Here is a 922,746-nt window from a genome sequence, read left to right as displayed (position 1 = left end):
GTCCAATCTTTGACTATTGGCTAGTGACCCGTAAAAAGAATCCACTCCGCCCAGCCAGCCATCAAGTCAGTGGAGGCTTAATGACCGCAGGTATTAAGCCTGGCGAGCTACCAAGCAGCAGTGTTGCAACCACGGCAACACAGAATAGCCAAGCGGCGTCTACACCAGTCGCTTCATCCGCTCCAGCTTCTACCCCTGTCGCGCCAGCAACAGTTGCTCAACCAACAGATGGTGTGACCGAATAATGAAAAACCAATTACGTATTATTGGGGGTGAATGGAAACGCCGTACTTTACCTTTTGCCAGTATTGATGGTTTACGTCCAACGCCAGATCGTGTCCGTGAAACTTTATTCAACTGGTTGATGTGGGACATTCAAAATGCACAGGTTTTAGACCTTTGCACTGGCTCAGGTGCATTAGGATTTGAAGCGCTTTCTCGTGGGGCAGCCAAGGTGGTCATGATTGAACCGAATCCAATACAAGCCAAAGTCTTAAAAGACAATATTCAACTGTTAAAAGCGGAAAATTGTCAGCTACATATTGCAACAGCTCAGCAAACTTTAAAAAAATTAAACTCAAGTTTTGATGTGGTATTTCTTGATCCACCCTATAGTCTAGATTTATGGCAAGAGTTGGCTGAACTTGCTGACCCAATGATTGTAAATCATGCTTATATTTATGTAGAAGCAGATCGAGATTTAGCTCAACTCATCCTACCGCCGACTTGGCAGAAAATAAAAGAAACCAAGGCGGGTATGGTCAGAGCAGGTTTATATCAAAAAGGCAATTAAAAAATTCGTAACCAGAAGAATCGAATCAATTGACCTCGGTCAAAGGGAAAGCTGGAAAGATATTCATAACCAATTCGATTGGTCTGGTTCAACTGATACATCATGCCATAACCAACTGAAATCGAAAAATCATCCAGTGACAGGCTAGTGGTATCGCCTGTCAGCATCTTATGGTTAAACTGATTGGTTTGATAAGCCGTATAGTTATAGACACGCCAACGTTCATTTTGAAAAAATTGGTTATGTAAAACTGAATAGGCTGTTTTCATTTCAGGATAAGCAGCATCAAACATCTGCTCGGTATCTTCGCTCGGCTCTGTAAAAAAATCATAGTCATCCGCATAAGCTCCAGCAGAGAGACCAATCAAAAAACAGAATAAGAAAATGTACTTAATTCGCATAACCAGATGTGCTGATGAAGCCCTGCTTTAGCATACCGCTAAAAATCATTTTTTATCAATCAATTGAATGTTTTTATCTACTATTTACAAACTGCTGTTTAAAATAGCCGCTCCATACGGCGACCGTTTGGAATGATATGAGGACTCTCCCCTTCAAAACTCGTTTCCTTGATCACCTGCAACGCTATAAATTATAGGGTACACAGGCATCAACAATCACACAGCCGCGCTTTTCTTATTTTCATTTTACATCCAGTCTATTTAATTTTTGTGCAATTAGATATGCAGAGTAAAAAAAGATTAAATTTTATCGTGTTAGACATAAATAATTAATTTATAAAATTCACCTTATATACAATAATAGCACCTTTAAAATTCTACTTTATCGATCATGAAGCTTTTGTTCCTGCTCATTGCCACCGTGAGCTTATCAGGTTGTCTTTTTGGAAAATCTAGCGAGCTAAAACGCGCTGAGAAACTTTTACAAGGTTTTCAATGTCTTAACATTGAATCCAGTGAGTTAGCAACGTCTTCTATTTCAAATTTTTATCAACAATCACTGGCAGCGAATAAAGACAAAGCAACATCTTATATTGAACAATATAAAAATGGTGAAGATCTCTTTGACATTCCGCTCGATGAAGTTGTACAACAAAAATATCAATTATATAAACAAGCATGTCAGGCACTTGGTGGCGTCTCTACAACCAAAGAAACAATCGCAGTAAAGACCGCGGAGTAACAGCAATAAAACTTGCCTGACTGTATTTAGGATACAGTATGATCGAACAACAACTGAGTTTAAAACATTATATTGCATTGGCGATTGTACTTCTGGTGGTTGCAATCGCAAGTATTCAGCCGCTTGAGTTTGAGGCTTATTTACTACACCAAGCGGGTACCGTCTTGATGCTGATCGCCCTCATCGTCACGATGAAAAAGATTGGTATCAGTTTTTATAGTTTTTGCCTCTATCTGGGCTTTCTTCTAATCCATATTTTAGGGGCGCACTACCTTTATTCTTATGTGCCTTATAACGAGTGGATTGAAAATCTGTTCCACTTTGACTTAAATCAAACCATGGGTTGGTCGCGTAATATGTATGACCGACTGGTGCATTTTGCTTATGGTCTATTGCTCTATCCTTTTTTCTATCGCTGTTTTCAAGTCTGGTTACCAACTGCCAAACCTTTGACCCTATTTTTGCTGGTTATCCAATTTGTCATGGCATCGAGCATGTTCTATGAACTGATCGAATGGTGGATCGCCATTGGTTTATCTCCTGAGGATGCTGAAAACTATAATGGCCAACAGGGCGACATTTGGGATGCGCATAAGGATATGTTCCTGGCGACCATCGGAGCAATACTGATTGGGATCATTCAACTGCTCAAACAAAAAACGCCTATGCAAAAATAGGCGCTGTTCTCAATATAAATACCAATCAGATAATAGAATGTTGCAGTGCCGCAAGCTGATCTAAAGGATCGGCTTTAATGGTCTGAGCATAATCCAGATGGGTTACATCAGCGTTTCCAGAATGACTGATTGTCGCAGATGGGTTTTGCCCTAAAAGTAATTGGTTTAAAACCTCATCCAACTGATTTGATACTGGTTCAGAAGAAGACAACAAGGTATTTAGACTCGGTTTCTCAATATTGTTTGATTCAGACACAGGTTCAGCGTGTTGGGTTTGTAAGGCACCCAAATCAATCGTATCGGCCAAAGAGGCTTTCACCACAGGTGCGACCACATTAAAACTAAATGCATCACTCGCTTCACTAATATTCCCTGCTGCATCAGTCAAGGTTAAGGTGATTTTATGTGGCCCTAGACTCAAATCCTGCTTGACTTCAAAACTCCATCTGCCATTATCCCCGACTGTTACCGTACCAATCGGTTGACCATTGTCATAAATCGTCAGAACTGTTTTTGCTTCGCCCACACCAGCCAAAGTCGGTTTGCTATCATCGGTATCACCTCCCGCTGCGATCGCACCTTTTACCACACCAACATCATCCATCACAGTTTGCAAAACCGGTTTATTCGGCGCAATGGTATCTTTTGTCCCAACCACATCGACTGCATCGGAACGGTTCCCTGCTGCATCAATAATATAGACTTTCCCTACATTTTTATCGGTTAAAGCCGATGATAGAGTAATGCTAAATTTTCCATCCGCACCAACAGTACCTGAACCATACAGTGTTTTCCCATCCGCACTTCTAATTTCAATTTTACTATTCGCTTCCGCCGTACCTGTCACTGAATCACCTGCGGTATTGATTTCAGCAACAGCTTTATCTGGTGCGATGGTGTCTTTTCCAGCACTAATCTCAAGTGGCTTGGACTGGTTGCCTGCCGCATCTTCTACAATGATGGTTGCCTTTTTATCTGCAGCTAAGGCAGGTGAAAGTGTAATCTGAAATTTGCCTTGTGCATCTGTAATTCCACTACCAATGATTTTCCCATCCGCATCTTTGATCTGCACCTTGCTATTCGCCTCTGCTCGACCTTGAATAGATGAACCTTCCTTATTTACATCCACAAAAGGTTGATCTGGCGCTAAAGTATCTTTGCCTGCAACCACTTTAGAAGGTGTAGATTTATTTTCGGCTGCATCTTCAGCGACAACCGTCCCGCCTTTTTCACTGGTTAAAGGAGGTGAAACTTTAATTGAATACAGCCCTGCTTTATTTGCAATCACGCTACCCAATAGCGTGCCATTTGCATCATAAATTGAGACTTTGGCATTGGCTTCAGCCTTACCTGTCACAATCGTGCCATCTGCATTCAGTTGTGCCGTCGGGGCATCTGGTGCAATGGTATCTTTATTTCCTGTCACAACAGTGGCTTTAGACGTATTCCCCGAACCATCAATTGCAGTCACGCTGACCTTGCCACCATTCACCAAAGGTTGATCCAACTTAACCGTGTAATTTCCTTCGGCATCGGCTTGGGTCGTTGCAATCACTTTCCCAGCAGCATCCTTAATTTCGATTTTGGCCTTCGCTTCAGTTTTACCCGTAATCGTTTGTGTATCTGTACCCAAGCTCGCTGTTGGTGTCGCTGGTGGTGTTATATCAATCGGTTGATTGTCATTTTTATTCTTATCGTCATCATCATCTTTTACCGCTAACAAATACACACCTTCTGCCACTAAAGCAGCCAAACCGACTTTTAATAGTTGTGATTTACTAATTGCCGAATCATGATCCACATTTTGAGGTTGAGGAGCTGGTGTAGCTGCATCCGTATACGCAAATTGCGTCAGTGATGTTGCTAGGGTATAACGGACAAATTTCCCTGAATCATCAAATTCTGCGACCGCATAAGTCCCATCCTCTTTTGCAATTGCAAGGCTATGCTCTGTTAAGTTTTCATCACTATAAAAACCACTGACAATAATTTTTTCACCGTTTTTTAATGTAATGACAAGATCACTACCTTGTTTGATCATGGATTTAATATCGGCTTGATTCACACCAATCTGTACGATCGAAGGCTGGTCGAGCACCACACTTTTCAATTGCGCATCTTGTAGAACATTCGAATTTTTCTTTGAAAAAACGACGACTCTTGTCATTATTATGCTCACTTATCAATTATATTTTTAAATACTTTTTCGGTTAATGAATAATTAAGTAATTCATCTTGCAGTTAAAATATCAAATGATCGATAGTGCTACAATCTATTCGATCAAAAGTTTTGTCATGTTTGTTTAATTCACCAAATGTTCAAATCTAGCAACGGCTTTCCCCAAAATCTGCAGGATCAAGCATAAAAAACCAGCCCTATCGGCTGGTTTTTTTAATAGCGTATCTTAGTTCAAATACTTAAAATTTCGGGTCGCGCATTTGTACAATCGTACTATTTGCTTTTGCAAGACTATCGGTAATTTTACTGAGCACAGTCGGAATTAAACTTTCAGCCATTTGTGCTGCCTGTAATCCCAGTTTCTCACCAAAGGTCGGACGTTTACGAGTATTAATCACATAGATATCATGCTTTGGTAACAAGCTTAATAAATATTCATCTGAGGTTTGTAGCTTATCAACCAAGTTCAGTTCACGGGCATCTTCACCATACCAATGCTCGCCTGTTGCGACTTTAGCAACATCGAGTTGTGGGCGGTATTTTTCAACAAAGTGTTTAAATAAAGAATGGGTTTGCTGCAATTCTTCTTCAAACTTGGCCTTTCCTTCTGGCGTGTTTTCACCAAACATAGTCACGGTACGTTTATATTCCCCTGCGGTATACAGCTCAAAATCGACATTGTGCTGCTTTAATAAACGATTAAAGTTCGGTACTTGTGCAACCACGCCAATCGAGCCAACCACAGCAAACGGCGCAGAAATAATTTCATTGGCAATACATGCCATCATATAACCGCCACTTGCAGCAACTTTATCCACACAGATGGTGACATTAAAACCTGCATCACGTAAACGCACCAATTGCGCAGCTGCTAAACCATAGCCATGCACCATGCCACCTGGACTTTCTAAACGAACAACAACACGATCATGCCCTGCTTTAGCAGTCGCTAAGATCAGAGTAATTTCTTCACGAATGGTATCGACCGCAGAGGCTTGAACATCCCCTTTAAAGTCGAGGACATAAATTTTTTGATCATTCTTTTTACGAATTTTGGCTTCTTTCGCCAATTGTTGAACGAGTTGTAATAACTCCAAACGAGAAGCGGTGGTTTGCGCAATTCTTTTTCTTTGTTCATTCACACGCGCATTGAGATGACTAATACGAATTTCAGCAGGAAACTTAGGTAAATGGAATAACATGAAGTATGTGCTCTATAAGTTCGGCGTTATTGTTCTAAGATGTGGTCTGCTCAATAAAAATTCAATAGCGATTTTGCAAAATAGATTCATTTTCATTTATATAAACAACAAGAGCCCGCAGGCTCTTGTTTTATTAGATCGAAAAATTAACCAAAACGACCTGTGATATAGGCTTCAGTCAATTGATGATCAGGCTGAGTAAAGACTTTTTCAGTCGAGTTCACTTCAATCAAGTCACCCAAATGGAAGTAAGCTGTACGGTCAGAGACACGCGCCGCTTGCTGCATAGAGTGAGTGACGATTGCAATGGTGAATTGTTCTGACAATTCTGAAATCAATTCTTCAATTTTTGCGGTCGCAATTGGATCCAGTGCTGAACATGGCTCATCCATCAAGATCACTTCTGGGCTTACTGCAATGGTACGTGCAATACATAAACGCTGCTGCTGACCACCTGATAAACCTGTGCCTGGTTGACTCAAACGATCTTTGACTTCGTCCCATAAACCCGCTTTACGCAAACTGTTTTCAACAATTTCTTCTAGGTCATATTTATCACGTGCCAAACCATGTAATTTCGGGCCATAAGCAACGTTGTCAAAAATTGATTTTGGAAATGGGTTTGGCTTTTGGAATACCATGCCGACTTGTGCACGCAGCAACACCACATCAAGATTTGGATCGTAGATATCTTGATTATCTAAGGTCACTTTACCCGTCACACGACAGCTATCAATGGTGTCATTCATACGGTTTAAAGTCCGCAGGAATGTCGATTTACCACAACCCGATGGACCAATGAATGCGATCACTTCGTTCTGGTAAACATCAAGGTCAATTCCTTTGATTGCCTCAGTTTCACCATAGTAAACATGAACATCTTTGGTACTGATTTTCACTTCACTGGTTTTTGGCTTTTTATTTGAAGAAGCCGTTTCAAACTGAGAGACAAATGCAGTATTTGATTGCTGAACTTGCGCTTCAGATGACGTAAATTCTGTTTGCTGTGGATTCACTGATTTATCCTTTTCTACGGCGTTCATAATATCAATCGTATTCATTGTACTCTCCTCAATTACCAACGCACTTCAAATTTCTTACGGAGCCAAATGGCAAGGCTGTTCAATCCGATCATTAATGCCAACAGAACAATAATTGCTGCTGCGGTACGTCCTTCAAAGAAGTTACGTAATTCATTACCTTGCCACAAATAAACCTGTACAGGTAATGCAGTCGCTTGATCTAAAGGTGTTGTCGGTACACTTGCAACGAAAGCGCTCATCCCGATTAAAAGCAACGGTGCAGTTTCACCTAATGCATGTGCAACCCCAATGATCGCACCTGTCATAATGCCTGGTAAGGCCAACGGTAATACATGATGAAAAATGGTTTGTACTTTCGACGCACCTAGACCCAAAGCGGCTTGGCGGATCGAAGGCGGAACTGCTTTTAGCGATGCACGAGTTGTGATAATCACGGTTGGCAAGGTCATCAAACTTAGAACCAAACCACCGACCAGTGGTGCTGATAATGGCAATTGCATCCAGCCAATAAAGATTGCAGCACCCAGTAAACCAAACACAATTGAAGGAACAGCAGCCAAGTTATTAATGTTGACTTCAATAATATCCGTCATCATGTTCTTTGGTGCAAACTCTTCAAGATAAATTGCACTGGCAACACCAATTGGAATCGAGATCACAATCACGATCATCATCATGAATAATGAACCCATGAATGCGCCGGCTAAACCACTGGTTGCAGGTGAACTACGAGAATCTGGACTAAAGAACAAGTTGGTATTGAAGGTATTTGTAATAATTCCTTCCGCTTTTAGCTGATCTGCCAGTTGACGCACTTCAGGTTCAAGCTGTTGCTGGTCATCTGGTAAACTACGGTCAATATTACCTGCTAACCACACATCAACATTGGCATCTGCCAAGAATTTAATCTCTTCTTTGCTTCCAATCAGCGCAGGGTTTTTAAGCACCATATCACGCAAACGGTATGCTTCAGAACTGGTATATAAACTGCTCAAATAATCACGTTGAGACTCTAAGGCTTTGTTTTTAGCAACGATGCCATTTACGATCAAGGCATCCCAGTCCACCATACCCATTTCAGTTTGCCAAGCGACCATGCGCTCTTCAAAGTGAGCTGGGGTTTCACCTGCTGTTTGTTTTGGCTTCGCCCCAACATTGATGATCGCTGGATCAAAATAAACTGGAACGGTCACGCTGCTTTGCCAAAAAGCAGGCAGACCTTTCGCCAAGATGCTACCAAATAGTAAGGCAACAAATGCCAGCGCGATCACAACCGCCGAGATACCTGCGAAGCGAAAGGTTTTTTCTTTACGATGACGCTTAGCCAAAGAACTTTGGATCTTTCTTTTACGCTGCTCACGTTGTTCAGCAGCTACTTGAGGATCCAATAGGTTCGGATCCAGAGGAGATGTATTTGATGAACTCATTCGTATTGCTCACGATATTTACGCACGATGTACAGTGCAATAATGTTTAGACCCAAAGTAATCACAAACAGCGTTAAACCAAGGGCGAATGCCACCAGTGCTTGTGGGCTGGCAAAGTCAGTATCCCCCGTTAATTGCTTCACAATCGTAACGGTTACTGTCGAAACTGCTTCAAATGGATTTGCATGCAACAATGGACTGTTTCCTGCTGCAAGCACCACAATCATGGTCTCACCCACAGCACGGGATACGGCAAGTAAAAATGCCCCTGTAATCCCTGGTAGAGCAGCAGGTAGAACCACTTGACGAATCGTTTCTGATTTGGTTGCACCTAAGCCCAAAGAACCATCACGTAATGCACGAGGTACCTGAGTAATAATGTCATCAGACAATGAGGAAACGAATGGGATAATCATAATGCCCATTACAAAACCTGCGGTTAGGGCACTGGTCGCATTAATATTGATACCAACACTTTCACCCACTATTTTAAAGAATGGGCCAATAACCATTAAGGCGAATACACCATAAACGATGGTTGGAATCCCCGCCAAAACCTCAATCGCAGGTTTTGCCCAAGAACGCAAGCTTGGCGATGCATATTCAGCCAGATAAATCGCAACCAACAAACCAATCGGCACCGCAACCAATAATGCGATACCACTGACCATTAAGGTCCCCCAAATCAGCGGTAAGATGCCGTAGCTACCTTCTGCATTTCCTGAGGTGCTAAAGCCTGGATTCCATTCGGTACCAAAGAAGAAGTCAACTGGACTGACAAAATGGAAAAAGTGTAACGCCTCTTTTAACATCGATAAAACAATACCGATTGTTGTCAAGATTGCGACACCAGAACATAGGATCAAAGCAACATTAATGGTTTTTTCGACTTGGTTACGTGCACGGAATTGTTGGCTCACATGACGCTTTGCCCAAACTAAACCCGCAAGTCCAGCACTAATCACCACTGCAAGTTTTGCAAATGAGCCAATGGTCTGGAATTTAGCAAGTTGTTGTGCTGCTGCAACTTCATATGCTGCTGGCTGATCTGTTACCCCGAAACCAGAAGCAATTGCTTGCACTCGACTGGTTAAAACATCACGACCTGCCGCATCTAAAGTTGAACTCACAGATGCAGGAATATTATTGAAAATAATATGTTGTAAAATACTTGGTTCAACCAAATTCCAAATAATCAAAATTAAAAAAGCAGGAATACCACACCACAAAGCAACCAACGCCCCATAATATCCTGGACGAGAATGTAGTGTTGCTGAGTTATTTCCCTTACCTGCTAGGTTACGGCTTTTGCTCAGCCCGATTTGATATGCAATTGCCACAAGGGCTAATAACACACCGATAAGTAGCAGATTCATGTAATCTCCACTGTTTTCTCAATTTTCATGATTTGAAAAAACTTAGCTAGACAAAAAGGCTGATGATCCAACGTCTCACCAGCCTCCCTTTTAACAATATTACTTAACTGATTTACCCGCTTTGAAATCAGCTAGGATTTTTGCGCGCTCTTTGTCGCTTAAAGGAATCAAGCCCGCTTTTTCTAATTTAGAACCTTTACCAGAAATTTTCTTGTTTAAGAAGAATTCTGTGAATTGTGGTAAGCCTTTGATTGATTTCAAGTGCTCGCCTTTCACGTAGAAGAACAATGGACGTGAAACAAGGTAGCTACCATCTAGTACAGTTTTCTCAGATGGCGTCACGCCATTTACAGTCGCTACACGTAATTTATCACGGTTTGAATCATAGAAACCTAGACCAAATACACCGACTGCATTTGGAGACGTTTTCAAGCGAGCTAGAGTTTCAGTATAGTCACCCGCAATTTCAATCACACGACCATCTTTACGGAAGGTTGAACATGCTTTCTTTTGATCATCTTTGCTTAAAGCTTTGTAGTAATCAAATGCTTCACAACCGGCATCAACCATCTTCTCTTGGAAAACTTCACGCGTACCGTGGTTAGAAGCAGGAATAACTAAAGTGATCGGCTCATTTGGTAATGATTTATCAATTTGGTTCCAAGTTGTATATGGGTTTGGAACTAATTTACCATTTGAAGGAAGCTGTGCAGATAATGCAGTGAATACATGTACTGGTTTTAATTTATATGCCGCTTTTTTAACATTTGATGCAAATACGATACCGTCATAACCGACTTTAATTTCTTGTACTTGGTTTACGCCAGATTTTTTACATGCATCAAGTTCTGTGTCTTTAATTTGACGTGAAGCATTTGCGATGTCGATAGTGTTATCACCTACACCTTGACAGAATTGTTTCAAACCACCGCCCGTACCACCTGAACCAACAACCGGTGCTTTGAACTGTGGGAATGTGTTGCCAAACTCTTCAGCAACAATACTTGCAAACGGTAATACAGTAGATGAACCAGCAATTTGAATCGTATCACGAGCTGCATTTGCAGTCGTTGCTACAGTTGCCCCAGATACAGCTAATGCAATTGCGATGTGACATGGATTTAAGCGCATTCTGTTTTCTCTCATTTATGCAATTTGGTTTACAACTCTTTTTAAGTTAAGTGTTGTACTTTGGTTAACTGCATTTTGAGCAGATAATATGACAATTAAGTGACAACTTTATGACGCTTTTGTGATAGCCATTTCTTAAGCTCAATTTTTAGAAAATTATTGGTCATAAAGTCATATTTTCTGCTTTATTTTTTGCAGCTCAGAACTCGATTACACTCATAAAATAGCGTTTAGATATTGAATTTTATGGGATTTAAAAGAATACTCGCTGATTCAGCTTAACAAAAAGTATCTTGGGCAGAGCAACCAGTTTATATATGTTTTATGACAATTCCCTATCAAAAAGAACAGATACAATGCTAAATCCTGTCATAATTGAAACACAAATGCTGATTCGTAAACCGGCCCACAGCGTTTTTGAAGCATTTATTGATCCAGAAATCACCTCAAAATTTTGGTTTAGTTCGGCAACAGCACCACTTGAACTAGGAAAAACGGTTGAATGGACTTGGGAAAAATACCAAGTTTCGGCAAACGTAAAGGTGACAAAAATAATTGCCAATGAATTAATTCAGATTCAATGGGGCGAGCCAAGCAGTACGGTTGATTTCATCTTTGAGGCGATCAATGACGATCAAACCTATCTCAGAATTCAAAATTATAATATCCCCTTACAAGGTGATGAGCTGATTACCTTTATTATTGATAATACGGGTGGCTTCACTACCGTCGTAGATAGCTTGAAAGCCTATTTAGAACATGGGATTCAACTCAATCTGGTTCAGGACAAGTTTCCCCCCTTCTAGATCAATACAACATCGATGCAATAAAAAAGGCACATTGCTGTGCCTTTTTTGATTTAAAGGTTGGACTGTGCTTCGGGCAGCACCAACATTTTTTTACGATATTTAAAGATATACATCGCCGCTAAAATCGCCAGCCAGATCGGTCCGAGAATAACAGCCAAACGCATATCAGGGGTCATCGCCATAATAATCAAAATAAAGCAGACAAAGCTGATGGTGAGATAATTACTCCATGGGCTCCAGATGCTTTTAAATTTGATTTGATGTTGTTTCAGGCGCATTGCTTTATTAAATTTCAAATGGGTGACGGAAATCATTAACCAGTTAATCACCAATGCTGCAACCACTAGCATCATGAATAACTGAAAGGCTTCACCCGGAATTAAATAGTTGACCAACACACATATCGCCGTAACCGAAGCAGAGACAATCGCCGCAGGAACAGGAATTCCACGCGCATTCACTTTTTTCAATACCGCAGGTGCATTGCCCTGTTCCGCCAAGCCATGTAACATACGGCTATTACAATAAATACAACTGTTATAAACAGAAACAGCTGCAATCAACACCACAAAATTGAGGACATTGGCAACCCCATTACTATTCAAGGACTGGAAGATCAATACAAAAGGGCTGCCCCCTTCCGCCACCATATTCCACGGATAAAGACAGAGTAAAATCCCGATTGCACCGATATAGAAAATCAAAATACGGTACACAATCTGATTCACCGCCTTAGGAATGGTGGTTTCAGGATTTTTGGTTTCTGCCGCAGCAATTCCGATCAGTTCAAGTCCACCAAAGGCAAACATGATCACGGCAAGCGCCATAATAAAGCCATGCGTGCCATGTGGAAAAAAGCCACCGTGCTGCCATAAATTGGCAATACCCGCCTGTGGCCCCGCAGAACCAGAAAGCAATAAATAAGCACCGAAGCCAATCATACTTAAAATCGCAACAATCTTAATGCAGGAAAACAGAAATTCGGACTCACCAAAGAATCTGACATTGACCAGATTAATGGCATTAATCAGTACAAAGAACACCAAGGCAGTCAGCCATGTGGGCACGTCTGGCCACCAAAATTGAATAAAAGTCCCGATGGCACTTAGTTCAGCCATACTGACCAACACATACAGCACCCAATAATTCCAGCCCGACATAAAGCCTGCCATGCGGCCCCAGTATTTATTGGCAAAATAACTAAATGAACCGCTCACGGGTTCTTCAACCACCATTTCTCCTAAATGGCGCATAATTAAAAACGCAATCACACCAGCAATCGCATAACCCAATAAAATAGAGGGCCCTGCCAGTTTGATGGTTTGCGAAAGACCCAAGAATAATCCTGTCCCAATTGCCCCGCCTAGCGCAATCAGCTGGATATGCCGATTGGACAATCCTTGCTTTAACTCATGTTTATTGTTTACATCCATCACGTTATCTCCAATGTGTGTGTCACATCCTGTACACCTTTTTATACAGCGCATGATTCGAAGCTCAGCATGAAGCTCCGAATCTGATTCGCTCTCTTATCAATTTATAAATTTGAAGATTTTCCAATTTCCTTCTGATCAGAAGGAAATTGCTTTTTTACTGGGTAATGCTTGGGAACGCTGTTTTAAGATTTCATAGCCTCGATCGCCGTAATCAAAGCGTGCAATCACTGACGCAAATTTTTTCAAACTGGATGGAGCATCCATAGCTGGGAGTTTTAATTCGATAAAGGTCAGACCATCGAACTGGTCGATACCACCCAAGGTTTGTTTAAGTTGACCTGCGGTTTCTACCACACAACTTTTATAGGCTTTCGTACCATTGAAGACATTTGGAATCTCGCTATATTTCCAGTCCTGAACATCGTTATAGGCCGCGTTCTCGCCCATGATTAAACGCTCAATGGTATAGCCACCATTATTGAGTAAGAAAATAATCGGCTTCAGGCCTTGACGGATAATGGTTGAAAGTTCCTGTACGGTGAGCTGAAATGAACCATCACCAATAAACAGGATTTGGCGGCGTTCTGGTGCAGCCAACAAACTACCTAATAAAGCAGGCAAGGTATAACCAATCGAACCCCACAATGGTTGAGCAATATATTTCGCGGTTGCTGGTAGCTTGAGCCCTGCCAAGGCTGAGTTAGAAGTCCCGACTTCACCGATAATCACATCATCATCTTTAAGAAAGCCCGCAATATAACACCACAAGACATCCTGACTAAGCTTTTGCTGTTCAGGCACCTCAAGTGTCTGTTGTGCTTGCTGCTCCAACATCGGCTGGCTTAACTTCCGTGGTGCAACCTTCTTATTCAGCTCCACCAGAAATTGTCCAATTTCAATGCCAGGGAAATCCTGTCCAAAAATCGTCAAACCATAAGGTTTGATTTCAATGTAATTTTCAGTGGCAATTTGATGGGTAAACACTCCAGTTCCGACATCAGTAAAACGCACCCCGATGCCCATCAAGCAATCAGACTGCTCAATGGTCTGACGCACATGCGCTTGGCTTGCGCCACCAACATAGGTTCCCACATAACGCGGTGAACCCTCATCCATAATATTTTTAGCGGTCAGCATACTGGCAAAAGGAATCGAACATTTTTTGGATAAATCATCCAGTAGTGAGGTAATCCCAAAAACAGAGGCTTCATTATCAATCAGCAGCGCTGGTCGCTTGGCTTGTGCAATCACCTCACACAGTTTGGTGACTGCACTTTGTAACAGCTCTGGCTCAACCCTTGGATAAGATAAATCGAGTGAACGATCTGTCACTTCAATTTTGACGTGAGTAATATCCGATGCCAACTGGATATGTACAGGTCGACGTTCAAGGAAACATTGACGTAACACACGGTCAATTTCAGAGGCGGCATTGGCTGGGGTTAGACGGGTCTGTGCAACAGTGAACTCTTTCATGCAGTTCATGATGTTGTCGTAGTTACCATCCACCAGCGTGTGATGAACCAGAGTGCCTTTCTGAACCACATGTAAAGGCGGAATCCCTGAAATATGCACCACTGGCACATTCTCAGCATAAGCACCTGCAATACCATTAATCGCACTTAAATCACCAACCCCATAGGTCGTTGTCAAAGCAGCAAAGCCGTTGATCCGTGCATAACCGTCAGCAGCATAAGCCGCATTTAATTCATTACAATTACCAATAAATTCGAGTTGGGCATCTGCCTCAACTTGTTCGAGATAAGAAAGGTTAAAATCACCAGGTACACCAAACAGGTGTTGGATACCCATTTGTTTTAGACGAATATTTAAAAAATCACCGATTTCTATGAACATTGCTCTACATCCTTTCAAGTCAATTTTTTATTCCATAGAAAAATAATATTTCATCTACCTGTTAAATTTCGTGCATAATAAAAACGCATTTTAATAAAAATACAATATTTGTGTATCATAAAAGGATTTTATGCAATGGATAAGTTCGACTGGCAAATCATTCAGGCCCTACAAAAGAATGGACGGCTCACCAATCAGGAAGTTGGAGATTTAATCGGTTTATCCGCTTCACAATGTTCCAGAAGACGACAGTTACTGGAGCAAAAAGGCGTGATCTTAGGTTATGCCGCCCGCATCCACCAACAAGCTTTAGGCTTGGAGGTTACCGCGATGATCCACATTAACTTACGTATTCACGAGGCCAAGTCACAACAGGCCTTTCAAGACTTAATTGAAGCTGAGGACAATATTCAAGATGCTTTTTCAATTAGCGGTGATGCTGATTTTATTTTAAAAGTCGTCGCAGAAAATCTGGAACAGTTGTCCCAATTCGTGACAGAGCGACTACTGTCTTATGGTTTTATTGGCCATATCAAATCTTACATTGTGTTAAAAAAAATCAAAGAACAGAATCACTTTCTCAGCAAATCTAAGGGCCACAGCTACCATCCAGCCACATAAACCTAGTTTTAAGCAGCACCATGCATAAAAACAAAAAGGCGGATATTAGATCCGCCTTAAAAATATGAAGGTTTAGATTTTATTGATATGCACAGTTTGTCCTACTGTATTTTCCAGCAAACCCTCCATGCCAAACTCAGCACCCACACCCGACATTTTCCAACCACCAAACGGCGCATGTGGAACAATCTCAGCATGGGTATTCACCCATGCTGTACCGCATTGTAGTTGTGAAGCGTAGAACTGTGCAGCTTTTAAATCAGAAGACCAGATTGATCCACCTAATCCAAACTCACTGGCATTGGCTCGAGCAATTGCATCATCAATATCACGATATTTTAGAATCGGTAACACGGGGCCAAACTGCTCCTCTTGTACCACTCGGCAGCTTTCATCCAGTTCAGTTAAAATCGTTGGCGCAATAAAATAGCCTTGCTCAGGTATCGTCTGATCACCTGACAGCGCCTTGGCACCTTGCGCAAGCGCATCGGCAATTAAGGCTTTTACTTTTTGATATTGCAGCTGATTTTGCACAGGACCAAATGTGGTCTCTGTCGCCATGCCATCTCCAACATTCTGAGCATTGGCAATATCAGCCAGTTTTTGTGCTAGCGCGTCATATTGGCTTTCGTGCACATACAAACGTTTTAACGCAGCACAGGTCTGCCCAGCATTTAAAAATGCCACGTTAAAAATTCGCTTGGCTATTTGATCAAGATCGGCATCAGGTAAAACAATCCCCGCATCATTGCCACCCAGCTCTAGGGTCAGATGCTTTAAGGTTTTTACCGCACCTGACATAATGTGCTGACCCGTCTTGGTTGAGCCTGTAAAAACCACCTTGGCGATATCAGGGTGAGTCGATAACGCCTCACCGACGTCGCCTTTACCCAGCAAGATTGAAATCACACCCGCAGGCACTTCTTGTTGAATAATTTCACAGAGTTTTAACGTCGCTAAGGGGGTAAATTCAGATGGTTTATTAATCACCACATTGCCCGTACGTAAGGCAGGCATGATATGCCACACCGCAATCATCAACGGCCAATTCCACGGCGTAATCGAAGCCACCACACCTAAGGGCTGATAATGACGTTCAATTCGTTTCTGTTCACTGTCTTCAATAATATCAACTGGCATTTCTAAACTTGCAGTATAACGTGTCCAGCCAATCGCACCCTGCACTTCCATTTGTGCCAATGCCAAGGGTTTGCCTTGCTCAACTACAATCAACTCAGCCAGAGTTTCGGCATGTTGTTCAATTCCATCCGCAATCTTATTGAGTATGCTTTTTCGCTCCTCATGAGAACTGCGTTGCCAGCTTCCAAAAGCTTGCTTTGCCGCCTCAATCGCTTGATTCACCTGTGCAATCGAAGCCTGTGCACACTTTGCTGCAACAGCAGCTGTTGCAGGATTGATAATCTCAAGTTCGCCGGCTTCACCGAGACAAGATTGACCGTTAATAATCAGTTTAAATTGGTTTTGCATATTTAAGTGTTGCATGCCTTGTTCCTTCTATTCATTGTAATCATGATGTTTTGCCTGATCCGACCTCAGCTCTAGGTCTCAAGTGCAAAAGTGATGACATCTATCCATCAAAATATTGAGCATCTCTCACTACAATATGGAATTTGTGCATCACAGTTTATGCATAATTATTTCTGATTTAGATTAAAGATGCACAGTTTGTGCAGAACAGTGACAATTTTCTACCTTGTCATCATAAAAAACCATCGTAGAGATGCTGGACAGAATGCAACTAAACAGCAGGCCAAATGCATACCTTTATGTAATTTCATCTCAACTTCTGTGTTCTAAAAATTACGACACTTCATTCAATTAATTGAAATTTCTTAGAACAGCTGGCTTCGCTATATTCAATACCAATGAGCCAGAAGATAAGAAGATGAACAGCAAAGTGATTACAACGTTTAAGCATACGGATTTACCTGTACACATGACCTTTTCAGAGCATGATTGGCAGCTACTTGCTCAGCACTGGTATCCGATTGCCCTCGCCCGTGATATTTCAGAGCAACCAACAGCAGCCATGTTGCTGGATATGCCATTGGTTATTTACAAAATGGGAGATGAACTGATTGTTGCAAAAGATGTTTGCCCACATCGTGGAGTTCCCCTTAGCTTGGGCCGTCATGACGGGCAAGGTATTGTCTGTCGCTATCACGGATTACGCTTTGGACATGCGGGCAAATGCAACCGTATTCCAGCACATCCGCAGCATAAAATCTCGGAGCGCTTTCATTTGAAAACCTATGCTGCCACTGAAAAGTATGGACTGATCTGGTGTTGCTTAGCGGCTCGCCAAGATGATAAACCTGTTATTCCTGACATGCCCTACTGGGATGATGCAGACTACCAGCAACTGCTATGCCCTTTTGTAGACTTAAATTGTTTTGCCGGTCGGCAACTGGAAGGATTTATTGATGTCGCGCATTTTGCGTGGGTACATCCTGATACTTTTGGCGACCCTGATGATGTTGAAGTTCCCGACTATAGCACCACAGAAACCAGTTATGGCTTCACTGCAGATTATATCAGCAGTGTCGGACGCTATCCGATCGGGACAGCACAACGTGGGGAAGACAATTTTAATTGGCTCAGACATTTTGAAATCAGCCTGCCTTTTACTGCAACACTGACCATTCATTTTCCGAATCAAAGCAAACAGGTGATCATGAATGCCGCCTCTCCTGTAAGCGCGCGACAAACTCGCCTGTTTGCACCTATCTGCCGTAATTATGATAAAGATTTACCTGTTGAGGATGCCTATGCATTCAATTTACAGATTTTTGAAGAAGATCGACTGATTGTCGAAACCCAAAAACCTGAATATCTCCCCCTGGATTTATCGATGGAAGCGCATTTTCCAGCAGACCGTAGCTCAAGTATGTATCGTCGACTTTTAAGGAAAATGGGATTCAATCCTATTTTTGCAGCCTAGCTGATTTATATTCAGTTCCAAGATGCAATAAAAAAGAGGTCTATTCAGACCTCTTTTTTATTTTGATGGATGTGCCAGATTGAAATTAATCAATCGCTGGAACATAAGTTCCTGCAGCAATTGCATCTTTAATACGATCAGCTTCTGCCAACACAAGTGCTAGCAAGTTTTGAACGTTTTCAAGCGTTGCAACTGGGCTTAAAGTGGTCATCTTCAATGATTGAACATTACCTACTTTGGTGACACCAATATTCGCTTCGCCACGGGCAAATAATTCATCTGCCACGTTTTGGTTTAAGCTATCGATAAATTCAGCAGGATAAGCTTCTGGTACGACACGGAACAGGACTGAAGCGAATTGTGGTTCAACCAACAATTCAAGGCCCGCTGTTGCTTTAATATAATCTGCAACTTCACGTGTTAATTTCACACCATGATCAATCATTGAACCATAAAGCTCTTCGCCTAATGCTTCAACCGTCATCCATAATTTCAATGCATCAAAACGACGAGTCGTTTGTAATGATTTAGACACAAGGTTAGGTACACCATGTTCTTCATCATAAGCAGAGTTTAAATATTCTGCTTCGTAATGCATAAAGCGATAGTTTGCTTCGTCTTTCAATAAGAAAGCGCCACAACTAATGCTTTGGAAATAATGCTTATGGAAATCAAGCGTGATTGAGTCTGATAATTCAATCCCATCTAGCATTGCACGATGGTCATTTGAAAGAATCAGTGCACCACCCCAAGCTGCATCGATATGCATCCATGAACCATATTTGGTGGTAATTTCACGGATTTTCTTGAGTGGATCAATCGCACCAGCATCTGTCGTACCCGCTGTTGCAACAACGCAGGCCACGATTTTGCCTTCAGACTGAAGATGCGCCATGGTTTTTTCCAGTGCATCAACATCCATCTGTGCATTTTCATTCACAGGAACAGTGACAACAGACTGGAAGCCCATACCCATCATAGCCATGTTCTTTTGCACAGAGAAATGTGCATTTTCAGAACAGATGACTTTGACGTTTTTCATTGCTTCTGCTGGAATACCATCACGCTGAACCGACCATGGCTTACCATTTTCGTCTTTCCAGTTTTTCGAGATGCACCAGTCACGTGCCAGCAATACACCCATCAAGTTTGACTGTGTACCACCAGAGGTGAACACACCTGCTTGACCTGCACCATAGCCCACTTTTTGGCGAAGCCAATCAATGAGTTGAACTTCCATCAAAGAACCCGCTGGGCTTTGATCCCATGAGTCCATCGATTGGTTGGTTGCATTGATCAACACTTCCGCAATCTGGCTCATCACCATGGTTGGGCAGTGTAAGTGTGCAAGTGAATGTGGGTGATGTACTTTTAAGCTTTTGTTGAGGAAAAGCTCAACCATACGTTGTAATGATTGCTGTACACCTAAACCTTGTTTTGAAGGAGCAAAAGAGATTGCTTCACGCAAATCTTTAATGCTACCGCCAGTGTACATTTTATCATTTTGCAACCATGCTGAAACGGCAGTTACCGCCTCGCCCATTGCTGACTGATAGTCAGCAATAGATTGAGCATCATTGCAGAGTAACGCTTTACGATGTTCTGCAAAATCAACCATGAATTAGCCTCGTACTGCTTTTAATGCTTCAGCAACAGCTTTCTTGAAGCGAGCAACCGCCTCTACGCACTCTTCTTGATTGATAATCAATGGGCAAAGTAAACGGATGACAGTACCGTTACGGCCGCCTTTTTCAAGCAATAATTTATTGTTGAAACAAGCAGTCTGAATTGCAGCAGCCAATTGTGCATCAGCAGGTAATGAGCCCATATGATCCGCAGGTTTACGCTCGTCAACGATCTCAACACCGATCATCAAACCACGACCACGTACGTTACCAATACATGGGAATTCTTGAGCAAGTTTCTTGAACTCTGCTTGTAAGAAATCACCACGCTCTTGCGCATTTTGAGCAAGGTTTTGTTCTTTGATCACTTGAAGTGATGCCAAACCTGTACCCATCGCAAGTTGGTTACCACGGAAAGTACCCGTGTGACCCGCAGGCTGCCAAGCATCAAACTTACGTTTAATACCCAATACTGCAAGTGGTAAGCTACCACCTACCGCTTTAGACATCACCACAACATCAGGCTCGATTCCTGCATGTTCAAAGGCAAACATTTTACCTGAACGTGCAAAACCAGCTTGAACTTCGTCCAAGATTAAAACGATATTGTGCTTTTCAGTCACTTCACGGATTTTTTGCAACCATTTTACTGGCGCAGTAACAACACCACCTTCACCTTGAATCGCTTCAAGGATCACAGCTGCAGGCTTGGTTACACCACTTTCAACATCTTCAATGAAGTTTTCAAAGAAGTACGTTAAAGCGTCAACACCTGCTTCCCCACCTAAACCAAGTGGGCAACGATATTCATGTGGGTATGGCATAAATTGCACGCCTGGCATTAAGCCATTCACCGCATTCTTCGCTGACAGGTTACCTGTCATTGCAAGCGCGCCGTGCGTCATACCATGGTAGCCACCAGAGAAACTAATCACTGTGCTACGACCCGTATAAGTTTTCGCTAATTTAATCGCTGCTTCTGTACCATCTGCACCAGATGGACCACAGAATTGTAGGCAATATTCTTCTTGACCGCCTGGCAAATAAGCCAAAAGCGCTTCAGTAAACGCATCTTTTAAAGGAGTCGTTAAGTCTAAAGTATGCAATGGCAAACCGCTTGCCAATGTGTCTTGAATACTTTGAATCACCGCAGGATGATTATGGCCCAAAGCCAATGTTCCTGCCCCAGCTAAACAATCAAGGTACTCTGTACCTTCAACATCAGTAACCCAACAGCCTTGTGCTTTTGCTATCGCTAACGGTAATTTACGTGGATAACTACGAACATTCGATTCCATCTGACTTTGGCGAGTCAGATAATATTCGTTAGTTGCATTAGCGGCAGGATTTACGGAAGTAACGCTCATATCGAATTACCATCTCTGATATGGGTAAAAGAAATAAGTCTGGTGACTTGCGGTCGTTTGACTCGGTGCTTTTTAGAATCTAGTGCAGACACTTGTTTATATCTTTCAACTAGGAGCGAGATGATACCTAATTTTGAAATAAAATAAACACTTTTTGTGTCTTACATGCATCTAAATTATTGAAAAAATATTTCATTCCAATAACTATGATGGATTATCATCATACTATGTGACAAGCTAAAGAAAGTAAGCTTTTTTTAATCCCACCTGCGTTTTTAGATAAATGGTCAAATTACTCCACTTAATAAACTGATTTTAAATATTTTTTGTTTTATTTTTCTGTTGCAAAACACTGCTAATCTCTTACAAAGTCACCACAAAATATGCAGAAGTTCGACATCAGTTCTTTTTAATATCGAACTGGTAAAAATAAATTTTCGATACCAAATTCTAAGGACATTTTTATGCGTACTTTAGCACTTGCTACATTAATGATCGGGGCTGCATTGAGCCCAAGCCTTTTTGCTCACGAGACTGAGAACTTGAACTACAACATTGTGAATATCCAAGCGGATGCATCTCGTCAGGTTGCCAATGATGAAATGCGTGCCGTGCTTTATGTCGAGAAAAGCAATAAACAACCTGCAGAACTCTCAAATCAGATCAACCAACTGATGAATCAAGCACAAGCGATTGCACGCAAATATTCACAGGTCAAAGTCGAAACAGGTGCACAAAGTACCTACCCTGTGTATGACAATGACAGCAATAAATTGAAAGAATGGCGTGCCCGCGCGGAAATCCAACTAGAAAGTAAAGATTTTAAAGCTGCAAGCCAGTTGATCAGCGAATTACAACAAAGCTTCCAGACCCAATCGATTAACTTCACCGTGTCGGATGAACAGCGTAAAAAAGTTGAAAATGAGCTGATGATTGAAGCATCGAAGAACTTCCAGCAACGTGCGCAAGCCATCACCCAAGCCTGGAATAAAGGCCAATACAACCTGGTGAGTTTAAACCTGAATACCAGCAACTACTTCCCGCAACCGATGATGCGCGGTGGCACGGCCAAGTTTGCCATGGCTGAAGCGGCACCTGCACAGGACATGGCAGCAGGTGAATCAAAAATTACCGTCAGTGCCAATGGTTCAATCCAATTTAAATAATAGTTCTGACAACAAAAAGCCGTGCTTAAGCACGGTTTTTTGTTGTTTGAAATAGCCAAAAATATCTTTAGCAAAAAAACAATTAACTTAACTCATTCCATAGTTATAAGTGATAATCGTTCTTATTTCATTCGATGCAATAACTGATTAATATTCGGGAAATTTACAGCATTTGCCTCCTGATATGAAAATTGCATCCTGCTCCGCTGCGTCTTTGATTAAATTCCAACCCTCTTCTCTGAGTCTCGCCATTGCCATTTCATTGAGTGGCATATCTCATGTCGCTTTTGCTGATGAAGGACACCCCGCTGAAACGCAGACACTTGCAACAATTTCAATTCAGGCACAAGGCAATTGGCTAGACGATGCCAATGCTGAAAAAGTACAACAACATGCAGGCGCACGTAGCATTATTGACCGCAAACGTTTGGATGAGATTGCCACCACCTCAATTCGTGATGCTTTAAAACAAATTCCTGGGGTGCAAGTCCAAGACAGCAATGGTACGGGTGGCAGTGATGTTTCTTTAAATATTGGGGTACGGGGTCTTACCTCACGCTTGTCCCCCCGCTCCACCGTACTCATGGATGGCGTTCCACTTTCTTTTGCCCCATATGGCCAGCCGCAATTATCATTAGCCCCAGTTTCTATGGGTAATATTGAATCGGTCGATGTGGTGCGTGGTGCAGGTTCTGTTCGTTTTGGGCCACAAAACGTGGGTGGGATTATCAACTTTGCAACACGGTCAATCCCCAAAGAATTTTCAGGTTCAGTTGGTTTAACGACAGAATTTGCAACTGGGACAGACCAACTAAAATACACACCGAATCTGTTTATTGGTGGAACCTTGGACAACGGTTTAGGCATGGCCTTGCTTTATTCAGGCAGTAAAGGTGATGGCTATCGAGAAGCCAACAATAAAATTGATATCGATGATGTCATGCTAAAAACCGCCTACCAATGGACCGATCAGGATGTGATTGCGGTGAATCTGCATCATTATGAAGGTCGAGGAGAAATGCCAGAAGGTTTAACAGCGGCACAATTTGCAGATAATCCTTATCAATCCAATCAAAGCCGCAACTATTTTGCGGGTCGTCGTTCCGATGTTTCTGTGAAATATAGCCATAAAGATGAATTGAATAACTTTGAAGTGTTGGGTTATTACGTTGATTCTTTCCGAACCAGTGACTTAGAATCCATTACAGATAATGGCACCAGTCGTATTAGCAACTCTCCTCGTGATTATAAATTTTGGGGGATTGAACCACGTTATTCACGTGCCTATCGTTGGGCGGGAATGGATAACGAAGTGACCATTGGCTATCGTTATTTACAGGAAGAAAGTTCTGAGTTCTCAGGACGCACGCCTTCTTACAACACGCTCACAGGGACACCCGGTGAGCGTATCGCCAATACCACCAGTGACGGCGGTACCAAAGCGCATGCCTTTTATATCGACAACCGTTTTGGCCTCGCGAATTGGGTGATTACACCTGGGGTTCGTTTTGAATCGATTGATACCCATAATGATTTCACAGCTTATCAAGATGGTAGCGCCACCAATACTGTTTATCCAAAAATCAAATCTGACGAGTTCTTACCAAGCTTATCGGTGCTGTATAAAGCCAATGAGAACTGGAATATTTTTGCCAATGCTGGTGTTTCATTTGGTCCACAGCAATACAACCAACTCGTTACGACTAAGTCTGTTGGTGGTGTGAATACTGCTGCAACGACGCTGGATGGATTACATCCTGAAAAATCTAAAAACTATGAAATCGGAACTAAATATTTAGGCAATGGTTTAAGTGCTGAGTTGACGGTCTTTTATTTAGATTTTGATAAAGAATTGATGTTAGAACGTCCTGATGCTATCGGTACAGGGGTTTGGACAGACTTAGGTGCAACTAGTCATAAAGGTGTTGAAACAGGAATCAGCTATGATTTCGGTCAACTGGCTGATGCGCTAGAGGGTCTCAAGGTCTACGGGAATTACACCTTTACCAAAGCAACGTCTGAAGCGGGCAAGTTTGAAGGCAAAGATTTGCCCTTCTATTCACGCCATGTGGGTAACCTCGGTTTAGCCTATCAAGTTGATCAATGGTCAGTGAATGCAGACATGTTTGCGCAGTCCAAACAACATGCACCGGGTTCAGGTGATGTTTATCAAACGCAAGAAACCGCAGATGGCCGCACAGGTGACATTCCTGGATATTCAACTTTTGCCGTACGCACAGGCTATGACTTTAGCAATCAACTCAAAGGCTTAAAAATAGCGGGTGGGATAAAGAACGTGTTTGACAAGCAATACTATACCCGCTCATCTGACTCCACAGGCGGTAAATATGTGGGCCAACCACGAACCTTCTTCCTGCAAACATCATATGATTTTTAAATATAAAACGCCGAACGTTTAAGTTCGGCGTTTTATCTCTTTCATAGCGAATATAGTCGATAAGCCACAATCTAAATGAAATCAAAATCTTGATTCAGTGTATCCCGCAACATTTTATCCCTTAACAAAAAAAATTATATATTTTATGTAAAAATTAAATTAATTTTAACTAAATAATTGCTGTAAATGAGAACCATAATCAATTAAGATGGCGGCGCAAAAATAACTCCTCCAATTCAGATGCTGGGCAATCAACTTATGAAGTGTTCGTTTTCTCATCCTGTTTCTTTTTCAAAATTTAAGCCCTCTACCCTAAGCTGTGCCATCACAGCACTGATCAGCTGCGTTGCAACGACAACATTTGCTGATGACAGCCAGAGTAATACCACACAAACGCTGGCAACCATTTCCATCCAAGCTGAGGGCAACTGGTTAGAACAAGCCAATGCCAAAAAAGTGCTCAACCATCCCGGCGCCCGTACTGTGGTTGAGCAACAAAGTTTAGAAGCACGCGGCACAACCTCAGTGAAAGAAGCGTTGCGTACAGTTCCCGGTGTTCAGGTCTCTGAAAATTCAGGTACGTCAGGCAGTGATGCTTCCTTAAGTATTGGTGTTCGAGGCCTGACCTCAAGATTTTCACCCCGTTCGCAACTGATGATCGATGGTGTCCCTTTAGCTGTAGCGCCCTATGGACAGCCTCAACTTTCATTGGCCCCAACCACCTTGGGCAATATGGAATCGATTGATGTGGTTCGTGGTGCTGGCTCTGTCCGCTTTGGGCCACAAAACGTCGGTGGCATTATCAATTTTAATACGCGCAGCATTCCAGAAAGTTTTGCAGCCAGTGTCGGTATGACCACGGAAGTGGCTGAAAATGGCAATTTAAAAGTCAACCCAAACCTGTTTGTTGGAACCACTTTAGACAATGGCCTCGGTCTAGCTTTGCTCTATTCTGGGGTGAATGGTGATGGTTATCGTGATCAAAATGATTATGCCAATATCAATGATCTACGTTTAAAAGCCCGCTATGCCTTAGATGATTATTCAAGCATTGAAGCGAATCTGCATCGTTATGAAGCCAAGGTGGATATGCCTGGCGGTTTAACGCCTGCACAGTATGCGCAAAATCCCTATCAGTCTTTACGCAACCATGACTATATGGAAGGCAACCGTAATGATATCTCACTGAAATATAATTATAAAAAAGACAACAATGCCTTTGAGGTACTCGCTTACCACCTCGATAGTTATCGTGATGCAGGTGTAGAGCGCAGCGGTTCCAGTCTTTATCAGATTGCCCCACGTGATTATAAAGTGACTGCCATTGAACCACGTTATTCACATGCATTTCAGCTCGGCGATACGCTGAATGAAGTGTCTGTCGGTTATCGCTATTTAAAGGAAACGAGCAGTGAATCCGTTGATCGCGCCAATTATAACAGTGACACAGGCCCAAGTGATTTTTATGGCTGGACCAAAGCGGATGGCGACACCGAAGCGCATGCCGTCTATGTCGATAACCGTACCGATTTAGGCGCATGGTCCTTCACGCCTGGGATTCGTTTCGAGCGAATTAAAACCAATGAGAACATGTATAAGTTAAACCGTGATTATTCAGTTCTGAATGGCGTGAATGCCAGCAAGTCCTATGACGCTGTACTGCCAAGCTTTGCGGTGATGTACAAAGCCAATGATCAATGGAATATTTTTGCCAACTACGGTAAATCATTTGCTCCACTGCAATATAGTCAAATGGCCAATACCAATGCCAGAGGTGCTTATTTGACTATGGATGGTTTAAATCCTGAAAAAGCAGATAATTATGAACTCGGAACGCATTATCTAGATGATTATTTATCACTTGAATTTACCCTGTTCTATATTGATTTCGCCGATCAGCTCAAGCGTGATGATGCTACACAAACCTATTCAAACCTAGGTGCAACCAAGCATAAAGGTGCAGAACTCGGCTTTAAATATAATTTAGGCGCCATCAATGATGACCTAGCCAATGTCTCGATGTATGCCAATACCACCTATACCAAAGCAACCGCATCGGCAGGTCAAGACTCAGGCAATGAACTGGATTTCTATTCAAACTGGATCGGAAATGCGGGTGTGGATTACAAACGTGATCAATGGACCTTCAACACCAATGTCTATGCACAGTCGCGTCAAACCGCCTCAGGAAATAACAATGATGGTACGGGTCGTTATGGCAATATTCCAGGCTATGGTATTGTTGGTGTTCGCGCCGCTTATGACTTTGCCGATACCTCCCTGTCAGGCTTAAAAGTTGGCTTAGGTGTGAAAAACCTATTCAATCATGACTATTACACCCGTTCCGCAGATCAGGTGGGTGGCATCTACGCAGGCCCTTCTCGGACCTACTATTTACAGACCTCGTTTGATTTCTAATACCCTAAAGCCGAATGTCCGCATTCGGCTTTTTATTGATTGATTTCAAAATAATGTGTCAACTCAATGCTATTGGGTAACTCATCAAATTCCGTAAGTTTTTGATGCGTCTCAGCCCAACTGGTTTTGGAGTTCGCACAAAAATTTAACTCAAGCTCTGCAATAAAATCCTCCTGAACCAGTCCCAAAGGAATCCACATCACCTTTGGGTTGATCGTTAGTGCATTCGGTACAGGTGATCCACATTGCCGACAGAAACTACTATTAAAACCGGTATCTTTAATATAAGTCTGAATCAACTGCTCGCCTTGCTGCCATTGAAATGATTCCGTCTGCACAAAGGTGGAGGCATTCGATGCAGCACCACTCTGCTTGCGGCATAGGCTGCAATAACAACGATACATCATTTTGATTTTTGCCAGATGGAACTGAAAGCTGATCGCCCCACACAAACAAGCCCCTGTAAATTGTATCTTCTGATGATTTGCTCTCATCAATAATGATCCTGATTGTTGTTATTTGATTAAGCTTGGCTCAAATGTTGTAATGAATCCCAAGCCGCTTGTGCCAGTATTTCCCGATAAGCCATTGGACTAGTCAATACTTTTTCAGACAACCAAGCACGGCAATAACTTTCACTGGCACCGATCACCAAAGACATCATCAGCTCTGCAGGCACTGACTTTAATACACTGGCATCGGCATAGTTGGAAATATGCGCGATGATGAGTTGATTTCTGAGCTTATTTTTGTCATTTAAGACTTGTCGATATTCACCCTGTCGCACACTCAGATGAGCGAGCAAAAGAAATTGCGCAAACTTGGGCTGATCAGAAACCCAGTCGGTATAACTATAAATCAGCGCATAGAGCAATTCTTTGAGTGTTTTTGCTTGTTGTAAATACTGATCACGTAGCTGCGCCTGATCATCCAATGCAGCAAACACCAGTGCTGCAATCACGCCTTCTTTGTTTTTAAAATGATGATAAATCGCACCGACACTGCTCTCTGACTTCGCTCGAATCATGTCGATACTGGTCGTTTCCAGACCATATTCAAGAAAACAGGACAAGGCATCCGATAAAATCTGGCGTTTTAATAAGGATCTACGTTGTGGATATAAACGTTCTAATAATTGCTGAGCTGCCTGCATGCTTTCATCAAAATGACCAATAATCGGAACTATTGTGTATGACTTGACCACAGCTTGTAAACAGAATTATATTCTGTAAAAGAATTTAATTCCGTTAAAGGAAGCTTCATCATGGCCTCAACGCTAGATCTATGGAACAAAGTCTCTGTCTTACCTGCAGGTAAATGGACATTCACTCGAATGCTGTGCCTTAAAGCACCGTATTTCAGTAGTATTTCCCCACTGTTTGAAGAACTTAAACCTAACGCCTGCAAAATTAGTATCAAGAAAAAACGGAGCGTGTTGAATCATATTGGTACGGTACATGCAATCGCGATGTGTAACATGGCGGAACTTGCGGGTGGGACCATGACTGAAGTGACAGTACCCACAACCCATCGCTGGATTCCCAAAGGCATGACGGTTGAATATTTAAAGAAGGCTGAAACTGATCTGATTGCGATTGCTAGCCCTGTTGATGAGCATTACGATTGGGACAAAGCAGGTGAATATCTGGTGAATGTTGATGTACTCGATCAACACAATGAAAAAGTTTTCCATGCCACCATCACCATGTGGATTTCCAAAAAGAAGAAATAAAATAAAAAAGCCCTGGAGCATATGCATTCAGGGCTTTTCTAGGCGTTTTCGCTTACTTTTTAAAAGGCAGTGCATATTTAAAAATACGCCCAACCACTTCACCAAACTGCTTCACAAAGCTGGCATTGTTATAATGCAGGCCATATTTCTCACAAACCGCCTGTACTTTCGGTGCAACTTGACGATAGCGACGTGCAGGAATATCAGGGAATAAATGATGCTCAATTTGATGACTCAAATGTCCCGTTAAGATATGGAAGGCTTCTGAACCAGTCAGATTGGATGAACCACGGATCTGACGCATATACCAATGGCCACGGCTTTCATCTTGCAATACGGCTTTTGGGAATACTTCAACATCTTTAGTAAAGTGACCACAGAAAATAATGCTGAATGTCCAGACATTGCGAATCCCATTCGCCACCAAATTACCTGTAAATACCGGAATCGCTGCAGGACCTGCAATCAATGGAAAAAACACATAATCCTTAAACATTTGCTTGAGGATTTTCTTTTGCGCAGGCTGCCATTCGCGTTTAAATTGCGCCATGGTTTTACGCTTATACAGCACCTTACCCAATTCAAGATTTTGAACTGCGACCCCCCATTGGAATAACAGGCTAAATGGCAAGATATAGATCGGCTGAATCAAAGTGAACTTCGACCAGCGCTGTTCAGGGAACAAACGGAATACGCCATAACCAACATCATCATCCATGCCCTTTACATTGGTATAGGTATGATGCTTATAGTTATGGGTTTGACGCCAGTTGTCTGAAGTCCCCACCGTATCCCATTCATAGGTTTGACCATTAAACTTCGGATCATTCATCCAGTCATACTGACCGTGCATGACATTATGACCCAACTCCATATTTTCCATGATTTTGGCAAAACCGAGTAAGCCAGTCCCGAGTAACCATGCTGGAGGAAACCAGCCTAGAAATAAACAAGCACGTCCAGCCAGACTGCTATAACGAATGGTGGAATAGACACGGCGAATATATTTGGCATCTTTCTCGCCTAAATCATCTAATACTTCTTGTTTGATTTGATCGAGTTCACGAGCAAAAGCATCTAATTCTGCAGCAGTTAAATCACGATTTTTGGGATTTTTAAAAAATTCCATCTTAACAGGCATGTTCATAATCAATTACTCTCTTATAGATCAATCACAAGATCAGACTGGGCTGAATTGACACAAATTTTTAATAGCTGTGTTGGTTCATTATTGGCAGCACCATTCAATAAGTTTTTGGTTGCGCCTTGTGCTTTATTACAGGCACATTTATTACAAATTCCCATACGGCAACCATGATTTGGCTTGATGCCTTGATGTTCTAAGCTAGACAGAATCGATTGGCCTTTAGGAATGGCGATGGTCTTATTGGATTGGGTCAATGTGACATTCACAAAGCCCGTGTCCGTCGCATCCACATCAAATTGACTCAAGCTAAAAGCTTCTGTTTGTAAGGCTGCAGCGTCTTGGAACAAACGTTCTGCTGTTGCCGCAAACCCCGATGGTCCACAGGCATAGACTGTGGTTTCAGCTAAATCACGAATTTGGTCAACATGATTTGGATTTAAACGTTGATCTTGTTCTTGGGTATAAAAAGTTTGGGCACTAAAATTTGGAAAATTTTCAGATACTTCTTTCAGATATTCTGCATAAGCTGCATCGGCATGGGTTTTGACCCAATACATCAATTGGACAGATGTTGTATTTAATTGTTTTGACTGACATAACGCTTCAATCAAACTCAGCATCGGGGTGATACCACTCCCCGCTGCCAGCAATACTAAATGTGGTGTTGCAACGGTCTGCTGCATCTCACCATAAGGCTGTCCCAAACGTAAGATATCCCCGGTTTGGCTGCCCTCAACCAACCAAGAACTGACTAGACCTTGATCCACTTTTTTTACGGTTAAACAGAGATGATCGGCATCCACCTGCATCAAGCTATAGGTACGCTCGTAGTGGCGACCTGCGATATCAACTGTTACAGGATGATGCTGCCCAGCAACACCACGAGCAACATGTCGGTTGCATTGCAGAATAAGACTGACGGTGTCTTTTGCCACGATTTGTTTTTTTACGATTTTGGCTAGAGACTGATTAATGGACCACAATGGATTGATTTTCTGTAACCAAAAATTGGCGTCATGGCTGTTCATCACACTGTGAGCCAACGAATTAAATAGAGAATTTCTCTTTTCAATTGCTTGCATGAGCAGGTTTACTCTGGTTGTTTGTTAATTATTATACATATGTATATATATTTGTATATACACTCGTATAAGAATTTACATTTCACAAGTCCACAGACAATCGCTATAATCCCGAGTAGCTTACTTATATATTGAAAACAATGGTTCATTCTTCTTTTTTACCACTCGGTCATGACAACCTAAACGAACAAGATGTCATTCCTATGAAATCTCCTGTGCGCTCAGTAGGTAGAAAAGCAACCATTACCAAAGAAGAGTTGTTTCAAGCCACGCTCAACTTGATTGGCCCGCAAAAAAGTATCGCTTCGCTCAGCTTACGTGAAATTGCACGTGAGGCAGGTATTGCACCAAATAGTTTCTATCGTCATTTTAAAGATATTGATGAACTGGCAATTGCCTTGATTGATCAGTCGGGTTTGGTACTGCGCCGTATTATTCGTGAAGCGCGTTTACAGGCTTCAAAGCAGCAAAGCATTATCCGCAGTTCGGTTGAAGTGTTTATTCAACAATTGAATACCGATGAAGGCAACCTGAGTTTGTTATTACGTGAAGGTTATACCGGATCGACCTCATATAAAGCAGCAGTTGACCGTCAACTGAATTTCTTTCAGCAAGAGCTTCAAGAAGACCTGATTCGTTTAGAGCGTTTAAATAACAGTAAGCTCAGTCATGCTGATCTTGCAGCCAAAGCCATCACCCAATTGGTGTTCAATATGGGCGCAAAAGTGCTGGATTTGCCTGCGGAACAACGTACTGAAGTGGCAGAACAAACCATGGTCATGATTCGTATGATTTTAGAAGGTGCGCGCCATATCAACGAAATGGAAATTGATTAATTGTTCGCAGCGCAATAGGATAGATGTCATCAAAATCATATGTTTGTTCTTTAACATAACAACAACTTAAACTAGGCATCTAGATCATGAATCTACTCAGTGACCGTCAAAGCATCATCGCCAGCTTTATCCTGATGGCTTTGTTTTTAATGATGGTCATTCCCTTGCATTTACTTCCGAGTTTTTTTGCAGGTTTTCTGGTCTTTGAAATTATTAACAGTTTAAGTTCAATTGTTGAAAAACATATTGATGGTCAACGTGCACGCATCTTTATCAGTATTATTCTGGGTATTCTAACCACGTTCCTGATTGGCTTTTTTATTACCAGTCTGATCAGCTTTGTGATCTATGATTTAAAAGGGACTGGACTGAATTCCTTTAATTTTAAGATCGATCAAACACTGATTAAATTCCAAGAGGAAATGAGTCATTACCTGCCAGGTTATTTACCGCATAGCGTGGCAGATATCAAAAACCAGATTCTGTCTTTTATCAAAAATAATATTTCAATCGTCAAAAATACGGGAACTGATATTCTGCATAATCTGGCGACGATGGTGATTGGTCTGATTGTCGGGATTTTGGTGTCGATCCAGAATTTCAAACAGCATGCACCACAACCTGCGTTTAAAGCGGCTGTGCTACATCGAATTCAAAAGCTTTCCGTTTCGTTTAAAAATGTGGTCTTTGCTCAAGTGAAAATTTCGCTGATCAATACCGTATTGTTTATGATCTTTGTCTTTATCGTTCTACCGATCTTCAATATCCATTTACCTTTTGCCAAGACCCTGACCATTCTGACCTTTATTTTTGGTCTACTGCCGATCATTGGCAATTTGATTTCAAATACCTTGATCATTATGGCCGGCTTGACCATATCCCTGTCTGTGGCAGCCATTGCATTGGCCTATCTCGTGATCATTCATAAGCTGGAATATTTCGTCAATGCCAAAATCATTGGTACCAAAATCAATGCCAGTGCATGGGAAGTGTTATTAGCGATGCTCATTTTCGAGTCGATTTTTGGGCTCAGCGGTCTGATTGTTGCACCGATTTTCTATGCTTATATCAAACTGGAATGTAAAGATGCAGGGCTGATTTAAGCCATTTTTTAACAATTCTAAAAGAAGTCTAACAGATGGACGCATCATTCCATCTGAATCAAAACCAATAAAATCAAAAATAAAATTGATGATAAGCAAACTTACAAAAGCCTAGAAAACGAAAACACTCAAGTCTCGATTCAAGCGATAAGCTAGCCATGAAATGAATGGTTTTTATTCACGATGTTTCATCACATTATAATTGAATGAGGTAACTATGAATTCTTCAACAGCGAAAGCTTTAAAAGTATATACACGTAATAATTTAGATGACTCAATTAAAGAGTCCACGGTAAAAATCTTAAATCAAATCCTTGCCAACCTGATTGATCTGTCCTTATTGACCAAGCAGGCGCACTGGAACATGCGGGGTAGCAACTTTATTGCAGTACATGAAATGTTAGATACCTTCCGCACTTCGCTAATCACTCATTTAGACAATGTTGCAGAGCGAGCTGTACAGATCGGTGGAACCGCATTAGGAACAACACAAACAGTTGCAGAAACATCACACCTCAAGCCATACCCTGTTGCCATTCACGCAGTACAAGACCACTTAAAAGAACTGGCAGATCGTTATGGCGTGGTCGCCAACCATTTGCGCGATACCATTGATGAAATTCAAGACCCAATTTCCGAAGATATTATCCATGCTGCACTCGAAGATCTGGATCAATATTTATGGTTCTTGGAAGCCAATATTGATCACTAAATCAATAGACAATAAAAAAGAGGACCTTCATTGTCCTCTTTTTTATTGTCGCTTCAATTAAGGCTTAACCACAACCAAAACTTGAATTGCTTCTGGTGTCACAGACAGACCATCTAACAGACCTAAGCCCTCTTTCTGGAATTTCTGTAGACGCTCGATTTCATCTTGGCGAATACTTGGGTTAAATTGCTTCAAATAACTTAAACGGTCAATTTCATACTGCCACTTACCACTGTAATGCTCTTTAGCCTGTTGCATTAATTCAGGCAATGATCCCTTGGCAATCTCTAAAGCTTGCGCATAACGTGACTCAATCACTTCACGGCGGGCTTTCACCACTTGACGACAGCTATTACCATCTAGGTGATGCAGATATGGACGTAAAATGCTTGGGTCAATCTTGGCAGACAAGTCCTGACCATTTTCACTGAGCAATACACGAATCAATTGTTTCGGCAAACTTGATGGCAAGTTCAATGCTTTCGGCGCAACCACATCAACCTTAAACCACACTTCCAACAAGACTGAACCTTGTTTTAGTGCATTCGATTTCAATAAGGCCACATTGGTACTACCGAATGATTGTGTGCGGATCATTTCCATCACACTTTCAATGAACGGATGTTCTAAAGTCAAATATTGTGCATCTTCACGGATTTGTGCCTGATCACGATAGAAGGTCGCAGTCATGCCTTCTTCATCCAAGGTAATTCCTTGAACTTGCATTTGATCAGTCGGCTTGATGATCACCGTACCATTGCTTTGCTCATCAAAATCGATATTGGTGGATGACATGAAACGCTTCACGAACATTGGCAAAGTGGTGTTGTCATCATAATCTTCAAGCGCTTGTACAATGCCTTGTGCAACCACTGGACGGCAAGAGTTGTACTCAAGCAAACGGTCACGACCCGCTTGTAGCTCAGCTTCTAAGGCTTGACGCTGTACATTGACTTCTTCAAGTAAATCTTCAAACGTCTGACCTTGATCGGCCAATAAGCAATCTTTCAATTCAACAATAAAATTCTCTTGTAGCGTTTGCGCCGTCGGAGAAATACTGCTGAAAATATTGAGTGCTTCGTTGTACCAACGGAACATACGTTCCTGTGCTGTACCCATCAGATACGGCACATGGATTTGAATACGGTTTTCCTGACCAATACGGTCCAGACGACCAATACGTTGTTCCAATACGTCAGGGTTTGCAGGTAGATCAAATAAGATCAAATCACTGGCAAACTGGAAGTTACGCCCTTCTGAACCAATTTCCGAACACAATAGGATTTGAGCGCCATAACTGTCTTCTGCAAAATATGCCGCAGCTTGGTCACGCTCTAATAGACTCATGCCCTCATGGAACATGGCGGTACGAATACCCGCATGTAAACGTAGAACATTTTCCAATGCTTCTACCACTGGCCCGCTGCGTGCAATCAACAACACTTTTTTATGTTTTAAATCTTTGCGCAGCACTTCCATCAACCAAGGCACACGCGGATCATTTTCCATCCATGCGCCATCCAGTTGACCTTCTTCTGGCCACATTTGCTCACGCATTTTGCCATCAAATGACCAGTCTTCTGGTGCTGGCAAAGGTGCTGGCTGGCAATCACGACCTGGGAAGCCTTGAATCGCTTCACGAGTATTACGGAACAAGATACGACCTGTGCCGTGACGGTCTAATAATTCATGAATCGCACGCATACGCTGTTCAGGTTGATCATCAATACGATGACCCAATAAACCGTCCAGTGCAGCAAGATGCTCTTCTGTTAATGCTTGATCAGACATCAACACTTCTGCAATTTTTGCAGTATGTTGATATTGCTCTTCTTCATCAAGGAAACGATCTAGGCTGCTGAAACGTTGCGGATCGAGTAAACGAAGACGGGCAAAATGGCTTTCAACGCCTAATTGCTCAGGTGTTGCGGTGAGCAGTAACACACCTGCTGTTTGTTCAGCCAATTCTTCGACCAGATCATAACGATCATTACCGCCTTCTTCTTCACTCCACATCAAATGATGGGCTTCATCGACCACCAATAGATCAAAACCGGCTTCCATGGCCTGCTCACGCAAGTCATCGTGGTCAACCATCAAATCGACGCTGGCAATAATGCATTGCTCAGTCAGGAATGGATTCAGATCAGGATCATGTTCTTTGATCGAAGCAGTACGGGTTAAGTCGAACAGCGAGAATTGCAAATTGAAACGGCGGCGCATTTCAATCATCCACTGATATTGCAATGAATCAGGGACTAAAATCAGGATACGTTCTGAACGTCCTGTTTTCAGTTGCTGGTGAATGATTAAACCTGCTTCAATGGTTTTACCTAAACCCACTTCATCCGCTAGCAAGACACGTGGCGCAAAACGCTTACCGACTTCATGTGCGATATAAAGCTGGTGTGGAATCAAGCCGACACGCGCACCAAGAAAACCACGTAAAGGGCTGGTGTGCATTTGTGCTTGCAACAGCATCGCTTCAATACGCAGGTCATACCATTCTTTATAATCGACTTGACTGGCTAACAGACGCTCTAAAGGTTTTGACAACTGAATCTGCGCACCGATACGGGTTTCATTCAGTGACTTACGTTCTTGTTCGCCATTTTCAAGGCTACGAACCACATCATAACGCAGTACGCCATGACGATCTTCAATCGACTCAACAGTCCACTTGATGCCTTCTTGGTCTTGTACTTCATCATTAACATTAAAGATGATGCGAGATAAAGGCGCATTGTTACGTGCATAGACACGAGTTTCATCACTTTTAGGGAATAAAATGCTGATAGAACGTTCATCTACATCAATAAGAACCCCTAAACCGAGTTCAGTTTCAGTATCTGATAACCAACGTTGACCAATAGCAAACTGCTGCAATTTTTCCACCTTTATCTCAAGTTAGCCTACATATTTTATGCCCTGACCCAAATAAAAGTTAAGGCATTTTATGTAGTTTTCAACGATGTATTTTGACACAAAGCGCAATCAAATAGCGTGCATCACATCGTGTTTCATAAAAAAGTTTTTAGACTAAAACGGTACTGCACAATCAAAGCTGAGTTGTGCACCTGTTTTAGGATGCGCAAAGCTCAATTGCGTTGCATGTAAACACAAACGCGGATAAAGCTGTTGCTGTTCTGGCGTGGCATACAAGGTATCGCCTAGAATCGGATGACCTAAATATTGCATATGCACACGAAGCTGATGTGAACGCCCTGTAATCGGAATGAGTTTAACTCGAGTTACAGCTTGTCCTTGAATTTCTAAATGTTCGATCGCCTGCCATTCGGTTAATGCCGGCTTGTGATAGGAAGCATCCACAATATGCAATGGCGGGCGGCTTGGATCATAAATCACAGGAATATCGACTGTGCCCTGACCTTGTAAATGCCCAGCCACCAAAGCTTGATAAATTTTTGAGGTTTGACGATCTTGAAATTGGCGCGAAACATTGCTTTGTCCAAATTTGGATAAACCAAACACCAAGATGCCAGACGTATCGCGATCTAAACGATGAATCAGTAAAGTTTTTGGTTCTAATTCTAATAGACGATTGATCAAACAATCTTGTAAATCAGGTGTTTTCCCCGGCACAGTGAGTAAGCCTGCAGGTTTATGGATGACCATAAAATCTTCATCACGATGAATCAAATGTTCACTTAGAAAATCATTCAAGGTAGCCTTCCAACGACTGGATGAAAACAAGCGGGCAATCATAAAAAGCTTGGCGCTGAATTACAATGCATGACACGTATTTTTACTATTTTTTTTCGTGTTTCTCTCGATATTTCATCCAGAATCGAAGTTAAAGGATGATTTAGGTCTGTTGCTCTAGAAATTGTTGAATCGCATGTTGAGCAATTTCTGCATCTTGAAAAGATTGTACACCCGAAACACCCACAGCCCCGACAACCTGCCCTTGATAGACAATCGGCTCACCACCTTCTAACATGCCTTTTGCTGCATTGATCGTTAAAAAGCCGATCTTACCATCACGGATCATATCTTCCGATGCCTTGGTGGTTCTTCGGCTGACCGCAGCAGATTGTGCTTTTTCTTGGCAAATCTGTGTCGAGAGTACCGAGGCGCCATCCATACGCTTCATCATTAATAAAGTTCCACCATCATCCACAACTGCAATGCTGACATTAAAGCTGTGCGCTGTTGCATATTGCCATGCTGCGTCAACTAAAATTTCCACATCAGCGGACGTTAAATAATGTTTAGTTTTCATGTTTTACTCCATTCCTATGGGTTTCTTATAAAAAGCTTTTAGATATGATACAACTGCCATCTACAGCCTACGCAGGCCCAAAGCACAGCCGAGGACCAACGCAAATATAGTTTACTATTCAAGCATTATTTCACCTTACGGTACAGTAAAGATTGTTTATCTTTGCGCTTCGTCGCTGAGGTTTATCGTACAAATAGATAGGAACTCTTTAAGATTCCGTCACGCTCAAGCATTATTGTTAAACCCGTTAAGTTCTCTATTCAGCTCAAGCTAAAATTCACCCATAAAAAAAGCCCGAACAAATCGGGCTTCTCTATGCATCACAGGGTTATTTCATTTCTGCAAAGGTTTCTTTTGCTGCCTGAATGGTCTCTGCAATATCTTGATCTGAATGCATCGATGAAATAAATCCAGCTTCAAATGCCGATGGTGCTAAATACACACCACGCTTTAACATGCCATGGAAGAATTTCTTAAATGCTTCAACATCACAGGCCAACATTGAATCAAAGCTGGTAATGTTCTCTTGATCGGTGAAATACAAGCCGAACATGCCACCCACTTGTTGAGTTTTAAATGGAATACCCGCTTCGTCTGCCGCAGCCTGTAAGCCTGCAAGTAATTTTGCGAGCTGTGCAGCAAGCTTGCCATAAAACTCTGGTTCACGAAGGTGTTTGAACATCGCGATACCTGCACGCATTGCCAATGGATTCCCTGACAATGTACCTGCTTGGTAAACACCACCTAAAGGTGCGATGCATTCCATGATTTCACGTTTACCACCAAAAGCACCGACTGGTAAGCCCGCACCGATGATTTTACCCAACGTCGTCAAGTCAGGTTTAACTTTATAGACTGATTGTGCACCACCTAGAGCAACACGGAAACCTGTCATTACTTCATCAATGATAAAGACAGATTTGTATTCATCACAGACATCACGAATTGCTTGTAAGAAACCATCGATTGGTGTCACTAGATTCATGTTGCCTGCAACGGGTTCAATGATTACACCTGCAATCTCATGACCGAACTTGCTAAAGCATTCTTTCAATGCCTCGATATTGTTATATGGGAGCGTTAAGGTATGTTTAGCAAAATCAGCTGGTACACCTTTTGAGGTTGGCTCACCTTCACCAAGCGTCAATAAACCTGAACCTGCTTTCACCAATAGCGAGTCTGAATGACCGTGATAGCAGCCTTCAAATTTCACAATCTTGTCACGACCTGTATAACCACGTGCCAAACGAATCGCAGTCATGGTTGCTTCCGTACCCGAGCTAGTCATACGTACCAATTCAATAGAAGGCATGATCTCGCAAATAGTATCTGCCAAAGTGGTTTCATATACCGTTGGTGCACCAAAACTTAGGCCATCTTCTGCCGCAGTTTGTACCGCTTGAATAATATCAGGATGTGCATGACCTAAAATCATTGGTCCCCATGAACCGACATAGTCCACATAACGTTTGCCATCGACATCCCACAAGTACGCCCCTTTTGCCTTTTCAATAAAGACAGGCGTACCACCAACACCGTTAAATGCACGTACAGGTGAATTTACGCCACCTGGAATATGTTTATTTGCTTGTTTAAATAGCTGTTCTTGCTTTGGAGATAAGCTCATAAAAGACTCAACCTAGAATCGAGGACGAGGAACGTTGTGGTTCCGAGAAACAATAAAAATTCCGCGAAGCGGATACATATAATTAGTCAAATAACGTTGCCCATGCATTTACACGAGCAGGAATTTCGGCTGTTGATCGTCCTAATATATCACTAATTACGGCACAAAGGCTCGCCCCAGATTCAATCACCACCTGAGAATTTTCAACGGTCAAACCGCCAATCGCACAAATCGGCACAGCAATTTTTTGTTTCGCTTGTTTGATCACTTCGATGCCGACATTACCTGCTTCAGGTTTGGTTGAAGTTGCATAGACTGCACCAAAGGCCACATAAGTTGCACCGTCAGCAATCGCCTTCTCTGCCAGCTCCAATGAATTTAGACAAGTACGACCAATAATCACACCTTGGGGTAAACATGCGGCGGCATCGCTTATTTCACCATCGGACTGTCCAAGATGTACCCCTAATCCAAATTGCTCTGCCAGTGCCAAATCATCATTAATTACAAATGGGACTTGATGCTTTTCACAAAGTACTTTGATCTGCTCAACTTCACTTGGCTGATCTGCTTTTGCGACTTTCTTACGACGGTATTGCAGAATGGCAATCTTGCCTGTCGCTAGAGCCACATCTAATTTTTCTAATAATAATTGGATTGGATCATCATTGGTAATGAGGTATAGACCGCGCATGAACGTTTCACTATTCACTATAATTACATTAACTTCAGGGTATATTTTCTTGGTTAAAAATTAAAGAGAGGGAGTGTATAAGTTCTTATTAATTAACCTATCTACTCTCTGCCTCACAAATAAATGGCGTATACCGCCATGAACATTTTAATCAGCTAAATTCCTTACTTGGGGATTTTCTAAATGGCGTATGCCGCCATGAACCAGCAGAGACGGCCAATAAAACCAGCTTTTTGTTTCTAAATGGCGTATGCCGCCATGAACATCCAGATATGGATAGCCAAAGAATCAGACCATTTCTAAATGGCGTATGCCGCCATGAACCAATTGACTTTTTTGCCCCTGAGTAATCGAATTTTCTAAATGGCGTATGCCGCCATGAACTATGACTGCAAGAGCTACAGAAACATGACCTCTTTCTAAATGGCGTATGCCGCCATGAACATCACCATCAAAACTGCTTTTGTCGTTCTATGTTTCTAAATGGCGTATGCCGCCATGAACACTGCGACAAATACATGGGGAGGGTTTACAGATTTCTAAATGGCGTATGCCGCCATGAACTGGCTATAACAAATTCCTGAAAAAGTTTGCTATTTCTAAATGGCGTATGCCGCCATGAACGGGTGCACACATCTGTTGTTGATACTCATGAATTTCTAAATGGCGTATGCCGCCATGAACATAGACAACCTGTTAGATCGCACATGGTCAAATTTCTAAATGGCGTATGCCGCCATGAACATCTTGTGATGCATACAGCTTGGGCTTTCTGTGTTTCTAAATGGCGTATGCCGCCATGAACATAGCTGTATTAATTTGCTGTCTTAGCTCTGTTTTCTAAATGGCGTATGCCGCCATGAACTATTTGAGGGTTCAGCAGATTCACCAATTCGATTTCTAAATGGCGTATGCCGCCATGAACATAAGTAACTTCAAGCGACCTAACTTTATATTTTTCTAAATGGCGTATGCCGCCATGAACATTGTTCATTCAGCTATCAATGTTTTTACTGATTTCTAAATGGCGTATGCCGCCATGAACTGCCCTGCGCTGAATGTATTTTTAATGGTCTTTTTCTAAATGGTGTATGCCGCCATGAACCCACAGGATGCAGCCACCCTCGAAGCTTTAGCTTTTAAATGGCGTATGCCGCCATGAACTTCAACCCTTCGTACTCTTCACACCAATCCAATTTCTAAATGGCGTATGCCGCCATGAACTATAAAATTATAGTAAAAATATAAGTTACAACAAGTAGTTAATGTAGATTTAGGCATTTTACCCAATCAAAAAATCACTTACTGTAACTCATTGATTTTATTAAGCTGTTAAAGAGTCAAAAAATATTGGGTTAAAACTCTGGCACGGTTGAGAAACGACTTAACCCATAAGTTCCAAATGTTCCCTCCTTTGCCTCATCAGCAACAGATTTACCAATATATAGGCGATACGGTCGATCTATATTTTCTTCTCGCTTGGCACTCAGACTTTTTAAGCTCACATAAGGTTCAATTACAGGCTGATCAATATATTCCTTAAAGTGCTGCCTCGCTTGATCCAAAGAAATATTGTGGCGCTGTGCTTGATGAGTAATACGCTCTTCTAAATTCATCTTTGGATTAATTCGAAAATAATGAGCGTAACCCATGATTTTAGCTTGAGGTACTTCGCGTGGTTGGGTGAAATGGACATAGTCCACAAATCGTTCCAACCACTTCCCCAGATTAAGTTGCTGTAACTGGACTTCTGTATTGGCAAAAATACGAATTTTCTTACCCAAAAAACCAATATTCTTTTGCTGGTTAATACGATATTGAGGGAAAGAGACACCTAAGCGGCTCTGATCCTGATTATCACTATGCTCTGCAAAAGCAATATGAAGTTGGGTATACACTTTTGACCAAATGAAATAAGGTGAAATTTCATCCTGATCAATTAAAGTGATTTCTTGATAATATTGCATTATTAATCCTTCGCACTTTGACCAAACACCCCACCACGCACTAAAACAGCCATAACATAGTGTTCTTGTTCAAGATTTTCTAATGACTCACCTAAAGCATACTTATCAAACAAGGTAAAAAAGTCTTTTTTCTCTTTAGGAGTACGATAAGCTTTTCCAAGATTTGTGACCGCACCATAAGGTTCAATCGCGATTGCTGTTTTTTTGTCATCAAACTCAGGATACCAAGTATCAATTGTACGTAATGCATTACCGATTTTTTGAGAGTGCATTGCAGCCACATCATTGACTTGATAAAGGATTTTACTCTTATCACCCTTACCTTTATCCAAAACTAATTCTTCGCTTGGATAAACTTCTTGTGCTTTACCCACCAAGGCATAAGCCTCAATTTTAATCAATAAATATACTGTTTCACCTTTTAGAGCCTGAGCGATTTGATCAGCTAATTTTTTTAATTTTTCATCAACATGATCAAAATCATGCAGTGGATATTCTAAAGCATTAAATATTATAGCGGGTTGATCATTTATTGTTACCACAACCTCTACTTTTTCTGCACCGACACGGTTACGCCATAAAAAACGAGCATTGGCAATATTAAGTGCATAGCGTTTCGCAAGCTCCGTAAAGCCATATTGGTTAATATAACTTTTTGCTACAGTCTGATAAGAATTTAAAAAAGCTTCATTGTTACATGCAGATGGATTTTCAACACCACCTAATACTTTCAAAGTAAAACCAACTTTTAAAGTATCTTGATGCTCACCTAAAGCACAAGCATCTACTGTTTGTAAATTGGCTTTTTCAACTTCAGCATTCAACTTCAATGGATCACTGGCAACAGCAGGCTTTAAACGGTTTGAAATCGTTCCTCGGACTGATTTAGGAATGAGTTTTAAAGCTGTTTGTTCATTGCGATTATCCCAAGTCGTTCCATAAAAATATCCATCAGATGGAACAAGTTTCTTTTCAAACGCGAGTACACTTGCGACTGCTTTTTCATTTTTAGCCATGAGTCTTTCCTTTTTCAATATCAAATTAATTTGTTGTAGCGTTTTGGCAGAGATATAAATTGTTTTCTGAATCAAAATGGTATTGCCATAACATTTGATCAAGATGTTCTATGCGGTACGGCATCAAAAATTCACCCAAAGTTAAAACACTTTCGGCAAACCGATGTGGTGTATTGGCATCCCTTTGATTTTTTGCGAATCCCAACTCAGAAATTCCTTGAAAGCCAACAGCGACAGGTACAAGCCAACCTTGAGCTTTACGCTTTGAAGTCCATGTCACTTTGTTATCATCATCTACATTAGAACTATGCGTTACGTGTAAATACTCTAAAACCGCATCTAAAGCATCTTTACCTTGATTCATACTGTCTATCACGAGATCACGGCGCTCGATCAGTACATGTCCAAGCATGAGTTTATTGAGGATGGGTTTTAATTCCCTGTCATGATCTTCATCATCATCAAAATCCAGTATTTGGCAATTCTTCACCGTAAGAACATCTCCACTAGCAAATTTCATACTACAAATTAGCTCAGAAGCAAGTTCTAACAATTGCTCTCTTTTTTTGTTATTCAGACCTTCAATTTCAACTAAAAGTGAAACTTCCAAATGGCAACGGGCTTCCTCAATAAAAGCGGGGCGACTTCCATCCTTATCCAATGGATTTGCTGTACCTATAATTGAATGGACAAAATCGCCCTGTCCTTTATAGGTTTGCAAATTAAACTCATGACAACTTACCGCAACTTTAGTTAAAGCCACATCACATGCTTTAGCTTGTAATTTACGTTGCAAAGCGTGGACTGCGCCAAGCCAAGCTGTCATTGCTGGAAATCCAATGGTATATGGGCTACTCATGGCATTGGCATTGTGAAGTTTTAAATGAGAAATCAATAAAAAATGACGCATTAGAAAAACTCCTTTGCTTGTTGTAATGAGCTTTCTACACGCTGTTTAACTTCAACCAACTCAACTGTTCCCAGCATATAAGCATCACTAATTACTTTTTCATAACTTCGTAATATCCAACGCGCTATTTCTCGGCTTAATTCATCACGCCAGTCACTATTTTCTTCTCGCTCGACTTGATAAGTTTTATCTAGCCAAACTCGCTGCATTTTCGGTAAGTTTGCGTAATAATCTTGATTTGTCCATCCTTCAATTGCATATTGTCTAGTCTTTAATGCCTGTAGTAACACTTGATCAATCACAAATTGAATAATATTTTTTATCGCATTTCTAATATCCATATTATTTAGATCAAGCTGCATAAATCTATGCAATTGAATAAAGCTGTCTTGATAATTTCTTAGATATAAACACTGCATAAAAAAATCAGTTTTAGGAAGTCGAATCGCTCTTTTTTCTAATACTGGTGGGCAACTCGACAGTAAATAAGCTCGTCCTGCATTTTGGCTATTTAAAACACTAACATTCTGTGGTTGAGTTCCACCATACGCTGTTATTGTTAAATCAAATATATCCGCATAACCTATTTCATCATGTTCATTTTTCTTACGCAATTCTTTAGATTTTTTGGTTTCTTCCGAAAAACGCATAGCATCAATTGCTTGTTTGAGTCGAGTAATTAAACCAGATGGCGTTAAAATGGATAATAAATGATATTCAGATTGATTAATTGGGAAATAGACCTGTTTTACTAGATGGTCTGTTTTTACTGAATGATCTGCGGCTTTAATTTTTAAAAATTCTGAACTCAATGCTTCAAAATTTAAATCTGCATGCGTAATTAAAGCCCGCAACTCTTGGTTGTCTTGTTCGAAGCCATCCAAAACCGTCATTTTTCCAGTAAGTGGTAAAGACAAAAACTTAAATACGTCCATTGCGGCAGCATTACCAAATACATCCAATGAATATTCCACATTACCACTACGTAAGTAGCCATCATTGCAATGTTTCGCCTTAGCAATAAGGCTTGAAGTCTTGGCACTTGGATGACTAAACTTACTTGGGTGACTCACCATTGCAAGCTGGGTTACGCGCTTTGCTGCATCAGGTAACCATTCATTTAAACTAAATTTATCATTTGCTTGATGTTGCAAAGTTGAAGTTTCAACATCACTTTCTGCTCTTTTTAAACGATCTTTTAGCCAAAGTTCTTTACGTTCATTTAAAAATGCATGAATACTTTCTGCCATATCCTTTCCATCTTATTATTTATTTGAAACCACCAAGCCAAACTGTTCTGAATACATCAATCGTTTATTCTCATCGTACTCTGGCAACATAATCTCACCATAACGTTCCGATAGTCTTTCAATCTTTGCTTCAATATCTTCGTCATTCTCAATTAAATGATCAAGTGTCAAGCGACACAAAATGTCGTAATAATTCCTATTCAACCATAATCTTTTTTGTTCCAAATTATTTAGTTGTAAATAATGAATATTATAAAAACCGCTTCGATCAACATAATGACCAAAATCATTTTTTTCACAGAGTAGCAGTTTATGATCTCTCCAAACAACAAAAATATTAATATTCGGAGAACTTTGCCTAAATTGTATAAATTTTTGAGGTAAAGCTGTTAAAAACCATTTTTGGGTTAACCATGAATTTAATGGTTTTGCTCCAACTTTGTCGTATGAGGTTAATACATCAGCCATTACTGCATGTTCAAGATCTGCTAGTCTTTGTCTTGCTTGTAATGGTCGATTCGTTTTTATTCTTGGTATGGCATTAATATTAAAACTCACATCTGAAATATCAAGCAACTCTTTTAAATCTTTAGTGTGTAATTGGAATTTATCATTATTAAGTTCAAAACCAGGCTTTTCAAAAGCAACCTTAGCTTTTCTTAATCCTTTTAAATTATATTGCATTAAAGCAATATTTGGCTTTTCGATATTCTGTTCCAATTTTCTGTGACGTAACACTCGCCCTGCTAATTGAATAATCGAACGATAAGATGATGGCTCTACAATGGCCCAATCAAAATCATGGTCTCGCCCAACCTCCTCCACAGGGGTTGCAACCAAAATAAAAATCACATGTTCATCTTCAATTGAATCTAGATGCTGACGAATCACATCATTTGAGAATGCCGTCGCCTGTTCCCCCGCTTTTTCTTTACGCTTTAGAACCTGATCTAAGTGTCGCTCCTGCTCACTACGTAGCAACAAAACTTGACGACTATGATAAGCCATAACACGAGGCGCTATGCCCTGCGACCATTCTGCATTGAGTAAGTATTGAGTTAAAGCAACACAGGGAGGAATATTGGCAACACGTACCACACCAAAAGAGACTTTTTTACCTGTCTTAAGATCGATACTGTGATGACTCAAATGTAATTGTTCAGCATTCTGCTGAATCCGTTCAAAATACTGAGACTGCAAACTTTGATCTAAAAATTGAACTTCTTTTTCAGCCACAAGATCAGCACAATCTACAATATAGGCTTTATGTTTAACAACTTGCTGAACTAATGCTGCTGTCCGAAGATCTACAAATTGATCATGTGTATTTTGATATTGTTGTATCAGCTCTTTTGGTGTATTCGAATCAATGGTTTGAATTTTTGTTTTGAACTCATCGACCCACATCGAAACGAGATTTTTATTCTTTAACTTTTTAAAGGCAGAATACAAAGCCCAGCCTTGCTGATAAGCATTAAAAAATCCCTCAGCCAATGCTGGAGGTATGGTTGCTGACGATATCATCACTTTTCGCCCCAACATACCTGCAAGATGCACCAGTCGGGCAATAGCAACTAAGTCTTGAGCATTAAAATCATCCACTTCATCAATGACTAAGTCTGAGGATGAAAGTCTTAAGCTCGGTAAAATATATTTGCCGCCACGCTTGGTTTCAGTCGCTGCCATAATATGATCAATGGTACAGGTTAAAACAGGTTTATATAGAAATGCTTTATTACGTTGTTCTTGATTTTTAGGGAATAAAGCATTCATAAAATCGGCTTGAGGCATCGTGTCGTAATCCAGTTCATTCTCTAATAACGCCTCTAACGACTCTGAACCAATTTCCTCGATATTTAATTCATTCTGTTGATCATTTCTAGTATTTTGATGATGCAACTCCTGCACAGCTTTTGAACCAATTAAAACGGCTAGTTCATCATTACTTAAACCAATATCATGACGGTATGAATCCCCTGTTTGTAAAGTTAATGTTCTCAAACCTAGTGCTAAAATATAACGTAATGATTGTCCGTCCTTAGATAAGGCTTGCATGATTTTCGCATTGGCAATGGTTTTTCCTTTCCCAGTACTTGCCATATTGACAATAAACCAACCTTGTTTCTCAACCCCTTCATTTTTTTGAATGAATTGCTGAATCCCTTTAGCGGCCTGATCCTGCCATTCAAAACCTGATGGACTTTTCTTTTTTAATTTTTGAATATCGTATGCAGATTCCATCTCATCTGCTAAACGGCTTAAAGACTGAGCCACTCGCATAGCATTGTCACTAACTCGGACTAAATGCTCATCTAAATACTGTTTCGCTTGTTTCGTTTTTGGGTCGGTATTTGCAACAAGTGATAAATTCGTTTTCCATGCTTTATCTGCCTCACACGATGAATAATAATGATCCCCCAACATTAGACATAAACGCGCATGATGCAAAATCACTCGCCAACTACCATCAATAAAAATCTGTTCTGATGTTTGAGCTTCCTGTAATAAACGTAAAGACCATTTTTTAATTTGTTTTGTCCATTCAGCAGATTGGCCTAGTAAACCTTGCTCAAACTGAAAACACAATTTAAGTTGTTGTTGGTAATCCTTTTCATCAAATTTGTTTTGATAGCCCCAGTTTGCTTCGATACATTCAAATAATTCTGCAATACTATTTGTAGGTTCAGCAGCATATCTTTTTGAATCTTTATCTTCTTTTAAATTAGGTAAGCGATGGTGTGAAATGATCAGCCACGCGACTAATTGAGCGAATGGTGGAAGCTGAGCTAAAACTTTGGATTGATCTGATTCTTTTACAATCGTTTGCTTGAGAAGTGCCTCATCCCAACTTTGATTAATGAATAAATTTAACCATGCTTCATCAGATTCAATATTGCCTGATGATTGCACCAAAGCATTTAATAATAGGCATGAAATCCATTCATGACGTAAAGGATCACCTTTAAATTGGTTATTTTTATCAAGTAATTTTTGCTGGAATAATACCGTTGCTTTACCCCAATCATGAAGTAAAGCAGAAACTGCAACTAATGCCTTAATTAAAGGTAAATAATGCCAGTCATTTTCCCATTTATTTTGAGACAAACTTTTCTTTGTGGTATTCACGGGGACTATCCCCTGTTCATTAAACTTATTCCTGTTTCCCACAATCCACATTAATTCACTTCTACGACGACCACGTATCCAATGACATGAAACCGCTGTATTTTTCGTCACCGTTTTTCTCAGCAGCTTTTTTACCGCTAATAAACCATCTTCAGTGATCACTGTTTGCCAAGTGTTATCACCAATCCTATCAGCAAAGGCATCGAGTACACGACGAGTTCGAGCAATCGCTTTCTTTTCACACTGAGAGATAAAAGTGACAATCATCATTCGCTCTCCTGATTTGGAAAGCTTTTACCCGCTTGCAACTTCACCTGTTCAAACATCCAGTCTAGGCATTTATACTGTGTGAACTTCTGCAATAGCTGCTGACGGAACTCTTGCTCAGTCAGCCCCTCTTTGGCACAAATAAACGCCCACGGTAAAACCACTGCATCCTTAATGAGATCAGCTACATCAAAAACCAAAGCCCCACGTCGGGTTTTGCCATGCATCACTGCAAAACTATGACTAATACCTAAGACCCAAAGTGTTGTCGCACTGAGGCCATAGGCTAAGTAATTGCCATGATTCAAAAAATCATTGGCTAAATCCCCTTGCTCTGGATTTCGCTCAAAACTCAACTTACAACGGGTTGCTGCAATTTTATAAAGTTGCTTGGTCATCTGTGCTTCGGCGAGGAGTAAATCCCCTACTTTAGCCATATTAGGAATTCTCTTTTCAAAACCAGTCAAAGCTTGTTGAATGTCTAAATCATCCAGATAAAAACCTTCATCCTTTAAATCTTTATCTTTAGCCCAAATTTTGCGGATAAATTCGATACGGGCAAATTGAAATTGCTTTGCCACTTCCAAACGTTTGACATCATCAAACCAGAAGCTCATCCAGCCTTGCATATACTCAGTTGGGCGATATTCACTTTGTGGCGTTAACCATTCCACCTCACTTCCTGCAAATAAAGGCGTGCCACCACCGCCACAGAAACCCACCAGCACACCTGCGCTACACAACATTCGCATCGCAGCCTGAGTAATGGATGTCCCTGTACCCAGCAAAATCACCGTGGTATTGGCAATCGGAATATTCCAATATTGGTTTTCATTTTTTGCTTCGGTGAGATACAACACTCGCCCATCTTTTTGCATTACTCTGCAATGCTCTAAATAATAAAGATTGGCACGTTTAGAATGTAAGATCGCTTTTAAATCAGATGGGTTAAGTTGTTCCATTCTTGTGTTTTTCCCTCATTTTTTATGATCTTACTGAAACGGCGAACAATAAAAAAGCTGCCGAAGCAGCTTTACGACACTTAATGTCGCTTTATAATTTTTAAATATAGGATGATTTAAGAATCAATTTTATCAAACTGACGATCAATCAGACTTAAACGACCACGCGCAACATCCGATAACATGCGCCAATCCGAGATAAAGCTATACAGCGGCTGTTTAAAGCTGGCAGGCTTATTATGTTCAAAGAAAAAATGCCCAACCCAAGCACAGGCATAGCCTGATACCAAACCATACAAAGCATATTTTGCCTGACGTTTACGAATCGCTTTACTAAAGAAATATAAACCGACCGAGCTGCCTGCAACGTGCAAACGACGGCTGGCAATACTGCGATGTTCTGTTAAATAAAAGTGATAAAATTCATCATAGTTTTTAATCGGTAATGAAAATTCCACTGGCTTGGTAATATTCGCTGGTGCATTCATTGTTAGATCATCCTAATCGTGCAAGACTCTCCACACGTTAATGCATTTTCTGTACAAAATAAAGTCATTGCGTGCCATCCTTTCCAAGCTTAAAACAACTTTACAATGATTTTTGAGATCAACAAGTTATACTAAGTTTTGTCTATATCATTCTCGGTGGTCAGGAGTCATAACATCATGGAAATAGAGCTAAAATTTCAACTCCCTGAATCTAAGAAAAAAAGTGTGTTGCAGCTTTTAAGCAAACAAAAAGCACAAAAAATTCAGCTACAAGCAAAATATTATGACACTGCTGACCGTTTACTGGCAAAAAATTATGTTGCAATTCGTCTGCGTCAGGAAGGTGAACATTGGGTGCAAACCTTTAAAGCGGCCAGTAAAAACCATTTACAACGCATCGAAGAAGATATTTATTTAGGTAAATGTGCTGAAGAACCTGAACTGGATTTATCTTTATACAAACATAATCAAACAGTTCAAACTGTACTTCGCGATGTTTTAGGTGAAGCACCTGCTGAACTAAAGCTGCAATTTCAAACTGATGTACAACGTACCTTCCATATATTCGAGTTTGAGGGATCTCAAATTGAAGTCTGCTTAGACGATGGTGAAATCCGTACGCCAACTGATCAAGCCAAAATCTGCGAAGTTGAATTTGAGTTAAAACAAGGATCAGCACAGTCTCTGATTGATTTTGCCAAAACATGGGTAGATAAATATCAACTCTGGCTCGATGTGAGAAGTAAGGCTGAACGTGGTAATTTATTGGCTATGGGCAAAACGGTATCTCCTGCTAGCAAAGCGAAATCATTAGGCTTAGAGAAAAATGTCAGTGCTGAACAAGCAATCAAACTGATTATCGAAAATACGCTTAATCATATCTTACCCAATGCAGCCGCAATTGCTGACGGTGTAGCCGAAGCGGATCATATTCACCAAGCTCGTGTTGGTTTACGTCGTTTACGTTCTGCTTTAAAGCATTTTTCTAACTGGTCTGCCCAAATTGATCCCTCTTGGGAAAGCCAATTGGCTGATATTTTTAGAGCATTAGGTCAATCACGTGATAACGATGCGATTCAAGATTCAGTTATTCCTTTAGTAAAAGAAGTCTGTGATTTTGATTTCCCACTCCCTGAGCGTGTTGACAATAGTGTTTCTCAGTTATTCAGCCACACTCAAACCACACAGCTATTTTTAGCATTACTCAGCTTCATCTATAGTAAACATGAGTCTAAATCTAAACTTTCTAAACAAGCTGCTAAAAGCTTAACCAAGCTTTACCAAAAGATTCAGAAAGATGCAGCTCAGTTTTCAACTTTAGAAGTTGAGCAACAACATCGTACTCGTAAACGCGTCAAACAATTGCGTTATTGCATCGACTTTATTGCAGCAATTTATCCTGAAAAAGAGGTTCAACAATTCTTAAATAAGTTACAGCCAATTCAGGAATATTTAGGGTTTTATAATGACCTGTTTGTTGCTGAACAAATCTTTGAGCAACAAGTTGCTGAACAGCCGCAGTTTTTATTTGCTTTAGGTTGGGTTAAAGCACAGCGACCACATGTGGCCAAGAAAGCGAATAAAAAGCTTCAGACCCTATCTGCTCAGGATGCTTTTTGGGATGAAAAGCGATAGCTCCATTTCCTTAAATCGCTATCGTGCTTGGCGGCATGGATACCGCCACAAATAATCTAAGTCCTACAAAAAGCGGATACTCGGAAACGTCATCAGCAACCTGCGTGATATAAGCAAAGTAATGTTTCTGCGATACATTTTAATAAATCCAAGAAATAGACAGGTTTTGCTGATGACAATGGTTTTGCCTACTTTGTCCGAAAACAAAGTAGGAAATCACCTACGCGAAAACATCCAAACTTTATACAGCTCTTGTGGCTGTGCTATTATTTTTTAATGGAAATTAGAGTTCTAAACTATTTATTCCAATTAAATCATTTACCGATACTTCCCAAAAATCTTCCACGTTCCATTATCCGCAATCGGATCACTATAACTATCATTACGCTGCTTCCGCGGCTTATCCCGAGCATCGACCAATTTAAAATGTCGCTCTACACTCAAAATCACCCCATTCATATAAAACCGCGTTCGGGTATAGTCACTTTGCCCATGTTGGAAAACATAAGTTCGTAAATCAATAAACTCACGATGTGCAACTAAGGCAGCCATATCATCACTGCCCAACCATTCCTGCATTGCAAAAATCTGATCCGTCTCAAACTGCCCACATTTTTCTAACAAAGCCGCCACACCACGAAAAGTTTTCGATTCCTTAGCTCGTGTTTTATTAATTCGAATCCGATCGACATGAAAGAAAAATAGCGGCAGATTTAAATGACTCGGCAAATGAATCGCATCCACAATTTCATCTTCCATAAAAGGCTGGCATAACTGTTGTGCCCGTTCAATCAAGGGTTGCCATTGTCGATAATATTCATCCACGTCTTGTTGCAACCCATAATAAATAGGCAAGCCTTCAACATGCTCTAAATATTGGGGTGGATAAATATGCTGGCGTAATAAAGCAATATCCGTTTTTAAACTTTGAATCGCGATTGCATCTTGCATAGTGATTATTCTAATTGCTTAGGCTATTTTAGGTTAAGGCAAAGGTTTAGTTTCGACAAGGCTTTGTCTATAATAATGTGTCTTAACTTGTCGCTGGGAAAAACCATGTCTCAAAAAATTAACGCCACTGATGTGACGGAAGAAGAAGCTTTAAATGCAATCTTTTTTGAGCGTGCAGATGAGTTCATTAAGCTTGCCAATGATTTCTGCCGACCACCTAAAGGTCAGCAAGCCAAGCCAGAAGAATTACGTGGTCAGGTCAGTGCAGCCATGTTATTCGCCACTGCCCGTTTTAATACCTGGGTCGCAGCCAACAACTTTAAAGACGGCGAAGAAATGCGTGATGCCAAAGAGCAAGTGATGTCTTATCTGCTACAACAATTCCAAATGATGTTAGAAGATAACTTTGACGAATATTGTGAACAGTTTGAGAACTACCTACGTTTCCGCAAAAATGAAGATTTTCATGCCCATAAACATGACCATTAATGATTGAGTCAAAAATAAAGCCACCTCATCGGTGGCTTTATTTTTGATTGCTTATTTCAAGTTTTGAGGCTGACCATATTGATCCGCCATCACTTCAACAAACTGATCAAGCTTGATGTATTTTTTGATGGCCGCATTGACATCTTCTTTGGTCAATTTCGCAAGCTCCTGATCACGCTCTGCACGATCCAACAGCGTTTTGTTTCGCTCTAACTGACCTGTCAGCATGCCATGAATATTACGTTCATCTTCTAAAGCTGTTACACGTTTTTTCATGATATCTGCTTTGGCTGCTTCCACTTCCTGCTCAGTCACGCCTTTGCTCAGCAACTCATTCAATACCTTGTGTACCGACTGTGAAACTTGCTCAGAACGGCCAGAGGTATAATTTGCAGTAATGCTTAAAGTACCATCATCAATATCTGGATCAAGATCTAAGCCACTGCCAAAACCATACACCAAAGCATTCTTCTCACGTAGCTCTTGAGCCAAACGTGATGAAAGTTGTGAGTTACCCAAGATATGGCTAAGAATAATCAATGCAGGTGCATCTTTATGGTATGAACCCACAGGCAATGCCAATACACTTTGATAACTGCCGAACTCACGTTGTTCCGATAAAGCATGCACTTTCTGTGCTTTATATACCGTATATTGACCTGTTACTTTAGTGAAAGGCTGCTTCGCTTTCCAAGAACCAAAGGCTTTTTGTAAGGTCTTTTGCATTTTCTTGGCATCAAAATCACCTGTTACCGCAATTTGTGCATGGTCGGTCTCAAAGAACTGATTATAGAATTGTTTGACCTGTGGCTGAGTTGCTTCACCAATCTGCTTTTTCGCAAGTTCAGGTTCAAAGTGATAACGCATATCCCCCGGTTGATAAATTTCCAGAATTTTCGCTAAGGTCATTGATGACACAACCGCAGGTTCCGTATATGGACGATCCAGCACAGATAGGCTTTGATTTTTCGCCAAATCAAATTCAGTTTGCGAGAATTTCGGTTGTTTGATGACATCAATAATAAAGTTTAGGAAGTCTTCAAATTTATCTTTCTTGGCCTGAACCACAATGGTAAAGCCATTGCCATTTGAACTTACCGATGCCCCACCACTTGCAGCAATGGCTTTATCGGTAATTTCTTGCAAGCTATGCTTTTCAGAACCACGCAACATTAAATAGCTGGTTAAATCTAAAGTGATGCCTTTACCAAATAGGGCTTTTTCATCACCGAAATCCAAGCTAATCGTGGCATAGGTTTTATCGTCACGTGTAGGCGTTGGGAATAGCGCGTAGCGAATGCCATTCTTTAACTCACCACGCTGAATTTTCTGCTCATTCTTTTGCAGTTGCTGCGCAGATTGTGCCATAAACTGGCTGACTTCCTGCTTATAAACACTGGCATCTTTTAAAGGTTCAGGCTTTTCAGCAGTTTGGTCGAGCGTTTTGGGCTTTTCTTCAGCTTTCAGCGTCATTGCTTTTTTCTGATCTTCAGGCGTCGGTAAAATATCACCTGAAATACGATGGGATGACACTAAAAACTCTTTTAGGGTTTGGTTGGCATCTTTTAACTTTAAATCTTTAACTGCTTGTAAATCTTTAAAATATTGATCCCATTGCCCTTGAGAAGAAACTGCATAATCGCTTAGACGCGAGCCTAAAGCCACCGCATCATTCATAATCGTATCCGCATCATTTTGCGTGATATTTTTAATCCGTTGTAACTCAGCCTCACTAAACTCATGGCTGTTTTCGACACCTGCCGTAAGCGCATCATTGACCTTTTTGGCATCATGATTCGGTGCATAAATTGCGCCCATGAACACCAAATTAAAATCTTGATCTAACCATGTGGTCGATTGCACTGCTGTACTAATACCTGTCTCTACCATACTTTTATACAAAGTACCGCTTGGTTGCATGGTATACAATGCAGGTGCTAAGGCTAAAGCAGGCTGCAACTTGGTATTTTTGCCATTCATATAAATATGGAATTTGGCTAAATCACTGCCCTTGTGTACGGTAAACTGACGCTGTTCAATTTTGCTTGAATCCAACACTGGCACTTGTACTTGAGCAGGCACAGCACGCGCTGCAATTGGACTAAAATATTGGTCAACTTTATTGAGTACTTCAGTCTTATCAAATTTACCTGAAATCACCATCACTGCATTATTTGGCGCATACCAAGTTCTATAGAACTGATTCAATTCATTTAGCTGAATGGATTTTAATTCAGGTAAATCGCCAATCGGCAAACGCCCCAGATATTGGTTGCCATAAGCCGCTTTCCACATTTGATCCATCAGAACCGCAAAAGGTTGATCCATACGGATTTCACGTTCACGTTTTACGATTTCAATTTCAGAGGGTACAAATTTTTCTTGCAGTACCAATTTGTCCATACGCTCAGATTCCAGATATAGAATCTCATTCAGCGCATTTTTTTCAGGACGAACAATATTCAAATATTTGGTCGAGTAATAATCCGTGCTGGCATTGGTCGTTAAGGTAAATTGATCTAAACGGCGCTGAAACTCATCACCTTTGACATTTTGCGTACCTTTAAACGCCAAATGTTCCAATAGATGTGCCAGACCACCTTTGCCCTTTGGATCATTCAATGAACCCGTAAAATAGACCGTATTAACATAAACTTTGTTTTCTTTATCGTTTGGCGCAAGAATAACTCTGAAACCATTATCTAATTTATATTCTTCAATATTTTTTTCACTTTTTACGAGTACTGTCTGAGACCAAGACGTCGCACTCAACCCGATCAAACAAAGAGAGAGAGTAAGCTGCTTAAACCGCATTAACATAATTTATCCAAGTAATTTTGGTGATTTAAATAAAAACGTCAAGCTATAGTAGAGAACGATTCGCATTTTTAATAGTTATGTTTTGAAAAAAGCTGTTTATTTAAACAGCTTTTATCTTTGTTTTTGCACAGTTTAAGTTAAATTTCAGATTGCCAGTTCTGCTTGAAGATACAATTTTGCATAACCTGAAATTTCAATACGATCTTCAGATGCAATGACACAATCTAAAATTCCACCCCGTTTAGAGGCTTGAAAGGCTTTTAATCGAGTCTGATTCAATTTTTCAGCCCAGAGTGGAACAATCGCCGTATGAATTGAACCAGTTACAGGATCTTCGTCAATGCCAATTGCTGGCGCAAAATAACGAGAAACGCAATCAAACTGCCCTTCACCTCTGGCGGTAATGGCAACATCAGGCTGAGAAGCGGTAATCGCAGTACGAATTTGTCCCAGTTGTTTTAATTTTTCCAAATCGGGTTGTTCATCCAAGACATCCTGTACGGTTTCATATTCAATAATATAGGCTTGGACATTACGATAAACTGCTTTAAAAGGCTTGGTGAGTCCTTCACGTAATACTGGAGGATAGTCACTAACCAACTCTGCTTTACGAATCGGGAAATTCATTTTAATTTTACCATCAGCATCTTGGCTGACGATAAAAATACCCAGATCACGTACATGAAACTGAATCGTTTCTACCTTGGTGAAATCTTTAAATAAAACAAAAGCACTGGCCAAAGTAGCATGCCCACAGAACGCAACCTCATTGAGTGGAGAAAACCAACGAATCTCATAATTGGTTTCATCAATCGTTTTTACAAAAGCCGTTTCAGATAAATTGTTTTCCATGGCAATATTCTGCATCAAACGGTCATCTAACCATTCATCAACGACGATTACACCAGCAGGATTGCCTTTGAATAATTCTTGGGTAAAAGCATCCACTTGATACATCTTCATAACACGGCACTCGCTCTATTTTTCAGCTATTTTTGAACATCTGGTCCAGAAATTATAGATACAGATTTTTCTAAATTTACGATACACCGTTGCTTTTCTGGTTCAACCTACTTAAACGTCTAAAATTCAAGCCAAAAATGTGTTTCGCTTGCTAACAAATCCGCTTAAAAGTCCAATGATTTAGCATAATTCAAAATAAGCCATACAGAATATTCACAATAAAAAAATTGAAGCTCACTATGGTGTTAGGCAGATTTAATTCGTGAGAAAAGAAATGCCTATTTCTGTGAATGCTGTCGTATTTGATGATTTTGAAACCCTCGATATTATGGGACCAGTTGAATTGTTTGGCTTGCTGCACGAACATTATCAAGTCCAGTTTTATAGCCTGAATGGTGGACTAATTTCCAATAAGCATGGTGTCTGTATTCAAACCAAATCCTTTAGCGAAATGCACGTGAATGACCAAAGTATTCTGCTCGTTCCTGGTGGTATCGTGACCTTTGAACTGATCAAAAATCAGCAGTTTCTTGATCAACTTAAAACTTTAGCGCTTCAAAGTTCACATGTTCTAACCATTTGCACCGGTAGTTCATTACTGGCAGCGACAGGTCTTTTAAATGGTGTTAAGGCAACATCAAATAAAATGGCATTTGAATTTGTACAAAAACTCAATGACCAAGTATTGTGGCAAGCCCAAGCCCGTTGGGTGATTGATGGGAAATTCTATACCTCATCGGGTGTGAGCGCAGGTATGGATATGACCCTTGCCTTCATCCATGATACACAGGGTGAAAAAGTTGCCCAGCTTTGTGCTGAAGAGGCCGAATATATCTGGAATAGCAATCCAAACATTGATCCCTTTTGTAAAGTAAAAGCAGGCTAATCAACGCTGAATATGAAGATTTATTTATTATCACTTGCTGTAGGTGTGTTAAATTTTGAAATCACCTACAGCAAAACATTTAGTTTAAACAACAAAACCTTTAACATTTTTTGACTTTCATAGTACGTATATAATTCAGGCAGCCTAATTCTATTAATAAGAGCTGACACCCCCACAATAAATTAAATACAATCCAGCTCATTATATAAAAACCAATTAAACAAACACATAATTTATAAACAAATCAGGCAATTCTTTGCATAAAAATTATAAAGGTGACAATCTTTATCCAATTATTTTTAAATTTTCTATTTATTTTAATAATTCTGGATATTCATAATATGCAAGCATTTATAACAAGAGGGTGTTTTACTAATCACGGCGGCAAGATCGTTGAAGGAGATGATTTTTGGCTGGTAGATGGTAAAGCAGCTCATTTAGAGGGAATGAGCCATTATTGCCCTAAATGTAATGTAGTTTCAAAAGCGATAGCAACACAACGAGGTTTTATTCAGGTTAATGGACGTAATTTAATTGTCGCTGGCGACCAAGCAACATGTGGTGCTAAGTACATGAAGATTTCTGACTTAGCTGTGCGTACTGGCGGCTCTGGTTCCAATACTAATTCAGGCCCAGCAAGTAATCTCCAAAATATTATTGATCAATTAAAGTTTGATGAACGTGTTCAATTGATCGATAGAGATGATAATGAGCCATTGGTGAACATACCATATTACTTAAAGGACTCTACTGGCAGAATTGTGGCTTCAGGAACTACAGATAAAAATGGATATACAGAAAGGTTTTATACGGCCAAAGCTGAAGATATTCACATTTTTATCGGAGAACCAGAGTGACACAAGGAACCTGCAAAACCAACAAAAATACTGGATCTGTACATAAACAGCCCATCAAGTTAAAAGAATATTTGATATGTGTTTATTACCAAAAACCATCAAAGAGCGATGATAAAGCCTTTCAAAGAGCATCAAACCATTGGTTATCTCAGCTGAGGCTCAAAAACTGCGATGATAATTATCTATTCAAAGAGTACCAAGTTACTTCAGGCCAAGACTTTAAAAAAGTTTGGAAGGAAATCTATGACGAGATAAATAAGAATGTTGCTAAGGTCAAGGAAATGCATGTTTTTAGCCATTCTAGTAAAACAGATGGTGGTAATGATGGCCTAGAGTTTTTGAGCACTAGAAACGCTCGTAATGAAGTTTTAGAGGATGGTACAATTTCCTATAGTGAAATATCCCAGTTAGAGAAATTGCGCTGGTCTCCAAATGCTAATCTCGTTTTGCATGGCTGCAATACAGGACTAAGAGGGACTTCACCTCAATCCATTGTAGATGTATTTGCAATACGGCAAGAAAAATGTAGAGTTCATGGTCAAAGAGGCTGGGCTTATTTTTCTAGAAAAGAAGCTGTTTACGAGCGCACTTTTCCAACAGATAGAGAGATCTATTTATGGGCCTACAGTAGAGGAAATAACAGCTATGTGGGCAATGTTATCGGTGGTGAACGAATCCCAGCTTTAATTGTAGAAAAGAAGAAGTGATATGAAAGTAAAAATCCTATTTTGGAGTGCTATTCTAAACATTATCGGAGTTTTGTTAACTTATGCCCTGTCTTTTATAACAAATAACAATCACTATGCTGTTTCAATTGATAAGTTTTTCATTTTCACCTCAACTTTAATATTAATTATTACATTAATTCTGAAAAATAGAACAATATTTATTATGAGCATTATCGCATTATTACTGAGTATAAGCATGAATATATTTAACATCAGTATTAGCTATCAAAAATGGTTAGAGCGAGAGCAGCCAGAATTAGGCCATCGAAGTACAGATTTTAATAGCGAAAAAATATAATCATAAAACAGCCTCAATAATTAAAGTTGAGACTGTCTTAGCACGGCATTAATTTAATTAGCTCTCAATTTGGAGTATGCTACCTATTACATATCACTCAATACTCATCTTTTGCATATTGTTTAATTTTTTATTGACCTTCTGCAAAGAGATAATATCCAAGTTCTTGAGCTGTAGCATGTTTGATATCACCTACGGCCGATGCGGTATCTTCACAAACACAAGCAGTATTATCATGGATAATCTCCACACACATTGAGTTTAAATAACCGTTTAACAAAATTCTTTAGATCACAATTGATTCCTTTTATTCGGCCCTATCTTTCTTAACAAGATAATTTTTTGTTTTATCTCTCCTAAAAATGAGTGGCCTAAAACCACTCATTTTGACCGAATTATTTTCTCAGACTCAATCAATTCTGACATCGAAACCTAGGTTTTCAGCAATCATCAGCGTTTGATCAAGATTGATAATCGCCTCTTTAATCTGGGTTTCTTTCGGGTCTAAGGCACTCAGATCACTGCCTCTTAAATCGCACTCGGTAAAATCTGCACTGTGTAACCATGCACCAGACAGATCGCTATCTCGAAGCGAGCTGCCATGGCAACGTGCTCCCGTCAGATCAGCTTCTCTTAAACGGGTTCTCAAAAAAGAGGCTTTTTCCAAATCCGCTCCCGGTAATCCCACAAAGGCCCAATCACTGTCCTCGACCTGCATATGATGAAACTGACAATCGCTAAACATACTGCCGACAAATTTGCAGTCAGTAAATTTACTATCAAAGAAGTTGCAGAAATAAAAAGTACAATTTAAAAAAGCACTACGCTGATGAACCGAGGCATTAAAACGTGCCCGACGGAAGGTACATTCATTAAAAATAGCCCCTGAGCTTTGTGCTTCTGACAGATCTAAGTCAACAAACAAAGTCCGCTCATATTTTTGATTACTCAGTACTTGCCCATAGCAATCCAGACTGGTGATGGTTTCTGTGGTTTTTGGCGCGGCTGCACCATATTTTCTTTCAGCCATGATGTTCAATTTTTATTTTCGAATAGATCAACATAGGCCATGCTTTCAGTTTTGTACATGTTTTTCTCCTGACTTATTTATCTCAATTCTAAATAAAAAAAGAGCGGCAAAACCGCTCTCTTATTATGTGGAAAACTAATCTTCCATATGTTGAATTATGGCTTGTCCAAACTCAGAACAACGCAGTAAGGTTGCATTTGGCATCAACCGTTCAAAGTCATACGTCACCGTTTTCGCAGAGATCGCGCCTGAAACGCCTTTAATAATCAAATCTGCGGCTTCCGTCCAGCCCATATCTCGCAACATCATTTCAGCAGATAGGATGATTGAACCCGGATTGACTTTATCCTGCCCTGCATACTTCGGTGCAGTACCGTGTGTGGCTTCATAAACGGCAATTGCACCGCCAATATTCGCGCCTGGTGCAATCCCAATGCCGCCCACTTCTGCTGCAAGTGCATCAGAAATATAGTCACCATTTAAGTTCAGTGTCGCAATCACCGAATAATCGGCTGGTCGCATCAAAATTTGCTGTAAGAAGGCATCAGCAATCACATCTTTAATAATGATATCTTTACCTGTTCTTGGATTTTTAATTTTTACCCAAGGCCCACCATCCAGCAACTGACCACCAAAACGTTCCATTGCAAGTTCATAGCCCCACTCTTTAAACGCCCCTTCGGTATACTTCATGATATTGCCTTTGTGTACTAAGGTTACCGAAGGTTTGTCATTATCAATTGCGAACTGAATCGCTTTACGAACCAAGCGTTGGGTGCCTTCTTTAGACACAGGTTTAATCCCAATGCCGCAATCAGTTGGGAAACGAATTTTGGTTACCCCCATTTCTTCTTGCAGGAATTTAATCACCTTCTTGGCTTCTGGCGAATCTGCCTTCCATTCGATTCCTGCATAGATATCTTCCGAGTTTTCACGGAAAATCACCATATCGGTAAGTTCAGGATGCTGAACCGGTGAAGGAACACCTTCAAACCACCGTACTGGACGCACACAGACATAGAGATCGAGTTCTTGACGCAATGCGACATTTAAAGAACGAATACCGCCACCTACAGGTGTCGTCAATGGCCCTTTTATTGATATAATAAATTCACGTAAAGCATCAAAAGTTTCTTCTGGCATATAGCTGCCATATATTTTGTCTGCTTTTTCACCGCAGTAGACTTCCATCCATTCGATCGAACGTTTGCCACCGTAAGCTTTTAGCACAGCGGCATCTACTACTGCTTTCATTGCTGGTGTAATATCCACACCAATACCATCACCTTCAATAAAAGGAATGATCGGACGATTTGGAACATTCAGTGACAGGTCTGCATTTACTGTGATTTTGTCTCCATCAGCAGGAACCACGATCTTCTGATAACCCATTTTGCAGGTTCTCCCTCATGTATTTAGCGATTATCTCTATGCCTTCTATGGCATACTTTCGTTTTTTATTGCATGAAACAGTTTAGTTCAAAACTGGTTTTTTTGAGATTTATACGGGAAATAACTACATTTTCCCATTAAATAGCAACCTTTATTGTTATGATGCCGCCCATCGCCAAAGCAGTATACTTATATGAAAATAGTCGTATTCAACAAACCTTTCGACGTTTTGTCACAGTTCCGTGAGGATTCCGCTCATCTCACACTCGCCCATTTTATCCATGATCCTGATTTGCGTCTTGCAGGTCGTCTTGACCTCGACTCAGAAGGACTAATGTTCCTGACCGATCATGGTGGTCTGAATCAATACATCACCAATCCAGCCAACAAGAAGTTCAAAACCTATCTTGCACAAGTCGATGGTGATGTGACCGAAGAAGCCTTAGAGCAACTTCGCAAAGGTGTCGAGCTGGCTGATGGAATGACCTTACCGGCTAAGGCGGTGAAAGTCGATCAACCCGAATGGTTATGGGATCGTGATCCTCCTGTACGTTACCGTGCCAATATTCCAACGACTTGGATTGAGCTTCAGATTTGTGAAGGCCGTAACCGTCAAGTGCGTCGTATGACGGCTGCAGTTGGTTTCCCAACGTTACGTTTGATTCGTACTAAAATTGGTGCGATTGATCTGGTTCGTTTAGGTTTACAACCAGGCGAGCAAACCGATATTGAACCTTTGCTGTATCCTGATTTTAAAGATCTCCCAGAAGATAAGCCTTATCGTTCACGTTCATATGTGAAAAAGCCTGGTGGCACGGGTGGTAAACCTATGCACCAGAAAAAGAAAGAAGGTGATAAAAAAGACGGTGACAAGAAAAAGTCAGGCACAAAACGTATTTGGCAAATGGATGAAAGTGAGAAACCACGTCGTAAGACCAATGGTACAACCCGTCCAAACACCAAAGCACCGCGCGGTCGTAGCCGTAATGGTCGTTAGAATTTAGATGTTTTAAAGCCCACTTTCGTGGGCTTTAAAACATGCGCTAAACAACAGATGATTCAGAATACAAAAGAATAAATATCAAAAATGCATTTTATGAAATAACCCAACATAAGTAAGGGACAACCATAAATTATAAAGTAATCATATTTATATTTATTTAGCCGTCTTTCACGAAGAACTTTACACCAATAAATCAAGATCGAAAGATTTACGCAGAGAGCAAAAATAAGACTGATCACTAATTTACCAACAAGTGTTGATAATGATGGAGAAAAGAACTCCCTATTATTTATAATTTTATATTTATCATTATTAATTAAGTCAAAATATTTAACTCTAACCGACTTCACCTCACCTAAATCATTAACTCGGGCTTCGTAGGCTAAATTTTCGACTTTAAAGCCATACTGATAATCACTCCACTCTCGACATAAATGAATCATAGTAGCACCACAGAAAATATCTCCGAGATAAGAACCATCATTGTAAAGCTCAAAATAGTATGTCGTTTTTTTAGCCTGATATTTTTCTACATAAACTCTTATTTTCTCATCTGCTTCAACATATTCTTGTTTCTTTTGATAAATATGATTTTCAATAAAACTGCAAGTGGATTCCGAAACGATATAATAAGATAGATGTAACAATAAAAAAGCTGCCATAAAAACAGAGGAATGCGTATCAGCCCGAGTTTGCCCCATCTTTTACTTTAAAACCCCAAAATCGAAAAATCCGACTCATATTAATAAAAAGCCGATGCTTTCGCATCGGCTTTTTTCACTACCAACAAAATTGGCAGTAATATTTTAAAACTTAAGCTGTTTCAAGAGCTGCATTAAGCGTCGCACTTGGACGCATAACTGCATTCACTTTTGCAGGATCAATTGCATAGTAACCACCGATATCAGCAGCTTGGCCTTGTACTTGAGCAAGCTCAGCTACAATCTTCTGCTCATTTTCAGCAAGTGCTTTTGCAAGTGGTGCAAATTTCGCTTTTAACTCAGCATCTTCGTCTTGCGCTGCTAATGCTTCAGCCCAGTACAATGCTAAGTAGAAGTGGCTGCCACGGTTATCTAACTCACCTGTACGACGTGATGGTGACTTGTCGTTATCCAACAATTTACCTGTTGCTTGATCAAGTGTCTTGGCAAGCAATTTCGCACGGTTATTGTCTTCTTTGATACCAAGCTCTTCCAAAGACACTGCTAACGCAAGGAACTCACCGAGTGAATCCCAACGTAAGTGGTTTTCTTCAACTAACTGCTGTACATGTTTCGGCGCTGAACCGCCTGCACCTGTTTCGTACATGCCACCGCCAGCCATTAACGGCACGATCGATAACATTTTCGCTGAAGTACCCAATTCCATAATCGGGAACAAGTCAGTTAAGTAGTCACGTAAGATGTTACCTGTTACCGAAATGGTATCTAAACCACGTGCTACACGCTCAAGCGTATAACGCATTGCACGTACTTGTGACATGATTTGAATATCAAGACCTGTAGTGTCATGATCTTTCAAGTATTTTTCAACTTTTTTGATCAATTCATTTTCGTGCGGACGGTATGGGTCAAGCCAGAAGATCGCAGGCATGCCTGAGTTACGCGCGCGTGTTACTGCAAGTTTCACCCAATCACGGATTGGTGCATCTTTCACCTGACACATACGCCAGATATCGCCTTCTTCTACATTTTGTGACATCAACACTTCACCCGTGTCTAAATCAGTAATGTTGGCAATACCTGCTTCAGAAATTTCGAAAGTCTTGTCGTGTGAACCGTATTCTTCTGCTTTTTGCGCCATCAAACCAACGTTAGGTACAGTACCCATAGTACGTGGATCGAAGTTACCGTTCCACTTACAGAAGTTGATCATTTCTTGGTAGATACGTGCGAAAGTTGATTCAGGCATCACAGCTTTACAGTCGTAAGGTTTGCCATCAGCACCCCACATTTTACCGCCACCACGAATCATTGCAGGCATAGAAGCATCTACAATCACATCGTTTGGTGAATGGAAGTTGGTGATACCTTTTGCAGAGTCAACCATTGCAAGTGCAGGACGGTGTTCTTGGCAAGCATGCAAGTCTTCGATGATTTCTTCACGTAAAGACGTCGGTAAAGTTGCGATCTTTTCATAAAGACCTGCCATACCGTTGTTTACGTTAATGCCAAGTTCATCAAACAACTTACCATGTTTTTCAAAAGCTTCTTTATAGTAAATTTTCACACAGTGGCCGAATACGATCGGGTGTGACACTTTCATCATGGTTGCTTTTACGTGCAATGAGAACAAAATGCCCGCTTCACGACAATCTTCGAGTTCTTTCTCGTAGAAGTCACACAGTGCTTTTTTGCTCATAAACATTGAGTCAATAATTTCACCGTCTTGAAGCGCAACTTTTGGCTTAAGTACAATGGTTTCACCAGACTTCGTGATGAGTTCCATTTTTACATTACGTGCACGGTCTAAAGTCATTGATTTTTCACCGTGGTAGAAGTCGCCTTCATCCATGTGAGAAACGTGAGTTTGAGACCATTGTTTCCACTCGCTCATTGAATGCGGGTGTTTTTTTGCATAATTTTTCACAGCAGCTGGTGCACGACGGTCAGAGTTACCTTCACGCAAGACCGGGTTTACTGCTGAACCAAGGCATTTACCATAGCGTGCCTTGATCTCTTTTTCTTCTTCAGTTGTTGGATTTTCTGGATAATCAGGAATCGCATAACCTTTCGACTGGAGCTCTTTAATACATGAAACGAGCTGAGCAACAGACGCACTGATGTTTGGAAGTTTAATGATATTGGTATCTGGATCTTGTGTAAGACGACCTAACTCTGCAAGGTTATTGTTTACCTTTTGCTCATCTTTAAGGTAATCTGAAAATTCTGCGAGTACACGCACTGCAACTGAGATGTCACTTTTAACAATCTCAATGCCAGCAGGTTTTGTAAAGGTCTCAATGATCGGTAGCAATGAATAGGTCGCTAATAACGGCGCCTCGTCAGTCAGTGTGTAAATGATTTTTGACTTTCCACCAGCCATATATAGCCCCTTGTGTTGGATTGAGTTATGGATAACTGCGCTTGTGGCCCAGCTCCTAGAACCGATTTGCTTAAACAAACTTGAGAGTATCAGCGTTCATCACATGGTAGTCAACGCAATATCCAGTGATAACGACATTTCGATAAAAAATACTACAAAATGATATAATAGTAGCATCATGCCATATATATATGCGGTCAAGTTTTGGCTTTTCAAATACAAACCGCTGTCTGCTATCCCTGTAGATGTCGAATTGATCATTTAGCAAACAAATACATACATTGCTCAATAACCCGTGCTATTTTGACAGGCTTAGATGAAGAATTGGTTAATTCTTTAGTGGTAGGACTAATTTAAATGCGACACCGTTATTGTGATTTTCCACCACGGCGCTGCCACCATGTTGTTGCATAATTGACTTCACAATGGCTAAACCCAGTCCTCCTGTTTGTGCTTTTTGATGCCGACTCTGATCCACTTGATAAAATCGGTCAAATAAGTGTGGCAAATGTTTTTCGTCAATAAAAACACCTTCAGTCTGCACGACGATTACCGCATGTTTATCTGATTGATAGGCTTGTAATGCAATGACCCCCTGTTCTTTGCCATGCAATACTGCGTTACTGATTAAATTTGCAATCGCTCTCTGCATTAAGGCTGCATTAGCGACAATACTCAAATCATCAGTCAATTCAAACACCAAACTCATCTGACGTTCTTCAATCACACAATCAAAATAATCCGCGATATTCCTGAGTAACTGTTCCAGATTCAGTTCCTGCGTTTCAAGATCGTATTCCGCATGTTCAGAACGTGCAATGAACAGCATACTTTCAATCATTTTGGTCAGCCGCTCATACTCTTCTAAATGTGAATACAATAAATTTTCCAATTCTTCGGCTGGACGAGACTGAGACAATAAGATTTGGGTTTGCCCCATTAAATTATTCAGCGGTGTTCTTAACTCATGTGCAATATCTTCTGAAAACTGCGCCAGTTTTTGATAATCCTGCTGAATTTTCTCCAGCATTTCATTCATCGCATGGCTGAGTTGCTGAACCTCAATGTTGTTAGACCTAACTTGGATCCGTGAATTAAGCTTTTGCACATTGATGTTATTGGTCTCAGCAATCAAATGACGCATTGAACGGAACAGATAATGTCCCACTATGAAACCCAATAAGCTTGAGAGTAAAATACCTAAACCACTATAAAATAAGATTTTCCAAAAATATTGCTTGAGCAGGATATTCGCTGCAGACCATTGCTGCCCTGCAATCAATTGATAGTGCTGTTGGCCATATTGGATGGTTTGGAAAGCAAAACGAGTGCTGGGATGTTCGGCAGTATTATTCGCATATTGAATTTGATTTGAATAATTGAATTCTGGGATATTGATCTGCAGCGGATTAATCTGGATCAAATCATGTTGTGCATCTTTGACGATAAATATACTGTCTTCATGTCCCACCATATTTTCATACAGCTTGGGATATTTCACTAAAATATTGACTGAATGGGCATCGGTCAAGAATACCTCCATCCGTTTAATTCGAGCAGTTAGGGCCTTGTCTTGTTGGGTATAGACCATCGCTTTGAAATTTTGATAAGACAATCCACCAATACTGATAAAAACCACACAAGAAATCAGACTAAAAGCCAGACTCAGACGCGAAGCCAAAGACAATTTACCCATGATGTTCATCTTTTAAATCGACCTTATAGCCCATACCACGCACGGTATATATCAACTTAGGAACAAAGTGATCATCAATTTTTGCTCTCAAACGGCGTATCGCCACATCGACCACATTGGTATCCGTATCAAAATTAATATTCCAAACCATTGATGCAATTTGAGTACGAGTCAATACTTCCCCGCGATGCTGAATCAATAATTGCAACAGCACAAACTCTTTGGCGGTTAAATCAATCTTGGTTTCGGCTCGATGAACTTCCCGACTCAACCGATTCAAGCGCAAATTCGCAATTTGATAAATCTCTTTTTCAATCTTTGGTACACGACGTAACAGACTTTTAATTCGTGCCAATAATTCGACATATGAAAAGGGCTTAATCAGATAGTCATCTGCACCAAGCTCTAATCCTTTCACCCGATCCAGCACATGATCCTTTGCCGTCAGCATCAGCACAGGGATTTTTGAAAACGTCCGTAGTGTTTGTAAGACTTGCCAACCATCCAGTTGTGGCAGCATGACATCCAAAATCAGTAAATCAAATGCCTCTCGTTGCAAGCGTGACAATGCTTCTATGCCATCTTTTGCAATAGCACAGGTATAGCCTGACTCGTGTAATCCTTTCGCTAGAAACTGTGCGATTTTGGATTCATCTTCAACAATTAAAATATGCATCCCACATTTTAACCCTGTTTATCCATCGCCAAGATTACAAATCGGTAATCCAATTGTCATCATGATCAGATTCATTTCTTTCTAGCATGTCCTGAGGAAATAAAGATTTTATCAGCAAACATTCCTCTACTGATTTTGGAAAATTGAATATGGACAAGCTACTCACCCGTTTCGCAGTTTCATCTGTTTTACTGACTTCTGCATCCCTAAGTTATGCTCAGGACCTAAATGATCCAGGTTATTATATCTCGGCAAAAGTGGCTGCTGCCGAACTCAAGGCAGACAATATGCAAACCAGTTTACGCCCAGGCATTGGTCAATTTATCGCGGGTAAAGATAAAAAAGATTTAACCAATACCTCACTGGGTTTCGGCTATGATTTTGGCAATGGTTGGCGCACAGAAGCTGAATATAACTTTAAAAATGATGCTGAGTTTACCAGCGGCTCAAGCAATTTCCCTACCAGTTTCAATCATCATAAAGTGGAGACTCAGCGTGTGATGCTAAATGCTTATCGTGATTTTGAAGTCATGCAAAATATAGCGATTTACGGCAATCTTGGCTTGGGAGTGGCACGTACAGAATCCTCAGGTTGGCAAGGCAATGCATCGCGTCAATACCTAGCCAATACGGAAACCCAACTGGTGTATAGCTTTGGTGCAGGTGCAACCTACAAAGCCATTAAAAATTTAAATCTAGATTTGGGTTATCGCTATGTTGACTTGGGTAAAGCCGATAGCGGGTTAAACAACTTTGCCAATGCACGTAGTCTGCAAGATGAGCAAATGAAAGCCCATCTTTATTCAAGCGAGTTCTATCTCGGTGCCAGATACTCATTCTAAAACAACATAAAAAGCACTGATCAATAGTGCTTTTTTGCACTCCTCTCTCATGCCCATGCATTGCCCACACAACAACTGATGGCAATGCATACGAAAATATTGATCAAGAAAGGTAGAATATTGCTATGTATAAAAATCTATTCGCCATCGCCGCACTATCGGCTTCAAGCAGCTTATTTGCAGCGACAAACCCATTAAGTGTGCATGTTCTCAATCAGCAAAATGGTCTACCTGCTGCAGATGTCACCGTTGTTCTCGAGGCGCAACAAAAAAACCAATGGATAGAAATTAATCAGGCCAAAACTGATCAGAATGGAAGAATTACTGCACTTTATCCGACGCAACAACAATTAAAGTCGGGTGTTTATAAAGTGACTTTTAAAACAGGTGATTGGTATAAAGCGCAAAAGCAAAGCAGTTTTTTCCCTGAAATTCCGGTTATTTTTGAAGTTGATGGCACCTTGCCACACTATCACATTCCCTTACTGCTCAGCCCCTATGGTTATTCGACTTATCGAGGCAGCTAATAAAAAGGACGCTCATAGCGTCCTTTTTATTAAGTTCTAACCATTCAACCAACGATCAACTTTGTGTTGGTCTTCAACTTTGAGTTCAACCGTGGTTAATGTGTTTTCACCCGCTTGCAGTTCAAATTGCAATAATTCATCACGACGGAATGCATAGAGCGTAAATGTGCCTTGTTGTTTTGCATATTTCGCCAACAGCTTCTCTGATGCCTTGATGCCATCAATGGCAATAATCACATCATTGGCAGATAAACCCGCTAGTGCCGCCGCACTCTCTCGACGCACTTGCTGTACCACAACGCCTTCCGCTTTATCTACCACTTTTAAGCCAAAAGGCAAAGCCTTGTCATTTTTAAGGTTGTAGCTCAAACCGAACTCAGGGAACAGTTGATCCAGTGGTAACTCATCTGTGGTATTAATCAGATGATTGATTTGCTCAATCCAGTTATCCCCGGTCAATTCATGACACAATTCAAAAATAGTCCGCTCATTAACCTGAATCCCATTTTGGGTATTTTCATATAGGCGACGCATTAAAGCATCTAGGTTTGAACCACGTAAACGCAACCCTAAGTCTAGGCAAAGTGCCACCAAACTGCCTTTGTTATAGTAACTTGTTCCTGCATTATTCGAGTTTTCATCTTGACGATAGAACTTGATCCACGCATCAAAACTTGATTCAGCTACAGATTGCACAAAACGTCCTGGATTTTGTAAATAGCGATCAATTTGCGCTTTAAGTAAATCCAAATAAGATTTTTGTGAAATCACGCCGCTGCGCAACAAAATCAGATCATCGTAATAAGACGTAAAACCTTCAAAAATCCACAATAAGCTGGTGTATGCTTCTTGATGCAAATCATAGTTGGCAAAATTTTCAGGGCGAATAAATTTCACTAACCATGAATGAAAATACTCATGGCTGCACAGACCTAAGAAACGTTGATAATCTTTAGAAGGCTCTTCTGCTTCATCCGCCTTCGGTAAATCATCACGTGGTGTAATTAAGCTAGTACTGTTGCAGTGCTCCAAACCACCATAACTATTGCCTGTGGCCATGGTCATAAAGGTATAGTTTTGGAATGGTGCTGAACCAAACATATTGATTTCAGTCTGGCAGATCTTTTGAATATCGGCCTCTAAACGCGACAAATTGGTCGTATGCTTCCCAGAGATTACAAACTCATGCGGAATACCGTTGGCTTCAAAACTAAAACGACTTTGCTCTGCCAATTCAAATGGACTATCAATCAACTGATCATAGTTGTCTGATTTTAAAGTAAAACGTCCTTTGACCAAGCTTTTGTTTGGTAAACCTGTCGCGATTTGAAAATGTTTGAGTTCATCGGGTAGAAAGATTTCCACTTCGCACGGCGCTTGCTCTTGATCTTTTAGCCCCAAACAAACACAAGCTGGGTTGACGTATAAACGAGTTTGATCAACATAAGCCCCACGCACTGATAAATCATAGGCATACACATCATATTCAACTGTAATCAGCTCATGATCGGTATTGAATAGGCGCCAGCGATTTTTCTCTGTTTTTTTAATACTGAGTAAACGCCCTGCTTCATCAGATGCTTTTACCGATTCGATATGTTTGGAAAATTCTCGAATCAAATAGCTGCCAGGAATCCAAGTGGGCAACCAAAGCTCTTGATTGGGATTTGCAAGAAAACGAAGTGTGACATGAATCAGGTGCTGGCGATAATCGTCGAACTCAATTTGATAGTGCAACATAATTTTTAATCATGAAAATAGGAACAATTTCACACAGCTTAGCATTTTTTTACAAAGTCATGCGCAGATGTCGTAATTGTCAGCAAAAGTTTAAGGGCTATTGTCACTTTATCTATGGTTGCGACATGAGCCGTATACGGCGCAAGATTTTTTAGGCGATACAAGGCATGTCTTGTGAAATTTAGTCATTCTAAATGAACCAAGGCATAACGTAGTAGCGACAAAAAATGCCCCTGTCCCAAAGGGTTGTGGCTAAAATAGCCTCATACTTCGTTATGAAACTTGGCAAGGGAATAGCCATTCCCTGCGTTTCATGCCTCGTCTGATGATTTTTTAGCCTACAACGCAATTCATATATAAAATGTCAATAGCCCCTAGATTCTTCAACAAAAAAGTCATAGCATTCTCCTCTCACATTTAAGGCCATCGGATCGGCAATACAAGGTATTCACGTGAAATTTCTCCTCTCCCTCTTTACGTTGTTTAGTCTCATTTGCGCAAACCTTGCACATGCAAATTTACTTAACATTGCCCCTGAAACCGTTGAAGCTCAAGCATGGTCAGTGATTGATGCTCAATCAGGACAAATTATTGCCGAGCATAACAGCCACGTTCAACGTGCACCTGCATCGCTCACCAAAATGATGGTTGCTTATATCGCGCTCAAAGAGATTGAGGCAGGTAAATTACGTAAAGAAGAAATACTGACCGCAACTCCTGTTGTCAGTACCGTCATGTGGGATGAGTCACAAATGTACCTCAAAGCAGGGGAACAGATTTCTGTTGATCAGCTTTTGGCAGGTCTCATTGTGATGTCTGCCAATGATGCAGCCGTTACGCTTGCAGAAAAAATTTCAGGCAGCGTACCGCAATTTGTGGCGCGTATGAACCAAGAAGCGCAAGCCTTGGGCATGAAAGATACACATTTCAGTAATCCAGCTGGGATTACCATGCCTGATCATTATTCAACAGCAGCTGATCTGAGCTTGCTCGCAAAAGCGATTGTGAAACAAACTCCTGAATATTTATATTATTCAAAAATGCCAAGCTTTAGCTATAACCAACATTTTCACCATGCAACCAATCTTGCTTTGAAAATGGATCCAACAGCAGATGGCTTAAAAACAGGTTTTACCAAAGCGGCAGGTTACAACTTAGCCCTCACTGCTGAGCGTCCGACCTTTAATCCACAAGTTGAAAAACGTCGTCTTATCGTTGTGGTTCTGGGCACACCAAGTGCCGTAAAGCGCGCTGAAGTTGCACATAAGTTAATGAATTTGGCTTATACCTATACCCGTGATGAAGAAGTGATTCCGAAGCAAAGACTGATTGCCGAATTGCCTGTGATTAAATCAACTTTGAAAATGTTTAAAGTTGAAACACAGCAACCGACCATTGTGACTACTTCTCTCTATGGTCAAGCAGCACCGATTGATTTAAATACTTTTGATTTACTGACACAACGTATTCATTTGACCGATGCCAACCAGCAAGTCACGACGGTTGAGCCACTTCAAACCACCAATACGCATATCAATGTCGAACTGAATGAACAGCATTTAACGGCGCCTTTGACTCAAGTCATGAACTTGGCCACCGTATCAATTTATCAAAACAATCAATTGATTCGCAGCCTACAAATTGAGAATGAGGTACAGATTGAAGAAGCCAATATTTTCCAGAAAATAATGATCTGGTTTTCTAATCTGTTTAGCTTTTTCTCAACAAATGATAGCAAAAACCCAAAACTTTACCCCTTAAATCAAGGTTAAAAAAAACCTACTCTTTCTATCAAGATTACCAATACACTTTTAAAAAAAGGATGGCATAATCCTGCCATCCTTTCACAAAAATAATTAGGTTAATCATGAGTAAAACCTTACATCATATCGTGATTGTAGGCGGTGGCGCGGGTGGTTTAGAACTTGCGACACAACTAGGTGAACGTTTTGGCAGACGTAAGAAAGCCCGAATTACCCTAGTCGACCAAAACCTCACACACATATGGAAACCTCTCCTACATGAAATCGCAGCCGGCTCACTGAATCCCCACGAAGAACAGACCAATTATTTTGCGCATGCAGAAAAACATCATTTTGAGTTTGTCCTAGGCACCTTAATCGATGTTCAAAAAGATAAAAAACAAATCACCATTTCTCCCCCACAACTTTCTAAAGAACATACTCCCCTAACTCAAAGTCTCAGCTACGATACGCTTGTACTTGCAGTTGGTTCTGTATCCAATGACTTCGGTACCGAAGGTGTACGTGAACATTGCCACTTCTTAGATAGTCGGAAACAGGCCGATATCTTCCAGCAGGATTTGTTTCATCTCTATATCGAAGCACAAAGTCAACCCAATGAACGTGCCCTAAACATTGGCATTGTTGGTGCAGGTGCAACAGGGGTTGAACTGGCAGCAGAACTGATCGAGACCACTAAAAATTTCTATCGTTATGGATTGAAAAAAATTGACCCTAAACAAGTCAAAATCACATTAATTGAAGCTTCTGATCGTATCCTGCCGGCACTGACTGAAAAAACGGCTGCACACAGTGCCAAGCAACTCAAAAAAATGGGCATTGAGATTCTAACCCAACATAAAGTCCAAAAAGTTGATGAATCTAATGTCTATTTTAGCAATGGCAATGTCCTGCACTCAGACATTACGGTTTGGGCGGCAGGAGTCAAAGCACCTAAAGTTCTGGAATCGTTCCATGATTTTAAACGCGACAAAATTAATCGGTTAATGGTCTATGCAACCTTGCAAACGTATTCTGATCCCAATGTCTTTGCCTTTGGTGACTGTGCCAACTGTCAATTGGATGCGCGTCAACCGCCATTAGGTCCACGTGCACAAGTCGCAAGCCAACAGGCAACCTTTTTAGTGGATGCAATGGCTGCACGTCTGTCGGGTTCGCCACAACCGATGTTTAGCTTTAATGAAAAAGGCTCACTGGTGTCATTAAGCCACAATCAAGCCGTGGGAGAATTGCTGGGTGATGTCAGCGTACAAGGTTTTATTGCCAAAACCATGTATGTGTCTTTATATCGACTGCACCAAGCTAACATTCATGGTTATACCCAAGCAGGTATGCTCACCATGAAAGATTTCCTGACGCGTCGTGTCCGTCCAAAAATTAAACTGTATTGAGTTGAAATCTGATTTTTCGCCTCAATACTTAAGTAAATCGTTTCAAAAAGTGGAAAATAGTCAACAAAACCTATTTTTCACTTTATGATATACAGCTAAAACTATTGATGACATGGATTCAAAACATGACTGCTATTGCAAATAACCACGTGGTTTCATTCCACTACACTTTAACAAACGCTGAGGGTGAAACACTTGATCAATCTCAAGGTGAACCACTTGCATATTTGCACGGCGCGGGCAACATCATTCCTGGTTTAGAAAATGCGCTTACAGGTAAAACTGTTGGTGAAAAATTCACTGTAAACGTTCCAGCTGCTGAAGGCTATGGCGAATACAACCCTGACCTCGTTCAAGAAGTTCCAGCTCAAATGTTCCAAGGTGTTGACAACATCCAACCTGGTATGCAATTCCAAGCTCAAACTGATGACGGCGTTCAAATCGTAACCGTTAAAGCGATTGAAGGCGACAACATCATCGTTGATGCGAACTTCCCGCTTGCTGGTCAAGATCTTACTTTCGAAGTTGAAATCGTTGAAATCCGTGATGCTTCTCAAGAAGAATTAGATCACGGTCACGTTCACGGTGCAGGTGGTCACCACCACTAATTCATGCTTTGAATTAGATGCAAAAAGCAAAGCTTCGGCTTTGCTTTTTTATTGCCAAGGACTTTTACAAAATCAGAAAATCGCTTAAGGTCATGACACTCACCATTCACAGCGCCGACTATGTCTCATCCCTATCAACTGATTTGGTTTCGCCAAGATTTAAGAATCCATGATCATGCTGCACTTTGGCATGCGACTCAGGCTGGCCCATGTCTGGCACTGGTGATCTTATCGCCTGCACAATGGCAACGACATGATGATGCAGCGATTAAAATCGAATTTTATTTACGCCAACTACAACAATTAAAACAACAACTGGATCAACTCAATATTCCTTTAATGATTAAGACCATTCCACTTTGGAAAGATCTACCTGATTTTTTTGCTGATTTGCTCCAACAACTTGAGATTGAACATGTCTATGCCAATGTCGAACTTGGCGTCAATGAACTCAAGCGGGATCAGGCCATACAAAAGCGATGCAATCAGCAGCAAAAAGAATTCACTCTTTTTCATGACCGCACCTTATTTCCTGTTGCCTCAATCCGCAATCAGTCTAATTTGCCTTATCAAGTGTTTGGCGCATTTAAGAAAACCTGCTATCAACGTTTACAGCATGGTCTACCCCAATGTTATCCAGCTCCTGAAACACAGCAGAAACTAACACTCGACTTTTCCATGTTTCAGCAGAGTGATATTCAACAGCTACAACACGATTACCGCCAACAAATAGAACATACTCATTTTACTGAATGGCAAGTGAGTGAAGACTATGCGCTCAACTTACTCGACCAGTTTATTGAAGAGCACTTAGCAGATTATAAAACTGCACGTGACCTACCTGCTGTTTCAGGCACCAGTCAGTTATCAGCCTATTTAAATATTGGGATAATTTCGATTCGGCAATGCCTACAAGCCCTGTTTAGACAGCAATATGGTCATTTTGAGATTCAATCTGAAGGCCAACAAACATGGTTAGATGAGCTGCTTTGGCGTGAGTTTTACCAACATGTGCTATTCGATTTTCCTCAGGTATCAAAACACCTTCCCTTTCAATCTGCTACAAAGAAAATCATCTGGCGAAATGATCCTGTTGCTTTAGAAAAATGGCAACTCGGGCAAACAGGGATTCCGATTGTTGATGCAGGCATGCGGCAAATGTTAGCCACAGGATGGATGCATAATCGGGTTCGTATGATCTGTGCCATGTTCTTAAGCAAAAACTTACTGATCGACTGGCGCAAGGGTGAACAATGGTTTATGCAACATTTGATCGATGGTGATCTAGCCGCGAATAATGGCGGATGGCAATGGTGCGCCTCGACAGGTACAGATGCTGTACCCTATTTCCGCGTATTTAACCCCATTACACAATCCCAGAAGTTTGATCCCAATGGTACGTATATTCGCCAATGGGTTCCTGAACTGGCCCATCTTGAATCAAAAATTATTCATGAACCTTATGCAAAAAATCAGACCTTAATACTGGATTATCCTGAGCCATTGGTTGATTTAAAGCACAGTCGTCTACGTGCCATAGCAGCGTTCAAAACAACCTAATTCAGCTTACATAAATTAAAAATTCTTATCATTTTGACTACTTTTTATTATTCTGAAATACAGGCTATACTGTATGTTACTGTTTATAAAATTATTTTACAAAGCTAACAACAGAAAAACTATCGTCAAAACCGTAAAATAATGCTAACTTTTTCACAAAAGACATGTATTAAAACTAAAACGATTATGCAAAAAAATCCAGCTCCAGCACTCGTCTTATGGATAATCTCGGCCCAAATCTTTATGGGCATTGTTGCGTATGAATGGCTGCCAGCAAGTTATCGTGGAAGCTGGGTGTTCCTACTCATTTTGTTAATCTCAGGCGCTTTCTTAAATGTCGGCATGGCGATCATCCTAGGTTTACTCACGTTTATTGGCGTTGCTGTTTATTTTTTCTTAGATTTAGCCAATCAAACCTATGTGGAACGTCAATTGTTATTGCTGTTTGTACTGCCAATTACGCCGATCTTTCTAAGTGCCATTCGACATAATATTCAAAATGCCTTAAAAAGTTTCCGAGCCATCCAAAGCTATGATCGTAATTATCAGCATGATATTTTGCCGTTGACGGCTTTAAAACATTTCCAAGGCGAATTAAAAAAACTGCTTCAACTTACTCAAAAAGACCGCTATAAAATCATTACGACACAAATTAGCAATACCGTATTGATTCGTGAAATGTTGGGCGAAGATATTTGGAAAGAAACCCAAAATAAAATTATGGCCATTTTATCCACTGAACGTGACAGTGTGATTTACCATTTCATTAATGAAGAACTCAGTGAAATCAAAAGTATCGTGATTCATGAAACAGCCTCAGATGAAAATCAAAGCTACCCCCTATTTATTCAGGATCTTCAAGAACTCACCGTACTTAAATTACAAATTGAACAGCATACTGAATACTTAACACCTCCAACTAGCGAGGTAGACTAATGTCAGTACTCCTCAATATTTGTGGTGTCTTGGTCGCCACCAGTCATTTTCCTGACACAACCTTGCAACAGTTTTATCAGCAGTACTATCACTGCCAGATTGAAACTACGAAGCAGCAATTCAGTTCGCAAGTTCAGACACCTCAAACGGTTGCAGAATTATTTCCACAACCTGCGACGTGGTGGCCAATATTTACTTCCGATCAATTGGACTCCGATAGCTTTAGGCAATTAATTGCACAAGGTGTAAAACCTGGTGTGATTTTACCGAATGAATACTTTAGTGCAGTTAAGTACTATAAAATTAAAAAAGCCGTCAATGAAGGTGCCATTCCTGTCGCCTTCTATCAGATGACCCATGCCAAATATTTTGCGGCCAAAGCTACTTTTTCAACGGCCATTGGCTTACGCCCTTTAGCTGCGCTGATTGAAACAGGTTGGGATGAAAACATCATTGCTCAGCCTGCGGGTAGTTATATTATTCAATCCAATCTCCCCGATGAGTTGCGGATTCCAGCACGTAAAATTCAGTATAACCAACACTTTTTTTATCAAGCTATTTCGGATCCCTCGCAAAGCTCAGGCTATCAAGTCGTAATTAATCCACCGCTTGGAATGCCACTGAATACCATCGAGTATCCTCAATTGGGTATTTCCTGGGATCTTAACCGGACTCAATTCACTAGCACGACTGATGGCGTTAAAACCAGTTTGTTTGGTTATGTACTGATTGGCCTGAGCACCGTGGTCATTCCACTGGATTATATCTATTCCGCACATTATCCAAGCCTGCTCAGCAGCTTTGGTAGTTCAATTTCTTGGATTTCATTGTTACTCGGTGGTGGACTTCTTCTGATCTTGATTATTTCGATTATCCGTAGGAGAAGAATAAATGCCCGCGATTGATATTCTTTTCTTATTCGGTTTTTTAGGCATCTGGATTCCTCAAGCCTTCTGGGCTTGGCTCAGTTTTCAGGCATGGAAGTATTCAAAAAACGCAGCCAAGGAACTGGAAAATATGCCAGTTCCTGAACACTGGCCTGTATTAAGTGTTTTGATTCCTGCCTATAACGAAGGTGTGGTGATCGAAGATACCCTACATGCGATTGCCCAGCAGGATTACCCTGCCCATGCCTATGAAGTGCTACTGATTAATGATGGCTCAAAAGACAATACACTAGAAATTGCGGAAAGAATGGCGGCCATTTATCCCTGCATTAAAATTGTCAATGTGCCGAAAGGAATGGGCGGAAAAGGTAAGTCACGTACTCTCAATAATGGTTTACCCCATGCCACCGGTGAACTTATTGTGGTCTATGATGCCGATAGTACCCCTGAACCTGACTGTGTCCGTTTATTAGCCCAGACCTTACTGGCGGATAAAAAATTAGTCGCCGTGAATGGTAAGGTCCGTACCCGCAACTGGCGTGACAGTATTTTGACCCGTTTTATTGCGATCGAATTTATTTTCTTCCAATGGATTTTCCAAGGGGGTCGTTGGCAACGTTTTGAACTGTCCACCCTGATGGGCACCAATTATGTAATCTGGCGCGATGCTTTGGAAACACTTGGTGGTTTTGATGAAAAATCTTTAGTTGATGATACTGAAATGAGCTTTCGTATCTTCCTTGGGCAAAGACGAATTAAATGGGTACCTTATGCAGTCGGTTGGCAACAAGATCCACCCTCGTTAAGTGTCTTTGTCAAACAGCGCTCACGCTGGACCCAAGGAAACTTTTATGTCACCAGTAAATATCTGCCAATTGCGTTGAGAAAACCGTTTCCAATCGGCATCGAAATTTTTAACAACATCATGTGCTATGTCCTATTTGTACCGGCACTGATCTGGAGTCACATTACCTTAGCTTTAGGATTGCTTGGGATTGCTGGGATTACTGTTCCAGGTCCATTCACCCTGCTTTGGGGCTTATCCTTCTGTTTATATGTCGCACAAATGTGGTTCACCTTATCTTTAGAACGAGCCAAACCTCAACTATATTTCTTCTCGGTCTTATCTTACGTAACCTATTCACAAGTGTTCTTATTTATCGTGTTTAAAGCTGCTTATGACATGCTGAAAAATAAGATTCAGGGAAATTCGTTACAGTGGTATAAAACTGAGCGTAGCAAGGAGAAAAAATAAATGAAAAATAGAACTTTACAACATCCACTTTTAAAAGCTGTAGTTGCCAGTGTTGCCTTCTCCTTGCCCGTATTTGCTTTTGCGGATACATTGAATACATGGACCTTTGACAACATCAACACGTCCAATAAATATACCATTGAGCCGCATTTCTTCTATGTTGGCAAAGGCTCTGAATGGCAGAACATTCGTTTTAGCAGTGACTATTCCACCGAACACTTCACCACTTTGTTGGTTAAGTTTGATGACAAGCTGATCTATAACACCACTTTAAACGGTGATGGCACCTTAAGCTTCGATATTCCCGCAACCCAAAGCGGTTTTCATCGCCTAGATTTTATTTTACAGCAATATTCCCCCAACACTTCGCCAGCAGCTGACCGCACCACCTTCTGCAGTGAAGATGTCGATCAGGTGACCTATTTAAGTAATTCTAAAATTGAATATATTCGTCATCGGCCTGTTTATCGCTTAAAGGATTTACCTGATGCCTTATTCAATCCTCAGGTTGTGCGACCAACACCTTTTGTCGGTGTGTTGAAATATAACCCAGCCAATCTCAATGAAGCTGCAATGTTAGGACGTCTGATCAGTGCTTGGGGTTCAGTCACGCCAATCCAATGGTATGAACAAAATGCAGCAACGGAACAAGCACCCAACTTTTATATTGAAATTGTAAAATCAGCGACAGCCTTACCGAAAGGAACACTGGTTCAAATCAGTACGGCAAATGATATTCCAACCTTACAAATTCAATATGACCAGCCTGAAAAACTGGTCTCCGCAATCAATGGCTTACTTAACTCAGACTATTTACAACAGCTGAATACTTCGGCAACCTTTCTTCCCAATAAACTGGCAGCACCGGACTGGGCTAAAATCAAACAAATCCATACCCTTGCAGACCTAGGAATTAGCGATTTCCGTTTGAATCAAGCCGAAAAAAATCTCTTCCTTAATTTCCCAGCAGTTTGGCAACCCACTGATATTTTACAAGGTCAAATTGCATTGCGTGTGCAAAGCGGTTTATTGGAAGGCTCAAATATTACCACATGGATTGATGGCGGCTTTGCAGGGAGCTTAAAAACAGCCAATTTAGATTCTGACCCAGTAAATCGACAATTCAACTATTTTGCCAAAACCATTTCAAATAATACGACCTTCAATTTAAAGCTCGAAAATTCAGTGATCGTCAATTCGCAGTGTTTACCAACCGCAAAAGGTTCGCTTTGGATTGATACGCAAAAATCAACAGTGAAACTACCGCATAAACTCAAAAATGGAGTTGCCTCACTCTCCATGAGTTTTGCAACCCACCCGACTATTGCCATTGATGGTAATGCGGGAAGCTTAGAAGTTGCGATGATCGTCAGCCAAGTGACTAAAAAAATGCTGATGACCAATGACCCAATTCCACTAAATCTGGTCAAGCTCGATCCAGCAAAACCTGAATTGCTCAATGTTCAGGTCAATCCCAATATCTATCGCCAACAAGTTCTAATGCATCAGAGCACACTATATGCACCAGCAACCGTGAATGGCTTCTTGGTGAGTTTCCATGATCAACGCTTTGATATTATTACCGACTCGATGCAAGGGGCACAAAACTTCACTAAACTTTGGGAAAAGATTCAACAAAATATCCCAAATAATGCCAGCAAAATATTGGTGACTGAAAGCGGGCAAGTCTTTATTTTACAAAAAATTATGGTCGGAAACCAAAAAGCACCTTTAGTAAAACAATCTTCGTTCTTTCTCTTGGTCGTTATAATCTCTGCTATCATGATTATTGCAATCTTGCTCTGGTACTGGCGACAAAGACCAAATGCTAAAAATAAGGCTGACTAAAGCAACGTTTTTAATCACACTTACATTATCAGCACTCTTATTTTTAGGAGGTTGTATTCATCATCTCAAAACAGATGTGCAAGCTCCGCAAATTGAAGGCATATTCTGGCAGCCTGACTTGGCAACTACGCCACCGTCAGGCAATTGGGACTTACTCGGTGTTTCTACTTTTGTACCACAATGGTCAGTGGTGCAATCTAAATCATGGTTTGATCATGACATCGGTTTAGAAAAATGGGATAAAAACATCAATCTGAAACAGCTGCAGCAGAAAGCATGGGCACAGCATATTGTACTCGGCCTCGCTGGAGAATATGATGAAAAGCTCGCTCGTGCCAATGTCTTAAAACTTGCTGAGAGCTCCCAAAAAATCATTAAAAACACCCAGTTTATTCCACTCAAAGGTTATTATTTTCCTGTAGAAGCCGACCCAAGCTGGATCTGTGTTGATGATCTGGCCAAAGCGATCCGAACTTTACCCAAACCACTATGGATCAGTATCTATAGTGGAGAACAGACACCAGAGCATCTAGATTCTTGGCTCAAAAGCTGGTTACCAAGCCATACGGGTGTGTTCTTCCAAGATGGTGTTGGCGTTGGAACACGTACACCACAACAGGCACGTGTTGTATTAGAAGACCTTCAAAAAGAGTTTGGCAAAGACAAGATTGTGATTGTATTAGAAGCGTTTCGTCCCGTGAAAGGCGGAAAATTTCGCTCCGCCTACCCGTGGGAAATTGTGCAGCAACTTAAGGCTTATGAAGGACAAACCGTCTATATTTTTGACGGTCCACATTATATGAACCGCATGACCGTATATGCAGTTGCCTTGTGGTATAAGCTAAAATATTGAGCCATCCCACAGAGATCAATCGAACTTAAAAACTCTTATAAAAAACCAGTTCAGTTCGGGTGTTGTTATAATTTTCAGTGCCATCGGCTAGAGCATCTTTAAAATAATGCCCATACAAACGCTCAACTCGGAGTTTCACAGGCATATAGTTAAACGGTTGCCATGCAAGCCCAGCACCATATTCAAATAAGTTATTGTAATTTTCACCTTTAGAATCGGCTAAGCTATGCAATTTAGCATAAGCCTGTACCGTACCCGCTTCACCACGATATACATTAAAACCTGAACGCAATCGTAAATCAGCAATCACGTTATAGTCTTCCCGAGAGTAACTCGCAACATTGCCATACAAATCCGTGAAATAATCATTCCAAATCGTGCGCTGCTCTATCGCAGGATTGGCGTACCATTCTTGATAACCGGTCACGCCACCGACGACACTTTCACGGAATTTGTCTCGATTACGATCGATCAGATCATAACTACCACCAACTTCTAAATAAGCACGGATCGGAATCGATTGCCAAGGTTGATAATTCGCTCCCAAGCCGATGGTTACTGCATTCTCATCAATAATCTCTGGACGTACACCACCTTTGGATTTGGTGTCACGGTTTAGATTGACAAAGCCATACACTTGAGCACGGCCGCCATCCAGATTTTTCCCATAACGCATTTTTAAGGGAAAAATAAAATCGTCATAACGAGACTCATAAGACGGGGCAAAATACACATCTTTAAATGTCGACGGAACCGATGAACCACTCAGGTTTTGCACTGCTTGTTGTGATTTTGCAGCAATTTCAGCATCAGATGAAGTCGATAAATTCTTAAAAATGACTAAGGCTTCTTTATTCCGTTTCTGCTGATTCAGCAAATACGCTTCTTGTAATTTCAGTTGATCATCTTCAGGTGCAAGCTGTTCAGCTTTACGCACACTTTGAATGGCCTCGTTGTGCTTATTTAAGCGAATCTGCAAGTAGGTCAAACTTTTCCAGACTTTGATATCTTGTGGCGTGAGTTGTCCTAATTCAAGCAAGATTTTCTCAGCTTCTATTGGCTGGCTTTGTTCAATTTTATAAAACTTATCCCAACGATCATAAATTGGGTTGCCTGGTTTATATGCCGCGTCCCCTTCTTTAACAAAATCAGAGTCAGCACTGAATGCATGTTGAACTGGTAAGATAAGACCTAAAATTAATAGTGTATGACTCAGCAGCTTATTTTTGGAATTGTTCATCGCAGATCTCAACTAAAAATATCAACAATATGGGACATAAAAAGCCAATGTAACCCAAAGTTAAAGTGTTAAATTATTCACATATTATAACCAAATCATGGTTATGCTATCGTTAAAATAAGTTATTTTATAATAGATTAAGTTTATGAATCATCAATAGAATTTTACAAATATTCGCTACATTCACTTTTATAAATAATGAGATTCACTCGATCTAAAAGAGCAAGATTATGTCCTACTCCCAACATGCAGAACCGCATGTGATACAACGTTCTGGCTGGCTAAGAGCCGCTGTTTTAGGTGCCAATGATGGCATTATTTCCGTCACCAGTTTAATCATGGGTATGGCTGCAAGCGGCGCAAGTTCGCATACTTTATTGATTACTTGTATTGCAGGATTAATTTCAGGCGCAACCTCAATGGCTGCAGGCGAATATATCTCGGTCAAATCTCAAGAGGATATCGAAAAATCTGATCTGCGATTCGAAGCCAAAGAACTGGAAAAAAATCCGCATGCTGAACTCAAAGAACTGACTCAAATTTATATTTCACGTGGCCTAAATCCAGAGCTTGCCCATGAAGTTGCCAAGCAACTGACTGAACATGATGCCCTCGGTGCACATGCGCGAGATGAAATTGGGATTCATGAAAATACAGCTGCCAATCCTGTTCAAGCGGCGCTTTCATCCGCAGCCTCTTTTTCCTGTGGTGCCGCCTTACCGATGCTGGCAATCTTACTGAGTCCAAACACGTGGGTTGCCCGTTCAGTACTAATCACTGGAGTAATTTCACTGGCTTTATTAGGTGCTTTATCCAGTTACTTCGCGCGTACCTCCATGCTAAAAGGCAGTTTACGCATCACCTTATGGGGTATTTTAGCAATGGCCTTTTCCAGCTGGGTCGGCTCACTGTTTAATGTCACATCCCTCTAGGATCTCTTTAAACACTAAAAATACTGTCTATATTCAATAATTAAATAGCGATTATTATTTGCAAGCCTTTTTGTTTTTACGTTATGGTGAATGAAAAGGGAATGAGTAAAACAGCATGTCAATTTTAGAATTATTAGAAATAAAACACCCGATTTTACTTGCACCAATGGCAGGTGTTTCCACGCCCCAACTTGCGGCTGAAGTATCCAACCAAGGCGCTTTCGGTTCTTTAGGGCTTGGCGCCAATACCCCTGAAGCTGCAAAAGCACAAATCTTAAAAACTCAAGAACTCACAGATCATGCATTTCAAGTCAATTTCTTTTGTCACCAATCCGAAATATTGAATCCTGAAACAGCGCAACAATGGATTGATTACATTCGTCCACAATTTGAAAAATTTGCTGCACAACCACCCACCCAGCTCAATTGTATTTATCCAAGCTTTTTAGACAATGATGACTTTCTCAATGTGGTGCTTGAAACTCGCCCTAAAGCCGTGAGTTTTCATTTTGGTATCCCCCTTCCACATCAAATCCAAGCCTTGAAACACGCTGGCATCATCACCTTAGTATCTGCCACCAATTTAATTGAGGCACAAGCGATTGAGGCGGCTGGCATCGATATCATTATTGCACAAGGGATTGAGGCTGGCGGACATCGCGGTATTTTCAACCAGCAATTTGATGCAGCCATCAAGACATCTGATTTAGTGTCTTTGATCACTCAACATTGTACGATCCCAGTGATTGCGGCAGGTGGGATTATGAATGGCGAACAAGCCAAAGCCATGCTGAAACTAGGTGCTGCGGCAGTACAATTGGGAACAGCCTTTGTTCAATGCAAAAGCTCCAGTGCCAATGCTGCTTATCGCAAAGCGCTGTTTAGCCAACCGATTACTCAAATCAGCGCAAGTCTGTCTGGTCGACCAGCACGTGGCTTACTCGGGACTTGGCATACCCAGATTGATTCACCCAATCGCCCTATCGTACCAGCCTACCCTTATACCTATGACCTCGCCAAACAGCTCATGAGCATTGCTGGCGGACAGCATGATTTTAGTTATGCTGCCTTTTGGGCGGGTAGCAATGTAGCACAAATCCGAGAATTAGAAGCTGCAGATCTGGTCAATCAACTGGTTTTAGAGATGAAAACCAACTAAGCCCTTACAATCAAAAAACCGACCTTTTAAAGGTCGGTTTTTTATGATCTTACTTAATTGCTTCTAACAAAGTATGTTGTGCATTATGTGGCTCTTCACCGTCCATAGGCCGAGCACGATCCCAGATACCATCGCCCTGTAACAACCATGCTTGCTGATTATCTTTAAGATAGTTCAATAAGCCTAGTTGATAAATACGCTTCTTCAATACTGGATCTTCAATTGGGAAACAGGCTTCAACACGGTTGAATAAATTACGATCCATCCAGTCCGCACTTGAACCATAAATACGCGGGTTGCCGTTATTACTAAAATAATAAACGCGGGTATGTTCCAAGAAACGACCTACAATTGAACGGACGCGGATATTTTCTGACAGATTTGGCAAGCCCGGACGTAAGCAGCAAATTGAACGAATGATTAGGTCAACCTGTACACCCGCTTGCGATGCTTCATACAATTTATTGATCAATTGAACTTCAGTTAAGGCATTCACTTTAATAATAATTTGCGCAGGCTTGCCTTCTTTGGCATTGGCAATTTCATCATCAATATAATTAATCAGTTGCGCATGTAAGGTAAATGGTGCATGCAGTAGCTTTTTCGGCTTCGCCATTTTCCCCATACCGGTTAATTCTTGGAAAATACGATGCACGTCTTCACACAAATCTTTATCTGTGGTCATCAAACCATAGTCGGTATAGATACGTGCATTGGTGGCATGGTAGTTCCCTGTTCCCAAATGTACATAGCGCACCAGTTTATTATTTTCACGACGCACCACTAAAATCATCTTGGCATGGGTTTTATAACCCACGATACCATACACCACCACTGCACCCGCTTCTTGCAGGACGTTGGCCACTTCAATATTGGACTCTTCATCAAAACGGGCACGTAATTCAATGACTGCGGTGACTTCTTTCCCATTTCGTGCTGCTTCGGCAAGTACTTGTACGATTTCTGAATCAGCACCACTACGGTAAAGGGTTTGCTTAATTGCCAGCACTTGCGGATCACGTGCCGCTTCACGTAACAGTTGAATCACAGGCGCAAATGATTCAAATGGATGATGTAATAAAATGTCCTGCTTCTGCATGGCAGCAAAGATACTTTCAGACTTTTTAAATGCTTTGGGAATCACAGGGGTATGCGAATCATAGCGCAAATGTGGACGTTTAAAATTAGACAACAAACGTGCCAAGTTCACTGGCCCATCAACACGATAAAGTTGCTCTTCGTTTAGATCAAATTCATCTAACAAATATTCATAAATATGCTTCGGACAGTTATGTGTCACTTCCAAACGTACAGCACGACCAAAACGACGTGAACTTAATTCACCTTTGAGTGCTTTAGCTAGATCTTCGACATCTTCATTCAAGGCTAAGTCGGCATTACGGGTCACTCGGAATTGATAACAGCCTGTAGCCGTCATGCCAGGGAACAAGTCCGAGACATGTTCATGAATGATTGCAGACAGCATCACATGATGTTCTTTGCCATCGGTGAGCTCATCAGGCAAACGTACTACGCGTGGCAGAGAGCGTGGTGCTGGTACAACGGCAAGATCAATCTGACGACCAAACGCATCTTTCCCTTCCAAGGTCACAATGAAGTTTAAACTTTTATTGACTAGGCGCGGGAATGGATGGGCAGGATCAAGACTGATCGGTGTCAGCACAGGGGCAACTTGTTCTTGGAAATATTTCTTAATCCATGCCGATTGCGCAGGCGTTAATTCACCACGGCGTAAGAAGCAAATATCTTCTTCACGCAATTTCGGCAAGATTTGTTCATTTAAAATACGATATTGGCGTTCAATCGCAGCATGTGTTGTTTTTGAAATTTGATCTAACACTTGTTTAGGTGTTAAGCCATCTGGCGTACGGCTTTCATTACCTAAGGTGAGTTGCTCCATGACCCCTGCAACACGAATTTCAAAGAACTCATCTAAGTTGCGTGAAAATATCAGAAGGAAATTCATTCGTTCTAACAGTGGGTGAAGTGGATCGACGGCCTGTTCAAGTACACGAAGATGGAAATCGAGAATCGAAAGCTCACGATTAATATAACGGTCGTTGTAACTATATTCTATGGGCGCTGTTGTCGTCACTGCAGTATTCATACCGAACCTTGTCGCATTATCATTCATCAAGTGATGATTTAAGTATGCTGCAAAATTATGTCAATTTGGTAAAAAAGCCCAAAAATATTGGGCTTTTTTAAAATTTATTTAATTATTGTGGAATTTGTATCGCATTCATATATTTCAAGATGACACGTTTGCGAAATTGCAGCTTACGATCGTTGCGATTGTCTTGATAATACTTCGGATTTGGCAGTAATGCCGCCAAGAACGCTGCTTGTTCACGGCTTAAACTTTTTGAACTTTTGCCATAATAAAATTGCGCCGCTGCCTCAACCCCATAGATGTTCTGACCAAACTCAACCGAGTTCATATACACTTCTAAAATGCGGCGCTTTGACCACATCCGTTCCATCATCCATGTGGCAATGGCTTCTTGCCCTTTACGAATGAACGAACGCTTATTATAAAGAAAAAGGTTTTTTGCCAGTTGTTGTGAAACGGTGGAACCACCTGCAACCAGCTCGCCTTTTTCACTATTCCGTTCCAATGCAAATTGAATTCCCGCCCAATCAAAACCATGGTGATGAATAAATTTGGCATCCTCACCCGCTAAAATAGCGCGTTTGAAATTATCACTAATATTATCGTAGTCACGCCACTCTTGTTTAATCGGCTTAAAGTCTGTTAAATAATCTGCACGCATAAACATCGTGGTTTCAACGGGATGGGTACGCCACCAGACCAAACTACCAAAGATCCATAATTGAATCAGTAGAATGACGCCGATAATCAACATTACTGCGCGTGCTAAAAAGGCTTTCATTAAAGTGCATCACTCCATCGTGCAACGAATCCATGCTAAGCTATTTTTTATATCAATAACTAGCGTAAACACATGACTGAAACGACTCCACCACAAATTAATCAAAAACTGCAAATACAAACATGGTGGTTTACTGCGCTACTGATTGCAGTCAATGTCGGATTATTTGGCTGGCAAATTCTTTCAGGGGTGAATATTACCGACCCTGCCCCAGTAGATGCAATCGCTTGGGGGGCAGATTTTACTCCACTGACCTTCACAGCTGAACCTGAACGCTTATTCAGCAGCATGTTTTTCCACTTTGGCATGATTCATTTAATGCTGAATATGTGGGCACTTTATATTTTCGGCAGTGTTGCCGAACAACTATTTGGACGAAGCTACTATATTGGTCTGTATTTTCTTGCAGGCTTAATGGGCAGTGTACTATCGAGCTATTTAAGCATTCGTGATGGCTATGAACTGTTGCAGCACTTTGATCCAAATCTATTACCACGCATCAGTGCAGGTGCATCAGGCGCCGTGATGGGCTTAGGCGCAGCATTAACTGTCGTGTCCTTATTTCCACCTTTACCGCAACAACGTTTCTGGCTCGATAAGAAATCATTACTGATGATCATGGGGATTAACTTAGTCTTTGGTTTTACCGTTTCAGGCATTAATAATGCCGCACATATTGGCGGTATGATCATGGGAGCTTTATTAGCTGCGACATGGTATTTCAGCCAAAAAATGCAAAACAAAGGCTTATTCCAGATGATCGCCTTAGCTATTGGACTGCTGCTACTTACTGCATTTTATTGGTATTGCACAGTGTTAAGCACAGGACTCAATCCTTTATGGCATGAAATCCTGCGCCAAAATCAGTCAACATTTTAAGACTGATTCATTTCTCTTAGACTTTGTAAGGGTGGAATATCGCATAAATAACTCAGGCGATAACGGCCGATTAAAGTACAAATGATCATCATGCTCAGCGGTAAGATCAACCAAATTTCAGGATGCCATTGCACGGCCATTTGCATCCTGTGACTGGCAATTGCACTGATTGCCTCTGCAAACAAACACGCCACCACACCTGACAACAATCCAATAAAACCAATTTCAAGACTGAGCATCCGTTTGAGCTTATTCTTGGCAACACCAAATGAACGTAATAAAGCGACTTCTTTACGACGCTCATCCATCAGCACATTTAAACATGCAATCAGTACCAATACACCAGAGAAGCCAACCAATGCAGCGAGTACCGTGACAATCTGTACCAGCACATTCACCAAGCGTTTAATTTCATCCAGAATCCGTCCGACATCAATAAAGACGGTATTGGAAAATTGCTGAATCAATTGCACCATTTTCGGCTGATCGGCAGGTGGCAAATAGAAGCTGCCTAAATAACTGCCCGCGTTTTCATCCATGGTTTCTGGTGAGAAGATGAAGAAAAAATTCGGACTAAAGCTTTCCCATTCGACAGTACGTAAGTTCACCACCGTTGCTTCTAAGGTTCCTTCAGGCAGGCTAAAACTGAGTTGATCACCAATTTGAATGCCAAGCTCATGCGCTGTTTTTTCTTCAACCGACACTTGTCCTGCTTTGCTAAAGTTTGCAACCCCTTGGGTAATCACATTGTCTTTGGGGTAAAGACTGGCTTGAGTCAGATTGAGCTCACGGCGTAGTGAATTGTTTTGCTTAACCAACTCTGGTGCAAATGCATGACCATTTTTAGCCAGTAGCCGTCCGCGAATATTGGGATACAGTGGCGTTGATTGCCAACCATTTTGCTCAATCTGTTGCTTAAACTGGGGCATATCAAACGGCGGCAAACCATAAACAAATTGGTTCGGCGTGCCCACAGGCAATTGCTGTTGCCAGCGTTGCAGCAGATCGGTTCTCAATACACTCAATACCGTAATCAAACTCAGGCCTAAAGCCAGTGCGGTGATCTGCAAAGCGGTTTGATGTGGAATCCGTACATAAGCCGCTAGAGGATGTTTCAGTTGTTTAATCGCTTTGAGTAGCAGCCAAATCACAGCATACATCATCGCGCAAAGCAGTAAGATTGCGCTGAGTACCAACAAGCTCAACTGTAGGTTATCACTCAACACCAAACTAAACAGAATCAAGCTGACAATACCAATCGCAAACATTGCCACATAAGACTTCCGTGAACGCTCCTGTTGGCGAATCACCCGAATCGGTGGTGTGTTTAATAATTCCCAAATGCTTGGCAAAATAAAGCCAATCAACACCATCACACTGGTAAAGATCGCAATCGGTAAGGCATAAAGTAGATCGACGACTGCGAAGCTCAATTGCAGTTGCGGAATCAATTGCAACATCAATTGCAATAAACCATAACCCAAAGCAATCCCAATCAAACTTCCTAACACAATCGACAAAGCACTGACGATTCCAAGCAAGGCAATATAGGCCAATAAAATTTGTCGCTTACTCGCCCCCAAACAACGCATCAATGCAATATGATCTTGATTCTGCTGTACATAACGCTGACTGGTTAAAGCAATCGCGATACCACAGAGTAAAATGGTCAATAGATTGGCCAGCTGTAAGAAAGTATCCAAATTTTCAATCGGCTTCATTAGACGGGTATTGGATTGGCTGGCATCTCTAAGTTTCAGTGAGCTTTGTTCACCTTCAAGTTGTTGCTCTGCAGCCTGGTCCGTACCTTGTTCATCTTTCTGAGATTGTTTAAAAATCTTTTTATAGGTCTTGATTGGTTCAGGTTCACCCGCAAGCAGCAATCGATATTCAATTCTGCTTCCAACCTGAACTGCATTGGTTTTGGCAATATCGGCTTGGTGAATAATCACCGTTGGAGAGAACCCTGAAAATCCAGTCTCTTGATTAGAATCACGTTCAATAATGCCGGTGACCTTCAACTGAGCATCGGCAATTGCAAGTGGCTCCCCCATTTTTGCATGTAATAAATCCATCGCCCGTTGACTTAACCAGACTTCTCCTGGTTGTATCGCCTGTGCTTTGGGCTGAATCACCAACTGACCACGTAAGGGAAAATTTGCATCTACCGCTTTGACATTCACCATCACAAATTGATTTTGGGTATGTGCCATTGAGCTAAATACGGTCACTGGAGCATGTTTTAACTTCAGTTCATCTGCCTGTTGCAACCAATTCGGCTGAATGGGGTCTTTGTCTGATAAAACCAGATCCCCACCCAACATTTCAGCCGCTTGTAGCGCCACCGCATTTTGTACTTGAGTATTACTAAACTTGAGCGCCGTGGTTGCACTGATTGCCAAAGACAAGGCAATAATCAGCAGATATAAGCCCCCAGTACGAAAACTTTGTAACAGTAAGGGTTTCAGGACTGAACTCATACTCCCTCCTGCAACTTGACGATTTCCTGAATTTGGCCATCGGCGAGTTTGACATGGCGTTGGCACAATGAAGCTAAGTTTTGATCATGAGTTACCAGTACTAAGGTCGTACCGAGTTCCCGATTTAAATCAAATAACAGTTGCTCAACCTCTTCTGCAGTTTGTCCATCCAGATTCCCTGTGGGTTCATCTGCAAAAATGATTTTTGGCTCTGCAATTAACGCCCGTGCAATCGCAACACGTTGCTGCTCTCCACCTGAAAGCACTTTCGGCGTTTGCTGCGCTTGTCGAATCAGTCCGACCCGTTCCAACCACGCTAGTGCTTTTTGTTCTGCTTGCTTGAAATTAAAATCGGGTTGTAACCGTAACGGCAACATCACATTTTCCAAAGCGCTTAACTGTGGCAATAACTGAAAAGATTGAAAGACAAAGCCAATATTTTCCAAACGGACACGGGCACGTTGTTCTTCAGTAAGCGTATGAACAGCTTCGCCGCAGACCCATAATTCGCCCAGACTCGGTCGATCCAATGTCGCGAGAATACCTAATAGCGTTGATTTCCCCGAGCCCGAACGGCCAGTAATCGCAATCTGTTCACCTTGATAGATATCTAAATTTATATCTTTTAAAATGCTCAGACTTTGCTGATTGATTTGAATGTTTTGTGTAACTTTTTGGGCAGAGATAATCGGTTGTGGCATGATGTCACGTATCCTTTAGGACAAATTTGAAATACGATGCAAAAATCTAAAGTTATCTGGTCACTATCAAAAGCTGTGGGAATCATCGCCATTGGCTTGATTCCAACATTGGTTTCAGCAAAGACTATTTTAATTTTGGGTGATAGCCTGAGCGCAGGTTATGGCATCGATGTAAAGCAAGGTTGGGTGCAATTATTACAACAACGCTTAGACCAACAGTATCCGAAACAACACAAAGTGGTCAATGCAAGTGTCAGTGGTGAAACCACCAGCGGTGCATTAGCAAGACTTCCGAAGTTATTACAAACCTATAAGCCTGAAATCGTGGTCATTGAGCTGGGTGGCAATGATGGCTTACGTGGCCAACCGCCACAAATGATTCAAAAGAACCTTGCTCAATTGGTACAACTGAGCCAAAAACAGAAAGCCAATGTTTTACTGTTTGGTATGAAAATACCACCGAATTATGGGACAGCCTATAGCACGGCTTTTGAAAATAATTACAAAATTGTAAGTCAGCAATATAAAGTGAAACTGTTACCGTTCTTCCTTGAAGGTGTGGCTGGGCAGAAACATTTAATCCAGAATGATCAAATCCACCCCAACGCCAAAGCGCAACCGATTATGCTGAATATGGCTTATCCCTATATTAAAGGCGCCTTATAAGCACTAGTTGAGTCGCTCAAGCTGCTTAGCCGATATTTTTCTTAAAATACACCACACGTTCAGTTTCATGAAAACCGAGTGTTCGATGCATTGCATGGCTAATATGATTGTCCAGCGCTGCATCTGAAGCGAACTCAGTACATGCAAATTGTTTCGCCCATTCCTCTACGAACTGAACCAACTGGGTCGCGATACCTGAACGGCGATATTCAGGTAATACATAAATCCCTTCAAGAAAAGCCACAGGTGATGTCTCTGTACCATTCACATATTCATATCGAATCGAAGCTTCCAACATGCCAATTGCTTGTTGGGTGTCGGTATAAGCCAATAACTGTAAAGTATCGGTTTGTTTAAGTAGCTGGTGCATTTCCTGTAAATGCGCATCTTCATGATCAGGCCAGAGCAAACTTCTTAATGCTAGCCAATCTGATAATTGTGATTCAGATATCGGCATAATATTCATAGTGGAGCTGCTCTTTGAGTGAAACATCCAAATTTTATTAATGAAGTATAAAGCATGAATGATAAAATAATGGCGAGTCTCTCAACTCGCCATCTGCTTTAAAAATCGAAGAAACTGACTTCACCTGTTTCCAGTGAATATTCAGCGCCAACCACAATCATTTTGCCTTTCTCGATCAGACTTTCCAGCACGGCTGAACCATGACGTAATTGATTCACTGAAGCAAAGACATTTGAACGAACCGCATGAGCCGACAGTTTTTTCAAATCATTTTTTAAATCTGTTTGCATTAAGATTTCAACCGAAGGACGTACCCGATTAACAATCGACATCAAATTTGACGATGGTGGTTGCTGTGGGTTCATCAAAGTATCAATCGTCGCTTGAATCGCGCCACAGTGACTATGACCTAATACCACCACAACAGCACAATCATAACGCTCTGCCGCAAACTCAACACTCCCCACCTGTGACGGCGCAACAATATTGCCGGCTACACGAATCACGAACAAGTCACCTAAACCTTGGTCAAACACCATTTCCGCAGGTACTCGGGAATCAGAACAACCTAAAACAATCGCAAAAGGATTTTGTTCACTTGCCATTTCGGCACGTTCTTGGTGAGACAATAATTTTTGTTGAACTGCCTCTCCCTTTACAAAACGGGCATTACCAGCTTTTAAACGTTCTAGGGCTTCTTGAGCAGTGAGCATGCTTAAATCCATCTATGGTTGACATGAGCAAATAGTGTAATGTGCGCCTGTTTGAAAGTCACTGACAAAAATAAAAACTCTCTGGACGCTTGCTAATGTTTTAATCAGGGAAATAATGGAAAATTGATGATTTCATTGGCAAGAATTTCCATACAGCTGTAGATTATGCAAATGACTACTTCAGTACTTTCCCCAATAATCAATGGGCGTAAAAATAGATCAAGGACAGAACAATGAATACAAAAAACCAATTTGCAATGCCCTTCCGCAGGACACTCACAGCAGCTTTACTGGCATGCAGTTTGACTACCGTTGCAATCAGCACCACACAAGCTGCGGAAATTGAGATGAGTTTCCAAAACCTACTGCAACAAGAGCGTGCTTGGGCAGGCTTACAAAGTAAAACCTTAAAAGTAGGTGATATTACTTGGTCATATAGTGAAGGTGGCCAAGCAGGTAAACCAATTGTCATTTTGATTCATGGTTTAGCCGGAAGTCGCGATAACTGGAACCGTGTCGCACGAGCCTTAACTGCAAACTACCATGTGGTCATCCCTGACTTGCCTGCCAGTGGTGAAACTCAGGTTCCAAAAGATTTTGATTATTCTGTACCCAACGTGACTGAAAAACTGCGTCGTTTTGTTGAAGCAGCCAACCTCACCGGCCCAGCCCATGTGGCAGGTCATTCACTCGGTGGTTCAATTGCGATGCTATATGCAGGTCAATATCCATTTGAAACCAAGAGCCTGTTCTTGATTGATGCGGCTGGGGTGTATAAATCTGCCACCACGCCTTATCTCAAAGATCCAACTCAAGTAAGAAACATGATTGTGAGCAAGAAAGGAGACTTTAATTTCTTGATGCAGCAAGCCATGTATACACCACCATTCATTCCTAAGGAAATTGCACAAGCGCAAGAGAAAATGATGATTGGTCAGGTTGAGCAAACTCAAAAGATGGTTGATCAAATCATTGCCTTGAATAAGCTCTACACTCCAGATTCATTTGCCTTATTGGCGCGCTCAATTGATGCACCTACCCTGATTTTATGGGGTAAACAAGATAAAATTATTAATGTTGAAGTTGCACCTGAGTTAAAATCACTGCTGAAAAATGCACAAGCACCTGTACTCTTAGACAATGTTGGACATATGCCAATCTTGGAAGCAGATCAATTGGTGGTTCAGCAATATCTACCTTTCCTCAGTAAGATTCAGGCACAAAAGCCTGCAGTAACACCTTCACCCTAAATTTAATGAGCGATTTGAGATTTTATGTCGAAACAACCCATGATAGAACAACTGATTGATGCACAACTTGATTTTCTAGAGCAGGAGTTTGCACAGGCAGAAACTATTCAACACGAGTTTAAACAGTTCTATCATTGGTTACGCTTACAACAGTTACAGCATCTTTGGTCGTTTGAACAAATCTTTGAGCTGATTGAAAAGCAGATTTTGGCTACGCCTGCCAGTCCATTTTTAATCGAACAAATTGCTGAACATATTCGTTTTGCCTTGATTCATCCGATCAATGAACAAACCACGATTGAACAGGTCATTCCTGTCCTGACCATCGACTCAATTGCACAATATGTAGCAAGCAAAAGTGGTCATCGGCAGCGTTTGATTAAAACAGTGGTGAACAACCCTGCTTTTTCTGCATTGATTACCCAACTGATTCAACACTCAATCCAAGATTATCTGGATAATTCCATGTCAAAACGTGTTCCTGGGGTTGGACATTTTATGAAAATGGGAAAATCTGTTTTAGAAACAGTGACCGATTCCAATCTGAATGACACCATTAACCACTACTTACAAAAGAACATTTTAAAAATCAGTCAAATGAGTGAAAAAGTGTTAAATCAACACTTTAACGATGACAAGCTTTACCATTTTCAGGCCAACCTCTGGCATAAAATTAAAGTCATGCCTTTATCGGTCTTGCGTAATTATGTCGAGGTACAAGATTTACCTAAGACAGTGGGTATGGGACATGAAATTTGGGAGCATATCCGTCAAACCCCTTACCTAAAACAGCAAGTACATGACGGCGTCTATGCATGGTATGCACGTAATCAGGAGCGCACTTTTGATCTTTTACTGCGTGACCTGAATATTGATGAAGCCTTGATTGAAAATGAGCTTAACCATTTGCTCAGTCCTGTTTTACAGCAAGTGATTACAACTGGTTATTTGAGGCAGCGTGCCCGCGTGTATTTAGAGAAGTTTTATGATTCTGAAACCGTAAATCAAATCTTAAATAAACAAGGATAAGGCATTTGCTGCCCTATCCTTTCCTTATTGTTATTTAAAAGCTATAAGTCACGCCAAGATTGTAACGGCGACCATCTAATACATAATTATAGGCTGCTGTATCAATCTCTTTATCAAACAAGTTATAGATCCCCGCAGCCACTGCGATATTTTGTGTAGGCTTATAATTGACCCCAACATCCACCATAGTATACGCAGGTTTACCTTTCGCCATTGCAGTACGGCTCAAGTAATCTGAGGTTTTACTACGATAGTTAATACGTCCCCAGCTTGAGAACTGATCATTAATTTCCCAGTCTGCAGTGGTATTAAACATATGCTTTGGCATTTCATTTAAAGGCTTGCCTTTATTCACGCCACTCTTTTGTTCAGTGTCAGTGAAAGTATAATTTGCACTCAAATTCACATTAGGGAGGACTTTCCAACCAAAGGTTGCTTCTGCACCACGCATACTAGCCTTATCAACGTTCTCACGTAAGCTAACAAAGTCGAACTTCTCGCCTAACCAATCACAACTCAGTGATCCAGATGCTCCCTGACAGGTTCTAACCTCAGTGATCTTGTCTTTAAACTCACTATTAAACAGCGTCAATCCTGCTGTCAAATTATCTAAGTTATCCCAGTTGAAAGAAACTTCATAGTTGACACTTTTCTCTGGTTTTAGATCAGGATTCCCTACAATCACGCCTTTACTCTGACCACCACCCGTTGCTTGACCCCACTCTGCAACTGTGGCACGAAGTGCTGGTGTTTTATAACCTGTAGAAACCCCACCTTTAATCACCCAATTATCATTTAAACCCCAAACGCCATAGACTTTTGGACTCCAGTGATCACCAAACTTTTCATCTTTATCTAAACGAAGAGATGTAGTTAGGGTGAAATCATCCACAATGTTCCAAGCATTTTCAGCAAACAAGGCCCAACTATAACGATCAAGGTTCGAGACTGGCTTCGCTCCACCCACACTTAGCTGATTGCCTTTATCATCTAATTCTTCTTTTAAATACATACCACCAAAACTAAGACTATGGCGATCAAAATTAATTTTATTAAGAGTGTTAAATGTAGTATTGATTGCTTCCATATTGCGTGATGGATTTTCATTTTCCTCACGTTGAATATATGAGTGTGTTTCTACTACACCGATCTGGCCACGATGGGTTAAGCTATATTCGGTACGATAATAATCTGTAAGCGAATTAGTAGGTCGGTTCCGCCCTGTCTGTACTGGAGAAATACTCTTTCCAACCGTTGCATCTCGATTTTGAATTGAACGTTGATACTCCAAATCAATGGTGTGATCATCGTTCGGTGTTAGGCTAAATGCAGCCCCACCCGCACGAATTTTTTGCTTGCTATAACCACCATAAATTTCATCTTCATCACGCTGCGAATACAGGCCATTGGCTTTAAAAGATAATAGATTTGCGATCAAAGGGCCTGCAATATAGGCATTGGTTTGGTATTGATTACCTGAGTCAGAATTTTCCTGCAATGTGGTATCAAGCTTGATTGATCCAGTCCATTCATTGCTATTCTTTTTGGTAATGATATTAATTACACCACCCATTGCATCTGAACCATATAAACCAGACATTGGACCACGGATGACTTCAATACGTTCGATCGCACCAATATTTGGCAACCAGCCCTGTTCAATCCCCGAATTATCACTATTTGGTCGTACAGAGCGGGTATTTACTTTTTTCCCATCGACCATAATCACAGTATAGGCACTCCCCATACCACGAATACTGATATCACTTGAGCTCCCACCACCCGTTACAACAACCCCTGGGACATCTTTAAGTGCATCCGTCACATCACGATACGCTTTTTTATTAATTTGTTCATGTGTCAGTACCGAAATCGAGGCTGCCGCTTTTTTAATATCTTGTTCAAAGCCACTTGCTGTGACAACAATCTTGTCTAATTGCACTGCATCTTTATTAGTTTGAGTTTCTGCTGCATGTGCAACTGTCATCATACCGCTCAACACAGAAATTGTGAGTAGTGATTGACATACTATTGTATTGGACATATTCCCACCTAATTCAGAAAAAATCTTAAGATTTGCTTAAAAATTCATGAGAATTCTAACAAAAAACAAATAAAACTCAATAAAAATGATAATTATTATTATTTATAAATTCATTTTGTTTTGTATACATCTCTTTATAGAATAAAGAAAAATCATCTCAGTTTTGATTAGGTAATAAAAAAAGCCCTCAAAAGGACTTTTTTTATTACGTTCATTTTCTAGCAATTATTTGAAATAAGCGCCTTCTGCTTGTGTATGATCGGTTTGGTCCACTACACGCTGCAACTCTGGCACATGCTGTCTTAAAGTGGTTTCCACACCTTGCTTCAAGGTAACATCAATCGCAGAACAACCTTGGCAACCACCACCGAATTTCAATACAGCAGTCAGACCATGTTCTGGATCATTATTCACTTCGACTAAACTACAATTACCGCCATGTCCTTCCAGACCTGGATTAATTTCAGATTGCAGTACATAGGTAATACGCTCTTCAATTGAAGCGTCTGGACCAACACGTGGCACTTTCGAGTTTGGTGCACGGAAGGTTAATTGACCACCAAAACGATCTTTGTTGTAGTCAATCACTGCATCAACCAAATACGGAATTGATGGCGCATCAACATAAGCAGGAAAATTAGGATAATCCTGTTTATAGTCTGTTGGCACCACTTCTTCAGGTGCACTATATGCCATACAACATTCAGCACGTGGAGTACCAGGATGCTCTACAAAAACACGAACGCCAATTCCTGGGGTATTCTGCTTTGCTAATAAATCACCTAAATACTCTTGTGCAGAGGGAGTAATTAAAAGGTTTGGAATTTCTTCTGCGACAGCAGTGTTGGTGTTCTCAGTCGACATAACAATAATCCTCAAGCTGATGTCGTTATATTAACCGAAGATGGAGGGTAATTAAAAAAAATCAACCATTTTTGTAGGAATTCTATGCAAGATCATTGTTTATTAAGTTTTTAATGGCATTATTGCTTAGACACTGATCAATTTAAAACCTATATGTTACATCTACCCTTTGGTCACACTGTGACTCTGATCATTATTACCGTTGCAATTTCCTTATTGGCCTTCTCCAATCAGGCGGTGATGAACCGTTTAATTTTCTGGCCTCCCGCAATGCAGCGTGGACAATATGATCGTTTTATCACGCATGGCTTTATTCATGCCGATGGTACGCACCTCTTGTTCAATATGATTACGCTGTTTTTCTTCGGCAATATTATTGAAAGCTTCTATCGTCAGTTTTTCTATGACATGGGCTTTGTTTTGTTCTATTTGGGCGGATTGATTGTCGCGATTTTACCGAGCTATCTAAAACATCGCCATGATGCACAATGGGCGAGCTTAGGTGCTTCTGGTGCAGTTTCAGCAGTCCTGTTTGCCTATATCCTGTTCCAACCTTGGAACTTGATCTTTGTGTTCTTCATTCCTGTTCCTGCAATTATTTTTGCGATTTTATATGTAGCTTATAGCATCTGGTCAGGTAAACGCGGCAATAGCAATATCAACCACAGTGCGCATCTCTGGGGGGCTGCTTATGGTGTGGTGGTGACCATCATCTTGGAGCCAAGGGTTATTCCTCATTTCTTGAATCAACTCACCAAAATCCCATTTTAAATTATCTTAGAAATAAGCCCTGTATTGGGGCTTTTCTTTTTTTTAGATTAACAATCAAATTTTAATTATTTTTATCATAAAAATCATCTCTCTAAACTCGCCCTAATTCTTTGATAAAATTAAGTCGATTCTCATGTCTCGTAACAGCCTTCTGAGCACACTTTCAATTGCATTATTTAGCCTTTCGATTTCAGCATGCAGCAATAATGATTCTAATGACTCCAATACCGTGGTTGAAACCAAGAAACAACCCAATATTTTATTCATCATGGCAGATGACTTAGGCTATTCCGACTTAGGCGCTTTTGGTGGGGAAATTCATACCCCGAATATCGATGAACTGACCCGAGCAGGTCGTATTTTAACGGATTATCATACCGCTCCAACCTGCTCTCCAACACGCTCACAATTGATTTCGGGGACTGATCACCATTTAGCAGGGATTGGTGCAATGGCTGAGCTCACACCTGAGCATCTAAAAGGTCAACCGGGTTATGAGGGTTATTTAAACGAACGCTCACTCTCGATTGCCGAAGTCCTGAAAGACAATGGTTATCGAACTTATATCAGTGGCAAATGGCACTTGGGTTTAACCGATGCAACCAACGCCCATGCCAAAGGTTTTGATCATTCATTTACGCTATTGCAAGGCTTAGACTTACATTTTAAACAAGCACCAAGTGCCTATAAGCGTAATGCAACGTATACAGAAGATGGCAAACAAGTGCCGATTTCATCCTTACCTGATGATTTCTTCTCTACCAACTACTTCACCGACAAACTGATCAGCTATCTAGAATCAGGTAAAAACTCAGGTAAACCGTTCTTTGCCTATGCGGCTTACACTGCACCGCATTGGCCTTTACAAGCACCTGCTGAATATCGCGATCGTTATCGTGGTGTTTATGATGCTGGCTATGATGTGATTCGCGATGCACGCATAGCCCGCCAAAAACAACTCGGACTAATTCCAGCAAATTTTAAAGCGGCAGAACCAATCGAAACACCAAATGCACCACAAAAATATGCTAAGTGGAATGAGCTTTCAACCGAACAAAAAGCGCTTGAAGCACGCAGAATGGAAATCTACGCCGGTATGGTGGAAAATCTGGATGCCAATATTGGTCGAGTGATTCAGTATCTAAAACGTAATAACTTATATGACAACACTTTAATTTTCTTTGTTTCCGATAACGGTGCAGAAGGTTTTATTCGTGGCAATTATGGGGCTGAGTCAGGTTTTGATAACAGCATTAATAACGTGGGGACATCAAGCTCTTACCACTATGTTGGGCCACGTTGGGCTGAAGTCAGCGCTGCACCCTTCCATCTCTGGAAAGACACTGCAGGTGAAGGCGCAACCACAGCACCTGCAATTGTGAAGCTCCCTTATCAAAGCAAAGCCCAAGCCACGCATCATGGCTTTGCCTCAGTCTTGGATGTGTTCCCAACTGTCCTCGACTATGCCAATATTGCCGTCCCACAAGGTCAATACAAAGGCCGTCAAATCAATACCCCAAGCGGCTATTCGTGGAAACCTGTACTCGATAATAAAGCGCAAGCCATTCGCCCTGCCAATTTCAGTTTTGCCGATGAACTGCATGGCAGTAAATATGCATGTCAAGGCGACTGGAAAATTGCATTACAAGGCAAGTCAGAACTTGGCACAGGTACTTGGGAATTGTATAACCTTAAGAATGATCGTGGTGAAACTCAGAATCTTGCTCAAGATCAGCCTGCTAAGCTACAAGAACTTGTTGATATCTATAACAAATACACTCAACAAAATGGCGTTCAGGAATATTTCCGTAAATGAAGTGGATTTGCTTTTTAGTTTCAATCAGCAGCCTGTCCCTCGTGACAGGCTGTAGCAAAGCGAAGCCTGATCCTACAAGTCATGCAGCTATGCAAAGTAGCTCAGTAGTACAGCTAGGCTCGTTGTCTCAATGCCAACAGTATTCGGGCTTACCTGAGGCATGGCAAAACAGTAAAACCGCGGGCATGGTGCAGATTCCCAAAGGTTCATTTCAACTGGGTTCAAACTTAGCCTACCCTGATGAATTGAATTTTGGCCAAGCACAACGCCAAGTAGCAGGTTTTTGGATTGATCAAACCGAAGTGACCGTTGCTCAATTCTCCAGTTTCATCAAAGCTACAGGCTATATCACTGATGCTGAAAAACAGAAACAGGCTGCGGTATTTTCGCCAGATACAAATAATCCAAAACAATGGTGGCAGCTGAAAGCAGATTACACATGGAAAACGCCGAATGGTGTTCAGGGTCAACCTCCATTACCTTCTGAACCTGTTCGCTATGTCACTCAAAATGATGCAGAGCATTATGCCGTTTGGTTGGGTCGGGATTTACCTACAGAGCAAGAATGGGAATACGCTGCCAAGGCTGGTTCGAAAACCGACACCCCTTTACACCAAGCACCACAGGATGCCCATCAACATCCGCAAGCCAATTATTGGCAAGGTGAATTTCCTTTCAATAATACGGCTGAAGATCATTTTCAAAGTGTCGCACCCGTCGGCTGTTACCCTGCTAATGCCTTTAAGCTGTTCGATATGATTGGCAATGTCTGGGAATGGACCTCATCTGTTTATCACGGCGCACATGATCAGCACATGGGCAATTATGCAGAACTGCGTCAACAAAACAGCACCGCAACACAATACGTGCTGAAAGGTGGCTCTTTTTTATGTGCCTCCAACTTTTGCGCCCGTTATCGCAACAGCAGTCGCTATCCACAAGAATTTGATTTGGCGGCTACGCATGTCGGATTTAGAACTGTTTTACGTACAGCCGAATGATACAAATCTCTGTTAAAAACCTGCATCATTCTGCTAGCTGAAACCGACTGATCGATTTACAGTAGAAGGGAAAGCCATAACAATAGGATGCAAGGATGAAAATAATACTGCTCTGCTTCAGCACGTTACTTACATTCGGCTTATCAGCCTGTGCCGTACATACCCCGCATGGTAGTGTGGTTGTTGATCCAGACAACCATCATGATGGTCGCGGTGATTTTTGCCCACCAGGACAAGCCAAGAAAGGACGTTGTTAAACTCCAATATGCCTAAACTACTATCCAGTTTAGGCATATTCATACTTATTCTCCTTAAAATGATTTAACAAAAAACACCAATTTCGTCAGATCATTGCCTAACAAATCACATTTTTTTAATTTAATAATTTCATTTAGTTAAAATCCATATAAACTATATGGAAATTTATTCTATTCTTTTAATGGGGTTTTTAGATGAATTTAACCCAGCATCGCCCTGTCATGGACATCTTGAATAAAGTTCAGCATGCTGATGATTGGATTATTTTCTTGGAACAATTGAATCATTATTTCAATGTTCAAGCCTCACAACTTTTAGCCGTTGATCTCGAAGTCCAAGCACTTTCATTTAGTGTGCACCACGGCGTCAATTTTGATGCACATCAACTTGAACAAGCGGCACTCACTCAAATTCGTTTAGATATTGATGACGACCCACGTTTAAAGAAAATGCTTTTGGGGCCAATGACGGGATGGATGCATTGCATTCAACACTTTCAAGAGCATGAAATCACCCAGACTCAAGTTTACCAACGTGTTTTACAACCATTAGATCTACGTTTCTGTTCAGCCATCCAAATCATTTATGATCATAAAGTCTGTGTATTACTCGCTTTTCTCACCAGCCCTGAGCGTGGTGCATTAAGCTGTACTGAACTTCAGCCGATTTATGAAATTTTGCCGATCGTACAACAAAAAATTCAACAATATCGCCATCATTTTGAATACTCTACTATGACCTTACTGGGGTCACAGTTAATCCAAAAAATGAACCAGCCCATTGCCATTATTAATCTCAATGGAGATATCTTAGAAATTAATGCTGAAGCTGAGCAGTTACTGAAACAGAATCCACACATCCAAATCCAACAACGTCGCTTTATTTTCAGTGAAAACAGGCAAATTCAGTTTGATCAAAACCTAATTGAATTGGAGCGTCATTATAAAAACAATCCAGAGCAGACGAATCATAAACGGTCTAAAATCATGCTGCTGGATCAACACTTATTCTTAACGCTAGATTTACTCAGCCCAGAAAAAACGCATAAGATTTTTGGCCTTCGTCCAGTCTTACTTGCAACCTTCTCTGGATTAAAACAGAAGCCAAAATATCAAAAAGACATCTGTACCCAGCTGTTTATGTTTACGCCTGTTGAACATAAAATATGTGAGCAACTTCTAGAAGGTAAAACCACCAAAGAAATTGCCCTTTCACATGAAATTCAAGCGGATACGGTGAAGAAGCATCTGCAATCAATTTTTAAAAAAACCCGAACACATCGCCAAAGTGAGTTGATGCAGCTATTAATGCAACTTCTATAAGGATTGAAAATAAAAACCCTAGGCAATCTCTGCTGGGAATGCAATCACTTGATCAATTTTGACTTGATTCATCGCAACCATGAGTAAGCGGTCAATCCCCAAGGCAATACCCGAACATTCAGGCATATTTGGTAAAGCTGCCAATAAGTACTGATCCGTTGGAATCACGGCTAAGTCCTGCTTCGCACGTTCCGCATTATCCGCCTCAAAACGTGATGCTAAAACCTCAGCATCTAATAACTCATCATAGGCATTGGCCAGCTCTAAACCTTCGATATACACCTCAAAACGAGCTGCAACGGATTCACCATCTTCATCCTGTTTCACTTTTGCCAGTGATGCCATTTCAGGTGGAAAATCGGTCAAAAATACAGGTGCATCGAAGCCCAGACTAGGTTCGACAAAGTGCGAGAATAACAGGTCCATATAAGCTAGACGATCATCACCCAAATCAAGATTAAGCCCAACACGATTGGCTGTATCTTTGAGTTGTTTCAAGCTGGCTTGCAAAGGATTAATCTCCAAACGATCCTGAAAAGCATGCTTATAACTGAGAACAATAGGACGAATATCACCAAAACGATGTGCCAAACAGGTTTCTAACAGCTCCGCAGTTTCATGCATCAAGCCCTTTAAGTCTAATCCCGGTCGATACCATTCCAGCATCGTAAATTCACTGTTGTGCTTACGCCCATGCTCATCATCACGGAACACTTTACAGATTTGATAAATCGGACCACTGCCACTGGCCAATAAACGTTTCATTGGAAATTCAGGCGAGGTCTGTAAATACTGAGTATTTAATTTACCGTGAATATGACGCTGTACTTGAACAGAAGCCAAATGTACATCTGTCACGCCTGCCTGAGACAAAATCGGGGTTTCAACCTCAAGTATTTGCCGCTGAACAAAGAACTGACGAATCTTGCTGTACATCTCTGCACGCGCTTTTAAGGCATCAATTGAACAGGTCGGTTGGTAAGTTTTCATTGCTTGACTCATGCTTTTGGTCCACCGTGAGCAGCCCACTCACGGCGTAAGGGATAATTTTTTCGGAGCAGATCAAATGCTGTTTGCTCAACCTTGCCCGCCTGTACACAAGCACGGAGTTGCTGATCATCGGCAGCAATATCATAAATCTGAATCAGATGTTGTTGAAGCGCAGCTTTTAAATCCTGCTGTCCGAAATATTGTTCTACCTGAGGCAATTGACTCTCAAAACGCTTCGAGGCTTGATAAGAAAATTTATCGCAGAAAGCTTGATAGATCATCTGTGTTCCTCTGGCCTTACCTTCCAGACTATAGCCTGCAATATGTGGTGTTGCTAATGCCAATACATCCAGTAATTGCTCAGGAATCTCAGGTTCAAACTCAAATACATCCAGTACAACTTGACGCTGCGTCGCGATAATATCTGCCATTAATGCAGCCTGTTCAATCACAGGCCCACGTGCACTATTGATTAAAATAGCAGAGGGTTTCATTGCAGCCAAAGCAGCCGCATCAAATAAATGCTGTGTCGGGAAATCACCTGATAAGGTTAAAGGCACATGGATTGAAATGGCATCGGCACGTTTTAACAGCTCGTCAAAAGAGACATTTTCAATACCGCCTAATTGCACATAAGGATCATAACCAATCACATTCCAGCCGAGAAGTTGAGCCATCACAGCAAGGCGGCTACCGACATTGCCCAAACCAACAATGGCTAAAGTGAAGGCTTTATTTTTTTCCAAGAGATTAATATCTAAATGTAGTAATGCGGTAATCACATATTCTGCAACAGCTTGTGCATTACAACCCGCGGCATTACTCCACGCAATATGTTGTTGTTCTAAGGCTTGAATATCAAGGTGATCTGTACCAATTGTGGCACTGCCTACAAACTTAATTTTACTCTGATCAATTAAGGCATGGTTCACTTTGGTCACTGAACGAACTAAAAGTGCATCCGCATCCTGTACATCCGCATGGGTCAGGGTACGCCCTGCTCGATGTTGTATTTCCGCAAATTCCGCAAAGAAATAATCGGTAAATGCCAAATTTTCATCTGCGATAATTTTCATGCAGAAATGTCCTTCAATAATTCTGTGCTTATTATCCTTAGCACAGCACAAATTGACAATTTATAAATGCAAGCTTTGTAGAGATTTATGGCAGAAAACTGTGGCTCATGGTACACGCATGCGACATATTGCCAATTTACTGCAACATCTTTGCTCTTATACTAAGGCTTTCTCTCATTCCTCTATCGTAATGACGCAATACTCTCCCTATAAAGGCAAAAATGGTATTAAACGGATTTTAAATGCAACAGGCTATTCAGTTGCTGGCTTTAAAGCAGCGTTCCGTTATGAAGCCGCCTTCCGACAAGTTCTATTGCTGAATATTATTCTCATTCCACTGAGTTTTTTCATTCATGTCTCAGCTGTTGAACAAGCCCTGATGGTAGCGGTCTGTTTGTTGGCGATTATTGTAGAGCTATTTAATTCGGCCATCGAAGCTGTAGTGGACCGCGTTTCGTTAGAAAAGAATCCGCTATCTAAGAATGCAAAAGATATGGGCAGTGCTGCGCAATTTGTTTCCTTGGCGATTATCTTTTTTACTTGGACGATTATTTTATTTAAATAAGCATTCAATATTTGGCACATAAAAAAAATCCCTGCATAGGCAGGGATTTTTTTGATCTAGACAGAGATGTATTACATCATTCCGCCCATACCACCCATACCGCCCATATCTGGAGCAGCAGGTTTATCTTCTGGGATATCAGTAATCATACATTCTGTGGTCAACATCAAACCAGCAACAGATGCTGCGTGTTCAAGTGCAGAACGCGTTACTTTAGCTGGGTCAAGAATACCCATCTCTAACATATCGCCATATTCGCCAGTTGCAGCGTTGTAACCAAAGTTACCTTCACCCGCTTTAACTGCATTGATCACAACAGAAGGCTCATCGCCTGCATTCGAAACGATTTGACGAAGTGGCGCTTCAATCGCACGGCGTAAAATGTTGATACCCGCAGTTTGGTCTTCGTTAGCACCTTTTAAGTTGTCTAACACGTTTACCGCACGTACCAGTGCAACACCACCACCTGCAACAACACCTTCTTCAACTGCTGCGCGAGTTGCGTGAAGTGCGTCGTCAACACGGTCTTTCTTCTCTTTCATTTCAACTTCAGTTGCTGCACCAATTTTGATGACTGCAACACCGCCTGCTAATTTAGCAACGCGTTCTTGAAGTTTTTCTTTGTCGTATTCAGAGGTTGACTCTTCGATTTGCGCACGAATCTGTTGAACACGTTCCGCGATTTGTGCTGCATTACCTGCACCATCAACAATCACAGTGTTCTCTTTAGATACAGTGATCTTATGAGCAGTACCTAAGTCTTGAAGAGAAGCTTGCTCTAAAGACATACCTACTTCTTCAGAAATCACAGTCGCACCAGTCAAGATCGCGATATCTTGAAGCATTGCTTTACGACGGTCACCAAAACCAGGTGCTTTAACCGCACATACTTTGATAATACCGCGCATGTTGTTCACAACAAGTGTTGCAAGCGCTTCACCTTCAACATCTTCAGCGATGATAAGAAGTGGCTTACCTGTTTTAGCAACTGCTTCTAATACAGTAATCAATTCACGAATATTGCTGATTTTTTTATCAACAAGAAGAATGAATGGATTTTCAAGTTCAGCAGTCAAAGTATCTTGTTTGTTCGCGAAGTATGGAGAGATATAACCACGGTCGAATTGCATCCCTTCTACAACGTCTAACGCGTCTTCGAAACCAGAACCTTCTTCTACAGTGATAACACCTTCTTTACCTACTTTTTCCATTGCTTGCGCAATCAACTTACCTACAGTTGTGTCTGAGTTCGCAGAGATTGAACCGACTTGTTCAATTGCTTTGAAGTCATCAGCAGGTTTTGCATTGGCACGGATATTTTCAACAACTGTTTTTACTGCGATGTCGATACCACGTTTTAAATCCATTGGGTTCATACCTGCAGTTACAGATTTGATCCCTTCATTTAAGATTGCTTGAGCAAGTACAGTTGCAGTTGTGGTACCGTCACCCGCGATGTCATTGGTTTTAGAAGAAACTTCGCGAACAAGTTGAGCACCCATGTTTTCAAACTTGTCTTTTAAAGAAATTTCTTTCGCAACTGTTACACCATCTTTAGTGATATGCGGCGCACCGAAAGAACGGTCAATCACAACGTTACGGCCTTTAGGACCTAAAGTTACTTTTACTGCATCTGCAAGTACGTTTACGCCTGCAATCATTTTTGAGCGAGCTGAATCACCAAATTTTACGTCTTTAGCTGACATGTGAAACTCCGAATCTTTTTAAATTACTGTATCTGATAATTTGTGAGTTATGTGCCGATTAGCCTTCAAGTACCGCTAAGATGTCTGACTCTTTCATGATCAAGAGCTCTTCACCGCTTACTTTTACTGTTGTACCTGCATAAGTACCGAACAATACTTTATCGCCAACTTTAACGTCTAAAGCGCGAACGCCATTGTCAGTGATTTGACCATTACCTACTGCAATTACTTCACCTTGAGATGGTTTTTCAGCAGCAGAACCTGGAAGTAAAATACCACCAGCCGTTTTAGTTTCTTCTTCTACGCGACGAATCACAACACGATCATGTAATGGACGAATGTTGCTCATAGTTAACTCCATCAGACTTAGTCTTTTTGATTAATTCGTATCGCCAATTCATGGCAATACATAAAATTTTGATATGCCACTTTTGTGGGGTTAAAAAAAATAGCTTCAAGGGGCGAATTAAAAAAAACTCGACTTTTTTAGTATTTTTTCTTCAAACTGATTTTGATTGAACAAATTGTCTACAGCCAAGAAAAAGAGCTGTCATTTACAGCTCTTAGATTTTCATAAAAAGATGTTTAAATAATAATTTGGTGGTTACCCAATAATTCACTCAATGTTGTGTTGACATTGTTGAGTACTACTAACTGAACACCGCTCTCAGCAGAGGCTTCACCATCTCGATCTATACTCACGATGGTATTCTCACCCTCTTGCTTGACATGAATGAATTTTTCCAGAGATGCAGTCGAACCATCCCCAGTGTAATCCGTCAATAATTGACTGAGATCAATCTTATCTGCTTGCAAATCTGTCCAGACATTACCGACATGAAAATCTTGCCAGCGATCAACAAGTCCATCACTATAATTCAATATGTTATAAATCACAGTATCCGAACCTGCACCTCCAATATAGGTATCGTGACCACCACGACCATCCAAAATATTGTTCCCAGCGTTCCCTGTAATCACATTATCCAATCCATTACCTGTGGCATTGATATTTGCACTACCAACTAGCTCAAGATCTTCAATATAACGCCCACTTTCTAAATGTCTTTCTATACTTTCTGGATCATTTACCCAGTCATAACTCCCCATCAGACTATAACTTACAGAACTCAAAACTTTATCATGCCCACCAAAGTCTACATCTCGGTAACCAGATTCGATCAGTTGATTTTCCCAATAGCCACTTTCAACCCACGTATATTCCTCATGTCCCTCAACCCAAACACTTTCATAATAACCATCAACCCACTGATCTTTATAAGAATCACCAACCCAAATTTGTTCAGAATACAGATTACTAACCCATTCTTGCTCAACCTCAGGTCCATTAAGGGCATAACCGTCCTGCCATAATCCTAATTCGGAGTCAAAATACTGATTTACATAAGCATCATATGAACCATCATCAGTATAGTAACGCTTACCGTCCTGATCACTATAGTAATCACGGTAGCGCCATTCCCCATTGTCAAACCAAATTTCCTCATAATGGCCTTCTATTAAAACTGGTTCATAATGGCCTTCTATCCATTGCTTTTCATAATATCCATCAAACCACTGAGATACATAATGGCTATCATCTACCCACACTTCTTTATAATTTTCATAATGCTCAATACGATATTCTTGGATAAAATCAGAACCATGATCTACTTGATAAATATTATCAGTCTGATCTCCTCTAAATTGATCTACCTTAATCTGGGGAATCTCTGTTGGTTTAATTATTACCGTAGCACTTTGGTTTCCCGCACTATCAATTACAGTCACAGCCAATGAGGTTGCTTTATTATTCATATAGACTTCAAATATTCCCTCCTTTTTCACAATAACTGTATTGGTATAAGACGGCTGACCGTCAAAATTATAAGTTATTTCAACTAAGGCCTTAGGTTCTGCATGACCGATGAGATAACCAGATTGATTGACTGCAAATTGCGTTGCCGCAGCTGGTGCGACAGTATCGACTGGCGTAATAACTTCGGTATAGTTACTTTGATAGCCATTTTGTTCTACAACAACCCGTAGTACCTCACCCGTCGCTTGAGAACGATTTAATTCAATATTAAAATGTCCCCATTTATCGACAACGATATCACCAACAAGAAAACCTTGAGCATTTACAACTTTTAAGTAGCTATCGGGTACTGCATCTCCTGATATAAAGAAACCATTGTCAGACATAACGATATTTTCAGCTGGGCTGGGCGCATTACTATCGGCATTAAAAATAATGTGAACTGGCGTGCTGACATTTTTTGCTAAATCCGTTGCAGTAATAAATAACTGCTCACCGCGTAAAACTGGTGGATAAATACTTAAATTGAAATGCCCCGTTTCATCTGTGTTGAACTCTGCACGAACATCACCATCAGCATCAATGACTTTAATTGTAGCTTTTGGTTCAGATTGTCCACTAATTCCATCACCATTTTCAGTAATAACCACCTCACTGAGCAGTGGCTCAATATTATCCAAAGGTGCAATAACTTCAGTGATTGGACCATATAGACTGTTCGTTGGGTCTAAGGCTCGGACATATAATGTCTGTCCCTGTAAATAGTAGTTATTAAGCTGTATATTAAACGTACCATCTTCATTAACAACTAAATTCCACCAATTACTATCAACACGCTCCCCCATCGCATTACTGACAATAATCTGCAAACCAGCAACTGCCTGACCAGATAAATTATGTCCTTCTGTATCAAGCAATAAATCTGTCACAGCTTGCGGGGTATTGAGCAATACAGGCAAAACTTTTTGTACAACATCACTGCGATTCCCTGCAGAATCTCTCACCATAAAGCTTAAGGTTTGTGTTTGATATTGACTATAGTTGATCCAGTGAGAAAAAGAGCCATTGTAGGCCACAGTCGTTGTGATCAAATTTCCATATTGATCAATAATATCAACTCTTGCATTTGATTCAGCCAGACCAGAAATCCATCCTGCTTCATTTATAGTGATATTTTCAGCAGCGAGAGGTGCAACTTCATCCAATGGCGCAACAATCGTTACTTTTTCACTCACATTGCCTGCACGATCAGTGACTGTGACCGTTAACGTCTGCGCGTTTAAATAAAATTGATTCAAATAAACAGTAAATGTGCCATCAGTATATGCCGTACTGCTCCATCTACTGACTAGATTATTATTCTGATCATAAACTTGAATGATGCTATTAGGTTCAGCGATACCCGTTAAAATAGAGCTATCGCTGCCCTCCGTTAATTTAAGATTCTTAGCCACATCTGGTGGAGTTGAGTCTTTTATGGCTTCAAGTGAAAGGGCTTCACTTTGATTTCCAGCTCGATCAAAAACAATAAAACTTAATTGTTGTCCTTTTAAATAGACATTATCAAACCAACCTGAAACTTTACCATCACTCCCCGCAGAACCGCGTCCAACTTCATTGTGGTTTGCATCATAAATTTTAATTGTACTATTGGCTTCTGCTATTGCTGTAAAACGACGTCCATCTTGATCAAACTCAACTGATTGAATGGGGTCAGGATTAATATCATCTATAGGTGCAACAATGCTGGTTTTTTCACTGACATTTCCTGCACGGTCAATCACAGTTACAGTTAATATTTGGCCTTTTAAATAATATTGATTTAGATAGACAGCAAATGTTCCATCCGCATTAACCGTATTATTCCATGAATAAACTAACTGATTATTTTCATCATAGACCAAGATCATGGTGTTTGCTTCTGCAATACCCGTTAAAATCGATCCATTATGACTTTCAACTAGAATAAGATTTGTCGCCGCCTCTGGTGGCGTATTATCATTTAGTGCATAAGCAGTAACAGCTTCACTCTGGTTGTCTGCCCGATCAAAAACAATAAAACTTAATTGTTGCCCCTTTAGATAAACATCACTTAATTGACCTGAAACTTTACCTTCACTATCAGCATAACCACGACCAATTTCGTTATGATTTACATCATAAATTTTAACCGTGCTATTGGCTTCGGCTATTGCCGTAAAGCGAAGACCATCCTCATTGAACTCAATCGACTGAATAGGTTCAGGCTTAATATTATCTATTGGTGCGACAACGATTACTTTTTCACTGACATTACCTGCACGGTCAGTGACGGTGATGGTTAAGGTCTGTTCTTTTAAATAATATTGACTAAAATCTACAGCAAATGTGCCATCAGAATTAACCGTAGTGTTCCATGGATAAACTAAATTATTATTTTGATCATATACCTGAATCGTGGCATCAGGTTCTGCACTACCCGTCAAGATTGAACCTGATCTTCCCTCTATAAGCTTAAGCGTAGTCGCAACTTCTGGAGCTACTGTATCCACGACAACTTTTTCGATTGCAGTTTCTACAATATTCCCCGCAATGTCTGTTCCAACAACCTTAAATAAATAAGTACCATCAGCTAAATTGACTTGCTTGGCAGTCGTTTCTTTCCATGTTTCTCCACCATCAGTAGAAACTTCATAGCGATTATTAAACGTAGCTTCCTTATTAATTACAATTGGATCTAATGCCTGTAAAACAAAGCTATTATCTTGGGTAATTTGATCAAAAGGTGAATTACCGGTGTCATTTAAATTAACAATTTTTAAAGTGCCTGCGGCTGGTGCGATCGTATCTACCGTCAAGGTAGGAGACAATACCTCACTAGTATTCCCCGCCTGATCCATCACAATGGCTTTAAATTGATAAACTCCATCCACCAAATCTTTTTGTGCTGCAACTGTCTCAGCCCACTCACCGCCATTTTTAGACACTTGATAGGTAACTACAATTCCTTGTTCCTGCCCTTTAAGACTCAAATTAAAGGTCTGATCATTGGTGATGTAATCCGTTGCTGAAACACCTGTATCGGTAAAATCAGTAAATGATAAAACACCTGCCTGCGGTGGCGTTCTATCAACAGTCACAAGCTGAGACAACACTTCACTGCTATTCCCCGCCTGATCCATCACAATGGCTTTAAATTGATAAACCCCATCTGACAAATCTTTTTGTGCGACAACGGTCTTAGTCCACTCACCGCCATTTTTAGACACTTGATAAGTAACTACCGTTCCTTGTTCCAGCCCTTTAAGGCTCAAATTAAAGGTCTGATCATTGGTGATGTAACCCGTTGCTGAAACACCTGTATCGGTAAAATCAGTAAATGATAAAACACCAGTCTGCGGTGGCGTTGTATCAACAGTCACAAGCTGAGACAACACTTCACTGCTATTCCCCGCCTGATCCTTCACAATGGCTTTAAATTGATAAACCCCATCTGACAAATCTTTTTGTGCGACAACAGTCTCAGTCCACTCACCGCCATTTTTAGACACGTGGTAGCTAACTACTGTCCCTTGTTCCTGCCCTGTCAAGCGCAGATCAAAGGTATTACTCTGCGTAATATAATCCTTATCCGAATAGCCACTATCAGCAAAATGAGTAAAAGCCAAATGTCCAGCAATAGGTGCTGTAGTATCAGGTGCCGTGATTAGACTAGCTGTACTTTCATTGCCAGCTTGATCTTTAGCTGTCACATAAAGCTGTTCACCATTGGTCAAAGCATGAACTAAAGTCAGACTAAATTTACCATCAGCTCCCACTATTATTTTCGCCAATTCTTTACCAGTTATGTCTTTTACAATAACAACACTACCGATTTCAGCCTGCCCCGTTATGGTTTTTCCATCATGTTGTTCAGTAAAACTAGCTTGAGGTATAACAGGTGATGTGGTGTCAGGGGCCGTGATCAGACTAGCTGCACTTTCATTACCAACTTGATCTTTAGCAGTCACATAAAGCTGTTCACCATTGGTCAAAGCATGGACCAAAGTCAGACTAAATTTACCATCAGCTCCCACTATCGTTTCCGCCAACGCTTTACCAGTTACATCTTTCACAATAACCGTACTGCCAATTTCAGCTTGGCCAGTTATGGTTTTTCCATCCCGTTGCTCAGTGAAGTTACCTTGAGGTGAAACAGGTGCTGTGGTATCAGGGGCTGGATCATTTTTTTTACTGCCATTACCGCCACCACTGGCAGCAGCGATTGCACCGACACCTGCCAAACTTCCAGTAATCCATGCCCAAGTCGGGATGCTCCCTACTGTGCTAGAAGCTGTCGTTGCAATTGCATGGCTAGTCTCAACTGAACGATCAGTTGCAATCGCATTCGGGATCTCAGATACGGGACGAACAACTGAGCTGTCTGAAGCCAAAACATCGGGCGGAACACCATCTAAGACTAAATAATCGGAAATCGGTTGCTCTTCAACTTTAGTGTCGACAATTGCAGCCCATAAACTTTCTCCATCCTGTAACGGAAGCTGCAAAATATCCTGTACAAAGAATCCTTCTAGAATAACTTTTGTACCATCAACTAGATGCACAATTGCATCATTACCAATACGTGTAATTGAAGCGATTTGATCAACGTTAACCCCAGATTTTGCAAGCAAAGCTTGATTTAAAAGGATTGGTTTTGTTTGTCCTGCTATTCCGATCTCAGATGTGGCGGCTGTTTTATGATTATTTTTATTCAGTAAAAATACACGTTTCATTTTGACCCCTAACTGCCTACTGAAATCGCAAAAATGTTCAATATTTTATTTGCGATTTGCATATATTATTAAAAAGCAAATCTTAGCAAAACTTAGGCAGTTACAACATATTACAAACTAAAATTTAGAAAGAAAAACTCAGCAGTTTTCAAAGTAATTTATATTTTTTAAGAAAGAATAAGCTCAATTATAAAATGTATTTTTTATTTTAAAATCAAAACCAAATCATTGATTAATAAAATATTAATCAAAATTTTAGCCATTAATCACATTTCAATTATCGCCGAACAAAACAAGTAAAGCTAAATTTATATAACCTATAACCATCATCTACTTAAGCACACAAGAATCTTTATAACTGGTTTATTTCAATGTGTGAAAGTTACCCAAGCTCTCATCAAACCAATAATGCTCAATCTTGCCATTATCCGAAATTACATTAAAACTATTGGTTAATCCAAAGCGTAATCGGTTTGAAGTCGCTGTGCCTGCATGGATATCTAAAATTGGATGATCAAATCCCAACTGAAAAATTTGATTTAAATCATGCACAGCAACTTTATGTAAATGTCCGTGCAATAAACCAAATAGCCCTGTCTCTCCCCAGCGTTCTAAAGCAATTTTTCCAAGCACAGGACAATCTTTATCACCATGCTCATTTGGGAAGGTATAAAAAGGCTGATGGAAAACCACCAGTTTTATTTTATTCGCAGGCGCATGATTTAACTTTTCATAGGTTTCATGAATTTGATCCAGTGAAATATGTCCCCGCGTATGATAGCGCCGCCGAATACTGTTCATCCCGACTATATAAAAATGCTCTGTTTCTAAGGTTGTTTCTAAGCGGCCAAAAAAAGCCTGATAACGGACAAAGGGAGAAAAGAAGCGATTCCAGACATGATACAGCGGAATATCATGATTACCCGGAACAACAATATAAGGAAGGTTGAGAGCATCTAGAAATTGGCGACATGCATAAAACTGCTTAAAACGCGCACGCTGTGTGAGATCGCCACTGACTACAATGGCTTCAGGACGATGTTGTTGGCAAAATTGTTTGATTGCTTGAATGCAACCTTCACGTTCCGTTCCAAAATGTAGATCAGACAGGTGTAATAACATTCGGAACCATCACTTTTAACGCGGATTTTTTCACTGAAAATTTTAATGGGGTGTCCATCTCCATAAGCTCTCCATCTATTGCCACCGTTAATTTTGGCTTTTTACAATTGACCAGTATATGTTCGGCACAAAATGAATACACATCCGAAGCTTGATCAATTTTGCCCTGAACCAATTTCCATAACATTTTCATTAAGCTAAAACGATCACTTTTAGCAACAACAACCCCTGCTAACTTTCCATTAGCAGCACATTCTGCAATTCTTAATTTCATATCACTCAGTTGCAGTTGATTATTACCAAAAAAAACTAACGGTGTTGCAACAGGATAGCGCTGTTCATCAATGGTCACCGCAAGTTTTAAGGATTTATGTTCACGCAGTAATACATCTAAACCCGATGTATAGGCATTTAGCGGAAAACGTCCAAGTCGTTGATTGTATAATTCACGCTTTTTTATAAATAAAGGGTACAGCCCTAAACTCGCATTATTGAGATAAATTTGATCATTGATTGCAGCAACGTGCACTGCTTGTACCCTGCCCGTTGCAATCACTTCTGCCGCTTGAGCCACATCAATCGGGATATTCAACGCCCGTGCAACATAATTAAACGTACCCAGCGGTATGATCCCCATCGGAATATCCGTATGGATTAACTGTTTTGCAACCGCATTTAAAGTTCCATCTCCCCCAGCCGCAACCACAACGCCACGTAATTCAGTCTGTTGATGCCTAGCCAAAACAGTTCTCATCATGTCATCAAAATTAACCTGCTGATTTAATTCAAAAACCTGAATTTCAAACCCATATTGTGTCCAATATGTCATAAGGCGCTCATATTCATCATCTTGCTGCGTAGCATGGAAACCTGATTTTTGATTATAAATAATAGATAAAGGCTGTAAATTTCGACTCATTCGCATCAATCTTAAGACTTTTGATAAGCCTATTTTTGTTTACAAAATCAACAAATAAAAGCAAGTTTATGTAAATTTTGAATGAACATTATTCATATAATCAATAACAATTCTCAAAAAATTAAAAATAAATTAAAATATTGATTAACAAAGAAATTTATAAAAAAAATATTACATATAAAAAAACAAAATAATAAAACATAGAATAATAAAATTATTAAAAAACAATATTATAATCACAAATCAACATTTCCCTCCTTCCACACCTACCTATTCTTTAGTCTTATATTTTTTATGATTTTATGCTTTAATACAGCCACTTTTTTTACTTCATCTGTCTCACTGCCATCCAGTGGATAGAATTTGTACGTCGTACACACTTTAAAAAGGCATCACCATGACCCAAGTGAACGCACCAGAATTCGTTCGTCACCCTAAGCTGATTGCATGGGTGGAAGAAATTGCAAAATTGACCAAACCAGCAAAAATCGAATGGTGTGACGGTAGCGAAGAAGAATATCAACGTCTCATGGACTTGATGATCGCTAACGGCACCATGCAAAAACTTAACCAAGAAAAACATCCTGGTTCTTATCTTGCAAATTCTGATCCTTCTGACGTTGCTCGTGTTGAAGACCGTACTTATATCTGCTCGCAAAATGAAGAAGATGCTGGCGCAACAAACAACTGGGTTGCTCCTGCAGAAATGCGCGAAAAATTAAATGGATTATTTGACGGTGCAATGGAAGGCCGTACCATGTATGTGGTTCCCTTCTCGATGGGTCCTTTAGGAAGCCACATTGCTCACATTGGTATCGAGTTAACAGATTCACCTTACGTTGCAGTCAGCATGACTAAAATGGCACGTATGGGTAAAGCAGTTTATGACGTGTTAGGTACAGATGGTGAGTTTATCCCATGCGTACACACTGTTGCTGCACCATTAAAAGATGGTCAAAAAGATGTTGCTTGGCCATGTAACAACGAAAAATATATCGTTCACTATCCAGAAACTCGTGAAATCTGGTCTTACGGTTCTGGTTACGGCGGTAATGCATTGCTTGGTAAAAAATGCCTAGCGTTACGTATTGCTTCTGCAATGGGTCGCGAACAAGGTTGGTTAGCTGAACACATGCTAATTCTAGGTGTGACTAACCCACAAGGTGAAAAACACTACATCGCAGCAGCATTCCCGTCTGCATGTGGTAAAACAAACTTTGCGATGTTAATTCCACCAGCAGGTTATGAAGGCTGGAAAATTGAAACTGTAGGTGACGATATTGCTTGGATCAAACCAGGTGAAGATGGTCGCTTATATGCAATCAATCCAGAAGCTGGTTTCTTCGGTGTTGCGCCTGGTACAAATACCAAAACCAACCCGAACTGTATCGCAACCATGCATAAAGATGTGATTTACACCAACGTTGCAGTAACCAAAGATGGCGAAGTATGGTGGGAAGGTCTAACTAAAGAAGTTCCAGCAGACTTAATCACTTGGAAAGGTCAACCATACGTTGAAGGCGAAAAAGCAGCGCATCCAAACTCGCGTTTTACCGTTTCTGCTGGTCAATGCCCTTCGATTGACGCTGACTGGGAAAATCCAGCAGGCGTACCAATCTCTGCATTCATCTTCGGTGGTCGTCGTGCTGATACAGTGCCTTTAGTTTCTGAAGCATTTGACTGGGTTGATGGCGTTTATAAAGCAGCAACGATGGGCTCTGAAACAACTGCGGCAGCGGTTGGTCAACAAGGTATCGTTCGTCGTGACCCATTCGCAATGCTTCCATTTGCGGGTTACAACATGGCTGATTACTTCGGTCACTGGTTACAACTTGGTCAAGAAGTTGGTGCAAAAGCTGAAGCTGCTGGTAATAAACTACCAAAAATCTTCAACGTAAACTGGTTCCGTCGTGATGCTGAAGGCAACTTCGTATGGCCTGGTTTCGGTCAAAACATGCGTGTTCTTGAGTGGATTATTGATCGTTGTGAAGGCCGTGCTGAAGCGACTGAAACACCTATCGGTTATGTTCCAACTTACGAACAATTGAACTGGAATGGTATTGATTTCTCTAAAGAGCAATTCAACACTGTTACAGCTCAAGATAAAGATCAATGGATCAAAGAACTTGAAAGCCACACTGAGTTATTCACTAAACTTGGTGCTCGCCTACCTCAAGCACTTAAAGATCGTCAAAATGAATTATTAGCAGCGGTTAAATCTGCTTAATCATCATTGACATAAAAAGGTCGCTACGGCGGCCTTTTTTGTCATCTTACATTGTAAAACTATAATAAACTAACAGCCTCAAAAGTAATTTTCATCCATCGAAGATGAATAAATTAAGACTTTAATGTGCCAGCAAAAGTCAGTTAAAAAATATAAAGAGATCCGTATTTTATCGATTTAAACAGGAAAAGTTATGCAACAAGACATTACAATTGCACAAGATTTTTTAAAATTACTCCCAGACTCAGACACCATCTTTACAAGCAAAGACGCCTTTCTCGCAAAGCATTTACTCCCCCTCATTTCGATTGACCTTGCCCAGATCAATCCTGAATGGCACGGTTGGATTCATTTAGTCAATCCAATTGAGCCTTATGAGTGCTACATCGGCTCAGAAACTGCTGAGTTTTATAATGAATTTGCGCATGAAAATTGGTTTATTTTACAGTTGGATGAGCAGTCTCAATACCATTGGCTGGCTGATCAACACTATTTTATTTTAGAAAATCAAAATCATCCTTTATACGCTGAAGTTTTGACGCATAGCCAAGAAATGCATGAAGATTTTAGACAGGTCAAACAACGCTTCTTAGAACAAAAAAGAGTGATTAGTACATCTGATATCAATTATCAAAATAAGGAACCTACCATTTTACTCAATCAACTGGGTGGTGATGCTGAGTATGGCAACTGGTGCTATCCGATTGAAGAACAACTTAAATTGGAAAATATTGAACAAGATGACAACTGTTTTGTACACATCTTTGATCAACAGCAACGACGTTATTATTTCATTGCCTCAGCATCCGGTTGGGAGTATTGCAATCATGGTGCCGACAATATCTTGATGTTTTACCAACCCGAAACTCGACGTGTCCTATTTACATTTGACTGGACATAACTGATCACAGGTCGCTTCGGCGGCCTTTTTTAATGCCCTATTTTCGAAAATTCCTATCAACCCTCCACCCCACGCTAGGTATTCCCATTAAGCTTTGGACGAAATAAATTGCAAAGTTAACGAATATTAACAATAATTGTAATAATAATATCTCTCATTTACATGGTTGTAGACATGAGTTCTTCCACGCTGTTTAAACGCACTCCCCTTTTTTTAGCAATCTCCACATTAGTCAGTATCAGCTCATATAGCCATGCACTTGAGGAAGGATCACAACAACTCCCAACCATCAAAGTTCAAGCCTCGCAAGATAGCAATGCCAGTGAAAAAACCAAAACATATACCATTAAAAATAGTTCAAGCGCCACCAAACTCGATATTGAAGCCAAAGAAATCCCTCAGACTCTCAATGTAGTGACACGACAACAAATCGAAGATTTTGGCCTGACCAGTTCTCGAGATGTACTCAACAATACCCCTGGTGTGACCGTCAATTCACTTGAAACTGAACGCTCGGTGTATATGGCACGCGGTTTTGAAATCTCAAACATTCTTGTTGATGGCGTGGGCTTCCCTTCTGGTGAATGGAATTATAATGACACCAATCCAGATAGCTATTTCTATGATCGCATTGAAGTCATTAAAGGTGCAGATGCACTGACCAATGCCTTTGGTGATCCAAGCGCAACCATTAACTACATCCGCAAACGCCCAACTAAAGAGTTCCAAGCCAATGCAGGTCTAAGCTACGGTTCATGGGATACACAGCGCTATGAAGCAGATGCCTCAGGCCGCTTGTCATCAGATGGTGCTGTTCGCGGCCGTATTTCTGGTTTCCAACAAACAGGTGATTCTCATCTAGATCGCTACACCTCTGAGAAAAATGGAATTGCAGGAATTTTAGAAGCTGATCTTGGAGACAATACCTTACTAACCATTGGTGCCAGCCAAGAAAAAAATAAACCCAATGCCAATAACTGGGGTGCGTTACCGTTGATGGATTCTACGGGTAAACAAATCAGCTATGATCGCTCCTATAACCCTAATCCAGATTGGACCTATTGGGACAATACTTCACGTAATGCGTTTTTTGAGTTAAAACAAAAATTATCAGAAACTTGGTCTGCCAACCTAAGCTACAACTACAATGAGAAGGATCGTAAAAGCCAACTGCTCTACTACTATGGCTATCCAAATGCTGATGGCTCAGGTATTTCCCTAACACCAAGCGGCTTTTTAGAAAATAATAAACTACATACAGCCGATTTAAATCTACAAGGCAAATTTGACCTGTTTAATCGTGAGCATGAAGCAATCATCGGCTATACCTTCTCAAATAGCCACCAAAATGACCATGCAAAAAATGGCACTTTGCACGACAGTAACATTAACTATGTGGATAATGTCCCTTATACAACAGATTGGTCAAGTTGGACCCCGAACAATGTTACTTGGTCTGATTTTTCTGAAACAGCCGACTATACACAGCGCAATCAATCCATTTATGCAGCGACACGCCTTCATTTAAATGAAGACCTAAAACTCACTTTAGGCGCAAACTACGTCAAAGCCAAAAGTGAAGGTACAAGTTACAATGCACCAATGGTTTACGATGAAAGTAAAGTTTCCCCTTATGCAGGTATCACCTATAACTTCACACCTGAATATACGGGCTATATGAGCTATACCTCAATTTTCCGCCCACAAACTGCAGTCGATGAGAAAACAGGAAAAGTTGCAGATCCGATTAAAGGAAAAAGCTATGAAGTCGGATTTAAGAGTTCTTGGTTAGATAACAAGCTTACCGGGACACTGGCGGTCTTTAGAACTGAAGAAAATAATTACCCACTTCGCCCAACAGATAGCCACCCTTTGAATCGCACTTCAGCAATCAGTGATCTACGTTCACAAGGTGTAGAGGTCGGCTTAGCTGGACAATTAACAGATCAGGTCAATGTTTCTCTCGGCTACACCCAATTTAGCCTGCAAGATCTGAAGAATGGCGGTGCTGCCAGAACCTACAATCCAACACAAAGCTTTAACCTGTTAACGACCTATTCACCAACTCAGCTACCAAAACTTAAAGTTGGTGCAGGTCTAAAATGGCAAAGTAAAATCACCCGTTTTGACCCAAGCTATAGCACTTATCTCAAACAAAGTGATTATGCCTTGCTGAATTTGATGGCAAGTTATGACATTAGTCCAAATCTCAGTATTCAGGCCAATGCCAATAACGTAACGGATAAAAAATATTTAAACAGCTTTACCGATGGCCAAGCCTTCTACGGAGCACCTGCAAATTACACCGTTGCATTCCGTTTCAAGTACTAATTAAGACCAATAAAAAAGCCCCTTATTTAAAGGGGCTTTTTTATTGAAAACTGTTAAGCAGCAACCGTGGTATTTGGTTTATTTGCCAGATACACATCTAAGCTTTCGATTTCAGTTGGCGTAAAATTGAGACCAAGCTTTGAACGTCTCCACAAAATATCTTGGCTGATCGTTACCCACTCAAAGCGGCATAAATAGTCCACTTCTTTCGCATACAAACCTTGACCAAAATGCTGACCTAACTGCTCAACCGAAGTAGCTTCACCTAAGATATTCCAAATACGTGAACCATAAGCAGATGCCCAACGTTTTGCCAACGCCTCAGATGCATCAGTGACTTGTGCACGAATCTCTTTCGCCAACTGTTCAGCTGATGCCATATTTTCACCGCCAGGCAAAGCTTCTGTCGCTGTCCAACTGCCTTTCATTTCTGGGAAAAACGCTTTGAGCTGCTGCATTGCAGATTCTGCTAACTTACGATAAGTCGTTAACTTACCGCCAAACACAGACAGTAATGGGGCTTGATCTTCCGATTCTTGCGATAAAGCCAAAGTATAATCACGGGTAATTGCAGATGGATTGTCTGATTCATCATCACACAATGGACGTACACCAGCAAAAGTCGAAATAATATCCGCTTGTGTTAACTGATTTTTGAAGTGTGCATTACTCACTTCAATCAAGTAATCAATTTCTTCTTGGGTGATTTTTACTTGCGCAGGATCACCTTGATACTCACGATCCGTGGTTCCAATCATGGTGTATTGGTCTAAGTATGGAATCGCGAACACAATACGACGGTCATCATTCTGCATGATAAAGGCTTTATCGCCTTCATAAAGCTTCGGCACAATGATATGACTGCCTTGAATCAAACGAATACCATACGGCGATTTAAGTTGTAGATCTTGCTTAATGAATTGTGCCACCCAAGGGCCAGCAGCATTCACTAAAGCCTTGGCTTTAATCTGGAATTGACCTTTTTCATTTTCCAAATCCACAACCCAATATTGCCCTTCACGTTGTGCTGATAGACAACGGGTACGTGTCACAATATCCGCACCCTTCTCACGCGCATGCATGGCATTCAGCACCACCAAACGAGAGTCATCAACGGCACAGTCTGAATATTCAAAACCGCGAGTAATTGCAGCATTTAATGGGCTGTCTTCTTTAAAATAAACGTTATTCGAACCCAATAACTTTTCACGTTTACCCAAGTGATCGTAAAAGAATAAACCTGTACGAATCAACCATGCTGGGCGCAGATGTGGGCGATGCGGCATGATAAAACGCATTGGACGGATAATGTGTGGTGCTTTTGCCAACAATACTTCACGTTCAGCCAGCGCTTCACGGACTAAGCGAAACTCTTTGTGTTCAAGATAACGTAAACCACCATGAATCAACTTACTGCTTGCAGAAGAAGTATGGCTAGCCAAATCATCTTTTTCACAGAGGAATACAGATAAACCACGACCTGAAGCATCCGCTGCAATACCAACACCGTTGATACCACCACCGATTACAGCAAGATCATAAACTTTGTCGTTTGACTGAGGAGAAGTTTGCATAAATCACCGCAAATTTTCATTATTGTTCAATAACGAACATTTAAACATGTAAAATGAAAACAAACAATAAAAAAACGTCAAAAAAATGCCAATTTATAGACATTTTTAGATAAATGGTCAAAATTGAAAATGAATCGATTAAAAAGAGGATCTTCTGGCAATACAAAGCCTGCTCATGGTTACAGCATTATTCTTATTTAAATATTCTTGAGCCAAAATACTCAACTCAAGAAAAGTAACAATTTTTCGAAAATGAAGATTTACTGAGCAACAATCAAGCCAACATCCAAATCGCGGATAGTTTTCATAAACTCATCATTCGGTTGTTGATCGGTAAAAATACAATCAACTTGCTTGAGCGAGCCCAAACGGATCATCGCATTACGACCAAACTTACTGCTATCCGCAGCAAGCAACACTTGACGGGCACTGGATACAATTTCCTGAGAGACACATACTTCTTGGAAATCAAAATCCAGCAAGGTACCATCTTCTTCAATACCACTAATGCCGACTAAAGCATAATCCGCTTTAAACTGCTTAAAGAAATCCGCAGTCGCCTGACCAATCACGCCACCATCAGGACGCACACGCCCACTGGCAATCAAGACCTCAAAGTCTTCTTTAGTACTCAGAATTTTGGCAACGTTGAGATTATTGGTAATAATACGCAAACCCGTATGGTTCAGCAATGCGTGGGCAATGGCTTCAGTGGTGGTCCCAATATTGATAAATAAAGAAGCATAATCAGGAACTGCAGCAGCCACCGCCGCTGCAATCCTTCTTTTTTCTTCCAACATATGACCAACACGCATGGTATATTCAGTGTTTTCCACACTTGAATCATGCGCTGCACCGCCATGATAACGGCGAAGCAAACCCTCATCGGCCAATTGATTAATATCACGACGAATGGTTTGCGGCGTGACATCAAAATGCTGAGCAAGTTCTTCAATACTGATATAGCCACGCTCTCTCACCAATTCGAGGGTTTTCTGTTGGCGTAGTATCAAGCTCATGCTCATCCATCCTATGTTGTTTTAGTCATCTTAAATTGAGATTATTTTAGCTTAATCTTCCGCCCAATCACGAGTACGTCCGACTGCTTTCAACCAACCTTTATACAGTTTTTCAGTCACATCCTGACTGCACTCTGGAGTAAAGGTATTTTCGATGGTCATTCTACTCTTCAATTCATTTAAATCCGACCAGAAACCGACTGCGAGACCTGCTAAAAATGCTGCGCCCATACCTGTGGTTTCTTTCATTGCCGGACGTTCAACAGAAGTGCCCATGATATCGGCTTGAAATTGCATCAAGAAGTTATTCGCGGTTACACCACCATCGACACGTAAAGTACGCAATTTCTCCCCTGAATCTTGCTGCATGGAGTCCAAGACATCACGAGTCTGATAAGCAATTGACTCCAATGTGGCGCGAATAATATGTTCGATGCTCACACCACGGGTAATCCCCAAGATTGCACCGCGCGCTGTTGGATCCCAATATGGTGCGCCCAAACCTGTAAAGGCTGGAACCACATAGACCCCATTACTGTCTTTTACTTTGGTCGCATAGTATTCAGAATCATGCGAATCATTAATCGCTTTCAGCTCATCACGCAACCACTGCACACAAGAACCGCCATTAAACACTGCACCTTCCAATGCATAGTTCACTTCACCACGTGGACCGCATGCGATTGTGGTCAATAAGCCATGATCAGATTGAACAATACGTTTACCTGTGTTCATGAGTAAGAAACAACCCGTACCATAGGTATTTTTTGCTTGTCCTACTTCTACGCACATTTGTCCAAAGAGTGCAGCCTGCTGATCACCCGCGATCCCTGCAATTGGAATTCCAATTTCTTGCCCGCTAATGGTATGGGTATAGCCATAGATTTCTGAAGAACTGCGAACTTCAGGCAACATCGCTTTTGGAATATTCAGGGCTTCTAGTAACTTGTCATCCCATTGCAAAGTCTCAATGTTGAATAACATGGTACGAGAAGCATTAGTATAGTCAGTCACATGCACTTGGCCATTGGTCAATTTCCATAGCAACCAAGTATCAATCGTACCGAACAACAACTCACCGCGTTCTGCTCGTTCACGGCTACCTTCAACACGATCCAGAATCCACTTAATTTTTGTCGCAGAGAAATACGGATCAAGCACCAAACCTGTGACTTTATGAACGTAATCCTGCCAACCGTCTTGACGCAGTTGATTACAAATTTCATTGCTTTGACGGCTTTGCCATACAATTGCATTGTAAATAGGTTTGCCGGTCTGCTTATCCCAGATGACAGTGGTTTCACGCTGATTGGTGATCCCGATTGCTGCAATTTGCTCGCTAGAAATACCTGCTTGCGCTAAAGCTTCAACCCATACGGCACTTTGTGTCGCCCAGATTTCCATTGGATCATGCTCAACCCAACCTGGTTGTGGGTAGATTTGCGTAAATTCACGCTGAGCAATACTGATGACATTCGCATCGTGATCCAACACGATCGCACGTGAGCTTGTTGTACCTTGGTCAAATGCAACAACGTATTTCTTTTGACTATCTGTAGAGATCATGACATACCTATCCAGACTTGCTTATGTATAGTGCAATAAATTAAATGCCCGTTAAAAAACGGGCTCAAATACTACAAAAAAGCAATGACTTCTGTATTAAATAAAAAACTTGGCAGATTATATGCAAAATTGTTCGAAAACGAAAATTCTTTCTTGATATTTGAAGCTAAAAAACGATGAATAGCCTGTGTTTTAAAGATTCCTCACAATAAAAAACTTATTTTATGCGATACTAAAACCAGAAATAACAGGATCATTGATATGAAAAAAACTAATTTATTGTTAATTATGAGCGGTACTCTTGTTCTTGCAGCCTGTCAAAGCAGTCCACATCAATACAATGGCACAACGGGTTATCAAATCGAAAATAAAACGGCCACGTCTGCAACCGTTGCCTATACTTTAGCCGCGCGCAGTAACAGAGATTTAGATGAAAAAAAATTACAACATGCCTGCAAGCAAATTTTAGGTGCAGACAAGACCTATAAACTTGCAGTGTTGAGTATCAATGAGATCGTCAATCCAGCTCAAGCAGAACAATACGGGGTAAAACTAGGGAATAGCCGTGCAACATTTGGCTTATCTAATTCGCCAGATTTGAATAATAGTGAAGGCTATGCAACCCGTCAGGCACTTGAAACGCGTCCAAGCACACTCAAAGTGGTTCGTTATACCTGTTCTTAATTTTATGATTTGATTAATGAAAATGGATGTATTGCAGCAACATTTAGAATACATCCAACTCAACTTATCCTTTCAATACGTCATGAATCGAAAGATCTTTATCAAACACCGATTTTGCAAACGGGCATAAAGGAATGACTTTCACCTGACGTTCACGCACAAAGGCGATCAGTTCCTTTAATAGTTTATGCCCGACACCTTGTCCACGAAATTGATCACTTACATCAGTATGGTCAATAATGAGCATACTGTCCCCTGCCCATGTATAAGCCATTTCACCCGCAAGGACCTCGCCCTCGAACAACTTAAATGCCCCATGTTTGCCATCATCAATCTGTTGGATACTCATATACTTTCCTTTTAAACATTCTTTTAGCTAATAGAATAAATATCGATTAAAGGCGATCGCTTTATTTCATTTCAATGTTTTAGCATGAGCAGTAACAATGTTGTGTTGAGATTTGATAATCTCAACACAACTAAGCTTTTGTGATCGCGAATATTTATTTGGTGCGATAAAAGCTGACGTTTCTAAACTCTTTGGCTTCATCCAAATCTGGCCAAGTGCTTGCGCTACGTTCATCAATTTTTAGATATTGAGGATGACTAAAGTTTTTAACTCGACTATCGGCGACCCAGACTTCAGGTGCAAACTTTAAGAACTCATCCAGAAAGAAACGATTAGATTGGTCATACAACACATCAGCGGCGAGCAAGACGTCAACCTGTTCGGACTGATATAAATCATCCAGATACTCGAGTTCAACATCATTCAATAGCGCATTTTCACGACACGATGCCAGACTCACAGGATCAATATCACAACAAATCACACGTTTAGCGCCTGCCATTTTTGCCGCAATCGCAACCACACCCGAGCCTGCACCAAAATCCAGAACCACCTTATCTTTAACTTGATGCGGCTCTGCCAATAACCATTGCGCCATCGCCAGACCAGAGGCCCAACAAAAAATCCAGTACGGCGTTTCATTCCAAATCCGGCGAATCACCTCATCATCTAAACGGTCCGTTGGAAATACCGGAGGAATTAACCAGAGGGAAATCGGCGTTTCAGGTAATTGTTGTGCCAATAAATCAGTATTGGGAATCACCTGATGCAAGGCCTGCAACAAATGTTCAGGTGCTTTGGGAAATTGAAATGTACAACTCATATTTATTTAATTCTAAAAAAACCCCTCTTCGCGAGGGGTTATTAATCTTTAGGCCAATGCTTTTTCAGCAGCTTCTACAGTTTGACGAATCAAAGTCGTGATCGTCATTGGACCCACACCACCTGGCACTGGAGTATAAGCAGAAGCGATTTCTTCGATACCGACCAGTTGGATATCACCAACACCACCACCATCACGTGGATGGAAACCTGCATCAACCACAACAGCACCTTGTTTGATCCAGTCTTTTTGAATCAGTTCAGCTTTACCGACTGCACCGACAATAATATCCGCTTGTTTGACCAATTCTGGCAGGTTTTGAGTACGTGAATGGCAAATGGTGACCGTTGCATTGGCTTGTAATAGCATCATCGCCATTGGTTTCCCCAAAATAGCAGAACGGCCTACAACAACCGCATGTTTACCTGCGATTTCAATTTTGTTTTCTTGCAAAATGGTCATGATGCCTGCAGGTGTTGCAGAACCATAGGCCGCTTCGCCCATTGCCATACGTCCAAAACCTAAACACGTCACGCCATCGACATCTTTCGCCAACGAAATCGCATCGAAACATGCTCTTTCATCAATTTGTTCTGGCACTGGATGTTGCAACAAGATGCCATGTACATCTGGATTGGCATTTAATTTTTCAATTTCAGCCAATAATTGTTCAGTTGTGGTTTCTTTTGGAAGCTCAACTTTTAATGAGTCCATACCAACACGACGGCAAGCATTCCCTTTCATACGCACATAAGTGGCAGATGCACCATCATCACCAACCAAAATAGTTGCCAAGATTGGGGTACGCCCCGATTTTGCTTTTAATGCTTCTACACGTACCAACAAATCCGTTTCAATTTGTTTTGCTAATGCACGACCGTCTAAAACCAATGCCACAGCGCATCTCCAAAGTGGGTATGAATCAATTGCGTAAATAATACATGATAATTTGAGCAATATTCTTTTAGATGTTGTTTTTATGTGCATATTCGCAATAAACACTATTGTTTTTTTTTTAAAGGTTGCTAATATGTGCATCACCAAGAGATGGCGGGGTGGCAGAGTGGTCATGCAGCGGACTGCAACTCCGTGTACGCCGGTTCGATTCCGACCTCCGCCTCCATTGGTAAAGCCCGAGTGGTGAAATCGGTAGACACAGGGGATTTAAAATCCCCCGCCCACAAAGCGTGCCAGTTCGAGTCTGGCCTCGGGCACCATCTTTCAGTTAATGAAACATGGTGCAAATAAAAAATCCAGCGCAAGCTGGTTTTTTTATGTCTGAATTTAAGGAAAAATAATAAAAAGCCAAGTACATTAACTTGGCCTTTGCCTAGTTTTTAAACCTAGGCTACTTGCTGCCCTGTTTTCACAGGCAATAAGTTTTTATCCAAACTCAATTGATAGCCTCGTGATTGATCAATCACATATTCAGGCTTTTTGATTGAATCGACATAAATCCATTGTGACTGAACTTGTGCAGCATCAAATTGAACAATCAAATAGCCTCTTTGATTTAAATTGCAGTAATTTAATTCATCAATCAAAGTTGTGAATGCAAATTCAAACTGTTGCAACTGCGCTAATGGAATATTTAAGTATTTTTCCAAACCTGGCGAAGACACCGAACTGGTTGCTAACTCCACCCCAACAAATGCACCATCTTTACTATATAAATTCGATGACCACGCATTATGGGTATCCCCAGCTAGTACCACTACTTTTTTCTTCAGTTGCGCCAAAGCAGCATACACAATCTCACGCTCAGCAAAATAACCATCCCAGGCATCTAAGTTATAAGGTGCAACCGTCAGAACACGTGCTTTTTCTTGTGCTGTTAAGCTAGGATCCCCTTGTAATAATCGAATTTTCAATTTCACTAATTCAGTGATTTGGGCATTCATCTTATTTAAAGTATCTGTACTCGGATTACCCGCAGTAATTTCCGCCAAAGCAAGTAGCAACTCGGCAGGAACCAACATCTTGGTCATTAGAATTTGCTGACCCAGTACATTCCAGTTTGCTGTAGACTGTTGCAGCTTTCCAATCAGCCAATCACGTTGGGTATAGCCCATTAGCGTACGTGCTGGATTAGTAAGATCTGCTTGGAATTTTGCAATATCTAAACCATTCGCTGTCATATAGTTGGCATAGTCCAACTGTTCATCACGCGCAATAATTCGTGTATCTAACATCGTTAATTGAACCAGATTACCAAAATCGAACTGGCGATAAATCTTGGTGTGTTGATCGTCGACAGGACGAATTGGCATCCACTCAAAATAGGCTTGTAAAGCTGCCAATTTACGATCAAGGAAAGATCCTTCATTCGGCTGGTGATTTTCAGCCCCTTCTCGCCATGCATCATTAGCTAATTCATGGTCATCCCAAATCACAATAAATGGATGACGATGGTGCAAGGCTTGCAAGTCTTTATCTTTACGATACAACGCATAACGCTTGCGATAATCATCCAACTTAATAATTTCTTTATTATTGTCTGCCGCGAGACTTCGCCCAAGCTTAGCCGCATCTTCTGCTGCATAGCCATCTGCACCATATTCATAAATATAGTCACCTAAATGGATCACCACATCGACATTCTGCTTGGCCATTTCGCGATATATATAGAAATAACCTGCTGGATAATTCGAACATGAACACACCGCAAAACTGACTTTTGTCGCACTGCTTGGCAAAGTCTTGGTTTGCCCCACAGGTGAGGTCTTATCACCAAAGATAAAGCGATAGAAATAAGACTGATCTGGTTTTAAGCCAGTCGCATCCACTTTCACGGTAAAATCTTGTGAAGCCGTTGTCGTGACTTTATCGGTTTTAATGATTTGTTTGAATTGCTGATCTAAAGCGATCTCCCATGTCACTTGCAGACGTGCACTACTCTCGCTTGGCGTCAGTCTTGTCCATAAGATCACGCGATCTTGTAAAGGATCGCCACTGGCAACCCCGTGTTCAAAACTCACTTGTAATGTTGCTGTCTCTTGATCTGAACTGTCGTTACACCCCGTAAAACCCGCAGATAAAGACAACGCCCCGAAACCGAATAGACTTTTTTGAATGAGTTCCCGTCGTGAAATTTTTGCTGTCATTTGGATAGCTACCTTAACTTTTATCACTATAAGTAAATGATTGAAATTAATGGGCTTAGATGAAACTTTGATCTCAGTTTGATGAAAGAATCATGAAAGTTATATGACAGTGCTTAATTTTCATCAGATAAGCACATGAATTGATTGAAAAGAAAGCAAATAGCAAGTTTTGCTCTTGCCAAGTTTTAAAGTGTCCTCTATTATTGCGCACATGCCCGAGTGGTGAAATCGGTAGACACAGGGGATTTAAAATCCCCCGCCCACAAAGCGTGCCAGTTCGAGTCTGGCCTCGGGCACCATCTTCCTACAAATGAAAGATGGTGCAAATAAAAATCCAGCCTAAGCTGGTTTTTTTATGTCTAAAATTTAAGAACAAATCATAAAAAATGCCTTAATTTTTTTAATTAAGGCATTCGATATTTTTCGATTCAGAACAATAGCTATTATTATTCTACGCGAATAATTTTACCATTCTCATCGTGATGTACGATGCTGATCTTCTGCTGACGTCCAACCTGAATTTCTTGCTCAGGTAATTCGAAATAACGTGCATAGTCAGGTAAGGTCTTTTCAACAGCATGCTTTTTATGCACACGTTTTGCAGGCAATAACCCCCATAATAATAATGCAATCGCACACATAAATAATGCAGTTACACCATGCTCAATGCCATCACTAAATGCAGACATTAAACGCTGTGCGATATGGGTCTTCTGTAATTCAACCAACACCCATACCAAAATAAATGGGCGCCATAACAACAACCAGCCCGCCCACATCATTGCGGTGGTGGTGGTCGAGAAGTAACGTTTATGCCATGGGAGTTGGCGACGTACATCAATAATCAAACTGTCTGCTTTCATTGCTTTTTACTCAGCAAAATGAATCTTTCCGATTCAACGAATTCCACGATCTGGGCTAATCCAACGGGCACGCTTCTCATCATTACGCAACAGCACCTTTGGAAAGGCGACGATTGTAGCAGTAATTGTGATCAACCAAAACACAAACGGGTACCAAATCATCCAATAATAATTTTTCCCAAGGTTTGGTTCATAACGACTATCCATCCATTTGCTTAAAGCAAACTGAATTAAACAGGTCGCACCCAATAAAATTCCACTACCGTAGGGTAAAAATGGCGAGCTCACCACCGCTAGTGCTGGAATTGCAAAGATAAAATGCAATAACCAGATGATCGCCATAATAAGCATCAAATATGACCAAATGAGTGTCAAACATAGTTCAAACATCAACGGCCATAAAAAATTAAGTTTAGGCTTTAAAAACACATCAATATTTTTAACTAAGACCTGTGCACCCCCCATAGCCCAACGTAGACGTTGCTTCCATAGACCATTAAGGGTTTCCGGCATCAATATCCACACCAAAGCATTGGGTTCAAAACGGACATCCCAACCTGCGCGCTGCAACTTCCAAGTGATATCAATATCTTCAGTCAACATATTTGGTGACCAATAGTCGACTTGGTGCACGGCGCTTTTACGAAAGGCAGTAATCACACCCGATACCGTAAATAAACGACCAAAGGTTCGTTGTGCGCGTTTGATCATACCAACAATGGAGGAAAACTCCCCGACCTGGATCCGCCCAAGCAAGGTCGAACGCGTGCGGATACGCGGATTACCGGTTACTGCTGCCACTGTTGGATCATCCAAGAAATGACGCATCATCCATTTCGCCGCATGAGGATCTAGCAGAGCATCACCATCGATCCCGATCAGGAATTCGGCATCGGTCATCAAGCTCCCCGCTTGCAGCCCCATTGCCTTGCCTTGGTTTTGTGCCAGATGGACCACACGTAATTTTTCATACTGTGTTGCCAATCGATCGAGTACTTCACCGGTATTGTCAGAACTACCATCATTAATCGCGATCACTTCAAAATTAGGATAATCCAGCTTAAGCGCATGGCTAATGGTTTCTTCAGCATTCTCCCCTTCATTAAAGCACGGCACTAAGACCGCAACTTTAGGATATTCAGCTAAAGCCGCAGGTTGCTGATAAGGAGGATCTTGACGCTCTCTCCAATAGAAAATGAGTGCCCCCACCATCCACAAATACGACATAAATAATGGATAGTAAAAAACAAACTTAATGGCATATGACCACAATAAAGCAATCCAACTCATCTACATTACTCGACTATGGCACTAATTGGGGTGATTTTAGCCCAAAAGCTTTACGCATGGTTTCTACATCTGGATGCCCTTTAATCGGATCATCTGGATAATAGGCTATATGCATTGCACCCTGCTCATATAAAGACTTAATCGTTGCCGCCATTTCTTCAGACGGTACTTTTTGGTCATTGCGCCAATTCACTGCCTGCAATTCCATCACGGTCTTTTTAATGCCGTTTGGATACTGCTTCACACGATTCATAATGTCTGAATAGAATTTTGCAGGATTGTCCGATTGCTCCATATAAGGCATCGCCATAATCGCAGTAAAATCATAACGATTGAGTGATTGCTCTAGAGATTGTGCATACCAGTTTTCCGCATAGGCATTTAAAGCCACCTGTGCATATAAATTACGGGCAGTCACCAAAAACGGCTGATACTGACGCACCTCTCCTGCCAATTCCATTGCAAAATTATCTAAATAATTGGTTTTATATGCTGTCCATTTTTGCAAATCTGCATCGTTGTCACGGATTTTTGCAAGATCTGTTGGTAAGCCTTGTTTGGCATATGCCGCCAACGCATCAGGGCTGGCATCTTCATAGTCGGACAAGGTCACATCATCATGGAACAACAAGCCATCAAACGGGGTTGATTTAGCCAAATCCTGATAAATTTCTTTAATGGTCTGACGCGCTTGTGGTGAAAATGGACTGAGACGGATATAGCCCATATTCAAATGCTCGCCTGCTTTGGCTTGTTGGGTTTCCACTAGATCTTTCGACACTGGATCAGTCTTAGGCAGTTCCCACGCCAAGAGTGGCATCCAGGCATATAGACGCTGTACAGGTGTACGGGTTTGAATTTGCCAAGCAACACGATTAAACAAATCCGCACGCATTGGAATATGACGATTTGGGAAATACACCATATCCGCAGAACCATTGGCATCTGGATCAGAAAAGGCCTGTAAATAGACTGTGTTCACGCCCATCCCATTAATACGGTCAATCAAATGACCAAGATTACGTTCTTGCTGCTTCTCATCCGGATCATAAATATAGTCCAAATCGACATGCATAATTTTTTGTGGCCGATTATTGTCATTTAGATTCAGTTCACGGTTCTTAATCTCTTGCGCTAAAGCACTGGTTGACATATTGCCCTGAATCAAAATACGACTCATATTCTGTAACGATTGCTTGGCATGATCTGCCCCATCATCCAAGGTGATGGTAATCGGCATCCCCAACTGTTTGGAGGTTTGTACCAATTGCATATTATAGCGACCATATGGCCAGACCATCACACGCGGTGAACGCAAACCATGTGCCTTGAGTAAATCATTGTTCTTTTTTAAATCTTGATAAACGCGGGCTTGATAAGCAGCATCGCTTTCATAACTCTTGGTTTTAGGGTCATAAATACGTGTAATCGCGGCAGGTTCTGAATTCCCTTGCGGATTACCATTAATGCCTTGATGTAAATGGTAACTGTGGCTGGCAATTTCAACCAAACCACTGTCCTGCATTTCCTTGAGTTCATCCCAACTCAGGATTTTATTACGCTCAATCAGCTCACCACCGAAATCGACTTTTTGATTCTCTTTTGGCTCCAACCAAGATCCAACGACAGCCAAAACCACTGGAATTTTTTTCGCGCGAATAATCGGATAGGCATTTTGATAAAATGACTGATAACCATCATCAACCGTCAGCAAAATAGGTTTAGCTGGTAATTTATACTTACCTTGGTGTGCTTTGATCAGTTGATCAACATTAATAAAGTGATAGCCATTCTTTTTCAGCCAGTCGATGTGCTCACCAAACTGCTTCGCGGTGACCGCATAACTTGGAATCAGTGCATCTTTTCGATCTGTAATTTCGTGATACCCAATGACAGTCAATGTGGTTGCATCGATTTTTGGATTTGCCGCAAAAGTTGTGGTACTGGCAACCACCCCAAACACAAGACCTAAAAAAGTTTTTAACGTCGGGGACACTAAACGTGTTGTCATAGAGATATCGTCTCAAGATTAGAAATTCGCTGATCGCAGATCATGCCTGCATCATCTTACAATTTTATGGACAAATAAGATGTTTTTGATGGTCAGCTGGAAATACGGATTGTATTTATAATTTTAAAAGCTGAAAATAAACTTAAATGTATTTTTTATGAAATCAATCACATTTTAATTGAATATTTTTTGGTAAGTACCCCAACCCCTATTTCAAGACTTGAATTAGGGGCATTTAAGCATTGTTGTACGAGATTAATACTGAATTAATTGAAAGTTGGGATGATCTGCAAGCTGCTGTAAATAGTGGCGCTCTTTTTGATAAAAGTATTTATTCAAACGGTTCACCCACTCCCCTCGGCGGAAGGTCTGAATTTTTTTATGCACCCCATCATAATCCAATAACACCACATTACTGTCATTTTCCCCTACAGCCAAACGCGTGATTTTATAATCATGTGGCGCATACTGATGCGAAGGCTGTAAAGATCTGAGGATTTCAACTTTATAATCACCATCCATCCAATAGTGTTTGTCCGTCAGCGCTTTTTCATTGACCCAAAACCCAGTCTGGGCACCATCATGGGTATCAATCAGAAAAAAATGATCTAACTCTCTTAATAGTTCTGATGCAGTGATATCCAAATAATCATTCATATCGACCTCTACTCACTCAAATTCTTATCATTACTTTTTGCGACATTTTTTATCATCGATGAACAATAGCTGACTTACCCACATCAACTTAGAGCCACCAGAAGCACAACATTTCACACCCTGAGAATACAGACTGATGCTTTAACAATAAGGGCCATCGAAAAATTGCTCTTTGAACTCAAAGATATACAGGACTGTATACAGAATCAATATATTTTTCTTGGGCTGTAATAAAATTCAGATGAAAGAAATGTTTTTAAAATCAAAATCTTATTATATAATTATTAATATTATTTTATCTTTATGATTTTAAAGCGATTTAGTCTAAAAATAAACCAAACCGCTTCAATTTACTCAACCCAAACTGGTTATTCGTCGCGTGTTTTTACGTCAAATAGTTCAATTTCAAAAGTCAGATTGGCATTGGCTGGAATGATCTTGCCCATTTTACGTGAGCCATAGGCCAAATGTGCAGGCACAATCAGTTTACGCTTTCCCCCCACACGCATGCCCATAATACCTTGATCCCAACCTTTAATCACACGACCTGTACCAATCACGGTTTCAAAGTAGTTACCACGATCTAAAGACGAGTCAAACTTGGTTCCATCTTCCAACCAACCGGTATAATGAGTCGTGATCAAAGCACCACGAACTGCTTCTTTACCTTCGCCAACTTTTAAATCAATAATTTCTAATTCTGTGCTCATTGCTATCTCTCCACATCACTCAAACTAAAATTATTGCAATTGTTGCCACTGAATGTCGACTTGACCTTTGTCACTTAACAAAGTCCATTCGCCATCCATAATATTCAGCTGCAATTGCATGGTACGTTCGCATAGACCCTCAAGTGCCTGCGTAGTTTGTGGAGCCAATTGCCACACTTGCACATTGCTCAAGGTTTTAATCTTGCTATTCTTTTGCCACCAATCATCTGCTTGAGAAGCATAAGTCACCACTGCAACCTGTTTACAACGCGCACTGGCTTTTTTCACTTTATCTTCAGATGGGCAACCGACTTCAATCCACTTTTCCAATAATCCTGTCAGGTCTTTTTGCCATAATGCAGGTTCATCGGTTTCAAATAAATCTTTGGTAAATTCTAAACGCTCATCGGCAAAACGCGCATAAGCCAAAATACGTACCATTAAACGCTCAATGGTTTCAGAAGGATGCTGAGCAAGTGTGAGCTGATAATCTGCATAGATATGCTCATCCATATTGGCGATATTCAGATCTGCCTTATATATTGTTGCTTTTAGCGCCATAAACGATACTCTTCAATACGGTGTACTCAAATTTGGCGCTAAGCATACTCTATTTTACCGAGAAGCATGTGCGATTTGATCATGTTGATCATCAATCGGATCGATACGACACTGCAATAATTGCGTTTCAAAAGCCAACCAGTCACGTGTTGACTGACAAATCACTTCAATTCGATTGTCGATACTCTCCTCGGCCGACTTATAGTTAAACTGCTGCGGGTTAAAGTTAAAGCTTTTCCAACCTTGATCAGTATTAAATATGCCTTTAATACGCACCCAATCCTGTTGCACACATAATAGATCCAACAGATCATAGAAATTAAACTGCCAGCGTTTCGGCAATTTCCAACCTGCGACCGTATAGCCTTGCGTCGTTTCAACATAATGATATGGGAGCTGTTTTATTTCCGGCATCGGTTCAACAGCTTGCGTTTGCTGCAATCTTAATAAAGGTTGGATCTTACGTTGTACAGGTTGCTGCCGCACATCCAGTTGTTGAATATCCACCTGCCCATTTTCAGCCTCAATCCAATGTTGGACATAAGTACCATATTCTTGTTTTAAATCCGCATAAGCCAGATGGTCTGCGACTGTCATACAATCGGTATGCGACAACACCACAATTTGTGCTGCTTTTAATTGATCGTGATATAAATTCTGTTTTACCCAGTCTTGGTCATGTAGGCGACTGCCATCCACCACAATCACCAAAGCGCGCATGTCTAAGCTACTTTGCCAATGCGGTTCAGTCAGTTGTTCTAATAATTGTGCAGGATGGCCTAAACCTGTTGGTTCAATAAACAAACGATCCGGTTTACTTTCACTCAGCAAGCGGGACAATGCGATTTGCATCGGTAATTGACTGCTACAACACAAGCAGCCCCCGAGTAACTCTTTTACCGCATAGCCTTGTTGCTGAGTAATCAGTTGCTGATCAACACCAATCTGCCCAAACTCATTCATCAGAACTGCCCAGACCTCATTTTCTGGTTTCTGAGCCAGTAAATGCTGCAATAATGTGGTCTTACCCGCTCCTAAAAAACCAGAAATAATATGGGTAGGCACTGTTTTCGGAGCAACAAGCTTCACGATCGACTCGCATTAAAAATTTATTTCATTCTAAAGCGAAAAATTGATGAAATAAAATAAAGAATGGCTTCGCCGACAATTAGACCCACACCTCCTCAATCAAAAATAAAGTGATACATATCACAATCAAAATCTAAAAAGATTATTTAAATATTCAATATAAATGGTTTATTCAATTAAGCATTTTTTAGAAAACCAAACTGAATGTTTAAAACACGTAAAATTATCGATTATTTTTTAACCACAAAAACATATTTACATACATTTTCATCCTTAATTTCTCCATGCTGTTTTACATAGAACCTACAAAAAAGGACGCAATATTTCATATTGTTAAGATGGACGTAATAGATTGTTAAGGATATTGCCGCAAATTGCATTGGCACATAGCATGGACCTCATGCCGAAATTGAGAGATTTGGATTAACTGAATCATCTTATGAAGGTTGTTATTTTAAATGAAATAAGGATGCCAAACATGAAATTTATCAAAACTGTTCTTGCAACTACACTTACTCTTGCAGCAGCGTCTACATTTGCAGCACCAGTAGAAGCTCAAACTGAAGAAAAAGTTGTTGTTTCAACTCAAGAACAACCTGAAACTCAAGGTCAAGCTGCAACTGATGTAGCAGCAGCTGAAGCACCAGCATCAACACCAGCACCAACAAACTAATTAGATCTCAAGGTTCCTCCAGTTCCTTAGACCCACATTGGTAATGGCTTAACCCTTACTTCATTACCAATGTAAAAAAAGATCGAACCATGCTGCGGTTCGATCTTTTTTATATCAGCACTCGATTAAAAGCCAAGCACTATGTCGTTTTCTTAAAAACGCTGCATGAAGGTTGGTGAACTTCTTGCAAACGGATTGCCTTGCGCTGCTCCGCAGCTTCAAAACGACAACGCTTCCATTCGGTATCCAAATTTAGCTGTGGTACTTCTTTTGGCTTACGCTGCTCATCCACGGCAACCATGGTGAAATAACAAGTATTGGTATGTCGAATCGTGCGCTTTTGAATATTTTGTGCCTCAACACGAATGCCGATTTCCATCGAAGTACGGCCGACATGATTGACACTGGCAAGAAAAGTCACCAACTCACCTACATAGATGGGCTCTTTAAAATTGACGCGATCGACCGACATGGTCACCACATAGCTACCTGAATATCGGCTGGCGCATGCATAGGCGACTTGATCGAGCAATTTGAGAATAGTTCCACCATGAACATTACCTGAAAAGTTTGCCATATCAGGTGTCATTAAAACCGTCATCGTTAACTCTGACTGGTCATCAGGTGCTTGGTTTGCTTGATCTAATTGATACATGAGAGCTCATTGAGAATGCAACATTGTTATTATCGTTCATTCATGCGCGTAAAAATATGCGCAAAATCATAAAACATCATCAATTATTTTTATAATCTTTCTATTATTTAATTCAAAATAATGACAATGAAACTGTTTTTATGCAGATACGCTCTTCAAACTAGAAGATGAATCGCATAAAAAACAGCTTCAATATCAGCCAGATCAAATCAAGCTAGAACCTCATTAACTCAAATTAGCTGAACGAATCAGACCAACGATACCGTTTACAATCATATCAATTGCAATGGTACCGATCAGCAAAGCAGATAAACGCCCAACAATATCAAAATAGCGATCGATATATTTTGCATGCTTATAACGTAAGTGATCATGACCAAACTTCATCAAGATCAAAATACTGCAGGTTAAAATCAAAGTCAGCGCAATCACGGCCATTGCTCCTGTGAAAGGAACACTGACCCCTGTCACCACCGCAGCACTGATTGTACCCGGGCCAATCATAAATGGCATGGCAATGGTACCAGCAAGGTGTTCAGGCGCACCACGCATCTCGCCAATGGTTTCCGCCCCTTGGAACACATAGCGATAACCAATCACCAAGAAAATTAGACCACCAAAAATTTGAAAGGATTCAAAGCGCACATTCAAATAGCGGCTAAAAATATTCTCACCACCCCATGCAAATAGGACGAACACCCCAAAGGCAATTAAACTGCCTTGGATCAGCGCTTTGCTAAAAATTTTGGCATCGGTATTCCGAATCATCCCGACCATATAAACACTCATCAGGAAGGGATTAAGTAATGAGAAAAACAATGCAAACGCATGAATATAAGGAGAAAACATAATACTCTCTTTTCATCTGCGGAAAATTTTAAATGCCTGCAATCACAGGCAAGGTTTAGAATTGCAATACAAAATTAATTTAGGGCTTGCTTACAACCTACAGTGGCATTCTTTAACGAATCATCTTTATTCAGATCAAGATTAACCCCTAGTCCTAATAAACTCATGTGAATGTTGGCCTTGCTGTTATTCAACGCTTTGACTTTAAACTTGACCCCTTGATCACTGTAGAGGGTGTTATCAACCAACTTTACCCGATAAGACATGACTTCCTTACGGTCATCCATACACAGCATCCCACTGCCTTGACGGTTCAGACTTAACGCAACTGATGCAGCACCCGTTTCACCGGTCCAACTTCCTGAAAATGGGATCTGGGTTGTGGTGAGCTGGTTAAATTGTGCAGGAGACATTGTTGTAATCGAGGTACAGCCCACTAAAGTAAATGCAAAAATAACGGGTAATAAAATGTTTTTCACAACCATCACCTAAAACGATAAAAATCAAATAATTCTTAATATTTTCACATATCAGGGCTTTTTTTAATTTGTACTCCATGTATATGACAAGTATTGGAAATGTAAAGATAGTTTGAATAGATCTCAATTCCTCATTTAGTTTGAACCCTTCATTTAAGTAAGATGAAAATATGATTGAGATAAAAAATTCTATTTTTTTTAGCATAAGCCAATAAATAGTAAATATTTTTTTCAAAGCAAGTGATTATGAATCTTTGTATAAATATGTGTATTTATACAATTAAAATAAATAAAAAATTATTGCTTGATTTTTAGCTTAATCATCTGTAGATTTTCTTTTTGAGCGAGTGATTCAAATGACTTTCCAATCTATATTTGAAACTTTCCAGACTCTTCCGAATGGAACGGATGCCTACAAACAATTAAAAAATCAATGTGAACAAGCGATTGTTGCCGCCGAGCAGCCGCTACAACACAGTGCTTTATTGCTTATTTATGGTTTTGCAAAAAACTATGTCCTACTCTATGAAGATCAACCTGTTACGCCAGACTTTTCCAATAAAGTAAAAGCACAGCTTTTAGCTTATATGCATGAGCTCAATCAAGCATTAATAACACAAGATGCAACGCATATATTAACGGCGCTTAATCACGTCTCTACCCAATATATCCAGAGCTCTAGAATATTTTAATACTTTAAATCAGATAAAATATCTAATTTAGGATGACATTTAAATCAAGCTTCTAAATCAATGCTTATACAACATGATTATTATAAGCGAACAATTTAGAAGCTTGGTTACGAGTTTTATTTATACACTGGCTTACTCACGCCAAAATTAACCGTGCATGTTTCACAATATGTTCAGTCAAAAGTTGTAAAGGTTTCGATTGCTGATTCCAGTGATGCCAATACAATGCAATCTCTATTTTGGCATCCGCCAACAATTCAACCAAAGTATCTTCTTTATTGTCAGCATTTAATTGCAGTTCAGGCACCATACCATAACCTAACCCCAATTTAATTGCCGTCACAAAAGACTCAGAAGATGGAATTAAGTGGCAAGGATAAGTCCCTTTCATCAGTCCATAGTTTTTTTCAAGAAGATCGAAATGCATACGGTCTTTTTCATTAAAAATAATCGCGGGTGCAGCACGTAATGTTTCTCGATGAACACCTTCTGTAAACCATTTTCGTCTAAATTGCTCAGTTGCCATCAAGCGATAACGCATCAGTCCCAAATATTGCGCATGACAGCCTCGCATCGGCTGATCTTCAATCGAAATACAGGCACTGACTGTACCCTTTTCCAATAATGAATAGGTATGCGACTGATCATCGGTTCTCAGCTCAATCACAATTTTCTCTTTAAGCAGAACCTCTTTTAAGCTAGGCAATAACCATGTTGCTAAGGAATCCTCATTAGAACCAATCACGGTTTTAAAAAAGTGTGACTCCCCTGCACCGGTTAAACCATGCAACAGATTTTGTTCTAAACGTCGGATGTGTTGTAAATGCTCAAACATTTGCTGACCCGCTTGCGTCAGGACACAAGGGCGACCACGAATCAACAGTAATTGCCCCAGTTCTTTTTCCAGCGCCTGTACTCTTAAAGTCACCGCTGATGCCGTAATACACAGCTTCAGCCCTGCCTGTTCAAAGCTTCCATTTTCGGCAACTGCAAAAAAGGCCTCGCATTGTTTATTGTCCAGCATAGCAACCTTAAAAAAAATTTAGCAAAATCTAAATAATCTTAATTTTACTGACTTTTCAAAATAAAAAAAGATGATCATAAACCAATCAGTTTTCTATTAAAAAAACCGTCTATTCTTTTAGGGAATAAATCAGAAGCATACCTTCAGGTGCTTCTGATTGAGCTTGGTGCCACAGATTTTTCCAAAATCATGGTTAATTTTCCTTTCCAATCATGACCAGCGCAAAATACCTTGGTCATTTGATCTAGATCAAACCAGCCTTTTTCTCAAATAAATAATACTGAGTAAGGCAAATCCTAAACCGATAAAGGACGGTGCATAACCAAAAGGTGTTGCTAACAACCCCACGATGACCGCACCCGCTACTGCACCGCCATAATTAAAAATATTAACACGAGCAATAATTTCATCGCGTCGACTTTCATCCAAACGCCCCACAGCAGAATAGGTCAGTGGAACCAAAGCGCCTACAGCCACACCAGCCAATGCAAAACCCAAAATAACAGTCATTAATGAATGACTGATTCCAGACAATACACACCCGAATGCTCCAATCAGGAGCGTGAGTAAAGCAACCCACGCCGCTGTTTTAAATTGCAGCAAATAATCAAGACTTAAACGTGTGAGTAAGATTCCAATTTGATAGGCTGCATAACCTAAAGGAGCAACCGTTGCCGAGCTTGCCAAAACATCTTTGAGGTAAATTGAACTCCATGTACTGATTGCAGAATCAACTGTAAACACAATCAGAATAATCAGCCCAAAAATAAGAAGTTGTTGATATGGAATCGCTGCTTTCTCTTGCTGATGTATGTCTGAGGATTGTTTTTGCTGAAATAAGCAGTGTCTAGAGAGTTGCGAGGTGATAAAAGCAATCGCCATTGCAATGCATAATGCTGTCGTTGCTCCAAGTGCCGTTGAAACAGTGGCCGACATAATCAATGCCCCTAAAAATGCAGCCGCGGTATAACATGAAAAAAAACCACCAAATACACTTTTACTAAGCCGTTGTTCCATAATAACGGCTTGCATATTCAGTGCTGCATCTAAGCAACCGAGTCCAAGTCCATAAAGCAAAAAACTCGCAATCATGACCATCACATTGGGACTCAATGCAGCAATTGCTATTCCTATGGCTTCAAAAATAAAACCAATCACAACAGCAAGTCGTGAACCAAGTTTGACCGCGATACGATCAGCTAAAATTGAGCCGAGTGCTGCAGCAATGCATACCCCTAGAATAATTATCGATAACTGATCATCTGAAAGTCTGAATCGGCCTTTTATTGTGGGGAGTGCCGTCATTACGGTCGCGTAGCCAAGGCCTTGTGTGGCAAAACCAAGTGCAATCACTTTTCGAGTTTTGCTGAGCATCAGATTGTTTTCATTATGAATATTATGATTGAGGTCCATGCCTGACTCACTGCATTATTTTTAAATATTTATCTGGATATTTCCTCGAGCACTTCCTGTGTCGATTGTTTTTAATTTTGATCTAAAACGATGCTTAAAATAAGGGCAATAATTGAAGAATAAGGGGGGTAATTCGGACAACAATACCTAAGCTTTTTTGTTGCACCCACCTACCTTTAAACCTTAAAAAAATTTAGCCAAACCAAAACAATCTTAATTTTACTGACTTTTATAAATAAAAAAAGATAATAGCAAACAGTAAATTTTTAATGGAAAAAAAGCATCTAACACTTGATCTAAGCGTTAGACGGACTGCCTTTGCCTAAGCATTTGCACGTTATTTTCCATCCAAGACCAACACAGACCATCCTATATGATTGAGGAACCAAAATATGACTGCATTTTTCTATGGGCTTGGTATTGGCTTTTCTTTAATTTTAGCCATTGGCGCACAGAATGCATTTGTTCTAAAACAAGGCTTAAAGCAACAACATGTTTTTTGGGTGTGTTTGATCTGTGCACTTTCGGATTCTATCTTGATTTATTTAGGGGTCATGGGCTTTTCCAAAATCGTGATTGACTTCCCTTTGATCGTCACCATTGCCAAGTACTTTGGCGCTGCTTTTTTATTTTTGTATGGGCTCAGAAACTTTTACTCAGCCATCAATAATAGTTCATCACTCAATCCCAGTGAAATCGAAAAAGACTCGCTGTTTAAAATTATTGGACTATGTCTGGCCTTTACATGGCTGAATCCACATGTCTATCTAGACACCGTAATTCTGGTCGGCTCAATTTCAGTTCAGTTTGCTGACCATCTGTACTGGTTTGCTGCTGGAACCATCCTTTCCTCATGGATCTTCTTTTTCGCTCTAGGTTATGGCGCAAGAGTTTTATTGCCTTGGTTTAAAAAAGCCAGTTCGTGGAGAATTCTAGATGTTGTTGTTGGACTGATGATGTGGGCGATTGCAACCAAGTTGTTAATCTAAAATACAGAGAAATAAAAAAGCCCTTATTTTCATAAGGGCTTTTTCGTATTTGGCGGAAGCGGTGAGATTCGAACTCACGGAGGACTCACACCCTCGTCGGTTTTCAAGACCGGTGCATTAAACCGCTCTGCCACGCTTCCAATGGCGGCTATCATATAAATAAAAGTTCAACTTGGCAAATCTTTTATTCAAAATAATGCATCAACCGCTCAAAATAAAATCAACACTCTGTAATTTTAAGCATTTTCAGGTTTTTCATAGCGAATTGAGTTGATATACCAAAGTTTTTTCCCCAACGGCGTATGCACTTCAACCTCATCATCGACTTGTTTACCCAGTAAAGCTCGTGCCATAGGCGACTCAATCGAAATATGTTGCGGATGATGATCATAGATTTCATCAACCCCCACCAAACGCAATTTTTTTTGCTCACCCGCATCATTTTCAATTTCAACCCAAGCGCCAAAGTAGACCTTACCCTCTTGCTCTGGTACATAATCAACAATCTTTAATTCTTCTAAACGCTTTCCTAAATAACGAACACGTCGATCAATCTTTCTAAGTATTTGTTTATTATATTGGTAATCTGCATTTTCTGATCGATCACCGAGGCTTGCCGCCCAATTCACTTTCTTGGTGATCTCAGGACGCTCATCATGCCAAAGCTTTTTGAGCTCAGCGACCAATAAGTCATGTCCAGTACGCGTAATTAAATTCGATTTCATAAGCCCAAATACGTTAATACAACAGTCCATTTACAAGTTTTTGCATTGTATTCCTTATTTCGCCACCACTAAAGTGTATAAATTTTATTCTTTTCCAAATCATAGGTTTGTGATGCAACTCTCAGTTTTTTATTGTGCAAAATTTGACATTCTTGGATTTGCCGCTTAATATGCGCCCCTAAGTTTGTTTTTGTTTATTTTTTATACACTTTGTAAATGTTGTGAAACATTTGCATCATTTTTCCCTTTAATCAATGTCATTTTGAATGACGTTCATGATTTGCCCACCCCTTATTGAATTTATCAACTTTTAAAAGTTAAGGCAGTGTTTTGCTGAACTTTTTGGGCATAAATTATCTGTAGCGGAGACAACATGCACAGTAATTCAAGTTCTGGGTCGAGGCCTAGCCTTAACTCTTTATCTTCCAAACGACCTTTTCAAGCTTTAGCCTTAGGAGTAGCCATCCTTCCTTTCAATAGCTTGAATGCTGAAAAATCACATCAATACAACACGATTGTGAACACCAATATTTTAACAGTGGTTGCGGTTGAAACCCCAACAACAGTGTTTAAAGAAGGTGAATTCCTACATGGTTTTGGTTACGATTTAGCGCGTAAATACGCACAAAGTTTAAATGTAAAGCTCGATTTTAAAACGGTTCCCGACAATGCCACGGCATTGAAATGGGTTGCACAAGGTAAAGCGAATATCGCGATGACCACGGCCAACCTGGCTGCAATTGAAAGTAAACAACTGGTTTCATTTTCAGCAAGTTGTGGTGACCAAGCAAGTTTGAGCAAAAATGGTTTAAATCCTCAGTTAAACTGGGTGTTTAAACAAGCAGATGATCCACTTACTCTCACCGCAAGTGGTTTTATCTGTCAAAGTAAGCAATCGGGTATGACCCAGCAATTGGCCTCGTTCTATAACCGCAATGTGGTTAAACCAGAGTCGTGGTCAACCATTCAAAGAGATTTGAAACAACGCTTACCGATTTATAAGGCCAGCTTTAAACAAAGCGCGTCTAAATACAATTTAGATTGGCACTTACTCGCAGCAATTGGCTATCAAGAGTCTTATCTTAAACCAAGCTCAGTTTCTCCCACTGGTGTTCGCGGTTTAATGATGTTGACCAATAGTACAGCCAAAGCAATGGGCGTGAGCAACCGCTCAGATCCTCTGCAAAGTATTCAAGGTGGTGCGAAATATTTTGATCTGATGCTAGATCAATTTGGCAATGTGCCTTATCCAGATCGTAACTGGTATGCCTTAGTGGCTTATAATATGGGACCTGGCGCAGTCAGCCAGATTCAAAAACGTATTCGTGCACAAGGCAAAGACCCGAATCAATGGGTCAACTTATATGACTATTTACAGCGCAACCAAGCGCGAAATGGTCGCTATAAGCAAGCGGTACAATATGTAACGCGTATCCGTACTTATTTAGAACACCTCAAAACCAATAGCCGTATTGATGTCTAAATAGAGATAAAAAAAGCTTACCACTGGGTAAGCTTTTTTTATGGCAACAGTAATTAAGCTGTTTGCTCAAGTACTTTCTTAAATAAATCTTTTTGTTCTTGGCTTGGCTTGGCTGTTTGTAAAGCCATAAGTTGTGACATATCGCCTTGTACTTTGATTTTACCTGTCATGAATGCTTGCATTGCAGCAGCCATGTCAAACTCTAAGAATACTTTACGTAAAGTCTCAGCATCCATGTTCAAAGTTGTTTTAGCATTTGAAGATAAACCTTTTTGGATTTTACCTGCATCTAAAGCCAATTCAGTATTACCTGCTGCATCTGTTACAACCAAGTTAATCGCTAAATTCGCAAGTGCTGGTGGTAAGTTTAAATCACCAGCTTCAGCAGTCAGTTTTTCAACAGTTGCAAACCAATCATCAGTTAAAAATGCAGCCATGATTATTCCTCAAATGTATTTGTTCAATTTCTTGTGCCATCTATCCAGACGACATCTCATGAAGCAATTTGCTTGTGCCCTGTTATAGCATGTAATTTTTAATTTAGGCTATGATTTTTTGTACGCGTGATTCAATTTTTAAATTTTTTATAAAAAAAAGGTACTTAAGCAGTACCTTTTAAAAAAAATTTTACACTTTACTCAGCAGCAAAACTCAGATTCACCACATCCAAACGATTTTTCAGCTCTTCTGGATCTTTCATGTCAAATTCACGTTGACCATCCAATGCTTCAAAATCGAATAGCTCACGATCCGCCAATTGCGATGGAGAAACATTCTGTAAGGCACCAAAAATACTGTGTAAACGCTTAGGATGCTGTTTATCCCATTCACGCAACATATCATTAATAATGGCACGCTGTAGATTTTCTTGTGAACCACATAAGTTACACGGAATAATCGGGAACTGACGTAATTCAGCATATTTGATAATGTCTTTTTCTTCGACATAAGCCAAAGGACGAATCAAAATATTCTTTTTATCTGAAGAAAGTAATTTTGGCGGCATTGCCTTTAAGCTACCACCATGGAATAAATTCAAAAAGAAGGTTGCCATAATGTCATCACGGTGATGACCTAATGCAACCTTGGTTGCGCCAATCTCTTGTGCAAAGCCATATAGCGAACCACGGCGTAGGCGTGAGCACACTGCACAATAGGTTTTACCTTCTGGGGTTAAACGTTTGGTAATGGTATAGGTGTCTTTTTCCAGAATGTAATACGGAATATTGTTTTCTTCCATATAGCGTGGCAATACATCTTCTGGGAATCCTGGTTGTTTCTGGTCAAGATTCACCGCAACGATATCAAAATTGATCGGTGCAATACGTTTAAACTGCAACAAGATATCGAGCAAGGTATAGCTGTCTTTACCACCAGACACGCAGACCATGACTTTATCGCCCTCTTCGATCATGTTGTAATCACGAATTGCATGCCCAACCTGACGACGAAGCTTTTTCAATAGACGATAATACGCTGAACTTGTCGGAAGTTCTGGCTTGAAATTAAATCCTTGATTGGACTCCACTGGCGCGTACATAGACGTGATTTACTCATAAACAAAAATACCGCAAGATTTTATCTCATTCCGAAAAAATGCGCATCTAAAGAATTTTTCAATTTCTTTCAATCGTCATATTTCAGTTTCATACTGGTAAAATTCTGATCAAAAAATATCAAATTGGCCTAGATTGCTTATATTTCAAACTTTTCCACAGTTGTCCACAAAAGCTGTGGATAAATTTGTGGATTTCTTCGCTATTGACAAACTGTTTTTATCTTAAAATAAGGCTTCCCATTAGATTGATCATTTTTTAACCAATCATTTTATTAAAATAAAATCAACTAGTTACATAAGTCAAGACTTGGTTTTTAAAAAAAATATTTTAATTTTTTTTGCTGAACATTCGAGCAAAAAGACTTGATTTTTGTCCGACAGCCAAAAATAAAAAAATTGTAGCCAAAGTTCTTTTTTTACTTTTTTTTGTTAAACTGCTGTGAAGAACTTATGCTCATCCTTTTGTGAATATTATAACGATGAACAAAACAACGTATTTTTTTACCCTTTGCTTGGGGACAATCGGTTTTTTTAATGGCATAACCTCAAGTTATGCGGGGCAGACCATTTACCAATTTAAAGACAATAATGGCACTACCCTGCTCACCAATAAGAAAAAAGCCGAATACAGTCATTTAAAAGTGATTAAAGCCACTTATTATCCCGACAGTAATATCCATAGTTATAGCAACTGGGGCGCCAGTGAAGCCTCTGTACTCCCAAGCTATAGTCGCAATAAAAATGCTTTTGATCATCTAATTCGCCAAGCTGCACAACAACATGGTGTTTCCGAAGGATTGATTAAAGCCGTGATGCATACTGAATCTGGGTTTAATATCAATGCACGCTCACCTGTAGGTGCTCAGGGCCTGATGCAATTGATGCCTGCCACAGCACGCCGCTTTAATGTAAATAATGCCTATGACCCACAACAAAATATCTTTGCAGGTGCACGTTATCTGAGTTGGCTAATCAAGCGCTTTAATGGCGATACCCGACTTGCGATTGCTGCCTATAATGCAGGTGAAGGCAATGTCGATAAATATGGTGGTATTCCGCCATTTCGTGAAACCCAAGATTATGTGCGTCGTGTGACCAGCCGTTATCAGAATCTTTACGCCTCTGGCTTAGGCAACTCCCTCAATAATTCCAACAGCTCAGCGACGAATGCCCAAGTATTGACCCAATCTGCAAATTACACAGCCCCAGCCAACGAAGCTGTTGAAACCACTCCTGCCCCAAGACAATATAATCGCCAAATTATTACCCTTGCCGATGGTACCTTTACCGATGCACCATCAGGGACATATACCACCACCAATGCCACTGCTTCTGCCAGAATACGCCTCAGTGATTGACAATTCAGGCCAGCGATTCTCACAGAATGATTTTGCCTGATATTTTTTAGACAAAATTTCATTTAAGTCACTGTTTCATAGCCAATTCATCGTTTTATAGGCTAAATGTATCTGCGCCCACTTTTTGCTTGAATTTTTACAATTCGCCCTGCATATTAGCGTTATGATTTATAATTTATAAATCAGATCACTTTTTCTTTATAAGAGGGTTTTCTCAATGATGCGGATTGGTTTGTTCTTGCTAACCAACCTCGCGGTACTGGTTGTAGCTGGCATTATCTTGTCACTCTTCGGTGTCGGTAGTTACCATGGCGCGGGTGGCTTGAATCTAGGCAACCTACTAGTCATCTGTTTCGTCTTTGGTATGGTGGGTTCTTTAATTTCCTTATTCATGTCGAAGTGGATGGCAAAAAAAACCACTGGAACTGAATTAATCGACCCAAATGCACCTCGTAGTCAAGCAGAAGCTTGGTTATTACAAGAAGTCGCGCAATTATCGCAACGTGCAGGTATTAAAATGCCTGAAGTCGGTATTTTCCCTTCTTACCAATCCAATGCATTTGCGACAGGTTGGAATAAAAATGACGCACTGGTAGCTGTTTCAACAGGTCTACTTGAGCGCATGAACAAAGATGAACTTCGTGCAGTACTCGCACACGAAATTGGTCACGTTGCCAACGGCGACATGGTGACCCTTGCATTGATTCAAGGTGTAGTGAACGCCTTTGTAATGTTCTTTGCTCGTATTGCAGGTGACTTTATTGACCGCAATGTGTTTGGTCGTGAAGAAGGTGAAGCACCTGGTCTTGCTTATTTTGCCATTACCATCGTACTCGACATCGTATTCGGTATTATGGCCTCTGCCATTGTGATGTGGTTCTCTCGTCAACGTGAATATCGCGCAGACGAAGCCGGCGCACGTTTAGCAGGTAAACAAGCGATGATCTCAGCTTTACTTCGTTTACAAGCAGAATCAGAAATGCCAGATCAAATGCCGAAAGAAATGAAAGCATTTGCGATTGCGGAAGGTAAGGAACAAGGCTTTAGCTTAGCTGCTTTATTCCAAACTCACCCAACCATCGAACAACGTGTTGCTGCATTACAGCAATTAAATGTTCAATAATCAGTATCAGATAAACAGTAAAGCCTCCATCACGGAGGCTTTATTTTTGCTTAAAATCTAGTGGGCTTGAAAAGATTGATAAAACTGCCACAGATAACTGAAGCCTGCCCAAACCGCGATAACCAATAACATAAGGACTGCAATTCCCAATAAATCGGGGATTCTTAACCAAATCCAGCTGACAACTGGATTACGCCAGAAAGCTGAAGTCTTCTGCTTTTGTTCCAGTGATTCATGTAAGAATGGGTGCACCACATGAATATCACTGTGCACCTGATACTCCTCACGAATATGCGCATGTACGATTTCCAAAGTTCTTCGACTTGGACGAATAAAGACATCGAATACCGTGCCGACAATGGGGACAAATCCGACCAGCATATCCATAATTGCCAGCTTGACCACCCCCTTGAGTTTATGTTGTGGTACGCCCACCTCTCTGGCTTTTTTAAAGGCGTATAGCGTCAATACAAAACCCGCGATATCGCCCGCAAAAGGAATGGTACTCAATGCAGCATCGGCCCCGACCCCCTGTTTGGTAAACGGAATCCGAACCAAACTATCCATGGTGTTGGCAAACTTGGCTAAATCACGCTCTACAGCGATCGCTTGCTGCTGAGTTAATTTTTTTTGTTCTTTTGAACCTGTCATTCACACAACCTAAAACGATGTTTATGCTTGAGAATAAAGTAGTTTTTAACTTTTGTCGGTACAATTATTATTACGACTCAGAATAAAATCATTGAGGCGATAAATAAATACACCAATACCCCTGTCGCATCACAAATTGAGGTGACCAACGGCGCAGAAGCACTGGCAGGGTCAAGCCCAGCCTTATTTAAGATAAACGGCAAGCTCATACCAATCAGACAGCCCATCAGTACAATGCCCATCATACTCAGCGCCAGTACCAAGGCCACCATTTCATCGCCACGGAAATAACCCAGTAATGACACGGCAACCGCCATGGTGCCACCTAAACATAATGCCACTAAGCTTTCCCGCCCTAACAAATGAAACCAGTCTTTGAATTGCACATCGCCAGTTGCTAAAGCACGCACCATCAAGGTCGAAGATTGAGATCCAGCATTCCCGCCACTACCCACCAATAACGGTAAAAAGAACACCAATACCAGATTTTTCGCAATCACATCTTCATAGTGAGCAATACCGATCCCCGACAGCAAACTACCAAACACGAGAAAGACCAACCAAAATACCCGTTTCTGATAGAGTTGTAGAATCGGTGCTGATTTAATACTCAGCTTAGAGGATGCATTGACCGCACCGACTTTTAAGAAGTCTTCTGTTGCCTCTTCGCTGGCCACATCCATTGCATCGTCATAGGTCACAATCCCGACCATCATCTGTTGATGATCAATAATCGGCAATGCAAGCAAGTCATAACGGGCAATGGTTTTTGCGACTTCATCTTGGTCGGTATCCACATAAGCAGTGAGGACATTGGTCTCCATCAACTCATTAATATTTTGCTCTTCAGGCGCAAGTATCAATTGCTTTAAAGATACAACCCCGAGAATTTTACGTGCTTCATCCAGCACATAAGCAAAATAGATCATTTCAGTATCAGGCGCTTCAAGACGCAACATTTTAATTGCATCATTAACCATCATATTCGGTTTTAAAGTCGCATATTCGGAACTCATGATCGCCCCTGCCGTGCCCTCTAAATAAGATGACAGTTGGCGGATATCTTCTCTCTCCGCCTGTGCTAGGGCTGGTAATAGTGCATTTTGTTGTTCTTCATCCAAACATTTGAATACGTCAGCACGTTTGTCCGATGACATTTCACCAATTATTTCAGCCAAGACATTTCTGGGCATGGCTTGGGCCAGTTTGACCTGTTCGCTGGGGGGAAGATAGGAAAAGACATAGGCACGATCAGGTAAATGCGTCAGCAGCAATTGACTTTGTTCAGCCGAGAGTTGCGTCAATACATCTGCAATATCCACCGCCTGAAAGGTTTCAACCGATGCAAGTGCAAGTTCAATATGATTATTTTTAAGTGCGTCGTTTAATAAATACAAAAAATTATTGTAGCTCATGTCTGCCTCTTCACTACAAAGTATCTGCAATGAAGGACTAAACGCAGCGTATTATTTTACGATCGAATAGAAAACTTCATTCAGATTTTGATTAATATAAAAATGTGTAATTTGAAATAAACTACAACTCTGCGTGTCCATTTAGGGAATCAAACCTCATTAGGCCGCTTATACGGCAGGGCAATACTACAAATATTTTTTTATATTCTCAACTTAGACAACAAAAATGAACAATTCGAACCTTTATTAGAAGAACGAATTATTCATATCTGCTATTGATTTTGACTGCGCTTAAGCAGTTTCAATTTTTACTTTTGGCTTAAACAAGGTTCTGACCAGTACATACATAAATGGAATAAAGATCAGCACCAGAATCGTACCAAACACCACACCACCAAACACACTATAGCCAATCGCTTGTCGGCTCAATGCACCCGCACCACTGGAGAACATCAATGGAATCACGCCTGCACCAAATGCAATCGAGGTCATCAAAATCGGTCTGAGACGGAGACCCGCAGCCTGTAAGGCAGCCTCCAGTGCTGTCCGGCCTTGCTGCTGTAAACTTGCTGCGAACTCAACCATCAAAATCGCATTCTTACAAGACAGGCCAATGGTGGTGAGCAGCGCAATCTGGAAGTAGATATCATTGGCGAAACCAAACCAATAACTAAATAGAATGGTTCCTCCAATCCCAAGTGGAATCGCGGCCATGACCACCGAAGGAATTGACCAACTTTCATACAGCGCAGCAAGACAGAGGAAAATAAAGGCTACAGACACCAGATATAACCAGATTGCCTGATTACTGGATTCCTGTTCTTGATAAGACAATCCACTCCATTCCAAACCAACATCAGGCATTTGATCCACCAGACCGCGAATAGCCTGCATCCCCTGCCCACTACTAAAGCCATTGGCTGCATCTGCTTCCAAACTGATCGCAGGATAGCCCATAAAGCGCTCCAACATCGGCGGTGCACCTTGCCAAGCAATCTGACTAAACTGCGAGAAGGGTACCATCTGCCCATTGGCATTTTTAACATACCAGTAATTCAGGTCCTCTGGCTTAGAACGATACGGTGCATCACCCTGTAAATAGACCCGTTTAATACGCCCACGATCAATAAAGTCATTGATATAGCTGCCACTCCACGCTGTCGAGAGGGTGCGGTTAATTTCACTGACATTAAGACCATGAATCATCGCAGCTTTATGATCAATCTTGATATTCAATACGGCCTGATCATCATTGCCTTTTTTATCAAGGTTTTCGACCGAAGGTAATGCATTCCCTTGTTGCTGCAAACTTCGGAAAGAGTTCAATAAACTTTCTCGACCCAAGCCTTTGGTATCCTGTAGCCAAAACTCCATTTTGTCAGAGTTCCCGAGCCCACGAATCACCGAAGGCATCAGCACCATAATGCGCGCTTGATTATTTTGGGAAAAATACTTCATTGCCCGCGCACGAATTTGCTGTGCGCTATTTTCTGAACCTTTACGATCATTCCAATGTTTTAATGAAACAAAAGCCTGCCCTAGATTCTGCCCTGTTCCTGAAAAGTTACGCCCATGAATCACCATCACTCCGTTCAGGTTGGCCTTTTCATGTTCAAGAAAATAATCTGAAATTTGTTTTCCGACTTCTTCGGTCTTGCTCATTGGTGTCCCTTCCGGTAAACGGAATTGAACGCCTAATAAGCCTTGATCTTCTTGTGGTAAAAAGCTGGTTGGCAGATCACGATAAACCCAAATAAAACTAGCAATCAGCAGCACAATACCCAATAGCGAAATGGTTTTTAAATTGATGACCTTTTGTGAAACATTGAGATAACGCGTTTTAATATAGTCCAAACTCTGATTGAACTTGATCGCCCAACGTGCCTGTTTCTGCTGAGGCTTCAATAAAATCGCACAGAGCGCAGGAGTTAGAATCAAAGCTACCAGCAATGAAAGTCCCATTGCGACCACAAGCGTAATCGAGAACTGGCGATAAATAATCCCTGTTGCACCACTAAAGAACGACATCGGAATAAACACCGCGGTCAGTACCAGAGTAATCCCGACCAAGGCCCCACTGATCTCATGCATGGACTGAATTGAGGCTTGCTTGGCACTGAGTTGCTGTTCATGCATCAGCCGTTCAACATTCTCCACCACCACGATCGCGTCATCGACCAACAAACCAATCGCCAACACCATCGCAAACAAAGTCAGGGTATTGATGCTCATCCCCAAAACCGCTAAGACAGCAAAAGTTCCAAGAATCACCACCGGCACGGTAACCGCGGGAATTAAAGTAGCCCGCCAGTTTTGCAGGAAGATAAACATTACCAAGACCACCAGACCAATCGCTTCAATCAAGGTTGATACCACTTGCGACATCGACTCTTTTACGAAAGGCGTATCATCTCGTGGATAGACCACAAAATAGCCTTCAGGTAGCGCTTTTTCTAAGCGTGCCACTTCCTTATACACTGCATCAGCAACTTGCATCACATTGGCCCCAACCGTCAAGGACAGTGAAAGCCCCGATGCAGGATAACCATTTAGACGGTTAAACACCTGATAATTTTCAGCACCGACTTCGACACGAGCGATATCTTTTAAGTAAACAAAGCTGCCATCTGTATTGGCTTTAACAATGATATTTTCAAACTGTTCTGGTGTTCGTAATAAAGAACCCGATGTGACTTTGGCATTTAAATATTGATCTTGAGCGGCAGGTAAATCCCCAATCGCACCTGCTGCTACCTGTGCATTCTGGTTTTCCAAGGCAGAGCGCACATCACTCACTTGTAATTGATAACGTTCTAGGCGTTGTGGATCGAGCCAAATACGCATGGCATATTGCGACCCAAACACACTGACCTCGCCAATGCCTTCGATTCGACTGAGATTCAGCTCAAAATTATTGGTTAAATAATCTGAAATATCTAAATTGGTTGAACGCCCTGATTTATCTCCCAGACCAATCACCATAAATGAATCGCTCAGCGACTTGCGGACATTGACGCCTTGTCGTTGCACATCTTCTGGTAAACGGTTGATCGCGCCATTAATCGCATTTTGCACCTGAACCTGTGCTTGATCTGGATCCGTACCTTGATCAAAGAACAGACTGATTCGGCTATTCCCACTGGCATCACTGCTGGAATTGAAATACAACAGATGATCAATGCCTTTAATTTGTTGTTCTAAAACTTGAGTAACACTGTCTTCAACTGCTTGTGCATCTGCACCACTATAATTTGCCGCAACAGTTATTCGTGGCGGTGCAATATCGGGATAACGCTCCACTGGTAATTTTAGAATTGAAAACAGACCGACAGCCATGACTATGATTGCCAGTACACCAGCAAAGATCGGGCGATGAATAAAAAACTTAGATAACATGGCTGTTTTATTCCATTCTAGAAACAGTCAATTTTTCAAAAAGATAGCTAAAAAACGAATACTTTCGGTCTACGATCATTACTGAGCTTTCAGGCAAACACCATCCCTATTAACATATCATTTCAAAAAGCAGAAATTGAGGAGGAATAATGGATTTTGATCAAGTTCAGCATAAATTAATGCGCTGTATTTGCACCAATTTAACAGTTTAGCTGTGCTAATCAATTTAATTTACTGTGCAATCAAATACTTCTTAATTTAGAATTGACACATCCCTTCGTTAAACCGATATTAGCACGCTTAACTTCTCTCCCTTACCGTACTAGGCATATATGAAGGCCAGCTTAAAAAACTTAAATATTCTGCTGCTAATTTTGCTGCCTGCACTGATTACAGGCGGTTTGCTTATTGCCGCAGGTAATTTATCAGATGGTTTAAGGCTCGGCTTTTTGTCTCTCCCTGGTATTTTGTTTATCTATTTGGCCATTACACGGCAGAAAATATATTGGTATGTGCTTAGTATTGCCTGGTGGTTTATCGCTTGGCTAGATGCATTGCTGCGCTCCAGCACTTGGTTTTTATTCAATAGTGATAACGAAGCCTATTTTATTATTGAAGCGATTGCGAATACCAATCATCAAGAGATTTGGGGATTTTTACAGCTGCATCTGATCACGATTGCCGCAGTAGTTTTTGCTTTACTGAGTGTCCTAACATTATATAGCTTTTCAGTGTTTAAACTGGTTAAGCCTGCCCATTTTAGTCAACTCTGGCAGAGTCGACTTTATCGTAGTTGTATTATCTTATTGGTGTTATTAACCATTACCAGCTATGTGATGAAGCCATCTCGAAAAGTCCACCCCATTATTTTTTGGACTGAGTTTGAAACTAAAATTGAAGACTTTAGAAATAGAATTAAGCAGCACAAAAATGTCCATCAGCAATGGGATGTTAGTGCTCAACACAATCTAAGATTGACCCAACAAGCAGCTGGTAAACAGACCCATGTGTTAGTCCTTTCCGAAAGCCTAACTAGCTTAAACTTAGGGGTTTGTGGTTATACACGCGATACCACACCAGAATTAACCAAACGACTGACTGACATCAAAGTCTTCTGTAATGCTTTCTCACCCTCTCCATCGACCATTAATGCATTACGGGTCTTGTTGACCGAAAGCCCGGCATCTGAACATGATAAATATTCGCCTGAGAGTGTTTTAGCTTATGCACGTGCTGCTGGCTATAAGATCTATTGGCTCAGCAATCAAGATGATACTTATTTGTCCTCTTTATTTGGTTCCTATGCCGATAAGGCTGTGTATAAAAACAATCGCTCTGGACGTAGTAGTACCTCTTTAGATGAAAGCTTGTTACCCGATTATCAACAAGCACTGGCAGATCCTGATCCGAAAAAGTTAATTATTCTTCATCTAATCGGTGCACATCCGAATTATAAAGAGCGCTATCCTGCCACCTTTAATAAATTCAGTAGTGAAAGTAATGATACCGTAGAAACTGAACTGAAGAATCGTGATATTGACCCTTGGATTCGTTCCTTGCGTAATGATTATGATAATGCCGTGCTATACGAAGACTCGCTGCTGGCGCAATTTTTAGATACGCTGAGAGCCGATGCCATCCCAGACTTTAGATCATTCACGGTTGTGTCAGATCACGGCAATGAAGTGGGACATGAAATTGACTATGCTGGGCATAGCCCCAATACCAAAGCAGGCTATCAGGTTCCTGTGATCATGTGGTCGGATAAAATGCTCGCCACTGGGGTCAACAAAGATAGAATCCTCAATACCGCCGAACTTGATAATAACCTAATGCATATTATGGGACTGAAAGATAAATCATCGCCTGGACAGTCTTATTGGCAAGATAAAAACTATCAGTTTAGCCCCGAGATCAATTGGCCGTATTGGAAGCATAAATCCTAACATCATGATTAGACATCCAGTTATGAGCAATCGTACAACTGGATGTTTGCTATACATTACACAGACATTTTAAAATTCTTGATAATTTCATAAAAGCATCATGCAACTGTCATTGATTTGATAACTTTCGCTTGCAAACTAGCCGCTTAAATAAAAACTGATGAGTTTATTCATGTTTAAAAAAGCTGCGCTTTGTCTCTGCCTGATCAGTCTTGCAGGCTGTAATGATGACGATAATAATCAAAGTAAGACCACTCAACCTGAATATCAACTGCCAAAAATTTTAGTGATCGGACATCGTGGTGCCAGTGCACTTCGACCAGAACATACTCTCGCCTCTTATCAAAAAGCTATAGATGACGGCGCTGATTTTATTGAACCTGACTTGGTTTCAACCAAAGATGGTGTCTTGGTCGCTCGCCATGAAAATGAAATTGGTGGGACCACCAATGTGTCCACCCTACCTCAATTTGCAGACCGTAAAAAAACGAAAGTCATTGATGGGGTCACTTTAGAAGGTTGGTTTACCGAAGACTTCACTTTAAAAGAGTTACAGCAACTCAAAGCCCGTGAACGTATTCCGCAATTCCGACCAGACAATCAGAAATATAATGATCTCTATGCTATTCCAACCTTAGAACAAATCATTGAACTGGCAGAAGCACATTATAAAAAAACTGGAAAAATCATCGGTCTGTATATTGAAACCAAACATCCAACCTACTTTCAGCAACAGAATTTGGCGATGGAAGATGCTTTACTGAAAACCTTATCCAAGTATCAATACAGCCGAGATATTGCACCTATTTATTTACAGTCTTTTGAAGTTGGAAATTTAAAATATTTAAAAAGCCAACTCGACTTACACAAGAGTGTTAAGCATGCACAATTGATTCAGCTCTATGATGCGCCAGAAGCAAGACCAGCAGATTATGTTGTGCAAAATAATCCTAAAACCTATGCGGATCTGGCAACGGCACAGGGCCTCAAAGACGTTTCAAGCTATGCCAATGGCGTCGGTCCATGGAAAGTCTATGTCTTTAAAGATGCCGCAATGACACAGACCACCTCTTTTATTGCAGATGCACATAAAGTCAATTTAAAAGTACACCCTTATACCTTCCGTCCAGAAAACAACTTCCTGCCCGATACGCTGAAATGCAGTGCTGATGTCGCTAAAGCAGCTGAGCGTTGCAGCACAGGGTCCATCAAAGAAATGCAGCTTTATTTTAAAGCGGGGGTCGATGGTGTATTTACCGATGATCCAGCTTTAGGCCGTCAAGCTGTACAGACCTATCAGGCAACGACGAAATAAGACTTAAATACACAATAACAAGGGCAGCTCAGCTGCCCTTCTATTTATAGTTGAAACTGTTGCTTTTGTTTGACCTGTTGCCATTGCCACCATCCATAGGCCGCCAACCCAACAAAAGCCGCATAGAGTCCCGCGGTCAGGAAAACCTCTTTGTAAATAAACATACCGACATAGATGATGTTGACAAAAATCCAGAGAATCCAAGTGGCAATATGCTTACGGCTGGTCCAGTAGGTTGCAAGTAAACTAAATGCCACCAATTGTGAATCCAACATCGGTACAGCAGCATCGGTAAAGTGTTTAAGAATCAAGCCAAACAGCAGACCAAAGATCAGTGCCACACACATTTGCACCAATACAGTAGTCTTGGCAATCGGTTCAATCCGAATATCATGGTCTTGACGTTTACCTTTGAGCCAGTAATAGAATCCATAAACATTCATCGCAATAAAGAAAAATTGCAGGATCGTTTCACCATATAACTTGATAGTAAAGAAAAAATAGGCATACAAACCACACGCCAAAAAGTTAAACCACCAGCACCACATATTGCGTCGAATGGTCAAGGTCACACCAATCAGACTAATCATCACCGCAAAAATTTCAAAGGCAGACAAGAGCAAACTTCTTTCAGAATTTGATGGCAACATTATGGAAAAATCTGCAATTTTAGCAATGCCCAATTGTTTATTTGCTTTGCTTATATTTTTATCTTTATTTGAGAAAACGACTATTTTTCACCCAAAGCCTATGTTATAAAAATCCAAAGCTTATTTCAGAATATTGATATGTTCAGCAACAAAGTGTCTTTCGCACCCGTCATCGTGATTTCGCATGCTACTTCTGTCCATGCGGCATGGCGACGTGTCTGCATTTTTATGCGAGGAGACTTTGTACAGCTTCATCCGATGACCATTTAAAAAAAGCATCATTTGAATCCCAAGGTCGCCTCAATAGCGACCTTTTTTGTTGCCTAAATTTTTAACCCCATCTAGCGTTTTTATAACAGGAGTCTCAACATGAGCCAGTTACCCGAAAAGAATTTTATATCCAGCACACAGATGCAACCGGCTGTGGCCCTCGTTTCCCCTCGCCTTGCCACAGTCGGTCAATTTATTGCAGTCGTGCTGATTTGGTCATTCACACCTTTGGCCGCAGTTTTGACTGTGCACGAAATTCATTGGGCTTGGGGACTGTTTTTCCGCTTTAGTATCGCCATTCCTTTGGCATGGATTTGCCTGTTTTATTTTCGACAAAAACTTATTTTGACGCCTCAGGCTTTGATCAGTTATAGCGCAGGTGCGGTTGGCTTATTTGGCTCTATGACCTTCTGCTATATGGGCGCAACCCGTGTTTCATCGGGTATGATTTCGATTATTTATGGTACGGCACCGCTCTGGTCAGGTTTGATTGCCGTGTTTATTCTAAAACGCGAACATTTTTTAAAACGTCAATGGTACGGACTCTCACTGGCAATTTTTGGCTTGTCTCTGACACTCGGTATTGGTGCTGACCATATTCAGCTGGATTTGGTCGGGGTGTTATATGAAATCATTGCAGTTCTACTCTATGTACTTTCAATGTTTAGTGTTGCCAAAGTTGGCGCCGAGATTCACCCTATTGTCCAAACTACAGGTTCAACTTTGGTTTCATGGTTTGGCTATCTGTGTTTACTGCCTTTTTTTCTCGCTGAGGCACCAACGCAGTTCCCTAGTCTACAAACCAGTTTGGCCCTGCTGTATAGCGCCTTATTTTCTTCTGTGCTGGCCATGATTTTTTACTTTCATTTAATTCAGAAACTCAACCCGACTACAGTGATGCTAATTACCATTCTGACGCCTGTGTTTGCGACTTGTTGGGGCTTTTTGTTCAACCATGAGCCTCTCAGTTCACATCTGATCATGGGTCTAATGTTGCTGTGTTTCGGTCTCTTTCTTTATGCCTATCGCAATCGACCACGCCCACAATAAATATGCAAACGGATCGGTCAGGTAACACCTCCGATCCATGATAGTATCTATTGATCTGCTCAAGTACACTGTACTAACGCTCTGCGTGATATCTCAAAGATTTGTTCAAGGATGAAATAATCGATGCGTTCTTACGTTTTATGGCTTTGCTGTAGTCTGATATTCGTATTACAGGGTTGTGTACATGCGACGACACAGCCCAATTCAATAACGCTTAAAACAGCGGAACTCAAACAGCGCTATTATCAAGCCAAAACCACTGCAGCTGATGGCACAGTACTCGCATTTACTGTGTATCAACCGCATTTAACATCGGATCAAACCGCCCCTTTACTCTTACATACCCATGGCTTTGGTCTATCTCGAATGAAACGGCCTGAACTCAGTTTATATGGCTTTCTTTTACCAACAGGACAAGTGGCAAAAACCGCTTGGCAGAATGGTTATTGGGTGATTAGCTATGACCAACGTGGGCATGGAGACAGTCAGGGTAAAATTCGTCTGACTGATCCAAAAAAAGAAGCGCAAGATGTCATCACCATTATGAACTGGGCAGAAAGGAACCTGCCACAACTGGCCAAGAATCAAAACGGCGTTCGTACCGGTATGATTGGCGAGTCCTATGCCGGTGGTGTGCAGTATCTTGCTTCCGCTTTAGATCCACGTTTACAGGCCATTGTTCCCATTACCACGTGGTATGACATTGTGCATAGCCTCGCCCCCAATGGCGTACCTAAAAGTAACTGGATTGGTTTTCTCAATCTGATTGGTGACTGGTGGAATTGGAATAAATTTGACCCTGAACTGAAACGGGCGTATCTGGATACGCAGCAAGGTCAATTAAAGCAATCGACTTATGATTTTCTCAAGACCCATCAAGCCAGCTGGTTCTGCAGTCACAACCAAGTCCCTCAGGCAGATGCCTTGATTATTCAAGGTTTCAGAGATGTACTCTTCCCTTTTAATGAAGGGATTAAAGCAGCACAATGTATCCAACAGGCGCAACATGAAGTGCATTTGATCGGGGTCCAAGGCGGCCATTTACAACCCTTTACCCAGCACTCTCCCTTAGGCAGTACCCCTTTTTGGTATATTGGCAAATCGGTTCGCTGTGGCAATCAACAGCAGTACAATCTACAAAAAACCATTTTGACTTGGTTTAACCAGAAGCTAAAAGATCAACCACCTGCCGAATCATTACCTGAGTTATGCGTCGATCAAAGCCCTGTCAATCATTTTGCCGATCTTAAACCTGTAACCAGCTACGATCTGAAAAAAACATGGATCGCACCGACTGCGACCCAAGCCGTTTTTATCCCGATCCATACTGCTCTGCAACCCACCTCAATCACAGGTTCAGCGCTACTGAGTTTAAATATGGAAACGACCCATGAATATGCAGATGCGACCTTGTTTATCTCAATGGCAATTAAATCAAAGATCACAGGAAAATATACCGTTTTAAATGATCAAACGGCCCCATTTAATCCAGCCAAGAAAGCAAGCTATGATCAGATTCGATTAGGTTTAACGGCTCAGAATAGCAAAACACCAAGCATCGAATTACCGAGTGTGTATGGACAACTCAATCAGGGAGATACGCTAGGCTTATTGATCAATAGCGAAAGTCTGTATTATCAAAAAATACAACAGCCCAAAATTGAAGCATGGATCTCAGGGCAAATTGTGTTACCAAAACTTTGGCAGGTAGCAGCTGCGAATTAGTTGTTATTATAAAAAACCAACGAGAGTGAAATTTACCACTCTCGATTGGCAATCAATTCTTCCATTTCAATGTCTAGATAACCCACATCTTGCACCACCATCATCATGGCTTCAGCAATATAATCTGCAGCGGTATCATCTAAACTTGATTCCAAATCTTCAAACTGCGGTTTCATTTCGTTAATTTCAATCAGGGTCTGATGTGCATAACGATAGATTTCGGTCTCAGATAGATCGGTACGGTTGACCTTTTTGGAAAACTGCTGGATATGCTGCTTCACTTCAGCAACGAGAATATCGGGATAATATTCATCGTCAAACATCGGGAGGAGTAAATTTTCAAACATAAAAAATAATATGCAATAAAACGCCATGCTTATAACATAATCTCACCGAAATCACGATATTTAGCCATAAAAAAAGCGGTTTTTCTAACCACTTTTTAAAGTGGAAGATAATCAACTTTGCCAAACCGTACCCTTTCACCTCGAGCGAAAGACAATTTGCAAAGAAAAACTACCTTCAAATCCATATTTACATGACAAATTGTTGCGCATATTTTGCAAGCTGCTCAAAAGTGATCGATGCACCACCACAAACAATCACCAGTACATCGTCAGATGGACTAAAGTTAACTTTTTGATCATATAAAATGGACAAGCTTGCACCACACGCAGGTTCGACCAAGGTCCGGTGATCATCTAAAAATTTTAAACAGGCGCTTACTGTATCTTGATCAGCAACCGTTATTGTCTGAACCTTTGGCTGTTGAGCGATCTTAAATGCTTGCTCACAGACCCGTTTTGCTGCAAGTGTGGTTGCAATGCCCGTGACATGGTCTAGGCTAATATGCTGCCCGAGTTGTATTGAGGTATTTAAAGAAGCTGTACCTTCAGTTTCGATTGCATAAATAGGAATATCCAGATGATGCATTTCTAATCCTTGAGCTATACCAGATAGTAAACTCCCCCCACCAACCGATAAAACTACTGCTGAAGGACGTACCCCTTCGGCAATCACTTCATCGATAATACAGGCAACGCCATCCCACAAATATTGGTCATCAAAAGGATGAATATAAACAGCATTCTCATTCACAAAAGAAAGCGCAAGTTCATTGGCTTCAATCCAAGAGTCGCCATGCACAATCACTTCAGCACGTTCTTGCTGCATTAAATCAATTGCTTTCTGTGACGTTGTTTTAGGGACAACGACCGTCACAGCTACCCCTAACCGCTTCCCCATATATGCAACAGAAATTCCAGCATTACCACCAGAAGAACTCACAAATTTCCTTGCACCTTTTTCAACATAGTTTAGGCAAGCATTGCCAATACTACGCTGCTTAAAAGAACCCGTAGGCTGAGCAGACTCCATTTTTAACCACACATTGCAACCATTCAGCTCACTTAACTTGCTTGATCTAATCAGAGGGGTCTTCATATTGGTATCATTTCTGTATTGTTAATCATCAATATTATTCACGGCCAGTCATTTAACATTTCCGACCGCTTTTTTAAAAACACAGCTTAATCTTTTTTCGCGCTCAAGCTTTTGGCAATCTTCGCAAGTTCGACAAACTCCTCACGCATTTGATAGGGATCAGGTTTGGCAGATTGTTGTGCCAACTGAATAATTTGATCCCAGCCCATTGCACCGTTATATTGCCCACCTTTTAGTTGCTGCGCATAGGAAGCCACTGCAATCGCAAAACGGGTATCGTTATTGGCGTGTGCAAGGGTTTTACTTTCAGCCTTGACGGCTTGATTGAGCAAAATACTTTTCTCTTGGTTTGGTAATTTATAGCGCAGGTTGATAAAGGCATATTCAGACTTTTTCGCTGTATCTGTTTTTGCTGATTCCTGATAGCGCGAATCATTGAGCCAACCTTGCTGACCAACTAGAATGATTTCATAAATTGCTGTGACATTATGCCCTGCACCAATATCGCCAGCATCAACTTTATCATTATTGAAATCTTCCTGCTTTAGCATCCGATTTTCATAACCGACTAAGCGATATTCTTTCACCGTGGCTGGGTTAAATTCCACCTGAATTTTGACATCCTGAGCAACGGTTGCCAATGTCGAGGAAAGCTGACGCTGTACTACTTTTTTCGCTTCATTTTTATTATCGATATAGCTGTAGTTTCCATCCCCAGCATCTGCCAGTTGCTCCATCAACTGCTCATTGTAGTTGCCTGTACCAAAACCTAAAGTCGTTAATGAGATTCCGCTTTTTCGTTTCTCCGCTACCATGCCTTTTAAGGTATTGAAGTCGGTGATGCCCACATTAAAGTCACCATCTGTTGCCAATAAAATTCGGTTAATGCCGTTTTTTACCAAAGCTTTTTCAGCTTGTTTATAGGCCAGTTGAATCGCTTGTTCACCTGCAGTTGCCCCGCTTGCCTGCAAAGCATTAATCACGGCTAAAATCTTGTCTTTCTCATTTCCAGACGTTGGCTCTAAAACCAATTTTTCACCACTGGCATAAGTGATAATGGTGACTTTGTCTTGAGGACGTAATTGCTCGGTAAGTAAACGCAAGGTTTGTTTGACTAAAGGTAATTTATCAGGCGCATCCATACTCCCTGAGACATCCACCAAAAATACCAGATTGGCTGGAGGTAATTGTTTAGTGTTGAGATCTTTAGCCTGAATACCAATCTTAATCAGCTTGGCATTTTCCTTCCAAGGAGAATCTACAGTTTCTGTGGTGACAGAAAATGGATGAACGCTATTGGGTTGTGGATATTGATAATCAAAATAATTGATCATTTCCTCAGCACGAACCGCATCAACAGGCGGCAAACGACCATCATTCAAAAAACGGCGGGTATTGGTATAACTACCCGTATCCACATCTATACTAAAAGTTGAAACAGCTTGATCCGCAACACGATGAACCGGATTGACCTCATTTTTTTGGTATTTTTCAGTATTCTGCTCTAACCGTGGTCTCTCCATCGTTGGCATCACTGCAATATAAGATGCTGGTGCAATCATTTTACGCGTCTGAGCCAAGCCTTGATTTGACTGGGTAATCGGTGACGGTGATACAGGCATCGTTGTTTCAATCATCACTTGGTCATTGTGTTTGATAGGACTACTACAAGCCATGATCATGCAGCTGAGCAAACTCAGTGTTAATATTTTTGTGGATTGGTGCATGCTTAAATTCCTAAATTCTATTTTGTCTTTTCAAATGAAGGTGATATTCAAAGATTGTATGCAAAAAAAGAAAGATACATGGTATTTGTATGTATCTTTCCTTCGATCTATTTAATTTAGAGGAGCTTGGTTTAATTCAAGCCTTAAACGTTATTCAATCGCATAATTGATGGTGACCACCACACGGGCAATTTTATTAATGGTGGCTTTGTCATAAGCCCCCCCATAATCACTGTCATCATCAGAACCACTTTCAGGTAGGATATAAAATGCGCCTTGACTGGCTGAACGCATCATCCCAACCTTTACCCCACCGACTTTGGCAAACTCATTGGCTCGGCTATAGGCATTTTTGGTGGCATTGGCAATCAAGGACATTTTGATTTCTTCTAAATTCGACACCAGATATTCAGGTTTTTGTTCAATCGAAATGCCTTTTTCATCCAGTAAATAAGCATCTTTTGCCGCCTGTTCTATTTTCTTGATATTTCGACTGCTGATCACCAAAGACTGCAAGGCAATATAGCCTTTAAATTCCCGCTTGGTACGCCCTTCACCTGTATCGACTTCCTCATAATAAGAATCCGAACGTTTATTTCCGAGTTGCATATCTGCGGCTTTAAAGCCATGTTCAACAAAGAACGCCTGTAATGCTTTCATTTGTTGATCAAGTAATTGATAGGCTTCTGGGATCGTGTCAGAAGTGTGGTTGGTTTGTAAGTTGATTTCCCAACGTGCAGAATCGGCTTGAATCGGCTTTTCAGCTAAGCCTTTGACTGTAATTGAATTTTTTGTGCTATTAAACTGTTTAAGCGCATAACCCATCACACCGGCAGAAACAATGAAACCAAGACTCAGAATCAGGGCAAACACCCATAAACTTTTATATGTGATTGTTTTATTTTCCATTTTTAATATTACTCATCTTCATTCTACATTTGTTATATTTAATCTGATTCAGCAAGTCAATAGAGCCCTTGGGCCCTACTGACGCTTACAAGCTTAATAATTTTGCATCCTGTTCCAGACTTTAATCGCATCGCTGGTGGCTTTAACATCATGCGCCCGTACAATACTGGCCCCCTGCTGAATACTCAGCAGATGTCCCATTACGCTCCCTACAGCACGTTCCTGTGCAGGCACACCATCTAAGGCTTCACCAATAAAACGTTTCCGTGATAGGCCCGATAAGATCGGATAGCCCATTCGATTGAGTTTCCAGAACTCATTCAGTAATTGAAAGTTTTGCTGTGCATTTTTAGCAAAACCAAAACCAGGATCAATAATAATATTTTCTTTTCTCACCCCAACTGCAATCGCTTGATCTAAGCGTTGTTGTAACTCCTGAATTACCTCTTCAGTCACATCCTGATATTGATCCAACTGGTTCATATTGGTGGGTTCACCGCGCATGTGCATGAGTACCACAGGGATATTTAATTCTGCAGCCGTTTCTAAGGCCTGAGGCCGAGTCAATGCACGGACATCATTCCAGATATGTGCCCCTGCTTGTACAGCGGCACGCATCACCTCAGGCTGACTGGTATCAATCGAGATAATCACATCGTATTTAGATAATGCTTCAACCACAGGAATCACACGACGAATTTCTTCCTCCAATGCAACTGCTGAAGCATTCGGACGAGTCGACTCACCACCAATATCAATAATGCTGGCGCCATCTTGCATCATCTGCAACGCATGTTGAATAGCTTGGTCTTTTTGATGATGTTGCCCACCATCACTAAATGAATCAGGCGTGACATTTAAAATCCCCATCACTTGGGGTTGGGAGAGGTCTAAGCTAAAACGGCCACACGGTAACTGACATTGTGATAAAGGCATCAACTGCATCAAAGCGCTCCATATTGGAATAGGCTTATTTTAACAAGACAGAGCTTGCTGCGTAGCTGATTTATTTTCAGTTTAGGCCAAAATCAAGACAAAAAAAGAGCGACCGAAGTCGCTCTTTTTATTTTATCTTTAATTAGCCCATTGCTGGTAATGGTGGTGGCGTTGATGGACCATCTTTCGGTGGTTCAAATGCAGCCACTGGATTATCAGCAACATAAACTTTAGGTGGTTGCGGTTCACGACCTTCCATGATGTCACGGATTTGGTCACGATCGATTGTTTCCCAATCCATCAAGGCTTTTACCATCGCATGTGCGATATCTTTGTTATTTTCCAAGATATCACGTGCAACTTTGTACTGTTCATCCAAGATACGACGAACTTCTTCATCTACCTTTTGCTGAGTCGCTTCAGAAATCGTACGGCTGCCAACATTACCGAAGAAACCATTTTGGTTTTCATCTTCATACACCATGACACCAAGGCGATCTGACATACCATATTTGGTGACCATTGCACGCGCCATTTTGGTTGCACGTTCAAAGTCGTTAGATGCACCTGTCGACATTTGGTTAATGAACACTTCTTCTGCAATACGACCACCAAACAAGATTGAAAGTTCATTCAACATCTTATCTTTATAATGGCTGGTCTGGTCTTGCTCAGGCAACTGCCAAGTCACACCCAATGCCCAACCACGTGGCATGATCGTTACTTTATGCACAGGATCTGTACCTGGCAAAATTTCAGCAACAATCGCATGGCCAGCTTCATGATAAGCCGTTGCACGACGTTCTTCTTCACGAATCACCATCGATTTACGTTCAGGGCCCATGTAAATCTTGTCTTTCGCATCTTCAAAGTCATGCATATCCACCGTGTTTTTATTACGGCGAGCAGCAAACAATGCAGCTTCGTTGACCAAGTTTGCCAATTGCGCACCAGAGAAGCCTGGTGTACCACGTGCAAGTACTTTAAGATCCACACCTGTCACTGAAGGTAATTTCTTCAAGTGAACATTCAAGATTTGCTCACGACCACGGATGTCAGGTAAACCGACCATCACTTGACGGTCAAAACGGCCTGGACGAAGCAAGGCTTTATCCAATACATCTACACGGTTGGTTGCAGCAATAACGATAACGCCTTCATTGCCTTCAAAACCGTCCATTTCAACAAGCATTTGGTTCAAGGTTTGTTCACGCTCATCATGACCACCCCCTGTACCAGAACCACGATGACGACCAACTGCATCAATCTCATCAATAAAGATGATACATGGCGCATGACGTTTTGCTTGTTCAAACATGTCACGGACACGTGAAGCACCAACACCGACAAACATTTCAACGAAATCAGAACCCGAGATACTAAAGAATGGAACTTTAGCTTCACCCGCGATTGCTTTCGCCAATAATGTTTTACCTGTACCTGGAGGGCCAACCATCAATACACCACGTGGAATGGTTGCACCAAGGCGTTTGAATTTGGCAGGGTCTTTTAAGAAATCAACGATTTCAACCACTTCTTGTTTTGCTTCGTCACAGCCTGCAACATCACTAAATGTTAACTTGATTTGATCTTCAGATAACATTTTTGCTTTTGACTTACCAAAACTCATAGGACCGTTTTTGCCACCAGCACCACCGCCCATATTACGCATGAAGAACATGAATAATAAGATGATGAGCAATACTGGGAAACTCGCAATGAGAAGTTGCATCAAAATGCCTTGACGTTGTGGCGCTGTGCCCTCAACCACTACATTTTGTTTATTTAAGCTTGGTAGCAACTCAGTGTCTTCGACTTGTGGACGAACCGTCTCAAATGAAGAACCATTGGTTTTTTCACCATTAATATTTAAACCGTCAATTGTGACTTGTTTAATTTGCCCAGCATTCACCGCTGCAACGAAATCAGAATATTTCATCGCTGCAGGCTTATTGCGGTCACTGACGTTGCTAAAAATCAAAATCAGAACACCGAGTATGATGAGCCACAATACGGCATTCTTGAAGTAATCGCTCAAGGCTTTATTCCCATATCAATCTAATTTGATCATACCTAATCTTGGCTGACCTTCACAAAAACAGCAATGAATTTGCGTTGCAAAAAACTTAAAAGGTACAAAATGCACAATTTTTAACAACTTGGCAAGTACACTTTTATTGCAATGCCTTTTTACGACCTTGACCAATCAAAAAAACTTCTTTCGATCGAGCACGTGAAGCCGCAGGTTTGGCTGTTTTTAATACATCAAAACCATCGACCACTTGTTTTCTGAACTCATCAAATCCTGAACCTTGGAACACTTTAACAAGAAACTGTCCGTTTGGCCCGAGTACTTTTTGAGCAAAATCCAAAGCCAATTCACATAAGTAAATTTGACGTGGTTGATCAACAGCCCTATTACCTGATGTATTGGGGGCCATATCTGAAATTACAACGTCTACTTGACGCCCATTTAAAATATTTAACAATTTTTCGAAAACTTCTTCTTCACGGAAGTCACCTTGCAAGAAGGTCACATCTGGAAGAGCATCCATTGCCAGAATATCTGAAGCAATGACTAAGCCCTTTGATCCGACCAATTTACCTGCAATTTGTGACCAACTACCTGGTGCCGCACCTAAGTCGACCACCGTCATCCCAGGTTTGATCATTTTATATTTTTCTTGGATTTCAAGTAACTTATACGCCGCGCGTGCGCGATAACCTTCCTTTTGTGCTTTCTTCACAAAATGGTCATCTAAGTGCTCTCGCATCCACACACGACTGCTTTTAGACAATTTTTGATTGGTAATGCGTGTCGCCATAACTCACTAAATTTCAAAAAACTTCTGATGAGTCATTGTACGTGAAAATTACTCTCATTACAGTACGGATGTACTTCATTCAGAAACTTTTACAGATTTTTTTTCGATCATCATCATTGGTTATTTCGGCAATTTTCACAGATTTGTTTCAAGTGCCTATCTGCTGAATCTATCTTAGAAACGGGATGCAAGTTATACTAGGTCGTTTTCCCAATCAGGTATTTTTAATGGCGGCTTTATCTATCCATGAACGTAAACGTTTACGTCAAATTGGTCATGCACTTAATCCAGTAGTAATGGTTGGTGGCCAAGGTCTTACAGAAAACGTCATTGAAGAAACAAATCGTGCGCTAAATGATCACGAATTGATTAAAGTGAAAATTGCGGGTGAAGACCGTGATGCACGTGCTGCAGTGATTGACGCGATTGTTGAAGCAACAGGTGCGGAATCTGTACAGAAAATTGGTAAAATTGTTTTGCTTTATAAAAAAGCAGCAAAGCAAAACCAACACCTGTCTAACTTGGTTCGTTTTGCTCATTTAAATAATAAGTAATTACGATGGCAAGTTATGAACTGTCTGCTTTTGATCGCTTTAGTGCCATTACGGTGGTTGGCGCGATTGAGCAACAAACACCAGCAACACTGAATGTTGGTTTTTGGGTTCGTGACCCAAATCAATTTTTGATTTACCCAGATCAAGTTGCAGCGAATCCACGCCATGACTTTTTGTGGGAACAGACTTGCTATGAGATTTTTGTGGGTGTGAAAGATCAAGATTTCTATCGTGAAATCAACCTTTCCCCTTCTCAAGCTTGGCAAGCCTATCAATTTGAAGAATACCGCTTCCCAGAAGATATGCCACCCATTGCCGCCTATGATATCGAACTGAATCATTTACAGCGTACCCATTACGGTTTGAATGTCAGTTTAGATCTGTCGCAATTTATGCGCGAGCATCAACTCAAATGGGCTGACCTGTATATCGGTTTAACAGCCGTATTAAATACTACTCAAGGTATGTATTATTTTGCAATGCAACACAGTAGCCCTCAAGCCGACTTCCATAACAAGCGCGATTGGTTACATCAGTTTTAATATCTTAAGCATAAAAAAAGCGAGAAAAATTCTCGCTTTTTTTATCGCTATGCCAAATTAACTTGCACGCACTTTGTTCCAAGCTTCAACGGCTTGCTCTTTGGTACGCTTAAAGCTACCCACTAAAGTATCTTTATGCTTCACTGAAATCTGGCTAATGTCATCTTTCAGTTCTTTGCTGACTTTAGTTAGGTCTTCAATCAATGCATTTAATTCGGTTTTCAATGCATTTTTCAATTCAACAAGGTTACCTTGAGATGAATTAAGTTGAGTTTTAATCACCTCAATACGCTCTAACAGATCTTGCTTGATTTGAGTGAGCTGATTTTGAATGTTCTGGTTCAATTCTTTCGCTTCGGTCTCAATTTTCTCTTGAGTTTCAGCAAGTGCTTCTTTAACTTGACCCTGAGTCTCAGCAATCACTTCTTTTGCTTGCTCTTGAGTTTCAGCAATCACTTCTTTTGCTTTTGCTGTTTTTTCTGCTACTACTTCTTTCGCTTTTGCAGTTTTCTCGGCAACGGCTTCTTTGACTTCAGCAGTCTTTTCAGCAACAGTGTCTTTTGCTTTTGTCGCTTTTTCCACTACAGCTTCTTTCACTTCTTCAGCAGTTGCAGCAGGTGTTGTTTGATTCGCAGCCATGTTGATTACCCTCTTATTGATTGTTGATTTTTTGGCTAGATATAAGATAAAACGCTCACTTCCCAAACATAAAAAAAATTGTCTAACAATTTGCATAATATCTCATGATATCGATAGAAGGATGATTGATTTTGCAATAGACACTGCTGTACTGCTGCTTAGAAAAGAAATTGGGAAATTCTGACTTTAATAAATAAAACACATAGACTTTTCACGCACTCATGCGTATAATGCGCTGTTAAGTTACAAGCGAGCAGACTGGAAGGAGGGGCATGTTTTTTTAAGACAGCCTGCCTTTTTTTATGTCTACTCGCTTTTTTACAGCCCTATTTTTGTGGTCTTAGTTCAGGAGCTTTGGTTTGAGCACCCCCGCCATTTTAGCCCTCGCAGATGGAACGATCTTTAAAGGAACGTCTATCGGTGCATCGGGTAGTACGACTGGTGAAGTCGTTTTTAATACAGCCATGACTGGTTATCAAGAAATTTTGACTGACCCAAGCTACGCACAACAAATTGTGACGTTGACTTATCCTCATATTGGAAATACTGGCTGTAATAGTGAAGACGTTGAATCAGGTCGCATCCATAAAGTATGGGCGAATGGTTTAATTATTCGTGATCTTCCTTTATTACACAGTAATTTCCGTGCTGAACAATCACTCAGTGAATACTTGGAACAACATAATGTTGTTGCAATCGCTGATATTGATACACGTAAATTGACACGTATTTTACGTGACAAAGGTGCACAAAATGGTTGCATCCTTGCTGGCGAAAATATTACAGAAGAAGAAGCAATTGCCAAGGCACGTGCATTCGGCGGTTTGAACGGTTTAGATCTTGCAAAAGAATGCTGTGATCCAGAAGGTTTCGAATGGACTGAAGGTTCTTGGACTTTAGGTCAGGGCTTCACTCAACCAGAATTTAAATTTCATGTTGTTGCATACGATTATGGTGTCAAAACCAACATCTTACGTATGCTCGCAGACCGTGGTTGTAAATTAACAGTTGTTCCTGCGCAAACCCCTGCTGAAAAAGTGCTCGCATTGAATCCAGATGGTGTGTTCTTGTCAAATGGTCCTGGTGACCCAGCAGCATGTGACTATGCGATTGAAGCAGTGAAAACCATTGTTGAAACCACAACACTGCCAGTATTTGGTATTTGTTTAGGTCATCAAATTTTAGCGCTTGCTTCAGGTGCGAAGACCATGAAAATGAATCACGGTCACCACGGCGCCAACCATCCTGTACAAAATCTTGAGAATGGTACAGTGATGATTACTTCTCAAAACCACGGCTTTGCTGTCGATGAAAGTACCTTACCTGCAAACTTAAAAGTGACACATCGTTCACTGTTTGACGGTACAAACCAAGGTATCCATCGTACGGATAAACCAGCATTCAGCTTCCAAGGTCACCCTGAAGCTAGCCCGGGTCCACATGACTGTGCTCCATTGTTCGATCATTTCATCGAACTTATTGAAGCCGCTAAGAAGTAATTAAGGAGCGAATAATGCCTAAACGTACGGATATTAAAAGCATCTTAATTATTGGTGCTGGTCCTATTGTCATTGGTCAGGCCTGTGAGTTTGACTATTCAGGTGCGCAAGCATGTAAAGCGCTTCGTGAAGAAGGTTACCGCGTTATTTTGGTGAACTCTAACCCAGCGACCATCATGACCGACCCTGCAATGGCGGATGCAACCTATATTGAGCCAATCACTTGGCAGACAGTTGCACAAATCATTGAAAAAGAGCGTCCAGATGCAGTCCTTCCAACTATGGGTGGTCAAACTGCATTGAACTGTGCCCTTGCCTTAGACGAGCACGGCGTTCTTGAAAAATATAATGTAGAACTGATTGGCGCATCAAAAGAAGCGATTGAAAAAGCAGAAGACCGTAAACTGTTTGATATCGCAATGCGTAAAATTGGTTTGGAATGTCCAAAAGCTGCTATTGCTGAAACAATGGAAGAAGCTTTGGCGATCCAAGCGGGCTTCGGTTTCCCAGTCATCATCCGTCCATCATTCACGATGGGTGGTTCTGGTGGTGGTATCGCTTATAACCGCGAAGAATTCCTTGAAATCTGTGAACGTGGTTTCGACCTCTCTCCGACTCACCAATTATTGATTGATGAATCATTGATTGGTTGGAAAGAATACGAGATGGAAGTTGTTCGTGACAAAAACGACAACTGTATCATCGTCTGTGCAATCGAAAACTTCGACCCAATGGGCGTACATACAGGTGACTCAATCACGGTTGCACCTGCTCAAACATTGACTGACAAAGAATATCAATTGATGCGTAATGCCTCTGTTGCAGTTCTTCGTGAAATCGGTGTAGAGACTGGTGGTTCGAACGTTCAATTCGGTATTAACCCGAAAGACGGTCGTATGGTTGTGATCGAGATGAACCCACGTGTATCACGTTCATCTGCACTTGCATCTAAAGCAACAGGTTTCCCAATTGCGAAAATCGCAGCGAAACTTGCGGTCGGTTATACCCTTGATGAATTGAAAAATGACATCACTGGCGGCGTAACTCCAGCATCTTTCGAACCGTCGATTGACTATGTTGTGACCAAGATTCCTCGCTTTAACTTCGAAAAATTCCCACAAGCTGAGCCTGTATTAACAACTCAGATGAAATCTGTGGGTGAAGTCATGGCGATTGGCCGTAACTTCCAAGAATCTGTACAAAAAGCACTTCGTGGTCTTGAAGTGGGTGTATGTGGCTTTGATGAAAAAGTTGAAGCTGGTACAGCCAATGCCAAAGACATCATCTTAAAAGAGCTTAAAGTTCCTGGCCCAGAGCGTATTTGGTACGTTGCTGATGCATTCCGCCACGGTTTCTCTTTAGATGACGTATTTGAAGCAACCAAAATCGACCGTTGGTTCTTGATCCAGATCGAAGACATCATTAAAACTGAAGCACAAGTGAAAACTTTAGGCTTCGGTGATTTGAATGCTGACAATATCCGTTCGTTCAAGCGCAAAGGTTTATCTGACCTGCGTATTGCCAACTTAATGGGTATTTCACAAAAACAATTCCGTAAACATCGTTGGAACTTGGGTGTATATCCAGTTTATAAACGTGTTGATACCTGTGCAGCCGAGTTTGAATCGGGTACTGCTTACATGTATTCAACTTACGATGAAGAATGTGAAGCAAATCCATCAAACCGTGACAAGATCATGGTCATTGGTGGTGGTCCAAACCGTATTGGTCAAGGGATCGAGTTTGACTACTGCTGTGTACACGCTGCGCTTGCAATGCGTGAAGACGGCTATGAAACCATCATGGTGAACTGTAACCCTGAAACGGTTTCAACCGACTATGACACATCTGACCGTTTATACTTCGAGCCAGTAACACTTGAAGATGTACTTGAAATCGTACGTACCGAGAAGCCTAAAGGCGTGATCGTACAGTACGGTGGTCAAACACCTTTGAAATTGGCACGTGCTTTGGAAGAAGCAGGTACCCCTATCATTGGTACATCTCCTGATGCAATTGACCGTGCAGAAGACCGTGAACGTTTCCAGCAAATGATCCAACGTCTACAGCTTCGTCAACCAAACAACAGCATCGTAAAGTCTGCTGAAGAAGGTATTTCAGAAGCGGCTAAAGTGGGCTATCCACTGGTTGTTCGTCCATCTTATGTATTGGGTGGTCGTGCAATGGAAATCGTGTACAACGAAGAAGAACTTAAACGTTACCTTCGCGAAGCCGTACAAGCATCGAATGAAGCCCCAGTCCTGCTTGACCGTTTCCTTGACGATGCAACTGAAGTTGACGTGGACTGCGTATCTGACGGTAAAGACGTTGTGATCGGCGGTATCATGCAGCACATTGAACAAGCTGGTATTCACTCAGGTGACTCAGCATGTTCGATTCCTCCGTACTCGCTTTCTCAAGAAGTACAGGATGAAATGCGTCGTCAAACTGTTGCGATGGCAAAAGAACTTGGCGTAATCGGTTTGATGAACGTTCAGTTTGCTGTTAAAGGCAACGACATTTATGTACTTGAAGTGAACCCACGTGCATCACGTACCGTTCCTTTCGTATCGAAGTGTATTGGTGACTCTTTAGCAAAAGTTGCGGCACGTTGTATGGCGGGCCAATCGTTGGAATCACAAGGTTTCACTCAAGAAATCATTCCAACACATTTTGCGGTTAAAGAAGCAGTATTCCCATTCGCTAAATTCCCTGGTGTAGACCCAATGCTTGGGCCTGAGATGAAATCTACAGGTGAAGTGATGGGCGTTGGTAAAACATTCGGCGAAGCATTCTATAAAGCAGTGCTTGGTTCAAATGAACGTTTACCAGGCTTACCAACTGAAGGTGAAGTGAAGCATGCATTCTTATCGGTTCGTGAATCAGATAAAAAATACATTGCCAACATCGCGAAACAGTTGATCGAGTATGGCTTCAAACTTGTTGCGACCAACGGTACACATCGCGTACTAAAAGAAGCAGGTATTGAATGTGAAGCAGTCAATAAAGTGACCGAAGGTCGCCCACATATTGTTGACCGCTTGAAAAATGGTGAAATTCATCTTATTGTCAACACAACTGAAGGCAAACAAGCTCAATATGACTCTGCCATGATTCGTCGTGCTGCCCTCCAAGGCAAGGTGTATTACACCACCACGATTAACGGTGCAGAAGCAGTTTGCCAAGCATTTGCTGTGAAATTGCCAATGGATGTATACCGCTTGCAAGATTTACAAACTGTAGGTTAATTCTCTACCGATAAAGTCCCGTCACCTTATCGGTGGCGGGCTTTTTCTTTTTTTAATCCTGTATTTTCCCAACCAATTTAGAGGGGACCAGAATGCAACGTTATCCTATGACTCCCGAAGGCAAGGTTGCCTTAGAGAAAGAATTACAACAGCTCAAGACAGTGGATCGCCCACGTATTATCCAAGCGATTGCTGAAGCTCGTGAACACGGTGATTTAAAGGAAAATGCTGAATATCATGCTGCGCGTGAACAGCAAGGTTTCTGCGAAGGTCGTATTCAGGATATCGAAGGTAAACTGGGCGCAGTACAAGAAATTGATGTCAAAACACTTGAGCAAAATGGCCGTGTTGTCTTTGGCGTGACTGTAACGATTGAAAATCTTGATACCGAAGAACGTAAGACTTATAAAATCGTCGGTGATGATGAAGCAGATTTTAAAATCAATAAAATCTCAGTGAACTCACCGATTGCACGTGGTCTTTTAGGTAAAAATGAAGGCGACGAAGCAAAAATTCAAACACCACAAGGTGAAGTTGAATACGAAATCGTAAGTGTGGAATATATTTAATATTTAAAAATAAATAAGCCTCCTATTGGAGGCTTATTTATGATCATTGAATAGATTTTAAGTAATTATTAAACTGTTGAACGATATCTGGATTACCATTGAAATATTCCTCAAAAAAATAACGATGGGTTAAAAACTCTGGTGGAGTGATATAGTACTCTCCATCTTCATATTCTTGTTTAATCCAATTTTTAGAAATTGTTGGATCGGTGATTTCAAATAAATTTTTCTCAAATAAGGTTGGTTCCTTACGTTCATTTAATAAACCAAATGTATTCTCGCTAATTTCGAGCACCTCATATTCTTTACCAACAATAAGTGCATGTTGTTTCACAACATCATCATAAATATCATAGTTTGTATTTTTCAAAACCCTTACTTTCATTATTTTTCCTTGAAAACGTATTGAAATGCTATATAGCAAGTACAAAGCCTTAATCAATACAATAACGTGATAATCATTTGATCATTGATGGCTATCGCTAAAATCTCTTTTGCTTATTCGGCTTTGTATTTCCCAATCAAATTCAATGTTTGTTTAGCTGGCTTTGGAAATTTTTCTCTAACCCGCATTCTCTGCTCATTTAAAAGCTATAATAACGCAGCTTTCTTTTGGTATTTTGTCTAAATATGGATCCACTCATCAACTCCCCTGTTAAGCATTGGTGTGAGTTCGAGTTTATTGCTAAAACGGTAAACAATCCGAACATCCATATTAAAGGCAATTACTCGTATTATTCTGCTTATTGGGATCAAGGTTTTGAACGCTGTGTGGTGCGTTATCTACACGACAAAGCGGCTACACCTGAAAAGCCAATTGATCAACTGCATATTGGCAACTTTGTCTGCTTTGGTGCCGAATGCGTGATTATGATGGGTGGTAATCAACTGCACCGCCCAGACTGGATTTCAACCTTCCCTTTTGATACACGTAGCTTTCAACCTGCGGGTGATACAATCATTGCCGATGGTTGCTGGATTGGCAGCCGTGCCATGATCATGCAAGGTGTTAAACTCGGTGAAGGTGCTGTGGTAGCAACAGGTGCTGTGGTCACCCAAGATGTGCCAGCATATGCAATTGTCGGTGGTGTCCCAGCCAAAGTCATCAAATACCGCTTTCCTGAACATGACATTGAAAAACTGCTTTCCCTTAAACTTTATGACTTAGATGAAAAGCAGATTTTAAAAATGCGTGAGCAGTTGCAGACGGATGATGTGGATGCGCTGATTCAATTCTTTGAGCGAAATTAAGCCAGCTTTTATAGATAAATCATGATGATACATGCTTTTATTTTTATGGAAATTTCATCTATTCTTAAACTCTTCTAAGCTTAACCATAATCCTATAAATAATAACTATCCCTATAAAAATGCTAGGTTTTATTTTCATAACAACAGGTTTAATATAGAACTATAGTCTGTATTTTAAACAACTTTTTATTCTGAAATTCAATGCAAAATCATAAATATAAGGAGTATCCCTCATGGCTTATCAGAAAATCTTAGTGGCGATCGATGACTCTGAAATTGCAGCAAATGTCATTCGAGAAGCAGCACAACTGGCCAAAGCCTTAAACAGTGAACTGACGGTTGTCGAAGTGATGACTTTAGATCCTTATCTTGCAGATGCCTATATTCGTATGGGCCAAAGCAATGATTTGATTGAACGTGTCAGAGGTTATGTTCAAGAAAATTTAACGAAAGCTGAGCAAAAGTTTGAAGAACACGGTCTGACCGTTGCAACACAAATTCTGGAAGGTTTTTCAGTGCATCAGGAAATTATTGGTGCGGCGCAAAACCTAGGTGCAGATTTGATTATTATGGGTTCACATGGCCGCACAGGTTTTAAACAATTTGTACTCGGTAGTGTGGCACAGAAAGTTTTAGCAGAAAGTCACATTCCTGTATTAATTGTGCGTTGATAATTCATATTAATCATTTAGAAATATTAAAAAAGCATGATAAATATTTATCATGCTTTTTTATTGCTTATTACTAAGCTTTTTATTGAATTGGTTTTGCTTTTTCTAAAACTTCTTCAGAAAGTACATTCGTAGAAACGATTGTTAATGATTGAGCATTGGCTTGAAGATTTTCTTTCTTTAAGTCATTTAGAACAACATTGGTATCTTTTGTATTTAAACTATACATCGCCCCAGTCGCAGGATCGACAATTAACAAGCCAATTACCCCACCAAATAAAATATTCCCGATATACCAACCATTCATGCTCGAAGTAACTTTGATTTCTTTCTTTTCATAACCTTCTTTTTCAAAGATAACCGTATATCTTTCAGGAACAAAGAAACCAGCTCCACGATTCAGGCTCACGGTTACAGGTGCTTTTCCAACATGGATTTTCTTGCCATCACGATTTAAAATCGTAATATCACTGAGTTCTGGCGTACTTTGGAACGTCATGGTTTGGGTTTTACCCGAGATAATACTTGCACATCCAGATAAACTCAGTGCAGCAACCCCAAAAATAACAGACAGTTTTTTCATTTAAATACCAAAATCATTTCAATGTAATCTTATGTATCCAGATTGTAAATAAACCGTAAATTAATTTCAATATTAATTCTGATCTGTCCAAAACGATTTAAGGCTGCCAAGCAAATATTTTTAAACTGACCTTGCCATTTAATAAATACACCCCTTCTGCTTCTAATAAACATTGCTGAACATTTTCACCTTTCTCATTGATTCGAGTCACACTGATTTTTCCTTGTGAGTTAATCACACGATACCAAGGAATTTCACTGTCTTTATCTAAATGCTTGAGTACATAACCCACTAAACGTGGATGTTTGGGTAAACCAGCCAATTTGGCAATTTGTCCATAACTTGCCACTTTTCCATAAGGAATCAAGGCAATCACTTCTAAAATTTGCCGATGTAGTTCATTGGTATCTTGCACCATACAAGCTCCAAAAATCTGCTAAGATAATCAAAATCATGCGAAAAGCTAGCTTTACAATAATTAAAACGTAACTACTTGAGAGAACAAAAATGCGGTTAAAAATCACTGCCCTGACGCTATTATGTCTGATCTTTAGTGCATCTTGTACCACTCAAAAAGCCCCGATAAAAAAATTGCCTTATCAGTATCCGCTAGATGTCGACCATTTACCTGTGGTCAATGTCAGTTTTATTGTGACCAGCAATCGTCCAGAAGTAAAAGCCCTAGATCGTAAAGCACAAATGTATAAAGAACTGGCAATCTTGAACCGATACTTTGTCGATGAAAATAATCAAAAAATCTTTAAGTTTAAAATTCATCGTTATTATTCCTATCAAGATTTTAGTAAACGCAAATGTGATCTCGCCAACCAATTAAGCCAAGCGAAAGCAATTGTTCCAGACAATCTGCCAAGTGCGGTCAGAACTTGCTTCCCTCGCCGAAAGAGCAAGGAAGTGCTGTTTATTATTTATGATTCTTATGGCGAAAAATTAAAAGATGCTGATATCACCAGTTGGGGATTCCGCAATCAAGGGCAACCCTTTATTTTGATTGATTGGCAACGGCTGAATTACCAAACCCAAGCTGCCAGTATCCATGAAATGGGACATGCCTTCGGTCTCAGCCATGTTTGTTCACCTAAAGCGACCAAAACCACACCGACCAATATTATGAGCAGTTATGATTGTCGCTTAGGCAGTGGAGGCTTACGTAATTTGGGATTTAACAAAGAACAACTGAACATCATGCTCAACAATTACAACCAATATCCTTAAAAGTTGAACTGCAGATAATGACCTAAATCATCCTGCCCCACACTGTAATTTACTGGATCTAATTGATGGGTCAATAAGGTTTTCGCTTGTTCAAATTGTAGTTCATCAACACTATGCGGTTGCCAAAAGGTCTTCTGATTATGGGTATAAATCGGATAGAGTTTTAATCGGGATTCTTTTAAATTGATTCGCACAACAGCCCCATAAGGCAAGGCTTGATATTTTTCAAAATGGCCATTGCTATTAAATACCCCATTGCCAATGCCAAAAATAACGGGCTTTTGATGAATGGATTGAATTGGCTGCAGGGTATGAGCACCATGACCAATCACCACATCTGCCCCAATCTGAGTCAGGACCTTGGCCAGTTTTTCTTGCTCAGGATGGATCGATTTAAAATCCACACCCCAATGACAAATCACCATAATTTTATGGGTTGGATGTGCTAAACGGTATTGCATCAGCTGTTCGAATAAAATCGCATTGAGACAAGCTACCCCAGCACTGTTACCGAGTGCATAAAAATCATACTCCTGATAGGCAGCTCTTCTATGCCAATAGCCATTAAAAATAGCCAGACATTGCCCCTGATCATTTTTAATTTCTAGACCTTGATGTGCCTGTTGTTGATTCTCACCTGCCCCAATAACATCAATCTTGGCATGCGCTAACTGAGTTAAAGTATGTTTTAGACTGGCTTCTCCATAGTCTTTTAAATGATTATTGGCCAAACACAAGGTATTGAGATGAATACGTTTAAATTCAGATAAAGTTTCCTGAGCTTTTGCCCCCAAAATATAGGCTTTTCTGCCTGCTAAAATTGAATTCTCTTCAAGATTGAAAACCGCTTCTAAATTGGCAATATTAATATCATCGGCGCCAAAAAATTGTTTAATTGCTTCAAAAGAATAGCGATAACCATAACGTTGTAAAGCATCATCTATACCTTTGTTTTTTCTTTTTTCGGTATAGAACTCCCCAAAATAGGTATCGCCAAGAATATTGATCCATTCAGTTTTGGCGTGCAGCTGTTTAGTTGGCAATAGCCCTTGTTGGAAATAATGATAATACGGGGCTAAATGATCAATTCGATGGAGCTGGTCTAAAAGCTGAAAAATACCTAAGCTCTGATTTTCATGACGATAAGAAAAATAGCAGTCTCGACGTTGATCTGTCAGATAAATCACTGCATCCAGTTGTGTACAGCTTGATAATGAATGGATCGGAGCAATCTCCTGCCCATGAATATTCGGTACTTTGACAAAAACTTGCTTCAGCAATTCAATCGGTAGATTAAAGATGGATTCCGCCAAACCATAGAGTTTTTGCAAGGTATTTGGGGTCGCAACAGATTGATGCTGAATACTCAATCCAAACTGCTCTGCCTTACTGGCGATTTCAATTTCTGCCTGTTGCCAATTTCCAAACAGGTGGCAACCCAGCAGCTGTTGTGTAGCATTGTTTGGGCTAAAACTGAGATACTGTAATAACTGTAAAACGGAATTACTTGGATTCCAGATCAAATCAGAAGAATCACTTTGCTTCGCTTGGAAATTCTTATCAATAATTATCCCATCTTCAAGTAATAACCGACCTTCAACCACCGCCTCTAAAGCTAAATATAATAGAATCCAAGCAGAGCAATCCCCTGAAATTTCTGTCTGCCAAACAGGAGATTGAAAGTCTTGATTGCCCATCTGGCTAATAATTTTGATTTCTTGAGGTGTACTCATCAATTTCACCCTCAAGCTTCAGTTTCAAAATGCTGAACATAGGCCACATAACCTGAAAGATTATGTTCTTGGTCATCAATCCGTACACGAAAACGATCATGCCGCACATAGAAGGCATTCAATGCTTTATCTGGCCGTGCCATATACATGGCGACTTCTGGATAGAAAAATCCTGTGCGCTGAAACTCAGCCCGAAACTCAATCAGCTTTTTTAGATCATCAAACTGCGCCTTTTCGAACAAATGTCCTAAACCCAGTGCTCGAATTCGGAGAACCATTTGATAGGCTGCCATCATCATTTCCAACAAAGTGGCATAGGCCGTTTTACGGTTACGGATAAATACCAGATGCCTTAAATAATTATTCAGGCCAAACTGGAAATATTTTTCTTCGGGGCAAATTTTGGTCAGTTCATTGCTACAGTAGCTGAGCCAGTGATCATGATAACGATCATATTTTTTTTCAATGAATCGTTCAAACATGCATTTAACGGTTTGCAGTAATTTTTCGTCTGCATGAAGTTGATAAAGACGTAATAAGCCCAAAGCAGCTTCACCATCATAATAAATGATGCGGAATTTCTCTTTAATCTCATAGCTTGGGTAATGCAGTACATGTGTGGTTTCACCTGCATCATTGACCATCGATAAAATGCCATTGGCTAAGGCCTGTGCATAAACCAGATAGCGATCATCACCTGTAATTTCTTGATATTTGCTGAGCATTAAAATCGCGGCAGCATTGGCCCCTAGCTTAATTTCATCTAGGCCTGTGGCTTCATTACCATCCAGCATATAAGCCAATTCCACCTGTTTTTCGATATAGAAATGCTTTAACGCATAATCAATCGCCAACTGAATTTTTTCGATAAAAACGTGATGTGATCGAATCACTAAAGTTTCGAGTAAGGCATAGACCGAAGTACAGTGCCGAACCGTGTTGTAACTCCGAATTTCACGATCATAGGCGGGGAAAAAACCATACGCGAATCGCCCATCCTGCTGAATTTGCTGATAAAGAAATTGAGCATTGCTTTCTATCATTTTTTTAAAATGCTGTTTTTTCGGCTCAACTAGATAACGCACGCCATTTTCAGTGAACTGACTGTGCAAAGGTACCAACTGCTCTGCTTCATAAATCACAGCATAAGTATCAAAAGTCCAGAGCTGTTGAAGTTCCTTAATTTTGATGTTGTGTTGCTGATTTGGATATTTTCTTAAAAGGCTATTATTTAAGTTTTTTTCATCAAGAAAATTAGGACTGTTATAGCTCAGCGCACGAATAATGGCTTTGCCGTATAACTCTTGCTCTAAGAAACAACAGTTAAAATCTGCATCGAAACTGATTCCTTTCCGATAATGATTATTATGGAATTGGTTCTTCAAAGTCTGTTCAATATCCGACCATTTTTCTTGTTGGATATGAAAGGCAATATCAAATTTTAGAAATGTAGGCAGCTTTTCAGTTACAGCGATGTGTTGCTCAAGAAAATTAAATAATTGCTGTTGAATATCAGCAAAACCTGAGCAGGCTGAATTCCAGACTTGACAACGTTGCGTCTGCTCACCATAAGAACAGAAAATCACTGCTTTAGACACATCAATATGTGGCTGTACCTGCTTAAAAAAGTGTTCACTCAACAAATGTGTCAATTGCTCAAGTGCTAAAATCGTTGTAATGCTCATATCTTTGGTTTTTAGAATTTTTAAGTGTTTTACACACCATATCATATATTTTTATGATCTTCTCAAAATGAAAAAGAGAACCCGAAGGTTCTCTTTTTTTAAAGTGAAGGCTTTGGATTAGTAAATGATTTGTCCATTATTCAACAAATCATTCAGCGTTAACGGTGCTGTAATATTTGTGAGCTGTAACAATGGAGTTTCGGTATAGGTACCTTCAATCAATACGCCACCATCACGGTCTACACTGATCGTTGCAGTTTGTGTACCTGCATCGTAGCTCACCGAAACATATTGACCAATGGTTAGACTGTTTTGAGTACCAATCAACAAGTTACTTAAATCAATCTTATCCGCTTGATCATCTGTCGCGGTATTACCGACATGGAAGTCAGTCCAGATGTCTACACCACCACCTGTTGTATTACCACCTGTTGCATTGGTAACGCTCGCAGCGGTCAATGTGTTGTAGATCAAGGTGTCAGAACCATTACCCAATGTGAAGACATCATTTGCAGACGTACTCACCACCAAACTATTCAACTCTTGACTCAAGTTAATCGTCAATGAAGAGGTATATTCACTGCCATCAATCACAGAAACCAACTTGTAATCAATCACATCAGACGTTGCATTTGCAGCACTATCAAATGGTTTGTAGAAGTAAGAACCATCATTGTAGAGATACAATGTACCTTCACCTGTATTCACACCCTGACCAGCAGCTAATTCATAGCTACCTGTTGTTGAGTTAAAGACATGCAGTTGGGTACCCTCAGCAACATCATTCGTTAATACATTACCTGTAATCCAATCTGTTTGACCGTCTGGTATGTATTGGTTTAGATGCGTAGCTGTTGTAGTGACAACTGAGTCTAGAGTTACCACGCCTAAGGAAATCAAGCTAGATAAGCTAAAGACCACACGATAAGTTCCTTCTGACAGATGAGGGATATCTGCAGAGAATGCTGGAGCACCCAACACACCAGCTAAAGCCGTCGCCGAACCCGAATATGCAGTATCAACCCAAGACGCGCCAACCAATTGCTGAATTGTATATCCAGTCGTTGGGAAAGCAGACAAGCTTAATGATGCCGTATAATTCAACTGCACATGAACATCACTTACAGTATTAGCAGCAATCACAAATTGGTTAGATGTCACAGTACTGCTCAATACAGGAAGCGGTATTGGGAAACCAGCTAAATTACCGATGGTCACATTACCACTTGTTACATCTACAACAGGATCAGTGACATGCTTCATACTAATGGTTGCATCGTCAGTATCAGCAATAACCGAAGGTGCTGGAAGTGTTGCATCTGCAGAAGGATCTGCGATGTTCCAATTCACATCAACATCAGGTGAACCCACCTGGATATGTAATGTAGCGGTATCGGTTCTACCTGTTACAGGATCTACGACGGTGTAGGTGAAACTATCCACTTTACCGACATTCGCCATATTCGCTGTTGCTTGGTAAGTATAAGTACCATCTGAACCAATTGTTAATGTTCCATATGCACCAACAATCGTTGTTGGAACACCAACAATAACACCTTCAACATTGCCATTTTCTGATGTCACTGATGTCACAACAGTCGTGGTGGTAATATAGTCTGGCGTATAGTTTGGACCATATATCGCTGAGTCACCATCAGCAAGGACATTGCCTGTGATTGGATCAACAACCAATACTGGCGGCTGAGTAATATCACCATGATTCAATGTGATATCCGCAGTGACATTACCTAAAGCAGTCAGAAGTGTATTGCTCTCCATGAACAGCTCGTAAGTACCTGCACTCAAGTTATCAACCTTGAATTGAACTTCGGAACCAAAGATACCTAACAGATCAAGTACACCCGTATTGGCACTGTCAGCAATCACTGTACGACTACCGTCTGGATTGACTCGTGTTAATACCACATGTAAGCCATCAACAATCGTTGCCACTGAACCAAAGTTTACAGAGATAATCGCATCAGTAAGATGACCTGGATCTACGTCAAATGTCGCTGTACCTTGTTTAGTACCGATCACAATACCGCCAATACCGAGTAACCAGTTATAGCTAATCGCATTATCAAGGACTTCTGTGGTGACAGGATAAACCATGTCAATTTCAGCCGAAGCAACATTATCCATTGCATCCACTGGAACTGGACCTGTAATCACAGCAGGTTGAGATGGATCTGCTGGATTCCATGTCATATCGACACCGTTACTATCCAAGTGAACATAGAGAACCGCTTGTGAAGTATTGCCTGTAACAGGATCGAGTAAGGTATAAGTAAACTGGTCAACCTGTCCAAGATTTAAACCATTCGCATTTGGTGTGTAAGTGTAGTTACCATCTTGATCAATCACCAAGTTACCGTATGTGCCCACAATAGTGGTTGTACCTGTTGCACTTACTGGATCACCATTCACCATTGAGATGACAGCATTGCTGCTCGCAGCATCAACTGCCCCATTAATACCCACATCTTTGATGACATTGCCAGAGATTGGTTCAACAGAATATCCAGCAATAACATATGGATTATAAACATCCATTGTACCTGTTAATGTTCCGCCTAAGCCTACACCCAACAAGCCTTCATAACCGATAAAGGCACGATATTGACCAGCTTCCAAACCCTCAATCACCGCAGTTGCCACCCCACCAATGAGGGATAAATCAACCAATGTTGCTTGTGGATTAGTACCACCAATAGAGACCCACTGTCCTGTTGTTGCATCATATTTTTGAACAACCAGCGAGTAATCACTCAAGAGGTTCGCAGTCAATAATCCGCTGAAAGTAAATGTTGCTGTACCTTCACGATCAGCATCAACATTGAATGCAACAGTGGCATCACCCAGCAATTGTAAATTTAATCCAGCCAGAGAAACAGCAGCGAGATAACTTGCACTTCCAAGGGCTACATCATCAGCAACTAACAATGCTTCTGGATTAATTTCCGCAACAGCAAGGTTATCTGATGCTTTCACTGAACTTAATTGGATGTTCAATGTCGCTTGAGCCGTATCACCCGTTACAGGATCTCTTAAGGTATATACAAACTGATCAGTTTGACCAATCCCTGCCGCATTTGAGTTCGGTGTATAAACATATGAGCCATCGAGATTGATAACCAGATCACCGAAAGCACCAGTAATTACAGTACCATCTGCTAACACAGGTTGACCATTCACTGCATTAATCACAGTTGTTGGTGTGACCACATCAGCTTGACCACTATCATTGAGGTCTACAATCACGTTACCCGTAGCCGTTTCTGTGTAGAATCCGCCAATTTGAGTGGTATCGTAGATATCCATTGTCGCAGTTAAAGTACCAAGTAAGCCTATACCTGCAAGGCCTGTATAGGTCATAAAGGCACGATATTGACCTTCTTCAAGACCATCTAGAGCTACGCCTGGGGTCGAACCTAGTAAAGTCAGTTTAATAATATCGGCTTGGCCACCGCCATACACTGAAGTCCATTGACCCGTCACAGGATCCAATTTCTGAACCACAAGTGAGTAATCAGCCAGTGCGTTCACACCGATGAGTGCACTATAGGTAAATGTTGCATTACCTTCTTGATTTGCCGCCACACTAAAGCCGATTGCTTCAGAGCCGAGTTGTAAATCAAGCCCTGCAAGTGAAACAAGTGCTAAGTATGTTTTGCTACCAAGTAGTGCATCATCTGAAATCAGCAATGGTTGAGGAGCAAGTACTGCCGTATCAAAATTATCGAATGCAATGATAGAGCTGGCCAGCGTATAGGTTTGTGTGTCTTGAAGCGTACTATTATTACCGGCTATATCTGTAAAGGTTGCTGTCGCCTCAATCGTTAAATCTGTATCGGCGGCAAGTTGACTACCTAGAACACCTATGCTCCAAGTACTTGTTAAAGGATCAACCACTGCGGTGTAATTGGTTCCATTTACATTCACTTGAACTGAAGTTATTACTGCATCAGCTGGAATCGTCAAGGTACCAGTCAATGTGACTGTACCTGATACTTCCGCTGCATCGAGAATATTGTCTCCAGTGATTGCATTAATTGCGATTGCAGCAGTCGTGATATCAGGAGGTGTAATATCAATGGTTACTGATGAATCAGCACTATCAATGTTACCTTGAGCATCGACTGCTTCTGCATGAATCGCTAATGAGCCATCAGCCAAGACTGCTATCGCTGCAGTGATGAAGCCATTCACCAAGTCCGCTGCTGTTACTGTGTAGTTGGTACCATTTACGGTTACCACTGTTCCCACTGCTGCATCTGGACCGAGTGCCACTTGTGCATCGAAGCTACCATCCGCACCCAATTCAGTCGCATTCAAGATACCATCACCGTTCAGATCATCTGGAACTGTGATCGCACCAATCAAGTCAGCTGCAACTGTATCCACCGTGATGGTTACATCTGCATCTGCACTGTCAATGTTACCTTGAGCATCCACCGCTTCTGCATGGATTGTGATGCTGCCATCTGCTGCAACGGCTATCGCTGCAGTGATGAAGCCATTCACCAAGTCCGCTGCTGTTACTGTGTAGTTGGTACCATTTACGGTTACCACTGTACCCACTGCTGCATCTGGACCAAGTGCCACTTGTGCATCGAAGCTACCATCTGCACCCAATTCAGTCGCATTCAAGATACCATCACCGTTCAGATCATCTGGAACTGTGATCGCACCAATCAAGTCAGCTGCAACTGTATCCACCGTGATGGTTACATCTGCATCTGCACTGTCAATGTTACCTTGAGCATCCACCGCTTCTGCATGGATTGTGATGCTGCCATCTGCTGCAACGGCTATCGCTGCAGTGATGAAGCCATTCACCAAGTCCGCTGCTGTTACTGTGTAGTTGGTACCATTTACGGTTACCACTGTACCCACTGCTGCATCTGGACCGAGTGCCACTTGTGCATCGAAGCTACCATCTGCACCCAATTCAGTCGCATTCAAGATACCGTCACCGTTCAGATCATCTGGAACTGTGATCGCACCAATCAAGTCAGCTGCAACTGTATCCACCGTGATGGTTACATCTGCATCGGCACTGTCAATGTTACCTTGAGCATCCACCGCTTCTGCATGGATTGTGATGCTGCCATCTGCTGCAACGGCTATCGCTGCAGTGATGAAGCCATTCACCAAGTCCGCTGCTGTTACTGTGTAGTTGGTACCATTTACGGTTACCACTGTACCCACTGCTGCATCTGGACCAAGTGCCACTTGTGCATCGAAGCTACCATCCGCACCCAATTCAGTCGCATTCAAGATACCGTCACCGTTCAGATCATCTGGAACTGTGATCGCACCAATCAAGTCAGCTGCAACTGTATCCACCGTGATGGTTACATCTGCATCGGCACTGTCAATGTTACCTTGAGCATCCACCGCTTCTGCATGGATTGTGATGCTGCCATCTGCTGCAACGGCTATCGCTGCAGTGATGAAGCCATTCACCAAGTCCGCTGCTGTTACTGTGTAGTTGGTACCATTTACGGTTACCACTGTTCCCACTGCTGCATCTGGACCGAGTGCCACTTGTGCATCGAAGCTACCATCCGCACCCAATTCAGTCGCATTCAAGATACCGTCACCGTTCAGATCATCTGGAACTGTGATCGCACCAATCAAGTCAGCTGCAACTGTATCCACCGTGATGGTTACATCTGCATCGGCACTGTCAATGTTACCTTGAGCATCCACCGCTTCTGCATGGATTGTGATGCTGCCATCTGCTGCAACGGCTATCGCTGCAGTGATGAAGCCATTCACCAAGTCCGCTGCTGTTACTGTGTAGTTGGTACCATTTACGGTTACCACTGTTCCCACTGCTGCATCTGGACCGAGTGCCACTTGTGCATCGAAGCTACCATCCGCACCCAATTCAGTCGCATTCAAGATACCATCACCGTTCAGATCATCTGGAACTGTGATCGCACCAATCAAGTCAGCTGCAACTGTATCCACCGTGATGGTTACATCTGCATCTGCACTGTCAATGTTACCTTGAGCATCCACCGCTTCTGCATGGATTGTGATGCTGCCATCTGCTGCAACGGCTATCGCTGCAGTGATGAAGCCATTCACCAAGTCCGCTGCTGTTACTGTGTAGTTGGTACCATTTACGGTTACCACTGTTCCCACTGCTGCATCTGGACCGAGTGCCACTTGTGCATCGAAGCTACCATCCGCACCCAATTCAGTCGCATTCAAGATACCGTCACCGTTCAGATCATCTGGAACTGTGATCGCACCAATCAAGTCAGCTGCAACTGTATCCACCGTGATGGTTACATCTGCATCTGCACTGTCAATGTTACCTTGAGCATCCACCGCTTCTGCATGGATTGTGATGCTGCCATCTGCTGCAACGGCTATCGCTGCAGTGATGAAGCCATTCACCAAGTCCGCTGCTGTTACTGTGTAGTTGGTACCATTTACGGTTACCACTGTTCCCACTGCTGCATCTGGACCGAGTGCCACTTGTGCATCGAAGCTACCATCCGCACCCAATTCAGTCGCATTCAAGATACCGTCACCGTTCAGATCATCTGGAACTGTGATCGCACCAATCAAGTCAGCTGCAACTGTATCCACCGTGATGGTTACATCTGCATCTGCACTGTCAATGTTACCTTGAGCATCCACCGCTTCTGCATGGATTGTGATGCTGCCATCTGCTGCAACGGCTATCGCTGCAGTGATGAAGCCATTCACCAAGTCCGCTGCTGTTACTGTGTAGTTGGTACCATTTACGGTTACCACTGTACCCACTGCTGCATCTGGACCGAGTGCCACTTGTGCATCGAAGCTACCATCCGCACCCAATTCAGTCGCATTCAAGATACCATCACCGTTCAGATCATCAGGAACTGTGATCGCACCAATCAAGTCAGCTGCAACTGTATCCACCGCGATGGTTACATCTGCATCTGCACTGTCAATGTTACCTTGAGCATCCACCGCTTCTGCATGGATTGTGATGCTGCCATCTGCTGCAACGGCTATCGCTGCAGTGATGAAGCCATTCACCAAGTCCGCTGCTGTTACTGTGTAGTTGGTACCATTTACGGTTACCACTGTACCCACTGCTGCATCTGGACCGAGTGCCACTTGTGCATCGAAGCTACCATCTGCACCCAATTCAGTCGCATTCAAGATACCGTCACCGTTCAGATCATCTGGAACTGTGATCGCACCAATCAAGTCAGCTGCAACTGTATCCACCGTGATGGTTACATCTGCATCTGCACTGTCAATGTTACCTTGAGCATCCACCGCTTCTGCATGGATTGTGATGCTGCCATCTGCTGCAACGGCTATCGCTGCAGTGATGAAGCCATTCACCAAGTCCGCTGCTGTTACTGTGTAGTTGGTACCATTTACGGTTACCACTGTACCCACTGCTGCATCTGGACCAAGTGCCACTTGTGCATCGAAGCTACCATCTGCACCCAATTCAGTCGCATTCAAGATGCCGTCACCGTTCAGATCATCTGGAACTGTGATCGCACCAATCAAGTCAGCTGGAATGGTATCAATCGTAACTGCACCCGTATCTGTACCCACATTGCCTGCCAAGTCTGTGGCAGTCACTGTGACCGCATGTGGACCTTCACCCAACACTGGTAATACATTGTCTGGAAGTGTCCATGTACCATCACCATTGTTCACTGCTGGATAGTCAACGCCATCCACATTCACAACAATGGTCGCATTCGGATCATTGATCGTACCTGTCAACTCAGGAGTGGTGTCATTAGTAGTTTCATCTGTAAATGTTACAACTGGTGGTAAGCCATCTCCATCAACAATCTCTGTACCCGGCAATGAAACGTTTCCTGCCAAGTCTGTTGCTGTTGCTGTAACGGTATCACCATCAACCAGATTACCTGGATTTGGTACTGTCCACGCACCTGTGATTGGATCAGTTGGCACTTGAACTGTGGTTCCGTTCGGGAAGGTCACCGTCACTGTCGAACCTGGTTCTGCTGTTCCTGTAATCGGATCAACTGCATTGATTGGATCAATGTCTGGTGCATTCGGTGCAATCGTATCGATTGTCACTGTACCTGTATCCGTACCCACATTGCCTGCCAAGTCTGTGGCAGTCACTGTGACCGCATGTGGACCTTCACCCAACACTGGTAATACATTGTCTGGAAGCGTCCAAGTACCATCACCATTGTTCACTGCTGGATAGTCAACGCCATCCACATTCACCACAATCGTTGCATTCGGATCGTTGATCGTACCGCTCAAGTCTGGTGTTGAGTCATTGGTGAATTCATCATTCAACGCGACGACTGGTGGTAAGCCATCTCCATCAACAATCTCTGTACCCGGCAATGAAACGTTTCCTGCCAAGTCTGTTGCTGTTGCTGTAACGGTATCACCATCAACCAGATTACCTGGATTTGGTACTGTCCACGCACCTGTGATTGGATCAGTTGGCACTTGAACTGTGGTTCCGTTCGGGAAGGTCACCGTCACTGTCGAACCTGGTTCTGCTGTTCCTGTAATCGGATCAACTGCATTGATTGGATCAATGTCTGGTGCATTCGGTGCAATCGTATCGATTGTCACTGTACCTGTATCCGTACCCACATTGCCTGCCAAGTCTGTGGCAGTCACTGTGACCGCATGTGGACCTTCACCCAACACTGGTAATACATTGTCTGGAAGCGTCCAAGTACCATCACCATTGTTCACTGCTGGATAGTCAACGCCATCCACATTCACCACAATCGTTGCATTCGGATCGTTGATCGTACCGCTCAAGTCTGGTGTTGAGTCATTGGTGAATTCATCATTCAACGCGACGACTGGTGGTAAGCCATCTCCATCAACAATCTCTGTACCCGGCAATGAAACGTTTCCTGCCAAGTCTGTTGCTGTTGCTGTAACGGTATCACCATCAACCAGATTACCTGGATTTGGTACTGTCCACGCACCTGTGATTGGATCAGTTGGCACTTGAACTGTGGTTCCGTTCGGGAAGGTCACCGTCACTGTCGAACCTGGTTCTGCTGTTCCTGTAATCGGATCAACTGCATTGATTGGATCAATGTCTGGTGCATTCGGTGCAATCGTATCGATTGTCACTGTACCTGTATCCGTACCCACATTGCCTGCCAAGTCTGTGGCAGTCACTGTGACCGCATGTGGACCTTCACCCAACACTGGTAATACATTGTCTGGAAGCGTCCAAGTACCATCACCATTGTTCACTGCTGGATAGTCAACGCCATCCACATTCACCACAATCGTTGCATTCGGATCGTTGATCGTACCGCTCAAGTCTGGTGTTGAGTCATTGGTGAATTCATCATTCAACGCGACGACTGGTGGTAAGCCATCTCCATCAACAATCTCTGTACCCGGCAATGAAACGTTTCCTGCCAAGTCTGTTGCTGTTGCTGTAACGGTATCACCATCAACCAGATTACCTGGATTTGGTACTGTCCACGCACCTGTGATTGGATCAGTTGGCACTTGAACTGTGGTTCCGTTCGGGAAGGTCACCGTCACTGTCGAACCTGGTTCTGCTGTTCCTGTAATCGGATCAACTGCATTGATTGGATCAATGTCTGGTGCATTCGGTGCAATCGTATCGATTGTCACTGTACCTGTATCCGTACCCACATTGCCTGCAGCATCTGTCGCAGTCACCGTCACGGTATGGTCGCCTTCACCTAAGGTCGGTAAGGTGTTGTCTGCCAAGGTCCACGTACCATCACCATTGTTCACTGCTGGATAGTCAACGCCATCCACATTCACCACAATCGTAGCCGTTGGGTCATTCACGGTACCGGTCAATGCAGGAGTTGCATCGTTGCTGAGGTCATCATCTACCGTCACGATCGGCGCAGTCACATCTGTAGAAACCGTACCTGTGCCTGGTAATGAGGTGTTGCCTGCTGGGTCAGTCGCTGTCGCAGTGACTGTCTCACCATTGGTTAAGCCACCTGGGTTTGGTGTGGTCCATGCCCCAGTGGTTGGGTCGGTTGGTACTTGAACACTTGTACCATCCGGGAAGGTTACCGTTACTGTTGAACCAGGTTCTGCCGTACCACTGATTGGGTCGGTCGCATTGATTGGATCAAGGACCGGTGCATTTGGTGCAACCGTATCAATCGTAATCGTACCCGTATCGGTACCCACATTGCCTGCAGCATCTGTCGCAGTCACCGTCACGGTATGGTCGCCTTCACCTAAGGTCGGTAAGGTGTTGTCCGCCAAGGTCCACGTGCCATCACCATTGTTGGTCGCTGGATAGTCAACGCCATCCACATTCACCACAATCGTAGCCGTTGGGTCATTCACGGTACCGGTCAATGCAGGGGTTGCATCGTTGCTGAGGTCATCATCTACCGTCACGATCGGCGCAGTCACATCTGTAGAAACCGTACCTGTGCCTGGTAATGAAGTGTTGCCTGCTGGGTCAGTCGCTGTCGCAGTGACTGTCTCACCATTGGTTAAGCCACCTGGGTTTGGTGTGGTCCATGCCCCAGTGGTTGGGTCGGTTGGTACTTGAACACTTGTACCATCCGGGAAGGTTACCGTTACTGTTGAACCAGGTTCTGCCGTACCACTGATTGGGTCGGTCGCATTGATTGGATCAAGGACCGGTGCATTTGGTGCAACCGTATCAATCGTAATCGTACCCGTATCGGTACCCACATTGCCTGCAGCATCTGTCGCAGTCACCGTCACGGTATGGTCGCCTTCACCTAAGGTCGGTAAGGTGTTGTCCGCCAAGGTCCACGTGCCATCACCATTGTTGGTCGCTGGATAGTCAACGCCATCCACATTCACCACAATCGTAGCCGTTGGGTCATTCACGGTACCGGTCAATGCAGGGGTTGCATCGTTGCTGAGGTCATCATCTACCGTCACGATCGGTGCAGTCACATCTGTAGAAACCGTACCTGTGCCTGGTAATGAGGTGTTGCCTGCTGGGTCAGTCGCTGTCGCAGTGACTGTCTCACCATTGGTTAAGCCACCTGGGTTTGGTGTGGTCCATGCCCCAGTGGTTGGGTCGGTTGGTACTTGAACACTTGTACCATCCGGGAAGGTTACCGTTACTGTTGAACCAGGTTCTGCCGTACCACTGATTGGGTCGGTCGCATTGATTGGATCAAGGACCGGTGCATTTGGTGCAACCGTATCAATCGTAATCGTACCCGTATCGGTACCGACATTGCCTGCAGCATCTGTCGCAGTCACCGTCACGGTATGGTCGCCTTCACCTAAGGTCGGTAAGGTGTTGTCCGCCAAGGTCCACGTGCCATCACCATTGTTCACTGCTGGATAGTCAACGCCATCCACATTCACCACAATCGTAGCCGTTGGGTCATTCACGGTACCGGTCAATGCAGGAGTTGCATCGTTGCTGAGGTCATCATCTACCGTCACGATCGGCGCAGTCACATCTGTAGAAACCGTACCTGTGCCTGGTAATGAGGTGTTGCCTGCTGGGTCAGTCGCTGTCGCAGTGACTGTCTCACCATTGGTTAAGCCACCTGGGTTTGGTGTGGTCCATGCCCCAGTGGTTGGGTCGGTTGGTACTTGAACACTTGTACCATCCGGGAAGGTTACCGTTACTGTTGAACCAGGTTCTGCCGTACCACTGATTGGGTCGGTCGCATTGATTGGATCAAGGACCGGTGCATTTGGTGCAACCGTATCAATCGTAATCGTACCCGTATCGGTACCGACATTGCCTGCAGCATCTGTCGCAGTCACCGTCACGGTATGGTCGCCTTCACCTAAGGTCGGTAAGGTGTTGTCCGCCAAGGTCCACGTGCCATCACCATTGTTCACTGCTGGATAGTCAACGCCATCCACATTCACCACAATCGTAGCCGTTGGGTCATTCACGGTACCGGTCAATGCAGGAGTTGCATCGTTGCTGAGGTCATCATCTACCGTCACGATCGGCGCAGTCACATCTGTAGAAACCGTACCTGTGCCTGGTAATGAAGTGTTGCCTGCTGGGTCAGTCGCTGTCGCAGTGACTGTCTCACCATTGGTTAAGCCACCTGGGTTTGGTGTGGTCCATGCCCCAGTGGTTGGGTCGGTTGGTACTTGAACACTTGTACCATCCGGGAAGGTTACCGTTACTGTTGAACCAGGTTCTGCCGTACCACTGATTGGGTCGGTCGCATTGATTGGATCAAGGACCGGTGCATTTGGTGCAACCGTATCAATCGTAATCGTACCCGTATCGGTACCGACATTGCCTGCAGCATCTGTCGCAGTCACCGTCACGGTATGGTCGCCTTCACCTAAGGTCGGTAAGGTGTTGTCCGCCAAGGTCCACGTGCCATCACCATTGTTCACTGCTGGATAGTCAACGCCATCCACATTCACCACAATCGTAGCCGTTGGGTCATTCACGGTACCGGTCAATGCAGGAGTTGCATCGTTGCTGAGGTCATCATCTACCGTCACGATCGGCGCAGTCACATCTGTAGAAACCGTACCTGTGCCTGGTAATGAAGTGTTGCCTGCTGGGTCAGTCGCTGTCGCAGTGACTGTCTCACCATTGGTTAAGCCACCTGGGTTTGGTGTGGTCCATGCCCCAGTGGTTGGGTCGGTTGGTACTTGAACACTTGTACCATCCGGGAAGGTTACCGTTACTGTTGAACCAGGTTCTGCCGTACCACTGATTGGGTCGGTCGCATTGATTGGATCAAGGACCGGTGCATTTGGTGCAGTGGTATCCACTGTATAAACTTGAGTGTCCGTTACATTGCTGCTGTTACCTGCCGCATCCGTAAACGTAACTTTGGCATCAATGGTCTTATCGCCATCCGCTAATAATCCACTACCTGGTACACTCACACTCCATGTACCATTCGCTGAATTAACTGTCGCTGTATAAGTCACACCATTCACAACAACAGTCACTACAGTCGTCGCTGCATCTGCAGGTACACCTGTTAATGTGCCTGTTAAGGTTACATTCCCTGCCGACTCTGCTGCATTGATGACGTTATCCGCAGTCACAGGATCAATATTCAGTGTTGTACCTGAAACATCTGGCCCAACTGTATCCACTGTTTCTGTACCTGGTACAGACGGGTTACCCGCTGGATCTGTTGCTACTGCCGTAACGGTACTGCCGTTTGGTAAATTACCTGGATTTGGTGTGGTCCATGCCCCAGTCGTTGGATCGGTTGGTACTTGAACTGTAGTGCCATCTGGGAAGGTCACCGTCACTGTCGAACCAGGTTCTGCAGTCCCTGTAATTGGATCTGTACCATTGATTGGATTAATCTCTGGTGCATTTGGCGCAGTGGTATCCACTGTATAAACTTGCGTGTCCGCTACATTGCTGCTATTTCCTGCCGCATCTGTAAACGTAACTTTGGCATCAATGGTCTTATCGCCATCCGCTAATAATCCACTGCCTGGTACACTTACACTCCATGTACCATTCGCTGAATTGACCGTCGCTGTATAAGTCACACCATTCACAACAACCGTCACCACAGTCGTCGCTGCATCTGCAGGTACACCTGTTAATGTGCCTGTTAAGGTTACATTCCCCGCCGATTCTGCTGCATTGATAACGTTATCCGCAGTTACAGGATCAATGTTCAGTGTTGTACCTGAAACATCCGGGCCAACCGTATCCACTGTTTCTGTACCTGGTACAGATGGGTTACCCGCTGGATCTGTTGCTACCGCAGTAACTGTACCGCCATTTGGTAAATTACCTGGATTTGGTGTGGTCCATACCCCTGTGGTTGGGTCGGTTGGTACTTGAACTGTAGTGCCATCTGGGAAGGTCACCGTCACTGTCGAACCAGGTTCTGCAGTCCCTGTAATTGGATCTGTACCATTGATTGGATCAATCTCTGGTGCATTTGGCGCAGTGGTATCCACTGTATAAACTTGCGTGTCCGCTACATTGCTGCTATTTCCTGCCGCATCTGTAAACGTAACTTTGGCATCAATGGTCTTATCGCCATCCGCTAATAATCCACTGCCTGGTACACTTACACTCCATGTACCATTCGCTGAATTGACCGTCGCTGTATAAGTCACACCATTCACAACAACCGTCACCACAGTCGTCGCTGCATCTGCAGGTACACCTGTTAATGTGCCTGTTAAGGTTACATTCCCCGCCGATTCTGCTGCATTGATAACGTTATCCGCAGTTACAGGATCAATGTTCAGTGTTGTACCTGAAACATCCGGGCCAACCGTATCCACTGTTTCTGTACCTGGTACAGATGGGTTACCCGCTGGATCTGTTGCTACCGCAGTAACTGTACCGCCATTTGGTAAATTACCTGGATTTGGTGTGGTCCATACCCCTGTGGTTGGGTCGGTTGGTACTTGAACTGTAGTGCCATCTGGGAAGGTCACCGTCACTGTCGAACCAGGTTCTGCAGTCCCTGTAATTGGATCTGTACCATTGATTGGATCAATCTCTGGTGCATTTGGCGCAGTGGTATCCACTGTATAAACTTGCGTGTCCGCTACATTGCTGCTATTTCCTGCCGCATCTGTAAACGTAACTTTGGCATCAATGGTCTTATCGCCATCCGCTAATAATCCACTGCCTGGTACACTTACACTCCATGTACCATTCGCTGAATTGACCGTCGCTGTATAAGTCACACCATTCACAACAACCGTCACCACAGTCGTCGCTGCATCTGCAGGTACACCTGTTAATGTGCCTGTTAAGGTTACATTGCCCGCCGATTCTGCTGCATTCAGTACATTGTCCGCGGTCACAGGATCAGTATTAAATTTTACGCCATCCGTACTAGGAGGTGTGGTGTCTGTATTATTATCATTATTTCCGCCACCTCCACCCCCACCACTTGCAGCTGCAGCAATCCCACCAATTGCAAGTACAGGTAAAGCCCATAGCCATGGACTAAAACCACTCGCTGCCTCACCCGCATAAAGTAATGGCTCTACTGCTTGAATCGGCTGCAATGCTGCTGCTTCAACAGGTGCTGCTGCCGCTTCTGGTACCACTGCTGGCGTTTCTTCTAAAAAAACAGCCCCTTCATGGTCATCATCATCAGAGTCAGCATCTGCGTCAGCATCTGCGTCAGCATCTGCATCAGTTTCAGCATCTTTAAAATGTGCCCAAACCAATTGATTGTCTTCACCTTGAAGAACCAGACTGTTATCTGCTATTTCACTATTATTGAAGAAATTATGAATAACGATTGTTTCGCCATTTTTTAATACCACTACCGCATTTACACCATCTCTCTTAACAACTGAAATATCATTTGCAGAGACCTTAATTAATACAACTGAAGGTTCAGAAGGTAATGTGGCTGTTTTTCCCGTCGTATTTACAAGGGTTTGATGACTTTCCTTGGAAATAATTTGTATTTGAGACATGGTTATATTCCTCATTATAAATTTTTAATATTTAATCAATTCTTAATGACATTATTAACTTAAGTTTAAATTATTGTTTCTGAGTGATAGAGTTCACAGCACCACTTTAAATCAAACAAAATAAATGTTAAATAGCGCACAAAATAAAAAAATAAACTTACATTGTAATATTTTTTCACAACAGGATAAGATGATGATTTAAAAGAACAAAAACAAAATAATAATTTTTCAATAATTGTTAAATTTACACTTTTAAACAAATGACAGAAAAATATTTAATAGATTCCTAAAAGGTATTTAAACCAAATTTAACAAACTTTTTAAATAAACTATCTCAATTAAAATAAATTCAAAAAAACAAAAAAATCATTAAAATTTACTTAAAAAATATTTTAATTAGAACTACTCAATAAAATAAAAAAGCCTTTTACATTAAAAGGCTTTTTTAACAAAAAACAAAAATATGCAATTAAAAATTATCAGGATTCTCTAATCGTTTCACTTCTTCCCGCTTATTCGGATGATGCATGGTTGCAACACCATCATCTGTTTTCTGATCCAATAAAATTTCTGGATTATAAATAGTAATTGTTTCTCTTCCCAAACTATCTTCACCCACAATATATTTGAAACCACGACGATTCATCTTATTGCACATTCGCTGATAAAAACCCTTCAGCCCTTGGGTCTCTTCACCTGGATTGTAGTAGAAAGCATTCATCACAGCAGGTAAACCAAGACCACAAACTACACCTGACAGCAGTACACTAATAAAGGTATAACCAATCAGGATACTACTGTATTGGCTCAATTCTGGAATATTCGCCACTGCAAGGATCAACGCCAGTGAAATCCCTCCTCGAACACCACCCCACGAGAGAATTGCTAAACTGCCGTTGTAGCTTTTATTACGAAAGGATGGAAATAGGGCGAATGCAGCGAAGTTTGCTGCAAAACGAGATAAGTGCAGAATAATAAAGGCAATGATGCCGCCAATAATCAAATTGGCACTTAAATCCAGAATAAACAACTCTAAACCGATCAAGGTAAATAGGAATGAATTAATAATCCCTTCAACGGTATGCCAGAAATGGTTTACTTCACGAATTTCTCGCTGTTCTCTAATTTCCTGCCATTTATTACCGACAATCAAACCGCCAATGACACAAGCAATCGGAGCAGATGCATGTGCAAATAAGGCAACGAGATAAGAACCACTTGCAAGCAATGCCGTGGTTAAAATCAGTGACTCCATCTCATGTTTACCTCTTAGTAAACGTAAGATCGCAAAACCAAATGCAAAACCAATAATTACTGCAACAAAGATTTCATATAATAACGTTTCTATGGTTGCTAATAATGAAAAATGTTCGCCTTGCAGAACTTTCAATAAGGTCATAAATAAAGCAATACACATCGCATCATTAAATAATGACTCACCTTCTAGTTTTACAATTAGATGATGCGGTGCTCGAATAGAACTTAACACCCCTTTAACGCCAATTGGATCAGTTGCACCAAGTGCCGCACCTAATAATAGTAAGACACCAATTGGAACTGGGTAACCAACCAGCCATTGAAATAAATACAATAATCCTGCATAAAATCCTGCACATAACACTAGTGCAATCGTAGCTAAAATACCAATTGGTTTCCAGTAACTCCTTAAATCTGAAATTTTAAATTTCAGCGCAGATGAAGTTAAAATAAAACAAATCACGCCATTGATTAGAAAATCATAAAAATCAATATTTCTTACAGCAGCTTCAATATTATGAATATTAATGGTAATAAATTGATTGCCATTTAATAGACTTGCACCCCACTGCAAAATAAAGACAAAAATAGCTGAGACAATTGGAACACCAATTGCCTGAGGAAAACCGAGTATTCGTTTATTAAAAATAGTCGTCGCAATGGATAAGGCAAAAACAACCGTCAATGCTTGTAAAAGAAAAAAGTTACCCATATGACCTCTTTATTTATTCAATTTTAACAACATATACGTTATTTAAATTTTAAAATTTTAATCAATGATAAAATTTAAAATATTATGCGATTGAATAAAGAGTGAAGGTCTATGCTGTAATTCCTCCATTTTATTATTTAATTTATATTAACAAATGGTTTAGGTACAACAATAAACCAATCATCCTCAATTCAGCATAGACGCTCTTATTTTACGTTAATTGTTCTTCTGATTCGTATATCTTCCGTATAAAAATCAAGGAGCAACGCTCCTTTTTTATCCTATTTAAAGGTATTACACTGATTCACGTCACCTGATTTCAAACCGATCTGAAACCATTGCATCCGCTGTTCACTGGTACCATGAGTAAAACTATCTGGCACAACTTGTCCAGTGGCACGGCGCTGTAGATAGTCATCTCCAATTTTTTCGGCTGCATCCATTGCTTCTTCAATATCACCTTGCTCAAGGAACTGCGTACGCTTTTGATTCTGATGCGCCCAAATTCCTGCAAAACAATCTGCCTGTAATTCTAAACGTACAGAGAGTTGATTGCCTTGTGCTTGACTGGCCTGTGCACGTGCTTGCTGCACCTGACCTGAAATACCTAATAGGTTTTGGATATGATGCCCCACCTCATGCGCAATTACGTAGGCCTGAGCAAAATCCCCGGCCTGATCCTGACGAGAAAGTTCTGTTTGATTTTGTTCTCCAGAAATACCCATTTGCTGACGCATATCTTTAAAGAATGAGGTATCAATATAAACTTTCTGATCAGCCGGACAATAAAAAGGTCCCATCGCAGCCTGTGCAGTACCACACCCTGAACGTACAACGCCACTGAAGAGTACTAAGCTTGGCGGCTTATAAGTCATCCCGAGCTGCTGAAAGATTGGTGTCCAGGTATCTTCTGTATCTGCCAACACCGTTCCAACAAACTCACTGGCCTCTTTTTGTTCAGCAGTCAAATTCTGTGGTGCACTGCCCTGTTGAGAAGACTGTGCGGTTACAGCTTGTGTCGCTTGATAGGCTTGCTGTGGGTCAACCCCAAAAAATTTCCAAGCCACAAAGGCGACCACTAGCCCAATAATACTAATTCCACCTGCTTTCGCACCGCCACCACCGCGACGGTCTTCAACATTGGTACTGACTCGACGACCTTTCCAACGCATAACTACCTCACATAATTCTGATGATAACGACCTAGGTTTAAGCGGATACTTTTTTTGGCCAGAGTTTTTGGATCAAACTGACAATCATCAACACTACAGCACCAGCAAGCAAGCCAATACCAAGGTTAATCAAGGTTGGTGTTAGAGCACCGATAATTGAGCCTACACTCGGAATCAGCTCTAAATGATCAACCGTTTCTTCAGTAAAATGATGCAATAAAGGAATGGTATGCGTAATGATTCCCCCACCCACTAAAAACATTGCAACCGTTCCTACAATTGAAAGTGTTTTCATTAAAATTGGAGCAAAACCAAGCAAACCACGACCTATTTTATTTTTTAATTCAGAAGCTTGTTGTGTAAGATATAAACCCAAATCGTCAATTTTTACGATCATTGCAACTAGGCCATATACCCCGACAGTCATGGCGATTGCAATAATACTTAATACTGTCACTTTAGTCATAAATGCAGCTGTTGCAACGGTACCTAACGAAATCACCACAATTTCGGCAGAAAGAATAAAGTCTGTTCGAATCGCTCCCTTTACTTTTTCTTTTTCAAATTTGGCTAAATCGACCTCGACGTGTTGCAAGTTTTCACTGGCCACCTCTGCTGTTTTAGCTTTCTTATGAAACAGCATATGCACAACCTTCTCTACCCCTTCATAACAGAGGAATAGCCCCCCGATCATAAGCAATGGATTAATCAGCCAAGGAGCAACAACACTAATCAATAAAGCCAATGGAACGAGAATTAATTTATTAACAAATGAACCCTTTGCAACATTCCAAACCACAGGTAATTCTCGATCTGATCGTACCCCACTGACTTGTTGGGCATTCAGCGCTAAGTCATCACCTAAAACCCCAGCGGTTTTTTTAGCTGCCATTTTACTCATGACGGCAACATCATCTAAAATCGTTGCAATATCATCCAGTAGGAGTAATAAACCACTCGCCATTTTTATTTCCTGATTTGTATTTATACAACCATTGTAGAATCCCGCAGTGAAAGCACAATATGATTTTAAGAAAAAGTTAAAATTATCGCTGACGAAAAAAATTTATTTCTCGTACAATAATATCAATCTTATATCTATGAAATTACTGAATCTTGGAACATATCATGAGTAATATTGATCAACGTCCCATCATTTTGACAGGCGACCGTCCAACAGGACAACTCCACCTCGGACATTTTGTCGGTTCATTACGTTCTCGTGTAGGTCTACAAGACAGTCATCATCAACACCTGTTATTGGCTGATGCGCAAGCGATGACAGACAATGCCGATAATCCAGATAAAGTTCGCAACAACATCCTGCAAGTTGCACTGGATTATCTTGCTGTCGGGATTGACCCAAGCAAAACCACGATTTGCGTACAGTCTTGCTTACCTGCCTTAAATGAATTGACTATGATTTACCTCAACTACGTGACCGTTGCACGTTTAGAGCGTAACCCGACCGTAAAAGCTGAAATCCAATTACGTAATTTTGAGCGTGATATTCCAGCAGGTTTCTTATGTTATCCAATTGCACAGGCAGCAGACATTACCGCATTTAAAGCAACTGTAGTTCCTGTTGGTGAAGATCAACTCCCAATGATCGAACAAACCAACGAAGTGGTGCGTCGTATTAACCGCCAAATCGGTCATGATCTATTACCAGAATGTAAAGCACTGTTATCAAATATGGCGCGCTTACCTGGTTTTGATGGCAAAGCGAAGATGTCAAAATCTTTGGGTAATACCATTGTGTTGAATGCTACAGATAAAGACATCAAAAAAGCTGTCAATGCAATGTATACCGATCCGAATCACCTTCGTATTGAAGACCCAGGTCAGGTTGAAGGCAATATCGTGTTTACCTATCTCGATGCTTTCGATCCAAATAAAGAAGAAGTTGAGGAATTAAAAGCACATTATCGTCGTGGTGGTCTTGGTGATGGTACTGTGAAAAAGCGCTTGGAAGGTGTTTTACAAGAGCTCATCGCACCGATTCGTGAACGTCGTGCTGAGCTAGAAAAAGATCCTGATTACATTATGGATGTGCTCAAACAAGGAACTGAAAAGTGCCGTATTATCACACAGCAAACGCTGGATGAAGTAAAAGCAGGAATTGGATTATTCAAATTCTAATTTACGTTACTTTTCCAATAAAAAGCCCAAATTTGGGCTTTTTTATTTTAAGCCTTTGATTTAGGTTTAATTTTAGAACTTTATTAAAAAATAAAAAACTAACAATTTTCGTCACTTATTAACATCAATTAACAGTAGTTAACATGAATACCGATGAACTTAGTCAGGTTTTTTCATACTATGGGCTCGTAGGTTAGTTAACACTAATCTCATGACATTTCTCCTTTCAACCGAAACTGTTTTAAACAGATTCGTTGTTCAACGCAGTGATCACCCCAATCATTGCGTTTTTTTTCGTCTGCAAGAATGTGGTCAATTTAGGTTGAAATTTAGGCGCATTGGCTTTACTCTTATAACTGTTTTATTTTTATAAAAAATTTATTAATTAACGCTAAAAGAAATAAGAGTAATCGCGATGATCTGGGATCTTTTAACACATCCTTCTAACCTTGTTTTTAGCATTGCTTTGATGCTGTGCCTGTTTATCGGCCTACTCGAATTCATCCTATTATTATTCGGTGGTAGTTCTAGTTTTTTGGAACAATTTTTACCAGATAGCCTGAGCGATATTGATCATGCCGATATCTCTGTAGAACAACCTGATTCTGTTTTGACTCAGTTTCTGGAATGGTTGTATTTGGGTAAAGTTCCCTTACTCATCTGGCTGATCATCTTCTTAACCGTCTATGCACTCACGGGTTTAATCATCCAAGATCTGTTCTATCAATTTACCGAACATTATCTTTCTGCATGGATCATTGCCCCTGCCTGCTTATTTTTATGCATGCCACTGGTCCGTTATAGCGCTGCCTTGATTGCCAAAATTATTCCTAAAGATGAAACCACGGCAATTCAAACAGACGATTTGATTGGCAGAACAGCACATATCATTTTAGGGGAGGCTAAACCCAACTCCCCTGCACAGGCCAAAGTTAAAGACCAATTTGGCCAAACCCACTACGTCTTGGTTGAACCCGAACTTGATCTGGTTTTCCATCAAGGACAAGAGGTTATTTTAACGCAAAGAACCAAAATTGGATTCCAAGCGATTGCGACTTAATTTTTATATTTAATACATGAGGGTATTTACATGTTGAATTCAGCATTGACTGAAATTTTAATTATTACTGGTGTTATTTTTGCAGCACTGATTTTTATTGGCATTATTATCGCCCGTCTCTATACCCGTTCGAGTAAAGAAGTTTCTTTTGTGCGCACAGGTTTTGGTGGCGAAAAAGTGATTCTAAATGGCGGTGCAATTGTCCTCCCTGTCTTACACGAAATTATTCCAGTGAATATGAATACCTTACGTTTAGAGGTAAAGCGTGCGGCAGATCAGGCGCTGATTACCCGTGACCGGATGCGTGTTGATGTGATGGCTGAGTTCTATGTCCGGGTCAAACCGATTGCTGAGTCAATTGCAACTGCGGCCCAAACCTTGGGGCGTAAAACCATGTCTCCACCAGAGCTTAAAGATCTGGTCGAAGGTAAATTCGTCGACTCACTGCGTGCTGTTGCCGCTGAAATGGCGATGGAAGAACTACATGAGAAGCGTGTCGATTTTGTACAAAAAGTTCAACAAGTCGTCTCAGAAGATTTATCTAAAAATGGTTTAGAACTTGAAACCGTATCCTTAACGGGGCTAGATCAAACCAGCTTTAAATTCTTTAACCCACAAAATGCCTTCGATGCGGAAGGTTTAACCAAGCTGACTGAAACCATTGAAGACCGTCGCAAGAAACGTAATGATATTGAACAAGATGCTGATCTTGCGATTCGTGCCAAGAACTTAGAAGCAGAACGTACTCGTTTAGAAATTTCGCGTGAAGAAGAATATGCAAAGTTGCAACAAGAGCGTGAAATCTCGATTCGTAAAGCTGAACAAACCGCAGAAATCGCCTCTCAAGAAGCTGGTAAAAAACGTGAGGCCGAAGAAGCTCAAATTGCTGCTGAGCGTGAAGTGGAGCTAAAGCGAATTGCTTCTGCGCGTGATGTAGAAAATGAGAATATTCAAAAAGCTCAATTGATTCAAAAAGCACAAGTTGAACAGAAGAAAACCATCGAACTGGCTGAGCAAGATCGTGCCATTGCCATTGCTGAAAAATCTCGTGCCGAATCTGAAGCTAAAGCACATGCAGATAAGGCCCGTGCTGAAGCGGTAAAAGCAGAGGAAGAAGTTGTGACGGTACGTGAAACACAACGTGCTGAGCGTCAAAAAGCAGTCGAGCTGGTTGCAGCTAAACAAACGGCAGAGAAAGAAGCGATTGCGATTACCGTAGCTGCTGATGCAGGTAAGAAAGCCGCTGCCGATGAAGCAGAAGCCGTACGTATTGCAGCAGAAGCAGATGCTGAAAAGATTCGCTTAAAAGCTAAAGGTGAAGCAGATGCAAAAATTCTACTTGCTCAAGCGTTGGAAAAACAATATCAGGTTGATGCTGAAGGTGCGCGTGCGGTGAATGAAGCAGCCAATACTCTTTCTGCTGAACAGGTAGAAATGCAAGTGCGCTTGGCACTGCTCAAACATTTACCCGAGATCATTCGTGAAAGTGTTAAACCAATGGAAAACATTGATGACATCAAGATTTTACAAGTGAATGGTTTAAATGGCTTTGCTGGCGGTTCTGCTATTTCAGGTGAAAACACTGAACATGGCTCAACGGCTTCGTTATCCGATCAAGTAGTAAATAGTGCCCTACGCTACCGTTCACAAGCGCCATTGATTGATAGTTTAATGAATGAACTTGGCCTACAAGGTGGAGATATTAATGGTTTGACTCAAGGGTTAAAACCAAAAGCTGAGTAATATAATTTTTTTGCAGAATTGTCTTGTTCCATTGCATTAAAATGGAACAAGACAAATTATTAAACACACTCAATCCCAGCCAATAAAGCAGACATAAAAGCACGTTTATCAATAATTTCATTATCGAATACAAGTTCAATACGATCAAAGAGCGCAATAAAGTCTTCACTAGAATCCAAAATTGTTGCATGGATTAGAGTGATTAGTCGTTGCTGTGCAACCTGAGAGTATGTATTTAACTCAGGCAAAAGTAACGCCTTTACAGCAGTAATAACATCCTTAGTATGGTTTACATCCAAACCATGCAGCTTTAAACAATCTTCATCGCTTACATAGTTTGCATCAAATACCTTGAGCAAACTAAGCAGATCAAATATTTCCTGTTTAGCTTTCATTATTTCACTTAAACTTCTAGTTAAATTGTAAATGCAATATCTTGATGGCTTACTTCTTTGACTTCCCAATTGTTAATTAATACTCCTAGCCCATGTTCTGGTTCCCATGAACACTCAAAAAGTAAACCAATAGCCTCTTCTTGTGGCTCTAATTCCCCAATGTAAATGCCAACAGAAGTCAGTAATTCTTTAAGTTGAGAGGCGTTTTCTACTGAGGGAACGAGATGGGCAAAATTTTCACCGAACTGAGCTTTTAAATCTACCCAACAGTCGTGATAATAAGCCAATATGCTTTCAAAGATCTGTTCTTTCAGTTCTTTTTCTTTTTCACAAAATTGATAAGCCAGATTTAATTGCCACTCTTCAATCACTCCACTTTCAGTAGGAATAGTTAAAGTGACTTCTTTTTCGAAAATTTCACTGACATAAGGAATAATATATCTACCATATTCATCTGGCTCAATCCCTTCCAATGATATACCCGTAATCGATTCCATATAACGTTCCAGAAATTAGATGTATAACTCAATTACTTTCTTATTAAGATTTAAATTTATCAAAAAAGTAACCACATTAAATATTTTATCATGGCTATTCCTTCATAAATTAAATGTGAATTTGCTAGATAATATTCCTCCAATAAAAAACCCCAATGTCTCCATTGGGGTTTTTTTAAAGATTAAAATCTAACGTATTACGCTAAACCTTTCTCTTTTAAAACTTGCAACATAGTAGAACCAAGCTCAGCTGGGCTACGCGTGTAAGCCATTCCCGCGCGTTCAAATGCAGCGAATTTCTCTTCAGCAGTACCTTGACCACCAGAAATGATCGCACCAGCATGACCCATACGCTTACCTTTAGGTGCAGTTACACCAGCGATGTAACCTACAACAGGCTTAGTCACGTTAGATTTGATGAATTCAGCAGCTTCTTCTTCCGCTGTACCACCGATCTCACCGATCATGATGATTGCATCAGTATCTGGATCGTCTTGGAACAATTGAAGCGCTTCGATCTGGTTCATACCAGGGATTGGGTCACCACCAATACCGATACAAGTAGACTGACCTAAACCAAGCTTAGTTGTTTGAGCAACAGCTTCATAAGTCAATGTACCTGAACGTGAAATGATACCAATACGACCTGGTTGGTGGATGTGACCAGGCATAATACCGATCTTACATTCACCTGGAGTGATCACGCCTGGGCAGTTAGGACCAACTAAACGAGTACCGTTACCGTTAGTTTCTAAGTAGCGTTTCGCTTTAAGCATGTCGATCGTTGGAACACCTTCAGTGATCACAACGATTAGGCCAACACCTGAATCAACCGCTTCAACGATTGAGTCTAAAACGAATGGAGCTGGTACATAGATTACAGATGCATCAGCATTTGTTTCACGTACCGCTTCTTTCATTGTGTTGAATACTGGTAGGTCAAGGTGAGTTGTACCACCTTTACCTGGAGTAACACCACCAACAACTTTTGTACCGTAGTCTAAAGCTTGTGCAGAGTGGAAAGTACCGTTTTTACCAGTAAAACCTTGTACCAATACTTTAGTGTCTTTATTAATTAATACGCTCATGATTGATACTCCTTACGCTTTAACTGCAGCTACAACTTTTTCTGCGGCATCAGATAAACCGTTCGCAGAAATTAATTTCAAACCTGATTCATCAAGTAATTTAGCACCTAACTCAGCGTTGTTACCTTCTAAACGAACAACAACTGGTACAGTTACATTTACTTCTTGAACCGCTGCAATAATTGCTTCAGCAATCATGTCACAACGTACGATACCACCGAAGATGTTGATTAAAACACCTTGAACAGACGTATCAGCAAGGATGATTTTGAACGCTTCGATTACGCGCTCTTTCGTTGCACCGCCACCAACGTCAAGGAAGTTTGCAGGCTGACCACCATAAAGTTTAATGATGTCCATTGTTGCCATTGCAAGACCAGCACCGTTCACCATACAACCGATGTTACCTTCTAAAGCAACATAGTTAAGGTCAAATTCAGATGCTTTCAATTCACGCTCATTCTCTTGAGATTTGTCACGTAAAGCAGCAACTTTAGGTAAACGGTAAAGCGCGTTAGAGTCTATACCTACTTTTGCATCTACACATAAAATATCGCCATTTTCACGAACTGAAAGTGGGTTAATTTCGAATAATGCAAAGTCATTTTCAACAAATGCTTGGTAAGCAGCAGCCATGATTTTTACGAATTGGCTGATTTGCTTGTCTTTCAAACCTAAAGCAAACGCAACTTCACGCGCTTGGAATGGTTGTAAGCCAACTAATGGGTCAACTTCAACTTTGATAATTTTTTCAGGCGTTTCTTCTGCAACTTTCTCGATTTCTACACCACCTTCGGTAGAAGCCATGAAAGTAATACGACGGCTAGAACGGTCTACAACCGCGCCTAAGTAAAGCTCACGCTCAACTGGATAAACGTCTTCAGCAACGATAATGCTGTTAACTGGCTGACCATTTGCATCTGTTTGATACGTTACAAGACGAGTACCAATGATGTTGTTAGCAAATTCAATTACATCTTCTTTAGATTTTGCAACTTTAACACCGCCAGCCTTACCACGGCCACCAGCATGAACTTGCGCTTTCATTACTGCGAATTTACCACCAAGCTGTTCAAATGCAGCGACTGCTTCGTCTGCATTTGTTGCCAAGATACCTTCTTGTACTGGCATGCCATATTCTTTCAATAATGCTTTAGCTTGATACTCATGTAAGTTCATTTAGTTACCTACTATGTTGTTTGTAGTGATGCAGCCTAGATCTTCTTAAAACCAGACTGCTACATATTGAATCAATGCTTGTCTAAACCAGACAATCATCATCATTCAAAAAAGTGTGGCGAACCACACTTTATGTTTTATTTACGCTTACGTTGAATGGCGTGGATTGCACGACCGTCAACTGAAAGCGCTGCTTCATGTACAACTTCTGAGAATGTTGGGTGACCAAAAGTCATCAACTGTAAGTCTTCAACAGAAGAAACAAACTCAAGCGCGATCATACCTTGGTGTACGATATCAGATGCATTAGGACCCACAACGTGCATACCTAAAAGACGATCTGTTTTCGCATCAGCAACGAACTTCACAAAACCAGCAGTATCACCCGCAGCCAACGCACGACCATTCACCGCAAACGGGAATTGACCAGCTTTAACTTCGTGACCTTTTTCAGCTGCTTGTTCTTCAGTTAAACCAACCCAAGCTGCTTCTGGATGCGTGTAGATAACGCTGATGATTGTGTCATAGTTCACTTGAGCAGCATGACCGTGGATACGCTCAACTGCCATTACGCCTTCTTCCATTGCTTTATGTGCAAGCATTGGACCGCGTACCAAGTCACCAATCGCATAAACACCTTCAACAGATGTTTGGCACTGATCATTTACATCAACCAAACCACGTTCAGTTAATTTAATGCCAGAATCTTCTGCCAATAAACCTTCTGCATAGGCTTTACGGCCTACACAAACGATTAACTTGTCAAAAACTTGTTCTTTGTCTTCGCCAGCTTGGTTATATTTAACCGTTACTTCGCGACCATTGGTTTCAGCACCAGAAACTTTTGCACCGATACGGATATCTAAACCTTGTTTTTTCAAGATTTTTTGATATTCCTTCGCCAATGCTTTGTCTGCCATTGGTAAGAAAGCATCTAATGCTTCAAACACAACAACTTCCGAACCAAGACGACGCCATACTGAACCAAGCTCTAGACCAATAACACCTGCACCGATCACACCAAGACGCTTAGGAACTTCTGGGAATTTTAATGCGCCAGTCGAATCAACAATCAAGTCTTCATCAACAGGAGCTACTGGAATATTTACAGGTACAGAACCCGTTGCAAGGATCACGTACTTCGGTTCTAAAACCTGTACATCACCTTCAAACGGTGTGAATTCTACTTTTTTACCTGCAAGTAGTTTACCCGTACCTTGTAACCACTCGATACCATTACCTTTCAGTAATTGAGCAACACCACCCGTCAATTGATCTACAACTTTGTCTTTACGTGCCAACAAAGTGTCTAAATCAAATTTAACTTCACCCGTCGTAATACCGTGTTCAGCAAGTTCATGAACAGTTGCTTCGTAACGGTGAGAAGAGTCAAGCAATGCTTTAGAAGGGATACAACCCACGTTTAAACAGGTACCACCTAAAGATGGCTTACCGTTGTGAATACGTTTTTCGATACAAGCGACTTTGAAACCAAGTTGAGCTGCACGAATCGCCGCTTCATAACCACCAGGTCCACCGCCAATGACAACAAGATCAAACTGTTGAGACATTTTTCTATTCCTTAAATCTCCCCCTAACCCCCTCTTTGCAAAGAGGGGAAATACCGTTACTGGTAGTCCCCCTTTATCAAAGGGGGATTTAGGGGGATTTAAATATGTTAAAGATCAAGAATGAGTTTAGCTGGCTCTTCTAACAATTCTTTGATTGTTACCAAGAAACCTACAGCTTCTTTACCATCGATTAAACGGTGGTCATAAGAAAGCGCTAAGTACATCATTGGCAAGATTTCAACTTGACCATTTACCGCCATAGGGCGTTCTTGGATTTTATGCATACCCAAGATCGCTGTTTGCGGCGTATTCAAAATTGGCGTAGATAATAATGAACCGAAGGTACCACCATTGGTAATCGTGAACGTACCGCCAGTCATGTCTTCGATACCTAATTTACCGTCACGTGCTTTGAAAGCGTAATCACGGATACCGTTTTCCACTTCTGCATAGTTCATACGGTCAGTATCACGAAGGACTGGTACAACTAAGCCACGCTCACTCGATACAGCAACACCGATGTCATAGAAACCATGATAAACAATATCATCACCATCAATAGAACCATTCACTGCTGGGTAGCGTTTTAATGCTTCAGTCGCTGCTTTAACAAAGAAAGACATAAAGCCTAAACGCGCACCATGACGTTTTTCGAAAGCATCTTTATATTGCTTACGCATTTCCATGATTGGCTTCATGTTAACTTCGTTGAACGTTGTTAACATTGCAGTTTGTTGTGTAGCCGCCAATAAACGCTCAGCAACACGCTTACGTAAACGTGTCATTGGAACACGTTTCTCGATACGCTCGCCTACAGCAACGCTTAATGGTTGAACTGATGCAGCAGGTTTAGCTTGATGGCTAGCAACATCTTCTTTAGTGATGCGACCACCACGGCCTGTACCTTGTACGTCAGCAGCATTGATACCAGTTTCAGATAATGCTTTACGAACCGCAGGCGCTTGGTTTGAATCAACAGCTTGAGTTGATGCAGCCGCAGGCGCAGATGCAGCAGGAGCCGCCGCGGCTGGAGCAGCAGCTTCAGGAGCAGCTGCAGCAACAGCACCAGCTTCGAATTGAGCAATCACTTCGTCAGAAAGAACTGTATCGCCTTCACCTTTAATGATTGCAACTAAGCTACCATCAGCTGGAGCAACCACTTCTAAAACAACTTTATCGGTTTCAATGTCACAGATCACTTCATCACGTGATACAGGTTCACCTACTTTCTTGTGCCAAGTTGCGATCGTACCGTCAGCAACTGACTCTGGAAATACCGGTGCTTTAATTTCGGTTGCCATTATTTAGAATCTCCTGATTGTTCAACTTCAATCGCAAGTGCGTCATTGATAAGCTGAGCTTGTTGTTTTGCATGCAAGTATGGCGAGCCACAAGCAGGTGCGGCAGATGCTTCACGACCAGCATAGCTAATACGGATTTGTTTACCAGATTTAAGAACGTCTTCATACAAACGAGGAACGATGAATAACCAAGCGCCTTGGTTCTTCGGCTCTTCTTGTGCCCAAACAAGTTCTTGAATGTTTGGATACTCAGCCATAACTTCAGCCAAGCGTTGTTCTGGGTATGGATATAATTGCTCGATACGCACAATCGCAACATGGTTTAGACCAAGTTCACGACGTTTTTCGAGTAAATCGTAATAAACCTTACCACCACAAAGCACTAAGCGAGTTACGTCAGCTTTGTTGATTTGATCAATTTCATCGATCACAGTTTGGAATGAACCGTTTGCTAATTCATCTAAAGTCGAAGTCGCAAGTTTATGACGCAATAATGATTTTGGTGACATCACGATCATTGGCTTACGAATCGGACGAACTGCCTGACGACGTAATGCATGGAAAATCTGTGCAGGCGTCGTAGGTGTCATCACTTGCATGTTGTCTTCTGCACAAAGCTGTAAGAAACGCTCTAAACGTGCAGATGAATGCTCTGGACCTTGACCTTCATAACCGTGTGGTAACAACATTGTTAGACCACAAACACGCTCCCACTTGGTTTCACCCGAAGCGATAAACTGGTCAATAACAACTTGTGCACAGTTTGCGAAGTCACCGAATTGTGCTTCCCAAACGATCAAGCTTTTCGGCAATGTGGTTGAATAACCATATTCAAATGCAAGAACAGCTTCTTCAGACAGTAAAGAGTCATAAACCGCAGTACGTGGCTGATTTTCTTTGATATGGCAAAGTGGAATATAAACAGAACCATCGACTTGGTTATGTAATTTGGCATGACGGTGCGAGAATGTACCACGCCCCACGTCTTCACCCGTAATACGAACCAAGAAACCATCATCAAGTAAAGTCGCATACGCTAAGGTTTCTGCAGCACCCCAGTTGAGTGGCATTTCACCTGTTTGCATTTTCACGCGATCATCGATGACTTTTTGAACTTGACGCTGTAATACAAAACCTTCTGGTAATGTATTCATTTTCAAACCAAGTTCTTTCAAACGATCAGCACTGAACGTCGTATCCCAAAGATCAGTGTATTCATGGCCCAAATACGGGGTCCAATCCACAAACATCTTTTTGTTTGGTTCACGAACTAAAGCATTGGCAACGTGATTACCTGCTTCTAAATCAGAACGATAGCCTTCAACCATTGCATCTGCGCTTGCGCGATCAAGTACTTTTTCTTGAACCAATTGATCAGCATACAAGGTACGCGTAGTCGCTTTCTTGTTGATCACTTGATACATTAATGGTTGAGTTGCTGATGGTTCATCTGCCTCGTTATGACCGCGACGACGGTAGCAGAACAAGTCTAAAATGACATCTTTACGGAAAGTATGACGGAAATCATGTGCAAGCTGAGTTACGAAAATCACAGCTTCAGGATCATCACCATTCACATGGAAAATTGGTGATTGGATCATTTTTGCAACGTCAGTACAGTATTCTGTAGAACGTGTATCACGTGGATCAGAGGTCGTGAAGCCAACTTGGTTGTTGATCACGATATGGACTGTACCGCCCACTGTATAACCACGTGTTTGTGACATTTGGAAGGTTTCTTGGTTTACACCTTGACCCGCAAATGCAGCATCACCATGTACAATCACTGGTAGAACGTCATCACCGCCAATGTCTTTACGACGAACTTGACGTGCACGAACCGAACCTTCAACCACAGGTCCAACGATTTCTAAGTGTGATGGGTTAAACGCTAATGCCAAGTGAACTTCGCCACCTGGTGTCATGACGTTTGAAGAGAAACCTTGATGATACTTAACGTCACCAGAACCTTTCTTATGTAGGCTCTTACCTTCAAACTCACCAAACAGGTCAGCTGGGTTTTTACCCATAATATTAACAAGAAGGTTGAGACGACCACGGTGTGGCATACCAATCACAACTTCTTTACAGCCAACACTACCTGCACGCTGGATGATTTCGTTCATCATCGGGATAAAAGACTCACCGCCTTCTACACCAAAACGTTTCGCACCAACGAATTTATTACCAAGATACTTTTCTAAGCCTTCTGCAGCGGTTAAACGCTCAAGGAAGCCTTTCTTCTGATCACTGGTATAGTTAAATTTACCGCGAACACTTTCCAAACGTTGTTGAATCCAACGCTTTTCTTTGGTGTCAACGATATGCATATATTCCACGCCAACTGAACTACAGTAAGTCGCTTCCATTGCCTCAACCATTTCAGACAATGTTGCTTCTGCTTTTCCAATTGCGAGGTTGCCTGTATTAAATACAGTATCGAGATCTGACTTGGTTAAACCGTGAGCAGATAAATCGAGGTCAGGAACGTCTTCGCGTTTCGCAAGACCTAATGGATCGAGTTTAGCTTTTTGATGACCACGGTTACGGTAAGCAGCGATGAGTTGTAATACACCAATTTGACGACGCTCATGTTCTGTACTTACAGTGCTTTGTACGACAGGCTGAACTCGGCTTGCATTACGTCCCAAAAGGAGGAATTGCTCGCGCACACTGCCGTGTGGTTGATCACCTTTAGGGTATTTATCGAAATATTCACGCCAATCCTCTGACACTGAGGTTGGAGAAGTTAGGTACTGTTCGTATAGCTCTTCAATATACGCTGCACTATCAGCGGAAAGTTCAGTGTCAAGACGCGATGCGTCAGCAACTTCTTGCATTTTTGGACCCATTTCCTATTGCAAAAAATAATACAGGCTGCCTTTTAAGCACACCCATGATTCATAGTGTCAAACTGGTAAACACGACACTACTACTCAAGATCATCCAACCTTGAGACATTATTACTACACATCAGGAGTATTCCCTTTGATGTAACAAATGAGCTACGCACCTTCAATTCAAGGTCCATAACTCATTCTTCATACTCGATGAAATCGAGCAATTTTTTGCAAATCATTTTAGAAAAATTAACTCGAATTTTAACTTTTCTAAATTGACTTTTCTGATGAAATCTGTACAAATCAACAAGACACTATCGAACGATAACATCCAGAATCTGTTTATTTTTTGATTTCATTTGTGGCAGAAATCCTAACATGTTCTCACGCTGGGATTGATTTTTTTGACACATACCATCCATAAAGCAGCGAAATACACATATCAAATTATATTCTAATATACCGCCCTTTTGATAAAAGTTGCACTCCAATCGATCAAAAATAAACATTCTCTACAAATCTTGCACAAACGCTATTCAATTTGATGAAAAATAAACCAATATTTTTAAATATATCGATTCCCATGATTTGTCTTAACAGCAAAATCTATAAATATTTAAGGTCGAACTGCTAAAATTCAAGCCTTGTTTTTTTAAACAAACACTTTTTAACCAAGCCCGTCCTTTAATCAAATCCCAATAAAAAAAGAAGCCCCTTCCGGAGCTCCTTTTTTGCATCAGAAAACAGATTAGCCTGCTTGATCTAACAACATATTACGAATGTGACCAATTGCCTTTGTCGGGTTCAAACCTTTAGGACATACCGATACACAGTTCATGATCCCTTTACAACGGAACAAAGAGAATGGGTCGTCTAAACGAGCCAAACGCTCTTGTGTTGCCGTATCACGAGAGTCGATGATAAAACGGTAAGCATTTAACAATGCTGATGGTCCAAGGAACTTATCAGGGTTCCACCAGAATGATGGGCATGATGTTGAACAACATGCACAAAGAATACATTCATACAGACCATCTAAGTGTTCACGTTCTGCTTGAGACTGTAAACGCTCTTTCGCTGGTGCTGGTTGATTGTTAATCAAGAACGGTTGAATCTTGTCATATTGATCATAGAACTGGTTCATGTCTACAACCAAATCCTTGATCACTGGCAAACCAGGTAAAGGACGGATCACAATCTTCTCTGGTAAGTCGTTCAAGTTCCACAAGCATGCCAAACCATTTTTACCATTGATGTTCACACCATCCGAACCACAAATACCTTCACGGCAAGAGCGACGGAATGTTAATGATTCATCTTGCACTTTCAACGCAAGTAACGCGTCAAGCAACATACGGTGCTTATCGGTTAACTCAAGTTTGAAAGTTTGCATGTACGGCGCTTTATCCTTATCAGGATCATAGCGGTAGATTTCGAATGTACGAGTGCCTCTACTCATCTTTGTTCTCCCGATTAGAATGTACGTGGCTTAGGTTCAATTGCTTCAACCGTTAATGGGCTGAAACGTACTGGCTTATATTCAAGACGGTTGTCTGATGAATACCATAATGTATGTTTCATCCACTCATCATCACGGCGACCGTAAGAGTAAGTTGGGTGATCTGGTGCTAACTCATAGTCAACAACCGTATGCGCACCACGACACTCTTTACGTGCAGCAGCTGAAATCAGAGTTGCCTTCGCTACTTCATATAAATTTTCAACTTCTAATGCTTCAACACGCGCTGTGTTAAATACTTTAGATTTGTCTTTTAAATGAATGTTACGAACACGTGGTTCAATCGCAAGAATTTCTTTTACGCCTTTATCAAGCAATGCTTGAGTACGGAATACACCCGCGTGATCTTGTACGATATCACGGATTGCATCAGCAACTTCTTGCGCATTTTCACCCGTTGTTGAATCATCAAGCTTACGGATACGCGCTAAAGTGTTCACCAAGACATCAGTTGGAAGCGGTGCATAATCATCGCCATGATGTTTGGTTACATAATCAATGATGTGCTCGCCCGCTGCTTTACCAAATACCACAAGGTCAAGCAAAGAGTTAGTACCTAAACGGTTTGCACCATGTACAGATACGCAAGAACATTCACCAATTGCATAGAAACCTTTGACTGGCTTCACATAGTCACGTGTACCTTTATAAGAATACTCTTTAGTATCCTTATCATAATGCGCAGAGAATTCACCCTCTTCAACACCATGTGGAACAACCACTTGACCATGGATATTGGTTGGAATACCACCCATTTGATAATGGATTGTTGGTACGACAGGAATTGGCTCTTTAGTACAGTCAACGTTTGCAAACTTCTTACCAATCTCGAATACAGATGGAAGACGCTTCATAATCGTTTCAGCACCCAAATGCGTCATATCTAACAAGATATAATCCGCTTTAGGACCACAACCACGACCTTCTTTAATTTCTTGGTCCATTGAACGCGATACGAAGTCACGTGGTGCCAAGTCTTTTAAAGTTGGTGCATAACGTTCCATGAATGGTTCGCCGTCTTTGTTACGAAGGATACCACCTTCACCACGACAACCTTCAGTTAACAATACGCCTGCGCCCGCAACACCCGTAGGGTGGAATTGCCAGAATTCCATATCTTGTAATGGAATGCCCGCACGAGCAGCCATACCAAGACCGTCACCAGTATTGATATAAGCATTGGTTGATGCACGATACACACGACCCGCACCACCTGTAGCAAATAAAGTTGCTTTGGCTTGGAATACTGCGATGTTACCCGTTTCTTGGTCAATCGCCGTTACACCAAGTACATCACCTTCTTCGTTACGGATTAAATCTAATGCAATCCATTCAACGTAGAACTGTGTACCCATTTTCACGTTGCTTTGATACAAGGTATGCAATAACGCATGGCCTGTACGGTCAGCAGCAGCACACGCACGTGGAACTGCTTTTTCGCCGTAGTTTGCAGAGTGACCACCGAATGGACGCTGATAGATCGTACCATCTTCGTTACGGTCAAACGGCATACCTAAGTGTTCAAGCTCGTAAACAACTTTTGGCGCTTCACGCGTCATGAACTCGATTGCGTCCTGATCGCCTAACCAGTCAGAACCTTTCACCGTGTCATAGAAGTGGTAGTGCCAGTTATCTTCCTGCATGTTACCTAACGACGCACCGATACCACCTTGGGCAGCAACCGTATGCGAACGTGTTGGGAATACTTTGGTCAATACAGCAACTTTTAAACCCGCTTGAGCAAGTTGGTAAGCAGCACGCATACCTGAACCGCCGCCACCAACGATAACAGCATCGAAAGTGAGGTTTTGAATATTTGAATAATCTTCTTTAGGGTTAATTGCGCCCATGATCTCTTCCTATCAATTTGCCCAGAAAATCTGGATACCCCAGATTGCGTACACGAACACTGAAATAATGACAGCAGAAGTCAGTACAAGGCGTAAACCTGAAGCTGAAGGACCCATTTGACGAGTCGTTACATAATCAGTAAAGACTTGCCACATACCAATCCAAGCGTGTGCAACCAGCGATAACACTGCTAATAAAGAAAAAATCTTCATTGGCAAAGTCAGCATAAAGCCAGCCCATTGTTCATAACCGAATCCGCTATTGCAAAGGATCCAGCCAAACAAAACCACAGTGTATGCAGCTAACACTACAGCACTGACACGTTGGATATACCAATCGCGAGAACCTGAACCTGTTAAACCTGTAGCACTTTTCATCAGAACATAATCCATACGAATGCTGCGACAATACCAATCGCAGACAAGATCAATGAAACTGTAGCAGCGATACGACCGCTTTGAAGTTCTTCAGCAAAACCGAGGTCAGCAAGTAAATGCTTCACGCCTGCGATAAAGTGGAAAATCAAGCCAGCTACAAATACCCATACGATGAAACGTACAATGATATTTCCGAAAACGACATTTTTAACGTAGTCAAATCCTTCTGGTGAAGATAAAGATTTATCCAAAATCCATAAAAGAACTGCGACTAATAAGAATACGATTACACCTGATAGACGGTGTAGAATTGATGCAATAGCCACGGGTGAGCGTAAATTTACCGCTAACACCTGACCCATGGACAAATTGACAGGTCTGTTGCTTTTCACAGCGGGCATCCTGTAGGTAGAAACTCCATCCGGAGTTTGTTTGAATTAATTCAAAGGAAAGCTGGCATTGTTAGGCAAGCACAGCACATGCCTAACCTATAAACGACATCGAATTATAAAACGTGAAATATCAAAATACAAACAATCAACTTTCGCTTTAGTCGAAAAAAACTTTAAATAAGAATCATTCACACGCATAATAGCGGCGATTAATGCAGCAAGTTTAAGCAAAAACAACTATCTGATTGTTTTGTAATGATAAAAATAAAATACTATTTTTTATAGATACTTTTTAATTTTATAAATTCTTTTCTTCATATTTCACAAAAAATGCCCTTTTCAGCGTCAAAGCAGCACAATTTTTCAACCTTTATATATAGCCCCAAATAATACTGCTCATTTATATATTAAATATAATTAATTAATAATCTATTTTTAAGATTCCTTTTGCCAAATTCAATGAGTCATTTTTTAGCCAATTAATCGCACCAAAATGCACCAATAATGAATTTACCTAGAGCGCTTTTGATTGCTGTTTGAATGAACAGTTCACGGCAAAGTATGGCCGTTATAGGGCTTGCAGATGGGATAAGTATTTATTTTATAAGCAGCAACATCGGACCCAAATAAAAATTTACTTACAATTGGACTGATGCTTCATTTTTTTTATGCACCTGAAACTTGATTTGACATATTATACTCGACCGGTGCTGTGATTTTACTCAGTTTTTTCTTCGATACTGAATGACTAATTGACTGTAGCAACGTCATTTTTTATCCCTAAGTATAATTGACAAAATTTTAGTAACCACTAATCTTATAGCAAATTTTGACACCGTCTGATTCGCACATGACAAGATTAGTATTTCGAGTCAGATAATCATTCACCAGGACAGGAGATCTATTGAATGTCTGCAGCAACTGGCAAAAAAGCCGTATTACAGCTTGATGGCAAAGAAATTGAATTACCAATTTACAGCGGCACATTAGGCCCAGATGTAATTGACGTTAAAGATGTATTGGCATCAGGTCACTTTACTTTCGATCCTGGTTTTATGGCGACAGCGGCTTGCGAATCTAAGATCACATTCATTGATGGTGACAAAGGTGTGTTATTACACCGTGGCTATCCAATTGATCAATTAGCGACTCAAGCAGACTACTTAGAAACTTGCTACTTATTACTTAATGGCGAGCTTCCAAATGCTGAACAGAAAGCAGAATTTGATGCGAAAGTACGTAACCATACGATGGTTCACGATCAAGTAAGCCGCTTCTTCAATGGTTTCCGTCGTGACGCTCACCCTATGGCAATCATGGTTGGTGTTGTTGGTGCATTATCTGCGTTCTATCACAACGGTTTAGACATCGAAGATGTTAACCACCGTGAAATTACTGCAATTCGTTTAATCGCGAAAATCCCTACACTTGCAGCATGGAGCTACAAGTACACTGTAGGTCAACCATTCATTTACCCACGTAATGACCTTGGTTATGCAGAAAACTTCTTACATATGATGTTTGCTACGCCTGCTGACCGTGATTATAAAGTAAACCCAGTTCTTGCTCGTGCAATGGATCGTATCTTCACGCTTCATGCTGACCACGAACAAAATGCGTCTACGTCTACCGTTCGTCTTGCTGGTTCTACTGGCGCGAATCCATATGCATGTATCTCTGCAGGTATCTCTGCACTTTGGGGACCTGCTCACGGTGGTGCGAACGAAGCTGTACTTAAAATGCTAGATGAAATTGGTAGCGTAGAAAACGTTGCTGAATTCATGGAAAAAGTAAAACGCAAAGAAGTTAAACTCATGGGCTTCGGTCACCGTGTTTATAAAAACTTCGATCCACGTGCGAAAGTCATGAAAGAAACTTGTGACGAAGTTCTTGCTGCATTAGGCATCAACGATCCACAATTGCAACTTGCAATGGAACTTGAGCGTATTGCACTGAACGACCCGTACTTCGTTGAACGTAAACTTTATCCGAACGTAGATTTCTACTCAGGTATCATCTTAAAAGCGATTGGTATCCCAACAGGTATGTTTACGGTGATCTTCGCGCTTGCACGTACAGTTGGTTGGATCAGCCACTGGTTAGAAATGCACAGCGGTCCTTACAAGATCGGTCGTCCACGTCAGCTTTACACAGGCTCGACTCAGCGCGACATCAAACGTTAATCTCGATTAGCGTTAATAAAAAAGGATGCTTCTGCATCCTTTTTTTGTTTTTATCGGTTATGCTCAAAAAAGAAAACGTAAACAACATTCATTTTTACAAAACTAATTTACCGAGCCGATGATCAAAAAAACCACTGTTTTGATGCAAGTCACACTGCCCGTCTTTCAAATAAAAATGGCGTCTTTCGCATTATTTCTATTGATGATCATACTGACTTGGCTGCTACTGGTTTACTTTAGTTATGATTTAAGCCTGTACTATCTTTATCAATTCCTGCCTTTCTTCGCCCAACTGCTCAGTATTGCTTTGATGTTTGCTTTATTGATAGCAACACTTTACCTGTATAACCAGCTTTATCAGAAATACTTTAGCCGTCCTATCACCTTTAAGTTATATCAGCAAGGCATGGCACTGGAAGATTCCAAGCAATCTACTTTTTTCTGTTGGCAAGATTTGATCCAGATACAACTTAGACAACAGCAGGCACAAATCCATAGTCTCAATCTACTCAGTAAAACCCAACCTTATCAGCAGTATTTTTATTTTAATTCATGGATGTGGCCTGCCACTTTAACTCAGCAACATTGTGAGTTTTTACCGTTCTGGAAAAAACTGGAGGCGCTGGCAAAACAGCAACAGTTGCAACGGATCAGCAACGCAAGTACCCACAAGAAAACCCATGTTGACATCATTCGCCTCATTGCAGATCAGCAAGCGCTAGACACTTTTCAACGAAAACAGAGATGGTCTGCTATCGGATTAACGCTTGGTATTTTAATCAGCTTTAGCCTATTTATTGCCTACCTACTCTGGCATGAATTTAACGATGGCAGCATTGATCTGCCCCATCAACAAACCCAGTCAATCTCTGGCACAAATTTCGAAACATTTCAGAATCAGGTCTATATTTTTAAACAAGGCCAAGGCACTTTTTTACTTCCCCAAGTCAAGGCTGATCAATTTACAGGCTTAGCTCTGAGCAATCTCCCTGATCGTGCAGATGAACTATATAGCAATGTCGGTAAAACACCGCAACAGGTTTACTGGCAAGACCACATCCTGTCTCAATTAAATCCTGCACAAACACGCTATTTAGGTAATGATTTCACCAAAGATGCTCAACAGGTTTACTTTCGCGATATACGATTAGCCAACGCGAATGCCGCTCATTTCTCGGCAATCTTACATCCTAGCTTCAATACACTTGGCTATTTTTATGCCAAGGATGATCAACAGGTCTACTACAAAACAAAAGCATTAACAGATTTAGATCCGCAACAGAGCCAAGCATTTCCAAATAGCAGCCAATATATTCACGATCAACAGGTGGTTTATTATCAAGATAAAAAGCTGGACAAGTTAAATGCGCAACAGACGCAGATTTTGAGTGGTCGTAATCGATTTAGCCGAGATCTGAATTTAGCAACCGATGGCCGATCTTTTTATTTAAATGAACAGCCACTCCCCCATATTGCTGAGCATAAGTTTTGGGGAACAACACCTGTTGACGTAACTCAGCTACAACTGCTTGGCAGTCAAAGCAGTGAACCCTACCCTGGAAATTTCAGCTATCTTTTTGCAGATCAGCAATACATTTACGTTTATGACGAATTTTATCAACGATTAAAAGTACTCTATCGATTTCCTCAACCAATACAGTTACAGGTTCTGGAGGATCGGCGCTTTAGTGATGGAAAAAATATGTACATCATCACTGAAAAGATCTACCGATCTAAAGGGCGCTCTTCAGGAACGACCACACATGGTTTTAAAATCAGCCTGATTCGTGAACAAGATCAACAGATCATGGCACAATATTTTGCTCGTAACCCTAGCGCTTTAAAACTATCCAACCTGCTTCATAACAGGGAGATCAACGGATCTCAGAATTAACAAGATCAGCTGGATGTTGATCAACACCTTGCATCATCGACAAGATTACCTACAACATGCGATTGCTTAAATCTCATCTTCCTCAAGCTCTAATGCACGCAATAAGGTATTGCTAATGCCATCCGCACGCAACCAAGCCAATTCATAACTCGCCTTCGCCAGAGCCAGTACACGACGTTCAAACTCATCCCAGATCGGTTTAACCTGAGCATCGCTAATTCCCAGCCCACTATCATGTGCCAAGTGTTTGTTTTTTTCACAAATCTTCAAAGCATGATAAAGCTTACGTCCTTTACTGGCACTTTCTAATACGCGTGTACGCTTATTCTGAATAAAGCCTTCAATATGCGGTAAATTTGCATGAGGCAACAAGGGCACCAGAATTTGATCCAGTTGCGCATCTAAGCGCTTCCAAACCATCAAACGCTGCTCTGCGGTATAAGTATTCCACTGAATCACTTCATGATTAAAACGGCGACAGCCACGACAGACCAGATCACCAAATACCGTTGAACAACGCCCTGCACATGGGGTCAATGAAGGGATTCGACGATCATTACTCAAAACCAACTCCTCTAAAACCATATTTATTTTATGGTTTTCTCGCTTATTTTCAGATTTCGCGCTAAAATGTGCGCCTCATTTTTCTATCTTAATACATTTGGAGTTATCCATGAACGCTACTGTAGAACAGCTTGCACCTGTAGAACAGCAAGCGACCAATAATTGGGTTGTTGCGGCACTATATCAATTTAAAGAAGTTTCAGATGCAGCGGATCTGCAACAACGTCTTTTGACCTTAGTGAATAGCATCAATTTATGTGGAACTCTGATTGTAGCGTCTGAAGGGATTAATGGAACTGTTGCTGGCGACCGTGCCGCGATTGATGCAGTCCATCAATTCCTTTTGAACGAAGGTTTTAACGCAATGGAATATAAAGAGTCTGAAAGCTCTGAAAAGCCATTCCGTAAAATGAAAATCAAACTTAAAAATGAAATTGTAACTTTAGGTGTAGAAGTCAAGCCACGTGATTTGGTTGGCCACTATCTTGATCCTAAAGAATGGAATGACCTGATTAGCCGCGACGATGTGATCTTAATCGACACCCGTAATGACTATGAATATAAAGCAGGCACATTCAAGGGTGCAATTGATCCTAAAACAGAATCATTCCGTGAATTCCCTGAATACGTAAAACAGAATCTTGAACAGCATAAAGATAAAAAAATTGCGATGTTCTGTACTGGTGGTATCCGTTGTGAAAAATCTACCTCTCTCCTGCTTCAAGAAGGTTTCAATGAGGTTTATCACCTGAAAGGCGGTATTCTTAAATATCTAGAAGAAACCCCTGCCGAAGAAAGCATGTGGGAAGGTGAATGTTTCGTATTTGATGGCCGTACTGCGGTGACCCATGGTGTTGAAGAAGGTGAAAACATCAAGTGTCATGCTTGCGGTTGGCCACTGACCAAAGTTGAAGCTGAACTCACAAGCTATGAACACGGTGTTTCATGTGTGTACTGTATTGATAAAACCTCGGACAAGCAAAAAGCAGGCTTCCGTATGCGCCAGTCACAAATTGCAGCAGCAAAACGCAAACGTCTATAAGCTTAACAAGTCGATTAAAAGCCATAGTTAAACTATGGCTTTTTTATTGTCTTGATAAAAATCATGTAACGATTCACTCCTTGAGCATTACCCTACACCGCTCTATGCTAAAAATAATAATCAAATGAACTATATAAGGGCATTATGGGACTTGAAGAGTGGGGCTTATCGATCATGGAAAAACTTGGGTATTTAGGTATCGCATTTTTAATGTTCCTAGATAATATCTTCCCGCCTATTCCCTCAGAAATCATTATGCCATCGGCTGGCTATACCGCATCAAAAGGTGAACTCACCCTGATCGGCGTCATTATTGCAGGAAGTGCCGGTTCAATTTTAGCTGCGATGTTGTTCTATTGGATCGGTCGAAAAGTCCCTCAGCAACGACTGTTTCAGTTTATCGAACGTTATGGAAAATACCTCCGTATTCAGGTCGCTGATCTAGACAAAGCACTGTCATGGTTTAACAAACATGGGCATCGCATTGTTTTCTTCGGGAGAATGATTCCTGCAGTTCGTTCCTTGATTAGTATTCCTGCTGGTATGAGTAGAATGCCTTTTGCCAAATTTATGTTCTACAGCACTGCTGGAACCGTGATTTGGACCAGTTTTCTAGCCTATCTGGGCTATCATTTTAGTGAAAATCAGACACTCATGCTGGCGATTCTTCAACGCATCAGCTATCTGATTTTCGCCCTAGTCGCCCTATATCTCATCTGGTGGGCAATTAAAAAGTTTTACCGATCTAAATCAAATCATAACCAATAACACCAACAAAGCTTAGACCCGAGATGAAACTGCGTTAAATCCCAGTTGGCTTTTATGCATTTCATCCCTTAACCAGTCTCTCAACAATCGTTTACGAATATCCGCTTCAAAAGGCTGAGCAGACAATAAATGATAGGCCGAACCATCCGCATAAGTCGTGGTGATTGGCTCCAGCATCTGATATTTCATTTCTCGTTCAACCATATAGGCTGAAACCACCGTAGCACCTAAACCCGCCAAACAAGCCTCAATACAAAGATAAAAATGCTCAAGCGAAGATCGTTTTAAATCACTGAGTTGCTCTGGATGCCCACGTTTAAACTGTTGCCATAGCTGAGGCCTGGACTTAGAAATAAACAGCTGTGTCATTGCCGCATGATCATTCTTCGCCCGTACAGCGAGCATCTGTTCATCTGCAATTTTTTCACTATACAGGGTAGCGCCCCAATCAAAATCATCTCTTCTCAGCGCCACATCGATATGCTGTGCGCTAAAATCCACCGCTCCACCACCGGTTAACAAGCTCACCTCAAATTCAGGATAGCGCTGTTTAAATTGCGCCAAGCGGGGAATCAGCCATTTCATGGCCAGTGTCGGTTCACAAGAAAGGATTAGGTTCTTCTGCACCTTATTGTGTTGCTGTAATTGCACTACGCACTGCTCGATCTGTTGAAAGACCTGCTGACAACAATCAAACAGCACTTCACCTTCTGAGGTTAAAGTTAATTTTCTGGCTTCACGCACAAATAACAGCAAGCCTAAACTTTCTTCCAAGTTTTTAAGTTGCTTGCTCACCGCACTTTGAGTCACAAATAGCTTTTCCGCAGCAAGCGTCACACTTTCATAACGGGCCACGTAATAAAAAAACTTGAGTGAATTCAAAGACAATCGTTCAATCATTCCAAAAACTCATGCATAACAAGAATTAACTTCAATTTTAAATATAGCAAGAATATGAAAAATATAAAAAATCTTTAATGAGTCAGTTTAGGAATAGATGAGTGAATGAAATCATTGCCGTCGGCATCGTCACCCTGCTTGCAGTCATCAGCCCAGGTGCAGACTTCGCCCTGGTGACCCGAAACAGCTATCTCTATGGTCGCCATTTGGGCATGTATACCGCCTATGGCATTGCGATGGGTGTCTGGGTACATATCAGCTACAGCTTGATTGGGCTCAGCTTTTTACAGCAACACCTGCCCAAGCTCATTCATCTGATTCAATATATTGGTGCAGCTTATTTGATCTATATTGGCTACAAAACCTTTATTCAAGCCCCCATTCTGTTTGATGAAAATAGCCATCAAATCACACGCTGGCAGGCCATTCGGCATGGTTTCCTCACCAATAGTCTCAATCCCAAAACCACGCTTTTTGTCATGAGTATTTATTCTCAAGTCATGACCAGCAATAACAACCTACACACATTAATCGGATATGGTGTATTTATTTCTGGTAGCCACCTGGCTTGGTTTTGTCTCGTGGCACTTTTTTGTTCTGCCCCTTTGATTCGCAATAAAATCCTTGCGCGACAAGTCAGTATCAATCGTGTCATTGGCGGGATCTTGAGTGCTTTAGGACTGAGTCTGCTTTTCGCTCATTTTTAAATCTTGATCTTTAAACGCTTTAAATCCAAAGCCTCAACACGCAGCAATAAAAAAACGCCTTCTAGAGGCGTTTTCATATTTTATGATCATTCATCAACCACGATGACCGCAGTATCAGCTATACCCTTACGCTGGCGTATGGTACATCAGATAAATTTCATTTAGATTATCAGGAATTTCTTCAGCCAATTCATCCATTAACTGACCATTACGGCGGAAAGATTCCATCTGTGGATCTTCTTCATCAATCCCGCTAAACACCATGATTGGTAGGGTTAAATCAACCAACTGCTCTTCAAACTCTGGTGCAAACCATGCATCTTCATTGAGGAACATGGCATCGACGAAACCAACACTCCAATCACCTAAGCTTGAATCCACATCTGCTTCTTCAATTTCAAATGGAAATTCGATTCCATTTTCATTGGCCAAGTCTTGACGAATTGATTCCAACCAAGCTTTGACTTGTTCAATGATTTCACTTGGAACTTTCTTTTGATTGCTCTCAAAAAGTTCATCTAACCAACGATCGAATTGTGGACCAACTGCAATCGCACATAAAAAGCCATGAGTCGCTGCAAAATCTAGACCATATTCGTTTTGATCGCCGTCAAGATAGTTACTCAATAAGTCTAAATCTAACGTGCTCATTCTTTCATCCAACTTTAAAAATACATCGGCAACAGCATAACATTTTCGGACATAAAGTCTTAGCTATTTTGCTCAGTCTTCGTCGTCAAGGTCATCGTCGTCGAAATCATAATCAAAATCTTTGAGTTCTCGCTCTAAACGACGTTGGGCCAAGAGATCATCGATCAAACGGCGCTTTTCTAATGATTCTTTGGCGCTAATTTTTCCAGATGATTCGTCAAAACCAGCATCATCTTCACCATAGTTATCATCATCTAATTCAAAATCTGTAGAAGACACTAAGTACCTCTAATGAAAAAATATAAATGGGCCTAGCCGCTATTTATCGGTCTTGGCCCACCTTGTCAAGTTTTATTTGTTTTTTTTACTATAAAACGATGTTTTGTACTTTTTTTCGGCAGTTTTTTTGTGTATTTATAATCTGAGGATTGTTGCCCTTAAAAAACATCTTTAATCAGGACTGACTGCTTGAAAAATGATAACTTAACCCCATATTCAAGGAACGAACATGAAATCAAAGCTATTTTTTATTTAAAGCAAACGGATCAAATCCAAAACATTCGTCGTGAATTGTGCTATCATGCACGGTTTTTCACCGCCCCAGATTCAACAAAAGAGTAAGCAAAGATGAGCGATATGAATTCCCCTACTTCGCAAGTAGCGGCTCTGATTAGCCGAGGCAAAGAGCAAGGTTATTTAACTTACGCTGAGGTTAACGATCATCTACCAGACTCAATTACGGAAAGTGAGCAGATTGAAGACATCATTCAGATGCTTCAAGACGTTGGTATTCCAGTGCATGAACGTGCGCCAGAAACTGACGACACCATGTTTGGTGAATCAACTGAAGCGGCTGATGAAGTTGCCGAAGAAGAAGCTGCTGCCGTATTAGCATCGGTTGAAAGTGAGCCTGGTCGTACCACAGACCCTGTACGTATGTATATGCGTGAAATGGGTACGGTTGAACTTCTTACACGTGAAGGCGAAATTAGCATTGCAAAACGCATCGAAGAAGGTATTCGTGACGTTTTACACTCCATTGCTTACTGGCCAAATGCTGTTGAAGTTGTTTTACAAGAATATAATGACTTTTTAACTGGCGAGCGTCGTCTTGCCGATATTCTCTCTGGTTATTTAGACCCAGAAACTGACGAAGATATTCCTGAAGTTCTTGAAGAAGAAGCAGAGCTTGAAGAAGAAGCAGATTCTTCTGCGAAAGCCAAAGACGTTAAACTTGATGATGATGACGAAGAAGAAGAGTCTGAAGGCGATGACGATTCTGAAGGTGATTCAGGTCCAGATCCAGAAGTTGCCAAAGTTCGTTTCTCTGAATTAGAAGCCGCTTGGAATGAAACCAAAGCTGTTGTGGCGAAACATGGCCGTAATAGTGATGAAGCCAATGCAGCACTTGAAGCGCTTGCAGCTGTGTTCATGATGTTCAAATTCACACCACGTTTATTTGACATCATTTCAGAAATGATTCGTGGTACGCATGAGCAAATTCGTTCGAACGAACGTGAAATTATGCGTTATGCAGTTCGTCGTGGCCGTATGGACCGTAACCAGTTCCGTATGACCTTCCCTGAGCAAGAGTCAAATCCAGCTTGGTTAGATGAACAAATCGCGAAAGCACCTGCTGAAACCAAAGCACACTTAGAAAAAGTACGTCCTGACGTATTGGCATTCCAGCAAAAGATTGCCGATATCGAAAAAGACCTTGGCTTAAATGTTAAAGATATCAAAGATATCTCTAAACGTATGGCTGTTGGTGAAGCGAAAGCACGTCGTGCCAAGAAAGAAATGGTTGAAGCAAACTTACGTTTGGTTATTTCGATTGCGAAAAAATATACCAACCGTGGCTTACAGTTCCTCGACTTGATTCAAGAAGGTAACATCGGTTTGATGAAAGCCGTGGACAAGTTTGAATATCGTCGTGGTTATAAATTCTCGACTTATGCAACGTGGTGGATTCGTCAGGCGATTACGCGTTCGATTGCGGATCAGGCACGTACCATTCGTATTCCAGTACACATGATTGAGACCATCAACAAGATCAACCGTGTATCTCGTCAACTTCTTCAAGAAATGGGCCGTGAACCGACTCCTGAAGAATTGGGTGAGCGTCTGGAAATGGACGAAGTTAAAGTTCGTAAAGTACTTAAAATCGCAAAAGAACCGATTTCGATGGAAACACCGATTGGTGATGATGAAGATTCGCATCTTGGTGACTTCATTGAGGACTCAAACATCACTTCACCAGTGGATGCTGCGACCTCAGAAGGCTTAAAAGAAGCGACCCGCGAAGTACTTGAAAACTTGACTGAACGTGAAGCGAAAGTATTGAAAATGCGTTTTGGTATTGATATGCCAACCGACCATACTTTAGAAGAAGTAGGTAAACAGTTTGACGTAACACGTGAACGTATTCGTCAGATTGAAGCGAAAGCGTTACGTAAGCTTCGTCACCCTTCTCGTTCAGAACACTTACGTTCATTCTTGGAAAACGACTAATCTTTGGGAAATCTTGTGCTAGACCAATGCATGGTATTGGTTTAGCGCAGGACTTGAAGTTCAACACTTCATCCCCATCTATGTATTAGATCAAAAGCGCCTGCACTGATGCAGGCGTTTCAAATTAAGAGGTTGCTCATGTTAGACCGCACTCCTTCTCGTGAATTGCAAGAACATCTTTGGGTTTTCCCGATGGACTATCCAATCAAATTGATTGGTAATGCAGGGGATGAACTTCGAGTGGCTGTTGTTGATATTTTGCAGAAGCACTTCCCTGAATTTGATGGTGACACAGTAAAAGTTCAGCCGTCACGCACAGGTAAATACCACTCTTTAACTGCTCAACTGCGCTTTGAAGAGTTGGAACAAGTTCATGCCTTATACGCTGACCTTGCAGCCTGTCCTTTAATTAAGACAGCGCTTTAATTAAAAAGTCCAAAATACGAAAGTGTTTTGGATTTTTTTTCGAAAAAAATAATACCCAACTTTTTCGATAAATCCCTATTTATCTGATTTAAATCATTACATAATTCAACAACTCATCAATTTAACGCTGCCAAGGAAATCCTGTTGTAATGAGTGCTGCAAAACCGACTTTAATCATTCGTTGTTTCAATGATCTACAAGATTACACGACTCGTTTTGAAGCAATGAAAGACTTCACAACTAATCGTGATGAAACCACACCCGATGAAGTTTGGCTGCTTCAACATCAAGATGTCCTGACCCAAGGACAAGCAGGCAAGCCTGAACATATTCTGCTGCACAGCAACCTGCCGATTGTACAGACTGATCGCGGTGGCCAAGTCACATGGCATGGCAGAGGTCAGTTGGTTGCCTATTTCCTGTTAGACCTGAATCGCTTGAAATGGCATGTGCGTACTTTGGTCAGTTTTGCAGAACAAGCCATGATTGATCTGCTCAAACAATACAATATCGATGCTTACGCCAAAGCTGATGCCCCAGGCGTTTATGTAGATGGACGAAAAATTGGTTCACTCGGTTTTAAAATTCGCCGTGGTCGTAGTTATCATGGTCTGGCCTTGAATATCGACTGCGACCTCACTGGTTTTCAAACCATTAATCCCTGTGGTTATGCGGGCTTAGAAATGGTGCGCTTACAGGACTTACTGACAGATTACCCAAGCTTTGAACAGCTCTGTGATACTTTCATTAATTATTTAAAAAATACCGATTTCTTTAATGACCTTGTAGTCAAATCTGAATAATTTACTTTTCAATTCTAATAAAATAAATTAGAGTAAATACTCTAAATTAGCTTTTGCATAATTTTAACAAGGGATACGCAAGTGATTTCAACCAAAGCAGTGAAGCCCACGTTGCAATTTGCCTACGTCAAACTCATGATGGATGTTGTGGGTCGTGGCCTCGTGATGGCAAGCCAAGTGGATGATGAAGTACAACAGGAAGTGTCGAAGTTTCCTGTTGGTTTTATCCTTTCAATGAATGTTTTCCCCAATGGACCTGCATTTGTTGCTCGAGTAACCGAAGAAAAACAATTAGAGCTATTGTCCAATTACAAAGGCAAGCCTGATTTAACCATTACCTTCAAGCATTTAACCCATGCCTTTTTGGTATTTTCTTTCCAAGAAAGTACCGCGCAAGCCTTTGCCAATGACCGTATGATTGCCGATGGTGATGTTTCAAGCGCCATCCGTCTGGTGCGTTGCTTGAACAAAATGGAAGCCCTGATCTTACCTAAGCTAATCGCTTCACTTGCAGTCAAACGCTACCCTGCTGAATTAACATTAAAAGAAAAATTCACGGGTGCAAAAAATATTTATCTTAAAGTCGCAAAATCATATCTCAAACGGAGCGCATAACATGGCTAAGCCTTATTACGAGTTTTTCTGTCCTGTAAAAGTCATTGCTGGTAACGCTGCCTTAGAGCATATCCCATTTGAACTTGCGACGCTTGGCGCAAAACGCCCAATGATCATTACCGATAAAGGTGTACGTGCCAATGGTTTACTCAGCCCAATCGAAGCAGCATTCAGCACTACTGATGCTGTAATTGGTGCAATCTTTGATGATGTTCCACCCGATTCAAGCTTGGAAGTAGTTCGCTTAGCCGCAGAACTTTACCGCCAGAAAAAATGTGATGCGATCATCGCGATTGGTGGTGGCTCAGTCATCGACACCTCTAAAGCGACCAATATCTTGGTGTCTGAAGGTGGTGATGATTTATTGCAATATTCAGGTGCTCACAATCTACCGAAACCACTCAAGCCATTCTTCGTGATTCCAACCACCTCTGGTACAGGTTCGGAAGTGACTATGGTTGCTGTGGTGTCGGATACCCAACGCAATGTCAAACTGGCTTTTGCTTCGTATTACCTGATGCCACATGCCGCGATTCTTGATCCACGCATGACTCAGACTTTGCCGCCGCATCTGACTGCCATGACGGGTATGGATGCACTGACACACTGTGTTGAAGCCTATACCTGCTTAGCTGCCAACCCACTCAGTGATGCCTATGCCAGCGCAGGGATTAAAAAAATCAGCGAAAACCTGTTCAAGGTTTTAGACAATCCAAGCGATGCACAAGGTCGTTTAGAGCTTGCACAAGCATCTACCATGGCGGGGATTGCCTTCTCAAATTCAATGGTGGGCTTAGTGCACTCATTGGGTCATGCGCTCGGTGCAGTTGCCCATCTGCCCCACGGCTTATGCATGAACTTATTCCTGCCATACGTGCTGGAATATAACAAAGAGATTAATGGCGACAAGATTGGTGAATTGCTGCTGCCACTTGCAGGTGCCGATATTTATGCACAAACCCCAGCTAACTTGCGCGCAGACAAAGCCATTGCCACAATTTTAGCCATGCGCGATCGTTTATTCAGCCTGACCAAACTGCCACGTACGTTACGCGAAACAGGTAAAGTCACTGAAGCACAGTTGGATGAAGTTGCAGACAAGGCATTGAATGATGGTTCTATCATTTACAACCCGAAAGAAGCAAACTTGCAAGACATTCGTGCAATCTTACAAAAAGCATGGTAATACATTGAGTTAAATCAAGTATTCCTGCTTAAAAGCCCCGATATTGATTGAGTATCGGGGCTTTTTAATGTTAAGTGAATCTTTATTCATCTATTTCTTTACCCAATTGGCAAAAAAATTGCTAAAAAAAGCATAAAAGTACTGACAATTTATAGTGTTTTAGGATAGATTGGCGCACTTTCATTTTTTGTACGGGGGATCGTTTTTGTCTCAAACGATCCTTAACACTATGGCTGATCTTTGATCAACGATTATGAGGATAACGCCGTTGACAAATTTATCTGGGACTCAACCAACAGCGAAGCTTCAAAAGAATCTTGTGCTTTGGCACATCATCATTATTGGCTTAGCTTATATTCAACCATTAACTTTATTTGATACGTTTGGTTTAGTATCTGAAAGAAGTGGTGGTCATGTACCGACTTCCTACATATTTGCCTTAGTTGCAATTCTTTTAACGTCGATCAGTTATGGTCACATGATTCGTCGTTATCCGTCTTCTGGTTCTGCATATACCTATGCCCAAAAGTCAATTCACCCTAATGTTGGTTTTATGGTGGGTTGGTCGTCGTGGTTAGATTATTTGCTCTCTCCTCTGGTAAATATCATTCTTGCTGATATTTATTTGAGAGCACTCTTCCCAGAAGTGAACAACTGGATTTGGGTGATTGGTTTAACCGTGCTCATGACCGTGATTAACCTGTTTGGTGCACGTTTTGTCGCACGCTTTAACAGTACCATTGTGGTGATCCAGCTCGGTGTCATTTTCTACTTTGTGTATCAGGTCTATATCCTGCTCACACAAGGCGTTTATGCCGATGGCACACTGAATCCAGACAAAGCTGAGTTATGGTCACTTGCGCCATTCTGGAATGAAATGACCTCTGTCGGGGCGTTAATTGCAGGTGCGACCGTTCTATGCTTCTCATTTACCGGTTTTGATGCGCTTTCTTCGCTTGCAGAAGAAACCAAAGATGCTGAGAAAACTTTGCCACGTGCAATTTTCACCACAGCATTGCTTGCAGGTATCATCTTCATTGTCAGCACCTACTTTATTCAGCTTTACTTCCCAAGTAATCCGAATACCTACTTCAACCCACTGGATGAATCTCAACCCGTGATGGTTGCAGCGATTGGTAGCCTTGCATTTAAAACCATGGTTTTATATTTTGCAGTCGTGGCAGTGATGGCATCAGGTATTTCGGCGCATGCAGGTGTATCGCGTTTGATGTATGTGATGGGTCGTGATGGCGTGATCAATAAAAAATTATTCGGTCATATTAGCCCACGTTTGCATACCCCAACTTACAACATCTTGATTGTTGGTGTTGTTGCGTTGTCTGCTGGTTTCCTTGATCTTGAGCATATCGTGAACTTAATTAGCTTTGGTGCATTAACTGCATTTAGCTTTGTTAACTTCTCGGTGATTTCTCGCTATGCATTGCGAGATGGCAAGAACAAGACGCCAAAAGACATTATCAGCTACATCATCATCCCAACACTGGGTTTTGCCAGCGTGTTTATGATGTGGTTAGAAATTGATAAATTGGCTTTACAGATTGGTCTGGCTTGGGCAGTAATCGGTGTCGGTTATCTTGCTTATAAGACTAAAGGCTTCAAATACAATGCGCCACAGCATAATGAATTTGATGACAGACATTAATCCCGTGAAGTAATAAAAAAGGCGCTGAATGCGCCTTTTTTATGTGCTTAAGTTTAAATAATTCTCGACTTTGATCTTCTTAAGCCTTCGACATTTGATCTAATCTGAGTAATTAAATCTCCACCGTCACGAATGGCAATCAGGTTTAAAACTTTATCTGTCTTGTCGGTACTGATCAGCACAATATTACTTAATCCAAAGATACGTAGAAAAAAAGGCTGCTCATGTCGATAGTCTCTGACTCGATAGAGTTCCAATTGATTGGTAGTTTTATTCAACACCCCTTTGGACATAATTAAACGCTCAGAGGTTAACTCGTATTTTGTATATTTGGTCTGCAACCAACGCCATAAGATCAATAGCAAAGGAATGACCAAAAAGAATAAAACACCACATACAACAAAGTATGCAAGATTACTGATTTGAGAAGGTGTCCCCTGCCATTCTACATTTTCCATAACAACCCCGATAAGTGATTTAAAGTATTTATGAGATCGCTTTCACAATTATTTTTATCGCTCTTTCCTTTATTAGAAATAAATATCTTAAAAATTAATTATTAAAAAATAATGTATGAAAGCATTCTATTTAGCACATATTAATATGGATGAAAGTTTAATATGTTCGCAGTAAATATAATCAAAAAAATCAAAGTGATCAAAAGATTCAGATGTAAAGCATCTTGAATAAAAAAACATTTAAAACCAATTTATTAACCTGATGAGGCCTTTTGTTTATTTCCCTTTCCCAGCTGCATTATGATTAAAAAAAATCTAACAATATTTGAAAGTTAAAAATCAAATTGATTTTTAAACACCACAAAAACAGAGGGAATAGAATAATGAAAAATATCGTGAAAGGAAGTGGCGTTGCGCTGCTTTCGGTAGCACTCAGTGCTTGTTGGTTTGACTCTGGTAGTGGCGGAGGTTCAAGCTCGTCTGAACCGACACCTACTCCAACGCCTACCCCAACGCCAACACCAACGCCAACACCAACGCCAACACCAACACCAACACCAACACCAACACCAACACCTACACCTACACCTACACCTACACCTACACCTACACCAACTCCAACTCCAACTCCAACTCCAACTCCAACTCCAACTCCAACTCCAACTCCAACTCCAACACCGACACCGACACCAACGCCTACACCAACGCCAACGCCAACGCCAACGCCAACGCCAACGCCAACGCCAACGCCAACGCCAACGCCAACGCCAACGCCAACGCCAACGCCAACGCCAACGCCAACGCCAACAGTATCTCAAACCTTTGCAGGAACTTGGGAATCTCAATCATGTGCAGCAGCACCACTTAATTTCCGTCTAATTATGGAAAACCATGTCGTATCGAATAATTCATTCGACACACTTCTTGATACTGAACGTTATCAAGAAGCCAATTGCTCAGGGGAAATTTTTGGCGATTTTGAACACGATGGCGGCCCTCGTGGTCTGTCGTACTACAATATCGGCAACGCGCAACGCACGAATCAAACAACCTATCATCTGGCACGAGTAAAACTTTATGGTGCCAACGATAGTAATTCCAATGCAGCCGTACTGGCCTTTAAAGATGCAAATACGCTTTGTATTTTTGAAAGCTCAGAAACCAATGGCGCGAACATTGATCGTACAGTACAAGCCATGGACCCAAATCAGTGTTGGAGAAAATCGCCACTTAAACGCTTCCAAAGCCTAAGAGCAAGTCCATTGATCACGACCAGTACCTATGAATTTAAAGACTTGGAACCTACCCTTGCACGACTGAAAAATCAACTTGATGCCCAAGCCAATGCAGGCTTTAGACTAGTCGATGTCCGCATTGATACCAATGTCATCTCGAACACCGCATCTTCTCTACTAACTACATCAGAAATGAATATGCGTAATCTTTATAGCAAAGATAACGCAAACAATGCAGCTAAATGGCAATACCAACTCACCACTGCCACTACGACAGGAACATCAACCGAAAGACACAATCTGTTCAAAGCTGAATTAACGACTCAAGCGAGCCAAGGTTTTCACTACCGCACCCAATATCGACTGGATGGCAACAAAGGCACTTTTAATATTTATGAAAAACGTGTTGGTGATACCGCAGTCTATACGGTAGATGAGAGAACTGTTAATCCGAATCTTGTGACTGGTGCTACTTGGACAAACTATGCCAATGAACTTGGTAGAACAGGATGTCGCTTGGAATATGCTTATCGTGCCACTAATAATCTGTACTCTTTCCTCTGTACCAACAGTAATCTACATAACGGAACATATGACTATAGATGGATAGCCCTTAATCGAGATACAAAAGCGGCAGAGATTCAAACAATTTTGACCCAACAAAAAGCCGCTGGCTATGTCTATCGCTTTAATTTTGAAGATGTTAATAGTGTATATGGTTTAGTATTGGAAAGAGACAGTAGCAACAGCAATACCACCAATTTAGTATACAAAGTCTTTGATGGCAGTGTCTTAGATGATCGTGAGCCAGGTGCCAGTGTTTATCTATATACACAACGCCTGATTGGACAGTCTTCACTTGGCTGGAACCTATGGAGCACACCAATAGCTGTTGAACGATTCACTGGTGGTGATCAAACGCTTACGATTTATGCCAATCGTGCTAAAGACTAAGCCCATCGTGACACAACATTAAAAGCAATAACAAAAGACCGCCTAAATTTGGCGGTCTTTTTTATCAACTTAAAATCTTAGCCATGCAATTTTTCGACAATCGATTTCACACGTTTTGCATAAAGCTTCGCTGTTTCCAAATCCCCTGTTGGAATCTCATCAGTACTCGCATCAGATGGCGATTGAACCAACAAACCAACCGAACCACCTAGGTTATTTACATCTTCACGTTTTGCATTTTTAGTATTGGCAGGCAACAAACCTAAACTCACCCAAATACCGCCATGCTGAGAAGCCAAAGTCTGTAACTGAATCAAGGTCACTTGCTTGTCACCATTCAGGCTCGCGCTATTGGTAAAGCCCGCAAACACCTTGTCTTGCCAACCACGGGTAAACCAGATTTTTGAAGAAGCATCAGCAAACTTTTTAAACTGCCAAGGGGCTGCCGCCATATAAGTTGGCGCTCCAAACACAATACCTTGAGCCTCATTTAAAGTCTGCCAATCCTGTTCTGTAATCTCACCATTCTGATCAATTTCAATCAGAGAGGCATCAATCGCACCCGCAAAAGTTTCCGCAACCACTTTGGTATGGCCATAGCCCGAGAAGTAAACAACTGCAATTTGTGTCATGAGAGTATCCAAAATTTTTCAAAAGTTCGATTTAATGATATATTTTAGAAACTAGGTGTCAATTAGTTACCAACTGGTAACTACTAACATTCGATTGAGAAAATGAGGGTTATCGCTATGAATCAGGCATTAAAATACGATATTTATCAACAACATTGCCCTGCTCGGTTATTTTTTGAAAAAATTGCAGATAAATGGGTACTGATGATCATCAATGTGCTTGCGCGAGAGACCCAGCATTTCAATCTATTGAAAAAAAGCATACAAGGCATCTCACCTAAGGTATTGTCACAGAAACTAAAAATGCTGGAACGAGACGGTTTTATCGAACGCCAAGTGCAGAATACCGCTCCAATTCGGGTGGATTATTCACTCACCACACTCGGTTTAGAAGTTGCAGAAATGGCCTATCAACTCAAAGATTGGGCTGAAAGTAATATTGAACAGGTGATTTACGCTCAACGACGTTTTGATACGATACAGGAACAACAATTCGAATAATTCCGTGAGGTGTGTATGTACCCACAACCATTAATTGCAGTTGCAGATGTCGAGAAAACTAGTCAGTGGTATCAAACTGTGCTGGGCTTAGCAAGCGGACATGGCGGCAGAGAATATGAACAGTTGCTGTTTGAGCAAAGCATGGTGCTGCAACTGCACCAATGGCAAGCGCATGATCACTCACATATCGGAGACCCTAAACGAGTGATTGGGAATGGCGTTTTATTGTGGTTTGAAAGCAATCAATTTGATGAGATTGTACAAAAACTACAAACCCATCAAGTCGAAATTTTGGAAGGGCCGAAATATAACCCCAACGCGCATCATCGCGAAATTTGGTTTAAAGACCCAAATGGCTACACGCTGGTTGTGGCGAGTCCATATGGTGATATCTAAAGCACGATAAATCAGAGTTGTTTAAAACCCTGTTGTCTCCACGCTTCATAGACAATCACAGCAGTTGCATTGGAAAGGTTTAAACTTCTTGAATTTTCAGCCATCGGCAAACGAATCCACTGCTCTTGCGGGAACATGAGACGTACCTGTTCAGGTAAACCACGTGTTTCAGGTCCCATCAACAAGGCAACTGGACGGTTCAGATCAACCGTATGCGGTGTTGCTGTGCCTTTCGTGGTGAGTGGAAAAACATGCTCCACGCCTTTGGCTTTTAAGTCCGCAAGACAAAGTTCGATATTGTCCCAAATTTGCATTCTTGCCCATTCGTGATAATCCAAACCTGCACGTTTCAACTTTTTATCATCCAGCTCAAAGCCTAAAGGTTTGACCAAATGGAGTTGCGCACCTGTATTGGCACATAGACGAATGATATTACCTGTATTCGCTGGAATCTCAGGTTCGTATAGGACGACATGAATCACTTAATTACTCACTTATACATATATTGGCTAGCTTGGCACAGAACCTAATTTATTAAAAAATATGGCCATTAAGCTTCACTCAGGCATAGCCTTCGTCTTCTTGCGGAGTTTTCACTCCTCAGGGCAGCGATAATCAATCGCTGCTTCTCCTCACTCATGCCATTTTAACTGTTCACGTAGACTCACCACTTCACCAATAATGGTCAAAGTTGGCGCTACGATCTGATGTTCAGATACTTTGGTCGCGATATCTGCCAATGTACCGACCACCACTTTCTGATCAGGTGTTGTCCCTTTAGAAATTAAGGCCACAGGCATGCTTGGACGCTGACCATGTGCAATCAATTGCTCACAAATGCGTTCTAAACCAACCAAGCCCATGTATAACACCAAAGTTTGGTTTTCATACACCAGTTCATTCCAAGGTAATTCAGGTGAACCTTCTTTTAAATGCCCCGTCAGGAAACGTACACTTTGTGCATAATCACGATGCGTCAGTGGAATACCTGCATAGGCAGAACAACCTGAAGCTGCGGTAATGCCCGGAACGACTTGAAAGGTCACATTGGCTTCGACCAATTCTTGAATCTCTTCTCCACCACGGCCAAAGATAAAAGGATCACCACCTTTTAAGCGACAAACACGTTTACCTTGCTGTGCATATTCCACCAATAAGGCATTGATGCCATCTTGTGGAACCGAATGATTAGAACGGGCTTTACCCACATAAATCTTTTCAGCATCACGGCGGCATAAATCTAGAATGGGCGCAGACACCAAGCGGTCATAAATCACCACATCAGCTTGCTGCATCAAGCGCAAAGCTTTTAAAGTCAGCAGTTCTGGATCACCCGGACCTGCCCCGACCAAATACACCTCACCTTTCGGTGCAGTCCATTCTGTTAAAGCCTGCTCAATCAAATCATTGGCCACATCAATATTGTCATTGAAAACCTGTTCTTTCAGCGGACTGGCGTACAAGTTTTCCCAGAAGATACGACGTTCATCTGGATTGGCAATTTTGGCTTTCACTTGCTTACGCCATTGTCCCGAAAACTCAGCCAATTTACCCATGCCATGCGGCACAATGGTTTCGATCTGAGTACGCAACTGTCTGGATAAAACGGGTGATGCGCCATTGGAAGCCACCGAAATTACCAAGGGTGAACGATCAATAATCGCAGGCACCATAAAACGGCAATGCGGAATATCATCGACACTGTTGACTAACAGATTACGCTGTTCACACTGTTCAAATACTGCTTTATTGACGTCAGGCTGGTCTGTCGCAGCAATCACCAAGCGATAAGCTGTTGCCAGAACCGTTTCAGAAAAAGAAGCTTGAATATATTGCCCTGCCGATTGTTCAACCAGTTGGCCTAATTCAGGAAGGATCTCTGGTGCAATCACATCCACAATTGCACCAGCTTTGACGAGCAGGTTTGCTTTGCGGTAGGCAATATGCCCACCACCCACAATCAGACAACGTTGCTGCTGCAACTTTAAAGAGATTGGGAAAATTTCCACGTGACGCCTCTATATTTTCAATCTGATTGAGCTTAAGCAAAAACTATGCACAAAATCGATGCAAAGTTTAGTCGATGTAGCTAACACCGCCCATATATGGACGTAAAACTTCTGGAATCTCGATTGAGCCATCAGCACGTTGGTAGTTTTCCATCACTGCAAGCAAGGTACGACCAACTGCCAAACCTGAACCATTCAAAGTATGCACCAATTCGATCTTCTTCTGATCGACACGGTAGCGTGCTTTCATACGGCGTGCTTGGAAATCGCCCACATTTGAGCAGCTTGAGATTTCACGATAGGTATCTTGGCTTGGCACCCAGACTTCTAGGTCATAAGTTTTGACTGCACCAAAGCCCATGTCACCACCACAGAGCAAAATCTTACGATACGGTAAGCCTAATGCCTGCAAAATGCCCTCTGCATGTGCAGTCAACTCTTCAAGTGCCTGCATCGAGTGCTCTGGTTTTACGATTTGCACCATTTCGACCTTGTCGAATTGATGTTGACGAATCAAACCACGGGTATCACGACCATAAGAACCAGCTTCACTGCGGAAACATGGTGTGTGTGCAGAATATTTCAGTGGCAAACGATCCGCATCAATAATTTCGTCACGCACGAAGTTAGTCACTGGCACTTCAGCGGTTGGAATCAGGTAATACTCTTTTTCACCTTGTAGCTTGAATAAGTCTTCTTCAAACTTAGGCAATTGACCTGTACCACGTAAGCTGTCTGCATTGACCAAATACGGTACATAAGCTTCGGTATAACCATTTTTAAGTGTGTGTGTATCAAGCATGAACTGAGCTAAAGCACGTTGTAAACGCGCCAAAGGTCCTTTCAATACGCTGAAACGTGAACCTGTTAATTTGGTCGCTGTTTCAAACTCCAGACCACCCATCATTTCACCAAGATCGGTATGGTCTTTGATCTCGAAATCAAACTGGCGTGGTGTACCCCACTTTAAGATTTCAAGGTTATCGCTTTCATCTTTACCAAAAGGAACAGACTCATCTGGCAAGTTTGGAATTGCGAGAGACTTTTGCTCAAGCTCAGCTTGTAATTCAGCCAAAGCTACTTCTGCAGCTTTGATCTCATCACCAATGGCCGCCATACGCGCCATGATCTCAGAAGCATCTCCACCCGACTTTTTGATTTGACCGACTTGCTTGGCACCAGCATTACGCTCTGCTTGTAGGTTTTCAGCTTTGGATTGCAAATCTTTACGGCGAGCTTCTAAATCAGCCCACTCTTGTACATTTAGCTGAATACCACGTTTTGCCAAAGCAGCATTGACTGCTTCAATATTATTTCTGAGTAATTTTGGGTCGATCATAATCAATCATGAATAGAGAAAAAACTGGCTATAGTGTAAGGCTTTAACCTAAAAAAATACAGCGCTTGCGCAGCATCTACACATCATATGTCGATGCTGCAGCAAAACTAGTTCGGATCTTTTGGCAGGCTTGGTAAATATTCAGCTTTTACAAACTGCTTGGCTGCGTAGTACGGCAAGGTCAACTCACTCATCCCTTCCGCATAAGACGCCAATTCATACAGTGGATAAACAAAGACAATGCCATTTACCCCATAGTAATAGTTATCACTGAGCTGTAATTGTTCTTTTTTAATGCTGTGATCTTCCAACCAATTTTGATTGGATGCATACAGCTCATCGCGCAGTTTGGTATTCATATCAGGTTTAAGCAATTCACTGACCGTGATATGTTTTTTATTGCTCAAGTCAAAATTCACAAATTCTTGATGTGACATGCCATGGGCAGCGCCTGCAGAATAGGAATAGGTCTGAATGGCAAAAGTCGCTAGATTATAATTTTGCCCAACAAAGCGCACATAGGTACTGCTTTCACTTTGCGATGGTTCATCTGCTGGGACTTTGACTTTCTGATCTGCAATATTGGAAAAAGCATTCGGCTCGGCCTTTTTCATCCGATTGACAAAATATTCATCAATCCATTTCTGATTGGTTTCAACCGTTTGTAAATCATAAGTGGTACAACCATCCTCCAAACAGACTTTTTGCTTTGGAATTTTAACCGCCACCACGTTTGCATGAATCAATGGAATATCGACTTTTTCAGTTGTCGCTACAGTATCTTTTTTAGGTTGGCAACCTACAAGTGCAACGACAGTCAGGATGGGAAGAAGTGGAATAATTTTTGATAATTGTGAAGTATTCATCGTCATGCAAGTCTCTGATGTTTTTCTTCACTATACAAAGCCTTGTAGAAATATAAAATTAAGAAATGTATCCAAAGCTCATATCAAAAAAGCCGCAACATGTGCGGCTTTTTAAGTAAAGCAGAGAATTACTGATCAATAATATCGGTGCCTTTGGGCGGTGTGAAATTAAACACAGAAGCTGGAATCGCCTGATTCACTTTAATATTATTGAAACGCACATAAGTGGTTTGACCCAAAGAGTCTTGTAATACCATCAAATTCGGTGCCTTATTGCCACCAAAACTAATCGTTAAGCTTTGGAATGCTCCATCTTCCTGTTTCGGATACAAGGTGTAATACAGTTTGGTACGGTCTGGTTGAGTCACACGATAAGACTGCATGATCTGGTTGGTATTACCCGATAACAATAATGCAGGCGTATTGGCAATTTGATCATCTAAGCTTTGACGTACGGCTTGCTGCAAATCTGGATCATAAATCCACACCACTTTACCTGTCGTCACAATGGTTTGTTTGGCCGGACTGGTGGTTTCCCAATAAAATTTCCCCGGACGCTCAACTTTCATGGTTCCTTTAAAGGTCTGATTCATGTGTTGAGCAGTTAAACCTTTTTTTTGTACTGCTTTATTACTGTTTGCTACTTTTGTGGTTTGTTCAAAATCTGCGGTGAATCGTTGCAAGCCAGATAACTGTTGAACCAAACTTGTGGTCGCTTGCTGAGCCGATGCAGCGACTGGTGCAGCGAAGACCTGACTACTCACAACAGGAGCAAGTGTCATTGCACTTAACGTTGCAGCATAAGCCATTTTTTTTACGAAATTCATAAAAACAACCTTCTATCAGATTTCTACTGGTATGACGACATCTTACTGTTTTTGATCATTAAAAAAATGAAGAAAAGCAATGGTTTTGTGTAATTCGTGTCGCAAAGTTCTGCATTATGTATGAAGTTGCAGCCTTTATGTAGAGATTGTAAGAATGAAAAACAACTTTTCGACCATTCACTGACTGCGTCCGTCAATGTCTCATTCGGGAAAATTATTAATCAGCTTGAATCTAGACGAATCATCAGCATTTGCTAAGCTAAAAGCCAATGATTTTAATAAGCATCATTCATGAAAAGTCTCGCCTTTATCCACCGGAATGACACACGATTTGCGATTGGCGATTTTTATCCAGCCCTTTCGGTCTTTTCTTATCAGGAACTGGGGAATACCACCTCACCGTTTTTATTATTAGATCATCTAGGGCCAGGACGCTTGTCGCCCAAAAGCACGAAGAAAGGTGTCAATGAACATCCACACCGCGGCTTTGAAACCGTGACCTTTGTTTTTGCTGGTGAATTACAACACCAAGATTCTACGGGTCAAGGCGGCATCATTGCGCAAGGCGATGTGCAATGGATGACGGCAGCTGCTGGTATTCAGCATACCGAACATTTTAGTCCAGAGTTTCGTGAGCGCGGTGGATACTTTGAAATGGTGCAATTGTGGGTCAACCTTCCCGCAAAAGATAAAATGTCTGCACCTCGCTATCAAAGCTTACTCAATCCTCATATTCCCAAAATTTTACTCGAACATGATGCAGGTTATGTCCGTATCGTGGCCGGACAGTTTCAGAATATTCAGGGTATCGCCCAAACCTTTAGCCCAATGAATGTCTTAGATGTCCATCTGAATAAACAACAGCAACTTACCCTGCCTGCCAATCATGGCGACACGACTTTAATTTATTTACGTAAAGGCAAGCTTCAGTTCGCAGCGCATGAAGACCACTTAGAAGAACAGGCCTTAGCGGTGATGTCGAGCTTTGATACCGATGTTCTGATCACTGCCTTGGAAGATTGTGATCTGCTCTTTTTGTCCGCACCGCCCTTACAAGAACCAATCAATGGGCATGGCTTCTTTGTGATGAACAGTTATGAGGAAATTTTACAGGCTTACGAGGATTTAAAAACAGGACGCTTTGGAACAGCGTCAGACTAAGCCATCATTCAAAACTTATACGCATAAAAAAACCCGCTAAAAGCGGGTTTTTTCGAACTATTAAAACTTAAGCTTCAACAGTTACATAGCGACGGCCAAATTGACCCTTCACTTCAAATTTTACTACGCCGTCAGCAGTAGCAAATAAAGTATGGTCACGGCCCATACCAACATTTGCACCAGCGTGGAACTCAGTACCACGTTGACGAACGATGATGTTACCAGCAGTTACAGTTTGACCACCGTAAACTTTAACACCTAACATCTTAGGATTCGAATCACGACCGTTCTTCGTCGATCCACCGGCTTTTTTAGTTGCCATGTCTATTTACTCCTCGTATTAGCCTGCGATACCAGTAATTTTCAACTCGGTAAACCATTGACGGTGACCTTGTTGTTTACGATAGTGTTTACGACGACGCATTTTGATGATGCGGATTTTGTCGTGACGACCATGGCCAACTACTTCTGCAGTTACTTTTGCGCCAGCTACAACTGGAGCACCGATTTGAATGTTGTCACCGTTAACAACCATTAATACGTCATCAAACGTAATAGTCGCGCCAGTTTCAGCTTTCAATAATTCTACTTTAAGGGTTTCACCCTCAACAACACGGTGCTGTTTACCACCGCTTTGGATTACTGCGTACATAATGTACTCCAACTTGCCCGTGTCGTCGTGCCGATAAAGGGACATATCGATCTTAAGACGAACGCCACTGGGGTTATACAAGGGGACAAATTTTAAGTGAAAATTGATCAAACGACAAGTGATTTTACACAAACACATGTATATCGATAACTTGCTTGGATTTTTAAGCAAAATCAATTAGATTGATGGCGAACTGTTTTGATTGATTCTGATCAAGATTTGAAATACATTTTTGAAAACAAATTGTGACAATAACAAACTGTGTTTTTACAGTGCCATAAGTAAAGTAATGGCGTTTGGTGGGAACTTCCCCTTTTTTCTGTCTAATTTAAGACCAAAGAGCTCATCATCGTGTTTTAAATGACAGATTACACAGTCTGTATAACTGTTTAGTCACAGATTAATTGATACACTTGGCAACACTACCCACCTATACGAGGTTTTTCTTCATATGGTTATCGATTTTAAGCAAGACATTCTCTCCCCTGTTGCGACAGATTTTGCTGCGATGGATCGCCTGATTAATGAAGGAATTAGCTCAAAAGTGGGCCTCGTTATGAGTGTCAGCAAACACGTGGTTGAAGCAGGTGGCAAACGCATGCGCCCGATTATGTGTTTATTGGCAGCACGAGCGTGTGGACTTGCCGATATGCAACAAGCACAGCATTTGGCTGCGGTGATTGAAATGCTGCACACTGCAACATTGGTTCATGATGATGTCGTAGATGAATCAAGCTTGCGCCGCGGTCGCCCAACTGCAAATGCAACTTGGAACAACCAAACGGCGGTTTTGGTCGGTGATTTCCTGATTTCACGTGCGTTTGATCTATTGGTCGATTTAAACAATATGACCTTATTAAAAGATTTTTCGACTGGTACCTGTGAAATTGCGGAAGGTGAAGTACTCCAACTCCAGTCTCAGCACCAGCCAGAAACTTCAGAAGAAACCTATTTAAGAATTATTCACGGTAAAACTTCTCGTTTATTTGAACTTGCCACCGAAGGTGCAGCCATTTTGGCGGGAACGGAAGAGTACCGTGAACCTCTGCGTCGCTTCGCAGGTCATTTTGGTAATGCCTTCCAAATTATCGACGATATTTTAGATTACACCTCTGATGCTGAAACATTAGGTAAAAATATTGGTGATGATTTAATGGAAGGAAAACCAACTTTACCGTTAATTTCTGCATTAGCTCATTCAACTGGCGAGGAACACCAAATCATTCGTCGCAGTATTGCAACAGGTGGTGTTGAGCATTTAGATAAAGTGATTGAAATTGTTCATCACTCGGGTGGCCTAGATTACTGTCAAAAACGTGCCCAACAAGAAACGGATGCTGCTTTAGAAGCGTTAAAAGCGCTACCAGATAATGAATATCGCCAAGCACTGATCAATTTGACCTTAATGGCTTTACATCGACTACAATAATTTTTTGACTGCCTATGCATTTAACGTTATCTGATCTTTTTTTAAAAATGCAGGAACAGCTTGACCAACCTCAAGCTGTTCTTGACGAACAACTGTTGATTGAACTAGTCAATCGAATCCGTCCCAAAAATCCAAATGATGCGGATGAAGTCAAACAGCGTATTCATGCACTGATCAAAATATTATTACTGACGCCAACCTCTGCAATCCTGCTGCAAAATTTCCTACTCAAGCTCATTAGCCAATATAAACAGTTAAGCTTATATGCTGACAGCGGGATTCTATCGCTGGATGGTTTTTGGAACCAGTTGGGACAACGTCTAGGCGCGCATTTCCTCCCTTTAGTCGAAGACGGTCAACAGCTTAAAACCCTGATTGGAAAAGTGTTCCATCAAGAAAATGACAGTGAATGGCTCGATCTGATTGAGAATCAGGACTGGATTAGGCTATTCAACCTGTTAGGTGAAAGCCAAAGCAATACCAAAGAAAAGCAGGTTTCAAAAAATGAGCTGATTAAAGCGATTACGGTATTGTCCTATCGGATTAGCGGTATCGGTTTATATCCTGAATTTATTAATGCGCAACCCGAAATTACCGAATATGAATCGCCTTTTTTGGTACAAAACCGAGAAATTGTAGAATTCATCGAAAAATATAAAAAGCAGATTGATGATCAAGATGCGGTTGTTGTTTTGCCACCACCAGACGCTTCACAAGCCTTTGTGATGCTGGATCAGTGTCGTGAAGTGGTGCTCAAAATTCGCCGTGCCACCAAGCGGATTGGGGTTAGTATCAGTCTGACCTATTTATTGTCGCTATTAGAGCAGGCGATTGATCGGATTGAACTGCTGCTAACTTTATTAGCCAGTCAAAATGATGCACGTTATACCGCATTGGGTGAGCTGATCGTCGATTTGACCAAAGCACATTATAATGAAAAAAGTGTTCGTCACTTATTGACGTCAACCAGTGAGTTGATTGCCTTACAGGTCACCGAGAATGCCAGTAAAACAGGCGAACATTATGTAAGTACCGACAAAGCTGGTTTCTTTGGCATGTACAAGGCAGCTGCGGGTGCAGGTGCAATTATTGCCACCATGGCAACGCTGAAAATTTTAACTGCACGCTTGGTACTCGCACCCTTTGGTCATGCCTTTTTATACAGCATGAACTATGCGCTTGGTTTTATGCTGATCCATGTATTGCATTTTACCGTGGCCACCAAACAGCCTGCCATGACTGCAGCAGCGTTGGCATCAACCGTACAGCAGCAAAAAGGCAGCAAGACCGCACAAATTGCCGAACTGGCCGCACTGATTATTAATATTATCCGAACCCAGTTCATTGCGATTCTAGGCAATATCTCGATTGCAATTCCAACCGCAGCACTGATTACCTTTTTATGGCAATACAATCTCGGTGAACCGCTGCTCAATCATGCCAAGTCAGCCGCTTTGCTACATAGTCTCAATCCCTTTACCTCACTCGCCGTTCCACATGCGGCAATTGCAGGTGTGTGTTTATTTTTCTCGGGCTTGATTGCGGGTTATTTCGATAACTTGGCGGTTTACCGTAAAGTTGGTCCACGCTTAAAGCAGCATCGACGCTTAAAACGTTGGATGGGACAACAACGTTTAGATAAATTTGCCAACTATATCGAGACCAATCTCGGTGCATTGGCGGGTAACTTCTTGTTCGGGATCATGCTCGGCAGTATGGGAACGATTGGATTTATCTTAGGCTTGCCTTTAGATATTCGTCATATTGCCTTTGCTTCTGCCAACTTTATCCAAGGTCTAATGACCATTGGTGGTCCTGACATTGGTTTAATTTTAGTGTCATTCTTAGGTGTGATGCTGATCGGCTTAACCAACTTATTTGTCAGCTTTACCTTAACGATTATTGTTGCACTTCGTGCGCGCCGCGTTCGCTTTGCACAGTGGAAACCATTGGCAAAATTGGTAACCACCCACTTCCTGACCCGACCTAGCGATTTTTTCTGGCCACCCAAACAGCCTGTTGAAGTGGAAGAACACAGCAAAAACGTGTCATCACCACACTAGCTTTGTACAGAAAAAGCAACAAAGTACAAGTCTAACATTTAGACTATTTTTGCGTATAATCAATGCACCAAAAATAGTTTAAATGGGTTGGTATTCCCTGCATCTATTATTCAATAGATTACTTCTCCGCCATGGTATCCCTTTTACTAGGAGATACTATGACGCCAGTCTATAAGTATCTCGATTTGAATGAGAGAACAAAACAATGCATTTTCATTGCCAATCTTATGGCTGCACCTATTTGATGTGACCCATTAATCAGTCGCTTTTTGATTTTAGAAGCTTTACTTAATTTTGGATCTTGAGGCTACTTCTTAAGTTATAGGATGTTCAACAAAGCTCATCGATATAAAGTCCAGATCATTGATCAAACTGATTGAGAAACGCTTTTTTCATGAAGATCTAGATTCAATTAAAAGTGAGATATACATCAAATTTTGTTATGTTTTTTTACTAAACCTTAAAAAAACATCAAAATGAAATTATCATAAAATTTCAAGACTTGACCAAAAGTGTACTCGCGAGTACACTTTCAAACACTCAACAACCCTGAATAATGGTTAAGCAAATAATGAGTAGCGCATGCCGTACCTATTGCTTTGTATTGGTTGCTTTTTTTTAGGATTCGGTGTGATTGGACTAATTCTTTCCAACACATCAACTTTAGACCTTTTTAGTGTTCAAGCTTTTTTTGAGCACCGTTCATTTACGCTTAATCATGTGACAGTTCTGCTCTCTCGGCTTGGCGGAATGCCCTTTTTACTATTTTTAACTACATTTTTGTGTCTTTACCAAACTTGGATTAAAAATTATAAGAATGTGACGTTTATCGCTTTAAGTGTGATTGGCAGCATTGTGATTGGTTGGCTTCTGAAATGGAGCATTGATCGGCCAAGACCAATGGAGTTTTATCACTTGGTTCAAAGTTATGGTGCATCCTTCCCAAGTGCCCATAGCCTTTATGCTGCAACCCTTGCGAGTTTAGCCATGTTGTTGTGTCAACAACACAAATATCGCACCAGTGTCATTTTAGTATCTACTTTATGGTTTATATTCATGGGGATATCTAGAGTTTATGCGGGGGTTCACTACCCAACTGACGTCCTTGCCGGTTGGGGAATTGGGTTGATTTGGACTTCGTTGCTTTGGTTTGGGCTGTATCAAAGCACTTTCAGCAATAATTTGTTTTTAGATAAAAAATCTAAATTGAGGTGGAATAATGATGTCGGCTAAGCTTTGGGCCCCTGCCCTAACTGCTTGCGCATTAGCAACAAGCATTGCGCTTGTTGGTTGTAGCAAAGATCCTAAAGATGCACAGCAAGCTGCTGCTGCTCAAAAAATGCCACCTCCAGAAGTTGGTGTCATTGTTGCACAACCACAAAGCGTTGAACAAAACGTCGAACTGTCAGGACGAACCTCTGCATATCAAGTTTCTGAAGTACGCCCACAAACAGGTGGCGTGATTCTAAAACGTTTATTTGCTGAAGGTAGCTACGTTCAAGCAGGTCAAGCACTTTATCAAATTGATGCAAATACCAACCGTGCAACAGCAGACAATGCTCGTGCAACGTTATTGCGTCAACAAGCAAACTTAAATGCATTGCGTGTGAAAGAAGGTCGTTATCGTCAATTGGTAGGAACAAATGCTGTTTCTAAACAAGAGTATGACGATATCAATGCGCAAGTAAAATTGGCTGAAGCGGATGTCGCTGCGTCTGAAGCTGCATTAAAGAATGCTGAAATTACCTTGGGTTACTCAACTGTTCGCGCACCAATCTCTGGTCAGTCGAGCCGTTCTTCGGTGACGCCAGGTGCCTTAGTGACGGCAAACCAAGCTGATCCATTGGTCACGATTCAACAACTTGATCCAATCTATGTTGATATCAACCAATCAAGTGCTGAATTATTGCGTTTACGCCAACAACTCAGCAAAGGCAGCTTAAATAACAGTAACAATACCCGTGTCAAAATCACACTGGAAGATGGTTCTGAATACCCTGTCGAAGGGCAGCTTGCGTTCTCTGATGCAAGTGTGAATCCAGATACTGGTACTGTGACTTTACGTGCAGTGTTCTCAAATCCAAACCACCTGTTATTACCAGGTATGTATGCAACGGCTAAAATCTCGCAAGGTGTTTTACCAAATGCATATCTGATTCCTCAAGCAGCTGTAACTCGTTTACCAACAGGCCAAGCAGTTGCATTGGTGGTAAATGCCAAAGGTGCAATTGAAACACGCCCAATTAAAACAGTGGGTGTCAAAGGTCAGGACTGGATTGTAACTGAAGGCTTGCAGGCTGGTGATAAGGTTGTTGTTGATGGTGTTGCCAAGGTAAAAGAAGGACAAGAAGTGTCTGCTAAACCTTATCAACCAAAAGCAGCTGAAGCTCAAAATGCAGCACCAAAAGCTGCTGAACAAAAACAAGCCAATTCACCAAAAGCTGAACAAAAAGCAACTTCAGAAGCTTAAGGGGTAGATTGCATGGCTCAATTTTTTATCCATCGCCCAATTTTCGCTTGGGTGATCGCACTGGTCATAATGTTGGCGGGTATTATCACGCTGACAAAAATGCCAGTTGCACAATATCCGACAATTGCCCCCCCCACAGTAACGATTTCTGCAACTTATCCTGGGGCTTCTGCTCAAACTGTTGAAAATACGGTCACCCAAATCATTGAGCAACAAATGAATGGTTTGGATGGTTTACGTTACATTTCATCGAACAGTGCGGGTAATGGTCAAGCATCGATTAATTTGAACTTCGCACAAGGTGTTGATCCAGATATCGCGCAAGTTCAAGTTCAAAACAAGCTGCAATCAGCTACAGCACTTTTACCTGCTGACGTACAACGTCAAGGTGTAAAGGTAACCAAGTCTGGCGCAAGCTTCTTGCAAGTGATTGCTTTTTACTCACCAGATAACAGCCTTTCTGCATCTGACATTAAAGACTATGTGAACTCAAATATTTCTGAGCCACTCAGTCGTGTGGCGGGTGTAGGTGAACTCCAAGTGTTTGGTGGTTCATATGCAATGCGTATCTGGTTAGATCCTGCAAAGCTGACGAGCTTTAACTTGACGCCAAATGATGTTGCAACAGCCATTCGTGCACAAAACTCTCAAGTTGCAGTTGGTCAGCTCGGTGGTGCGCCATCAACAGCAGGTCAAGTACTCAACGCAACGGTGAATGCACAAACCATGTTGCAAACTCCTGAACAGTTTAAAAACATCTTCCTGAAAAATACTTCAGGTGGTGCTCAAGTTCGTTTAGGTGATGTTGCACGTGTTGAACTCGGTTCAGATAACTATCAATTTGACTCGAAGTTTAATGGCAACCCTGCCGGCGGTGTTGCAATCAAATTGGCAACAGGTGCCAATGCCTTGGATACTGCGGCTGCAGTTGAGAAACGTTTATCTGAGTTGCGTCATAACTATCCAAGTGGTTTAAAAGACAAGCTTGCGTATGACACCACGCCATTTATTCGTCTCTCGATTGAAAGTGTTGTACACACGCTAATCGAAGCCGTTGTCTTGGTATTCATCGTGATGTTCTTGTTCTTACAGAACTGGCGTGCAACGATTATTCCGACATTGGCTGTACCTGTGGTGGTATTGGGTACCTTTGCCGTGATTAATATCTTTGGATTCTCGATCAACACCTTAACCATGTTCGCAATGGTACTGGCCATCGGTCTGTTGGTGGATGACGCCATCGTTGTGGTGGAAAACGTTGAACGGGTGATGCAGGAAGAACATCTGGAACCTGTTCCTGCGACTGAAAAGTCGATGAGCCAGATTTCAGGTGCCTTGGTCGGTATTACCAGTGTATTAACAGCGGTATTCGTCCCAATGGCGTTCTTTAGCGGAACCACTGGGGTAATTTATCGTCAATTCTCGATCACGCTGGTTACCGCGATGATCCTGTCTTTAGTTGTAGCATTGACCTTTACCCCTGCCCTGTGTGCGACCTTGTTAAAACAACATGATCCAAACAAGCAGGAAAGCAACAACATTTTTGCGCGTTTCTTCCGTTGGTTTAACCGCAGCTTTGAAAAACTTTCAGAGAAATACCAAGGCGGTGTCAATCGTATGACCCACCACAAGTTATTCTCTGGTGTGCTTTATATTGCTGTCATCGCTGCTTTGGTTGGTATCTATAAAGTTTTGCCATCTTCTTTCCTACCAGAAGAAGACCAAGGTGTGGTCATGACCTTAGTTCAGCTACCACCGAGCGCGAGCTTGGAGCGTACTGATAAAGTCATTGATACCATGACGGGCTACTTCTTGAATAAGGAAAAAGAAAATGTAGAGTCGATCTTTACAGTTGCTGGTTTCTCATTCACAGGGGTGGGTCAAAACGCGGGTCTTGCCTTTATTAAATTAAAAGACTGGAGTGAACGTACCACACCAGAATCACAGATTGGTGCCATCATTCAACGTGGTATGGCATTGAACATGATTGTGAAAGATGCGTCTTACATCATGCCATTGCAATTACCAGCAATGCCTGAATTAGGTGTCGCTTCTGGTTTCGATATCCAGTTGAAAGATGCAAGCGGTCAAGGACATGAAAAACTGATTGCTGCACGTAATGCAATTTTAGGTATGGCCTCTCAGGACAAACGTCTTGCGGGTGTACGTCCAAATGGTCAAGAAGATACACCGCAGTACCAGATCACCATTGATCAAGCACAAGCAGGTGCAATGGGCGTCAGTATCGCTGATATTAACAGCACCATGAGCATGGCTTGGGGTGGTTCATATATCAATGACTTCGTTGACCGTGGTCGTGTGAAGAAAGTTTATGTCCAAGGTGAAGCGGATACCCGCATGATGCCTGAAGACTTGAACAAGTGGTATGTGCGTAATAACAAAGGCGAAATGGTTCCTTTCTCTGGCTTTGCCAAAGGTGAATGGACTTATGGTTCACCACGTCTAGAGCGTTATAACGGCGTATCATCTGTTAACATTCAAGGTACGCCTGCACCGGGTGTCAGCTCTGGTGATGCAATGTTGGCAATGGAAGAAATCATTGGTAAGTTACCCTCTATGGGCTTAACCGGTTTCGACTATGAATGGACAGGTTTATCTTTAGAAGAACGTGATTCTGGTAGCCAAACGGCTCCTCTGTTGGTTCTTTCATTATTAATCGTATTCCTATGTCTTGCTGCTCTCTATGAAAGCTGGTCAGTACCTGTTTCGGTATTGCTGGTTGTACCTTTAGGTATCGTAGGTGCATTTACCTTGACATGGTTAGGTATGCTGATTAAAGGTGATCCAAACTTATCCTTTAACATTTACTTCCAGGTTGCGATTGTTGCCGTAATTGGTCTTTCAGCGAAGAATGCGATCTTGATCGTCGAATTTGCGAAAGAATTACAGGAACAAGGCGAAGAGCTCTTTGAAGCAACATTACATGCTGCAAAAATGCGTTTACGTCCAATTATCATGACCACACTTGCATTTGGTTTCGGTGTTTTACCACTTGCCCTTGCAAGCGGTGCTGGCGCAGGTAGCCAACACTCAGTAGGTTATGGTGTACTTGGTGGTGTAATTTCTTCAACACTTTTAGGTATTTTCTTCATCCCTGTATTCTTCGTGTGGATTCGTAGTATCTTTAAGTACAAACCTAAAACTTTAAATACTCAGGAGCATTGATCGTGATGCAAACTGTATGGTCTATTTCCAGTCGTGGCATTGCAATCTCTGCACTCGCGCTGTCTTTGGCTGCCTGCCAAAGCATGCGCGGGCCAGAGCCTGTTGTGAGTTCAGATGTTCCTGAAAGCTTCGCGTCTTATGGCAATGCTTCTGGAAAATCAATTGCGGAACAAGGTTACAAAGATTTCTTTGCTGACCAACGTTTACTGCAAGTGATTGATCTGGCGCTTGCCAATAACCGTGATTTACGTACTGCGACGTTGAATATTCAAAAAGCGCAACAGCAATATCAAATCTCGGAAAACAACCAATTACCAACGATTGGCGCAAGTGGTAGTGCGGTTCGCCAAGTTTCTCCAAACGTTAACCCAAACAACCCATATTCAACCTATCAAGTTGGCTTAGGCTTAACGTCGTATGAATTGGATTTCTGGGGTCGTGTACGTAGCTTGAAAGATGCGGCTTTAGATAGCTATCTTGCAACGCAAAGCTCACGCGATGCAACGCAGATCAGTTTAATCAGCCAAGTCACTCAAGCATGGTTAAACTACTCATACGCGAACGCGCAATTGAAATTGGCGGATCAAACGCTAAAAGCTCAACAAGACTCGTTTAACTTGAACAAGAAACGTTTTGATGTGGGTATTGATAGCGAAATCCCTGTGCGTCAGGCTCAGATTTCAGTTGAAACGGCTCGTAATGATGTTGCGAACTACAAGACTCAAGTTGCTCAAGCACAAAACTTGTTGAACTTGCTTGTTGGTCAGCCCGTTCCTCAGAACTTGCTCCCTCAACAACAAGTGGCGCGTATTACACAACAAAGTGTGTTCAGTGCGGGTCTACCAAGTGACTTGCTTAACAACCGTCCAGATGTAAAAGCATCTGAATACCAGTTAAGTGCTGCGGGTGCGAATATTGGGGCTGCTAAAGCGCAACTGTTCCCAACCATCAGCCTGACAGGTTCTGCGGGTTATGCCTCAACCGACTTGAGCGATCTGTTTAAAGCGGGCAATGGTGTCTGGTCTATTGGTCCAAGCCTGAATATCCCAATTTTTGACTGGGGTACACGTAAAGCTAATATCAAAATCTCTGAAACCGATCAGAAAATTGCACTGGCTAACTATGAAAAATCAGTTCAGTCAGCTTTCCGTGAAGTGAATGATGCTTTGGCGACGCGTGCCAACATTGGCGACCGTTTAACCGCTCAACGCCGTTTGGTTGATGCAACCAATACAACATACAAGCTTTCAAATGCCCGCTTCCGGGCTGGTATTGACAGCTATTTAACCGTATTGGATGCACAACGTTCTGCTTATTCAGCTGAACAAGGTTTACTGTTATTACAACAAGCCAACCTCAACAACCAAGTTGAACTATACAAAACTTTAGGCGGTGGCCTCAAAGCGTCTAGTAGTGAAACGGTAACGCATCAGCCATCTAGCTCTGAACAACATTACGCAAAAAAATAATTTCATCTTTTGCGCATAAAAAAGCTCACTTCGGTGAGCTTTTTTATTGCAACCATTGTCAATATTTCTTATCTTCAAACTGAATATATTGATGATTTAGAAAATACGATGTTACTAAGCAGTTTAGAGTCTGTACCAGGTCATGAAATCTTACGCCAGCTAGATGTGGTGTATGGCAGTACCGTTCGCAGTAAACATGTGGGCCGTGATTTGATGGCAGGTTTAAAGAATATTGTGGGTGGTGAGTTGACGGGTTATACCGAATTGTTGGAAGAATCACGTCAGGAAGCCACACAACGTATGATTGATAAGGCCAAAGCGTTAGGTGCCAATGCGATTGTCGGTATTCGTTTCTCAACCTCGAATATTGCCCAAGGTGCATCAGAGCTATTTGTTTACGGCACAGCAGTGGTGGTACAGCCTGTTGCGCCTAAACTTCCTGATCCATTCGGCGCATAGGTTAAACCATGGATGGATTCATTTTTCAGATTGTCCTGTTTCTGATCCTATTTTCAGTCGGTTGGGGTTTTGGTCGTCATATCGAGCAAAAACATTTGCGCGAGCTGGATCAAAAAGAAAAGCAATTTTCCCATATCCGTATTGACACCAATCGCTTTGTCGAAACCTCAGCCTATGGGCAAATGGTCAGTAGTAATGTGGTGATCTCCCACGATTATTTTAAATATGTACTGGCAACCATTCGAAACTTCTTTGGTGGACGTCTAGTCAGCTATGAAAGTGTGGTGGAACGTGCGCGTCGTGAAGCTGTGATTCGCCTTAAGCAAGAAGCGCATGCCATGGGTGCGAACCATATTATGGGGGTTCGACTCAGTACCACTGAATTGGGTATGCAAGGTGGAATGGTTGAAGTGTTTGCTTATGGAACAGCCATTGTAAACGCTCCTCATTGATGACAGTCGCCCATTGGGGAATTACTGTCGTACCCATAAAATAAAAATGCCTCAAATCATGAGGCATTTTTATCGTTTAGATTTTAAAGTTAATGAAATAAAACGATCGCCTTTTGTAAGGTAAACCAAATCCCTGCCAATAAAGGAAGACCCACTACCAACCAAGCAAGTACCACAGTAATTGTTTTGGATGGCGCATGTGCTACATCATGATTCAGGCTTAAATCTTGCGGTAATTTCTCATGTGCCAAAGCCTTTTCAGCAGCCAATTCAGCCTCTGTCATGTATTTATCTTCATCAACTGGTTTGACCATTAAATTGAGTACAAATCCAATCGCTAACATAGCTGCCAAAATATACATCGTCGTGTCATAAGATTGCGCTTGAGCTACGCCATGTGCCAGTTGATAATCTCGAATATTGGTAATCAGTAAGGTTCCAAATACGCCTGCCACAGACCATGCGGTAAGCAAACGCCCATGAATGGCCCCAACCATCTGGGTACCGAAAATATCAGCCAAATAAGCAGGTACAGTGGCAAAACCACCACCATACATCGACAGGATGACACAGAAGGCTAAAACGAATAATGGCAAATTTTCGGCATGTGCCAAATGTGGAATCGAGACATATAACAAGAAACCCAATGCGAGAAAAATGAAATATGTGTTTTTACGACCAATAAAGTCCGATGTCGATGCCCAGAAGAAGCGCCCAGCAATATTAAATAAGGACAGTAAACCCGTGAAACCCGCTGCAAAGGTTGCAATCTGCATTTTTTGGTCCGCGTTTAATTCATTAATTCCCACATCTAAGCCGATGAGGCGTCCGCCAAATACCTCCTGTAACAACGGCGAAGCCATTGCTAAAATGCCAATACCAGCAGAAACGTTTAAACAGAGTACACCCCAAATCAACCAGAACTGCTTGGTTTTCCATGCCTTATTTAAATGCACATGACGATTGGTCACAAGGCCCGTCGCCTGCGTTACTGTCGGTTGCCAGCCACTCGGCTTCCAATTTGAAGGCGGAATGCGATAACCGAAGGCACCGCCAATCATAAAAATAAAATAAACGGCAGCCAGTACCAAAAACGTTTGCCAGACACCCACAGAGGTATCCGTTGCAAAGAACTTCATTAGCTTATCTGCCAATGGTGCACCAATCATGGCGCCTCCACCAAAGCCCATAATGGCAAGACCTGTTGCTAAACCACGACGGTCTGGAAACCATTTAATCAGGGTAGATACAGGTGAAATATAGCCAAGCCCAAGCCCGATGCCCCCTATTCCACCTCCCAACCACAATAACCACAACTGATGTGTATAAACACCCAGCGCAGATAAGATCAAACCACTTGCCCAGCAAAATGCAGCAACCACGCCTGCCTTTCGCGGTCCTGCATGTTCAAGCCAGCCACCAAACAAAAATGCGGATGAACCCAAAAAGACAAAAAATAGCGTGTACATAATGCTTAATGTAGACACACTCCAGTCGCAGGTTGTCGTGAACAACTGCTCAAGCAGACCTATATTTTTACATTCGATTGGGGCATCAATTCCCAATGCTTTGGATAATGGCAACCAGAACACGGAAAAGCCATATGCCATACCAATACTGAGATGAATCGCTAACGCAGCAGGAGGCAATAGCCAACGGTTATAACCAGAATGGGCAATCGTGCGTTCCTTGGCCAGAAGTGAAAGTCGTCTTTCCATGTACAATCTCCATGCCTTCACTGCTAAAGAGAGGTTAGTATTATTCATTTGGATCTAGGCAGCGATTCGCGCTGATGCCAGAGCTTAGTATTATGCTTATTTTTCAGTGAATACCAATCAAATGATTGTGCAAAAAATATCTTGTTCTTATCAAGTAGCTTTTTTTAATAAATAGTACATAACAGATTTAATGATTTTTAAAAAAATCCTGTGCCATGCACAGGGTTTTTGCTTAGGATTCGGCAAAGATCGCTTGCCAATAATGATAGGTTTTCTCTTCCCCATCTTCTAACTTAAACTCGTATGACATCTGACGAGTTTCAGCAATCTCAAATTCAACAGCATGTTTGAATAAACCGCCTGCATAAGCAAAGGTATGGTATTCGCCATTTTCACCACAAACATCAACATCGCTTGGCATCCGCTTAATCAAAGCCGTATCGATATCCTGTCCAATAAACGACTCATCCAATTTACTGGCATCGGTCACGATGATCTTGGTTTTAATGCCTGAATCCAAAAAGTCCTGCATCACTTCAAGCGAGTTTAGGTTCCATATCGGCTCAACCACTTCAATGCCTAAAGGATGTAAACGGTCTTCACGATATTTGCGTACATCGCTGAGGTAAATATCACCAAAGATAAAGTGCTCAACGCCCTGTGCCTTAAAATGATTGGCTGCATCGAGCATACGTTGCTCATAGACAGGTAGATTTTTCGGCAGGAATACAGGATAGAGTGGAATACCAATACTTTCAGCCTGCTTTTCAAGCAATGCATGCGGAATGGCGTGCATGGATGACAACGCTGTTTCTTCATTGACCGTGGTTAATAAAGCAACCACCTCAAATTCATTTTGCTGTAAGACTTTATACAGTGCCAATGAAGAGTCTTTACCACCGCTCCAATTAAAAACGGCTTTCTTACGATTATTGATTGTCATTTGACCATACCATTCAATAGAGCATCTAAACTCTACTCTATTTTCAATTATTTCAGTCTAGTGAAAAACGCTTGTGAGATATAAAACCAAAAATAAAGTTAAGCAACCCAATACCCAAACAACAGTCGATAAAATGTGACATGCTTTTTTGATTATAATCGGCAATGCAATGAGGCAAGCCAACAAGATTGATGGGACAGACAGTATAAATACGCCAATCCAAGCATCACTCTTTGTATTTCCGAAAAGAGGAGCCATGATTGTAAATAACTGACTTACTAGCCCACCCATCAAAAAACTAGCAGGTAAACTAAGCAACAAATAACTTACAATCAATGTAATTGATACTCGATGGCTTGAAGATGGCTGAGATAAATTTGGACTATCTTCCACCTTTACTTCACTTTCATTTTGCGAATCATCTTATACAACAAGTTTGGTGACAATCGAGAAACCAACACACCGAATTGTTCTTTTTTCCCACCGACCACAATATATTGCTCCCCTGCCATCAAGGATTCAACTACACGCTCCGCAAATACATCAGCATCTAAACCATTTTCAATAGCTTCATCCTGATGACCTTGAGGCTTGCCTTCACCATTTAAGGCATTGAATGACACATTGGTTTTAACAAACCCAGGGAAGACCACCGAAACTTCTACACCTTCTGGTGCAACTTCAGCACGTAAACTGTTGGCCCACATGTGAATGGCTGCTTTGGCTGCTGAATAGGTCGCGCGATATTGGGTGCCTAATAAGCCCGCGACACTGGAAACGAACACTACTCGCCCTGTTTTTTGTATTAACAGGGTTGGCAGTACTGTTTTGGTAAAGAATACCTGTGAAAAGTAGTCAACTTCCATGATGGCACGTTCAGTATGCATGGTGGTGTCTTGAATCAGAGCCCGCTGGCTTAAACCCGCATTATTGATCAGCCAGTCAATACGTCCTTTACAGGCCAAGACCTGTTCATGCGCATGGCGGACTTGAGCTTCATCGGTAATATCTGCGGCAATCGAAAGATGCTGTTCGGGCTTGAGTAATCCAACGCGTACCGCTTCCAATTCATCATAGCGGCGGGAGGTCAGTACCACTTGTGCGCCTTGCAATGCACATTCCCGCGCCAAGGCTTTACCTAAGCCAGACGAAGCACCTGTAATCCAGACCACTTTATTTTCAAGTGTTTTGAGTTTTGCCATTTTTATACTCTACCTATGCTTGCTGACGCATAAATTTCAGAAAATAATCTACATATGTTGCCGCGACTTGCTGATCAATTTGCGCACCGAGTTTTTCCAAACGCTTATAACCCAAATGTGTGGTCATATTAATCACCCCATTCAGGGTTTTATCCACCACAAAATTGAATTTAAGACATTTTTTCGGTTCACGGATTAAGTGATTAACGCCTACATCAATGACTTCTGTAAGCAATTTGAGTGCATTGGAAACTTCAGCATGATCACCACCTGCCAATTTTTGGCTTGAGTTTCTGACTTGCTGTGCCAAATGCGGCGCGACTGGATAGGTCATATAGATGGTTTCATCTTCAATTTGTAGCGTCTTCGAAAGATATTCAACCAAAGGAATTAAACGGTCATTGCCAAAAAATGAGATCGACCACGGCATATATTTGCGAATCGCATCTAAGATTTGCTGAATGACTTTTTCAGATTCACCGGTTTGTGAATACTGCTGATTCTCTTGTAGCAGTACCATAAACACTTGTTCAATTACTTCACATGCCATTTCCGACAATACACTGCCTAAAGCATTGGCCTGACTTTCTTTACTTCCTTGCAATAATTGCGTCCGAATATGTGCAAAACGTGCATAAGTATCCGCATGAATATTTAAAAAAACGGCGGTGTTCATTCTAATAACCCTAGTTTTTGGATCGCATAAAAAAGAGCTTGTTCAACAAGCCCTTTTATCAGATCAATTTTTCTATCATTTTTGGCGTTGTACACGCCGAATTTAGCACACTCTATTCTGTATCGACATGCATAAATGCTAAAAAATGATTGACACAATCCGTTGCTGCATTGCTATCCACTTGATTACCCATTTTCTCTAAACGCTTATAACTTAAATGTGCAGTCATATTGATCACCCCATTTAAGGTTTTATCGACCACGGTATTAAAGTTGAGACATTTTTTCGGTTCACGAATCAAACTGGTCACCCCCAAATCCACGATTTGAATCAAGGTTTGGAACACATCGACCATATCACTGATTTCATTATTCTTGAGTTGGGTGACCAATGTATGTGCCTGCTGTACCAATTGTCGATCAATCGGATAAGACACATAAACCTGCTCATCGTGATACTTGATCATATTGGAAAAATAATTGGCAAAGGGACACAGACGTTCATTCCCAAATAAAGCAATCGACCACGGCATATATTTACGTACCGCAGCAATGATCTGTTGAATCACCCTTTTAGATTCAGCAGTATTTTTCTGGGTGAGCTGCGTCGGCTGACGATTTTGAATCAAGAGTACTGAAAACACTTGCTCGACAATCTCACAGGCAATTTCGGATAACACCTCACCCAAGATACGGGATTGGCTCTCATGCGTACCAGCATTGAGCTGTTGGCGGATGGTTTCAAATTGTCCATGTGTGACGTCATTAATTTTCAACAGGATTGAATAACTCATGAGAAGCATCCCTTTTTTAGTTTTTCGCATTCTTATATTGTTGTTTTAAGCATCAATATTTTTAAGTTATGTGATGCATTACACAAATCTAATCCTATTTGTATAAAAATCCAACGCCTTTCATCGGCTTTTTTAGAAAAATTTGAACCCTATAAAGACTTTATCTTGATTGAGCAGTCGATCATCAGGCATAAAAGCCACATGATGAAGCTGTATTAAACCTCTCCTCTATAAAAGCTCAAAAAACTGCAATTCAGACATTATTTAAGCAGCTTTTCGCATTAACACTTGGCATGGCTGAAATGCCTACAGAAGCGAGGATTTTTTGCTACAATAGATCTAATTTTTTATTCAATTTTAATCTTCTGTACTATGACTGACGCTCAATCTGCTCAAAATATTGCAACCACTTACGATCCAACCGAGATCGAAAAGAAATGGTATCAAATCTGGGAACAACAAGGTTATTTCAAACCATCAGGTCAAGGTGAATCATTCTGTATCATGATTCCACCACCGAACGTCACGGGTAGCTTGCACATGGGACATGGCTTTAACAATGCCATCATGGATGCACTGACCCGTTACAACCGTATGATGGGTAAAAATACCTTATGGCAACCAGGAACTGACCATGCGGGGATTGCAACGCAGATGGTGGTCGAGCGTCAACTAGGTGCGCAAGGCGTCAGCCGTCATGACTTAGGTCGTGAAAAGTTCATCGAAAAAATTTGGGAATGGAAAGAGCAATCAGGCGACACCATCACCCGTCAGATTCGTCGTTTAGGTTCGTCAGTCGACTGGTCGCGCGAACGCTTCACTATGGATGAAGGTTTATCCAATGCAGTAAAAGAAGTTTTCGTAAAACTGCATGAAGATGGCTTGATCTACCGTGGTAAACGCCTAGTCAACTGGGACCCGAAACTACAAACAGCGCTATCAGACTTAGAAGTTGAATCGGATAAAGAAGAAGCAGGTTCATTGTGGCACTTCAAATATTTCTTTGAAGATAAAAACCTCCGTACCCATGATGGTAAAGACCATATCGTTGTCGCGACCACTCGTCCTGAAACCTTGTTAGGTGATACCGCTGTTGCTGTGGCACTGGATGATGAACGCTATACGCACCTTGTGGGTCAGAACATTATCCTGCCAATTACAGGTCGTGCTGTTCCAATCGTTAAAGATGAATATGTAGATAAAGAATTCGGTACAGGCTGTGTAAAAATCACCCCTGCACATGACTTTAACGACTATGAAGTCGGTAAGCGTTGTGAATTGCCAATCATCAATATCTTCAATAAAAATGCAGAAGTATTGGCTGAATTTGAATACATCGCCAAAGCAGGCGAGCAAATTTCTAAAACCATCCCTGCCCCTGCGGACTATATCGGTTTAGAGCGTTTTGCAGCGCGTAAAAAACTGGTTGAACAAGCAGAAGCTGAAGGCTGGTTAGATCAAATTCAACCTTATACGCTTAAACCACCTCGCGGTGACCGTTCAGGCGTGATCGTTGAACCATTATTGACAGATCAATGGTATGTAAAAATTGCACCATTGGCGCAACCTGCAATTGAAGCGGTTCAAGACGGTCGTATCAAATTTGTTCCTGAACAGTACAGCAACATGTACATGGCGTGGATGAACAACATCCAAGACTGGTGTATCTCTCGTCAGCTTTGGTGGGGTCACCGTATCCCAGCTTGGTACGACGCTGAAGGCAACATCTATGTGGGTCGTGACGAAGCTGAAGTACGTGCCAAAAATAACATCCCTGCCGATGTTGTGCTAAACCAAGATGAAGACGTACTGGATACATGGTTCTCTTCTGCGCTGTGGACCTTCTCAACCTTAGGTTGGACGGGCGATGCCAAGAAAGATGCGGAAAACTATTTCCTCAATACCTTCCACCCAACTGATGTATTGGTGACTGGTTTTGACATCATCTTCTTCTGGGTTGCGCGTATGATCATGTTTACGATGCACTTCATGAAGAATGAAGATGGTACGCCACAAGTACCGTTTAAAACGGTCTATGTTCACGGTCTGGTTCGTGATGGCGAAGGTCAAAAAATGTCGAAGTCTAAGGGTAACGTACTTGACCCACTGGACTTGATTGATGGTGTTGACCTTGAGACTTTAGTACAAAAACGTACTACGGGTCTAATGAACCCGAAACAAGCGGCGAAGATTGAGAAATCAACCCGTAAAGAATTCCCAGAAGGCATTCAAGCTTATGGTACTGACGCGGTTCGTTTCACGTTCTGTGCGCTTGCCAATACAGGTCGTGACATTAAGTTCGATATGAAACGTGTTGAAGGCTACCGTAACTTTGCCAACAAGATCTGGAACGCAACTCGTTTCGTATTGATGAATGTTGAAGGTCAAACGGTTGCTCAAGAAGCTCGTCCTGAGCTTTGGGAACTTCCAGAAAAATGGATCATGAGCCGTCTGCAAAAAGCAGAGGCTGCGGTACATCAAGCATTCGCTACCTATCGTTTAGACCTTGCTGCGCAAGCGATCTATGACTTTATTTGGAATGAATACTGTGACTGGTATGTTGAGTTAACCAAGCCAGTTCTGAACGATGCCAATGTCTCTGAAGAGCGTAAAGCTGAAGTTCGCCGTGTATTACTTGCGGTGATGGAAGCGTCTTTACGTTTGGCTCATCCTTTGATGCCGTATTTGACTGAAGAAATCTGGCAAACCCTTGCGCCGATGTTAGGCAAAGGCGGTGCAACGATTATGACTGCACAATACCCTGTTCCTGATCAAGCCAAGGTAAATGATCAAGCTGAAGCAGACATGCAGTGGTTACAAGGTTTGATTGGTGCGGTACGTAATATTCGTGGTGAAATGGGCTTAGGTAATGCGCGTTTATTGCCTGTATTACTTAAGAACATTTCTGATGCTGAGCGTGAGCAAATCATTCGTATTGAAGCTTTATTCAAAGCATTGGCTAAAGTTGAAAGCATTGAGTTCTTAAGCAATGAGCAAGAACCACCGTTGTCATGCTCTAGCGTTGTTAGCCATGCATCGGTATTTGTACCAATGAAGGGCTTGATTGATCCTAAAGCTGAATTAGGCCGTTTGCAGAAGGACTTGGATAAAGTTCAAAAGCAACATGATCAAATTGCCAATAAACTTTCGAATGAAGGTTTTGTTGCTAAAGCACCTGCAGCGGTTGTTGAAGGTGAAAAAGTAAAATTGGCTGAGTTTGCTGATCAGTTAGTGAAAATTAAGCAAAGTATGGAGCAGATTGCTGCGCTTTAAATAATTGCTAAATGATTAAAAATTAAGATAAAATCCCCTCGAATTCGAGGGGATTTTTTACATATATGAAATTAATAAATAAGTTCCAAGAGAGCTAAAAAATGTCCAAGGCCTATTCATACAGATGACAAAGACTGTTCTATAAAAAGCTAAATATAGAAGTCCTAATACTCTTTCATCTCAGTTCTTTTTTGTATATCTGTTTCTTTAAGAAAACATGCATATTCACTCAACTTAGAGAGCCTCTTCTCTCTAGGTTTTATGTCCAACCAATATTTCACATCCAAGAAGATATCATTCTCAATATCCCATATTTGCTTATAGCGGATATCAATTTCTTTTTTCCCACCAATAAACAGTTGAAAAGTATTTTTTAGAAAACCATCTTTTTGAATTACTGTTAAGTGCTCATCATCTAAACGATACAATTTTCTATCGAATAGAAAAAAAATAAACTCTTCGCAACCCAAAATTGCTACTAATTTTTTATGTTTATCTACATCAATAAAAAAACCATATCCATTCGCTGCACGATTTGTTATAGATATATTTGATTGGTCTAATTCTTTATTTTCAAAATTAAAAGAATAAAGTTTTTCTTCGTTATTAATATTTAAAAAAATTACTGGATTATTGTCCATTCTTTAAAATCCAAATAATTCTAATACTACTATGTTGCTGGATTCTATTCACGCTAAAAGTAGCAGATTTTCTAACACAGATCCGATATATCGATATTCCCTCTCCTTTTAGGAGATGAGCAGCACTGCTGCGCAAGGGGAGAGGTCTTATTAGAAAGCGACCAACATTTATTCCATAAATCATCCAAAACTCTCTCAGTATTTTTTAAAATTTCATGATTCCAATACCGTACTACTTTTAAATCCAAAGCCTCTAAAAACTTGGTTCGTTCAGCATCATATTCAATCGCATCTTCAGCTCCGTGCTGGCTGCCATCTAGTTCAATCACCAAACCCAATTCATGACAGTAAAAATCGACAATATAGGGGGCAATCACATGCTGTCTGCGAAATTTAAGATTCATAAATCGTTTAGCACGAAGTAGTTGCCACATCAGGTGTTCTGCCTCAGTTGCATTACTTCGCATAGTTTTGGCGAATTCTAATAACTGTGGGTCTAGTTTCATTTTATGTTAGCACCTCTCCCTAGCCCTCTCCTAAAAGGAGAGGGAATATCATCTAATTACATACCACTATAAAATCCATTGCTACTCCCTCTCCCTCAGGGAGAGGGTTGGGGTGAGGGAAAATCAAAGCACCCCATGCTCCAACAACATCTCTACCCCACTCACCTTCTTCATATGCTTTAAACGCTCTTTTTCCCACTTCAACTGCTGCTTTAACTCAGCACAATCCGCATCTATGGCTTTATACACATCACCAATATGCACAAGCTCAGCTTTGACTTTCTTCGCCAACTGAAAAGAATCCAAAATCGCTTCAATTTGACTTTCAAGCTGCTGACTCTGAGCATCCAAAGCGAGTTTATAAAACTTCACTTGCTCCGCTGATAACTCTTTAGCTCCAACACCCTTATTCTGTTCAAGCTGTAATTGAAGTTTCAGTAAATAAAACAAATCCTGCTGTTCATAAGCCTGACTTGCCTGCTGGAATAACTCAGTTTTTTCTTCTTTCTTGCTCTCGTCTTGCTCACGGTCGGGGTGAATCATGGCAGCAATTTTTAAATATACGGTTTTCAACGACTGCGCTGCCATCTGCTCAGCTTGTTCACGTTTCTGCTGTTGTCGAAGTTGCTTGGCCTGTTCCCGTGCCTGTTGCTGCTCGGCCGCATACTGCTCAAAATCATCTTGTTCTGATTCTGCACTTTGCTCAGGACTTTCTTCATGCTCAAACTTTGCTGACTGTACTTTTTTATTCTTTTTAGCTGGTTGTTGTAGATGTTGCTGATAAAAGGTATCGATCTGCTTGACCAGCTTTAACTGTTCATCCTTCAACATCTTGGAACGCTTTAGCATCTGTGCAAGCTGGGCAATTTTTTCATCCAGTTGCTGCATATCCGCTTTGGAAAACTCATGCTGTTGTAATAACGTCCAAAGCTGATCTAACTGCTGAAACAGGATTTCATGCAATTCGCTATATACAGGCATAAGTTTTTGCCGTGTATGTTGCTGAATCTCGGCTTGGGCATTTTGCCATGTGGCAAGGCTGATTTTTTGCTGCTCTATTTGATCAATCAGGCGATTTAGCTTTTTTTGCTGTGCAGAAGGTTCAGCCCTTTGCTTTAAACTGACTTTAAGATCAAAAGACATCACGCATCTGCCTAAAAATAAAAAAGTGTAGCAATAATCAGCTAACGAAGTCAGCAAACGCTTTCAATATCGTGTTTGGACAAACAAATCGCCGAACTAAGCTTTACTCATCACCAAATAAGGCATTGGCTGAAACGACTTTGGTGATTTTAACTTTATCTTGTTTCAGCAAAGGATAAATTTTTTGTCTAAGTGCATCACTGGTCATGCTGCCATTTAAATTCAGTAATACAGGTTCTTCACTCAGTGAGCCTTTGCCCAAGTACTCTTGATTCAAATCATTGGTGGTTGCTTGATTCACCACAACAAAATATCCCGAAATGCCTTTGACCTGACCACAGGCCAAACTTTGCGGAGACCAATCCCCTTGGCGAATCACTTTTTGCAACGTATAGCCTTTGCTTTTTAATTGCTGCATTTGTGCTGCGGTTGCAATTGGAAAATCAATCCGCTTTTGCTGTCCTTTCCAATTCACCAGCAAATGACTCGATTGACAAGATTCACGCATGACACCTCCACTTCCTCTCAATGCGCCTTCATCGGGATCAAAACAGGATGAAATCACTTGAAAAACCGCTTCACCACAATGCAACGGCTCGGATTGATAGGTCTTAAATGGCGTTGCTTGAGCGTGGCTTAACTGAGTTAAACAGACTGATAAAAGACAAAAACTGATAAATTTATTGTTCATATGAAGTCATATTAGAATTAAAGGCTGATTCATTCTAACTCAAAAAATAGCGAATAAAGAAAGTTCGCATACTCCTCATTTTGAATTAAACATTAAAAATGACAGACCCAATTTTTAAGCTAAAATCGGTTATATACATCATCATTTAAATACTCAAATTGTATGAAGAATAAAGTCCTATTACTCACCTCATTTATTTTGCTCGCTGGATGTAATGAAAAACCAAAAACATCAGCAGAAAGCGATCAACCCATTCAAAAGGCAGCTCAACAGACTCAAGCCGTGTCAGAACCTGTGCTTATTGCTGCTACACCCGAATCCGATTATCTCGCCAATAATTCAACTCCACTACCAAAAGGCTATTCAGTCGATACAACCCATCTCAAAAAGCCTTTATTTATTGATTTTGATGGTGATGGAGATCTGGATACTTTTCGGGTGCTGAAAAATCCAAATAAAAAGGGAATGAAATATCTTTTTGAATTCCGTATCTCAAATAGCGACAAAGTTTATTATTACGAAAATACAGATAAAGATTATGACCTCGATATTTTCGGAACTTTTGAAGTTGCACCTAAAACAGATATTTACGTGGATGAAGATTATCGCTTTGATGAAGATGGAAATATCTTAGCTGATGAGCAAATTGACCCAAAACATTATCTAAAGTTCAAGGGTGATGGTATTTCTGTCAATGTTTTAGAAGAAACCTGTGCCACATCTGTATTTTTCTTAACAGATGAAAAAATTAAACGAATTGCGCTGTGCTAAATCCTAATTTCCATTTCATAACAAAAGCCGCCCAATTGAGCGGCTTTTTCAATCACGTAAACGGATTACTGTGCGGTATAACCACCATCCATCACCACCGCTTGTCCTGTAATCCCTGCACCTTTGCTACTGGCTAAGAAAATCGCATAATCGGCAATTTCTTCAACACTAAGCAATCGCTTCTGCGGCACCATGGCTAAAATAACATCTTCCAAAGCACTTTCCAGACTCACATTACGGGTTTTGGCTAAGTCAGCAATTTGCCCACGCACCAATGGCGTATCGACATAGCCCGGACATAAAGCATTCACAGTAATCCCGTCACGCGCACATTCCAGAGCCGCCACTTTGGTCAAGCCAATCACCCCATGCTTGGCACTGTTATATCCCGCCTTCCCTGCAAAGCCAATCAAACCATTGATCGAAGACATATTGATAATACGGCCATATTGCTGCGCTTTCATAATTGGAAATGCATGTTTGATTCCGATAAATGAACCTGTCAGCATCACCTGTACCAGTTTCTGATAAATATCAGTGGAGAAGTCTTCAATTGCTGCAACATGCTGAAAACCTGCATTATTGATCAGGATATCCAAACGCCCAAAAGTTTGCGTGGTCAAATCAATTGCCGCTTTATAAGCCTGTTCATCTGTTACATCACAAGGTGCAGACAAAGCGTCAAAACCTTGCTGTTTTAACTGCTCCACTGCTTGCTGACATTTCTCGGCATTGACATCAGAAATCACTACTTTCGCGCCTTCCTGAGCAAATTTTTTCGCAATTTCTAAACCAATACCGCTAGCCGAACCGGTAATAAAGGCTACTTTGGCTTCGAGTTGTTGAGTCATTGTACTACTCCTGTTCTTGATGATCTGAATCACTCACCTATAAATATAGGCAAGCTCAAATTAAAATTCGACTTAGACAATACCGAACCATGTAAATGCAGCAATCACCACAAATACCGCCAAGGTTTTAATAATGGTGACTGCAAAAATATCTTTATAGGATTGCTTATGGGTTAAGCCTGTGACCGCAAGCAAGGTAATCACCGCGCCATTATGTGGAAGTGTGTCCATACCGCCCGATGCCATCGCCACTACACGATGCATCACTTCTGGTGGAATACCTGCCGCGACAATAGCCGCATTATAGGTTTCTGCCATCGCACTCAAGGCAATACTCATCCCACCCGAAGCTGAACCGGTAATCCCTGCCAATACGGTCGTGGTCACCGCACCATTGACCAAAGGATTGGTAAAGGTGGTACCGAGTGCATGGCTAATCAAAGCAAAGCCCGGCAATGCCGCAATAATTGCACCGAAACCATATTCAGAAGCAGTATTCATCACCGCCAATAATGAACCACTGATACTTGCATTAACACCTTCTTTAAAGTTGGTCACCACGCGCTGATAATCAAATAAAATCGCAGCAATAATCCCGACAATCAAGGCCAAGCCGACTGCCCAGATTGCGCCTGTTTTTGCCACATCAACGGTGTAGTTGGCTAGACCAATCGCATTAAAATCAAAGCCATTTGGATACCATTCTTTGATGGCTGTGGATAGATAACGATTCATCACCGCAACTAGAATCAACGGAACAAAAGCCATGCATTGACGTAGTACTGAACCATTGTTTTGGGTTGATGACTCAATATCGGCAGCCGTTTGCATGACTGCATCTTCAGCAGCAAAACCTGCATAGCCTTCACCAGCACGAGCCGCAGCTTTACGACGTGATTCCAAATACAGTAAGCCCATGCTCAAGACAAAGATCGCCCCAATGACACCCAAAAACGGCGCTGCATAAATATTAGTGCCGAAGAAGGTGGTCGGAATCACGTTCTGAATTTGTGGTGTCCCTGGCAAAGCATCCATGGTGAATGTAAATGCGCCTAAAGCAATAGTGCCGGGAATCAAACGTTTTGGAATATTGGCTTGTTGGAACAACTGATTGGCAAATGGATAAATCGCAAACACCGCCACAAACAGACTGACACCGCTATAAGTCAGAATAGCACCGAGCAAAACCACGGTTAAAATGGCTTTCTTTGCGCCAATTAAATTGACAATGGTACGGGCAATCGACTCGGCAATACCGGACATTTCGACCACTTTGCCAAAAATCGCGCCCAGCAAGAACACCAAGAAATAGTCTTTAATGAAATTGACCATTTTCGGCATGAAAACACCCGAATAAAACGGCAGCACGTTGGCGGGGTTAATCAGAAAAACCGCCAGCAATGCACATAACGGCGCCATGAGAATCACAGAAAAACCGCGATAGGCGGTGTACATCAGCAAGCCTAAAGACAGCAGAATGACAAATAAGTCCCACATATTCTTTTACTCCATTCCAAAGAATATATGTCAGGGTCAACCAAATTATTTTTTTTATACTGTGTGGTGGTTATCCTAACCATAAATAAAATCAAAATACTGCTAATTACAGTACAGAATCTAAAACAATGACGCATGTTAAAACGTATTTTAAAATAGCATTAAAATCACAAAAAACAAGATCATTAAAACAAAATACATAATTTAAATTATTGTTAAAAATCAAAATATTAAATAAATTAAGATTAAAAAATTTAATTGATTAATAAAACAAATTAACTATTCAAAAATACTCATTAATCTCATCAAATTATATTTAGCTTATTCTTTTTAAAATCCATTTTTCGATATTTAGATAAAATAAATCAATAATCGCATGTCAATTTTTTAAAAATAAACAGCTTGCCTCTCGCTACCGAATTAACAAAAATGCCAGTCACAATGTGCTGTTTTTTTTATAAATTACAGCATATAAATCAAAAACTTTCCGCACAGGTCGTCCACCATGACTTTAAAGCAACTCAAAGCATTTCTGGCTTTGACTCGTACCCTGAATTATGCAAATGCCTCTGCTGAATTGCATCTCAGTCAATCTGCTTTAAGTCTCAGTATCAAATCACTGGAAGAAGAACTGGGCGGCAAGCTATTTAAACGCAATACCCGTCGGGTTGAACTAACACAGGAAGGAAAATCATTGATCCCCTATGCCAAGAAATTACTGGCCAATTGGGAAGATATGGAAAAAGACGTCAAGCAACGATTTAAACTCAATCGCGGCACCCTGAACATTGCCTCGATGCCCTTTGTCACCCATGCAATTTTGCCGCAAGTCATTCATAGCTTCTTAGCCAAGCATCCCAATATTAGTTTTTCTATTCATGACATTCCCAATGAAAAAGTATTGGAGAATGTGCAGGATGGCATTTTTGAAATTGGCATTTGCTTTGAACCACCACGCAATGATCAACTGGAATTTAAGCCCTTATTTGAGGAAGATTTTCTGGCGCTGTTGCCCAAGACTCATCCACTGGCAAGCGCAGATTCAATCAGTTGGAAACAACTGTGTGCCAATCCCTTTGTGACCTTGCAACATCCCTCGATTGTTCGGCACCTGATTGAAGAAAACTGTCTTAAAAACCATCTGACTTTAGATTTAAAAGTCGAATGTCATCAGATCAGTTCCCTTTCAAGTTTTGTGGCATTGGATATGGGCGTTAGTGCCATCCCCCGTCATTTTCAGAATTTTATCGACAAGGAACATAACGTTCTGATTGAGATTGAAGACGGTAAACTGCCGCAAGCGATTGGCATTGTCTATAAAAAAGATTTTGAGCTTTCCAATATTTCAGCCGAGTTTATCGAGATCTTACTACAACATGATTTTGGCTAATCCATTTCGGCCGCTACACCAAAATAGATTCGCCCCGTCATCCTAACCTTTTGGGTGAAATAGATGAAATTTATTGTATTAATGAGTTTCCCTCATTAATCCTTTAGAAATTTAAACTTCTGTAAATAATCCCTGAGTGCTAAAACTAATAGAAACCAAGGAATTTACAGGTGAAAAAAATGAATAAAGTCTATTCAACCGCAGCACTGGCACTACAAGATGTGGTGCAAGATCAACAAACATTTGCGGTTGGTGGTTTTGGCCTATGTGGTATTCCTGAAGCCTTAATTCAGGCGCTGAAAGAAACAGGTGTAACCGGCCTAACCTGTATTTCCAATAATGCAGGCATTGATGATTTTGGCTTGGGTGTGTTGCTCAAAACCCGACAAATTAAAAAAATGATCTCGTCTTATGTGGGCGAAAATAAAGAATTTGAACGTCAGTATTTGAATGGCGAGCTGGAAGTTGAACTCACACCTCAAGGCACACTCGCCGAAAAATTACGCGCTGGCGGTGCAGGTATTCCTGCCTTTTATACCGCAACAGGTGCAGGCACCTTGGTAGCTGAAGGTAAGGAACAACGTGAATTTAATGGTCGCACCTATATCCTTGAACCATCACTGACCGCAGATGTGGCACTGGTTAAAGCCTATAAAGCAGATAAAGCTGGCAATCTGGTATTCCGTAAAACCGCGCAAAACTTTAACCCTGAATGTGCCATGGCTGGAAAAATCACCATTGCAGAAGTCGAACAGATCGTTGAAATTGGCGAATTGGATCCGGATGAAATCCATTTAGCGGGCATTTACGTCAATCGTGTGGTGCTGAATGCCACGCCAGAAAAACGGATCGAACAAAAAACCCTAAAAGCACAGGACGCATAATCATGGCATGGACACGTGAACAAATGGCACAACGTGCCGCAAAAGAATTACAAGATGGTTTCTACGTCAATCTCGGTATTGGTCTTCCAACACTGGTTGCCAACTACATCCCTGAGGATATGGATGTGTGGTTGCAATCGGAAAATGGTCTGCTCGGCATTGGCGAATTTCCGACTGAACAGCAACTCGACCCTGATTTAATCAATGCAGGCAAACAAACTGTCACCGCTCGTGCAGGTGCGGCATTTTTCTCAAGCAGCGAATCCTTTGCCATGATTCGTGGTGGCCACGTCAATATCGCCATTCTGGGTGCTATGGAAGTCTCCGAACAGGGTGACCTCGCCAACTGGATGATTCCGGGTAAAAAAGTCAAAGGCATGGGCGGCGCGATGGACTTGGTTGCAGGCGTACAACGCGTGGTGGTGTTGATGGAACACAATGCCAAAGATGGTACCGCTAAAATCGTCAAACAGTGCAGCTTACCGCTCACAGGTCAAAAAGTGGTGCATCGTATCATTACCGACCTAGGTGTTTTGGATGTTGTTGCTGAAGGCATCAAGCTGGTTGAACTGGCACCTGATGTGACTGAACAACAAATTCAAGCTGCTACAGGTGTTGAGCTGTTGATTGAAGCCAAAGCTTAATCCTACACACGCTTTTATTTTTCTCGTTGAAGTGATGCTGTAATGGCATCACTTTTCGCTGTTTTCGGGAGCAGCACATTCATTTAGGACAAATGAATCAGATACAACAAAATTAAAAATGGATGCTCAAGATGAATAAACAACCTGCCTTGTTAGAACGGTTTGCCCTGCGGATTAGTCACTGGTCGGAAAAATGGTTTCCTGACTCTTATATCTTTGCCTTGCTTGGTGTGATTATCGTTTCCTTTGCTGCAATCAGTATCGGTGCATCGGTACAAGATGTCGCCAGTTCCTTTGGAAATGGTTTTTGGAGCTTAATCCCTTTCACTCTGCAAATGACCATGCTGATTATTGTTGGCTATGTCGTTTCGGTTTCTGCACCTGTGAAAAAACTGATTCAGATGATGGCACGTATTCCCCATTCGGGACGCAGTGCCATTGTCTTAGTCGCCACCGTCAGCTTATTGATTTCTTTGGTCAATTGGGCAGTCAGTACAATTTTGACCGCATTATTGGTGATTGCGCTGGCCAAACGTAAAGAGCTACAGATGGACTATCGTGCTGCCGCCGCCGCTGCCATTATTGGTATGGGCGCAACTTGGGCACTCGGTATCAGCTCGTCTGCAGCCCAGTTACAGGCCAATAAAGCCAGTCTGCCTGAGTCGATCTATAACTTAACTGGTGTGATTCCATTTACCGAAACCATCTTCCTGTGGCAATCGATGCTGATGACCCTAATCTTGGTAATTGTCTCAATTGCGATTGCCTATTGGTCTGCACCGAAAGGTGACAATGTCAAAACCATGCAGGATTTTGAGCTCAATTTTGAAGAAGAGGAAAAGACCGAAGTCAAATCGACCCGACCTGGGGATTGGTTGGAGAACTCACCGCTTTTGACCATTATTGTGGTGGCATTAGGCTTGATCTGGATGTTTATCGAGTTTTCTAAAACCAATCCAATCATCGCCATTTCCAGTCTCAATACCTATAACTTTGTGTTTTTGATGCTGGGTCTGGCACTACACCGCACCCCGCGTAATTTTCTCAATGCTGTCAGTCAAGCGGTGCCTGCGGTTTCAGGGATTCTGATTCAATTCCCACTCTATGGCAGTATCGCCTTTATTATGACCCAAGCGCTGAATAGTCAGGACTTATCCCTATCGCACTATATCGCTGAATTCTTTGTCTCGATTGCTTCCAAAGAGACCTTTGCGATTGTGATGGGTATCTACTCTGCGGTACTCGGTTTCTTTGTGCCATCAGGCGGTGGGAAATGGATTATCGAGGCGCCTTATGTGATGCAGGCAGCCAATGATTTGCAGGTGCATTTAGGTTGGTCGGTGCAGATTTATAATGCGGCCGAAGCTTTGCCAAATCTGATCAATCCCTTCTTTATGCTGCCGATGTTGGGCATTTTAAAACTCAAAGCCAAAGATGTGATTGGTTTTACCGTCACTCAATTGGTGTTCCATCTGCCTTTAGTACTGTTCTTATTGTGGATTTTAGGCCGTACCCTCAGCTATAGCCCACCTGTCATGTAAGACCAGCAACAATTGCACAGCGCTGCTTTTTATATTGAACATTACGGATATGAAAAGTGGCGTGAGCTGTTCTTTAACACAGCAAAAAACCTCTCCCCATTTGCATTCAAATCCCCCACGACGCCTTTCATTTAGAAATGCTCAAAACTGTGCTATTTTTAAGCAAATTGCACCACTTTTCATCAAAATGATAATTTAACCTCTAAATTGGTGCGTTTTTTGCATTAGATATTTCATCAAATTGAGCTGTTGCGATATAGCTTGAGTTTTTAGATTTACTAAATCCATTTTGGTGCAAAAAACGAATCAAATATTTGCACCAAAATAAAATTTAGCACTTTTTTTGAGCGCCACTATGCAAAACGTAGATCTATTTTTTTTACTGCTCGGGGCAGTACTGGTATTAGCAATGCACGCTGGCTTTGCATTCTTGGAATTGGGCACAGTACGCCATAAAAACCAAGTCAATGCGTTGAGTAAAATCCTCACCGATTTTGCCATTTCAGCAATTGCCTATTTCTTTGTAGGCTATTGGATTGCATATGGTCAAAACTTTTTCCATGCTGGCAGTACCTTAGCAGCCGATCATGGCTATAACCTGATGCGCTGTTTCTTCTTACTGACCTTTGCTGCTGCAATTCCTGCGATTATTTCGGGTGGGATCGCAGAACGTGCCAAAATGCGTGCTCAAGCCATTGCAACATTGATTTTGGTGGCACTGATCTATCCTTTATTTGAAGGCATGATCTGGAATGGTAATTATGGCCTGCAAAAGTGGTTAGAGAACTCTTTTGGTGCAAGTTTCCATGACTTTGCAGGCTCCGTTGTGGTGCATGCCATGGGCGGTTGGATTGCCCTTGCTGCGGTGATTTTACTCGGTGCTCGTCATGGTCGTTATAAAAATGATGGTCGCGTCAGTGCCCATCCACCATCATCTATTCCATTCCTTGCTTTAGGTTCATGGATTCTGATTGTTGGTTGGTTTGGCTTTAACGTGATGAGTGCACAACGGGTTGAAGCGATTTCAGGTCTGGTTGCAATCAATTCTCTCATGGCAATGGTCGGTGGTACTTTAGCAGCCAATTTTATGGGCCGTAATGACCCTGGTTTCTTACACAATGGTCCATTGGCTGGCTTGGTCGCAATCTGTGCGGGTTCGGATATTGTGCACCCAATTGGTGCGTTAGTGATTGGTGGTACGGCGGGTGCACTGTTTGTTTACCTGTTCACCTATACCCAAAACAAACTTAAAATTGATGATGTACTTGGGGTGTGGCCATTACACGGTGTATGTGGTGCATTAGGTGGAATTGCAGCGGGCATCTTTGGTCAACAAGCTTTAGGTGGCTTAGGGGGTGTCTCCATCATCTCACAAGTCATTGGTACGGGTCTTGGCATTATCATTGCCTTAGTCGGTGGTTTTATTGTCTATGGTCTACTCAAAGCCACTATGGGTATTCGCCTGTCACAAGAAGATGAGTATCGTGGTGCGGATCTTTCAATCCATAAAATTTCAGCTAATTCTGAAGAATCGATGTTCTAATTTTTCAAACTCTTTTAAGCGACGGAAACGTCGCTTTTTTTATCTCGACTAAAAACGAGCTGACTTTTCGTTTTCGTATTTGATCATTCTATTCCAATCAACCTTGCCTATACATAGCGGTTTTAATACTGGGATAAAGCAGTTGTGCAACAGACTCTGTCCTAGTGAATCCAAGCGATCATGGCACATATCATGCTTTATATTTCTTGCAATTTTTTACTGTAATTTACAGCTTTTAAATTACGCCATTCATCCACCATTACGATTAACAAAACCGTAAAGAATATCGCTTGAGCATGCGCATTGAACTCTATTAAGATGAAAAATAATGTTTTTTAATACATCAAAAAGAACATATTATTTTTCATAACAATGAACGGTTAAACCGCAACAATGACGCATGCGATCATAACGATACAAAAGGAGTTTTGTACATGATTTATAAACGCACCATGACCTCTCTGCTTTGTGCAGGCACATTGGTATTCGGACTCAGTGCTTGTAGCGACAACAAAGCGCCGGCTGCTGGCGACAAAGCGACTGAAGCGGGTGCCTCCACTTCGGGAACATTAAACAAAATCAAAAGCTCTGGCACGATAGTGCTGGGTTATCGAGATTCATCAATTCCCTTTTCTTATATTGCATCTACCCCAAACCAACCCGTCGGTTATGCGCATGATCTGCAACTTAAAGTGGTTGAGGCCGTAAAGCAGAAGCTGAATATGCCAGACCTAAAGATTCGCTACAACTTAGTCACCAGTCAGAACCGTATTCCACTGGTCTCGAATGGAACTGTCGATCTGGAATGTGGCTCAACCACCAATAATAAAGAACGACAACAGCAAGTTGATTTCTCTGTCGGTTTCTTTGAAGTGGGCTCTCGACTGCTGACTGCAAAAAATTCAGGGATTAAAGACTTTGTCGATTTAAAAGGCAAAAAGCTGGTCACCACCGCAGGAACCACATCTGAACGCTATATTCGTCAACACCAACAAGAACTTGGCATTGGCGAAATCATTTCCGCCAAAGACCATGCTGAATCCTTCCTGATGCTGCAAAATGGCCGTGCTGTGGCATTTATGATGGATGATATTCTGCTCGCAGGTGAAAAATCTAAAGCCAAAGATCCGAATCAATGGGACATCGTTGGTACTGCGCCAATTCATGAAATCTATGGTTGTATGCTGCGTAAAGGTGATACTGGTTTTAAACAGGTAGTCGATGATGCGATTAAAGCAACTTATGCCTCTGGTGAAATCAACAAGATGTATGAAAAATGGTTCCAGCAACCGATTCCGCCAAAAAATATTAATTTGAATTTTGCCATGTCGGATCAGCTCAAAGCCTTAATCAGCAATCCACATGATCGCGATCAATAATTCGCTCCCCTTATCGCAAGCATAGTAGTGTGAGATCGGGAAACAGTGGATGTTGTCCCGACTCTACTCAGGAGTTGTTATGAATTATAGCTGGAACTGGGGAGTTTTGTGGCAATCTACAGGTATCGGAGATACCACCTACCTGAACTGGATCATTACAGGTCTAGGTTGGCTGGTTGTGATTGCCGTGGTCGCATGGACTATTGCCCTGCTGCTGGGCAGTATCCTCGGCATTATGCGCACACTCCCCAATAAAACCGCCAGAGCCATTGGTACCACCTACGTTACCCTGTTTAGAAATGTACCTTTACTGGTTCAATTATTTATCTGGTTTTATGTGGTTCCCAACTTTCTGCCCGCCCCGATTAAAAACTGGTGGATGAATGATCTCGGGGCCAATACCACTGCCCTGATTTCGGCCAGTATCGGGCTGGGTCTATTCACTTCTGCGCGGGTATGTGAGCAAGTCCGAACAGGGATTGAAGCCCTGCCCAAAGGACAAATCAATGCAGGTTATGCCATGGGCTTTTCCACGGCGCAACTGTATCGCTATGTCATTCTACCGCAGTCATTTCGCACCATTTTACCGCCGCTCAGTTCAGAGTTGACCAACTGTGTCAAAAACACCTCGGTCGCCTCGCTGGTTGGTGTTGCAGAAATTATTTCACAGATGAAAACCATCAGTGAATACACCCAGAATACCATCGAAATTTACACCTACGTCACGCTCATTTTTATTCTGATTAACATCTGTCTTATTTTTAGCATGAACCTGTTGGAAAAGCGTCTGCGTATTCCTGGTTTAATATCAGGAGGAAAGTAGTATGGAATGGCTAACGTCTTTTCTCAGTGACTTACAGCAGTCTGGACCTGCGCTGTGGTATGGATTCAGCATTACCTTAAAAGTTGTGGTGATTGCGACCATTGGCGGTATTGCGATTGGTACTCTCGTGGCCCTGATGCGCCTGTCATCAATCAAAATTTTAAATTGGATTGCACAGGCTTATGTGGATCTGTTCCGTTCCATTCCGCTGCTACTGGTGCTGATGTGGTTCTATTTTGCTGTACCATTTTTTTATACCGCAATTACAGGACAATATCTGACCATTGATACCGCTTTGGTTTCAAGTATCGTGGCCTTCATGCTGTTTGAAGCCGCTTATTTTTCTGAAATTGTCCGTGCAGGAATTCAGTCCATTCCCAAAGGTCAAGCTGCCGCGGCTTCTGCATTGGGCATGAGCTATGGCCAATCCATGCGACTGATTATTCTGCCACAGGCATTCAGAAAAATGACACCGTTACTGCTTCAACAGACCATCATCCTGTTTCAGGATTCCACCATGGTCTATGCCATTGGCTTACTCGATTTTTTCAGAACAAATTATGTTCGTGGCGATTTAATGTCTCTGCTCACCCAATATATTTTATTTGCAGGACTGGTGTACTTCACCATCAGTGCTTTAGCGACATTCGCAGTGAAACGTTTACAAAGGAGGTTAAGTGTATGAGCGACAATAAAGTAATGATCGACCTCCAGAATGTCAGTAAATGGTACGATCAATTTCAGGTGCTAACCGAATGCAGCACCCAAATCTGCCAAGGTGAAGTGGTGGTGGTCTGTGGCCCATCAGGCTCAGGAAAATCAACCTTGATTAAAACCGTAAATGGTCTTGAACCCTTTCAGCAAGGTAAAATTTTTGTCGATGGCGTGCCAGTTCACGAACCGAAAACGGATATGACCAAGCTACGCAGCCGTGTCGGTATGGTGTTCCAACACTTTGAATTGTTTCCTCATCTCAGCATTACCGAAAACCTGACCATTGCACAGATCAAAGTGCTTGGCCGTTCAGAAGCGGAAGCCAATAAAAAAGGACTGGCCTATCTGGATCGGGTTGGACTCAGTGCCCATGCCAATAAATATCCTGCCCAGCTTTCAGGGGGGCAACAACAGCGAGTTGCGATTGCCCGTGCCCTCAGTATGGACCCGATTGCGATGCTATTTGATGAGCCAACTTCTGCGCTTGACCCTGAAATGATCAATGAAGTTCTCGATGTGATGGTGGGATTGGCCAAAGAAGGCATGACCATGATGTGTGTGACGCATGAAATGGGCTTTGCCCGTCAGGTGGCCAATCGGATTATTTTCATGGACCAAGGCAAAATCGTAGAGGACTGTTCTAAAGATGAATTCTTTGGGGCACCACGTGGAGAACGTGCACAGCAATTCCTTAATAAAATCCTGCACTAATCAGTTCTGCTTTACCGTAGAAATAAAGCAGCCAAATGGCTGCTTTATTTTGAAAACCCTGCAAAATAAATCACCTATCTTATTTTCCAATGATCGGTCTGTGCCCTTTTTAAGGCTCATTTAAGAGCCAATTAAGCTTCTAGACATTAAATAATCAGAACATCATCCAGCCCTAACAGCCAGTTCCATGATATTGAAAACACCATTCTTCTTATGGCAGAGTTTTTTACTTTTTATTAGCTTTTTCATTTTGTTATGGGTGTTTCCTGTGGGAGGAGCAATTGACTTAAACCTGATTCAACCGTGGGTGAGTCAGCATGGCACGTTTCCTTATAAGAATGATTGGTTCCTCGACAAACTTAACCACACTTATGTCAAACAACTATTAACGCTTGTTTATGTGGTTTTTTTCGTTTTATGGTGTGCCTCTTTTAAAGTCGAAAAGCTAAAGCCACAACGTTGGCAATATGGCTATATGTTTTGGGTCAGCATGCTCTGTACCTGTATTGTCGGGCTACTCAAAGCCCACTCCTCGCATGCCTGCCCATGGTATATGACCCATGAAACCCCAACAGGTTTCATCTGGGATTTCTCTGCGACTACGGGGCATTGCTTTCCAGGTGGACATGCCAGTACAGGTTTCGCATTGGTGACAGGCTACTTTGTTTATCGTTTGCATCAAACACAACGTGCTTGGTTTTACCTCATTGCAGCAATAATCATTGGCTTTGCCATGGGTTGGGCACAGATGATGCGCGGCGCTCATTTTCTAAGTCATAATTTATGGACCGCATGGATCTGTATTGCCATTAATTTGCTTTGTTATGCATTGACTTATAAACATCATCAAGACGTTACAAATCGCAATACCAGTACCGTTTCCAACATCTGATGTGGTAAAGTGAACGCCCGTACTCAAACAACGAGTACGTTTGACGCTCACATTAGGATTATTTTTGTTGCCGTATGTCTGACTATCAAAGGTTTTTAGAATCCACTTTAACGACTCAATCTGACTCTATTCAATCTTATGAACTAGATTCCCGTAAAGTATGGCTTAAAAAAGCATCTGAACGTCATGGTTTATGGTTATATACACCACTCAAATGGTTAGCCAAAATATTCAATTTAGGTTCAATTACCCCTGTTCCCAATCAAGGTGGATCTGCTGCAATCCAATGTGAATTCAAGCGCATCCAACAACTCAAAGCTTTGGGGATTTCAACGCCAAATGTATTGGCGCTCTCAAAAAAAGGCATTTTACTTGAAGATGTCGGCTCACAACGTCAAAGTTCTGTGAGTCAGCTAGATCAGAAGATTGCCAGTCTAAAGCATCATCCTGAACAACAATTCGATTTGTTTCATCAAGCCATTCAGTCTATTCGCCAACTGCATGCAGACGAAGGTTATTTAAGTGAAGCCTTTGCGCGTAATATTTTGGTCGATGAACAAAATCAGTTTACTTTTATTGATTTTGAAACAGACCCACGAGATGTGCTTAGCTTGCATGATTGTTTTGTGCGGGACTGGTTACTGTTTATTTTCTCAACCGCTTACCATTTTGAATTTGAACGACTCGAACCAGCCAGCCAATTGCTCTATCAAGCTTTGCTGGATGAACCTCAAGTCTATAAAGATATTTGCAAGGTCGGTAAGCGTTTAAATTGGGTACTGCGTTTCAATGTCAGCAAAGTTGGCAATGATGGCAAACGTATCCAGAAATGTGTGTTATTCCTGCGCTATCTGAAACAACAAGCCGAAACAAGTACCGAATCTAATTAAAGCTTTAAGTATATTTTTCTGGATTTCCATGTTGCTCATGATGCGCAAGTTTTTTTGGTAATTTCACCAATACGCTCAAGCCACCTAATTCAATACTTCGAGATAAAGTCAAAATTCCACCTAAACGTTGCGTGGCTTTATCAACGATTGAAAGTCCAAGTCCACTGCCCACTTCTAAGTGATGGTGCACGCGATAAAAACGTTTCAGAACTTTGTCGTATTGTTCAGGATCGATTCCTGTACCGCTGTCTTCAATTTGAATATAAGCAAAATCATCCGCATCACTATACACTGAGATATTGATCACCCCCTGATAAGGCGTATATTTGATCGCATTATCAATCAGATTAAATATAATTGAGTGTACCGTTGACTCAAGGCTCTGCATTTCAATTGGATCATTACGTTCAAAACCTAAATCGATTTCCTTTTGCATCGCCAGATTCACCAACTGCTCAACACAATTTAAAGCAACATCATTCAACCTAAAATTTGTATTTGGCTCAATCAGACTCAGTGCAACATCCTGTTTCGCCAAGGCTAACAACTGCGTGACCAAATGTTGAATACGAGCTAAACCTTTGCTCAGATTTTGCAAAGCCTCATGTTCTGGAAATTGACTGATCAAAATTCGAGTTTGCAAATTCAGCGCAGTCACTGGTGTTCTCAACTCATGCGCGGCATCGGCAATAAATTGCTTTTGTTCCGTCTGTGCATGTTGAATCCGTTCAAATAAACGGTTCATTTCTTCAATCGTTGGTTGTAATTCTTGTGGATACTCACTGCTGTCAATTGGTACCAAACCATCCGAATCACGTTGCGTCAGCTCAGCTTTAAAATCATCTAAGGGCTTTAAACTCAAACTAATAATAAATGCCAGTACAATAATTGCGATGGGTAGTAGAAGTAGATAAGGAATAAACATACTCCCTGCCAGCTCCAATGCAAAAACCTTACGTACCTGTTCCTGTTGGCTCACCTGAATCTGGAAATCTTTTAATGGAATCACATAAACACGCCACTTCCCTTGTGGTGTGTTTTGCATATAAAAACCAGCCTGCTTCACAGGCGGAACCAGTAAATGCGTTTGATGCCATAAATGACTCTGATCTTTATAGGCCCAAATATCAATCAACAAATCTTCTTCATGATAAGTGCGATGTAGCTCAACCCGACTAGCCGTTGGAGTGAGTGGCTGTAAGGTCGAGCGCTCAGCCATATATTGCATTTGGGTATCTAAAATTTCATCGACTTCATGCAATGAAACTTTATAAGCGGCCAAAATCAGAAAACAACCCAGTACAATACTGAAAATGGATGTCCCCCAAATCAGCCTTTTCTTGAGTGAATAGTACCTAGTTGCTTTCATCAATTTAAGCTTGTCCCAAACGATAACCTAAGCCACGAATCGTACGAATAAAGTCTTTCCCAAGTTTGGCGCGCAAATGGTGTACATAGACTTCAATGGTATTACTGGTCACTTCGCTATCAAAATCATACAGCTTATCTTCAAGATTTGCTTTCGAGAAAATTTTGTTGGGATGAGAAACCATTGGAATCAGGATTGCCCATTCACGATTGGAAAGTTCAATCTGCTGTCCTTTAAAAGTCGCTAAATGTTGCTCTATATCTAGGGTTAACTCACCACTTTTTAATAGCTGAGTCGAGCTCTTCAATTGTGCCGTCTCGTTATTGCCACGGCGTAATAAGGCATTGATCCTTGCAAGCAGTTCATCAAATTCATATGGCTTGATCAGATAATCATCTGCGCCTTGATTCAATCCATCGACACGGTTTTGCAGTTGATCACGTGCAGAGATAATCAAGACTGGAACAGCACTACGTTGACGAATCTGTTTAAGAATTTGCATCCCATCCATCAAAGGTAGGCCTAAATCCAACAAGATTAAATCAAAAGGCTGTTTGGTTAACAAAGCCAATCCATCTACCCCATTGTTGACCCATTCCACGTCAAACTGATGATATCGCAATAAAGTCAATGTTGACTCTGCGATCATAAAATCATCTTCTATCATCAAGATCTTGGTCATGATTTCACTTCACCTTATGGCTTAGGACATGTTTGTAACATGTCATCTTTAGGATTAATTACTTTAGTTTTAATATCAAGCAAACTGAGCATCGTTGGGAATAAATTATCCTGACTGAGTTTATTTTTACTTTGTTGTGCCAAACATTTGATTTGCTTGCTTGCCTTTTGCTGCCATGCACTAGAAAACCACATCAACATTGGAACATGTGTCTGCTGGCTCGGTGCAATCGCATAAGGCGCACCATGCAAATACATGCCACTTTCACCCGTTGATTCACCATGATCAGATAAATACCACAAACCTGTTTGATATTGCGTAGTATTTTTTAATGTATTGATCAATGAATCTAGAACATAATCAGTATAAAGCAAGGTATTGTCATAAGTATTGATTAAAGCTTCTTGAGTGCATCCCTGAATCGCATTGGTATCACAAGTTGGCTTAAACACACGAAATTCCTCAGGTGCACGCTTATAATAAGCTGGACCATGACTCCCCATTTGGTGCAAGACCACCAATTGCGGACGTTTATCATCTTTTGGAATCGTTTGAAGATAAGCTTTCAGGCTATCAATCAAAATATCATCCAGACATTCACCATCCTTACACCATTTCTGCTTGATCGATTCTGGAATTTTATATTCTCCAATCCGATCACATGTCCCTTTACAACTTGAATTATTATCAATCCAAGTGACTTGGTAACCCGCACGTTTTGCAATATCCAGTAGCCCTTCTCTATGGCTAGCTAAACGCTCATCATAATCCACCCTTTGCATACCTGAGAACATACACGGTACGGACACTGCCGTTGCAGTACCACATGAACTCACCTGAGAGAAATTCAAAATATCTTGTTTAGATAACTTAGGATTGGTCTCTTTTGCATAACCATTTAAAGAAAAATTTTCCGCACGCGCTGTTTCACCCACCACCAACACCATTAGTTTAGGTGCACCTTTTGGGGGTTGAGAAACTTGTGCATCTTCACCGTAATGCACGAGAGGTAAATTCTCTTTAGGTGCTTTCTTTTTATAATAAGATACCGATGCAGCAATCATATTTTGCGGGGAAATCATGCCTTTTAATTCACGATTTTCACGAAAGATTGCAGCAAAATCGACATAGAAAATAAATAGCAAACCACAAACAAGCATTAAGGAAACAAACGATGCCATTATTTTTTTAAAGAATTGCTTCCCCCCTGACTCTGGCTTTAACTGAACTTTTATAATCACGAAAATCGGTAGAATGATCATCCCGATGACCCAAACCACCAAACGCCAAGACCAAGTATCGCGAGCCTCAGCAATATTGGTTTGCATCATATTTTGGATTTGGTCAGCAGTAATCCAAACGCCTAGAGTATTCACCGCATAGGCTGCAAAACCACCAATAAATATCAAAGCAATTGCAATTGGCTTTGCCGTCCATTTCCAATTTAAAATCTGTAAAGTAAATAAGTATAACGCTGTCACGACACCCACTGAAGCAGCCACAAATAGCCCAGCCTTAAGTCCTGTATAGGGCGTTAAGGCTTGCATCTTTTGATAAAATGCAATATTCAGAAATACACCCAACCAAATTGCAAGTAACACATTGAAGGTCAGGAGTGAAATCGATCTAGGCATGGTTTTTTGTAGCAACATAGGCATCACGGTCTAAAAATAATTTTCTTTGCTTTTTTAAAAATAAGAATAAAAACTTAAAAATCACTTAAACCCTGTAATAAGTGTGCAGATTTGCTGAATTGCTTTGTTCCAAAGTAAAATGAACCATACAATCTAAAAGCGCTGATCATATTTTTATAGTTGATGAAATAAATTTTATGATGATTAAATTTTTCTCTTATTACGATCCCAGATAAACAAAAAAGCCCTTTAAGCAAACTTAAAGGGCTTTTTCTAACACAAATAAATTAGAACTTAAATTCCAAACCTAGTCCAGCAACAGGTTGTTTATCCTTTTTGCTTGCTTGTTCAAGCGTTAGATAACCTGCATAACCATAAGTTTTAACTTGTTTGTTAAAAGCATAATCCGCACCAGCAATAATTTGCTTCGCTTTAAAATCGGCAGTATTGGTTTTAAAGCTAGTATCATTCTGGCTATATTGACCTTTTACCGTCCAGTTTTTGGCTTGCGGAATGTTATATTCTGCACCCACTAACCAGCCCTGTGCATCATCAATATTTTCAGAACCTGCTGCATTACCTTCTGCTTTTTCAACTTCAGAAGTCTGATAAAGTGCTTTTAACGCCAAACCGTCAAGTGGCGTTACTTTACCAATCGCACGTACAGTATTCGCCGCTGCAAAAAGACTGCCGCCTGCAATTGCTGGCTCAGCAGCATTTAAGAAACCACGCCCAAGGAAGTTACTTGGAATGGCTTTGTCATAACCAATCCCCGCCACCACTAATGGGTTTTCATAGGTAACAGATGCAGACCATGCATCACCTAAACCACGGCCCGCAGTTTTAACAACACCTTTGTCTGATTTAATACCGCTTGATTCACCAGTCGCAAGTAATGCATTAAATTTAAATGCACCATCCAGTAATTTCACAGCTGGAGATTCATAGACAACCACATTCGATACGCGGTTCTCACCGGTGAAAATACCAGTGATATCGGCCTTGTTGGCAACATAATTATTAAATGTATCGACGGTACTCGATAATTGCTTTAATGGCGTATCATGTGCACCAATTTTCAATGTACCTAGTTGCGCATCTTTTAAACCAACAAAACGGTTACGCTTGCTCCAGTCGTCACCATCGCCATCGGCATTAAATGCCCATTCGATGGCATAGACGGCACTTAAACGCTCAGTCAGTTTTTCATCGCCTTTAATCCCAACGAATGAACTGTTGGAACTGATTTCCCAAACATCTTTGTTTGATTTAGTGGCATTTTTTTCTGGTAAATAATCAACACTGGCATCAATTTCACCATAAAATGTTGGTGCTGCAAATGTGGTTGTTGCAAGCAGACTAAGCACTGCTGCTGTTACAATTTTGATTTTCATTGTTTACATCCTGGTTAAATTTGTAACAAATCCTACACATTAACTTTATATGACAAAACGATTAAAATCTTATTAATTTATTCCAATTTCGACTAAAGTTTAATTTTTATACACTCACTTATTCATTCTAATTGATCTATTTAAGACATTATCCACTGGGAATTTAATTGCTATATCAATTAATTATCGTAATATTTCTTTATTTTTATTCACAGAATTCTCTATATTCATAAAATGATAAAATCCGACGAAAATCATCCTATTCCTATATAAGCCGAGTCATGTGCTCAGTTTTTTATTTCAATATACGTCTTTTAAACACAAAAATTGTAATAAAAAGTGACCTTTATCTTGCTTTATTTTTCCAATAAAAGATCGGACTCAAACACAGTATTGCAATGACGCAGATCACCAGCAAATAATCCGCATAGCCCAGCCAGTCGCCCACCACACCACTGAATAAATACAACAAACCACTGACCGTTGCCATAATTGAGACCTGAAAGGTAAAGTCCGTTCCTGCAAAGTGTTTACGACTATATTGCATGACCAGTGTCAGCATCACCACCAGCAGCATTGCAGAACAGGCATCTTCAACCGCATTTATCACATACAACCAAAGTGGCGCAATTTGAAACTGTGATTCGTAGGCATAGCCGAGAACGGCATAGGCCCCCAAACTGATCAATTTCAAAAATGAGAACACGATTAAACAAGAGCTTCTCGAGAAATATTTTAATAATAGTCCAGCGACAGCCGCCCCCAATAATGCAGCAACCGCTCCAAACATGGTAATAAACACCCCAATCTGAGTGAAATTCAATCCCATATCCACCATCAATGGTTTCAATAAAGGCCCCGCTAAACCATCAGCCACTTTAAAACTGATCAATACCAGTAACCATGCTTTTAACTCTGGAGACGACTGGAAATAATTTAAATAGCTTTTGACTGCCTGTATAAAGGATTGTGAGCTGGCGTGTTGGAGTGCAACTTTACTTTGATGTTGAGGTTCTCGATAAAACAGAACTGGCAAGGTATTGACCAACACCAATGCAGCCAAAGCCAGAAAAGTCTTTTGCCAATCCAGCCAATCCAAACACCAAAGTACAGCTCCCCCACCGACAATAAACCCCAAGCGCGATCCAATCACCTGAAAGGTATTGCCCCAATGCTGTTGATCACTTTTGAGTAAATTAACAGCCAAGCCATCGGTTGCGATGTCTTGAGTTGCACCAGTTAAATTCATGATTAGCAATAAACCAAAGAAAACCAATAAATAAATCGGCTGATCTAAGGATTGAATCGGAAAAAATGAGAGAACAATCAGAATAATAACGCTAGATAGTTGGGTTGGAATGATCCAACTACGATAATGTCCCAATCGAGAGATACCCAAACGATCTACGTAGGCGGCCCAAAATATCTTGATCGACCAAGGTAACATCAATAAACCAAAACCACCTATATGTGCCAGCGATACCCCCTGTGCCCTTAAAATCACCGGCAATGCATGCGTCATAAAGCCAACAGGCAAACCCTGCGCCCAATACAAAGAAAACAATAAAATGTAAATCTGTCGAAGATTAAGCATTCCGAGTTTTCCATGGCTGTACGATAAAGTCGCTCAAGTATCTAATCCTTTCATCAGCAAGGCAATAAAATCTTATTTTTTGCCAATGCAGACACTGTCATGAGTGTTTAACATAATTGTAGTTGTCATTACATATCGTGATTTATGCCGCAACATTTTCCAGATTTACCTCCGCTAGTTCCACAACGTGGTAACGCTTATAGTCGTGCATTGTGCAAAAAACTTTTTCTCAGTCAAGGCTGGACGGTTGTTGGTGAGATTCCCAATCTACCCAAAGCTGTTGCCATAATCTCACCACATACTTCCAATATTGATGGTTGGTATGGCTTTCTCGCTATTGGCGGTCTAGGTTTAAAAATTACGGTTTTAGGTAAAGATACTTTATTTAAACCAGCTTTGAAGCCGCTTTTAAACTGGGCGGGATTGATTCCTGTGCATCGGGATAGTACTCACGGGCTTACTGAACAGGTCGTCGCCACGATTCATCAACACGATAAAATCTGGATCGGAATGGCGCCAGAAGGCACCCGTAAAAAAGCTGAAAAAATGAAAAGCGGCTTTTATCACATCGCCCATGCCGCTGGTATTCCTATCGTAATGTTTGCCTTTGATTATGATCACAAAACCATTTATTGTTTAGGTGCCTTTACCCCGACGGGTCACTATCAGCAGGATCTTGAACAAATCATGCAGCGTTATGTCGGTCACTTCTCGCCGAAAAACCCAGACTGGCTGGCTGAACCCTTACAAAAACTTGTGAAAAAAAACTAGAAAATTAAGGGCAAATCTGGTCTGATGTGCCCATCTTTTTTGTTCATTTTATCTGCACTTGATATGAAAATTGCTCGACTGTCTTGCTTGGCTGTACTGAGTCTCGCTTTATTTGGTTGTGATCAAACAGTAAAGAAAACACCTCAAACTACGGCGATTAAAGCGCGTGAACCTGTCATTGCACTCGCACTGGGAGGCGGTGGTGCCAAAGGCTTTGCCCATATTGGTGTGATCAAAGTACTAGAGTCGCATGGTATTAAAGCCAAAATCGTGACAGGCACCAGTGCGGGAAGCTTCGTGGGCAGTATTTATGCCAGTGGTCAAACCCCTTATCAAATGCAGAATCTGGCATTGAAACTGCAAGAGTCAGATTTACGTGATTTAACTTTAAATAGTCAAGGTATTATCCTTGGCCAAAAGCTACAAAATTATGTAAATACGCAAGTGAGCAATAAACCGATTGAGCAATTCCCAATTCGTTTTGCTGCAGTCGCAACCCGTTTAGATAATGGGAAAAAAGCTGAGTTTATTAAAGGCAATGCCGGACAAGCAGTTCGTGCTTCATGCAGTATTCCAAACGTATTTGTGCCTGCAGTGATTGGCAATACCAAATACGTGGATGGTGGCCTCGTCAGCCCTATTCCCGTGAAAACAGCCAAAGATATGGGGGCCGATATCGTGATTGCAGTAGATATCTCCGCACGTCCAGTCGGTGGCAAGCCTTTAAGTATGTGGGGCTTATTAGACCAAACCATTAATATTATGGGGCAACAAAGTATTAATGAAGAGCTCAGTCAAGCCACTGTCGTGATTCAGCCTAAAGTCGGCCATCTTGGTGCCTTAGACCTGAAATCCAGTAATGAAGCAATTTTAGAAGGTGAAAAAGCAGCTCAAGCCAAAATTACGGCGATTCGAAATGCCATTACCACATTTAAAAACTCCCCTGCTGCCCTCAAACCTGCACCAAAATCTAAATTCTAAACATCCGCTCAAGGGCTGTTGGCGCTCATAAAAAAACTGTCCTATGGAGCAGCACTTTGAGCCGCAGCAGCCCAAAACCTAAAAAAACAATCTTTGTATATTCATCAAGATAATCATCTGTTACAGTGCTAAAGGTGAATATTTTTTCACCTCCACTCCGTTTCATTATGCGAGCAAATCTATGGAATTTGTAGTTGAACCTTGGCACTGGTTTGTATTAGGGATTTTACTGATTCTTTCAGAATTGATTTTGCCTGCTTTTGCTGCATTATGGTTTGGCATAGCAGCAGTCATGGTCTGTATTTTACTGTGGCTTTTCCCGATGATGGGCTTTACCACCCAAGTGATTACTTGGGGTGTTTTATCTATTTTATGTACGATTCTTTGGTTCAAATTTATCAAACCACTGTCCATTGATAAAACCAAAGCAGGACTCCCACGTGAAGCAACCATTGGTCAAGTTGGTATGGTCATCCAAACTGGTCTTGAACATGGACAAATCATTGTACGCTTCTCGATGCCTGTTTTAGGTTCTGATGAATGGAATTGCCGCTGTGCTGTTCCAGTACAAGTGGGTGATCGCGTTCGCGTGGTTGATATTTTGGGTAATGATTTAGTCGTTCAACCTCATACGTCATAAACACAAAGAGGGTTTTCAATGTCTGTCGGTACGATTGTTGTTTTAGCATTTTTAGCTTTTATCGGTATAACCATTTTTAAAGGGGTTCGCATTGTTCCCCAAGGTTATAAATGGATTGTGCAACGTTTAGGTAAATACCATACCACGTTGGCACCTGGTCTTAATTTCGTGATTCCCTATGTAGACGAAGTTGCTTATAAAATCACGACCAAAGATATTGTTTTGGATATTCCTTCACAAGAAGTGATTACCCGAGACAATGCAGTATTGGTCATGAATGCGGTGGCTTATATTAATCTCACCACACCAGAAAAAGCGGTGTACGGGATTGAAAACTATACCTGGGCCATTCAAAACCTTGTTCAAACCTCATTGCGTTCAATCGTTGGTGAAATGGACTTGGATGATGCGCTTTCTTCTCGTGATCATATTAAAGCGAAACTGAAAGCAGCTATTTCTGATGATATTTCAGATTGGGGGATTACCCTGAAAACGGTTGAAATCCAAGATATTCAACCTTCACACACCATGCAAGCGGCGATGGAAGCACAAGCAGCTGCTGAACGTCAACGTCGTGCGACGGTGACCAAAGCCGATGGTGAAAAACAGGCTGCGATTCTAGAGGCAGATGGTCGTTTGGAAGCCTCTCGTCGTGATGCAGAAGCACAGGTAGTCCTTGCTGAATCTTCACAACGTGCGATTGAAATGGTCACCACTGCAGTAGGTGATAAAGAAATCCCTGTTGCTTACTTACTCGGTGAGCAATATGTGAAAGCGATGCAGGATCTTTCTAAATCAAGCAACGCAAAAACTGTGGTACTTCCTGCGGATGTACTCAATGCCATTCGTGGAATTATGGGTAAACACTAAGCCCTGTTTCCAAGCAGAAATAAAGCAGCGTTATCGCTGCTTTATTTTTTATACATTCTGAATCCGTTTTCGATCTTTAACAGGGAGTTTCCCCACCACCAAATCATATGAATCTTGAATCAAGTCTTGCAGTAAATCAGCTGTAATTTCATGACCACTGGCTATCGAGATCCAGTGTTTCTTATTCATGTGATAACCTGCCGAAATAGAGGGATACAGCTCCTGATATTCCAAACTTTTCTCAGGCTTACATTTAATCGTCACCAGCAGCTTGCCCGAATAAGCACCAATCAACATGAATACCTTATCGCAGATTTTAAATACCTCACAATCTGGACCAAAAGGTTGTGACTGAATGGAAAAAGCCAGTTGTTGTCCATTTTTAAGCGCAAGTTGTTCTAATTCTTTATCATTCATTAAAATATATCCTATTGTTATGAAAAATGAATTTTAATATTTCACCTGACTTTTTTCACTTTAGTTGATCATAAAATACTTCGAACTCTACTTCACCACCCTTTGCGGATATCCCCCATGGTTGTTCTGTCGTTATAATGCAACGTTCCCGCCCATCTTGTTCGATCCATAAACGAATCATCTCACACGGAATCTTTCCATGTTGTGGATAGCTACTCGTTTCATGCAAATTTTGATCCGTAAAAATAGGGATTTTATCTATAAAAAACTATTGTCGATTCGAAGCATCGGTTAATAGACACTCAACCCATCCAGGAAAAGATGATTCTACGAACCGAACGATTTGGACATTTACCATGTACATAATATATGTCACCTAGATTAAATTTCGATAATTAAGCCTATCTCATTGCTCTAAATGATTAATCAAGAATACATATTTTAAGAAATGAATATCAACTTTTGCGTGCCAGTAGAAACTGTGAAATTTCGACTAACTCTTTAGCATCATCACCAAAATAAGCCAAAGCTTCAAAGGCTTGATCATGTAGGTTTTGTGCATAGGCCTGTGCTTCTGCTAAGCCCATTAAAGCAGGATAAGTTGATTTCTGTACTTGCTCATCTTTACCCGCGGTTTTACCTAAGGTTTCAGTGCTGGCGGTAATATCCAAGATATCATCTTGCACTTGAAAGGCTAAACCAATCGTTTGTCCAAATTGGCGTAATTTCGGAATGGCCTGATCCGTCCCATTAAAAATGGTTACTGCCCCCATCATAATCGCCGCTTGAATCAAGGCACCCGTTTTATTACGGTGAATGTTCTCTAATTCCGTTTGATCGACCTGTTTACCTTCCGCTTGCAGGTCTAATACCTGACCACAAACCATTTTTGAACTGGCTGTTGCTAAAATCTGCATTTGCTTTAAAACGATTGCAGCCTCTGCGCTTTGTCCCTGTTCATCGAACAAACGACTGCCCAAAATCTCAAATGCCATCGACTGTAAAATGTCACCAGCTAATAACGCGGTATCTTCACCAAATGCCACATGGCAAGTGGGTTGACCACGGCGTAATAGATCATTGTCCATACATGGCAAGTCATCATGTGCCAATGAATAGCAATGAATCAATTCAACCGCAACAGCAGCTCGACGCGCTGCAGCAAAATGATGATTCGGCTGTAAGGATGCTGCTGCATAACATAAAGCTGGGCGAACACGTTTACCACCTAACATCACGGCATGATGAACGGCGGCTTTTAAAGGTTCTGGAATGGAAAATGCAGCCAATGCTGTCAATAAATCTTGTTGAATACGTTGTTGAGCTTGTTGTAAAACATCCGCATTAACTTGAGAAATAGATGACACAGTTGCCTCGGGAAATCTTAATGAAAGGAAAATGACAAGACTTGCCAGAATGGCGACATCATAACACTATTTATATCAGGAAATTGTGTTTGTATTTTTAATCAATTCAAAATAATAAGGCCTTCAAATGAAGGCCTTATCAAATAACACAATACACAAATTAGAAAGTATCACCTGGTACACGCACCCAGCCTTCCATCAGCACACGTGCGCTACGACTCATAATGGCTTTTTTCACCGCCCATTTACCATCAATCAATTCAGCTTGAGCGCCCACGCGCAAAGTCCCAGATGGATGACCAAAGCGCACTGCTTCACGCTCACCACCACCTGCAGCTAAATTTACCAAGGTACCCGGAATAGCTGCAGCTGTCCCAATTGCCACCGCCGCAGTTCCCATCATGGCATGATGTAATTTACCCATCGACAAGGCACGTACCAATAAGTCCACATCACTGGTCTCAACGGGTTTACCGCTGGATGAGCTATAACTTTTTGGTTGTGAGACAAAGGCAATTTTAGGCGTATGCTGACGCGCAGCTGCTTCTGAAATATCTTTAATCAAACCCATATGTACTGCGCCATAGGCACGAATTTTCTCAAAACGTGCTAAAGCTGCGGCATCAGCATTAATCTGATCTTGTAATTCTGTCCCTTGATAGCCAATATCTTCGGCATTCAGGAAAATGGTCGGAATACCTGCATTAATAAATGTGGCTTGGAATGTGCCGACGTCAGGAACGGTCAATTGATCGACTACATTTCCTGTCGGGAACATATCGCCGCCTTCTTCACCATCATCAGCGGGATCTAAAAATTCAATTTGTACTTCTGCTGCGGGGAATGTCACACCATCTAGTTCAAAATCACCGGTTTCCTGCACCTGACCATTGCTCACAGGAACATGTGCAATAATGGTTTTTTGGATATTCTTCTGCCAGATCCGTACTGTGCAAATGCCATTCTCAGGAATACGCGCTGCATCAACCAAACCATTTGAAATTGCAAATGAACCTACTGCTGCGGTTAGGTTGCCACAGTTACCACTCCAGTCGACAAACGGCTGATCAATTGAAACTTGGCCAAATAAATAATCAACGTCATGTTCTGGCTGTGCACTTTTTGCCAAAATAACGGTTTTACTGGTACTTGAGGTTGCTCCCCCCATCCCATCAATCTGTTTGCCATAAGGGTCTGGACTGCCAATCACACGCAGAAGAAGTTGATCACGTGCCTTGCCCGCTACTTGTGCCGCTTCAGGTAAATCATCCAGTTTGAAAAATACACCTTTACTTGTCCCCCCACGCATATAAGTTGCTGGGACTTTTATTTGCGGTACTGAGCTCATGTCAATGTCTTCCTTTTATCATGTTCTTGGTGCAGATTGGTTTTGAATCTAAAGGTACTGCACGGCCATCAAAAATACCATACGACCAATGGTTTTGGGATTGGTCATAATGTGTAAAATCTGTGCATTATAGTGAGTAGATTTCAAGACTTTCACAATGGCAAAAATACCATTCCATCCGTCGGGAAAAACAAGGACTTTATTTAACTGTATAAATTTACAGCAAATTTCATTTTAATATTCATCTAAATATAAGATTTTCAATAACTTTTAAAAACAACTTTCCAGTCATAGCATCGCTGTACTTTTACTAGGCGAAAATCTTTGAATCTATTAGAATAATCCAGTTAATTCCTCGTCGAGCTCAGTCCTTTGAACAACGATTCTTCTCAACTTCAGCGTGGACTAAAAAACCGCCATATCCAACTCATTGCGATGGGTGGAGCGATTGGTACGGGCTTATTTTTAGGTTCTGCGCAAATTATCCAGTCTGCTGGGCCATCTATTATTTTGGGGTATGCGATTGGCGGCTTGATTGTTTTTCTAATCATGCGTCATTTAGGTGAAATGATTGTTGAAGAACCTGTTGCAGGTTCATTTAGCCATTTTGCTTATAAGTATTGGGGTAAATTTCCAGGTTTTATCACTGGCTGGAATTATTGGGTACTGTATATCCTTGTCGCAATGACTGAGCTAACGGCAGTAGGTAAATACATTAATTACTGGTGGCCACAAATCCCCGCTTGGCAGTCTGTATTGTTCTTCTTTGTCGTGATTACGGCAGTGAACCTGACCAATGTTAAATTCTATGGTGAATCAGAGTTCTGGTTAGCGATCATCAAGGTGACTGCTGTCGTTGCCATGATCTTGTTTGGTCTGTTCTTACTCTTTACTGCGGATGCAAACTCAACAGCTTCATTTAGCAATCTATGGTCACATGGCGGCTTTTTCCCGCATGGCTTCGATGGCTTGTTCTATATGCTGGCTTTCTTGATGTTTGCCTTCGGGGGCATTGAGCTGATTGGTATGGCCGCAGCAGAAGCCAAAGATCCAAAGACCACCATTCCTAAAGCGATTAACCAAGTGGTGATTCGTATTTTAGTGTTCTACGTGGGTTCGCTTGCTATTCTCTTATCACTTGTGCCTTGGAATCAGTTGGATCTCGGTGGCTTAGATAAAAGTCCATTTGTAATGATTTTCAGTCAAATGGGGATTGGTTGGGCAGCGCATTTACTTAACTTTATTATCCTGACAGCAGCATTATCCGTCTATAACAGCGGTATGTATGCCAATAGCCGAATGGTATTTGGTTTGGCTCAACAAGGTAATGCACCAAAAATCTTTACCAAAACCAATAAACAAGGTGTTCCTGTTCCTGCCGTACTTCTCTCGGCTTTCCTGATCTTCGGCTGTGTATTACTCAACTACTTTGTACCAGAAGATGCATTAGGTCATTTGATGTATGTGGTTGTTGGTGCGCTTGTTTTAAATTGGGCCATGATCAGCTTAACCCATTTAAAATATAGACGTCATATCAAAAAAGCTCAAATCAAGACGTCGTACCCAGCTTTATGGTCTCCATTCAGTAACTATCTTGTTTTAGCATTTATTGGTGTGGTGCTGTATATCATGTGGCAACAAGGCTTCAAAGAATCAGTACTGATGATTCCGATCTGGATCGTTGCCATGTTTATTTTCTATAAGTTTTTAAATCGTAAAACTGAAAATTAACAGTTGATCGGTTTCATCAAAAAGTGATTGCTTCTGCAATCACTTTTTTGTTTATAATCATAAAATTATGCGCTTATAGCTTAACTGGATAGAGCAGTTGCCTCCTAAGCGACCGACGTGGGTTCGAGTCCCGCTGAGCGCATAACCCATCTTCATTTTGCTTATGCAGTGATGGAGGACTTTAAATATCCCAACTCTTTTCGATCGCTGTAATTTGGCTATAAACACTTTGATATTCAGCCTGCTTTAGCGTACACCAAAGCGTGGCAAAGTCCTTCCCCAAGTACTCGATTAAAACCGAATTGGCTTGGAATAATTGCAATGCCTGCATTTGCTCAGTCGGCAAGAACACATGCTCACTTTTCAGTTTTAACTGATGCGCTTGCTTTGGAATATCTAATCCCTGTGTTAGACCATGCAATGTACCGATCAAAATTGTAGCGACAGCCAAATAAGGATTACAATCTGCTCCTGCCACGCGGTATTCCAGTCTCTGATTTTCTTGATCTGAGCACGGAATACGAATCGCCACATTACGATTATTCAGCCCCCAATTGGCCTCAAGCGGCACATGATGACCCAATTTAAAACGTCTAAAAGAGTTCAGATTGGGCGCTAAAATCGCCATTGAATCAGGCATCAAGAACAGTAATCCACTCACCGCTTTTAATAAATTATCAGAGATTTTTTCTTGTGCCGAACTAAAAAGATTCCCCTGATTCTGATCTAAAAGACTCATATGGAAGTGCATACCACTGCCCGCCTTATGCATATCAGGCTTGGCAAGGAAGTTTGCACGTAGTCCATGTTTATTCGCAATCTGCTTGATGGTTCTTTTCAGCAACATAATCTGATCGCATAAGCTCAATAGATCCGTCGTATGTTGCAGATTAATCTCATACTGACCTAAAGAGGATTCAGAAACGATTCCTGTAATTTGAATGCGCTGTCGTTTTGCGACTGCTTCGATCTCATTCAGAATATTTTGGTAATGATCGGAGGTATTAATATCAAAGCATTGGCTTACCGATTCTTCAACCTCATCAGCCTCACTTAAAGGCTGTAGATAGAACTCGACTTCGGCAGCGATACAGGGAAAGTAACTTTTATCATGAACTTGAGAGAGTATTTTTTTCAACATATTGCGAGGTTCAAATATGCAATCTTGCTGATGATCATCCTTCATACTGAGCAGTAGTTGGGCTGTTGTTTCTGGCTCAAGTGCGTGTGGTTTCAATGTTCCTAAAACAGGTTCACATAAATGATCAGGCTCTCCAATATATTTACCCAGTCCTGTCTCTTCAATCACTTTGCCATCCAAACTCATAGCATAGATCGACAATGGAAAATAACAGCCTTTACTCAGGTTTTTGAGGCAACCGACATCTATACGTTTACCGCGTAAATGTCCATTTAAGTCACATAAATAAATATCGACGTGTTGGGTCTGTGGATAATGTTTTAAATAAGTTTCAACTTCTTCTATAAATCGTTTTTTTAGCGTAGGACCATCAATATCATTGTTGCAGATTGCTGTTTGAATATACTTTTTAAGCGCAGATGGATGATTGATCTCAACAAGTACAGCACTCATAGCTGAAAGCTCAAGTTATATAGATAAATTTAGCTTAGTTGAGGCTGTACTAGAAGTAACGTAAACAGTGCGTAAACTCTTGGGGTAATCGAATAATTTTTTTATAACTCAGACAATAAAAAACGGAGTCAAACTCCGTCTTTATTAGTTTAAAATTTCTAGTCCGCAATGCGAATGATTTTTAACCTTCTGATTCGGATTGCCAATTCTTTCAGTGCATAATTGACTAATACAACCAGCATAAAACCAATCACAAAAGAACCAATCACATCGAATGGGAAGTGAACACCTACAAAAACTCTCGATAGTCCGACAATGACACTACACAACAATCCAATCAGACCAATCTTTTTAAAACCCGCCATCCAATAAGAAAAGCCAATAATCACAACCGTTATCGTATGCTGACTTGGGAAAGATGAACTTGAACCGTGACCAATTAACTTATGACCTAAGTCGATTTGAAATGGTCGAGGATGATGATAAAAGAATTCAATAATGTCACTTAGAAGTAAAGAAAACAGTACAATCACTAAAGTTTTGGCAAATAAAAGACTATATGTTTTCCATTGGATCACCAATAAAAATACAAGAAAACTGATAAATACTGTATTTAAATCTTCTGCTAAAAAAATTGCGATTTTATCTAAAACTGGATGCTCTTTTGCAAAAGCATTTACACTATTAAACAAAGAGATATTTAAATCTTTAAACATCATTTCCTTTTCTATCCACACTATCCATGAAGATCAATGCGCTCAATATACAGGATAATAATGAAGAAATTATTAATAATTTTTATATTTTATTATTCACATATTCCAAAACATTAAAATTGAATATTCATTGTCTTTCTTCGCGCAGACAAAGCAACAAAAGCATCAATAAATAGAATAAACGTCCCCTATTCATTGATGCTAATTAACTGAAAATTAGAACTTAAATTCTAAACCCGTCCCTGCAATTGGCTGCTTGTCTTTAGCACTTGCCTGCTCAAATGTTGAGTATCCAGCATAACCATAAACTTTCACTTGTTTGTTAAAGGAATAATCCGTCCCTAACAATAATTGCTTGGCATCGAAATCAGCTTCATTGCTTTTAAAGCTGGTGCTGTTTTGGCTATATTGTGCTTTTACTGTCCATTTTGACTGATTCGGCAACTTGTATTCCGCACCAATGAGCCAGCCTTGTGAATCATCAATGTTGATTGCAGCCTCATCATTCCCCTTTTTATCAGCGACCTTCGAGGTTTGGTATAGCGTTTTCAGTGCTAGGCCTTCAATTGGTGTTAAACGACCAATCACACGCACGGTATTCGCAGCAGCAAAGACTTCATCCACTTGCGTTTCAGTCTCAGCTGCATTTAATAAACCGTGTCCCAGAAAATCACTTGGAATCGCTTTGTCATAACCAACACCAACCAAAAACACAGGATGACTATAGCTCAACGATGCCGACCATGCATCACCTAGACCACGACCTGCAGCATTCACACCACCACGTTTATCATCTTCAATGCCTCTACTCTCACCTGTTGCAAGTAAAACACTGGCTTCTAAGTTACCACCATTCAAGGCAATTTCAGGTGAATCATAGACCACCACATTATTGACACGATTCTCACCTGTCATAATGCCGGTGATATCCGCTTTATTACTGATATAGTTATTAAAACTATCAACAGGACTGGATAAATCTTTTAATGGGGTATTATGTTTACCAATTTTGACTGTACCCAAACGATCATCTTTTAATCCGACAAAACGATTACGTTGCGACCAATCAGTTTTGTCGCCATCCGCATAAAATGCCCATTCCGCTAAATAAACCGCACTCAAGTTTTCGGTTAATTTTTCTTCACCCTTAATCCCAACAAATGAGCTATTGCTATTTACTTTCCATACATCATGGTCTGCTGAGTTCGCATTTTTTTCTGGTAGATAATCAATACTGGCATCAATTTCTCCATAAAATTTTGGTGCTGCAAATGCAGAACAGGTCGCAATACTCATCATCGTTGCGAGTGCAAGTTTCATCTTCATTGTTATGTTCCTAACCATCTAAAAAAGTGTAAAAAATCTCTATTTCACTGTGTTTCAAGCAAAATTTAGAATTAAGTGGGAATGCGTAAATAAGTATGCTTTTATATTCTCATGAATATAAAAGCATTATAACAATTTGATTTACATATTATAAAATGGAAATACACCAAATATTAAGGCACTGCCCATCAACACGCAGCAAGTAATAAATGCCCATTTCAAAGTGAATTTCTGATGATCACCCATTTCTACCGCAGCCAAACCACAGAGTAAGTAGGTTGAAGGAACCAACGGTGATAATAAATGGATCGGTTGTCCAATAATCGATGCACGTGCGATTTCAACTGGTGCAATGCCATAGTGCGACGCTGCTTCTGCCAAAATCGGTAGAACACCAAAATAAAAGGCATCATTAGACATAAAAAAGGTTAAAGGCATACTTAAGACACCCGTAATTGGTGCCAAATAAGGTCCCATGCTCGGTGGAATCACCGCAACGAAACCTTTAGACATGGCCTCAACCATACCTGTGCCCGATAAAATCCCTGTAAAAACACCCGCAGCAAAGATTACACCCACTACTGCTAAGACACTGTCTGCATGCATGGCAATACGCTTTTTCTGCATGTTGACACACGGATAGTTCACCACCAATGCAATACAGAAACCTAGCATAAATAAGATCGACATCGGTAAAATCCCTTTTACCAAAGACGCCATCAAGACTAAGGTCAAAATACCGTTAAACCAACGTAAATGTGGACGTTGTGCTTCTGGATCTTTTGAAATCGAAATATCATCTGCATGGCTAATATCGACCAGTTCAATCACGCCTAAACGTTTGCGTTCATACATGCCATACAGATAAGCCAAGAAGAATAACCAAGCAGCCGCCACAATCATCGATGGAATCATCGGAATGAAGACTTCACTGGCATCAACTTGTAATGCACTTGCAGCACGGGCTGTTGGTCCACCCCATGGCGTCAAATTCATCACACCACTACAAAGCAACATCAAGCAGGTCATGATCAATGGATTCATGCCAACACGTTTGTATAGTGGCATCATTGCCGCCACACAAATCATATACGTGGTTGAACCATCACCATCTAAAGAAACCAATAATGTGAGAAAAACTGTACCTAAAGTGATTTTTAATGGATCACCTTTTACTTTCTTTAAAATCCATCTTACCGAAGGGTCAAATAACCCCGAATCAATCATTAAGGCAAAATATAAAATAGCGAAAAGAAGCATGACGCCTGTTGGTGCGAGCTTTTTAATACCCTCTAACATGGTATTGCCAAGTTCGGCCAATTGAATATGACTTAAGCTGTCAAAATAAAAACCTAAGCCCCAAGCGATAATAGCGAATATGAATGGGATTAAAATTAATGCAACTAATGCACTGAGACGTTTTGACATGATCAAATACATAAAGCACATGATCATGCTGATACCTAAAAAAGTCAGCATTGAATGCAATCCTTAGCATAATAAGTTTTTTTTAATGGGTAGACCTACCCTAATCCAGCACAGATTCTATGCGATTTAACTTTAGCTAATTCATTTAATTTAATTATATAGTGAACACATCCATTCACATGAAAAATACCTTAAAAGTATACAAATATACTTTTATTATAAAACTTTAATTATTAATATATTTTTCCAAAAAAAATTAGACTACCCGATCAAAACACCTGAATAGTAAATAAACAAAGGACCATTTAGCCAAAATATTAATGCATTATTATGGTGCGTTTTTTGATTGAAAAATAATACATTCCATTGAATGATAATTAAAACAAATATCATTTATTTATAATTCTACTATTTAAATTAAAATAAAAGCGGACTAAATACCCGTTCAAGCTTATTCCAGAATAATAACAAGTATTATTAATGAGAGATATTAAAAATAAATTAAAAAATTCATATTTTGAGAATAAACATAATTATTTAAACTCAATTTCCACATTCTTATGCACTCTATACTCATTTGGTGAAATCCCAACCCAATTACGATAGGCTTTTCTAAAATTTGAGGTATCAGAAAACCCTAAACGCTCAGCAATTTCATCAATGCTCAGGCTAGTTGCCAAATACTCATCCGCAAGCCGCCTTCTGGTACTGTCTAAAATCTCTTGATAACTGATATCCACATCGGCTAAACGGCGATACAAAGTCCGCTTGGATAAATGCAAGTGATCTGCCATCTGTTGTGCCGTTGGAAAGCTTCCCACTGCATCTAATAAAATGAGTCGAATGCTACGGACTAATTCAGGTTCTTGTTCATTGTCATCTGTAGCTAACATGCGCTCACAAAAAGATTGGCACATATCTGCAGTAATCGGATTGGCATTCGGACACGGTTTATCAAGCCAATCAAGATCAAAATGCCATTGCATCACATCAGCATCAAACTCGACTGGACAGCGAAAGACTTTTTCATACTCTGCCGCATACGCTGGGGCGGGATAAGGCAGTAATAATTTTTTCGCTTGAAAGGGTGCTTCCAAAACACATTCAATCAAGGTTTGCATCGAACTAAACCAAAATTCACACACCAAAGGCAATAATTGACCCAGCGCAATAATTTCATGACCTTCAAAAATGGCAACTTGCTTTTGAATTGAAAAGCTTTTCTTAAGGACGGGAGCCGCGAGTTTGATATGGCGAATACCAAACTCCACGGCTTGTTGAAAATTACGAGAGGAAGACAGCGCATAACCATAAACGCCAAAGTCAGATAAACGTTGCTTTTGCCCAGCTCGCATGCCAATCAGCGGATCTTTAGATAAACGCTGAATGGTTTTAAACAGTTGTAATTTTTGATAGGGGGAAATATGAGAGGCTGCACTATTCAGCGCATCTTGAGAAATGCCTGTGCCCGCTAAAACCTCATCCAAACGATAACCTTGCTGTTGCATGGCTTCTAGCAGACTAGTTAAACCAAGGATCGGCGTACCTTGAGCCAATTGATTTTGATCATAACGTGCTTCGACCAATGTTGAGCTCATCTCCTGTTTACGCATTTTTTCACCTCATCCCTTGAGTGATGATGCATAATGGCACTAAATTACCTTTTGTTGTCTCAATTTAACATCGACTACAAATCTCATCAATCATAAAGTCTATTCTACTAATAAGCATGAAAGGAGCAACAATGACACTTTCAACTTCACAAGCCTTCAGTGATCCTGCAACCGAGCATATGTATTCGGTTTTTAATCAGCAACGTGCTGCTTTTGATGCTCAGCCCTACCCAGATCTCGATGCTCGTCGTACCAAATTATTGCAAATAAAAAAACAAATTATCCGTTATCAGGATGTGATTGCGACTGCAATTAATACCGACTTTAGTTCACGCTCAGTAGATGAATCAAAACTGCTTGATTTACTCGGTTCAGTGCTTGAAGCAGAACATGCGATTCGTCATGTCCGCCGTTGGATGCGACCAAGTAAACGTAGCACTGAACTGCTATTTTTATCCAATCACCTACGTGTGCAATATCAGCCTAAAGGTGTAGTGGGTGTCATTGTTCCGTGGAACTTCCCTGTTTATTTAGCCTTGGGACCCTTAATTGCCGCAATTGCAGCAGGCAATCGGGTGATGATCAAACTACCAGAAGTGACTCCTGCAACCAATGCCGTAGTTAAACGAATGCTGGCTGAGATTTTCAGTGAAGATGAAGTAGCTGTTTTTGGTGAAGAGATCCTTGATCCAGCACAATTCACCTCACTGCCCTTCAACCATATTGTATTTACAGGTTCACCTGCGATTGGTCGGGTGGTGATGCGTGCGGCAGCAGATAATTTAACCCCAGTCACCTTAGAACTTGGTGGTAAATCCCCAGCTTTAATTAGCCGTAATTACCCACTGGCCGATGCAGCAAAACGTGTTTTACACGGCAAAGCCACCAACTGTGGTCAGATCTGCGTTGCGCCTGACTATGCACTGGTGCCAAAAGAAAAAGTGGATCAATTCGTTGCAGAATGCCAAGCGAATTTCACTGCGATGTATGGCAAAAATATTAGCCAAAACTCCAACTACACCTCAATTGTGAATGATCGCCATCTAAAACGTTTGCTTGATATCTTAGATGATGCCAAAGCCAAAGGCGCTCAAATCATTGCCTGTGGCGAATATGATCGTGACAAAGATGCACGTAGTATGCCTGTACATATCGTCCTGAATTGCACCCCAGAGATGCGAATTCTTAAAGAAGAGCTATTTGGCCCAGTTTTACCTGTGGTTGCTTACGATACCTTGGATGAGGCTATTGATTATATTCAAGCGGGTGAACGACCTTTGGCCTTATATCTCTTCACCCATGATGCCAATGAACGTGATTATGTCTTAAAGCAGACTCATTCAGGCGGTGTGACCTTGAATGATTGGGGCTGGCATGTGGTCAATCACGATGCACCATTTGGTGGTATTGGTAACTCGGGCATGGGCACATATCATGGCGAAGAAGGTTTCCGTGAGCTTTCCCATGCAAAAACTGTTTTTGCACGCCATCGCTTCTTCCCAACACAGTTGTTCTATCCACCTTATGGGACTTGGGTACAGAAACTCGCCTTACGTTTCTTCTTGAAACAAGGTGATCCAAATATTAAATAAGATTCGAGAATAAAAAAGCCTCATCAAGAGGCTTTTTTATTCTGCAGATGAAACATGAATTACTTCACTACACCATCTTGTTGGTATTTCGGTGAACGAGGTCCATAGAGCAAGCCCAAACCAGGGTTATGCTGTGTCGGGGTAAAGAGTTGGGTATTTACAATCGTTGCCAAGGGATAAGCACGATCATTTAAGCTCCCCGCAATTTGTTCAACCAATGCCCCGACCAGTGCAGTGAGTAAATCATTGTTGCCACTATTGCTGGATTGCACGGCTTTCTTTTCACCCGACCAAAGCGTCTCATTGGTTTTTAAATCGACCAGTTTTGCTTCCACACTCACCGTTGCAACACTTTGAATGACTTGATACTGAGAACCATATTCTTTAATTCGAATATACAAAGCCGCATCAGCACCAAAGATTTCCTGCAATTTCTGTGTCGAAATGCTTTGTGCGTCATGACCATTGGTCACACCGTTCTCTTTAAACATTGTGTCGACCACAGCAATTGGAAAGACGTAATAGCCTGCTTCAGCAACAGGCATAACGACTGTCGGCCAATAACTATAGGTTGCCTTTACATCTGGGGAATCATTGACAGGTGGCAACACCAAAATAGATTTCGGCATATGCTGTTTATACGCCGTCATATCCTTATTTACCGCTGGAGATGAAGCACAGCCCGTCAAGACCAAACCCGTAAGCAAAAGGCTGACAACTAAAAATGTCTTGATCATGGCTGCGTCGATCCCACATTGGTATTCATTTTCCGCAACAGCCGATCCATCAGCACCGCTGATTCAGGATAAACTTGTCGTTCCAATTGAAAATATTCAGCTGCTTTCTGTGCATTATTCACTTGTAAAGATAGCCATCCTAGATGTGCATATAAGCCTGGTGGAACAGCCAGATTCTTCGCCTTGGCTTTTTCAATTTCCGCTTCTAACTTAATGATTTGTGCACTCGGTGTGGCTTTTTCTGGCTGGTTATACATCAGATAAGTCTGTTGCGTATAAGAGCCCCAACTATATAAAGATTGAGGCCCAGCTGCACAGCCAACCAAGCCGATCGTGATTAGACTGCTGAACAGAATTTTTTTCATTTTACAGCGGTCCAGTTTTATTGCGCAGTCCAACGATTATTCTGAATATCAGTCACCAAGTTATTCACTGCTTCACGTACAGCCAAGTCTAAAACTTTACCATTTAAAGTCGAATCATAAGATGCGGTAGAACCAAAACCCAGTACTTCACGCGCACTCAATGCATATTCCCCCGCACCTTGTACTGAATGTACAATCTCTGAGGTTTTTACATCCACAATATTCAAGTTCACTTTGGCATATGCAATTTGCTGTTTACCGCGCCCTAAAATCCCAAATAATTGCTGATCACCCACTTCTTTGCGACCAAATTCAGACACATCACCTGTGATCACATAACGTGCACCTTTAATGCTTTGAGTGCTGTTGCTAAATCCCACTTCTTGTTTAAGTTCAGACAAATTATCGCGATTTAGAACCGAGAAATAACCCGTTTGCTGTAAATGCGTTTCTAAAATAGTTTTCGCCTGCCCACCAAGACGATCAACATTGTCAGAGAAAATGCCTCTCATATAACTAGAACGATTATCAAACTTACCAATCGAAACAGGTACTTTCACCCCGTTATATTTAATCTGTTGAACTGCTGCCGTCACTTGAGGACTTTGAATTGATTTAGATGTTTCTGTGGTTGAGCAGGCCATTAAGCCAAAAGTACTGAATACTGTCACTGCTAATAATTTTTTCATTTTGACTCAAATAAGCAAGATATAAAAAAGTCTCACCAGTATATACTAAAAAGCTGAAAACAGCTTATTAGCTTTTACACACTAAGCCATTATTAATTATAATAAAATTTATTTCACAGTCTCGTGAATATTACACATTATAAGTACATGATTATCGTTCAATCTGCTGGAATAACCGAGAATCCCCCTTACGCCTTGGCTCAATCAGATAAAATGATCATTAAAGTTTTAATATGAATAAAATTTGCTTTCATATTGACCACTATTTATCTCAATGCTACTTTCATTTTGCTACACCTAAAGTTCTCTCCATAGCCAAGCTGTGCTACATCTCTAGATAGATCATTCACCCTAAATTTGCCTATTAAATATCATTTTATTTCAGCTAGTAACTATAAACAGTAAGATAATCAACCTTATGTTCACCTCTTAATTGAACAAATCAACCCGCAAAAAGGATAAAAAATGTTTGGAAAAATGATACATCAGGATTTATTGATTAGTAACTTAATTGAGCATGCAGCAAAATACCATGCAGATACTGCCATTTTTTCACGTGAAGTCGATGGTCAGCTGAGCACAACGGATTGGAAACACATCCAGCAGAATAGTAAACGCTTAGCAAATGCTTTCAAGGCGTTTAATTTAACAGAGGGTGATCGTATTGCCACAATCGCATGGAATAACCGCCGTCACTTAGAATCATGGTATGCCATTTCCGGATGTGGTTATGTTTGTCACACCATTAACCCTCGATTATTTCTAGAACAGTTGACCTTTATTATTAATGATGCCCAAGATAAAGTTATTTTCTTCGACATTACATTTTTGCCATTAATCCGTGCCATTAAGGATCAAGTTCCTTCGGTTGAAAAATTTATCTGTTTAAGTGCCTATGATGAAAGCGTTGCCACCGCACTTCCAAACGTTATTTTCTATGATGCATTAATTCAAGATCAATCCGTAGAATTTGATTGGCCACAATTCAAAGAAGAAACACCGAGCTCCTTATGTTATACCTCCGGCACGACGGGGAATCCCAAAGGTGTGTTATATAGCCATCGTTCGACCTTACTGCATAGTATGGCCATTGCACTCCCCGACTCGTTAAACATATCTGCTCGAGATATTGTCATGCCAGTAGTGCCTATGTTCCATGTCAATGCATGGGGCATTCCCTATGCAGCAGCAATGGTAGGGAGTTCTCTAATTCTGCCTGGACCACATTTAGATGGTGATAGCCTCGTTCGTTTAATTGATGATTATAAAGTGACAGTGGCATTGGGCGTTCCGACCATTTGGCAGGGCTTATTAGTTGCTGCTAAAAAAATAGGCAGCCGCTTAGAAAGTATGCAGCGTAATGTTGTTGGTGGTGCAACCTGTCCACCCTCTATCATCCGTGAATTTAGAGACACTTATCATTGTGACACGATTCATGCATGGGGGATGTCAGAAATAAGTCCCTTGGGCACAGCCAATCAACCCAAAGCAAAACATGCCTCGTTAAATCCTACAGAACTTGAGAAATTGCGCCAAAACCAAGGTCGTCCACCTTTTGGTATAGAATTACGTATTGTTGATGAAAAGAGTACAACACCGCTCGCAAATGATGGGCATACACAAGGAAACCTACAAGTTCGTGGTCCATGGGTTGTTGATCACTATTTTAATCAAGAAAAAAGTTCTCTGACTTCAGATGGTTGGTTTGATACTGGTGATATCGCAACCATTGATTCTGATGGTTACATGACCATCCGTGATCGTGCCAAAGATTTAATCAAATCTGGCGGTGAATGGATTTCATCTGTTGAAATAGAGAATATTGCAGTGGGCCATCCTGAAATTCGTATGGCTGCAGCAATTGCTGCACAGCATCCCAAATGGGATGAACGTCCAATCTTAATTGTGGTAAAACAAGAGCACTCCACTTTAACTGAAGAAGATGTGCTTGAATATTTTGCCGATAAAACTGCATCTTGGCAGATTCCTGACGCCGTGATTTTTGTTGATGCTCTGCCTATCAATGGTACGGGGAAAATTGTGAAGGCCGAGCTACGTGCAAAATATGGTGATTTTTTACTAAAATCATAATAGCTAAATACAGCGACAAAATGATTTCACTATTCACCAAAGCGTAGCCCTACACCCGCAATGGTGAAAATGTACTTAGGTGTCACTGCGGAATCCCCTATTTTAGTTCTGAGTTTTTTTACCAAGATTCTAAGATAGTGGGTATCCTCTTCATGCGTAATGCCCCATAACTCGGTCATGATTTGTTTTTGTGTCACGATCTTGCCCTGATGACGAATCAATAAAGCCAGCAACTGAAATTCTTTTTTGGTTAGGGTAATGTCCTCGCCTGCCAGTTTGGCTGCATGTTCAGCCACATCAACCCAGAGCTGTCCATCATTAAACATCAGATTGTGTTCTGCCTGTTGTGGCTTATTGCGGAACATCACCCGAATACGCGCACAGAGCTCCTGAATGCTAAATGGCTTGGTGACATAGTCATTCGCGCCTGCATCTAACAGTTTAATTTTTTGATTTTCATCTGGACGGGCCGACAAGACAATCACAGGAATATCTGACCATTGTCGCAACTCAAGCAATACCGCCTGCCCATCCATATCCGGTAGGCCCAGATCCAGAATCAACAAATCAGCACCACGCGTCGCCAAAACCTCTAATCCTTTCATACCATTTTCAGCCACATGTACCTGATAACCCTGTGCACGTAAGGCAATGTCTAAAAACTTCCGAATTTGTGGCTCATCATCAATAATCAGAATTGATGCTTGTGAATGAAATGATTGCGGCATAAAAGTGGTTTTAATCCTGATGCAGTGGTAATCGTATTCTAATTAAGGTGCCCTGACCATATGTGCTCGCTAGGGCTTCGATACTGCCCATATGCGCTCCAATAATCGCTTTGACAATAGCAAGACCTAAACCAGTTCCTGTTTTACCACGATCGCCACGTTGCATGGTATAGAACATATCAAAGATTTGCTCTCGCTCATCCTCTGGAATACCAACACCTTGGTCCATGATATCAATTTGCAGGAATTGATCTTGTTGTCGAATCCGCACCTCAATCGGCACATCATCAGGTGAAAACTTGGCTGCATTTTCCAACACATTAAAAATAGCCTGCTCAATCAATGCGGGATGCACATGCAATTGCGGCAAGTCTTCTGGCATTTCAACATGAATATTAACCTTGGGCTGATAGCGTTTCAGTCGCTGTGTCGCTGAACCAATCAGTTCTTCTACCCCAATCCAGTCGCGACTGAGACTCAAACCTTGATGGCCAAGTCGGGTCATATCCAGTAGGTTTTGAATATAACGATCCAGCCGCTCACCTTCAACATGAATGGTGTCCAATAAGCTTTCACGATCTTCTACCGACATCTGCTCAGCATAGTATTTCAAACTATCCGCCGACCCAATCATGGCCGCCAAAGGTGAACGTAAATCATGGGAGACCGATGACAATAATGCAGAACGTAATTTTTCAGTTTCAGCCACCACACGGGAGTTCTCTAGCTGTAAAGACAATTGCACTCGCGAAGTGGTTTGCGCAATATCATCAATCATCAACTCAGCCAAACGCTGCTGCTCAAAATTAATGGTTTCGGTTTTTTGATTAAACCGAAGTGCAATTACCCCATAACCTCCCACCAGATTCAATGGATTAAACCACCATTCGGATTGGGTTAAGGTATTGGTAAAGCGCCCACAAGGCTTGGCATTTTTCTGAGTCCAATTGGCCGCGATCTGATCTTTTTCATTTAATAAACGGCTATCGCCTAATTCCTGTGTACCAACTCTTAACCACACCGTTGCATTTAAAGAACTCTCTAGATGTTGCTTGGCGATATTTAACACCTGTTCGATATCGACACAACTGGATAATTTGCGCTCCAACTCCTGCATTTGTAAAGACACTGAATTGGCAGCACGTAAACTCAGGACCTGAGCGCGTAATTGATTGGCTAAGCGCCCCACCAATAAGGCCGAAGCAATAAAGATAACAATGGTGATCACACCACGTTCCGCACTAATCCTGAGGGTAAATCGCGGTTCAATAAAGAAATAGTTATAGAGCACGAAGCAAATCACCACACTCAAAATGGTGATCAGCATCCTCGCCCGCATTGCAACCACCAGCACGGTGACCACAAAAATTAAAGCCAATTCGCTATAACCAATAAAATGATCGCTCACCGTTGCCACAATTAAGCCCAATAAGACAATCAAAATACTCTCAATGATCTCACGTGGATTAAAAGCCAAGCCTTGTTCCAACCAAGCAGCACCGTCCCGATCAGTTTGCAGCTTGGATTCATTCACTTTGGCTTTTAAAGGTTGAACAAAAGTGATCTCAAAAGGATGCTGTTTTTCTAAGAGTTGGTCGGCAATATGATCTGAAAACAGACGTTGCCAGAGTGACTTTTTAGGACTCTTCCCCAATAAAATATTGGATGCACCATAATCATAGGCCGCCTGTAAAATGGTCGATGCAATATGATTACTATGTAACAAATAGGTATCGGCACCCAGCTTACGCGCCAAGTTAAATGCTTTGGTCACGGCTAATGTCTGGGTTGTGGTTTTCTGGCTCTTTTGGATCGAAATCACACTCCAGATTGCATTGCGTCTTTCTGCAATACGATGTGCCCGCCGTACCAGATCTTCAGAAAATTCTGATCCATCAATCGCCAACATCACATGATTTTGAATCGGGATAATCTGCCCTTGCGCAACAAACTTCTCTCGATAATCAATTTCAACTTGCCCTGCAACGGTTTGAATCGCCAGATCACGTAAAGCCGTTAAATGGGCGGGTTTAAAAAATCCTTGTAATGCTTGAGGTGCAACATCAGCGAAATAAATTTTTCCATGATTCATGCGTTCTAATAGTTCTGGTACAGGCAAATCCACCAAACGGATGTCTTTCAATCGTTTTAATAATGCATCGGGAACAGTTTCACTGACCCGAATCCCAGTAATCTGATAGACCACATCATTCAGACTTTCCAAATGCTGAATATTTAAGGTGCTATAGACATCAATGCCTGCATCCAGTAATTCATTGACATCTTGCCAACGATATTCATGCCGACTGTTTGGCACATTGCGATGTGCGAGTTCATCCACCAACACGATTTCAGGCTTTAATTTGAGAATTTGATCGAGGTCCATCTCTTCCAGCATCCGACCTTGATATTCCACAGCCTTTCTTGGAATCACATTGAGGCCTTGAATCAAACGCTCGGTATCAGATCGACCGTGGGTTTCGACCACTCCAACCATTACATGCTGACCTTGTTGCATCAGTTCATGCGCTCGAGTCAACATAGCATAGGTTTTTCCCACGCCAGGTGCTGCACCCAAGAAAATGGTTAAACGTCCAGATTGTTCACGTTGACTATGAGCCAACCATGCATCTGCTTTGTTATTACGGTCAATCTGCATAAAAGAGGCTCTATCAATGAGGTGTAGATGACAATTGATCTAAGGCTAGATTCAACTGCAGTACATTGACTCGTGCTTGCCCATATAAACCAAACTGCGCAGGCTGAATCTGTTGTTGCACCAAATCTCGCAATTGTTGCTCTGCTAAATGACGTTGCTCAGCCACTCGCTTCACCTGTAACAATGCACTCTCCGGTGAAATATCGGGGTCAATCCCACTGCCTGATGCTGTGACCATATCGTTCGGTACGTGTTGCTCTGAAATATGATTATGCTGGGCAAATTGCACAGTTCTTTCCTTAATTTGTTTTTGTAAATCAGGATTAGAGACCGCTAAATTACTGCCGGCCATTCCATCTACACTGTAACTTACCGCACTGGGGCGGCCATGGAAATATTGTTCACCAACAAAATGTTGCCCCACCAAACTTGAACCAACAACTCTGCCATCAAGTTGGATTAAGCTACCATTGGCCTGCTTCGGAAAAATTAACTGAGCAATCGATACACTCACAGCAGAATATAAGACACCTGCGACAAGGAACCCCACCAAGATCAAACCAAGGCTTGGACGTAACATCGAATGTACTGGATTGGGTAATGGTAGGTCCTGTTTATTCAATTGCTCATGATTCAATAAAGTATTCATCTCTCACTCCTAAATCCACAAGGACACAATAAGGTCAATCAACTTGATTGCAATAAACGGAAAGATCACGCCACCTACACCGTAAATCAGCATATTACGGCGTAACAATTGCAATGCACTGGCGGGTTTGAATTGCACCCCTCTCAATGCCAATGGGATCAACATCGGAATAATCAGTGCATTAAAAATCAAGGCTGAAATTACTGCACTGCTTGGACTACTGAGTTGCAGAATATTCACCCCCCCAAGTTGTGGAATTGCTATTGCAAACAGTGCAGGTAAGATCACAAAGTATTTGGAGACATCATTTGCCAGAGAAAAGGTGGTTAAGGCGCCACGGGTAATCAATTGTTGCTTCCCAATTTCCACCACATCCAGCAGTTTAGTTGGATCGGAATCCAAGTCCACCATATTGCCTGCTTCTTTTGCGGCTTGAGTACCGGAGTTCATGGCCAAGCCAATATCCGCCTGTGCCAAGGCAGGTGCATCATTAGTCCCATCACCCACCATTGCCACCAGTTTACCTGCCGCTTGTTCTTTACGGATGCAAGCCAATTTATCTTCAGGTTTGGCCTCTGCAATATAGTCATCCACACCCGCTTCTGCGGCAATCGCTGCTGCGGTCAACGGATTGTCTCCTGTGACCATGATGGTTTTAATACCCATCTCACGTAACAGTGCAAAGCGCTCCTTAATCCCAGACTTGATTACATCCGAGAGCTCAATCACCCCTAAAATACTGTGATTAGAAGCCACTACGAGGGGTGTCGCACCTTTTGATGCCACTTGTTCAACACGAGTTTTAAGTTCAATGTTGTCCTTAATCTCTTGATTAGTAAATCTAAGAATGGCGTCGACAGCACCCTTACGAATCTTTTGCCCTGTGACCAAATCCACACCAGACAACCGTGTCGAGGCACTAAACTGAATGAATTCGGCATCTTGAGGCTCACGAATACTCTCTCCCATTTCTTTACCCAAACTCACCACGGATTTACCTTCAGGGGTTGGATCAGCAAAAGAGGTCAGCATGGCTGCTTGGCGCAATTCACTTGGCGTTACACCTGCCAATGGATAAAAGGCGGTGGCTTGACGGTCGCCATAGGTGATCGTGCCAGTTTTGTCCAATAGCAACACATCAATATCACCTGCAACTTCAACCGCTTTCCCTGATTTGGCTAAGACATTGGCTTTTAAAGCACGGTTCATCCCAGCAATTCCAATCGCAGGCAGCAAGCCTCCTATTGTGGTTGGAATCAAACATACCAACAGTGCAATCAACAAGACGATGCTGATTTTTATGCCAACCATAGAACCAATAAAAGGTAAGCTTGCCACCACCACAATAAAGGTAATGGTCATGATGTTAAGCAAAATACTGAGTGCAATCTCATTCGGTGTTTTTTGGCGGTTGGCACCTTCAACCAAAGCAATCATGCGGTCTAAGAAACTATGACCTGCTTCATTACTCACCCGAATAATAATTTCATCGGACAAGACCTTAGTCCCACCAATCACCCCTGAACGATCAGTATGAGCTTCACGCAATACGGGCGCAGACTCCCCTGTAACAGCTGATTCATTGATGGTGGCAAAGCCTTGAATAATCTCCCCATCCGCAGGGACTATCTCACCTGCTTTGACGATGACAAGATCATCCTTCTTGAGTAAATTTGCAGAAATGGTATTCGGTATCGCATTTAAATCGAGGATACGATTTGCGGTTAAGTTTTCACGGGCCTGACGCAATGATGCTGCTTGTCCGCGACCTTTGGCTTCTGCAACCGCTTCTGCATAATTGGCAAATAAGACCGTCACCAATAAGATCAGACTCAACAGCAGACCAAAACCGAAGCTGGCACTGCCCATCACGGTTGCGGCAATGGTTAAGATTGTTCCCACCCAGACACAGGCCATCACTGGGTTTTTAAAAGCATACTGTGGCAACAGTTTATGAAAAGTTTGCTGAATAATTTCTTTATTCAAAATATCCATTTGTTGTGTCACATTTGAATGTTTCATTGTTGTCGCTCCACGCTTAAACTTTCACAGATAGCACAGATAAATAATCAGCAATTGGCCCAATCACCAACACTGGCATGAATTGCAATAAGGTGAGAATTAACACGATTCCGATTAAGGTCAGTGCAAATGTCGGTGACTCAATATGTAAAGAACCTTTGCTTTCGGTTGCTTGAGCTTTGGTAGCCAAACTGACTGCAATCAACACAGGGATGATCAATACGCTGTAACGACCTGCCAATAACGCGACACTGGCACTCAGATTCCACCACAGAGTGTTATCGCCTAAACCTTCAAAACCAGAACCATTGTTGGCATAAGCAGAGACATACTCATAAAACACTTGGCTAATCCCATGAAACGCTGGATTTGAATTCCCTGTAATCGATGGAAATGTAATGGCAATCGCTGTTAAGCCCAGAATCACCACGGGTTGCAGTAGAATGACCAAAGCCAATAACTTGATTTCAGTCACTTCAACTTTTCGGCCAAACAATTCAGGGGTACGTCCCGTCATCAAGCCTGCAATAAATACAGCCAAGAACAGGTAAATAAAGAACTGTAATAGACCACAGCCGATACCGCCCCAAATGGCATTAATCAGCATATTGCACAGCTCAACCAATCCCGTCAGTGGTGAGGCAGAGTCATGCATCATATTGACCGAACCGTTATTCACTTGGGTGGTCAAACTTGCCCACAGCGCCGATGCCTCCGTACCAAAGCGGACTTCCTTACCTTCCATCAATGCCGTGTTTGGAATCAACGAAGATTTTTCAGCCCACAACGTTAATGAGGTTGAAGCCAATGACATCAGCAACATGGTGCCAAAAATCATCCACATCAATTTCTTACGTTGGATAAAGCGTCCCACCATAAACACCACAGACAATGGAATCAGTAAAATCGCGATCATCTCGATCACATTGGATAACGGCGTTGGATTTTCTAAAGGCACACTACTATTTGGACCATACCAACCACCACCGTTACTCCCCAGTTGTTTAATCGCCACCATCGGCGCAACTGGACCCAGTGGAATATGTTGGGTTTTAAGCTCTACGGTTTGATCCAAGACCTGTGCGGTTGGACCGGCAGATAATGTTGCAGGAACACCTTGAAAAGTCAGCAGCAAAGAAAAAATCAAGCCGAGCGGAATAAAGAATCGAAATAATGGTCGGATGATATCCATCCAGTAATTACCTAAATTAATCGTATTCCAGTCTTTCTTATCCGCACCTTCTTCCCTGCCAGATTGTAGGAATAAGGCTCTTAACATCGCGACAAGCAACGCCAAGCCAATAATAGGCGACAAATATTGCAATCCGACAATCACCGTCATTTGCGATAGATAAGACAGTTGAGCTTGTCCTGAATAGTGTTGTTGGTTGGTATTGGTCAGAAATGAAATGGTGGTATGTAAAGCCAGATCCCAATTCATATTCGGGATATGATCAGGGTTGAGTGGTAACCATGCTTGAGTCATTAAAATGGTGACGCTTGCAGCAAGCAGTAAAATATTACTGAGCACAAATGCCGTTAAATATTGCCGCCAATTCATTCCACTACGCTTAACCCCCAGCACAGCATAAATTGGCCGCTCAATCCATTTAAACAACGCGTCACTTTTCATTGGTTTTGCTTGCATCACATCGGCAAGATAAGCACCGAGCGGATAAGCCAGCACTAATGAAAGGACAAATACAGAAATAAATTCCCACATAGCATATGCCATTAAAAAATAGGTCAGCTTTAGTATGGAAATTGGGGACGTAAATTCTCTATATTGAAAAAACCAGTAGACGTAAATTCTGCGTAAAATTATTCAGCTGCGTTCTAATGCGCTGAAATTTTACCTAAAAAGAAAATATGGAGAAATAAATCTCATTTTTTACAAAAAATCTTTGACCAAATAAAAAACTTTTCGGGGAAAAATGCAAAAAAGAACGATTATTATTTTAAAATAATAATTTATATTTATCATTATTTTACAAATAAAAACACATATGTATATAAATTTTTTAAGATTTATTTTTATCCATTTTCATCTAATCCAACGTACTACAGAGTTCATTTAGAACATTTACTCTTATTTTAATTATGGTATTTTTGTTACATGAAGTTATAGCCAATCACGATAGATAACTTTTTTGTTGTCAGATCATAGCTTCTTAACACTTAAGAATCTTGAAGTTCAAGGAAAGATTACAATGAAATTAAAACATCTTAGCACTGCCATGATCTTAGCAACGCTACCTGCAACTGGAGTTTTTGCAGCGGCGTTAGACCGTTCAGGTCAATCTATGTCTGCATTTTTACAGCCGGGTAACTATTTTGAAGCCGGTATTTCGGTTTTAGACCCAACGGTTAAAGGTCAGGAAGCAGGTACATCTGCAACGACACGTAAAATTGGAGATATGGGTGATGACTATTATTTCCCTAGTGCAGCGTTAAAGCTTCAATTAACTGACAAATTCTCTTTTGGTCTTCTTTATGATCAACCTTATGGTGCTGATGCACAATATACTGGGAATAATGTTTTTGTATCAAATCCTGGCTCTGATACTGTTTTACCCCAAGATCGCCTAGACGCTTTAGCTGATGCAGGTCGAGCTAAAGTTGCTGCTTACATGCAATCTGACGCAGCTAAACAAGCAATTGGGACACTAATGTCTCAAGGCCTATCTCAACAAGCAGCAACTCAAGCTGTTTTAGCTGAAGCGAGTAAACCACTTCTTGCAATGCAAAAAGGGCTTGCTGAAGCAAATGCTTCTTTAGGTACTGGTAATACTTCAGTAGAAGTTGATACCCAAAATATTTCATTGGTTTTCGGTTACCAACCCGTTAAGAACTTAAATCTTTATGCAGGTGGTGTATATCAAACCGTTAAAGGTAAAGTAAATCTTCGTGGTACCGCATATAGTATTTATAATGGTTACGATGCAGATATCAAAGAAACTGGTGGTGGTGGTTGGTTAGTCGGTGCAGCATATCAAATTCCTGAAATTGCACTTAAAGCATCTTTGACTTACCGTTCAGAAATTGATCACAAAGTAAATGTCAATGAGAACTTTTCTGTTACCTCTGCATTGACAAACAATCCAGCAGTATTAGCAGGCTTATTAGGTGTTACTCCAGCTCAAGCATTAGCTCAAGCTCAAGCTCTTGAAGAAGGTAGTGCTGGTAAAAAGACTAAAATTACCACACCTCAATCTGTTAACTTAGATTTCCAAACAGGCATCATGGCGAATACTGTTGCATTTGCTAACGTTCGCTGGGTGAATTGGAAAGACTTTGCAATCCAACCATATAAATTTGGCTTGTTATCTCAACAGATTGGTGGCTTAGTTGGACGTCCAAATGGCTTTAACTTAGTTGAATACTCTGATGACCAATGGTCTGTAAATGCAGGTGTTGGCCGTAAACTCAGCGAGCAGTGGGCGGGTAACGTTTCTGTAGGTTGGGATTCTGGTGCAGGTAATCCTGTAACAACACTTGGTCCAACAGAAGGTTATTGGAACGTGGGTCTAGGTGTTCAATATAGCCCTACTCCTGCAACCTTTATTGCCGGTGGTGTGAAGTACTTCTGGTTAGGTGATGCCAAAGCGCAAACTGGTGCTCAAGCTGGCGGTAATGAATATGTTGCTAAGTTTGAAGACAATAATGCAATCGCTTATGGTTTGAAAATTGGCTATAAATTCTAATTATAATTTATAAAAGAAAGGTCATCTTAAGATGGCCTTTTTTATTGTGCTTTAATAAATAAAATCAAAACTATAGATCAAAATTCAACATTCATTTCAAATCATAGAAACACCAAGATAAAACTTGAATGCTCAACCATTTTTCGTGACCTCACCAGTTCATTTATTGACATTTGTAAAATATTTAAGCGCATAAAAATTATGTTACTTTCCGCGCCATTCTGTTACAAAGTGATTTGAGAGAACATATTAATGAAGCTGAATGCTATTCAAACGGCTCTTCTACTTAGCTTAGTTCCTACAACGACAACATTTGCCGCAGCACTGGATCGCTCAGGCCAATCCATTGCAGCTTTTTTACAGCCAAATAACTATTTTGAAGCAGGTATTACAGTCCTTGATCCCAATGTATCAGGTAAGGACACATCACAAAACAATACTGGGAATATGGCGAATCACTACTACTCGCCTAATGCTGCCTTAAAAATTCAAGCAACAGACAAATTCTCGATTGGTTTGATCTATGACCAACCTTATGGTGCGGATGCAGAATACACAGGTAAAAGCAACTTTATCGAAAGCCGTCCTCTACCTTTTAAAGGTGGTACATCGGTTACGGTTGATACTGAAAACTTAAACTTACTGTTTGGTTATCAACCAACACAAAACTGGAACCTCTATGCGGGTGCGGTTTATCAAACCTTAGACAGTACTGTACTATTACGCGGCCAAAGCTATAGTGCCTATAGTGGTTATGATTTTAAAACGGGTAAAGATGAAGCTGTAGGTTGGTTAGCTGGTGTTGCCTATCAAATTCCTGAAATTGCACTCAAGGCTTCATTAACTTATCGTGCCAAGATCAAGCACGAAATGAATGCCTATGAAACGCATGGCATTGCAGGCATGACAGGCAATGCGGGTTTTGATGCAATTTTAAATAAAATTAATCATTCAGAAGGCACCACTGAAATCACCACCCCTCAATCAGTTAATCTTGATTTCCAAACAGGGATTATGGAAAACACAGTTGCCTTTGCGAATTTACGTTGGGTGAATTGGAAAGACTTTGCCATTCGTCCATATAAATTTGGTGCAGCTTCGACTCTCCCTCCAATCGTTGCTTCAACAGGTAAAAAAGACGGTTTTGATCTGGTTGCCTATACCGAAGATCAATATTCAGTGACTGCAGGTGTTGGCCGTAAACTGAATGATCAATGGGCAGGTAATTTATCTGTGGGTTGGGACTCTGGTGCAGGTAATCCTGTGACGACATTAGGTCCAACAGAAGGCTATTGGAATGTCGGTATCGGTGTTCAATATAGCCCGACGCCTGCAACCTTTATTGCGGGTGGAGTAAAATATTTCTGGCTCGGCGATGCCAAAGCACAGTCAGGTTCACAATTCAATACACCAGGCTATGTGGCTGAATTTGAAAATAATGATGCCATCGCTTATGGTTTAAAGATTGGGTATAAATTCTAACTATCGACCCAAAATAAAAGGCGCTATTTAGCGCCTTTTATTTTTCAATTTTCCCCAACATACTTAAAAGAAAGCTGAGGAGAATTCATTATTCAGGAATATCACGTTGCGATACCGAACGAATCGCTTGTTTTAATGCGTCATAACCATGCAATGGTGGGAACTGTGGAAATTCTGCAATCACATTGGCTGGTGCATCAAACAAGAAACCATGATCAGCCTCACCCAGCATCGTGGTATCGTTATACGAATCACCTGCCGCAATGACACGGAAGTTCAAACCATGCAATGCTTTTACTGCCTGACGCTTTTGATCAGGTTGGCGTAATTTATATGCGGTGATCATGCCATTTTCATCAGTTTCAAGCTTATGACAGAAAATCGTTGGCCATCCCAGTTGTTTCATGAGTGGATGTGCAAACTCATAAAAAGTATCAGACAAAATAATCAATTGGAAATGAGTACGTACCCATTCAACAAACTCTTTCGCGCCTTCAAATGGTCCCATATCTGCAATCACAGCTTGAATATCATTCAATCCCAAGCCATGCTGTTTTAAGATATTCAAACGTTGTGTCATCAGTACATCGTAATCTGGAATGTCACGTGTAGTTGCTTCGAGTTCTTTAATCCCTGTTTTTTTTGCAAAGTTAATCCAGATTTCTGGAACTAACACCCCTTCAAGATCTAGGCATACGATTTCCATGAATGCTTCCAATGTTGGTTAAAAATTGCTGTATCATAGCACTAAGATTATTCAATTTTTGCGCTGTTGTTGAATAAAATCATTTTATTCTGCAAGATTAAAATCAATGACAAGCACACTGCTTTGCTTCGATTGATTTACAATTGTGCCCAAGCCTATCGCCAGGAACATCCATGACTGTTATTCCGACTATTGACCTTGTAGATGCGCTCGCTGCTGAATATGCAGATAAATCGCCACGAGAAATTTTAGCACTTGCGTTAAGCCAAGAAGGTGAAATCGCGATTTCATTTTCAGGCGCAGAAGATGTTGTTTTAATTGATATTGCCTCTCGTCTAGGTAAGCCCTTCCGTGTTTTTAGTTTAGATACGGGACGTTTACATGCAGAGACTTACCAATTCATTGAAACTGTCCGTAAGCACTATAAGATCGATATTGAAATTTGCTTCCCTGAGTCTGCTGCTGTTCAGCAATTCGTGACTGAAAAAGGCTTGTTTAGCTTTTTTGAAGATGGACATCAGGAATGCTGTGGAATCCGTAAAGTACAACCTCTACGCAAGAAACTGGCAACATTAGATGGATGGATTACTGGCCAACGCAAGGATCAAAGTCCAACCCGCAGCGATGTACCTGTGGTTCAAGCTGATGCTGGTTTTTCTGGCGAAGGCAAGCAGCTAATCAAATACAACCCTCTTGCGAATTGGAGCAGTGCCGATGTTTGGAGCTATATCCGCATGATGGAAATTCCATATAACCCATTGCACGAACGCGGTTTTATTTCAATCGGTTGCGAACCATGTACACGTGCAGTGCTGCCAAATCAACATGAACGTGAAGGTCGTTGGTGGTGGGAAGAAGCTACACATAAAGAATGTGGCTTGCACGCAGGTAATCTTAAAAAATAATCAATTACAGATTTGGTATATTAAAACCACTGATTCGTCAGTGGTTTTATTTTTCCTGACTCGCCTGTCTAAAGTCATATTTTAACCAGAACAAACAGTATATACTGCGCAGAACGGTTCCAATAATTCTAATAAGAGCTCTTCGAGAGTATCTTAGAAAAAATGCAATGAGAGGCTAGATCTGCTATGCGCCCACTACACCCCATTGATTTTATCTTTCTCTCGCTAGAGAAAAGACAACAGCCTATGCATGTAGGCGGCTTGTTTTTATTCGAGCTTCCAGAGAATGCATCACCGACCTTTGTGCACGATCTAGTCAATGAAATTCGCCAATCAAAAAGTATTCCTGTTCCACCATTTAACAATCAATTGAATGGTTTATTCTGGGGTGAAGACAGCGAATTTGATCTGGATCACCACTTCCGTCATATTGCGCTGCCAAATCCTGGTCGTATCCGTGAATTACTGGTTTATATTTCACAGCAACATAGTTCTTTGATTGATCGTGCCAAACCCCTTTGGACCTGCGACATTATTGAAGGCATTGAAGGCAACCGTTTTGCCATGTATTTCAAGATTCACCATGCCATGGTAGACGGCGTCGCAGGTATGCGTCTGATTGAAAAATCATTGTCACAAGATCCAAATGAGAAGCATGTGGTACCACTTTGGTGTGTAGAAGGTAAACGAACCAAGCGCCTTAAAGCGCCAAAACCACCGACAGTCAGCAAAATCAAAGGTGTGATGGAAGGGATTAAATCTCAGCTTGAAGTTGCACCTAAGGTTATGCAGGAACTGTCTCAAACTATTTTTAGAGAAATGGGCAAAAATCCAGACTATGTCTCGACGTTCCAAGCACCACCCTCGATTTTAAACCAACGTGTAAGTTCTTCACGCCGTTTTGCAGCACAATCGTTTGAGCTTGGTCGTTTCCGTCGGATTGCTAAATCATTGGGTGTAACACTCAACGATGTGATCTTAGCCGTCTGTTCTGGAGCTTTGCGCGAATATCTGCTTAGCCATAACAGTCTGCCCAAAAAACCTCTGATTGCCATGGTACCTGCATCACTGCGTACCGATGATTCAGATGTCAGTAACCGTATTACCATGATTTTGGCCAATCTGGCGACCCATATCGAAGACCCTATTGAACGTTTGGAAATTATTCGTCGTAGCGTACAGAACTCAAAACAGCGTTTTAGCCGTATGACGGCCAATGAAATCTTGAACTATAGTGCGGTTGTATATGGCCCAGCAGGTTTAAATATTGCATCAGGTATGCTACCTAAGCGTCAAGCCTTTAACCTTGTGATTTCCAATGTCCCAGGCCCACGTGAACCGTTATATTGGAATGGTGCGAAGTTAGATGCGCTCTACCCTGCATCAATTGTGATGGATGGACAGGCACTGAATATCACCATGACCAGTTACTTGGATAAATTGGAAGTGGGCTTAATTGCGTGTCGTAATGCATTACCAAAAATGCAAAACTTACTGACCCATTTGGAAGATGAAATTCAACGCTTTGAGCAAGCGATTCAAGATTTACCACAGCAAGTGGCGAATTAAGGATTGAGAAAAAATTAAGGGGCTTTCAGTGGCCCCTTATTTTTTGATTGTGCGGCAACGTTGTAACAGTTGATGGCAGGCTGAACGAATCATCGCCGTAGTAATCTGAACTTCTTTACCTTGGCTGTCTACCATATAACATGTATTTACAGGGTTACTGTCTAAAACATGTTTGAAACCGTGGTTCACTAATCTTTCACTCACATTCATGGTTATATACCTCATATTATTTGCTAAGGGACCCAAAAGTACCTATGGCTCATTTTATGGTTCTAGTATTTAAAATTCATGATAGAAAGTAAAATTTCAGTTGTAACAAGGCTTAAGCGAAATCTTGTTACAACTTTAGGTCAAAATGATATCGTATTGCTCTTGCGTATATAGATTTTCCACTTGGAATTTAATCACTCGATTAATGAAATGTTCTAAATCCGCGACAGCTGGGGCTTCTGCTGTTAATAGGCGATCAATCACCGCTGGATGTGCAACGACAGTAAAGCCACCCTTGGAATCAAATGCACGCGCATAACGCAGGATCTCTCGAAATATCTCGTAACATACTGTCTCTGCAGTTTTCACATATCCTCGCCCTTGGCAGGTTGGACAGGATTCACAGAGCAAATGTTCCAAAGATTCACGCGTGCGTTTACGGGTCATTTCGACTAAACCAAGCTCAGAAACCTGAGTAATTTTGGTCTTGGCGTGATCACGTTCCAACATGCGTTCAAACTGACGCATCACTTCTTCACGGTGCTCAGCTTCTTGCATGTCGATAAAATCAATAATCAGAATCCCCCCCAAATTACGCAGACGCAGTTGTCTTGCAATCACTTGAGTTGCTTCCATATTGGTTTTAAATACCGTGTCTTCTAAACTGCGCCCACCGACATAAGAACCTGTATTGACATCAATCGTGGTCATGGCTTCGGTCTGATCAATCATCAGATAGCCGCCAGACTTGAGTGCGACACGGGTCTGCAAGGCTTTTTGGATATCTTCTTCAACGTTATACAAGTCGAAAAGTGGTTTTTCACCCGGATAATGAATCAAACGGTTTTGAATGGTCGGGACAAACTCATCAACAAACTCGCTGAGCTTGCCATGAATCTCACGTGAATCAACATAGATCTTCGCGGTTTCATCACTGGCAAGATCACGTACGATACGTTGTGGCAGAGGTAATTCTTCAAAGATCAGTTCAGCTGTGGCTGCTTCTTTTTGCTTGCGCTGGATAAATTCCCACAACTTACTGAGATAACACATGTCTTGTGCAATCGCGGCTTCGTCCACCCCTTCGGCCGCAGTACGTACAATCACACTACCCGGCAAATTATGTTCGGCCTGAATATGCTCAATGATGCCACGTAAACGATCACGTTCTTCTTCTGATTCAATCCGCTGTGACACCCCAATATGGTTACCATACGGCATCAACACCAGATAACGGGATGGGATGGAAAGATCGGTACTCAGGCGTGCGCCTTTGGTTCCCAACATATCCTTCATCACTTGGACAGTCAGCATTTGCCCAGGATGTAATAATTCAAAGACATTTGGCGTGGGCTGCGAACGCGGCCACACCATATCGTTAATATGCAAAAAAGCGGTTCGAGACAAACCGATATCGACAAAGGCCGCTTGCATACCTGGCAGTACACGAACCACTTTACCCTTGTAGATATTACCCACTAACCCACGTTTTACAGTTCGCTCAACGAATAGTTCATTGACCGTACCATTTTCAATCAATGCCACACGACATTCCATCGGCGTGACGTTAATCAGCAACTCTTCTGCCATAACAAACTCAAAACTTTTATAAAAATTCTTATACCCGAAAGTGTCAGCGTAGTGCTTTAACCCTTTCTAATAACTGTACTGTCTCATGCAAAGGCAAACCGACGACATTACTATAACTGCCTCGGATCTGCGGAATATACTGCGCTGCAATACCCTGTATTGCATATGCGCCCGCTTTGCCTATCGGCTCACCCGTGGCCCAATATTGTTCCATGTCTGCATGACTGAGTTGCTGCAACTCAACTTGCGTTCTTACCACTGTACTCAATATTTGAGTCGTCGTTGCCACACAAATGCCAGAATAGACATCGTGCCATTGTCCAGAAAGTGCCGACCAGATGCTAAAAGCATGTTGCTTTGATTCTGGCTTGCCAATAATCTGTCCAGCAAAACTTAAGCTGGTATCTGCTGCAATCACAATTGCAGCAGGGTATTTCCGTAAAACAACTTGTGCTTTATCTCTGGCTAAGCGTTCAACATAATGCTCAACCACTTCTCCATCATGCACTGCTTCATCGACATCTGGACGATAAATTTCAAAGTCCAAACCCAATTGCTGTAATAGCTCCTGCCGACGCGGCGAGCTTGATGCGAGAATTATATGCGCCATTTATGTAAACAATAATAAACCAGAGGCCATGCCAATACACTGGTCACAACCGGTTGCCAATGGCGTGCAATCGAAAAATGTGTACCCGCAATGGTCTGACTAATCCACAAAAATGTAATATGTGCAACAGCCGCAATCACCGCAATCACCCATGAATTACCAAAGGTCAAAATACGACGTTCACGAATTAAATAACGGATACCAAAACTGATCAGTACGAAGCTGAGCGCATTTAAGCCAAATGGTGCATCGAGAAGCAAGTCGGCAAAAAGCCCCATCCCAAAAGCAAACCAAACCCCGCACCAGACGGGTTGGTAAAGAATCCAGAACAGCATGACCAAAAGCATGATCGAAGGTCGCCATCCTGAAGCCTCGTAGGCCATTGGATAAACCATCAATACCGAAGCAATCACAATGGATAAAATAATCATCCATAGTGGATCTTTGCGTTTCTCATAATTGAGCTTAGCGATCGGCATAAGGTTGCTCCTGCGCTAAGGATTCAGAAAATAACACCACCACATGATGACCGCTGGCAAGTTGCGCCGTTGGCTTAACATCAATTTCGGCAAACTCACCCGAAGTATGACGACTCACTTTAGACACGGTTCCGACTAAATAACCCGCAGGGAAATGTTCACCTAAACCCGAACTAAACACTTTGTCTCCGACCTGAATATTGGCACTGGTCGGTACATATTCCATTTTGAGTTGCCCCAAATCACCGGTACCTGACACAATCGCACGCATTCCTGTCCGCTCTAAACGTACAGACAATGAGTGTTCCTTATCAGACAGCAGCATGATCCGTGCACTATGCGGATAGACATTAATAATCTGCCCCATAATCCCTTTATCATCCAAAACTGTTTGTCCGACTTTTAAATGATCGACCGAACCACGGTTAATGATAATAATATGGCGCAATGGGTCTGCATCGGTTCCAATCACTTCGGCAATTTGCATACGACCATCAATAATCAATGGCGTATCCAACAGCCCTCTCAAACGGTTATTTTCCGCAGAAAGTTCTGAAAGTTTTTGGAGGCGGACTTGTGCTTGAAGGAGTTCAGCTTGCATGGCTGTGTTTTCACGGCGCAATTGAGCTTCAGATTTGGTTTGTTGGTTCAGCCATTCTCGCGACAGTACAGGATAGCTTGCCAGCGCATAAATAGGATTATACGCGGCATACAAGACATCCCTTGCTGGTTGAATTACATAGGGCATGCGCCAATCAAAGAAAAGCACCACCAAACATGTAATGACCGCAATGACAAATGAGCGAAAAGATGGCGGTTGTCTTGAAAAAAGATTCGGTTGCACCGCCTAGTCCTTATGATTTAACCAACGAAAAGCATGTCATGGTTTGGATTGTCAAAGAATTCTAAGACTTTACCGCCACCGCGAGTTACGCAAGTTAAAGGATCATCTGCAACAATCACAGGTAAACCTGTTTCTTGAGCAAGTAATTTATCAAGGTTACGCAGCAATGCACCGCCACCTGTCAACACGATACCGCGTTCTGCAATATCCGAAGACAACTCAGGTGGTGTTTGTTCAAGCGCAGATTTCACCGCACTCACAATGCTTTGCAAAGGATCAGCAATCGCTTGAGTGATTTCATCAGAAGTCACCGTAATCGCACGAGGTACACCCTCTGCTAAATTACGGCCACGAACTTCGATTTCGAGGGTCTTACCATCAGCAACAGCCATACCCACTTCTTTCTTGATCACTTCAGCTGTGGTTTCCCCGATCACACAACCGTGTGCTTTACGAACGTAGTTGATGATTTGTTCATCAAATACATCACCACCGATACGTAATGAATCTGCGTAGACACAACCTTGCAATGAAATAATTGCGATCTCAGTCGTACCACCGCCCACATCTACCACCATCGAACCACATGCTTGCTCAACTGGCATACCTGCGCCAATTGCAGCCGCCATCGGCTCTTCGATTAAGCGAACGTCACGTGCACCTGCATTAAATACAGCCTCACGAATGGCACGACGCTCAACCAAGGTTGATTTACATGGCACACACACCACAACGCGTGGTGCTGGCGGGAATAAACGCTTTTCATGCACTTTGCCAATAAACTGATTCAACATGGTTTCAGTTACTTCAAAGTCAGCAATGACACCGTCTTTCATCGGACGAATCGCTGAAATATTCGCTGGTGTACGGCCTAACATTTGTTTAGCATCGAGACCTACAGCGGCAACAATTTTTTGTGAACCACTGTGACGAATTGCCACAACAGTTGGTTCATTTAATATAATGCCACGGCCTGGTGCATAAATAAGTGTATTTGCAGTACCTAAATCAATGGCTAAATCCGGCGAAAACAAGCCAATTAGTCGTTTTAGAATCACGGGGGCGTTCTCAATTAAACTTTGTGTGAATACAAGGTGGCAACTTTAACTAAATGTGATGATTTGAACAAGTCAATCGCTTATTATAACGCACGATATTTTGAAATTTTTTAATACTGAATTAGGTAAAGTTATGTCTACATCATCAGATGCTCAGCAGACAACAGACTTAAATGCGCAAACGGTCTCGCAAATTGCACACCTTGCTCGTTTATCTCTCAATGACACGCAATCTGCTGAATATACTCAAAGTTTAAATAAAATCCTTGGCATGATGGAAAGCTTGAAAGGCATTAATACCGATGATGTTGAGCCTTTAAAGAGCCCATTTGACAACCCGCAACCGTTACGCGCTGATGTTGTGACGGAAAGCAACCATCGTGATGAATATCAAGCGGTCGCGCCTGCTACAGAAGCAGGTTTGTACCTCGTACCTCGCGTAATTGAATAAGATTTATTCGATTAGTCAATATTTTATATTTAGAATGTAAAGAAATTTTTCATATGACAGATTTACATCGCTTATCAATCCGTGAACTCTCTGAAGGCTTAAAAACAGCCCAATTTTCATCACGCGAATTGACTGAACATTATTTAAAGCGTATTGCCCAAATTGACCCGAAAGTAAAAAGTTATGTAACGGTCACCGCAGAACAGGCACTTGCTGAAGCAAATGCAGCCGATGCAGCACTGAAAGCAGGCAATGCACACGCACTGGCAGGTATTCCACTTGCCCACAAAGATATTTTTTGTACCCAAGGCATTAAAACCACTGCCGGTTCAAAAATGCTGGATAACTTCATTTCACCTTATGATGCAACTGTAGTTGCAAAAGCCAAAGCTGCGGGTCTCGTGACTTTGGGTAAAGTGAACATGGACGAATTCGCCATGGGTTCAACTTCTGAAAACTCTTATGTCGGTGCAACGTCTAACCCTTGGGCACTGGATCATGTTCCGGGTGGTTCATCTGGTGGTTCTGCAGCGGCTGTTGCGGCTGATCTTGCGCCAATCGCAACAGGTACCGATACAGGTGGCTCAATTCGTCAACCTGCTTCATTCTGCGGCTTAACAGGCTTAAAACCGACCTATGGTCGTGTGTCTCGCTTCGGTATGATTGCGTATGCATCATCACTGGATCAAGGTGGTCCAATGGCACGTTCTGCGGAAGACTGCGCTTATTTGATGAATGTCATCGCAGGTCATGATGCCAAAGACTCGACTTCGATCAACAAAGAAGTGGATGATTACGTTGCTAACCTAAACGGTACGGCAGTGAAAGGTCTACGCATTGGTATTCCAAAGCAATACTTCAATGTGGCTGGTTTAGACGCTGATGTAAAAGCACGCGTTGAAGAGTCATTGAAAAAGCTTGAAGACATGGGCGCAATCTTGGTTGAGATTGATCTCAACATGACTGAAGCCTATGTGCCAACTTACTATTTGATCGCGCCTGCGGAAGCTTCTTCGAACCTGTCACGTTTTGACGGTGTCCGTTATGGCTACCGTTGTGAAAATCCTGTGGATTTGATGGACTTGTACAAACGTTCACGTTCAGAAGGTTTTGGTGCTGAAGTACAACGTCGTATCTTGATCGGGACTTATGCCCTTTCTGCGGGTTACTATGATGCCTACTATGTGAAAGCGCAAAAAGTACGTCGTTTGATTCAGCAAGATTTCCTCAAAGCATTTGAAAATGTTGATGTGATTGCGGCGCCATCTGCACCAACCACAGCCTACAAGATCGGTGCGAATCTCAGCCCGACTGAAATGTATTTGGGTGATATCTATACCCTTGCAGTGAACTTGGCAGGTTTACCAGCCATCAACGCACCGGTTGGTTTCGATAAAGACAGCTTGCCTGTGGGCTTACAGTTGATTGGTAACTACTGGTCAGAATCACAATTGCTTTCGATTGTGCATCAATATCAACAAAATACAGACTGGCATACCAAACGTGCGGCAATTGCTGAGGAGAATGCATAATGACTGAAGCTCAAAAGTTAAAGCTTATTGACGGTTGGGAAGTCGTTATCGGGATCGAGATCCACACGCAGTTGGCGACCAAGTCTAAAATCTTCTCTGGTTCATCGACTGAATTTGGTCAAGACCCAAATACACAAGCCAGCCTTGTTGATTTGGCGATGCCGGGTGTATTGCCAGTATTGAATGCTGAAGTGGTTGATCTTGCGATTCGCTTTGGTTTGGGGATTGATGCCTATATCGACCAAGCGTCTGTATTTGCACGCAAGAACTACTTCTACCCAGATTCACCAAAAGGCTACCAGATTAGCCAGATGGACAATCCGATTGTGGGCTTGGGTCATATCGACATCCAGCTTGAAGATGGCACTGTGAAGCGTATTGGCGTAACACGTGCCCATCTTGAAGAAGATGCAGGTAAATCGATTCATGACCAATTCGAAGGTATGTCGGGTATCGACTTAAACCGTGCGGGCACACCATTGCTAGAAATCGTGTCTGAGCCAGATATGCGTTCGGTTGAAGAAGCGGTTGCCTATATCAAATCGATTCACACCCTAGTACGTTGGTTAGGTATTTCTGACGGTAACATGGCAGAAGGTTCATTCCGTGCTGACTGTAACGTATCGTTGCGTCGTCCGGGTCAACCGTTCGGTACGCGTTGCGAGTTGAAAAACCTCAACTCATTCCGTTTCATTGAGCAAGCGATCAATGTTGAAATTGAACGCCAAATGGAAATTTTGGAATACGGCGGCACAATTGATCAGGAAACCCGTTTGTTCGATCCGAACAAGATGGAAACTCGCTCAATGCGTTCAAAAGAAGAAGCGAACGACTATCGCTACTTCCCAGATCCAGACTTGTTGCCAGTGATCATTGCCGATGAGCAGATCGAAGCGGCACGTGCTGCCCTTCCAGAGCTGCCTAAAGCGCGCCGTGCGCGTTTTATCGCTGACTTTGCTGTGACTGAGTACGATGCGCATGTATTGACGCTGTCACGTGAAATGGCGGACTTCTACGAAGCGGTTGTGGCTGCTGCTGGCGGTGCAAAGCAAGGTAAAGTCTCTGCAAACTGGGTAATGGGTGAATTCTCAGGTGCTTTAAACAAAGCGGGCCTAGAATTGGCGGACTCTCCTGTTTCTGCTGAGCAATTAGGTGGCATGATTGCACGTATTGTCGACAATACCATTAACGGTAAAATAGCGAAGCAAGTGTTTGGCTTTATGTGGGAAGCAGAAGGAAAATCTGCGGATGACATTATTGCGGAGAAAGGCTTAAAGCAAGAAACCGATACAGGTGCGATTGAAGCGATTATCAAAGACGTACTTGCAGCCAATGAAAAAATGGTTGAAGAGTACAAGTCTGGTAAAGAAAAAGCCTTTAATGGTCTTGTTGGTCAAGTCATGAAAGCTGCAAAAGGTAAAGCTAACCCAGCTCAAGTGAATGAATTAATGAAGAAATTGATTGGTTAATACAATCTAATTTCAAAAGAAAACCCGCTTTAGAGCGGGTTTTTATTTAGTCTGAAATTAAAGTTATAAACCATCAACAATTCAAATGAAAGCAGAGCCATAAGGGAAATAACAATATTATTAGACTTCAACAAATATTCAGCATAGTGTAAATTAATTCTTTCAGAACTTGAACCAGATACAGGATAGTTAATCACTTGGCTTGATTCATTGTACTTCAACCATTTATGATGAGTTGCATTTCTTAATTTATTATCATACTCATATCCAAAAATATTAAACAGCAGGGCATTATTTTCAAAACACTTCATTCTCCCTCCTTTGTCAGAGGTCAAATAATTTTTTGTAGCTTTATCACTTTCGAATTCATTATAATTTCTAGAGTTGAAAATATTGTTTAAAAAAGCAATGCTACAGATACTTGTTCCTAGGACTTCAAATGCCTCTCCGTAAAACATCTTTGTGCGCTTAAAATTAACAGATGAAACTTTTGAATTTTTGAACGTCTCGACTTCTAAACGAGCTTGCAAATTAAGCTGTTGAAAGTCTTGAAAATTTGAGAAAAATGTATCAAATATCTCCATGTAAGCATCAATTTTCTCTGTTTGGTTAGGGAGCATATACTCTTTAACAAATTTATTAAATTCAGAGTTATTCTTTTGATGAACCTCTTTTAGAAATCCTCCTAACATCTTAATATTTCTTTCAAATCTATCTTCACCTATAAATATACGAATGAAATGAAAAATTAATTCACACAAATCCTCACCCTTAATTATTTTATCTCTTTGAATAAAATTACCTTTTAAATTAAATCTATAAGCTTTATATAAATCTTTCCATAACTCTTCAATATTTGAAGCTCCCATTACACCATTAATTTTTTCATGGGAAAAATTATCACCATAAGAATCTTTAAGAATCTCAACCATTTGATATAAAAATGGAGAATATAACTCTTTGTGCTTATCTTCATCAGGCACAGTAAAATTTGTACTCAGATTAATTATTTTTGATTTTTCATCATCTACAAATTCACTATCCATGTATTCTAAATTTTCTAACTCATTAAATGAAATTTTTATTATTGGCGGCTCATCCAACAATAATACTAATTTAGATTCAGCTTCACAATGCGGACATAAAAAATTTATTTCTTGCCTAAGCCCATTAGACAACTGTGTTCTTGTTGTCATAATTTCTTTACAGGTGAGACATTTAAAATATATACGTGAAATCATAGGAAATTCAATTTTATGTATTAGATTTTTAAAAAATAAAATATAACCAAAAATCAAAAATATATCTACAACTTAGTTAATACTCTACCATCACCGTCTTTCTACTATCCATCTAAAGGATGGATATTCTCTACCATTTTGATAAAGAATATTCTTTCCTCTAAATTACTTTAAAATTAAAAAATTCATTCCCCTCTTAATACACCCAACTTATTCCAAATATCAGGTGTTAAAAAAGTCGTGACCAATTTATTTAAATCAATATAACGCAAGGTGCCTTGCAACTGCTGTCTTACCGCTGGATCTTTAACAATATCCTGCCCTGCACTCTGACCTAACTGCTGAAAAGCCTCTCCAACTGCTTTAACACCTTCGGCTTGAATTACGGCTTTAGTCTGTGTCGAACATTGCTCCACAATCACACGCTGTAATACCTGCGCCAATTTCTGATCCAACTGGGTTTTCTGCTCAGGTGTCACATTACTAAAAGACTTTAAATCAGGATGCGCCGCTAAAGCCGTGAAAGTCCATTGCAAAACCGTGGTCTTATCCGCAGCGGTAGTCGCTTTCACCAAACAATCACTCAATTGATCAACCGTTGGCCCTGCCATTGCCACTTGTGTTGTACCCAACACAGCCGCAGCCATGAATACAGAACGACTCAAATGAGAAAATTTACGGCGGGCAGAAGTATAAACACGAGACATAAGCACAGTTCCAAATTGCAATCTTCCTCTTTGTACCATGCTCTGTCTAGAGCATCTGTTATGACGCTGTAAATTGCGTAAGTCCACGCCCTTAAAGCTTTGACAAAATGTAAAATCGTTCATTGTTGTAAATTATCAGCCTGCACCCTCATAGTCCCATTCTTCTGGAATATTCGGCTGCTCAGGTGCTTTATTTAAATCAATATTCAGGTTACGACTGCCCTTAAATGATTTCTCACCCGAATCTGACGCAGGTGACACATCCAGACTATAGCGGTAACGGAATTGCCAAAGCATCGGCTTGACCGGACGAATATCCAGACTCAAACTATCTTCATCATGGCACTTGCCCTTAGAGTTTTCATAATCCTGTTCGGAGAAACAGGCCCGAATCATACGGCTAAAATTAAAAGGATAGTTTTCAATAAAGCGATGCGTTTTACCTGAATCCTTTAACTCATAAAAGCTGGCCCGTTCAATTCCTGCCCCACCACCTGAATACATTTCCGAAAAGGTATCAATCACTGCAACGGCATAACGGTTTTGATCCATTGGAAACAGTTTAGGAAAAATATATTGGCTAGATCGTGCCATTTCTTCCGTAGCCGCCAACTGAATACGCCACTGCTTTAACAATTTAAAACCTGTGCTCGATGTCGCAAACTGGGCAATATTTCCCTCAGATAATAACCATAAAGTTTGATCTGGCGTTTTCAAACTCTGCCATTGTGTTCGCTGCTGGCATAGTTCTTTGACTTGTTCACAAAGTTGCGTCTGTTCCGTTGCACTCAGTTGCCCCTTTTTAAAGTCTAGAATCTGTAAAGGCGCAGCAAAAACAGATGCACTAAAATAGGCGGATGCACCCATTAAAATCATTCCACCTAAACCCATCTTATGTTTAAGCATTGTGTTTCCTTAGGCTATTTTTATATTCACAATATTATTTGACGATTGCTTCAATCTGATCAAGATCCCACACTCCACCTGCGGCAAGCCCTCGACACATCCCTGTCCAGCGATCTAGCGTATGTACAAACTTCTGTCCATCCCAAACCCATTCATCACTCGACCAGCAATCACCAATACCGCGCCCTTTCTGCGAACTGCTGAGAATCCCATTATAAAACTCAGAGGAATGTTCCGTCACAAAAGTGGCTTTATTCGCAAGCGACTCATCCAATACCCATGCACCATAACCTTCGTTATATGCACCTCGCCAACATAACGTAGCTGCCAAAACTTTTTTATTGGTCAATTTATAGAAATCGATTGCTTGAGGTGCTGTTTGCTTACCATCATAAGCCCCTTCACAAAAGCCTTCTTGTTTCGGAATTGGCTGGGCAGCCATCAAGTTTTGATAGAGTGCAGCATAGCGTTTATCGGTTGGCCCCAAGGTCAGATAAGGCTTACTGGATGTTTTGATCTGCTTGACGGTAAATTTGGGTTGAGCGGCCAATACCTTGGACTCATCTGCCTTGCCCTTTTTAATTAAAGCGCCCACTGTACCAATACGTTTTTGAAAATCATCCATTTTTAGCAATACCGCAGTCATCCCCTTATCTGAGATTTGCCAATGTAGATTGGCATTTTTAAACACGATTTCGGTCTTTTTCTTAGATTGCTGTAATAAGGCATTGACTTGATTTGTTGAGAGTTGTCCCATCAGTGGGAATTCTGTTCCATCGACGGACACTTGCCCAAAGTCTTTACCATTCACATAAAAATGGAGATTTTTAAGCTTTGCTGCGGGCATAGAAGGTTGTTCAAAACGAGCCAATGCAAATTCAACCTGTACAGGCTGTCGTGCGCCTGCCTGACGGGTCAATAACAGCGATGCAGGTTCATCATCACTATATTCATTGTAATAACCTGCTGCTCGGCAAGTGCCTGTATTGCTACAGTAAATCTCCCAATCTTCATGCGAGAATGAAATGCCTTTGATATCTTGGGCAAAAGCATTGGAACTCAGGACAATAAGGGAACAGGCTAAAAGAATCTTTTTCATAAGACTTATGCTCTAGGCCGTCTAATTTCAATACTATTATTTTAATCATTATGAATACTGACATGATTACTCATAATATATACTTTTAAACTCTACAGATTAAGTAACTTTACTAAAAAACGAACAACATCAATCCCATTTTTTTAGTTTTTCTTTAAAAAAAATTCAACCAAGAATGCGATAGGAGTTGTAATATAGAGCAACATCCTGATCATCATATACCCAAACAAAAGAAGAACATCACTCACAATGAAGTTAGCGTCCTCCCTATTGAACTGAATAAATAATATAGAGACTAGAACGCTAGAGAAAATGATAGAAATAAATGCGCTAAGAGAATAATTTTTAATAAATTTAGTAAAAAAGAAAAATAGATTCGCAATAAAAATAACTGACAAAGTAAAAGCTAAAACATGGTCTATAATAATATGTCTATGAAAATAATCATAAGAATAAGCAAAACCGATGGTCAGTTGTAAATTGAGTAATCCCCACCCTAGATAGTTTGACTTTCTCATAATAAATATTATTTATAAAATACAAATAGATAAGATAAATTTCACCTCAAATGTAGATTACTTATCTATTTTAGATATCCTAAGTTCTCTTAAATCAAATATACATCCATTTACAACAACTTTATCTTAAAACCACAAAAAGATGGAATCTATTTTAGCTTTAAGAATTCATCGCAAAAACCACCAACTGCATTTGTTTTATTTTTTAATCCACCTTCTTTAACAATGATCCCATTGGCATTGGTGTATACATTGATCATACAAGTATAGTAGGTTGGAGTGTTATAACCGACATCTCTGTATTGATCTTGATAAATAGGAACTGCTGCTACCCCATTTCCACCTTGAGTCATACCAACCATTCCAGTGCCGACATATTCTGTTCCTGTCTTTACAAATTTATCTCGAGCATATTTCTGGATTGTCCATGTATGCATATAGGTTTTTTCACTGGCAGAAATATCCCAAATAGAACTCTCTGGTTGTCCAATTTGTGCGACGAGTTCATTCAAAGGATGCCCAATTTTATTCTTTAGCAAAGTATTAGTTTTATGATCTCCATAGGTCGTACAACCAACGAATAGAAAACTGACAAAACATAAAAATAGATTTTCTCGTAAGTTCAACATACACCTCCAACACTTTAGCTTTCGTTATTTTTCCTTTGCTAAGGCTCAATTGTAAAAAACTTGGTTGATTCTTAGCATTGGACGCACGAAGCGCACCCACTCATTCCAAATACGGCAAGAACTAAGATTACTTTAAAAATTGATTTCATATTCATAGTCATTTCTTCTGGGTAACTAAGCTCATTAATAATTGTATTTCCTTCATCTGAATTCATACTAATTATTGATTTAAATTTAATATTATTTTTAGTTAAAGTGATAAAAAGTAAAATATAGATCATTAAGTTAAAAGACATTGTTTGGAGCTTCATGCAATGGCCTAACTTAAAACCAGAAGTAAATTTAGAAAATGCACTTATCTCAAACAATATGTTAATTTTGATCCAAGCTCGGATACTGAATTAAAAAATGAAAATATCAATCTCTATTTCTGCCGTTCTATTGGCGCTGTCTACCACGCTGACACATGCTGAAGTACGTAGCTTTAAGCCCATCTTTCCCAAATTTTCAAATACAGCACAAGAGCGAAAAGCCGAAAATCAAATTTATGCCTTGGGTGAAGTGTCCTTTGCCAACGATGTCCGTGTTCCCTTTTATGGAGTGACTGCGCTGAATCCTGCCGATGAAGGCTTATTAAAGGACTTTAAAAACTGTACAGCCAAAAGCTGCCATTTCGATTTTAAACTGGATACACATCAGGCCAAGCAACTCAAATTAGTTGCACTACCTGAAATTGGTGCAGTACTTGTACCCAAAGATTGGCACGATGTGGAGGCACATGCGGGTGCAAATGGTACAGGTTCAGCCCTGCTGATGAGTCCAAATCAAAAACAGGCCATAGAATTATACGATTCATCCTTCTGTGTCGGTTGTGGTATGCCCAATGCCACGCTTTACTTTCCCAATCTGTTAAAAGAGAGTATTGAAAATGAGTTTGGCGGCTATAAAGATCCACAAAAACTGGTGAATATTGTACATCCTTCCAAACAAGTGGCTTTCTTTAGCTATCAAATCCCAAATCTGAATAATAAAACTCATGGCGTCGCGAAATACCATGACGAGGACACCTTCAATTTTAGAGAAATCATCGTAACTCTGGACAAATCACAGCAGCATTTGGTTGGGCCCATTTTAAACTTCTATCACTTTAACCATTGAGCCGTTTCAAACCGCTTGACTGGCTTTGAGTAGACTCAAGAAATGCTCAACCCGAACACTATTGCCTTTGGCACGGCAAATTGCATAGATCGGGGCGATACAGGGCTTTTTCGCTTCTAGCGGTTTGTACACAATTTGCTTATTCCAGAAGTCCTGAATTGAGGCTGGAACAATTGACAGCCCAATCCCCGCTGCAATCAGGTTCAGGCTCGAAGTTAAACGTGGGGCTTCTTGCACAATGTTTGGACTAAACCCTGCCTGATAGCAATTTGCCAAAATATTATCAAACAGGTCTTGCCCCGCAATACGGCGATACAACACAAACTCATACGGCTCTAAATCAAGTAGGCGGATTGATCCCGCTTGCTCAGCCAAAGGATGATTACTCGGCAAAGCCACAATCAAAGGCTCATCCAGTACATGTATGCTTTGTACTTCGGCATGAATCGGTGCAGGTTTGCGCAGAAAGACGATATCCAGTTTTTCATTGATCACTGCATCGGTTAAAGCGGTACTGCTATCTTCTTCCAAATGAATAGCGACAGCAGGAAACTTTTCCCTGAATTGACGCAAGAGTGCAGGCAAAAAAGGATGTAGCCCTGCGGAGTTGGTAAAGCCAATATTGATTTGACCTTCCAAGCCTTGCGCAATGTTTTTGACCCGTTTCGGAATCGACTGAGCATGCGCCAAAATGGTAATCGCTTCCTGATATAAAGCCTTACCTGCTTCCGTCACCTCTACACCTCGGGGCAAGCGTTTTAATAACGCTATATCCAATTCTTCTTCCAGACTTTTAATCAATCGAGTCAATGGCGGCTGTTGCATATGCAGCCTAACCGCAGCTTTGGAAATATTGCTTTCTTCCACCACAGCAACGAATGCATTGAGTTTATGAATATCAATCATACATACCCTGAAAGTATAGATAACGGCAAAAATAGCATTTGTGAATATACCACAAATCTTTCATGCTATAGCTCACAAGGTTGAACAGAAAGGTAATCCAATGAAAGCCCAAGCCCTATCAATAGAGAGTGAATCACTAGCGACTGCTCCTGATTGTAAGGCACTTTTTACGGGATTTATGAAATTGGGGTTGATGGGTTTTGGTGGCGTACTGCCACTGGCACATCGCATTATCGTTGAAGAACATAAATGGATTGATGCAGGCAAATTTACCGACTTACTTGGCGTGTGCCAATTATTACCGGGCGGTAACATCATCAATATGGCCGTTGCCATTGGTATGGAATTCCAAGGCGTGAAAGGTGCGATCAGCTCAGTCCTCGGTTTAATCTCTGCCCCGACTGCAATTGTACTGATCATCTATCAGGTCTATGAGCATTTCCAGTACCTCCCCGCAGTCAAACACATGATTCAAGGTTTGGCCGCTGCTGCCGCAGGCTTACTGTTTGCGACAGGATTTAAGATGCTCAAGCCGATTTTAAAAAGCTATCTGACCATTTTCACCATCGGCCTGACCTTCGTGTTTATGATTTGGATCAAGCTGCCCTTAGCACTGACTTTAGCGATTTTACTGGCGATTAATATGCTGGTTCTAGGAGTGAAAAAATCATGATCTTAGTCACCCTTGCTGTCGTTTTTACTCAGCTTTCGCTACTGGCTTTTGGTGGTGGTAATGCCATCCTGCCTGAAATGCAGCACCAAGTGGTAACGGTGCATCAATGGATGAGTGCAGAACAGTTTAGTTCGCTGTTTGCCATGGCTCAAGCTGCTCCAGGCCCCAATATGATGATTGTACCTTTGGTCGGTTGGCATGTCGCAGGTCCAGCAGGTTTGTTGGTGACATCGTTGGCGAAGTTCGGTCCATCTTCAATCATCACCATTTATGCACTGAAATTCTGGGAACGCTTTAAAGCCAATCCATTACGGGCACGTTTTGAAAAAGCATTGAAACCGATTACCGTTGGCTTGGTTCTGGTCAGTGCATGGTTGATTGCCGATGCTTCTGCACAGAACCTGCTTTTGGTCATCATCGTGATTTTGACAGCCATCCTCGGCATGTTTAAAAAAATTCATCCGCTTTGGGTCATGGCCGCAGGCGCAGGGCTTGGAATTGCCTTCCTTTAAAAGGGCAATAAAAAACCTGCTCGATGCAGGTTTTTTATTGAATCTTGAATTACCAGATACTGACCCGTTTTTCAGGCGCTAAATACATTTTATCTCCCGCTTTAATCTTGAAAGCATCATAGAACGGCGCTTGATTGACTAAAGCACCATTGGCGCGAACTTTATCTGGTGCGTGCGGATCAGTTTTTAAATACACAATTGCTTGTGCTTGACGGGTTTTGGCACGCCAAACTTGCGCCCAGCCCATATAGAAACGCTGCTCACCCGTACGCCCCTCGATCACAGGCGCAGCTTTGCCTGCTAACGAAATTTGATACGCTTTATAGGCAATTGATAGACCCGAGTTATCAGCAATATTTTCACCCAAGGTCAGTTCACCATTGACGTGATAGCCTGCAATCGGCTCATAGGCATTGTATTGTGCAACCAAAGCCTGTGTTTTGGCTTTAAATCGTTTGTGATCTTGTGCAGTCCACCAATTACGCATATTGCCCAATTCATCAAACTGGCTGCCCTGATCATCGAAACCATGACTGATCTCATGTCCAATCACACTGCCAATCCCGCCATAGTTCACTGCATCATCCGCATCGATATTAAAGAATGGCGGTTGCAAGATTGCAGCAGGAAAGACAATTTCATTGGAGGATGGATTGTAATAGGCATTCACGGTTTGCGGGGTCATAAACCACTCATCACGATCCACAGGTTTACCCAACTTATCCAAACTGTCTTGATGTTCAAATTCTCTGGCACGAATCACATTGCCAATCAAATCACCGTCTTTAATCTCGAGTGCTGAATAATCACGCCATTTGTTTGGATAGCCGACTTTAATCGATAAGCTGGCCAATTTCTTTTTAGCCTGCACTTTGGTTGCAGGACTCATCCAGTCTAATTGGCTAATACTTTGATCATAGGCTTGGATCAAATTCTGCACCAAGGCATCCATACGCTGTTTTTTCTCTGCAGAAAAATGTTTTTCCACATAGATTTTGCCTAGACCATCGCCCAATACAGCATTTACAGTTTGTACGCCACGCTTCCAGCGGACTTCTTGTTCTGCAACATCACGCAAGGTTTTGCCGTAAAATTCAAAACTCTCATCAACCAAGGCTTTGTTTAAGAAAGGTGAAAAATTACTGATCAAGTTCCATTTAAAATAAGCTTTCCACACATTTAAAGGCGTTTTATTGATCACTGGATCAAGTGCTTTGAAATAGCTTAATTGATTCACCTGAATGGTCTGAATTTTGTCTTTGACCCCGACTGTATTGAGATAACTATCCCAATCAAAACTACGACTTAACTTATTCAAATCTTTGAGTGGGTAGATATTGTAACGCTTGGATAAATCACGGTTCTGAACATTGCTCCACTGGATTTTTGCCAAGTCTGTTTCGAGCTTGAGAATGTCTTGTGCATGCTGTGCCGCTTGCTGATCACCAGACAGTTGCAGCATGCGTTCAATATGCTTCAGATATTTGGCGCGCGTTTCCACAAACTTCTGATCATCTTTTAGATAATAGTCTCGATCAGGTAAACCCAAACGACGCTGCGCCAGACCTGCAATCATCACATCAGAGCGTTTCATATCTTGATCAATACTGATATCAAACGGCGTTCTAACCCCGATACGTGAGAAATGCCCCATTAATTGAGCAAGGTCTTGTTTATTTTGAATCGCATCCACACCTGCCAATTCTTGCTTTAATGGTGTAATTCCCTGCGCTTCAATTGTTTTTTCATCCATAAAGCTGGCATATAGACTGGAAACTTTTTGCTCTACTGTTCCTGTTGCCGATTTTTTTGTACTCAGCTCATCAACAATCGCATGTAACTGATTGGTCGATAGCTCATGTAATTCGTTGAATGCGCCCCAACGTGATTTATCTGCAGGAATCTCAGTCTCTTTTAACCATGTACCATTTACATAGTTATAAAAATCATCATTGGCAGACACGCTTTGGTCGATATACTGTTGGTCTATGCCTGAAACTTTTTGTGTTGGGGAAGATTGAATTGCTTGATCTGCCCATACAGTTGCAGTAAAGGCAGTCAGTGCAAGCGCCAATGCACTTTTGAGCAATATAGGTTTCATGATTTATCCTATTTATTTAGGTTTTCAGCGATACAAGAGAGAAATGAAAGATCATTAATTTTATCAAGCGACTATAGTGAAGTACTTTAATCAAATAAAGTCATTTTCGTTGCAATATATATTCACTTTTCACATAAAAACCACAAACTCGCTAAAACCTTTGGCAATAAAAAAGCCTTAGCATTGAGCCAAGGCTTTCTTAATCTTAACTGTTCAAACTAATCTAATATTTTTTCAAAGGCTTTAAGACGTTTATGAATCGACAGCAATTCGATAATGGTTTTCCATGAACTAATCAGATATTGAAAAGAATCTCGAACATTACTAAATACATTCAGTATCTGTTGAAATAAACCAAGGGTTAACAGACCTGCTGAAATAGATGGAAATAACACGACTAGCTTATATAAAATATCAAGTTGTCCATACCAGTTTGCGGTCAAATTAAAATAAGAATAATGGAAGTATAGGCGGAAATAGTTTTTTCTGACCTGGGCAAATAGCTCTTTTAACTTGGCAGGCTGAGCATATTCGACATGATCTTCACCATAAACTAATTCTTTACGGTAAGCAGCCTCGACTTTCTGATTATTAAATTGCAAACCTGGCAATTTTATCCCAACAACCATTAAAAGTAGGGTTCCAAAGACAGCCCATAACACAGCAGCCCATACTAATGAATATTTAACTTCGCCAATAATAGGCAATGCAGGCACATGATTTGATAAGATAAAAAGTAATGGTAAAAATGCAATAAGCGTCATAATCGCTTTAATAAATTCTACGCCCAAGTCCTCAACAATGGTTGCAAAACGCATGGTGTCTTCTTGCACACGTTGTGAAGCACCTTCAATATGTCTCAATTTTTCCCAATTCTCGACATAATATTCATTCATTGCTGTACGCCAACGAAAAACATAATGACTGGTAAAAAAGACATTGATCGTTGCCAAGGTCACGTACACCATAGCAATCCATAAAAAAACCGCCAACTCCTTATAAAGTGCTAGAACATCCCCCCCTTTTGCAGAGAGCATACTTTGGACTAAATCCCAAAATGGTACATACCATGCATTAATCGCAACATTCGCTTGTACGGCAAACCAGATATTAAAGATGATAAAGGCGGATCCCCAAATCGACCAACGTTGCCATTTATTGGCTGAAAATATCCGCCAAAACCCTGCAAATAGTGCTGTTGCGGCAATAAACCAAGAATAGAACCAAAGCGAAGAAGGTGCCCAAAAACGACTAACACCAATTGGCAACTCTGCATTGGCATAACCTTTGGCAAAACCAAGATATTCACCCCAGCTATGACCACCGGTATACCACAGCAACATATTGAGGGATAACCATACGATGACGGAAATAAAAAACAAACGCGGGTTCGGAAAGAAAGACTTAAACATCTGTTTAACAATCCTTGTTATGTAGCGAGTTATTTGAACAAGCCATCCTATGACCTGAAACTTAAAACTGTCTGATAAGAAAGTTTGATGATTTGTAGTTATTTACCTGTTTTTTCGCCTTTTTAATAGCTTTTTGTAGATGATTTACAATTTGTTTTTGCCCGAATACAAGTTTAGTAAATGGACTCAAGCACTTAAGTCCATCACAACATTCATAAAATAAAGCCTTAACGTGGTGCTGAGGTACTCATTTTTAAGGCAATATCTTGTTGCTCACTTTGCGTTGGGAAGCTTTTGCTTTGAATTGCCCATTGAATTTCGGCGAGTTTTTCATTGGCGGCATCTACACCAGCCTGCATGGTCATCTCACGACCTTTGACATCAAAGATATGTGCTTTTTCACGCAGATCAGGCTGAATTACAATATCAGCCTCTTTAAGTTCCTCTTCTGCCAAACGTCCTTGCATGATATTGATATTCTGATTGAACAAGCCCCAGACATTGCTGGTTTCAGTATGAATCGGTTGTGCCAAGATATCCACGGCGATGACCACATCCGCCCCCAATTCACGTGCAACCTGTACAGGCACGGGGCTGACTAAACCGCCATCAACATACTCAACATCATGAATTTTAGTCGGTACAAACATACTTGGAATGGATGCAGAAGCCCGTACCGCCTGCCCAGTATTGCCATAATTAAATACAGTTCGGGTACCGTCTTTTAATTCGGTCGCCACCACATACATTGGGATTTTCATTTTTTCTAATGGCAGGTTATGCACTTGCTCATTGATATAGTCTTCCACTTTTTTACCATCAAAAAAGCCCTTTAGACTGACATTGACTTCGCGTACATCATTGGCTTTGAGCTTTAAGGCAATATCGCGTAATTCGGCAGGACTTTTACCACTGGCATAGATTGAACCGACAATACTGCCCGCACTGGTGCCCACGATAAAATCTGGACGAATGCCTTGCTGTTCTAATACTTCAATCACGCCAATATGGGCATAACCACGCGCGCCACCACTGCCCAATACCAATGCAATCACAGGGCGTTTTTGCTGTTGTTTTATGGCATTAAAGGGTTGGCTTACAGCTTGAGCTTGGGCATCTTCAATCACGGGTTTTAAATGTGAAGTACTTTGGCAACCAGCCAAAACTGCCATTGAAAGACCCAACATCCATAATTTAAGCTGTTTCATACGCCGCGATTGCCATATTAACCATATCTCTGATCTGAATTTTAGCGTTTAGCGCATCTAAAAACTGTAGCAATTTTTGTATTTGTCATCAAAAAGACATAAAAAAAGCTCCTCGAAAGGAGCTTTTTTTATGATTTTAGTTTTGCTTTAGATGCATTACCAAATATCAGAATCAACTTTTTTCTTTAATTCTGGATAGTTATCAATCTTAAACTCAGGCTCTTTAATGCCGCGCTTCAACTGAGAGGTATAGTCTTTTAACAGAGTCCGTGCCATAGGGGTTAACAATAAGATTGCGATCAAGTTAATCGTCGCCATGATCCCCATGAACAAGTCCGCCATTGACCAAACCAATGGTACACTACCGATCGCACCGAAGTACACCATCACCAATACAAAGATTCGGAAGATGAACATCACTTTCGGATTGTTATTGATAAACTGCACATTACTTTCTGCATAGGCATAGTTACCGAGTACAGCGGAATAACAGAATAGGAATAACAACACTGCTAGGAAGTCAGCACCCCAGTGTCCGACTTGTGTCTCTAAAGCACGCTGTGTCAGCTCTACCCCGACAAAGCCCGCATCGTGATAAACACCCGATACCAAGATAATGATCGCAGTACTGGTACACACAATGAACGTATCTACGAATACACCAAGCATTTGCACCAAGCCTTGGTTCACTGGATGTTTCACATCCGATGCTGCTGCAGCGTTTGGTGCAGAACCCATACCCGCTTCGTTAGAGAACAAGCCACGCTTGATCCCTTGCATCATTGCCATCGAAATCATGGCACCGAAGAAACCACCCGCTGCTGCATTAAACTGGAATGCTTCAGTGAAGATCAGTTTGAAGATCCCAGGTAGAAGTTCATAATTGCTGATGGCAATATACATCGCCACAGCAAGGTAAAGACCTGCTTTGAGTGGTACAAACATTTCTGCAAATTTAGCGATACGTTTGATACCACCAAAAATCGCTAAGGCAACCATAACAACCAGTGCAAGACCAACCCATGAAATTTCGAGATCAACACCACCTAAGTGAGCAACCAGATTGGCTTTGTCCCAACCCCATGCATGTGAAGATGCATTGGCAATCGCATTGATTTGAACTGAGTTGAATACGAAACCATAGGTAAAGATCAAGGCCAGCGCGAAGATCACACCAAAAGTTTTACTGCGTAAGCCTTGCGTAATATAGTAGGCTGGTCCACCCCGAAACTGCTTACTATTGCTATCTCGCACCTTAAATAACTGAGCAAGCGAAGACTCGATAAAAGCCGAGCTCATCCCCAATAATGCAGTAAACCACATCCAAAACACTGCACCTGGTCCACCAATCGCAATCGCGATCGCCACACCTGCAATGTTACCTACCCCAACACGACTAGCTAAGCCCGTTACAAATGCTTGGAAAGGTGTCAATCCGTGTGAATCTTTTTCTTCACCTTTAGTACGACTGCCCTTCATCACCTTGATACTGTGGAAGAACATTCTGATTTGGACAGCTTTCGTTGCAATGGTATAGAAAATACCAACTGCTAGCAGGAAAACAACGAGAAAGTCCCATAAAGGATCATTGAAAAAACTTACCCAAGCCATCAGGGTGTCATTTAATTTTTCATTCATCACTTATTCGCTTTTAAATATTTTATGTACGTCCGTACATATACGATAACAATGGATGAATCAAAAAAGCCCCGCTTGGGGCTTTTGATCCGACTTAGGCAAAGAATTTCAAAATTAATTGAATTACTGTTGCGTTAATTAAATCAACGAAGAACGCACCACAAAGCGGAACAATCAAGAAGGCTTTATGAGATGGTCCATACATATTGGTAATCGCTTGCATGTTTGCAACCGCAGTTGGAGTTGCCCCCATACCAAAACCACAGTGACCTGCTGCCAATACCGCTGCATCGTAGTTTTTACCCATGACGCGGAAGGTAATGAACGCAGCATATAATGCCATCGTAATGGTTTGCGCACCTAAAATAACGACAAGCGGGCCAGCCAAATCTGCCAACTGCCACAATTTCAATGAAAGCAATGCCATTGCAAGATAGAGCGATAATGATGCATTACCAAACACATCAATTGCACGGTCAAAGATATCTACTTTTAATACGCTTTCTAAGACATTACGTAAGATCACACCACCGCCAAGCGCCCAAACGAAAGTTGGTAACTCGAACCAAGTGCCCTTACTGAAACCTGTCATGAATTCTGCAAATGCCAAACACGCAGCAAACATACCCAAAGTCGTAATCGCATTATCAGCCGTAATTAAACGAACCTGATGTGGATTTTCAAATGGTGCCAACTCGTCAGGATGTTGATCTAAATGCGTATCACGATTTTTGATTTCAGCTGGGGTCTGTGCTTGAGCAAGGCTATAACGGTTGATCAACAACTTCGCCAATGGACCACCGATAATACCACCGATAATCAGACCGAAAGTTGCACTCGCCATACCTAAAGCCAACGCACCTTGAATCCCATGCTGAGTTTCAAGAATTTCACCCCATGCACCTGCAGTACCATGACCACCAGTCAATGTGATTGAACCCGCAATCAAACCCACCAAAGGATCAATACCTAGCATGGTTGCAAGGCTCATGCCGACAGCGTTCTGTACCACAATAAAAGAGGCGACACAGACCAAGAAGATCACTAAACCAATACCGCCTTCTTTGAGCTTCATGAAGTTAGCACTTAAGCCAATCGAAGCGAAGAAGATCAACATAAAACTGGTTTGTAATTCACTACTAAAAACAATACTGTAACCCCAAAGTGAGTGTACAAGTAGTGAAAGTACCGCTGCAACCAAACCACCAGCCACAGGCTCAGGAATGTTATAGCGTTTTAAGAAGTCAATTTTATTAACGAGCAAACGTCCTAATAACAAGACGATGACCGCCGAAATTAGGGTATAGAAACCATTAAAAGTAAATTCCATATCTTCTTCCGTTTATTTTATTCGCTCTAGCGATGATTTTTCCACCACTTTGGAACGCATAAAATAGTAACTCTCAAAATGAGTGAAAACTCAATCAACTTAATAAAAAGCATACAGTTCTAAGCAAGAACTGAGGCCTGTTTCGTTGATCAGTTTTCACGGATGATTTACACCTACAGGATAGATGGCTTAGAAGTTATAGCGAGCCATGGCCCCTACACGATTATCCTTACCTTTTTGTCCATCAAAGGTCTTACGTTCGCCGTAGACATACTCTAGACCAAACGTAATCGGTGTGACTGGTGAATACATGATATTCCACCAACCTTGTTGCAAGGTTTTGTTCTGCGCAGCATCTTTTGCAATCACCGCTTGTTTAGCAAAGTCATTGCTATCATCAGCAAACATTGCGCCATAAGCCAAGGTACTACGTAATTTAGGATTAATTTGATAAGTTGCACCAAGTGTCAGCGCATCAAACTCATTCAAATTTAAACCGAAATTATTCGGATTTACGTTATAAGCATTGTTGGTATACAACAAGAATTTGCTGTCACCCTTCACATGCGAGTAATCAATCATCGCCTGCAACGCATCGCTGAACTTATATTTTGCACCAACCGCAACACCCCAGCCTAATTCAGCGTCATTGGCACTGAGCTGTTTGTCATTATTGTAAGCAGCTTTACTGCGGGCTTCGGTAAGTAACACACGTGCAGAACTTGTGCCCTGACCTTCAGCAAAATCATATTTTAATTTTGAAGTTAAAGCAGGCGCTCGGTTATCGTCATTGCCTTTTTCTAAGGCAACAAAATAATGTGTATTGGGATTAAATGCACCGCTATAACGAACCATTGGTGTACGGTAAGTACCAATCCCCAGTGGTGAGTTAAAATCCAGCATTTCTGGCTGTAAATCTGTTGCCAAGAAGGTCGATGTGGTTTGACCAAATAACCAGTCATTAAAGGTCATATACGCATGACGGATACGAATGGTGTCATTGTTGCTGCCACCACGGAAATCAACTTCTAACTTACCGCCGACTTCAGCACCTTCCACAGGTGCTTTAAAATCCAGCCCTAAGCGGGTAACTGTTGCCGTGCTATAGAAGCGATCGCTATTCTTTTCAGCGCCTTCTAAATCCACTTTATTGATGCGGTTGAAGATCCCGTCACCACCTTTGGCTTGATAAGAAGCATCGCCACGCAAGAAACCATGTAATTTAACTTCTGCACCAGACGCAGTGTTAAATACCAATTGTGATTTCTTTGGAACCGCAGGTGCAACCGCTGCATTTGCAGGGTGATCTGGATGTGTTTCCTTAAAATTAGAATGTTCCTTTACTTGAGCAAGGTCATTTTGTTGTTTTGCTTGGGGAACATATTGCTGTAATAACGCTTTTAATTCCTTCACTTCATCACGAAGTTGCTGAATCTGTTCTTGCTCACTAGCAGCATGCGTGTTGTTCATCATTAAGGCTGCAACTGTAAGTGCTAAACCTTGCATGATAAACGGCTTACGGATGAGAGATAAACTCATGAGAAGCTCCTTGTATATGGTGTATATTTCAACATTTCCCACAGACGTAAAATTGGATAAATTCAATACATCTGTAAATAGAAAATTCCCCCTCACCCAATCAGTAAGGAAAGCCTAATCAATTTTTAAAAAGGGCGTATTATGCATAAATTTCGGATATTGTGTGTACTTTTTATTTAAGGAGTTTTGCCCATTTTCATGGCAATAAAAAAATAATTTTTCGATTTCATTATGTTACTAATAGTTTTCTTTTTCACACAAACGGCACAAAACTTTAAAAATGCGTAACAAGCCACATTAATTCTTTGTCTTTTATGGTTGTTTTTTATACTCAATAAAAATTTCCTGTGAAAATGATCACTAAAGTTTATTTATTGATTTATAGTCTGCGGATACGACAAAACCAATATGATCAGGAGTTTTTATGAACACGGAACAAGTCCGCTATGTAGATGAAGCGATTACATCTCGCCATTCAGTCCGTGCATTTTTAGACACCCCGATTGAGACGCAAACCATTAAAGATATTTTGGCAGTTGCCAGTCGTGCACCTTCAGGGACTAATGTCCAACCATGGAAAGTTTATGTGGTGACAGGACAAAAACGTGCAGAAATGATTGACCGTGTTTGTCATGCTCAAATTGAATTACTGCAAAAACCCGAACTGGCAGCGCAGTATCAAGAAACCTTTGCCTACTACCCTGCAACGTGGATTTCTCCGTTTATTGATCGTCGCCGTGCCAACGGTTGGGGATTGTATGGCTTACTAGGTATTCAAAAAGGCGAAAAAGAAAAAATGGCCGCACAGCAATTGCGTAACTTTCAATTGTTCGATGCCCCTGTTGCTTTATATTTTACCGTGAATAAAGTCATGGGCATCGGCTCCAAAATGGATATTGCCATGATGATTCAAAATGTTATGGTCGCTGCTAAAGCACGTGGCTTAGACACTTGCCCACAGGCGGCATGGAACCATTTCCACCCAATCGTACTGGATATTTTGGGCGCGCCAGAAGATGAAGAACTGGTTTGTGCGGTGGCTTTAGGTCATGCTGACCCTGAGCATATTGTGAATACCTTTATTACACCGCGTGAATCTGTTGAAAACTTCACGGTGTTTTTAGACTAAACCTGTAAATAAAGCAGTCTCTAAGCTGAGAGACTGCTTTGCTGTTTTCCAACTTTTAAAATGGCAAACAGTCCTGCACTGGTAAACAGTAACATCATGATGCCCATGTTCAAAGATGCCTTCCATACCAAGAAATTCAAGATAATCCCAGCCAACAGACCGCAAGCAAATTGCATACTGCCCATAATGGCACTGGCCGTACCTGCACGTGCCCCTTGCTGAGACATCGCCAAAGCCATGGCATTCGGCCCTGTTAAACCAATTCCTGATACCACCAAAAATAAGCCTGACATTAGCAGCAATAGTGGTGCATCCGCCATCAATCCAGCAGTCAGTACAATCAATGCCCCAAAACATTGGATTAAACCACCCAAACGTAGGCGTTGAAAAATTCCCATGCGAGTATTCAAATGTTTATTCAGCGAAGACATCAACATGATCCCTGCGGCATTTAAGGCAAAAGCATAAGAGAAATGCTGCTGCGATAATCCATATTGCCCCATAAACACTTCTGAAGCCGAGCTGATATAACAGAATAAAGCTGCACCCGTTAAACAGCCCGCAAACATCGGCACACGGAAACTCTCATCTTTTAAAATTGCCCCATACAGCGTACTGACTTGATAGGCCGATAATTTTAAACGGCGCTCAACAGGAAGGGATTCTTTAAAGAAGAAATGTACACAGAGCCAACACACCACCCCAATCATCGACAAGACGATAAAAATTGCCTGCCAAGGGAAGAAGGTCAAAATCCATGCCCCAAAGATGGGTGCAAGAATCGGAGCCAGCCCCATCACAATCATCATGCTGGAAAATGCCTGCGCAGAACCCTGCATATCCAGACGGTCACGAATGGTTGCCCGTGCCATCACCACACCGACACAACCACCCAAGGCTTGGAAAATACGTGCGGCGATTAAGGCCCACTCATTGCTTGCAAACACACAGGCCAAACTGGCAATTGCATACAATGCCAAGCCAAAATATAAAGGCTTTTTACGGCCAATTCGGTCACTCACAGGGCCATAGATCAATTGTCCAATCGCCAGTCCCAAGAAGTAAGCAGGCAAGGTATTGGCCACCATTTGTGTACTCACCCCAAACTCATCAGCCATTTGTGGCAGTGCAGGCAAGTACATATCAATCGATAACGGCCCTAATGCGGTTAACAAAGCAAGCAACAAAATCCATGCTGTTGAATATTGACGCTGATTGGTTTGCTCTGTCTGCATAATACGCTACTTTTCATCTATATCTGGATTCTAAGCTTAGCATCCTCCATGAATTTGTGCATAATAAGAATGATAAAATCGATTGTAGAATACAAGAAGGACACCCCTTGAATCCTTGGTTCGGCCGTTTAAAACAAACAACCTATAACACCACGTTGATGTATAACGTGCGCATGCTCATTGCCTTTACTGGAACTGCTTTTGTTCCCTACCTTTTAAATTTTCAATTAGCTACTATTCCACTCACCTTAGGTGTTGTTGCAGCCGCGATCAGTGATATCGACGACCGTTTTTCTGTACGTATCCAAAATCTGATCTATACCTATATTGGTTTCTTTATTACCGCTGCTTCGGTGCAATTGTTATTTCCCTATCCAGTTGCTTTTGCGATTGGATTGATTGCGTCCTGTATTGGCTGGATCTTATTGGGTTCTCTCGGACGACGTTATGCCACCATTGCTTATGGCTGCTTAGTAACGTCTGTCTACACCATGTTGGGCGTGCATTTATTCGATCAATGGTATATTCAGCCTGCACTTTTAGTCGCAGGTGCAGCTTGGTATGGCTTACTCTCCACCATTAGCTTTCTGTTGTTCCCTGTGCGAAAAGTTCAGGACCAACTTTCTGCCTCCTATTCAGCTCTTGGTAGCTTCTTGTTTGCTAAATCAAACCTATTTGATGTCGACATGACGCCTTCAAGCTATCAACAAAGCATGATTGATATCGCCTTGGAAAATGGCAAACTGGTGGGGATCTTTAATGATCTGCGCATGTCGTTGTTGACTCGTTTGAAGGGTGACCGAGGACAAAAAGATACTCGGCGCAGTCTGCAATACTATTTTGTGGCACAAGATATTCATGAACGCGCGGACTCGGCGCATATTGATTATCAAAAACTGGCAAAGGTCTTTCAGCACAGCGATATCTTATTTCGCTTTCAACGGATTTTATCTATTCAAGGCAAAGCCTGTCAGGACTTGGCACAATCCATTTTAAGCCGTACCCGTTATGTGCATAACAAGCGTTTTAAACACAGTTTTGAAAATTTAAGACTGTCCTTAGAAAAACTGCGTGAAGATGGACATTATGATCAGGTGCGGGTGAATGCCTTATTTGCACTTTATCAGAACCTTAAGTCGATTGATGCGCAATTACAGAACCTAGAAACCGAACGCAATCTGCAAAAAATCGATGCGGAACATGCAGAAAGTCAGCTCAAAGATGATGATCTCAAAGGCTGGAATGACATTATGGTTCGGGTGAAACAGCATCTCACACCTGAATCGGTACTCTTTCGTCATGCCGTGCGTTTATCCATCGTCCTCTTTATTGGTTATCTGTTTATCCAGATGACCAATATTGCTTATGGTTACTGGATTTTATTAACGGCACTATTTGTTTGTCAGCCCAACTTTAACGCCACCAAGCGACGTTTATACCTACGTATCATCGGAACCTTGATCGGGATTATTGTTGGTTTAGCGATTATCTATTTTATTCCTTCAATCGAAGGTCAATTGGTGATGCTGATCCTGAGTGGTGTACTGTTTCTGGAGTTACGCAGTAAACAATATGCGCAAGCCACTGCCTTTATTACCATTCTCGCCTTAATCAACTTTAACCTAGATGGCTCTGCATTCGCAGCGGGTCTACCCCGTTTTATTGATACCGTGATTGGCTGTGCCTTGGCATGGTTTGGTGTCAGCTTTATCTGGCCAGACTGGAAGTTCCGCAGACTGCCCCGCTCGATTCAACGTTCTCTACAGGCGCAATGTAAATATCTTACTGAGGTGGTGGAACAATATCATCAAGGCCGTAACAATGCCCTGAACTATCGCGTGGTTCGACGCGCTGCGCACAATACCGATGCCGAAGTCGCTTCATTGATTTCAACCATTGCAACTGAACCCAACATTGATGTGAATCGAAAAAGTTTGGCTTTTGAATTTTTATGCCTCAGCCATACCTTTTTAAGTTATATCGCAGCCTTGGGCGCGCATCGTGAACAAATCCAAGATCAGGAAGTGCTGAGCTTACTGGATCAGGCTTTGGACGATATTCAAGGGGCACTACTTAGAGATGAAGTTCCTGATCTATCAGCACAAAACCTGATGCAAACCATTCGTGAACGCTTGGGCCGCAATGATGACAATGACCCGAAATCGCTGATTATTTTGCAGCAACTTTCATTGATGCTGAGTGTGTTAACCCGCTTAAGTATGCTAAAACAAAGTCTGAGCCATGAACCGAATGAAGATGGTACCGAATTTGCTTCACTTTAAAGGCGGTTATGATTGCAATAGCCGCTTATGATTCGCCATTGGCATAATATCTTTGCCTGCCAATAGATGTTAAACTAAACCCAGTTATATACTCATTTTTTATACTATGACCGCCAAAACGCTATACGCTTATACGCTACAACCTGTTCCTTACGAAGTTTCTGAAGCTGAACAACGTCAAGCTCAACTGATGATTTGGCGTAGTACCAACAAATTCAGCCGCAAAGCATGGATGATTATGATCGCACTGGTTGTGCTTTCATTGGTTGCTGCAGGACTTATTAAATATTATTCAACCTACTCAACTGTGATCTGTTGGGTCGTGATTGTGAGTGTGGTGCTGTTCTATTTGATCAAACGTTTTGGTCTGGAATGGTACGTTAAACGCAAGATGACTGAATTCCCAGTGCAAGAAATTAAAGGTCTACGCTTAGGGGTACAACCTCACGGTATCGTGATGCGCCAAAAAATGGGTTTGCAAGAAGGTACTGCAACCATTGGCTGGAAAGACATTTACGAATGGTATAGCTCTCCTGACTTTATTTTGGTGAACTTCAAAGTAAAAACACCAAAAGGCGAAGAACAACAAGGCGCTTATATTTTACCAAAACGTATGGACTCAAAGAACTTCTCGTTCAATACCGTACGTAGACATTTGAATGAAACCGTTGGCGCAGCCAAATCAATCTAAACATTAAAGATTGATCCAAAAACCTCCCTTGATGGGAGGTTTTTTAATGCCCATTAAATAAATGAGAATCAAAATCAATATTACCTGCAAAATCCATATTATGTTCTTATTCTTGGGTTATAATTTTTTACATGAATTTCATTATCTTTCCATTCTTTGACCATGTTTAAAAAAGTTTTCTTCCAAATCCATTGGTTTTTAGGGATTACTGCGGGGCTTATTCTCTCTTTGATGGGAGTCACAGGTGCAATCTACTCATACGAACCACAGATTCTAAAATGGATCAACCAAGACAGCTATGTCGTTGAGGTTGCCCAAACACCAAAACTCACCCCTGCCCAACTGTATCAACATTTCAATCAGCAACAACCCGAGATTGAAATTAACAGCATTACCATTGCTTCTGACCCAACAGCATCTTCTACCGTCAATATTAAAAAAGAAGGTGCGCGTCGTGGTTACAACATGATGGTCAATCCATATACAGCGGAAGTCTTACCAGATATTAAAGGTCGTGACACCTTACAATTTATTCAGCGTTTACATCGTAATTTAACGGCTGGAGAATTTGGGGCGCAAATTACAGGTGCCTCTACGCTGATGCTGATTTTCTTTGTATTAAGTGGTATCTATCTACGCTTTCCAAAGAAACATAGTATTAAACAATGGTTGTTTATTAAGCCAAAACTAAAAGGTCGTAATTTTATTTGGGACTTACATGCAGTGGTCGGAACCTGGGTGATTGTGTTCTATCTACTGTTTGCATGCACTGGCTTATATTGGTCTTATGACTGGTGGCGTGCAGGTATGTTCAAAGTCATGGGCGTTGAACAACCACAACGTAATCAACAAAGTAATGACCGAGGCAAAGATAAACAACCTCAACTGGAAAAAACGCAGGTCAATAGCATCCTGACGCAAACATGGACAGGGGTAAATGCACAGATTGGGCGTGAGTATTCTAGCCTGACCTTAAATATTCCTAAACGTAATGATGCCAAGGTTGAACTTTCATTTGTCGATGCCATTCCACAGCATGAGCGCGCGCGTAACCAAGCCGTCTATAACTATCAAAACAATAAATTCGAAAAATTCGAACTGTATGAGGACAAGAAGCTCAATGAAAAAATCATGAGCAGTATGCTGCCCGTGCATCGTGGTAGCTTCTTTGGTTCAACCTATCAATTTATTGCTATGTTGGCTTCATTGGCCATGCCACTATTCTTTGTAACCGGTTGGATGCTGTATCTAAAACGCCGTAAACAGAAGAAATTAACTCAAGCGGCACGTCAGTCACTCGGCGCACAGCAGATTGATCCAAATGCCAAACCTTGGCTGATTACTTATGCAACGCAAACTGGTGTGGCTGAACAGTTGGCTTGGCGTACTGCGACCAGCTTACAGGAAGCACAACAGCCAACTACAGTTAAACCAATTCAGCAACTGACTGAGCAAGACCTGCAGCACGCAGCACAGGTTTTATTTGTGATCAGTACCTATGGCACAGGTGAAGCACCCGATCTTGCAGCAAGTTTTAGTAAAAAACTGATGCAACAACAGCTTGATCTGAGTCAAATGCACTATGCCGTACTTGCACTAGGTTCAAAAGAATACCCTGACAGCTATTGCAGCTTCGGCTATGCAGTAGATGCATGGTTAAAACAATGCAAAGCACAACCGCTGTTCGACTTGATTGAAGTGGATAATGCCAATAACAACGATATTCAACGTTGGAACCAAGCCCTTTCGGTGGTGACCAAGCATGAACTACATGCCATGAATATCGAGAAAGTGTTTGACCAATGGACTTTGGATGAACGCACATTGCTTAATCCAAACAGCCTCGGGCAAGCAGCCTACAATATCGAACTACGTTCGGCTTCTGATATGACCTGGCATGCAGGTGATATTGCAGAAATTCAGCCAGCCAATAAGCTGACTGATATTCAAGATTTCTTGATCAAATATCAGATTCCTGCACATAGTATCGTTGAATCATTGAACCAAAATATTGAACAAGCACTGTGGAATAGAAATCTGCGGGTTGAGATCCAGCCGTTTAGTACGCTTGAAGATTTACTTGAACAACTTCCAAGCCTACCCACACGTGAATACTCGATTGCCAGTATTCCGTCACAACAAGTACTAAGACTGGTGGTTCGCCAAAAACGTGATGAACATAATCAACTCGGTCTTGGCTCAGGTTGGTTAACTGAATTTGCACAATTGAAGCAGACCATTGCCCTACGTATTCGAACCAATGAATCATTCCATTTAATTGACGATAACCGCCCTATTATCTGTATTGGTAATGGTACTGGTATCGCAGGTCTTATGAGCTTATTACAGCAACGTAATCGACAAAATTACACTGCCAACTGGCTGATCTTTGGTGAACGTCAACGCAAACATGATTTCTTCTATCAAGAAACCATTCAAGCCTGGTTAAACATGGGAACACTACAGCGTCTGGATTTGGCTTTTTCTCGTGATCAAGAACAGCGTGTCTATGTTCAGGACGTATTGCGCAACAATGCTGATGAACTGATCAAATGGGTTGTGCAAGGTGCGGTGATTTATGTCTGTGGTAGTATCGAAGGCATGGCTTCTGGTGTCGATCAGGCATTAATGGAAATTCTTAGCGAAGAAAAACTGGATGAGTTAAGACAAGCTGGTCGTTATCGCCGAGACGTTTATTAATTCTTTTCTATAAAAAAACGAGTGCTAGCCACTCATTTTTTTATAAGACAATAAGAGGATTTGCCTTTCTCTGAATTTTGCATACACTTAGCACGGTTCAAATCGACACAATTAAGATTATGCAAATAAGTTCATGGGTTCGTATTATTTTAGCCCTTATCGGTTCAGTTCTGTTCTTAGATGGCGCAATTCTGATCGCTTTTAAAAAAATTCATATCGGAACAGTACTACCGCTGCTACTTGGACTATTTTTCTGCCTCTATGCTTATTTCTATTATCATATTGAACGCTTCTTCTTCTACCATTTCCGCCTGCATTCAATTTGGCGCTTTGGCTGGCTCTGTTTCTGGATTTGGGTCGTTAGCTTAGGCTATTTCTTTAATTATCTTTCAGACAATAATGCTAAAACTCAAAATATTCCCGCGGTTAAAGCGATTATTGTATTAGGCAGTGGTGTTGAAAATGGACAACCTTCAGCCACACTCACAAAACGCTTAGATCGTGCTGCACCTGTTGCTTTAGCTCAACCGCAAGCAAAGTTAGTGATGACAGGGGGAGTTGATTTTGGTGAGCGCGATAGTGAAGCAATCGTAATGTCACGTTATGTACAACAACACTACCACATCCCAGTCTCACAAATTATTCTGGAAGATAAAAGCACCAGTACCGAGCTGAATCTTAAAAATAGCCAACAGCTCTTACAGGCACAACAGATTAGCATTCAACAACCGATTGCCATTGTGACCAGCGATTTTCATACTTTACGTGCTGCTGCCATTGCCAAAAAACAAGGCTATTCGGATATCACCCTACTCGGTGCGACTACACCTCTAAGCACACGCTACAATGCATGGCTAAGAGAGTATTTTGCCTATGCCAGTGGGTGGCTGCTCAATGAATACTGATTGAGGCGTTCGCTCGAACTTATTATGAAGCTGAGTTATGCAAACGAATATCACGTGGTAATGGAAGTTTTAACTCAGCAAAGACATCAGGACGTTGTAAATAAATTTGATATAAAAAATTCTTGATATCCAATAATAAAGCATCTGGAGACACCAAGAGGTTATTGCCTTCTGGGGTTAAATCTAGAGATAAGATCGTATTATTTTCTTTTAAAAATGGAATCATTTTTTCAATAAAAGCCAGTAATGGCACTTCCTGAATTTCGTATTGCGCCCAATTGTCTTTAATTAATAATTTTGCCAGACTTTTATTTTGCCAAACCGATAAAGCATGCTGTCCAGATGGTGTTGAGCACAGTGCCCAGCCCTCGTGATACAGTGCAATCACGTGGCGTTGCATAACAATATTTTGGATAAACTGACGGTAAGCGTCTTTGAGTGAAGAACCAGAAGGTGTAGTTTGAGATTTCGACGCAGCCTTGCGTTGATAAGGGTTTCTCATAAAGTACTTCATATTAGAATCATTATTGATGCTAATCATAAAATAACTTTGTAGGGATTACAATGATATGAGATATGAGGAAGAAATATGGTGGGCGCTGACGGGATCGAACCGCCGACATTCTGCTTGTAAGGCAGACGCTCTACCAACTGAGCTAAGCGCCCTGAGCGAGGATAAACAAAGCGAAGCTTTGTCTGAGCGCAAGAGAAAAATCTTTGATTTTTCTAATGGCATCTCGAATCAGAGATCAAGTATAAAAATACTTGTTAAAACCAACATTCTCTTAAACCGATATTAAGAAAATGGCGCAGCGGACGGGGCTCGAACCCGCGACCCTCGGCGTGACAGGCCGATATTCTAACCAACTGAACTACCGCTGCACTGTATACTTCTATAGAGAAGTAGATGTCACTAATTATGGTGGGCGCTGACGGGATCGAACCGCCGACATTCTGCTTGTAAGGCAGACGCTCTACCAACTGAGCTAAGCGCCCTGAGCGAGGTAACAAATCTAAAGCATCGCTTTAAAAATTTGTTTGAATATAAAAGAAATAAATTCTAATGTACTCAACTCTATCTAATCTTGCAATCTTAAAGTGGCGCAGCGGACGGGGCTCGAACCCGCGACCCTCGGCGTGACAGGCCGATATTCTAACCAACTGAACTACCGCTGCACGATAATTTTGCAATCATAGCAAACGACGATTAAAACTTAAGTGGCGCAGCGGACGGGGCTCGAACCCGCGACCCCCGGCGTGACAGGCCGGTATTCTAACCAACTGAACTACCGCTGCACTTGAGTCTTAACGTAAAGAGCTTGGTGGGCGCTGACGGGATCGAACCGCCGACATTCTGCTTGTAAGGCAGACGCTCTACCAACTGAGCTAAGCGCCCTTAACGTCTTCATCGTTTGTGAGGTGCATTATAGAGAATCTTTACAGCCTGTCAAACGCTTTTGCCATTCTTTTCCGAAAAAACCGCACGAATGATTAAAAAATAAGTCATTCCATGCAAAAACTGATATTTTCGTATTTTATTTAAGCACTTATTGCGATTTTCATGCATCATTTTTAATGGCGTGTTCTGAAATATAAACCCGTGCCTGCTCAGAAATCAGCTCAAAAAGCTCAATCACTTCATCATTTTTCATTCGGATACAGCCATGTGACATGGGAATGCCCATCGGTTCAGTATCTGGTGTGCCATGAATATAGATATAACGTTTAAAGGTATCGTGCCCTTCCCCATGGTTAAAGCCTTCTTCTAAGCCATCTAACCATAAAATACGAGACAAGATCCAATCGCGTTGTGGAAATTGTTGCGCTAATTGCTGGTCATACACTTCACCCGTGGGTTGGCGTGCAATAAAGACGGCATTTTTTGGTGCATCACCACCAATCTTTTGTGCAACCTGATGCCAGCCTCGCGGCGTTTTACCACTATTCTCTTGTTCACCAATACCGTTCTTACCCGAAGAGATCACATAGAATTTATTATGTTTTGGCAAACTTAAGGTTTGTTGTGCCAAGTCAATGACGATGTCTGCCTGATCTAGGGTATAGCTCATTTTTATCTCGATAACTGATAGAACACTTTTATTTCAACATAGACTGTCAGCTTTTTCTTGTGCTTTTCAGTAGTTTTAATTATTGATTGTTTTTAAACATAATTAGAAAAGCACGACCATTTTATTTCATTTTAATAACCAGCTTTGTTTAACTTCCTTCACTCGGGAGGAATATATTCAGCAAGGGCTTCGCTTTTCTTAACGCCCTCACTCGAACATAGTTCTCGTCTTGCGCATGAGAAATACATTTCGCAAGAGCGTTGCTTTTTATTAACTCGCCACTCGCAGCATATGAGCCATATTTTGGCGCAAGGTCTTGCGTTTCGAGCAAAGCCTTAAAGCGTTGCTTTGTTTATCCTCGCTCAGGCTCGGGGCGTAACCACAACCACACAGCCACGATAAACATGGTGACATCGGTAAAAACTTTTACCCAAAATGGCGCATTGGTAAATAGCATCAAAATACCACTGATCAGCATCATGATGCTGGCAATCCATTTTGCCTTACGGGGAACAGTGCCATGCTCACGCCAATTGCGTAAAGTTGGTCCATATTTCGGATGATTCAATAACCATGCATCCATTTCAGGCCAGCCTTTAGAAGCTGCCCATGCCGCAAGAATCAGAAATACGGTGGTTGGCATCCCCGGTAAAATTGCCCCAATGATTCCCAAAGTAATAAAAATGACGACCAAACTACGCCAGAACAACGTTTTCATTGAGCAATTAACCAACACCTGTTTACAACCATGCTAGTATAAAGTGTTTTTATTGTGGTTTCTTAAACTTAACCTATTATTTCAATGATTGAGTGACTTCATGTCTAAAATGATTACCACCCCTTGTTTTTTTGAGCCGTGGTTACAGTTTAAGCACCCTATCGTACGGCATTTGGCTTTTTGTATTGCCAGTCCCAATATCTTGGCCCAAATTCCCAGTGAGCTGAATGTTAAACATCATTTTGAACTCCACTCAGATCTGATTTGGCAAGGCCATTATCAACGTTATGAACCACGCTTAAAACAGCTCGATCAGCAGCCTCAAGCCCTCATCGATTTCTTAGCACAACTCAAAAGTACCCGCCTCGGTTTACGTTTTGAGAATTTACTCTGGTTTTGGTTATTGGACGATGACTATCATCCCTATCAACTGCTAGGGCATAGTATTCAAAAAATTGCGGGTGCAGTGACCTTAGGTGAACTCGATTTTGTTGTACTCAATACACGAACAAATGAAATTGAACATTGGGAAGTCGCCTTAAAATATTATCTAGGCGAAGGACAATTAGATTTAGTGCAATGGTACGGACTCAATCGACAAGATACCCTACAACGTAAACTCAAGCATTTCACCGAACGTCAATTCCAATTCACGGAAGCGAATCAACAGCAATTTCAACGAAAATTTGCCGTAATGAAAGGCCAACTGTACCTGCCTAGCTATTCAGATCATTTAACTCGCCCCACTTGGATCAATGCATCACGGCGTCTAGGGCAATGGGGCACCCAGATCCCGCAAACGCCTTATTATCGCTTACAACGACACGAGTGGCTTTGTCCTGATCAACACGCATCATCACAGCCTGCGCTGTGGTGGACCAATGGTTTGTACCATCAAAGTCAACCCGAACCTGATTTCTATATGTTCCGCCAACCCTCTTTATTGTTTAGTCATACTTAATAAAGTCATTACCCAACAAGATAACATTTCATAACACATCTACCATCAAACACTTATGTTCATTTTCTGGTAAATTTTTTAGCCTCTTAAGTACATCATAATTACATTTAAACGGAGACGATGATGAAAAAAATCTTAGTTGCTTCAATCATGACTGCTTTTGTTTTAACGGGTTGTAATACATTTAAGGGTTTTGGGCAGGATGTCTCTAAAGCGGGTGACAAAGTCACTCAAACTGCTGAAAAAACTCAGGATAAAATGTAAGGCCATAGAACAACCTTCGCAAAACCTTATCTATAGCTAGATAAGGTTTATTTTTACATACCTTTCTTCTGCATATTCCCCTATTATAACGGTTCATATTTCACCAGATTTAGCTACATCCCGCATGAACCATTCCGATACGCTTGAACTCAGTTTACAACTCCTTCGTCAACCCTCTGTCACCCCTGTTGACCATGATTGTCAAAACATCATGGCTGAACGCTTGGCAAAGATTGGCTTTAATATCGAAAACATGCGTTTTGAAGATGTTGATAATTTATGGGCGCGTCGTGGCACAGCAAGCCCCGTGTTCTGTTTTGCAGGCCATACTGATGTCGTACCCACGGGTCATTTAGACGACTGGAATTCTGATCCTTTCTTACCAAGCATTCGCGATGGTAAATTATATGGTCGTGGTTCTGCCGATATGAAAACAGCCTTGGCTGCGATGGTGGTTGCCTCTGAACGTTTTGTTGCTAAACATCCAGACCATAAAGGCTCAATCGCCTTCTTGATTACTTCTGATGAAGAAGGACCTTCAATCAACGGTACCGTCAAAGTTGTTGAAACACTTGAAGCCCGTAATGAAAAAATGACCTGGTGCTTGGTTGGCGAACCATCAAGTACAAATCAATTGGGTGATATCGTCAAGAATGGCCGTCGTGGTTCTCTGAATGCAGTTTTGACGGTATATGGCAAACAAGGCCATGTGGCTTATCCGCATCTCGCAGAAAATCCGATTCACACCGCCTCTAAAGCACTAAATGAGCTTTGTGAAACCGTTTGGGACAATGGTAATGAATACTTCCCTGCAACCTCATTCCAGATTTCAAATATCCAAGCAGGTACTGGCGCGACCAATGTAATTCCAGGCACATTAAAAGTGACCTTTAACTTCCGTTACTCTACTGAAGTCACGGCCGATATCCTGAAACAGCGCGTACTTGAGACCTTAGATCAACATAAACTCAATTACGATATTCAGTGGACTTTATCAGGCTTACCCTTCCTTACCCCAGTCGGTGAGTTAGTCAATGCTGCAAAAACCGCAATTAAAAATGTCACAGGCATTGATACTGTGCTTTCAACCAGTGGTGGTACTTCTGATGGCCGCTTTATTGCCCCTACGGGTGCACAAGTGCTTGAACTCGGTGTGTTGAATGCAACCATCCATCAGATTAATGAGCATGTCAATGTTGCAGAGCTTGAGCCATTGGCTGAAATCTATGAACAGATTTTAATCGAGCTGCTTGCCTAAAAAATAAAAAGAGATCAATAAAAAAGGAACTCAAATGAGTTCCTTTTTTATTACAGCCCAAGTTGGGTTTGTATATTCTGCAGGTGAGGAACATAAAACTCATGCTCGCCCATTTTTACATATTTAAACACCTTATCATCATCGGTTTCGCGCTCTTCATCTACAATTTCTGAAATACGCACACGAATCGATTCAGGCATTTCATCGCAGACCAGCGCAAATCGTTCAGAAACGTCATCGCCTTCTATCACCAAGGCAACCCCTTGTTTCTGCTTTGGATCATTCACGGCATAGACAGGAAGTTTTAGATCATGCCATTCAATATGATCAACATTGGTTTGGGTATCCATTGCTGATAACACAATATTTTGGGGTAACAGCATCGGTACTTTTTGATGGCATTGAATAATATATGCATCAATAAATCCGGTTGAGACCGTAATTAAATGTTGTAACTCTTGCTGGTCAATCTGCCCCAGTGCTGAGTTTGCGCTTTTCTTAGCCATTATTTTTCACCTCTTAGCGCACCGCAAGTAAGCTTTCAATATTTTCCAAGAGCGCCTCTTCTTGGAATGGTTTACCCATATACTGGTTTACACCCAATGATAATGCACGTTCACGATGCTTCTCACCAGTACGTGATGTAATCATGATAATTGGTAAGTCACGATGAATTTCATGGTGTCGTACAAGGTTAGATACTTCGAAACCATCCATACGTGGCATTTCAATATCCAGTAACATCAAGTCTGGCTTCACTGTCTCAAGCTGCTCAATCGCATCGACACCATCTTTCGCGGTCACAACATCATAACCTTGGCGCTCTAATAGACGTGAAGTCACTTTACGTACCGTCACGGAGTCATCGACAATCATAATCAGGCGACGTTCGTCATAACGCTGCTTGGTATAAGTCTCATCCGCCTGCTTACTGCGTGCTGTTGACTGCGCTTGTCGCGCAATGTTTTGACCATCCAAGATCAAACAAACCTGACCGTCACCGAGAATTGTTGCACCTGCAATCACACCAATACTTGAGAACTGTTGCCCCACGGGTTTAACCACAATCTGTCCACGCGAGCCAATCAACTGATCAACCAATAATGCCGTGGTCTGACCTTGAGCCCCTTTAATCAGCAGCACAGGTAAAGAATGCACTACCCCACTTAAACGCGGAATTGGCTGTCCAGCGACGAACTCAGACAAGTAACGTAAACGATAACGTTCTTGGTCAATGCTGAAATAATCCTCTTGGCTTTCAAAGTACTGTTCTAAAGCCATCGGTGAAATACGCACAATACGATCGATCTGCGCCAATGGGAAAGCGAACTGTTGATCGCCAGCTTTCACCATCAAGGCATCACTCACCGCCACCGTCGTCGGTACGCGAATGGTAAAGGTGGTGCCCTGACCTAAGCTTGAATCGACACTGACATGACCACCTAGGGCCTTAATATCACTTTGCACTACATCCAGACCAACACCACGTCCAGAAATCTGAGTGACTTGAGCCGCGGTACTAAAGCCTGGATGGAAGATAAATTGCAGAATTTCTTCCTGATCAAGTTTCTGATCTTTGGTCATCAGACCTGTTTGTAAGGCTTTTTCCTTGATGCGCTTAACATCAATACCTTTACCATCGTCACTGAAGGTCACGACAACATCTGTGCCCTGACGGCCAATGTTCAACACAATATGTCCAGTCTCTGGCTTTTGTGCCTGTAGACGTTGTTCGCGGTCTTCAATCCCGTGGTCAATCGCATTACGTAACATATGTTCAAACGGCGCAACCAAACGCTCAAGAATACTGCGGTCTAACTCACCTTCGGTATTATTCACCACCAGTTCTGTTGGGCGGTTTAAGGTCGATGCTGTTTGGCGCACAATACGCTGTAAACGTGGCAATAGACGCGAGAATGGAACCAAACGGGTACGCATCAAGCTTTCTTGAATTTCAGCCTGAATACGTGACTGCTGTAGCAGCAAACCTTCGGTATCACGAATCTTTTCAGACAGCGTGGTTTTGAAATCAACCAAATCCGATGCTGACTCAGCCAAGGATTTAGACAATTGATTCAACGATGAATATTGGTCCATTTCCAGCGGGTCAAAGTCGGCATAACGCGAGTTTTCACCACCATGTCGGGCAATGATCTGGCTTTCCAACTCACCTTCCATTCGGCGTAACTGATCCGCCAAACGTTTGATTGCCAATTCCATTTCAGTCAAGGTACCGCCCAATTGACCTAAGTCCATCTCGATACGTGAACGGTTGATCGCATTCTCTCCTGACAGATCAATCATCTTCTCAATGACGTCAGCAGAAACGCGGATCATTTCATTATTCTGTTCAATACGTTCAGCGGTTTCCCACTCACCCAACATTGACGGTGGCTCAGTACCATCGCCCTGAACAAACTCCATCGTATATTCAGGTGTAAAGATGTCTTTAGCAGAGAGTTTCTGTGGCAGTTGTGCCGAAACGTCAACAAACTCCATCTTCTCTAGGCTTTGTTTTAAGCCATCAAAATTGGCATATTGGCGCTTAAAGATCGCATCATTCAACCATGCGAATGCTGTATTGAGTAGATTGTCATACACATTCGAACTGAAGTGATGTACACCAAATTGCTCAAAAGCATTCTCTAAATGATAGGCAATAATCGCAATGGCATCCATTTCTGCCATGCGTGCACCACCTTTCAGACTGTGGGCATTACGCTGTAACTGTAACAGCAAGCTACGGTTACCACGTTGGTCAAACCATTGCTTCAATAAATTTTGTGCTTGCTCAAGCAATTCTTCCGCTTCTTCAAGGAAGGTTTGCTCAACCAGATTACGGACATCATCATCTGTCGAATCAGCAACAGTATCGTTCAGTTGTACTGAGGAAATCTGTTCAAGCACTTCTGTGTCTGCAGGAGATGACTCAGGTTCAAGTTCAATTGCTTGCTCAGCAACAATGGCTTCAACTTCTGCCAACTCAGGTTGTTCCACCTGAATCTCAATTTCACTTGATTCAACTGCGTCAAATTCTTGTGCTGTTTCAGGCACAGGCTCCGCAGCCGCAGACTCAATTGATTGATCTGCCTGTTGCAGTAACTGCACTACATGGGTAGATGGATAATCGGTATGCTGATCACGAATGGTTTGAATACGATCGGCAATGTCATCCTGCACTAAACGAATAATCGCAATCAGTTGTGGCGTCGCTTGAATCTGTTGGTTGATCAGCTTTTCATAAATGGTTTCTAATTCATGCGCGATCAAACCAATATGACGCGCTTGAATCATATTTGAACCACCTTTTAAGGTGTGCAAATAACGCATCAAATTCTTTAAAGCATTAATGTTTTGATGATCGGCCGTCCATGTATGCAGATCAGTATCGATCCCACCGAGTAACTCATCTGCTTCTTCAAGGAAGATATCCAACAAATCTGGATCAAAGTCACGGTTTGCATCAGTTGATTGTAGTTGTTGCTTATCCAAAGCAAGCTGTGCGGCAAAAGCCGTGACATCAATGCTAGCAGAAACAGATTCTGTTTGAGCAGGTGTAACTGTCGTCAATGTTGCTACTGGCTCAGCAACATCTGCCTCACTGACAACGGATTGATCTTGCTCCACTGTTGCTACAGCTTCAATGTCAGTCTGCTCAACAATCGGTGCTGTTTTAGATAAATCAGCAAGCACAGCCAAAGTGTGAGTCGCAGGATAATCCACCTGCTGATCACGAATGATTTGGATACGATCGGCAATATCATCTTGCACTGAACGAATCGTAGTAATCAATTGTGGCGTTGCCTGAATCTGTTGGTTGATCAACTTCTCATAGATGGTTTCTAATTCATGTGCAATCAAACCAATATGACGCGCTTGAATCATATTTGAACCACCTTTTAAGGTATGCAAATAGCGCATCAAATTCTTTAAGGCATTGAGGTTTTGATGATCTGTCGCCCATGTATTGAGATCGGTATCAATACCGCCCAGTAACTCATCTGCCTCTTCCAAGAAAATATCCAATACATCTGGATCAAAATCACGGTTGGCATCTGCTGATTGAAGTTGCTGTTTATCTAAAGCAAATTGAGCGGCTAAATCGGTGCTCGCAATAACAGGCGTAATTGTCTCTTGGAGTTCGACTATATTTGTCTCTTCAACAACAGGTGTTTCCAGAGACTCAACATTTTGCTGGGTAAATGAACTTAATTCATTTAAAACAAGCTCATGTGCTTTGCTTAATGTGACACGCTGTCCCGCCGCCAAGGTATCAAATAGTTGAATGAACTGCTGATGCACCTGATGATACAGCTCGAAGGCATAATCAAGATTGAGTAAGCTTGGCTTATAGATCAGATCCTGATAGCTGGAGCGCAGCAAGCTGGTATATTGATACATCCCAATCGTGGCATGGTGATGGGTATGCTGTAACAAGGTTTCAGCTTGTTGACTCAACAACTGGATATATTGCGGGAACTCGTGACGGGCACGCTTCTCAAAATCAAACTCAACGTCTAATAGATCATTGATATTCAATTCAAGTAATTCAGAAACCAAGCCTTGAGGCCGTATGGCAGTTCCGTTCTTTTCTTCGAGTTGGAAGTCGTAACTATCCCAAGCAACATTGAAGGTTTGATAAATTTCGTCAAACTGTTGCTGTGGCGCTTGTTGCTTCAAGGTATGCAAATAATCACGTACAAATTGCGCATAATGCGTCAGTAAAGCTGTTTCATCCGAGCTTGAATCCAGCTCTTCTTGTAATAATGTTTTAAACAGATTTTCAACTTTTGCACTGGCCTCGAACACATGATCGACATGCGCCATGGCAGAGCTGCCACGCAAGGTATGTAATGCACGAATGAGCGTATTGTAATGATCGTTACTTGGACGATCATTCTTCAAGAACTGATCAATGGTAGCAAGATGCTCTTCCGCTTCTTCCAAGAAGATGGCCAGCGTTTCTTTGGCAAGGGCCTCATCTTCAAATGGTGCTGCCAATTCAAGTTCGGCGATAGGTTCAAGCGGTTCTTGCTCAAGGACCGTAGTTTCTGCAACACGCTCATCCCCAAGTTCAAGACCTGTCGATTCCTGCTCTTGATTCAAGTCTGTGGCTAAATTCAGAAGCTCCGCCAAAGCAGGTTCAGGACTTTGCTGCTGTTGTAATTGTTGTCCTAATAAAACCAGTGCTCTAAAGTCGATCAGATGCTTCTGAACCGCTTTAAAATCATGTACAAGCTTAAAACGATAAAGATTAAATACCGTTTGCACATAGCGTTGAATATCGCTATTGAGCACAATCGTACCAGCGATCACACGATTCAACGTATCTTCAACCGTCCAGGCTAACTCACCCGATGACTTAGCCCCCACCATTCGTCCAGAGCCTTTTAAGGTGTGAAAATGGCGGCGAATATCGCTCAGTATGTCCTGCTGATGTGGTTGTTCTGTCCATTGAACAAGTAATGGCTCTAACTCAACAAAGATTTCATCTAATTCTTCAATAAAAATCTCAAGAATCTCTGCATCTTGTTCAAGATAACTGTCTTCAGGAAGCGTCATCGTTTCAACTAACGTTTTTAATATTTGTTTCATAGCTGCTTCTTTCGTTTTTATCCACCAATGTGGGTAAAAATTACGTCTATCTATCACACAAGATGTAGTTACATGTCGCCATCACCTTGTTGAGATATCCAACATCTCTAAAAATGGAAAGACAGACACCCCCATCTGCCTTTCCAATTCGGTTTAATCAGGTAACTTAAAGTCCGTTACCGATTCACGTAATGATTCAGCCATGTTTGCCAACTCAGATACTGAGCGTGCTGTATCAAACGTTGCAGTTGTCGTTTGTGATGTAATTTCCTGTACGACATTCATCGTAGTTGCAATATGACTGGCAGATGCAGACTGAAGTTTTGCTGCATCCGAAATGCTCGCAATCAGTTTTGCCAAGTCGCCTGATACAGTTTGAATCTCATCCAGTGCAATCCCCGCATCCTTCGCCAAGTTCGCACCACGTACAACTTCCGATGTGGTTTGTTCCATCGAAATTACGGCTTCGTTGGTATCGGTTTGAATGGTTTTTACTAAGCTTTCAATCTGCTTGGTTGCTGATGCAGAACGTTCTGCAAGACGCTGTACTTCATCGGCTACGACCGCGAAACCACGACCCGCTTCACCCGCCATCGATGCTTGGATCGCTGCGTTTAATGCCAAGATGTTGGTTTGGTCGGCAATATCGTTAATCAACGAGACGATGTTACCAATCTCTTGCGAAGACTCACCCAAACGCTTAATACGTTTTGATGTTTCTTGGATCTGTTCACGAATGTGATCCATACCTTCAATCGAACGGTTTACCACTTGCGCACCATTGGTTGCAATTTGTACCGAACGTTGTGCTACGTCAGCAGATTCAGATGCGTTGGCAGATACTTGGTCAATCGACAATGCCATTTCGTTCATCGCTGCTGATGCACCTGCAATTTCTTGTGCCTGATGTTCAGATGCTTCTGCTAACTGGTTGGTAATACTCTGGGTATCTTGGGTATAACGTGCCACCTCTTGCGAAGTGTCGGTAATACGAGAAACAAGGTCACGTAATTGGTCAATCGCGAAGTTAATCGAGTCGGCAATCGCCCCTGTAAAGTCTTCCGATACCGTCGCATAAGAACGTAAGTCACCGTCCGCTAAGTCGGCAATTTCATCCAGTAAACGTAAAATCGCGTTTTGGTTACGGTCATATTCGTCTTGTAGACGCGTTACACGCTCTTTATCGGTATTACTACGTAAAGCAAGTAATTGGAGTGCTGAGAACACCAATAGACCTAATGCACCAATCAGTACGATCCCCGCAACAACGTTATCCCAACCGCCTTCGGCTTTATTGGACAAATCATTGAGTGAAGTCAAAAGTGCATCGGACTGCGAGAAAATTTGTGACGATGCTTGGCGTACACGAACAATCTGGTTGGCGTTCTGCAATACCGTTGCCGCTGCTGATTTCAATACAGCATCATAATCCGACTTAATGCTGTCTACAGATTCGCGCAATGCTGCTGAACTGATACGGTCTACACCAAGTTCCGAACTACCATTCAGTTGCGCATTTAAATACACACCGAAGGTATCAATATCGGCACCGAAGTCATTCGCAGAAACACTTGAGTTGTCCGTACCGACCAATACCGAGTTGATCGAACGTAAAATACGTTCTGCAATGAACACTTGGTTTTTGGTGATAATTACCTGACTACTCGGCATGTTTTCACGTACCATCTGGTCGACCATCAAGTTATATTCCGCCTGAATCTCAGGAATAGTTTCACTGATCGAGATGTTGGTGTCGTAAAGCTGGTTAATGACTTTTTGTTGCGATGCAATCAAGTCAATATTCTTGGCAACAGTGTCCCAAAGACCACTGACCTTTTTATATTCATCAGAGCCTTTACCGTACACACTTTCAACCGTGTCCAGGTTTTCAGCAAACTGTTTCTCTGACTCGACCAACTTTTTCATCGCTTCTGGCGTACCCGAAGCAGTTGCTTCAGTTGCTTGACGCGAAATTGTTTGCGATAACAAACGCAATTCACCTAAACTACGGGTCAACTGGTTTGAACGCGGAACACTTACGAATAAGTAAATCAAAAGGATAACTGCAAGGGCCAAAGCAATTAAAGCACGATAGATAATCGGTTTTGATTTCTCAGTTTCACCGAATAAGCGCGAAAACTGGTCAAGTTGCGTTCGAATATTATCTAAGAACGCCCCACCTTTTTTCAGCCCTGCACTATCGCCATTGCCGTTCTTTTTTTTAAGTTTAAAGCCCATGTCAGCTTCTCCCCTGAATACGCGCTTATGTTCCGTAGCGTATAAATTAGTTTATAAATTTTATTGATGCATTCATGTACTGAGGGTTGGTTAATAACCGGCTCAATAAAAACACATGCCATTGTTGATTATGTTGATGGAAATGACCTTGGCAATAATCTTTCAATTTATTGTCCAGCTCATTATTTTGAGAGAAAAAACTCTTCTTATTAAAGTGTTGAATCCCCAAAACCTGATCGACGACCAACCCCACATAATGGTCTTGATGGCTAATACAAATCACTTTTTGCGTTGGAGAAAACTGACTTCGCTGCCCTGAAATAAAGTGTGTTAAATCAGAGACTGAAAGTAGTCGTCCACGAATATTGGCCAAACCTCGCACCCACGCCTGAGTATTTGGTACTGGTGTATATTTCGGAGGATAGATTACCTCCGAAATTTCCCCTAAAGGCGCAACAAAATATTGCCCTAACATCTCAAATGCGATACCAGACCAACGGCTGACTTCATTTTGAGTTGAAGTGTATTGTTTATTGCCTCGCTTGGATAAACGAAGCAACTCGATAAATCCATTTGCTGCCATACCCTATCCCGTATTGAGTAATGAGAAGGCTCGTCTTGAGCAAAAAATTAACTTAATAATTGTTTAATGACATCAATAAGTTGCTGTTCATCAATTGGCTTAGTCAAATAATCACAAGCCCCTTGACGCTTACCCCATACACGGTCTGTGGCCTGATCTTTGGTACTGACAATCACAACAGGAATATGCTGTGTGTCCTTACCTTTACTGATTTGACGCGTTGCCTGAAAGCCATTCATCCCTGGCATCACCACATCCATCAGCACCAAGTCAGGCAATTCTGCCTGCGCCATGGTCACACCATCAGCACCATTGGTTGCTTCAATAACGTCATAACCGTGCTTCGTTAAAATTTCTCTAAAGCGAAATGTTTCAGTAGGTGAATCATCTACAATAAGTATGCGAGCCATTTTTTCCTCAATCTTAAATTTTATGCGCTAACATGGTTGCGAATCGCGTTTAACAGCTCATCTTTACTGAATGGCTTGGTTAAATATTCATCCGACCCCACAACACGCCCTTTCGCCTGATCAAACAAACCGTCTTTGCTTGACAACATAATGACTGGAATATTTTGATAATTTAGAGAATTTTTAATTAATGCACAGGTTTGGTAACCGTCTAAACGAGGCATCATGATGTCAACAAAAACGATATCTGGATTAGCTTCTGCAATTTTTGATAATGCTTCAAAGCCATCAACCGCTGTAATCACTTCACAACCTTCACGTTGTAATAAAGTCTCAGCTGTACGACGAATCGTTTTTGAATCGTCAATCACCATGACCTTCAAATTTTGAAATTTATCTTCCATTTATTGTCCTGCCCCAATACTCAATACAAATTATGGTTGGTTTAATTTGTTTTATACAGATTAGTTGATATTTTTAACATATCTTTACTTGCATTATCAATGAAGTTTTTTGAACCAACCTATCAGTTTCGCTTAACAATCATAAACAGTTCACACTTTTGATTAAATTCCTATTTTTTTTGCTGAATAACTATTTTTAAATGTCTAAATTAGCACTAATATACAACTGATTATTATTTAAAAATAAGTGATTTAATTAACTTTTTTACGGGGAATGTAATGACTGGTTCGTTAAAGTGCGGTTTCCGCATTGGTCACTTTACAACGATTACTCGTAGTTACATTTGTTCATTTTTTCTATTGCTATTTGTCAGCCATTCTAGCCTTGCAGCAACTGAACAAGTTAAACCTGTTTGGTATCGTTATTATGACAAAAACGGCGTTGCTAATGTCAGCACCTCTGTCACCCCAGAGCATATCCGACATGGCTATGAAGCACTTGATCGTAATATGCAAGTGATCAAACGCAATCGTGCTTATAATGCTGCTGCCGATGTTCAGCAATCGGCTCAACGCGAATCTCTAGCACGTCGTCGTGAACAAGATCTCAGACTCAAACGCGCCTATGGCAGTCCACAAATCGCAGCAGCAAAACGCGATCAAATTTTAGCAAATCTCAAAAAACAGCTGAATTATCAGCAAGAACAGTTACAGCAATTACAAAAGGATAAAATTGCTTTCAAACGCCAAGAAATGGAATATCACCGCAAAGGTGAAGTGCTGCCTGCCCAGCTCAAAAGCAATCTGGAAAATAATGCTCAAAATATCGAAAACGTCAAAAAAACCGTTGAAAGCCTACGTAATGCCTATCATAAGACCGAAGTTGAATATAGCGATATTATCAATCGCTTAAATGCACTCGGCTCGACCTAAACCCTGAATATACAATCACGCACTGACCATCTCGACATTAATCTTTAAACAATTCCAATATTTAAGCGTATGCCTGTACTTTATACTGCGCCAAATTGAATGATTCATGTCATAATGCCCATTGCTCAAAACTGAGCTGATTATTTTGCTCATTGATAGCACTTTTTAAATAACACTTAACTTTAGGACAGTTTCCATGCGCGCAAGCCGCTTTTTATTTGCAACGTTAAGAGAAACCCCAAATGATGCTGAAGTGATTTCACACCAGCTCATGCTACGTGCGGGGATGATTCGTAAACTCGCTTCTGGCTTATACTCTTGGTTGCCCATGGGAACGCGCGTTTTAAAGAAAGTGGATGCCATTGTTCGTGAAGAGATGAACCGTTCAGGTGCATTAGAAGTCTTTATGCCAGTGACTCAACCTGCTTCGCTTTGGGAAGAATCTGGTCGTTTTGAACAATACGGCCCAGAACTATTACGCTTTAAAGATCGCCATGACAATCCATTCGTGCTTGGTCCAACTCACGAAGAAGTGATTACCGACTTGGCCCGTAATGAACTCAAGAGCTATAAACAGCTCCCTTTGAATTTCTATCAAATTCAAACCAAATTCCGTGACGAAATTCGTCCACGTTTTGGCGTAATGCGCTCACGTGAATTCATCATGAAAGATGCATATTCATTCCATGCAGATCAGGCCTCATTACAAGAAACCTATGATGTGATGTACGACACCTATAGTCGTATCTTCACCCGTCTAGGTTTGGACTTCCGTCCAGTACAAGCTGATACTGGTTCAATTGGTGGTTCAGCATCACATGAATTCCATGTGCTTGCGTCAAGTGGTGAAGATGACATCGCTTTCTCGACAGAATCTGACTTTGCCGCCAACGTTGAAATGGCAGAAGCACTATTAGTCGGTGAGCGTGCTGCTGCAACTCAAGCATTAACGCTCGTTGATACGCCAAATCAAAAAACTATTGCGGATGTTTGCCAGTTCTTAAATGCTGATGCGAAACAGTCTGTTAAAGCATTATTGGTACAAGGTCCAACTGACGACAAAGGTCTTACACCAGTTGTTGCCTTGTTCCTCCGTGGTGACCATGAACTCAATGATATTAAAGCTGAAAAGCATCCATTGATTGCAGCACCTTTAACATTTGCGACTGAACAGCAATTGCAACAACACGGTCTAACAGCTGGCTTCTGTGGCCCACAAGGTTTAGTGGAAAAAGGCCTAACCGTGATTGTGGACCGTGCTGCATCGGTCTTATCTGACTTTGTTGCAGGTGCAAATGAAGTCGACAAGCATGCAACGGGAGTTAACTGGGATCGTGATGCCAAATTCACAGAAGTATTTGACCTACGTAATGTGGTTGAAGGTGACCCATCTCCAGATGGTAAAGGCACAATCCAGATTAAACGCGGGATCGAAGTCGGTCACATCTTCCAACTCGGCACCAAATACTCTGAAGCTTTAGGCTGTAAGGTTCTTGGTGAAGACGGCAAACCATTTACCGTCACCATGGGCTGTTACGGCATCGGTGTAACACGTGTGGTCGCTGCGGCGATCGAACAAAACTTCGATGAGAAAGGCATTATCTGGCCACAAACGATTGCGCCTTTTGAAGTTGCGATTGTGCCAATGAATGCTCATAAATCACCACGTACGCTTGAAGCAGCAGAAGCATTGTATGCTGAGCTGCAAGCACAAGGTTATGATGTCTTGCTGGATGATCGTAATGAACGCCCAGGGGTGAAATTCTCTGATCTTGAATTGATGGGAATTCCACATCGTATCGTGATTGGTGAAAAAGGTTTGGATGCAGGTACTTTCGAGTACAAAGGTCGTCGCGATGCTGAATCAAGTAATCTCAATAAAGAAGAATTATTAGCAAAACTTGTTCGCTAATCTAAATTCTAAACATAAAAAAGCCGTTTCAATGAAACGGCTTTTTTATCCATTAAGCAGTCAGATCTTTAATGGTTTCTGATGGGCCATTCTTCTTCACAGACTCAATCCCCTTATCTCGAGACTGCTCACTGGCATATAACTGACTGGTACCAATCACCTGATGATTGGCAGCTTTTAAATTAAAATAGGCTTTTTCATTTTTAGACGTTAAACGTTCATAACGAGCATCATCTGGACTATTTTTTTGTACCGATGCAATCCCATTCAAGGCCGCTGCTTTAGTTTTATATAATTCGCTATTTAAAATTGGCTCGCCATTTCCTGCTTTTAACACAAAACGATATTGCCCATCACTTGCTTGACTGACTTCAAACCATCCTGACATAAAGACCTCTATTATTGGAGTTAGTGTTGTTTGTTATCTCATCCAATATAGAACAGCTAGGTCAGTTTAAAAAGATTGTTTTTTGTTCACTTTTGGTAATTCTGAGCAGACATAAAAAAGGAGCATTTTCATGCTCCTAAATATAAAAAGTTAAACTTTTTTCACAAACTCAGACTTCAGTTTCATTGCACCAACACCATCAATTTTACAATCAATGTTATGACCATCGCTCGCATCTGGAACTAAACGGATGCTTTTAACTTTTGTTCCAACCTTCACCACAGAAGATGAACCTTTAATTTTTAAGTCTTTCACAACCGTTACGCTATCACCATCGGCCAACACATTTCCATTGGCATCTTTAATAATGTCCTGTAATTCTGAAGCCGCGACTTCCCCTTCCTTCCATTCATGTGAACATTCAGGACAAATCAATAAATCGCCATCTTGGTAAGTATATTCTGATTGGCATTGTGGGCAATTTGGAAAAGACATAAAAGAAACTCAAAACGGCTATTATGATGGATAGACGCAATTTTTCAAAATTTTAGGCTTGAATCGCGATGCCAAGTAAATAATTCTTCAAAACTAAAGCATGATTCAGTTGAGGATCTTTGGCTGCATAAATCAGCGTCAATTGCTGTTGCGCTGCCATTTCTCTGAGTTCATTGACATGTGGATTTCCAGATAATTCTTGATAATAGCCTTGTTGAAAACTGAGCCAATGTTCAGCCTTGTGGCAAAAAGCCTGCCGCAATTCTGTTGACGGTGCAATCTCCTTGAGCCATAAGTCCAAATGCGCACGCTCTTTGGAAATTCCTCTTGGCCACAAGCGATCAACCAAGATCCTCTTTCCATCAGTGACTGCGACAGGGTCATAAATACGTTTAATCTCAATTTGCATACCCAGCCCTTCAATTTAGTTTTAACTTTCCATTGCGATATCAATCACCTGCCCTTTGGAATCAAAGCTGACACAAATCACATAATTAGTAATTCCATCGGGCAAAGTAAAATCAAGCATGTCATGCGGCTCTAAACCCTCATCCTTCCATTGATGATCAAGCACCAAAAATGCTAATACCTGCAACGGAGTTGGGGTCGCTGTCCCAAAGTGTTTTTGCCAATATACAGATTCAACCTCTTCAAGGTGATGTTGAATAAATAACTCTACACTGTCTTCGGCCTGTTGGTTTTCTAAAGCGTCCAGCATTGCACGGCGTGCAAGCTGTTCACGGTGTGCAAGCATCGCTTGTTCTGACATAGCATCCCCCGATGTCATCATCATAAACTGTTTTTTTAAGCTGATTCTTGTTTTCGATTACTGATCTGGAATCTCAGCCTGTACCAATAAGCCAAGCAGATACACTGATTCTTGCCAACCTAAATAGCAAGCTTCGACCGGAATCACCTCGGGTATCCCTTCTTGGGTAATATGGATTTCAGTACCGACCAATACTTGCTTTAATTGAATCGTCACTTGAATATCACCAGGCAGATTTGGATCATCAAAACGATCGGTATAACGCAAGCTTTCATTGGGAACCAGTTCAACATAGGTTCCACCAAAAGAGTGTGAGCGTCCAGTTGAAAAATTGGTAAATGACATTTTATAGCTGCCACCCTCTTGAGGATCAAGGTGATGAACTTTTGCAGTGAATCCATGCGGTGGTAGCCATTTTACCAAGGCATCAGGATCTAAAAAGGCTTTGTAAACCCGAGCAGGTGGCGCACTCAATACGCGATGTAATTTTACTGTACCCGTCATTATTATTCTCCAATCTTACGATTCTTGTGTTGGATCGATTTATCATAGCGATTTGGTACACAAATGCTATGCCTTTAATCCCTCATTTGAGCACGAATATCGAGAATCTCAAGCTGCTTTTTTGTGAAAAATAGCGCAAAATAACAATCCATATTTTCGTGATCAGAATGCAGATTTAGGATTGATCTATGAGTCAGCTTGCTTTTACTGCTTTTAGTTTGAATGGTGTAGATGCACAGAAATTTTTACAAGGTCAAGTGACCGTGCATGTAGAGCGCGTACCTGAAAATGAAAGTCGCTATACCGCTATTTGTGACTTAAAAGGACGTATTCATTTTGGTTTATGGATTAAAAGACTTGGCCCAGAGAGCTTTGAGCTTGTAACCACGCAAGACCAAGCCGAAGAATTTGCTAAGCATATTAAAAAGTTTGGCGCCTTTTCTAAAATGAAGTTAGAACAAATCGGTCCTGTTTTTCCTAAGGTAGACGGCATTCAAACCGAATTTTCATCAGTAGAAAGTGATATCAATACTTGGCAAGTTCAGGCCATTCAGTCTGGACAAGCGTGGATTAGTCAAAGCACCGAGCACTTATTTCAACCACAAGAATTACGTTTACATCAACGCGATGGCGTACATTTTGATAAAGGTTGTTATCTCGGTCAGGAAATTGTGGCACGTCTCTGGTTTAAAGCAAAGCCGAAGCATTGGTTGCATTTAATTCAAGCCCAAGGTGATCTACCTGCTCCTGCAACTCAGCTCAATAAAGATGTTGAAGTCGTGAATAGTGTTGCATTTGAAGAAGGCTATTTAGCCTTGGTCATTGCAAAACCCGCTGCTTTAGAAGAGCTCGATGTAACCGTTTTGGATCTACCGGGTGCACTAAATGGTGATGTGGCAAGACCAAACTAAATACTTGTAAAATCAGGCTTTGATTTTATATTAAAAACTCATGTGTTATCGCGGCTGCTGAACCCGATCAACTCATGAGTTTTTTAATATGGATGATGTATCACAACAACGTAATCGAGCGTGGCGACGTAAACAAAAATTTCTATTTCGTGGTCGAGACTGTAGGCATAATTCTCTCTGTTGAAAGCCCCCTAAACAATGGAAATATCTGTATACACGACAAGATAAACTTGCACGTGCCAAGCAATTAAGAATTAAATATCCCCGAATTTCCAAAGCAAAATATTTACGTGAAGCTCATTTCAACTCTTGGATTTAACATACTGAACACTCTTTTCATTTGCAGTCGTAATCAATGGCGTAGCCCAACAGCTGAACGTATTTTCGCTCAAGGCTATGGCCTACATACCCGTTCTGCAGGGACCAGCCGTCACGCCAAACATACTCTCTCATTAAAGGATATTGCTTGGGCGGAACAAATCTTTGTGATGGAATCTCGACACAAACAACAGATCAAAGAACAGTTTTCAAAACAACTCACGCATAAGAAAGTCTTTGTGCTCGATATTCCCGATGACTACCACTATATGGACCCTGAGCTGATTGAATTGCTTCAATTGGCGATGCAGCCTTATTTAAAATAAAGTTTGAGTTAGATTCTTGTCGAAAGTGCAAATCAACGTTATTGTTCCTTTATTCTCAACACAACCGATTCCTCATGAAAATAATGATCAAAACATGGTTATCTGCACTCAGTTTGAGTCTGCTCAGCCTACAAAGCCTACATGCCGATAGCAAAACACTAGAACGAAACTTCAAGCATAACTATCCAGATATTCCAGTCAAATCAGTTAGCTCCTCTCCTTTACCTGGTATTTATGAAGTCTATGCCGCAGGTAAAATCATCTATACGGATGAAACCGCCAAGTACCTCTTTTTTGGCAACCTCCTCGACGTCAAAAACAAGAAAAATCTGACTGAAGAGCGTTTAGCGGAATTTGGAAAAATTGATGTTAAACAGCTGCCGCTCGATCAGGCCATCAAATATGTAAAAGGCAAAGGCGAGCGTATTCTTTATGTTTTTAGCGACCCTGATTGTCCCTACTGCCAAAAACTTGAACAGAATATGACCTCTATCGATAATGTCACTGTGTATCTGTTTTTGTTCCCGCTAAAAAGTTTACATCCCAAAGCAGAAGCTGTTGCCAATCAAATTTGGTGTTCAAAAAATCAGTACGAAGCTTGGGAGGATTATATGCTGCATCGTAAAGCACCTAAAAATGCAGCACAATGTGAAACCCCGATACAAAAGAATCTTGCCCTAGGCCAAAAACTACAAATTGATGGCACTCCGACACTATTCTTGCAAAATGGGATGCGCCTCTCTGGCAGCCCACAAAATGCGGAACAGATTGAGCAGCTTTTACAGGAAGCCAGCAGTAACAAATAATATGCAATTATGGAGGTTTGTTGACTTCTTTGCCAGAGAGAACCCACAAGCCTCCACCTGAAAAGACAAAATATAAACTATTGATTTAATAAATTTTATACTATTACAGGGTTTAATTTTCCTTCTTCTTATTCACCACGATTTATACAAAACCCTTATTTACATTTTTACCTAAACTTTTATGATGAAGGCAACATATTGAGTTCTGCTATGCAAAGGATGAAAGCAGATCAACATGAAAGGAAAATAAACATGAAAAAATTGCTCATCGCGAGTTTAATGATGATTGTAAGCCATACAGCATTCGCAGCAGACACTAAAGCGACAACCGTCAAGACCGATCCGTTATTTACTAAAGCGACCCAACTTTACGAAGCCAAAGACTATCCCGCAGCCTTTCAGGAAATGCAGCGTTTGGCCAATACTGGAAATAAGCAAGCGATCTTCAATTTAGGTTATATGACTCAAGCTGGGCAAGGCACAGCGAAAGATGAAAAGAAAGCATTGCAGTATTATCAAGATGCATCGAACAAAGGTTATGGCCCTGCAAGCTTTGCACTCGCTCAGGCCTACCATAAAGGCACACTTGGGCTAGCTAAGAATCCACAAAAATATAAAGAATATTTAGAGAAAGCATCAATTCAAGGCTCGGATGAAGCGACTGTTGAGTTTGCGGATATTCTTTTTAGACAAGGTAAGCCTGAATATGACCAACTTGCCATTCAGAAGTTATTACCGTTATTAAGAAAAGATTATTATCCTGCTAAGAACTTAAAAGCAGTATATGATCTTGGCATTGGCGTAAAGAATAAAAATCCATTCATGCAGCAACAAGCGGTTGAAAGCTTAAAAGACCTGTCCAAGAAAGGTTATGCACCATCCCTGATGATTTTAGGCAATATGCTCGCCAATGGTAATATTATCGATCAGGACTTAGAGCAGGCAAAAAATATATTCTCTCGTTTAGCTGCAGCAAACTATCCCAATGCGAAAGAGTCTTTAGCCAAAGTTGAAGAAGCAATTGCTGCGAAAAAAGCAGCACCCAAAAAGTAAAAAACAAAGAGCAGCATAAAAATGCTGCTCTTTTTACTTAGAACTGTTTACTCACTTTAATTCCAGCACTCCAATTGCGCCCATCTGCAGGTTCAAAGAAGCGACCATTGCTATCATTCACAATTACAGAGCCCGCATAGTTCTTATCGAATAAATTATCAATACGCGCAAAGCCATTAATACCCCAATCTACATATTTCCATGCATATCCTGTATAAATTGAAGCAACAGCATAGCTTGGCGCTGTATCACTATTCACATCATCCACATAGACCTTGTCCATATACTGCGCATCTGCACCCGCATAGAAGCCCTGCTCAGGCTTCCACGCCAAGCCAAGAAAAGCTTGGTTCTTGGCAATCCCCGGAATTGCATTGCCCTTTCCAACAGCCTTGACCGTACCTACAGCCGGAATTTCGGCATCAAATTTGGCATCCAAATAACCATAACTGGCATTCATTTCTAAGTCTTTCCAAAGCTTTTTATTCCATGCAAATTCAGCACCTTGGCGCAAGGTTTTATCCGCATTTCTAAAGGTTGAACGACCATCAGAAGTACCTGCCGAAACAATATCATTCTTAGTCTTGCTCTGGAAAACAGCCAAAGTGAAATCACCAAACGGGTTTTGCGATTTCAACCCCACTTCATAGTTATCACTTGTCGATGGTTTGAGATCGAAGTTAAACCCAGACTTTTTAGGATCAGCTTGATAAGCCATTTCTGTGAAGGTCGGTGTTTCAAAACCTTTTGCGTAGCTGGCATAGGCTAATAACTCAGGTGCAATTTGCCAACTTAAGGCAGCTGATGGCAGGACCTTATTGTAATCCGTTTTATCACTATCATTACCGTTACTTAAATAGTGATCCTTGGATTTGTAATGCACATTACTATAGCGTACACCCGTATCTAAGCGCCAAGTCGGTAAAAATTGCCATGATGCTTGTAAATAGGGATCAACGTTCCACAAGGTATTGTCTTCATTACGACGTAATGTACCTTTTACACCATAAGATGGCTGACCATTTAGTAGATTAAAGTTTTCATAACCTTTACGGTCTTCATTCATGCTATCAACCGCAACCCCTACACTAAAAGTGGTATTCGGCAACAGCTCTTTGCCTGTCCAGCGGAAATCAGCACCATAATAATTACGCTCAAAATCAATCACACCACCTGCATGGTTAGGATTTTTTTGCGCGGATTGAGGAATTGATTGATATTGTGTTACTTGTCGATTGCCAAGATAGGCCATTGCATATAGTTCATGCTGATCATTAATTGGTTTCGACCAAGTCACACCCGTTTGCGTTTGTTCAATATCTTTACGCACATTATAGAGATTATTCGTATCGTTAACTTGACGCGGATTTTGCTGCCATTGGGCTCTATTTAATCCTTGCGGATCATCTGCATGAATCTTGACATAGTTAGTGACCCAATTAATTTTACTGCCGTCATCCAAGTTCCACGTCAGTTTCGCATTATTTAAGACTTTTTCTGCACTGCTATGGTCACGATAGCCATCGGTATCAAAATATGAGGAACTGATGATATAGCTCGGTTCATTTTGATTTTTCGCACCACCCTGTAGTACCAGACCTGCACGATTCTTGTTATGGCTGCCACCCGCATAACTCATCTCAATCGAGTCTTTACCCTGCCCCTCTCGAGTCGTCGCCAAAATTGCTCCACCGGATGAGTTACCATAAAGTGATGAGAATGGGCCAGTTAACACCTCAAGATGACTGAGACTACTTAAGTCTATATTTGAAGTCTGCCCCTGACCATCGGGCATCGTGGCTGGAATACCATCGGTATATAAGCGGATCCCACGCACACCAAAGGTAGAACGCGCACCAAAACCTCGCATCGAAAGCTGCAAATCTTGAGCATAATTTTCACGATTGCGTAATTGCACACTTGGAATACCTTTCACCACTTCGGTTAAGTTCACCTGCGCAGATTGATCATTCTGAGGCATATCTACTCTAAAGATCGATGCTGGGGTTTCCATATACGTGGTATCGGTACGTGTTGCTTCAACTTTAATCGTTGAAAGCTGTACTGCCGATTCTGCATTAGGCGCAGCAGCCCAAACAAGGGAGTTGCTTAACCCCATACACATTGCAACACAACCGTATAAAAGGTTAATTTTCGGTGAAGGCATGAAGATTCCTTATTTCTCAAAATTTCAAAGAAAGGCTTTTTAAAAGTAAGAGTCTGATTATTTTATATTTATCTTACACATTTAACTTTAGCTAAAAGCATTAATCAGATTGCTGATCTGCATTAGCAAATAAAATTAAATACCGTCATAATTGTAAGTGAAACATTTACCCTCATTGTATTGTTGTTGAAACAACTTGAGCTCATTATGCCCGAACTTCCTGAAGTTGAAACTACCAAAACCAGCCTACTCCCCTTGTTAGAGCAACGTGTGCAAGCAGTCAAAGTCTTGAATGCAAGCTTACGTTGGCCGATTCCCAATGATCTTGATAAATTAGTTGGGCAACGCTTAACCCAGCTTAAACGTCGTTCTAAATATATCTTGGCAGAATTTGAACAAGATCAAATGCTTTGGCATTTGGGAATGTCTGGTAGCTTTCGTCTTTGTCAACCCAGTGATGAATTGAGAAAACATGATCACCTCATAATTGACTTTGAAGATCAGCAACTTCGTTACCACGACCCACGACGCTTCGGCTGCATCCTATGGTTAGACCAAGCTAATCAAACCAAATTGATTGATACACTCGGTCCAGAACCACTGAGTGAAGACTTTAACGCAACTTATTTGCGCGAAAAACTCAGTAAAAAAAATGTCGGCATTAAAATTGCTTTGATGGATAATCATGTGGTGGTTGGTGTCGGCAATATTTACGCGACTGAAAGTTTATTCAATATCGGGGTTCATCCTGCACAACCTGCTTCGACACTGAGCAAAGCACAAGTGGAAAAGTTGGTCATTGAGGTTAAACGCATCTTAAAACAAGCGATTGATTTAGGGGGTTCAACCTTACGTGACTATAGCAATGCAATGGGCGAAAATGGTTATTTCCAACAAACCCTTTTAGCATATGGTCGTGCGGGTGAGATGTGCGTGAATTGTGAAACTACATTGGAAAATATGAAATTAGGTCAGCGTGCCAGTGTATTCTGCCCGCAATGCCAGCCATTGAAGTTAAAAAAAGCGTAAGCTTATGAAATGTACGAAGGAGAACACATCATGCAAACTGCGATTGTTCGACATATTCTAGTTAAAGACAAAGACTTGGCTGAGCAGCTAAAAAAACGGATTCAGTCGGGTGCGGATTTCAGCAAGGTTGCCAAGCAATATTCAACCTGTAATTCAGCAAAACGTGGTGGTGAACTCGGTGAAGTGAAAAAAGGTCAGTTGGTCCCTGTGATCGATAAACTGGTTTTCAGCGCAGCAGAGCGTATTTTACATGGTCCGATTAAAAGCCAATTTGGCTTCCATCTGGTCGAAGTCAAATTCCGTATGGATGGTTTGAGATAATCGCTGGGTTTGAGCTTAAATTATGATTTAAGCTCAACAGCCTGTTCTGTGATAAACCTTAAGCCTGAGGCTTCATCACATAAGTCCATGCCAATGTTGTGCCGCCATCAGACAACTGAACCTGAACCTTTACACGTTGATATTGTATCCCTTCAAATTCATCCAACATTTGCCAATTCTGTTCTAACTTATCCGTACTAAATAGATAGCCCTCAACCAAAGGATCTGCTTCATTTAGCACCATTGCAGGCAAACCGCGATCTGGGCCCCAATCCAAAATATGAATGGTGCCATGCACCGAAGCCTGCTGCCAGTCCCCCCCGATTCCACCCAAAATATGGGCATTTTCTCGATTTGGGCAGAGTGTGCCATATACAAATAATTGGTTCATGTTAGTTAATCCCCTTCATCATATGCACAGCATCTTAAAATGAAAGCAGCAATTTTTCTATGTAAAATGATGATTTTCACCGCATTATCCAGTGGTAATCTATTTTAATAGGCAATAAAAAACGGCACTTCAAATGCCGTTTTTTTACAAGATGAGTTAACCCTGTTTCTTCAACTCATCACGAATTTCACGTAACAATTGAACATCTTCTGGTGTTGCTTCAGGCTCAGGCGCAGCCTCTTCTTGTTTGCGGATACGGTTCATCACTTTCACCAACAAGAATACAACCCATGCCAATAACAAGAAGTTAATCAGAATGGTTAAGAAGCTACCATAAGCAAATACATTCAGTCCTGCATCCTGTGCCGCTTTCAGGGTCGTCACATTGTTCGGGTTATCGCCGAGGATAAGGAACCAGTTGGTGTAATCCACATCACCACCCAAGATCCATGAAATCACCGGCATCACGATATCTTTCACTAATGAATCAATGATTTTACCGAAAGCACCACCAATGATGACACCAATCGCTAAATCCATCATATTGCCTTTGATGGCAAATTCTTTAAATTCTTTAATAATACTCATCTATAACTCTCCAGAGTTGAACTTGATCGCAACCTGTTTTTGCATTGTTTATTACACAGGCGCAGTTATCCACATAATGTTGATAATTTAATATTTTTATCAAAAAAAGAAAGTTATTTCACACTTTAACAACACTTTTTATTTTAATAAAAATATGTGTTTAAGCATGTTCTTCCGCTTAGGTTTATGCAATAAAAAACCGCTAAATAAATTTAGCGGTTTTGTCATTTTTCAGTGAAGAAAAATTATTTATCGCGGTTACGCTTACGTTCGTTTTCAGTTAAGTAACGCTTACGAATACGAATCGATTTTGGTGTAACTTCTACTAACTCATCATCTTCAATGAATTCAAGTGCTTGTTCAAGCGTGTATTCAATTGCAGGTGTCAAAGTTAAAGCATCATCAGTACCAGACGCACGAACGTTGGTTAACTGTTTTGCTTTAGTTGGGTTTACAACCATATCGTCTGAACGAGAGTTAATACCCACGATCATCCCTTCGTACACTTCTAACTGTGGCTTCGCGAATAAACGACCACGGTCTTGAAGCGTGAAGAGTGCATAGCCCAAGCAAGTACCTTGAACCATAGAAATCAATACACCGTTTTGACGCTTCGCTACGCTACCCTGTTTCACAGGACCGTAATGAGAGAAGCTTGATGTCATGATCCCTGTACCAGAAGTCATGGTCAAGAATTCAGAACGGAAACCAATCAAACCACGTGAAGGTACAGTTGCCTCAATACGGATACGGCCTTTGCCATCAACTTCCATATTGGTCATCTCACCTTTACGGTGACCCATTTGTTCCATTACAGAACCTTGGTGCTGTTCTTCAACGTCAAAAGTTACGTTTTCATACGGCTCTTGTCTTTCACCATCAATTTCTTTGATGATTACTTGTGGACGTGATACGCCCATTTCGAAGCCTTCGCGACGCATGTTTTCAATCAATACTGAAAGGTGAAGTTCACCACGACCAGAAACTTTGAAACGGTCTGGACTGTCAGTATCTTCAACACGTAAAGCTACGTTGTGAATCAATTCGCGATCAAGACGTTCACGGATGTTACGTGAAGTAACAAACTTACCTTCTTTACCAGCGAATGGTGAGTTGTTTACTTGGAATGTCATCGAAACTGTAGGTTCGTCTACAGACAATGCAGGTAAAGCTTCTACATTTTTCGGATCACAAATCGTGTCAGAAATGTTTAATGCGTCAATACCTGTAATACATACGATATCACCTGCTGATGCAGATTCTACATCAACACGCTCTAAACCGTGGTAACCCATGATTTTTAAGATACGACCGTTACGTGTCTTACCTTCTTTATCAATCACAGTGACTGGTGTGTTTAATTTCACTGAACCACGTTGGATACGACCAACACCGATAACACCAACGAAACTGTTATAGTCAAGTGATGAAATCTGCATTTGGAATGGACCATCAACATCAACTGCCGGTGGTTCAACAATATCTACAATCGTTTGGAACAACGGTGTCATGTCTTCCGCTAATTCTTCTGGTGAAGGACCAGCAACACCACGTAAGCCTGAAGCATAAACGATTGGGAAGTCTAACTGTTCGTCTGTACCACCAAGGTTGTCAAACAAATCAAATACTTGATCGATTACCCAATCTGGACGCGCGCTTGGCTTGTCAACTTTGTTGATAATCACGATTGGCTTCAAACCACGCGCGAACGCTTTTTGCGTTACGAAACGAGTTTGTGGCATTGGACCTTCTTGTGAATCTACAAGAAGCAATACACAGTCAACCATCGACATTACACGTTCCACTTCACCACCAAAGTCGGCGTGTCCTGGGGTGTCCACAATGTTAATGCGGTATTCGGTGTTTGTACGTGCGTCTAACCATTTGATTGCAGTGTTTTTTGCAAGAATGGTAATACCACGTTCAGACTCAAGCGCGTTAGAATCCATAACACGTTCAATCTCGCCTGCGCGATCACCAAGAGCACCTGATTGTTGTAAAAGTTTGTCGACTAGAGTCGTCTTACCATGATCGACGTGCGCAATAATGGCAATGTTACGGAGAGTTTTAATATCTGACATGTAAAATTCGATACGCTTTAAATTTGAGGGCAAATTATACAGAAAAATACTAAACTTTAGTAGTGACAGTTTATTGACAGTGCACTTTTTTTCTGACGAAGTGTCATAGAATCGTTGGTAAAGCGAGCTAACTCTATTAGAATATTCCACTAATGCCTCTCGCTTTTTATACTCCCATGTCGAATTCACAACCTCAGCAGCAGCTTGATCTGGTCTACGGGCTCAATGATCGCCCGAAACCTTTTGTTGCATTTTTAGCCGCTTTACAGCATCTTTTGGCGATTTTAGTCCCAATTGTCACCCCCGGTTTACTGATTTGTTTAGCACTTGGCGTCTCTCGCGAAGACACCAATATGATCCTTTCGATGTCTTTAATCATTTCAGGAATTGCAACCTTTTTACAATGTAAAAAAGTTGGGCCATTTGGTGCAGGGCTACTCATTGTTCAAGGTACAAGTTTTAACTTTATTGGTCCAATTATTGGTATTGGAAGTGCAATGGTTGCTGCAGGTACACCCGTTGAACAAGTGATGGCTGCCATTTTTGGGGTGGTGATTGCTGGTTCATTTATTGAAATGGGCGTTTCTCGGATTTTACCGTGGGTAAAAAAGCTGATTACCCCATTAGTCACAGGTATTGTGGTGCTGTTGATTGGTCTGACCCTCATTAAAGAAGGGCTGATTAGCATGGGCGGTGGTTATACTGCGATGCAGGACAACACCTTTGCCAATGCAGATAACTTGATCATGTCATGTACTGTACTGGGCATTATTATCTTATTGAATCGCATTCGAATTATTTGGGTTAAAAGTTCAGCTATTTTAATTGCACTGGTGATTGGCTATGTGCTGGCGGGTTTTATGGGGCATTTAAACTTCTCCGTACTGCAAGATGCTCCTTTAATTCAAATTCCAACGCCGATGCATTTTGGACTGAGCTTCTCTTGGAGCTTGTTTATTCCGATGGCATTCATCTATCTGGTCACCTCACTTGAAGCAATTGGTGATGTTACCGCGACCAGTAAAATATCTAATCAGCCAGTCGATGGCCCAATCTGGATGCAACGCATTAAAGGTGGCGTACTGGTCAACGGTGCCAACTCTTTCCTAGCAGGTATCTTCAATACCTTCCCAAGTTCTGTATTTGCACAAAATAATGGCGTGATTCAATTGACGGGTGTAGCAAGTCGCTATGTCGGGATTTGGATTGCCGTACTCTTGGTGATTCTAGGCTTATTCCCTGCTGTTGCTGCCGTGATTCAAGCCGTACCGCAAGCGGTACTTGGTGGCGCTGTCATGGTGATGTTTGGGGCTGTTGCTGCGTCTGGTATCAATATTCTTTCCAGTATTCACCTTGACCGTCGTGCTTTGTTGATTATTGCGATTTCACTCGCGCTCGGTCTCGGTGTTGCACAAGTACCACAGATTCTTGAGCACCTACCTGAATTATTTAAGAATATTTTCAGTTCAGGTGTTGCAACAGGTGGTATCGCTGCCCTAATTTTAAATATTGTTTTACCTGAAACACATAAATAATCAACCAACAATCGCAAGTGCCCAGTTTCACGACTGGGCTTTGTTTTTGATGAGAGATCAAAATGGATCCACGTAGTGAAGTTGTCATCAGACAACAAGATTATTTAAATGGGCAAGTCTTACTGATCAATGCCCCAAATGATCAACTCGCCAAAAATTTACCCAATAAAGTCCAAGCCTCAGTATGGACTTGGAATTATGCTGATCATCAAGCGTTCTTGAACACGGGGATTACCTCTCATTTTTCAGTTGAATTCCCGCAAGCACCGTTTGATCAGGTTGTTATTTTCGTTCCCAAATCAAAAGAACTCCTTAATTATATTTTGCACGTCGTCGTTAGTCATTTAACACTTGATCAAAATATTTTTCTCGTCGGTGAAAAAAAAGGCGGTGTTGAACGAGCAGCAAAACAACTGCAGCAATATGGCAAGCCCCTCAAATTAGATAGCGCACGCCACTGTCAATTATGGCAAATGAAAATTGAAAAAACTGAACAGTTAAAACCACTAGAACAGTGGTTAAAAAGCTATACAGTTCAAATAGATCAAGACCAATTACAGGTCTGTGCCTTACCTGGTGTATTTAGTCAAGATCATTTAGATGTCGGTACAGCCGTATTAGTCCCTTACCTTAGTCAAGTAAAATCAGGTAAGATTGCCGACTTTGGTTGTGGTGCCGGAATTATTAGTGCTTATTTAGCCAAGCTAAATCCAAACCAGCAAATTTTTGCACTTGATGTTGATGCGTTTGCATTACGATCGACTGAGCTGACTTTTCAGAAAAACAATCTGAATCTCAACCAGTTAAACCTACAAGCTGTAACTGGCTTTATGGATGCACCGAATGATTTAGATGCGATCGTCAGCAATCCGCCTTTTCATCAGGGAATTCATACCAATTACGATGCAAGCGAAGAACTTTGCCAACGTGCGAAACAGCATCTGAAAAACTCAGGTGAATTATGGATTGTGGCAAATCGTTTTTTGAATTACCCGCCTCTCATTGAGCAAAGTTTTGGCCAATGTCAGGTCAAGGCAGATCAACAAGGATTCAAGGTTTTATATGCCTGTGCGAAATAAACAGTTTAAGGAATTTTTATGAGCGATACATCTGCTCCTCAACACCTTCAGCGCAAGCTCGGGGCTCGACACCTGAACATGATTGCCATTGGTGGATCGATCGGCACAGGCTTATTCCTTGCGTCAGGTTCAACCATTGCCAATGCAGGTCCTGGTGGCGCATTATTGGCCTACGCCCTCATCGGGATCATGATTTATTTCTTGATGACCAGCTTAGGTGAGTTAGCCACGCACAATCCAACATCGGGTGCATTCTTTACCTATGGTAGCCGCTATGTCGAAGATGGCTTTGGTTTTGCCTTGGGTTGGAACTATTGGTACAACTGGGCGATTACGGTTGCCTTTGAATTGGTTGCCGTCCAGTTCATCATGAAATTCTGGTTCCCCGATATTCCGGGGTTCTACTGGAGTGCCATTTTCCTTGCCATTATTTTTGGTATTAACGCCTTAACCGTCAAAGGCTTTGGTGAGAGTGAATTTTTATTCTCCTTGATCAAAGTAATTGCGATTATTGTGTTTATCATTATTGGTATCTGGATGATTTTCAAAATCATGATGACACCAAATGTATCGGTATTTCAGCACTGGACTTATAAAGAAGCGCCTTTTGTCGGTGGTTTGCAAGCCTTGATCGGTGTGGCCATGATTGCTGGATTCTCCTTTCAGGGAACTGAAATGGTTGGGGTTGCAGCAGGTGAATCCAAAGATCCTAAAAAGACCATTCCATTGGCAATTAAACAAATCTTCTGGCGTATTTTACTGTTCTATATCCTTTGTATTTTCATCATCGGTACATTAGTCAGCTATGATGATCCACTGCTATTAAAAGCAGCGCAAAGTGAAGATATTGCCCTCTCACCATTCACCTTATTGTATGAAAAAGCAGGCTTTGCCTTTGCTGCAAGCTTAATGAATGCGGTGATTCTCAGTGCAATCTTATCTGCTGGTAACTCGGGCATGTATTCCTCTACCCGTATGTTATTTGATATGGCAAAAGAAGGCCGCGCGCCAAAATGGTTCTCCAAACTGGATGGCCGTGGCGTACCAATGAATGCACTCTATGCAACCACTGCGGTTGCTGCACTGTGCTTCCTGACCACCTTTATTGGCGAGAAACAGGTCTTTAACTGGTTACTCAACATGTCAGGGATGTGTGGTTTCATTGTATGGCTAGGCATTGCGATTTCACATTATCGTTTCCGTAAAGGCTATATTGCTCAAGGCTATAAAGTTGAAGATCTGGCTTACCGTGCCAAATTCTTCCCATTTGCACCTTGGTTTGCATTTATTCTTTGTTCAATCATCATCTTAGGTCAAAACTACCAAGCTTTACTTGGCGGAAAAATTGACTGGTTAGGTTTAATTTCAACCTATATTAGTATTCCATTATTCTTGGCGATTTGGCTGGGCTATAAGTGGAAACACAAGACCAAACTGATTGCTTATAAAGATATGAATGTGAAAGAAGGCGAATAAAAAACCGCTTTTTACTTGACCCAAATGAAAATATGAGTAAAATCTCGCTCATATTTTCAACGGCACCACATGATAGGAGGACGACAACATGCCATTACCACAAGGAACCACACAATAAGGTTTGGCACTGTCGACTCACGGACAAGTGTACAAATCGATTGATCACTTGTCCGAATGCTCTATTTAACCTAGCATTCGCTAGGTTTTTTTATGCCTATTCGGACGAAAAATTAAAATATCCCGAGACAAGAAAATGGGCATACAAAAAATACTCAATGCCGATGCACAATATGGCGTTCCAGTGAAAATTTTCACGACCGATATTGATAGCGAAAGCATTGAACAACTCAAAAAGATGGCACAACTGCAATTTGTTTATTCGCATATTGCCGTGATGCCTGATGTACATGTGGGTAAAGGTGCCACCGTAGGCAGCGTCATTCCAACCAAGCATGCAATCATTCCTGCCGCTGTCGGTGTTGATATTGGTTGTGGAATGAACGCAATAAGGCTCAATCTAAAAGCTTCACAGCTTTCAGATAACCTTGCACCTCTGCGTCATGCGATCGAACGCAAAGTCCCTGTAGGCTTTGAATTACACAAACAAGTGAAAGCAAAAGCTTCAAGTATCATCCCACTTGAAAAACGCTTACAACCGATCATTAAAAAACATCCCGGCTTAGTTCGAATGTTAAGAAAGTTTGATGCAACTTGGCAAAAACAACTGGGAACTTTAGGCGGTGGGAATCACTTCATCGAACTCTGCCTTGATGAAAATCAGGATGTTTGGGTGATGCTACATTCTGGCAGTCGTGGTTTAGGTAATGTCATTGGAACCTACTTCATTGAACTGGCAAAGAAAGAAGCACAACACCGTTTTGGCCATGTGCCAGATAAAGATTTGAGCTATTTTGCTGAAGGCTCAAATAGCTTTAATGATTATGTTGAAGCCGTGGAATGGGCACAAGAATATGCATTTGAAAATCGACGTGAAATGATGCGTCTGATTTTAGAGGCAATCCGCCCACTGCTACCACCTTTTCAAATGACCAAAGAAGCAATTAACTGCCACCACAATTACGTCAGTCAAGAAACTCACCATGGTGAAGACCTGCTCATCACCCGTAAAGGAGCCATTCGGGCAGGACTGGATGAGTTAGGCATTATTCCTGGCTCAATGGGAGCACGCTCCTATATTGTAAAAGGTAAGGCCAATCCTGAGTCCTTCTGTTCATGCTCACATGGCGCAGGACGCAAGATGAGCCGCAGCAAAGCCAAATTGCTATTTAGTCAGGATGATTTGATTCAGCAAACCCAAGGGATCGAATGTCGTAAAGACAGTGCGGTGATTGATGAAATTCCTGCTGCCTATAAAGATATTGATCAAGTCATGGCCAATCAATCTGATTTGATTGAAATTGTACATACCCTCAAACAAATTTTATGTATCAAAGGATAATCACATGAAACTCAAAGAAATGCCAAAAATTAAAGCTCGTAATCCCGTAGCACTTTCTCCTCTCTTACACAAAGGTGGAGTTCATGAAACAGAAAAACCTCGTGCTCAGCATCGGCGTGAAAGACAAAATACCAAGCAGCAGCTAAAAAAAGAGAGATGGTAAATCATTAATCGTTATTGAAATATTTTAAAACCATTAAATACAAAGGAGAATCTCAATGTTTTATTACCTAGCCCTAGCCCCCTCATATAAAAAAAGCGACTCTGACGAGTCGCTTTTTTTCAGTTCATAAACTCAAATTATTGAGCTTGTTGACCTGGTTGTACAAGAACAGTACGGCTACCAGAAATCGCAGCGAATACGCGACGGTTCATAGCACGACCTTCTTTAGTCTTGTTGTCAGCAATCGGTTGATCCCAAGCGAAACCTTGAGTTGTCAAACGAGTTGCATTTACGTTGTATTCATTCACAAGTGCAGACTTAACAGAGTTAGCACGCGCTAAAGATAAACGTTCGTTCAACTTACGTGGACCAGTGTTATCTGTGTGACCTTCAATACGTGCTGTCGCATTCGGGAACTCAGCTAACTTCTCAGCAACCTTAGCGATTTCAGTCTTGTATTGTGGTTTGATAACTGATTTATTCGTATCAAAGAATACACGAAGTTCCATGTTAAGATCTTCAGTTAACTCTTGTGGTTGTGGAGCAACTGGAGTTGGTTCAACTGGAGCAACCTCTACCACTGGAGCAGCAGCAGGTTTCAAGTGACCACCAACAACAACTTGAAGTGCCGCCAAGGCTTGACCTTCCCACCATTTGTTGTCGTAATTATAAACCGCACGACCTTCTGTACGAAGTGTTAAAGCATCATTCACTTGCCATAACACACCACCACCTAAGTTGCTGATAGTGTCATATGAACGACGATCCCAACCTGGGTTATCAATTGTGATTTTAGAATGACCAACACCTAATAAAGCATATGGCTTGATTTTGCTGTCATAGTTACCAGTGAATACGTCAGCCGTAGCAATTGCATTCAAACTTAAAGTTTGTTGCTTTGCATCCCAAGGCTGGCCATTGAAATTGGTTTTTTCATTACGAGCTGCATCAGCTTTAGTTTGTTGATATTCAATCTCTGCTTGTAACCAAGGTGTTAATTCCACACCAATAGCAGCACCAACAAGTAAATCACTTTGTAACGCAACACCATTTTTTAAACTGCCAGCATCACCACGACCTTGAGGATCGCGATCACGCAAAGTATCACGCATCTTATCCTGAGCATTCTCAGGGTACCAGTGATAACCAAGCATTAATGGAGTGACTGTTACACCCGCATTCGCAGCAGCTAAAGGAGCAGCAACAAGCATAGCAAGTGCAATACGACTCATTTTCATGGAATATCCTCCAAAAAACAAAAAATTGTTTGTTCTCTAAACTCTAATAGTTTTTGAATACTGAGAAATAATCTTATTGTATCTTTTTCAGTCATTCACTTTATGTTGAATCATACAAATACTTGATCAATTTTCCAAGTATTTGACAACATTTAGTTAGCAGCCACTGAAAAAACCACTTATTTCTCTCCCAAAAATCTAGAAAATTCTATTTTAACAACATCTAATAAAGCTGTGAGAGCTTATCACTTTTTAATCAAAATTTTAACAAGGTAGCAAAATCTTTTCAATAAAACTAAATAATTCCCACAATGTATCCAAAGTTAAGGCAAGATTATTCTAGTTTTGAATCCTTATGTTTTAGTTTTACATCAATGCTACAAAAACCTATATATCCATAAAAAAAGCGACTCTAACGAGTCGCTTTTTTTCAGTTCATAAACTCAAATTATTGAGCTTGTTGACCTGGTTGTACAAGAACAGTACGGCTACCAGAAATCGCAGCGAATACGCGACGGTTCATAGCACGACCTTCTTTAGTCTTGTTGTCAGCAATCGGTTGATCCCAAGCGAAACCTTGAGTTGTCAAACGAGTTGCATTTACGTTGTATTCATTCACAAGTGCAGACTTAACAGAGTTAGCACGCGCTAAAGATAAACGTTCGTTCAACTTACGTGGACCAGTATTATCTGTGTGACCTTCAATACGAGCTGTCGCATTCGGGTATTCAGCTAATTTCTCAGCAACCTTAGCGATTTCAGACTTGTATTGTGGCTTGATGTCAGACTTGTTCGTATCGAAGAATACGCGAAGTTCCATGTTAAGATCTTCAGTTAACTCTTGTGGTTGTGGAGCAACTGGAGTTGGTTCAACTGGAGCAACTTCTACAACTGGCGCAGCTGGCTTCAAGTGACCACCAAGAACTACGTTTAAACCAGCAAGTGCTGTATAGTTCCAGAAGTCTTCGTCGATGTTATAAGTACCACGAGCTTCTGTACGAAGAGATAAAGCATCGTTTAAGCGCCAGAAAGCACCAAAACCTGCATTACCCAGAGTACCTTCTTCTTTTAGACCACGACCAGCACGATCTAATTGAGTAGAGCTAGCATCTTGGAATGTATATTTGTAGTGACCAGCACCTAATAATACATAAGGCTTGATTTTGCTGTCATAGTTTTTAGTGATTAAATCAGAAGTAACATAGAAGTTACCATTGATTTGTTGTTGCTTGTATTCAGCGTTAGGAGTAGCACCGTCTACATCACCTTTCACTTGGTTATATTCAGCTTCAAAACCTAACCAAGGTGTTAATTCGATACCTAATGCAGCACCAACGAACAAGTCGTCTTGAATTTCTGCGCCATTAGTCAAATTATTAACACTGTTGTTGTGTTTAGAATCTTGGAATGTGTAACCAAGCATTAATGGAGTTACTGTTACGCCCGCGTTCGCAGCAGCTAAAGGAGCAGCAACAAGCATAGCAAGTGCAATACGACTCAATTTCATGGATATCCTCCAGAGATAACAATTGTTTGTTGTGTAAGCTCAGCCTATGATTTTTCGTCCTGAGAACAGTGATGTTCTACAGTATTATTTTTTCAGCTATTCACTTCACTTTGAATCATACAAACACTTGATGAATTTTCCAAGTGCTTGATAACTTTAACCTCATAAATTATTGACAAAATTTCTTACAATTTCCGTTGTAGTTCAGTAAATTTTAAATTCCCATCTGCTACACGAATGAATTATTGTTCAAGAGCTTATGCTTTAGTAAATCTTAACTTATTTTTTAGAAAGATTCATCAGAAAGATGGAGTTTCCACTTAACCTGCTGTTAATAAAAAAGTTAATTAAAATAAATAGGTAGAATATGTTTAAATCTTTTGGCTTTACTTTGATTGAGTTAATCATCACCGCTGGAATCTTGGCAATTTTGAGCACCATTTCCATTCCTTATTTTAGTGAAATAATGGCTTCTAATGAAATAAAACATCTCAGAAGAATCCTCACAATTCATATACAAAAAGCAAAAACGGATGCACAACTTTATCATAAAAATGTGATGCTTTGCCCAAGTTCTGATTTTGAGAACTGTGCCACAGATTGGAATAAAGGTTTTATCGGATTTATTGATCTTAATCGAAATAACCAACGCGATCCAAATGAGACACTACTTTTCAGTGCTCCCCTAAATCATAAATATGGTCACCTCAGTTTTAGGTCTTTTGGACGAAGTCCCAACACTCTTGTTTTTCAAGCTGAGAATGGCCTCCCCTTTGCCTCTAATGGCAGCTTTATCTACTGTTCCGAGTCTCCTCAGTATCATACTAAAATTGTCTTGAGCCGTATGGGTAATATTCGTTTTGAAAAGTTATCAAGTTGCTAAAAACTCTTCAGTCTAGCCTAAAATGGGTAAAACACTTTATTCCGATCCTTTTTTTACTATACTGCTTAAGTTTGGAACATTTTTATAAATTATAAGTGTGGAGACACATCATGACTGATATCGTAATCGTTAATGGCGCTCGTACAGCAATGGGCGGCTTCCAAGGTGCATTATCTGGTGTTACAGCACCAGAATTAGGTGCAGTTACCATTAAAGAAGCAATTGCCCGTTCTGGCCTGCAACCGACTGATGTAGAAGAAGTAATCATGGGTTGTGTTTTACCTGCAGGCTTAAAACAAGGCCCTGCGCGCCAAGCAATGCGTAAAGCGGGCTTACCAGACTCTACCGGTGCAGTGACCATTAACAAACTGTGTGGTTCTGGCATGAAAGCGGTGATGCAAGCAGCAGATATGATTAAAGCAGGGAGTGCCGAGATCGTGGTTGCAGGTGGTATGGAATCAATGACCAATGCACCATATGTATTACCAAAAGCACGTGCTGGCTACCGTATGGGTCATGGTGAAATTAAGGATCATATGTTCCTTGATGGTTTGGAAGATGCTGAAACTGGTCGTTTAATGGGTTCATTTGCCCAAGATATGGCGAATAAACGTAGCTATACCCGTGAACAGATGGATGACTTTGCCATCCGTTCTTTGCAGCGTGCACAAAAGGCGATTACTGAAGGCTACTTCAAAGATGAAATCGTTCCTGTAACAATTTCTACCCGTAAAGGTGATGTGGTTGTTGATCAAGACGAACAACCATTAAGTGCAAAAATCGATAAAATCCCATCATTAAAACCAGCATTTGCAAAAGATGGTACGATTACTGCCGCGAACGCAAGTTCAATTTCTGATGGTGCATCGGCATTGGTATTAACCTCAAGTGAAGTTGCGGCACAACGTGGTTTACAACCTTTGGCAAAAATTCTGGCAACTGCTTCTAACTCTCAACATCCTTCTGAATTTACCATCGCCCCTGTCGGTGCAATCGAAAAAGTATTGAAAAAAGCTGGCTGGAATGCGCAAGACGTAGATCTATGGGAAATCAACGAAGCATTCGCCATGGTGACCATGTGCCCAATCGATGACTTCAAATTAGATGCTGAAAAAGTCAATATCAATGGCGGTGCATGTGCATTGGGTCACCCTGTTGGCTCTACAGGCTCACGTATCATCCTGACATTAATTCATGCACTTAAACGTACTGGCGGTAAGAAAGGCGTTGCAGCCCTATGTATCGGTGGTGGTGAAGCAACTGCGGTTGCGATTGAATTAATCTAAACCCTTTGAATGCAATAAAAATCCTGCTTGATGCAGGATTTTTATTTTTTGGATTACAAAAAATAATGCACCTATAGTCAAAATATCGATAAGTTATGCTGTGTATAAAAAAACAACAAGGAGTCCCATATGCAACTTAATCATTATCTAAATTTTAAAGGACAAACAGAACAAGCATTCAATTTTTATAAATCTGTGTTTGGTGGAGAATTTGCCATGCTCAGCCGTTATGGCGATATGCCACCTACTGAAGGCGTCAGCCTTTCAGAAACGGATAAGAACTTGGTTTTACATGTTTCCCTACCCATCAATGAATTTACCGTCTTGATGGCTTCAGATGTTAATGATCAATTCTGCGCTCAAAATAGCGTATTTACCCAAGGTAACAACCACTATATTTCAATTAATCTTGATCCAGATGAACAAGACGAAGCGCAACGACTCTTTAATGCTTTATCTGCAAATGGCCAAATTGAGATGCCCTTAGAAAAAACCTTCTGGGGCGCACTCTATGGTGCGTTTACCGATCAGTTTGGGATTAAATGGATGATCAATTGTCAGTTAGATGAGTAATCATTGTAAACTTCACCATTAAAACAAAAAAAGCTGAACCAAGGTTCAGCTTTTTTCTTTCAATCTGCTTATGCGCCAGTTTGATAGCTTGCCTGTGGTACAGCAGTCGATGCTTGATACGGATTGGTAAAATCTTGAAGCCCCGCAGCAGCTTCATGAATATCCTTACCTTCTTTGACGACAAAGGTATCAAAACCAGAACGCTTTAAATAATTTAAAACATCCTTAAAGATATCACCGACTGCACGTAATTCACCTTGATACCCTTGGCGACGCAATAAGGCAGCGAATGAATAACCACGACCATCATTAAAACCAGCAAATTCAATAAAAATGGCATCTAGCTCATTCAATGGAAATTGATGGGTTTCAGGTGAATCATTCACAGTAATGTAAAGCGCCTTTTTGCCTTGTACATTCGCCAATTGATCCAACTGTGCAGTTGTTACAACCACATCGCCTTCTGGAATCGTTCCATCTTCAGCAATCACTTGATAGCTATTGTCAGCAATCGTGCCATCTTTAAACAGCACTTGTAGCGTTGTATTAAGCATAAGCACGCTCCTTAAATGGTTGAATACCAACACGGCGATAGGTATCGATAAAACGTTCACCTTCGGTACGTAAATCAAGGTAAGTATTCAAGATTTCATCAATTACATCTGGTACAACTTCGGCTGCAAAAGAAGGCCCTAAGATATCACCAAGTGATGCATCATGATCTGCATGACCACCTAGGGTGATTTGATAGAACTCAGCACCTTTCTTATCTACACCTAAAATACCGATGTTTCCGACATGGTGGTGACCACAGGCATTCATACAACCCGAAATGTTCAGATCAAGTTCACCCAGATTATAAATAGTGTCTAGGTCATCAAAACGACGGCTGATCGCTTCTGAAATTGGAATCGATTTAGCATTGGCCAATGAACAGAAGTCACCGCCTGGGCAGCAGATAATATCGGTAATAAAGCCAATATGTGCACGTGCCATGTCGCTGTGTTCAAGCGTTTGCCACAATTCAAATAGATCTTTCTGCGGCACATCGACCAATGAAATGTTCTGTTCGTGCGTGGTACGGAACTCACCGAAAGTATATTTATCGGCCAAATCCGCAATTAAGTTCATTTCTTCGCTGGTGACATCACCCGGTGCAATACCCGCACGCTTCAAAGAAATCGTAACGATACGATAACCTTTCACTTTATGTGCATTGGTATTGACGTTAAACCACTGTTTGAATTTCGGATGTGCAGCGAATAAGTCAGTGAAGTCCTGATCTTCCAAATCTTGATAATCAAATGGGGTAAATTCTTCATCTAATTTTTTCAAGATTTCAGGTTGAATCTTCAATGTTTCACGCGTGTGCTCAAATTCAGCTTCCACTTTTTGTGCAAACACTTCTGGTGTTAATGCTTTCACCAAAATTTTGATACGCGCTTTGTATTTATTATCACGACGGCCATGTAAGTTATAGACACGTAAGGTCGCTTCTAAATAAGCAATTAAATCTTCGCGTGGTAAAAACTCACGGATCACGCTACCAATAATCGGGGTACGGCCCAGACCACCACCGACCATGATTTTATAACCCATCTCACCTGCATCATTACGAACTAGATAAACACCGATATCGTGGAATGCAGTAGCAGCACGGTCTTTTTCTTCTAAAGCCGATACCGCAATTTTGAACTTACGCGGTAAGAAAGCAAATTCAGGGTGGAAGGTACTCCACTGACGAATCAATTCACAGGTCGGACGTGGATCAGCAATTTCACCGGCAACCACACCTGCAAACTGGTCAGTGGTGGTATTACGGATACAGTTACCTGAAGTTTGTACAGCGTGCATTTGTACTGTTGCTAGCTCAGCTAGAATGTCAGGGACATTTTCTAATGCAGGCCAGTTCAACTGAATATTTTGACGAGTTGAAACATGCGCATAACCGCGATCGTACTCTGTCGCAATTTCAGCAATTTTTCTGAGTTGTTTGGTATTCATCAAGCCATACGGCACAGCGATACGGAGCATAGGTGCATAACGTTGCACGTACAGACCATTTTGCAAACGTAATGGACGATATTCGTCTTCTGTTAATTTTCCAGCTAAATAGCGTTCTGTTTGATCGCGAAACTGAGCAACACGTTGGTTAATCAGTTGTTGATCGAAATCCGTATATAAATACATGGCGTATGGCTAGTCATTCATTATAAAGGCGACTAGCATAGCGAGCTTTTATTCATCAACAAAATGCTTTTTTTGCATATTTATTAACGGTTTTATTGATAAGCCTATCTAATTGCCATAAAAAGAAAAAGCCCAGACGAATCTGAGCTTTTACAATCATTTTCTAAATGAAATTAGTTCTTATCTGGCAATGCATAAGCGACCAAATAATCACCCATTTTAGTACCAAATGAACCATGTCCACCGGCCATAATCACCACATATTGTTTGCCATTGGCTTCATACGTCATTGGGGTTGCTTGCCCACCCGCAGGTAAACGTGCTTCCCACAACTTATCGCCATTTGAAACATTAAAGGCACGGATGTAGTTATCTTGTGTAGCACCGACAAACATCACATTACCCGCAGTCGAAATCGAACCGCCTAAACCTGGTACACCAATTTTCACTGGTGGTAACTGGAATAGTGTTGGCAAGCTGTCACGAATAGTACCGATACGTTTTTTCCATACCACTTCATGAGTTTTTAAGTCCACACCTGCAACAAAGCCCCAACCTGGTTGTTTACATGGCAAGCCTAGTGGAGATAGGAACGGACTAATATCAACACCGTATGGTGTACCATACATCGGTTGCATGCCCTGCTCGGTACCAGCACCACGCGCCACAGGTTGACGATTTGGATCTGCAGGAATTAAACGACTCACGAATGGCAAGCCAATCGGGTTCATGACTGCAACCTGACGATCAGCATTCACGGACATACCGCCCCATTCAAACACACCTAAGTTTCCTGGGAATACCAAAGTTCCATTTTCAGAAGGTGGTGTATAAATACCATCGTAATTCAGACGTTTAAATTTCACACGACACATCAACTGATCAAACATGGTGGCGCCCCACATGTCTTTATCCGTCAATTTATCTTTCGGCGCTAAATCAAAGTCAGAGAATGGTTGAGTTTTTGAGTAGAACTCACCTTTGGTTTGTGGGCCCCATTTCACAGTTTGCGGAACAGGTTTCTCGGTAATTGGTACAATCGGCTGACCATTACGACGGTCTAAAACAAAGGCATTGCCTGTTTTAGTCAATACATAAATCGCAGGAACCGTTTGACCTGATTTATCTTGAATATCGGCCAATGACGGTTGTGATGGTACGTCCATATCCCACAAATCATGATGTGTGGTTTGGAAGTGCCATACCAGTTTACCCGTGGTTGCATTGATTGCTAGCATTGAGTTGGCATAACGCTCTTTCAACTCAGTACGATCTCCACCCCAGATATCTGGTGTACCCACACCTGTCGGAACATAGACAATATCTAGTTTTGAGTCATAGGCAAGTGGCGCCCATGCGTTTGGTGAATTATGAACAAATTGAGTATCTTGACCTGGCATTGCATTTGGATCAGCTGCACCTGTATCAAACACCCATAATAATTTACCTGTGTTCACGTCATAACCACGAATCACACCTGATGGCTCTTTATTCGAATGGTTATCGGTCACTGAACCTGCAATCACTACAGTGGTACCAGAAACTACACCTGGAGATGTTGGGTTATAACCACCTGGATAAGCATATGGCATGAATTCTTGTAAATTCACTTCACCATTTTGACCAAAGTCAGAACATGCTTTACCTGTATCTGCATTGACTGCAACTAAACGACCATCATTCACAGGAACAAAGACTTTACGCGGACACTCGGTTGAGGTCGACTTTTTCGCCTGTAAACTGGTTGCAAATTCAGTGGTATTGGCAGCATCGTAGTACATCACACCACGACAGGTTAAATGCTGGAAGGTTTTATCGGTTTTGAGTTTAGGATCAAAACGCCATTTTTCCTTGCCTGTCGCAGGGTCAATCGAAATTAAATGTTGATGTGGAGTACACATAAACATGTTATTTCCAATCTTGATTGGCGTTACTTGGTTGGTGGTTTCACCCGAATCATTTTCAGTTCGGAAATCACCGGTACGTAATGTCCAAGCCACTTTGAGATCTTTGACATTTTTATCATTGATCTGTGTCAATGGAGAATAACGTTCACCGCCCTGACTACGCCCATATGCGGGCCAATCTTCAGGGGCAATGCCATCCACTGCTTTCGCTTGTGCTGGCTGTGGCGTTTGAATCACACCATTAATTTCTTGTGGATCATTAAAGATCGAGTACACCATCACCACAATTGCAATGGCTAAAGTCGATGACAATGCCACTTTACTTGAGGTAAGGTTATCAATCCCACGCGTCACCGCTGGAATGAGCAACCACAAACCTAAGATGCCAAGGATATCAAGACGTGGTGCCAGTGCCCAGAAGTCGGTTCCAACTTCCCAAACACCCCAGACCACACTACCTAACATCAATGCCGCATAAACCCACAATGGACCTGAGGCACGTTTATAGAGTTGTACTGCTACAATGAGCAACAGCACGCCCGCAATCACATAATAAAAAGACCCGCCAATTGCTGCGAGCCAGATACCGCCAACGAGCAAGAACAATGCAATCAGGGCGATAATCACCACCGTCAAAGTTCTAAGCCCAGATTTTGAAGCAGATTGATTCATAAGATCACCTTGCATCTTTTATATTTTAGATCCATAAAAAGCAAATAAAGTCTCTTTTTATGGTCGAGTTCAAATCACAACAAGAACTTTGCAGATATCGCCCACCATATGAACTGCATCTGCAAAATTGCTCGAGTATCAAAATTAGAAAATGGTTTGGAACTTAATACCGCCCACCCAGGTCTTATCCCCATCCTTCAATGCACCGACATGGTGAACATATTGAATATTTGGACGGATGGTGAGCCAGTTGGTGGCATGAATGCCGTAATACAGCTCAGTGTTATATTCTTCATCCAATAGACTATTGTTTTTGTCATTGGCATGAATACGGGCAACACCTAAAGCAATTTCATCTTGAGGACGTTGATCTAACAGACCTTTATAGACCAATCCAACATTTTGCATGTCTTTGATGGCATTGGTTTTAGAATCATGCACTGTGACATTAACAAAGCCAGTTAAACCACGATCTGACTGACCATCATGACGAGTCAACTGTTGTTTCGCAGTAAACCAGCCGCCTTGTTTATGTCCAGTCTTGGCAGGATTCTCGATTTCTGCGGCATCCGCTGTACTGTAGTAATAACCAAAGCGGTATTCACCCGGCAGAGACAATGCACCCAGCTTAGGATTCCAGACTACTTCTGCTGGAATAATCGCACCACGTGAACCATCTGTGCTTAAGTTAAAACCTTTGCCACGCTGTAAGTTCTCAGGGTTATATTCATATGCCCCGATTTGTGCATAAAGATCCGGCTGCAAGTTGTATTTAACACGCAATGCCCATTGGCTCACAGGCCAGTTATACCATTGGTCACCGACCCAGTTACCGACCTGAGAACCGCATAGCGACAAGTTCTGGAAGTCACAGTCAAAGCTGTTGAAATCTTCACCTTCGCCAAAACGACCGACTTTAATATCTAAAGCTTGATCTAAAAATTTCTTTTTGATCCAGAGGTCAGTTAAACGCCAAGTTTGACCACGCCCCCAAACTTCTTGTACAGAACTTTGGTGACCTTGTAAGCCATCTGCGGTTTGTGACAAAGACTGACCATCACGGTATGTCACCGTGATTTGTGCCTCTGTATCTTGCCAACCTAAAATTTTATTTAGGTCGAAGTTTGTGCCCAACGCCAATTGTCCAGTGAATTCACTGCCATGGCTTGAGTGTTGTTTAGAATCTAAAACCCCTGCAAATTCACCAGTGTAATCAGCAGAAAATTTGTAACCCTGTTCTTGCAACGCAGTGCGTTGACCGTTCCAATCACCAAACAGCCATTGACCATTTGGGTCAAATGCGGAAGAAGCTGCTTGAGTATGTTGTGTGAAAAGACTCAATGATAGAACGGATAAACAAGAAACAATCAAAGACTTAGAGATTGTCATGTTTACGTAACCTTTTATGTTATTGTGTATAAAAGGTTACTCTTATTTTTAAATTACAACTTATTCAAAATGTTAACAATCTGTACAATATTTTAACAATCAGTGATTAGTCGCACATATTTTCTACCATTTACCCTCACCCAAACCCTGACCGATAAAGGCATACTTCATTTGCGAACGGGAAAACTTGATCGGACAGGCCAACTGTGGCTCAGTTTGTGATGCATTTTCCGATACTGGCACATCAACCACCCAGCCTCTTTGTTGAGCCATTGGCGAGACCAAGGCTTCATCCAGACTGAGTACAGGCTCAACACAAATATCCAAACTTTGGAACAGATCTTGCCATTCAGCAAAGTCTTGTGTTTTAAACTTTTCCTGCAAGGCTTGCTTTACCGCTTGACGATCTTCTGGGTCAAACGATGTTCCTTTTGCAAGGAGTACAGGTAATTCTAACGCTGTAGCCAAGCCTGTCATAAATTGTGGCTCTAAACTTCCCACTGAGAAATAACGACCATCTTTGGTTTGATAATAATCATAAAAGCTTGCCCCATTCAGCATTCCTGCCTCGGGTGCTTGTGGCGTTTGCCCTGCCAGACTTGCAGAAGCGGCCATACTATTCAGACTCGCCACACAATCGGTCATTGAAATATCAAGATATTGACCTAGACCACTGCGTTGACGCTCGACCACCGCAGCAAGAATACCAATCACTGCATGCAAAGAACCACCTGCCACATCTGCAATTTGGACTCCTAAGGGTGGCGGTCCACCATCTTGACGACCACTATGCCCAGACACGCCTGCCAACGCTAAATAGTTAATGTCGTGTCCTGCACGATCTTTATAAGCCCCTGTTTGGCCATAACCTGTAATTGAACAATAGATGAGGCGTGGATTAATCTCCGCTAAGGTCTCATAGTCCAAACCCAAACGGCGCATCACATCGGGGCGGAACTGCTCTAGCACAATATCGAACTCAGAGATTTTATTTTTGATCAGTTCAATATTGGCTGCATCTTTGAGGTCAAGGGCAATCGACTGCTTATTCCGATTCAGATAGCTGTGCGCAGTGGCCTGACCATTGGCATAGGGTGGCATAATCCTTACCAGATCGGGGCGAGTCGGTGATTCCACATGGATCACTTCTGCACCCATGTCGGCAAGGTACATACTGGCAAATGGTCCTGGTAATAAAGTCGAAAAATCGAGGACTTTCAATCCCTTTAGTGCAGATGGCATAATAATTTTTACTCAATTTGTTCAAATTTTCTTTTATACTAGGTGTGGATAAACACAAAAACAATGTCATGTTCAGCCATTTACCTTGATAGTTTCGGCAATTTAACATGTATACAAGGCGCAATTATTTTTCTTGTCAATTGCCATAGGGCTTGTTAATTGATCATATATATGTTGCGTTGTTGGCAAAAATTTTATCAGACGAGGCATGAAACGATAGGAATGACAATTCATTTCCGAGTTTCGTAACGATGTATGAGGAAATTTTTGTCCCAACCCTAAGGGACAAAGGCATTTTTTGATGCTACTGCGTTATGTCATGCTCATTTAGAAGTACTAAATTTCACAAGCCATGCCTTGTACCATCTAAAAAATGTCTATTGTCGCAGCTATATCTGATCAACCAACAAGCCCTTTTTATTTTAGACGGTTATTTAGGTCAATTATCGTGAATAGTAAAGAAACTGAAGGATTCAATATGAGCCGTGATACGATCAGCATCCACTTCGTGAATGCGGCTTTAACAGGTGTTAAACGCCTAGGCATGGACGTTGAAACGTTACTTTCACATGTCGGCATAGAGGCTGAATTACTTCGCCAACCGAAGGCTCGAATCTCTCCAGAGCAGTACACTCGTTTTGTAAAAATGTTATGGATGGTGACCCAAGACGAACACGTTGGTTTCGATGTACAGCCACGTCGCTTGGGTACATTTGCAATCATGTGCCAATTGATCATCCACTCCAAAACACTTGGACAAGCACTGGAACTCTCCTCTCAATTCTACAAACTGTTTGGAGATGAATGGTCTGTGAGCTTGGAACGTGACAAGCATGAAGCACGTTTAGTCCCCCACATTCCTAAAGCTTTAGACCCTGATCATTTCATTACTGAAAGCATGCTGATGATCTGGCATGGTCTGGCATCATGGTTGATTGAACGCCGCCTACCTTTAGAACGTGTACATTTTGGCTATGAACGTCCGAATCATGCTGATGAATACGATGCATTGTTCTTTGCTCCAGTAATGCAATTCGATGCACCACGTACCGAAATTACCTTTGCAGCGGATTATCTTGATCTCCCAATCCGTCAAGATGAAAAGACTTTAGAAGAGTTCTTGAAAGCAGCACCTGCCCAGTTGTTAGTGAAATTCAAAAATACCAATTCGTTGACTTCACGTATTCGTGATGTATTGAAAAGCCAAATTGGCGAGGAAATGCCAACACTCAATGATGTTGCGGCAATGTTGTATTTATCACCGCAAACCTTACGCCGTCGTTTGGCTGCAGAAGGTAAAAGCTACCAAGGTGTTAAAGATGCCTTGCGTCGTGATGCTGCGATTCATTTATTGTTGACGCCTAATCTCACCCTTGAAGATGTAGCACAGCAAGTCGGCTTTAGTGAAACCAGTACTTTCCACCGTGCCTTTAAGAAATGGACTGGAGTAACACCGGGTTTATATCGTCAGTTACATGGCCATCACAACTAATAACGACAATGCAGTGTTCAACCTTATATAGTTGAACACTGCATTTTAAATATGCTAATAATCAAGCAGCCCCCTACAATTTGCTTGAATAACAATGATCATTAAAAAAGCTGACTTTTCTCACCCACAAGTACAAAATTTGATTTATATCCACTTGCATGGCCTACATCAAAATACCCCACTTGAACATAGTTTTGCATTAGACCTCAGCAGTCTGCAAAAAGATACAATTAGCGTCTATACCTTATGGAGCGATAAAGAATTACTGGGCTGTGGCGCAATCCAAGAACTGACACCCGACCACGCAGAAATCAAATCTATGCGGACTCACCCTGCCTATTTACGTCAAGGGGTCGCAGCACAACTACTGAAATACTTACTAGAACTTGCCCAGCAACGTCACTATCAAAGAATTAGTTTAGAAACAGGAAAAGATAGTCACTTTGATGCAGCAATCAAACTTTATAAGAAGTTTGGTTTTGTTCAAGGTGCAGCTTTCGCAGAATATACCGAATCACCCTACAACCAATTCTTTCATTTAGATTTGTCGAATGAGTCCATAAACTCAAGCTTAAGATGATCTACACATTGAATAGCCATTGCTCAATGCCTTTTGGATAAACTGGATATTGAGTGAGTGCTATTTGTTCTCGACTCAGCCATTGGGCGATATAGCGATGTCCATTGGGTTCACATCCCTGTATCTCGTGTCGCTGATACATATGCGAGTCTATAAATTCAGCATCATATACAAACACAATTTCATGGCCTTGTTGCCCATCAAAGCTAAATAGATTTTCCATGACGCAGATAAGTTTTGGCTGTGTCAGCTGCTGCTGAATTTCTTCCAAGACCTCTCTTTCAATTGCCTGAATAGAGGTTTCCCCAAACTCGATACCACCACCGATCGGTCTGAAAAAATATTCATCCTTGTTGGGATCATACGCTTTTGCAAGTAACACCTTGTCATTATGACGAAATAGGCATAACACTTTTGCTCGAATAGATGTCATTGCACGGCCTTAATCTGTTCTAAAAACTTTTCTGCTTGTTGTGGAGAGGTTAAACGAATAAACCGAATCTGCTGATATTGAGCATCATTCATCATTGCCAAATACTTTTTTCTATTTTTAGCATGATGACGAATCATCCATAAAATAATTGAATCCTTAGACATAAAACTGGTCTTAAAACTTTCTCGATTGTTTGAGTTTGGCCACAATCTTTTTTGCGAGACTGCCCGAGCAATGGCCCGTTTGACTGAACGATACAGATTTAAAGAAAATGAATAGTCCAACCAGATAATCGTATCAACATATCTCAGCTTCAAATCTTGCGTTCGAGAATAATTACCGTCAAGGACCCATCCACCTGTCGCTCGACCCATTTGACTTTGCAATTTTGGGAAAAATTCATGATCAGGTGTTTCTTGCCAATTATCCAGCCAGAATAAATCATCCATTTCAATATGAGCCACCGCTAACTTTTGGGCAAGTTGACGAGCAAAAGTGGTTTTTCCAGTAGCAGATGTGCCGACGACATTGATAAATTTCATCTCACCTCCTTATTGTATAAGCTATGATTTTACCCACATTGATGATGAGTACTTATCCTTTTAGATGCTCTAAAAAATGCCTGGTTTGCGCTGGGGTTGTTAAACGAATAAACCGAATATGCTGATAGTCTGGATTCTGCATCAAAGCTAAGTATTTCTTTCGGTTTTTTGGATAGGATTTAATTAACCAGATAAAAATAGATTGTTTAGACAGCATCAATTTTAAACTTTCCCGATTATTTGAATCTTCCCATAACTTTTTCCGACTGATCACACGCCCGAATGTACGCTTGGTCAAACGATATAAATTGATGTGAAAGGCATAATCTAACCAGATGACGGTATCTACTTTCTCCATCATCATTGGAGTAGTGCGGGTATAAAGACCATCAATGACCCACCCTGCTGTAGCATTTTTCATGGCGATTTTTAGCTTCAAAAACAAGGCTTCATTGGCCGATTCTTGCCAATCATCCAGCCAAAGTAAATTATCCAGTTCGATATATTGTAATTGTTGTTTTTGCGCCAACTGTCGGGCTAGTGTCGATTTACCCGAACCTGTGGTACCAATAATATTAATGAACTTCATTTGTTATAAGCACAATAAAAAGGCAGGTGAGTTTAAACAACTTGCATCGACTTGTGAACCAGCCGATGCAAGTTATAAATCAATTACTTATCTCGAGCAGCTTGGATCAGTTTCGCAGCATTATCCCCTGTCACCTGCCAAGTGAGGCAACGCACGCTGCCCCCCATTGGACAAACAGATTCAGCATTCACAGGAATCACTTTCTTAGAGGTATTCTGCTTGATAATCGTGAGTGCTTTTTGATCATGCGGCATATTAAAAGTTGGCACATAGATATTGTGATGTGTGACCGTGGCATTTAAATTCACACCACATGCTGACTCAAAACCTTCCCACTGCCCTTTGGGATTGGTCTTATATTCAACAGGCACTTCCACGATTTTTGCAGTTGGAAACGCAGCTTTTAACTCCTTCATTACGGTTGTTCTAAATGATGGTGTCTTTGAATAGTCATTCACCAACAGAGTATTTTTATCCACCCAACTGACCATGCCATCTGAATGTGCCAGCACTTCTTCATCTGGTTCTAAGATGGCAACTTCGGTTGCACCCAAAGTCGCTTTTAACTCTTGTTTGGCCTCGTTATAGCTAAGCTGATTATCTTCCATAAAACGTGTGGTGGTAATCACACGACCCGCATAATCATCAACAAGGTTACCCCCATCAATCATCAAATCAGTTTTAGCTCTTTGAATTTGATAACGATCCGCAAACTGACTAAAACTTTTTTGCACATCTTTACTTTGTTTCTTGGTCATCGAGGCCCAAGTATAGGTAAATTGCACCGGTCGCATTGGATTAACCGTGGTGAAGTCGCGCATCCAGATATCACGGACATCATCTACCAGTAAAATATCTTCAGGCACTTTGCCTGTGAAATACGGCTTAGTGTCTTTATCTACTACAATGACCACATTGTCATTACCCAAAATTGATTTTGCATAATCAATCTGAAAATCTACAATTCGTTGAAAAGCAGATTTGTAATAAGGATCATGTACAGAAGGCGCAGACAATACCAATAGCATTTTGTCATCAGCAGCTTGATTTGAATAGGTTTGGCTCACCTTGTTTTTATCCTCGATTGCTTTGTTATTTTCAACATTCCGTCCAGGTGAATCACATCCCAAAAGTGACAAGATCAATGCCATAACAGCATAGTGACGCTTTAGTATTATCATGTGCTTTCGTCCATCTTTTCTATCAACCATTTCCAAATGCTAGTCTAATCTAAGATCTCGTAAGACATGTCAAAGAATACCAAAATTAACGCTTGGATTAATCACTCACACAATCTATCAAATTGGCGAAAAGCATCAAACTTGCCAATGTTTATCATCATTGCACTGACACTTAAATTGAGTACACTCGATAAACAACAATTTTAAGGTGATACAAGGAAAACCTATGAGCGAGGCCTACATTATTGATGCCATTCGCACACCACGCGGAAAAGGGAAAAAAGATGGCTCACTGCATGAAGTCAAACCGATTACTTTACTCACATCATTATTGAATGAATTACAACAACGCCATCAACTTGATACGTCAAAAGTGGATGATATCGTCTTAGGTTGTGTCACACCGATTGCTGACCAAGGCGGTGATATTGCTAAAACTGCGGCCATTGCAGCAGGTTGGAATGATGATGTGGCAGGTGTGCAAATCAACCGTTTCTGTGCATCTGGTTTGGAAGCGGTCAATTTGGCAGCACAAAAAGTCCGTTCTGGTTGGGAAGATGTAGTGGTTGCTGGTGGTGTGGAGTCCATGTCACGTATTCCGATGGGCTCTGATGGAGGCCCTTGGGCACTTGATCCTGAAACCAACTTAAAATCTTCTTTTGTGCCACAAGGCGTTGGCGCGGACTTAATTGCCACCTTAGATGGCTATAGCCGCGAAGATGTCGATGCTTTTGCAGTCGGCTCACAACAAAAAGCCGCGGCAGCACAAGCCAAAGGTTATTTCGATAAGTCAGTAATTCCTGTTAAAGATCATTCAGGTGTGCTGATCTTAGAAAAAGATGAATTTATTCGGGGTGCGACCACGGTTGAAGGCTTGGCAAAACTGAATGCCAGCTTTGAAATGATGGGACAAATGGGCTTCGATGCGGTTGCGCTACAGAAGTATCCTGAAGCGCAAAAAATTAACCATGTGCATCATGCGGGTAACTCATCGGGCATCGTTGATGGTGCTGCGGTGGTGTTATTGGCTTCTGAAAAAGCCGTCAAAGAACAAGGCTTAAAACCACGTGCCAAAGTGTTGGCAACGGCATTGGTGGGGACTGACCCAACCATTATGCTGACAGGTCCTGCCCCTGCTGCACGTAAAGCCTTAGCCAAAGCGGGCTTAACGATTGATGATATTGACCTATTTGAAGTCAATGAAGCCTTTGCGGCCGTGGTGATGCGTTTTATCAATGAACTGAACGTTCCTGCCGAGAAAGTCAATGTGAACGGCGGTGCAATTGCAATGGGTCATCCATTGGGTGCAACGGGTGCCATGATTTTAGGCACTTTGTTAGACGAGTTAGAGCGTCAAGGTAAAAAACGTGGCCTAGCCACATTATGTGTTGGTGGTGGAATGGGTATCGCCACCATTATTGAGTTGGTGTAAGGAGCACAACATGAGCGCTATTAAATACGAAAAAAACGCTGACAATATTGTAATTCTTACCCTTGATTCATCAGGTCAATCTGCCAATACCATGAATGCAGAATTCCGTGATTCACTCAATGACGTCAGCCAAAAGCTTAAAACAGAAACGGATCTAAAAGGCATTATTTTCCGTTCAGCCAAGAAAACCTTCTTTGCTGGTGGTGACTTGGATGAGCTGATTCAAGTACAACCTGAACATGCCACTGAATTTTTCAAAATGATTGAAGAACTCAAGGGTGACTTACGTGCAATTGAAACTTTAGGTGTACCTGTAGTTGCTGCCTTAAATGGTACGGCGCTGGGTGGCGGTTGGGAAATTGCTTTAGGCTGTCATTACCGTATTGCCATCAATGATCCAAAAACCAAATTTGGTTTGCCTGAAGTGACCTTAGGCTTGCTGCCAGGCGGTGGCGGTATCGTGCGTATGGTACGTTTGCTTGGCTTGCAAAATGCGTTTCCATTCCTGATGGAAGGCAAGCAATTTGGGGTAGATAAAGCAAAATCACTGGGTTTGGTACATGACACCGCTGAGAACGAACAAGAGCTGTTAGACAAAGCCATTGCTTGGGTCAAAACCAATCCAAAGTCACAACAACCTTTTGATGTTAAAGGCTACAAGATCCCAGGTGGCGATCCGAAAACGCCTGCTGTAGCACAAGTGCTTGCAATTGCCCCTGCGATGCTACGTGATAAAACCAAAGGCTGTTACCCTGCACCTGAAGCGATCATGGCGGCAGCAGTAGAAGGTGCGCAGGTTGATGTTGATACCGCTTTGCGTATCGAATCACGTTACTTTACGCAACTCACAGTCGGTCAGATTTCTAAAAATATGATCGGTACTTTCTGGCATGGTCTCAATGCAATTAAGTCTGGCGCAAGTCGCCCTGCGGATGTTGCAAAATGGCAAGCGACTAAAGTGGGTGTGTTAGGTGCAGGCATGATGGGGGCGGGTATCGCGTATTCGACGGCAATCAAAGGCATCCCTGTGATCCTGAAAGATGTCTCTGTTGAAAACGCAGAAAAAGGCAAAGCTTATTCACAGAAACTTTTGGATAAACGTGTTTCTCAAGGTCGTATGACCGCAGAAAAACGTGACCAAGTCTTAGCACTGATCACTGCAACGGCAGATGCAGCAGACTTGCAAGGCTGTGATTTGATCATCGAAGCAGTATTTGAGAACCAAGAGTTAAAAGCCAAAGTGACCCAAGAAGCTGAACAATATTTGGCTGAAGGTGGAATCTTTGCATCGAATACCTCTACTCTACCAATCACTGGTTTGGCGACGGCGAGTAAAGATGCTCAAAAGTTCATTGGACTACATTTCTTTAGTCCAGTCGATAAAATGCAGTTGGTTGAAATTATCAAAGGTAAACAGACCTCTGCTGACACTTTAGCGAAGGCTTATGACTTTGTTCAGCAAATTGCCAAAACCCCAATTGTCGTGAATGACAGCCGTGGCTTCTTCACTAGCCGCGTGTTTGGTACTTTCATTCAAGAAGGGATGCGTTTACTTGCAGAGGGTGTGCATCCAGCCAAAATTGAAATGGCAGCACTAAAAGCTGGTATGCCGGTTGGCCCACTTGCAATTCAGGATGAAGTTTCTCTGAGCTTGACTGAACATGTTGCAGCAGAAACCCGTAAAGCCCTGCAAGCGGAAGGCAAAGATTTACCGAAAACCCCAGTAGATGAAGTGGTACACACCATGATTCATGAGCTGAACCGTAAAGGTAAGGCAGCAGGTGCAGGCTTCTATGACTATCCAGAAAATGGTAAAAAACATTTATGGGATGGTCTCAGCCGTTGGCAGAAAGAGAACAATATTTCTGAGCAAGACATGATTGACCGCTTCTTATTTGTGCAGGCACTAGATACCCTGCGCTGCTATGAAGAAGGTGTTTTAGAATCTGTGATTGATGCCAATGTCGGTTCGATATTCGGAATTGGTTTTGCTCCATGGACAGGCGGTGCCATTCAATTCCTGAATCAAAATGGCATTCAAAAATCATTGCAACGCGCCGAGCAACTGGCGGCACAATATGGTGAGCGTTTTACGCCGCCAAAATTATTGAAAGAAAAAGCACAGCAAAATACTGTGATTCAATAATCTTGATTTAGCCAAGCCAATTAAGGCCCGTATGGAACTCCTTGTCTGTACGGGCTTTTTTATGCGCTCGACAAAATCACAGCAAAACATCTGAGTAATGCATCACAATTTATGCTATAACTTTAGTAATTCTGCTTTATTTTTTTGCATCATTTGGAAATTTCTTATGTCTGAAAAACTCTGCCCAGAAACTTCGCCTTGGGGCTGGAAAGCATTAATTATCACCACAATTCTCAGCGTACTGTTTATGGTGATTTTCTACTTGGCTATTAATAATGAACCAGATTATATGCCAATGAACCAGAAGAAGGCGGCAACTCCTGCTGAAATGTCACAATCATCAGTGACAACAGAAACAGGGGCAACGGAAGCACATCAACACAATCACTAAAGTGTTATTGCCGAATATGATAAATCTGTGTAAAACATGGGTTTATCATGATATTCGAGATTTTCAATGCTTCAACAAAATCGTCAGGCACTGGTCGTTGAAGGCGGTGGAATGCGCGGTGCATTCACCAGCGGTGTCTTAGATGCATTTTTACAGCAACAATTTAATCCCTTTGATCTCTGCGTTGGTGTCTCTTCTGGTTCAACCAATGTCGCCAATTACCTTGCAGCACAACAAGGTCGTACCCTACAAATCTATTTAGATCATTCGCTCCGCACTGAATTTATCCAATATGGTCGCTTTTTCAAAGGTGGTGACTTGCTGGACTTAAAATGGATGTGGGATGTGGTAGAACAAGAGCATCCGCTCAATCAAGCTCATCTATTTGCTAATCATCCTGAATTTTATATGGTATTGACCCATGCCATTTCAGGTGAGGCCACTTATATCAAAGCTTCAAAAGACAATATCTTAGAAGGTTTAAGAGCATCGAGTTCAATTCCTGTCTTAACGCGTCAAGCCGTTGAAGTCTTTGGTGAACCTTATTTTGATGGCGGTGTTGCTGATGCCCTCCCCGTTCATTGGGCAGCACAACAGCATGATGTGTCTAAATTGATGGTACTCAGAACTCGTCCAAAAAATTATTATAAGGCCAGCAGTAAAGGTGATCGATTGCTTGCCAAATACCTGTTTAAGCAGCAACGTGGTTTTGCGCAAAGTTTATTAACGCGGACTCAACGTTATAACGATGCTGTCGAATTTACCCGCTCAACCTCTGGCCAGAAAATTCTGGAAGTTTGCCCACCTGATTTAAAAAATATGGCAGGTCGACTTTCAAAGAATAAAGCCAAAATCCGTTATAGTTATGATGTAGGTATAGAAACAGGTTTAAAGGCAATTGAGGACTGGAATAGGCTTTAATCCTAATCCAATCAATTTCAATTCTACTTTGGATAGCGAAGCGTTTTTTAAACTCAACCATGGCAGCAGGCTTGGTAATACGCTTCGCTATCTAAAGTATGAGCTCATCTCTTATCCTCAATTCCATATTTTTACTTGGCAAATCAGCCTCAAAAGGCGCAGAATCTAGTTTTGTTTTTTGTTATTTTTGGAATTTATTATGAATAATCAACCATCCCCAAAAAAAGATTCAAATGAAGAAACCGTGTTGGGATGGAAATTTGTCATCATTGTTGGTGTACTGAGTACCATCTTTTTAAGCTTTTTCTATTTGGCCATGACCCAAGAACCGGATTATATGCCAGGCGCACAACGTAAAGCACAACAACAGGAACAGCAACATACCCAACCAGCCGCCGCTTCCGAAGTCTCAATTGAACAGCATTAACTGGTTTTAGATCCTGACAAACTTCTCATACTCGAAGTTTGTCATCTGCTTTCCAAAATTAAAACCCTCATCATTACTCACCTTTCCCCCAAAACTTCCACTTATCTTTTGGGCAGATATAGGCTTGCTCTGAGACAGAAACCAGTTGTCTCGATTCTAAGTCATAGACCTTAAATTGGCATTGCTGGTTTTCATACTCTCCCAATATTTCATACTCTCGGCCTGCTTGTGGTTTAAATGAAGCTTCCGTATTTTCACATCCATCGACCACTTTGGCTTTGCCCGTAGTCTGCTCTGTACCGACTACAAATCCATGCAGATTGATTGGTTGATTGGCAGTTACCACATATTCCTTATAGGTCACCATCTGATAGGTATTAAAATTCTGCTCAATGTCCTTTTGTACAGTTGTTCGTGGCATACCAATCGAATAATTCATATTGATTCGGGTAAAGGTTTTGAAAGCATTCCATGCCCCGTAGCCACTTAAATTTTCACGTATCCCTTGTTTTCTACTTTTACAATCAAAAGTATGCTGCATATATATTTGCTGGCCATTTTGGCCATACAAACGGACTCTGGCTTGCGTTGAAGGATTAAAACTGGCGACGCCCTTCTGATTAAGTGGGCTCTCAAATTCTTTTGCTTCACTTAAATTGGAAAAGCCCAAAAGCAAAACAGCGAGATAAATTTTGTTTTTCATCATTTGAATGACTCTACTTGTTGTTATTCCATTTTTTATTTACAACCCAATATTGCAAGGGACGATATCAACCGTCTTAGATTGATATCATCAGATTCATCTCGCATTTTTTTAATGCGATTAACACTTACAGCCAATATTCTCAACTGGCATCTGATCTTGTAATAACAATTCCAGACTCTGTTTTTCAATGCCATACATGGCTTTTAACGCTTGAATCTGCTGCATAATTTTTGCATCAGGTTGCTGAATATCCTTTCGTTTCGTCGCCAAGATCATTTTATTCTTACTGGTATGCTCCAAAGACACAAACTCAAACACTTTGGTTTCATAACCATAGGCTTTCAGCAATAAAGCTCGCAAGGTATCAGTGAGCATTTCAGCCTGTTGTCCTGCATGAATGCCGAATTGCAACATCGGCTGTAACACCGCTGGACTTTGTAGCTGTGGGCGAAGTTCCTTATGGCAACACGGTGCACACATAATCATGGATGCATTCAGACGAATACCAGTATGAATGGCAAAGTCAGTGGCGATATCACAGGCATGCAATGCAATCATCACATCTAACTTTTCTGGCTGATAGCTACGCACATCCCCTTCAAAGAAATCCAGATGGCTAAAACCCGTTTGATCAGCCACATTCTGGCAAAACTCAACCAGATTCGAACGCAGTTCAACCCCCGTAATTAACGGTGTTTTCTGCTGCGCCTGCAAATAGTCATATAAGGCAAAAGTTAAATAGCCCTTACCTGAACCAAAATCGACAATATTCAATTCTTGCTGTGAAGCGTCAATCTGTTCATAAGCATGCGAAAAGATTTCAATAAATTTATTAATCTGTTTCCACTTACGCGCCATGCTTGGAACGATTTGTCCTTTTTCATCGGTAATGCCAAGATGCCTTAAAAATGGACTTTGCTGTTGTACATAACGCTGCTTTTCACGATCGTGCTGCTGTTGCCCTACTTTGTCGGTAGATGCCTGTTTCTTCTGAGTGTTCAACATGGCTTTCTTTTTATTTTTCTTCAGTTGAACGTCTTGCTCAGTACTAAAGAGATTAGCTTGCTTAGACAGGCTCAATAACTCAGCAATTTTTTCCAAACCTTCGGCAATACTATAGTTTTTAGTGATGTCTTGTGTGGTGTGATGATATAAGCAAGACAAGTTTGCCTGTCCCTGTAGTTCAATCACACGAAATGTCATCTTTTCTAGTTGCGCCATTTCGCCTTTGTACTGACTCAAAATCAGGCGATCAAAGCTTTTATTTTCAATAGATTGCTGGATATCCAAGAAAAACTGCTGTTCTTGTTCAAAAGAAAAATTCGGCGCAAACATAATGAAAACCTGACAAATAGAAACTAAATTTTAAAGCGTCTTACTTTAAAAGGGAAATTGCATTACGATACAGTTGTATTTTTATGCAACCAGATCGCTTGATGAACACAAACACATTGCTGGACTATGACCCCAAAGAAGAACTGATTAATGCCTATAGTCATGGGGCTGGCGCAGTACTGGCTTTAATTGCCTCAATCTTTTTGATCATCAAAGGCTATGGCCTGCCTTTAGGACAATGGATCAGTTTATGGGTCTATGGCTTTAGCTTGGTACTGTTGCTCAGTAGTTCCATGCTGTATCACTTTGCCCAAGATGAACGTAAACGCTATTGGTATAAAAAACTGGATCATACCGCGATTTACTATCTGATTGCAGGCACTTATACCCCGTTTCTCAGTATTGCCATTCCAACTGCCAAGGCACATTACTTACTGATCGCCTTATGGGCCATTGCCCTGATCGGTACTTTGTTCAAACTGGTATTCATTCATCGCTTCCAAAAAATTTCTTTAGCCGCCTATTTAATCATGGGTTGGCTGGCTGTTTTGGTGATGGATGATATGCAACGTTATCTGTCTAAAGAAGCAGTGCAACTGCTGATTGCAGGTGGTTTGGCTTATACCATCGGCACATTGTTTTATGCCTTAAAAAAGGTAAGATATACCCACGCAATTTGGCATGTTTTTGTGCTATTAGGCGCAGGATTACACTTTTTGGCAATCTACTGTTATGTATTATAAGTCCATATATAGCATTAAGTTTTCGAAGTAAAACTGCACATTCAAAAGGAATTTTTCAAGACAACCGCTATTCTGTTTCTTGAATGAATAACATGAAGGTCTTGTATGTCGTCAAGCACTACGACTGCCACCCCAGAAGTGGCCAGCAATTCAAAAGTACGGGTATTATTTGCCAGCCTTGTCGGTACGACAATTGAGTTTTTCGACTTTTATATCTACGCCACAGCAGCAGTACTCATTTTTCCACACTTATTTTTCCCTGAAAGTAGCGATGGTGCTGCAGTGCTCAAGTCACTTGCGACCTTTGCGATTGCTTTTATTGCCCGCCCGATCGGTGCTGCAATTTTTGGACATCTCGGTGACCGAATCGGACGAAAGGCCACCTTGGTTGCAGCCTTACTGACCATGGGGATTTCAACGGTCTGTATCGGTCTACTACCAACCTATGCACAAATTGGCCTTGCTGCGCCTCTATTGCTCGCCTTATGCCGTTTAGGCCAAGGTTTAGGCTTAGGTGGTGAATGGAGTGGTGCGGTACTGCTTGCCACTGAGAACGCACCAGAGGGCAAACGCGCTTGGTATGGTATGTTCCCTCAACTTGGCGCACCGATCGGTTTTATCCTTGCAACAGGTTCCTTCCTGCTACTCAATGCCTTTATGTCTGAACAAGCCTTTATGGCATGGGGCTGGCGTATTCCATTTATTGCCAGTGCGGTATTGGTTTTAGTTGGTTTATACATTCGTTTAAAGTTACATGAAACACCCGCTTTCCAAAAAGTTCTGAATAAACAGAAAGAAGTGAATGTTCCTTTCAAAGAAGTAATGACCAAACATTTCCCGATGTTAGTACTTGGTACTATTGCCGCGATCTGTACTTTTGTGGTGTTTTATCTCACCACCGTATTTGCCTTGAACTGGGGCACCACCAAGCTCGGCTATGCACGTGGAGAATTCCTTGTATTGCAACTGGTAGCAACCCTCTGTTTTGCAGCCTTTATTCCACTGTCAGCGATTTTGGCAGAGAAGTTTGGGCGTAAAAATACCTCTGTTGCCGTGTGTATTCTTTCCGCTCTGTTCGGATTGTGTTTCGCTCCGCTATTAGGTTCAGGTAGCCCAATTCTGGTGTTCTTGTTCTTATGTATTGGTCTTGCCATTATGGGTTTAACCTATGGTCCAATCGGTACTGTGTTGTCAGAAATCTTTCCAACTTCGGTTCGCTATACAGGATCAGCTTTAACTTTTAACTTGGCAGGTATTTTCGGCGCATCCTTTGCACCGTATATCGCAACCAAGTTGGCAGAAAGTTATGGCCTTGGCGCAGTTGGTCTGTACCTCAGTGTGGCTTCAATTTTATCGTTAATTGCATTTTTAATGATTCGTGAAACCAAGCATGATGATGTAAATAACCAAATTTAATCATTATTTTTCAGATGATCTGTGAAAAATACGCGCTCAGATCATCTGAAATACCATTCAATTGCATAGTTTTATCTTATAAAGTTGCGCTTAGGGCTGCATTCTTCCAAATATTTTTTGTGCTAAAATAACCGCCTTCATTTTTTTTAGACGATTGTGTTATGTACGCAGTGATTATCGTTGCCGTATTTTTAGTCAGCTTTTTGTATACCTATTTACGAGGTAAAGAGCGCTTAAAAGCATCTCGACAATTATTTGACCATTCAACATTTTTAGCACCGATCAACATGTTTATGACGGGCTTTTCCAAGTTGCCGAACCAGGCTTTCTTCGATGTGGCGCAGTTCCCAGAACTGAAACCATTACAGGATAACTGGCAAGTGATTCGTGAAGAAGCGATTCAGCTGCAAAATCAAATTAAAGCTTCTGAAAAAAACAATGATGCAGGCTTTAATACCTTCTTTAAACGAGGCTGGAAACGCTTTTATCTGAAATGGTATCAAGATAGTCATCCATCTGCACATCAACTCTGTCCAAAAACAGTGGCGCTACTGGAAAGTATTCCATCCGTCAAAGCCGCCATGTTTACCGAATTGCCTTCTGGCAGCTACTTAGGGAAACACCGTGATCCCTATGCAGGTTCGGTACGCTATCACCTAGGCTTAGTCACACCAAATAGTGATGATTGCTTTATCGAAGTCGATCAAGAGCGTTATAGCTGGAGAGATGGTGAAGCTACCGTATTTGATGAAACCTTTGTGCATTGGGCTGAAAACAAAACTGATGAAACCCGTATTATCTTATTCTGTGACATCGAACGCCCGATGAAATGGGGTTGGGCACAAAAGTTTAATCACTGGTTTGGTCGTAATGTCATGTCTGCGGCAAGTTCACCCAATGATGACCAAGACAAAACTGGCTTTATTAACCGTATTTTTAAATATGGTTATGCCGTGCATCACTATGGCCGCGGTTTAAAAGAGCGTAATCGCCCACTCTACTATGTATCTAAGTGGTTGCTATTTGCCATCCTGATTGGCCTGATTTTGCTCCCAAGCTTTTTATAATAAAATTCTTGCATAAAAAAAGAGATGCAATTGCATCTCTTTTTTCTTTCGAACCAATTGAAATTAATTGGCTTTTGCCGTTTGTGTACTTGCCGTTTGCGCTGCCGCGGCATTGGCCGCCTGAACAGCCGTTTCACCAATTAAAGCAATCTTGGCTTTCTCTTGGCTTTGTGCTGATAGTGCAGGGTTTGCTGCCACAATACGGTTAATATTTGCTGAGTTTGCAGGCGCGATTGCTGCAGTTTGCAATACGATTGGGCGGTTGCCTGTATCACCTAAAGTATAGCGAATGCCAGTACGCGGACTGATCACAGTTGTGACTTCACGTTTAACTTGTGCTTCAGCTGTATTGGTGCCTTTTGCTGCTAATACTTTATCCACAGTTGTAGTTTGTGGTGCATTGTCTGCAAATGCAAAACCTGATACCGCCGCAGTTGCCAAAATTAAAAGTTGTAATGGTTTTTTCATTGTCTTCCCGCTTTTAATGCGAACTCAATCAAGATCTGTAAGTCCAATAATGAAACTACAAAGCGTGCCTCGACTCAAGTAAATTCTCGTAAAAAAGCAGAGACCAATGCTCTGCTTTTTTTATTTCAGCTTAAATCAAGTCGAAACTTAGATTTTTCCGTGACATTGCTTGTACTTTAAGCCTGAACCACATGGACAAGGTGCATTACGACTTTCTGGTACTGGGACTGTATTCGCAGTCATTTCAGTCTCTTCAGAAGCAGTGACTTCACCTGTTAAACCATCCACATCATCATGTTCGAAAGACAGACGCATTGATTCTGCCTGACGTTGTTGCTGTGCTTCAAGTTCTGCCAACTCTTCTGCTGTCGGTACATGAACGCGAGATAAATCGGTCACCACATCAGACTTGATCACACCCAACATATTCACAAACAAGTTAAAGGCTTCTTTCTTGTATTCTTGCTCAGGATTCTTCTGCGCATAACCACGTAAATGAATGCCTTGACGTAAATAATCCATCGCAGCCAAGTGATCTTTCCAGTGGCGATCCAGTGAATTCAACATAAAGTGACGCTCCAACATTGCTGCTGAATCATCCCCCATTTGCTCACGACGTTGGCGGTAGCGATTAATCACTTCATCAGAAATACGAGCCACTAGGCCTTCTTCATCCAAACGACGATCTTGATCTAACCATTGCTGTACAGGAAGCTCGATACCTAAATCGCTATGTAAGGCATTTTCCAAGCCTTCGATATCCCATTGGTCATGAATCGACTCTGGTGGAATAAAGTTTGCGATCAGACCTTTCACTACTTCCTGATGCATTTCTTCAATATAGTCTTGAAGTGTGCTTTCAGCCAAGACTTCATCACGTTGCGAATAAATGATCTTACGTTGTTCGTTGTTTACATCATCGTACTTCAATAAGTTCTTACGAATATCAAAGTTACGTGCTTCAACTTTACGCTGTGCGTTTTCGATTGAACGACTGACCATTTTATGTTCAATCGCTTCACTTTCTTGCAAGCCCATTGCACGCATCATGGCAACCACACGATCACCTGCGAAGATACGCATCAAGTCATCTTCAAGTGACAAATAGAAGCGTGATACACCCGGGTCACCTTGACGACCGGCACGACCACGCAACTGGTTATCAATACGACGTGATTCATGACGTTCAGAACCAATGATATGCAAACCACCCGAACTTAGAACATCTTCATGATCTTTTTCCCACTGCGCCTGTAAGCGCACTTCGTCTTCAGACGTTGGGTTTTCGATTTTGGCAAGTTTGGCTTTCCAATTACCACCCAGCAAAATATCGGTACCACGACCCGCCATGTTGGTGGCAATGGTTACTGCATTCGGACTACCCGCTTGCGCGATAATATCCGCTTCACGTTCGTGCTGTTTTGCGTTCAAGACTTCGTGATGAATACCTGCTTGTAGCAACTTAGAAGACAAGATTTCACTGGCTTCAATGGTTGCAGTACCAATCAAGATCGGTGCAACACCCTGCTGACGAATATTGGTAATTTCTTCAATAATCGCGGTGTATTTACCATTACGGTTTAAATAAATTAAATCGTTATGATCTTTACGAACCATTGGACGGTGGGTTGGAATAATCACAACGTCCAAGCCATAAATTTCTTTCATTTCCGCAGCTTCAGTATCGGCAGTACCGGTCATCCCTGAAAGCTTTTTATACAGACGGAAATAGTTCTGGAAGGTTGTGGTTGCAAGCGTTTGGTTTTCAGGTTGAATTTCCATGTTTTCTTTGGCTTCAACCGCTTGATGCAAGCCTTCAGACCAGCGACGACCTGGCATGGTACGACCCGTGCTTTCATCCACGATAATGACTTCTTCTTTCTGAGTCTGTGGATTCACACCGATGATGTAATGCACATTCTTTTGATAGAGATAATGAGCACGAATTGCAGCGGTGACATGGTGAACCAAGTTGAGGTTGGTTGCTGAATATAGGCTTTCACCCTCAGCCAACAAGCCCATTTCAATCAGTTTTTGTTCAACTGTTTCATAACCGACTTCCGTCATTTCAACTGAACGCTGTTTCTCATCCACCCAGAAATGTCCGCCATCAGCCACTTTTTCTTCTTTCTGTGGACGCAATGTTGGAGGAATACTGTTAATCAGTTGATACAGATGCGATGAATCTTCACTTTGACCTGAAATAATCAATGGCGTACGTGCTTCATCAATCAAGATTGAGTCGACTTCATCGATGATGGCATAGCTTAAACCGCGTTGCTTTTTCTCTTGCAGAGAAAACACCATATTGTCACGAAGATAGTCGAAACCGAATTCGTTGTTAGTTCCGTAAGTAATGTCGGAAGTATAGGCTTGTGCTTTTTCATCCGGCATTTGCATCGAGTAAATCACGCCAATGCTGAGGCCTAAGAATTCGAATAATGGACGGTTTAACTCAGCATCACGTTGTGCCAAGTAGTCGTTCACCGTAATCACGTGAACGCCTTGACCGCTTAATGCATTGAGATAACAAGCCAAAGTACCCATTAGGGTTTTACCTTCACCTGTACGCATTTCAGCAATCTTACCTTCGTGTAAGGTAATACCACCAATCAACTGCACGTCATAATGGCGCATGCCCATGACACGTTTTGCTGCTTCACGACACACCGCAAACGCTTCTGGCATTAACTTATCTAAACTTTCGCCATTACTAAAACGTTGTTTGAATTCTGGAGTTTTTGCAGAGAGGTCTGCATCGTTAAGAGCAGATATCGTCGGTTCAAGCGCATTGATTTGTTCAACAATTTTACGCATGCGTTTGAGCTCACGCTCATTTTTTGTACCGAAGATACCTCCGATCAGACTTGCCAACATGAATAAACTCTCTAATCCTGTTTGTTATAAGGTTTGTCAATTTCAACAAACCCTAGGTCGGTTAATTTTTTCTTAGCTGTTATTATGGAGTCAGAAATAAGAACTACAAGTGCTTTGCATTCAAACAGGCAAAAAAATCTGCGAGGCGATTCTGACATCACATCACTAAAGATGCGTTAATGTAGCAAATTTGCATTTAACTTACATCGATTTGAATGTGAATTTCTGATCATTTTTTAACAAGATCAATAATCAATATCTCAAAAGTTCATAACAAAATACAAAAACAATAATTTTATTTATAAAGTAGATCCTGCATATTAAATGGAGATAGAAAACATAAAGAATGTATAGAGGACTGATCATGACATTACGTTTAGGCGACATCGCCCCAAATTTCCAGCAACAATCAAGCCAAGGTGATATTGATTTTTATGGCTTTTTAGGGGATAGCTGGGGAATCCTTTTTTCCCATCCTGCAGATTACACGCCAGTCTGTACCACGGAACTTGGCTATACCGCAAAACTTAAAGATGAGTTTGACAAGCGTGGGGTGAAAGCAATTGCCCTTTCAGTCGATGATGTTGAATCACATCAAGGCTGGATTCAGGACATCAACGAAACGCAGAATACCACAGTCAACTTCCCGATCATCGCGGACAAAGACCGTAAAGTTTCTGAGTTGTATGGATTTATTCATCCCAATGCCAGTGAAACCTTAACAGTACGCTCATTGGTGATTATTGATCCGAATAAAAAAGTTCGCTTGATTATTACCTACCCTGCATCGACAGGCCGTAATTTTAATGAAGTGCTGCGTGTGGTGGATTCATTGCAATTAACCGATAAGCATAAAGTGGCCACTCCGGCAAACTGGCAACATGGCGAAGATGTGGTGATTGTTCCATCATTGAAAGATGAAGAGGAAATCAAACAACGATTCCCTAAAGGCTATAAGGCCGTCAAACCTTATTTAAGACTCACGCCCCAGCCTGAACAAGATTAAAGCGTATGCTTTAATCGCAGTGCAAGACAAACGAAGTGCGTAGTAATAAAGACGAGCAGCTAGGCTGTGAGTGAATAAATTAAAGTACAAGGGTAATAAATCCAATCAAGCTTGAATAACTTGCATCTCAGCCTATTCTCTGAATAGGCTTTTTTATGCACAATCGAAATTTGTTTTGGTATTTTGGAATCAATACGTTATAAGAATAATTCGATCCGCCACACAATAAAAACAGCATCATGATCTACAATATCCATCATCTGCATTGCGGCAGTTTCTGCCCTGTATGTGCACCATTATTTGGGCAAACAGGTTGGAAAGCCCACCTCGTCTGTCATTGTCTCCTGATTGAAACAGATCGTGGCTTAGTTTTGATTGATACAGGCTTAGGTCTTCAAGACTATTTACACACCGAACAGCGCTTAGGACCTTTACTCAAACGTTTTGGTTCGATTGTTCCAAACCTAAAATTAACAGCCATTCAGCAAATACAGCAACTCGGTTTCAACCCGAGTGATGTAAAACATATTTTTGTGACCCATCTGGATTTTGATCATGCGGGTGGAATTTCAGATTTCCCCAATGCCACCGTGCATCTCCTAGCTGCGGAATTTAATGCTACTCAATCGCTGACAGCCAAGGGGAAACTTCGTTATAAAACAGAACAGTTTAAACAGCATCGTCATTGGAACTTTGCTGAACATAACGACGGCGAAGCATGGTTTAACCTGCAAAAAGTCCAAGGGCTTCCGTTATTTCAAGATGAAATTTTGATGATTCCTCTCATTGGACATACCGCTGGACATTGCGGCATCGCCATCAAAAAAGCAGATGGCTGGATGTTATTTTGTGGTGATGCCTATTACACCCACTTGGAACTCAATCCGAAAAATAAACTGAGAGCTTTAGGGCTGACCGAACGTTTATTGGCTGAAGATAACCAAATGCGTTTACACAACCTGAAACAGTTACAATATCTCGCTCAACATGAGCCCAGCATTGAGTTAATTTGTGCGCACGATCCAGTCGAATTCAATCGTTATCAGTAATATGAAAAAAACACTCCTTGCCCTCACCCTAATTTCTACACTCAGTGTAGGCGGATGCATGAAGCATTCAAGCCTCAATGATGAACAACGTCCAAAAAACTGGGGAACACTGATTTCACAGCAGCATAATTTTTATCAAATTAGCAATGATGTCTTCCGTAGTGATCAGCCCAGCAATGAACTCATTCCAAGCTTAAAACAATATAATATTGATACGGTCATCAATCTCAGAGCCAGAAATGAAGATGCCAAAGTTTTAAAAGATCAACCGTTTAATCTGGTGCATATTCCGATTTATACCTGGGCCATCAACCGTCAAGATTTATTGCAGACCATGCAAGCGATTCAAACAGCCAAGCAAAAAAATCATAAAATTTTAGTGCATTGTTATCATGGCTCAGATCGTACTGGAGCAACCATTGCCATGTATCGGATTATTTTTGAAAACTGGTCGATTGAAGATGCGGTCAAAGAAATGAAACAAGGAGGCTATGGCTTTCATGTGATCTGGAAAAACATTGATCACTTATTTACTCCAGAAAATGTCAAATGGATTCAACAGAAACTGGCGAATACCAGTAGCTAAATAACTGAATTGCTTTGGTATGCAAAAGTGATTATTGATAAATAAGTTGGTCTATTCACCAACTTATTTATTGTTTTCATGCTTATCAATGGCAGCACAAAACAAATATTCAAAGACAAATGATCATCAAAATATATGATTTAAGCTTATGATTTGCCCAAAGCGGCGTTGCTGAGTAATACCTTCAAAATTTCAGAATCACCGCCATCACTATCCGTGACTAGTAAAAAGACTTCGCCATCGGGGCTCGACTCAAACCAAGTAATTCCTTCAACCTTAATGGGTAGCGTCTGCCCTTTCGCATCTTGAATCAAATGCGTTGCTAAAGCTTTACCATCAGGAGAAAACACCAAGATAAAACTTCCCAAAACAGCACCGTCATCATAGCTATTGAGTGTTTGTTCGACCGCAGCGGTGGCAACGATCAAATTTTTATCCCTGACAAAACAAGCATCCGAAATGCCACTTGCTGAGCCATCAAGCTCAGGTAAACTCAATTTGAGCGAATGTGTCAGTGCATTTGCTAAGGATTTTCCCGCTTGAATGTTGGCTAAATCAAAGACTAAAACCCCATGATGGCGATTAATGTTGCCACGTTGAAAAATGTAGAGATGACGATAGTCTGAACAGACGGCTTCTATATTCAGTTCAGCTCCACCCGTTAATTCAACGTTATGCTGCAAAAAATCATAATCAGCTGCATCCAGGAAAGTGCTGACCTGATCATTAGCAGGATTATAGCGTAATGCCCGTTTTCGATTTTCGGTAGAACCCGAGCCCATCACCAAAAGCTGTGATTGTCCGCTCCAACTTATGTCGGTTAAAGCTTCAAAATCAGGCTTCTGTTTTTTGCTTAAAGCACTTAGCGGGACTTGCGCTGAAGCATCAAATAACGGAATTTTTTCAAAGCGCGTTGCATCGCTCAAATTATTGTTTCGATTGTTTTTTAATAAATAAGGGAGGTTATCACCAACAAAATAAACCTCATCCCCCACACAAGCAACTCCAGACAGTGCACTGATCCCTGAATCTTGTGTAAAAACAAATTGTTCTAATATTTTTATCGTTGTACTCATCCTCAAAATCCCCTATTGGTGGAACACTCACAGTAAAAGTAAGTGTTCCTGATTTAATTTCGGGGATGATCAGCCCTTATCGCTGATCAAGTGGCACCCAGTCAATCACCCACGCAGATTTCATGTTTAAGCTTTCATCCGTGGTAATTTTCTTACGAGTTGCATCGGCAACATCACGGTCTTTGGCTGGGCCAACCATAATTCGAATCCCTTTCGAGGTCGGACTCGTCGTCACTTTATAGCCTTTAGCACGTAATTTAGATACGACAGCATCTGCATTGGCTTGGTTCGCAGCGAGGGCCACTTGTACCATCCATTTCTTATCGCCATTTTCCATTAAATCACGTGCTTTCTCTGCTTCGGCTTTCTTATCTGCTTCTGCTTTACGTTTATCTTCAGCTGCTTTCTTGTCTGCTTCTGCTTTACGTTTGTCTTCGGCTGCTTTCTTGTCTGCTTCTACTTTACGTTTGTCTTCAGCTGCCTTCTTGTCAGCGTCAGCCTTACGTTTGTCTTCTGCTGCTTTCTTGTCAGCATCAGCCTTACGTTTATCTTCAGCTGCCTTCTTGTCAGCATCAGCCTTACGTTTGTCTTCTGCTGCTTTCTTGTCAGCATCAGACTTACGTTTGTCTTCAGCTAACTTCTTTTCAGCATCAGACTTCTGTTGAGCTGTTGTTTTTTGCTGTTCAGCACGCTTCTTATCATCAGCGAGTCGCTGGGCCTTAGCTTTTTCATCTTCAACCAGTTCTGGCGGAATGTTATCTGAACTTTCCTGAGCAGCTGCACGACGTGCATTAATCGCGGCATATTCCTCGGCTGCCTTACGCGCTGCCGCCGCTTCTGCCTGCTGTTGCATCTTTAAAAACTCAGCGGCACGTGCTTCTTGTTCTGCCACCGCTTTTTCACGCGAACGGCGTTGCTCTTCAAGCAAACGTTTTTCAGTTTCAACATCAACCGCCAAGGGTTGTAAAGAAACCATTTCACTCTCTTGAGCAGGCTGAGCTGTTTTTGGCTTAGACTCTGTTTTAGGAATCGGATGAGTAACAGTCGCTTGAGTCTGATCTTGCTCTATTTCTTCATTACCTTTCAGAAGCAATGCTGCCAATAAAACACCACCACCTAATAGAACAACGCCACCCATCCAGCGTTGTTTGTTATTCATCGACATTCTTCTAAATACTCCCAGACCGCTTCTAAAGTATGAAACGAACCACAGACTAAAATCAGCTGATTGTTATGACCTTGTTTCAGCACAGTTTCAAATGCTTGCTGGATACTGTCAAACTCATGCACCTGTTGCCCTTGCAGTGCTTCTTGGATTTGTTGCACTGGCGCGGCTCTCGGCACATCTAAATTAGCAATAAACCAATCTTTTACTGTTGTTTTTAGTAAATCAGTGACCGATGGAATGTCTTTATCAGCCAACATTGAAAATACTGCAACAACTTCTGTGTACTGTTTATTGTATTTTAGGAATTTTCGCAACTGCTTCAATAAAAATTCGACACCGTGCGCATTATGCCCAGCATCAAAAATGACGGTTTTATCTTGAATCTGACGTATTTCAAAACGTCCTTGTAAACGTGCCTGCTGAATCCCTGTAGCAATCGCTTGCTGAGAAACCTCAATGCCACTCACCAATACTGCGGCCACAGCAGTTGAAATATTATCTAAAGCGAGCTGAGCAACAGGAAGTTTTAAGGTTGTACCCGTGGATGCAAATGACCAGGTTTCACCATCATCATTGAGCTGATAAAAATAATCGCGATCTAGGGCATATAACTGAGCTTGGGTTTCAGCCACTTTCTCTTGAATGGCTTGTGGTAGCTGCTGCTGCCCTGCAAAAATGACTGGAATATTCGGACGAATAATCCCAGCTTTTTCAAATGCAATCTTTTCGATGGTGTCACCCAACCAGTCGACATGGTCTAAGCCAATATTGGTAATCACCGCAATATCTGGGTCAATCACATTGACCACATCAAGACGGCCGCCTAAACCAACTTCAATTACCCAAACATCACATTGTTGCTGTTTAAAAATAACAAAAGCAGCCAAAGTGGTTGCTTCAAAAAAAGATAAACTTAAACCACATTCACGGCGGGCTTGATCCACCAAAACAAACGCATCGACCAGACTTTGATCATCAACTTCTGCCCCTGCCAATTTGACTCGTTCATTAAAACGATAAATATGCGGTGACTGGTACAGACCGACTTTATAACCTTGCGCATTCAAAATCGCAGCTAAGGTCGTTGTGGTTGAACCTTTGCCATTGGTTCCTGCGACGGTAAATACCTTCGCTTGCGGTTGCATGACTCCCAACTTTTCAGCGACGGGAATAACACGTTCTAACCCTAAATCAATGCCTGTAACGTGAACATGGCCCCAATAATCGAGCCATGTTGTTAATGTATCTGTTGCATGTGGAGCGAGTGGTTTCAAGGTAAATTCATCAGCTTAGCGACAAGTCTGTATACAGTATCACGTAATGCATGACGATGAACAATTTGATCGACCACACCATGATCAAGCAAATATTCTGCGCGTTGGAACGGTTCTTCCAGTTTTTCACGCACGGTTTGTTCAATCACACGTTTACCCGCAAAGCCAATCATCGCTTTTGGTTCAGCAATATGGACGTCGCCAAGCATTGCCAATGAAGCAGTCACACCACCATAAACAGGATGAGTGAGTACCACTAAGTATGGAACACGTGCTTCTTTCATTTTCTGGATTGCTGCAGCAGTACGCGCCATTTGCATCAAAGACAACATACCTTCTTGCATACGTGCACCGCCCGAAGCAGCAAAACAGATCATCGGTTGATGTAAGGCAATGGCACGTTCAGCCGCTTGTACAAAACGGTCTCCGACCACAGTTCCCATCGAACCACCCATAAAGTCAAAGTCAAAAGCACATGCAATCAGGTCTAGGCCTTTCAACGAACCCTGCATGACCACCAATGCTTCAGTCTCACCCGTTTTGTCTTGTGCTTCACGCATACGATCTGGATAAGCTTTGCTATCCACAAATTTTAATGGGTCTTTGGCACTAAATTCTTGGCCCAGTTCTCCATTCACCTGATCAAAGAACCAGTTCAAACGATCACGCGCGCGCATACGTAAGTGTTCATCACACTGAGGACATACATAAGCATTAAATGACATTGCGGTACGTGTCACTAGCGCATGGCACTCAGGACATTCAATGGTCGGCTCAGTAAACGTTGCTTTGAATGTTTGCTGTTGATCTACAATCTGAATACCAGGAACATGACGCTCTGTCCAAGGTGTTGAAGGGCTAAGAACCTTCCCTGATGTTAACTCTTGACTCATACTAACTCATCGAGCGCAGCTCGAAGCTCCTTCACTTTATTCACCGTCTGTTGCGCAGCTTGATCTGCTGGCAATGTCGCAAAAGATTTAACGAAAGCACTTCCTACAATCACGGCATCGGCAACTTGACCCATCGCTTTTGCAGACGCTGCATCACTAATTCCAAAACCGACACCGACTGGTACATTGGTCTTAGACTTAATTTTTGCAATACGCGCCGCAGCTTCAGAAGTATCTAAAGTCGCTGCACCGGTTACACCTTTGAGTGACACATAGTAAACAAAGCCACTGGCCTGATTGACCACATGTTGAATACGTTGATCGGTTGAAGTTGGTGCAAGCAAGAAGATCTGATCCATTCCATTTTGTTTAAGAACTTCACCTAATTGCTTCGACTCTTCTGGTGGTAAGTCCACCAAGAGCACACCATCAACACCGCAGTCTTTCGCATAAGCAACAAACTTTTCATAACCAATCACTTCAACAGGATTTAAATATCCCATTAATACCACTGGTGTCGTTTGATCTTTTTCACGAAAGGCTTTCACCATATCCAATGCATCTAAGGTATTGGTTCCACCCGCCAAAGCACGCTCAGCGGCTAAGGCAATCACAGGACCATCGGCCATTGGGTCTGAGAATGGCAGACCCAGTTCAATAACATCGACTCCTGCTTCAACCATTTGATGAAGCAATGGAACAGTGACTTGTGGATGCGGATCACCTGCCATCACATAAGAAACAAGCGCTTTACGTTGCTGAGATTTAAGCTGTTCAAAACGAGTGGCAAGACGTGACATAGGATTATGCTTTCCTGATTTATATAAATTAAGGAGTTGTTTGTAGTCATACAAAAACACTGCATTGTAACGCTATTTTTTGCTCATTGAACAGAGTTTGGCGTGATTGCGACAGTGAATCTTGCTACTTACAACAGCCCTGCTACATTTATCTATATTTTGAGTTTTTTCTCAATGATCAAAGCTTCCTAATTTTGGGCTTATCGCATAGCATTTTAGAAATCAGCCAAGCTCCTTTATACTAGCCGCAATTTTTAAGTTTTCTTTTTATTTTTATGTCTGCCCACTCTCAGGAAAAAGTACAAAGCAATGCCCTTGCTTTGCTACCGCTATTGGTATTTTTGATCATCTTTCTCGGGAGTGGTCTCTATCATTCAATGATCGGGACAGAATTTGCCTTCTATCAAGTCAAAGCACCTGTTGCTGCGATTCCCGCAGTCATTCTGGCTTTACTGCTATATAAACAAAAGCTGAATGCAGCAATCGAAGAGTTTTTGCAAGGCGCCAGTCATCCCAATCTGATTCTGATGTTTATGGTTTTTATGCTGGCAGGCGCTTTTGCCAGTGTCTCCAGTGCCATTGGCAGCGTCGATGCGACGGTACAGTTGGGGCTTTCACTTATTTCACCAGAATTTGTCTTACCCATGCTGTTTATCATTGCCGCGTTTATTGCAACGGCAATGGGAACATCAATGGGCACCATTGCCGCCTGTGCCCCAATTGCTTTTGGTTTTGCCCAAGCCACGGATATTGCACCTGTCTATGCCATAGGTGCCGTAGTCGGTGGTGCCATGTTTGGCGACAATCTATCTATGATCTCAGACACCACCATTGCTGCAACCCGTAGCCAGAATGTCGAACTCAGAGATAAATTTAGAGTCAATGTCTGGATTGCACTCCCTGCAGCCATTATTACCTTATTGGTCTACATTTCAATGAGTCACGAGGCCGAAGCAATTCAATCAACCCCTTATGATCTCTGGTTGATTCTGCCTTATCTGGCTGTGTTTTTCCTTGCTTTTACCCGTCTGCATGTCTTGGCAGTGCTGATGATCGGGGTAATTCTATCTGGGCTGATGGGACTGATTGAGAAACCAGACTTTGACTTACTCAAGTTAAATAGCGCAATTTATGATGGCTTTGTCGGCATGTTTGAGGTGGCATTACTTTCCATGTTGTTGGGTGGATTATCAACCTTGATGCAAAAAGAAGGTGGTTTACAGTGGCTGATTCAACGTATCTACGCCATTACCCGCCTATTTAAATTCGGTAAACAACGTGCTGGTGAATTAGGGATTAGTTTCCTAGTGGTATTCTCGAATCTCTTTGTCGCCAATAACACCGTGGCAATTATTTTATCAGGTGATATGGCACGTGAAGTGGCCAGAGAATATGGGGTTGATCCTAAACGCAGTGCGGCTTTGCTTGATATTTTCTCGTGTGTGGTGCAAGGGATTATCCCCTACGGCGCACAATTACTGTTGGCCTGTTCGATTGCCAAACTCTCTCCAGTCGAATTGATTGGCAATATTTATTATTGCTGGATCCTTGCAATTTGCGCAGTCCTTGCAATTGCCTTTAATTATCCACGTTTAAAACTGCGCTAAAAAATTTGGATTAATCATTGAATATAGCAACGACTCTTACATTTTTAATAATTCTTTAATTTAAGCGACAGTCTACTATCGTGGCAGGCGACATGGATGTCGCCCGTTGGACTGCGGTAACAAGGATGTACCGTCAGTCCAACAAAGGATTTTTGTTACTTTTCATCCGTGAAAAGTAAAGAAGATATTAAAATGGCCCGATAATTCATAAATTAAGTTACAGTAGCCAAACCCATTTATTAAAAGTTGGTTAGCCATAAAATCTAAAGAGACTTTAAAAACTGTTTTGGAGTAACTCCTGTCCAACGCTTAAACGCCCGCCCAAACGCACTCTGATCGGCATAATTTAGTCGCTCCGCAATTTCAGAAAAAGACTTACCTTGCTGCAAATACAGCTTGCTCTGCTCCAAACGATACTGATCTAGCACATTCTGAAAATTCAGTTCATGGGCTTTGAGCTGACGTTGTAGCGTTCGTTCCGAACAATGCAGACGCTTTGCCACATAACTTTGCAACACCTCTTCCTGCTGCAATAAACCATGCTCGATAAAGCCATGTAACTTTTGGCGAAATTGCTGCTGTTGGATTTCAAAAGAACTCACGCTATTCAATGAATGCTGCGCTTGAGTGGATAAGACTTGGTTCAGTTGCTGGTCTGCGGCAATGCTTTTTGCCTTTAAAATTTGATTGGAAAAGCGGATGGCATACTGCCCTTGCTGAATCTGAATCGGACAACCATAAAACTTTTCAAAATGATAAAGCGCGGTATGCGGTGCATAGCCAAATTGGATCATCTGCGGTGGTACTAAAGCGTCTTGCACAATCGATTGCGCAATTTTAAAGATTAAGGCCAGATTGAGTTCATACATTTCCCGATAATCGCTATAGGATGCACTCCAAACAATTTGGATATATTCAGAAAACTGCTGTACATCGAGTTGTTCTAAATTGGTTTGTTTAAACACCAACGAATAATAACGTTGTAATAATTGCAGTGCCTGTTGTAGATCAATACTGGTCGATGCTAAATAGCCCATCAAACCCAAATCTTGTAGATTGGCATGCTCGGCCAATACCAATGTAATCGGACGAGTAAAGTGTGCTTGAGCAGCCTGTAACAACAAGGCATAGCGCTCGACATCAAAGTCACGCTCATCGGGGTTTTCCAGACAGGCTTGAAAGGCTTGCCAAAGTTCAGGTGCAACAACTTTAGACAAATCAATTTGTTCCTGTTGTAAAACACGATTAAACAAACGCAAATATCCAATGATTATTTTAACTGACATGGGTCAATCTCATCCTGAGCTGTCGTTATTTGTATAAAACTTGGCTGTAACTGTCAAAACATTTCATCGGACTTTTTCCATACTGAGTGCATGAAGAAAAACAAGGAATAGTCAAGATGAATGCACATGTTTCCTATCAAGTTGATCCTGTTGTCAGAACCAAACTGGACTTCCACCTCGACCAAGCGCCACGCTTCTGGTTTGGGGGTGATCCGTTCCGTACTCGTATGTTTGATGCTTTAAGCCTCACCTTCCCTGATGGCGAGCGCTACTTTATTGAATGTGTCCGTTTATTCCGTGACAAAATTGATGATCCAGACTTGCAGGAACGTGTTGCTGATTTTATTCGTCAGGAAGCACAACATGGCATTGCCCATGACAAAATGAACCAAGTCATGAAAGATCAAGGCATGCCTGTAGATCAGTTCACCACGCGTTTAAAGAAAATCTTTCGCTTTGAACTCAAGAATCGCTCTCCACAATACAACATTGCCATGACCGCAGCAGCCGAGCATTTAACTGCGCTAATGGCCGATACCTTCTATAGTAAAAAAGCAACCCTGGCAGAAGCAGATCCTTTTGTACGTGCACTTTTTGCTTGGCATGCGATTGAAGAAATGGAACATCGTGATGTGGCTTTTGATGTGATGCGTGAAGTCGGTGAAGTGCCTGAAGCAACCCGTCGCTTTGCCTTGGTGTTCACTACGGTTATGATGTTTGGCTTCACCCTGTATCGTACTGATGTCATGCTTAAAACCGATGGTTTTAACTTAAGACAACGTTTTGATATGGCACGTAAAGGTTTACCGTGGTTCTTTGGTCGTAACGGTATTTTAACCGCGAAAAAAGCGCAATATAGCGACTGGTTTAAAAAAGATTTCCATCCAAATCAACATCCTGTTATTCGCCAGTATGATGTCTGGATTGATACTTTGGCTAAGACCAATGACCCAATTGCAGCAGGTGAGGCATTCTGGCAAGCAGGTTTATAACCAAGGGCAATATTGCAACGAGTTCAGCTTATTTCGGTATTGCTCTTAATTCAATGTGCGAACAAAGATTGCCTACAAGCAGAATATCTAGTATTCCACATCAGTAAGCCTTTAATTACGGTGTACTTTCTTCACTTAATCTGCAGGAAAGTACACATGTGTTTAAGCGATATTCAACGAAAAACTTATCAGCAATATTAACGATAACAGCGAGAATATCCTCGATGGCAATGTAGGTATACCTTGAGGTAGAAAATGGCTTGTTAACGCCACACTCATCAGCACCTATATTTTATGATTTATAAAAAACTGTTATTTCATAAAAATTCAAAGAGGATCAACGATTACTCCTCAACTTTTAAAACAAAATCCTGATTAAAATCTTTTAATCCATCCCTGACTGTCCCAGAAATATTGATCTTATAAATACCAGACTTCGTGGGTGTGCCCTCAATCTTCGTCAAAGCATGCGGAGCAAACGGTTTTTCCCCTTGACCTGATGAAACAATCAAACCACTGTTTTGATCAATATTTGACGCCACAACAAAAGTATCTTCAATTACACCATATTCCTTCATCTTTATTTCTGTGTAATAAGGACTTCCAACTTTTGCTGCTGGCATTTCTTTTGTCAAAAAGACATCCTTATTTTCATGAGAACACCCGAATAGAAATAAAAATGTGAGTACGACAATCTTAGGCCGTAAGAAAAACAGAGTGCTTAAAGCTGAATTTGAAAATTGAATATGCAATGTCCGTTGTTGTGCGATTGAGCCACGTTGATTCAAAACATCAAATATTTTAAAAATCATATTATTAGATTTAATCATCCTCAATTAAATAACGATTTTATATGAACCAAAAGAGACTCCATACAAAATCACCTTATGATAAAAACCCACTCACGCCATTATGGCTAAAACCATTCAATTCGGCATGACTACCACTTCGCATAATGCTGTTCTAAAAGACCATATTCATTATCTAATGACACCACTTCAACCTGCTCATGTGCAATGGTGCCACTGACTTTGGCCTGCCATTGATTGAACTGGCTGCCGATCAAACGCAAATTAATATTTTCAAAACGACACCAGCCTGTTTCCACCACCAAGTTTAAACATCCGCCCAATGAACGAATCGACCACGTTGTTTCATTTTGCTGTTCAAATAAAACATCCGTCAGTGGATACAAACGACCATTTACCCATAAGGCATTTTCATTGCCAAAACTTTCATTGACTCCCGATGCAAGATTCAACCCAATACGACGGTCCTGTGCATCACGGAACTGGCAAGATAACCAGAACCAAGCCGTTTCAGGGCGCAAAAAGCCACAGGTATCATCTAATGCAGCAAGACTATGGGCATTAAATTCAATCTGTTGTCGATCTGGGCTGATAAAGAATCCCTCAACCGCCAATGTGGTTTGCTTCTGGGTATAGGTCCAGCCATTAATCCCCGTCGGGCTACACAAACTTAAGGCATCCGTGCCCGCACAAAAAATTCGGGCTTTCAGTTGTACTTCACCATGTTTGGTCACTTGAATATAGCGCACCCCGTTGGCATGCTGCATATCAAATTGATAGGCTGATTTTTTAAATGAACTTTGGCTAAATAAGGGCTGTTCATCGAGTTGTGTTTTTAATGCTAGTGGTTGAATCGCATTCCACTCAATCACTTTTTTAGACTGATGATCATAGACATAGAAAAAACCATGACCTGCCCAGGATAAATCAACAATCGCGACCCCAATACTGTAATGCTCATGCTGCAAGCCACAGAATTTAAATTTTTTATATTTAAGTTGTTTGCGCCAGCCTGTTAATACCTGTCCATAAGGCGTTTTATAAATATAGTCATTCAGATTAATCCGCGAAGGGACTTGCTCAAAACGTCCATAACGCGGTTGACCATTGGCTTGTATCAAATCCATTTTATATTCCATGATTGCTAGGTCGCAGCTACGTCCATAATAGACTGTAAGTGATCAAATTTACTACTATTTTTATATAAAAAAGTGCGATTTAAATCTCGTTTCACCCAATAAATCCAAGCTACAAATGGACTTTTCTAGCTCACTATTTCATCAAATATTCATACAGAAGTTTTATTTTAAAAAACAATCTTATACCACTCGATCAAAAACCATGACGACTCAACGACTATTAAAAGCAAACGTACTCTGTCTCATGATACTGGCCTTAACAGCTTGTAATGACAATGACGATAATAACCAAACACCAACCGTTGAACGCAAAAATCAGAATATCAACATCCTTGCATTCAATGACTTTCACGGCAATCTAGAGCCACCGAAACGTTTTATTGAAGCAGATAATCCAACTGATAACAGTAAAACCGTACGTATTCCTGTTGGTGGAGTCAGTTATTTTGCCGATGCTATCAAAAAGCTACGTGCGCAATATCCAAACAATGCAGTCGTTTCAGCAGGCGACTTGATTAGTGCTTCACCACTCACATCATCGTTGTTCTTGGACGAACCCACTATTGAAGCCATGAATGATATTCAGATTGATTTCAATGCCGTTGGTAATCATGAGTTTGACCGCGGGACAGATGAACTACGTCGTTTGCAAAATGGTGGCTGTCAGCAATATACCAGTGCCAAACCCTGCCAGATCAACCCAAAATTTGAGGGGGCCAAGTTCAATTTCTTGGCTGCCAATGTTTCAATGAAGGCTGATCCAAAGAAAACCCTATTCCCTGCTTATAAAGTCAAAACCTATGGTGGCATCCCAGTGGCCTTTATTGGCATGACCCTAAAAGCGACACCAAGCATCGTATCCGCGGCGGGCATCAAAGATGTCGATTTCCATGACGAAGCAGATACGGTCAATGCCTTGATTCCTGAGTTAAAAAAACAAGGCATTGAAGCGATTGTGGTGGTGGTGCATGAAGGTGTGGCACCAAGTACTAAATTTAATAAGAAAACTTGTGATGGCCTCAGCGGTCCATTGCTCGGTATCCTCGATCGTTTAGATCCTGCGGTCGATGTAGTGGTTTCTGGCCACACGCATCAATCTTATATCTGTGACTATGCCACTAAGAATCCACAAAAACCGTTCTTACTTACTTCTGCGGGCCAATACGGCACAGCCATTACCAATATTCAGTTAGAACTGGATGGCAAAACAGGTGATGTGATTAAGAAGGATGCCAAACAAGTTCCGATTCAAAGTGAAGCTTATAGCTCTGGCTCAACCACAGTGAACTTGACGGATCTATACGAAAAATTTAATAAAACCCCAAGCATTGAGGCGATTCTGGATAAATATCGTCAGGCCGTCACCACCATTTCAGCCCGTGTGGTCGGTACAGCCAATGGTGTGATTAATCGTAATGCCACCGAAAGTGGTGAAAGTCCACTCGGAAACTTAATCGCTGATGCACAACAAGCCATGGCACTAACAGCAAGTAATCAAGGTTCTGACTTTACCTTGATGAATCCTGGTGGTGTCCGTGCTGATTTGTTGGTAAATAGCAGTAATCAGATCACCTTTGGTGATGTATTTACCGTTCAGCCATTCGGCAATTCAATTGTGACGCTAAGCCTAACAGGCAAACAGATTCGTGATGTGTTAGAACAGCAATGGTCAGGTGCAAACGCAGCCACAGTTCGTATCTTACAGCCATCCAAAGAGTTCAGTTATTCATATAAGAAAGACAACTCGACTTCACCACGCGCCAGCAATATCTTGGTTGCAGGACAAGCGCTGAATGATAGTAAGGTTTATCGTGTGACGGTCAACAGTTTCCTTGCTGATGGTGGTGATAACTTCACGGTATTAAAAGAAGGTAAAAATCCAGTCGGTGGCGGACAAGATATCGACGCCTTAGAAAAATATGTGGCGCAGCATTCTCTACTGACGGCACCTAAAACAGATCGAATCAAAGTACTTCCTTAACTACATTCGCAATAAAAAAACAGGGAAGCAATTGCTTCCCTGTTTTCATATTTACTACTGATTAATCCAAAGTCAGATAAGTATTTTCCCAAACTGTAGGATTAAACTCACCTTGAACTAAATGAATATAACGCCCCGCAACATGATCAATTGGGATGCAATCATCCACATCCACCACACGATCGGTATGCGGTTTATGCCAATCTTGTTCGATAAATTGTTTACCTAACTGTTTTGCGGTCACGGCATCAGACGCAACCATTAAATGATAGCTATGTAATTCACCAAAAGCGTTAAGTGAATATCCACCTAGATTAATCAAATATAATTTTTCATCCAAAGCCGACGGTGCTGCGTCGGAAAACTGAATTTGATAATTCACGCCTTGTGATTGAACACCTGAAATCTGTGCCCAAGCATCGATATGTAAGCCTTTCGATTCACCAAACCAAGTCTGTTTGAGCTGAGGGATGACTTCAGACAATGACTCACCTATGCCCATCACCACATCATGCACTTCAGTATTGGCTTTTGCATGTCGGCCACCCAACATCACCATAAACAAACTTGGCATTGTAAACACTTACATCTCGACCATTTCAACGCCATCAATACGCGCAACCGTCATTAAGTCTTTATCGCCACGACCTGAAACAGTTGCAATAATGATTTGATCTTTCGACATGGTTGGCGCGAGTTTAGTGACATAAGCCATCGCATGTGAGCTTTCAAGTGCAGGAATAATCCCTTCGATTTGAGTGAGATCACGAAAACCCTGTAATGCTTCACCATCATTGATTGGCACATATTCCACACGGTTCATGTCTTTTAAGAAACTATGCTCAGGACCAACACCTGGATAGTCCAGACCCGCTGAAATACTATGTGTTTCAATAATCTGACCTTGTTCATCCGACATTAAATAAGTACGGTTACCATGTAACACACCGACATGGCCTGCATTTAATGGCGCAGAGTGTTTACCTGTTTCGATGCCATAACCTGCAGCTTCAACACCATACATTTTCACATCTTGATCATTCAGGAATGGATAGAACAAGCCCATCGCGTTTGAACCACCACCTACACAAGCCACAAGAGCATCAGGTAAACGTCCTGCTTGTTCTTGAATTTGACGACGTGCTTCGCGACCAATAATCGACTGGAAATCACGAACAAGCTGTGGATATGGATGCGGACCAGCCACCGTACCAATCACATAATAGGTACTATCCACATTGGTCACCCAATCACGCATCGCTTCGTTCATGGCATCTTTCAATGTTTTTGAACCACTTTGCACGGGTACCACTGTTGCGCCCAACAAACGCATACGATAGACATTCATGGCCTGACGCTTCACGTCTTCAGCGCCCATGTACACCACACATTCCATACCTAAGCGTGCTGCAATCGTTGCCGTCGCCACACCGTGTTGACCTGCACCTGTTTCCGCGATAATGCGCTTTTTCCCCGACAGTTTTGCCAATAAAGCCTGACCAATGGTGTTATTCACTTTGTGTGAACCCGTGTGATTCAGATCTTCACGTTTCAGGTAAATTTGCGCACCGCCGAGGTGCTGAGACCATCGCTCAGCATAATAAAGTGGACTAGGACGACCAACATAGAACGCAAGATCACGGTCAAACTCTGCTAGAAACTGTGCATCATTCTTCATACGACCATAAAGACTTTCGAGGTCTTCAAGTGCAGCCATCAGCGTTTCTGATACAAAACGTCCACCATGGATACCGAAATGCCCTTGCGCATCTGGAAACTGGGTGTAGTCAATCACTTGATTTTTTTGACTAAGGCTTTGCTGATCCACGTTGGACTCCTTGCATAAATTTTTCAATCAGTTGTTGGTCTTTTATACCTTTTGCGGACTCGACGCCTCCGCTGACATCTACAGCAAATGCTGCTGTAGTATCAATAGCTTCACTGACATTTTCAGGGGTCAAGCCACCTGCCAAGATAAGTGGAATTTCAAGTTGTGGGAATTGGGTCCAGTCAAAACTGTGCCCTGTGCCGCCTTTCAGTTCAGGATGCCATGCATCAAGCAAGACCGCACTGGCTCCCGCTGCTTGATAACGCTGGATTTCAGCCACAACATCTAAATCAGGTTTGACTTGAATGGCCTTATACCAACGGCGTTTACAGTGTGCTGCAATCAATTGGCATTGTTCTGGCGTTTCATCGCCATGTAGTTGTAATACATCCAAAGCAACGGAATCAAGCACCGTTTGTATGTGTTCAGCACTGGCATTTACAAATAAGCCGACCAATTGCACATAAGGTGGTACCAGCTTTGCCAAGGTCTGGGCTTGCTCGATACTGACATGACGTGGACTGGGTGGAAAAAATACAAAACCAATCGCATCTGCCCCGGCTTGGACAACGGCTTGGATATCTTGTGCTCGGGTAATTCCACAAATCTTGGCGCGGGTTCGCATTTGGCTTTGGCGCATGAGCTGTCCAATTAAAACTGAATATTTTTGAAACTCTGGCATTGTAATGCAATTTGACCCACTTTGGGCAAAGTTCATTCGCAAATGCAATTGTTTAAAAAACGTTAACACTTTATACTTTACGTAATCTTGCAACAAGTCTAAAGCAAATTCTTTTGCTTATAGGGAAGTTGGTGAAATTCCAACACTGCCCTCGCAACGGTAACACCGAATCACTCATCTCAGCACAAAGCCAAATCACTGCATCGGTATGATGTGGGAAGATGATGAGTAATATCATTTAATTGATGATTATAGTGAAGTCCGGAGACCTGCTTGTTGTTTATTTCCACATTATCATTCACGACGGGTGAATGTCTGGAGCGACATCATGTCTACTGTTTTTCAACCGACTCGTTTAGTTGGTGCTATCGCTATTGCGATGGGGTTTTCTTCACCTGCTTTTGCTCAAGATCAATCAAGCGATAAAACTGCGACGCTAGATACGATTGTTGTGACAGCATCCCGTACTGAACAAAAAATCAGTGAAGTTCCTGCGCGAATCAATATTATTGAACCTAAGATTCTAGAACAATCACCAATCGCTTCGTTACCCCAGTTATTACAAACTGATGCTTCAATCAATATGGTACAAACTGGTGGCTATGGGCAAGCTGCTTCCATTTTTTTACGTGGTACAAATTCGAATCACACATTGCTTTTAAGAGATGGTGTTCGTCTAAATTCAAATACCTCTGGTGCAGCATCACTCCCATTTATTGATACCACAGATATTAAACAGATCGAAGTTCTCAAAGGCCCAGCCTCTGTCTTATATGGTGCTGATGCAATTGGCGGTGTGGTGCAACTGATTTCCAAAACACCTGAAAAAACATCAGCTTTTGTAACAGGCGAAATTGGTGAGAATAAAACCTATAAATCTGTTATTGGTGCAGATTTGGCTGAAAATGGTTTTTATGCTCAAATTCGTGGGCAACGTTTAGAAACAGATGGTACGCCTGTTACTGATGCAAAAGATAATAAAAAAGCAAGCTTTGATCAAAAAGGCTATAGTGCGAAAGTTGGCATTGATAAAGCGCAATATGCAGCTTCGGTTGACTATAGCGAGAACCAAGGTTATAGCGATTACGACAATTACGGTAACTTAGTTTCTCAAGACTTTAAAAACGAAGCTATCAATGTAAAAGGTCGCCTCAATGTTTTAGATAACCTTGCAGTGCATGCCCGTCTTTCACAATATAAAGATAATATTGATCAAAATACTTCTTCAGATTACGTGCATAGTACAACTCAGGAAGCTGAACTTTATACAAAATGGCAAATAACGCCTGCCCAAAATATTTTAGTTGGTTCAACCTTTAAAGATATTAAAGGTGATGTCTACTCAAAAAATCTATACGGCGGACAAGACGTCAAATATAAAGAATCCGTAGATACGATTGGTTATTTTGCTCAACACCAATATCAGCACAATGGCTTAGACACCCAAGTGGGTATTCGTGTTGAAGATAATGATAAGTTTGGTACTCATACCGTTGGCCAAGGGGCTATTCGCTACCAAGTATTACCTCTTACAAGTGTATATGCCAATGTAGGTTCTGCCTTCCGTGCACCAACGACCAATGACTTATATGCCTTATCCTGGGGTGCAAATCCTGATTTAAAACCAGAAGAAAGCTTTTCTTATGAAATCGGTGTAGATCAAAAGTTAAATTACAACATCGACTTAGGCTTATCTATTTATCGCAATAAAGTGGATAACCTCATTAGTTTTCAAGCAGGTAAGTTGATCAATGTTAATAAAGCAACTTTTACTGGTGGCGAAGCTTCATTTAAATGGCAGCAAGATGAACTCTTTTTAAGTACAACTTATGCTTATGTACAAGCAAAAGATGATGAAACCAAAAAAGATCTAAATCGTCGCCCACGTCAAAGCCTAACCCTTACAACGGGATGGGATGATGGAGAATATGGTGTTTCAGCTTCTGTTGTTGCGAAATCGAATTCAAAAGATTTTGCAGATTGGCCATCAACAACACCAACAACTACCCCTGGCTATGTCACCACGAATGTAAATGTGTATTGGCAACCTATCCCAATGATCAAACTCTTTGCAAACATTGAGAATATTGGTGATGTAAATTATAAAACTGCTTATAACGGTAACGGCGTGTACTACATCAACGGTGGACGTCAAGCCTCTGCAGGTGTCACATTCCGTTATTAATCGCGTGATAAAATAATAAAAAATATTTTCTTAACTCCAGTTTCGGGGTAATGTTCTGACCGACATTATCCCCTTTTTATTTTCAGGATCAGAGAAACAGAACTATGGGACATCGTTTAAGTAAAATCTATACCCGTACAGGCGACTCAGGTACAACTGGCCTAGGGGATGGTTCGCGCGTTGCCAAAGATGATTTACGTATTGCTGCACTCGGTGATGTCGATGAACTGAATGCCACTATTGGCGTGCTTCGCGCACAAATCAGCGCCAGCAAAATTGAAAATAAAGTGCATTGGGACAAAAGCTTAAGCCTGATTCAGCATTGGTTATTCGATTTAGGGGGTGAAGTGTGTATTCCAAACTATCATTTACTGCAGCCTGTGTGCATTGAATTTCTGGAAAAAGAAATCGATCACATGAATGAATCACTGCCAATGTTAAAAGACTTCATTTTGCCATCAGGCACTCTAGCTTGTAGTTATGCACATCAGGCCCGTGCAGTGTGCCGTCGTGCCGAACGTGCTTTATTGTCTGTACACAATCGTGACCAAAATATTCAGGCAACCGCATTACAATTACTCAATCGCTTATCGGACTGGTTATTCGTTGCTTCACGTGCCTTACAACGTGCTGAAGGTGGTAACGAAGTGCTGTGGCAAAAAAATATTAATGACAGTATCGATCAAGCATAATCATTTGTTGGGTAGATAAAGATGCGAATTATTGGTCATCGTGGTGCGCGTGGCGAAGCGCCTGAAAACACCTTAGGTGGATTCCGCTATCTGCATGATTTAGGTGTACGTGCCGTTGAATTTGATGTGCGCCAACTGAAAGATGACCACTTGGTGGTGATTCATGATGATGATTTTGTACGTACTGCGGGTCGTTCACAACAAGTCGAAAGCAGTAGCTTAATTGAAGCCCAGCAATTCGATCACCGCCATCAATGGCAAGCATGGGCCTTTGAAGAATACACGCCGAGCCTGTCACATGTTTTAGACTGTCTCACTGACTTTGAGCATATTGAAGTTGAGATTAAAGCGGTTGCAGACGAAACTGCAGCTGAACGTCTAATTCTGCAGTTACAACAAGATTTAAAAGGTTTTGAGAAGAGCGCAACCATTACCAGTTTTGATGTCAAAATTTTAGCGGCATTACAGCAACAACAAAGCTCATTTAAACGTGGGTTGTTGGTGGAAATCCCCATTGGGGAATATGCCATTGAACTGGCCCAGCAATATGGCTGTTGTCAAATTGGTTGGGGAGACGCCTTAGCAACAGATGAGATTATTCAACGTACCCAACAGGCCAATCTTGAAATCAGTGTCTGGACAGTGAATGAAGTCGAGCGCGCCAAGCATCTTCAGCAATTGGGCATTCAAGGTTTGATCACTGATGTACCCAGTACCATGCTACAACACTTAAAATTATAAAAAGGCGGAACGCATTCCGCCTTTTTGCTTATCTTTTTCGGTGCGCTTGAATCAAACGCTGCCCTTTGGCGTCCAATAAATATAAGTTGGTACCATCCAACTGAAAACGTTCAACACGTTGAATCGCATCCATCAAATCCGCTTCTTGCGCTAAAGCTTTATCACAACTTTGATGCTGCGCCATCACATCAAAATCTAGCTTGCCTTGAGCAAAGTCATATTTATAGCGACCATAAATCTGATTACAGCCCGTATGCCCCGCCACCATTTTTGAAAAAGAATTGAGCGAGAAGCTTGGATATTGATTAAAGAACAACGCACGCTTGCCTTGAATCGAAGTAATCTGCCATTCAACATCCTGAACCCCATCGGTGCTTTTACGCACTTGCATCGCCGGCGCTTGCGTTACTCGCTTGGGTTGTAAGGTGTTTTTTTGTGTGGGCGTTGGTTGGCTTTGGCACGCTGCGAGCAGGATACCAGCCGATAATATTAAAGTTTTGTTAAAAAATGCCTTCAAAGAAAAAATAGGATTTTTCACGGTAATTTGCTCAGACATTGATTTATTTCACCTTTTAATTCATTGATCAATCTTACAAATGAATTCTGTTACTGTTCTTCCGATACAACTGTAGAATAATGCTAGTGCTAATTGATTTGGACATGCTAATATCGGCGATAAAATAGCAATATATCGTCATGATTGGTTTTGCTATCTCGTTTAGTTTTATTATCTTGTACAAACAAGGTTTTTAGGAGCGCTGACGGATATGACTTCCGCCCCACTCAAAAAAGCACCCATTAACTGGACTGCTAGCATTACCTTAATTGGAACACCAATTGTTGCTGCCATTTTAATTCCTTTATACGCCTATTATTATGATTTTAGTGTAAGTGCATGGGTCAGTTTATTCTTCCTATTAGCACTGAGTAGCCTAGGAATTACCGCAGGTTATCACCGTCTTTGGGCACATCGTGCTTATGAGGCAGCCTTACCACTTAAAATTTTATTGATGATTGGCGGTACATTCGCAGTTCAAAACAGTATTTTGTTCTGGGCTTCAGGCCACCGTACCCATCACCGTCATGTTGATGATGTTGATGAAGACCCGTATTCAATCAAACGTGGCTTTTGGTATGCGCATCTTGGCTGGATGATCCGCGATCATTCTCCATCTAAACCAGATTTTAAAAATGCACCTGATTTGATGAATGACAAATTGGTGATGTTCCAACACAAATACTATGTCCCAATGGTCATCGCAGTTCACGTTGGCGTATTAGGCTTGATTGGTTGGGCAACCGGCGATATCTGGGGTGTAATTTTACTGGGTGGTTTATTGCGTTTGATCATTAGCCATCACGTGACCTTCTTTATCAACTCACTATGTCACATGTGGGGCAAACGTCCTTATACTGACGAGAACACGGCACGTGACAACTTCGTGTTGGCTATTTTCACTTGGGGTGAGGGTTATCATAACTACCACCACATTTTCCAATACGATTACCGTAACGGGGTGAAATGGTGGCAATATGACCCAACCAAATGGTTGATTTGGACCAGCTCTAAACTTGGTTTAGCAAAAAACTTACGTCGTATTCCAAGCTTTAATATCAAAAAAGCAGAGCTTGCGATGAAGTTCAAATATGCGGAACGTGACTTGGCGATTTATGGTCATGATGTGAATACTGACATCGTGCAAATAAAACAACGTATCGCACAAGAATATGAAGCTTTCACCCATACTTTAAATGATTGGGCCAAGCTAAAAGAACAAGAGCTTCAAGCAAAGAAAGCAGCGATGGCTGAGAAAATTCATCAGATGGATCACAAATTGAAAGTTGATTTCCAATTGCTTGAGCATCGCTTGAGTCACCATCGTGAATGTTTAGAAACCTTGATGCGTAATATTAAAAAAGCGCCAGTTTCTGAATAAACGATCGATAACTAAAAAATGGTCTCAAGAGAGGCCATTTTTTATGCCTGTTCATCTACCATTCCTTTCTCCTAACGACTCCCCATTTCACATTGATATTTGCTATAGTCATGATTCAGCTCTCTCTGATGTTTCAGTTATGCAATTCAATCCCCGCTATGCTTCCCTCAATCCCAAGCTCTATCACCAACAGCAGCCAAGTCCATTGCGCGGTGCCAAAGCAGGTCATTTTAATGAAGCATTGGCTAATGAATTACAATGGAGCGAAGAAGATAAAGCCAACTGGGTAGAAATCTGTAGTGGACAAAAAACCTTTGCTGAATTCCCACCACTCGCTATGGTTTATGCAGGGCATCAGTTTGGACAATGGGCTGGACAGTTAGGAGATGGCCGCGGTTTGTTGATCGGTCAAATCTTGAATCAGCAAGGTGAAACGATTGATCTACACCTCAAAGGTGCTGGCTCTACCCCTTACTCGCGTATGGGTGATGGTCGTGCAGTCCTACGTTCAGTGATTCGTGAATATTTAGCCGGTCATGCATTAAATGCCCTTGGTGTTGCATCAAGTCATGCGGTTGGTTTTACCACGTCAACACAAGGCGTACAGCGCGAAACCCTAGAGCTGGGTGCAATGCTATTACGCACTTCCGAATGCCATATTCGTTTGGGTCACTTTGAATGGATCAATCAATATGCTCCTGAGCTTTTGGCTGAATTCACCCAGAAATGTATTGAATGGCATTATCCTGAATGCCTGAAAGCTGAAAATCCAATTCTGGCTTTCGCCGAAGCTGTGATTGAGCGAACCGCGATCATGATTGCTAAATGGCAATTGGTCGGTTTTGCGCATGGGGTGATGAATACCGACAATTTAAATATCACTGGTTCAACCCTAGATTTTGGTCCATACGGTTTTATGGAGCGTTTCCGTCCGAATTGGATTAACAACCATTCCGATTACCAAGGTCGTTATACCTATCAAAACCAACCGAGTATTGGCCATTGGAATCTTTGGACGTGGCTGAATAATTTAATTCCGTTGGCGAGCGCAGAAAATAAGGAACAATTCAAACTCGATCTAGCAGCATGTTTGGAAAAATTTGAACCGACCTTCTTAGCACATTATGGGCAAGGCTTATGTCAGAAAATGGGCCTCCCCGATTTTCATAAGGACAGTCTGGATTGTAGTTTTGCCTTTCTTGGAATCCTGCAAACTGAGCAATTGGACTACACCCAAAGCTTTCTTCGTTTACAGCAACACGATTACAAGGCCCTAAGAGATGATTGTATCCATATACAACAGTTTGATGACTTCCTAACCCGCTATCAAAATATCCGACAACATCAAGATACTGATGCCTTGGATGAGATCATGCTGCAGGTCAATCCACAGTATATTCTACGCAATCATATGGCGCAGAAAGCGATTGAACTTGCGGAGCGTGGTGATTTTAGTGAAGTTGAGCGTTTATTTAAGCTGCTGAATCAACCTTATCAAAAACAAACTGATTTAGAAACGGAAGCAGATACAGCACCATTGCCAAGCGATGTGCCTGAAATTTCTGTCAGTTGTTCATCTTAGCAGAAGAAATCTATGAAAATTGGGCTGATGATCGGATCTGCGATTTTAATCCTGTTATTGGGACTAGCTTATTTCAAGTATGGCAAGTTCATCCCAACAATGGGATCGGCACATCTGCCTCTTTCAGCCCATGAAATACAACAGCTTCAACAAAACAAACCCGTGACGTCAATTGAAGTGTTTAAAAGCCAGCGCATTTTGCAATTGAAACATCAACAGGAAGTCATTCGCAGCTATCCCATGCGTTTAGGCTTTGATCCGATCGGACACAAACAGTTTGAAGGCGATGGCAAAACACCTGAAGGGACTTATTCTATCGATTGGCGTAATCCTCAAAGCGCTTACTATAAGTCTTTGCATATCTCCTATCCGAATAAAGTCGATCGCACCTATGCCCAACAGCATAATCGATCTGCGGGTGGCGATGTGATGATTCATGGCACTGTGCCAACACGAGCCACATCTGTTCCTACAAGTACAACTTATATGCCACGTAAAGACTGGACGCTGGGCTGTATTGCGGTGACCAACTCAGATATGGATGAAATATGGCAATTGGTCAAGGATCACACCCCTATCATCATTCATCCATAAAGGGACTCGTATTCAGGACAACTTTTGCGGATAAAGGCAATGATCAAACTGCACAAGGCTTATGCAGAGGATAAGTTTATCATCTGAAATTAGTCACAGTTCACCGTCACAACACATCACAAGCAATTGTAAAGTAATGTAAAATTCCTTTGCTTATAAAAAGCGGATTGCTAAGTATTCACAAGAAAAGCAGATAATTTCGACAAAAGCTTTGCGAAACTATCCACATTTTCTGTGGATAACGCTGTGGTTATCCACAGGATAAAACTTTTTGTAGTTCCTCATCCCTTATTATCCATCAAGACCCATCTTATTTCAGACGCTCAATGTAAACAAAAACAATGCGCTATTTAAGGAAACTCATCCATACTTCCTTAGAGATGAGTTAGATCTAACATAGCGCAGATATGAATGAAAAATTATTTATTCATCTGGATATTCAAAGCGATAACCCACTCCATACACCGCCTGAATCCATTCATGACGATTACCAGTATCGGCTGCCTCTGAAATCTTACGGCGTAGGTTTTTAATATGGCTGTCGATTACGCGATCGGCTACATCAAAACTATCTGGGTTAATATGATCGAGTAGCTGTGCACGAGAGTAAACCTGACCTAAGTGCTCCAAGAATAACTCCAATAAACGGAACTCTGTTGGGGTCAAGGTCAAAGCCTTTTGTTGATACCAAATGCGTTGCTGTGCTTTATCAATACGGAATAAATCGTTTTGCTCAGGTTCTGCTTTACGCTCTAAACGACGCAATACCGCTTGTACACGTGCAACCAATTCTTTTGGACTGAATGGCTTACAGATATAGTCATCTGCTCCCATATTCAAACCTAAAACCCGGTCAATTTCCTCAGTACGTGCGGTAACCATAATAATCGGTAGATCAGACTGTTCACGAACCTTGCGGCAAATGGTCAAGCCATCCATGCGTGGCACCATCAAGTCCAAAATCATCAAGCTCGGTTTACGTTGCTGAAACTGGGTATAAGCATCCTGACCATCATGAAACATACTGACTTCAAAACCAGCAGCTTCTAAATAATCACGAACCAACTGTGCAAGTTCGACCTCATCTTCAACCAACATAATATGTTTCATGGTTTTCATCCTATCCATTATCCTCAACATAAGAGGATCTAAAAATTATTGAATTGATTTTGGGAAAGTCAGGACACAACGTAATCCACCTAATGGTGAATGATCGAAAGTCAATGAACCACCTAAAGCTTGTGCCAACTTACACGACAAGGCCAAACCTAGACCTGTACCGCCTGTACTGCGTGTACGTGAATCATCGACACGATAGAAGCGCTCACCTAAACGTGCCAGTTGTTCATCATTTACACCCAATGGACTATCATCTACATACATTATCCATTGTTGTTCATCTTGTTGAGTGTGAATCTGTATTTTTCCACCTAGTTCGGTGTAACGAACACAGTTCCCTAACAGATTGACGATAATCTGTTTAAAACGATCCCGATCTAAAGATAGGATTGCCCCTGCTCCGGACAATGTCACTTCAAGCTGGTTTTGTTCAAACGTCGATCTAAAATTATCAACTTCTTGCAGTACCACATCCCACGGATTAACCTCAGCAAAATAGCATTTCAACTGTTGTGCATCAGCCTGCGCCAAATCTGCCAAGTCTTGGGTTAACTTCTTCAAGGTACTGACCTGACGCATCATGGCATTCAGGTGTTCAGGCGTCGCCTTACGAATCCCGTCCTGCATCGCTTCGATCTGTGCCTGCAATACCGCCAAAGGTGTTTTCAGTTCATGTGAGGTATCAGACACCCATTGACGGCGAGATTCTTCATGCTGATGTAAAATGTCAGCCAAATGGTTCAGTTGATTGGATAAATCACCGAGTTCATCATTTCTTTTAATCACGACTTGATGTTGATAATTGCCATCGGTCAGTTCTAAAGTTGCTTTTAATAAACGTTGAATCGGTTTTTTAAAATAAGTGGCCATCAACAATGCTGCAACCAAACTTGAAAGTACCGTTAAAGCATAGACCAACAGCAAATATCGTTTTTGATTACTAAAGAAATTGATACTGGAGGCATCATCTTGATCCAGTACTGGCTTTAATCCGAGGTAACCCACCACCTTCTCGTCAACAACAATGGGGCGGAACGAAATTTGGTCCGTTGCAGGTTCACCCACAATAAACTGCTGATTCTCATCGTATAAAGACAGCCGTGAGCTCAAACCTAAACGATCAGGAATCGAGACAAAGCGCTTTTTGCCCTGCTCAGCAGGTGCAGCATTGAGTTTACTGTCTTGTTTGTCTTCTTTGCTATCCGTCTTTAAACGAAATTGACGCGGACTTAAAGGAAAGCGCAAGCCTTCAAAAGGTTGATATTCCGAAGGTAAATTCTGTTTGAGAATTTTTAATTCTTCATCATTAAAGATCTGGCGGTTTTTGATCTCGACATTATTTTGCGCCAGCGTTGGAGACAGGCTGAGTAAGGTATGGTCATTAAAATAACGTTGTTGTAGGGCAATATCATATTGACGGCGCAACCACCACTGAGACAGGCGATCATAGTCATCGGGTGCTGCTGTGCCTTCAATTTGCAGAATCTGTGCCTGAATTGCATTGCCCCAGTCATGATAAACCGTATAGACGTTGCCTAAATTGGCAATCAAACGGTCTAGCTTCTGCATTTCCACATCGGCCACATAACGTGCAAAGTTCTTTTGCATAGTCCAATGCAAAATCCCCAAGCTAATCGTTGCGATCAACAAGGTGGTCAGTAATACCGTTAAAAACAGGCGTAGGGCTAAGGGCACGCGGCGAACATTCAAAAGCAGATTCTCAATAGTGTTCTATTTGTGGATTGTAACCAACATGGTCGAAAAAAACTCTCCATTGTTTCTTCATCTTTATTATCTAATCTTTAACCATCGAATCACAACTGATCATGCTGGATAAAACAATGAACAAGACAAAAATCGTATTGATGACCACCCTACTCGGTTCTGTTTTAGGTTTGGCTGCCTGTCAGTCAACCACCCCAGCGGAACAGTCAATGGATCGTGACCATCACCGCCATAATATGCAACGTGCACCACTTACACCAGAACAACGTGCTGAATGGCAAGCCAAACGTGAACAACGTTTAGAGCAACGCGAACAAATGCGTCAGGAACATCAAGCACAACGTGCCCAGATTGAGCAAGCCTGCCAAGGAAAGCGTATCGGAGAACGTGTGAATGTTCAATGGAATAAGCGTGTAATTGAAGGCACCTGTGAGGTTCGTTTTACCCCAGATAAGTCACAGTTCAAACGCCAAACCAACGCAACCACTTAATCCCTCTGTTCCTCATCGGCGCTTTTCAAGCGCCTTTTTTTATGGCCAAAACATATTCATTTTTAAGTACACAGCTGCTTACGATTTTGCCGCTGCAGTTTCACTCAAAAGCCCAAAAAGCACCTACAATCTAAACGCTTAAACAGGTTGAACCATAAACTTTGACTTCACAGTCACTAAGAAATGACCTGCAAAAGCTTGTACCGAACTATAACTTGTTGCACGATTAGCGCTACCAAATGGTGCTCTTGGGCACATCAAACATTGACTAAGATTATAACTCTGGTTTAACCAGTATTGAGGAACCCGCTATGCCACAATACAAAGCACCCTTACGTGATATGCAGTTCGTATTACACGAATTATTAAATGCTGAAGCACATTACGCGAAACTTCCTGCATTTCAAGACACTGTAAGCCGTGAATTGGTTGATCAATATTTAGAAGCAGCGGCTGATTTCTGCGAAAATGAACTTTCTCCTTTAAACCAAGTCGGCGACCGTGAAGGTTGTACTTGGAATGACGGCGTTGTAACAACACCTACAGGCTTTAAAGAAGCGTATCAAAAATATATCGAACTTGGCTTCCCATCTCTTTCTGCTGATGAAGAATTTGGCGGTCAAGCATTACCAAACTCTTTAGGGATCTCTATCTCTGAAATGGTGGGTACTGCAAACTGGTCATGGGGCATGTACCCTGGTCTTTCTCACGGTGCGGTTCGTACTTTAGAACATCACGGTTCTGATGAGCAAAAGAACACTTACTTGCCAAACCTTGTTTCAGGTGTTTGGACAGGGACCATGTGCTTAACTGAATCTCATGCAGGTTCTGACTTAGGTATCATCCGTTCTAAAGCAGAACCAAATGCTGACGGTAGTTACGCAATCTCTGGCGAGAAAATCTTTATCTCTGCTGGTGAACATGACATGGCTGAGAACATCATCCATATCGTACTTGCGCGTTTACCAGGTGCGCCAAAAGGCACTAAAGGGATCTCTTTGTTCATCGTACCTAAATTCCACGTCAATGCTGATGGTTCAGTTGGCGAGCGTAATGCAGTACGTTGTGGTTCAATCGAACACAAAATGGGTATCCATGGTAATGCAACCTGTGTCATTAACTTTGACCAAGCAAAAGGTTACTTGATCGGACCTGAAAACCGTGGCTTAAACTGCATGTTCACCTTCATGAACACAGCACGTATCGGTACAGCGGTTCAAGGTTTATCTGCATCTGAATCTTCTTTCCAAGGCGCTTTAGCGTATGCGAAAGATCGTTTGGCAATGCGTTCTCTTTCAGGTCCTAAAGCACCTGAAAAAGAAGCTGATCCAATTATTGTTCACCCAGCTGTTCGTAACATGCTTTTAACGCAAAAATCATTTGCTGAAGGCGGTCGTGCATTGGTTTACTTATTGGCTCAATATGCAGATATCGTTGAAAAAGGCGAAACTGAAGAAGAACGTAAGTTTGCTGACAACATCTTGTCTTTGTTAACACCAATTGCAAAAGCATTCTTAACTGAAACAGGTTCTGAATCTGCGAAGCACGGTGTACAAGTCTTTGGTGGTCACGGCTTCATTTCTGAACACGGTATGGAACAAATCGTACGTGATACACGTATTGCTTGCTTATACGAAGGTACCACTGAGATTCAAGCGCTTGACTTGTTAGGTCGTAAAGTCTTGCAAACTCAAGGTGCAATGTTGAAAGACTTCACCAAGATCATCCATAAATTTGTTGAAGCAAACAAAGACAATGCGGCGATGCAAGAGTTCATTGCGCCATTGGCTGCTGCCAACAAAGAATGGGGCGACATCACCATGCAAATTGGCATGCGTGCAATGCAAAACCCAGATGAAGTGGGTGCAGCTGCGGTTGACTACTTATACTTCTCTGGTTATGTAACGCTTGCTTACTTATGGGCACGTATGGCACTTGTTGCTCAAGAGAAATTAGCTGAAGGTTCAACTGAAGTTGACTTCTACAATGCAAAAGTGACCACTGCTCGCTTCTACTTCAAGAAGATCTTGCCACGTGTTCGCTCACATGTAGATGTGCTTTCAACTGGCGTTGCGCCATTGTTTGAACTTGATGCGGAACACTTCGCTTTCTAAACATAGTTTAGAATGAGATGCAACGTTCATCACAGAAAAAGGACTGGTCAGTTTTGACCGTCCTTTTTTTGTTTAATCAATGCTAAATTTATACGATTCAATTTATTTGTTCGTTTTATTTGATCACTTTGCACATGAAACGGTGCGTAGAAGGGAACGATTATGCCAATTTACAATGCTCCTTTAGCAGACATGAAATTCATCTTAAATGATGTATTTAAAGCAGAACAATTTTGGCAGTCTAATGAGAAACTGGCTCATGTAGATGCTGCAACAGCTGAAGCAATTTTAGAAGAAATGGCGAAGTTTGCCCAAAACGTGACACATCCGTTAAACCGTACGGGTGATGAAGAAGGCGCACGTTGGGAAAATGGTGAAGTTTTTACCCCAGCAGGTTTTAAAGAAGCATTCCGTCAATACGCTGATGGCGGCTGGATCGGCTTAGGTGCTGATGAAGAATGGGGCGGTCAGGCAATGCCAAAAATGCTGACTGTACTGTCTGATGAAATGTTATTCGCGACCAACCCTTCATTCATGCTCTACCCGCTGCTATCTGTAGGTGCAGGCATGGCTTTAAACAGCTATGCATCACAAGAGCAAAAAGAGACCTATTTACCTAAAATCTATTCTGGCGAATGGTCAGGCACAATGTGCTTAACTGAACCCCATGCAGGTACAGATTTAGGTATTATCAAAACTAAAGCTGAACGCAATGAAGATGGTACGTATAACATTACCGGTACTAAAATCTTCATCACCGGTGGTGATAACGACCTAGCGGAAAACATCATTCACTTGGTACTTGCAAAAACCCCTGATGCTCCTGCGGGTTCACGTGGTATCTCGTTATTCATCGTTCCAAAGTTCCTGTTAAATGAAGATGGTTCTTTAGGTGAGCGCAACCCTGTTGGTCCTGGTTCAATCGAACACAAAATGGGGATCAAGGCATCTGCTACTTGCGTGATGAACTTTGATGGTGCCAAAGGCTACCTCGTGGGTAAAGAAAACGAAGGTCTTGCTGCAATGTTCGTGATGATGAACTACGAACGTTTGTCGATGGGTATCCAAGGTTTGGGGGCTTCTGAATTTGCTTATCAAAATGCAGCGCAATACGCGACTGACCGTTTGCAAGGCCGTAGCGCAGCAGGCGTTCAATCACCAAATAAACCAGCAGACAGCATTTTAGTGCACGGTGATGTACGTCGTATGTTACTCAACGTACGCGCGAATAATGAAGCATCACGTGCATTTGCCGTTTATGTAGGTCAACAGTTAGACATCACTAAATTCTCGACTGATGCAGAAGCTGTGAAGCAAGCGAATAACCGTGTTGCGCTGTTAACACCAATCGCAAAAGCTTACCTCACTGATACGGCCTTCCAAGCAACCTTAGATGCACAAATGGTATTTGGTGGTCACGGTTATATCCGTGAATGGGGTATGGAACAATGTATCCGTGATCTTCGTATTGCTCAAATTTACGAAGGGACTAACGGTGTTCAGTCTCAAGATTTAATTGGTCGTAAAACCATTAAATGTGGCGGCGCATTCATTGCTGAATACATCACCGAAATCCGTGACTTTGCCAATGATCTAGACACAGACTTGAATTTCATTAAAGATGCAACTTTAGATGCTGCAACTGAAATTGAAGCAATTACGCAGTTCATTATCGAGCAAGCAGCTGAAAATGTTGACTTCCCGAACTCAGCTGCAGTTGATTACTTACATGCAGTAGGCTTACTCAGCTTCGCCTATATGTTTGCAAAAATTGCGGCTGCTGCAAAAGATAAATCTGGTGATTTCTACCAAAACAAAATTGCATTAGCACAATACTTTGTAGACCGTATTTTGCCTGAGTTAGATGCACGTTTAGCGAAAATCAAAGCAGGTTCTGACTTGATCATGAACTTCAGCGAAGATTACTTCACCAATCAAGCTTAATTTTAGCGCGGTGATAAAAACTGCCTCAACCATTTGGTTGAGGCAGTTTTTTTATGGCTATAATAAAATCAGCATAAAACTTGCATAACACTCTAATGATCATGTTGAGAATATAAATCACTATGTCAAATTCAAGAGAGAAACTTGAAGGCTTACCTCGCCTACTTGATCGCTTTGGTCACTACGCGGTTGAAGCCTTTCATTATTTAGCCTTATTTATTATCGGCTGTATGATTGCATGGTCAGCCGTGCATACCGTGATTGAAATTCTAACTGTAAAACAGTACGCCACCATTGATGACATCTTGCTGCTGTTTATCTATTTAGAATTAGGTGCCATGGTGGGAATTTACTTCAAGACCAATCACATGCCAGTGCGCTTTTTGATTTATGTCGCGATTACTGCACTCACCCGCCTGTTGATTGCCGATATTCAGCACAATCATAAAGCTTCTATGGATTTGGTGATTACCACAGGTTCGATCTTGATTTTAGCGGTAGCGATTTTGGTGGTCCGATTTGCTTCATGGAACTACCCTTCTGTGATTCGGGGCAAGGATCAAGAACAACAATTGCCTTCCAACAAAACACCTCGACCACAAGATGACGAACTGGCATAAATAAAAAAGCAGGCATATGGCCTGCTTTTTTATTGCATCTCTTATGCAACTCGGAAAACACGATATTTCGAGTCCACCAACACATATTTACCTTGTACCTGCATCCAGTTATAACCACGAGGTGGTTCATATAAACGGTGGGTACGATAGTTAGAAACTACATAGCGGTTACTACGGAATTCTGAGGGTAAGCGCTCGCCGCGCTTGAAGTTAATACGTTGACCATAATGATTACCACGATCGCCATTCGACCAGCGTGGTTGTTCACGATGATCGTAACGGTGGTCATAACGATCATAGCGGTTATCATAGCGATCTTTATGATCATGATTCCAACGATTTGAATCTGCCATGGCTGAGGCAGAAATCCCTAACATAAGCGTTGATACCAGTAATACGGCTGTCTTCTTCATTCTTTGATCCTCTCTGTTTTTCGATCTGAAATCAGATTAAGAAAAACTCAAGGAGAAAGCATGAATAAAACTCACGACATTGCAAAGCTTTGTAATGAATAGCGAGAAATTATGGAGAATCCTCGAGAGATTAAATTTAAAAAAACATCAAAAATCAGCGAATAATCTCAATGGTAAAATTATCATCGGTCACCAAAAGATAACGTCCATCAACGACCACCCAATGTCTGCCACGTGGGGGTTCACGTAAGGAATAATAATCCCAGTCTCGAATCACATAGCGCTCGCTCCGAAACTCACCCGGTAATTCATTGCCCACTACAAAAGACTCACGGCGATAGCTACCGTCATATTGTGTGTCTGGATAATATTCGACCCGAACACCCGGTCGATGACTCGGATGAGGATAGTAGTTATTTTGATTGGGTTGATAGTAGTAACCTTTCGGTGGCGCTGTCGGTGTATAACGCTGATTTGAAAAAGCAAATGGGTCTTGTTCGGGCGGCTGATAGGCAGGAGTCGTCTGATGAGAGGAGCGACGTTCTACCCCACTATAGCCACTCCAAGCATTGTCGGCATAGCTCATCACTGGGAGATAGCTCAATACAGCTGCCAAGCCATAAATATAAGGTTGAAATTGCTTCATCGTGATCTCCCTAAAAGCAGAGTATCTGTCTATTTTAGAATAAAAAATAAGCGCAACTGTTGTAATAATATTTTTTCAGATTAGCTGTTGAATTCCCAAGATAAACAGCAGCGAGCTACAGCTCCGCCGAGATATGCTAAAATCATTTTTTTGGTTTTAAGGCAACATCAGTGGCTGAAATGAATTTTGATCGTCTCTATCAATTCTTCTGTAAAGTGCCAAGCGTGCAAGAAGCGCGTATTGTTGCACATGGCGCAGATGGTCAACACGCATGGTGGTTTAAATTCAATATTGATGTTGAACATCCTTTAGCATGGCAAACCGTTCAAGAACTTGGACATGTACTCAATTATTTATCCACCAATGAGCGTTTACCAACCCAGTTCTTCCCTGTGTCTCCACCACCCTATATGAACGGTGAAGCTAAAGATTTTTTGGCTTGGGTAATCCAGTGTAATCATCCAGAATTCACTCCAGATGTGGTCTGTGACTGGCTAGAAGCCCGCTTACCAAATCCTGTGGATGATAAGAGTCAGTGGAAAATTAAAACAGATTTAAGTGAACTCGACCAAATGGCTGATAAGGATTTAGATCAATTAATCCCGCCAAGCCCTTAATTTTTTTATTGAGGATGTAGGTCTTTCAACAAGCTGAATCGCAAATAAACATCCACATTCAGCTTGTTGAACTCTCGTTATGAATCAAGATAGGTCATAACCTAAATATTCTTGTGGGGATTCAGAATAAGGTAAAATCAGATAATTATTTTTTAAAATCAGGTCTTTCATTGCCTTTTGATGAGCAGAATCTAAAGGATAAATCAAAGCGAGATCCTGAATTAAATCTTCAATTTTTTCTGCATTAAAATCTGAGGTTTTAATCCATCCCAATAAGGCTGCTCCAAGTCCGATAAATTCGAAGCCATAGTGCTGCATTCTCTGAATCAGTGCATAATTCTCAAAGGGATCAAAATCACAAGAAAAATAGCCATTCGGTAGCATCGCCAGTTTTAATGCTTCGGTTTCAATATCAGCCACTTTTACTTCAATGACACTATCCAGTGAAATCAATAGATGCTGATTGAAATAAAGCAATGCTTCTAAGTCACTTTCATCATAGTGCTGCATTTTTTCAGCCAGGCTTTCAAAACGCTGCTGCTGTGCGGGATCCTTCAACTGATGAAGATAATGCTGCAATTGCTTTGGAACACAAACATTTTGATAGCTTTGCTCCCATCGTGGATCATCGACTTCAATCCCCTTGAGGTCGTCACTAAAAGCGACATACAAGCGCTCATCCTCGACCGCATGCATCGAGGTATATTTTGCTTGTGCAGCATCATCCAAAACCAGAAACACTTTTTTTGGATAAACATTCTGTTTAAGGGAGCGATAACATTCTAAGAGTTCTGCCCAACTTTGAATTTCAACGATATCTGCATAATGATTAAATTGATGTACCTCTAAATCAATCTGCTCATCCTGTCTGATATTCAGTTTAATTTTCGCCATTGCGTAGAACCCTCGTTATGCTGAATTAAAAAGTGGATAAGCCTGACCATTCCATAAAACGATAGATCCAGTATTTTACTTTTGACTCATCGGCATATTTTGCATAATCCACCGTGATTTGACGTGCCTTGGCGTTGGTCCATGCTGCATCAAAATACTGTCCCGCATCTTTAAACACAGGTGCTTGCGCAGCACCAATCACGCGCATGTCGGTTTCAAGATTATAATTTTTTAAATTACGCGCGGTTAGGTTAGCGGAACCGAGAATGATCTCCGCTTGCTGGGCGTCTGATTTAAGCAGCATTTTGCTATGACATTGTTCGCCACGGGTATCACACCAGCGGATTGGAATACCGACTGCATTCAGTTCCGAAGCCACTTGGCGATTGGGAATACCATTCTTTTGACGACCAAACGCATCTTTATTCGGGTCAAGCATAATACGAATGTTGACACCACGTTGTTGCGCCTGCTTGAGTGCATCAATGATATTGCGTTCTGATAAATAGAACATTGCCATATCCAGATGCTCTTTACTTTTCGCAGTCTGAATCATTTTTAAGACGGCATCGTAAATGGCTTTTTCAGTCAGCACTTGCACTTGTGGCAATGTTTTATCTTCGGCAAGTCCGCCCATAATCACAAATGGGCTCGAACCTTTGGACATATTGGCCACAGCTTGTTCGGTTTGCAACACATCAATCGCTGTTGGACCATCCACGACCAAGGCCACATTGCTATGATGTGAGCTACCATCATGCGGATTGGCCGAAGTTACTAAGCTTTTCCAGCCGTCAACCGTATCAACCACCAAGGTTTTACGATGATTGGCTTTGAAATTAAACAATTCCAGATAGCTACGCAAAGTAATTTTATCATTACCAAAGGGGCTACTTAACCAGCCACCTTCCGGGTTATTGCCTAAGTTTTGACAGCAGATATACCAGAGACCTGACCACAGCGGATTCGAAGCACGCAATGGTTTTAAATCGGTTTCGATGACATCCACACCTGCTTGGCGTAGTTGTAGATAGTGCTTTGGCGTTAACCCACCATAAACCGAATTAATCGGATCAGTAATCACCACCACTTCGACATTTGGATGCAAACGGCGCTTCACGATTAAGGCATCGGTGAGCTCTTGCATCAAAGGAAACTGTTTGACTGTCGACTTACCCACTTCCTGATTAAATAGGAACATATCCAGCACAATGGTACTCTGCGCCTGATCAATCAACTGGAAGACTTCTTTGAAAATATGCTGGTCCACTTGTTGCTGACCTTGCGCATCGATATAAGTCTGATCGGCTAAGAATTTCACATTGGCATGACGTAATTGCCCAGTAAAATCCAATCCCTTTGGGAGTGGTTTTACGGTGTGATAGATTGCCGAAGCAATGTATCCAATCGCAAAAATACACAATATGACTGCCATGTAACGTCGACCTGACCAGTTTAATTTTCGATGGATTCGTTGGAAGATACGCATATAAACAAAAAAAGCCCTAGCCTAATAGGTTAAGGCTAGAGCTTATGCTTTGATTTTTCAATGCTAATTTGGTGATCATTTAAAAAATCAAAATTAAATTTTCACTTAGAAGTTAAAATTCACTCCAACCGTGAAATTACGTCCAACTTGTGGAATCGTCGATAAGAACGATGCATGTTGATAGACTTGATCATCGAGCAAATTATTGGCATTCAGATAAACACGATAATCTGTAGCCTTACTATATTTACCTGTATATGCCACACCTAAATTCAGCATATTATAGCTTTGCGTATCTGTTTCATAAGCCGCAATCTTGTCTTGCTGGAACACATGATAGTATTCAGCTGAACCGCTAAAGCCATCGCCAAAGTCCGCATTCACTTTAGTCCCTAAACGACCTGCTGGAACACGTGGCGCATTTTCATTGTCGATTTTGCCACGTACATAGTCACCAAATACACCGACTTTATACATGTCTGTGACCTGATAACCTGCCTCTGCTTCAGCACCATAGAAACGTGCCTGATCTTGGGTATATTGCACCAAGCGGAAATCTTTATAACGGTCTAAAGTTTGGGCATAGATATAGTTATCAAACCAGTTGTGATAGACATGTACATGGTAATCAAACTTGTTATTGTCATAATGGAAACCGAGTTCCACATTATTGGATTTTTCTTTCTTCAATTGATCATTACCTAGCTCATAGGTATTGGTCGCGAAATGTCCACCATTGGCATAGAGCTCTTGCGCTAAAGGTAAACGCTCCTGATGTGAGGCAACCAACGAAAGTTTATAGTCTGGTGCAAACTCCCAGTTGGCAGCGCCAGAAACAGAAAAGGCTGAACCGTCGAAATCTTTTTTGCTTGAGTCATCAATATCAATTTTTTGTTTTTCTGCGCGTGCTGCCAGCTCAACATGGACATCATTAAATTGTGCATGCTCTAAACCAAAGATGCTCCACTTCTTCGTCGTATTGGGTGCCAAGAACGCTTCTTCACCGGTGAGTTCCAATTTTTGTTGACCATACTGGGTTCCAATCACCCCTTCCCATGGCCCAATTGGATTATGTACCAATTCTAAACGGCCATCATAACCCTTATTTTTAAAGCGAGTGGCAATGGTATCTTCTTCAATTTCATCATGTTTATAATCAGTATAGCTGGCTTGAGCACGTAACTTTTTAAAGCCTGCAAAGGGATCATTCAGTTCAGTACGTACATCATAACGCTCAGATTTCAGATCAATCCAAGGGCCTGCCTCATGTGCATGATCGTGGTCGTGATCGTCATGACCATGATCATGGTCATCGCCATCCTCGTGATTATGTTCGCCACAGTGTAAATGTGGACGTCCTGAAAGGTGAGCACTACAGCTCTCATATTCATGGCTATGTCCCGGCAGACCATATTTATCTTGGCGATTGCTATATGAAATTCCAGTAAAACCGCGATCATAAATCCAAGACAAACCGACATTTACCGTTTCACCTTTGGCAAAGGTATTACCAACACGACGTTCTCGTTCACCCTCATGCACATAGTCTGGCGCGATATAGTCATTGGCTTCACGATTTAAGCCCTCAACACGCAAGGCCACTTGATCACCTAAAGCTACCGTTACCCCAGCTGTTGCCAGTTTTTCATCACTGCCGGTGTTATAACGTAAACCCACATTCCCCTCATAACCATTTTCAGGCATTTTGGTTGGAATCTTGCTATCCGTCACATTCACCAAACCACCCACTGTTCCTGCACCAAACAACAAGGTAGAAGGTCCGCGAATCACCTCCACCTGCTGCGCAAGTGCCGGATCAACGGTCACGGCATGATCCGGAGATAGCGTTGAAACATCAATGTTTTCAGAAGAGTTTTGCAAGATCTTTACCCGTGGTCCATCTTGACCACGGATCACAGGGCGGCTTGAGCCCGCACCAAATTGATTGGAATAGATCCCAGGTTCACCGCTCAATGCCTCACCGATGGTGACAGCCCCATGTTGCAAGCGTTTTTGATCCACGACGGTATCGGCAACCGCAAAATCTTTCGATGTTTGCTCTAGTGGATGTGCTTTAATTCGTATTGTCTCTAAGCTTGTCACCTGCTCATTTTCTGCGGCAAATGCAGATACAGAGACAACAGCTAAAATAGATAAGGTCAAAATATTCTGTGGAAATGACATATCGGGTCTCGAATCAGTCGATCGTTGTTTTTGTTATATTATAACATTTCATTTATTTTGCAATAAAAAACAGTGCAACAAAGAACATTTGCTACACTACTTCTCCATGATTCAGTGAAGAAGTATTAGCATTCCAAGAAATGCTCTCACATATCAACCCAATTTTTGATAAAAAAAACCGACATTACCTCTCGATATGTCGGTTGAATTCTGCTTAACTGTTCAGAGCTTATCTTTATCTTTCAATATGATAAAGCTCATCAAACTAGCTGTTATAAAAAAGAATATATAAGTCACATGCGGAAAAAATAAATAATATTCTGTTAATCCACTCAAGAAAAATGAAAATACAAATAAGAATCCAGCAAGTGCCAAATTTCTAACCAATTCATTTCTGCTAAAAAATCGAGAGAAGAAAAATATCAATGGTGTAAACAATGAAATAATAAGCCCGATCAAACCGATCAAGCCATTAGCAGCGAGATCCTGAAAGAAAATATTATGCTTATGCTGAAAACAAATCGGTAAAGTGCCTCGTTCTGCAAGATGACATTGTTCTTCCTCAACACCATAAACACCAACACCTATAACAGGCTGCTGTTTAAATAGTTCAATAGCATTACGCCACATCACTAGTCTAGAACCTGTGCTGTTATTATAACTATGGTTTTCAATATGTGCCTTATCATTTTTAAAATCTTCGAAACGATTGAATACTGGCGAGTTTGGAATAATAGCATTGACAATCAAAAAAATTAAAAGCAGCACCCCACTAAACAGTAGTTTTTCCTTCTGAGTTTTATAATAAAATAGTATCAAAAATAACAATAAAAAAGGAACAATTAACCATGTCCCCCTAGAACCATGCAGTATAAAAACAAATAAATTTAGCAAACTTATAGTTGTTAAAAAATATGAAAATTTTGATTTAAAATAGAATGAAAAAATCAAAACCAAAATACTTAAAGAAACAAAAACAATATCATAGGATATGATCGGATTATAAAACTCTGCAAGCAATCCGCGGTCAAAATCGAGCTTAAACCCAACAATCCAACTATAGATCAGTAGAAAACTAATAACAATGTAAACAACATTAAAGAAAGTCTGAGTTTTAAAACCAAAATAATGATATATCGTTGGAAGGAAGCAAAAAGGAATTACCCATAGATACTGATTGACAATATTTTTATATGTTCTATATGGACCACCTTGAGGAATAACATCTAATCGATCAAAAAGATAATAACTCAAACTAAAAGTAAAAAAACTAATCAGACAGAAGATCATTAAGGGAGTATTCATGATTATTTTTTTATTTTTTAAAAAAACATAGACAAACATTATAGTATAAAAAATTGAAATATACCAAACTCTAAATTTCTCATTAAAAATATAATAAAAAAATAAAATCAATATTGTCAATGAAATGAGTTTTGCAGCTTTATTATCACCCAAAAAATTTAAATTATACCCCATTACAAAAACCAAACCTCATCAACATTTGCAAACGTTTAAATAATAAAAATAGAAAAATTCCATTTTTATTATTTAAACAAAAATAGGCGTACAACACAACACAAGCAAACCATGGAACGATAATCACTATTATGTACAAATTTTGTTATTTATTCTCACGATATTCGCGTAAGATCTCATTATCTATCTTACTTTTCTGATTATGCCTTTTACACTTTCTCATGCAGTCCTTGCCCCACCTTTATCTAAATTAAGTCAGGGTCATTTGCCTGTTGCAGCCTTGGCGATTGGCTGTATGACCCCCGATCTTTATCGATTATTTACGCAAGAAAATATTGCTTTAACCCACCAGTGGTCAGGCATCTTATTTCCGAATCTACCCATTGGATTATTTTTTTGCCTCTTGTGGTATTTAATCTATCGTCCTGTGACCTATCGCTGTCTTGAAATCAGACACCCTTTAAATATTCACTCACTGGATGATTTCATTTCTTTCAGCTTTCTCAATTGTCTAGCACTGATACTGGGGATCAGCACGCATTTGATTTGGGATGGACTCACCCATCTCGATTTCCGAACGTTTGCTTTTAAAGAAATTCTAGCTCAGAACATTTTATTATTAGGATTTAGTTATCCATTACATTTTATATTACAGATCGGGTCATCCATTATTGCTTTGCCGTTCCTCATAAGAATGTGCTGGCATTATTATAAAGCCCATCAACATCACGATCCCGTTCCAGCTAAACTCAAAGGATTTGTGTTGATCAGTATTATCCTTTCTATCCTTTATGGGCTGTTCTCAGTTTTAGACTATAGCCGCCATATCAGTGCTGAACTTTGGAACAGTGAACGCTATTTTTTTATTGGTAAATCAATTAATGAGTTTACACAAGCTGGCTTAACAGTCTTTACTATAGCTTGTCTCTTATTCTTATTTTTGGATCGTAAACACCATCTAAAATCATTTTAACAAAAAGCGTCTGTTTAAAATTCGCTTGAAAACATTAAGACTTGAGACTAGACGTTCAACAAGGCATAATCTCCCCTTCATTGGTGCTGCGCTGTTTACGCATTCACCTTCTACAGCCAATATAGTTTGGATAAATAATTCAATATGATGCGCACTCATTACTGTGGCTCTTTAACAGAAGCCCAAATCGATCAAACCGTGACTTTATGCGGATGGGTTCACCGTCGCCGTGACCATGGCGGTGTGATTTTCCTTGATATGCGTGACCGTGATGGTCTCGTACAGGTGGTGATCGATCCAGATACACCTGAAGCATTCGCAACAGCAGATAAAGCACGTTCAGAATTTGTATTAAAAATTACAGGTCGTGTTCGTCGTCGCTATGAAGGTACTGAAAATGCCAACATGGTGAGTGGTCAGATTGAAGTTTTAGGTAAAGAGATCGAAGTTCTTGCAGCTTCTGATACTCCGCCATTCCCATTAAATGACGAAAACACCAATATTTCTGAAGAAATTCGTTTGAAATACCGTTTCTTGGACATCCGTCGTCCAGAAATGTTAGAGCGCTTACGTTTCCGCTCTAAAGTGACCAACTTGATCCGTAACTATTTTGAAGATCATGGTTTCTTAGACGTTGAAACCCCAATCTTGACACGTGCGACACCAGAAGGTGCACGTGACTATTTAGTGCCAAGCCGTGTTTCAAATGGTAGCTTCTACGCGCTTCCACAATCACCACAATTGTTCAAACAGTTGTTGATGGTGGGTGGTATCGACCGTTATTACCAAATTGCGAAATGTTTCCGTGACGAAGATTTACGTGCGGATCGTCAGCCTGAATTCACCCAAATCGACGTTGAAACATCGTTCATGAGTGACGATGACATCATGGATTTAATGGAAGGCTTAACAGTTAAAATGTTCAACGAATTATTGAATGTAAAATTCGATAAATTTGAACGTATGACTTACGCTGACGCAATGCGCGACTATGCATCTGACAAACCAGATATGCGTATTCCATTGAAACTTGTTGACGTTGCAGACTTAATGCAAGACGTTGAGTTCAAAGTATTCGCTGGTCCTGCAAAAGATCCTAAAGGCCGTATCGTTGCTTTACGTGTTCCTGGTGCTGGTTCATTACCACGTAGTGCGATTGATGAATACACTAAATTCGTAGGCATTTACGGTGCGAAAGGATTGGCTTACATCAAAGTCAACGAACTTGAAAAAGGCATCGAAGGTCTTCAATCTCCAATCGTAAAATTCATCGAGCCAATCGTGCTTGATCTATTAAAACGTGTTGGTGCTGAAAATGGAGACATCGTGTTCTTTGGTGCGGATAAAGCCAAAGTTGTAAATGATGCGATGGGCGCACTTCGTGTGAAAATCGGTCATGACTTGAAGCTGACAACTTGTGAGTGGGCGCCACTTTGGGTTGTTGACTTCCCAATGTTCGAAGAAACTGATGATGGCAAATGGACTTCTGTTCACCACCCATTCACACTACCAAAATCAAGTGTTGAAGAAGTGAAGAGCAATCCAGGTGAAGCCCTTTCTGTTGCATACGATATGGTACTGAACGGTACTGAAATCGGTGGTGGTTCACTTCGTATCTATACTTTAGAAATGCAAAAAGCAATTTTTGAAGCTTTAGGTATTGGTGAAGAAGAAGCAGAAGAGAAATTCAGCTTCTTATTGAATGCATTACGTTATGGTGCGCCTCCGCACGGTGGTTTGGCATTTGGTCTTGACCGCTTGATCATGTTAATGACAGGTGCTTCTTCTATTCGTGATGTAATTGCATTCCCGAAAACCAAGACAGCTGAATGTCCATTAACACAAGCACCTGCACCAGTTGAAGCAAATCAATTGCGTGACTTAGGTATTCGTTTACGCGAAAAGCCAAAAGCTGAAGAAAAATAAACCTTGAGTTTATGAGTTAAATAAAACCCTGCTTCATGCAGGGTTTTTTATATTCGAGTTTTACTTTGCTAACATGTCCTCTAGTGGCATAATAGGCTGCTTTTTATTGAGAGGTCAGTCTTATGGCAATGCGTCCTGATGTACGTCGACATGCAATTGTACTTATTGTATTTTCACTTGCTCAATGGTTTTTCATGCGTTACATCTTGGCAAATGAACTCTTCAATATGGATACCAACCAACGTATTTTATACTTCTGTGTAAGTAGCTTGGCGGGTGCCTTACTTATTTTTGTCGCATTAATCTATATGGTCCTTAAAGGCAATGTAGATAAACAAGACTAAGATCATGTCGTTTTACACTACCCTACTTCGTATTCTCCCTTTAGCACTTTTGCGTAGTATCGCAAAAGTGGCAGCATACTTTATCAATCAAAATCCGAATAAAAGTATGCTGTGGAAAACCAGAGTCAACTTAGGGCTAGCCTATCCTCAACTTAGTCTAGAACGAAAAGAACAGCTCGCGAGAGAAAGCGTCACCAAACAATGCCTTAGCTATATTGAATCTGGTAAATGCTGGGCGATGCCACCTGAATGGAGCATCCAACAGATTCATACGGTACATCATTTGGACGTATTAACCGATGCGCTCAGTGATCCAAGAGGTGCACTAATTATTACCCCGCATCTGGGGACATGGGAAATGATGAATGCATGGGTACACCAATACGGTATTCCAACCATCATGTACAAACCCATGAAAGATTCTGGCTTTAATGCTTTTGCCTTACATGCGCGTCAGCGTCTTAACGCCACTTTAGTCCCGACTGATGCATCTGGTGTAAAAGCCCTGTTTAAAAATCTAAAGCAAGGTGGCTTCAGTGTAATCTTGCCCGACCATGTCCCAGACCCATCTGGTGGTGTCGTGGTTCCTTTTTTTGGAATTCCATGCCTGACCAGCACACTGGCCAGTAAAATGGCACAAAAAACCCAATGTCGCTTAGTCGGTTTAAGTTGCTTCCGTCGTGAAGATGGCGCAGGTTTTGATGTGTATTGTGATGATCTCAACGATCCAAAATTATATGATCGAGATATCGCAGTTGCCACAACCGCACTTAATCAAGCAGTTGAGCTAATGATCAACCGCTTTCCTGCCGAGTATATGTGGGGTTATAAACGCTTTCGGGGCGGAGAATCTGAATCTGCTTACAAATGAGTCATTATTGATTTCACAATCTTAAAACTATTTAAACTTCACTGTACGGTAAGCGGATAAATCCTTAAGTTTCAAAATTTGAAAAAGCAATCTTAAAAGCTCTCTTTTTATTTTAAGAGATAGACTCATTTTTTGCTTTTGTTGAAGTCGCGCAAGTTTTTCAGCCTGATGCCGAACAGCACGATCCTCTTCAAGATGGCTGCCAAAATTGTGATATTTATCGTGAAGATAAAAATCTTGCGCACAAATTGCAGGTGTCATTTGATACGCTTTATACTTCCCTTTTTTTACATCACAACCAAATAGGATATGATCTACAGGAACCAATTCTGGTAGATCTACAATCAGCTTAAGATAATGTTTAGCGGCTGCTTTTGATAAAATATAACCGGCCCCACCTAAATGCATCCCTTTCAGATGATATAAGCTTCGACCATTTTTTGATAGTTTCAAGAAAAAAGACAGATCAACTTTTTTATCAAAAGCTTCTAATTTGATAATGTGAACGTCATTTGGTATCCATGAAAAATCATTAAAAAAGCTCTGTATATTTTCGCCAAGATAGACATCATCTTCAAAAATTGCCATATACTCTAAGTCAAGATCAACAATCTTTTTCCACAACATAATATGACTTAACAAACACGCTACTTCACCTTTTGTTAAGCTTCCCTGTCGGGCCAAGTTAATCCCAACACTATTTGCTGCATCATCAGATGTAACTGGCGTAATAGCATTGTAAAAGCTGAAATCTACTAAATATTTTTTAAATTCCGCATTAATATGCTGTCTTCTCTCAATTGCAGAATCTAAACTAATAACAAAAACATTCACTTAGGAAACCATCTTATTTGAGAATAAACAGCAGAATTATACAATTAAAAAATATAAAATAAACTGCGTGTACGTCTTTACACTGTAAGCTAAAATCAATAATCCTAAAACAAGATGATAGATTAATGTTTATCAGTCACCATAAATTTTAGTTTAGTTTTATAAGGAAGTTCTTTCAATTGAGTCAAAAAACGCTTGAGCTCACGAAATAACTTTTGCAATCCTTTCACTTTAACTTTCTGTTTATTACGCCATTGAAGTGTGGTTTTAAACTTTTGATTATGTGGATTTAATAAATAGTCCTGCATACACAATGCTGGATTTAATTGATAGATTCCACATTCCCCTTGAGCAACATATTTTCGAAAAATGATCTGATCAACATGATCTAAAACGGGTTGTTCTTTCATATATTCAAGCAACACGATAGCTCCCTTGTAAGAGAGAATATAACCCGCTGCACCAAGATGTGGTTTTTTCAACCGTCTTAAACTAAAATCTTTCTCATCGAAAAGCTGCTTTTTTTCTAAATCCAAGATGACACTGGAATAAGATTTTTCGACCTTGACAATATCAACGCCCAACCAGTCTGATTGTGTTAAGAATAGTTCAGCATCATCCCCCAAATGAATATCATCCTCAAAGATTGCAATTGCGGGTATTTTTTCATCAACAGCTTTTTGCCATAAAGAAACATGACTTAATAAACATGCCAATTCATTTCTACTTAGATCACCTTGACGAAGTGAAAGGCCAATTTTTTCAGCTTGAGAATCTATTTGCGAAGGTTCAATCGCATCAAAAAAATGAAATGGAATTCCTTTTTTACCAAATTGTTCTTCAATATGTATTCTACGATCAGAAGCCGATTTTAAACTAATAACAAAATTTTTCACTTGAAAGTCACTCGACGAGCAAACAGTGTAATCTTCAATTGTGAGGTAATTCGAGATAACTCGACCAGAATTTTTTGTAAACCATTGGTCTTATTTGCATGCATTCTTTTCTTTCTTTCAGAGGTCAACTGGCTTTTTAGTTGAATACTGGTAGAGCGATAATGCAAGATCGTATCTTGAATGCATAATGCAGGCTGCATTTGATACATCATAAAGTTATGGTTTTTAACAGCATATTCAAACATAAAATTATCTAATGGAATGATATAGTCCATTTTATTAATTTCATTTAATAAGAATTTTGCACCCTGCTGTGACAAGATATAACCTGCTGTACCTAAGTTTTTCCCGATTAATTTATAAATTTCTCGTCCCTCTTGCGGGAATTCTTTACATTTGGCACCTAGAATTACCTTCGGGGTAAATGCTTCCAGTTTAATCAAATGCCAGTCTAGCTCAATCCAATCAGATTGATTTAAGAATTTATTAGCCTTTTCCCCTAAATGGATATCATCTTCAAAAATGGCCATGTATGGAATATTGTCATCGACAATTTTTTTCCATAAATGCACATGACTCATAAAACAGGCAAGTTCACCTTTGGCAATATAATTTTCGTGCACACTCAGCTTCATGGCTTGCGCATCAGATGCAGCAATATCAGGGGTAATGGCATCGAAAAAGCTAAACTCTATTCCCTGTCTCTCAAATTGAGATGAAATATGATTACGGCGCTCGATTGCGCTAGAGAGACTGACAACAAACTTTTTCATATCGGGATAGGAGTAATTCAGACAAATTAGGCGACATGCCTACAGGCGCTAAGAATACTTGTTTTTGATTATGATGTACATTATTTCAAGTGTGCTTGACTGTTGCCTAAGCTAAGCCCTTGTAAGTCATGGATAAGCATCAGTATTTCAGAAAATAGTTGTTTTTTCTTCTCACTGCTAAAATTTATTAGATTACAAAACGACAAAAGCGAATAAAATAAATCAAATAAAATCAATACGATAAAAAAAGATAAAATCCTTTTATTTATACGGTAAAAAACAAATACAACAAATTACTGACAAGAATACAAATTTGCCAAGCAGCATCCACGTCAAAAAATGGCCCAAACTCACTAACCCTGCTCAGACCAAAATACAGAGCTGACAACATCGAAATTTAAGCTCAAGACTGGTGCTGGTTATAATTACCTAAGCTCAATTGCAATGAAAACTTGTTAAACAGTAACAATGTCCAGATAAAATAGCGCGTCTTCAGATATGGAAAAAAGCCAATTTTAATGTGTTTCTTATGATTTTTTTTCACCTTTAATGGCTTAAACACATGTAAAAGCAGTGATTGTATCGGGGTTCTCCAAGTTAAGCCCTTCAACATATTGAGAGTAGATTTAGGTTGCTTCAGAAAATCTGTGAACGATGTCTTCACCGAAAATAGTGGTGTAGAACCATGATGTAAGACATCAACTGCTAACCGAACCTCATTCATCTTTTCAATATCAATATGCTCTGGATAATCACAAAAAATATTTGTCCACGCTACAAGATCCCCTCCCTCCAGATAAAGGTTGATTTGACCAAAAATGGTTTTAATATCCTCAAAAAAAGCTTCAGCTCCTAGAACAATTTCAGCATAATTTTCCTTAACAAGGTGTTCATCCTGATTCGGATTATCTTTATATATCGGCTCTCCATTGATCGAAACACCATAAATTGGAAACTCTGGTGAGCTTAAAAGTAATTCAACAAATTTCCAGTTCTTGGTAAATACTTTCGGATCTAAGATATTCAAATTATTAGGAATAAAAGCATCGAATGCATATTTTTTAGTACGATAAGGCAATAAAGTAGACCAATAAAAACCATTGATTGGATGCTGTAACACATCTTCCAACATTTTCTGAGAGGTGAAAGCAACGGTCTTACTATCAACTATTCCGACCTGCTCATCTTTGCCTATGATCGTATCAATATAATGATGATAATCAGCGTACATTTGCTCAGCATGTTGTTCAAAATGATGCTTATGCTCTTGAATAAAATCGTGATAATTACTGGCTTTGTTAAAAGATCGCCCTTCTGTTAATGCAGCAATATCTGCATATTTATGCGCATAAAAATCGACAATCGCTTTAGCACTTTCAATATTCTGCTTCTCATAATCAAGTCGGTACACCAGATTCAGTAGGCGTGGTGCATATACATAACTGGTTTTAATTCCACCAACATGAAATTGTTTGAAAGCCTTTTGCAGTAAATAGCCATCTCGAGCAACAAACAAAAGATGATCAAGTTTTTTTTCTAGTGCTGTTGTTTCAATCCATTTACTATAACCATAAGCCAAAGGTGCAGCATAGCCATAACCAATCTCTTGCCAATATGGACGCTTATTCTGTACCAATGACTGGTTCAACCACCGCATTGCTAGCATTGCGACCAAAATACTCTTGCCTAAATTGAGCGTGCCTTGTTCTGTAAATCGTCTTGCCCGCTCATCAACAGCTAAGAACTGCTGTGCAACCTGTTTATATAAAATTGCTTGGACACCTAGTTTCGCAGGTGCTCTATAATCACCTTTCTTATTATCACCAATATGAACAATATCTTGTGCGCTCACCTTTAAATCAGAAAAAACCTGCTCAAACAATGTACCTTTTTTCTTGGTTTTACCATAACTGCTAGACACATATAAATGCTCAAAAGCATGAAATTCATTTTTAATCAGTAATTTCTGCAAACTCTCAAATGAGTGGTACATATCCGAAATTACAATAACTTTTTTATTTAATTCAAGGGCATAATCCCAAATTATTTTCATTTCTGGGTTCGGTTGTAAAACCATAAACTCCCAGTTTAATTCAATTTCTTTGGCGCATTTAAACTCAGCCTCAATTTCATTATAAATATCGTCATAGCAGATCTCTTGTCGATCTGGATTTTTCTTTCTCGCTCTAAATTCAGCCTCTCTTCGAGCCAGAGCAAAACCTTCCAAACATTGATCAATCTCGATATGTAAAAATAAATCTCGTGGAGATAAATACGGACGTAGCAATAAGGTATCAAAAATATCAAAAGAGACAATCTCTGCTTGGGCAATTTTCCTTTTGGCTTTTTCAATAAATGTATTTATTATCATTACATTGCCTCACATAACTACTTTATAACATAACCAGAAGTAGAGAATATTTCAAAAAGGGTCGCTCTTTTTAGACTATAATTAACAATAAAGCCTTAAAACTGGAAGCTAGTCATGTCTAACTCCACAATTAAAATTTTCGTTGGTTGTGACCCAAACAACTGCGACTTAGAGCAAATGATGGTACTGGACTATAGTGTCCGCAAGCATACCAAACATCCCGTTGAAATCATATGGATGCAGCTTAGTCAGGATCCAAATAGTCCATGGTATACCAATCAACAATCAGGTGAAGGCTGGCATACGGAACATTGGGCAACGCCTTTTTCAGGTTTTAGATGGGCAATCCCAGAGTCATGTAATTTCGAAGGTCGTGCCATTTATATGGATGCGGATGTTGTGGTGTTATGTGACATTTCAGAACTTTGGGCACATCCTAAAAAGGACGAAGCAATCGTGATTGCAAAAGGTGGAAAGAACTCAGCTAGGCTGTGTACTTGTGTTTGGGATTGTGAGAAAGCCAAACAATACCTTCCTCCATTAAAAGATATTCAGGCAGATCCAGAGAGCCATAAAAAATTGATGCAGCTTTTAAAAGATAAACCAAAGTTGGTTCAATCTTATCAGGACTCATATAACAATATTGATGGTGAAGGTTTAGCCGCAGACCAAATCAAAATCTTGCATTATTCAGATATGGGCACACAATTCAGCCATAAATACTCCTTACCTCGTTTAGAGGCTGAAGGGCAAAAACACTGGTTCGACGGTAAAATCATGCCGCACCCACGTGAAGACCTGACTGAACTGTTCGACCAATATTATCAAGAAGCCATTGCAGCGGGTTATCGCCCAGAGAACTACCGTATTGAGCCCTTTGGTGATTTTTCTAAAGCGACCCAAATTCATTATCGCGGCAACAAAGTAACTCGCCCAGAAGATAGAAATTGGTTTGCTCGTTCATTACATAGTCTAAAAACCAAATTGAAAAAGAAAAGCTTTTCTTTAGACGACTAATATCAATCGAAACTAGATGACCTAAACCAAGTTATCTAGTTTCATTCGTCTCAATGATTTTATAAATGAGTTTTTAAATGGTTCACTTCTTTTCAGATCGCATTTCTAGAAGTATTTATAAATTGGTTTATAAGCTTTTGTTCCCTAAAGCAGCAAAACATAATCGTCGCTACTGGCCACTTTATAGCGTGGAGCGCGATTCACAGAACCGTATTGAGAAAATTTATTTTAAGAAAAAACTGGTGTCCAATAATCTCCTTCCAGCAAAAATTTCTCATAAAAAATGTATGCTAGTGGCGACAGGCCCTTCTATTCAACAACTAGATCCCGAAATTCTGCATCAAGGCGATAGCGATTATATCGGGGTCAACGGTGCCATCGCATTTGATTCAATTCCATTTTCTAGTTATGTCATTATTGATCATAACTTTGTGAACTGCCGTTTCGATCTGGTCCAAAAAGTCTTGAATAGCGATTGCACGTTTTACACAACACCACGTTGCCTAGACCTGATTTTAAGACACGTTCGGATTGAAGATATTCATTGTCAGATCAAAACCATTGAAACAATTACTGATGGTCAAGTCGAAACCTTTCTAGAGCATGCTAGACACTTTGATCAAAATGAAACTGACTTCTTTATTCACAAAGACATGGGTTTCTCACTCGATGTTTATAAAGGTACTTTTGACTATTTTACCGTGGCTTATGTTGCCCTTCAGATTCTCTTTACTCTGGGATATAAAGAAATTTATATCGCGGGTTTAGACATGAATAATTTTTCTCAGCCACGTTTTTATGAAAGCATTGACGGACAGCAACCAACGACCTTAAATCATCATGTCAATGAAGTATTTCAAGCCTTTGATGTCGCTGCAACGCTATTTAAAGAAAAAGAGATTAAAGTTTTCAACCTGTCTCAAAGCAGTGCTGTACAAGCATTTGAGAAGATTGACCCGAAAACCTTACTTTAAACCCTGAAAGCTCTTGTTTTAGATATCGAGCAGAGAACCTTCCAGATACATGCCCTTTTCATAATAATGACTCAGGGTTTTTCTTTCCTTCCCTGCAAGCTTGATCAGCTTTGGCATTTGCTGAGGTGGGTAGTTGATTGCCATATCGATCAGTACTTTTTCTTTCACCCATTGGTGCTTTACCTGAAAATACAGCGCATTTTGATCACAGTTAATTAAGCACATACTCGGCAAATGATTACGCATCACTTTCTGACAGGCCACATACGCCACTAGATATTCCAGACGACCAATCTGTTGAAACATATCCTGATAATCAGGTTCTGTTTCTTTCAATTTTTGCAGATAGGCTTTAGGCGTCATTTCAATGGCTTTCGCCAACTCATCAAACCATTCTTTAAAGAAGATATTTTTCTCTGCGCTGGCCAATAACCAATTCTCTAAGACAGGAAAATCTTTAAGTGTTGTATTCTTGGCACGGTAATAGGCAAAGCTGTTGGTATTATTCTTCGCAATCAGTTCCTGAATCCAGTCTAAGCTTTCATAAACAAGGATGCTTGCATCCAACCAAATGCCACCATATTGATAAATCAACTCAAAACGAAGTAAATCGGCCTTTTGTTGTGGTGTTGCCTTTGGGAAACGAGCAAAATCAATATCACAAAAGTTTTTCACTGTATCTGGTGTGAGAAAATGAACCTCATAATCCGGATTGGTCTTTTTAACCTGTTCAACACATTTTTCCACAAATCCAGCCAGTGGTCCTTCCCAATACATCCAGATTTTCTTTGGAATGAGCGCATCAGAAATAGTCGGATCAAGTACAATCAGATCTGCTTCATTGTCTATGGCTTCGTTTACCCTTCTCTGTTTATTCGAGTACATCGTATAAAACTTTAAGAGATAGAATATTTTTTTAAATATTTTCATACAGATCACTCAGCCATATCTTCAAATCACCTCAGCTTTTTACTCAAGTGATTTGCCCAGAATATTTAATTAAAAGTAAAGATGCTTAAAAGCATAAAAACGGTCACGCCACATTCGCTTCTGTTTCTTTAAACCATGAGACGAATCGCGCTTTTCCAAGTCTTTACGCTGAATACCCTGTGTTGCAACCGTACCTAAAATATCGCTGTCTAATCCAGCAGGCTGTACAAAGGGCTGCCATACACCTAAGCCCTTTCCATTTTTACTCAACCAACTCTGAAAGAAGATATCAACAGGCACATTTATATTTTTACCTATTTTGACAAATTCTTCTGCGCCTTTACGTGACCAGAGTAATCCCACACCGCGAATTGGAAAATAGTAAGCATGCCAAAGGTTATAGTGATCCATCTGCACAATATCTTTGGCGAGCTTTTTCTTTTTCGCCGCTATGTTCACTACATACCAATCTAATTCTTTATGTTGATCCAGATAATTCAGCAGCGACTCAAGATTCTGCTTAAAATTAGGTAGAACCTGAATGTCATCCTCTAAAACCACCAAATAATCTGCATCACTTTCAAGAAACTTTTCAGCACAACCATAATGACTTAGATAACACCCTAACTCCGAGTTGATCAAACTACGACCTAAAATTCGTTGAGCCTCTGTATCATCGTACTGTTCGAACTCAGATAAGGCCTTACCACGTCCATCATAGGCCGAAAAACGAGCAAATAGCCAACCCGCTTGCTGCAATTGCGCTGTCGCACTGGCCAAGCGTTGATCACTACCATCAAGGTTAATCAGATACGTTTCAACTTTCATCATTTATCCTTTGCTTGTTCTGCAATCGTCGGTTGAATTTGGCTAGGCAAAACATCTCTAAACTTTTCGATGAGGCCGAGACGGACACGCGCTTCATCCTGTTTATTCAATTGATCCAGACTTTGTATACATCCAAATTTGATCTGTTCGTTAGATAAAGCCTGTATAAATGAACCGAGATCACGGCTATCTTTCAAATAGGCAATATCAACATCTGGTTTTAAAACAGCCCGTTGCTGCAGAATCGCCAAGTGATTCGATAGCCCAACAGGTAAGATCTGATCGATATTTCTAAATCGATAGGAAATCTGTCGCTGTAATAACCCAACATTCTGTTCAAAATACGTTGTTAGAAGCACTTTACTTAAAATGTGCGGACGATGATGTATTTCATAATAACGATTTAGCCCAATACAATCTGCACTTAGCATTTGAGCAATCGAATATTTAGGCTGCGCAACCTTACCAAATTGGTTTTGAATAAATTTTCTAAAAAGATATTTTGCTTTCTTAATTAAATTGCTTTCCCAATGCCCATAGATCACCATTTGCTCATTGAGCAAGAAGTCCTGCTGTTGAGAAAGTTGATTGAAAAAGAAATCATCATTCAAATAAATAAAATAATCCGATATGCCCTCAATATTCCAAAGCATTGTTTCGATGCTCAAGGAGTTAAATGTCGGCAATGCCGCTTCATAATTACGGAATAATTGCTGATGATCAACTACTTGAATCTTGCCTACAGCGCATAAACCTTGTTGTTCAAACTGATCAAGCCAGACTGGCTTCTGTTGATCAGTTATTACATAAATTTTCCCACAATATGGTACATATTTTAAAATTGAGGCAATACAGAAATAGATTTCATCATTACTGGCGAAACGAGTTGCTTCTACAGCATTTGAGGCTTCTTGTTGCCCTAAATATTGCTGTCGTTTATTTTTCAGGTTGAGATCATTCCCATCAACCCAAGCAATCACAATATCAATGGGTTGTATGCTAGCGCTCATGTCTCAATCTCAATCTGTTATTTGTTTACAGTTATTGCCACGCATCTTTGATCCAGTCTGATGGCAATACATAGCGATACCATTTACCACCACCACCACTAATTGCATCAGGTGGATTAATCTCACCATGGAAAATAATAATTTTTGCGCCTTTGGGCTTAATTGGCGGCTGAAAATAAGCAAATGGAACGGTTCTTAGGCAATGGTATTTATAGCTCTTACACCAATCTTTATTCCAGTAGCTGAGCTTACCCTCTTTATGTACGAACCAAGATAGATACTCTTGTTCGTTACGGAACTTTTGACGAACTTCATCAAAATTTTCGCGGAAGTACGGCAGAATTTCAGGGAAAGCGCCAAGCTTGAAGCGATAAACTGAGCTATTACCTGTAATTCGCCACGGGCGTTTCCAGTCATGAATCACCAAGAACTCACCTTCCGCTTCAAAGAAGCAGTCAATATTATCAATGATGACTACATCCAGATCGAGAAACAGCGCATTGCCTTTTAATCCATATAGATCAGGCTCAAAGGTCGATAGCTTATTCCAACCACGCTCAGGGCTACCTTCTGGCAAATCTAAAGATGGAATCGGAAAACATTGAATATTCGGGTCAATTCCTTCGGTACGATCTGTCAAACAGATCATTTTAAAAGGCAAAGTCAGATGACGTTTCACCATGTTATATAGACGATTAACGTACTCAGCACCATATTTGGTTCCCCATTTCATGCACAAGATCACATTGTCTTCATGAGTTGCCGAGTTTTGTTGAATATCTACCATCTGATAACCTTAAATGCTTGAGATATGAAGGCACACGTGTTATTAGAATCTTAAACATGTTCAATCATATGCACTGAATGTGCCCTCATCTTAGCATAGAGCTCATCATTTTTTTTAGTATTAATTCGTCAATCCTTTTAGCATATTTATTATTGATCGTACTCAAAATAATACTAATTCACCCCAAACAAATCTCGGGTATAAATCTTTTCCATTACATCGCTAAACATCGGCACCATGCGATTGACAATAATCAAATCAGATTTAGATTTAAACTTTTGTAGGCTGGGTTCAACAGGATGCCCCATGTATGCTTTCGCATCCAGCGTCGGTTCATAGATGATAATTTGGATCCCCTGTTCCGCCAATCCTTGCAATACATCATGTACAGCCGACTCCCTAAAGTTATCCGAATCTGCTTTCATGGTCAGACGATACACGCCAACACTTGCAACTTTACGACTGAGAATATCTTCAATTATCGCCTGTTTCCGCGTTTGATTAGAACGAATAATAGCTGAAATTAACTCTTGTGGTGTTTCATGATAGTTCGCCAACAACTGTTTGGTGTCTTTCGGCAAACAATAGCCTCCATAACCAAAGGATGGATTGTTATAGTGGTCACCAATACGCTGATCAAGCGCTACTCCCTTAATAATATCCAATGCACTTAATTGATGCTTCATACAATAGGTATCAAGTTCATTAAAGAAGGCCACTCGCATGGCTAAATAAGTATTGGAAAACAACTTAATCGCTTCTGCTTCAGTCGAATCTACGCAGAGCAGTACAGTATCTTTTTTAATAGTTGCTTTAAGATAGAGCTTAGCTATCTTTTCCGCACGCTTGGATTTCTCTCCTACAATAATACGAGACGGATACAAGTTATCTTGTAAGGCCTGTCCCTCGCGTAAAAACTCAGGTGAAAAGATTAAATTTTTCAGGCCTAATTTCTTTGAAGTTTCTACAGTATATCCTACGGGTACAGTCGATTTGATCAGCATTAAGGCCTTGGGATTAATGGCTTGAATATCCTCAATCACAGCCTCAATACTTGAAGTATCAAAATAATTAGTTTCAGGATTATAGTTCGTTGGTGTTGCAATCACGATTAACTTAGCGTCTTGGTACGCCAACACTTTATCGCAAGTCGCTTCAATATGAGACTCGGATAAATAACTTTGAATACAAGTATCACTAATCGGAGATACCTTTTGATTGATATGCTTGACTCTATTTTTATCAATATCTAAGACAATAACATCGTGTTGTTTGGAAAATAATAAGGCATTTGATAAGCCAACATAACCCGCACCCACAACTGTAATTTTCATTCTTTCTCTATATTTAAGTGTGCTTAGAGACCAAGCTAATCGACAAAAATGAAAGATTGATGATGCTTTTATTGCAATCTCTTGACAGTCAGGCAATAAAAAAGCGAAGCCTAAGCTTCGCCTTTGTGCACGATTACAGCTTATTTAATATAAGTTAACCAGTGTGCATATTTGTCATTGCGACCTTGTACTGCATCAAAGAAAGTCTTTTGAATCACAGTGGTAATCGGGCCACGCGAACCACAACCAATTTCACGATCATCATATTCACGAATCGGGGTTACTTCCGCAGCAGTACCTGTAAAGAATGCTTCATCGGCAATGTAGAATTCATCACGAGTAATACGACGTTCAACCACTTCATAACCCAGGTCTTTAGCAATGGTAATCACGGTTTGACGAGTAATCCCTTCTAACGCTCCGCCTGCTAAATCAGGGGTATGCAACACGCCATCTTTAATCAGGAATACGTTCTCGCCTGCACCTTGGCAAACAAAGCCTTGTGGGTCAAGCAACATTGCTTCGTCATAACCTGAACGTGCCACTTCCTGATGTGCCAAGATCGACACGGTATAGTTACCGCATGCCTTTGCTTTGCACATGGTCACGTTTGGATGGTGATGCGTGAATGAAGAGGTTTTCACACGAATACCACGTGCCATTGCTTCTTCACCTAGGTATGCACCCCAGCCCCATGCTGCAACTGCGGCATGAATGGTGTTGTCTGTTGCGGCAATACCGAGTTTTTCAGAACCAATCCAAATCAATGGACGTAAATAGCAAGATGCTAATTTATTTTCACGCACCACATCGATTTGTGCTTGTTCTAGTGTCGCTTGATCAAATGGAACATTCATTTGATAAATTTTTGCTGAATTTAATAAGCGTTTAGTATGATCTTGCAAACGGAAGATTGCTGTACCATTCGGGGTTTCGTAAGCTCTGACGCCTTCAAAGACACCCATGCTGTAGTGTAGTGTATGAGTTAAGACGTGAATTTTTGCATCACGCCAATCAACTAATTTTCCATCTTGCCAAATAAAACCATCACGATCAGCCAAACTCATCGCACATACTCCATTTTCTTTTTACACAATTATTCACTTTCCACTGCTTGCGCAGTTGGATCAATTAATCTTTGCCATAACTTGCAAACGATCTCGCGGGTATCGTGCCAATCCGCAGCATTGACTTGCATAGATTGATTTGCAAGCGCTAGACGGTGGCTCTCAGCTCGTTCACGGAGATAAGCGTGTATTAATGCTGTGGCATCTTCACTGGATAAGCAGCCTGCTTTAGCAGCATCTTCTAGAATTCTTACATTATCGGAAAAATGGGCGAGATCTGTATTCGTCCCACTCCATGCAAGCACAGCATACTGTGCCATAAATTCGATATCAACGATACCACCTGAGTCCTGTTTTAAATGAAAAATCCCATGTTTTTTTTGCTCAGAAGATGATCCCAAATGATCTTTCATCTTTTGACGCATTTTCAACACTTCTTCACGCACCACATTTTCATCACGTACTTGCGTCAAGATTTGACAGCGGATCTGTTCAAATTGCGTGCATAATCCAGCATCTCCCGCAATTGAGCGAGCACGCACCAAGGCTTGATGCTCCCATAACCAGGCACTCTTTTGTTGATATTGCTCATAAGCTTTTAAACTGGTGACCAGCATCCCCGCTTCACCCGATGGCCGCAGACGGGTGTCAATTTCATAGACACGCCCGTCCAAGGTTTGCGTGGTCATCAGGGACATAAACTTCTGTGCCACACGAATGGCAAACTCGGCCCCACTAATGCCCTTACGGCCATCGGTTTCACTTTGCTCTTCAAAGGCATGGATAAACACCAAATCTAAATCTGAACCATAACCCAACTCAATGCCACCCAATTTGCCATAGGCAATCACGGCAAAGCCTTTGTTATCGAGACTGCAACGCTGTCCATCATTTCCAACAGGATAGCCATGACGCTGTGCAACCGCCTCATAAGCCAAACGCAAAGTCGCCTGTACACTGACTTCAGCAATATCAGTCAGGGCATCGGAGACTTTCATCAATGGACTTTCTGCCAGTACATCACTGGCGGCAACCGTCAATACATTACTCTTTTTAAATAAGCGCAACACCCGCATCTGATCTTCAACTTGATCAATCTCGATGCGTAGCAATTGTTGACGCAGTGAATCTTCCAGATCTTTGCGTTGTGGCAGACCAAAATCCATCGACAGGAATTCATCCAACAACACAGGATACTGCGCCAGTTCTTCACAGATCCATGGACTAACCGTTGCCATCTTGACCAGTCGCTGTAACGCGCCACGACTTTCCATCAACATGACCAGATAGACGGTACGACGCAGCACCGATTCAACCAATGGCATCAAACGCAATAGCGCCATTTGTGGTTGATCCGACTGTAAAATCGCTTCGATCAAATGTGGCCAGAACTTCTTTAAACGCTCTAAGGCACTGGCTGGGATTTTGCGTAATGCCTGACCATGCCAAAAGTTTTGAATTAAATTCTTGGCATCATCATCCAATACGGCATTGAGTTTTTGCTCAAGCTGCACAAAATCATCAACTGGCTCAGCAAACTCTTTTTCCTGAATCAACTGCTTAAACTGGACTTTGACCTTGTCACGTTTCTGATTCAACACATCCAAGAAGGCAGCCCAATCGGCAAAGCCAAGCGTATCCAACATCCGTTGTCTGAGTTCAGGTTCGGTTGGCAAGGATTGAGTTTGCTGATCATTCAAGGCTTGAATCGCGTGTTCGACACGTCTTAGGAATAGATAGGCATCTTCCAAATCAATCACTGCTTGCTGATCCAGCAATTCAGCTTCACCCAAATGATGCAAATTGACCAAACATTGGCGATCTTGCAGTTCACGCTTCGATCCACCATAGATCAACTGGAACACCTGCACGATGAACTCGATTTCACGAATCCCACCTGCACCAAGCTTAATATCTTCTTCGATATTACGACGCATGACTTCACGCTCGATCATGGCTTTCATTTCACGCATGGCGGCGAAAGCGGAATAATCGACATAACGACGGAATACAAAAGGACGCGACATGTCGAGCAATTCTTCGCCCGCTTTGCCACCTGTAATCACGCGCGCCTTAATCCAGGCATAACGTTCCCATTCACGCCCATGCTGGCTCAGATATTTTTCTAGACCACTATGGCTAATTGCCAATGCCGAACCATCGCCCCACGGACGCAAACGCATATCAACACGGAACACAAAACCATCAGCGGTAATATGATCGAGCAGATAAATCAGCTTCTGTCCCCACAGAATGCAGAACTGCTGTACATCAATACATTTACGCCCATTGGTTTCGCCTTGTTCATCGAAGGCAAAAATCAGGTCAATATCACTGGAAAGATTTAGCTCTTGGGCACCGAGCTTGCCCATGCCAATCACAATCAGGTCTTGTAACTGACCTGAATAACCAATTGGCTCGCCATGTTTGGCTAATAAAGGCGGTAATGCAAAAGCTTTGGCGGCACAAATACTGGCATCGGCAAAATCGGATAACTCACGTGTCAACGTCACCACATTGGTCAGTTGATTGGCATCTTGCCAAATCCAGCGAAACATGAGCTTGGCACGGAGTACGCGTAAGGCTTTCATCCATGATTGTTCATCAGTGACTTCCGCCACAGCCAGTTGCACTTTTTGATAAATGGTTTCAGTCGACAGCGAGTCAAGAAATTGATCTTCGGAATAGTCTTGTTCTAATTGTAATGTGTATAAATTTAAAACTTGTTCAGCATATTGGCTTGCAACTAAGGTTTTTTGTAGCTGTTGCGCATTCATATAAAAAGGCTCGACTGATGTCATGTCATCTAGGTTAGTTATATCAGTTACAAGCTTATCTTTAAAATCTCTTTAGACTAATTTAGCTTTGCTTTTTTGTTGATCCGTACATAAATCAACCTGTTCACGTTCGATTGGCAGCAACACGGTAAACACTGTACCTTCGCCTTCATTGGAGCTGACATTGATTTCACCCAGATTCATTTCTACAAAGCGCTTACACAGACTTAAGCCTAGACCTGCACCTTTCTCTCCTGCGGTGCCTTTATAACTCATGGTAATCCGTGGCTGGAACAGATCGTTGATTTGTTGTTGAGTCATGCCGAGGCCAGTGTCTTTGACATAGACTTCAACATAAGTGCCTTTATGCTGTGCTTGGATATAGACTTTGCCCGTACCATCCACATCGGTAAATTTCAGCGCGTTAGATACCAAATTCTGAATCACCGAGGTGATCATATTCATATCAGCATAGACTTTAAGATTTTCATCAACTTCATTAATCAGTTGAATATTCTTCTTAATCGCCAAAGTTTTCAGGATATCGGTCACGATATTGGTGATCTGGCGCAGCTTAAAATTGATCGGGTGATAGACAAAACGTCCACCTTCCGCCATCGCCCAATTGAGCAAGCTTTCTAATAAGTTATAGGTCGATTGCGAAGTCTCATAAAGATAGTCGGCAATATTCTGAATGCTAGACTCGTCTAAGGTTTCACGTTCTTTGGCTAAGATTTCTGAGAAGCCTAGTAGCCCATGAAATGGTGCACGTAAGTCATGGGAAATAATCGAAAAGAATTTGGTTTTACTAAAATTGAGTGCAGCTTCTTGTTCGTATAGTTCTTTCAGTTCGTCATGGTTAAACTTCAATTCCAGTTGTTGCATGAAGTTGACACAATGTTCTTGCAGGAGTTGTTTTTGTAGATCGCTAAAACCTTGTGCAGCCTCATCAAACAGGATGATATAGCCAAGTGAAGTTTGGTCTGGATGTCTAAGATGTAGAGCGATCGCGGTTTGGATTTTCTTTTTTAGGGGTGCGAGAAATGCCAGTAAGGTTGAGTATTGCGGATGGTTGCTATCGACCAGATCTCCATTCACAAATAGGGTATTTAGACTTTTAGTAATTTTTGCAGAATCAATAGCTTTGAGTTTTTCAGGGCAACGATGCCAAAGGTAAGGTTCTTGGTGAAATGACAGCAATGCGGTACTGGCTTGCATCAGTTTTCGGTTGAACTGTAAAAATTGCTCAAGCAAATTCTGCTCTGAAGTTAGCCCCAAAGAAAGAGAGATTTTACAAGCACTTAACTTTTCGGCTTGCTGTAGTTCTAATAATTGAATCGTCATTCCCGCCTCTCGAATATTTTCGTTATACGGTTCTTTACGTTTTATAAAAAAAATGTGAAAACTATCACTTAGTATTAACAAACTTTAACAGAAAAGGCAATTGTTGATTCAATCAATTCGCAACAAAACGTGAAATTTCATTAAATTTAAACATCGGGAACAATAGACCTCTTATATTTTTAACTTATTCGTCAATCTTCAATATATAGGATGAACCAGCCCTGCCTTTTAAATTAGTTACCAATAACATGAATATAATAATCCCAGCTTTCAATAAGGTCAGCACTGGAAATTTCATTTGGGAAATAGCTAATTAGAACATCACTATTCTTCTGCCCAGCGGAATTTGAAAAGTATTTTAAAAACCCGCCAAGATGCTTGTATCTATCACTCAAAAATTCATAAAAAGTATAATTATATTGTGAGGGTGCATAACGCAAGCGTTGAGCCTCATAATAATTACTCAAAACAGAAAAATGTGAATCATGGAAGTAACGAACAAAATTAGATTGATTAAATGGAGAAATCAACCGAAGTTCCTGAAAAATTAAAACAATGAATAAAATCATGCAACCACCAGAGTTTTGATTTATTTTGAGAAATGAATATCTATTCAATATTTTAATCAATTGTCTGGCATTTGGTTTATAAATCATACAAGCAAGTAGATAACCACTCTCCCACTGCTGAATACCTAATTTTTTACCATACTCATCTAAAATATTTTTATACTTTTCCTCATCCAATTCTTTATTTTTCAAATGAACTGTTATATCAATAAATTTTTCTAGATAGTTAGCATCTTCAGAAAATCCATAAGAACTATTTATTGATTGCTCTAACTGCTTTTTATTTACAGAAAGTACAAAAACAATATTGGGTACATCAAAGAAATGTTTGATTCGCTCAATTAAACGTATGGCAAATTCAGGCTTACATCGATCCAATTCATCTATTACAAAAACAAGTGGCTTATCTAGGTCTTTAGTTAAATGGATTAGTTCATCTTTAAAATATTGTAATGAGTTTTTTTCATTTTCATAATTTTCTACTTGAGCTGATAGATGAGCTTTTAATTGATCATCAATCAAATTGCCAATTTCTTTACCTGCTTCACCACTACCCTCTTGGAGACGCTCAATTATGTCTGAGAATGGTTTCGCTAAAGCACCTGCTCCAACCAAAGTGGTTGTAATTGTCCACAAAATCATGGGGAAACTAGGCAAAGCAGCTCTATAAATATCCCCAATATGTTCGACAAATTTTTCTGTACCACCTTTCTCATCTTCTAAACATTTCGCTATTTCCATAGAGATAGAAATAAAAGGATCGTCTACATAATCTTGTGCAAATGCATCAAGATATAAAACTTTAAATCCATGATCTTTAAGTTGTTTTATCCAATTTTTAACGAACCAAGTTTTGCCTACCCCCCATTCTGCATCAAGGGCAATCGTCATACCAATATTGAGCGGTTCAATAAATTGCTCAAGTCGATCAGCAAGTGCTTTCCGATCCCATAAATCACCATCAAAAGGGTTAGTAATTTCAGCATCATGATTTACTTTTATAAATTTTGGCGAGTGCACTATTATTCCTTAATTCAACTATAGCTATTCGATTCATTGTTATTAGGTGATAATGTACTCTTTTTCACAGACTTAAGACTGAATTATTTTTTGTATTAGCCTTAATCCCCCAACTAAAATTTGATGTGGTATCAAATGACCAATTTTATAATTGAGTATCCAATCTTGCTCTTTATCAAAAATATTTCAGCCCTGTAATTTTTAAATTAAATTTTCCCATTAAAAAACCCCAAGCCTTTAATACCAGCTTGGGGTCTTTGAATCTTGGTCCCGAGGGTCGGACTCGAACCGACACGTCATCTCTGACAGCGGATTTTGAGTCCGCCGCGTCTACCAATTTCACCACCTCGGGAAGAGTGCGATGCTTTGTGTTGCGTATAATAACCTGTTTGATTTTATTGTCAAACACTAACTCACGCTTATTGCTCACTTTTAAATCACTCAGATATTTTTCTATCAATAAACACGCGAACTCAGCGAGAAAACCCAAAAAAGACTATACTACGCCCAATTTTTGCAATGTTTTAGATGTATGCAACTCTCCGACTTTTCGTTTGATCTCCCCGATGAACTTATTGCTCGCTATCCATTAGACAGCCGTAGCGCATCTCGCCTGCTGCATATCGATGCGCAAGGTCAATATCACGACCACGCCTTTACCGATATTCTTGACCTGCTCGAAGATGGTGATTTGCTGGTACTGAATGACACCAAAGTCATGAAAGCGCGCTTAAAAGGTAAACGTGCCACAGGTGGTGCAATCGAAGTTCTGGTTGAACGCATGTTGGATACCCACACTGCCCATTGCCATATCAAATCAAGTAACTCACCCAAAGCAGGTGCAGAACTGTATATCGGTGAAGATGCTGTTCCTGTCACGGTACAAGGTCGCCATGAAAATCTGTTTGTGGTGAAGTTTTCACAACCAATTTTGTCGGTACTGGATCAATACGGTCAACTGCCGATTCCACCTTATTTCAACCGTGAAGCCGAAGAGATTGATACCGAACGTTATCAAACCGTGTTCCACGACCCTGAAAAAATTGCCAGTGTTGCAGCGCCAACAGCCAGTCTGCATTTTGACCAAGGCTTATTAGAAAAACTAGCAGCCAAAGGCGTGCAAAAGACCTTTGTCACGCTACATGTCGGTGCAGGGACTTTTATGCCTGTGCGTACCACAGACATTACCAATCACATTATGCACAGTGAATGGTGTGACGTACCTCAAGCGACCATTGACCTGATTTTGGCCACCAAAGCGCGTGGTAATAAAATCATTGCAGTCGGAACTACGGCGACCCGTGCCTTAGAAAGTGCAGCTCAAGCCAATCAAGGTCAAATTGCAGCGTGGACAGGTGATACTCAAATCTTTATCTATCCAGGTTATCAATTCTGTATCGTGGATCGTTTGATTACCAATTTCCATTTACCAGAATCGACCTTACTGATGTTGGTGTCTGCTCTATCGAATCGAGACAATATCTTGGCTGCTTATACCCATGCGGTGGAGCAACGTTATCGCTTCTTTAGTTATGGCGATGCAATGTTGGTGGATAAGCTCGACGCTTAATACTGATCAATCGACTAAATTACGGTTTAGTCGATTGTTCCTATAAAAAAGCTTTGGTAAAAGTCATTCATTCAAAATAATAAAACTCAACTAGATGCAGATTATAGACTTCTTAGTTTCTGAAATTTAACGCATAATTCAAACAAGACAGACCAATTATAATGAAACGATTATTTCCATGCCGATCGACACTGTACAACAAGCGCTACACATCAGACATAGAAAAAATGCGCAGGTTTTTCGCAATATTGCACGACTGTGGGATGTTGGACAGAAAGCGCATAGTGATCAAGCTCTATTAGATGCCTTGCATCCTTGGCGTGACGATCACAGCATGCGTTTTTTTAATGTCCTACCCTATTTATTAGCACTGATCAGTATTGGCACCTTGGTTTTGGGTTATTTTCTACATCCGCATATTCAATATATCTGGAGTCTACTCGGGGCATTTTTGACTGGTTTTTTGGCCTATCTACTCTATGAACCACAAGAGCCATTAACACGCGTCATCAATTATCTAGAAGAACGAATGACCGTATTACGCTATGGTTTGCAGTTCCAGCAATTGCCGGCTTATTTACCGATTCAAGCGCAACCACTTTTGGTGATCAGCAAGCTAAAGCAACATTTCCCCCTATTTAATCGCGGCAATGAATCTAACGAAATTACCCAATACGCGTCGACCACATGGCATGATGGCAACACAGAACATCAAGTTCTACTGTTTCAGTATCACTATGTCAGTGAAATGCCGATTCTGCAGGATCAAGGCACAGATAAAAAAATCGTTAAAGAAATCCATAAAGACTTGTGGGGCGCGTTTATTTTTCAAATGCCAGCCTTAGGGATTGCGGTCAGCAATCAACGTTCTCGTTTTTTTGAACCTTATACCAGTTCATGGCAAAGCAGCGATATTTTGATTAACCAAGAATTGAATATTTTTGGCTTAGATCAACACCGACTCGCAAAAGAAGTCAGCCCTAGCCTGACCTTAAAATTACATGATTTTTTTCAACATTTTACAGGCGATTTAATTTATCATCATGAGGAGCAAATCATGTGTTATGTCGGCGAACAAAATCTTTTCCAAACCGCCAGTAAACGCAGTGACATTCAGGATATTCCCGCATTACGTGGACACTTAAGAACCATGACCATGCCGCAATATCATAAGTTTCAACAATTGATGCTGAATTTAATTCGCTAATCATTGAGCAATAACAATAAGGGGAATGGCGATGACAGGTTTACTGATCTTCTTGGGAATTTTTGTCGCACTGATCGTGTGGGGCATTTCTATCCGCAATAATATCGTGCGTTATTTTAATGCCACCAAACGGGCATGGTCAGAAGTGGCTAACTTCGAACGTCAAAAAGTAAAGACCTTAGAAGCCTTGGAAGCGACGCTGGATCAATATACTCAATTTGAAAAATCCACCTTGGAAAAAGTCACTGAATTGCGTCAGCAGATTCTCAACCTGAATGTGAATGACACGGATATTTCACAGTTACAACAGATTGAGAAAATGAGTAAGGAACTGATTCGTAGCCTGAATGTGGTGGTCGAAAATTATCCAGAACTGAAAGCCGATGCGCTGTATAGCAAGATGATGGATGATATTCAGGAACAAAACGAAAATGTCGGTGCAGCCATTACCATCTTTAACCGCAACGTAGAATTATTTAATAACCAAATCGAAGTGTTCCCGAATAACCTGATCAATACACTAACTTTATCCAAGAAAGCCATTCGCCCGTTTAAGGATAATCTGGCGACTGAAAACTTTGACTATAAGCCGAATTTTTAAATATCGAACAAAGCCCTCCTCTTATCTTCATAAGGTATTCGCTATCGTGAAGCGGCATGGATGCCGCTGGTAGCGGCTGCGGTATATGGACATACCGTCAGCCCTACAAAGGATTTTTGTTACTTTTCATCCGTGAAAAGTAAGGTCTACCTATACAAAAGATATCTTTTCTTGGAAATATATTGAGGTTATGCCTTTTTTTAATTATCGGAAAGAAAATTAAAATTTTATCAATTTCATTTCTAGCTACATTTAGTAGTAGAACTACACGCCATAATCGGGGAAAATAGCCGCTTTCGATCAGCGAACTGTTTTTTCGCCTCCTTGCGCTGCAATCAAAGTAGCACTTCGATCTTGCTCAGGTTATTACATGAAATTTGAAAAATTAGGCCAGTCGGGGCGCGCCCGTCGTGGTCGACTTACTTTAGAACATGGTGTGGTTGAAACCCCTGTGTTTATGCCTGTGGGTACTTATGGTACGGTTAAAGGCATGCTCCCGCGTGACATTGAAGAAATTCAGGCACAAATTATCTTAGGAAATACCTTCCACCTTTACTTACGTCCAGGTTTGGAAGTGATTAAAGAGCATGGCGGTCTGCATGAGTTTATCCAATGGGATAAACCAATTTTGACTGACTCAGGCGGTTTCCAAGTGTTTAGCTTGGGCGCAATGCGTAAAATCAAAGAAGAAGGTGTCACCTTCCGCTCTCCGATTGATGGTTCAAAGGTGTTCTTGTCTCCAGAAATTTCAATGGAGATCCAACATGTATTGAACTCAGATATCGTGATGATTTTTGATGAATGTACCCCTTACCCTGCCACGCATGAAGAAGCGCAAAAATCATTGCAGCTTTCTTTACGCTGGGCGAAACGTTGTAAAACTCACCACCATGATGAGCTTAACAATAAAAATGCCTTATTCGGCATTATTCAAGGTGGGATGTACGAAGACCTGCGTGACGAGTCACTCAAAGGCTTGTTAGAAGTTGGTTTTGATGGTTATGCGATTGGCGGTCTTTCGGTAGGCGAACCGAAAGAAGAAATGATCAAAGTGCTTGATTATTTACCTAACAAAATGCCGCAGGACAAACCACGTTACTTAATGGGCGTGGGTAAACCAGAGGATATCGTGGAAGCGGTTCGCCGTGGTGTCGATATGTTTGACTGTGTCATGCCAACCCGTAATGCCCGTAATGGTCATTATTTTGTTACCGATGGTCTGGTCAGAATCCGCAATAGTAAATATCGTCATGATAAAGGGCCTTTAGACCCACATTGTGATTGCTACACTTGTAAAAACTTTACTCGTGCCTATTTATATCATTTAGAGAAGTGTGGTGAGATGCTGGCATCAATGCTTGGCACCATCCACAACCTGCGTTACTACCAACGCCTGACGCAAGGTATGCGTGATGCATTGGATAATGGCACATTTGATGAATACGTTCAGGACTTTTATGCCCGTCGTGGATTAGAAGTTCCAGCATGTCCAGAAGACTAAGCGGAACGATTTGCATCAAGATTTGCGCCTGATCGCAAGACAAGGTACATTGCAAAACGAATTGGGATTTATTGTTAATTTTTTGCCTTTTAATTTTAGGAAATCGAAATGAGTTTTTTCATCTCTACTGCTCACGCTGCACCTGCTGCGGCACAAGGTCCAAGCCTTATGGCAAACTTATTGATGATCGCGGTATTCATCGCAATCTTCTATTTCTTGATCTGGAGACCTCAAGCAAAACGTGCTAAAGAACACCGTTCTTTAATCGAAAGCTTGGGTGTAGGCAGCGAGATCGTGTTTGCTGGTGGTTTAATGGGGAGAATTACCAAACTTGAAGGTGACTTTGCAGTTGTTGAACTCACTCGTGGTGTTGAGGTAAAAATTCAACGTGCGAGTGTCATTTCAGTATTACCTGAAGGCACATTAAATAACCTTTAATCATAAAATAGTCGTGCCTCAGCACGACTTTTTCATTTAAGAAGAAAGCGAATGCGTTACCCTGCATGGAAATATTTACTGATCCTTGTGGTACTTGTGATCAGTACGTTATATGCACTTCCAAGTCTGTATCCAGATGAACCTGCTGTCCAAATTTCGGGGGCAAAAGCAGGCACCAAAATTGATCAGACGATCGTGCAAAAAGCTGAGCAGATTTTAAAAACTGCCAACATTAGCAGTCACGACAATAGCTTTACCAATAACGCGGCATTATTACGTTTAAGCTCTTCTGAAGCGCAGTTAAAAGCTAAAGAAGTGTTACGCCGTGATTTAGGTGATGACTATGTAGTTGCACTCAACCTTGCACCAACCACACCTGAGTGGTTGCAAAAGATTGGGGCAAAACCGATGAAACTCGGTTTGGACTTACGTGGCGGTGTACACTTCTTGCTCGAAGTCGACATGGATAAAGCAATTAGTCAGCGTATGGAAACATCAGCGACTGATTTGCGTCGTCAATTCCGTGATAACAAAATCAAATTTAACAACCTTGCGTTAAGTAACAACACCATTACCGTCCAGTTTGCCAGCAATGCAGACCGTGATGCAGCGGCTGATTTTTTACGTCGCAATGGTAATGAATTTACTCAACAAGCGGTTGCAACCTCATCTGGTGCAACTTTAAGACTGAATTATACCGACACTCGTCGTCAGGAAATTCAATCTTATGCAGTGAATCAAAACTTAACCACGCTACGTAATCGTATTAACGAACTTGGTGTGGCTGAAGCTCTGGTACAAACCCAAGGTAGCAATCGTATTGTGGTTGAATTACCGGGTGTACAAGATACCGCAGAAGCAAAACGTGTCTTGGGTCGTACGGCGAACCTCGAGTTCCGTTTGGTTGCGGACAGTAATGATCAATATATCGATCCATATACGGGTAAATATAATGGTCAGCCGCTTCCTCCTGGGACCGAAGTCTTTGCTTATCAGTCTTTAGACAGTGGTCGTCAATTGCTGTTACAGCGTAACCGTATTTTGACCGGTGAACGTGTTCAAAATGCAAGTTCTGGCTTTAGCCAAGACTCTGGTGGTGCTGAAGTAAACATCACCCTAGACTCTTCTGGCGGTAAGTTGATGGCAGATGCCACTCGTGGTGCTGTCGGCAAGCGCATGGCCGTTTTGTTTATCGAAAATAAACAAAAAATCTCTTATGTTGCTGATCCAAATACAGGCGTTCAAACAGAAGTTCGCACCCCATATACTGAATCTGTGGTGATTAACGCTGCGACGATCCAAGCGGTATTGGGTTCACAATTCCGTATTACGGGTCTAGATTCACCACAAGAAGCGGCTGAGCTTGCCTTGATGCTTCGTGCAGGTGCTTTGGCTGCGCCGATGTACTTCGTTGAAGAACGTGTCGTGGGTCCAAGCTTGGGTCAAGAAAACATTGATAAGGGTGTGTTATCGACCCAAATCGGTTTCTTACTGGTTGCGATCTGGATGGTGGTGTTCTTCCGTCTATTCGGTTTAATCGCGAACTTTGCCTTGGTCTTCAACCTTGCCATGATCTTAACGGTAATGTCTTGGATTGGGGCTTCCCTCACCCTGCCGGGTATTGCAGGTATCGTAATTACCATTGGTATGGCAGTCGATGCCAACGTCCTGATCTGTGAACGAATACGAGAAGAAATGCTCTGGGGTGCCTCGCCGAAACAGGCGATTGTGGCCGGTTATGATCGCGCCTATAACACCATTCTTGACTCGAACTTAACCACGTTCATTGTTGCGTTTATTTTATTCGCGATTGGTACAGGTCCGATCAAAGGCTTCGCAGTCACCTTGATGATTGGTATTATTTGTTCGATGTTTACTGCAATTACAGTAACGCGCGCAATCGTACAGCTCATTTATGGCAAACGCCGTAATTTGAACAAGTTGAGTATTTAAGGAGATTCACATGACTGATCTGACTCAACAAGACTCAAAGCAATACGGTCGCCCAGATGATCTAAAAATCATCCCATTCATGAAGATTGCCAAACCTGCGGCTATCTTCTCGATTCTGATTACCATTGCCAGTATCTTCTTTATCGTAACGAAAGGCCTCAATCTTGGTTTGGACTTTACCGGTGGTATCTCGGCTGAATTAAACTACAAGCAAGGGGTTCAACCTGCGCAAGTGGTTCAAGCACTTGATCGTGCAGGCTTTAAAGATGCTGTGGTACAAACTTTAGGCAGTAGTACTGACCTCATCGTACGTATGCCAGTACAAGAAGACCTAAATGTTGAAGATCTAAGCAATAGCATCACTAAAGCAGTTCAATTACCGAATAACACCGTAGAAGTTCACAAAGTGGACTCTGTCGGTGGTGCTGTGGGTAATGAACTGTATGTACGCTCTGCGGGTGCGGTTGCGCTGGCATTGATCTTAATGTTGATCTATGTCACCGTTCGCTTTGAGTTTAAAATGGCAGTCGGTGCTGTAATGTCATTATTCCATGACATTATCATCATTTTTGGTGCCTTTGCGCTGTTCCAATGGCCATTCGACTTAACCGTATTAGCGGCTGTACTTGCGGTGATTGGTTTCTCGCTCAACGATAACATCGTTGTTTCGGACCGTATCCGTGAGAACTTCCGTAAGATTCGTGGTGCAAGCCCTCGTGAAATCGTAGATATTGCCTTAACAGAAACCTTACGTCGTACCATTCACACCTCGATGACCTTATTACTCGTGGTCCTTGCCATGATGTTCTTAGGCGGTGATGGCTTACACTGGTTCTCTATGGCAATGTTTGTCGGTATCTTTGTCGGTACCTACTCATCGATCTATATCGGTACAGCATTCGCATTATGGCGTGGTCTGAATCGTCAGGACTTTATCGTTCAAGTTAAACCTGAATTTGAAGAAGAAGAGATTCCTTAAATCAGTTCTTCTTTAAACTAAAAATGCCAGCGAAATGCTGGCATTTTTGTATGCGCTGCAAAGAAAAGTCATCTCCAAACAGACGCTCATCATCTATCTATATTTCCACACGCAGTTGCACTGAATTATCCTTTCATTAATGGATAATCATAATCTCCCCACTTGCTGGTTTGAATGCCTAAACCATGCAAGCTTTCAATCAGTTTTACCGCAGCCCGAACCCCATCAATAATCGGAATACCAAGCTCTAGACTGACCTGATCTGCCATCTCGGCCATGCCGCCACAACCCAATACAATTGCACCAATCCCATCATGCATTTTAGCTTGCTGACAGCTTGCCAATAATTTTTCATATGCCGCTTGCTTATCATGTTCCAATGCCAATACGGGGAGATCTATGCATCGAATCTGTGCACATTTTCGTTCAAATCCATATTGCTGCAATAAATGTTCAGCAATAATCTTGGTTCTTGATAGCGTTGTCACAATAGAAAACTTTGTTGCCACCAGACTTGCCACGTGAAATGCAGCTTCGGCAATTCCAATCACAGGCGCTTGAGCCAGCTCTCTGGCCGCATGCAAGGCTGGATCGCCGAAACAGGCGATGATATGCCCATCGACCCGCTGTGCTTTGCCCTGTTGAATTAACTCAAGCACCCCCACAGCTGAGATTGCCTCATCATAGTGCCCTTCTATCGAGACAACACCTCTCTCAGGAGATTGAGCAATAATTTCTGTATTTACGGCTGCCACCCGACGCGCAGCATCACCTATCGACGTTGTCATTTCAACACAGGTATTTGGATTAATGATCTGAATTCGAGTCGCGTTTCTCATTTCTGCACATTTTTAATTCAAAAAATAAGATCGATCATATTTCAATCCAACTGGTCTGAACAGTTAAAATCTAAAATTAAATATTTAAACAAATATAATCAATTAATTAACAATGAATTTAAAACAATAAAAAGAAGTTGGCTTAATTTCTGCATACTGGTCTGAACAGTTGTTTATCTTGAAGACCCGTCATGAGCGATAACCCGAACTATAGTCCTAAACTCTCCAATGCAGATCTCATCCCTGCTCAACAAAATTGGACTTGGTACAACATCTTTTCCTTTTGGATGTCCGATGTGCATAGTATGGGCGGCTATGTGGTCGCAGCGAGCTTATTTTCACTCGGTCTTGCCAGCTGGCAAGTTCTGCTTGCCTTACTCATTGGTATCGTGATTGTTCAAGTTGCGGCGAACTTGGTCGCAAAGCCCAGTCAAATTTCAGGGGTTCCCTATGCCGTCATCTCTCGCCAAGCCTTCGGGATTTATGGGGCCTATATTCCAGCCTTAATTCGCGGCCTGATTGCGGTTTCATGGTATGGCATTCAAACCTGGCTGGCATCCAATGCCCTGATGATGATTCTACTTAAGTTCTATCCTGCCTTACACCCGCTTACACTGACAGAGTTTGCGGGTCTAAGTACGATTGGCTGGATCTGTTTTGGTTTTATCTGGGCGATACAAGCATTGGTTTTCTGGAAAGGCATGGACACCATCAAGGTCTTTATTGATTGGGCAGGTCCAATGGTCTATGTAGTGATGTTCGCACTGGCCTTATGGCTGGTGTGGAAAGCGGGTTGGCATAATATTTCCTTTAATCTCAGTGACAAACAGCTCAGCATCAATCAGCAAATCATGCAAACCATTGTGGCCATTGCATTGGTGGTGTCTTATTTCTCAGGTCCCTTACTCAACTTTGGGGATTTCTCTCGTTATGGCAAAGATATGCAACAGGTTAAAAAAGGGAACTTTTGGGGACTGCCGTTTAACTTTATTTTCTTTGCCATCATTGTGGTGATGATTGTTTCAGGTACCTTTAGTGTTTTTGGAAAAATGGTGCATGATCCACTCGAAACGGTTGCCATGATCGATAACGGATTGGTGGTGGTGCTCGGTTTATTGACGGTGTTAACCGCGACCATAGGCATTAATATTGTGGCGAATTTCGTTTCGGCAGGTTTTGATTTTTCTAATCTTGCGCCTCGTTTTCTTAATTTTCGCAGAGCAGGCATGATTGCAGCGATCGGTTCCATCTTTATCACCCCATGGAATTTATTTAACTCCCCAGAACTGATTCACTATACCCTTGATACTTTAGCCGCTTTTATCGGTCCACTGTTTGGTATTCTACTTGCTGACTTTTATCTGATTAACAAACAAAAAATACGGGTCGATGACTTATTCAGCGATCAACCCACAGCAGCCTATTACTATCAAAAAGGCATCAATAAAAAAGCGGTGATGAGCTTAGTGGCAGCAGTCAGTATCGGCCTGCTGTTGGTGCTTATTCCGAGTTTTCAGTTTTTGGCACCCTTCAACTGGTTTATTGGGGTGATTCTTGGCAGCAGTTTTTACTATAGCCTCTCTCGGGAAAGTGTCGTTATAAAAGCAAAAACTATCCGTCATCAGCAAAGCTTGAATCTTCCTCAAAACCATCAATGACTGCATTGATGGTGGTTGTTCTCTAATGCTGAATGATCTGAATGCGTGGAAACTGGAAACCACGACACGATGGCTCTGCTCGCCATGCCACGGTCAGCACCATCTTCTGATTGAGAATAAAATGTTGATAGGCAAAGTGACCGATTAAGGGGTGAGAACACAGACCTCCATGATTGGATGCATGCACCTGCGTATTCAAACTATTCAGGTCTAAACGGATACCAAGACCTGACGCTTTCAATACCGCCTCTTTGGTGGTCCAGACCCGCAGCCAATATTCCGGGTCCTGATCTTGCTGCAGCCAAGTTTGGTATTCTTCGGCATGAAAGGCATGTTGTGCCAAGGCATCAAAACGCACTTTACGATCGAGTTCCTCGACATCAATCCCAAGATCTTTGACCCGTTCACTCATGGCCAAGGCATAATATTGCTGGCTATGGGTATGGTTAAAATGCAATGCATGCGAGCTTAAAAAGGGCTTACCATGTTCATGTCTAGAAAAACTAAGTGTTTCAACATCACTTTGCAGTCGTTGCGCCAACAGATGATTACGATAGTCCCTGATTTGCTGTTTTTTATAATGGTTAAAGCTGCTTAAATCAGCAAAATCGGTTTTAGGCTTTTCAAGCAGTTGTGCCAATGCCTGAACATGGATTTCAATTTCACGTAGCGTCATTGGCTCAACCTGATCAAATCACTTAAAACTTCACAATATCGCCTTTCAATGCAACGCTGGCCACTGCCATACCTTTATAACATTGATAAGTGGTCGAATTTTGTGATTCATTCTTTTTAAAATAACTCACGATATTGGTCACTGCATTGGCACCACGCGCTTTTGCTGCTTTGTCTAACTGGATTAATGCCGAACGAAGCACCCAATCACATGACTTTTCTGCAGACTTCCCAAAACCATTGGTTTTCTGATTGGTGACAATATCTTGTTCTAATACTTTCCCACCTGATTTAGTACCTTTAAGATAAAACTTGACCGTTCCATCGAGGGTTCCATCAGCAACTGCACGGTCTACCGCCGCTTTAAAATCCAGATTATGCACAGTATCCGCAGCTTGAACAGATGCAGCAAAACCAGCCGTTAATACAGTTGCTAAGAATAGTTGTTTGATTGACATTATGATGCCCCTTACTTGTTATGTTGTTCGTTTAAAAATCAGTGAGGTATTAATCCCACCAAAAGCGAAGTTATTACTCATCATGATATTGATCTCACTCGCCCTCACTTGCTGGGTAATATAATCTAAATCACCACATTGTGGATCAATTTCATCCAGATTCAAGGTTGGAATCAATTGTCCTCGCTGCATCATTTCTATACCCAACCAAGCTTCAATTGCCCCACACGCTCCCAAGGTATGCCCAAAATAGCTCTTTAATGAGCTAATCGGTTTACGTCCTAAAATCCTTGCCGTAGCTTGGCTTTCAGCAATGTCACCTTGATCGGTTGAAGTACCATGCGCATTGACATAATCAATCTGGCTGGCATCCAGTTGGGCATCTTTCAATGCCATTTGCATGCATTGCCCCATCCGCTCACTATCAGGCTTGGTCACATGCTGCCCATCGGTATTGCTCGCATAGCCAATGATCTCGGCATAAATGGTAGCGCCGCGCTGCTTGGCATGTTCATATTCTTCAAGAATCAAACAACCAGCGCCCTCGCCAATCACCAAGCCGTCTCGTCGTGTATCAAACGGTCGTGGTGATTTTTCAGGATGATCATTCATCCCACTGGTCGCCAATAAAACATCAAAAACGGCGGCACCTGCGGCACTCAGCTCTTCCGCGCCGCCTGCAAGCATAAGCGTTTGTTTACCGTATTTAATCGCTTCATAGGCCTGACCAATCGCCATTGAACCTGAGGTGCATGCACTCGAGGTTGGCAAGGTAAGCCCTTTCAGACCGAAATAAACGGTCATGTTCACAGCACTGGTATGTGACATCATGCGGATATAGGTGGTGGCATTGATCTTACTCATGTCTTGATCAATCAGCATATTGCCAAACTCGCGCACCGCATCCACACTGCCTGCAGATGAGCCAAAGGCCACGCCAGCCTCACCACTGCTCAATATCTCATGACCGATTAAGCCTGCATCTTGCAAGGCATTCTCAGCACTGATGACCGACATTAACGCGACACGCCCCATGCCTCGTGTCACCTTACGGTTAAAATGCTTGGCGACTTGAAAATCTGTCACTGGGCCTGCAAGCTTGGTTCTTAAATCTGGATATTGCTCCCACTCAGACATATAGCAAATACCGCTTTTACCCGCATGGAATTGAGCAAAGATGTCATCCGCATTTTCACCCAGCGAGGTAATTCCTGCCATGCCTGTAACCACAACACGCTTCATCAAATCAGTCCTCCATTGACCGAAATCACCTGACGGGTAATATAAGAGGCTTCATCTGAACAGAGAAATTTCACCACAGCCGCCACTTCATCCACCTGCCCCATGCGCTGCATTGGAATCATTTTTAATGCATGCTCTTTGACTTCATCGGTGACCATTTCCGTTTCAATCAGACCAGGCGCCACACAGTTCACGGTAATTTTGCGCTTGGCCAATTCCAAAGCCAATGCCTTGGTTGCCCCAATCAAGCCCGCTTTTGCTGCACTATAATTCACCTGTCCACGATTACCCATAATGCCTGAGACCGAAGAAAGCGTCACGATTCTCCCACCTTTGCGTAAGTGAATCATCGGCATGATCAAGGGTTTAAGCACATTATAAAAACCGTCTAAAGAGGTCGAAATGACCTCATCCCAATCCTGATCTGTCAATGCAGGGAAAGCACCGTCATGGGTGAGACCCGCATTCAGTACCACGCCATAGAAAGCGCCATTCTGTTCAACATCTTGCTCTAATAAACTTTTGACATGCTCACGTTCATTCACATCAAATAATAAATAATGGCTGTTTTGCCCAAGCTTTTGAATCTGCTCAACCACCTGAGCTGCCTCAGCCTCACGTGAGCGGGCGTGAATGGTTACGTCAAAACCCGCCTGAGCCAATTGCAATGCGATTGCTTTACCAATGCCACGACTTGAACCCGTGACCAATATTCTTCTATTCATTGTTGTTCCTAAAACTATAATGCCAATGTCGATTGATCAGTTGGTTCATAAACACTGAGTAAGGCACTGATCACCTGCTCAGCACCATCAATCTCGCAAGAAAACTGCCCCAGACCTTCATGCAGATATTGCTGCTCGACCCGAATCCTCAAGGTCTGTCCAAGCGCAAAATACGCAAAGGGTAAATGTAGCTTGCGTGTTCCCAACAAAAACCCCACTTTTGGTGCTTGCTGTAATTGTTGCCCCATCCAACCTGAATAGGCACTAATGGTTTGCGCCATAATTTCAATACTTGTCCACGTCGGTAAACCCGCTGCTTCACAGAACATTAATTCAGGACGAATGGTCAATTCGGCAATCGCATAACCGTCTTTGACTTCGAGCAAATGATCAATAAAGACCATAGGTTGTTGATGTGGAATATATTCAATCGCATCTAATTTCATTTAGTGCTGTACCCCAAATAACAAGCTGATATTGCTGCCACCAAAGGCAAAAGAATTACTCAACACATAGCGAATGTTCTCGGCCTGCCGAGCATCTGTGACATAGTTTTGATCCGCCAGCTCAGGATCAAGCTCAACCTGTTGATGCAAAGGCAAGCCGCTTTGATCTTTTAATAGTTGAGTACAGATAAACGCTTCTATCGCACCCGCCGCTCCCAAACAATGTCCGGTTTTATGCTTGGTGCTACTTAAGGACACATTCAAGCCTTGAAAGACTTGTCGAACAGCTTTGATTTCCATCGCATCATTTTGCGGTGTGGCAGTTCCATGCAAATTGATATATCCCACCTCTTGCGCTGTTATCGCTGCACTGTCCAAGGCGCGCTGCATCGCGGTCGCTGCCCCTAGACCTTCAGGATGCGGCGCAGAAATATGCCATGCATCCATCGATTCACCCACACCATATAACATGATCGGTGCGGAGGTTTTGGTCAGCAAAAATAAAGCTGCGGCTTCGCCAATATTAATACCATCTCGATTGATACCGCAGGGTTGGCAAATATCTGCCGATAAACTTTCCAAACTGTTAAAACCATTTAAGGTCAGTTGGCATAAGGTATCCACCCCACCGACCAATACGGCATCAGCTAAACCTGCCTGAATTAAACGTTGTCCTGCGGCAAAGGCCTTGGCGCTGGAAGAACAGGCCGTCGAAATGGTATAAGCCGCTCCTTGCCAACCGAGATAGCCTTGTAAAGCTTTGGCTAGGCAGCCCATTTCTTGCGGCTGATGCATAATTTCAATGGCAGCATTCCCATCAAAATACTGTTTCAATAACAGCTCACTATCGGATATTCCCGAAGTCGAAGTCCCCATTACAATACTGAGACGTTTTGAATCAATACTGGCAATTTGCTGTTGAAGTTCAGTCTCAATTTTTTGCAGAGCGGTCAAAGCAAAGCGCAGATTACGCGAGTCAAATCGACTTAGCGATTCAGGCACAGTCTCAATCAATGCCTCTGCATAGCGTCCAACCCAAACAGCGCGATCCGCTAAAAATCCTGCTTCCAGTGTCAGGGTATTGTCAGGAATCGTTAAACCTTCACGAATGTGCTGAATATCCTGACCCAATGCAGACAGCCCAACACTGATGGGAATACCGACTGCTTGCAACTGAGATAAAGATTGACTCATGGCTGCGCTCCTTGCTCAGATTGATCGCCATTCAAGGTATTTTCAATCGGACTCAAGGTCATGCGGTACGGTACCTGCAGATTATCAAGCTCAATGCTATTGTCTTGAGTTTGAATTGCTAATACCGCCTTTTCAGCAATAAAAACTTGCTGTTGCGTTGCCGATTGTTGTACCCGAACAGACTGTTGTCCTAACTGAGCAAACTGAGGATAGGTTGCGAATAACAGATCTCGAACCACAAACTCAAAAGGCAGTAGGCGCATCTGATCAATGCGTTGCTGTACCTTGACCTGCTGCCCATCAAACTGTAATTGGAACAAAGGCTGTCCAGTTAAGCCCAAAGCAAGCAGACTGAGTTGCTGACCTTGCTGCTGTTGATACAGTAAGAAGCTAAAGCTTTTATCCTTCCACTGCACTTCAACTTGATCTTGCCGTTGATATTGCTGTGCTGGCCAATGGTTGCTTTTCAGTCCCTGTGCATGGGGCGTCAGTTGACAGCCACTCAACAGCAACATGCTACAGCATAATATGTTGATCCAGATCCGTTGCATATTAAACCTCTAAGGCTTTCTCTTGCGCGACGCCTTCACGGCAATACTCGGCCAAGGTGCTTAAACGGCGTTTGGCATTTTTATGAATCGGATTTTGGTCATCCCACGCATAACCTGCCAGTAATGATGAAACCATCCGACGAATGTTGTCATTTTGATTACTTGCGAATACCACATCCTGAAACTCGCCTTCGTACCAAGACTCGACATAAGCACGAAACACTTTAATCCCTTTACGCAGCGGTAATTCGTAGGCTTGCATCCAATCCACCTGTTCACCTTGCAACACTCGATCAACTAAAGGAATTGCCAGACTGGAAGATTTTAATGCAATGGTCACACCCGATGAAAATACAGGATCGAGAAACTCGCCTGCATTGCCTAACAAGGCATAATTCCGACCTGCCAAATGTTTAACATTTGCCGAATAACCAACCAAGGTACGTACAGGCGTATCAAATTTCGCCTGTGCTAAGACCTGAGATAATGCAGGATCATCGGCTAGAATCCGTTTCAATAACAAATCTGGTTCATTCTGAGCAGCATCTTCAACCTGATAATGATCAAAGAAATCCTGCTCTGCCACCACACCAAAGGAAGCACGGCCATCAGCAAAAGGAATCAGCCAATACCAAGCACGGCGGTCTTTTTCATGCACGGTAATTAAAATTTTGTCACGGTCAAAATCAGCACGATCACCAATTCCATCTTCAATATGGGTAAACAAGGCACGACGCACTGGGAAATTGGATGGGCTTTCTAAATCTAAAAACTTCGGTAAGATGCGACCAAAACCACTGGCATCCAATAAAAACTTGGCTTGAATCTGATAGTGCTGCTGCGCCTCATCTAGCACGGTTAAAACAGGGTGTTCCACCTCAACATCGATCGCAATAACTTCATGCCCAAAACGAATATCCGCACCATATTGCTGTGCTTGTTGAGCCAGTAAGTGATCGAAATCAGCTCGGCGAACTTGCCATGTGGTGCCAGGCCCTTCGCTAAATTTTTCAGTGAAATCATAATGGCTACGTTTTTCACCACACAAAAATGCCGCGCCATTTTTAAACTGGAATGCGCGGGATTGAACATGTTCCCGTACAGTTTCTAATAAGCCCGCTTCTTCTAAAAACACCATGCACTGTGGCAACAAAGATTCACCAATTGAAAAGCGCGGAAAATAATGTTTTTCAATCACCGTGACCGCATAACCTTTTTGACGAAGCAAGGCTGCGGCTGAACTGCCTGAAGGTCCAGCACCAATAATTACCACATCGGCTGTTTGTATCATCATTGCCCCCAATTAAAATTTTTAATGCTCTTCTAAATTCACAATATGGTGCTGATCAGCTGGTGTAAGCAAAGTTGCATAAACAAATGAAAAGATCACACCCAATAAAACGGTTAGACCGAAGCAATGAATCGCATAAGTATGACTCAATGATAATAGTCCAAAGCCCAATAAAGTCGACATCATACACAAAAACAGCGCCATGCCAACCACTTGTGGATGGTCATGTCCATGCCGATAGAAAATCGCATAATCCACACCGATCCCAATGATCAAGAAGGTTCCCATAATACTGAACAAGTTAATTTCTACACCCAACCATGCCTGTACCGCAAAGGTACTGATGAGTGCCAAAGTCACAGGCAAAACCAGCGGCATAATCGAACGCCTGCCGTAAACTAAGCCCAAACCCAGCGCCAATCCAAATAAGGCATAGATCAATAAATGCTGCGCTTGCTGACGATGCTGTGCAAACGCACTAGACAGTGTGCTGACAGGTTGTTGGAAATCAATCTGTACGGATTGCAATTGCTGTAATCGCTGCGCCTGCTTCACCCCACGAACCATAACCAGACGTTCGGTAGGACTGAGCTGTAAAAATGCCAAAGGATGTTGTTGAAACACCTGTGCCGTGAGTAAAGGTTGCTGCTGCAATTGTTGTTGCCATTGCAGTAGATCAACAAAATTTAACCCCATGCTTTCCGCATACTTTTTCAGTGCGGTTGCAGGAATCTGCTGAAGTAGCCGCACATTTTGTTGCTGCTGGGCCAAAGGAGGAATCCATTGTCCCAAAGCTTGAAAACCGTCAATCTGCCCCTGAGTTTGCAATTGCTGCAATTGATCAATCAATTGTGCTTCTTGCTGCTCAAGCTCAGCACTGGAGTGTGCACGCACAACAAAATAATCACTGCTTTGCTGCTGGGCAAACAAAGAACGAATATATTGATCTTCCTGTTTCAGCTTGGCATCCATACTTTGCAAGTTCCGAATATCATCATTGGATTGCAGAGCAAATAGACTGCCTCCTCCAATCAGCAAGATACTCAAAATAAAGCCATAGCGTAGTTTTTGATGTTGCTGAAACCATTGTCTGGCCATTCCAATCCAAGCTAAGCGTCGAATTGCAGCTTGTGCATTCAGCGGAGCTAAGCGCGGTAGGAGCAATACACTGGTGATCCAGGCAGCGACCAAACCGACAATTGAAAACACCGCAATTTGCCTAAAGGCAGGAAACGGCGTAAAGCTCAGAAAAATATAGGCCACAACCGTGGTCATTAAGCCCATAAATAAGCTTGGTAACAACGGTCTAAGAATCCTAAAGCCATCCAGTTTACGGTGCTGCGATTGCATTGCCATAAAATAGAAAGAGAAATCGACACACACACCGATCAGACTGGCACCAAAAACCAGAGTCATCAGATGGATTTCACCAAACACCAGATGCGTCACCGCAAACGCCAGTAAGCTCCCCGTCGACACCGCGATAAATTCAGTCATGAGCGGCCGGAATGAACGAAAGCCAAACCAGACCAACAGGATCAAGCCCAAGGTCGAACCGAGGCCAATGGTTGAAATTTCCTGCTTGGCTGACTGGGTTCCATAATTAGAAAATAAAATGGTCCCCGTCCAATGCGATTGAACCTGCAACCTACTCAGCTCAGGCTGTAGCTGTTCAATCCAAGCGCTGACCTGTTCCTGATAATCAATATTATAAGGACTCTGTTTTAATTGCAGAACCAATAAGCGTGAGGTCTTTTGCTCATCATGAATGGTTGCAAAACCATCTTCCAGCTCAACATTGCTTGAAAGCTGATTGGCCACACTCAACATATAGCGTGGAAACAGCAATAAAGGGTCTTGCTGTAGTGAGGTCGCGGTAATCGGCATCCCGACACTCATTAACTGCATCAGGCTTTTTTCGGTCAGTGCCTCATAATCCTGTTGCTGTAAAAACTGCCGATCTTGATGGCTCAGTAAGCCTGCCCGATGCTGATATAACTGTTTGGAAAATTGTTCTAAATCGAGTTGTGGCTTAAGCGGCTGCCATAAATCACTTTGTTGCAGTTTCTGCTGGAACAGTTGAGTCGCTTGCGCTAAGGCCTGTTGATCGGAGCTCTCTAAAACGACAAAAACTTTCTCATTCAGTTGATCACTCATATATTGCTGTGTTTTAGCAAGCTCAGGATTTTTTTGCGTTTCAGGCAGTAAAGCAAAAATATTGGTCTGGATATGGATCTCTTTTTTGACCCATGCCACTGCCAGCGCAAGTCCAACAATGGTTAAAATAATTAACCAGATGGCTGTGAATTTATTTTGCCAATTGGAAAAGCGCATCTTCAGCAGCCGTCAGTTGATTCTGTTGAGTGGTTTGATTACGGAATAAAATCGTGGTGCTGTTATTGGCCTGCTCTTGAATCACGATCTTATTCACATACTGTTGTCCTTGCGCATCAATTCTCAGGAACAACTTTTTAAATAGCGCTGATTTAGGTGTTAACGCGATATTCCAGCCTGTCGGGCTGTAATTAGCGGATAACACATTAAAATTCTTCGCCAAAGCTTTGTCATCCCCCGACATCAGTTGCAAAAACAAGGTCGCAACCGAGCTATAAGGCGATTGGTCAATCTGGATCTGACTATAGGTTCGTTGTGTTTTCTGGATGAGTTTCTTTTGGGTTACGATCAAATCTGCTTGCACAGGTCGTTTAATTTGCCAAAGCACGCCATTAGATTTGGCAAAGGTCAGTGTGCCATTGGAAACAAAAGTCTTGTTTAAACTTGCCAACTTTTTTTGCTGTTCAAAATCGGCGCGGATGAGTTCACTTTTAGCAAGCTGATTAAAAATCGTCGAGACCTGATCCGCATGTGCCGATGCTGAAATACTCAAGCTGAGCAATACACTGACAACAAGACTGTGTAATAACCAGCAAGCACGCTGCTGCATCAATGCAACAAGGCAGTTTAGATTCAAAAAACCAGAATTAACCATGCGGGTGCTCCTTAAACGCATCCCATGCATTTAAACAATCCAGTAAAATTTGCGGTGACTGGAAACACATTTCTCGGGTCTCCATATTCACAGCCACTTGCGTGGTATAGCCTTTGGTTAAACGTCGTCCAGTGTTTGCATCAAGAATCAGATATTCAATTTTTAAACGGTTTTCCCATTCTTTTAAAATCGCACGAACTTTAATTTTCTGTTCAAACTCGATGCCCTGCACATAACGCACATGGCTTTCAATCACAGGCCACGCATAGCCCGATGCTCTCATCTGGTTATAGTTATAATTAAACTGTTCCAATAACTTACAACGCGCAATTTCGAAATACTTTAAATAATGTCCATGCCAGACCACATTCATGGTATCCACATCATGAAACGGGATTTCAATGATTACATCTGCCTGCATCTGTCGCTCCTAGACCTGTTGCTGGAATTGATTGAACAATTCAAAGTTGTCGAAACGATCAATAATCTGTTGTAGTTCAGTTTGTAAAGGACGATCTTCTTGCAGTAGTGCAAAACTTTGTAAGGTCCACTCGACAAAGGCCTTTAGAGGCGGGCTTAATTGAGATTCAACACCTTTTAAATGCACGGCCTGTACACTGGCACAGCATAAGGCCGCCAAAACCTGCTGCGTCAAGGTAATGACCCGAGTCGCATCTCGGGCGGCAATGGTCCCCATACTGACTTTGTCTTGGTTATGGCATTCGGTCGAACGTGAGAAAATAGACGCGGCCAAGGTATGTTTCAAGGCTTCAGCGGTCCAAGCCGAAACCCCAATTTGTACCGCTTTAAAACCATGATTCAAAGGCAGGCGCTCGGCACTGGCACCCGTTAAATTGCGTGCTAAACCATGATTCATTTTATGGTCAACCAGCTGTGCAATTTGTCGGTCCATCAAGTCGGCAATATTGGCGATCATAATCTTCAAACTGTCCATGGCTTGCGCAATATGCCCGCCATAGAAATGACCACCATGCAGCACCCGTAAATTCACAGGATCAATCAGCGGATTATCATTGCTGGAATTTAATTCATTTTCGATAAATTGACGCAACCAGGTTTTTGAATCTTCAAACACCCCAATAATATGTGGTGCACAGCGTAAAGAATAGCGATCCTGTAAACGTGGACTTTGGTGTGCTGTCTGCACTTCACTGTTCAACCATTCGCGTAATTGCTGGGCAATCTGCTGCTGACCTTGATGCGGTTTTTGAGCAAATAAGACTTCATCAAAATGACTTGGATTACCTTCTAAGGCCAAGACATTTAAAGCGGTAATCAAGGTACTAGCCAAAGCCACCTGTTCTGCTTTTTTATAATTTAAGCAGGCAATCGCCGTCATCACCGCGGTACCATTCATCAGTGCCAAGCCTTCTTTTGGACGTAACACCAAGGCGTCCAAGCCTTGCTCAGCATAGACTTGTGCAATCGGCACAATCTTGCCTTGTGCATAGACATCACGCTCACCAACCAAAGCACCTGCAATATAGGACAGAGGCGTCAGATCACCACTCGCCCCGACAGAGCCTTCCGATGGAATCACTGGAATAATGTTTTCATTCAGCATCCAGACCAGACGCTCTAGCAAGGCCAAAGACACCCCTGAATAACCTCGTGCAAGTGAACAAAGGCGAGTCACCACCACCGCACGGGCAGTGATTAAATCCAGATTTTCACCGAGACCACAGCCATGAAAACGTGACAGATGTAAAGGTAATTCGTTGACCTGATGCATCGGAATTTCAACCAGACATGAATCCCCATAGCCTGTGGTAACACCGTAGATCACGCCTTCATCCAGCAACAGCTGATCCAGAAAATCTGCACCGCGCTGAATCAATTCACGCCAAGCTGTTGCTGTCGGTAAAGCCACTTGACGCTGTTGTCGAGCAACCGCCACCACATCTTCAATACTGAGTGGCTGCTCGCCGACAATCAGAACTGGCTTGAGCATTGCTTCACTTTGACTTGCATTCACGTTATTTTGTCCAAAACTGATAAAAATTAAACCATTGATACGGTGCCCGTAAGCAATGCTGTTCTAATACGGCGACATAGGATTGGGTGATCTGTTGCATGCTACTTAATCGGGTTTTGCGCGGTAAATCAACTTGCTCGGCAATCGCATGAATATGTACCTGAAACTTCTGCTCGGCGCGATAACAAAATACTGCCAGTACAGGAACTTTCAGTAAATTGGCCAAAATCCATGCCCCTTGTGGTAATGCAGCCTCATGTCCCAAAAACTGGATGCTTTGCACTCGATCTGACTGCACAGGAATCCGATCCGCCGCCACGATCACCCACTCCCCCTGCTCCATCTTTTCCTGTAACAGCATCGCAGTTTCAATACCAAGTTCATCTACTGCAATCAAATTGACATCAGCCTTATCATTAATTTTTTTTAAAAACTGATTAAATTGTGAGGCATGTTTTTGATACACCAGTACATTAATTTTTTGTGGATGCTCTGATTTTAGCGCCCGCAGTAGCTCAATATTGCCAAAATGCGACACCACAATAATCGCACCTTTTTGATAGTGTTGCTGGAAGTGCTCATGCCCAAACAATTGCAGTTTTTGCTCGGGAATATGCCCTAACCAGCCCTCAATTTTATCCAGAATACACTCACCAAACTGCATGAAATGCGTATAGCTATTGGTCCAGTTCGGCATTGTTGTAAACGGCGACTGAGATCCTGCAAATTGATGCAAACGTTGTAAATATTGTAAAGAAGCCTGTCGAGCTGTTACCGCAAACAGCCAATACCACATAATAATGAAATACAGTACCACACGGCATAGCCAACGTCCGCCACAGCGATAAAAACCAAGCATCAGCATCAGCGGCAACAGTCCGCCGCGTTCCTTAATCTGGTGCCATGTATCCTGTGAAGTTTGCGGTGTCGTCATCAGTCCGCCTTCAACTTATGCCAAATCAGCTTAGGAAAACGCAGCAGCATCCCTGCGAATAATCGGGCGTGTGCCTGACTTAAGCCCAGATTATCCCGCCACACATTAAAATGTGACACCCCATGTTCAGGATAAATGACTCGTGTAGGCACATTGACAAAGGGGGTATTCTCCCATTTTAAGCGGACCAAGATTTCACTATCAAAGCCCATTCTTGGTTGAAATGGAGCCGCATCGAGTATGGCTATAGTTTTCGCCAAGGGGTAGATTCGGAACCCACACATACTGTCTTTAATCTCGAAAGATAAGCTGTTTAACCACACCCAAAAATGCGTGACATAACGTCCATACAGGCGTTTCTTCGGTACCGAGTCATCAAAGATTGGCTGTCCAATCACCATCGCTTGGGGGTGTTGCTGCGACTGCTCGATAAATTTCGGCACATCCTCCCAGCAATGCTGACCATCCGCATCTAATTGCAGCGCATGCGTCATTCCGCACTGAGCAGCATGTCGCAACCCCGTCATGACCGCTTGCCCCTTGCCTTGGTTGGTCTGATGTTCCACTAAATCAACCAATGGATGCTGTTGTGCCAGTTGATGCAGAATTGCCGTACATTCGGCATCACTACCATCATTGACGAGAATAATCGGACATTGAAATTGTTCCAGATACTCAACAAGATCAGCAAGATAGTGCGGATGGTTATACACAGGAATAACAATGCCAAAGTTCAACATCAGCGGACTCCTAGACCTGTTCAAGCGCAAACAATAAACGCCCTGAAGCCAAGATCTGTTGCGCTGAGGTGATTTCAAAGCTGATTTTATGTAATTTACGGCTTAATTTTAATTGCACCACCGCATAAGGACGAATCAGGTTTTGAAACTTCAATTGCTCAAACCCCTGACACCACTGTAAATCAGACCAACTATTCTTGGCAAACTGCTGAATAAAGCCAATCTGCCCCACACCCGGATAAATCGGTTGGGTTGGGAAATGCCCCTTAAAACATTCCAGTTCAGCAGGAAACTCAAGGCTGAAATATTGTTCATCCTGTTGTTGCCATTGCGATAACACGACTGGCTGTAACATCGGGCTAAATAATGCTTTTAAATAATTTTTATCGCGTTTTGACTGGGTATTTTGTGGGATCTGGCTCAAAAAACGCCACTGTCGCGGAATGGCAATGCTTTCCAGCTGATACTGTAGCTGCTGCTTCAACTGTTTGACAAAAGCGGCTTTACCTATCGTCATTAATTGCTGTTGAGCCTCGGCACTGAGCACCACTATCGCTGCCAGAATTTGCCGATGCTGATGTTCAAGTAAGAGTGTGTGGCTTTGCTCTACTTCCAGCAAGGTATTCAAACTGTGCTCAATCGCATCCAGACTCAAGCGCTTTTCTTCCAACTTGATAATACGGTCCAAGCGACCTAAAAGTTTGAATTGCTTATGGTCGATATTGATCCACTCCGCAGCATCGCCCGTGATAATCCAGCCGGACTCACCTGCATGGTTACTTCGCACCATGAGTTGGGTATTTGCAGCAATCTGAATCTCAACATTATTAAAAGCTGTCCATGCCGCATCATCATATTGACGATGTGCAATGCCTCCGGTTTCTGAGCTCCCGAGTACTTCAACAATCGGAACATTCAAATGTGGTCGGACACCTGCATCTAATTTGCCACCCGAACTGAACACCAGTTCACACTGCTGCAAGACCAGATCCTGCGTCCAGCGTTTCAATAAAGCTGGACTGGAAATCAAGTAGTTGCTCCACCCTTGTTGGGCTAAACGCTGTTGAGCTTGGATGACATCCTCTGGAAACGCCAATTGCGGATTAAAAAAATGACGTCCTGTTGCGAGTGGTAAAAGCAGTTTGAACAGTAAGCCATAAATATGCTGGTGACTGACTGTCGCAATGGCCACGCTTTTCTGCTTGAACTGAAAACTACTGGCTAAGCCAACCACTTCATTGAGCAGTTGCTTCAAAGTACGTTCAATCTTTTTCGGTTCGCCTGTTGAACCCGAGGTAAAGAATATGATCTCAGCCTGATTTAAAAAATCATCATCTTGTATACGAATCAGTTGCGAAAAGCTTTCGTCTACATTCACAGTCGCAGCAACAGGCTGACTGCTCAGAAAGTAAATCTGTTGCTGGGCCAATTGTTGTTCTAAATCTCGAACACGATTGGGAGGTAAAATGATTTTTTTATTGGCCAATAAGCCTGCAAAAAATAATAGCAAAAACTGGTAACTATCTTGTTCCCACAATGCCCAAGTCTCTTGGCTCAATCCCCTGATTGCAGCGGTTTGTTCAGCGACGTCTTGCCAAAAATCGGCATAAGAAATTGTTTTTAATTCAGAGCTAATACACAACGCATTCGCTGAATCAGCATCATTATAAAAAGAAATAGGCATAATATTTTAAGGGGTCGTTTGATTTAAACGTTGATGTCTTTTTCGCAAGATGTACTCACCGAGGAATAAGATTCCCATCAATAGGTAAGACACAAAGCCATTATAAATGATCCAATACGTCATGGGTGCAAATACTGTTATCAGTGCAATCATGGCATTTATTGCAAGGAAGAAGCACCAAACCACGGTGACTTTCCGTGTCCATACTACGCCAGAGGCTGGCAGATCAGGCTCAACCAGACGCGCAAAACGCTCAATCATGGACGGTGGTCGATACAGTGTCAGTGCAAAAATGATCAACGCACCAAGACTCATGCCCACAGGATAAAGCTTGAGCCAAGCATGATCTTTTAAAATCAGGCTCAGTCCTCCGCAAATTATGGCTAAGCCTGTCAGCGGTAACAGCAAATCTTTTTTGGCACTGAGCAAGCGACTCACACCCAAAACGATCAGTAAAACGCTGACCCAGATGAACTGTCCATGCGACAGGCTCCATCCAACAATAAAGGGGTACAACACAAAAAATGTGATCAATACCCCTCTAAGGAGATGTCTCATTCAGCGGTCATGTTCTGAATAACCGCAACAACATCCTGTACGGTTCTGACCGCTTTAAAGTCTTCTGGCTTGACTTGCTTGCCGGTCAGTTCTTTAATTTTAACCACCAGATCGACAGCATCAATACTGTCTACATCGAGATCTTCATATAAATTGGAATCAAGTTGGATATCATCAGGTTCAATTTCGAATAAATCCTGCATCCACTCTCTTAACTTTGCCAGCACCTGTTCTTGAGTTAACATCGATCTACTCCTTAACCTGCTTGCTGCGCTTCAACCAAAGCCACTAAGCTTTGAACTGATTTAAAATGTTGTTTGGTTTCATCTGATTCTGCATTCAAATGAATGTTATAGCGTTTTTTCAATGCCAAGCCCAACTCGAGCGCATCAATTGAGTCTAAGCCCAAACCCTCACCAAAAAGTGGTGCCTCAGTTTCAATATCACTGATGCCAATATCCTCAAGTGCGAGAACATCAATAATCATTTGCTTTAATTCATCAGCAAGATTGCTCATTTTTCGATAACTCATTATTAAAAATTTGATAAAAACCTTGATTCAACTGACGCACCTGTTTCGGTGATACGTCTGAATCTGCCAAGATATCTTGGACTTCAATTGCATCCAATACCTTAATCTCGATATGAAAAGGCTGTGCCGGCACATGATACCATTTTTCATTTTTAGTTAAGGTCGATGGCGTACATCTAATCAAAACTGGACGTACCGGCACATTGGCACGAATCGCAATATTTGCAGCGCCGCGTTGGAACTCATTCAGACATTCGCCTTTTTCGGTTCGCGTTCCCTCAGGAAAAATCAGTAATGAAGCTGCACCTTGCTGTTTTAATCGAAGCACACAGTCTTCAATAAACTGCTGCGAACCCGCATTTAAAATATAACCCGCACTACGCACTGGACCACGTGTAAATGGATTAGACCAAAGCGATTGCTTTACCACACAATTGGCCTGCTGCATCAATCCAATCATCACTACCACATCAATCAAGGTCGGATGATTGGCAATCACCAACTCTTGGCGGCTATGTTGCAGTTTTTCCAGTCCCTCTACGGAGTAGGTCATGACGCCAAGTTTGACCATCATTTCAGTAAAGCCCTTAAAGCTGTAATGAATCACCTGCTGCGCGCGCTGCTGACGCACAACTGGATCGCGACTGCTTAAATGAACCAAAGGTGCGATAACCGTTGCAATCCCAACCCCGCCCGCACCAAAACTTGCAAAGCTGAAACCTGTTGCTGCAACACGCCAAGCATAATTGGCTTTCTGTTTAATCTGATTCAGCTTTAACATTTTTTCCATCTCAACACCGATTGGCCAACTTCTGCAGCCTGCCAAAACTGGTAAAAAGCCAAACTTTCTAATGATTCTGAGCCATTAAGCTGTAAAACTTCCAAATTGGGCTGTTCTAGACTGACGATGCTTGCCAACGCAAATGTGGGAAACTCAACCGCATCAGCATAAACATTTGGCAAGGCTTGATCATATGCCACCACCAACACACGTTGTACGGTAGCTGTTGATTTTAAAACTGCATAAGCCTCGATCAATGCTTCCGTCCATTCACAGCTTAAACTTGTCGAAGGCGTCGCATCCTGACATAGAATCGAATACAAGCCTGCGATCGCATTGTGAACTGAGGTTGAAAATTGTGTTGGTGATGGTGTCTGTTGTTGTAATACGTCTTGAAGAATATCCAAGGTTTTTTGTTCGTCCCCATAGCGGGAGGCCCAGACAATATAATCAACACGCTGGCCATTTAGGCTTGTCAAAGCGCTGCTTAATGCCATTTTTGCCAACGCAGATAAACGACGACGTTGCATGGCAGGAATCGTGTCCAACGCAGCATAATTTTGCTGTGCATCCATAAACTGAGGCTGCGTTAGATGGAGTTTCAACATGCCATGCACAATCCAATATAGTTTAAAAAATAATCAATTTGTAGAAATTTTGCGGTGGCATTATAGCACTCGGACGAAATTTAACAAAAAATAATTTTCATTATATTTCAATGTCTTATATTATTTATTTTTCAATAAAATCCTAAGATAAGTAAAACTAAATAAAATCACGCATTGTTTATATTAATTAACAAAAATAATAACATCAAAAAAGCCCAAAGCAAACTTTGGGCTTTTGGGATCAATTGCAGCTTAACGCTTGAATTTCTTTTCCGCTTTCTTGAACTTCTGAACATAACGGCGTTTACGTGCCGCTACACGCTCATCAACTTGTGATTTACGCCCTTCAAATGGGTTCTCTGACGTCTTAAAGTCAATACGAACCGGTGTTCCTTCAAGTTTATAGACTTTACGGAATACGTTTTCCAAGTAACGACGATAGTCCGCAGGTGTCTTATCCACCTTATTACCATGGATCACGATGGTTGGTGGATTTTGTCCGCCCATATGCGCATAACGCATTTTAATACGGCGACCACTGATCATTGGTGGCTGATGTGCATCTGTTGCATCACTTAAAATCTGAGTCAGTTTCGCAGGAGAAACTTTTAGGTTTGCAGATTCATAAGCACGGTGAATCGATGGATAAAGCTCGCCCACACCCGTCCCATGTAATGCCGAAATCAAATGAATCTTCGCCCATGGAATAAAGTCAAAACGACGTTCCACATCGAGTTTACATTGCTTACGATCATACTCGGTCATGTTGTCCCATTTGTTGATCGCAATCACCATGGCACGGCCTGCTTCCAGCGCATAACCAATCAAATGCAAGTCTTGTTCAACAATTCCTTCGCGGGCATCGACCACAACCACCACGACATGGGCATCTTTCATGGCTTGCAGTGTTTTCACGATTGAGAATTTCTCAATCATCTCATCGACTTTACCTTTACGACGTACACCAGCTGTATCGATCAAGGTATATTGACGGCCATCACGCTCATAAGGAATATAAATCGAGTCGCGTGTTGTACCTGGTTGGTCGAACGCAACCACACGCTCTTCACCCAATAAACGGTTTACCAAAGTCGATTTACCCACGTTTGGACGACCAATAATCGCTAAACGCAGACCTGTGTTTTTATTATGTTCTTCTGGATTTTCATCTTCAGGAACTTCAGCCAATACATCTTCAAGCATTTGCTGAACACCACGCCCGTGGCTCGCAGCAACTTGTAATGGCTCACCCATACCCAGTTTATAAAACTCAACCAGCGCAGCCTCAGCATGAACACCATCAACTTTATTGGCAACCAAGTAAACTTTTTTACCCAGAGTACGCAGTTCACGGGCAATTTGTTCGTCTGATGCCAATAAGCCAGCACGTGCATCCACAACAAACACAATGATGTCTGCTTCATGGATCGCCGTTTTTGACTGCTCTGCCATGTATGAATCAATGCCGCCTTCATTCTCACCAATACCACCGGTATCAACAACAATAAACGATTTATTCTGAAAAACCGCATCGCCATATTTGCGGTCACGAGTTAAACCAGCGAAGTCAGCAACCAAAGCATCACGACTTTTGGTGATTTGGTTAAATAGCGTTGATTTTCCGACGTTTGGACGACCAATAAGCGCAATAACGGGTTTCATAAATTAACCTTAATTCAGACGAGCCATCGTTGATGACATCGTATCAGAAACAGTATGGAAGATTTTGGTGATCAAGTAATCACAATAAAAATTCGGGGTTTTGTTTAAACAAAATCCCCGATCATTCTTTTATTAGCAATAGCTAATTGTGCATTTTACCACAAGCTAGCGCAAAATTAACGATTCTGCCAAATGGTTAATGCACCTTTTCGTGTTGCAACATAGAGCTGATTGTCAATCACGCGTAATGAGCGCACTTCACCACTGGTTTTGGCACGGCCAATCAACTTACCCGAAGCAGGATTAATCAAATGCAGTACACCATCCAAATCACCTACGACCAGATTTTGTCCTAACATGACAGGATTACTGAGCTTACGATTCAACAATTCTTCATTTTGCCAAACCAACTCACCTGTTGCCAAGTTATATGCATTCAACTTGCCATCTGTGGTCGCAACGAAGACTTTATCATCTGCAACTTCAGCACTGTTGGTGCTGCTGGCATCTTCGCTCCACACCACACGTTGTGTTGCAAGATCCGTTACCGTGACTTGGCCTTGGAAGCTTGTTGTCACCAGATATTGACCTGAAACAACCGGATCACCCACCACATCCACTAAACGCTGAATATCTGAACGACCTTCACTAATTGCCACACGACGTTGGAAACGTGGCACACCGCTGATGATATCTAACGCATAAATATAGGCATTGGCAGAACCAATCAGCACAGTACGCTCATCCAAGCTCACAGGTGCTGGCTGACCGCGCAAACTAAATTGCACATTCGGTAGCTTATACGCCCAAACCTGTTGTCCGGTCGCTGCATCATGCGCAAATACCGTACCATCATTGGCAATGGTAATCACACGACCCGACTGAATCAGCGATGGAGATAGAATGGCACCCGACAATTTCGCAGTCCATTTTTGCTCACCAGTCGCTTGGTCTAAAGCAAATAACTGACCTTTGCGATTACCGCTGACCACAATTCCCTCACCTGCTTCTACACCAGCAGTGAGTTCTTGTTTGGTAATTTTACTTTTCCAAAGACGCTGTTTACCTTTGTATGCAGAAACCTGACCATCTGGGTCAATCGCAAAAATCACACCATTGTCTGTATCCAACTGCAAGCGTAACGCTTCAGCAGCATCGGTAGACGAAACACTTTGTGAAAACACAAGGTTTAAATTTTGCTCTTGCGTGATCTTTGGCAATGGATTCGGTTTTGCTTCTTTTACTTTATTGCTTGAACAACCAACGAGTAAAGCTGAAGCAATTGCAATTGCCAAAGGTAGTTTTAGTTTATTCTGCATTAAGACTCATCCACTTTGGTATCTAAGATCGGGCGCTCAAACTCAGGATCATCCACTAAAACGCCAACACTTTCGAGTTTAATTTGTAAAAGCTGACGCTCTTGTTTACGCTCGAGCAGGTTATCCCATGCACTTTGATACGCTTTACGCGCAGACTCATTGTCTTTTTTCGCAACAAAAATATCACCGCGAAGTTCATCAGCAGTCGCCTTGAACGCTGGATCAGTCACGCTCGTTAGGGTTTTCAACGCTTCATCATATTTGCTTTGCGCTAATTGTGCATCAGCCAAACGTAATTTAACAATTTGCACCAAACCTGCATCTTTAACTTTTGAAGTTTCAACTTTCTTCAAGGCTTTTTCAGCAGCGGCGTAGTCTTGCTTGTCATAGGCAAGTTTCGCCATGATAAATTGTGTTTGAATCGCTTGTGCAGAATCCGCATCATCTTTCACAATTTTATCTGCTGTTTCAGATAAGCTGGCAAAGGCATTTGGTTGACCTGATGCCGCTTTCGCCTCATCCATCAACTTCTGTACCTTTGCTGTTTGGTTCTGGGCTTCAGCAAGGTTTTTCTTTTGCCAGTATTCCCATCCGAAAAAGGCAATCAAGGCAATGAGAATTCCGCTAATCATTGCAGAACCATATTTTTTGGCAAACGACTTTAACTGGTCGAGTTGTTCATCATCACTTAAACTCATGTGATTGTCCTTTTCCTAAATTTTGCAATTTATTGTTTAAATTTTTCGATAAAAAATGGCGTCAGCTCAGTGAGTGCAACTTGTGATTGCTCAGCTGTGGCAAGCTCTTTCACCAATAATTGCTGAGATTCCCACTCACGCTCACCCAAGATCACCGCATAGGTTGCACCTGATTGATCGGCCTTTTTCATTTGGCTTTTCATACTGCCTTGTGAACCCGTTTTTAAACGAAGCGAGCTGTTTGCAGCTTCTAACTGATCACGAATTTGCTCAGCCAAGACCAAGGCTTTGGCTTGATATGCAGGTTCAGCTAACAAGAAGATTTCACAATCACGTGCATCTTTGACTTCTGCGACCTGTTCAACCAATAACAGTAAGCGTTCCATCCCCATGGCAAAACCAACGGCAGGCACAGATTGATCTGCTTTACCTTTGAGCTGTCCAACCAAACCATCGTAACGACCACCGGCACATACGGTACCTTGTGAACCCAACATAGTGGTGGTCCATTCAAATACGGTCTTGTTGTAATAATCCAAGCCACGAACAAGCTTTTGGTTAATCACAAACTCAATTCCTGCATCCGTCAGGTATTGTTGCAGTTGTTGGAAGTGATGGATTGAATCTTCTTTTAAGAAATCATGCAGCTTCGGCGCATTTTCCAAAATCTTTTGCGTTGATTCAACTTTAGAATCCAGAATACGTAATGGATTGGTGCTTAAACGGCGTTGTGAGTCTTCATCCAAGGCATCTTTGTGCTGGCTTAAAAACTCAACCAAGGCTGCACGATAGGCTGCACGCTCATCCATTTCACCTAAAGTATTTAACTCTAAGCGCACATGTTCTGCCACACCCATACGTTTCCATAAACGTGCGGTCATTAAAATGATTTCAGCATCGATATCAGGTGTTGCAACACCAAAAGTTTCCACACCAAATTGGTGGAATTGGCGATAACGACCTTTTTGCGGTTTTTCATAGCGAAACATTGGCCCGAGGTACCAGACTCGTGGTGTCGCACCACGCAGCAAGTTATGCTCCAACATCGCACGTACACAACCTGCGGTTCCTTCAGGACGCAAGGTCAGTGATTCTGGCGGTGTACCTTTGTCGAAAAAGGTATACATTTCTTTTTCAACAATATCAGTCGCATCACCAATGGCACGCTTGAATAGACCTGTTTGCTCAACGATTGGCAAACGGATTTGTTGATAACCATATGCATCCATTAACGATGCAAGTTGTTGTTCCAGACTTCTCCAAGCCGCAGTTTGCGTTGGAAGGGTGTCATTAAAACCTTTGATAGCGACGATTGAACTCATGATGAACTACGAATAATGACTTTAGATTTTGCTTCTTCAAGCTCTTGAACACGTTGACGAACCATTGTTTCAATTTCATCAACCAGCTGATTTGTATCAATTAAATGGCTCTTTTCACCATTTCGATAGACCAGTGAACGAGGTGATGCACCGACAATCCCGATATCCGCTTCTTTGGCTTCACCAGGACCATTCACTTTACACCCGATCACAGATAGATCCATCGGAGTACGAATATCTTCTAAACGCTCTTCCAAGGCCTGCATCACTTGAATCACATTGAATTCCTGACGCGAACAGCTTGGACAAGCAATAAAATTAATCCCGTTTGAGCGTAAGCCCAACGATTTTAAAATATCAAAACCGATTTTAATTTCATCTTCTGGTTCAGCAGCCAGCGAAATACGCATGGTATCGCCAATGCCTTCCATCAACAGTCCGCCCAAGGCAATCGCTGATTTGACTGTACCAGTACGGTAAATGCCAGCCTCAGTTACACCAAGATGCAGCGGATTATCAATCTGTTGAGACAACAGACGATAGGCATCCATGGTCAGGAACACATTCGATGCTTTGACACTGACCTTAAACTCATGAAAATCTAAACGGTCTAGAATGTCGATATGACGCATTGCCGATTCAAGTAAGGCCTGCCCTGTTGGCTCACCATATTTGACTTGTAAATCTTTTTCCAATGAGCCTGCATTGACCCCAATACGAATCGAAATGCCGTGATGTTTTGCCGCAGCAACCACTTCACGCACTTTCTGATCCGAACCGATATTACCCGGATTGATCCGTAAACAGTCTGCGCCATAATCCGCAACCGCTAAAGCAATACGATGATCAAAATGAATATCTGCCACCAAAGGTACAGAAACGCGCTTACGAATCGCGCCAAACGCCTCTGCTGCTTCCATCGACGGTACTGAAACACGCATGATATCCGCACCTGCATCTGCACAGCGCTGGATTTGCGCCACAGTTGCATCCACATCACAGGTTTCAGTATTGGTCATACTTTGAACACTGATCGGGGCATCACCACCGACATACACCGAACCGACACGGATTTTTCGTGTTGGACGGCGTTTAATTGGATTCACAATCATCGTATAGCTCTACTCTTTGGCATTAACGAGACAAACGGAATTCTGCTTTTCCATTGACTGTATATGGAGACAAGGAAATTTGCTCCTGATTTAAAGTCAATGCGACTGCGGTCGCGTCATCTAAACGAATTTGAAATGGCGATTCACCACTTAAAGTCAAAGTCGATGCTTGACGACCTGTTGCCAATACTTTACCTGTTGCATCGACAATATGCACAGAAGTTGGTCGGTTAAAATTCAAGACCAATTGGTCACCAGATGTTGCAGTGGTGGTATTCCCCATCGGCAAAATCTGAACATCCGAATTTTTGATCTTAGGCACATCATCTTCATCTTTATGGCTTGATGTCCAATTCTGCACCGCCATAACCGCCAACCATGCTAAAACTGCAACGGCCGCCACGATTGCAATGCGTTTTAACCAGATACGGTTACGCACGCTTTTCGAACCTGATAATTTCCCCATAATTTTAATCGGAGAATTATTCAAGGCATGGCTGGCTTTCAGTCCAGTATCATTAACATAGATTTCATCAAAACGCTGAATAATCGCACTGGCATCTGCATTTAAATGCTTTGCATAAGCACGGTAATAGCCTTTGATGAAGGTCGCTTCTGGCAATGATTTATAATCATCTTGCTCCAATGCTGTCAAGGTTTTGACAGGCATATTCAATACGTTTGCAATCTCTTCAATTTCTTTCTTTTGTGCAATACGAATTTGACGCAAATACTCACCAGGTCGTTGAATATTTCCTAAGGTTGACGATGGCGAGGTTGTGCCAGTTGGCTGATGTGAATTTGGATTTATTTCCATACGGCCTCAGTACTGTACTGTAATTGCAAATAACGTTGATATTCTGGACTATCAGGAAAGAGTGCACGCAGTTGATTGACTAACACTTGCATTCCTAATTGATCCGCATTCGCTCGAGCAATGCGTAAACCAATCCAAAGTGCTCGAGCACCTTGGTTTTTCTGTCCTACATTACGAACATATTGTTCGTATAGTTGCGATGCATCTCTATTATTTTGTTGCAAATAGAAAATTTCCGCCAACTCTAACATTGAAATGGTTGCGTTTCGATTCGCTTGTAGCGCCTGTTTGAATGATTTTTCAGCATTCGCAGCATCGCCCAATCTTAAATAGATTCGCCCTAGGTTTTCCAACGACTGAAACCGTTGTTCATAGCCTAAAGTTGCACCCGCACGGGTAAATTGCTCAATTGCTTCATTATAGCGTTGCTGTTGATACAAATATGTACCGTAATTATTACGCGCTTGTGCATTGTCTGGTTCTGAGGAAATTGCCCGCTTAAAATAAGCTTCTGCCTTTTCCATATTACTGGCGCTGCCTTCTTGTTGCAGCAAGATGCCCATCATCATGTTGGCATTGGCATCACGAGAGTCGACTTTTAGGGCTTGGTCCAGCGAGCGCTTGGCTGCATCTAGATCACGATTACGGATATATTCGGCAGCAAGTTGAGTACGCACTTGCACTGCTTTTTCTGGATCTTTTTTTAATGCTGTCGATGTCGATTGACACGCAGTTAAGCTCAATAAAATAAACCCAACAGCCGTGCTTATAATCGTTTTTGTTCGAGTGATCTTCAACGCCTTTCCCCAAGTATTATCCTTGTGTGCGCAAAATTTCTTGTCGTTGCGCCACTTTCTTTTTCCATTGTTCGGCACGACGAGTACGGTCAGCGACCTGTCCTACCAACTGTCCACATGCAGCATCAATATCATCGCCACGTGTCTGACGAATCGTACACACAAATCCTGCATCCGACAAAGTTTTTTGGAAGGCAATAATTCGGTTACGGCTCGAACGACCATAAGGCGCATGCGGGAACGGGTTAAATGGAATAAGATTGATCTTACTCGGTAGATTTCTTAACAGTTTTAATAACTGTTGTGCGTGCTCAGGTTGGTCATTCACGCCATCGAGCATCACATATTCGATGGTCACGTGACGACGAGAGCTTTCATTGCCATCTTTAGCGAGATAACGTTGGCAAGCCGCGATTAATTGCTGTAATGGATATTTTTTATTAATCGGCACCAATTCATTACGAAGTTCATCGTTTGGCGCGTGTAATGAAATCGCCAAAGCGACATCAATGTCCTGTGCCAATTGATCAATTTTCGGTACGACGCCCGATGTCGATAAGGTCACACGGCGTTTTGACATACCATAAGCGAAGTCATCCAACATCAACTGCATGGAACTGAGTACAGCATCATAATTGAGTAAAGGCTCACCCATACCCATCATCACCACATTGGTCACGGTACGTTCGCGTTCAGCGACTGGCACATCTTCCATATAGGAATAGTTTGCCATCCACAATTGACCAATGATTTCTGCAGGTGTGAGGTCACGTTGGAAACCCTGTTTACCCGTCGAACAAAATGAACAATCCAGCGCACAACCCACTTGTGATGAAATACACAGGGTTTTACGTGCACCTGTTTTATCTTCGGCAGGAATCAGGACAGTTTCGACTAGAGAACCTTCACCATCCCCGACACGGAACACCCACTTTCGGGTACCATCTTTGGAGTAGTTACGATGCACCACTTCAGGCGCTTTAATTTCACAAATCTTTTCAAGTTTTTCACGTAATTTGCCGGAGATATTGCTCATCTCAGCAAAATCAGTCACAAAATATTGATGAACCCATTTCATGACCTGACCTGCGCGAAACTTTTTTTCGCCCAAATCTTCAAAGAATTTTTCTAGTTCAGCTCGAGACATGCCAAGTAAATTTACTTTTTTCTCGGCAGCATGAACGACAGGCGTAGAAACAGACTGTTGTTTTTCATCTAAATTTTCTGATGAAACGACCACTGCAGAACTCATGTACATTTACCTAAACAATATCAGCGCTAAAAATAGCCGTGCATTATTTGCACAACTCAATCTATAAAAAATAAAAAACCAGATAAGTAGTATACCACTTATCTGGCTTGAATACTTTGGATTAACGAGTGCGTGGGCAAATCTCGTTATCAGCAAAGAAGTAAGCGATTTCACGCTCAGCAGAAGCAACTGAGTCAGAACCGTGAGCAGCGTTTTCGTCGATGCTTACAGCGAAGTCAGCGCGGATTGTGCCAGGAGCAGCTTCTTTAGGGTTTGTAGCGCCTAAAATTTCGCGGTGAGCAAGAACTGCATTTTCGCCTTCAAGAACTGAAACAACCACTGGACCAGAAGTCATAAATGCAACTAAGTCAGCAAAGAAACCACGTTCTTTGTGCTCAGCATAGAAACCTTCAGCATCAGCTTGAGAAAGGTGTTTCATTTTAGTTGCAACAATTTTCAAACCTGATTTTTCGAAACGAGCAAAGATGTCGCCGATGTGGTTTTTAGATACTGCATCTGGTTTTACGATAGATAAAGTACGTTCAATCGCCATGATTGACTCCTATTATGGTTTTAACTAAAAAATTTGCCGCATTATACCGATGTCATCGCTAATAATCAGCTTGAATATGCAAAACTTAAGCGTTTTCTGACGAATTTTTAACGAACTTCATCTAGCCATGCCATTTGAATGGCTTCAAGCAAACCTTCAGTTGACTTATTTGGGTCATCACTAAAGTCAGGCAAAGCACATACCCATGCATGTAAATCAGTAAAACGAATCCATTGTGGATCTACATCTGGGTGTGCTTCGGTGAGTTCAATCGCAATATCAATCGTATCTGTCCAACGTAAGCCCATATGACAACCTAAATAAATGAATGTAATTGAGCGTACTTTAACAAATCATACAAATTAAGAGATAGTGTTCTGTCGCTAAATTCGAGATAAAACACCTTACAAAGCGATATTGGCAGTTGGCGCGAACAAGATAATCCCACTGGCAACCGATGCACCAATCATCGCCCCCACAATCACATCACTTGGATAATGCAGACCGAGTACCATTCGAGATAAGGCAACCAAAATGGTGAATGGCAACATCAATAGCAATAGTAGCGGTTGAATATAGCCCAAAGTGATGGTCACCATGACCGCATGTAAAGTATGGCCTGATGGAAAACTAAAATGATCGAGTGGTCGCTCACCCAACACAATCACCTGATGCACCTGATAGGGTCTTGGCCGTGTGGTTTTATTTTTTAAAAACTTATAGATCAAGGTTCCGACAGAACCTGCCGCAATCACATATAATATTTGCAGACCGTATGCCAGACCTTGCATTGCCCATACAGACAACAACATGACATACCAAAATGGCCCATCCCCCAAACGACTGATCGTTTTAAAAAATAAAGCGATCCGTTGGGACTGAGACAGATGGTTGAGGTAAACACAGCCCTTTAAATCTAAATCGAGTATTTTTATTTTTGCATTTTGAAGATTCATACGATTTCTCCTCTTTTTGAGAGTAGCTTAAGTCGCGGTCATGGGAGACTCCTCACGACTTGGTACAATGCTTGTTCTAATTGTTGTACTGGGAACTGCCAACTACTTTGCTGCACACTTTCACTGGCCAACAAGCCCATTTGTCGTAATTGCGGCAAGGCAGGTAATTGGCAAATCGATTGAATAAGATGATCTGTTTGCCCCAATGGACTCAACCAACCAGTGACATTCGGTTGTACATGCTGATGGGCACAGACATAATCATAAGCCACCACCGCTAAGCCGCTGGCAATCGCCTCTAGAACTACATTACCAAAAGTATCGGCTTGGCTGGCAAAGGCAAACACATCAGCACTGGCATACGCGGCTGAGAGTTCACGGCCACTCAGACTGCCCATAAAGATAATGTCATCCGATTGTGCCATCTTGCCTAGACGGGCACGATCTGGGCCATCACCGACAATCACAAATTTGCTATTTTTGCCTTGTTGCGCCTGTAATGCATGAAAGCTTTTAATCAGTACATCGACTTCTTTTTCGGGTGATAAACGCCCAACATACAACATCACTCGGGTATCGGCATCGACACCCCATTGTTGGCGCAGTTGTTGTGAACGATGTTTGGTCGAGAATTTTTCAGTATCCACACCACGCCCGACCACCACCAATGGGCACGTCACACCGAAACCACGTAAAGCTTGTTCGGTATATTGACTCGGCACACAGGTCACATCGGTACTGTTATGAAACCACGTTAAATAGCGCTGAATCGGCTTAACCAAGAAAGCCAAGTCAAAGAAGCGGCTGAAATCATGAAAGGCTGAATGAAAACCACTGGAGACTGCGATTTTTCTTGATTTTGCTGCTTGTAAGGCAGTTAAACCCAAAGGCCCTTCTGTGACGATATGCACAACATCTGGAGCAAATTTTTCAAAGGCTTTGGACACTTTAATATATTGCGGCCAACCAAACTGAATACTTGGATATTTCGGAATCGGCTGTGACATCACCAAGCATTCTTGTTCAGGGTGAAATTCGGTACAGACTGCTTTTTGGGTTGGTCGTACCAATAAAATCTTATGTCCAAGTCGTTGTAGACCTTGGCACAATTGCATCATCGACAGCGCCACACCATTGATTTCGGGTGGCCATGTTTCGGTTACAATGGCGATTCGGAGACGAGGACGAACTAAATCACGAAGTTCAGACAATTCATCTTGTTTATTTTTGAGTTGTTTCCTTTTAAAGTAAAATTTAAAATTTTCAGGAAACTCTTGCTTGAATAGAGATGTCGCGTATGTACTCTGCATATCGCCATCCATTTGTGTCGTTATTTTCATGCTTTCAGCTTAAAAACATTATTTGACACTTTAATGATCAGTCTATGACAGTTTTTTGACAGTCTTAAAATAAAAAATGCCCAATTTTAGTATAAAAATGGGCATTTAAAAGAGATCACCAACGGATCAAGCCAAAGGATTATCCACCGCAAACATGTGTTGATCTTCCAAACGGAACGCCATTAATTGCTGTCCCCAAACACAGCCACCATCGACATTTTGAATTTGAGCGCTAATGGTCTTGCCCTGCAAAGCCGCCCAATGTCCAAAAATCAACTGATGGGTCTGTGCTGCCTGACTTTCAAACTCAAACCATGGTTGGAAACCCTCAGGCATCGGTGCATCGAGCGCATCTTTAAAATCAAACTCTAAACGGCCTGTTGCATCAGTTAACCGCATTCGAGTGAGATAATTGGTAATACAGCGTAAGCGTGCCATACCTGTGAGTTCATCTGACCATAGATCAGGTTGTGAACCATACATCTCGGCAAGAAAGCCATCCAAAACCGAAAGATTGTCATGACCCACCACCTGCTGTACTTCTTGTGCCAATGCCACAGTTTGTTCAGCATTCCAGATACACGGCACACCTGCATGAGTAATCAAAGTCTGTACATTTGGAGATAGGCTTAATGGCTGTTTACGCAACCAATCAATCAACTCATCGCCATCAATGGCATCAATCACTTCTTGAGTATGATCTTTGTCTTTGGCCTTTTTAAAACCTCGTGCGCAGGCAATCAAGGTCAGGTCATGATTACCCAGTACAGTTGCAGCAGCACCACGATCCGCCAGTTTTTTAATAAAGCGTAAAGCACCCACCGAGTTTTCACCACGTGCAACCAGATCACCCGCAAACCATAAAAAGTCTTGGTCTGGATCAAAGCGGATTTCTTTTAGCAACGCTTTCAGTGCTTCAAAACAACCTTGTACATCACCAATGACATAGTTATAGCGCTTAGACATCAAGCCACCATCTGATCAGAGAGTGCGACAAAGTCAGCTAGGCTTAAGGTTTCTGGACGTGCCATCGGATCAACGCCTGCTTTCTCAAAGCCATCTTCCACCAACATGCCTTTTAAGCTATTGCGCAAGGTCTTACGTCGTTGCGTAAACACATGCCCCACTAAACGTGCCAATGCTTTCTCATTTTTTGCCACAATCGGTTTAACCTCATAAGGTTCTAAACGAAACACTGCTGAGGTCACTTTTGGTGGCGGATTGAATGAGCCTGGTGGCACTTCAAACAAGAAGGTTGGCTTACAGTAATACTGGATCATTACCGATAAACGACCATATTCTTTGGTGTTTGGCGTTGCTGTAATACGATCAACCACTTCCTTTTGCAACATAAAGTGCATGTCTTTGACTTTGTCACCAAACTCCAAGAGATGGAACAACAAAGGTGTTGAAATGTTATATGGTAAGTTCCCTACCACGCGCAGTGGACGACCATCTTGAAACAGTTGTGTGAAGTCGTATTTCAACGCATCGGCTTCAATAATGGTCAAACGCTCAGGATGTGGCACACGACCCGGTAAGCCCGCAGCCAAATCGCGATCCAGCTCAACCACAGTTAACGCATCACATTCGCCAATTAAAGGTGAAGTCAATGCCGCCAAACCTGGTCCGATTTCGACAATATTTTCGCCCGCACGCGGATTCACTGAGCGTACAATTTTGGCAATCACACGTTGATCATGTAAGAAGTTTTGACCAAAACGTTTTCGAGCCTGATGCCCTTCATCTTTAGGGTTTAGGGCATTAATTTGATACATAATAATTCCAACGTGAATAATTTCTTGCCCATCACTGACGGGCTAAATCAAGTGCTAAATCCACTGCGACATGCAAGCTTGATGCTTTTGCCTGTCCAGTGCCTGCAAGAGAAAGTGCGGTACCATGATCGACCGAAGTTCGAATAAATGGTAAGCCTAATGTAATGTTAACAGCTTCACCAAAGCCTTGTGATTTTAACACAGGTAGGCCCTGATCGTGATACATCGCTAAAACAGCATCAGCATCTTTTAAATTTTCTGGGGTAAATAAGGTATCTGCGGGTAAACTGAGGCTCATGTTAATCCCCTGCGCGCGATAACTTTCCAACACTGGATTGATTACCTCAATTTCTTCCCGACCTAAATAGCCATCCTCACCTGCATGCGGATTCAGACCACACACTAAAATACGTGGTGCAGCGATTTTAAATTTGGTTTTTAAATCATAAATTAAAATATCAATGACTTGCTGTAGACGCTCTGTGGTAATGGCATCAGGCACATCCCGCAACGGTAAATGAGTCGTCGCTAAGGCAACACGTAAGCTTTTGGTTGCCAGCATCATCACCACACGCTCAATACCAGCAAACTCTTGGTAATATTCGGTATGTCCGCTAAATGCGATGCCCGCGTCATTAATAATTGATTTTTGTACAGGTGCTGTAGCCACACCCACACTCTGCCCAGACAACGCATAATCGGCCGAACGACGTAATTGTTCCAACACATAAGCCGCATTGGCTGAATCTAGCTGTCCTAAAATAACCGTTTTGGCTAAAGGCACATGCTCAACAAAAAGTTGTCCTTTCAAACTGGACTGGGACTGCCCTTGATATGCAATCAGCTCGACCTTGATTCCTAACTGATTGGCACGTTGTTGCAACATTTCAATATCAGCCAATACCACCAGCGGACGTTCATCCACACGATCAGCAAGACTCAGACAAATATCAGGTCCAATTCCAGCAGGTTCACCTGAAGTGACATATAAAGGAAGCATACATACCGCCAAGCTTTTGATTCCCTTCTAGTGTAACCAAAATCTAAAAACAGCTACAGCCCTACATTTTTATAAATATAGTTTAAACGTCATCCCTGCCTATTCTCTTGAACCAATGCAAAAGGAAATGTCATCGCACTGCATTGTAAATTCGTAAAAACCTGCCAGAAAATTGCCTAACTTAAGTTTATATAAACTTCGCAATGTTTCTGGTCAGGAATCTAGTCTTCAGCTTTTCGTGGCAAATGAAACTCTGTATTTAGCCAGCCGAACTGATGAGCAATTTCTGAAAAGAAAATTAAAAACACCGCCACAACACTGGCAATAAAAAGCCATTTCCACAGCTGACGATGAATATGGGGAAAACCCTGTGCCGGGATGAATAAAAAAATCAGTCCACCTGCGAAATAAAACAGATATGGAAAAGGAGTGAAATGTATCAACATGCTCACTAAAGCCACGCCAACCATACCACTGAAACCGTAATAGCTACAGGACAAGGTAACCAGCACCACATAGGTTGCTACAAAACCGAACAGGCAGCCCCAAAAAAACTGTTTAACGCGCAATATCATGACTCTTCTTTATTTGGATTCACGCTCATAAAACATTATTTTACCCGCTCAATCAAGCAGATACCTCAGCGCTCAGTTGGCGGTGCTTTAGACAGGTTCTGCGGAACTAAATTAGAAGGTACGAACTCAACCTTGCGTGTCCATGGATTGATCTTAGGCTGTACTTTCTTTTCAGCCTGCGCTACCACTACTTCTTCTTTTTTCTCAGGGACAGCAACAGCACTCGCGGCTTTATCTGCCAATGGATTGCTAACTGTTTCTTTTTTTTCAGCTACCTGTACAACCTGAGTCTCTTTCTTCTCTACAGGCGTTGTCGCAACCACGGCACTGGTTGGACGTATATATGGAGCTGCAATCACACCTTGTTTCACCACCGTTTGTGTGGTTGGTTGCTGAACAGGCTGTGCCGTTGTATTGGTCGCTTGCCCTTGTAAATTCATTTGATCGACAGGAATCTCAATCGCTTTCATTTCCGTAGTCACAGCCATCGCAGGGTCAACGTGATCGTTGCCACGACTTTCTAGCACCTCAAGCTTGCGACTGGTACCCTCTTTGGGCTGAAACTCTGAATAATTGGTGACGCTGGTTTGATCTACCCATTTATAAAGTCGTCGTGCATTGGTTTGTGTTGAACAAACGCCGATCAATAATGTGACTACAACAATTTTTGTAGAAAACGACAACTTCATCAAATTCCCCAAGAGAAGAGGTAAATACTTCTATTTATTTCAAATGTTTGCTATAAAAATAATAGATCAAACCCAATCCCCTCTCAAGCTAAATAATAGATCACTCAGCTCAGCGCATATTAGTTCCCAAATCAGTCACATTGCAGCAATTTGTGACGTCTCAGGTGATTTTTTCTTGTGTGTTTTTATAAACTCATGTAGAATTCGGTCTCCTTTTGTTTGGACAGATTTTACCGTCCAAACCAACTATAATAGGTAGTGGTTTAAATGAAAACTCTCAGCGCTAAGCCAGCTGAAGTTCAACACGACTGGTATGTTGTTGATGCTTCTGGCAAAACTTTAGGTCGCCTTGCGACTGAAATCGCTCGTCGTTTACGCGGTAAGCACAAGACTTCTTATACTCCTCACGTTGACACTGGCGATTACATCGTTGTGATCAATGCTGAACACGTTCAAGTGACTGGTAACAAATCACTTGATAAGAAATACTATCGCCATACTGGTTTCCCTGGTGGTATCCGTGAGACTAACTTCGAGAAGTTAATTGCTCACAAACCTGAAGCAGTTTTAGAAAAAGCTGTTAAAGGTATGTTACCAAAAGGTCCTCTTGGTTATGCAATGATCAAAAAAATGAAAGTGTACGCTGGTACTGAGCATCCTCATACTGCTCAACAGCCACAAGTTTTGGACATCTAAGGGATACAGCACATGGCTACTAATTATGGTACAGGTCGCCGTAAGACCGCAACTGCACGTGTTTTCTTATCAGCTGGTACAGGTAAACTCGTAATTAACAACCGTACACTTGAGCAATATTTCGGTCGTGAAACTGCTCGTATGGTTGTGCGTCAGCCTTTAGAGCTTTTAGAAGTTACTGAAAAATTTGACCTTTACATCACTGTTAAAGGTGGTGGTATTGGTGGTCAAGCAGGCGCTATCCGTCACGGTATTACTCGTGCATTGATCGCTGCTGACGAAACTTTAAAACCTGCTCTTCGTCAAGCTGGTTTCGTTACTCGTGATGCTCGTGAAGTTGAACGTAAGAAACTTGGTTTACGTAAAGCTCGTAAACGTCCTCAATTCTCTAAACGTTAATCGTTTTACGAATTGGACAAAAAACCTCGGAATCTTCCGAGGTTTTTTTATGGCCTGCTTTTCGTCATTTCTTTTTAGAGCAATCCATCATCGCATCACCAGTACCATCGGCAGAAGCAAACTCCGTGATCGTACAACCATTTTCTTGATAGCTTCGCGTAGTTTTCGAAAATTGATGATCTTTCGGGATTGGTGCATCGCATGGCTGGTCGGTTTTTTCATTCACCATCTGGATTGGTCCATCGTTATAAATCGTCACTTTACAACCTTTAACCACATACTGTTTTTTGATCCCACCATATTGTTGCCCACTATCATCATCAGCCGCATCAGCAACCACAGCATCAGCAGCGGCTCCACGCTCTACTGATAAGACATCGCCCTGCTCAGATCCTGTTGGTGAGCTCACACAACCACCCAGTAATAATGCAGCACAAAGTACAGCAACATCGTATTGTTTCATTACCTTTCTCTCTCTTTGAACTTGTTGAATCATAAATCTATTCCGTAACAAGCATATTATTCAGCTTTAAGTGATTTCCAACGTTAATTTTAGTATTCTAAACAGTCAATCATAATTTTTTGGACTTATGTCTCTAGAAAATCCCCCAACCCCAGTCCAAGGCATTACGCTTTATAGCCATGCAGATGATTTCCGTTCCCACTGGATTCGTTTTTTACTCGCTGAAAAACAAATCAAATACCAACTGATTATTACGGATCATGAAGATGAGGATTTAGCTGATCTCAATCCCTATAATCAACTTCCCATGTTGATTGAGCAAAACCTAAAGCTATTTTCAGCCAATGTCATTGCTGAATATTTAGATGATCGCTATCGTCAAAATAAACTCTATGCCGACGCCCCGATGGCGCGCGCAGAACAACGGCAATATATCTGGCGCTTTGAACAAGATTGGTTCAAATTGGCTGATCACATGTTGAGACACACAGATACGCTGGACCCAAAACAAAAACTGAAAGCACAGAAAGAACTGAGAGATACCTTGATTTCACTCACCCCTCTGTTTCAACATTTCCCTTATTTTATGTCGGAAACATTTTCAATTTTAGATTGTATGCTCGCTCCAATCTTCCTCCGTCTGAAAAGTATGGGCGTTGAACTCCCTGCACAGCACTGTCGGCCTATATTCTTGTATTGTCATCGTATCTTTAGCCGACCATCGTTCATTAAATCAATGACAGCTCAAGAAAAAAACAGCTACAATGAATTGATTTCTACGATTTAATAAGTTTTTCAATTATGTCTGAGCAAATAACTTTTACGCCTACACGCCCATATCTTGCTCGTGCCATTTATGAATGGATTTGCGATAACCAGCTCACCCCTTATTTATTGGTGGATGCAACACAACCGCATACCGATGTTCCACTACAATTTGTGAAAGATGGTCAAATTGTTTTAAATCTTGCGCCTCATGCCATTCATCAGCTGCACATGAGTAATGATGCCATTACCTTCTCTGCACGCTTTGGTGGTGTTGCAAAAGAAATTTATGTGCCGATTCGTGCGGTATTAGGTATTTATGCCAGAGAAAATGGTCAAGGCCTGTTTTTCGATCCTTCTGAATATGCAGAGACCGAAGAGACAGCTGTAACGCCAGTTGAAGAAACAAAGCAAGAAACTGAAACAACGAAAAAGAAACCTTCACTCAGAATTTTAGATTAAGCGAGGATAGGCACGATGGCATTTGACTTAGTTCAATATTTTGCTGAACAAATTAAAATTCAAAAACCACAACTTTTTGGTCAATATTCTCCTAAAGAAAAACAAGCGTATATTGATGAAGTAAACGTATTGGCCCTTGGACAATTGATTAGTTTATGGAAGCAGAATCCACAAAAACTCTATCAAGAAGTCCAAACAGCTGATCCACTGTATATTCAAGAAGTCGCTCGCCATCTCACCACTTCAGCCCATAATCAGTCGACACTTAAAAGCACTGAATTGGAAAATAGCCTTTCAGATGTGCTCGCTCTGCAACTGACTGAGCTCAAGCAACTTGACCAAACCGGTAGTTTTGGTCAAACCGGACTGACCGAACTGTTATTGGGCCAAATCGAACACTTATCTGGGCAAGCTGAAGACTGGGTCTGGTCGACCAATCAACTCACTGAATTACTCGGTTCAAAACCCGTTATTCAGCAAGAAGTGTCACTCGAAGCGACCATGCAAGAGTTCAACCAAATGGTTCATCAAGCACAGCCTATTGCACACGATCATGAACCTGTTGCTGAGGTGGAAACGCCAGAAATTCCAACTTGGGCCTATATCGTTTCCCCTATCGTGGCATTGGTCATTCTGATCTTTTTGTATTGTTCTTATTGCCAATTGATTTCAGTTTAAGCTTAGTATTCAAATGATAAAGAAAGTATGATTACTTTCTTTATCATAGGCTTATTATTCAATTAACTTTATTTAAAATATTAATTCACCTATATTAATAAAAAATATTTTACATTTATTTACAATCAAAGCTCTCACTTAAACCCCAATATTAATGTGAATAAAATCACACTAAAAATAAATTCCAATCCTTAATTAGTATTTTTATTTGTTTGTTTGACAAAAATTGTCAATTATTAGCAAATCAGTCAATTCAATTATTTTAAAGTATGATTGATTTAATAAAAGAGTTTCCTATAATGAGATTAACTACTTTTGAAAACCAATCAAAAACAGAAGTGGCGAATATAAATTCATAAACAAAGATGTATTAGTAGAGATAAAATCATGGCTAAAATTTCATTAGAAAGCTTAACAAATATTGATGGGTTCGTTGCAGCAGCATTAGTCGATACAGAAAGTGGTTTGGCGCTAGCAACTCAAGGTGGGGGTTCAATTGACTTAGAACTGGCAGCTGCGGGTAATACCGAAGTTATTCGAGCAAAACGCCGTGTAGCTAACTCACTGAAACTGAACGATGATATCGAAGACATTCTAATCACTCTGGGCAAGGCATACCACTTAATCCGTCCATTAGAAAGCAATGGCAACTTATTCCTTTATCTCGTATTAGACCGTAGTAAATCTAACCTTGCGATGGCTCGCCACGAATTAAAAACATTTGAAAAAGAATTAGACTTTGCTTAATTCTAAGTTTCAAAATACTTAATATATTAGACTTCTTGTATATTTAATATTTTCATTATAAGAAAATATAAATATGCAAGCGGTCTATTATTAGTCTTTAGTATTAGACTAATTTTGTGCAGTCCAATATTTTATAAAATATTAAAGTGATACTATGAATGGACATTGCATTAATATCGCAATTTCAGGTATAAGTTTAAAAGTTTCAGATGAGTTAAAAATAGAACTTAGAAAAACAATACCTCATGAATTTGGCATTAATTGGATCAATATTGCCGATCCTAATATCGACTTATTATTAATAAATGAAAATTTTTTTGAAACCGAAGGTATTCAACGTATTTTAGAACAAAAACAACTTCCCTGCTTAAAAATTTCAAAAGGAGAAGGCTCACAACATATAGAAGAACACAATACACTTTACTTGCCTTTTCAGCATACTGATGCATTAAAAAACTGGATTCATCTTCGCCTTTTAAGCTATATCACCCATCAACAGGCGCAACAACCGAAGATAGAATCGACCTCGACACATAATGCCATCAATGAAAAGTATTTAACCGACATGTTAAATCCTGAAAATGCCCGTCTACATTTGTTTGATGATCACGGTACTTTGGCCATTATTGATACGCGGAGTCAAATTGCATGGCTAGAACCAACCCGCACCCATACGCAAACCAACCATAGTTTTAAATATGAATTTGCGACCACCTCAAACTTCACCAAAGTTTCTCGCAAAGTTGAATATAACCTGCAAGATTGGTTATGGAACCTGTTCTGGCATTCACTCGAGTTTCAGCGTTTAGCCCCAAATGAAAATGAATACTACAAAATTGAATATTGGCCTCAGCCAGCTCAAAGCACTGACCGTAAAACCACTTTATTGCTTTCTGCTTGCTTTATACAAGGAGCCCAACTCTATCAAGTAGCAACACAATTAAAACTTCCTATTCAAACGGTTCAACAATTTATCGCTGCCTGCATTATTTCTGACAATGGCGGCATTATCCCTGCTTCAGAAAGTCATTACTTACGAATCGAAACGACTGAACAAACAATTGAACAACAAGGTTTTTTAAATAAATTTTTCGGCAAGATCAGACGCCGCTTTGGGCTTTAAGGATTAATATGATTCTCCAACAATATAAAATTGTCTTTGCAGGAAGCATGGGCGCAGGGAAAACCGAAGCAATCAAATCGCTTTCAGAAATTCCTGTCCTCGCAACCGAAGCATTCAATACAGATAGTCAGGCCCATAACAAAATGCAAACTACGGTAGGTATAGATTATGGCGAGATTACTTTAGATGACGGTGTAAAAGTAGGTTTATACGGTACTCCTGGTCAATCACGCTTTGATTTCATTTGGCCGGTGATTTGCCAAGGTGCTTTGGGCGTTATTTTATTGGTTGACCACAACAGTAAAGTACCGATTGAAGAGCTTGAAGGCTATTTAGATACCTTCAAGGATTATACCAAGAACATTTCTATTGGCATCACCCACGTGGATGAAAACAAGGGGCAACCTACGACCATCTATCGCGAGTGGTTAATCCAAAATGACTATCAATATCCCTTATTTTTTATTGATGCCCGTAAACAAGAACATATTTTGCTGATGATTGAATCGCTCATTGCAGCATTAGAAGTCAATTTAAAAGCAACAAATTAATTACTTTATAAAGAGAAGAATTATGTTCAGTATTCCCAGTCAGCAACGTACAGCACCTAAAGAGCTGATTCAGTTTGCCAAAGCGCAGGCCAATGATATTTTAACCAATATCCGAGGCGTCGATTATATTATGCTCTGCTCTACCGATGGTTTTGAGCTTGCCTCCATTTACAAGAAGAATCCTTATAACAGCACCAAACTTGCGGCTGTCAGCAGTTCAATCTTGGCTATGGTAACGGCGTTTCTCAATGAAATCCAACTGACGGGATGCCAAAGTATTACCTTGGATGCTGAAAATGGTAAGGCTATTCTAACTTCAATCCCTGCCCCTCATCATCCCATGGTCATGGTGACTTTAAGTAATAAAGATGTCTTATTAGGACAGCTGCTCTATAGTTTGAAACAAACCAGCAGTGCAATCGTCGACGCTGACCAAGCTTAATTTTTCTCATCACAAAATCTGACAGGCATCGCCAGCTTGTCAGATTTTGTTCATTTATAGCCTCTATAATAAATAGATTACTTTTCAATTTTCTTTTTTGAATCATTACTTTTCCTATATTTCACTAAATAACTATCCCAATCTGTTAAAAAATCCCTATTTCAGCCAAAAATATGGAATAAAATATTGTTTTTAAAAACATCAGATGAGCGGTTAGAAATTTAAATGATTTAGCAATATTTTTTCATTATTATAATTTTCGAACAAATAACAATCATAAAATTTTCACAAATGAATAATTTCAACAATGAAATATGTATTTGTTCAAACATTATTAAGCACTATGGAGAGATAAAGATGAAGCTGAAGAGCTTAAAACTAGGCGCAGGGGTCGCGCTCTTAATCAGTGGTTTTTCTACCCAACAGACCTTGGCTGATTCCTACGTGTTTGTGACCAATACCACGCCACAAACCGTATCAATACAAGTCAATCAAACTGGGGCAAGCTTACAGCAAGGCAATGAATGGGCGCAGGAAGCGACTCAACTTGCACCCTACGAGACCAAAAGAGTATTACGTATCAACCGTTATACTGGGATCAAATCTGGTAAAACCTATAACTTTGATACCGTTCTCAGCAGTGGCAATTCGCAAGTCACTTTAAAACAAACCATGACGGGAACCTGGTCGGGTAGTAATATTAAACATGGGATTCAAACGGCGACCACAACATCACCATGGTATTCAGATCGTGATGTCCACCGTATTAGCACAACTTATGGCGGTTTATCTGCACAAGCAGCAGTAAAAGCTGAATACACGGGGGGCTATGATGATTTCCACTACACCATTCATCAAAACACGCTTCAAGAGCCTGTTTCAGCCAGTGCCGATGAGCTAAAAGTACTGACTTACAATATTTATGCCCTGCCGATGGTGGCGAGTAAAATCAGCGAACGCTTGGCTGAACTACCAAATCATTTAAACGGTTACGATGTGATTATGATGCAAGAAGCCTTTGCTTCATCGCGTACAGGCATGCTGAATCAACTGGCACAACAGTACCCATATCAAACGCATATTCCAGTCGGTTCTGGTTATAACTTGTTTGATAGTGGCTTGGTGATTGTGAGCCGTTATCCAATCGTCAAAACAGCACAATTGATTTATCCAGACTGTACAGGAACTGATTGTTTTGCGGATAAAGGCGTGTTGTACGCAGAAATCATTAAGAATGGTAAGGCGTATCATGTCACCTCTACGCATACCGCTTCTTTTGATACCGATGCAGCACGCGCATTGCGTCAGGTTCAGTTCAAACAAATTCGCCAATTGGTAAATCAACAAAATATCCCAAGTTTTGATGCTGTGCTCATGGGCGGTGATTTCAATGTCAATAAACTGTTATGGCCGCAAGATTATCAAGACATGTTAACCAATCTGAATGCGACCGCAGCACCAAGTACGGGTTATACTGAATCGACCTTTGACCCACGCGTGAATAAGTTGGCTGGAGCAGCAGGTTCAGGTGGTGCAACAGTCGAATATCTAGACTATGTGGTGGCATCAAATAACCACCGTCAACCGACTCAGTCTCGTAACGATGTGCGTATCTTACGTACCACAGCGGACCCACTGTATATGACATGGGATCTTTCAGATCACTTCCCTGTGATGGGGCAATTTAATTACGGGCCATAAACGGAATTCGGTATGAATAAAAGACTATTGCTAACAATGCTTATTGTTGTCGTGGTCTTGGTTGGGATTGTAGTTTGGAAGAGCACTGCCTCTTCCGCTGCAATTCAACAAACCAAATCCACCGCATCATCTCAAGATTCATCAACACAGGTGAGTAATGAAGGCATGCCAAACAAAACCAAGGATGAAGTTTTTCAAGAGTCACTTTTAAAACAATTAAAAACACTACAACAGCAACCCGGCAATATCACCGAGTTTCTCAATGATTTTAAAGCCAACTGCCCTGTATCCGACTGTAATACAGCTTTAGCAAAAGCTTTAGCCAATTATCCAGATCAAAACTTTGCACATTTGGTGGAAAATCTAATAAAACGTATGCCGCAATATGAACAGCGTATGCAAAACACGGTGTTATCAACGTCGTTATCGCCCAAAGAACGCTTTGATACTTTGTGGAAGCTCAGAGAACAAACCTTGGGGCAAGCCGAAGCGATGCTGGGTTTTGGGCAAGAGCGTGGTTATGCAGATTATCGGTTTGCCTACAATGATTTGGCGCAGAATCAGAAACTTAGTGCTGAAAAACGTTTAAAAGCATTTGAGCAGCTACAAAAACAGTACCCTGATGCAGCTCAACAAGAAAATAAAATGGGGCTTTATGAACAAGCACTCGGTTTAATCAATCAAGGACAACATAGCCCTGCTGAAACGCAACGCTTAAAGCAGATGTTACAACAACGCTATCTCACCGAACAGCAACGCCAAGATGTACAGCAGCGTGAACAACGTGAAGTTCAACAACAGCAACAAGTCAATCAATATCAGCAGGCTGTACAACAGCTACAACAAGAGATGGAGCCGTTAAAAACACAACTGCCAAATGAAGAATGGCAAAAGCAATATCAAAGTCGTTTAGAAAATTTACGTTTGAAAATGTTTCCTTAATTTAGCTTAAACCATCTATATGACAGCCATAGATGGTTAAGTGCTTGTCTTGAATATTTTTTATGCTATTTATAATAGATTAACCCATCGATTGTTATTCATGGAAATCTAAGGAATGCATTACCCACAATATCAACAAGATCTGAATACTGCACTTGAATCAGAAATACTGGGTGAACTGATCTTTTTAAATGCAGCCAAACATACACGCTCAATTGAGCAACAACAAAAATGGCAAACGCTGGCCAAACTGGAAACCCAAACCCTGCACAAGTTACAGCAGTTCTTAATCCAACAAGGTCAAACAGCGACGATTCGTTTGCATGTTAAGTTACAGGCCAAAGCATCAGGGGTTGCGATGGCTAAACTGCCTTGGAAACTGTCCATGCATTTACTGAAACAAGGTACGCAGCCGTTTATGGCAACGTTTGAGCGGATGCAGCAACACGCAGATGCCAACACACAAGACTTTCTCCAGTATTTGTTAGCGCATGAACAAGCCTTGGCCGAATTTGCAACACAAGAATTACTGGGGAATTCAGAGCATTCTTTAAATGCGGTGCTGCACTTATTAAAAAGCGAGGGCTAAGACCTCGCTTTTTGCTCTATTCTAATGTTGTCTTCAAGTCGTGCTGAGATTTAATAACAATTGACGTTTTTTCACTTGTTGCCCGACTTGACCAATCAACTCCTCGACAACACCATCGACATCGGATTTGATTTGTTGCTGAATCTTCATCGCCTCAAGCACCAATAAGGTTTGTCCTTTTGTTACTGAATCTCCAACATTGACCAGCAAATTCACAATCGCACCGTCCATTGGTGCACGAATTTTGCCATCACCCACCACCTCAGCCGCTTCTGGTACTGCATAGGTGGTATTTTCAATGAGCACATTGCCATTGCCTGTATCTAGATACAGCTGATTTTGATCAAAGACATAAGCGAGCTTGCGTCGAACACCTTCAAAGCTATAAACAATCTGCACATCACTGATGCTTACAATCTTGATCGTTGCTTGTTGGTCACATAGCTCAACTTTGACCTGCTGCTGATCATTTTGCACATGCAGCAGTATCTGCTGATCGGCATATTTCAGTTTCAGTGGAAACGGCATACCCACACCGGTTTGCCAAGCCACTTGTTTCTGATTTTGCTGGGTAAACAGTGCTGCTGCCACAGCTAAAGTCTCAAGCGGCAAAACTTGCTGGTGCAGGCTGATATCCTCTTGGAAGTGCTGTTGAATAAATGCGGTGTTGGTATCCCCAGCCACAATGATCGGATGACGCAATAAATTGACAAGGAACTGCTTATTACTATTCACACCAAGCAAGACACAATCATCCACCGCTTTGGCAAGCAGACGAATCGCATCCTGACGGGTCTTGCCATAGGCAATCACTTTCGCCACCATCGGATCATAGAATGGGCTGATTTCACCATGCTCCAGCATGCCATGATCAATACGGACATTGGGTAAGCTACCATCAGCACCCGCTGCTTGCCAACGCAGTACTTTACCTGTTTGTGGCAGGAAGTCTTGACGTGGATCTTCTGCATATAAACGGACTTCGATCGCATGTCCGTTTAAGCTCAACTCATGTTGTTGTAAAGGCAGGGTTTCGCCATTGGCAACACGCAATTGCCATTCCACCAAATCCAAGCCTGTGACCATTTCAGTGACTGGATGTTCGACTTGCAGACGCGTATTCATTTCCAAGAAATAGAATTCACCCGATTGATCAAGCAGAAACTCGACCGTGCCTGCCCCAACATAATCACACGCCTGTGCTGCCGCAACAGCAGCCTCACCCATTTTCTGACGTAGTTCAGGTGTCATTACTGGACAAGGTGCTTCTTCGACGACTTTTTGATGACGGCGTTGAATCGAACAATCCCTTTCAAATAAATACACATAATTGCCATGTGTATCTCCAAAGACCTGTATCTCGACATGCCTTGGGGCAATCACCGCTTTCTCTAAGATCAACTCACCCGAACCAAAAGCATTTTCTGCTTCCGAACGCGCTGTTTTTAATGCGTCCAATACATCAGCAGCATCTTGGACCAAACGCATGCCTCGCCCACCACCACCTGCCGAGGCTTTGACCATTAAAGGATAGCCAATCTTCTCAGCTTGTTCAGCCAGATAATCAAGGCCTTGCTGATCACCTTCATAACCAGGCACACAAGGTACACCTGCTTGAATCATGGCAATTTTAGAAAGACGTTTACTGCCCATCAACTCGATGGCAGCAGCGGTCGGCCCAATAAAAGTGATACCATGATCAAGACAAGCCTGAGCAAAGTCGGTATTTTCAGACAGAAAGCCATAACCTGGATGGACCGCATCCGCACCAGTCTTCTGACAGGCTGCAATAATATTGGCAATGGATAAATAGGATTCTGAAACTTTAGATGCACCGATATAAACCGCTTCATCCGCCAGCTGGACATGACGGGCATTGGCATCTGCATCTGAATACACCGCAACCGTTTGATAGCCCATTGCTTTAGCTGTTTGCATCACACGAACAGCAATTTCACCACGGTTTGCCACTAAGACTTTTGAAAAACTCATTGTTTCATCTCGATTATTAAATCCCTCTCAATCCGCCTATTAACGGAGGAAGTCCCTCTTGTTTAATAAAACGGATTTGGAGGAAATTTTAGTCAAACCAATTTGGATTACGTTTTTGAATAAAGGCCATGGTGCCTTCTTGTCCTTCTGCGCCGCCGACAGCCTGAGCAAACTGTTGTGCCGCATCATCCAAAAGCTGCCCTAAAGGCTCATTCAGTGTCCGATGTAATAAAGCTTTGGTGGTACGGGAAGCCAATGGTGCAGCACGTTTAATTTGCTGAATGATCTCTGTAAGCTGTTGTTCAAGCGCAACATCATCTTGTGCAACTTGGTGAACAACACCCAAATCCAAAGCCGTCTTGCCATCAAAACGTAAACCCAATAACGCCAAACGACGGGCTTGAGTCAGACCAATCCGCTTCACCACAAAAGGCGCAATCTGTGCAGGCAAAATACCTAAGCCTGTTTCAGGTAGGCCAAACTGTGCAGTATCACGGCTGATGGCAATATCTGAAACACAAGCCAGACCAAATCCGCCACCGAGTACTGCTCCTTCCAAAACCACCACAACGGTTTGCGGTGCTTGATCCACTTGTTCAATCATGGCACCAAAACGACGGTTAAAATCCACATAAGGCTCTAAGCTACCCGTATTGGCTGCTTCAACACGTAATGCAGCCATATCCTTGATATCGCCACCTGCACAGAAATGCCCGCCTTGACCACGTAAAACCACAGCGCGAATGGATACATCATCGGTAATCTGGCTAAACACCTGTTGAATGGCAGTGACCATCTTTAAACTCATGGCATTACGGCTTTCAGGACGATTCAGCCATAGCGTTAAAATACCGCCTTGCTGTTCGAGCTGAATGCTGTCATCTAACGCTAAGCCCGCAAGAGAAGTTGCAACTGTCATGCTTCTGCTCCTAGTTTTTCTGTTTCTTCGGCAGAATGTCGGTGAGCTTACAAATGATTCCGAGCATAATTTCATCTGCGCCACCGCCAATCGAACCTAAGCGACCATCACGGAACAGTTGCGATGCAGGGTTATCCCACATAAAACCATTACCACCCCAATATTGTAGACAGCTATCTGCCACTTCACGGCTTAATCGCCCTGCTTTCAACTTCGCCATTGAAGCCATTAACGTGACATCTTCACCCGCAATATGCTGTTCACAGGCTTGAAGGGTTAAGGCTTTTAATGCCGCAACTTCTGTCATCAGTTCAGCAAAACGGAAATGTACATATTGGTTATGAATTAAAGGCTGACCAAACGTGGTTCGTTCTCTGGTGTAATCAATGGTTTGCTGAATGACTTTCTCCATGCCCCCCACCGCATTGATACAGGCCCACATACGCTCCTCTTGGAACTGCATCATTTGCATCATAAAGCCCATGCCTTCCACCCCAACTAAGTTACGTTGTGGTACACGCACATTGTCGAAGTAGACCTGTGCCGTGGTGGTGGAGCGCATCCCCAATTTATTTAAAGGTTCTGAAAAGCTAATCCCTGCCGTTTTTGCAGGAACAATAATCATGGATTTATTCACATGTGGTTTGTCATCAGAGGTATTGGCTAATAGACAGAAGAAATCAGCTTGCAGGGAGTTAGTGATCCACATCTTGCTGCCATTAATCACATAATCATCACCATCTTTTTTTGCTGTGGTTTTGATGGCTGCCACATCAGAACCAGCATGCACTTCCGAGACTGCAATCGACGCGACATATTCACCACGAATGGCAGGATTTAAAAACTCATCGCGTAGTTCCTTACTGCCAAAACGAGCCAGTGCAGGCGTTGCCATATCAGTTTGCACACCAATCGCCAGTGGCACACCACCACAAGCAGCTCGACCTAACTCTTCTGCCACCACAAGGTTGTATGAATAATCGAGTCCTAAACCGCCATTTTCTTCAGGCTTACAAATCCCCAATAAACCCAAGTCTCCCATTTTCTTAAATACGTCATGAATCGGAAAACGGCCCGCTTCTTCCCATTCTGGGATAAATGGGTTTAATTCATTTTCAACAAACTGGCGTGTGGTACGGCGTAAAGCATCATGTTCTGCGGTAAATTTCATTGTTTTTGTTCCTTAAAAATTGTTTTCCCCCTAACCCTCTCCCTCTGGGAGAAGGCTAGGATGAGGGTGTTAAAAATTAAAATCTCGACACACCAAAACGTGTTGGATTTAACTCACGTTGTTGTGCTTCATAAATAGTTTGTAATAAAAATATCAATACTTTACGGGTATCTCTCGGATCGATGATGCCATCGTCATGTAGCATTGCGGTATTGAATAAAGCCGTCGACTGCTGTTCCAATTTCATCGCTGTACTTTGTTCCAAGAAATCCAGCATCTGCGGATTCGGTTCCATTCCCGAGGCTTTTTGCTTGCCCTCAGCCACGATACGTAAGACTTTGCCAGCTTGTGCCGCGCCCATCACCGCGACATGTGAGTTTGGCCATGCAAAGATAAATTGCGGGGACAAACTACGCCCACACATCGCATAGTTACCTGCCCCATAAGAGCCTGCCACCACAATCGAAATCTTGGGTACTGTCGCATTGGCAACCGCTTGGATCAGTTTAGAACCATGTTTAATAATCCCGTTCTGCTCAGCATCGGTTCCGACCATAAAACCTGTAGTGTTATGCAGGAATAAAAGCGGTCGTTGGGTCTGCTCACACAGATGAATAAACTGTGCTGCTTTGGCTGCCCCTTGTGGGGTAATCGGCCCATTATTGGTAATAATGCCAATGTGTAGTCCACCCACTTTGGCCCAACCGCAAACAGTTAAAGCATCATATTCCTGCTTAAATTCGAGAAAATCCGAATTATCAATAATCCGTGCAATGATCTCTTTCATATCAAAAGGTTGCTTTGGATCTTGTGGAACAATGCCTAACAGCTCTTCAACAGCATAACGTGGTTCTTTATAATTCCGATTGGATTGTGCAGTTTGCTCTTTCCAGTTCAGATGTTCGAAAATCTCACGTGCTAAGCGAATCCCATCGGCATCATTTTCAGCTAAATATTCTGCGACACCTGAAACTTGGGTATGCATTTCTGCACCGCCCAGTTCTTCCGCAGTTGCCACTTCCCCTGTTGCTGCCAATAACAGCGGTGGACCTGCCAACAACATTTCCGTTTGCTTGCGCACCGCGATCACATAGTCAGACAAACCCGGCTGATAAGCTCCACCCGCAGTTGCGTTGCCATGCACTACAGCGACCTGTGGAATCCCCGCCGCAGATAAGCGTGCCTGATTGGCAAAAGTCATACCGCCATAGGTAAATACTTCCGCAGCATAGTTCAAGTTTGCCCCACCACTTTCAGTCAAAGTGACCATCGGCAACTTTTGTTCTAATGCGATCTTTTGCAGGCGTAGGGTCTTATGCACCCCCATCGGTGACATGGTGCCACCTTTGATCGCGCTGTTACTGGCAGAAACCAGCGCACGTACACCACTGACAAAGCCGATGCCTGCAATCACACCACCGCCTGCTTCGGAACCATCTTTATCGTCATGCATGTTGTAGCCAACTAAGCCACACAACTCAACAAAAGGTGAATCTGCATCTAACAGTAAGCGAATACGCTCATGCGGTAAGATTTTGCCTTTCTTATCAAACTTGGGTTTTGCCGCATAAGATTTATCGATGCTTTTTTGCTGCACGGCACGAACTTCAGCCAGCTGTGCCAATAAAGCCTCTCGATTTTGCTGGTATTGTTCACTACCCACCGTAATTTCAGATTGGAGAATACTCATGTTTATTCTCCATCTGTTTTGAAGATGTCAGGGATAAAAGCACGATGGAAACCATTAAAGGCGTCATTATTGGTCGCATCTGCCAATGGATACATACGTGTACCTTGTGAAGCAGCCCCATCAATGCGCAGGGTGACACCAGATACAAAAGCAGCAGCATCTGAAAGTAAATAGCAAATCGCTGAAGAGATTTCTGACTCTGTGCCCATTCGTTTTAATGGAACATTACTCGCTAAACTTGGAATTATCACTTTGGCAAAATCACCACTATAGTTGTCCATGCCCGAAGAAATAATCCAACCTGGTGCAACCGCATTGACACGTACCCCAGATTTCCCCCATTCCACTGAAGCCGTTTTGGTTAGGTTATCAACACCTGAACGTGCTGCGCCTGAATGGCCCATGCCCGGCATACCACCCCACATATCTGCGGTCATATTAACGATACTGCCGCCATGCTTTGCCATCCACTGGTTATAGGCTTCACGCATCAGGTAAAAGGTTGAATGTAGGTTATTACGAACCACGGCATCAAAACCATTGGCAGAAATATTCTCTAATGCAGAAGGAAATTGTCCCCCCGCGTTATTGACTAAACCGTCAAGCTTGCCAAATTTTTCCAGCACTTCTGCAATCATGCTTTTAACTTGTTCTTCATCACGGTTATCACAGACGATGAAATGGACTTTGCCTCCATCTTCCAGAATTTCTTGGCTGACTTTTTCTAGTTTTTCAACTTTTCGGCCTGTGATGACCACTTGTGCGCCTAAAGAAGCCAACTCATGTGCAGTACAACGGCCAATACCCGAACCACCACCTGTGACGATCACCACTTTGTCAGCAAATGCATCTGTCCTGAAAATTGATTGATAAGCCATGTTTATTATTTCCTTCAATTAATCTTTCTTTTGTTTGATCAAATCTAAAAAACTATCCAATACTATTGCCATTCGCATCATAAAATTCACCTTCATCCCCCTGAACTTTTGCAGAGAGCTGCTGAGCGATAAGCCACATTTTTTTTAAGATTTCATGATCAGGATTTTTTACATGAATTGCTCCATTACACCAATCAAACCAAGCCTTATTGCCATTTTGATCGTGTTTACTATAAACATTCCAAACAGCCAACCCATCACTTTCTACACGTAAAATTTGTTCATTACCCACGGCCACTTCTGCAAAATTATCTAAGCTCATTTCTGAATCCTGTTGAACAAATGTTTTCCATTCATCCAAAGAGATTTCCTCACCATTTTCGTCAAAGTAAAATGGCTTACGAGTAATATGAATGTCATAACCCATAAAAAAACTCTCTAAAATTAAAGTAACTTCGCTGGCACTTTCACCGGCATATCCAATAATTGCTGTGCAAAGGCTTTACCTTGTGGGTCAATTCGTAAGCTGGCAATACCCCCACCGCCCAATGCATTTTCCAACATGAAATTCAGTGCATGCATGGCAGGCAGTTCATAACGAATCACTTTTGATTTTTCAGGATCTAAAACATGCTGCATATACGCTGCAACATTCGCTTCTGTCAGTGCAGCACGGATCCACGGTAAATATTCAGCTTTACGCGCAATCACCCCGATATTGCTGTGATTGCCCTTATCGCCACTGCGTGCATGTGCAACTTCAACTAGAGGAACTTCAATCTCATCACCTTGATATACGGCTACGTCACCAACGAGATGCTGCATATAATCCTGTGAAGCTTGTCCAACGGGGATTTGAACGGGATAACGCTGTCCTGCAAAGTCGACTTCTACCTTTAATTGATCTTTATCAATCAAGAAAGAAAATAGCTTCACCACTGCCGAGGCTTTAGGTCGACCGCCGACGATTCCCGCCAATGCAGGTGCCATCCCTGTAGAAGCTTGGGCAATTTCAGAAGCAAAGAACATACAAGCTTCTTTAAACAAGTGCTTAACCGCGATTTTGACCACTACTTCACGGCTATCTTTCACTTTCGCATGTGCACCATAAGTGCTTTCAATCCCGAGAATCTCAACCGACTTTTCACTAAAAGGAGGAACTGAACGTAGTGCTAACACCCGTTCACATTTGTTGATAATGGCATCGGCGATCACTTGGGCTTTTTCTGGCGCTTCACGACCTGCAATCAAGAAACTAACCAAAACACGATAACCATCGGCATAGGTAGCACTCACTTTATATTGCTGAGTTGGCGCACGCCCTGTTGCACCTTTCACTTTGACCCGATGCTCTCCTACCTGTTCTAAATGGACTTGGCTAAAATCAGCACTCACATCAGGTAAAAGATAGGCTTGTGGATTGCCGATCTCATAGACAATCTGCTCTGCTACGGTTGCAGTTGAAACGAGGCCACCTGTCCCTTTCGGCTTGGTCACAATAAATGAAGCATCAGCACTAACTTCCACGATCGGAAAGCCCATGTTGTCAAAGCCTTGAACGAGACGCCAATCAGTAAAGTTTCCACCTGTACACTGTGCACCGCATTCAATCACATGTCCTGCCAATGAACCTTGTGCCAGCTTGTCATAATCATCCAGTGACCATTTGTACTCATGTAATAATGGAGCAAGCACAACCGCTGAATCGACCACACGGCCAGTAATCACAATATCAGCACCTAAGTCCAAGGCATCGCGAATCGCAACAGCACCGAGGTAGGCATTACTACTGGCAACATGTGCAGGCAAGGCATCGCCATTAAACATTTCCTGAACATTTTGGGTGAGTAATTCAGCATGCTTCGGCAGTACATCATCACCCAATACCACTGCAACTTTTAAATTTAAGCCCTTTTCATCAATGATTTTCTGTAGGGCATCACGGCAAGCCAGTGGGTTTACCCCACCTGCATTGCTAATCACTTTTGTTTTTTTCTCAGCAATTTTATTGATCAGGGGGGACATCACTCGACTGACAAAATCCAGTGCATAACCATGATTTGGATCCATCATCATCGCCTTCGCCATAATCGACATGGTGATTTCTGACAGATAATCAAAGACCAAATAATCAATATCACTCAGATGCACCAACTGAAATGCAGCAGTGTTGGTATCGCCCCAGAAGCCTGATGCACACCCAATTTTAACTACCCTCTGGTCATCCTGTCTGACAGTTGTCATGCGCTTTCTCATTGTTATTGCTAAAAACGCCTTAACATTACCAAGCAAGTGCTTGGTTTGTAAAGTGCATAATGCTATGCTGTATTGGCAAAAATAGACAAACTCAAGCAAATGCTTGTTATAAAAAGATAAGACAATGCATCAAATGAATTTTGTTACAATACACTTTAGATTAAACGGGATAGACGGATAGGCATGATCGCAACCTCAATTGAGCAAATACCCAAAATTGTTTGTTTTGATGACAGTCCACGTGGACGTTTACTGCAAGGTGCTGCCTATCTGTTTTATAAGCAAGGTTATGACAAAACGACGGTTCGTCAACTCGGTGAATTTATTGGCATTCAATCGGGCAGCCTGTTTCATCATTTTAAAAGTAAAGATGAAATTCTGGCGACTGTGATGGAACAAACCATTATCTATAACTTCGCCCGTTTAAAAGAAGCTGCTGAACGCTCAACTGACCCCGAACAACAGTTACGTCATTTAATTAAGTCTGAATTGCTGTCGATTGCAGGTGATACAGGCGCTGCGATGGCGGTATTGGTACACGAATGGTTTGCCCTTTCTAAAGAAAAACAAGATTACCTGCTGAAAATGCGTAATGAATATGAGCAAGTCTGGCTGGATGTGATTGAAAAACTACGTGCTCAAGGCAAAGTCAAACACGATGCGTTTATCTGGCGTCGTTTGCTTGGTGGCTCAATTTCTTGGACCGTGACGTGGTATAGACCAGAAGGTAAAGTCAAAATTGATGAGTTGACTGAAATGGTTTGGGAAATGGCGGTGAAATGAGTGCTATCTATTTGCGTAAGCCTCAACTCAGCGATTTAGCTGAAATCAAACTTGCCTACCCAAATAGTATTCAACTCCATCAACCTTGGACTTATCCACCAACAGACTTTCAACAATATCTCGCACAAGAACATCGTTATTTTGTCTGCTTGAAAGAAAATCATGCCATTGTTGGCACCTTTAATATCTCCAATATCGTTCGAGGTTACTTTCATTCTGCTTACTTGGGTTATGAAGCCTTTTCTCCTTATGCCGGACATGGCTATATGCGACAAGGACTGCAACTGGTTTTACAAGAAGCATTTCAAACTCTCAATCTGCATCGACTAGAAGCCAATATCCAACCAGACAATCTGTCCTCTATTCGCCTTGTCACACATGCAGGTTTTATAAAAGAAGGCTTCTCCCGCCAGTACCTGCGCGTTGGTGGAAAAGAATGGAAAGATCATGAACGTTGGGCAATTTTAAATGCCGATTGGACCGATAAAAAATATCAGGCATTCTAAAAAATTGAGTCCAATTTAAGCACGACACAGCTTATCGCTCACGCCTATTTATCTATGTTCGTTGTATAAGAAAGCTGCTATTGTTCTTAAACATCAAATGATTATAAGAATTCGTAAAAATGAATCCAGTACAACATGCCAATATTTCGGTGAAACGTCGTGGGGGCGAGCTTGAAGATTATATTGATATTCATGCTCTAATCGACAGTACCAAAATGTTGTGTACCGACAATCGCCATCGTATCTTGCATACCTTTTGGGGTGTTCAGGAAGTCATTATTCCGATCTTTGGACATCACTTCGAAAATAGTGCAGGTAAAAGCATTGAGGTGAAAGACCTGTGTGAAAAAGATCACCTATTGGTTGATTTCCATCACCGCTTTATTCCAACTTTAGGTGATTTTGTTGCAGCGATGCAGGATATCCCTACAGATGGGTTAGCAAAACGCCTAGAGAAATTCCACGCTGATGTGATTGACGACCCAAAAGTATCAGCAACACTACTCTCTCCCTTATCGGTGACAGGACAATTAAAGTCGTTACTGATCACCCACAATAGTTGGTTTATCAATACCATTCTTCCGATGATGGGGAAAGGTAAAGCCAGATTGATCGATTTTGATATTCGTCCCGATTTCTTTTTCAACCCGATGCGTTTTGAACTCTGGATGGACAATGGCATGGCTGTGCCGCCTAGTGCAGCTAAGCTGCAAGAATTAAAAACTAAAATTGCTTAACTTAAGGGGAAATAAAAATGAGCAATATCCAATACGTGATTCGTCAAAATGACTTTGCCTATAATGACGAATGGCATCTCACCAACTGCGTTTCAACTGGGGCAATCAAACAGATTTATACAGATAAAGTTGAAGCAGAAAAGGCCTATAAAACCTTAATTGTTGAGGGCTTATATTATGATGAACTCTGTAACTATGACATCGGTAATGGTGAAGTAGATGATGAAATCTACGAAAAACTTGAAGCTTTGGTATTAGAAAAAACGGGTAAAAAGTTTGATATCGAAGGTGGTGAAATTCCAAAACTGAATGAAGACGATGCTTTCGAATTTGCCCAAATTTCAGGTATCGTCTGGTATCAACTCTTAGAAATCGATGCGACACAACCTTGCTATGTACTTTGGATCAATTCAGAAGAAGACTATTTCTCTGGCTATGAGACTGGCAGCATTATCTCTAGTCAAGATGAGAATTTTAGTGATGTATCTTGGGAATCCAATATTTATGCGATGGACTATGAGTTCGAAGCCTTGATGAACAAACCACTTTCAGAGTTAAGTGATAGTCCATTATTATTGAAACAGTTTATCGAGCAAACTGCGGATATTCGTTACGATGCTGAAAAAGATAGTATTGAAGGTATTGCACTCGACAACATAAAATTTATTGATATCAAAGCACTGAACTCATTTCTGAAACAACCTATCTTTGAAATCCGTCAGATTTCTTTAGAACAGTTGGCTGAACTAGAATAAATTTTAAACCGGAAAAAGTGCGGTGTTTTCACCGCACTTTGAATGATATTTGAAACAGTTTTAATAGCCCAACTGTTTACTAATTAAATCCTTCATAATTTCTTCTGCGCCACCGCCAATCATATTCACCTTCACTTCACGATAGATCCGCTCGGACTTAGTACCACGCATAAAGCCCATGCCCCCGAGTGTCTGCACTGCAGCATCGGCACAGAATTGCATGGTTTGAGTGGCAACATTCTTCAGCATACAAATCTGGGCAATCAGTTCACTGCCCTGCAATTCAGGTTTGCCTAAACGATAAGCGGTATCTTCGAGTAAAGTACGGGTTGCCGTTAGTCGCGTGGCCATATCCACTAACTTATGACGCATCACCTGATGATCGACCAAACGCTTACCAAAGGTTTGGCGTTGCTGTGCCCAATCCAATGCCTCTTCATAACACGTCAAGGCAAAACCATAACTACTGGCAGCAAGGAAAAAACGCTCCATATTGAAGTTATTCATAATCACCAGAAAGCCCATATTTTCAGGACCCAATAAATGGCTGGCAGGTACTTTAACATTGTCAAAATGCAGGTGTGCCGTATCGGATGCCCACCATCCCATCTTATCCAGTTTGGTTTTACTGATCCCTGCACTATGCGCATCTATGAGAAGCATTGAAATACCATTTGCCCCTTTGGCATTTGGATCAGTACGCACTGCCACTGAATAATAATCTGCTCGCATCCCTGAAGTGATAAAGGTCTTTTCACCACTCACCAGAAAATAATCACCGTCTCGCACAGCCTTGGTTTTAAGCGAAGCCACATCTGATCCACCACCTGGTTCAGTAATCGCCAATGCCGAGATTTTTTCACCTGACAAAATCTGAGGCAGTATCTGAGCTTTAACCTCTTCATTGGCAAAATGCTGGATTGGTGGTGCACCAATGGTATGTGACAGTAACGAAGCAGCTAAGCCACCCGAAGCACATTTTGCGAGCTCAATCGAAGATAACAATGTATAAAATGCATCTGTTCCCGCAATCCCACCATATTGCTCTTCAAAACCTAATCCCAACAAACCAATCTCTGCGGCTTTCTTATACAGCTCTCGCGGAAAGGTTTCACTTTCATCCCATTCATTGATAAAAGGCGAAATTTCTTTTTCAACAAAACGTCGAATGCTCTTGGCAAATGCAAGATGCTGCTCGTTGTAGTACAAAGGATTAAGGTGCATATTCTGCTTCCTAGCAATTATTGATCATTGTTTATTGAATGAACACTAAAGTAGCAAAATCAGAAAAACCAAGCAAGCGCTTGGCAAAATCAAAGCTTAAAAAAACATGCCAAAAGCACGTTCGAATTATAAAACTATAATTTTAATCGGCCACGAAACCCACGGGTCGCATAATAGGATTGAGCACCATTGTGATAGGTAAAGACGCGGCCATAACGACTATCACAAAAAATTGCACCGCCCAATTTACGTACATCTTCTGGCGTTTTTACCCAACTTGAGGTTTTGAGATCAAAATGCTCAACTGACTGTAACTGCCTATATTGCTCTTCTGTGAGCATTTCAATTCCTATGGCTTCGGCCACATCGACCGCATTGTTCTCAGGCTTATGTTCTTTACGTGCATCTAAAGCAGCGCGATCATAACAAAGACTCCTACGCCCTTTTGGTGTTTCTACGGCACAATCATAAAAGATCATTTCTGATGACTTTACATCCAATACAATGATGTCTGGCTCTCCCCCCGTCTCTTCCATTTGATTCAGTACCCATAGCTTTTCAGGAAATTGTTTTAATTGCTCCTCGATATCCACCCAATTCAAACCCTGATGCCGATGCATATTGGCTTCAAAACGCTTTTTTAATATCTCAAACAACACGATCGTCTGTTCCGCATTCAATTGCTTTTTCTTAGTCATTTTTCTTCTCTGAATTTGAGTGTTAAACCGAACGGCCATCAAAAAGGTTGATTTTGATGCTTTCCAAATCTAAATTTTCGATACATCTGATATTAATGGCATACATCTGATTCCCTTGCGGATCAATGCCTGTTGCATAAGGATGAATACCACAGATCTTACAAAAATGATGGTCGATCACATGCTTATTAAATTGGTAACGAGTTAAAACATCTTCTTGAATTGAGATATCAACTTTATCTGTCGGTAAGAACCACAATAAAGAACCTTTTCTTTGGCAGATCGAGCAGTTACACGACATTGCTTCAGTCAAATCACCTTGTGCAACAAAAGTGATTTTTCCACAATGACAACTTCCTTTATATTCCATCTTATTTTCCTTTTTTATTATGCTCTCCTCTATTAGACAAAGCTGTTTAAGTGATGTCCACTTAATTTAGTTATTTCTTTCATGATAAGAAAATGTAAGTTGATATCGCCATTGATATTCCAATCGAGCCAAAGCACCAACAAAGATAGCCTCGCCAGCAATATGGAGCACAGCAAAGAAAGTCATTTGTTGCCAAAATCTCCAAAGTATAAACAGACAAACCAAGACCCAGATGCTATTTGCAATCACCAAGATGTTGATGAGGAACATTGAGCGTTTTTTATAATTGGCGAGTGTAAATGAATAACTTGCATATAAGAGATTCACGCAACCCACAAAAACAATAATCCCTTTGGGTAAATGATAAAGTTGACTTAACCATTGTGCAGCAAACAATACGATCAGCCCAGCAAATGCAGCTGCAGTACAATCTACCCATAAAATATTTTTCTGAATATTCATAACTTCAATGCTCTTTTTATTTTAATTTGAGCATATACAGATCATTGGTGATTTAAAACATCTTGCTGATTTGCTATACGGCATTAACTCCAAAAATGTTGGCACTGCCGACACTTCGTTCCATTTTTATACGAAAAGAGCGGAAAACCAAGCAATAGAAAAACCACATAAGCGGGGCGTTTACCTTCTGTATAAGGCTGTATATCGGTACTGCCACACTTAGGACAGCTTTCACTTGCCCCAAATTGTTGTTCTAATTCTTGGCTAAAATCTTGAGCAAGTAATGCTTTAGCTTCTTCTGCATAGCTTTCAGGAACTAACAGTCGCACACCACCTAAAGCATTGGAGTAAAGCCAATCCATATTAATAGTATGTTCATTTTCAATACGTGCTGGAATTTCAGCTGCTTCTAACTGAGTTTTAGCAATTTGAGCTTCATAGGGAAATGAAAAGCTTTGTACTACGATCCAAGTCATATCAGAAAGCCCTTAAAAACAACCAGTATATAAAATTTTATCCAATAAAAAACACCCCCAACGGTTAGGTTGGGGGTGTTCTAATTTAAAAGCTGGCGATGACTTACTCTCACATGGCAAGTGCCACACTACCATCAGCGCTAAGAGGTTTCACTTCTGAGTTCGGGAAGGGATCAGGTGGTTCACTCTTGCTATTGTCGCCAGCAAACTGTTTTGGTTTTGGGTGGTCTTACATTTTTTGCCACTTAGTACCGAAAGAGTTATTAACGGATTAGATAATTGGTCTGTATTGTAACTAGATTTCACACTAAATCAAGTTATGTATTGAATTTATCTTGAATACAACAACTGTTTGGGTGTTGTATAGTCAAGCCTCACGAGCAATTAGTATTGGTCAGCTTCACACGTCACCGTGCTTCCACACCCAACCTATCAACGTCCTAGTCTCGAACGGCTCTTTAGAGGAATAAATTCCTAGGGAAATCTTATCTTGAGGTAGGCTTCCCGCTTAGATGCTTTCAGCGGTTATCCCTTCCGAACATAGCTACCCGGCGATGCGACTGGCGTCACAACCGGTACACCAGAGGTTCGTCCACTCTGGTCCTCTCGTACTAGGAGCAGATCCTCTCAAATTTCCAGCGCCCACGGTAGATAGGGACCGAACTGTCTCACGACGTTCTAAACCCAGCTCGCGTACCTCTTTAAATGGCGAACAGCCATACCCTTGGGACCTGCTTCAGCCCCAGGATGAGATGAGCCGACATCGAGGTGCCAAACACCGCCGTCGATATGAACTCTTGGGCGGTATCAGCCTGTTATCCCCAGAGTACCTTTTATCCGTTGAGCGATGGCCCTTCCATACAGAACCACCGGATCACTAAGACCTACTTTCGTACCTGCTCGACTTGTGGGTCTCGCAGTTAAGCGCGCTTTTGCCTTTATACTCTACGCGTGATTTCCGACCACGCTGAGCGCACCTTCGTACTCCTCCGTTACTCTTTAGGAGGAGACCGCCCCAGTCAAACTACCCACCAGACATGGTCCTCGCCCCGGATTACGGGGCAGAGTTAGAACCTCAACATTACCAGGGTGGTATTTCAAGGACGGCTCCATACAAACTAGCGTTCGTACTTCAAAGCCTCCCACCTATCCTACACAAGTAAGGTCAAAGTTCAATGTCAAGCTGCAGTAAAGGTTCACGGGGTCTTTCCGTCTAGCCGCGGGTACACTGCATCTTCACAGCGATTTCGATTTCACTGAGCCTCTGCTGGAGACAGCGCCGCCATCATTATGCCATTCGTGCAGGTCGGAACTTACCCGACAAGGAATTTCGCTACCTTAGGACCGTTATAGTTACGGCCGCCGTTTACTGGGGCTTCGATCAAGAGCTTCGCTTACGCTAACCCCATCAATTAACCTTCCAGCACCGGGCAGGCATCACACCCTATACGTCCACTTTCGTGTTTGCAGAGTGCTATGTTTTTAATAAACAGTTGCAGCGGCCTGGTTTCTGTGGCTGCCAATAGCTCAGGGAGCAAGTCCCATCACCGTCAGCAGCGTACCTTCTCCCGAAGTTACGGTACCATTTTGCCTAGTTCCTTCAGCAGAGTTCTCTCAAGCGCTTTGGTCTACTCGACCTGACCACCTGTGTCGGTTTCGGGTACGATTCCTGTGTAACTGAAGCTTAGAGACTTTTCCTGGAAGCATGGTATCAGCCACTTCACTGTACAAGTACAGCTTGCTATCAGCTCTCAGCATAGAGCACCCCGGATTTGCCTAAGATGCATGCCTACAACCTTCCACCTGGACAACCAACGCCAGGCTGACTTAACCTTCTCCGTCCTCTCATCGCATTACACAGAAGTATTGGAATATTAACCAATTTCCCATCGACTACGCCTCTCGGCCTCGCCTTAGGGGTCGACTCACCCAGCCCCGATTAACGTTGGACTGGAACCCTTGGTCTTTCAGCGAACGGGTTTTTCACCCGTTTTGTCGTTACTCACGTCAGCATTCGCACTTCTGATACCTCCAGCATACTTCTCAATACACCTTCATCGGCTTACAGAACGCTCCCCTACCACTTACGCTAATGCGTAAATCCGCAGCTTCGGCACATAGTTTTAGCCCCGTTACATCTTCCGCGCAGGCCGACTCGACTAGTGAGCTATTACGCTTTCTTTAAAGGGTGGCTGCTTCTAAGCCAACCTCCTAGCTGTCTATGCCTTCCCACATCGTTTCCCACTTAACTATGATTTTGGGGCCTTAGCTGGCGGTCTGGATTGTTTTCCTCTTGACTACGGACGTTAGCACCCGCAGTCTGTCTCCCGGATAGTACTCATTGGTATTCGGAGTTTGCATCGGTTTGGTAAGTCGGGATGACCCCCTAGCCGAAACAGTGCTCTACCCCCAATGGTATTCGTCCGAGGCGCTACCTAAATAGCTTTCGGGGAGAACCAGCTATCACCAGGCTTGATTAGCCTTTCACCCCTATCCACAAGTCATCCCCTGGCTTTTCAACGACAGTGGGTTCGGTCCTCCAGTTAGTGTTACCCAACCTTCAACCTGCTCATGGATAGATCGCCTGGTTTCGGGTCTATACCCAGCAACTAAACGCCCTATTAAGACTCGATTTCTCTACGGCTCCCCTATGCGGTTAACCTTGCTACTGAATATAAGTCGCTGACCCATTATACAAAAGGTACGCAGTCACCGAACAAGTCGGCTCCCACTGCTTGTATGCATGCGGTTTCAGGATCTATTTCACTCCCCTCACAGGGGTTCTTTTCGCCTTTCCCTCACGGTACTGGTTCACTATCGGTCAGTCAGGAGTATTTAGCCTTGGAGGATGGTCCCCCCATATTCAGACAAGGTTTCACGTGCCTCGCCCTACTCGTCATCATTGTGTGTGCCCTTTCGTGTACGGGAATATCACCCTCTACGTTCGCACTTCCCAGAGCGTTCCACTAGAACACACACAACTTAATGGGCTGCTCCCCGTTCGCTCGCCGCTACTAAGGGAATCTCAATTGATTTCTTTTCCTAAGGGTACTGAGATGTTTCACTTCCCCTCGTTCGCTTCATAAGCCTATGTATTCAGCTTATGATACCCGCCTTATAGCGGGTGGGTTCCCCCATTCAGAAATCTCCGGATCAAAGGATATTTGCCGCCTCCCCGGAGCTTTTCGCAGGCTATCACGTCTTTCATCGCCTCTGACTGCCAAGGCATCCACCACATGCACTTAATTACTTGACTATACAACCCCAAACAGTCGTTAACACATACAAGTGAGTGTTATCGTTGCAAACTTAATTGCCACTGGTTTGTTGTCTGTGAACTTAATCACCATACAGCTTCAATCTAAATTCATATACCAAAACGCTTGATTCAGTGTTTTTGCTAGTTCTCAGATTAAATATCTTCTTAACAATTGCTTGTTAAGCTTATATCTAATCGAGTTTGAACAATTTATTTCAGACTCAATTTTCTAATCTGTTAATGATTAACTACCACCTCGTCGGTGAGTAGTAAACTGTGATAAATCACAGAGATTAATAAACCAGTCAACTTGGACTGTATTCACTAAACTCTATAATCTTCTTAGCTTCAAGCTACATCCTATGTGTGCCTGCGCACAGCATAGCTGTTTGCTTAAATTCTCGGACAAAGCGTTGCTTTGTTTACCCTCGAATTTGGTGGAGACTAGGAGAGTCGAACTCCTGACCTCCTGCGTGCAAAGCAGGCGCTCTACCAACTAAGCTAAGTCCCCAGCTTATCACTTAATGAACGACATATCTTTCAATCCAAGCTACTGCAATCAGATTTGGTGGGTCTGACAAGACTTGAACTTGTGACCCCACGCTTATCAAGCGTGTGCTCTAACCAACTGAGCTACAGACCCTCAGATACATCTTCGAAGAACAACTTGTTGTGGATTCTTACCAGTCACCAATCTTTCGTTAAGGAGGTGATCCAGCCGCAGGTTCCCCTACGGCTACCTTGTTACGACTTCACCCCAGTCATCGGCCACACCGTGGTAAGCGTCCTCCTTGCGGTTAGACTACCTACTTCTGGTGCAACAAACTCCCATGGTGTGACGGGCGGTGTGTACAAGGCCCGGGAACGTATTCACCGCGGCATTCTGATCCGCGATTACTAGCGATTCCGACTTCATGGAGTCGAGTTGCAGACTCCAATCCGGACTACGATCGGCTTTTTGAGATTAGCATCCTATCGCTAGGTAGCAACCCTTTGTACCGACCATTGTAGCACGTGTGTAGCCCTGGCCGTAAGGGCCATGATGACTTGACGTCGTCCCCGCCTTCCTCCAGTTTGTCACTGGCAGTATCCTTAAAGTTCCCGACATTACTCGCTGGCAAATAAGGAAAAGGGTTGCGCTCGTTGCGGGACTTAACCCAACATCTCACGACACGAGCTGACGACAGCCATGCAGCACCTGTATCTAGATTCCCGAAGGCACCAATCCATCTCTGGAAAGTTTCTAGTATGTCAAGGCCAGGTAAGGTTCTTCGCGTTGCATCGAATTAAACCACATGCTCCACCGCTTGTGCGGGCCCCCGTCAATTCATTTGAGTTTTAGTCTTGCGACCGTACTCCCCAGGCGGTCTACTTATCGCGTTAGCTGCGCCACTAAAGCCTCAAAGGCCCCAACGGCTAGTAGACATCGTTTACGGCATGGACTACCAGGGTATCTAATCCTGTTTGCTCCCCATGCTTTCGTACCTCAGCGTCAGTATTAGGCCAGATGGCTGCCTTCGCCATCGGTATTCCTCCAGATCTCTACGCATTTCACCGCTACACCTGGAATTCTACCATCCTCTCCCATACTCTAGCTTCCCAGTATCGAATGCAATTCCCAAGTTAAGCTCGGGGATTTCACATCCGACTTAAAAAGCCGCCTACGCACGCTTTACGCCCAGTAAATCCGATTAACGCTCGCACCCTCTGTATTACCGCGGCTGCTGGCACAGAGTTAGCCGGTGCTTATTCTGCGAGTAACGTCCACTATCCTAGAGTATTAATCTAAGTAGCCTCCTCCTCGCTTAAAGTGCTTTACAACCAAAAGGCCTTCTTCACACACGCGGCATGGCTGGATCAGGCTTCCGCCCATTGTCCAATATTCCCCACTGCTGCCTCCCGTAGGAGTCTGGGCCGTGTCTCAGTCCCAGTGTGGCGGATCATCCTCTCAGACCCGCTACAGATCGTCGCCTTGGTAGGCCTTTACCCCACCAACTAGCTAATCCGACTTAGGCTCATCATTTAGCGCAAGGTCCGAAGATCCCCTGCTTTCTCCCGTAGGACGTATGCGGTATTAGCATTCCTTTCGGAATGTTGTCCCCCACTAAATGGCAGATTCCTAAGCATTACTCACCCGTCCGCCGCTAGGTTAGGTAGCAAGCTACCCTTCCCCGCTCGACTTGCATGTGTTAAGCCTGCCGCCAGCGTTCAATCTGAGCCATGATCAAACTCTTCAGTTTAAAATCATTAGTAGCTTATGGCTACAAATCTTGGCTCATCAATTTTCTGACTAAAAATTCGCTCAAATAAACTTCGAGAAATTTCTACTCTTCAATCAATGAAATATTTTCGATTGATCAACTAGTAAAAATCCACACAAGTTGTTCTTCTATTCTCTTAATGATCTTCTCGATGATTCGTCATCATCAAGCTAGGTCGGCTATATTACTCTCAATTTCTTAAAAGTCAACAGGTAATTTAGATATTTAACAAACTTATCAATCAACCCAAGAACTCAACCACTTTAGCCAAATCCTTGTTTCTCAACAAGTTTTTATCTGCATCACCGCCGATGGATGTGCATTCTACAGCATTTCCAATCCAACACAACCCCATTTCTTAAATTATCTTGATTTATTGCTTCGAACGCCTATTTTTTACACAAATATGGCTGAAAATGTGCAATTTGGTCGATTATTTGCTCGGTTTTATTTTTTTCTTGCCAGTGTAAAGGCCTACAATCGATATACTCACAGTATCCAGTCCCCTCATAACTTTCATTTTTCCATAACAGTTGATACTGAAAACTCCCCACATAGCCTGCAGCCAAACCAAATTTATAATCCCCCCGACTCTGCGCCTGTAATTGAAACACCACCTCATCTTTTTCTGAATATTGCCAAACAAATTCCCGTGGCAAATACATCTCCCGTCCATTTGGGGTCTGTACTTTTGGATATACACGTGTGACATCTAAAATGACCTGATGCTCATAGAGTATTGAATTTTGCTCATTCGACTGAATTTCAATTCTGGAAAAAATAATGTTATTCCACTGATTTCTAAGTTCAGACAAGATGATCTGAAAGTCTACATTGACCTGAATAATTTGATAGGTAAAAAAATGAAAGGCGATAAAAGGTAAGTAGATGGCTCTGGCATGTTTCAATATACCTTGCGCTTCGATCTGATATTTTTGTTTTTTATAGGTGATTTCGCCTTCGCACTGACAGCGAACATACCAATAATCCCCAACCCCCCATTGCAAGGCTGAATGGTTTTCAATGTCCGTGCCAATATTCACTTTAAGTTGGCAACTGAGTTCTTCATCATCACGCTTAAAATAATAATTGGGGAAATCAACCTGGATATGATCCACATCTAAAAACTGATAACGATCTTGCTCTAATTGACACTGCTCTTTAGCGCTATAACTTTTCAGATGACCGACTGTCGATAAACTGCTGGCAACTAAAACCGTCGCAGTATCGATTGCCGTCGTAGTAATGGCACTGGCGTTATAACAAATGGGGATGCGAGGCTGCCCAATCAGGCTAATGAAATTTAAATAATGAAAAGGTTCAGGCAAATTCGGCAAGATCAAAGCCTGATAGACGATCTTAAATAAACCTTTAGGTGGGTGAAAAGTTAAAGCATCTGACTTATTGAGGTTCAGCTGCTTTAATTGATTATTATTCATCAATATTGGCATACTGAACCTCCGTATTTTAAGTTGTTATTTTGGCATCATTCTTTTTGGCAAATAGTGTCGTCACAAATCCTGAAAGAACATAGAGGATACAGACAATCAGTATCCCTACAGGAATGTTGTACGTGATTGCAGCAAAAATCAAGACCACAGGTAACATCACGACGAAAGGTACACGCTTACGATCCATTTGTTTAAATGAATAGTATTTGATGTTGGAAATCATCAGTAAACCCACGGCAACCATGACTACTGAATTAATCACCTGAATCACAATATCATTCAAATCAAAGATGAATGGATAATCACGCCCCACCCACACCAATGAGATCACGGTCACTGCCGCAAGTGGACTGGCAATACCAATAAAGTAGCGCTTATCCACCACACCAATTTGTACATTGAAACGCGCTAAACGGAACGCTGCACAAGCCGTATAGATAAAGCAACAAGCTAAACCAATACGTCCAAGATCATGCAAACTCCAGCTATACATTAAAATAGCAGGTGCCACGCCAAATGCCAATAAATCAGAAAGCGAATCGTATTGCTCACCAAAAGCACTTTGTGCACCAATTGCACGGGCCACTCGACCATCCAAACCATCAAGCAATGCAGCCAAGAAAATGGCATAGATTGCTTGATTAAAGTTTCCATTCATACTGGCAATAATTGAATAAAAACCAGAAAGAAGTGCGGCTGTTGTAATTAAATTCGGCCATAAATAAATGCCACGGCGTTTCACTTTTTGTCCTTCGTGCGTATGCTCTTCTTCTTCTACTTCAAAAGTGATTCCATCAAAAGAATGATCTTCTTTGTTCAAATCAGAATCAGGTTTAAGAGAATTTGTCATTATTTTCAATTCCTCGAGAATATTTGGACGTTGATGGGTTATTCACCCACCAACCAACGCACTGCAGCATGTCCACCATTTTCACTCATGCGCAAATGTGGAAATAACCATTGTAATGCTTGATCCGCATCTTCTGAGAACTTCCAAGGTGGGTTAATCACCAATAAACCACAACCATTCAATCCGACTGGGGTGTCATCTGGCCATACACAAATTTCACAAATGAGCTGACGGCGAATACCCGTTTTAAACATTTTCTTTTCAAAACGTTCAATCATGGCGCGATCTTTGATTGGATACCAAACTGCAAACACGCCTGTTGGCCATTTTTTATGTGCGGCTTGGAGTATTTCAACCAATTGCGGGAAATCTTTACGCTCAATTTCGTAAGGAGGGTCAATCATGACCAATCCGCGTTTTTCTTTAGGTGGAATAACCCCCATCAAGCCTTCATAGAAATCACGCTCATGCAAGCCCGCACGTTTATCGCGAATATTAAAATACAATTGTTGAAACACATCACGCTGCATTTCAAATATAGTTGCTTTATCAATATCACGCATGCCTTCAAGTGCAAACCAAGGTGAACCTGGATAAGCACCTTTACCCGAACCTGCACGCATATCTTCAACAATTTTAAGATATTGTTTTACACCTTCAGGCGCATTACGTTTAATCGAATCGTCAAGCTTGACCAAACGATGGATACCCGTTAAGAATTCACCTGATTTTTGTGCTTCAGACGTAGATAAATCATATTTACCTGCACCACCATGGGTATCGATATATCGATAAGGTTTATCTTTAGCATTTAAACGAGCGAGCAGTTGAAGCAAAAGTACATGCTTCATAACATCGGCAAAGTTACCCGCATGGAAATGGTGACGGTAATTCATGTTGACAATTATTCCTCAATTCAGCGGGTAGTTTAACATGAAAGAAAAAAGTATTCTTTAGCGTTGATGTGATCGTCTAAAATTGTCCTGTAATCAAACCGATGTCACTGGAGTGCCATGCAAGCAACCTCTCTCCCCCAAGCCTTTAATCTTCAATCTTGGAATTTGGACCAAGTTCTGAATGACTTAAATGAATTTGGTTTTGCCTTGATTGATCAAGTGTACTCAGATGAATATGTACATGCACTTGCACATGAATGTACTTCTCATCTTGCCGAATTCAGAGCAGCAGGGATACAAAATGGCGTGGTCAGTCATATCCGCAGTGATCATATTTTATGGATTGATGGACAACTGCCAATTGCACAGCAACATCTACAGACGCTAGAGCATTTATCGCAAGCGCTGAATCAGGCCTTTTATTTGGGGATTAAAGAAGTTGAAGCACACTTTGCCTGTTATAACGCAGGCGAGTTTTATGCGTTGCATCGAGATAATCCGCAGCAGAAGAATGATCGAATGATTTCAACCGTGTTCTATTTGCATGAAAGCTGGCAAGAGGATTGGGGTGGCCAATTACGCTTGCAAGATAAGAAGGATCAATGGCATATCATTCAACCTGTACCGAACCGCCTGGCTATTTTTCAAAGTGATGTCTTACACGAAGTCCTGCTTTCCAAACAGCAACGTTTATCAATCACGGCCTGGTTGCGCAGTGGCAGTTCCATTTGGAATCAAGGCTAAGCCCTTTAAATTGTAAAAAACAGCCTTATATACCACGCATAACTGATGATTTTGGATCAATGAATGTCAAATGAAACCAAACAAGTGATTGCTCGAATTGGTGAAACGGACCAACTCTATTTAGACAGCAATACACCTGAACTTGCTTTAGAACGTGCCGACTTGCGTTTGCAACTGGTGCTGCTGAGCCATCTTCGTCAGGAACAATTGCATTTCTTGCAAGAAGCTATCGTATTACTTGAGCAAGCGCGTATCGAATATGATGAAATGCCACTGCGTTTATATTTGAACATTTCTTTGCATCTCGCCAAAGCCTATATGATCTATTTTGAGTTGACCAAAGAACAGCGCTTTGCCTTGATTACCCAACAGATCTTAAAACCGTTGGCACATCATGAGCATTTAGACATTTACTTCTTCTTGGCCTATGCCTCAGCTGCTAAACAAGAACTCGCACTGACACGACACTGGTTAAACAAATACGTGTCCTGCCTAGAGCATGATCTAGTGTTATTGCAACAACATCCAGCCTTTGTTTTTGCACATCAAGAAGACTGGTTTAAAACCCTCATTCGAAATAAAGCTCACTAATGTGAGCTTTATTTCGAATTGGGCTAATTCATTATCTGGTGCTATCCACATGTAATTGCTGATTCAGCTCATCAATCACAATCGCCCACTCATCATCTTTATCCCAATGACTTTTGAGAAAATCACGCTGACCTGCACTCCAGAATTCTGCTTCATGCAGTTTTTGATCAGCACGCAGTTGGTGGGTTTTCACAAAGTTTTCGATTGCTGCCTCATCAGCCCCAAGCCCGAGTTGTTCGAATAAAAGCTCAAGTGTCGGTTGCTGTTCAAACATTGTTATTCTCCAAATCATGTCCTTTATCAAAATAATCTAACAGCAAATCGCCTTGGCATGCAGCGATAGGTCTATATTTTCTTGTTGTTTTTTGTTCTTAAACGACATAAAAAAAGCACTCTCTAGGAGAGTGCTTTCAATTTATCCAAAAGATAAATTATTTAACCATGTCAGCAATTGCTGCACGTTCTTCTTCAAGCTCATTCAACGTGAAGTTGATGCGCTCTCGGCTGAACTCGTCAATTTCTAAGCCTTGAACGATTTTGTATTCACCGTTTTCAGTGGTTACAGGGAAACCGAACATAACGCCTTCTGGAATACCATAAGAACCGTCAGATGGAATACCCATCGTTACCCATTTGCCGTTTGTGCCCAACGCCCAGTCACGCATGTGATCGATTGCAGCGTTTGCAGCTGAAGCAGCTGAAGACAAACCACGTGCTTCGATAATCGCAGCACCACGTTTACCAACAGTTGGAAGGAACACATCTTTGTTCCATGCTGCATCGTTGATTTTGTCTTTTAAGCTTACGCCATTTGCAGTTGCAAAACGGTAGTCAGCGTACATTGTTGGAGAGTGGTTACCCCAAACAGTCATGTCTTCGATGTCAGAAACTGCAACACCAGCTTTTTGAGCAAGTTGAGTTAATGCACGGTTGTGGTCAAGACGTAACATTGCGGTAAAGTTTTTCGCTGGAAGATCTGGAGCAGATTTCATTGCGATGTAAGCATTGGTGTTTGCTGGGTTACCAACAACCAATACTTTAACGTCACGGCTAGCAACTTCGTTGAGTGCTTGGCCTTGACCGATAAAGATTTCGCCATTCACTTTCAACAAGTCAGCACGTTCCATACCAGGACCACGTGGGCGAGAACCAACTAATAACGCATAGTCAGCATCTTTAAATGCAACTTTAGGATCATCAGTCCCGATCATGCCTGCCAATAATGGGAAAGCACAGTCATCAAGTTCCATCATCACGCCTTTAAGCGCTTGTTGAGCTTTCTCAAAAGGAACTTCAAGCAATTGTAAAATTACTGGTTGATCTTTACCTAACATTTCTCCGCTTGCGATACGGAATAATAAGCTATAACCAATTTGACCAGCAGCGCCTGTAACGGCAACACGAACGGGTTGCTTCATGTGATATTCTCCAATGAGATGCGTTTGCACGATTGAACGCTATTATTATTCAATCGAATTATCATAAACGGCAAAGATTGTACTCTAAAGCGAATACAGATGCATGTAAAAGAGAATGAATTTCAACGAAAGTCTAATAGAAAATACAAATCAAACTAGGTAAATACCTAGTAACTGCCTTTAATTGTAAATTCACTTGGGCAGCCCGTCACAATATGGCTTGCGCATTGTTTATATTGACCATTTTTCTGATAACAAACGCGTATTTCCGTCAGCACCGAATCAAATCTCGATGACTGACAAGTAAAACGTATACCATTCGGCGGCAACGCCGGATTGAGCTTGGTAAATTGCTGTCTTAAGCTTTCTTTTTGCACTTCAATGGTATTTGGGCTGGTCAAATCCGCAGGGATTTTTAAACGCTCCGCGAAGTTAATAATGGTTCTAAAATATTGACTGGCATTCATTGGCATACAACCACCCACATCTTGCCATAACTGCACACGGGCATTTTCATCTGGCATGACCCGCGCCACCACCTTGGCTTGCAAAGGCGACAATTTGGCCGATGTTTTAGTGGAGCAATCACGATTGGGCGATACTTCAGGTAGTAAGCTCGCAATGGTCAGTGAATAGCCTTCCAAACATTTACGTTGCTTCTGTCTTGATGAATCGAAAGAACATGCGGCAGGTGTCATCTGCACATGCATGACATAGCCCGCAACGTCTGAATTACTCGCAGCATGTAATGGCGCAGCAAAAGACAAGACCAAATAACAAGCCAATGCCTGTAGCGATCTCATCAACTGCCCTTTCAGTAATTCGACTGGTTTCATCAAATGCAAAAACTTCATTGTTTCACTTAAACATCTTGCTGTGTCTTAAGGCCCACTGCGTACAGGGATCGTGCTCATTCGTTTTTCTAACGATTGCGATCCCTGCCCTAATACCACGCCATAGTGCGTGGCATTGGTCATGACATGTTTAACATAGTCACGTGTTTCCAATAGTGGAATGGTTTCAGTGTACTGATCTGCAGCCATATTCTGAGCATCAGGCTGCCAACGGCGTGCACGATTTGGACCTGCGTTATAACCTGCTGTTGCCAATACCGCATTACCACTCAATTGGCTTTGAATCATTGAAAGATAATAAGTTCCATAACGAATATTGGTATTCATTTCACTCAAGGCTGCTGGATTATAGGTTTCACCCATTTGTCTTGCGATCAATTTTGCAGTATTCGGCATAATCTGCATCAAACCACCCGCCCCAACATGGGAACGTGCAGAAGTGACGAAACGACTTTCTTGGCGCATTAAACCATAGGCCCACGCAGGATCAATACCTGCATTGTAACTATGACTGGTCACATTACTACGATGCGGCGTGGTATAGCGATAGGTATCATTATGACGAGAGGTGGTTCGATCCGCCGCATAAATTGCACGGTCATACCAACCCATATCATGCGCACGTTTTGCTGCTGCTAAAAGCAGACCATCGTCGTGTTGTAAATAGGCTTGGCGAACTGCCCAGTTCCATTCACGATTGGTATAATTGGCAGGCGCATTCACATCTCTTAATGTAAACGCACGTCTAAAATGGATATTTTGATTCAGACGCTGAACATCTTGGGTGCTAGGCTGTTCATTATAAGGCTGATGGTTATAACGTTCGCCTAAGCGATCTTTTGCCAACAAGTTATGATAGTCATCGCCACTTTGTGCCAATTTGCGATAGATCTGCTGCGCCGCTTGTTTAGAACCGCCATCTGAACGCTGTTCCGATGCACGTGCCAACCAATACTGCCAACGGTCTTCCTGCTTTTGTGTCACTGACATCGCATCAATCGCACGAATCAAACTTTCCCAAGCCCCGAAACGAATCGCCTGACGGGCATAAATTTCAGCTTCTTCAGGGCTAAATGGATAACCATAACTTTGGTCATAGGCATTTAATACTTCACGATTAAAGCCATTTTTCATCACGGTGGTACCACCGACATATCCAATGGTACGATACAAATATTGTTGCACCGGTTGTGGCACATCTTGAACAACACGCTGCACATTACCCAAAGCATTGGTTAAATCACTATCGGCAACACGCCCCAAAGCAAAGATTAAATAAGCATAATCAGCATCATTGGCTTTTGGTGCACTCCACAAATAACCCAATGGATTGGCTTGAATTTGATTGAATTGTGCTAAAGATAGATTCAAGCCCATGGTTTGAGCGGTCGCAATCGCCGGGCCTGATTGGCCTGCACGTAATTGTCCCCATAAGCGTTGTTGGCGGTCTTGTACAGTCATCAGTGGGCTAGACAGCATCAAACGACCCAAACCATTACATGATTCAGGCTGCGAATTGGTTGCTAACCAAATGTCTTTATATTCTGCAAAAACCAGACTATCACCTGTTTTTGCACGAACTTGAGCAACTGCACAGCTTTCTTCTTGATCTGGATTGGTGACATAACTCAGTACAGGCTTAGCATCGGCAAAGCTGCCGAGTTTGACTTTTTCTTCCACATAATCGGCAGAGAGTTTTTCCGCCATCGCTGATTGTGGGTAGCGTTGTGCAAAGCTAATAATTGATGAAGCTGGTTGAAAACCCAGATTAGTGTTCAGTTTCCAATATTCAGGGTAATAGCCCAAAGCATCATTTTGCATGTCAGCTTGATATTGATCGAGCAAAGCAGAATTGCCTGCATTGGCAGCACGCAAAGCATCATTAAACTGTTCATCTAGAGCATAGACAGACGAGCATGCGATCATTCCTCCCATTGCAATAAAACAACGGAAGCTCTTCTTGTTATTCAATTTTGGAGTTACGGTTGTTCTAAAATCACGCTGCTTTTTCATCTTCATCAATATCTATGCCCAATTTTGCGCTGCTATTATAGTGTAATAAGTCTCGCCTTCCACTATTGTTGTGTTATGTAAATTACTGATTCATATTCATTAAAATTCGCGCAATTTTATTCATAAACTGTCCATTTTTGTCAGTTTTTTATTCTCTGCGTTCCGTTTAAAATGCTGCTATAATCCGCCGTTTATTTAAATCCACCTTGTTTAGGAGCCTGCATGACGGTTCAAACATTCATTCCCAGTGCTGTAAAAGCTGCTTCAGAAAACACTGTTACCCAGCCAATGCACACCGCTGATGTTTCAATCAAGAAATTGTTTATTGAAACTCAAGGGTGTCAGATGAATGAGTATGACAGTCATCGTATGGCAGATTTGTTAGGTGATTCACATGGCTATGTGCTCACTGACAATCCAAACGAAGCAGACATCCTGCTGATGAATACCTGCTCGATTCGTGAAAAAGCACAAGAGAAGGTATTTAGTGGTCTAGGTCGCTGGCGCAAACTGAAAGAACAAAACCCAGACCTCATCATTGGTGTGGGGGGGTGTGTTGCATCGCAAGAAGGTGACAACATCCAAAAACGTGCACCTTATGTGGATATGATCTTTGGCCCACAAACGCTGCACCGTTTGCCACAAATGCTAGATCAGCATCACGCTCAAATTGAAAAACCAAAGAAAGAAAAAATCAAATTGGTTGATATTTCTTTCCCAGATATCGAAAAGTTCGACTTTTTGCCTGAACCACGTGTCGAAGGCTTCAAGGCATTTGTTTCAATCATGGAAGGTTGTTCGAAGTACTGTTCATTCTGTGTGGTCCCTTATACCCGTGGCGAAGAAGTCTCTCGTCCGTTAGATGATGTATTGGCAGAAATCGCAGGCCTCGCCGAAAAAGGCGTGCGTGAGATCAGCTTACTCGGTCAAAACGTCAATGGTTATCGCGGTGAAACTTTTGAAGGTGAAATTTGCACCTTCCCAGAATTATTGCGTTTAGTGGCAGAAATCCCTGGGATTGGTCGTCTACGTTATACCACCTCTCACCCGCTTGAATTTTCTGATGATCTAATTCAATGCTACCGTGATTTACCACAAATGGTTTCGCACTTGCATCTGCCAGTACAAAGTGGTTCAAACGATGTATTACAAGCCATGAAACGTAACCACACCATTGATGTCTACATCGATAAAATTGCCAAGTTACGTAAAGTACGCCCAGATATGCATTTATCTAGCGACTTCATTATCGGTTTCCCGGGCGAAACAGATGCGCACTTTGCTGAAACCTTACAATTCATTAAAGATCTAGATTTCGATCACTCTTATAGTTTTGTTTATTCTAAGCGTCCAGGTACACCTGCCTCTGACTTACCAGACAGCACCCCCGAACAAGTGAAAAAAGATCGCTTGGCGCAAGTACAAGAAGTGATTAAACGTTCAAGTATTGATAAAACGGATGCCATGCTCGGTAAAATTGAACGTGTCTTGATTGAGAAGGTTTCGGATAAAGATCCGAATGTTTTAATCGGTACAGCAGACAATACACGTTTGGTTACTTTTATCGGTGATGCCGCGTGGATTGGGCGTTTCGCAGAGATTGAGATCACGGAAATTAAAACTTTAAATTTAGTTTACGGAGAACTCTTGAATCTTGAACCTGACGTGGCGTAATGTAAGGGTATTCCTACAGAGCAACAAAAAGGGTTTATCTTGACTGCAGCGATTCGACGTACAGTAACGTTCCCTGAAATTCAATTGGAACGTTTGAAAAGCATGCTCGGTGCGTATAACGGGCATTTAAAACAAATCGAACAACGTTTAGATGTCAAAATTACTCACCGTGGCGATGCCTTCTATCTCGATGGTGATATAGAAGCGGTCGAAAGAGCCGAAGCACTATTGCAACGGCTCTATCAAGAATCAGAAATTTCCTCACAAATTAGCGCCGATGTCATTCATTTGATGATCCAAGGTTCACAGACAGATCGTGAACTGATGGATGATTCAGATCAAGAGCATACAGGCCTCGATAGTGTTTGGTTACAGACCCGCAAAGGGCGAATTAACCCACGTGGCGCCAATCAAAAACGCTACGTACAACGTATTTTACAAAGTGATATTTCCTTCGGTATTGGTCCAGCAGGGACAGGTAAAACCTATCTGGCGGTTGCTGCTGCGGTTGATATGCTGGAACGTAACGAAATTCAACGGATCTTGCTGGTTCGCCCAGCGGTAGAAGCCGGTGAAAAGCTCGGTTTCTTACCCGGTGACCTCACCCAAAAGATCGATCCCTACTTACGTCCGCTTTACGATGCCCTGTATGAAATGCTGGGCTTTGAAAAAGTGGCTAAACTGATTGAACGCCAAGTAATTGAGGTCGCTCCGCTTGCCTACATGCGTGGACGTACCCTGAACCATTCATTCGTGATTTTAGATGAAGCACAAAACACCACTCCTGAACAGATGAAGATGTTCCTGACCCGTTTAGGTTTTGGTTCACGTGCCGTAATTACGGGTGACGTGACACAGGTTGATTTACCGCGTGGGCAGCAATCGGGTTTAGCGCAAGCATTACGTGTACTTGAAAATGTTCATGAGATTCATATCACCCGTTTCCATTCACGTGATGTGGTTCGACATCAATTGGTACAAAAAATTGTTGAAGCTTACGAAGGTTGGGACAGTGAACAGCAACGCCTGTCTGCTGAAGCCCGTGCCGAACGCAAAGCCAAACAAGAAGCACTGATTGCAGAAAATGATGAGAAAGCTGATGCTCAGCATTAAATAATATTAACCTAATTCGATACTCGGAGCTGTCATTCGCAACCTGCGTGGTTTAAAAAGGATAACGAATGATAGCCATGTAACTAAAATTAGTTTAATGCAAGATGCGAACAGGTTTTGCGAATGACAATGGTTTTGCCTACTTTTGCCAAAACAAAAGTAGGTCGCGCCGAAGGCTTATCCAGCAAATGGATGTGAATGTGGCAAGATTCCACCATGATCTTTATCTACATTTCTTAGACACAATCTAAGCTCGTAGATGTAATTTATATCTAAGGATCTACTTTGAAAATCAATTTAAGTCTTCAACAAGACTTTCAAGCTACTGAATTACCACTGAAACGTGGTCAAATCAAAAAAAATATCGAAACTGCACTGCGTCATGTCGGTTTTGATGCCAATTGTGAAATCGGGATTGCCTGTGTTGATCTAGCTGAAAGCCATGAACTCAATCTGCAATACCGCGAAAAAGACAAACCGACTAATGTGCTGTCTTTCCCAAGTGATATTCCTGAGGAAATGCTCAGCTTACTCGATGCAGAGCCTTTAGGTGACTTGGTAATTTGTATTCCTGTGGTTTTACAAGAAGCGGCAGAACAGCAAAAGACGCCAAGCGATCATTTCACCCATTTACTGGTTCACGGCATTCTACATTTGCTTGGCTTCGATCATGAAACCAGTGAAACCGAAGCCGAAGAAATGGAAGCCTTAGAAATTGAGATTCTAAAAAAACTGGGCATCGCCAATCCTTACCAAGCCGATGAAAGCTAATCCAAGGTCCTATGTATATCGTTATTTTTAAAGCCACGATCAAACAACTTGATGCAACTTATTCAGAAATGGCACAAAAGCTAAGAAATAAAGCCTTGAGCCAATTTAATTGCGTCAAATTTGAAGCGTGTAGTGAAAATGGTTTTGAAATAACACTGTCTTACTGGAACAGTCTTGAAGATATTAAACTTTGGCAACGCGATGCAGAACATTTGGTTGCTCAGCGTTTGGGTAAAGAAAAATGGTATCAGGATTTTAGTGTAGAAATCTGTACAGTTGAACATGCTTATTCGAGTCAAAATGGCTTGTGAATAAGCGCAAACTTATCCACATACTCAATAAAAAACGGCTGTATTCAGCCGTTTTTTATTTCTCAAGAGAATTAGAATTGGTAGCGTAGCGTCAAAGTCACGTTACGAGGTGATCCATAGACCATACTGTTATTCCCGATACCTGCATAATATTTTTTATCAAATACATTATTCAAATTAATCTGCGCTTTGATATTTGAATCAATATCATAGCCCACCATTAAGTTTGCTAAAGCATATGCATCTTGGCTAATACGCTGACTGCCTTCTCCAGTATAAAATTTACTCTTATAGTTTAGCCCGCCACCCACACTCCATTTATCCAAGGTATATTTGGTAAAGAGATTGGCACTGGTTCTTGAAGACATGGTTTGAACTTCATTCCCTTTGGCATCTTTGGCATTGAAATGTGCAACACCAAAACTCAGGTTCCAGTTGTCTTTAATTTCCCCATCTAGTTCAAACTCAACACCTTTGCTTTCAACGCCATCTACACTGCGGTAGGCTTTCTCAGTGGTTGGGTTACCATTGGTATCAGGTACAAAAACACCAACTATCTCTTCTGCAACATTATCCTGCTGGGTTTTAAATACCGATAAAGCTGCATTCAATTTACCGTCTAAAAACTCACCTTTTAAGCCAGTTTCATAGCTTTTACCTTCTCTTGGATCAAGATATTGGCGATTTGCATCTCGTTTATCTTCTGGCTTAAAGATACTGGTATAACTGGCATACCAAGAGTATTGATCCAGAAAATCAAAAACTAAGCCTGCATACGGCGTGACTTCATTATTAAATTCCCGATTACCTTCACCATTATCACTTTCATACTTCCAGTTTGATAAACGCACGCCTGTAATTAACTTCAATGGCTCCAATAAGCTGAACTTACCTGCAAGATAAGCGCCTGTTTGTGTGGTTTTATTTGGAGGTTGATACAAGTTATTATTCTGAATTGCACCAATTAATGGAATATTTGGATGATCAAAATCGAGCACAGCACCTGAGGCAATCGGAGGCGTTCCTGAATACCACTTATCTTTCTTGCTTTGGTTATACATAAAACCTGCAACAATTTCCTGCTTTAAACCACCCAGCGTAAAGGGTGCTGAGAGATAGGTATCAATATTATTTTCTTTGGTCTGAGTGGCATCAGACCAGGTCATGAAAGAGTCGAGTGTATTGGTTGCTCTATCCAACTTGCCCCATGAATAGAGCAAAGCCGTGTCTTGTTTTACTTCTCGATAAGCGTAGTTCACATTCAAATTGATATCGTTAAATAGATTCTGTTTCAATGTGGCAAAAGCAGTAGTTGTATCGGTATTCCAGTAGGTCCAATCAGAACTCACCGATTTAGACCGATCGAAATGAGTTCGGGTACCATCGGTGTAAAATGCGGGCAATCCACCCCAACGAACCCCATCTCGCTCTAAATTCTGATAGCCTGCACCGACTGAAAGGTAAGTCTTATCCGTAATATCTGCATCCACAACCGCATAGACTACATTATTGGTTTTTTCGTAGCGATCCATATAAGAATCCGTATCCTCGTGCTTCACGACGACACGGCCGCGGACACTACCATCCGCATTTAATGGTGTTGAAATATCTGCTGAACTTGACCATGCATTCCATGAGCCCAAAGAAGTGCTGACATTCCCTGTCAACTCTTTCGCATTGGCATGTTTTCGAATCATGTTAATGGCAATTGCAGGATTACCAGCACCTGTCATCAAACCATTTGCGCCTTTCACCAGTTCAACCCGATCGTACATGGTTAAATCAGGATCATTGGCGTCCATCCCCACATTGCTTGGCACACCATCAAACAGATAATAGTCGACATCAAAACCACGTGCTGTTGGATACTGACGTTCATCCCACTGATTCACAGTCACGCCTGTGACATTATTTAACATGTCCTGAAACGATGTAATATTGGCATCATCCAAATACTCACGGGTGAGAACTTTGACCGATTGTGGTGTTTCTCGAAGTGATAAATTAAGTTTGGTCGAGGTATTGGTACTTTTAGCGGTATAACTTTTCTTTCCTTCCGTTACAGCCAGAGCCCCTTCTTCTGCTTTGACTGTAATCGTTGGCAATTTTGCATTTTCTTTAACTTGATCTTCTGCAAAAGCCAATGAAGGTAAAAGTATAGCAGCCATTGCCAAGACCAGTGGGCGGGCTTTAAACAGGTTTAAAGTTGGAGGTTGATGCATGAAATATGTCCTTATTACAAGGGAGCGGTCTTGAAAACATGCATCTCATTCCCCCGATAAATTTTAAGAAGGATGCATTCATTTTCAAAAGGAGAGTTAACCAAAAACATATTACAAATGATAATTGTTTTTATTATCAATTCAAGTTTTAAGCAATAAATTTAAATATCTATTTTTATTTAATTTAAAAATAAACTTGAGATTATTAAAAAATAATTAAATGATTTTTATAAATATTTAATTTGTAGTTTGTCTATCATTATTTCCCAATAAGAAGTACACCTTAATTAGTGCACTTCAAATTCAGCATCGACTGGATCAAAACGCCAAGTCCGAATAATGCGCAACTCAGAGATTTCTTTTTTCATCGTGGCATCAAAGGGTCCAAATGGTGCACCACGGCGAACCGATGCTTTAGCAGCTTCGTCTAAAATCGCATGCCCAGAACTTTCAATGAGACGAATCGCTCGAATTCCCCCTTCAGCATTCAAAATTACCATGAGACGCACTTCACCCGCCAAACGTTGTTGTTTGGCTTGATCAGGATAATAGCGATTCCCATATAACTCGACTTTTTGGCGAAATTTATCTAGGTAAGCAGCAGATGCATCTTGTTTAGCCTGAATCCCATCGACCGTTTTAATCCGTTGTTTACGGCTAAAATTTTGTTGACGCTGTAAATATTGCGCTTCCAGACTCGCCACCATGGCAGCTTTGGCTTGAAACTGACTTTGTAGATCATCCAAGGTTTTTTTACGTTCGCTCTGCTCGGCTTGCTTTTGCCAACTCAGAACTGTCATGAGCACTTTTTCTTCGAATTTCAACTCCCGTTTTTGCTGAATTTTTTCCAGACTTTCTAATTCTTTTTCGCCCGTGGTCGCATCGGCTTGCATCGGTGCAGGCATATCGCTCGACATCCGATGTGCTTCACGGAAATCACCTGAGCCGTGTTGATCGGCTTGCGCCAAAAAGTCAGCATCTTTGACTTTTTCCTGACTTGGACGAACGGTGACCGCGATTTCTTTGGTCGAAGTATCCGAGGGCGATGGCATGGTAAATTGAATCGCCAACACCGCCCCATGCAAAAGCATCGCCAAAGCCACTGCCCCAACAAAAATTGGATCTTGCCACCAATAAGGAGACAGTTCTGAACGAAAATTTATTTTATTCCACATGGTATTTAAGCGACAAAAAATGTCCCATCCCCAACGGCAGCACCGTATAAAAACCCAACCAACATTCAAATTTTTACAAAAATGTGATCCACTTATAGTTACAGTGTTTCCATACCATCATTTTATGAAAATGTAGCAATTAATTTTGCTACACTGCAAGTCAGAAATTTATTTTTATTTTTAGTGAATACAAAGATTGTGGCATTGCTGTACTCATCAATTCACTTTCTGGAACAACTTTTATGCAAACGCTAATTTCATCTGTAGTTAAACGTCTACGTAAAGTTTACCAAAAAGCAGAAGAATTCATCGAAGAAGAAAGAGAGTTTTCACTTTCACAAGTTTTTGTGAATGCCACCATGGAACGTTATGTCACCAAAAATGTCGGCATTATGCAAGACCTGCACGCCGACCTTTATGATGGCTGGTTACGCTTATACACCACGCTTGATGTGAAAGGTCTGCACACCACCTTATCAGTGGATTTAAAGTTGATTCAAATGGAAATGAATCAAAATGTACAACTGATGGTTTTTGAACAAATCAGTAATACCCAAGTGATTGAAGCCAAATTCAAAAACATCTTTCAAAAATGGGGCTTTTATGTGGCGATCTGGTATTACCAGAAATTCCGTGAAGAAGATCCACTTGGCAAAATCTTAGAACATTTTGAGGTGGTCAAAGTTCAAGATGATCTACTTTATCTCGATTTAAACCGTTGGTTAGGTAAAAAAGCCAGCATTATCGAAACGTTGAGTAAAGTACATGTCAATCGTGCACGCGTCCGCCCTGCGGAGCTGATTGTTTGGGGTAATGTGAATCTGGCTGCAATTTTATCGCCTTCCAATGAAGATGATTTTGAAGAAGATGATCTCAATGACAGCGAAGTCACTCCGATTCAGCAAAAAGACCGTAAAAAATAAACAGCTTTAAACTGAGGTAGCATGTTGCTTGTCATGCGATGCTACCCAAAACACACATCTTCATGATTTATACGAAAAATTAACAAGCACTTAGTAAAAAACCTGATCTTTTCTTCATAATCTACAGGCATAATATCTTTAAATCGTAATGATAAATGAGCGATTCAATTCAGTCTTGCTCAAAGGATATAGTGTTATGACAAAGCAATTATTGAAAGTACTGGGTCTTACTTCGGCTGCCATTTTCAGTGCAAGCATCTCTAGTCATGCCTTGGCAATGGCGCCTTTCCAAGCCAGTTATCAATTCAGCTACAACAATAAAAACCTCGGTTCAGCCACCCGTACACTGTCTCAACAAGGCAATAACTGGACTTATCAATTCAGTGCCAAAGCAGGTGGTATTGCTTCTGCATCTGAAACCAGTCAATTTAGTTTTGCCGACAATAAAATCAACTCGCAGAAATTTAGTCGCAGCAGTAAAATCTTAATTCACAACAACACCATGAGCATTAACTTTAACCCCAATAGTAAAGTTGTGAATACCAAAAAAGATGACACGGCTCGTTCATTTGCTTGGCAAGCCGGTGCCTTGGATGAACTCAATGCTGAATTGCAAATCCGTGAAGATTTAAAAAGTAATTCATTGAAAACCAAATATCTGATTGCAGATGCAAAGGCACTGGATGAACGTCGCTTCGTAAAACAAGGCACTGAAAATGTCAAAACCCCTTATGGCACTTTCAGCACCATCAAAGTAGTCATGCAACACGATAAACCGGAACGCAATACCGTATTCTGGTTAGCACCAAAACTTGACTATTTACCTGTCAAAATGGCGCATAACGATGGAAAATCATCATACGGTCTGCTTTTAACAGGCTATTCAGGTAAAACAAACTAAGCATCTGGTCAATTTTGGCTTGCATTTTTTTTGATGCTTTTTAAAATATGCCTTTGCTTGAACAAGCATCCGTTTAGAGGATTCTCCCGTGTACGCTTTAGAACAGAAAATCTTAAATGAAGGTATCGTTCTATCTGATCAGGTTTTGAAAGTTGATGCTTTCTTAAACCACCAAATCGATCCTGTGTTAATGCAGCTGATTGGTAAAGAGTTTGCCGCTCGCTTTAAAGATGCAGGTATTACTAAAATTATTACCATCGAAGCTTCAGGTATTGCACCTGCAATCATGGCAGGTTTAGAACTTGGCGTTCCTGTTATTTTTGCACGTAAATACCAGTCATTAACACTGAAAGACGATCTGTATCGTTCTAAAGTGTTCTCGTTTACCAAACAGACTGAAAGTACCATTGCGATTTCAAACAAGCACATCAGCTCTAGTGACAAAGCACTGGTGATTGATGACTTCTTGGCCAATGGTCAAGCTGCATTAGGTCTAATTGACTTAATTCATCAAGCCAAAGCAGAAGTGGTTGGGGTAGGTATCGTGATTGAAAAATCATTCCAGCCTGGCCGTGATGTATTGCTTGAAAAAGGCTACCGTGTTGAGTCACTGGCACGTGTTAAATCTTTAGAAGATGGCAAAGTTACTTTTGTTACTGAATAAAATTTAAAACCTAGAAAAAAAGCGGATGAACACTCATCCGCTTTTTTTATTTAACAACAATCCCAGTTATATAGCACTTTGGAAAAATCTCGTTTCTTTAAGTCTTCTGGATGAATAAAGAAATTCCCCACTCCTGAATCACCCCACATAATCTCGTTTTCCGCATCATCAGTATCGAGCTGAAAAAGCAGCACATAATCTTGAACTTTTTCATTATATTGACGTGGATCAGTTTGGGTAAAATAAGGATAACCGCCTAAACGATGTCCACTTGCGGAAGCCAATTCATCATAAGGCTCGATAAAATCATCTTCGAAATCGCCCCCTTCAAATTGATCTTCAAAATCATACAGTTCATCGACGCCTAAAATCTTTGGTGCAAAGGCAAAATCACCGAGGCTAATCGGCTGAGAAGTCAGGCTAAATTCAATCGCGTATTGCCCCGTAAATGGCAAATAATCATCTTCACCTAACTGAACTTCAGAGAAGTCTTGTTTTAATTGTGAAGCATCTTCAATGACCTGCTCAAAGTACAACACTTTAAAGCCCGATTGCTGCTGTTGGTCATCAAAGTTCATTCCGTACAAATCATCAGCCGCGATGTAGAACTGTAAAATCCCCTGATCTGGGAAATTGGGCAAACTTGGAATTTCGGCAAAATTCAATTGCGCCAATAAAGCCAACGGATTGCCATTCGAGTCGACTGGATAAGTCGTATCCAGCGGTAAATAAGGTTGTCCCCCAATCTTACTTTGCCATAAAGTTAATTCATCACTGGGGGTTAGTTGCATGGTGACGGTTGGCAGAATAGTCGCCGTGATTTTTTCTAGGTATGGCTGCACACTGTTCGGCAAAGTTTCTGGTTTAAAATTCATTCTGCTGGTTATCCCTCTACTTATTTATAGAATGTAATATAAAACAAGCAGCTAAATTTAAATAGAGAACAAAGTCTGCACTACGACAGTTAATGACGCTCAATTGACCCATTATTTATCATATAAATTCTGATAAGATGAGCCCAGGCAAAATCTGCGGTAGGAATGACAATGCGTACATATTTAGACCTTTTACAACATATCCTTGACAATGGCGGCGACAAAGGTGACCGCACAGGCACAGGTACACGTTCAGTATTTGGTCATCAGATGCGCTTTGATCTTTCTAAAGGCTTTCCACTGCTCACCACCAAGAAAGTCCACTTTCGTTCCATCGTCATTGAACTGCTTTGGTTCCTGAAAGGTGATACCAATGTTGAATATCTCAAAGACAATAAAGTTTCAATTTGGGATGAATGGGCAACTGCAGAACAGACTGCACGTTTTGGTCGTCCAGAAGGTGAACTTGGCCCTGTTTATGGCCATCAATGGCGTAACTTTGGCGCAAGTCAAAATGAAGATGGTAGCTACCAACAAAATGGTTTTGACCAAATTCAATGGTTGGTCAATGAAATTAAGACCAATCCGAATTCACGTCGTTTGATCGTTTCTGGCTGGAACCCAAATGAAGCAGGTAAAGTGGCATTACCACCTTGCCATACCCTGTTCCAATTTTTTGTACAAGACAACAAACTGTCCTGCCAGTTGTATCAACGTAGTGCAGATGTGTTTTTAGGTGTCCCGTTTAATATTGCCAGCTATGCCCTACTGACCCATATGATTGCTCAGGTCTGTGGCTTAGGTGTCGGTGACTTTGTCTGGACAGGTGGCGATACGCATTTATATGCAAACCACTTTGAACAGGCTCAGTTACAGCTTAGCCGTGAACCATTACCTTTGTGCCAATTAAAACTCAATTCTGAGATTACCGATATTTTCGACTTTAAATTTAAAGATATTGAAATCGTAGGTTATGAATCACATCCGGCAATCAAAGCACCTGTCGCAGTTTAAATCGATTAATTAGAGAGAATATAAAATGGCATGGCAAGGCACTGAAGTTGTCCACGTAGTTGCAATGGATAAAAATCACTGTATCGGCAAAGGCAATGCTTTGCCGTGGCATATTTCTGCTGATTTAAAGCACTTTAAAGCCATTACCCAAGGCGGTGTGGTGATCATGGGCCGTAAAACCCTTGAATCGATGGGGCGTACCCTACCGAATCGTGTCAACTGGGTGATTACCCGTGACCCTGAATGGCATTTTGACGGGGTTAAAGTCGCACACAGTATCGAAGATGCGCTTAATGGCGCACTTACAGATGCACAACACGCTGAAAAAGCATCCTTATTTATTATTGGGGGTGGAGAGATTTTTACCCAAACGCTCGCTATTGCCGATCGTTTAGAATTAACGCATGTTGATCTTGACGTTCAAGGTGATGCGCATTACCCAGAAATCTCGGAAGATTTTCGTAAAGTAAACGCGGAACAGCATACTGATGAGAAATCAGGGGTTACTTTTGAGTTTGCGACCTACCAAAAATAAAAATGGATTGCATCGACCATGCATAATATTGGATCACGTGAGTTTTTCATCGCTTTAGGCATCGGACTTTTACATAGTCTGTTTACCTTGTTCGTGGTTCTTTCAAGTGTCTGGTTCTGCCTAGCCTTATGGATTCAACAGCCACTCGGCTCATTCTTTAGCCGAGTCAGCATTATTCTCTGGAGCCTGTTTGCACTCAGCTTGATTGGCGTCTATGTCAGTGGCCATCTGGTGAGTCGTCGCACCGATATCATTATTTATTGTGTGGCATTTGCCTGTGCTTTGGTTTGGTATTTTTCCTTAGAAGCAAGACAAGATCGGGATTGGAATCCAGAGGTTGCCGAACAGTTGAGCTATGAAAAAAATGGTGATCTTGTACAGCTGCATAATGTGCGAAACTTTGACTGGCATGCCGATGGCAGCTATGACATCCATTGGGAAGATCGCACTATTGACCTGAATAAAATTACGGGCATCAATGTCATTACCTCCTACTGGATGGGCCCACAGATTGCCCATACGCTGGTCAGTTTCGATTTTTCTGATCAAAAACCATTGGTATTCTCTATTGAAATCCGCAAAGAAAAAGGCGAAGACTTTTCTGCGATTGGCGGCTTTTTCCGTAAATACGAACTCAGTTTAGTCGCTTCCGATGAAAAAGATCTGATCTATACGCGCAGTAATGTTCGCCATGAACAAGTCTATTTATTCCCGATCAGAATGCCCGCAGCTGAACGCAAAGCTCTCTTCATTGAATATCTGCACAAAGCAGATGAACTGCGCGCAGAAGCCAAATGGTACAACACGCTGACCAGTAACTGCACCACGCTGGTCTTTGACATGGTTCAAGCGATTAATCCACAGCGCTTACCCAAAGACTACCGCTTATTGGCCTCGGGTTATTTACCCAATTACCTCTACGATCTGAAAGCGCTCAATCAAAACTACAGCATGAAAGAATGGTATCGCTTGGCACATATCAATCCACGTGCAGAACAATATGAACAACAGCCTAATCAGAGCAGTGAATATTTTTCGGATGTCATTCGTACAGGTCTTCCCAAAACTGAGTAATTTTTCCACTCATTTTATTAAAAACACCTGAACATTTACAAAAGGATACTCAATATCCTGTTCCACTCCATGTTGTTTTATTCTAATGCCAAACATAGAAACACAATGATTTGGACTTAAATTTTATGTTAAAGCCTTTTTTAACAACATGTACTTTGGCAATTGCCGTAGCAATGACGGGTTGTTCAACCACAGAATCTCTCCAAACCGCTCCCAATGCATCTCAGAAAGAAAGCATCAATCTCTATGGCCGTAACTGGATTGCCACCCATATCAATGGTGTCGAGATTAAAAGCAATGATCTTTCTGGTAAGCGCCCTGCAATTCAATTTGATGCCAAAGGCAAACGTTTCTTTGGTGCAGATGGTTGTAACCAGATTCAAGGCAGCTTTGAAAGCCAAGGAGCTATCTTACGCCTCGGCCCAATTGCGTCAACCATGATGGCATGTATCGGTCAAGACAACAGTGCACTTTCACATCAATACAATAATGCGTTGGCAAGCACAACCAATTATGAACTGAAAGGCCATGAGCTTAAATTCATGGATGCATCAGGCAAGGTTCTGGTCAGCTTTGTCACCGTGATTCAGCCGCTTCCGTAATTTACAGATCACAAAAAAATAAAAGCTCGTTGCGAACACGGGCTTTTACTTTTTCAACACTTCGTTTACTTTAATAGCATTCTTAAAATTAAAAATTGGGGAGTCTTATGCAACAAGCACTATTGGGCGGTGGATGTTTTTGGTGTGTCGAAGCCGTATTTCTACAGCTTAAAGGTGTAGAGAAGGTGGTGAGTGGTTATGCTGGCGGGATTAGCCAAAACCCGACCTATGAACAGGTCTGCCAAGGCACAACGCAGCATGCCGAAGTTGTCCTGATTGATTTTGATGAGCAACAGATCAGCTATACTCAACTGCTAAACGTGTTCTTTACAACGCATGACCCAACCACTCTCAATCGTCAAGGCAATGATATTGGTACACAATATCGCTCTGTGGTGTATTACTTCAACGAAGAACAAAAGCAGCAAGCTGAACAAGTCATCCACAGTCTGGAAGATGAAGGACTGAATATCGTCACTGAACTCAGCCCAGTACCAACGTTCTACCCTGCAGAAGAGTATCATCAGAATTTCTTTGCACGTAATCCCTCACAAGGCTACTGCAACTTTAGCATTCCGCCTAAGCTGTCTAAATTGCGCGCCAAGTATCTTGATCTACTCAAAGATGCCTAAGCATAAAAAAAGCAACTCAATGAGTTGCTTTTTTCTTGGTATCGCGTGCTGTCTTAGTTTTCACTGACGAACGCAATATCACTTAAACCTGCTTCACTGGCACGAGACATCACTTGTGCAACCGTATCATATTTTGATTCTTTATCTGCACGTAACTGCACAGTTGGTTTAGTCGCAGCCTGACCCGCCTCTTGGAAACGCTTCTCTAGCTCATCTAAGCTAATAATCTGCGCATCCCAAGCCACCTCACCTTTGTCATTAATACTAATGGTGATCGCTTTTGGTGGTGGATCGACAATTTCAGCAGTAGTCTTTGGTAAACTTAGTGGAATTGATGGGTTAGCAACCGTTGCTGTGACTAAAAAGATAATCATCAATACCAACATAATGTCGATCAGAGGAATGAGGTTCATCTCATTCATGCCACTGTCGTGGTCTTCACCCAATTGAAAGCCCATCTTAAGCTTGACCTCCAACTAAACTTTGTTGTGTCGTTTTAGTTTCAGTCTTTACCGTTGTTTCTTGTTGCAACATAGTATCGATTAATAGGCTATGTGCTTGATCTTGTAAATCATGCGCCAAGCCACGATTGAAACGTACACAGATGTTATAGGCCATCACCGCAGGAATCGCCACTGCAAGACCCAAACCGGTCATGATCAAGGCTTCACCTACGGGAGTTGCAACCTGAGCTAGGCCAGCTTGACCACTTTTGCCCACCGCAACCAAGGCATGGAAAATACCCCATACTGTACCGAATAAGCCCACGAACGGTGCAAGTGAAGCAATCGTTCCAAGAACTGATACGCCTTTTTCTGCTTGAGATTTCTCTGCAGAGATTTGACGAAGCAATGCTTGCTCAGCCACAGCTTTACGTTGTTCAAATGACAAAGGCTGTAACTTAGCTTTAAGCGTAGCCAAAGCTTGGACCAGTTGCTTATAAGCCTGTTGTTTTAATTGGCGTGTTCCTAAAATGCGCAGAATGAAAATAGTCCACGTCGCAATCGACATTGCTAAAAGGATGAAATACAGTGTTTTACTTACTGCATCTGCATGTTGCCAATAAACTGAAAAGTTCATATACGAACTCCTGATTTAATCTGTCGCAAGGACTCAAATTTATTAAGGACTAAGATCAAACGGTTGCTCTGCTCGAATCGGGTAAGCAACACCATTTTCCATATACGGTTTAAATTTCGCACTTCTGACAGCACGTAAAACTTTTTCATCTAAATTCGGTATACCACTGCTACGTGTAATACGTGCATTGGTAATTTTACCTTTTTCATCCGCTTCAATCATGACCATCACTGAACGTGTTTGGTTATCCAGATCTTTTGCAGTTACAGATAATTTTGGTGAACGACTCCATTGAACCCCTGAACCGCCAATCGATACACGTTTTGGTGATGGATCCGCAGCAGGTTGTGGTTTCGCAACTTCCTGAACCGGTTGTGGTTTTTCAACCACTTTTTCAGTCACAGTAGTCACGACCTTGGTTTCAACTTTAGGTTCAATCTTTTGTTCAGTTTTTTGAAGAACAGGTTTTGGCGCCTCTTTAACCTGTTGAACCTTTTCAATCTTTTTCGGTGGAGGTAAAGGTTTTTCAACAACTTTAACTTCCTTCACCTCTTTTTTAGGTTCAGGTTTTGGCTTTTCTTTTGGTTTCGGTGGTTCAGGTTTTGGTGGTTCTTTAATCTTAACGAACTTCACCTTAAGCGGTTCTTTCTCGATTGGTCTTAACTCAATCGTTTTCATGTGGCTCACCGCCCACAGAACTCCTACATGTCCAATCACAACTGCAACTAAGGCAGCGATGATTTTCTTTTTCATCGGGTGTGGCGTGTTGAATGTAGCAGGAGATTGACTCATAAGAATCTAAGTACCTAATAGATGGTGACGCTTTCAAAAAAACGATTTCACTCATCGGATAGAACAATGAAAGTGCCGTAATAATAAATGAGAAGTGTTTTCATTTGCAACTGTTTTTTCTTGTATATTTGCTAGCCATTGAAAAATAGACATAAAAAAACATGCCTTGCGGCATGTTCTCTTTACATACTGTAACCTAGCAATTTACTAGAAAACTACGGTCTTATTGCCATCCACAATAATACGGTCTTCCAAGTGCCATTTAACTGCGCGCGCCAAAACATTACGTTCAACGTCTTCACCCAACTCACGCAATTGCTCAACGTTGTAGTCATGGCTCACACGTTCAACATCTTGCTCGATAATCGGGCCTTGATCCAGATCAGCAGTCACATAATGTGCGGTCGCTCCAATCAACTTCACCCCTTTCTCATAAGCTTGCTTGTATGGGTTCGCACCAACGAAAGCAGGTAAGAATGAGTGGTGAATATTGATGATTTTCATTTCCCACTGCGCGACGAAGTCTTCACTGAGAATCTGCATATAACGCGCCAAGATCAACAAGTCATTGCCCTGCATCATCTCATTGATCTGTGCATAAGCTTCAACTTTATTGTCTTTATTCACAGGTACCACATGGAATGGAATACCAAAGTTCTCAACCGATTCACGTAAATCTGGATGGTTAGAAATCACTTGGGTAATTTCACATGGCAATGAACCACGCGCATGACGCCATAACAACTCTAATAGCGCATGATCGACTTTAGACACCAGAATTCCGACTTTCTTCAACTCACCAACGAAATTCAATTTCCATTGCATGTTGTAGCGTTCTGCGACATTGGCAGCAAAAGTCTGCATCAATGCTTCTTTACGAGACGGCAAGTTATCAAGCTCAAACTCGACACGCATGAAATAACGCCCGCCTTGAGCTTCTGTTGCGTACTGATCAAGTGCGGTAATGTTTGCTCCCTGATGATACAAAAAGCTCGATACGGCTTGCACGATCCCCGGCTTGTCTTCACAAGTAATCAGTAATCGTGCTGTGTGGGCTGTAGTCGTGTTCATTTGGTTAATATCACTTATTCGAATCAAATTAAAATCAAGCCGAGCATTCTAACCCTTTTTTGCTATTGACTAAATAGCTGCTGACGATCTATTCATCATCATTTTTAAGATTCGATAAGCTGGCAAACAAATCGGATGGGCCCAGTGATTTTAGTAATTGCTCATAAGTTTGACGACTTTCACCCATTAAATATGGGCCTTCCAAGAACACCATTTGACGTAAGGCCTGCCAAACCCACTTTTCTTCGAGGCGGTTATTATCGCTGATATGCCCTGACATATATAAGAAGTTGGTCCAGTTGGTCAGCACAATCCATAAGTTAATAATCAAGGCTTCAATTTCTGAATCGGTCATTTTCATCAGACCCGCATCGACGAAGGCACGATAAATTTTTTGCCCCTGCTGCATCACCTGCCCAGCAAAACGTGGATAGATTTTGCGGAAGTCTTCATTATTTTCAACCAGATGATAGACATCTCGGTGAATAAAACGATAAGCCCACAACTGATTACTCAGCACTTGGAAATAACTGATCTTATCGTTGGCATTCAATGGACGATCCGTCGGCAGAGCCAACATTTCCAAGGTTTCCGACTGATACTGTTGCGCCAGTTCCTTAATAATTTCCTGTTTATTACGAAAGTGATAGTACAGATTGCCGGGGCTAATCCCCAACTCAGCCGCAATGTGATTGGTTGTGACCGAACGCTCTCCACGCTCATTAAACAACTGCAAACTGATTTGCAAAATTCTATCTTTTGTTTTGTTCGGTTTAGCGTGCGACATTGAGTTTAACCATCTATAACATTATCAATAGGTTATAAAACAAACCTATAAAGCGACTTGACACTTTAGAGTATTTACTCTAAAAATTAAAAAATAATAAGCTTTCTTTTGGTCTACTCCTATGAACAGTCAAACAAAAACAACCGCTATGACACCTCATGTTGATGTAAAACGGCTGCATGATTTGCTTGAACAGCAAAAAGCAGCTTACCAACGTCATCCTGTTCCAAGCGCCAAAGAACGTATTGAACGCTTAGCCCGACTTAAAAATATCTTGGTAAAATATCAAGATCAATTTGCTAACGCAATTAGTCAAGACTACGGCAATCGTGCCGTAATGGAAACCAAAATCGGCGAAGTTCTGACTTGTCTAGAGCATATTAAATACTATAGCAAGAACCTAACTGAATGGATGAAACCATCTAAACGCCATATCAGCATGTTACACCAACCAGCAAAAGGGTGGGTAGAATATCAGCCACTCGGTGTTATTGGGGTGATTGCGCCATGGAACTATCCTTTATTACTTTCTGTTGGTCCACTGATCTGTGCCTTGGCTGCGGGCAACCATACCATGATCAAAATCTCAAGTGCATCATCTAACTTTGGTTATGTGCTCGAAAATGCCTTAGCTGAAGCCTTCCCTCAAGAATTGGTCGCTGTTGTAAACGGCGGTGGTGTTATTTCAGATGCATTCAGTCATCTGGCATTCGATAAAATGATTTTCACAGGTTCAACCTCTGTCGGTAAAACGGTGATGGCTGCGGCAGCAGAGAATCTTGTCCCTGTGATTTTAGAATTAGGTGGCAAGTCCCCTGCACTGGTTCATTCAGCCATGAACATTCGTGATGTGGCGCAACGTATAGCCGTGGGTAAACTCTGGAATGCAGGTCAAACCTGTGTTGCACCTGACTATATGTTCTTGCCTAAAGGTAAAACAGCAGAGTTCACCAAGCACTACAATGACTTTGTGACCACCATGTATCCGACTTTGCGTGACAATAAAGACTACACTTCAATTGTGAATGACAAGCAGTACAACCGTCTGCAAGGCTATTTGGAAGATGCTCGCGATCAAGGCGCGACGATTGTTGAACTGAATGCCAAGAATGAGTCTTTAACTGAGGTTCGTAAGATTGCACCGACCTTATTAACAGGTGTGACGACAGAGATGGAGATTATGCGTAATGAAATCTTCGGTCCAATTTTGCCTATTTTAGAATATGAACATATTGAAGATGCGCTGCAATTCATCAATAGCCGCCCACGTCCATTGGCGTTCTATTACTTCGATATTGATAGTGCACGTGCAGACTATGTTGCCAGCCGCACTCACTCAGGGCACTTCGGGATCAACCAGACCTTGACCCATGTGGCACAGGATGACCTGCCATTTGGTGGTATTGGTGCATCTGGTATGGGCAAATATCATGGTAAAGAAGGCTTCTTTAGCTTCTCGCATGAACGCTCAATGATGTCGAATCCAGTTAGCCCGAAACTTTACAGTTTAAAATTCATCCTTCCGCCGTATAATAAAGCAACGCACAAACTGCTTTTGAAAACACTATTTCGTTAAGCTGGTTAAGGCATGAGCTATCACACTAGTTCATGCCTTGTTTTTACCAAATTCGCTTGTCTTTTAATCGTATTTTTGGTATAAAACGCCCCTTGAATGATTTCATCCGTTTACTTGAATGGCTAGTTGCACGAAATTGTGCTGTATAAACTAGCAATGGAGTTCACCATGTCTAAGGTTTGCCAAGTTACCGGCAAGCGTCCTATCGTTGGTAACAACGTATCGCACGCAAACAACAAAACCAAACGCCGGTTCGAGCCGAACCTGCACCACCACCGTTTTTGGTTAGAAAGCGAAAAGCGTTTTGTACGTCTTCGTCTAACCACTAAAGGTATGCGTATTATTGATAAATTGGGTATCGAGAAAGTTGTTGCTGATCTCCGTGCTCAAGGTCAAAAGATCTAAGGAGTCTGAACAATGCGTGATAAGATTCGCCTCGTTTCTACAGCTGGTACTGGTTACTTCTATACCACTACTAAGAACAAACGTACTATGCCGGAAAAAATGGAAATCAAAAAATTTGATCCAAAAATCCGTCAACACGTAATTTTCAAAGAAGCTAAAATTAAATAATTTTAGTTCTTTAAGAAAAACGGCTTCATTTGAAGTCGTTTTTTTTGCCTAAAAAATAGAAACTACAATTTACATGATTTTTTTTGATAAATAAAAAAATTGTCATCAACAAATTCGATTTTAGTTGTTACACTTTATTCGCTGTTTTCTTGGCATGCTTTATGCTCATTTATTTCTACCTTAACCGCAACGATTAAGGAACTCAAATGCCACATGATGTTGATTTAATTATATTACTTGCTGTCGGTTTTGGTATGGCCCTTATTTTTGGCTATATCGCAGCTCGTTTACGCTTACCTCCTTTAATTGGTTATCTCGTTGCCGGCATTATTATTAGTCCAAATACGCCTGGTGTGGTCGGCGATATTCAACTTGCCAATCAGTTAGCCGAACTCGGGGTGATGTTCCTCATGTTTGGTGTGGGGATGCATTTTTCGCTTAAAGATTTACTGCAAGTACGCCGTATCGCACTCCCAGGTGCAATTTTGCAGATTGCAGTCGCGACTTTACTCGGCATCGCCGTTTCTATGTTTTGGGGCTGGAGCTTCGGTGCAGCACTGATCTTCGGCCTAAGCTTATCTTGTGCCAGTACCGTTGTGTTGCTCAAGGCATTGGGTGATCGCGGTTTACTTGATTCCGTTAACGGAAAAATTGCAGTCGGCTGGCTCTTGGTTGAAGATCTGGTCATGGTCTTGGCCTTGGTCCTTCTACCTGCAACAGCCGTCTTACTCGGTGGTCAAGCACTGCCAGGGACGGATACTTCACAAAGTATCTGGATCACCATTGGCATTACCCTGCTCAAAGTCACTGGCTTTATCGCCTTTATGCTGATTATTGGTAAACGCTTAGTACCAATGATTATGCAATTCGTGGCACGTTTAGGTTCGCGGGAACTGTTCACCCTCACCGTTGTTGCCGCTGCGGTTTCAATTGCCTATGGTTCTTATGCCGTATTTGGCGTTTCAATGGCACTTGGCGCATTCTTTGCTGGGATGGTGGTTAAAGAATCTGATTTTAGTCACCGTGCCGAAGAAGAAACGCTCCCCTTACGTGAAATCTTCTCGATTTTGTTCTTTGTTTCGGTCGGCATGCTGTTTGATCCAAGCATTCTGGTTGAAGAACCATTACGTATTTTAGCCGTAGTTGCCATTATTATGGTCGGCAAAACACTCGCGGCAATGGCTTTAGTCCTATTCTTCCGTTATCCAATCAATACCGCCTTAACCGTAGGCGCCAGTTTGGCACAAATCGGTGAGTTCTCCTTTATCCTAGCGACACTCGGCTTATCGTTAGGCTTACTCACACCTGATGCCCAGAACCTGATTCTTGCTGGTGCATTATTCTCGATTACCCTCAACTCATTTGTGTTCTCTGCGATTGAGCCTGTACAACGCTGGATTCGTGAGCGCTCGCATTTGGCGCGTATGTTAGAACGTAGTGGTGACCCACTGGCCATGTTGCCAGATGAGGTTGATCAGGCTTACCTGCGTGATCAGGTGGTGATTATCGGTTACGGTGGCGTTGGTCGTCGTATTAGTGAAAATCTGATGCAACAAAACATCAAAGTGGTGATTGCTGAAGAAAATCGTGAAATCGTAGAAAAACTACGTACTCAAGGTATCGCAGCCGTCAGCGGTGAAGCGACTGAACCGAATGTGTTGATTCAGGCACATATTCAACATGCCCGTTTACTGGTGATTTCACCGATGGATATTTTAGATATTCACCGTATAGTCGATATTTCCAAACAGCTCAATCCTGAAATTCAGGTCTTGATCTGTGCAGAAAGTAAAGAAGAAGCCGTGGTAATTCGTGAAGAAAATATTGGTGAGGTGTTCTATGCCAAAGAAGAAATGGCGAAGAATATGAGTCATCATATCCTGAACCAAATCGAGTTGGCGCATCAGTCTGAAGCCCATTAACAGCTTCGGAAAGCACAAAAAAAAGCGTACTTTAAGTACGCTTTTTTCTTTTTGAGATCAGCTCAAATGGGTTGGCTGTTCATCCATCACTTCCGCCTGCCACTGGTTCATCTGTTTTTCTAACAGACCAAACAAAGCTGCCTGAATCATGTGCTGTGCAACCGTTGGGGTCTGATCGCCCAGAATTGCTTTTACTTCGTCACTAAACTGAATCTTGACTAAAGGCTCATGTTCTTCAGAACCCGCATTGCGCAAAGCAAGCTCACCACCTTCGAGTTGAACCAATTCAAGAACGGCTTCTTGATTACCAAATAATTCTTTTAACTGTTGCATTGACATAAATTTTCTCCATGCTTCAACATGGTGGCAAAGTATTTTGCGCTCACGTCTTATTTATATAAGTACTGTTGGCAAAGATTTCAAGTCATCTCTAAGATTTGACTTAGAACTCCACCATTTCATTACGAAAACCATCAATTAAATGACTTAACTCACGGTGCCATTCACGTAGAATTTTGGCATCGGGCAACCACGCCTGCGGACTTTGTGTCACTTTAATAATCAGGTTTGAAGAAGTTTCATTTTCAGGTTCTGGTGCTGTTGGCTCAGGGGCATATTGACACATACGGTATGCACGCTTTAACTCAGCCACAAAACCATCTTTAGCCAATTGCTGCAAAACTAAAACCTCAGGTGAAACCTGTCCTTTATCTGCCATATGTTCTTCAATCGACTTAAAGGTCGGCTGTAAATCATTGAGACGGTAATAACGGACCAATTCCTGTAAGAAAGCTAAAATTGCGCCGTGTAAATGAAACACTGCTGCTTCACGATAAGCCTGTGCCTGCTGAATATGTTCAGTTTGCTCCGCTTGTTGACATGCGAGACGAGCAAAATACAGTTTTTGATTGGTGCGATCAGCATGATAACGAGCAACACGAGACATAATATTTTCCTTCAAGATCCTTTCGCTTGGATAGCTTAAGATTAAATGCTTTAATGATAAAATCAATATCTTTTGAGCCTAGCCATGCGTCATATTCAACAAGCCATACTGAGCTTAATATGCTGTATGGTCATTCCCATCGCTTATAGCTGCGAACCTGCCGGTTTAGACTGGGAAAAGCTCTATGCCAATTACGATCTCAACCGAGATCAAATGATTGATCAAAATGAATGGAAAAAGCTGATCCAGCTACAAGACCAACCCGTTGCTTGGCAAAAACAGCGTCTTACAATCGATCCGAATCGAATCAAAATATTCAAAGCGTTGGATCTCAACCATAATGGGCTTTTAGATCAGCAAGAAATCATCAATATTTATACTTATTTTTCTAACCCTTGTCAGGGTTGGGGTTCAACTTGGGGGAAATAACGGTAGATAAGCTACCCAATGTCCAACTCAAGCAGATAGAGTTTTCGCTTGGCCATGACTTGAATCGGTGGATCAATCGGACGAATATTGCGAATGACCCAAGCCAAATAGCCTTCAATCCAAACCGATGCACAAGCGGCTTCAACTTCATCCGCTCGCCAAGCATGTACGGCTTCGATATCGACCACAGCCACAACCCATCCCGATTCTTCATCCCCATCATTCAAAAGAAAGTTTTGATTCTCGACAATCACCACATCTTTTAGTGGCAACATTTCGGGTTGCCATGAGCGAATCTCAAGGGTTTTAAGCCCTTGTACAATCCGCTCAGCACTCGGAGCAACAATCGATAAAGCCGTATATTGCTTTAACATTGATAATTAAGCTTTGTCATCCGCAGCTTTGACACGAATGCCTTGGCTTTTTACTTTTAAAGTGTTTAAACCTTTGATCGCTTTAATCGCTTCACGTGGATTTGGCATTTCAACAAAACCGAAACCTTTCGATTTCCCCGTTGCTTCGTCTTTGACCACGACACAAGACTCAACTTTTCCATATGCTTTGAATAAGTCGAGAATTTCCGCATCAGTCACATTACGGTCTAAATTACGAACTAAAATTTTCATGCTAAAACCTAAAAGATGATTCATTGTTTAATCAATGAATCAAAAGAAATTGAATCTCGCTAGTTTAATCGAAATCAATGCCAAAACCTAAATTGATTGCAGTGGTACGAGAACGACTGCTTTGGCCATAGCCACGTGGAACATCTCGATGAATCTGAACATCAACTAAATGTTGAGGTAAATCATTGAGGAAGTAACTTTCGATCTTTCTTCCTAGCTCGTCATATTGATCCTGTGACCATAAATTTAAATTCTGTTTGGTCAAAATCAATTCATCTTCGGCACGGGTTAAGGCCACATACAGCACACGGCGTTCTTCTTCGACATCATCAAAATCACCTTGTGCACGGGCATGTGGATATTGATTCGGAGAAACATGTGGGACATAACAGACTTTTTGTTCTGCCCCTTTGGCGGAGTGAATGGTAATCAAGGTCACTAAATCTTGATCTGGGGTTTTATCAATTTCTGACACTGAAATCGGATCCAGTACATATTCCTCTAAGAACTCCCCAAGCGCGCTGTGTTTACGTGCCAATTGCTTGACCAAATCAAAGTCTTTGACACGGCGTGACCAATCTTTGGTTTTATAATTATTTTCCAGCTGTTCATTCAATGCATCCAGTGCCAGACCAATACAAGCTTCGACATGCTGCTGCAACACATCCAGTTGCATCAAAATTAAAATCGCTTGTTGCGGGACTTTGCCATGGCGCTCTAATCGCTGGCAACGGGCTTCGATATCAGGCAGTTGAATCAGTTCTTGCGCCAATTTACTGGCACCCACATCACCCACACCATCCCAAAGCGTCAGGAAACGCATCCAGGCTAAGTCATCCTGCGGATTAACGCTGACTCGCAGCAAACTGAGTACGTCTTTGACATGTGCCGATTCAAGCAGTTTGACTCCACCGATAAATCGATAGGGAATATTGGCGGCAATCAAAGCACCTTCCAAATAACGCCCACTAAAACCTGAGCGCAGCAACACCATGTGTTCTGCCCAAGCCGCACCTTGCCTATGACGACGATTCAAGTCCTGAATAATCCAATTGGCTTCTTCAAACTCATTGCTCAGGATATGCAGTTGTGGCTTTAACCCTTTGCCTCGATAGGCCTGTAGATGCTTGTCATATTCAATTTGGCTTTGCTCGAGTAACCAGTTGGATAAATCTAAAATACCCTGAGTGGAACGATAATTCATTTCCAAAGTCAGCACTTCGGCATCGGGTACACGTTCTTTAAAATGATGAATATTTTCAAAATCGGCGCCACGGAAGCCATAAATAGATTGTGCATCATCCCCTACGCAAAACAGTTTGACCTTGCCCACCAATGGCTGCAATAACGCCCATTGCAGTGGATTAGTATCCTGCATTTCATCGACCAGTAAGGCTGAGCAAAAACCAGTGACCCATTTCACCAACTCAGGAGAGTTCTGCAAATGCACTGCGACGATGGCCAAGATGTCATCATAATCCAGAAAATTTCGCTCCTGCTTACGCTGCTCATAGGCTTTCATCAGCTCAGTAATTTGGGCTTTGTACTCAAGCGCTTGCGGTAACTGCTCAACCAAAGCATCTGAGAGTTTAGTTTTAGTATTCCGTGCATAGGAATACAGATCGCATAGCTCTGCAGCCTTTGGCAACACATTGCCTTTATCTTTACCACGTAACAGACGAAACATCAGCAATTGATCATCACGATCAATAATACTGAACTGGCTCAGGCCAAAAGCCCGTGGATTACGGCGCAATAAATACATACAAAACGTATGGAAGGTTGATGCGCGTAGGCCCTTCGCCTGTGTGCCCATATGCTGTTCCACCCGCGTCACGATTTCACTGGCGGCTCGACGGGTAAAGGTCAAAATCTGAATTTGTTGTGCAGCTAAACCTTGATCAATTAAGTATGCTGCTCTGGTCACGATGGTTTTGGTTTTACCACAACCCGCTCCAGCCAAGACCAGACAATTTTGTGCTGTCGTTGTGGCTGCTTGTTTTTGTTGTGGATTCAGTTCATCAATTAGCTTGGCAAGCGTCATACAATCGGTCAATTAAAAGCGAAATGCTATTTTAACAGACTCAAGCCATTGAAATATTTCCGACTACAAAAACAAAAAGAGCATGTGTATTACATGCTCTTAGTTTTAACTTGATCGTTTAAACCGTGGTTGAGCTATGTGGTAACTGCTTAATTGCACCAGCAAAAGTCAGGTAATTAATGCCTTGGAACAAAATATCAATCGCAAGGAACATCCCCAGTACCCAGAACGGTGAATCAGGTGATGACAAGATCAGAATCCCGGTTAATAGAGTTAATATGCCTGAAAACAGCACCCATCCCCAGCCTGAAATTGGTCTAAGGATAAAGGCGTTCACAGTACGGATAATCCCCGCAATAATTAAGGCAATCGCCAAGAAACTGGTGAGTACCACCGCGGTAATCACAGGTGTGGTAAAAGCAAAGTAACCCGCTGCCAGATACAACACACCAAACAAGGCCCACAGCCAACGCGTGCCGCCTTTAAACACCATAAATGCAGCGACAAAATGCAAAATACCGCCCAACATCATCAGCACACCAAACAGCAATACCGCAGATAATGTAGCAAATGGTAAGGCAGCCAAAAGAACTAAGCCAAAAACGACCAACAATACGCCTAAGAGCAGATACCATTTACGATCAGCATGTAGCTGATTGCGAATTAGATCGTTACCCACTGTTTTCATCATTATTTACTCTTTTATCATCAATGTTATATCTCTATATTGATCGTGTTTTTCGCTGAATTCTGTATAAGGCATGTTGAGAATTAATGACGGAATGTCAGAAAATGCATGTTTACTTTGATCTTTTTAAGTTGTTTGATTCTTTTTAAAGATATGGATAAGTCGAAACTTATCCACAATTTATTTGATCCAGCCGATTTCTTGTGCGGTCAGCACACTGATCATGGTTTGCTCTAAATCGTTTGGCATTTTACTTTTGTGTTCGGACAATGGAATCCGTCCACCCATAATTTCAGCTTCGGTTTGTGGATAGAGTGGCTGTTTATCTGCCTGTGCATAACCAATCGGAAAAATTGGCTCACCAGTATTCAAATTATATTTATCAGTTGCCCCAAAGCCGTGCAATAACTCATGTACTAGGACCACATTGTTTTGCTGAGTCTGTTTAGCTGAGGCAAACAGATTGACTGAACCAATACGTCCACGCTCCAGTGCAGTTGAGTGCTTGAGTTCCCGACTCTGCTTCGGATCATAGTAATTTAGATACAGGGTTAAACTTGGTGATCCGTCAACCGACTCATGCTGTTTCCATGCATAAAATCGGAACGTGAGACTCCATAGAATATTATCCAGAATATTCGCCTGCTCAGACATTTTCGGCGGGGTTTGTTTTAATTCGCGTCCAATCTGGATCATAAAATAACTACTTTGCCCTCGATATTGCTGGCTGTTTTTTTCTAGATAGTGCTTCACCTCAGCAAAATCATCTTGCTGCAATTGTTGAATATACTGCTGTGTTGTAGCCAAGCCATCGGCATTAATCGGATGCAACAACACCTGAATCGGCTGATTCCAATCCTGATTCTGATCCCGATACGCATTGACTGCGACGATCAATAACACCAGCAGCAGACATGCAACTCGAATATTTTTCCACATGAACTTCTCCCCCAACCAAAATTCATTATTGTTTTTCTTTATGCTATAAAAAATGCCAGCAATCGCCAGCATTTTTTTAACACTTAAATAATTAAGCTTCTACCCATTTTCCATCTTGGAACACTAGACTCCATTTGGTTTGCTTGCCTTCAGCAGTTTCAGAACCCACATATTGTGCTTGGTTCTTACGGCTGAATTTCACCACCGTTGGATTGCCTTCAGGATCGACATCCGGAGCTTCTAACAAGAACTGATATTTCGGATCAAGCTGCTCGGCAACACTACGTAATTCAGCCACTTTCGGTGCACGTGTTTCACGAATTTTCGGAAATTTGCTTGCTGCTAAGAACAGACCTGCTGCACCATCACGTAACACGAAGAAATCATCATGCTTGGCTGAACGGATATGCTCCATTTTGATTGGATCGACACGTGGCGGCGCAGGCTGACCATTCTTTAATACTTTGCGGGTATTGTCACAGCTTGAGCAGGCGAAATATGGGCCAAAGCGGCCTGTTTTCAACTGCATTTCGCCATCACATTTATCACATGGAATGGTCGGACCATCATAGCCCTTGATCTTGAACTCACCCTCTTCAACTTCGTAGCCATCGCAATCTGGGTTATTACCACAGACATGCAATTTACGACCACCATCGACCACATAGCTGTCCATTGCGGTACCGCACTTAGGACAACGATGTTTCGACATCAAATCAGCAGTTTCAGCACCATCATCATCAGACAAGGCTGCCAAAGACTCCACTGGCGTTAAGTTAAGTGTGCCTTTGCAACGCTCTTTCGGTGGCAGGTTATAACCCGAGCAACCCAAGAATACCCCTGTCGTCCCCGTACGCACTTGCATTGGGCGTGAACATTCAGGACAAGGTACATCAGGCACTTCGACAGGTTGATTACGGCGCATGCCGCTTTCACCCTGTGCATTGGTTAAACGCTTTTTAAAGTCACCATAGAAGGTATCCAGTAACTCTTTCCAGTTCCGTTCACCCATAGCGACACGGTCTAACTGGCCTTCTAAATCAGCGGTAAAAGCATAATTCATCAGGTTATTAAAACTTTCATCCAGACGATCGGTGACAATCTCCCCCATCTTCTCAGCAAAGAGACGGCGGTTTTCCAGTTTGACATAGCCACGTTCTTGAATGGTCGAGATAATCGCAGCATAAGTCGATGGACGACCAATACCTTTTTTCTCTAATTCTTTGACCAAAGACGCTTCTGTAAAGCGTGCAGGTGGTTTGGTAAAATGCTGGCTTGGATCAAGCTTTTCTAACTTAAGCACTTCGCCCACTTTCACTGCAGGCAATAAAATATCATCGTCCGATTTATTGGCACCACGCACACGGGTAAAGCCATCAAATACCAAAGTACGGCCTTTCGCCTTTAACTCAACATTTGATGCTTCAACAGTCAAGGTTGACGATAAGTATTCTGCTGGCGTCATTTGACAAGCCACAAACTGACGCCAAATCAAATCATATAAACGCTGCGCATCACGCTCGACCCCAGCCAGCTTATCCCCCGTCAAAGCAACATCAGATGGACGAATCGCTTCGTGGGCTTCTTGTGCCCCCGCTTTATTACCATAACGGTTTGGTTTGGCAGGTAAATATTTATCACCAAAGTTTTGCTGAATATGATTACGCACCATATTCACAGCGTCATCGCTCAAGAAGGTTGAGTCGGTACGCATATAGGTAATAAAACCACCTTCATACAAACGCTGCGCCAACATCATGGTTTTCTTCACAGAGAAACCTAAACGTGTGCTGGCTGCTTGTTGTAAGGTTGAGGTGATATACGGTGCACTTGGATTAACTTTGGTTGGCTTATCTTCGCGTAACGCAACTTTATATTCAGCGTCTTTTAATACACTGAGTAAAGCATCAGTTTCGGCTTTATTTTTCAGTTTAAGGGTTTTGCCTGCCTGCTTAACCGCTTCGAGACGAATGTCATCTTTCTTGGAAATGGTATCCGCAAACACTTGCCAGTATTCTTCTGGAATAAAGGCACGGATTTCACGTTCGCGTTCAACCACCAGTTTCACAGCAACTGACTGCACACGACCAGCCGATAAACCACGGGCAATCTTTTCCCATAGTAATGGCGACACCATAAAGCCCACCACACGGTCAAGGAAACGACGTGCTTGTTGTGCATTAACACGGTTTAAATCGAGGCGTGTCGGCTGTTTAAAGGCTTCCTGAATGGCATTCTTGGTAATTTCGTTAAACACCACACGGTGATAACGACTGTCATCGCCACCAATCACTTCTCTTAAATGCCAAGCAATGGCTTCCCCTTCTCTATCCAAATCCGTTGCGAGATAGATAGCATCAGCATCTTTAGCAAGTTTTTTTAGTTCGGCAACCACATGTTCTTTGCCTGGAAGCACTTCATAATGGGCAATCCAATCATGTTCTGGATCGACACCCATACGATTAATCAGTGCAGACTGAGCTTTTTCAGCTTTCTGTTGATCTGTGAGTTTGGCACGGGTTACCGGCTTCTTTTCTGTAGATTTCGCCCCGCCTCCTGTCGGTAAATCACGCACATGACCCACCGATGACTTCACCACATATTGTGAACCCAAATATTTATTAATTGTTTTCGCTTTTGCAGGCGACTCCACAATCACTAAGGCACGTTTCTTTGCAGCAGATGCGGGAGCTGCTGTGCTTTCTGAAGCAGAGCGTGGAGTTTTCGCCATAATAAATCGTTTTTCCTATGTTTAATCAGTAAATTAGCGTTGTGCTAATTCATGTAAATAAGCTTTCATCGCTTCAAGCTGTGTGGCTTTCAGGTCCGTTTCTTCATCCCAATACAGCCCGACACAGTTTGCCTGCATATCAATAGCATAAACTCCTTTTAATGCAATGGTTAAATCATTAAATTTCTGATCACCTTGCACCACCTGAAGCTTGCCATCCACCACCCGAGCACGCATCAACGCTAAACGAGCCTCTGGAATAAGTACACTATAATAGGCCACCATGCTGGCACGTTTTTCCGATGCCATTGGAATCTTGGTCCATTCTGGCGCGGCAATTAAACGTGGATGCAATCCCATTTTACGTGCCTGATCACGCATCATGCCCAATGCCTTTTCTCGTGGGCTGACGCGCAAGCCAAAAATCGAGCCCAGTACAAACAGTACAATCGCTACCGTGATCCAAATTCCAATATTACTCATAAAGTCGCCCAAAACTTTCTTTTATTAGCGTTACATAAGTTGAATCCAAAAGGCAAGTTACAACGTAAAAAATAATCTAGATTCAAACTAAGCTGTAAAACGTGCCTTTTCATACCGCCAAAAGGCGAAAACTTAAAATGCTGTCACCCACTTATTTTATTCAGCAAGCGCGAGTTTTCCGAATTGGTCCAAATGCACATCGCCCCAATGTTTTAATGCAACAATAATTTGTTCCAGACTACGGCCTAAATCGGTTAAGCAATATTCAACTTTTGGCGGGACCTGAGGATAAACCTCTCGATGCAGAATGCCATCCTGTTCAAGTTCACGCAGCTGATTGGTCAGCATTCTTTGGGTAATACTGGGCACACGCTTGCGAATTTCATTGAAACGCAATGTGCCTTCATTGAATAAATGCCAGAGAATCACACATTTCCACTTACCGTCAATCAAACTGATGGCAGCTTCAACCGAACAACCTGGAGAACAATCAAAACTGGAATGTCGCATTTTTGCCATTTTACAGTATCCTTTTTGACACTATGAGCGTTATTTGTCTGTAGTCACTAAAATTAAGCTTAGGTTATGCTGAAACTCGAATCAAGTAGAATCCAAAAAGGAAACATAACCATGAAAGCTGTGGCCTATCAACATGCGGGTGCGATTACATCAGTAGATGCACTGGTCGATATTGAAATGGATATACCAACGGCACAGGGACACGATTTACTGGTGCGTGTACAAGCGATTTCAGTCAATCCTGTTGATGCCAAAATCCGAAATCATAAAAGTGCTGAAGCGAATCAGTGGAAGGTCTTAGGTTGGGATGCTGTCGGGATTGTGGAAGCGATTGGCGAGCACGTTACCCAGTTCAACATCGGTGACCACGTCTGGTATGCAGGCGCACTCAACCGACAAGGCAGTAATAGTGAATTACAATTGGTTGATGAGCGTATTGTTGGGCATGCTCCCCAATCACTCGATGCAAGCGAAGCGGCAGCACTGCCTTTAACTGCGATTACAGCATGGGAAATGCTGTTTGATCGCTTAAAAGTCCCCCGCGTTGCCGCTGAGAACATCACAATTTTAGTCATTGGCGGCGCAGGTGGCGTAGGTTCAATGGCCATTCAGTTATTGAAACAATTAACCAAGCTCACAGTCATCAGTACTGCATCTCGACCAGAAACGTCTGAATGGGTCAAGCAATTAGGTGCAGATTATGTCTTGGATCATCGTCAAGCTTTAGCACCACAAATTCAGCAGCTCGGCTTAACCGCCCCTTTATATGTATTTTCAACCACGCAAACCGATCAGCATCTCGCTGATATTGCCGAACTGATTGCAGCACAAGGACATTTTGGATTAATTGATGATCCCGAGCAACTCGACATTAAAGCCTTTAAATCCAAGTCTGTCTCGGTGCATTGGGAATTTATGTTCACGCGCTCCATGTATCAAACGCAAGATATGATCAAACAGAGCCAATTGTTGAATCAGATTGCAAGCTTAGTTGACGAGGGGAAAATTAAAACCACAGTGAGTCAAATGCTCTCCCCCATCAATGCAGAAAACCTGAAACGTGCACACCAACAAATCGAAAGTGGCACCACCAAAGGGAAAATTGTTTTGCATGACTTTTAAAAGCATCGCATTCATACTACTACAATGCGAAGTTTGGGCTTCGCATTGCTCATATCTTAATAATGTGGCGGGCGATTGCTCATGGGGTCAAAAGGCGCAATGCCTTCAGCCAAGTCTGAGGCCTCGACACGTTGATAGAGGATCTGCATCTGTTTTTTCAAATCTGCAATTTCTTTGGCCTGAATCGCAAGTTGATCATTCAATTGTTCAACTAAATCGTCCAAAAATGCAATTCGGACTTGCAAATCTTCAATGGGTGCGGAAAATGACGCGTGATCATCAAAATTTTGTGGTTTAGTCATTTCAGACCTCATCTGAACTCTTAGGAAACATTATGGCCTATATTACTTTAAGGGATGTCCATCTCGCATTTGGCGGACCTGCCTTACTCGACGGCGCGAACTTTAACCTGGAACGTGGCGAGCGAGTCTGTTTAATTGGTCGTAATGGAGAAGGTAAGTCTACTTTATTAAAACTGATTGAGGGAAGCTTGTTACCCGATAACGGTGAAGTTTCGATTCAAAATGGTTTAACTGTTTCAATGTTAGCCCAAGATGTCCCGATGGACTCGGGCAAAGTTGCAGATATCGTTGCCGATGGTGCAGGCGAAGCTGCCGCTGTCTTGAAAGAATACCACGAAGCAAGTGATGCCTGTGTCTTAGGTGATATGGATGCTTGCGACCGCATGGGCATGCTACAGCACAAACTCGATCAGTTGGATGGTTGGGCATTAGAAAACAAGGTCAACTCAATTCTGAGTAAAATGGGACTTGATCCCAATGCTGATCTAGCCGATTTATCAGGTGGTCGTAAACGCCGTGTACTCTTGGCACGTGCCCTACTGACTCAACCAGATGTGTTGTTACTGGACGAACCAACCAACCATTTGGATGTGGAAAGTATCGAATGGCTAGAAAAGTTCCTGCTCGATCAAAACAATCTGACTTTATTGTTTATTTCACATGACCGTTCATTTGTCGACAGTATCGCCACCCGTATCGTCGAACTAGATCGTGGTATTTTACGTGGCTATGAAGGTAACTATTCGCGCTATCTCGAACTGAAAGCGCAGCAAATGGAAGCTGAAGAAAAACAAAATGCTTTATTTGATAAAAAGTTAGCGGAAGAAGAGGCTTGGATTCGTCAAGGCATTAAAGCACGTCGTACCCGTAACGAGGGGCGTGTCCGTGCTTTAAAAGACTTACGTGAACAATCTAAAGCACGTCGTTCACAACAAGGCAAAGTCAGCATGGCAACGCAAGAAGCCAACCGTTCTGGTAAGTTGGTGTTTGAGATTGAAAACTTAAGTGTCGGCTATGACAGCAAAGTACTGATTAAAGATTTCTCGGCCATCGTGTTACGTGGTGACCGTATCGGTTTGGTCGGTGACAACGGTGTCGGAAAAACCACCCTGATCAAAGCCATTTTAGGTGAAATTGAGCACAGTGGTTCGGTGAAAACTGGCACTCAACTGGAAGTGGCTTATTTTGACCAGTTACGTAATGCGCTCGATCTGGAAAAAACCGTGATGGCCAACGTGTCTGAAGGTTCTGACTTTGTTGATGTGAATGGTAACCGCCGTCATATCTATAGTTATCTACAAGACTTTTTATTCTCACCAGAACGTGCCCGTACCCCAGTAAAAGCCCTATCTGGTGGTGAACGAAACCGTATTCTGCTGGCAAAATTATTGCTCAAACCATCGAATTTAATCGTAATGGATGAGCCAACCAATGACTTGGATATGGTGACGCTTGAGTTACTTGAAGAAATGCTGTCTGACTACAAAGGCACTTTGCTGTTGATCTCGCATGACCGTGCCTTTATGGACAACGTCGTAACCTCGACTTGGGTATTTGATGGTAAAGGTCAAATTAATGAGTACATAGGCGGCTATCAAGATTACTTGGAACAGCGTCCTGACCAAAAAGTAGTTGACCAGAAAAGTGATGTAAAAAAAGCACAAGCCAAAGCTGAAGCAGCGGCTGCCGCATCAGCACCGAAGAAGGTCAAGCTCAGTTATAAAGATCAGCGTGAGCTTGAGCAACTACCTGCTGAGATTGAAAAACTGGAAGCTGAACAAGCAGAATTATCAGAAAAATTAGCTGATGGGTCTTGGTTTGTTTCAGATGCCAATGCAGCAACTGCAGCCAGCCAACGCCTAGCTGAAATTGATGAATTATTGCTAGAAAAATTGGAACGCTGGGACATTTTAGAAAATATGTCGAAAGGCTAGAAGCTTGGCATGTATTGATTAAAGGCTCCTGATGGAGCCTTTTTTCTTATTTAAGATCATCTGAAGCCACGTCAAAAATCTAATCAGATGAACTGTACTTATGGTAGCTCTTTTGAAGCCGTATAAGCCTTGATTTCATCAACTTCAGATGCCTCGACCAAAGATAGATTTTTAGTTTCTGGGGCCCATAAAATCGAAATAATGGTTCCAAAAACCAGAATACATACCAGTAATAACATCGTGGCAGTCATCCCGATCTGTAACAGACTGATTGGAAGAATAAAAGTACTTGCTGCAGAACCAAATCGGCTCACTGCTGTGGCGATCCCAATGCCACTAGAACGAACCTCAGTCGGAAAACTTTCTGCAGGGAAAACACCGACTAAATTACTGACTGCAGATAAAATCATCGTAAATGCGGCAAACAAGAGTACCAATGCCCAGTTCAATGTTTCAGGCAATATGGTAATCAACAGTAAGCTGACCGAGAGCAATACGAAGGAATAGATTAAGAAACCGCGACGGGAAAATTTATAAGTACAGTAAATACCAATTACTGCGCCGAGTAGCAGCATCAAATTTAAGATGGTTTCTGTAGTGAAATCATTGGATAACTTCATCAATTCTAGAATCATCGGCAAAAAGGTATAAATTGCAAAATACGGCATCACAATACAGGTAAAAAAGATGCAATTGAACAAGGTCCGTTTCAGGTATTTTTGACTAAACAATAATTTAGTACTGGAAAAATTATTTTGCTGCGCTACCTGATCTGTTTCACTCTCAATCGTTACATTTGCTCCAAAATATTTTTGAACAATCGCCCGAGCCTCATCTTTACGTCCATGTTGCATCAACCACCGTGGGGATTCAGGTGTTCCAATTCGTGCAATTAAAATAATTGCCGCAGGGATTGCTGTTGAGGCGAGTAAATAACGCCATGTATCAGGCCCAAGATCTAAATCAATCACGAACTTGGCAATGAATGTTGCCAGTACATAACCAAATGTCCACACCACACTAAATGAGCCTAGAATTGCACCTCGACTTTGTTTAGGCAAAAATTCCGCCAACAATGCATGCCCAACGGTATAGTCCCCACCCAGCCCAATCCCCATAAGCACGCGACAAAGAAACAGCTCTAAAGGTGTAGAAGCATAGAACTGGGCAATCGAACCGATCAGGACCAAAATGAAGCTAATACAAAAGATCTTCTGCCGACCTAATTTATCTGAAATAAATCCAAAAAATAAACTTCCTACAAAGAGGCCAATCAGAACAGCACTTCCGATTGCCCCCTGCCAAAAGGAATCTAGCTGCATCAGGGGGGTAATTAAAGTGAAAACCATCCCAATCAAACCAATGATATAGCCATCCGTTAAATGTGCACCGAAAGTCAGAGCCGTTATTTTCAAATGAAATTTGTTCAATGGCACATTATCAATATTTACGGTATTCATATACGCTCCCATTCCATGGAGTAAAATTGAATAATTCTTCTATCCAAAAATTTAAAAAGTGATGCTGACGCCAGCAAGGCTAGATCCCAATTCAATTCGATTGAGTTCTAGCATGCTTAGCTGATCAAGCAAGGCCACCCAGCAAGATGTACTTGATGTTTTGATATTCTTCTAAACCATACTTTGAGCCTTCCCGACCAAAGCCAGACTCTTTTACACCGCCAAACGGTGCTACCGCAGTCGAAATAATGCCCTCATTGATTCCCACCATTCCCACTTGCAATTGATCTGCAACCCACCACGTTCTCTTTAGATCTTTGGTATAGAAATATGCAGACAGCCCATATTGGGTGTTATTTGCCAAGGCAATCGCTTCCTGATCCGAAGCAAAGGAAAAACATGCTGCGACAGGCCCAAAGGTTTCCTCATGCGCAACTAGCATTTTGTCATTGGCATGCTGAATAATCGTCGGTTCATAAAAGAGCCCACCTAACGCATGTGCTTGTCCACCCGTCACAATTGAACCACCCTTCGCTAAGGCATCATCAATGTGGCGTTGCACTTTTGCTATCGCGGCCTGATTAATTAATGGCCCTTGGGTGACACCGTCTATAAGGCCATAACCAACTTTGAGTTTCTGAACCTCTGCCGTAAGTAGTTCAATGAATGACTCATAGACCGTTTCATGAATATAAAAACGGTTGACACAAACACAGGTCTGTCCGGTATTTCTATATTTTGATGCCATTGCACCCTGAACCGCCGCCTCTAAATCAGCATCTTCGAACACGATAAAAGGCGCATTTCCACCCAGTTCAAAAGAGGTTTTCTTTAAGGTATCCGCTGCTTGACGCATTAATAATTTGCCTGTTGCAGTAGACCCCGTAAAACTGATTTTTTTCACTTTCTCTGAATGCTGTAAAGTTGCACCAATCTCCTGCGCATTCCCAGAAACAACGTTAAATACTCCTGCAGGCACTCCCGCTTGCTCTGCCAAGACTGCAAGTGCAAAAGCTGACAGCGGTGTTTCTTCCGAAGGTTTTAAAATCATGCTGCAGCCCGCAGCCAATGCTGGGGCGACTTTACGTGTCACCATTGCTAATGGAAAATTCCAAGGTGTAATTGCAGCAACGACACCAACAGGTTCTTTGGTGACCATGATTTTTGTTTGTGCTTTAAATGTGGGGATAATATCGCCGTAGTTACGTTTCGCTTCTTCAGCAAACCACTCAAAGAAACTCGCAGCATAGGCGACCTCGCCTAAAGCCTCAGCCAAAGGTTTGCCTTGTTCCTCCACAAGAATCTCAGCCAATTGCTGTCGATATTCCAGCATCAATTCGCCCCAGCGTTTTAAGACCTGAGCTCGTTCAGCAGCCAAGGTGGTCTTCCATGTCGCCAAAGCTTGATCAGCAGCTTGAATCGCCTGTTGCGTTTCTTCTGCCCCACAACTTAAAACTTGAGTAATGCATTGTGCATTGGCTGGATTAAAAACAGGATAAGTATTGGCTTGACCTGCCAACCATTGACCATTGATAAAACTGGTATTTTTCTTTAAATTTAACATCTTATTACACCCCTACATCTACAAAACAGCCTTTAGCCTCACGAGCAATGCGCGAAATACGCTTCTCACTGGTATAATCATTAATCAGATCGCAAGGGGTATAATTACGATCAATTTCATATAGTTCATCGTCGTTGAATTGGGTCTCTAGGGCTTGAATTGCAGTTTTAAATTGATCTACGTTATCTGCGCCGACCAACATACTGTGAATGCCAGGGCGCTGCAGTACCCAAGCCTGTGCAACCTGTGCCATTGTTAAATTTTTATTTTGAGCCACTTTGCTCACCGATTTTACAATTTCAAAACTCACAGCGTCGTTATACATCTGCTGGGTAAAGAAATCAGTAGTATTTCGGGTTGAACTCATTTCACCACTTAAAATGCCACGGGCTAAGGGACTGAATACTGAAACGCCAATCCCTTGATCAATACAGAAAGGAATCATTTCTCGTTCTTCTTCCCGATAGGCACAGTTCAGTTGCAATTGCATATTGATCGGTTTGACAAAACCATTGCGCTCACATGAGATCAAGATTTTTGCCAGCTGCCCAACGGTCATGGTAGACACACCAAAATAACGTGCTTTTCCAGACTTGATAATTTCATTCATAGCAGCAAGCGTTTCATCTACTGGGCTATCAACATCAAAAAAGTGCAGCATATAAATGTCGACATAATCCGTACCAATGCGTTTTAAAGATTGATCGATACTACTGAGAATATTTTTTCTAGAATGTCCTGTTTGATTGATGCCTCCACCTGTTCCATAGCCAACTTTTGTGGTGATGACCACCTCATCACGATTGACCAGTTTATGAATAATTCCACCAACAACTTCTTCACCTTTTCCTGCCGAATAAAAATCAGCAAGATCAATAAAATTGACTCCTGAATCCAGCGCATATTTAATAATTGGAGCACTTTGCTCAGCATTAAAAATCCAGGGTTTCCAAGACGATGAACCCATATTCATGGTGCCTAAACATAGGCGCGAAACTTTTAAACCTGAATTTCCTAAATTGATATATTCCATGGTCTTCAACCTTAATGTTTAGGGGTATAAAATGGGTTTTTGATTTGTTTGAGTGCGACTAAATCATGCTTTAGCGGTAAATAATTCAATGCTGCATGAATTGCCCGAACGCAAGCGTTGTAATTATTGCGATACACCTCATCCAAATCATCACAACTCGGATTAACCCAATTTGCGGTGACTATGGCCCACTCATTTTCAGCCTCAGGAGGAAATACTCCAGACGAGAGTGCTTCATTGATAGCCTTAGCAATCCCCGCCTGAGATGCTCCCCAAGTCGCATTTGCATGCAAATCTCCTTGGATTTCCGCTTTATTGACATACAACGTCATTGGTTTCACGGGGATATTGGGTTGAGCAATCACCATAAATGGACAATGGCCTTGAGATGGTGAAGACAGACTATTTGCAAAAGCCTGCCCGACAGGACCGCCACGTGGACCAATTAAAATATTGATATGGGATGCATTGACCCCCTCACCTTCAAATCCCTCACCGATATAAACCGCAGCAGTTAACTTATCCATGTACTTTCCTTGATCGAATAAACTGCGATTACCATCCCTCTTTTTAAATAAAAATAAAATGCAAATTAATTCACAGCACTATTAAAAAATCTAATATTAAAAAAACTCACACCGCTATGAATTAAATTCATAGCAATTGTAAAATTTTCATTATAAATAAAACCTCAAATATGTTTTATTAACCCAAAACAAGGAAATTAAAATTTAATTTATTTTCAAGGATGAAAAATGTTAAAAATAAAATCAACACCAATTAAAGTTCTACTCTTTACATGCAGTTTAATCATCAATCAAACCATTTATTCTGGAATAAAAATCGGAGAACCAACTTCAAGTTTAGGTCAATTAAATGTGGGTGGTGCAATCCGAGGTAAATATGTCTATGACCATGACGCCAACCCGAGTAGTAGTAAATTTTCTTTTAGTGATGTGATCTTGGCGCTCAACTATGAGTCTGCAACGCTCATTGGCGGGCTGGATTACCGTCTATATGAATATTATGGTCATATCGGTGATGCAAGCTGGTTAACTGATGCTTGGCTTGGCTATAAAATCAATCCAAACCATAAAATCATTGCAGGTTTAAACCCAGTTCCATTTGGATTAGATCGTTATTGGGGAAATACTTTTTTTCTTGGCATTGCCAATGTGATGGGGCTAGAGGATGTACACAACATTGGCATTAACTATCAATTCAAAACCGATAAAAATCAATTATCTTTGGCTTTATATCCAATCGATGGCGGCAATTTTAGAGGGCATTCAAAAGATGCGAGACGCTTCAGTATTAATATGGTCAATGCAGATGATTATGTTGAAAATGGAACCAATACCCAAGAAAAAAACATGATCATTGCCCGTTATGCATACTCTTCAAACTATGCTGACCTCAACTACCAACTTGGCACATCGGTCTGGTACTCAGACATCGAAAACAAAAATTATTCCAGCACAGGATCACGTCAAGTATGGTCTATTTTTGCTGATTTTAATTATCAAAGCTGGAATAGCAAATTATTATTTGGTCATCAAGACATTGATCATAAAGACCGCTTGAGTCCTGATCATATTAGCTTGGGTGGATTTGACTATTCCTATAATTCAGCAACGCAAGGAGACTTTTTTTCTACCGAATTTAGCTACTTATTCCCATACAGTTTTGAATATGTACAATCCATTCGCCCTTACCTCAATATTAGTGGTTATATCAACAAAAAGAATAGCAGCACAGATAGTTATAGAGTTATTCCAGGTGTTGCATTTAAATTTAAAGACCTTACCATTCAAGCAGAGCATTTAATCGGTAAATACGACCCTTATCTTGGTGATCAAAATGGTTTAGCACAAGGAACAAATAATAACTGGAATCAAAAAACATATATTTCACTTGCTTATTATTTTTAACCAACCAATAGAATATTCCTTATTTAAATTATAAAAATTATTTTTATAGCTAAAAGCACCTCATACAAAATATACGCTATGCTACACTGAGTACAATGGATTGTGATGAATATGAAGCACCGCTTCAGGACAAGAGTGGTCATCTTCATCTTATAAAAATCAGGGATATGATAAAAGGACCTATGGATGCGACAATTACCTCCCATGAACGCTTTACGCATCTTTGAAGAGGTGGTCAAGCATTTAAATTTTTCACATGCGGCACAATCTCTCTGTCTGACGCATGGGGCGGTCAGCAGACAAATCAAATTACTAGAAGAGTATTTAGGTGTTCAGCTTTTTTTGAGATCACCCAAAGGAATCGAACTCACCGCTCATGGCCTTGAGTTCGCAAATGATATGCAGATTGTGTTTGATCAAATTGAAGTATCTACCCTCAAATTTAGGGCAAAAAACATCCGCACAAAACTCAATATTGAAGCTCCGCCAACTTGGTGTAATCGAATTCTCTCCCCCAATTTAAAAAATTTTTTGCTCACCCACAAAGACTATTCATTTACGGTGAATTACACTCAGGACGCTGAAAACATTGAGATTGCTGTAGATACGGATATTCGTATTCGATTTGGCCTCGCACCTGCCCATCATTGTCAAAGTAGCTTATTATTTAAAGAAGACTATGTGATGGTCGCCAGCCCACAGCTCTTTCAAGATGAGAGTATCCCGAACCTTCAAGATTATCCTCTTATTCATGTGTTATATAACCGTAAAAGACTAGATACGTGGCAAACATGGTTACAGCAAAATCATTATACAGAGTTAAGCGACTCACATTGTGCCATCGAATTTTCAACAACCGAACAAGTGATTCAAGCTGCTGTTGCTGGCTATGGTATCGCAATCATCGATAAGCCCATGATTCAAAATGAACTCAATACAGGTACACTCAAAGCGATGATAGAGCATGATATCCAAAGTAAGTACGGCTACTGGATCGACATTCCTTTTAATAAAGCGACACTTCCCAAAGTTCAAACTTTCAAATTTTGGTTAGAAACCTTATTAACTCAATCTCTTTGTTAAACCCATTACAAATACTTGGTTGAGTATCTTATTTTCAATCTATGACAAGTGAACTTGATCACTTATAGAGAGATGCCTTTTCTGTTCAAATATGGCACTCAAAAATAGTACACGCTAAAGCGACTTCGGTTTTATGTGAGTTTTAAAGTCGTCAAACCCACTTCATGCTACACTGCTGCAAAATTCAACGTTATTCTTTTTCGAATTTATGAGTCAAAAACAGCCTTATACCCCTGGCGAGTTTCAATGGGCTTTTTTATTGCCCAAATATTGGAAAATCTGGATCGCCATCACTTTTCTAATGCTATTGGCCATTCTTCCATGGGCCATTCAATGGCGCTTAGCACATGGTTTGGCGGCTTTATGCTGGCGCCTGCTTAAATCACGCCGAAAAACCACACTTCGGAATTTAGAGCTGTGTTTTCCAGAGTGGTCGCCTGCCGAGGTTGAGGCTCAAGCCAAACAAGTGTTTGTGGATATGATGCTTGGTGTATTTGAAACCCTCAATGCTTGGTACTGCCCCAAATGGTTTAAAGGCCGCCATAGTGTTGAAGGCTTAGAACATATCACCAATGCAAAAGCACAAGGTAAAGGCGTGTTATTACTCGGCACCCACAGCACCTTACTGGATGCCGGTGGTTATATTTGCGCTCAATATTTTGAGCCTGATGTGGTCTATCGCCCACAGAACAATCCACTACTGGATATGCTGATTTATCGTTGTCGTGCCACCATTTACCAACAACAGATTGACCATGATGATATGCGTGGCTTGATTCGTCGACTCAAAGATGGTGGTGCAATCTGGTATAGTCCTGATCAAGATTTTGGTTTAAAACAAGGCGTGATGGCGCCTTTCTTTGGTGTTCCAGCGGCAACCGTGACTGCTCATCGTCGTTTACTCAAAATTTCGAAAGCGGTTGCAATCCCCTTATATTTCTATCGTTATGGTGATGTTCGCAATCCAAAATATAAAGTACTGATTGAGCCAATTGTGGACAATATGCCAAGCAAAGATGAAGTCGATGATGCGATTCGCGTGAATAAAATTATTGAGGCTCAACTCCGTATCGCACCTACGCAATGGATGTGGTTCCACCGTCGTTTTAAAACCCGTGCTGAAGGTTACGACAAAATTTATTAAGCTAAAAAAGCCGCCTCATTAAAGAATGAAGCGGCTTTTTCTAAAACAATAACAACAATTAATTCGGGAAAATCACCCCCGTACTTAAATCAAAATAAGTTGAGGTGTTGCTATACACCGAACCCAATTTAACATTAATAAACCAACCCAAGTTACCTTGATCTTGTAAACGGTTTTGAATCTCGCTCGGTAAATCCAATTTATAAATCGCATCTTCTTTAAAGACTTTTGATTCAATGCTGGCTGTGCTTTCACTATCGCGTTCAAATAAATAGCCTTTGGTATTAAAGAACCCAATCGCATTGTCTTTATCAATCAGGTGATAGCCTTCCGCTGCTTGTTGTTTCAGTAATAAATCCAGTTTGGTTGGGTTATCATCATAGAATCCAGCATCTGTTTCTGGCATCTCAAAATAGCGGTAACTATAGGTGCCATTGTGGGTACTGCTGTTGACACAGGTGGGTACATAGAATGTTCCGTTGCTTGTCCCATTATTGGTAAAGGTACTGCCTGCGAAAATCAGTTTACAACCTTGTGCTCCCAACTCATTAAACGCTGCCAAAATATTGGTCCGATTCGCATTACTATTTAGGATGAAACGATTGTCATAGCTATACGTCGCTGGTTTCTTATCATTTTTAACAAATAAATATTTATAGGTGTTGCTTGGATCTTCACCCAATGACGATTTATACGCAAATCCTAATGCACCTTGTTTTTTAATCTCTGCTAACCAGAATAGATAAACATTCGCAACTACATTGGTGGTTACATCAACGATTTTGTAACTATAAGTATCGGTTGAAGCATTATTTTTAACATATAAGTTTTTAGGTTCAGGGAAATCGCTATTGGCTTTTTTCACATCCAAAGAACTGCCCGCTAAGGCAAAACCTTGACTCCCCTGCTCATTGGCTTGCGCCAAGAAATTGGCCCAAGACGTTTGATTATCGAGTAGACGATAACTTGCCGTTGCTTTACTCACAGTCGGTTTCAATAAGCTATAGCCTTCGACATTAGTACGGGTATAACAAGTGACAACTTTAGATGGATCGACTGAATCCATATACGTTTGAATATCTTTGATACTCGCTGTTTCACTCACAGCACACATGCCATCGCCTTTAAAGGCATAAGCTGAAGCAATTCCATTTGGTCGATAGCGATCACTATATTTCACTCGGTTTGCCGTGGTTGTACCGCTGGTTTCAGTCGCCGCAATCTCGCTAATTAGTGCATCATCCGATGCAACATCGTAATTTTTAATGACTGCACCAGTACAATCCTCTTTTTCAAATTGACGGGTTTCAATGGTAAAGCGAACGCTGTTTTCGGACGCTTTATGAACCGTTAAATTAGTTCGTGCTCCCTTATGACAGAATCCACCCAGCCATGAACCGACAAAACGATCAGCCACGACTGGGGTCGGCGTTGGTGTTGGAGTCGGCGTTGGTGTCGGTGTTGGCGTCGGAGTCGGTGTAGGAGTTGGTGTTGGCGTCGGAGTCGGTGTTGGCGTCGGAGTCGGTGTTGGAGTCGGCGTAGGTGTTGAATCCGAATCATTATCAGATCCACACCCCACCAAGATCGCGCAGGTTACGCTAAGTGCTAATTGTGTCCATATATTTTTCATTGCATCACCCTCTGTGTGATTTTTTCACATATTCATGTATGTGAAAATTTAACACTTTTATGCTTGAGTGCAAATATGTTTATGCGTAAATTAATAACGAAAGGTCAAAATCATTTTTTATGGATGGTTGGAAGGTATGGATGCTCAAGAAAACTTAGCAAGACAATTCAATGCTTTACCGAAAGAATGGCAGGCATGGTTAGAGGAAAATTTAGAGCGCGGTTGTGCGCCAATTGATTTAGCCAATATTCTGTTGCGTGAAGGTTTAATTGACCTGAATAAAGATTTTTCTGCTCCGATATACACTGAAGAGCAGCACTACCGAGAACTTGAACAGGCAGCAGCTGCAGAACAAACCCAACTCAGCAGTACATTTACACCAGAGCAAAAAAAATGGTTGGCTCAGATGCTACTGGATGGTTTAAGCAAAGCTGAGATTTATCAGTCATTGATGAAGCAAGGATTGAATGAAAACGATATTGCATTCGAATGGGTACAGTTAAAGCAGCATCCTTATTTTCAAATCGCCGAAGAGCAGCACTTCCTGCTCAAAAAACGTAATTGGCTGCTGCATACTTTAGATCGTTTTGCCCGTTTAAATCCTGAATATCAGCAGATTAAGCGAGTTTCAAAACCTGATTTTGCAGATTTTATCCAACAGTATTACAGCCGAAACTTACCTGTGATTTTGACTGATGCTATCCAGCATTGGCCTGCTTTACAAAAATGGTCACCACAATATTTCAAACAGGCTGTCGGTACACAAGAAATTGAAGTTCAGTTCAATCGTGAACAAGACCCTTTATTTGAACGTAACTCGATTCAACATAAAACCAAAATGCGAATGAGTGATTTTGTTGATTTAATCGAACAAACCCCACATTCCAATAATTTTTATATGACAGCGAACAATGCCAAAGCTAGCCAATCTAGTCTGGCTGCATTGTTTCAAGATATTGATCATTTTCATGGCTATACGGACCACGCCCAAGTCTATGATCGTAGCTTCATCTGGTTTGGCCCTAAAGGTGCCTTTACTCCCTTACACCATGATTTGACCAATAACTTTTTAGTACAAATTTATGGACGGAAAAAAGTCACCCTGATTCCTGCAATGCAAACACCACACCTCTATAATGATGTCGCCGTATTTAGTAAAATTGGCGATCCTCATCGTCCTGATATAGTGAAATCATTTCCAGATTTTGCCCATAGCAGCAAAATCGAATGTATCCTGAATGAGGGCGAGGCCTTATTCATTCCACTAGGTTGGTGGCATTGTGTCGAAAGTTTAGACATTTCTATGAGTGTTTCTTTTACTCATTTCAATATCGATAATGCGGGCGCTGAATCCTTTCCTTCACTAAGCGGGCATTAAAAATTGTGTCAGCCAATGACTTAACCGAATCCGTTCTTAAGGTGTTCTAATGGTAAAACCAACAGACCAAGTCATCAACACAGCGTCATCTGAATTGAATGCACAAGGTGTGATTCCGCAAGATGCAGAAACCACATTGGATAGCATTTATCCCATGATGCAGCAGATTGCACGTTGGTTAATCCATTCAGGTGTTGGCTATACCGATTTCGTGGCTGCGCTAAAACCAATTTTTTATGAACAAGCCTTGGTTGAATTAGAACGAATCAAACAGAATAAAACCGATTCAGCAGTCAGCTTACTCTCTGGACTGCATCGCAAAGATGTCAGCGCTTTTCGACAACAAGCCAATCAAGTCACCAATGAGACTCCTAATTTTGCCATTAGTGTTCCTGCCCGCGTCATTGCCCGCTGGATTGCCCTTGATCTCCCCCATCAAATTCCTGTTTCCGGTGAGGAAAATAGTTTTGAAGCCTTGGTTAAACACATTTCAACAGAAAAGCATCCGCGCTCGATTTTGTTTGAATTACAGCGTTTAGGTGTAGTTGTTCAAATCGATCAAGAGGTCGTATTACAACAACATAGCTTTACCCCAGATAACCAAATGCAAGAAAGTAAAGCTCTGTTTTCTGCCAATCTCAGTGACCATTTGGCTGCAGGGATTGATAACTTTATCAGTGAGAAACCCTTTACCCATCTCGAACAAGCTGTACATGCCGAAAAATTAACAGCACAATCTGTTGAGGCACTTCGGCAGTTGTGTATTACACTTTGGCAAGACATGGCAAAACAACTTTTAAATGCCGCGATTCAGCATTGTGATCAAGACCAAGAAAAAGATGATGCTTATTATCAATTTCGCTTTGGTGTCTACCAGTACGATACTCAGATAAAACTACAAGTGCCTTATATTTTTAAGGATAAATAACAATGAGAAGCTTATTGCTCGCGACAGTTTCCTTCATTTCAGTGGTTGTCTTAACCGCCTGTGGAGAAAACTTTTCTGTTGCCAATGTGAGTCTAGGTGGCAGTGGCTCTGGTACACAAAAACCATTACCTGGTGGAGGAAATCCACCTGTCACTGGTGATAAAGGTAAAGATGATGAAGAGGAAGATCAATATGATTATTTTGTTACCTTCCCTGATGCCGTAAATGATGAATGTACTGGCATACAACGTAGTATATATTTCATTGATGCTGGGACTAAGCATCCTCAGATTGCTGGAGCTCAGCAAAGTAGTCCTTCACAAACCGTTCAAATCAATATTAAAAATACAACGCCGAATTATATATTTGAAAAAATTCCTCAATGTCATCAAGTAGAATTTTGGGCAATGTCAGGGAAATTACATTTCCTTCCTGATCAATATTTAAGATGTTCGGCAGAGCAATATACTGTGCAGGTTTTACAACCTTATGAAGTTAAAACCTATGAGTTTGACTTTAAAATTCCACAAGGTGATGACATTTTATTACTTCGTTACCCAACACAATACACATCTAATTTGCCCGATGCCCAAACCCATTGGAGCAGTTGCCCAACCTTAGACATTCATCTTCCAGTCACCCAACAGCTGATCCCTAAATCGGGCGAAAAATTACCACCATCAAAACCAGATCTTAGCGAACCACCTTCTGGCAGAAAGCCACAACAATAAGCGGTATACAATCGGGTTAAAAAATTAAAACCCGAGTTCTGCATCCTGCAAAACTCGGGCAAATGAGGTTGTGCTTTCAAACTACTTTTATTATCCTGCGTCCATCGCATGCATCATATCCATGATGACTTTTCCATCTCAGCGTTGCTATCCTTAAGCGGAAATCCATTCCTGCGTCCTTGTGCTGATGTATATAGAATAAACCTTTTAACGATGTAGCACTATTCGTTGCAGACTTAAATCTATGTACGAAATAACGTACATTGATTAGTTAAACTTTAAAATCAGCTAATTGCGCACACATCTTCTCGCTGAATCAGTTTTCCATTTGTTGTTTATGTGGTTGAGCTAAAGGATCTGTCACCGGCTTCTCCTCTTGCTCCGCCTTTTCGATTCCATCTTGTATGGCTTCCTGAGCTTCCTGCTCATCCTCAGCGGTCTGTTGCAACGATTGTTGCTGCTGTTCAAATACCCGTCCTGTTTGTAAGACTACATAGACCGGAAAATGATCTGAACCAATATGTGGCAGGCGTTTCATATCGACCAAACCAAAATCGGTACTATGAAAGATATGATCCAGCGACCATCGTAATAAAGGATAGTCAGCATGGAAGGTATTCATAAAATAGCGCCCGACTCGAGGATCAAGCAAGCCACTAATCCGCTGAAATAAACGCGTTGTTCTTGACCATGCCACATCATTCAAATCCCCCATCACGATACAGCTCTGATCAATATCTTCAATCTGATCACCCACAATCAGTAATTCTGCATCTCTTAAGGTCGAATCTTTGGCCTCTGTTGGACTCGGTGGTTTAGGGTGCAAACAATACAACTGCACTTGCACACCTGATGGCAAAGTCACTGCAGTATGAATCGATGGAATTTCATTACTCAAAATAAATTTAACTTCGGTGTCTTTTAAGGGCAAACGACTATAAAGATGCATGCCATATAGGTTTTCTAAGGGTACTGCCACACGGAAAGGATAATCGTCTTCAATTGGGCTCAGCGCTTGCTGCCATTCAGCATTCGACTCCAGCGTAAGCACTAAATCTGGCTTTAAAATTTCAATCTGTTCAAGTAACAGATGATATTTGTGATTAGGTGTCAGTACATTTGCCACCAATAAGGAAATTTGTTGCTCTGGATTGAGTTGTGTCTTTTTGACTTTTTTGACTTGCTTGCGCCATAACGGCGTATAAGGCAACACCATTTTAAGCTGATAGGCTATCGCTGCAACCAGCCCAAGAAAGAGCAGTTCAGTACTCAAAGTCCAATCGGAAAGCACAAATAACATCACAAAAAATGTGATGATCCCGAGTGCCAATATTTGTAATCTCGGAAAGTCTGCTCCCCGAAACCACCATTCATCTCTGGGGATCAAAGACCAGAATGAAAGCCATATCACCAGTGCTGCGCAAATCTGAATCCCGATCATGTTCATTTTTCTCTTTGGGGTAGCATAGATTTACAATAAAGTTTCCGCTTTATCAATTTTCTATCTAATATAAACAAGATATTCCACTCAATAAACGCACTGTTTTATTTCAGTAAAGCTTGCAGTTGTGGGCACTTTTGATACACTCAAACCCCTTTAAATTTTTTTACATACCGAGGCACAATGACATGAAAGTAGGTCTGGTCGGTTGGCGTGGGATGGTTGGTTCTGTCCTGATGCAACGTATGGTTGAAGAGAATGATTTTGCTCATATCGAGCCATTCTATTTCTCTACCAGTAATGCGGGTGGCGAAGCCCCTTCATTTGGTGGTAAGACTGCCCCAGCACTTATGGATGCAACAGACATTAACAGTCTGAAGCAAATGGATGTCATTTTAACCTGCCAAGGTGGTGATTATACCTCTGAAGTCTTCCCAAAGCTTAAAGCTGAAGGTTGGGATGGTTATTGGATTGATGCCGCATCTACGCTGCGTATGGCAGATGACGCCATCATTGTCCTCGATCCAGTCAACTTAAACGTGATCAAAGATGGTTTGGTCAACGGTACTAAAACTTTCGTTGGCGGCAACTGTACCGTTTCATTAATGTTGATGGGCTTAGGTTCACTGTTCCAAAATAATTTAGTGGAATGGGCGACTTCAATGACCTATCAAGCAGCGTCTGGTGCGGGTGCGCAGAACATGCGTGAACTGATCACAGGTATGGGTTATTTGTATAACAATACTAAAACCTTATTGGATGACCCTAAATCTGCAATTCTTGATATTGACCGTCAAATCGCAGAATTACAACGTGGCGAAGGCTTCCCGAAAGCAAACTTTGGCGTGCCATTGGCGGGTTCATTGATTCCGTATATCGACAAACAACTCGAAAGCGGTCAATCGAAAGAAGAATGGAAAGGTCAGGTTGAAACCAACAAGATTTTAGGTAATCAGCAAATCGTTCCAATTGATGGCCACTGTGTGCGTATTGGTGCAATGCGTTGCCACTCTCAAGCGATTACCTTGAAACTGAAAAAAGATGTGCCACTTGATGAAATCGAAGACATGATTCGCAACTCGAGCCAATGGGCAAAAGTAGTTCCGAACACTCGTGAAGCATCTATGACAGATCTAACCCCTGTTGCAGTTACAGGAACTTTAACTGTTCCTGTTGGCCGTTTACGCAAACTGAATATGGGTAAAGAATATCTTGGTGCATTCACCGTGGGTGACCAACTGCTTTGGGGTGCTGCCGAGCCATTACGCCGTATGCTTCGTATTCTGGTGGAATACAAGAACGCTTAAGCAAAAATTCCTAAAAATCAAAAGCCGATCACATTTGATCGGCTTTTTTCTTGTGATGAAAGATGAATAATTTACAATTCATTTACATCACGGTAATGTATACTTTTTCCAGACGATAACATCACTTTTTCATGGATCGAGATGACTGTTTATAACAAATTAAAAATTGCCATTTTAGCCATCATTTCTTCGCAACACCTTTATGCAATTACGCTTGATCCAATTCAAATCCAATCTGCGCCTGGTGAACTCCTCTATGCAGAAATGAGTTTTCACCAAGCCGATGCCAATTCCAAATTAGACGTGAGCTTAGCCACACCTGAAGATTTATTGATGCTTGGTGCTGCACATCAGCCCCCATCCAGCCTGAATTTTTTTACCCGCCGAAATAATCAAGGTGAAGGTGTGATTGTGATCACTTCATCACGTCCAATGACCGATGCTGAGCTGAATATTATTTTAAAAATTCAGGAAGGTGGTGCATCTCATTTAAAACATATTCGTCAGCCAATGCGTCAAATTGCAAAAGCACCGATCACCAAGACGGTCAATGAGCAATCATTGACACCCAAATTTATTGTCAGTGAAAAAGATATCGCTTTAAACCTACCTGAAAGTACACGCTTTAATGTTGCAAACTCAAATCCACAACAGCAAAGTTTAAAACAAGAAACGCTTCTGAATGCACCATTTACCCTTCCACCGGTATTAGAAACATCAAAACCAAGTACGACTGCGACAACAGCCAGTGCCGTTTCAATTGCGGCGCCAGTGAAAGTAGAAACGACAGCGGCAGCAGCAAGCTCCGTGCCACAACCAGCAACGCCTATCGCAGAAAAAGTACCACAGCAGCCAAAAACAGTGCCTCCTGTCAAACAGGAAAATACTCAAACGGCGAAAGCGACAACCGACACCAAGCAAAATGTTGCATTGGATGAGGAGTTAAAAGCTGCTGAACTTAAACAGATTGAGAGCAAAGAAAAAGCACCTAATCCAGTCAGAGAAACACCCCAAACGGTCAAAAAGAAACAGCCTGCTAACACAGCAGCAAACAATGACAAAGCCCAACAGCATGTGGTGCAGCGCAATGAATCCTTATGGAGCATTGCACAACGCATTGCAGGACAAACACAACAGCCTGTTGCTCAGGTCATGAACCAAATCAAAGCGCAGAATGAACATGCCTTTATTGGGGGAAATGCTAATCGACTCAGACAGGGCTCTCATTTAAACTTTAATCTTACTGCCACACCTACACAGCAGCATAAAAACACTAATCAAATTGCGACACAAACACAGCGTCCAGCCGTAGGAAAAGCCAAATATCGCTTACAACAAGCTGAAATGTCTCTAGTGGCTGAGAGTAATCAAGATTCCAGTACAGGAAGTGCCAAAAAAGACACATTACAGCAAAAAACCAGTGCCGATTTATCATTAAAAGTTATGACAGCACGAGAAAAAACCGTTACATTACAAAGAAACGTAACACAGTTAGAATTGGCACTACGTCAGAAGGAACAACGTATTCAGCTGTTAAATGCTCGGCTTGCCGAACTGCAAGATCAGTTGAAAGCGCAACAGGACACTAAAAAGCCAACACGCTAGGTTACGAGAATATTCTCATAAATTTGCATAAAAGCGGCTCTATCTTTAAGGGGTATAGATCATGTCAACTATAATCATTGTACTGCTGGTCATTGTACTGATTGTTGCTATCGTTTTAAAAAAACGTGAAAGTAATCAAGCCAATACTACACCTAAGAAAGGTGCAAGCAAGACCACAAAAAAAGCAGCGACACGATCTTCTTCACGAACCACACTGGCACGTGAGGAACAGGAGTTTGCCCCTCCAACCACGACCGATATCTCTGACGGTTTGCGCCAAAAGCTTGAGCAACAAATTCAAAGCGGTAATTTCCAGTCTGCAGAAGCACAAATCAATCAAGCCTTAAAGCAAGATAACTCTCAACATGAGCTATATCTGTTTTTACTTGATATTCATTTGAAGCAAAAAGATGATTTGGCGATTGATCAATTGATCAAACATATCCACGCCTTAAAATTGGAAGATATTGCACAAGCAGCTGAAGCCAAACATCGTGAATATGAACAGAATAAACAACCTGATTCGATTGAATTTAATTTAGCATCACATAGTTTTCAGCAGCCACCTGTAGCAGTTGAGCCGCAAATTCAAAACAATGCGGCAGACTTTGATGCACTGGTTCAAACACCAGCTACACAATCATTCGACGATTTGCAATCAGAATATGCTGCTCCGACAGAAGAAACAAAGCCTGTAGAAGCTGCACCTGAAGTCCAACCTTTAGACTTTAATTTCTCCTTTGAACAAAAGCCTGCAGATGAGGCCGTGCCTGCACAATCTCCAGTTGAAACATCTGAGAGTAAAGAACAGCAGCCACTTGAGTTTTCGTTCAACTTAGAACCAACAACGCCAACTATTGAAGAAGCAAAAGTTGAAGACTCAAAACCAGAGCTTGACTTTAACTTTGCCAACTTAAACATTGCGTCTCAGCCCGCTGCAGAAAAAGCACCTGTAGAAGAAGCTGCACCTAGCTTAGATTTTAATTTCGAACCTACTGTCGAAAAAACTGAACAACCCGCGCCAATTGAAACAACAGAATTTTCATTTGACCTTGCTGAACCTGCCGCAGTTGAAACACAACCTGAATTGACCACTCCTGCTGCGACGCCCGCTGCAGCGATTGCGATTCATGACCCATTGGCACAATCATTCCCGGACCTACAACAGCTTGATGAAGCGCAGTTGAATTTAGAGCTTGCAGAACAGTATATTGAACTGGGGGCCTATGATTCTGCCCGTGAATTGTTAAAAAACAATCAGGCATTCAATGCAGAACAGCAACAACGTTCAGAAAATTTACTGAATAAAATAGCTTCCTGAATTTGATCAGTCTAATATAAGCAGTCTCTCAGGCTGCTTTTTTTATGATGAAAACAATCGCTTTAATTTATATGGGTGGGACGTTTGGTTGTATTGGTGAACCCTTGATACCAATGCCTGAACAGGATTTTTTACCTTTATTAGCGAAGGTGATTCCACCACATTTGCAGGTAGAATGTTTCGCTGCCCCTAGCATTAAAGATAGCAGTGCCTGCACCGCAACCGATTGGTTAATGCTGGTACAGCAAATCCAACAATTACAACTCAATGGTTTTCAACATTTTGTCATCATTCATGGTACAGACACCTTAAGCTACGCCGCTGCAACACTGGCACGTTTTCTAGGCCATTCTTGTCATACCATCATTACTGGTAGTCAATATCCATTATTAAATATTGAAGGCAATGATACCCGTGAATTCACCGATGCAATCGGTAATCTGTATTTAGCACTGGAGCAAGTGCTTACCTTACCGAGTGGTGTTTACCTTGCCTTCCATGAGCAGGTCTTTCATGCACAAAGCACTTTAAAAGCGCATACCACTGAACTAGATGCCTTTGTTGGCATCAAGGCAGACCAGAGCTGTAACACCACTGCTGATGCTTTTATCGTCCAAAATGAACAGCTTGAGCAAGCTGCTCAACTCAGTGTCCTGAATTTGATGTTACAGCCAGTTGCGAAACAACAATTCATTTTACAATTAAAAAATCTTCTACTTAGCCCACCCAACTTTTTGGTGCTACAGGGCTTTGGCACAGGCAATATCGCAGTCAATGATGAAATTCTGGCACTGTTTGAACAACTTTATCAAAAACAATGCTTGCCGATTATCAGTACACAAGTGACCTTTGGGCAACTTGATCAACGCTATGCAGTTAGCTCATGGATACAATCTGCCAAAGTTTTAGTCAATGATTGTCATAGCCATGCCGATTTATATGCAAAAGTCTTGCAAATGTATTTAAAATATCCGACCCACGAACAATGGTTCGAACATTGGCATCAACATTAATTCTGAGGTTAGAACATGCAACGTTATGCAATCGGTATTGAATTTTGCGGTACTCAATACCGTGGTTGGCAAACCCAACAGGCTGGCGTTATCACTGTTCAGGAAACCATAGAAAAAGTGCTGGGTCGTATTGCCAATGAGCCGATTATGTTACATGGGGCTGGACGAACAGATGCCGGTGTACATGCAACCAATATGGTGGCGCATTTCGACACCCATGCCATTCGCCCTGAACAAGGCTGGATTCGTGGAGCCAATAGCCAACTCCCCAAAGACATTTCAATCCAGTGGATTAAATGCATGGATGAAAATTTCCATGCACGTTTTAAAGCGGTGGCACGACGTTACCGCTATGTGGTGTATAACGCTCCGACTCGCCCTGCTCTGTTATATAAACAGGTCACCCATCTTTATCAAAAGCTTGATGTGCAAAAGATGATTACGGCTGCTGCCAAATTCGAGGGTACGCATAATTTTGAGACTTTTCGTGCTGCTGCCTGTCAATCGAATCAACCTGTACGCCATGTAAAACACTGTCGCTTATTCGAACATGGTCGTTATCTGGTCTTAGATATTCAAGCAGATGGTTTCTTACACCATATGGTGCGTAATATTATGGGATGCCTGCTTGAAATTGGGCAAGGCATGTATGAAATCGACCATATTGATACCATGTTTGCCGCAGAAGATCGCACCGCTGCTGGGATTACTGCCCCACCTGATGGTTTATATTTTATTCAGTCTTACTATCCTGATGAATTCGATTTACCACAGCTACCTTTAGGTCCACACTGGTTAAATTTAGCTGAATAACAAAAAAGCCTTATCACGATGATAAGGCTTTTTTACTTAGAAGCAATTAACGCTGTTTACGCTTGCGATATTCCACTGGCGTTTCATTGGTCCAACGCTTAAAGGCACGATAGAAAGTACTTGGTTCAGAGAAACCCGTTAAATACACAATACGCTCGACGCTTTCATTGGTATTCGCCAACAGCTTTTTCGCTAAACGGCAACGATAATCCGAAAGAATTTGCTGAAAGCTGGTATTGGCTTCACTGAGTTGGGTTCTTAAACGACGTGGGGTGATATTCAATTGCGCAGCCACTGTTTCTAAAGTGGTTTCACCACTTTCAAGAGTTGAACCAATGGCACGACGAACTTCACCAACCAAATCATAACGTGCTAGTTCTTGTAACTTTTCAATCGCCAATTGCTCATGCAATTGCAGTAACTCAGGTTCTGCTTGCCATAACGGATAATCCAGTACAGCTGCATCAAAATAAAGACGGGTTTCTTTTTGCCCTAAACTGACAGGACAGCCATAGACTCTAAAGTATTCGTCATCAGCAGCACCTTCATTGAAGTTAAAATCAATATAAATCGGGTGAAACTGACCTTCGGTAATAAATTTAAAGAAACGTAAAATGCCTGACATGGCACATTCAGAGAAGTGACGGTTGACCAAATTATCTGGCCAATACTGTTCGCCATTGCTCAAGTAGCAGCGACCATCTTCAATCACCAATTTGGCATCAAAAGCATCACTGATCAGACGTTGATAGGCCAAAGCACGCTTCAGGCCTTCGCCAAAAGTTTCACTACTGATAAATAAATGTTCAATGACTTGGCCACGATATAGCGGTAAATGTTCACCTAGATGAAGTCCAATATCTGGATCATTGCTGACATCCTGTGCAGCAATCCAAAATGCATTTTGTGCACTTAGTGGTGTTCTTGCATTGGTATCCACCTGATTTAATGCCACACCAGCCTTTGTTAAAATCTCTTCAGTTGGTAATCCTGCTTTACGAATTGCCTGATAACCAAAGCGCAATACAACTGATGCATCTGTTAGCTGACCCACGCAGTGCCCTTCCCTGTAGATACGTTATTATGACAATGAACAACAATTTTAGATTAACGTTGATTGACCAAACTGACAACAATATTCTGCTTATTTTGTTAAAAAAAATCTAAGATTGTCTGACAGTTTCTTTCGGTTAATATCTGACAGCCTCTCACCGAGTTGATCTTGTAAATTTTAAATAAATTGACTATAATTTGCGCCTTCCCAATTTGATCTCAGGTAGGCTATGGCCAATAAAGAGGAACTCATTGAGTTCGAAGGCGTTGTCACCGAAACGCTTCCTAATACGATGTTCCGTGTACGTTTAGAAAACGGTCACGAAGTTATTGCTCACATTTCTGGTAAAATGCGTAAACACTATATCCGTATTTTGACAGGTGACAGTGTTAAAGTTGAAATGACACCTTATGATTTGACTAAGGGTCGTATCACTTATCGTGCACGCTAAGTCAGATTAGTGAATGCAAAAAAGCCACATTATGTGGCTTTTTTTATTGCTCAAACGAAAGTTTATTCACTGAGGCGTGTGGTTTTACAGCCCACTGTCTGACATTCACGGATACGTTCTTGCAGCCAGTTGTTGCGTTCTTGCGTTGCATTCAATTGGCATTGCACATAAACCGTACTTTTGGAATCATCACTACATTCTGCATCACGATGGCGAATCCACGCCAGTTGCGATTTTTTCAAAATTTTCTGTTGTGTATCGCTCAGTTGTTTGCGTAATTGCTGATAGTTTTTGTTTAAATCAGCATCTGCACTGGCAAAAATTTTATTGGTACAATAAATATCATCATAAGTATTACGGGCATTTTCGCAGTTATCCGCATAGCTCAACGTCGCCATTGCCCCACAGATCAAGCCAAATATTATTTTGTGCATGAAGTTGTCCAAATCGCTTAATTATCACTATTATCTAAGCATATTTTTCTGGGCTTGAACATTGTCCAAAAGTAGACAAGATTGTATATTTTTAGCAATTCACAGAAATGCTCTCGACACCCCTGTACTTTTACCCTTGAATAAAAAAAGATCAAAGAGATAAAGGATGATCATAATGAAAAATTATAAGTGCCTGTTGTTCTGTACGCTTCTCGGTTTACAAAGTTGTGCGACATCAAACCAACCAAATATCAGCCTGCCCGACTATCTACAACCGTTTATTGGGCAATCAGCGAACACCATACAGCAACAGCTCGACTTAAAACCCTTAGGTTTCCAAACACAGACCCAACCAGTTAAGCAAAATAATCAACTGATTTATACCGTGATTCGTCCCGTTCGTATCCCGATTCCGATAGCACAATCAACCGAACTTGGCGCTCAGAATATTCCGATTCAAAGTGCGGGCAATGCAGGCAGTGCTTATGATCTGAACTTAAAATGCCATATTATTTTTGAGTTGGATCAACAACAAGTTGCGCAATCAATTCGTTATGAAGGTAAGGCCTGCTAAGCCATCAAATAAAAAAACGCAGCTTATGCTGCGTTTTTTTATAGCCTGCAATGCTTAGTTCAATGCTGCTACCACAGCCTCACCCATCGCATCTGTACCGACCTTATTCATGCCTTCCGACATAATATCGGCAGTACGTAAGCCTTGGTCTAGAACTTGACCGACCGCATCTTCAATTGCCTTCGCAGCCGCTTCTTCACGGAAGGTATAACGCAACATCATCGCCACTGAAAGTACAGTCGCCAATGGGTTGGCAATATTTTGACCTGCGATATCTGGCGCAGAACCATGGCATGGTTCATACATGCCTTTGCCATTTTCATCTAAAGAGGCAGACGGCAACATCCCGATTGAACCCGTCAACATCGCTGCTTCATCAGATAGGATATCACCGAATAAATTACCAGTAACGATCACGTCAAATTGCTTCGGTGCGCGAACCAATTGCATTGCCGCGTTATCTACATACATATGCGACAACTGAATATTTGAATACTGTGCTTGCTGTAAGTCAGTGACGGTTTGCTTCCATAACTCCGTTACTTCAAGAACGTTGGCTTTATCCACCGAACAGACCTTGCCACCACGTAATCCAGCCAGTTCAAACGCGACTTTGGCGATGCGTTTGATTTCGCTTTCTGAATAGACGTCAGTGTTATAGCCCTGCTTTTCACCATTTTCGAGTTCACGAATACCACGTGGTTGACCAAAATAGATCCCACCCGTTAATTCACGAACAATCAGAATATCAAGACCTGCAACGATTTCCGGCTTTAAGCTCGATGCATCTGCCAATTGTGGATACAAAATCGCAGGACGTAAGTTGGCGAATAAATTGAGTTCACTTCGAATTTTTAACAAGCCACGTTCAGGGCGAATTGAACGTTCAATGCTATCCCACTTCGGACCACCCACTGCACCCAATAAAATGGCATCGGCTTTTTTCGCCTGTTCACTGGTCACTGTTGGGTACGGTTCGCCATGGGCATCAATTGCTGAACCACCAAGCAAACCCTGTTCCCATGTCAAACCTAGATTAAATTTATCATTGACCTTGGTTAAAACCTTTTCAGCAGCTGCTACGATTTCAGGACCAATGCCATCACCCGCTAAAATTAAAATATGCTTCGACATTTATTTTTTCCAATTTTCCTATGTGCAGCGATAACACTGCGAGCCAATTAAACCTTTTTCTCAACAAACTCACCCAGACCAGTGCTGACGTCAAATGGACGACAGAAACGGCGAATGGTGTGTTGCTCTTGCTGCAAATCTACACACAACGGATCAGGTACAGAAACATTAAGTAAACTGCCTGAACGACGTGTTCGGTCTCGGTACATTTTAAAGGTATAGCGCACATGTGGTTTAAATGCATGAATCACATGGAAAGTTTCGGAACGATCAGGAGAAATCGGATAAAAACGAATCACCACTTCATATTGCTTGGCTGGCACACTTAAATAGACCTGCTGTTTGCGGCTAAATACTGAACCATGTAAGCGTACGATGCCGCGTTCCATTGCCTGTGGGCTAATCCGATGAGTCTTTGCATCAATGACCGAGATGTCACCAATACGTTCAAATTCACAATTCTCAACACCTGAACAATATAAAGTTGTGTTGTCCGCCTTACTTTCCAATGTGTTCTGTGCAATACGGACTTGATCCACCACATTGGGTGCATTTTGACACGCAGTCAAAGTCAGCGCAGCGCCTAGACACAGTAAAATACTGCGAGCGAGTCTTCTTTTCATTATTCAAGCCCAGTCCTCATGTCTTGTTAACATGTAAGCAAAATATTATCCGCTAGCATGTTAACAAGAGTTCAATCTCTGCGCTATGCCTATGTTAAAAATGTCTAAAACCGAATTCTGTTTCTTCGTTTCAAACTTAAGCTTGGATGTCCTGAAACACCCATGGGCGCGCTTGTTTCGCCTTGGCTTCAAAAGCACGAATATCATCAGCCACTTGTAACGTTAAGCCAATATCATCCAAACCGTTCAATAAGCAATGTTTACGGAATGGATCAATTTCAAATTTAAATGCTTCACCTTTAGGAGTACGTACTTCCTGAGCTTCTAAATCAATGGTCAGTTGATAACCTTCCGTTTCAGCACACTCTTTAAATAACTGATCCACCACCTGCTCAGATAAAATCACTGGTAACATGCCATTTTTAAAACAGTTATTAAAGAAGATATCGGCAAAACTTGGTGCAATGACAGTACGGAAGCCATATTCATTCAATGCCCATGGCGCATGCTCACGGCTTGAACCACAACCAAAATTGGTCCGTGCCAATAAAATAGTCGAACCTTGATAGCGTGGTTGATTTAATACGAAGTCAGGATTCTTTGGGCGTTTGCTAATGTCTTGACCTAAATAGCCTTCATCCAAATAGCGTAACTCATCAAATAAGTTATCGCCGAAACCTGTACGTTTAATCGACTTTAAAAACTGCTTTGGAATGATTAAATCGGTATCGACATTGGCTCGATCTAAAGGCCCAACAATACCTTGCTCTACAGTATATTTTTCCATACTTATGCTCCCTTAGAATGAACGAACATCAACAAAATGACCGGCAATCGCTGCAGCTGCTGCCATTGCGGGGCTGACCAAATGCGTACGTCCGCCATTACCTTGACGACCTTCAAAATTACGGTTCGAGGTCGAAGCACAATGTTCACCTGGTTGTAATTTATCAGCATTCATTGCTAAGCACATCGAACAACCCGGTTCGCGCCACTCAAAACCTGCTGCCAAGAAAATTTGATCCAAACCTTCTTGTTCGGCCTGTTGTTTCACCAAACCAGAGCCTGGCACAATCATCGCCTGTTTGATGCTCGACGCAACCTTACGGCCTTTGACCACATCGGCTGCTGCACGAATATCTTCAATCCGCGAGTTGGTGCATGAACCAATAAATACACGGTCTAATTGGATATCGGCCAAGGCTTGACCCGCGGTTAAGCCCATGTATTGATACGCACGGGTCCAGTCATTGCGTTGTACATCATCTTTGGCTTGTTCTAAGGTTGGTACTGCCTGTGAAACAGGAATCACCATTTCTGGAGAAGTTCCCCAAGACACTTGTGGCTCAATCTCTGCGCCATTCAATACCACTACGGCATCAAATACAGCATCTTCGTCTGAATGTAAGGTATTCCAGTATTCAACCGCTTGATCCCACTGTTCACCTTTTGGTGCATAGTTACGGTCTTTTACATAGGCAATGGTTTTGTCATCGACTGCAACCATACCAACACGAGCACCCGCTTCGATCGCCATATTACATACGGTCATACGACCTTCAATCGACATATCACGGAACACTTGGCCACCAAACTCGATGGCATAACCTGTACCACCCGCAGTCCCAATCTTGCCAATAATGGCTAACACCACATCTTTTGAAGTGACGCCAGTACCTAATACGCCATCAACACGAACCAACATGTTCTTCGATTTTTTCTGTACTAAACATTGTGTTGCCAACACATGCTCAACTTCCGACGTTCCGATACCATGTGCCAAACAACCAAAAGCACCATGTGTCGCTGTATGCGAGTCACCACAGACCACGGTCATGCCCGGCAAAGTTAAACCTTGTTCTGGACCAACCACATGGGCAATCCCTTGACGGATATCATTAATCCCAAACTCAACGATATTAAAGGTTTTACAGTTATCATCTAAGGTTTGAACCTGAATACGAGAGGTATCATCTTCAATCCCTGCAATGCCCTGTTCGCGCTCTTTTTTAGAAGTTGGCACGTTATGGTCAGGTGTTGCAACGTTAGCACTTAAACGCCAAGGTTGACGATCAGCAAGCTGTAAGCCTTCAAATGCTTGAGGACTGGTCACTTCATGTAATAAATGGCGATCAATATAAATTAAGCTCGAACCATCATCACGTTGTTTTACTAAATGGTCATCCCATAATTTGTCATATAAGGTCTTGCCTGCCATGTCGTCGCCCTCCATCGTGCTTGCCATTGGTCTGGGTATTTTTCATCTTGGATTGATTATAGCAATCGCTTCACATAAATCTAATTTATCATTTTTATAAATTAAAAAACTTTTAGGAATGATAAATTCAAATTTTAGATCTTGATCATCTCATTAAATTAAAAAAATTTAAATCATCTTAGCTGAGCAGATTTCATATGTACTCTGGCTTTGAACTGTTTATTTAAATCAATCGTTTCACGATTTATAAATCCAATCGTCCTAAATTGAAATTTCTTTTTTACATTTTATTCGATAATGATTATTATTTACGTTAATAGAGCTTCTTAAGGGCATCCCCATGACTCGTATTCAAAAATTTGTACATAACAATCGCCGAACTTTTAAAAAAACTTTAAGTTATTATATTGTGCATATTAGTGTTGCAATGATGGTTGCTTATGTGATCACAGGAAACTTCTGGATTGCAGCAACCTTAAGTTTGCTTGAACCAACCGTACAAGCATTTGCTTTTTTCTTTCATGAGAAAATTTGGAATCATTTCGAATTTAAATTAAATAAAGATACTCAACAGCTTTAAAATTTCTTTGGATACTCTTGTATGAATCTCGCTGCTTTTGAAGCATTTGTTAAAGTCATGGAAACCGGTTCAATTTCTATCGCAGCAGAACAATTATTTATTACCCAACCCGCAGTCACGAAGCGGATTCATAGCCTAGAAGACTACTTCGGGGTCAAACTGTTTGAATCTGCCGGCCGGGGCATTCAACCTACTCATGCCGCACATTCTCTATTACCTAAAGTCCGGACTTGGCTGAATGAATTAGGGGAAATTCATCATACCTTGAGTCATGAACAAGCGCAGGTGCAAGGCCGTTTAAAGATTGGTACCAGTCATCATATCGGTTTGCATCATTTGGCTGAACCGCTGAAAAACTTTGTGCAGCATTATCCTCAAGTGACCTTGGATGTGCATTTTGTCGATTCAGAACAAGCCCATGAACTGGTTTTGGCCGGTGAGCTGGAACTGGCATTTTTAACCTTACCGCCAGCTGGGGATGATCGACTGAATTATGTGACCATCTGGAATGATCCATTGGTGTTTGTGGCTGCGCCCTTCCACCCTTTGGCACAGCAACCCCAACTCAAACTTGAAGACCTGATTAGCTACCCAAGTTTGTTACCTGCTGCACAAACCTATACCAGTCAGATCACTTTGTCTGAATTTGAGCGGAATGGCTTAAAACCGAAAATCACGATGAGCAACAACCCTTTGGAATCCATTCGAATGTTGGTCTCAATTGGTCTCGGCTGGTCAGTGTTGCCAAAAACCTTGGTCAATCAGGATTTAAAACAGCTCGATTTAAAACTGGATATGCAGCGTCAACTCGGTATGGTTTGGCATCCTGCACGAATTCAGTCTAAAGCGGCTGAGGAATTGATCCGTATGATGCATGTCGGTTAATCTCAGGATTAGTCTCCCCCACCGCCACCACAACTGCTGCAACTACTACAGCTATTGCTACTACTGCTGCAACTTGAAGAGGATGACGAAGATTGTGCCTGCATATATTGCGCATAATCCTTGGTCATCAATTCTAAATTAAAATACTGCCCATCCTGCCAGTTTAAGGCCTGATCAATGGCAAATAATCTCGGCAACAACGTGGTATTTCTTGGCTGATAGGCATGTAAACCACAACTGTTTCGCCACGCCGCAAATAACTGTTGTGTTTGCTGCGTGGACGTTGTACTGGCATCATAGGGACGATGATGTAACTGCCGACCGATAAGCTGTTCACATAAATCTTGGTACTGCATTGGAAATTCCAGCATGACATGCCATAACGAATCAACTGCATGCGAAGGCATGGCATAGGCCTGTTTTTGCATAACATGCAATGCCAAATAATCCTTAAATCCAGCTTCGATCAATTGCCGTTGTTTTAGCCCCAGTTCTGGATAATAGAATCTGAATTTATTCCAAAAAATCGGATCGAATTTGAATTGCTCAATCTTTTGTAATTTTTTAGATTTAGAACGCGCAAGCAAGGCAAGATTCAGCACTATCACTGCCCACACAAAGGGCAAAATGACCCATGCGGTAAAAAACTGTTGCTGCCAACTGTACATTAAGATCAAGACGAAGAGCGGGAGCGCGATCCATCGTATTTTGATCATGGGCTGTTGTCGTTTTAATTGCAGTAATGCATCGATTGAAATAGAAGTCTGTGCTTCCTGATTTATTTTTATTTTCATACAGTGATCTTAAAAATAAATGATGACATTAATATGACAAAAAAAACCTCCCAATAGGGAGGTTTAATCAAGATTATTTGATCTGCAATAAATGGCGAATTTGCTGCGCCATTTGCTGAACATCCAAGAGGTGGTGTGGAATCGTCATCGACAATAATTGATCTGAGCGGTGACGGCGATCAACCTCAAGCATGACATGGGTTTGGTGTGGTTCAGCCACAAAAGATACTTCCACTTCATTGAAACCACTGAATAGGCTCGAAGAGACAAATTCAAGTTCTTGGTAGCAGCCAATGGTCGATCTAAAGTTATGTGCAGTCAGTTGGCCTTTTTCCACATCCACAGTGGATAATACAAATCCACATTGCTGCATGGCTTGTAAAAACATGTGCATGGCAGGTGTTGGCAGGACGCTTAAATAATCACGATCCGTTGCATCCACGCCCCAATCTACATCCAGACGGGTATTGATCCAGACCCGTGTTCCGTTACGACGGCAAGAAACTTCGGTAATCGGTGTTTCATGTGGGATTTCCATGGTGAAAGGAATATTGTGCGATTGATTTGCTGGCAATGAAAAATTAGCACTGATTAACCATTGATCCAAAACCAAAGGCTGATTAAATTCATGATCGCCGGACTCTACCTCCGCCATGGTCATTAATTGCAGATAGAGGCCTTTAATTTCTTTATCGGTTGAGCCTCCTTTAAAGTTAATCTCACCGCGTAGTGTCTCCCCTGCTTGTAAGGTTGAATTAAACAAACGGGTTTCCAGCGTGACACCTTGCAGGCCTAAGCCTGACATAATTTTGCTAAACATTTGTGTTTTTTCTCTCAAATCATCACTATTTTTATGTCTGTCCAAACAGACCTATTATTAAAGGGCATCATCGCCAGCGAGCTGAATCTGACCATCCGCTACGGCATTCATGAATTGCTGATAGTCATTTAAATTACGCTCAGCTGACTGGATCGCATAATCCTGTAAAACCTCAACGATCGTACTGCCTTCGCCTAAATACCCCATCAATACATCCGCATTGCCGGCTTTAGCATGCGCATGGGCTAAAGCGAGACCACAACTTTCCGCATATTCATAGAAATATTCATCATCCATATCGGCAAGATCAACTGAAATTTTCATATCTCGTAACTGTCGAACATGAAAATCTTGTTTTAAGTTGGAAAAACCCAAGAAGATATCGCTGGCCGCTTGCATTAATTGCTGACCATGAATCACCCGCTCGCCTTCATGCGCAACCTTGTCTTTAAACAGCGGACTAAGAATAGACGGATTGGCTTCTTTCATTTGTAAGATCAGCGGTTCACGGTCTGCATCTTCAAATAAGGCAATTGCTGAGCGGGTTCCAACACTGCCAACCCCCACCACTTTGATTGCCACATCGGTGCGTTGATAACGATCAAACAATACCTGTCGGTCGTATTTCAATGAGTTACGATAGCGTTGAAAAAACTCATCGACCTGTTCAGCAAAGGGTTCATCTGCCTTGGGGTGCCACAGTAAAGGAGCATCATCAATAAAATGCCGAAACCCTGTTTCACCATCTTGTTGAGTCAGCTTAGGTAACACCGAATGTGCATTGCGCTTTTGGGCTGAATCCAAATGCTTGGCACGTTTCTTTCTCAGTTTTCGACATTCGGTATTTTCTAATAAAGTAGTGGCATCAACCTTTTCATACCAAACTTGCAATGGGGATAAGGCCATATTTTCAAGTAAGTGTTTGCGATAGCTATTCAGCATGGTTTTAATGGCTTTTAAGCCGCTGCGCTCTCCCAAGCCAATGTCTTTGGCCGCAATCACAAAACTGGTCACCAGACGTTTTAAATCCCACTCAAATGGTGCAACCAAGGTTTCATCAAAGTCATTGATTCCAAATAACAGGTTACGTTCAGGGCTGGCAAAACCGCCAAAGTTGCTTAAATGGCAATCGCCACAAATTTGCTGAAACAAGCCTGAATTGTGTTGTTCCCATACTTGGTCAAACAGCATTAGCGCGGGCATACCACGATAGAACGTAAACGGCGAGACACTCATCCGCTTGGCACGAATCGGCTGTAATTGTACTAGGCGTCCTTGATTGCTCCAATCATAAAGCGTTAACGCAGTGGTACCTTTGGGACGTACTGAAAGTTGAGCCAAGTTTTCACGTGGAACTTTTTTTCGTTGTGTCTTACCTAATTGAAAGCCTTCGCTTTTGCTCAATAACTTGCCTTGATAGCTATGTCGTGTGAGATCAATACTCTCTGCGGTCCAGAGTTGTTTTGGTAATTTGATTTGTTGTTTTGTCATAACACCCCCTATAAATCCAGTAGTGTTATAGCAATAATTTGAGTGAATAGGATAATGATTTTTTTAATTTTTTAGCATGATTAGACCACTGCCAAATATTCCATTTCATCAGAACATATTTGGCAGCAAATCAAAACCTTAAATCGACCAGTCTTGAATGTCCCAAGCCTGCTGTTGCGCTAGCTTTTCTAAACGATCATCTGGATTGACCGCAATCGCATGGGTGGCATATTCAAGCAAGAAACGATCATTGATTGAATCAGAATAGGCCCATGACTCAGACACGGACCGACCAGCCAACCACTGATCCAGACGCGCAAGCTTGCCTTTTTGATAGCATGGAATCCCTGTGACCTTGCCCGTATATTGTCCATCCACCACTTCTGCATTGGTGGCAATAATCTCGGTAATGCCAAATTCACGGAAAATCGGTGCAGTAATAAAGTCACTGGTGGCGGTAATGCCAACAATGGCATGACCAAGATCTTGATGCTTTTTAATCGCATCGAAGCCTTTAGGTCGCATCTGCGGACGAATGACTTTCTGCATAAACAACTGATGTAACTCAGTTAAATAGGCATTGTCGTGTTTGGTCAGGAATTCGAATACAAACTCATTATAGGCAATCGGGTCAAGCTGCCCTGCTTTATAGTCTTCATAAAACTTGTCATTCATTTGGCGATGATGAACTGGATCAACCAAAGCCTCATTGACCAAAAACTCTCCCCAAGAATGGTCAGAATCGGTATTTAACAGCGTATGATCTAAATCAAACAAAGCCAATTGCATAGAATTTCTCGTTTAAACTGAAAATTAAGAAAAAAAATGTAAATCTATCTCCGCTAGTCGATAGAAATTCGTTAAGATCATAGCAATTTTTAAACATTTTACTTTGACCTTTTTCGAGTTGGACAAGAAGAGTGACTGTCCCCGAGATCAAAGTCAACGATATAGACAAAATTTAGGTAGCCAAATGATCGACTCAGAAGGTTTCCGACCCAACGTCGGGATCATTTTGGCAAACGATGACGGACAAGTTTTATGGGCAAAACGCATTGGTCACAATGCTTGGCAATTTCCACAAGGAGGGATCCAATTTGGTGAAACCCCTGAGCAGGCACTTTTTCGTGAACTGAGAGAAGAAGTCGGTTTATTGCCCGAACACGTCCAAATTATAGCGCAAACAAAAGGTTGGCTGCGTTATCGTTTGCCACATCGGTACATTCGGTCAGATTCAGATCCGGTATGTATTGGACAAAAGCAAAAATGGTTTTTACTGAAGTTAACGGCCTCGCCGCATCATATTCAGTTAAACCTATCAGACCCACCCGAGTTCGATGAATGGCAATGGGTGAGTTACTGGTACCCATTGGGTCAAGTGGTCAACTTCAAACGTGATGTTTACCGTAAAGCCATGATGGAATTATGTTTACAACTACCTCAGCGTTAATTGTCAAAGAATCATCACTTTAAGCAATGATTTTTGACAATAGAGCTGTTATAACTAGGCCTATAACGATTCAATAAATTGGAGTAAACATCCATGTCAAACATGCAACTCGACACGCTTAGACGCATTGTGCAAGAAATCAATGCGTCCGTCAGTTTGCATGATTCCTTGGACATTATGGTCAATCATGTGGCCGATGCCATGCATGTCGATGTCTGTTCAATTTATTTATTGGACGAACGTAATCGTCGCTACGTGTTGATGGCCTCTAAAGGATTAAAACCCGAGGCGGTTGGCACGGTATCACTCAGTGTCGGCGAAGGTTTGGTTGGCTTGGTTGGTCAACGTGAAGAAATCGTCAACCTCGACAATGCCCCTAAACATGAGCGCTTTGCTTATCTACCTGAAACAGGTGAAGAGCTGTTTAACTCCTTCCTTGGCGTTCCAGTCATGTATCGCCGTAAGGTGATGGGTGTATTAGTGGTTCAAAATAAAGAATCACAAGATTTTAGTGAAGCGGCCGAATCCTTTTTAGTGACCTTGTGCGCACAGCTTTCTGGTGTGATCGCTCATGCACATGCGGTGGGCAACATTGATGTATTCCGTAAACCCAGCAATGGCCCCAGCTATAAAACCTTCCAAGGCGTGTCGGGTGCAGGCGGTGTGGCCTTAGGTCGTGCCATCGTTCTTTACCCCCCTGCTGATCTCGCTGCAATTCCTGACCGTGAAGCAGAAGACATCAGCGATGAATTAGAATTACTCGATCAAGCCATTGCAGCAGTTCGTCTTGAGATCCAATCTTTAGATGACAAAATGCAAGATTCACTCATGTCAGAAGAACGCGCCTTATTTAGCGTGTTCTTACGTATGCTAGATGAAAATGCACTACCGAGCGAAATTAAAGATCATATTCGGGTCGGCAGTTGGGCACAGGGGGCTGTACGCAAAGTCATCGACAAACATGTGGCACTGTTTGCCCAAATGGAAGATGACTACCTGCGCGAACGTGTCTCTGATTTGAAAGATCTTGGGCGTCGAATCTTGGCTTGCTTGCAAGAAAATGATACCAGTCACCGTGAACTCAGCCCAGACAGCATTTTGATTGGCGAAGAGATCAGCACCGCAGCCTTGGTGGAATTACCCGTGGATAATATTGCGGCGATTGTCACTTCTGAGGGTGCGGCCAACTCACATATGGTGATTGTTGCACGCGCCTTGGGCATTCCAACCGTGGTCGGGGTAACCGAGTTACCGATTACCACGCTGGATGATATCGAAATGATTGTGGATGCCTATCAAGGCCGTGTTTTCGTCAATCCACCGCGTCGTCTACGTCAACGTTATAAAGAAGTGCAAAAAGAAGAAGAGCAAATCGCCAAAGATTTGAAGCAATACGAAACCAAAGATGCAATTACCCCAGATGGCGTGTCAATTCCTTTATTCGTCAATACTGGTTTGATGATTGATGTGGTTCGTGGTGTACAACGTGGCGCCAAAGGTGTAGGACTCTATCGTAGTGAAATTCCGTTCATGCTACGTGAACGCTTTCCAGGCGAAGAAGAACAACGCGCCATCTATCGCCAACAGCTCAGCCATTTTGCCAACAAACCTGTGATTATGCGTACCCTCGATATTGGTGCGGATAAAGACTTGCCTTATTTCAGTATCGAAGAAGAAAACTCGGCTTTGGGTTGGCGTGGCTTACGCTTTACCCTTGATCATCCTGAAATTTTCTCTGCACAAATTCGTGCCATGCTGAAAGCCAGTATTGGTCTGAATAATTTGCATATCTTATTGCCAATGGTGACCAGTGTCAGCGAAGTCGAAGAAGTGCTGTATCTGTTAGAACGTGACTGGATTGCGGTACAAGAAGAAGAGCAAGTCAAAATCACCAAACCTAAAATCGGGATTATGGTTGAAGTACCAAGTGTACTGTTACAGATTGATGAGTTTGCCGAACTGGTTGATTTCTTCTCGGTGGGTTCTAACGATTTAACCCAGTACTTACTGGCAGTCGATCGGAACAATCCGCATGTCGCCAACGTCTACTCGCATTTCCACCCATCGGTATTACGTGCCTTAAAACGTTTGGTACAAGACTGCCACGAACATCAAAAACCAGTCAGTGTCTGTGGTGAAATGGCGGGTGATCCATTGTCAGCCATTCTACTGATGGCAATGGGCTTTAATACCCTTTCCATGAGCTCAAGCAACATTCTCAGAGTACGCAAAGCGATTTGTCATGTGCCGATGAGTGATGCCAAAAAACTGTTGGATGATGTGCTGCAAATGAACAATCCACTGGTGATTAAAAGTTGGCTTGAACATTATTTCAAAACCCATGGTCTTGCCGATATGGTCAAATCCAATCGTATGCTCAATGTCTAAACAAGACATTGTGATCTAAGACCAAACATAAAAAAGGGCGATACTTTCAACAAGATCGCCCTTCTTCAATACATAGGCTTATTTTGCTGAGCGCAGGTAAATCTGTTGTTTGCCACCATTCAAGGTCACGCTTGGAAATTGACGATCATAATCAATCACAATCGCATCTTTGCCAGTTAAATTCTTGGCATCCGATTGCCACGTGACATAATATTTGATTTGCGCATCCTCACGGACTGGCGGCTGAATGCGCTGACGGTGATCCGCAGGCACAGTAAAATCAACTGTAAATGGCACTTGAGAGATTTGAACTTTTTGCTGCTGAATCAAGGTTGCAGGCACATCTGCAATCTGACTGTCCACGGCATATAGGCTCACTGTGCCCTGCTGTGGCGCAACTGCATAAGCACCTTGCCCAACAAACTCAACCTTCAAGGAATTTGCCTTAATCTCATCTTTTTGTGGCATGGAAGTACAACCTGCTAAAACAGTTAAAGATAACCCGAAACTCAATGCTAATTTTTTCATTCTTTTCAGCTCTCCAAATAAAAGCCCAAAATAACATAGCAAGCGCAAAAATCTTAAGGGTTTACATATTTGCTACTGAGCCCCTGCCTTCTGATACCAAGCAAAGTAGGCTGAAAAATCCCAGCATTTTAACTGTACTCACGCAATAAGGAGATCAAATTAAAGACACAGCAAAAACCATAATTGAAACCGATCTAGGCCTTTTTACATAACTCCAACAGGTAAAATCGGCTTTTATTTCAACACAACATAGAGTTTTTACAATCACTAAATCCAAACCGATATTCACTCCCCCTAAAACCAAGCAAGGCAGTAAGTCTTTATTTTTTATTTGGCTTTTATCTTTTTTTAACATTTTTCATATCCACAAATGCATAGCTCATGTTTAAGATTTAGACAGCTTCAATCGAATAAAGCATTTATGACATCAACTTTAATCCATTGGAAAAAAAGCTTTCATCAACCTAGAGTAAAAATACAAAGGATGCGAACTTTATCATTGCAAATCCATTTAGGCATCTGACCTTTCGATACCCATTTTGCACTTGATCCAGTTCCACATTCATCTCTTAGAACGGTAATAGACAGTCAGGGTGGCTTGGTTCACGAGTCATCATGATGGAGATAGAACATGAGCCAAGACGACACATTAAAAACCAATACAACTTCTTCGGGACAATGTCCTGTTCTACACGGTGGCAATACAGAGATCAGTAGTGGCCCAATGGCATGGTGGCCAAATGCCTTAAATCTCGATATTTTAAGTCAACATGATCATAAAACCGATCCAATGGATCCAGACTTCGATTATGCCAAAGCCTTTTCAGAATTAGATCTCGAAGCCGTCAAACAAGATTTACGTGAACTGATTAATACCAGTCAAAGCTGGTGGCCTGCCGATTGGGGCAGTTATATCGGCATGATGGTACGTACCGCTTGGCATCTTGCAGGAAGCTACCGTAAACAAGATGGGCGTGGCGGTGCCAATACAGGTAACCAACGTTTTGCACCCTTGAATAGCTGGCCAGATAACGTCAATACCGATAAAGGCCGTCGTTTACTTTGGCCGATCAAGCGCAAATATGGCAACAAAATCTCATGGGGGGACTTGATTGTCCTTGCGGGAACCGTTGCTTATGACGTCGCAGGTTTAAAAACCTTTGGTTTTGCTGGTGGTCGCCTTGACATCTGGCATCCAGAAAAAGATGTGTACTGGGGCAGTGAGCATAAGTGGTTAGATGCCACTAAAAACCGTTATGAAAATGACCAAGACCGTAGCTCACTTGAAAATCCTCTCGCTGCAGTACAAATGGGCTTGATTTACGTCAACCCTGAAGGCGTTGATGGCGTTCCAGACCCGTTACGCACGGCACAAGATATGCGTACGACCTTTGACCGCATGGGTATGGATGATGAAGAAACCGTGGCGTTGACCGCAGGTGGTCATACGGTGGGTAAAGCTCATGGTAATGGTAAGGCGGAAAATCTGGGTGCGGATGTTGAAGGTGCAGATGTTGAATTCCAAGGCTTGGGCTGGCACAACTCGGCGGGTACAGGGAATGCTGAAAACACCATGGTTAGTGGTATCGAAGGTGCGTGGACCACACATCCAACCAAATGGGATAATGAATTCTTCTATTTATTGTTCAGCTATGATTGGGAACTGCGCAAGAGTCCTGCGGGCGCACATCAGTGGGAACCTATCAATATCAAAGAAGAAGATAAACCTGTAGATGCACACAACCCGAATGTACGTCGCAACCCAATCATGACCGATGCCGATATGGCACTCAAAATTGATCCTGAATATCGCAAAATTTCTGAACGCTTTTATCGTGAACCTGCTTATTTGGCAGAAGTGTTTGCACGTGCTTGGTTTAAACTCACCCACCGTGATATGGGACCAAAGAGCCGCTACTTAGGTACAGATGTGCCTGCTGAGGATCTCATTTGGCAAGATCCAATTCCAACTGTAGATTACACCTTAACGGATGCAGAAATTGCTGAACTCAAAGCAAAATTACTTGCAAGTGGTCTAACTGCCGCAGATTTAATTAGCACCGCTTGGGACAGTGCACGTACTTATCGTGGTTCTGATTATCGTGGTGGTGCCAACGGCGCACGTATCCGTTTAGCACCGCAAAAAGACTGGATCGGCAATGAGCCTGAACGCTTACAAAAAGTGTTGAACGTACTGGAATCCATCCAAGCGAGTTTAACTAAAAAAGTCAGTATCGCTGATCTAATCGTATTGGGTGGTACGGCTGCGGTTGAGCAAGCGGCGCATAAAGCAGGCGTACAAATTACGGTTCCATTTGCAGCAGGTCGTGGTGATGCTACAGCGGAACAAACGGATGTCTATTCATTTGAACCTTTAGAGCCACTGCATGACGGTTTCCGCAACTGGCAAAAGCAGCATTATTCTGCAACACCAGAGGAATTATTATTGGACCGTGCACAACTCATGGGCTTAACTGCTCCTGAAATGACGGTATTGGTCGGCGGCTTACGTGTATTGGGTGCCAACTATGGCAACAATCCTCAAGGCGTCTTGACGGATCGTGTTGGGGTACTCAGCAACGATTTCTTCGTAAATTTAACGGATATGCAATACAACTGGAAACCAACAGGTCGTAATAGCTACGACATCGTTGAGCGTAACAGTGGTGCTGTTAAATGGACTGCGAGCCGTGTAGATCTAGTGTTTGGTTCAAACTCGATTTTACGTTCTTATGCAGAGGTTTATGCACAAGACGACAATAAAGAAAAGTTTGTCAAAGACTTTGTTAAAGCATGGGTTAAAGTCATGAATGCAGACCGTTTTGATCTTGCATAAGCCCTAAAATAAGCTTTAAGATGAAGATCCTGCAAAGGGTCTTCTTTTTTTGCAGTCAATAAAATCAATTCAGATGATTAGAACAACAATGATGCAAAATCAATTAGAGCAACTGATTCAAAGCCATAATATTATCTTGTTCGATGGCGTGTGTGTGCTGTGCTCAGCATGGGCAGATTTCATGATCAAGCATGACCAACACTGCCAATTCAAACTGGTTTCAGTGCAATCCAATATCGGACAGCAACTCCTCACCTATTGCCATCTTCCTACTGATCATTTTGAAACAATGGTCTTACTGGAAAATGGTCAATGTTATACCGAATCGACGGCCTTTGTTCGTATTATGCAGCGACTGGATTTCCCTTATCGCAGCTTGAAATATGCCCGTGTTGTGCCTCAAACCATCCGAGATTTTGCTTATCGTCGTATCGCCTTAAATCGCTACCGCCTATTTGGTCAAACCGAGCAATGCTATCGAGTGACGCCTGAAACCCAGCAGCATTTTCTATTGGATGAAGTCTTAACATGAATAGCCAAAACCAAACGATTCAACAGATCCTAAGGTTTTGTCAGTGGATTATTGCCGTCCTTTGGATATATCAGGGGCTGATTCCCAAACTCATATTTCAGGTTGAAGGTGAACAGTATGTTTGGCAGCAACTCCATATGCCTACGCCTTATATTGGCTGGATGATTTCCTTGTCTGGTCTTGCCGAGATCATTTTTGGTAGTCTGTTTTTATTTTTAACGCATAAATATTTGCATTGGCTCAGTATTATTAGCCTGATAGGACTCTTTATTTGCGTTTTGTTGATTTATCCCAATCAAACCTATCAGGCCTTTAACCCTGTGGTCATGAATATGGCACTTGCAAGCCTTTCTGTGATTTCACTGTGGTGTATCAAAGCACTACAAAATGCTAAGCACGAATAAAGTGGCCTTCACGAATACAATAAAACGGATTGACCAATTTTGAAGAGGATTTCATGGCTTGCTGCAGTTCATGCTCAGGTGCATCACGATCTTCATCGGTCAGTTGAAAAGTTCGATAATGAATCGCCAAGGAACGATGGGCATGCAGATCTAAATGGGCATGAAATGCATCTTGTGGATTCATATGCACATAACGCATGAGCATACGTGGTTCATAAGCGCCGATCGGCAATAACGCTACTCGCGCATCGCCATAACGCTCATGGATCTGCTTAAAGTGCGCTGCATAACCGGTATCACCCGCAAAGAAACAGTGGCCTGTTTTGGCAAGCAAAGAAAAGCCGCCCCACAGCGCCCGATTCTGATCTCGAACCCCTCGCCCAGAGGTATGCTGTGCAGGTGTATAGGCAATCTTCAATTCATCATGAAATGGAATTTCCTGCCACCAATCCATCTCAATCACATGTAAGTGCTTTGGCAAATAATAGCCATTGCCCAAGCCCGTATAAATCGGCATTTCGAATTTTTGATGTAACCATTCTAAAGTCGCCAAATCCATATGATCATAATGATTGTGGCTTAGCAACACCCCATGAATGGTTGGGAGGTGTTCTAGGGCAATCCCCGCAGGACAGACACGGCGTGGGCCATTGCCCTGCTTCGGACTGACATACTCACACCAGACCGGATCAGTCAGGAAATTATAAGCGCCGATCTGAATAAGCACCGTCGCATGCCCTACAAACCAAATTTGCCAGTCATTTAAATCGGCATGTGGTCGATTCTGCGGTAGCTCCAGCATGTGGTTACGCAAGGTCCATTCATGTGAACGGTCCACCTTCCAGGTAGAAGACTGTCGCGTCGCTAACCACTTTAGCAATCCCTTACGATCGAAAGGCGTTAACGGTTTCTGCAAATTATAGAAGCGGTCAATCCCACAATGATCAGAAGCCTCATGTGGAAAAGGAGGTTTCCCCCAAGTATGGCTCAAGCAAGATTGTGTCGGCAATTGATAGGTTAATGTCGGCTTATCTTTCATGTAGGTCTTCTTTGGTGGAGTCTCATCGCATGAGGTGGCTGAGGTAGATCCTGTGTCATCTCTGGATTATTGTGAACGCGATAGTCTTTTAAATCATGATGATTTTTTTACTGTTCTCGTTTTATTCCAGTTTCTAACATTGGTCTTTGATCCTAACATAAGCTTATCTCTTATGTTGATTTTCTCGTGCCGAGTCAACACAATTTTACCGAATTAATAAGGCATGCTGACAATTCAGTCCAAAGCAGAAACCACCTCTTTTGCGCTATTTTTTATATTTTAGAAAAAAGCATATTGTATATAAAACAAGCTCAGATATAATGCGCCAAACGTATGATTTTCTCATGATCATCAGCAAAACAATAATAAGACATTCTTAGGCCCATCTTATGGAATTACGTCATTTACGCTATTTCATTACCGTTGCTGAAGAGCTCAGTTTCAGTAAAGCTGCTCTCAAACTACACACGGCGCAACCCTCTCTCAGCCAGCAAATCAAAGACCTTGAAGATGATGTCGGTGTGCAACTGTTACATCGTACCAAGCGTAAAGTGGAATTAACCGATGAAGGTCAGGTGTTCCTCGAACAAGCTCGCCTGACCCTAACACAGGCAGACAAAGCGGTCACTATGGCACGGCAGGTTGCTGCGGCCAAAGTGCAATGCTTAAAAATCGGTTTTGTGCCCTCTGCTGAAATTCGCATTTTCCCTTATATCTTGCCACGTTTAAGAGTCCGCCTGCCCAAACTGCAAATTCGAACGCTCAATCTCAAAGAAAGCGATCAAATCAACAAGCTTAAAAAGGGTGATTTAGACCTGATTTTTATTAATCAAAAATTTGAAAATGACGCATTTTCAAGTCAATTGGTACTCAAAGAGGCTTTGGTGTTTATGCTGCCGAAACAACATCTTTTGGCACAACATGCACAGATCAACATTGCCCAATTACAGGATATACCCCTGACCATTTTAACGCATAAGCTGTCTCAGCCTTTGGCCCGAATCATTACCCAATACATTAAACAGCAGCAGATTCATTTTCAAAGCATCGATGAAGCCAACAACATTGCCGAAGCGATTCAAGCGGTGCATTCAGGGCAGCGTTGTGCCATTTTACCCGCCTATATCCAAGCGCTAGCCACCGACCAAATCGTTGTCAGAGCTCTCAGCCACCCGCTGCCCTGTCTGGATGTGTTTATCAGCTATCCCAAACAGAACCCAAGTGATGCAACACAACAGTTCATTGAAGAAATTCAACGTGTATTTGCATTCGATCACATCAACGATCTCAAATCTGAACCGCGAATATAAAAAAGCCGAACGAATCGGCTTTTTTATTGAACGAATAGACGTTCAGCTTAAGCATTACTAAAAAATTCAGCAAATTTCTGATAGCTTGGTCGCTGTTTAATGTTTTCTAAATAGTGCTCAATTACAGGGTGTGATGCAATATCACCCATTTTTAGCTGCCAAAATAACATTGCAGCAACCGTGACATCCGCGGCCGTAAATTGCTGACCACATAAATAGGGATCAACTTCACTAAGACCTTGCACAAAGGCATTATAAGCATCTTGATAATCACCATACCCCACAGAGCCTTTCTGATCGGGTTTCACCTCAACACCGAGCATTTTATTGGTTGAAGCAGCTTCCCAAGGCCCAGAAATAAAGAATAACCAGCGATAATATAGACCACGCTTTGGATCATTCAGTGCGGGTGCCAAGCCTTTATCCGCAAATTTATCGGCTAAATAAGCACAAATTGCATCAAGTTCATACACCACCACATCACCATCGACCAATACGGGTACTTTGCCAAATGGATTGATTTTTAAATATTCAGGCGCTTTCATCTCAGTTTGAAAAGCAACCTCAATACGCTCGCATTCAATGCCAAGCTCGATCAGCAGCCAGTCAACAACGACGCCACGTGAAAAACTATTGGTATAAAGTTTAAGTGCCATTTTGATATTTCCTTGGTGAGTTATTCTTATTTCAATGTAATTGTTTTGATTGTCAGTTTTTGTCAGTAGTGTCACGACACATTTCCTGTGCCCACCATTGCTGAAATAACTGTTGTTTGAATTGCGGGTACAGCTCCTGACTCAAGTTCAGCGCCCGAATCCGATCAATACGGAAGTGACGAAAACTTTTACGTAGCTCACACCATGCCGCTAACACAATCCGATCATTAAAATAACCTAACGCAAATGGCCACAAAATACGAGAACTGACGCGTTGTTGTTCGTCGGCATAATCAACCAAGATTTTGACTTGCTGACGAATCGCCAAACGCACTTGCTCCACCAATGTTTCATCGACAGGTAACCAGACATTGATCGATCTTAAAGTGGTTTGTTCAAGTTGCTGCTGACAATGCTCAGGCAGTACCGCATTGAGCTTTGCCAATACCGAAGTTGAGGCCGATTTCAAAGCCAGATCAGGAATATCATTCAACCAATTCAGCGCCAAAAAAATCGCTTCGATCTCAGTTTCATTCAATGTCATCGGCGGAAGCAGAAAATCTTGTTTCAGTTGAAACCCTAATCCTGCAGCAGCATCAATACATACGCCCTGTTCACGCAAAGTTTCGATATCACGATAGACACTACGCTGACTGATCTGCAAACGCTCAGCCAACACCTGTGCGGTCACGGGATAGCGATATTCTCTAAGCAGCTGTAATAGATTGAGCAAACGGATTGAACGGCTCATGTTGTCCCTATTGTTATTATGGATGATGGGAATGCGAACACTCCCATCATTGTCGTTTCATATGATGTGGATGGATTAACTCTCGGTTAAGGCTGCCACATTCAGCACACTTTGCAAATAAGCATGCAGCTCCTGCACATTGTGCGCGATGGTGAGTGGCTGAAATTGCTGCAAGGTTTCAATGCTATGCACCCCATAACTCACACCAATCCGTGGCATATTCAGATTTTGCGCCATTTCCAAATCATAACTGGTATCCCCCACCATAACAGCACGGTCAGCAGCGACATCCAGTTCAGTCAAAATTTGCTGCAACATCAGCGGGTCTGGTTTGGATTTGGTTTCACTGGCTGCACGGGTAATATCAAAGATCTCATCACTATTGGTTTGTGCCAAAACACGGTCTAAGCCCTTACGGCTTTTGCCTGTTGCCACTGCGAGCTTTAAACCTTGCTGTTTTAGATCAGTGAGCAGCTCAGCAACACCGCTAAACCACGCATCCCCTTTGGAGTTTGCCACATAGTGATCTGCATAACATTGCAAAATATCTTGCTGTAAATGCGGAACTTGTGGAAACAGGATTTGCATGACTTCGGGTAAGCCGAGGCCAATAATACTTTTTGCCGCATCATCCGTCAGCGGTTGTTCAAATTGCTGTGCTGCATATTGCAAGCTTGCCACGATTTGCCCAACCGAATCGAATAAGGTGCCATCCCAATCAAAAATCACCAGTTCGATATTTTGACTCATTTCTGCTTTCTCAACTGATCGATCACCTGTTGCATATCTTCAGGCATAGGCGCTTCAATGCTTGGATAATTGGGAATGTCTAAACGCATGGCATGTAGGCACAAACGGCGTGCTTCTGGACCGGTATAGGCCGTATTGTGCCCATATTTATCGTCCCCAACTAAAGGATGACCAATACTGAGACCATGCACACGAATTTGATGGGTACGCCCCGAAAGCGGTGATGCATGCACCAAAGTCGCGGCTTTAAAACGCTCAACCACTTTCCAATCTGTCTTACTCGGCTTCCCCTCTTTAGTGACACGGACACGACGTTCACCATTGGCCAGCTCATAACGCAATAACGGCGCATCAATCATTTGCTGATCCAGACTCACTTGACCTTTGACAATTGCCGCATAGGTTTTTTGGATTTTATGCTCACGCAATAAGTCTTGCAGTAATTTTAAGGTGCTGCGCTTTTTACTGATCATCACCAAGCCAGAAGTATCACGGTCAATCCGATGGATCAGTTCCAGATATTTTTTACCTGTTGCAGCACGCATGGCCTCAATCAAGCCATAGGCCACACCACTGCCGCCATGCACGGCAATCCCTGAAGGTTTATTGACAACTAATAACCCTTCATCTTCATACACCACACGGCTGAGTAGGCTTTGTGCCACGCCATCACTGACTGGTGCCGCAGTTTCATCCTTTTGTTCATAGCGGATTGGCGCAACCCGAATCTGGTCGCCAATGTTTAAACGTGTTTCTGCTTTTATTCTTTTTTTGTTTACGCGTACTTGTCCTTCACGAATCAAACGATAGATTCGACTCTTCGGTACACCTTTTAATCGGGTAAATAAAAAATTATCTATTCGCTGCCCGTCTTGATGCTCATCCACGTCAAACCAAGTGACACTTTGCCATTGTTGTGTAGAATTCATACGCTCGATTAATCCAAGATTTGCTAAATATGATTAAAAAATGATCATTTAGCTAAGTTATTTCACAAGAAACCTAAACTTAGCCCATAGGCAGATGCTGCAAGGTTTGATATATTCAGCGCACGGATACCGCCGTAAGTGAGCATCAAATCAGAAATTTTATTTAGATAAAATTTTCAATCGATGAGATATTCACCAACAGCTCGGATAGGTCCTAAAGAATTATGCCGACGCCGAAGGCTTATTATATCGGCAAAATGGCAAACTGTTGCGTTTAATTGTGCATCAGCACATACAGTTTGTTCAGAAAAAATATGTCGCCAGCAATTTGCTGGTTATTAAACGTAAACTGATCCACATCAGACAATTTGCTCCCTGATGTCGCATTCAGGCTAAAGCGTTGATGCATTGGAACTGCCAAGCAGAGATACGATGATCATTCCGTATCGAGACTTCCAGATGGATCGACTTCAATGCTTAATGACAGTGAAAGTCACCATCCAATGCACCGCTCACCCGCCAGTGAAGCGCACAGGAAACTTTGATTATGTCGGATCTAGTGATATTTCACAGATGTAAGACATGCCATGAAATATCAACGGATTCCAGATTGAAGCAATATTGCTGACATCGAAATAACCGTATCAGAGCCCAACTGGATATTTACAGTTCGTGGTTTCAGAGCGACCTACACAACGTTGCTTCTGAGTCTTGATCGTGCCAATGAGATGTTTGCTCAAAAATATTGGGCTTGTTGTTTGTGTGCATCACTATTAGGTGTCACACCCATGAAACGTATGTTGATTAATGCAACCCACGCCGAAGAAGTTCGCGTTGCACTTATCACTGGTAATCGTCTTTACGATTTCGATTTAGAGAATCGTACACGCGAACAAAAAAAATCAAATATCTATAAAGGTCATGTCACTCGCGTTGAGCCGTCTTTAGAAGCGGTTTTCGTTGAGTACGGCGCACAGCGTCAAGGCTTTTTGTCTATGCGAGAAATTGCAAACTCGTATTTCAAAGCTGACCCTCGTCAAACTTCAAATATTCGTGAACTCATTACTGAAGGCACTGAATTACTGGTTCAAGTTGAAAAAGAAGAGCGTGGCAACAAAGGTGCTGCCCTTTCTACCTTTATTTCACTTGCAGGCCGTTACTTAGTTTTGATGCCGAATAATCCGAAAGGTGGCGGTATCAGCCGTCAAATTTCGGGTTCAGTACGTGAAGAACTGAAAGAAATTTTAGCCTCTTTAAATGTGCCACGTGGTATGAGCGTGATCGTTCGTACTGCGGGGATTGGCCGTACCCAAGAAGAGTTACAACTCGACTTACAACACTTACTTGACCTTTGGGCACAAATCCAAGGTTCAGCGAGCTCTGGCCCATCACCAATGCTGGTTCATCAAGAAGCAGGTGTGGTGACCCGTGCGATCCGTGACTATTTACGTGATGACGTGGCTGAAATCCTGATTGATAGTGAACAAGCCTATAACGAAGCCTATAACTTCGTAAAAGCAGTGATGCCACGTCAATTAGACAAATTAAAAACCTATACCTTGAATGAGCCTTTATTCGCTCATTTTGGGATTGAAAGCCAGATCCAAACGGCTTATGAACGTGAAGTAAAACTGCCTTCTGGTGGTTCAATCGTGATTGACCAAACTGAAGCCTTGGTTTCAATCGATATTAACTCGGCGAAATCAACCCGTGGTCATGATGTTGAAGAAACGGCATTAAATACCAATTTAGAAGCAGCTGAAGAAATCGCACGTCAACTGCGTTTACGCGATATCGGTGGTCTCGTTGTGATCGACTTCATCGACATGACCAAAGACCGCAACCAGCGTATGGTGGAAGCGAAATTACGTGAAGCAACGCAAAGCGACCGCGCACGTATCCAGTTCGGTCAACTGTCACGTTTTGGTCTGATGGAAATGAGCCGTCAACGCCTACGTCCTTCGTTAGAAGAAGCGACAGGTTACGTTTGCCCACGCTGTCATGGCACGGGTATGGTACGTGACTTACGTTCGCTCTCACTTTCAATTATGCGTAAGGTTGAAGAAATTGCCTTACGTGAACGTCAAGGTGAAGTTCAAGTCGAAGTCCCTGTGGAAATTGCGGCCTTCTTATTGAATGAAAAGCGCCACAGCCTAGTTTACCTAGAGCAAACCTCAAATGTACGTGTGACCGTATTGCCTCACCCGCACTTGGAAACACCACATTACCAAATCCAGTTCAATCCAGATGGTTTTGCGCCTTCTAGCTACGAACGTACTGAAGCAACCCGTTCTAGCGAAAAAGAACTGGGCTATGAATCTTCAGACTGGCATTTAGAAGATGCCGAGCATCACCATGCACCTGCTGCACAAAACCAAGCTGCTGCACCACAGAAGAAAGCGGCTCAGCAACAAGCTGCGCAAGCAAAACAAACTCAAGCAAGCACACAAAAGTCAGCAAGTCCTTGCGCTTGGTTAGAGAACTTATTTGTTCAAAAACAAGCACAAACCACAGATCAATCACGTTCTGCACAGAATGCAGCAGCCGCGATTGAGCAAATGGTCAACAATGGCGCAGTAAGCCGTGGTCAGTTTGGTCAAGTCAACGCACCTGTTGTGACTGAAACTGCTGCACCTGCCGCAGCAAACAATGCCTATATTTCACAAAATCCTGTGAAACAAGAAGCACGTGAAAGTTTTGAAAAAGACGAGAAATCACATCGTCCGAATCAAAACCAGAAGAAGCGCAAGCACAAAGAGCAACGTGAACAACACGCACATGCACATGAACAACAAAATCAAGTACATGAAGAAGTGGTTCAACTGTCACGTCAAGAACAGCGCCAAGAGCAACGTGAGTTAAAGCGTCAACAAAAACGCCAACAACCGCAAGAGTCTCAAAACCAGCAACAGCATCATGATGCTCAAGGCAATGAGTCTGCACCGTTACCACGTCGTGACCGTAACCAGCAACGTCCAAATCGCCCAAATCGTCATCGCGATCAAAGCGTATTGAATGAAGCTCCTGCGACAACTGAAGCACCAACAAATCCACAACAGGTTAAAGTGGATGTGGTCGATGCACCTCGTAGCGAACCGATGAGCACAGCACTTGTTGTGAATATTGATCAAGGGCAAAGCGAAATTGTTGCATTGACGCCACAACAGACCAATGCGCCAGCGACAAAAGCAGAAGTTGCAACCGCTGCTGTTGTCGAAAAAGCTGAGAAAAAACCTGCAGCTCAAGCAGAACCTGTGGTTGCCAAAGAAGCACCTGCTGCGGCTGTAGAAGAGGCAGCTCAAGCACCAGTGAAACGTGCCAGCAATGACCCACGTTCACGTCGTCGTCAACGTGGTCATCAATCAGCTCCGAAAACAGTTGCACCAAAAATTGCACCATCGCAAATTCCAGCGTTGGGTCAATACACCTTGGGTAGCTTGATTCGTCATGTCTATGGTGAAGACTGCACCATTCTGATTGAACAGTTTGGTTTGATCACCACCTTTAACCGTGCCCTACAAAAGTTTGCTGAACAATATGCAAGCTCTTTAGTGGTAGAAACCGTGGTTGAGGAAGAAAAGCGTCCTGTAACACGTGATGCTGAGCTTCCAAGTCAAAAGCCGACTGAAGAAGCTGAACCAGCGCCAGTGTTGGCATTAACACCACCTGAAGCTGCAGCGATTCGTGTTGCCAATGATCCGCGTGAGCGTCGTCGTTTGGCTAAACTTGCTGCGGAACAAGCAAAAGAAGCACATATTGCATCGACTGCTGCTCCAGCACCTGTTGAAAACACTGAAACGAAAGAAGAAGTGAAACCAGCAGAAACAACGATTGTTGCAGAAGAAACGGTTGTAGCTGCACCTGAGCAACAACCCTTAGAACTTGCTCGTACCGATGTTGCCGCAGAAGCAGAAGTTGTACCTGTTGAAGTTGAAGCCGTTGAACCTGCTGTAATTGCTGAGGTTGAGGCCGCAACTGAAACTGTTGCAGAAGTTGCACCTGTTCAAGCTGCTAAAAAAGCTGAACAAAAGCCAGCAGCAACAGAAGCAGAACTAGAAGATGAAGCAGCGAAAGCGGAAAAAGAGAAATCTAGCCGCCCTCGTCGTCCGCGTGGCCGTCCACCTAAAAAAGCCACAGCTGAGTGAGTAATTTGCTAAATTGCACTCAATAAGGCGAAGCCTAGTCATTCCGATGACTAGGCTTTTTTGTTATTTTGTCAAAATTAGGTTGATTGCTCTAGGCACTTACCATTACAAAACAGCATTAACAACAATGGTGTGAATGGTTGTGTTCTAACGGATAGCCATTTCTTGGATTGATCGAAAAATAAACAGGATTGATATGAGCCAAACTACGCAGACCGATATTATTACCCTTGGTGATGTTGCTACTCGACTTCCAAACTTCATCACTAAAGTCCCTCATATCCTCAATGGTCTTAAACAAGCATATTTGCGAACACCAACGTCTCCCGCGGGTTTAGGTATTGCCTTTGAAAAAGCAGTCAAGCGCAACCCTCAAGGCATCGCACTGTTATTTGAAGAACAAAGCTATAGCTACCAAGCACTCAATGAATGGGCAAACCAGATTGCACATTATTATTTATCGCTTGGTGCAAAAAAAGGTGATGTGATTGCAGTGATGGTTGAAAACCGTCCTGAACTGATTGCCAGCATTGTGGCTTTGGCCAAAATCGGGGTCACGATTGCCCTCGTCAATACCTCACAGGTGGGTAAAGTTCTTGCACACAGCATCAACTTGGTCAATCCAATTGCCGTCATTGCAGGTGAAGAAGTTCGTGCTGCCATTGATGAAGCACGCCAAGACTTAAAAGTCGCTGAAGATCGTTTTCACTGGTTTGCGGATCAAGAAACCCGTAAACATGCAGGCACGGCACCACAAGGCTATGTGAATCTTGCTCAACAAATTGACCAGTTTCCAAAATTTAATCCATCGACCACCCGCACTGTGACAGGGAAAGATGGGCTGTTCTATATCTACACTTCAGGCACCACAGGCTTACCAAAGGCCGTAATTTTCACGCATAGCCGTTGGACATTGGCATATGGGACTTATGGCCATATTCTCAATCTCGGTAAAGATGATGTGATGTATGTGACCCTACCGCTTTACCACGCAACAGGTGTGGTGGTGTGCTGGTGTGGTGTGATTGCAGGCAGTGCCACACTGGCAGTACGCCGTAAATATTCAACCAGTGCCTTCTGGAAAGATGTACAAAAATTCAATGCCTCTGCAATTGGTTATGTCGGTGAATTGTGTCGCTATCTGATTGATGCCCCTGTCACAGAACAGGATCGTGCGCATCGCGTGACCAAGATGATTGGTAACGGAATGCGCCCGAATATCTGGGGCAAATTCAAAGAACGTTTTGGCGTCGAAGAAGTGCTTGAACTTTATGCGTCAAGCGAAGGCAACGTGGGTTTTAGCAACATCTTCAACTTTGACAATACCGTTGGCTTCTCTCCAACACCGTATGCAATCGTTGAATTCGACAAAGAAAAGAATGAATTGGTCCGCGATAAAAAAGGTCACTGCAAGAAAGTGAAGACCGGCGAAGTCGGCTTGCTGATTGGCAAAATCACCAGTCGCTCACCTTTCGATGGCTATACTGACCCAGAAAAGAACAAATCGGTGATCTTGAAAGATGTGTTTACCCAAGGTGACTCCTATTTCAATACCGGTGACTTGGTTCGTGACATCGGCTTCCGCCATGCCCAATTTGTGGATCGTTTAGGTGATACCTTCCGTTGGAAAGGTGAAAACGTTTCAACCACAGAAGTCGAAAATATGGTCTGTGAATATGAAAAGATCGTAGAAGCAGTGGTCTACGGCGTTGAAATTCCAAATACCAATGGTCGCGCAGGTATGGCCGCGATTACTTTGGTTGATGGCGCAGCACTCAATGAGGCAGATTTAACCGATATGGTCAATGTATTCAAAAAATGCTTACCATCTTATGCCATTCCAGTGTTCTTGCGTGTTCAAGAGAAAGTTGAAACCACAGGCACATTTAAATACCAGAAGAATAAACTGAAAGAAGATGGCTTTAATCCAAGCAAAACTTCTGAACGTTTACTGGTTTTATTACCGGGTGCAAGCAGCTACACTGATGTAAATACAGAGATCTTTGACAATATTCAGGGCTATCAATACCGTTTCTAGTTTATTTTTTAGCTAAACAAGAGGAAATCGTGCTTTTTATAAACAATCATGCACATGTTTTTAAATTTCCTCTTGTGTTAGCTGAATAAGTTGCTAGAATACGCAACATCAAAACGAAGACGCATTTAGAACAAATTTAGTTTTTCTTGCGAAGCTTGTTAAAATACATGCTTAGGGTCGTTAGCTCAGCTGGTAGAGCAGCGGACTTTTAATCCGTTGGTCCCGCGTTCGAATCGCGGACGACCCACCATCTAATGTTTTGATACTCCTGAAAAGGATTGATAACCGAAAGTTATCGAGATTTGTAAGACTACGCGCTTTGCTTGTCTTGCAACAATTTTAGAGTGTTACTTTAAAATTCTTTCAGGGTCGTTAGCTCAGCTGGTAGAGCAGCGGACTTTTAATCCGTTGGTCCCGCGTTCGAATCGCGGACGACCCACCAAATTCTAAAAAGCCTCATCATTGATGAGGCTTTTTTATTGTCTACCCAATTTCTTTCAGAAAAATGACAGACTCATTGGAATGGCTTCAAGCATCCATGCTTAAAGCAGTACAACCATTAAATTATAAAAATTTCTCTAACACCAAGTTTAAAAAGATATGTCCCTGCTCTGTACATGCAATTCGGTTCATATCAGCCTGTAATAAATTGTTCTGGCGTAACTGAGTCAATACTGGATCTAGATCATTTAAATCCAAACCAGTACGCTGAGCATAAGTGTCAGCAGCCACACCTTGATTTAAACGCAAGGCATTCATCATAAACTCAAACGGCAATTCATCGGCTTCAATGCGTTTCATTTGTACATGCTCAGCGGGCACTTTGGCTAAATAGTCTTTCGGCAAACGAGTTTTCTGAAAACGATAAACTCCATCTGCTCGGGTGACTTTACCATGCGCACCTGCACCAATCGCCAGATAATCACCAAATTGCCAATAATTCAGATTATGTGCAGATGGTTGTTCCTTACGCCATGCGGAAACTTCATAATTCACATAGCCTTTGGCAATCAGATAGGCCTCGCCTTTCTCCTGAATATGCTCGAGCACTTCATCTTGTGGTAATACCGGCTGAGTGCGGAAGAACACCGTATTTGGCTCAATGGTCAATTGATACCAGCTAATATGCGTTGCACCCTGCTCCACAGCCAATCTCAGGTCGGTTAAGGCCTGTTCCTCAGTCTGCTGGGGTAAACCATGCATCAGATCGACATTCACGCGCTCAAAACCTGCCTGGCGTGCCTGCTGAATCGCATCCAGTGCATTATTGGCTGAATGGATACGACCGAGCCGCTGTAAATGTTCAGGATCAAAACTTTGTACGCCCAGTGATAAACGATTAATCCCCACCGCCAGATAATCAGCAAATGGATCATGCTCAACCGTCCCTGGATTGGCTTCCAGTGTAATTTCACAGCCATCTTCAAAGTCTAAACGTGCTTTGAGTTGATCAAATAGCCATTGATAACCTTGTGCAGAAATCAGTGACGGTGTCCCTCCCCCAATAAACACACTATGAATCGATCGGCCTTGCGCCATTTCAATCTGCGTCTCAAAGTCAGCCACTAACGCAGCAAGATACTGCTGTTCCAAATCCAGTGACAATTGCCCATCAGGGACAGCGTGTGAGTTAAAGTCGCAATAAGGACATTTACGTACACACCAAGGCATATGGATATACAAGGACAGTGGGATATTTGCAGGATTTAACAGACTCAAAATACAAGCTCAATGACAGAACCTGATTATTTTAACATGACTCGACTCGGTACAGTTGCAGCATCGACACGCCTACAACTTATCATCCCCTAGATATTCAGTTAGACTGAAAGTATAAACAACAATTAGACCGATAATATGATGAAAATTTCTAGCCAATTGCTATTTATTCTGCCGCTTGCTTTAGGGATTGGAATAGCAATGGCCTTTCAAACGGCAATCAATGCACAGCTCCGAGAGTATCTTAACTCTCCCCTACAAGCCGCCTTACTTTCCTTTTGTATTGGAACGATTATTCTAGCCCTGTTGGTTTATTTCCAAGGTGCAGACAAACCCAGTTTAACTGAACTTTCACAAATTCCATGGTATCTGTGGTTAGGTGGATGCCTTGGGGTTTATGCAATCAGTATGAGCATTTATACTGCACCTAAACTCGGATTTTTAACTTTTTCAGGTTTAGTGATTTTTGGACAATTGGTGATTTCCATGTTGATTGATCACTTTGGCTGGTTAGGTACAGACAAAACACCGATCAATTGGCAACGCCTACTCGGCAGTATTGTGATTTTTATTGGTGTGTTATTAACACTACAACGCTAACTCTCCCCCATTTTAATAAGAGTAATTTTTGTGTCCCATGTCACAACCAAGCGATTTGAGCTTAAACAGCTATTTCATTTGATGTTCCCGATCCTGATTACACAGTTTGCGCAAGCTGGATTAGGTTTAATTGATACCATTATGGCAGGGCATCTGTCTGCCACTGATTTGGCTGCGATTGCCGTGGGTGTCGGTCTATGGATTCCTGTCATGCTGCTCTTTGCAGGGATTATGTTGGCAACCACACCATTGGTGGCTGAGGCGCGTGGTGCGAGAACGCCTGAAAAAATTCCAACCATTGCGCGTCAGTCTTTATGGGTTGCTGTCATTCTCGGTATTGTAGCGATGTTGATTCTACAATGTATGCCCATGTTCCTGCCCCTGTTTGGTGTGCCTGAAAGCTTAATCCCGAAAGCAAGTCTGTTCTTACATGCGATTGGCTTTGGTATGCCTGCAGTGATGATGTATGCCGCACTACGCAGTTATTCTGAAGCATTGGGGCATCCACGTCCTGTCACAGCCATTAGTTTGATTGCCTTATTGGTATTGATTCCGCTGAACTTTATCTTTATGTATGGCTTTGGGCCAATTCCTGCACTAGGTAGCGCAGGCTGTGGCTTTGCAACAGCGATCCTGCAATGGCTCATGTTTATCACTTTGGCGATTTATATTTCCAAAGCCAAAGCTTATCAACAGGCACCGATCTTCACCAAATGGGAAAAACTTGATCCTGTTTGGATTAAACGCATTTTAAAACTGGGCTTACCGATTGGGCTGGCGGTATTTTTCGAAGTCAGCATTTTCAGTACTGGAGCGATTGTACTGGGGCCACTGGGTGAAAATGCGATTGCAGCTCATCAGATTGCAATTTCGGTGACGTCACAGCTGTTTATGATCCCGCTGTCCTTGGCCATTGCCCTAACGATTCGTGTTGGCATGTATTATGGCGAACAAAACTGGCATGCGATGCGTCAAGTACAAATCGTGGGATTAATTACGGCTACGATCTTTGCGGCCTTGACCATGACACTGATTGTACTTGCACGTCCCTATATCGTGGCGATTTATACCACGGATATCAATGTCATTCCTGTGGCGATGTACCTACTCTGGTTCGCGATGGCTTATCAGCTGATGGATGCTTGGCAAGTCAGTGCCGCTGGTTGCTTACGTGGCATGCAGGACACTCAAGCGCCGATGTGGATCACCTTAATGGCGTATTGGGTCGTCGCCTTCCCGATCGGCCTATACCTTGCGCGCTATACGATTTGGGGCGCTGCTGGTGTCTGGCTCGGCCTGATTATTGGTTTAACGATTGCCTGTGTACTACTGATCGGCCGTTTATATTTAAACAATAAACGTTTGGCACAGCGTGCTCTCAATACATAAGTGCTATTGATTCAGAGCAGCACGGATGCTGCGCTTGCCTTGATGCGCTCATCAAGGCTCCCCTCCTTCACGACATGCTTACATCACTTAACATTTTGGTATAGGCAATTTAAGTTTTGTCGCCTATGATCAAAGCATCACTTTGAAACTGGATCATCCGAGGTCAAGCACATATGGCAAAACATGCAAGCTCTCCCAGTAAGCGTTTTTTAAAACTGGCTGGCATGACCGCAAGTATTGCCAGCAAAAGTGTTGCCAACTCCATTCGCAATCTCACCGCAGATGAAGAACAAAAAAATGCTGCACGCAGCAAACTGTTCCAAGATATCGGCTTACAAATCGCCGATACCTTAGGTGAAATGAAAGGTGCGGTGATGAAAGTCGGGCAAATTGCCTCGCAATATAAAGACATCTTCCCGCCAGAAGTGGCAAAGGCGATTGCCAAACTACAACGCCAAGCCCCTGCCATGCCTTTTGCAGCGATTCAGCAACAAGTTGAAAAAGAGTTGGGCAAACCTTTAAACCAGATTTTTAGTTCCTTTGAAACAGAACCTTTTGCTGCTGCTTCAATTGGTCAAGTGCATCGTGCAGTGTTACCCAATGGACAAGCGGTTGTGGTGAAAGTGCAATATCCTGGGGTGGATCAAGCCTGTGAAAGTGATTTAAAACAGGTTCGTCTGGCGTTACGCTTAATGGGCGTGTTAAAGATTGATAAGAAGTTACAAGATCAACTGTTTCAGGAAATCCAAGACAGTTTATCTGCCGAACTGAATTATGAAATTGAAGCACAAAACCTAGAAGTGTTTAAAACTTTCCATGAAAAGCTGGATGATCAAATCATCATCCCAACCGTGTATAAAGACTATTCATCACGTCGGGTACTCACGCTCAGTCTTGAACAAGGTGAGTCCATCGAAACAGCAAGTACATGGTCGGTTGAAACACGTAATCAAATTGGTCGTCGTCTGATTCGTGCTTTAGGGCAGGAAATGTTTTTCTTGAAGCGTTTCCATTGTGACCCACATCCAGGCAATTTTGCTTTCCGCGAAGATAGCAGCGTGATTATTTATGATTACGGCAGCGTTAAAACCCTTTCCCCTGAAATCATTCAGCACTTCAAAGCACTGGTGAATGCAGCGCGCCAAGAGGATATTGCCCAGGTTGAAGATTTGCTGGTTGAACTGCATTCGATTGCGGAGAAACAAAAATTTCCAAGTGAACTGTATACCCAATGGATTGAAATCCTGTTGCGCCCACTAAGCACCCATTATGACTTTGCCAAGAACTCATCGCATCACGATGGCATGCTGTTAGTGAAAAAATCCCTGAAATACTGGGATGTGTTTAAGCCCTCTCCAGATACCCTAATGGTCAATCGAACCATTTCAGGACATTACTGGAACCTGATTCACCTCAAAGTGCATGACAATCTCAATGATTTATTTGAAGAATTGGTCCCGAACTAAACTTCATAAAAATGCCAATCAGATGATTGGCATTTTTATTTCATTCATATTCAAGCATCTAACAAATCAAATAACTTAAGCAAAGTTCCCTCTCCCATACTTGCTGATTCATTGTTTACATATAAATTTCAACAAAACTTGAAATGAACAAGATTGACGGCATATATTGTTATGTTATAACATTTCTATTAACAATAGGAGTCATTCAAAATGCGTAAAGATATCCATCCTGCTTATCAACAAGTGTTGTTTCACGATACCAATGCCGATGCCTATTTTTTAATTGGCAGCACACTACAGACCAAACAAACCAAAGAATATCAAGGCCAGGTCTATCCCTATGTGACGCTTGATATTTCCAGTGCTTCACATCCGTTTTATACAGGTGAAGTTCGCCAAGCCAGCAATGAAGGTCGTGTCGCAAGCTTTAACAAACGCTTTGCGCGCTTTAACCGCAAAGCTTAATTTTCATTTAAGTTTCACACATTAGGCTGTAAGCATTAGAAGTCTAAGGCTATCTCTCCTCCACTTAGACTTCTTTTTTTATGCCTAGCTTTCAAGAATCCGGCTTGGCCTGTCCCACCACACCATATTCAATCGGTGTTTTGACATAAAACAAAGAAATTTCCTTGTCATTCAAATAGTCCAATAATTCCGTCGCCTGTTGATTGCTTACCGCAAACTGAATTTGTACGGGCCGATCAGCCAACTCAAAAAAACTGGCGGAATGAAATAAACCTTGATGATCCACGCCTTCCATCCCTGCCAGTACCGTCGCACCACGCAAATTCATTTGCTTCGCCACTGCCAATAACCATTCACTCATCATTTGTCCCTGATAAGTCCGGTTTTGTGCCGTGTAAAAACTCAGTAAAAATCCATTCATTATCATCACTCCAAAGCTAAGCGGCACTCAGCCATTGATGCAAGCTCATACCTAAAATGGTAAACAGCAATGATCCAATCACATGAATCAAAATTGCTGCGCAGGCATAACCCAATTTACCGCTTTGTAATAAAGCAATAATCTCGGCAGAAAAGGTCGAAAATGTGGTTAATGCACCGCAGAAGCCTGTAATCACAAATAGTTTGTAATTTGGACTCAGTGAGCTTTGAGAAAAATAAGAAATTGCAAAACCAATAATAAAGCCACCAACAAAGTTAACCGTGACTGTACCTAAAGGAATATTGGGAAAAATTGGATTAAGTTTTAAACCCAAGAACCAACGCAACCATGCGCCAAGTACCGAGCCAAGCGCGATTGAGAGTAAAGGATAATACATGGCTTACTCCACACATCGCGCAGGAGATAAAGCGACATTTAACATGGATAGATCAACGTTTTTTTGATTATTTTTCATCTGCGAACTCCAAAATGGGAACAGAGCACGCACGAACCTACGCCCCCTGTTCAGGGTAACGTAGGCATCATTAGCCACAGTGGCGGTTTGTAATAGGAGGAATGCCATCTCCTTTGTTCTAAAATAACATAATTTTTAGACAACTCAACTGCTGTTTTTAAGCTACAAGCAACTGTGTATAAAACTCAAGTTATCCACAATTTATGTCGTCTGAGATAAAATTTGCTCACCAAGCACTGCAAAATCCAGTGTAGGAACCACGAAAGCAAACGCTTCGGCATCCTCATCTAAACCAAATTGTTGCAACAATTGAGGGGCCTTTAAGCTCAGAATCTCAGCCGCTTGAATCTGTTGAAACTGTACAGGCATCTGAATATCACCCTGCGACATTCGAGTCGGTTGGTCAACCCATTCCGCCCATGCATGGTCTTGATCAACCAAGAACTCAACAGCATCCTCCCAAGAACAAAATAATCGCTGCCATGCATCAGGTAATTGCTTTTCCTTGATCATCTGCACATCACTCTTTAAGGAATAACGTTCATCAACACTCATTTCCGTATGAATCAGGTGTTCTGTCCGTTGATGCTGAAACGTCGAAGCATATTGTGCAGGCATTACATCGCTGGCCAAACGCCCCCCTAAAACATACAGTGCTTGATCAACCACGACCTGCTCAAAGATCACGGTTTTGGGCTGTGAGCCATCCAAATAAAAGCGCCAGTTACTTTGTTTGGGTGAAGGCATAAACTGACGTAATTTCCCCAAGAAACTGAATCCAAAATGCTGATGCTGATAAGTCAAAATGGTAAAAATGGTTTTTCCATCTTTTTCCCATAAGGGTACATCTTTCGGATAGCGCTGACGTACTTGCTCAACATCAACCAACCAAGATAAATACACCACATTGCTGACCAGGCTCTGCAAGCGCATAAATGGCAATATGCGCATCATCAAACGGCGGAGTTGTAACAGCAAACCACAACTTAAAATAGGTGCTAAAAATCGAAGTACAGCGTTGGGTATTGATAACTTTAAACGATGTCTATTCATTATTATTCAATAGATTAATGCTCTGTTTGAGCATAAACTGCCGCCCCCATTACGTCCAGTTCAAATCGCGTCCAGCTTCTATTCTGCATTTTCAATGTTATGATGCTTGCCATTGATTCAATCAACATGGAATTTTAAAAATGGCTCAAAGCTTATTGGCACAACTGAAAGATGGCTCGGCAAAATTTGCAGATGTATTGGCATTTATCGAAGCACGTTATCAACATACTCCAACCGCATTTCAGAATGGCGCACAATCGAATGCTGCGACTGAAAACCAAGGCAGTGCCAAAGTACTTAGCTTTGCCAAAATTGAAGGCTTGAACCAAGCGGATACGCTCAGTTTATTTGCGGAGCATTATGCATCTGTATTGGCAACGCCAGAAGCCACCGATCATCAAAATATCCGCCAGTTTATGCAACATGGCTGGGATGGCGTCAAATTTGAAGCTGAAGCACTGACTGCAAAATAAGAAAAAGGAGGTTTAACCTCCTTTTTCTTATTTTGATTTATCAAAATTCTTTCTGTGTCACCTGTTCAGGCATTAAAACCACCATCTACATCAATCACTGCACCCGTGATATAACGCCCGCTTTCACCCGCCAGATGGAGCACAGTTGCGGCAATATCATCAGGTTGTCCATAATCAGCCAATGCCAGAGTCACTCGTGCGGCGTCGGCATGTGATCCATCAGCAGGATTCATATCGGTATCAGTTGGTCCTGGCTGGACAAGATTGACTGTAATTCCGCGCTTGCCCAGATCCCGCGCAACCCCCTTAGTCAAACCAACTAAGGCAGCTTTGCTGGCTGCATATAAACTAATTCCTTCACGACTTGCCCTTGATGCAAGACAACTGCCAATCGAAATAATACGCCCATCATCAGGCAAATACTTGCTTGCCTGCATGGTCGCGGCAAACACTGCTCGTAAATTAACCGACATAGTATGGTCATAATCCTCAAGTGTAAGTTGATCTATCTGCCCCGTCAGAAAATTACCCGCATTGTTGACTAAAATATCCAGTTGTCCAAGTCGGTCAACCGTAGTGTCTACCGCAGTGATTACCTGAATGGCATCAACCGCATCAGCAGCAATAACTTCTGCACGTCGACCCAAGGCACGAATTTCTGTAGCGACAGCCTCAGCTTGTTGCTTCGAACGACTATACGTAATCGCCACATCTGCACCGTGTTGCGCAAGCATACGAGCAATAGCCGCACCAATACCACGACTTCCACCTGTAACGAGAGCAACTCTACCTGTAAGAGTATTCATGATAAAAATCCCTGTTTTAAAACATAGTCAAATATTCAGTACTGTTCCAATTCATTGCTCAGCCGACTTAATTAGCTGGAAAAAATAATGATTGTTAGTGGGTCTTGGATCAGCACCAATATATGTATCGATCGATACAAATGTAGGCTTAGTATTTCTGATTGTCAACGACTTTTGTATCGAATAGTATATATCTAAAAAGGAGTATCAAATGGCACAAATGGGCCGACCTAGGACCTTTGAACGTGATCAAGCAATTCAGCAGGCCATGCATCTATTTTGGCAATACGGATATGACTCGACATCCTTGGCCCTGCTCAAAGCTAATATTGGCAATGGTATCAGTGCTCCTAGCTTTTATGCTGCCTTTGGTTCCAAAGAGGAATTATTCCGAGAAGTCATTGAGCATTACATCGCAACGCATGGTCAGGTCACGAACAGTCTCTGGGATGAAAGTCTTGCACCAAGAGAAGCGATTGAACGAACCCTGCGCCAATCCGTGAAAATGCAAACAGAATCTAGTCATCCAAAAGGCTGTTTATTGGTTCTTTCAACGGCGACCTGTTCCCCCGAAAATATCCACATTCAACAACTCTTAACCCAGTATCGCCTAACAACTCACGATAGATTTACACAATGCGTTCAACATGCTATGGATATAGGTGAATTAACAGCTGATACGAATATCACTGCTTATGCGACTAGCATATATAGCTTTTTACTTGGCATATCCGTACTAGCGCGTGATGGAGTTTCTGGTGATTGTTTAGATGCAGCAGTAACAGAAATCATGTGTCACTGGGATTCACGCGTTGCCACATCACAAGTCAAATGTCATCATGATTAAGTCCTCACCTAAAGCGATTATTCCAAAATAAAACGGAGGCTCAACGCCTCCTTTTTTCTTTCATATTTTACCACTTAAGGGCGCGACAGTTTTCGTAAGTCCATGGTTAGACTATAAAAATCCCCGCCCATTTTGCCGACACTTTGAAGTTGCTGCTGATCAATCATCTGTCCATCCCAGAGTCGATCATCAACATAAATCGATTTCACATCCAATAATGCCACAGTACCTCCCGATGGTAGGCTACTGAGTTGAATCACCTCTCTTAAATGGCATTCATAACGCACAGGCGCATGTTTAACCGCCAAGGCTGCGACCGCATGACTGGGTTCAGACTCAATCTCAGCAAAATCAAATTCGCTTTGCTCTGGGGGCAATAAAGCACAGGATAAATTCATCTTTTCCAGTAAGGCCGTATTGGCGATATGCACCACACATTCTTTGGTCGCAATTAAATTTCTGATGGTGTCTTTATCCTGACCATTTCTTGGATTGACTTGTGAATACCACAGAATAGGTGGATTACAGCTGGCGACATTAAAGAAGGAATACGGGGCAATATTGGCAACCCCATCTGCTGACAGGGTACTGATCCATGCAATGGGTCGAGGAGTAATTCCCCCCACTAGCAAGCGATAGATTTCATTGGCATCTAAATCAGACGTTTTAAAAATCATGAGAACAACACAGCCAATTTAGGGACGTTCAGCATATTGCGGTAGAGCATCGGCAATACAATCCCATTCGGCTTTAGAAGCCGCAAAAATATGCATGCTCGGTTTTTGCTGCAAAGGCGTATCCAACGTACCAATTCTTAATCGATAAAGCTCAGGCTGTGCATCACGCGAACTGATCAGTGGAGAGCCACATTCGCCACAAAACCAGCGATATACGCCCGATGCAGCAAACTTTTTAACCAGCTCTTCACCTTGTACAATTTTAAATGCTGCACTGCTAATTGGCGCATTGGTGGCATAGGCCGTACCATTGGCCTTACGGCAACGCTGGCAATGGCACTGTATGATCTCGCCAATTTCACCATGAATCTCATAATGAATCCCATCACATAAGCAACTACCACGATATATAGGCGAGGTCTGAGACATTGCACATTCCTTTGATGAATTTTCCACTAAAAATATAGGCTAGATCTTGTCACCATGCAAATTACAAATAGTGTTTATTCAAAACATGTCAATTTACTCGGACAATCCTTTGCAATAATCAGCAGTTAAACCTTTTGGCTTAATACTGCTTGGGCGCGTGCATGATCAATATCCTTTTCCCAATGCGCAATCGCAACCGTTGCCACACAGTTTCCGATCAAGTTGGTACATGCACGTACAATTCCAATAAACCAATCAACTGACAACAACAAAACTAAACCAATGGTTGGAAGACTCGGAATGACGGATAAGGTTGCCGCCAAAATAACCAATGCTGAGCCTGGAATCCCATGCGCACCTTTTGAGGTCACCAAAGAAACCAATAAGATTGCGAGTAGATCATGCATGGATAAGTCAATATTGCAGGCTTGCGCAATAAATATTACCCCAAGCGTTAGATAAATAGAGAATCCATCCAGATTAAAAGAATAGCCTGTCGGAATAACCAAGCCCACTGTAGAATCCTTAATCCCTAAATTTTTTAACTTTTTCATAATCTGTGGTAGCACAGAATCAGAAGATGCCGTACCCAATACAATCGACAGTTCAGCTTTAAAATAATTTAGAAATTTGAATATATTCAACCCTGAAATTTTAAGAATTCCACCTAAAACAATCAGCACAAATAGAATACAGGTTACATAAAACAGTAAGACTAAATAACCCAGTTGGACTAGCGAATCTACCCCAAATTTTGCAGTGGTGTAGGCGACTGAACCAAATACACCAATTGGAGCTAGGCGGATAACTAAAGCCATCATTTTAAAAAACACTTCAGAAAATGCTTCTATCGCCTTACAGACCAATTCTGCAAGATGTTTTGGAATCAGTAATAACGCGACACCAAACAAAATCGCAATCAATAAAACTTGTAAAATATCACCACGGGCAAAAGCATCCACAAATGTTTTAGGAATAATATGGAGTAAAAAATCTGACCCCGACCCCATGCTATGTGCACGTTCAGTATAAACATTTAGGTCCTTTGCATCTAACTGAGTGATATCAATATTCATACCGACACCTGGTTTGAAGATATAGGCAATCACAATCCCCAAAATCAGTGCAATACTGGTCACAACCTCAAAATATAAAATGGTTTTTGCACCGACTTTCCCCATTTTTTTAAGGTCATTTGCACCATACAGTCCAAGTACCACCACACAGAAAACAATAGGCGCGATCAACATCTTGATCAACGCGATAAAGCCATCACCTAATGGTTTTAATGCTAAAGAAAAATCGTGAAAGCTAATACCAATAATAATACCGAGAATTAAAGCAAAAATAACTTGAAGAAATAGACTGGACTTAAACTTCTGCCACATTGAACATTCATCAATAACAAGATAAATATCAACAATGCAAGAAACCCGCCAAGAGATGGAAAAAGAGTGATTTAAAACGTGAAAAATATATAAATTTAAATCAATCCTTTTGAAAACATTATCTTATAGGACTGTGCTTTAAGCGTTGATGCACGCCTTCCCCCGCTGCACGCCCAGTTGCGAAACAAGCTGTCAGTAAATAGCCACCTGTTGGTGCATCCCAATCCAGCATTTCACCACAGCAAAATACATCAGGATTAGATTGCAATTGCAATTGTGGCGATACCGCACTTTGCTTCACACCACCGGCACAGCTAATGGCCTCTTCAATTGGACGGAAGCCCTCTAAGGAGATTTGCAGCTGTTTAATTTGCTGTGCCATTTGCTTGGCATCTGACCACACGCTTTTTTCAACGATTTCTCGAAGCAAATTAATTTTGACGGTATCTAGCCCTGCTTTACGCCAAAGATTGGTTAAGGATTGCTTTTTATTGGCCTGTAATTTTTGTTCTAATTGATCAAGACTAACATCCGGCAGTAAATCCAGATGTAATTGTAAACGCTGTTTTTCGGCAAGCTGTGCTCTAAAATCACGTCCTAACTTATAAATCACGCCACTTTCAAAACCATAGTGGCTAATGATGATATCACCATGGCTTTGCTGTTCAGGATGCACCCATGCATTGACACGCTTCAGGGGCTGACCAAAACACGCCTGCATAAATGGCGACCATGTTTTAAGCACGCCAGCATTACTGGCTTGGAATGGTTCAATCTCACCTGAAGCTAGCCATTGCTGCCATGCACCATCACTGCCTAATTGCGACCATGATACTGCACCACAGGCCAAAATAATCGCATCATAAGTTGCACTAAAGCGTTGGGTTTGGTTCTCAATGGTGAGTTGATTATTGGATAAATCCACACAACGATGACGGTAATGAAAACGCACACCATCCGCCATTAATCGTTTTAACCATGCACGCAGTAAGGGTGCAGCTTTCATTTCAAGCGGGAAAATTCGACCAGAGCTACCGACATAAGATTCTATACCGAGTCCTTGCATCCAGTCCTGAATCCACTGAGCATCCCACTGCTTGACCCAAGGCCCCAACCATGCAGCGTGGTCATAGCGTTGTATGAAGCTATCGACTGGCTCGGCATGCGAAATATTGAGTCCTGTTTTTCCAGCCATTAAAAACTTACGTGCTGCGGAAGGTTTCTGTTCAAACACATCAATTTCATAGTCATATTGGCTCAATACTTCGGCAGCCATCAATCCCGCTGGACCAGCACCAATAATCGCAACACGCTTAGACATCAGATCGCTCTTGCGCTTTCTGCCCTTGTAACGGAGCGAAGTCATCAAAGCGGGTTGCATAGCCTTCTGGTTTGCAAATGATCAACTGCTGGCACAACTCACCACGCTCTAGATATTTGATTTCAAAATGGGTTCTTGCAGAATCTGCTGCAATTTTTTGCTTTTGATACGGCAGCTTCCACAATGCTATTAATTGCTGTTCTGCTTCATCGATATATTCAGGGATATTGCTTGCCAGTGTAATCGTGCCATTCGGTTGAAGACGAGAAAGTAGAAACTCGAAGAAAGGCATATTCAGCCAACGCTGCGCTGGATTATGCGGTTCTGGGTTTGGATAGAGAATAAAAAACTGTTCGACTTGCGCAGGGAACAAGGCATGGACCACCCACGGCAATGCATCGGCATGAATCGGATTTAAATGTTCACGCGGCTCTAATTGATGCTGCTTTTGCATCGCCACAAATTTTTCTTTGGTTCGTTCAATTGCATACAACGTGGTATGTGGATTTTTCCCCGTAAACAGTAAGGCATGTTTGCCTTTTCCTGCCCCAATTTCAACGCAGATCGGCGTATTGGGAATGGCAATAAAATCACGAGGGGCTTGCATACGTTGTGCTTGAAATTGACGAATCGACATAATCTCATCAAACTATCTAGAAATCGGCATAAGTCTAACAACTCACCTTACTTTTGCCTAATCTATTTAGTTTTTGTTTTAGGAATTTTCTATGCCACGTACATTCCCCTGCCCGCGTTGCGGTGAAGCCAGTACTTGGGAAGCGAATGCATTTCGTCCCTTCTGCTCAGAGCGCTGTAAATTGATTGATCTCGGTGCTTGGGCCAGTGATGAATACAAACTACCAACGCAAGATGCACCACAAGCAGACCTGAAACGCCATGAAGATGATTATGAAGATTAAACTGTTTCATTACCTCACATAAAGGGTGATCAAGCGTAGCAACTTGATCATCACGCTGTTATTTTAATAAAAATTTACATATTTTAAATTTGTGAATTACATCACAGTAATTTACTTTTCTATGCGCTTGTGCAAATCTTAATCCAAACATTGCATTACATAAAAATAGCCAACAATACCGTTCCATTTCGTTTTCATACAGATCCAACCTTATTCAAAAATCTATAGGGATCAGTGTGTTGAATAAAAATATTTAGACTTACCAGGATGTAATCATGAATCAATCTATTCCTTATCAGCTCAGGGTTTTAGTCACTCAAATTGATCCAAATCTAGATGCCAATTGGCAACTGAGTTTAAGCACGCTTTTTTCACGTTGTTCAGCGGAAGACCGTGAGAATATTTGCCAGCAAATTTTGCAACTCAATAAAATTCACTGGAATCGAAAAGACAACAGCTTCTGTTATTTGGGCAAGCATGACATCAATCTACTAGCAGAAAAAATTCAAGACGCACCCATCAAGGCTCTGGTCAGAAGCATTGCCAATTCTTTGGAAAAGCTTAAGCAATACCAAGATATCTATGCCATTTCAGACTATTTAGACAACATCCTTGGTCAAATCCACCGCATCAATACGGAAGATGATTTTGAGCTACAGCAACAGAAAAATCAGGTGTTAAAAGAGTTTATCTATGCTGCCGCACAAATTATTTTGCAGAAGCAGACGATTCAATTGCCTGCCAATCAAAGACATCTCAATAGCGATATTATCAAGACCTTTATTACTGAAGTATTTTTAAAGCAACAGCTGCTCAAATATTCATTTAGCATTATCCGTTCTCATCAACTACGAGAAGAAAAGCCGCATATCCTGAAATATTTTTTATATAAACAGCAAAAGACCAGGCAGCTTGATATTGTGAAAAGCTCAAAATATATTTTTGCACTTGCACCAAGCAAAGAAGGAATGAGCCATACTTTTTCGATTCGACGCTTTTTGCAGGAAGAAAGATTTGAAGCCTGTGAAAATATTTATTTCAATGCCGCCATTTTGAACTTAGCGCACATCGAAGATGAATTACAGCATCAGCAGTTCCAGTGGCAGGTCAATCACATCATTACCATTGATAAGCAAATCAATCATTATGTCTCTGATATTGTTCGCCATATCGAGCTATATGCCAGTAAAACCCTGATTCCCTTTTTAATGGAACCCCTTAATCCACACGGTATTTTTATCGAAAAACTGGTTGAACAACGGTTGATTGATTTTGAGCAAAAGCTCTGTCGCAATATTCTGGAACCCATTGCAGATGCGTTAAAACATGCGGTACATCATAGTGATGAATGCCATTATCTCTACATTAGCGTTAAACAAACCTTAGATGATCTGATCAGCCATTTTATTGCCTTTCAATCTCAACCCTCGATCATCCTGAATAAACAGGTGAATCTGTTTATCGCACGGCTGAAATCCTATGCAACTTTGCTGCAAAAACGCCATGCTGATGTATTTACCGTGTTTTCTTCTGAGGATTGGAAAAAGCATCACAGTGCCGCCTTAGAACCGACCAATCTGCTCAAAGATATTAGTATTAGTTCCTTACAGGAATATAAAGATGCCTTTTCAGAATTAAAGGAAAATCAGCGCCAACTCAAACAGAGCGCATCTCTACTCAGTAAAATCCTCAATAAACCTCAGAAAATCAAAGACAATATTATCAAGCTAAAAGAAAAAACCACGCTCATTAAAAAGCATGCCCATCAGGAAATTATTCGTATCCAGCGGCGTTTTCCTTCCTTGATCGTGTATTTAGAGTTTGAATCACTGATTTCAATCAATCATAAAGAACGGCATTATGCCTTCCCCACAGGCGACAATGGCATTACCCGTCTACCGATTTTGATTCAGATTCCAGAAGATAAAGCGTCTTTTGATTTACAGAGCATCTGTAACAGTTTGAATTTTGATTTGAACTTAGCCAATCAAAAATGGCTAGAAACCATTTAATTTGTAATAGAACAGGCTTGGCCTGTGTATAAATTCAGATTTATACACAGGCTCTCTACCGAATTAACCAGCTTTGCTTGCTACAAAAGGATTAAATTGTTTTTCATAACCGATGGTACTCATGGGTCCATGCCCTGAGATAAATTGCGTTTCATCTGGCAGGCTAAAGCATTCGCGTTGAATCGAATCTAGTAGCTGTTGGTGGTTACCTTTTGGAAAGTCGGTGCGACCAATCGAGCCTTTAAACAACACATCACCCGTCCATAACAAACCATGCTTGGCATTATAAAACATGACATGGCCTGGGGTATGACCTGGTGCGAAACGCACTTCAAACTCGTCCTCACCCAATTTTAATACTTCACCACCTTCGAGCCACTGATCGACTTTAACGGGCTGTGGGATGGGGAAACCGTAACGCGCTGAGACTTCCTGAATCATGTCCAGCCAGAACTGATCTTCTTTGTGCGGGCCAATCACTGGAATTTTCCAAGTTTCCGCCAATTCACCCACTGCACCAGCATGATCCAGATGTCCATGGGTCAACCATAGTGCTTTCACTTTTAAGCCCAAGCTTTCTACTTCTTTTTTTAATACGGCTGCATCACCGCCCGCATCAATCAAAATCGCTTCTTTGCTTTCGCTATCCCAAAGAAGAGAACAATTTTGGGCAAATGCAGTAACGGGAACAATTTTGACTTGCAGCATAGAAACCTCTGGCGAAATAAAGCGTCGATTTAACGATGGGCTAAGGTATGGGTCAGTGCGTCAAGATTAGCCTGAACCAGACTGGCAAGCAAATCTATATGTGCCTGATCTGCATTTAAGGCAGGAATATAGGCATATGCCCCACCACCCGCATGCTGGAAAATTTCTTTATTTTGCATTGCCAGCTCTTCTAGTGTTTCCAGACAATCGGCTGAAAATGCAGGACTAATCACCTGTACGGACTGAACTTTTTGCTCGCCCCATTGTTGCAATAGTTGGTCGGTGTAGGGTTTGACCCACTCTTGCTTACCAAATCTTGACTGGAAGCTAATCGCCCATTCATCCTCGTTTAGATGTAAGGCCTCTGCCACCAGACGCGCCGTCATCCGACAGCGATCAGCATAGGGGTCACCTTTATCCGCATAGGGTTGAGGAATTCCGTGAAATGACATCAACAACTTTTCTGCTTTACCATGCTGTAATTGGTAATTTAACACGCTATCAGCCAAGGCCTGAATGAACATCGGATGCTGATAATAATCCTTAATCAGGGTGATGCCAGGCAGATGACGTTGCTGGGGAATCCATTTGGCGAATGCATCATATAGCGGTGCGGTGGAGGTTGCAGAATATTGTGGGAACAGGGGTAATAGAATCACATGTTCTTGTGGATTCTTTGCCAACTGATCCAGCACGGTATAGATGCTGGGCTGCCCATAGGTCATGGCAGGAACAACCGTAAGCTCAAACTGATGATTTTCTTCTTGTAATCGCTGTTTAATCAGCAGTGTTTGTTCTAGAACAATTTCACGCATTGGCGAGTCATTTGACCAAACTGATGCATAAGCTTCAGCCACACGTTTTGGGCGAAAGGTCAGCACAAATACATGCAGGATGATCCACCAAAGCAGTTTGGGAATCTCAATCACCCGAGTATCAGATAAAAATTGCTTTAGAAAGCGTCGTACAGCAGGCACAGAGGCTTCATCAGGCGTGCCTAAATTTGCCAGAACCACTGTCACTTTAGGTTTTTGTGTCGCTAACATAGACCGCATCCGCTTTTCATTGAATTCATTCAATTACTTTAGCAGTTTTAGCGCTTTTTTCTAAATTGGATTAATGCATGGTCTTAAACTGAAAAACCCGATTACTATCCAGTACATTACTTTCTAGCAATTTCTGCCCTTTTGCCGTCAGTTGCCACAGCATACGCTGACGATCATCTCGTCCTGTTGGCATAATCCATTCATTTTGACGCATCTGTAATTTTATTTCATGCAACGCCCGAATATTGACTTGCGCACGAGAAACCGCATGTGCTCTTGGCATCTCCTTGCGTGCATCATCCAGACCCGTTTCATTTAAATATTCATTCATGCGCTTAGAAAAATATTCTTCCGGCGTTGGACTCACAAAGGCCGAACCCAAGACATTCAGTAATTGCGCCCATGTCATTTTACGGTGCGGTTTAACTTCTTTGAAATTACCATCCTGATAAGCATGCATGCGATACTCAAAAGCATACAGTTCATGCATCGAGACTTTTGCAACATTGGTCAATGGATCAGTTTCACGATTACCGAGCTCTGTTTCCAGCTGTTTGACTTTGGCTCGCAAAGCATCAATTTCATCCCGTAATACCTGTGTGTTTTGCGGACGTACCCAACCCACGACAGGATAACGCTCTAACATCTGCGGCATACTCGAACGAACAGCCAGTTCTAAATCTCTTAATGTACGATAACAAAAGACTTGATCGACTTCATGTTGAAGCTGCTTTCTAAACTCTTTAAATTTTTCTTTTAATTCGGATTTATGATCATGTAGTTTTGCATCACGCGATTCGGGATCTTCATGCATGAATACGATGACAGGCTTCTGTTTGGTCATGGCATAAATGTATTCCAAATGCATATAACCCACACCTGAAACCGACTGCTCGCCATATTGGCTGCCTAATAGAATCACCACATAATCACAATCATCAATCTGACGACGGGCAATCGAGGTACTTAAAGGTGTACGTTGCTCTAAACCCCAAGACAGGAATCCCATGCCCACAAGAGTTTGTGCCAAAACCGCTCGCTCTGGTTGCATTTCATTGCCAGAGGTGGAAATAAAGACTTGATAACGAGTATCTTGCATAGGCGAAGCCCCAATTCATTTATCAATAATATCAAGTATGCATCTTGATTTTTATTAACAGCTAACCCCAATAAAATCTATAAAAACGGCACGATTTAGTGATTTTCCACCCTAATATCGTCCAGATTTTTAATCTTCCATGTAAATTGTTCAGGGATCAGATGTTGTAAAACTGCTTGCAGCGCTACAGCATTGTTCCCACTGACATAACATTCAATCCGTGTAATATTATGACGCAATTTGTCACATAATAACCCATTTTTAATTAAAATATACGCGGTTTGTCGCGCAACTGCTTGTCCAGAATCAATTAATTTTAATTTTTCATCAAAAACCTGACGAATCGCGTCTTTTAAAAAAGGATAATGGGTACAACCCAAGACTAAAAAGTCAGCACCTTGTTGCACCACTGGCTGCAAAACCTGCTGCAACACCGTCAAACAAGCAGGACTCATTTGTTGTCCCGCTTCAACAAAAGGTACCAATTCCAGATTGGTCACGGTCAGGACTTTAACCCCTGCTGGTTGGGCAAAGTTTGCCATCACATCTTTAATCAGCTGTCCACGAAAGGTTGCTGGCGTCGCCAGTACCGCTACAACTTTAGACTGTGTTTGAATCACTGCAGGTTTTAAGGCAGGGACTAAACCTACAATTGGAAAACGCTCGCCATAATGGTCACGTAAATAATCCAGACTAAATGCAGATGCCGTATTACAGGCAACCACCGCAATTTTGCAGCCTTGACGATACAACCACTCTATTGCTTGCGCGGTAAGTTGACGGATTTCCTGATCGGAACGCGCGCCATAGGGTACATGTGCGGTATCGGCATAATACAGAATGCGTTCATTGGGTAAATGTCGGGCAATCTCCTGTGCCACCGATAATCCCCCCACACCTGAATCAAAAACGCCTATCGGTGCATTTGCTGATGCATGTGGCATAGGATTGAGTAAAAGAGGCATGGTTTGAACGGCAGTCATATACGCACGGATATTCGGTTATTCACTGGTTTAAGCTTAAACCTCAGGTGCTCAAATGCAAGATCAAATCACCACTTTTTAGTGTTAAAACCGTCTCGCCTTGTGCATTTTCAGACAAACTGCCGTAGTTGACGAGATGATAAAAACTCTGCCGCTGGATCAGGGCATTGATCCCGAATCGAACATGCACATAGGGCCTTAACTCCCCCTGATATTTGCGCATAAAAATCGGATGCGCTTCATCGACAATCACCACATCCTGATTGCATGTGGTCAGCTGTAAATAAGTGTTCCCTTCAAGCTCGACCTGATCAACCTGATTGATCAATAAAGGCTCATCTTCAACCTCTATTTCGATCTGTTCAACAGGGGTTTTGAGGTAGAATTTGCCATCCTCTTTCCAGAGCACCTTGGTAAACAGGTCCAGAAGCGCTTGGCGTTTGACCAATTGACCTTCGTGCCACCATTCGCCATTGGCTTTTACACGTAGATCCATTTTGCCGCAATGCTTTGGGTGCCATTGCTCTAAAGGGGGAATTGACCTTTTGTGACTTTGCTGTACATCTTTTATGTATTGTGCAATGTCCATTAAGTTTTTATCATCAGAAAACACGATTTTTCCCTTATTTTGTAAAGAGCTTTGTGGAGAATCATTTTCATTTATCATAGTTTATGCCTTGCTGACGAGAAAATATGACCACTCAGCCAATTGGCGAGATCAAGGATTAAAACTATACTATCCCGAACGTTTGCAAGCACAATACTATCATTTGTGTTTGGCAATTCAGAACACTCATGGCAGCACCGAATCGCAATATTACGGTTGCCACCCCTAAAAATATGAGGAGTCCTACATGGAACACATCGAACGTGAAGCGATGGAGTTTGACGTAGTGATCGTAGGCGCAGGACCTTCGGGTTTATCTGCTGCGATTAAAATTCGTCAATTAGCGATTGAAAACAACCTGCCTGATCTTTCTGTTTGTGTTGTTGAAAAAGGCTCTGAAGTAGGTGCGCATATCCTTTCTGGTGCTGTACTTGAACCACGTGCCATGAATGAATTGTTTCCAAACTGGAAAGAAGAAGGTGCACCTCTCAATGTACCTGTAACAGGTGACGAAACCTATTTCCTCACCTCTGAAAGCAATTCACAAAAAATGCCATATTGGATGGTACCGAAATCAATGCACAACGAAGGAAACTATGTGGTTTCTTTAGGTAATGTGGTGCGTTGGTTAGGTCAAAAAGCGGAAGAACTTGAAGTTTCAATCTTCCCGGGCTTTGCTGCTGCTGAAGTACTTTACCATGAAGACGGTACAGTAAAAGGCATTCAAACAGGTGATATGGGCATTGGCAAAAATGGTGAGCCGACTCATAACTTCACGCCTGGCTATGAACTGCATGCCAAATATACCTTATTCGCTGAAGGCTGCCGTGGTCACCTCGGTAAACGCCTGATTGCAAAATTTAATCTCGACAAAGATGCTGATCCACAACATTACGGGATCGGGATCAAAGAACTTTGGGAAATCGACCCTGCAAAACATAAGCCAGGCTTAGTGATGCATGGTGCCGGTTGGCCTTTGTCTGAAACAGGTTCTTCTGGCGGTTGGTGGTTATACCACGCTGAAAATAACCAAGTCACTTTGGGTATGATCGTCGATTTATCTTATGAAAATCCGCACATGTACCCATTCATGGAAATGCAACGTTGGAAAACACACCCAACCATCAAGCAATTCCTTGAAGGCGGAAAACGTATTTCTTACGGCGCACGTGCAGTCGTCAAAGGTGGTTTTAATGCCTTACCTAAGCTGACCTTCCCAGGCGGTTGCTTGATTGGTGATGATGCTGGTTTCTTGAACTTCGCAAAAATCAAAGGCTCTCACACAGCAATGAAATCAGGTATGTTGTGTGGTGAAGCCGTCTTTGAAGCGATTGCGGCGGGTGTTGCCAAAGGTGGTGATCTTGCGATTGCACGCGTACTCGAAGGCGACGACCATTTCGACAAAGAGCTGACCACTTATACTGACAAATATAACAATTCTTGGCTAAAAGAAGAGTTATATCGTTCACGCAACTTTGGTCCAGCGATGCACAAGTTTGGTCAATGGGTGGGTGGTGCATTTAACTTTATCGATCAAAACATCTTTAAAGTACCATTCACTTTGCATGATCTTAAACAAGACTTTGCCGTGCTTAAAACAGTGGATGCGTCAACGTTTAAGCCAAACTATCCAAAACCAGATGGCAAGTTGACTTTTGACCGTTTATCTTCTGTATTCGTATCAAATACTGTACATGAAGAAAATCAGCCAGCTCATTTGAAGTTAACTGATCCATCTATTCCAGTGGATGTAAACCTACCAAAATGGGATGAGCCAGCTCAACGCTACTGCCCTGCAGGTGTTTACGAAATCATGGAAAATGATGACGGTTCTAAACGCTTCCAGATCAACGCAGCCAACTGTGTCCACTGTAAGACTTGTGATATCAAAGACCCATCACAAAACATTACGTGGGTAACCCCTGAAGGCGGCGGTGGCCCGAACTACCCGAATATGTAATTCAAAATAAAAAATCCGAGTTTAGACTCGGATTTTTTTATGCTTTCGTTTTATTTGGCTGAAATAACACTTAACCTTTCTGCACTAAATATCGATATTCAGTATTACTGTTTTCATCCAGACTTTCTTCTTTTAACACCAATTCGTGTCCGAGATGCATACAAAACTTTGGAATATCCCATGATGTAGACGGATCTGTAGCAAGTACCTCAACCACATCGCCAGATTTGGCTTTGCGAATGGCTTGGTGCAACATCATCACAGGTTCGGGGCAACGTAAACCTCGCGTATTGATTTGAACAGCAGGAAGTTTTGGTTGTTCAGACATCATAAAACTCAAATATTCGAAGATTCACATTTTAGCATAAACCGCTCATATGAAAATCATCAACAGTGTTTTGAAAAACTGTACGTTTTTTACATAGTTTTATTGATGCATATCGGCTTTATCTTCGGTATGATGAAAATCATCTAATTGATATAGAGAGTCTTTAGGAAAGATCATGGTCGAGGAATCCAGTCCGTCGTGGGGCATGCGTGGCTTAAGAAAATGGTTAGGCACCGCACCTGAAACCCGCGATGAATTACTCAAGTTAGTTCAAGACTCACGTCGCTTTTTAGAGCCAGATACTGTTGCTATGCTTGAGGGTGTTCTCGATCTGCCAGCAACCAAGATTCGAGAAGTCATGACACCGCGTACAGCGATTATCAGCTTACAGGAAGACGATCAATTACTTGATATTCTGCATGTACTGATTGATTCTGCACATTCGCGCTTCCCGGTGTTTTCAGCAGATCAAAGTGACAATGTGGTGGGTATCTTATTAGCGAAAGATCTTTTGCCATTTTTAACCGAGCGCAATGTCAAAGTCGATATTCGTTCATTGATGCGTCAGCCTGTCTTCGTGCCTGAAAGTGCACGTTCAGACCAAGTACTCCGCATGTTAAAAAATACCCAGACCCATATTGCCATCGTGATTGATGAATATGGTTCAACCTCGGGTTTGGTTACCCTCGAAGACATTCTTGAAGAGATTGTCGGTGAAATTGAAGATGAGCACGATATTGCAGATGAAGAAGCACTGTATATCGTCCCAGACAATGACCCGACCACAGCCAATACCTGGATTGTGCAGGCACTTACACCAATCGAACACTTCAACACTATTTTAGATGCAGATTTTTCTGACGATGAAGTTGAAACTATGGGCGGTTTACTGCTGCAAGAGATTGGTTTAGTGAGCGATTTACAAGGTCAAACCATTGAACTTGGCGATTGGCAATTTACCATTATTGAAGCAGATGCACGCACTATTCATCTGATTCGAGCTGTCCGTCAATGAGAACCTATTTTGAGAAGCTGTTAAATCCATCTCAAGCACACACTCAGCTTCCTTTTATTTTCCCCCTATTGATTGCACTGATTTCAGGTGCAATCTTTAGTTTGGCTTTAGCCCCTTATTACTTTTGGTGGCTTGCGATTCTGTCGCCTGCACTATTGTATGCGGTATTACGTCAACGTAGTCCACGCCAAGCCTTTGCGCTCGGTTGGGCCTATGGTTTTGGTTTATGGTTTGTCGGCGCGTTCTGGCTGTATACCTCAATCCATACCTATGGCGATACCAATGCCTTTCTAAGCATTTTGATGATTGTCTTTATGGCAGCCGCAATGGGCTTATTTACGGCCTTCCAAACATGGTTGTATCGTCGCTTCTTCCCAGAAACACCGCTGACTTTCGCGCCACTCTGGGTATTATTTGAATGGGCCAAAACTTGGGTCTTTACCGGTTTCCCGTGGTTATTTGCAGGTTATGCCTTCACTGAACGCTTACTCGATGGCTATGCCCCGCTATTCGGGGTCTATGCCGTTTCTTTTGTCGTGATTGTATTGGCCTGTGCCTTGGTTGAGATTTTAAATCGCCGTTGGTTCTGGGCCATTCCTTCTGCACTCCTCGTATTAGGTGCTTGGGGCGCTGGTTTTATTCAATTTGTGCAGCCTAAAGCAGCGAAGCCGCTGAGTGTTTCACTGATTCAAGGCAATATTCCACAAGATCTGAAATGGCTGACCGAATATCAAATTAAAACCTTGGAAATCTATGCCACCCTGACGCGTGCAGAATGGGGCCGTGATCTCATCGTTTGGCCTGAATCATCAATTCCAATGTTCCAGACCGATATTCAAGAGTTCTTGGATGCAATGGCGGCACAAGCCAAGAAAACCGATAGCGCTTGGGTGACAGGTATTCCCTATTGGGATCTAGCCAAATCGCAGCAAGTGGGTGAGCCATTGTATTACAACAGTATTATGGCATCGGGTAGCGATTCCTTTGGCTTGTATAAGAAACAACGTTTAGTACCCTTTGGTGAATATATTCCTCTGTCAGGCCTGCTGAAATGGGTACTTCCTGCGATGCAGAACGATGTCAGCATGAGTGGCTTTTCACGTGGTGAAGCCAATCAAAAACCGCTCACCGTGAAAGGACATGCGCTTGCTGCTGCCATTTGTTATGAAGTGGCCTACCCAAACCTAACCCGTCGTAATGCCGCTAATAGTGACTTCTTAATCACCGTGTCAAATGATGCATGGTTCACGGGGACGGCGGGACCTTGGCAACATCTGCAAATGGTACAGATGCGTGCCAAAGAAAATGGTCGTTGGTTTATTCGTGCCACCAATACAGGTGTGACCGCATTTATTGATCAGCATGGTCATATCGTTAAACAAGCGCCAATAGATCAAGAAGCCGTGTTACGTGGCGAATTACCTGCTATGCAAGGGCAAACACTCTACAATCGTTTAAGTGATTACCCGATCTTGATTTTCTCATTGCTTTTATTGATCGTAGGTTGGATCTATCGTCCGCGTAAAGTTGATATCAGCTTCAAATCCCGTCGATAAATTACAGTAACTTTGTGCCCAGAGGAACATCAAACTCTGGGACACAAAGCGCGACATCCCCATCTGCATTATGAAAACCTGTCACCAGACATTCGGATTGAATCGGCCCAATCTGCTTTTTCGGGAAATTCACGACAGCAACCACCAATTTTCCAATCAAATTCTCAGGCTGATACAGCTTGGTAATTTGTGCACTGGATTTTCTGATCCCCAGCTCTTCACCAAAATCCACCTGCAAAATATAAGCGGGTTTTCGCGCTTGTTGAAACACTTCCGCTTGAATGATTCTACCCACACGTAATTCAACCTTAGTAAAGTCATTCCATTCGATCTGTTGCATGCTTTTTCCTTTTCTCTCTTTTAAGCCCAGTTGCAGCATAGCGAATCTATCCAACTCAATAAATACGCTTATTTTTATTTTCAATTGCGCAACTTCATGCTAAATTAATTTTGCTGATCATAAAGCCGTAAACGTTTACGTCAATCAACGTGCCAACATATCTCCAACAAGGCTTGGAGCTATTTGATCAAGATATTTTTTATCTTGGATAAGGCACTGGCGTTTGTTGGTTTACGGAGTAAAAAATGCAGAGTTCAAAATCTTCTTCTTTTAATTTTCAAAAAATTCCTAATCGTTACGCATCCATTGTTTTACCCTTCTTCTTGTCCATTATTATGACTTTTATTGTGTCTTGTATTAGTACGCTCAGAAGTATGGGGTTTGAGCAGTTCTCTTTTGCAACGTGGATGTCAGCATGGGGAATTTCTTGGCTGATCGCATTTCCTGTGCTGCTCTTGGTCTTGCCTATCGTGCGTAAAATGACAATGCTCTTGGTTCGACCAGTTTAAATTTAGACCATAAAAAACGTAGATCTTGGGTCTACGTTTTTTTGAATATCTTCGGCTTAGAAATTAATCGACAATTGCACCGATAAATACGCCACCAGACTCGATAAAAACAGCATCGGAATATATCGATAGGCTTTAAATACAAGCTGCTCATATTTAGAAATCAGCTCTTGGTTATCCCAGACACTGGTTTTTAAGGCACTTAAAAAACACAATACAAACCATGCACTCAACATACTCAATGCAAAAAAGCCGATCATGATTTGACTACTTCCTTCTGAAGCTTGCCACAAGCTTAAAGCACCTTCACTAAAGGGTAATAGGCTTAAGATGAGCAATACAGATTTAAGCATTGCCCAATGAAACTGATTCAGTTCATCCAACATAAAGAATGCTTTCATCTGATTTCTCCACATCTTATTTTTCAATGGCTTGAATTTATTATGCAAAGCTTTGATCTAAAGAAATAGTCTATTTTTCTGCATAATTTATTTTTCTTGTAACTATCAAATATGGGAATAATTCTTATTATAACTCTCACATATTTAATATTTTATTCATCCTATATTTTTCAAATAGTTATGTTGTTTTATTGAATTAAGAAACATTATCACTTCACTCCCTATTTATTTAATGCAAAAGTGAAGTGATATTTTATTCAAGCATTATGGCTGATAATAAATATCCGCATCATTACCTTCGCCACCTTCTTTACCATCCGCGCCAAACGAATATAAATCAAATGCACGACCTTCACGACCTGGGATCACATACTGTAAATCATTCTCCCAACTGTCTTTTGGATAGCCGCCTTTGACATAACCACCCGGTAACCAGTTCTTTGCAGAAGCAGGTTGATTCACCAACGCATCTAGACCACCATCTTGCATCGATGGGTAACGACCATTGTCCAACTTATATTGATCTAAAGCACCCGCAACACCTTTTAAGGTAATACTGGTGGTATCCACTTTGGCCTTTTCACCACGACCCATCACGTTCGGAACGATCAGTGCAGCCAGAACACCTAAAATTACAATAACAACCATCACTTCAATGAGTGTAAATCCTGAGCGAGGATTAACAAAGTGAAACTTTGTCCGAGCGCAAGACAAAGAGCTATGCTCTGAGTTACAAGATTCCGTAACAGGAGAAGCATTCAAGCTTTGTTCAACATTGTGCTTATTCATTGAATTATTCATATTCATCTCTTACATGTCACTCATTAAATCATATTGTTCATATTAATAATTGGCAACATTACCGCAATCACAATCACCAATACAATTGCTGCCATAAAAATCAGCATCAAGGGTTCAAGTAACGCCAGTAATGTGGAAATAAAGGTAGTGACCTCACGATCTTGCATGGTCGATGCCCGATCCAACATCCGATCCAGCTCACCAGACGCTTCACCACTTCGAATCATTTGTACCATCATTGGTGGAAAATAACCGCAACGCTCCAATTGCGTTGCCAAATTACCACCTTCTGTTACACGCTCCATCGCCACTTCAATGGCATCACGAATCACCCAGTTATTACTGACTTCAGCACCGATACGGAGGGCTTCAACCAAAGGCACCCCTGAACGGGTTAGAATCGATAAGGTACTGGCAAAACGTGCCGCATTTATACCACGCGAAAGTTTACCAAATAGTGGCAGTCTGAGCGTTAATCGGTCAAATGCATAATGTCCTGCCGTGGTTCTTAAAAAACGGGTAAACAAGATCATCGCGATAAAGGCCAGAATAAGCATGCCCAACCAAGTATGTCGAATAAAGGCACTGGCTTTCATCAAGGCAACCGTAATCCAAGGTAAGGCTTCTTTGCTTTGTTCAAAGGTCTTGACGATTTCAGGTACGACATAGGTCATCAAACCCATCACGATCCCGAAAGACATCAGCATCAGTACAATCGGATAGATCATTGCACCCTGCACTTTCTTCTGCATGGCAAAACGATTTTCGGTGTAGTCCGACAACTGATCTAAGATTAAATCAAGATGGCCTGAGCGCTCGCCTGCAGCAACGGTGGCAATATACAGTTCGGGAAAGCGTCCCGATTGCTGCATACTTTTCGCCAGTGAATGTCCTTCCAGAACCTTAGAGCGTACGGCAATTAATAGGTTTTGCACATGTGATTTTTCACTTTGTTTACTCACTGCACGCAAGGCTTCTTCCAATGGAATACCTGCAGCAACTAACACAGAAAGCTGGCGGGTCATTAATGCCAAATCATAGGCACTAAAGCTTTTTTTAAACCATGAACGTTGTTGCTGTTTGTCTTTTTGCTCAACCGCATCGACTGCAATGGGTGTCCATGCTTTATCGCGTAACTGTTGACGAATTTGGCGTGCAGAATCCCCTTCCAGCACACCTTTATGTTGCTTTCCTGAGGCATCAAGCGCAGTAAATTGATAAGCAGGCATGGTTCTGTTCTAATTGTCCCAAAATAGTTGTTGTTACCGTTGCATCCGTGTTTGAAGTGAAACCTGAGCGTTTCACAAGAAATTCATCGACATAACACTTCGCACTTTAGCATAATTCCATGACATGCAGTCATGTCATTTTACCCATGAATGAAGCCTATATGCCTAGCCAAAATTCTAACGCTATTCTCTACCGTATTCGAGTCGCGATACCCGTCTATGTGTATGACACCTTTGACTATACAGTCAGTGCTGAGCAATATGCACAGGCACAAATTGGTGCACGCGTTGCCATTTCTTTTGGGCGGCAAAACCTCGTGGGAATTATTACTGAAAAAGTAGATCCTCACGAAGTATTTACAGGACAATTCAAACTTAAGGCCATCACAGAATTACTCGATCAGGAAACGATTCTAGACCAACAAGTTTTAACTTTGTTGACATGGTCAGCACAATATTACCAATTCCCGATTGGTGAAGTGATGCAAAGTGCCCTGCCCAGCTTATTAAGACAAGGGCGTGCCTTAGATATTCTATTTCATTTATGGAAGATCACACCCCATGAAGACCCGGCCTCTTTATTAAAACGCTCTCAAAAACAATACGATGCTTATCAGGTTTTAAAGCTGCATCCACACGGCACCACTGAAAATGTGCTCAATCTAAGTGGTGTAGAAACCTCAACCCTGAAAGCATTGGAAAAGAAAGGCTTGGTTGAGTGCTGTCTGGAACCGCATGATTTCACCCCAACACCCGTGCAACTGGCGCAAGTACCATTAACCCCCAATGACGATCAGAAAAAAGCCATTCAACAGATCCTTAAAGCACAGCATCATTATCAAGCCTTTTTACTTGATGGCCTGACTGGAAGTGGCAAAACTGAAGTCTATTTGCAAGTCATGCATGAGGTGTTAAAACAAGGCAAACAAGTATTGGTGCTGGTGCCTGAAATTGGCCTGACGCCACAAACAGTCGCTCGTTTTAAGTCACGTTTTCATTGTGATGTGGCCTTATTGCATTCAGGCTTAAATGACTCGAAACGCCTACAAGCTTGGCAACATGCGCAAACGGGCAAAGCCTCGATTATTATTGGCACACGTTCCGCAATTTATACCCCACTTCCTCAGCTGGGTTTAATCATCTTGGATGAGGAACATGATCTCTCTTTTAAGCAGCAAGAAGGTTTTCGTTACCATACCCGTGATGTGGCCCTATATCGTGGACATTTGCAGAATTGCCCCGTCATTCTCGGCTCTGCCACACCGAGTATCGACAGTTATCACTTGGTCGAATCGGGCAAGTTACATTTGCTTGAGTTAAATCAACGGGCAGGCGTGGCGGTACTGCCGAAGATGCATGTCGTGGACTTAAAAATCGCAAAAAAGAAGCACGGACTCAGCCAAACGCTCATCGAACAGATCAAGCATACATTAGAGCGTAAAGAACAAGTGCTGATCTTTCTAAATCGACGCGGCTATGCACCGATCCTGATGTGTGAAAGCTGTGGTTGGCAAGCCAACTGCCCACATTGTGATGCGCATTTTACTTTGCATTCACGGCCCTACCATTATTTACATTGCCATCACTGCGGCACCATCAATCGCCTGCCTGATCATTGTCCTGCCTGTCAGAAGCAAAGCTTAAAAACCATTGGTGCAGGCACGGCAAAGCTTGAAGAACACTTACAAGAATTGTTTCCTCACAATGAGGTGATTCGAGTTGATCGGGACAGCACCAGTCGAGTGGGGAGCTGGCAAAAGATCTATGATCGCATTCAGCAAAATAAGCCCAGTATTTTATTGGGCACACAAATGCTGGCCAAAGGGCATCATTTCCCGCATGTGACGCTGGTTGCGATTTTAGATATTGATGCCGGACTGCTCAGTGTTGACCCACGTGCACCTGAGCGAACCGCACAACTGATTGTACAGGTCGCCGGCCGTGCTGGTCGGGGCGAGCATAAAGGCAGTGTCTATTTACAGAGTCTGCGCCCTGATCACCCGATGTTGACCACTTTAATTGAGCATGACTACCGCACGGTCGCCAAACAAATGCTGGCTGATCGCAAAATCGCGATGTTACCACCCTATCGCTATGCAGTATTGGTTCGGGTTGAATCTAAAGATCGCGACTATAGCCAACAATTCTTAGCAGATATTGCCCAACAGCTGAGAGCAATGGCAGGCGAGATCGTCGATATTTGGGGACCGATTCCCGCACCGATGGAACGTAAAGCAGGCCGTTATCGTGCACATATGGTGATTTTGTCTAGCGATCGAGCAAAACTGCATTTTTATTTGCGCCAATGGTGGCAACACGTCGTACACTTACCTCGCCAGCACCTACTGAGACTCTCGATTGATGTTGATCCGCAAGAGTTTAGTTAGAAGCTGAGCCTGAGCTTATTCAAATGATCGAACGTTTTCCAATATCATCTTTGCAGATCATATTTTTACAGACAACTCATTTGAGTTAGTCTAGACAAAATAGAAAAATTGAGGCATTCAATGTCTTTCGTACTCCCGATTATTTTTTTACTGGCTGCGGTTTTAATTTTTGTCCCACTGACAAAACGCTATGCCTCGACCACTGTTTTGGGTTATCTCATTGCAGGGCTTTTGCTTGGTTCCAGCGTTTCTGGTTTGATTGAAGACCCGCAACTGATCAAGCAACTACTGCATTTCGGTATGGTTGCGGTGATGTTCTTTATCGGGCTGGCTTTTCGTCCGCTACAACTGTGGGCAGAACGCAGAGGTATCTTAAAAAACAGTGGCTTACAATACCTCGTCACCACTATCCTGCTGGTTGGAGCATGTTTCATCCTGTTTCATCACATGCAGATCAGTCTGATTCTCGGATGTGCTTTAGCACTTTCTGCGGTCATTCTCCCACAACAACTACTCCAACAAAAACAACAGCTCAATCATAAATTAGGGCAAGCAACGCTGGCGACTTTACAGTTTCAGGCTTTTATTGCCGTCATTCTGATTGCACTCTTTCCTTTACTCGAAGACACGGCCTCAACCCGTCACGGGATTGCCTATTTTGCTGCGATCATTGCCACTATTTCCGGCTTGTTCCTCGCCAGTCGTTATTTAGTTCGGCCTGCATTCCGTTTTTTAGCCCGTAAACACAGTATCCATCTGATTCCTGTTCTTAGCTTATTGGTGCTGCTGAGCGTGATCTTGATTATGGATATTCTCAATATCCATATATTGATTGCTGCATTTTTAGCAGGATTGCTGCTCGCAGAAACCGAATTTAAAACTGAAGTTGAACGTATTCTTGAACCCTTTAAAGATGCAGCGACAGGCATATTTTTTCTGGCGATTGGCTTAGGCCTTTCATTGACCCCTTTAACTCAGACACCACTGCTGATCTTGGCTTCAGTCTTTGGCTTGTTCTTGATCAAGGCCGTTGTGATTGGTGCAATCAGCTATTACCAACAGCGCTATACCAAGCTCAGCACCCTGTTTGCAATCACCTTGGCGCAAAGCGGCGAACTCAGTTTTATTCTGCTCAAGCTGGCAGAAAGTGAAAATTTAATCAGTACAGCATTATTAGAATCGACCTTCCTGATTATCTTGGCCTCGATGCTGCTCACCCCCTTGCTCTATACACTATTTGATCGAAAAATTTTGCCCATGCTACAAAAGAGTAAAATCGCGGTGGTTGATGCCGATGTTCCACAACATCCAATTCTGATCATTGGATTTGGGCGTTTTGGACAAGTCATTGCACGAACCTTACATGCACAAGGCAAACAGTTTAGTGTGATCGATAGCAATCAACCTGATGCCGACTTTATTGAACAATACGGGCACCGTTTTATTGATGCCGACGTGACCCAAGTCGAAAACCTACGTGCTGCAGGCATCGAATACTGCAAATTATTGATTGTTGCAATTGATGATGTGGAAGACAGTATGAACTTGGCGCGGCATCTACGCTTGAACTACCCAGATTTAGTGCTTTTAGTCCGCGCTCGTGACCGTCACCATGCGCATTTACTGCATGGTTTAGGCATCGCACAGATTTGGCGTGAAACCTATGCCTCATCGTTAAAGATGGCGCAGCAAGCTTTGCTTGAAACAGGCCTTTCGAGTGAAGAAGCTGAAACGCAGATTGCGCGATTCGAACAGGAAGATCAACAACTGCTCATACAGCAGCATTGGGCTCATGATCAGCAAGAGATACTCGAAAGCTACCCCAATGCCATGGCTGAACTTGAGTATTTATTTGCAAATACAAAAACTTTGCCTGTAGATCGTGTGAGCAATGAGCAAAACACACAAAGTGATGCAAATTCACTCAATGAAACATCTTGAGTTTTGGCAAACTGACACCATTATTGACTGCATAACCATGCACCTTTTTATAAAGCCCAAAGTGCTTTTCAAAGCAATCTATTGCTTTGTTTCCCCTTAGGGGGTACTGGAGAAAAATATGTCTGATTTACGCCAACGCTTTTTTATCGAAGACTGTCCTGTTCGCGGTGAAGTGGTTCATTTGGAAGAAGCACTACAAACCATTTTGGCGCAACGTGAATATATGCCTGCGGTACAAAGCCTCTTGGGTGAAATGCTCAGTGCAACGGCCTTACTGGCCAGCACATTGAAGATTCGTGGCCGTATTAGCTTACAGATTCAAGCGACAGGCACATTTAAATGGGCCATGGCTGAATGTAACCATTTAGGTGAAGTTCGCGCTTTGGCCGATTATGAAGAAGATCCTCGCTTTGTCGAAGGTACAGACAGCCGTACTGTGCTTGCTGCACTCAGCAATCCAGTATTGTTCATCAATATTGAACCTGAACACGGTGAGCGCTATCAAGGGATCGTACCGCTTGATCAACCCACTTTGGCGGGTTGCTTGACCCAATACTACGATTTGTCTGCACAGATTCCGACACATATTGTGTTGGCAACCAATCAGCAGCGTTCAGGTGGTTTATTGATTCAACTCCTTCCTCGTAATGATGAAGAAGAGCAAAAACTGGTAGACGAAGATTTATGGCCGCGTTTGACCATGTTGACTGAAACCTTGAAACCAGAAGAACTGACAGATCTTTCGGCCAATGAAATTCTTTATCGTTTGTATAATGAAGAAGAAGTGCGTTTACCTGAAGTTGAGCAATTAAAGTTTGGCTGTACCTGCTCTAAAGAACGTTGTGCCAATGCCTTGATCCAAATCGGTGTGACTGCAGTTCATGAAACACTTGAAGCTCAAAACCCAATCCAGATGGATTGTCAGTTCTGTAATACACGTTATGAATTTACCGCAGAAGAAGCTTTAGGCTTGTTCGGTGAACATTTAAGTTAATTGACTAAATGTTAAAAAATAAAAAAAGGCGGGCTTCCGTCTTTTTTTATTTTGTATTAAGGTCTATGCGATAAAACAATGCTCAAATCTCCCAATAACATAGACCTAAAATTGACTTATGAATTACTTCGAATATTTGCTGTTTATCATCAGTGTGGTTGTACTGATTGCGACCCCTGGTCCTGTGATGATTTTGGTGGCCAGTGCTGGCCTTAAGGGTGGCTATAAAAAAGCACTAGAGACAATTTTTGGAACTAATTTCGCTTCTTTAATCCTGATTTTTATTTCCGTACTCATTCTCAAAGGTTTTCTGACTATTGATGAGAATTACCTAAAAGCCATTCGGGTATTGGGCTGCCTGTATATTGCCTATCTGGGTTATAGCATTATTAAAGAAGTGCTTCAGGCACCACATCCAACCGCTATTCAAACCGTATCTGCACAAAGCGGCGGTTTTAAAAAAGGCTTTCTGGTGGGGATTTCCAATCCGAAAGACATCATTTTCTTTTCAGCCTTTTTCCCGCAGTTTATTCATATCTCACCGAACATCAATTTCAGTTTAAGCCTACTGACTGTGACTTGGATTATTTTGGACTTCCTCACCCTGTCTTTGGTGTATCTGTTCTTCCGCAGTCTCTCTCAAAGCAGTATCTATCCGAAGATTCTGGGACTATGTGGCGTCCTGCTGGTCTTGATTGCACTTTATGGTCTGGTTGATACCTTTCTCTAAAATCGGCCTCAAGTCCACATTAAAAGCCATAGCGGTGTACATTTTTAGCCAAACAGAACAAGTCTTATACAATCGAATCCATTGAAATCTCTTGGATTCGTTTCATAATGAAACAAACACATCATTATATTTATTATAGATCATGGCAAAAAATTATTATGAAGAGCTTGGTGTTTCAAGAGGCGCCACAGCAGATGAAATCAAAAAAGCCTATCGAAAATTGGCGCGTAAATATCATCCTGACATTAGCAAAGAAGCCGATGCCGAAGCCAAAATGCAGGCGATTAACGTCGCCTATGACACTTTGAGTGACAGTACTAAAAAAGCAGAATATGACCAAATGCTGGATCATCCTCAGGGCTTTTCTAATGCGGGCCAAGGCCAGCATAGTGGTTTTGATGGCTCCCAATTTTACCGTCAAAGTTCAGGCGACGGGGCTGACTTTAGTGGATTTGAGGACTTATTTGGCCGCTTTGGTTCAGGTTTTGGCGGCGGGCAACAACGTTCACAACGCCAGCAACGCAGCTATCGTGGTGAAGACCAGCACGCCAGCATTCAAGTTGATTTAGATATTGCTTATCACGGTTCAACTCAACAAATTACCCTACAGATTCCGACTTATAACGTCTATGGTGAACCTGAGGTACAACGTAAAACCTTGGAAGTTAAAATTCCAAAAGGCATGAAAGAAGGTCAACAAATCCGCCTCAATGGTCAAGGTCAAAGTGGTGTTAACGGCGGTGAAAATGGTGATCTGTATATCGAGATTCAATATAAAGATACTGATCGAATTCGTGTTGAAGGTGCTGATGTCTATCAAACCATTGATGTCAGTCCTTGGGAAGCAGGTATAGGGCAAAGTATAGAACTCAGCACCCCTGCTGGACAGCTCAAAGTAAATTTACCCAAAAATGCAAAAAATGGGCAACAACTACGTTTAAAAGACAAAGGAATTCCAAACAAAACTGCAGGACATTTGTACCTAATCATTAATATTGTTTTACCGCCAGTGCACAATGAGCAAGATCAGCAAGCTTATCAACAATTTGCCAATGCATTTGCTTCATTCCGACCTCGTGCCTCATAAGGAGTAAGATCATGACAACCATTCAATACAAAGAAATTCAATATGACGGTCACAGCCAAGTTGAAATCATTGATGAACAATTGGCACTTGATCTCGAACACTTCGCCGAAGCATGCGGTCAAAGTACCGACTGGGTATTAAAACTGATTGATTATGATATTTTACAAATCTCTGTAGAACCACACAGCTATCAGTTTATTGGTGAAGATGTGAGTCGGGCTAGACGCGCCTATCGCTTGCAACGCGACTTTGACGCCAGTTTGTCTGCTGTCGCGGTGATGCTGGATTTAATCGATGAAGTACAGCAACTCCGTAAACAGCTCAAACATTTTCATTAACCAATAGTCTTAATTTAACGAACAACTAGATAAAACCTGATACTCGAGAGGGTCATCCACAACCTGCATGGTCTAGAAAAAATATTGTTTCTGCGAAACAATGAAATCAATCCAAGAAATAAACAGGTTTTGTGGATGACGATGCCTTTGCTTACTTTGGGCGAAACCAAAGTAAGGCGAGCCTGAACGAACCAAAGCGATTAAAGCTTTGGTGAAGTGCAAGACGAAGTAGTTAATCCTGAGAACGGATGAGAACTCAGTATGACTCCGCTAAAAATTACTTTTTAACAATGAGATATTTGAACGAAACCTGTTATTTCAGCTTGGTCATTTTCTCCACTTCTTTCAGCGTTTGCTTAATCGGTTCATAATCCAAAAACCAGAGCAGATTAAAATTACGCTGCCGATGCTGTTGGGCCAGCAAATCAATCACACTGCGTTCACCACGCCCAACCAAATGCTGTCGATAAAAATAATACAGTAAAAATACTGTGCTCATCAGCATCACACCCAGCATGATCCAGAAGCCAACAGGTGACTTCAGCCCAGGGATAAACTCAAAGTTCATGCCATAGACCCCAGTCAATAAAGTCAGTGGTGCAAAGATGGCAGTAATAATCGCCAAGATACGCATGTTTTCATTGGTTTGATTGGCAATTGCTGAGAAATGCAAATCGATGGCTGATTGAATGGCATTTCTTAAACGTAGCGTATGCTTTTGCACCCGCTCCACATGACTCATCAAATCGTTCAGGCGTACCAACAGAATATCTTGCGCTTTATGCTTATGTTCACCCACCACATGATGATAATTATCGACCAGTTCATCTCTAAATTCCTGCAAGGTTTCGATTTGCTCTTCACAGAGATTCTCGATTTGCTGAAAGGCCATATCCTCATGGAACAATTGATGCCACTGCTTAAAACGGCGATTGCCCTGTAAGAGCTGCTGTTGCCAATATTCGACACGGCGGGTTAAGGGCGTGCGTAAATTCAGATAACCATCAATCATGCTATTCAATAAGCGTAAGCATAAATCTGCGGGGGTGCTGGCTAATTTACGTGGTTTATTCTGCTCGGTACTCGGTCGTCCCATAATGGTCTGAATACGCTGAATATAGCTCTCTACCGCCTGATTGCCCTGCTCTCTCACACTCAGCAAAACCGTAGGTGTTAAGATAAAACTCATGGGTGTGGTCGCCAAACCAAAAACACTTTCATGTGATTCTGAAGCACTCTCATTTGCCAAAATCTGGTCGTCCGGGCTAATCAGTTTGCGAAACACCAACAGGTCATATTCCTCGACGGTATCAAATGCGCAAGGGTGTTCGATATTGAGTAAATCCCGCAAATGGAATTCATTCAGTACCAATCCTGTATGCTCATAAATATTCTTCTGCCAAGCCTCTGTATGATTCACCAGATCCGGCCTAAGACTATCCACCCATAAAAATTCAAGCGTATGTTCTGTTTGTTGTTCCGCACTGATAAAAATCGTATTTTCACTGTTATGACGATAAAAATAATAAAGTTGCATAGGACAATAGAGATTAGAATGGCGATAGAAATGCTGCCACGAAGACAGATAAAAAGCTACGGCTATTACAGGACTGAAACGACATCCAATAAAAAAGCCTCACATGTACAGCATGGAGGCTTTTCTGAATCCAAGGAAGATTACACTTCTTTCTTCTCAACCACACCATATTTAAGGGCTTGGTCAAGTTGCTCTTTATCCAAGGCATTGTCCCATTTTGCCACCACGATTGTGGCACAAGCATTACCGACCAAGTTGGTTAATGCACGGCATTCTGACATGAAACGGTCAATACCAAGGATCAATGCCATACCCGCCACTGGAATTGCAGGAACAACTGACAGGGTTGCAGCCAAGGTAATAAAGCCTGCACCAGTAATCCCTGCCGCACCTTTAGAGCTCAGCATCGCCACCAATAGAATGGTGATTTGTTGGGTGAGGGTTAATTCAATATTACAGGCTTGGGCAATGAACAATGCCGCCAAAGTCATATAAATATTGGTACCATCCAGGTTAAATGAATAGCCGGTTGGAATGACTAAACCCACCACCGACTTTTCACAGCCTGCTTTTTCCATCTTCGCCATCAATGACGGTAATGCCGCTTCCGATGAGCTTGTTCCGAGTACCAACCAAAGTTCGTCTTTAATATAACGAATCAAATCAATAATCGAGAAGCCGTTATAACGTGCCACTGCGCCCAAAATAATAATCACAAACAGCAAAGCAGTAATGTAGAAGGTCGCAATCAATAACATCAAGTTACCGATTGAACTGATCCCATAAGCACCAATGGTAAAGGCCATGGCACCGAATGCACCAATCGGCGCAAACTTCATCAACATACCGACTAAGGTAAATACTGGCGTGGTGAGCTGCTGTAGAAAATCAGTGACTGGACGACCTAAATCACCTGATTTTGCCAACGCCAAACCAAACAATACCGCGACAAACAGGACTTGAAGAATTTGACCGGATACAAATGGACTGACCAATGTATCTGGAATAATGTTCATCAAGAAGCCAGTAATGGTCGACTCATGTGCTTTGGCAGCATATTCATCAACTTTGGTACTGTGCAAGCTACTTGGATCAATATTCAAACCGTGACCTGGCTCAATCACATTCCCGACAATCAATCCTACGATCAAGGCCAAGGTTGAAAATGTCAGGAAGTAGATCATGGCCTTCGCGGTCACCCGACCTACACTGCCGAGGTTTTTCATGCCTGCAATCCCTGTCACAACAGTCAGGAAAATTACAGGAGCAATAATCATTTTAACTAATTTAATGAAGGCTTCGCCGAGTGGCTTCAAGCTTTCACCCAATTCTGGGAAGAAATGACCTAACAATATCCCCGCGACAATCGCGAAGATCACTTGCACATAGAGAATCTGATAAAACTTTGGTTTCTTGGGAGGCTGTTGGTCATCTTGACCTGTGGCGACATGATCGACAAGCATGTGCGATATTCCTTCATATTGAGATGAACAAATAGACTTCCGACTGTCTATCTAAAACCACATAAACGCAGGCAGGCACGGAAATTTGGGGAATTCTACGTTAATTGTGAGGCACACAATTAAAGTATTAGACTAATGTCTAATATCAAGAAATTTTATGTTTATAGTTTCAGCTTTTTATGTTCTTAACAATCATTCACTTAATAAAAAAGCGCATCGTTAAAACAATGCGCTTTTTTTAAGCAAAATGCTTGCTAACATTAAGCTTGTTCAATGTCTTTCATTGTCAACTTGATACGACCACGGTTGTCGACATCAGCAACTTGTACTTTAACGTCCTGACCTTCTTTTAATACGTCAGTCACATTCGCAATACGCTCATTTGAGATTTGTGAAATGTGAAGCAAACCGTCAGTCCCTGGCATGATATTGACGAATGCACCAAATTCAACGATACGAATAACTTTACCCGCATAGATCGTACCTGGTTCAACTTCTGCAGTAAGCGCTTGGATTTTCGCAATTGCAGCTTTCGCAGCCGCTTTAGTTTCACCAAACACGCGTACAGTACCGTTATCTTCGATATCAATCGCCGCTTTAGTTTCTTCAGTAATCGCACGGATGGTCGCACCACCTTTACCAATCACGTCACGGATCTTGTCAGGATTGATGTTGATCACTTCGAAGGTTGGCGCATGTGCGTTGATTTCTGAACGTGCACGTGAAATGACTTTGTTCATTTCATTCAGGATGTGCATACGACCAGCAAATGCTTGGTTTAATGCAACTTCCATGATCTCTTCAGTGATCCCTTCGATCTTGATGTCCATTTGAAGTGCAGTAATACCGTTGGCAGAACCCGCGACTTTAAAGTCCATATCGCCCAAGTGATCTTCATCACCCAAGATGTCAGAAAGAACTGCGAAACGCTCGCCTTCTTTAACCAAGCCCATTGCGATACCCGCAACTGGTGCTTTCAATGGTACACCAGCATCCATCAGTGACAATGACGCGCCACATACAGAAGCCATAGAAGATGAACCATTAGATTCAGTAATATCAGATACGATACGAATCACGTACGGGAAGCGGTCAGCTGCAGGAAGAACTGCTTGAACACCACGACGAGCCAAACGACCATGACCGATTTCACGACGTTTAGGACCTGATTCACGACCCGTTTCACCAACAGAGTAAGCTGGGAAGTTGTAGTGCAACATGAAGTTGTCAGTTTTTGTACCCGCTAAAGTATCAACCATTAACGCATCACGGGTATTACCCAAAGTGGTTGTCACTAACGCTTGAGTTTCACCACGTGTGAATAATGCAGAACCGTGTGCACGATCTAATACACCAACTTGTACGTCGATACCACGTACAGTTTTAGTGTCACGACCATCAATACGTGGCTTACCTGACAAAATGTTGTCACGTACAGTACGGTATTTAAGGTCTTCAAATAATTCGTTTACTTCATCCGCAATACCCGTTTCGTCATTTTCAGGAACGAACTGAGCAACGGCTTCTGCATAAAGTGCATCAAGTGCCGCATAGCGGTCTTGTTTAACTGCAATGGTATATGCTTCAGAAATTTTCGCTTCAAAAGCTGTTTTTAATTGCTCAAGCAATGCTTCGTTTTTGCTTGGTGCAACCCAAGTCGATTCAACCGCACCCGCAGCTGCAGCAAATTCTTTGATCGCTTGAATTGCAATTTGCATTTCGTCATGACCAAAAAGAACCGCGCCCAACATTTGGTCTTCTGAAAGCTCTTTTGCTTCAGATTCAACCATCAATACTGCTGATTCAGTACCTGCAACCACAAGGTCTAGGTCAGACTGAGCCAGTTGTTCAAAATTCGGGTTAAGAACGTATTCGCCGTTGATTAAACCAACACGTGCGCCACCGATTGGACCACGGAAAGGTGTACCCGCAATCGACAATGCTGCTGAAGTACCCAACATTGCAGCGATATCTGCATCCATCGTCTTATCCGAAGAAACAACAGTCGCTGTCACTTGGATTTCGTTGAAATAACCTTCTGGGAACAATGGACGGATTGGACGGTCAATGAGACGTGAGATTAAAGTTTCAGCTTCAGACGCACGGCCTTCGCGCTTACCGTAACCACCAGGGATACGACCAGCTGCATATTGTTTTTCTTGATAGTTAACAGTTAACGGGAAAAAATCTTGACCCGCTTTTGCTTTAGGCTGAGCCACAACCGCAACGAGAACAGTCACGCCACCCATGGTAACTAAAACTGTATTTGCTTGACGTGCAACACGACCCGTTTCTAAAACAACTTGGTGTTGACCAAATTGGAATTCTTTACGAACGATATTAAACATTGACATGTATTATATTTTCCTAGTTTTATTCTAGTGAGACCCCTAAGGTTTGGCATTCAGACTACAACTGCTGTGTAGATAAATGACAAAGCTTAGAAGCCATCGCACTAGATCAAAATTTTAAATAAATTTAAACACAAAGAAGGAGCGAACAAGCGCCCCTTCTAAAGTCATCTAAGATAAATTAGATGAAACTCTCTTTTCAGCAATAAAGCATAGCAACATGCGAAATAGCGAAAACAAAGTAAAATCGAATTAACGACGTAAACCTAATGCGCCGATCAAAGCAATATAACGACCGTGATCTTTACCGTTTAAGTAGTCAAGTAATTTACGACGTTGGTTAACCATACGGATCAAACCACGACGGCTGTGGTGGTCGTGTTTGTGTTCTTTAAAGTGACCTTGCAAATCATTGATTTGAGCAGTCAATAAAGCAACTTGTACTTCAGGTGAACCAGTGTCGTTTTCAGCACGAGCAAATTTAGCGATGATCTCTGCGCGATCAGTGTTAGTTAAAGCCATTCGATTTCTCCGAGATGCTTACAAAAATAAAATGATAATAATCAGTTGAAACCAACCGACTGCCGTGCATCACTACAGCAAGGCGCTTATTTTAAGTGATCTATCGCTATATTGCAAAATTGTTTTATATCTGCTGGCAATTCGGCAGCTGACAGCGCTGTACAAAATAGGCACACTAGCCTGATTCTGTTTTCAATTTATGACAGAGAAGAAAGAAAACGAAAATATTGCGAGGGAATCGTGAAAATTTTATCAACCAATACCTGTTATGTCCCGCATGACCTCAGTCAAGTCATTCGCAGCAAGGATGAAGTCTCGGCTGAATTGGGTGGCATGACCGAAAGACAGATTCAAAAGATATGGAACAGTGTTGAAAGTCTATATAAAACGGGGAATTATCCACTCATTAGCTTATGCCTACGTCGTCAAGGACAGATTCTTCTCAATCGAAGTATCGGCTATGCACAAGGTAACTCTCCAGATGGCTTAGCCACCGATGCCAAGATTGGGACACCAGATACCCCAGTTTGCCTGTTCTCCGCCTCCAAAATGGTCACAGCAATGTTGATCCACATGCTGGATGAACGAGGTGATTTGAATCTACTTGATCCGATTAGCTATTACATTCCGGAATATGGCGTGAATGGTAAACGTCGGGCGACCATTTTCCATTTGCTCTCCCATCGTGGTGGTATTCCTCGCATTGATACAGAAGTCACACCTGAGCTTTTATTTAATCAAGAAGATATATTAAAACTGCTTTATGCCGCAAAACCAGTTTCCCCTTCAGGCACTCATCTGGCCTACCATGCGGTGACCGCAGGTTATATTCTGGGCGAAATTGTGCAACGGGTAACAGGGCAAAGCGTTCGTGAGTTTTTGGCTGAAAATATTGAAAAACCAATGGGCTTGGATTATTTCAATTATGGTTTAAAGCCTGAATATCGTGATGATGTTGCGCTAAACTATGCCACGGGAATCCATCCAAGTTTAGGTACAGACCATTATCTCAATCATGTACTCGGTGGCGGCCTACAACTCGCTGTTGATGTCACCAATGATACTCGCTTCATGGATACCATTTGTCCTGCGGGGAATATTTATACCAGTGCAGAACAAGCAGGGCGATTTTTTGAAATGCTGCTCAGTGGTGGTGAATATCAGGGCAAACAAATCATGAGTCCTCAAACGGTATTTCGCTCCACCCTGCCAACCTCTGGGATTAGCTTAGATCGTACCTTATTAGCACCAATGCGCTATGCGCTGGGTCCAATGCTCGGCAGTAATCCTGTCGGTTTGTTTGGTCCAATGACAGGACAGGCTTTTGGCCATATTGGCTTCTCGAATATTCTGTGTTGGGCTGACCCTGAACGGGATATTAGTGTATCGCTACTGACGACTGGTAAATCGGTCGTCGGTACGCATCTACCTGCGCTGGCAAAAACGCTGTACCAGATCTCCACCAATTGTCCTAAAATTCCGAAGAATCAACGTCGCTCCCTATTTGCAACCGATCGTACTGAAGCCGACCTGGTTTAAGGATTAGCCACTAAAATACCACGCATAAAAAAGCCCAAGTTAAACTTGGGCTTTTGCGCTTAGATTTATCATTATTCTTTTTTGTTGTTTTTTATTCTTTTTTCTTACACCATTCAAACCCTCTGAATGCTCATCACCCATCCTTTTCTTTATTGTTTTAACACATATTCGCTTTCTCTATACCGACTATTCTGTCAGAATCAATTGTGGAGAAAAATAGCATTTCTCTTATCTCTGTGTAAGAAAAAACGTACAAGTCTGTATAACATTTAACTTAATAATAACAAAAAATTGTCAGACAAGAAGATTTATATTTCTTCCTTTTATTTGAAGATGCAATTGAAGTAAAACCAATGTAGATTTTTAAAGCGTGAATATTCATCTATGCTCAAAAACCCTAAATAGTATATGGATTATCTTGATTTTATAGAGAATTTTGAGATGAAAATAAAAAAGCCCTGTAGTCTCTCCCAAAACTACAAGGCTTAGCGGCTGTAAGTTTCCTCTTTTATCACTTACTTCACTGTAAGTTCGCTGTCATACGACGTTATTATTATATTTTTGCGATTTACCTAGCTTTCCGTGCTAGGCTCTTTGTGTGTACATAATCTCAAAAAGCTTGCGCTTGCTCTAGCGACAATATCTCGAATCCTTGTAAGCTTTTACTTACAAAATGGTGAATTTTGAAGAATAAGTTCACAATCTGTTCAAATTGATCTTTTGCACTAAACCACTACGTCGAACAGTACGGATGCTAAGTGCCTGCTGTAATGCAGGTGCATTGGCCAAAATACTCACCACTTTTTTAGCACGCGTAACGGCGGTATAGATCAATTCCTGACTCAACAGCTTCTCGGCATATGCATCTAAAACAATCGCGGTATGGGTAAATTCCGAACCTTGTGATTTATGAATGGTTAAAGCAAAAGCGGTTTGCATACTGCGTGGCAGTCGGTGTGCTGCAATCCATTTATTTAAGCTCGGGAAAAAGACTTCGAATTGCTGTGACTGGGTGCGATGTTTAAAACAGATCCCGATATCACCATTGGAAATCCCAAGCTGATAGTCATTATAGGTCATCATTACAGGACGCCCGATATACCAGTCTCCAACAGCGATTTGTTTGAGTTGCTGATTGAGCCAATGTCCGGCATAACGATTCAGCTGCTCAATCCCCAGTGGCCCATGTCGAACTGCCGTTAAGATTCGATAATCATCAAAGGCTTGAATTACGTTCTGAATCTGTTCGGCAGGTTCATCTGCCTGTATATAATGTTTCAAAGCTTCGATATAAGCTTGAAATCCAGCCATTAACTGATGTTGATAAGGTTCAATCTCCACATCCTGCTGCTCGGGTAGATATTCCAACTGGATCAGGTCAGGCATATCTTTATTTAAGGAAATCGTTTGCAAAGGTGCAGCCTGAACAATTTCCGCCTCTAGTTTTGATAAAACTAAATCAGGGCTGCTGAGATCTTGCTGGGCCTGAATAAATCGTGCGAATTGCCCAATCTTGGCTTCACCAGAGAAACGACGGCTGGTCTGTAGCTGGACTCGGTTTTCAGCCAATGCCTGTACTTGCTGTAAATCAGCCAAAACCGAGCCGACATCAACCGAAGCCAACTGATTGGCATCACCAAGCAAAATAATTCGGCATTGATCTGGGACTGCTTCAAATAACAGGGTTGCCAAATTCAAATCCAGCATGGAGGCTTCATCAACCACAATCACATCATATGGCAAAGGCTGTTTGGGATGAAAGCGTGGTATTTGTCGATTGCCCATGCCCAGTAAACGGTGCAAGGTCTGCGTGGTTTGATTACGCAACTCATCTGTAATTAAACCTGATTCCAATAATTTTGGATCATTCAATGAGTTCTGTAATGCTTCCTGCATACGTTGTGCAGCCTTGCCTGTAGGCGCTGCCATGGCAATACGAATATCGGGAATGGTCTGGTTGAGGGCTGCAATAATACGTGCCAAGGTATAGGTTTTACCTGTCCCTGGACCGCCAGTAATAATGCTCAGGCCTTGTTGCAGCACCATTTTCAGTGCAGCCTGCTGGTGTTCATCGCTGAGTAAGTCTTGATAATGTTCGCTATCAACAGCCTGAATCGTTTGTCGCTTTAATCGACAAATCTGCTGTGCGAGGCGTTGCTCTAGATGCCAATATCGGTATAATGCCAAGCCCTGCTGATCATAGACACACGGCGCAACTTGCGTCACTGCAATTTCACTAGAAACTGCTAAGTCAGCCAGTGCTTCAATCTGTGCTGGATCAGCCTCAATACAACTGTCGCCTTGTAAACTGGCTTCAACCAATTGTTGTAGTACCTGTGCAGCGTTAACTGATTGAGTAGATTGAGAAAATGGTGCTTGTGAGAGATAGTCACTCCACATATTTAACCATGTCATTTGTGCTGACTGATCATCAACTTGTTTGTCCACAGAGTTATCCTCAAACTTACCCACACGCTTGTCCACAAGGTTATAAACAGAGTTATTCACAAGCTAAGCTTTTGTTTAATTTAAAATCACACACTTTATCTACACCATTTTTCCAGCTTTATCCTCAGAAAAATATCCAAGTATTGCATCCAAACGTAAGATAAACTCATCCTCAGGCTTCCAGTAGTAACAGCCTTGCTGCGCCTGCCCATTCATGCCGCGCAAATACAGATAAGATGCGCCGCCTAAATGCTGCTGCATCTCATAATCCTGTAATTTCACCGACAGATAACGATGTAGCGCTACCAGATATAACGCCGCTTGTAACCAATAACTCGACAGCGACATACTTTCTGCAATCTGAGGCTGCTGATAATCCAATTGCTCTGCCCCCAGATAATTACTCTTATAATCGGCAATATGGTAACGCTGGCCATCGAAGTAAACCAAGTCAATAGAGCCATTTAAGTAACGGGCAGATTTAGCCTCAAGTAACTCAGGCATTTCGATACCATATTCCTCAAAAAGCTGCTGTACACGCTGCATCGCCAGCACTCGATCCGATAAAGCCAGATAGAAAGGACATTCCGATAAATATTGTCCTGCAGCTAATTGCTTTAACTGAAAGCCCTGATTCAGTGGTGTGTGTAATACCTCACCAAGCCAATCAGCAATCCACTGATACAGTTGCTGCTCACCATTTTCTTGTTCAGGAAAATGCTGTTGATATTGTAATAGTAGCTCTGACCATAAACTTTGATAGGTATTTTTAAAACGACGGCGAATTTCTTCTACCCACATGTGGGGTTGCTGAAACTCAATCTGCTCAAAAATCTCATGCAGGAAATTACCTGCCAAGGTCCCTTTCGGGAAATACTGTTTAATCCAGGCAATCGGCTGAGCTGTGGTTTTATTTTCCAATTCAGCAAGATTCAACTCATCTTCAGCTTGCTCAAAATCAATATCGATATTGGCCAAGCGATCAGCCCGAGTCGCTTTATGCTTTAAATGTTGTGCCAGATAGCTAAAACTGGTTTTTCCGCGTGCATAAAAACGTTGTGTCGGCAGTGTTTGGGCCAACAGTACGCGCTGTTGTTGAGTTTGTTGCATCTGTAAGGCTTGTGGTCGCGCTAAGATCAGCTCAGCATCGGCACTATAGGGATGTTGAAAGTTATCGCCCTGATTCTTCCAAAAAGCCAAACCTGAAAACTTATTTTTATCGCCTTTTTCCGGTTCAAACACGGCGTAAACACGGTGACTGGCACGTGTTAGTGCCACATACCATAACCGATTTTGTTCCGCCAAAGCGCGTTGCTGATGTTGATCCAGCTCGGTTTGCTGTAAAAAGTTTTTATCTGCCACGGCTACCACCCGTTGCGTCCGTATTTGACCCGTTTCAGGCAACTGGATTTCAGTGGTAGAAAAATTCAGTGTTTTCTGTACTTCAGCAAAGGCCTTATTCGCCCCCAGTAAAAACACGATTTTAAACTCCAAGCCTTTGGACTGATGAATGGTCATCAGTTGCACACCTGCTTCACTGGACAGCTTGTGTTCAAGCTCCCAATCGCGATCACTTGGCGAATTTAATTGTTTTAAATACCAGTGATACAGGTTTTGCATCCCTTGTACATGTTCACTGTGCTGACTCAAGAGATCAGTGAGGTGGCGTAAATTCACCACAGCACGTTCATTGTCTTTACTTTGTGTGGCCACCAGTTGCTGCCAAAGACCAAACTGATTTAAGCAACGCTGCCATGCCGATAAAAAGCCCTGATTCAGCCACATTTCACGTATGTCATCAAACTGCTGAATATATTCGCTCAAGCCTTCTGCACTTTGTTCTAAGGCCAATAGTCGAGCCAAATCAAAGCCAAATAAACGACTGAGCAAAGCCCGTTTGAGCTTGGCTTCATCATAAGGATGAAGCAACGCCGTGAGCAGGGCCCCTACATCCTGTGCAATGCTGGAATCAAATACACTCCGTTTCGAAGGTCGATTGACCCGAATCCCCATACGTTCCAATACATATTGCACTTCATCCAGTTGGCGATGGCTACGCGAAAGAATGGCAATATCATCTTCATCAATCGCAGTTGGGACATCACCCTCTAAGTACAATTGCTTTAAATAGGCTTGGTTGAGTAAGTGCTGAATCTGCCACGCCACCTGTGTGGCCTGTTCATTGCCTTCGTGTAGTTGTACCCAACGTAAAGGCTGCGGATTAAATTGTGCATTTTCAACCAAGGCGGGATGTGGACGTGAACCCGCTTGAATCGGGTCATAGCTGACCTGCTCACCAAAATCGATCTGGCGCTGAAACAGCAGATCCACCACTTCAACCAGTTCTTTCACCGAACGGTGGTTATGCACCAATTTATACTCACGCCCCTGTTTGGCCATAATATCCTGATAAGCATTCAGGAAAGTCAGCATATCTCCACCACGGAAACCATAAATCGCCTGCTTACGGTCACCCACCATAATCATGCAGCCTTTTTGATAACGTTGCGGATGGCGCCAGATACTGGCCAACATATCATCTTGATCTTGGTTGGTATCCTGAAATTCATCCACCAGAATCAATGGATAGCGTGACTGTACAAATACCGCGAAAGATTGTCCTTGCTCGCCTTTTAAAGCTTCAGACAAAGTCTTGATTTGCTGAGCAAAGGTGGTCTCCCCTTTTTGCTGCAACACTTGAGGCAAACGCTTTTTGACTTCAACACATAAATAGGCTTTTAAATAGACCTGTAACTGCTCAAATTCTTGCTGAGTCTGCTGTACAGCGTGAAACAGCTTTTGCAGTTGCAACACGCATGGATGTTGATAGAAGCCCTCGGCAATTTCCGCAGGACATTTCTTAAAAATTTTTTGTGCTTCGAGTTTGTCTAAAAACTTAAACACCGCATCACGTGAATCGGCAAAATAGGCATCAAAGATCTGTATATTCTCAGGACTATTGAGTGCAGTTAATAAGGGCGGCAAGGATTCTGTAAACAGTTTATGAAAGGCATTGTTACGGAAAGAAGCACCATTGATATGTGCATAATAGGCGCCCTCTAACTGAAAGTATTCAGCCAAGCTGCTCAGGTCAATCTGCTGTGCTTGCTGTTGCCACTGCTGCAACTGAGCCAACTCAATCTCAGGCATGGCAGGCAGTTTAAATTGTGCTGAACTAAAATTCAGCGAGCTTTCCACCATCCCGACAAAATGATCGACACTTTTCAGCCCCCCCACACTATACAAGGCATTGATCACTTGCTGTGGTTGAGTCTGAATCCATTCCCGCAACACATCATGAATTAACTGACGGGTATAGCTTTTGGCATCCTCTGTGATTTCAGCGCGTTCGATTTTGCCACTTTCAAAGGCAAACTCACGCAATAGCTTTTGACTAAAACTATCCAAGGTTCCAACAAACAATTCATCCAATTGATCGATGACCAATTTTAGCCGTTCACAGGCGTAGGCAATCCGCGGCGCAAAGTTTTGTAAGACCTGTTGTTTTAAGGGATCAGACTCTTGTAATGCCTTGGCCTGAATATCTTGTTCCAATACATCACGGAAAGGCTCTAAAAATTCAAGGATTTCGACCAAGCGTAAACGGATACGCGTTTTCAGTTCTGCGGCTGCAGCACGGGTAAAGGTGGTGGCAATCACCTGATTAGGCAGATATTTCTCTAAGAAAATCCGCACCATCAAACTGGATAGCGTATAGGTTTTCCCTGTTCCTGCAGAGGCTTCGATTAAATGCAGCCCTTCAAATTGAATATCACCAATCGGCTGATAAGACACAGGATACTTTGAGTTCATGTCTTACTCCACCCGTAAAAATTCAAAAATCGGTTGATATAAAGCAAAGGAATAATGATCACAGGCATACTGTAATAAAGCAGTTGCATCTTGCTCTTGCAAAATGAACTGCCAATCGCGGTGCAATTTACAAGCTTCATTCTGGGTCATATCAAAACCCGAGAAATCACCCGTATCATTCCAGTCCTTCAATACTTGCTTTTGACTCTCTTCAGTTAACACCTGAGTTGAATCCAGCTCAATCCATTCATATTGTTTGCCCTTTTCTAAAGGCTTTAACACTAAGGCAGCAGGCAAGACCACAGGTTGCTGCTGTGCATCGTGCCAAAGCTGTAACCATGCATTTAAATAATGCTGTGCCTGTTGTGAACTTAGGCCTTCACAAATCACGGTCTGATCGCTAAACACTACAATTCGACGCTTCTCTGTAGCAGCGTCACTATTGATTAGCGCCAACCAAAGCAGATATTCCAGCCAGACTTTGGCAAAGCGCTTGGCTCGTGCACTTGACGCCTCCAAACTGACCCAATCTTGAGTCAGCTGTTTCGGAGTCACACAGGCGATTTGTAATTGTTTCGAGACCCGCCAAACCCGTTGCGTGGTTTCAGTCGGGGCTGGGGCATACTGCTGCAAGCGCTCCAACAAGCGTTGCTGCTCTAAGCGACTTTGCAGCCAAGCACTGTGCTGAACTTTGCCAACGGGCAGCTGATCTTGCAAAAGACTTGGAGAGAGCTGGTCATCCTGCTGCTGTAAAAAATGCCGAATGGCATATTTACCGAGACCATCGAGTAATAACGGCTCAGATTGATCGACCAAGGCTTGTGCAGTTAAATTTTCCACACCTAAGGTCTTTAAATACAGCCGCGCAGGGAAACTGATATCTTGAACCCATTGCTGACTCTCCAAAATGATCATTTCATTTTGTTCAACAGGATAGGCAGTATTGGCCCACGCCTGTCGCTCACCTTTGACTTGCTGAATCTGTGAAGCGACCTTAAACCATTGGTCTTGAAAGCGCACAGGACGATCCGAGACAAAGCCGAGTGGATCGAACGGCTGTAGACGATGTAAATGGTACAGCGGATAAAGCTGTGCCGGGACTTGCAAAGCATCTAATCCGGCTAGATCCACTTCGGATAAAGGAGGGCCATCTTCGCTGCTCGTCGGTTTTACAATCAAAGCCAAATGATCACGGAACCCCTGCAACACACTGGATGGCTCTCTGACTTCGCCATCATTGAGATCAAAGCCATTATAAAACAGCCAAACCTGTTCTTGTGCCAATAAGATGGCATCCAAAAATGCCCCCTGATCATCCTCCAAACGAGAACGATCACCCAATTGCTGACGCAGTGCATCCATCAAATCAAACGGAATATGGCTGTCCCGATTTGGAAATTTGCCCGTATCCAAGTTCAGCAACACAATCAGCCGATAAGGAATCGGGCGAATCTGTCCAATCTGACTAAAGGTAATTTGTCCTGTCGGTTCAACTTGTGCGGACTGGCTTTCTAGGCTTCGTTGAATTTCTTCGATGATATAAGGCAATGGCAAAGAAATTTGGCGCAACTGTGTTTCCGCATCTTCGTAGTAGCTGGCCAAGGTCAGCATCCGCTCTTGTTTCTGAATAATTTCACGAATTGCTTTTAAAGCAACCACATCGGCTTGCTCAAACTCCTGTACATCCTGTTTGATTCGCTGTAGCCAAAACTCGACCGGCAAACGTTGACCTTGTTCATGTGCCAGTAACCAATCACGTCGAAGCGCTAAATCGCGATAGATCTGAATCAGAATCCCAATCAGTTCAAAATCACTTGGCTGTACCAAGGCATAACTGAGTATCTCCTGCACCATCACATGGGCAGGCACGGCAATCCCAAGCGCCAAACGATCGAGAGCAAATTTAAAACTATAACGATAGTCTTGGTCGTCATCACTGAGCGTTTGTTTTAAATGTTCAGCATCCAAACCACGCTTAAAGCCAGCATCATCGAGTAAACTCAAAATCCGTTGTGCCTGCGTATAATCCAGCCCATAACGTTGTTGCGTCGCGGAAAGATTGAGCCAATCAGCAAAGTCATCCTGCGTAAAACGGCCCTGTGTCAATTGCAAGCGTCCAAGTACAGCACGCCACGCATTTAACGCATCTAGCTGCGCCACCCCTGCAATTTTTACAGGTAAGAACACCTCGTGCTCATGGGCCAACGCAGGAAAGACACTGCGGATCAAGGGCTCAAGCTCCGCTAGATTCGGGGTCAAAACCAGCACATCACTTGGGCGACGCGGTGTCGTATCTGTTTGAGACAGCCAATGCAGTAACTGCTCTTTTAAGACTTCGAGCTGTCGTACACTGGAATGGCAAACATGGATCTGAATTGATTCATCCTCAGGTGCAAGTTCATATTGCTGAGCCTGAGGTTCAGCTAAGTAGAAAATATCCGACTGAATTTTACCGAGTAACGTTTCAGGAAAATAATCCTCAAAAGCATCCACCCATTTCCCCTCTTCTCCTGTCGCCAGTTGCGACAACAGCGAAAAATGATCACGCGCTTGCTTACCTAAGCGTGTCAGTAAGGGATGCCGAGATTCTCGGTTTAAAGCATTAAAGCCCAAGCTAAAACTGTCAAAGAATGCAGCAATGTCTGCATCACTGGCATGGGGATGTTTGGCGATATAGCGCTCTTTCACGCCGAGGTCATAACGCTTTTTCCAGAGTGGATCGACACTGTCGGCCCAATATTCCTGCGATGGGTTATAGTGCAGAATCACCACATCCAAATACTGTCCCAAGCGACGTAAAAATTGCAGTTGGCTCGGTGGTAAATCTAGAATCGTAAATACAATCACCTGATTCGGCAGTTGTGCCAAAGCTCGGGATCGTGTCTGCTGATTGTCTAGAAGTTGCCAGAAATCAGCATCAATACTTTGTATTTCAACAAAATCATCATGAAAGTAGTTTTGCCACAACCAACGCTGCCAAGCTTCCAACTGTTCAGTTTGCTGCAAGCTAAAGGCTGAAGTTTGTTGATCCGTATGCGCAATCAATTGTTCGATATTTAAGGCTTTATTCTGTCCCCAAGTCGATAGCCAATTCCCCGCACAGGTACAATTGCTTTGGCAGCCGCGTTGACAATGACCACGATAAATCATGTAGTTGTTAAACAGCTGCGAAACTTGCTCCGCCACCCAATACAGCATACTTTGTTTTTTTAGTTGTTTTTCAGTGCCTTGTTGCAGTTGATCGGCACTGGCATAAATCCGCTGCACAATCGAATATAAGGGATGTGTTTGCGCCAAAGTATTCTGTTCGGATTGAATAAAAGGCTGTAAAGCTTGATGAATACGCCACTTTAAAATCAAGCGTGGAATATTGGCTTTCCGAACTTGTTCTTTATTCTCTAATACCTGTTGATAGGCATACCATTGAAAACCACGAATGCGTTGATGAAATTGATAGTTGGCGGTCATGCCTTGTTGTTCGGCAATTTTTTGCGTCAACCATTGTTCTTGTGCAGGACTCGGGACAATAAAATGCTGGGTTTTAAACACCTGAAAGGGTGTCGTACTCGGTTGGGTAATTGATGCCATCACACCTTGTAATAACACATCAAGGCGTTGACTTTGAATAACATGAATCCCCATGCGTTAATATAACCTCATCACAAAACGATCATTTAGTTGCACAAAATCGTACATATTCATCACTATACAACTTCAAATCACTATGTCACGCTAAACACACAAGGAAATAAAAAAATTGTTTTGAAATTCACCCTGCCATGCGATTGAATGTACTATCAAGGGATAGACTTTAGGTATAACTTTATGAAAATTGAAAAAATTCCTGATTCCATTGATCCAAGCCTAAACTTGGAACAGATTCGTGAAGAATGTCTGGAACTGGCCAAGAAACGTGCCTATTGGTCAGCGGGTGCAGCGATTGTACCAATTCCATTTTTTGATGTTGTGGTGGACTTGGGGATGCTGACACAAGTGATTCCCTATATTAATGCCCGTTTTGGTCTCGCTCCTGAACATATTAGTGTCTATGACCCTGAAACTAAAAAAATTCATTGGGATGAGTTGCGTAAACGCGGCTTTGAGTTCTCAGGTTTTGTGGTGGCACGTACTGCAATGAAAGCCTCTTTTAATGGCTTTTTCACTAAAATTGCCACCAAGCAAGTGACCAAATTTATTCCCTTGGGTGGGCAAATTGTTGCGGCCAGCCTCGGTTATTTCATGATGCGAAAAATCACTGAAGCACATGTGCAAGATTGCTACAACCTTGCCAAACGTATTCAGCAAAAAAGTCGCAGTACCATTGTAGCTTGATGCAACTTAGGCCTCCTCTGCACATCACTGTAAAATGCTGATGTTTACAGTGATGTAACAGATCAATAAAAAAACCACACAAATACGTTAATATTCACTTAATTTTTTAAGCTTCCATAAAGATTGTATTTTTAATCTCCACATCTCGATGATAAATAGATGATGGAGCGTCGTTGTGCAAACTAGCCAATCTCCTTCTCGGGTCCGTTCAATTTTCAACGTGACCAGCGGGAACTTCCTTGAACAATACGACTTCTTTCTGTTCGGACTCTATGCACAAGCCATAGGTGAAACCTTTTTCCATTCAGACAGCAGCTATGCTGCACTGATGAAAACCTTCCTCGTATTTGCCGTCAGCTTTCTGATGCGGCCAATCGGTGCCTTGGTGCTTGGCCCTTATGTCGATCGCATCGGCCGTCGCCGCGGTCTGATGGTGACCCTGAGTATTATGGCCTTTGGTTCATTAATCATTGCCTTCACGCCCAGCTATGCCAGTATTGGCTTTGCCGCAACCGTGTTGATTTTCGTGGGGCGTCTAGCGCAAGGCTTTTCCGCAGGGGTTGAACTGGGTGGTGTCTCGGTCTATTTAGCTGAAATTGCGGAGCCGCATAACCGTGGTTTTATTACCAGTTGGCAATCGGCCAGTCAGCAAGTTGCCGTCATTTTCGCAGCCGTTTTGGGTTATATCGTCAGTGTGGTGTTTACCAAAGCTCAGGTCGATGCTTGGGCATGGCGGATTCCATTCTTTGTTGGCTGTGCCATCATCCCCTTTATTTTCTGGTTGCGTAAGTCACTGGTTGAAACAGAAGCCTTTGCCTCACGCAAAGAACATCCAACAACACGACAAATTTTGACCACCTTAGCGGCAAACTGGAAAATTGTATTGGCGGGTGTATGTATGGTGGCGACCACCACCACCATGTTTTATTTCATTACCGTCTACACTCCAACCTACGGCAAAGAAGTCTTGAATCTAACCCGTGCAGAAAGTTTGATTGCCACCATTATGGTCGGTCTGAGCAACTTTATCCTGTTGCCTATTGGTGGACATCTCTCAGATAAGTTTGGCCGAAAACCGCTTTTAATCACCACCACAGTCTTAATTTTTATCAGTGCTTATCCACTACTCACGTGGTTGACGCATACCATTAGTCTGTCGCATATGTTAATGGTGTTATTGTGGTTCTCGCTACTTTATAGCTTCTATAATGGTGCTTTGGTGGTTTCGCTGGCCGAAATGATGCCAAGTTCAGTGCGAATTGCAGGATTCTCGGTTGCCTATAGCTTCGCCACCTCTATTTTTGGTGGTCTGACCCCAATGATTGCTACCTTTCTGGTACAAACATCAGGCAATAAAAGTATGCCAGCCTTCTGGTTAATGTTTGCCGCCATCACCAGCTTAATCGCCACCTTAATCGTATTCCGACAACATCGCAGTTACAGCACACAATTGGCAAATAACAATTAACGCATGTAAGCAGAGACTCAAGGTAGATTAATCTGCCTTGAGTTGTTTGAGAATGGCTTTTAAGACTTCAATTCGTGCTGAATATTTATCATCGGTGGCAATCACATACCACGGTGCATAGTCGGTATCTGTTCGTTTAAACATATCCGCAGCGGCATTAAGATAATCATCCCATTTGTCGCGGTTACGCCAATCTTCTTCAGTAATCTTAAAACGCTTATGTGGCGTTTGTTCCCGTGCTTTAAAACGTAGTGCTTGTTCATCCTTACTAATCGCCAACCAAATTTTCACAATCACGGTTTGGCTATCGACCAGATTTTCTTCAAAACGATTGATTTCACTATACGCACGTTGCCATTCGACCGTTGAAGCAAAACCCTCGATCCGCTCAACCAGCACCCGACCATACCAAGTCCGATCAAAAATGGTGATCTTGCCGCCATCATTCAGCTTGCTCCAGAAACGCCACAAATAGGGACGGCGTAATTCATAACGCTCAGGTGCTGCAATGGTATGAATATCATACTCTCTCGGGTCAAGTTTTTTCACGATCCGTTTGATTGCCCCACCTTTGCCTGCTGCATCCATACCTTCAAAGGCAATCACCACTTTACGCTCGTCGTAGCGTAAAGTATCGGCCACTTTTTTGGTCAGCTTACTTAACTCGTCTTTATAGTCATCTTTTTCTAAGCTGGCTTGTTCAGGTTCAAGCAGGACTTTGGGTATTTTGGCCTGCTGCCATTTCTGTGTGACCTTGGTTTGATGCTCAGGCAGCTCTTGCAAGGTCTGTAATAAATATTGTGCAAAACATTGATCACGGTGTTTTTCATCTTCGCCATCCACAATATACCAATCGTCAGTAAAGCGCTGGCTCAAGCCTTGCAAGGTATCGTACTGCTTTTTGTTGCGCCAATCCAAACCATGCAATTTATGCCAACGCTGCTCAGAAGCGTCTATCTGATCCAAACGCTTTTGCAACGATTTCCAAGACAAATCAAACCAGACTTTGACAATATGAACATGATTATTTTGCAGATCATGTTCAAATGCGCGCATCTGCTCAACATAAGCATCAAACAGATTTTCATCCAAAGGCTTAGATACATGCATCGCAGTAGTTAAAAGGTCGCTATACCAATTACCAAACATCACCACGATTTGCCCTTCCGCAGGAATAAAACGGGTATAGGACTGCCAGAAGGTTTGATTATTTGATAAGAGCTGAGGAGCATCCGCCTTAACACGTAAATAACGGGGATCTAACCATTCACGCAATTGTTTAACGGCTTCGCCCTTGCCTGCCAGTTCAATTCCGCTGACCAACACCAATACACTTTTGGCGTTTTTCTTATCTCGACTTTGTTTTAAGGCATACTGTGCTTCAATCAGTTCTAATGAAAGTTCATCTTCATCACGCAATTCAAATACAGGTTGTTGTTTACTCATCTGTTGCTCTAAGCGGCTCATTATTAATATTAAAAATGAGTATAGCCAAAACTCAGTTAATCGCAGAAAACCCCGTGTACAATTTCTGTAGATTCGTTTAGGTGTACTGTTATAGTGACCAATTGTTAAAAATTTAGAGTTTATGCTGTCATGGTTCTCCGTTATGATGCAGCCTATTATTTTATGATTTTATTCTAATTAAGTTTATTTATGTCAAAACTTGCTGCCTTTGATGATTTATTACTCCAATACAAAGCTTTTAATTATCATGATGATGCTGTGCTTGAACAACGCTTGCACGAAGTTCAAACATGGATGAAAGAGCGTATTGCGCAGACTCACCAAGATTTTTTTGCTCGCCCTGAAAATCAATTGATGGCCCAATATTTTCTCAAACGTCTTTATGGTGGACCTGATTTTGATGCTTTGGCACAACAGATTGAGCGATTACTTAAATTTGCACATAAAGTAGAAAACTTTGTGCCAGAGAATGGCATCAAGACAGGAACCAAATCGGTCAGCCTTGCAGTTCTAGCCACCCAATTAGATGAACAAGTTGCTAAACAATTACTTACCGATTACCCTGCAGATACGCCACTTACAGACGAAATCATGCGCCAAACCTTGGTTAAACTTGATCAAGGTGAAGCGCGTTATGAACAATTACGTCTGTTAGATGAATTAGGGCTGACACTCGATAAATATATGCGTTCCACCATGATGTACGCGACGTTTAAAATGTGTAAAGGCTTGGCACATAAATATCAATTTGATGGTATGTATGAGTTTATCCAAGAAGGTTTTGCTGCGATGAAACCAATGAAATCTGCTGCTACTTTTATTCAAACCTTTACCGAAAAAGAGCGTGAAATTATCGATCGCGTGCATGCTGGGCACCCAAGTCCATTCCGTGGCTAAAACACAATCCTATTCCTGAACTGCACTTTAAGTGGTTCAGGAAAAACTGTTTTTTCCAATCAAGAGGTCGATTAAAAACACTTTTGAGAAAGTGACTTTCTGTATATTATTCATAACAATTGCATGCGAAAGCCTGTAAATAAACACAAAATCTGTCATCATGCTTGCTGATTCGTGCCGCTAGAGCGAAAGTTTAGGAGAAAACTATGTCTAACGAAAACCAACAGCCTACCCCAGACGTTGAGCAAAACCCAAGTTCAGACAAAGTCAGCCCATTCCTTAGCTCGCCACTCCCGCAAGGCGCGCCTCAAGGCCAGCAACAATCATTACAACAGGGCCAAGCTTCTGCTCCGACAGGTGCGATTCCAAAATACAATCTTCCTCGTGGCGCCAATACCGGTAATGTCGGTGAAACCACTCACTTCGGCTATCAAACTGTCAACAGTGATGATAAGGCACAGAAAGTCGCAGAAGTGTTCCACTCGGTTGCCAGCAAATACGACATCATGAATGATTTGATGTCATTTGGTATTCATCGTCTCTGGAAACGTTTTGCGATCAATATGTCCGGCGTTCGTCGTGGTCAACACGTGCTGGATATTGCAGGTGGTACAGGTGACCTTGCTAAAGTATTTAGCCGTGAAGTCGGTCCTCAGGGGCATGTGGTTCTATCCGACATTAACGAATCAATGTTGAATGTGGGCCGTGATCGTCTGATCGATGCAGGCTGTACCAATGTTGATTTCGTACTGGCCAATGCTGAAACGCTTGAACCATTTGCAGATAATAGCTTTGACTTAGTCACCATCAGTTTTGGTTTACGTAATGTGACCGATAAAGATGCAGCACTCCAAGCCATGTACCGTGTCTTGAAGCCAGGTGGCCGTTTACTCATTCTCGAATTCTCTAAACCAGTATTTGAACCATTTTCAAAGCTCTACGATCTTTATTCATTCACCGCATTGCCAATTATGGGTAAATTGGTTGCCAATGATTCTGAAAGCTATAAGTATCTTGCTGAATCGATTCGTATGCATCCAGACCAACGTACCCTCAAAGGCATGATGGAACATGCGGGCTTCCAAAGCTGTGATTACCACAACTTAACCGGTGGTATTGTAGCTGTTCACCGCGGATTCAAACTTTAAGGTTTAAGATATGTGGTCGATTTTAGCACTCGGTGCAGTCGAACGTATCATTCATCATATGATTGATTTGGATGGGATTACTCGTATTCAAATCAATCAATTACAAGGTCAATTATTACGCGTTGTGATCGATAGCCCACAACTCTCGGTTGATGTGTTTTTTGATGAAAATAGAGTTCGTCTCGAACCGACCGTGACAGGACAAAGTCAAAGCCCTTCCATTTTTGAACAACGTCCTTTTGATCCTCAACATACACTCAAGGATGCAACTGCAACCTTACATGTTGCTAATGCCGTTGAGCTGGTTAAATTATTGCTCAGTGACATGGATCAAATTGGCAATATTCCATTGCAAGGTGATTATCACTTATTGCAAGACATTCAAAGAATTATGCAGCAGGCTGAGCCTGATCTGGCAGCACATTTATCGCCGTGGATTGGCCCTCAATTGGCGCATGAGTTGGGTAAAATTCAGCTTGCACCCAAGCAACTGAAACGCTCACTACAAAGCCATTTATTTTTTGTTGAAGATGCCTTAAAAGAAGACAGCGGTTTATTTGCCCCACGCTGGCAAATGGACGATCTCAATCGAGAAACACGCCAACTCAATCAAGCGCTTGATCGCTTAGAGGCCAAATTTCAACAGTTACAAGCGCAACTTGATCCATCAGCACAACCCACACAAGACTAGGTAAGACTTTATATGATTCCGCATGTTACACGGTTACTCGAACTCTGGCGTATTGCAGCGCATTATCGTCTTGATACCTTGTTCCCTGCGGAAGAGCTTCCTGTCAAAGCACGGCATGCCCTAAATATTATTAAAATGCATCCTGCGGCTTGGTCAAGTCGTGAGAAGAAAAATCCGCTGAAGCTGAAAGAAGCTTTAGAAGACATGGGCCCCTTAGCGATTAAGCTGGGACAATTATTGTCCACACGTCGTGATCTGATTCCACCTGAAGTATTATCACAATTGGTGCTGTTACAAGACCGTGTCAAACCCTATGACACCCAACTTGCAAAACAGCGCATTCAGGAATCCTTGAAAGCAGATGTAGCAACCCTATTCTCTCGTTTTGATGAGCAACCGCTTGCCGCGGCATCGATTGCCCAAGTGCATACCGCCGCTTTGCATGATGGCCGTGAAGTGGTGGTAAAAGTCACGCGTCCCGATATTCGCAGTCAAATTTTACAGGATTTTGAAATCTTGGCTTGGCTGGGAGATTGGCTAGAAAATCGTTTAGAAGCAGCACGTGCGCTGCACCTGACTGAAATTATTCAAGACTATCGTCAAATCATTTTAAATGAACTTGATTTAAGCCTAGAAGCCGATAATACCCGCCGTATGCGCCACTACTTTACGGGTTCAAGCATGATGTATGTGCCTGAAGTCTATATGGACAGTAAAGATGTGATGGTGGCTGAACGCATCACTGGTGTTCCAATTTCAGATACGGCCACTTTTGATCGTTTAGGCATGGATCGTGCAGATCTGGCAGAAAAAGGGTTAACCATCTTCTTCACCCAAGTGTTCCGTGACAACTTCTTCCATGCTGACATGCATCCCGGCAATGTCTTTGTCGAGACCATTAATCCAAGCAATCCACGCTTCATTGCCTTGGACTGTGCCATCATGGGTGAATTGTCTAAGCATGACCAAATGACAGTTGCACGTATGCTGTTGGCGGTAATGAACAGCAACTTTATGCAATTGATTCAGATTGTGCACCAAGCAGGTTGGATTCCACCGGGCACAGATCAAGATGCCTTATCTCGTGAAATGCGCCGTACCGTTGGCCCGATGGTTTCCAAGCCAATGGATCAACTTGATTTCGCAGGCATTTTGATTCAAGTCATGGATATTGCCCGTCGCTTCCATTTGGAAATTCCACCGCAATTGATGTTATTGCTGAAAACACTGGTACATGTGGAAGGTCTAGGGACTGATCTCTACCCTCAACTGGATATCTGGAAACTGGCAAAGCCGATTTTAACCGAATGGGTCAAAGCCAATATGAACCCAGTCAAGAATGTAAAAGAACTGGGACAACAAATTCCTGATCTATTACTCGGTGCTCAAGATATTCCAAGCCTATTGATTGATAGCTTAAATGGCTTGAAAAATCAGTCAGCATGGCATGACAAACAACTGCGTGAAATCCAGCAAATGCGTTTGCAAATGCAACAACAACAGCGTCGTAGCTGGATGTTTGGTAGCACGATGCTGATTTTGTTAACCATTGCGATTATTAGCCCATGGTTTATCTCCGTCATTCTGATTGTGCTGAGTAGTTTGATTGCATTGTGGCGTATCGCCAAATAAGCCCCTACACACAGCAAAGGCCGTATCCATCGATACGGTCTTTGCTTTTATGCAACTCAAAATTTTAACTTTAAATACCCAGACACATACTGGAATCTCAACCAACACATACATTTTAGGCAAGATTTACCTCTACATCAGGCCATCTTTCCACAAAGACTTTTCATCCTCGCACAGATAGACCATCATCGGCTCGATATTGAGGTGCATCAACACAGATTTTAAAGGAAGAGAAGCGTGAGTTTAAGAAATAGCATCAATAACTATGGCTCGATTGCAAAATGGCTGCACTGGTCAACCGCAATCCTGTTTTTACTTGCTTACTGTAGTGTTTACTACCGCCAGTGGTTTACCGAAAAAGGCACACCTGAGAACTGGACAGCTTTACAACTTCATCTTTCTGTCGGTATCAGCATTGCCGTGATTATTAGCCTGCGCATTATCTGGCGTTTGAGCAATCCACAGCCCCATTTAGAGCCTGCCAGCCCCTTGGCAAACTTTGCGGCACATGCTGGACATTTTGCCCTGTATGCCATCATGATCATTGCCCCACTTACAGGCTACTTAGGTACGGGTGTCAATACCGAGTTTTTCTTTTTGTTTGAGATTCCAAAATTTGAACATACCGCCTTGTTCCAGAGCTGGGTGGCACAAGGTATGGGCCTCAGTTTTGAACAGTTCGAGAAACCGATTGATTTCATTCATAAGCAGATTCTTGGAAAATGGCTGATCTGGATCCTGATTTTAGGGCATGCAGGTGCGGCACTTTATCATCACTCTATCAAGAAAGATCGGACTCTAATCAAAATGACCACAGGCAAAGATCAGTTAAAATAATCCGCTCCGAGATTGACTTAATGTAAGTAGGTTGATCATGGGGCTTGTAGCGCAATAGATTTTATTTAAAAAAATCACCGAGATCAGTTAAGATCACAACTGACTGATCTTATAACCGCCTTAAAAGAACAAATAATGAAAACACCTCATTTTGCCATTATTGGTGCTGGCACAGCAGGATTGGCAGCTGCAATCCTGCTTGCACGTGCAGGCAATCATGTCACTATTTTTGAACAAGCAGATCAACTTTCTCCTGTCGGTGCAGGTTTATTATTACAGCCTGCAGGCTTGGCCGTGTTTGAGCATCTCGGTGTGCTTGAGCATGCTTTAAAGTTAGGCGCCAAAGTCACAGGATTGGAAGGCCAACTTCCCAATAAGCGTCTGCTGGTGAATAGTCATTATCATCAAGCAGGCAGCAATCTCTATGGCCTCGGTATTCATCGGGCCACCTTATGCCATGTGCTCGTTCAAAAACTGGCTGAATATGCCAGTCATGTGACTTGGAAAATGGGACACAGCATTGAGCAAATTCAAGAACCCCCCCATGAAATTCGCCTCTTTGGTACTGAGCAACAACAAAAATTTGATGCAAGTTTCGATGCGGTTTTGATTGCCAATGGTGCGCGCAGTCAACTCCGCCCTCAGGCATGGGTGAAAGTCGATCAGGCCTATCCTTGGGGCGCGGCATGGAGTATTGTGCCTGAATGTCCAACACTCGATCCTGAAATTTTGCATCAGTTTTATGATCGTTCCAAAATCATGATGGGCGTGTTGCCTACAGGTGCTATACCGACAGCCCCTCAGCAACGATTATCGAGTGTGTTCTGGAGTTTGCCAACCTCGCAACTACAATCATTCTTAAAAGATGAATCAGCTAAACAGCAATGGTTACAACAAGTGGCCGATCGCTGGCCCGATGTCGCAGAATGGTTAAAACAGTTAATCTCAAACGAATACAACCAACCACAATGGTTATCAGCGCAATATCGCGATGTGGTGATGTCTCAATTTGGACAAGGACGCATTGGGGTGATTGGTGATGCGGCCCATGCCATGAGTCCGCAACTGGGGCAAGGCGCCAATATGGCTTTGTTGGATGCATGGGCCTTTTCACAGTCACTACACGCAGTAACACAAAATCAGCAAATTGATTGGTCAGCGCTGTGGCAGCACTATCATCAACAGCGGCGTTCCTCGACCCAGTTCTATCAATTTTTAAGTCGTCTACTCACCCCACTGTATCAATCTGATCATTGGTGGGCAGGTGGCATACGTGATCTGACCTTTCCATGGATGTATCAAATCCCCTATTTTCGTAAAGAAATGGCCATCACCATTTCAGGCTTAAAAACAGGATTGTTTCAGCAACTTGATTATCAACATGTGGCGCAATATGCTGAGAAAGTTCAGGCATTCAATGCTACAACTGAATCCCGACCTGAATATGAATAAGAGCAGCTCAATATGAAAATTCGTCATTTAGATCATTTGGTGTTAACTGTCGCCGATATTGAAATCACCTGTCAGTTTTATCAATCAGCCCTGAACTTTGCAGTGATCACTTTTGCTGAAAACCGCAAAGCGCTGCAATTTGGTCATCAAAAAATCAACCTGCATCAAGTCGGTAAAGAATTTGAACCCAAAGCACTTCTCCCAACTGCTGGTTCAGCAGATCTGTGCTTTATTGCGGAAACACCACTGCATGAAGTAATTGCCCATCTTCAAGCGCAGAACATTGAGATCATTGAAGGTCCAATCGAAAGAACAGGTGCAATGGGGAAAATTTTATCGGTCTATTTACGAGACCCTGATCAAAACTTGATTGAAATTTCGAACTATCTTTAATGCCCTATCCCTGACTTTTTACCCAACAAGCATAGCCAACCCCAGCCACAACCGCTACACTAACGGCTTTCCACTCAATGGATTTTCACTCATGTCAAACTGGTTAGATGAAGTTAAATTTGATTCCAATGGTCTAGTTCCTGCCATTGCACAACATCATCAAACTGGTCGAGTGTTAATGGTTGCCTGGATGAATCGTGAGGCTTTACAACTAACGGCCGAAAAAAATCAGGCGGTGTATTACTCGCGCTCACGTCAAAAACTCTGGCATAAAGGCGAAGAGTCTGGGCATTTTCAAACCGTGCACGAAATTCGTCTGGATTGCGATGCCGACGTGATTATTCTACAGATTGAACAGCATGGTGGCATTGCCTGCCATACCGGTCGTGAGTCTTGTTTCTATCGCAAACTCACCCCACAAGGTTGGGAAATTGTTGATGCCCAACTCAAAGATCCAACCGCGATTTACGGCGCATCGGCTAAAGTTGAAGCGCACGATCATGGTCAAACTGAGCAAGTGGATGTGCTTGGCTATTTGGGTCGTTTAATGCAACAGCGTAAAACTGCTGAAGCAGATAACTCTTATATTGCCAGCCTGTATAAAAAAGGCATCAATAAAATTTTAGAAAAAGTCGGCGAAGAAAGTGTAGAAAGTATCATCGCTGCCAAAGACTATGCCGTGCTTGCTTCACTGGAAAATAAGCACGACTTGATTTATGAAGTGGCAGACCTGTGGTTCCACAGCATTGTGATGTTGGGTTATTTCGATCTTGACCCGCAAGTGGTGCTGGATGAGCTCGCACGCCGTCAAGGCTTATCAGGTTTAGTTGAAAAAGCCAACCGTAGTCAAGAAGCGTAAGCAGAGCCTGTGTCAAATATAGAGAAACCCAAAGCCACCTATGAGCAAGCCATTGCCATAGACAATGCTCGCCTCGGCCAATCCTTTAAAGTGATTGCCTATGCTGGCACAGGTAAAACCACCACTTTACAAATGATCAGTGATGCCATGCCTGAACGGCGCGGTATGTACTTGGCATTTAACAAAGCCATTGCTGCTGAAGCTCAAAATAAGTTTCATGGCAATGTGAATTGCCGTACCTTTCACTCACTCGCTTTTCGCAGTGCACCGCGTGGCGTAACCGATAAATTACGTTTACCGCGTCTTAGTCCTAGCTTTATTGCCAAAGAATATCGGCTAGAACCGATTACGCTACGCCGCTTGATGGGTGGGCGTTATGAAAAATATGTATTGATGCCGAGCCGCTTGGCCAGTCTGGTTGCCAATGCGGTCAGCTACTTCTGTTCAACCAGTTCACAATACCCAGCCCCTCGTCATATTCAAGCGCCAAGTTGGTTGCATCTAGACGATATTGAGGCCTTGCAACAGCATCTCTACCCAGCAGTGGAACGACGTTGGCTCGAATCAATTGATCCGAATCACCAAGCAGGGATTGGCCATGATATTTACCTCAAACTCTGGGCCTTATCTGAACCGAATATCCCTGCCGACTATGTACTGTTTGATGAGGCGCAAGATGCCGATCCATTGATGTTGGGTATTTTATTGCGTCAAAAAAGTACCCAAGTGATTTATGTCGGTGATGCACATCAGCAAATTTATGCATGGCGTGGTGCAATCAATGCCATGCAGCAAATGCCATTGCCTGAAAGTCGTTTAACCACCTCTTTCCGTTTTGGTGAAGCGATTGCCGATGTTGCCAACAGTTTACTCGGTGCATTGAATGAAACCGTCCCTCTGCTGGGTAATCCCAACCAAAAATCCAGTGTGGTGAATAAACCGCATACCAAGATGCGCGATGCCATTTTGTGTCGAACCAATGCACGTGCGATGGAGTTACTGCTATCTGGTTTAGTGCATGGTGATAAAGTCAGTCTGCAAGCCGATCACCAAAAACTCAGCCGCTTTGTTGATGCCGCCAGTTTACTTAAACAAGGCAAACGCATTACCGATGTGCCAGAGCTGGCTTGGTTTAACTCTTGGCATGATGTCCATGAATATTGTGAAACCAATGATGGTAGTGACATCAAACCCTTGGTCAAACTGGTAGATGACCATGGTACCGACCCTCTGAAAAAGGCACTGGCCAAAATCACCCCGATTGAACAGGCAGACTATGTCATTTCAACCGCGCATAAAGCCAAAGGTTTGGAATGGAATCGGGTACATATCGAAGACGATTACCAATTTAAAATAAATGGGCTAGAACATAAAATTACAGATGAAGAGCTAAGATTACTTTACGTGGCCTGCACGCGTGCTAAAGTAAGTTTAAATATTCATCATTTATACGACTTAATACAACAATTAAAACGGTGCGCTCCCTCAAGTCTTCGTCAGTCCGCAGGTTAAAGCGCTCTTGATTGAGGTCAGCTCATGCAACTTGAATCGGTTCAATTCAAACACATTGGCATGTTTCGGGATTTAAATCTCAAATTTGATCCCGAACAACGCCCCATCACCTTGATCCTTGGCGACCAAGCCACAGGCAAAAGCAGCATTTTAAAAAATATCTACCAGAGTCTGACCTGGTTTTCTGCACGCTATAAAGATATTCGTACTGCAGGTGTGGTGATTGCTGATCAAGATATTATGCTCAATCGCCTGCAAGCCAAAATTCAAATTCAAGTCCGTATGAGCAACGAACTCGCAGGAACTCTAACCGAAAGTAGCTCCGCCCAACAGACCGATACCCAAAGCTGCACATGGAAACTCTACAAAACATTTAATAGTCAAGGGGTTGGGATTAGCCAAGTGGAGACCCAACAACTTGACCAAATGGTGACGTTGTATCAAAAAACAGGACTACAAGATCCATTATTCGGCTTGCCTTTGATCGCCTACTATCCTGCTGAACGCTTCGTACAAGACATCAATTTACAAAGTAAAAATACACCGGGAACCCTGCAAGAAATCTCGGCCTATGATTTGACCGCCATACCCTACACCACCTTTACCCGTTTTTTTGAGTGGCTACGCGAGATTAGCGATGTCGAAAATGCGCATTCCGCACACATTGTCAGACGTCTAATGGGCAATGATTTTAATCAACAAAATCAATCTGAAATATTACAGGAACTACAACAAGAGCTGATTAATCACCCCAAGCAACTCTCTGCACCGAATCTTTATGCCTTGAAAAACAGTTTGCATACGGTTTTTCCTGAGTTAAGTGATATTTATATTCAGTACGTGCCAAAACTCCAATTGATGGTGCGTTATCACGATCAACTGATCCCTTTTCAACAACTATCTGCTTCACTTAAAACCTGGATTGCCTTAGTTGGAGACATTAGTCGTCGGCTGTGCTTGCTGAATCAGCATTGTTTTAATCCTTGTTTAGAAGGTGAAGGGATTTTGATGATTGATCAAATTGACCATCAACTTGATCAAAATAATTGTGCGGAAATTTTGGAGCGTCTCCATCAAGCTTTTCCTTGTCTACAAATCATCGTCTCAGGCAATCGAGATGCCTTGCTTGAACATGCCTTACATTACCAATGTTTAAAACTGGACCCAACAGGGGTGTATCAACTTAATCTAGAAGCATCACAGCAACAGCTTTCAAATTTATATCAAGGCCTCACCCAGACCGAAACAGCACATTCCGTGCAAACCCATACCTTGCTGCAAGCCGATCCATTGACCAGCAAAGTCGATGATTTATTCCAGCAAATTCAGGATTTAAACGAACAAGAAAAGAACAATTTACTTAACCTGCTCAAGATAGATGATACACCGCAAGAAACCCCGTTATAAAGGCGTATCAAAAAACAGAAATTGAAATGTTTTCAATCAAATGATGTTGTTTGTTTCATGTAATAACATCAGATTTTTACTGATATTTTATAGTAAAATAAATCGCATTTTTTTATTTTCAAGTTGTGCAATACAACTTGCTGCCTCCGTTAACTTGATTGGGCTTCAAGATTTAAAGTTTTTGGTATTCTCTTTGAGTGCCTGTAAGTCTTGAAAGAAAATTCACCCCTTAGGTCTTCGACCTAAATCATCGACATGGATACCAGTGTGCTACCGATTATTATCTTATTACCGCTCATACTCGGCACCACCCTTGTCTCACAATTACAGCGTATTTCGCGTGGCGTGACGGCACTTGGGGCGATTGGCATCAGCCTTAGTTGTTTTATTTTACTTTTAACTCAGGCAGAAACGGTTCTTCAGGGCAATACCCTGCAACAAAGCTGGGACTGGCTTCCACAGCTTGGAATTAATCTGAGTTTTCGCCTAGATGCATTAGGTCTATTGTTTGGTCTGCTGATTAGCGGTATCGGCACTCTGATTTATATTTATGCCTATTACTATCTCAGTCCTAAAAATTCTCTCAGTAAACTCTACCAGCTGTTGATGCTGTTTATGGCCGCCATGCTGGGGATTTCACTCTCAAATAACCTGATCATCTTATTGGTGTTCTGGGAGCTGACCAGTATCTCCTCTTTCCTATTGGTAGGTTACTGGAGCCAATATGAAGCTGCTCAGCGTGGCGCGCGTATGGCTCTGACCATTACAGGTATGGGCGGCTTGGCCATGCTGGGTGGTTTTGTACTGATTGGACAAATCACGGGTACCTATCAGATTGATGAATTGGTATTGATGAAAGATACCATTCAGCAACATGCGCTGTTTGTTCCGGCATTATTGCTGATCCTGTTAGGTGCATTCACCAAAAGTGCCCAATTCCCCTTCCATTTTTGGTTACCGAATGCGATGGCAGCGCCGACCCCTGTGTCAGCCTATCTGCATTCTGCAACCATGGTCAAAGCAGGGATTTTCTTGTTGGCGCGTTTAGCTCCTATTTTTATTGGTGCTGCGCTGTATCACAATATCGTGACTTTTGTCGGCCTGTTCACTTTATGTATGGCCGCAGGTTTTGCAATTTTCAAAGAAGACCTAAAAGGACTTTTGGCCTATTCAACCATTAGTCATTTGGGTTTAATCGTATGTTTACTCGGTATAGGCTCGCCATTGGCGGTGGCTGCCGCAATTTTCCACATCATCAACCATGCCACCTTTAAAGCGGCATTGTTCATGATTGCAGGGATTATTGACCATGAAACGGGCACACGCGATTTACGCAAGCTCAGTGGCATCTGGCAACTGCTTCCATTTACAGGCACTCTCACCATGATCACTGCTGCCTCAATGGCGGGTGTACCACTGACCAATGGCTTTATCTCGAAAGAAATGTTCTTTACCGAGCTATTGGCCAACTTGTCTGGTCCAGTGATGGTGATTTCGGCCATTGTCGCTACTTTAGCGGGTATTTTTGCAGTCAGCTATTCGATTCGCCTCGTTCATGGGGTGTTCTTTGATGGTCCTGTTGGTAAACACGTCCCGAATAAAGATGCACACGAACCGCATTTCGGTATGCGCTTACCTGCCATCATTTTGGCAACCTTATGTATTTTGGTCGGTATCCTCCCTGCCCTATTTGCAGGGACAATGGTCAACAGTGTCACTCGTGCAAGTTTGGCACAGCCTGAATTTGAAGGCGTTCATCTTGCGATTTGGCATGGCATCAACGCCCCCCTGATCATGAGTCTGATTGCCTTAATCGGTGGATCAATCTTCTACTTTGCACTGGCAAAAGAGGGGCGTATTCGTAAAATCGACTTAGATCCTTATCTTGGAAAATTCCAAGGCAAGATTCTGTTTGATCTATTCTTGAAAAATTTATTACTGATCAGCCGCAAGATTAAACAGAAGACCGAAAATGGTTCTTTGCAAAGCTATATCCTCTGGATTGTGTTGTTTAGCATCATCATGGTCGGCTTACCACTGTTCAACCAAGGCTTAACCACAGGCACACGTGAACTCACCCATGCACCGTGGGTGGCGATTGTACTCTGGCTAACCCTGTTCTCAGGTTGCTGGATGATGCTGTGGTTCCATCATGAACGTATCAAAGCCGTCCTGATCAGTGGGGCAGTCGGCTTGGTGGTCACCATGGTTTTTGTGACCCTTTCTGCACCCGATTTGGCATTGACTCAGATTACAGTCGATGTGGTGACCACTGTTTTATTACTGATGAGTTTGTCTTTACTGCCACAACTCACCCCGTACGAATCAAGCCGTTCACGCCGTTGGCGAGATGCCAGCCTTGCCATCGCAGGTGGTTTAGGTATTGGTTGGATCACTTGGTTGCTGTTAACCCGCGATCACAACTCAATCTCGTGGTTCTTTATGCAACAGGCAATTCCGTTAGGTGGTGGTTCAAACGTGGTCAATGTGATCTTGGTTGATTTCCGTGGTTTCGATACCTTCGGTGAAATTACCGTACTCGGCATTGCCGCCATTGGTGCGCTATGTCTGATGGATGGTATGCGTGCACATGGAACTACCATGACCCAAGGCTTAACCTATCGTTTCAACCCTTCACCGCTGATGTTCCGTATCACGGCGTCATGGATCTTGCCACTGGCCTTGGTGGTCAGTGTCTACATCTTCATGCGTGGGCATAATCTTCCGGGTGGTGGCTTTATTGCAGGTTTGATTACCTCAATGGCACTGATTATTCAATACATCGTATTGGGTCAAGACCAGACCGAACAGATGATCAAAGCCAAATCAGGTCGTCTCTATGAGTTATGGATTGGAACAGGTTTAACCATTGCAGGTCTCACTGGTATTATCGCGTGGTTCTGGGCTCGCCCTTTCCTCACCAGTGCACATATTTATGTCGAAGCGCCATTGCTTGGAAAAATGCATCTTGCCTCTGCAGTCGCATTTGATACAGGGGTCTACATTACCGTTGTAGGGGCTGCCATGTTGTTGATCTCCGTACTCGGAGACTCGCGTCACTCTAGTATGGCTGGTCCGATCCCAGGTGGAGATAATCAAAATGATTAGTATTGAATTTTTACTCGCGTCAGGGATTGGCTTACTCACGGCAACAGGTATTTATTTGATTCTGCGTGCCAGAACATTTCCAGTGGTCCTTGGTTTAGCCATGATTGGCTATGCCGTGAACTTGTTCCTATTTGCCATGGGCCGTCTGCAAATCAATGCACCTGCGGTGTTGACTCAGGCCACCAAAGTGACCGACCCACTCCCACAAGCACTGGTGTTAACGGCAATTGTGATTGGTTTCGCTACCACCGCCTTTATCGTGCAACTTGCCTTACGCAGTCGTTATGAATCTGGTACAGACCATGTCGACTCGAAAGAAGAACCCACCTTGACTTATGACCCACGTGAGGATGAGCCATAATGTTTGATTTTTACAGTTTCTGGCACGCTCACGCTCCAATTATCAGTATCTTAATTCCAGCATTCACCAGTTTTATTCTGGTGTTATTGGGCAATCCAGGTTCAGGTTCTTTAAAGCAAGATTGGCGTCAACCTTGGCGTCGCGGAATTAGTATTGCTTCGGCCGTTTTGGGCTTAATCACGGCAATCAGCTATCTGAGTATTGCCAGCACAGGCCAAATTACAGTTTATCAGCTCAGTGAATGGTCGGCGCCATTCGGGATTGTCTTAGTCCTTGATCGCCTATCTGCCTTTATGTTGGTCCTGACCTATATTCTTGCAGTACCCGTGATTTGGTATGCCAGTGAGAACTGGGATACACGTGGGCGCTATTTCCATACCATGGTGCATTTCCTGCTCATGGGAATCACAGGTGCCTTCCTGACAGGCGACTTATTCAACTTATTCGTCTTCTTCGAAATCCTGCTGATGGCTTCTTATGTGCTGTTATTGCATGGTCAAGGTCGTCCACGTTTCCAGCTTGGGGTGCATTACGTCACCATTAACTTGCTGGCCTCTGCCCTATTCCTGATTGGTCTAGGCATGATTTACGGCAGTGTCGGCAGTTTGAATATGGCTGATGTCGGTCGTCTGGTATCAAGTCTAGATGGCGATCAGCACAAGCTTGCCGTTGCAGGTGGACTATTGCTGTTTGTGGTGTTTGGTATTAAAGCTGCGATGTTGCCTGTCGGCTTCTGGTTACCGAAAACCTATGCGGTTGCAAGCACACCGGTCGCTGCGATTTTTACCATTATGACCAAAGTGGGTATTTATGCCATTTTACGTGTCAATGGCACTGTGTTTGATGATGCCATGGCACAAAGCATTTTCAAGAATTGCTTGTTGATCATTGGTTTGGTGACTTCCCTTTATGGTGTAATTGGTGCAATTGGCGCTGAACGCTTACGCCGTTTTGTTGGCTTCATGGTGCTGTCATCGATTGGTACTTTGCTGATTTCAATTGCCATGTTCAATACACAGGCATGGGCCGCAGCACTGTATTATTTAGTTCACAGTACCTTGATCGCAGCAGCTTTCTATTTATTCTGTGGCTGGATGACCTCGCAACGTGGCGCTTTTAAAGATCATTTAAAAGTTGCACCACGAATCAAACAGGAAAAAGCAGCTGCTTTTACTTACTTTACCATCGCCTTAATGATGGCAGGTTTACCTCCATTCAGCGGCTTTCTAGGTAAAGTCTTCATCTTGCAAGCTACTGCTGAGACACCCTATCAAGGCTGGATCATCGCAGTGATTCTGATTGTGAGCTTGCTCAGCATTATTGCCATGACACGCGTTGGCTTTATTTTGTTCTGGCGTGCAACACCACCTGAAGAAGATCAGAATGAAGCGGCTTATGCTGAGTATCAAGCCCTACCCGAGCTTGCACCAAAGCGGAATGATACTGCGATCTATATTTTACTTGGCGCATTAATGCTTTATGTGGTTTGTGCAGCGCCGATTCAGAACTATACGCTTGCAACAGCACAGCAAATTCAGAATCACGCGCTTTATAACCAGACCATTCTGAAACATGATGCACAAGGTCGCCCGATCAGCGTACAGCCTTATGATCCAAGCTACTTACCTGAAACCAAGTATGGTGGTGAAGTTGAAGATCCGAACGCCTTGCTGATTCCAGATATTATTTCTAAGCCAACCTTACAAGGCGAACATATTTCTGAATATAAGCAACGCCAAATTGCGGAGCAAGTCCTCGAAGCACCGACCATTCCGAATAGCACACAGTTAAAGCCAATGGAGGATCACTGATGCAAAAACTATCTTTGCTGGAGCGTTGGTTCCCACATCCATTTGTGTCAGTGCTGATTTTCTTGAGCTGGTTGATGCTGGCGCATAGTCTGGATCTGACCGATATTTTAATGGCGTTGATTCTCGCTGTGGTGATTGCACGGCTGGTCAGTCCATTTATTGCCAGAACACCGCATATTCATTGGCTTCCTGCGATGAAACTGGTCTTTGTAGTGCTGTGGGATATTGTGATTTCCAACTTCCGTGTTGCCAAAATGGTGCTTGGTCCAATGGATCAATTACACCCTAAATGGTATCGCGTTCCATTGGAAACTGAACATGAACAAGTGAATACTTTGCTGGCGATGATTATCACCACCACACCGGGTACGGTTTCAGCCGGAATCGATCAGGAACGTGGAGATATTCTGGTACATGCACTCAGTTCAGATAATACCGAACTGGATATTCAAGACATTAAAAAACGTTATGAAACGCCTTTAATCGAAATCTTTGATGTCAAGATTACAGAAGGAGCAAATAAATGACTATTTTGCCTTATGCATTGGGTATCGGTTTAATTGCCATTACCATCTCTATGTTTCTGTGCTTGATTCGCCTGATTGCGGGCCCTTCGGTGATTGATCGACTCTTGGCACTCGATACTTTATTTCTCAATGCCACCTGTCTGATCGTGGTCTTAGGCATTTATTGGGTCAGCACCAATCTATTCGAAGGTGCACTCTTGGTTGCAATGCTCGGCTTTGTCTCTACTGCCGCGCTTGCTCGTTACTTCACTACAGGTCATGTAATTGACTAAGGAGCAATGCTATGCAACTGATTCTTGAGATTGTCGTTTCATTTTTTGTGGTGTTTGGTGCGTTCTTTATGCTGATCGGTTCGATTGGCATGATTCGCCTCCCCGACTTATTTATGCGTCTGCATGCACCGACCAAATCCAGTACTTTAGGCCTTGGTAGCTTTCTGATCGCAGCCATGATTTTTGCTGCAATGCATGGTCGTTTTGGGTTTGCTGAGCTACTGATTACCTTATTTGCCTTTATCACTGCCCCTGTATCGGCCAATTTGATGGCACAAGCAGCCATCCATTTACGCTTACGTTCAACCAGTGGTGATGTGCCAGAAGCTTTAAATCGTCCATTGCCTTGGCAACGTTATCGTCGCCATCCATTGAAAAAGGATTAATTTAAAGCGAGCAATAAAAAAGCCACCCGAAGGTGGCTTTTTTATGTGTATTTACTTTTGTTCGTCTTGCTCTTGTTCAGGTAAATCCTTCACAGCTTCCGCAATCAGACCAAACATATAATTACCGTAGGCATTGGTTTTGTCATAGTGAAAACGTAAACGAGGCGTCACGCGAGTTTTAATGCGACGACTCAATTCATGGCGCAAGAAACCAGATGCTTTATTCAATACATCTAAAGTTTCTTTATTCGCAACTTCACTTTGATCATCACCGAGTTCACGTCCCATTACCGTGACATAAACTTCGGCATAACCCATATCTGCACTGACTTTCACGGCTGAGATGGTCACCAGACCACCCAGACGTGGATCTTTAAGCTCCTGACGGATAAGCTCAGACAACTCACGCTGTACTGAATCCGCCATGCGCTTTAAGCGTTGGCTACCCGCCATTAAAGACTCCGTTTAATCAATTGAACATCATACACTTCGATCTTATCTTGTGCTTTGATGTCTTTATAGCCTTTGACTGCAAGACCACATTCCATGCCAGCACGAACTTCTTCAACCACTTCTTTATAGCGACGAAGAGATTCAAGCTCACCTTGGAACACAACCACGTCATCACGTAATACGCGAATTGGCTTGTTACGGTGTAATACACCTTCAAGAACCATACAGCCCGCTGCCGCACCAAACTTACTTGAGTGGAACACTTCACGCACTTCAGCAACACCCAAGATAGTCTCACGGTGTTCAGGCGCAAGCTTACCGCTCATTGCTGCTTTAACATCATCAATCAATTGATAAATAATGCTGTAGTAACGAATATCGATACTATCTTGGTCCGCTTTTTGACGCGCAGTATTGTCAGCACGTACGTTAAAGCCTAGCAACACCGCTTCAGAAGATTCAGCCAAAGTCACATCTGATTCAGTGATCGCACCGACACCAGAACCGATAACACGGACTTTAACTTCATCAGTCGCAAGTTCATCAAGTGCAACATGCAATGCTTCTAAAGTACCGCGTACGTCAGTTTTGAGTACCACGTTCACTGTAGGAACATCTTTCTTGCCCATTGATGCCATGATGTTTTCAAGACGCATCGAGCTTGCACGCTCAAGACGTTTTTGACGTTCGCGATCTGCACGAGCATCAGCAACTTCACGCGCTTTCTTCTCATCGTTCACAACAAGAACTTCATCACCCGCCATTGGTGCTTCTGGTAAACCTAAGATTTCAACTGGAATTGATGGACCAGCAGAAGTAATACGTTGACCATTTTCATCCGACATCGCACGAACACGACCATAAGATGAACCAGCAAGAACCAAGTCACCAATGTTCAAGGTACCGTTTTGTACCAGAATCGAGGTTACCGCACCACGACCTTTGTCGACACGTGCTTCAATAACCACACCTTGCGCCGCGCCTTCTGCCGAAGCTTTAAGCTCCATCAATTCAGCTTGGATCAAGATCAAATCAAGTAAACCGTCAATACCTGCACCAGAATGTGCTGATACTTTGGCAATTGGCACATCACCGCCCCACTCTTCAGGTACGATCCCTTTGGTGGTCAATTCGTTTAATACACGGTCTACGTCAGCTGACTCTTTGTCCATCTTGTTGATGGCAACAATGATCGGCGTACCCGCAGCACGTGCATGGTCAATTGCTTCTGCAGTTTGTGGCATTACACCATCATCAGCCGCAACAACAAGGACCACGATATCAGTCGCTTTTGCACCACGTGCACGCATAGAAGTAAACGCTGCGTGTCCCGGTGTATCGAGGAAAGTAATAATCCCTTTCTCAGTTTCAACGTGATAAGCACCGATATGCTGGGTGATACCACCCGCTTCACCCGCAGCCACTTTAGAGCGACGGATACGATCCAGTAATGACGTTTTACCATGGTCAACGTGACCCATGATCGTTACCACTGGTGGACGAGTCGTTTGCTCACCACGTGCTTCTTCAGCAGCAACCAATAAGTTATCTTCTGCTTGCGTATCCGAAACTAAAACAGGGTTATGGCCCAATTCTTCAACCACAAGAACAGCAGTATCTTGATCAATGGCTTGGTTCTGAGTTACAAGCTCACCCATTTTCATAAGGGTCTTGATTACTTCACGAACTTTAACTGCCATTTTTTGTGCTAGATCAGCAACGATGATTTTTTCACCGATCTCAACATCATAAATTTGCTTTTTAACTGGTTTTTCAAAACCATGTTTATTCGCTTGGCTGGTTTTTAAACCACGCTTATGATGGCTTTTGCTGAAGCTTTGTTCTGCTTGTGCATCACCACCACGACCGCCTTTTTTACCAGCACGTGGGTTTGCTGTTGCACCACCACGTTTGATTTCACGGTCTTCCTTGTTAAAGGAATCTTCATACGCTTGGCCAACAAGACCTGCGGCTAAAGGTGAATCATCAATCACGCGAATAGTTGTCGTCGCATCATCACTTGAATATTTTGATGCCATTTTACGCATTTGTTCAAGCGTACGCTGCTGTGCTTCTTCAGCCGCCTTACGACGTACTGCTTCTTCAGTAGCTTTCAACTGAGCAGTTTGCTCTTCACGTGCGCGCTTTTGTTCTGGTGTTTCTGTTGGACGAATAACTGGGGCTTTAATGACCTTGTCGCTATTACGTTTTTTCACCACAACTGCTGCTTTTGCAGGTGCTTGACCTGAACTATCAGAAGTATGCGCAGCACGCATCGCTTCTAAAGTTGCATTGGCTTTTTGTTCTGCACTGTGACGAGCTTTTTGATCTGCTTCATCACGTACTTTTTGTTCAGCACGGACTTTTGCATCAGCTTCTACACGCGCTTTTGCTTCTGCTGCAAGTAACTCTGGATTTGGCTTAGCAAAAACTTGTTTCTTGCGAACTTCAACATTAATGCTTTTCGCTTTACCTGAAGTACTTGTTACTTTAGCAGTACTCGTTGTTTTACGTTTCAACGCAATCTTTCCTGTGTTACCACTTTCCTGACCATGTACTTTTTTCAAGTGATTGACCAAAGTATCTTGCTGTTCAGTGGTAATAATGTCATCTGCTTTACGCTGTGGTAGACCTGCTTCGCGAACCTGCTCTAGGAGTTTCTCTACAGGACGTTCTACGCTGAGCGCTAACTCTTGAATCGACTTGTCCGTCATCTATTATCTCCTAGTTAAACCATGATTCACGTGCTTTCATAATTAACTGACCCGCTTTGTCATGACCCAAACCTTCGATATCAGAGATATCATCAGTTGCTTGGTCCGCCAAATCATCAACAGTAACCACACCACGCGCCGCCAATGCATACGCAATCTCAGTCGTCATACCTTCCATACCGAGAAGTTCTGCACTTGGCTCTTGAATATTTTCTTGCTGTTTCAATGCATCTGTTAAAGCAGCTTCTTTCGCACGACTTTGAAGCAATTCAACTAAATCTGCTTCAAGCTCGATTTCGTCAAATGTTTCAGCAGGTACATACGCAATCTCTTCCAACGAAGTGAAGCCCATTTCGACTAAGGCCATTGCCAAGTCTTCTTCAATATCAAGACGTGTAATAAACATGTCTAAATACTGTTGCGCTTCATTTTGCTGACGAGCACGATACTCTTCTTCTAACATCATGTCGAGTTTATAACCCGTCAATTCCGATGCTAAACGAACATTTTGTCCTTGCGAACCAATCGCACGTGCTAACTGATCATTGGTTGCGAAGATGATATCTGCACTGCGTGCATCTTCATCTAATACAATACCTGATACATCAGCTGGCTCTAATGCGCTTGCAATATATTGTGCTGGATCATCAGACCACACCACGACATCAATACGCTCACCGTTTAACTCTTGTTGTACTGCTTGGATACGTGTACCACGCATACCAATACATGCACCCACAGGGTCAATACGATGGTCATTGGTTTTCACTGCAATTTTAGCACGAACACCCGGTTGACGAGCAGCTGCTTTAATTTCAATGATTTCTTCAGAAATTTCTGGAATCTCTTTTTTCATCAATGCAATTAACATCTCAGGACGCGCACGCGACAATAATAATTGTGCACCACGGCCTTCACGGTTGACGTTATACAAGATTGCATTGATACGCTGTTTAGGGCGTAAAATTTCTTTGTGAATCGTTTCTTCACGTGCTAAATATGCTTCAGCGTTGTCGCCTAGATCAATGATAAAGCCATCTTTAGTTTGCTTTTTCACTTCACCGTAAATCAACTCACCCACTTTAGATTCATAAGCATCGGCAACAAGTGCGCGCTCTGCTTCACGGATCTTTTGTACGATGACTTGTTTTGCGATTTGTGCAGCGATACGACCGAATTCAATCGACTCGACTTCCAACTCACGCACATCACCAATTGACCATTGTGATGGATCTACATCAGAAATTGCGTCTTGGCATGCTGGCATTTCATGATCTTCATCCGCAACCACAGTCCACTGACGGAAGGTACGGTAATCACCTGTTTTACGATCAATCTCAACACGAAGTTGAGCTTCTTCTGAACGTGTGCCTTCGTAAAACTTTTTCTTCGTTGCCGCAACCAGTGCTTGCTCTAACGCTTGGAAGATCGCTTCACGACTAACACCTTTTTCATTACTAACCGTTTCTGCAACGGTAAGAATTTCGCGGCCCATAAGTCACCTACCGATTTCTTATAAAATTAAGTTAATATTAGTCTTGATAGATTAAATTTGCTTTATCAATATTATTACTATCAATTTCAAGCACATGCTGACCTTCAACTTCGACCTGAATCAGTTCATTCTCTAAGTCTACAGAAAGTAATTTGGCTTGGAATTTACGACGGTTCTCGACAGCAGCAATTAATCGTAAAGCCACTTGATGCCCAATGTAGGCAGGCAGCTGGTTCAATTGGAAAAATGGACGATCCCAACCTGGCGAAGATACTTCCAAAGCATATTCACCTGAAATTGGATCATGAACATCAAGCATTGCACCCACTTGTTGTGTCACGAGAACACAATCTTGAACGCCAATACCACGCCCGAGTTCAACTTCACCATCTTCATTTAAGACAGGTTCAGCATTCTCATCTATCGCTTTATCAATATAAATGCGTAATAGAGAACGTTTACCTTGTGGCAGGAATTCAATCCCCCACAGATCTACACCACACGCAGCGACAGCTGGGGCGATTAGATCATGCAATGCTTGAGATTTATTTGATAATTTCATTTACTCTCGTCGCTCTTATACGAGCCAATCAATCTTAACCGTATAGTGAAGCACGACTATTTGACCAATTGATGTCGAACAACTACACGATAGCTAAACAACCAATAAAAAAGGGCGTAAATCGCCCCTATGTTACACAGAAAAGCAAAGCCCACTGTGCAAAAAGGCCCACCTTATTGTGAGCCTCTTTTTAGAAACTTGGTAGCGGGAGCTGGATTTGAACCAACGACCTTCGGGTTATGAGCCCGACGAGCTACCAGACTGCTCCATCCCGCATCAACGTGCAAAAATTATATACAAATATGAAAAAAAGTCAATTTAAGCTTTCATCAAATTTGCTTGATTAAGTTGCACCTTAATCAAATGGTAGCGGGAGCTGGATTTGAACCAACGACCTTCGGGTTATGAGCCCGACGAGCTACCAGACTGCTCCATCCCGCATCAACACAAACACTGCATACACCGAACTTAACTGGTTATTAAGTTTGGTGCGGAAGGGGGGACTTGAACCCCCACGCCCGAAAGCACTACCACCTCAAGGTAGCGTGTCTACCAATTCCACCACCACCGCAGTTTGTGGGACGCATTCTAGTCCTTAAAGTTCAAAAAGGAAAGAACTAATTCAACTTATTCAGTTGTTTTTGGTGCGTTTGATGAAGTTTCAGGCGATGTTGCTGGCGCAGACGTCGTTGTTTGGACAGTTTTTAGACTATATGCATCCGTCGTTTGTTTCTTGGCAAACACAGCCAAAGTCAAACTGGTGATAAAAAACAATGCAGTAAAAATCGCAGTTAAACGCGTTAAAAAGTTACCCGCACCTGAAGCACCAAATACAGTTGCAGCACCGCCACCACCAAACGATGCACCAGCTTCTGCACCTTTACCTTGTTGTACCAAGACCAAAGCAATAATTAAAATTGCCAAAATGATATGTACAACGAGTATAAAACTATACATCCCAATTCCTCGTTATTTGCTTTGTGCAAATGCTTTTGCGATTTGGTAAAACGATTGCGCATTTAAAGATGCACCACCGACCAAAGCACCGTTAATATCTGGACATGCCGCTAATTCAACTGCATTTTCAGCCTTGACACTACCGCCATAGAGGATGGCCATCTCCGCACCGAATGCCGTGAGTTGCTTCAAACCTTCACGAATTTTTGCATGCATCGCTTGAGCATCAGCAGGAGAAGCAGTCTTGCCTGTCCCGATTGCCCAAATCGGCTCATACGCTACCACAATCTTTTGCCATTGTTCAGCTTTCACTACCGCGGCAATATCACAAATTTGTTGTAATACTACTTGCTCTGCTGCACCTTGCTCACGCTGCTCTAAACTCTCGCCTACACAATAAATAATGTTAAGGCCAGCACTTAACGCATTTTGTAATTTTGCTTTTAAGATTTCGACATTGTCACCGAATAACTCACGGCGCTCAGAATGTCCAATTAAAACAAACTCAATACCACTGTCTTTTAACAGTTCAGCGCTCACCTCACCAGTATAAGCACCTGTCCCAGCAACACGGGAAACATCTTGGGCAACGGTATCAATCGTTCTCGCTGCATCTTTAAATTGTGTCTGAATACCGCTTAACGCGATTGCAGTTGGCGCAACACCAATATGGCACTGCTCTGCTGCAATATTTTCCTGTTGTAATAACTGTTTAAATTCTTCTACTAATTGGAAAGCATTCGCATGCATTGGATTCATTTTCCAATTGCCAACAACCCAAGGAATAATGCTCGAGTTCGACATACTTCGCCCGCCTACTGTTAATTTCTAAAAAATGCTGCATATTTTACACGGATTTTTATAAAATTCAGTTTTTTCTTTTACTGAGCTATAAATGACTCAAAAATCACCGTGATCGATAAACCTATCTGTTTCGCCCTGATGATATGATAGTGCTTCATATTCAAATTAAAAGGCAGTTTCAACTGAATTTATTTGATTCTTTGCAGGATTTACTGCAATCAAAGAAAATTAATTGACAAAAAACTCGATCAGTTCAAAGTTTTAAGCATGAACCAAGGCAAAAACAACACTTTCTGTAGTGGTATTTTTGCATAACAAAAGTATAATTTTTAGAATACATATTATAAACATTTATTGTCATAAGGCGGACAGATGTCAGGATTACATACGTCTCCAAAGTTTTCGGGGTTTATTCGACGGTTAGTTGAAGATGGACACATGTCTACGGCAACGATGCAGACCGCAATTGATACGGCTAAAAAATCACAACAAGATATCGTTGCACATTTGATTGAACAGCATCGCTTATCTCCTCTGACCATTGCGGAAACCATTGCCGTCGAATTCGGTGAGCCGCTTTTCGATCTGGCAGTATACGATACAGCTTTACTACCTCGCGAACTGGCGGATAACAAGCTCATTCAAAAGCATAAAGTTGCTCCGCTACTACAACGTGGGCAAATTTTATATGTGGCGACCAGTAACCCCACCAATATCGAAGCTTTGGATGCAATTCGCTTCAATACCAAACTGAATATTGAACCGATTATAGTTGAACACACTAAACTCGAAAAACTGATTGAACAGCAGTTTGGCGATTCTGGTAGTTTTGATTTTGGTGAAAGTGAAGACTTTGATCTCGACATTGATGTCAGTCAAACCCCAAACCAAGAGGAAGAAGACACTCCACAAGGCGACGAATCTCCAATTGTTAAATATATTAACAAACTGCTCATTGATGCGATTCGTATGGGTGCCTCTGACTTACATTTTGAACCTTATGAAAAAATGTACCGTGTCCGCTATCGTGTTGATGGTGTACTCCGTCAGATTGCCAATCCGCCCTTACAAATGGCCACTCGTCTCGCCTCGCGTTTAAAAGTCATGTCACAAATGGACATTTCTGAAAAACGGATGCCGCAAGATGGACGTATTAAACTTAAACTTTCCAAGACCAAAGCCATCGACTTTCGTGTCAACTCACTCCCCACCCTATTTGGCGAAAAGCTGGTGCTACGTATTCTCGATCCATCGAGTGCTATGTTGGGGATCGAAGCACTCGGTTATGAAGATGAGCAAAAAGCCTTATTTATGGATGCACTTGAAAAACCTCAAGGCATGCTACTGATTACGGGTCCAACAGGTTCAGGTAAAACCGTCTCTTTGTATACAGGTTTAAATATCCTCAATACTGAAGACACCAATATTTCAACTGCCGAAGATCCAGTCGAAATTAACTTAGAAGGGATTAATCAGGTTAACGTCAATCCAAAAACAGGACTCACCTTCTCTGCAGCCCTGAAAGCGTTTTTACGCCAAGATCCTGATGTGATCATGGTCGGGGAGATCCGTGATCTGGAAACCGCTGAAATTGCCATTAAAGCCGCACAAACGGGCCATATGGTGATGTCAACCCTACACACCAACAGTGCACCAGAAACCTTGACCCGTTTACGTAACATGGGGGTTCCTTCGTTCAACATCGCAACCTCAGTCAATCTGGTGATTGCACAACGCTTGGCACGTCGTCTCTGTGGCCAATGTAAAGAAGAAATTAATATCCCTGAACAAAGTCTGTTGGAACTCGGCTTTACTGAACAAGATTTAAATGATCCTGAATTCAAGATTTTTCAACCTGTTGGTTGTGCTGAATGTCGTGAAGGCTATAAAGGTCGTGTGGGGATTTACGAAGTCATGAAGGTTACACCAGAAATTTCCAGACTGATTATGGAAGACGGCAATGCCTTACAGATTGCAGCAGCATCAGAACAAGCAGGATTTAATAATCTACGTCGTTCAGGTTTGAAAAAAGTCATGCAGGGAATTACCTCTTTGCAGGAAGTCAACCGAGTAACAAGTGAATAAAATCAATAAAAAGGATTAATAATCATGGCAGCTAAAAAAGCGCAAATGATGCCAACTTTTGCTTATGAAGGGGTCGACCGGAAAGGGGCAAAAATTAAAGGGGAATTACCAGCACGTAATATGGCTTTGGCTAAAGTCACACTGCGTAAACAAGGGGTAACCATCAAGAATATTCGGGAAAAACGTAAAAATATTCTCGAAGGCTTAATGAAGAAAAAAGTCACCACACTAGATATCACCATCTTCACTCGCCAATTGGCGACGATGATGAAAGCAGGTGTCCCCTTAGTTCAAGGCTTTGAAATTGTGGCTGAAGGACTTGAAAACCCTGCTATGCGTGAAGTGGTACTGGGGATTAAAGGTGAGGTAGAAGGCGGTAATACTTTTGCTGGGGCCCTGAAAAAATATCCTCAATATTTTGATAACCTTTTTTGCTCTCTGGTGGAGTCTGGTGAACAATCTGGTGCACTTGAAACTATGCTGGATCGGGTCGCGATTTATAAAGAGAAGAGTGAATTACTGAAACAGAAAATTAAAAAAGCCATGAAATACCCAATCACAGTCGTTGTGGTGGCTGTGATTGTGACCATTATTTTGATGGTCAAAGTGGTTCCTGTCTTCCAAGATCTATTTAGCTCATTTGGTGCAGATCTGCCTGCATTTACTAAAATGGTGGTAGAAATGTCCAAATGGATGCAGGAATACTGGTTTATTCTGATTATTGTGATTGGCGCCATTATTGCATCTTTTCTTGAAGCAAAAAAACGGAGTAAAAAATTCCGCGACTTATTAGATAAAATGGCCCTTAAAGCACCCATCTTTGGAGATTTGGTCTATAAAGCGATTATTGCACGTTATAGTCGTACCCTAGCCACAACCTTTGCCGCTGGTGTTCCCCTGATTGATGCACTTGAATCAACTGCGGGAGCCACCAATAATGTCATTTATGAAGAAGCCGTGATGAAAATCCGTGAAGATGTCGCAACGGGTCAACAACTACAGTTTGCGATGCGTGTTTCAAACCGTTTCCCTTCGATGGCCATTCAGATGGTCGCGATTGGTGAAGAGTCAGGTGCTTTAGACAGTATGCTTGATAAAGTCGCGACACATTATGAAAATGAAGTGGACAATGCCGTTGATGGCTTAACCTCGATGATGGAACCTTTAATCATGGCAATTCTTGGTGTTTTAGTCGGTGGTCTAGTGATTGCCATGTACTTACCAATCTTCCAAATGGGTTCTGTGGTCTAATATTTATGCAACAATTTTTTTCTTACTTTATTGAAAACCCAACTGCACTTTATCTTGCAGTTGGGCTTTTTAGTTTATGCATCGGCAGTTTTTTAAATGTTGTTATTTTCCGCACCCCTCGCATGATGGAACAGGAATGGCAGCAAGAATGTCAAATGTTGTTACACCCAGAACAACCCATTATTGATCAGAGTAAACTAACCTTAAGCCAACCAGCCTCAACCTGTCCGAAATGTGACTCGCCAATTCGTTGGTATCAAAATATCCCCGTGATTAGCTGGTTAGTACTGCGTGGTAAATGTGGGACTTGCCAAAATCCAATTAGTATTCGCTATCCGTTCATTGAACTGTTGACCATGCTCTGCTCTTTGGTTGTTCTTGCCGTATTCGGTGCTACCATACAAATGCTATTTGGTTTAGTCCTTACGTGGGTATTGATTGCATTAACCTTTATTGATTTTGATACTCAACTGCTGCCTGACCGCTTTACCCTGCCCTTAGCTGCTTTAGGCCTCGGTATTAATAGCTATGCGATTTACACGACAGCGACCGCCGCAATTTGGGGTTATCTCATTGGTTTCCTCTGCCTCTGGATTGTGTACTACATCTTTAAATTAGTAACAGGCAAAGAAGGTATGGGCTATGGTGATTTCAAACTCCTCGCCGCCTTAGGCGCTTGGATGGGACCTCTCATGCTGCCGTTAATTGTGCTACTCTCGTCAATGCTGGGTGCGATCATTGGTATTATCTTGATAAAAGTGCGCGGTGAAAATCAGCCTTTTGCATTTGGCCCATATATCGCCATTGCAGGCTGGATTGCCTTTTTATGGGGTGATCAAATTATGAAAGTCTATCTAGGTGGTTAATATGCGTTTTATCTTGGGAGTCACAGGCGGTATTGGAAGTGGTAAATCTGCTGCGACCCAATGGTTTGAATCCCAAGGTATAATCGTAGTTGATGCAGATGTAGTAGCCCGAGAAGTGGTTGAACCCGGCCAACCAGCTTTGAAGTCGATTCAAGACGCTTTTGGTGACTGGGTATTATTAGCCGATGGCAGCCTTGACCGTCGTGCCCTGCGTGAACACATTTTTCAATTTCCAGAAGCACGCCAAAGCTTAGAAAAAATTACCCATCCGGCCATCCGTCAGTCCATTATTCAACAATTACAACACGCCGAAAGCCCATATGTGATCTTGGTTTCGCCCCTACTTTTTGAAACCAATCAGCATGAACTAGCTCAGCGTACCTTATTGGTCGATGCGGATGAGCAAACACAACTAGAACGTGCCAGCCAACGGGATGGTCAAAGTGAAGAGCAAATCCGAAAGATTATTGCAGCACAAATGTCGCGTGCCCAAAAACAGCAATTAGCAGATGATATTGTCCTCAATGATGGTCTGTTAGAACACTTACACCAACAACTCAAACCACTGCATTTCAGTTACTTACAGCGTGCAGAACACAGTAGTTAACCTTGTTTTTGTTTTTCTAATTGTACGCTCAAGCGATCTTTACGTCGCCATCGCCATGGCTGCAAAGCACCAATTCCCATCCCGATCAAGCCACAAACAATCGCAGCATTGAGTGGCTCATTCAATAACGGTACAGCCACCACGGCCGCAATAAACGGTGCCAAGGTCACAATACTGCCTGTCTTAAATGCCCCCAATCGTTCAATCGCTGCCACATAGCTTAAAGTGGCTACAATTACCACCAAGATGCCATGAAACAGCCCTTGAATCAGCAGATGGATCGGTGCAGCATCTTGAAAATGCTTGGGAATAAATAAAATATAAATCGGTAAATAAATGATTGCAGACCAAATCACCACGCCAGCAGTTGCATGCCATGCAGACAGTTTCCATTGCTTCAACAGGACCGTGAAAATCCCCCACCATATTGCACTGATAAAAAGCAGTAGATCTCCAATACCCAATGCAGAAGCTTGCTGATGTAGCATCAAATAGCTCATCAACATCAAAGCTGCCATCATAATTAATAGACTGAACCAAGTGTGTTGATCAAAAGGCTGCCTAAACAATAGATAAGCCACTACAGCAGTACACAAAGGAATACAACCATTGAGAAAAATAGCAGCATGCGCTGCAGGCGCATGTAAAAAGGCGGTATAGACTGTTAAACAGTAAATCAAACCGCCTATAAGCGCCAAAATCACAGGATGTGGATGCCATAAAAAGGCAAAATCTTTTTTATAAATCAAGACAGGTAATAGAATCAGAGAAGCGATTGCAAAACGCATGGCGACCAGATCCCAGACACTGACATGCCAATGCGCATTGAGACGGGAAAAAATGGTAAATCCGCCCCAAATACACATGGTAATAAAAACAAAAAAATAGCCTTGTGTACGCGCTGTCATTTTAAATCACATAAACCGTGAGGACTGAATTATACACCACGCTGACGGCAAGCTTCATAAAGCGCCATTCCAGTTGCCACGCTGACATTCAAGCTTTGTAAATCACCTGACATTGGAATATAAACGGTATGATCACATTGTGACTGGGTAATCGGTCTTAAACCAGTATCTTCTGCCCCCATCACGATTACCACAGGTCCATTGAAATCACATTGATGAATCGGCAAAGCCTTTTCATCCAACATGGTTCCAATCACACGGGTATGGGTGCTGTCTTTTAAATGCGCTAGGGTTCGAGCAAGATTGGTGACTTGAATAAATTTGACTTTTTCAGCACCACCTGCAGCCACCTTACGTGCGGTCGGGGTTAAACTTGCCGAACGATCACGCGGTACAATCACGGCTTGAACGCCCATCGCAGCCGCAGTACGAATACATGCGCCCAAATTATGCGGGTCTGTCACTTGATCAAGTGCCAACAACAATGCATCTGGAGATTGCTGCATCAACTCATCTAGATCTTTTTCATTGAGAGTCGGATGTGGGCGCACAGCAGCCACCACACCTTGATGAAACGGCAAGCCTGCAAGCTTCTCTAAACTGTCACGACTGGCTTTTTGAACACTAATTCCAAACGGTTCAGCCAATTGCAAAATTTTTTGCAAACGCTGATCATCACGTCCTTTCAAGGTAAATAAAGTCAAAACGCGTTCAGGCTCTAACTCCAACAATGACTCTACTGAATGAACGCCATAATAATATTCAGGTTTTGCCATGAACGACCTCTTGCTGTATTCCCAGATAAAGAAGGAAAATTAGGGGGATTTTAAAAAATAAAAATCCTGTAAAGGAACTTTACAGGTGAGGAGCTGTTATAGCTCCGCAAGGGAACTTAATAAAAAATCCTGCAAAATGACTTTTACAGGATTTCCATTAAATCTAGTGTACTCGATTTAGACAGGAATAGGTTAGCCTTCTAAATGGCAGACATAATCAAGCACTTCGTCTGCTTCAATAAGAAAGGTACTATTTCCTGGCACATAGAACGATTGGCCCGCACGGAATAATTCACTTTCAGTGCTATCTGCAATTTTGACGCGACATTCACCAGAAATAATTTCCATACGTTCTGGAACATGTGTTTCGAAAGTTAAAGGCTGTTCAGTAGGTAAAATAACCCCTAAAGTCTTTTTTGTACCATCTTCAAATTGTACTGTATGGCTAATACATGCCCCACCAAAATACACATTCGATTTCTTAATGACCGTTACATGATCAAATTGCACTGAACTCATGCGTACTCTCCAAATAATGCCGCATTTATATTAGGTTATGCTGGACGTAGTTTAATTGTGCCGTGACAACTAATCAATCCATTTTCTAGGCTAAACATAGCAATTTTCATACCTGAGCCCAGATTAACAAAGCAACGCTTTGTCTGGGCGCGAGACGAGTAGCTCTGCTACGAGTGACGAGGATTAACAAAACATGAGAAGCATCGCTTCGTAAAGTCCGAGCGCAAGTCGAACAGCTATGCTGCGAGTGGCGAGGAAAAACAAAGCGAAATACTCTCTTAAGCTTACAAACTATCAGCAATTCCTCAGTAAATCAGGAAAATCCTGTCTTCCACTCTTGTCGTCACTTTAAAACTTCTCTATCTTTAAGCAAAAGATTCCGTGCATTGGATGCGTTTATGCTCACCCATTTAACTTTAATTAATTTTGCACTCGCTGACCATTTGGCTTTAGATATTGAACAAGGCTTCAATGTGCTGACTGGTGAAACTGGCGCAGGCAAATCATTATTGTTAGATGCGCTTTCTGCCTGCTTAGGTGAACGAACCGATACCAATTATGTGCGTTATGGTGCAGATAAAGCCGATGTCACCGCCGTGTTTAGCTATCAAGCTGAAAGTGCGGAAGCGCACTGGCTCACCGAACATGAACTGGATGATGATTCAGGTGAAATCCATTTAAGGCGTGTGATTTTCGCCACAGGTCGCAGCAAGGCATGGATTAATGGCCGCCCAAGCAGCTTGGCAGAACTCAAAGAAATCGGACGTTTACTGGTTCAACTCTATAGCCAGCACAGCCAGCAACAATTACTCGAACCGCCTTATCCTAAACATTGGCTGGATCGTTATCATAATTTTGCCGAACCTTCGCAAGCAGTCCGTGATGCCTATAGCACATGGCAACGAAATATTCGTCAACATCAAGCCGCTTTAGATGCGCAAGCGACCCGCATTCAAAAAATACAAAGCCTAGAATCTCAAATAGAAGAGCTTGAAGAGGTTGTTCAAACCGATTATCGTGAAACAGAACAAGAATTTGATCGTCTCAGCCACCATGAACATATCATGCAGGACTGTAGTTATAGCCTCAATGTCTTGGATGAAGCAGAACAGAATATTACCCAAGAAGTTGCTTCGATCATTCGCCGCCTAGAATCGCATGCGGGTCGTAGCGAGCAGTTAGCCAATATTTATAACTCTTTGTTAAATGCACAAAGCGAAATTGATGATGCAACGGCGAGTTTACGCCAGTTTATCGATCGTCAAAGTTTTGACCCAGAGCGCATGGAACAACTGAATGCCACCCTCGAAGTCTTTCATCGTCTGGCACGTAAACATCGCACCCAACCTGAATTACTCAAGCAAGACTATGAAACTTGGCAGCAGGAATTAGAACAACTGCATCAACTGGAAGACCCTGAAACCTTGGCTGAGCAAGTTGAAGTATCCTATCAGGCCTTTCTAGATGCAGCACAGCATTTGGATGACATCCGTCGTGCTGCCGCGATTCCCTTGGCAAAACAACTGACCGAGCAAGTCAAACCACTGGCCCTACCCGAAGCACATTTTGAATTTAAATTTGAGCCACAGGAACCCAATGCCGAAGGGCTGAGCTTTATTCAGCTATTATTTACCGCAAATAAAGGGATTCCACCGCAGCCACTAGCACGGGTTGCCTCGGGTGGTGAGTTATCCCGTATCGCGTTGGTGATGCAAGTGATGAATGCGGAGAAAACCGAATCTGAAGTGTTGGTGTTCGATGAAATTGATGTCGGCATCAGTGGTGGCACCGCTGAAGTGGTGGGCCGATTACTGGCTGATCTGGCTCAGCATGTACAACTCCTCTGTATTACCCACCAAGCCCAAGTTGCTGGACAGTCGGACCAACATTTATTGGTGAAAAAACAGCAAAGCGATCCTGCCAGCAGTACCATCATCGAACTGGATGAAGAACAACGCATTTTAGAATTGGCACGTATGTCTGGTGGGGTTGAAATTAGTGAAACCACTTTGCAGCATGCACGTCAACTACGTCAGCTTAAGTTCCAAACGGCCTAATTAAAGCGATAAAATTTCAGAAAAAGATTGGCGAAATCCGATTAACTCTTGTATGTTGATAAAAAGAACCTATCTAACTAGATCAGCACAATACATTGATGGAGAATCGCCTAGGTGACGAAACAATACTTAACTCACCGTTGTCTCATCGCTCCACCAGACATGGCAGATGACTTTTTTGCCAACACAGTCATCTATATTGCTCGCCATGACGAAGATGGCGCTCAGGGCATTATTATCAACCGTCCTTCAGATTTACAAATCAAAGAATTACTTAATGATTTAGAAATTGATGCCGACAATGTCCATCCCCATGCAGTGTTGCAAGGTGGCCCATTACGTCCAGAAGCAGGCTTTGTATTGCATACAGGTCAGCCGACTTGGCACTCATCCATTGCCGTTGGTGAAAATGTCTGTATTACCACCAGTAAAGATATTTTGGATGCAATTGCACATAACGAAGGTGTAGGACGCTATCAAATCGCCTTGGGCTATGCCAGTTGGAGTAAGAACCAACTTGAAGAAGAGATTGCACGGGGTGATTGGCTGATCTGTGAATCAGATATGGATTTGATTTTTAATCTGCCTTATCACGATCGTTGGGATGCCGCTTACAAAAAGATTGGAGTAGACCGGACTTGGTTTGCTTCTGAGATTGGTCATGCCTGATATGCAAAGCGCTCAATCGATTATGGCTTTTGATTTTGGTACTCAGAAAATGGGAATGGCAATAGGCCAATCCACAATTGAAAGTAGCAATCCCCTGCCATTATTCCCGATGAAAGATGGTATTCCAGACTGGGATAAGTTATTAAAGATTGTCAAAGAATGGCAACCGAATCTATTTATCGTGGGCTTACCACTGAATATGGATGATAGTGAATCGGAACTGTCTGCCCGGGCGCGAAAATTTGCCCGTCGTTTACGTCATCAAACCAATATTGAAACTTGGATGATGGATGAACGGTTGACCACACGTGAAGCCAGAGAGGAACTGGAGTCTTATCAAAGTAAAGGACAGGCAAAGCGCTTATCGGCAGATAGCTTTGCAGCGGCACTCTTGATTCAAAGTTGGTATCGCGATCCTACGGGGATTTTGCCTTAACTCAATCGCATGACAATTTTTCAGTATTGCGGCATCCGTGCCGCCCAGTACAACATCATTTTTCAATAATTCTGACAGTGGCCGTACGTCCAGAAACAAAGGCCAACGGATTTTGCGGTTGCTCATCCAATACAATTTTCACAGGCACACGTTGCGCCAAACGCACCCAACTAAAGGTTGGATTCACATTGGCCAATAAATTCGAGCTGCCAGAACGCTCACGATCTTCAATCCCTGTTGCAATACCTTGCACATGACCACGAATGCGTTGTTTATCTCCCATCAACTGTACCGTTGCGGCATCACCCACATGAATACGGTTCAGTTTAGTCTCTTCAAAATAACCGACGACATAGAGCTGATGACGGTCTAATAAAGCAGCAACCGCTTGCCCCACCTTCACATAATTTCCCACCCGTAAGTCAAAGTTCGACAAGGTGCCATCCGCAGGTGCAACCACTTCAGAACGATTAAGATTCAACTCAGCCAAATGAAGATTACTGGTCGCGACATCAATTAATGCTTGCTGCTGTTGAATGGCGGCATTGGCTTGCTCAATACTGGCCGTGAGCTGCTCACGCTCAGCAATAGCTTGATCGCGGGTCGCAAAGACCTGATCTTGCTCTTGTTTAGAAATCGCACCATCCATCAAGCTGGCATAACGCGCTGCATTTTTCTCAGCCAGTTTCATATTGGCTTCAGTTTTCACCAAACTCGCTTTCGAACCTGCTAAATTGGCATGTGCCTGTGCCAAACCTGCTTTGGCTTTGGCGAGGTCAGATTTGGCTTGTTCAACATCCAAGGCTTGGCGTGCGACATCAATCTTGAACAACACTTGCCCTTTCTTCACAGTTTGGTTGTCTTGTACCAAGACCTCTGTCACCAAGCCATTCACATCGGAAGCGACCTGAATCACATCACCACGGATACGCCCATCCCGTGTCCATGGTGCAGCATTGTAATAATTCCATAAATGCACAATGGTATAAACGGCAATCAAAACCGCAACCAGCAATACCATAGGACGTATGACTTTTCGCACATCAAATGCATTCATGTTTATGACCTCGACCACATTTCTTTACATCATTAAATTTTAGCATCAGCATCTCGTCAAAGACCTCAGACCTATAGCCAAACAAAGAGGCAATGCACCAATAACATCAAACCCAAGTAAAAACACAGGTTAAAAATACTAGGCAGCGCAATCCAGCCTTTGATGACCAAGCGATCAATCAAGGGACTGAGTAACTTAAACAGCACATAGGCAATAATGGCTTGTACCAGAAGGATTGGGATATAAATCCCATACAGATTCATTTCACCCATGAGATACCCCTAAACCAGATTTATCCGCATCTATCTCTTGTACAGAGACATGACCAATGCTTTCACAAATATTATTCAGTGAAATGCGTAACCGCTGCCTTAACTGCACATCTTCAATCTGTTGAGAGATGTCTTGCAAAGCTTTAATTTGTTGAACAATTTGTGCAGGGAAATGACGAATGGACAGTTGCTTTTCCTGTGCTTGAAAATAGGCTGCAAGCTGTTGCTGTAACTGTTCCAATTCATGTTGTAGTTGCTGTAATTGCGGTAACTTCTGACTAATTTCCTGTAAACGGACTAAATCAACAATCGAACTACTTTCAACCAATGCATTTTGAATCGCTGTTTTTACCTCAGGGTTCTGCACCATCTTGGTATTTAATACCCCAACACGGTCGAGCATACTGCGTAAATGAATTTTAAAATCACTGCCATAAGACAAATGCAAGGCTTGGCGCATTGCCTGATAATGCAAAGCTAAAATTCGCGTCGCACTGGTATCTGGTGAAACCGCTCGCACCAAATCAATCACAATCAGGGACACCAAAACGCCTAACACCATCGCAAAGGAACTATCCAGATAAGACACGGCATCCATGGTGTATTTGTTGTGTAGGTTCAGCCCCATCATGGTATTGATCCCCAGTACCATTCCTACAGGCATCAGCATTTGATTGGCCATCATGGTGACCGCAACCAGAAATACAGGAAATAGCACCAATGCCAATTGCCAGAAATGAATGATATGCGGGAAGATCCCAAAAGCATAGATGAAAACTAAACCCGCAGAGACAATACTGCCCCAAATAAAAATACGTAATACAGGTACAGGATTATCCAAGGCCGTTAAGATACAGGCCGTAATCGCACCCATCTGCGCCATCATAAAGCCCGCTTTCCAACCCGAAAGAATCCAAGCAGCGGTCACAATAAAAGTAATCAACACCGCACTGATGCCACCACGAACGGCAATGCCATGATCCCGATGCAAACTCGGATACTTGGTGGTGATGGCCGTAATTTCAGTTGGAATCTCTTTATTACCTTGCTGAATCTGCTGCCAAATCAATTTCACCGCCAGCATATTGGCAATAAAATGGCGCACATCCATCTTCAAGGCACCCAATACAATTTGCTGTTCAGCTGTGGCTTGTGCAATCAGCTCGGCAAAATCTTCTTCGAATCTGATGGGTAAACGCTGCAAATCACTGGGCTGGACAGTACGTTCTTGCTTTAAAAAAGCCAATGTATCTTGACGGATACGATTTAAATGCGGTCTAAGATTACTCAGTTGCATTTGTTCCAGTTGCTTCACCCGTTGCGATAAAGCCACCAGATTGGCCACTACCAAAGACACCTGATGCAGCATTTCCTGCAAGGTTTTGGTCATGCCCTTTAGCTCACCCTTTTCATAAGCCAGATGTACCGCCAAGGCATGAATATCTGCGGTATCACGGGTAATCACAGATAAAATCTGCGTATTGTTTTCTGGTGTTTCCTGATCGGTAATTAGCTTCTCAAAAGTACTTTCCAGATCATTCAGGGTTTTATTGACCCGTTGTTTAATCATGGCCCCAACATGCACAGGGAAAAAGGTTGCTGAAACCACGGCGGTTGAAATCACCCCCACAGAAATCTCAAGCACACGTGCCAAAGCAATATCAAAAATATTATAGGTATCAATATAGGTAATCGCGTTATACACAATCATGGCGGTTGAATAACCCGCTAGCATGAATACATAGCTTCGTGGTGTCCGATCAAGTAAAGAGACGTAGAGTGCAAAGCCCACCCACAAGGACAAAATAATGGTAAACAGCCAAGGGGTATTAATAAAATGGGGGGTCAGAAACAAGGCAATCATAGCCCCTGCAACCGTTCCCACCAAGCGATAGACACATTTTGAAGACACCATCCCCGAATAGGGACTGGCAATAATCAACACCGTACCAATCGACCACATCGGATTAATCAAATCCAATTCAAACGAAATAAACAGTGCCAGCATGCCTGCTACAAATGTTTTGCAGGCAAAGATGAGGTCAAGTCGACTCGGTCTAAAAGCCAACAGCTGTTTAAATAGCATGGGTATGTCTCGGTTCAGCGTCAGTTTAATCACGCATATCATCACTAAAAAAGTGACAAGCTCTCCAGACTGATTTGAAACTATTCAGATCAGGGCAAGTGCGATGAGTGAAACTGGATATAAGGAGTGATCTGCAAGACTTAGCATTTTTAGGCGTTTTCAGCTAAAAATAATTATCCACATAAGACATTGCGTAGCTTATTTTTTCAAAATCGAGTAAATTAGTCAATATAAATTATCACCATTTGATAATTTTTCATTTTAATTTAAAATAATCACAATAAAATCTATCATTTTTCTCAGTATTTATCCTAAACGATTGATCCTGGATGATCAGATTTAAAAGTAAATACACGACCTTTCGCTTTTCTGTTATAAAGCAATAAAAGTTCGGTTTTCACGTTATTTTGTAAGGAGTAGGCGTCCCATCATGGCAATTTCGAGTTTTGGTAAAATTCTTACTGTGCTGGATTTATTTTCAGTTTCACGTCCGATTATCAATGTCGATATCATTTGTGATGAGCTTGCGCTATCCAAACCTACCGCCTATCGTTATCTCAAAGAACTGGTTTCGACGGACATCTTAAAACGGATTAGTGGCACATCAGGTGACTATACACTTGGCTCTAAAATTGCGGTTTTAGATTATATTTCCCACAGCACTGATCCACTGATTCAAATCAGCATTCCCTTTATGCGCGATATCGTGGAACGTACCGAACTGTGCTGCTTATTAACCTATTTAAATCATGATTATTGTATCGACCTACATCATGAAACTTTCAAAGATGCTGAACTGCTCTCTTTTGGCCGAGGTTGTCCACGACCCGTCTATGTCGGTGCTTCGCCTAAGATCGTGATTGCACACTTAACCAAACAACGCATTCAAGCCTATTATCAGCAGTTTTCGAAAGAATTGGCACAAGTCGGATTTGCACAAACTCAAGATGAGTTTATTCAACAGATGCGAAAAATCAAAAAACAAGGATTCTACTTATCCCAAGGTGAAATCGATCCTCAACTGTGCAGTTTGTCTGTACCGATCCGTTTCTCCAGTAAAGAAGCACCGATTGCGCTCACATTAGTGGCATCCAAGAATCGTTTTGACTTCATCAACATTCAAAAGTTAATTGAAATCTTGCAGAATAATGCGGCGCAAATTGAACATAAATTTGCAACACTGTCTGAGAGCCAAGGCAACCCAATTTGAGAATATTAAAAAACATTTACATTTTACACGGTTGTAAATCCCATCAAATTCTCATATGATGATTATGTTCTTCAGCATACTCTCCCAAAAGAGCATGACTTTCCTCAGAGAACTAAGCTCATCGTTGTATGGGCTTTTTTCTTGTCTAGCCATTCATCAGGCAATAAAAAAGCCCTCTAAAGAGAAGGCTTCTAGCATTAAAAATGTATCAACATATAATTTTTTGAATCAGCTTGGCTTCTACTAGCATCTGCTCAGTCTGATCCGCCGCGATAGACACCAAGTGCTTTCCATTTGAATAAAGCACTGAACCCTGAGTATTTAAGCGATAACCCAGTACACCGCGCTTGAATACTTTTTGCTCCCCGGTGCTTGAACACTGGATTAGCTCCCAGCTGCGTGGAATAACGCCAGCAAATTTTTCTCCTGCACTTTGATTTTGCTGCAATGCCTTTTGTGCCTTGATCAAATTTCCTTCCACAAATAGTTCTTCTTCTGACTTTTGTCTCGATTTCGCAGGGTTACTGCCAGAGGTTGACTTCAAGGATTCACCAGTATAACGCTGGGTAAAGAAATCCAACCAACCAAACACGGCCCGAATAATTTTAAATGGCGCAAATATGATATCTTTCAAAGAATTACCACTATAATTTTGATTCTTATAAGGTCGCTTCAAAAAATACAACTGCCCTGCTGCATCCATTTGCGGTTTGTAGCAATCATAACGAGGGTCGGCAATAATCGTTTCCAAGTCACCTGTTTTCAGATTTAAACGACACACTTCTCTCGGCCCAACACTGATACCGCCCTGTTGATCATAGGCAAAACCACAACTATCGTAATAAATAATATCGGGATTTTGTGGATCAAAACATGGATGCTGATCCTGACAATCACCTTCCGTAATATATTGAATCCGATTGGAATCTAAACCTAAAATACATAAATGGCGTTCATAAGCATAACCAGAGCTAGCCGATAAAATCAGCCTTTTATGCTGCGCATCATAATCCATGTGGTGAATAATAAATTCATTATTTCTTAACACCAACGCTTCGGGTTGTTGTAAGTCCAAGAGTGATTTGATGTAAATCGCACAACCATCCTGCAATTGTGCTGCATAAATCACATGTTGATCATCCATTAAAACCGCATCAACAGGATGAACATGTGCCAACTCATCTTGCTCACTAGAATTCGTGATGCCCATGAATTGTGCCCCCGTGCCCGAGGTTTTCCATTGCTTGCGCTGCTTGATCTCTTGTAAATTTTTCTTGTACTGACTCACCGCATGACAATCAATCGTTTGTGCTTTTTGGCCTTGCAATTGATGTAAGACTTGCTCAGATAAATATAATACTGATGACATTGATGTATGTTCCCAACTTATCGTTTTAAGCACTCACCCTTGCCCAATCAAGCAGCGTGAGTGCTGTTCTTCTCTCATTTTTTTATTTAAATTTGCAGCAACTAGATGGACTTCAATTCTAAGGCTGTTTCAAATACGGCCAAGCAGCTTTCATATAAATAAACATCGACCATAGCGTTAGAATCACCGCCGCATACAGTAAGGCATAGGCCCAAATTTCCAACGGTTTCCAATTCAATAAGAACACGCTAATTGCGATCATTTGAAAAGCTGTTTTATATTTACCCACAGTCGACACCGCCACACTGGTACGTGCACCTAATTCTGCCATCCACTCACGGAGTGCAGAAACAGTAATCTCGCGGGAAATAATCACAATTGCAGCAAAGGCCATTGAAATCGTCGGTTGCCATTGCACCAACACAATCAGTGCAGCTGCAACCATCAATTTGTCTGCAACAGGATCAAGAAAACGTCCAAAAGCAGAGGTTTGATTCAGTGTTCTTGCCAAATAGCCATCAAACCAATCGGTCACTGCTGCAAGCACAAAAATTGCAGTCAGTACCATATGGCGCATCATTCCCCCATGATGCTCGGCAATTCCAATTGCTGGTGGCCAATATGCGATGGCCAAAAACACAGGAATAAGGGCGATACGTGCCAAAGTTAAAATATTGGGAATGTTCAGGATTTGCCCTGTACTCATAAACACCGCCATGTTGTTTGCACTAAATATGCATGTTGCACAAAGGATGTGCTGAGATTATCCATGTGTAAGCAACTTTATACGAAATGCACCGCAGTGTCGACTAGGCAAAAACGGCAACTGTCTGTCTAAGCACCGCAATTAAACGGTTTTCAGCGTCCCAAACATAGGCATATTCAGTGGAATAGCCATGTTCTGCATATTCGGTAATCACTTTATATTTTAGCCACTCTTGAATTTGACCGTTAACCGGTTGCAAATAGGTAATATGCCAAGTTAATGAACTCGCAGGTGCAGGCGTCTTAAACATGGGCAATACCCCAGGTGGCCAGACGTCCATTAAGGCAAATAGATCCGCCAATTGCATATCACGATTGCTGTGCAAACTTGGTGCAAATCGCCCCCAACCGCCAAAGTCAGGCACTTTACTGCCAGCCATTGGATAATGTCCTTCGGCCCAACACAATTCAAACTGCTGTAAACACTCTGGCATTAAACCTTCGATATAAAAGGTTTTATCCAGTTGTTCAGCTGTTGGATAATCAGGCACTTGGGGCAAATTCTGGACATGAATACGAGATTCACGTTGTAGGCCAAAACTGGCCACCAAAATACTTTGTACCGCATCATCCTGCCAGAGTCGGATTTCCAGCGTTGTGACTGATTTTCCTTCTCGCAATATCTCGGCACTGAGTCTGGCCTGTCCTTGTTGTACAGGACCGACAAAGGTGATGTTACAGCTTAGCAGTTGCTTTGCTGGATCTTGTACCGTACTCAGCGCCTTTTGGATCAGCAATCCAGCAATCAAACCGCCAAATACGGTACGACCTTGTAACCAACCGGATGGAATATCAATCCATTCCTGTTGTTCAACCTGTTGATAGAGCGAAAGTAAGGACATCATTTTTCCTTCATCATCGAAACACCCTATCTTTCAATGTTTTTCGCCATTTGTGAATGATCGTTTACACCGCAATAGGGGGAAGATTGTGTCAATCGGTCAAATTATTCATGCAAAATTTTATAAATGGTTCTGGCCATGACCTCACCCAGTCCTGGAACCAAAGTCAGTTCATTTTCCGATGCTTTCAACACCCCTTGTATACCACCAAAATGAGTCAAAAGATCACGACGACGCTTAGGCCCCAATCCTGGAATTGCTTCTAAGACTGAGCTACTACGGCGCTTATCGCGCTTGGCACGGTGTTTGGTAATGGCAAAACGATGTGCTTCATCACGGACCTGCTGAATCAAATGCAAGGCTTTATGATCTTCTGGCAATTGAATCTTGGTACCATCGGTAAAATGCAGCGTCTCTAGTCCAGGCTTACGCCCTTCCCCTTTAGAGACACCGATCATAAAGGCATCCAGCTCAAGTTCCTGCATCACTTCCATTGCCATATGTAATTGTCCTTTACCACCATCAATCAACAGCAGGTCAGGTAACATATTCTTTTTATAGCGGCGGGTGAGTGCTTGACGCATCGCAGCATAGTCATCTCCCCCAGTAATATCCTGAATGGCAAATTGGCGATAATCACGTTTTCTTGCACCCCCCTGATCAAACACCACACAGGATGCAATCGGCGCTTCACCCATGGTATGACTGATATCAAAACATTCAATCCGGTCAATCGGTCGGCCCACCACCTGTTCAAGCTGATGAAAGCGTTCATTGAGTTCCAGATGATTGCTGAGTTTACCTTTAATGGCATGTTGCACATTCATTTGTGCCAGTTCCAACCATTCAGCACGGGTTTCCCGCACCTTATGCTTGATCTGAACCTTTTTATTAAAGGTCTGCTGCAAGGCTTCTTCCAGCTGCTGTTGGTCGGGTACATTGACATTCACGATCAGCTCGGTCGGCACTTCATCGGCAACTTGGAAGTAGAAGTTCGCCATAAAGTCACTGAGCATCTGGCCCAAATCATCCCCTAACATATCAGGGAAATAACTTTTCCCGCCCAGCATTCGTCCATTCCGCACATACATAATCTGGACGCAGGTCACGCCTGCTTGGTAGGCAATTGCCAGAATATCGGCCTCACCCTTAATCTTGAATACCGCTTGTTGTGCCTGTACTTCACGAAGCAAAGCCAAACGATCGCGATAGAACACTGCCTTTTCAAACTCCAGCGCTTCAGCCGCCTGTTCCATTTTTCCAATCAGCTCTTGATTCAGCTCTTTGGTATCTCCTTGTAAGAATCTGATCGAGTTATCTACATCTTCTTTATATTCTTCAGGACTAATCAGGCCAACACAAGGTGCGGTACAGCGTTTGATCTGATATTGCAGACATGGACGTTTGCGCTGTGAAAAATAGCTATTCTCACATTGGCGTACATTAAATAGCTTCTGTAACACCAATAAAGTATCGCGCGCGCTATAAGCACTTGGGTACGGCCCAAAAAACTTACCAATTTGATGCTTACCCTTACCTCGCCCACTGGCAATCCGAGGATAGGGCTTGTCTGAGGAAACAAAGATATAGACGTAGGATTTGTCATCCCGCAGCATAATGTTGTAAGGCGGACGGTGCAGCTTAATCAGGTTTTGCTCAAGCAATAGCGCTTCTGTTTCGGAACGCACCACCAAGCTTTCAATATCATAAATACGGGCAACCAAGGCCTGCGTTTTCGGATGCTCTATGGTTTTTACAAAATAGCTCGACACACGATTCTTTAGATTTTTGGCTTTACCGACATACAGTAACTCTCCATCTTTACCCAGCATTTTATAAACGCCAGGTAACTGAGTCATATGCGCCAGTATTTTTTCAATGTGTTCTCGAGCGTTTGGGTTCACGACATGCCTATTCTCTCTATTTACATCACATGATGTGATGTTTGCTCAATTTTTTTCAAGCTTTAAATGTGAATATCATGTAAGAGCCACGTTTATAAATGGTTTAATGCTTCGAAAGGATTTGATTTAAGGCCTTGCAAAACGTCTGCTTATCTTTAGGCGAAATCAAAATATGACTTGTAACCCCATCTTTCTGATAATCAATTCGCAAACGATCCAAAGATAAAGCAGGAGATGAAATTAAATGATGGCTTGTAGAGATTTTAATAATATCTGACTGATTGATCTGCCACTTGAATAACATCGAACGAATCGTTAAGCCCTGTTCGGTCACAATATAACGCGTATTAAAAATCGGCCACCATAATAGTGCGATTGTCAGAAAATAGAATACGGCATGTTCAGGATACTCCTGCATGGTGCCTTTCATATACATGGTCCATAAAAATTGCAGTAACAAGCCTGTTGTTGCAATTACTATCCCCCAGAGCCACCAATCAATTTTAGAGCGAAACGTTTGCATAGATTTTCAAAGTGAATTGTTATGAATTAAAAATATTCTAAGCCAAATCCCATAAAAAAACGCCCTTTCGGGCGTTGATGTTATTCAAACTTAAAAAACATAAGGACGAATAAAAATGAGGAAAAATAGACCAAGCATGATGAACCATTTCAAAAAGTAATACAGTGAACGGTTCGATTTTTTTAAGGCTTTGGCTTTAATACGAATCTGGTAAATATAACCAAACGCTTTGTTTAAACCACCTGTTTGGTCACCCGCTTCATTAGGTGAACTGGCAGCGGTCATCACACTTTTTCCAAACCAGTGATTAAACTTCTCCATAAAGCGGGTCTTTAATGGACGCTCGACATCTGCGAAGAAAATAATGCGGTTTTGGTCTGTGGTATTTTCAGCATAGTGAATATAGGTTTCATCAAAAACCACACTCTCACCATCACGCCAAGAATAACGTTCACCATCGACATCAATAAAGCAGCGATCATCATTCGGTGTGATTAAACCTAAGTGATAACGCAAAGAACCTGCATACGGGTCACGGTGACGAACCAAACGACTATCTGGTGCAAGTTCAGTAAACATCGCTGCTTTAATCGTTGGCAAGGTCTTTAACAATGCGGTTGTTTTTGGACAAAGCTCAGCTGCTGATGGATGTGCAGAGTCGTACCATTTCAGATAGAACCGTTTCCAACCTGTTTTAAAGAAGGAGTTAAAGCCCAAATCATCATAGCTACTCGATGCTTTAATACCACCCTTGTCATACAAAGCTTTGGCTTCATCACGAATCATTTCCCAGTTTTCATCCAGAACTTTTAAGTCCTGAAAATGTTGGGTGTCGATATACGGCTGATTCGGCACTTTGGAAAACATGTACATCAAAAAGTTAATGGGTGCGAGAATCGTAGAATGGTCAAAAAACTGACGATAAAACGAATGCTTTACTTTACCACGACGCTGAATATACAACGCCGAAATGATAAAAATCGCTAATATGAACCACTTAATCATAGATGACTCTATCTTCTTAGCTGAAAAACAAATGCCAATTTGATAACCAAATCTCAAAATCGCACTCAAAACAAGCTGACTATTCTAGCAAATTTGTCGACTTAAATACTAATTTGCTTTACCGAAATCGGACAAAAGCTCTTTTCAAATTTCCCATCACAATCAAAGAGTAAACATTCTATTCTACTCAAAAAATTTATTTTTATTCATGATTTAGCAGTTCAAGCCTAAGCTTACAATAAATTGATGACCCTAGCGTCACGGCTTGATACAACTTGTTATGTCCTTTTTGGATATAGTTATCGTAAGATTAGCGAAGCTTTTTTGTGTGCTTAAACGCACACACGCTTTATGACATCAACTCAGAATCCTCCACAACAAGGGAGATCAGGCATGATCCACGCTGGCAATGCCATTACCGTCCAAATGCTTGCGGACGGAATTGCAGAATTCCGCTTTGACTTACAAGGTGAGTCGGTTAATAAATTTAACCGTGCAACCATCGAAGACTTCCAAGCAGCAATTGCTGCAGTGAAAGCCAATAACGATATTAAAGGCTTAGTTGTTACCTCTGGCAAATCAACCTTCATCGTTGGTGCTGATATCACTGAATTCGGCCAAAACTTCGCTGCAGGCGAGCAAGCGATTGTTGATTGGCTTATGCCTGTACACGAAATCTTCAACAGCTTTGAAGATTTAGATCTACCTAAAGTTGCTGCAATCAATGGTACAGCGCTTGGTGGTGGCTTTGAAATGTGCTTGGTATGTGACTATCGCGTGATGTCAGAGCAAGCACAAGTCGGCTTACCAGAAATCAAATTGGGTATCTATCCTGGTTTTGGTGGTAGCGTACGTTTAAGCCGTTTAATCGGTATCGACAATGCCGTTGAATGGATGGCAATGGCGAATCCGAAAAAACCTGCAGCTGCACTAAAAGATGGTGCTGTTGATGCGGTTGTTGCTGCGGACAAATTACAAGAAGCTGCTGTTGACTTGGTTAAACAAGCCATTGCGGGTCGTTTGAACTGGAAAGCAAAGCGTCAAGAAAAATTAGACGCAATCAAGTTGAACCCACTTGAACAAATGATGGCGTTCAATACGGCGAAAGGTGCGGTCCTAGCGAAAGCAAATCCTGCTCAATACCCTGCGCCAAAATTATTGCTTGATTCTTTACAAGCTGGTGCAAGCTCAACTCGTGATGACGCGTTAAAAGCAGAAGCACAAGGTTTTGCAAAAGCAGCGATTACCCCACAAGCAGGTGCATTGATTGGTTTATTCATCAATGACCAAGTGGTGAAGAAAACTGCGAAGAAATATGAGAAAGGTGCTCACCCTGTAAACCAAGCAGCTGTATTAGGTGCGGGTATCATGGGTGGTGGTATTGCTTACCAAGCGGCAAGCAAAGGCACACCAATCATCATGAAAGATATTGGTAATCCACAACTTGCACTCGGTATGAAAGAGGCGAATGGCTTGCTCACTAAGCAAGTTGAGCGCAAGAAAATGAAACCTGCGCAAATGGGTGAAACACTGGCTCGCATCCGTCCAACTTTAAGCTATGACGAGTTTAAAGAAGTGGATATCGTGATCGAAGCCGTGACTGAAAATCCAAAAGTTAAAGAAATCGTGCTTGCTGATACTGAAAAGCATGTTCGTGAAAACACGATCATTGCATCTAATACATCAACGATTTCAATTACACGTTTAGCGAAAGCATTACAACGTCCTGAAAACTTTGTTGGTATGCACTTCTTCAACCCAGTACACATGATGCCATTGGTTGAAGTGATTCGTGGTGAAAAGACATCTGAAGAAGCGATCGCAACAACGGTTGTTCTTGCTCAAAAAATGGGTAAAACACCAATCGTTGTCAACGACTGCCCAGGTTTCTTGGTTAACCGTGTATTGTTCCCTTACTTTGGTGCATTTGACCTGCTTGTAAAAGACGGTGCAGATTTCCAACAAGTGGACAATGTGATGGCGAAATTCGGCTGGCCGATGGGTCCTGCATACTTGATCGACGTTGTTGGTATCGATACAGGTGTTCATGGCGCAGAAGTAATGGCTGAAGGTTTCCCTGACCGTATGAAACCAGACTACAAAGGTTCGATCGAAGCGATGTACGAAGCAAAACGTCTTGGTCAAAAGAATGACGTTGGTTTCTACAAATACGTGTTAGACAAGAAAGGTAAGAAAGCGAAAACTGTTGATCCAACAGCATACGAAATTATTGCTCCTTTCGTGACTGGCGAAAAACGCGAGTTTGATAACCAAGAAATCATCGACCGTATGATGCTTGCTTTCTGTAACGAAACAGTTCGTTGCTTAGAAGACAACATCGTTGCAACTGCTTCTGAAGCAGACATGGCGATGATCATGGGTGTAGGTTTCCCTCCATTCCGTGGTGGTCCATGCCGTTACATCGACCAAACAGGTGTTGCTGAATACGTTGCGCTTTGCGACAAATATGCACACTTAGGTAAGGCTTATGAAGCGCCACAAATGTTGCGTGACATGGCTGCTAACAACACAAAATTCTACGGTTAAGGAGCGACGTGAATGGCTACTTTAAATCCACGTGACGTTGTGATTGTTGATGGCGTTCGTTCTGCCATGGGCAAATCACGTAACGGTATGTTCCGCAATGTACGTGCCGACAGTTTATCTGCTGAATTAGTACGTGCACTTGTTGCTCGTAACCAGTTTGATACCAACGAAGTTGAAGATGTAATCTGGGGCTGTGTAAACCAAACTTTAGAGCAAGGTATGAACATTGCTCGTAATATTGGTTTATTGGCTGACATTCCAAAAACTGCTGGCGGTCAAACAGTAAACCGTCTTTGTGGTTCTTCAATGCAAGCAATCCACACGGCGGCTGCACAAATTGCAACTAACCAAGGTGATGTATTCATCATTGGTGGTGTTGAGCACATGGGCCACGTCGGTATGATGCACGGCATCGACCTTAACCCAGAAGCATCTAAACACTATGCAAAAGCATCGAACATGATGGGCTTAACTGCTGAAATGTTAGGTCGTATGAACGGTATCTCTCGTGAAGAACAAGATGCTTTCGGTGTTGAGTCTCACCGTCGTGCTTGGGCTGCAACTCAAGAAGGTCGTTTCAAAAACGAAATCGTGGGTGTTGAAGGTCATGATGCTAATGGCTTCAAAATCCTTTGCGACATCGACGAAGTAATTCGTGCTGATGCCAACCTTGAAGCATTCAAAGCATTGAAACCAGTTTTCGATCCTAAAGGTGGTTCAGTAACAGCAGCAACTTCTTCTGCTCTTTCTGACGGTGCATCTGCAATGTTGCTTATGTCTGCTGAGCGCGCTCAAGCATTGGGTTTAAAACCACGTGCCGTGATTCGTTCAATGGCAATTGCGGGTTGTGATGCTGCGATCATGGGTTATGGTCCAGTACCTGCAACTCAAAAAGCGCTTAAGCGTGCGGGTTTAACCATGGCGGATATCCAAACTATCGAATTAAACGAAGCATTTGCTGCTCAAGGCTTATCAGTCATGAAAGGCTTAGGCGTATATGACAAACAAGACATCATCAACTTAAATGGTGGTGCGATTGCATTGGGTCACCCATTGGGCTGTTCTGGTGCGCGTATCACAACAACCTTGTTGAACGTGATGGAACAACAAGATACACAAATCGGTCTTGCAACCATGTGTATCGGTCTTGGTCAAGGTATCGCGACCATTATCGAACGTGTTTAATCGACACTGAGATAAAAAGAAAATCCCCGTGCTAAACGGGGATTTTTTTATGCGATCAAAATTCATTTCATGGTTGTATCGAATTCTTAAAATACAAATGCCCACTGTAGACAGAACAATACACGGCAAATTATGATTGCTATTCCAACAAATAATAAGGTTCTAACAATGTTTAAAAATATGGCAGCCGATTTAATGGGAACCAGTGATATCGGTAAGATTATTGAACCTCAAGATTATGATAAAACGGATATTGATGACTATATTTTCCATGAAGACAATGAAAAAATCTTCTTCCTCATCAAAGCAAAAACGGATGAATACTGCTTTACCAACACCGCGTTTATCCATCTAGACGGTACCAGTGCTGTCAGCAAGAAAAGAACCCTAAACCGTTATCCCTATAAGCACTATCAAATCAGCCGAGTACTACTTGAAACTGCGGGAACCATTGATCGCGATGTTGAAATCAAGTTCCAACTCGGTGGTGCAGCTTATTCAATTGATATTGAGAAATCGCAAATTGAGAAAGTACGCGATTTATATAAGGCCCTCTTTAGTATTGGCGAAGCATGTAAAGAAATTGAACGTCAATACACCACTCTGGTTCAAACACAGCAAGCTGTAAACAGTATGTTCTCACTACGTGAGTTGCCAGAACAGGTATTATTGAATCTGCCTGATATCATTTCTCAGACTACGCTACAAGTTGAAAACAAGTTTACCGAGCGCCGCAAACAAATTGAGGACTATGATTTCTCTGCTATTTTTGAACGCTATCTAAAGCAATAATATAAAATCCCCGTAATGTGCGGGGATTTTTCTTTATTCAATCCGGTAATTTAATATGGCTGTTTAAAGCCTCTTAGCCCATCTTGAATTTGCTGCTGTAATCGCAAAATATCATCGGCATTCAACTTAATCGTACCATTACGAATCCCATCAATATTGTTTCGATTAATATTCAAAGGTTCCAGCATTTTAAAAATACCATTGGTTGGATCTGAAGACTGTAAACCTGAAGCAACTGCTAAGATATATTGCTGTAAAATCGGCGAATATTGAGATAGATCTGGCTGTGCCGCCACAGACTGATAGCTCACCACCGTTGGACTTTCCTTCACACCTGCATTTTGCATGTCATTATGCATTTTATAGACATAATGCTGTAGCGCCTGACGAACCTGCTTGTCTTCTTGAAAGGGCACAAATCCAACTTCTTCACGTAGCTCAGATTCAGCCATGACCCGAATGGTCGGCAATGAGGTCACTTCATCATTTGCGTGAACAGTTGGCAAGCCCATAAAAGCCAATACAGTGATCAGGGCGGATCGTTTTAGAAAATTCATCGTTTGCTCCAAACATCCCTCATCCATAAGAAGATAATGAGTTAAATAAAAGCATCTGATAAATAGGCTACAGCAAAGTGATGTTTGATTCAGTAGAGGTCAGATAAACGGTAAATATCAATAAAAAGTCGAAGCTAAGATTAATTAAATTTTAACCATTAGTTCCATTCCATAATAGGGAAACAAAACACAAACCCTTATATAAATTTTTAATGTGCCAATATTTCCTTTAGATACAGAACTAATTGTGAAAATTCACTATAACCATCCTCAGCTAAAAAATGACCTGCTTTAGCAACAACGGTATAAGGTATCTTAAATTGTTTTGCTAATTTCAGACTCAATTCAGGCGGTACATAAGCATCATTGTCAGAAATAAATAGGTGTTTATGTACAACATTCTGAAAATTAAATTTAAGATTTTGACTGATTAGAATATAAGAATTGAGTTGTGGTAAAGCCGGTAAAGTTTCAGTAAAACCCGACACCAGTACAATACCTCCAACCTGTGAGGGATTCCGCTTAGATAAAAAATTTAATAACGTGATACCACCTAAACTATGGGTGACAAAGTAGGTATTTTTATCTATCACATTAATATTCTGTTCCAAAATTTGTTGCCACATCTCTACATCTGGCTGCATCGGATTAGGTAAAGATAAGATCGTTACCTGCGTATGGGTATCCTGTATCTGCCTTTGAATGGACTCAAACCAATGATCATGTACTGTAGCACCATAGCCATGCACAATATAAATATGTCGTTGTGGAACTTCTTGCGGAGCCGTATATCCCAACATTGAAATGCACCATAATCCAATCAAACCAACCAATTTTTTCATTCAAATCGACCACCATTCTATTGCTTAAAAACTATGCTAAACTATGACACCAATGTCAGGGTCAAGTGGTATTTTATGAATCTTGCAAAAGTTGCCGAATTGACTCAAGTCAGCCCTCGCATGCTGCGTTATTATGAGAATCTAGGACTGGTACAACCCAAACGGAATGCAAATAACTACCGAGATTACAGTCAAAAAAATATTGAAGATATTCATAAAATTAAAATACTGAATGATGCAGGTATGACCCTAAAAGACATTCAAATGCTATTACCATGTTTTGATTTAGCAGATCGCCGCTTTAGTTTATGTACAGCTGTACTGGCGAAACTAGAAAATGAACTTAAACAAGTGGATGGACAATTAAGCAAACTACAACGATCGCATGATTTGTTAAAATCTTTTTTAGATCATGGTACAGTTGAATCAAACACTTAGGATCATAAAGATGAAGGATATAATAAAAACGACATTCGCAATCATATTGTTGAGCATAATTACGACAGGCTGTGCCACTTCAACCCTGATCAAAAAAGATAACCGTTCCTACACCCGTACCGCCAAAGTCACCCTGATTGAAGACAATGTGGTGGCTTTTGGTCGCCCGGCTCAAGCAGCGGCAGATTTACCGAAAGACAGTATTGTGATTGCTGGGCAAAAGAACAGCTATATCCTGACCCAAGGCGGCGCTCAGTTCGTCACTTTAATTGGCAAGCTGGATCCGAAAAATATTCAGATCACGCGTGACCTCAATTTCTATTCAGAAAAGAATGATGGTCATTTTTCAGGTACCTTACCACTTTCCTATGTGAAGCTGAAAGAGGATTTAAGCAAGAAAGATCTGGAGTTTTTCATTGAAAATGGTGCCAAAGAATGTTCATCCTCAAGCGATGAGCGCATGCAGGCACAACGTTTCTGTTTTGATCTTAAATTGAAAGGTGTGGTCTATCCTGCAGCAAACAATCTCAGTTCGTTGAAACCGTTAAGCAAAGCTTATCAAGTCACTATTTATACCCAGAAAGAAGAAAGCTATAAATCTAAATCAGGCTTAAATCCGCTAGAAAAACTAGTATTACTCCCCTTTGCTGTGGCAATTGATGTGGTGAGTCTGCCTTTCCAAGCCGCAGACAAGATTTTTGATTAACCCTGAGCTAAAGACCATTTCAAATCGCATGATGAAGAGCTGCTAACTATGGGTTTCCTCTTCATCATCCCCTTCAAAGGTTTTGGAAATTTTTTCGATATTTAAGCTCTTCGCCATTGCATCAAAAATGTCCTTGTATACCCCTTGTTGCTGGTAAAGTTGATGATGTTCGCCATGTTCCACAATCCTGCCATCCTGCATCACATAGGTATAATCCGCATCAATAATCTGTGACAGGCTATGTGAAATGATAATCACGGTACGGCCTTGCTTAATTTCATCTAAGCTGTGCTTGATCTGTTCGGTTGCAATCGCATCCAGACTTGCTGTTGGTTCATCCAGAAAAATAATTGGTGGATTTTTCAAGAACATCCGAGCAATGGCGATACGCTGTTGCTGTCCGCCTGACAGTAAGAGTGCATCGGATTGATAGGCCAGCGGCAATTTGAGAATCTGCTCATGAATCGAGGCTTTCTTCGCCGCAAGGATGATTTCATCCTGTGTTGCCTCCATCTTACCGTAACGGATATTCTCCTCAATCGTGCCCTGAAAAATATGATTCTTTTGCAGGACCAGACCAATATGATCACGTAGATATTGGGTATCGATCTCGGTCAATGCGCTTCCATTCAGTAGAATTTCACCAGACTGCGGTAAATAGAATTTATCTAATAGACTGATCAAAGTCGATTTCCCCGCACCAGACAAGCCCACCAAAGCCGTGATTTTATTGGGTTGTATGGTGAGGTTAATGTCTTTCAGCGCATGATAGCCATTGGGATAGAAAAAATTCACCTGTTTTAATTCAAACTTGCCTGTCAGCGGTTGTGGTTTCAGTTCTCCAGAAGTTTCAATTTCATCATCAGCTTCTAAAATTTTGAAAAAGCTTTCTGCATAAATCATTGCATCATTCACTTCATCATAGATGCGATGTAGCGAGCGAATCGGTGCTGAAACATTGTTGAATAACAGAATATGAAACATGATCATACCGATGCTCATATCACCGACCAGAACAAAGTAGGCCGTTAAAATGATAATAAAGACCACGCCAATCTGTTCAATAAAAGTTTTTAAGCCATCAAATAGAAAACTGAGTTGACGCGTCCGCATCTGATCATCAGTCAGTTGTTTTTGTAAGGTCAGCTGTTTTTCTGCCTCAATTTGCTCACGGTTAAATGACTTAATCACCGTGATCGACTGAATGATACTTAAAGTTCCCTGACTTTTACGTTCCCGACCATCACGTAAATTACGTCGTGTACCACTGAGTTTCTGCGCCTGCTTAAAGGTAATCCAGAAATAAATTGGCACAATGCTCAACGCCACCAAGCCAATCCAGAAATTGGCATAGAACATCAGACATAGCGCGATGATCGCACTACTAAACAATGGAAAAATATCAATAAAGAAGATTTGCACCAGTCGGGTAATCGAACCAATTCCCCGATCAATCCGGGTCTGTAATTTCCCGGCTTGGTTATCATCCTGAGTAAAGAAGGCCAGACGATACTGTAAAAATTTCACGATGATCGACTGTGCCACATCCTGTGAAATCAAAATGCGTAATTTCTCGCCAAAGAACTTTTGTCCAAACTGAAGAAAAATATTCAGCACTTCTTTACTCAATAAAATCACACTGATGGTGAGCAGAATATGCCAGCCAGCATTTAAGCCCTGCCCTGACTCAACCACCGCATTGATCTGATCGACTGCATATTGCAAGGTCAGCGCATTGACCTGTGCGGTTAATGCACCAATCAAAGTCAGTACCAAAGTCACTGCAACCAGCCACTTATAAGGGAGCACAAATGGTTTTACTTTATGAAACAGCTGCCATAAATTCATAGTGTTGAACTCTACCTCTTCGATGCTTACGCTGCGGCTAAGTGATCAATCTTGACTACAGTTCTTGTTCTAAAACCTCAGTATTATTTTGCTTAATCTTCTCCATTTTGGCATTCAGCTTTAATACATCTTGGTAAAGTGCGTTGAATTTTTTCACTTGCACCGTTTCACGGAACAGAATCATTTTGTCTTTTCTTTGCCACTGATATTGTTTCAGCATATCGAACATCGCCTGTGCCTTTTCGATAATTTGCTGCTCGATTGGGAAAATATCATGGGCTTTATCAGCTTTCAGATTATGCTCTAATTTGGCTTGGAGCGAACTTCGCATTTCATTCTGGATTGCCAGACTTTTTGCCTGCTGCATAGAACTGGCCTGAATTTGTTGCCGTGTTTGTTCATATTCAGCAGATGCTTTACGCACCTGCACAAACATCTGCTCAGTGTCCTTATAGTTCTGCTTGCGATCCTGATCCAGACCTTCAACCTCTAAAAAGGTATCCCAATTGGCGGCTTTGAGTTCACGTAAATAGCGATTACGGGCTTCTACATTTTGCATCCAATAGTTCAATAGGAACTCGGACATCAACTTATAATCACCCGAGAGGCGATCATCATGAATATCCAGTTGCACAGGCGTCGACCAGTCTTGCGCTTGATCATAAAGTTCGCGCATTTTCTCAGACATGACTACCTCAAACATCTGCTGATTATTGATGGCACGCTGTTTCAAGGTATGCTGATAAAAGAAAAAAGAACCAATACAAAGCACCACAACAGTCACAAAGATTAAAAAACGGCGCATATAGCCTCCAAATTTCATTATATTTTTTTATGTTCTGAGTTCAGTTTAATCGATAAAACACATGCAGTTATAGCCCTTTTTATTTCACTTCTCGTAACGGAGCATTACATTTTCATCGCTTTAAATTGATCGTATTCGCCCCTATTATCTGTTTAACCAGAATTGTAGAGATCCACCATGCGTGTAGATATTTGGTCAGATGTGGTCTGTCCGTTTTGTTATATCGGTAAAAAACGTCTTGAACATGTTGCTGAAGAAGCGGGTATCGAGCTGGAAATTCACTGGCATAGTTTCGAACTAGACCCGAATGCACCAGCCAAACATGAGACGTCGAACACCGAACGACTTGCAAAGAAATACGGTCGTAGCTATGCCGAAATGGAAGAGATGGAGCGCAATGTTGCAGCCATGGCTGCAGCGGAAGGCATCGATTTCCAATGGCAAAAAGCCAACTCAGGCAATAGTTTTAATGCACATCGTATTATTCACCTTGCCCAGAGCAAAGGTTTGGGCAATGAAGCAGAAGAAGCCTTCTTCCATGCTTATATGACCGAAGGTCTTGCCATTGGTGAGCGTGAAGTGGTTGAAGAAATTGCTTCTCGCATTGGCTTAGACAATGCCGAAGTTGAATATGTACTGGACTCGGACGAATTGGCTGATTTTGTGCGCCATGATGAGCAAATCGCACATGAACAACTGAAAGTAACAGGCGTTCCGTTCTTTGTCTTTGATCAAAAACTGGCACTTTCAGGTGCGCAACCGCGTGAAGTTTTCTTGCAAGCCTTACAGCAAGCACAAAGCTCATCAAATGCCGAAATTGAGCAAACTGATGCCGCTCAATGTAATGATGATCAATGCGAAATTAAACATTAAACCAGATTTAGGCTAAAACCGCTTTCAGCACCGTTTGGAAGCGGTTTTTTAATCTTTATATTTTCATATTCCCCTTTGGTTTCAGTCTTTTATCTTTTAAAAGATACCGTTTATCGCTGTTGATAATGATTTCAATGGTGCTGGATTTTTATTTGCTGAGCTTTTCACCAGCAGATATGTGAAAGTGATCACAATTCACTCAAAAATTTATAGATGATTTTTTATCTTATGATCTATTAATCCGATTCATTCTTTTAAAATGTTTTTATTTTCAAAGACAAACCGAGATGTATATCTCGATTTAGAATACTTAAATGAGATTTTTTACTAACTTGACCGCTATAGATTTTGCCTCTTTTTCTTCTATAATCGTCATAAAGTGACAATCTTTTGTGATGAAAATATCCTGCATACGCAACTCAAAACAGCAAGCGTCAAATGGATAAAACAGCAAATTTTATCGACTATAACTGATTAAAACTTATTAGCATTGCTACCACTTTTTCGGATTCATGATTTAAAACAGGCTCAAGCCTATCTCTAAGGAAACAATCGATGGACGTATTAGAGAAAGCACTCTTGGTTGATGAGCTTAAAACGCTTGTTAACGGGCTGAATGATGATAAAACATCACTTTTTGAAATTGCCAAATCAAAACAACGCATCAAAGACATTTGCGCGTCTTGCGATGATCCGACTTTTCAAGACCAACTGAGTCCATTCAAAGAATTTATTTTGAATGAAGAATTTTCTCCTGACGACTTGGATAATTACGGCTATACCATGACCTATCGCGGGACTTTTAACTTTATGGGCCGCGTCGAAAATGCCTTATTTGCTTCAGCCGATATGGGCTGGGCCGCATTACGTCAGGGCCAGCATTGGCAAGTCTGGGTGATTCGCCCTGCGCTTTCCTTCCTGAAAAGCCCTTGGTTAAGTTCATCACAAGATGCATTACACTGGTTGCAAAAGCATGCCTGTGACTATGTAAAAACAGACCATGAGTTACAAAACCTGATTCCTGTTTTAGAACCAATTCAGGCAGAAGATGCTGAGAAGAACTTGAGCTTAGACAGTCGATCAATCATCCAACAACAGACTGCAAACTTTCAGTCACAGCTAGATGCCATTATTCAAGAAAAAATTCAGCCTGCGACAGTTACCCCATTACCTCAAGCAACATCGCGTGTAAAACCAGGTTTTAGACAAAATGCTAGCCCTTCTGCAAATCTCAATAAGGCCAAACCCTTGGCTTTAAACGATTTTAGTTTAGATGGTTTGCTCTGTCGCTTGGAACGCGTGGATGCACGCACTTTTCCATCGCTGTATCGGGTCGATCTGCATGATGAGATTGATCAAAATATTAAAATTGATTGGCTCTACCTCAAAGCCGAGAATGAAGCACAACCATTATGGGGATCAGCACAAATTTTTATTGCTGAACAACTCTATGCCCAAGGTCAATTTTCCCATTATGTAGTGCTGGTTGGAACACATAGCGTTGAATATGCGACCACCATTTTACAAGCCTATACCGATCAACGTCATACCAGAACCAGTTCCATTCATCAAACCAGCTGGAATAACTTTAAACAACACTATCACCTACACGAAAGCTTGTTTAATGAATGTATTATGAATGGCACCTTAGTCTGGCAGCGGGATCAACGTGTCTATCCATATATTCCAGCATCATTTATTAATACTCAGAAATTTATTCCCTTCGATGAGACATCGGCGACCTTTTTCACACCAGTGATTTTGCTTAGAGAACGCCAAAAAATCCGTGTGATTCATGGTCTGGAGCGGGTCAAGCTATCAAACGAAGACCAAGCCTATCCCTATCTATTACTTGACCGTGCCGATGGATATACTTGGCAGCTGATTCGTCAGGTGATTAGCCATTTACCTCAACCGATTTCAGTACATGATCTCTATCAAGCATTGGAAAATAGTGCTGTGCCAGCATCCTCGTAAATTGAGTAACACTACAATTCTTAAATTACATCTCCAATGCAGTACAGCAAAGATACGCTATTTTTCCAAAAGGATTTGGAACTGCTAATACACTTTTATTCTACTAAACCCTTATGATTTCTAGCATTTTTTCAGGGGTAAATTGCTGTTTTTTGTTGCTAATGCTTGCATTTATGACCCTAATCATCAAAAGTTAACATAAGAACAATATATAAGTCTTTATTATGAATAATTTACAGCAAATGGTACCAACACGTATCTTTTTTGCATTGCTAACACTTTCCCTAGGTACATTGAGTGTTACCAAAGCAGAAACCAATACTCAAAACCAACAGTCAAATGTAGTTGTAGGTTCAACTTCGGCTAACAATACTGAAGAAAATGCATTGGATTATATCCCTCGTTGGGTCGATGCGGCGCCAACCATTTTTCCTGCACAATCCAACCAATCGACCGTGCCACCCACCGCTGAAACTGAGGACAAAACTTGGGCGGATAAAAAACAACGCAGTATTCGCGAGTGGGCGGATCGTACTTCGGTCAAAATTGATGATTGGTTTGGCGATGTCGATCCAGAAAATCCGGCTTCAGCCACCATTCGGGTAATGCTGGATAATTACTGGAATGAACATGATGGATATGAAGTTAAGCCTCGTATTCGCGGTAAAATTAAATTACCAACCTTAGAGAAAAAAGTCAGCGTAGTGTTTGGTGATGACTCTTTAGACGATGAGTTTAAGAATAACGTTGCCAATACCAATCACCAGCCTAACTCAGACCCAGATAAAAAATTTGACTCCAAACAAACCCGAGATAGTAATGGCTCATTGGCCTTACGTTGGTCAGACTTTTCTAAAAAACTTCCTTTCGAAACCGATGCCGACTTAGGTATTCGTTCAGGCAGTGATATTTATGCCCGCTTGAGAGCAGAGAAACATTGGGACTTGCGTAATGATTTCCGCTTTAACGCAGAACAAATTTATCGCTATGGCAGCAAAAGTGAAAATTATTTAAGAACCAATTTAGAATTGATTCATGCACGCCCCAATCAGCCTTTTTTATCGAACCAATTCAGCCTGACCTATGCCGATAAGCAGGATGATGATTTATGGTGGGATAACCGTCTTTTCCGCCAACATCAGTTTTTTGCCCATAACAACTTCAATTATGGCATTTATACAGGTGGCTACTACAACAATAACGAGCTACGTTTAAACAGCTGGGGGCCTTTTATATCATGGCGACAACCGCTTTGGCGTGAATGGTTCTATGTACAAGGCGATCTTAGCTATCTCAATGATCATCGCGAAGATCGCGATCATTTTATCAGTACTTTTGTTCGACTTGAGACCTTATTCTAATATCTCCATCACAGATCATCATGCCCAATTGAAATTTCGATTGGGCATTTTTATTTAAAAAAATGAAGTCCCGTAAATAAATGCTTAAGCTAAAACTGTTAAGCTTATTTTCTTTTATTTTTCTTCGCTTTAACATGGATCAACGATACGCTTTGGCTGTGTATTTATTGATTGTAGGCAATCTTTGCCTCGATGAGCTACTTACACCCTTCTTTCCAATGTTCTTACCGCTCAGCAGGCATTTGGCACGTACGCCAGTGCTATCCTCCAACCCACATACAGGGTTTCATTTCCAGCAACGACAGACTTCAAAAATACGAGCTTGTGATCTTGCAACAGAAACACCAACCGATCCACGCAGCGATATCGAACTAAGTCAGGAATTGATGACCGTTTTTGGTGAAGATTCATTATGGCAACGTGCACAACAGCCGCCACTCATAAAAAAGCTCGGTAAAACCAGCAAGCATCTATCGCATCAAACTATCAGTACGCCCAATCCCGTCAGTGCCAGTTGGAGTACGATTTCAAGCTGGTTACCCTTTAACAATGATCTGGACTTAGGTTCGAACTCCAATACGGATATCTATGTGCAATTTCTTGCCAAGAAGCAATGGAACTTACATTCAGGACTGAATCTGGATACGGCGCAAATCTTTCGTTATGGCTCGAGCAGTAAAAACTATGCCGAAACCCATCTGAATTTAACCCAAATGTTTCAACAACAAGCACTATTTTCGACTCAATTCAATCTGTCTAAGACCCAAGATGAAGACTACACTTGGCGTAATCGGACTTTCCAAAAATTGCACTTGCTCTCCAAAGATAACCTCAGCTACGGCATCGTCAGTGAAGGCGATTATGAAAATAAAGAACTTCGGGTTAATCAATGGGGCCCCTATTTCTCCTGGAAACGTCCAATTTGGCGTAATTGGTTATATATGCAAAATGATCTGAATTATTTAAATGTGCCTGCGGATAAACAGGACAAGTATTTCAGTTATCAAATGAGCTTTGAAGCTCACTTCTGATGAAAATAACCACACAACTGTGGATAACTTGAAACTTATCCATACACATAAAAAAAACCTCCGCAGAAGCAGAGGTTTTTTGTGATCAAAACACTTATTTCAATAACAAGCTATTAATCCGCTTAACATAAGCTGCTGGATCTTCTGGTAAGCCGCCTTCGGCAATCACAGCCTGATCAAAGATCACATTGGCCAAATCATCAAACTGGGCTGAGCTCTCTAATTTTTTCACCAAAGGATGCTCTGGGTTGATTTCCAAGGTAGGTTTAATTTCAGGAACAGCCTGACCTGCCTGTTTCAACATACGAATCAGCTGTGGTGAAAGTTCCCCTTCACTGGTCACTAAACATGCAGGAGAATCCACCAAACGCGTGGTCACACGCACTTCTTTGGTCTTGTCTTTTAACGATGAACTTAAACGATCCACCACAGGCTTAAACTGTTCAGCCGCTTGTTCTAAAGCTTTTTTCTCTTCGGCATCTTGTAGATCGCCAAGATCAACTGCACCTTTAGACACGTTTTGCAGCGGCGTACCATCGAACTCAAATACAAAGTTCATGGCCCACTCATCTACACGGTCTGTCATCAATAGCACTTCAATGCCTTTTTTCTTGAATACTTCAAGTTGTGGCGAGTTTTTCGCAGCGGTTAAACTATCTGCAGTCACATAATAAATCGCTTTTTGCCCTTCTTTCATACGTGCTTTGTAATCGGCAAAAGAAGTGCTGATCTCATCATGAATTGAAGTTGCATAACGCAATAATTTTAAGATACGTTCACGATTGCCGGTGTCTTCACCTAAACCTTCTTTCAATACGGAACCAAATTCAGTGTAGAAGGTTTTAAATTTCTCTTGGTCTTTTTCATCTTCCGATTTGGCTAAACCATCAATTAAAGTCAGTACACGGCGTGCATTGCCTTCACGAATGGTTTTCACATCACGACTTTCTTGTAAAAGTTCACGGCTGACATTCAGTGGTAAATCTGCACTGTCCACCACGCCTTGAACAAAACGTAAATAGTTTGGAATCAGGTTATCGGCTTCATCCAAGATAAATACACGTTTTACATACAGCTTAATGCCCGCTTTCGCTTCACGGGTAAACAGATCCTGTTTGGCCTGGCTTGGAATATACAGTAACTGGGTATACTCGGTGCTGCCTTCTACGCGGTTATGCGCCCATGCCAAAGGCTCTGCAAAATCGTGGCTCAGGTTTTTATAAAACTCGATGTATTGCTCATCAGTGATTTCACTCTTGTTGCGCGTCCATAATGCACTCGCTGAGTTAATCACTTCCCATTCATCAGTCTTGACCATTTGGCCGCCTTTCGGTTCTTCACCTTCAGCGACCTCTTCTTCTTGCCACACTTCTTTTTGCATTTCGATTGGCAAGCTGATGTGATCAGAATACTTATTGATGATTTGCTTAACTTTCCACGACTCTAAATAATCCAGTGCATCATCACGTAAATGCAGGATGATATCGGTACCACGTGTGGCTTTATCAATGCTTTGAACTTCAAACTCGCCGGTTCCGCCACTGATCCAACGTACACCTTCTGCGACATCTAAACCTGCACGGCGTGATTCCACCGTAATTTTGTCGGCAACAATAAAACCTGAATAGAAACCCACACCAAACTGACCAATCAACTGAGCATCTGATTTTTGGTCGCCTGTCAGCTTAGACATAAAATCTTTGGTACCCGATTTTGCAATGGTACCCAAGTTATCGATCGCTTCTTGTTGGCTTAGACCAATCCCATTATCAGAAATGGTTAAGGTTTGATGGTCTTTATCTAAAGTGACGCGAACCCGTAAATCTGGATCATTTTCATAATATTCAGGGTGATTAATCCCTTCAAAACGCAACTTATCACAGGCATCCGAGGCATTGGAAATCAATTCGCGTAAGAAAATTTCAGGATTTGAATATAGCGAGTGCGTCACTAAATGTAATAACTGAGCAACTTCTGCTTGAAAACTATAATTCTGGGTCACTTGTTCACTCATAAATCACTCCTTATCTGTGCTTATCTCTTTGGAATGATTTATGAATGGTGCATATCTTGAATTTTTCAATCCTTGGGATTTATTTTTCAGCTAAAAATCGCACAAAAGTACAATTAGAACGGCCCTTGACTTAAAACGCGTGTTTGTAAAAGCTGATCAAGCTGTTGCTGTCTTTGTGCATAAGCACGGCGAAGACATGGGGTATTGGCAGCACAGGAATTACGTTGTTTTAGCCACTTGAATTGTTGATCTTTCTCGGCATCACGCCCACCCATCGGCAGAGCATGCAGGATGATTTGGTAGGTGGTTGCCAGTTTGACATCAGCATCATTTAAAACAAGGTCATTACAGATCTGTTGCTCAGCTTTTAACTTCGCAGCTTTACAAGAGAAACTCGCAGCCTGAGCTTGAGACCAAAACAATAAGGGGATGAAGAGTAATAGGGAGCTGATTAATTTTTTCATTATGCATGACTCACTCTAATTTGTGATGATGTCTCAGCATACAAAACTCTCTGTGTAGGCCCTGTATCTGTTTTATATGGGAATTGCAAAAATAAAAAAGCCTCATGGAGTGAGGCTTTTTCAGCAAGGCTTCAGCTTAGAACTTGTAGCTATAACCTAAGGTATATACCACTGGATTGAGGTCTAAGTCGAATTTAGTCCCATCCACCAAGGTGACTTCTGGACTAATGTCGGCATAACGAACATCAACATAAACACCCCAGTTTTTAGCGTCAGCAGGCTGGAAGTTAAAACCCAACTGGCCAGCGAAACCATATGCCTCTTTCACATCTTTCGCCACACCCTTTTCATGCCAAGGAATGAAGGCAGTACCACCGACACCGATATAAGGGGTAAAACGTGTTGAATTTTTAAAGTTATATTTCGCTGTGATTGTTGGCGGCAAATGACGAACACTCGCAACAGATTCACCATTTAATAACACATCATGTTTCACGGGCGTGGCCAATAAAATTTCAGCAGAGAATGGTGTTTCACCAAAGAAATATTCTACTGATGGTGTAAATGCAAACTCGTAATCCCCTTTTACAGTCGCACCTGGTGCTAAAGTTACATCTGCAGTTGGGTCAATTAAACTCGCACCCACTTTAACTTGAAAGCCCCCTGCAAATGCAGTTGAAGATAACCCCAATAATGCGACAACCAATGCTTTCTTTAACATTAAAACAACCTCTTTAACAATTTATGTTCTTGTTCAATATAATAAACACGGGTTTTTACATTATGCAATACTTATTAATTCCGACCATTTAAATCCATTTTGTAATACATTGAATATTAATAACATATAATTGTTAAAATATGTAATATTTGTAAATTCAGACTATTTTAGTCCACTTAAATCACTATAAAACCTAGCATTTTAATCAGAATATATCAATTTAAGATATCAGATAAAGTTTTTAAAAAAAATTAATTTAGATGAATTTAAAAATATAATCATATAAAACTTAATATTAAAACCACATTATAAAATTAGATTAAAAAAGAGACAAAAAATGTCAAATACTGATATTTTTTATATTTCCAGATTTAAAATTTTAAAGCAAAAAAATGGCTCTTAATGAGCCATTTTTATTATAAAACCATCGCAGCAATCCAGCCAAAAATCAGTAGCGGGATATTAAAATGTATAAAAGTCGGCACAACGGTATCCCAAATGTGATCATGTTGACCATCTACGCCTAAACCAGCTGTGGGCCCCAAAGTCGAATCAGATGCAGGTGAACCCGCATCACCTAATGCCGCAGCTGTACCAATAAGTGCAATCGTTGCCAACGGTGAAAAACCAAACTGTACACACAAAGGCACATAAATCACGGCCAGCACAGGCACACTTGAGAAGGATGAACCAATACCAATCGTCACGAATAAGCCAATAAACAGCATTAAGAACGCAGCAAGCGCATGATTATCCCCAATGATATGTACCACACCATTAACCAAATGGGTAATATCGCCAGTATGCGTCATGACTGAGGCAAAACCTGCCGCAGAGATCATGATAAAACCCACCAGCGCCATCATACGCATGCCTTGTACAAATACGTCATCAGCATCTTGCCATTTAAAGATACCTGACGCGGACAGTACTGCAAAACCGACCAAACCACCGAGAATCATCGAACCTGAGTACAACTGCGCTACCAAGGTTAAAGCAATCGCCAGCACCGCCATAAACATGGTTTTCTTCGAAATATACGGCACATTCTCTGCTTCTTGTTTCAGTTCTTCCGCATCGGCTTTCAAGTCATAATCTGCTTGTGAAGTGACTTTCAGTGGCTTGTCTAGGTCAATGGTTTTAACTGGCGTAATTGAACGATCCACATAAATACGCGGCTTACGATAACTAATAAATACCGCCACCAAAGTACCAATCACCATGCCTAAGACTGGAATCGCCATACCGATTGGCATCATGCCCCGTTCCACGTGCAAGCCATAAGCGGCGCCAATCTTGTTGATATTGCCCATCAAGATCTGTTCCAGGAAGATCGCACCAAAGCCAACAGGCAGGAAAATATAGGTGCCCACCAAGCCCAGTGTCATGACACATGCTGCCGCTCGACGATCCAGCTTTAAATGATTCATGACTTTCAATAAAGGCGGAACCAAGACTGGAATAAATGCAATATGCACTGGAATGAGGTTTTGAGAGAAGATTGCAGCGATCAGTAGAATGGTCAATAAAAGATATTTCACTTTTTTCTGCTGATTTTTACCCGCTTCCATTCCTAATAAACCAATCAGTTTATGCGCAAGCAAATCAGGCAAACCAGACTTGGACAATGCCAATGCAAAAGCACCTAATACGGCATAGGCCAATGCAACTTCAGCACCATCGCCTAAGCCAGCATTAAATGCTTCTACCGTTTGAGAAAGACTTAGACCAGCGACCAAGCCCCCAATAATGGCTGAAATCACCAAAGTGAGAACAACAGAAACTCGTGCCAGTGACAGGATAAACATCACGGCAATCGCAATTACGACAGCATTCATGAATAAATTCAGGAGCAAAGAAAAGGCGACATTCTAGCAGATTCATGATCATGAAGCTGAAAATATCGCCGAATTGTGCTGCATCTCAAGTGATTTTTAGCTTAATAAATCCACTAAAGCTTTAAGCAGCTTGACGTTGCACAAACTGACGGATCAGTTCAGCAATTTTTTCGGGTTGACTCAGTACCGCCCAGTGATTGGCATCCAGTTCGACATACTCAAATTTTTCCACCCATTTTGGCATTGATTCAGTAATGTACTCTGGACTGACAAACGCATCGCGTTTTAACACAATCGCCTGTACAGGACATTGTGCATAGCGCTCACGTGGTTGAGTCAATGAAGGAATAAAGTTGGCACGATACAGGTTAATCCCATATTTACCATCCGCCACAATATTGGCATTCAATGGCAAATCTTTCTTCTTCTCTAAACCACTCAAAATCTTGCCCCATTTCTCAGGACTAAAGAAAGTCCATACTGTAGGTGCCACAAGAGGTAAGTGGAAAGCACCGATATACCAAGATTTGGTCAGCATCTTCAATACATTGCTTGGTGCAGATTTAAATTTCTCACGTAAATACAAAGAAGCATGATCCAAACAAGGACCTGAAATGGTGGTATAAGACAATAAGCGGCCTTTTAATTTTGGTTCAGTCGCAGATTCCCAAGATTGTAACGAGCCCCAATCATGCGCTGCCATGTGAAAATTACGGTTAGGTAGAACGTGATCCACCACCTCTTGCAAGTCTAATGATAAACGCGGCAAACGGTAATCTTTAATACGCTTAGGAATCGAAGAAAGCCCTGCACCACGCACGTCATAAGTCACCACATAATAATCATTGACCAGTTTTTCAATGATCGGCTCCCAGACTTCCTGATTATCTGGATAGCCATGCACTAAAACCAAAGGCGTTTTCTGCTCATCCCCCCATGTTTTGACACACAGTGTTTGCTGATCCGATGTTGTGACTGTTTTGACTTGTGCTTGCATAATTTTTTCCCATTTTGTTTTCTATCGGCTGTACATAAAACAGCCATTGCCAGCGATGCAATAAAAATGATACTTATGGAGTATGAATAGAGTTGCAAGAAAAAAAATTGACCATGAAAGACTTTTTCAAAAAAATTCGAACCATTCCTGCGATTTCCAAATTTATGCTGAATCACTACTCCCCTTATCGTGGGGCAGGAATTGTAATTGAAACCATCGATCTGGATGATTATTACATTCGCGTCAAAATGCCACTGACTCGACGCAATCGTAATCTGGTGGGCACTCATTTTGGCGGTAGTCTATACTCCATGGTCGATCCTTTTTATATGCTGATTTTAATCCACCATCTAGGGCATAAATATATTGTTTGGGATAAAAGTGCCACCATTAACTTTCTTTCCCCAGGCCGTAACACGGTCTATGCCGAAATTCGGCTGAATGCAGATGAAATCACTGAAATCAAAAAACTGGCAGAGAATCATGAGCCCGTTTTACGTCATTACACCTTAAATATTGTAGATGATGCAGGAACACGAATCGCAGAAGTCGAAAAAGTGCTTTATATCCGTCGTAAAAAACCCAAAGCCAGTGCTTAGCACCATTCACATAAAAATGCCTGCAATCATGTGCAGGCATTTTTGAATCTGATAATCAGAAATTATCTCTTTTTCTCTTGGATGGCAGCACCTGCTCCACCACCGATTGCGCCACCAATTGCAGCACCCGAGTCACCACCAAAAATCGCTTTACCAACAACTGAGCCAATACCTGCACCCACTGCGCTGCTGGTCGTTGAACTACTATTACCACCTTTGGCATTGGCACCAACACCAGCACCTGCGGCAGCACCAACACCAGCACCGAGGCCACCACCGACATGGTTACCAACACCACCGCCCACAGCACCACCAAGTGCTGCTGCACCGATACGTTGATCAGATGCACTCATATTTTGACAGCCCGTAAACATCACCGCCGATAACAGCAAAGTAGAAACTAAACCGATTGTTTTTTTCATGACTATACTCACTTCTATAGGTTCTATTGAAAAGGATAATCTTCTTTTATGCGGAATTTGATCACATTGTGTTATCACAATGTCCTAATCGATTGATATTTTGTAAAGGATGATTCTTTATGCAGCAATCGAAAAAAGAGGGACTCGATCTGCAACAAAATAAGCTAAGGCTGAAGATGCGAAGCATATAGTCGTGTGATTATTGTTTTGATTATTTTTCAATATAAAGCACATGTATCAATGGAATTTTAGCTTGTAAGCTTTTCTCAGCAATGCATTGATGATGACTGAGAAAAACGGCTTTACTCAATGAAACAGCTCAAATGCTGAAGCTGAAAATAGATACATAGCTTCAGACATCGAGCGATTTCTATACGGGCTTAGTACTTGCCTTTTTTCTCGCCATAAGCAGAACCAGCACTACCACCCAATGCACCACCAACCGCAGCACCTGAGTCACCACCCAATACGGCACCACCAATCACGGCACCTAAACCTGCGCCGATCGCACTGTTTCTGGTATTTTTACTATTCGAGCCTTTAGCATTCGCAGCAACGCCTGCGCCAAGTGCAGCACCAAGACCTGCGCCCAGATTACCGCCAACATGCTTACCGACAGCACCACCCGCACCACCACCAATCGCAGCAGCACCAATACGCTTACTTTCTGGACTCGCATTTTGGCAACCCACAAATAGTGTGCTTGACATTAAAGCAACGCCCGCAACCATCATCATTTTTTTCATTCGAACTATTCCTCTCCTCAGATGTGCATAGGATAGTATTGTTTAATGAACTGTTTACTTTGATTAAGTAATCAAATACTGAAACTGTAATGTGTTTTTGTAACAACTGCTTTATTTTTCCACAAAAAAAGGCACCCGGAGGTGCCTTTTCAATTTGCTAGAACTTAGAACTGGTCTGAGTTCAACGCTTGACTAAATGCTTGGTCAACTTCACTGAAATCGTTGTGAAGTTCAAATTCAGCAGCTTCTGCTTCTTGGCGACGACGCTCCAAGTGGTAAGCAAGGCCTGTACCCGCTGGGATCAAACGACCCACAACAACGTTTTCTTTCAAGCCACGTAAATCATCTTCTTTACCTGTTACAGCCGCTTCAGTTAACACACGTGTGGTTTCCTGGAACGATGCAGCTGAGATGAACGAGTCAGTAGAAAGCGATGCTTTGGTGATACCCATCAATTGACGTTCAAACTTCGCAGGGAACTTGTTCTGAGCCAAGACTGCTTGGTTCTCTTGAACAACGCGGATGTAATCCACTTGCTCACCTTTGATGAAGCTAGTGTCACCGCCATCAGTGATATCAACTTTACGCAACATTTGACGTACAACAACTTCAATGTGCTTATCGTTGATTTTTACACCTTGGAGACGGTAAACGTCTTGAACTTCGTTCACGATGTAGTTGGTTAACGCAACTTCGCCTTTCAAACGTAAGATGTCATGCGGGTTTTGTGGACCATCAGAAATGGTCTCACCACGGTTCACATGCTCACCTTCGAACACGTTGATTTGACGCCATTTTGGAATCAATTCTTCGTAAATCTCTGAACCGTCATCTGGACTGATCACTAAACGGTTCTTACCTTTGGTCTCTTTACCAAAGCTCACGATACCAGACACTTCTGCCAAGATTGCGTGTTCTTTAGGCTTACGTGCTTCGAACAAGTCAGCTACGCGTGGAAGACCACCGGTAATATCACGAGTACGTGAAGATTCTTGTGGTACACGACCGATAACATCACCCACACCAATTGTTTCGCCATCACGGACAGTCACAATTGTATTTTGTGGTAAGAAGTAGAACTGTTCGCCGCCATCGGTTGTATCCAACACGATTGCAGGACGTAAATCTTTACCAGAAGCAGGACGTGCTGTTACAGGCAAGATTTCAACAGTGGTCATACCTGTTGCATCATCTGTCTTAGAGGTTGCAGTCACACCATCAGCGATTTGGCTGAAACGTGCTTTACCCGCAACTTCGGTAACCAGTGGATGTGTATGTGGATCCCAAGTCGCCACGATACCACCAGCTTCTACAGATTCACCATCTTTCAACAAGATGCTTGCACCGTAAGGAAGTTTATAGCGCTCGCGCTCACGACCTAAGTCATCCGCAATACCAATTTCACCTGAACGTGAAACTGACACCAAGTGACCTTTGGCATGTTGTACAGTTTTCACGTTGTGGAAACGTACAGTACCTTTGTTACGTACTTGAACACTGTTAGCAGCAGACGTTCGGCTCGCAGCACCACCCACGTGGAAGGTACGCATTGTTAACTGTGTACCCGGTTCACCAATTGACTGTGCAGCCATTACACCAACAGATTCACCTGGGTTCACCAAGTGACCACGTGCAAGGTCACGACCGTAACATTTCGCACAAACGCCGAATGCAGATTCACATGCGATAACTGAACGGACTTTAACTTCATCGACACCCGCTTCTTCAAGCTGAGCAGCAATTTTCTCGTCAATTAAGGTACCACGTGGAAGAACCACTTCATCATCAGATGCACGACGTACGTCTTCAGCAGTTACACGACCCAATACGCGATCGCGTAATGGTTCGATCACGTCACCACCTTGAATGAATGGTGTCATGACTAAGCCACCAGCTGTACCACAATCCGATTCAGTAATCACTAAATCTTGTGCTACGTCTACAAGACGACGAGTCAAGTAACCAGAGTTCGCAGTTTTCAATGCAGTATCGGCCAAACCTTTACGTGCACCATGTGTTGAGATGAAGTACTGAAGTACGGTCAAACCTTCACGGAAGTTTGCTTTAATTGGGGTCTCAATGATCGAGCCATCCGGCTTCGCCATCAAACCACGCATACCAGCAAGCTGACGGATCTGCGCCGCACTACCACGGGCACCCGAGTCAGACATCATATAAATCGAGTTGAATGATTTCTGTTTCTCGTCTTCACCTTGTTTGTTTTTCACAAGGGTATAAGACAAGTTATCCATCATCGCTTTCGCAACTTGGTCGTTAGTACGTGCCCAGATATCGACAACTTTGTTATAACGCTCACCCGCAGTTACGAAACCTTGCTCAAACTGTTGTTCGATTTCACGAACTTCGGTTTCAGCTTTATCGATAATCGTATGCTTAGTTGGTGGAATCAACATGTCTTCCATACCAACAGATACACCTGAACGCGTCGCTTGACGGAAGCCCAAATACATCAATTGGTCAGCGAAGATAACCGTATCTTTCAAACCAAGTTTACGGTAGCAAGAGTTGATTAACTTCGAGATGTTTTTCTTGGTCATCTCAAGGTTGATCGATTCAAAGCTTAAACCTTGTGGAACAACTTCCCATAACAAGCAACGACCAGGTGTTGTATCAACAATGATGGTTTGCTTTTCACGGTTACCGTTTTCATCAATAACAGTTTGGTGTACACGTACTTTTACGCGTGCATGAATTGCAACTTTACCCGTCGCTAACGCACGGTTAACTTCGTGAGTATCCGCAAACACCATGCCTTCACCTTTGGCATTTACCGCATCACGTGTGATGTAGTAAAGACCCAAGACAACGTCCTGAGAAGGAACGATGATCGGCTCACCGTTTGCAGGTGACAAGATGTTGTTGGTCGACATCATCAACGCACGTGCTTCAAGCTGTGCTTCCAATGTCAATGGAACGTGTACCGCCATTTGGTCACCATCGAAGTCGGCGTTAAACGCAGCACATACGAGTGGGTGAAGACGGATTGCCTTACCTTCGATCAGAATAGGTTCAAATGCTTGAAGACCTAGACGGTGAAGTGTTGGCGCACGGTTCAACATGACTGGATGTTGACGAATCACAGAAGCAAGAACGTCCCAAACTTCTGGGGTCTCGCGCTCAACCATTTTCTTCGCAGCTTTAATGGTTGTTGCTTGGCCAGAGGCTTGTAGTTTCGCGAAAATGAATGGCTTAAACAATTCAAGTGCCATCTTCTTCGGAAGACCACATTGGTGAAGACGTAAAGTAGGACCTACGGTAATTACCGAACGGCCTGAATAGTCAACACGCTTACCGAGCAAGTTTTGACGGAAACGACCTTGTTTACCTTTGATCATATCTGCCAAAGATTTCAATGGACGTTTGTTCGAACCTGTAATCGCACGACCACGACGACCGTTATCAAGCAACGCATCAACAGACTCTTGTAACATACGTTTTTCGTTACGTACGATGATGTCTGGTGCAGCAAGGTCAAGAAGACGCTTCAAACGGTTGTTACGGTTGATCACACGACGATATAAATCGTTCAAGTCTGAAGTCGCGAAACGACCACCTTCAAGTGGTACAAGCGGACGTAAGTCTGGTGGAAGTACTGGAAGTACGTTCATCACCATCCATTCAGGCTTGTTGTTTGAATCTTTGAAAGCTTCCATCAATTTCAAACGCTTAGACGCTTTTTTAAGTTTCGTCTCAGAGGTTGTTTGTGGAATTTCTTCACGTAAACGTGCAATCTCGGCTTCAAGATCGATATCTTTTAATAAATCCTGAACTGCTTCTGCACCCATTTTCGCAGTGAATTCATCACCGTGTTCTTCAAGTGCATTGTAGTATTCTTCGTCTGTTAAAAGTTGATACTTTTCAAACGGAGTCATACCAGGATCAGTAACAACATAAGATTCGAAATACAATACGCGCTCGATATCACGTAATGTCATATCAAGTAATAAACCAATACGGCTCGGTAATGATTTCAAGAACCAGATGTGTGCAACTGGAGACGCAAGCTCGATGTGACCCATACGTTCACGACGAACTTTCGCAGTTGTTACTTCAACGCCACATTTTTCACAAATGACGCCTTTGTATTTCATACGCTTGTATTTACCACACAAGCATTCGTAATCTTTTACTGGACCAAAGATTTTGGCACAGAACAAACCGTCACGTTCAGGTTTAAAAGTACGGTAGTTAATGGTTTCAGGCTTTTTAACTTCACCGTGAGACCATGACTTAATCATCTCTGGTGACGCAAGACCAATACGGATACGGTCAAATTCAATAGGTGCATGACCTTCTGAATCCGTTTTCTTACGCATGATATCGAGCAAGTCTTTCAATTTTTTTCTCCGTGTGTCGAGGAGCTAAGCTCACCCGACTGGGTCACAAATATTGTTTTTACTGAAATTTGGAATCTCCCCTAACCCCTCTTTAAGAAAGAGGGGAACTTCCCCCTTTAATAAAGGGGGATCGAGGGAGATTTAGTCACCATTTTTCAGTTCAATGTTGATACCTAAAGAACGGATCTCTTTGGTCAATACGTTGAACGATTCAGGCATACCCGGATCCATATAATGGTTACCATCTACAATGTTCTTATAGATGCGTGTACGGCCTTCGACGTCATCCGACTTCACAGTAAGCATTTCTTGGAGGGTATATGCTGCACCGTATGCTTCAAGTGCCCATACTTCCATCTCACCGAAACGCTGACCACCGAATTGTGCTTTACCACCAAGCGGCTGTTGGGTCACAAGTGAGTAAGAACCTGTTGAACGTGCATGCATCTTGTCATCAACCAAGTGGTTCAATTTGAGCATGTACATGTAACCTACAGTTACAGGACGGTCAAACTGTTCACCTGTACGTCCGTCAAACAATACCGTTTGACCTGTACGTGAGATGTCAGCAAGTTCAAGTAAGTCTTTAATCTGACTTTCTTCAGCACCATCAAATACAGGTGTCGCCAATGGAACACCAGCACGTAAGTTGCCTGAAAGTGCCAAGATTTCTGCGTCAGTTAAGCTATCCAGCTCTTCTTGTTCGCCACCAACCTTGTTATAAATCTTGTCTAAGAAGTCACGTAGTTCTAATACTGTACGCTGTTCTTTCAACATTTTTTCGAGTTTATCACCCAGACCTTTGGCCGCCATACCCAAGTGAGTCTCAAGAATCTGACCCACGTTCATACGTGACGGTACACCCAATGGGTTCAATACGATATCGACTGGTACACCATTGGCATCATGAGGCATGTCTTCAACTGGCAAGATGTTTGATACAACACCCTTGTTACCATGACGACCCGCCATCTTATCACCAGGCTGGATACGACGTTTAACAGCAAGGTAAACCTTAACAACTTTCAATACGCCAGTAGTTAATTCATCACCTGTAGAAAGTTTACGTTTCTTCTCTGCAAACTTCTCATCAATTTCATAGCTCTTCTCTTTCAAGAACACTTGAATTTGAGTTAGACGCTCTGCAATTGCTTCGTCAGTCGGTTGAATTTCAAGTAAATCAACAAGCTCTAAACCAGACAATAGGTCTTCAGAAAGTTTATCGCCACGTTTAGTTGAACCACCACCGTTAGATTCTTGACCTTTCAACAAACGAACAATACGTTCACGTGCTGCTTCTTCGAAGATTTTGTATTCTTCTTTCAAGTCTTTACGGTATGCGTCAAGCTGAGCTTTCTCAATTGCTTGAGCACGTTCATCTTTTTCCAAACCATCACGTGTGAAGACTTGAACGTCAATCACCGTACCTTTAGTGCCAGATGGAACGCGTAAAGACGAGTCTTTAACGTCAGCTGCTTTTTCACCAAAGATTGCGCGAAGTAGTTTTTCTTCAGGTGTTAACTGAGTTTCACCTTTAGGCGTTACCTTACCAACAAGGATGTCACCCGCAGTCACTTCAGCACCGATATAAACAATACCTGACTCATCCAATTTAGACAGCGCAGCTTCACCTACGTTAGGAATATCGGCAGTAATTTCTTCTGCGCCTAACTTGGTATCACGTGCTACACATGACAATTCTTGAATGTGAATCGATGTTAAACGGTCTTCTTGAAGAACACGCTCAGAAAGTAAGATCGAGTCTTCGTAGTTATAACCGTTCCATGTCATGAACGCGACGCGCATGTTTTGACCCAGCGCAAGCTCACCCATGTCAGTCGATGGACCGTCAGCCAAGATATCACCACGAGCAACTTTGTCGCCCAAGTTCACGATGACATTTTGGTTAATACATGTATTTTGGTTTGAACGTGTATATTTGATCAGGTTATAGATATCTACACCTGCCTCACCTGCGATCATTTCATCTTCGTTGACACGAATCACGATACGAGATGCATCTACATATTCAATCGCACCACCACGGTCAGCGATCACACATACACCTGAGTCACGTGCTACGTTTGCTTCCATACCCGTACCAACAAGCGGCTTGTCAGCACGTAAGGTAGGAACAGCCTGACGTTGCATGTTCGAACCCATCAATGCACGGTTCGCATCATCGTGTTCAAGGAATGGAATCAATGACGCTGCAACAGATACAACCTGTTGTGCAGAAACGTCCATATGCGTTACACGCTCAGGCGACATACGAACGAAGTCACCCTGATGACGTACAGAAACCATTTCTTCAGTTAAAGTGCCGTCTTTATCTACTGCAGAATCGGCCTGTGCAATGACAGTCCCTACTTCTTCAATTGCAGATAAGTATTCAACTTCATCGGTTACACGACCATCTACAACTTTACGGTATGGTGTTTCCAAGAAACCAAAGTCATTCGCTTTTGCATAAACAGAAAGCGAGTTGATCAAACCAATGTTTGGACCTTCAGGTGTTTCAATTGGACACACACGACCATAGTGAGTTTGATGTACGTCACGTACTTCGAAGCCCGCGCGTTCACGTGTCAAACCACCAGGGCCAAGCGCAGATACACGACGTTTGTGTGTAATCTCAGACAATGGGTTGTTTTGGTCCATGAACTGAGACAACTGGCTTGAACCAAAGAATTCTTTGATTGCAGCAGCAACTGGTTTTGCGTTGATCAAATCTTGTGGAGACAAGTTATCTGTTTCTGCTTGGCTTAAACGCTCTTTAACAGCACGTTCAACACGAACTAAACCAACACGGAATTGGTTTTCAGTCATTTCACCGACAGAACGTACACGACGGTTACCCAAGTGATCGATATCATCGACTTCACCTTTACCGTTACGGATTTCAACCAATGTACGCAATACATCGATGATATCTTCGTGCGATAAAATACCTTCAACTTCACGCGACTTCTGATCAGTACCCACTTCGTAGGGACGACCCAAACGACGGTTGAACTTCATACGACCGACTGGAGATAGGTCATAACGCTCAGAAGAGAAGAACAAGTTGTTGAATAAGTTTTCAGCAGCTTCTTTTGTTGGCGGCTCACCTGGACGCATTACTTTATAGATTTCAACAAGCGCTTCTTCACGGCCTGTTGTCGTATCTGCACGTAATGTATCTGCAACGAAAGAACCACGGTCGATATCATTGGTGAACAGGATGTTAAATTGTTTAACACCACCTTCAGCCAATTTCACCAAGATTTCATGGCTAAGCACTGTATTTGCAGCAATCACATCGCCATTTTTCAATGGAATGTCTTCAGCTGTAATACGCTCATATAAATATTCATCAGGTACAGAAAGCTTCGCTAAGTTTGCAGCTTCCATTTGACGTACGTGACGTGCATTAATACGTTTACCTTGTTCAACGATCGCTTTACCATCATTGTCCAAGATATCAAATTGCGCCATTTCACCACGTAAGCGATCTGGAACGAGGTCAATTTGATAGCTACCCATATCAAGATATACAGGTACTTTTTCATAGAACAAATTCAAGATTTGTTCATTGCTATAATTTAAGGCACGAAGGATCACCGTTGCAAGCAACTTACGACGACGGTCAATACGTACGAATACTAAATCTTTAGCATCAAATTCAAAATCTAACCATGAACCACGGTAAGGGATAATACGTGCTGAATACAACACTTTACCACTTGAGTGGGTTTTACCCTTGTCATGGTCAAAGAATACGCCTGGTGAACGGTGTAATTGAGATACGATTACACGCTCAGTACCGTTAATAACGAAAGTACCGTTATCGGTCATGAGTGGCATTTCACCCATGTAAACTTCTTGTTCACGAACGTCTTTAATTGATTTCGTTTCACGATCTTTAATGATCAAACGAATTTTTACGCGCATTGGTGCGGCATAAGTTGAACCACGTAAAATACATTCACGTACGTCAAACTCAGGCTTACCAAGGCTATACTCAACAAATTCTAAAGCAGCATTGCCAGAATAACTTTCAATAGGAAAAACTGAACGAAATGCGGCTTGGAGACCGATATCTTCGCGATTTTTTGGAGTTTTACCGCCTTGTAAGAATGTACGGTACGAATCGACCTGAATCGAAAGTAAGTACGGTGCTTCCATTACGTGGGGCAATTTACCAAAATTCTTACGGATCCGTTTCTTTTCGGTATATGAGTATGCCATCTGGAGTCCTCGGAAAGTAAACTAAGCCCGCCTGCAGAACGGGCTTAGAAGGAATTACGCAGGCCGATATGGCCACCACTGTTTACAAATGCTGCAATTTTTAGTGGTATTAAAACGCTTAACAATATTTTTATAAGCAAAAAAATATTGGTAAGCGTTTGATTTTGTGTTGTTTGTTTAAATAACGTGCGTTTCAAACACGAAACTAACAAAAAACGAGCCGATTATTGTAACGCAAAAAGGCTGATGACCCAAGAGCCATCAGCCATTTTTTGGAGCCGATTTTGAAAAAATCGACTCCCTACAGAATTACTTAAGTGTAACTGTAGCACCAGCTTCTTCAAGCTTCTTCTTAAGTTCTTCGCCTTCTTCTTTAGAAACGCCTTCTTTAAGAACTGCAGGAGCGCCTTCAACAAGATCTTTAGCTTCTTTAAGACCAAGACCAGTAGCTTCACGAACTGCTTTAATTACAGCAACTTTGTTAGCACCGAAAGAAGTCAACTCAACGTTGAATTCAGTTTGTTCTTCAGCAGCAGCAGCAGCGCCTGGAGCAGCAGCTACAGCAACAGCAGCAGCAGATACGTTAAATTTCTCTTCGAAAGCAGAGATTAATTCAACAAGTTCAAGAACAGTTTTTTCAGCAACTGCGTTTAAGATTTCTTCGTTTGTTAAAGCCATGAGAATAACTCCAAATGGATATTGAATGGTGTGAAAGTAGGATTAAGCCGCTTCTGACTCGTTTTTCTCTTTGAGTGCCGTAATAAGGCGACCCAATTTCGAAATAGGAGCTTGAAGGACAGAGGCAAGCATAGTAAGCGCTTTTTCTTGGTTCGGAAGATTTGCAATTACACTAACTTCAGCACCTTGATAAACTTTGCCATCAAAAGCAGCAGCTTTAAGTTCAAAAGCTTTGTTAGTTTTCGCAAATTCTTCGAACAAGCGTGCAGCTGCACCCATGTCATCTTCAGAAGTTGAGAAACCGAGAATGGTTGGGCCAACAAGGTCGTCATTCAAGATATCAAATTGAGTACCTTCAAATGAACGCTTAGCTAATGTATTACGCACGATACGTGTAGTAACACCTAGCTTACGAGCTTCAACACGAAGTTGTGTTAATTGCTCTACGCTTGAACCTTGATAGTTAGCCACAACAACAGAAAACGCTTTAGAAGCAACTTCGCTTACTTCTGCAACGATCTGTTTTTTGTCTTCGATAAGAAGAGCCATTGTAAAACCTCCTAACGGTGATTTATGCATCCATAAAGATGCACTCCCAATTCGTAAGCCTTTTCAGACTTACACGCGGAGGAGGAATAAATCACACCACCGCGTCTACTCAGACTGGACGATTAAGAAAAATATTCGAAAATATTTCTCGCCTGAGGTCTTTGACGCTGATAAATATTCATTTATCAATTCAAAGTTTGCCTAAAAACCCCTTCTCCCTCAGGGAGAAGGTAGGGATGAGGGTATAAAACCTCTCCCCAACCCTCTCCTATAAAGAGAGGGAGCTTTTCAGAGCTTTAAAATTCTTACTAATTACTTAGAAACGTTGCTTACGTCAACGATCAAACCAGGGCCCATAGTTGAGCTCAAAGTGATCTTTTTAACGTATACGCCTTTAGAAGTTGCAGGCTTTAATTTTTTCAAGTCTGCAATTAAAGTTTCAACGTTTTGACGTACAGCTTCTTCGCTAAAGCCAAGTTGGCCGATCGCAGCGTGGATAATACCCGCTTTGTCTACACGGTAACGTGCTTGACCAGATTTAGCATTCTTAACCGCGTTAGCAACATCAGGAGTTACTGTACCCACTTTCGGGTTTGGCATTAAGCCACGTGGACCAAGAATCGTACCTAACTTACCAACAACGCGCATTGCATCAGGAGCAGCAATGACTACGTCAAAGTCAAGGTTTCCACCTTGAATGCTTTCAGCAAGGTCATCAAAACCAACGATATCAGCACCAGCAGCTTTCGCAGCTTCTGCAGCAGCACCTTGAGCAAATACTGCAACACGTACAGTTTTACCAGTACCCGCAGGTAAAGTCGTCGCACCACGAACAACCTGATCAGATTTACGTGGGTCTACGCCGAGGTTTACAGCGATATCTAAAGATTCTTTGAACTTCGCAGCTGGAAGGCTGTTAAGAACTTGTACTGCTTCTTCCAAAGTGTAAACTTTGTTTGCTTCTACAGCAGCAGCAATGGCTTTTTGACGTTTAGTTAACTTTGCCATGTCTTATAGCTCCACTTCCAAGCCCATAGAACGTGCAGAACCAGCGATGGTACGAACACGAGCGTCTAAATCAGCACCAGTTAAGTCTGGTTCTTTAGTAGTCGCGATTTCTTCTAACTGAGCACGAGTCAACTTACCAACTTTAGTTTTGTTCGGTACAGAAGAACCCTTTTGAATACCAGCAGCTTTCTTAAGAAGAATAGATGCAGGTGGAGTTTTCATGATGAAAGTGAACGACTTATCGTTGTACACAGTGATCACGACAGGAATTGGCAAACCAACTTCAAGTTTTTGTGTAGCAGCATTGAATTCTTTACAGAATGCCATGATGTTTACACCACGTTGACCTAAAGCAGGACCAATTGGTGGAGATGGATTTGCTTTACCAGCTGGAACTTGCAGCTTGATATAGCCGTCAATCTTCTTAGCCATTGAAAATTACCTCTGGGTACAGACGCCGCTAGGCTCCCCAAAAAATTAAACAACACCGAAGTGTTAGAACAACAATGCCCGATCAGATCGGGCGCTTATCAACCTACGCAGATTAAATCGTTTTTTCGACTTGGCGAAACTCGAGTTCAACCTGAGTTGGTCGATTAAATACATTAATCGTCAACGTTAAACGTGACTTATCGTATTGAACTTCCTCCACGACCCCTTTAAAGTCTGTGAACGGACCGTCAATGACGAGCAATTCTTCACCAGGCTCAAACATCGTCTTAGGACGAGGTGCTTCACCTGTATTACGTACACGCGCAAGAATCGCATCAGCTTCACGTTGTGAGATTGGCGCTGGTTTTTCTGGTGTACCACCAATAAAACCAAGAACCTTTGGACACTCTTTAACGATGTGCCAAGTATCATCATTCATTTCCATTTCGACTAACACATAGCCAGGAAAGAATTTACGTTCAGACTTACGCTTCTTACCATCCTTCATTTCCACTACTTCTTCAGTAGGGACGAGGACTTCACCAAAACTATCAGCAACAGTGCTGCGCTGGATTCGGTCATTAAGTGAACGCATCACTTGTTTTTCAAAACCTGAATAGGCATGAATAATATACCAACGTTTCATCGCACTCTTACCCGATAATTAACTTAATAAACCAACCTAACCCGTAGTCAAAACACCATAAAACCAATGATGCAATGAGTACAACCAAAAGCACTTGCCACGATGTCGTGATCGTCTCTTGTTTTGTTGGCCAGGTCACTCGACGCAGTTCAATTCGCGCATCTTGCAACAAACGCACAAAGCCTTTGCCTTGATGGGTGGCGTATAATAAACCTAAAGCGACGACGACACAAGCCAAAATTACCCCAACGCGCACCCAAATATCATTTGCAGGTGCCCAATAGGCCGGTAAATGCTGATTTACCAATGCGGCGCCGATCAATAAAACGATAGCAATCAACCACAAGACCATATCAAGTGGAGAGCCAGAGTTTACAACTTCAGCGGCATTATTTCTTTGAGGGATTGGCGCGTCGCTTAATGCGTCACGCGATTTATCATTCGACATTTTTTTACTCGTCGTAGAATTCGCGACTTATTATATGACAACTCAGCCAGAATTAAGCTTTTTTATAAAAAAAAAGTGGCAGGCCAGGAGGGACTCGAACCCCCAACATTCGGTTTTGGAGACCGACGCTCTACCAATTGAACTACTAGCCTATTATGCAAATCGAAAGCCGAAGCTTCCGATTTGAGTGTAACACAGTCTTGGGCTTATGCAGTTACTTTAGCAACAACACCAGCACCTACAGTACGACCACCTTCACGGATCGCAAAACGTAGACCTGGGTCCATTGCGATCGGGTGGATTAACTCTACTGACATCTCAACGTTGTCACCAGGCATTACCATTTCTACGCCATCTTGTAATTTGATCGCGCCAGTTACGTCAGTTGTACGGAAGTAGAACTGTGGACGGTAACCGTTAAGGAATGGAGTATGACGACCACCTTCTTCTTTAGAAAGTACGTATACTTCTGCGTCGAATTTAGTGTGCGGCTTGATTGTACCTGGTTTAGCAAGTACTTGACCACGTTGTACGTCTTCACGCTTAGTACCACGAAGAAGAACACCACAGTTCTCGCCTGCACGACCTTCGTCAAGCAATTTACGGAACATTTCTACGCCAGTTACTGTAGTTTTAACCGTATCTTTGATACCTACGATTTCAACTTCTTCACCAACTTTTACGATACCAGCTTCTACACGACCAGTTACTACTGTACCACGGCCTGAGATAGAGAATACGTCTTCGATTGGCATCAAGAATGCTTTGTCGATCGCACGTTCTGGTTCTGGGATGTAAGAGTCAAGCGCTTCAACAAGAGCAAGAACTGAAGACTCACCATATTGACCAGCATCACCATTAAGTGCAGCAAGTGCTGAACCACGGATAACTGGAGTGTCATCACCTGGGAAGTCATAAGTAGAAAGAAGTTCACGAACTTCCATTTCTACTAATTCAAGTAATTCTTCATCATCAACAAGGTCACACTTGTTCAAGAATACGATGATGTAAGGTACACCAACCTGACGTGAAAGAAGGATGTGTTCACGAGTTTGTGGCATTGGACCATCAGTCGCAGCACATACAAGGATCGCGCCGTCCATCTGAGCAGCACCAGTAATCATGTTTTTAACATAATCGGCGTGGCCCGGGCAGTCTACGTGAGCGTAGTGACGGATTGGAGAATCGTATTCTACGTGTGAAGTATTAATTGTAATACCACGTGCTTTTTCTTCAGGAGCTGAGTCGATTTGTGAGTAATCTTTCGCTTCACCGCCGTAAGTTTTTGCACAAATAGTTGCAATCGCAGCAGTTAAAGTTGTTTTACCATGGTCAACGTGACCAATTGTACCCACGTTTACGTGTGGTTTGTTACGTTCAAACTTAGCCTTAGCCATTTTGATTTTCCTCGTTTACGTCGACGCCAGTTTAGAGAAAAACAACCCTGAAAAACCTTCTTAATCGACATTCGCCTAAAAAACTAGACACCTAATACTTGAAAAGCAGACTATAATAGCCTGCTTCTTTAAAATGCTGTGGAAATTCCACTAAACTGTATATCTGGAGCTCTTATCGAGATTTGAACTCGAGACCTCTCCCTTACCAAGGGAGTGCTCTACCACTGAGCTATAAGAGCGACATCTTCGATGGAGCGGGAGACGAGGATCGAACTCGCGACATGCAGCTTGGAAGGCTGCCACTCTACCAACTGAGTTACTCCCGCATGTTGGTACTAACCACTTATATCGAAGTTAAATGGTGGTGAGAGAAGGATTCGAACCTTCGAAACTTTCGTAGCAGAGTTACAGTCTGCCCCCTTTGGCCGCTCGGGAATCTCACCACATCACACTTACACAGTGCTGTTCTTTACTTTATACTACCACACTTTTAAGATGGTGCCGGCACACGGATTCGAACTGTGGACCTACTGATTACAAGTCAGTTGCTCTACCAACTGAGCTATGCCGGCTCTTTCTTAGTGTTTCGTACGTTTCGTATCGGAACGGTGTGCAGTTTAGCAAAACTCTGAATCGATGCAAGTGGTTTTTTTAAAAAAACCGTTAAAAACTCATAAAATCAATCCGTTTGATGATAATTCAACCGCTTTGATCACTGCGCGAGCTTTTATTTGGGTTTCATTCCACTCAGATTCAGGATTTGAGTCCGCAACTAGCCCCGCTCCTGCCTGTACATAGACCTTATGATCGCGAATCACACAGGTCCGAATCGCAATCGACATGTCCATTTCACCATGCCAGCCTAAATATCCAACAGCACCGCCAAACACACCACGTTTAACAGGCTCAACCTCATCAATAATCTCCATCGCACGGATTTTTGGCGCACCTGAGAGTGTTCCCGCAGGGAATGTGGCTTTAAACACATCTAAAGCATCAACATCATCCCGCACCTCCCCCTGCACATTCGAGACAATATGCATCACATGTGAATAACGCTCGATCACCATCCGATCGGTCACTTGCACTTTACCAATCTTGGATACACGCCCGACATCGTTACGCCCCAGATCAATCAACATCAGATGTTCAGCAATCTCTTTTTCATCTGCCAATAGATCTTGTTCCAAGGCAAGATCTTCTTCCTTGGTTTTACCACGCGGTCGTGTCCCCGCCAAAGGACGTACCGTTGCAATGCCATTTTCTAAACGAGATAAAATTTCTGGCGATGAACCGACAATATGGAACGGCTTTTGATCTGTCAGCGTTTGCCCTTGTACCAAGAATAAATACGGCGATGGATTTAAATGGCGGAGTGCACGATACACTTGCAGCGCTTCACCATCAAAATCAGACACCATCCGTTGCCCAGGCACCACCTGCATCACATCACCCGCACGGATATATTCTTTGACCTTTTCAACCGTCTCAAGAAATTTTGCCTTGCCTGTGATCGATTCAAAATGCGGTGCTGTGTGCGGTTTTGCTTGCAAACTCACAGGTGTCGCCAACAATTGCTCCAACTGATCCAGCTTTTGCTGAGCCTGCACATAAGCATCAGCTTGGTTCGCATCGGCATGATGGATGAGGAATAACGTGTCTTTTAAATTATCAAACACAATCACGGTTTGAGACAGCATCAACCATAGGTCGGGTAGCGTGACAGGATCAGCAGCAGGCACATTTTTCAGTTTTGGCTCAATATAACGCACGGCGTCATAGCCTAAATAACCCACCAATCCCCCAGTGAAGCTTGGCAAATCAGGCAATTCAACTTGAGTCGGGACTTTAAACTGACTTTGAAACTCACGGATATAATCAAAGGGATCAGCACAATCCTGCTGAATCACGGTACCATCTGCCTGTTGTATAGTGAGTACACCTGCATTGCAGGAAAAAACGGTGGACTCGCCCAAGCCGATCATTGAATAGCGTGCCCAGTTCTCGCCACCTTCAACAGACTCAAATAGATAGGCCTGCTTGTGTTGTTTAAAACGAGCAAAAACAGAAAGTGGGGTTTCAGTATCGGCCAAACGCTGACGATAAACAGGAATGGTGTTATAGCCTGCTGCTTTTAATTGTTCAAATTGTACTAAGGTGGTCATGAATCTTCTCTATGGTTTTTAATTTCTGTGCGTTTTTTCTTTAGTGCTGTCTCAAGCCCGCCATCGAAAAACCATAATCATCTTCATGCTTGTCTCCTTACTAAATCTTCTTCTACCAACTCTACCAAACTATCCACCACTTGCTGTGGCTGACAGTCGTAAATACTTTCTCCATGATTATAGCCATAGCTGACCACAATACAATCAATACCTGCACGTCTAGCAGCTTCAACATCATTACTTGAGTCGCCAATCATCAAGGTTGCCGCTGTTGTGGTATTGAGTGCCTGCACACAGTGCAGTAATGGCAAGGGATGTGGTTTACGCTCAGGCAAACTATCACCGCCAATTACCATTTTAAAATATGGGCTCAAGGCCAATAGATCAAGAATACCTTGTGCCAGCTGTTCTGGCTTATTGGTCACACATGCCATCGCAATATTATGCTGCTGACAATATTCTAAAAATGGCAAAACACCTGCATATACCTGAGTATCCACACAAAGCTCTTGCGCATACACCTCAACAAAAGTACTGAGCAACTGTTGTTGCTGTTGGGCATCCACCTGCCCAAATAAGTGCTTTAGGACGGACTCACATAATTTGGCCGCCCCTTTCCCCACCCAAACCCGCACCTGAGCTTCAGTCACCAGAGGCAAGCCCAGTTTTTGCAAACTCAGATTCATGGCCCGATAGAGATCAGCAGCGGAATCCACCAGCGTTCCATCCAGATCAAATAGAATCAGACTACGGTGTTGTAGCTGTGCAACAGACATTATCACTCTCCCCTCAGGAATGAAAAAAGGCACACCCATTCGGGCATGCCTTGATTGTAAAAGCTTCGCCCGATTATTTAAAGAACAGCCAAGCAATCACCGCCAGAATGATCAATACAATAATAGAAATGAGGCCAACCGAAGCATTCTTCTGTTGCTCTTTTTCTGCAGCGACACGCGAAACAGGCTCTTCAATTGCAACAGCTTGTGGCTCTGGTACTGCCTGCACATTGATTCCTTCAGGAATCGGTGCTGGCTTTGGAATCGCTACTTGCTGCGGCATGCCATCACGCGTGATCGGTGTCTCAACTGCGCGTTCAGCAATGCTTGGCATACCCTGATCCGTAGAATTTGATGCTACAGGCTCAATCTCGATTTCTGGTAATTCAGCTTCAGATTCCGCTGGCGCAAGTACTGAAAAGACAAAGCTGGCAAACTGCAAGATATCGCCATCGTGCAATTCTGTTTCCTGCTCAATACGCGCATCATTAATAAATGTACCGTTCGATGAATTCAGGTCTTGCACCCAAAGCTGCTGATCTTTTAACAATAACGCCGCATGGCGACGTGAAATATCTGCTGACTGTAACAAAATATCGGCATCTTGATGTCTTCCCACCAACATGTCACCTTCGATACTCAGTTCTTGCCCCGTAAATTCACCTGTAATGGCTTGTAATTTCCAAGTCATAGATGCATATCCTTATAGAATTTCTTGCAATCATAACATTGTGACATAAGCGCTTCTGTGCATCTACTGTGAAGACGCTGGTCGAATCGTCGTAGTGGTGACCGTATTTTTACTCCGCTCTGTTTCCTTGACCGGAAGTTGTACCGTTTTCTGCTGCACTAGTGGTTCTTCAATCGCAACAGGTGTGGTCACCACAACCGTTTTTTTCGCGGGGGTCGCAGTGGGAACCTTCTGATACGGAGAATTCACGACTGGCGCTTGCGGGTTATAAATATCTGCTACATTTTCCGGCAGTTTGGCAAAGTTGCCATTTTTGTCCATTGAAAGTTGCAAACTATAGAGCTGGTTATAACGCTGTTGAGAAATACGGCGTACATCATTGGCATCGCCAACAATCGTCGGATGGATAAACACCAATAGATTACGCTTGATATTACTCCGCGCATCGGCACGGAATAAACGCCCAAGATAAGGAATACTACTCAGTCCAGGAATACCTTGACGCGACAATGACGTATTATCTGCAATCAAGCCTCCCAATACCACTGTTTGCCCATGCTCCGCAAGTACAGCGGTTTTAATAGCGCGCTTATTGGTGACCAAGTCTGTTGCTTGGCCTTTGTTGTTCTGGACATCCGAAACTTCTTGTTCGACTTCAAGACGGACCGTCCCATTATCACCAATATGTGGAATCACTTTTAGTGTGACACCCACATCCTTACGCTCAACCGTGGTATAGGGATTAACTGTGCCCGAAGTACCTGTCGATACCGAACCCGTCACAAACGGAACGTTTTGACCCACAACAATATAAGCTTCTTCGTTATCCATCGTCACAATCGATGGTGTAGACAAGAAATTAGATTTGGTATTGGTTTTCAAGGCCTGGATCAGCGCACCATAGGCTTTACGTGAGTTTTCAAAATTACCAATCCCAAGTGTGGCACCATTGCCTTTATTGGCATCCCCTGCAATCGCTGCAGCTGCGCCACTCGCCCCACCAGTGGCATAACCTGCAGCAATGGATGCCAGACTCGCGCCCACATTACTAAAGCTAATCAGACCAACACCACTGCTTAAATCACCCAAGGCCCACTGAATCCCCAGTTGATCCGCATCATCGCCTGAGACTTCAATAATTGCAGCTTCAATGAGTACTTGTTGACGGCGAATATCCAGCTGTTGAATAGCCGCTTCGACTTCGCGCATTAATTGTGGTTCAGCTTTGACTACCAATGCATTTTGCGTTGGGTCAGCAATAATACTAATACCCGCACCATTAAAGCTTGTGATACTGGAGTTTTGACTACTGTTTGAATTGCCATTTAGATTAATTGAAGGCGTCGAAAAAGAGGAAGACGACGAACCTGTTGTCGAGTTTGAGTTTTGATTGTTCGAGATCAGGTTATTAATCGAGTTAGATCGGTTATTACTATTTGACGAGGACGATGATGATGAAGACGCAGATTGCCCTGTTACCAGACCCTGTAAAATCTCAGCCAAGTTCTTGGCACTGGCATATTTCAAGCGGAAGACTTTAAGCCCACCCAAACGATCTGCCGATGGCACATCCAGCATTTCAACCATTTGACGTAAACGCTTACGTGAGTCTGGATCGCCCTTGATCAAAATACGGTTGGTTCGATTATCAGCAATGATACGTACCCGCGAACCAATAAAATCTTTTGAAGCACCTGTTGCACTCATTGTTTCCAATAGGCCAATAATTTCTTCAGCTTGGCTCGACTGCAAGCTAATCGCTTCAATGTCATTTTGACCCGTGCCATCCAAATTACGCACAATATTTTCAAGCTGATAAATATTGGTTGCACGATCAGAAACGATTAAAGCATTGGTCCCCGCCACCGCTGCCAAATGCGCAAATTGCGGCATTAACGGACGTAGGGCCGGAATCAAGTCATTCGGATTGGTATTTTGCAGCCAAATCACTCGCGTTACGATTTGATCCCCACCGGCACGACTACGTGCATCGTAAGGAATCCCAGAGTTCTTTGCATTACTGTCAGGGACAAGTTTAACCGTGTTTCCTGAAGGGAGCGCCACCACACCATTGACATTGAGTACGCCTAGAAATAGGTCATACACCTCATCTTTATTCAGAGGCTTGTTGGAAATAACCGTCACATTACCACGCACACGAGGGTCAACCGCAAAGTTCTTCCCTGTAATATCCGCAACTTCATTAATAAATGCGGTTAAGTCTGCATCACGTAGATTAATCTTCCATGTTTGTGCTTGCACATGGGTACTCACTGACGCAACCAAAGGTGCTGCGGCAAGTAATGCCCAAAGTGGTCGTTGATGATTTAAAAAAGCCATAACCTGCACTTGTTCCTAACTGATGTGTGACGTGTGATCACTAAAAACTTTGTTGTATGGTCATCACTTGATCACCACGTTTTATTTCTATTTTGGCATGCCCTTCACGACGTACTTGCTCTAATAATTGTACTTCGTTGAGTCCCTGCCCGACGGTTTGACCATTGATCGATAGAATACGGTCACCCGAACGTAAACCCAAGGTATTTTTTAAATTCGATGGGGTCTTGTCTGATATTTCATAACCTTCCGCACCGCCATTACTAACCCCCATATTTTTCAGGTATTGTTCACGATTATCCTGCATTTGCTGGATCGCTTGACCTAAAGCCGATTGTGGTGAGTTCTGAGTGGGTACTGCAGCTGCGGGCGGCACATTGTTGGTATGATTGAGCACAGGATCGATTGGCTGATAGAGGCCTTTGTCCAAGCCCTTAAATTTAACTTCTCGGGTTGCACCATTGCCCTGTTTTAAAACCACATGATCCCAATAAACCTCGGCCAATTGATAGGAGGTTGATCCCACCGTTTCACCAACACGATATCGTTCAGCGCTGTCATTCAACTTAATCACAGCCGAAGACAAATAATTGGGCTGACCCAATAACACACCTTGTAACTCCAGATTGACATTATCATCAGCCGAAGTTGCTGCAGGTTCATTGAATAATGCAAAAGAACTGATATTGGGGACTTGGGCTTGCTGCGAACCCAATTCAACTCGGTCAAACTGCATTGGTTGTGGTGGTGCAACCACCCACCAGAATAGTGAAGCCAGTTTCCAACATAACCACAAGATCAGCAGTACTAAAACCAGACCACTGAGCTTATCCAGTTTTTGCCAACGCAATTGTTGTATTTTTTCAGTGATTGCTCTCATTAGAAACCACCTTGTAACAAGGGCTGCCGTGAACTGATCACATAAGTGTCTAAACCAGCTTTACCTTCATAAGAGGGAATATTTAACAACATACGTTGGGTCAGTTGCACATCCAGCATCAGGCTCGCATCTAAGCTAAGATTCGCCATTTTCTGGCTGCGTTGATCACGGACATCAATTTGTAATTGCCCATTTTCATCTTTGAGTTCAGCCACTAAAGACGGCATATTCATACGATCTTGTCGCTGACCAAAAGTATAGGCCAATGCGCCACCACCCCAATTTAATTGTCCTTCTACCGCACTAAAGCCTTTTTCTTTTTGGTAATTCAATTGTACGTCTTTCAGTTGGATTGAATTTTCAGGCCACTGCCAGTTGGCAAAATATTTTAATGTTTCCGGTGAGATTTTTCCTTGCAAGTCTTTAATCATGATTTTCTTACTTAGACCGTAAGCAAAAACCCCATTGAACTGGGTATTACCACTATGAATATCGAGATCTGCACCAACGCGCAGTAATAGCAAATCCAGAGGACGGGTTCTCCAATGCACAGAACCACGCAACTGACCCCGTTGCCAGTCTGCCTGCCCCTGCCAAATGTTGCCGCTGACATTATGTAATATTTGATTATCTTTTGAAAATTTCGCAATTAACCATGTTGCTGGAATTTGTAAAATAATAAAAATTAAAAATGCAAAAATGGCGAAAAGCCACCATCTCCATTGCTTGGTTTTTTTCTTCATTCCACCCTTACCAACATGCAAATATCATCCTTTTTGAGACAATCGCCCCCTGAATGACATTATGCATACTTTTTCAACATCGCCAATTCTCTCATATAAAAAAACCAAGCTTTTTAAGCCTGGCTTTTGATAAAGGATAAAGTCATCGTATGACAAAACGATGACTTTAAAACTTGCTTAGATTAAGAAATCTTCAAGTTTTGCACCTTTTTCTAATTCAGCAACTAACCAACGTGGTTGCTTACCACGGCCAGTCCAAGTCTCTTCAGCATTGCTCTTGTTACGGTAGCGCGGCTCTACTGCTTTACGCGTGGTTTTCTTACGCTTTTGCTCGCCGACTTCCAATAACTCTTCAACGCTATAACCGATCGCATCTGCAATGGCGATAATTTGATTATACGCATCTTCAATTGCTTGGTCTTTTTTACTTGCAATCAAAGCTTCTGCTTCTGCTTGTAAACGCTTTAAATCTTCTACAGACAAATCGCTAATATCTGGTTTCATTAGAACCACTCCAACTTATATAGGGGAAATATATCACTCAAAAAATAAAATGAATTTTAAATTCGATTCAATATTAATTTATAAATGATTAATTAATCAATATAAGAATAACTCACTTAATCGTTTATTTACCCTCAAATGGCAATTTATTTACAATAAAGCAAAAAAAGTAGACCTGTTATATAAAAACATATTCTATAAAATTCGAGCTGCTCATCTAAAGCAATCCGATTTATATTAAATTACTCTTAATTTTATCTAAAAAATTTTAATTTTCTTTTAAGCGTTTTGGTTCAAATACTCTATTTCTTACAAATGAGCGCTTTGAACCTTATTATATAAAATTACAATATAATCAAACAAAAATAGACATAATCGTCTTTATAATTATTTACATTATATTAAAGCATGACCTACGCTTTGCTCTAACTGAATTATGTTCTGTCTAATCTGATCAGGGATATTTAATTTCTTTGATGTGTTCTTATCAACACAAACCATGACCGCCTCACCTGTTGCTACAGTTTGCTGTTGTGTTTCACTCCACAACACATAATGCATACGAAAAGCACTATTTCTTAACTCCTCAATTCGCGCACCAATATGCAGCACATCTGGATAGAATACAGGACTCAAGTATTTACACTGACTGGATGCAACCACGGTCAATATCTCCTGATCAAAGATATTCAGTGTCATTAAATAAGCAATACGCGCACTCTCAATATAACGATAATACTGCACATTATTTACATGACCAAATGCATCCATATCCCCCCAAGCAACGGTTTGTTGAAGCACAACAGGATAGACAGACAATTCTTTCATTTTTTCACTCATATCTTAAAATTAAGAAAATTCACATCATTTTCAAATATTAAATTTAACTGCCTGATTAAATCCGAATTATCACCCAGCGTTGATTTAATCCTTAAATAGCTCATTAAAATATTATCTGGATATAAAGTTAATAATTGCTCTGCTTCTGTCTGTCGTTGTGTTGCCACATAAATATGCCATTTTGCGAAACTGAGCATCGGCACACTGGTGTAACGCTGCTCAAGTTGCATAATGCGCTGCTCTACATAGCCATAATCTGGAATCTGCTTCAATAATTGCTGCTGGAACCAGAGATAAAACACCTCTGGATCAAACTGATCTTGTAATAAATGCAAAGCCAGATCTTCATGCTGTACACTCATTTCTGGCATACGTGCCAATAATTTCAACCAGAGCACTTTACTCGTATACGGACGAGTTTGAATCTCATCCTGTAAAAACAGATAACGGTGCTGCAATGCCGCGAGATCATCGACAGATGCCTGATCAAATCGAATCAATAACTGTTGCAACCATAGATCACGGTGTTCAGCATCAAGCAAACCATATTGGGTTGTTTGTAAAAATAACCATGGCGCTTGCAGGGCAAGTTTACCCCAGAGTGCAGTAATCCGTTGCTGATAGGCCGTTTCAATTTCAATCAACCAAGGTGAAAGCTGATGTTGAGCCAAAAACTCTAAATGGGTGAGCGCTTTTTGTGTTTCTTGCTGCTCAAGATAAATATCAATACGTTGCAATTCAGCCAGTTCAAAGGCCATTGGTGCAGATTTTTCCAAACTCTGCAATGCAGTCTCATAATCGCCATTTTTATAATCAAATTGCGCGTCAATAATATGATTGAGCAATCCAGATTGAGTATAAACCCGCTCAATAAACACTTGTTGATCTTTTGCGGCTTCCAATAACCAGACAATCCCAAGCTGCTCATAAGGATGCAGATCTTTAAAATGTAGAATCGTTTCTTTTTTACGTTGCTCTTGGGCGAAATAACGTTTGCCAAATAACCAAGCAAATTGTGCCAGTAAACTGATCACGATAAATAACGCAATCAGCCCCCAAACCCCGCTCTGGAACTGCCAATCACGCCAATAAATATAAACATAGCCATTCCCATAGCCATAACTCAAGATGGCAAACAGGGCGAATAACACCAAACTTGCAAGCAGATAGATCCACAGTAAATGTTTCATAATGCCTTATCCCAACAAACCCAATGTGGTTAATTTCGGTGTAGGCACCACAGGCAGGTTTAAAATTTTCTCTAAACGTTGCTTCATTTGCTGGCTATTCTGATCGGGTAATTCAGCCAGTAACTGCATCACTTCCAAGGCTGATTTTCGATATTCGGCCAACTGCCCTTGTTGCAATGCTTGGGAAGCAAGTAATAAACGTAATTGAGCTTCTTTCAGGGTAATATTACGACTCATTAAATCAGGTGAATGGCGCTGTACCTTTTCCAATTTAAACCAATGCCACCAAGCACCACTGTCACTTTTTGCTATGCTTATGGTTGGATTTTGAATTTCTTGTTGAATCTTCTGATCCAGCTGTTGCAACAAGTTATCCAGTTGCTGCTGTTGCTGTGTTTGACTGAGGACATACTGTTGAATGCTTTGTTTGTCCTGCTCAATGGCTTTGATCAGACTATGCTGCAACGCTGGTGAAACCGCATATTGAACAATATGTTGCTGAGCTTGGTTAAGTTGCTCCAATGCATAAATAAACTGCTGTTGATCCAAGGCAAATTGAACCAATTGCATCTGTTGTTTAATCAAAATAACAGGCGCAATCCCCGTCATCGTGGTCGGTATTGCAACATTATCTGTAGGCTCAACCACACTGCTATTTTGCAACTGGCGCTGCACTGCAACAAATTGATCATTCAATAAAGCATAGCGTTGCTCGGTTTGATCGAGCTGTTGTTGTAACTGCGGTACCGTTTGAGAATATTGCGCAACATCGTAACTGAGTTTAGCCAACCACAATAAACTCAATCCTAATATTAGATAACCAATTTTTCTCATACATGTCCTTTCCAGTCACTCATGCGTTGAATGATCTCTGATGCGGATAAATTTTCAAGCTGAATAATGTTAAATCCTTGCATTGCCTGTGATTGGGCAGTTTGCAAAAGTTGAGCCAAACGTGTGCCTAAAACCAGATAAACCCACTCAGCCTTACATGGACATTGATTGCAGAGTTGCTGCCAATAATTCCAGCTCGCTTCACTACTGATCAGCACCGCAACAGGCTGATTTAAACTTATTTTTTTTACAATTTCAGGAAATGCAATCAAACTCTGCTCAGGACACTGACGATGATAGAGCACAAAATTCAGGATCTCGACACCTTGTTGCTGCAATTGCTGCATCATAAATTGTCTTCCACCCAAACCACGCCAGAATGCGATTTTGCTTAAATCCTTTTGCTTTTTTAAAATTGGCAGTTGTAGCATTCCCTCCGAAGTTTCCACCTCAGGCACCCAACTTTCTATCCCGTATTTTGCCAAAGCTTGTGCTGTAGTTTGCCCAACCGCAATCCATTGAATAGACTTAAGCTGGTGAAGTTGCACACCTGCTTGTTGCAAATAGCGCATCCCAACATCAACAGCGGTTGGACTCACCACCACAATCGCTTGAACCTCTGTCAGCTCTAAATAAAGTTGTTGCAGAGCATGAGAAAAGGGTTCTGCAACCAACTCAAGTAAAGGTAATGCTTCGACCTGATAACCCACTTCATTTAATGCTTGCGTTAAAGCAGCGGCGCGGTCATCAGGACGTGTATTGATAAACAGCATTAATACAACGCTTTGAGCAATTCACCCGCACCTTGCGCCAGCAAGCGCTGAGCAAGCTGTTCTCCCAATTGCTCAGCATCGACTGTTGCACCAACCAATTGCTCTTGCAACAAAGTTTTGCCATCTACACTGCCAACACGGCCTTCAATCTGTACTTGACCATCGTTTAAAGTCGCATAACCCGCAATCGGCACTTGGCAACCGCCTTCGAGATAGGCATTGAACGCACGTTCTGCACGGACACAAATCGAAGTTTCTTCATGTTGTAACGGTTGGATCAACTTTAATAATTCCACATCATCTGTACGACATTCCAAACCAAGTGCACCTTGACCCACCGCTGGCAAACTCACAACAGGTGTTAGGCAATGGCGAATACGATCAGCTAAACCCAAGCGTTTTAGCCCTGCGCTGGCTAAAATAATTGCATCATACAAACCATCATCCAGCTTGGATAAACGCGTCCCAACATTACCGCGTAAATCAATAATCTCTAAATCTGGGCGTTGCTGTAAAATCTGGCATTTACGACGCAAGCTCGATGTGCCTACTTTTGCACCTTGTGGCAACTCGTCAAAATGTGCGTAATGATTGGAAACAAAAGCATCCAAAGGATCTTCACGTTCACAAATGACAGCCAAACTCAAACCTTCAGGCAAATGCATGGGTACATCTTTCATCGAGTGCACTGCCAAATCAGCACGCCCATCCAGCAATGCTGCTTCTAGCTCTTTTACGAATAAACCTTTACCACCAATTTTTGCCAAAGGTGTATCCAGAATCTTGTCGCCTTGCGTTACAAACTTAAGCAATTCAACCGTTAAATCTGGATAAAGCGCATTTAAACGAGAACGAATATGCTCCGCCTGCCAGAGCGCAAGCGGGCTTTGTCGAGTTGCAATTTTTAAGGTTTTCATAAATTCAAGTGAAGTATTGATCAAAGCAATTGTTCCAAACTTAACTTGATCACCTGAAATTGCAAGTAAAAAATCATAAAGTAAGCAATCATTCCGCTGAAAAATCGGGTTTTATAATTGATGCATACATTCTCTTAAACTTGGCAAATGACGGCGACTGACCGACAAACGCTCATCCAGTTCACGCAACCGCACCTGATATTGTCCTGCCGTCACCAACTCCAACCCTTCAAGATAGTCGAGTGAGACCAGTGCATTACGATGGATTCGGATAAAGCGATCAGCAAATTCCAGCTCCAGATCCTTGAGGGTTTCATCAATCAGTACACTGCCATTTTTATGGCGTACAGTGACATATTTCTGATCTGCTAAAAAATAATACACATTTTCTAAGGGAATCAGTTCCACTCCGCGATAAGTTTTCGCAGCAATTTGATGGCGTTGTGCTTTGGTATCGTACATATCGTCTTGTTGTTGTAAACCCGTCACTTGTGCTTGGGTAAGTTGAGTTAAATGATTAAACACCTGCTGTAGATCTTGTTGTGCAACAGGTTTAAGTAAATATCCTTGTGCTTGAAATTTAAATGCTTCCAATGCATGTTGATCATATGCCGTGCAAAAAATAATCGCAGGACGTGGATTGAGCTGGCTGAGTTGTTCAGCACATTCCAAACCATTCATCCCAGGCATTTGAATATCCAATAAAACGACATCAGGTGAGTCGTTTTCAATATGATTTAACACATCCTGACCATGATGCGCCGTTGCAACGACTTCGTGCCCCATCTGGGTCACTAAACGTGACAAACGCTCTACTGCGAGAGGCTCATCATCAGCAATCAGAACTCTCATCCTCTCCTCCTTGTCACCGTTAACTTCATCCATATTTTTTATGGTTAACTTGACTTATTATTTTACTCGATAGTGGTAGCTCACCACGGTCGTATATAACGACGTTCCCCCATAAACCTGAAACTTAACCGTTTGCCCATAATAAGCTTTCAAGCGCTGCTTCACATTATCTATCGCAATACCATTTCCCTGTCTCGATTTTATTGTATCGTGAGAATAAGGGTTAGTAATGACTATACTGACTTGATTTTGCAATATTTCAACCAATACACTAATGGTTGAAGGTTGTAAAATTTTTTCTACCCCATGAAAAATACTATTCTCCAGCAAAGGTTGCAACGTCAATAACGGAATCGTCACCCGTTTTAATTCAATCGGTGTTGCCTGTATATTCCATTCTACATTCAAACGCGCACCTAAACGAATCTTTTCAATACTTAAATAGTGCTGACATAAGTCAATTTCCTCGGCCAGACTCACCAATTTCAGCTCTTGAAAGCTGGCTCTGAATAAGCGTGACAAATTAATCAACATCTGTTCAGCTTTTTCAGGGTCAATCGCAATTAAGCTCACCACACTATTCATACTATTAAATAAAAAATGCGGGTGAATGCGTGCCTGCATCGCCTGAATCCGAGCATTCAGTTCACTATACTGCTGGTTCATCCATTGCTCACGCATATATAAATAACGCAAGCAGAAAGCCCCCAGCAAAACGCCATAGCCTAAATGCAAACTGGTGCCCTGAAATAGGATTTCGTCCGAAAATGAACCCGAACGCGAAGCCCAATATTGAATCAGATTAATCACACAAGTGGTCAACAGCACAATCAGTTGTAGTAACACGAAGCCCATTATCAAGGCTATTTTCTGGCTAAACTTAGCAAAAAAATCCTTAAAGTAATCAACAACTGTCGCGAACGATAAAATCACCCAATTAATAAAAAACATATATTGCAGTACACGAAAGCCCTCCAAGGCTTGCCATGACCGCGCTTCAGCCAATGCCAGCACCATCGCCAAGACATTACTTGCAACAATTAATTCCAATAAGTATTGCCATTGGCCAATTTTCGTAAAAAAATAGGAGCCTGATGGATTCCCCTGACGAGTTTGCGATAACTTCTTACGTCGAGTTTCGGCAACTGCGTTTGGATTTGCTATACTCTTTTTTATTTTGCTGAGCCGCCATGACCACATCTTCTCAATCCTCTTCTTCAGCCAACCCGAATCAAACCTCTGGAATGTGGGGCGGTCGCTTCTCTGAAGCAACAGATGCTTTTGTTGCAGAATTTACCGCATCTGTGCAATTTGACCAACGTTTTTATAAACAAGATATTGCAGGTTCAATTGCGCATGCCACCATGCTTGCCAAAGTCGGTGTCCTGACTGAAGCTGAACGCGATGACATTATCCAAGGTTTGAGCACCATTAAAGCTGAAATTGAGGCTGGCAACTTTGAATGGCGCATTGATTTAGAAGACGTACATATGAACATTGAGTCTCGCTTGACTCAACGGATCGGCATTACAGGAAAAAAATTACATACTGGTCGTAGCCGTAATGACCAAGTTGCAACTGACATTCGCTTATATTTGCGTGATGAGATTGATGACATCTTAGGCCTATTACTGCGCTTACAGAAAGGCTTACTGGGTTTGGCAAGCAACAATACCAACACCATTATGCCAGGTTTCACCCATCTACAAACCGCTCAGCCTGTGACCTTTGGTCATCATTTATTGGCTTGGTTTGAAATGTTAGTGCGTGATACTGAACGCCTGCAGGACTGCCGTAAACGTGTCAATCGTATGCCGCTCGGCTCAGCAGCTTTGGCAGGTACAACCTACCCGATTGATCGTGCTTATACTGCAGAACTTCTCGGTTTCGAAGCCGTTTCAGAAAACTCGTTGGATGCGGTGTCTGACCGTGACTTTGCCATTGAATTTAATGCAGCCGCATCTTTGATCATGATGCATTTATCTCGTATGTCTGAAGAACTCATTTTATGGACCTCAGCGCAGTTTAAGTTTGTGAATATTCCAGACCGCTTCTGTACAGGTTCTTCAATCATGCCACAGAAGAAAAATCCAGATGTACCAGAACTGGTGCGTGGTAAGTCAGGTCGTGTCTTTGGCGACTTGATTAGCTTATTGACCTTAATGAAAGGTCAGCCATTGGCCTACAATAAAGACAACCAAGAAGATAAAGAACCTTTGTTTGATGCGATTGATACCGTTCGTGGTTCACTCATGGCTTTCGCAGACATGGTTCCAGCCCTTGTACCCAATATTGAGATTATGCGTGAAGCCGCTTTACGTGGTTTCTCCACTGCAACCGATCTTGCCGACTACCTGGTCAAAAATGGCGTTGCTTTCCGTGATGCCCATGAAATTGTTGGTAAAGCCGTGGCTTTAGGTGTTGCAGAAGAAAAAGATTTATCTGAACTGACACTAGAACAGCTGCAACAGTTCTCTGATTTGATCGAAGCCGATGTATTTGACAAGGCCCTCACTTTAGAAGCGTCTGTCAATGCACGTGATCATATTGGCGGCACCTCACCAAAACAGGTCGAAGCTGCGATTGCACGTGCACACACTCGCCTAGAACAGTTATACGCTTAAGGATTAATGATGACTAGACAAGTACTTTGCCGCAAATACAAACAAGAGCTTGAAGGTTTGGACTTTGCACCCTTTCCGGGTCCAAAAGGCCAAGAGCTATTTGAAACCATTTCAAAACAGGCATGGCAGGAATGGTTAAAACACCAAACCACCTTGATTAATGAGAAACGTTTGAATGTATTTGAACCTGATGCGAAAAAGTTTCTTGAAGAACAACGGGAGAAATTCTTCAATAACGATGAAAGTGTAGAAAAAGCAGAAGGTTGGACTGAACAAAAATAAGCTGTATGGTCCCACCCTACCGCAAAAAGAGAGCTGAAAACAGCTCTCTTTTTACGTGATATCTACATAAGTAATAAAGCCTTACAGAGTATACACAGTTGTCTACATGACACCCTCCACCCCACCCCGTATAGTTGGATTCAGAAGGACAAAGAGATACGTTGATATCTCACGTAACGCATGAAATTTCTCTCCCAGACTTTTCCCCCGAAGTCTGGGATTTTTTTATGTCTGAATTTCATGCATAAAAAAACCGCCTATTTAAAGCGGCTTTTAGTTATGTGATTTTTACATAATTATTTTTGATGCACTTTCTGTTCAATTTCTTCAATACTGGTATGGCGCACATCCGTCCCTTTCGCCATATAAATCACTTGTTCCGAAATATTACGTGCATGGTCGCCAATGCGCTCCAATGAACGCAACACCCACATCACATTAATCACTCTTGAGATATGACGCGGATCTTCAATCATATAGGTCATTAAGGTACGTGTTGCTGACTGATATTCACGGTCAATATCCACATCTGCCATCACCACCTTTAGCGCTTGCTCAACATCTAAGCGTGCAAATGCATCCAAGGCATCATGAATCATGACACGTACTTGGTTACCAATATGACGGGTTTCCATATAACCGCGTGGTGACTCACCCTCTTCACACAAGGTTTGCGCAATACGGGCAATTTTTGCAGCCTCGTCACCAATACGTTCTAAATCAGTATTGGCCTTGCTCATCGCAATCACCATGCGCAAGTCAATGGCTGCAGGATGACGGCGAGCCAAAATCAAGGTTAGACCTTCATCAATATCGCGTTCGAATTGATTCACTGCATTGTCTTTGAACTGTACATCGATCGCTAAGTTCGCATCTGTGTCTAATAAAGCATGAATTGCATTGGCAACTTGTTGCTCCACTAATCCACCCATGGTCATAAACTTGGTGTGCACATCTTGTAAGTCTTCATTAAATTGTGAAGAAATATGATGACTTAACACAGGATTGCTTGGGCTCACAGTATGCCTCCACTAGACACATGGAAAAATGATTGGTGATTAAAACATAGGAATGATGAAAGTTTTATGACAGCCTATAAGCTGATTTCATCTTTATATCATGCTCTTTATAATCCTACTGCTATAACAATCACCAACAAAGAATTTTATTATGCGTTTTTTTACTCTTTGCCTGATGAGCAGTGCTTTATTGCTCGGCTGCCAAAAATCACCACAACCGACCCATACAAATGAACAGACCCAACAACAAGCGATCAAAACATCTACCACACAAAAGGCGTGTCAAAACTTAGCGCAGGCAATGCAAAACATTGATGACCGCAGCAGTATTGAAGCATTAAACCAAATCAATGCTCAGCTCAAACAGTGCGTTTCTCAGGCCAAGAATACTCAACAATTACAATGGCTGCAAAGCTCAAGCAATATGTATATGCGTTTCATGCAAGGACATCAAAGCAAGACAGGCTATGATCAATTTTTGAATCTTGAAGAATATCTATATCGCTTAATGGAACAAGATTCTTCGTGGCAATCAATCCAGCAAATCAAAAATTTTCAGGCCAAACCAGAGCTCTTTAAAAAACTCTCACCTCGAGATCAGTATTTATTGCAACATCGAGGACAAGCTTATATTGAATTACAAGATCAAGGTGAAGGCATCATTGACTACCGTCGCCAACCGCAATATGTTTTGGACATTTTTGCACCATCACTACCTATTGAACAAAAAATCTTTGTGCAACGAATGGCAAAAGATAATCAGGACTTATTCTACATCGATGCGGCAATTAACGCTTCATGGGCGGAGTTGATTGAACGGGCTTTATTTTGGGAAAAATATCTACAGCAATACCCTAAAAGCTATTTTGCCAAAGACGCTCAACGCCTATTGGATGAATACACTTTTTTAATCTTCTTCGGTTCAGACAATACACCTGCACCCGTCCCTTATACTGGACTGGCATCAGATCAAGATACAGACAAAGAGGCCTTAGAACAGATCCAACACCTAGCCAAACAGAACAATAGTCATTTGGCTAAAGTGGCACAAAAATACTTAAACTTCTCAAGCACACCATTAGATCAGCGTCAGCAAAAGTTTGCTCTCACCACTGCAAATACGGTCACAGACAGCCCTGAAAGCAATTCAAGTGAACAACTGCACGAGCTATTACAACTGAAATCACCCTTTGAGAGTACTGATTATCGAGACTGTCATCAGGATGCGATTTGTATTCAATACAACATCAATTAAACAAGCATTTTTTTTTAAATCTGTTAGTCTAAATACCTAGCTTGACGGAGCGCAGTTAACGAACTGCTGAGATTGTCTTAATCATCCAATTTAAAGACAAGTACCGTTGAACCTGATCAGGTTAAAACCTGCGTAGGAATCAAGCCCAGCAAAAACTTAGCTCTTATTTATCATAGAGATAAATCCGCCATTGTTTTTGGTCGTGCTTGATTCGTTAATGCCATACATAAGGATCATGCCATGAACCAATTAACGAATCTTTCCCCAGCTGATATTTCTGCTCAACATGAGCAAGACGCTAAAGATTTAACCCGTATTTTACCTGCCTCACGTAAGGTATATGTAGAAGGTTCTCGCCCCGACATCCAAGTCCCATTTCGTGAAATCAGCTTGACTGAAACCCCAACAGGCTTAGGTGGTGAGCACAACCCACCGGTCATGGTTTATGACACTTCTGGGGCATATACCGATCCAAATGTACAGATTGATTTAAATAAAGGCTTACCTTTGGTTCGTCAAAGCTGGATTGAAGAACGCCAAGATACCGATGTCCTATCTGGTCTTAGTTCTGAGTTTGGTCAAGCACGTTTAAAAGACATTCGTACAGCTGAAATTCGTTTTGCCCATATTCAAAACCCTCGCCGTGCACAAGCAGATCAAAATGTTACGCAAATGCATTATGCCAAACAGGGCATCATTACTCCTGAAATGGAATATATTGCAATTCGAGAAAATCAGCGTCAGCTTGAACATGTCGATATGCGTCAACACGCAGGCCAAAATTTCGGTGCACAGAATTTAAAAGAAATTACGCCTGAGTTCGTACGCCAAGAAGTTGCTTCTGGGCGGGCTATTATCCCTGCCAACATTAACCATCCAGAATGCGAGCCGATGATTATCGGGCGTAATTTTTTAGTGAAAATTAACGCCAATATTGGGAACTCTGCACTCGGTTCATCCATTGATGAAGAAGTCGCGAAGATGACTTGGGCCACCCGTTGGGGCGCGGACACCATCATGGACTTATCTACAGGTAAAAATATTCATGAAACCCGTGAGTGGATTATCCGTAACTCACCTGTTCCAATCGGTACCGTACCAATTTATCAGGCATTGGAAAAAGTCGATGGTGTAGCGGAAGACCTCACTTGGGAAATTTTTAAAGACACCTTGATTGAACAAGCTGAACAAGGTGTTGACTATTTCACCATTCACGCAGGGGTATTGCTGCGCTATGTCCCAATGACAGCAAATCGTCTCACCGGTATTGTCTCGCGTGGCGGTTCAATCATGGCACAATGGTGCTTGGCGCATCATGAAGAAAACTTCTTATATACCCATTTTGATGAAATCTGCGAAATCATGAAGGCCTATGATGTGTCCTTCAGTTTAGGTGATGGTCTACGTCCAGGCTGTATTCAGGATGCCAATGATGAAGCACAGTTTAGTGAACTAAAAACACTGGGTGAATTGACCCATCGTGCTTGGGAACATGATGTACAAGTGATGATTGAAGGTCCTGGTCATGTGCCAATGCATATGATTAAAGAAAATATGGATCTACAGCTCGAAGTCTGTAAGGAAGCCCCTTTCTATACTCTTGGCCCGCTGACCACCGATATCGCACCGGGTTATGACCATATCACCTCTGCAATTGGCGCTGCGATGATTGGCTGGTATGGCACAGCCATGTTGTGCTATGTCACGCCAAAAGAACACTTAGGTTTACCGAACAAAAAAGATGTCAAAGATGGCATTATCACCTATAAAATTGCAGCACATGCGGCAGACTTGGCCAAAGGTCATCCAGGCGCACAAGTACGTGACAATGCCTTATCAAAAGCACGTTTTGAATTCCGTTGGGATGATCAATTCAATTTAAGCTTAGATCCGGATACAGCACGCAGTATGCATGATGAAACCCTTCCGAAAGAAGCGCATAAATCAGCACACTTCTGTTCGATGTGCGGACCTAAGTTCTGTTCCATGAAAATCACCCAGAATGTGCGAGATTATGCGCAAAATCAACACAATGCCAAGCAGTCAAATGATGCCGAAACAGAAGTTGAAGCAGGTCTCAATGCCATGAAAACCGCTTATCAGGAACATGGTCAAAAATTGTACCACAAGGTGTGAATCGACTAAAAAAAGATTTTCCTGCGAATCATTCTCGGTTAGGATGAGATATGTACAATCTCATCCTGATTGAAGATGACTATTCTTGACCACGCCAGCTACTCAGCAACCGACGTTACGATAGAATCTCGAGAACCTCTATTTCGGGGATTCATTCAAGTTGAGAAAGTGAGCTTAAAACATCGGTTATTTCATCGAGAAGATTATTCACCTATAATTCAACGTGAATTGGTTCATCGGCCAGAAGCCGCTGGCGTTTTACTCTATAATGATCAACAACAACGCTTTGCACTGATTGAACAATTTCGTATTGGTGCACTGAATGATCCCGTTTCGCCATGGCAACTCGAAGTCATTGCGGGGGTACTTGATGGAGATGAATCTCCTGAACACTGTATCCGCCGTGAAAGCCTAGAAGAGTCTGGTTGCGAGATCACCACACTAAAACATTTATTTAGCTTCTACCCTTCTGCAGGCGCATGTTCTGAATTTTTTCATTTATATGTTGCAGAAGTTGATTTGCCAAAGGACGGGGGCATTTTTGGAATGCCAGATGAAGGCGAAAATATTCAACTTCATCTATTTGATTATTCCGCATTAGAAGCATTATTAAATAACGGGCGGTTGAGAAATGCACCTGTAATCATGGCATTACAGTGGCTGTCTCAACATATACAACAAAGATAAAAATCTGAAGGGGCTAAAGACGGTGACTTTCCAAGTCTCATCATTATCGCAACAAGATTTTGTGATGATACAGATTACCGATACACATTTGCTCGAGTATCCACATTTAGAATTTGTCGGGATGCAACCTGAGCAAAGTTTTCATGCTGTAATCGACTTGATGCGCCAGCAACATCCTCATATTGACCTTATTGTACACACGGGTGATTTGGCGCAATCGCCTACCCCGTTAACGTATCAACGTTATGTACAGCACATGCAAAGCTTGGGGATTCCTTTTTTTCATACCCCAGGCAATCATGATGATGCAACCCATTTCCCATTTCATGAGGCAGATCAGACTCAACCAACTGTGATTGAATTAGGTCAATGGTGCATTATCCTGCTCAACAGCGCACAGCCCAAGCGTATTGATGGCAAAATTGCTGAGGTACAATTACAACAACTCACTCAGTTGCTCACAACACTACACGATCGTCATGTGATTATTGCCTGCCATCACCACCCTTTTGCCATGCAATCGGCTTGGATTGATCAGCACAAACTCAAAAACTCTTCTGATCTGCTGGAAACGATTCAACCCTTTTCCAATGTCAAAGCCATTGTCTGTGGTCATGTGCATCAGGATTCAATCAATACATGGCAAGGGGTCGAGTTTTTATCCACCCCGTCAACCTGTATCCAGTTCAAGCCCAAGAGCGATAAATTCGCGCTGGATGAAGAACATCCAGGCTATCGTTTTATTCGCCTCAAAGCCAATGGCGAACTGGAAACGCAGGTCTATCGCTTACCCACTTCACAGCGAATGAATAGTTCTGAAGTTCTGGGATATGATTAGGGACTGCTGACATTTCACAGATGCTTGTGGCAGAGGATATTTTTTAGATGGTACAAGGCAGGTTTTGTGAAACTTAGTCATTCTCAATAAACAAAACCTAACATCGTAGCGGCAAAAAATCTCCCTGCCCCGCAGGGTTATGGCTAAAACATCCCTAAACTGCGTTATAAAACTTGACAAGGGAATCGCCATTGTCTGCATTTCATGCCTTGTTTATGTCGTTTTAGCCTATAACACAATGCATGGCTGAAATAGCAGCAGTTCCTAAAACTTTTGATTACAAATTACATTGTCGATTTGACACAAAATCTGGACGGGAATGACTACCATCTTGCTCAAAAACTCTATATGATGTCGACCCTTGATGGGAAAAACCATCTCAGGTTTCTATAAAAACACTTGCATATCACCATATTTTTTGCGTATAGATAGTACGTGTAAGATGAGGAATGCCCTATATGGCGAATGACAACCAAAATCAAGTCTTGGACGAACCGACAGAAGTGATTGATGATCTGAAATCGGCGAAACGTGTACGTAAAACCAAACCGAAGGCTTCAGAAGGTGGTACAACTGCTAGTCTGTTTGGAATTGCGCCTTATCAGCCGAAGAAAAATGAAGAATACATGTCTGAAGGACAACTTGAGCATTTCCGCCAAATTTTAAATGCATGGAAAGCTGAGTTAATGTCTGAAGTTGATCGTACTTTAAATACGATGCAAGACGAGTCTAGTGCACTTCCTGACGTCAATGACCGCGCGACGCAAGAAGAAGAATTTGCAATTGAGCTACGCACACGTGACCGTGAACGCAAGCTCATTCGTAAAATCGAACAATCGATTGAAGCCATTCAAAACGAAGACTATGGTTTCTGTGAAACCTGTGGTATCGAAATTGGCTTACGTCGTTTAGAAGCTCGCCCAACAGCGACCTTATGTATCGACTGCAAAACTTTGGCTGAAATCAAAGAAAAGCAAAATAACGGTTAATAATCCCTCCCAACCTCCCTTTTAAAAGGGAGAAGTACTGCGAATTTAGAAATTTATAATATTCGGGTATTCCCCTCCTTTATAAAGGAGGGGTTGGGGAGGATTAAAACACACGACCATTTAATTTGTATGTCTTATATCGGACGATTTGCGCCATCGCCAACCGGCCCCTTGCATTTTGGCTCCCTGCTCACCGCAGTTGCCAGTTATTGTGATGCCAAGGCCAATCAAGGCAAATGGCTGGTTCGGATTGAAGATACCGATATCCCCCGTATTTATCCCAATAGCGAAGCACAAATTCTCTCTTGCATTGATGCCTTTCAATTTGAACCCGATGCAGAGATTATTTTTCAAAAAGATCGTTTCGATATCTATGAGCGGGTGCTTGAACAACTCAAGCAATTCAATGCGATTTATGCCTGCCAATGTACCCGTAAAATGCTGGGTTCCAATCATATCTATGCAGGAACCTGCCGCGATTTAAATTTAGCGTTTGCTGATCAAGCGATACGCCTAAAAGTCACGGATCAACTCATTTGCTTTGACGATCGCTTACAAGGTCGACAATGTTCTAACTTACAGCATGATCTGGGTGATTTTGTATTAAAGCGTCGTGATGGCATTATCAGCTATCAATTAGCGGTGGTGGTCGATGATTATCTGCAAGGGATTAGCCATGTCGTCCGCGGTGCAGACTTACTTGATAACACTGCCCGACAAATCTGGTTAAGCGCTTTGCTGGGTTATCCAAGTTTAAGCTATATGCATTTACCACTTGCCATGAACGATCAAGGGCAAAAACTGTCTAAACAGAATCTGGCACAAGCATTGGATATCACTCAAGCCCCCAAACTATTACAGCAAGCGATTTTGGCTTTAGGCCAACCTGCGGTGGAACTGGATCAACCCCGTATTATGTTGCAACAAGCGGTGCAACAATGGGATGTCAATCTGATTCCTAAAGGCGAGCATTTAACCGGAATCTATACATAAACAATAAAAAGCCCTGCTTAACGACAGGGCTTTTTATTGTTTATGTATGCTAGAAATTAGACTCTTCTTTTACAGGATTCAACTCTTGGGTTGACGCATCAATTTTTAGAATCAAGCTAATCATCGCCGCACACATCATGAGTGAAGTACCTCCATAACTAATAAACGGTAAGGTCAAACCTTTGGTTGGCATTAAGCCCATGTTCATACCCGCATTGACCAAAATCTGCATCAGGAAGATGATACTAATCCCATAGGCCAAATAACCTGCGCGTAAGTAATTATGCTGCAAGGCACGGTGACCAATACGGATACAACATGCCAGCATGGTAAACGACAGCATCATCACGATCGACACGCCAAAGAAACCAAATTCTTCACCTAACACCGCCAACATAAAGTCGGTATGTGCTTCAGGTAGATATGAGAGTTTCTGTACACTGTGACCCAAGCCCGTCCCAAACCACTCACCACGACCAAAGGCCATCAAGGCATTGGAGAGCTGATAACCCACACCCAAGGGATCTGCCCAAGGGTTGGTAAACGAGATCAGACGCTGAAAACGGAACGGTTCGAAAATAATTAATGCACTGACACCCGCAAAGATCGCCCCCAGCATGATCAAGAACTGCGTTGCAGGTGCACCCGCCAAGAAGAATACACCCACCATCATCAAGACAATCACGACTGTTGCACCCAAGTCAGGCTCAGCGACGATGAAGCCAACTGTTAAAGCCATCACACCACTTAAGCGCAATAAGCCTTTCCAGTGGGTACGCACTTCTTTGGCACGACGCACCACATAGTCAGCGGTGAAAATCGCCATCACAATTTTGGCAATCTCGGTTGGCTGTAAGGTAAAGCCACCAACCTTAATCCAGCGATGCGCACCATTCACTTCAGAGCCCACCACCAACACGGCTAACAACAGCACAATAGTGATTAGCCATAAAGGAAAGGCATTTTTAAACCACAGATTTAATGATACCCGATAGGTCAGAAACGCCACCACCGCAGCCACAACAATTGAAATGCCATGACGAATCAAGAAATAAAATGGGCTTTCGTGAATATATTCCGCATAAGGCATTGAGGCTGATGCCACCATCACCGAACCGAAACACAGTAATGCAATCACACAAAAGATCAGAATATTTCGTGCCGTCATTTCTGCAGGCAACTTCGGCAAACGATTCAGCAATTGCGAAATCTTTTGCACCGTATTTTGGGCTAAATCCGCCATAGTTCTGTTCCTAGTTGTTCTCGTCATTCAAGGCATTTACACATGCCACGAATTGCTGTCCACGGTCATTGTAGCTTTTAAACATATCAAAGCTTGCACATGCAGGTGAGAGTAAGACCACATCTTCAGCTTGCGTATTTTTCTGTGCCAATCGCACCGCTTCTTCTAAGCTCTGTGCATGTTGGATCACACTGCTGCCTTGAATCGCTTGTTCGATGACTGCTGCATCTTCACCAATCAAAATCACCGATTTCACATATTTCTGAATCGCATCACGTAATGGCTTAAAGTCCTGACCTTTGCCTTGACCACCGAGAATCAAAGCCAGCTTACCTTGGTTAACTTCAATTGCAGCCCCTAAGCCATCAATCGCGGCAAGGGTTGCACCGACATTGGTGCCTTTGGAATCATTGTAATAACGCACACCATCAATACTTTGTACATACTCGCAACGATGTTCCAAGCCTTTAAAATGCTTTAAAGTCTCTAGCATAGATGTCGTTGGCAAACCAATCGCCTCACCCAATGCCAAACACGCCAAAGCATTGGCAACGTTATGCATACCTTGAATATACATTTCAGAAGTTTTCAGCAGGCGCTCACGACCACGCGCTAACCACATGGTGCCATCTGCATCACGTAGCACGCCATATTGATTTAAATCTGGTGCATTCAAACCAAAGCTTTGTATCGGCGTAACATCAGGAACCAAAGGACGGCTCAGATTGTCATCACGGTTATACACCACTTTTTTCACGCCTTGGAAAATACGGTGTTTGGCTTTGTGATAACCCAGCATATCGCCATGACGATCTAAATGATCTTCACTCATGTTCAGCACCACAGCCACCTCTGCATTCAGATGTGACGTAGTTTCAAGTTGAAAGCTTGAAAGTTCAAGAATCAGCAGTTCAGGTTTATCTTTGAGTAAATCCAAAGCAGGACGCCCAAGATTGCCTCCAACTGCAACCTTCTTACCCGCATCTTGTGCCATTAAGCCAATCAAGGTGGTGACCGTGCTTTTTGCATTTGAGCCTGTAATCGCAACAATAGGGGCTTCTGTGGCACGGCGCAGCAATTGAATATCACCCACAACTGGAATACCTTTTTCAATCGCTTGCTGAATTTCTGGTAGTTGCGGTGCAAGTCCTGGGCTGAGAATAATTTCTTCTGCCTGTAACAGCAGTTCTGTATCTAATTGACCAAAACTGGTCCGCACAGCTGCGGGAATTTGATCATGTCCTGGAGGGGTTGCTCGAGAGTCTGTTACTGCAACTTGGTAGCCTTGTTCATGTAGAAAGTTGACTGCTGATACCCCCGAAATACCTAAGCCAGCCACAACTTTTAATCCACCGCGTTGTATTAACATTTTTGCCCCATTTTTTGCAGATTACAGAATGGCAAAAATGTTAGCACTTTACTGTTTTAAATGCTTTTTCAGTTTTGGTTTTATTCAATCTTTTTTGTGTCAGTGCGTAAAAGCTTAATCAGGCATCGCACAGCTGATCAGCAACAAAATCTAGATCCCCACACCTAGCCAATCCACAGTTTTAACTGCATAAAACCCAATAGAATCAATTCATGTTTTAAGCTTAATGATCTCTTCTCACTCATATCCGTCTGATTTATTTTTTTCTTTTCCAAAAAAATTGCCCATCTTAAGATGGGCAATTTTAAGATTGCGCTTAACGCCATTTCACGGTTTGAATGGTTTCTGGCTTTTTCGTTTCAGCCTCATCAGTTGAGCAACCACAATTTCCGCCACAACCAGCTGCCATTTTCGGTTTCAACCACGCCGCCAAACGTTGCCAACCTAAACGCTGACAAAGATTGGACAGACTCAGAAATGCTGAACTTGCTGTTTGAGGGAATACCTTCTTAAACACTACAACAGCACTCCACAGCACCAATACAGCAACAATCAAGTACTCAAACATAAGCTACTCCTTTTACCCCCAAATGCGCGATGCAATTTGGTAGGTGAAGAACGACATTAAATAAGCCAAACCAAACAGATAAACCGTCATGACTGCCACATGTTTCCATGAACCCGTTTCACGACGTACTGTTGCCAAGGTTGCCAAACAATGCGGCGCATAGATAAACCAGACCAATAATGACAAACCAGTTGCCAATGACCAACCTGTTCCATCTGCACTAATCAGATGTGATAAGCCCTGTGCAATCGCATCATCATCTGCACCCGATAAAGCATAGACTGTACCTAAAGCAGCAACCACAACTTCACGCGCTGCCATTGCAGGAATAAGCGCAACTACAATCTGCCAGTTAAAGCCTACTGGTGCAAAAATTGGTTGCAGCAAATGTCCTAACATCCCAGCAAAGCTGTAATCGATATCAGGTAAGGTTGCCCCTTCTGGCGCTTGTGGGAAGGTACACAAGAACCAAAGTAAAATGGACAGGGCAAAGATAATGCCACCGACACGCTTTAAGAAGATTTTACCGCGATCTAACAAACCAATCCCAACGCTTCTCAGATCAGGAATACGGTAACTCGGTAGCTCAAGTAATAAGGCGTGTTGTGATTTATCTTTTTGCAGAAACTTCATCACAATCGAAACACAGAGTGCGCTGACAATGCCTGACATGTACAAACCAAACAGCACTAAACCTTGTAAGTTGAAAATGCCCCATACCGTTTGACTTGGAATAAAGGCCGCAATCAATAAAGCGTATACAGGTAAACGCGCCGAACAGGTCATCAATGGCGCAACCATAATCGTGGTAAAACGATCACGTGGGTCACTGATACTACGCGTCGCCATGATCCCAGGCACTGCACATGCAAAGCTCGACAGCAAAGGAATAAAGGCACGTCCACTGAGACCCGCTTTAAACATGAGCTTATCCAGCAAGAACGCTGCACGCGGTAAATAACCTGATTCTTCTAACACCAAAATAAAGAAGAATAAAATCAAAATCTGTGGCAAGAACACCACCACACTACCCGCACCTGCAATAATCCCATCGACTACTAAACTATGCAGTAAAGGCTGCGAGATATACTCGCCAAGCTTCTCACCAAACCATGCAAAGAAAGTTTCAATCCCATCCATAAATGGTGCAGCCCAAGCAAATACGGCTTGGAATACAATGAACATCATGATTGCAAGGCTAAGTAAGCCAAGTACTGGATGTAAGAAAATCTTGTCAAGGAAATCAGTACGTTTATCTTCCTGATCAACAAAGTTCACTACATCTTTGAAAATTACTTCAATTTTCTGGTGATGATCCCCTTTCAAGCCACTCAGTTCTGTTTGTGGAATTGAATACTTGTCTTGATCAAGTGCATGCAGTAGGTTTTCAATGCCTGAATTGCGTACCGCAACCGTTTCAACCACAGGTACACCCAAACGCTCAGAAAGCTTTTGCGTGTTGATCTGGATACCACGGCGACGTGCTTCATCCATCATGTTCAACACCACAAGGATTGGACGACCCAACTCAATAATTTCCAGCACCAATCCAAGATGTAGCTTTAAGTTGGTTGCATCGACCACGCACAAGAAGGCATCTTGTTGCCCTTCTTCCGCAATTTTGCCTTGGCACACATCACGGGTAATTTCTTCGTCTGGGCTGGTTGCCTGTAAACTATAAGTTCCTGGTAAATCCAAGACACGAACCGCTTTCCCAGAAGGTAGCTGAAAATGCCCAACCTTACGTTCAACCGTCACACCCGCATAGTTGGCAACTTTTTGGCGTGTACCAGTTAAATGGTTAAATAAAGATGTCTTACCACAGTTTGGATTTCCCACAAGGGCAACACGTAACGCATCACTCATGCAGGTGCTCCTTCAAGTTGAATTTCAATTTTATCCGCTTCCGCTTTTCGTAACGCAAAACGCGTAAAACCGAGCTGGATTAGAATCGGATCTCCACCAAAGATGCCTTTGGTAATCACCTGTACTTGTGTCCCTGGCACAAAGCCTAAACTTTCTAAACGAACTGCAACTAAATCTGGCTGTTCTGTCTCATCGACCACGCGATTTACTTTCGTAATCATCGCTGTTTGCTTGACTTTTAATGCTGACAATCGCACCGCTTCTAACCCTTAACCCTTTTTTAATAGTATACAAGCAAATGAGAATAATTACCAAAACCAATCTCAGTGGCATTTGCTTCTGTGACAGATCGACAACAATTCATTTTTCTTTTACAGTGCAATTCAACTAAACATAAATCAGGGCAGCGTTCTCCCTAAAATACCCGCCCCTCTTTCACTGAGAAATATGTTCAACACCTTATGCTAAATAAAAAGCCTCGTATTCCTGCAGCGGTTAACATCCCAGAACATTTGAGTTTTTTACAGGGTTTTCGCGATTATCTGGTGGCTCAAACCGTGAGCCCACATACCCGTAACGCCTATTTATCTGACCTGATTCAATGTGCTGAGTTACATCAGACAGCAGCCTTACCCCAATGGTCCAGTGACGACATTGCTGATACCTTGATTGCATTGACAAAAGCAGGCAAAAGTCCGCGTTCGATTGCACGTTGTCTCTCTGCTTTAAGACAGTTTTATAAGTTTTTAAGAGAACAAAAGTTACGGGACGATAATCCTGTTGCCACCCACCACTCCCCTAAAATTGGACGCGCCTTACCCAAGGATTTATCTGAACAAGATGTCGAGGCCTTAATCAACGCGCCTGACATCAACACGGCATTAGGCCTACGTGACCGTGCCATGTTTGAAGTCCTGTACGCCTGTGGTTTACGTGTTTCAGAATTACTGAATTTACGTTTAGAACTGATCAATTTAAAGCAGGGCTTTGTGCGGATCACGGGTAAGGGCAATAAAGAGCGTCTGGTCCCGCTAGGGCAATTTGCCTGTGACTGGATCGAAAGATATTTAGTTGAGTCCCGCCCCCAATTGTATAAAAGCAGCACGGATTATCTGTTTCTCACGCAACATGGTGGCATCATGAGTCGACAAAATTTCTGGTACGCGATTAAACGCTACGCACTACAAGCCAATATTCAAGCCGAACTTTCCCCTCATACCCTACGCCATGCTTTTGCGACCCATTTACTCAACCACGGCGCAGACTTACGCGTAGTCCAGATGCTACTTGGGCACAGTGACCTTTCCACCACACAAATTTACACCCATGTCGCGCAACATCGTATGCAGGAATTGCATGGCAAATACCATCCACGAGGCTAAAACCACCTTTTATCTTGGATTCAGCCAAAACTTGATGCTGTTCACAGAGCCTATGCAAGATTTAACGAAGTGATTCATTTTTTTTGTTATGCTAGGGCCCTTATACAAATGAATTCGTACAAAAAAGGTTCTATATGTTGTTTACTCGGTCTCAGCTTGTAATTGCTTGTACATTAGCATCAACATTATTAGTCAGTGCTTGCTCAAAAGAAAACTCAGCACAAAAACAAGATGCACTCACAGCAAGTGCACCTGCGACAGGTGAAGCATCAACCTTAAATGAACGCAATGCACAACAGCGTTTAGTCTCTACTTTAGAAAAGAATTTCAAAACGGCCAATATCAACGCAAAAATTCTTGCGGTTAAGAAGACCGAAGTGCCTAATCTGTATTGGATAAGTCTGGAAGGGATGGGATCGGTCTATGCCACCGCTGACGGTCAGTACATTATTCAAGGCGATGTGGTGCGTTTAGGTGATAAGCAATTACATAATGTCAGCGATGCCTTACAAGCAACAGAAAATAAAAAGCATTTAGCCGCGCTTAAAACTGAAGATTTAATTGTTTATCCTGCACAGGGTGGCAAAGCCAAACATGTGATCTATGTATTTACTGATTCAAGCTGCCCTTATTGCCATAAACTACATGAACATCTTGCTGAAATTAATGCCAAAGGGATTGAAGTTCGTTACATCGCCTGGCCACGTGGCGAACAGTTTATGCCAACCATGCAAGCGATTTGGTGTAGTGAAGACCGTAAAGCTGCCTTCGATCAAGCAGCCAAAGGCTTACCTGTCTCTGCTGCTGAATGTAAGAATCCTGTTCGTGACCAGTATCAGCTGGGTTTAAATATGGGCGTGAATGGTACACCAGCGATTTATAACGTCGATGGCGAATATTTAGGGGGTTATATGACGCCTGAAGAAATCGCGCAACGCTTAAACAAATAAGTTCAAACCACCCCATACATTCGCAAAGACTCGGGCGACAGATTAAAGATGATCTTAGCCCTAGTGTCTGCGCATTTTTTTAGCTATGATCAAGCTTCATTAAAATGATTGAATATAATGGAGTGTGACGTGAAACCAGTTCGTCTGGCGATACTCGGTCTTGGTACTGTAGGTGGTGGAGCCCTTAAATTACTACAAGAAAATGCTGCGGAAATTAAACGCCGTACCGGTCGAGAAATTCAAATTACACACGTAGGCACACGCCGTCCACGTCCAGATTTACAACTCGAAGGCATTAAACAAAGCGATGACTTGATGGAAATCGTACGTCAACCTGATGTTGATGTTGTGGTTGAAGTTATGGGCGGTATTCATCCTGCCTATGAAGTCATCATGGAAGCCATCAAACATGGTAAACAAGTCGTAACAGCAAACAAAGCTTTACTGGCTGAACATGGCAATGAGCTGTTCAAAGCAGCAGAAGACAATGCCGTTCAGATTGCTTATGAAGCAGCTGTTGCAGGTGGTATCCCAATCATTAAAGTGATCCGTGAAGGTCTTGCTGCGAACCATATCGAATGGCTTGCAGGCATCATTAATGGTACCGGTAACTTCATTCTGACTGAAATGCGTGAAAAAGGCCGTGCCTTTGAAGATGTTTTAAAAGAAGCGCAAGAACTTGGTTACGCTGAAGCTGATCCAACCTTTGATGTTGAAGGCATTGATGCTGCACATAAGCTCACGATTTTGGCCTCATGTGCTTTTGGTATCCCATTGCAGTTCAATAAGGTCTATACCGAAGGCATTAGTAAAATCACTGCGCAAGATGTGAAATATGCAGAAGAACTTGGTTTCCGTATCAAGCACTTAGGTATTGCACGTCGTGCAGACAAAGGCATTGAGTTACGTGTACATCCAACTTTAATTCCTGCTGAAGAATTGATTGCTAACGTCAATGGCGTGAAGAATGCAGTCTTGGTACAAGCCAATGCAGTTGGCCCTACTTTATATTACGGCGCAGGCGCAGGCGCAGGCCCAACCGCTTCTGCGGTGGTTGCTGACGTGATTGATATCGTCCGTGATATTTCATATACCGAAGACGGCGCAGGGACCATTCCTCAGCTTGCATTTGAAGCATTGACCAATGTACCAATCTTGAGTCGTGAAGAAATGACCACAGGTTATTACATCCGTCTCAATGCTGAAGACCAGACTGGTGTATTGGCTGATGTCACCACGATCCTCAGCCGTGCAGGCATTAGTATTGATGCCATCATGCAGCAATCACGCTTAAAAGACTTGATTCCTATCGTGATTTTAACAGATCCGATTGTTGAATCAAAAATGGATGAAGCGCTTGCACAAATTCAAGCATTACCTGCAATTCGTGGCGAAATCGTAAGAATTCGTTTAGAATCGCTCGATAGTTAATCAGGTTGAGGGAAAATGACTTCCCTCACCCCGCTCTACCTCATATTGGAACACCATCATGTCGAATGCCAATCGTTATACTGGTCTTGTAGATCGTTATCGTGACCGTTTACCTGTGTCTGCAACTACACGTGCAATTTCTTTAGGTGAAGGTAATACTCCACTGATTAAATTAGAGAACATTCCACGTCTTATTGGCAAAAACGTAGAAATTTATGTGAAATACGAAGGTCTGAATCCAACAGGTTCATTTAAAGACCGTGGTATGACGATGGCGGTGACCAAGGCAGTTGAAGAAGGCTCTAAAGCGATTATCTGTGCCTCTACAGGTAATACTTCTGCGGCTGCAGCAGCATATGCAGCACGTGCAGGCATCAAAGCATTCGTCTTGATCCCAGAAGGCAAAATTGCCATGGGTAAAATGGCGCAGGCAATGATGTACGGTGCGATCACTATGCAAATCCGTGGTAACTTTGATGACGGTATGCGTTTAGTCAAAGAAGTTGCAGATCAAGCACCAGTAACGATTGTAAACTCAATCAACCCATACCGTCTGCAAGGTCAAAAAACCATTGCTTATGAAATCGTAGAAGCATTAGGCCGTGCTCCTGATTATCACTGCTTACCTGTCGGTAATGCGGGTAACATCACAGCACACTGGATGGGTTATACCGAAGCGGTTGCTAACCAACCTGCGGATCAGTTTGAGCAAGTGATTTATGATGCGGCTACTGATCAATTTACTGGCCCTAAACCAGAAGGTTTACCAACCATGGTTGGTTACCAAGCATCTGGTGCTGCGCCATTCTTACGTGGTGCGCCAGTAGAGAACCCAGAAACAGTTGCAACAGCGATTCGTATTGGTAATCCACAAAGCTGGAACCATGCTAAAGCAGTGGTACGTGATTCTAAAGGTTGGTTCGACGAACTGACTGATGCTGAAATTCTAGAAGCACAACGTTTGCTTTCAATGTATGAAGGTGTCTTTGTTGAACCTGCGTCAGCAGCATCTATTGGTGGTGCGATCCGTGACCTTAAAGCCGGTAAGATTGCGGAAGGTTCTGTGATTGTATGTACTGTTACAGGCAATGGCTTAAAAGATCCTGACACTGCAATCAAACAATGTGCTGATGCCGTGATGTTGTCGATTGATGCGACCATGGATCAAGTGAAAGATTCGATTCTTTCAAATATGTAAGCATACCTACTGAAATAAAAAAACCAGTTGCCTGCAACTGGTTTTTTTATGGGCTCAATTCAGGCCTTATTCGTCTTCATATTCATAGTCTTCATCATAGCTGTATTGTTTGGCTAGCTTTTTCTCAAGTGTCTGGATTTCTTCTAGTCCAATTTCCTTAATCTCAAATAAAGGCTGCTTTAACAGAGGATTGACTGCATATAAGGCGGCATCTTGCCATGCATCAATCACCAGACTTTGCTTAGTCTCGTCATAGCTTAAACCTGACTCGCTTGCAATGAGCGCTTGTAACAATACAGGCTGTGCAGAAAGTACTTCGAGTGAACCTTTTAATTCAATCGCTGCATAATCATAATCTGCAAAAATATATTCAACTTTATTTTTTAACTCATCAGGATTCTCTGAATAAACAAGCCCTGCAAAACATTCATCATGCTCTTCCACCCACTGCTGTTTTTTCACTGACCATAGGCCATAAAATTTCACATCATGTTCAAACTGTACCAGTTGAAATTTTTGCATTCCTGCCAATTGAATAAATTCAAAGGTATCTTCATCGCTTAAGCATTCAGGTAACACATCATCTGAAATATCCCCATCTTCACAGACATGCTCCCCACAACGAGAAAAGACAAAATCATCCAGTTGTTTTAGCAATACTTCATCTGCATCAAACAGGGATTCCACTTCATACAGGGCAAAATCTCTCGCCCCATCAATTTCAAGCTTTTTATATGCAGCTTCGGCTTGGACTTTATCCTCAAAAACATTGGCAATACGATTGCCTGCCACATAAAAGACTTCATCGTTATAACCAAAGTATTTGGCACGAATTACGTAAGTCGTCATGGTGTTCCCCTTAATTCATTTATGATTGAGTTGTTTGTTTTATTTGATGTAATGCTTGCGCACTTGCAGGAATTGCCATGCCATTATCCATCCATAATTCAAAATGCATGGCATTAAAAAAATCAGCGGGGCTATACACAATATTATCCAGTTTCGGCTGTTGCTCAATCCTTGGCAAAATATCGTAGATAAACCAACTGTTATGGGTGAGCAACAGCGAATGCAATTTTCCTGTTAGTGCTAAAGGCGATAACATTAATTGTGAAAGTATTTTGTCCTGCACATAATCATGATGTAATTGTTCTAAATGCTGTTCAAAGTTCTTAGGCAATTGTCTTACATCTATCGCATTTACAAAGTCATTGAGTGTCGGAATAAAACGCTGTTGATAATCCACCAATAAATGATCACGTTCACACAAATCTTTAATATCAATCGATTTGCCCGCACTATTTTGAATGCTATGCCCAAATACAGGAACCACAACCGAATTTATGCCCCACAAGGTATGTAGAATTCGGTGTCGCGCATCACTACATAGACTTTTAGTACTGTCTATAAACGCATGTAGTTCATAGTAGTCTTCAGGTTTCCCGCCCCAGCGTTTTGCAGAAATCCGTGCGTGTTGCATCGCATTCATAACGGTATGTCATCATTTTTTGTTGTATGCTCACCTTAGCTGATTTCGGCTCAAAAAACGAACTTAATTTATTGAAATAAGACAAGTTGTGTCGCATTATTTAGGCATAAAAAAACTCCCCATAAAGAGGAGTTTTTTAACATCAAAATAGATTAAACGCGTTTTGGCAAAGTGCTTAACCAGCTTAATAAATTCGTTGCATCGCTATTGCGTGCTTGCGAGCTTGGTGCACCCAATAACACCACAACCGCTGGGCGTGAATTCACCGTGGTATGCATTACCACACAACGACCTGCTTCATTGATATAACCTGTTTTTGACAAATTAATGTTCCAACCACCATTACGTACCAGTGCATTGGTATTATTAGATTTCAGCACACGGTAACCTAAATTGAAGTCATAGGTTGGTGTAGTTGAAAATTGACGAATCAAGCCATATTGCGACGCAGTACTCACCAGAATACCTAAATCACGTGCAGATGAGACATTGTGCGGATCTAAACCAGTAGATTCAGCATAACGTGTAGACGTCATACCCAATTGCCTCGCTTTTGCATTCATTGCCGCAATAAAGGCAGAACGACCACCTGGATAAGTACGCGCTAAAGCTGCAGCAGCTGGATTCTCAGACTTCATCAAAGCAAACAAGAGCGCTTCTGCACGATTCATAGTATCGCCTGCGCGTAAGGTTGAACTTGAGTTCTTGCCGCCCGCACCTGCGAAATCAATCGACTCCAAAGTAATCTGTTCTGACATGTTTAAACGTGCATCAGCCGTTACCACTGCAGTCATCAATTTGGTAATCGACGCGATTGGAACAGACATGTTGCTGTTTTTGCTGTACAGCACCTCACCTGTTTGTGCATCCATCACCAACGCAGCGCGTGCATTGACTGAAGGCTGACTGCTATACCCAAAGGTATCGCGAATCTGTGTCGACGACTGTGGCGCCGTTGAAGATGTAATTGTGGCTGAACCGCCATTACGCAATGTTGTGGTAACAGAGGTTGAACCTTGCGGGCTAATTTCTACTGGATCATCATCTTCCATAAACTGACTTGCATCACTTGCAGACCAATTCATCGAAGCTGAACCGCTCACACGCGAAGAAGCTGGATTGTTATTCACAACCAGTTCAGCAAAACTTGTTGAACTCCAGGCCAACAAGATAGACATGCTTAAAACATGCATGATAGATTTTTTAGAATTTTTCACGACACAATACTCAACTCAGGACGCTGCACATTTGCGCTTAATACCATTATGCCTTACATTTGAACAAATCGGGTAAAGCTTTTATAGACACAATTGTGTACAACTATTCGCTAAAAACGAAGAATAGGATTGCTAATTTTGTCGTTTCATTGCAAGCTAATTTTGCTTTATGTAACAAAAAACCAGTTTTTTTGAAAAAAGGAGGTCTTCTTGATCACTGTTCTCGTTGTTGATGATCATGAACTCGTGCGCACAGGGATTTGTCGTATGTTGGAAGACCACCCCGATGTAGACGTCATTGGACAAGCTGAATCGGGTGAAGAAGCAATTGCTTTGGTCCGTCAAAAACACCCGCAAGTGGTGTTGTTGGATGTGAATATGCCAGGCATTGGTGGCGTTGAAACCACTCGCCGCTTATTACAAAGCGTCCCTGAAACCAAAGTCATTGCGGTCAGTGGTCTTGCTGAAGAGCCTTATCCCTCACTGTTATTAAAAGCAGGGGCCAAAGGCTACATCACCAAAGGTGCGCCGATTGCAGAAATGGTCCGTGCCATTAATAAAGTCATGCAAGGTGGTAAATATTTTAGTGCTGATATTGCCGAGCAATTGGCCAGTTCCTATCTTTCGGATACTCAGCAATCGCCATTTGATGCCTTGTCAGAGCGGGAGATGCAAGTGGCCATGATGGTGGTGAATTGTATTAGTGCCCAAGAAATCGCAGATAAATTGTTTGTTAGCGTGAAGACGGTCAACACCTATCGTTATCGTATCTTTGAAAAGCTGGCCATTGATAGCGATGTCAAACTCACCCATCTTGCGATTCGCTATGGACTCATTAAACCTTAAAATAACAGTAAGCGCCTATGTTAGGGAAAATTGCGTCGTCTGTTTCACAGACGGTCTATCGGCTTGGGGTGTGGTATAGCGGCTATCGACTGATCATTTCGATTAGCCTGCTATTAATTTATTTACTGACAGCTGAACAACTTGCCAATAACTATATTTATCCCTTTCTCTATTTTTATACACTGATTTGCTATATCGCATTCAACATTTTTCAGCTTGCTTTGCTACAACTTGTTCCAATACAAATCTCCAAGCAGCTGATTTTTATCTTTATTATTGATGTTATTTGTCTCAGTTTAATTACCTTCTCTGCCGGTGGTCCAAATCTGCAGCTCAGCTTGCTGTATGTGATTATTATTTTCTCCTCAGCAATTTTATTAAACGCACATCTTTCGCTGATCATTACGTTATTTGCAGTCATCATGGTGGTTTACCAACGCTTTTTGGGTAACTTCTTTGATGTCAATAATTTAACCCATCTTGGCAATAGTGTTTTTCTAGCCTTTCTGTTTTTCGTAGTACATGCGATTGGCCGTATTGCGGTGCAGCGTTTTAAGATTCTAGAAACCTTAACCTTTCATCAATCAATTGAAATTCATCAACTGCAAAATATTAACCGCTATATTCTCGAACAAATTGAGGATGGCTATTTGGTACTGGATGAAAGCAATCATATTGTCTTAACCAATCCTGCCGCCAATACGTTGTTAGGTATTCATTTAGCTGTTTCTCTAGAAAAAACACCACTGATTAAGTTACAGCCCGATCTATTTGAGCTGATCCAATTCAGTAATCTGGAAGATGGTGAAGAATTCAGTTTTGAATCGCAACAAAGTCCTTACACCATCAATGTTCGGGTTAAACACTTGATTGTGCCTGAACAAGCGTTGGTGTTACTGATTTTAAAAGATGCACAGAAGCTGACCCAACAAGTTCAGCAACTGAAGCTCGCAGCCTTGGGGCAGCTTTCAGCCAGTATTGCCCATGAAATTCGCAATCCACTGGCTGCCATTGTACAGGCCAATGAATTATTAAAAGACAGCGATGCACATCAATTGAATATGCTGTCACGCATGATCAGCAAACAAGCCAAACGCATTGACAACATCGTTGAAGACACCTTAGCCATGGCAAGGAATAAGCCAACAGAGCCACAAATCATTGAGCTGAATCCTTTCTTTGAAAGCCTGCTCAATGAAGACCTCTCCGATGCGAAACAACGTATTCAGCTGAGTCAGACCGAACAGCTCAATATCCTGTTTGACGAAAAACAATTGCGCCAAGTGCTGATTAACTTAATTCGAAATGCACTGCGCCATAATGCGACCGATGCACCCTTTATTGAAGTCAATGTGCAGCTCAAAGATGGACGAACCTGCATTGATGTCATCGATTTTGGGACGGGTGTCTCAAAACGAGATATTTCTCAGCTGTTCAAACCATTTTTTAGTACCGAAATTAAAGGAACTGGTTTAGGATTGTACCTGTCTCATAGCTTTTGTGAGGCAAATCATGCAAAGCTCACCTATATAGAGCGACAACAAGGAGCATGCTTCAGGATTGAATGCTCAAAAATTCATTGATTAAATTAGGTTTTTCGGGGAAATGGCAACAAAACAACCACTCGTCTTATTGGTAGACGACGAAGAAGATTTATGTCTTTTAATGCAGATGACGCTAGCGCGTATGGGCATCAAGACACATCTCGCCTATCGGGTCGAACAGGCAAAAAAGTTCTTTACTGAGTTCCAGTACGATGCTTGCTTAACAGATTTAAATCTTCCAGATGGTAATGGTTTGGATCTGGTCAAACACGTGACACAGAACTATCCCAATACGCCTATTGCGGTACTGACTGCATATGGCAATATGGATATTGCCATTGCAGCCTTAAAGGCAGGCGCATTTGACTTTGTCAGTAAGCCTGTCAACCAGATGCATTTGGATCAATTAATCCAGAAAGCGTTGAACCGTCCACAGCCTGAACAAGAGGCAGCAGAAACAGCTTTAGAGAATAAGCTATTAATTGGACGTTCTACACCCATTCAACAGCTCCGCATTGCCTTAAAGAAAATTGCACGTTCCCAAGCCCCAGTATTTATTACGGGTGAATCAGGAACTGGCAAAGAAGTGGTTGCGAATCTGGTTCATCGTTTAAGTAACCGTAGTGAAGGGCCATTTATTGCGATTAACTGTGGCGCGATTCCAACTGAATTGATGGAAAGCGAGCTGTTCGGGCATAAAAAAGGCAGCTTTACTGGCGCAACTCAGGACAAGCAAGGTTTAATTCTGTCTGCACACGGCGGTAGTCTATTCTTGGATGAAATTGCCGAACTGCCTTTAAATATGCAGGTCAAATTACTACGGGCGGTGCAGGAAAAGAAAATTCGCCCAGTCGGTTCAGATCAAGAAATTGATGTGGATTTCCGTGTGATTAGTGCCAGTCACCAAGACTTGGAGCTGTTGGTACAGCAGGGGCGCTTCCGCCAAGACCTATTCTTCCGTATCCATGTCATGGACATTGTACTGCCGCCTTTACGTGAGCGTGGTCAGGATATTTTGTTATTGGCCAATCACTTTATTCAAAAGATTAGCCAAGAGTGGGATCTACCAGCGAAGTCCCTGTCTGCACGTGCAGAGCAATTCTTATTGCAGCAATATTTCCCAGGCAACGTACGGGAATTACGCAATATTATTGAGCGGGCAATTACCTTAAGTGATGATGACAATATTGATTTGGCACATTTACAGACCGCCCCTTTACGTACTTCTCTGGCAAATCCAACGCCTTCTTTTTCAAATACGGCATCAGAAGAAGCCGAACCAGTACCACACTCAGCCAGCCCAAGCATGAGTTCGAAGAAACTTCCACCAGAAGGCTTAGAACGTTATTTAGAGAATATCGAAAAAGAGATTCTTCTGAATGCGCTGAATCTCACCCATTGGAATCGAACTTTGGCTGCAAAGAAATTAGGCATGACCTTCCGCTCTTTGCGCTATCGTTTAAAGAAATTTGGTTTAGATACCGAAGATGATGAATAATGCTTAAAAATAAAGCCCCTCAATCGAGGGGCTTTATTTTTAATAGCGACTTTTTAACACCAGATCGGTGACATGTTCCAAGTAAGCGTCTTCTTTCATCTCTGCCGTTAAAGGTGAGATTTGATTGGGTTGAATCCCCTGACCTTCAATCATATTGCCATTGGGGGTGTAATAATGCGAAACCGTCATTTGTAGGGCAGCACCACTCGGTAAGGGAAACAACTTCTGTACCACACCTTTGCCATAACTGGTTTCACCCACCACCCAAGCACGTTTGTGTTCCTTCATCGCTGCGGTAAAAACCTCAGCTGCGGAAGCAGAACGTCGATTGATTAAAATCCCTAATTTCATATTTTGAAATTCATTCGACGGCAAGGCCTGAAATTGTTGATCGCCTTCTGAGCGACTTTTGGTGGTGACAATAATGCCTTGATTTAAAAATAAATCAGCCGCTTCAACTGAAGCCGAGAGTAAGCCACCTGGGTTGTTGCGCAGATCAAATACCACCGCTTTCAGCTTGGTAGAACTATATTCTTCAATTAAACGTTTAATTTCATTGGCGGTATCTTGTTGAAAAACGCGTATTTTCAGCACAAGTACCTGATTATGTAACAGCACGGGCTCAATATCGGTTTCAACTTTTTTATTGCGAACCAAAATCACGGTACTGTTATTATTCTCAGGCTGTATCTGCACCGTACTGCCAATTGAACCGTAGAGTAAACCTTGTACTTGATCTTGGTTCAGACTTTTCAGTTCCTGATTATCAACTTTGAGAATCACCTGACCATTGCGCAGGCCCAACTTACTTGAGTCCGAACCTGCCTTTAAATCTTGAATCTGCCAAGACTTGGCATGAGCATCATAATTTAAATTGAAATCGACAGAAGCGAGATCACCTTCCGTATATTGAATCAATTGGCGGTATTCTTCTGCCGATAAATAACGTGAATAGCGGTCTAAGCCACTGACCAAACCTTTAATCGATTGTTGAAACAGCGCATCATCCGATTTTTTATCGACATAGTTATCTTTAACAATGCCATAGATCTGCACAAATTGCTGAATCGATTCAATTGGGACTTCTGCGCTCTGGCTAGGTGCATCCTCAGTCCATCCTGAGTTATGCGTCACAGGCGCAGCAGAGAGATTCACTCCCCAACACATCAACAAACTTGCACAGATCGCTCGGTAAATGTTGTTGTGTTGGGTCATTGCTTCACCTTATTTTAAAGTAATTAAATTCTTGCCTTGCATTTCAGCAGGTACAGGAAGCTGCATTAAATGCAGGAGTGTTGGCGCGACATCTGCCAATACCCCACCGTCAGCAATTATGGCCTGTGTTGGGCCCACATAAATAAATGGCACCAGCTCAGTGGTATGTTGGGTATGCACCTGACCGCTGTCATAGTCTTGCATTTGCTCTACATTACCATGATCCGCTGTAATTAACATATGTCCTTTGTTGGCCATAACCGCATCATAGACACGACCCAAGCAGATATCGACCGTTTCAACTGCTTTTACCGCAGCATCAAACACACCGGTATGGCCGACCATGTCACCATTGGCATAGTTCACCACCAACAGGTCAAACTCACCTGAATTAATGGCATTCACCAATTCATCAGTAACTTCATAGGCACTCATTTCTGGCTTTAAGTCATAGGTGGCAACATTCGGCGATGGAATCAGGATACGTTTCTCGCCTTCATATTCATCTTCACGACCACCACTAAAGAAGAAAGTCACGTGCGCATATTTTTCAGTTTCGGCAATCCGCAATTGGGTCTTACCTAAACTTGACAGATATTCACCAATCGAGTTTTTCAAACCTTCTGGCATATAGGCAACAGGCGCATCAATACTGGCTTGATAACGGGTCAACATCACAAACTTAGATAAATTTGGAACAACTTTGCGCGTGAATCCAGTGAAATCTTTTTCAACAAAGGCACGGGTAATTTCACGCGCACGGTCGGCACGGAAGTTCATGAAGACAATGCTGTCGCCATCTTGCACTTTGGCAATTTCACCAATACGCGTTGCTTTGACAAACTCATCATTTTCTTCTGCCGCATAGGCCAGTTCTAAACCTTCAACGGCAGAGTTCGCAACACGTAGCGCTTCCCCTTCAGTCATCAGACGATAGGCTTGCTCAACACGATCCCAACGATTGTCGCGATCCATGGCAAAGTAACGACCAATCATCGACACAATACGGCCTTGATTTGGATATTGTGCGAATAAAGCATCCAGTTTTTCTAAAGAAGGTTTAGCACTGCGAGGCGGAGTATCACGACCATCGAGGAAGGCATGTAAATACACGGTTGCACCACGTTTTAGCGCCAGCTCACACATCGCCACAATATGGTCTTCATGCGAGTGCACGCCACCTTCTGACAATAAGCCCATCACATGCACAGCACCGTTTGCTGCTTTGGCTTTTTCCACCGCATCGACTAACACTTCATGCTCAAAAAAAGCACCCGTACGGATATCTTTGGTAATACGAGTAAAATCTTGATACAGCACACGACCTGCACCAAGATTCATATGACCCACTTCAGAGTTGCCCATTTGACCATCAGGCAGGCCCACATCTTCGCCTGAACCTGAGATTAAACTATTTGGATGCTTGGCCTTCATTGCAGTGAGGTTTGGCGTTTTTGCTGCTAAAAAAGCATTGTCTTCAACTGCTTCACGATGTCCTACACCATCCATGATTACGAGAACGTGAGGAATTTTGCCAGCATTTGCATCCGTCATAATGGACTCTCTGTTTGTCATTTGATCGGTCTATTTTACCGAAATTTAATCGAATTCTCTATGACCTGACTCATGGCTTTCATCAATCCTGGTCATAGAGCCTCTCCATCAAGATTAGCGTGCGCGATAGAGCAGATAACTACCGACCATAAAGATCAGCACCACAGGTAACAGCACAAACCATGCAGGTGAAGGCGCATACACTAAGCTTGCATAGCCCAAAAAATCTTGCAGATAGAAGAAACCTAAGCCTGTAAACAATGCAATCACCAAACGGAAACCCATCGATTGTTGGCGTAGTGGGCCAAAAATAAAGGAACAAGCAATCAATACCAACGTAATCAAAGAAAATGGCGCCGTGACTTTTTGCCAGAAGGCCAACTCATAAGTCTTTGGTATTTGACTATATTCTTCCATATAACGCATAAAGCTAATCAATTGACTCGGCGATAAGTCCTCAGGATCGAGCGTCACCATATGCACATATTTTGGCTGTAAGGCGAGACCCAACGATTGCTGTGCATGATCAGTCTTAATGGCATTGCCTTGTGCCAATAAATCAACTTGATGCGATTGTGAGAGTTGCCACTCACCATCTTTGACGAATTGCCCTTTTTCAGCCGTCACAAAGGATTGCAAACGGTAGTCTTGATCAAAATCAATGGTTTGGATATTGCGTAACTGACCTTGTGAATTGGCATAATCAATATAGATAAAGCGCTGCCCTTCACGCGACCAATAGCCTTTGACCTCACCTAAAGATGCGACACTGCGTTGCTTTTTGATACTTTGCGCTTGCTCATTGGTATATGGAATCACCCATTCACTCAATACAAAAGACAATACAATCAGCAATAATGCTGAACGCATCACCCAACCGACAATCCGCCACAGACTGATGCCAACCGAACGCATGACAATCAGCTCACTATTTGAAGCCAAGGCACCCAATCCGAGTACTGAACCAATCAAAGCAGCGACAGGTAAAATTTCGTATAAATAACGCGGTGCGCCCCACATCACAAAGAGAAACGCTTGCCACGCATTATAGTTTGGCTTGAGTGAGCCCAACTCGCCCAAATAGGTGAATAGAACTTGCAAGAAAGATAACACCAGCGTTGTTCCGAGCATGGCCAGAACCGTGGTTTTTGTCACATGTTTGGCGACTATTCGACGTGCTAACATCACAACCCCACTCGCTGAATACTTTTCTTAATTTTTGGTGCCAATTTTTGTTTACGTGCAAAAATTGCAGCAGCAGTGGCATAAACCAGCAACACTGCTGGATAAGCCCAAAGATCCAATTCGTCTTTACTGATTCGGGTCTTAATCGCAATCATTAGCACGATTAAGCTGGCGAAGATAAAAATTGCAGGAATCAGGCGGTAATAACGGCCCTGACGAGGACTTACCTCTGACAGCGCAACGGCAAGCATCAAACCGACAATAATAATAAAGGGACCAAATATCCGCCAACCCAACTCACTACGGACCACGGAATCATCGCGTTTCTGCCATAGCTTGGACATCGACAAGGCTGCCACATCATCACTTTCAAATTTCACATCTTTATCATTTTCCAAGCGTAAGCGATAAGATTGAAACTCCGCTTGGGTATAGCGTGGCTGATTCGGGTAAATCTCGTAACGGCGTCCGAGCACTAAGTCCACCACATTGGCGGTATCATTGGCAACTTCAACACGGGTGGCTTCTTTGGCCAGAATCATGACATCAGGTTTATCATCCTCAGTCGCTTTTTGATAGAAGAAAATATCTTTTAAATTCTTTCGGTCTTCGGACAGTGAACCCGCATAAATGGTATAGGGTCCTGAAGAAATAAATTCCTTTGGACGAACCAAATCAAAACCGGTACGGACTGCCTGCGTGCTGGTCAGTTTTTCAAATTCACGTAAACCCCACGGCCCCATCCACACCATTAAACAGGTTTGAACCACCAAATAGATCACCGTCATCGGTAACAACAGACGTGCCAATTGGTTGCGACTCACACCACTGCCATTTAACACTGCCATTTCATGGTCAACATAGAGACGGCCAAACACCAGCATCAAGGCAATAAAAAAACCCAATGGAAGAATCAGGGTTAGAAACTCAGGCAAACGATAACCGATAATGCTAAACAAAATCCCGGCATCTAAACGACCTTGAGCTGCAACGCCAAAATACTTGATTAGACGACCACCCATCATAATCAAGGTCAATAAACCAATGACCACGAGAGATGTCGAAACCACTTGTTTGACGAGATAACGCCGAATAATCAAAGTAATACTTCCAAAAAGACCAATTGAAGGTAACGCTAGTTTACCCGAATGTTAAAAATATAAAACCTATCGCTTGTTGCGGATTGCAACCTCATATCCGAAAGTGTTTAATGGACTTATCTTTCTTTTTCGCTCACTAGGTTCTATACAAACAATGAAATTTACACTTCAAAACGCATTCCCCGCTCAGGCGTCTAGCGAATCTTTGTGGATTTTGGTTGATTCAGAACAATTACAACAGAACTTAAATACCTATCAAATCAATCATCTAGAAGAAACACTCAATGCAACCCAATTCAAAGCTGGGTTTAATGAAAACTTAGCCCTGATTGCAAATATTGCCGTTCAAGCCAATGCACAACTACTCGGACTTGGAAAAAGTGCCGAGTTGAAAGCGACAAAATTAGCAAAACTCGCACAAAGCATTATCAAATCATCACAAAATAAATTTAAACAAATTAGTATCGATCTTTCAGCACTCCCGACCGATTTACATGCCTTATTTGTACTCAGCCTGACCCAAGCGGCTTATGGCTATGACGAATTTAAATCGAAAAAGAATGAATTTTCGCTGGACACGATTCACTTAATTGCCAATCAAACAAACTTGGATGATGCGCAGTTAAACCTGCTTCAAGCCGTACAATCAGGTCAAAACTATGCCCGTGATTTGAGTAACCGTCCGGGCAATATCTGTTTCCCTGAATATTTGGCTGATCAAGCACTTGCACTCGCGGCACAATATCCAGATTTGTTAAAAGTGACCGTGCTTGATGAACAGCAAATGGCCGACTTGGGCATGTATGCTTTTCTTGCCGTCAGCAAAGGCTCAGAGCGTCCAGGCCGCATTGTCACACTGGAATACAATGCCCAAATTGAGCAGGCTCCTGTGGTCCTTGTCGGTAAAGGCGTGACCTTTGATACCGGCGGTATTTCATTAAAACCGGGCTTAGGCATGGATGAAATGAAATTTGATATGTGTGGTGCTGCCTCCGTGCTCGGTACCATGCAAGCATTGTGTGAAGCTCGACTTCCAATTCATGTGGTGGGAGCCATTGCAGCTGCTGAAAATATGCCTTCAGGGCATGCCACTCGTCCAGGTGATATTGTCACCAGCATGAGCGGTCAAACCATTGAGATTCTGAATACCGATGCCGAAGGTCGTTTGGTGCTATGTGACACCCTGACCTATATTAAACGCTTCAATCCTGCACTGGTGATTGACATTGCAACCTTAACCGGTGCTTGTGTGGTTGCCTTAGGCAAAGTGGTCAGCGGTTTATTTACTCCCGACGATGAACTGGCGCAAGAATTGCAACAAGCAGGCGAACAGTCGCTTGATCGCGTATGGCGTATGCCTGTGATGGAAGAGTATCAAGAATTACTCGACTCACCTTTTGCCGATATTGCCAATATTGGCGGTCCGTATGGTGGGGCGATTACAGCTGCCTGTTTCCTAGAGCGCTTTACCCGCGATTATCGTTGGGCACACCTTGATGTTGCAGGAACCGCATGGTTATCGGGTACAGCCAAAGGTGCAACGGGTCGTCCAGTACCATTATTGATACAATTTTTAGCCAATCGTGTTGCAACGAAAAACTAAAACATGGCGCAAATCAGCTTTTATCTCTTTGAAAATAGTACCGAACGGCAAGTCGAAAGTGCTTGCCGTTTATGCCGAAAAATTCTGAATCAGCATCCTCATATCTGGTGGTATTGTGCAGATTCAGACTTGCAAACTGAACTGGACGAGCTGCTTTGGAAATTTGATCCCACCAGTTTTATCCCACATGGGATCGACCAAGCGACAAGTCCGGTGTGTATTTCGGCAGAACTTCCCCCATCCCATGATTGGATCGTGTTTAATTTTAACAATCATGCACTTGAACAAACTCAAGATTTTCGCCACATTATCGAGATTATTGAAAATAATGAAGCCGCGAAACAAATCGGGCGGGAAAAATTTAAAATGTATCGTCGTTTAGGCATTGAACCTCGAACCTTTAAATTATAAATCGGCAATCAAGAACATCATTTGAGGAGTGTGTTGTGGCGTTAAATGTAGGTCAGGACTTTAAAAAACGTTGGTTAAATGCACCTGAGGCTGTCCGTCAGACCTATCAGGATGATTTAGCACGTATCTGCGATCTGCTGTTACCACAAACCGCAATTCAAACGTGGACCCAGCACGAAGAAAATGCTCAGCAGCTTTCTCAGCAGCGCATTGATCAAGCCTATGCCGACTTAAAAGCGGAATTGATTGAACAAGCACGTATTCGTAAACAACTGGCTTTAGAAAAAGCATTGGAAGAGAAACGTGCTGCCGAAGCCGCCTATGCCGCACAACTACAAGCCGATGAAGCCCGTCAGTTCCAGCAACAAACCGAGAATCTACTGGCACTCCGCGGTCATATTGATCAGGAAATTGCCCAACAGACTGAGCGTTATCAAACCAATCCAGAACAGCCAAGTGTGGATTATTCACGAGGCCAAAGTGTGGTGATTGATGATCAGCAGATTCTGTCTGAGCTGGAAAGTGTGCGTGTCCGACTCGAACTTGAAGCTGAAGGCTTAATTGAGCAAGCAGTAACGGTGTTTAGAGCCAAACTGCATGCCCTCGCGCAAGATGAGATTGATTACATCTTGAAAAACAGTGAATTTTCAGATGAAAAATAATAAAAAAGCCCAGCTGAAACTGGGCTTTTTTATGCTTGCTCTTTTATTTATTTTAAAAAACCATTTTCAGCTAAAAAAGCCATACTGATATTTGATTCGGATTTTTGTTCTGCAGCCTTGTCACCTAACAATAAACGCTCGATATAACGCGCCAGTACATCCACTTCCAAATTGACTTTACTGCCGACTTGCCACGTGCCGATATTGGTACGTTCCGCAGTATGTGGAATTAAATTCAAGCTTAAAATATTGCCACGCAAATGGTTAATGGTCAGACTAATCCCATCGACTGTGACTGAGCCTTTTTCTGCCAAATATTTGGCTAACTCAGCAGGTGCAGTCACTTCAAAATACAGTGAACGTGCATCATGGCGTACTAAAGTGATTTCACCTAAACCATCGACATGACCACTGACAATATGCCCACCAAAACGTGTAGTTGGCAGCATCGCTTTTTCAACATTGACAGCTTGGCCAACTTTCCATTGACCCAACGTCGTTCGGTTTAAACTCTCCCGCGAAACATCAGCTGCGTACCAATTCTCGCCCCATTCAATCACGGTCAGACAGATCCCGTTGGTGGCAATCGAATCACCCAAATGCACATCAGACATATCCAAATCAGTTTGAATACGCAAACGAACGTCACCACCTACACTTTGTAGGCTCTCAACCTTACCTAAACTTTCAATAATGCCTGTAAACATGGGAGTTTCAACCTATCTTTATGCCGTATATCGCACGGTAAAGAAGATACCTTAAAGCAAAGAACTAGAGATAACAAGGCATGTGCAGTGCAAACATAGGCAAATAAAAAGGGCCATCTACTGATCGCCCTTCTTAATATGGAACTGGTCTTTATTGCATTTCAGACACTTGTTTTTCAGCAGTCGCTTTGACTTCGACTTTTTGATTCAGCAAGAAATGGCTAAAGAATAGTTTATAGCCGAGTACGCCTAAGCAAGCGCCCACGATCGGTGCAATAATCGGGACAATAAAATATGGAATATCACGACCGCCTGTAAATGCAACAGGCCCCCAGCCAGAGAAATAAGCCACAATTTTAGGGCCAAAATCACGTGCAGGATTCATGGCAAAGCCCGTCAACGGACCAAAAGAAGCACCAATCACGGCCACCAACAAACCCACCAAGATCGGTGCCAAAGCACCGCGTGGCAAGCCATTGCTGTCATCTCCAATCGCCATAATCAACCAGAGCAACAACATGGTGATAAACATTTCCACCATAAAAGCCTGCCCAATCGAGAGTAAATGATGTGGATAGGTCGAGAAAATCCCTGCTAGTTCCAGGCTTTCGACACTGCCACGTACCATGTGATGAGTCTGTTCATAATCCACAAATAAATTGCTATATAACCCATATACCAGCAGTGCACCTGTTGCCGCACCAGCCACTTGAGCAATAATATAGAACGGGACTTTACGTTTATCAAAACCAGCAAAAAGTGCCAATGCGATGGTCACCGCAGGGTTGAGATGAGCACCAGAGATCCCGGCCGATAAATACACCGCCAAGGCAACAGCCAAACCCCAGACAATACTGATTTCCCACAAACCTAAACTCGCCCCTGCCAGTTTAAGTGCAGCCACCACACCAATACCAAATGATAAAAAAATTGCGGTAGCAAAAAATTCAGCTACACATTGCCCCAATAAGGTGGGTTCCGAGCGACTCATAACAACCTCTCTTGGTCATCGCTGCAAATAGGCAAGACCCTAAATTAAGCTCGGCAAACTATAGTTATTTTTAAAACCGGTCAATATTTTTTGGTAATTTTTTGAACGATTGATAAAAATAATATCAGCTTAAAACAAGAGGATTAAGACCACCAAAGCCTCCAACAAAAATAATGTAAAGTATTGTTTTATATGAATATTTTTAAACCATTAAACAAAAAGTTAGCGATCAAATGAGATGCTATAGCACAGCTAAAAGTGTCAAAATTTGCTGTATTTTTATTATAAAAACAAGTAGTTATCCCAAAAACCGATTTTCACCATCTATTTATCCGATACAGCACTAAAACTGGATACAAAAACGCCACTTTGTGATGCAAAGTGGCGTTTGATTGAATCTACCAGAGGGCCAGTTGAGTACTGTTGCCGGTAGTATCGACACCACCCAATTCGGCAAAGTGATATAACTGCCCAAGCAACTGTCGTAATGGCGGACCAGACTTGGCATGGGTATCGGTAATCACGATAAACTCAAGTACACGTGCACGATCTGATTGACGCTGTTTACTCACCCGATAACGCGGAACATCTTGAGTCAATAAAGTCACTTTGCCCCGCTTTAAATTGGCAGTCAGCAAGTCTTTCGGCTCAATATTTCCATCCGTTGAATAACTGGTCAAAATATAGCGCGCATTAATGGTTTCTAATAACTTCTCATAGGCTTCTTTGGCATATTTTGACGAGTTATAAGGACTTGGGCGCTCTTTACGCCATGCCCGATCAATCCCGCTCTTAAAGCCTTTGGTATCGGGTGAAGGCAAATCCACTTGATCCCATAGAGTCAGCGCATTTAATACATGATAATTACTGCTATACGCATGTTGGTTATACGGCGGGTCTAGATAGGCCACATCGACCTCAAAACCACTCATTTGATTAGCAAGATGCTGCGCATCCACACACCACATTTCAGCAGCAGGACGTTTAGGATCACCTATTTCACAGAAGCGACTCGGTGTCAGCCACAAGAGCGATTCAATTCGTTCTAGCGCCGTTTGGGTACGTCCCCCCCAGCCTTGATGGAAGCTTTTAAAGACCCCACTGGTATTGCTGACAAAGCTTGCCGAATACAGCAGTGGTGCCAACAAAGCACTCATTTCCACATCATTGATTGCGCCCTGTGCCTGCCATGTTGCAATCTGCTGACGGATCGCATCAATACGCATGCCGTTACGGCGTTTGAAGAACAAACGGTCACGGGCAGGATCATAAACATCATCATTGCGTGGACATAAATTATGCGTGACCCAGCCTTTCACTTCAGGCAAACGGTTCAGATAATCAATGGCTTTTTGATAACCACCCAATTCTTTAAAAGCAGGTGCATCTACACAGGCCAAAATGGCATGGTTGAGTGCATGGCTATACGGTTCCCAGTCATTGGCAATCACACGATAACCATTCTGACGTGCCAAACGCGAGACAACACCACTCCCTGCAAAGAAATCCGCGAAAATCGGTGGATTCTTTTTTTTGCTGTTCAGTGTGCCTGTAATCTCAAGTGCTTCTAAAATCAGATGAAGCAGTCGACGCTTATTGCCCAGATAAGGCACTAACTGATGAAAAAGATATTCATCAGTCGTACGTGCGGCATGACGACGTTTGTGATAAACCGATGGTTCTGGATTCATATCATCTCTTGGATAGGGAGCAATCTTAGGCGAATGTCTTGCCCAAGTTGGGTTACATCGACCAACTCAAAACGCAGTTGCTCTGCCATTTGGCTAAATTCAGCATTGAACATCGCACGGGCAGATTGGCCGAGTAAAGTGGGTGCAACATAACTAATCATTTCATCAACCAAACCTTGCTGTAAAAAGGCAGTCGATAAGGTTGCACCAGCCTCAACCAATACATCATAAATTTGGTACTGTTGAGTTAAGGTCTGCAATAATTGATTTAAAGCTTGCGGTGGCAATTGTATCACGCCTATATCTGCAAGTTCTTGACGAAATGGTGTCATCACCATGACAGTTTCGGGATTTTGTAAAATCTTGGCGCTCAGCGGAAGTCGTCCTTGGCGGTCCAGCACAATCCGTTTGGGTTGAACCACCGTGCTCAGCTCAACCCCGTCTAAGGCACGTACGTTCAATTCACAATCATCGGCCAAAACCGTTTGAATACCAGTAATGACGGCACCTGAAATGGCACGCCAGTGCTGTACATCTTGGCGGGCGGGCGTACCCGTAATCCATTTTGACTCCCCAGATGCCATAGCGGTACGACCATCCAAGCTAGAGGCGATTTTTAAACGCACATAAGGCAGGCCAGTTGACATGGCTTTTAAAAAGCCCATGTTGAGCGTTTTTGCTGTTTCAGCACAAACACCCGTTTCAACCTCTATGCCTGCAGCTTGTAAAATCTGGACGCCTTTACCTGCCACCAAAGGATTTGGATCTGAACAAGCCACCACCACTTTCTTGACTTGCGCCTTAACCAAAGCCTCGGCACAAGGCGGCGTTCGACCATAGTGTGCGCAAGGTTCCAGCGTCACATAAGCAGTAGCCCCGTGTGCATTGTCACCCGCTTGGCGCAAAGCAAAGACTTCGGCATGCGGTTGACCTGCTTTGGGATGATAGCCCTCGCCAATCAATTGCCCCTCTTTGACAATCACGCAACCGACATTCGGATTCGGTTTGGTCGAATATTGCCCCCGTCGAGCTAAGGCAATCGCTTGTTGCATCCAGTACTGGTGCTCAGATAAGTGATCTTGGGTGAGTTCAGACATGATTTCTCTAATTCAGGCTTCGTTTTCACGTTGTTGCATTTGCTCAATCTGATGGCGAAATGCTTCTACATCTTGGAAATCTTGATACACCGAGGCAAATCGAACATAAGCAACATGATCCAGTGCAAATAAAGCCTGCATCACAATTTCGCCAATGGTTCTAGACTTGACATCACGTTCGCCCAATCGACGAATCTGCGATTGAATATCGCTGAGTACGGTTTCAATTTGTTCTTGCGTAACAGGACGTTTTTGCAAGGCATGCATGAGAGAACGGCGCAGTTTGGCCTCATCAAAAGGCTCATTTTTACCGTCAGATTTGATCACTCGTGGCATCACCACATCATAACTTTCAAAGGTGGTAAAACGCTCCCCACAAATGACACACTCACGACGACGACGAATCTGACAGCCTTCGGCAGCCAAACGCGAGTCTATGACTTTACTATCAGCGGCGTTACAAAATGGACAATGCATAGTTGCGTGATTATTTACTCTCTTTGCCTAAGTGTAGCAAAGTTTCTGCAATTGCAGAACCAGTAGCCTAAAGGCATAAAAAAACAGCCCGATGGGGCTGTTTTTTAAATCGCATGTTGTGTCGATTATTCGATACGTTCGCCATGTTGGCTCAGGTCAAGACCCATACGTTCATCATCAGCGCTGACACGGATACCAATCACCAAATCAATCACTTTCAGGATGATGAAGGTCACAATTGCACTATAAGCGATTGTTGCTAATACACCTTCAATTTGTACCCACAATTGGCCAGCAAAAGTCGGAGCTAGTGCAACATTCGCTGCTTTGATGATTTCATCGCTATAGAAGATTCCAGTCAGAATCGCACCGACAATACCACCAACTGCGTGTAAACCAAATGCATCCAAGGCATCATCCGCTTTAAGTAAGCGTTTCAATGCAGTAATACCCCAGAAACAGACCACACCACCAATTAAGCCCATGATCAAAGCACCACCAACACCGACGAAACCAGCAGCAGGTGTGATTACAACCAAACCAGCAACCGCACCTGATGCACCACCGAGTACTGATGCTTTACCACGAATTAGACGTTCTACAATCAGCCAAGAGAATGCAGCAGCGGCAGCAGCAACTTGAGTTACCAAAATCGCCATACTTGCACGCGCACCCGCACCTAAAGCACTACCACCGTTAAAGCCGAACCAACCCACCCAAATCAAGCTTGCACCGATCACAGTTAAAGTCAGGTTATGTGGTGCCATCGATTCACGGCCAAGGCCAGTACGTTTGCCTAACATGTATGCTGCAACCAAACCTGCAACACCTGCGTTGATATGCACAACGGTACCACCTGCAAAGTCTAATGCGCCTGCTTTGAATAACCAGCCATCAGCTGCCCAGACCCAGTGAGTGATTGGCGCATACACCAAGATCACCCAAACTGCGATAAATGCCATGAATGCTGAATATTTCATACGATCCGCAATCGAACCACTGATAATTGCAACGGTAATGATGGCAAAGGTCATTTGGAAAACAACAAATAAGCTTTCAGGAATAGTGCCACTCAAGGCATCAAATGCAACGCCATTCAGCAGTGCTTTGCCCAAGTCGCCGACATAAGCGCCTGTACCAGAGAAAGCTAAGGAGTATCCTGCAATCACCCAGATTAAGCTAACTAAAATTGCAGCAGAAAGGCTGAACATCATGGTGCTGAGGACGTTTTTCTTACGAACCATACCCCCATAGAACAGCGCTAAACCAGGAATAGTCATCAACAGAACCAGTGCTGTTGAAACAAGAACCCAAGCAGTATCGCCGGTATCGACTGTCGCAGTAGCAGCTGGAGCAGCCTCTTCAGCAGCAGGTGCTTCAACGGCAACAACTTCGGTTGTTGCAGCACCAGTATCTGCAACTACGGCTACAGTTTGTTCAGTTGCCGGGGTTGATGCAGCATCTTCTGCCCAAACCACCGCTGAACCACCTAAGAGTGCGCCAGATAGACTGAGCGCCATAAGCATTTTTTTCATTCGTGTCCCCCAACCTTATTTTGTGAGCTATATCTCTTATTTCTAACTCAGCAAAGTTTGTGCCAATTTAGACAGCATCTGGCCCAGTTTCACCCGTACGGATACGGATCACTTGCTCTAAATTCGTGACAAAGATTTTTCCATCACCAATTTTGCCTGTGCTTGCGACACGAGTAATCGATTCAATGACGGCATCAACCATTTCATCACTAATTGCAATCTCAATCTTCACTTTCGGTAAGAAATCAACCACATACTCTGCGCCACGATACAGTTCTGTATGCCCTTTTTGACGTCCGAAACCTTTGACTTCGGTTACGGTAATCCCTTGAACACCAATTTCAGAGAGTGCTTCGCGCACATCATCCAATTTGAATGGTTTTACAATTGCAGTTACAAGCTTCATGTTTGTTTTCCTTCGGCTTATTTTCACCAGTAAGGTTTTATGTTCAATTTTCATGCCAATATTTAAAGGTTGGGGGTTTTTAAATATTGAGCACAAGCTTTCTTTATAACCTATTTAGCCTTCAAGATGTAGATAGTGCATCGAAAATAAGTTTCATTTCGCTATATTGAATGAAATCAGAGAGTCACTCATCCTTCTGTCCCGAACTGTGCTAGAGGATTGCCTGCAGCAGTGATACACTGGGCAGCAAATATACATAACCTATTGAGCACTTTATGATTGAGACTCTTTTACAGGCAATTTTGCAGCAAGTTGATCAACCTAAAAAAGATTTAGAAAAAAACTTACGTGCCTTATTGAATGAAAGCATCGAAAAACTAGACCTTGTCTCTAAGCAAGAACTCGACCGTCAAAGAACTGCACTGAATACAGCCAATCAGCGCCTCTCTGAGCTGCAACAGCAGATGAAAATTTTAGAAGAAATCGTTCAGAACAAAAAATAAGCACCAATTCGGTGCAATTAGCACCGAAAAATGATTAAAAATAAAGCACCACAATGGAACAATAATAAGATGTCTTTTGCCAAGATTTATACACGAGGCTTATTGGGGCTACATGCCCCGCAAATTGAAGTTGAAGTCCACATCAGTTCCGGCTTGCCTTCACTCACAATTGTCGGTTTACCCGAAGCAGCAGTACGCGAAAGTAAAGATCGTGTCCGTTCAGCCATCATTAATAGCGGTTTTCAGTTTCCAACCAAGCGCTTAACCATTAATTTAGCACCTGCAGATTTACCTAAAGATGGTTCCAGACTCGACTTACCGATTGCGCTCGGTATTCTGATTGCATCAGGTCAATTAGCCGAAAACAGCACTGAAGGTTTTGAATTTATTGGGGAACTGGCATTGGATGGACACTTGCGTCCCATTTCAGGAGCCTTAACCATTGCGATGGCCTGCCAACAGGCACAACATCGCTTATTACTGCCGACTGCAAATTTGGATGAAGCCAATCAGTTGCCAGAATTTGAAGTCTATGCAGCCAATCATCTACAAGCAGTTTGTGCACATTTTTCGGGCAATTACCAGATTCAAGCTGCACCACAAAGAACAACCGCGGCCGCCTCCTATTATCAATTTGATCTTGCCGATGTAAAAGGACAGCTCCGCCCGCGTCGTGCTTTGGAAATTGCTGCCGCAGGTGGGCACTCTTTATTATTTAAAGGACCGCCTGGCACTGGAAAGACCCTGTTGGCTTCACGGCTGCCCTCTATTTTGCCTCCGCTAAATGCACGTGAGAATCTTGAAGTCGCCAGTATCTACTCGGTTGCCAATGCACCCCATACGTTTGGACAACGACCTTTCCGAGCCCCGCACCATACTGCATCCGCAATTGCTTTGGTGGGCGGTGGTTCTCAACCAAAACCCGGCGAGATCACCTTAGCGCATTTAGGGGTGCTATTTTTGGATGAACTGCCCGAATTTGATCGCAAAGTACTGGAAGTCCTACGCCAACCACTGGAATCCAAAGAGATCGTGATTTCACGTGCAGCACGACAAATGACGTTCCCTGCAAACTTTCAGTTTATTGCAGCAATGAACCCCTGCCCATGTGGTTATGCCTTTAATCAGGATAGCCGTTGCCAATGTTCGCCAGACAGCATTCAACGTTATCAAAATCGAATTTCAGGGCCTTTATTAGACCGTATTGATTTGCACATTGATGTGCCGCCCTTACAGGCACAAGAATTACAGGATCGAAGCCCAACCGAAAACTCTGACACGGTACGACAACGCGTCATCCATGCGTATGAAAAACAAATCCAAAGACAACATTGTTTAAATCAGGCGCTCTCTCCCAAATTATTGGAACAGCATGCCTTGTTAGATGACAGCTCAACCAAAATCATTGAAATGGCACAACAGCGACTCAACCTTTCTGCTCGTGCCTATCATCGAGTGTTAAGAGTGGCTCGAACCATTGCAGATCTAGCCGAAAGCGAACTCATCAGTAGCAGCCATATCACTGAAGCCTTGTCCTATCGCGGTCAGCAAAGCTAAAAAAGCGACCTTGAGGTCGCTTTTTTATGGCTCAGACTCCATTAGAATGCATAACCTAAAGCCAAGACCACTTTATTCTTTTGTTTGGTTTCATCACGAGTATAGCCACCAAAAATATAATCCAGACTCCACGTTGCGCCAGTATTGCCCAATGGGTGCGATAAACCGAGCGTTGCATGACGGAAGGCAAAATCCGTTTTGGTTACATCGCCAGCTTTGGCTTGGTAAGCCAGATATTCATCGTCATCGCCATAATAATAGGCTGCAACTTGCGCTTTAGCAGTAAAGCCTCCTGCCAGTTTTGGCGCATAGGTAGCCAAGAAATAGGTATCTCCCTTGTTTCCGAAGGTCACGTTGTTTAATAAAGTCTGTGCAGTAATGCTGAAATCTTTATAGCTTAGCCCCAAGATGGTTTCATAACCTGTCGATTCCCAACCTGGATAATAGTAATAAACCGTTCCGCCGATTTGATAACCAAGATCCTCGGTAATTTTGCCTTTATAGCCCGCGTAAAAATCGTTTTCGAAGGATTTTTTCTCTTCTTTCACATCAGTAGGCGAAGTATTAAAATCAGCATAGGCAGCGGTTAAAGTCGAAAACCAATAACCCAAATAAAAACCACTGTCATGTGTATAATCCAGCCCCCCTTGCACTGCTGGTGTATCACTTTCTGGTGAGTTGGTCATCCCACGTAAATTGTAGCTCGATACCACATTCACATTACCTGTGATCGTTCCTGGAAATGGCAGTTTTGTTTCCTCAGCCAAGCTTAATGTTGATGCTGTGGTCAGCATTCCAAGTACCGCAGCCTTGCATGCAAATTTCATCATATTGGTCTCCCCCTATATTTTAGATACTCAATTGATTTCTAAGCTTTAAATTGCATCACAAGCTATTTAGCAAATGCTGTGCCAAGCTCAAATAAAAAAGAAATACCAATAAAATCAATACCTAGGAAGAGAGAAGGTGAAACTCGGGGTGGATAGCAGCATTTGTGCAGCCAGAAATATGGCTATCTTGCAACCAAAATGGGCTATTGATACTCGACATAGCGCACAAAAAGCACTGTTTTAGCCGAGTAAAGAACTTTCATGCATTCAAATCTTTATTTTTAATCTGCATAAAAAAACAACACAGCCAAGCAAACGATGTTTTAATCATTCGGTTAGATTCTTATTTAAAACACTGAATAAAGCGCATACAACAACATCATTTTTTCTTCAGATTGGCTGATTTTTATGATTGATCAAACCGCCCTATTTACTTTAGGACTCTTTGCCTTCTGTGGTGGTCTAATCGATGCCGCAGTAGGTGGCGGCGGTTTAGTCCAAATTCCAGCACTGTTACATGCCTTGCCTCAGCACAATATTGCAACCGTTTTTGGCACCAATAAATTAGCGGTTTGGGCTGGAACCACTGCCTCATTTTTTAGATATGTTCATAAAATTACTTTTGTCTGGAAGCTTCTGATTCCCACCATGCTTGCAGCATTTATATGTGCATTTGCGGGCGCAATGACAACAGCCCATGTTCCAAAGCAGCTCATGAGCTATGTTGTTTTCTGTTTACTCATCTTGATGGCCATCTATACTTTTTTAAAGAAAGACCTAGGTGCGCGCAGTAGCTATGTGAAATGCGGACATAAAGAAATTTCTCTGGGCATCCTTTTTGGCGGGTTGGTTGGCTTCTATGATGGTATTTTTGGACCAGGCAGCGGCAGCTTCTTGCTTTTTCTGTTTGTAAAGGTTTTTGGTTTTGATTTTCTCAATGCCTCGGCATCGGCCAAAATCGTGAATATTGGCACCTTTAGTTCAGCACTTTTATTTTTTATTCCCACAGGTCATGTACTCTGGCAAATCGGTTTAATCGTTGCCTTGTGCAATGTGCTGGGTTCCTTCGCGGGTGTTTTTCTGGCATTGCGTTATGGTAGCCAATTTATCCGATGGTTTTTTCTGATCCTTTTAGTTTTTCTCATTTTAAGAATGGGATTTTCTCTCTTTTAAATCGGTCATAAAGTGCAGAACCAAAACGAGTAAATCACCAAGACGATAAAAATAAAAAAGCCAGTATGATGACTGGCTTTTATGTAGCTCTGACAGACTGGAACTTAGAAAGCTTTGGTTAAGGTGAATACTGCGCCAGTTTCTGTACCACGTTTATACGGTTGAAAATCTGCATCAATATTAGTGCCTACCGCAGCAAGCTCAGCAGTTAAACCCGATACTGATTTGACGCTATAAGTCACACCAACTTTCCAATCAACATAATTGTCATCTTCACCACCAGTATCGCTAAAGTCGTAGTTGTCCACTTTGGTATAACCTACACTTGCAACACCACCAAATCCTGTATCTGCGAATGGCACATTATAAGTCGCGTTTACATACCAACCATTTTCATCAGTACCTGCAAAATCATTGGTATAGTTCAAAGCACCTAGCAAACTGTCACCAGATGCCAAGACATTTTTAAAACCTAGTTTTGCGTAGAGTTCTAACCAGTTCAGATCAGATGCACTTGGATAGCCGTAATACCATAAACCCACATCTAAAGTCGGTTTACCTGCAAATGGCAGTTCAGTGGCATAACCCACATATGGATCTAATTCTAAATGTGGATCTGGAGCACCAAAGTTAACGTTTGAACCCCATACGCCTGCATATAAACCAGATGAATGCGTTAATGCAAAACCACCTTGTACCGCAGGATCACTTTGAGTTTGAGTAATACCGCGATAACGATAATCGGTCGTTAACGCAGCAGTTCCAGAAAAGCTAAGGCCGTATTGAGATAATGTATTTGTTTCTTCCGCCATAGCAAAAGTCGAAGTCACTGCACAAATACTCAACGCGATCGCTTTACATGCAAATTTCATCATATTGATCTCCCCCATGATGGATATTCGACTGATTTATGTTTTAAATTGCATCGCAAAGTAATTAGCAATTGCTGTGCCAACTTTAGAAGAAGTGCGTCAAATCTCGATTCCGTTCCATAAAAGTGCCGATATAAGAATATCAATGCCTCCGAATTGCGCTTTGTCAGGAAATTTTTTTATTTTTTGAGCGATTTCAAGGCAACAGAAATTTTAAGCATATTTTTTGCACAAAAAAGAGGCATATTCATAAAAACAAAATCATTCGAAATGCTTAAAAGATCGGCGTTATGCCGTAAAAAGCAGCAATGTTCTATAAAGGTGCATGAACAAAAAACTTAAATCAGCCTGAAGCGCTGTAACTATTGGATTGGTCAGTCACTGTCATTCGTCGGGATGTCATTTTTTGCAAATCGATTCGATTATTTTTTAAACAAAGAAAAAATAACTCATTAAATAAAAAGAAAAAATAATGCAATAAATCACATATTTTTATAAAAATAAATCAAAAAATATACAGCTCATTTTACAACCAAATTAAATTAATTTGTATATAAAAATCATCATTTTAAATTTAATTTGATGGCTTTTTAAACGAGAAACAAATCATAAAATTATATAAGTATTTTATTTAATATTAATTAAATTATTTTAATAAAAATCTATCTTTTTTATGCATAACTTATACAATTGGTCAAAATTTCGGTCTTATCCCAAATTTAATTTTTTTAATGAGGCGAGCTATGCCAAAGGCAAATAAACTTACTTTAGCGGTTTTGATTAATGCCGCGTTAATTACCTCAACATATGCAAGCGAACAAAGCGAAGCAAAAGGACTTGTTGAAGATGCCAAAGGGGATATTTTATTCCGTACTGGTTATTTAAATCGTGACAAAAAGAATGGTGTCGAAGACACAAGCTCATATGCTCAGACGGCAATGGTGAAACTGGAAACTGGTTTTACTCAAGGTTTAGTTGGCTTTGGTGCAGGTGTTATCGGTGATGGCTCTTTTAAATTAGGCTCAAACAACAACTCTGGCAACGGTATGATTCCGAAGCATCCAGACGGCTCAGCTTATGATCACTGGGCACGTGGTGGCGGTTTTGTAAAAGCACGTATTTCTAATACAACTGTGACCTACGGTACTCAAGTTTTAGACATCCCTGTCTTAGCCAGCAATACCACACGTTTGGTTCCTGAATACTTTGAAGGTGTTTTGGCAACCAGCCGTGAAATTGATGGTTTAGAGTTAACTGCGGGTAAATTCACCAAAGACCAATACTCAGATCAGATCAATACCGATGGCCGCCGTCTTGATCGTGCTGTGGTTTGGGGCGCAAAATACAAATTCGATGACAACTTAAATGCCGCTTACTTTGGCTTAGACAGCAAAGATAAGTTGGATCGTCATTATATCAATGTGAACTATAAGCAACCATTAGATAAAAACAGTGGTTTGACTTATGACTTAAGCGCATACCATACCAAGTGGGATGAAAAAGGAAGTACTTATTCAAGTACAACTGATGATTTGTCTAATCGTAAAAATACCATTTGGGCGCTTTCTACAACCTATAACACAGGTCCGCACAGCGTGATGTTGGCTTACCAACAAAACAATGGCAATACTGGTTATGACTATGGTGAGAATGCTGATGGTGCACAAAGCATCTATTTGCCAAACTCTTACCTGTCTGACTTCATTGGTAACAGTGAAAAATCTGCGCAGCTTCAATATAACGTCGATTTTGGTAGCTATGGTGTTCCAGGTTTAAGCTGGACCACTGCGTATGTTTACGGTTGGGACATCAAAGTTAAGAACTTGACTGACAATGCCAAAGAACGTGAATTCTTTAACCAAGTGAAATACACCGTTCAATCTGGTTTTGCGAAAGATGCAAGCTTACGCTTACGTCATTCTTACTACCGTGCAAGCGATGAATATCAAACAAATGCCTACATTGGTGATACCAACGAATGGCGTATCTGGCTTGATATCCCTGTGAAATTATTCTAATTCACCGTCGATCAAGCAATAAAAAAACTCCATTCGAATGAATGGAGTTTTTTTATGATCAGCCACTAAATAAATAGGAACTGATCACACCGACTAAAATTACTTTTTAGCCGCTTCAATCGCTTTAAGTACTTCTGCTTTCGCAACATCCGCACCTTCCCAGCCACTGATTTTTACCCACTTACCAGGTTCTAAATCTTTGTAATGAGCAAAGAAGTGCTCAACTTGGCTGATCAATAACGGTGGAAGATCCGTATATTCTTGAACATCTTTATAAAGTGGAGATAATTTTTCGTGTGGAACAGCGATGAGTTTTGCGTCGATACCACCGTCATCTTCCATTTTCAATTTACCGACTGGGCGGCAACGAATCACAGAACCAGCAGCAACAGGGTGTGGAGTTACAACAAGTACGTCTAATGGGTCACCATCTTCAGACAAAGTATTTGGTACATAACCGTAGTTTGCTGGGTAGAACATTGCTGTACCCATGAAACGGTCTACAAATAACGCATCTGAATCTTTATCGATTTCATATTTGATTGGCGCTGCATTTGCAGGAATTTCAATGATGACATAGATGTCGTTTGGCGCGTCTTTACCCGCAGGAATATTGCTATAGCTCATATCAACACTCGTTTATATTGTGAAGTCAGATGTAAATCGGACAGATTATAACGTGAATACAATGAAAATGATGCTAGATATACACCGAGCTGGTGAATTTTATAGCCAGCCATGCTTAAGTCATTTTGATTGTGATCACGAACAGTAAAATTGGACAAAGTAGCGAGAAAAACCAAATGATTGAACGTAAAGTTGCAAGATTGGCTAAATAACAAATCCCATAAATCACGCGAAATACAATATAGGCCCAGCCCAAGCTAAAAATGAATCGCTCTGGTACCACCATATATTCAGCCATCAAGATCGCAGCGATAAACAAAGGTAAGCTTTCAAAGCTATTCTGTTGCACGGCATTGGCGCGTGCAGACAAGCCCGTGGTTTTGGCTAAAAACTCACGCGGGTTTTGATTATCTTTTGCTTGAAAACCACCTTTTGATTTCGCAATCAAGGTAAACACATACGGCAACAAACATGCGACTATAATCATCAATATAATGCCGCTAATACCTTGCATGCTGAGATCCATCATTTGAAGTTCTTCTGATCATGCTATCATAATCTATAATTTATTGAACTTTCATTTGTGCTTGTTCAACAAGCGTTTCTTTTACACAGCATGTTTGTGTAAAAGTTGTGTTTTTTCATACAGTTTTAAGGTCAACCTATGCAGCAGCAAGATCAAAAAGAAATGTTTGATGTTCTGGCACAGCAACGACAACATCAGCTTTTGGTTGATCGTGTATTGAAAGTCGTGCTCCCAATCATGGCATTTTTACTCAGTGTCATTTGTGCCAATCTGAATTGGCAGTCGACCTTGGGTACTTTTGTGATCCTCAGCATAGCCTTTTATGCGGTCGGTATTTACCGTTTGACCCTGTGGCACTGGCTCGCAGTGATTGTGCTGTATGCTATTGCTGATAATTATTTTAGCTTCAATAGCATTGATCCAACCCGTTTACGTTTCCAACTGGCAACCATGGTGGTGTTTGTCGGCATTGTCGGTATCGGACGACCGTATATCGATCGCTGGTTAATGAAATCAAATCGTACTAAATAAATCCAAATATAAAAAACGCCGCAATTGCGGCGCTTTTTTAGCTTTATTCTTAAGCTGGTTTACGTAAGTCTTTACGTAAGATTTTACCTACGTTTGACTTCGGTAATTCTTCCATAAACTCAACATAACGTGGGCACTTATAACCCGTTAAGTTTTGTTTTGCATAAGCAATGATTTCTTCAGTCGTTAAAGATGGATCTTTCTTCACGATGAATAATTTTGGCACTTCACCTGATTTTTCATCTGGAACGCCAATTGCAGCCACTTCCAATACTTTAGGATGTTTCGCAATCACTTCTTCAATTTCACTTGGATAAACGTTGAAGCCAGAAACCAAGATCATGTCTTTCTTACGGTCAACAATCTTCACATAACCACGTGAATCCATCACACCAATATCACCAGTACGGAAGAAATTGTCAGCGGTCATCACTTTGGCAGTTTCATCTGCACGGTTCCAATAACCCTTCATCACTTGTGGGCCACGAATCGAGATTTCACCTTGTTCACCCAGTGCAACTTCGTTACCGTCGTCATCCAAGATTGCAACTTCAGTTAATGGCAATGGAATACCAATGGTGCCACTGAATTCAGTTGTCGCAGGTGGATTTGCTGTTGCAACTGGCGAAGTCTCAGATAAACCATAACCTTCGATAATGGTTGTACCTGTGATCTTTTTCCATGCTGCTGCAGTCGATGGCAATACTGCCATACCACCACCCATCGCCATCTTCAGATTGCTATGGTCAAGCTGTTTAAATTCTTCATTGTTCACCAAAGCATTAAACAACGTGTTTACCGCTGGGAAGAATGAAGGTTGGTATTTACGTAATTCACCCACAACCGCAGGTAAATCACGTGGATTCGGGATCAAGATATTGGCTTGGCCTTTGTACATACCGTAAAGCGCACACACCATGAATGCAAAGATGTGATACAGCGGCAATGCACAAACAATGCGATCACCTTTCGCGCTGTCAGAAGCACCAAACTTACTTGAGAAAATGGCTTCACACTGAAGTAAGTTCGCCACAAGGTTACGATGCGTTAATTCAGCACCTTTAGAAACACCTGTAGTACCACCCGTATATTGCAGGACCGCAGTATCACTTAAGGTTAAGCTTGGACGTTTATAATTGCTTGGATTGGCTTTGTTTAATGCAGCATTAAATTTGGTATGGCCCGGAATATTCCACGCTGGGATTTGCTTACGCACTTTACGTAGCACGAAGTTGACCAATGTGCCTTTTAGCGTACCCAGCATATCACCTACAGAAGCCACCACAACATGCTTCACAGGTGTTTTACCAATAATGCTTTGATAAACGCTGGCAAAGTTTTCAATGATTACCAACGCTTCAGCACCCGAGTCATTCAATTGATGCTCAAGCTCACGCGCTGTATACAGTGGGTTCACGTTTACAAGCACTAAACCTGCACGGAATACACCTAAAGCCACCACTGGATATTGGAAAACGTTCGGCATCATTACCGCAACACGTGTTCCTTTTGCTAAACCTAAGCTTTGTAAATAAGCAGCGAATTTACGGCTAGCGACTTCTAATTCATTAAACGTTAAAACTTTATCCATGAAGATAAAGGCATCACGTGAACCAAATTTTTGGAAATTGCGTTCAAAAATATCAACAAGTGAGGTGTTTTCAGCAGGCAGTTCAACTGTTTCTGGAATTCCTGTCTTTTGGTATTCAGCAAACCAAATCTTTTCCATAATGCCATTATCTCCGAGTGGTAATCCTTAAAAATGTAACAACGTTACGTCCATGACAAAACATTTTTTTTAACTTTTTGAATTGCCCTGTCAATCTATTCAAACAATATGAATACATTGTCATATATAACGTATTTGTATCACAGAATACTAGCCTTATCTCTGAATGAAGAGTCTATTTGCTTTTTGATATCCACGTGGTAAAAGTTGCCCCTTTGTTGCTCTTTTTCCTAGATATTTTTGGAGATCGTCCCCTTTCAGTTTTAGATGCTGTTGTCCTGCAGCGACTTGGATTATTTCATCTAAACTCAGGGTTGTCATGGATAAAATTTGCTCTTTTTCATCAAGTTGTATCAACTTGTTACCTTTACCTTTATTCAGAACTGGAAGTTCATCTAAATCAATAATCAGTAGGCGCCCAGATGAACTGAGAATTGCAACATGGCTTGCTTGCTGGATCGGAAGCAGTGGTAAGGCTGTTCCCTTATCTGCAACCGTCAAGAATGCCTTACCCGCTTTGGCATTGGTATCCAATTGCGCAGCTTGGGTTTTAAAACCATAACCTTTAGAACTGACCGCAAGTAATTCACTATTATCATCTTCGATAAAGACTTGAATAAATGAAACCCCACTGGCTGGAGACAGTTTTGAACTGAGCGGCTCTCCTAAGCCACGCGCCGACGGTAAGCTGCTAATTGGCAAGGCATAACTACGCCCTGTTTCATCCAAGAAGTACACCCGCTGATTGGTTTTACCCACCGCATGACTTAAATACTGGTCCCCCGCTCGGAAGTTAAGATTAGCAGCATCCACTTCCGCACCTTTGGCAGCACGCACCCAACCAGCTTCTGACAACACCACGGTCACCGCTTCGGCTGGCATTAAATCTTGCTCTTTGATCTGTACCGCATCTGCACGAGCAACGATTGGTGAACGGCGATCATCACCAAATTTTTTCGCGTCTTCTTTTAATTCACTGATAATAAGATTTTTCAATGATTCTGGATTTGCCAATTGCTCACGAATAATCGCGGCTTTGGCTTCCAGTTCTTCTTGCTCACGGCGAATTTCCATTTCTTCAAGCTTGGCTAAATGGCGGAGCTTGAGTTCCAAAATTGCTTCAGCTTGAATCTCATCAATACCAAAATGCTGCATTAATACAGGTTTTGGCTGGTCTTCTTCACGAATAATCCGAATCACGGTATCAATATCTAAGTAGGCAATTAAAAGACCTGCCAAGATATGTAAACGCTTTTCAATTTTGGTTAAATGATATTGCAAACGACGGGTCACGGTTTGCTTACGAATCTCAATCCACTCTAACAAGATTCGGCGAATAGATTTCACCTGTGGACGACCATCCGCCCCAATCATGTTCAGGTTGACACGATAGCTTGATTCTAAATCAGTCGTCGCAAACAAATGACTCATCACCGTTTCTGCATCGACACGATTAGAACGTAGCACGATCACCAAACGGGTTGGATTGCGATGATCAGACTCATCTCGAATATCGGCAACTAGTGGCAACTTCTTGGCAATCATTTGATCGGCAATTTGAGTCACAACTTTTGAACCAGAAACCTGATAGGGCAATTCGCTAATCACGATTTCATTTTTTTCGACTGTATACACCGCCCGAACACGATAACTACCACGACCTGTAGTTTGAATTTTCAGTAATTCTTCAGGCGGAGTAATAATTTCTGCTTTGGTCGGTAAATCTGGTGCAGGAATATATTCTGCTAATTTTTCATCGGTAGTTTCAGGGTTACGAATTAGCGCAATCGTCCCTTTCACCACTTCACGCAAGTTATGTGGCGGGATATCGGTTGCCATCCCCACCGCAATCCCCGTGGTACCATTCAATAAAATATTGGGAATACGTGCAGGTAAGGTGATTGGCTCTTTCATTGAACCGTCAAAGTTATCCTGCCATTCGCTGGTGCCCTGCCCAAGCTCGCTCAGTAATAATTCACTATAAGCCGAAAGTTTAGCTTCGGTATAACGCATGGCCGCAAATGATTTTGGATCATCAGGCGAACCCCAGTTGCCCTGACCTTCAACCAATGGATAGCGATAGCTAAATGGCTGTGCCATCAATACCATCGCTTCATAACAGGCTGAGTCACCATGCGGATGGTATTTACCGAGTACGTCACCGACGGTACGCGCCGATTTTTTCGGTTTGCCTGTCGACTTTAAGCCCAGCTCGCTCATCGCATAGACAATACGGCGCTGTACAGGCTTTAAACCATCACTGATATGGGGCAATGCACGATCCATAATCACGTACATGGCATAGTTCAAGTAAGCCTGCTCAGTGAATTCGGCTACGGAACGGTTTTCTGTTGCATGATGTGCAAGGCTGGTCATTTCAGCGAGTCATCCAAAATCATTTATTATCGTCAATGTTTTGTATGCTATGTGGATGAAGGCGTTGTGACAAGCCCTTGTTGTTGTTTAAACGTCAAATGGTGTCTTGTTGGTTAAGCCATAACTTCTTTTCTAGACATTCTGTAATTCCACCAATGCACCACCTTTGTATATAAAAAGTAAAAAATATTAACAAAACTAGAAACCCTAACTATTATTAAGAATAATTTAATTAATTTTTTATATTAAGTTCAAAAAAACAAGAACAGGAATCAAAAATGAGAGCATTTGGAGTTCATGGATCAACGACAAATCATGGTGGTTTTGTACAAGCAACACAGCAAAGGAGTTCCTTCAATGGACAATTATTTTTAAGGGCTGGGGATGGCTTTTTTTGTCCACGTTGCAAATGCTGGTCAACCTTATTAAAAAGTAATGACCATGTCATCTTTGATGGTATCGCAGTTGCCTTTGTGGGTGATTTATTTTCCTGTAGCGCGTCTTTACAACCCAAACAAAGTCATGTCATTGGCGATGCAGGCGGCGCACCATGCCCATCAGCATTTCGAGCAGAATCCTCACAACGCTACTCTGGTCAATTTCAACTCATCAATGAAGATGATCAACAACCACTTGCCAATGTGAAATATGTCATTGAACTTGCAAGTGGTGAAAAAATCCAAGGGACAACCGATGCTTCAGGCCATACGCATAAATTAAATGATACAGAACAAGCTGAAGGGATCAGCATAAGAATAGAAGAGTCTGATGATCATGGTTACTAAAAACGTATATCGCACAACAACCAAACAAAATGCTCAAGTTGAACAGGTCAAAATGAATTTGCCTGTTCGTTTAATGATGATTGGTGGCGCAGTTAAAGCTAGTGATAATTCAGCTTTTAATTTTGCTTCCAAGAATGTAGCTTCCGATTATAAAAATGATCTACCAGTCAAAAAATTTCAAATAAATAATGGAGCAAAAACAATCGTTTCAGCAATAGCCAGTCAGTTGACTAATACAATCCAATCTTTGGATATTTTCTGTCATGGAGACCCTGATGGTATCTACTTTATCATTGGCTCATCTTTGGAGAAGAATGTTGAAAATTATATAAAAAAACAACTAGCTTCTAATCTTTATGCTTCAAAAACTCGGTCTCTCGTAATGGGATTTTATGACAATGGTAATAAAATTAAAAATCAATATGCAATTTCGGATTTAAACCTAAAAGCTTTTACTAATGAGTCCAAAGTTGAGATACATGGGTGTAATACAGGTTCTGGCGAAAATTGCTTTGCCTCAGAGTTTTCTAAGCAGCTCTATAATGCAGGTAAATTAAAAAGTGTTGTAATTGGTCATGCATCCAAAGCAAATCCAAACATTGATGGTACAACCTCTATTAAAGAACAAGATTATCGGCATGGTATTCGAATAATTTTCCATAATGGAAAAGCCATTAAAAAAGTGACAAGTTCAGGTAGAATATCTGCTGATATTATAAGATTAGCTTTAGGAAACTAATTTATGGAAAATATAGACCATTGGATTAATATTTATAGTATATTTTTTTCTATCTCCATTCTTTCAGTTGCATTTAACCTCTCACTTTGGGTTAAAGATATTGTTAATCGAATTTTATTAACAATCACATTAACAGGATTAATAAATTTTTTATTAAATTGGTTTATATTCCCAGAAGTATCAATAGGCTATAAACAGCAAGAAGAAATGGCTTCTTTCATATATCTTGGGTTTTATAACAACTTGTTTTTTAACTTCATCCCAGCTCTAATCTCTTTATTATCTTTAATTATTATAATCATTAGAAATCTACCTAAAAATTTTTTTAGTAGAAAAAAAGCGTAAGACTAAGGCACAACAAAGAAGAAGAGAAAAGTCCTTGACCTCATTTATCAAAAAAGCTTTAGGTGATTAAATGGAAGAGTACAACTACTGGATTACGGTTTATTCTGTAATTTTCACTTTATTAATCGCATCATTAAGTATAAATTCCATCCTACTCATAAAGAGGAAAATTAATAAACTGCTATTCTTCTTCTTTTTTTCAGGAATATATTCCATTATTTTGAATTACTTTTTTTCTTATGCTTCTATAGGTTACATGGAACAAGATTTTTTATCTACTTTCATTTACAAAGGGTATTCATCCAATCTTTTCTTTGGAATTCTACTTCCAATAATATCTGCCACATCTACAGCAATCATTCTAATAAGAATTATCTTAAATATAAGAAATTTTTATTTAAAAAAACTTAATCGTCACACTGTTTTCTATCATCGATAGTAATACGGCTTGCTGCACTGCTATCAATCTTTTATTTAAGACGAGTAAAAGTAAAAGCATGGTAATTGGTCATGCATCTAAAGAAAATCCAAACATTGATGGTAAAACCTCTATCAAAGAACAAGATTATCAGCATGGTATTCGAATAATTTTTCATAATGGAAAAGCCATTAAAAAAGTGACAAGTTCAGGTAGAATATCTACTGATATTATAAGATCAGCTTTAGGGAACTAATATATGGAAAATATAGAGCATTGGATTAATATTTATAGTATATTTTTTTCTATCTCCATTCTTTCAGTTGCATTTAACCTCTCACTTTGGGTTAAAGATGTTGTTAATCGAATTTTATTAACAATTACATTGACAGGAGTCATACGTTTTGCTTTGAATTGGTTTATCTTTCCTGAAGCTTCTGTAGGATATACTCAACAACAAGAAATGGCATCTTTTATCTACCTTGGTTTCGATAAAAATTTATTTTCTGGTGCTCTCCCATTCTTTCTTTCTATCTTTGCTTTAGTTGCTTTAATTTATAGAATCCTACCTAGACACAAAAAAAGCTTTAGGTGAATAAATGGAAGATTATAACTATTTATGCTGTCATCTTTACTATACTCATTGCTTCTTTAAGTTTGAACTCTCTTTTTTTAATAAAAGATAAAGTGAATAAAATTTTATTTTTCTTCATTTTTTCAAGATTATATTCTTTAATTTTAAGCTATTTTTTTGAAAAAGCCTCTATTGGCTATACTCAACAAGAAGCACTACCAACTTTCATTTACAAAGGGTATCAAGCACACTTATTTCAGTACAATATCTCCGTTTTTATTGCATTTATTTCACTTATTGCTCTTATTATAAGCTTTTGCACTAAGAGGAAACATAAAATTAGCAGTTCCTCTTTGTAAGAAATAAAATCTAACTAAATCTCAATGCTCATCGGTTGAAGACGCGGACTCGGCATCATCTTCTTTATAAATAAATTTCGGCATTTCCAGACCAAAATAAATTGCAATCAAACGTAGCGTAAAGCCAAAGACCAAGGTAAAAATCACAGTGAGATCGTGTGGCAAACCGACTTCCAAACAGACCCAATAACAAATTACCGCAACAAAGGAAATACTGGCATAGAGCTCACGACGGAACACCAACGGTACATCATTACACAGAATATCGCGCAGAATACCACCCGAAACTCCGGTTAACACCCCTGCCACCGCAGATACCACAAAACCATGTCCCATGGATAACGCAATCTGGCAACCAATGATGGTAAAGCCGATTAAACCCAAGGCATCCAGTACCAAGAAGATATTACGCAAATGGCGCATCCACTTGGCAATAATAATGGTGACAAAGGCAGCAATACAGGTCAGCACCAAATATTCAGGATGTTTGACCCAGGTTAAAGGATAATGCCCAAGCAGTACATCACGTACTGAGCCACCACCTAATGCCGTGACACAGGCAATCAGCACCACACCAAACCAGTCCATACTACGTCGACCTGCTGACAATGCGCCTGTCATCGCTTCCGCAGTAATGGCAATAATATAAATTACGGTGAGTAACATCTGCCTACATCCCTAAATCAGGCGTAAAAGTGTGCGCTATTCTAAGACAAACTTAGATGAATTGCGCACAACATTGTTTAAATTTTTTCCCCGAGCCACAAATGCAAGGTTGTTTCATGGTGATTTGCATGTCCAAAGTCGGGTCAAGGAAATACCACTGCTGTTGGTGCAATACAAAATGTGAAATTTCATGATGAACATGGGCTTGCGTACCATCATGATAATGTGCCTTGAACTCAACCAACGCATGGGTTTTATCCAGCTTGGGTTGATGCTGCACCACGTCCAGTTTGAGCCATTGGTTCGATTGACTCCAGTCGGCAATCGCAGCCCGATCTAAAGCGCTTTGTTGACCCAAGGCTGTCGTTTGCAAAATATAGTCAATCTGCTGCAAGGCAAAAGCACTATAACGCGAGCGCATTAATTGCTCTGCAGTTTGCGCAACTTGCTGTTTTAAATGCAAAGGCTGACAGCACGCAGCATATTGCCCTTGCCCACATGGACAATTTTGTGATGATGTCATTTCCGATTCTCAAATAAAAATAGCCCTGAGACAAACCTTGTACCGCAAGGCTAAACTCAAAGGCTATTTGCTAAAACTTAATTATTTCTCGGTCGTCTTCTCTTTCGCAATAATGCGCACTTTTTCAATCTTGTGCCCATCCATTGTCACCACCTCAAAACGATAGCCATCCACTTCAATCATGTCACCATTTTCAGGTAAACGACCCAGATGGAATAAGATATAGCCCGACAAAGTAGAGTATTCTTCGCTTTCATCGACCAAATCTTTGCCCAATAACAAAGAAACATGACGAATGTCGGTTGAACCTTCTAGCAACATCGAACCATCATCTAGACTTTCCGCAGTTGCTTCTAGCTCATCTTCATCAGGAAATTCACCTGCAATTGCTTCTAGCATATCAATCGGTGTTGCTATCCCTTCAATCGAACCATACTCGTTCAGGACAATCGCCATTTGTAATGGTGCTTGACGTAATTGCTCCATCACCATCAGGACTTGTGCATTTTCATGCACAATCACGGGCTCGCGTAAGTGCTTAGTGAAATCAATGGCACCTGTTTCGATATATTCATTCAATACTTTATGGGTCAGAACAATCCCTTCAATATTGTCTAACTCACCGCGGGCAATGATCAAACGCGAATGGGTCATTGCCATTAAACGTTCTTTTAACTCAGCAGGATCATCATCTAAGTCTAGCCACTCTAACTCTGGACGTGGTGTCATCACCGACTTGACTGGACGCTCAGATAAACCCAATACCCCTTGAACCAAGACACTGTGATATACCCCATTGTCTTCATCAAAAACTTCTTTGGCATAGGCCTGTGTCGCTAATACATCTTCAGCTTCTTTGTTCTGACTTTCGTTACTATTGCCTTTACTGCCCAACATACGCAGTACAGCAGAAGCGGTGCGGTAACGTAAATCAGTGGTGGTGACCAATTTCTCTTGGTTACGACGCATGGTTTGGTTGACCATTTCCACCAACACCGAGAAACCAATCGCAGCGTATAAGTAACCTTTTGGAATATGGAAACCAAAGCCTTCGACCACCAATGAGAAACCAATCATCATCAAGAAGCCAAGACACAGAATCACCACCGTTGGATGCTTATTGACGAAATCCATCAATGGGCGTGAAGCCAACAACATGATACCAATCGCAATCGTTACCGCGATCATCATCACCGAAAGCTCTTTCACCATCCCCACTGCAGTGATCACACTGTCGAGCGAGAAGACAGCATCAAGCACCACGATCTGTACCACCACCATCCAGAACACAGCATGCACCGGATTTTCTTCTTTATGTGCCTGCTTGCCTTCAATGCGTTCATGCAGTTCCATGGTGCCTTTAAATAACAAGAACACACCACCAAACAGTAGAATCAGGTCACGTCCAGAGAAGGGATGGTCAAAAATATGAAACAGCGGTGTGGTTAAAGTCACCACCCATGCGATCGAGGCAAGCAAGATCAAACGCATTAACAGGGCGAGAATTAAACCAATCTTACGCGCAGCATTACGTTGTTCTGGTGGTAATTTTTCTGCCAAAATTGCAATAAAAACAAGGTTATCAATACCCAATACAATTTCAAGCACCACCAATGTAGCTAAGCCAACCCAAGCAGCTGGATCTGACATCCATTCCAGAATCATTGAGGTGACTCCTCTGCAAAATCAGCAATATTGTTATGAAGTTGAGATTTTAAAAGGTCGGCATAAGCAGCCAAAACATTTTTTTTAGGAAAAAAGAACAATGCGGAGCGACAACAACCACTACTCATAGAGGGACAAAGATTAATAAAAGGATTTTCAGTATAGGCAAGATTGCAGTGAAATTCATCTTTTTTTATGTTGAGGATGTTTTCAAATTCTTTCGAGACGCGACAAAAGCCCATTGTATGTAAAATGTGCATAAAACTGTCACAAACCTGATTTAGCCTAGACAAGCACAGCGAAAATGATAAGGTGAAAATAAACGAATGAATAGTGTATTAAGAATGACAGAGAAAAAAAGCATTAACCCAACTCCCATTACCACCCAATCCCTTATTGCCTTATATTGCGGTTCGCGTACAGGCAACAAGCCTATTTATCGAGATAAAGCCATTGAACTTGCCCAGCATATTGCCAATCAAGGTTTTGGGATTGTCTATGGCGGTGCCAGTATTGGTTTAATGGGACAAGTCGCAGATACCGTACTGGAACATAGCGGTGAAGTAGTCGGTGTGATTCCAGAATTTATGCTGGATTATGAAATTGCCCACCATAAACTGACCGAACTGCATATCGTCAACAGCATGCATGAACGTAAGGCACTGATGGCCGAGCGTGCCAGCGCCTTTATTGCCCTGCCTGGTGGTCTAGGAACTTTTGAAGAGATTCTGGAAATTGCCACCTGGGGACAGCTCAATCAGCACCAAAAACCGATGATCATCTATAACGTCAATCGTTTTTATGATGCCCTGATTGCACAGCTTGATCATGCGGTAGAAGAAGGCTTTTTACCACCACAACATCGCGCCAAAGTGATTATTTGTGAAACACTGGAACAGATTTCAAGTGTGATTAAAAACTTAAACACACCCAGCCATATCGAAGTCTAAAACATACCCATAAAAAAAGCGGATCAAAAAGATCCGCTTTTTTTATATTGAGAACTTATTGTACATTCACTTGATATAGCGCAGTTGAACCACTGACTTCATTCCCCACCACCAATAAAGGCTTGCCGTTTGGTGAGTCTTTTGCAGCAATAAAGATCAAGCCTTCAGGCCCTAAATCGCCCTGTTTTGCAGCATCGATTTCAACAAAATTACGTGTGCTAAAATATTCAATAAATTTCGGTTTATTCGGTGTGGTGATGTCATACACCATCACCCCACTCATTCGCTCCAAACCAATAAAGGCAAAAGTTTTCTGACCAATCGTGCCGATAGCAATACCCTCAGGCTCAGGGCCTTTATTATCACTACGGTCATCAAAAGCCACTGCTTCATGGTCACTATTAAAATAGTTCGGGAACAATTCAGCAGTTTTCTTTTCAAACTCACTGCCAGAGTCCCAAACCAACTGACCTTGAGTATTCCAGATACTGAATGAACGCGCGCCATAAGCGTAGAGCTTGTCATAAGTGAGCAAGCCATTGGCATCGAGCTTGGCTGAACCATCTGCATTGGTTTGATAACCCATGTTCCATGCAATATTGAGACGCCCCAATGCCGCATCATCACGGCATGCACCCGCAGTTGTCGCAGTGGCACCACAATATGCAAAAGTCACTGGATTGAGTTTCGCCCCTTTCACCCCAGCAGCCAGTTGCTGTAAATGTGCTGGATAATCGCCATCCTGATTAAAGCCTTTACTGTTAAACAAATGCTTCATTCGGATATTTTCAACAAAGCCTTTACTGGCATCGCCCGCATAATAGGCTTTGGAATCCTTCAACCATTCACGGCTATCACCTTCATTGGCAGTGACCAGATAGGTTTGACCATTGGCTTGATAATTGGCAATCGAGTCAGGTTGATACATCCCGACCAAGCCAGCCCATGTTTTGATATCAATCTTTTTGTCTTTATCACTAACATCCAGTTCATTGCCAATTTGCCCATGATCTTTATAGCCCAATGGATAAATATCAGTGACTTTCTGCTGAGCGATATCTATGCGTGCAATCGCATTATTTTCCTGCAATGTCACCCAAGCAATTTTGCTGTCTGCAGCAATGGTTATATATTCAGGCTCTAGATCCTGAGCCACACTCGCATTTGGCCCAAAAATACGTACCCCTTTGCCGATTAAATCCACCTTTTGTGAATTCCACACCTTAAAGTCCGCTACGCTGGCTTTGGGTTGTTGAATATTGCTGATATCAATAATGCTGACTGAACCTTCAGGATCAACCGAGTAATCATCGTTTGGCTCGCCTTCATTGGCCACTAAAACAGTTTTGCCATCGGGGCTAAAAGTCAACATATCGGGCAATGAACCCACAGCAACTTTGCTGATAAAACTTAAGTCCTTGGCATTAAAAAACACCACGATCCCTGTATCGGTTTTCTTCTCGGCTTGGACTGCAATTGCTACAATGCCATTTTTAACTGCAACGCTGTTCACTTCCGAGTTGGCTAAATAAGTACGGGCAGAAAGTTCTGCAATATGGACGGGCTTTTCAGGTTTAGATGCATCTAAAACATCGACTAAACCCTTCTGGGCATTGACCACAAAGAGACGTTTGCTTGCCACATCATAAGCAGGAATTTCAGCAGCACTTTTGGCAAAGACATTGGTCTCATAGCGCCCTAATAAACTTAATTTAATCGTTTCAGGGGTTGTCTCAACTACTTCTGTTGGCGTATTTGCGTTGTTATTGTCGTTGTCATCATTACACGCCACTAACCCCACCGACAGTAACGCTGTCAGTAATACTGAAATCTTAAATTTCATGATCAAATTCCATACAATTTATTCTGTATGGCCAATCTAGTCGTTGGTGATGCAAATTCGATGACACTTTAATGTCAGTTTCATGACCACTCTTTGACAATTTTAGGCTTTATTTCACACACAGTTGCATTAAACTAAAACTGCCTTTTTATCCATCATGGCTCATGACAACGACAACACATCAAGCGGTACAGCCTGAATTCCGAATGTTGGTGCTCTTGGTCTCGATTGGCTTTTTTATGCAAGCCTTGGACACCACCATCGTCAACACGGCAATTCCTGCCATGGCAGTCCAACTCAATGAAAATCCCCTGCAAATGCATGGCGTCATTGTGGCCTATGTGCTGTCGGTTGCGGCCTGTATTCCGCTCAGTGGCTGGTTGGCTGATCGTTTTGGCATCCGCAATATTTATCTCAGCTCCATGGTGATTTTCAGCTTGGCCTCGTTGGGCTGTGGCTTGTCACAAAACCTAGAACAATTATTATTTTTCCGCGTCATTCAAGGGGTTGGTGGTGCCTTACTGATGCCTGTGGGGCGCTTGGCACTGTTAAAACTGATCCCACGCTCCCAATTTCTGTCTGCGATGAGTCTGATGAGCCTTGCGGGTCTGATTGGCCCGTTGATGGGGCCGACCTTAGGAGGTTGGCTCGTCGAAGTGACAACTTGGCACTGGATCTTTTTAATTAATATTCCGATGGGTGTACTCGGCATGATCATGACTTTCAAAGTCATGCCAAACCAGAAAGAGCCAAGCGTCAAATCCTTCGATTTAAGTGGCTTTATCCTGTTAATGGTCGCAATGGTGGGCTTGTCTTTAGGCATTGAGAATATTGCGGCATCGCAATATTCCCGTTGGATCAGCGTGGTTTTATTGATTTCAGGACTGTTGGCAGCCACCGCTTATGCCTACCATGCGCATACGCATCAAAATGCCCTGTTTCATGGTCGCCTATTTCGCTACAAAATCTTTTCAATCGGCGTATTGGGTAATTTCTTTGCCCGCCTCGGCAGTAATGCGATTCCCTTTATTTTACCGTTGATGCTGCAAGTCGCCTTTGGCTTTGAACCTTTCTATACCGGTTTAATGATGATTCCAATGGTGCTCGGCTCCTTATTTTCCAAACCAATTATTCGGCCCTTGATTCAACGGGTTGGCTATCGTCGTTTCTTACTCACCAATACGGTTTTAGTCGGTTTATGTATCGCCAGTTTTTCACTGATGACCGCCGCGACGCCCCTTTGGTTAAAAGTCCTGCACCTGTTTATCTTTGGTACGCTCAATTCACTGCAATTCGTGGGCATGAATACGCTAACTTTGAAAGACTTAGCACAGCAGGATGCCAGTAGCGGCAATAGCTTTTTGTCGATGATCATGATGCTTTCCATGAGTATCGGGGTGGCCTTGGCAGGAACCTTAATCAATCTATTTGGTCAACAGTTTTCCAGTGCCTCGATTAGCACCGCCTTCCACGCGACTCTGATTACCCTTGGCTGTATTAATATCATTACCGCCTTGGTGTTCTGGCAAATTCCCAAAGAAACCACAGATTAAATTTACGGACCTAAAGTTCGTCATCCAATAAACAGAATAAGGAAAAATAAAATGATCGTTCCACAGCATTGGGCAGAAGCTAAAACAAAAACCAAGATTGCAGGGCGACAATACACCATTAAACGCTTTGGTTGGTCAGATCAAAGCCTTGCAGCAGCGCAATCGCATGCCGAGCAACGAGTAGCCGAAGCAATTGAAAGGATTAAGGCTGGCGAAAATATCCGAAGAATCGACCATAAAGTTCCCTACAATGGTGCCGAGGGTGTACCAATCAGAGAACAGATTATTGCTCAGCATGACGATGTCATTATCACGCGAAATTCCTACGGCGCATTATGCTTAAATACCCCAGATGTGTTATTTGCAGATATCGATTTCGAATACGCACCTCGATTTAGACTGTATCTATTGGCTTTTTTATTGTTAATGCTGCTCACAAGTATTGGAGCTGTTTACTTAGGTTCATGGATAATCTTGGGAGTCGGAGTGATTGTTTCCCTCATCTTGACAGGGCTGCTTGGCAAAGGACTGTTCTACTTACAAAGCAAGTTATTTGGAACACCAGAACAGCGTGCATTTGCATCAATTCAAGATTTCTCTCAACAGCACCCCACATGGCATTTACGCGTTTATCTCACACCAAAAGGTTATCGTGTTTTGGCAATGCATCAAACCTTTGAACCTAAAAGTGATAAAGCTCAATTATTATTCAATGCCATTCATGCGGATCCTAACTACGTCCGAATGTGTAAAAATCAAAATTGTTTCCGAGCCAGAATCAGCCCAAAGCCTTGGCGAATTGGTGTGAATCGCTTAGCACTCGGCGTTTGGCCAGTGAGTGAAGCCCGTTTAGCGATCCGTGAAAACTGGGTTCGAGACTATCAGAAACAAGCCGAGAACTATGCATCATGCAAATTTGTGGCACAATTAGGCAGTCAGGTCACCCACATGAAGGCGAAGCGAGTACAATCTCTACATGACCAATACTGTAAATCTGACACTCGCTTAGACATTGCATAACACAAACGATATGGCAAAAAAATCTGCAAAATTTCCGTCGACACCACATTATCCGACTTATGCCAGTATCGGTTTAGCGGTTATGCTGGGTGTGGTCAGCTACTTTGGCTTGTTCTATCAGCAGAAAGCCTCGGCACATGATTATTCCATTCGCGGCTTTGATGTGTCCCATCATCAAGGCGAGATCAACTGGAAAAAAATCTCGCCAATGCAATATCAATTCGTTTATTTAAAAGCCACGGAAGGCGGTGATTTTAAAGATCGTAACTTTCAGCAGAATTGGTTAAAGGCGCGTGAACGTGGCCTACATGTCGGTGCTTATCATTTTTATCGGCTGTGTCGTGATGGGGCTATACAAGCGGAAAATTTTATTGCGACCGTTCCGAAAAAAGCGGATGCCCTGCCACCTGTGATTGATTTGGAATATGACAGTAACTGCATCAACACCTATACCAAAGAGCAATTACTGAAAGAAATTCAGGTCATGCATGACCAACTGCAACAGCATTATGGCAAACAACCGATTTTTTATATTTCAAAGAGCTTTTACCATATTGTGCTGATGGGGAACTTTAACAACACCCCGTTATGGGTCAGAGATTATGAGGGCAAACCTGAACTCAAAGATGGTCGACAATGGCTGTTTTGGCAGCATAGCAGCCAAGGCAAAATCGACGGCGTTCCCAAAGCCGTGGATTTAAATGTTTATGCCGAATCACCAAAACAATGGCGGATTTTTTTGAAAGCACAAGGCATTGAAGATGCCAAATGAGTTACGCAAAATCATCCATATCGACATGGATGCTTTTTATGCCTCTGTTGAACTCAAAGATCGCCCCGAACTAAAAGATTTGCCTGTGGTGATTTCCTCTCATCATCCAAGAGCTGTCATTGCCGCAGCGTCTTACCCTGCCCGTGTCTTTGGACTCCGTTCGGCTATGTCGATGGGACAAGCCAAAAAACTCTGTCCACAGGTCATCGTAATTGAACCCAATTTTGAAAAATACCGCGAAGTTTCAGCGCAAATTCATCAGATTTTTCAGCAATACACCCCCTTGATTGAACCGCTTTCTTTAGATGAGGCCTATCTGGACGTGACTGAAAACTTAAAGAATATTGCCAGTGCCACCGAAGTCGCTGCACAGATCCGTGCTGATATTTTTGCAGTCACAGGACTAACCGCTTCCGCAGGTGTGGCACCGAATAAGTTCTTGGCAAAAATTGCCTCGGATTGGAACAAACCCAATGGTTTATTTGTGATTAAACCGAATCAAGTGCTACGTTTTATTCAAGATTTAGCCTTGAATAAAATTCCTGGCGTGGGCAAAGTCACCCAAGAACGATTGCAGCAACTGAATTTACATACCTTGGGCGATCTGCAAAAAATCGACGAAAATGTGCTGATTCATCATTTTGGCAAATACGGCAAACAGCTGTATTTATATGCGCAAGGCATTGATCACCGACCTGTCAAAGCAGAACGGGAACGTCAGCAGATTTCCAAGGAAATTACTTTTGACGATGATTACACCCTTGCTCAATGCAGCCATGCGTGGCAGCCCTTGACCGAACAAGTCTGGCGCAGCCTGAATAAAAAACAATTAACCGCGCGTGGTGTGACCGTCAAACTCAAGCTTAAAAACTTCCAAGTCTTACAGCACAGTAAAAGCTTTAAGCAGGCGCTGCAATCGCAACAAGACTTGGGGCAAGTGGTACTACAACTGCTCGATGAAATGCATATCGATCCAGAATTCCAATTCCGTCTGGTCGGCGTCGGGGTATATCAGTTACAGGCGCTAGAAGAAGAATCACAGCTTTCTTTGTGGTAGTGCTTCTTTTTTGCACAAAAGTACAATCCTTACTGAAAATTATGTTTGCTTTTTATCCAGTTTTCAGTACTCTAAGCAACGCAGTAACATTATCCTTGTTATTTGCTTTGCTAAAGAAAACCTCACTTTTAGCATCTGCTCCTGTGGTTGGCGTGACGATCAAATCCGAAGATTACAGGGCACTTCAGGTCTTCTTTTTCTATCCTCTTGTTCCTATCAAAAAATAAATATTTTCCACTACGCACCATCATAACTTCAGTTAAACTCAGCAGATAAAATTAGAAAATTCTGTATGAACATGCCTTATGAAGCAAAAACAAATTCTTTGTGTTGAAGATGAAGCCGCCATCGTTCTGCCGCTACGTTATGCACTCGAGCGTGAAGGCTGGTCAGTCAGTTGGGCCAATACAGGCACACAGGCACTGCAATTACTGACGCAACAATCCTTTGATTTTATTATTTTAGATGTCGGACTCCCCGATCTTAATGGTTTCGAAGTCTGCAAACAATTACGCCAGAAAGATCAAACCCCTTTACTGTTTTTAACAGCCCGTGATGATGAAATTGATCGAGTGGTGGGTCTCGAAATTGGAGCGGATGATTATTGCAGCAAGCCCTTTAGCGCACGTGAAATTGTGGCCCGAATCAAAGCGATTTGGCGCAGAATGGAAGCGCAAACTCAGCCTGTTACAGCCTCTGTAGCAACGACGAAAACTGAAGTCATTTTGCAATCGACAATCTGGTCATGCAACCCGCAGTCCTTACAGATTCATTATCATCAACAAGTACTACAACTGACTCGCTATGAATACCGCTTGTTATTTTTACTGATTCAGCATCCAGAACAGGTGTTTAGCCGCCAACAACTGATGGATCATATTTGGGAACATCCAGAGCATAGTTTGGAACGTACAGTCGATACGCATATCAAAAGTTTAAGACAGAAGCTCAAACAGATTACCCCAGATGATGACCCAATTCGCACCCATCGTGGCTTTGGCTATAGTTTGATGAAGTTGAGCTAAAGCATGTCTATCTTTGTCCGTATCTGGTTTTTCTTTAGCTTGGTGGTGGTACTGAGTCTAAGCTTTATCGCCTATACCCTGACCCAACAGGTAAAACCCAATGTACGACAAGTGGTTGAAGATACCCTCGCGGAAAATGCCAATATCATTGCCCAACTGATTGCGGAAGATGTCTATCAACATCAGGTGGATACGCCAGAATTTGATCAAAAAATTCAGGCAGCGTTATCCCGTCAACTGAATGCCACCATTTGGCAGCATCGCAAAGAACAGATTAATCAGCAACTGTACATTACCGATCCCAAAGGCATCGTGATTTATGATTCTGAAGGACAAGCCGTTGGGCAAGATTATTCCAAATGGAATGATGTCTACTTAACACTGCGTGGTAAATACGGCGCACGTTCGACCGCAACCAATCCCTATGACCGCAATAGCAGTGTCATGCATATTGCAGCGCCGATTATTTATAAGCAACAATTGCTCGGCGTGGTCAGTATTGGTAAACCGAACCAGTCGGTACAACCCTATATCGAACGTGCTGAGCAACAACTGATTTATCAAGCCCTCTGGATTGCAGCACTCAGCCTGCTCTTGGCTAGTATGGTGGCCTATTGGCTAAGACATAGTATTGATCGGGTTCGACGCTATGCACAGGCGTTGGCACCGGTGAATCAGGCACCTTTCTTTTATTCCGCTAAAGAACTCAATCAAGTGACTCAGGCACTGAGTGAAATGCGCGAAAAACTAGAAGATCGTGGCTATGTGGAGAACTATGTCAATACACTCACCCATGAACTTAAAAGCCCGCTCACCGCCATTCAAGCCAGTGCTGAACTATTACAAGATGATATCCCTCTAGCTGATCAGCAACAGTTTGCCCATCATATCATCCAGCAAAGCCAGCGTTTGCAATCCTTGATTGAACGAATGTTGTTATTAACACGACTCGAAAAAAATCAACATGTTCTAGAGTTTCAAAACTTAGACCTGAACGAGCTCATTCAACAATGCTTTCAGCAACAACATAGTGCTTTGCAACTGAAACAGATCCAAACACAGCTTGATCTCCCCCAACACTGTGCAATCCACGCCGATCCATTTTGGCTGAAACAAGCGCTGAATAATCTGTTAGATAACGCCAGAGACTTCTGCCCACCACAGGGGAAAATCGCAGTTCAAGTTCAGCAAGACCCAACCCATCAAAGCATCACTTTGTTGTTTTTTAATGAGGGCGATGCGATTCCTGAATACGCCTTAAACCGTGTATTTGAGACTTATTTTTCACTGCCTCGTCCGCATAATCAGCAACGCAGTACCGGCATTGGGCTCAGTATCGTCAAACAAATTATTCAGCAGCATCACGGTCAGATTCGTATCCAGAATATTGAAGCGAATCGCCTCGACTTCTTAGCAACCCATCAATCTGGTGTGCTCTTGACCCTCACACTTCACACAAACTTCACTTAAGCTTCAAACCGAACTCATCCGAAGCGCATCTCGCATATAGATACTAGTCATATCCTAATGACCATGGAATTTCATATGCGTCGCAATTTTATCAATCTTAAAATCGGAGCCATTCTGTTCCTGATTTTGATTTTTTATATTGGTTTGTTTTTTATTTCGAGCTTGGTCTCAGAACGCCAAAGCTATCAACAACAAGTCATTCATGACATCGCCAACGAACAAATTCGTCCACAAAAAATCGTTGCACCTTATTTAAAACTGCCCTACCAAGTGCAAACCACCTGCACCGATGAGCAGAAGAAGAGTTATCCCTGTACACAAACCCTATTTGTCGCTATCGGGGCTGAAACGACCGACTGGAATGCACAATTTAAGGTTTCGGACAGCACTTATAAGCGCAATAACTATAAAGCAATCAGCTATCAGAACTCGATGTCAGGCAAAGGTACATTCAAGGCCATCGATAACGAAGCAAAACGTGATTATCGATGGGAACAGGCTGAAATTATTTTTCCGATCCAAGATGCGCGTGGGCTGAATGCCAAACCAATCTTCAATATTGATGGCAAGGCCTATAAATTCGACTTTTCAGAACAAAGCCAAGGACAACGCGGTTTTGACCTGATGCACCTGACAGCGAAGCAATACCCTGAACTGGTACAAAAGTTCCAGCAGGGTTTTAAGTTTGGCCTGCAATTCGAGCTTGAAGGACTCAGTGAATTCAGCTTCATTCCGACCAGTTATGAAATGACCTATCAAGCCACAGGTAACTGGGGCGATGTTAAATATGATGGGCAAAGCCTACCCTTTAAAAAATCCAGTGAAAAACACCAATTCCAAGCGGACTGGAAAAATATCGCACTGGGTAAACGTAATTTAGAAAATGTGTCGCTATGTGAAAATAGCCAGTGCTTCTATCAGGTCTTAAATACAGAACATGCACCCGCAGAAGCGGCTTATGATAGCCGTACCCCATCCAATATTTCAGGTATTTCGACGCAATTCCTAGAGCCCGTCAATATCTATACCCAAACTGATCGTGCCATTAAATACGGCGTGATGGTAATCATCATCACCTTTGGTTGCTTCTTTCTGTTTGAGGTTTTAAAACAACTTAAAATCCATCCTGTGCAATATGCCTTGGTTGCGATGGCACAAGGTGTGTTCTTCGTGTTGTTACTTTCAATCAGTGAATATTATGCCTTTGCATTGGCTTATTTGGTTGCGGCCTGCGCCTGCGTCGGTCTGATTACGTGGTACTTATACTTCGTCGTGAAAGGGATTAAGCCGGCGCTGTTATTCGGGATTCTACTCGGTGTACTCTACAGCATGATGTATTTATTGCTGCAATCCAGTGGTAAAACCTTCTTATTCGGTTCAATCCTGTCCTTTATTCTGATTGCCTGTGTCATGTTCATCACCCGTCATGTCAATTGGTACCAATCCGAACAATCAAGCCAATAAAAAAATATATAAGGGTGAAGTGTAATGTCTTCGCCCCTTTTTCATTTATATTGATGAGGAATAAAACCATGTACCAAACGACTTATTTAGCGTTAAAGCAACTTAAACAGCTATGCCCTTTACATAGCTCGATTGCAAGCTGTCTGAATCAATTAAGACAGGCCAAAATCCAGTTTTTGAATCTGGGAAATATTATTATTTGCCCACAACAACGCTGCATTTTGATTTTCAAACATCGTAACTTAATGGAAATAGAAACTTTTTTCGCCTGATTTATAGAAAATTACATTGCAGCTGAATGGCATCAAGTACAATCCCCACTATACTTTTCAATTAGGGAATCACTATGTCTGTGCAACGCCTTCATGTCACATCACGTTATTGCGAAGTTGCAATTTCAGGAAATCTTGTTCATTTAGCCGGCCAATTGGCGGATGATACTAGCGTTGATGTAACCGCACAGACACAGCAGACGCTAGATAATATTGACCGTTTATTGGCAGAAGCAGGCACAGATAAAACCCATATTTTATCTGTACTGATCTTTTTAAAAGACATCGAAAAAGATTATGCGGCCATGAATGCAGTCTGGGATGCATGGATTGCTGAGGGACATCCCCCAGCACGTACCTGTGTAGAATCTAAACTCTACACACCTCATGTTTTGGTTGAAATGACGGTCACTGCGGTTCTGCCTTAATAAGATTTCACCGCGAAATCATTATATTTCATCATGCGATCCGCTTTAGGCATCGACATTGAACTTGTTGTTGAAGCTGCGACTGGTGCAGCTTCAAACAGATCTGGCACTAAGTCTTCTCTGAGTTCTTGTTCTGTGGGAATGCTGCTATAACGCAGTACACGATAGCCTGCCAACTCGAGTAGGCTGTCTTGATAATGCTTTTGATGCAGGCGATTGACATAGGATTCATCTGCAATCTCAATGACTGCAAGCACTTGATGTTGTTGATCTAAAACCACAAAATCCGCAACCAAGCCTTGATACTTACGACGCGTATGCGCGAATTTGGTGGTTAGTAAGGCATCAAAAGACACATGCGCCAACACGGTATGACGAGGTAAAACAGCTTGTAAACGCATCAAGGTAATTTGCTCTGCGATATTCAAAATACCGCGACGCTTTAACGGACTGTCCTGACGCCTATTTTGTTGTAGGCGGCGAAGTGCAAGTGCTGTGATCAACAGCAACCCAACTATTGTTATAAAATAATACATTTCTAACTAATCCCTTTAGATTTTTTATAATCATTATGGCTTTAAGCCAATTTTTTTAATCAATAACAGTGATAGCAAATCATTTTGCAGTGCAAACTTAAGTTTTTTAATCGTGTTTTCCTAGACGACCAAAGTCGTAACCACCCTCTGCTCTTTATTTATAATCATTCGTCATCCAAGATTCAAGTCATTATTGTCAGTTTATGTTTCTACGCCCCCTAGTTTTACGGTGAATTTGTGACCACTCGTCATTTAAATAAAAAAGGCATGGGAAATCCCATGCCTTGTTATGGAGATCGAATTAACGATGCCCTTTGGCTTTCGGTTTTGCTTTGCCCGAGAACGGTCTTTTCTCACCGGTTTCGCGTGGTGGCAAACCATTGTGCTGGGTTAGGAGCTGTCCTTTTTGTGGACGCTGTTGGCCTGATGCTGAGCGAGACTGGCCTTGACCACGTTTTGCTGAATCGCCTGCAACAGACGAATTCTTCTTACGTGCCGATTTATATTCACCTTCAGCGGTACCTTGCGGCTGATAAGTCGGAATCAAATGCTGTTTTGAGTTACCAATCAGGTCCGCACGTCCCATTTCCTTCAAGGCTTCACGCAACAAAGGCCAGTTATTTGGATCATGGTAACGCAAGAAGGCTTTGTGCAGACGGCGGCGTTTTTCGCCTTTCACAATATCCACATTTTCCGTATAGCGTGCCACTTTAGACAGCGGATTCTTGCCTGAATAATACATCGTGGTCGCAGTGGCCATTGGCGATGGATAGAAGGTCTGTACCTGATCGGCACGGAAACCATTTTTCTTCAACCAAATCGCCAAGTTCATCATGTCGTAATCGGTGGTACCCGGATGCGCAGCAATAAAGTAAGGAATTAAATATTGTTCCTTACCAGCTTCCTTACTGAAACGCTCAAACATTTGTTTAAAACGATCATAAGTCCCGATTCCTGGCTTCATCATCTTGGATAATGGGCCATTTTCAGTATGCTCAGGCGCAATTTTCAGATAACCACCAACATGGTGCTGTACCAATTCTTTGACATATTCAGGGTTCAGTACGGCCAAGTCATAACGCAGACCCGAACCAATCAAAATCTTCTTCACCCCTTTGATTTCACGGGCTTTACGATAAAGCTGAACCAAAGGTGCATGGTCGGTATGTAGGTTTTGACAAACGCCTGGATAGACACAAGAGGGTTTACGGCAGTTCTTTTCAATTTCAGGATCATTACAGTGCAAACGATACATGTTTGCCGTTGGGCCACCTAAATCCGAAATAATTCCAGTAAAGTTTGGCGCAGTATCACGGATTTTTTCAATTTCACGTAAAATCGAATCTTCAGAACGGTTTTGAATAATACGACCTTCATGTTCGGTAATCGAGCAGAAAGTACAACCACCGAAACAGCCACGCATGATATTGACCGAAAATTTGATCATATCAAAGGCAGGAAAACGTGCATTCGCATATGACGGATGCGGTAAACGTGCATAAGGTAAATCAAAGACGTAGTCCATTTCCTCAGTGGTCAAAGGAATTGGCGGCGGGTTGATCCAGACATCACGCTCACCGTGACGCTGCACCAAGGCACGTGCATTACCAGGGTTGGTTTCCAGATGCAAAATACGGTTGGCATGGGCATAAAGCACTTGATCGTCCGCAACTTCTTCAAAAGAAGGCAAACGGATCACAGCCAACTCACGTGGCGGTAATTTATGTTTAATCGCTTTGGATGGCGCAGGCTTTAACTGCACAATTTGGGTATCTGGATCGAGCTGATCGCCTTCACGCACAATTGGATTGGCAACCACTTCTTTTTGGAAATTTTGATACTGCGCCAGTGAGTTGCCTTTTTCTTTTTCAACTTCACAGCCATCAATATCTTCAGTCATGACATAGGGGTTGATAATCGGATCAACACGTCCAATGGTATCAATGTCATTACTGGCAATTTCAACAAATTTCGCTTTGGATGCTTTATTGTGTTTATTAATAATAAATGCAGTACCACGAACATCAGTAATTTCGTGGACTTTTTCACCTTTGGCTAAACGATGCATCACATCGATAATGGCACGCTCACCATTACCATACATGAGCAAATCGGCTTTAGAGTCCATCAAAATCGAGCGGCGAACTTTGTCTGACCAATAGTCATAATGTGCGATACGACGTAAGCTGCCTTCAATACCACCAAGTAAGACTGGAACGTCAGGAAAGGCTTCACGGCAACGCTGACAGTAAACCGTTGCTGCACGATCTGGACGCTTATTTGCTTCATTATTTGGCGAATAGGCATCATCAGAACGGATTTTACGATCTGCCGTATAACGGTTGATCATCGAATCCATATTCCCTGCAGTCACACCCCATGCAATGGTTGGCTTACCTAAAACGCGGAAGCTCTCGACATTGGTCCAGTCTGGTTGCGCGATGATACCAACACGAAAACCTTGTGCTTCAAGTACACGCCCAATTACGCCCGAGACAAAAGATGGATGGTCGATATAGGCATCGCCACACACCAAAATAAAGTCACATGCATCCCAGCCGAGCAGATCCATTTCTTCTCGTGACATCGGCAAAAATGGTGCGGGTTCAAAACACGACGCCCAATATTTGTCGTAATCAAACAGCGCTTTTGGCGCGGTCTGCATGGTGTAGGCAGTAGACATGGCTTGCGAATCTCGGCTAGCAGATGGAGGAGAGACATCTATAGGGGTTGGCGGTATTTTAACCCCTAAAATGAAAGCCGATCATTTTAACATGAATTTCATTCATTTTCCTTGTTTATAAAACATTCAGGAACAAGGAGATAACAAATTATTTGTATAAAGTTTAAGCAAAATATCAATAACAGTAATCAGACCACACTTTGTGATCAATATGATGCCTGACTCGTTATTTCATTCGATCGGATCACCTCTTTCACCGTATAACCCGATTCTATATAACCTTGACCTTCAGAAATGGTCTGACCATTCGCCAAAGTTGCTTCTAGCTGATATCCACACCCTCACCCTGTACAAAGAATTGCGTTTCTATCGTCTTGTTATTTTCTAAGGGCTGGAAAAAGATCTCATGCTGTACACCTGCTGTTTGCACATGTAGCTTCAGCTGACGAATCGTTTGCCCGCTGTGATTTGAGATTTGCATGTGGACTAAGGGCTGAAACCAATAATTAAAGCCCGCAGTTAAAGCACCAGCAAAAAAACTGATCATTAACGAAATAATGATTAGAAACACAATCCAGATCTGTTTAACCCTTGTCATTCTAATACTTTCATTTTTGATTTATTAAGGAAAACTCTAAAGCATCATCCATAAAAAGCAAAGTTAATCCGCTTAGCGCGTCGACAAAAACCTCAACCGCAGCGCCAAAATTAACCCAAAGGCTAATACCACAGCCACCATGAGGTTTATCCCCGTCCAACCATAATTTTCCCAGACCAATCCACCACTACTGCCAAGCAAACTTGAGCCGATGTAATAGCAGAATAAATACAGTGAAGACGCGACTGCACGATACTGCACTGCTTGAACCGAAACCCAACTACTGGCTGTCGAATGTGCCGCAAAAAATGAAAAAGTAAAAATGGTGAGACCCAGCAAAATGGTCCAAAGCGATGGAATCAAGGTAATCAATAAACCAATCATCATCATCACCAGTAAAACTGGCAACACTTTATCCCGTCCATATTTAAAGCCCCATTGTGCTGCTTTAGGTGAGCTATAAATCCCTGCCAGATAGGCAATTGAAATCAGACCGATCCATGTTTGTGATAAATGAAACGGAGCTTCTAATAAGTGGTAGCTGATATAGTTAAATACGGTCACCAAACAGCCCATCAAGATAAAACCTTGGGCAAATAAGATGCGTAGTTTCGGGTCTTTTAGATTTTGCTCAAACGCGGCTTTAAAACGTGAAAATCGGAATGGAAATGGTTTGAAATGCTGTGATTTGGGCAATAACAGATAGAATAAGCAGGCAATCACAAAATTCAGAAAACCAATAATATAGGTTGCCGATTGCCAAGAAATAAAATCAACCAACACCCCTGCAATCAGACGTCCACCCATGCCGCCAATGGCTGTACCTGAGATATACAGCCCCATGGCAAAACCGATATCCTGCTGCGCAATCTCCTCTCCGATATAAGTCATTGCCACAGCGGCAACCCCACTGACCGCCAGACCAATCAAAACACGGGTACTTAGAAAGATTTCCCAGATTGGAAAAGAAGCACTAATCAGTAATAACATCGAGACCAGAAATAAGGCAAACACCATGATGGGTTTACGCCCAAAACGATCGGAAATAAAGCCAGTAAATAGTAGACCGATCGCCAGTGCAATGGTGGAAAAAGAGAGCGGGAAACTACTGTGGGTCGGAGTAACATGAAAGAATTCTGCAAAGATCGGCATCATCGGCTGTACACAGTACAACGAGGAAAATGACGCAAAACCAGCAAAGAACAATGACCATAAAATCGCAGTAAACGATTTCGAACCATATTCGATATGGGTTGGGCGTATAACTGATTCAGACATCGGAACTCCTTATGCCCAATCAGTATACGCCTTCGACCGAAATGCGGAATGATCATTTCGGCCATTTTTATCAAATGTTTAAAATAAGGCTTTAGGCAGGCGGATCTGAATGATCTCATTATCATCGGCAAGTTTGGCATTGCGTCCTGATGAACCCGGGAAATTATTGTCATTCAATACTGTCAAAGTGGTGCCATTTTCAATAATCACATCTTCAATGGTTTCAAATGGGAAGGCAAACAGCTTGCCTGTACCAATATCGCCTTCACGCGCTGTACCATACAGCCCATTTGGGTTGGCAATTTTCATTAAGTCGACCAAGTCTTCACGTGCCACCACCTGCTTCGGTTCATTGAATTTAATCCGAATCAGTTTCTTATGGCCACCAAGATTATTTTGACTCACATCGCGCTCAATAATGATGCCCTCTTTGTCATTAAACAGCTGGAAGTCACCAATATTGGTGGCTTTACTATCCAATACAAACCAATAATAAACACCCGTATATGCTTTCTTCTGAAGATCAAACTGGGAGATCAGCAGCCGACCTGTCGAGTCATTCAGCAATGGTTTTTCCAGTAGTGGATACAGATATTTGCCATCAGGTGAAATCGCCATGCCTTCAAAACCACTACTGCGCCCCACCAATGGCTCAACATAATTGATATTGGCTTTATTCAGTTGATTTTGCGGAGAGCGTAACTCTTGGCTCGGATTAAACGGATTGGGCAAAGCAATTGGTGCATCGAGTAACACACCATCAGCAGAGAAATGCAACAAGAATGGGCCAAATTCATCACCAATCCAATAGGTACCATCAGGTGCACGTTGCATCGATTCAGGGTCAAAGTCTGCCCCAGTCAATAAACGTTCTGCCGTATTGCCATTCACAATCTCAAAAGGAACCAATTTATTTGGATCACGTAGCTGGATGAAGCTTTGTACAGAAACCTGCCCCGAACCTTTACTCTTGGTTTTAAAATCAGCTTTGATTTTATAAATGCGTAATAAGAAATCAGCTGAGTTATCCTGTGTGCCAAAACCGTTATCCGCCATGGCCATATAACTGCCATCCTCATTTTTTAAGGCAGCAGAAAAGCCTTGTACGGGTTGCCCTTTAAAAGGTGGATAAATACCGTTTGCTCCACTCACCGCTTTACCTGAATCTGGTCCAGCGGCATAAGTGGCGACAGGAAGCTTGGCGAAAGAAATCAGCGTGGATTCTGTGACTTTGTCTGTCGATGTATTCTGATCTTGATTATTGTCATCATTATTACAGGCCGTTAAACCCAAAGCACTACAGCAGAATAAGGTCAATAAAGTTTTCTTGTTCATGGTTTTATACATTTGGTAAAAAATTAGGCAAATTAAAACAAGTTTTTATGACGCTTTTACTGCAATAAAATGAAGTCTTTATGGCGAAAACATGACAATGTAACGCAATCTTTTGTTTTATGAATCACGCTTACTATGATCTATCCAATCTTAGTCGGTTGATACTCTCCTGCAATCGCAGCTTTTAAAAAATTTTGAAAGGTCGGGCATTGCATATGATTTTCTGCGGGACATACAGCCGCATGTCTCAGCCCTTGGCTGATAAAATGTAAGCGTTGAATCATTTGTTCCAGTTGTTCAGCTTTTGCACTGAGCATGGCTCGATCCAATTCAGGCTGACCATTTTGCCCAAACATATGCGCCATTTCATTGAGGGAAAAACCTGCGGCCCGCCCCAAAGCAATCAATGCCAATTGATCCAAGACCTGCTTGCCATATTGACGACGTAAGCCATGACGACCTATTGATTTGATTAAGCCTTTTTCTTCATAAAAGCGTAAGGTTGAGGTGCTTACATTGGCTCGTTTAGCCACTTCTCCAATATCCATAAATCCCCCTTGACTTCAAGTTGACTTGAACTTGCATACTCTCTTTATCGCGTTTTATGCAAAAAAGATCAAGGTGAAAAAAATGAATGCTGCTGAACTGTTATTTCAAATCCTGGGTTTAGGTGTTGGCGCCACGCTGATCATGGATCTGTGGCTATTGCTGTTAAAAAAACTCAATCAGCCCAGCTTAAATTTTGCTTTGCTGGGTCGTTGGGTAGGCTGGATGTTTCGGGGCAAGTTCATCCATGCATCGATTGCGCAAAGTCCGGCTATTCGACAGGAATATGCCTTGGGTTGGCTGGCACATTACAGTGTCGGCATCCTCTTTGCCTTTAGCTTTATCCTGATAGTAGGAGAAGCATGGTTATTGCAACCACAATTCAGCTCTGCTCTTATTTTCGGGGTGATCACAGTGCTGATCCCCTTTTTCATCATGCAACCCGCTATGGGGGCAGGCATTGCTTCAGCTAAAACAGTACAACCTTTGCGCAACTGCCTACGAAGTCTGATCAATCACACTATTTTTGGCTGCGGCTTATATCTCAGCGCGCTATTGCTGGCATTATTTCACTGAGGAGTTCAACCATGAAATCCATTGCTATTATTTATCATAGCCGTCAGGGTCATACCCAGTTTATTGCCCAACAAATTCAACGCGGTGCAGCACAAGCTGCACAGCTTAAAATTGATTTATTCAGCGCTGAGCAGTTAATGTCGCAACCGGAGCAACTTGGTCTCTATGATGGACTGATTTGGGGTTCACCAACCTATCTGGGTGGGGTCTCGGGCACATTCAAACAGTTGATGGACGCCACGGGTCCATTATGGAAGAAGCAAGCATTTAAAGGAAAGTTAGCCGCAGGATTTACTGTTTCCTCACTGCCCGCAGGCGATAAGCAATCCACCTTGATTTCACTTTTCACCTTTGCAATGCAACACGGTATGATATGGGTCGGTAATCCTATTTTACCTGAGCAGCATCAAGGTGTTCCGTATACGCAAGCCGCCAATCGTCTTGGGTCGTGGTCTGGACTTATGGTCCAAGCTGAACATGCCAGTGCGGCAGATGCTTTTGATGTTGGCGATATCAAAACCGCTCAGCTATTTGGAAAAAATTTTGCATTGAGCTTAAGTGCATATCAAGGAGTGATGATCAGGTGAAAGCAGCAAGTCTTTTATTTCCATTGATTTTATCCTGCATGATGTCTTTTCTAATCTCGGGTATCACCACATTAAAGGCAGTGGGTTTTATTGATCATTTCTTTGCCATGTGGATGTCAGCATGGATCGTGGCGTGGATGTTTGCCTTTCCGAGCGTATTGGTCTGCGCCCCAATTGCACAAAGATTGGTCGGCTGGATGCTAAAGAAACGCTAATTTGCACTTTGTAAGTAAAAGCCTACAGTGACTGTGGTCATTGGCGAATATCCCTGATGAGATAGATTCGCTAATATATCAAGCATAGAGAGACAGGATGTCTCATTCAGAATAACAAGAAGCACAGGATGTGGTCGTTGACAGGAGTTGGCGGCAAGAAACCAAATATGAGAAAGCCTCGACAGGATGTCGGGGCTTTTTTATTCGGCTTAATATCTAAAACTAAACGATTTACCCGCATAGATTGCATTGACTGTCATCGACTTGCTCCCTACCATCCGCATGTTTTATAGATGACGGTCAAATTTTTCCACGATGATAATTCACAAAAAATTTTCTTTTTCACATTTTCAAATCTCATTTGCCAAATTAGCACTCATTTTTTTCAGTACTTATCTCACCGTTGCTTGTACCAGTACCAAAGGGCCCAGTATTAACCACTCACAAAAATTGTCCTCTGGTATTCAAAATGCTTTTGCAGTATCGCCAACAACCGCAAATCGGGTTGCTCCCATCATTCTACAAACAGCTGAGCGCCATAATATTTCACCACATTTGTTGGCTGCGCTGATTCGTCAAGAATCTAGCTATAGAACTCGCGCACGCTCTTCAGCAGATGCCGTGGGTTTAACCCAAGTACGCCCCAAATTCTGGCAACAGTTCTGCCCTGGTGATTTATATGATGAACACGTTAACATCAATTGTGGTGCCTACATTTTAGCAAATTACTATCAATCCACAGGTGATTGGTCCAAAGCCCTCGGTTATTACAATGTTGGGCCAACAGGTTACAGACGAAGCCCCTATATGCGCCAGCAAGCTGAACGCTATGCGAACTCGGTTAAACGCCATGAACAAAGCTTAAAAGAAGCGCTATAAAGTTCCGGTGTAAGCAAAAAACCTACAATAACTGCGGTGATTGGCGAATATAACGAATGAGCTAAATTCACTAATATATCAAGTATAGAGAGACAGGATGTCTCATTCAGAACAACAAGAAACACAGGATGTGGTCGTTGACAGGAGTTGGCGGCAAGAAACCAAATATGAGAAAGCCTCGACAGGATGTCGGGGCTTTTTTATAGCCACTCTGATTCATTCATTACCGTAAAATAACTCCTATTGACTCCCCTAAACTGAGTGCATACCATCCTTATACTTCTGTTTGGTATCGGGTTCTGGTTTTGCACATCACATCGACTTCTTCTGATCAACTTACGGCCTTTAAACCGTTTGCCACAATCATTTTAAAGATCAGCCTTGTTGTGCTAGCAATCAGTCTATCTGCATGTAGCAATTTAAGCGGATCCTTTGCCAATCGCTCGAACCAACTTTCCTCAGGTTTGCAAAATGCGTATTCGGTTTCTCCGACTACAGCCAATCGCTTATCGCCGATGATCATTCAAAGTGCTGAGCGTTATGATGTATCCCCGACTTTACTTGCCGCGCTCATTCGCCAAGAATCGAATTACAACAGCTCAGCACGCTCGCCAACAGGGGCAATCGGTTTAACCCAGATTATTTCCAGCCATTGGCGTCAGTCTTGCCCTGGTAATCTCTATGATGAGAATGTCAATATTAACTGTGGTGCACATGTGCTCTCGACCTACTATCGATCTGCTGGCAGTTGGTCTAAAGCGGTCGCCTATTACAATGTGGGACCAACAGGCTATGAACGCAGTTTCTGGACACGGCATAAAGCCAAGAAATATGCTCGTTCGGTCAAACGCCACGAAAAAACCTTAAAGAAAGTGCTTTAAAATCAATAAAAAAACCATGCCTCAAGCATGGTTTTTTATGGGCTGAATCACGAAATTACGCTTCGTCAAACAAACCTTCAAATAAGACTGAAGATAAATAACGTTCACCGCTATCCGGTAAAATCACCACAATGGTTTTGCCTGCATTTTCAGGACGTTCTGCAATTTGCGCTGCTGCCGCTAATGCTGCACCACTTGAAATACCGACTAAAATCCCTTCTTGGGTTGCGCACTTTCTTGCCCACTCAATTGCATCGGTACTATTCACGGGTAAAACTTCATCAACTAGATCCAAGTCTAAGTTCTTAGGAATAAAGTTCGCACCAATACCCTGAATTTTATGTGGTGCAGGCGCAATGCTTTCACCGCGCTTAGTTTGCGTGATGATTGGTGATTCAGCAGGTTCAACCGCAACTGAATACAATGGTTTATTTTGAACTTGCTCAAAATAACGTGAAATCCCCGTAATGGTACCACCCGTACCGACACCAGCAACCAAGATATCCACTTGACCATTGGTTGCCTGCCAAATTTCAGGGCCAGTGGTGTCGGTATGAATTTGCGGATTGGCTGGATTCTCAAACTGTTGTGGCAAGAAGTATTGTTCTGGATTTTCAGTAGCCAAACGAACGGCTTCATCTACCGCGCCTTTCATACCTTTGGCTGGATCAGTCAGAACCAGATCTGCACCTAAAGCTTTCAGTACTTTTCTACGCTCTAAACTCATACTGGCTGGCATGGTTAAGGTAATTGGATAACCTTTTGCTGCTGCGACAAATGCCAAAGCAATCCCTGTATTACCACTGGTCGGCTCAACAATATGCATACCTGCTTTAAGTACACCACGTTTTTCCGCATCTGCAATCAACGCTGCACCAATACGGCATTTCACTGAGAATGCTGGGTTACGGCTTTCCACTTTTGCCAGTACCGTTGCACCCGTTTTGATAAGGCGATTGATACGGACTAAAGGTGTGTTACCAATCGCTTCGGCATTATTTGAATAGACTGCGATACCGAGGTTCGCAGGTGTTGGAAATTGTTGATCGGTTGCCATAGACATTTCCTTCAATCATTATTTATGATTAGTTTTTAAAAATATACCGACAATAACCTTACAGCGGAAACAGAAAAAAGTAAAATCATACAATTTTTTCTCTTTGAGATAACTGATATCAACTACTCATCTCAAAAATCAAAAATTTCCACATATATACCATCTTGATTAATATACTTTTCAAATATGGGTGAATATTTTTGTATTGCACTTCTAGTTTCCTGAATAAAATAAAATTTAGCCTCATTATTATTTTTAAATTTCACTACAATCTCATTATTACTACCATTGGAGAGCATATTATCCATAGAATATAATAATGGTTTCCCTCTGTAATCCCGACTATAAATAAGTAAACTCTTTACTTCACTACAATCGTAAATATTTTGATCAATCTTGATTTTATGAATAGAAAAAATTATTGGTCCACTACACTTCCCATGTAAAATCTGTATTTTCCCCTTTCTTCTGATTCCTCTTACCACATACACCACAATAAAAAAAAGCGCCAATAAATGAACAATATGATATAAATTAGAAGCGTAGACTGGCTTTATAAAAAATAAGAAAACGATAATGGCTAAACAAGAAAAACCTAGAGTCAGCAACATTTTATCTAATGTAATATTTTTTTCTTTATCTGGATAAAATACCCTTAAGTCAAAACACATAATTCACCTCAAGTTAAATCTCTGCTCTCAATTCTCATACCAAAAATTTAAAAACAATAATCCAATGACCAAAATAGTCATACCTAGCCAAAAAATAGTATTCATCTTCTTTTCTCTATTCAATTGATCTACATCCAGCATTAATGTCTCAGGATCAATACATAAAAGAAAGCTAAACAGAGAATCTATATGTGCCGAAGGATTCTTTTTCCTTAACTGCTGCAAGAAAATACTGAGCATGAATTCTTTATTTTTCAATGGATAAATTCTTAACATTGTGAAATCAGGTTCAAACAAGTTGTATATCTTGAGGTGATTACCCGTATTAATACAATTATAAAGAACAGAGCATATATAATTACCAGCCTTTGCTGGAATAATAGTTACATTGCTAACTTGATCAAATTCTAAGTATTTTCTGGTATTATCTAATAAAATAAATTCAATATGATCATCCCTTATTACGTAATTTTTAACAGCCTTTTTTTGAGCTGCTCTGGGCTTAGAATAAAAAAATAGAATCAATAAAGGCATGATAAAAGCGACTAAAAGCAACTTAATCCAGTGATCCGCAATAAACTGATCTAGGTCAAGATGACCTAGATCAATAATTTCATCTATAAGTACAAGTGCTAGGGATATGAAAATAAATAAGAAGAATAGCGCAAAAACTAACGTTAAATATTGAAAAATGATCCTCCCAAAAGGATCTACCTGACCATAAACGGGCAAATCATATTTATTCGGAACAGCATCAACAACCTCAAACGGATTAAGTTTATTGCTATTGTCAGAATTACTAGGTTTAACCTGATACTTTTTCCGCTTTTTAACTAATTTACGCATCTATACACCAATAGACTCTATTTTAAAAGACTTAGATGAGTCGGTAGTAATCTAAAAACAGATAGATTAAGGCTAAAACTTAGAGATAAGTTATATTTTTCGTCTATTATATTTTTTCATTACAATAAAAAACACCCTCAACCGGTTAGGTTGAGGGTGTTTAGATTTAAAAGCTGGCGATGACTTACTCTCACATGGCAAGTGCCACACTACCATCAGCGCTAAGAGGTTTCACTTCTGAGTTCGGGAAGGGATCAGGTGGTTCACTCTTGCTATTGTCGCCAGCAAACTGTTTTGGTTTTGGGTGGTCTTACATTTTTTGCCACTTAGTACCGAAAGAGTTATTAACGGATTAGATAATTGGTCTGTATTGTAACTAGATTTCACACTAAATCAAGTTATGTATTGAATTTATCTTGAATACAACAACTGTTTGGGTGTTGTATAGTCAAGCCTCACGAGCAATTAGTATTGGTCAGCTTCACACGTCACCGTGCTTCCACACCCAACCTATCAACGTCCTAGTCTCGAACGGCTCTTTAGAGGAATAAATTCCTAGGGAAATCTTATCTTGAGGTAGGCTTCCCGCTTAGATGCTTTCAGCGGTTATCCCTTCCGAACATAGCTACCCGGCGATGCGACTGGCGTCACAACCGGTACACCAGAGGTTCGTCCACTCTGGTCCTCTCGTACTAGGAGCAGATCCTCTCAAATTTCCAGCGCCCACGGTAGATAGGGACCGAACTGTCTCACGACGTTCTAAACCCAGCTCGCGTACCTCTTTAAATGGCGAACAGCCATACCCTTGGGACCTGCTTCAGCCCCAGGATGAGATGAGCCGACATCGAGGTGCCAAACACCGCCGTCGATATGAACTCTTGGGCGGTATCAGCCTGTTATCCCCAGAGTACCTTTTATCCGTTGAGCGATGGCCCTTCCATACAGAACCACCGGATCACTAAGACCTACTTTCGTACCTGCTCGACTTGTGGGTCTCGCAGTTAAGCGCGCTTTTGCCTTTATACTCTACGCGTGATTTCCGACCACGCTGAGCGCACCTTCGTACTCCTCCGTTACTCTTTAGGAGGAGACCGCCCCAGTCAAACTACCCACCAGACATGGTCCTCGCCCCGGATTACGGGGCAGAGTTAGAACCTCAACATTACCAGGGTGGTATTTCAAGGACGGCTCCATACAAACTAGCGTTCGTACTTCAAAGCCTCCCACCTATCCTACACAAGTAAGGTCAAAGTTCAATGTCAAGCTGCAGTAAAGGTTCACGGGGTCTTTCCGTCTAGCCGCGGGTACACTGCATCTTCACAGCGATTTCGATTTCACTGAGCCTCTGCTGGAGACAGCGCCGCCATCATTATGCCATTCGTGCAGGTCGGAACTTACCCGACAAGGAATTTCGCTACCTTAGGACCGTTATAGTTACGGCCGCCGTTTACTGGGGCTTCGATCAAGAGCTTCGCTTACGCTAACCCCATCAATTAACCTTCCAGCACCGGGCAGGCATCACACCCTATACGTCCACTTTCGTGTTTGCAGAGTGCTATGTTTTTAATAAACAGTTGCAGCGGCCTGGTTTCTGTGGCTGCCAATAGCTCAGGGAGCAAGTCCCATCACCGTCAGCAGCGTACCTTCTCCCGAAGTTACGGTACCATTTTGCCTAGTTCCTTCAGCAGAGTTCTCTCAAGCGCTTTGGTCTACTCGACCTGACCACCTGTGTCGGTTTCGGGTACGATTCCTGTGTAACTGAAGCTTAGAGACTTTTCCTGGAAGCATGGTATCAGCCACTTCACTGTACAAGTACAGCTTGCTATCAGCTCTCAGCATAGAGCACCCCGGATTTGCCTAAGATGCATGCCTACAACCTTCCACCTGGACAACCAACGCCAGGCTGACTTAACCTTCTCCGTCCTCTCATCGCATTACACAGAAGTATTGGAATATTAACCAATTTCCCATCGACTACGCCTCTCGGCCTCGCCTTAGGGGTCGACTCACCCAGCCCCGATTAACGTTGGACTGGAACCCTTGGTCTTTCAGCGAACGGGTTTTTCACCCGTTTTGTCGTTACTCACGTCAGCATTCGCACTTCTGATACCTCCAGCATACTTCTCAATACACCTTCATCGGCTTACAGAACGCTCCCCTACCACTTACGCTAATGCGTAAATCCGCAGCTTCGGCACATAGTTTTAGCCCCGTTACATCTTCCGCGCAGGCCGACTCGACTAGTGAGCTATTACGCTTTCTTTAAAGGGTGGCTGCTTCTAAGCCAACCTCCTAGCTGTCTATGCCTTCCCACATCGTTTCCCACTTAACTATGATTTTGGGGCCTTAGCTGGCGGTCTGGATTGTTTTCCTCTTGACTACGGACGTTAGCACCCGCAGTCTGTCTCCCGGATAGTACTCATTGGTATTCGGAGTTTGCATCGGTTTGGTAAGTCGGGATGACCCCCTAGCCGAAACAGTGCTCTACCCCCAATGGTATTCGTCCGAGGCGCTACCTAAATAGCTTTCGGGGAGAACCAGCTATCACCAGGCTTGATTAGCCTTTCACCCCTATCCACAAGTCATCCCCTGGCTTTTCAACGACAGTGGGTTCGGTCCTCCAGTTAGTGTTACCCAACCTTCAACCTGCTCATGGATAGATCGCCTGGTTTCGGGTCTATACCCAGCAACTAAACGCCCTATTAAGACTCGATTTCTCTACGGCTCCCCTATGCGGTTAACCTTGCTACTGAATATAAGTCGCTGACCCATTATACAAAAGGTACGCAGTCACCGAACAAGTCGGCTCCCACTGCTTGTATGCATGCGGTTTCAGGATCTATTTCACTCCCCTCACAGGGGTTCTTTTCGCCTTTCCCTCACGGTACTGGTTCACTATCGGTCAGTCAGGAGTATTTAGCCTTGGAGGATGGTCCCCCCATATTCAGACAAGGTTTCACGTGCCTCGCCCTACTCGTCATCATTGTGTGTGCCCTTTCGTGTACGGGAATATCACCCTCTACGTTCGCACTTCCCAGAGCGTTCCACTAGAACACACACAACTTAATGGGCTGCTCCCCGTTCGCTCGCCGCTACTAAGGGAATCTCAATTGATTTCTTTTCCTAAGGGTACTGAGATGTTTCACTTCCCCTCGTTCGCTTCATAAGCCTATGTATTCAGCTTATGATACCCGCCTTATAGCGGGTGGGTTCCCCCATTCAGAAATCTCCGGATCAAAGGATATTTGCCGCCTCCCCGGAGCTTTTCGCAGGCTATCACGTCTTTCATCGCCTCTGACTGCCAAGGCATCCACCACATGCACTTAATTACTTGACTATACAACCCCAAACAGTCGTTAACACATACAAGTGAGTGTTATCGTTGCAAACTTAATTGCCACTGGTTTGTTGTCTGTGAACTTAATCACCATACAGCTTCAATCTAAATTCATATACCAAAACGCTTGATTCAGTGTTTTTGCTAGTTCTCAGATTAAATATCTTCTTAACAATTGCTTGTTAAGCTTATATCTAATCGAGTTTGAACAATTTATTTCAGACTCAATTTTCTAATCTGTTAATGATTAACTACCACCTCGTCGGTGAGTAGTAAACTGTGATAAATCACAGAGATTAATAAACCAGTCAACTTGGACTGTATTCACTAAACTCTATAATCTTCTTAGCTTCAAGCTACATCCTATGTGTGCCTGCGCACAGCATAGCTGTTTGCTTAAATTCTCGGACAAAGCGTTGCTTTGTTTACCCTCGAATTTGGTGGAGACTAGGAGAGTCGAACTCCTGACCTCCTGCGTGCAAAGCAGGCGCTCTACCAACTAAGCTAAGTCCCCAGCTTATCACTTAATGAACGACATATCTTTCAATCCAAGCTACTGCAATCAGATTTGGTGGGTCTGACAAGACTTGAACTTGTGACCCCACGCTTATCAAGCGTGTGCTCTAACCAACTGAGCTACAGACCCTCAGATACATCTTCGAAGAACAACTTGTTGTGGATTCTTACCAGTCACCAATCTTTCGTTAAGGAGGTGATCCAGCCGCAGGTTCCCCTACGGCTACCTTGTTACGACTTCACCCCAGTCATCGGCCACACCGTGGTAAGCGTCCTCCTTGCGGTTAGACTACCTACTTCTGGTGCAACAAACTCCCATGGTGTGACGGGCGGTGTGTACAAGGCCCGGGAACGTATTCACCGCGGCATTCTGATCCGCGATTACTAGCGATTCCGACTTCATGGAGTCGAGTTGCAGACTCCAATCCGGACTACGATCGGCTTTTTGAGATTAGCATCCTATCGCTAGGTAGCAACCCTTTGTACCGACCATTGTAGCACGTGTGTAGCCCTGGCCGTAAGGGCCATGATGACTTGACGTCGTCCCCGCCTTCCTCCAGTTTGTCACTGGCAGTATCCTTAAAGTTCCCGACATTACTCGCTGGCAAATAAGGAAAAGGGTTGCGCTCGTTGCGGGACTTAACCCAACATCTCACGACACGAGCTGACGACAGCCATGCAGCACCTGTATCTAGATTCCCGAAGGCACCAATCCATCTCTGGAAAGTTTCTAGTATGTCAAGGCCAGGTAAGGTTCTTCGCGTTGCATCGAATTAAACCACATGCTCCACCGCTTGTGCGGGCCCCCGTCAATTCATTTGAGTTTTAGTCTTGCGACCGTACTCCCCAGGCGGTCTACTTATCGCGTTAGCTGCGCCACTAAAGCCTCAAAGGCCCCAACGGCTAGTAGACATCGTTTACGGCATGGACTACCAGGGTATCTAATCCTGTTTGCTCCCCATGCTTTCGTACCTCAGCGTCAGTATTAGGCCAGATGGCTGCCTTCGCCATCGGTATTCCTCCAGATCTCTACGCATTTCACCGCTACACCTGGAATTCTACCATCCTCTCCCATACTCTAGCTTCCCAGTATCGAATGCAATTCCCAAGTTAAGCTCGGGGATTTCACATCCGACTTAAAAAGCCGCCTACGCACGCTTTACGCCCAGTAAATCCGATTAACGCTCGCACCCTCTGTATTACCGCGGCTGCTGGCACAGAGTTAGCCGGTGCTTATTCTGCGAGTAACGTCCACTATCCTAGAGTATTAATCTAAGTAGCCTCCTCCTCGCTTAAAGTGCTTTACAACCAAAAGGCCTTCTTCACACACGCGGCATGGCTGGATCAGGCTTCCGCCCATTGTCCAATATTCCCCACTGCTGCCTCCCGTAGGAGTCTGGGCCGTGTCTCAGTCCCAGTGTGGCGGATCATCCTCTCAGACCCGCTACAGATCGTCGCCTTGGTAGGCCTTTACCCCACCAACTAGCTAATCCGACTTAGGCTCATCATTTAGCGCAAGGTCCGAAGATCCCCTGCTTTCTCCCGTAGGACGTATGCGGTATTAGCATTCCTTTCGGAATGTTGTCCCCCACTAAATGGCAGATTCCTAAGCATTACTCACCCGTCCGCCGCTAGGTTAGGTAGCAAGCTACCCTTCCCCGCTCGACTTGCATGTGTTAAGCCTGCCGCCAGCGTTCAATCTGAGCCATGATCAAACTCTTCAGTTTAAAATCATTAGTAGCTTATGGCTACAAATCTTGGCTCATCAATTTTCTGACTAAAAATTCGCTCAAATAAACTTCGAGAAATTTCTACTCTTCAATCAATGAAATATTTTCGATTGATCAACTAGTAAAAATCCACACAAGTTGTTCTTCTATTCTCTTAATGATCTTCTCGATGATTCGTCATCATCAAGCTAGGTCGGCTATATTACTCTCAATTTCTTAAAAGTCAACAGGTAATTTAGATATTTAACAAACTTATCAATCAACCCAAGAACTCAACCACTTTAGCCAAATCCTTGTTTCTCAACAAGTTTTTATCTGCATCACCGCCGATGGATGTGCATTCTACAGCATTTCAGTTCAGGTGCAAGCACTTTTAAAAATTAAATTATTCGGTTGTTTTATTTTTAAACTTTAACTTATCTAATTCACTGATTTATATAATTTAAAATTTATTAATTATCTTAAAAGTGAATTTAAACAACATAAATGACTGTAATTTAATGATTTTCCAATAAATACGCTTTAATTATCAGCGGAAAAACAACTTTATTTTTATTTTTAGCTTTTATTTTAGCCACCTCAGTTCTCTAAAACGTCTTTCCAGCCTCCTCTGCATGCTTAAAATACACTCATCCAAATAAAAACAACGGCTTTGATACGCTCAAAACCGTTGTTTTCAATATTGCAGTCAGCATTTCGATTAAGAAGTTGTGCCTCTCACAATATTTAGGAAGTAAAGATGGCGTTCATATTGATCAATAATGTCCTGAATCAAATCTTCTTGCGTCCAATCCATCACATCATAGTTTTGTCCACCCTCACGCAAGAACACTTCTGCCTGAAAGTAATTGGCCTCATCTTCATCTGCCCGCCCTAACATAAAGCTAGGTGGAACAGTGGCATGCGAAACCACTTTATAGGTAAAGTTAATTTCATGGTGATGATCGACATGCAATTGCAGACCATTTTCGATTTCACGAATTTCCACTTCCAAATGACGGCGTTTGAATTCACGCTGAATACTTTCAAAAGCCTTACGAACTTGCGTGTCGATATAGTGCTGAACTTCAGTTTCAGTATGCGGATAATGCATAATTAAACCTAAACGCTGCTGCCAACTGCGTGGATTATTGATGGCACGTGGAGTAATACGCGCCTCTTGAATGGCCTTCATTTTGGTGACATCCAACTTCAATGCTTTGAGTAAGCCCCAACTCATCAACAACATAATAAAAGTAAAAGGCAGTGCACTCATAATAATTGAGGATTGCAATGCAGACAGACCACCAACCAATAGCAGAATAATGGCCAAAGCTGCCATCAACACGGTCCAAAATAGTCTTTGCCATGTTGGAGAATTCTCGGTTTTAGCGGTGAGATAATCAGTAACCAAAGCACCCGAATCCGCAGATGTTACGAAAAAGAGCATTACCAATACCGTCGCCAGCAAGCTCATCACACCCGAAAATGGCAAATGATTCAAAAACTCAAATAAAGCAACTGATGAATCCGTTTGCACGGCATGAAGCAAACTTACATTATGCTCCTGCATAATGCTAAACAGTGCAGCATTACCTAAAAAGCCCATCCAGATGATGGTAAAACCTGTCGGAATCAGTAACACCCCAACAATAAACTCACGGATGGTTCGGCCACGCGACACACGGGCAATAAACATCCCCACAAATGGCGACCATGAAATCCACCATGCCCAATACATAATGGTCCAACCGCCAATCCAGCCATTCGGTTGATAGGCGTAGAGGTTAAAGGTCATACCAAATAGGTTCGACATATACGAACCCATGTTTTGAATGGTGGTTTGCAGTAGATAGATACTTGGGCCAGCAATAAACACAAAGGCCAACAACACCAAAGCCAAAATCAGATTGAGTTCGGAAAGGCGTTTGACCCCTTTATCCAGACCTAAAAATACCGACATGGATGCCAAAGCACTGACAAAAATAATCAGGATCACCTGAACATTGCTGCTTTGCTCGATCCCAAATAGATAATGCAGACCTGAATTGATCTGGGTGACCCCGAAACCTAAAGAGGTTGCCACCCCGAAAACTGTACCAATGGTGGCAAAGGTATCAATCCCATCGCCCCAAGGGCCATAAATTTTCTTACCAATAATTGGATATAAAGCGGAACGGGTTTTTAATGGCAGATTATGCCGATAAGCAAAATAGGCCAAGGCCAATCCGACCACGGCGTAGATTGCCCATGCATGTAAGCCCCAATGAAAAAAGGTAATTCTCAAGGCTTGCTGTGCAGAAGCGACACTTTCAGGATCACCACTCGGTGGACTGACATAGTGCATCACTGGTTCAGCCACACCGAAGAACATTAACCCAATCCCCATACCTGCAGTAAACAGCATGGCAAACCATGAGCCGTTACTATATTCAGGTTGGCTGTGATCAGGGCCTAATTTAATTTTTCCGCTGGCCGAACAGGCTATATAAATCAGTAAAATCAAAAACACTGCAACAGAGAGGACATAGAACCAGCTAAACGAGTCCGTGATCCATTGCTTCAGTTGTTGTGTCAGAAACTCAAATGAACTGGGTGCGATAATGACGATCGCGATAAAAATCGCAATGATAATCACCGTGCTTAAAAACACGTTTGGATTAACATTCGCAAACTGCGAAGATGGCTTGGAAGGCATAATTCCCCCACGTTATTCTAATGATAATGGACAGACCTTAGAGGTCAAATAAGACATTCACATAGTGAATAAAAGCGAGTTCAGCGATGTAAAACTCGATACTGATTATAAAAAATGTGAAAAATAAAGCAGTTGTAATGCTGTAACAAAGCTATTCTTTATCATTGATGTGTTTCGGCGAATGCGCAATATACTGCAAGGCAATGAGGCGAGACACCACCACAGCCAAATACATCACCCCACCAAACATTTGCAACATTGCCAACACTCTGGCTGCAGGGCTGATCGGGATTAAATCCGATAATCCAGTTGCGGACTGCAAACTAAAACTCAAAAACAATAAATCCAGCCAATGTTGTAAGGCTTGAGGTTGATTGGGATTTTGAAAACTATTTGGCAGGATTAACTGACAGATACTATATAAGAAGGCAAAAGCCCAAGCGATGAGGGTAAATACTGCCCCTGCTGCAAACAATTCATCTCTGGTGAGATAGCGATCCGCAAACATATAGCGCAGCAAACCATAAGCCGCATAGAAATAAGCTAAGGCTTCAAAACTATGTGCAATAATTTGTATGGTCCGATTGCCATAGCCAAGAAAAATTAAAATCGAAAATAAGAACGCACCACTGACAAAGATCAAGCCCCAAAATGTAAACACAGGGCTTTGCCGAATCACTTTAGCGATGATCAATAAGGCCAATACGCCCAGCGACCAAGTTAAAGCACGAAATTCACTATCGCCTGTGGTCAACATATATAAAATCAACAAGGCCAATTGAACCAGCAACAACCATGCTGATGGAAGTAAGCGAAGGCTCTGCCAAAATTGTTTTAACGTTTGCATATTGTTATTCCTAAATCTTGTTCTGCTTTTCTTATCAATCGCATCATACTGCATCTAAAAAAGAAACAATCATTTTAGACAGTTCTTGTTGCAGCCGTTGTTCCTCAATCAAAAAGGTATTTTTACTGGCATAACGCATCATGGTAAATAAGGTACTGTTAATAATCACAAAAGACTTATGTTTTAAAGTTTCAAAATCCCACTGCGGATAGTAACGACCAAATAAATACATGCCAATTTCCAAGAAATGTTGCTCCAACACCTGTGCCGCTTCCGAATCACTATAGGCATGCCAGTTTTTTAAGATTTCGATAAAAAAACCTTGATCGGATTTCAAAGATTCAAAGCCAAACGCAATACTTAATGTGATGATGTCTTGAATAGAGGTTTGTTGTTGTAGCATCACCAACTGTTTTACGGCTTGCCCCAAGCTTTCACTTTTACGCAATAATAGTTCTGCAATAATCTGTTCTTTGTTTTCAAAATATTGATAGATCGACCCAACACTCACACCTGATTTTTCAGAGATTTTAGGTGTAGTAACCTGTAACACCCCATATTCAGAAATACATTTTTGCGCCCCTTCCAGAATGCTTTCGACAATCATTTTGGCACGTTGCTGCTGTGGTCGTTTTCTCATAAACAGACTCGACTGGAATGCGAATTGAATGCGAATAATTATTCATATTAAGCTTTGATTAAATAACAATCACAGGCTTTATGCAATGCAAAGCATCGTTAAACCTAAACGCTTGGCCGCGTTTGAAGATATGAATCAGTCTAATCTCAAAACCAAAATCCTGAGTTATATAACCCATCAGCAGGTACAACCCAGTTATGCAGAGTATCAGGCACTGAATACCGCTCTGCAAAGTGGTGATGCACCGATGGATCAACTGCTACTCTGGGTACTCCAGAATCCGAAACAACATCGTAAATACTTTGAAACGGCGCTATATCAAGGCCTCGATCAATTGCCACATGAAATTCCTGAACTCACTGCCTTCTTCCAATTCGTTGAACAAAAACCTGCTTGGTATGATCAAAACAAAATTGATGCTGCATTGAAATTTACCTACCGCCTAGGACTCAATAACGGCCTTATCCTCCGAGATTTATCGCTAATGACAGGCTATATGTACCCTGGTTTTAATCAACCTTTGGTCCTGACAGGTGCATTAAAAAAACAGGCGGGTACACGTCTGGCTGAAACCACAAAATGGTGGGTGGACATCACTGAGCAAGGTGGTTTTGAACGCTTTAGCAAAGGTTTTACCTCCACCATTTTTGTACGCTTCATCCATGCTTTAGTCCGTCATCAACTACAAAAATCAGAAAAATGGGATGCCGACACTTGGGGCATCCCAATCAATCAATATGATCAGGCCATGACCAATATCGCTTTTAGTGGTGTCGTCTTGATTGGAATACGGGCTTTAGGCATTTTTCCAACTAAACAAGACGTCGATAGCTTTTTACATTTTTGGAAATACGCAGGCTGGTTAATGGGTGTGGATGAAAAGTGGCTGGTCGATAAAGAGTCGGATGGCTGGAAACTGATATACTGGATGCATTTTGCCCATCCTCAATCTGATGACAGCAGTATTTCCTTGGGTTCCAGTCTGTCCAAAGAACCCTTTGAGCGAAAATATCGCTATCTACGCACTTTCCAGCAAAAACTGGCCTATAAGCAGCATTTAGAGATTACTCAATTCTTTATTGGCCGTAACAAAATGCACAAGCTCGGTTTAGCGCCACAATCAGCGTCTTGGTTTGCTTATTATCTGATTGGTCGTAATCTAGCCCTGTATACAGGGGCTAAACATATTCCAAAGTTAAAGCATTTGCTTGAGCAAAATGGACGGCAGGTACAACGCATTGGCTTGTCTTTATATCGCAACCAAGGGCAACAACTGGCCAGTATGCATCAATAGTCCATAAAAAAGCCCTCAATCAATGCGGGCTTTATATACCAATGAATAATCAGATCCATCAACACTGTTTATTCACTTTTAAATAGCAATTGATCGTGCTGTTGAGATATGAGCTTCTTGTAGCTCTCTGAATTATGCCTCAACCCTTTTTCTTTTAAATGCCAATGATATTCCATCGGGAGCTTTGCATTTCTCCTCTTCTATTGTAATTCCACAAGCTTATCTGCACCCCATGATAATCCATAGTCAGCCGCCTTTTTATACCATTTTTTTGCCAACTTAATATTTACTGCTCCAGCAGAACCATCTTCATACATTTCTCCAAGTTCATATGCTGCAATAGCCATTTCCTGATCAGCAGCCTTTGTCATCCATTCCATGGCCTTGATCTCATTTTTGGCTACACCTTCACCAGCCCGATACATTGATGCAATTTCATATTGTGAATTTGCATGCCCCTGCATCGCAGCTTTCATAAACCATGCATATGATTCTTCAAAATTTTCATCAACCCCTTGTCCAAACAAGTAAGCTAAACCAAGATTGTATTGAGCATAAGGATTGCCAGATTGGGCAGACTTGCGAAACCAATCTACAGCTTTGGTAAAATCTCTTTCAGGGCCATATGAACCACGTTTATAGATCATCCCAAGGCTAAGTTGAGCATTTGGGTCCCCTTGTTTGGCTTCTTCTGAATATTTTGCATAAGCAACATTGATATCTTTTTTCACAAAATCTTCATCTAACATTGCGTCTATTTGAGCGAGTTGAGTTTTAGGAAGATCTGAGCTTTCGCTACATGCCATGGTTAAAAATACAAGAGTTAAGAAAATTAAAATATTCTTTATTAAATACATAAGGCTATTTCATATAAATTTGACAATAAACAAAGCAATGGTAGAGGTTTCTTAAGTTTTTCAAAATTATAATGCAATCTAAACAATAAAAACCAACTCAAAACTTATTTTACTCTCACTCAATACGGCAATCCTTTTTTTATGTACTGCCAATAAAGAAAGCCCTCAATCAATGAGGGCTTTTATTTTATGCTTGGTTTTAATTAGTGATCTGACGCACCAGAAGCACCGATCCCTGTCATTGAACGAACAAACTGAGCATCAAAGGCTTTACGCTCTTTCTCCGCACGTGCTGATTTATCAGTTACAGAGAAGAACCAGCAGCAAAGGAATGATAAAGGCATTGCAAACAGTGCTGGACCATTGAATGGGTTTGGCGCAGTTTCAGAAATTGCCAGAGTATCCACCCAAACTGCTTTAGATAGAATGATTAGGCTCACCGCACCAACTAAACCAACCACGCCACCAATCACTGCACCACGTGTAGTCAAGCCTTTCCAGAACATTGATAACACGAGGATTGGGAAATTTGCACAACATGCCACAGAGAATGCTAAACCGACCATGAAGGCAACGTTTTGCTTCTCAAACAAGATACCCAAGATCATGGCAAAGATGGCTAAACCTAAAGTTGCAATTTTTGACATCTTCAATTCAGATTCAGGCGTGGTTTTGCCTTTTTTGAACACGTTGGCATATAAGTCATGTGAAATCGCTGAAGCGCCTGACAAGGTCAAACCAGCAACCACGGCAAGAATTGTTGCGAATGCGACTGCTGAAATGAAGCCCATGAACAGGTCGCCACCCACTGCATCACTTAAATGCACGGCAGCCATGTTGTTACCACCGACTAACTCTAATTTGCCTGTTACGGCTGCTTTAGCAACATCAAGGAACTGCGGGTTGTTGGCAACAAATAGGATTGCACCGAAACCGATAATGAAGGTGAGCAGATAGAAGTAACCAATAAAGCCTGTCGCCACCACAACTGATTTACGTGCTTCTTTGGCATCTTTTACGGTAAAGAAACGCATCAAGATATGTGGTAAACCTGCTGTACCAAACATCAAGGCAAGACCAAGCGACAATGCATCGATTGGGTTGGCGGCAAGTTTACCTGGGCCCATGATTTTGGCTGCCTCTTCCCAGCTCATGCTGTGCGCTTGGCTATATACACCAATCGCTTGGTTAAACATATTGGTGAAGCTAAAACCAACCGCTTTCATCACCATAAAGGCCATAAAAGTTGCACCGCTGAGTAACATCACTGCTTTGATGATCTGTACCCAAGTCGTTGCCAACATACCACCGAAGATCACATAAGCCATCATCAATAGACCGACGATCACAACTGCGATGTTGTAGTTCAAACCGAATAGCAATTTGATCAACTGGCCTGCACCCACCATCTGTGCAATCAGGTAGAACGCCACCACAACCAATGAGCTGAACGCAGCCAAGGTACGAACTGGCTTCTCTTCCAGACGGAATGAGACCACGTCTGACAAATTATATTTACCCAAGTTACGTAAACGTTCTGCAACAAGGAAAAGTACAATTGGCCAACCCACCATGAAACCAAGTGAGTAAAGTAAGCCATCAAAGCCTGAGCTAAAAACTAATGCTGAAATGCCCAAAAACGATGCCGCTGACATATAGTCACCCGCAATCGCCAAGCCATTTTGGAAACCGCTGATCCCGCCACCTGCGGTATAGAAATCTTGTGCTGATTGGGTTTGTTTCGCTGCCCATTTGGTAATGAACAAGGTAAAGCCCACGAAGATCATAAACATAATGATCGCGTGCCAGTTGGTCGCCTGCTGTTCAGCAGTCCCTAGGTCTGGACCCGCGAATGCAATACTTGAGCAGCAAAAACTAAGCAGCGTCAACAGTATCGCTTTGAATGATGTCCTTTTCATCTCAGTGCATCCCTTTTTCATGTGCAATGGCCTCAACTTCCTTGAGGGCTGCTTCATTCAGTTGGTCAAGTTTCGTATTGGCAATATAGGAATACACTCCACATAAGATAAATGATAATACGATAATGCCTAAACCAAGGGGAATTCCCCATGTGGTGACACCACCGCTAAATGAACTTGCTAAAAATTCTTTGTTGTAGCCAACCAAAAGCATGAACCCAACGTAGATAAACAGCATGATTGCTGTTAATGTCCAACTTAATGTGCGCTTTTTGCTGACCATCTCTTGAAACTTTGGATTTCGTAGAATTCGATCTACCTGTGAATCATCCATAATTGACTCCTTATTTTTGTGTCCAACCGTGGACCCCTTTTTCACATGGGATTTTTCATTATCCAAAGTAACAAGATTATGCTTGACTCGTAACTTAGACTTTGGTCTCTAAATGACAATCTCTACTCCTTGCTATACCTGTACTTCGGGTATGATAAAAAATGGAATTTGATCACGTGAGCAATATGAACAGTTGGCTTATTCTTGGTGTGCTTGCCCTGTATATTGTGCTGTTATTCGGCTGCGCTTTTTTTGGTGAAAAACATGCCAGCCGTTTAAGCACGCGCGGCCGTATGCTGCTGTTCAGTTTGACTTTAGGGGTTTATTGCTCATCATGGACCTTCTATGGCGCGACGGGTGCTGCAGTACGTCAGGGAGTTATTTTTCTACCGATTTATCTTGGCCCCTTGCTGTTTATCTGGTTTGGCTATGACATCTGGAAACGCTTAGGTCGGATTCGTCAACATCATGCGATTTCTTCGATTGCCGATTTTGTCGCAGCGCGTTATGGCAAAAGTGGTAGCTTGGCCGCACTGGTGACCATCCTTGCCGTGATCGCGATTGTGCCTTATCTGGCTTTGCAGTTACGTGCCATTGCTTTAAGTGCCTCGGTGATTCTGGAGCAAAATGCGCATATCCATACCACCACCAATAGTGTGTTAGTACTGACTGCGGTGCTGGCGATTTTGGCGATGATTTTTGGTACCCGTCATATTGCGCATACCGAACAGCATGGCGGTTTAATGTTGGCCGTCGCATTTGAGTCCTTTGTTAAACTGTTTGCACTGCTCTGCGTGGCTGCTTTTTTCTTATTGCAGTCGCCTGACAATATCAAACAGGTCAGCAGCGATGTCAGTCAGCATTTCCATGACCTGCAACAACTCGGTGTGCCTGAAACTTTTTGGATTCAGACCCTACTTGCAGGCTTAGCCATGATTTGCTTGCCGCGTCAATTTCATGTGGCGGTGGTCGAATTACGAGATGAAAAGCATATTCGTGGTGCACGACGCTGGTTCGCGGCCTATCTGATTCTGACTGTGATTGCAATCATTCCGATTGCCAGTTGGGCGCTACACTCTTTACCTGAATCACTTGGTACACCTGATATTGCGGTATTGGCCTTGCCTTTAAGCTATCAACAAGAATGGTTGGCCTTATTGGCCTTTTTAGGTGGTTTCTCTGCATCTACAGGCATGCTATTGGTGGCTTCAGTGGCACTGTCGATCATGCTCAGTAATGACCTGATCATGCCTGCATTATGGCGCTTTAAAATCATTTCTCGCCATGATCAACACTTACCTCGTGTACTCAAATTGACACGTCGCATCAGTATCGTCAGTGTGATGCTACTGGGCTTCTTATTCTTCCATTTCTTTAACGATATCAATCAGCTTTCAGTCTTTGGTTTATTGGCCTTTAGTGCGGTGGCACAGTTTTCTCCCGCCTTGATTGGTGGACTATACTGGCGTGGTGCAAGTCGCCAAGGCGTCTATGTCGGCTTACTCATGGGCTTTGCCATGTGGAGCTATACACTGCTGTTCCCAACAGTATTGCGTAGCTTACCAGATCATTATCAAGAATTTGCACAACATCTATTATTGTTTGGGCCTTTTGATATCAATGGTCTACGTCCTGAAGCACTGCTTGGTTTTGAATCTTTTGCCCCACTCACCCACGGCGTGTTGTGGTCACTGGGGCTCAATGTGGTGCTGTATATCTGGGTGTCTCGTTTATATCGTCCAAGTGTGGCAGAACAAATTCAGGCAGAAAGCTTTTTTTATTATGAAAGCAAACCGTTGCCATCGGCTCAGTCCAATACCGATTTAACTGATTTACACCTCAATGCCGCACGCCTGAAAGTTGGTGACTTATTAGCACTCGCCAAACGGGTCACGGGGGATAAACCGACCCTTCAAGCCTTCCAGCAATTTTGTGAACAAAACCATGTGGTGTTAAATGAAAATCACGTTGCCAATGGTATGTGGTGGCGTTTCACCGAGCAGTATCTGGCAGGGATTATTGGTGCCGCTTCTGCTCGTACATTACTGACCACTGCCATGATTAACAATGGTTTAGCACTGGGGCAAGTCGCGAATATTCTCGATCAAGCCTCACAGTGGCAGCGTTTTAATCAGAACCTGCTCATGACCATGATTGACCATATGACCCAAGGTGTCAGTGTGGTGGATAAAAATATGTGTCTGGTAGCATGGAACAACCAATATCTCAAGCTATTTGATTATCCTAAAGATTTGGTCTACGTCGGCTGTCCAATTGCCGATCTGATTCGCTATAACGCTGAACGTGGTGAATGTGGTCCCGGCCCTGTCGAGGAACATGTGCGTAAACGACTGCACTGGATGAAAGTCGGCAGTGCGCATGAGTTTGAGCGGATTCGTAAAGATGGTCTGGTGATTCAGATGCGTGGCAATCCCATTGAAGGCGGTGGTTTCGTGACCACTTTCGCCGATATTACTGCCTTCCGTGAAAATGAAGCAGTGTTGGAAGAACGTGTCAGTGATCGAACTCAACAGCTTGCCAATGCCTTGACCGAGCAACAACTCGCGCTAGAACAAGCCGATAAAGCCAATCAATCGAAAAGTCGCTTCCTTGCCGCAGCCAGTCATGACCTATTACAACCCATGCATGCGGCCCGTTTATTTAGTACCGCTTTAGAGCAAAGTGTGCATTCAACCGAAGACCAACAGACCTTGCAACAACTGGATCGCGCACTCTACGGTGCAGAAAGTATGCTCTCTGCACTCCTCGATATTGCCCGTTTGGAAGGCGGCACGATTCAGCCAAAGCGCCAAGCTTATGCACTGCATGACCTATTAAATGATCTGGAATTACAGTTCAAATCGATTGCTGCTCAACGCAATATTCAACTGTCTGTTCACGACACTAAATTTTGGGTCGATACCGATCCACAATGGATGCGACGGATTATCCAGAATTTTGTCAGCAATGCATTACGTTATACCGCTCAAGGTCGTGTGGTGGTTGGCGTGTTACGTTCTGCGCAACGCCCGAAGCATATTCGTATCGGGGTTTGGGACACAGGACCGGGCATTCATGAACAACAACGCCTGAAACTGTTCCAAGAATTTGAACGCTGTGGACATACTTCGCCTTGGGGAGAACAAGGGCTTGGTCTCGGACTGGCCATCGTGCAACGTATGACCAGCCTGCTTGATTTTCCTGTACATGTCTATTCGGAATTGGGCAAAGGCTCTTGTTTCATGATTGAAGTCCCCCTTGCCGAAGCACCTAAAATTCAAATGGCGGTACCGCATGTGACAGCACTGCAACATACCGCCTATAAAGTATTGTGCTTAGACAATGATGAGACCATTCTGGAAGGCATGCGCACTTTACTGAGCAAATGGGGCTATCAGATTTTCACGGCAACAGAACCTGAGCAAGCCCTGCGACTGATTGAACAAGAAGACATTCAGGTCTGGCTGATCGACCAGCATTTAAACCATGATCAACGTGGTCTGGACTTCATTGAGCAACATCGACTGCCTCATATTCCAGTCGCGCTGATTACTGCAGATTCTGATCCAGAACTCCCACAATACTTAAAACAGCAGAATATTGTGTTGCTGAAAAAACCGCTTAAACCTGCGGGCTTAAGAGCATGGTTATCGGGTTTAAAAATCATGCCGATGCAATAACTAGCAAAATATTTTTCACCATAGACCAAAATGATCAAAAAGCAGCACTTTCGTTGATGACAAGTTGACCAAAGTGCTCAAATCATCGTTGGCTATGGCAAAAACGTTCACTTACATTAGTGAACGTTTGTACACTTACTTACAATTTATCAAGTGTATGTTTTTATTATTAAATTCTACCCTTAAAATTACATCTACAACTTTAGTCGTATTCTACTTGTTTTCTCGATACCGCATAAATTGATCAAGTTAAACGAAACCTAGACCTATGCTTGTTGGGTTTCTCATTACAAATTGTCAAAAAGGACATTGATCATGAATCACAACAACCCAACGACCGACCATAGTTCACAACAGCTTTATCGCCAGTACAGCGCCAATGCTCTGCTACCTGAACTGGATTGGCAAACCATCTTTGTACACAGCAAACTAGATGACACCCATTTACGTGCACTGAACACACTGTATCAAGCTGCTGTCCCTCTGGCGCTCAATGTATTTGATCAACTCAATTTTGATGTGTTTGCACCTGCGGCCTATCACCCACAAGGCTTGGGTTTATTTGAAAAACTGGCGCAACAGGAAGAAAAGTTTTTAGACGCTCTCGAAACCGAATCGGCTCACCTCGACCATGAAAGCCGTCATCAAATCTGGAGTATGTTACTGCGTGGTGGTGCGGTACTGGTATTCAAAGCATGGTTAGGTCATGTTAAGGGCGGTGAACACCAACTGGACAAAACCCAGTTTGATGAGCTTTCTGATTTACTGTTTATCAAAACGCGTCCTGAACAATTAGCACAGCGTTTAAAAGTCGATGCCAATGCTGCTTTAACACATATTTTCTTGATGTATGAAAATGATGTGTTCTTAGACCATTTTAATAGCTTGGAAACTGCGGCTTTATTTGTAGATTTAGGCGTATATGATGCTGCATTCTTAAGTCTG

At 42.0% G+C, this 922,746-nt stretch carries 812 protein-coding genes, 26 tRNA genes, 6 rRNA genes, 2 pseudogenes, 1 CRISPR repeat array and 3 riboswitches (2 of these 850 running past the window's edge); of the genes and pseudogenes, 355 read left to right on the top strand and 491 right to left on the bottom strand.

The window, feature by feature from the left end; translation table 11 throughout:
• Together mrdA and rsmD are read left to right on the top strand one after the other, a co-directional pair.
• Nucleotides 1-245, top strand: partial view of a penicillin-binding protein 2 gene (mrdA, locus tag NDN13_RS19645; protein ID WP_251116651.1) — the 3' end only. 1,795 nt of this gene lie to the left of the window's left edge; the window shows 245 of its 2,040 coding nt (coding positions 1,796-2,040); the start codon falls outside the window, past its left edge; its stop codon occupies nt 243-245.
• Complete coding sequence (rsmD, locus tag NDN13_RS19640) at nt 245-793, top strand: 16S rRNA (guanine(966)-N(2))-methyltransferase RsmD (protein WP_251116650.1); 549 nt, start codon at nt 245-247, stop codon at nt 791-793. The genes mrdA and rsmD overlap by 1 nt, the downstream gene beginning before the upstream one ends.
• Here rsmD and NDN13_RS19635 read toward each other — a convergent pair.
• Entirely contained in the window at nt 790-1,194 is a 405-nt protein-coding gene (locus tag NDN13_RS19635; RefSeq protein ID WP_251116649.1) for a hypothetical protein, read from the bottom strand. The two genes, rsmD and NDN13_RS19635, sit on opposite strands and share 4 nt — an antisense overlap.
• Nucleotides 1,195-1,585: 391 nt before the next feature.
• Here NDN13_RS19635 and NDN13_RS19630 point away from each other — a divergent pair, with 391 nt between their 5' ends.
• Together NDN13_RS19630 and NDN13_RS19625 are read left to right on the top strand one after the other, a co-directional pair.
• Nucleotides 1,586-1,936 carry a hypothetical protein gene (locus tag NDN13_RS19630; protein WP_251116648.1) on the top strand — a complete coding sequence of 117 codons (351 nt, stop codon included), beginning with the start codon at nt 1,586-1,588 and terminating at the stop codon, nt 1,934-1,936.
• Nucleotides 1,937-1,974: 38 nt separating this feature from the next.
• Nucleotides 1,975-2,613 carry a DUF2238 domain-containing protein gene (locus NDN13_RS19625; protein ID WP_251116647.1) on the top strand — a complete coding sequence of 213 codons (639 nt, stop codon included), beginning with the start codon at nt 1,975-1,977 and terminating at the stop codon, nt 2,611-2,613.
• Between the two features lie 25 nt (nt 2,614-2,638).
• On the opposite strand, the gene blp2 is transcribed toward NDN13_RS19625, so the two are convergent.
• From blp2 to NDN13_RS19595, 6 genes are all read right to left on the bottom strand, one after another.
• The gene (gene blp2, locus NDN13_RS19620; RefSeq protein ID WP_251116646.1) at nt 2,639-4,780 is read right to left on the bottom strand and encodes an Ig-like repeat protein Blp2; all 2,142 of its coding nucleotides are present in this window, start codon (nt 4,778-4,780) and stop codon (nt 2,639-2,641) included.
• 251 nt (nt 4,781-5,031) lie between these two features.
• Nucleotides 5,032-5,994, bottom strand: a complete 963-nt coding sequence (sohB, locus tag NDN13_RS19615; protein ID WP_251116645.1) for a protease SohB — start codon at nt 5,992-5,994, stop codon at nt 5,032-5,034.
• A gap of 146 nt (nt 5,995-6,140) precedes the next feature.
• The gene (pstB, locus tag NDN13_RS19610) at nt 6,141-7,055 is read right to left on the bottom strand and encodes a phosphate ABC transporter ATP-binding protein PstB (protein WP_065343367.1); all 915 of its coding nucleotides are present in this window, start codon (nt 7,053-7,055) and stop codon (nt 6,141-6,143) included.
• A gap of 14 nt (nt 7,056-7,069) precedes the next feature.
• Complete coding sequence (gene pstA, locus NDN13_RS19605) at nt 7,070-8,464, bottom strand: phosphate ABC transporter permease PstA (protein WP_065343368.1); 1,395 nt, start codon at nt 8,462-8,464, stop codon at nt 7,070-7,072.
• The gene (gene pstC / locus NDN13_RS19600; RefSeq protein ID WP_005208295.1) at nt 8,461-9,840 is read right to left on the bottom strand and encodes a phosphate ABC transporter permease subunit PstC; all 1,380 of its coding nucleotides are present in this window, start codon (nt 9,838-9,840) and stop codon (nt 8,461-8,463) included. The genes pstA and pstC overlap by 4 nt, the downstream gene beginning before the upstream one ends.
• A 99-nt stretch (nt 9,841-9,939) precedes the next feature.
• Nucleotides 9,940-10,971, bottom strand: a complete 1,032-nt coding sequence (locus NDN13_RS19595; RefSeq protein WP_251116644.1) for a substrate-binding domain-containing protein — start codon at nt 10,969-10,971, stop codon at nt 9,940-9,942.
• Between the two features lie 356 nt (nt 10,972-11,327).
• On the opposite strand from NDN13_RS19595, the gene NDN13_RS19590 reads away from it, so the two are divergent.
• A complete protein-coding gene (locus NDN13_RS19590) occupies nt 11,328-11,777 on the top strand; it encodes an SRPBCC family protein (RefSeq protein ID WP_251116643.1) in 450 nt (149 codons plus the stop codon).
• Between the two features lie 53 nt (nt 11,778-11,830).
• On the opposite strand, the gene NDN13_RS19585 is transcribed toward NDN13_RS19590, so the two are convergent.
• The gene (locus NDN13_RS19585) at nt 11,831-13,213 is read right to left on the bottom strand and encodes an amino acid permease (RefSeq protein ID WP_251116642.1); all 1,383 of its coding nucleotides are present in this window, start codon (nt 13,211-13,213) and stop codon (nt 11,831-11,833) included.
• A gap of 138 nt (nt 13,214-13,351) precedes the next feature.
• Nucleotides 13,352-15,073: an alpha-keto acid decarboxylase family protein gene (locus NDN13_RS19580; RefSeq protein WP_251116641.1), complete on the bottom strand. Its 1,722-nt coding sequence runs from the start codon at nt 15,071-15,073 to the stop codon at nt 13,352-13,354.
• 135 nt (nt 15,074-15,208) lie between these two features.
• Here NDN13_RS19580 and NDN13_RS19575 point away from each other — a divergent pair, with 135 nt between their 5' ends.
• Nucleotides 15,209-15,694 (top strand): Lrp/AsnC family transcriptional regulator, encoded by a 486-nt coding sequence (locus NDN13_RS19575; protein ID WP_004652123.1) that lies wholly within the window; start codon nt 15,209-15,211, stop codon nt 15,692-15,694.
• Nucleotides 15,695-15,766: 72 nt separating this feature from the next.
• Here the strand turns inward: NDN13_RS19575 and NDN13_RS19570 are convergent, their stop codons facing one another.
• On the bottom strand, nt 15,767-17,197 hold the full coding sequence (locus NDN13_RS19570; RefSeq protein ID WP_251116640.1) for an aldehyde dehydrogenase family protein: 1,431 nt from the start codon (nt 17,195-17,197) through the stop codon (nt 15,767-15,769).
• A 403-nt stretch (nt 17,198-17,600) separates the two neighbouring features.
• Between NDN13_RS19570 and NDN13_RS19565 the strand changes: the two genes are divergently transcribed.
• Entirely contained in the window at nt 17,601-18,656 is a 1,056-nt protein-coding gene (locus NDN13_RS19565) for a Rieske 2Fe-2S domain-containing protein (RefSeq protein WP_251116639.1), read from the top strand.
• An 85-nt stretch (nt 18,657-18,741) separates the two neighbouring features.
• Here the strand turns inward: NDN13_RS19565 and NDN13_RS19560 are convergent, their stop codons facing one another.
• Nucleotides 18,742-20,274: a pyridoxal phosphate-dependent decarboxylase family protein gene (locus NDN13_RS19560; RefSeq protein WP_005269954.1), complete on the bottom strand. Its 1,533-nt coding sequence runs from the start codon at nt 20,272-20,274 to the stop codon at nt 18,742-18,744.
• A 3-nt stretch (nt 20,275-20,277) separates the two neighbouring features.
• Nucleotides 20,278-21,648: a diaminobutyrate--2-oxoglutarate transaminase gene (locus tag NDN13_RS19555; RefSeq protein ID WP_004652118.1), complete on the bottom strand. Its 1,371-nt coding sequence runs from the start codon at nt 21,646-21,648 to the stop codon at nt 20,278-20,280.
• A gap of 464 nt (nt 21,649-22,112) precedes the next feature.
• Here NDN13_RS19555 and NDN13_RS19550 point away from each other — a divergent pair, with 464 nt between their 5' ends.
• The 3 genes from NDN13_RS19550 (at nt 22,113) to NDN13_RS19540 (ending at nt 27,630) form a co-directional block, all read left to right on the top strand.
• Nucleotides 22,113-22,814 (top strand): SIMPL domain-containing protein, encoded by a 702-nt coding sequence (locus NDN13_RS19550; RefSeq protein ID WP_251116638.1) that lies wholly within the window; start codon nt 22,113-22,115, stop codon nt 22,812-22,814.
• A 184-nt stretch (nt 22,815-22,998) separates the two neighbouring features.
• Nucleotides 22,999-25,212, top strand: coding sequence for a TonB-dependent receptor family protein (locus tag NDN13_RS19545; protein WP_251116637.1), 2,214 nt, complete (start codon nt 22,999-23,001; stop codon nt 25,210-25,212).
• Nucleotides 25,213-25,452: 240 nt separating this feature from the next.
• Nucleotides 25,453-27,630 (top strand): TonB-dependent receptor family protein, encoded by a 2,178-nt coding sequence (locus NDN13_RS19540; protein ID WP_251116636.1) that lies wholly within the window; start codon nt 25,453-25,455, stop codon nt 27,628-27,630.
• Nucleotides 27,631-27,662: 32 nt separating this feature from the next.
• Here NDN13_RS19540 and NDN13_RS19535 read toward each other — a convergent pair whose 3' ends face one another.
• Nucleotides 27,663-28,124: a GFA family protein gene (locus tag NDN13_RS19535; RefSeq protein WP_251116635.1), complete on the bottom strand. Its 462-nt coding sequence runs from the start codon at nt 28,122-28,124 to the stop codon at nt 27,663-27,665.
• A gap of 29 nt (nt 28,125-28,153) precedes the next feature.
• A complete protein-coding gene (locus NDN13_RS19530) occupies nt 28,154-28,783 on the bottom strand; it encodes a TetR/AcrR family transcriptional regulator (protein WP_251116634.1) in 630 nt (209 codons plus the stop codon).
• Between the two features lie 111 nt (nt 28,784-28,894).
• Here NDN13_RS19530 and NDN13_RS19525 point away from each other — a divergent pair, with 111 nt between their 5' ends.
• Entirely contained in the window at nt 28,895-29,362 is a 468-nt protein-coding gene (locus tag NDN13_RS19525; protein ID WP_005323026.1) for a hotdog fold domain-containing protein, read from the top strand.
• Between the two features lie 52 nt (nt 29,363-29,414).
• Here NDN13_RS19525 and NDN13_RS19520 read toward each other — a convergent pair whose 3' ends face one another.
• Together NDN13_RS19520 and NDN13_RS19515 are read right to left on the bottom strand one after the other, a co-directional pair.
• Entirely contained in the window at nt 29,415-30,509 is a 1,095-nt protein-coding gene (locus NDN13_RS19520) for a fatty acid desaturase family protein (RefSeq protein WP_251116633.1), read from the bottom strand.
• Nucleotides 30,510-30,523: 14 nt separating this feature from the next.
• Nucleotides 30,524-31,591, bottom strand: coding sequence for a ferredoxin reductase (locus NDN13_RS19515; protein ID WP_251116632.1), 1,068 nt, complete (start codon nt 31,589-31,591; stop codon nt 30,524-30,526).
• A gap of 140 nt (nt 31,592-31,731) precedes the next feature.
• Between NDN13_RS19515 and fabR the strand changes: the two genes are divergently transcribed.
• From fabR to dps, 3 genes are all read left to right on the top strand, one after another.
• A complete protein-coding gene (gene fabR / locus NDN13_RS19510) occupies nt 31,732-32,427 on the top strand; it encodes an HTH-type transcriptional repressor FabR (RefSeq protein WP_005202301.1) in 696 nt (231 codons plus the stop codon).
• 86 nt (nt 32,428-32,513) lie between these two features.
• Nucleotides 32,514-33,530, top strand: coding sequence for an AI-2E family transporter (locus NDN13_RS19505; RefSeq protein WP_005323024.1), 1,017 nt, complete (start codon nt 32,514-32,516; stop codon nt 33,528-33,530).
• A 217-nt stretch (nt 33,531-33,747) separates the two neighbouring features.
• Entirely contained in the window at nt 33,748-34,242 is a 495-nt protein-coding gene (gene dps / locus NDN13_RS19500; RefSeq protein ID WP_004801316.1) for a DNA starvation/stationary phase protection protein Dps, read from the top strand.
• 57 nt (nt 34,243-34,299) lie between these two features.
• Here the strand turns inward: dps and rapA are convergent, their stop codons facing one another.
• The 12 genes from rapA to NDN13_RS19440 form a co-directional block, all read right to left on the bottom strand.
• Complete coding sequence (rapA, locus tag NDN13_RS19495) at nt 34,300-37,137, bottom strand: RNA polymerase-associated protein RapA (RefSeq protein WP_241272830.1); 2,838 nt, start codon at nt 37,135-37,137, stop codon at nt 34,300-34,302.
• A 144-nt stretch (nt 37,138-37,281) separates the two neighbouring features.
• Nucleotides 37,282-37,926, bottom strand: a complete 645-nt coding sequence (locus tag NDN13_RS19490) for an RluA family pseudouridine synthase (protein WP_251116631.1) — start codon at nt 37,924-37,926, stop codon at nt 37,282-37,284.
• Nucleotides 37,927-38,068: 142 nt separating this feature from the next.
• A complete protein-coding gene (locus tag NDN13_RS19485) occupies nt 38,069-38,485 on the bottom strand; it encodes a GlcG/HbpS family heme-binding protein (RefSeq protein ID WP_004801321.1) in 417 nt (138 codons plus the stop codon).
• A 328-nt stretch (nt 38,486-38,813) separates the two neighbouring features.
• Nucleotides 38,814-40,112: a glutamate-1-semialdehyde 2,1-aminomutase gene (hemL, locus tag NDN13_RS19480; RefSeq protein ID WP_251116630.1), complete on the bottom strand. Its 1,299-nt coding sequence runs from the start codon at nt 40,110-40,112 to the stop codon at nt 38,814-38,816.
• A gap of 82 nt (nt 40,113-40,194) precedes the next feature.
• The gene (thiE, locus tag NDN13_RS19475) at nt 40,195-40,806 is read right to left on the bottom strand and encodes a thiamine phosphate synthase (protein ID WP_251118272.1); all 612 of its coding nucleotides are present in this window, start codon (nt 40,804-40,806) and stop codon (nt 40,195-40,197) included.
• A gap of 116 nt (nt 40,807-40,922) precedes the next feature.
• Nucleotides 40,923-42,030: a CRISPR direct-repeat array (repeat unit 28 nt; unit sequence TTTCTAAATGGCGTATGCCGCCATGAAC).
• A 131-nt stretch (nt 42,031-42,161) separates the two neighbouring features.
• Nucleotides 42,162-42,773: a type I-F CRISPR-associated endoribonuclease Cas6/Csy4 gene (gene cas6f, locus NDN13_RS19470; protein ID WP_251116629.1), complete on the bottom strand. Its 612-nt coding sequence runs from the start codon at nt 42,771-42,773 to the stop codon at nt 42,162-42,164.
• A gap of 2 nt (nt 42,774-42,775) precedes the next feature.
• Complete coding sequence (gene csy3, locus NDN13_RS19465; protein ID WP_251116628.1) at nt 42,776-43,789, bottom strand: type I-F CRISPR-associated protein Csy3; 1,014 nt, start codon at nt 43,787-43,789, stop codon at nt 42,776-42,778.
• 25 nt (nt 43,790-43,814) lie between these two features.
• Nucleotides 43,815-44,699, bottom strand: a complete 885-nt coding sequence (csy2, locus tag NDN13_RS19460; RefSeq protein WP_251116627.1) for a type I-F CRISPR-associated protein Csy2 — start codon at nt 44,697-44,699, stop codon at nt 43,815-43,817.
• Nucleotides 44,699-45,949, bottom strand: a complete 1,251-nt coding sequence (gene csy1 / locus NDN13_RS19455) for a type I-F CRISPR-associated protein Csy1 (RefSeq protein ID WP_251116626.1) — start codon at nt 45,947-45,949, stop codon at nt 44,699-44,701. Before csy1 ends, csy2 begins: the two co-directional genes overlap by 1 nt.
• A gap of 15 nt (nt 45,950-45,964) precedes the next feature.
• Complete coding sequence (gene cas3f, locus NDN13_RS19450; RefSeq protein WP_251118271.1) at nt 45,965-49,342, bottom strand: type I-F CRISPR-associated helicase Cas3f; 3,378 nt, start codon at nt 49,340-49,342, stop codon at nt 45,965-45,967.
• Nucleotides 49,342-50,304 (bottom strand): type I-F CRISPR-associated endonuclease Cas1f, encoded by a 963-nt coding sequence (cas1f, locus tag NDN13_RS19445; RefSeq protein WP_251116625.1) that lies wholly within the window; start codon nt 50,302-50,304, stop codon nt 49,342-49,344. The genes cas3f and cas1f overlap by 1 nt, the downstream gene beginning before the upstream one ends.
• Nucleotides 50,305-50,420: 116 nt before the next feature.
• Nucleotides 50,421-50,792 (bottom strand): Mpo1-like protein, encoded by a 372-nt coding sequence (locus NDN13_RS19440; RefSeq protein WP_005184094.1) that lies wholly within the window; start codon nt 50,790-50,792, stop codon nt 50,421-50,423.
• 177 nt (nt 50,793-50,969) lie between these two features.
• Between NDN13_RS19440 and NDN13_RS19435 the strand changes: the two genes are divergently transcribed.
• Nucleotides 50,970-52,427 (top strand): CYTH and CHAD domain-containing protein, encoded by a 1,458-nt coding sequence (locus NDN13_RS19435; RefSeq protein ID WP_251116624.1) that lies wholly within the window; start codon nt 50,970-50,972, stop codon nt 52,425-52,427.
• A 318-nt stretch (nt 52,428-52,745) separates the two neighbouring features.
• On the opposite strand, the gene NDN13_RS19430 is transcribed toward NDN13_RS19435, so the two are convergent.
• The gene (locus NDN13_RS19430; protein ID WP_251116623.1) at nt 52,746-53,378 is read right to left on the bottom strand and encodes a hypothetical protein; all 633 of its coding nucleotides are present in this window, start codon (nt 53,376-53,378) and stop codon (nt 52,746-52,748) included.
• A 105-nt stretch (nt 53,379-53,483) separates the two neighbouring features.
• Here NDN13_RS19430 and NDN13_RS19425 point away from each other — a divergent pair, with 105 nt between their 5' ends.
• Nucleotides 53,484-53,867: a DUF3144 domain-containing protein gene (locus NDN13_RS19425; protein ID WP_005323001.1), complete on the top strand. Its 384-nt coding sequence runs from the start codon at nt 53,484-53,486 to the stop codon at nt 53,865-53,867.
• A gap of 51 nt (nt 53,868-53,918) precedes the next feature.
• Here NDN13_RS19425 and NDN13_RS19420 read toward each other — a convergent pair whose 3' ends face one another.
• On the bottom strand, nt 53,919-56,687 hold the full coding sequence (locus tag NDN13_RS19420; RefSeq protein WP_251116622.1) for a M16 family metallopeptidase: 2,769 nt from the start codon (nt 56,685-56,687) through the stop codon (nt 53,919-53,921).
• A 144-nt stretch (nt 56,688-56,831) separates the two neighbouring features.
• A complete protein-coding gene (locus NDN13_RS19415; RefSeq protein WP_251116621.1) occupies nt 56,832-57,650 on the bottom strand; it encodes a PhzF family phenazine biosynthesis protein in 819 nt (272 codons plus the stop codon).
• Nucleotides 57,651-57,924: 274 nt separating this feature from the next.
• Between NDN13_RS19415 and NDN13_RS19410 the strand changes: the two genes are divergently transcribed.
• The 4 genes from NDN13_RS19410 (at nt 57,925) to NDN13_RS19395 (ending at nt 60,419) form a co-directional block, all read left to right on the top strand.
• Nucleotides 57,925-58,536, top strand: coding sequence for a DJ-1/PfpI family protein (locus NDN13_RS19410; protein ID WP_251116620.1), 612 nt, complete (start codon nt 57,925-57,927; stop codon nt 58,534-58,536).
• A gap of 341 nt (nt 58,537-58,877) precedes the next feature.
• Nucleotides 58,878-59,393, top strand: a complete 516-nt coding sequence (locus NDN13_RS19405; protein ID WP_353050829.1) for a PAAR domain-containing protein — start codon at nt 58,878-58,880, stop codon at nt 59,391-59,393.
• Nucleotides 59,390-60,100, top strand: a complete 711-nt coding sequence (locus NDN13_RS19400; RefSeq protein ID WP_251116618.1) for a hypothetical protein — start codon at nt 59,390-59,392, stop codon at nt 60,098-60,100. Before NDN13_RS19405 ends, NDN13_RS19400 begins: the two co-directional genes overlap by 4 nt.
• 1 nt (nt 60,101) lies before the next feature.
• Nucleotides 60,102-60,419 carry a hypothetical protein gene (locus NDN13_RS19395; protein ID WP_251116617.1) on the top strand — a complete coding sequence of 106 codons (318 nt, stop codon included), beginning with the start codon at nt 60,102-60,104 and terminating at the stop codon, nt 60,417-60,419.
• Between the two features lie 409 nt (nt 60,420-60,828).
• Here the strand turns inward: NDN13_RS19395 and NDN13_RS19390 are convergent, their stop codons facing one another.
• Nucleotides 60,829-61,449 carry a pentapeptide repeat-containing protein gene (locus NDN13_RS19390; protein ID WP_251116616.1) on the bottom strand — a complete coding sequence of 207 codons (621 nt, stop codon included), beginning with the start codon at nt 61,447-61,449 and terminating at the stop codon, nt 60,829-60,831.
• Nucleotides 61,450-61,584: 135 nt separating this feature from the next.
• Complete coding sequence (gene icd / locus NDN13_RS19385; protein ID WP_251116615.1) at nt 61,585-62,841, bottom strand: NADP-dependent isocitrate dehydrogenase; 1,257 nt, start codon at nt 62,839-62,841, stop codon at nt 61,585-61,587.
• A 193-nt stretch (nt 62,842-63,034) separates the two neighbouring features.
• Here icd and NDN13_RS19380 point away from each other — a divergent pair, with 193 nt between their 5' ends.
• Nucleotides 63,035-63,838: a pseudouridine synthase gene (locus NDN13_RS19380; protein ID WP_251116614.1), complete on the top strand. Its 804-nt coding sequence runs from the start codon at nt 63,035-63,037 to the stop codon at nt 63,836-63,838.
• A gap of 62 nt (nt 63,839-63,900) precedes the next feature.
• Here the strand turns inward: NDN13_RS19380 and NDN13_RS19375 are convergent, their stop codons facing one another.
• The 4 genes from NDN13_RS19375 to NDN13_RS19360 all read right to left on the bottom strand — a co-directional run bounded on the left by NDN13_RS19375 (nt 63,901) and on the right by NDN13_RS19360 (nt 69,261).
• A complete protein-coding gene (locus NDN13_RS19375; protein ID WP_251116613.1) occupies nt 63,901-64,545 on the bottom strand; it encodes a hypothetical protein in 645 nt (214 codons plus the stop codon).
• A 112-nt stretch (nt 64,546-64,657) separates the two neighbouring features.
• A complete protein-coding gene (locus tag NDN13_RS19370; protein WP_251116612.1) occupies nt 64,658-66,889 on the bottom strand; it encodes an NADP-dependent isocitrate dehydrogenase in 2,232 nt (743 codons plus the stop codon).
• Between the two features lie 328 nt (nt 66,890-67,217).
• A complete protein-coding gene (locus tag NDN13_RS19365; protein WP_251116611.1) occupies nt 67,218-68,594 on the bottom strand; it encodes a heavy metal sensor histidine kinase in 1,377 nt (458 codons plus the stop codon).
• Nucleotides 68,578-69,261, bottom strand: coding sequence for a heavy metal response regulator transcription factor (locus NDN13_RS19360; protein WP_251116610.1), 684 nt, complete (start codon nt 69,259-69,261; stop codon nt 68,578-68,580). Before NDN13_RS19360 ends, NDN13_RS19365 begins: the two co-directional genes overlap by 17 nt.
• 149 nt (nt 69,262-69,410) lie before the next feature.
• On the opposite strand from NDN13_RS19360, the gene NDN13_RS19355 reads away from it, so the two are divergent.
• Both NDN13_RS19355 and uraH read left to right on the top strand, forming a co-directional pair.
• On the top strand, nt 69,411-70,103 hold the full coding sequence (locus tag NDN13_RS19355) for an outer membrane protein (RefSeq protein WP_251116609.1): 693 nt from the start codon (nt 69,411-69,413) through the stop codon (nt 70,101-70,103).
• A gap of 125 nt (nt 70,104-70,228) precedes the next feature.
• Nucleotides 70,229-70,630, top strand: coding sequence for a hydroxyisourate hydrolase (uraH, locus tag NDN13_RS19350; protein ID WP_251116608.1), 402 nt, complete (start codon nt 70,229-70,231; stop codon nt 70,628-70,630).
• A gap of 36 nt (nt 70,631-70,666) precedes the next feature.
• Here uraH and NDN13_RS19345 read toward each other — a convergent pair whose 3' ends face one another.
• Nucleotides 70,667-72,370 (bottom strand): M61 family metallopeptidase, encoded by a 1,704-nt coding sequence (locus tag NDN13_RS19345; RefSeq protein WP_251116607.1) that lies wholly within the window; start codon nt 72,368-72,370, stop codon nt 70,667-70,669.
• A 452-nt stretch (nt 72,371-72,822) separates the two neighbouring features.
• On the opposite strand from NDN13_RS19345, the gene NDN13_RS19340 reads away from it, so the two are divergent.
• The 9 genes from NDN13_RS19340 to NDN13_RS19300 all read left to right on the top strand — a co-directional run bounded on the left by NDN13_RS19340 (nt 72,823) and on the right by NDN13_RS19300 (nt 83,471).
• On the top strand, nt 72,823-74,142 hold the full coding sequence (locus tag NDN13_RS19340) for a D-alanyl-D-alanine carboxypeptidase PBP6B (protein ID WP_251116606.1): 1,320 nt from the start codon (nt 72,823-72,825) through the stop codon (nt 74,140-74,142).
• Between the two features lie 95 nt (nt 74,143-74,237).
• On the top strand, nt 74,238-75,524 hold the full coding sequence (locus NDN13_RS19335) for an NAD(P)/FAD-dependent oxidoreductase (RefSeq protein ID WP_251116605.1): 1,287 nt from the start codon (nt 74,238-74,240) through the stop codon (nt 75,522-75,524).
• Between the two features lie 125 nt (nt 75,525-75,649).
• Nucleotides 75,650-76,132 (top strand): FKBP-type peptidyl-prolyl cis-trans isomerase, encoded by a 483-nt coding sequence (locus tag NDN13_RS19330; RefSeq protein WP_004652066.1) that lies wholly within the window; start codon nt 75,650-75,652, stop codon nt 76,130-76,132.
• A 120-nt stretch (nt 76,133-76,252) separates the two neighbouring features.
• Nucleotides 76,253-77,692, top strand: a complete 1,440-nt coding sequence (locus NDN13_RS19325; protein WP_251116604.1) for a cryptochrome/photolyase family protein — start codon at nt 76,253-76,255, stop codon at nt 77,690-77,692.
• A 186-nt stretch (nt 77,693-77,878) separates the two neighbouring features.
• A complete protein-coding gene (locus tag NDN13_RS19320; RefSeq protein WP_251116603.1) occupies nt 77,879-78,628 on the top strand; it encodes an MreC domain-containing protein in 750 nt (249 codons plus the stop codon).
• Nucleotides 78,628-79,533 (top strand): hypothetical protein, encoded by a 906-nt coding sequence (locus tag NDN13_RS19315; RefSeq protein WP_251116602.1) that lies wholly within the window; start codon nt 78,628-78,630, stop codon nt 79,531-79,533. The genes NDN13_RS19320 and NDN13_RS19315 overlap by 1 nt, the downstream gene beginning before the upstream one ends.
• Nucleotides 79,520-80,770, top strand: a complete 1,251-nt coding sequence (locus NDN13_RS19310) for a glycosyltransferase family 2 protein (protein WP_251116601.1) — start codon at nt 79,520-79,522, stop codon at nt 80,768-80,770. The genes NDN13_RS19315 and NDN13_RS19310 overlap by 14 nt, the downstream gene beginning before the upstream one ends.
• Complete coding sequence (locus NDN13_RS19305) at nt 80,771-82,618, top strand: hypothetical protein (RefSeq protein ID WP_251116600.1); 1,848 nt, start codon at nt 80,771-80,773, stop codon at nt 82,616-82,618. It abuts the gene before it with no gap.
• A complete protein-coding gene (locus tag NDN13_RS19300) occupies nt 82,596-83,471 on the top strand; it encodes an alpha-amylase family protein (protein ID WP_251116599.1) in 876 nt (291 codons plus the stop codon). The genes NDN13_RS19305 and NDN13_RS19300 overlap by 23 nt, the downstream gene beginning before the upstream one ends.
• Nucleotides 83,472-83,496: 25 nt before the next feature.
• Here the strand turns inward: NDN13_RS19300 and NDN13_RS19295 are convergent, their stop codons facing one another.
• Complete coding sequence (locus NDN13_RS19295) at nt 83,497-84,711, bottom strand: tetratricopeptide repeat protein (RefSeq protein ID WP_251116598.1); 1,215 nt, start codon at nt 84,709-84,711, stop codon at nt 83,497-83,499.
• Between the two features lie 230 nt (nt 84,712-84,941).
• Between NDN13_RS19295 and NDN13_RS19290 the strand changes: the two genes are divergently transcribed.
• On the top strand, nt 84,942-85,643 hold the full coding sequence (locus NDN13_RS19290) for a VIT1/CCC1 transporter family protein (RefSeq protein ID WP_251116597.1): 702 nt from the start codon (nt 84,942-84,944) through the stop codon (nt 85,641-85,643).
• 115 nt (nt 85,644-85,758) lie between these two features.
• On the top strand, nt 85,759-86,802 hold the full coding sequence (locus NDN13_RS19285) for an NAD(P)H-dependent flavin oxidoreductase (protein WP_251116596.1): 1,044 nt from the start codon (nt 85,759-85,761) through the stop codon (nt 86,800-86,802).
• A 49-nt stretch (nt 86,803-86,851) separates the two neighbouring features.
• Here NDN13_RS19285 and ppk1 read toward each other — a convergent pair whose 3' ends face one another.
• Complete coding sequence (ppk1, locus tag NDN13_RS19280) at nt 86,852-88,930, bottom strand: polyphosphate kinase 1 (RefSeq protein WP_251116595.1); 2,079 nt, start codon at nt 88,928-88,930, stop codon at nt 86,852-86,854.
• A gap of 112 nt (nt 88,931-89,042) precedes the next feature.
• Complete coding sequence (gene mtgA, locus NDN13_RS19275; RefSeq protein ID WP_251116594.1) at nt 89,043-89,717, bottom strand: monofunctional biosynthetic peptidoglycan transglycosylase; 675 nt, start codon at nt 89,715-89,717, stop codon at nt 89,043-89,045.
• A gap of 72 nt (nt 89,718-89,789) precedes the next feature.
• Between mtgA and NDN13_RS19270 the strand changes: the two genes are divergently transcribed.
• Entirely contained in the window at nt 89,790-90,596 is an 807-nt protein-coding gene (locus NDN13_RS19270; protein ID WP_251116593.1) for a rhomboid family intramembrane serine protease, read from the top strand.
• On the opposite strand, the gene NDN13_RS19265 is transcribed toward NDN13_RS19270, so the two are convergent.
• Together NDN13_RS19265 and NDN13_RS19260 are read right to left on the bottom strand one after the other, a co-directional pair.
• Nucleotides 90,593-93,076, bottom strand: a complete 2,484-nt coding sequence (locus NDN13_RS19265; RefSeq protein WP_251116592.1) for an ABC transporter permease — start codon at nt 93,074-93,076, stop codon at nt 90,593-90,595. The genes NDN13_RS19270 and NDN13_RS19265 overlap by 4 nt on opposite strands.
• Nucleotides 93,073-93,777 carry an ABC transporter ATP-binding protein gene (locus tag NDN13_RS19260; protein ID WP_251116591.1) on the bottom strand — a complete coding sequence of 235 codons (705 nt, stop codon included), beginning with the start codon at nt 93,775-93,777 and terminating at the stop codon, nt 93,073-93,075. Before NDN13_RS19260 ends, NDN13_RS19265 begins: the two co-directional genes overlap by 4 nt.
• Nucleotides 93,778-93,813: 36 nt before the next feature.
• Here NDN13_RS19260 and NDN13_RS19255 point away from each other — a divergent pair, with 36 nt between their 5' ends.
• Nucleotides 93,814-94,443, top strand: a complete 630-nt coding sequence (locus tag NDN13_RS19255; protein WP_171549269.1) for an arylesterase — start codon at nt 93,814-93,816, stop codon at nt 94,441-94,443.
• A 25-nt stretch (nt 94,444-94,468) separates the two neighbouring features.
• On the opposite strand, the gene aac(6')-I is transcribed toward NDN13_RS19255, so the two are convergent.
• Nucleotides 94,469-94,909, bottom strand: coding sequence for an AAC(6')-Ighjkrstuvwx family aminoglycoside N-acetyltransferase (gene aac(6')-I, locus NDN13_RS19250; RefSeq protein ID WP_171549270.1), 441 nt, complete (start codon nt 94,907-94,909; stop codon nt 94,469-94,471).
• Nucleotides 94,910-95,007: 98 nt separating this feature from the next.
• Nucleotides 95,008-95,622: a carbonic anhydrase gene (locus NDN13_RS19245; RefSeq protein WP_004652048.1), complete on the bottom strand. Its 615-nt coding sequence runs from the start codon at nt 95,620-95,622 to the stop codon at nt 95,008-95,010.
• Between the two features lie 233 nt (nt 95,623-95,855).
• Here NDN13_RS19245 and NDN13_RS19240 point away from each other — a divergent pair, with 233 nt between their 5' ends.
• Together NDN13_RS19240 and NDN13_RS19235 are read left to right on the top strand one after the other, a co-directional pair.
• Nucleotides 95,856-96,872 (top strand): alpha/beta fold hydrolase, encoded by a 1,017-nt coding sequence (locus tag NDN13_RS19240; protein WP_251116590.1) that lies wholly within the window; start codon nt 95,856-95,858, stop codon nt 96,870-96,872.
• A 24-nt stretch (nt 96,873-96,896) separates the two neighbouring features.
• Nucleotides 96,897-97,901 (top strand): hypothetical protein, encoded by a 1,005-nt coding sequence (locus NDN13_RS19235; RefSeq protein WP_251116589.1) that lies wholly within the window; start codon nt 96,897-96,899, stop codon nt 97,899-97,901.
• 34 nt (nt 97,902-97,935) lie between these two features.
• Here NDN13_RS19235 and NDN13_RS19230 read toward each other — a convergent pair whose 3' ends face one another.
• Complete coding sequence (locus NDN13_RS19230; protein ID WP_251116588.1) at nt 97,936-99,945, bottom strand: ligand-gated channel protein; 2,010 nt, start codon at nt 99,943-99,945, stop codon at nt 97,936-97,938.
• A 225-nt stretch (nt 99,946-100,170) separates the two neighbouring features.
• Nucleotides 100,171-100,809 carry a Fe-S biogenesis protein NfuA gene (gene nfuA / locus NDN13_RS19225; protein WP_004652044.1) on the bottom strand — a complete coding sequence of 213 codons (639 nt, stop codon included), beginning with the start codon at nt 100,807-100,809 and terminating at the stop codon, nt 100,171-100,173.
• Nucleotides 100,810-100,962: 153 nt separating this feature from the next.
• Here nfuA and NDN13_RS19220 point away from each other — a divergent pair, with 153 nt between their 5' ends.
• From NDN13_RS19220 to NDN13_RS19200, 5 genes are all read left to right on the top strand, one after another.
• A complete protein-coding gene (locus tag NDN13_RS19220; RefSeq protein ID WP_251116587.1) occupies nt 100,963-101,580 on the top strand; it encodes a rhomboid family intramembrane serine protease in 618 nt (205 codons plus the stop codon).
• Nucleotides 101,581-101,713: 133 nt separating this feature from the next.
• Nucleotides 101,714-103,396 (top strand): arylsulfatase, encoded by a 1,683-nt coding sequence (locus tag NDN13_RS19215; RefSeq protein ID WP_251116586.1) that lies wholly within the window; start codon nt 101,714-101,716, stop codon nt 103,394-103,396.
• The gene (locus NDN13_RS19210; RefSeq protein ID WP_251116585.1) at nt 103,393-104,397 is read left to right on the top strand and encodes a formylglycine-generating enzyme family protein; all 1,005 of its coding nucleotides are present in this window, start codon (nt 103,393-103,395) and stop codon (nt 104,395-104,397) included. The genes NDN13_RS19215 and NDN13_RS19210 overlap by 4 nt, the downstream gene beginning before the upstream one ends.
• Before the next feature lie 95 nt (nt 104,398-104,492).
• Nucleotides 104,493-104,654 (top strand): hypothetical protein, encoded by a 162-nt coding sequence (locus NDN13_RS19205; RefSeq protein ID WP_251116584.1) that lies wholly within the window; start codon nt 104,493-104,495, stop codon nt 104,652-104,654.
• A 195-nt stretch (nt 104,655-104,849) separates the two neighbouring features.
• Nucleotides 104,850-105,977, top strand: a complete 1,128-nt coding sequence (locus NDN13_RS19200) for a helix-turn-helix transcriptional regulator (protein ID WP_251116583.1) — start codon at nt 104,850-104,852, stop codon at nt 105,975-105,977.
• Nucleotides 105,978-105,995: 18 nt separating this feature from the next.
• Here NDN13_RS19200 and epmA read toward each other — a convergent pair whose 3' ends face one another.
• Together epmA and NDN13_RS19190 are read right to left on the bottom strand one after the other, a co-directional pair.
• On the bottom strand, nt 105,996-106,979 hold the full coding sequence (gene epmA / locus NDN13_RS19195; protein ID WP_251116582.1) for an EF-P lysine aminoacylase EpmA: 984 nt from the start codon (nt 106,977-106,979) through the stop codon (nt 105,996-105,998).
• On the bottom strand, nt 106,976-108,043 hold the full coding sequence (locus tag NDN13_RS19190) for a 4-phosphoerythronate dehydrogenase (RefSeq protein WP_251116581.1): 1,068 nt from the start codon (nt 108,041-108,043) through the stop codon (nt 106,976-106,978). The genes epmA and NDN13_RS19190 overlap by 4 nt, the downstream gene beginning before the upstream one ends.
• A 190-nt stretch (nt 108,044-108,233) precedes the next feature.
• Here NDN13_RS19190 and NDN13_RS19185 point away from each other — a divergent pair, with 190 nt between their 5' ends.
• Nucleotides 108,234-108,608 (top strand): diacylglycerol kinase, encoded by a 375-nt coding sequence (locus NDN13_RS19185; RefSeq protein WP_251118270.1) that lies wholly within the window; start codon nt 108,234-108,236, stop codon nt 108,606-108,608.
• Between the two features lie 71 nt (nt 108,609-108,679).
• Here NDN13_RS19185 and groL read toward each other — a convergent pair whose 3' ends face one another.
• The 5 genes from groL to NDN13_RS19160 all read right to left on the bottom strand — a co-directional run bounded on the left by groL (nt 108,680) and on the right by NDN13_RS19160 (nt 118,928).
• The gene (groL, locus tag NDN13_RS19180; protein ID WP_005243511.1) at nt 108,680-110,314 is read right to left on the bottom strand and encodes a chaperonin GroEL; all 1,635 of its coding nucleotides are present in this window, start codon (nt 110,312-110,314) and stop codon (nt 108,680-108,682) included.
• A 58-nt stretch (nt 110,315-110,372) separates the two neighbouring features.
• Nucleotides 110,373-110,663: a co-chaperone GroES gene (locus NDN13_RS19175; RefSeq protein WP_004652030.1), complete on the bottom strand. Its 291-nt coding sequence runs from the start codon at nt 110,661-110,663 to the stop codon at nt 110,373-110,375.
• 236 nt (nt 110,664-110,899) lie between these two features.
• Complete coding sequence (locus NDN13_RS19170) at nt 110,900-116,887, bottom strand: Ig-like domain-containing protein (protein WP_251116580.1); 5,988 nt, start codon at nt 116,885-116,887, stop codon at nt 110,900-110,902.
• A gap of 363 nt (nt 116,888-117,250) precedes the next feature.
• Nucleotides 117,251-118,009 (bottom strand): metallophosphoesterase family protein, encoded by a 759-nt coding sequence (locus NDN13_RS19165; protein WP_251116579.1) that lies wholly within the window; start codon nt 118,007-118,009, stop codon nt 117,251-117,253.
• Nucleotides 117,990-118,928, bottom strand: coding sequence for a diacylglycerol/lipid kinase family protein (locus NDN13_RS19160; protein ID WP_251116578.1), 939 nt, complete (start codon nt 118,926-118,928; stop codon nt 117,990-117,992). Before NDN13_RS19160 ends, NDN13_RS19165 begins: the two co-directional genes overlap by 20 nt.
• A 397-nt stretch (nt 118,929-119,325) precedes the next feature.
• Between NDN13_RS19160 and NDN13_RS19155 the strand changes: the two genes are divergently transcribed.
• From NDN13_RS19155 to NDN13_RS19145, 3 genes are all read left to right on the top strand, one after another.
• A complete protein-coding gene (locus NDN13_RS19155; RefSeq protein WP_004801473.1) occupies nt 119,326-121,155 on the top strand; it encodes a phosphoenolpyruvate carboxykinase (GTP) in 1,830 nt (609 codons plus the stop codon).
• 193 nt (nt 121,156-121,348) lie between these two features.
• The gene (locus NDN13_RS19150) at nt 121,349-122,056 is read left to right on the top strand and encodes a hypothetical protein (RefSeq protein WP_251116577.1); all 708 of its coding nucleotides are present in this window, start codon (nt 121,349-121,351) and stop codon (nt 122,054-122,056) included.
• A gap of 162 nt (nt 122,057-122,218) precedes the next feature.
• Nucleotides 122,219-124,387: a TonB-dependent siderophore receptor gene (locus NDN13_RS19145; RefSeq protein WP_251116576.1), complete on the top strand. Its 2,169-nt coding sequence runs from the start codon at nt 122,219-122,221 to the stop codon at nt 124,385-124,387.
• A gap of 53 nt (nt 124,388-124,440) precedes the next feature.
• Here NDN13_RS19145 and glpD read toward each other — a convergent pair whose 3' ends face one another.
• The 3 genes from glpD to glpK all read right to left on the bottom strand — a co-directional run bounded on the left by glpD (nt 124,441) and on the right by glpK (nt 128,546).
• Complete coding sequence (gene glpD, locus NDN13_RS19140) at nt 124,441-125,961, bottom strand: glycerol-3-phosphate dehydrogenase (RefSeq protein WP_251116575.1); 1,521 nt, start codon at nt 125,959-125,961, stop codon at nt 124,441-124,443.
• Between the two features lie 260 nt (nt 125,962-126,221).
• Nucleotides 126,222-126,980, bottom strand: a complete 759-nt coding sequence (locus NDN13_RS19135; protein WP_171549282.1) for a DeoR family transcriptional regulator — start codon at nt 126,978-126,980, stop codon at nt 126,222-126,224.
• 51 nt (nt 126,981-127,031) lie between these two features.
• Nucleotides 127,032-128,546, bottom strand: coding sequence for a glycerol kinase GlpK (gene glpK / locus NDN13_RS19130; RefSeq protein WP_251116574.1), 1,515 nt, complete (start codon nt 128,544-128,546; stop codon nt 127,032-127,034).
• Between the two features lie 261 nt (nt 128,547-128,807).
• On the opposite strand from glpK, the gene NDN13_RS19125 reads away from it, so the two are divergent.
• Nucleotides 128,808-129,230, top strand: a complete 423-nt coding sequence (locus tag NDN13_RS19125; protein WP_251116573.1) for a hypothetical protein — start codon at nt 128,808-128,810, stop codon at nt 129,228-129,230.
• 64 nt (nt 129,231-129,294) lie between these two features.
• On the opposite strand, the gene NDN13_RS19120 is transcribed toward NDN13_RS19125, so the two are convergent.
• The 3 genes from NDN13_RS19120 to folD all read right to left on the bottom strand — a co-directional run bounded on the left by NDN13_RS19120 (nt 129,295) and on the right by folD (nt 131,299).
• Nucleotides 129,295-129,579: a GNAT family N-acetyltransferase gene (locus tag NDN13_RS19120; RefSeq protein WP_005322836.1), complete on the bottom strand. Its 285-nt coding sequence runs from the start codon at nt 129,577-129,579 to the stop codon at nt 129,295-129,297.
• A gap of 154 nt (nt 129,580-129,733) precedes the next feature.
• Complete coding sequence (locus NDN13_RS19115; protein WP_251116572.1) at nt 129,734-130,402, bottom strand: class I SAM-dependent methyltransferase; 669 nt, start codon at nt 130,400-130,402, stop codon at nt 129,734-129,736.
• A 48-nt stretch (nt 130,403-130,450) separates the two neighbouring features.
• Nucleotides 130,451-131,299, bottom strand: a complete 849-nt coding sequence (gene folD, locus NDN13_RS19110) for a bifunctional methylenetetrahydrofolate dehydrogenase/methenyltetrahydrofolate cyclohydrolase FolD (RefSeq protein ID WP_004652016.1) — start codon at nt 131,297-131,299, stop codon at nt 130,451-130,453.
• Between the two features lie 152 nt (nt 131,300-131,451).
• Between folD and NDN13_RS19105 the strand changes: the two genes are divergently transcribed.
• Nucleotides 131,452-131,525: transfer RNA gene (locus NDN13_RS19105), tRNA-Cys, on the top strand.
• A gap of 8 nt (nt 131,526-131,533) precedes the next feature.
• Nucleotides 131,534-131,619: transfer RNA gene (locus NDN13_RS19100), tRNA-Leu, on the top strand.
• Between the two features lie 126 nt (nt 131,620-131,745).
• Here the strand turns inward: NDN13_RS19100 and NDN13_RS19095 are convergent.
• Nucleotides 131,746-133,506, bottom strand: a complete 1,761-nt coding sequence (locus NDN13_RS19095) for an alkaline phosphatase D family protein (RefSeq protein ID WP_251116571.1) — start codon at nt 133,504-133,506, stop codon at nt 131,746-131,748.
• A gap of 213 nt (nt 133,507-133,719) precedes the next feature.
• On the opposite strand from NDN13_RS19095, the gene NDN13_RS19090 reads away from it, so the two are divergent.
• Nucleotides 133,720-133,805: transfer RNA gene (locus NDN13_RS19090), tRNA-Leu, on the top strand.
• Nucleotides 133,806-133,952: 147 nt separating this feature from the next.
• Here NDN13_RS19090 and pgaD read toward each other — a convergent pair.
• From pgaD to NDN13_RS19055, 7 genes are all read right to left on the bottom strand, one after another.
• Nucleotides 133,953-134,369, bottom strand: coding sequence for a poly-beta-1,6-N-acetyl-D-glucosamine biosynthesis protein PgaD (pgaD, locus tag NDN13_RS19085; protein WP_251116570.1), 417 nt, complete (start codon nt 134,367-134,369; stop codon nt 133,953-133,955).
• A 33-nt stretch (nt 134,370-134,402) separates the two neighbouring features.
• Nucleotides 134,403-135,659, bottom strand: a complete 1,257-nt coding sequence (gene pgaC, locus NDN13_RS19080) for a poly-beta-1,6-N-acetyl-D-glucosamine synthase (RefSeq protein WP_251116569.1) — start codon at nt 135,657-135,659, stop codon at nt 134,403-134,405.
• A 13-nt stretch (nt 135,660-135,672) separates the two neighbouring features.
• Nucleotides 135,673-137,670 carry a poly-beta-1,6-N-acetyl-D-glucosamine N-deacetylase PgaB gene (gene pgaB, locus NDN13_RS19075; RefSeq protein WP_251116568.1) on the bottom strand — a complete coding sequence of 666 codons (1,998 nt, stop codon included), beginning with the start codon at nt 137,668-137,670 and terminating at the stop codon, nt 135,673-135,675.
• A gap of 255 nt (nt 137,671-137,925) precedes the next feature.
• On the bottom strand, nt 137,926-138,327 hold the full coding sequence (locus NDN13_RS19070; protein WP_004801498.1) for a hypothetical protein: 402 nt from the start codon (nt 138,325-138,327) through the stop codon (nt 137,926-137,928).
• A gap of 368 nt (nt 138,328-138,695) precedes the next feature.
• Nucleotides 138,696-139,037, bottom strand: a complete 342-nt coding sequence (locus tag NDN13_RS19065; RefSeq protein WP_005144817.1) for an FKBP-type peptidyl-prolyl cis-trans isomerase — start codon at nt 139,035-139,037, stop codon at nt 138,696-138,698.
• Nucleotides 139,038-139,067: 30 nt separating this feature from the next.
• Nucleotides 139,068-139,598, bottom strand: coding sequence for a YaeQ family protein (locus tag NDN13_RS19060; RefSeq protein WP_251116567.1), 531 nt, complete (start codon nt 139,596-139,598; stop codon nt 139,068-139,070).
• 54 nt (nt 139,599-139,652) lie between these two features.
• Nucleotides 139,653-140,687 (bottom strand): CobW family GTP-binding protein, encoded by a 1,035-nt coding sequence (locus NDN13_RS19055; protein WP_251116566.1) that lies wholly within the window; start codon nt 140,685-140,687, stop codon nt 139,653-139,655.
• A gap of 478 nt (nt 140,688-141,165) precedes the next feature.
• Here NDN13_RS19055 and NDN13_RS19050 point away from each other — a divergent pair, with 478 nt between their 5' ends.
• A complete protein-coding gene (locus NDN13_RS19050) occupies nt 141,166-141,360 on the top strand; it encodes a hypothetical protein (RefSeq protein WP_251116565.1) in 195 nt (64 codons plus the stop codon).
• Between the two features lie 139 nt (nt 141,361-141,499).
• On the opposite strand, the gene NDN13_RS19045 is transcribed toward NDN13_RS19050, so the two are convergent.
• The 3 genes from NDN13_RS19045 to NDN13_RS19035 form a co-directional block, all read right to left on the bottom strand.
• Nucleotides 141,500-142,015, bottom strand: coding sequence for an acyl-CoA thioesterase (locus tag NDN13_RS19045; protein ID WP_251116564.1), 516 nt, complete (start codon nt 142,013-142,015; stop codon nt 141,500-141,502).
• Nucleotides 142,016-142,240: 225 nt separating this feature from the next.
• Nucleotides 142,241-142,864 carry a MarC family protein gene (locus tag NDN13_RS19040; RefSeq protein WP_251116563.1) on the bottom strand — a complete coding sequence of 208 codons (624 nt, stop codon included), beginning with the start codon at nt 142,862-142,864 and terminating at the stop codon, nt 142,241-142,243.
• Nucleotides 142,865-142,938: 74 nt separating this feature from the next.
• Complete coding sequence (locus NDN13_RS19035) at nt 142,939-143,349, bottom strand: J517_1871 family lipoprotein (protein WP_251116562.1); 411 nt, start codon at nt 143,347-143,349, stop codon at nt 142,939-142,941.
• A 350-nt stretch (nt 143,350-143,699) separates the two neighbouring features.
• On the opposite strand from NDN13_RS19035, the gene NDN13_RS19030 reads away from it, so the two are divergent.
• A complete protein-coding gene (locus tag NDN13_RS19030; protein ID WP_251116561.1) occupies nt 143,700-144,035 on the top strand; it encodes a hypothetical protein in 336 nt (111 codons plus the stop codon).
• 136 nt (nt 144,036-144,171) lie between these two features.
• On the opposite strand, the gene NDN13_RS19025 is transcribed toward NDN13_RS19030, so the two are convergent.
• Both NDN13_RS19025 and NDN13_RS19020 read right to left on the bottom strand, forming a co-directional pair.
• Nucleotides 144,172-145,059 carry an ArgP/LysG family DNA-binding transcriptional regulator gene (locus NDN13_RS19025; RefSeq protein WP_251116560.1) on the bottom strand — a complete coding sequence of 296 codons (888 nt, stop codon included), beginning with the start codon at nt 145,057-145,059 and terminating at the stop codon, nt 144,172-144,174.
• Between the two features lie 249 nt (nt 145,060-145,308).
• Nucleotides 145,309-146,472, bottom strand: a complete 1,164-nt coding sequence (locus tag NDN13_RS19020; protein ID WP_251116559.1) for an MFS transporter — start codon at nt 146,470-146,472, stop codon at nt 145,309-145,311.
• A gap of 392 nt (nt 146,473-146,864) precedes the next feature.
• On the opposite strand from NDN13_RS19020, the gene NDN13_RS19015 reads away from it, so the two are divergent.
• Nucleotides 146,865-147,461 carry a LysE/ArgO family amino acid transporter gene (locus NDN13_RS19015; RefSeq protein WP_251116558.1) on the top strand — a complete coding sequence of 199 codons (597 nt, stop codon included), beginning with the start codon at nt 146,865-146,867 and terminating at the stop codon, nt 147,459-147,461.
• A gap of 50 nt (nt 147,462-147,511) precedes the next feature.
• Here the strand turns inward: NDN13_RS19015 and NDN13_RS19010 are convergent.
• Together NDN13_RS19010 and greB are read right to left on the bottom strand one after the other, a co-directional pair.
• A tRNA-Ser gene (locus NDN13_RS19010) sits at nt 147,512-147,601 on the bottom strand.
• A 96-nt stretch (nt 147,602-147,697) separates the two neighbouring features.
• Entirely contained in the window at nt 147,698-148,186 is a 489-nt protein-coding gene (gene greB / locus NDN13_RS19005; protein WP_005202026.1) for a transcription elongation factor GreB, read from the bottom strand.
• 373 nt (nt 148,187-148,559) lie between these two features.
• Between greB and NDN13_RS19000 the strand changes: the two genes are divergently transcribed.
• A complete protein-coding gene (locus tag NDN13_RS19000) occupies nt 148,560-149,669 on the top strand; it encodes an MltF family protein (RefSeq protein ID WP_016660197.1) in 1,110 nt (369 codons plus the stop codon).
• 53 nt (nt 149,670-149,722) lie between these two features.
• Here the strand turns inward: NDN13_RS19000 and NDN13_RS18995 are convergent, their stop codons facing one another.
• Both NDN13_RS18995 and ttcA read right to left on the bottom strand, forming a co-directional pair.
• Nucleotides 149,723-150,106 carry an SCP2 sterol-binding domain-containing protein gene (locus NDN13_RS18995; RefSeq protein WP_004651955.1) on the bottom strand — a complete coding sequence of 128 codons (384 nt, stop codon included), beginning with the start codon at nt 150,104-150,106 and terminating at the stop codon, nt 149,723-149,725.
• 197 nt (nt 150,107-150,303) lie between these two features.
• Nucleotides 150,304-151,209: a tRNA 2-thiocytidine(32) synthetase TtcA gene (ttcA, locus tag NDN13_RS18990; RefSeq protein WP_251116557.1), complete on the bottom strand. Its 906-nt coding sequence runs from the start codon at nt 151,207-151,209 to the stop codon at nt 150,304-150,306.
• A 497-nt stretch (nt 151,210-151,706) separates the two neighbouring features.
• Here ttcA and NDN13_RS18985 point away from each other — a divergent pair, with 497 nt between their 5' ends.
• Nucleotides 151,707-152,585, top strand: coding sequence for a lytic transglycosylase domain-containing protein (locus tag NDN13_RS18985; protein ID WP_251116556.1), 879 nt, complete (start codon nt 151,707-151,709; stop codon nt 152,583-152,585).
• Nucleotides 152,586-152,802: 217 nt separating this feature from the next.
• Nucleotides 152,803-153,708, top strand: a complete 906-nt coding sequence (htpX, locus tag NDN13_RS18980; protein ID WP_016543056.1) for a protease HtpX — start codon at nt 152,803-152,805, stop codon at nt 153,706-153,708.
• A gap of 57 nt (nt 153,709-153,765) precedes the next feature.
• Here the strand turns inward: htpX and NDN13_RS18975 are convergent, their stop codons facing one another.
• From NDN13_RS18975 to NDN13_RS18965, 3 genes are all read right to left on the bottom strand, one after another.
• The gene (locus tag NDN13_RS18975) at nt 153,766-154,359 is read right to left on the bottom strand and encodes a DUF4112 domain-containing protein (RefSeq protein WP_251116555.1); all 594 of its coding nucleotides are present in this window, start codon (nt 154,357-154,359) and stop codon (nt 153,766-153,768) included.
• Between the two features lie 77 nt (nt 154,360-154,436).
• Nucleotides 154,437-155,774, bottom strand: coding sequence for a magnesium transporter (gene mgtE / locus NDN13_RS18970; RefSeq protein WP_251116554.1), 1,338 nt, complete (start codon nt 155,772-155,774; stop codon nt 154,437-154,439).
• Nucleotides 155,775-156,065: 291 nt separating this feature from the next.
• On the bottom strand, nt 156,066-159,170 hold the full coding sequence (locus NDN13_RS18965; protein WP_251116553.1) for an efflux RND transporter permease subunit: 3,105 nt from the start codon (nt 159,168-159,170) through the stop codon (nt 156,066-156,068).
• Nucleotides 159,171-159,502: 332 nt separating this feature from the next.
• Between NDN13_RS18965 and NDN13_RS18960 the strand changes: the two genes are divergently transcribed.
• Both NDN13_RS18960 and NDN13_RS18955 read left to right on the top strand, forming a co-directional pair.
• The gene (locus NDN13_RS18960; protein WP_251116552.1) at nt 159,503-161,116 is read left to right on the top strand and encodes a phosphoethanolamine transferase; all 1,614 of its coding nucleotides are present in this window, start codon (nt 159,503-159,505) and stop codon (nt 161,114-161,116) included.
• A 172-nt stretch (nt 161,117-161,288) separates the two neighbouring features.
• Nucleotides 161,289-162,431 (top strand): glycerophosphodiester phosphodiesterase, encoded by a 1,143-nt coding sequence (locus tag NDN13_RS18955; protein WP_251116551.1) that lies wholly within the window; start codon nt 161,289-161,291, stop codon nt 162,429-162,431.
• Between the two features lie 44 nt (nt 162,432-162,475).
• On the opposite strand, the gene pnuC is transcribed toward NDN13_RS18955, so the two are convergent.
• Complete coding sequence (pnuC, locus tag NDN13_RS18950) at nt 162,476-163,048, bottom strand: nicotinamide riboside transporter PnuC (protein ID WP_251116550.1); 573 nt, start codon at nt 163,046-163,048, stop codon at nt 162,476-162,478.
• A gap of 402 nt (nt 163,049-163,450) precedes the next feature.
• Here pnuC and NDN13_RS18945 point away from each other — a divergent pair, with 402 nt between their 5' ends.
• Both NDN13_RS18945 and NDN13_RS18940 read left to right on the top strand, forming a co-directional pair.
• Nucleotides 163,451-164,401 (top strand): DMT family transporter, encoded by a 951-nt coding sequence (locus tag NDN13_RS18945; protein ID WP_171549295.1) that lies wholly within the window; start codon nt 163,451-163,453, stop codon nt 164,399-164,401.
• A gap of 123 nt (nt 164,402-164,524) precedes the next feature.
• A complete protein-coding gene (locus NDN13_RS18940; RefSeq protein WP_251116549.1) occupies nt 164,525-166,126 on the top strand; it encodes a CocE/NonD family hydrolase in 1,602 nt (533 codons plus the stop codon).
• A gap of 32 nt (nt 166,127-166,158) precedes the next feature.
• Here the strand turns inward: NDN13_RS18940 and NDN13_RS18935 are convergent, their stop codons facing one another.
• The 7 genes from NDN13_RS18935 to rlmE all read right to left on the bottom strand — a co-directional run bounded on the left by NDN13_RS18935 (nt 166,159) and on the right by rlmE (nt 173,966).
• Nucleotides 166,159-166,473 carry a DUF5713 family protein gene (locus NDN13_RS18935; protein ID WP_004651941.1) on the bottom strand — a complete coding sequence of 105 codons (315 nt, stop codon included), beginning with the start codon at nt 166,471-166,473 and terminating at the stop codon, nt 166,159-166,161.
• A 187-nt stretch (nt 166,474-166,660) separates the two neighbouring features.
• Entirely contained in the window at nt 166,661-167,569 is a 909-nt protein-coding gene (locus NDN13_RS18930) for a pyridoxal-phosphate dependent enzyme (RefSeq protein WP_251116548.1), read from the bottom strand.
• An 86-nt stretch (nt 167,570-167,655) separates the two neighbouring features.
• Complete coding sequence (locus NDN13_RS18925; RefSeq protein WP_251116547.1) at nt 167,656-169,296, bottom strand: vWA domain-containing protein; 1,641 nt, start codon at nt 169,294-169,296, stop codon at nt 167,656-167,658.
• Between the two features lie 150 nt (nt 169,297-169,446).
• Nucleotides 169,447-170,205 (bottom strand): SIMPL domain-containing protein, encoded by a 759-nt coding sequence (locus NDN13_RS18920; RefSeq protein WP_251116546.1) that lies wholly within the window; start codon nt 170,203-170,205, stop codon nt 169,447-169,449.
• A gap of 93 nt (nt 170,206-170,298) precedes the next feature.
• Nucleotides 170,299-171,150 (bottom strand): dihydropteroate synthase, encoded by an 852-nt coding sequence (gene folP / locus NDN13_RS18915; protein WP_251116545.1) that lies wholly within the window; start codon nt 171,148-171,150, stop codon nt 170,299-170,301.
• 133 nt (nt 171,151-171,283) lie between these two features.
• Nucleotides 171,284-173,179: an ATP-dependent zinc metalloprotease FtsH gene (ftsH, locus tag NDN13_RS18910; protein ID WP_016543040.1), complete on the bottom strand. Its 1,896-nt coding sequence runs from the start codon at nt 173,177-173,179 to the stop codon at nt 171,284-171,286.
• 136 nt (nt 173,180-173,315) lie between these two features.
• A complete protein-coding gene (gene rlmE, locus NDN13_RS18905; RefSeq protein ID WP_005202002.1) occupies nt 173,316-173,966 on the bottom strand; it encodes a 23S rRNA (uridine(2552)-2'-O)-methyltransferase RlmE in 651 nt (216 codons plus the stop codon).
• A 227-nt stretch (nt 173,967-174,193) separates the two neighbouring features.
• Here rlmE and yhbY point away from each other — a divergent pair, with 227 nt between their 5' ends.
• Together yhbY and NDN13_RS18895 are read left to right on the top strand one after the other, a co-directional pair.
• Complete coding sequence (gene yhbY, locus NDN13_RS18900) at nt 174,194-174,520, top strand: ribosome assembly RNA-binding protein YhbY (RefSeq protein ID WP_004651934.1); 327 nt, start codon at nt 174,194-174,196, stop codon at nt 174,518-174,520.
• 5 nt (nt 174,521-174,525) lie between these two features.
• Nucleotides 174,526-175,062 (top strand): DOMON-like domain-containing protein, encoded by a 537-nt coding sequence (locus NDN13_RS18895; RefSeq protein WP_251116544.1) that lies wholly within the window; start codon nt 174,526-174,528, stop codon nt 175,060-175,062.
• Nucleotides 175,063-175,119: 57 nt separating this feature from the next.
• On the opposite strand, the gene NDN13_RS18890 is transcribed toward NDN13_RS18895, so the two are convergent.
• Complete coding sequence (locus tag NDN13_RS18890) at nt 175,120-175,701, bottom strand: hypothetical protein (RefSeq protein ID WP_251116543.1); 582 nt, start codon at nt 175,699-175,701, stop codon at nt 175,120-175,122.
• A gap of 359 nt (nt 175,702-176,060) precedes the next feature.
• Between NDN13_RS18890 and carA the strand changes: the two genes are divergently transcribed.
• The 3 genes from carA to greA all read left to right on the top strand — a co-directional run bounded on the left by carA (nt 176,061) and on the right by greA (nt 181,017).
• Nucleotides 176,061-177,200: a glutamine-hydrolyzing carbamoyl-phosphate synthase small subunit gene (gene carA / locus NDN13_RS18885; RefSeq protein ID WP_065343480.1), complete on the top strand. Its 1,140-nt coding sequence runs from the start codon at nt 176,061-176,063 to the stop codon at nt 177,198-177,200.
• 14 nt (nt 177,201-177,214) lie between these two features.
• Nucleotides 177,215-180,448 (top strand): carbamoyl-phosphate synthase large subunit, encoded by a 3,234-nt coding sequence (gene carB / locus NDN13_RS18880; RefSeq protein WP_251116542.1) that lies wholly within the window; start codon nt 177,215-177,217, stop codon nt 180,446-180,448.
• Nucleotides 180,449-180,540: 92 nt separating this feature from the next.
• The gene (gene greA / locus NDN13_RS18875; protein ID WP_004651928.1) at nt 180,541-181,017 is read left to right on the top strand and encodes a transcription elongation factor GreA; all 477 of its coding nucleotides are present in this window, start codon (nt 180,541-180,543) and stop codon (nt 181,015-181,017) included.
• A 43-nt stretch (nt 181,018-181,060) separates the two neighbouring features.
• Here greA and NDN13_RS18870 read toward each other — a convergent pair whose 3' ends face one another.
• Complete coding sequence (locus tag NDN13_RS18870; RefSeq protein WP_251116541.1) at nt 181,061-181,402, bottom strand: hypothetical protein; 342 nt, start codon at nt 181,400-181,402, stop codon at nt 181,061-181,063.
• 245 nt (nt 181,403-181,647) lie between these two features.
• Here NDN13_RS18870 and NDN13_RS18865 point away from each other — a divergent pair, with 245 nt between their 5' ends.
• Together NDN13_RS18865 and NDN13_RS18860 are read left to right on the top strand one after the other, a co-directional pair.
• A complete protein-coding gene (locus NDN13_RS18865; protein WP_251116540.1) occupies nt 181,648-182,268 on the top strand; it encodes a CatB-related O-acetyltransferase in 621 nt (206 codons plus the stop codon).
• Between the two features lie 233 nt (nt 182,269-182,501).
• On the top strand, nt 182,502-182,939 hold the full coding sequence (locus tag NDN13_RS18860; RefSeq protein ID WP_005322791.1) for a universal stress protein: 438 nt from the start codon (nt 182,502-182,504) through the stop codon (nt 182,937-182,939).
• A gap of 82 nt (nt 182,940-183,021) precedes the next feature.
• Here NDN13_RS18860 and NDN13_RS18855 read toward each other — a convergent pair whose 3' ends face one another.
• A complete protein-coding gene (locus tag NDN13_RS18855) occupies nt 183,022-183,522 on the bottom strand; it encodes a hypothetical protein (RefSeq protein ID WP_251116539.1) in 501 nt (166 codons plus the stop codon).
• Nucleotides 183,523-183,619: 97 nt separating this feature from the next.
• The gene (locus NDN13_RS18850; protein WP_005322789.1) at nt 183,620-183,940 is read right to left on the bottom strand and encodes an MGMT family protein; all 321 of its coding nucleotides are present in this window, start codon (nt 183,938-183,940) and stop codon (nt 183,620-183,622) included.
• Nucleotides 183,941-184,029: 89 nt separating this feature from the next.
• Between NDN13_RS18850 and NDN13_RS18845 the strand changes: the two genes are divergently transcribed.
• Entirely contained in the window at nt 184,030-184,755 is a 726-nt protein-coding gene (locus NDN13_RS18845; RefSeq protein WP_251116538.1) for a zinc metalloprotease, read from the top strand.
• Here NDN13_RS18845 and NDN13_RS18840 read toward each other — a convergent pair.
• The 6 genes from NDN13_RS18840 to NDN13_RS18815 all read right to left on the bottom strand — a co-directional run bounded on the left by NDN13_RS18840 (nt 184,752) and on the right by NDN13_RS18815 (nt 207,680).
• Nucleotides 184,752-186,488 (bottom strand): CapA family protein, encoded by a 1,737-nt coding sequence (locus tag NDN13_RS18840; RefSeq protein ID WP_251116537.1) that lies wholly within the window; start codon nt 186,486-186,488, stop codon nt 184,752-184,754. The genes NDN13_RS18845 and NDN13_RS18840 overlap by 4 nt on opposite strands.
• A gap of 11 nt (nt 186,489-186,499) precedes the next feature.
• Complete coding sequence (locus tag NDN13_RS18835; protein ID WP_251116536.1) at nt 186,500-188,173, bottom strand: poly alpha-glucosyltransferase; 1,674 nt, start codon at nt 188,171-188,173, stop codon at nt 186,500-186,502.
• Between the two features lie 117 nt (nt 188,174-188,290).
• Complete coding sequence (locus tag NDN13_RS18830) at nt 188,291-203,575, bottom strand: BapA/Bap/LapF family large adhesin (RefSeq protein WP_251116535.1); 15,285 nt, start codon at nt 203,573-203,575, stop codon at nt 188,291-188,293.
• Nucleotides 203,576-204,044: 469 nt separating this feature from the next.
• The gene (locus tag NDN13_RS18825; RefSeq protein ID WP_251116534.1) at nt 204,045-205,544 is read right to left on the bottom strand and encodes a cation:proton antiporter; all 1,500 of its coding nucleotides are present in this window, start codon (nt 205,542-205,544) and stop codon (nt 204,045-204,047) included.
• 281 nt (nt 205,545-205,825) lie between these two features.
• Nucleotides 205,826-206,716, bottom strand: a complete 891-nt coding sequence (gene ypfJ / locus NDN13_RS18820; RefSeq protein WP_005205856.1) for a KPN_02809 family neutral zinc metallopeptidase — start codon at nt 206,714-206,716, stop codon at nt 205,826-205,828.
• Nucleotides 206,717-206,753: 37 nt separating this feature from the next.
• Nucleotides 206,754-207,680 (bottom strand): DUF808 domain-containing protein, encoded by a 927-nt coding sequence (locus NDN13_RS18815; protein ID WP_251116533.1) that lies wholly within the window; start codon nt 207,678-207,680, stop codon nt 206,754-206,756.
• Nucleotides 207,681-207,844: 164 nt separating this feature from the next.
• Between NDN13_RS18815 and trpS the strand changes: the two genes are divergently transcribed.
• The 3 genes from trpS to NDN13_RS18800 all read left to right on the top strand — a co-directional run bounded on the left by trpS (nt 207,845) and on the right by NDN13_RS18800 (nt 211,661).
• Complete coding sequence (gene trpS / locus NDN13_RS18810) at nt 207,845-208,858, top strand: tryptophan--tRNA ligase (protein WP_004652187.1); 1,014 nt, start codon at nt 207,845-207,847, stop codon at nt 208,856-208,858.
• A gap of 415 nt (nt 208,859-209,273) precedes the next feature.
• Complete coding sequence (locus NDN13_RS18805; RefSeq protein ID WP_251116532.1) at nt 209,274-209,918, top strand: YqiJ family protein; 645 nt, start codon at nt 209,274-209,276, stop codon at nt 209,916-209,918.
• A 30-nt stretch (nt 209,919-209,948) separates the two neighbouring features.
• The gene (locus NDN13_RS18800) at nt 209,949-211,661 is read left to right on the top strand and encodes a flotillin family protein (protein ID WP_251116531.1); all 1,713 of its coding nucleotides are present in this window, start codon (nt 209,949-209,951) and stop codon (nt 211,659-211,661) included.
• Between the two features lie 59 nt (nt 211,662-211,720).
• Here NDN13_RS18800 and NDN13_RS18795 read toward each other — a convergent pair whose 3' ends face one another.
• The 11 genes from NDN13_RS18795 to sdhC form a co-directional block, all read right to left on the bottom strand.
• Nucleotides 211,721-212,056 (bottom strand): hypothetical protein, encoded by a 336-nt coding sequence (locus NDN13_RS18795; RefSeq protein WP_251116530.1) that lies wholly within the window; start codon nt 212,054-212,056, stop codon nt 211,721-211,723.
• Between the two features lie 20 nt (nt 212,057-212,076).
• Nucleotides 212,077-212,553 carry a DUF6985 domain-containing protein gene (locus NDN13_RS18790; protein WP_251116529.1) on the bottom strand — a complete coding sequence of 159 codons (477 nt, stop codon included), beginning with the start codon at nt 212,551-212,553 and terminating at the stop codon, nt 212,077-212,079.
• Between the two features lie 197 nt (nt 212,554-212,750).
• Complete coding sequence (sucD, locus tag NDN13_RS18785) at nt 212,751-213,641, bottom strand: succinate--CoA ligase subunit alpha (RefSeq protein WP_003655479.1); 891 nt, start codon at nt 213,639-213,641, stop codon at nt 212,751-212,753.
• Between the two features lie 12 nt (nt 213,642-213,653).
• Nucleotides 213,654-214,820 carry an ADP-forming succinate--CoA ligase subunit beta gene (gene sucC / locus NDN13_RS18780; protein ID WP_003655470.1) on the bottom strand — a complete coding sequence of 389 codons (1,167 nt, stop codon included), beginning with the start codon at nt 214,818-214,820 and terminating at the stop codon, nt 213,654-213,656.
• Nucleotides 214,821-214,957: 137 nt separating this feature from the next.
• On the bottom strand, nt 214,958-216,391 hold the full coding sequence (gene lpdA, locus NDN13_RS18775) for a dihydrolipoyl dehydrogenase (RefSeq protein WP_004652192.1): 1,434 nt from the start codon (nt 216,389-216,391) through the stop codon (nt 214,958-214,960).
• A gap of 107 nt (nt 216,392-216,498) precedes the next feature.
• Nucleotides 216,499-217,692 carry a 2-oxoglutarate dehydrogenase complex dihydrolipoyllysine-residue succinyltransferase gene (gene odhB, locus NDN13_RS18770; protein WP_171551315.1) on the bottom strand — a complete coding sequence of 398 codons (1,194 nt, stop codon included), beginning with the start codon at nt 217,690-217,692 and terminating at the stop codon, nt 216,499-216,501.
• Nucleotides 217,692-220,532 carry a 2-oxoglutarate dehydrogenase E1 component gene (locus tag NDN13_RS18765; RefSeq protein WP_251116528.1) on the bottom strand — a complete coding sequence of 947 codons (2,841 nt, stop codon included), beginning with the start codon at nt 220,530-220,532 and terminating at the stop codon, nt 217,692-217,694. Before NDN13_RS18765 ends, odhB begins: the two co-directional genes overlap by 1 nt.
• A 748-nt stretch (nt 220,533-221,280) precedes the next feature.
• Nucleotides 221,281-221,991, bottom strand: coding sequence for a succinate dehydrogenase iron-sulfur subunit (locus NDN13_RS18755; RefSeq protein ID WP_004652195.1), 711 nt, complete (start codon nt 221,989-221,991; stop codon nt 221,281-221,283).
• A 14-nt stretch (nt 221,992-222,005) separates the two neighbouring features.
• Nucleotides 222,006-223,901 (bottom strand): succinate dehydrogenase flavoprotein subunit, encoded by a 1,896-nt coding sequence (gene sdhA, locus NDN13_RS18750; RefSeq protein WP_251116527.1) that lies wholly within the window; start codon nt 223,899-223,901, stop codon nt 222,006-222,008.
• A 12-nt stretch (nt 223,902-223,913) separates the two neighbouring features.
• Nucleotides 223,914-224,279, bottom strand: coding sequence for a succinate dehydrogenase, hydrophobic membrane anchor protein (sdhD, locus tag NDN13_RS18745; protein ID WP_004652198.1), 366 nt, complete (start codon nt 224,277-224,279; stop codon nt 223,914-223,916).
• Nucleotides 224,279-224,680 carry a succinate dehydrogenase, cytochrome b556 subunit gene (gene sdhC / locus NDN13_RS18740; protein WP_010589984.1) on the bottom strand — a complete coding sequence of 134 codons (402 nt, stop codon included), beginning with the start codon at nt 224,678-224,680 and terminating at the stop codon, nt 224,279-224,281. Before sdhC ends, sdhD begins: the two co-directional genes overlap by 1 nt.
• Before the next feature lie 899 nt (nt 224,681-225,579).
• Here sdhC and gltA point away from each other — a divergent pair.
• Together gltA and NDN13_RS18730 are read left to right on the top strand one after the other, a co-directional pair.
• Nucleotides 225,580-226,854: a citrate synthase gene (gene gltA / locus NDN13_RS18735; RefSeq protein WP_004652200.1), complete on the top strand. Its 1,275-nt coding sequence runs from the start codon at nt 225,580-225,582 to the stop codon at nt 226,852-226,854.
• 118 nt (nt 226,855-226,972) lie between these two features.
• Nucleotides 226,973-228,748 carry a DKNYY domain-containing protein gene (locus NDN13_RS18730; protein ID WP_251116526.1) on the top strand — a complete coding sequence of 592 codons (1,776 nt, stop codon included), beginning with the start codon at nt 226,973-226,975 and terminating at the stop codon, nt 228,746-228,748.
• Nucleotides 228,749-228,814: 66 nt separating this feature from the next.
• On the opposite strand, the gene NDN13_RS18725 is transcribed toward NDN13_RS18730, so the two are convergent.
• Nucleotides 228,815-229,312 (bottom strand): DUF1289 domain-containing protein, encoded by a 498-nt coding sequence (locus NDN13_RS18725; protein ID WP_026057483.1) that lies wholly within the window; start codon nt 229,310-229,312, stop codon nt 228,815-228,817.
• A 109-nt stretch (nt 229,313-229,421) separates the two neighbouring features.
• Between NDN13_RS18725 and trhO the strand changes: the two genes are divergently transcribed.
• Together trhO and NDN13_RS18715 are read left to right on the top strand one after the other, a co-directional pair.
• Entirely contained in the window at nt 229,422-230,354 is a 933-nt protein-coding gene (gene trhO / locus NDN13_RS18720; protein WP_251116525.1) for an oxygen-dependent tRNA uridine(34) hydroxylase TrhO, read from the top strand.
• Between the two features lie 144 nt (nt 230,355-230,498).
• Complete coding sequence (locus NDN13_RS18715) at nt 230,499-231,122, top strand: DedA family protein (RefSeq protein WP_251116524.1); 624 nt, start codon at nt 230,499-230,501, stop codon at nt 231,120-231,122.
• A 12-nt stretch (nt 231,123-231,134) separates the two neighbouring features.
• Here the strand turns inward: NDN13_RS18715 and NDN13_RS18710 are convergent, their stop codons facing one another.
• Nucleotides 231,135-232,022 carry a LysR family transcriptional regulator gene (locus NDN13_RS18710; RefSeq protein WP_251116523.1) on the bottom strand — a complete coding sequence of 296 codons (888 nt, stop codon included), beginning with the start codon at nt 232,020-232,022 and terminating at the stop codon, nt 231,135-231,137.
• Nucleotides 232,023-232,123: 101 nt separating this feature from the next.
• On the opposite strand from NDN13_RS18710, the gene NDN13_RS18705 reads away from it, so the two are divergent.
• Complete coding sequence (locus tag NDN13_RS18705) at nt 232,124-232,729, top strand: LysE family translocator (protein WP_251116522.1); 606 nt, start codon at nt 232,124-232,126, stop codon at nt 232,727-232,729.
• A gap of 126 nt (nt 232,730-232,855) precedes the next feature.
• On the opposite strand, the gene NDN13_RS18700 is transcribed toward NDN13_RS18705, so the two are convergent.
• Together NDN13_RS18700 and NDN13_RS18695 are read right to left on the bottom strand one after the other, a co-directional pair.
• On the bottom strand, nt 232,856-233,380 hold the full coding sequence (locus tag NDN13_RS18700) for a YecA/YgfB family protein (RefSeq protein WP_016541344.1): 525 nt from the start codon (nt 233,378-233,380) through the stop codon (nt 232,856-232,858).
• Nucleotides 233,381-233,452: 72 nt separating this feature from the next.
• On the bottom strand, nt 233,453-233,659 hold the full coding sequence (locus NDN13_RS18695) for a PA3496 family putative envelope integrity protein (RefSeq protein ID WP_004652209.1): 207 nt from the start codon (nt 233,657-233,659) through the stop codon (nt 233,453-233,455).
• Between the two features lie 348 nt (nt 233,660-234,007).
• On the opposite strand from NDN13_RS18695, the gene rpoD reads away from it, so the two are divergent.
• From rpoD to NDN13_RS18665, 6 genes are all read left to right on the top strand, one after another.
• A complete protein-coding gene (gene rpoD, locus NDN13_RS18690) occupies nt 234,008-235,891 on the top strand; it encodes an RNA polymerase sigma factor RpoD (protein WP_251116521.1) in 1,884 nt (627 codons plus the stop codon).
• A 138-nt stretch (nt 235,892-236,029) separates the two neighbouring features.
• A complete protein-coding gene (locus NDN13_RS18685; RefSeq protein WP_004652212.1) occupies nt 236,030-236,317 on the top strand; it encodes a YbeD family protein in 288 nt (95 codons plus the stop codon).
• 149 nt (nt 236,318-236,466) lie between these two features.
• Entirely contained in the window at nt 236,467-237,120 is a 654-nt protein-coding gene (lipB, locus tag NDN13_RS18680) for a lipoyl(octanoyl) transferase LipB (RefSeq protein WP_251116520.1), read from the top strand.
• A gap of 81 nt (nt 237,121-237,201) precedes the next feature.
• Entirely contained in the window at nt 237,202-237,735 is a 534-nt protein-coding gene (locus NDN13_RS18675; protein WP_004652214.1) for a hypothetical protein, read from the top strand.
• A gap of 1 nt (nt 237,736) precedes the next feature.
• Entirely contained in the window at nt 237,737-238,921 is a 1,185-nt protein-coding gene (locus NDN13_RS18670) for an iron-containing alcohol dehydrogenase (RefSeq protein WP_005192586.1), read from the top strand.
• Between the two features lie 268 nt (nt 238,922-239,189).
• Nucleotides 239,190-240,584, top strand: a complete 1,395-nt coding sequence (locus NDN13_RS18665; protein ID WP_016541349.1) for an APC family permease — start codon at nt 239,190-239,192, stop codon at nt 240,582-240,584.
• Nucleotides 240,585-240,637: 53 nt separating this feature from the next.
• Here NDN13_RS18665 and NDN13_RS18660 read toward each other — a convergent pair whose 3' ends face one another.
• Nucleotides 240,638-241,042 (bottom strand): PH domain-containing protein, encoded by a 405-nt coding sequence (locus NDN13_RS18660; RefSeq protein WP_004652218.1) that lies wholly within the window; start codon nt 241,040-241,042, stop codon nt 240,638-240,640.
• Nucleotides 241,043-241,425: 383 nt separating this feature from the next.
• On the opposite strand from NDN13_RS18660, the gene NDN13_RS18655 reads away from it, so the two are divergent.
• Complete coding sequence (locus NDN13_RS18655; protein ID WP_251116519.1) at nt 241,426-243,231, top strand: PT dipeptide repeat lipoprotein; 1,806 nt, start codon at nt 241,426-241,428, stop codon at nt 243,229-243,231.
• A gap of 77 nt (nt 243,232-243,308) precedes the next feature.
• On the opposite strand, the gene NDN13_RS18650 is transcribed toward NDN13_RS18655, so the two are convergent.
• Nucleotides 243,309-243,863: a flavodoxin family protein gene (locus tag NDN13_RS18650; RefSeq protein WP_251109996.1), complete on the bottom strand. Its 555-nt coding sequence runs from the start codon at nt 243,861-243,863 to the stop codon at nt 243,309-243,311.
• Between the two features lie 117 nt (nt 243,864-243,980).
• Between NDN13_RS18650 and NDN13_RS18645 the strand changes: the two genes are divergently transcribed.
• Nucleotides 243,981-244,364, top strand: coding sequence for a winged helix-turn-helix transcriptional regulator (locus NDN13_RS18645; protein WP_251116518.1), 384 nt, complete (start codon nt 243,981-243,983; stop codon nt 244,362-244,364).
• 15 nt (nt 244,365-244,379) lie between these two features.
• Complete coding sequence (locus NDN13_RS18640; RefSeq protein ID WP_251116517.1) at nt 244,380-244,760, top strand: VOC family protein; 381 nt, start codon at nt 244,380-244,382, stop codon at nt 244,758-244,760.
• 11 nt (nt 244,761-244,771) lie between these two features.
• Here the strand turns inward: NDN13_RS18640 and NDN13_RS18635 are convergent, their stop codons facing one another.
• From NDN13_RS18635 to lolA, 5 genes are all read right to left on the bottom strand, one after another.
• Nucleotides 244,772-245,242: a tRNA (cytidine(34)-2'-O)-methyltransferase gene (locus NDN13_RS18635; protein ID WP_004803126.1), complete on the bottom strand. Its 471-nt coding sequence runs from the start codon at nt 245,240-245,242 to the stop codon at nt 244,772-244,774.
• A gap of 150 nt (nt 245,243-245,392) precedes the next feature.
• Nucleotides 245,393-246,769: a siroheme synthase CysG gene (gene cysG / locus NDN13_RS18630; RefSeq protein ID WP_251116516.1), complete on the bottom strand. Its 1,377-nt coding sequence runs from the start codon at nt 246,767-246,769 to the stop codon at nt 245,393-245,395.
• Between the two features lie 67 nt (nt 246,770-246,836).
• Nucleotides 246,837-248,108: a serine--tRNA ligase gene (serS, locus tag NDN13_RS18625; protein ID WP_005205904.1), complete on the bottom strand. Its 1,272-nt coding sequence runs from the start codon at nt 248,106-248,108 to the stop codon at nt 246,837-246,839.
• 107 nt (nt 248,109-248,215) lie between these two features.
• Entirely contained in the window at nt 248,216-248,980 is a 765-nt protein-coding gene (locus NDN13_RS18620; RefSeq protein ID WP_251116515.1) for an RsiV family protein, read from the bottom strand.
• Nucleotides 248,981-249,102: 122 nt separating this feature from the next.
• Nucleotides 249,103-249,801, bottom strand: coding sequence for an outer membrane lipoprotein periplasmic chaperone LolA (gene lolA / locus NDN13_RS18615; protein ID WP_241272068.1), 699 nt, complete (start codon nt 249,799-249,801; stop codon nt 249,103-249,105).
• 291 nt (nt 249,802-250,092) lie between these two features.
• Between lolA and NDN13_RS18610 the strand changes: the two genes are divergently transcribed.
• A complete protein-coding gene (locus tag NDN13_RS18610) occupies nt 250,093-250,962 on the top strand; it encodes a pirin family protein (RefSeq protein ID WP_251116514.1) in 870 nt (289 codons plus the stop codon).
• Nucleotides 250,963-251,029: 67 nt separating this feature from the next.
• On the opposite strand, the gene rpmA is transcribed toward NDN13_RS18610, so the two are convergent.
• The gene (gene rpmA / locus NDN13_RS18605) at nt 251,030-251,284 is read right to left on the bottom strand and encodes a 50S ribosomal protein L27 (RefSeq protein WP_004640422.1); all 255 of its coding nucleotides are present in this window, start codon (nt 251,282-251,284) and stop codon (nt 251,030-251,032) included.
• 18 nt (nt 251,285-251,302) lie between these two features.
• A complete protein-coding gene (gene rplU / locus NDN13_RS18600; protein ID WP_004652230.1) occupies nt 251,303-251,614 on the bottom strand; it encodes a 50S ribosomal protein L21 in 312 nt (103 codons plus the stop codon).
• A gap of 451 nt (nt 251,615-252,065) precedes the next feature.
• Here rplU and sdsA point away from each other — a divergent pair, with 451 nt between their 5' ends.
• The 8 genes from sdsA (at nt 252,066) to NDN13_RS18560 (ending at nt 263,142) form a co-directional block, all read left to right on the top strand.
• A complete protein-coding gene (gene sdsA, locus NDN13_RS18595) occupies nt 252,066-253,043 on the top strand; it encodes an All-trans-nonaprenyl-diphosphate synthase (RefSeq protein ID WP_251116513.1) in 978 nt (325 codons plus the stop codon).
• Between the two features lie 14 nt (nt 253,044-253,057).
• Nucleotides 253,058-255,106 (top strand): site-specific recombinase, encoded by a 2,049-nt coding sequence (locus NDN13_RS18590; protein ID WP_251116512.1) that lies wholly within the window; start codon nt 253,058-253,060, stop codon nt 255,104-255,106.
• Nucleotides 255,107-255,688: 582 nt separating this feature from the next.
• A complete protein-coding gene (locus tag NDN13_RS18585) occupies nt 255,689-256,339 on the top strand; it encodes a phosphatase PAP2 family protein (protein WP_251116511.1) in 651 nt (216 codons plus the stop codon).
• The gene (locus NDN13_RS18580) at nt 256,326-257,576 is read left to right on the top strand and encodes an efflux RND transporter periplasmic adaptor subunit (RefSeq protein ID WP_251116510.1); all 1,251 of its coding nucleotides are present in this window, start codon (nt 256,326-256,328) and stop codon (nt 257,574-257,576) included. The genes NDN13_RS18585 and NDN13_RS18580 overlap by 14 nt, the downstream gene beginning before the upstream one ends.
• Nucleotides 257,577-257,588: 12 nt before the next feature.
• Nucleotides 257,589-260,762 carry a multidrug efflux RND transporter permease subunit AdeJ gene (gene adeJ / locus NDN13_RS18575; RefSeq protein WP_251116509.1) on the top strand — a complete coding sequence of 1,058 codons (3,174 nt, stop codon included), beginning with the start codon at nt 257,589-257,591 and terminating at the stop codon, nt 260,760-260,762.
• Nucleotides 260,763-260,767: 5 nt separating this feature from the next.
• Nucleotides 260,768-262,231, top strand: a complete 1,464-nt coding sequence (adeK, locus tag NDN13_RS18570) for a multidrug efflux RND transporter AdeIJK outer membrane channel subunit AdeK (RefSeq protein ID WP_251118269.1) — start codon at nt 260,768-260,770, stop codon at nt 262,229-262,231.
• Nucleotides 262,232-262,339: 108 nt separating this feature from the next.
• Nucleotides 262,340-262,690 carry a YbjQ family protein gene (locus tag NDN13_RS18565; protein ID WP_005227055.1) on the top strand — a complete coding sequence of 117 codons (351 nt, stop codon included), beginning with the start codon at nt 262,340-262,342 and terminating at the stop codon, nt 262,688-262,690.
• Between the two features lie 8 nt (nt 262,691-262,698).
• Complete coding sequence (locus NDN13_RS18560) at nt 262,699-263,142, top strand: YbjQ family protein (protein WP_171550109.1); 444 nt, start codon at nt 262,699-262,701, stop codon at nt 263,140-263,142.
• 89 nt (nt 263,143-263,231) lie between these two features.
• Here NDN13_RS18560 and NDN13_RS18555 read toward each other — a convergent pair whose 3' ends face one another.
• The 5 genes from NDN13_RS18555 to NDN13_RS18535 form a co-directional block, all read right to left on the bottom strand.
• The gene (locus NDN13_RS18555; RefSeq protein ID WP_251116508.1) at nt 263,232-264,860 is read right to left on the bottom strand and encodes an OFA family MFS transporter; all 1,629 of its coding nucleotides are present in this window, start codon (nt 264,858-264,860) and stop codon (nt 263,232-263,234) included.
• Between the two features lie 232 nt (nt 264,861-265,092).
• Complete coding sequence (locus tag NDN13_RS18550; protein ID WP_251116507.1) at nt 265,093-265,803, bottom strand: Dph6-related ATP pyrophosphatase; 711 nt, start codon at nt 265,801-265,803, stop codon at nt 265,093-265,095.
• Between the two features lie 395 nt (nt 265,804-266,198).
• Nucleotides 266,199-267,005, bottom strand: a complete 807-nt coding sequence (locus NDN13_RS18545; RefSeq protein WP_251116506.1) for an SDR family NAD(P)-dependent oxidoreductase — start codon at nt 267,003-267,005, stop codon at nt 266,199-266,201.
• Nucleotides 267,006-267,018: 13 nt separating this feature from the next.
• A complete protein-coding gene (locus NDN13_RS18540) occupies nt 267,019-267,681 on the bottom strand; it encodes a hypothetical protein (RefSeq protein WP_251116505.1) in 663 nt (220 codons plus the stop codon).
• 112 nt (nt 267,682-267,793) lie between these two features.
• The gene (locus tag NDN13_RS18535) at nt 267,794-268,474 is read right to left on the bottom strand and encodes a hypothetical protein (protein ID WP_251116504.1); all 681 of its coding nucleotides are present in this window, start codon (nt 268,472-268,474) and stop codon (nt 267,794-267,796) included.
• A gap of 372 nt (nt 268,475-268,846) precedes the next feature.
• On the opposite strand from NDN13_RS18535, the gene NDN13_RS18530 reads away from it, so the two are divergent.
• Nucleotides 268,847-271,747 carry a valine--tRNA ligase gene (locus NDN13_RS18530; RefSeq protein ID WP_251116503.1) on the top strand — a complete coding sequence of 967 codons (2,901 nt, stop codon included), beginning with the start codon at nt 268,847-268,849 and terminating at the stop codon, nt 271,745-271,747.
• A gap of 164 nt (nt 271,748-271,911) precedes the next feature.
• Here the strand turns inward: NDN13_RS18530 and NDN13_RS18525 are convergent, their stop codons facing one another.
• From NDN13_RS18525 to NDN13_RS18510, 4 genes are all read right to left on the bottom strand, one after another.
• Complete coding sequence (locus NDN13_RS18525) at nt 271,912-272,388, bottom strand: hypothetical protein (protein ID WP_251116502.1); 477 nt, start codon at nt 272,386-272,388, stop codon at nt 271,912-271,914.
• A gap of 71 nt (nt 272,389-272,459) precedes the next feature.
• Nucleotides 272,460-272,894 (bottom strand): endonuclease domain-containing protein, encoded by a 435-nt coding sequence (locus tag NDN13_RS18520; RefSeq protein ID WP_251116501.1) that lies wholly within the window; start codon nt 272,892-272,894, stop codon nt 272,460-272,462.
• Between the two features lie 123 nt (nt 272,895-273,017).
• The gene (locus NDN13_RS18515; RefSeq protein WP_251116500.1) at nt 273,018-274,037 is read right to left on the bottom strand and encodes a molecular chaperone DnaJ; all 1,020 of its coding nucleotides are present in this window, start codon (nt 274,035-274,037) and stop codon (nt 273,018-273,020) included.
• A 103-nt stretch (nt 274,038-274,140) separates the two neighbouring features.
• Entirely contained in the window at nt 274,141-274,728 is a 588-nt protein-coding gene (locus NDN13_RS18510) for a hypothetical protein (RefSeq protein WP_251116499.1), read from the bottom strand.
• 162 nt (nt 274,729-274,890) lie between these two features.
• Here NDN13_RS18510 and NDN13_RS18505 point away from each other — a divergent pair, with 162 nt between their 5' ends.
• Nucleotides 274,891-275,499 carry a hypothetical protein gene (locus NDN13_RS18505; RefSeq protein WP_070075687.1) on the top strand — a complete coding sequence of 203 codons (609 nt, stop codon included), beginning with the start codon at nt 274,891-274,893 and terminating at the stop codon, nt 275,497-275,499.
• A 65-nt stretch (nt 275,500-275,564) separates the two neighbouring features.
• On the opposite strand, the gene NDN13_RS18500 is transcribed toward NDN13_RS18505, so the two are convergent.
• Together NDN13_RS18500 and NDN13_RS18495 are read right to left on the bottom strand one after the other, a co-directional pair.
• Nucleotides 275,565-276,350, bottom strand: a complete 786-nt coding sequence (locus tag NDN13_RS18500; protein ID WP_251116498.1) for a 3-hydroxybutyrate dehydrogenase — start codon at nt 276,348-276,350, stop codon at nt 275,565-275,567.
• A 72-nt stretch (nt 276,351-276,422) separates the two neighbouring features.
• On the bottom strand, nt 276,423-277,847 hold the full coding sequence (locus NDN13_RS18495) for a GntP family permease (protein WP_251116497.1): 1,425 nt from the start codon (nt 277,845-277,847) through the stop codon (nt 276,423-276,425).
• A gap of 505 nt (nt 277,848-278,352) precedes the next feature.
• Between NDN13_RS18495 and NDN13_RS18490 the strand changes: the two genes are divergently transcribed.
• From NDN13_RS18490 to NDN13_RS18440, 11 genes are all read left to right on the top strand, one after another.
• Complete coding sequence (locus NDN13_RS18490; protein ID WP_004803082.1) at nt 278,353-279,237, top strand: LysR family transcriptional regulator; 885 nt, start codon at nt 278,353-278,355, stop codon at nt 279,235-279,237.
• A 179-nt stretch (nt 279,238-279,416) separates the two neighbouring features.
• A complete protein-coding gene (locus NDN13_RS18485; protein ID WP_004652254.1) occupies nt 279,417-280,121 on the top strand; it encodes a CoA transferase subunit A in 705 nt (234 codons plus the stop codon).
• Between the two features lie 2 nt (nt 280,122-280,123).
• Nucleotides 280,124-280,765: a CoA transferase subunit B gene (locus tag NDN13_RS18480; RefSeq protein WP_070075689.1), complete on the top strand. Its 642-nt coding sequence runs from the start codon at nt 280,124-280,126 to the stop codon at nt 280,763-280,765.
• 131 nt (nt 280,766-280,896) lie between these two features.
• On the top strand, nt 280,897-282,306 hold the full coding sequence (locus NDN13_RS18475; protein ID WP_251116496.1) for a short-chain fatty acid transporter: 1,410 nt from the start codon (nt 280,897-280,899) through the stop codon (nt 282,304-282,306).
• A 355-nt stretch (nt 282,307-282,661) separates the two neighbouring features.
• Complete coding sequence (locus tag NDN13_RS18470; protein WP_241272083.1) at nt 282,662-283,849, top strand: ammonium transporter; 1,188 nt, start codon at nt 282,662-282,664, stop codon at nt 283,847-283,849.
• Nucleotides 283,850-284,283: 434 nt separating this feature from the next.
• The gene (locus NDN13_RS18465; protein ID WP_251116495.1) at nt 284,284-285,228 is read left to right on the top strand and encodes a transporter substrate-binding domain-containing protein; all 945 of its coding nucleotides are present in this window, start codon (nt 284,284-284,286) and stop codon (nt 285,226-285,228) included.
• Nucleotides 285,229-285,307: 79 nt separating this feature from the next.
• On the top strand, nt 285,308-286,051 hold the full coding sequence (locus NDN13_RS18460; protein WP_251116494.1) for an amino acid ABC transporter permease: 744 nt from the start codon (nt 285,308-285,310) through the stop codon (nt 286,049-286,051).
• A gap of 1 nt (nt 286,052) precedes the next feature.
• Nucleotides 286,053-286,736: an ABC transporter permease subunit gene (locus NDN13_RS18455; RefSeq protein WP_101235635.1), complete on the top strand. Its 684-nt coding sequence runs from the start codon at nt 286,053-286,055 to the stop codon at nt 286,734-286,736.
• Nucleotides 286,733-287,476 (top strand): amino acid ABC transporter ATP-binding protein, encoded by a 744-nt coding sequence (locus tag NDN13_RS18450; RefSeq protein WP_101235634.1) that lies wholly within the window; start codon nt 286,733-286,735, stop codon nt 287,474-287,476. Before NDN13_RS18455 ends, NDN13_RS18450 begins: the two co-directional genes overlap by 4 nt.
• Before the next feature lie 187 nt (nt 287,477-287,663).
• Nucleotides 287,664-288,368, top strand: a complete 705-nt coding sequence (locus NDN13_RS18445) for a phosphatase PAP2 family protein (protein WP_251116493.1) — start codon at nt 287,664-287,666, stop codon at nt 288,366-288,368.
• 74 nt (nt 288,369-288,442) lie between these two features.
• Nucleotides 288,443-289,258, top strand: coding sequence for an RIO1 family regulatory kinase/ATPase domain-containing protein (locus NDN13_RS18440; protein WP_251116492.1), 816 nt, complete (start codon nt 288,443-288,445; stop codon nt 289,256-289,258).
• A gap of 4 nt (nt 289,259-289,262) precedes the next feature.
• On the opposite strand, the gene NDN13_RS18435 is transcribed toward NDN13_RS18440, so the two are convergent.
• The 5 genes from NDN13_RS18435 to NDN13_RS18415 all read right to left on the bottom strand — a co-directional run bounded on the left by NDN13_RS18435 (nt 289,263) and on the right by NDN13_RS18415 (nt 295,931).
• Nucleotides 289,263-290,627, bottom strand: a complete 1,365-nt coding sequence (locus NDN13_RS18435; protein ID WP_251116491.1) for an ATP-binding protein — start codon at nt 290,625-290,627, stop codon at nt 289,263-289,265.
• A gap of 4 nt (nt 290,628-290,631) precedes the next feature.
• Nucleotides 290,632-291,309 (bottom strand): response regulator transcription factor, encoded by a 678-nt coding sequence (locus NDN13_RS18430; protein WP_251116490.1) that lies wholly within the window; start codon nt 291,307-291,309, stop codon nt 290,632-290,634.
• A gap of 14 nt (nt 291,310-291,323) precedes the next feature.
• Entirely contained in the window at nt 291,324-292,961 is a 1,638-nt protein-coding gene (locus NDN13_RS18425) for a phosphoethanolamine transferase (RefSeq protein WP_251116489.1), read from the bottom strand.
• A 269-nt stretch (nt 292,962-293,230) separates the two neighbouring features.
• Nucleotides 293,231-294,337 carry a porin gene (locus NDN13_RS18420; protein ID WP_251116488.1) on the bottom strand — a complete coding sequence of 369 codons (1,107 nt, stop codon included), beginning with the start codon at nt 294,335-294,337 and terminating at the stop codon, nt 293,231-293,233.
• Between the two features lie 346 nt (nt 294,338-294,683).
• Nucleotides 294,684-295,931: an MFS transporter gene (locus NDN13_RS18415; protein ID WP_251116487.1), complete on the bottom strand. Its 1,248-nt coding sequence runs from the start codon at nt 295,929-295,931 to the stop codon at nt 294,684-294,686.
• Between the two features lie 144 nt (nt 295,932-296,075).
• On the opposite strand from NDN13_RS18415, the gene NDN13_RS18410 reads away from it, so the two are divergent.
• The 4 genes from NDN13_RS18410 to NDN13_RS18395 all read left to right on the top strand — a co-directional run bounded on the left by NDN13_RS18410 (nt 296,076) and on the right by NDN13_RS18395 (nt 299,193).
• Nucleotides 296,076-296,702: a lysophospholipid acyltransferase family protein gene (locus NDN13_RS18410; RefSeq protein ID WP_251116486.1), complete on the top strand. Its 627-nt coding sequence runs from the start codon at nt 296,076-296,078 to the stop codon at nt 296,700-296,702.
• A 63-nt stretch (nt 296,703-296,765) separates the two neighbouring features.
• A complete protein-coding gene (locus NDN13_RS18405) occupies nt 296,766-297,683 on the top strand; it encodes a patatin-like phospholipase family protein (RefSeq protein ID WP_251116485.1) in 918 nt (305 codons plus the stop codon).
• 181 nt (nt 297,684-297,864) lie between these two features.
• Nucleotides 297,865-298,323: an NfeD family protein gene (locus tag NDN13_RS18400; RefSeq protein ID WP_251116484.1), complete on the top strand. Its 459-nt coding sequence runs from the start codon at nt 297,865-297,867 to the stop codon at nt 298,321-298,323.
• A gap of 18 nt (nt 298,324-298,341) precedes the next feature.
• Nucleotides 298,342-299,193: an SPFH domain-containing protein gene (locus NDN13_RS18395; RefSeq protein ID WP_004652274.1), complete on the top strand. Its 852-nt coding sequence runs from the start codon at nt 298,342-298,344 to the stop codon at nt 299,191-299,193.
• Nucleotides 299,194-299,241: 48 nt separating this feature from the next.
• On the opposite strand, the gene NDN13_RS18390 is transcribed toward NDN13_RS18395, so the two are convergent.
• From NDN13_RS18390 to prpF, 3 genes are all read right to left on the bottom strand, one after another.
• The gene (locus NDN13_RS18390) at nt 299,242-299,610 is read right to left on the bottom strand and encodes an MmcQ/YjbR family DNA-binding protein (protein ID WP_251116483.1); all 369 of its coding nucleotides are present in this window, start codon (nt 299,608-299,610) and stop codon (nt 299,242-299,244) included.
• A gap of 455 nt (nt 299,611-300,065) precedes the next feature.
• A complete protein-coding gene (locus tag NDN13_RS18385; RefSeq protein ID WP_251116482.1) occupies nt 300,066-300,977 on the bottom strand; it encodes a polyprenyl synthetase family protein in 912 nt (303 codons plus the stop codon).
• A gap of 160 nt (nt 300,978-301,137) precedes the next feature.
• On the bottom strand, nt 301,138-302,325 hold the full coding sequence (gene prpF, locus NDN13_RS18380; RefSeq protein WP_251116481.1) for a 2-methylaconitate cis-trans isomerase PrpF: 1,188 nt from the start codon (nt 302,323-302,325) through the stop codon (nt 301,138-301,140).
• Nucleotides 302,326-302,697: 372 nt separating this feature from the next.
• On the opposite strand from prpF, the gene NDN13_RS18375 reads away from it, so the two are divergent.
• Together NDN13_RS18375 and NDN13_RS18370 are read left to right on the top strand one after the other, a co-directional pair.
• Nucleotides 302,698-304,056, top strand: coding sequence for an amino acid permease (locus tag NDN13_RS18375; protein ID WP_251116480.1), 1,359 nt, complete (start codon nt 302,698-302,700; stop codon nt 304,054-304,056).
• A 69-nt stretch (nt 304,057-304,125) separates the two neighbouring features.
• Nucleotides 304,126-304,198, top strand: a tRNA-Arg gene (locus tag NDN13_RS18370).
• Nucleotides 304,199-304,237: 39 nt separating this feature from the next.
• On the opposite strand, the gene NDN13_RS18365 is transcribed toward NDN13_RS18370, so the two are convergent.
• From NDN13_RS18365 to NDN13_RS18345, 5 genes are all read right to left on the bottom strand, one after another.
• Entirely contained in the window at nt 304,238-305,650 is a 1,413-nt protein-coding gene (locus NDN13_RS18365; RefSeq protein ID WP_251116479.1) for a glutamine synthetase family protein, read from the bottom strand.
• A gap of 158 nt (nt 305,651-305,808) precedes the next feature.
• Nucleotides 305,809-306,369 (bottom strand): phosphatase PAP2 family protein, encoded by a 561-nt coding sequence (locus NDN13_RS18360; RefSeq protein ID WP_251116478.1) that lies wholly within the window; start codon nt 306,367-306,369, stop codon nt 305,809-305,811.
• Between the two features lie 213 nt (nt 306,370-306,582).
• Nucleotides 306,583-307,692 (bottom strand): porin, encoded by a 1,110-nt coding sequence (locus NDN13_RS18355; protein ID WP_251116477.1) that lies wholly within the window; start codon nt 307,690-307,692, stop codon nt 306,583-306,585.
• Nucleotides 307,693-307,833: 141 nt separating this feature from the next.
• Nucleotides 307,834-309,171 (bottom strand): CitMHS family transporter, encoded by a 1,338-nt coding sequence (locus tag NDN13_RS18350; protein WP_167249676.1) that lies wholly within the window; start codon nt 309,169-309,171, stop codon nt 307,834-307,836.
• A 482-nt stretch (nt 309,172-309,653) separates the two neighbouring features.
• A complete protein-coding gene (locus NDN13_RS18345) occupies nt 309,654-310,733 on the bottom strand; it encodes an AraC family transcriptional regulator (RefSeq protein WP_251116476.1) in 1,080 nt (359 codons plus the stop codon).
• A gap of 131 nt (nt 310,734-310,864) precedes the next feature.
• Between NDN13_RS18345 and NDN13_RS18340 the strand changes: the two genes are divergently transcribed.
• Nucleotides 310,865-312,325 carry a coniferyl aldehyde dehydrogenase gene (locus tag NDN13_RS18340; RefSeq protein WP_251116475.1) on the top strand — a complete coding sequence of 487 codons (1,461 nt, stop codon included), beginning with the start codon at nt 310,865-310,867 and terminating at the stop codon, nt 312,323-312,325.
• A 59-nt stretch (nt 312,326-312,384) separates the two neighbouring features.
• Here NDN13_RS18340 and NDN13_RS18335 read toward each other — a convergent pair whose 3' ends face one another.
• From NDN13_RS18335 to NDN13_RS18325, 3 genes are read right to left on the bottom strand one after another with little or no spacing between them, the layout of a single operon-like run.
• Nucleotides 312,385-313,062 (bottom strand): DUF799 domain-containing protein, encoded by a 678-nt coding sequence (locus tag NDN13_RS18335; protein ID WP_251116474.1) that lies wholly within the window; start codon nt 313,060-313,062, stop codon nt 312,385-312,387.
• Nucleotides 313,059-313,427 carry a DUF4810 domain-containing protein gene (locus tag NDN13_RS18330; protein WP_004803014.1) on the bottom strand — a complete coding sequence of 123 codons (369 nt, stop codon included), beginning with the start codon at nt 313,425-313,427 and terminating at the stop codon, nt 313,059-313,061. The genes NDN13_RS18335 and NDN13_RS18330 overlap by 4 nt, the downstream gene beginning before the upstream one ends.
• A gap of 17 nt (nt 313,428-313,444) precedes the next feature.
• Nucleotides 313,445-314,116: a CsgG/HfaB family protein gene (locus NDN13_RS18325; protein WP_005322629.1), complete on the bottom strand. Its 672-nt coding sequence runs from the start codon at nt 314,114-314,116 to the stop codon at nt 313,445-313,447.
• A gap of 465 nt (nt 314,117-314,581) precedes the next feature.
• Here NDN13_RS18325 and NDN13_RS18320 point away from each other — a divergent pair, with 465 nt between their 5' ends.
• The gene (locus NDN13_RS18320; RefSeq protein ID WP_251116473.1) at nt 314,582-316,207 is read left to right on the top strand and encodes a long-chain fatty acid--CoA ligase; all 1,626 of its coding nucleotides are present in this window, start codon (nt 314,582-314,584) and stop codon (nt 316,205-316,207) included.
• A 29-nt stretch (nt 316,208-316,236) separates the two neighbouring features.
• Here NDN13_RS18320 and NDN13_RS18315 read toward each other — a convergent pair whose 3' ends face one another.
• The 5 genes from NDN13_RS18315 to kdpA are packed head-to-tail and all read right to left on the bottom strand — an operon-like array spanning nt 316,237 to nt 323,988.
• Nucleotides 316,237-316,935: a response regulator gene (locus tag NDN13_RS18315; protein WP_251116472.1), complete on the bottom strand. Its 699-nt coding sequence runs from the start codon at nt 316,933-316,935 to the stop codon at nt 316,237-316,239.
• Between the two features lie 10 nt (nt 316,936-316,945).
• Nucleotides 316,946-319,594 (bottom strand): ATP-binding protein, encoded by a 2,649-nt coding sequence (locus NDN13_RS18310; RefSeq protein ID WP_251116471.1) that lies wholly within the window; start codon nt 319,592-319,594, stop codon nt 316,946-316,948.
• Nucleotides 319,595-319,607: 13 nt separating this feature from the next.
• Nucleotides 319,608-320,243: a potassium-transporting ATPase subunit KdpC gene (gene kdpC, locus NDN13_RS18305; RefSeq protein ID WP_251116470.1), complete on the bottom strand. Its 636-nt coding sequence runs from the start codon at nt 320,241-320,243 to the stop codon at nt 319,608-319,610.
• Nucleotides 320,244-320,252: 9 nt separating this feature from the next.
• Complete coding sequence (kdpB, locus tag NDN13_RS18300) at nt 320,253-322,265, bottom strand: potassium-transporting ATPase subunit KdpB (RefSeq protein WP_251116469.1); 2,013 nt, start codon at nt 322,263-322,265, stop codon at nt 320,253-320,255.
• A 16-nt stretch (nt 322,266-322,281) separates the two neighbouring features.
• Complete coding sequence (gene kdpA, locus NDN13_RS18295) at nt 322,282-323,988, bottom strand: potassium-transporting ATPase subunit KdpA (protein WP_251116468.1); 1,707 nt, start codon at nt 323,986-323,988, stop codon at nt 322,282-322,284.
• A 487-nt stretch (nt 323,989-324,475) separates the two neighbouring features.
• Here kdpA and NDN13_RS18290 point away from each other — a divergent pair, with 487 nt between their 5' ends.
• Both NDN13_RS18290 and NDN13_RS18285 read left to right on the top strand, forming a co-directional pair.
• On the top strand, nt 324,476-325,969 hold the full coding sequence (locus NDN13_RS18290; RefSeq protein WP_251116467.1) for an outer membrane protein transport protein: 1,494 nt from the start codon (nt 324,476-324,478) through the stop codon (nt 325,967-325,969).
• Between the two features lie 252 nt (nt 325,970-326,221).
• Entirely contained in the window at nt 326,222-327,451 is a 1,230-nt protein-coding gene (locus NDN13_RS18285; protein ID WP_251116466.1) for an OmpP1/FadL family transporter, read from the top strand.
• Nucleotides 327,452-327,539: 88 nt separating this feature from the next.
• On the opposite strand, the gene thrH is transcribed toward NDN13_RS18285, so the two are convergent.
• Nucleotides 327,540-328,157: a bifunctional phosphoserine phosphatase/homoserine phosphotransferase ThrH gene (thrH, locus tag NDN13_RS18280; RefSeq protein ID WP_016541418.1), complete on the bottom strand. Its 618-nt coding sequence runs from the start codon at nt 328,155-328,157 to the stop codon at nt 327,540-327,542.
• Between the two features lie 173 nt (nt 328,158-328,330).
• Between thrH and NDN13_RS18275 the strand changes: the two genes are divergently transcribed.
• Both NDN13_RS18275 and NDN13_RS18270 read left to right on the top strand, forming a co-directional pair.
• Nucleotides 328,331-329,062: a phosphoadenylyl-sulfate reductase gene (locus NDN13_RS18275; RefSeq protein ID WP_251116465.1), complete on the top strand. Its 732-nt coding sequence runs from the start codon at nt 328,331-328,333 to the stop codon at nt 329,060-329,062.
• A gap of 186 nt (nt 329,063-329,248) precedes the next feature.
• Nucleotides 329,249-330,631: a WS/DGAT/MGAT family O-acyltransferase gene (locus NDN13_RS18270; RefSeq protein WP_251116464.1), complete on the top strand. Its 1,383-nt coding sequence runs from the start codon at nt 329,249-329,251 to the stop codon at nt 330,629-330,631.
• Nucleotides 330,632-330,667: 36 nt separating this feature from the next.
• On the opposite strand, the gene NDN13_RS18265 is transcribed toward NDN13_RS18270, so the two are convergent.
• From NDN13_RS18265 to NDN13_RS18240, 6 genes are all read right to left on the bottom strand, one after another.
• On the bottom strand, nt 330,668-330,841 hold the full coding sequence (locus NDN13_RS18265) for a PA1571 family protein (RefSeq protein ID WP_004775299.1): 174 nt from the start codon (nt 330,839-330,841) through the stop codon (nt 330,668-330,670).
• Nucleotides 330,842-330,976: 135 nt separating this feature from the next.
• Entirely contained in the window at nt 330,977-332,431 is a 1,455-nt protein-coding gene (gene rng / locus NDN13_RS18260) for a ribonuclease G (RefSeq protein WP_251116463.1), read from the bottom strand.
• Between the two features lie 43 nt (nt 332,432-332,474).
• Nucleotides 332,475-333,041, bottom strand: a complete 567-nt coding sequence (locus NDN13_RS18255) for a Maf-like protein (RefSeq protein WP_251116462.1) — start codon at nt 333,039-333,041, stop codon at nt 332,475-332,477.
• Entirely contained in the window at nt 333,029-333,520 is a 492-nt protein-coding gene (mreD, locus tag NDN13_RS18250; protein WP_251116461.1) for a rod shape-determining protein MreD, read from the bottom strand. Before mreD ends, NDN13_RS18255 begins: the two co-directional genes overlap by 13 nt.
• On the bottom strand, nt 333,507-334,364 hold the full coding sequence (mreC, locus tag NDN13_RS18245) for a rod shape-determining protein MreC (RefSeq protein ID WP_251116460.1): 858 nt from the start codon (nt 334,362-334,364) through the stop codon (nt 333,507-333,509). Before mreC ends, mreD begins: the two co-directional genes overlap by 14 nt.
• A 17-nt stretch (nt 334,365-334,381) precedes the next feature.
• Nucleotides 334,382-335,422, bottom strand: coding sequence for a rod shape-determining protein (locus NDN13_RS18240; RefSeq protein ID WP_004775309.1), 1,041 nt, complete (start codon nt 335,420-335,422; stop codon nt 334,382-334,384).
• A 133-nt stretch (nt 335,423-335,555) separates the two neighbouring features.
• Here NDN13_RS18240 and gatC point away from each other — a divergent pair, with 133 nt between their 5' ends.
• Genes gatC through gatB form a run of 3 tightly spaced genes read left to right on the top strand, consistent with a single transcriptional unit; the run spans nt 335,556 to nt 338,874 of the window.
• On the top strand, nt 335,556-335,873 hold the full coding sequence (gene gatC / locus NDN13_RS18235; protein WP_251116459.1) for an Asp-tRNA(Asn)/Glu-tRNA(Gln) amidotransferase subunit GatC: 318 nt from the start codon (nt 335,556-335,558) through the stop codon (nt 335,871-335,873).
• Between the two features lie 53 nt (nt 335,874-335,926).
• On the top strand, nt 335,927-337,405 hold the full coding sequence (gene gatA / locus NDN13_RS18230) for an Asp-tRNA(Asn)/Glu-tRNA(Gln) amidotransferase subunit GatA (RefSeq protein ID WP_005269490.1): 1,479 nt from the start codon (nt 335,927-335,929) through the stop codon (nt 337,403-337,405).
• A complete protein-coding gene (gene gatB / locus NDN13_RS18225) occupies nt 337,405-338,874 on the top strand; it encodes an Asp-tRNA(Asn)/Glu-tRNA(Gln) amidotransferase subunit GatB (protein ID WP_251116458.1) in 1,470 nt (489 codons plus the stop codon). Before gatA ends, gatB begins: the two co-directional genes overlap by 1 nt.
• 29 nt (nt 338,875-338,903) lie before the next feature.
• Here gatB and NDN13_RS18220 read toward each other — a convergent pair whose 3' ends face one another.
• From NDN13_RS18220 to NDN13_RS18200, 5 genes are all read right to left on the bottom strand, one after another.
• A complete protein-coding gene (locus tag NDN13_RS18220) occupies nt 338,904-340,070 on the bottom strand; it encodes a hypothetical protein (RefSeq protein WP_251116457.1) in 1,167 nt (388 codons plus the stop codon).
• Between the two features lie 230 nt (nt 340,071-340,300).
• Nucleotides 340,301-340,822 carry a hypothetical protein gene (locus tag NDN13_RS18215; protein WP_251116456.1) on the bottom strand — a complete coding sequence of 174 codons (522 nt, stop codon included), beginning with the start codon at nt 340,820-340,822 and terminating at the stop codon, nt 340,301-340,303.
• A 135-nt stretch (nt 340,823-340,957) separates the two neighbouring features.
• Nucleotides 340,958-341,728: a hypothetical protein gene (locus NDN13_RS18210; RefSeq protein ID WP_251116455.1), complete on the bottom strand. Its 771-nt coding sequence runs from the start codon at nt 341,726-341,728 to the stop codon at nt 340,958-340,960.
• A gap of 34 nt (nt 341,729-341,762) precedes the next feature.
• A complete protein-coding gene (locus NDN13_RS18205) occupies nt 341,763-342,827 on the bottom strand; it encodes a DUF1176 domain-containing protein (protein WP_251116454.1) in 1,065 nt (354 codons plus the stop codon).
• A gap of 667 nt (nt 342,828-343,494) precedes the next feature.
• On the bottom strand, nt 343,495-343,974 hold the full coding sequence (locus NDN13_RS18200; protein WP_251116453.1) for a hypothetical protein: 480 nt from the start codon (nt 343,972-343,974) through the stop codon (nt 343,495-343,497).
• A gap of 408 nt (nt 343,975-344,382) precedes the next feature.
• Between NDN13_RS18200 and NDN13_RS18195 the strand changes: the two genes are divergently transcribed.
• Nucleotides 344,383-345,132: a DUF4850 domain-containing protein gene (locus NDN13_RS18195; protein WP_251116452.1), complete on the top strand. Its 750-nt coding sequence runs from the start codon at nt 344,383-344,385 to the stop codon at nt 345,130-345,132.
• A gap of 6 nt (nt 345,133-345,138) precedes the next feature.
• Here NDN13_RS18195 and NDN13_RS18190 read toward each other — a convergent pair whose 3' ends face one another.
• The gene (locus NDN13_RS18190) at nt 345,139-346,038 is read right to left on the bottom strand and encodes a LysR family transcriptional regulator (protein WP_251116451.1); all 900 of its coding nucleotides are present in this window, start codon (nt 346,036-346,038) and stop codon (nt 345,139-345,141) included.
• Nucleotides 346,039-346,138: 100 nt separating this feature from the next.
• On the opposite strand from NDN13_RS18190, the gene NDN13_RS18185 reads away from it, so the two are divergent.
• Together NDN13_RS18185 and NDN13_RS18180 are read left to right on the top strand one after the other, a co-directional pair.
• Nucleotides 346,139-346,711 carry a chromate transporter gene (locus NDN13_RS18185; RefSeq protein WP_251116450.1) on the top strand — a complete coding sequence of 191 codons (573 nt, stop codon included), beginning with the start codon at nt 346,139-346,141 and terminating at the stop codon, nt 346,709-346,711.
• On the top strand, nt 346,708-347,223 hold the full coding sequence (locus NDN13_RS18180; RefSeq protein ID WP_005322602.1) for a chromate transporter: 516 nt from the start codon (nt 346,708-346,710) through the stop codon (nt 347,221-347,223). Before NDN13_RS18185 ends, NDN13_RS18180 begins: the two co-directional genes overlap by 4 nt.
• Before the next feature lie 49 nt (nt 347,224-347,272).
• Here NDN13_RS18180 and NDN13_RS18175 read toward each other — a convergent pair whose 3' ends face one another.
• From NDN13_RS18175 to NDN13_RS18150, 6 genes are all read right to left on the bottom strand, one after another.
• A complete protein-coding gene (locus tag NDN13_RS18175) occupies nt 347,273-349,324 on the bottom strand; it encodes a M13 family metallopeptidase (protein WP_251116449.1) in 2,052 nt (683 codons plus the stop codon).
• A gap of 218 nt (nt 349,325-349,542) precedes the next feature.
• Complete coding sequence (gene sbmA, locus NDN13_RS18170) at nt 349,543-350,736, bottom strand: peptide antibiotic transporter SbmA (protein ID WP_251116448.1); 1,194 nt, start codon at nt 350,734-350,736, stop codon at nt 349,543-349,545.
• A 227-nt stretch (nt 350,737-350,963) separates the two neighbouring features.
• On the bottom strand, nt 350,964-351,944 hold the full coding sequence (locus tag NDN13_RS18165) for a patatin-like phospholipase family protein (protein WP_251116447.1): 981 nt from the start codon (nt 351,942-351,944) through the stop codon (nt 350,964-350,966).
• A gap of 156 nt (nt 351,945-352,100) precedes the next feature.
• Complete coding sequence (locus tag NDN13_RS18160) at nt 352,101-353,582, bottom strand: alanine/glycine:cation symporter family protein (RefSeq protein WP_005206050.1); 1,482 nt, start codon at nt 353,580-353,582, stop codon at nt 352,101-352,103.
• A 94-nt stretch (nt 353,583-353,676) separates the two neighbouring features.
• The gene (gene gltS, locus NDN13_RS18155) at nt 353,677-354,912 is read right to left on the bottom strand and encodes a sodium/glutamate symporter (RefSeq protein WP_004652335.1); all 1,236 of its coding nucleotides are present in this window, start codon (nt 354,910-354,912) and stop codon (nt 353,677-353,679) included.
• A gap of 189 nt (nt 354,913-355,101) precedes the next feature.
• Nucleotides 355,102-356,451 (bottom strand): DcaP family trimeric outer membrane transporter, encoded by a 1,350-nt coding sequence (locus tag NDN13_RS18150; RefSeq protein WP_005206052.1) that lies wholly within the window; start codon nt 356,449-356,451, stop codon nt 355,102-355,104.
• 424 nt (nt 356,452-356,875) lie between these two features.
• Between NDN13_RS18150 and NDN13_RS18145 the strand changes: the two genes are divergently transcribed.
• Nucleotides 356,876-357,580 (top strand): nitroreductase, encoded by a 705-nt coding sequence (locus NDN13_RS18145; protein ID WP_251116446.1) that lies wholly within the window; start codon nt 356,876-356,878, stop codon nt 357,578-357,580.
• A gap of 20 nt (nt 357,581-357,600) precedes the next feature.
• On the opposite strand, the gene NDN13_RS18140 is transcribed toward NDN13_RS18145, so the two are convergent.
• Nucleotides 357,601-358,815, bottom strand: coding sequence for a multidrug effflux MFS transporter (locus NDN13_RS18140; RefSeq protein WP_251116445.1), 1,215 nt, complete (start codon nt 358,813-358,815; stop codon nt 357,601-357,603).
• A gap of 107 nt (nt 358,816-358,922) precedes the next feature.
• On the opposite strand from NDN13_RS18140, the gene yccS reads away from it, so the two are divergent.
• From yccS to NDN13_RS18120, 4 genes are all read left to right on the top strand, one after another.
• A complete protein-coding gene (gene yccS, locus NDN13_RS18135; RefSeq protein ID WP_251116444.1) occupies nt 358,923-361,097 on the top strand; it encodes a YccS family putative transporter in 2,175 nt (724 codons plus the stop codon).
• Between the two features lie 106 nt (nt 361,098-361,203).
• Nucleotides 361,204-361,788, top strand: a complete 585-nt coding sequence (locus tag NDN13_RS18130) for a YcxB family protein (protein ID WP_251116443.1) — start codon at nt 361,204-361,206, stop codon at nt 361,786-361,788.
• Nucleotides 361,789-361,950: 162 nt separating this feature from the next.
• Nucleotides 361,951-364,488, top strand: a complete 2,538-nt coding sequence (locus NDN13_RS18125) for a PepSY domain-containing protein (protein WP_251116442.1) — start codon at nt 361,951-361,953, stop codon at nt 364,486-364,488.
• Nucleotides 364,489-364,607: 119 nt separating this feature from the next.
• Nucleotides 364,608-365,393 carry a YdcF family protein gene (locus NDN13_RS18120; protein WP_251116441.1) on the top strand — a complete coding sequence of 262 codons (786 nt, stop codon included), beginning with the start codon at nt 364,608-364,610 and terminating at the stop codon, nt 365,391-365,393.
• A 22-nt stretch (nt 365,394-365,415) separates the two neighbouring features.
• On the opposite strand, the gene NDN13_RS18115 is transcribed toward NDN13_RS18120, so the two are convergent.
• From NDN13_RS18115 to NDN13_RS18075, 9 genes are all read right to left on the bottom strand, one after another.
• Complete coding sequence (locus NDN13_RS18115; protein WP_251116440.1) at nt 365,416-365,895, bottom strand: DUF2750 domain-containing protein; 480 nt, start codon at nt 365,893-365,895, stop codon at nt 365,416-365,418.
• 88 nt (nt 365,896-365,983) lie between these two features.
• A tRNA-Val gene (locus tag NDN13_RS18110) sits at nt 365,984-366,059 on the bottom strand.
• A 139-nt stretch (nt 366,060-366,198) separates the two neighbouring features.
• Nucleotides 366,199-366,275: transfer RNA gene (locus NDN13_RS18105), tRNA-Asp, on the bottom strand.
• Nucleotides 366,276-366,313: 38 nt separating this feature from the next.
• A tRNA-Val gene (locus NDN13_RS18100) sits at nt 366,314-366,389 on the bottom strand.
• A 103-nt stretch (nt 366,390-366,492) separates the two neighbouring features.
• Nucleotides 366,493-366,569: transfer RNA gene (locus NDN13_RS18095), tRNA-Asp, on the bottom strand.
• Between the two features lie 43 nt (nt 366,570-366,612).
• A tRNA-Asp gene (locus tag NDN13_RS18090) sits at nt 366,613-366,689 on the bottom strand.
• A 24-nt stretch (nt 366,690-366,713) separates the two neighbouring features.
• Nucleotides 366,714-366,789, bottom strand: a tRNA-Val gene (locus NDN13_RS18085).
• A gap of 163 nt (nt 366,790-366,952) precedes the next feature.
• Complete coding sequence (gene elsL, locus NDN13_RS18080) at nt 366,953-367,462, bottom strand: cell wall-recycling L,D-carboxypeptidase ElsL (protein WP_159414340.1); 510 nt, start codon at nt 367,460-367,462, stop codon at nt 366,953-366,955.
• A gap of 352 nt (nt 367,463-367,814) precedes the next feature.
• Nucleotides 367,815-368,180, bottom strand: a complete 366-nt coding sequence (locus NDN13_RS18075) for a YbaN family protein (RefSeq protein ID WP_005150086.1) — start codon at nt 368,178-368,180, stop codon at nt 367,815-367,817.
• Nucleotides 368,181-368,280: 100 nt separating this feature from the next.
• Between NDN13_RS18075 and NDN13_RS18070 the strand changes: the two genes are divergently transcribed.
• The 3 genes from NDN13_RS18070 (at nt 368,281) to dapE (ending at nt 370,663) form a co-directional block, all read left to right on the top strand.
• A complete protein-coding gene (locus NDN13_RS18070; RefSeq protein ID WP_251116439.1) occupies nt 368,281-369,141 on the top strand; it encodes a DUF1853 family protein in 861 nt (286 codons plus the stop codon).
• A gap of 120 nt (nt 369,142-369,261) precedes the next feature.
• Nucleotides 369,262-369,405, top strand: coding sequence for an entericidin A/B family lipoprotein (locus NDN13_RS18065; protein WP_017196706.1), 144 nt, complete (start codon nt 369,262-369,264; stop codon nt 369,403-369,405).
• Between the two features lie 124 nt (nt 369,406-369,529).
• Entirely contained in the window at nt 369,530-370,663 is a 1,134-nt protein-coding gene (gene dapE / locus NDN13_RS18060) for a succinyl-diaminopimelate desuccinylase (RefSeq protein WP_251116438.1), read from the top strand.
• 50 nt (nt 370,664-370,713) lie between these two features.
• Here dapE and NDN13_RS18055 read toward each other — a convergent pair whose 3' ends face one another.
• The 6 genes from NDN13_RS18055 to pilG form a co-directional block, all read right to left on the bottom strand.
• Nucleotides 370,714-371,169, bottom strand: a complete 456-nt coding sequence (locus NDN13_RS18055) for a hypothetical protein (RefSeq protein ID WP_005206060.1) — start codon at nt 371,167-371,169, stop codon at nt 370,714-370,716.
• Nucleotides 371,170-371,182: 13 nt separating this feature from the next.
• Complete coding sequence (locus NDN13_RS18050) at nt 371,183-376,258, bottom strand: hybrid sensor histidine kinase/response regulator (RefSeq protein ID WP_251116437.1); 5,076 nt, start codon at nt 376,256-376,258, stop codon at nt 371,183-371,185.
• 153 nt (nt 376,259-376,411) lie between these two features.
• Nucleotides 376,412-378,496 carry a methyl-accepting chemotaxis protein gene (locus NDN13_RS18045; RefSeq protein WP_004652353.1) on the bottom strand — a complete coding sequence of 695 codons (2,085 nt, stop codon included), beginning with the start codon at nt 378,494-378,496 and terminating at the stop codon, nt 376,412-376,414.
• 46 nt (nt 378,497-378,542) lie between these two features.
• Nucleotides 378,543-379,079 carry a chemotaxis protein CheW gene (locus NDN13_RS18040; protein WP_251116436.1) on the bottom strand — a complete coding sequence of 179 codons (537 nt, stop codon included), beginning with the start codon at nt 379,077-379,079 and terminating at the stop codon, nt 378,543-378,545.
• Between the two features lie 47 nt (nt 379,080-379,126).
• The gene (locus NDN13_RS18035; protein WP_004652355.1) at nt 379,127-379,489 is read right to left on the bottom strand and encodes a response regulator; all 363 of its coding nucleotides are present in this window, start codon (nt 379,487-379,489) and stop codon (nt 379,127-379,129) included.
• A 20-nt stretch (nt 379,490-379,509) separates the two neighbouring features.
• Nucleotides 379,510-379,893, bottom strand: coding sequence for a twitching motility response regulator PilG (gene pilG / locus NDN13_RS18030; protein ID WP_004652356.1), 384 nt, complete (start codon nt 379,891-379,893; stop codon nt 379,510-379,512).
• Between the two features lie 279 nt (nt 379,894-380,172).
• On the opposite strand from pilG, the gene NDN13_RS18025 reads away from it, so the two are divergent.
• Nucleotides 380,173-380,826, top strand: a complete 654-nt coding sequence (locus tag NDN13_RS18025) for a hypothetical protein (protein WP_251116435.1) — start codon at nt 380,173-380,175, stop codon at nt 380,824-380,826.
• Nucleotides 380,827-381,022: 196 nt separating this feature from the next.
• Nucleotides 381,023-382,738 (top strand): proline--tRNA ligase, encoded by a 1,716-nt coding sequence (locus NDN13_RS18020; RefSeq protein ID WP_251116434.1) that lies wholly within the window; start codon nt 381,023-381,025, stop codon nt 382,736-382,738.
• A 52-nt stretch (nt 382,739-382,790) separates the two neighbouring features.
• Here NDN13_RS18020 and NDN13_RS18015 read toward each other — a convergent pair whose 3' ends face one another.
• From NDN13_RS18015 to NDN13_RS17995, 5 genes are all read right to left on the bottom strand, one after another.
• On the bottom strand, nt 382,791-383,126 hold the full coding sequence (locus NDN13_RS18015) for a YegP family protein (RefSeq protein ID WP_251116433.1): 336 nt from the start codon (nt 383,124-383,126) through the stop codon (nt 382,791-382,793).
• A 150-nt stretch (nt 383,127-383,276) separates the two neighbouring features.
• Nucleotides 383,277-383,621 carry a zinc ribbon domain-containing protein YjdM gene (locus NDN13_RS18010; protein ID WP_070075742.1) on the bottom strand — a complete coding sequence of 115 codons (345 nt, stop codon included), beginning with the start codon at nt 383,619-383,621 and terminating at the stop codon, nt 383,277-383,279.
• A 52-nt stretch (nt 383,622-383,673) separates the two neighbouring features.
• Nucleotides 383,674-384,030, bottom strand: coding sequence for a DUF488 domain-containing protein (locus tag NDN13_RS18005; RefSeq protein ID WP_251116432.1), 357 nt, complete (start codon nt 384,028-384,030; stop codon nt 383,674-383,676).
• 21 nt (nt 384,031-384,051) lie between these two features.
• The gene (locus NDN13_RS18000) at nt 384,052-384,414 is read right to left on the bottom strand and encodes a DUF2004 domain-containing protein (RefSeq protein ID WP_251116431.1); all 363 of its coding nucleotides are present in this window, start codon (nt 384,412-384,414) and stop codon (nt 384,052-384,054) included.
• 33 nt (nt 384,415-384,447) lie between these two features.
• Nucleotides 384,448-384,900: an SRPBCC family protein gene (locus NDN13_RS17995; RefSeq protein WP_251118268.1), complete on the bottom strand. Its 453-nt coding sequence runs from the start codon at nt 384,898-384,900 to the stop codon at nt 384,448-384,450.
• Nucleotides 384,901-385,082: 182 nt separating this feature from the next.
• Between NDN13_RS17995 and ygfZ the strand changes: the two genes are divergently transcribed.
• The 5 genes and pseudogenes from ygfZ (at nt 385,083) to NDN13_RS17970 (ending at nt 388,308) form a co-directional block, all read left to right on the top strand.
• On the top strand, nt 385,083-385,805 hold the full coding sequence (ygfZ, locus tag NDN13_RS17990; protein ID WP_251116430.1) for a CAF17-like 4Fe-4S cluster assembly/insertion protein YgfZ: 723 nt from the start codon (nt 385,083-385,085) through the stop codon (nt 385,803-385,805).
• Nucleotides 385,806-385,893: 88 nt separating this feature from the next.
• Nucleotides 385,894-386,124 (top strand): annotated as a pseudogene (locus NDN13_RS17985) (hypothetical protein).
• The gene (locus NDN13_RS17980; protein ID WP_251116429.1) at nt 386,096-386,449 is read left to right on the top strand and encodes a low molecular weight protein tyrosine phosphatase family protein; all 354 of its coding nucleotides are present in this window, start codon (nt 386,096-386,098) and stop codon (nt 386,447-386,449) included. Before NDN13_RS17985 ends, NDN13_RS17980 begins: the two are co-directional and overlap by 29 nt.
• Before the next feature lie 83 nt (nt 386,450-386,532).
• Complete coding sequence (locus NDN13_RS17975; RefSeq protein ID WP_251118267.1) at nt 386,533-387,255, top strand: DsbC family protein; 723 nt, start codon at nt 386,533-386,535, stop codon at nt 387,253-387,255.
• Nucleotides 387,256-387,507: 252 nt separating this feature from the next.
• Complete coding sequence (locus NDN13_RS17970) at nt 387,508-388,308, top strand: tetratricopeptide repeat protein (protein ID WP_251116428.1); 801 nt, start codon at nt 387,508-387,510, stop codon at nt 388,306-388,308.
• A gap of 37 nt (nt 388,309-388,345) precedes the next feature.
• Here NDN13_RS17970 and NDN13_RS17965 read toward each other — a convergent pair whose 3' ends face one another.
• Nucleotides 388,346-390,475 (bottom strand): TonB-dependent receptor domain-containing protein, encoded by a 2,130-nt coding sequence (locus tag NDN13_RS17965; protein ID WP_251116427.1) that lies wholly within the window; start codon nt 390,473-390,475, stop codon nt 388,346-388,348.
• Nucleotides 390,476-390,682: 207 nt separating this feature from the next.
• Between NDN13_RS17965 and mutM the strand changes: the two genes are divergently transcribed.
• Both mutM and NDN13_RS17955 read left to right on the top strand, forming a co-directional pair.
• Nucleotides 390,683-391,504, top strand: a complete 822-nt coding sequence (mutM, locus tag NDN13_RS17960; protein WP_251116426.1) for a bifunctional DNA-formamidopyrimidine glycosylase/DNA-(apurinic or apyrimidinic site) lyase — start codon at nt 390,683-390,685, stop codon at nt 391,502-391,504.
• 30 nt (nt 391,505-391,534) lie between these two features.
• On the top strand, nt 391,535-391,825 hold the full coding sequence (locus NDN13_RS17955) for a peptidylprolyl isomerase (RefSeq protein ID WP_004802898.1): 291 nt from the start codon (nt 391,535-391,537) through the stop codon (nt 391,823-391,825).
• 58 nt (nt 391,826-391,883) lie between these two features.
• Here NDN13_RS17955 and NDN13_RS17950 read toward each other — a convergent pair whose 3' ends face one another.
• The 3 genes from NDN13_RS17950 to typA form a co-directional block, all read right to left on the bottom strand.
• A complete protein-coding gene (locus tag NDN13_RS17950) occupies nt 391,884-392,216 on the bottom strand; it encodes a gamma-glutamylcyclotransferase family protein (RefSeq protein ID WP_251116425.1) in 333 nt (110 codons plus the stop codon).
• A gap of 156 nt (nt 392,217-392,372) precedes the next feature.
• Entirely contained in the window at nt 392,373-392,804 is a 432-nt protein-coding gene (gene mscL / locus NDN13_RS17945; RefSeq protein ID WP_004652374.1) for a large conductance mechanosensitive channel protein MscL, read from the bottom strand.
• Nucleotides 392,805-393,049: 245 nt separating this feature from the next.
• The gene (gene typA, locus NDN13_RS17940) at nt 393,050-394,885 is read right to left on the bottom strand and encodes a translational GTPase TypA (protein ID WP_032812341.1); all 1,836 of its coding nucleotides are present in this window, start codon (nt 394,883-394,885) and stop codon (nt 393,050-393,052) included.
• A 176-nt stretch (nt 394,886-395,061) separates the two neighbouring features.
• On the opposite strand from typA, the gene NDN13_RS17935 reads away from it, so the two are divergent.
• The 5 genes from NDN13_RS17935 (at nt 395,062) to NDN13_RS17915 (ending at nt 400,597) form a co-directional block, all read left to right on the top strand.
• Nucleotides 395,062-396,420 (top strand): uracil-xanthine permease family protein, encoded by a 1,359-nt coding sequence (locus NDN13_RS17935; RefSeq protein ID WP_251116424.1) that lies wholly within the window; start codon nt 395,062-395,064, stop codon nt 396,418-396,420.
• A gap of 62 nt (nt 396,421-396,482) precedes the next feature.
• Nucleotides 396,483-397,499, top strand: a complete 1,017-nt coding sequence (locus NDN13_RS17930; protein WP_251116423.1) for a methyltransferase — start codon at nt 396,483-396,485, stop codon at nt 397,497-397,499.
• An 18-nt stretch (nt 397,500-397,517) separates the two neighbouring features.
• Nucleotides 397,518-398,975, top strand: coding sequence for an amino acid permease (locus tag NDN13_RS17925; RefSeq protein ID WP_251116422.1), 1,458 nt, complete (start codon nt 397,518-397,520; stop codon nt 398,973-398,975).
• A gap of 253 nt (nt 398,976-399,228) precedes the next feature.
• Nucleotides 399,229-400,434: an RtcB family protein gene (locus tag NDN13_RS17920; RefSeq protein ID WP_251116421.1), complete on the top strand. Its 1,206-nt coding sequence runs from the start codon at nt 399,229-399,231 to the stop codon at nt 400,432-400,434.
• Nucleotides 400,435-400,438: 4 nt separating this feature from the next.
• Entirely contained in the window at nt 400,439-400,597 is a 159-nt protein-coding gene (locus tag NDN13_RS17915) for a hypothetical protein (protein WP_251116420.1), read from the top strand.
• A gap of 137 nt (nt 400,598-400,734) precedes the next feature.
• Here the strand turns inward: NDN13_RS17915 and omp38 (NDN13_RS17910) are convergent, their stop codons facing one another.
• Entirely contained in the window at nt 400,735-401,835 is a 1,101-nt protein-coding gene (omp38, locus tag NDN13_RS17910) for an outer membrane protein Omp38 (RefSeq protein ID WP_251116419.1), read from the bottom strand.
• Nucleotides 401,836-402,283: 448 nt separating this feature from the next.
• Nucleotides 402,284-403,342, bottom strand: coding sequence for an outer membrane protein Omp38 (omp38, locus tag NDN13_RS17905; protein ID WP_251116418.1), 1,059 nt, complete (start codon nt 403,340-403,342; stop codon nt 402,284-402,286).
• Between the two features lie 367 nt (nt 403,343-403,709).
• On the opposite strand from omp38 (NDN13_RS17905), the gene NDN13_RS17900 reads away from it, so the two are divergent.
• The 3 genes from NDN13_RS17900 (at nt 403,710) to NDN13_RS17890 (ending at nt 406,084) form a co-directional block, all read left to right on the top strand.
• Nucleotides 403,710-404,225: a GspH/FimT family pseudopilin gene (locus NDN13_RS17900; protein WP_251116417.1), complete on the top strand. Its 516-nt coding sequence runs from the start codon at nt 403,710-403,712 to the stop codon at nt 404,223-404,225.
• Between the two features lie 110 nt (nt 404,226-404,335).
• The gene (locus NDN13_RS17895) at nt 404,336-405,511 is read left to right on the top strand and encodes a thiolase family protein (protein WP_251116416.1); all 1,176 of its coding nucleotides are present in this window, start codon (nt 404,336-404,338) and stop codon (nt 405,509-405,511) included.
• A gap of 129 nt (nt 405,512-405,640) precedes the next feature.
• Nucleotides 405,641-406,084: a VOC family protein gene (locus NDN13_RS17890; protein WP_251116415.1), complete on the top strand. Its 444-nt coding sequence runs from the start codon at nt 405,641-405,643 to the stop codon at nt 406,082-406,084.
• Nucleotides 406,085-406,152: 68 nt separating this feature from the next.
• On the opposite strand, the gene NDN13_RS17885 is transcribed toward NDN13_RS17890, so the two are convergent.
• The 5 genes from NDN13_RS17885 to NDN13_RS17865 form a co-directional block, all read right to left on the bottom strand.
• Complete coding sequence (locus NDN13_RS17885; RefSeq protein WP_251116414.1) at nt 406,153-406,638, bottom strand: DUF934 domain-containing protein; 486 nt, start codon at nt 406,636-406,638, stop codon at nt 406,153-406,155.
• The gene (locus NDN13_RS17880; RefSeq protein WP_004802867.1) at nt 406,631-408,274 is read right to left on the bottom strand and encodes a nitrite/sulfite reductase; all 1,644 of its coding nucleotides are present in this window, start codon (nt 408,272-408,274) and stop codon (nt 406,631-406,633) included. Before NDN13_RS17880 ends, NDN13_RS17885 begins: the two co-directional genes overlap by 8 nt.
• 173 nt (nt 408,275-408,447) lie before the next feature.
• Nucleotides 408,448-410,853, bottom strand: a complete 2,406-nt coding sequence (locus tag NDN13_RS17875; RefSeq protein WP_005208740.1) for a glucose/quinate/shikimate family membrane-bound PQQ-dependent dehydrogenase — start codon at nt 410,851-410,853, stop codon at nt 408,448-408,450.
• A gap of 144 nt (nt 410,854-410,997) precedes the next feature.
• The gene (locus NDN13_RS17870) at nt 410,998-412,221 is read right to left on the bottom strand and encodes a carbohydrate porin (RefSeq protein ID WP_251118266.1); all 1,224 of its coding nucleotides are present in this window, start codon (nt 412,219-412,221) and stop codon (nt 410,998-411,000) included.
• A 144-nt stretch (nt 412,222-412,365) separates the two neighbouring features.
• Entirely contained in the window at nt 412,366-413,484 is a 1,119-nt protein-coding gene (locus tag NDN13_RS17865; protein ID WP_251116413.1) for a CaiB/BaiF CoA transferase family protein, read from the bottom strand.
• 478 nt (nt 413,485-413,962) lie between these two features.
• On the opposite strand from NDN13_RS17865, the gene NDN13_RS17860 reads away from it, so the two are divergent.
• Both NDN13_RS17860 and NDN13_RS17855 read left to right on the top strand, forming a co-directional pair.
• The gene (locus NDN13_RS17860; RefSeq protein WP_004652394.1) at nt 413,963-414,976 is read left to right on the top strand and encodes an AraC family transcriptional regulator; all 1,014 of its coding nucleotides are present in this window, start codon (nt 413,963-413,965) and stop codon (nt 414,974-414,976) included.
• A 94-nt stretch (nt 414,977-415,070) separates the two neighbouring features.
• A complete protein-coding gene (locus NDN13_RS17855) occupies nt 415,071-415,556 on the top strand; it encodes a GNAT family N-acetyltransferase (RefSeq protein WP_251116412.1) in 486 nt (161 codons plus the stop codon).
• 1 nt (nt 415,557) lies between these two features.
• Here NDN13_RS17855 and NDN13_RS17850 read toward each other — a convergent pair whose 3' ends face one another.
• From NDN13_RS17850 to NDN13_RS17835, 4 genes are all read right to left on the bottom strand, one after another.
• Nucleotides 415,558-415,989, bottom strand: a complete 432-nt coding sequence (locus tag NDN13_RS17850) for an NUDIX hydrolase (RefSeq protein ID WP_251116411.1) — start codon at nt 415,987-415,989, stop codon at nt 415,558-415,560.
• On the bottom strand, nt 415,986-416,531 hold the full coding sequence (locus NDN13_RS17845) for a P-loop NTPase family protein (RefSeq protein ID WP_251116410.1): 546 nt from the start codon (nt 416,529-416,531) through the stop codon (nt 415,986-415,988). The genes NDN13_RS17850 and NDN13_RS17845 overlap by 4 nt, the downstream gene beginning before the upstream one ends.
• 52 nt (nt 416,532-416,583) lie before the next feature.
• Nucleotides 416,584-417,120 (bottom strand): AAA family ATPase, encoded by a 537-nt coding sequence (locus NDN13_RS17840; RefSeq protein ID WP_251116409.1) that lies wholly within the window; start codon nt 417,118-417,120, stop codon nt 416,584-416,586.
• Nucleotides 417,121-417,203: 83 nt separating this feature from the next.
• Nucleotides 417,204-418,301 (bottom strand): agmatine deiminase family protein, encoded by a 1,098-nt coding sequence (locus tag NDN13_RS17835; protein WP_251116408.1) that lies wholly within the window; start codon nt 418,299-418,301, stop codon nt 417,204-417,206.
• Between the two features lie 226 nt (nt 418,302-418,527).
• Between NDN13_RS17835 and NDN13_RS17830 the strand changes: the two genes are divergently transcribed.
• The 5 genes from NDN13_RS17830 to NDN13_RS17810 all read left to right on the top strand — a co-directional run bounded on the left by NDN13_RS17830 (nt 418,528) and on the right by NDN13_RS17810 (nt 423,618).
• Nucleotides 418,528-419,733 carry an acetyl-CoA C-acetyltransferase gene (locus NDN13_RS17830; protein WP_251116407.1) on the top strand — a complete coding sequence of 402 codons (1,206 nt, stop codon included), beginning with the start codon at nt 418,528-418,530 and terminating at the stop codon, nt 419,731-419,733.
• Between the two features lie 10 nt (nt 419,734-419,743).
• The gene (locus NDN13_RS17825) at nt 419,744-421,879 is read left to right on the top strand and encodes a 3-hydroxyacyl-CoA dehydrogenase NAD-binding domain-containing protein (RefSeq protein ID WP_251116406.1); all 2,136 of its coding nucleotides are present in this window, start codon (nt 419,744-419,746) and stop codon (nt 421,877-421,879) included.
• Between the two features lie 166 nt (nt 421,880-422,045).
• Nucleotides 422,046-422,270: a hypothetical protein gene (locus NDN13_RS17820; RefSeq protein ID WP_005206131.1), complete on the top strand. Its 225-nt coding sequence runs from the start codon at nt 422,046-422,048 to the stop codon at nt 422,268-422,270.
• 66 nt (nt 422,271-422,336) lie between these two features.
• The gene (locus NDN13_RS17815; protein WP_251116405.1) at nt 422,337-423,191 is read left to right on the top strand and encodes a patatin-like phospholipase family protein; all 855 of its coding nucleotides are present in this window, start codon (nt 422,337-422,339) and stop codon (nt 423,189-423,191) included.
• A gap of 199 nt (nt 423,192-423,390) precedes the next feature.
• Entirely contained in the window at nt 423,391-423,618 is a 228-nt protein-coding gene (locus NDN13_RS17810) for a hypothetical protein (protein ID WP_251116404.1), read from the top strand.
• A 73-nt stretch (nt 423,619-423,691) separates the two neighbouring features.
• Here the strand turns inward: NDN13_RS17810 and NDN13_RS17805 are convergent, their stop codons facing one another.
• Nucleotides 423,692-424,324 (bottom strand): hypothetical protein, encoded by a 633-nt coding sequence (locus NDN13_RS17805; RefSeq protein ID WP_251116403.1) that lies wholly within the window; start codon nt 424,322-424,324, stop codon nt 423,692-423,694.
• Between the two features lie 117 nt (nt 424,325-424,441).
• Nucleotides 424,442-425,659, bottom strand: a complete 1,218-nt coding sequence (locus NDN13_RS17800; protein WP_251116402.1) for a class I SAM-dependent methyltransferase — start codon at nt 425,657-425,659, stop codon at nt 424,442-424,444.
• A 101-nt stretch (nt 425,660-425,760) separates the two neighbouring features.
• Here NDN13_RS17800 and trhA point away from each other — a divergent pair, with 101 nt between their 5' ends.
• From trhA to lpxO (NDN13_RS17785), 3 genes are all read left to right on the top strand, one after another.
• Complete coding sequence (gene trhA, locus NDN13_RS17795; RefSeq protein ID WP_251116401.1) at nt 425,761-426,402, top strand: PAQR family membrane homeostasis protein TrhA; 642 nt, start codon at nt 425,761-425,763, stop codon at nt 426,400-426,402.
• A 105-nt stretch (nt 426,403-426,507) separates the two neighbouring features.
• Nucleotides 426,508-427,818, top strand: coding sequence for an MFS transporter (locus tag NDN13_RS17790; protein WP_241304699.1), 1,311 nt, complete (start codon nt 426,508-426,510; stop codon nt 427,816-427,818).
• Between the two features lie 161 nt (nt 427,819-427,979).
• Nucleotides 427,980-428,885 (top strand): lipid A hydroxylase LpxO, encoded by a 906-nt coding sequence (gene lpxO, locus NDN13_RS17785; protein ID WP_005206139.1) that lies wholly within the window; start codon nt 427,980-427,982, stop codon nt 428,883-428,885.
• 63 nt (nt 428,886-428,948) lie between these two features.
• On the opposite strand, the gene NDN13_RS17780 is transcribed toward lpxO (NDN13_RS17785), so the two are convergent.
• Complete coding sequence (locus NDN13_RS17780; RefSeq protein WP_251116400.1) at nt 428,949-429,353, bottom strand: thioredoxin domain-containing protein; 405 nt, start codon at nt 429,351-429,353, stop codon at nt 428,949-428,951.
• Nucleotides 429,354-429,500: 147 nt separating this feature from the next.
• Entirely contained in the window at nt 429,501-432,230 is a 2,730-nt protein-coding gene (gene secA / locus NDN13_RS17775) for a preprotein translocase subunit SecA (RefSeq protein ID WP_251116399.1), read from the bottom strand.
• 364 nt (nt 432,231-432,594) lie between these two features.
• Between secA and NDN13_RS17770 the strand changes: the two genes are divergently transcribed.
• From NDN13_RS17770 to NDN13_RS17760, 3 genes are all read left to right on the top strand, one after another.
• Nucleotides 432,595-433,236 (top strand): peroxiredoxin, encoded by a 642-nt coding sequence (locus NDN13_RS17770; RefSeq protein WP_251116398.1) that lies wholly within the window; start codon nt 432,595-432,597, stop codon nt 433,234-433,236.
• A 239-nt stretch (nt 433,237-433,475) separates the two neighbouring features.
• On the top strand, nt 433,476-434,285 hold the full coding sequence (locus tag NDN13_RS17765; protein WP_251116397.1) for an MBL fold metallo-hydrolase: 810 nt from the start codon (nt 433,476-433,478) through the stop codon (nt 434,283-434,285).
• Between the two features lies 1 nt (nt 434,286).
• The gene (locus NDN13_RS17760; RefSeq protein ID WP_251116396.1) at nt 434,287-434,871 is read left to right on the top strand and encodes a dual specificity protein phosphatase family protein; all 585 of its coding nucleotides are present in this window, start codon (nt 434,287-434,289) and stop codon (nt 434,869-434,871) included.
• Between the two features lie 146 nt (nt 434,872-435,017).
• Here NDN13_RS17760 and NDN13_RS17755 read toward each other — a convergent pair whose 3' ends face one another.
• From NDN13_RS17755 to trpA, 5 genes are all read right to left on the bottom strand, one after another.
• Nucleotides 435,018-435,947: a DUF6929 family protein gene (locus NDN13_RS17755; RefSeq protein WP_251116395.1), complete on the bottom strand. Its 930-nt coding sequence runs from the start codon at nt 435,945-435,947 to the stop codon at nt 435,018-435,020.
• Between the two features lie 76 nt (nt 435,948-436,023).
• Nucleotides 436,024-437,112: an SPOR domain-containing protein gene (locus NDN13_RS17750; RefSeq protein WP_251116394.1), complete on the bottom strand. Its 1,089-nt coding sequence runs from the start codon at nt 437,110-437,112 to the stop codon at nt 436,024-436,026.
• On the bottom strand, nt 437,103-438,389 hold the full coding sequence (gene folC, locus NDN13_RS17745; protein WP_251116393.1) for a bifunctional tetrahydrofolate synthase/dihydrofolate synthase: 1,287 nt from the start codon (nt 438,387-438,389) through the stop codon (nt 437,103-437,105). The genes NDN13_RS17750 and folC overlap by 10 nt, the downstream gene beginning before the upstream one ends.
• Nucleotides 438,386-439,282 carry an acetyl-CoA carboxylase, carboxyltransferase subunit beta gene (accD, locus tag NDN13_RS17740; RefSeq protein ID WP_251116392.1) on the bottom strand — a complete coding sequence of 299 codons (897 nt, stop codon included), beginning with the start codon at nt 439,280-439,282 and terminating at the stop codon, nt 438,386-438,388. The genes folC and accD overlap by 4 nt, the downstream gene beginning before the upstream one ends.
• Complete coding sequence (gene trpA, locus NDN13_RS17735; RefSeq protein ID WP_016162645.1) at nt 439,279-440,082, bottom strand: tryptophan synthase subunit alpha; 804 nt, start codon at nt 440,080-440,082, stop codon at nt 439,279-439,281. Before trpA ends, accD begins: the two co-directional genes overlap by 4 nt.
• Before the next feature lie 275 nt (nt 440,083-440,357).
• Here trpA and NDN13_RS17730 point away from each other — a divergent pair, with 275 nt between their 5' ends.
• Complete coding sequence (locus tag NDN13_RS17730) at nt 440,358-441,689, top strand: Na+/H+ antiporter NhaC family protein (protein ID WP_251116391.1); 1,332 nt, start codon at nt 440,358-440,360, stop codon at nt 441,687-441,689.
• A 263-nt stretch (nt 441,690-441,952) separates the two neighbouring features.
• Here the strand turns inward: NDN13_RS17730 and NDN13_RS17725 are convergent, their stop codons facing one another.
• The gene (locus NDN13_RS17725) at nt 441,953-442,975 is read right to left on the bottom strand and encodes an AraC family transcriptional regulator (protein WP_251116390.1); all 1,023 of its coding nucleotides are present in this window, start codon (nt 442,973-442,975) and stop codon (nt 441,953-441,955) included.
• 116 nt (nt 442,976-443,091) lie between these two features.
• Between NDN13_RS17725 and NDN13_RS17720 the strand changes: the two genes are divergently transcribed.
• Nucleotides 443,092-443,967, top strand: a complete 876-nt coding sequence (locus NDN13_RS17720) for a metal-dependent hydrolase (RefSeq protein ID WP_251116389.1) — start codon at nt 443,092-443,094, stop codon at nt 443,965-443,967.
• A gap of 344 nt (nt 443,968-444,311) precedes the next feature.
• On the opposite strand, the gene NDN13_RS17715 is transcribed toward NDN13_RS17720, so the two are convergent.
• Together NDN13_RS17715 and NDN13_RS17710 are read right to left on the bottom strand one after the other, a co-directional pair.
• The gene (locus NDN13_RS17715) at nt 444,312-444,797 is read right to left on the bottom strand and encodes a hypothetical protein (protein ID WP_251116388.1); all 486 of its coding nucleotides are present in this window, start codon (nt 444,795-444,797) and stop codon (nt 444,312-444,314) included.
• A gap of 110 nt (nt 444,798-444,907) precedes the next feature.
• Nucleotides 444,908-445,903: a DUF2804 domain-containing protein gene (locus NDN13_RS17710; RefSeq protein WP_251116387.1), complete on the bottom strand. Its 996-nt coding sequence runs from the start codon at nt 445,901-445,903 to the stop codon at nt 444,908-444,910.
• 214 nt (nt 445,904-446,117) lie between these two features.
• On the opposite strand from NDN13_RS17710, the gene NDN13_RS17705 reads away from it, so the two are divergent.
• Complete coding sequence (locus tag NDN13_RS17705) at nt 446,118-447,896, top strand: bifunctional metallophosphatase/5'-nucleotidase (protein WP_502799547.1); 1,779 nt, start codon at nt 446,118-446,120, stop codon at nt 447,894-447,896.
• Between the two features lie 61 nt (nt 447,897-447,957).
• Here NDN13_RS17705 and NDN13_RS17700 read toward each other — a convergent pair whose 3' ends face one another.
• From NDN13_RS17700 to NDN13_RS17690, 3 genes are read right to left on the bottom strand one after another with little or no spacing between them, the layout of a single operon-like run.
• Nucleotides 447,958-448,470 carry a DUF1543 domain-containing protein gene (locus tag NDN13_RS17700; RefSeq protein WP_251116386.1) on the bottom strand — a complete coding sequence of 171 codons (513 nt, stop codon included), beginning with the start codon at nt 448,468-448,470 and terminating at the stop codon, nt 447,958-447,960.
• Between the two features lie 9 nt (nt 448,471-448,479).
• Nucleotides 448,480-449,724 (bottom strand): tryptophan synthase subunit beta, encoded by a 1,245-nt coding sequence (gene trpB / locus NDN13_RS17695; RefSeq protein ID WP_251116385.1) that lies wholly within the window; start codon nt 449,722-449,724, stop codon nt 448,480-448,482.
• A complete protein-coding gene (locus tag NDN13_RS17690) occupies nt 449,705-450,364 on the bottom strand; it encodes a phosphoribosylanthranilate isomerase (protein WP_251116384.1) in 660 nt (219 codons plus the stop codon). Before NDN13_RS17690 ends, trpB begins: the two co-directional genes overlap by 20 nt.
• A gap of 119 nt (nt 450,365-450,483) precedes the next feature.
• A riboswitch (cobalamin riboswitch) is annotated at nt 450,484-450,697 on the top strand.
• Nucleotides 450,698-450,734: 37 nt separating this feature from the next.
• Here NDN13_RS17690 and NDN13_RS17685 point away from each other — a divergent pair.
• From NDN13_RS17685 to NDN13_RS17675, 3 genes are all read left to right on the top strand, one after another.
• A complete protein-coding gene (locus NDN13_RS17685; protein WP_251116383.1) occupies nt 450,735-452,591 on the top strand; it encodes a TonB-dependent receptor plug domain-containing protein in 1,857 nt (618 codons plus the stop codon).
• 104 nt (nt 452,592-452,695) lie between these two features.
• The gene (locus NDN13_RS17680; protein ID WP_251116382.1) at nt 452,696-453,283 is read left to right on the top strand and encodes a cob(I)yrinic acid a,c-diamide adenosyltransferase; all 588 of its coding nucleotides are present in this window, start codon (nt 452,696-452,698) and stop codon (nt 453,281-453,283) included.
• A gap of 21 nt (nt 453,284-453,304) precedes the next feature.
• Nucleotides 453,305-454,024 (top strand): glycerophosphodiester phosphodiesterase, encoded by a 720-nt coding sequence (locus tag NDN13_RS17675; RefSeq protein WP_251116381.1) that lies wholly within the window; start codon nt 453,305-453,307, stop codon nt 454,022-454,024.
• A 28-nt stretch (nt 454,025-454,052) separates the two neighbouring features.
• Here the strand turns inward: NDN13_RS17675 and NDN13_RS17670 are convergent, their stop codons facing one another.
• Nucleotides 454,053-454,580, bottom strand: coding sequence for an META domain-containing protein (locus NDN13_RS17670; protein WP_251116380.1), 528 nt, complete (start codon nt 454,578-454,580; stop codon nt 454,053-454,055).
• A 211-nt stretch (nt 454,581-454,791) separates the two neighbouring features.
• Between NDN13_RS17670 and NDN13_RS17665 the strand changes: the two genes are divergently transcribed.
• The 3 genes from NDN13_RS17665 (at nt 454,792) to NDN13_RS17655 (ending at nt 458,137) form a co-directional block, all read left to right on the top strand.
• Nucleotides 454,792-455,961: an acyl-CoA desaturase gene (locus NDN13_RS17665; protein ID WP_251116379.1), complete on the top strand. Its 1,170-nt coding sequence runs from the start codon at nt 454,792-454,794 to the stop codon at nt 455,959-455,961.
• 139 nt (nt 455,962-456,100) lie between these two features.
• Nucleotides 456,101-457,543 carry a protein adenylyltransferase SelO gene (locus NDN13_RS17660; protein WP_251116378.1) on the top strand — a complete coding sequence of 481 codons (1,443 nt, stop codon included), beginning with the start codon at nt 456,101-456,103 and terminating at the stop codon, nt 457,541-457,543.
• 12 nt (nt 457,544-457,555) lie between these two features.
• Nucleotides 457,556-458,137, top strand: coding sequence for a L,D-transpeptidase family protein (locus tag NDN13_RS17655; RefSeq protein WP_251116377.1), 582 nt, complete (start codon nt 457,556-457,558; stop codon nt 458,135-458,137).
• 423 nt (nt 458,138-458,560) lie between these two features.
• On the opposite strand, the gene NDN13_RS17650 is transcribed toward NDN13_RS17655, so the two are convergent.
• Together NDN13_RS17650 and baeS are read right to left on the bottom strand one after the other, a co-directional pair.
• A complete protein-coding gene (locus NDN13_RS17650) occupies nt 458,561-459,247 on the bottom strand; it encodes a response regulator (protein ID WP_004652437.1) in 687 nt (228 codons plus the stop codon).
• A 45-nt stretch (nt 459,248-459,292) separates the two neighbouring features.
• The gene (gene baeS, locus NDN13_RS17645; protein WP_251116376.1) at nt 459,293-460,966 is read right to left on the bottom strand and encodes a sensor histidine kinase efflux regulator BaeS; all 1,674 of its coding nucleotides are present in this window, start codon (nt 460,964-460,966) and stop codon (nt 459,293-459,295) included.
• A 131-nt stretch (nt 460,967-461,097) separates the two neighbouring features.
• Between baeS and NDN13_RS17640 the strand changes: the two genes are divergently transcribed.
• From NDN13_RS17640 to NDN13_RS17625, 4 genes are all read left to right on the top strand, one after another.
• On the top strand, nt 461,098-461,472 hold the full coding sequence (locus NDN13_RS17640; protein WP_251116375.1) for a heavy-metal resistance: 375 nt from the start codon (nt 461,098-461,100) through the stop codon (nt 461,470-461,472).
• Nucleotides 461,473-461,783: 311 nt separating this feature from the next.
• On the top strand, nt 461,784-463,586 hold the full coding sequence (locus NDN13_RS17635; RefSeq protein WP_005193034.1) for an acyl-CoA dehydrogenase C-terminal domain-containing protein: 1,803 nt from the start codon (nt 461,784-461,786) through the stop codon (nt 463,584-463,586).
• 162 nt (nt 463,587-463,748) lie between these two features.
• The gene (locus NDN13_RS17630; RefSeq protein ID WP_004652441.1) at nt 463,749-465,530 is read left to right on the top strand and encodes an acyl-CoA dehydrogenase C-terminal domain-containing protein; all 1,782 of its coding nucleotides are present in this window, start codon (nt 463,749-463,751) and stop codon (nt 465,528-465,530) included.
• A 122-nt stretch (nt 465,531-465,652) separates the two neighbouring features.
• Nucleotides 465,653-466,150 (top strand): phosphate-starvation-inducible protein PsiE, encoded by a 498-nt coding sequence (locus NDN13_RS17625; RefSeq protein WP_004652444.1) that lies wholly within the window; start codon nt 465,653-465,655, stop codon nt 466,148-466,150.
• Nucleotides 466,151-466,191: 41 nt separating this feature from the next.
• On the opposite strand, the gene NDN13_RS17620 is transcribed toward NDN13_RS17625, so the two are convergent.
• Entirely contained in the window at nt 466,192-466,563 is a 372-nt protein-coding gene (locus tag NDN13_RS17620; protein WP_101235562.1) for an RcnB family protein, read from the bottom strand.
• Between the two features lie 154 nt (nt 466,564-466,717).
• Entirely contained in the window at nt 466,718-467,209 is a 492-nt protein-coding gene (locus NDN13_RS17615; protein WP_251116374.1) for an RcnB family protein, read from the bottom strand.
• Between the two features lie 179 nt (nt 467,210-467,388).
• Between NDN13_RS17615 and NDN13_RS17610 the strand changes: the two genes are divergently transcribed.
• Nucleotides 467,389-467,826, top strand: a complete 438-nt coding sequence (locus NDN13_RS17610; RefSeq protein ID WP_502799569.1) for a hypothetical protein — start codon at nt 467,389-467,391, stop codon at nt 467,824-467,826.
• 84 nt (nt 467,827-467,910) lie between these two features.
• Here NDN13_RS17610 and NDN13_RS17605 read toward each other — a convergent pair whose 3' ends face one another.
• From NDN13_RS17605 to NDN13_RS17590, 4 genes are all read right to left on the bottom strand, one after another.
• A complete protein-coding gene (locus NDN13_RS17605) occupies nt 467,911-468,720 on the bottom strand; it encodes a hypothetical protein (RefSeq protein ID WP_251116372.1) in 810 nt (269 codons plus the stop codon).
• Between the two features lie 25 nt (nt 468,721-468,745).
• Entirely contained in the window at nt 468,746-470,209 is a 1,464-nt protein-coding gene (locus NDN13_RS17600; protein ID WP_251116371.1) for a phospholipase D family protein, read from the bottom strand.
• A 105-nt stretch (nt 470,210-470,314) separates the two neighbouring features.
• A complete protein-coding gene (gene znuD / locus NDN13_RS17595) occupies nt 470,315-472,393 on the bottom strand; it encodes a zinc piracy TonB-dependent receptor ZnuD (RefSeq protein ID WP_251116370.1) in 2,079 nt (692 codons plus the stop codon).
• Nucleotides 472,394-472,615: 222 nt separating this feature from the next.
• Complete coding sequence (locus tag NDN13_RS17590) at nt 472,616-473,872, bottom strand: O-antigen ligase family protein (protein WP_251116369.1); 1,257 nt, start codon at nt 473,870-473,872, stop codon at nt 472,616-472,618.
• Between the two features lie 202 nt (nt 473,873-474,074).
• Between NDN13_RS17590 and NDN13_RS17585 the strand changes: the two genes are divergently transcribed.
• The 4 genes from NDN13_RS17585 (at nt 474,075) to NDN13_RS17570 (ending at nt 477,986) form a co-directional block, all read left to right on the top strand.
• Nucleotides 474,075-474,845 carry a DUF4184 family protein gene (locus tag NDN13_RS17585; RefSeq protein ID WP_251116368.1) on the top strand — a complete coding sequence of 257 codons (771 nt, stop codon included), beginning with the start codon at nt 474,075-474,077 and terminating at the stop codon, nt 474,843-474,845.
• A 144-nt stretch (nt 474,846-474,989) separates the two neighbouring features.
• The gene (gene aspS / locus NDN13_RS17580) at nt 474,990-476,771 is read left to right on the top strand and encodes an aspartate--tRNA ligase (protein ID WP_004652455.1); all 1,782 of its coding nucleotides are present in this window, start codon (nt 474,990-474,992) and stop codon (nt 476,769-476,771) included.
• A 122-nt stretch (nt 476,772-476,893) separates the two neighbouring features.
• Nucleotides 476,894-477,115 carry a hypothetical protein gene (locus tag NDN13_RS17575; protein ID WP_004802750.1) on the top strand — a complete coding sequence of 74 codons (222 nt, stop codon included), beginning with the start codon at nt 476,894-476,896 and terminating at the stop codon, nt 477,113-477,115.
• Nucleotides 477,116-477,119: 4 nt separating this feature from the next.
• Nucleotides 477,120-477,986, top strand: a complete 867-nt coding sequence (locus NDN13_RS17570) for a lysophospholipid acyltransferase family protein (protein ID WP_251116367.1) — start codon at nt 477,120-477,122, stop codon at nt 477,984-477,986.
• Between the two features lie 27 nt (nt 477,987-478,013).
• Here NDN13_RS17570 and NDN13_RS17565 read toward each other — a convergent pair whose 3' ends face one another.
• The 4 genes from NDN13_RS17565 to NDN13_RS17550 all read right to left on the bottom strand — a co-directional run bounded on the left by NDN13_RS17565 (nt 478,014) and on the right by NDN13_RS17550 (nt 482,860).
• Nucleotides 478,014-478,820 (bottom strand): glycosyltransferase family 25 protein, encoded by an 807-nt coding sequence (locus tag NDN13_RS17565; protein WP_251116366.1) that lies wholly within the window; start codon nt 478,818-478,820, stop codon nt 478,014-478,016.
• Nucleotides 478,821-478,942: 122 nt separating this feature from the next.
• Nucleotides 478,943-479,716, bottom strand: coding sequence for a glycosyltransferase family 25 protein (locus tag NDN13_RS17560; protein ID WP_251116365.1), 774 nt, complete (start codon nt 479,714-479,716; stop codon nt 478,943-478,945).
• Nucleotides 479,713-480,510 carry a glycosyltransferase family 25 protein gene (locus NDN13_RS17555; protein WP_251118264.1) on the bottom strand — a complete coding sequence of 266 codons (798 nt, stop codon included), beginning with the start codon at nt 480,508-480,510 and terminating at the stop codon, nt 479,713-479,715. The genes NDN13_RS17560 and NDN13_RS17555 overlap by 4 nt, the downstream gene beginning before the upstream one ends.
• A 382-nt stretch (nt 480,511-480,892) precedes the next feature.
• A complete protein-coding gene (locus NDN13_RS17550; protein ID WP_251116364.1) occupies nt 480,893-482,860 on the bottom strand; it encodes an HAD-IA family hydrolase in 1,968 nt (655 codons plus the stop codon).
• Between the two features lie 114 nt (nt 482,861-482,974).
• Between NDN13_RS17550 and NDN13_RS17545 the strand changes: the two genes are divergently transcribed.
• Nucleotides 482,975-483,877 (top strand): glycosyltransferase family protein, encoded by a 903-nt coding sequence (locus NDN13_RS17545; RefSeq protein ID WP_251116363.1) that lies wholly within the window; start codon nt 482,975-482,977, stop codon nt 483,875-483,877.
• A gap of 77 nt (nt 483,878-483,954) precedes the next feature.
• Nucleotides 483,955-484,851 (top strand): WaaZ-like lipopolysaccharide core biosynthesis protein, encoded by an 897-nt coding sequence (locus tag NDN13_RS17540; protein WP_251116362.1) that lies wholly within the window; start codon nt 483,955-483,957, stop codon nt 484,849-484,851.
• An 18-nt stretch (nt 484,852-484,869) separates the two neighbouring features.
• Here the strand turns inward: NDN13_RS17540 and NDN13_RS17535 are convergent, their stop codons facing one another.
• From NDN13_RS17535 to NDN13_RS17490, 10 genes are all read right to left on the bottom strand, one after another.
• The gene (locus tag NDN13_RS17535; RefSeq protein ID WP_251116361.1) at nt 484,870-485,781 is read right to left on the bottom strand and encodes a glycosyltransferase family 32 protein; all 912 of its coding nucleotides are present in this window, start codon (nt 485,779-485,781) and stop codon (nt 484,870-484,872) included.
• A 69-nt stretch (nt 485,782-485,850) separates the two neighbouring features.
• Complete coding sequence (locus tag NDN13_RS17530; RefSeq protein ID WP_251118263.1) at nt 485,851-486,609, bottom strand: glycosyltransferase family 25 protein; 759 nt, start codon at nt 486,607-486,609, stop codon at nt 485,851-485,853.
• Complete coding sequence (locus NDN13_RS17525) at nt 486,609-487,619, bottom strand: stealth family protein (protein ID WP_251116360.1); 1,011 nt, start codon at nt 487,617-487,619, stop codon at nt 486,609-486,611. Before NDN13_RS17525 ends, NDN13_RS17530 begins: the two co-directional genes overlap by 1 nt.
• 31 nt (nt 487,620-487,650) lie before the next feature.
• Nucleotides 487,651-488,406: a glycosyltransferase gene (locus tag NDN13_RS17520; RefSeq protein WP_251116359.1), complete on the bottom strand. Its 756-nt coding sequence runs from the start codon at nt 488,404-488,406 to the stop codon at nt 487,651-487,653.
• Between the two features lie 173 nt (nt 488,407-488,579).
• Nucleotides 488,580-489,740: a nucleotide sugar dehydrogenase gene (locus tag NDN13_RS17515; protein WP_251116358.1), complete on the bottom strand. Its 1,161-nt coding sequence runs from the start codon at nt 489,738-489,740 to the stop codon at nt 488,580-488,582.
• A 140-nt stretch (nt 489,741-489,880) separates the two neighbouring features.
• Nucleotides 489,881-490,807 carry a branched-chain amino acid transaminase gene (locus NDN13_RS17510; RefSeq protein ID WP_004652473.1) on the bottom strand — a complete coding sequence of 309 codons (927 nt, stop codon included), beginning with the start codon at nt 490,805-490,807 and terminating at the stop codon, nt 489,881-489,883.
• Between the two features lie 29 nt (nt 490,808-490,836).
• Nucleotides 490,837-493,584 (bottom strand): bifunctional [glutamate--ammonia ligase]-adenylyl-L-tyrosine phosphorylase/[glutamate--ammonia-ligase] adenylyltransferase, encoded by a 2,748-nt coding sequence (gene glnE, locus NDN13_RS17505; protein ID WP_251116357.1) that lies wholly within the window; start codon nt 493,582-493,584, stop codon nt 490,837-490,839.
• Between the two features lie 72 nt (nt 493,585-493,656).
• Nucleotides 493,657-494,928, bottom strand: coding sequence for a sensor histidine kinase (locus NDN13_RS17500; protein ID WP_251116356.1), 1,272 nt, complete (start codon nt 494,926-494,928; stop codon nt 493,657-493,659).
• 233 nt (nt 494,929-495,161) lie between these two features.
• Entirely contained in the window at nt 495,162-496,517 is a 1,356-nt protein-coding gene (locus NDN13_RS17495; protein WP_251116355.1) for a KAP family P-loop NTPase fold protein, read from the bottom strand.
• Between the two features lie 265 nt (nt 496,518-496,782).
• A tRNA-Leu gene (locus tag NDN13_RS17490) sits at nt 496,783-496,869 on the bottom strand.
• 180 nt (nt 496,870-497,049) lie between these two features.
• On the opposite strand from NDN13_RS17490, the gene queA reads away from it, so the two are divergent.
• From queA to secF, 7 genes are all read left to right on the top strand, one after another.
• The gene (queA, locus tag NDN13_RS17485) at nt 497,050-498,087 is read left to right on the top strand and encodes a tRNA preQ1(34) S-adenosylmethionine ribosyltransferase-isomerase QueA (RefSeq protein WP_251116354.1); all 1,038 of its coding nucleotides are present in this window, start codon (nt 497,050-497,052) and stop codon (nt 498,085-498,087) included.
• 178 nt (nt 498,088-498,265) lie between these two features.
• Nucleotides 498,266-499,294 (top strand): hypothetical protein, encoded by a 1,029-nt coding sequence (locus tag NDN13_RS17480; RefSeq protein WP_251116353.1) that lies wholly within the window; start codon nt 498,266-498,268, stop codon nt 499,292-499,294.
• A gap of 31 nt (nt 499,295-499,325) precedes the next feature.
• Nucleotides 499,326-499,895 carry a LemA family protein gene (locus NDN13_RS17475; RefSeq protein ID WP_004802705.1) on the top strand — a complete coding sequence of 190 codons (570 nt, stop codon included), beginning with the start codon at nt 499,326-499,328 and terminating at the stop codon, nt 499,893-499,895.
• Nucleotides 499,896-500,265: 370 nt separating this feature from the next.
• Nucleotides 500,266-501,396, top strand: a complete 1,131-nt coding sequence (gene tgt / locus NDN13_RS17470) for a tRNA guanosine(34) transglycosylase Tgt (RefSeq protein WP_004802704.1) — start codon at nt 500,266-500,268, stop codon at nt 501,394-501,396.
• A gap of 108 nt (nt 501,397-501,504) precedes the next feature.
• Complete coding sequence (gene yajC / locus NDN13_RS17465; RefSeq protein ID WP_005206306.1) at nt 501,505-501,834, top strand: preprotein translocase subunit YajC; 330 nt, start codon at nt 501,505-501,507, stop codon at nt 501,832-501,834.
• Between the two features lie 51 nt (nt 501,835-501,885).
• Nucleotides 501,886-503,787, top strand: coding sequence for a protein translocase subunit SecD (gene secD, locus NDN13_RS17460; protein ID WP_251116352.1), 1,902 nt, complete (start codon nt 501,886-501,888; stop codon nt 503,785-503,787).
• A 10-nt stretch (nt 503,788-503,797) separates the two neighbouring features.
• Nucleotides 503,798-504,766: a protein translocase subunit SecF gene (secF, locus tag NDN13_RS17455; protein WP_159414281.1), complete on the top strand. Its 969-nt coding sequence runs from the start codon at nt 503,798-503,800 to the stop codon at nt 504,764-504,766.
• 125 nt (nt 504,767-504,891) lie between these two features.
• Here secF and NDN13_RS17450 read toward each other — a convergent pair whose 3' ends face one another.
• A complete protein-coding gene (locus NDN13_RS17450) occupies nt 504,892-505,605 on the bottom strand; it encodes an aspartate/glutamate racemase family protein (RefSeq protein ID WP_251116351.1) in 714 nt (237 codons plus the stop codon).
• Between the two features lie 191 nt (nt 505,606-505,796).
• Between NDN13_RS17450 and NDN13_RS17445 the strand changes: the two genes are divergently transcribed.
• Nucleotides 505,797-507,263, top strand: coding sequence for an NCS1 family nucleobase:cation symporter-1 (locus tag NDN13_RS17445; RefSeq protein WP_251116350.1), 1,467 nt, complete (start codon nt 505,797-505,799; stop codon nt 507,261-507,263).
• Nucleotides 507,264-507,285: 22 nt separating this feature from the next.
• On the opposite strand, the gene NDN13_RS17440 is transcribed toward NDN13_RS17445, so the two are convergent.
• From NDN13_RS17440 to NDN13_RS17260, 37 genes are all read right to left on the bottom strand, one after another.
• A complete protein-coding gene (locus tag NDN13_RS17440; RefSeq protein ID WP_251116349.1) occupies nt 507,286-507,939 on the bottom strand; it encodes a 4'-phosphopantetheinyl transferase family protein in 654 nt (217 codons plus the stop codon).
• Between the two features lie 22 nt (nt 507,940-507,961).
• Nucleotides 507,962-508,396: a hypothetical protein gene (locus NDN13_RS17435; protein ID WP_004802690.1), complete on the bottom strand. Its 435-nt coding sequence runs from the start codon at nt 508,394-508,396 to the stop codon at nt 507,962-507,964.
• 18 nt (nt 508,397-508,414) lie between these two features.
• Entirely contained in the window at nt 508,415-509,638 is a 1,224-nt protein-coding gene (locus NDN13_RS17430) for a beta-ketoacyl-ACP synthase (RefSeq protein ID WP_251116348.1), read from the bottom strand.
• Complete coding sequence (locus tag NDN13_RS17425) at nt 509,638-510,363, bottom strand: 3-ketoacyl-ACP reductase FabG2 (protein WP_251116347.1); 726 nt, start codon at nt 510,361-510,363, stop codon at nt 509,638-509,640. Before NDN13_RS17425 ends, NDN13_RS17430 begins: the two co-directional genes overlap by 1 nt.
• Nucleotides 510,364-510,377: 14 nt before the next feature.
• The gene (locus NDN13_RS17420; protein WP_241287278.1) at nt 510,378-510,809 is read right to left on the bottom strand and encodes a hotdog family protein; all 432 of its coding nucleotides are present in this window, start codon (nt 510,807-510,809) and stop codon (nt 510,378-510,380) included.
• On the bottom strand, nt 510,810-512,003 hold the full coding sequence (locus tag NDN13_RS17415; protein WP_251116346.1) for a beta-ketoacyl-[acyl-carrier-protein] synthase family protein: 1,194 nt from the start codon (nt 512,001-512,003) through the stop codon (nt 510,810-510,812). It lies immediately after the preceding gene.
• Nucleotides 512,000-512,554, bottom strand: coding sequence for a DUF3261 domain-containing protein (locus NDN13_RS17410; RefSeq protein ID WP_251116345.1), 555 nt, complete (start codon nt 512,552-512,554; stop codon nt 512,000-512,002). Before NDN13_RS17410 ends, NDN13_RS17415 begins: the two co-directional genes overlap by 4 nt.
• Nucleotide 512,555: 1 nt before the next feature.
• Nucleotides 512,556-513,845: an NAD(P)/FAD-dependent oxidoreductase gene (locus NDN13_RS17405; protein ID WP_251118262.1), complete on the bottom strand. Its 1,290-nt coding sequence runs from the start codon at nt 513,843-513,845 to the stop codon at nt 512,556-512,558.
• Between the two features lie 21 nt (nt 513,846-513,866).
• Nucleotides 513,867-516,179 carry an MMPL family transporter gene (locus NDN13_RS17400; RefSeq protein ID WP_251116344.1) on the bottom strand — a complete coding sequence of 771 codons (2,313 nt, stop codon included), beginning with the start codon at nt 516,177-516,179 and terminating at the stop codon, nt 513,867-513,869.
• A complete protein-coding gene (locus tag NDN13_RS17395) occupies nt 516,154-516,834 on the bottom strand; it encodes a LolA family protein (RefSeq protein ID WP_251116343.1) in 681 nt (226 codons plus the stop codon). Before NDN13_RS17395 ends, NDN13_RS17400 begins: the two co-directional genes overlap by 26 nt.
• The gene (locus tag NDN13_RS17390; protein WP_004802675.1) at nt 516,827-517,255 is read right to left on the bottom strand and encodes an acyl-CoA thioesterase; all 429 of its coding nucleotides are present in this window, start codon (nt 517,253-517,255) and stop codon (nt 516,827-516,829) included. Before NDN13_RS17390 ends, NDN13_RS17395 begins: the two co-directional genes overlap by 8 nt.
• A gap of 9 nt (nt 517,256-517,264) precedes the next feature.
• Nucleotides 517,265-518,806, bottom strand: a complete 1,542-nt coding sequence (locus NDN13_RS17385; RefSeq protein ID WP_171550305.1) for an HAL/PAL/TAL family ammonia-lyase — start codon at nt 518,804-518,806, stop codon at nt 517,265-517,267.
• A gap of 25 nt (nt 518,807-518,831) precedes the next feature.
• Nucleotides 518,832-519,764: a lysophospholipid acyltransferase family protein gene (locus NDN13_RS17380; protein ID WP_251116342.1), complete on the bottom strand. Its 933-nt coding sequence runs from the start codon at nt 519,762-519,764 to the stop codon at nt 518,832-518,834.
• Nucleotides 519,764-520,504: a glycosyltransferase family 2 protein gene (locus tag NDN13_RS17375; protein ID WP_251116341.1), complete on the bottom strand. Its 741-nt coding sequence runs from the start codon at nt 520,502-520,504 to the stop codon at nt 519,764-519,766. Before NDN13_RS17375 ends, NDN13_RS17380 begins: the two co-directional genes overlap by 1 nt.
• A 10-nt stretch (nt 520,505-520,514) precedes the next feature.
• Nucleotides 520,515-522,188 (bottom strand): ApeI family dehydratase, encoded by a 1,674-nt coding sequence (locus NDN13_RS17370; RefSeq protein ID WP_251116340.1) that lies wholly within the window; start codon nt 522,186-522,188, stop codon nt 520,515-520,517.
• A gap of 6 nt (nt 522,189-522,194) precedes the next feature.
• The gene (locus NDN13_RS17365) at nt 522,195-522,746 is read right to left on the bottom strand and encodes a COG4648 family protein (protein ID WP_251116339.1); all 552 of its coding nucleotides are present in this window, start codon (nt 522,744-522,746) and stop codon (nt 522,195-522,197) included.
• A complete protein-coding gene (locus NDN13_RS17360) occupies nt 522,743-522,991 on the bottom strand; it encodes an acyl carrier protein (protein WP_004802664.1) in 249 nt (82 codons plus the stop codon). The genes NDN13_RS17365 and NDN13_RS17360 overlap by 4 nt, the downstream gene beginning before the upstream one ends.
• A gap of 11 nt (nt 522,992-523,002) precedes the next feature.
• A complete protein-coding gene (locus NDN13_RS17355) occupies nt 523,003-523,263 on the bottom strand; it encodes a phosphopantetheine-binding protein (protein WP_005206340.1) in 261 nt (86 codons plus the stop codon).
• Nucleotides 523,247-524,068 (bottom strand): lysophospholipid acyltransferase family protein, encoded by an 822-nt coding sequence (locus tag NDN13_RS17350; protein WP_251116338.1) that lies wholly within the window; start codon nt 524,066-524,068, stop codon nt 523,247-523,249. Before NDN13_RS17350 ends, NDN13_RS17355 begins: the two co-directional genes overlap by 17 nt.
• Entirely contained in the window at nt 524,053-524,667 is a 615-nt protein-coding gene (locus NDN13_RS17345; protein WP_251116337.1) for a beta-ketoacyl synthase chain length factor, read from the bottom strand. Before NDN13_RS17345 ends, NDN13_RS17350 begins: the two co-directional genes overlap by 16 nt.
• Before the next feature lie 252 nt (nt 524,668-524,919).
• Nucleotides 524,920-526,329, bottom strand: a complete 1,410-nt coding sequence (gene der, locus NDN13_RS17340) for a ribosome biogenesis GTPase Der (protein ID WP_159414268.1) — start codon at nt 526,327-526,329, stop codon at nt 524,920-524,922.
• 176 nt (nt 526,330-526,505) lie between these two features.
• Nucleotides 526,506-527,648 carry an outer membrane protein assembly factor BamB gene (gene bamB, locus NDN13_RS17335; protein WP_251116336.1) on the bottom strand — a complete coding sequence of 381 codons (1,143 nt, stop codon included), beginning with the start codon at nt 527,646-527,648 and terminating at the stop codon, nt 526,506-526,508.
• On the bottom strand, nt 527,648-528,346 hold the full coding sequence (locus NDN13_RS17330; protein ID WP_167250023.1) for a YfgM family protein: 699 nt from the start codon (nt 528,344-528,346) through the stop codon (nt 527,648-527,650). Before NDN13_RS17330 ends, bamB begins: the two co-directional genes overlap by 1 nt.
• A 29-nt stretch (nt 528,347-528,375) precedes the next feature.
• Nucleotides 528,376-529,668 (bottom strand): histidine--tRNA ligase, encoded by a 1,293-nt coding sequence (hisS, locus tag NDN13_RS17325; RefSeq protein ID WP_251116335.1) that lies wholly within the window; start codon nt 529,666-529,668, stop codon nt 528,376-528,378.
• Nucleotides 529,665-530,780, bottom strand: a complete 1,116-nt coding sequence (gene ispG, locus NDN13_RS17320) for a flavodoxin-dependent (E)-4-hydroxy-3-methylbut-2-enyl-diphosphate synthase (RefSeq protein ID WP_004802647.1) — start codon at nt 530,778-530,780, stop codon at nt 529,665-529,667. The genes hisS and ispG overlap by 4 nt, the downstream gene beginning before the upstream one ends.
• A gap of 22 nt (nt 530,781-530,802) precedes the next feature.
• Complete coding sequence (locus tag NDN13_RS17315) at nt 530,803-531,597, bottom strand: helix-turn-helix domain-containing protein (protein WP_171551121.1); 795 nt, start codon at nt 531,595-531,597, stop codon at nt 530,803-530,805.
• Nucleotides 531,588-532,394: a type IV pilus biogenesis/stability protein PilW gene (pilW, locus tag NDN13_RS17310; protein WP_251116334.1), complete on the bottom strand. Its 807-nt coding sequence runs from the start codon at nt 532,392-532,394 to the stop codon at nt 531,588-531,590. Before pilW ends, NDN13_RS17315 begins: the two co-directional genes overlap by 10 nt.
• Nucleotides 532,395-532,410: 16 nt before the next feature.
• Complete coding sequence (rlmN, locus tag NDN13_RS17305; RefSeq protein ID WP_251116333.1) at nt 532,411-533,646, bottom strand: dual-specificity RNA methyltransferase RlmN; 1,236 nt, start codon at nt 533,644-533,646, stop codon at nt 532,411-532,413.
• A gap of 121 nt (nt 533,647-533,767) precedes the next feature.
• The gene (ndk, locus tag NDN13_RS17300) at nt 533,768-534,199 is read right to left on the bottom strand and encodes a nucleoside-diphosphate kinase (protein ID WP_004652531.1); all 432 of its coding nucleotides are present in this window, start codon (nt 534,197-534,199) and stop codon (nt 533,768-533,770) included.
• A gap of 107 nt (nt 534,200-534,306) precedes the next feature.
• Entirely contained in the window at nt 534,307-534,507 is a 201-nt protein-coding gene (iscX, locus tag NDN13_RS17295; protein ID WP_004652532.1) for a Fe-S cluster assembly protein IscX, read from the bottom strand.
• Nucleotides 534,508-534,603: 96 nt separating this feature from the next.
• Complete coding sequence (locus NDN13_RS17290) at nt 534,604-535,155, bottom strand: phosphatase PAP2 family protein (protein ID WP_004802640.1); 552 nt, start codon at nt 535,153-535,155, stop codon at nt 534,604-534,606.
• Between the two features lie 38 nt (nt 535,156-535,193).
• The gene (locus NDN13_RS17285) at nt 535,194-536,465 is read right to left on the bottom strand and encodes a glycosyltransferase family 4 protein (protein ID WP_251118261.1); all 1,272 of its coding nucleotides are present in this window, start codon (nt 536,463-536,465) and stop codon (nt 535,194-535,196) included.
• A gap of 156 nt (nt 536,466-536,621) precedes the next feature.
• Complete coding sequence (locus NDN13_RS17280; RefSeq protein WP_251116332.1) at nt 536,622-537,461, bottom strand: symmetrical bis(5'-nucleosyl)-tetraphosphatase; 840 nt, start codon at nt 537,459-537,461, stop codon at nt 536,622-536,624.
• Nucleotides 537,461-538,273, bottom strand: coding sequence for a 16S rRNA (adenine(1518)-N(6)/adenine(1519)-N(6))-dimethyltransferase RsmA (gene rsmA / locus NDN13_RS17275; protein WP_251116331.1), 813 nt, complete (start codon nt 538,271-538,273; stop codon nt 537,461-537,463). The genes NDN13_RS17280 and rsmA overlap by 1 nt, the downstream gene beginning before the upstream one ends.
• 31 nt (nt 538,274-538,304) lie before the next feature.
• On the bottom strand, nt 538,305-539,273 hold the full coding sequence (gene pdxA / locus NDN13_RS17270) for a 4-hydroxythreonine-4-phosphate dehydrogenase PdxA (RefSeq protein ID WP_251116330.1): 969 nt from the start codon (nt 539,271-539,273) through the stop codon (nt 538,305-538,307).
• A gap of 221 nt (nt 539,274-539,494) precedes the next feature.
• Nucleotides 539,495-539,848 carry a hypothetical protein gene (locus NDN13_RS17265; protein WP_251116329.1) on the bottom strand — a complete coding sequence of 118 codons (354 nt, stop codon included), beginning with the start codon at nt 539,846-539,848 and terminating at the stop codon, nt 539,495-539,497.
• 65 nt (nt 539,849-539,913) lie between these two features.
• On the bottom strand, nt 539,914-540,537 hold the full coding sequence (locus NDN13_RS17260) for a hypothetical protein (RefSeq protein WP_251116328.1): 624 nt from the start codon (nt 540,535-540,537) through the stop codon (nt 539,914-539,916).
• Between the two features lie 267 nt (nt 540,538-540,804).
• On the opposite strand from NDN13_RS17260, the gene rplM reads away from it, so the two are divergent.
• Together rplM and rpsI are read left to right on the top strand one after the other, a co-directional pair.
• Complete coding sequence (gene rplM, locus NDN13_RS17255; RefSeq protein ID WP_004652543.1) at nt 540,805-541,233, top strand: 50S ribosomal protein L13; 429 nt, start codon at nt 540,805-540,807, stop codon at nt 541,231-541,233.
• Between the two features lie 12 nt (nt 541,234-541,245).
• Entirely contained in the window at nt 541,246-541,632 is a 387-nt protein-coding gene (gene rpsI / locus NDN13_RS17250) for a 30S ribosomal protein S9 (protein ID WP_004640839.1), read from the top strand.
• Between the two features lie 64 nt (nt 541,633-541,696).
• On the opposite strand, the gene NDN13_RS17245 is transcribed toward rpsI, so the two are convergent.
• Complete coding sequence (locus tag NDN13_RS17245; RefSeq protein ID WP_251118260.1) at nt 541,697-542,095, bottom strand: hypothetical protein; 399 nt, start codon at nt 542,093-542,095, stop codon at nt 541,697-541,699.
• A gap of 127 nt (nt 542,096-542,222) precedes the next feature.
• Between NDN13_RS17245 and NDN13_RS17240 the strand changes: the two genes are divergently transcribed.
• The 10 genes from NDN13_RS17240 (at nt 542,223) to NDN13_RS17195 (ending at nt 550,095) form a co-directional block, all read left to right on the top strand.
• Nucleotides 542,223-542,882, top strand: a complete 660-nt coding sequence (locus NDN13_RS17240; protein WP_251116327.1) for a glutathione S-transferase N-terminal domain-containing protein — start codon at nt 542,223-542,225, stop codon at nt 542,880-542,882.
• Between the two features lie 14 nt (nt 542,883-542,896).
• On the top strand, nt 542,897-543,322 hold the full coding sequence (locus NDN13_RS17235; RefSeq protein WP_251116326.1) for a ClpXP protease specificity-enhancing factor: 426 nt from the start codon (nt 542,897-542,899) through the stop codon (nt 543,320-543,322).
• 15 nt (nt 543,323-543,337) lie between these two features.
• A complete protein-coding gene (locus tag NDN13_RS17230; RefSeq protein WP_251116325.1) occupies nt 543,338-544,000 on the top strand; it encodes a hypothetical protein in 663 nt (220 codons plus the stop codon).
• A gap of 387 nt (nt 544,001-544,387) precedes the next feature.
• Nucleotides 544,388-544,747, top strand: a complete 360-nt coding sequence (locus NDN13_RS17225) for a roadblock/LC7 domain-containing protein (protein WP_004802620.1) — start codon at nt 544,388-544,390, stop codon at nt 544,745-544,747.
• A 154-nt stretch (nt 544,748-544,901) separates the two neighbouring features.
• Nucleotides 544,902-545,870: a hypothetical protein gene (locus NDN13_RS17220; RefSeq protein WP_251116324.1), complete on the top strand. Its 969-nt coding sequence runs from the start codon at nt 544,902-544,904 to the stop codon at nt 545,868-545,870.
• An 8-nt stretch (nt 545,871-545,878) separates the two neighbouring features.
• A complete protein-coding gene (locus NDN13_RS17215) occupies nt 545,879-546,421 on the top strand; it encodes a GTP-binding protein (protein ID WP_016540735.1) in 543 nt (180 codons plus the stop codon).
• 22 nt (nt 546,422-546,443) lie between these two features.
• Nucleotides 546,444-546,863 carry a roadblock/LC7 domain-containing protein gene (locus tag NDN13_RS17210; protein ID WP_004652554.1) on the top strand — a complete coding sequence of 140 codons (420 nt, stop codon included), beginning with the start codon at nt 546,444-546,446 and terminating at the stop codon, nt 546,861-546,863.
• Nucleotides 546,864-547,220: 357 nt separating this feature from the next.
• Nucleotides 547,221-548,564 (top strand): sphingomyelin phosphodiesterase, encoded by a 1,344-nt coding sequence (locus tag NDN13_RS17205; protein ID WP_033134708.1) that lies wholly within the window; start codon nt 547,221-547,223, stop codon nt 548,562-548,564.
• Between the two features lie 12 nt (nt 548,565-548,576).
• On the top strand, nt 548,577-549,506 hold the full coding sequence (locus NDN13_RS17200) for a lipase secretion chaperone (protein ID WP_251116323.1): 930 nt from the start codon (nt 548,577-548,579) through the stop codon (nt 549,504-549,506).
• Nucleotides 549,507-549,621: 115 nt separating this feature from the next.
• Nucleotides 549,622-550,095: a hypothetical protein gene (locus tag NDN13_RS17195; protein ID WP_251116322.1), complete on the top strand. Its 474-nt coding sequence runs from the start codon at nt 549,622-549,624 to the stop codon at nt 550,093-550,095.
• Between the two features lie 33 nt (nt 550,096-550,128).
• Here NDN13_RS17195 and NDN13_RS17190 read toward each other — a convergent pair whose 3' ends face one another.
• The 7 genes from NDN13_RS17190 to NDN13_RS17160 all read right to left on the bottom strand — a co-directional run bounded on the left by NDN13_RS17190 (nt 550,129) and on the right by NDN13_RS17160 (nt 558,989).
• Complete coding sequence (locus NDN13_RS17190) at nt 550,129-552,087, bottom strand: acetyl-CoA carboxylase biotin carboxylase subunit (RefSeq protein WP_251116321.1); 1,959 nt, start codon at nt 552,085-552,087, stop codon at nt 550,129-550,131.
• 88 nt (nt 552,088-552,175) lie between these two features.
• Nucleotides 552,176-553,006 (bottom strand): enoyl-CoA hydratase/isomerase family protein, encoded by an 831-nt coding sequence (locus tag NDN13_RS17185; RefSeq protein WP_251116320.1) that lies wholly within the window; start codon nt 553,004-553,006, stop codon nt 552,176-552,178.
• A 10-nt stretch (nt 553,007-553,016) separates the two neighbouring features.
• A complete protein-coding gene (locus NDN13_RS17180) occupies nt 553,017-554,177 on the bottom strand; it encodes an acyl-CoA dehydrogenase family protein (protein ID WP_004802605.1) in 1,161 nt (386 codons plus the stop codon).
• A 76-nt stretch (nt 554,178-554,253) separates the two neighbouring features.
• Complete coding sequence (locus tag NDN13_RS17175; protein ID WP_251116319.1) at nt 554,254-555,867, bottom strand: acyl-CoA carboxylase subunit beta; 1,614 nt, start codon at nt 555,865-555,867, stop codon at nt 554,254-554,256.
• A gap of 2 nt (nt 555,868-555,869) precedes the next feature.
• On the bottom strand, nt 555,870-556,745 hold the full coding sequence (locus NDN13_RS17170) for an SDR family oxidoreductase (protein WP_251116318.1): 876 nt from the start codon (nt 556,743-556,745) through the stop codon (nt 555,870-555,872).
• A 52-nt stretch (nt 556,746-556,797) separates the two neighbouring features.
• Nucleotides 556,798-557,172 (bottom strand): hypothetical protein, encoded by a 375-nt coding sequence (locus NDN13_RS17165; RefSeq protein ID WP_251116317.1) that lies wholly within the window; start codon nt 557,170-557,172, stop codon nt 556,798-556,800.
• Between the two features lie 17 nt (nt 557,173-557,189).
• A complete protein-coding gene (locus NDN13_RS17160; RefSeq protein ID WP_251116316.1) occupies nt 557,190-558,989 on the bottom strand; it encodes an acyclic terpene utilization AtuA family protein in 1,800 nt (599 codons plus the stop codon).
• A 195-nt stretch (nt 558,990-559,184) separates the two neighbouring features.
• On the opposite strand from NDN13_RS17160, the gene NDN13_RS17155 reads away from it, so the two are divergent.
• The 4 genes from NDN13_RS17155 to NDN13_RS17140 all read left to right on the top strand — a co-directional run bounded on the left by NDN13_RS17155 (nt 559,185) and on the right by NDN13_RS17140 (nt 561,782).
• On the top strand, nt 559,185-559,784 hold the full coding sequence (locus NDN13_RS17155; protein ID WP_171550286.1) for a TetR/AcrR family transcriptional regulator: 600 nt from the start codon (nt 559,185-559,187) through the stop codon (nt 559,782-559,784).
• Complete coding sequence (locus NDN13_RS17150; RefSeq protein ID WP_251116315.1) at nt 559,781-560,290, top strand: GNAT family N-acetyltransferase; 510 nt, start codon at nt 559,781-559,783, stop codon at nt 560,288-560,290. Before NDN13_RS17155 ends, NDN13_RS17150 begins: the two co-directional genes overlap by 4 nt.
• Nucleotides 560,291-560,409: 119 nt before the next feature.
• Complete coding sequence (locus tag NDN13_RS17145) at nt 560,410-561,027, top strand: DUF6915 family protein (protein WP_251116314.1); 618 nt, start codon at nt 560,410-560,412, stop codon at nt 561,025-561,027.
• Nucleotides 561,028-561,044: 17 nt separating this feature from the next.
• On the top strand, nt 561,045-561,782 hold the full coding sequence (locus NDN13_RS17140) for a hypothetical protein (protein WP_251116313.1): 738 nt from the start codon (nt 561,045-561,047) through the stop codon (nt 561,780-561,782).
• A gap of 60 nt (nt 561,783-561,842) precedes the next feature.
• Here NDN13_RS17140 and NDN13_RS17135 read toward each other — a convergent pair whose 3' ends face one another.
• The 13 genes from NDN13_RS17135 to NDN13_RS17075 all read right to left on the bottom strand — a co-directional run bounded on the left by NDN13_RS17135 (nt 561,843) and on the right by NDN13_RS17075 (nt 573,729).
• Entirely contained in the window at nt 561,843-563,006 is a 1,164-nt protein-coding gene (locus tag NDN13_RS17135; protein ID WP_251116312.1) for an acyl-CoA dehydrogenase family protein, read from the bottom strand.
• A 134-nt stretch (nt 563,007-563,140) separates the two neighbouring features.
• A complete protein-coding gene (locus NDN13_RS17130; RefSeq protein ID WP_251116311.1) occupies nt 563,141-563,704 on the bottom strand; it encodes a DUF4256 domain-containing protein in 564 nt (187 codons plus the stop codon).
• A gap of 22 nt (nt 563,705-563,726) precedes the next feature.
• On the bottom strand, nt 563,727-564,074 hold the full coding sequence (locus NDN13_RS17125; protein ID WP_251116310.1) for a GFA family protein: 348 nt from the start codon (nt 564,072-564,074) through the stop codon (nt 563,727-563,729).
• 66 nt (nt 564,075-564,140) lie between these two features.
• Complete coding sequence (locus NDN13_RS17120) at nt 564,141-564,536, bottom strand: hypothetical protein (RefSeq protein ID WP_251116309.1); 396 nt, start codon at nt 564,534-564,536, stop codon at nt 564,141-564,143.
• A gap of 83 nt (nt 564,537-564,619) precedes the next feature.
• Nucleotides 564,620-565,012, bottom strand: coding sequence for a putative signal transducing protein (locus NDN13_RS17115; RefSeq protein ID WP_171550293.1), 393 nt, complete (start codon nt 565,010-565,012; stop codon nt 564,620-564,622).
• Nucleotides 565,013-565,102: 90 nt separating this feature from the next.
• Nucleotides 565,103-565,217, bottom strand: a 5S ribosomal RNA gene (gene rrf, locus NDN13_RS17110).
• Between the two features lie 158 nt (nt 565,218-565,375).
• Nucleotides 565,376-568,268, bottom strand: a 23S ribosomal RNA gene (locus NDN13_RS17105).
• A 438-nt stretch (nt 568,269-568,706) separates the two neighbouring features.
• A tRNA-Ala gene (locus NDN13_RS17100) sits at nt 568,707-568,782 on the bottom strand.
• A 55-nt stretch (nt 568,783-568,837) separates the two neighbouring features.
• Nucleotides 568,838-568,914: transfer RNA gene (locus NDN13_RS17095), tRNA-Ile, on the bottom strand.
• 59 nt (nt 568,915-568,973) lie between these two features.
• A 16S ribosomal RNA gene (locus NDN13_RS17090) occupies nt 568,974-570,511 on the bottom strand.
• The 16S, 23S and 5S rRNA genes sit together here with 2 tRNA genes alongside, the layout of an rRNA operon.
• Nucleotides 570,512-570,921: 410 nt before the next feature.
• Entirely contained in the window at nt 570,922-571,983 is a 1,062-nt protein-coding gene (locus tag NDN13_RS17085; protein WP_251116308.1) for a DUF6670 family protein, read from the bottom strand.
• A 16-nt stretch (nt 571,984-571,999) separates the two neighbouring features.
• On the bottom strand, nt 572,000-572,833 hold the full coding sequence (gene pssA / locus NDN13_RS17080) for a CDP-diacylglycerol--serine O-phosphatidyltransferase (protein WP_016164958.1): 834 nt from the start codon (nt 572,831-572,833) through the stop codon (nt 572,000-572,002).
• Nucleotides 572,834-572,871: 38 nt separating this feature from the next.
• Nucleotides 572,872-573,729, bottom strand: a complete 858-nt coding sequence (locus tag NDN13_RS17075; RefSeq protein WP_005192293.1) for a 23S rRNA (adenine(2030)-N(6))-methyltransferase RlmJ — start codon at nt 573,727-573,729, stop codon at nt 572,872-572,874.
• A 117-nt stretch (nt 573,730-573,846) separates the two neighbouring features.
• Between NDN13_RS17075 and NDN13_RS17070 the strand changes: the two genes are divergently transcribed.
• On the top strand, nt 573,847-574,473 hold the full coding sequence (locus NDN13_RS17070) for a 2OG-Fe(II) oxygenase (protein WP_251116307.1): 627 nt from the start codon (nt 573,847-573,849) through the stop codon (nt 574,471-574,473).
• A 63-nt stretch (nt 574,474-574,536) separates the two neighbouring features.
• The gene (locus tag NDN13_RS17065) at nt 574,537-575,064 is read left to right on the top strand and encodes a hypothetical protein (RefSeq protein ID WP_251116306.1); all 528 of its coding nucleotides are present in this window, start codon (nt 574,537-574,539) and stop codon (nt 575,062-575,064) included.
• 31 nt (nt 575,065-575,095) lie between these two features.
• Here NDN13_RS17065 and NDN13_RS17060 read toward each other — a convergent pair whose 3' ends face one another.
• The 4 genes from NDN13_RS17060 to NDN13_RS17045 form a co-directional block, all read right to left on the bottom strand.
• Nucleotides 575,096-575,338: a DUF2789 family protein gene (locus tag NDN13_RS17060; RefSeq protein ID WP_241304874.1), complete on the bottom strand. Its 243-nt coding sequence runs from the start codon at nt 575,336-575,338 to the stop codon at nt 575,096-575,098.
• A 157-nt stretch (nt 575,339-575,495) separates the two neighbouring features.
• Nucleotides 575,496-576,482 (bottom strand): malate dehydrogenase, encoded by a 987-nt coding sequence (locus tag NDN13_RS17055; protein ID WP_004655942.1) that lies wholly within the window; start codon nt 576,480-576,482, stop codon nt 575,496-575,498.
• Between the two features lie 167 nt (nt 576,483-576,649).
• The gene (locus NDN13_RS17050; RefSeq protein ID WP_251118259.1) at nt 576,650-577,318 is read right to left on the bottom strand and encodes a ribonuclease T2 family protein; all 669 of its coding nucleotides are present in this window, start codon (nt 577,316-577,318) and stop codon (nt 576,650-576,652) included.
• Nucleotides 577,319-577,363: 45 nt separating this feature from the next.
• Nucleotides 577,364-579,271, bottom strand: a complete 1,908-nt coding sequence (locus NDN13_RS17045) for a lytic transglycosylase domain-containing protein (RefSeq protein ID WP_251118258.1) — start codon at nt 579,269-579,271, stop codon at nt 577,364-577,366.
• Between the two features lie 300 nt (nt 579,272-579,571).
• Here NDN13_RS17045 and miaB point away from each other — a divergent pair, with 300 nt between their 5' ends.
• The 4 genes from miaB to NDN13_RS17025 all read left to right on the top strand — a co-directional run bounded on the left by miaB (nt 579,572) and on the right by NDN13_RS17025 (nt 583,218).
• Entirely contained in the window at nt 579,572-581,023 is a 1,452-nt protein-coding gene (miaB, locus tag NDN13_RS17040; RefSeq protein ID WP_251116305.1) for a tRNA (N6-isopentenyl adenosine(37)-C2)-methylthiotransferase MiaB, read from the top strand.
• Between the two features lie 39 nt (nt 581,024-581,062).
• Complete coding sequence (locus NDN13_RS17035; RefSeq protein ID WP_251116304.1) at nt 581,063-582,136, top strand: PhoH family protein; 1,074 nt, start codon at nt 581,063-581,065, stop codon at nt 582,134-582,136.
• A gap of 285 nt (nt 582,137-582,421) precedes the next feature.
• Nucleotides 582,422-582,907, top strand: coding sequence for an rRNA maturation RNase YbeY (gene ybeY / locus NDN13_RS17030; protein ID WP_004802582.1), 486 nt, complete (start codon nt 582,422-582,424; stop codon nt 582,905-582,907).
• A gap of 11 nt (nt 582,908-582,918) precedes the next feature.
• Nucleotides 582,919-583,218, top strand: a complete 300-nt coding sequence (locus NDN13_RS17025) for an antibiotic biosynthesis monooxygenase family protein (protein WP_251116303.1) — start codon at nt 582,919-582,921, stop codon at nt 583,216-583,218.
• 71 nt (nt 583,219-583,289) lie between these two features.
• Here NDN13_RS17025 and NDN13_RS17020 read toward each other — a convergent pair whose 3' ends face one another.
• Nucleotides 583,290-585,440 carry a TonB-dependent siderophore receptor gene (locus tag NDN13_RS17020; RefSeq protein ID WP_251116302.1) on the bottom strand — a complete coding sequence of 717 codons (2,151 nt, stop codon included), beginning with the start codon at nt 585,438-585,440 and terminating at the stop codon, nt 583,290-583,292.
• Between the two features lie 287 nt (nt 585,441-585,727).
• Nucleotides 585,728-586,615, bottom strand: a complete 888-nt coding sequence (locus NDN13_RS17015; protein WP_251116301.1) for an energy transducer TonB — start codon at nt 586,613-586,615, stop codon at nt 585,728-585,730.
• Between the two features lie 242 nt (nt 586,616-586,857).
• Here NDN13_RS17015 and NDN13_RS17010 point away from each other — a divergent pair, with 242 nt between their 5' ends.
• The 3 genes from NDN13_RS17010 to NDN13_RS17000 all read left to right on the top strand — a co-directional run bounded on the left by NDN13_RS17010 (nt 586,858) and on the right by NDN13_RS17000 (nt 589,103).
• Complete coding sequence (locus NDN13_RS17010; RefSeq protein WP_251116300.1) at nt 586,858-587,538, top strand: hypothetical protein; 681 nt, start codon at nt 586,858-586,860, stop codon at nt 587,536-587,538.
• Between the two features lie 196 nt (nt 587,539-587,734).
• Entirely contained in the window at nt 587,735-588,439 is a 705-nt protein-coding gene (locus NDN13_RS17005) for a DUF3108 domain-containing protein (RefSeq protein ID WP_101237617.1), read from the top strand.
• Between the two features lie 88 nt (nt 588,440-588,527).
• Nucleotides 588,528-589,103, top strand: coding sequence for a xanthine phosphoribosyltransferase (locus tag NDN13_RS17000; protein ID WP_004655958.1), 576 nt, complete (start codon nt 588,528-588,530; stop codon nt 589,101-589,103).
• A 50-nt stretch (nt 589,104-589,153) separates the two neighbouring features.
• Here NDN13_RS17000 and NDN13_RS16995 read toward each other — a convergent pair whose 3' ends face one another.
• Entirely contained in the window at nt 589,154-589,978 is an 825-nt protein-coding gene (locus tag NDN13_RS16995; protein WP_251116299.1) for a YwqG family protein, read from the bottom strand.
• Nucleotides 589,979-590,149: 171 nt separating this feature from the next.
• Between NDN13_RS16995 and thyA the strand changes: the two genes are divergently transcribed.
• The 5 genes from thyA to msrA all read left to right on the top strand — a co-directional run bounded on the left by thyA (nt 590,150) and on the right by msrA (nt 593,835).
• A complete protein-coding gene (gene thyA / locus NDN13_RS16990; RefSeq protein ID WP_251116298.1) occupies nt 590,150-590,992 on the top strand; it encodes a thymidylate synthase in 843 nt (280 codons plus the stop codon).
• Nucleotides 590,993-591,017: 25 nt separating this feature from the next.
• Nucleotides 591,018-591,527, top strand: a complete 510-nt coding sequence (locus tag NDN13_RS16985) for a dihydrofolate reductase (RefSeq protein ID WP_159413829.1) — start codon at nt 591,018-591,020, stop codon at nt 591,525-591,527.
• A gap of 18 nt (nt 591,528-591,545) precedes the next feature.
• Nucleotides 591,546-592,601 (top strand): DUF4105 domain-containing protein, encoded by a 1,056-nt coding sequence (locus NDN13_RS16980; RefSeq protein WP_251116297.1) that lies wholly within the window; start codon nt 591,546-591,548, stop codon nt 592,599-592,601.
• Nucleotides 592,602-592,726: 125 nt separating this feature from the next.
• On the top strand, nt 592,727-593,203 hold the full coding sequence (locus tag NDN13_RS16975; protein ID WP_251116296.1) for an META domain-containing protein: 477 nt from the start codon (nt 592,727-592,729) through the stop codon (nt 593,201-593,203).
• 107 nt (nt 593,204-593,310) lie between these two features.
• A complete protein-coding gene (msrA, locus tag NDN13_RS16970; RefSeq protein WP_251116295.1) occupies nt 593,311-593,835 on the top strand; it encodes a peptide-methionine (S)-S-oxide reductase MsrA in 525 nt (174 codons plus the stop codon).
• A 53-nt stretch (nt 593,836-593,888) separates the two neighbouring features.
• Here the strand turns inward: msrA and NDN13_RS16965 are convergent, their stop codons facing one another.
• The 5 genes from NDN13_RS16965 to NDN13_RS16945 form a co-directional block, all read right to left on the bottom strand.
• Nucleotides 593,889-594,293 (bottom strand): ExbD/TolR family protein, encoded by a 405-nt coding sequence (locus NDN13_RS16965; RefSeq protein ID WP_101237624.1) that lies wholly within the window; start codon nt 594,291-594,293, stop codon nt 593,889-593,891.
• Between the two features lies 1 nt (nt 594,294).
• Nucleotides 594,295-594,915, bottom strand: coding sequence for a MotA/TolQ/ExbB proton channel family protein (locus NDN13_RS16960; RefSeq protein ID WP_101237625.1), 621 nt, complete (start codon nt 594,913-594,915; stop codon nt 594,295-594,297).
• Between the two features lie 42 nt (nt 594,916-594,957).
• Nucleotides 594,958-595,707 (bottom strand): energy transducer TonB, encoded by a 750-nt coding sequence (locus tag NDN13_RS16955; RefSeq protein ID WP_101237626.1) that lies wholly within the window; start codon nt 595,705-595,707, stop codon nt 594,958-594,960.
• Nucleotides 595,708-595,914: 207 nt separating this feature from the next.
• Nucleotides 595,915-596,778 (bottom strand): formyltetrahydrofolate deformylase, encoded by an 864-nt coding sequence (purU, locus tag NDN13_RS16950; protein WP_101237627.1) that lies wholly within the window; start codon nt 596,776-596,778, stop codon nt 595,915-595,917.
• Between the two features lie 88 nt (nt 596,779-596,866).
• Nucleotides 596,867-597,565, bottom strand: coding sequence for a TetR/AcrR family transcriptional regulator (locus NDN13_RS16945; RefSeq protein WP_101237628.1), 699 nt, complete (start codon nt 597,563-597,565; stop codon nt 596,867-596,869).
• Nucleotides 597,566-597,686: 121 nt separating this feature from the next.
• Here NDN13_RS16945 and NDN13_RS16940 point away from each other — a divergent pair, with 121 nt between their 5' ends.
• The 4 genes from NDN13_RS16940 (at nt 597,687) to NDN13_RS16925 (ending at nt 601,636) form a co-directional block, all read left to right on the top strand.
• The gene (locus tag NDN13_RS16940) at nt 597,687-599,141 is read left to right on the top strand and encodes a coniferyl aldehyde dehydrogenase (protein ID WP_251116294.1); all 1,455 of its coding nucleotides are present in this window, start codon (nt 597,687-597,689) and stop codon (nt 599,139-599,141) included.
• Nucleotides 599,142-599,309: 168 nt separating this feature from the next.
• The gene (gene rpmB / locus NDN13_RS16935; RefSeq protein WP_004649871.1) at nt 599,310-599,546 is read left to right on the top strand and encodes a 50S ribosomal protein L28; all 237 of its coding nucleotides are present in this window, start codon (nt 599,310-599,312) and stop codon (nt 599,544-599,546) included.
• Between the two features lie 12 nt (nt 599,547-599,558).
• Nucleotides 599,559-599,714 carry a 50S ribosomal protein L33 gene (gene rpmG / locus NDN13_RS16930; protein WP_003654787.1) on the top strand — a complete coding sequence of 52 codons (156 nt, stop codon included), beginning with the start codon at nt 599,559-599,561 and terminating at the stop codon, nt 599,712-599,714.
• A gap of 206 nt (nt 599,715-599,920) precedes the next feature.
• On the top strand, nt 599,921-601,636 hold the full coding sequence (locus tag NDN13_RS16925; RefSeq protein ID WP_251116293.1) for a cation:proton antiporter: 1,716 nt from the start codon (nt 599,921-599,923) through the stop codon (nt 601,634-601,636).
• A 57-nt stretch (nt 601,637-601,693) separates the two neighbouring features.
• Here NDN13_RS16925 and NDN13_RS16920 read toward each other — a convergent pair whose 3' ends face one another.
• Both NDN13_RS16920 and NDN13_RS16915 read right to left on the bottom strand, forming a co-directional pair.
• Nucleotides 601,694-601,975 (bottom strand): hypothetical protein, encoded by a 282-nt coding sequence (locus NDN13_RS16920; protein WP_251116292.1) that lies wholly within the window; start codon nt 601,973-601,975, stop codon nt 601,694-601,696.
• A gap of 103 nt (nt 601,976-602,078) precedes the next feature.
• Nucleotides 602,079-602,582, bottom strand: a complete 504-nt coding sequence (locus tag NDN13_RS16915) for a DUF6586 family protein (RefSeq protein ID WP_004655987.1) — start codon at nt 602,580-602,582, stop codon at nt 602,079-602,081.
• 84 nt (nt 602,583-602,666) lie between these two features.
• On the opposite strand from NDN13_RS16915, the gene NDN13_RS16910 reads away from it, so the two are divergent.
• Nucleotides 602,667-603,011, top strand: coding sequence for an EF-hand domain-containing protein (locus tag NDN13_RS16910; RefSeq protein WP_251116291.1), 345 nt, complete (start codon nt 602,667-602,669; stop codon nt 603,009-603,011).
• An 11-nt stretch (nt 603,012-603,022) separates the two neighbouring features.
• Here the strand turns inward: NDN13_RS16910 and NDN13_RS16905 are convergent, their stop codons facing one another.
• The 8 genes from NDN13_RS16905 to NDN13_RS16870 all read right to left on the bottom strand — a co-directional run bounded on the left by NDN13_RS16905 (nt 603,023) and on the right by NDN13_RS16870 (nt 611,041).
• Nucleotides 603,023-603,385 carry an ASCH domain-containing protein gene (locus NDN13_RS16905; protein WP_251116290.1) on the bottom strand — a complete coding sequence of 121 codons (363 nt, stop codon included), beginning with the start codon at nt 603,383-603,385 and terminating at the stop codon, nt 603,023-603,025.
• Between the two features lie 6 nt (nt 603,386-603,391).
• Nucleotides 603,392-603,637 carry an RNA recognition motif domain-containing protein gene (locus tag NDN13_RS16900; protein WP_004802550.1) on the bottom strand — a complete coding sequence of 82 codons (246 nt, stop codon included), beginning with the start codon at nt 603,635-603,637 and terminating at the stop codon, nt 603,392-603,394.
• A 64-nt stretch (nt 603,638-603,701) separates the two neighbouring features.
• Nucleotides 603,702-605,681, bottom strand: a complete 1,980-nt coding sequence (locus NDN13_RS16895) for an ATP-dependent helicase (protein ID WP_251116289.1) — start codon at nt 605,679-605,681, stop codon at nt 603,702-603,704.
• 118 nt (nt 605,682-605,799) lie between these two features.
• Nucleotides 605,800-606,372, bottom strand: a complete 573-nt coding sequence (locus tag NDN13_RS16890) for an HdeD family acid-resistance protein (RefSeq protein ID WP_251116288.1) — start codon at nt 606,370-606,372, stop codon at nt 605,800-605,802.
• 177 nt (nt 606,373-606,549) lie between these two features.
• Complete coding sequence (locus NDN13_RS16885; RefSeq protein ID WP_251116287.1) at nt 606,550-607,308, bottom strand: hypothetical protein; 759 nt, start codon at nt 607,306-607,308, stop codon at nt 606,550-606,552.
• 91 nt (nt 607,309-607,399) lie between these two features.
• Nucleotides 607,400-610,039, bottom strand: a complete 2,640-nt coding sequence (gene topA, locus NDN13_RS16880; RefSeq protein ID WP_251116286.1) for a type I DNA topoisomerase — start codon at nt 610,037-610,039, stop codon at nt 607,400-607,402.
• A 33-nt stretch (nt 610,040-610,072) separates the two neighbouring features.
• Entirely contained in the window at nt 610,073-610,522 is a 450-nt protein-coding gene (locus NDN13_RS16875) for an ammonium transporter (RefSeq protein WP_251116285.1), read from the bottom strand.
• A 156-nt stretch (nt 610,523-610,678) separates the two neighbouring features.
• Nucleotides 610,679-611,041 (bottom strand): winged helix-turn-helix transcriptional regulator, encoded by a 363-nt coding sequence (locus NDN13_RS16870; protein ID WP_251116284.1) that lies wholly within the window; start codon nt 611,039-611,041, stop codon nt 610,679-610,681.
• Nucleotides 611,042-611,152: 111 nt separating this feature from the next.
• Between NDN13_RS16870 and NDN13_RS16865 the strand changes: the two genes are divergently transcribed.
• Nucleotides 611,153-612,163, top strand: coding sequence for a zinc-binding alcohol dehydrogenase family protein (locus NDN13_RS16865; RefSeq protein WP_251116283.1), 1,011 nt, complete (start codon nt 611,153-611,155; stop codon nt 612,161-612,163).
• 56 nt (nt 612,164-612,219) lie between these two features.
• Here the strand turns inward: NDN13_RS16865 and NDN13_RS16860 are convergent, their stop codons facing one another.
• Nucleotides 612,220-612,465 carry a SlyX family protein gene (locus tag NDN13_RS16860; RefSeq protein ID WP_251116282.1) on the bottom strand — a complete coding sequence of 82 codons (246 nt, stop codon included), beginning with the start codon at nt 612,463-612,465 and terminating at the stop codon, nt 612,220-612,222.
• A gap of 32 nt (nt 612,466-612,497) precedes the next feature.
• On the opposite strand from NDN13_RS16860, the gene NDN13_RS16855 reads away from it, so the two are divergent.
• Nucleotides 612,498-614,399: an ATP-binding cassette domain-containing protein gene (locus NDN13_RS16855; protein ID WP_251116281.1), complete on the top strand. Its 1,902-nt coding sequence runs from the start codon at nt 612,498-612,500 to the stop codon at nt 614,397-614,399.
• A 98-nt stretch (nt 614,400-614,497) separates the two neighbouring features.
• Here the strand turns inward: NDN13_RS16855 and NDN13_RS16850 are convergent, their stop codons facing one another.
• The 4 genes from NDN13_RS16850 to fae all read right to left on the bottom strand — a co-directional run bounded on the left by NDN13_RS16850 (nt 614,498) and on the right by fae (nt 618,983).
• A complete protein-coding gene (locus NDN13_RS16850) occupies nt 614,498-615,859 on the bottom strand; it encodes an MFS transporter (RefSeq protein WP_251116280.1) in 1,362 nt (453 codons plus the stop codon).
• A 124-nt stretch (nt 615,860-615,983) separates the two neighbouring features.
• Nucleotides 615,984-617,423 carry an NAD-dependent succinate-semialdehyde dehydrogenase gene (locus tag NDN13_RS16845; protein WP_251116279.1) on the bottom strand — a complete coding sequence of 480 codons (1,440 nt, stop codon included), beginning with the start codon at nt 617,421-617,423 and terminating at the stop codon, nt 615,984-615,986.
• Nucleotides 617,424-617,427: 4 nt separating this feature from the next.
• A complete protein-coding gene (locus NDN13_RS16840) occupies nt 617,428-618,456 on the bottom strand; it encodes an aldo/keto reductase (protein ID WP_241272395.1) in 1,029 nt (342 codons plus the stop codon).
• An 11-nt stretch (nt 618,457-618,467) separates the two neighbouring features.
• Nucleotides 618,468-618,983, bottom strand: a complete 516-nt coding sequence (gene fae / locus NDN13_RS16835; protein ID WP_251116278.1) for a formaldehyde-activating enzyme — start codon at nt 618,981-618,983, stop codon at nt 618,468-618,470.
• Between the two features lie 228 nt (nt 618,984-619,211).
• Between fae and NDN13_RS16830 the strand changes: the two genes are divergently transcribed.
• The 3 genes from NDN13_RS16830 (at nt 619,212) to NDN13_RS16820 (ending at nt 622,614) form a co-directional block, all read left to right on the top strand.
• Nucleotides 619,212-620,387: a putative porin gene (locus NDN13_RS16830; RefSeq protein WP_251116277.1), complete on the top strand. Its 1,176-nt coding sequence runs from the start codon at nt 619,212-619,214 to the stop codon at nt 620,385-620,387.
• 186 nt (nt 620,388-620,573) lie between these two features.
• Entirely contained in the window at nt 620,574-621,470 is an 897-nt protein-coding gene (locus NDN13_RS16825; RefSeq protein ID WP_251116276.1) for a LysR family transcriptional regulator, read from the top strand.
• Nucleotides 621,471-621,678: 208 nt separating this feature from the next.
• Nucleotides 621,679-622,614, top strand: coding sequence for an LpxL/LpxP family acyltransferase (locus tag NDN13_RS16820; RefSeq protein ID WP_251116275.1), 936 nt, complete (start codon nt 621,679-621,681; stop codon nt 622,612-622,614).
• 58 nt (nt 622,615-622,672) lie between these two features.
• On the opposite strand, the gene NDN13_RS16815 is transcribed toward NDN13_RS16820, so the two are convergent.
• Nucleotides 622,673-624,244, bottom strand: a complete 1,572-nt coding sequence (locus tag NDN13_RS16815; RefSeq protein WP_251116274.1) for a PT dipeptide repeat lipoprotein — start codon at nt 624,242-624,244, stop codon at nt 622,673-622,675.
• 136 nt (nt 624,245-624,380) lie between these two features.
• Between NDN13_RS16815 and NDN13_RS16810 the strand changes: the two genes are divergently transcribed.
• From NDN13_RS16810 to NDN13_RS16800, 3 genes are read left to right on the top strand one after another with little or no spacing between them, the layout of a single operon-like run.
• The gene (locus NDN13_RS16810; protein ID WP_251116273.1) at nt 624,381-625,622 is read left to right on the top strand and encodes a cupin-like domain-containing protein; all 1,242 of its coding nucleotides are present in this window, start codon (nt 624,381-624,383) and stop codon (nt 625,620-625,622) included.
• Between the two features lie 49 nt (nt 625,623-625,671).
• A complete protein-coding gene (locus NDN13_RS16805; protein ID WP_251116272.1) occupies nt 625,672-626,550 on the top strand; it encodes a DUF6502 family protein in 879 nt (292 codons plus the stop codon).
• 2 nt (nt 626,551-626,552) lie between these two features.
• Nucleotides 626,553-627,281 (top strand): hypothetical protein, encoded by a 729-nt coding sequence (locus NDN13_RS16800; protein ID WP_251116271.1) that lies wholly within the window; start codon nt 626,553-626,555, stop codon nt 627,279-627,281.
• A gap of 316 nt (nt 627,282-627,597) precedes the next feature.
• On the opposite strand, the gene NDN13_RS16795 is transcribed toward NDN13_RS16800, so the two are convergent.
• On the bottom strand, nt 627,598-628,722 hold the full coding sequence (locus NDN13_RS16795) for an endonuclease/exonuclease/phosphatase family protein (protein ID WP_251118257.1): 1,125 nt from the start codon (nt 628,720-628,722) through the stop codon (nt 627,598-627,600).
• Nucleotides 628,723-628,910: 188 nt separating this feature from the next.
• Here NDN13_RS16795 and asd point away from each other — a divergent pair, with 188 nt between their 5' ends.
• The 5 genes from asd to truA all read left to right on the top strand — a co-directional run bounded on the left by asd (nt 628,911) and on the right by truA (nt 634,781).
• Nucleotides 628,911-630,029, top strand: coding sequence for an aspartate-semialdehyde dehydrogenase (asd, locus tag NDN13_RS16790; protein WP_004802505.1), 1,119 nt, complete (start codon nt 628,911-628,913; stop codon nt 630,027-630,029).
• Nucleotides 630,030-630,170: 141 nt separating this feature from the next.
• A complete protein-coding gene (locus NDN13_RS16785) occupies nt 630,171-631,634 on the top strand; it encodes a FimV/HubP-related protein (RefSeq protein WP_251116270.1) in 1,464 nt (487 codons plus the stop codon).
• 61 nt (nt 631,635-631,695) lie between these two features.
• On the top strand, nt 631,696-632,955 hold the full coding sequence (fimV, locus tag NDN13_RS16780; protein WP_251116269.1) for a T4P machinery localization factor FimV: 1,260 nt from the start codon (nt 631,696-631,698) through the stop codon (nt 632,953-632,955).
• A gap of 44 nt (nt 632,956-632,999) precedes the next feature.
• On the top strand, nt 633,000-633,968 hold the full coding sequence (locus tag NDN13_RS16775) for an asparaginase domain-containing protein (protein ID WP_251116268.1): 969 nt from the start codon (nt 633,000-633,002) through the stop codon (nt 633,966-633,968).
• 15 nt (nt 633,969-633,983) lie between these two features.
• Nucleotides 633,984-634,781: a tRNA pseudouridine(38-40) synthase TruA gene (gene truA, locus NDN13_RS16770; protein ID WP_251116267.1), complete on the top strand. Its 798-nt coding sequence runs from the start codon at nt 633,984-633,986 to the stop codon at nt 634,779-634,781.
• A 46-nt stretch (nt 634,782-634,827) separates the two neighbouring features.
• On the opposite strand, the gene NDN13_RS16765 is transcribed toward truA, so the two are convergent.
• On the bottom strand, nt 634,828-635,835 hold the full coding sequence (locus NDN13_RS16765) for an AraC family transcriptional regulator (protein ID WP_004656037.1): 1,008 nt from the start codon (nt 635,833-635,835) through the stop codon (nt 634,828-634,830).
• 229 nt (nt 635,836-636,064) lie between these two features.
• On the opposite strand from NDN13_RS16765, the gene infA reads away from it, so the two are divergent.
• A complete protein-coding gene (gene infA, locus NDN13_RS16760; RefSeq protein WP_001284370.1) occupies nt 636,065-636,286 on the top strand; it encodes a translation initiation factor IF-1 in 222 nt (73 codons plus the stop codon).
• Nucleotides 636,287-636,348: 62 nt separating this feature from the next.
• Here the strand turns inward: infA and NDN13_RS16755 are convergent, their stop codons facing one another.
• Nucleotides 636,349-636,720 carry a lysozyme inhibitor LprI family protein gene (locus NDN13_RS16755; protein ID WP_171551494.1) on the bottom strand — a complete coding sequence of 124 codons (372 nt, stop codon included), beginning with the start codon at nt 636,718-636,720 and terminating at the stop codon, nt 636,349-636,351.
• Between the two features lie 175 nt (nt 636,721-636,895).
• Here NDN13_RS16755 and NDN13_RS16750 point away from each other — a divergent pair, with 175 nt between their 5' ends.
• The gene (locus NDN13_RS16750; RefSeq protein WP_171551495.1) at nt 636,896-637,294 is read left to right on the top strand and encodes a hypothetical protein; all 399 of its coding nucleotides are present in this window, start codon (nt 636,896-636,898) and stop codon (nt 637,292-637,294) included.
• Nucleotides 637,295-637,348: 54 nt separating this feature from the next.
• Here the strand turns inward: NDN13_RS16750 and leuB are convergent, their stop codons facing one another.
• The 4 genes from leuB to leuC form a co-directional block, all read right to left on the bottom strand.
• Entirely contained in the window at nt 637,349-638,428 is a 1,080-nt protein-coding gene (gene leuB / locus NDN13_RS16745) for a 3-isopropylmalate dehydrogenase (protein ID WP_251116266.1), read from the bottom strand.
• Nucleotides 638,429-638,475: 47 nt separating this feature from the next.
• On the bottom strand, nt 638,476-639,051 hold the full coding sequence (locus NDN13_RS16740; protein ID WP_251116265.1) for a hypothetical protein: 576 nt from the start codon (nt 639,049-639,051) through the stop codon (nt 638,476-638,478).
• 136 nt (nt 639,052-639,187) lie between these two features.
• Complete coding sequence (gene leuD / locus NDN13_RS16735; protein ID WP_251116264.1) at nt 639,188-639,838, bottom strand: 3-isopropylmalate dehydratase small subunit; 651 nt, start codon at nt 639,836-639,838, stop codon at nt 639,188-639,190.
• 12 nt (nt 639,839-639,850) lie between these two features.
• Nucleotides 639,851-641,269 carry a 3-isopropylmalate dehydratase large subunit gene (gene leuC, locus NDN13_RS16730; protein ID WP_159725416.1) on the bottom strand — a complete coding sequence of 473 codons (1,419 nt, stop codon included), beginning with the start codon at nt 641,267-641,269 and terminating at the stop codon, nt 639,851-639,853.
• A 340-nt stretch (nt 641,270-641,609) separates the two neighbouring features.
• On the opposite strand from leuC, the gene NDN13_RS16725 reads away from it, so the two are divergent.
• Nucleotides 641,610-641,849, top strand: a complete 240-nt coding sequence (locus NDN13_RS16725; protein ID WP_016660478.1) for a DUF2061 domain-containing protein — start codon at nt 641,610-641,612, stop codon at nt 641,847-641,849.
• A gap of 21 nt (nt 641,850-641,870) precedes the next feature.
• The gene (locus NDN13_RS16720; RefSeq protein WP_033133252.1) at nt 641,871-642,734 is read left to right on the top strand and encodes a LysR family transcriptional regulator; all 864 of its coding nucleotides are present in this window, start codon (nt 641,871-641,873) and stop codon (nt 642,732-642,734) included.
• A gap of 8 nt (nt 642,735-642,742) precedes the next feature.
• Here NDN13_RS16720 and NDN13_RS16715 read toward each other — a convergent pair whose 3' ends face one another.
• The 4 genes from NDN13_RS16715 to NDN13_RS16700 form a co-directional block, all read right to left on the bottom strand.
• Complete coding sequence (locus NDN13_RS16715) at nt 642,743-643,528, bottom strand: UCP032817 domain-containing protein (RefSeq protein ID WP_251116263.1); 786 nt, start codon at nt 643,526-643,528, stop codon at nt 642,743-642,745.
• 73 nt (nt 643,529-643,601) lie between these two features.
• Nucleotides 643,602-644,348 (bottom strand): sporulation protein, encoded by a 747-nt coding sequence (locus NDN13_RS16710; protein ID WP_251116262.1) that lies wholly within the window; start codon nt 644,346-644,348, stop codon nt 643,602-643,604.
• A 57-nt stretch (nt 644,349-644,405) separates the two neighbouring features.
• The gene (locus NDN13_RS16705; RefSeq protein WP_251116261.1) at nt 644,406-645,839 is read right to left on the bottom strand and encodes a DUF2252 domain-containing protein; all 1,434 of its coding nucleotides are present in this window, start codon (nt 645,837-645,839) and stop codon (nt 644,406-644,408) included.
• A gap of 138 nt (nt 645,840-645,977) precedes the next feature.
• Nucleotides 645,978-646,628: an HAD family hydrolase gene (locus NDN13_RS16700; protein WP_251116260.1), complete on the bottom strand. Its 651-nt coding sequence runs from the start codon at nt 646,626-646,628 to the stop codon at nt 645,978-645,980.
• 184 nt (nt 646,629-646,812) lie between these two features.
• Here NDN13_RS16700 and NDN13_RS16695 point away from each other — a divergent pair, with 184 nt between their 5' ends.
• Complete coding sequence (locus tag NDN13_RS16695) at nt 646,813-647,289, top strand: RNA pyrophosphohydrolase (protein ID WP_004656060.1); 477 nt, start codon at nt 646,813-646,815, stop codon at nt 647,287-647,289.
• Between the two features lie 93 nt (nt 647,290-647,382).
• Nucleotides 647,383-649,677 carry a phosphoenolpyruvate--protein phosphotransferase gene (ptsP, locus tag NDN13_RS16690; RefSeq protein WP_251116259.1) on the top strand — a complete coding sequence of 765 codons (2,295 nt, stop codon included), beginning with the start codon at nt 647,383-647,385 and terminating at the stop codon, nt 649,675-649,677.
• 78 nt (nt 649,678-649,755) lie between these two features.
• Here the strand turns inward: ptsP and NDN13_RS16685 are convergent, their stop codons facing one another.
• Together NDN13_RS16685 and NDN13_RS16680 are read right to left on the bottom strand one after the other, a co-directional pair.
• Complete coding sequence (locus tag NDN13_RS16685) at nt 649,756-650,205, bottom strand: hypothetical protein (RefSeq protein WP_251116258.1); 450 nt, start codon at nt 650,203-650,205, stop codon at nt 649,756-649,758.
• 154 nt (nt 650,206-650,359) lie between these two features.
• Nucleotides 650,360-650,560, bottom strand: coding sequence for a hypothetical protein (locus NDN13_RS16680; protein WP_251116257.1), 201 nt, complete (start codon nt 650,558-650,560; stop codon nt 650,360-650,362).
• Between the two features lie 276 nt (nt 650,561-650,836).
• On the opposite strand from NDN13_RS16680, the gene katG reads away from it, so the two are divergent.
• The 3 genes from katG to NDN13_RS16665 all read left to right on the top strand — a co-directional run bounded on the left by katG (nt 650,837) and on the right by NDN13_RS16665 (nt 653,977).
• A complete protein-coding gene (katG, locus tag NDN13_RS16675) occupies nt 650,837-653,041 on the top strand; it encodes a catalase/peroxidase HPI (RefSeq protein WP_251116256.1) in 2,205 nt (734 codons plus the stop codon).
• Nucleotides 653,042-653,132: 91 nt separating this feature from the next.
• Nucleotides 653,133-653,573 (top strand): thiol-disulfide oxidoreductase DCC family protein, encoded by a 441-nt coding sequence (locus NDN13_RS16670; protein WP_251118256.1) that lies wholly within the window; start codon nt 653,133-653,135, stop codon nt 653,571-653,573.
• Nucleotides 653,570-653,977 carry a DoxX-like family protein gene (locus NDN13_RS16665; protein WP_251116255.1) on the top strand — a complete coding sequence of 136 codons (408 nt, stop codon included), beginning with the start codon at nt 653,570-653,572 and terminating at the stop codon, nt 653,975-653,977. Before NDN13_RS16670 ends, NDN13_RS16665 begins: the two co-directional genes overlap by 4 nt.
• Here NDN13_RS16665 and NDN13_RS16660 read toward each other — a convergent pair.
• Nucleotides 653,964-655,016 (bottom strand): MBL fold metallo-hydrolase, encoded by a 1,053-nt coding sequence (locus tag NDN13_RS16660; protein ID WP_251116254.1) that lies wholly within the window; start codon nt 655,014-655,016, stop codon nt 653,964-653,966. The two genes, NDN13_RS16665 and NDN13_RS16660, sit on opposite strands and share 14 nt — an antisense overlap.
• Before the next feature lie 389 nt (nt 655,017-655,405).
• Here NDN13_RS16660 and NDN13_RS16655 point away from each other — a divergent pair, with 389 nt between their 5' ends.
• A complete protein-coding gene (locus NDN13_RS16655; RefSeq protein ID WP_251116253.1) occupies nt 655,406-656,326 on the top strand; it encodes a LysR substrate-binding domain-containing protein in 921 nt (306 codons plus the stop codon).
• A 47-nt stretch (nt 656,327-656,373) separates the two neighbouring features.
• On the opposite strand, the gene NDN13_RS16650 is transcribed toward NDN13_RS16655, so the two are convergent.
• The 4 genes from NDN13_RS16650 to NDN13_RS16635 form a co-directional block, all read right to left on the bottom strand.
• Nucleotides 656,374-656,982: a glutathione S-transferase family protein gene (locus NDN13_RS16650; RefSeq protein WP_251116252.1), complete on the bottom strand. Its 609-nt coding sequence runs from the start codon at nt 656,980-656,982 to the stop codon at nt 656,374-656,376.
• 52 nt (nt 656,983-657,034) lie between these two features.
• Nucleotides 657,035-657,733 (bottom strand): helix-turn-helix transcriptional regulator, encoded by a 699-nt coding sequence (locus tag NDN13_RS16645; protein WP_251116251.1) that lies wholly within the window; start codon nt 657,731-657,733, stop codon nt 657,035-657,037.
• Nucleotides 657,734-657,808: 75 nt separating this feature from the next.
• Complete coding sequence (locus tag NDN13_RS16640; RefSeq protein WP_251116250.1) at nt 657,809-658,483, bottom strand: HAD-IA family hydrolase; 675 nt, start codon at nt 658,481-658,483, stop codon at nt 657,809-657,811.
• Nucleotides 658,480-659,412 (bottom strand): RluA family pseudouridine synthase, encoded by a 933-nt coding sequence (locus NDN13_RS16635; RefSeq protein ID WP_251116249.1) that lies wholly within the window; start codon nt 659,410-659,412, stop codon nt 658,480-658,482. Before NDN13_RS16635 ends, NDN13_RS16640 begins: the two co-directional genes overlap by 4 nt.
• 788 nt (nt 659,413-660,200) lie before the next feature.
• Here NDN13_RS16635 and NDN13_RS16630 point away from each other — a divergent pair.
• The 4 genes from NDN13_RS16630 to NDN13_RS16615 all read left to right on the top strand — a co-directional run bounded on the left by NDN13_RS16630 (nt 660,201) and on the right by NDN13_RS16615 (nt 666,037).
• On the top strand, nt 660,201-663,557 hold the full coding sequence (locus tag NDN13_RS16630; protein WP_251116248.1) for an Rne/Rng family ribonuclease: 3,357 nt from the start codon (nt 660,201-660,203) through the stop codon (nt 663,555-663,557).
• Between the two features lie 196 nt (nt 663,558-663,753).
• Complete coding sequence (locus NDN13_RS16625; RefSeq protein WP_251116247.1) at nt 663,754-665,595, top strand: long-chain-acyl-CoA synthetase; 1,842 nt, start codon at nt 663,754-663,756, stop codon at nt 665,593-665,595.
• A gap of 174 nt (nt 665,596-665,769) precedes the next feature.
• A tRNA-Lys gene (locus tag NDN13_RS16620) sits at nt 665,770-665,845 on the top strand.
• 116 nt (nt 665,846-665,961) lie between these two features.
• A tRNA-Lys gene (locus NDN13_RS16615) sits at nt 665,962-666,037 on the top strand.
• A 122-nt stretch (nt 666,038-666,159) separates the two neighbouring features.
• Here NDN13_RS16615 and hemW read toward each other — a convergent pair.
• On the bottom strand, nt 666,160-667,314 hold the full coding sequence (gene hemW, locus NDN13_RS16610; protein ID WP_251116246.1) for a radical SAM family heme chaperone HemW: 1,155 nt from the start codon (nt 667,312-667,314) through the stop codon (nt 666,160-666,162).
• Between the two features lie 138 nt (nt 667,315-667,452).
• Between hemW and NDN13_RS16605 the strand changes: the two genes are divergently transcribed.
• The 4 genes from NDN13_RS16605 (at nt 667,453) to NDN13_RS16590 (ending at nt 671,234) form a co-directional block, all read left to right on the top strand.
• Nucleotides 667,453-667,914, top strand: a complete 462-nt coding sequence (locus NDN13_RS16605; protein WP_251116245.1) for a DMT family transporter — start codon at nt 667,453-667,455, stop codon at nt 667,912-667,914.
• Nucleotides 667,915-667,944: 30 nt separating this feature from the next.
• Nucleotides 667,945-669,303: an MATE family efflux transporter gene (locus NDN13_RS16600; RefSeq protein ID WP_251116244.1), complete on the top strand. Its 1,359-nt coding sequence runs from the start codon at nt 667,945-667,947 to the stop codon at nt 669,301-669,303.
• Nucleotides 669,304-669,476: 173 nt separating this feature from the next.
• A complete protein-coding gene (locus NDN13_RS16595) occupies nt 669,477-670,769 on the top strand; it encodes an ABC1 kinase family protein (protein WP_251116243.1) in 1,293 nt (430 codons plus the stop codon).
• Between the two features lie 210 nt (nt 670,770-670,979).
• Entirely contained in the window at nt 670,980-671,234 is a 255-nt protein-coding gene (locus tag NDN13_RS16590; protein WP_004656092.1) for a type B 50S ribosomal protein L31, read from the top strand.
• A 91-nt stretch (nt 671,235-671,325) separates the two neighbouring features.
• On the opposite strand, the gene NDN13_RS16585 is transcribed toward NDN13_RS16590, so the two are convergent.
• From NDN13_RS16585 to NDN13_RS16575, 3 genes are all read right to left on the bottom strand, one after another.
• A complete protein-coding gene (locus NDN13_RS16585; protein ID WP_005200377.1) occupies nt 671,326-671,655 on the bottom strand; it encodes a DUF190 domain-containing protein in 330 nt (109 codons plus the stop codon).
• 16 nt (nt 671,656-671,671) lie between these two features.
• Complete coding sequence (gene crcB / locus NDN13_RS16580) at nt 671,672-672,052, bottom strand: fluoride efflux transporter CrcB (protein ID WP_004802433.1); 381 nt, start codon at nt 672,050-672,052, stop codon at nt 671,672-671,674.
• Between the two features lie 132 nt (nt 672,053-672,184).
• Nucleotides 672,185-672,251, bottom strand: a riboswitch (Fluoride riboswitch).
• Between the two features lie 80 nt (nt 672,252-672,331).
• The gene (locus tag NDN13_RS16575) at nt 672,332-673,183 is read right to left on the bottom strand and encodes a DUF2071 domain-containing protein (protein ID WP_251116242.1); all 852 of its coding nucleotides are present in this window, start codon (nt 673,181-673,183) and stop codon (nt 672,332-672,334) included.
• Nucleotides 673,184-673,323: 140 nt separating this feature from the next.
• Between NDN13_RS16575 and NDN13_RS16570 the strand changes: the two genes are divergently transcribed.
• Nucleotides 673,324-673,656, top strand: coding sequence for a HopJ type III effector protein (locus NDN13_RS16570; protein WP_005200379.1), 333 nt, complete (start codon nt 673,324-673,326; stop codon nt 673,654-673,656).
• Between the two features lie 65 nt (nt 673,657-673,721).
• Here NDN13_RS16570 and NDN13_RS16565 read toward each other — a convergent pair whose 3' ends face one another.
• Nucleotides 673,722-674,462: an SDR family NAD(P)-dependent oxidoreductase gene (locus NDN13_RS16565; RefSeq protein WP_251116241.1), complete on the bottom strand. Its 741-nt coding sequence runs from the start codon at nt 674,460-674,462 to the stop codon at nt 673,722-673,724.
• Between the two features lie 211 nt (nt 674,463-674,673).
• On the opposite strand from NDN13_RS16565, the gene NDN13_RS16560 reads away from it, so the two are divergent.
• On the top strand, nt 674,674-675,309 hold the full coding sequence (locus NDN13_RS16560; RefSeq protein WP_251116240.1) for a TetR/AcrR family transcriptional regulator: 636 nt from the start codon (nt 674,674-674,676) through the stop codon (nt 675,307-675,309).
• 74 nt (nt 675,310-675,383) lie between these two features.
• Here the strand turns inward: NDN13_RS16560 and NDN13_RS16555 are convergent, their stop codons facing one another.
• The 5 genes from NDN13_RS16555 to NDN13_RS16535 all read right to left on the bottom strand — a co-directional run bounded on the left by NDN13_RS16555 (nt 675,384) and on the right by NDN13_RS16535 (nt 679,761).
• Nucleotides 675,384-675,986, bottom strand: coding sequence for a flavin reductase family protein (locus tag NDN13_RS16555; RefSeq protein ID WP_251116239.1), 603 nt, complete (start codon nt 675,984-675,986; stop codon nt 675,384-675,386).
• 18 nt (nt 675,987-676,004) lie between these two features.
• Entirely contained in the window at nt 676,005-676,415 is a 411-nt protein-coding gene (locus NDN13_RS16550; RefSeq protein ID WP_251116238.1) for a GFA family protein, read from the bottom strand.
• A gap of 125 nt (nt 676,416-676,540) precedes the next feature.
• On the bottom strand, nt 676,541-677,803 hold the full coding sequence (dctA, locus tag NDN13_RS16545; RefSeq protein ID WP_251116237.1) for a C4-dicarboxylate transporter DctA: 1,263 nt from the start codon (nt 677,801-677,803) through the stop codon (nt 676,541-676,543).
• A gap of 118 nt (nt 677,804-677,921) precedes the next feature.
• The gene (locus tag NDN13_RS16540; RefSeq protein WP_251116236.1) at nt 677,922-679,124 is read right to left on the bottom strand and encodes a TIGR03862 family flavoprotein; all 1,203 of its coding nucleotides are present in this window, start codon (nt 679,122-679,124) and stop codon (nt 677,922-677,924) included.
• Nucleotides 679,117-679,761, bottom strand: coding sequence for a class I SAM-dependent methyltransferase (locus NDN13_RS16535; RefSeq protein WP_251116235.1), 645 nt, complete (start codon nt 679,759-679,761; stop codon nt 679,117-679,119). The genes NDN13_RS16540 and NDN13_RS16535 overlap by 8 nt, the downstream gene beginning before the upstream one ends.
• Before the next feature lie 91 nt (nt 679,762-679,852).
• Here NDN13_RS16535 and NDN13_RS16530 point away from each other — a divergent pair, with 91 nt between their 5' ends.
• Both NDN13_RS16530 and NDN13_RS16525 read left to right on the top strand, forming a co-directional pair.
• A complete protein-coding gene (locus tag NDN13_RS16530) occupies nt 679,853-680,044 on the top strand; it encodes a DNA gyrase inhibitor YacG (protein WP_004656113.1) in 192 nt (63 codons plus the stop codon).
• Between the two features lie 275 nt (nt 680,045-680,319).
• Nucleotides 680,320-682,056 carry a hypothetical protein gene (locus tag NDN13_RS16525; RefSeq protein ID WP_251116234.1) on the top strand — a complete coding sequence of 579 codons (1,737 nt, stop codon included), beginning with the start codon at nt 680,320-680,322 and terminating at the stop codon, nt 682,054-682,056.
• Nucleotides 682,057-682,119: 63 nt separating this feature from the next.
• On the opposite strand, the gene NDN13_RS16520 is transcribed toward NDN13_RS16525, so the two are convergent.
• The 5 genes from NDN13_RS16520 to NDN13_RS16500 all read right to left on the bottom strand — a co-directional run bounded on the left by NDN13_RS16520 (nt 682,120) and on the right by NDN13_RS16500 (nt 686,559).
• The gene (locus NDN13_RS16520) at nt 682,120-682,764 is read right to left on the bottom strand and encodes an MBL fold metallo-hydrolase (RefSeq protein ID WP_251116233.1); all 645 of its coding nucleotides are present in this window, start codon (nt 682,762-682,764) and stop codon (nt 682,120-682,122) included.
• 29 nt (nt 682,765-682,793) lie between these two features.
• A complete protein-coding gene (hemH, locus tag NDN13_RS16515) occupies nt 682,794-683,810 on the bottom strand; it encodes a ferrochelatase (RefSeq protein ID WP_251116232.1) in 1,017 nt (338 codons plus the stop codon).
• Between the two features lie 70 nt (nt 683,811-683,880).
• Nucleotides 683,881-684,909 carry a DUF4062 domain-containing protein gene (locus NDN13_RS16510; RefSeq protein WP_251116231.1) on the bottom strand — a complete coding sequence of 343 codons (1,029 nt, stop codon included), beginning with the start codon at nt 684,907-684,909 and terminating at the stop codon, nt 683,881-683,883.
• A gap of 95 nt (nt 684,910-685,004) precedes the next feature.
• A complete protein-coding gene (murI, locus tag NDN13_RS16505) occupies nt 685,005-685,892 on the bottom strand; it encodes a glutamate racemase (protein WP_251116230.1) in 888 nt (295 codons plus the stop codon).
• A 43-nt stretch (nt 685,893-685,935) separates the two neighbouring features.
• A complete protein-coding gene (locus tag NDN13_RS16500; RefSeq protein WP_251116229.1) occupies nt 685,936-686,559 on the bottom strand; it encodes a DUF1285 domain-containing protein in 624 nt (207 codons plus the stop codon).
• A 187-nt stretch (nt 686,560-686,746) separates the two neighbouring features.
• Between NDN13_RS16500 and NDN13_RS16495 the strand changes: the two genes are divergently transcribed.
• Nucleotides 686,747-688,459, top strand: coding sequence for an electron transfer flavoprotein-ubiquinone oxidoreductase (locus NDN13_RS16495; protein WP_251116228.1), 1,713 nt, complete (start codon nt 686,747-686,749; stop codon nt 688,457-688,459).
• 70 nt (nt 688,460-688,529) lie between these two features.
• On the opposite strand, the gene tusA is transcribed toward NDN13_RS16495, so the two are convergent.
• Nucleotides 688,530-688,787: a sulfurtransferase TusA gene (gene tusA, locus NDN13_RS16490; protein WP_004656127.1), complete on the bottom strand. Its 258-nt coding sequence runs from the start codon at nt 688,785-688,787 to the stop codon at nt 688,530-688,532.
• A gap of 175 nt (nt 688,788-688,962) precedes the next feature.
• Here tusA and NDN13_RS16485 point away from each other — a divergent pair, with 175 nt between their 5' ends.
• On the top strand, nt 688,963-689,802 hold the full coding sequence (locus NDN13_RS16485; protein ID WP_004656129.1) for a CorC family transporter: 840 nt from the start codon (nt 688,963-688,965) through the stop codon (nt 689,800-689,802).
• Nucleotides 689,799-691,358 (top strand): apolipoprotein N-acyltransferase, encoded by a 1,560-nt coding sequence (lnt, locus tag NDN13_RS16480; protein ID WP_251116227.1) that lies wholly within the window; start codon nt 689,799-689,801, stop codon nt 691,356-691,358. Before NDN13_RS16485 ends, lnt begins: the two co-directional genes overlap by 4 nt.
• 1 nt (nt 691,359) lies before the next feature.
• Here lnt and NDN13_RS16475 read toward each other — a convergent pair whose 3' ends face one another.
• Nucleotides 691,360-691,698, bottom strand: a complete 339-nt coding sequence (locus NDN13_RS16475) for a tRNA-binding protein (RefSeq protein ID WP_026057580.1) — start codon at nt 691,696-691,698, stop codon at nt 691,360-691,362.
• 245 nt (nt 691,699-691,943) lie between these two features.
• On the opposite strand from NDN13_RS16475, the gene NDN13_RS16470 reads away from it, so the two are divergent.
• Nucleotides 691,944-692,207 carry a DUF2798 domain-containing protein gene (locus NDN13_RS16470; protein ID WP_005200416.1) on the top strand — a complete coding sequence of 88 codons (264 nt, stop codon included), beginning with the start codon at nt 691,944-691,946 and terminating at the stop codon, nt 692,205-692,207.
• 56 nt (nt 692,208-692,263) lie between these two features.
• Here the strand turns inward: NDN13_RS16470 and NDN13_RS16465 are convergent, their stop codons facing one another.
• From NDN13_RS16465 to gspF, 3 genes are all read right to left on the bottom strand, one after another.
• Nucleotides 692,264-692,608, bottom strand: a complete 345-nt coding sequence (locus tag NDN13_RS16465) for a hypothetical protein (protein ID WP_171550408.1) — start codon at nt 692,606-692,608, stop codon at nt 692,264-692,266.
• Nucleotides 692,609-692,872: 264 nt separating this feature from the next.
• The gene (gene gspG / locus NDN13_RS16460; protein ID WP_285292157.1) at nt 692,873-693,415 is read right to left on the bottom strand and encodes a type II secretion system major pseudopilin GspG; all 543 of its coding nucleotides are present in this window, start codon (nt 693,413-693,415) and stop codon (nt 692,873-692,875) included.
• 17 nt (nt 693,416-693,432) lie between these two features.
• Entirely contained in the window at nt 693,433-694,638 is a 1,206-nt protein-coding gene (gene gspF, locus NDN13_RS16455) for a type II secretion system inner membrane protein GspF (RefSeq protein WP_005200431.1), read from the bottom strand.
• Between the two features lie 161 nt (nt 694,639-694,799).
• Between gspF and NDN13_RS16450 the strand changes: the two genes are divergently transcribed.
• The 6 genes from NDN13_RS16450 to NDN13_RS16425 all read left to right on the top strand — a co-directional run bounded on the left by NDN13_RS16450 (nt 694,800) and on the right by NDN13_RS16425 (nt 702,115).
• On the top strand, nt 694,800-697,025 hold the full coding sequence (locus NDN13_RS16450; protein ID WP_502799568.1) for a primosomal protein N': 2,226 nt from the start codon (nt 694,800-694,802) through the stop codon (nt 697,023-697,025).
• Nucleotides 697,026-697,145: 120 nt separating this feature from the next.
• Nucleotides 697,146-698,966: a cation:proton antiporter domain-containing protein gene (locus tag NDN13_RS16445; RefSeq protein WP_251116226.1), complete on the top strand. Its 1,821-nt coding sequence runs from the start codon at nt 697,146-697,148 to the stop codon at nt 698,964-698,966.
• A gap of 118 nt (nt 698,967-699,084) precedes the next feature.
• Nucleotides 699,085-699,960 carry an Hsp33 family molecular chaperone HslO gene (hslO, locus tag NDN13_RS16440; RefSeq protein ID WP_251116225.1) on the top strand — a complete coding sequence of 292 codons (876 nt, stop codon included), beginning with the start codon at nt 699,085-699,087 and terminating at the stop codon, nt 699,958-699,960.
• Between the two features lie 118 nt (nt 699,961-700,078).
• Nucleotides 700,079-700,690 carry a LysE family translocator gene (locus NDN13_RS16435; protein ID WP_004802380.1) on the top strand — a complete coding sequence of 204 codons (612 nt, stop codon included), beginning with the start codon at nt 700,079-700,081 and terminating at the stop codon, nt 700,688-700,690.
• A 142-nt stretch (nt 700,691-700,832) separates the two neighbouring features.
• Nucleotides 700,833-701,777: a DnaJ C-terminal domain-containing protein gene (locus NDN13_RS16430; protein WP_251116224.1), complete on the top strand. Its 945-nt coding sequence runs from the start codon at nt 700,833-700,835 to the stop codon at nt 701,775-701,777.
• An 11-nt stretch (nt 701,778-701,788) separates the two neighbouring features.
• Nucleotides 701,789-702,115 carry a chaperone modulator CbpM gene (locus tag NDN13_RS16425; protein ID WP_251116223.1) on the top strand — a complete coding sequence of 109 codons (327 nt, stop codon included), beginning with the start codon at nt 701,789-701,791 and terminating at the stop codon, nt 702,113-702,115.
• 313 nt (nt 702,116-702,428) lie between these two features.
• Here NDN13_RS16425 and NDN13_RS16420 read toward each other — a convergent pair whose 3' ends face one another.
• The 4 genes from NDN13_RS16420 to rpsO form a co-directional block, all read right to left on the bottom strand.
• Nucleotides 702,429-703,652: a magnesium transporter CorA family protein gene (locus tag NDN13_RS16420; RefSeq protein WP_251116222.1), complete on the bottom strand. Its 1,224-nt coding sequence runs from the start codon at nt 703,650-703,652 to the stop codon at nt 702,429-702,431.
• Nucleotides 703,653-703,792: 140 nt separating this feature from the next.
• Nucleotides 703,793-705,115 (bottom strand): dicarboxylate/amino acid:cation symporter, encoded by a 1,323-nt coding sequence (locus NDN13_RS16415; protein ID WP_004802372.1) that lies wholly within the window; start codon nt 705,113-705,115, stop codon nt 703,793-703,795.
• A gap of 260 nt (nt 705,116-705,375) precedes the next feature.
• Nucleotides 705,376-707,463: a polyribonucleotide nucleotidyltransferase gene (pnp, locus tag NDN13_RS16410; protein WP_171257986.1), complete on the bottom strand. Its 2,088-nt coding sequence runs from the start codon at nt 707,461-707,463 to the stop codon at nt 705,376-705,378.
• A gap of 255 nt (nt 707,464-707,718) precedes the next feature.
• Nucleotides 707,719-707,988 carry a 30S ribosomal protein S15 gene (rpsO, locus tag NDN13_RS16405; RefSeq protein WP_251116221.1) on the bottom strand — a complete coding sequence of 90 codons (270 nt, stop codon included), beginning with the start codon at nt 707,986-707,988 and terminating at the stop codon, nt 707,719-707,721.
• 240 nt (nt 707,989-708,228) lie between these two features.
• Here rpsO and NDN13_RS16400 point away from each other — a divergent pair, with 240 nt between their 5' ends.
• Nucleotides 708,229-709,527 carry a serine hydrolase domain-containing protein gene (locus NDN13_RS16400; protein WP_251116220.1) on the top strand — a complete coding sequence of 433 codons (1,299 nt, stop codon included), beginning with the start codon at nt 708,229-708,231 and terminating at the stop codon, nt 709,525-709,527.
• 696 nt (nt 709,528-710,223) lie between these two features.
• Here the strand turns inward: NDN13_RS16400 and recD are convergent.
• From recD to NDN13_RS16385, 3 genes are all read right to left on the bottom strand, one after another.
• Nucleotides 710,224-711,942, bottom strand: a complete 1,719-nt coding sequence (recD, locus tag NDN13_RS16395; RefSeq protein ID WP_502799567.1) for an exodeoxyribonuclease V subunit alpha — start codon at nt 711,940-711,942, stop codon at nt 710,224-710,226.
• A gap of 132 nt (nt 711,943-712,074) precedes the next feature.
• Nucleotides 712,075-715,788, bottom strand: coding sequence for a UvrD-helicase domain-containing protein (locus tag NDN13_RS16390; RefSeq protein WP_251116219.1), 3,714 nt, complete (start codon nt 715,786-715,788; stop codon nt 712,075-712,077).
• Nucleotides 715,789-715,791: 3 nt separating this feature from the next.
• Nucleotides 715,792-719,430 (bottom strand): exodeoxyribonuclease V subunit gamma, encoded by a 3,639-nt coding sequence (locus NDN13_RS16385; RefSeq protein ID WP_251116218.1) that lies wholly within the window; start codon nt 719,428-719,430, stop codon nt 715,792-715,794.
• Nucleotides 719,431-719,613: 183 nt separating this feature from the next.
• Here NDN13_RS16385 and NDN13_RS16380 point away from each other — a divergent pair, with 183 nt between their 5' ends.
• Both NDN13_RS16380 and NDN13_RS16375 read left to right on the top strand, forming a co-directional pair.
• Nucleotides 719,614-720,120 carry a hypothetical protein gene (locus NDN13_RS16380; protein WP_016542350.1) on the top strand — a complete coding sequence of 169 codons (507 nt, stop codon included), beginning with the start codon at nt 719,614-719,616 and terminating at the stop codon, nt 720,118-720,120.
• 175 nt (nt 720,121-720,295) lie between these two features.
• Nucleotides 720,296-721,588, top strand: a complete 1,293-nt coding sequence (locus NDN13_RS16375; protein WP_251116217.1) for an MFS transporter — start codon at nt 720,296-720,298, stop codon at nt 721,586-721,588.
• Between the two features lie 27 nt (nt 721,589-721,615).
• Here NDN13_RS16375 and pap read toward each other — a convergent pair whose 3' ends face one another.
• Entirely contained in the window at nt 721,616-723,034 is a 1,419-nt protein-coding gene (gene pap, locus NDN13_RS16370) for a polyphosphate:AMP phosphotransferase (protein WP_251116216.1), read from the bottom strand.
• 210 nt (nt 723,035-723,244) lie between these two features.
• Here pap and NDN13_RS16365 point away from each other — a divergent pair, with 210 nt between their 5' ends.
• The 16 genes from NDN13_RS16365 to NDN13_RS16290 all read left to right on the top strand — a co-directional run bounded on the left by NDN13_RS16365 (nt 723,245) and on the right by NDN13_RS16290 (nt 740,348).
• Nucleotides 723,245-723,952, top strand: a complete 708-nt coding sequence (locus tag NDN13_RS16365) for a DUF8198 family protein (RefSeq protein WP_251116215.1) — start codon at nt 723,245-723,247, stop codon at nt 723,950-723,952.
• Nucleotides 723,953-724,158: 206 nt separating this feature from the next.
• Nucleotides 724,159-725,100, top strand: coding sequence for a bifunctional demethylmenaquinone methyltransferase/2-methoxy-6-polyprenyl-1,4-benzoquinol methylase UbiE (ubiE, locus tag NDN13_RS16360; protein ID WP_251116214.1), 942 nt, complete (start codon nt 724,159-724,161; stop codon nt 725,098-725,100).
• Between the two features lie 10 nt (nt 725,101-725,110).
• Nucleotides 725,111-725,791: a ubiquinone biosynthesis accessory factor UbiJ gene (locus NDN13_RS16355; RefSeq protein ID WP_251116213.1), complete on the top strand. Its 681-nt coding sequence runs from the start codon at nt 725,111-725,113 to the stop codon at nt 725,789-725,791.
• 12 nt (nt 725,792-725,803) lie between these two features.
• Nucleotides 725,804-727,423 (top strand): ABC1 kinase family protein, encoded by a 1,620-nt coding sequence (locus NDN13_RS16350; RefSeq protein WP_251116212.1) that lies wholly within the window; start codon nt 725,804-725,806, stop codon nt 727,421-727,423.
• Nucleotides 727,424-727,660: 237 nt separating this feature from the next.
• Nucleotides 727,661-728,260: a cytochrome b gene (locus NDN13_RS16345; RefSeq protein ID WP_251116211.1), complete on the top strand. Its 600-nt coding sequence runs from the start codon at nt 727,661-727,663 to the stop codon at nt 728,258-728,260.
• 135 nt (nt 728,261-728,395) lie between these two features.
• Nucleotides 728,396-729,712 carry an FAD-dependent oxidoreductase gene (locus tag NDN13_RS16340; protein ID WP_251116210.1) on the top strand — a complete coding sequence of 439 codons (1,317 nt, stop codon included), beginning with the start codon at nt 728,396-728,398 and terminating at the stop codon, nt 729,710-729,712.
• A gap of 12 nt (nt 729,713-729,724) precedes the next feature.
• Complete coding sequence (locus NDN13_RS16335) at nt 729,725-730,105, top strand: VOC family protein (protein WP_251116209.1); 381 nt, start codon at nt 729,725-729,727, stop codon at nt 730,103-730,105.
• 91 nt (nt 730,106-730,196) lie between these two features.
• Nucleotides 730,197-730,964, top strand: a complete 768-nt coding sequence (gene hisIE, locus NDN13_RS16330) for a bifunctional phosphoribosyl-AMP cyclohydrolase/phosphoribosyl-ATP diphosphatase HisIE (protein ID WP_251116208.1) — start codon at nt 730,197-730,199, stop codon at nt 730,962-730,964.
• A gap of 9 nt (nt 730,965-730,973) precedes the next feature.
• Complete coding sequence (locus tag NDN13_RS16325; RefSeq protein WP_251116207.1) at nt 730,974-732,476, top strand: UvrD-helicase domain-containing protein; 1,503 nt, start codon at nt 730,974-730,976, stop codon at nt 732,474-732,476.
• Between the two features lie 24 nt (nt 732,477-732,500).
• A complete protein-coding gene (locus NDN13_RS16320) occupies nt 732,501-733,883 on the top strand; it encodes an ATP-binding protein (protein WP_251116206.1) in 1,383 nt (460 codons plus the stop codon).
• Between the two features lie 255 nt (nt 733,884-734,138).
• The gene (locus tag NDN13_RS16315; protein ID WP_251116205.1) at nt 734,139-736,991 is read left to right on the top strand and encodes a monovalent cation/H+ antiporter subunit A; all 2,853 of its coding nucleotides are present in this window, start codon (nt 734,139-734,141) and stop codon (nt 736,989-736,991) included.
• Nucleotides 736,984-737,352 carry a Na+/H+ antiporter subunit C gene (locus tag NDN13_RS16310; RefSeq protein ID WP_004656199.1) on the top strand — a complete coding sequence of 123 codons (369 nt, stop codon included), beginning with the start codon at nt 736,984-736,986 and terminating at the stop codon, nt 737,350-737,352. Before NDN13_RS16315 ends, NDN13_RS16310 begins: the two co-directional genes overlap by 8 nt.
• Nucleotides 737,352-739,163: a monovalent cation/H+ antiporter subunit D gene (locus NDN13_RS16305; protein ID WP_251116204.1), complete on the top strand. Its 1,812-nt coding sequence runs from the start codon at nt 737,352-737,354 to the stop codon at nt 739,161-739,163. The genes NDN13_RS16310 and NDN13_RS16305 overlap by 1 nt, the downstream gene beginning before the upstream one ends.
• Nucleotides 739,163-739,690 (top strand): Na+/H+ antiporter subunit E, encoded by a 528-nt coding sequence (locus NDN13_RS16300; protein WP_251116203.1) that lies wholly within the window; start codon nt 739,163-739,165, stop codon nt 739,688-739,690. Before NDN13_RS16305 ends, NDN13_RS16300 begins: the two co-directional genes overlap by 1 nt.
• Entirely contained in the window at nt 739,687-739,962 is a 276-nt protein-coding gene (locus tag NDN13_RS16295) for a monovalent cation/H+ antiporter subunit F (RefSeq protein ID WP_004656203.1), read from the top strand. The genes NDN13_RS16300 and NDN13_RS16295 overlap by 4 nt, the downstream gene beginning before the upstream one ends.
• An 11-nt stretch (nt 739,963-739,973) precedes the next feature.
• Nucleotides 739,974-740,348 carry a Na+/H+ antiporter subunit G gene (locus tag NDN13_RS16290; protein ID WP_004802326.1) on the top strand — a complete coding sequence of 125 codons (375 nt, stop codon included), beginning with the start codon at nt 739,974-739,976 and terminating at the stop codon, nt 740,346-740,348.
• A 51-nt stretch (nt 740,349-740,399) separates the two neighbouring features.
• Here NDN13_RS16290 and NDN13_RS16285 read toward each other — a convergent pair whose 3' ends face one another.
• From NDN13_RS16285 to tpiA, 9 genes are all read right to left on the bottom strand, one after another.
• Nucleotides 740,400-740,801 (bottom strand): ribosome-binding factor A, encoded by a 402-nt coding sequence (locus NDN13_RS16285; RefSeq protein ID WP_004656205.1) that lies wholly within the window; start codon nt 740,799-740,801, stop codon nt 740,400-740,402.
• Nucleotides 740,801-743,515: a translation initiation factor IF-2 gene (infB, locus tag NDN13_RS16280; protein ID WP_016542332.1), complete on the bottom strand. Its 2,715-nt coding sequence runs from the start codon at nt 743,513-743,515 to the stop codon at nt 740,801-740,803. The genes NDN13_RS16285 and infB overlap by 1 nt, the downstream gene beginning before the upstream one ends.
• A gap of 10 nt (nt 743,516-743,525) precedes the next feature.
• Nucleotides 743,526-745,010 (bottom strand): transcription termination factor NusA, encoded by a 1,485-nt coding sequence (nusA, locus tag NDN13_RS16275; protein ID WP_004656210.1) that lies wholly within the window; start codon nt 745,008-745,010, stop codon nt 743,526-743,528.
• A 37-nt stretch (nt 745,011-745,047) separates the two neighbouring features.
• On the bottom strand, nt 745,048-745,572 hold the full coding sequence (rimP, locus tag NDN13_RS16270; RefSeq protein ID WP_251116202.1) for a ribosome maturation factor RimP: 525 nt from the start codon (nt 745,570-745,572) through the stop codon (nt 745,048-745,050).
• 199 nt (nt 745,573-745,771) lie between these two features.
• Nucleotides 745,772-745,848: transfer RNA gene (locus NDN13_RS16265), tRNA-Met, on the bottom strand.
• Nucleotides 745,849-745,936: 88 nt separating this feature from the next.
• A tRNA-Met gene (locus NDN13_RS16260) sits at nt 745,937-746,013 on the bottom strand.
• Between the two features lie 45 nt (nt 746,014-746,058).
• A tRNA-Leu gene (locus NDN13_RS16255) sits at nt 746,059-746,143 on the bottom strand.
• A 56-nt stretch (nt 746,144-746,199) separates the two neighbouring features.
• Nucleotides 746,200-746,529, bottom strand: coding sequence for a preprotein translocase subunit SecG (secG, locus tag NDN13_RS16250; protein ID WP_251116201.1), 330 nt, complete (start codon nt 746,527-746,529; stop codon nt 746,200-746,202).
• A gap of 12 nt (nt 746,530-746,541) precedes the next feature.
• A complete protein-coding gene (tpiA, locus tag NDN13_RS16245; protein ID WP_251116200.1) occupies nt 746,542-747,333 on the bottom strand; it encodes a triose-phosphate isomerase in 792 nt (263 codons plus the stop codon).
• 372 nt (nt 747,334-747,705) lie between these two features.
• Between tpiA and pilB the strand changes: the two genes are divergently transcribed.
• Genes pilB through coaE form a run of 4 tightly spaced genes read left to right on the top strand, consistent with a single transcriptional unit; the run spans nt 747,706 to nt 752,142 of the window.
• A complete protein-coding gene (pilB, locus tag NDN13_RS16240) occupies nt 747,706-749,418 on the top strand; it encodes a type IV-A pilus assembly ATPase PilB (RefSeq protein ID WP_251116199.1) in 1,713 nt (570 codons plus the stop codon).
• Between the two features lie 24 nt (nt 749,419-749,442).
• Nucleotides 749,443-750,669 (top strand): type II secretion system F family protein, encoded by a 1,227-nt coding sequence (locus tag NDN13_RS16235; protein WP_004656216.1) that lies wholly within the window; start codon nt 749,443-749,445, stop codon nt 750,667-750,669.
• A 5-nt stretch (nt 750,670-750,674) separates the two neighbouring features.
• Nucleotides 750,675-751,535, top strand: coding sequence for a prepilin peptidase (locus NDN13_RS16230; RefSeq protein ID WP_251116198.1), 861 nt, complete (start codon nt 750,675-750,677; stop codon nt 751,533-751,535).
• Between the two features lies 1 nt (nt 751,536).
• Nucleotides 751,537-752,142: a dephospho-CoA kinase gene (gene coaE, locus NDN13_RS16225; RefSeq protein ID WP_251116197.1), complete on the top strand. Its 606-nt coding sequence runs from the start codon at nt 751,537-751,539 to the stop codon at nt 752,140-752,142.
• Here coaE and NDN13_RS16220 read toward each other — a convergent pair.
• The 3 genes from NDN13_RS16220 to ppnP all read right to left on the bottom strand — a co-directional run bounded on the left by NDN13_RS16220 (nt 752,139) and on the right by ppnP (nt 754,345).
• Nucleotides 752,139-753,050, bottom strand: a complete 912-nt coding sequence (locus NDN13_RS16220; RefSeq protein ID WP_251116196.1) for a DMT family transporter — start codon at nt 753,048-753,050, stop codon at nt 752,139-752,141. The two genes, coaE and NDN13_RS16220, sit on opposite strands and share 4 nt — an antisense overlap.
• A gap of 29 nt (nt 753,051-753,079) precedes the next feature.
• Nucleotides 753,080-753,826 carry a 23S rRNA (guanosine(2251)-2'-O)-methyltransferase RlmB gene (rlmB, locus tag NDN13_RS16215; protein WP_065343633.1) on the bottom strand — a complete coding sequence of 249 codons (747 nt, stop codon included), beginning with the start codon at nt 753,824-753,826 and terminating at the stop codon, nt 753,080-753,082.
• Nucleotides 753,827-754,018: 192 nt separating this feature from the next.
• On the bottom strand, nt 754,019-754,345 hold the full coding sequence (gene ppnP, locus NDN13_RS16210) for a pyrimidine/purine nucleoside phosphorylase (protein WP_004876475.1): 327 nt from the start codon (nt 754,343-754,345) through the stop codon (nt 754,019-754,021).
• A gap of 398 nt (nt 754,346-754,743) precedes the next feature.
• Here ppnP and recN point away from each other — a divergent pair, with 398 nt between their 5' ends.
• The 3 genes from recN to ruvX all read left to right on the top strand — a co-directional run bounded on the left by recN (nt 754,744) and on the right by ruvX (nt 757,507).
• Nucleotides 754,744-756,402, top strand: a complete 1,659-nt coding sequence (recN, locus tag NDN13_RS16205) for a DNA repair protein RecN (protein ID WP_251116195.1) — start codon at nt 754,744-754,746, stop codon at nt 756,400-756,402.
• Nucleotides 756,403-756,516: 114 nt separating this feature from the next.
• Nucleotides 756,517-757,071, top strand: coding sequence for a YqgE/AlgH family protein (locus tag NDN13_RS16200; protein ID WP_004656229.1), 555 nt, complete (start codon nt 756,517-756,519; stop codon nt 757,069-757,071).
• A complete protein-coding gene (ruvX, locus tag NDN13_RS16195; RefSeq protein ID WP_251116194.1) occupies nt 757,064-757,507 on the top strand; it encodes a Holliday junction resolvase RuvX in 444 nt (147 codons plus the stop codon). The genes NDN13_RS16200 and ruvX overlap by 8 nt, the downstream gene beginning before the upstream one ends.
• 55 nt (nt 757,508-757,562) lie before the next feature.
• On the opposite strand, the gene NDN13_RS16190 is transcribed toward ruvX, so the two are convergent.
• From NDN13_RS16190 to NDN13_RS16180, 3 genes are all read right to left on the bottom strand, one after another.
• Nucleotides 757,563-758,564 (bottom strand): HlyD family secretion protein, encoded by a 1,002-nt coding sequence (locus NDN13_RS16190; RefSeq protein WP_251116193.1) that lies wholly within the window; start codon nt 758,562-758,564, stop codon nt 757,563-757,565.
• A 71-nt stretch (nt 758,565-758,635) separates the two neighbouring features.
• A complete protein-coding gene (locus NDN13_RS16185; RefSeq protein WP_251116192.1) occupies nt 758,636-758,836 on the bottom strand; it encodes a DUF1656 domain-containing protein in 201 nt (66 codons plus the stop codon).
• Nucleotides 758,829-760,922 carry an FUSC family protein gene (locus NDN13_RS16180; protein WP_251118253.1) on the bottom strand — a complete coding sequence of 698 codons (2,094 nt, stop codon included), beginning with the start codon at nt 760,920-760,922 and terminating at the stop codon, nt 758,829-758,831. The genes NDN13_RS16185 and NDN13_RS16180 overlap by 8 nt, the downstream gene beginning before the upstream one ends.
• 430 nt (nt 760,923-761,352) lie before the next feature.
• Here NDN13_RS16180 and NDN13_RS16175 point away from each other — a divergent pair, with 430 nt between their 5' ends.
• The gene (locus NDN13_RS16175; protein ID WP_251116191.1) at nt 761,353-762,132 is read left to right on the top strand and encodes an IclR family transcriptional regulator; all 780 of its coding nucleotides are present in this window, start codon (nt 761,353-761,355) and stop codon (nt 762,130-762,132) included.
• Nucleotides 762,133-762,340: 208 nt separating this feature from the next.
• Here NDN13_RS16175 and NDN13_RS16170 read toward each other — a convergent pair whose 3' ends face one another.
• The 6 genes from NDN13_RS16170 to lpxO (NDN13_RS16145) all read right to left on the bottom strand — a co-directional run bounded on the left by NDN13_RS16170 (nt 762,341) and on the right by lpxO (NDN13_RS16145) (nt 768,540).
• Nucleotides 762,341-763,501, bottom strand: a complete 1,161-nt coding sequence (locus tag NDN13_RS16170) for a hypothetical protein (protein WP_251116190.1) — start codon at nt 763,499-763,501, stop codon at nt 762,341-762,343.
• 118 nt (nt 763,502-763,619) lie between these two features.
• A complete protein-coding gene (pgsA, locus tag NDN13_RS16165) occupies nt 763,620-764,207 on the bottom strand; it encodes a CDP-diacylglycerol--glycerol-3-phosphate 3-phosphatidyltransferase (protein ID WP_010590272.1) in 588 nt (195 codons plus the stop codon).
• A 103-nt stretch (nt 764,208-764,310) separates the two neighbouring features.
• The gene (locus NDN13_RS16160; protein WP_251118252.1) at nt 764,311-765,108 is read right to left on the bottom strand and encodes a thioesterase family protein; all 798 of its coding nucleotides are present in this window, start codon (nt 765,106-765,108) and stop codon (nt 764,311-764,313) included.
• A 104-nt stretch (nt 765,109-765,212) separates the two neighbouring features.
• Nucleotides 765,213-767,012 (bottom strand): excinuclease ABC subunit UvrC, encoded by a 1,800-nt coding sequence (gene uvrC, locus NDN13_RS16155; protein ID WP_251116189.1) that lies wholly within the window; start codon nt 767,010-767,012, stop codon nt 765,213-765,215.
• A 103-nt stretch (nt 767,013-767,115) separates the two neighbouring features.
• Complete coding sequence (locus tag NDN13_RS16150) at nt 767,116-767,535, bottom strand: PH domain-containing protein (RefSeq protein WP_251116188.1); 420 nt, start codon at nt 767,533-767,535, stop codon at nt 767,116-767,118.
• Between the two features lie 90 nt (nt 767,536-767,625).
• Nucleotides 767,626-768,540, bottom strand: coding sequence for a lipid A hydroxylase LpxO (lpxO, locus tag NDN13_RS16145; protein WP_251116187.1), 915 nt, complete (start codon nt 768,538-768,540; stop codon nt 767,626-767,628).
• Between the two features lie 393 nt (nt 768,541-768,933).
• Between lpxO (NDN13_RS16145) and fadB the strand changes: the two genes are divergently transcribed.
• The 3 genes from fadB to NDN13_RS16130 all read left to right on the top strand — a co-directional run bounded on the left by fadB (nt 768,934) and on the right by NDN13_RS16130 (nt 773,064).
• On the top strand, nt 768,934-771,087 hold the full coding sequence (fadB, locus tag NDN13_RS16140) for a fatty acid oxidation complex subunit alpha FadB (protein ID WP_004802278.1): 2,154 nt from the start codon (nt 768,934-768,936) through the stop codon (nt 771,085-771,087).
• A 12-nt stretch (nt 771,088-771,099) separates the two neighbouring features.
• Nucleotides 771,100-772,272 carry an acetyl-CoA C-acyltransferase FadA gene (fadA, locus tag NDN13_RS16135; protein ID WP_004802276.1) on the top strand — a complete coding sequence of 391 codons (1,173 nt, stop codon included), beginning with the start codon at nt 771,100-771,102 and terminating at the stop codon, nt 772,270-772,272.
• 168 nt (nt 772,273-772,440) lie between these two features.
• The gene (locus NDN13_RS16130; RefSeq protein ID WP_251116186.1) at nt 772,441-773,064 is read left to right on the top strand and encodes a PH domain-containing protein; all 624 of its coding nucleotides are present in this window, start codon (nt 772,441-772,443) and stop codon (nt 773,062-773,064) included.
• 50 nt (nt 773,065-773,114) lie between these two features.
• Here NDN13_RS16130 and NDN13_RS16125 read toward each other — a convergent pair whose 3' ends face one another.
• Nucleotides 773,115-773,621, bottom strand: coding sequence for a hypothetical protein (locus NDN13_RS16125; protein WP_251116185.1), 507 nt, complete (start codon nt 773,619-773,621; stop codon nt 773,115-773,117).
• A gap of 209 nt (nt 773,622-773,830) precedes the next feature.
• Entirely contained in the window at nt 773,831-774,421 is a 591-nt protein-coding gene (locus NDN13_RS16120) for an RBBP9/YdeN family alpha/beta hydrolase (protein ID WP_251116184.1), read from the bottom strand.
• 117 nt (nt 774,422-774,538) lie between these two features.
• On the opposite strand from NDN13_RS16120, the gene NDN13_RS16115 reads away from it, so the two are divergent.
• Together NDN13_RS16115 and NDN13_RS16110 are read left to right on the top strand one after the other, a co-directional pair.
• Complete coding sequence (locus tag NDN13_RS16115) at nt 774,539-774,901, top strand: MerR family transcriptional regulator (RefSeq protein ID WP_251116183.1); 363 nt, start codon at nt 774,539-774,541, stop codon at nt 774,899-774,901.
• Nucleotides 774,902-774,911: 10 nt separating this feature from the next.
• On the top strand, nt 774,912-775,607 hold the full coding sequence (locus NDN13_RS16110; protein ID WP_251116182.1) for a YidX family protein: 696 nt from the start codon (nt 774,912-774,914) through the stop codon (nt 775,605-775,607).
• Nucleotides 775,608-775,649: 42 nt separating this feature from the next.
• Here NDN13_RS16110 and NDN13_RS16105 read toward each other — a convergent pair whose 3' ends face one another.
• Both NDN13_RS16105 and NDN13_RS16100 read right to left on the bottom strand, forming a co-directional pair.
• On the bottom strand, nt 775,650-777,455 hold the full coding sequence (locus NDN13_RS16105) for an ABC transporter ATP-binding protein (RefSeq protein ID WP_251116181.1): 1,806 nt from the start codon (nt 777,453-777,455) through the stop codon (nt 775,650-775,652).
• A 55-nt stretch (nt 777,456-777,510) separates the two neighbouring features.
• The gene (locus NDN13_RS16100; protein WP_251116180.1) at nt 777,511-778,260 is read right to left on the bottom strand and encodes a hypothetical protein; all 750 of its coding nucleotides are present in this window, start codon (nt 778,258-778,260) and stop codon (nt 777,511-777,513) included.
• A gap of 177 nt (nt 778,261-778,437) precedes the next feature.
• Between NDN13_RS16100 and NDN13_RS16095 the strand changes: the two genes are divergently transcribed.
• The 4 genes from NDN13_RS16095 (at nt 778,438) to NDN13_RS16080 (ending at nt 783,502) form a co-directional block, all read left to right on the top strand.
• Nucleotides 778,438-779,133, top strand: a complete 696-nt coding sequence (locus NDN13_RS16095; RefSeq protein ID WP_251116179.1) for a DsbA family oxidoreductase — start codon at nt 778,438-778,440, stop codon at nt 779,131-779,133.
• A gap of 555 nt (nt 779,134-779,688) precedes the next feature.
• A complete protein-coding gene (locus tag NDN13_RS16090; protein WP_251116178.1) occupies nt 779,689-781,110 on the top strand; it encodes a hypothetical protein in 1,422 nt (473 codons plus the stop codon).
• Nucleotides 781,111-781,334: 224 nt separating this feature from the next.
• A complete protein-coding gene (locus NDN13_RS16085; RefSeq protein ID WP_251116177.1) occupies nt 781,335-782,471 on the top strand; it encodes a hypothetical protein in 1,137 nt (378 codons plus the stop codon).
• A 134-nt stretch (nt 782,472-782,605) separates the two neighbouring features.
• Complete coding sequence (locus NDN13_RS16080) at nt 782,606-783,502, top strand: selenocysteine synthase (protein ID WP_251116176.1); 897 nt, start codon at nt 782,606-782,608, stop codon at nt 783,500-783,502.
• A gap of 94 nt (nt 783,503-783,596) precedes the next feature.
• Here the strand turns inward: NDN13_RS16080 and htpG are convergent, their stop codons facing one another.
• The 5 genes from htpG to NDN13_RS16055 form a co-directional block, all read right to left on the bottom strand.
• Nucleotides 783,597-785,516 (bottom strand): molecular chaperone HtpG, encoded by a 1,920-nt coding sequence (htpG, locus tag NDN13_RS16075; protein ID WP_251116175.1) that lies wholly within the window; start codon nt 785,514-785,516, stop codon nt 783,597-783,599.
• A gap of 113 nt (nt 785,517-785,629) precedes the next feature.
• On the bottom strand, nt 785,630-785,980 hold the full coding sequence (locus NDN13_RS16070; RefSeq protein ID WP_251116174.1) for a lysozyme inhibitor LprI family protein: 351 nt from the start codon (nt 785,978-785,980) through the stop codon (nt 785,630-785,632).
• A gap of 136 nt (nt 785,981-786,116) precedes the next feature.
• The gene (locus NDN13_RS16065) at nt 786,117-786,701 is read right to left on the bottom strand and encodes an OmpW/AlkL family protein (RefSeq protein ID WP_004656274.1); all 585 of its coding nucleotides are present in this window, start codon (nt 786,699-786,701) and stop codon (nt 786,117-786,119) included.
• A gap of 416 nt (nt 786,702-787,117) precedes the next feature.
• Nucleotides 787,118-788,539, bottom strand: a complete 1,422-nt coding sequence (locus NDN13_RS16060) for a Na+/H+ antiporter family protein (protein WP_251116173.1) — start codon at nt 788,537-788,539, stop codon at nt 787,118-787,120.
• Between the two features lie 121 nt (nt 788,540-788,660).
• The gene (locus NDN13_RS16055; protein WP_251116172.1) at nt 788,661-789,536 is read right to left on the bottom strand and encodes an alpha/beta fold hydrolase; all 876 of its coding nucleotides are present in this window, start codon (nt 789,534-789,536) and stop codon (nt 788,661-788,663) included.
• Between the two features lie 113 nt (nt 789,537-789,649).
• On the opposite strand from NDN13_RS16055, the gene NDN13_RS16050 reads away from it, so the two are divergent.
• Nucleotides 789,650-790,135, top strand: coding sequence for a DUF4442 domain-containing protein (locus NDN13_RS16050; protein ID WP_251116171.1), 486 nt, complete (start codon nt 789,650-789,652; stop codon nt 790,133-790,135).
• A gap of 62 nt (nt 790,136-790,197) precedes the next feature.
• On the opposite strand, the gene NDN13_RS16045 is transcribed toward NDN13_RS16050, so the two are convergent.
• The 30 genes from NDN13_RS16045 to NDN13_RS15900 all read right to left on the bottom strand — a co-directional run bounded on the left by NDN13_RS16045 (nt 790,198) and on the right by NDN13_RS15900 (nt 819,754).
• Entirely contained in the window at nt 790,198-790,557 is a 360-nt protein-coding gene (locus NDN13_RS16045) for a hypothetical protein (protein WP_016542296.1), read from the bottom strand.
• Nucleotides 790,558-790,937: 380 nt separating this feature from the next.
• A complete protein-coding gene (locus tag NDN13_RS16040; RefSeq protein ID WP_016542295.1) occupies nt 790,938-791,303 on the bottom strand; it encodes a hypothetical protein in 366 nt (121 codons plus the stop codon).
• A gap of 164 nt (nt 791,304-791,467) precedes the next feature.
• Nucleotides 791,468-795,661, bottom strand: coding sequence for a DNA-directed RNA polymerase subunit beta' (rpoC, locus tag NDN13_RS16035; protein WP_251116170.1), 4,194 nt, complete (start codon nt 795,659-795,661; stop codon nt 791,468-791,470).
• A 141-nt stretch (nt 795,662-795,802) separates the two neighbouring features.
• Nucleotides 795,803-799,891: a DNA-directed RNA polymerase subunit beta gene (rpoB, locus tag NDN13_RS16030; RefSeq protein ID WP_251116169.1), complete on the bottom strand. Its 4,089-nt coding sequence runs from the start codon at nt 799,889-799,891 to the stop codon at nt 795,803-795,805.
• 309 nt (nt 799,892-800,200) lie between these two features.
• Entirely contained in the window at nt 800,201-800,569 is a 369-nt protein-coding gene (rplL, locus tag NDN13_RS16025) for a 50S ribosomal protein L7/L12 (protein WP_004656287.1), read from the bottom strand.
• A 42-nt stretch (nt 800,570-800,611) separates the two neighbouring features.
• Nucleotides 800,612-801,118, bottom strand: a complete 507-nt coding sequence (rplJ, locus tag NDN13_RS16020) for a 50S ribosomal protein L10 (protein ID WP_004656288.1) — start codon at nt 801,116-801,118, stop codon at nt 800,612-800,614.
• 312 nt (nt 801,119-801,430) lie between these two features.
• Nucleotides 801,431-802,126 carry a 50S ribosomal protein L1 gene (gene rplA, locus NDN13_RS16015; RefSeq protein WP_004656290.1) on the bottom strand — a complete coding sequence of 232 codons (696 nt, stop codon included), beginning with the start codon at nt 802,124-802,126 and terminating at the stop codon, nt 801,431-801,433.
• A 3-nt stretch (nt 802,127-802,129) separates the two neighbouring features.
• Nucleotides 802,130-802,558 (bottom strand): 50S ribosomal protein L11, encoded by a 429-nt coding sequence (gene rplK / locus NDN13_RS16010; RefSeq protein WP_004637639.1) that lies wholly within the window; start codon nt 802,556-802,558, stop codon nt 802,130-802,132.
• 112 nt (nt 802,559-802,670) lie between these two features.
• Nucleotides 802,671-803,204: a transcription termination/antitermination protein NusG gene (nusG, locus tag NDN13_RS16005; protein ID WP_004656291.1), complete on the bottom strand. Its 534-nt coding sequence runs from the start codon at nt 803,202-803,204 to the stop codon at nt 802,671-802,673.
• 7 nt (nt 803,205-803,211) lie between these two features.
• Nucleotides 803,212-803,652, bottom strand: a complete 441-nt coding sequence (gene secE, locus NDN13_RS16000; RefSeq protein ID WP_251116168.1) for a preprotein translocase subunit SecE — start codon at nt 803,650-803,652, stop codon at nt 803,212-803,214.
• 76 nt (nt 803,653-803,728) lie between these two features.
• Nucleotides 803,729-803,804, bottom strand: a tRNA-Trp gene (locus NDN13_RS15995).
• A 54-nt stretch (nt 803,805-803,858) separates the two neighbouring features.
• Nucleotides 803,859-805,049 carry an elongation factor Tu gene (gene tuf, locus NDN13_RS15990; RefSeq protein WP_004656295.1) on the bottom strand — a complete coding sequence of 397 codons (1,191 nt, stop codon included), beginning with the start codon at nt 805,047-805,049 and terminating at the stop codon, nt 803,859-803,861.
• 164 nt (nt 805,050-805,213) lie between these two features.
• A tRNA-Thr gene (locus NDN13_RS15985) sits at nt 805,214-805,288 on the bottom strand.
• Nucleotides 805,289-805,299: 11 nt separating this feature from the next.
• Nucleotides 805,300-805,375, bottom strand: a tRNA-Gly gene (locus tag NDN13_RS15980).
• 33 nt (nt 805,376-805,408) lie between these two features.
• Nucleotides 805,409-805,492 (bottom strand) — tRNA-Tyr (locus tag NDN13_RS15975).
• 53 nt (nt 805,493-805,545) lie between these two features.
• Nucleotides 805,546-805,621: transfer RNA gene (locus NDN13_RS15970), tRNA-Thr, on the bottom strand.
• A 99-nt stretch (nt 805,622-805,720) separates the two neighbouring features.
• The gene (gene trpE, locus NDN13_RS15965; RefSeq protein WP_251116167.1) at nt 805,721-807,214 is read right to left on the bottom strand and encodes an anthranilate synthase component I; all 1,494 of its coding nucleotides are present in this window, start codon (nt 807,212-807,214) and stop codon (nt 805,721-805,723) included.
• A gap of 83 nt (nt 807,215-807,297) precedes the next feature.
• Nucleotides 807,298-807,990 carry a phosphoglycolate phosphatase gene (locus NDN13_RS15960; protein WP_251116166.1) on the bottom strand — a complete coding sequence of 231 codons (693 nt, stop codon included), beginning with the start codon at nt 807,988-807,990 and terminating at the stop codon, nt 807,298-807,300.
• A gap of 73 nt (nt 807,991-808,063) precedes the next feature.
• Nucleotides 808,064-808,681, bottom strand: a complete 618-nt coding sequence (locus NDN13_RS15955; protein ID WP_251116165.1) for an FHA domain-containing protein — start codon at nt 808,679-808,681, stop codon at nt 808,064-808,066.
• Nucleotides 808,682-808,744: 63 nt separating this feature from the next.
• Entirely contained in the window at nt 808,745-811,021 is a 2,277-nt protein-coding gene (gspD, locus tag NDN13_RS15950; RefSeq protein WP_251116164.1) for a type II secretion system secretin GspD, read from the bottom strand.
• Between the two features lie 40 nt (nt 811,022-811,061).
• Nucleotides 811,062-811,901 (bottom strand): type II secretion system protein N, encoded by an 840-nt coding sequence (locus NDN13_RS15945; protein WP_251116163.1) that lies wholly within the window; start codon nt 811,899-811,901, stop codon nt 811,062-811,064.
• Nucleotides 811,901-812,644: a type II secretion system protein N gene (gene gspN, locus NDN13_RS15940; protein WP_251116162.1), complete on the bottom strand. Its 744-nt coding sequence runs from the start codon at nt 812,642-812,644 to the stop codon at nt 811,901-811,903. Before gspN ends, NDN13_RS15945 begins: the two co-directional genes overlap by 1 nt.
• Nucleotides 812,645-812,821: 177 nt before the next feature.
• On the bottom strand, nt 812,822-813,148 hold the full coding sequence (locus NDN13_RS15935; RefSeq protein ID WP_004656310.1) for an H-NS histone family protein: 327 nt from the start codon (nt 813,146-813,148) through the stop codon (nt 812,822-812,824).
• 396 nt (nt 813,149-813,544) lie between these two features.
• Nucleotides 813,545-813,976, bottom strand: a complete 432-nt coding sequence (locus tag NDN13_RS15930) for an acyl-CoA thioesterase (RefSeq protein ID WP_251116161.1) — start codon at nt 813,974-813,976, stop codon at nt 813,545-813,547.
• 8 nt (nt 813,977-813,984) lie between these two features.
• Nucleotides 813,985-815,178 (bottom strand): heme biosynthesis protein HemY, encoded by a 1,194-nt coding sequence (locus tag NDN13_RS15925; RefSeq protein WP_251116160.1) that lies wholly within the window; start codon nt 815,176-815,178, stop codon nt 813,985-813,987.
• Nucleotides 815,179-815,184: 6 nt separating this feature from the next.
• Entirely contained in the window at nt 815,185-816,012 is an 828-nt protein-coding gene (locus tag NDN13_RS15920) for a hypothetical protein (RefSeq protein ID WP_251116159.1), read from the bottom strand.
• Nucleotides 816,009-816,785 carry a uroporphyrinogen-III synthase gene (locus NDN13_RS15915; protein ID WP_251116158.1) on the bottom strand — a complete coding sequence of 259 codons (777 nt, stop codon included), beginning with the start codon at nt 816,783-816,785 and terminating at the stop codon, nt 816,009-816,011. Before NDN13_RS15915 ends, NDN13_RS15920 begins: the two co-directional genes overlap by 4 nt.
• On the bottom strand, nt 816,785-817,702 hold the full coding sequence (gene hemC, locus NDN13_RS15910; RefSeq protein WP_251116157.1) for a hydroxymethylbilane synthase: 918 nt from the start codon (nt 817,700-817,702) through the stop codon (nt 816,785-816,787). Before hemC ends, NDN13_RS15915 begins: the two co-directional genes overlap by 1 nt.
• A gap of 111 nt (nt 817,703-817,813) precedes the next feature.
• Complete coding sequence (locus NDN13_RS15905; protein ID WP_251116156.1) at nt 817,814-818,554, bottom strand: LytR/AlgR family response regulator transcription factor; 741 nt, start codon at nt 818,552-818,554, stop codon at nt 817,814-817,816.
• 57 nt (nt 818,555-818,611) lie between these two features.
• A complete protein-coding gene (locus tag NDN13_RS15900; protein ID WP_251116155.1) occupies nt 818,612-819,754 on the bottom strand; it encodes a sensor histidine kinase in 1,143 nt (380 codons plus the stop codon).
• On the opposite strand from NDN13_RS15900, the gene argH reads away from it, so the two are divergent.
• Nucleotides 819,745-821,178: an argininosuccinate lyase gene (gene argH, locus NDN13_RS15895; RefSeq protein WP_251116154.1), complete on the top strand. Its 1,434-nt coding sequence runs from the start codon at nt 819,745-819,747 to the stop codon at nt 821,176-821,178. The genes NDN13_RS15900 and argH overlap by 10 nt on opposite strands.
• Nucleotides 821,179-821,187: 9 nt before the next feature.
• Nucleotides 821,188-821,460: an oxidative damage protection protein gene (locus NDN13_RS15890; RefSeq protein ID WP_251118251.1), complete on the top strand. Its 273-nt coding sequence runs from the start codon at nt 821,188-821,190 to the stop codon at nt 821,458-821,460.
• 296 nt (nt 821,461-821,756) lie between these two features.
• Here NDN13_RS15890 and phoU read toward each other — a convergent pair whose 3' ends face one another.
• Nucleotides 821,757-822,479 carry a phosphate signaling complex protein PhoU gene (gene phoU / locus NDN13_RS15885; protein ID WP_004656328.1) on the bottom strand — a complete coding sequence of 241 codons (723 nt, stop codon included), beginning with the start codon at nt 822,477-822,479 and terminating at the stop codon, nt 821,757-821,759.
• 151 nt (nt 822,480-822,630) lie between these two features.
• Between phoU and NDN13_RS15880 the strand changes: the two genes are divergently transcribed.
• From NDN13_RS15880 to gluQRS, 6 genes are all read left to right on the top strand, one after another.
• A complete protein-coding gene (locus NDN13_RS15880; protein WP_251116153.1) occupies nt 822,631-823,734 on the top strand; it encodes a hypothetical protein in 1,104 nt (367 codons plus the stop codon).
• A gap of 35 nt (nt 823,735-823,769) precedes the next feature.
• Nucleotides 823,770-823,890: riboswitch (TPP riboswitch) on the top strand.
• A gap of 84 nt (nt 823,891-823,974) precedes the next feature.
• Entirely contained in the window at nt 823,975-825,870 is a 1,896-nt protein-coding gene (thiC, locus tag NDN13_RS15875; RefSeq protein WP_251116152.1) for a phosphomethylpyrimidine synthase ThiC, read from the top strand.
• 75 nt (nt 825,871-825,945) lie between these two features.
• On the top strand, nt 825,946-826,557 hold the full coding sequence (locus NDN13_RS15870; protein WP_251116151.1) for an NUDIX domain-containing protein: 612 nt from the start codon (nt 825,946-825,948) through the stop codon (nt 826,555-826,557).
• 22 nt (nt 826,558-826,579) lie between these two features.
• Nucleotides 826,580-827,395, top strand: a complete 816-nt coding sequence (gene cpdA / locus NDN13_RS15865; protein ID WP_251116150.1) for a 3',5'-cyclic-AMP phosphodiesterase — start codon at nt 826,580-826,582, stop codon at nt 827,393-827,395.
• A 458-nt stretch (nt 827,396-827,853) separates the two neighbouring features.
• Nucleotides 827,854-828,384 carry an RNA polymerase-binding protein DksA gene (gene dksA, locus NDN13_RS15860; protein ID WP_004656335.1) on the top strand — a complete coding sequence of 177 codons (531 nt, stop codon included), beginning with the start codon at nt 827,854-827,856 and terminating at the stop codon, nt 828,382-828,384.
• Nucleotides 828,385-828,513: 129 nt separating this feature from the next.
• Nucleotides 828,514-829,377, top strand: coding sequence for a tRNA glutamyl-Q(34) synthetase GluQRS (gene gluQRS / locus NDN13_RS15855; protein ID WP_251116149.1), 864 nt, complete (start codon nt 828,514-828,516; stop codon nt 829,375-829,377).
• A 49-nt stretch (nt 829,378-829,426) separates the two neighbouring features.
• On the opposite strand, the gene ftsW is transcribed toward gluQRS, so the two are convergent.
• The 5 genes from ftsW to NDN13_RS15830 all read right to left on the bottom strand — a co-directional run bounded on the left by ftsW (nt 829,427) and on the right by NDN13_RS15830 (nt 834,680).
• Entirely contained in the window at nt 829,427-830,620 is a 1,194-nt protein-coding gene (ftsW, locus tag NDN13_RS15850; RefSeq protein ID WP_004656339.1) for a putative lipid II flippase FtsW, read from the bottom strand.
• A 10-nt stretch (nt 830,621-830,630) separates the two neighbouring features.
• On the bottom strand, nt 830,631-831,989 hold the full coding sequence (murD, locus tag NDN13_RS15845) for a UDP-N-acetylmuramoyl-L-alanine--D-glutamate ligase (RefSeq protein ID WP_251116148.1): 1,359 nt from the start codon (nt 831,987-831,989) through the stop codon (nt 830,631-830,633).
• Between the two features lie 316 nt (nt 831,990-832,305).
• Nucleotides 832,306-832,557, bottom strand: coding sequence for a DUF6587 family protein (locus NDN13_RS15840; RefSeq protein ID WP_251116147.1), 252 nt, complete (start codon nt 832,555-832,557; stop codon nt 832,306-832,308).
• Nucleotides 832,558-832,569: 12 nt separating this feature from the next.
• Nucleotides 832,570-834,423: a ferrous iron transporter B gene (gene feoB / locus NDN13_RS15835; protein WP_251116146.1), complete on the bottom strand. Its 1,854-nt coding sequence runs from the start codon at nt 834,421-834,423 to the stop codon at nt 832,570-832,572.
• Nucleotides 834,420-834,680 carry a FeoA family protein gene (locus NDN13_RS15830; protein WP_004656347.1) on the bottom strand — a complete coding sequence of 87 codons (261 nt, stop codon included), beginning with the start codon at nt 834,678-834,680 and terminating at the stop codon, nt 834,420-834,422. Before NDN13_RS15830 ends, feoB begins: the two co-directional genes overlap by 4 nt.
• Before the next feature lie 204 nt (nt 834,681-834,884).
• Between NDN13_RS15830 and xerD the strand changes: the two genes are divergently transcribed.
• From xerD to thrC, 4 genes are all read left to right on the top strand, one after another.
• A complete protein-coding gene (gene xerD / locus NDN13_RS15825; RefSeq protein ID WP_251116145.1) occupies nt 834,885-835,805 on the top strand; it encodes a site-specific tyrosine recombinase XerD in 921 nt (306 codons plus the stop codon).
• 134 nt (nt 835,806-835,939) lie between these two features.
• Nucleotides 835,940-836,755 carry a DsbC family protein gene (locus NDN13_RS15820; protein WP_251116144.1) on the top strand — a complete coding sequence of 272 codons (816 nt, stop codon included), beginning with the start codon at nt 835,940-835,942 and terminating at the stop codon, nt 836,753-836,755.
• A 129-nt stretch (nt 836,756-836,884) separates the two neighbouring features.
• Nucleotides 836,885-838,186 (top strand): homoserine dehydrogenase, encoded by a 1,302-nt coding sequence (locus tag NDN13_RS15815; RefSeq protein ID WP_004773963.1) that lies wholly within the window; start codon nt 836,885-836,887, stop codon nt 838,184-838,186.
• Between the two features lie 58 nt (nt 838,187-838,244).
• Nucleotides 838,245-839,384: a threonine synthase gene (thrC, locus tag NDN13_RS15810; protein WP_016540808.1), complete on the top strand. Its 1,140-nt coding sequence runs from the start codon at nt 838,245-838,247 to the stop codon at nt 839,382-839,384.
• Between the two features lie 66 nt (nt 839,385-839,450).
• Here thrC and NDN13_RS15805 read toward each other — a convergent pair whose 3' ends face one another.
• The 3 genes from NDN13_RS15805 to pbpG form a co-directional block, all read right to left on the bottom strand.
• Nucleotides 839,451-840,233, bottom strand: coding sequence for a hypothetical protein (locus NDN13_RS15805; RefSeq protein WP_251116143.1), 783 nt, complete (start codon nt 840,231-840,233; stop codon nt 839,451-839,453).
• A 19-nt stretch (nt 840,234-840,252) separates the two neighbouring features.
• Nucleotides 840,253-840,873, bottom strand: a complete 621-nt coding sequence (locus tag NDN13_RS15800) for a DUF6915 family protein (protein ID WP_251116142.1) — start codon at nt 840,871-840,873, stop codon at nt 840,253-840,255.
• Between the two features lie 152 nt (nt 840,874-841,025).
• The gene (gene pbpG, locus NDN13_RS15795; RefSeq protein ID WP_251116141.1) at nt 841,026-842,090 is read right to left on the bottom strand and encodes a D-alanyl-D-alanine endopeptidase PBP7/8; all 1,065 of its coding nucleotides are present in this window, start codon (nt 842,088-842,090) and stop codon (nt 841,026-841,028) included.
• Nucleotides 842,091-842,300: 210 nt separating this feature from the next.
• Here pbpG and gacA point away from each other — a divergent pair, with 210 nt between their 5' ends.
• Genes gacA through NDN13_RS15780 form a run of 3 tightly spaced genes read left to right on the top strand, consistent with a single transcriptional unit; the run spans nt 842,301 to nt 845,978 of the window.
• Complete coding sequence (gene gacA / locus NDN13_RS15790; RefSeq protein ID WP_251116140.1) at nt 842,301-842,936, top strand: response regulator transcription factor GacA; 636 nt, start codon at nt 842,301-842,303, stop codon at nt 842,934-842,936.
• 17 nt (nt 842,937-842,953) lie between these two features.
• The gene (locus NDN13_RS15785; RefSeq protein ID WP_251116139.1) at nt 842,954-844,519 is read left to right on the top strand and encodes a sensor histidine kinase; all 1,566 of its coding nucleotides are present in this window, start codon (nt 842,954-842,956) and stop codon (nt 844,517-844,519) included.
• Between the two features lie 22 nt (nt 844,520-844,541).
• Nucleotides 844,542-845,978 carry a sigma-54-dependent transcriptional regulator gene (locus tag NDN13_RS15780; RefSeq protein ID WP_251116138.1) on the top strand — a complete coding sequence of 479 codons (1,437 nt, stop codon included), beginning with the start codon at nt 844,542-844,544 and terminating at the stop codon, nt 845,976-845,978.
• 39 nt (nt 845,979-846,017) lie between these two features.
• On the opposite strand, the gene NDN13_RS15775 is transcribed toward NDN13_RS15780, so the two are convergent.
• The 4 genes from NDN13_RS15775 to lptF all read right to left on the bottom strand — a co-directional run bounded on the left by NDN13_RS15775 (nt 846,018) and on the right by lptF (nt 851,032).
• Nucleotides 846,018-847,193 carry a S41 family peptidase gene (locus NDN13_RS15775; protein ID WP_251116137.1) on the bottom strand — a complete coding sequence of 392 codons (1,176 nt, stop codon included), beginning with the start codon at nt 847,191-847,193 and terminating at the stop codon, nt 846,018-846,020.
• A 9-nt stretch (nt 847,194-847,202) separates the two neighbouring features.
• A complete protein-coding gene (gpmI, locus tag NDN13_RS15770; protein ID WP_251116136.1) occupies nt 847,203-848,747 on the bottom strand; it encodes a 2,3-bisphosphoglycerate-independent phosphoglycerate mutase in 1,545 nt (514 codons plus the stop codon).
• Nucleotides 848,748-848,861: 114 nt separating this feature from the next.
• Nucleotides 848,862-849,932 (bottom strand): LPS export ABC transporter permease LptG, encoded by a 1,071-nt coding sequence (lptG, locus tag NDN13_RS15765; RefSeq protein WP_251116135.1) that lies wholly within the window; start codon nt 849,930-849,932, stop codon nt 848,862-848,864.
• Nucleotides 849,932-851,032, bottom strand: coding sequence for an LPS export ABC transporter permease LptF (gene lptF, locus NDN13_RS15760; protein ID WP_251116134.1), 1,101 nt, complete (start codon nt 851,030-851,032; stop codon nt 849,932-849,934). Before lptF ends, lptG begins: the two co-directional genes overlap by 1 nt.
• 154 nt (nt 851,033-851,186) lie before the next feature.
• Here lptF and NDN13_RS15755 point away from each other — a divergent pair, with 154 nt between their 5' ends.
• The 3 genes from NDN13_RS15755 to blhA are packed head-to-tail and all read left to right on the top strand — an operon-like array spanning nt 851,187 to nt 853,708.
• Nucleotides 851,187-852,635 (top strand): leucyl aminopeptidase, encoded by a 1,449-nt coding sequence (locus NDN13_RS15755; RefSeq protein WP_251116133.1) that lies wholly within the window; start codon nt 851,187-851,189, stop codon nt 852,633-852,635.
• A 3-nt stretch (nt 852,636-852,638) separates the two neighbouring features.
• On the top strand, nt 852,639-853,046 hold the full coding sequence (locus tag NDN13_RS15750; protein ID WP_251116132.1) for a DNA polymerase III subunit chi: 408 nt from the start codon (nt 852,639-852,641) through the stop codon (nt 853,044-853,046).
• A 35-nt stretch (nt 853,047-853,081) separates the two neighbouring features.
• Nucleotides 853,082-853,708, top strand: coding sequence for a cell division protein BlhA (gene blhA / locus NDN13_RS15745; protein ID WP_251116131.1), 627 nt, complete (start codon nt 853,082-853,084; stop codon nt 853,706-853,708).
• Nucleotides 853,709-853,755: 47 nt separating this feature from the next.
• On the opposite strand, the gene NDN13_RS15740 is transcribed toward blhA, so the two are convergent.
• The 7 genes from NDN13_RS15740 to glnK all read right to left on the bottom strand — a co-directional run bounded on the left by NDN13_RS15740 (nt 853,756) and on the right by glnK (nt 860,612).
• Nucleotides 853,756-854,415: a riboflavin synthase gene (locus NDN13_RS15740; protein WP_251116130.1), complete on the bottom strand. Its 660-nt coding sequence runs from the start codon at nt 854,413-854,415 to the stop codon at nt 853,756-853,758.
• Between the two features lie 151 nt (nt 854,416-854,566).
• A complete protein-coding gene (locus NDN13_RS15735) occupies nt 854,567-855,406 on the bottom strand; it encodes an MIP/aquaporin family protein (RefSeq protein ID WP_016540797.1) in 840 nt (279 codons plus the stop codon).
• A 398-nt stretch (nt 855,407-855,804) separates the two neighbouring features.
• Entirely contained in the window at nt 855,805-857,097 is a 1,293-nt protein-coding gene (locus tag NDN13_RS15730) for a DNA adenine methylase (protein WP_004656375.1), read from the bottom strand.
• On the bottom strand, nt 857,094-858,194 hold the full coding sequence (gene ribD, locus NDN13_RS15725) for a bifunctional diaminohydroxyphosphoribosylaminopyrimidine deaminase/5-amino-6-(5-phosphoribosylamino)uracil reductase RibD (RefSeq protein ID WP_251116129.1): 1,101 nt from the start codon (nt 858,192-858,194) through the stop codon (nt 857,094-857,096). The genes NDN13_RS15730 and ribD overlap by 4 nt, the downstream gene beginning before the upstream one ends.
• A gap of 12 nt (nt 858,195-858,206) precedes the next feature.
• Nucleotides 858,207-858,671, bottom strand: a complete 465-nt coding sequence (gene nrdR, locus NDN13_RS15720; RefSeq protein ID WP_004656377.1) for a transcriptional regulator NrdR — start codon at nt 858,669-858,671, stop codon at nt 858,207-858,209.
• A gap of 125 nt (nt 858,672-858,796) precedes the next feature.
• Entirely contained in the window at nt 858,797-860,206 is a 1,410-nt protein-coding gene (locus NDN13_RS15715; RefSeq protein ID WP_251116128.1) for an ammonium transporter, read from the bottom strand.
• A 67-nt stretch (nt 860,207-860,273) separates the two neighbouring features.
• Nucleotides 860,274-860,612: a P-II family nitrogen regulator gene (gene glnK / locus NDN13_RS15710; RefSeq protein ID WP_004656379.1), complete on the bottom strand. Its 339-nt coding sequence runs from the start codon at nt 860,610-860,612 to the stop codon at nt 860,274-860,276.
• A 275-nt stretch (nt 860,613-860,887) separates the two neighbouring features.
• Here glnK and NDN13_RS15705 point away from each other — a divergent pair, with 275 nt between their 5' ends.
• Nucleotides 860,888-861,115, top strand: a complete 228-nt coding sequence (locus NDN13_RS15705) for an accessory factor UbiK family protein (RefSeq protein ID WP_004656380.1) — start codon at nt 860,888-860,890, stop codon at nt 861,113-861,115.
• A 69-nt stretch (nt 861,116-861,184) separates the two neighbouring features.
• Entirely contained in the window at nt 861,185-862,672 is a 1,488-nt protein-coding gene (locus NDN13_RS15700; RefSeq protein ID WP_251118250.1) for a YifB family Mg chelatase-like AAA ATPase, read from the top strand.
• 41 nt (nt 862,673-862,713) lie between these two features.
• Here the strand turns inward: NDN13_RS15700 and NDN13_RS15695 are convergent, their stop codons facing one another.
• On the bottom strand, nt 862,714-863,502 hold the full coding sequence (locus NDN13_RS15695) for a TorF family putative porin (protein WP_251116127.1): 789 nt from the start codon (nt 863,500-863,502) through the stop codon (nt 862,714-862,716).
• A gap of 408 nt (nt 863,503-863,910) precedes the next feature.
• Between NDN13_RS15695 and NDN13_RS15690 the strand changes: the two genes are divergently transcribed.
• Nucleotides 863,911-864,675 carry a sulfite exporter TauE/SafE family protein gene (locus NDN13_RS15690; RefSeq protein ID WP_251116126.1) on the top strand — a complete coding sequence of 255 codons (765 nt, stop codon included), beginning with the start codon at nt 863,911-863,913 and terminating at the stop codon, nt 864,673-864,675.
• A 104-nt stretch (nt 864,676-864,779) separates the two neighbouring features.
• Here the strand turns inward: NDN13_RS15690 and NDN13_RS15685 are convergent, their stop codons facing one another.
• Nucleotides 864,780-865,550 carry a TorF family putative porin gene (locus NDN13_RS15685; RefSeq protein WP_251116125.1) on the bottom strand — a complete coding sequence of 257 codons (771 nt, stop codon included), beginning with the start codon at nt 865,548-865,550 and terminating at the stop codon, nt 864,780-864,782.
• A 740-nt stretch (nt 865,551-866,290) separates the two neighbouring features.
• Between NDN13_RS15685 and NDN13_RS15680 the strand changes: the two genes are divergently transcribed.
• Nucleotides 866,291-867,565 carry an OprD family outer membrane porin gene (locus NDN13_RS15680; RefSeq protein ID WP_065344198.1) on the top strand — a complete coding sequence of 425 codons (1,275 nt, stop codon included), beginning with the start codon at nt 866,291-866,293 and terminating at the stop codon, nt 867,563-867,565.
• A 99-nt stretch (nt 867,566-867,664) separates the two neighbouring features.
• Here NDN13_RS15680 and ppa read toward each other — a convergent pair whose 3' ends face one another.
• A complete protein-coding gene (ppa, locus tag NDN13_RS15675; RefSeq protein WP_004656389.1) occupies nt 867,665-868,192 on the bottom strand; it encodes an inorganic diphosphatase in 528 nt (175 codons plus the stop codon).
• A 115-nt stretch (nt 868,193-868,307) separates the two neighbouring features.
• Entirely contained in the window at nt 868,308-868,706 is a 399-nt protein-coding gene (locus NDN13_RS15670) for an MAPEG family protein (protein WP_101235865.1), read from the bottom strand.
• A gap of 150 nt (nt 868,707-868,856) precedes the next feature.
• Here NDN13_RS15670 and NDN13_RS15665 point away from each other — a divergent pair, with 150 nt between their 5' ends.
• Nucleotides 868,857-869,249 (top strand): hypothetical protein, encoded by a 393-nt coding sequence (locus NDN13_RS15665; protein WP_251116124.1) that lies wholly within the window; start codon nt 868,857-868,859, stop codon nt 869,247-869,249.
• A 49-nt stretch (nt 869,250-869,298) separates the two neighbouring features.
• On the opposite strand, the gene NDN13_RS15660 is transcribed toward NDN13_RS15665, so the two are convergent.
• Both NDN13_RS15660 and parC read right to left on the bottom strand, forming a co-directional pair.
• Entirely contained in the window at nt 869,299-870,978 is a 1,680-nt protein-coding gene (locus NDN13_RS15660) for a long-chain-fatty-acid--CoA ligase (protein ID WP_251116123.1), read from the bottom strand.
• A 156-nt stretch (nt 870,979-871,134) separates the two neighbouring features.
• The gene (parC, locus tag NDN13_RS15655) at nt 871,135-873,354 is read right to left on the bottom strand and encodes a DNA topoisomerase IV subunit A (RefSeq protein WP_251116122.1); all 2,220 of its coding nucleotides are present in this window, start codon (nt 873,352-873,354) and stop codon (nt 871,135-871,137) included.
• A gap of 278 nt (nt 873,355-873,632) precedes the next feature.
• Here parC and NDN13_RS15650 point away from each other — a divergent pair, with 278 nt between their 5' ends.
• From NDN13_RS15650 to NDN13_RS15630, 5 genes are all read left to right on the top strand, one after another.
• On the top strand, nt 873,633-874,139 hold the full coding sequence (locus NDN13_RS15650) for a PAAR domain-containing protein (protein ID WP_251116121.1): 507 nt from the start codon (nt 873,633-873,635) through the stop codon (nt 874,137-874,139).
• Nucleotides 874,123-874,878 carry a hypothetical protein gene (locus tag NDN13_RS15645; protein WP_251116120.1) on the top strand — a complete coding sequence of 252 codons (756 nt, stop codon included), beginning with the start codon at nt 874,123-874,125 and terminating at the stop codon, nt 874,876-874,878. Before NDN13_RS15650 ends, NDN13_RS15645 begins: the two co-directional genes overlap by 17 nt.
• 3 nt (nt 874,879-874,881) lie before the next feature.
• Complete coding sequence (locus NDN13_RS15640) at nt 874,882-875,223, top strand: hypothetical protein (RefSeq protein ID WP_251116119.1); 342 nt, start codon at nt 874,882-874,884, stop codon at nt 875,221-875,223.
• Nucleotides 875,224-875,720: 497 nt separating this feature from the next.
• Nucleotides 875,721-875,897, top strand: a complete 177-nt coding sequence (locus NDN13_RS15635) for a hypothetical protein (RefSeq protein WP_251116118.1) — start codon at nt 875,721-875,723, stop codon at nt 875,895-875,897.
• A 3-nt stretch (nt 875,898-875,900) separates the two neighbouring features.
• Nucleotides 875,901-876,236 (top strand): hypothetical protein, encoded by a 336-nt coding sequence (locus NDN13_RS15630; RefSeq protein ID WP_251116117.1) that lies wholly within the window; start codon nt 875,901-875,903, stop codon nt 876,234-876,236.
• A gap of 359 nt (nt 876,237-876,595) precedes the next feature.
• On the opposite strand, the gene NDN13_RS15625 is transcribed toward NDN13_RS15630, so the two are convergent.
• The 4 genes from NDN13_RS15625 to NDN13_RS15610 form a co-directional block, all read right to left on the bottom strand.
• Nucleotides 876,596-877,240, bottom strand: a complete 645-nt coding sequence (locus tag NDN13_RS15625; protein ID WP_004802075.1) for a trimeric intracellular cation channel family protein — start codon at nt 877,238-877,240, stop codon at nt 876,596-876,598.
• Nucleotides 877,241-877,292: 52 nt separating this feature from the next.
• Nucleotides 877,293-877,763: a YchJ family protein gene (locus tag NDN13_RS15620; RefSeq protein ID WP_251116116.1), complete on the bottom strand. Its 471-nt coding sequence runs from the start codon at nt 877,761-877,763 to the stop codon at nt 877,293-877,295.
• 81 nt (nt 877,764-877,844) lie between these two features.
• A complete protein-coding gene (locus NDN13_RS15615; protein WP_251116115.1) occupies nt 877,845-879,428 on the bottom strand; it encodes a TerC family protein in 1,584 nt (527 codons plus the stop codon).
• Nucleotides 879,425-879,670 carry a hypothetical protein gene (locus tag NDN13_RS15610; protein WP_425551393.1) on the bottom strand — a complete coding sequence of 82 codons (246 nt, stop codon included), beginning with the start codon at nt 879,668-879,670 and terminating at the stop codon, nt 879,425-879,427. Before NDN13_RS15610 ends, NDN13_RS15615 begins: the two co-directional genes overlap by 4 nt.
• Before the next feature lie 84 nt (nt 879,671-879,754).
• Here NDN13_RS15610 and NDN13_RS15605 point away from each other — a divergent pair, with 84 nt between their 5' ends.
• Nucleotides 879,755-880,378, top strand: coding sequence for an LOG family protein (locus NDN13_RS15605; protein WP_004656405.1), 624 nt, complete (start codon nt 879,755-879,757; stop codon nt 880,376-880,378).
• 55 nt (nt 880,379-880,433) lie between these two features.
• Here NDN13_RS15605 and NDN13_RS15600 read toward each other — a convergent pair whose 3' ends face one another.
• On the bottom strand, nt 880,434-882,221 hold the full coding sequence (locus NDN13_RS15600; protein WP_251116113.1) for a choice-of-anchor I family protein: 1,788 nt from the start codon (nt 882,219-882,221) through the stop codon (nt 880,434-880,436).
• Nucleotides 882,222-882,385: 164 nt separating this feature from the next.
• Here NDN13_RS15600 and mdtD point away from each other — a divergent pair, with 164 nt between their 5' ends.
• The 9 genes from mdtD (at nt 882,386) to NDN13_RS15555 (ending at nt 891,282) form a co-directional block, all read left to right on the top strand.
• Nucleotides 882,386-883,774, top strand: a complete 1,389-nt coding sequence (gene mdtD, locus NDN13_RS15595; protein WP_251116112.1) for a multidrug transporter subunit MdtD — start codon at nt 882,386-882,388, stop codon at nt 883,772-883,774.
• A 51-nt stretch (nt 883,775-883,825) separates the two neighbouring features.
• Nucleotides 883,826-884,794: a hypothetical protein gene (locus tag NDN13_RS15590; RefSeq protein ID WP_251116111.1), complete on the top strand. Its 969-nt coding sequence runs from the start codon at nt 883,826-883,828 to the stop codon at nt 884,792-884,794.
• 10 nt (nt 884,795-884,804) lie between these two features.
• A complete protein-coding gene (locus NDN13_RS15585; protein ID WP_251116110.1) occupies nt 884,805-885,566 on the top strand; it encodes a glycoside hydrolase family 25 protein in 762 nt (253 codons plus the stop codon).
• Nucleotides 885,556-886,623 carry a DNA polymerase IV gene (gene dinB, locus NDN13_RS15580; protein WP_171550320.1) on the top strand — a complete coding sequence of 356 codons (1,068 nt, stop codon included), beginning with the start codon at nt 885,556-885,558 and terminating at the stop codon, nt 886,621-886,623. Before NDN13_RS15585 ends, dinB begins: the two co-directional genes overlap by 11 nt.
• Nucleotides 886,624-886,928: 305 nt before the next feature.
• Nucleotides 886,929-887,648: a two-component system response regulator CreB gene (creB, locus tag NDN13_RS15575; RefSeq protein ID WP_251116109.1), complete on the top strand. Its 720-nt coding sequence runs from the start codon at nt 886,929-886,931 to the stop codon at nt 887,646-887,648.
• Nucleotides 887,649-887,690: 42 nt separating this feature from the next.
• A complete protein-coding gene (creC, locus tag NDN13_RS15570; protein WP_251118249.1) occupies nt 887,691-889,118 on the top strand; it encodes a two-component system sensor histidine kinase CreC in 1,428 nt (475 codons plus the stop codon).
• A gap of 75 nt (nt 889,119-889,193) precedes the next feature.
• Nucleotides 889,194-890,582: a cell envelope integrity protein CreD gene (gene creD, locus NDN13_RS15565; RefSeq protein WP_251116108.1), complete on the top strand. Its 1,389-nt coding sequence runs from the start codon at nt 889,194-889,196 to the stop codon at nt 890,580-890,582.
• Nucleotides 890,583-890,650: 68 nt separating this feature from the next.
• A complete protein-coding gene (locus NDN13_RS15560) occupies nt 890,651-890,854 on the top strand; it encodes a hypothetical protein (protein ID WP_005163235.1) in 204 nt (67 codons plus the stop codon).
• 74 nt (nt 890,855-890,928) lie between these two features.
• The gene (locus NDN13_RS15555; RefSeq protein ID WP_241272729.1) at nt 890,929-891,282 is read left to right on the top strand and encodes a RidA family protein; all 354 of its coding nucleotides are present in this window, start codon (nt 890,929-890,931) and stop codon (nt 891,280-891,282) included.
• Here the strand turns inward: NDN13_RS15555 and NDN13_RS15550 are convergent.
• From NDN13_RS15550 to NDN13_RS15525, 6 genes and pseudogenes are all read right to left on the bottom strand, one after another.
• A complete protein-coding gene (locus tag NDN13_RS15550; protein WP_241272730.1) occupies nt 891,279-891,818 on the bottom strand; it encodes a DUF2726 domain-containing protein in 540 nt (179 codons plus the stop codon). The two genes, NDN13_RS15555 and NDN13_RS15550, sit on opposite strands and share 4 nt — an antisense overlap.
• A gap of 301 nt (nt 891,819-892,119) precedes the next feature.
• Entirely contained in the window at nt 892,120-894,501 is a 2,382-nt protein-coding gene (locus NDN13_RS15545) for a YgiQ family radical SAM protein (protein ID WP_251116107.1), read from the bottom strand.
• A 206-nt stretch (nt 894,502-894,707) separates the two neighbouring features.
• Nucleotides 894,708-895,099, bottom strand: a pseudogene (locus NDN13_RS15540) (hypothetical protein).
• Between the two features lie 72 nt (nt 895,100-895,171).
• A complete protein-coding gene (locus tag NDN13_RS15535; RefSeq protein ID WP_251116105.1) occupies nt 895,172-896,377 on the bottom strand; it encodes an MFS transporter in 1,206 nt (401 codons plus the stop codon).
• A 78-nt stretch (nt 896,378-896,455) separates the two neighbouring features.
• The gene (locus NDN13_RS15530; RefSeq protein ID WP_251116104.1) at nt 896,456-897,712 is read right to left on the bottom strand and encodes an esterase-like activity of phytase family protein; all 1,257 of its coding nucleotides are present in this window, start codon (nt 897,710-897,712) and stop codon (nt 896,456-896,458) included.
• A 140-nt stretch (nt 897,713-897,852) separates the two neighbouring features.
• Nucleotides 897,853-898,260, bottom strand: a complete 408-nt coding sequence (locus NDN13_RS15525; RefSeq protein ID WP_251116103.1) for a helix-turn-helix domain-containing protein — start codon at nt 898,258-898,260, stop codon at nt 897,853-897,855.
• 82 nt (nt 898,261-898,342) lie between these two features.
• On the opposite strand from NDN13_RS15525, the gene NDN13_RS15520 reads away from it, so the two are divergent.
• The 5 genes from NDN13_RS15520 (at nt 898,343) to NDN13_RS15500 (ending at nt 901,396) form a co-directional block, all read left to right on the top strand.
• Complete coding sequence (locus NDN13_RS15520) at nt 898,343-898,834, top strand: DUF2938 domain-containing protein (RefSeq protein ID WP_251116102.1); 492 nt, start codon at nt 898,343-898,345, stop codon at nt 898,832-898,834.
• An 11-nt stretch (nt 898,835-898,845) separates the two neighbouring features.
• The gene (locus tag NDN13_RS15515; protein WP_251116101.1) at nt 898,846-899,421 is read left to right on the top strand and encodes a flavodoxin family protein; all 576 of its coding nucleotides are present in this window, start codon (nt 898,846-898,848) and stop codon (nt 899,419-899,421) included.
• The gene (locus tag NDN13_RS15510; RefSeq protein ID WP_251116100.1) at nt 899,418-899,636 is read left to right on the top strand and encodes a DUF2798 domain-containing protein; all 219 of its coding nucleotides are present in this window, start codon (nt 899,418-899,420) and stop codon (nt 899,634-899,636) included. Before NDN13_RS15515 ends, NDN13_RS15510 begins: the two co-directional genes overlap by 4 nt.
• A 315-nt stretch (nt 899,637-899,951) precedes the next feature.
• A complete protein-coding gene (locus tag NDN13_RS15505) occupies nt 899,952-900,515 on the top strand; it encodes a lytic transglycosylase domain-containing protein (RefSeq protein WP_251116099.1) in 564 nt (187 codons plus the stop codon).
• Nucleotides 900,516-900,877: 362 nt separating this feature from the next.
• Nucleotides 900,878-901,396 carry a lytic transglycosylase domain-containing protein gene (locus tag NDN13_RS15500; RefSeq protein ID WP_251118248.1) on the top strand — a complete coding sequence of 173 codons (519 nt, stop codon included), beginning with the start codon at nt 900,878-900,880 and terminating at the stop codon, nt 901,394-901,396.
• 55 nt (nt 901,397-901,451) lie between these two features.
• Here NDN13_RS15500 and cysK read toward each other — a convergent pair whose 3' ends face one another.
• The 11 genes from cysK to NDN13_RS15445 form a co-directional block, all read right to left on the bottom strand.
• Nucleotides 901,452-902,453 carry a cysteine synthase A gene (gene cysK / locus NDN13_RS15495; protein ID WP_251116098.1) on the bottom strand — a complete coding sequence of 334 codons (1,002 nt, stop codon included), beginning with the start codon at nt 902,451-902,453 and terminating at the stop codon, nt 901,452-901,454.
• 131 nt (nt 902,454-902,584) lie between these two features.
• Nucleotides 902,585-903,124 (bottom strand): hypothetical protein, encoded by a 540-nt coding sequence (locus tag NDN13_RS15490; protein WP_251116097.1) that lies wholly within the window; start codon nt 903,122-903,124, stop codon nt 902,585-902,587.
• A gap of 27 nt (nt 903,125-903,151) precedes the next feature.
• A complete protein-coding gene (locus NDN13_RS15485; protein WP_251116096.1) occupies nt 903,152-903,970 on the bottom strand; it encodes a hypothetical protein in 819 nt (272 codons plus the stop codon).
• 171 nt (nt 903,971-904,141) lie between these two features.
• Nucleotides 904,142-904,256, bottom strand: a 5S ribosomal RNA gene (rrf, locus tag NDN13_RS15480).
• A 158-nt stretch (nt 904,257-904,414) separates the two neighbouring features.
• A 23S ribosomal RNA gene (locus NDN13_RS15475) occupies nt 904,415-907,307 on the bottom strand.
• Nucleotides 907,308-907,745: 438 nt separating this feature from the next.
• Nucleotides 907,746-907,821, bottom strand: a tRNA-Ala gene (locus NDN13_RS15470).
• Between the two features lie 55 nt (nt 907,822-907,876).
• A tRNA-Ile gene (locus NDN13_RS15465) sits at nt 907,877-907,953 on the bottom strand.
• A gap of 59 nt (nt 907,954-908,012) precedes the next feature.
• Nucleotides 908,013-909,550, bottom strand: a 16S ribosomal RNA gene (locus NDN13_RS15460).
• Nucleotides 909,551-910,253: 703 nt separating this feature from the next.
• A complete protein-coding gene (locus NDN13_RS15455) occupies nt 910,254-912,230 on the bottom strand; it encodes a glycine betaine transporter (RefSeq protein ID WP_005319672.1) in 1,977 nt (658 codons plus the stop codon).
• Between the two features lie 151 nt (nt 912,231-912,381).
• Complete coding sequence (locus NDN13_RS15450; RefSeq protein ID WP_251116095.1) at nt 912,382-913,077, bottom strand: ion channel; 696 nt, start codon at nt 913,075-913,077, stop codon at nt 912,382-912,384.
• A gap of 43 nt (nt 913,078-913,120) precedes the next feature.
• Nucleotides 913,121-913,717: a TetR/AcrR family transcriptional regulator gene (locus NDN13_RS15445; protein ID WP_004802024.1), complete on the bottom strand. Its 597-nt coding sequence runs from the start codon at nt 913,715-913,717 to the stop codon at nt 913,121-913,123.
• Between the two features lie 85 nt (nt 913,718-913,802).
• Between NDN13_RS15445 and NDN13_RS15440 the strand changes: the two genes are divergently transcribed.
• Nucleotides 913,803-915,011 (top strand): oxygenase MpaB family protein, encoded by a 1,209-nt coding sequence (locus tag NDN13_RS15440; protein ID WP_251116094.1) that lies wholly within the window; start codon nt 913,803-913,805, stop codon nt 915,009-915,011.
• Between the two features lie 200 nt (nt 915,012-915,211).
• Here the strand turns inward: NDN13_RS15440 and NDN13_RS15435 are convergent, their stop codons facing one another.
• From NDN13_RS15435 to NDN13_RS15425, 3 genes are all read right to left on the bottom strand, one after another.
• Nucleotides 915,212-915,868: a tetratricopeptide repeat protein gene (locus NDN13_RS15435; RefSeq protein ID WP_251116093.1), complete on the bottom strand. Its 657-nt coding sequence runs from the start codon at nt 915,866-915,868 to the stop codon at nt 915,212-915,214.
• A 203-nt stretch (nt 915,869-916,071) separates the two neighbouring features.
• A complete protein-coding gene (locus NDN13_RS15430) occupies nt 916,072-917,787 on the bottom strand; it encodes a cation acetate symporter (RefSeq protein WP_251116092.1) in 1,716 nt (571 codons plus the stop codon).
• Between the two features lies 1 nt (nt 917,788).
• Complete coding sequence (locus NDN13_RS15425; protein WP_004656466.1) at nt 917,789-918,121, bottom strand: DUF485 domain-containing protein; 333 nt, start codon at nt 918,119-918,121, stop codon at nt 917,789-917,791.
• Between the two features lie 185 nt (nt 918,122-918,306).
• Here NDN13_RS15425 and NDN13_RS15420 point away from each other — a divergent pair, with 185 nt between their 5' ends.
• Together NDN13_RS15420 and NDN13_RS15415 are read left to right on the top strand one after the other, a co-directional pair.
• Complete coding sequence (locus tag NDN13_RS15420; protein ID WP_251116091.1) at nt 918,307-921,801, top strand: hybrid sensor histidine kinase/response regulator; 3,495 nt, start codon at nt 918,307-918,309, stop codon at nt 921,799-921,801.
• Between the two features lie 315 nt (nt 921,802-922,116).
• Nucleotides 922,117-922,746 carry the 5' portion of a hypothetical protein gene (locus NDN13_RS15415; RefSeq protein WP_251116090.1) on the top strand. Its footprint extends 132 nt past the window's final position, so the window shows 630 of its 762 coding nt (coding positions 1-630); its start codon is at nt 922,117-922,119; its stop codon lies beyond the right edge, outside the window.

The organism is Acinetobacter sp. C32I, from assembly GCF_023702715.1.
Taxonomy (GTDB): Bacteria; Pseudomonadota; Gammaproteobacteria; order Pseudomonadales; family Moraxellaceae; genus Acinetobacter.
This window is presented reverse-complemented; position numbering and strand designations above follow the sequence as displayed.

What these genes read in the sequence shown, in the direction of transcription:
- rsmD (WP_251116650.1), top strand. Translation starts at nt 245, where the DNA reads ATGAAAAACCAATTACGTATTATTGGGGGTGAATGGAAACGCCGTACT.
- NDN13_RS19635 (WP_251116649.1), bottom strand. Translation starts at nt 1,194, where the DNA reads ATGCGAATTAAGTACATTTTCTTATTCTGTTTTTTGATTGGTCTCTCT.
- NDN13_RS19630 (WP_251116648.1), top strand. Translation starts at nt 1,586, where the DNA reads ATGAAGCTTTTGTTCCTGCTCATTGCCACCGTGAGCTTATCAGGTTGT.
- NDN13_RS19625 (WP_251116647.1), top strand. Translation starts at nt 1,975, where the DNA reads ATGATCGAACAACAACTGAGTTTAAAACATTATATTGCATTGGCGATT.
- blp2 (WP_251116646.1), bottom strand. Translation starts at nt 4,780, where the DNA reads ATGACAAGAGTCGTCGTTTTTTCAAAGAAAAATTCGAATGTTCTACAA.
- sohB (WP_251116645.1), bottom strand. Translation starts at nt 5,994, where the DNA reads ATGTTATTCCATTTACCTAAGTTTCCTGCTGAAATTCGTATTAGTCAT.
- pstB (WP_065343367.1), bottom strand. Translation starts at nt 7,055, where the DNA reads ATGAATACGATTGATATTATGAACGCCGTAGAAAAGGATAAATCAGTG.
- pstA (WP_065343368.1), bottom strand. Translation starts at nt 8,464, where the DNA reads ATGAGTTCATCAAATACATCTCCTCTGGATCCGAACCTATTGGATCCT.
- pstC (WP_005208295.1), bottom strand. Translation starts at nt 9,840, where the DNA reads ATGAATCTGCTACTTATCGGTGTGTTATTAGCCCTTGTGGCAATTGCA.
- NDN13_RS19595 (WP_251116644.1), bottom strand. Translation starts at nt 10,971, where the DNA reads ATGCGCTTAAATCCATGTCACATCGCAATTGCATTAGCTGTATCTGGG.
- NDN13_RS19590 (WP_251116643.1), top strand. Translation starts at nt 11,328, where the DNA reads ATGCTAAATCCTGTCATAATTGAAACACAAATGCTGATTCGTAAACCG.
- NDN13_RS19585 (WP_251116642.1), bottom strand. Translation starts at nt 13,213, where the DNA reads ATGGATGTAAACAATAAACATGAGTTAAAGCAAGGATTGTCCAATCGG.
- NDN13_RS19580 (WP_251116641.1), bottom strand. Translation starts at nt 15,073, where the DNA reads ATGTTCATAGAAATCGGTGATTTTTTAAATATTCGTCTAAAACAAATG.
- NDN13_RS19575 (WP_004652123.1), top strand. Translation starts at nt 15,209, where the DNA reads ATGGATAAGTTCGACTGGCAAATCATTCAGGCCCTACAAAAGAATGGA.
- NDN13_RS19570 (WP_251116640.1), bottom strand. Translation starts at nt 17,197, where the DNA reads ATGCAACACTTAAATATGCAAAACCAATTTAAACTGATTATTAACGGT.
- NDN13_RS19565 (WP_251116639.1), top strand. Translation starts at nt 17,601, where the DNA reads ATGAACAGCAAAGTGATTACAACGTTTAAGCATACGGATTTACCTGTA.
- NDN13_RS19560 (WP_005269954.1), bottom strand. Translation starts at nt 20,274, where the DNA reads ATGGTTGATTTTGCAGAACATCGTAAAGCGTTACTCTGCAATGATGCT.
- NDN13_RS19555 (WP_004652118.1), bottom strand. Translation starts at nt 21,648, where the DNA reads ATGAGCGTTACTTCCGTAAATCCTGCCGCTAATGCAACTAACGAATAT.
- NDN13_RS19550 (WP_251116638.1), top strand. Translation starts at nt 22,113, where the DNA reads ATGCGTACTTTAGCACTTGCTACATTAATGATCGGGGCTGCATTGAGC.
- NDN13_RS19545 (WP_251116637.1), top strand. Translation starts at nt 22,999, where the DNA reads ATGAAAATTGCATCCTGCTCCGCTGCGTCTTTGATTAAATTCCAACCC.
- NDN13_RS19540 (WP_251116636.1), top strand. Translation starts at nt 25,453, where the DNA reads ATGCTGGGCAATCAACTTATGAAGTGTTCGTTTTCTCATCCTGTTTCT.
- NDN13_RS19535 (WP_251116635.1), bottom strand. Translation starts at nt 28,124, where the DNA reads ATGAGAGCAAATCATCAGAAGATACAATTTACAGGGGCTTGTTTGTGT.
- NDN13_RS19530 (WP_251116634.1), bottom strand. Translation starts at nt 28,783, where the DNA reads ATGCAGGCAGCTCAGCAATTATTAGAACGTTTATATCCACAACGTAGA.
- NDN13_RS19525 (WP_005323026.1), top strand. Translation starts at nt 28,895, where the DNA reads ATGGCCTCAACGCTAGATCTATGGAACAAAGTCTCTGTCTTACCTGCA.
- NDN13_RS19520 (WP_251116633.1), bottom strand. Translation starts at nt 30,509, where the DNA reads ATGAACATGCCTGTTAAGATGGAATTTTTTAAAAATCCCAAAAATCGT.
- NDN13_RS19515 (WP_251116632.1), bottom strand. Translation starts at nt 31,591, where the DNA reads ATGCAAGCAATTGAAAAGAGAAATTCTCTATTTAATTCGTTGGCTCAC.
- fabR (WP_005202301.1), top strand. Translation starts at nt 31,732, where the DNA reads ATGGTTCATTCTTCTTTTTTACCACTCGGTCATGACAACCTAAACGAA.
- NDN13_RS19505 (WP_005323024.1), top strand. Translation starts at nt 32,514, where the DNA reads ATGAATCTACTCAGTGACCGTCAAAGCATCATCGCCAGCTTTATCCTG.
- dps (WP_004801316.1), top strand. Translation starts at nt 33,748, where the DNA reads ATGAATTCTTCAACAGCGAAAGCTTTAAAAGTATATACACGTAATAAT.
- NDN13_RS19485 (WP_004801321.1), bottom strand. Translation starts at nt 38,485, where the DNA reads ATGAAAACTAAACATTATTTAACGTCCGCTGATGTGGAAATTTTAGTT.
- hemL (WP_251116630.1), bottom strand. Translation starts at nt 40,112, where the DNA reads ATGAGCTTATCTCCAAAGCAAGAACAGCTATTTAAACAAGCAAATAAA.
- thiE (WP_251118272.1), bottom strand. Translation starts at nt 40,806, where the DNA reads ATGCGCGGTCTATACCTCATTACCAATGATGATCCAATCCAATTATTA.
- cas6f (WP_251116629.1), bottom strand. Translation starts at nt 42,773, where the DNA reads ATGCAATATTATCAAGAAATCACTTTAATTGATCAGGATGAAATTTCA.
- csy3 (WP_251116628.1), bottom strand. Translation starts at nt 43,789, where the DNA reads ATGGCTAAAAATGAAAAAGCAGTCGCAAGTGTACTCGCGTTTGAAAAG.
- csy2 (WP_251116627.1), bottom strand. Translation starts at nt 44,699, where the DNA reads ATGCGTCATTTTTTATTGATTTCTCATTTAAAACTTCACAATGCCAAT.
- csy1 (WP_251116626.1), bottom strand. Translation starts at nt 45,949, where the DNA reads ATGGCAGAAAGTATTCATGCATTTTTAAATGAACGTAAAGAACTTTGG.
- cas3f (WP_251118271.1), bottom strand. Translation starts at nt 49,342, where the DNA reads ATGATTGTCACTTTTATCTCTCAGTGTGAAAAGAAAGCGATTGCTCGA.
- cas1f (WP_251116625.1), bottom strand. Translation starts at nt 50,304, where the DNA reads ATGGAACAACTTAACCCATCTGATTTAAAAGCGATCTTACATTCTAAA.
- NDN13_RS19440 (WP_005184094.1), bottom strand. Translation starts at nt 50,792, where the DNA reads ATGAATGCACCAGCGAATATTACCAAGCCAGTGGAATTTTCATTACCG.
- NDN13_RS19435 (WP_251116624.1), top strand. Translation starts at nt 50,970, where the DNA reads ATGGAAATAGAGCTAAAATTTCAACTCCCTGAATCTAAGAAAAAAAGT.
- NDN13_RS19430 (WP_251116623.1), bottom strand. Translation starts at nt 53,378, where the DNA reads ATGCAAGATGCAATCGCGATTCAAAGTTTAAAAACGGATATTGCTTTA.
- NDN13_RS19425 (WP_005323001.1), top strand. Translation starts at nt 53,484, where the DNA reads ATGTCTCAAAAAATTAACGCCACTGATGTGACGGAAGAAGAAGCTTTA.
- NDN13_RS19420 (WP_251116622.1), bottom strand. Translation starts at nt 56,687, where the DNA reads ATGTTAATGCGGTTTAAGCAGCTTACTCTCTCTCTTTGTTTGATCGGG.
- NDN13_RS19415 (WP_251116621.1), bottom strand. Translation starts at nt 57,650, where the DNA reads ATGAAGATGTATCAAGTGGATGCTTTTACCCAAGAATTATTCAAAGGC.
- NDN13_RS19410 (WP_251116620.1), top strand. Translation starts at nt 57,925, where the DNA reads ATGCCTATTTCTGTGAATGCTGTCGTATTTGATGATTTTGAAACCCTC.
- NDN13_RS19405 (WP_353050829.1), top strand. Translation starts at nt 58,878, where the DNA reads ATGCAAGCATTTATAACAAGAGGGTGTTTTACTAATCACGGCGGCAAG.
- NDN13_RS19395 (WP_251116617.1), top strand. Translation starts at nt 60,102, where the DNA reads ATGAAAGTAAAAATCCTATTTTGGAGTGCTATTCTAAACATTATCGGA.
- NDN13_RS19390 (WP_251116616.1), bottom strand. Translation starts at nt 61,449, where the DNA reads ATGGCTGAAAGAAAATATGGTGCAGCCGCGCCAAAAACCACAGAAACC.
- icd (WP_251116615.1), bottom strand. Translation starts at nt 62,841, where the DNA reads ATGGGTTATCAGAAGATCGTGGTTCCTGCTGATGGAGACAAAATCACA.
- NDN13_RS19380 (WP_251116614.1), top strand. Translation starts at nt 63,035, where the DNA reads ATGAAAATAGTCGTATTCAACAAACCTTTCGACGTTTTGTCACAGTTC.
- NDN13_RS19375 (WP_251116613.1), bottom strand. Translation starts at nt 64,545, where the DNA reads ATGGGGCAAACTCGGGCTGATACGCATTCCTCTGTTTTTATGGCAGCT.
- NDN13_RS19370 (WP_251116612.1), bottom strand. Translation starts at nt 66,889, where the DNA reads ATGGCTGGTGGAAAGTCAAAAATCATTTACACACTGACTGACGAGGCG.
- NDN13_RS19365 (WP_251116611.1), bottom strand. Translation starts at nt 68,594, where the DNA reads ATGAACATCATGGGTAAATTGTCTTTGGCTTCGCGTCTGAGTCTGGCT.
- NDN13_RS19360 (WP_251116610.1), bottom strand. Translation starts at nt 69,261, where the DNA reads ATGCATATTTTAATTGTTGAAGATGAATCCAAAATCGCACAGTTTCTA.
- NDN13_RS19355 (WP_251116609.1), top strand. Translation starts at nt 69,411, where the DNA reads ATGGACAAGCTACTCACCCGTTTCGCAGTTTCATCTGTTTTACTGACT.
- uraH (WP_251116608.1), top strand. Translation starts at nt 70,229, where the DNA reads ATGTATAAAAATCTATTCGCCATCGCCGCACTATCGGCTTCAAGCAGC.
- NDN13_RS19345 (WP_251116607.1), bottom strand. Translation starts at nt 72,370, where the DNA reads ATGTTGCACTATCAAATTGAGTTCGACGATTATCGCCAGCACCTGATT.
- NDN13_RS19335 (WP_251116605.1), top strand. Translation starts at nt 74,238, where the DNA reads ATGAGTAAAACCTTACATCATATCGTGATTGTAGGCGGTGGCGCGGGT.
- NDN13_RS19330 (WP_004652066.1), top strand. Translation starts at nt 75,650, where the DNA reads ATGACTGCTATTGCAAATAACCACGTGGTTTCATTCCACTACACTTTA.
- NDN13_RS19325 (WP_251116604.1), top strand. Translation starts at nt 76,253, where the DNA reads ATGTCTCATCCCTATCAACTGATTTGGTTTCGCCAAGATTTAAGAATC.
- NDN13_RS19320 (WP_251116603.1), top strand. Translation starts at nt 77,879, where the DNA reads ATGCAAAAAAATCCAGCTCCAGCACTCGTCTTATGGATAATCTCGGCC.
- NDN13_RS19315 (WP_251116602.1), top strand. Translation starts at nt 78,628, where the DNA reads ATGTCAGTACTCCTCAATATTTGTGGTGTCTTGGTCGCCACCAGTCAT.
- NDN13_RS19310 (WP_251116601.1), top strand. Translation starts at nt 79,520, where the DNA reads ATGCCCGCGATTGATATTCTTTTCTTATTCGGTTTTTTAGGCATCTGG.
- NDN13_RS19305 (WP_251116600.1), top strand. Translation starts at nt 80,771, where the DNA reads ATGAAAAATAGAACTTTACAACATCCACTTTTAAAAGCTGTAGTTGCC.
- NDN13_RS19300 (WP_251116599.1), top strand. Translation starts at nt 82,596, where the DNA reads ATGCTAAAAATAAGGCTGACTAAAGCAACGTTTTTAATCACACTTACA.
- NDN13_RS19295 (WP_251116598.1), bottom strand. Translation starts at nt 84,711, where the DNA reads ATGAACAATTCCAAAAATAAGCTGCTGAGTCATACACTATTAATTTTA.
- NDN13_RS19290 (WP_251116597.1), top strand. Translation starts at nt 84,942, where the DNA reads ATGTCCTACTCCCAACATGCAGAACCGCATGTGATACAACGTTCTGGC.
- NDN13_RS19285 (WP_251116596.1), top strand. Translation starts at nt 85,759, where the DNA reads ATGTCAATTTTAGAATTATTAGAAATAAAACACCCGATTTTACTTGCA.
- ppk1 (WP_251116595.1), bottom strand. Translation starts at nt 88,930, where the DNA reads ATGAATACTGCAGTGACGACAACAGCGCCCATAGAATATAGTTACAAC.
- mtgA (WP_251116594.1), bottom strand. Translation starts at nt 89,717, where the DNA reads ATGAAAGCCTTTTTAGCACGCGCAGTAATGTTGATTATCGGCGTCATT.
- NDN13_RS19270 (WP_251116593.1), top strand. Translation starts at nt 89,790, where the DNA reads ATGACTGAAACGACTCCACCACAAATTAATCAAAAACTGCAAATACAA.
- NDN13_RS19265 (WP_251116592.1), bottom strand. Translation starts at nt 93,076, where the DNA reads ATGAGTTCAGTCCTGAAACCCTTACTGTTACAAAGTTTTCGTACTGGG.
- NDN13_RS19260 (WP_251116591.1), bottom strand. Translation starts at nt 93,777, where the DNA reads ATGCCACAACCGATTATCTCTGCCCAAAAAGTTACACAAAACATTCAA.
- NDN13_RS19255 (WP_171549269.1), top strand. Translation starts at nt 93,814, where the DNA reads ATGCAAAAATCTAAAGTTATCTGGTCACTATCAAAAGCTGTGGGAATC.
- NDN13_RS19245 (WP_004652048.1), bottom strand. Translation starts at nt 95,622, where the DNA reads ATGCTCACTGCTCAAGAAGCCCTAGAACGTTTAAAAGCTGGTAATGCC.
- NDN13_RS19240 (WP_251116590.1), top strand. Translation starts at nt 95,856, where the DNA reads ATGAATACAAAAAACCAATTTGCAATGCCCTTCCGCAGGACACTCACA.
- NDN13_RS19235 (WP_251116589.1), top strand. Translation starts at nt 96,897, where the DNA reads ATGTCGAAACAACCCATGATAGAACAACTGATTGATGCACAACTTGAT.
- NDN13_RS19230 (WP_251116588.1), bottom strand. Translation starts at nt 99,945, where the DNA reads ATGTCCAATACAATAGTATGTCAATCACTACTCACAATTTCTGTGTTG.
- nfuA (WP_004652044.1), bottom strand. Translation starts at nt 100,809, where the DNA reads ATGTCGACTGAGAACACCAACACTGCTGTCGCAGAAGAAATTCCAAAC.
- NDN13_RS19220 (WP_251116587.1), top strand. Translation starts at nt 100,963, where the DNA reads ATGTTACATCTACCCTTTGGTCACACTGTGACTCTGATCATTATTACC.
- NDN13_RS19215 (WP_251116586.1), top strand. Translation starts at nt 101,714, where the DNA reads ATGTCTCGTAACAGCCTTCTGAGCACACTTTCAATTGCATTATTTAGC.
- NDN13_RS19210 (WP_251116585.1), top strand. Translation starts at nt 103,393, where the DNA reads ATGAAGTGGATTTGCTTTTTAGTTTCAATCAGCAGCCTGTCCCTCGTG.
- NDN13_RS19205 (WP_251116584.1), top strand. Translation starts at nt 104,493, where the DNA reads ATGAAAATAATACTGCTCTGCTTCAGCACGTTACTTACATTCGGCTTA.
- NDN13_RS19200 (WP_251116583.1), top strand. Translation starts at nt 104,850, where the DNA reads ATGAATTTAACCCAGCATCGCCCTGTCATGGACATCTTGAATAAAGTT.
- epmA (WP_251116582.1), bottom strand. Translation starts at nt 106,979, where the DNA reads ATGAGTCAAGCAATGAAAACTTACCAACCGACCTGTTCAATTGATGCC.
- NDN13_RS19190 (WP_251116581.1), bottom strand. Translation starts at nt 108,043, where the DNA reads ATGAAAATTATCGCAGATGAAAATTTGGCATTTACCGATTATTTCTTT.
- NDN13_RS19185 (WP_251118270.1), top strand. Translation starts at nt 108,234, where the DNA reads ATGACGCAATACTCTCCCTATAAAGGCAAAAATGGTATTAAACGGATT.
- groL (WP_005243511.1), bottom strand. Translation starts at nt 110,314, where the DNA reads ATGTCAGCTAAAGACGTAAAATTTGGTGATTCAGCTCGCTCAAAAATG.
- NDN13_RS19175 (WP_004652030.1), bottom strand. Translation starts at nt 110,663, where the DNA reads ATGAGCAACATTCGTCCATTACATGATCGTGTTGTGATTCGTCGCGTA.
- NDN13_RS19170 (WP_251116580.1), bottom strand. Translation starts at nt 116,887, where the DNA reads ATGAAACGTGTATTTTTACTGAATAAAAATAATCATAAAACAGCCGCC.
- NDN13_RS19165 (WP_251116579.1), bottom strand. Translation starts at nt 118,009, where the DNA reads ATGTTATTACACCTGTCTGATCTACATTTTGGAACGGAACGTGAAGGT.
- NDN13_RS19160 (WP_251116578.1), bottom strand. Translation starts at nt 118,928, where the DNA reads ATGAGTCGAAATTTACAGCCTTTATCTATTATTTATAATCAAAAATCA.
- NDN13_RS19155 (WP_004801473.1), top strand. Translation starts at nt 119,326, where the DNA reads ATGACCCAAGTGAACGCACCAGAATTCGTTCGTCACCCTAAGCTGATT.
- NDN13_RS19150 (WP_251116577.1), top strand. Translation starts at nt 121,349, where the DNA reads ATGCAACAAGACATTACAATTGCACAAGATTTTTTAAAATTACTCCCA.
- NDN13_RS19145 (WP_251116576.1), top strand. Translation starts at nt 122,219, where the DNA reads ATGGTTGTAGACATGAGTTCTTCCACGCTGTTTAAACGCACTCCCCTT.
- glpD (WP_251116575.1), bottom strand. Translation starts at nt 125,961, where the DNA reads ATGCAAACTTCTCCTCAGTCAAACGACAAAGTTTATGATCTTGCTGTA.
- NDN13_RS19135 (WP_171549282.1), bottom strand. Translation starts at nt 126,980, where the DNA reads ATGAGCTTGATACTACGCCAACAGAAAACCCTCGAATTGGTGAGAGAG.
- glpK (WP_251116574.1), bottom strand. Translation starts at nt 128,546, where the DNA reads ATGATCTCTACAGATAGTCAAAAGAAATACGTTGTTGCATTTGACCAA.
- NDN13_RS19125 (WP_251116573.1), top strand. Translation starts at nt 128,808, where the DNA reads ATGAAAAAAACTAATTTATTGTTAATTATGAGCGGTACTCTTGTTCTT.
- NDN13_RS19120 (WP_005322836.1), bottom strand. Translation starts at nt 129,579, where the DNA reads ATGAGTATCCAACAGATTGATGATGGCAAACATGGGGCATTTAAGTTG.
- NDN13_RS19115 (WP_251116572.1), bottom strand. Translation starts at nt 130,402, where the DNA reads ATGAGTTGTACATTTCAATTTCCCAAAGCACCTGAACATTTGTTGCAG.
- NDN13_RS19095 (WP_251116571.1), bottom strand. Translation starts at nt 133,506, where the DNA reads ATGACAGCAAAAATTTCACGACGGGAACTCATTCAAAAAAGTCTATTC.
- pgaD (WP_251116570.1), bottom strand. Translation starts at nt 134,369, where the DNA reads ATGAAAGCAGACAGTTTGATTATTGATGTACGTCGCCAACTCCCATGG.
- pgaC (WP_251116569.1), bottom strand. Translation starts at nt 135,659, where the DNA reads ATGAGTTGGATTGCTTTATTGTGGTCATATGCCATTAAGTTTGTTTTT.
- pgaB (WP_251116568.1), bottom strand. Translation starts at nt 137,670, where the DNA reads ATGACAACACGTTTAGTGTCCCCGACGTTAAAAACTTTTTTAGGTCTT.
- NDN13_RS19070 (WP_004801498.1), bottom strand. Translation starts at nt 138,327, where the DNA reads ATGAATGATTATTTGGATATCACTGCATCAGAACTATTAAGAGAGTTA.
- NDN13_RS19065 (WP_005144817.1), bottom strand. Translation starts at nt 139,037, where the DNA reads ATGAGCACAGAATTAGAAATTATTGATTTAAAAGTTGGCGAAGGTAAA.
- NDN13_RS19060 (WP_251116567.1), bottom strand. Translation starts at nt 139,598, where the DNA reads ATGGCGCTAAAAGCAACAATATATAAGGCAGATCTGAATATCGCCAAT.
- NDN13_RS19050 (WP_251116565.1), top strand. Translation starts at nt 141,166, where the DNA reads ATGAAATTTATCAAAACTGTTCTTGCAACTACACTTACTCTTGCAGCA.
- NDN13_RS19045 (WP_251116564.1), bottom strand. Translation starts at nt 142,015, where the DNA reads ATGTATCAATTAGATCAAGCAAACCAAGCACCTGATGACCAGTCAGAG.
- NDN13_RS19040 (WP_251116563.1), bottom strand. Translation starts at nt 142,864, where the DNA reads ATGTTTTCTCCTTATATTCATGCGTTTGCATTGTTTTTCTCATTACTT.
- NDN13_RS19035 (WP_251116562.1), bottom strand. Translation starts at nt 143,349, where the DNA reads ATGGTTGTGAAAAACATTTTATTACCCGTTATTTTTGCATTTACTTTA.
- NDN13_RS19030 (WP_251116561.1), top strand. Translation starts at nt 143,700, where the DNA reads ATGACTTTCCAATCTATATTTGAAACTTTCCAGACTCTTCCGAATGGA.
- NDN13_RS19025 (WP_251116560.1), bottom strand. Translation starts at nt 145,059, where the DNA reads ATGCTGGACAATAAACAATGCGAGGCCTTTTTTGCAGTTGCCGAAAAT.
- NDN13_RS19020 (WP_251116559.1), bottom strand. Translation starts at nt 146,472, where the DNA reads ATGGACCTCAATCATAATATTCATAATGAAAACAATCTGATGCTCAGC.
- NDN13_RS19015 (WP_251116558.1), top strand. Translation starts at nt 146,865, where the DNA reads ATGACTGCATTTTTCTATGGGCTTGGTATTGGCTTTTCTTTAATTTTA.
- greB (WP_005202026.1), bottom strand. Translation starts at nt 148,186, where the DNA reads ATGAAATCGAATTTAATTACGCGTACTGGACATGACTTATTGGTCGCT.
- NDN13_RS19000 (WP_016660197.1), top strand. Translation starts at nt 148,560, where the DNA reads ATGCACAGTAATTCAAGTTCTGGGTCGAGGCCTAGCCTTAACTCTTTA.
- NDN13_RS18995 (WP_004651955.1), bottom strand. Translation starts at nt 150,106, where the DNA reads ATGGCTGCATTTTTAACTGATGATTGGTTTGCAACTGTTGAAAAACTG.
- ttcA (WP_251116557.1), bottom strand. Translation starts at nt 151,209, where the DNA reads ATGTACGCGCCAGTGGAGTCCAATCAAGGATTTAATTTCAAGCCAGAA.
- NDN13_RS18985 (WP_251116556.1), top strand. Translation starts at nt 151,707, where the DNA reads ATGAACAAAACAACGTATTTTTTTACCCTTTGCTTGGGGACAATCGGT.
- htpX (WP_016543056.1), top strand. Translation starts at nt 152,803, where the DNA reads ATGATGCGGATTGGTTTGTTCTTGCTAACCAACCTCGCGGTACTGGTT.
- NDN13_RS18975 (WP_251116555.1), bottom strand. Translation starts at nt 154,359, where the DNA reads ATGACAGGTTCAAAAGAACAAAAAAAATTAACTCAGCAGCAAGCGATC.
- mgtE (WP_251116554.1), bottom strand. Translation starts at nt 155,774, where the DNA reads ATGAGCTACAATAATTTTTTGTATTTATTAAACGACGCACTTAAAAAT.
- NDN13_RS18965 (WP_251116553.1), bottom strand. Translation starts at nt 159,170, where the DNA reads ATGTTATCTAAGTTTTTTATTCATCGCCCGATCTTTGCTGGTGTACTG.
- NDN13_RS18960 (WP_251116552.1), top strand. Translation starts at nt 159,503, where the DNA reads ATGAAGGCCAGCTTAAAAAACTTAAATATTCTGCTGCTAATTTTGCTG.
- NDN13_RS18955 (WP_251116551.1), top strand. Translation starts at nt 161,289, where the DNA reads ATGTTTAAAAAAGCTGCGCTTTGTCTCTGCCTGATCAGTCTTGCAGGC.
- NDN13_RS18945 (WP_171549295.1), top strand. Translation starts at nt 163,451, where the DNA reads ATGAGCCAGTTACCCGAAAAGAATTTTATATCCAGCACACAGATGCAA.
- NDN13_RS18940 (WP_251116549.1), top strand. Translation starts at nt 164,525, where the DNA reads ATGCGTTCTTACGTTTTATGGCTTTGCTGTAGTCTGATATTCGTATTA.
- NDN13_RS18935 (WP_004651941.1), bottom strand. Translation starts at nt 166,473, where the DNA reads ATGTTTGAAAATTTACTCCTCCCGATGTTTGACGATGAATATTATCCC.
- NDN13_RS18930 (WP_251116548.1), bottom strand. Translation starts at nt 167,569, where the DNA reads ATGAAGACCCCTCTGATTAGATCAAGCAAGTTAAGTGAGCTGAATGGT.
- NDN13_RS18925 (WP_251116547.1), bottom strand. Translation starts at nt 169,296, where the DNA reads ATGCACCAATCCACAAAAATATTAACACTGAGTTTGCTCAGCTGCATG.
- NDN13_RS18920 (WP_251116546.1), bottom strand. Translation starts at nt 170,205, where the DNA reads ATGGAAAATAAAACAATCACATATAAAAGTTTATGGGTGTTTGCCCTG.
- folP (WP_251116545.1), bottom strand. Translation starts at nt 171,150, where the DNA reads ATGCAGTTGATGCCTTTATCACAATGTCAGTTACCGTGTGGCCGTTTT.
- rlmE (WP_005202002.1), bottom strand. Translation starts at nt 173,966, where the DNA reads ATGGCGACACGCATTACCAATCAAAAATTGTCTAAAAGCAGTCGTGTG.
- yhbY (WP_004651934.1), top strand. Translation starts at nt 174,194, where the DNA reads ATGGCGGCTTTATCTATCCATGAACGTAAACGTTTACGTCAAATTGGT.
- NDN13_RS18895 (WP_251116544.1), top strand. Translation starts at nt 174,526, where the DNA reads ATGGCAAGTTATGAACTGTCTGCTTTTGATCGCTTTAGTGCCATTACG.
- NDN13_RS18890 (WP_251116543.1), bottom strand. Translation starts at nt 175,701, where the DNA reads ATGGCTGCGAATCAAACAACACCTGCTGCAACTGCTGAAGAAGTGAAA.
- carB (WP_251116542.1), top strand. Translation starts at nt 177,215, where the DNA reads ATGCCTAAACGTACGGATATTAAAAGCATCTTAATTATTGGTGCTGGT.
- greA (WP_004651928.1), top strand. Translation starts at nt 180,541, where the DNA reads ATGCAACGTTATCCTATGACTCCCGAAGGCAAGGTTGCCTTAGAGAAA.
- NDN13_RS18870 (WP_251116541.1), bottom strand. Translation starts at nt 181,402, where the DNA reads ATGAAAGTAAGGGTTTTGAAAAATACAAACTATGATATTTATGATGAT.
- NDN13_RS18865 (WP_251116540.1), top strand. Translation starts at nt 181,648, where the DNA reads ATGGATCCACTCATCAACTCCCCTGTTAAGCATTGGTGTGAGTTCGAG.
- NDN13_RS18860 (WP_005322791.1), top strand. Translation starts at nt 182,502, where the DNA reads ATGGCTTATCAGAAAATCTTAGTGGCGATCGATGACTCTGAAATTGCA.
- NDN13_RS18855 (WP_251116539.1), bottom strand. Translation starts at nt 183,522, where the DNA reads ATGAAAAAACTGTCTGTTATTTTTGGGGTTGCTGCACTGAGTTTATCT.
- NDN13_RS18850 (WP_005322789.1), bottom strand. Translation starts at nt 183,940, where the DNA reads ATGGTGCAAGATACCAATGAACTACATCGGCAAATTTTAGAAGTGATT.
- NDN13_RS18845 (WP_251116538.1), top strand. Translation starts at nt 184,030, where the DNA reads ATGCGGTTAAAAATCACTGCCCTGACGCTATTATGTCTGATCTTTAGT.
- NDN13_RS18840 (WP_251116537.1), bottom strand. Translation starts at nt 186,488, where the DNA reads ATGAGTACACCTCAAGAAATCAAAATTATTAGCCAGATGGGCAATCAA.
- NDN13_RS18835 (WP_251116536.1), bottom strand. Translation starts at nt 188,173, where the DNA reads ATGAGCATTACAACGATTTTAGCACTTGAGCAATTGACACATTTGTTG.
- NDN13_RS18830 (WP_251116535.1), bottom strand. Translation starts at nt 203,575, where the DNA reads ATGTCTCAAATACAAATTATTTCCAAGGAAAGTCATCAAACCCTTGTA.
- NDN13_RS18825 (WP_251116534.1), bottom strand. Translation starts at nt 205,544, where the DNA reads ATGGGTAACTTTTTTCTTTTACAAGCATTGACGGTTGTTTTTGCCTTA.
- ypfJ (WP_005205856.1), bottom strand. Translation starts at nt 206,716, where the DNA reads ATGCGTTGGAAAGGTCGTCGAGTCAGTACCAATGTTGAAGACCGTCGC.
- NDN13_RS18815 (WP_251116533.1), bottom strand. Translation starts at nt 207,680, where the DNA reads ATGGCGAGTGGTTTATTACTCCTACTGGATGATATTGCAACGATTTTA.
- trpS (WP_004652187.1), top strand. Translation starts at nt 207,845, where the DNA reads ATGAGTAATATTGATCAACGTCCCATCATTTTGACAGGCGACCGTCCA.
- NDN13_RS18805 (WP_251116532.1), top strand. Translation starts at nt 209,274, where the DNA reads ATGATCTGGGATCTTTTAACACATCCTTCTAACCTTGTTTTTAGCATT.
- NDN13_RS18800 (WP_251116531.1), top strand. Translation starts at nt 209,949, where the DNA reads ATGTTGAATTCAGCATTGACTGAAATTTTAATTATTACTGGTGTTATT.
- NDN13_RS18795 (WP_251116530.1), bottom strand. Translation starts at nt 212,056, where the DNA reads ATGAAAGCTAAACAGGAAATATTTGATCTGCTTAGTTTGCTCAAGGTA.
- NDN13_RS18790 (WP_251116529.1), bottom strand. Translation starts at nt 212,553, where the DNA reads ATGGAATCGATTACGGGTATATCATTGGAAGGGATTGAGCCAGATGAA.
- sucD (WP_003655479.1), bottom strand. Translation starts at nt 213,641, where the DNA reads ATGAGCGTATTAATTAATAAAGACACTAAAGTATTGGTACAAGGTTTT.
- sucC (WP_003655470.1), bottom strand. Translation starts at nt 214,820, where the DNA reads ATGAACTTACATGAGTATCAAGCTAAAGCATTATTGAAAGAATATGGC.
- lpdA (WP_004652192.1), bottom strand. Translation starts at nt 216,391, where the DNA reads ATGTCTCAACAGTTTGATCTTGTTGTCATTGGCGGTGGACCTGGTGGT.
- odhB (WP_171551315.1), bottom strand. Translation starts at nt 217,692, where the DNA reads ATGGCAACCGAAATTAAAGCACCGGTATTTCCAGAGTCAGTTGCTGAC.
- NDN13_RS18765 (WP_251116528.1), bottom strand. Translation starts at nt 220,532, where the DNA reads ATGCAAGAAGTTGCTGACGCATCGCGTCTTGACACTGAACTTTCCGCT.
- NDN13_RS18755 (WP_004652195.1), bottom strand. Translation starts at nt 221,991, where the DNA reads ATGAGTAGAGGCACTCGTACATTCGAAATCTACCGCTATGATCCTGAT.
- sdhA (WP_251116527.1), bottom strand. Translation starts at nt 223,901, where the DNA reads ATGGGCGCAATTAACCCTAAAGAAGATTATTCAAATATTCAAAACCTC.
- sdhD (WP_004652198.1), bottom strand. Translation starts at nt 224,279, where the DNA reads ATGAAAAGTGCTACAGGTTTAACAGGTTCAGGTTCTCGCGATTGGTAT.
- sdhC (WP_010589984.1), bottom strand. Translation starts at nt 224,680, where the DNA reads ATGCCCGCTGTGAAAAGCAACAGACCTGTCAATTTGTCCATGGGTCAG.
- gltA (WP_004652200.1), top strand. Translation starts at nt 225,580, where the DNA reads ATGTCTGCAGCAACTGGCAAAAAAGCCGTATTACAGCTTGATGGCAAA.
- NDN13_RS18730 (WP_251116526.1), top strand. Translation starts at nt 226,973, where the DNA reads ATGATCAAAAAAACCACTGTTTTGATGCAAGTCACACTGCCCGTCTTT.
- trhO (WP_251116525.1), top strand. Translation starts at nt 229,422, where the DNA reads ATGAACGCTACTGTAGAACAGCTTGCACCTGTAGAACAGCAAGCGACC.
- NDN13_RS18715 (WP_251116524.1), top strand. Translation starts at nt 230,499, where the DNA reads ATGGGACTTGAAGAGTGGGGCTTATCGATCATGGAAAAACTTGGGTAT.
- NDN13_RS18710 (WP_251116523.1), bottom strand. Translation starts at nt 232,022, where the DNA reads ATGATTGAACGATTGTCTTTGAATTCACTCAAGTTTTTTTATTACGTG.
- NDN13_RS18700 (WP_016541344.1), bottom strand. Translation starts at nt 233,380, where the DNA reads ATGAGCACGTTAGATTTAGACTTATTGAGTAACTATCTTGACGGCGAT.
- rpoD (WP_251116521.1), top strand. Translation starts at nt 234,008, where the DNA reads ATGAGCGATATGAATTCCCCTACTTCGCAAGTAGCGGCTCTGATTAGC.
- NDN13_RS18685 (WP_004652212.1), top strand. Translation starts at nt 236,030, where the DNA reads ATGTTAGACCGCACTCCTTCTCGTGAATTGCAAGAACATCTTTGGGTT.
- lipB (WP_251116520.1), top strand. Translation starts at nt 236,467, where the DNA reads ATGAGTGCTGCAAAACCGACTTTAATCATTCGTTGTTTCAATGATCTA.
- NDN13_RS18670 (WP_005192586.1), top strand. Translation starts at nt 237,737, where the DNA reads ATGGCTAAGCCTTATTACGAGTTTTTCTGTCCTGTAAAAGTCATTGCT.
- NDN13_RS18660 (WP_004652218.1), bottom strand. Translation starts at nt 241,042, where the DNA reads ATGGAAAATGTAGAATGGCAGGGGACACCTTCTCAAATCAGTAATCTT.
- NDN13_RS18655 (WP_251116519.1), top strand. Translation starts at nt 241,426, where the DNA reads ATGAAAAATATCGTGAAAGGAAGTGGCGTTGCGCTGCTTTCGGTAGCA.
- NDN13_RS18650 (WP_251109996.1), bottom strand. Translation starts at nt 243,863, where the DNA reads ATGACACAAATTGCAGTTGTTTACTTCTCGGGCTATGGCCATACCAAA.
- NDN13_RS18645 (WP_251116518.1), top strand. Translation starts at nt 243,981, where the DNA reads ATGAATCAGGCATTAAAATACGATATTTATCAACAACATTGCCCTGCT.
- NDN13_RS18640 (WP_251116517.1), top strand. Translation starts at nt 244,380, where the DNA reads ATGTACCCACAACCATTAATTGCAGTTGCAGATGTCGAGAAAACTAGT.
- serS (WP_005205904.1), bottom strand. Translation starts at nt 248,108, where the DNA reads ATGATCGACCCAAAATTACTCAGAAATAATATTGAAGCAGTCAATGCT.
- NDN13_RS18620 (WP_251116515.1), bottom strand. Translation starts at nt 248,980, where the DNA reads ATGACGATGAATACTTCACAATTATCAAAAATTATTCCACTTCTTCCC.
- lolA (WP_241272068.1), bottom strand. Translation starts at nt 249,801, where the DNA reads ATGAATTTCGTAAAAAAAATGGCTTATGCTGCAACGTTAAGTGCAATG.
- NDN13_RS18610 (WP_251116514.1), top strand. Translation starts at nt 250,093, where the DNA reads ATGAAAAGTCTCGCCTTTATCCACCGGAATGACACACGATTTGCGATT.
- rpmA (WP_004640422.1), bottom strand. Translation starts at nt 251,284, where the DNA reads ATGGCAACTAAAAAAGCCGGTGGATCGACGAAGAACGGTCGTGATTCG.
- rplU (WP_004652230.1), bottom strand. Translation starts at nt 251,614, where the DNA reads ATGTACGCAGTAATCCAAAGCGGTGGTAAACAGCACCGTGTTGTTGAG.
- sdsA (WP_251116513.1), top strand. Translation starts at nt 252,066, where the DNA reads ATGGTTATCGATTTTAAGCAAGACATTCTCTCCCCTGTTGCGACAGAT.
- NDN13_RS18590 (WP_251116512.1), top strand. Translation starts at nt 253,058, where the DNA reads ATGCATTTAACGTTATCTGATCTTTTTTTAAAAATGCAGGAACAGCTT.
- NDN13_RS18585 (WP_251116511.1), top strand. Translation starts at nt 255,689, where the DNA reads ATGCCGTACCTATTGCTTTGTATTGGTTGCTTTTTTTTAGGATTCGGT.
- NDN13_RS18580 (WP_251116510.1), top strand. Translation starts at nt 256,326, where the DNA reads ATGATGTCGGCTAAGCTTTGGGCCCCTGCCCTAACTGCTTGCGCATTA.
- adeJ (WP_251116509.1), top strand. Translation starts at nt 257,589, where the DNA reads ATGGCTCAATTTTTTATCCATCGCCCAATTTTCGCTTGGGTGATCGCA.
- adeK (WP_251118269.1), top strand. Translation starts at nt 260,768, where the DNA reads ATGCAAACTGTATGGTCTATTTCCAGTCGTGGCATTGCAATCTCTGCA.
- NDN13_RS18565 (WP_005227055.1), top strand. Translation starts at nt 262,340, where the DNA reads ATGTTACTAAGCAGTTTAGAGTCTGTACCAGGTCATGAAATCTTACGC.
- NDN13_RS18560 (WP_171550109.1), top strand. Translation starts at nt 262,699, where the DNA reads ATGGATGGATTCATTTTTCAGATTGTCCTGTTTCTGATCCTATTTTCA.
- NDN13_RS18555 (WP_251116508.1), bottom strand. Translation starts at nt 264,860, where the DNA reads ATGGAAAGACGACTTTCACTTCTGGCCAAGGAACGCACGATTGCCCAT.
- NDN13_RS18550 (WP_251116507.1), bottom strand. Translation starts at nt 265,803, where the DNA reads ATGACAATCAATAATCGTAAGAAAGCCGTTTTTAATTGGAGCGGTGGT.
- NDN13_RS18545 (WP_251116506.1), bottom strand. Translation starts at nt 267,005, where the DNA reads ATGGCAAAACTCAAAACACTTGAAAATAAAGTGGTCTGGATTACAGGT.
- NDN13_RS18540 (WP_251116505.1), bottom strand. Translation starts at nt 267,681, where the DNA reads ATGAACACCGCCGTTTTTTTAAATATTCATGCGGATACTTATGCACGT.
- NDN13_RS18535 (WP_251116504.1), bottom strand. Translation starts at nt 268,474, where the DNA reads ATGAGTTATTCAATCCTGTTGAAAATTAATGACGTCACACATGGACAA.
- NDN13_RS18530 (WP_251116503.1), top strand. Translation starts at nt 268,847, where the DNA reads ATGACTGACGCTCAATCTGCTCAAAATATTGCAACCACTTACGATCCA.
- NDN13_RS18525 (WP_251116502.1), bottom strand. Translation starts at nt 272,388, where the DNA reads ATGGACAATAATCCAGTAATTTTTTTAAATATTAATAACGAAGAAAAA.
- NDN13_RS18520 (WP_251116501.1), bottom strand. Translation starts at nt 272,894, where the DNA reads ATGAAACTAGACCCACAGTTATTAGAATTCGCCAAAACTATGCGAAGT.
- NDN13_RS18515 (WP_251116500.1), bottom strand. Translation starts at nt 274,037, where the DNA reads ATGTCTTTTGATCTTAAAGTCAGTTTAAAGCAAAGGGCTGAACCTTCT.
- NDN13_RS18510 (WP_251116499.1), bottom strand. Translation starts at nt 274,728, where the DNA reads ATGAACAATAAATTTATCAGTTTTTGTCTTTTATCAGTCTGTTTAACT.
- NDN13_RS18505 (WP_070075687.1), top strand. Translation starts at nt 274,891, where the DNA reads ATGAAGAATAAAGTCCTATTACTCACCTCATTTATTTTGCTCGCTGGA.
- NDN13_RS18500 (WP_251116498.1), bottom strand. Translation starts at nt 276,350, where the DNA reads ATGACTCAACAACTCGAAGCCAAAGTAGCCTTTATTACCGGTTCGGCT.
- NDN13_RS18495 (WP_251116497.1), bottom strand. Translation starts at nt 277,847, where the DNA reads ATGTGGGACTTATTTGTCATTCTGCTGTCTTTAGGCTTGCTGATGTAC.
- NDN13_RS18490 (WP_004803082.1), top strand. Translation starts at nt 278,353, where the DNA reads ATGACTTTAAAGCAACTCAAAGCATTTCTGGCTTTGACTCGTACCCTG.
- NDN13_RS18485 (WP_004652254.1), top strand. Translation starts at nt 279,417, where the DNA reads ATGAATAAAGTCTATTCAACCGCAGCACTGGCACTACAAGATGTGGTG.
- NDN13_RS18480 (WP_070075689.1), top strand. Translation starts at nt 280,124, where the DNA reads ATGGCATGGACACGTGAACAAATGGCACAACGTGCCGCAAAAGAATTA.
- NDN13_RS18475 (WP_251116496.1), top strand. Translation starts at nt 280,897, where the DNA reads ATGAATAAACAACCTGCCTTGTTAGAACGGTTTGCCCTGCGGATTAGT.
- NDN13_RS18470 (WP_241272083.1), top strand. Translation starts at nt 282,662, where the DNA reads ATGCAAAACGTAGATCTATTTTTTTTACTGCTCGGGGCAGTACTGGTA.
- NDN13_RS18465 (WP_251116495.1), top strand. Translation starts at nt 284,284, where the DNA reads ATGATTTATAAACGCACCATGACCTCTCTGCTTTGTGCAGGCACATTG.
- NDN13_RS18460 (WP_251116494.1), top strand. Translation starts at nt 285,308, where the DNA reads ATGAATTATAGCTGGAACTGGGGAGTTTTGTGGCAATCTACAGGTATC.
- NDN13_RS18455 (WP_101235635.1), top strand. Translation starts at nt 286,053, where the DNA reads ATGGAATGGCTAACGTCTTTTCTCAGTGACTTACAGCAGTCTGGACCT.
- NDN13_RS18450 (WP_101235634.1), top strand. Translation starts at nt 286,733, where the DNA reads ATGAGCGACAATAAAGTAATGATCGACCTCCAGAATGTCAGTAAATGG.
- NDN13_RS18445 (WP_251116493.1), top strand. Translation starts at nt 287,664, where the DNA reads ATGATATTGAAAACACCATTCTTCTTATGGCAGAGTTTTTTACTTTTT.
- NDN13_RS18440 (WP_251116492.1), top strand. Translation starts at nt 288,443, where the DNA reads ATGTCTGACTATCAAAGGTTTTTAGAATCCACTTTAACGACTCAATCT.
- NDN13_RS18435 (WP_251116491.1), bottom strand. Translation starts at nt 290,627, where the DNA reads ATGAAAGCAACTAGGTACTATTCACTCAAGAAAAGGCTGATTTGGGGG.
- NDN13_RS18430 (WP_251116490.1), bottom strand. Translation starts at nt 291,309, where the DNA reads ATGACCAAGATCTTGATGATAGAAGATGATTTTATGATCGCAGAGTCA.
- NDN13_RS18425 (WP_251116489.1), bottom strand. Translation starts at nt 292,961, where the DNA reads ATGTTGCTACAAAAAACCATGCCTAGATCGATTTCACTCCTGACCTTC.
- NDN13_RS18420 (WP_251116488.1), bottom strand. Translation starts at nt 294,337, where the DNA reads ATGAAAATCAAAATTGTAACAGCAGCAGTGCTTAGTCTGCTTGCAACA.
- NDN13_RS18415 (WP_251116487.1), bottom strand. Translation starts at nt 295,931, where the DNA reads ATGCTTAATCTTCGACAGATTTACATTTTATTGTTTTCTTTGTATTGG.
- NDN13_RS18410 (WP_251116486.1), top strand. Translation starts at nt 296,076, where the DNA reads ATGCCGCAACATTTTCCAGATTTACCTCCGCTAGTTCCACAACGTGGT.
- NDN13_RS18405 (WP_251116485.1), top strand. Translation starts at nt 296,766, where the DNA reads ATGAAAATTGCTCGACTGTCTTGCTTGGCTGTACTGAGTCTCGCTTTA.
- NDN13_RS18400 (WP_251116484.1), top strand. Translation starts at nt 297,865, where the DNA reads ATGGAATTTGTAGTTGAACCTTGGCACTGGTTTGTATTAGGGATTTTA.
- NDN13_RS18395 (WP_004652274.1), top strand. Translation starts at nt 298,342, where the DNA reads ATGTCTGTCGGTACGATTGTTGTTTTAGCATTTTTAGCTTTTATCGGT.
- NDN13_RS18390 (WP_251116483.1), bottom strand. Translation starts at nt 299,610, where the DNA reads ATGAATGATAAAGAATTAGAACAACTTGCGCTTAAAAATGGACAACAA.
- prpF (WP_251116481.1), bottom strand. Translation starts at nt 302,325, where the DNA reads ATGAGCTCAGTACCGCAAATAAAAGTCCCAGCAACTTATATGCGTGGG.
- NDN13_RS18365 (WP_251116479.1), bottom strand. Translation starts at nt 305,650, where the DNA reads ATGAGTGCTGTACTTGTTGAGATCAATCATCCATCTGCGCTTAAAAAG.
- NDN13_RS18360 (WP_251116478.1), bottom strand. Translation starts at nt 306,369, where the DNA reads ATGATGTTTAAAGATTTAAATATCTCTTTGTTTAATAGTGTAAATGCT.
- NDN13_RS18355 (WP_251116477.1), bottom strand. Translation starts at nt 307,692, where the DNA reads ATGAAGATGAAACTTGCACTCGCAACGATGATGAGTATTGCGACCTGT.
- NDN13_RS18350 (WP_167249676.1), bottom strand. Translation starts at nt 309,171, where the DNA reads ATGCTGACTTTTTTAGGTATCAGCATGATCATGTGCTTTATGTATTTG.
- NDN13_RS18345 (WP_251116476.1), bottom strand. Translation starts at nt 310,733, where the DNA reads ATGCGTAAACAGGAGATGAGCTCAACATTGGTCGAAGCACGTTATGAT.
- NDN13_RS18340 (WP_251116475.1), top strand. Translation starts at nt 310,865, where the DNA reads ATGACACTTTCAACTTCACAAGCCTTCAGTGATCCTGCAACCGAGCAT.
- NDN13_RS18335 (WP_251116474.1), bottom strand. Translation starts at nt 313,062, where the DNA reads ATGATCAAGACATTTTTAGTTGTCAGCCTTTTGCTTACGGGTTTGGTC.
- NDN13_RS18330 (WP_004803014.1), bottom strand. Translation starts at nt 313,427, where the DNA reads ATGAAAAAAATTCTGTTCAGCAGTCTAATCACGATCGGCTTGGTTGGC.
- NDN13_RS18325 (WP_005322629.1), bottom strand. Translation starts at nt 314,116, where the DNA reads ATGAAAAAATTATTAGCAGTGACAGTATTCAGTACTTTTGGCTTAATG.
- NDN13_RS18320 (WP_251116473.1), top strand. Translation starts at nt 314,582, where the DNA reads ATGTTTGGAAAAATGATACATCAGGATTTATTGATTAGTAACTTAATT.
- NDN13_RS18315 (WP_251116472.1), bottom strand. Translation starts at nt 316,935, where the DNA reads ATGCCGCAATCATTTCATTCACAAGCATCAATTCTGATTATTGATGAT.
- NDN13_RS18310 (WP_251116471.1), bottom strand. Translation starts at nt 319,594, where the DNA reads ATGCAGATTGACCGTAATAACAAAGCAGATGCATGGTTGGCTCATAGT.
- kdpC (WP_251116470.1), bottom strand. Translation starts at nt 320,243, where the DNA reads ATGAATACTTTATTGAATCATGAGCAATTGAATAAACAGGACCTACCA.
- kdpB (WP_251116469.1), bottom strand. Translation starts at nt 322,265, where the DNA reads ATGAAACATTCAAATGTGACACAACAAATGGATATTTTGAATAAAGAA.
- kdpA (WP_251116468.1), bottom strand. Translation starts at nt 323,988, where the DNA reads ATGTGGGAATTTATTTCTGTATTTGTCCTTTCATTAGTGCTGGCTTAT.
- NDN13_RS18290 (WP_251116467.1), top strand. Translation starts at nt 324,476, where the DNA reads ATGAAATTAAAACATCTTAGCACTGCCATGATCTTAGCAACGCTACCT.
- NDN13_RS18285 (WP_251116466.1), top strand. Translation starts at nt 326,222, where the DNA reads ATGAAGCTGAATGCTATTCAAACGGCTCTTCTACTTAGCTTAGTTCCT.
- thrH (WP_016541418.1), bottom strand. Translation starts at nt 328,157, where the DNA reads ATGGAAATCGTATGCCTAGATCTTGAAGGGGTGTTAGTTCCAGAAATC.
- NDN13_RS18275 (WP_251116465.1), top strand. Translation starts at nt 328,331, where the DNA reads ATGACTGTTATTCCGACTATTGACCTTGTAGATGCGCTCGCTGCTGAA.
- NDN13_RS18270 (WP_251116464.1), top strand. Translation starts at nt 329,249, where the DNA reads ATGCGCCCACTACACCCCATTGATTTTATCTTTCTCTCGCTAGAGAAA.
- NDN13_RS18265 (WP_004775299.1), bottom strand. Translation starts at nt 330,841, where the DNA reads ATGAATGTGAGTGAAAGATTAGTGAACCACGGTTTCAAACATGTTTTA.
- rng (WP_251116463.1), bottom strand. Translation starts at nt 332,431, where the DNA reads ATGGCAGAAGAGTTGCTGATTAACGTCACGCCGATGGAATGTCGTGTG.
- NDN13_RS18255 (WP_251116462.1), bottom strand. Translation starts at nt 333,041, where the DNA reads ATGGCGCATATAATTCTCGCATCAAGCTCGCCGCGTCGGCAGGAGCTA.
- mreD (WP_251116461.1), bottom strand. Translation starts at nt 333,520, where the DNA reads ATGCCGATCGCTAAGCTCAATTATGAGAAACGCAAAGATCCACTATGG.
- gatC (WP_251116459.1), top strand. Translation starts at nt 335,556, where the DNA reads ATGTCTACATCATCAGATGCTCAGCAGACAACAGACTTAAATGCGCAA.
- gatA (WP_005269490.1), top strand. Translation starts at nt 335,927, where the DNA reads ATGACAGATTTACATCGCTTATCAATCCGTGAACTCTCTGAAGGCTTA.
- gatB (WP_251116458.1), top strand. Translation starts at nt 337,405, where the DNA reads ATGACTGAAGCTCAAAAGTTAAAGCTTATTGACGGTTGGGAAGTCGTT.
- NDN13_RS18220 (WP_251116457.1), bottom strand. Translation starts at nt 340,070, where the DNA reads ATGACAACAAGAACACAGTTGTCTAATGGGCTTAGGCAAGAAATAAAT.
- NDN13_RS18215 (WP_251116456.1), bottom strand. Translation starts at nt 340,822, where the DNA reads ATGTCTCGTGTTTATACTTCTGCCCGCCGTAAATTTTCTCATTTGAGT.
- NDN13_RS18210 (WP_251116455.1), bottom strand. Translation starts at nt 341,728, where the DNA reads ATGCTTAAACATAAGATGGGTTTAGGTGGAATGATTTTAATGGGTGCA.
- NDN13_RS18205 (WP_251116454.1), bottom strand. Translation starts at nt 342,827, where the DNA reads ATGAAAAAGATTCTTTTAGCCTGTTCCCTTATTGTCCTGAGTTCCAAT.
- NDN13_RS18200 (WP_251116453.1), bottom strand. Translation starts at nt 343,974, where the DNA reads ATGTTGAACTTACGAGAAAATCTATTTTTATGTTTTGTCAGTTTTCTA.
- NDN13_RS18195 (WP_251116452.1), top strand. Translation starts at nt 344,383, where the DNA reads ATGAAAATATCAATCTCTATTTCTGCCGTTCTATTGGCGCTGTCTACC.
- NDN13_RS18190 (WP_251116451.1), bottom strand. Translation starts at nt 346,038, where the DNA reads ATGATTGATATTCATAAACTCAATGCATTCGTTGCTGTGGTGGAAGAA.
- NDN13_RS18185 (WP_251116450.1), top strand. Translation starts at nt 346,139, where the DNA reads ATGAAAGCCCAAGCCCTATCAATAGAGAGTGAATCACTAGCGACTGCT.
- NDN13_RS18180 (WP_005322602.1), top strand. Translation starts at nt 346,708, where the DNA reads ATGATCTTAGTCACCCTTGCTGTCGTTTTTACTCAGCTTTCGCTACTG.
- NDN13_RS18175 (WP_251116449.1), bottom strand. Translation starts at nt 349,324, where the DNA reads ATGAAACCTATATTGCTCAAAAGTGCATTGGCGCTTGCACTGACTGCC.
- sbmA (WP_251116448.1), bottom strand. Translation starts at nt 350,736, where the DNA reads ATGTTTAAGTCTTTCTTTCCGAACCCGCGTTTGTTTTTTATTTCCGTC.
- NDN13_RS18165 (WP_251116447.1), bottom strand. Translation starts at nt 351,944, where the DNA reads ATGAAACAGCTTAAATTATGGATGTTGGGTCTTTCAATGGCAGTTTTG.
- NDN13_RS18160 (WP_005206050.1), bottom strand. Translation starts at nt 353,582, where the DNA reads ATGAATGAAAAATTAAATGACACCCTGATGGCTTGGGTAAGTTTTTTC.
- gltS (WP_004652335.1), bottom strand. Translation starts at nt 354,912, where the DNA reads ATGGAATTTACTTTTAATGGTTTCTATACCCTAATTTCGGCGGTCATC.
- NDN13_RS18150 (WP_005206052.1), bottom strand. Translation starts at nt 356,451, where the DNA reads ATGAGTTTATCTCTCATCCGTAAGCCGTTTATCATGCAAGGTTTAGCA.
- NDN13_RS18145 (WP_251116446.1), top strand. Translation starts at nt 356,876, where the DNA reads ATGAACACGGAACAAGTCCGCTATGTAGATGAAGCGATTACATCTCGC.
- NDN13_RS18140 (WP_251116445.1), bottom strand. Translation starts at nt 358,815, where the DNA reads ATGCAGACAGAGCAAACCAATCAGCGTCAATATTCAACAGCATGGATT.
- NDN13_RS18130 (WP_251116443.1), top strand. Translation starts at nt 361,204, where the DNA reads ATGACCGCCAAAACGCTATACGCTTATACGCTACAACCTGTTCCTTAC.
- NDN13_RS18125 (WP_251116442.1), top strand. Translation starts at nt 361,951, where the DNA reads ATGTTTAAAAAAGTTTTCTTCCAAATCCATTGGTTTTTAGGGATTACT.
- NDN13_RS18120 (WP_251116441.1), top strand. Translation starts at nt 364,608, where the DNA reads ATGCAAATAAGTTCATGGGTTCGTATTATTTTAGCCCTTATCGGTTCA.
- NDN13_RS18115 (WP_251116440.1), bottom strand. Translation starts at nt 365,895, where the DNA reads ATGAGAAACCCTTATCAACGCAAGGCTGCGTCGAAATCTCAAACTACA.
- elsL (WP_159414340.1), bottom strand. Translation starts at nt 367,462, where the DNA reads ATGAGCTATACCCTAGATCAGGCAGACATCGTCATTGACTTGGCACAA.
- NDN13_RS18075 (WP_005150086.1), bottom strand. Translation starts at nt 368,180, where the DNA reads ATGAAAACGTTGTTCTGGCGTAGTTTGGTCGTCATTTTTATTACTTTG.
- NDN13_RS18070 (WP_251116439.1), top strand. Translation starts at nt 368,281, where the DNA reads ATGTCTAAAATGATTACCACCCCTTGTTTTTTTGAGCCGTGGTTACAG.
- NDN13_RS18065 (WP_017196706.1), top strand. Translation starts at nt 369,262, where the DNA reads ATGATGAAAAAAATCTTAGTTGCTTCAATCATGACTGCTTTTGTTTTA.
- dapE (WP_251116438.1), top strand. Translation starts at nt 369,530, where the DNA reads ATGAACCATTCCGATACGCTTGAACTCAGTTTACAACTCCTTCGTCAA.
- NDN13_RS18055 (WP_005206060.1), bottom strand. Translation starts at nt 371,169, where the DNA reads ATGGCTAAGAAAAGCGCAAACTCAGCACTGGGGCAGATTGACCAGCAA.
- NDN13_RS18050 (WP_251116437.1), bottom strand. Translation starts at nt 376,258, where the DNA reads ATGAAACAAATATTAAAAACGTTAGTTGAAACGATGACGCTTCCTGAA.
- NDN13_RS18045 (WP_004652353.1), bottom strand. Translation starts at nt 378,496, where the DNA reads ATGGGCTTTAAACTTAAAAAAAAGAACGGCAATGGCGATAGTGCAGGG.
- NDN13_RS18040 (WP_251116436.1), bottom strand. Translation starts at nt 379,079, where the DNA reads ATGGCAGCAAATGGATTTATCGAGTTGCTTCGTTTATCCAAGCGAGGC.
- NDN13_RS18035 (WP_004652355.1), bottom strand. Translation starts at nt 379,489, where the DNA reads ATGGCTCGCATACTTATTGTAGATGATTCACCTACTGAAACATTTCGC.
- pilG (WP_004652356.1), bottom strand. Translation starts at nt 379,893, where the DNA reads ATGGAAGATAAATTTCAAAATTTGAAGGTCATGGTGATTGACGATTCA.
- NDN13_RS18025 (WP_251116435.1), top strand. Translation starts at nt 380,173, where the DNA reads ATGACTGGTTCGTTAAAGTGCGGTTTCCGCATTGGTCACTTTACAACG.
- NDN13_RS18020 (WP_251116434.1), top strand. Translation starts at nt 381,023, where the DNA reads ATGCGCGCAAGCCGCTTTTTATTTGCAACGTTAAGAGAAACCCCAAAT.
- NDN13_RS18015 (WP_251116433.1), bottom strand. Translation starts at nt 383,126, where the DNA reads ATGTCAGGATGGTTTGAAGTCAGTCAAGCAAGTGATGGGCAATATCGT.
- NDN13_RS18010 (WP_070075742.1), bottom strand. Translation starts at nt 383,621, where the DNA reads ATGTCTTTTCCAAATTGCCCACAATGCCAATCAGAATATACTTACCAA.
- NDN13_RS18005 (WP_251116432.1), bottom strand. Translation starts at nt 384,030, where the DNA reads ATGCAAATTGAGATTAAACGTATTTATGACCCTGTCGCAGTCACTGAT.
- NDN13_RS18000 (WP_251116431.1), bottom strand. Translation starts at nt 384,414, where the DNA reads ATGATGATGACATCGGGGGATGCTATGTCAGAACAAGCGATGCTTGCA.
- ygfZ (WP_251116430.1), top strand. Translation starts at nt 385,083, where the DNA reads ATGAGTCAGCTTGCTTTTACTGCTTTTAGTTTGAATGGTGTAGATGCA.
- NDN13_RS17975 (WP_251118267.1), top strand. Translation starts at nt 386,533, where the DNA reads ATGATCAAAACATGGTTATCTGCACTCAGTTTGAGTCTGCTCAGCCTA.
- NDN13_RS17970 (WP_251116428.1), top strand. Translation starts at nt 387,508, where the DNA reads ATGAAAAAATTGCTCATCGCGAGTTTAATGATGATTGTAAGCCATACA.
- NDN13_RS17965 (WP_251116427.1), bottom strand. Translation starts at nt 390,475, where the DNA reads ATGCCTTCACCGAAAATTAACCTTTTATACGGTTGTGTTGCAATGTGT.
- mutM (WP_251116426.1), top strand. Translation starts at nt 390,683, where the DNA reads ATGCCCGAACTTCCTGAAGTTGAAACTACCAAAACCAGCCTACTCCCC.
- NDN13_RS17955 (WP_004802898.1), top strand. Translation starts at nt 391,535, where the DNA reads ATGCAAACTGCGATTGTTCGACATATTCTAGTTAAAGACAAAGACTTG.
- NDN13_RS17950 (WP_251116425.1), bottom strand. Translation starts at nt 392,216, where the DNA reads ATGAACCAATTATTTGTATATGGCACACTCTGCCCAAATCGAGAAAAT.
- mscL (WP_004652374.1), bottom strand. Translation starts at nt 392,804, where the DNA reads ATGAGTATTATTAAAGAATTTAAAGAATTTGCCATCAAAGGCAATATG.
- typA (WP_032812341.1), bottom strand. Translation starts at nt 394,885, where the DNA reads ATGTCAGATATTAAAACTCTCCGTAACATTGCCATTATTGCGCACGTC.
- NDN13_RS17935 (WP_251116424.1), top strand. Translation starts at nt 395,062, where the DNA reads ATGTCGAATTCACAACCTCAGCAGCAGCTTGATCTGGTCTACGGGCTC.
- NDN13_RS17930 (WP_251116423.1), top strand. Translation starts at nt 396,483, where the DNA reads ATGGATCCACGTAGTGAAGTTGTCATCAGACAACAAGATTATTTAAAT.
- NDN13_RS17925 (WP_251116422.1), top strand. Translation starts at nt 397,518, where the DNA reads ATGAGCGATACATCTGCTCCTCAACACCTTCAGCGCAAGCTCGGGGCT.
- NDN13_RS17920 (WP_251116421.1), top strand. Translation starts at nt 399,229, where the DNA reads ATGGGCATACAAAAAATACTCAATGCCGATGCACAATATGGCGTTCCA.
- NDN13_RS17915 (WP_251116420.1), top strand. Translation starts at nt 400,439, where the DNA reads ATGAAACTCAAAGAAATGCCAAAAATTAAAGCTCGTAATCCCGTAGCA.
- omp38 (WP_251116419.1), bottom strand. Translation starts at nt 401,835, where the DNA reads ATGAAAATGAGTCGTATTGCACTTGCTATGCTTGTTGCTGCTCCTTTA.
- omp38 (WP_251116418.1), bottom strand. Translation starts at nt 403,342, where the DNA reads ATGAAATTGAGTCGTATTGCACTTGCTATGCTTGTTGCTGCTCCTTTA.
- NDN13_RS17900 (WP_251116417.1), top strand. Translation starts at nt 403,710, where the DNA reads ATGTTTAAATCTTTTGGCTTTACTTTGATTGAGTTAATCATCACCGCT.
- NDN13_RS17895 (WP_251116416.1), top strand. Translation starts at nt 404,336, where the DNA reads ATGACTGATATCGTAATCGTTAATGGCGCTCGTACAGCAATGGGCGGC.
- NDN13_RS17890 (WP_251116415.1), top strand. Translation starts at nt 405,641, where the DNA reads ATGCAACTTAATCATTATCTAAATTTTAAAGGACAAACAGAACAAGCA.
- NDN13_RS17885 (WP_251116414.1), bottom strand. Translation starts at nt 406,638, where the DNA reads ATGCTTAATACAACGCTACAAGTGCTGTTTAAAGATGGCACGATTGCT.
- NDN13_RS17880 (WP_004802867.1), bottom strand. Translation starts at nt 408,274, where the DNA reads ATGTATTTATATACGGATTTCGATCAACAACTGATTAACCAACGTGTT.
- NDN13_RS17875 (WP_005208740.1), bottom strand. Translation starts at nt 410,853, where the DNA reads ATGAATCAATCTGCTTCAAAATCTGGGCTTAGAACTTTGACGGTGGTG.
- NDN13_RS17865 (WP_251116413.1), bottom strand. Translation starts at nt 413,484, where the DNA reads ATGCCATCTGCACTAAAGGGATTGAAAGTCCTCGATTTTTCGACTTTA.
- NDN13_RS17860 (WP_004652394.1), top strand. Translation starts at nt 413,963, where the DNA reads ATGAGCCGTGATACGATCAGCATCCACTTCGTGAATGCGGCTTTAACA.
- NDN13_RS17855 (WP_251116412.1), top strand. Translation starts at nt 415,071, where the DNA reads ATGATCATTAAAAAAGCTGACTTTTCTCACCCACAAGTACAAAATTTG.
- NDN13_RS17850 (WP_251116411.1), bottom strand. Translation starts at nt 415,989, where the DNA reads ATGACATCTATTCGAGCAAAAGTGTTATGCCTATTTCGTCATAATGAC.
- NDN13_RS17845 (WP_251116410.1), bottom strand. Translation starts at nt 416,531, where the DNA reads ATGAAATTTATCAATGTCGTCGGCACATCTGCTACTGGAAAAACCACT.
- NDN13_RS17840 (WP_251116409.1), bottom strand. Translation starts at nt 417,120, where the DNA reads ATGAAGTTCATTAATATTATTGGTACCACAGGTTCGGGTAAATCGACA.
- NDN13_RS17835 (WP_251116408.1), bottom strand. Translation starts at nt 418,301, where the DNA reads ATGATAATACTAAAGCGTCACTATGCTGTTATGGCATTGATCTTGTCA.
- NDN13_RS17830 (WP_251116407.1), top strand. Translation starts at nt 418,528, where the DNA reads ATGAGCGAGGCCTACATTATTGATGCCATTCGCACACCACGCGGAAAA.
- NDN13_RS17825 (WP_251116406.1), top strand. Translation starts at nt 419,744, where the DNA reads ATGAGCGCTATTAAATACGAAAAAAACGCTGACAATATTGTAATTCTT.
- NDN13_RS17820 (WP_005206131.1), top strand. Translation starts at nt 422,046, where the DNA reads ATGTCTGAAAAACTCTGCCCAGAAACTTCGCCTTGGGGCTGGAAAGCA.
- NDN13_RS17815 (WP_251116405.1), top strand. Translation starts at nt 422,337, where the DNA reads ATGCTTCAACAAAATCGTCAGGCACTGGTCGTTGAAGGCGGTGGAATG.
- NDN13_RS17810 (WP_251116404.1), top strand. Translation starts at nt 423,391, where the DNA reads ATGAATAATCAACCATCCCCAAAAAAAGATTCAAATGAAGAAACCGTG.
- NDN13_RS17805 (WP_251116403.1), bottom strand. Translation starts at nt 424,324, where the DNA reads ATGATGAAAAACAAAATTTATCTCGCTGTTTTGCTTTTGGGCTTTTCC.
- NDN13_RS17800 (WP_251116402.1), bottom strand. Translation starts at nt 425,659, where the DNA reads ATGTTTGCGCCGAATTTTTCTTTTGAACAAGAACAGCAGTTTTTCTTG.
- trhA (WP_251116401.1), top strand. Translation starts at nt 425,761, where the DNA reads ATGAACACAAACACATTGCTGGACTATGACCCCAAAGAAGAACTGATT.
- NDN13_RS17790 (WP_241304699.1), top strand. Translation starts at nt 426,508, where the DNA reads ATGTCGTCAAGCACTACGACTGCCACCCCAGAAGTGGCCAGCAATTCA.
- lpxO (WP_005206139.1), top strand. Translation starts at nt 427,980, where the DNA reads ATGTACGCAGTGATTATCGTTGCCGTATTTTTAGTCAGCTTTTTGTAT.
- NDN13_RS17780 (WP_251116400.1), bottom strand. Translation starts at nt 429,353, where the DNA reads ATGAAAAAACCATTACAACTTTTAATTTTGGCAACTGCGGCGGTATCA.
- secA (WP_251116399.1), bottom strand. Translation starts at nt 432,230, where the DNA reads ATGTTGGCAAGTCTGATCGGAGGTATCTTCGGTACAAAAAATGAGCGT.
- NDN13_RS17770 (WP_251116398.1), top strand. Translation starts at nt 432,595, where the DNA reads ATGACATTACGTTTAGGCGACATCGCCCCAAATTTCCAGCAACAATCA.
- NDN13_RS17765 (WP_251116397.1), top strand. Translation starts at nt 433,476, where the DNA reads ATGATCTACAATATCCATCATCTGCATTGCGGCAGTTTCTGCCCTGTA.
- NDN13_RS17760 (WP_251116396.1), top strand. Translation starts at nt 434,287, where the DNA reads ATGAAAAAAACACTCCTTGCCCTCACCCTAATTTCTACACTCAGTGTA.
- NDN13_RS17755 (WP_251116395.1), bottom strand. Translation starts at nt 435,947, where the DNA reads ATGAGTACAACGATAAAAATATTAGAACAATTTGTTTTTACACAAGAT.
- NDN13_RS17750 (WP_251116394.1), bottom strand. Translation starts at nt 437,112, where the DNA reads ATGTCGATGAATAACAAACAACGCTGGATGGGTGGCGTTGTTCTATTA.
- accD (WP_251116392.1), bottom strand. Translation starts at nt 439,282, where the DNA reads ATGAGTCAAGAGTTAACATCAGGGAAGGTTCTTAGCCCTTCAACACCT.
- trpA (WP_016162645.1), bottom strand. Translation starts at nt 440,082, where the DNA reads ATGTCACGTCTTGCCACTCGTTTTGAACAGCTTAAATCTCAGCAACGT.
- NDN13_RS17730 (WP_251116391.1), top strand. Translation starts at nt 440,358, where the DNA reads ATGTCTGCCCACTCTCAGGAAAAAGTACAAAGCAATGCCCTTGCTTTG.
- NDN13_RS17725 (WP_251116390.1), bottom strand. Translation starts at nt 442,975, where the DNA reads ATGTCAGTTAAAATAATCATTGGATATTTGCGTTTGTTTAATCGTGTT.
- NDN13_RS17720 (WP_251116389.1), top strand. Translation starts at nt 443,092, where the DNA reads ATGAATGCACATGTTTCCTATCAAGTTGATCCTGTTGTCAGAACCAAA.
- NDN13_RS17715 (WP_251116388.1), bottom strand. Translation starts at nt 444,797, where the DNA reads ATGATTAAATCTAATAATATGATTTTTAAAATATTTGATGTTTTGAAT.
- NDN13_RS17710 (WP_251116387.1), bottom strand. Translation starts at nt 445,903, where the DNA reads ATGGATTTGATACAAGCCAATGGTCAACCGCGTTATGGACGTTTTGAG.
- NDN13_RS17705 (WP_502799547.1), top strand. Translation starts at nt 446,118, where the DNA reads ATGACGACTCAACGACTATTAAAAGCAAACGTACTCTGTCTCATGATA.
- NDN13_RS17700 (WP_251116386.1), bottom strand. Translation starts at nt 448,470, where the DNA reads ATGCCAAGTTTGTTTATGGTGATGTTGGGTGGCCGACATGCAAAAGCC.
- NDN13_RS17690 (WP_251116384.1), bottom strand. Translation starts at nt 450,364, where the DNA reads ATGCGCCAAAGCCAAATGCGAACCCGCGCCAAGATTTGTGGAATTACC.
- NDN13_RS17685 (WP_251116383.1), top strand. Translation starts at nt 450,735, where the DNA reads ATGTCTACTGTTTTTCAACCGACTCGTTTAGTTGGTGCTATCGCTATT.
- NDN13_RS17680 (WP_251116382.1), top strand. Translation starts at nt 452,696, where the DNA reads ATGGGACATCGTTTAAGTAAAATCTATACCCGTACAGGCGACTCAGGT.
- NDN13_RS17675 (WP_251116381.1), top strand. Translation starts at nt 453,305, where the DNA reads ATGCGAATTATTGGTCATCGTGGTGCGCGTGGCGAAGCGCCTGAAAAC.
- NDN13_RS17670 (WP_251116380.1), bottom strand. Translation starts at nt 454,580, where the DNA reads ATGTCTGAGCAAATTACCGTGAAAAATCCTATTTTTTCTTTGAAGGCA.
- NDN13_RS17665 (WP_251116379.1), top strand. Translation starts at nt 454,792, where the DNA reads ATGACTTCCGCCCCACTCAAAAAAGCACCCATTAACTGGACTGCTAGC.
- NDN13_RS17660 (WP_251116378.1), top strand. Translation starts at nt 456,101, where the DNA reads ATGCAATTCAATCCCCGCTATGCTTCCCTCAATCCCAAGCTCTATCAC.
- NDN13_RS17655 (WP_251116377.1), top strand. Translation starts at nt 457,556, where the DNA reads ATGAAAATTGGGCTGATGATCGGATCTGCGATTTTAATCCTGTTATTG.
- NDN13_RS17650 (WP_004652437.1), bottom strand. Translation starts at nt 459,247, where the DNA reads ATGAAACATATTATGTTGGTTGAAGATGAGGTCGAACTTGCACAGTTG.
- NDN13_RS17640 (WP_251116375.1), top strand. Translation starts at nt 461,098, where the DNA reads ATGAACAAGACAAAAATCGTATTGATGACCACCCTACTCGGTTCTGTT.
- NDN13_RS17635 (WP_005193034.1), top strand. Translation starts at nt 461,784, where the DNA reads ATGCCACAATACAAAGCACCCTTACGTGATATGCAGTTCGTATTACAC.
- NDN13_RS17630 (WP_004652441.1), top strand. Translation starts at nt 463,749, where the DNA reads ATGCCAATTTACAATGCTCCTTTAGCAGACATGAAATTCATCTTAAAT.
- NDN13_RS17625 (WP_004652444.1), top strand. Translation starts at nt 465,653, where the DNA reads ATGTCAAATTCAAGAGAGAAACTTGAAGGCTTACCTCGCCTACTTGAT.
- NDN13_RS17620 (WP_101235562.1), bottom strand. Translation starts at nt 466,563, where the DNA reads ATGAAGAAGACAGCCGTATTACTGGTATCAACGCTTATGTTAGGGATT.
- NDN13_RS17615 (WP_251116374.1), bottom strand. Translation starts at nt 467,209, where the DNA reads ATGAAGCAATTTCAACCTTATATTTATGGCTTGGCAGCTGTATTGAGC.
- NDN13_RS17610 (WP_502799569.1), top strand. Translation starts at nt 467,389, where the DNA reads ATGAATTTTGATCGTCTCTATCAATTCTTCTGTAAAGTGCCAAGCGTG.
- NDN13_RS17605 (WP_251116372.1), bottom strand. Translation starts at nt 468,720, where the DNA reads ATGGCGAAAATTAAACTGAATATCAGACAGGATGAGCAGATTGATTTA.
- NDN13_RS17600 (WP_251116371.1), bottom strand. Translation starts at nt 470,209, where the DNA reads ATGCGTATCTTCCAACGAATCCATCGAAAATTAAACTGGTCAGGTCGA.
- znuD (WP_251116370.1), bottom strand. Translation starts at nt 472,393, where the DNA reads ATGTCATTTCCACAGAATATTTTGACCTTATCTATTTTAGCTGTTGTC.
- NDN13_RS17590 (WP_251116369.1), bottom strand. Translation starts at nt 473,872, where the DNA reads ATGGGGTATAATTTAAATTTTTTGGGTGATAATAAAGCTGCAAAACTC.
- NDN13_RS17585 (WP_251116368.1), top strand. Translation starts at nt 474,075, where the DNA reads ATGCCTTTTACACTTTCTCATGCAGTCCTTGCCCCACCTTTATCTAAA.
- aspS (WP_004652455.1), top strand. Translation starts at nt 474,990, where the DNA reads ATGATGCGCACTCATTACTGTGGCTCTTTAACAGAAGCCCAAATCGAT.
- NDN13_RS17575 (WP_004802750.1), top strand. Translation starts at nt 476,894, where the DNA reads ATGGCAATGCGTCCTGATGTACGTCGACATGCAATTGTACTTATTGTA.
- NDN13_RS17570 (WP_251116367.1), top strand. Translation starts at nt 477,120, where the DNA reads ATGTCGTTTTACACTACCCTACTTCGTATTCTCCCTTTAGCACTTTTG.
- NDN13_RS17550 (WP_251116364.1), bottom strand. Translation starts at nt 482,860, where the DNA reads ATGATAATAAATACATTTATTGAAAAAGCCAAAAGGAAAATTGCCCAA.
- NDN13_RS17545 (WP_251116363.1), top strand. Translation starts at nt 482,975, where the DNA reads ATGTCTAACTCCACAATTAAAATTTTCGTTGGTTGTGACCCAAACAAC.
- NDN13_RS17540 (WP_251116362.1), top strand. Translation starts at nt 483,955, where the DNA reads ATGGTTCACTTCTTTTCAGATCGCATTTCTAGAAGTATTTATAAATTG.
- NDN13_RS17535 (WP_251116361.1), bottom strand. Translation starts at nt 485,781, where the DNA reads ATGAAAATATTTAAAAAAATATTCTATCTCTTAAAGTTTTATACGATG.
- NDN13_RS17530 (WP_251118263.1), bottom strand. Translation starts at nt 486,609, where the DNA reads ATGAAAGTTGAAACGTATCTGATTAACCTTGATGGTAGTGATCAACGC.
- NDN13_RS17525 (WP_251116360.1), bottom strand. Translation starts at nt 487,619, where the DNA reads ATGAGCGCTAGCATACAACCCATTGATATTGTGATTGCTTGGGTTGAT.
- NDN13_RS17520 (WP_251116359.1), bottom strand. Translation starts at nt 488,406, where the DNA reads ATGGTAGATATTCAACAAAACTCGGCAACTCATGAAGACAATGTGATC.
- NDN13_RS17515 (WP_251116358.1), bottom strand. Translation starts at nt 489,740, where the DNA reads ATGAAAATTACAGTTGTGGGTGCGGGTTATGTTGGCTTATCAAATGCC.
- NDN13_RS17510 (WP_004652473.1), bottom strand. Translation starts at nt 490,807, where the DNA reads ATGAGTTTGGCTGATCGTGATGGTTTTATTTGGCAAGATGGAAAATTA.
- glnE (WP_251116357.1), bottom strand. Translation starts at nt 493,584, where the DNA reads ATGAATGCGCAACAGCTACAAAAAACCTTAGTTGCAAGCCAATATGCT.
- NDN13_RS17500 (WP_251116356.1), bottom strand. Translation starts at nt 494,928, where the DNA reads ATGACGATTCAATTATTAGAACTACAGCAAGCCGAAAAGTTAAGTGCT.
- queA (WP_251116354.1), top strand. Translation starts at nt 497,050, where the DNA reads ATGCAACTCTCCGACTTTTCGTTTGATCTCCCCGATGAACTTATTGCT.
- NDN13_RS17480 (WP_251116353.1), top strand. Translation starts at nt 498,266, where the DNA reads ATGCCGATCGACACTGTACAACAAGCGCTACACATCAGACATAGAAAA.
- NDN13_RS17475 (WP_004802705.1), top strand. Translation starts at nt 499,326, where the DNA reads ATGACAGGTTTACTGATCTTCTTGGGAATTTTTGTCGCACTGATCGTG.
- tgt (WP_004802704.1), top strand. Translation starts at nt 500,266, where the DNA reads ATGAAATTTGAAAAATTAGGCCAGTCGGGGCGCGCCCGTCGTGGTCGA.
- yajC (WP_005206306.1), top strand. Translation starts at nt 501,505, where the DNA reads ATGAGTTTTTTCATCTCTACTGCTCACGCTGCACCTGCTGCGGCACAA.
- secD (WP_251116352.1), top strand. Translation starts at nt 501,886, where the DNA reads ATGCGTTACCCTGCATGGAAATATTTACTGATCCTTGTGGTACTTGTG.
- secF (WP_159414281.1), top strand. Translation starts at nt 503,798, where the DNA reads ATGACTGATCTGACTCAACAAGACTCAAAGCAATACGGTCGCCCAGAT.
- NDN13_RS17450 (WP_251116351.1), bottom strand. Translation starts at nt 505,605, where the DNA reads ATGAGAAACGCGACTCGAATTCAGATCATTAATCCAAATACCTGTGTT.
- NDN13_RS17445 (WP_251116350.1), top strand. Translation starts at nt 505,797, where the DNA reads ATGAGCGATAACCCGAACTATAGTCCTAAACTCTCCAATGCAGATCTC.
- NDN13_RS17440 (WP_251116349.1), bottom strand. Translation starts at nt 507,939, where the DNA reads ATGACGCTACGTGAAATTGAAATCCATGTTCAGGCATTGGCACAACTG.
- NDN13_RS17435 (WP_004802690.1), bottom strand. Translation starts at nt 508,396, where the DNA reads ATGTCAATCAAACAACTATTCTTAGCAACTGTATTAACGGCTGGTTTT.
- NDN13_RS17430 (WP_251116348.1), bottom strand. Translation starts at nt 509,638, where the DNA reads ATGAAGCGTGTTGTGGTTACAGGCATGGCAGGAATTACCTCGCTGGGT.
- NDN13_RS17425 (WP_251116347.1), bottom strand. Translation starts at nt 510,363, where the DNA reads ATGAATAGAAGAATATTGGTCACGGGTTCAAGTCGTGGCATTGGTAAA.
- NDN13_RS17420 (WP_241287278.1), bottom strand. Translation starts at nt 510,809, where the DNA reads ATGAAATTAGATGCGATTGAATATATTCCACATCAACAACCTATGGTC.
- NDN13_RS17415 (WP_251116346.1), bottom strand. Translation starts at nt 512,003, where the DNA reads ATGAGTCAATCTTTATCTCAGTTGCAAGCAGTCGGTATTCCCATCAGT.
- NDN13_RS17410 (WP_251116345.1), bottom strand. Translation starts at nt 512,554, where the DNA reads ATGCAACGGATCTGGATCAACATATTATGCTGTAGCATGTTGCTGTTG.
- NDN13_RS17405 (WP_251118262.1), bottom strand. Translation starts at nt 513,845, where the DNA reads ATGATACAAACAGCCGATGTGGTAATTATTGGTGCTGGACCTTCAGGC.
- NDN13_RS17400 (WP_251116344.1), bottom strand. Translation starts at nt 516,179, where the DNA reads ATGCGCTTTTCCAATTGGCAAAATAAATTCACAGCCATCTGGTTAATT.
- NDN13_RS17395 (WP_251116343.1), bottom strand. Translation starts at nt 516,834, where the DNA reads ATGGTTAATTCTGGTTTTTTGAATCTAAACTGCCTTGTTGCATTGATG.
- NDN13_RS17390 (WP_004802675.1), bottom strand. Translation starts at nt 517,255, where the DNA reads ATGCAGGCAGATGTAATCATTGAAATCCCGTTTCATGATGTGGATACC.
- NDN13_RS17385 (WP_171550305.1), bottom strand. Translation starts at nt 518,806, where the DNA reads ATGCTCAAGCCAGTTCTGATTGTCGGCGAGCAGCCACTCAGTATTGAA.
- NDN13_RS17380 (WP_251116342.1), bottom strand. Translation starts at nt 519,764, where the DNA reads ATGACGACACCGCAAACTTCACAGGATACATGGCACCAGATTAAGGAA.
- NDN13_RS17375 (WP_251116341.1), bottom strand. Translation starts at nt 520,504, where the DNA reads ATGTTGAACTTTGGCATTGTTATTCCTGTGTATAACCATCCGCACTAT.
- NDN13_RS17370 (WP_251116340.1), bottom strand. Translation starts at nt 522,188, where the DNA reads ATGCCTATTTCTTTTTATAATGATGCTGATTCAGCGAATGCGTTGTGT.
- NDN13_RS17365 (WP_251116339.1), bottom strand. Translation starts at nt 522,746, where the DNA reads ATGAGACATCTCCTTAGAGGGGTATTGATCACATTTTTTGTGTTGTAC.
- NDN13_RS17360 (WP_004802664.1), bottom strand. Translation starts at nt 522,991, where the DNA reads ATGTTAACTCAAGAACAGGTGCTGGCAAAGTTAAGAGAGTGGATGCAG.
- NDN13_RS17355 (WP_005206340.1), bottom strand. Translation starts at nt 523,263, where the DNA reads ATGAGCAATCTTGCTGATGAATTAAAGCAAATGATTATTGATGTTCTC.
- NDN13_RS17350 (WP_251116338.1), bottom strand. Translation starts at nt 524,068, where the DNA reads ATGGAAAAAATGTTAAAGCTGAATCAGATTAAACAGAAAGCCAATTAT.
- NDN13_RS17345 (WP_251116337.1), bottom strand. Translation starts at nt 524,667, where the DNA reads ATGTTGAAACTCCATCTAACGCAGCCTCAGTTTATGGATGCACAGCAA.
- der (WP_159414268.1), bottom strand. Translation starts at nt 526,329, where the DNA reads ATGAAACCCGTTATTGCGCTTATTGGTCGTCCAAACGTCGGAAAATCA.
- bamB (WP_251116336.1), bottom strand. Translation starts at nt 527,648, where the DNA reads ATGCAGAATAAACTAAAACTACCTTTGGCAATTGCAATTGCTTCAGCT.
- NDN13_RS17330 (WP_167250023.1), bottom strand. Translation starts at nt 528,346, where the DNA reads ATGAGTTTAAGTGATGATGAACAACTCGACCAGTTAAAGTCGTTTGCC.
- hisS (WP_251116335.1), bottom strand. Translation starts at nt 529,668, where the DNA reads ATGAGTTCAATCGTCGCTATCAAAGGTTTTAATGACACCCTTCCAACG.
- ispG (WP_004802647.1), bottom strand. Translation starts at nt 530,780, where the DNA reads ATGATTGTGAATCCAATTAAACGCCGTCCAACACGAAAAATCCGTGTC.
- NDN13_RS17315 (WP_171551121.1), bottom strand. Translation starts at nt 531,597, where the DNA reads ATGGAAATAAATCCAAATTCACATCAGCCAACTGGCACAACCTCGCCA.
- rlmN (WP_251116333.1), bottom strand. Translation starts at nt 533,646, where the DNA reads ATGAGTTCTGCAGTGGTCGTTTCATCAGAAAATTTAGATGAAAAACAA.
- ndk (WP_004652531.1), bottom strand. Translation starts at nt 534,199, where the DNA reads ATGGCGATTGAACGTACTTTATCTATCGTAAAACCAGATGCAGTATCT.
- iscX (WP_004652532.1), bottom strand. Translation starts at nt 534,507, where the DNA reads ATGGGCTTACGTTGGACAGATACGATTGATATTGCGATTGAACTCACC.
- NDN13_RS17290 (WP_004802640.1), bottom strand. Translation starts at nt 535,155, where the DNA reads ATGAATCTTCAAAATGCAAAAATAAAAATACTCGATTTAGATTTAAAG.
- NDN13_RS17285 (WP_251118261.1), bottom strand. Translation starts at nt 536,465, where the DNA reads ATGCAGAGTACATACGCGACATCTCTATTCAAGCAAGAGTTTCCTGAA.
- NDN13_RS17280 (WP_251116332.1), bottom strand. Translation starts at nt 537,461, where the DNA reads ATGTCTAAGCGCTATAACTATGTCATTGGTGATGTACAAGGTTGTTTT.
- rsmA (WP_251116331.1), bottom strand. Translation starts at nt 538,273, where the DNA reads ATGTATCAAATTAATGCCCTAAACCCTAAAGATGAAGGGCATCAGGCT.
- pdxA (WP_251116330.1), bottom strand. Translation starts at nt 539,273, where the DNA reads ATGCTTCCTTTATATGTCACTTCAGGTGAACCTGCTGGAATTGGACCT.
- NDN13_RS17265 (WP_251116329.1), bottom strand. Translation starts at nt 539,848, where the DNA reads ATGATATTGCGCGTTAAACAGTTTTTTTGGGGCTGCCTGTTCGGTTTT.
- NDN13_RS17260 (WP_251116328.1), bottom strand. Translation starts at nt 540,537, where the DNA reads ATGAAGTTGTCGTTTTCTACAAAAATTGTTGTAGTCACATTATTGATC.
- rplM (WP_004652543.1), top strand. Translation starts at nt 540,805, where the DNA reads ATGAAAACTCTCAGCGCTAAGCCAGCTGAAGTTCAACACGACTGGTAT.
- rpsI (WP_004640839.1), top strand. Translation starts at nt 541,246, where the DNA reads ATGGCTACTAATTATGGTACAGGTCGCCGTAAGACCGCAACTGCACGT.
- NDN13_RS17245 (WP_251118260.1), bottom strand. Translation starts at nt 542,095, where the DNA reads ATGAAACAATACGATGTTGCTGTACTTTGTGCTGCATTATTACTGGGT.
- NDN13_RS17240 (WP_251116327.1), top strand. Translation starts at nt 542,223, where the DNA reads ATGTCTCTAGAAAATCCCCCAACCCCAGTCCAAGGCATTACGCTTTAT.
- NDN13_RS17235 (WP_251116326.1), top strand. Translation starts at nt 542,897, where the DNA reads ATGTCTGAGCAAATAACTTTTACGCCTACACGCCCATATCTTGCTCGT.
- NDN13_RS17230 (WP_251116325.1), top strand. Translation starts at nt 543,338, where the DNA reads ATGGCATTTGACTTAGTTCAATATTTTGCTGAACAAATTAAAATTCAA.
- NDN13_RS17225 (WP_004802620.1), top strand. Translation starts at nt 544,388, where the DNA reads ATGGCTAAAATTTCATTAGAAAGCTTAACAAATATTGATGGGTTCGTT.
- NDN13_RS17220 (WP_251116324.1), top strand. Translation starts at nt 544,902, where the DNA reads ATGAATGGACATTGCATTAATATCGCAATTTCAGGTATAAGTTTAAAA.
- NDN13_RS17215 (WP_016540735.1), top strand. Translation starts at nt 545,879, where the DNA reads ATGATTCTCCAACAATATAAAATTGTCTTTGCAGGAAGCATGGGCGCA.
- NDN13_RS17210 (WP_004652554.1), top strand. Translation starts at nt 546,444, where the DNA reads ATGTTCAGTATTCCCAGTCAGCAACGTACAGCACCTAAAGAGCTGATT.
- NDN13_RS17205 (WP_033134708.1), top strand. Translation starts at nt 547,221, where the DNA reads ATGAAGCTGAAGAGCTTAAAACTAGGCGCAGGGGTCGCGCTCTTAATC.
- NDN13_RS17200 (WP_251116323.1), top strand. Translation starts at nt 548,577, where the DNA reads ATGAATAAAAGACTATTGCTAACAATGCTTATTGTTGTCGTGGTCTTG.
- NDN13_RS17195 (WP_251116322.1), top strand. Translation starts at nt 549,622, where the DNA reads ATGCATTACCCACAATATCAACAAGATCTGAATACTGCACTTGAATCA.
- NDN13_RS17190 (WP_251116321.1), bottom strand. Translation starts at nt 552,087, where the DNA reads ATGAGTTTTTCAAAAGTCTTAGTGGCAAACCGTGGTGAAATTGCTGTT.
- NDN13_RS17185 (WP_251116320.1), bottom strand. Translation starts at nt 553,006, where the DNA reads ATGACAGTTGCAACTTCTCTTGCGGGCTTAGCGTTAGATGACAGCATT.
- NDN13_RS17180 (WP_004802605.1), bottom strand. Translation starts at nt 554,177, where the DNA reads ATGAAATTTACCGCAGAACATGATGCTTTACGCCGTACCACACGCCAG.
- NDN13_RS17175 (WP_251116319.1), bottom strand. Translation starts at nt 555,867, where the DNA reads ATGAGTATTCTCCAATCTGAAATTACGGTGGGTAGTGAACAATACCAG.
- NDN13_RS17170 (WP_251116318.1), bottom strand. Translation starts at nt 556,745, where the DNA reads ATGGCTTATCAATCAATTTTCAGGACAGATGCATTTGCTGACAAAGTG.
- NDN13_RS17165 (WP_251116317.1), bottom strand. Translation starts at nt 557,172, where the DNA reads ATGGGTTATGACATTCATATTACTCGTAAGCCATTTTACTTTGACGAA.
- NDN13_RS17160 (WP_251116316.1), bottom strand. Translation starts at nt 558,989, where the DNA reads ATGACAACTGTCAGACAGGATGACCAGAGGGTAGTTAAAATTGGGTGT.
- NDN13_RS17155 (WP_171550286.1), top strand. Translation starts at nt 559,185, where the DNA reads ATGATCGCAACCTCAATTGAGCAAATACCCAAAATTGTTTGTTTTGAT.
- NDN13_RS17150 (WP_251116315.1), top strand. Translation starts at nt 559,781, where the DNA reads ATGAGTGCTATCTATTTGCGTAAGCCTCAACTCAGCGATTTAGCTGAA.
- NDN13_RS17145 (WP_251116314.1), top strand. Translation starts at nt 560,410, where the DNA reads ATGAATCCAGTACAACATGCCAATATTTCGGTGAAACGTCGTGGGGGC.
- NDN13_RS17140 (WP_251116313.1), top strand. Translation starts at nt 561,045, where the DNA reads ATGAGCAATATCCAATACGTGATTCGTCAAAATGACTTTGCCTATAAT.
- NDN13_RS17135 (WP_251116312.1), bottom strand. Translation starts at nt 563,006, where the DNA reads ATGCACCTTAATCCTTTGTACTACAACGAGCAGCATCTTGCATTTGCC.
- NDN13_RS17130 (WP_251116311.1), bottom strand. Translation starts at nt 563,704, where the DNA reads ATGACTAAGAAAAAGCAATTGAATGCGGAACAGACGATCGTGTTGTTT.
- NDN13_RS17125 (WP_251116310.1), bottom strand. Translation starts at nt 564,074, where the DNA reads ATGGAATATAAAGGAAGTTGTCATTGTGGAAAAATCACTTTTGTTGCA.
- NDN13_RS17120 (WP_251116309.1), bottom strand. Translation starts at nt 564,536, where the DNA reads ATGAATATTCAGAAAAATATTTTATGGGTAGATTGTACTGCAGCTGCA.
- NDN13_RS17115 (WP_171550293.1), bottom strand. Translation starts at nt 565,012, where the DNA reads ATGACTTGGATCGTAGTACAAAGCTTTTCATTTCCCTATGAAGCTCAA.
- NDN13_RS17085 (WP_251116308.1), bottom strand. Translation starts at nt 571,983, where the DNA reads ATGCCAATATTGATGAATAATAATCAATTAAAGCAGCTGAACCTCAAT.
- pssA (WP_016164958.1), bottom strand. Translation starts at nt 572,833, where the DNA reads ATGACAAATTCTCTTAAACCTGATTCTGATTTGAACAAAGAAGATCAT.
- NDN13_RS17075 (WP_005192293.1), bottom strand. Translation starts at nt 573,729, where the DNA reads ATGAATTACCGTCACCATTTCCATGCGGGTAACTTTGCCGATGTTATG.
- NDN13_RS17070 (WP_251116307.1), top strand. Translation starts at nt 573,847, where the DNA reads ATGCAAGCAACCTCTCTCCCCCAAGCCTTTAATCTTCAATCTTGGAAT.
- NDN13_RS17065 (WP_251116306.1), top strand. Translation starts at nt 574,537, where the DNA reads ATGTCAAATGAAACCAAACAAGTGATTGCTCGAATTGGTGAAACGGAC.
- NDN13_RS17060 (WP_241304874.1), bottom strand. Translation starts at nt 575,338, where the DNA reads ATGTTTGAACAGCAACCGACACTTGAGCTTTTATTCGAACAACTCGGG.
- NDN13_RS17055 (WP_004655942.1), bottom strand. Translation starts at nt 576,482, where the DNA reads ATGAAGCAACCCGTTCGTGTTGCCGTTACAGGCGCTGCTGGTCAAATT.
- NDN13_RS17050 (WP_251118259.1), bottom strand. Translation starts at nt 577,318, where the DNA reads ATGAAACCAGTCGAATTACTGAAAGGGCAGTTGATGAGATCGCTACAG.
- NDN13_RS17045 (WP_251118258.1), bottom strand. Translation starts at nt 579,271, where the DNA reads ATGGGAGGAATGATCGCATGCTCGTCTGTCTATGCTCTAGATGAACAG.
- miaB (WP_251116305.1), top strand. Translation starts at nt 579,572, where the DNA reads ATGACGGTTCAAACATTCATTCCCAGTGCTGTAAAAGCTGCTTCAGAA.
- NDN13_RS17025 (WP_251116303.1), top strand. Translation starts at nt 582,919, where the DNA reads ATGTATATCGTTATTTTTAAAGCCACGATCAAACAACTTGATGCAACT.
- NDN13_RS17020 (WP_251116302.1), bottom strand. Translation starts at nt 585,440, where the DNA reads ATGCATCAACCTCCAACTTTAAACCTGTTTAAAGCCCGCCCACTGGTC.
- NDN13_RS17015 (WP_251116301.1), bottom strand. Translation starts at nt 586,615, where the DNA reads ATGTGGAATAAAATAAATTTTCGTTCAGAACTGTCTCCTTATTGGTGG.
- NDN13_RS17010 (WP_251116300.1), top strand. Translation starts at nt 586,858, where the DNA reads ATGCAAACGCTAATTTCATCTGTAGTTAAACGTCTACGTAAAGTTTAC.
- NDN13_RS17005 (WP_101237617.1), top strand. Translation starts at nt 587,735, where the DNA reads ATGACAAAGCAATTATTGAAAGTACTGGGTCTTACTTCGGCTGCCATT.
- NDN13_RS16995 (WP_251116299.1), bottom strand. Translation starts at nt 589,978, where the DNA reads ATGAATTTTAAACCAGAAACTTTGCCGAACAGTGTGCAGCCATACCTA.
- thyA (WP_251116298.1), top strand. Translation starts at nt 590,150, where the DNA reads ATGCGTACATATTTAGACCTTTTACAACATATCCTTGACAATGGCGGC.
- NDN13_RS16985 (WP_159413829.1), top strand. Translation starts at nt 591,018, where the DNA reads ATGGCATGGCAAGGCACTGAAGTTGTCCACGTAGTTGCAATGGATAAA.
- NDN13_RS16980 (WP_251116297.1), top strand. Translation starts at nt 591,546, where the DNA reads ATGCATAATATTGGATCACGTGAGTTTTTCATCGCTTTAGGCATCGGA.
- NDN13_RS16975 (WP_251116296.1), top strand. Translation starts at nt 592,727, where the DNA reads ATGTTAAAGCCTTTTTTAACAACATGTACTTTGGCAATTGCCGTAGCA.
- msrA (WP_251116295.1), top strand. Translation starts at nt 593,311, where the DNA reads ATGCAACAAGCACTATTGGGCGGTGGATGTTTTTGGTGTGTCGAAGCC.
- NDN13_RS16965 (WP_101237624.1), bottom strand. Translation starts at nt 594,293, where the DNA reads ATGGGCTTTCAATTGGGTGAAGACCACGACAGTGGCATGAATGAGATG.
- NDN13_RS16960 (WP_101237625.1), bottom strand. Translation starts at nt 594,915, where the DNA reads ATGAACTTTTCAGTTTATTGGCAACATGCAGATGCAGTAAGTAAAACA.
- NDN13_RS16955 (WP_101237626.1), bottom strand. Translation starts at nt 595,707, where the DNA reads ATGAGTCAATCTCCTGCTACATTCAACACGCCACACCCGATGAAAAAG.
- purU (WP_101237627.1), bottom strand. Translation starts at nt 596,778, where the DNA reads ATGAACACGACTACAGCCCACACAGCACGATTACTGATTACTTGTGAA.
- NDN13_RS16945 (WP_101237628.1), bottom strand. Translation starts at nt 597,565, where the DNA reads ATGTCGCACGCTAAACCGAACAAAACAAAAGATAGAATTTTGCAAATC.
- NDN13_RS16940 (WP_251116294.1), top strand. Translation starts at nt 597,687, where the DNA reads ATGAACAGTCAAACAAAAACAACCGCTATGACACCTCATGTTGATGTA.
- rpmB (WP_004649871.1), top strand. Translation starts at nt 599,310, where the DNA reads ATGTCTAAGGTTTGCCAAGTTACCGGCAAGCGTCCTATCGTTGGTAAC.
- rpmG (WP_003654787.1), top strand. Translation starts at nt 599,559, where the DNA reads ATGCGTGATAAGATTCGCCTCGTTTCTACAGCTGGTACTGGTTACTTC.
- NDN13_RS16925 (WP_251116293.1), top strand. Translation starts at nt 599,921, where the DNA reads ATGCCACATGATGTTGATTTAATTATATTACTTGCTGTCGGTTTTGGT.
- NDN13_RS16920 (WP_251116292.1), bottom strand. Translation starts at nt 601,975, where the DNA reads ATGTCAATGCAACAGTTAAAAGAATTATTTGGTAATCAAGAAGCCGTT.
- NDN13_RS16915 (WP_004655987.1), bottom strand. Translation starts at nt 602,582, where the DNA reads ATGTCTCGTGTTGCTCGTTATCATGCTGATCGCACCAATCAAAAACTG.
- NDN13_RS16910 (WP_251116291.1), top strand. Translation starts at nt 602,667, where the DNA reads ATGCGTCATATTCAACAAGCCATACTGAGCTTAATATGCTGTATGGTC.
- NDN13_RS16905 (WP_251116290.1), bottom strand. Translation starts at nt 603,385, where the DNA reads ATGTTAAAGCAATATACGGCTTTATCGATTGTTGCTCCGAGTGCTGAG.
- NDN13_RS16900 (WP_004802550.1), bottom strand. Translation starts at nt 603,637, where the DNA reads ATGAAAATTTTAGTTCGTAATTTAGACCGTAATGTGACTGATGCGGAA.
- NDN13_RS16895 (WP_251116289.1), bottom strand. Translation starts at nt 605,681, where the DNA reads ATGACGCTTGCCAAGCTAATTGATGAACTGAATCCACAACAAAAACAA.
- NDN13_RS16890 (WP_251116288.1), bottom strand. Translation starts at nt 606,372, where the DNA reads ATGATGAAAACAGTGGGTAACGATCTAATTCGCAATCAGCTACATGCT.
- NDN13_RS16885 (WP_251116287.1), bottom strand. Translation starts at nt 607,308, where the DNA reads ATGTGGAAAAATATTCGAGTTGCATGTCTGCTGCTGGTGTTATTGATC.
- topA (WP_251116286.1), bottom strand. Translation starts at nt 610,039, where the DNA reads ATGGCGAAAACTCCACGCTCTGCTTCAGAAAGCACAGCAGCTCCCGCA.
- NDN13_RS16875 (WP_251116285.1), bottom strand. Translation starts at nt 610,522, where the DNA reads ATGAGTAATATTGGAATTTGGATCACGGTAGCGATTGTACTGTTTGTA.
- NDN13_RS16870 (WP_251116284.1), bottom strand. Translation starts at nt 611,041, where the DNA reads ATGGCAAAAATGCGACATTCCAGTTTTGATTGTTCTCCAGGTTGTTCG.
- NDN13_RS16865 (WP_251116283.1), top strand. Translation starts at nt 611,153, where the DNA reads ATGAAAGCTGTGGCCTATCAACATGCGGGTGCGATTACATCAGTAGAT.
- NDN13_RS16860 (WP_251116282.1), bottom strand. Translation starts at nt 612,465, where the DNA reads ATGACTAAACCACAAAATTTTGATGATCACGCGTCATTTTCCGCACCC.
- NDN13_RS16855 (WP_251116281.1), top strand. Translation starts at nt 612,498, where the DNA reads ATGGCCTATATTACTTTAAGGGATGTCCATCTCGCATTTGGCGGACCT.
- NDN13_RS16850 (WP_251116280.1), bottom strand. Translation starts at nt 615,859, where the DNA reads ATGAATACCGTAAATATTGATAATGTGCCATTGAACAAATTTCATTTG.
- NDN13_RS16845 (WP_251116279.1), bottom strand. Translation starts at nt 617,423, where the DNA reads ATGTTAAATTTAAAGAAAAATACCAGTTTTATCAATGGTCAATGGTTG.
- NDN13_RS16840 (WP_241272395.1), bottom strand. Translation starts at nt 618,456, where the DNA reads ATGGAATATATCAATTTAGGAAATTCAGGTTTAAAAGTTTCGCGCCTA.
- fae (WP_251116278.1), bottom strand. Translation starts at nt 618,983, where the DNA reads ATGGATAAGTTAACTGCTGCGGTTTATATCGGTGAGGGATTTGAAGGT.
- NDN13_RS16830 (WP_251116277.1), top strand. Translation starts at nt 619,212, where the DNA reads ATGTTAAAAATAAAATCAACACCAATTAAAGTTCTACTCTTTACATGC.
- NDN13_RS16825 (WP_251116276.1), top strand. Translation starts at nt 620,574, where the DNA reads ATGCGACAATTACCTCCCATGAACGCTTTACGCATCTTTGAAGAGGTG.
- NDN13_RS16820 (WP_251116275.1), top strand. Translation starts at nt 621,679, where the DNA reads ATGAGTCAAAAACAGCCTTATACCCCTGGCGAGTTTCAATGGGCTTTT.
- NDN13_RS16815 (WP_251116274.1), bottom strand. Translation starts at nt 624,244, where the DNA reads ATGAAAAATATATGGACACAATTAGCACTTAGCGTAACCTGCGCGATC.
- NDN13_RS16810 (WP_251116273.1), top strand. Translation starts at nt 624,381, where the DNA reads ATGGATGCTCAAGAAAACTTAGCAAGACAATTCAATGCTTTACCGAAA.
- NDN13_RS16805 (WP_251116272.1), top strand. Translation starts at nt 625,672, where the DNA reads ATGGTAAAACCAACAGACCAAGTCATCAACACAGCGTCATCTGAATTG.
- NDN13_RS16800 (WP_251116271.1), top strand. Translation starts at nt 626,553, where the DNA reads ATGAGAAGCTTATTGCTCGCGACAGTTTCCTTCATTTCAGTGGTTGTC.
- NDN13_RS16795 (WP_251118257.1), bottom strand. Translation starts at nt 628,722, where the DNA reads ATGATCGGGATTCAGATTTGCGCAGCACTGGTGATATGGCTTTCATTC.
- asd (WP_004802505.1), top strand. Translation starts at nt 628,911, where the DNA reads ATGAAAGTAGGTCTGGTCGGTTGGCGTGGGATGGTTGGTTCTGTCCTG.
- NDN13_RS16785 (WP_251116270.1), top strand. Translation starts at nt 630,171, where the DNA reads ATGACTGTTTATAACAAATTAAAAATTGCCATTTTAGCCATCATTTCT.
- fimV (WP_251116269.1), top strand. Translation starts at nt 631,696, where the DNA reads ATGTCAACTATAATCATTGTACTGCTGGTCATTGTACTGATTGTTGCT.
- NDN13_RS16775 (WP_251116268.1), top strand. Translation starts at nt 633,000, where the DNA reads ATGATGAAAACAATCGCTTTAATTTATATGGGTGGGACGTTTGGTTGT.
- truA (WP_251116267.1), top strand. Translation starts at nt 633,984, where the DNA reads ATGCAACGTTATGCAATCGGTATTGAATTTTGCGGTACTCAATACCGT.
- infA (WP_001284370.1), top strand. Translation starts at nt 636,065, where the DNA reads ATGGCCAATAAAGAGGAACTCATTGAGTTCGAAGGCGTTGTCACCGAA.
- NDN13_RS16755 (WP_171551494.1), bottom strand. Translation starts at nt 636,720, where the DNA reads ATGCACAAAATAATATTTGGCTTGATCTGTGGGGCAATGGCGACGTTG.
- NDN13_RS16750 (WP_171551495.1), top strand. Translation starts at nt 636,896, where the DNA reads ATGAAAAATTATAAGTGCCTGTTGTTCTGTACGCTTCTCGGTTTACAA.
- leuB (WP_251116266.1), bottom strand. Translation starts at nt 638,428, where the DNA reads ATGTCGAAGCATATTTTAATTTTAGCGGGTGATGGCATTGGTCCTGAA.
- NDN13_RS16740 (WP_251116265.1), bottom strand. Translation starts at nt 639,051, where the DNA reads ATGAAAAGAAGACTCGCTCGCAGTATTTTACTGTGTCTAGGCGCTGCG.
- leuD (WP_251116264.1), bottom strand. Translation starts at nt 639,838, where the DNA reads ATGGAAAAATATACTGTAGAGCAAGGTATTGTTGGGCCTTTAGATCGA.
- leuC (WP_159725416.1), bottom strand. Translation starts at nt 641,269, where the DNA reads ATGGCAGGCAAGACCTTATATGACAAATTATGGGATGACCATTTAGTA.
- NDN13_RS16725 (WP_016660478.1), top strand. Translation starts at nt 641,610, where the DNA reads ATGACTCGTATTCAAAAATTTGTACATAACAATCGCCGAACTTTTAAA.
- NDN13_RS16720 (WP_033133252.1), top strand. Translation starts at nt 641,871, where the DNA reads ATGAATCTCGCTGCTTTTGAAGCATTTGTTAAAGTCATGGAAACCGGT.
- NDN13_RS16715 (WP_251116263.1), bottom strand. Translation starts at nt 643,528, where the DNA reads ATGAAAATAAAAATAAATCAGGAAGCACAGACTTCTATTTCAATCGAT.
- NDN13_RS16710 (WP_251116262.1), bottom strand. Translation starts at nt 644,348, where the DNA reads ATGTTTAGCAAAATTATGTCAGGCTTAGGCCTGCAAGGTGTCACGCTG.
- NDN13_RS16705 (WP_251116261.1), bottom strand. Translation starts at nt 645,839, where the DNA reads ATGACAAAACAACAAATCAAATTACCAAAACAACTCTGGACCGCAGAG.
- NDN13_RS16700 (WP_251116260.1), bottom strand. Translation starts at nt 646,628, where the DNA reads ATGCAATTGGCTTTGTTTGATTTAGATCATACGCTGTTAAATACCGAT.
- NDN13_RS16695 (WP_004656060.1), top strand. Translation starts at nt 646,813, where the DNA reads ATGATCGACTCAGAAGGTTTCCGACCCAACGTCGGGATCATTTTGGCA.
- ptsP (WP_251116259.1), top strand. Translation starts at nt 647,383, where the DNA reads ATGTCAAACATGCAACTCGACACGCTTAGACGCATTGTGCAAGAAATC.
- NDN13_RS16685 (WP_251116258.1), bottom strand. Translation starts at nt 650,205, where the DNA reads ATGAAAAAATTAGCATTGAGTTTCGGGTTATCTTTAACTGTTTTAGCA.
- NDN13_RS16680 (WP_251116257.1), bottom strand. Translation starts at nt 650,560, where the DNA reads ATGTTAAAAAAAGATAAAAGCCAAATAAAAAATAAAGACTTACTGCCT.
- katG (WP_251116256.1), top strand. Translation starts at nt 650,837, where the DNA reads ATGAGCCAAGACGACACATTAAAAACCAATACAACTTCTTCGGGACAA.
- NDN13_RS16670 (WP_251118256.1), top strand. Translation starts at nt 653,133, where the DNA reads ATGCAAAATCAATTAGAGCAACTGATTCAAAGCCATAATATTATCTTG.
- NDN13_RS16665 (WP_251116255.1), top strand. Translation starts at nt 653,570, where the DNA reads ATGAATAGCCAAAACCAAACGATTCAACAGATCCTAAGGTTTTGTCAG.
- NDN13_RS16660 (WP_251116254.1), bottom strand. Translation starts at nt 655,016, where the DNA reads ATGAAAGATAAGCCGACATTAACCTATCAATTGCCGACACAATCTTGC.
- NDN13_RS16655 (WP_251116253.1), top strand. Translation starts at nt 655,406, where the DNA reads ATGGAATTACGTCATTTACGCTATTTCATTACCGTTGCTGAAGAGCTC.
- NDN13_RS16650 (WP_251116252.1), bottom strand. Translation starts at nt 656,982, where the DNA reads ATGGCACTTAAACTTTATACCAATAGTTTTTCACGTGGCGTCGTTGTT.
- NDN13_RS16645 (WP_251116251.1), bottom strand. Translation starts at nt 657,733, where the DNA reads ATGAGCCGTTCAATCCGTTTGCTCAATCTATTACAGCTGCTTAGAGAA.
- NDN13_RS16640 (WP_251116250.1), bottom strand. Translation starts at nt 658,483, where the DNA reads ATGAGTCAAAATATCGAACTGGTGATTTTTGATTGGGATGGCACCTTA.
- NDN13_RS16635 (WP_251116249.1), bottom strand. Translation starts at nt 659,412, where the DNA reads ATGAATTCTACACAACAATGGCAAAGTGTCACTTGGTTTGACGTGGAT.
- NDN13_RS16630 (WP_251116248.1), top strand. Translation starts at nt 660,201, where the DNA reads ATGAAACGTATGTTGATTAATGCAACCCACGCCGAAGAAGTTCGCGTT.
- NDN13_RS16625 (WP_251116247.1), top strand. Translation starts at nt 663,754, where the DNA reads ATGAGCCAAACTACGCAGACCGATATTATTACCCTTGGTGATGTTGCT.
- NDN13_RS16605 (WP_251116245.1), top strand. Translation starts at nt 667,453, where the DNA reads ATGATGAAAATTTCTAGCCAATTGCTATTTATTCTGCCGCTTGCTTTA.
- NDN13_RS16595 (WP_251116243.1), top strand. Translation starts at nt 669,477, where the DNA reads ATGGCAAAACATGCAAGCTCTCCCAGTAAGCGTTTTTTAAAACTGGCT.
- NDN13_RS16590 (WP_004656092.1), top strand. Translation starts at nt 670,980, where the DNA reads ATGCGTAAAGATATCCATCCTGCTTATCAACAAGTGTTGTTTCACGAT.
- NDN13_RS16585 (WP_005200377.1), bottom strand. Translation starts at nt 671,655, where the DNA reads ATGAATGGATTTTTACTGAGTTTTTACACGGCACAAAACCGGACTTAT.
- crcB (WP_004802433.1), bottom strand. Translation starts at nt 672,052, where the DNA reads ATGTATTATCCTTTACTCTCAATCGCGCTTGGCTCGGTACTTGGCGCA.
- NDN13_RS16575 (WP_251116242.1), bottom strand. Translation starts at nt 673,183, where the DNA reads ATGAATAGACATCGTTTAAAGTTATCAATACCCAACGCTGTACTTCGA.
- NDN13_RS16570 (WP_005200379.1), top strand. Translation starts at nt 673,324, where the DNA reads ATGGCTCAAAGCTTATTGGCACAACTGAAAGATGGCTCGGCAAAATTT.
- NDN13_RS16565 (WP_251116241.1), bottom strand. Translation starts at nt 674,462, where the DNA reads ATGAATACTCTTACAGGTAGAGTTGCTCTCGTTACAGGTGGAAGTCGT.
- NDN13_RS16560 (WP_251116240.1), top strand. Translation starts at nt 674,674, where the DNA reads ATGGCACAAATGGGCCGACCTAGGACCTTTGAACGTGATCAAGCAATT.
- NDN13_RS16555 (WP_251116239.1), bottom strand. Translation starts at nt 675,986, where the DNA reads ATGATTTTTAAAACGTCTGATTTAGATGCCAATGAAATCTATCGCTTG.
- NDN13_RS16550 (WP_251116238.1), bottom strand. Translation starts at nt 676,415, where the DNA reads ATGTCTCAGACCTCGCCTATATATCGTGGTAGTTGCTTATGTGATGGG.
- dctA (WP_251116237.1), bottom strand. Translation starts at nt 677,803, where the DNA reads ATGTGGCAGAAGTTTAAGTCCAGTCTATTTCTTCAAGTTATTTTTGCT.
- NDN13_RS16540 (WP_251116236.1), bottom strand. Translation starts at nt 679,124, where the DNA reads ATGTCTAAGCGTGTTGCGATTATTGGTGCTGGTCCAGCGGGATTGATG.
- NDN13_RS16535 (WP_251116235.1), bottom strand. Translation starts at nt 679,761, where the DNA reads ATGTCGATTCGTCAATTTCAAGCACAACGTATGCAAGCCCCTCGTGAT.
- NDN13_RS16530 (WP_004656113.1), top strand. Translation starts at nt 679,853, where the DNA reads ATGCCACGTACATTCCCCTGCCCGCGTTGCGGTGAAGCCAGTACTTGG.
- NDN13_RS16525 (WP_251116234.1), top strand. Translation starts at nt 680,320, where the DNA reads ATGAATCAATCTATTCCTTATCAGCTCAGGGTTTTAGTCACTCAAATT.
- NDN13_RS16520 (WP_251116233.1), bottom strand. Translation starts at nt 682,764, where the DNA reads ATGCTGCAAGTCAAAATTGTTCCCGTTACTGCATTTGCCCAAAATTGT.
- hemH (WP_251116232.1), bottom strand. Translation starts at nt 683,810, where the DNA reads ATGTTAGCGACACAAAAACCTAAAGTGACAGTGGTTCTGGCAAATTTA.
- NDN13_RS16510 (WP_251116231.1), bottom strand. Translation starts at nt 684,909, where the DNA reads ATGCAAGATACTCGTTATCAAGTCTTTATTTCCACCTCTGGCAATGAA.
- murI (WP_251116230.1), bottom strand. Translation starts at nt 685,892, where the DNA reads ATGACTGCCGTTCAAACCATGCCTCTTTTACTCAATCCTATGCCACAT.
- NDN13_RS16500 (WP_251116229.1), bottom strand. Translation starts at nt 686,559, where the DNA reads ATGATAAATGAAAATGATTCTCCACAAAGCTCTTTACAAAATAAGGGA.
- NDN13_RS16495 (WP_251116228.1), top strand. Translation starts at nt 686,747, where the DNA reads ATGGAACACATCGAACGTGAAGCGATGGAGTTTGACGTAGTGATCGTA.
- tusA (WP_004656127.1), bottom strand. Translation starts at nt 688,787, where the DNA reads ATGTCTGAACAACCAAAACTTCCTGCTGTTCAAATCAATACGCGAGGT.
- NDN13_RS16485 (WP_004656129.1), top strand. Translation starts at nt 688,963, where the DNA reads ATGGTCGAGGAATCCAGTCCGTCGTGGGGCATGCGTGGCTTAAGAAAA.
- lnt (WP_251116227.1), top strand. Translation starts at nt 689,799, where the DNA reads ATGAGAACCTATTTTGAGAAGCTGTTAAATCCATCTCAAGCACACACT.
- NDN13_RS16475 (WP_026057580.1), bottom strand. Translation starts at nt 691,698, where the DNA reads ATGCAACAGATCGAATGGAATGACTTTACTAAGGTTGAATTACGTGTG.
- NDN13_RS16470 (WP_005200416.1), top strand. Translation starts at nt 691,944, where the DNA reads ATGCAGAGTTCAAAATCTTCTTCTTTTAATTTTCAAAAAATTCCTAAT.
- NDN13_RS16465 (WP_171550408.1), bottom strand. Translation starts at nt 692,608, where the DNA reads ATGAAAGCATTCTTTATGTTGGATGAACTGAATCAGTTTCATTGGGCA.
- gspG (WP_285292157.1), bottom strand. Translation starts at nt 693,415, where the DNA reads ATGAATATGAATAATTCAATGAATAAGCACAATGTTGAACAAAGCTTG.
- gspF (WP_005200431.1), bottom strand. Translation starts at nt 694,638, where the DNA reads ATGCCTGCTTATCAATTTACTGCGCTTGATGCCTCAGGAAAGCAACAT.
- NDN13_RS16450 (WP_502799568.1), top strand. Translation starts at nt 694,800, where the DNA reads ATGCCTAGCCAAAATTCTAACGCTATTCTCTACCGTATTCGAGTCGCG.
- NDN13_RS16445 (WP_251116226.1), top strand. Translation starts at nt 697,146, where the DNA reads ATGTCTTTCGTACTCCCGATTATTTTTTTACTGGCTGCGGTTTTAATT.
- hslO (WP_251116225.1), top strand. Translation starts at nt 699,085, where the DNA reads ATGTCTGATTTACGCCAACGCTTTTTTATCGAAGACTGTCCTGTTCGC.
- NDN13_RS16435 (WP_004802380.1), top strand. Translation starts at nt 700,079, where the DNA reads ATGAATTACTTCGAATATTTGCTGTTTATCATCAGTGTGGTTGTACTG.
- NDN13_RS16430 (WP_251116224.1), top strand. Translation starts at nt 700,833, where the DNA reads ATGGCAAAAAATTATTATGAAGAGCTTGGTGTTTCAAGAGGCGCCACA.
- NDN13_RS16425 (WP_251116223.1), top strand. Translation starts at nt 701,789, where the DNA reads ATGACAACCATTCAATACAAAGAAATTCAATATGACGGTCACAGCCAA.
- NDN13_RS16420 (WP_251116222.1), bottom strand. Translation starts at nt 703,652, where the DNA reads ATGCAACTTTATTATTTTTATCGTCATAACAGTGAAAATACGATTTTT.
- NDN13_RS16415 (WP_004802372.1), bottom strand. Translation starts at nt 705,115, where the DNA reads ATGCTTGTCGATCATGTCGCCACAGGTCAAGATGACCAACAGCCTCCC.
- pnp (WP_171257986.1), bottom strand. Translation starts at nt 707,463, where the DNA reads ATGTTTAATATCGTTCGTAAAGAATTCCAATTTGGTCAACACCAAGTT.
- rpsO (WP_251116221.1), bottom strand. Translation starts at nt 707,988, where the DNA reads ATGGCTTTAACTAACACTGATCGCGCAGAGATCATCGCTAAATTTGCT.
- recD (WP_502799567.1), bottom strand. Translation starts at nt 711,942, where the DNA reads ATGACATGGTTAAATATGTGGAGTGACTATCTCTCACAAGCACCATTT.
- NDN13_RS16390 (WP_251116219.1), bottom strand. Translation starts at nt 715,788, where the DNA reads ATGAACTCAAAGTATCCTGTGTCTTATCAGCCGATTGGTGATATTCAA.
- NDN13_RS16385 (WP_251116218.1), bottom strand. Translation starts at nt 719,430, where the DNA reads ATGGGGATTCATGTTATTCAAAGTCAACGCCTTGATGTGTTATTACAA.
- NDN13_RS16380 (WP_016542350.1), top strand. Translation starts at nt 719,614, where the DNA reads ATGAAAATTGAAAAAATTCCTGATTCCATTGATCCAAGCCTAAACTTG.
- pap (WP_251116216.1), bottom strand. Translation starts at nt 723,034, where the DNA reads ATGAGTAAACAACAACCTGTATTTGAATTGCGTGATGAAGATGAACTT.
- NDN13_RS16365 (WP_251116215.1), top strand. Translation starts at nt 723,245, where the DNA reads ATGTCAAAACTTGCTGCCTTTGATGATTTATTACTCCAATACAAAGCT.
- ubiE (WP_251116214.1), top strand. Translation starts at nt 724,159, where the DNA reads ATGTCTAACGAAAACCAACAGCCTACCCCAGACGTTGAGCAAAACCCA.
- NDN13_RS16355 (WP_251116213.1), top strand. Translation starts at nt 725,111, where the DNA reads ATGTGGTCGATTTTAGCACTCGGTGCAGTCGAACGTATCATTCATCAT.
- NDN13_RS16350 (WP_251116212.1), top strand. Translation starts at nt 725,804, where the DNA reads ATGATTCCGCATGTTACACGGTTACTCGAACTCTGGCGTATTGCAGCG.
- NDN13_RS16340 (WP_251116210.1), top strand. Translation starts at nt 728,396, where the DNA reads ATGAAAACACCTCATTTTGCCATTATTGGTGCTGGCACAGCAGGATTG.
- NDN13_RS16335 (WP_251116209.1), top strand. Translation starts at nt 729,725, where the DNA reads ATGAAAATTCGTCATTTAGATCATTTGGTGTTAACTGTCGCCGATATT.
- hisIE (WP_251116208.1), top strand. Translation starts at nt 730,197, where the DNA reads ATGTCAAACTGGTTAGATGAAGTTAAATTTGATTCCAATGGTCTAGTT.
- NDN13_RS16320 (WP_251116206.1), top strand. Translation starts at nt 732,501, where the DNA reads ATGCAACTTGAATCGGTTCAATTCAAACACATTGGCATGTTTCGGGAT.
- NDN13_RS16315 (WP_251116205.1), top strand. Translation starts at nt 734,139, where the DNA reads ATGGATACCAGTGTGCTACCGATTATTATCTTATTACCGCTCATACTC.
- NDN13_RS16310 (WP_004656199.1), top strand. Translation starts at nt 736,984, where the DNA reads ATGATTAGTATTGAATTTTTACTCGCGTCAGGGATTGGCTTACTCACG.
- NDN13_RS16305 (WP_251116204.1), top strand. Translation starts at nt 737,352, where the DNA reads ATGTTTGATTTTTACAGTTTCTGGCACGCTCACGCTCCAATTATCAGT.
- NDN13_RS16300 (WP_251116203.1), top strand. Translation starts at nt 739,163, where the DNA reads ATGCAAAAACTATCTTTGCTGGAGCGTTGGTTCCCACATCCATTTGTG.
- NDN13_RS16295 (WP_004656203.1), top strand. Translation starts at nt 739,687, where the DNA reads ATGACTATTTTGCCTTATGCATTGGGTATCGGTTTAATTGCCATTACC.
- NDN13_RS16290 (WP_004802326.1), top strand. Translation starts at nt 739,974, where the DNA reads ATGCAACTGATTCTTGAGATTGTCGTTTCATTTTTTGTGGTGTTTGGT.
- NDN13_RS16285 (WP_004656205.1), bottom strand. Translation starts at nt 740,801, where the DNA reads ATGGCGGGTAGCCAACGCTTAAAGCGCATGGCGGATTCAGTACAGCGT.
- infB (WP_016542332.1), bottom strand. Translation starts at nt 743,515, where the DNA reads ATGACGGACAAGTCGATTCAAGAGTTAGCGCTCAGCGTAGAACGTCCT.
- nusA (WP_004656210.1), bottom strand. Translation starts at nt 745,010, where the DNA reads ATGGGCCGCGAAATTCTTACCGTTGCAGAAACGGTTAGTAATGAAAAA.
- rimP (WP_251116202.1), bottom strand. Translation starts at nt 745,572, where the DNA reads ATGAAATTATCAAATAAATCTCAAGCATTGCATGATCTAATCGCCCCA.
- secG (WP_251116201.1), bottom strand. Translation starts at nt 746,529, where the DNA reads ATGTATAGTTTTATACTCGTTGTACATATCATTTTGGCAATTTTAATT.
- tpiA (WP_251116200.1), bottom strand. Translation starts at nt 747,333, where the DNA reads ATGTCGAACTCGAGCATTATTCCTTGGGTTGTTGGCAATTGGAAAATG.
- pilB (WP_251116199.1), top strand. Translation starts at nt 747,706, where the DNA reads ATGTCAGGATTACATACGTCTCCAAAGTTTTCGGGGTTTATTCGACGG.
- NDN13_RS16235 (WP_004656216.1), top strand. Translation starts at nt 749,443, where the DNA reads ATGGCAGCTAAAAAAGCGCAAATGATGCCAACTTTTGCTTATGAAGGG.
- NDN13_RS16230 (WP_251116198.1), top strand. Translation starts at nt 750,675, where the DNA reads ATGCAACAATTTTTTTCTTACTTTATTGAAAACCCAACTGCACTTTAT.
- coaE (WP_251116197.1), top strand. Translation starts at nt 751,537, where the DNA reads ATGCGTTTTATCTTGGGAGTCACAGGCGGTATTGGAAGTGGTAAATCT.
- NDN13_RS16220 (WP_251116196.1), bottom strand. Translation starts at nt 753,050, where the DNA reads ATGACAGCGCGTACACAAGGCTATTTTTTTGTTTTTATTACCATGTGT.
- rlmB (WP_065343633.1), bottom strand. Translation starts at nt 753,826, where the DNA reads ATGGCAAAACCTGAATATTATTATGGCGTTCATTCAGTAGAGTCATTG.
- ppnP (WP_004876475.1), bottom strand. Translation starts at nt 754,345, where the DNA reads ATGAGTTCAGTGCAATTTGATCATGTAACGGTCATTAAGAAATCGAAT.
- recN (WP_251116195.1), top strand. Translation starts at nt 754,744, where the DNA reads ATGCTCACCCATTTAACTTTAATTAATTTTGCACTCGCTGACCATTTG.
- ruvX (WP_251116194.1), top strand. Translation starts at nt 757,064, where the DNA reads ATGCCTGATATGCAAAGCGCTCAATCGATTATGGCTTTTGATTTTGGT.
- NDN13_RS16190 (WP_251116193.1), bottom strand. Translation starts at nt 758,564, where the DNA reads ATGAATGCATTTGATGTGCGAAAAGTCATACGTCCTATGGTATTGCTG.
- NDN13_RS16185 (WP_251116192.1), bottom strand. Translation starts at nt 758,836, where the DNA reads ATGGGTGAAATGAATCTGTATGGGATTTATATCCCAATCCTTCTGGTA.
- NDN13_RS16180 (WP_251118253.1), bottom strand. Translation starts at nt 760,922, where the DNA reads ATGCTATTTAAACAGCTGTTGGCTTTTAGACCGAGTCGACTTGACCTC.
- NDN13_RS16175 (WP_251116191.1), top strand. Translation starts at nt 761,353, where the DNA reads ATGGCAATTTCGAGTTTTGGTAAAATTCTTACTGTGCTGGATTTATTT.
- NDN13_RS16170 (WP_251116190.1), bottom strand. Translation starts at nt 763,501, where the DNA reads ATGTCATCAGTATTATATTTATCTGAGCAAGTCTTACATCAATTGCAA.
- pgsA (WP_010590272.1), bottom strand. Translation starts at nt 764,207, where the DNA reads ATGAGTACAGGGCAAATCCTGAACATTCCCAATATTTTAACTTTGGCA.
- NDN13_RS16160 (WP_251118252.1), bottom strand. Translation starts at nt 765,108, where the DNA reads ATGTCCTTACTTTCGCTCTATCAACAGGTTGAACAACAGGAATGGATT.
- NDN13_RS16150 (WP_251116188.1), bottom strand. Translation starts at nt 767,535, where the DNA reads ATGCAAACGTTTCGCTCTAAAATTGATTGGTGGCTCTGGGGGATAGTA.
- lpxO (WP_251116187.1), bottom strand. Translation starts at nt 768,540, where the DNA reads ATGATTAAGTGGTTCATATTAGCGATTTTTATCATTTCGGCGTTGTAT.
- fadB (WP_004802278.1), top strand. Translation starts at nt 768,934, where the DNA reads ATGATCCACGCTGGCAATGCCATTACCGTCCAAATGCTTGCGGACGGA.
- fadA (WP_004802276.1), top strand. Translation starts at nt 771,100, where the DNA reads ATGGCTACTTTAAATCCACGTGACGTTGTGATTGTTGATGGCGTTCGT.
- NDN13_RS16130 (WP_251116186.1), top strand. Translation starts at nt 772,441, where the DNA reads ATGTTTAAAAATATGGCAGCCGATTTAATGGGAACCAGTGATATCGGT.
- NDN13_RS16125 (WP_251116185.1), bottom strand. Translation starts at nt 773,621, where the DNA reads ATGAATTTTCTAAAACGATCCGCCCTGATCACTGTATTGGCTTTTATG.
- NDN13_RS16120 (WP_251116184.1), bottom strand. Translation starts at nt 774,421, where the DNA reads ATGTTGGGATATACGGCTCCGCAAGAAGTTCCACAACGACATATTTAT.
- NDN13_RS16115 (WP_251116183.1), top strand. Translation starts at nt 774,539, where the DNA reads ATGAATCTTGCAAAAGTTGCCGAATTGACTCAAGTCAGCCCTCGCATG.
- NDN13_RS16110 (WP_251116182.1), top strand. Translation starts at nt 774,912, where the DNA reads ATGAAGGATATAATAAAAACGACATTCGCAATCATATTGTTGAGCATA.
- NDN13_RS16105 (WP_251116181.1), bottom strand. Translation starts at nt 777,455, where the DNA reads ATGAATTTATGGCAGCTGTTTCATAAAGTAAAACCATTTGTGCTCCCT.
- NDN13_RS16100 (WP_251116180.1), bottom strand. Translation starts at nt 778,260, where the DNA reads ATGCGCCGTTTTTTAATCTTTGTGACTGTTGTGGTGCTTTGTATTGGT.
- NDN13_RS16095 (WP_251116179.1), top strand. Translation starts at nt 778,438, where the DNA reads ATGCGTGTAGATATTTGGTCAGATGTGGTCTGTCCGTTTTGTTATATC.
- NDN13_RS16090 (WP_251116178.1), top strand. Translation starts at nt 779,689, where the DNA reads ATGGACGTATTAGAGAAAGCACTCTTGGTTGATGAGCTTAAAACGCTT.
- NDN13_RS16085 (WP_251116177.1), top strand. Translation starts at nt 781,335, where the DNA reads ATGAATAATTTACAGCAAATGGTACCAACACGTATCTTTTTTGCATTG.
- NDN13_RS16080 (WP_251116176.1), top strand. Translation starts at nt 782,606, where the DNA reads ATGGATCAACGATACGCTTTGGCTGTGTATTTATTGATTGTAGGCAAT.
- htpG (WP_251116175.1), bottom strand. Translation starts at nt 785,516, where the DNA reads ATGAGTGAACAAGTGACCCAGAATTATAGTTTTCAAGCAGAAGTTGCT.
- NDN13_RS16070 (WP_251116174.1), bottom strand. Translation starts at nt 785,980, where the DNA reads ATGAAAAAATTAATCAGCTCCCTATTACTCTTCATCCCCTTATTGTTT.
- NDN13_RS16065 (WP_004656274.1), bottom strand. Translation starts at nt 786,701, where the DNA reads ATGTTAAAGAAAGCATTGGTTGTCGCATTATTGGGGTTATCTTCAACT.
- NDN13_RS16060 (WP_251116173.1), bottom strand. Translation starts at nt 788,539, where the DNA reads ATGAATGCTGTCGTAATTGCGATTGCCGTGATGTTTATCCTGTCACTG.
- NDN13_RS16055 (WP_251116172.1), bottom strand. Translation starts at nt 789,536, where the DNA reads ATGCAAGCACAAGTCAAAACAGTCACAACATCGGATCAGCAAACACTG.
- NDN13_RS16050 (WP_251116171.1), top strand. Translation starts at nt 789,650, where the DNA reads ATGAAAGACTTTTTCAAAAAAATTCGAACCATTCCTGCGATTTCCAAA.
- NDN13_RS16045 (WP_016542296.1), bottom strand. Translation starts at nt 790,557, where the DNA reads ATGAAAAAAACAATCGGTTTAGTTTCTACTTTGCTGTTATCGGCGGTG.
- NDN13_RS16040 (WP_016542295.1), bottom strand. Translation starts at nt 791,303, where the DNA reads ATGAAAAAAATGATGATGGTTGCGGGCGTTGCTTTAATGTCAAGCACA.
- rpoB (WP_251116169.1), bottom strand. Translation starts at nt 799,891, where the DNA reads ATGGCATACTCATATACCGAAAAGAAACGGATCCGTAAGAATTTTGGT.
- rplL (WP_004656287.1), bottom strand. Translation starts at nt 800,569, where the DNA reads ATGGCTTTAACAAACGAAGAAATCTTAAACGCAGTTGCTGAAAAAACT.
- rplJ (WP_004656288.1), bottom strand. Translation starts at nt 801,118, where the DNA reads ATGGCTCTTCTTATCGAAGACAAAAAACAGATCGTTGCAGAAGTAAGC.
- rplA (WP_004656290.1), bottom strand. Translation starts at nt 802,126, where the DNA reads ATGGCAAAGTTAACTAAACGTCAAAAAGCCATTGCTGCTGCTGTAGAA.
- rplK (WP_004637639.1), bottom strand. Translation starts at nt 802,558, where the DNA reads ATGGCTAAGAAGATTGACGGCTATATCAAGCTGCAAGTTCCAGCTGGT.
- nusG (WP_004656291.1), bottom strand. Translation starts at nt 803,204, where the DNA reads ATGAAACGTTGGTATATTATTCATGCCTATTCAGGTTTTGAAAAACAA.
- secE (WP_251116168.1), bottom strand. Translation starts at nt 803,652, where the DNA reads ATGTCGAATGATAAATCGCGTGACGCATTAAGCGACGCGCCAATCCCT.
- tuf (WP_004656295.1), bottom strand. Translation starts at nt 805,049, where the DNA reads ATGGCTAAGGCTAAGTTTGAACGTAACAAACCACACGTAAACGTGGGT.
- trpE (WP_251116167.1), bottom strand. Translation starts at nt 807,214, where the DNA reads ATGACCACCTTAGTACAATTTGAACAATTAAAAGCAGCAGGCTATAAC.
- NDN13_RS15960 (WP_251116166.1), bottom strand. Translation starts at nt 807,990, where the DNA reads ATGTCTGTTGCACAGCTACAACACCGTAGTCTGATTCTATTTGATCTG.
- NDN13_RS15955 (WP_251116165.1), bottom strand. Translation starts at nt 808,681, where the DNA reads ATGACTTGGAAATTACAAGCCATTACAGGTGAATTTACGGGGCAAGAA.
- gspD (WP_251116164.1), bottom strand. Translation starts at nt 811,021, where the DNA reads ATGGCTTTTTTAAATCATCAACGACCACTTTGGGCATTACTTGCCGCA.
- NDN13_RS15945 (WP_251116163.1), bottom strand. Translation starts at nt 811,901, where the DNA reads ATGAGAGCAATCACTGAAAAAATACAACAATTGCGTTGGCAAAAACTG.
- gspN (WP_251116162.1), bottom strand. Translation starts at nt 812,644, where the DNA reads ATGAAGAAAAAAACCAAGCAATGGAGATGGTGGCTTTTCGCCATTTTT.
- NDN13_RS15935 (WP_004656310.1), bottom strand. Translation starts at nt 813,148, where the DNA reads ATGAAACCAGATATTAGCGATTTGTCTGTAGAAGATTTAAAGCGTTTA.
- NDN13_RS15930 (WP_251116161.1), bottom strand. Translation starts at nt 813,976, where the DNA reads ATGAAAGAATTGTCTGTCTATCCTGTTGTGCTTCAACAAACCGTTGCT.
- NDN13_RS15925 (WP_251116160.1), bottom strand. Translation starts at nt 815,178, where the DNA reads ATGAAACATTTACTGTGGATCTATCTGCTTGCAAGTTTGGTGTTATTC.
- NDN13_RS15920 (WP_251116159.1), bottom strand. Translation starts at nt 816,012, where the DNA reads ATGAGAAAAATTGGTTATCTAATATTAGGATTGAGTTTATTGTGGTTG.
- NDN13_RS15915 (WP_251116158.1), bottom strand. Translation starts at nt 816,785, where the DNA reads ATGCTGTTTATCAATACACGTCCTGATGACCGCGCCGCTGCTTTAACG.
- hemC (WP_251116157.1), bottom strand. Translation starts at nt 817,702, where the DNA reads ATGAAAACCTTAAAAATTGCAACTCGACAAAGCCCGCTTGCGCTCTGG.
- NDN13_RS15905 (WP_251116156.1), bottom strand. Translation starts at nt 818,554, where the DNA reads ATGAGAGTTCTGATTGCTGATGATGAGCCTCTCGCAGTAGAGCGTTTG.
- argH (WP_251116154.1), top strand. Translation starts at nt 819,745, where the DNA reads ATGACCACATCTTCTCAATCCTCTTCTTCAGCCAACCCGAATCAAACC.
- NDN13_RS15900 (WP_251116155.1), bottom strand. Translation starts at nt 819,754, where the DNA reads ATGTGGTCATGGCGGCTCAGCAAAATAAAAAAGAGTATAGCAAATCCA.
- NDN13_RS15890 (WP_251118251.1), top strand. Translation starts at nt 821,188, where the DNA reads ATGACTAGACAAGTACTTTGCCGCAAATACAAACAAGAGCTTGAAGGT.
- NDN13_RS15880 (WP_251116153.1), top strand. Translation starts at nt 822,631, where the DNA reads ATGCGTTTTTTTACTCTTTGCCTGATGAGCAGTGCTTTATTGCTCGGC.
- thiC (WP_251116152.1), top strand. Translation starts at nt 823,975, where the DNA reads ATGAACCAATTAACGAATCTTTCCCCAGCTGATATTTCTGCTCAACAT.
- NDN13_RS15870 (WP_251116151.1), top strand. Translation starts at nt 825,946, where the DNA reads ATGACTATTCTTGACCACGCCAGCTACTCAGCAACCGACGTTACGATA.
- dksA (WP_004656335.1), top strand. Translation starts at nt 827,854, where the DNA reads ATGGCGAATGACAACCAAAATCAAGTCTTGGACGAACCGACAGAAGTG.
- gluQRS (WP_251116149.1), top strand. Translation starts at nt 828,514, where the DNA reads ATGTCTTATATCGGACGATTTGCGCCATCGCCAACCGGCCCCTTGCAT.
- ftsW (WP_004656339.1), bottom strand. Translation starts at nt 830,620, where the DNA reads ATGGCGGATTTAGCCCAAAATACGGTGCAAAAGATTTCGCAATTGCTG.
- murD (WP_251116148.1), bottom strand. Translation starts at nt 831,989, where the DNA reads ATGTTAATACAACGCGGTGGATTAAAAGTTGTGGCTGGCTTAGGTATT.
- NDN13_RS15840 (WP_251116147.1), bottom strand. Translation starts at nt 832,557, where the DNA reads ATGTTTGAGTACTTGATTGTTGCTGTATTGGTGCTGTGGAGTGCTGTT.
- feoB (WP_251116146.1), bottom strand. Translation starts at nt 834,423, where the DNA reads ATGAGTGATGCGTTACGTGTTGCCCTTGTGGGAAATCCAAACTGTGGT.
- xerD (WP_251116145.1), top strand. Translation starts at nt 834,885, where the DNA reads ATGCTAAATAAAAAGCCTCGTATTCCTGCAGCGGTTAACATCCCAGAA.
- NDN13_RS15820 (WP_251116144.1), top strand. Translation starts at nt 835,940, where the DNA reads ATGTTGTTTACTCGGTCTCAGCTTGTAATTGCTTGTACATTAGCATCA.
- thrC (WP_016540808.1), top strand. Translation starts at nt 838,245, where the DNA reads ATGTCGAATGCCAATCGTTATACTGGTCTTGTAGATCGTTATCGTGAC.
- NDN13_RS15805 (WP_251116143.1), bottom strand. Translation starts at nt 840,233, where the DNA reads ATGACGACTTACGTAATTCGTGCCAAATACTTTGGTTATAACGATGAA.
- NDN13_RS15800 (WP_251116142.1), bottom strand. Translation starts at nt 840,873, where the DNA reads ATGAATGCGATGCAACACGCACGGATTTCTGCAAAACGCTGGGGCGGG.
- NDN13_RS15785 (WP_251116139.1), top strand. Translation starts at nt 842,954, where the DNA reads ATGTTAGGGAAAATTGCGTCGTCTGTTTCACAGACGGTCTATCGGCTT.
- NDN13_RS15780 (WP_251116138.1), top strand. Translation starts at nt 844,542, where the DNA reads ATGGCAACAAAACAACCACTCGTCTTATTGGTAGACGACGAAGAAGAT.
- NDN13_RS15775 (WP_251116137.1), bottom strand. Translation starts at nt 847,193, where the DNA reads ATGACCCAACACAACAACATTTACCGAGCGATCTGTGCAAGTTTGTTG.
- gpmI (WP_251116136.1), bottom strand. Translation starts at nt 848,747, where the DNA reads ATGACGGATGCAAATGCTGGCAAAATTCCTCACGTTCTCGTAATCATG.
- lptG (WP_251116135.1), bottom strand. Translation starts at nt 849,932, where the DNA reads ATGTTAGCACGTCGAATAGTCGCCAAACATGTGACAAAAACCACGGTT.
- NDN13_RS15755 (WP_251116133.1), top strand. Translation starts at nt 851,187, where the DNA reads ATGAAATTTACACTTCAAAACGCATTCCCCGCTCAGGCGTCTAGCGAA.
- NDN13_RS15750 (WP_251116132.1), top strand. Translation starts at nt 852,639, where the DNA reads ATGGCGCAAATCAGCTTTTATCTCTTTGAAAATAGTACCGAACGGCAA.
- NDN13_RS15740 (WP_251116130.1), bottom strand. Translation starts at nt 854,415, where the DNA reads ATGTTTACAGGCATTATTGAAAGTTTAGGTAAGGTTGAGAGCCTACAA.
- NDN13_RS15735 (WP_016540797.1), bottom strand. Translation starts at nt 855,406, where the DNA reads ATGAGTCGCTCGGAACCCACCTTATTGGGGCAATGTGTAGCTGAATTT.
- NDN13_RS15730 (WP_004656375.1), bottom strand. Translation starts at nt 857,097, where the DNA reads ATGAATCCAGAACCATCGGTTTATCACAAACGTCGTCATGCCGCACGT.
- ribD (WP_251116129.1), bottom strand. Translation starts at nt 858,194, where the DNA reads ATGTCTGAACTCACCCAAGATCACTTATCTGAGCACCAGTACTGGATG.
- nrdR (WP_004656377.1), bottom strand. Translation starts at nt 858,671, where the DNA reads ATGCATTGTCCATTTTGTAACGCCGCTGATAGTAAAGTCATAGACTCG.
- NDN13_RS15715 (WP_251116128.1), bottom strand. Translation starts at nt 860,206, where the DNA reads ATGAAAAAAATGCTTATGGCGCTCAGTCTATCTGGCGCACTCTTAGGT.
- glnK (WP_004656379.1), bottom strand. Translation starts at nt 860,612, where the DNA reads ATGAAGCTTGTAACTGCAATTGTAAAACCATTCAAATTGGATGATGTG.
- NDN13_RS15705 (WP_004656380.1), top strand. Translation starts at nt 860,888, where the DNA reads ATGATTGAGACTCTTTTACAGGCAATTTTGCAGCAAGTTGATCAACCT.
- NDN13_RS15700 (WP_251118250.1), top strand. Translation starts at nt 861,185, where the DNA reads ATGTCTTTTGCCAAGATTTATACACGAGGCTTATTGGGGCTACATGCC.
- NDN13_RS15695 (WP_251116127.1), bottom strand. Translation starts at nt 863,502, where the DNA reads ATGATGAAATTTGCATGCAAGGCTGCGGTACTTGGAATGCTGACCACA.
- NDN13_RS15690 (WP_251116126.1), top strand. Translation starts at nt 863,911, where the DNA reads ATGATTGATCAAACCGCCCTATTTACTTTAGGACTCTTTGCCTTCTGT.
- NDN13_RS15685 (WP_251116125.1), bottom strand. Translation starts at nt 865,550, where the DNA reads ATGATGAAATTTGCATGTAAAGCGATCGCGTTGAGTATTTGTGCAGTG.
- NDN13_RS15680 (WP_065344198.1), top strand. Translation starts at nt 866,291, where the DNA reads ATGCCAAAGGCAAATAAACTTACTTTAGCGGTTTTGATTAATGCCGCG.
- ppa (WP_004656389.1), bottom strand. Translation starts at nt 868,192, where the DNA reads ATGAGCTATAGCAATATTCCTGCGGGTAAAGACGCGCCAAACGACATC.
- NDN13_RS15670 (WP_101235865.1), bottom strand. Translation starts at nt 868,706, where the DNA reads ATGCAAGGTATTAGCGGCATTATATTGATGATTATAGTCGCATGTTTG.
- NDN13_RS15665 (WP_251116124.1), top strand. Translation starts at nt 868,857, where the DNA reads ATGCAGCAGCAAGATCAAAAAGAAATGTTTGATGTTCTGGCACAGCAA.
- NDN13_RS15660 (WP_251116123.1), bottom strand. Translation starts at nt 870,978, where the DNA reads ATGGAAAAGATTTGGTTTGCTGAATACCAAAAGACAGGAATTCCAGAA.
- parC (WP_251116122.1), bottom strand. Translation starts at nt 873,354, where the DNA reads ATGACCAGCCTTGCACATCATGCAACAGAAAACCGTTCCGTAGCCGAA.
- NDN13_RS15650 (WP_251116121.1), top strand. Translation starts at nt 873,633, where the DNA reads ATGAGAGCATTTGGAGTTCATGGATCAACGACAAATCATGGTGGTTTT.
- NDN13_RS15645 (WP_251116120.1), top strand. Translation starts at nt 874,123, where the DNA reads ATGATCATGGTTACTAAAAACGTATATCGCACAACAACCAAACAAAAT.
- NDN13_RS15640 (WP_251116119.1), top strand. Translation starts at nt 874,882, where the DNA reads ATGGAAAATATAGACCATTGGATTAATATTTATAGTATATTTTTTTCT.
- NDN13_RS15635 (WP_251116118.1), top strand. Translation starts at nt 875,721, where the DNA reads ATGGTAATTGGTCATGCATCTAAAGAAAATCCAAACATTGATGGTAAA.
- NDN13_RS15630 (WP_251116117.1), top strand. Translation starts at nt 875,901, where the DNA reads ATGGAAAATATAGAGCATTGGATTAATATTTATAGTATATTTTTTTCT.
- NDN13_RS15625 (WP_004802075.1), bottom strand. Translation starts at nt 877,240, where the DNA reads ATGTTACTCACCGTAATTTATATTATTGCCATTACTGCGGAAGCGATG.
- NDN13_RS15620 (WP_251116116.1), bottom strand. Translation starts at nt 877,763, where the DNA reads ATGACATCATCACAAAATTGTCCATGTGGGCAAGGGCAATATGCTGCG.
- NDN13_RS15615 (WP_251116115.1), bottom strand. Translation starts at nt 879,428, where the DNA reads ATGATTCTGGAATGGATGTCAGATCCAGCTGCTTGGGTTGGCTTAGCT.
- NDN13_RS15610 (WP_425551393.1), bottom strand. Translation starts at nt 879,670, where the DNA reads ATGGGCTTTTGTCGCGTCTCGAAAGAATTTGAAAACATCCTCAACATA.
- NDN13_RS15605 (WP_004656405.1), top strand. Translation starts at nt 879,755, where the DNA reads ATGAATAGTGTATTAAGAATGACAGAGAAAAAAAGCATTAACCCAACT.
- NDN13_RS15600 (WP_251116113.1), bottom strand. Translation starts at nt 882,221, where the DNA reads ATGAAATTTAAGATTTCAGTATTACTGACAGCGTTACTGTCGGTGGGG.
- mdtD (WP_251116112.1), top strand. Translation starts at nt 882,386, where the DNA reads ATGACAACGACAACACATCAAGCGGTACAGCCTGAATTCCGAATGTTG.
- NDN13_RS15590 (WP_251116111.1), top strand. Translation starts at nt 883,826, where the DNA reads ATGATCGTTCCACAGCATTGGGCAGAAGCTAAAACAAAAACCAAGATT.
- NDN13_RS15585 (WP_251116110.1), top strand. Translation starts at nt 884,805, where the DNA reads ATGGCAAAAAAATCTGCAAAATTTCCGTCGACACCACATTATCCGACT.
- dinB (WP_171550320.1), top strand. Translation starts at nt 885,556, where the DNA reads ATGCCAAATGAGTTACGCAAAATCATCCATATCGACATGGATGCTTTT.
- creB (WP_251116109.1), top strand. Translation starts at nt 886,929, where the DNA reads ATGAAGCAAAAACAAATTCTTTGTGTTGAAGATGAAGCCGCCATCGTT.
- creD (WP_251116108.1), top strand. Translation starts at nt 889,194, where the DNA reads ATGCGTCGCAATTTTATCAATCTTAAAATCGGAGCCATTCTGTTCCTG.
- NDN13_RS15560 (WP_005163235.1), top strand. Translation starts at nt 890,651, where the DNA reads ATGTACCAAACGACTTATTTAGCGTTAAAGCAACTTAAACAGCTATGC.
- NDN13_RS15555 (WP_241272729.1), top strand. Translation starts at nt 890,929, where the DNA reads ATGTCTGTGCAACGCCTTCATGTCACATCACGTTATTGCGAAGTTGCA.
- NDN13_RS15550 (WP_241272730.1), bottom strand. Translation starts at nt 891,818, where the DNA reads ATGTATTATTTTATAACAATAGTTGGGTTGCTGTTGATCACAGCACTT.
- NDN13_RS15545 (WP_251116107.1), bottom strand. Translation starts at nt 894,501, where the DNA reads ATGTCTACTGCCTACACCATGCAGACCGCGCCAAAAGCGCTGTTTGAT.
- NDN13_RS15535 (WP_251116105.1), bottom strand. Translation starts at nt 896,377, where the DNA reads ATGTCTGAATCAGTTATACGCCCAACCCATATCGAATATGGTTCGAAA.
- NDN13_RS15530 (WP_251116104.1), bottom strand. Translation starts at nt 897,712, where the DNA reads ATGAACAAGAAAACTTTATTGACCTTATTCTGCTGTAGTGCTTTGGGT.
- NDN13_RS15525 (WP_251116103.1), bottom strand. Translation starts at nt 898,260, where the DNA reads ATGGATATTGGAGAAGTGGCTAAACGAGCCAATGTAAGCACCTCAACC.
- NDN13_RS15520 (WP_251116102.1), top strand. Translation starts at nt 898,343, where the DNA reads ATGAATGCTGCTGAACTGTTATTTCAAATCCTGGGTTTAGGTGTTGGC.
- NDN13_RS15515 (WP_251116101.1), top strand. Translation starts at nt 898,846, where the DNA reads ATGAAATCCATTGCTATTATTTATCATAGCCGTCAGGGTCATACCCAG.
- NDN13_RS15505 (WP_251116099.1), top strand. Translation starts at nt 899,952, where the DNA reads ATGATAATTCACAAAAAATTTTCTTTTTCACATTTTCAAATCTCATTT.
- cysK (WP_251116098.1), bottom strand. Translation starts at nt 902,453, where the DNA reads ATGGCAACCGATCAACAATTTCCAACACCTGCGAACCTCGGTATCGCA.
- NDN13_RS15490 (WP_251116097.1), bottom strand. Translation starts at nt 903,124, where the DNA reads ATGTGTTTTGACTTAAGGGTATTTTATCCAGATAAAGAAAAAAATATT.
- NDN13_RS15485 (WP_251116096.1), bottom strand. Translation starts at nt 903,970, where the DNA reads ATGCGTAAATTAGTTAAAAAGCGGAAAAAGTATCAGGTTAAACCTAGT.
- NDN13_RS15455 (WP_005319672.1), bottom strand. Translation starts at nt 912,230, where the DNA reads ATGCCTTCCAAGCCATCTTCGCAGTTTGCGAATGTTAATCCAAACGTG.
- NDN13_RS15450 (WP_251116095.1), bottom strand. Translation starts at nt 913,077, where the DNA reads ATGCAAACGTTAAAACAATTTTGGCAGAGCCTTCGCTTACTTCCATCA.
- NDN13_RS15445 (WP_004802024.1), bottom strand. Translation starts at nt 913,717, where the DNA reads ATGAGAAAACGACCACAGCAGCAACGTGCCAAAATGATTGTCGAAAGC.
- NDN13_RS15440 (WP_251116094.1), top strand. Translation starts at nt 913,803, where the DNA reads ATGCAAAGCATCGTTAAACCTAAACGCTTGGCCGCGTTTGAAGATATG.
- NDN13_RS15435 (WP_251116093.1), bottom strand. Translation starts at nt 915,868, where the DNA reads ATGTATTTAATAAAGAATATTTTAATTTTCTTAACTCTTGTATTTTTA.
- NDN13_RS15430 (WP_251116092.1), bottom strand. Translation starts at nt 917,787, where the DNA reads ATGAAAAGGACATCATTCAAAGCGATACTGTTGACGCTGCTTAGTTTT.
- NDN13_RS15425 (WP_004656466.1), bottom strand. Translation starts at nt 918,121, where the DNA reads ATGGATGATTCACAGGTAGATCGAATTCTACGAAATCCAAAGTTTCAA.
- NDN13_RS15420 (WP_251116091.1), top strand. Translation starts at nt 918,307, where the DNA reads ATGAACAGTTGGCTTATTCTTGGTGTGCTTGCCCTGTATATTGTGCTG.